General features: G+C 60.1%; 783 protein-coding genes, 14 tRNA genes, 1 other RNA gene, 4 pseudogenes and 1 riboswitch (2 of these 803 only partly in view). Of the genes and pseudogenes, 339 read left to right on the top strand and 463 right to left on the bottom strand.

What is annotated here, in order from left to right; translation table 11 throughout:
* Positions 1 to 1,478, bottom strand: the start of a protein-coding gene (locus tag JIN84_RS13905; protein WP_200351645.1) for a beta strand repeat-containing protein. It extends 3,634 nt beyond the left edge of the window; the window shows 1,478 of its 5,112 coding nt (coding positions 1-1,478); it begins with the start codon at positions 1,476 to 1,478; the stop codon falls past the left edge of the window.
* Positions 1,479 to 1,936: 458 nt separating this feature from the next.
* Between JIN84_RS13905 and JIN84_RS13900 the strand changes: the two genes are divergently transcribed.
* From JIN84_RS13900 to miaB, 8 genes are all read left to right on the top strand, one after another.
* Complete coding sequence (locus JIN84_RS13900; protein WP_200351644.1) at positions 1,937 to 2,791, top strand: carbon-nitrogen hydrolase; 855 nt, start codon at positions 1,937 to 1,939, stop codon at positions 2,789 to 2,791.
* 8 nt (positions 2,792 to 2,799) lie between these two features.
* Positions 2,800 to 3,477, top strand: a complete 678-nt coding sequence (locus JIN84_RS13895) for a response regulator transcription factor (protein WP_200351643.1) — start codon at positions 2,800 to 2,802, stop codon at positions 3,475 to 3,477.
* Positions 3,474 to 4,913: a histidine kinase dimerization/phospho-acceptor domain-containing protein gene (locus JIN84_RS13890; RefSeq protein ID WP_200351642.1), complete on the top strand. Its 1,440-nt coding sequence runs from the start codon at positions 3,474 to 3,476 to the stop codon at positions 4,911 to 4,913. Before JIN84_RS13895 ends, JIN84_RS13890 begins: the two co-directional genes overlap by 4 nt.
* A 53-nt stretch (positions 4,914 to 4,966) precedes the next feature.
* Positions 4,967 to 5,656, top strand: a complete 690-nt coding sequence (locus tag JIN84_RS13885; protein WP_200351641.1) for a methyltransferase family protein — start codon at positions 4,967 to 4,969, stop codon at positions 5,654 to 5,656.
* 4 nt (positions 5,657 to 5,660) lie between these two features.
* Positions 5,661 to 6,083, top strand: a complete 423-nt coding sequence (locus JIN84_RS13880; protein WP_200351640.1) for an EamA family transporter — start codon at positions 5,661 to 5,663, stop codon at positions 6,081 to 6,083.
* 249 nt (positions 6,084 to 6,332) lie between these two features.
* Positions 6,333 to 7,751 carry a glycoside hydrolase family 10-like protein gene (locus JIN84_RS13875; protein ID WP_200351639.1) on the top strand — a complete coding sequence of 473 codons (1,419 nt, stop codon included), beginning with the start codon at positions 6,333 to 6,335 and terminating at the stop codon, positions 7,749 to 7,751.
* A 118-nt stretch (positions 7,752 to 7,869) separates the two neighbouring features.
* Entirely contained in the window at positions 7,870 to 8,370 is a 501-nt protein-coding gene (locus JIN84_RS13870; RefSeq protein WP_200351638.1) for a hypothetical protein, read from the top strand.
* A gap of 104 nt (positions 8,371 to 8,474) precedes the next feature.
* Positions 8,475 to 9,854, top strand: coding sequence for a tRNA (N6-isopentenyl adenosine(37)-C2)-methylthiotransferase MiaB (gene miaB, locus JIN84_RS13865; protein ID WP_200351637.1), 1,380 nt, complete (start codon positions 8,475 to 8,477; stop codon positions 9,852 to 9,854).
* A 51-nt stretch (positions 9,855 to 9,905) separates the two neighbouring features.
* Here miaB and JIN84_RS13860 read toward each other — a convergent pair whose 3' ends face one another.
* The 6 genes from JIN84_RS13860 to JIN84_RS13835 all read right to left on the bottom strand — a co-directional run bounded on the left by JIN84_RS13860 (position 9,906) and on the right by JIN84_RS13835 (position 15,333).
* Positions 9,906 to 10,364, bottom strand: a complete 459-nt coding sequence (locus JIN84_RS13860; RefSeq protein WP_200351636.1) for a hypothetical protein — start codon at positions 10,362 to 10,364, stop codon at positions 9,906 to 9,908.
* Positions 10,365 to 10,861: 497 nt separating this feature from the next.
* Positions 10,862 to 11,596, bottom strand: coding sequence for a superoxide dismutase (locus tag JIN84_RS13855; RefSeq protein WP_200351635.1), 735 nt, complete (start codon positions 11,594 to 11,596; stop codon positions 10,862 to 10,864).
* A 33-nt stretch (positions 11,597 to 11,629) separates the two neighbouring features.
* Positions 11,630 to 12,583 (bottom strand): ROK family protein, encoded by a 954-nt coding sequence (locus tag JIN84_RS13850; RefSeq protein WP_200351634.1) that lies wholly within the window; start codon positions 12,581 to 12,583, stop codon positions 11,630 to 11,632.
* 51 nt (positions 12,584 to 12,634) lie between these two features.
* Positions 12,635 to 13,378 carry a type III pantothenate kinase gene (locus JIN84_RS13845; RefSeq protein WP_200351633.1) on the bottom strand — a complete coding sequence of 248 codons (744 nt, stop codon included), beginning with the start codon at positions 13,376 to 13,378 and terminating at the stop codon, positions 12,635 to 12,637.
* A 2-nt stretch (positions 13,379 to 13,380) separates the two neighbouring features.
* Complete coding sequence (locus tag JIN84_RS13840; RefSeq protein WP_200351632.1) at positions 13,381 to 13,830, bottom strand: hypothetical protein; 450 nt, start codon at positions 13,828 to 13,830, stop codon at positions 13,381 to 13,383.
* A gap of 96 nt (positions 13,831 to 13,926) precedes the next feature.
* Positions 13,927 to 15,333 carry an ammonium transporter gene (locus JIN84_RS13835; RefSeq protein ID WP_234043466.1) on the bottom strand — a complete coding sequence of 469 codons (1,407 nt, stop codon included), beginning with the start codon at positions 15,331 to 15,333 and terminating at the stop codon, positions 13,927 to 13,929.
* Between the two features lie 461 nt (positions 15,334 to 15,794).
* Here JIN84_RS13835 and JIN84_RS13830 point away from each other — a divergent pair, with 461 nt between their 5' ends.
* The 6 genes from JIN84_RS13830 to JIN84_RS13805 all read left to right on the top strand — a co-directional run bounded on the left by JIN84_RS13830 (position 15,795) and on the right by JIN84_RS13805 (position 24,931).
* Complete coding sequence (locus tag JIN84_RS13830; RefSeq protein ID WP_200351630.1) at positions 15,795 to 16,520, top strand: TorF family putative porin; 726 nt, start codon at positions 15,795 to 15,797, stop codon at positions 16,518 to 16,520.
* A 130-nt stretch (positions 16,521 to 16,650) separates the two neighbouring features.
* A complete protein-coding gene (locus JIN84_RS13825; protein WP_200351629.1) occupies positions 16,651 to 18,204 on the top strand; it encodes a xylulokinase in 1,554 nt (517 codons plus the stop codon).
* A 33-nt stretch (positions 18,205 to 18,237) separates the two neighbouring features.
* Positions 18,238 to 19,341 (top strand): histidinol-phosphate transaminase, encoded by a 1,104-nt coding sequence (hisC, locus tag JIN84_RS13820; RefSeq protein WP_200351628.1) that lies wholly within the window; start codon positions 18,238 to 18,240, stop codon positions 19,339 to 19,341.
* Between the two features lie 97 nt (positions 19,342 to 19,438).
* Positions 19,439 to 20,797 (top strand): tRNA uridine-5-carboxymethylaminomethyl(34) synthesis GTPase MnmE, encoded by a 1,359-nt coding sequence (mnmE, locus tag JIN84_RS13815; RefSeq protein ID WP_200351627.1) that lies wholly within the window; start codon positions 19,439 to 19,441, stop codon positions 20,795 to 20,797.
* 114 nt (positions 20,798 to 20,911) lie between these two features.
* The gene (locus JIN84_RS13810) at positions 20,912 to 23,608 is read left to right on the top strand and encodes an ATP-dependent DNA ligase (protein WP_200351626.1); all 2,697 of its coding nucleotides are present in this window, start codon (positions 20,912 to 20,914) and stop codon (positions 23,606 to 23,608) included.
* Between the two features lie 144 nt (positions 23,609 to 23,752).
* Positions 23,753 to 24,931 (top strand): metallophosphoesterase, encoded by a 1,179-nt coding sequence (locus JIN84_RS13805; protein ID WP_200351625.1) that lies wholly within the window; start codon positions 23,753 to 23,755, stop codon positions 24,929 to 24,931.
* 38 nt (positions 24,932 to 24,969) lie between these two features.
* Here the strand turns inward: JIN84_RS13805 and JIN84_RS13800 are convergent, their stop codons facing one another.
* On the bottom strand, positions 24,970 to 26,274 hold the full coding sequence (locus JIN84_RS13800) for a hypothetical protein (protein WP_200351624.1): 1,305 nt from the start codon (positions 26,272 to 26,274) through the stop codon (positions 24,970 to 24,972).
* Between the two features lie 7 nt (positions 26,275 to 26,281).
* On the bottom strand, positions 26,282 to 27,547 hold the full coding sequence (locus JIN84_RS13795) for a hypothetical protein (RefSeq protein WP_200351623.1): 1,266 nt from the start codon (positions 27,545 to 27,547) through the stop codon (positions 26,282 to 26,284).
* A gap of 115 nt (positions 27,548 to 27,662) precedes the next feature.
* Between JIN84_RS13795 and JIN84_RS13790 the strand changes: the two genes are divergently transcribed.
* Together JIN84_RS13790 and JIN84_RS13785 are read left to right on the top strand one after the other, a co-directional pair.
* Positions 27,663 to 28,406 carry an N-acetylmuramoyl-L-alanine amidase family protein gene (locus JIN84_RS13790; RefSeq protein ID WP_200351622.1) on the top strand — a complete coding sequence of 248 codons (744 nt, stop codon included), beginning with the start codon at positions 27,663 to 27,665 and terminating at the stop codon, positions 28,404 to 28,406.
* 18 nt (positions 28,407 to 28,424) lie between these two features.
* Positions 28,425 to 29,225 carry a hypothetical protein gene (locus JIN84_RS13785; RefSeq protein WP_200351621.1) on the top strand — a complete coding sequence of 267 codons (801 nt, stop codon included), beginning with the start codon at positions 28,425 to 28,427 and terminating at the stop codon, positions 29,223 to 29,225.
* Positions 29,226 to 29,246: 21 nt separating this feature from the next.
* Here the strand turns inward: JIN84_RS13785 and JIN84_RS13780 are convergent, their stop codons facing one another.
* The 18 genes from JIN84_RS13780 to JIN84_RS13695 all read right to left on the bottom strand — a co-directional run bounded on the left by JIN84_RS13780 (position 29,247) and on the right by JIN84_RS13695 (position 62,159).
* On the bottom strand, positions 29,247 to 29,717 hold the full coding sequence (locus JIN84_RS13780; RefSeq protein ID WP_200351620.1) for a rhodanese-like domain-containing protein: 471 nt from the start codon (positions 29,715 to 29,717) through the stop codon (positions 29,247 to 29,249).
* Entirely contained in the window at positions 29,714 to 30,418 is a 705-nt protein-coding gene (locus JIN84_RS13775; protein ID WP_200351619.1) for a DUF1573 domain-containing protein, read from the bottom strand. Before JIN84_RS13775 ends, JIN84_RS13780 begins: the two co-directional genes overlap by 4 nt.
* Complete coding sequence (locus JIN84_RS13770) at positions 30,415 to 31,107, bottom strand: DUF1573 domain-containing protein (protein ID WP_200351618.1); 693 nt, start codon at positions 31,105 to 31,107, stop codon at positions 30,415 to 30,417. The genes JIN84_RS13775 and JIN84_RS13770 overlap by 4 nt, the downstream gene beginning before the upstream one ends.
* 7 nt (positions 31,108 to 31,114) lie before the next feature.
* Entirely contained in the window at positions 31,115 to 31,630 is a 516-nt protein-coding gene (locus tag JIN84_RS13765; RefSeq protein WP_200351617.1) for a hypothetical protein, read from the bottom strand.
* Complete coding sequence (locus JIN84_RS13760; RefSeq protein WP_200351616.1) at positions 31,627 to 32,241, bottom strand: anti-sigma factor; 615 nt, start codon at positions 32,239 to 32,241, stop codon at positions 31,627 to 31,629. The genes JIN84_RS13765 and JIN84_RS13760 overlap by 4 nt, the downstream gene beginning before the upstream one ends.
* Positions 32,222 to 32,884: an RNA polymerase sigma factor gene (locus tag JIN84_RS13755; protein ID WP_234043465.1), complete on the bottom strand. Its 663-nt coding sequence runs from the start codon at positions 32,882 to 32,884 to the stop codon at positions 32,222 to 32,224. Before JIN84_RS13755 ends, JIN84_RS13760 begins: the two co-directional genes overlap by 20 nt.
* Positions 32,885 to 33,042: 158 nt before the next feature.
* Complete coding sequence (locus tag JIN84_RS13750; protein WP_200351615.1) at positions 33,043 to 36,561, bottom strand: family 78 glycoside hydrolase catalytic domain; 3,519 nt, start codon at positions 36,559 to 36,561, stop codon at positions 33,043 to 33,045.
* Between the two features lie 16 nt (positions 36,562 to 36,577).
* Positions 36,578 to 42,829: a lamin tail domain-containing protein gene (locus JIN84_RS13745; protein ID WP_200351614.1), complete on the bottom strand. Its 6,252-nt coding sequence runs from the start codon at positions 42,827 to 42,829 to the stop codon at positions 36,578 to 36,580.
* Positions 42,830 to 42,991: 162 nt separating this feature from the next.
* Positions 42,992 to 47,641, bottom strand: a complete 4,650-nt coding sequence (locus JIN84_RS13740) for a beta strand repeat-containing protein (protein WP_200351613.1) — start codon at positions 47,639 to 47,641, stop codon at positions 42,992 to 42,994.
* A 57-nt stretch (positions 47,642 to 47,698) separates the two neighbouring features.
* Positions 47,699 to 48,955 (bottom strand): substrate-binding domain-containing protein, encoded by a 1,257-nt coding sequence (locus JIN84_RS13735; RefSeq protein WP_200351612.1) that lies wholly within the window; start codon positions 48,953 to 48,955, stop codon positions 47,699 to 47,701.
* A 330-nt stretch (positions 48,956 to 49,285) separates the two neighbouring features.
* Positions 49,286 to 49,933, bottom strand: a complete 648-nt coding sequence (locus JIN84_RS13730) for a response regulator (RefSeq protein WP_200351611.1) — start codon at positions 49,931 to 49,933, stop codon at positions 49,286 to 49,288.
* Positions 49,930 to 52,479, bottom strand: coding sequence for a LamG-like jellyroll fold domain-containing protein (locus tag JIN84_RS13725; RefSeq protein WP_200351610.1), 2,550 nt, complete (start codon positions 52,477 to 52,479; stop codon positions 49,930 to 49,932). Before JIN84_RS13725 ends, JIN84_RS13730 begins: the two co-directional genes overlap by 4 nt.
* 47 nt (positions 52,480 to 52,526) lie before the next feature.
* A complete protein-coding gene (locus JIN84_RS13720) occupies positions 52,527 to 53,222 on the bottom strand; it encodes a hypothetical protein (RefSeq protein ID WP_200351609.1) in 696 nt (231 codons plus the stop codon).
* Positions 53,223 to 53,305: 83 nt separating this feature from the next.
* Positions 53,306 to 56,821 (bottom strand): pilus assembly PilX family protein, encoded by a 3,516-nt coding sequence (locus JIN84_RS13715; RefSeq protein WP_200351608.1) that lies wholly within the window; start codon positions 56,819 to 56,821, stop codon positions 53,306 to 53,308.
* Between the two features lie 233 nt (positions 56,822 to 57,054).
* A complete protein-coding gene (locus JIN84_RS13710) occupies positions 57,055 to 58,371 on the bottom strand; it encodes a hypothetical protein (protein WP_200351607.1) in 1,317 nt (438 codons plus the stop codon).
* Positions 58,372 to 58,440: 69 nt separating this feature from the next.
* Complete coding sequence (gene hemL, locus JIN84_RS13705) at positions 58,441 to 59,730, bottom strand: glutamate-1-semialdehyde 2,1-aminomutase (RefSeq protein ID WP_200351606.1); 1,290 nt, start codon at positions 59,728 to 59,730, stop codon at positions 58,441 to 58,443.
* A gap of 34 nt (positions 59,731 to 59,764) precedes the next feature.
* A complete protein-coding gene (locus tag JIN84_RS13700; RefSeq protein ID WP_200351605.1) occupies positions 59,765 to 61,057 on the bottom strand; it encodes an NAD(P)/FAD-dependent oxidoreductase in 1,293 nt (430 codons plus the stop codon).
* Positions 61,058 to 61,151: 94 nt separating this feature from the next.
* Positions 61,152 to 62,159 (bottom strand): polyprenyl synthetase family protein, encoded by a 1,008-nt coding sequence (locus JIN84_RS13695; RefSeq protein WP_200351604.1) that lies wholly within the window; start codon positions 62,157 to 62,159, stop codon positions 61,152 to 61,154.
* 105 nt (positions 62,160 to 62,264) lie between these two features.
* Between JIN84_RS13695 and JIN84_RS13690 the strand changes: the two genes are divergently transcribed.
* From JIN84_RS13690 to JIN84_RS13650, 9 genes are all read left to right on the top strand, one after another.
* Positions 62,265 to 63,026 carry a 3-keto-disaccharide hydrolase gene (locus JIN84_RS13690; RefSeq protein WP_200351603.1) on the top strand — a complete coding sequence of 254 codons (762 nt, stop codon included), beginning with the start codon at positions 62,265 to 62,267 and terminating at the stop codon, positions 63,024 to 63,026.
* Positions 63,027 to 63,179: 153 nt separating this feature from the next.
* Complete coding sequence (locus JIN84_RS13685) at positions 63,180 to 65,591, top strand: hypothetical protein (RefSeq protein ID WP_200351602.1); 2,412 nt, start codon at positions 63,180 to 63,182, stop codon at positions 65,589 to 65,591.
* A 38-nt stretch (positions 65,592 to 65,629) separates the two neighbouring features.
* On the top strand, positions 65,630 to 65,908 hold the full coding sequence (locus JIN84_RS13680; RefSeq protein WP_200351601.1) for a hypothetical protein: 279 nt from the start codon (positions 65,630 to 65,632) through the stop codon (positions 65,906 to 65,908).
* Positions 65,909 to 65,951: 43 nt separating this feature from the next.
* Positions 65,952 to 66,677: a tRNA (N6-threonylcarbamoyladenosine(37)-N6)-methyltransferase TrmO gene (gene tsaA, locus JIN84_RS13675; RefSeq protein WP_234043464.1), complete on the top strand. Its 726-nt coding sequence runs from the start codon at positions 65,952 to 65,954 to the stop codon at positions 66,675 to 66,677.
* Between the two features lie 24 nt (positions 66,678 to 66,701).
* The gene (locus tag JIN84_RS13670) at positions 66,702 to 68,198 is read left to right on the top strand and encodes an ankyrin repeat domain-containing protein (protein ID WP_200351600.1); all 1,497 of its coding nucleotides are present in this window, start codon (positions 66,702 to 66,704) and stop codon (positions 68,196 to 68,198) included.
* Positions 68,199 to 68,213: 15 nt separating this feature from the next.
* Positions 68,214 to 68,672 (top strand): hypothetical protein, encoded by a 459-nt coding sequence (locus tag JIN84_RS13665; RefSeq protein ID WP_200351599.1) that lies wholly within the window; start codon positions 68,214 to 68,216, stop codon positions 68,670 to 68,672.
* Between the two features lie 70 nt (positions 68,673 to 68,742).
* Positions 68,743 to 69,201 carry a hypothetical protein gene (locus JIN84_RS13660; RefSeq protein WP_200351598.1) on the top strand — a complete coding sequence of 153 codons (459 nt, stop codon included), beginning with the start codon at positions 68,743 to 68,745 and terminating at the stop codon, positions 69,199 to 69,201.
* Positions 69,198 to 70,373: a class I SAM-dependent methyltransferase gene (locus JIN84_RS13655; RefSeq protein WP_200351597.1), complete on the top strand. Its 1,176-nt coding sequence runs from the start codon at positions 69,198 to 69,200 to the stop codon at positions 70,371 to 70,373. Before JIN84_RS13660 ends, JIN84_RS13655 begins: the two co-directional genes overlap by 4 nt.
* Positions 70,374 to 70,406: 33 nt before the next feature.
* Positions 70,407 to 70,556 (top strand): hypothetical protein, encoded by a 150-nt coding sequence (locus JIN84_RS13650; protein ID WP_200351596.1) that lies wholly within the window; start codon positions 70,407 to 70,409, stop codon positions 70,554 to 70,556.
* Here the strand turns inward: JIN84_RS13650 and tsaE are convergent.
* The gene (gene tsaE / locus JIN84_RS13645; RefSeq protein ID WP_200351595.1) at positions 70,553 to 70,969 is read right to left on the bottom strand and encodes a tRNA (adenosine(37)-N6)-threonylcarbamoyltransferase complex ATPase subunit type 1 TsaE; all 417 of its coding nucleotides are present in this window, start codon (positions 70,967 to 70,969) and stop codon (positions 70,553 to 70,555) included. The genes JIN84_RS13650 and tsaE overlap by 4 nt on opposite strands.
* A gap of 138 nt (positions 70,970 to 71,107) precedes the next feature.
* Here tsaE and serS point away from each other — a divergent pair, with 138 nt between their 5' ends.
* The gene (gene serS, locus JIN84_RS13640) at positions 71,108 to 72,388 is read left to right on the top strand and encodes a serine--tRNA ligase (RefSeq protein WP_200352035.1); all 1,281 of its coding nucleotides are present in this window, start codon (positions 71,108 to 71,110) and stop codon (positions 72,386 to 72,388) included.
* Positions 72,389 to 72,776: 388 nt separating this feature from the next.
* Here the strand turns inward: serS and argH are convergent, their stop codons facing one another.
* A complete protein-coding gene (gene argH / locus JIN84_RS13635; RefSeq protein WP_200351594.1) occupies positions 72,777 to 74,132 on the bottom strand; it encodes an argininosuccinate lyase in 1,356 nt (451 codons plus the stop codon).
* 189 nt (positions 74,133 to 74,321) lie between these two features.
* Here argH and JIN84_RS13630 point away from each other — a divergent pair, with 189 nt between their 5' ends.
* From JIN84_RS13630 to JIN84_RS13615, 4 genes are all read left to right on the top strand, one after another.
* Positions 74,322 to 74,762, top strand: a complete 441-nt coding sequence (locus JIN84_RS13630; protein WP_200351593.1) for a DUF5069 domain-containing protein — start codon at positions 74,322 to 74,324, stop codon at positions 74,760 to 74,762.
* A gap of 163 nt (positions 74,763 to 74,925) precedes the next feature.
* Positions 74,926 to 77,142 (top strand): M60 family metallopeptidase, encoded by a 2,217-nt coding sequence (locus JIN84_RS13625; RefSeq protein ID WP_200351592.1) that lies wholly within the window; start codon positions 74,926 to 74,928, stop codon positions 77,140 to 77,142.
* 28 nt (positions 77,143 to 77,170) lie between these two features.
* Positions 77,171 to 79,903, top strand: a complete 2,733-nt coding sequence (locus tag JIN84_RS13620) for a PD-(D/E)XK nuclease family protein (protein ID WP_200351591.1) — start codon at positions 77,171 to 77,173, stop codon at positions 79,901 to 79,903.
* A 147-nt stretch (positions 79,904 to 80,050) separates the two neighbouring features.
* A complete protein-coding gene (locus JIN84_RS13615; RefSeq protein ID WP_200351590.1) occupies positions 80,051 to 85,765 on the top strand; it encodes a lamin tail domain-containing protein in 5,715 nt (1,904 codons plus the stop codon).
* A 2-nt stretch (positions 85,766 to 85,767) separates the two neighbouring features.
* On the opposite strand, the gene JIN84_RS13610 is transcribed toward JIN84_RS13615, so the two are convergent.
* The 3 genes from JIN84_RS13610 to secG all read right to left on the bottom strand — a co-directional run bounded on the left by JIN84_RS13610 (position 85,768) and on the right by secG (position 92,207).
* On the bottom strand, positions 85,768 to 90,240 hold the full coding sequence (locus tag JIN84_RS13610) for a DUF7133 domain-containing protein (protein ID WP_200351589.1): 4,473 nt from the start codon (positions 90,238 to 90,240) through the stop codon (positions 85,768 to 85,770).
* A 134-nt stretch (positions 90,241 to 90,374) separates the two neighbouring features.
* Positions 90,375 to 91,655, bottom strand: a complete 1,281-nt coding sequence (locus JIN84_RS23430; RefSeq protein ID WP_200351588.1) for a rhomboid family intramembrane serine protease — start codon at positions 91,653 to 91,655, stop codon at positions 90,375 to 90,377.
* Between the two features lie 15 nt (positions 91,656 to 91,670).
* Positions 91,671 to 92,207 (bottom strand): preprotein translocase subunit SecG, encoded by a 537-nt coding sequence (secG, locus tag JIN84_RS23285; protein ID WP_200351587.1) that lies wholly within the window; start codon positions 92,205 to 92,207, stop codon positions 91,671 to 91,673.
* A 151-nt stretch (positions 92,208 to 92,358) separates the two neighbouring features.
* Here secG and JIN84_RS13595 point away from each other — a divergent pair, with 151 nt between their 5' ends.
* Together JIN84_RS13595 and JIN84_RS13590 are read left to right on the top strand one after the other, a co-directional pair.
* Positions 92,359 to 93,501, top strand: a complete 1,143-nt coding sequence (locus JIN84_RS13595) for a HupE/UreJ family protein (RefSeq protein ID WP_200351586.1) — start codon at positions 92,359 to 92,361, stop codon at positions 93,499 to 93,501.
* A 19-nt stretch (positions 93,502 to 93,520) separates the two neighbouring features.
* Positions 93,521 to 93,964, top strand: a complete 444-nt coding sequence (locus tag JIN84_RS13590; RefSeq protein WP_200351585.1) for a hypothetical protein — start codon at positions 93,521 to 93,523, stop codon at positions 93,962 to 93,964.
* A 19-nt stretch (positions 93,965 to 93,983) separates the two neighbouring features.
* On the opposite strand, the gene JIN84_RS13585 is transcribed toward JIN84_RS13590, so the two are convergent.
* From JIN84_RS13585 to JIN84_RS13560, 6 genes are all read right to left on the bottom strand, one after another.
* Complete coding sequence (locus tag JIN84_RS13585) at positions 93,984 to 94,781, bottom strand: prepilin-type N-terminal cleavage/methylation domain-containing protein (protein WP_200351584.1); 798 nt, start codon at positions 94,779 to 94,781, stop codon at positions 93,984 to 93,986.
* Entirely contained in the window at positions 94,778 to 96,076 is a 1,299-nt protein-coding gene (locus tag JIN84_RS13580) for a hypothetical protein (RefSeq protein WP_200351583.1), read from the bottom strand. Before JIN84_RS13580 ends, JIN84_RS13585 begins: the two co-directional genes overlap by 4 nt.
* 20 nt (positions 96,077 to 96,096) lie before the next feature.
* Positions 96,097 to 97,074, bottom strand: a complete 978-nt coding sequence (locus tag JIN84_RS13575; protein WP_200351582.1) for a PEP-CTERM sorting domain-containing protein — start codon at positions 97,072 to 97,074, stop codon at positions 96,097 to 96,099.
* Between the two features lie 20 nt (positions 97,075 to 97,094).
* The gene (locus JIN84_RS13570; RefSeq protein ID WP_200351581.1) at positions 97,095 to 98,141 is read right to left on the bottom strand and encodes a PEP-CTERM sorting domain-containing protein; all 1,047 of its coding nucleotides are present in this window, start codon (positions 98,139 to 98,141) and stop codon (positions 97,095 to 97,097) included.
* Between the two features lie 150 nt (positions 98,142 to 98,291).
* Positions 98,292 to 98,482: riboswitch (cobalamin riboswitch) on the bottom strand.
* Between the two features lie 45 nt (positions 98,483 to 98,527).
* Positions 98,528 to 99,244 carry a M90 metallopeptidase family protein gene (locus JIN84_RS13565; protein ID WP_200351580.1) on the bottom strand — a complete coding sequence of 239 codons (717 nt, stop codon included), beginning with the start codon at positions 99,242 to 99,244 and terminating at the stop codon, positions 98,528 to 98,530.
* 17 nt (positions 99,245 to 99,261) lie between these two features.
* Positions 99,262 to 99,873 (bottom strand): HupE/UreJ family protein, encoded by a 612-nt coding sequence (locus tag JIN84_RS13560; protein WP_200351579.1) that lies wholly within the window; start codon positions 99,871 to 99,873, stop codon positions 99,262 to 99,264.
* A gap of 201 nt (positions 99,874 to 100,074) precedes the next feature.
* On the opposite strand from JIN84_RS13560, the gene JIN84_RS13555 reads away from it, so the two are divergent.
* Positions 100,075 to 100,695: a HupE/UreJ family protein gene (locus JIN84_RS13555; protein WP_200351578.1), complete on the top strand. Its 621-nt coding sequence runs from the start codon at positions 100,075 to 100,077 to the stop codon at positions 100,693 to 100,695.
* A gap of 164 nt (positions 100,696 to 100,859) precedes the next feature.
* Here the strand turns inward: JIN84_RS13555 and sucB are convergent, their stop codons facing one another.
* Both sucB and JIN84_RS13545 read right to left on the bottom strand, forming a co-directional pair.
* A complete protein-coding gene (gene sucB / locus JIN84_RS13550) occupies positions 100,860 to 102,272 on the bottom strand; it encodes a dihydrolipoyllysine-residue succinyltransferase (protein WP_200351577.1) in 1,413 nt (470 codons plus the stop codon).
* 38 nt (positions 102,273 to 102,310) lie between these two features.
* Positions 102,311 to 105,091: a 2-oxoglutarate dehydrogenase E1 component gene (locus tag JIN84_RS13545; protein ID WP_200351576.1), complete on the bottom strand. Its 2,781-nt coding sequence runs from the start codon at positions 105,089 to 105,091 to the stop codon at positions 102,311 to 102,313.
* A 137-nt stretch (positions 105,092 to 105,228) separates the two neighbouring features.
* On the opposite strand from JIN84_RS13545, the gene JIN84_RS13540 reads away from it, so the two are divergent.
* Positions 105,229 to 106,161 (top strand): ABC transporter ATP-binding protein, encoded by a 933-nt coding sequence (locus tag JIN84_RS13540; RefSeq protein ID WP_200351575.1) that lies wholly within the window; start codon positions 105,229 to 105,231, stop codon positions 106,159 to 106,161.
* 21 nt (positions 106,162 to 106,182) lie between these two features.
* On the opposite strand, the gene JIN84_RS13535 is transcribed toward JIN84_RS13540, so the two are convergent.
* Positions 106,183 to 110,280 carry a DUF11 domain-containing protein gene (locus JIN84_RS13535; RefSeq protein WP_200351574.1) on the bottom strand — a complete coding sequence of 1,366 codons (4,098 nt, stop codon included), beginning with the start codon at positions 110,278 to 110,280 and terminating at the stop codon, positions 106,183 to 106,185.
* Positions 110,281 to 110,373: 93 nt separating this feature from the next.
* On the bottom strand, positions 110,374 to 112,746 hold the full coding sequence (locus JIN84_RS13530; RefSeq protein WP_234043461.1) for a beta-L-arabinofuranosidase domain-containing protein: 2,373 nt from the start codon (positions 112,744 to 112,746) through the stop codon (positions 110,374 to 110,376).
* 205 nt (positions 112,747 to 112,951) lie between these two features.
* Here JIN84_RS13530 and JIN84_RS13525 point away from each other — a divergent pair, with 205 nt between their 5' ends.
* The 6 genes from JIN84_RS13525 (at position 112,952) to JIN84_RS13500 (ending at position 121,185) form a co-directional block, all read left to right on the top strand.
* On the top strand, positions 112,952 to 113,545 hold the full coding sequence (locus tag JIN84_RS13525; RefSeq protein ID WP_200351572.1) for an ECF-type sigma factor: 594 nt from the start codon (positions 112,952 to 112,954) through the stop codon (positions 113,543 to 113,545).
* Positions 113,529 to 115,718 carry a serine/threonine protein kinase gene (locus JIN84_RS13520; RefSeq protein WP_200351571.1) on the top strand — a complete coding sequence of 730 codons (2,190 nt, stop codon included), beginning with the start codon at positions 113,529 to 113,531 and terminating at the stop codon, positions 115,716 to 115,718. Before JIN84_RS13525 ends, JIN84_RS13520 begins: the two co-directional genes overlap by 17 nt.
* A gap of 343 nt (positions 115,719 to 116,061) precedes the next feature.
* Entirely contained in the window at positions 116,062 to 116,904 is an 843-nt protein-coding gene (locus JIN84_RS13515) for a LamG domain-containing protein (RefSeq protein WP_200351570.1), read from the top strand.
* Between the two features lie 117 nt (positions 116,905 to 117,021).
* Positions 117,022 to 120,111: a TIM-barrel domain-containing protein gene (locus JIN84_RS13510; RefSeq protein WP_200351569.1), complete on the top strand. Its 3,090-nt coding sequence runs from the start codon at positions 117,022 to 117,024 to the stop codon at positions 120,109 to 120,111.
* Positions 120,112 to 120,142: 31 nt separating this feature from the next.
* A complete protein-coding gene (locus tag JIN84_RS13505; RefSeq protein ID WP_234043459.1) occupies positions 120,143 to 120,508 on the top strand; it encodes a histidine triad nucleotide-binding protein in 366 nt (121 codons plus the stop codon).
* A gap of 11 nt (positions 120,509 to 120,519) precedes the next feature.
* Positions 120,520 to 121,185, top strand: coding sequence for a lipase family alpha/beta hydrolase (locus JIN84_RS13500; RefSeq protein ID WP_200351568.1), 666 nt, complete (start codon positions 120,520 to 120,522; stop codon positions 121,183 to 121,185).
* Between the two features lie 95 nt (positions 121,186 to 121,280).
* Here JIN84_RS13500 and JIN84_RS13495 read toward each other — a convergent pair whose 3' ends face one another.
* The gene (locus JIN84_RS13495) at positions 121,281 to 121,715 is read right to left on the bottom strand and encodes a septal ring lytic transglycosylase RlpA family protein (protein ID WP_234043458.1); all 435 of its coding nucleotides are present in this window, start codon (positions 121,713 to 121,715) and stop codon (positions 121,281 to 121,283) included.
* A gap of 276 nt (positions 121,716 to 121,991) precedes the next feature.
* Here JIN84_RS13495 and JIN84_RS13490 point away from each other — a divergent pair, with 276 nt between their 5' ends.
* Complete coding sequence (locus JIN84_RS13490) at positions 121,992 to 122,663, top strand: hypothetical protein (protein ID WP_200351566.1); 672 nt, start codon at positions 121,992 to 121,994, stop codon at positions 122,661 to 122,663.
* A gap of 81 nt (positions 122,664 to 122,744) precedes the next feature.
* Here JIN84_RS13490 and JIN84_RS13485 read toward each other — a convergent pair whose 3' ends face one another.
* From JIN84_RS13485 to JIN84_RS13470, 4 genes are all read right to left on the bottom strand, one after another.
* Positions 122,745 to 123,236, bottom strand: a complete 492-nt coding sequence (locus JIN84_RS13485) for a Cif family virulence factor (protein WP_200351565.1) — start codon at positions 123,234 to 123,236, stop codon at positions 122,745 to 122,747.
* The gene (locus tag JIN84_RS13480) at positions 123,233 to 125,116 is read right to left on the bottom strand and encodes a SulP family inorganic anion transporter (RefSeq protein ID WP_200351564.1); all 1,884 of its coding nucleotides are present in this window, start codon (positions 125,114 to 125,116) and stop codon (positions 123,233 to 123,235) included. Before JIN84_RS13480 ends, JIN84_RS13485 begins: the two co-directional genes overlap by 4 nt.
* Before the next feature lie 14 nt (positions 125,117 to 125,130).
* On the bottom strand, positions 125,131 to 126,237 hold the full coding sequence (locus JIN84_RS13475; RefSeq protein ID WP_200351563.1) for an LptF/LptG family permease: 1,107 nt from the start codon (positions 126,235 to 126,237) through the stop codon (positions 125,131 to 125,133).
* Between the two features lie 86 nt (positions 126,238 to 126,323).
* Positions 126,324 to 127,472 (bottom strand): redoxin family protein, encoded by a 1,149-nt coding sequence (locus JIN84_RS13470; protein WP_200351562.1) that lies wholly within the window; start codon positions 127,470 to 127,472, stop codon positions 126,324 to 126,326.
* 85 nt (positions 127,473 to 127,557) lie between these two features.
* Between JIN84_RS13470 and JIN84_RS13465 the strand changes: the two genes are divergently transcribed.
* The 4 genes from JIN84_RS13465 to JIN84_RS13450 all read left to right on the top strand — a co-directional run bounded on the left by JIN84_RS13465 (position 127,558) and on the right by JIN84_RS13450 (position 131,552).
* On the top strand, positions 127,558 to 128,700 hold the full coding sequence (locus tag JIN84_RS13465; RefSeq protein ID WP_200351561.1) for an FG-GAP repeat domain-containing protein: 1,143 nt from the start codon (positions 127,558 to 127,560) through the stop codon (positions 128,698 to 128,700).
* Positions 128,701 to 128,760: 60 nt separating this feature from the next.
* Entirely contained in the window at positions 128,761 to 129,582 is an 822-nt protein-coding gene (locus tag JIN84_RS13460; protein WP_200351560.1) for an SDR family oxidoreductase, read from the top strand.
* 49 nt (positions 129,583 to 129,631) lie between these two features.
* Positions 129,632 to 130,831, top strand: a complete 1,200-nt coding sequence (uxuA, locus tag JIN84_RS13455; protein ID WP_200351559.1) for a mannonate dehydratase — start codon at positions 129,632 to 129,634, stop codon at positions 130,829 to 130,831.
* A gap of 265 nt (positions 130,832 to 131,096) precedes the next feature.
* On the top strand, positions 131,097 to 131,552 hold the full coding sequence (locus JIN84_RS13450; protein WP_200351558.1) for a hypothetical protein: 456 nt from the start codon (positions 131,097 to 131,099) through the stop codon (positions 131,550 to 131,552).
* Positions 131,553 to 131,622: 70 nt separating this feature from the next.
* On the opposite strand, the gene JIN84_RS13445 is transcribed toward JIN84_RS13450, so the two are convergent.
* Entirely contained in the window at positions 131,623 to 135,468 is a 3,846-nt protein-coding gene (locus JIN84_RS13445; RefSeq protein WP_200351557.1) for an immunoglobulin domain-containing protein, read from the bottom strand.
* A 249-nt stretch (positions 135,469 to 135,717) separates the two neighbouring features.
* Positions 135,718 to 136,821 carry a substrate-binding domain-containing protein gene (locus JIN84_RS13440; RefSeq protein ID WP_200351556.1) on the bottom strand — a complete coding sequence of 368 codons (1,104 nt, stop codon included), beginning with the start codon at positions 136,819 to 136,821 and terminating at the stop codon, positions 135,718 to 135,720.
* A gap of 130 nt (positions 136,822 to 136,951) precedes the next feature.
* Between JIN84_RS13440 and JIN84_RS13435 the strand changes: the two genes are divergently transcribed.
* Genes JIN84_RS13435 through JIN84_RS13425 form a run of 3 tightly spaced genes read left to right on the top strand, consistent with a single transcriptional unit; the run spans position 136,952 to position 140,718 of the window.
* Positions 136,952 to 138,337: a sugar porter family MFS transporter gene (locus JIN84_RS13435; protein WP_200351555.1), complete on the top strand. Its 1,386-nt coding sequence runs from the start codon at positions 136,952 to 136,954 to the stop codon at positions 138,335 to 138,337.
* 13 nt (positions 138,338 to 138,350) lie between these two features.
* Positions 138,351 to 138,806 (top strand): hypothetical protein, encoded by a 456-nt coding sequence (locus JIN84_RS13430; protein ID WP_200351554.1) that lies wholly within the window; start codon positions 138,351 to 138,353, stop codon positions 138,804 to 138,806.
* Between the two features lie 49 nt (positions 138,807 to 138,855).
* Positions 138,856 to 140,718 carry a glycoside hydrolase family 32 protein gene (locus tag JIN84_RS13425; RefSeq protein ID WP_200351553.1) on the top strand — a complete coding sequence of 621 codons (1,863 nt, stop codon included), beginning with the start codon at positions 138,856 to 138,858 and terminating at the stop codon, positions 140,716 to 140,718.
* A 149-nt stretch (positions 140,719 to 140,867) separates the two neighbouring features.
* On the opposite strand, the gene JIN84_RS13420 is transcribed toward JIN84_RS13425, so the two are convergent.
* Both JIN84_RS13420 and JIN84_RS13415 read right to left on the bottom strand, forming a co-directional pair.
* On the bottom strand, positions 140,868 to 142,697 hold the full coding sequence (locus JIN84_RS13420) for a di-heme-cytochrome C peroxidase (RefSeq protein WP_234043457.1): 1,830 nt from the start codon (positions 142,695 to 142,697) through the stop codon (positions 140,868 to 140,870).
* Between the two features lie 98 nt (positions 142,698 to 142,795).
* Positions 142,796 to 144,040, bottom strand: a complete 1,245-nt coding sequence (locus JIN84_RS13415) for a hypothetical protein (RefSeq protein WP_200351551.1) — start codon at positions 144,038 to 144,040, stop codon at positions 142,796 to 142,798.
* Between the two features lie 729 nt (positions 144,041 to 144,769).
* On the opposite strand from JIN84_RS13415, the gene JIN84_RS13410 reads away from it, so the two are divergent.
* Entirely contained in the window at positions 144,770 to 146,062 is a 1,293-nt protein-coding gene (locus JIN84_RS13410; RefSeq protein WP_200351550.1) for an alpha/beta fold hydrolase, read from the top strand.
* Between the two features lie 183 nt (positions 146,063 to 146,245).
* Here JIN84_RS13410 and JIN84_RS13405 read toward each other — a convergent pair whose 3' ends face one another.
* On the bottom strand, positions 146,246 to 148,174 hold the full coding sequence (locus JIN84_RS13405; protein ID WP_200351549.1) for a peroxidase family protein: 1,929 nt from the start codon (positions 148,172 to 148,174) through the stop codon (positions 146,246 to 146,248).
* 47 nt (positions 148,175 to 148,221) lie between these two features.
* Complete coding sequence (locus tag JIN84_RS13400; RefSeq protein ID WP_200351548.1) at positions 148,222 to 149,667, bottom strand: hypothetical protein; 1,446 nt, start codon at positions 149,665 to 149,667, stop codon at positions 148,222 to 148,224.
* A gap of 461 nt (positions 149,668 to 150,128) precedes the next feature.
* Between JIN84_RS13400 and JIN84_RS13395 the strand changes: the two genes are divergently transcribed.
* Together JIN84_RS13395 and JIN84_RS13390 are read left to right on the top strand one after the other, a co-directional pair.
* Entirely contained in the window at positions 150,129 to 151,862 is a 1,734-nt protein-coding gene (locus JIN84_RS13395; protein WP_234043456.1) for a hypothetical protein, read from the top strand.
* Positions 151,863 to 151,889: 27 nt separating this feature from the next.
* Entirely contained in the window at positions 151,890 to 153,311 is a 1,422-nt protein-coding gene (locus JIN84_RS13390) for a DUF2235 domain-containing protein (RefSeq protein WP_200351546.1), read from the top strand.
* Positions 153,312 to 153,421: 110 nt separating this feature from the next.
* On the opposite strand, the gene JIN84_RS13385 is transcribed toward JIN84_RS13390, so the two are convergent.
* The 5 genes from JIN84_RS13385 to JIN84_RS13365 form a co-directional block, all read right to left on the bottom strand.
* Positions 153,422 to 153,496, bottom strand: a tRNA-Arg gene (locus tag JIN84_RS13385).
* A gap of 73 nt (positions 153,497 to 153,569) precedes the next feature.
* Positions 153,570 to 155,135, bottom strand: coding sequence for a thiamine pyrophosphate-binding protein (locus tag JIN84_RS13380; protein ID WP_200351545.1), 1,566 nt, complete (start codon positions 155,133 to 155,135; stop codon positions 153,570 to 153,572).
* A gap of 48 nt (positions 155,136 to 155,183) precedes the next feature.
* Positions 155,184 to 156,992, bottom strand: coding sequence for an ankyrin repeat domain-containing protein (locus JIN84_RS13375; protein WP_200351544.1), 1,809 nt, complete (start codon positions 156,990 to 156,992; stop codon positions 155,184 to 155,186).
* 45 nt (positions 156,993 to 157,037) lie between these two features.
* Positions 157,038 to 157,733 carry a response regulator transcription factor gene (locus JIN84_RS13370; RefSeq protein ID WP_200351543.1) on the bottom strand — a complete coding sequence of 232 codons (696 nt, stop codon included), beginning with the start codon at positions 157,731 to 157,733 and terminating at the stop codon, positions 157,038 to 157,040.
* 91 nt (positions 157,734 to 157,824) lie between these two features.
* Positions 157,825 to 159,534 carry a sensor histidine kinase gene (locus JIN84_RS13365; RefSeq protein ID WP_200351542.1) on the bottom strand — a complete coding sequence of 570 codons (1,710 nt, stop codon included), beginning with the start codon at positions 159,532 to 159,534 and terminating at the stop codon, positions 157,825 to 157,827.
* Positions 159,535 to 159,677: 143 nt separating this feature from the next.
* Between JIN84_RS13365 and JIN84_RS13360 the strand changes: the two genes are divergently transcribed.
* Positions 159,678 to 162,422 (top strand): phosphoenolpyruvate carboxylase, encoded by a 2,745-nt coding sequence (locus JIN84_RS13360; RefSeq protein ID WP_200351541.1) that lies wholly within the window; start codon positions 159,678 to 159,680, stop codon positions 162,420 to 162,422.
* 139 nt (positions 162,423 to 162,561) lie between these two features.
* Here JIN84_RS13360 and JIN84_RS13355 read toward each other — a convergent pair whose 3' ends face one another.
* Positions 162,562 to 168,513 (bottom strand): autotransporter-associated beta strand repeat-containing protein, encoded by a 5,952-nt coding sequence (locus tag JIN84_RS13355; protein ID WP_200351540.1) that lies wholly within the window; start codon positions 168,511 to 168,513, stop codon positions 162,562 to 162,564.
* Between the two features lie 395 nt (positions 168,514 to 168,908).
* Here JIN84_RS13355 and JIN84_RS13350 point away from each other — a divergent pair, with 395 nt between their 5' ends.
* Together JIN84_RS13350 and JIN84_RS13345 are read left to right on the top strand one after the other, a co-directional pair.
* Complete coding sequence (locus JIN84_RS13350; RefSeq protein WP_200351539.1) at positions 168,909 to 169,334, top strand: Fur family transcriptional regulator; 426 nt, start codon at positions 168,909 to 168,911, stop codon at positions 169,332 to 169,334.
* A 254-nt stretch (positions 169,335 to 169,588) separates the two neighbouring features.
* Complete coding sequence (locus tag JIN84_RS13345; RefSeq protein WP_200351538.1) at positions 169,589 to 170,461, top strand: DMT family transporter; 873 nt, start codon at positions 169,589 to 169,591, stop codon at positions 170,459 to 170,461.
* A gap of 11 nt (positions 170,462 to 170,472) precedes the next feature.
* On the opposite strand, the gene JIN84_RS13340 is transcribed toward JIN84_RS13345, so the two are convergent.
* The 6 genes from JIN84_RS13340 to JIN84_RS13315 form a co-directional block, all read right to left on the bottom strand.
* Positions 170,473 to 171,453, bottom strand: a complete 981-nt coding sequence (locus tag JIN84_RS13340) for a hypothetical protein (RefSeq protein ID WP_200351537.1) — start codon at positions 171,451 to 171,453, stop codon at positions 170,473 to 170,475.
* Between the two features lie 148 nt (positions 171,454 to 171,601).
* Positions 171,602 to 172,063 carry a GNAT family N-acetyltransferase gene (locus JIN84_RS13335; protein ID WP_200351536.1) on the bottom strand — a complete coding sequence of 154 codons (462 nt, stop codon included), beginning with the start codon at positions 172,061 to 172,063 and terminating at the stop codon, positions 171,602 to 171,604.
* On the bottom strand, positions 172,060 to 172,644 hold the full coding sequence (locus JIN84_RS13330; protein WP_200351535.1) for a dihydrofolate reductase family protein: 585 nt from the start codon (positions 172,642 to 172,644) through the stop codon (positions 172,060 to 172,062). The genes JIN84_RS13335 and JIN84_RS13330 overlap by 4 nt, the downstream gene beginning before the upstream one ends.
* Positions 172,645 to 172,791: 147 nt before the next feature.
* Complete coding sequence (locus JIN84_RS13325; RefSeq protein WP_200351534.1) at positions 172,792 to 174,354, bottom strand: hypothetical protein; 1,563 nt, start codon at positions 174,352 to 174,354, stop codon at positions 172,792 to 172,794.
* Positions 174,355 to 174,449: 95 nt separating this feature from the next.
* On the bottom strand, positions 174,450 to 176,498 hold the full coding sequence (locus JIN84_RS13320; RefSeq protein WP_200351533.1) for an amidase: 2,049 nt from the start codon (positions 176,496 to 176,498) through the stop codon (positions 174,450 to 174,452).
* A 415-nt stretch (positions 176,499 to 176,913) separates the two neighbouring features.
* Positions 176,914 to 177,999, bottom strand: a complete 1,086-nt coding sequence (locus tag JIN84_RS13315; protein WP_200351532.1) for a glycoside hydrolase family 43 protein — start codon at positions 177,997 to 177,999, stop codon at positions 176,914 to 176,916.
* Between the two features lie 134 nt (positions 178,000 to 178,133).
* On the opposite strand from JIN84_RS13315, the gene JIN84_RS13310 reads away from it, so the two are divergent.
* The 15 genes from JIN84_RS13310 (at position 178,134) to JIN84_RS13240 (ending at position 188,995) form a co-directional block, all read left to right on the top strand.
* Entirely contained in the window at positions 178,134 to 178,562 is a 429-nt protein-coding gene (locus JIN84_RS13310; RefSeq protein WP_200351531.1) for a putative toxin-antitoxin system toxin component, PIN family, read from the top strand.
* A complete protein-coding gene (locus tag JIN84_RS13305) occupies positions 178,559 to 178,801 on the top strand; it encodes a hypothetical protein (protein WP_200351530.1) in 243 nt (80 codons plus the stop codon). The genes JIN84_RS13310 and JIN84_RS13305 overlap by 4 nt, the downstream gene beginning before the upstream one ends.
* A gap of 93 nt (positions 178,802 to 178,894) precedes the next feature.
* A complete protein-coding gene (gene hisI, locus JIN84_RS13300) occupies positions 178,895 to 179,353 on the top strand; it encodes a phosphoribosyl-AMP cyclohydrolase (RefSeq protein WP_200351529.1) in 459 nt (152 codons plus the stop codon).
* Between the two features lie 122 nt (positions 179,354 to 179,475).
* Complete coding sequence (gene rplS / locus JIN84_RS13295) at positions 179,476 to 179,820, top strand: 50S ribosomal protein L19 (RefSeq protein ID WP_200351528.1); 345 nt, start codon at positions 179,476 to 179,478, stop codon at positions 179,818 to 179,820.
* A 121-nt stretch (positions 179,821 to 179,941) separates the two neighbouring features.
* On the top strand, positions 179,942 to 180,871 hold the full coding sequence (locus JIN84_RS13290; protein WP_200351527.1) for a hypothetical protein: 930 nt from the start codon (positions 179,942 to 179,944) through the stop codon (positions 180,869 to 180,871).
* A gap of 56 nt (positions 180,872 to 180,927) precedes the next feature.
* Positions 180,928 to 181,686 carry a YdjY domain-containing protein gene (locus tag JIN84_RS13285; protein WP_200351526.1) on the top strand — a complete coding sequence of 253 codons (759 nt, stop codon included), beginning with the start codon at positions 180,928 to 180,930 and terminating at the stop codon, positions 181,684 to 181,686.
* On the top strand, positions 181,683 to 182,834 hold the full coding sequence (locus JIN84_RS13280; protein WP_200351525.1) for a prenyltransferase/squalene oxidase repeat-containing protein: 1,152 nt from the start codon (positions 181,683 to 181,685) through the stop codon (positions 182,832 to 182,834). The genes JIN84_RS13285 and JIN84_RS13280 overlap by 4 nt, the downstream gene beginning before the upstream one ends.
* Before the next feature lie 41 nt (positions 182,835 to 182,875).
* Positions 182,876 to 183,613: a phosphodiester glycosidase family protein gene (locus JIN84_RS13275; RefSeq protein WP_200351524.1), complete on the top strand. Its 738-nt coding sequence runs from the start codon at positions 182,876 to 182,878 to the stop codon at positions 183,611 to 183,613.
* A gap of 77 nt (positions 183,614 to 183,690) precedes the next feature.
* Positions 183,691 to 184,605, top strand: a complete 915-nt coding sequence (rnhC, locus tag JIN84_RS13270; RefSeq protein WP_325099602.1) for a ribonuclease HIII — start codon at positions 183,691 to 183,693, stop codon at positions 184,603 to 184,605.
* A gap of 206 nt (positions 184,606 to 184,811) precedes the next feature.
* Positions 184,812 to 185,144, top strand: coding sequence for an HU family DNA-binding protein (locus JIN84_RS13265; protein WP_200351522.1), 333 nt, complete (start codon positions 184,812 to 184,814; stop codon positions 185,142 to 185,144).
* Positions 185,145 to 185,155: 11 nt separating this feature from the next.
* Positions 185,156 to 185,668, top strand: coding sequence for a septal ring lytic transglycosylase RlpA family protein (locus tag JIN84_RS13260; RefSeq protein WP_200351521.1), 513 nt, complete (start codon positions 185,156 to 185,158; stop codon positions 185,666 to 185,668).
* Positions 185,669 to 185,707: 39 nt separating this feature from the next.
* Entirely contained in the window at positions 185,708 to 186,088 is a 381-nt protein-coding gene (locus JIN84_RS13255; protein ID WP_200351520.1) for a Dabb family protein, read from the top strand.
* A 71-nt stretch (positions 186,089 to 186,159) separates the two neighbouring features.
* Complete coding sequence (locus JIN84_RS13250; RefSeq protein WP_200351519.1) at positions 186,160 to 187,104, top strand: homoserine kinase; 945 nt, start codon at positions 186,160 to 186,162, stop codon at positions 187,102 to 187,104.
* Positions 187,105 to 187,171: 67 nt separating this feature from the next.
* Positions 187,172 to 188,473 (top strand): threonine synthase, encoded by a 1,302-nt coding sequence (gene thrC / locus JIN84_RS13245; protein ID WP_200351518.1) that lies wholly within the window; start codon positions 187,172 to 187,174, stop codon positions 188,471 to 188,473.
* Positions 188,474 to 188,557: 84 nt separating this feature from the next.
* Complete coding sequence (locus tag JIN84_RS13240; protein WP_200351517.1) at positions 188,558 to 188,995, top strand: DUF5069 domain-containing protein; 438 nt, start codon at positions 188,558 to 188,560, stop codon at positions 188,993 to 188,995.
* A 6-nt stretch (positions 188,996 to 189,001) separates the two neighbouring features.
* On the opposite strand, the gene JIN84_RS13235 is transcribed toward JIN84_RS13240, so the two are convergent.
* Positions 189,002 to 190,903, bottom strand: coding sequence for a RecQ family ATP-dependent DNA helicase (locus JIN84_RS13235; RefSeq protein ID WP_325099600.1), 1,902 nt, complete (start codon positions 190,901 to 190,903; stop codon positions 189,002 to 189,004).
* Positions 190,904 to 191,009: 106 nt separating this feature from the next.
* Between JIN84_RS13235 and JIN84_RS13230 the strand changes: the two genes are divergently transcribed.
* Together JIN84_RS13230 and JIN84_RS13225 are read left to right on the top strand one after the other, a co-directional pair.
* The gene (locus JIN84_RS13230; RefSeq protein ID WP_200351515.1) at positions 191,010 to 191,453 is read left to right on the top strand and encodes a hypothetical protein; all 444 of its coding nucleotides are present in this window, start codon (positions 191,010 to 191,012) and stop codon (positions 191,451 to 191,453) included.
* Between the two features lie 61 nt (positions 191,454 to 191,514).
* On the top strand, positions 191,515 to 194,220 hold the full coding sequence (locus tag JIN84_RS13225; protein ID WP_200351514.1) for a tetratricopeptide repeat protein: 2,706 nt from the start codon (positions 191,515 to 191,517) through the stop codon (positions 194,218 to 194,220).
* Positions 194,221 to 194,224: 4 nt separating this feature from the next.
* Here JIN84_RS13225 and JIN84_RS13220 read toward each other — a convergent pair whose 3' ends face one another.
* The gene (locus JIN84_RS13220; protein ID WP_200351513.1) at positions 194,225 to 194,524 is read right to left on the bottom strand and encodes a Dabb family protein; all 300 of its coding nucleotides are present in this window, start codon (positions 194,522 to 194,524) and stop codon (positions 194,225 to 194,227) included.
* A 68-nt stretch (positions 194,525 to 194,592) separates the two neighbouring features.
* The gene (locus tag JIN84_RS23275) at positions 194,593 to 194,814 is read right to left on the bottom strand and encodes a cysteine-rich CWC family protein (protein WP_200351512.1); all 222 of its coding nucleotides are present in this window, start codon (positions 194,812 to 194,814) and stop codon (positions 194,593 to 194,595) included.
* Between the two features lie 73 nt (positions 194,815 to 194,887).
* Between JIN84_RS23275 and JIN84_RS13210 the strand changes: the two genes are divergently transcribed.
* Complete coding sequence (locus JIN84_RS13210; RefSeq protein WP_200351511.1) at positions 194,888 to 195,463, top strand: pyroglutamyl-peptidase I; 576 nt, start codon at positions 194,888 to 194,890, stop codon at positions 195,461 to 195,463.
* Positions 195,464 to 195,824: 361 nt separating this feature from the next.
* Here the strand turns inward: JIN84_RS13210 and JIN84_RS13205 are convergent, their stop codons facing one another.
* The 4 genes from JIN84_RS13205 to JIN84_RS13190 are packed head-to-tail and all read right to left on the bottom strand — an operon-like array spanning position 195,825 to position 204,290.
* Entirely contained in the window at positions 195,825 to 200,936 is a 5,112-nt protein-coding gene (locus tag JIN84_RS13205; protein ID WP_200351510.1) for a DNA repair ATPase, read from the bottom strand.
* Between the two features lie 51 nt (positions 200,937 to 200,987).
* On the bottom strand, positions 200,988 to 201,506 hold the full coding sequence (locus tag JIN84_RS13200) for a hypothetical protein (RefSeq protein WP_200351509.1): 519 nt from the start codon (positions 201,504 to 201,506) through the stop codon (positions 200,988 to 200,990).
* Between the two features lie 19 nt (positions 201,507 to 201,525).
* On the bottom strand, positions 201,526 to 203,637 hold the full coding sequence (locus JIN84_RS13195) for a flotillin family protein (protein ID WP_200351508.1): 2,112 nt from the start codon (positions 203,635 to 203,637) through the stop codon (positions 201,526 to 201,528).
* Complete coding sequence (locus JIN84_RS13190; protein ID WP_200351507.1) at positions 203,634 to 204,290, bottom strand: hypothetical protein; 657 nt, start codon at positions 204,288 to 204,290, stop codon at positions 203,634 to 203,636. The genes JIN84_RS13195 and JIN84_RS13190 overlap by 4 nt, the downstream gene beginning before the upstream one ends.
* Before the next feature lie 120 nt (positions 204,291 to 204,410).
* On the opposite strand from JIN84_RS13190, the gene JIN84_RS13185 reads away from it, so the two are divergent.
* The 3 genes from JIN84_RS13185 (at position 204,411) to JIN84_RS13175 (ending at position 207,939) form a co-directional block, all read left to right on the top strand.
* Complete coding sequence (locus tag JIN84_RS13185; protein ID WP_200351506.1) at positions 204,411 to 205,871, top strand: S1C family serine protease; 1,461 nt, start codon at positions 204,411 to 204,413, stop codon at positions 205,869 to 205,871.
* 3 nt (positions 205,872 to 205,874) lie between these two features.
* Positions 205,875 to 206,384 carry a 2-amino-4-hydroxy-6-hydroxymethyldihydropteridine diphosphokinase gene (gene folK, locus JIN84_RS13180; RefSeq protein WP_200351505.1) on the top strand — a complete coding sequence of 170 codons (510 nt, stop codon included), beginning with the start codon at positions 205,875 to 205,877 and terminating at the stop codon, positions 206,382 to 206,384.
* 184 nt (positions 206,385 to 206,568) lie between these two features.
* Positions 206,569 to 207,939 carry an L-serine ammonia-lyase gene (locus tag JIN84_RS13175; RefSeq protein WP_200351504.1) on the top strand — a complete coding sequence of 457 codons (1,371 nt, stop codon included), beginning with the start codon at positions 206,569 to 206,571 and terminating at the stop codon, positions 207,937 to 207,939.
* 27 nt (positions 207,940 to 207,966) lie between these two features.
* Here the strand turns inward: JIN84_RS13175 and JIN84_RS13170 are convergent, their stop codons facing one another.
* The 8 genes from JIN84_RS13170 to purD all read right to left on the bottom strand — a co-directional run bounded on the left by JIN84_RS13170 (position 207,967) and on the right by purD (position 214,815).
* Positions 207,967 to 208,701 carry a DUF4328 domain-containing protein gene (locus tag JIN84_RS13170; protein WP_200351503.1) on the bottom strand — a complete coding sequence of 245 codons (735 nt, stop codon included), beginning with the start codon at positions 208,699 to 208,701 and terminating at the stop codon, positions 207,967 to 207,969.
* 99 nt (positions 208,702 to 208,800) lie between these two features.
* Positions 208,801 to 210,078 carry a dihydroorotase gene (locus JIN84_RS13165; RefSeq protein ID WP_200351502.1) on the bottom strand — a complete coding sequence of 426 codons (1,278 nt, stop codon included), beginning with the start codon at positions 210,076 to 210,078 and terminating at the stop codon, positions 208,801 to 208,803.
* A 218-nt stretch (positions 210,079 to 210,296) separates the two neighbouring features.
* Positions 210,297 to 210,455, bottom strand: coding sequence for a hypothetical protein (locus JIN84_RS23535; RefSeq protein ID WP_425563428.1), 159 nt, complete (start codon positions 210,453 to 210,455; stop codon positions 210,297 to 210,299).
* A 420-nt stretch (positions 210,456 to 210,875) separates the two neighbouring features.
* Complete coding sequence (locus JIN84_RS13155) at positions 210,876 to 211,274, bottom strand: GxxExxY protein (RefSeq protein ID WP_200351500.1); 399 nt, start codon at positions 211,272 to 211,274, stop codon at positions 210,876 to 210,878.
* A gap of 19 nt (positions 211,275 to 211,293) precedes the next feature.
* Positions 211,294 to 212,217 (bottom strand): aspartate carbamoyltransferase catalytic subunit, encoded by a 924-nt coding sequence (locus JIN84_RS13150; RefSeq protein WP_200351499.1) that lies wholly within the window; start codon positions 212,215 to 212,217, stop codon positions 211,294 to 211,296.
* Positions 212,207 to 213,028, bottom strand: coding sequence for a hypothetical protein (locus tag JIN84_RS13145; RefSeq protein ID WP_200351498.1), 822 nt, complete (start codon positions 213,026 to 213,028; stop codon positions 212,207 to 212,209). The genes JIN84_RS13150 and JIN84_RS13145 overlap by 11 nt, the downstream gene beginning before the upstream one ends.
* Positions 213,025 to 213,558: a bifunctional pyr operon transcriptional regulator/uracil phosphoribosyltransferase PyrR gene (pyrR, locus tag JIN84_RS13140; protein ID WP_200351497.1), complete on the bottom strand. Its 534-nt coding sequence runs from the start codon at positions 213,556 to 213,558 to the stop codon at positions 213,025 to 213,027. The genes JIN84_RS13145 and pyrR overlap by 4 nt, the downstream gene beginning before the upstream one ends.
* 6 nt (positions 213,559 to 213,564) lie before the next feature.
* Complete coding sequence (gene purD / locus JIN84_RS13135) at positions 213,565 to 214,815, bottom strand: phosphoribosylamine--glycine ligase (RefSeq protein ID WP_200351496.1); 1,251 nt, start codon at positions 214,813 to 214,815, stop codon at positions 213,565 to 213,567.
* A gap of 101 nt (positions 214,816 to 214,916) precedes the next feature.
* Here purD and JIN84_RS13130 point away from each other — a divergent pair, with 101 nt between their 5' ends.
* Positions 214,917 to 215,834, top strand: coding sequence for a ThuA domain-containing protein (locus JIN84_RS13130; protein WP_200351495.1), 918 nt, complete (start codon positions 214,917 to 214,919; stop codon positions 215,832 to 215,834).
* Positions 215,835 to 215,969: 135 nt separating this feature from the next.
* Complete coding sequence (locus tag JIN84_RS23270) at positions 215,970 to 216,101, top strand: hypothetical protein (RefSeq protein WP_267908229.1); 132 nt, start codon at positions 215,970 to 215,972, stop codon at positions 216,099 to 216,101.
* 99 nt (positions 216,102 to 216,200) lie between these two features.
* On the opposite strand, the gene JIN84_RS13125 is transcribed toward JIN84_RS23270, so the two are convergent.
* Complete coding sequence (locus JIN84_RS13125) at positions 216,201 to 218,687, bottom strand: DUF6600 domain-containing protein (RefSeq protein WP_200351494.1); 2,487 nt, start codon at positions 218,685 to 218,687, stop codon at positions 216,201 to 216,203.
* A 63-nt stretch (positions 218,688 to 218,750) separates the two neighbouring features.
* Positions 218,751 to 219,410, bottom strand: a complete 660-nt coding sequence (locus tag JIN84_RS13120) for a helix-turn-helix transcriptional regulator (RefSeq protein WP_200351493.1) — start codon at positions 219,408 to 219,410, stop codon at positions 218,751 to 218,753.
* A 444-nt stretch (positions 219,411 to 219,854) separates the two neighbouring features.
* Here JIN84_RS13120 and gmk point away from each other — a divergent pair, with 444 nt between their 5' ends.
* Positions 219,855 to 220,451: a guanylate kinase gene (gene gmk / locus JIN84_RS13115; protein WP_200351492.1), complete on the top strand. Its 597-nt coding sequence runs from the start codon at positions 219,855 to 219,857 to the stop codon at positions 220,449 to 220,451.
* A 60-nt stretch (positions 220,452 to 220,511) separates the two neighbouring features.
* On the opposite strand, the gene JIN84_RS13110 is transcribed toward gmk, so the two are convergent.
* Positions 220,512 to 221,408 carry a hypothetical protein gene (locus JIN84_RS13110; RefSeq protein WP_200351491.1) on the bottom strand — a complete coding sequence of 299 codons (897 nt, stop codon included), beginning with the start codon at positions 221,406 to 221,408 and terminating at the stop codon, positions 220,512 to 220,514.
* A gap of 264 nt (positions 221,409 to 221,672) precedes the next feature.
* Here JIN84_RS13110 and JIN84_RS13105 point away from each other — a divergent pair, with 264 nt between their 5' ends.
* Positions 221,673 to 223,607 carry a prolyl oligopeptidase family serine peptidase gene (locus JIN84_RS13105; protein ID WP_200351490.1) on the top strand — a complete coding sequence of 645 codons (1,935 nt, stop codon included), beginning with the start codon at positions 221,673 to 221,675 and terminating at the stop codon, positions 223,605 to 223,607.
* A 30-nt stretch (positions 223,608 to 223,637) separates the two neighbouring features.
* Here JIN84_RS13105 and JIN84_RS13100 read toward each other — a convergent pair whose 3' ends face one another.
* Positions 223,638 to 224,147 (bottom strand): peroxiredoxin, encoded by a 510-nt coding sequence (locus JIN84_RS13100; RefSeq protein WP_200351489.1) that lies wholly within the window; start codon positions 224,145 to 224,147, stop codon positions 223,638 to 223,640.
* Between the two features lie 148 nt (positions 224,148 to 224,295).
* Here JIN84_RS13100 and ptsP point away from each other — a divergent pair, with 148 nt between their 5' ends.
* The 6 genes from ptsP (at position 224,296) to JIN84_RS23425 (ending at position 229,756) form a co-directional block, all read left to right on the top strand.
* The gene (gene ptsP, locus JIN84_RS13095; protein WP_200351488.1) at positions 224,296 to 226,062 is read left to right on the top strand and encodes a phosphoenolpyruvate--protein phosphotransferase; all 1,767 of its coding nucleotides are present in this window, start codon (positions 224,296 to 224,298) and stop codon (positions 226,060 to 226,062) included.
* A 178-nt stretch (positions 226,063 to 226,240) separates the two neighbouring features.
* Positions 226,241 to 226,957, top strand: a complete 717-nt coding sequence (locus JIN84_RS13090) for a pirin family protein (RefSeq protein WP_200351487.1) — start codon at positions 226,241 to 226,243, stop codon at positions 226,955 to 226,957.
* Between the two features lie 39 nt (positions 226,958 to 226,996).
* Positions 226,997 to 227,623 (top strand): YceI family protein, encoded by a 627-nt coding sequence (locus JIN84_RS13085; RefSeq protein ID WP_200351486.1) that lies wholly within the window; start codon positions 226,997 to 226,999, stop codon positions 227,621 to 227,623.
* A gap of 27 nt (positions 227,624 to 227,650) precedes the next feature.
* Positions 227,651 to 228,718 carry an alkene reductase gene (locus JIN84_RS13080; RefSeq protein WP_200351485.1) on the top strand — a complete coding sequence of 356 codons (1,068 nt, stop codon included), beginning with the start codon at positions 227,651 to 227,653 and terminating at the stop codon, positions 228,716 to 228,718.
* 3 nt (positions 228,719 to 228,721) lie between these two features.
* Positions 228,722 to 229,294, top strand: coding sequence for an NADPH-dependent FMN reductase (locus JIN84_RS13075; protein ID WP_345715247.1), 573 nt, complete (start codon positions 228,722 to 228,724; stop codon positions 229,292 to 229,294).
* A 72-nt stretch (positions 229,295 to 229,366) separates the two neighbouring features.
* The gene (locus JIN84_RS23425; RefSeq protein WP_200351483.1) at positions 229,367 to 229,756 is read left to right on the top strand and encodes an NINE protein; all 390 of its coding nucleotides are present in this window, start codon (positions 229,367 to 229,369) and stop codon (positions 229,754 to 229,756) included.
* Between the two features lie 13 nt (positions 229,757 to 229,769).
* Here JIN84_RS23425 and JIN84_RS13065 read toward each other — a convergent pair whose 3' ends face one another.
* From JIN84_RS13065 to JIN84_RS13055, 3 genes are all read right to left on the bottom strand, one after another.
* Positions 229,770 to 230,456 carry an HAD family hydrolase gene (locus JIN84_RS13065; protein WP_200351482.1) on the bottom strand — a complete coding sequence of 229 codons (687 nt, stop codon included), beginning with the start codon at positions 230,454 to 230,456 and terminating at the stop codon, positions 229,770 to 229,772.
* A gap of 39 nt (positions 230,457 to 230,495) precedes the next feature.
* The gene (locus JIN84_RS13060) at positions 230,496 to 230,885 is read right to left on the bottom strand and encodes a hypothetical protein (RefSeq protein ID WP_200351481.1); all 390 of its coding nucleotides are present in this window, start codon (positions 230,883 to 230,885) and stop codon (positions 230,496 to 230,498) included.
* 150 nt (positions 230,886 to 231,035) lie between these two features.
* Positions 231,036 to 231,788 carry a 7-carboxy-7-deazaguanine synthase QueE gene (locus tag JIN84_RS13055; protein ID WP_234043454.1) on the bottom strand — a complete coding sequence of 251 codons (753 nt, stop codon included), beginning with the start codon at positions 231,786 to 231,788 and terminating at the stop codon, positions 231,036 to 231,038.
* Between the two features lie 67 nt (positions 231,789 to 231,855).
* Between JIN84_RS13055 and JIN84_RS13050 the strand changes: the two genes are divergently transcribed.
* Both JIN84_RS13050 and JIN84_RS13045 read left to right on the top strand, forming a co-directional pair.
* Complete coding sequence (locus JIN84_RS13050; protein WP_200351479.1) at positions 231,856 to 232,386, top strand: cob(I)yrinic acid a,c-diamide adenosyltransferase; 531 nt, start codon at positions 231,856 to 231,858, stop codon at positions 232,384 to 232,386.
* A 76-nt stretch (positions 232,387 to 232,462) separates the two neighbouring features.
* Positions 232,463 to 232,552: transfer RNA gene (locus JIN84_RS13045), tRNA-Ser, on the top strand.
* A 60-nt stretch (positions 232,553 to 232,612) separates the two neighbouring features.
* Here JIN84_RS13045 and JIN84_RS13040 read toward each other — a convergent pair.
* The 50 genes from JIN84_RS13040 to JIN84_RS12795 form a co-directional block, all read right to left on the bottom strand.
* Complete coding sequence (locus JIN84_RS13040; RefSeq protein WP_200351478.1) at positions 232,613 to 232,822, bottom strand: hypothetical protein; 210 nt, start codon at positions 232,820 to 232,822, stop codon at positions 232,613 to 232,615.
* 115 nt (positions 232,823 to 232,937) lie between these two features.
* Positions 232,938 to 233,378: a YcbK family protein gene (locus JIN84_RS13035; RefSeq protein WP_200351477.1), complete on the bottom strand. Its 441-nt coding sequence runs from the start codon at positions 233,376 to 233,378 to the stop codon at positions 232,938 to 232,940.
* A 17-nt stretch (positions 233,379 to 233,395) separates the two neighbouring features.
* Positions 233,396 to 233,728 carry a hypothetical protein gene (locus JIN84_RS13030; RefSeq protein ID WP_200351476.1) on the bottom strand — a complete coding sequence of 111 codons (333 nt, stop codon included), beginning with the start codon at positions 233,726 to 233,728 and terminating at the stop codon, positions 233,396 to 233,398.
* Between the two features lie 16 nt (positions 233,729 to 233,744).
* On the bottom strand, positions 233,745 to 235,559 hold the full coding sequence (locus tag JIN84_RS13025; RefSeq protein WP_200351475.1) for a beta strand repeat-containing protein: 1,815 nt from the start codon (positions 235,557 to 235,559) through the stop codon (positions 233,745 to 233,747).
* The gene (locus JIN84_RS13020) at positions 235,556 to 235,855 is read right to left on the bottom strand and encodes a hypothetical protein (protein WP_200351474.1); all 300 of its coding nucleotides are present in this window, start codon (positions 235,853 to 235,855) and stop codon (positions 235,556 to 235,558) included. Before JIN84_RS13020 ends, JIN84_RS13025 begins: the two co-directional genes overlap by 4 nt.
* Positions 235,852 to 236,190 carry a hypothetical protein gene (locus JIN84_RS13015; protein WP_200351473.1) on the bottom strand — a complete coding sequence of 113 codons (339 nt, stop codon included), beginning with the start codon at positions 236,188 to 236,190 and terminating at the stop codon, positions 235,852 to 235,854. Before JIN84_RS13015 ends, JIN84_RS13020 begins: the two co-directional genes overlap by 4 nt.
* Positions 236,191 to 236,193: 3 nt before the next feature.
* The gene (locus JIN84_RS13010; protein ID WP_200351472.1) at positions 236,194 to 237,156 is read right to left on the bottom strand and encodes a hypothetical protein; all 963 of its coding nucleotides are present in this window, start codon (positions 237,154 to 237,156) and stop codon (positions 236,194 to 236,196) included.
* 46 nt (positions 237,157 to 237,202) lie between these two features.
* Entirely contained in the window at positions 237,203 to 237,775 is a 573-nt protein-coding gene (locus JIN84_RS13005; RefSeq protein WP_200351471.1) for a DUF3431 domain-containing protein, read from the bottom strand.
* Entirely contained in the window at positions 237,765 to 239,528 is a 1,764-nt protein-coding gene (locus tag JIN84_RS13000) for a hypothetical protein (protein ID WP_200351470.1), read from the bottom strand. The genes JIN84_RS13005 and JIN84_RS13000 overlap by 11 nt, the downstream gene beginning before the upstream one ends.
* Complete coding sequence (locus JIN84_RS12995; RefSeq protein WP_200351469.1) at positions 239,477 to 240,568, bottom strand: hypothetical protein; 1,092 nt, start codon at positions 240,566 to 240,568, stop codon at positions 239,477 to 239,479. Before JIN84_RS12995 ends, JIN84_RS13000 begins: the two co-directional genes overlap by 52 nt.
* Positions 240,565 to 241,332 carry a hypothetical protein gene (locus JIN84_RS12990; protein ID WP_200351468.1) on the bottom strand — a complete coding sequence of 256 codons (768 nt, stop codon included), beginning with the start codon at positions 241,330 to 241,332 and terminating at the stop codon, positions 240,565 to 240,567. Before JIN84_RS12990 ends, JIN84_RS12995 begins: the two co-directional genes overlap by 4 nt.
* A 3-nt stretch (positions 241,333 to 241,335) precedes the next feature.
* Complete coding sequence (locus tag JIN84_RS12985; protein WP_200351467.1) at positions 241,336 to 242,769, bottom strand: hypothetical protein; 1,434 nt, start codon at positions 242,767 to 242,769, stop codon at positions 241,336 to 241,338.
* Between the two features lie 275 nt (positions 242,770 to 243,044).
* Positions 243,045 to 243,404, bottom strand: coding sequence for a hypothetical protein (locus JIN84_RS12980; RefSeq protein ID WP_200351466.1), 360 nt, complete (start codon positions 243,402 to 243,404; stop codon positions 243,045 to 243,047).
* Positions 243,401 to 243,796, bottom strand: coding sequence for a phage tail protein (locus JIN84_RS12975; RefSeq protein WP_200351465.1), 396 nt, complete (start codon positions 243,794 to 243,796; stop codon positions 243,401 to 243,403). Before JIN84_RS12975 ends, JIN84_RS12980 begins: the two co-directional genes overlap by 4 nt.
* A gap of 9 nt (positions 243,797 to 243,805) precedes the next feature.
* Positions 243,806 to 244,192 (bottom strand): tail completion protein gp17, encoded by a 387-nt coding sequence (gp17, locus tag JIN84_RS12970; protein ID WP_200351464.1) that lies wholly within the window; start codon positions 244,190 to 244,192, stop codon positions 243,806 to 243,808.
* Positions 244,189 to 244,671 (bottom strand): HK97-gp10 family putative phage morphogenesis protein, encoded by a 483-nt coding sequence (locus JIN84_RS12965; protein WP_200351463.1) that lies wholly within the window; start codon positions 244,669 to 244,671, stop codon positions 244,189 to 244,191. Before JIN84_RS12965 ends, gp17 begins: the two co-directional genes overlap by 4 nt.
* Positions 244,668 to 244,991, bottom strand: coding sequence for a phage head closure protein (locus tag JIN84_RS12960; protein ID WP_200351462.1), 324 nt, complete (start codon positions 244,989 to 244,991; stop codon positions 244,668 to 244,670). The genes JIN84_RS12965 and JIN84_RS12960 overlap by 4 nt, the downstream gene beginning before the upstream one ends.
* Positions 244,988 to 245,584 (bottom strand): head-tail connector protein, encoded by a 597-nt coding sequence (locus JIN84_RS12955; protein ID WP_200351461.1) that lies wholly within the window; start codon positions 245,582 to 245,584, stop codon positions 244,988 to 244,990. Before JIN84_RS12955 ends, JIN84_RS12960 begins: the two co-directional genes overlap by 4 nt.
* A gap of 6 nt (positions 245,585 to 245,590) precedes the next feature.
* Positions 245,591 to 245,743 carry a hypothetical protein gene (locus JIN84_RS12950; protein WP_200351460.1) on the bottom strand — a complete coding sequence of 51 codons (153 nt, stop codon included), beginning with the start codon at positions 245,741 to 245,743 and terminating at the stop codon, positions 245,591 to 245,593.
* Positions 245,744 to 245,828: 85 nt separating this feature from the next.
* Positions 245,829 to 247,133 (bottom strand): phage major capsid protein, encoded by a 1,305-nt coding sequence (locus tag JIN84_RS12945; protein WP_200351459.1) that lies wholly within the window; start codon positions 247,131 to 247,133, stop codon positions 245,829 to 245,831.
* Positions 247,134 to 247,167: 34 nt separating this feature from the next.
* On the bottom strand, positions 247,168 to 248,136 hold the full coding sequence (locus tag JIN84_RS12940) for an HK97 family phage prohead protease (protein ID WP_200351458.1): 969 nt from the start codon (positions 248,134 to 248,136) through the stop codon (positions 247,168 to 247,170).
* Positions 248,133 to 249,416 (bottom strand): phage portal protein, encoded by a 1,284-nt coding sequence (locus JIN84_RS12935; RefSeq protein ID WP_200351457.1) that lies wholly within the window; start codon positions 249,414 to 249,416, stop codon positions 248,133 to 248,135. Before JIN84_RS12935 ends, JIN84_RS12940 begins: the two co-directional genes overlap by 4 nt.
* 137 nt (positions 249,417 to 249,553) lie before the next feature.
* Positions 249,554 to 251,158: a terminase large subunit gene (locus tag JIN84_RS12930; protein ID WP_325099599.1), complete on the bottom strand. Its 1,605-nt coding sequence runs from the start codon at positions 251,156 to 251,158 to the stop codon at positions 249,554 to 249,556.
* Between the two features lie 100 nt (positions 251,159 to 251,258).
* On the bottom strand, positions 251,259 to 251,696 hold the full coding sequence (locus tag JIN84_RS12925; RefSeq protein ID WP_200351455.1) for a phage terminase small subunit P27 family: 438 nt from the start codon (positions 251,694 to 251,696) through the stop codon (positions 251,259 to 251,261).
* A 124-nt stretch (positions 251,697 to 251,820) separates the two neighbouring features.
* A complete protein-coding gene (locus JIN84_RS12920) occupies positions 251,821 to 252,258 on the bottom strand; it encodes an HNH endonuclease (protein ID WP_200351454.1) in 438 nt (145 codons plus the stop codon).
* Positions 252,255 to 252,470, bottom strand: coding sequence for a hypothetical protein (locus tag JIN84_RS12915; RefSeq protein ID WP_200351453.1), 216 nt, complete (start codon positions 252,468 to 252,470; stop codon positions 252,255 to 252,257). Before JIN84_RS12915 ends, JIN84_RS12920 begins: the two co-directional genes overlap by 4 nt.
* A 30-nt stretch (positions 252,471 to 252,500) precedes the next feature.
* A complete protein-coding gene (locus JIN84_RS12910) occupies positions 252,501 to 252,707 on the bottom strand; it encodes a hypothetical protein (RefSeq protein ID WP_200351452.1) in 207 nt (68 codons plus the stop codon).
* Positions 252,700 to 252,948, bottom strand: coding sequence for a hypothetical protein (locus tag JIN84_RS12905; RefSeq protein WP_200351451.1), 249 nt, complete (start codon positions 252,946 to 252,948; stop codon positions 252,700 to 252,702). The genes JIN84_RS12910 and JIN84_RS12905 overlap by 8 nt, the downstream gene beginning before the upstream one ends.
* 4 nt (positions 252,949 to 252,952) lie before the next feature.
* Entirely contained in the window at positions 252,953 to 253,297 is a 345-nt protein-coding gene (locus tag JIN84_RS12900; RefSeq protein ID WP_200351450.1) for a hypothetical protein, read from the bottom strand.
* Positions 253,298 to 253,478: 181 nt separating this feature from the next.
* Entirely contained in the window at positions 253,479 to 253,754 is a 276-nt protein-coding gene (locus JIN84_RS12895) for a hypothetical protein (protein WP_200351449.1), read from the bottom strand.
* Positions 253,751 to 254,176 carry a hypothetical protein gene (locus tag JIN84_RS12890; protein WP_200351448.1) on the bottom strand — a complete coding sequence of 142 codons (426 nt, stop codon included), beginning with the start codon at positions 254,174 to 254,176 and terminating at the stop codon, positions 253,751 to 253,753. The genes JIN84_RS12895 and JIN84_RS12890 overlap by 4 nt, the downstream gene beginning before the upstream one ends.
* A complete protein-coding gene (locus tag JIN84_RS12885) occupies positions 254,173 to 254,991 on the bottom strand; it encodes a helix-turn-helix domain-containing protein (RefSeq protein ID WP_200351447.1) in 819 nt (272 codons plus the stop codon). Before JIN84_RS12885 ends, JIN84_RS12890 begins: the two co-directional genes overlap by 4 nt.
* A gap of 8 nt (positions 254,992 to 254,999) precedes the next feature.
* Positions 255,000 to 256,562 carry a DNA cytosine methyltransferase gene (locus JIN84_RS12880; RefSeq protein ID WP_200351446.1) on the bottom strand — a complete coding sequence of 521 codons (1,563 nt, stop codon included), beginning with the start codon at positions 256,560 to 256,562 and terminating at the stop codon, positions 255,000 to 255,002.
* A 15-nt stretch (positions 256,563 to 256,577) separates the two neighbouring features.
* On the bottom strand, positions 256,578 to 257,417 hold the full coding sequence (locus tag JIN84_RS12875) for a hypothetical protein (protein ID WP_200351445.1): 840 nt from the start codon (positions 257,415 to 257,417) through the stop codon (positions 256,578 to 256,580).
* Positions 257,417 to 258,085 (bottom strand): hypothetical protein, encoded by a 669-nt coding sequence (locus JIN84_RS12870; RefSeq protein WP_200351444.1) that lies wholly within the window; start codon positions 258,083 to 258,085, stop codon positions 257,417 to 257,419. The genes JIN84_RS12875 and JIN84_RS12870 overlap by 1 nt, the downstream gene beginning before the upstream one ends.
* Positions 258,086 to 258,087: 2 nt before the next feature.
* The gene (locus tag JIN84_RS12865) at positions 258,088 to 258,915 is read right to left on the bottom strand and encodes a hypothetical protein (protein WP_200351443.1); all 828 of its coding nucleotides are present in this window, start codon (positions 258,913 to 258,915) and stop codon (positions 258,088 to 258,090) included.
* Positions 258,912 to 259,856, bottom strand: a complete 945-nt coding sequence (locus JIN84_RS12860; protein ID WP_200351442.1) for a DNA adenine methylase — start codon at positions 259,854 to 259,856, stop codon at positions 258,912 to 258,914. Before JIN84_RS12860 ends, JIN84_RS12865 begins: the two co-directional genes overlap by 4 nt.
* Complete coding sequence (locus JIN84_RS12855) at positions 259,853 to 260,923, bottom strand: DUF5131 family protein (protein WP_200351441.1); 1,071 nt, start codon at positions 260,921 to 260,923, stop codon at positions 259,853 to 259,855. Before JIN84_RS12855 ends, JIN84_RS12860 begins: the two co-directional genes overlap by 4 nt.
* Positions 260,920 to 261,072: a J domain-containing protein gene (locus tag JIN84_RS12850; RefSeq protein ID WP_200351440.1), complete on the bottom strand. Its 153-nt coding sequence runs from the start codon at positions 261,070 to 261,072 to the stop codon at positions 260,920 to 260,922. The genes JIN84_RS12855 and JIN84_RS12850 overlap by 4 nt, the downstream gene beginning before the upstream one ends.
* A complete protein-coding gene (locus JIN84_RS12845; RefSeq protein WP_200351439.1) occupies positions 261,072 to 261,515 on the bottom strand; it encodes a hypothetical protein in 444 nt (147 codons plus the stop codon). Before JIN84_RS12845 ends, JIN84_RS12850 begins: the two co-directional genes overlap by 1 nt.
* Positions 261,512 to 261,778 (bottom strand): hypothetical protein, encoded by a 267-nt coding sequence (locus JIN84_RS12840; RefSeq protein WP_200351438.1) that lies wholly within the window; start codon positions 261,776 to 261,778, stop codon positions 261,512 to 261,514. Before JIN84_RS12840 ends, JIN84_RS12845 begins: the two co-directional genes overlap by 4 nt.
* Positions 261,775 to 262,275 carry a hypothetical protein gene (locus JIN84_RS12835; RefSeq protein ID WP_200351437.1) on the bottom strand — a complete coding sequence of 167 codons (501 nt, stop codon included), beginning with the start codon at positions 262,273 to 262,275 and terminating at the stop codon, positions 261,775 to 261,777. Before JIN84_RS12835 ends, JIN84_RS12840 begins: the two co-directional genes overlap by 4 nt.
* 147 nt (positions 262,276 to 262,422) lie before the next feature.
* Entirely contained in the window at positions 262,423 to 262,632 is a 210-nt protein-coding gene (locus JIN84_RS12830; protein ID WP_200351436.1) for a hypothetical protein, read from the bottom strand.
* 89 nt (positions 262,633 to 262,721) lie between these two features.
* Entirely contained in the window at positions 262,722 to 263,003 is a 282-nt protein-coding gene (locus tag JIN84_RS12825; protein WP_200351435.1) for a hypothetical protein, read from the bottom strand.
* Positions 263,000 to 263,137, bottom strand: coding sequence for a hypothetical protein (locus JIN84_RS12820; protein ID WP_200351434.1), 138 nt, complete (start codon positions 263,135 to 263,137; stop codon positions 263,000 to 263,002). Before JIN84_RS12820 ends, JIN84_RS12825 begins: the two co-directional genes overlap by 4 nt.
* A complete protein-coding gene (locus tag JIN84_RS12815) occupies positions 263,124 to 263,687 on the bottom strand; it encodes a hypothetical protein (RefSeq protein WP_200351433.1) in 564 nt (187 codons plus the stop codon). Before JIN84_RS12815 ends, JIN84_RS12820 begins: the two co-directional genes overlap by 14 nt.
* On the bottom strand, positions 263,684 to 263,836 hold the full coding sequence (locus JIN84_RS12810) for a hypothetical protein (protein ID WP_200351432.1): 153 nt from the start codon (positions 263,834 to 263,836) through the stop codon (positions 263,684 to 263,686). The genes JIN84_RS12815 and JIN84_RS12810 overlap by 4 nt, the downstream gene beginning before the upstream one ends.
* Before the next feature lie 272 nt (positions 263,837 to 264,108).
* Positions 264,109 to 264,366, bottom strand: coding sequence for a helix-turn-helix transcriptional regulator (locus JIN84_RS12805; RefSeq protein ID WP_200351431.1), 258 nt, complete (start codon positions 264,364 to 264,366; stop codon positions 264,109 to 264,111).
* Between the two features lie 105 nt (positions 264,367 to 264,471).
* Complete coding sequence (locus JIN84_RS12800; RefSeq protein ID WP_200351430.1) at positions 264,472 to 264,930, bottom strand: hypothetical protein; 459 nt, start codon at positions 264,928 to 264,930, stop codon at positions 264,472 to 264,474.
* A 1-nt stretch (position 264,931) separates the two neighbouring features.
* Positions 264,932 to 265,108: a hypothetical protein gene (locus tag JIN84_RS12795; RefSeq protein ID WP_200351429.1), complete on the bottom strand. Its 177-nt coding sequence runs from the start codon at positions 265,106 to 265,108 to the stop codon at positions 264,932 to 264,934.
* Between the two features lie 99 nt (positions 265,109 to 265,207).
* Between JIN84_RS12795 and JIN84_RS12790 the strand changes: the two genes are divergently transcribed.
* Both JIN84_RS12790 and JIN84_RS12785 read left to right on the top strand, forming a co-directional pair.
* Positions 265,208 to 265,711: a hypothetical protein gene (locus JIN84_RS12790; protein ID WP_200351428.1), complete on the top strand. Its 504-nt coding sequence runs from the start codon at positions 265,208 to 265,210 to the stop codon at positions 265,709 to 265,711.
* Between the two features lie 106 nt (positions 265,712 to 265,817).
* Complete coding sequence (locus JIN84_RS12785; RefSeq protein ID WP_200351427.1) at positions 265,818 to 266,255, top strand: hypothetical protein; 438 nt, start codon at positions 265,818 to 265,820, stop codon at positions 266,253 to 266,255.
* A 1-nt stretch (position 266,256) separates the two neighbouring features.
* Here the strand turns inward: JIN84_RS12785 and JIN84_RS12780 are convergent, their stop codons facing one another.
* Positions 266,257 to 266,889 (bottom strand): hypothetical protein, encoded by a 633-nt coding sequence (locus JIN84_RS12780; RefSeq protein WP_200351426.1) that lies wholly within the window; start codon positions 266,887 to 266,889, stop codon positions 266,257 to 266,259.
* Between the two features lie 38 nt (positions 266,890 to 266,927).
* Here JIN84_RS12780 and JIN84_RS12775 point away from each other — a divergent pair, with 38 nt between their 5' ends.
* Positions 266,928 to 267,386, top strand: coding sequence for a hypothetical protein (locus JIN84_RS12775; RefSeq protein ID WP_200351425.1), 459 nt, complete (start codon positions 266,928 to 266,930; stop codon positions 267,384 to 267,386).
* Positions 267,383 to 268,612 carry a tyrosine-type recombinase/integrase gene (locus JIN84_RS12770; protein WP_200351424.1) on the top strand — a complete coding sequence of 410 codons (1,230 nt, stop codon included), beginning with the start codon at positions 267,383 to 267,385 and terminating at the stop codon, positions 268,610 to 268,612. Before JIN84_RS12775 ends, JIN84_RS12770 begins: the two co-directional genes overlap by 4 nt.
* Positions 268,613 to 268,709: 97 nt before the next feature.
* Here JIN84_RS12770 and JIN84_RS12765 read toward each other — a convergent pair whose 3' ends face one another.
* A complete protein-coding gene (locus tag JIN84_RS12765; RefSeq protein WP_200351423.1) occupies positions 268,710 to 270,944 on the bottom strand; it encodes a serine/threonine protein kinase in 2,235 nt (744 codons plus the stop codon).
* Positions 270,945 to 271,343: 399 nt separating this feature from the next.
* Between JIN84_RS12765 and JIN84_RS12760 the strand changes: the two genes are divergently transcribed.
* On the top strand, positions 271,344 to 273,056 hold the full coding sequence (locus tag JIN84_RS12760) for a hypothetical protein (protein WP_200351422.1): 1,713 nt from the start codon (positions 271,344 to 271,346) through the stop codon (positions 273,054 to 273,056).
* 83 nt (positions 273,057 to 273,139) lie between these two features.
* Here JIN84_RS12760 and JIN84_RS12755 read toward each other — a convergent pair.
* Positions 273,140 to 273,212 (bottom strand) — tRNA-Ile (locus tag JIN84_RS12755).
* Positions 273,213 to 273,550: 338 nt separating this feature from the next.
* Here JIN84_RS12755 and JIN84_RS12750 point away from each other — a divergent pair.
* Entirely contained in the window at positions 273,551 to 274,336 is a 786-nt protein-coding gene (locus JIN84_RS12750; RefSeq protein WP_200351421.1) for a PEP-CTERM sorting domain-containing protein, read from the top strand.
* A gap of 100 nt (positions 274,337 to 274,436) precedes the next feature.
* On the opposite strand, the gene JIN84_RS12745 is transcribed toward JIN84_RS12750, so the two are convergent.
* The 4 genes from JIN84_RS12745 to ruvX all read right to left on the bottom strand — a co-directional run bounded on the left by JIN84_RS12745 (position 274,437) and on the right by ruvX (position 277,831).
* Positions 274,437 to 276,377 (bottom strand): glycosyltransferase, encoded by a 1,941-nt coding sequence (locus tag JIN84_RS12745; protein WP_200351420.1) that lies wholly within the window; start codon positions 276,375 to 276,377, stop codon positions 274,437 to 274,439.
* Positions 276,378 to 276,456: 79 nt separating this feature from the next.
* Positions 276,457 to 277,221: a tRNA pseudouridine(38-40) synthase TruA gene (gene truA, locus JIN84_RS12740; protein ID WP_200351419.1), complete on the bottom strand. Its 765-nt coding sequence runs from the start codon at positions 277,219 to 277,221 to the stop codon at positions 276,457 to 276,459.
* 8 nt (positions 277,222 to 277,229) lie between these two features.
* The gene (locus tag JIN84_RS12735; protein WP_200351418.1) at positions 277,230 to 277,403 is read right to left on the bottom strand and encodes a hypothetical protein; all 174 of its coding nucleotides are present in this window, start codon (positions 277,401 to 277,403) and stop codon (positions 277,230 to 277,232) included.
* A gap of 89 nt (positions 277,404 to 277,492) precedes the next feature.
* Positions 277,493 to 277,831 carry a Holliday junction resolvase RuvX gene (ruvX, locus tag JIN84_RS12730; RefSeq protein WP_325099610.1) on the bottom strand — a complete coding sequence of 113 codons (339 nt, stop codon included), beginning with the start codon at positions 277,829 to 277,831 and terminating at the stop codon, positions 277,493 to 277,495.
* Here ruvX and JIN84_RS23420 point away from each other — a divergent pair.
* Positions 277,766 to 277,909 carry a hypothetical protein gene (locus JIN84_RS23420; protein WP_325099598.1) on the top strand — a complete coding sequence of 48 codons (144 nt, stop codon included), beginning with the start codon at positions 277,766 to 277,768 and terminating at the stop codon, positions 277,907 to 277,909. The genes ruvX and JIN84_RS23420 overlap by 66 nt on opposite strands.
* Before the next feature lie 103 nt (positions 277,910 to 278,012).
* Here JIN84_RS23420 and JIN84_RS12725 read toward each other — a convergent pair whose 3' ends face one another.
* Entirely contained in the window at positions 278,013 to 279,095 is a 1,083-nt protein-coding gene (locus tag JIN84_RS12725) for a mannose-1-phosphate guanylyltransferase (protein WP_200351417.1), read from the bottom strand.
* Between the two features lie 105 nt (positions 279,096 to 279,200).
* Between JIN84_RS12725 and JIN84_RS12720 the strand changes: the two genes are divergently transcribed.
* Positions 279,201 to 279,527 (top strand): hypothetical protein, encoded by a 327-nt coding sequence (locus tag JIN84_RS12720; protein ID WP_200351416.1) that lies wholly within the window; start codon positions 279,201 to 279,203, stop codon positions 279,525 to 279,527.
* A gap of 8 nt (positions 279,528 to 279,535) precedes the next feature.
* Positions 279,536 to 280,408: an SDR family oxidoreductase gene (locus tag JIN84_RS12715; protein ID WP_200351415.1), complete on the top strand. Its 873-nt coding sequence runs from the start codon at positions 279,536 to 279,538 to the stop codon at positions 280,406 to 280,408.
* Here the strand turns inward: JIN84_RS12715 and JIN84_RS12710 are convergent.
* Positions 280,394 to 281,305, bottom strand: a complete 912-nt coding sequence (locus JIN84_RS12710) for an endonuclease/exonuclease/phosphatase family protein (protein ID WP_200351414.1) — start codon at positions 281,303 to 281,305, stop codon at positions 280,394 to 280,396. The two genes, JIN84_RS12715 and JIN84_RS12710, sit on opposite strands and share 15 nt — an antisense overlap.
* 222 nt (positions 281,306 to 281,527) lie before the next feature.
* Between JIN84_RS12710 and JIN84_RS12705 the strand changes: the two genes are divergently transcribed.
* Complete coding sequence (locus JIN84_RS12705) at positions 281,528 to 283,252, top strand: family 78 glycoside hydrolase catalytic domain (protein ID WP_200351413.1); 1,725 nt, start codon at positions 281,528 to 281,530, stop codon at positions 283,250 to 283,252.
* A gap of 40 nt (positions 283,253 to 283,292) precedes the next feature.
* Here JIN84_RS12705 and JIN84_RS12700 read toward each other — a convergent pair whose 3' ends face one another.
* Genes JIN84_RS12700 through JIN84_RS12690 form a run of 3 tightly spaced genes read right to left on the bottom strand, consistent with a single transcriptional unit; the run spans position 283,293 to position 285,486 of the window.
* The gene (locus JIN84_RS12700; RefSeq protein ID WP_200351412.1) at positions 283,293 to 283,568 is read right to left on the bottom strand and encodes an acylphosphatase; all 276 of its coding nucleotides are present in this window, start codon (positions 283,566 to 283,568) and stop codon (positions 283,293 to 283,295) included.
* A gap of 40 nt (positions 283,569 to 283,608) precedes the next feature.
* Positions 283,609 to 284,916: a hypothetical protein gene (locus tag JIN84_RS12695; RefSeq protein WP_200351411.1), complete on the bottom strand. Its 1,308-nt coding sequence runs from the start codon at positions 284,914 to 284,916 to the stop codon at positions 283,609 to 283,611.
* Between the two features lie 18 nt (positions 284,917 to 284,934).
* Positions 284,935 to 285,486: a hypothetical protein gene (locus tag JIN84_RS12690; protein ID WP_200351410.1), complete on the bottom strand. Its 552-nt coding sequence runs from the start codon at positions 285,484 to 285,486 to the stop codon at positions 284,935 to 284,937.
* Between the two features lie 53 nt (positions 285,487 to 285,539).
* Here JIN84_RS12690 and folP point away from each other — a divergent pair, with 53 nt between their 5' ends.
* The gene (gene folP, locus JIN84_RS12685; protein WP_200351409.1) at positions 285,540 to 286,412 is read left to right on the top strand and encodes a dihydropteroate synthase; all 873 of its coding nucleotides are present in this window, start codon (positions 285,540 to 285,542) and stop codon (positions 286,410 to 286,412) included.
* A gap of 9 nt (positions 286,413 to 286,421) precedes the next feature.
* Here folP and JIN84_RS12680 read toward each other — a convergent pair whose 3' ends face one another.
* The 8 genes from JIN84_RS12680 to JIN84_RS12645 all read right to left on the bottom strand — a co-directional run bounded on the left by JIN84_RS12680 (position 286,422) and on the right by JIN84_RS12645 (position 293,448).
* Positions 286,422 to 287,462 (bottom strand): N-acetylmuramoyl-L-alanine amidase family protein, encoded by a 1,041-nt coding sequence (locus JIN84_RS12680; RefSeq protein WP_200351408.1) that lies wholly within the window; start codon positions 287,460 to 287,462, stop codon positions 286,422 to 286,424.
* A gap of 542 nt (positions 287,463 to 288,004) precedes the next feature.
* Positions 288,005 to 288,736 carry a class I SAM-dependent methyltransferase gene (locus JIN84_RS12675; RefSeq protein WP_234043452.1) on the bottom strand — a complete coding sequence of 244 codons (732 nt, stop codon included), beginning with the start codon at positions 288,734 to 288,736 and terminating at the stop codon, positions 288,005 to 288,007.
* Positions 288,737 to 288,862: 126 nt separating this feature from the next.
* Positions 288,863 to 290,662 (bottom strand): translation elongation factor 4, encoded by a 1,800-nt coding sequence (gene lepA / locus JIN84_RS12670; RefSeq protein WP_200351406.1) that lies wholly within the window; start codon positions 290,660 to 290,662, stop codon positions 288,863 to 288,865.
* Positions 290,663 to 290,841: 179 nt separating this feature from the next.
* The gene (locus JIN84_RS12665; protein ID WP_200351405.1) at positions 290,842 to 291,072 is read right to left on the bottom strand and encodes a hypothetical protein; all 231 of its coding nucleotides are present in this window, start codon (positions 291,070 to 291,072) and stop codon (positions 290,842 to 290,844) included.
* Positions 291,073 to 291,275: 203 nt separating this feature from the next.
* A complete protein-coding gene (locus JIN84_RS12660) occupies positions 291,276 to 291,515 on the bottom strand; it encodes a hypothetical protein (RefSeq protein ID WP_200351404.1) in 240 nt (79 codons plus the stop codon).
* A complete protein-coding gene (locus JIN84_RS12655; protein ID WP_200351403.1) occupies positions 291,496 to 292,278 on the bottom strand; it encodes a hypothetical protein in 783 nt (260 codons plus the stop codon). Before JIN84_RS12655 ends, JIN84_RS12660 begins: the two co-directional genes overlap by 20 nt.
* Positions 292,279 to 292,285: 7 nt before the next feature.
* Complete coding sequence (locus tag JIN84_RS12650; RefSeq protein WP_234043451.1) at positions 292,286 to 292,738, bottom strand: ExbD/TolR family protein; 453 nt, start codon at positions 292,736 to 292,738, stop codon at positions 292,286 to 292,288.
* Positions 292,735 to 293,448, bottom strand: coding sequence for a MotA/TolQ/ExbB proton channel family protein (locus JIN84_RS12645; protein ID WP_200351401.1), 714 nt, complete (start codon positions 293,446 to 293,448; stop codon positions 292,735 to 292,737). Before JIN84_RS12645 ends, JIN84_RS12650 begins: the two co-directional genes overlap by 4 nt.
* Positions 293,449 to 293,593: 145 nt before the next feature.
* On the opposite strand from JIN84_RS12645, the gene pyrE reads away from it, so the two are divergent.
* Both pyrE and ffs read left to right on the top strand, forming a co-directional pair.
* Entirely contained in the window at positions 293,594 to 294,163 is a 570-nt protein-coding gene (gene pyrE, locus JIN84_RS12640; RefSeq protein WP_200351400.1) for an orotate phosphoribosyltransferase, read from the top strand.
* Between the two features lie 145 nt (positions 294,164 to 294,308).
* Positions 294,309 to 294,404, top strand: an RNA gene (gene ffs / locus JIN84_RS12635) — signal recognition particle sRNA small type.
* Positions 294,405 to 294,414: 10 nt separating this feature from the next.
* On the opposite strand, the gene JIN84_RS12630 is transcribed toward ffs, so the two are convergent.
* Positions 294,415 to 295,794 (bottom strand): phospholipase D-like domain-containing protein, encoded by a 1,380-nt coding sequence (locus tag JIN84_RS12630; RefSeq protein WP_200351399.1) that lies wholly within the window; start codon positions 295,792 to 295,794, stop codon positions 294,415 to 294,417.
* A 146-nt stretch (positions 295,795 to 295,940) separates the two neighbouring features.
* Between JIN84_RS12630 and JIN84_RS12625 the strand changes: the two genes are divergently transcribed.
* Complete coding sequence (locus JIN84_RS12625) at positions 295,941 to 297,689, top strand: ABC transporter ATP-binding protein/permease (protein WP_200351398.1); 1,749 nt, start codon at positions 295,941 to 295,943, stop codon at positions 297,687 to 297,689.
* A gap of 83 nt (positions 297,690 to 297,772) precedes the next feature.
* Positions 297,773 to 298,489, top strand: a complete 717-nt coding sequence (locus tag JIN84_RS12620; protein WP_200351397.1) for a type II secretion system protein — start codon at positions 297,773 to 297,775, stop codon at positions 298,487 to 298,489.
* A 90-nt stretch (positions 298,490 to 298,579) separates the two neighbouring features.
* On the opposite strand, the gene JIN84_RS12615 is transcribed toward JIN84_RS12620, so the two are convergent.
* Positions 298,580 to 300,064 carry a rhamnulokinase gene (locus JIN84_RS12615; protein ID WP_200351396.1) on the bottom strand — a complete coding sequence of 495 codons (1,485 nt, stop codon included), beginning with the start codon at positions 300,062 to 300,064 and terminating at the stop codon, positions 298,580 to 298,582.
* Between the two features lie 135 nt (positions 300,065 to 300,199).
* Here JIN84_RS12615 and JIN84_RS12610 point away from each other — a divergent pair, with 135 nt between their 5' ends.
* The 4 genes from JIN84_RS12610 (at position 300,200) to JIN84_RS12595 (ending at position 305,283) form a co-directional block, all read left to right on the top strand.
* Positions 300,200 to 301,528: an MFS transporter gene (locus tag JIN84_RS12610; RefSeq protein WP_200351395.1), complete on the top strand. Its 1,329-nt coding sequence runs from the start codon at positions 300,200 to 300,202 to the stop codon at positions 301,526 to 301,528.
* A gap of 30 nt (positions 301,529 to 301,558) precedes the next feature.
* Positions 301,559 to 302,827 carry a Gfo/Idh/MocA family oxidoreductase gene (locus JIN84_RS12605; RefSeq protein WP_200351394.1) on the top strand — a complete coding sequence of 423 codons (1,269 nt, stop codon included), beginning with the start codon at positions 301,559 to 301,561 and terminating at the stop codon, positions 302,825 to 302,827.
* 29 nt (positions 302,828 to 302,856) lie between these two features.
* Positions 302,857 to 303,933 carry a Gfo/Idh/MocA family protein gene (locus tag JIN84_RS12600; protein WP_200351393.1) on the top strand — a complete coding sequence of 359 codons (1,077 nt, stop codon included), beginning with the start codon at positions 302,857 to 302,859 and terminating at the stop codon, positions 303,931 to 303,933.
* A gap of 84 nt (positions 303,934 to 304,017) precedes the next feature.
* Positions 304,018 to 305,283 (top strand): MFS transporter, encoded by a 1,266-nt coding sequence (locus JIN84_RS12595; protein WP_200351392.1) that lies wholly within the window; start codon positions 304,018 to 304,020, stop codon positions 305,281 to 305,283.
* A gap of 155 nt (positions 305,284 to 305,438) precedes the next feature.
* On the opposite strand, the gene rpmA is transcribed toward JIN84_RS12595, so the two are convergent.
* Both rpmA and rplU read right to left on the bottom strand, forming a co-directional pair.
* Positions 305,439 to 305,696: a 50S ribosomal protein L27 gene (gene rpmA, locus JIN84_RS12590; protein ID WP_200351391.1), complete on the bottom strand. Its 258-nt coding sequence runs from the start codon at positions 305,694 to 305,696 to the stop codon at positions 305,439 to 305,441.
* Positions 305,697 to 305,724: 28 nt separating this feature from the next.
* Positions 305,725 to 306,036, bottom strand: coding sequence for a 50S ribosomal protein L21 (gene rplU, locus JIN84_RS12585; protein WP_200351390.1), 312 nt, complete (start codon positions 306,034 to 306,036; stop codon positions 305,725 to 305,727).
* 169 nt (positions 306,037 to 306,205) lie between these two features.
* Here rplU and JIN84_RS12580 point away from each other — a divergent pair, with 169 nt between their 5' ends.
* Both JIN84_RS12580 and JIN84_RS12575 read left to right on the top strand, forming a co-directional pair.
* The gene (locus JIN84_RS12580; RefSeq protein WP_200351389.1) at positions 306,206 to 307,168 is read left to right on the top strand and encodes a hypothetical protein; all 963 of its coding nucleotides are present in this window, start codon (positions 306,206 to 306,208) and stop codon (positions 307,166 to 307,168) included.
* Positions 307,147 to 307,992, top strand: a complete 846-nt coding sequence (locus JIN84_RS12575) for a formylglycine-generating enzyme family protein (RefSeq protein WP_200351388.1) — start codon at positions 307,147 to 307,149, stop codon at positions 307,990 to 307,992. The genes JIN84_RS12580 and JIN84_RS12575 overlap by 22 nt, the downstream gene beginning before the upstream one ends.
* On the opposite strand, the gene JIN84_RS12570 is transcribed toward JIN84_RS12575, so the two are convergent.
* The 5 genes from JIN84_RS12570 to lysS form a co-directional block, all read right to left on the bottom strand.
* Complete coding sequence (locus JIN84_RS12570) at positions 307,993 to 309,219, bottom strand: hypothetical protein (protein ID WP_200351387.1); 1,227 nt, start codon at positions 309,217 to 309,219, stop codon at positions 307,993 to 307,995.
* 607 nt (positions 309,220 to 309,826) lie between these two features.
* Entirely contained in the window at positions 309,827 to 311,218 is a 1,392-nt protein-coding gene (yjjJ, locus tag JIN84_RS12565) for a type II toxin-antitoxin system HipA family toxin YjjJ (protein WP_200351386.1), read from the bottom strand.
* Between the two features lie 179 nt (positions 311,219 to 311,397).
* Positions 311,398 to 312,924, bottom strand: coding sequence for a tetratricopeptide repeat-containing sulfotransferase family protein (locus tag JIN84_RS12560; protein ID WP_200351385.1), 1,527 nt, complete (start codon positions 312,922 to 312,924; stop codon positions 311,398 to 311,400).
* A 111-nt stretch (positions 312,925 to 313,035) separates the two neighbouring features.
* Positions 313,036 to 316,878: a beta strand repeat-containing protein gene (locus JIN84_RS12555; protein WP_200351384.1), complete on the bottom strand. Its 3,843-nt coding sequence runs from the start codon at positions 316,876 to 316,878 to the stop codon at positions 313,036 to 313,038.
* A gap of 490 nt (positions 316,879 to 317,368) precedes the next feature.
* Positions 317,369 to 318,847, bottom strand: a complete 1,479-nt coding sequence (lysS, locus tag JIN84_RS12550; protein WP_200351383.1) for a lysine--tRNA ligase — start codon at positions 318,845 to 318,847, stop codon at positions 317,369 to 317,371.
* Between the two features lie 68 nt (positions 318,848 to 318,915).
* Between lysS and JIN84_RS12545 the strand changes: the two genes are divergently transcribed.
* The 6 genes from JIN84_RS12545 (at position 318,916) to JIN84_RS12520 (ending at position 323,637) form a co-directional block, all read left to right on the top strand.
* Positions 318,916 to 319,179 (top strand): hypothetical protein, encoded by a 264-nt coding sequence (locus tag JIN84_RS12545; protein WP_200351382.1) that lies wholly within the window; start codon positions 318,916 to 318,918, stop codon positions 319,177 to 319,179.
* Between the two features lie 9 nt (positions 319,180 to 319,188).
* Entirely contained in the window at positions 319,189 to 319,596 is a 408-nt protein-coding gene (locus JIN84_RS12540; protein WP_200351381.1) for a hypothetical protein, read from the top strand.
* Positions 319,580 to 319,924: a hypothetical protein gene (locus JIN84_RS12535; RefSeq protein WP_200351380.1), complete on the top strand. Its 345-nt coding sequence runs from the start codon at positions 319,580 to 319,582 to the stop codon at positions 319,922 to 319,924. The genes JIN84_RS12540 and JIN84_RS12535 overlap by 17 nt, the downstream gene beginning before the upstream one ends.
* A gap of 58 nt (positions 319,925 to 319,982) precedes the next feature.
* The gene (gene hflX / locus JIN84_RS12530; RefSeq protein WP_200351379.1) at positions 319,983 to 321,284 is read left to right on the top strand and encodes a GTPase HflX; all 1,302 of its coding nucleotides are present in this window, start codon (positions 319,983 to 319,985) and stop codon (positions 321,282 to 321,284) included.
* Between the two features lie 22 nt (positions 321,285 to 321,306).
* Positions 321,307 to 322,554, top strand: coding sequence for a L,D-transpeptidase (locus tag JIN84_RS12525; protein WP_200351378.1), 1,248 nt, complete (start codon positions 321,307 to 321,309; stop codon positions 322,552 to 322,554).
* 78 nt (positions 322,555 to 322,632) lie between these two features.
* Complete coding sequence (locus JIN84_RS12520) at positions 322,633 to 323,637, top strand: peptidylprolyl isomerase (protein ID WP_200351377.1); 1,005 nt, start codon at positions 322,633 to 322,635, stop codon at positions 323,635 to 323,637.
* Here JIN84_RS12520 and JIN84_RS12515 read toward each other — a convergent pair.
* From JIN84_RS12515 to JIN84_RS12490, 6 genes are all read right to left on the bottom strand, one after another.
* Entirely contained in the window at positions 323,634 to 325,013 is a 1,380-nt protein-coding gene (locus JIN84_RS12515; protein ID WP_200351376.1) for a sensor histidine kinase, read from the bottom strand. The two genes, JIN84_RS12520 and JIN84_RS12515, sit on opposite strands and share 4 nt — an antisense overlap.
* Complete coding sequence (locus JIN84_RS12510) at positions 325,010 to 325,681, bottom strand: response regulator transcription factor (RefSeq protein WP_200351375.1); 672 nt, start codon at positions 325,679 to 325,681, stop codon at positions 325,010 to 325,012. The genes JIN84_RS12515 and JIN84_RS12510 overlap by 4 nt, the downstream gene beginning before the upstream one ends.
* 57 nt (positions 325,682 to 325,738) lie before the next feature.
* A complete protein-coding gene (locus JIN84_RS12505) occupies positions 325,739 to 326,203 on the bottom strand; it encodes a hypothetical protein (RefSeq protein WP_200351374.1) in 465 nt (154 codons plus the stop codon).
* 27 nt (positions 326,204 to 326,230) lie between these two features.
* Positions 326,231 to 326,698 carry a hypothetical protein gene (locus JIN84_RS12500; RefSeq protein WP_234043449.1) on the bottom strand — a complete coding sequence of 156 codons (468 nt, stop codon included), beginning with the start codon at positions 326,696 to 326,698 and terminating at the stop codon, positions 326,231 to 326,233.
* 118 nt (positions 326,699 to 326,816) lie between these two features.
* Positions 326,817 to 327,536: a glycosyltransferase gene (locus JIN84_RS12495; protein ID WP_200351372.1), complete on the bottom strand. Its 720-nt coding sequence runs from the start codon at positions 327,534 to 327,536 to the stop codon at positions 326,817 to 326,819.
* 77 nt (positions 327,537 to 327,613) lie between these two features.
* Positions 327,614 to 329,113, bottom strand: coding sequence for a translocation/assembly module TamB domain-containing protein (locus JIN84_RS12490; RefSeq protein WP_200351371.1), 1,500 nt, complete (start codon positions 329,111 to 329,113; stop codon positions 327,614 to 327,616).
* Between the two features lie 126 nt (positions 329,114 to 329,239).
* Here JIN84_RS12490 and JIN84_RS12485 point away from each other — a divergent pair, with 126 nt between their 5' ends.
* Together JIN84_RS12485 and JIN84_RS12480 are read left to right on the top strand one after the other, a co-directional pair.
* Positions 329,240 to 330,328 carry a polyamine ABC transporter substrate-binding protein gene (locus JIN84_RS12485; protein ID WP_200351370.1) on the top strand — a complete coding sequence of 363 codons (1,089 nt, stop codon included), beginning with the start codon at positions 329,240 to 329,242 and terminating at the stop codon, positions 330,326 to 330,328.
* 114 nt (positions 330,329 to 330,442) lie between these two features.
* Positions 330,443 to 335,236 (top strand): lamin tail domain-containing protein, encoded by a 4,794-nt coding sequence (locus JIN84_RS12480; protein WP_200351369.1) that lies wholly within the window; start codon positions 330,443 to 330,445, stop codon positions 335,234 to 335,236.
* A 404-nt stretch (positions 335,237 to 335,640) separates the two neighbouring features.
* Here the strand turns inward: JIN84_RS12480 and JIN84_RS23035 are convergent.
* Together JIN84_RS23035 and JIN84_RS12475 are read right to left on the bottom strand one after the other, a co-directional pair.
* Positions 335,641 to 335,964: pseudogene (locus tag JIN84_RS23035) on the bottom strand (class I SAM-dependent methyltransferase); the annotation flags it as partial.
* Positions 335,965 to 336,140: 176 nt separating this feature from the next.
* A complete protein-coding gene (locus JIN84_RS12475) occupies positions 336,141 to 337,268 on the bottom strand; it encodes an acyl-CoA desaturase (RefSeq protein WP_200351368.1) in 1,128 nt (375 codons plus the stop codon).
* Between the two features lie 230 nt (positions 337,269 to 337,498).
* Between JIN84_RS12475 and rpsU the strand changes: the two genes are divergently transcribed.
* On the top strand, positions 337,499 to 337,723 hold the full coding sequence (gene rpsU, locus JIN84_RS12470; protein WP_200351367.1) for a 30S ribosomal protein S21: 225 nt from the start codon (positions 337,499 to 337,501) through the stop codon (positions 337,721 to 337,723).
* Between the two features lie 248 nt (positions 337,724 to 337,971).
* On the top strand, positions 337,972 to 338,451 hold the full coding sequence (locus JIN84_RS12465; protein ID WP_200351366.1) for an RNA recognition motif domain-containing protein: 480 nt from the start codon (positions 337,972 to 337,974) through the stop codon (positions 338,449 to 338,451).
* A gap of 66 nt (positions 338,452 to 338,517) precedes the next feature.
* Here the strand turns inward: JIN84_RS12465 and alr are convergent, their stop codons facing one another.
* From alr to JIN84_RS23485, 6 genes and pseudogenes are all read right to left on the bottom strand, one after another.
* Complete coding sequence (alr, locus tag JIN84_RS12460; protein WP_325099597.1) at positions 338,518 to 339,627, bottom strand: alanine racemase; 1,110 nt, start codon at positions 339,625 to 339,627, stop codon at positions 338,518 to 338,520.
* A gap of 130 nt (positions 339,628 to 339,757) precedes the next feature.
* The gene (locus JIN84_RS12455) at positions 339,758 to 340,453 is read right to left on the bottom strand and encodes a type II secretion system protein (RefSeq protein ID WP_200351365.1); all 696 of its coding nucleotides are present in this window, start codon (positions 340,451 to 340,453) and stop codon (positions 339,758 to 339,760) included.
* Positions 340,454 to 340,715: 262 nt separating this feature from the next.
* Positions 340,716 to 341,165: a hypothetical protein gene (locus tag JIN84_RS12450; RefSeq protein ID WP_200351364.1), complete on the bottom strand. Its 450-nt coding sequence runs from the start codon at positions 341,163 to 341,165 to the stop codon at positions 340,716 to 340,718.
* 16 nt (positions 341,166 to 341,181) lie between these two features.
* Positions 341,182 to 341,943, bottom strand: a complete 762-nt coding sequence (locus JIN84_RS12445; RefSeq protein ID WP_200351363.1) for a S1 family peptidase — start codon at positions 341,941 to 341,943, stop codon at positions 341,182 to 341,184.
* Positions 341,944 to 341,988: 45 nt separating this feature from the next.
* Complete coding sequence (locus JIN84_RS12440) at positions 341,989 to 343,023, bottom strand: A/G-specific adenine glycosylase (protein ID WP_200351362.1); 1,035 nt, start codon at positions 343,021 to 343,023, stop codon at positions 341,989 to 341,991.
* A 54-nt stretch (positions 343,024 to 343,077) separates the two neighbouring features.
* Positions 343,078 to 343,338: pseudogene (locus tag JIN84_RS23485) on the bottom strand (putative DNA modification/repair radical SAM protein); the annotation flags it as partial.
* Between the two features lie 114 nt (positions 343,339 to 343,452).
* Between JIN84_RS23485 and JIN84_RS12435 the strand changes: the two are divergent.
* Together JIN84_RS12435 and JIN84_RS12430 are read left to right on the top strand one after the other, a co-directional pair.
* Positions 343,453 to 343,998 carry a glycine-rich domain-containing protein gene (locus JIN84_RS12435; protein WP_200351361.1) on the top strand — a complete coding sequence of 182 codons (546 nt, stop codon included), beginning with the start codon at positions 343,453 to 343,455 and terminating at the stop codon, positions 343,996 to 343,998.
* A complete protein-coding gene (locus JIN84_RS12430; RefSeq protein WP_200351360.1) occupies positions 343,995 to 344,939 on the top strand; it encodes a TIGR04222 domain-containing membrane protein in 945 nt (314 codons plus the stop codon). Before JIN84_RS12435 ends, JIN84_RS12430 begins: the two co-directional genes overlap by 4 nt.
* A gap of 131 nt (positions 344,940 to 345,070) precedes the next feature.
* On the opposite strand, the gene JIN84_RS12425 is transcribed toward JIN84_RS12430, so the two are convergent.
* From JIN84_RS12425 to rpsM, 4 genes are all read right to left on the bottom strand, one after another.
* The gene (locus tag JIN84_RS12425) at positions 345,071 to 345,946 is read right to left on the bottom strand and encodes a phosphate ABC transporter substrate-binding protein (RefSeq protein WP_200351359.1); all 876 of its coding nucleotides are present in this window, start codon (positions 345,944 to 345,946) and stop codon (positions 345,071 to 345,073) included.
* A 370-nt stretch (positions 345,947 to 346,316) separates the two neighbouring features.
* Positions 346,317 to 346,928, bottom strand: coding sequence for a 30S ribosomal protein S4 (gene rpsD, locus JIN84_RS12420; RefSeq protein WP_200351358.1), 612 nt, complete (start codon positions 346,926 to 346,928; stop codon positions 346,317 to 346,319).
* A 24-nt stretch (positions 346,929 to 346,952) separates the two neighbouring features.
* Entirely contained in the window at positions 346,953 to 347,501 is a 549-nt protein-coding gene (gene rpsK, locus JIN84_RS12415; RefSeq protein ID WP_345714867.1) for a 30S ribosomal protein S11, read from the bottom strand.
* Between the two features lie 12 nt (positions 347,502 to 347,513).
* A complete protein-coding gene (gene rpsM / locus JIN84_RS12410; protein WP_200351357.1) occupies positions 347,514 to 347,882 on the bottom strand; it encodes a 30S ribosomal protein S13 in 369 nt (122 codons plus the stop codon).
* A gap of 255 nt (positions 347,883 to 348,137) precedes the next feature.
* Here rpsM and JIN84_RS12405 point away from each other — a divergent pair, with 255 nt between their 5' ends.
* From JIN84_RS12405 to JIN84_RS12375, 7 genes are all read left to right on the top strand, one after another.
* A complete protein-coding gene (locus JIN84_RS12405) occupies positions 348,138 to 349,160 on the top strand; it encodes an AAA family ATPase (protein WP_200351356.1) in 1,023 nt (340 codons plus the stop codon).
* 25 nt (positions 349,161 to 349,185) lie between these two features.
* Positions 349,186 to 350,076 carry a DUF58 domain-containing protein gene (locus tag JIN84_RS12400; protein WP_325099596.1) on the top strand — a complete coding sequence of 297 codons (891 nt, stop codon included), beginning with the start codon at positions 349,186 to 349,188 and terminating at the stop codon, positions 350,074 to 350,076.
* A gap of 43 nt (positions 350,077 to 350,119) precedes the next feature.
* On the top strand, positions 350,120 to 350,485 hold the full coding sequence (locus JIN84_RS12395) for a four helix bundle protein (RefSeq protein WP_200351355.1): 366 nt from the start codon (positions 350,120 to 350,122) through the stop codon (positions 350,483 to 350,485).
* A 56-nt stretch (positions 350,486 to 350,541) separates the two neighbouring features.
* Positions 350,542 to 352,521 (top strand): vWA domain-containing protein, encoded by a 1,980-nt coding sequence (locus JIN84_RS12390; RefSeq protein WP_200351354.1) that lies wholly within the window; start codon positions 350,542 to 350,544, stop codon positions 352,519 to 352,521.
* 41 nt (positions 352,522 to 352,562) lie between these two features.
* Complete coding sequence (locus JIN84_RS12385; protein WP_200351353.1) at positions 352,563 to 354,761, top strand: hypothetical protein; 2,199 nt, start codon at positions 352,563 to 352,565, stop codon at positions 354,759 to 354,761.
* A gap of 120 nt (positions 354,762 to 354,881) precedes the next feature.
* Positions 354,882 to 356,045, top strand: coding sequence for a hypothetical protein (locus tag JIN84_RS12380; RefSeq protein WP_200351352.1), 1,164 nt, complete (start codon positions 354,882 to 354,884; stop codon positions 356,043 to 356,045).
* Between the two features lie 8 nt (positions 356,046 to 356,053).
* Positions 356,054 to 357,508: a cytochrome P450 gene (locus JIN84_RS12375; RefSeq protein ID WP_200351351.1), complete on the top strand. Its 1,455-nt coding sequence runs from the start codon at positions 356,054 to 356,056 to the stop codon at positions 357,506 to 357,508.
* A 51-nt stretch (positions 357,509 to 357,559) separates the two neighbouring features.
* On the opposite strand, the gene JIN84_RS12370 is transcribed toward JIN84_RS12375, so the two are convergent.
* Positions 357,560 to 358,759 carry a glycosyltransferase family 2 protein gene (locus JIN84_RS12370; protein WP_200351350.1) on the bottom strand — a complete coding sequence of 400 codons (1,200 nt, stop codon included), beginning with the start codon at positions 358,757 to 358,759 and terminating at the stop codon, positions 357,560 to 357,562.
* Positions 358,760 to 358,837: 78 nt separating this feature from the next.
* Between JIN84_RS12370 and JIN84_RS12365 the strand changes: the two genes are divergently transcribed.
* From JIN84_RS12365 to JIN84_RS12355, 3 genes are all read left to right on the top strand, one after another.
* On the top strand, positions 358,838 to 359,203 hold the full coding sequence (locus tag JIN84_RS12365; RefSeq protein ID WP_200351349.1) for a metallopeptidase family protein: 366 nt from the start codon (positions 358,838 to 358,840) through the stop codon (positions 359,201 to 359,203).
* A gap of 72 nt (positions 359,204 to 359,275) precedes the next feature.
* Positions 359,276 to 360,331, top strand: a complete 1,056-nt coding sequence (locus JIN84_RS12360; protein WP_200351348.1) for an SPFH and helix-turn-helix domain-containing protein — start codon at positions 359,276 to 359,278, stop codon at positions 360,329 to 360,331.
* Between the two features lie 9 nt (positions 360,332 to 360,340).
* Positions 360,341 to 361,444 carry a TFIIB-type zinc ribbon-containing protein gene (locus tag JIN84_RS12355; protein ID WP_200351347.1) on the top strand — a complete coding sequence of 368 codons (1,104 nt, stop codon included), beginning with the start codon at positions 360,341 to 360,343 and terminating at the stop codon, positions 361,442 to 361,444.
* 4 nt (positions 361,445 to 361,448) lie between these two features.
* On the opposite strand, the gene JIN84_RS12350 is transcribed toward JIN84_RS12355, so the two are convergent.
* The 3 genes from JIN84_RS12350 to purN all read right to left on the bottom strand — a co-directional run bounded on the left by JIN84_RS12350 (position 361,449) and on the right by purN (position 365,726).
* Positions 361,449 to 363,218, bottom strand: a complete 1,770-nt coding sequence (locus JIN84_RS12350) for a hypothetical protein (RefSeq protein ID WP_200351346.1) — start codon at positions 363,216 to 363,218, stop codon at positions 361,449 to 361,451.
* The gene (locus JIN84_RS12345) at positions 363,215 to 364,762 is read right to left on the bottom strand and encodes a choice-of-anchor D domain-containing protein (RefSeq protein ID WP_325099595.1); all 1,548 of its coding nucleotides are present in this window, start codon (positions 364,760 to 364,762) and stop codon (positions 363,215 to 363,217) included. Before JIN84_RS12345 ends, JIN84_RS12350 begins: the two co-directional genes overlap by 4 nt.
* A 388-nt stretch (positions 364,763 to 365,150) precedes the next feature.
* Entirely contained in the window at positions 365,151 to 365,726 is a 576-nt protein-coding gene (purN, locus tag JIN84_RS12340; RefSeq protein ID WP_200351344.1) for a phosphoribosylglycinamide formyltransferase, read from the bottom strand.
* A 100-nt stretch (positions 365,727 to 365,826) separates the two neighbouring features.
* On the opposite strand from purN, the gene JIN84_RS12335 reads away from it, so the two are divergent.
* Positions 365,827 to 366,927: an aminopeptidase gene (locus JIN84_RS12335; RefSeq protein WP_200351343.1), complete on the top strand. Its 1,101-nt coding sequence runs from the start codon at positions 365,827 to 365,829 to the stop codon at positions 366,925 to 366,927.
* Positions 366,928 to 367,052: 125 nt separating this feature from the next.
* Here JIN84_RS12335 and JIN84_RS12330 read toward each other — a convergent pair whose 3' ends face one another.
* Positions 367,053 to 367,553, bottom strand: a complete 501-nt coding sequence (locus JIN84_RS12330; protein WP_200351342.1) for a VOC family protein — start codon at positions 367,551 to 367,553, stop codon at positions 367,053 to 367,055.
* A 25-nt stretch (positions 367,554 to 367,578) separates the two neighbouring features.
* Positions 367,579 to 368,076 carry a VOC family protein gene (locus tag JIN84_RS12325; protein WP_234043448.1) on the bottom strand — a complete coding sequence of 166 codons (498 nt, stop codon included), beginning with the start codon at positions 368,074 to 368,076 and terminating at the stop codon, positions 367,579 to 367,581.
* Positions 368,077 to 368,338: 262 nt separating this feature from the next.
* On the opposite strand from JIN84_RS12325, the gene JIN84_RS12320 reads away from it, so the two are divergent.
* Entirely contained in the window at positions 368,339 to 370,597 is a 2,259-nt protein-coding gene (locus JIN84_RS12320; protein ID WP_200351341.1) for a glycosyl hydrolase, read from the top strand.
* 76 nt (positions 370,598 to 370,673) lie between these two features.
* On the opposite strand, the gene JIN84_RS12315 is transcribed toward JIN84_RS12320, so the two are convergent.
* Positions 370,674 to 371,426, bottom strand: a complete 753-nt coding sequence (locus JIN84_RS12315) for a PEP-CTERM sorting domain-containing protein (RefSeq protein ID WP_200351340.1) — start codon at positions 371,424 to 371,426, stop codon at positions 370,674 to 370,676.
* Positions 371,427 to 371,569: 143 nt separating this feature from the next.
* On the opposite strand from JIN84_RS12315, the gene JIN84_RS12310 reads away from it, so the two are divergent.
* The 5 genes from JIN84_RS12310 (at position 371,570) to JIN84_RS12290 (ending at position 375,350) form a co-directional block, all read left to right on the top strand.
* Positions 371,570 to 372,025 (top strand): GatB/YqeY domain-containing protein, encoded by a 456-nt coding sequence (locus tag JIN84_RS12310; RefSeq protein ID WP_200351339.1) that lies wholly within the window; start codon positions 371,570 to 371,572, stop codon positions 372,023 to 372,025.
* 91 nt (positions 372,026 to 372,116) lie between these two features.
* Entirely contained in the window at positions 372,117 to 373,343 is a 1,227-nt protein-coding gene (locus JIN84_RS12305) for an aminoacetone oxidase family FAD-binding enzyme (RefSeq protein WP_200351338.1), read from the top strand.
* A gap of 75 nt (positions 373,344 to 373,418) precedes the next feature.
* Positions 373,419 to 374,177 (top strand): DUF2071 domain-containing protein, encoded by a 759-nt coding sequence (locus tag JIN84_RS12300; protein WP_200351337.1) that lies wholly within the window; start codon positions 373,419 to 373,421, stop codon positions 374,175 to 374,177.
* Complete coding sequence (locus JIN84_RS12295) at positions 374,170 to 374,925, top strand: class I SAM-dependent methyltransferase (protein ID WP_200351336.1); 756 nt, start codon at positions 374,170 to 374,172, stop codon at positions 374,923 to 374,925. The genes JIN84_RS12300 and JIN84_RS12295 overlap by 8 nt, the downstream gene beginning before the upstream one ends.
* Positions 374,922 to 375,350, top strand: coding sequence for a hypothetical protein (locus tag JIN84_RS12290; protein WP_200351335.1), 429 nt, complete (start codon positions 374,922 to 374,924; stop codon positions 375,348 to 375,350). The genes JIN84_RS12295 and JIN84_RS12290 overlap by 4 nt, the downstream gene beginning before the upstream one ends.
* On the opposite strand, the gene JIN84_RS12285 is transcribed toward JIN84_RS12290, so the two are convergent.
* The 4 genes from JIN84_RS12285 to JIN84_RS12270 are packed head-to-tail and all read right to left on the bottom strand — an operon-like array spanning position 375,340 to position 380,629.
* Entirely contained in the window at positions 375,340 to 375,738 is a 399-nt protein-coding gene (locus JIN84_RS12285) for a DoxX-like family protein (RefSeq protein ID WP_200351334.1), read from the bottom strand. The two genes, JIN84_RS12290 and JIN84_RS12285, sit on opposite strands and share 11 nt — an antisense overlap.
* Positions 375,739 to 375,791: 53 nt before the next feature.
* Positions 375,792 to 377,630, bottom strand: a complete 1,839-nt coding sequence (locus tag JIN84_RS12280) for a POT family MFS transporter (protein ID WP_200351333.1) — start codon at positions 377,628 to 377,630, stop codon at positions 375,792 to 375,794.
* Positions 377,631 to 377,636: 6 nt separating this feature from the next.
* Entirely contained in the window at positions 377,637 to 378,776 is a 1,140-nt protein-coding gene (locus JIN84_RS12275; protein ID WP_200351332.1) for a glycosyltransferase family 4 protein, read from the bottom strand.
* The gene (locus JIN84_RS12270) at positions 378,773 to 380,629 is read right to left on the bottom strand and encodes a capsular polysaccharide biosynthesis protein (protein ID WP_234043447.1); all 1,857 of its coding nucleotides are present in this window, start codon (positions 380,627 to 380,629) and stop codon (positions 378,773 to 378,775) included. The genes JIN84_RS12275 and JIN84_RS12270 overlap by 4 nt, the downstream gene beginning before the upstream one ends.
* A gap of 460 nt (positions 380,630 to 381,089) precedes the next feature.
* Between JIN84_RS12270 and JIN84_RS12265 the strand changes: the two genes are divergently transcribed.
* From JIN84_RS12265 to JIN84_RS12210, 13 genes and pseudogenes are all read left to right on the top strand, one after another.
* Positions 381,090 to 382,085: an SLBB domain-containing protein gene (locus JIN84_RS12265; RefSeq protein WP_200351330.1), complete on the top strand. Its 996-nt coding sequence runs from the start codon at positions 381,090 to 381,092 to the stop codon at positions 382,083 to 382,085.
* Between the two features lie 14 nt (positions 382,086 to 382,099).
* Positions 382,100 to 382,582 (top strand): DUF1353 domain-containing protein, encoded by a 483-nt coding sequence (locus tag JIN84_RS12260; RefSeq protein ID WP_200351329.1) that lies wholly within the window; start codon positions 382,100 to 382,102, stop codon positions 382,580 to 382,582.
* A 21-nt stretch (positions 382,583 to 382,603) separates the two neighbouring features.
* On the top strand, positions 382,604 to 383,401 hold the full coding sequence (locus tag JIN84_RS12255) for an ABC transporter permease (RefSeq protein WP_200351328.1): 798 nt from the start codon (positions 382,604 to 382,606) through the stop codon (positions 383,399 to 383,401).
* 12 nt (positions 383,402 to 383,413) lie between these two features.
* Positions 383,414 to 384,244, top strand: a complete 831-nt coding sequence (locus JIN84_RS12250; protein WP_200351327.1) for an ABC transporter ATP-binding protein — start codon at positions 383,414 to 383,416, stop codon at positions 384,242 to 384,244.
* Positions 384,241 to 385,365 carry a KpsE/RkpR family capsule polysaccharide export protein gene (locus tag JIN84_RS12245; protein ID WP_200351326.1) on the top strand — a complete coding sequence of 375 codons (1,125 nt, stop codon included), beginning with the start codon at positions 384,241 to 384,243 and terminating at the stop codon, positions 385,363 to 385,365. The genes JIN84_RS12250 and JIN84_RS12245 overlap by 4 nt, the downstream gene beginning before the upstream one ends.
* On the top strand, positions 385,355 to 387,625 hold the full coding sequence (locus JIN84_RS12240; RefSeq protein ID WP_200351325.1) for a capsular polysaccharide export protein, LipB/KpsS family: 2,271 nt from the start codon (positions 385,355 to 385,357) through the stop codon (positions 387,623 to 387,625). The genes JIN84_RS12245 and JIN84_RS12240 overlap by 11 nt, the downstream gene beginning before the upstream one ends.
* A 19-nt stretch (positions 387,626 to 387,644) precedes the next feature.
* Positions 387,645 to 388,334, top strand: coding sequence for a sulfotransferase family 2 domain-containing protein (locus tag JIN84_RS12235; RefSeq protein WP_200351324.1), 690 nt, complete (start codon positions 387,645 to 387,647; stop codon positions 388,332 to 388,334).
* Between the two features lie 299 nt (positions 388,335 to 388,633).
* Complete coding sequence (locus tag JIN84_RS12230; protein WP_200351323.1) at positions 388,634 to 392,176, top strand: capsular polysaccharide export protein, LipB/KpsS family; 3,543 nt, start codon at positions 388,634 to 388,636, stop codon at positions 392,174 to 392,176.
* Between the two features lie 75 nt (positions 392,177 to 392,251).
* Positions 392,252 to 393,637 carry a hypothetical protein gene (locus JIN84_RS12225; RefSeq protein WP_200351322.1) on the top strand — a complete coding sequence of 462 codons (1,386 nt, stop codon included), beginning with the start codon at positions 392,252 to 392,254 and terminating at the stop codon, positions 393,635 to 393,637.
* 192 nt (positions 393,638 to 393,829) lie between these two features.
* Entirely contained in the window at positions 393,830 to 394,429 is a 600-nt protein-coding gene (locus JIN84_RS12220) for a hypothetical protein (protein ID WP_200351321.1), read from the top strand.
* A 14-nt stretch (positions 394,430 to 394,443) separates the two neighbouring features.
* Positions 394,444 to 395,718 carry an FkbM family methyltransferase gene (locus JIN84_RS23415; RefSeq protein WP_200351320.1) on the top strand — a complete coding sequence of 425 codons (1,275 nt, stop codon included), beginning with the start codon at positions 394,444 to 394,446 and terminating at the stop codon, positions 395,716 to 395,718.
* A gap of 25 nt (positions 395,719 to 395,743) precedes the next feature.
* Positions 395,744 to 396,442: pseudogene (locus JIN84_RS23530) on the top strand (glycosyltransferase); the annotation flags it as partial.
* A gap of 141 nt (positions 396,443 to 396,583) precedes the next feature.
* Positions 396,584 to 399,565, top strand: coding sequence for a glycosyltransferase family 4 protein (locus tag JIN84_RS12210; protein ID WP_325099592.1), 2,982 nt, complete (start codon positions 396,584 to 396,586; stop codon positions 399,563 to 399,565).
* Positions 399,566 to 400,211: 646 nt separating this feature from the next.
* Here JIN84_RS12210 and JIN84_RS12205 read toward each other — a convergent pair.
* Together JIN84_RS12205 and JIN84_RS12200 are read right to left on the bottom strand one after the other, a co-directional pair.
* A complete protein-coding gene (locus tag JIN84_RS12205) occupies positions 400,212 to 400,910 on the bottom strand; it encodes a hypothetical protein (protein ID WP_200351318.1) in 699 nt (232 codons plus the stop codon).
* 72 nt (positions 400,911 to 400,982) lie between these two features.
* Positions 400,983 to 401,687 carry a hypothetical protein gene (locus JIN84_RS12200; RefSeq protein WP_200351317.1) on the bottom strand — a complete coding sequence of 235 codons (705 nt, stop codon included), beginning with the start codon at positions 401,685 to 401,687 and terminating at the stop codon, positions 400,983 to 400,985.
* Between the two features lie 63 nt (positions 401,688 to 401,750).
* On the opposite strand from JIN84_RS12200, the gene JIN84_RS12195 reads away from it, so the two are divergent.
* Positions 401,751 to 402,314, top strand: a complete 564-nt coding sequence (locus JIN84_RS12195; protein ID WP_200351316.1) for a hypothetical protein — start codon at positions 401,751 to 401,753, stop codon at positions 402,312 to 402,314.
* Between the two features lie 393 nt (positions 402,315 to 402,707).
* On the opposite strand, the gene JIN84_RS23410 is transcribed toward JIN84_RS12195, so the two are convergent.
* The 4 genes from JIN84_RS23410 to JIN84_RS12175 form a co-directional block, all read right to left on the bottom strand.
* Positions 402,708 to 403,859 carry a cytidylyltransferase domain-containing protein gene (locus JIN84_RS23410; protein WP_200351315.1) on the bottom strand — a complete coding sequence of 384 codons (1,152 nt, stop codon included), beginning with the start codon at positions 403,857 to 403,859 and terminating at the stop codon, positions 402,708 to 402,710.
* 33 nt (positions 403,860 to 403,892) lie between these two features.
* Complete coding sequence (locus JIN84_RS12185; protein ID WP_200351314.1) at positions 403,893 to 404,084, bottom strand: hypothetical protein; 192 nt, start codon at positions 404,082 to 404,084, stop codon at positions 403,893 to 403,895.
* Complete coding sequence (locus tag JIN84_RS12180; RefSeq protein WP_200351313.1) at positions 404,077 to 405,477, bottom strand: capsular polysaccharide export protein, LipB/KpsS family; 1,401 nt, start codon at positions 405,475 to 405,477, stop codon at positions 404,077 to 404,079. The genes JIN84_RS12185 and JIN84_RS12180 overlap by 8 nt, the downstream gene beginning before the upstream one ends.
* Positions 405,478 to 405,738: 261 nt before the next feature.
* Positions 405,739 to 406,740, bottom strand: coding sequence for a beta-ketoacyl-ACP synthase III (locus tag JIN84_RS12175; protein WP_234043445.1), 1,002 nt, complete (start codon positions 406,738 to 406,740; stop codon positions 405,739 to 405,741).
* Between the two features lie 436 nt (positions 406,741 to 407,176).
* Between JIN84_RS12175 and JIN84_RS12170 the strand changes: the two genes are divergently transcribed.
* Entirely contained in the window at positions 407,177 to 407,821 is a 645-nt protein-coding gene (locus JIN84_RS12170) for a hypothetical protein (protein ID WP_200351312.1), read from the top strand.
* A 93-nt stretch (positions 407,822 to 407,914) separates the two neighbouring features.
* On the opposite strand, the gene plsX is transcribed toward JIN84_RS12170, so the two are convergent.
* The 3 genes from plsX to JIN84_RS12155 all read right to left on the bottom strand — a co-directional run bounded on the left by plsX (position 407,915) and on the right by JIN84_RS12155 (position 409,765).
* Positions 407,915 to 408,958: a phosphate acyltransferase PlsX gene (gene plsX, locus JIN84_RS12165; RefSeq protein ID WP_200351311.1), complete on the bottom strand. Its 1,044-nt coding sequence runs from the start codon at positions 408,956 to 408,958 to the stop codon at positions 407,915 to 407,917.
* Between the two features lie 106 nt (positions 408,959 to 409,064).
* Complete coding sequence (gene rpmF, locus JIN84_RS12160) at positions 409,065 to 409,247, bottom strand: 50S ribosomal protein L32 (RefSeq protein WP_200351310.1); 183 nt, start codon at positions 409,245 to 409,247, stop codon at positions 409,065 to 409,067.
* A 14-nt stretch (positions 409,248 to 409,261) separates the two neighbouring features.
* A complete protein-coding gene (locus tag JIN84_RS12155; RefSeq protein ID WP_200351309.1) occupies positions 409,262 to 409,765 on the bottom strand; it encodes a YceD family protein in 504 nt (167 codons plus the stop codon).
* Between the two features lie 88 nt (positions 409,766 to 409,853).
* Here JIN84_RS12155 and JIN84_RS12150 point away from each other — a divergent pair, with 88 nt between their 5' ends.
* From JIN84_RS12150 to JIN84_RS12115, 8 genes are all read left to right on the top strand, one after another.
* Positions 409,854 to 410,912, top strand: a complete 1,059-nt coding sequence (locus JIN84_RS12150; protein ID WP_345714832.1) for a M42 family metallopeptidase — start codon at positions 409,854 to 409,856, stop codon at positions 410,910 to 410,912.
* A 67-nt stretch (positions 410,913 to 410,979) separates the two neighbouring features.
* Positions 410,980 to 411,306 (top strand): nucleotidyltransferase family protein, encoded by a 327-nt coding sequence (locus tag JIN84_RS12145; RefSeq protein WP_200351308.1) that lies wholly within the window; start codon positions 410,980 to 410,982, stop codon positions 411,304 to 411,306.
* Between the two features lie 65 nt (positions 411,307 to 411,371).
* On the top strand, positions 411,372 to 411,623 hold the full coding sequence (locus tag JIN84_RS23480) for a HepT-like ribonuclease domain-containing protein (RefSeq protein ID WP_200351307.1): 252 nt from the start codon (positions 411,372 to 411,374) through the stop codon (positions 411,621 to 411,623).
* A gap of 607 nt (positions 411,624 to 412,230) precedes the next feature.
* On the top strand, positions 412,231 to 413,331 hold the full coding sequence (locus JIN84_RS12135; protein WP_200351306.1) for a ribonucleotide-diphosphate reductase subunit beta: 1,101 nt from the start codon (positions 412,231 to 412,233) through the stop codon (positions 413,329 to 413,331).
* An 85-nt stretch (positions 413,332 to 413,416) separates the two neighbouring features.
* Positions 413,417 to 416,686 carry a ribonucleoside-diphosphate reductase subunit alpha gene (locus JIN84_RS12130; RefSeq protein ID WP_200351305.1) on the top strand — a complete coding sequence of 1,090 codons (3,270 nt, stop codon included), beginning with the start codon at positions 413,417 to 413,419 and terminating at the stop codon, positions 416,684 to 416,686.
* 175 nt (positions 416,687 to 416,861) lie between these two features.
* Positions 416,862 to 417,473 (top strand): hypothetical protein, encoded by a 612-nt coding sequence (locus tag JIN84_RS12125; RefSeq protein ID WP_200351304.1) that lies wholly within the window; start codon positions 416,862 to 416,864, stop codon positions 417,471 to 417,473.
* Positions 417,474 to 417,599: 126 nt separating this feature from the next.
* Positions 417,600 to 418,433 carry a CHAT domain-containing protein gene (locus JIN84_RS12120; RefSeq protein WP_200351303.1) on the top strand — a complete coding sequence of 278 codons (834 nt, stop codon included), beginning with the start codon at positions 417,600 to 417,602 and terminating at the stop codon, positions 418,431 to 418,433.
* A 17-nt stretch (positions 418,434 to 418,450) separates the two neighbouring features.
* Positions 418,451 to 419,329: an OST-HTH/LOTUS domain-containing protein gene (locus JIN84_RS12115; RefSeq protein WP_200351302.1), complete on the top strand. Its 879-nt coding sequence runs from the start codon at positions 418,451 to 418,453 to the stop codon at positions 419,327 to 419,329.
* A gap of 74 nt (positions 419,330 to 419,403) precedes the next feature.
* On the opposite strand, the pseudogene JIN84_RS23525 reads toward JIN84_RS12115, so the two are convergent.
* Together JIN84_RS23525 and JIN84_RS12110 are read right to left on the bottom strand one after the other, a co-directional pair.
* A pseudogene (locus JIN84_RS23525) lies at positions 419,404 to 419,700 on the bottom strand (integrase core domain-containing protein); the annotation flags it as partial.
* A 315-nt stretch (positions 419,701 to 420,015) separates the two neighbouring features.
* Positions 420,016 to 420,318 (bottom strand): transposase, encoded by a 303-nt coding sequence (locus JIN84_RS12110; RefSeq protein WP_325099608.1) that lies wholly within the window; start codon positions 420,316 to 420,318, stop codon positions 420,016 to 420,018.
* Between the two features lie 426 nt (positions 420,319 to 420,744).
* Here JIN84_RS12110 and JIN84_RS12105 point away from each other — a divergent pair, with 426 nt between their 5' ends.
* From JIN84_RS12105 to JIN84_RS12095, 3 genes are all read left to right on the top strand, one after another.
* The gene (locus JIN84_RS12105; protein ID WP_200351301.1) at positions 420,745 to 421,245 is read left to right on the top strand and encodes a hypothetical protein; all 501 of its coding nucleotides are present in this window, start codon (positions 420,745 to 420,747) and stop codon (positions 421,243 to 421,245) included.
* Positions 421,217 to 422,614 (top strand): hypothetical protein, encoded by a 1,398-nt coding sequence (locus JIN84_RS12100; RefSeq protein ID WP_200351300.1) that lies wholly within the window; start codon positions 421,217 to 421,219, stop codon positions 422,612 to 422,614. The genes JIN84_RS12105 and JIN84_RS12100 overlap by 29 nt, the downstream gene beginning before the upstream one ends.
* Positions 422,615 to 423,553: 939 nt before the next feature.
* Complete coding sequence (locus JIN84_RS12095) at positions 423,554 to 424,264, top strand: PEP-CTERM sorting domain-containing protein (RefSeq protein ID WP_200351299.1); 711 nt, start codon at positions 423,554 to 423,556, stop codon at positions 424,262 to 424,264.
* A gap of 222 nt (positions 424,265 to 424,486) precedes the next feature.
* Here the strand turns inward: JIN84_RS12095 and JIN84_RS12090 are convergent, their stop codons facing one another.
* A complete protein-coding gene (locus JIN84_RS12090; protein WP_200351298.1) occupies positions 424,487 to 424,894 on the bottom strand; it encodes a hypothetical protein in 408 nt (135 codons plus the stop codon).
* A 315-nt stretch (positions 424,895 to 425,209) separates the two neighbouring features.
* The gene (locus JIN84_RS12085; RefSeq protein WP_200351297.1) at positions 425,210 to 426,577 is read right to left on the bottom strand and encodes a Gfo/Idh/MocA family protein; all 1,368 of its coding nucleotides are present in this window, start codon (positions 426,575 to 426,577) and stop codon (positions 425,210 to 425,212) included.
* Between the two features lie 326 nt (positions 426,578 to 426,903).
* On the opposite strand from JIN84_RS12085, the gene JIN84_RS12080 reads away from it, so the two are divergent.
* The 3 genes from JIN84_RS12080 (at position 426,904) to JIN84_RS12070 (ending at position 430,671) form a co-directional block, all read left to right on the top strand.
* The gene (locus JIN84_RS12080; RefSeq protein WP_200351296.1) at positions 426,904 to 428,046 is read left to right on the top strand and encodes a TlpA disulfide reductase family protein; all 1,143 of its coding nucleotides are present in this window, start codon (positions 426,904 to 426,906) and stop codon (positions 428,044 to 428,046) included.
* A gap of 221 nt (positions 428,047 to 428,267) precedes the next feature.
* Positions 428,268 to 430,103, top strand: a complete 1,836-nt coding sequence (locus tag JIN84_RS12075; protein WP_200351295.1) for a sulfatase family protein — start codon at positions 428,268 to 428,270, stop codon at positions 430,101 to 430,103.
* 121 nt (positions 430,104 to 430,224) lie between these two features.
* Positions 430,225 to 430,671: a hypothetical protein gene (locus JIN84_RS12070; protein ID WP_200351294.1), complete on the top strand. Its 447-nt coding sequence runs from the start codon at positions 430,225 to 430,227 to the stop codon at positions 430,669 to 430,671.
* Between the two features lie 358 nt (positions 430,672 to 431,029).
* Here the strand turns inward: JIN84_RS12070 and JIN84_RS12065 are convergent, their stop codons facing one another.
* The 5 genes from JIN84_RS12065 to JIN84_RS12045 all read right to left on the bottom strand — a co-directional run bounded on the left by JIN84_RS12065 (position 431,030) and on the right by JIN84_RS12045 (position 436,556).
* Positions 431,030 to 431,191: a DUF1328 domain-containing protein gene (locus JIN84_RS12065; RefSeq protein WP_200352025.1), complete on the bottom strand. Its 162-nt coding sequence runs from the start codon at positions 431,189 to 431,191 to the stop codon at positions 431,030 to 431,032.
* 363 nt (positions 431,192 to 431,554) lie between these two features.
* Entirely contained in the window at positions 431,555 to 432,490 is a 936-nt protein-coding gene (locus tag JIN84_RS12060) for a DUF72 domain-containing protein (protein ID WP_200351293.1), read from the bottom strand.
* Positions 432,491 to 432,575: 85 nt separating this feature from the next.
* A complete protein-coding gene (locus tag JIN84_RS12055) occupies positions 432,576 to 434,381 on the bottom strand; it encodes an FG-GAP repeat domain-containing protein (protein WP_200351292.1) in 1,806 nt (601 codons plus the stop codon).
* A gap of 118 nt (positions 434,382 to 434,499) precedes the next feature.
* Complete coding sequence (locus JIN84_RS12050) at positions 434,500 to 435,744, bottom strand: GAF domain-containing sensor histidine kinase (protein WP_200351291.1); 1,245 nt, start codon at positions 435,742 to 435,744, stop codon at positions 434,500 to 434,502.
* A gap of 278 nt (positions 435,745 to 436,022) precedes the next feature.
* Complete coding sequence (locus tag JIN84_RS12045; RefSeq protein WP_200351290.1) at positions 436,023 to 436,556, bottom strand: pyridoxamine 5'-phosphate oxidase family protein; 534 nt, start codon at positions 436,554 to 436,556, stop codon at positions 436,023 to 436,025.
* Between the two features lie 171 nt (positions 436,557 to 436,727).
* Between JIN84_RS12045 and JIN84_RS12040 the strand changes: the two genes are divergently transcribed.
* Positions 436,728 to 437,513, top strand: coding sequence for a M90 family metallopeptidase (locus JIN84_RS12040; protein WP_200351289.1), 786 nt, complete (start codon positions 436,728 to 436,730; stop codon positions 437,511 to 437,513).
* A gap of 1 nt (position 437,514) precedes the next feature.
* Here JIN84_RS12040 and JIN84_RS12035 read toward each other — a convergent pair whose 3' ends face one another.
* The 4 genes from JIN84_RS12035 to JIN84_RS12020 form a co-directional block, all read right to left on the bottom strand.
* Positions 437,515 to 438,282 (bottom strand): sulfite exporter TauE/SafE family protein, encoded by a 768-nt coding sequence (locus JIN84_RS12035; protein ID WP_200351288.1) that lies wholly within the window; start codon positions 438,280 to 438,282, stop codon positions 437,515 to 437,517.
* Positions 438,283 to 438,365: 83 nt separating this feature from the next.
* A complete protein-coding gene (locus tag JIN84_RS12030) occupies positions 438,366 to 438,794 on the bottom strand; it encodes a hypothetical protein (protein WP_200351287.1) in 429 nt (142 codons plus the stop codon).
* Positions 438,795 to 438,923: 129 nt separating this feature from the next.
* Positions 438,924 to 439,373, bottom strand: a complete 450-nt coding sequence (locus tag JIN84_RS12025) for an SRPBCC family protein (protein WP_200351286.1) — start codon at positions 439,371 to 439,373, stop codon at positions 438,924 to 438,926.
* Positions 439,370 to 439,693, bottom strand: a complete 324-nt coding sequence (locus tag JIN84_RS12020; RefSeq protein WP_200351285.1) for an ArsR/SmtB family transcription factor — start codon at positions 439,691 to 439,693, stop codon at positions 439,370 to 439,372. The genes JIN84_RS12025 and JIN84_RS12020 overlap by 4 nt, the downstream gene beginning before the upstream one ends.
* Before the next feature lie 87 nt (positions 439,694 to 439,780).
* Between JIN84_RS12020 and JIN84_RS12015 the strand changes: the two genes are divergently transcribed.
* From JIN84_RS12015 to recA, 3 genes are all read left to right on the top strand, one after another.
* Positions 439,781 to 440,734: a glycosyl hydrolase family 18 protein gene (locus JIN84_RS12015; protein WP_200351284.1), complete on the top strand. Its 954-nt coding sequence runs from the start codon at positions 439,781 to 439,783 to the stop codon at positions 440,732 to 440,734.
* Between the two features lie 97 nt (positions 440,735 to 440,831).
* Positions 440,832 to 441,911 (top strand): M42 family metallopeptidase, encoded by a 1,080-nt coding sequence (locus tag JIN84_RS12010; protein ID WP_200351283.1) that lies wholly within the window; start codon positions 440,832 to 440,834, stop codon positions 441,909 to 441,911.
* Positions 441,912 to 442,016: 105 nt separating this feature from the next.
* On the top strand, positions 442,017 to 443,060 hold the full coding sequence (gene recA / locus JIN84_RS12005) for a recombinase RecA (protein ID WP_200351282.1): 1,044 nt from the start codon (positions 442,017 to 442,019) through the stop codon (positions 443,058 to 443,060).
* A 392-nt stretch (positions 443,061 to 443,452) separates the two neighbouring features.
* On the opposite strand, the gene JIN84_RS12000 is transcribed toward recA, so the two are convergent.
* The 4 genes from JIN84_RS12000 to JIN84_RS11985 all read right to left on the bottom strand — a co-directional run bounded on the left by JIN84_RS12000 (position 443,453) and on the right by JIN84_RS11985 (position 446,206).
* Positions 443,453 to 444,097: an FISUMP domain-containing protein gene (locus JIN84_RS12000; RefSeq protein ID WP_200351281.1), complete on the bottom strand. Its 645-nt coding sequence runs from the start codon at positions 444,095 to 444,097 to the stop codon at positions 443,453 to 443,455.
* A gap of 212 nt (positions 444,098 to 444,309) precedes the next feature.
* On the bottom strand, positions 444,310 to 444,705 hold the full coding sequence (locus JIN84_RS11995; RefSeq protein WP_200351280.1) for a hypothetical protein: 396 nt from the start codon (positions 444,703 to 444,705) through the stop codon (positions 444,310 to 444,312).
* A 228-nt stretch (positions 444,706 to 444,933) separates the two neighbouring features.
* On the bottom strand, positions 444,934 to 445,410 hold the full coding sequence (locus JIN84_RS11990) for a hypothetical protein (RefSeq protein WP_200351279.1): 477 nt from the start codon (positions 445,408 to 445,410) through the stop codon (positions 444,934 to 444,936).
* A gap of 280 nt (positions 445,411 to 445,690) precedes the next feature.
* Positions 445,691 to 446,206, bottom strand: a complete 516-nt coding sequence (locus JIN84_RS11985; protein ID WP_200351278.1) for a hypothetical protein — start codon at positions 446,204 to 446,206, stop codon at positions 445,691 to 445,693.
* Positions 446,207 to 446,538: 332 nt separating this feature from the next.
* Here JIN84_RS11985 and JIN84_RS11980 point away from each other — a divergent pair, with 332 nt between their 5' ends.
* From JIN84_RS11980 to JIN84_RS11960, 5 genes are all read left to right on the top strand, one after another.
* The gene (locus JIN84_RS11980; RefSeq protein WP_200351277.1) at positions 446,539 to 448,047 is read left to right on the top strand and encodes a cellulose synthase family protein; all 1,509 of its coding nucleotides are present in this window, start codon (positions 446,539 to 446,541) and stop codon (positions 448,045 to 448,047) included.
* Positions 448,048 to 448,054: 7 nt separating this feature from the next.
* Positions 448,055 to 448,693, top strand: coding sequence for a L,D-transpeptidase (locus JIN84_RS11975; protein ID WP_200351276.1), 639 nt, complete (start codon positions 448,055 to 448,057; stop codon positions 448,691 to 448,693).
* 91 nt (positions 448,694 to 448,784) lie between these two features.
* The gene (gene rpsT / locus JIN84_RS11970) at positions 448,785 to 449,048 is read left to right on the top strand and encodes a 30S ribosomal protein S20 (protein WP_200351275.1); all 264 of its coding nucleotides are present in this window, start codon (positions 448,785 to 448,787) and stop codon (positions 449,046 to 449,048) included.
* 81 nt (positions 449,049 to 449,129) lie between these two features.
* On the top strand, positions 449,130 to 449,360 hold the full coding sequence (locus JIN84_RS11965; RefSeq protein WP_200351274.1) for a hypothetical protein: 231 nt from the start codon (positions 449,130 to 449,132) through the stop codon (positions 449,358 to 449,360).
* A gap of 6 nt (positions 449,361 to 449,366) precedes the next feature.
* Positions 449,367 to 449,927: a DUF1802 family protein gene (locus tag JIN84_RS11960; protein WP_200351273.1), complete on the top strand. Its 561-nt coding sequence runs from the start codon at positions 449,367 to 449,369 to the stop codon at positions 449,925 to 449,927.
* A gap of 147 nt (positions 449,928 to 450,074) precedes the next feature.
* On the opposite strand, the gene JIN84_RS11955 is transcribed toward JIN84_RS11960, so the two are convergent.
* The 12 genes from JIN84_RS11955 to atpB all read right to left on the bottom strand — a co-directional run bounded on the left by JIN84_RS11955 (position 450,075) and on the right by atpB (position 467,528).
* Positions 450,075 to 450,236 (bottom strand): entericidin A/B family lipoprotein, encoded by a 162-nt coding sequence (locus JIN84_RS11955; RefSeq protein WP_200351272.1) that lies wholly within the window; start codon positions 450,234 to 450,236, stop codon positions 450,075 to 450,077.
* 99 nt (positions 450,237 to 450,335) lie between these two features.
* Entirely contained in the window at positions 450,336 to 452,183 is a 1,848-nt protein-coding gene (locus tag JIN84_RS11950) for an aspartate ammonia-lyase (RefSeq protein WP_200351271.1), read from the bottom strand.
* Positions 452,184 to 452,342: 159 nt separating this feature from the next.
* Positions 452,343 to 459,947, bottom strand: a complete 7,605-nt coding sequence (locus tag JIN84_RS11945) for a beta strand repeat-containing protein (protein ID WP_200351270.1) — start codon at positions 459,945 to 459,947, stop codon at positions 452,343 to 452,345.
* A gap of 314 nt (positions 459,948 to 460,261) precedes the next feature.
* Positions 460,262 to 460,675, bottom strand: a complete 414-nt coding sequence (gene atpC / locus JIN84_RS11940; protein WP_200351269.1) for an ATP synthase F1 subunit epsilon — start codon at positions 460,673 to 460,675, stop codon at positions 460,262 to 460,264.
* Positions 460,676 to 460,761: 86 nt separating this feature from the next.
* A complete protein-coding gene (atpD, locus tag JIN84_RS11935; protein ID WP_200351268.1) occupies positions 460,762 to 462,225 on the bottom strand; it encodes a F0F1 ATP synthase subunit beta in 1,464 nt (487 codons plus the stop codon).
* A 27-nt stretch (positions 462,226 to 462,252) separates the two neighbouring features.
* Positions 462,253 to 462,756 carry a hypothetical protein gene (locus JIN84_RS11930; protein WP_200351267.1) on the bottom strand — a complete coding sequence of 168 codons (504 nt, stop codon included), beginning with the start codon at positions 462,754 to 462,756 and terminating at the stop codon, positions 462,253 to 462,255.
* 26 nt (positions 462,757 to 462,782) lie between these two features.
* Positions 462,783 to 463,628 (bottom strand): ATP synthase F1 subunit gamma, encoded by an 846-nt coding sequence (atpG, locus tag JIN84_RS11925; RefSeq protein ID WP_200351266.1) that lies wholly within the window; start codon positions 463,626 to 463,628, stop codon positions 462,783 to 462,785.
* 106 nt (positions 463,629 to 463,734) lie between these two features.
* Positions 463,735 to 465,276, bottom strand: a complete 1,542-nt coding sequence (atpA, locus tag JIN84_RS11920) for a F0F1 ATP synthase subunit alpha (protein WP_200351265.1) — start codon at positions 465,274 to 465,276, stop codon at positions 463,735 to 463,737.
* 48 nt (positions 465,277 to 465,324) lie between these two features.
* Positions 465,325 to 465,717: a F0F1 ATP synthase subunit delta gene (locus JIN84_RS11915; RefSeq protein WP_200351264.1), complete on the bottom strand. Its 393-nt coding sequence runs from the start codon at positions 465,715 to 465,717 to the stop codon at positions 465,325 to 465,327.
* 20 nt (positions 465,718 to 465,737) lie between these two features.
* On the bottom strand, positions 465,738 to 466,298 hold the full coding sequence (locus tag JIN84_RS11910) for a F0F1 ATP synthase subunit B (protein WP_200351263.1): 561 nt from the start codon (positions 466,296 to 466,298) through the stop codon (positions 465,738 to 465,740).
* Positions 466,299 to 466,385: 87 nt separating this feature from the next.
* The gene (locus tag JIN84_RS11905; RefSeq protein WP_200351262.1) at positions 466,386 to 466,598 is read right to left on the bottom strand and encodes an ATP synthase F0 subunit C; all 213 of its coding nucleotides are present in this window, start codon (positions 466,596 to 466,598) and stop codon (positions 466,386 to 466,388) included.
* Between the two features lie 78 nt (positions 466,599 to 466,676).
* The gene (gene atpB, locus JIN84_RS11900) at positions 466,677 to 467,528 is read right to left on the bottom strand and encodes a F0F1 ATP synthase subunit A (RefSeq protein ID WP_234043443.1); all 852 of its coding nucleotides are present in this window, start codon (positions 467,526 to 467,528) and stop codon (positions 466,677 to 466,679) included.
* Positions 467,529 to 467,972: 444 nt separating this feature from the next.
* Here atpB and JIN84_RS11895 point away from each other — a divergent pair, with 444 nt between their 5' ends.
* Positions 467,973 to 468,287 carry an HU family DNA-binding protein gene (locus tag JIN84_RS11895; RefSeq protein WP_425563425.1) on the top strand — a complete coding sequence of 105 codons (315 nt, stop codon included), beginning with the start codon at positions 467,973 to 467,975 and terminating at the stop codon, positions 468,285 to 468,287.
* 103 nt (positions 468,288 to 468,390) lie between these two features.
* Here the strand turns inward: JIN84_RS11895 and JIN84_RS11890 are convergent, their stop codons facing one another.
* Positions 468,391 to 468,681 (bottom strand): TM2 domain-containing protein, encoded by a 291-nt coding sequence (locus JIN84_RS11890; protein WP_200351260.1) that lies wholly within the window; start codon positions 468,679 to 468,681, stop codon positions 468,391 to 468,393.
* A gap of 50 nt (positions 468,682 to 468,731) precedes the next feature.
* Between JIN84_RS11890 and JIN84_RS11885 the strand changes: the two genes are divergently transcribed.
* The 5 genes from JIN84_RS11885 to JIN84_RS11865 are packed head-to-tail and all read left to right on the top strand — an operon-like array spanning position 468,732 to position 473,238.
* Positions 468,732 to 469,409 (top strand): hypothetical protein, encoded by a 678-nt coding sequence (locus JIN84_RS11885; protein WP_200351259.1) that lies wholly within the window; start codon positions 468,732 to 468,734, stop codon positions 469,407 to 469,409.
* A 36-nt stretch (positions 469,410 to 469,445) separates the two neighbouring features.
* A complete protein-coding gene (locus tag JIN84_RS11880; RefSeq protein WP_200351258.1) occupies positions 469,446 to 470,849 on the top strand; it encodes a permuted SH3 domain-containing protein in 1,404 nt (467 codons plus the stop codon).
* A gap of 35 nt (positions 470,850 to 470,884) precedes the next feature.
* Positions 470,885 to 472,042 (top strand): prenyltransferase/squalene oxidase repeat-containing protein, encoded by a 1,158-nt coding sequence (locus JIN84_RS11875; RefSeq protein WP_200351257.1) that lies wholly within the window; start codon positions 470,885 to 470,887, stop codon positions 472,040 to 472,042.
* Positions 472,043 to 472,044: 2 nt separating this feature from the next.
* The gene (locus JIN84_RS11870; protein ID WP_200351256.1) at positions 472,045 to 472,425 is read left to right on the top strand and encodes a hypothetical protein; all 381 of its coding nucleotides are present in this window, start codon (positions 472,045 to 472,047) and stop codon (positions 472,423 to 472,425) included.
* Between the two features lie 3 nt (positions 472,426 to 472,428).
* Positions 472,429 to 473,238, top strand: a complete 810-nt coding sequence (locus JIN84_RS11865) for an HAD family hydrolase (protein WP_200351255.1) — start codon at positions 472,429 to 472,431, stop codon at positions 473,236 to 473,238.
* Positions 473,239 to 473,454: 216 nt separating this feature from the next.
* Here JIN84_RS11865 and JIN84_RS11860 read toward each other — a convergent pair whose 3' ends face one another.
* From JIN84_RS11860 to JIN84_RS11775, 18 genes are all read right to left on the bottom strand, one after another.
* On the bottom strand, positions 473,455 to 474,381 hold the full coding sequence (locus tag JIN84_RS11860) for an urease accessory protein UreD (RefSeq protein ID WP_200351254.1): 927 nt from the start codon (positions 474,379 to 474,381) through the stop codon (positions 473,455 to 473,457).
* On the bottom strand, positions 474,362 to 474,997 hold the full coding sequence (ureG, locus tag JIN84_RS11855) for an urease accessory protein UreG (RefSeq protein WP_200351253.1): 636 nt from the start codon (positions 474,995 to 474,997) through the stop codon (positions 474,362 to 474,364). The genes JIN84_RS11860 and ureG overlap by 20 nt, the downstream gene beginning before the upstream one ends.
* Positions 474,963 to 475,628: an urease accessory protein UreF gene (locus JIN84_RS11850; protein ID WP_200351252.1), complete on the bottom strand. Its 666-nt coding sequence runs from the start codon at positions 475,626 to 475,628 to the stop codon at positions 474,963 to 474,965. Before JIN84_RS11850 ends, ureG begins: the two co-directional genes overlap by 35 nt.
* A 4-nt stretch (positions 475,629 to 475,632) precedes the next feature.
* Entirely contained in the window at positions 475,633 to 476,196 is a 564-nt protein-coding gene (locus JIN84_RS11845) for a hypothetical protein (protein ID WP_200351251.1), read from the bottom strand.
* The gene (locus tag JIN84_RS11840; RefSeq protein ID WP_200351250.1) at positions 476,193 to 476,462 is read right to left on the bottom strand and encodes a hypothetical protein; all 270 of its coding nucleotides are present in this window, start codon (positions 476,460 to 476,462) and stop codon (positions 476,193 to 476,195) included. Before JIN84_RS11840 ends, JIN84_RS11845 begins: the two co-directional genes overlap by 4 nt.
* 47 nt (positions 476,463 to 476,509) lie before the next feature.
* Positions 476,510 to 476,938, bottom strand: coding sequence for an urease accessory protein UreE (locus JIN84_RS11835; protein WP_200351249.1), 429 nt, complete (start codon positions 476,936 to 476,938; stop codon positions 476,510 to 476,512).
* 5 nt (positions 476,939 to 476,943) lie between these two features.
* Positions 476,944 to 478,665, bottom strand: coding sequence for an urease subunit alpha (ureC, locus tag JIN84_RS11830; protein WP_200351248.1), 1,722 nt, complete (start codon positions 478,663 to 478,665; stop codon positions 476,944 to 476,946).
* An 18-nt stretch (positions 478,666 to 478,683) separates the two neighbouring features.
* Positions 478,684 to 478,995 carry an urease subunit beta gene (locus tag JIN84_RS11825; RefSeq protein WP_200351247.1) on the bottom strand — a complete coding sequence of 104 codons (312 nt, stop codon included), beginning with the start codon at positions 478,993 to 478,995 and terminating at the stop codon, positions 478,684 to 478,686.
* Positions 478,992 to 479,294, bottom strand: a complete 303-nt coding sequence (gene ureA, locus JIN84_RS11820; RefSeq protein ID WP_200351246.1) for an urease subunit gamma — start codon at positions 479,292 to 479,294, stop codon at positions 478,992 to 478,994. Before ureA ends, JIN84_RS11825 begins: the two co-directional genes overlap by 4 nt.
* 11 nt (positions 479,295 to 479,305) lie before the next feature.
* Positions 479,306 to 479,602: a hypothetical protein gene (locus tag JIN84_RS11815; protein WP_200351245.1), complete on the bottom strand. Its 297-nt coding sequence runs from the start codon at positions 479,600 to 479,602 to the stop codon at positions 479,306 to 479,308.
* A 124-nt stretch (positions 479,603 to 479,726) separates the two neighbouring features.
* Positions 479,727 to 480,974, bottom strand: a complete 1,248-nt coding sequence (gene urtA, locus JIN84_RS11810; RefSeq protein WP_200351244.1) for an urea ABC transporter substrate-binding protein — start codon at positions 480,972 to 480,974, stop codon at positions 479,727 to 479,729.
* Positions 480,975 to 481,106: 132 nt separating this feature from the next.
* Complete coding sequence (locus tag JIN84_RS11805) at positions 481,107 to 481,937, bottom strand: hypothetical protein (protein WP_200351243.1); 831 nt, start codon at positions 481,935 to 481,937, stop codon at positions 481,107 to 481,109.
* Between the two features lie 287 nt (positions 481,938 to 482,224).
* Positions 482,225 to 482,947 (bottom strand): urea ABC transporter ATP-binding subunit UrtE, encoded by a 723-nt coding sequence (urtE, locus tag JIN84_RS11800; protein WP_200351242.1) that lies wholly within the window; start codon positions 482,945 to 482,947, stop codon positions 482,225 to 482,227.
* A gap of 42 nt (positions 482,948 to 482,989) precedes the next feature.
* Positions 482,990 to 483,778 (bottom strand): urea ABC transporter ATP-binding protein UrtD, encoded by a 789-nt coding sequence (urtD, locus tag JIN84_RS11795; RefSeq protein WP_234043442.1) that lies wholly within the window; start codon positions 483,776 to 483,778, stop codon positions 482,990 to 482,992.
* On the bottom strand, positions 483,775 to 484,917 hold the full coding sequence (gene urtC, locus JIN84_RS11790; RefSeq protein WP_200351241.1) for an urea ABC transporter permease subunit UrtC: 1,143 nt from the start codon (positions 484,915 to 484,917) through the stop codon (positions 483,775 to 483,777). Before urtC ends, urtD begins: the two co-directional genes overlap by 4 nt.
* 3 nt (positions 484,918 to 484,920) lie before the next feature.
* Positions 484,921 to 486,657 (bottom strand): urea ABC transporter permease subunit UrtB, encoded by a 1,737-nt coding sequence (gene urtB / locus JIN84_RS11785; protein ID WP_234043441.1) that lies wholly within the window; start codon positions 486,655 to 486,657, stop codon positions 484,921 to 484,923.
* A gap of 117 nt (positions 486,658 to 486,774) precedes the next feature.
* A complete protein-coding gene (locus JIN84_RS11780) occupies positions 486,775 to 487,245 on the bottom strand; it encodes a hypothetical protein (protein ID WP_200351240.1) in 471 nt (156 codons plus the stop codon).
* Positions 487,246 to 487,254: 9 nt separating this feature from the next.
* Positions 487,255 to 488,058, bottom strand: a complete 804-nt coding sequence (locus JIN84_RS11775; RefSeq protein WP_200351239.1) for a hypothetical protein — start codon at positions 488,056 to 488,058, stop codon at positions 487,255 to 487,257.
* 48 nt (positions 488,059 to 488,106) lie between these two features.
* Here JIN84_RS11775 and JIN84_RS11770 point away from each other — a divergent pair, with 48 nt between their 5' ends.
* From JIN84_RS11770 to smpB, 3 genes are all read left to right on the top strand, one after another.
* Positions 488,107 to 488,502 (top strand): DUF3147 family protein, encoded by a 396-nt coding sequence (locus JIN84_RS11770; protein WP_200351238.1) that lies wholly within the window; start codon positions 488,107 to 488,109, stop codon positions 488,500 to 488,502.
* A 189-nt stretch (positions 488,503 to 488,691) separates the two neighbouring features.
* On the top strand, positions 488,692 to 488,895 hold the full coding sequence (locus JIN84_RS11765) for a DNA-directed RNA polymerase subunit omega (RefSeq protein ID WP_200351237.1): 204 nt from the start codon (positions 488,692 to 488,694) through the stop codon (positions 488,893 to 488,895).
* A 31-nt stretch (positions 488,896 to 488,926) separates the two neighbouring features.
* The gene (gene smpB, locus JIN84_RS11760; protein WP_200351236.1) at positions 488,927 to 489,385 is read left to right on the top strand and encodes an SsrA-binding protein SmpB; all 459 of its coding nucleotides are present in this window, start codon (positions 488,927 to 488,929) and stop codon (positions 489,383 to 489,385) included.
* A gap of 126 nt (positions 489,386 to 489,511) precedes the next feature.
* Here the strand turns inward: smpB and JIN84_RS11755 are convergent, their stop codons facing one another.
* The 8 genes from JIN84_RS11755 to JIN84_RS11720 form a co-directional block, all read right to left on the bottom strand.
* Positions 489,512 to 489,844 (bottom strand): hypothetical protein, encoded by a 333-nt coding sequence (locus JIN84_RS11755; RefSeq protein ID WP_200351235.1) that lies wholly within the window; start codon positions 489,842 to 489,844, stop codon positions 489,512 to 489,514.
* Between the two features lie 136 nt (positions 489,845 to 489,980).
* Complete coding sequence (locus JIN84_RS11750; protein WP_200351234.1) at positions 489,981 to 490,733, bottom strand: tetratricopeptide repeat protein; 753 nt, start codon at positions 490,731 to 490,733, stop codon at positions 489,981 to 489,983.
* A gap of 1 nt (position 490,734) precedes the next feature.
* Positions 490,735 to 492,549: a BatD family protein gene (locus tag JIN84_RS11745; protein ID WP_200351233.1), complete on the bottom strand. Its 1,815-nt coding sequence runs from the start codon at positions 492,547 to 492,549 to the stop codon at positions 490,735 to 490,737.
* Complete coding sequence (locus JIN84_RS11740) at positions 492,543 to 494,516, bottom strand: vWA domain-containing protein (protein WP_200351232.1); 1,974 nt, start codon at positions 494,514 to 494,516, stop codon at positions 492,543 to 492,545. Before JIN84_RS11740 ends, JIN84_RS11745 begins: the two co-directional genes overlap by 7 nt.
* A gap of 6 nt (positions 494,517 to 494,522) precedes the next feature.
* On the bottom strand, positions 494,523 to 495,530 hold the full coding sequence (locus JIN84_RS11735; protein WP_200351231.1) for a vWA domain-containing protein: 1,008 nt from the start codon (positions 495,528 to 495,530) through the stop codon (positions 494,523 to 494,525).
* Complete coding sequence (locus tag JIN84_RS11730; protein ID WP_200351230.1) at positions 495,527 to 496,096, bottom strand: hypothetical protein; 570 nt, start codon at positions 496,094 to 496,096, stop codon at positions 495,527 to 495,529. Before JIN84_RS11730 ends, JIN84_RS11735 begins: the two co-directional genes overlap by 4 nt.
* A 12-nt stretch (positions 496,097 to 496,108) precedes the next feature.
* Positions 496,109 to 497,056 carry a DUF58 domain-containing protein gene (locus JIN84_RS11725; RefSeq protein ID WP_200351229.1) on the bottom strand — a complete coding sequence of 316 codons (948 nt, stop codon included), beginning with the start codon at positions 497,054 to 497,056 and terminating at the stop codon, positions 496,109 to 496,111.
* On the bottom strand, positions 497,053 to 498,051 hold the full coding sequence (locus JIN84_RS11720; RefSeq protein ID WP_200351228.1) for an AAA family ATPase: 999 nt from the start codon (positions 498,049 to 498,051) through the stop codon (positions 497,053 to 497,055). The genes JIN84_RS11725 and JIN84_RS11720 overlap by 4 nt, the downstream gene beginning before the upstream one ends.
* 268 nt (positions 498,052 to 498,319) lie before the next feature.
* Between JIN84_RS11720 and JIN84_RS11715 the strand changes: the two genes are divergently transcribed.
* From JIN84_RS11715 to JIN84_RS11705, 3 genes are all read left to right on the top strand, one after another.
* Entirely contained in the window at positions 498,320 to 499,615 is a 1,296-nt protein-coding gene (locus JIN84_RS11715; RefSeq protein WP_200351227.1) for a glycosyltransferase, read from the top strand.
* A gap of 34 nt (positions 499,616 to 499,649) precedes the next feature.
* Positions 499,650 to 500,846 carry a glycoside hydrolase family 57 protein gene (locus tag JIN84_RS11710; RefSeq protein WP_200351226.1) on the top strand — a complete coding sequence of 399 codons (1,197 nt, stop codon included), beginning with the start codon at positions 499,650 to 499,652 and terminating at the stop codon, positions 500,844 to 500,846.
* 110 nt (positions 500,847 to 500,956) lie between these two features.
* Positions 500,957 to 501,850, top strand: a complete 894-nt coding sequence (locus JIN84_RS11705) for a hypothetical protein (protein WP_200351225.1) — start codon at positions 500,957 to 500,959, stop codon at positions 501,848 to 501,850.
* 109 nt (positions 501,851 to 501,959) lie between these two features.
* Here JIN84_RS11705 and JIN84_RS11700 read toward each other — a convergent pair whose 3' ends face one another.
* Complete coding sequence (locus tag JIN84_RS11700; protein ID WP_200351224.1) at positions 501,960 to 503,951, bottom strand: alpha-amylase family glycosyl hydrolase; 1,992 nt, start codon at positions 503,949 to 503,951, stop codon at positions 501,960 to 501,962.
* A gap of 329 nt (positions 503,952 to 504,280) precedes the next feature.
* Between JIN84_RS11700 and JIN84_RS11695 the strand changes: the two genes are divergently transcribed.
* On the top strand, positions 504,281 to 504,886 hold the full coding sequence (locus JIN84_RS11695; RefSeq protein WP_200351223.1) for a 3'-5' exonuclease: 606 nt from the start codon (positions 504,281 to 504,283) through the stop codon (positions 504,884 to 504,886).
* 16 nt (positions 504,887 to 504,902) lie between these two features.
* Here JIN84_RS11695 and JIN84_RS11690 read toward each other — a convergent pair whose 3' ends face one another.
* Positions 504,903 to 505,727: a rhamnogalacturonan acetylesterase gene (locus JIN84_RS11690; protein ID WP_200351222.1), complete on the bottom strand. Its 825-nt coding sequence runs from the start codon at positions 505,725 to 505,727 to the stop codon at positions 504,903 to 504,905.
* 116 nt (positions 505,728 to 505,843) lie between these two features.
* Between JIN84_RS11690 and JIN84_RS11685 the strand changes: the two genes are divergently transcribed.
* From JIN84_RS11685 to JIN84_RS11635, 11 genes are all read left to right on the top strand, one after another.
* Positions 505,844 to 507,400 (top strand): hypothetical protein, encoded by a 1,557-nt coding sequence (locus JIN84_RS11685; RefSeq protein ID WP_200351221.1) that lies wholly within the window; start codon positions 505,844 to 505,846, stop codon positions 507,398 to 507,400.
* Positions 507,397 to 508,701 carry a hypothetical protein gene (locus tag JIN84_RS11680; RefSeq protein WP_200351220.1) on the top strand — a complete coding sequence of 435 codons (1,305 nt, stop codon included), beginning with the start codon at positions 507,397 to 507,399 and terminating at the stop codon, positions 508,699 to 508,701. Before JIN84_RS11685 ends, JIN84_RS11680 begins: the two co-directional genes overlap by 4 nt.
* Positions 508,702 to 508,765: 64 nt before the next feature.
* Complete coding sequence (locus JIN84_RS11675) at positions 508,766 to 510,427, top strand: sodium:solute symporter (RefSeq protein ID WP_200351219.1); 1,662 nt, start codon at positions 508,766 to 508,768, stop codon at positions 510,425 to 510,427.
* A 374-nt stretch (positions 510,428 to 510,801) separates the two neighbouring features.
* Complete coding sequence (gene dnaA / locus JIN84_RS11670; protein WP_325099590.1) at positions 510,802 to 512,235, top strand: chromosomal replication initiator protein DnaA; 1,434 nt, start codon at positions 510,802 to 510,804, stop codon at positions 512,233 to 512,235.
* Positions 512,236 to 512,327: 92 nt separating this feature from the next.
* Entirely contained in the window at positions 512,328 to 513,425 is a 1,098-nt protein-coding gene (dnaN, locus tag JIN84_RS11665; protein ID WP_200351218.1) for a DNA polymerase III subunit beta, read from the top strand.
* A 136-nt stretch (positions 513,426 to 513,561) separates the two neighbouring features.
* Entirely contained in the window at positions 513,562 to 513,993 is a 432-nt protein-coding gene (locus tag JIN84_RS11660; RefSeq protein WP_200351217.1) for a hypothetical protein, read from the top strand.
* A gap of 12 nt (positions 513,994 to 514,005) precedes the next feature.
* On the top strand, positions 514,006 to 515,238 hold the full coding sequence (locus tag JIN84_RS23405; protein ID WP_200351216.1) for a HupE/UreJ family protein: 1,233 nt from the start codon (positions 514,006 to 514,008) through the stop codon (positions 515,236 to 515,238).
* Positions 515,239 to 515,514: 276 nt separating this feature from the next.
* Positions 515,515 to 517,185 carry a GspE/PulE family protein gene (locus tag JIN84_RS11650; RefSeq protein ID WP_200351215.1) on the top strand — a complete coding sequence of 557 codons (1,671 nt, stop codon included), beginning with the start codon at positions 515,515 to 515,517 and terminating at the stop codon, positions 517,183 to 517,185.
* Positions 517,186 to 517,233: 48 nt separating this feature from the next.
* Positions 517,234 to 518,904 (top strand): GspE/PulE family protein, encoded by a 1,671-nt coding sequence (locus JIN84_RS11645; protein ID WP_200351214.1) that lies wholly within the window; start codon positions 517,234 to 517,236, stop codon positions 518,902 to 518,904.
* 102 nt (positions 518,905 to 519,006) lie between these two features.
* Positions 519,007 to 520,290 (top strand): type II secretion system F family protein, encoded by a 1,284-nt coding sequence (locus JIN84_RS11640; RefSeq protein ID WP_200351213.1) that lies wholly within the window; start codon positions 519,007 to 519,009, stop codon positions 520,288 to 520,290.
* 44 nt (positions 520,291 to 520,334) lie between these two features.
* Positions 520,335 to 520,910 carry a type II secretion system protein GspG gene (locus JIN84_RS11635; RefSeq protein ID WP_200352020.1) on the top strand — a complete coding sequence of 192 codons (576 nt, stop codon included), beginning with the start codon at positions 520,335 to 520,337 and terminating at the stop codon, positions 520,908 to 520,910.
* 353 nt (positions 520,911 to 521,263) lie between these two features.
* On the opposite strand, the gene JIN84_RS11630 is transcribed toward JIN84_RS11635, so the two are convergent.
* A complete protein-coding gene (locus JIN84_RS11630; RefSeq protein ID WP_200351212.1) occupies positions 521,264 to 522,169 on the bottom strand; it encodes a carbohydrate kinase family protein in 906 nt (301 codons plus the stop codon).
* A gap of 11 nt (positions 522,170 to 522,180) precedes the next feature.
* Entirely contained in the window at positions 522,181 to 524,349 is a 2,169-nt protein-coding gene (locus JIN84_RS11625; RefSeq protein ID WP_200351211.1) for a glycoside hydrolase family 32 protein, read from the bottom strand.
* A 91-nt stretch (positions 524,350 to 524,440) separates the two neighbouring features.
* On the opposite strand from JIN84_RS11625, the gene JIN84_RS11620 reads away from it, so the two are divergent.
* Positions 524,441 to 525,571 (top strand): LacI family DNA-binding transcriptional regulator, encoded by a 1,131-nt coding sequence (locus JIN84_RS11620; protein WP_200351210.1) that lies wholly within the window; start codon positions 524,441 to 524,443, stop codon positions 525,569 to 525,571.
* A gap of 128 nt (positions 525,572 to 525,699) precedes the next feature.
* On the opposite strand, the gene JIN84_RS11615 is transcribed toward JIN84_RS11620, so the two are convergent.
* From JIN84_RS11615 to JIN84_RS11590, 6 genes are all read right to left on the bottom strand, one after another.
* Positions 525,700 to 527,022: a sugar porter family MFS transporter gene (locus JIN84_RS11615; protein WP_200351209.1), complete on the bottom strand. Its 1,323-nt coding sequence runs from the start codon at positions 527,020 to 527,022 to the stop codon at positions 525,700 to 525,702.
* Between the two features lie 67 nt (positions 527,023 to 527,089).
* Positions 527,090 to 530,023, bottom strand: coding sequence for a GH32 C-terminal domain-containing protein (locus tag JIN84_RS23400; protein ID WP_200351208.1), 2,934 nt, complete (start codon positions 530,021 to 530,023; stop codon positions 527,090 to 527,092).
* A 196-nt stretch (positions 530,024 to 530,219) separates the two neighbouring features.
* Positions 530,220 to 532,271 (bottom strand): glycoside hydrolase family 172 protein, encoded by a 2,052-nt coding sequence (locus tag JIN84_RS11605; protein ID WP_200351207.1) that lies wholly within the window; start codon positions 532,269 to 532,271, stop codon positions 530,220 to 530,222.
* A 154-nt stretch (positions 532,272 to 532,425) separates the two neighbouring features.
* Positions 532,426 to 532,857 (bottom strand): hypothetical protein, encoded by a 432-nt coding sequence (locus JIN84_RS11600; RefSeq protein ID WP_200351206.1) that lies wholly within the window; start codon positions 532,855 to 532,857, stop codon positions 532,426 to 532,428.
* A gap of 7 nt (positions 532,858 to 532,864) precedes the next feature.
* Entirely contained in the window at positions 532,865 to 533,692 is an 828-nt protein-coding gene (gene hemQ / locus JIN84_RS11595) for a hydrogen peroxide-dependent heme synthase (RefSeq protein ID WP_200351205.1), read from the bottom strand.
* 11 nt (positions 533,693 to 533,703) lie between these two features.
* A complete protein-coding gene (locus JIN84_RS11590) occupies positions 533,704 to 534,768 on the bottom strand; it encodes a hypothetical protein (RefSeq protein WP_200351204.1) in 1,065 nt (354 codons plus the stop codon).
* A gap of 136 nt (positions 534,769 to 534,904) precedes the next feature.
* On the opposite strand from JIN84_RS11590, the gene JIN84_RS11585 reads away from it, so the two are divergent.
* The 4 genes from JIN84_RS11585 to JIN84_RS11570 are packed head-to-tail and all read left to right on the top strand — an operon-like array spanning position 534,905 to position 536,951.
* Positions 534,905 to 535,141, top strand: coding sequence for a ferredoxin (locus JIN84_RS11585; RefSeq protein WP_200351203.1), 237 nt, complete (start codon positions 534,905 to 534,907; stop codon positions 535,139 to 535,141).
* A gap of 7 nt (positions 535,142 to 535,148) precedes the next feature.
* Entirely contained in the window at positions 535,149 to 535,523 is a 375-nt protein-coding gene (locus tag JIN84_RS11580) for a DciA family protein (RefSeq protein WP_200351202.1), read from the top strand.
* A 22-nt stretch (positions 535,524 to 535,545) separates the two neighbouring features.
* Positions 535,546 to 536,580, top strand: coding sequence for an NUDIX domain-containing protein (locus JIN84_RS11575; protein WP_200351201.1), 1,035 nt, complete (start codon positions 535,546 to 535,548; stop codon positions 536,578 to 536,580).
* 23 nt (positions 536,581 to 536,603) lie between these two features.
* Positions 536,604 to 536,951, top strand: coding sequence for a dihydroneopterin aldolase (locus JIN84_RS11570; RefSeq protein WP_200351200.1), 348 nt, complete (start codon positions 536,604 to 536,606; stop codon positions 536,949 to 536,951).
* A 15-nt stretch (positions 536,952 to 536,966) separates the two neighbouring features.
* Here JIN84_RS11570 and JIN84_RS11565 read toward each other — a convergent pair whose 3' ends face one another.
* Genes JIN84_RS11565 through JIN84_RS11555 form a run of 3 tightly spaced genes read right to left on the bottom strand, consistent with a single transcriptional unit; the run spans position 536,967 to position 539,274 of the window.
* Entirely contained in the window at positions 536,967 to 537,698 is a 732-nt protein-coding gene (locus JIN84_RS11565) for an amino acid ABC transporter ATP-binding protein (RefSeq protein WP_200351199.1), read from the bottom strand.
* Positions 537,688 to 538,464, bottom strand: coding sequence for an amino acid ABC transporter permease (locus tag JIN84_RS11560; protein WP_200351198.1), 777 nt, complete (start codon positions 538,462 to 538,464; stop codon positions 537,688 to 537,690). The genes JIN84_RS11565 and JIN84_RS11560 overlap by 11 nt, the downstream gene beginning before the upstream one ends.
* A complete protein-coding gene (locus JIN84_RS11555) occupies positions 538,465 to 539,274 on the bottom strand; it encodes a transporter substrate-binding domain-containing protein (protein WP_200351197.1) in 810 nt (269 codons plus the stop codon).
* Positions 539,275 to 539,518: 244 nt separating this feature from the next.
* On the opposite strand from JIN84_RS11555, the gene JIN84_RS11550 reads away from it, so the two are divergent.
* The 10 genes from JIN84_RS11550 to JIN84_RS11505 all read left to right on the top strand — a co-directional run bounded on the left by JIN84_RS11550 (position 539,519) and on the right by JIN84_RS11505 (position 554,807).
* Positions 539,519 to 540,796, top strand: coding sequence for a substrate-binding domain-containing protein (locus tag JIN84_RS11550; RefSeq protein ID WP_200351196.1), 1,278 nt, complete (start codon positions 539,519 to 539,521; stop codon positions 540,794 to 540,796).
* Positions 540,797 to 541,346: 550 nt separating this feature from the next.
* Positions 541,347 to 543,890 carry an L-type lectin-domain containing protein gene (locus JIN84_RS11545; protein ID WP_200351195.1) on the top strand — a complete coding sequence of 848 codons (2,544 nt, stop codon included), beginning with the start codon at positions 541,347 to 541,349 and terminating at the stop codon, positions 543,888 to 543,890.
* Between the two features lie 42 nt (positions 543,891 to 543,932).
* Positions 543,933 to 547,409 (top strand): type II secretion system protein, encoded by a 3,477-nt coding sequence (locus JIN84_RS11540; RefSeq protein ID WP_200351194.1) that lies wholly within the window; start codon positions 543,933 to 543,935, stop codon positions 547,407 to 547,409.
* A 21-nt stretch (positions 547,410 to 547,430) separates the two neighbouring features.
* Positions 547,431 to 548,126 carry a hypothetical protein gene (locus tag JIN84_RS11535; protein WP_200351193.1) on the top strand — a complete coding sequence of 232 codons (696 nt, stop codon included), beginning with the start codon at positions 547,431 to 547,433 and terminating at the stop codon, positions 548,124 to 548,126.
* Positions 548,127 to 548,309: 183 nt separating this feature from the next.
* On the top strand, positions 548,310 to 548,936 hold the full coding sequence (locus tag JIN84_RS11530; RefSeq protein WP_200351192.1) for a L,D-transpeptidase family protein: 627 nt from the start codon (positions 548,310 to 548,312) through the stop codon (positions 548,934 to 548,936).
* Positions 548,933 to 549,298 (top strand): rhodanese-like domain-containing protein, encoded by a 366-nt coding sequence (locus JIN84_RS11525; RefSeq protein WP_200351191.1) that lies wholly within the window; start codon positions 548,933 to 548,935, stop codon positions 549,296 to 549,298. Before JIN84_RS11530 ends, JIN84_RS11525 begins: the two co-directional genes overlap by 4 nt.
* A gap of 286 nt (positions 549,299 to 549,584) precedes the next feature.
* The gene (locus tag JIN84_RS11520) at positions 549,585 to 551,150 is read left to right on the top strand and encodes a glycine--tRNA ligase (protein ID WP_200351190.1); all 1,566 of its coding nucleotides are present in this window, start codon (positions 549,585 to 549,587) and stop codon (positions 551,148 to 551,150) included.
* Between the two features lie 105 nt (positions 551,151 to 551,255).
* On the top strand, positions 551,256 to 553,745 hold the full coding sequence (gene mutS, locus JIN84_RS11515) for a DNA mismatch repair protein MutS (RefSeq protein ID WP_234043439.1): 2,490 nt from the start codon (positions 551,256 to 551,258) through the stop codon (positions 553,743 to 553,745).
* A 22-nt stretch (positions 553,746 to 553,767) separates the two neighbouring features.
* Entirely contained in the window at positions 553,768 to 554,268 is a 501-nt protein-coding gene (locus JIN84_RS11510) for a hypothetical protein (protein ID WP_200351189.1), read from the top strand.
* Positions 554,265 to 554,807, top strand: a complete 543-nt coding sequence (locus JIN84_RS11505) for a P-loop nucleotide/nucleoside kinase family protein (protein ID WP_200351188.1) — start codon at positions 554,265 to 554,267, stop codon at positions 554,805 to 554,807. Before JIN84_RS11510 ends, JIN84_RS11505 begins: the two co-directional genes overlap by 4 nt.
* Here the strand turns inward: JIN84_RS11505 and JIN84_RS11500 are convergent.
* The 4 genes from JIN84_RS11500 to JIN84_RS11485 form a co-directional block, all read right to left on the bottom strand.
* A complete protein-coding gene (locus tag JIN84_RS11500) occupies positions 554,777 to 555,688 on the bottom strand; it encodes an endonuclease/exonuclease/phosphatase family protein (RefSeq protein ID WP_234043438.1) in 912 nt (303 codons plus the stop codon). The genes JIN84_RS11505 and JIN84_RS11500 overlap by 31 nt on opposite strands.
* 62 nt (positions 555,689 to 555,750) lie before the next feature.
* On the bottom strand, positions 555,751 to 556,224 hold the full coding sequence (locus JIN84_RS11495; RefSeq protein ID WP_200351187.1) for a peroxiredoxin: 474 nt from the start codon (positions 556,222 to 556,224) through the stop codon (positions 555,751 to 555,753).
* 31 nt (positions 556,225 to 556,255) lie between these two features.
* Positions 556,256 to 556,606 (bottom strand): PQQ-binding-like beta-propeller repeat protein, encoded by a 351-nt coding sequence (locus tag JIN84_RS11490; protein WP_200351186.1) that lies wholly within the window; start codon positions 556,604 to 556,606, stop codon positions 556,256 to 556,258.
* Between the two features lie 45 nt (positions 556,607 to 556,651).
* Entirely contained in the window at positions 556,652 to 558,484 is a 1,833-nt protein-coding gene (locus JIN84_RS11485; protein ID WP_200351185.1) for an NPCBM/NEW2 domain-containing protein, read from the bottom strand.
* A gap of 73 nt (positions 558,485 to 558,557) precedes the next feature.
* Here JIN84_RS11485 and JIN84_RS11480 point away from each other — a divergent pair, with 73 nt between their 5' ends.
* Together JIN84_RS11480 and glgP are read left to right on the top strand one after the other, a co-directional pair.
* Entirely contained in the window at positions 558,558 to 559,685 is a 1,128-nt protein-coding gene (locus JIN84_RS11480; protein WP_200351184.1) for an acyltransferase family protein, read from the top strand.
* A gap of 182 nt (positions 559,686 to 559,867) precedes the next feature.
* Positions 559,868 to 561,529 carry an alpha-glucan family phosphorylase gene (gene glgP / locus JIN84_RS11475; protein WP_200351183.1) on the top strand — a complete coding sequence of 554 codons (1,662 nt, stop codon included), beginning with the start codon at positions 559,868 to 559,870 and terminating at the stop codon, positions 561,527 to 561,529.
* Between the two features lie 69 nt (positions 561,530 to 561,598).
* Here the strand turns inward: glgP and JIN84_RS11470 are convergent, their stop codons facing one another.
* Entirely contained in the window at positions 561,599 to 566,092 is a 4,494-nt protein-coding gene (locus JIN84_RS11470; protein WP_200351182.1) for a beta strand repeat-containing protein, read from the bottom strand.
* A gap of 346 nt (positions 566,093 to 566,438) precedes the next feature.
* On the opposite strand from JIN84_RS11470, the gene JIN84_RS11465 reads away from it, so the two are divergent.
* Positions 566,439 to 567,758 (top strand): FAD-binding oxidoreductase, encoded by a 1,320-nt coding sequence (locus JIN84_RS11465; protein WP_325099588.1) that lies wholly within the window; start codon positions 566,439 to 566,441, stop codon positions 567,756 to 567,758.
* Positions 567,759 to 567,791: 33 nt separating this feature from the next.
* Here JIN84_RS11465 and map read toward each other — a convergent pair whose 3' ends face one another.
* From map to rpsL, 26 genes are all read right to left on the bottom strand, one after another.
* A complete protein-coding gene (gene map, locus JIN84_RS11460; protein ID WP_325099587.1) occupies positions 567,792 to 568,595 on the bottom strand; it encodes a type I methionyl aminopeptidase in 804 nt (267 codons plus the stop codon).
* Between the two features lie 240 nt (positions 568,596 to 568,835).
* A complete protein-coding gene (locus JIN84_RS11455) occupies positions 568,836 to 569,513 on the bottom strand; it encodes an adenylate kinase family protein (RefSeq protein ID WP_200351180.1) in 678 nt (225 codons plus the stop codon).
* A gap of 5 nt (positions 569,514 to 569,518) precedes the next feature.
* The gene (gene secY / locus JIN84_RS11450) at positions 569,519 to 571,012 is read right to left on the bottom strand and encodes a preprotein translocase subunit SecY (protein ID WP_200351179.1); all 1,494 of its coding nucleotides are present in this window, start codon (positions 571,010 to 571,012) and stop codon (positions 569,519 to 569,521) included.
* A 95-nt stretch (positions 571,013 to 571,107) separates the two neighbouring features.
* Entirely contained in the window at positions 571,108 to 571,560 is a 453-nt protein-coding gene (gene rplO, locus JIN84_RS11445) for a 50S ribosomal protein L15 (RefSeq protein WP_200351178.1), read from the bottom strand.
* A 93-nt stretch (positions 571,561 to 571,653) separates the two neighbouring features.
* Entirely contained in the window at positions 571,654 to 572,346 is a 693-nt protein-coding gene (gene rpsE / locus JIN84_RS11440; RefSeq protein ID WP_200351177.1) for a 30S ribosomal protein S5, read from the bottom strand.
* A 21-nt stretch (positions 572,347 to 572,367) separates the two neighbouring features.
* The gene (rplR, locus tag JIN84_RS11435) at positions 572,368 to 572,724 is read right to left on the bottom strand and encodes a 50S ribosomal protein L18 (protein ID WP_200351176.1); all 357 of its coding nucleotides are present in this window, start codon (positions 572,722 to 572,724) and stop codon (positions 572,368 to 572,370) included.
* A gap of 41 nt (positions 572,725 to 572,765) precedes the next feature.
* Positions 572,766 to 573,305, bottom strand: a complete 540-nt coding sequence (gene rplF, locus JIN84_RS11430) for a 50S ribosomal protein L6 (RefSeq protein ID WP_200351175.1) — start codon at positions 573,303 to 573,305, stop codon at positions 572,766 to 572,768.
* Between the two features lie 29 nt (positions 573,306 to 573,334).
* Positions 573,335 to 573,730 (bottom strand): 30S ribosomal protein S8, encoded by a 396-nt coding sequence (gene rpsH, locus JIN84_RS11425; protein WP_200351174.1) that lies wholly within the window; start codon positions 573,728 to 573,730, stop codon positions 573,335 to 573,337.
* Between the two features lie 34 nt (positions 573,731 to 573,764).
* Positions 573,765 to 574,349, bottom strand: a complete 585-nt coding sequence (gene rplE / locus JIN84_RS11420) for a 50S ribosomal protein L5 (protein WP_200351173.1) — start codon at positions 574,347 to 574,349, stop codon at positions 573,765 to 573,767.
* Between the two features lie 60 nt (positions 574,350 to 574,409).
* On the bottom strand, positions 574,410 to 574,640 hold the full coding sequence (gene rplX, locus JIN84_RS11415; RefSeq protein WP_234043437.1) for a 50S ribosomal protein L24: 231 nt from the start codon (positions 574,638 to 574,640) through the stop codon (positions 574,410 to 574,412).
* Positions 574,641 to 575,985: 1,345 nt separating this feature from the next.
* Positions 575,986 to 576,351: a 50S ribosomal protein L14 gene (rplN, locus tag JIN84_RS11410; protein ID WP_200351172.1), complete on the bottom strand. Its 366-nt coding sequence runs from the start codon at positions 576,349 to 576,351 to the stop codon at positions 575,986 to 575,988.
* Between the two features lie 69 nt (positions 576,352 to 576,420).
* Positions 576,421 to 576,690, bottom strand: coding sequence for a 30S ribosomal protein S17 (gene rpsQ, locus JIN84_RS11405; RefSeq protein ID WP_200351171.1), 270 nt, complete (start codon positions 576,688 to 576,690; stop codon positions 576,421 to 576,423).
* A 27-nt stretch (positions 576,691 to 576,717) separates the two neighbouring features.
* A complete protein-coding gene (rpmC, locus tag JIN84_RS11400; RefSeq protein WP_200351170.1) occupies positions 576,718 to 576,918 on the bottom strand; it encodes a 50S ribosomal protein L29 in 201 nt (66 codons plus the stop codon).
* A gap of 37 nt (positions 576,919 to 576,955) precedes the next feature.
* Positions 576,956 to 577,375 (bottom strand): 50S ribosomal protein L16, encoded by a 420-nt coding sequence (gene rplP, locus JIN84_RS11395; protein ID WP_200351169.1) that lies wholly within the window; start codon positions 577,373 to 577,375, stop codon positions 576,956 to 576,958.
* A gap of 52 nt (positions 577,376 to 577,427) precedes the next feature.
* A complete protein-coding gene (gene rpsC / locus JIN84_RS11390) occupies positions 577,428 to 578,171 on the bottom strand; it encodes a 30S ribosomal protein S3 (protein ID WP_200351168.1) in 744 nt (247 codons plus the stop codon).
* A gap of 33 nt (positions 578,172 to 578,204) precedes the next feature.
* On the bottom strand, positions 578,205 to 578,624 hold the full coding sequence (gene rplV / locus JIN84_RS11385; RefSeq protein ID WP_200351167.1) for a 50S ribosomal protein L22: 420 nt from the start codon (positions 578,622 to 578,624) through the stop codon (positions 578,205 to 578,207).
* A 20-nt stretch (positions 578,625 to 578,644) separates the two neighbouring features.
* A complete protein-coding gene (locus JIN84_RS11380; RefSeq protein WP_200351166.1) occupies positions 578,645 to 579,373 on the bottom strand; it encodes a hypothetical protein in 729 nt (242 codons plus the stop codon).
* Positions 579,374 to 579,400: 27 nt separating this feature from the next.
* Positions 579,401 to 579,673, bottom strand: coding sequence for a 30S ribosomal protein S19 (gene rpsS, locus JIN84_RS11375; protein WP_200351165.1), 273 nt, complete (start codon positions 579,671 to 579,673; stop codon positions 579,401 to 579,403).
* 31 nt (positions 579,674 to 579,704) lie between these two features.
* A complete protein-coding gene (gene rplB, locus JIN84_RS11370) occupies positions 579,705 to 580,550 on the bottom strand; it encodes a 50S ribosomal protein L2 (RefSeq protein ID WP_200351164.1) in 846 nt (281 codons plus the stop codon).
* A 51-nt stretch (positions 580,551 to 580,601) separates the two neighbouring features.
* Complete coding sequence (gene rplW, locus JIN84_RS11365) at positions 580,602 to 580,886, bottom strand: 50S ribosomal protein L23 (protein WP_200351163.1); 285 nt, start codon at positions 580,884 to 580,886, stop codon at positions 580,602 to 580,604.
* A 23-nt stretch (positions 580,887 to 580,909) separates the two neighbouring features.
* Positions 580,910 to 581,518 (bottom strand): 50S ribosomal protein L4, encoded by a 609-nt coding sequence (rplD, locus tag JIN84_RS11360; protein ID WP_200351162.1) that lies wholly within the window; start codon positions 581,516 to 581,518, stop codon positions 580,910 to 580,912.
* Positions 581,519 to 581,555: 37 nt separating this feature from the next.
* Positions 581,556 to 582,191 (bottom strand): 50S ribosomal protein L3, encoded by a 636-nt coding sequence (gene rplC / locus JIN84_RS11355; RefSeq protein ID WP_200351161.1) that lies wholly within the window; start codon positions 582,189 to 582,191, stop codon positions 581,556 to 581,558.
* A gap of 60 nt (positions 582,192 to 582,251) precedes the next feature.
* Positions 582,252 to 582,560, bottom strand: a complete 309-nt coding sequence (gene rpsJ / locus JIN84_RS11350) for a 30S ribosomal protein S10 (RefSeq protein WP_200351160.1) — start codon at positions 582,558 to 582,560, stop codon at positions 582,252 to 582,254.
* 55 nt (positions 582,561 to 582,615) lie between these two features.
* Positions 582,616 to 584,760, bottom strand: a complete 2,145-nt coding sequence (fusA, locus tag JIN84_RS11345; protein WP_325099586.1) for an elongation factor G — start codon at positions 584,758 to 584,760, stop codon at positions 582,616 to 582,618.
* Between the two features lie 32 nt (positions 584,761 to 584,792).
* On the bottom strand, positions 584,793 to 585,266 hold the full coding sequence (rpsG, locus tag JIN84_RS11340) for a 30S ribosomal protein S7 (RefSeq protein ID WP_200351159.1): 474 nt from the start codon (positions 585,264 to 585,266) through the stop codon (positions 584,793 to 584,795).
* A 41-nt stretch (positions 585,267 to 585,307) separates the two neighbouring features.
* Positions 585,308 to 585,718 (bottom strand): 30S ribosomal protein S12, encoded by a 411-nt coding sequence (rpsL, locus tag JIN84_RS11335; RefSeq protein WP_200351158.1) that lies wholly within the window; start codon positions 585,716 to 585,718, stop codon positions 585,308 to 585,310.
* 505 nt (positions 585,719 to 586,223) lie between these two features.
* Here rpsL and JIN84_RS11330 point away from each other — a divergent pair.
* The 4 genes from JIN84_RS11330 to JIN84_RS11315 all read left to right on the top strand — a co-directional run bounded on the left by JIN84_RS11330 (position 586,224) and on the right by JIN84_RS11315 (position 592,883).
* Entirely contained in the window at positions 586,224 to 587,243 is a 1,020-nt protein-coding gene (locus JIN84_RS11330) for an SGNH/GDSL hydrolase family protein (RefSeq protein WP_200351157.1), read from the top strand.
* Between the two features lie 399 nt (positions 587,244 to 587,642).
* Positions 587,643 to 588,482, top strand: coding sequence for a LamG-like jellyroll fold domain-containing protein (locus JIN84_RS11325; RefSeq protein ID WP_200351156.1), 840 nt, complete (start codon positions 587,643 to 587,645; stop codon positions 588,480 to 588,482).
* Between the two features lie 29 nt (positions 588,483 to 588,511).
* Positions 588,512 to 591,091, top strand: a complete 2,580-nt coding sequence (locus tag JIN84_RS11320; RefSeq protein ID WP_200351155.1) for a purple acid phosphatase family protein — start codon at positions 588,512 to 588,514, stop codon at positions 591,089 to 591,091.
* 19 nt (positions 591,092 to 591,110) lie between these two features.
* A complete protein-coding gene (locus JIN84_RS11315) occupies positions 591,111 to 592,883 on the top strand; it encodes a hypothetical protein (RefSeq protein ID WP_200351154.1) in 1,773 nt (590 codons plus the stop codon).
* A 92-nt stretch (positions 592,884 to 592,975) separates the two neighbouring features.
* Here JIN84_RS11315 and JIN84_RS11310 read toward each other — a convergent pair whose 3' ends face one another.
* On the bottom strand, positions 592,976 to 594,121 hold the full coding sequence (locus JIN84_RS11310; protein WP_200351153.1) for a hypothetical protein: 1,146 nt from the start codon (positions 594,119 to 594,121) through the stop codon (positions 592,976 to 592,978).
* Between the two features lie 357 nt (positions 594,122 to 594,478).
* Between JIN84_RS11310 and JIN84_RS11305 the strand changes: the two genes are divergently transcribed.
* From JIN84_RS11305 to JIN84_RS11280, 6 genes are all read left to right on the top strand, one after another.
* On the top strand, positions 594,479 to 595,924 hold the full coding sequence (locus JIN84_RS11305) for a tetratricopeptide repeat protein (RefSeq protein ID WP_200351152.1): 1,446 nt from the start codon (positions 594,479 to 594,481) through the stop codon (positions 595,922 to 595,924).
* Positions 595,925 to 596,104: 180 nt separating this feature from the next.
* Complete coding sequence (locus tag JIN84_RS11300; RefSeq protein ID WP_200351151.1) at positions 596,105 to 596,494, top strand: hypothetical protein; 390 nt, start codon at positions 596,105 to 596,107, stop codon at positions 596,492 to 596,494.
* A gap of 305 nt (positions 596,495 to 596,799) precedes the next feature.
* Positions 596,800 to 597,360: a lamin tail domain-containing protein gene (locus JIN84_RS11295; RefSeq protein WP_200351150.1), complete on the top strand. Its 561-nt coding sequence runs from the start codon at positions 596,800 to 596,802 to the stop codon at positions 597,358 to 597,360.
* A 438-nt stretch (positions 597,361 to 597,798) separates the two neighbouring features.
* Complete coding sequence (locus tag JIN84_RS11290; RefSeq protein ID WP_200351149.1) at positions 597,799 to 598,362, top strand: lamin tail domain-containing protein; 564 nt, start codon at positions 597,799 to 597,801, stop codon at positions 598,360 to 598,362.
* A 709-nt stretch (positions 598,363 to 599,071) separates the two neighbouring features.
* Positions 599,072 to 599,842 carry a PEP-CTERM sorting domain-containing protein gene (locus tag JIN84_RS11285; RefSeq protein WP_200351148.1) on the top strand — a complete coding sequence of 257 codons (771 nt, stop codon included), beginning with the start codon at positions 599,072 to 599,074 and terminating at the stop codon, positions 599,840 to 599,842.
* 129 nt (positions 599,843 to 599,971) lie between these two features.
* Positions 599,972 to 603,916, top strand: coding sequence for an SdiA-regulated domain-containing protein (locus tag JIN84_RS11280; RefSeq protein WP_200351147.1), 3,945 nt, complete (start codon positions 599,972 to 599,974; stop codon positions 603,914 to 603,916).
* A gap of 100 nt (positions 603,917 to 604,016) precedes the next feature.
* On the opposite strand, the gene JIN84_RS11275 is transcribed toward JIN84_RS11280, so the two are convergent.
* The 18 genes from JIN84_RS11275 to JIN84_RS11190 all read right to left on the bottom strand — a co-directional run bounded on the left by JIN84_RS11275 (position 604,017) and on the right by JIN84_RS11190 (position 624,643).
* Complete coding sequence (locus JIN84_RS11275; protein WP_200351146.1) at positions 604,017 to 604,241, bottom strand: helix-turn-helix domain-containing protein; 225 nt, start codon at positions 604,239 to 604,241, stop codon at positions 604,017 to 604,019.
* 981 nt (positions 604,242 to 605,222) lie between these two features.
* A complete protein-coding gene (locus JIN84_RS11270) occupies positions 605,223 to 605,990 on the bottom strand; it encodes a hypothetical protein (RefSeq protein ID WP_200351145.1) in 768 nt (255 codons plus the stop codon).
* On the bottom strand, positions 605,987 to 607,294 hold the full coding sequence (locus JIN84_RS11265; RefSeq protein WP_200351144.1) for a cation:proton antiporter: 1,308 nt from the start codon (positions 607,292 to 607,294) through the stop codon (positions 605,987 to 605,989). Before JIN84_RS11265 ends, JIN84_RS11270 begins: the two co-directional genes overlap by 4 nt.
* A complete protein-coding gene (locus JIN84_RS11260) occupies positions 607,291 to 607,890 on the bottom strand; it encodes a DUF502 domain-containing protein (RefSeq protein WP_200351143.1) in 600 nt (199 codons plus the stop codon). The genes JIN84_RS11265 and JIN84_RS11260 overlap by 4 nt, the downstream gene beginning before the upstream one ends.
* Positions 607,891 to 607,902: 12 nt before the next feature.
* Positions 607,903 to 608,988, bottom strand: coding sequence for a formylglycine-generating enzyme family protein (locus JIN84_RS11255; RefSeq protein WP_200351142.1), 1,086 nt, complete (start codon positions 608,986 to 608,988; stop codon positions 607,903 to 607,905).
* Positions 608,989 to 609,070: 82 nt separating this feature from the next.
* Complete coding sequence (locus JIN84_RS11250; protein ID WP_200351141.1) at positions 609,071 to 610,015, bottom strand: SphA family protein; 945 nt, start codon at positions 610,013 to 610,015, stop codon at positions 609,071 to 609,073.
* A 38-nt stretch (positions 610,016 to 610,053) separates the two neighbouring features.
* Complete coding sequence (locus tag JIN84_RS11245; RefSeq protein WP_200351140.1) at positions 610,054 to 610,833, bottom strand: transporter; 780 nt, start codon at positions 610,831 to 610,833, stop codon at positions 610,054 to 610,056.
* Complete coding sequence (locus tag JIN84_RS11240; RefSeq protein ID WP_234043436.1) at positions 610,830 to 611,825, bottom strand: HAD family hydrolase; 996 nt, start codon at positions 611,823 to 611,825, stop codon at positions 610,830 to 610,832. Before JIN84_RS11240 ends, JIN84_RS11245 begins: the two co-directional genes overlap by 4 nt.
* A gap of 154 nt (positions 611,826 to 611,979) precedes the next feature.
* A complete protein-coding gene (locus JIN84_RS11235; RefSeq protein ID WP_200351139.1) occupies positions 611,980 to 613,581 on the bottom strand; it encodes an arylsulfatase in 1,602 nt (533 codons plus the stop codon).
* Positions 613,582 to 613,635: 54 nt separating this feature from the next.
* Positions 613,636 to 614,436, bottom strand: a complete 801-nt coding sequence (locus JIN84_RS11230) for a bestrophin-like domain (protein ID WP_200351138.1) — start codon at positions 614,434 to 614,436, stop codon at positions 613,636 to 613,638.
* 60 nt (positions 614,437 to 614,496) lie between these two features.
* Positions 614,497 to 616,059: an arylsulfatase gene (locus JIN84_RS11225; RefSeq protein WP_234043435.1), complete on the bottom strand. Its 1,563-nt coding sequence runs from the start codon at positions 616,057 to 616,059 to the stop codon at positions 614,497 to 614,499.
* 51 nt (positions 616,060 to 616,110) lie between these two features.
* Positions 616,111 to 616,482 (bottom strand): response regulator, encoded by a 372-nt coding sequence (locus JIN84_RS11220; protein WP_200351137.1) that lies wholly within the window; start codon positions 616,480 to 616,482, stop codon positions 616,111 to 616,113.
* 81 nt (positions 616,483 to 616,563) lie between these two features.
* On the bottom strand, positions 616,564 to 617,202 hold the full coding sequence (locus tag JIN84_RS23395) for a response regulator transcription factor (protein ID WP_325099585.1): 639 nt from the start codon (positions 617,200 to 617,202) through the stop codon (positions 616,564 to 616,566).
* A complete protein-coding gene (locus tag JIN84_RS11210) occupies positions 617,199 to 618,782 on the bottom strand; it encodes an ATP-binding protein (protein WP_200351136.1) in 1,584 nt (527 codons plus the stop codon). Before JIN84_RS11210 ends, JIN84_RS23395 begins: the two co-directional genes overlap by 4 nt.
* Positions 618,783 to 619,466: 684 nt before the next feature.
* Positions 619,467 to 619,541: transfer RNA gene (locus tag JIN84_RS11205), tRNA-Met, on the bottom strand.
* A gap of 274 nt (positions 619,542 to 619,815) precedes the next feature.
* Positions 619,816 to 621,510 (bottom strand): M56 family metallopeptidase, encoded by a 1,695-nt coding sequence (locus JIN84_RS11200; RefSeq protein ID WP_200351135.1) that lies wholly within the window; start codon positions 621,508 to 621,510, stop codon positions 619,816 to 619,818.
* A gap of 11 nt (positions 621,511 to 621,521) precedes the next feature.
* Positions 621,522 to 621,908: a BlaI/MecI/CopY family transcriptional regulator gene (locus JIN84_RS11195; RefSeq protein WP_234043434.1), complete on the bottom strand. Its 387-nt coding sequence runs from the start codon at positions 621,906 to 621,908 to the stop codon at positions 621,522 to 621,524.
* A gap of 95 nt (positions 621,909 to 622,003) precedes the next feature.
* A complete protein-coding gene (locus tag JIN84_RS11190; protein WP_200351133.1) occupies positions 622,004 to 624,643 on the bottom strand; it encodes an excinuclease ABC subunit UvrA in 2,640 nt (879 codons plus the stop codon).
* A gap of 223 nt (positions 624,644 to 624,866) precedes the next feature.
* Here JIN84_RS11190 and JIN84_RS11185 point away from each other — a divergent pair, with 223 nt between their 5' ends.
* Positions 624,867 to 625,307, top strand: coding sequence for an RNA recognition motif domain-containing protein (locus tag JIN84_RS11185; protein ID WP_234043433.1), 441 nt, complete (start codon positions 624,867 to 624,869; stop codon positions 625,305 to 625,307).
* An 87-nt stretch (positions 625,308 to 625,394) separates the two neighbouring features.
* On the opposite strand, the gene JIN84_RS11180 is transcribed toward JIN84_RS11185, so the two are convergent.
* Positions 625,395 to 626,342 carry a type II secretion system F family protein gene (locus JIN84_RS11180; protein WP_200351132.1) on the bottom strand — a complete coding sequence of 316 codons (948 nt, stop codon included), beginning with the start codon at positions 626,340 to 626,342 and terminating at the stop codon, positions 625,395 to 625,397.
* A gap of 158 nt (positions 626,343 to 626,500) precedes the next feature.
* Here JIN84_RS11180 and JIN84_RS11175 point away from each other — a divergent pair, with 158 nt between their 5' ends.
* Positions 626,501 to 628,888: a hypothetical protein gene (locus JIN84_RS11175; protein ID WP_200351131.1), complete on the top strand. Its 2,388-nt coding sequence runs from the start codon at positions 626,501 to 626,503 to the stop codon at positions 628,886 to 628,888.
* Positions 628,889 to 628,903: 15 nt separating this feature from the next.
* On the opposite strand, the gene JIN84_RS11170 is transcribed toward JIN84_RS11175, so the two are convergent.
* The 5 genes from JIN84_RS11170 to JIN84_RS11150 form a co-directional block, all read right to left on the bottom strand.
* Positions 628,904 to 629,233, bottom strand: a complete 330-nt coding sequence (locus JIN84_RS11170; RefSeq protein ID WP_200351130.1) for a hypothetical protein — start codon at positions 629,231 to 629,233, stop codon at positions 628,904 to 628,906.
* 80 nt (positions 629,234 to 629,313) lie between these two features.
* On the bottom strand, positions 629,314 to 630,309 hold the full coding sequence (locus JIN84_RS11165; protein WP_200351129.1) for a lysylphosphatidylglycerol synthase transmembrane domain-containing protein: 996 nt from the start codon (positions 630,307 to 630,309) through the stop codon (positions 629,314 to 629,316).
* 23 nt (positions 630,310 to 630,332) lie between these two features.
* Entirely contained in the window at positions 630,333 to 630,590 is a 258-nt protein-coding gene (locus JIN84_RS11160; RefSeq protein WP_200351128.1) for an acyl carrier protein, read from the bottom strand.
* Positions 630,591 to 630,600: 10 nt separating this feature from the next.
* A complete protein-coding gene (locus JIN84_RS11155; RefSeq protein ID WP_200351127.1) occupies positions 630,601 to 631,326 on the bottom strand; it encodes an SDR family oxidoreductase in 726 nt (241 codons plus the stop codon).
* A gap of 37 nt (positions 631,327 to 631,363) precedes the next feature.
* The gene (locus tag JIN84_RS11150; RefSeq protein ID WP_200351126.1) at positions 631,364 to 631,843 is read right to left on the bottom strand and encodes an Mpo1 family 2-hydroxy fatty acid dioxygenase; all 480 of its coding nucleotides are present in this window, start codon (positions 631,841 to 631,843) and stop codon (positions 631,364 to 631,366) included.
* A 92-nt stretch (positions 631,844 to 631,935) separates the two neighbouring features.
* Between JIN84_RS11150 and JIN84_RS11145 the strand changes: the two genes are divergently transcribed.
* The gene (locus JIN84_RS11145) at positions 631,936 to 633,012 is read left to right on the top strand and encodes a Ca2+-dependent phosphoinositide-specific phospholipase C (protein WP_200351125.1); all 1,077 of its coding nucleotides are present in this window, start codon (positions 631,936 to 631,938) and stop codon (positions 633,010 to 633,012) included.
* A gap of 6 nt (positions 633,013 to 633,018) precedes the next feature.
* On the opposite strand, the gene JIN84_RS11140 is transcribed toward JIN84_RS11145, so the two are convergent.
* Complete coding sequence (locus JIN84_RS11140; RefSeq protein ID WP_200351124.1) at positions 633,019 to 634,722, bottom strand: neutral/alkaline non-lysosomal ceramidase N-terminal domain-containing protein; 1,704 nt, start codon at positions 634,720 to 634,722, stop codon at positions 633,019 to 633,021.
* Between the two features lie 14 nt (positions 634,723 to 634,736).
* Positions 634,737 to 635,312 carry a thioredoxin family protein gene (locus JIN84_RS11135; protein ID WP_200351123.1) on the bottom strand — a complete coding sequence of 192 codons (576 nt, stop codon included), beginning with the start codon at positions 635,310 to 635,312 and terminating at the stop codon, positions 634,737 to 634,739.
* Positions 635,313 to 635,397: 85 nt separating this feature from the next.
* On the opposite strand from JIN84_RS11135, the gene moeB reads away from it, so the two are divergent.
* Positions 635,398 to 636,522, top strand: a complete 1,125-nt coding sequence (gene moeB, locus JIN84_RS11130) for a molybdopterin-synthase adenylyltransferase MoeB (RefSeq protein WP_200351122.1) — start codon at positions 635,398 to 635,400, stop codon at positions 636,520 to 636,522.
* A 64-nt stretch (positions 636,523 to 636,586) separates the two neighbouring features.
* Here moeB and JIN84_RS11125 read toward each other — a convergent pair whose 3' ends face one another.
* A complete protein-coding gene (locus JIN84_RS11125) occupies positions 636,587 to 637,816 on the bottom strand; it encodes a GDSL-type esterase/lipase family protein (protein WP_234043432.1) in 1,230 nt (409 codons plus the stop codon).
* Positions 637,817 to 637,902: 86 nt separating this feature from the next.
* Here JIN84_RS11125 and JIN84_RS11120 point away from each other — a divergent pair, with 86 nt between their 5' ends.
* The 4 genes from JIN84_RS11120 (at position 637,903) to JIN84_RS11105 (ending at position 644,704) form a co-directional block, all read left to right on the top strand.
* Positions 637,903 to 639,423, top strand: a complete 1,521-nt coding sequence (locus JIN84_RS11120) for a Wadjet anti-phage system protein JetA family protein (protein ID WP_200351120.1) — start codon at positions 637,903 to 637,905, stop codon at positions 639,421 to 639,423.
* A 41-nt stretch (positions 639,424 to 639,464) separates the two neighbouring features.
* Entirely contained in the window at positions 639,465 to 640,079 is a 615-nt protein-coding gene (locus JIN84_RS11115) for a DUF4194 domain-containing protein (RefSeq protein WP_200351119.1), read from the top strand.
* 1 nt (position 640,080) lies between these two features.
* Positions 640,081 to 643,407 carry an SbcC/MukB-like Walker B domain-containing protein gene (locus tag JIN84_RS11110; protein WP_200351118.1) on the top strand — a complete coding sequence of 1,109 codons (3,327 nt, stop codon included), beginning with the start codon at positions 640,081 to 640,083 and terminating at the stop codon, positions 643,405 to 643,407.
* Positions 643,408 to 643,489: 82 nt separating this feature from the next.
* Complete coding sequence (locus tag JIN84_RS11105) at positions 643,490 to 644,704, top strand: Wadjet anti-phage system protein JetD domain-containing protein (protein WP_200351117.1); 1,215 nt, start codon at positions 643,490 to 643,492, stop codon at positions 644,702 to 644,704.
* 10 nt (positions 644,705 to 644,714) lie between these two features.
* Here the strand turns inward: JIN84_RS11105 and JIN84_RS11100 are convergent, their stop codons facing one another.
* The 6 genes from JIN84_RS11100 to JIN84_RS11075 form a co-directional block, all read right to left on the bottom strand.
* Entirely contained in the window at positions 644,715 to 645,368 is a 654-nt protein-coding gene (locus JIN84_RS11100) for a hypothetical protein (protein ID WP_234043431.1), read from the bottom strand.
* Between the two features lie 11 nt (positions 645,369 to 645,379).
* Complete coding sequence (gyrA, locus tag JIN84_RS11095) at positions 645,380 to 648,010, bottom strand: DNA gyrase subunit A (protein ID WP_200351115.1); 2,631 nt, start codon at positions 648,008 to 648,010, stop codon at positions 645,380 to 645,382.
* 32 nt (positions 648,011 to 648,042) lie between these two features.
* Complete coding sequence (gyrB, locus tag JIN84_RS11090; protein WP_200351114.1) at positions 648,043 to 650,586, bottom strand: DNA topoisomerase (ATP-hydrolyzing) subunit B; 2,544 nt, start codon at positions 650,584 to 650,586, stop codon at positions 648,043 to 648,045.
* A 1,105-nt stretch (positions 650,587 to 651,691) separates the two neighbouring features.
* Positions 651,692 to 652,756: a ribonuclease D gene (locus JIN84_RS11085; RefSeq protein WP_200351113.1), complete on the bottom strand. Its 1,065-nt coding sequence runs from the start codon at positions 652,754 to 652,756 to the stop codon at positions 651,692 to 651,694.
* Positions 652,757 to 652,854: 98 nt separating this feature from the next.
* Entirely contained in the window at positions 652,855 to 654,522 is a 1,668-nt protein-coding gene (locus JIN84_RS11080) for a hypothetical protein (protein ID WP_200351112.1), read from the bottom strand.
* Between the two features lie 92 nt (positions 654,523 to 654,614).
* A complete protein-coding gene (locus tag JIN84_RS11075; protein ID WP_200351111.1) occupies positions 654,615 to 655,838 on the bottom strand; it encodes a saccharopine dehydrogenase family protein in 1,224 nt (407 codons plus the stop codon).
* Positions 655,839 to 655,997: 159 nt separating this feature from the next.
* On the opposite strand from JIN84_RS11075, the gene gspG reads away from it, so the two are divergent.
* The 14 genes from gspG to JIN84_RS11005 all read left to right on the top strand — a co-directional run bounded on the left by gspG (position 655,998) and on the right by JIN84_RS11005 (position 667,632).
* Positions 655,998 to 656,438, top strand: coding sequence for a type II secretion system major pseudopilin GspG (gene gspG / locus JIN84_RS11070; RefSeq protein ID WP_200351110.1), 441 nt, complete (start codon positions 655,998 to 656,000; stop codon positions 656,436 to 656,438).
* Positions 656,413 to 656,973 carry a prepilin-type N-terminal cleavage/methylation domain-containing protein gene (locus JIN84_RS11065; protein WP_200351109.1) on the top strand — a complete coding sequence of 187 codons (561 nt, stop codon included), beginning with the start codon at positions 656,413 to 656,415 and terminating at the stop codon, positions 656,971 to 656,973. The genes gspG and JIN84_RS11065 overlap by 26 nt, the downstream gene beginning before the upstream one ends.
* A complete protein-coding gene (locus JIN84_RS11060) occupies positions 656,970 to 657,383 on the top strand; it encodes a type II secretion system protein (protein WP_200351108.1) in 414 nt (137 codons plus the stop codon). Before JIN84_RS11065 ends, JIN84_RS11060 begins: the two co-directional genes overlap by 4 nt.
* Positions 657,380 to 658,084 carry a type II secretion system protein GspJ gene (locus tag JIN84_RS11055; protein WP_200352011.1) on the top strand — a complete coding sequence of 235 codons (705 nt, stop codon included), beginning with the start codon at positions 657,380 to 657,382 and terminating at the stop codon, positions 658,082 to 658,084. Before JIN84_RS11060 ends, JIN84_RS11055 begins: the two co-directional genes overlap by 4 nt.
* Positions 658,085 to 658,125: 41 nt before the next feature.
* On the top strand, positions 658,126 to 659,010 hold the full coding sequence (locus JIN84_RS11050; RefSeq protein ID WP_200351107.1) for a type II secretion system minor pseudopilin: 885 nt from the start codon (positions 658,126 to 658,128) through the stop codon (positions 659,008 to 659,010).
* A complete protein-coding gene (locus tag JIN84_RS11045) occupies positions 659,007 to 660,245 on the top strand; it encodes a hypothetical protein (protein WP_200351106.1) in 1,239 nt (412 codons plus the stop codon). Before JIN84_RS11050 ends, JIN84_RS11045 begins: the two co-directional genes overlap by 4 nt.
* 84 nt (positions 660,246 to 660,329) lie before the next feature.
* Positions 660,330 to 660,860: a hypothetical protein gene (locus JIN84_RS11040; RefSeq protein ID WP_200351105.1), complete on the top strand. Its 531-nt coding sequence runs from the start codon at positions 660,330 to 660,332 to the stop codon at positions 660,858 to 660,860.
* A 2-nt stretch (positions 660,861 to 660,862) separates the two neighbouring features.
* Entirely contained in the window at positions 660,863 to 661,474 is a 612-nt protein-coding gene (locus JIN84_RS11035; protein WP_200351104.1) for a hypothetical protein, read from the top strand.
* A 33-nt stretch (positions 661,475 to 661,507) separates the two neighbouring features.
* A complete protein-coding gene (locus JIN84_RS11030) occupies positions 661,508 to 664,054 on the top strand; it encodes a secretin N-terminal domain-containing protein (protein WP_200351103.1) in 2,547 nt (848 codons plus the stop codon).
* A 483-nt stretch (positions 664,055 to 664,537) separates the two neighbouring features.
* On the top strand, positions 664,538 to 665,134 hold the full coding sequence (locus JIN84_RS11025) for a 50S ribosomal protein L25 (RefSeq protein WP_200351102.1): 597 nt from the start codon (positions 664,538 to 664,540) through the stop codon (positions 665,132 to 665,134).
* 184 nt (positions 665,135 to 665,318) lie between these two features.
* Entirely contained in the window at positions 665,319 to 665,939 is a 621-nt protein-coding gene (pth, locus tag JIN84_RS11020; protein WP_200351101.1) for an aminoacyl-tRNA hydrolase, read from the top strand.
* Positions 665,905 to 666,192, top strand: a complete 288-nt coding sequence (gene rpsF, locus JIN84_RS11015) for a 30S ribosomal protein S6 (protein ID WP_200351100.1) — start codon at positions 665,905 to 665,907, stop codon at positions 666,190 to 666,192. The genes pth and rpsF overlap by 35 nt, the downstream gene beginning before the upstream one ends.
* A gap of 52 nt (positions 666,193 to 666,244) precedes the next feature.
* On the top strand, positions 666,245 to 666,727 hold the full coding sequence (locus JIN84_RS11010) for a single-stranded DNA-binding protein (protein WP_200351099.1): 483 nt from the start codon (positions 666,245 to 666,247) through the stop codon (positions 666,725 to 666,727).
* A 173-nt stretch (positions 666,728 to 666,900) separates the two neighbouring features.
* A complete protein-coding gene (locus JIN84_RS11005; protein ID WP_200351098.1) occupies positions 666,901 to 667,632 on the top strand; it encodes a hypothetical protein in 732 nt (243 codons plus the stop codon).
* 73 nt (positions 667,633 to 667,705) lie between these two features.
* Here the strand turns inward: JIN84_RS11005 and JIN84_RS11000 are convergent, their stop codons facing one another.
* From JIN84_RS11000 to JIN84_RS10985, 4 genes are all read right to left on the bottom strand, one after another.
* Positions 667,706 to 669,442, bottom strand: a complete 1,737-nt coding sequence (locus JIN84_RS11000; protein WP_200351097.1) for a diflavin oxidoreductase — start codon at positions 669,440 to 669,442, stop codon at positions 667,706 to 667,708.
* Positions 669,443 to 669,541: 99 nt separating this feature from the next.
* Positions 669,542 to 669,859 (bottom strand): Dabb family protein, encoded by a 318-nt coding sequence (locus tag JIN84_RS10995; protein ID WP_200351096.1) that lies wholly within the window; start codon positions 669,857 to 669,859, stop codon positions 669,542 to 669,544.
* A gap of 10 nt (positions 669,860 to 669,869) precedes the next feature.
* A complete protein-coding gene (locus JIN84_RS10990; protein WP_200351095.1) occupies positions 669,870 to 670,241 on the bottom strand; it encodes an NADH-quinone oxidoreductase subunit A in 372 nt (123 codons plus the stop codon).
* A gap of 118 nt (positions 670,242 to 670,359) precedes the next feature.
* The gene (locus JIN84_RS10985) at positions 670,360 to 670,680 is read right to left on the bottom strand and encodes a helix-turn-helix domain-containing protein (RefSeq protein WP_200351094.1); all 321 of its coding nucleotides are present in this window, start codon (positions 670,678 to 670,680) and stop codon (positions 670,360 to 670,362) included.
* Positions 670,681 to 670,886: 206 nt separating this feature from the next.
* On the opposite strand from JIN84_RS10985, the gene JIN84_RS10980 reads away from it, so the two are divergent.
* Positions 670,887 to 671,156 (top strand): type B 50S ribosomal protein L31, encoded by a 270-nt coding sequence (locus tag JIN84_RS10980; RefSeq protein WP_200351093.1) that lies wholly within the window; start codon positions 670,887 to 670,889, stop codon positions 671,154 to 671,156.
* A gap of 78 nt (positions 671,157 to 671,234) precedes the next feature.
* Here the strand turns inward: JIN84_RS10980 and JIN84_RS10975 are convergent, their stop codons facing one another.
* Both JIN84_RS10975 and JIN84_RS10970 read right to left on the bottom strand, forming a co-directional pair.
* Positions 671,235 to 671,900: an HAD family hydrolase gene (locus tag JIN84_RS10975; RefSeq protein WP_200351092.1), complete on the bottom strand. Its 666-nt coding sequence runs from the start codon at positions 671,898 to 671,900 to the stop codon at positions 671,235 to 671,237.
* Positions 671,897 to 673,117 (bottom strand): MFS transporter, encoded by a 1,221-nt coding sequence (locus JIN84_RS10970; protein ID WP_200351091.1) that lies wholly within the window; start codon positions 673,115 to 673,117, stop codon positions 671,897 to 671,899. The genes JIN84_RS10975 and JIN84_RS10970 overlap by 4 nt, the downstream gene beginning before the upstream one ends.
* Positions 673,118 to 673,169: 52 nt before the next feature.
* On the opposite strand from JIN84_RS10970, the gene JIN84_RS10965 reads away from it, so the two are divergent.
* Together JIN84_RS10965 and hisF are read left to right on the top strand one after the other, a co-directional pair.
* Positions 673,170 to 674,048 (top strand): LysR family transcriptional regulator, encoded by an 879-nt coding sequence (locus JIN84_RS10965; RefSeq protein ID WP_200351090.1) that lies wholly within the window; start codon positions 673,170 to 673,172, stop codon positions 674,046 to 674,048.
* Between the two features lie 52 nt (positions 674,049 to 674,100).
* Positions 674,101 to 674,865, top strand: a complete 765-nt coding sequence (gene hisF, locus JIN84_RS10960) for an imidazole glycerol phosphate synthase subunit HisF (protein WP_200351089.1) — start codon at positions 674,101 to 674,103, stop codon at positions 674,863 to 674,865.
* A gap of 8 nt (positions 674,866 to 674,873) precedes the next feature.
* Here the strand turns inward: hisF and JIN84_RS10955 are convergent, their stop codons facing one another.
* On the bottom strand, positions 674,874 to 676,961 hold the full coding sequence (locus JIN84_RS10955; protein WP_200351088.1) for an FUSC family protein: 2,088 nt from the start codon (positions 676,959 to 676,961) through the stop codon (positions 674,874 to 674,876).
* 251 nt (positions 676,962 to 677,212) lie between these two features.
* Here JIN84_RS10955 and JIN84_RS10950 point away from each other — a divergent pair, with 251 nt between their 5' ends.
* Both JIN84_RS10950 and JIN84_RS10945 read left to right on the top strand, forming a co-directional pair.
* Complete coding sequence (locus JIN84_RS10950; protein WP_200351087.1) at positions 677,213 to 679,147, top strand: RNA polymerase sigma factor; 1,935 nt, start codon at positions 677,213 to 677,215, stop codon at positions 679,145 to 679,147.
* A 14-nt stretch (positions 679,148 to 679,161) separates the two neighbouring features.
* A complete protein-coding gene (locus JIN84_RS10945) occupies positions 679,162 to 680,472 on the top strand; it encodes a hypothetical protein (protein ID WP_200351086.1) in 1,311 nt (436 codons plus the stop codon).
* Positions 680,473 to 680,596: 124 nt separating this feature from the next.
* Here JIN84_RS10945 and JIN84_RS10940 read toward each other — a convergent pair whose 3' ends face one another.
* From JIN84_RS10940 to JIN84_RS10925, 4 genes are all read right to left on the bottom strand, one after another.
* Entirely contained in the window at positions 680,597 to 681,421 is an 825-nt protein-coding gene (locus JIN84_RS10940) for a histidinol-phosphatase (protein ID WP_200351085.1), read from the bottom strand.
* A gap of 5 nt (positions 681,422 to 681,426) precedes the next feature.
* On the bottom strand, positions 681,427 to 682,485 hold the full coding sequence (locus JIN84_RS10935) for a glucose-6-phosphate dehydrogenase assembly protein OpcA (protein ID WP_200351084.1): 1,059 nt from the start codon (positions 682,483 to 682,485) through the stop codon (positions 681,427 to 681,429).
* A gap of 23 nt (positions 682,486 to 682,508) precedes the next feature.
* Positions 682,509 to 684,041, bottom strand: a complete 1,533-nt coding sequence (gene zwf, locus JIN84_RS10930) for a glucose-6-phosphate dehydrogenase (protein WP_200351083.1) — start codon at positions 684,039 to 684,041, stop codon at positions 682,509 to 682,511.
* 260 nt (positions 684,042 to 684,301) lie between these two features.
* Positions 684,302 to 685,975: a serine hydroxymethyltransferase gene (locus JIN84_RS10925; protein WP_200351082.1), complete on the bottom strand. Its 1,674-nt coding sequence runs from the start codon at positions 685,973 to 685,975 to the stop codon at positions 684,302 to 684,304.
* Positions 685,976 to 686,363: 388 nt separating this feature from the next.
* Between JIN84_RS10925 and JIN84_RS10920 the strand changes: the two genes are divergently transcribed.
* Entirely contained in the window at positions 686,364 to 688,262 is a 1,899-nt protein-coding gene (locus JIN84_RS10920; protein WP_200351081.1) for a PAS domain-containing hybrid sensor histidine kinase/response regulator, read from the top strand.
* 31 nt (positions 688,263 to 688,293) lie between these two features.
* Here JIN84_RS10920 and JIN84_RS10915 read toward each other — a convergent pair whose 3' ends face one another.
* The 3 genes from JIN84_RS10915 to JIN84_RS10905 all read right to left on the bottom strand — a co-directional run bounded on the left by JIN84_RS10915 (position 688,294) and on the right by JIN84_RS10905 (position 691,835).
* The gene (locus tag JIN84_RS10915; RefSeq protein WP_200351080.1) at positions 688,294 to 689,223 is read right to left on the bottom strand and encodes an ABC transporter permease; all 930 of its coding nucleotides are present in this window, start codon (positions 689,221 to 689,223) and stop codon (positions 688,294 to 688,296) included.
* Positions 689,224 to 689,334: 111 nt separating this feature from the next.
* Positions 689,335 to 690,255: an ABC transporter permease gene (locus JIN84_RS10910; RefSeq protein ID WP_200351079.1), complete on the bottom strand. Its 921-nt coding sequence runs from the start codon at positions 690,253 to 690,255 to the stop codon at positions 689,335 to 689,337.
* 11 nt (positions 690,256 to 690,266) lie between these two features.
* Complete coding sequence (locus JIN84_RS10905) at positions 690,267 to 691,835, bottom strand: peptide ABC transporter substrate-binding protein (protein ID WP_200351078.1); 1,569 nt, start codon at positions 691,833 to 691,835, stop codon at positions 690,267 to 690,269.
* 177 nt (positions 691,836 to 692,012) lie between these two features.
* Here JIN84_RS10905 and JIN84_RS10900 point away from each other — a divergent pair, with 177 nt between their 5' ends.
* The 10 genes from JIN84_RS10900 (at position 692,013) to JIN84_RS10855 (ending at position 702,637) form a co-directional block, all read left to right on the top strand.
* A complete protein-coding gene (locus tag JIN84_RS10900; RefSeq protein WP_200351077.1) occupies positions 692,013 to 693,350 on the top strand; it encodes an ABC transporter permease subunit in 1,338 nt (445 codons plus the stop codon).
* 4 nt (positions 693,351 to 693,354) lie between these two features.
* On the top strand, positions 693,355 to 694,926 hold the full coding sequence (locus JIN84_RS10895) for an ABC transporter permease subunit (protein WP_200351076.1): 1,572 nt from the start codon (positions 693,355 to 693,357) through the stop codon (positions 694,924 to 694,926).
* The gene (locus tag JIN84_RS10890; RefSeq protein ID WP_200351075.1) at positions 694,926 to 697,043 is read left to right on the top strand and encodes an ABC transporter substrate-binding protein; all 2,118 of its coding nucleotides are present in this window, start codon (positions 694,926 to 694,928) and stop codon (positions 697,041 to 697,043) included. The genes JIN84_RS10895 and JIN84_RS10890 overlap by 1 nt, the downstream gene beginning before the upstream one ends.
* On the top strand, positions 697,040 to 698,035 hold the full coding sequence (locus JIN84_RS10885) for an ABC transporter ATP-binding protein (protein WP_200351074.1): 996 nt from the start codon (positions 697,040 to 697,042) through the stop codon (positions 698,033 to 698,035). Before JIN84_RS10890 ends, JIN84_RS10885 begins: the two co-directional genes overlap by 4 nt.
* A 42-nt stretch (positions 698,036 to 698,077) precedes the next feature.
* A complete protein-coding gene (locus JIN84_RS10880; protein ID WP_200351073.1) occupies positions 698,078 to 698,461 on the top strand; it encodes a four helix bundle protein in 384 nt (127 codons plus the stop codon).
* Positions 698,462 to 698,532: 71 nt separating this feature from the next.
* Positions 698,533 to 699,540, top strand: coding sequence for an ABC transporter ATP-binding protein (locus JIN84_RS10875; protein ID WP_267908218.1), 1,008 nt, complete (start codon positions 698,533 to 698,535; stop codon positions 699,538 to 699,540).
* A 54-nt stretch (positions 699,541 to 699,594) separates the two neighbouring features.
* Positions 699,595 to 700,803: a signal peptidase I gene (gene lepB / locus JIN84_RS10870; protein WP_200351072.1), complete on the top strand. Its 1,209-nt coding sequence runs from the start codon at positions 699,595 to 699,597 to the stop codon at positions 700,801 to 700,803.
* Between the two features lie 4 nt (positions 700,804 to 700,807).
* Positions 700,808 to 701,638, top strand: a complete 831-nt coding sequence (locus JIN84_RS10865) for a phytoene/squalene synthase family protein (RefSeq protein ID WP_200351071.1) — start codon at positions 700,808 to 700,810, stop codon at positions 701,636 to 701,638.
* Between the two features lie 36 nt (positions 701,639 to 701,674).
* Positions 701,675 to 702,031: a hypothetical protein gene (locus tag JIN84_RS10860; RefSeq protein WP_200351070.1), complete on the top strand. Its 357-nt coding sequence runs from the start codon at positions 701,675 to 701,677 to the stop codon at positions 702,029 to 702,031.
* A 105-nt stretch (positions 702,032 to 702,136) separates the two neighbouring features.
* Entirely contained in the window at positions 702,137 to 702,637 is a 501-nt protein-coding gene (locus tag JIN84_RS10855) for a hypothetical protein (RefSeq protein WP_200351069.1), read from the top strand.
* 48 nt (positions 702,638 to 702,685) lie between these two features.
* Here the strand turns inward: JIN84_RS10855 and JIN84_RS10850 are convergent, their stop codons facing one another.
* Positions 702,686 to 703,408 (bottom strand): SGNH/GDSL hydrolase family protein, encoded by a 723-nt coding sequence (locus JIN84_RS10850; protein ID WP_200351068.1) that lies wholly within the window; start codon positions 703,406 to 703,408, stop codon positions 702,686 to 702,688.
* On the bottom strand, positions 703,405 to 704,295 hold the full coding sequence (locus tag JIN84_RS10845; RefSeq protein WP_200351067.1) for a tyrosine recombinase XerC: 891 nt from the start codon (positions 704,293 to 704,295) through the stop codon (positions 703,405 to 703,407). Before JIN84_RS10845 ends, JIN84_RS10850 begins: the two co-directional genes overlap by 4 nt.
* A gap of 113 nt (positions 704,296 to 704,408) precedes the next feature.
* On the opposite strand from JIN84_RS10845, the gene JIN84_RS10840 reads away from it, so the two are divergent.
* The 3 genes from JIN84_RS10840 to JIN84_RS10830 all read left to right on the top strand — a co-directional run bounded on the left by JIN84_RS10840 (position 704,409) and on the right by JIN84_RS10830 (position 710,104).
* Positions 704,409 to 707,417, top strand: a complete 3,009-nt coding sequence (locus tag JIN84_RS10840) for a UvrD-helicase domain-containing protein (protein ID WP_200351066.1) — start codon at positions 704,409 to 704,411, stop codon at positions 707,415 to 707,417.
* A 61-nt stretch (positions 707,418 to 707,478) separates the two neighbouring features.
* Positions 707,479 to 709,320, top strand: coding sequence for a phosphoenolpyruvate carboxykinase (GTP) (locus JIN84_RS10835; protein WP_200351065.1), 1,842 nt, complete (start codon positions 707,479 to 707,481; stop codon positions 709,318 to 709,320).
* A gap of 157 nt (positions 709,321 to 709,477) precedes the next feature.
* Positions 709,478 to 710,104: a peroxiredoxin gene (locus tag JIN84_RS10830; protein WP_200351064.1), complete on the top strand. Its 627-nt coding sequence runs from the start codon at positions 709,478 to 709,480 to the stop codon at positions 710,102 to 710,104.
* A 72-nt stretch (positions 710,105 to 710,176) separates the two neighbouring features.
* Here the strand turns inward: JIN84_RS10830 and JIN84_RS10825 are convergent, their stop codons facing one another.
* The 9 genes from JIN84_RS10825 to JIN84_RS10785 form a co-directional block, all read right to left on the bottom strand.
* Positions 710,177 to 710,857, bottom strand: coding sequence for a hypothetical protein (locus tag JIN84_RS10825; RefSeq protein ID WP_200351063.1), 681 nt, complete (start codon positions 710,855 to 710,857; stop codon positions 710,177 to 710,179).
* A gap of 440 nt (positions 710,858 to 711,297) precedes the next feature.
* Positions 711,298 to 713,013 carry a hypothetical protein gene (locus tag JIN84_RS10820; RefSeq protein WP_200351062.1) on the bottom strand — a complete coding sequence of 572 codons (1,716 nt, stop codon included), beginning with the start codon at positions 713,011 to 713,013 and terminating at the stop codon, positions 711,298 to 711,300.
* Entirely contained in the window at positions 713,010 to 714,572 is a 1,563-nt protein-coding gene (locus tag JIN84_RS10815) for a hypothetical protein (RefSeq protein WP_200351061.1), read from the bottom strand. The genes JIN84_RS10820 and JIN84_RS10815 overlap by 4 nt, the downstream gene beginning before the upstream one ends.
* A gap of 228 nt (positions 714,573 to 714,800) precedes the next feature.
* The gene (locus tag JIN84_RS10810) at positions 714,801 to 716,552 is read right to left on the bottom strand and encodes a hypothetical protein (protein ID WP_200351060.1); all 1,752 of its coding nucleotides are present in this window, start codon (positions 716,550 to 716,552) and stop codon (positions 714,801 to 714,803) included.
* A gap of 3 nt (positions 716,553 to 716,555) precedes the next feature.
* Positions 716,556 to 718,139, bottom strand: coding sequence for a hypothetical protein (locus tag JIN84_RS10805; protein WP_200351059.1), 1,584 nt, complete (start codon positions 718,137 to 718,139; stop codon positions 716,556 to 716,558).
* Between the two features lie 65 nt (positions 718,140 to 718,204).
* Positions 718,205 to 718,813 (bottom strand): recombination mediator RecR, encoded by a 609-nt coding sequence (gene recR / locus JIN84_RS10800; protein ID WP_200351058.1) that lies wholly within the window; start codon positions 718,811 to 718,813, stop codon positions 718,205 to 718,207.
* Positions 718,810 to 719,247 carry a hypothetical protein gene (locus tag JIN84_RS10795; protein ID WP_200351057.1) on the bottom strand — a complete coding sequence of 146 codons (438 nt, stop codon included), beginning with the start codon at positions 719,245 to 719,247 and terminating at the stop codon, positions 718,810 to 718,812. The genes recR and JIN84_RS10795 overlap by 4 nt, the downstream gene beginning before the upstream one ends.
* Positions 719,244 to 720,065, bottom strand: a complete 822-nt coding sequence (locus JIN84_RS10790) for a TIGR03943 family putative permease subunit (RefSeq protein ID WP_200351056.1) — start codon at positions 720,063 to 720,065, stop codon at positions 719,244 to 719,246. Before JIN84_RS10790 ends, JIN84_RS10795 begins: the two co-directional genes overlap by 4 nt.
* The gene (locus JIN84_RS10785; protein ID WP_200351055.1) at positions 720,062 to 721,069 is read right to left on the bottom strand and encodes a permease; all 1,008 of its coding nucleotides are present in this window, start codon (positions 721,067 to 721,069) and stop codon (positions 720,062 to 720,064) included. The genes JIN84_RS10790 and JIN84_RS10785 overlap by 4 nt, the downstream gene beginning before the upstream one ends.
* Before the next feature lie 268 nt (positions 721,070 to 721,337).
* Here JIN84_RS10785 and JIN84_RS10780 point away from each other — a divergent pair, with 268 nt between their 5' ends.
* Positions 721,338 to 723,413 (top strand): beta strand repeat-containing protein, encoded by a 2,076-nt coding sequence (locus tag JIN84_RS10780; RefSeq protein WP_200351054.1) that lies wholly within the window; start codon positions 721,338 to 721,340, stop codon positions 723,411 to 723,413.
* 320 nt (positions 723,414 to 723,733) lie between these two features.
* On the opposite strand, the gene groL is transcribed toward JIN84_RS10780, so the two are convergent.
* The 3 genes from groL to dnaK form a co-directional block, all read right to left on the bottom strand.
* Entirely contained in the window at positions 723,734 to 725,371 is a 1,638-nt protein-coding gene (gene groL, locus JIN84_RS10775; protein ID WP_200351053.1) for a chaperonin GroEL, read from the bottom strand.
* 42 nt (positions 725,372 to 725,413) lie between these two features.
* Positions 725,414 to 725,704, bottom strand: a complete 291-nt coding sequence (locus tag JIN84_RS10770) for a co-chaperone GroES (protein WP_200351052.1) — start codon at positions 725,702 to 725,704, stop codon at positions 725,414 to 725,416.
* A gap of 148 nt (positions 725,705 to 725,852) precedes the next feature.
* Complete coding sequence (gene dnaK, locus JIN84_RS10765) at positions 725,853 to 727,763, bottom strand: molecular chaperone DnaK (RefSeq protein ID WP_200351051.1); 1,911 nt, start codon at positions 727,761 to 727,763, stop codon at positions 725,853 to 725,855.
* Positions 727,764 to 728,117: 354 nt separating this feature from the next.
* On the opposite strand from dnaK, the gene recJ reads away from it, so the two are divergent.
* Together recJ and JIN84_RS10755 are read left to right on the top strand one after the other, a co-directional pair.
* On the top strand, positions 728,118 to 729,812 hold the full coding sequence (gene recJ / locus JIN84_RS10760; protein ID WP_200351050.1) for a single-stranded-DNA-specific exonuclease RecJ: 1,695 nt from the start codon (positions 728,118 to 728,120) through the stop codon (positions 729,810 to 729,812).
* Positions 729,813 to 730,065: 253 nt separating this feature from the next.
* Positions 730,066 to 731,145, top strand: coding sequence for a hypothetical protein (locus JIN84_RS10755; protein WP_200351049.1), 1,080 nt, complete (start codon positions 730,066 to 730,068; stop codon positions 731,143 to 731,145).
* An 8-nt stretch (positions 731,146 to 731,153) separates the two neighbouring features.
* Here JIN84_RS10755 and JIN84_RS10750 read toward each other — a convergent pair whose 3' ends face one another.
* Positions 731,154 to 732,527 (bottom strand): APC family permease, encoded by a 1,374-nt coding sequence (locus tag JIN84_RS10750; protein ID WP_200351048.1) that lies wholly within the window; start codon positions 732,525 to 732,527, stop codon positions 731,154 to 731,156.
* 135 nt (positions 732,528 to 732,662) lie between these two features.
* On the opposite strand from JIN84_RS10750, the gene JIN84_RS10745 reads away from it, so the two are divergent.
* The gene (locus JIN84_RS10745; RefSeq protein WP_200351047.1) at positions 732,663 to 733,442 is read left to right on the top strand and encodes a C1 family peptidase; all 780 of its coding nucleotides are present in this window, start codon (positions 732,663 to 732,665) and stop codon (positions 733,440 to 733,442) included.
* Positions 733,443 to 733,451: 9 nt separating this feature from the next.
* Here JIN84_RS10745 and JIN84_RS10740 read toward each other — a convergent pair whose 3' ends face one another.
* The 3 genes from JIN84_RS10740 to JIN84_RS10730 all read right to left on the bottom strand — a co-directional run bounded on the left by JIN84_RS10740 (position 733,452) and on the right by JIN84_RS10730 (position 737,901).
* Positions 733,452 to 736,037, bottom strand: coding sequence for a vWA domain-containing protein (locus JIN84_RS10740; protein ID WP_200351046.1), 2,586 nt, complete (start codon positions 736,035 to 736,037; stop codon positions 733,452 to 733,454).
* A gap of 12 nt (positions 736,038 to 736,049) precedes the next feature.
* Positions 736,050 to 736,586 (bottom strand): RNA polymerase sigma factor, encoded by a 537-nt coding sequence (locus JIN84_RS10735; protein WP_200351045.1) that lies wholly within the window; start codon positions 736,584 to 736,586, stop codon positions 736,050 to 736,052.
* A 175-nt stretch (positions 736,587 to 736,761) separates the two neighbouring features.
* A complete protein-coding gene (locus JIN84_RS10730; RefSeq protein WP_200351044.1) occupies positions 736,762 to 737,901 on the bottom strand; it encodes a DEAD/DEAH box helicase in 1,140 nt (379 codons plus the stop codon).
* 173 nt (positions 737,902 to 738,074) lie between these two features.
* Here JIN84_RS10730 and JIN84_RS10725 point away from each other — a divergent pair, with 173 nt between their 5' ends.
* Both JIN84_RS10725 and JIN84_RS10720 read left to right on the top strand, forming a co-directional pair.
* The gene (locus JIN84_RS10725) at positions 738,075 to 739,931 is read left to right on the top strand and encodes a sialate O-acetylesterase (RefSeq protein ID WP_200351043.1); all 1,857 of its coding nucleotides are present in this window, start codon (positions 738,075 to 738,077) and stop codon (positions 739,929 to 739,931) included.
* A 258-nt stretch (positions 739,932 to 740,189) separates the two neighbouring features.
* A complete protein-coding gene (locus tag JIN84_RS10720; protein WP_200351042.1) occupies positions 740,190 to 740,678 on the top strand; it encodes a hypothetical protein in 489 nt (162 codons plus the stop codon).
* Positions 740,679 to 740,730: 52 nt separating this feature from the next.
* Here JIN84_RS10720 and JIN84_RS10715 read toward each other — a convergent pair whose 3' ends face one another.
* A complete protein-coding gene (locus JIN84_RS10715; RefSeq protein WP_200351041.1) occupies positions 740,731 to 742,047 on the bottom strand; it encodes a DEAD/DEAH box helicase in 1,317 nt (438 codons plus the stop codon).
* 64 nt (positions 742,048 to 742,111) lie between these two features.
* Positions 742,112 to 742,405 carry a hypothetical protein gene (locus JIN84_RS10710; protein ID WP_200351040.1) on the bottom strand — a complete coding sequence of 98 codons (294 nt, stop codon included), beginning with the start codon at positions 742,403 to 742,405 and terminating at the stop codon, positions 742,112 to 742,114.
* 165 nt (positions 742,406 to 742,570) lie between these two features.
* On the opposite strand from JIN84_RS10710, the gene JIN84_RS10705 reads away from it, so the two are divergent.
* Positions 742,571 to 744,631 carry an InlB B-repeat-containing protein gene (locus tag JIN84_RS10705; RefSeq protein ID WP_200351039.1) on the top strand — a complete coding sequence of 687 codons (2,061 nt, stop codon included), beginning with the start codon at positions 742,571 to 742,573 and terminating at the stop codon, positions 744,629 to 744,631.
* A 215-nt stretch (positions 744,632 to 744,846) separates the two neighbouring features.
* Here the strand turns inward: JIN84_RS10705 and JIN84_RS10700 are convergent, their stop codons facing one another.
* From JIN84_RS10700 to JIN84_RS10690, 3 genes are all read right to left on the bottom strand, one after another.
* Positions 744,847 to 745,629 carry a hypothetical protein gene (locus JIN84_RS10700; protein ID WP_200351038.1) on the bottom strand — a complete coding sequence of 261 codons (783 nt, stop codon included), beginning with the start codon at positions 745,627 to 745,629 and terminating at the stop codon, positions 744,847 to 744,849.
* Between the two features lie 94 nt (positions 745,630 to 745,723).
* Positions 745,724 to 747,316 carry a hypothetical protein gene (locus JIN84_RS10695; protein ID WP_200351037.1) on the bottom strand — a complete coding sequence of 531 codons (1,593 nt, stop codon included), beginning with the start codon at positions 747,314 to 747,316 and terminating at the stop codon, positions 745,724 to 745,726.
* 93 nt (positions 747,317 to 747,409) lie between these two features.
* Positions 747,410 to 749,761 carry an amidase family protein gene (locus JIN84_RS10690; protein ID WP_200351036.1) on the bottom strand — a complete coding sequence of 784 codons (2,352 nt, stop codon included), beginning with the start codon at positions 749,759 to 749,761 and terminating at the stop codon, positions 747,410 to 747,412.
* A 395-nt stretch (positions 749,762 to 750,156) separates the two neighbouring features.
* On the opposite strand from JIN84_RS10690, the gene JIN84_RS10685 reads away from it, so the two are divergent.
* On the top strand, positions 750,157 to 751,122 hold the full coding sequence (locus tag JIN84_RS10685) for an SMP-30/gluconolactonase/LRE family protein (protein ID WP_200351035.1): 966 nt from the start codon (positions 750,157 to 750,159) through the stop codon (positions 751,120 to 751,122).
* Positions 751,123 to 751,131: 9 nt separating this feature from the next.
* Here JIN84_RS10685 and JIN84_RS10680 read toward each other — a convergent pair whose 3' ends face one another.
* Genes JIN84_RS10680 through trpC form a run of 3 tightly spaced genes read right to left on the bottom strand, consistent with a single transcriptional unit; the run spans position 751,132 to position 755,720 of the window.
* Positions 751,132 to 751,410 carry a hypothetical protein gene (locus JIN84_RS10680; protein WP_200351034.1) on the bottom strand — a complete coding sequence of 93 codons (279 nt, stop codon included), beginning with the start codon at positions 751,408 to 751,410 and terminating at the stop codon, positions 751,132 to 751,134.
* A gap of 10 nt (positions 751,411 to 751,420) precedes the next feature.
* Positions 751,421 to 754,876, bottom strand: coding sequence for an endo-beta-N-acetylglucosaminidase (locus tag JIN84_RS10675; RefSeq protein WP_200351033.1), 3,456 nt, complete (start codon positions 754,874 to 754,876; stop codon positions 751,421 to 751,423).
* A 55-nt stretch (positions 754,877 to 754,931) separates the two neighbouring features.
* Positions 754,932 to 755,720 carry an indole-3-glycerol phosphate synthase TrpC gene (gene trpC / locus JIN84_RS10670; RefSeq protein ID WP_200351032.1) on the bottom strand — a complete coding sequence of 263 codons (789 nt, stop codon included), beginning with the start codon at positions 755,718 to 755,720 and terminating at the stop codon, positions 754,932 to 754,934.
* 111 nt (positions 755,721 to 755,831) lie between these two features.
* Between trpC and JIN84_RS10665 the strand changes: the two genes are divergently transcribed.
* Together JIN84_RS10665 and JIN84_RS10660 are read left to right on the top strand one after the other, a co-directional pair.
* Positions 755,832 to 755,906 (top strand) — tRNA-Gly (locus tag JIN84_RS10665).
* A gap of 90 nt (positions 755,907 to 755,996) precedes the next feature.
* Entirely contained in the window at positions 755,997 to 756,860 is an 864-nt protein-coding gene (locus JIN84_RS10660) for a 50S ribosomal protein L11 methyltransferase (RefSeq protein WP_200351031.1), read from the top strand.
* Between the two features lie 3 nt (positions 756,861 to 756,863).
* On the opposite strand, the gene mutM is transcribed toward JIN84_RS10660, so the two are convergent.
* Together mutM and trhA are read right to left on the bottom strand one after the other, a co-directional pair.
* Positions 756,864 to 757,682 (bottom strand): bifunctional DNA-formamidopyrimidine glycosylase/DNA-(apurinic or apyrimidinic site) lyase, encoded by an 819-nt coding sequence (gene mutM / locus JIN84_RS10655; protein WP_200351030.1) that lies wholly within the window; start codon positions 757,680 to 757,682, stop codon positions 756,864 to 756,866.
* A 3-nt stretch (positions 757,683 to 757,685) separates the two neighbouring features.
* Complete coding sequence (gene trhA, locus JIN84_RS10650; protein WP_200351029.1) at positions 757,686 to 758,312, bottom strand: PAQR family membrane homeostasis protein TrhA; 627 nt, start codon at positions 758,310 to 758,312, stop codon at positions 757,686 to 757,688.
* Positions 758,313 to 758,455: 143 nt separating this feature from the next.
* Between trhA and JIN84_RS10645 the strand changes: the two genes are divergently transcribed.
* The gene (locus tag JIN84_RS10645; RefSeq protein WP_200351028.1) at positions 758,456 to 759,313 is read left to right on the top strand and encodes a hypothetical protein; all 858 of its coding nucleotides are present in this window, start codon (positions 758,456 to 758,458) and stop codon (positions 759,311 to 759,313) included.
* A gap of 46 nt (positions 759,314 to 759,359) precedes the next feature.
* Positions 759,360 to 760,283, top strand: coding sequence for a sugar phosphate nucleotidyltransferase (locus JIN84_RS10640; RefSeq protein WP_200351027.1), 924 nt, complete (start codon positions 759,360 to 759,362; stop codon positions 760,281 to 760,283).
* A gap of 9 nt (positions 760,284 to 760,292) precedes the next feature.
* Here JIN84_RS10640 and JIN84_RS10635 read toward each other — a convergent pair whose 3' ends face one another.
* Complete coding sequence (locus JIN84_RS10635; protein WP_200351026.1) at positions 760,293 to 761,612, bottom strand: CAP domain-containing protein; 1,320 nt, start codon at positions 761,610 to 761,612, stop codon at positions 760,293 to 760,295.
* A gap of 305 nt (positions 761,613 to 761,917) precedes the next feature.
* Here JIN84_RS10635 and JIN84_RS10630 point away from each other — a divergent pair, with 305 nt between their 5' ends.
* From JIN84_RS10630 to JIN84_RS10620, 3 genes are all read left to right on the top strand, one after another.
* Entirely contained in the window at positions 761,918 to 763,426 is a 1,509-nt protein-coding gene (locus JIN84_RS10630) for an MFS transporter (protein WP_234043430.1), read from the top strand.
* Positions 763,427 to 763,587: 161 nt separating this feature from the next.
* Entirely contained in the window at positions 763,588 to 764,244 is a 657-nt protein-coding gene (locus tag JIN84_RS10625; protein WP_200351024.1) for a M23 family metallopeptidase, read from the top strand.
* A gap of 2 nt (positions 764,245 to 764,246) precedes the next feature.
* Complete coding sequence (locus tag JIN84_RS10620; RefSeq protein WP_200351023.1) at positions 764,247 to 764,969, top strand: thermonuclease family protein; 723 nt, start codon at positions 764,247 to 764,249, stop codon at positions 764,967 to 764,969.
* An 88-nt stretch (positions 764,970 to 765,057) separates the two neighbouring features.
* Here JIN84_RS10620 and JIN84_RS10615 read toward each other — a convergent pair whose 3' ends face one another.
* Positions 765,058 to 770,784, bottom strand: coding sequence for an alpha-2-macroglobulin family protein (locus JIN84_RS10615; protein ID WP_200351022.1), 5,727 nt, complete (start codon positions 770,782 to 770,784; stop codon positions 765,058 to 765,060).
* A 136-nt stretch (positions 770,785 to 770,920) separates the two neighbouring features.
* Here JIN84_RS10615 and JIN84_RS10610 point away from each other — a divergent pair, with 136 nt between their 5' ends.
* Together JIN84_RS10610 and JIN84_RS10605 are read left to right on the top strand one after the other, a co-directional pair.
* Positions 770,921 to 771,892: an alpha/beta fold hydrolase gene (locus JIN84_RS10610; RefSeq protein ID WP_200351021.1), complete on the top strand. Its 972-nt coding sequence runs from the start codon at positions 770,921 to 770,923 to the stop codon at positions 771,890 to 771,892.
* Between the two features lie 88 nt (positions 771,893 to 771,980).
* Positions 771,981 to 772,244, top strand: a complete 264-nt coding sequence (locus JIN84_RS10605) for a large ribosomal subunit protein bL28 (protein WP_200351020.1) — start codon at positions 771,981 to 771,983, stop codon at positions 772,242 to 772,244.
* 122 nt (positions 772,245 to 772,366) lie between these two features.
* On the opposite strand, the gene JIN84_RS10600 is transcribed toward JIN84_RS10605, so the two are convergent.
* The 8 genes from JIN84_RS10600 to JIN84_RS10565 form a co-directional block, all read right to left on the bottom strand.
* Positions 772,367 to 773,647, bottom strand: coding sequence for a hypothetical protein (locus JIN84_RS10600; RefSeq protein ID WP_200351019.1), 1,281 nt, complete (start codon positions 773,645 to 773,647; stop codon positions 772,367 to 772,369).
* 74 nt (positions 773,648 to 773,721) lie between these two features.
* A complete protein-coding gene (locus tag JIN84_RS10595) occupies positions 773,722 to 774,114 on the bottom strand; it encodes a DUF3127 domain-containing protein (protein WP_200351018.1) in 393 nt (130 codons plus the stop codon).
* A 52-nt stretch (positions 774,115 to 774,166) separates the two neighbouring features.
* Positions 774,167 to 774,775 (bottom strand): LutC/YkgG family protein, encoded by a 609-nt coding sequence (locus tag JIN84_RS10590; protein ID WP_200351017.1) that lies wholly within the window; start codon positions 774,773 to 774,775, stop codon positions 774,167 to 774,169.
* 110 nt (positions 774,776 to 774,885) lie between these two features.
* Positions 774,886 to 775,230, bottom strand: coding sequence for a hypothetical protein (locus JIN84_RS10585; RefSeq protein ID WP_200351016.1), 345 nt, complete (start codon positions 775,228 to 775,230; stop codon positions 774,886 to 774,888).
* 28 nt (positions 775,231 to 775,258) lie between these two features.
* Positions 775,259 to 776,659, bottom strand: a complete 1,401-nt coding sequence (locus tag JIN84_RS10580) for a lactate utilization protein B (RefSeq protein ID WP_200351015.1) — start codon at positions 776,657 to 776,659, stop codon at positions 775,259 to 775,261.
* Positions 776,660 to 776,666: 7 nt separating this feature from the next.
* On the bottom strand, positions 776,667 to 777,107 hold the full coding sequence (locus tag JIN84_RS10575; RefSeq protein ID WP_200351014.1) for a DUF5615 family PIN-like protein: 441 nt from the start codon (positions 777,105 to 777,107) through the stop codon (positions 776,667 to 776,669).
* The gene (locus JIN84_RS23475; RefSeq protein WP_345715244.1) at positions 777,019 to 777,258 is read right to left on the bottom strand and encodes a DUF433 domain-containing protein; all 240 of its coding nucleotides are present in this window, start codon (positions 777,256 to 777,258) and stop codon (positions 777,019 to 777,021) included. Before JIN84_RS23475 ends, JIN84_RS10575 begins: the two co-directional genes overlap by 89 nt.
* A 45-nt stretch (positions 777,259 to 777,303) precedes the next feature.
* A complete protein-coding gene (locus JIN84_RS10565) occupies positions 777,304 to 778,056 on the bottom strand; it encodes a (Fe-S)-binding protein (protein WP_200351012.1) in 753 nt (250 codons plus the stop codon).
* A 402-nt stretch (positions 778,057 to 778,458) separates the two neighbouring features.
* Here JIN84_RS10565 and JIN84_RS10560 point away from each other — a divergent pair, with 402 nt between their 5' ends.
* Entirely contained in the window at positions 778,459 to 779,520 is a 1,062-nt protein-coding gene (locus JIN84_RS10560; RefSeq protein WP_200351011.1) for a BON domain-containing protein, read from the top strand.
* A 106-nt stretch (positions 779,521 to 779,626) separates the two neighbouring features.
* Here the strand turns inward: JIN84_RS10560 and JIN84_RS10555 are convergent, their stop codons facing one another.
* Genes JIN84_RS10555 through JIN84_RS10545 form a run of 3 tightly spaced genes read right to left on the bottom strand, consistent with a single transcriptional unit; the run spans position 779,627 to position 783,441 of the window.
* Entirely contained in the window at positions 779,627 to 780,238 is a 612-nt protein-coding gene (locus tag JIN84_RS10555) for a response regulator transcription factor (protein WP_200351010.1), read from the bottom strand.
* Positions 780,222 to 782,039 (bottom strand): sensor histidine kinase, encoded by a 1,818-nt coding sequence (locus JIN84_RS10550; protein ID WP_200351009.1) that lies wholly within the window; start codon positions 782,037 to 782,039, stop codon positions 780,222 to 780,224. Before JIN84_RS10550 ends, JIN84_RS10555 begins: the two co-directional genes overlap by 17 nt.
* A gap of 25 nt (positions 782,040 to 782,064) precedes the next feature.
* Positions 782,065 to 783,441, bottom strand: a complete 1,377-nt coding sequence (locus JIN84_RS10545) for a sigma-54-dependent transcriptional regulator (protein WP_200351008.1) — start codon at positions 783,439 to 783,441, stop codon at positions 782,065 to 782,067.
* 274 nt (positions 783,442 to 783,715) lie between these two features.
* Here JIN84_RS10545 and JIN84_RS10540 point away from each other — a divergent pair, with 274 nt between their 5' ends.
* A complete protein-coding gene (locus JIN84_RS10540) occupies positions 783,716 to 783,913 on the top strand; it encodes an entericidin A/B family lipoprotein (protein WP_200351007.1) in 198 nt (65 codons plus the stop codon).
* A gap of 86 nt (positions 783,914 to 783,999) precedes the next feature.
* On the opposite strand, the gene dxs is transcribed toward JIN84_RS10540, so the two are convergent.
* The 5 genes from dxs to JIN84_RS10515 are packed head-to-tail and all read right to left on the bottom strand — an operon-like array spanning position 784,000 to position 790,675.
* Positions 784,000 to 785,895: a 1-deoxy-D-xylulose-5-phosphate synthase gene (gene dxs / locus JIN84_RS10535; protein ID WP_200351006.1), complete on the bottom strand. Its 1,896-nt coding sequence runs from the start codon at positions 785,893 to 785,895 to the stop codon at positions 784,000 to 784,002.
* Entirely contained in the window at positions 785,876 to 786,208 is a 333-nt protein-coding gene (xseB, locus tag JIN84_RS10530) for an exodeoxyribonuclease VII small subunit (protein ID WP_200351005.1), read from the bottom strand. Before xseB ends, dxs begins: the two co-directional genes overlap by 20 nt.
* Before the next feature lie 5 nt (positions 786,209 to 786,213).
* The gene (locus JIN84_RS10525) at positions 786,214 to 788,040 is read right to left on the bottom strand and encodes a hypothetical protein (RefSeq protein ID WP_200351004.1); all 1,827 of its coding nucleotides are present in this window, start codon (positions 788,038 to 788,040) and stop codon (positions 786,214 to 786,216) included.
* 30 nt (positions 788,041 to 788,070) lie between these two features.
* A complete protein-coding gene (locus tag JIN84_RS10520) occupies positions 788,071 to 789,438 on the bottom strand; it encodes a sigma-54-dependent transcriptional regulator (RefSeq protein ID WP_200351003.1) in 1,368 nt (455 codons plus the stop codon).
* Between the two features lie 13 nt (positions 789,439 to 789,451).
* On the bottom strand, positions 789,452 to 790,675 hold the full coding sequence (locus JIN84_RS10515) for a two-component system sensor histidine kinase NtrB (RefSeq protein WP_234043428.1): 1,224 nt from the start codon (positions 790,673 to 790,675) through the stop codon (positions 789,452 to 789,454).
* On the opposite strand from JIN84_RS10515, the gene cutA reads away from it, so the two are divergent.
* From cutA to ypfJ, 3 genes are all read left to right on the top strand, one after another.
* Positions 790,674 to 791,000, top strand: coding sequence for a divalent-cation tolerance protein CutA (gene cutA, locus JIN84_RS10510; RefSeq protein ID WP_200351002.1), 327 nt, complete (start codon positions 790,674 to 790,676; stop codon positions 790,998 to 791,000). The genes JIN84_RS10515 and cutA overlap by 2 nt on opposite strands.
* A gap of 273 nt (positions 791,001 to 791,273) precedes the next feature.
* Entirely contained in the window at positions 791,274 to 793,349 is a 2,076-nt protein-coding gene (locus JIN84_RS10505; protein ID WP_200351001.1) for a carbon starvation CstA family protein, read from the top strand.
* 109 nt (positions 793,350 to 793,458) lie between these two features.
* Positions 793,459 to 794,352, top strand: coding sequence for a KPN_02809 family neutral zinc metallopeptidase (ypfJ, locus tag JIN84_RS10500; RefSeq protein WP_200351000.1), 894 nt, complete (start codon positions 793,459 to 793,461; stop codon positions 794,350 to 794,352).
* A 73-nt stretch (positions 794,353 to 794,425) separates the two neighbouring features.
* Here ypfJ and JIN84_RS10495 read toward each other — a convergent pair whose 3' ends face one another.
* On the bottom strand, positions 794,426 to 795,121 hold the full coding sequence (locus JIN84_RS10495) for a 3-keto-disaccharide hydrolase (RefSeq protein ID WP_200350999.1): 696 nt from the start codon (positions 795,119 to 795,121) through the stop codon (positions 794,426 to 794,428).
* Between the two features lie 385 nt (positions 795,122 to 795,506).
* On the opposite strand from JIN84_RS10495, the gene JIN84_RS10490 reads away from it, so the two are divergent.
* Positions 795,507 to 796,286, top strand: coding sequence for a PEP-CTERM sorting domain-containing protein (locus tag JIN84_RS10490; protein WP_200350998.1), 780 nt, complete (start codon positions 795,507 to 795,509; stop codon positions 796,284 to 796,286).
* 138 nt (positions 796,287 to 796,424) lie between these two features.
* Here the strand turns inward: JIN84_RS10490 and rpoC are convergent, their stop codons facing one another.
* The 12 genes from rpoC to JIN84_RS10430 all read right to left on the bottom strand — a co-directional run bounded on the left by rpoC (position 796,425) and on the right by JIN84_RS10430 (position 810,587).
* Positions 796,425 to 800,636 carry a DNA-directed RNA polymerase subunit beta' gene (gene rpoC, locus JIN84_RS10485; protein WP_200350997.1) on the bottom strand — a complete coding sequence of 1,404 codons (4,212 nt, stop codon included), beginning with the start codon at positions 800,634 to 800,636 and terminating at the stop codon, positions 796,425 to 796,427.
* Positions 800,637 to 800,675: 39 nt separating this feature from the next.
* The gene (rpoB, locus tag JIN84_RS10480; protein WP_200350996.1) at positions 800,676 to 804,623 is read right to left on the bottom strand and encodes a DNA-directed RNA polymerase subunit beta; all 3,948 of its coding nucleotides are present in this window, start codon (positions 804,621 to 804,623) and stop codon (positions 800,676 to 800,678) included.
* Between the two features lie 190 nt (positions 804,624 to 804,813).
* Positions 804,814 to 805,185, bottom strand: coding sequence for a 50S ribosomal protein L7/L12 (gene rplL / locus JIN84_RS10475; RefSeq protein ID WP_200350995.1), 372 nt, complete (start codon positions 805,183 to 805,185; stop codon positions 804,814 to 804,816).
* A 178-nt stretch (positions 805,186 to 805,363) separates the two neighbouring features.
* Positions 805,364 to 805,903 (bottom strand): 50S ribosomal protein L10, encoded by a 540-nt coding sequence (rplJ, locus tag JIN84_RS10470; protein WP_200350994.1) that lies wholly within the window; start codon positions 805,901 to 805,903, stop codon positions 805,364 to 805,366.
* 20 nt (positions 805,904 to 805,923) lie between these two features.
* Entirely contained in the window at positions 805,924 to 806,631 is a 708-nt protein-coding gene (gene rplA, locus JIN84_RS10465; protein ID WP_200350993.1) for a 50S ribosomal protein L1, read from the bottom strand.
* 93 nt (positions 806,632 to 806,724) lie between these two features.
* Positions 806,725 to 807,153 (bottom strand): 50S ribosomal protein L11, encoded by a 429-nt coding sequence (rplK, locus tag JIN84_RS10460; protein WP_200350992.1) that lies wholly within the window; start codon positions 807,151 to 807,153, stop codon positions 806,725 to 806,727.
* A 64-nt stretch (positions 807,154 to 807,217) separates the two neighbouring features.
* Positions 807,218 to 807,787 carry a transcription termination/antitermination protein NusG gene (gene nusG / locus JIN84_RS10455; protein WP_200350991.1) on the bottom strand — a complete coding sequence of 190 codons (570 nt, stop codon included), beginning with the start codon at positions 807,785 to 807,787 and terminating at the stop codon, positions 807,218 to 807,220.
* A 47-nt stretch (positions 807,788 to 807,834) separates the two neighbouring features.
* Positions 807,835 to 808,044 (bottom strand): preprotein translocase subunit SecE, encoded by a 210-nt coding sequence (locus JIN84_RS10450; protein WP_234043427.1) that lies wholly within the window; start codon positions 808,042 to 808,044, stop codon positions 807,835 to 807,837.
* Between the two features lie 56 nt (positions 808,045 to 808,100).
* A tRNA-Trp gene (locus JIN84_RS10445) sits at positions 808,101 to 808,176 on the bottom strand.
* 96 nt (positions 808,177 to 808,272) lie between these two features.
* Positions 808,273 to 809,457 carry an elongation factor Tu gene (gene tuf / locus JIN84_RS10440; RefSeq protein WP_200350989.1) on the bottom strand — a complete coding sequence of 395 codons (1,185 nt, stop codon included), beginning with the start codon at positions 809,455 to 809,457 and terminating at the stop codon, positions 808,273 to 808,275.
* Between the two features lie 48 nt (positions 809,458 to 809,505).
* A tRNA-Thr gene (locus tag JIN84_RS10435) sits at positions 809,506 to 809,580 on the bottom strand.
* A gap of 209 nt (positions 809,581 to 809,789) precedes the next feature.
* Complete coding sequence (locus JIN84_RS10430; protein ID WP_200350988.1) at positions 809,790 to 810,587, bottom strand: TIGR00282 family metallophosphoesterase; 798 nt, start codon at positions 810,585 to 810,587, stop codon at positions 809,790 to 809,792.
* Between the two features lie 82 nt (positions 810,588 to 810,669).
* Here JIN84_RS10430 and JIN84_RS10425 point away from each other — a divergent pair, with 82 nt between their 5' ends.
* From JIN84_RS10425 to JIN84_RS10415, 3 genes are all read left to right on the top strand, one after another.
* Positions 810,670 to 811,998 (top strand): N-acetylmuramoyl-L-alanine amidase, encoded by a 1,329-nt coding sequence (locus JIN84_RS10425; RefSeq protein ID WP_200350987.1) that lies wholly within the window; start codon positions 810,670 to 810,672, stop codon positions 811,996 to 811,998.
* Positions 811,999 to 812,150: 152 nt separating this feature from the next.
* Positions 812,151 to 813,557, top strand: coding sequence for a PA14 domain-containing protein (locus tag JIN84_RS10420; protein WP_200350986.1), 1,407 nt, complete (start codon positions 812,151 to 812,153; stop codon positions 813,555 to 813,557).
* A gap of 189 nt (positions 813,558 to 813,746) precedes the next feature.
* Positions 813,747 to 815,165: a DUF7133 domain-containing protein gene (locus tag JIN84_RS10415; protein WP_200350985.1), complete on the top strand. Its 1,419-nt coding sequence runs from the start codon at positions 813,747 to 813,749 to the stop codon at positions 815,163 to 815,165.
* 118 nt (positions 815,166 to 815,283) lie between these two features.
* On the opposite strand, the gene JIN84_RS10410 is transcribed toward JIN84_RS10415, so the two are convergent.
* A complete protein-coding gene (locus tag JIN84_RS10410; RefSeq protein ID WP_200350984.1) occupies positions 815,284 to 815,877 on the bottom strand; it encodes a type II secretion system protein in 594 nt (197 codons plus the stop codon).
* Positions 815,878 to 816,058: 181 nt separating this feature from the next.
* Here JIN84_RS10410 and rnr point away from each other — a divergent pair, with 181 nt between their 5' ends.
* Complete coding sequence (gene rnr / locus JIN84_RS10405) at positions 816,059 to 818,446, top strand: ribonuclease R (RefSeq protein ID WP_200350983.1); 2,388 nt, start codon at positions 816,059 to 816,061, stop codon at positions 818,444 to 818,446.
* Positions 818,447 to 818,459: 13 nt separating this feature from the next.
* Here the strand turns inward: rnr and JIN84_RS10400 are convergent, their stop codons facing one another.
* Complete coding sequence (locus JIN84_RS10400; protein ID WP_200350982.1) at positions 818,460 to 818,645, bottom strand: YezD family protein; 186 nt, start codon at positions 818,643 to 818,645, stop codon at positions 818,460 to 818,462.
* Positions 818,646 to 818,908: 263 nt separating this feature from the next.
* Between JIN84_RS10400 and JIN84_RS10395 the strand changes: the two genes are divergently transcribed.
* Both JIN84_RS10395 and JIN84_RS10390 read left to right on the top strand, forming a co-directional pair.
* Positions 818,909 to 820,321, top strand: coding sequence for an FAD/NAD(P)-binding protein (locus JIN84_RS10395; protein WP_200350981.1), 1,413 nt, complete (start codon positions 818,909 to 818,911; stop codon positions 820,319 to 820,321).
* A gap of 131 nt (positions 820,322 to 820,452) precedes the next feature.
* Positions 820,453 to 820,887, top strand: a complete 435-nt coding sequence (locus JIN84_RS10390) for a Minf_1886 family protein (protein ID WP_200350980.1) — start codon at positions 820,453 to 820,455, stop codon at positions 820,885 to 820,887.
* On the opposite strand, the gene JIN84_RS10385 is transcribed toward JIN84_RS10390, so the two are convergent.
* Positions 820,884 to 821,864: an ABC transporter permease gene (locus tag JIN84_RS10385; protein WP_200350979.1), complete on the bottom strand. Its 981-nt coding sequence runs from the start codon at positions 821,862 to 821,864 to the stop codon at positions 820,884 to 820,886. The two genes, JIN84_RS10390 and JIN84_RS10385, sit on opposite strands and share 4 nt — an antisense overlap.
* A gap of 39 nt (positions 821,865 to 821,903) precedes the next feature.
* Between JIN84_RS10385 and JIN84_RS10380 the strand changes: the two genes are divergently transcribed.
* From JIN84_RS10380 to JIN84_RS10370, 3 genes are all read left to right on the top strand, one after another.
* Entirely contained in the window at positions 821,904 to 822,278 is a 375-nt protein-coding gene (locus JIN84_RS10380; protein WP_200350978.1) for a DUF2237 family protein, read from the top strand.
* Positions 822,279 to 822,344: 66 nt separating this feature from the next.
* Entirely contained in the window at positions 822,345 to 822,563 is a 219-nt protein-coding gene (locus JIN84_RS10375) for a hypothetical protein (protein ID WP_200350977.1), read from the top strand.
* Between the two features lie 5 nt (positions 822,564 to 822,568).
* Positions 822,569 to 822,874 carry a type II toxin-antitoxin system RelE/ParE family toxin gene (locus JIN84_RS10370; RefSeq protein ID WP_234043492.1) on the top strand — a complete coding sequence of 102 codons (306 nt, stop codon included), beginning with the start codon at positions 822,569 to 822,571 and terminating at the stop codon, positions 822,872 to 822,874.
* 13 nt (positions 822,875 to 822,887) lie between these two features.
* On the opposite strand, the gene JIN84_RS10365 is transcribed toward JIN84_RS10370, so the two are convergent.
* Complete coding sequence (locus tag JIN84_RS10365; protein WP_200350975.1) at positions 822,888 to 823,943, bottom strand: acyltransferase family protein; 1,056 nt, start codon at positions 823,941 to 823,943, stop codon at positions 822,888 to 822,890.
* Between the two features lie 120 nt (positions 823,944 to 824,063).
* Here JIN84_RS10365 and JIN84_RS10360 point away from each other — a divergent pair, with 120 nt between their 5' ends.
* The 3 genes from JIN84_RS10360 (at position 824,064) to JIN84_RS10350 (ending at position 828,079) form a co-directional block, all read left to right on the top strand.
* Complete coding sequence (locus tag JIN84_RS10360) at positions 824,064 to 824,978, top strand: histone deacetylase family protein (RefSeq protein ID WP_200350974.1); 915 nt, start codon at positions 824,064 to 824,066, stop codon at positions 824,976 to 824,978.
* Positions 824,979 to 825,105: 127 nt separating this feature from the next.
* Complete coding sequence (gene mgtE / locus JIN84_RS10355; RefSeq protein WP_200350973.1) at positions 825,106 to 826,485, top strand: magnesium transporter; 1,380 nt, start codon at positions 825,106 to 825,108, stop codon at positions 826,483 to 826,485.
* Positions 826,486 to 826,558: 73 nt separating this feature from the next.
* Positions 826,559 to 828,079: a DUF4139 domain-containing protein gene (locus JIN84_RS10350; RefSeq protein WP_200350972.1), complete on the top strand. Its 1,521-nt coding sequence runs from the start codon at positions 826,559 to 826,561 to the stop codon at positions 828,077 to 828,079.
* A 7-nt stretch (positions 828,080 to 828,086) separates the two neighbouring features.
* Here JIN84_RS10350 and JIN84_RS10345 read toward each other — a convergent pair whose 3' ends face one another.
* On the bottom strand, positions 828,087 to 829,733 hold the full coding sequence (locus JIN84_RS10345; protein ID WP_200350971.1) for a peptide chain release factor 3: 1,647 nt from the start codon (positions 829,731 to 829,733) through the stop codon (positions 828,087 to 828,089).
* Positions 829,734 to 829,880: 147 nt separating this feature from the next.
* On the opposite strand from JIN84_RS10345, the gene JIN84_RS10340 reads away from it, so the two are divergent.
* On the top strand, positions 829,881 to 832,631 hold the full coding sequence (locus JIN84_RS10340; protein ID WP_200350970.1) for a toll/interleukin-1 receptor domain-containing protein: 2,751 nt from the start codon (positions 829,881 to 829,883) through the stop codon (positions 832,629 to 832,631).
* A 10-nt stretch (positions 832,632 to 832,641) separates the two neighbouring features.
* On the opposite strand, the gene JIN84_RS10335 is transcribed toward JIN84_RS10340, so the two are convergent.
* Positions 832,642 to 834,084: a hypothetical protein gene (locus tag JIN84_RS10335; protein WP_200350969.1), complete on the bottom strand. Its 1,443-nt coding sequence runs from the start codon at positions 834,082 to 834,084 to the stop codon at positions 832,642 to 832,644.
* Positions 834,085 to 834,190: 106 nt separating this feature from the next.
* Here JIN84_RS10335 and bioA point away from each other — a divergent pair, with 106 nt between their 5' ends.
* Positions 834,191 to 835,465, top strand: coding sequence for an adenosylmethionine--8-amino-7-oxononanoate transaminase (gene bioA / locus JIN84_RS10330; RefSeq protein WP_200350968.1), 1,275 nt, complete (start codon positions 834,191 to 834,193; stop codon positions 835,463 to 835,465).
* A 25-nt stretch (positions 835,466 to 835,490) separates the two neighbouring features.
* On the opposite strand, the gene JIN84_RS10325 is transcribed toward bioA, so the two are convergent.
* From JIN84_RS10325 to rsgA, 4 genes are all read right to left on the bottom strand, one after another.
* On the bottom strand, positions 835,491 to 838,811 hold the full coding sequence (locus tag JIN84_RS10325) for a HEAT repeat domain-containing protein (RefSeq protein WP_200350967.1): 3,321 nt from the start codon (positions 838,809 to 838,811) through the stop codon (positions 835,491 to 835,493).
* A gap of 121 nt (positions 838,812 to 838,932) precedes the next feature.
* Positions 838,933 to 839,949: a bifunctional diaminohydroxyphosphoribosylaminopyrimidine deaminase/5-amino-6-(5-phosphoribosylamino)uracil reductase RibD gene (ribD, locus tag JIN84_RS10320; protein WP_200350966.1), complete on the bottom strand. Its 1,017-nt coding sequence runs from the start codon at positions 839,947 to 839,949 to the stop codon at positions 838,933 to 838,935.
* Entirely contained in the window at positions 839,946 to 842,288 is a 2,343-nt protein-coding gene (locus JIN84_RS10315) for a mechanosensitive ion channel family protein (RefSeq protein ID WP_200350965.1), read from the bottom strand. The genes ribD and JIN84_RS10315 overlap by 4 nt, the downstream gene beginning before the upstream one ends.
* Positions 842,289 to 842,305: 17 nt before the next feature.
* Entirely contained in the window at positions 842,306 to 843,406 is a 1,101-nt protein-coding gene (rsgA, locus tag JIN84_RS10310) for a ribosome small subunit-dependent GTPase A (protein ID WP_200350964.1), read from the bottom strand.
* 290 nt (positions 843,407 to 843,696) lie between these two features.
* Here rsgA and accD point away from each other — a divergent pair, with 290 nt between their 5' ends.
* Complete coding sequence (gene accD, locus JIN84_RS10305; RefSeq protein WP_200350963.1) at positions 843,697 to 844,527, top strand: acetyl-CoA carboxylase, carboxyltransferase subunit beta; 831 nt, start codon at positions 843,697 to 843,699, stop codon at positions 844,525 to 844,527.
* A 79-nt stretch (positions 844,528 to 844,606) separates the two neighbouring features.
* Here accD and JIN84_RS10300 read toward each other — a convergent pair whose 3' ends face one another.
* On the bottom strand, positions 844,607 to 845,071 hold the full coding sequence (locus JIN84_RS10300) for a hypothetical protein (RefSeq protein ID WP_200350962.1): 465 nt from the start codon (positions 845,069 to 845,071) through the stop codon (positions 844,607 to 844,609).
* 147 nt (positions 845,072 to 845,218) lie between these two features.
* On the opposite strand from JIN84_RS10300, the gene JIN84_RS10295 reads away from it, so the two are divergent.
* A tRNA-Val gene (locus JIN84_RS10295) sits at positions 845,219 to 845,293 on the top strand.
* A gap of 22 nt (positions 845,294 to 845,315) precedes the next feature.
* On the opposite strand, the gene JIN84_RS10290 is transcribed toward JIN84_RS10295, so the two are convergent.
* Positions 845,316 to 846,116: a metallophosphoesterase family protein gene (locus JIN84_RS10290; protein ID WP_200350961.1), complete on the bottom strand. Its 801-nt coding sequence runs from the start codon at positions 846,114 to 846,116 to the stop codon at positions 845,316 to 845,318.
* Positions 846,109 to 846,711, bottom strand: a complete 603-nt coding sequence (gene rlmB, locus JIN84_RS10285; RefSeq protein ID WP_234043425.1) for a 23S rRNA (guanosine(2251)-2'-O)-methyltransferase RlmB — start codon at positions 846,709 to 846,711, stop codon at positions 846,109 to 846,111. The genes JIN84_RS10290 and rlmB overlap by 8 nt, the downstream gene beginning before the upstream one ends.
* Before the next feature lie 135 nt (positions 846,712 to 846,846).
* On the opposite strand from rlmB, the gene JIN84_RS10280 reads away from it, so the two are divergent.
* The 5 genes from JIN84_RS10280 to JIN84_RS10260 all read left to right on the top strand — a co-directional run bounded on the left by JIN84_RS10280 (position 846,847) and on the right by JIN84_RS10260 (position 850,109).
* Positions 846,847 to 847,368, top strand: coding sequence for a GbsR/MarR family transcriptional regulator (locus JIN84_RS10280; RefSeq protein WP_325099584.1), 522 nt, complete (start codon positions 846,847 to 846,849; stop codon positions 847,366 to 847,368).
* Between the two features lie 70 nt (positions 847,369 to 847,438).
* Positions 847,439 to 847,837, top strand: a complete 399-nt coding sequence (locus tag JIN84_RS10275) for a hypothetical protein (protein WP_200350959.1) — start codon at positions 847,439 to 847,441, stop codon at positions 847,835 to 847,837.
* A 1-nt stretch (position 847,838) separates the two neighbouring features.
* Positions 847,839 to 848,273 (top strand): thiol-disulfide oxidoreductase DCC family protein, encoded by a 435-nt coding sequence (locus JIN84_RS10270; protein ID WP_200350958.1) that lies wholly within the window; start codon positions 847,839 to 847,841, stop codon positions 848,271 to 848,273.
* Positions 848,274 to 848,285: 12 nt separating this feature from the next.
* A complete protein-coding gene (locus JIN84_RS10265; RefSeq protein ID WP_200350957.1) occupies positions 848,286 to 849,287 on the top strand; it encodes an epimerase in 1,002 nt (333 codons plus the stop codon).
* A 186-nt stretch (positions 849,288 to 849,473) separates the two neighbouring features.
* On the top strand, positions 849,474 to 850,109 hold the full coding sequence (locus JIN84_RS10260) for a 3D domain-containing protein (RefSeq protein WP_234043424.1): 636 nt from the start codon (positions 849,474 to 849,476) through the stop codon (positions 850,107 to 850,109).
* Positions 850,110 to 850,177: 68 nt separating this feature from the next.
* Here JIN84_RS10260 and cls read toward each other — a convergent pair whose 3' ends face one another.
* The 18 genes from cls to JIN84_RS10175 all read right to left on the bottom strand — a co-directional run bounded on the left by cls (position 850,178) and on the right by JIN84_RS10175 (position 863,840).
* Complete coding sequence (cls, locus tag JIN84_RS10255) at positions 850,178 to 851,620, bottom strand: cardiolipin synthase (protein ID WP_200350956.1); 1,443 nt, start codon at positions 851,618 to 851,620, stop codon at positions 850,178 to 850,180.
* Positions 851,621 to 851,709: 89 nt separating this feature from the next.
* Entirely contained in the window at positions 851,710 to 852,054 is a 345-nt protein-coding gene (locus tag JIN84_RS10250; protein ID WP_200350955.1) for a VOC family protein, read from the bottom strand.
* A 7-nt stretch (positions 852,055 to 852,061) separates the two neighbouring features.
* On the bottom strand, positions 852,062 to 852,499 hold the full coding sequence (locus JIN84_RS10245) for a nucleoside-diphosphate kinase (RefSeq protein ID WP_200350954.1): 438 nt from the start codon (positions 852,497 to 852,499) through the stop codon (positions 852,062 to 852,064).
* A 68-nt stretch (positions 852,500 to 852,567) separates the two neighbouring features.
* Positions 852,568 to 853,902, bottom strand: a complete 1,335-nt coding sequence (locus JIN84_RS23390) for a tetratricopeptide repeat protein (RefSeq protein ID WP_200350953.1) — start codon at positions 853,900 to 853,902, stop codon at positions 852,568 to 852,570.
* 49 nt (positions 853,903 to 853,951) lie between these two features.
* Positions 853,952 to 855,259, bottom strand: a complete 1,308-nt coding sequence (locus JIN84_RS10235; protein WP_200350952.1) for a SufB/SufD family protein — start codon at positions 855,257 to 855,259, stop codon at positions 853,952 to 853,954.
* Positions 855,260 to 855,302: 43 nt separating this feature from the next.
* Positions 855,303 to 856,739, bottom strand: coding sequence for a Fe-S cluster assembly protein SufB (sufB, locus tag JIN84_RS10230; RefSeq protein WP_200350951.1), 1,437 nt, complete (start codon positions 856,737 to 856,739; stop codon positions 855,303 to 855,305).
* A gap of 22 nt (positions 856,740 to 856,761) precedes the next feature.
* Positions 856,762 to 857,514 (bottom strand): Fe-S cluster assembly ATPase SufC, encoded by a 753-nt coding sequence (sufC, locus tag JIN84_RS10225; protein ID WP_200350950.1) that lies wholly within the window; start codon positions 857,512 to 857,514, stop codon positions 856,762 to 856,764.
* Positions 857,515 to 857,545: 31 nt separating this feature from the next.
* On the bottom strand, positions 857,546 to 857,908 hold the full coding sequence (locus JIN84_RS10220; RefSeq protein ID WP_234043423.1) for a Fur family transcriptional regulator: 363 nt from the start codon (positions 857,906 to 857,908) through the stop codon (positions 857,546 to 857,548).
* Positions 857,909 to 858,066: 158 nt separating this feature from the next.
* Positions 858,067 to 859,662: an OpgD/OpgG family glucan biosynthesis protein gene (locus tag JIN84_RS10215; protein ID WP_200350948.1), complete on the bottom strand. Its 1,596-nt coding sequence runs from the start codon at positions 859,660 to 859,662 to the stop codon at positions 858,067 to 858,069.
* Positions 859,663 to 859,817: 155 nt separating this feature from the next.
* Positions 859,818 to 860,042: an HNH endonuclease family protein gene (locus tag JIN84_RS22990; protein ID WP_325099607.1), complete on the bottom strand. Its 225-nt coding sequence runs from the start codon at positions 860,040 to 860,042 to the stop codon at positions 859,818 to 859,820.
* Entirely contained in the window at positions 859,979 to 860,419 is a 441-nt protein-coding gene (locus JIN84_RS23385; protein ID WP_325099611.1) for a hypothetical protein, read from the bottom strand. Before JIN84_RS23385 ends, JIN84_RS22990 begins: the two co-directional genes overlap by 64 nt.
* Before the next feature lie 117 nt (positions 860,420 to 860,536).
* On the bottom strand, positions 860,537 to 861,931 hold the full coding sequence (locus tag JIN84_RS10205) for an RtcB family protein (protein WP_200350947.1): 1,395 nt from the start codon (positions 861,929 to 861,931) through the stop codon (positions 860,537 to 860,539).
* Between the two features lie 115 nt (positions 861,932 to 862,046).
* On the bottom strand, positions 862,047 to 862,853 hold the full coding sequence (locus JIN84_RS10200; RefSeq protein ID WP_200350946.1) for a hypothetical protein: 807 nt from the start codon (positions 862,851 to 862,853) through the stop codon (positions 862,047 to 862,049).
* Positions 862,854 to 862,947: 94 nt separating this feature from the next.
* Positions 862,948 to 863,019, bottom strand: a tRNA-Lys gene (locus JIN84_RS10195).
* A gap of 6 nt (positions 863,020 to 863,025) precedes the next feature.
* Positions 863,026 to 863,102 (bottom strand) — tRNA-Leu (locus JIN84_RS10190).
* Between the two features lie 13 nt (positions 863,103 to 863,115).
* Positions 863,116 to 863,187 (bottom strand) — tRNA-Leu (locus JIN84_RS10185).
* Positions 863,188 to 863,678: 491 nt separating this feature from the next.
* A tRNA-Met gene (locus JIN84_RS10180) sits at positions 863,679 to 863,753 on the bottom strand.
* A gap of 13 nt (positions 863,754 to 863,766) precedes the next feature.
* A tRNA-Gly gene (locus tag JIN84_RS10175) sits at positions 863,767 to 863,840 on the bottom strand.
* 1,187 nt (positions 863,841 to 865,027) lie between these two features.
* On the opposite strand from JIN84_RS10175, the gene JIN84_RS10170 reads away from it, so the two are divergent.
* The 8 genes from JIN84_RS10170 (at position 865,028) to JIN84_RS10135 (ending at position 877,439) form a co-directional block, all read left to right on the top strand.
* On the top strand, positions 865,028 to 867,604 hold the full coding sequence (locus tag JIN84_RS10170) for a c-type cytochrome (RefSeq protein WP_200350945.1): 2,577 nt from the start codon (positions 865,028 to 865,030) through the stop codon (positions 867,602 to 867,604).
* A 100-nt stretch (positions 867,605 to 867,704) separates the two neighbouring features.
* Positions 867,705 to 870,416: an isoleucine--tRNA ligase gene (gene ileS, locus JIN84_RS10165; protein WP_200350944.1), complete on the top strand. Its 2,712-nt coding sequence runs from the start codon at positions 867,705 to 867,707 to the stop codon at positions 870,414 to 870,416.
* A 93-nt stretch (positions 870,417 to 870,509) separates the two neighbouring features.
* Entirely contained in the window at positions 870,510 to 871,739 is a 1,230-nt protein-coding gene (locus JIN84_RS23380) for a sterol desaturase family protein (protein ID WP_200350943.1), read from the top strand.
* A gap of 98 nt (positions 871,740 to 871,837) precedes the next feature.
* Positions 871,838 to 872,428, top strand: a complete 591-nt coding sequence (locus tag JIN84_RS10155) for a signal peptidase II (RefSeq protein WP_200350942.1) — start codon at positions 871,838 to 871,840, stop codon at positions 872,426 to 872,428.
* A gap of 190 nt (positions 872,429 to 872,618) precedes the next feature.
* The gene (nrdR, locus tag JIN84_RS10150) at positions 872,619 to 873,110 is read left to right on the top strand and encodes a transcriptional regulator NrdR (RefSeq protein WP_200350941.1); all 492 of its coding nucleotides are present in this window, start codon (positions 872,619 to 872,621) and stop codon (positions 873,108 to 873,110) included.
* A gap of 87 nt (positions 873,111 to 873,197) precedes the next feature.
* Positions 873,198 to 873,770: a hypothetical protein gene (locus JIN84_RS10145; RefSeq protein ID WP_200350940.1), complete on the top strand. Its 573-nt coding sequence runs from the start codon at positions 873,198 to 873,200 to the stop codon at positions 873,768 to 873,770.
* Between the two features lie 177 nt (positions 873,771 to 873,947).
* Positions 873,948 to 875,348: a leucine-rich repeat domain-containing protein gene (locus JIN84_RS10140; protein WP_200350939.1), complete on the top strand. Its 1,401-nt coding sequence runs from the start codon at positions 873,948 to 873,950 to the stop codon at positions 875,346 to 875,348.
* An 84-nt stretch (positions 875,349 to 875,432) separates the two neighbouring features.
* On the top strand, positions 875,433 to 877,439 hold the full coding sequence (locus JIN84_RS10135) for an ABC-F family ATP-binding cassette domain-containing protein (protein ID WP_200350938.1): 2,007 nt from the start codon (positions 875,433 to 875,435) through the stop codon (positions 877,437 to 877,439).
* A 53-nt stretch (positions 877,440 to 877,492) separates the two neighbouring features.
* On the opposite strand, the gene JIN84_RS10130 is transcribed toward JIN84_RS10135, so the two are convergent.
* Both JIN84_RS10130 and JIN84_RS10125 read right to left on the bottom strand, forming a co-directional pair.
* Entirely contained in the window at positions 877,493 to 879,256 is a 1,764-nt protein-coding gene (locus JIN84_RS10130) for an RNA polymerase sigma factor (protein ID WP_200350937.1), read from the bottom strand.
* A 177-nt stretch (positions 879,257 to 879,433) separates the two neighbouring features.
* A complete protein-coding gene (locus tag JIN84_RS10125) occupies positions 879,434 to 879,931 on the bottom strand; it encodes a Fur family transcriptional regulator (RefSeq protein ID WP_200350936.1) in 498 nt (165 codons plus the stop codon).
* A 121-nt stretch (positions 879,932 to 880,052) separates the two neighbouring features.
* Between JIN84_RS10125 and JIN84_RS10120 the strand changes: the two genes are divergently transcribed.
* The 3 genes from JIN84_RS10120 to JIN84_RS10110 are packed head-to-tail and all read left to right on the top strand — an operon-like array spanning position 880,053 to position 882,408.
* On the top strand, positions 880,053 to 880,538 hold the full coding sequence (locus JIN84_RS10120) for a GNAT family N-acetyltransferase (protein WP_200350935.1): 486 nt from the start codon (positions 880,053 to 880,055) through the stop codon (positions 880,536 to 880,538).
* A complete protein-coding gene (locus JIN84_RS10115) occupies positions 880,535 to 881,290 on the top strand; it encodes an HAD family hydrolase (RefSeq protein ID WP_200350934.1) in 756 nt (251 codons plus the stop codon). The genes JIN84_RS10120 and JIN84_RS10115 overlap by 4 nt, the downstream gene beginning before the upstream one ends.
* On the top strand, positions 881,290 to 882,408 hold the full coding sequence (locus tag JIN84_RS10110; protein WP_200350933.1) for a dienelactone hydrolase family protein: 1,119 nt from the start codon (positions 881,290 to 881,292) through the stop codon (positions 882,406 to 882,408). The genes JIN84_RS10115 and JIN84_RS10110 overlap by 1 nt, the downstream gene beginning before the upstream one ends.
* Positions 882,409 to 882,445: 37 nt before the next feature.
* Here JIN84_RS10110 and JIN84_RS10105 read toward each other — a convergent pair whose 3' ends face one another.
* Positions 882,446 to 882,910 carry an NUDIX domain-containing protein gene (locus tag JIN84_RS10105; protein WP_200350932.1) on the bottom strand — a complete coding sequence of 155 codons (465 nt, stop codon included), beginning with the start codon at positions 882,908 to 882,910 and terminating at the stop codon, positions 882,446 to 882,448.
* Between the two features lie 139 nt (positions 882,911 to 883,049).
* Between JIN84_RS10105 and JIN84_RS10100 the strand changes: the two genes are divergently transcribed.
* The 3 genes from JIN84_RS10100 to JIN84_RS10090 all read left to right on the top strand — a co-directional run bounded on the left by JIN84_RS10100 (position 883,050) and on the right by JIN84_RS10090 (position 886,421).
* Positions 883,050 to 884,252, top strand: coding sequence for a DUF2264 domain-containing protein (locus JIN84_RS10100; protein ID WP_200350931.1), 1,203 nt, complete (start codon positions 883,050 to 883,052; stop codon positions 884,250 to 884,252).
* Between the two features lie 70 nt (positions 884,253 to 884,322).
* The gene (locus tag JIN84_RS10095) at positions 884,323 to 884,862 is read left to right on the top strand and encodes a hypothetical protein (protein ID WP_200350930.1); all 540 of its coding nucleotides are present in this window, start codon (positions 884,323 to 884,325) and stop codon (positions 884,860 to 884,862) included.
* A gap of 107 nt (positions 884,863 to 884,969) precedes the next feature.
* Positions 884,970 to 886,421 carry a hypothetical protein gene (locus tag JIN84_RS10090; protein ID WP_200350929.1) on the top strand — a complete coding sequence of 484 codons (1,452 nt, stop codon included), beginning with the start codon at positions 884,970 to 884,972 and terminating at the stop codon, positions 886,419 to 886,421.
* Positions 886,422 to 886,444: 23 nt separating this feature from the next.
* Here the strand turns inward: JIN84_RS10090 and JIN84_RS10085 are convergent, their stop codons facing one another.
* The 5 genes from JIN84_RS10085 to JIN84_RS10065 all read right to left on the bottom strand — a co-directional run bounded on the left by JIN84_RS10085 (position 886,445) and on the right by JIN84_RS10065 (position 889,726).
* Positions 886,445 to 886,762 (bottom strand): hypothetical protein, encoded by a 318-nt coding sequence (locus JIN84_RS10085; protein WP_200350928.1) that lies wholly within the window; start codon positions 886,760 to 886,762, stop codon positions 886,445 to 886,447.
* Positions 886,755 to 887,159: a hypothetical protein gene (locus JIN84_RS10080; protein WP_200350927.1), complete on the bottom strand. Its 405-nt coding sequence runs from the start codon at positions 887,157 to 887,159 to the stop codon at positions 886,755 to 886,757. Before JIN84_RS10080 ends, JIN84_RS10085 begins: the two co-directional genes overlap by 8 nt.
* Before the next feature lie 72 nt (positions 887,160 to 887,231).
* Entirely contained in the window at positions 887,232 to 887,915 is a 684-nt protein-coding gene (rnc, locus tag JIN84_RS10075) for a ribonuclease III (protein WP_200350926.1), read from the bottom strand.
* Positions 887,916 to 887,979: 64 nt separating this feature from the next.
* A tRNA-His gene (locus JIN84_RS10070) sits at positions 887,980 to 888,055 on the bottom strand.
* A 96-nt stretch (positions 888,056 to 888,151) separates the two neighbouring features.
* Positions 888,152 to 889,726 (bottom strand): glycosyl hydrolase, encoded by a 1,575-nt coding sequence (locus JIN84_RS10065; RefSeq protein WP_200350925.1) that lies wholly within the window; start codon positions 889,724 to 889,726, stop codon positions 888,152 to 888,154.
* A gap of 234 nt (positions 889,727 to 889,960) precedes the next feature.
* Here JIN84_RS10065 and tyrS point away from each other — a divergent pair, with 234 nt between their 5' ends.
* Genes tyrS through JIN84_RS10050 form a run of 3 tightly spaced genes read left to right on the top strand, consistent with a single transcriptional unit; the run spans position 889,961 to position 892,994 of the window.
* Positions 889,961 to 891,142: a tyrosine--tRNA ligase gene (gene tyrS, locus JIN84_RS10060; RefSeq protein WP_200350924.1), complete on the top strand. Its 1,182-nt coding sequence runs from the start codon at positions 889,961 to 889,963 to the stop codon at positions 891,140 to 891,142.
* 44 nt (positions 891,143 to 891,186) lie between these two features.
* On the top strand, positions 891,187 to 892,413 hold the full coding sequence (locus tag JIN84_RS10055) for an AAA family ATPase (protein WP_200350923.1): 1,227 nt from the start codon (positions 891,187 to 891,189) through the stop codon (positions 892,411 to 892,413).
* Positions 892,410 to 892,994 (top strand): HNH endonuclease family protein, encoded by a 585-nt coding sequence (locus tag JIN84_RS10050; RefSeq protein WP_200350922.1) that lies wholly within the window; start codon positions 892,410 to 892,412, stop codon positions 892,992 to 892,994. The genes JIN84_RS10055 and JIN84_RS10050 overlap by 4 nt, the downstream gene beginning before the upstream one ends.
* Before the next feature lie 12 nt (positions 892,995 to 893,006).
* On the opposite strand, the gene JIN84_RS10045 is transcribed toward JIN84_RS10050, so the two are convergent.
* Positions 893,007 to 893,948 carry a hypothetical protein gene (locus JIN84_RS10045; protein WP_200350921.1) on the bottom strand — a complete coding sequence of 314 codons (942 nt, stop codon included), beginning with the start codon at positions 893,946 to 893,948 and terminating at the stop codon, positions 893,007 to 893,009.
* Positions 893,949 to 894,178: 230 nt separating this feature from the next.
* Here JIN84_RS10045 and JIN84_RS10040 point away from each other — a divergent pair, with 230 nt between their 5' ends.
* From JIN84_RS10040 to JIN84_RS10030, 3 genes are all read left to right on the top strand, one after another.
* A complete protein-coding gene (locus tag JIN84_RS10040; protein ID WP_200350920.1) occupies positions 894,179 to 894,379 on the top strand; it encodes a hypothetical protein in 201 nt (66 codons plus the stop codon).
* Between the two features lie 174 nt (positions 894,380 to 894,553).
* Positions 894,554 to 894,943 (top strand): hypothetical protein, encoded by a 390-nt coding sequence (locus tag JIN84_RS10035; protein ID WP_200350919.1) that lies wholly within the window; start codon positions 894,554 to 894,556, stop codon positions 894,941 to 894,943.
* Positions 894,944 to 895,095: 152 nt separating this feature from the next.
* A complete protein-coding gene (locus JIN84_RS10030; RefSeq protein WP_200350918.1) occupies positions 895,096 to 898,467 on the top strand; it encodes a GH36-type glycosyl hydrolase domain-containing protein in 3,372 nt (1,123 codons plus the stop codon).
* On the opposite strand, the gene JIN84_RS10025 is transcribed toward JIN84_RS10030, so the two are convergent.
* Positions 898,459 to 901,542 carry a discoidin domain-containing protein gene (locus tag JIN84_RS10025; RefSeq protein WP_200350917.1) on the bottom strand — a complete coding sequence of 1,028 codons (3,084 nt, stop codon included), beginning with the start codon at positions 901,540 to 901,542 and terminating at the stop codon, positions 898,459 to 898,461. The two genes, JIN84_RS10030 and JIN84_RS10025, sit on opposite strands and share 9 nt — an antisense overlap.
* Before the next feature lie 161 nt (positions 901,543 to 901,703).
* On the opposite strand from JIN84_RS10025, the gene JIN84_RS10020 reads away from it, so the two are divergent.
* Positions 901,704 to 901,949, top strand: coding sequence for a glutaredoxin family protein (locus JIN84_RS10020; protein ID WP_200350916.1), 246 nt, complete (start codon positions 901,704 to 901,706; stop codon positions 901,947 to 901,949).
* A 29-nt stretch (positions 901,950 to 901,978) separates the two neighbouring features.
* Here JIN84_RS10020 and def read toward each other — a convergent pair whose 3' ends face one another.
* Positions 901,979 to 902,536: a peptide deformylase gene (def, locus tag JIN84_RS10015; RefSeq protein WP_200350915.1), complete on the bottom strand. Its 558-nt coding sequence runs from the start codon at positions 902,534 to 902,536 to the stop codon at positions 901,979 to 901,981.
* A gap of 176 nt (positions 902,537 to 902,712) precedes the next feature.
* Between def and recQ the strand changes: the two genes are divergently transcribed.
* The 4 genes from recQ to JIN84_RS09995 all read left to right on the top strand — a co-directional run bounded on the left by recQ (position 902,713) and on the right by JIN84_RS09995 (position 907,779).
* Positions 902,713 to 904,896, top strand: coding sequence for a DNA helicase RecQ (recQ, locus tag JIN84_RS10010; protein ID WP_200350914.1), 2,184 nt, complete (start codon positions 902,713 to 902,715; stop codon positions 904,894 to 904,896).
* A gap of 131 nt (positions 904,897 to 905,027) precedes the next feature.
* Positions 905,028 to 905,666, top strand: coding sequence for a hypothetical protein (locus JIN84_RS10005; RefSeq protein ID WP_200350913.1), 639 nt, complete (start codon positions 905,028 to 905,030; stop codon positions 905,664 to 905,666).
* Between the two features lie 4 nt (positions 905,667 to 905,670).
* Positions 905,671 to 906,132 carry a tRNA (cytidine(34)-2'-O)-methyltransferase gene (locus tag JIN84_RS10000; protein WP_200350912.1) on the top strand — a complete coding sequence of 154 codons (462 nt, stop codon included), beginning with the start codon at positions 905,671 to 905,673 and terminating at the stop codon, positions 906,130 to 906,132.
* A gap of 258 nt (positions 906,133 to 906,390) precedes the next feature.
* Complete coding sequence (locus tag JIN84_RS09995) at positions 906,391 to 907,779, top strand: C39 family peptidase (RefSeq protein WP_200350911.1); 1,389 nt, start codon at positions 906,391 to 906,393, stop codon at positions 907,777 to 907,779.
* 338 nt (positions 907,780 to 908,117) lie between these two features.
* On the opposite strand, the gene JIN84_RS09990 is transcribed toward JIN84_RS09995, so the two are convergent.
* From JIN84_RS09990 to JIN84_RS09955, 8 genes are all read right to left on the bottom strand, one after another.
* Positions 908,118 to 908,585, bottom strand: coding sequence for a hypothetical protein (locus tag JIN84_RS09990; protein ID WP_200350910.1), 468 nt, complete (start codon positions 908,583 to 908,585; stop codon positions 908,118 to 908,120).
* Positions 908,582 to 909,010 (bottom strand): ExbD/TolR family protein, encoded by a 429-nt coding sequence (locus tag JIN84_RS09985; protein ID WP_200350909.1) that lies wholly within the window; start codon positions 909,008 to 909,010, stop codon positions 908,582 to 908,584. Before JIN84_RS09985 ends, JIN84_RS09990 begins: the two co-directional genes overlap by 4 nt.
* 11 nt (positions 909,011 to 909,021) lie before the next feature.
* Positions 909,022 to 909,702 carry a MotA/TolQ/ExbB proton channel family protein gene (locus JIN84_RS23375; RefSeq protein WP_200350908.1) on the bottom strand — a complete coding sequence of 227 codons (681 nt, stop codon included), beginning with the start codon at positions 909,700 to 909,702 and terminating at the stop codon, positions 909,022 to 909,024.
* Between the two features lie 4 nt (positions 909,703 to 909,706).
* On the bottom strand, positions 909,707 to 910,489 hold the full coding sequence (locus JIN84_RS09975; protein ID WP_200350907.1) for an energy transducer TonB: 783 nt from the start codon (positions 910,487 to 910,489) through the stop codon (positions 909,707 to 909,709).
* Between the two features lie 74 nt (positions 910,490 to 910,563).
* Positions 910,564 to 911,535, bottom strand: a complete 972-nt coding sequence (locus JIN84_RS09970; RefSeq protein ID WP_234043421.1) for a DUF3856 domain-containing protein — start codon at positions 911,533 to 911,535, stop codon at positions 910,564 to 910,566.
* Positions 911,532 to 912,632 carry a PepSY-associated TM helix domain-containing protein gene (locus tag JIN84_RS09965; protein ID WP_200350905.1) on the bottom strand — a complete coding sequence of 367 codons (1,101 nt, stop codon included), beginning with the start codon at positions 912,630 to 912,632 and terminating at the stop codon, positions 911,532 to 911,534. The genes JIN84_RS09970 and JIN84_RS09965 overlap by 4 nt, the downstream gene beginning before the upstream one ends.
* Positions 912,632 to 913,324 (bottom strand): Fe2+-dependent dioxygenase, encoded by a 693-nt coding sequence (locus tag JIN84_RS09960; RefSeq protein WP_200350904.1) that lies wholly within the window; start codon positions 913,322 to 913,324, stop codon positions 912,632 to 912,634. Before JIN84_RS09960 ends, JIN84_RS09965 begins: the two co-directional genes overlap by 1 nt.
* Before the next feature lie 24 nt (positions 913,325 to 913,348).
* Complete coding sequence (locus JIN84_RS09955; RefSeq protein WP_200350903.1) at positions 913,349 to 915,601, bottom strand: TonB-dependent receptor; 2,253 nt, start codon at positions 915,599 to 915,601, stop codon at positions 913,349 to 913,351.
* Positions 915,602 to 915,945: 344 nt separating this feature from the next.
* On the opposite strand from JIN84_RS09955, the gene JIN84_RS09950 reads away from it, so the two are divergent.
* The gene (locus tag JIN84_RS09950; RefSeq protein ID WP_200350902.1) at positions 915,946 to 918,069 is read left to right on the top strand and encodes a TonB-dependent siderophore receptor; all 2,124 of its coding nucleotides are present in this window, start codon (positions 915,946 to 915,948) and stop codon (positions 918,067 to 918,069) included.
* Between the two features lie 75 nt (positions 918,070 to 918,144).
* A complete protein-coding gene (locus JIN84_RS09945; RefSeq protein ID WP_200350901.1) occupies positions 918,145 to 919,209 on the top strand; it encodes a PepSY-associated TM helix domain-containing protein in 1,065 nt (354 codons plus the stop codon).
* 329 nt (positions 919,210 to 919,538) lie between these two features.
* Here the strand turns inward: JIN84_RS09945 and metF are convergent, their stop codons facing one another.
* Positions 919,539 to 920,426 (bottom strand): methylenetetrahydrofolate reductase [NAD(P)H], encoded by an 888-nt coding sequence (gene metF / locus JIN84_RS09940; RefSeq protein ID WP_200350900.1) that lies wholly within the window; start codon positions 920,424 to 920,426, stop codon positions 919,539 to 919,541.
* Between the two features lie 4 nt (positions 920,427 to 920,430).
* Positions 920,431 to 922,746, bottom strand: the 3' portion of a protein-coding gene (metE, locus tag JIN84_RS09935) for a 5-methyltetrahydropteroyltriglutamate--homocysteine S-methyltransferase (protein ID WP_200350899.1). Its footprint extends 15 nt past the window's final position; the window shows 2,316 of its 2,331 coding nt (coding positions 16-2,331); the start codon falls outside the window, past its right edge — the gene reads right to left on this strand; it ends in the stop codon at positions 920,431 to 920,433.

Below are 922,746 nucleotides of genomic sequence, written 5' to 3'. Positions count from 1 at the left end.
TTGTCCACCTGGTTGAAGAACGCCGAGTCGTTCGCGGTGGCGATGACCTGGGTGCCGCTGAAGTGGATGGTTCCCACGCCGGTCTGCTGGTTCGCATCCCGTTCGCGGGTGCCGGAGAAGCGCCGGGTCCTCACCGTGCCGCCCGTCAGGTTGAGGGTCGCGTTCGGCGACTCCGGTCCGACCGAAATGATTGGACTGCGGAACTCACCGCCCGAAATATTGAAAACCGCGGTGGTCGCGTTCCCGGCTTCACCCACCCAGGTGAAACCTCCCTGGACATCCACCAGACCGGCGCTCAGGTTGAAGGTCCCGGGTCCGCTCGCACCGACGATGAACTGGCTGCCCGCGCCGGTCTTGATCCACTCTCCCCCCGTCATGTCAACCACACCGGTGCCATTGTCGCGGCCGATCGCCACCCAGTTGTTGTTAGAGATTTTTCCGGCTTCGAACTTCAGCTTGCCGTTGCCGGTGCTTGCCTGGCCGACCCACACCTCGCCATTGACGGCAAGCTCTCCGGTCCCGCTGAGATTGTAGACCCCCTTGCCGCCGTCACCGATGATGAACTGGCCGCCACCGGTCTTGTCCCACTTGCCGGCGACGTGGTTCACCGTACCATCGCTGGCACCGTTCGCCCGCCCGACCGCGGCCCAGCTGTTGTTGGAAAAGGTTCCACCGTTGATGTTCAACGTGCCCTTGCCGCCTGCCTGCCCCACCCAGCACTCGCCGCTGATCGCGACCGTGCCGGCGTTCAGCGTGACGGAACCGGTGGAGCCGCCCCCGTCACCGAGGATGAAATGGTTGCCTCCGTTCTTGGTCAGCGATCCTCCGGAGATATTCACGGTTCCCGTACCCGAGTTACCCGCGCCGATACGCACCCAGTCGTTGTTGGTGACCACGCCGCTGTCCAGATTCACCACACCGGTGCTGGCGTTCGTGCCGATGTTGAACTCGCTGTCGATCGCAAGGTTCCCCGTGGTGTTGATGTTCGCGGTGCCGTTGCTGTTCGAGCCGCTTTCACCAGCGACATAAAGCCGCCCTCTGACATTCATTGTTCCGGTGCCCTGGCCGATTCCGGTAAAGGTTCCCCCCGTCGCGGCGGTGTTGCCGAGGTTGTAGACACCGGTTCCTCCGTTGCGCCCGACTTTCATCCAGTTGCCCGCACCGGTCTGTGCGGTTCCGGCGACGTGGTCGAGGCGACCGCTGATGCCGGATCCGTCACCGATCACGATGTCCACCGGGGTGGCGACGATGTTTGCTGAAATGGTCGCTACCGGACTCGGGATGTTGATGTTCGCTTGGGAACCGCCGGTGCCTGCGCCTCCGGACCAGTTGGCGTCAACGTTCCAGTCGGTGCTGGTGCCGCCCACCCAATCCGAAGCGAAGGCGGAGCCTCCGAAGCAGATGGTGATGGCGGTGATCAGGGAAGCTCCGACAGTCTGTTGGAAACGGAGCCTCGAGGTATTGAATTTGGGTTTCATACGGGTTTTGGAATGAGGGGTATTTCTTTTTGGGTTATATATGATCACGATCCTCCAAGAGCCTCGATTACCGGCCTCACGGGTTTGAAAAATCTACCAAATTTGGGGGGTAATATAGCCGACGCTATTCTCCGAACGTTCTCCCCGGATCAGGAAAACGCTGTTTTGATATGCACCGGTATGGGTTTGGTAGCATAAGACAAGGGTTTGAGGTCGATCCTCAGGGATCGTTGGGTTTTTGATTATCAGGCTCTTGCCCATTGAATGGGTTCGAAGCAAGATGACACGATGCATTTGTAACTACTTTCTTCATTTTTTGAACCCCCCCAAACGGGGGGTGAGCCCTATTTGTTGAAAGATTCGGATAGCTTGAGAAGTCACCGGCGCGGATATTCCCTGTTGTGGCGGGGCCTCCGCAGATTTCTTGCGCCCGTCGAAGGCCTCGCTAGTCTCAAGACATGCCACGCCTCGCCCTGCTTCAATCCGGCACCTTCCCCACCAAGGCCGAATCGTTCGATCACCACGAAACTCTCATCCGCCAGGCCGCCGCCGGTGGCGCGCAAATCGTCGTCACCCAGGAACTTTTCCTCACTCCTTATTTCTGTACTGTTCAGGATCCATCCCTGTTCGATCTCGCCGACACCCTTCCCGGCCCTGTCACCGACCGGCTTGGAAAACTCGCCGGGAAACTTGGCATCGTGCTTGTTTCCTCGCTCTTCGAGCATCGCGGCCCCGGCCTTTATCACAATACCGCGGCCATCCACGATGCAGACGGGTCCCTGATGGGTCTATACCGGAAGAGCCACATTCCGCAGGATCCCGCGTTCGAAGAAAAATTCTATTTCACCCCCGGCGACAGCGGTTGGCCTGTCTGGGATACGAAGTTCGGGAAAATCGGCGTGCTCATCTGTTGGGACCAATGGTATCCCGAAGCCGCCCGTCTGATGGCTCTCGGCGGTGCGCAGATCCTCGTTTATCCCACCGCCATCGGCTGGCTGCCGGAGGAAAAGCCGACTCTCGGAGATGCCCAGCATTGCGCATGGGAAACCGTGCAGCGCGGCCACGCCGTCGCCAACGGCTGCTACCTCGCCGCGGTGAACCGCACCGGCACCCAGGGCGACACCGAGTTCTGGGGCCGCTCCTTTGTCGCGAATCCCTACGGAGAACTCGTCGCCAAGGCCTCCACCGAGCGTGAGGAAATCCTTTATCACGACCTCGATTTCCAAGCGGTGGAAGATTTCCGCCGCATCTGGCCCTTTTTCCGGGACCGGAGGATCGATGGATATGGTGATCTGACCAAACGTTGGAGATAAAACCCGCCATGCGCCTGCTCCTCATCGAAGACAACGCCCCGCTGCGCAATGCCGTCGGCCAATACCTTCGTGAGGCCGGCTACCTCGTGGATGTCGCCGCAACCGGCGACGAAGGCCTTTGGGCTGCGGACGGCGGCGGGCATGACCTCGTCCTGCTCGACCTGATGCTGCCGAATGTGGATGGCATGGAGATCCTGCGGCGGCTTCGTACCAAGGGAAATTCCGTTCACATCATCGTCATCAGCGCGCGGGATGGATTGGAAGACCGGCTCGCGGCGCTGGACGCGGGCGCGGATGATTATCTGGTAAAACCTTTTCCGCTCTCCGAAGCCCTCGCCCGAGTCCGGGCTCTCCTGCGGCGGAGCTACGTGAAAAAAAGCCCGCGGATGTCCGTCGCGGATCTCGAGCTCGACCCCATGCGCCGCAGCGTCTGCCGCGGTGACAGGCCGGTCGAACTCACCGCTCTCGAATACCGGTTGCTGGAATATCTCTTCTACCGTTCCGGCGAGGTCGTTTCACGCACGGATATCTGGGAGCACGTCTTCGAAGACGGGACCGGCGGCAGCAGCAATGCGGTGGATGTCTACATCGGCTACCTGCGGAAAAAAATCAACTCCAGCGGCCAGACGGAACTGATCCACACCCGCCGCGGGCTGGGTTACATTCTGGAGGAACCCGCACCATGAACGCCCCCTCGCTGCGCCGCCTGCTTCTCATCCGCTGTGGCGCGGGTGTCGGCATTCTCCTCTGCATCCTGAGCGTCGCGATCTACCTGATCGTCCGGCGCAGCATGTTCCAAGAACTGGACAACTCGATCAAACAAACGGCGGCATTGCTCGCAAACCAGGTGGAACTGGAGAACGGCGGCATCACCTTCGAATGGCAGGAAGGACTCGGCACGAACCGCTCCCTCATCGCGGACGGGCTTTTCCAGTTCTGGGACGAGAAAACCGGCGCCACCACCCGCTCTCCCGCACTCGGCGAGCAAAACCTGCCCCGTTTCTCGGGAGACGGGGGCAAGCCTCTGTTGCGGGACATCACCCTCTCGGACGGCGGCCATGGCCGCGCCATCGGCCTGCGCATCCACCCGTTCGTGGTGCCCGAGGAAATGGCCCGGATGAAAGCCCGGGGTCATGTCATCAATCCCCAAACCATTCCTTACCTCCTCGTCGTCGCGGACGATGCCGATCCCGTCCTCCGGACCCTGGAGCGTCTCCAATGGATACTCGCCACCGGGACCATCCTCACGCTCGGCATGGGATTCCTGGTGATCGACCGGGTGATCCACACATCCCTCAAGCCGATCAATCAGCTGACATCCCAGGTCCAGGACCGTGCCGAACACCAGTTGGACTCGGCCTTGAACCTCCCGCACACACTCCCGTCCGAGCTGACCAGCCTGGCGAGGAATTTCGATATCCTGCTCGCACGCGTCGCCGCTATCCGCGAACGGGAGCGCGATTTCATCCGCCACGCCGCGCACGAACTCCGCACCCCCATCGCCGGACTCCGCGCCACGACCGATCTGGCACTCTCCAAAATCCGGACCGCGGATGAATATCGCGAACATCTCGCCACCTGCCAAAACACCGCGGGCGAGCTTGGCGAGCTCATCACGCGGCTCACCGCCCTCGCACGCATCGGCCGCCCCGGCGACACGCAAAAGTCCACGGTCTTCGACCTTGCGGGCCAGTTCTCCCGCTGTGTGGCTTCCTTCGTCCCCCTCTTCGAGGCGAAGGGAATAGGACTATCCTGTCATTTGCCAACCGATGAAATCCGGACACTTGGCGATCCATCCCTGTCCCGCATCATTTTCAACAATCTGCTGGATAACGCCCTTTCCTACACATCCGGAACCGTGCGGATCCATCTCACGAAAACCCAGGGTCACGCGGAGCTCCGCATTTCGAATCCCACCGACCTCCCCGTGGAAAATCCCGACCAATGGTTCGAGCCGCTTTTCCGGCGCGACCCCTCGCGCCACGATGCCGGCTCCCACCTCGGAATCGGCCTGACGCTCAGCCTGAATGCCGCCAACGCCATGGGCTGGAGTCTCACCGCCCACACCACGGATGCCGGATGGATCGAATTCCTGCTGCGCGCGCCGAACGCTTCGGTGTGAGAAAAAACCCGCCACTCACCATTCTCTCATGATCCGTCCGCTAAGCACGGGGCATGACTCCACCATCCACCACCGAGACGGATTTTTACAAAGCGCCCGCACTTCCGGCCGCCCCAACTGAAACCACCCGCCGTTCCAGCGGGAAGGATGCCGTCGAGCGGCTGCGAAAACCCCTCTCCCATGTGGTCGCCGCCACATTGATATTCCTGCTCGTTTTCGTCCACCCACGGGGCTTCGGCACCCTCGCCATGGAAGGAGTGAAGCTGGCCGGACTGTTCCTCGTCTTCGCCGGCGCTCTCGGTCGCATCCTCTGCACCCTCTACATCGGCGGACGCAAGAACCGCGAACTCTGCCAGTCAGGCATCTACTCGATGTGCCGGAACCCTCTCTACTTCTTTTCGTTTCTCGGCCTCACCGGTGTCTGTCTCGCCTCCCAGAACCTGACGCTCACTCTCGTCGCCACCTCTCTTTTCCTCGCTCTCTACCGGGCGGTGATTCTCAGCGAGGAGAAAAAGTTGCTGCGTCTTTTCCCCTCGGATTTCCCGGTCTACGCGAAATCCACCCCACGTTTCTGGCCGCGGTCGCTGCCGCTCGGCGATTCCCAACTCATCCAGATCGATACCAGCGTCTTCATCCGCTCCCTCAAGGAGGTCCTGTGGTTCATGGTGGCGGTCGTCGGCGTGGAAGCCTTGGACATTCTCAGAACCCATGGCATGATTCATCCGTTGTTGTCATGGTATTGATGAAATGAACTGGCTCACCTGGTCGCTGCTTTCCGCTCTCTTCGCCGGTGTCACCGCCGTCCTGGCGAAGGCTGGCGTGAACGGAGTGGACTCGAATCTCGCCACCGCCATCCGCACGTCTGTCGTCCTGATCTTCACTTGGGGCATCGCATTCGCCGTGGCGAAACCCTCCGACGCCCTCCAATTTTCGCAACGGACATGGTTGTTTCTCACGCTCTCCGGCATCGCCACCGGTCTCTCGTGGATCTGTTACTTCCGCGCGTTGCAACTCGGCGATGTCGCCAACGTCGCCCCCATTGACAAACTCAGCGTCGTCTTCGCCATCGTCCTCGCGGCCGTTTTCCTCAAGGAGAAGATGAACTGGCAGCACGCCATCGGTGGCTCGCTGATCGTCGCCGGAGCTCTGGTGCTGGCGTGGAAGAAATGACCCCCGCCTGTCCGGATGGGGAATGCGCCTTTTTCTACGGAGGAGACGGAAGGTTCGACCACATGAACCGTTACTTCTCCACTTCCGGCTGCCGCATCATGGATGTGACCAAGTTCCACATCCCCGCCATGATCTATAATCCTGGTCTCGTCCCGGCGGAGAGAATGCAGAACCGGTGGGCTGGATGCTCCTTCCCGCCGCACACCCCCGGACTTGCGGACGCCACGATCCCGCTGCATCATCGGGACCATGGTCCGTCTGATCACCCTTCTCACCGCACTCGCCCTAGGCGTCACCGCTTCAGCCCAGTCCTACTCCCCGGTCAACGAACGTCCTCCCGCCATCGCCCGGGAGTTCCGGGGCGCCTGGATCGCCTCCATCTACAACATCGACTGGCCCAGTTCCCCCGGCCTCAGCGCGGCTTCCCAGCAGGCGGAGTTGCGCGGCATCCTGGACAAGGTGTCCGCCCTGAAAATGAACGCTGTCATTTTCCAGGTCCGCCCCCAGTGCGACGCCGTTTACGCCTCGCCCATCGAGCCGTGGAGTTCCAGCCTCACCGGCACCATGGGACGTTCGCCCGGCTACGATCCGCTCGCCTACTGCATCCAGCAGGCCCACGCCCGGGGCATCGAAGTCCACGCGTGGTTTAATCCTTTCCGCGCCCTTTCCAACAATTCCCAGCAAGTCGCGGGCAACCACATCAGCCGCACCCTGCCACAGATCACCAAAAAATTCGGCACCATGACGTGGTGCGATCCCGCGAGCGAACAGACCCGCACCCGGGCGCTCAATGTCATCCTCGACGTCGTGAAACGCTACGACATCGACGGCGTCCACCTCGACGACTACTTTTACCCCTACCCGTCCGGAAACCTGCGTTTCCCTGATGGCAAAAGCCCCGCCGAGCGCCGAGGCTATGTGGATGGCTTCGTGAGCAACCTCTATTCCGCCGTGAAACGCCAGAAATCATGGGTGCGTGTCGGCATCAGCCCCTTCGGCATCTGGCGGCCCGGTGTGCCGGGTGGCATCGAGGCAGGTATCGACAGCTATGAGCAGCTCGCCGGTGACTCGCGCAAATGGCTCAAGAATGGCTGGGTGGACTACCTCGCCCCCCAGCTCTATTGGCCGAACTCCCCTCAGAAGCAAAGCTTCTCCACGCTTCTGAACTGGTGGCGGCAGCAAGGTTCGCGCCCTGTCTGGCCAGGCATCGCCACCGCCCGCATCGGCGGTCCGGAAGACCGCCGCCCGGCGTCGGAAATCACCAACCAGATCAACCTCAGCCGCCAGATCGGCCAGAACTGGAACGGGCACATCCACTGGAGCGCGAAAAGCCTCGTCCGGAACCAGGGAGGCATCGCCACCAAACTCGCCGGCACCTACACCCAGCCCGCCGCCATTCCGCCGATGCCATGGATCAGCAACAGCGCCCCCGGCTCGCCCGGCGTCAGCGCCACGGTCGAGGCCGGAAACACCCTCGTCCGCTGCACCCCCGACAACCGGACCGCGAAACTCGCCCTCCAGGCCAAGATCGGCGGGACCTGGCGCACGATGAAAATCTACCCCGGCAGCTCCCAGACCGTCACCATCCCCCGCGCCGACGCCGTTGCGGTGACCGCGCTTGACCGGTTCGGCAATGCCAGCGCGCCGAAAGTTTTGGGGATCCGCTAGCCTCGCAGGCGCTGCCGGCGGCGGGAAGCTCCGTTTCTTCCGGAAAATTCCCGTGTCTCCGCCCTTGCCATGATGCGGGTGAGTGCGTTGACTTCCCGCCACTTCATTTTTCCTACCTGTGAAAGCCCACGAACTTTACACCGCCGTCGACCCCGCCATCGTCACACAAATGCTTGATTGGTTCCGTGCCAATGACAAGAACGTGTACCGGTCCGCCGTCGCCACCCTTGCAGGAAACCGCAAGCTCCGCCCGATTTTCGTCGAAAAGAAATCCATGGCCGAGCAATACGCATGGATCCACAAGACGCTCAAGCTCAAGCCCTGTGACACCATCGGCGAGCATCTCCTGCAAGCCTACCTGATGGCCGGACAACAGTCGCTGCTCGCGATGTTCTGCGACGGCATGGGCATCCCGCACGACGGCAAAGGCTCCGTGGTGGGCGACCTGCCGAAGAAGATCGACCAAGCGCGCCTCGACACCACCATCGACCGCCTCGCGGACATCTTCGAAAACAAGCTGCTCGCCGTTTATCTCCACTGCTTCAACATGCAGGTCCCGGAAGGCTGGCCGGAACTCACCGCCAAGCTGGAATCCGACGAACGCCTGAAGCTGGCGTAATAAGTTGATGGTCTGGAGTTGATGGTTGATAGACAGAAAAGACCACGCTTTCGCCTCTTTCTCTTCACCATCAACTATCAACCACCCACTCTCAACTTTTTCCGATGCCCAAGGTTTACGTCAAGACGTACGGCTGCCAGATGAACGAACGCGATTCCGAACAGGTCGCGAAGATGTTCACTGAAGGCGGCTACACCGTCACGACCGACGAGCGTGAGGCGGATGCCGTGCTCATCAACACCTGCTCGGTCCGCGACCAGGCCGAGCAGAAGGCTTTGGGGAAAATGGGAACCATGATCCACGCCGGACGCGACCGGAAACACGTGGTCTACGGTTTCATGGGCTGCATGGCCCAGTCACGCGGCGAGGAGCTTTTCAAAACCGTGCCGAACCTCGACGTGGTGGTGGGCACGCAGAAATACCACAAGGTCTTTGAATACGTGGACAACATCCTCACCCGCCGCCTCGAAGCGCGGATGGATGACCCGCAATATTCGTTGCGCGGCACCTCCGTCTGCGACACGGCGGCGGAAGAGGGCTCGCAGAACACCATCCGCGACCACGTGCCGAAGGCCCGCGAGGCGTCCTCATTCGTTTCGATCATGCAGGGCTGCAACATGCGGTGCTCGTTCTGCATCGTGCCGGACACCCGCGGAAAAGAGCGCGGCAGGCCCATCGCGGACATCGTGGCGGAAGTCCGCCATCTGGCGGCACATGGAGTGAAGGAAGTCACCCTGCTCGGACAGATCGTCAATCTTTACGGCCGCACCGAGTTTCCGAAAGTCGATGGCAAGTCACCGTTCGTCCAGTTGCTGGAGGCCGTGCATGAAATCGAGGGCATCGAGCGCATCCGTTTCACCTCGCCGCACCCCATCGGCTACCGGGACGACCTGATCGCCGCGTTCACCTATCTTCCCAAGCTGTGTTCGCACATCCACTTCCCGATGCAGAGCGGCTCGGACAGCATCCTCAAGGTGATGCGCCGCCCCTACAAGAACGAGAAGTTCGTCGAAATCTGCGAGAAGATGAAGGCCGCGCGCCCGGGCATCGCCATCACCACGGACATCATCGTCGGTTTCCCCGGCGAGACCGAAGAGGATTTCCAGGCCACGATCGACACGGTGGAGCGGCTGAAATTCGACAACGCCTTTGTCTTCCGTTACTCGAAACGCCGGAACACCCCGGCGGCGGAAATGGAAGGCCAGCTTGAGGAATCCGTGAAGGAGGAGCGCAACCAACGGCTTCTCGCGGTGGTGGACCGCCTCGCCATCGCCAGCAACGCCGCCATCATCGGGACCCGCCAGCGGGTGCTTTGCGAAGGGCCGTCGAAAAACAACGCGGCAAGGCTCACGGGACGGACGACCCAGAACAAGATCGTGATTTTCGATGGCGATCCGGACCGGCTTACCGGACAGATGCTGGATGTCCTCATCGAACAGTCCACCGGATTCACCCTGTTCGGGACCGCCTGCCTGGAAGGTTGAAACGACCGCCTGTTTCCGGCGGATCATTCCCACATCGTCCGGAAAGCGCCATCACTTCAGGAGATAGGTCACACTGTGGCGGCTGCCCGGCTTCTTCCCATGGAAAAAATATAGGGCGACCTGCCTGGCCTTGCCGGAAGATGTTTTCGTGAGAAGCGCGGTGTCAGGCGTGGGATTCTTCGGTGTCGCCTGGGTGAGATATTGGTTATAACCATTGTTACCTTGCTCGAGCGGAAGGGAAAACCCCGGTCCTTGGAGCTGGCCGTTTTTACCAATGGTGAACTTCACCTTCTGACCTATTCCGAACTTCGGAACACCCGTTGGAATCTGGAACGTCTGAACCGTGGCCGAACCTTTGGATTCGAAAGCCTGCCTGTCCTGAACCCTGAAACTGAACGTCTGTTTGGCAGCGAATCCACCGAATCGCTTGCCTGCCGGACCAGCCGCGTGAACCGGTCCGATCAATAGTGAAGCATATATCGCCAAACGGACAAGCGTGATGGTTTTCATGATGAATCGGGATATGATTGGGGTTGAAAAATCCCACCGGCCCCACCTGAAACCTGAAAATATATATCAGATATAGGAACACCATGACGGGGATCAGGGAATTCCGATGGAGATGATGGAATGCGAAAAGTTATTTTTTCATCTACCACTCATATCTATCATCCATGATCATTCGCAAGAATGTTTTGATCTATAATTATTTTCATTTCATCCAAACCGCGAAGCCCCCGGCAGAGAGTCCGGGCACTGCCGGAATCCCGAAAGATAATAACGGTCATGACAGCCTCATGACGCGGGCGAAGCGGAAATACCGCCAACGTTCCATGCGTCCATGACCGCAGGACATCGCCCGGCTCCGCATTCCTCGACCGCCATCACCGGGCCCCGATACGAATGATGGCAGATGGAGCCGTTTCCCCATCTGCCATCGATTTATGAATCCACAGCCTCCGCAGGAAAATGTCCTGCCGGCATCAGGTTGGTTCAACCCACCGTCCTCAGGCCTTGAAACGCCCGGAAACAGCCTGCCAGTTGACGACGTTCCAGAAAGCGGCGATGTAGTCGGGGCGGCGGTTCTGATAGTGGAGATAGTAGGCGTGCTCCCAGGTATCCAGGCCGAGCAGAGGTGTGCCGTTTTCCTTTACGACACCCTTCATGAGCGGGTTGTCCTGGTTCGGTGTGCTGGTGATCTTGAGCTTGCCGTCCTGCGAAACCAGCCATGTCCATCCCGAGCCGAAGTTCTTGGTGGCCGAGGCGGCGAATGCCTTCTTGAATTCGTCGAAGGATCCGAACGCGGCATCGATCGCTTTCGCGAGTTCTGCGGATGGTTTTCCGGACTTGTCGGCAGGCGAGAGGGATTTCCAGAAAAAATCGTGGTTCCAGTGACCACCGCCATTGTTACGCACCGTGGTGCGCAGCGCTTCGTCCGACACGGAGGAAAGGTCGGCGAGAAGGGACTGGAGTGGCTGGCCACCCACCTTCTGCGGTGCCGCGGCAAGCGCGGTATTCAGATTGGTGATGTAAGCCTGGTGATGCTTGCCATGATGGATCTCCATCGTTTTCGCATCGATGTGCGGCTCGAGCGCCTCGGCGGCGAATGGCAGCGGCGGCAGGCTGTAGGGCGCGGCGGCGGTTTCAGCGGCCCGGCTGGCAGAAGGCAGGAGCGTGGCCGAGGCCGCGAGGGTGCCGAGTTTCACGAAATGACGGCGGTCGATGTTGGATGAATTTTTCATGAGCATGGATGACTACGACGGGTCGGAGGAAAATCAACCAACTTGACGGTGGCTCGCATGTTCCCGGGCGAGCGCGGCGGCCCCGATGGTGCCCGCCTCGTGACCGAAAGCGGCGGGAAGGATCATCAGCCCGTCCTTGAAGGGACCGGAAAGCTGGGCGAAAAGATGCTCCTTGAAAGGATGGAAAAGCAGCTCGCCGGCACGGGCGACGCCTCCCCCGATGACGATCGCTTCCGGATTCAGCAGCCAGCAGCAATTCATCATGGCGGTGGCGAGCATCCTGGCCGTTTCCTGCCACTGTGCGATGGCGATGGTGTCGCCGTGGTGGGCCGCGTTGGCGAGGGCCGCCGGCACGCATTCATCGAGGTTTTTCTGGATGCCTGCGGCCGTGTAGGCCTCGCGGGCGCGGGCGGTGATCTCGCTGTTTCCGACGTAGTCTTCCAACGAGCCACGGTTCCCATAATGGCCCACGCGGCCCTGGTAATCGATGGAGGACTGCCCGATCTCCCCCGCCCCGTGGCGCATCCCGCGGATCATCTGCCCGTTCGCGATGATGGCGCCGCCGACACCCGTGCCGAGAGAGGCGAAAACCACGTTCTGATAACCACGCCCCGCACCGCAGCGCCATTCGGCGAAGGCCATGCAGTTGGCGTCGTTATCGACGGAAACCGGGAGATCGATCTTGGATTCGAGGATTCTCTTGAGAGGAACCGCCTCCCAGTCAGGGACGTTGGTAAGGCCGTAAACCAGGCCTTTTTCAAAATTCACGAACCCCGGCATGCCGACGCCGACGGATGCGATGCCGTGGTGCCGCGCACGCAGGTCCTCGACCACACGCACCATCGCATCGATCAAGGCCTCATGGCCTTCGAAATCCTGGGTTGCGATGGGTGGAGCCTGATCGATGATGTGGCTTTGATAAACGACGGCAATTTTTACGGTGGTTCCACCGAAGTCGATGCCGATGGCTAGGGGACTGTCGCTCATGTCGGCGTGAGTGGTATAGGATTGGGAACAAATGACACGTTTTTTCCGCAATTACGGGGTTAAAAAAACACGGGCCGCGACCTGCCGCAGGCCGTCGAGAGTGATGTCGGGATCAACCGTGTCGATCTCCGCCACACCTCTGGCAATGAGCGCCGCGTCGCCACCGGTGGCGATGATTTCCGGCACGCCGGGAAGCTCCTCGCAGATGCGTGCGATGATCTCCTTCACCAGCCCGCGATAGCCGATGACCGCCCCGACCTGCATGGCATGGACGGTCGATTTGCCGATGGCGGAGGAAGGCTCCTCAAGCTCGATTTCCGGCAGCAGCGCGGTCTTGCGGGTGAGGTAGCCCGACATCGCACCGAGCCCGGGCGCGATGACACCGCCGCAATAGGCGGGCTCGGCGGAAATGACGTCGAATGTGACCGCGGTGCCGAAGTCGATGATGATGGCCGGCACCCGGTGGCGGGTGAGAAGCCCGGCCGCGTTGGCCAGACGGTCCGCGCCGATCTGTCCGGGCGTCGGATAATCGATACCCATGCCCAGGGGGCTTGATGCGGTGAGGAAATGGAGCGGACCTTTTGCGGAAAACCAGGAGTCCAGGATGGCAGCCTTCTCGGGGACTACCGAACAGATGATGGTGGCTTCGAAACCCACACCCTCAAGCAGGTCCCGCAGGCTCTCCGGAGAAATATCCGCGGTGGGCAGGACTCCCCGCCATGGCAGGAGCCGGTCCTTGTCAGCCAGGGCGAACTTGGTACGGGTGTTGGAGTTGTCGATGAGGAGCCAGGGCATGATTACCAGCGGTTCGTAGTGAAATTTCGGGATCCGGAGTCCCCCAGGGCGGGAAGGCCGGTGGTGGTTTTGACAGCGAGCCTTCCACCATTCAGATGAAGGGTGAGCGGACGGCTGAGATCCGCGGAATCCAGCCAGAATTTGAACCAAATCTCCGTGGCGTTCAACGGGTCCGGGCCTGCGAAGGTGCTGTCGGCAGGCTGGATGTTTTTCCCTTCATCCGTGACGAGGCTGACGGGGATCTCAAGATCGTGCCGCTCACCTTCCCTGATCATCAGATGGACGGTCACCCAGTAGAACGACTGGTCACGGGTGACGAGAGATTCGGAAATTTCGCCGCGCGCGGCGGGATCCGCCATCCATTCATAAGGGCGGAGCCAGCTCCACGCCGCGAACGCCGATGCTGCGAGCAGGCTGGCGACGATGAGGATTCTGGCGGAGTGGCGTGACACGCGGAGAGAGGAACCTGTCGGGCGATCCGGGGCAAATGAAAACGGGCGGACCGTTTCCGATCCGCCCGTAGTGAATGTTCAGACTGATTTCAAATCTCAGTGTTCGTAGCCTTGCTCACCGTGCTCGGCGAGGTCGAGACCGGCTTCCTCGACTTCAGCGCTTGGGCGGAGGCCGATCACCGCTTTCACGATGTAGGCGATGATGGCGGTGGCGACCACGCTCCAGACGATGGTGAGGCCGACAGCCTTGAGTTGCTCGACGATGAGGCCGTTCTTGAGTCCGGCGACCACCGAGTTGGCTTTCTCATCCGCGAAGACACCCGTAAGGATGGCTCCGAGAGTTCCACCGACACCGTGAACACCGAAGGTGTCGAGAGCGTCGTCATATCCAAGCATTTGCTTGAGGTAAGCCACCGCGAGGAAGGGAACCACACCGGCGATGACGCCCATGATGACCGAGGAGGTGGAGGTCACGAAGCCAGCGGCTGGAGTGATGACCACGAGACCGGCGACGATGCCCGAGCAGAAACCGAGAACACTTGGCTTGCCCTTGCAGATCCATTCGATGAGCGCCCATGCCAGACCCGCGGTTGCGGCGCAAAGGGTGGTGGTGACGAAGGCGTTCGAGGCGATGGCGTCGGCACCAAGAGCGGAGCCGGCGTTGAATCCATACCAGCCGACCCAGAGCATGCCGGTGCCGACCATGCAGAGAACCATGCTGTGGGGAGCCATCGACTCCTTGCCAAGGCCCTTGCGCTTGCCGAGGATGAGGCAGAGAACCAGAGCGGACCAGCCGGAGGTCATGTGAACGACCGTGCCACCTGCGAAGTCGATGGCCTTGATGCCGGCGGCAGGGTTGAGAGGTCCGCACATGAAGCCGACCGTGGACCACACCATGTGGGCGAATGGGAAGTAGACTGCGAACATCCAGATCACCACGAAGGCCATGATGGCCGCGAACTTCATGCGCTCGGCGATGGCGCCGATGATGAGGGCGGGCGTGATGATCGCGAAGGTGAGCTGGAACATGGCCCACATGCTGTCGGAGATCCAGTAGTAACCGGCACCAACATTTCCCGGCTCGACGCCTTTGAACATCATGTTGCTGAAGTCACCGATGAACGCGCTCTTCGCATCCACCCCGAAGGAGAGGCTGTATCCGCACAACCACCAGAGAGGAGTGACGACGCAGGCGATTCCAAGACATTGCGCGAGAACGGAAAGCACGTTCTTGCGTCGGACGAGACCACCGTAGAAAAGGGCGAGACCCGGAAGCGTCATGAACAGCACCAGGGCCGTGCTGACCATCTGCCAGGCGTTCGTGCCAGGACCAGGTCCGGCAACGAGCGATGTCGCACCGCTCGCTTTTTCCGGACGGGCGACGTTGTTCATATAGGCTTCCACATCCGCGATCCGTTCTTCAAGAGTCGGCGTCGCCGCGGCAGGTGCCGCGGCCTCCGCGGCCGGCGGAGGAGTGGCCGCCTCTTGCGCATGCGCGGTCATACACATGGGAATGGCGATGGAAGCGATCGCGGCCGCCGTGAGGGCTCGCACTTTACATAGGTATCGACTGGTCATGGTGGTCAGGGTTAATCGGATGATTGGTTGCTTGAGCCCGGGAATTCCAAATTCGCGGGAGATGAGCGGCAATAAGCAAGGCCCGTGCCAATATGACAATTCGAGCTAATCCACTGACAACAAGCCGCAACTGTTTTGGAAAAAACAGGGAAACTGGAGATTCTCTCTTGCCATCCCCCCGGCCGGAATCCTATCCCCTCGTCGTGCGGAACCTGAATCCGCATGCCAATTAATTTCTGGACACATCTTTCGGAAAGGTGAAATATTCGCGCCAACGGAAAGTTTCCAGCTGCTATGCGGCATGCAGGACGCTGAATCCGACTCGCTCCTGTCTGTCGACATCGGCAGCCACGGACGAAGCAGCAACCGAAAACCAACATAACAAGATGCACAACTACTGCAAAACCATTGGCGCCTTGGCCGCTGCCTCCGCCCTCGTGGCTGGCAACGCTAACGCGGAAGTCGAATACGAACTCCACACCGGATACACCAGCTCCTACCTCTTCCGTGGAGTTGAGCTTGGTGACGACCTCGTCGAAGTCGGCGTTGACGCCGCTGCCGAGTGGAACGGCTTGAGCATCAGCGGTGGCGTCTGGGCTGCCGCTTTCGACCAAGACGGCACCTCGAACGACATCGACAGCGAAGTCGATCTCTACACCGAAGTCGGCAAGGACTTCGGATTCGCGACCGCTTCCGTGGGCTACATCTACTACTGGAACCTCGACAACACCAACGGTGGCACGGACGATCAGGAAGTTTACTTCTCGCTCTCCCGCGACCTTGGCTTCGCAACGGCTTCCTTGACCTACTTCTGGGACATCATCGAAAACGACGGTGGCAACGAAGGTTACAGCGAACTCGCCCTCAGCCGCGCTTTCGAACTGAACCAGTGCCTCACCCTCAACGTCGGTGGCAACCTCGGCTACCTCATCGAAGGTGGTGACTTCACCGCCCTGACCACCAAGGTCTCCCTCGACTGGGGCTTTGCCGAACACGCGAAGCTTTCCCCATTCGCTGCCTACTCCATCGCTCTCGGTGAAAGCACCGGCAGCCTCTGGAACAGCACCGAAAACGAATTCGTCGCAGGTTCCCTCCTCAGCGTCGGCTTCTGAGCCGGCTCCGGGTCATAGCACCTGACATACCTCCGAAGGCGGTTGCGAAAGCAACCGCCTTTTTCATTCCTACCACGCATGGGGTGATTTTCCCGCTTGGAAAAATCACCCGGCAAGAAAGACTGGATTCATGTTTCTCGGACTCGACTCCTCCACCCAATCCCTCACCGCCGTCATCATCGACCCCGGTTCCGGCGAAATCACCTGCCAGCTTTCCGTGAACTTCGGGAGCAGCCTCCCCGAATACGGCTCACCCAGCGGCTTCATCCCCGGTGGCAGGGATGGGGAGGTCCATGCGAATCCCCTGATGTGGCTCGACGCGCTCGACCTCCTCTTCACACGTCTCGCGGCGGAGACGGATCTCTCGAAAATCCGGATGATCGCGGGGTCCGGCCAGCAACACGGTTCGGTTTATCTGGACAGCACCTTCGACAGCCGCCTCGCGGGCCTGGATATTTCCCAAAACCTGTCCACCCAGCTCTCCCCCTCCCTCACCCGCGCGACATCTCCCATCTGGATGGACACCTCCACCGGAACCGAGTGCGCCGAGATCACCTCCGCCACCGGCGGCCCTGCGGCTGTCTGCGCCCGCAGCGGATCGATCGCCATCGAACGCTTCACCGGCCCTCAGATCCGCCGGTTTTACAAGACCGACCCTGCCGCTTATGGGAAAACCGCCCGCATCCATCTCGTCAGCTCCTTCATCGCTTCGGTCATCGCCGGAAAGTCCGTGCCCATCGACTTCGGTGACGGCGCGGGCATGAACCTGCTCGGCCTGGCCAAACTCGGCTGGGACACCGAGCTCCTGGCCGCCACGGCTCCGGATCTGGGTTCCAAGCTTTTACCCCCCGCGCCACAAACCAGCGTCCAAGGCACGGTTTCCCCCTATTTCACAAAAAAATACGGGATCTCGGAAAATTGCCGCACCGCGCTTTTCACCGGAGACAATCCCGCCTCGCTCGTCGGCATGGGTGCCACCACACCGGGAAACATCGTGATCTCCCTCGGCACGAGCGACACGTTCTTCGCCGCCATGCCGGGGCCGAAGACCGATCCGAACGGCTTCGGTCATGTCTTCGGAAATCCCGCCGGCGGCTTCATGTCGCTCATCTGTTTCCGCAACGGCTCCCTCGCCCGTGAGGCGCTGCGTGACCAACTCGGTCTTGATTGGTCGGCCTTCGACCAACCCGCGCTCGCCGCCACCTCGGATGCGGCGGGAAAAAACCAGATGCTGCCGTTCTACGGCCCTGAAATCACCCCGCGCCACGACTTCACCGGACCAGTGCTGCAAGGGTCCGCCGAGTTTGAATCCGCTGAAAACCCCGGCCTCCAAGTTCGTGCGCTGCTGGAAGGGCAGTTCCTGAACATGCGCCTGCACTCCGGGTGGATGGGCGTCAAGACCGAGCGCATCCGCCTCACCGGCGGAGCATCCAAGAACGACGGCATCGCCCGGCTTGTCGCCGACATCTTCCAAGCCCCGGTCGAGCGGCTGGACGTCTCGAACTCCGCGGCCCTCGGTGCGGCGCTCGTCGCCGCGGCGGCGGATGGCCACGATCTCGAGGCCCTGCAGGACGTTTTCTGCAAGGCTTCCGCCGGTTCCACCCTCCAGCCCGACCGTTCCCTCGCGGCCGTTTACGATGAAGCGCTCGTAAAATTCGAAACACTTCTCAAAGCCAACCGTTGACCAAACGGGGCCCGCGCCCTACTGATTCCCGCGATGACGATTGACCAATACGCGAACCGGTTTGTGTGTGACCTCGTGGCCTATGAGCCAGGAAAGCCCATCGACGAAACCGCGCGCGAGCTCGGTCTGGATCCTTCACAAATCGTCAAGGTCGCCTCGAATGAGAACCCGTTGGGCCCCTCGCCGCTTGCGAAGGCGGCGATGCGTGAGGCTCTCGAAGAATCGCACATCTATCCGGACGGCGGCGGCTACCGCCTGCGCAGCGCCATCGCCGGATCGTTCGACATGGAGATCTCCAACATCATCTTGGGAAATGGTTCGAACGAAATCATCGAACTGCTCTGCCACACCTTCCTGAACCGCGACGCGGAGCTCATCGCCGCGAAACACGCCTTCGTCGTTTACAAGCTGATGGCCACGCTCTTCGGCGCGAAATATGTGGAGGTCGAGGATCCGGGATTCCTCCACGATCTCGACGCCATGGCGGATGCGATCAACGAGAACACACGCCTCGTTTTCATCGCGAATCCGAACAACCCGACAGGCACCATGGTGGACCAGGCCGCCATCGACCGCTTCATGGCACGCGTGCCGGAACATGTGATCGTCGTCTTCGACGAGGCGTATTACGAATTCCCGGACAATCCGCCGGACACGCTGAAGTATGTCCGCGAGGGCAGGAACGTCTGCGTGCTCCGCACCTTTTCCAAGATCCACGGTCTCGCGGCACTGCGCGTCGGCTACGGTCTGGCTTCGAAAAATGTCGCGACGCTTCTGCAGAAGGCCCGCCAACCTTTCAATGTGAACAGCATCGCCCAGGCAGGGGCTCTCGCAGCCTTGGCTGATGCGGAGCACATCGCGAAGACCCGCGCGGTGAACTCCGCCGGGATGGCCTTTTATGAAAAGGAACTCGCCGCGCGTGGCTTGGAATTCGTCCCCAGCCATGCGAACTTCCTGCTTGTCAAAACCGGCGAAGGCGATCGCGTCTTCCGTGACATGCTCAAGCAGGGCGTCATCGTCCGCGCCATGAGCAGCTACAAGCTCCCGGACTGGGTGCGCATCTCCATCGGGACCGAAGAGCAGAACAAGCGCTGCCTCGAGGTCCTGGATTCGGTGCTCGCCGCAGCGGCGGTTTGAGACGCCACCGATCTTCCGAAACCGGCATCCGCTGGGATTCCCCGGCCTTGATGGCTGGGAGACACGTATCGTAAAAACGAAGAAGCAACTTCCACGGATGCACGCCATTTCGGATCCTTCCCGCACCACCATCGTGGCCATCGCCACGCCTGTAGGCGTCGGCGCGGTCTCGCTTGTGAGAATTTCCGGTCCCCGCGCGCTGCAGGTCGCCGATCTCGCCACCGCCGGCAAGGCATCCACCTCCGTGCCGCGAGCCGCACGCTACTGCCACATCCGGGATGAAAACGGGGAGATCCTCGATGACGGGCTTCTCACCGTGTTCCGCGGTCCCAACAGCTACACCGGTGAAGACAGTGTCGAATTCACCGGCCACGGCGGCATGTTGGTCACGCGGGAAGTGCTGTCCCGCTTCCTCGCCTGTGGGGCCACCGCCGCAGGTCCGGGCGAATTCACCCAGCGGGCGTTCCTGAATGGAAAACTCGACCTCACGCAAGCCGAGGGCGTCATGGATCTCATTTCCGCACAGACACGGCTCTCCCTGCGTGCGGCGCGCAGCCAGCTTGAAGGCACGCTCGGACGCCGCACCACCGAGGCCCGGGACATGCTCCTGGAAACCCTCGCCCATCTGGAAGCGTGGATCGATTTCCCGGAGGAGGACATCGATCCCCAGACCGGCGTGCTGCTGCGTGGCCGCGTCGGCTCGGTCCTCGCGGTCGTGGATTCCCTGCTCTCCACCGCCGACCAGGGCCGTGTGTTGCGCGAGGGTGTCCGCACCGTGATCTTCGGCGAGCCGAACGTCGGAAAATCCAGCCTGCTGAACCGCCTGCTCGGATTCGAGCGGGCCATCGTCAGCGACATCGCCGGAACCACCCGCGACACCATCGAGGAAATCATCAACCTCCATGGCATCCCCCTGCGGCTGGTCGACACCGCCGGAATGCGCGAGTCGGACGACCGCATCGAGGCGGAAGGAATCCAACGGACGGTGAGGCAGATCGAAGCCGCGGATCTTCTTCTGGAAATCGCGGATGCCAGCGGCCCCCGCCCCGCTGACGCGGCATCGCCCGCAACCTCGGCCAAGCACATTCTCGTCCTCAACAAAACCGATCTCGGGGAACATCCGTCGTGGGCGGAGGTTTCCGCCGTGCGGATCTCCTGCGACAAGGGCGATGGCTTCGAACAACTCTCCCAAGCCATCAGCGACACGCTTCATTTCAGCGAGGCCGACTGGGGAGAGCACGCCGTCGCCATCAACGCCCGGCATCAGGCCAGCCTGCAAATGGCCCGGACCTCCCTGCTCGCGGCCCTGGCTCTCCTGGAGGATTTGTCGGGGGATCAGGAACTCGCCGCCATCGACCTGCGAGAGGCACTGGACGCCCTTGGAGAAATCCCGGGCAAGGTCGACACGGAAGACCTGCTTGGCGTTATTTTCAGCAGTTTCTGCATCGGTAAATAAACGCGGGGTGATACCCTGAGTTCTTCCATTTCCCGTGTATCCGGACCGCGCCTCCGGCAGTTTCTCCACTTTCCCTTGGCCATCAGCCCGCACTAGGTCTAGGCTTTCCGCACATTGATCGAAGTCAGATTCAAACGTGGATTATATCTACCCGAGCTCGACCTGTGGCTGGACCCATGGGATGCGAAGCCACGGGCGTTCGTCTCCCACGCCCACGCGGATCACTTCGCACGGCATGAATCCGCGCTCTGCTCGGAAGTCACCGCGGCGCTGGTTCACAAACGTTTTCATCTGGCGGAAAGCAGGATCGAAGCCGTGTCCTTCCATGTGCCTGTGGTGCGTGACGGGTTCCGCCTCCGGCTCCTTCCCGCAGGCCACATTTCCGGCTCGGCGATGCTCCACATCACCCGCATCAAGGACAACGCGAGCCTGCTCTACACCGGAGATTTCAAGACCCGTCGCGGCAGGACGGCGGAGTCGGTCAACTTCCTCAATGCCGACACCCTCATTCTGGAGACCACCTTTGGTCTGCCGAATTACGAATTTCCCGGCAGCATGGAGATCGAGGCCGGCATCCTGCGCTTCGTCCATGACGCCTTTGCCGATGGCGAGACACCCGTCCTCTTCGGCTATGCGCTGGGGAAAGCCCAGGAAGCCCTGGCCCTTCTCACCGAACACGGCATCCCGGCCCTGCTTCATCCGACGGTCGCCGCCATGACCAGGGCCTGCCGCGAGGTGGGCGTGGAAACGCTGCCCGAACCTGTGGAATTCGACGGTCACGCGCCACCGGGCCATGTCGTCATCGCACCGCCCAGCACCATCCGCTCGAAACTTCTCCGCGGATTGAAATCCAAACGCACCGCCATGCTCACCGGTTGGGCGATGCAAAAAGGCGCGAAATTCCGCTATTCGGTGGATGAAATCTTCCCTCTTTCCGATCATGCGGATCACACCGGACTTCTGGAATGCATCCAGCGCGTCCGCCCGAAGCGGATCCTGACCGTCCACGGCTTCGCCCGGGAATTCGCCCGGGAACTCCGCGCGAAAGGCATGGAAGCCTGGTGCGCCATGGGGGACGACCAACTGGAGCTTTCCATCAACCAAGCCGCGCAGCGTGGCGGCGGTTCGGGCACCACGCGCCACATCCGCGCCATCTGCACGCTCGCGGATTTCGGGGACCTTTGCCGTCTCATCGGTGAAACCAGCAGCCGGGTTTCGAAAACCGAATACATCGCCACCTACCTGCGCGGCCTGACCACCGAGCAGGAACTCAGCCTTTCCGCCATCTGGCTGACCGGCCAGGCTCTCCCCGGCAAGCCGGGACAAGCCACCCTGCGTTTCAGCGACGCCGGCATCCGTCACGCGCTGCTCTCCCTGCCCAGCGTCCGGGAGGAACGCTATCGCGAGATCTCACACGCCCAGAGCGACACAGCCCGCACCGCACGGCTTGTGCTGCAGGAAATCCAGATCCGTCCGGAACCGCTCGATCTCGCCGGACTTGAAACGTTTTTCCAAACACTTCTCGCCACGGCCAGCGATCTGGACCGCATCTCCCTGCTTGCCGCGCGCCTTTCGACACTGCATCCGGTCGAGAGCGAGACCATCGTCAGGCTGCTCACCGGAGATCTCCGCGTGGGACTCAAGGCGGAGCACATCGAGGATGCCATCGCCGCGGTCTTCAAGCTGGACTCCGCCAGTGTGCGGGACGCGCACATGCTCTCCGGAGACATCGGGGAAACCATCCTGCTGGCCAAACATGGCAGGCTCGCCGAAGCCGGCCTGCGGGTGGGCATCCCGGTCAAATGCATGCTGGCCTCGTCGCCCGGGCATGATGAAACGGACACCCGCCCCCTGTTTGAAAAACTCCCGTTCCCTCCCCCCTATTGGCTGGAGGCGAAGTATGATGGCATCCGCGCGCAGCTCCACAAACGGGGCGACGAGGTCACCCTCTTCTCCCGCGATCTCAGGCCGATCAACGCCAGGTTTCCCGAACTCGTCGCCGCCGCGGGAAAAATCAGCGGCGATTTCATCCTCGACGGTGAAATCATCGCCTACACCGATGGCCGCAAGCTCAAGCCGCGTGATTTGCAAAAGCGCCAGCCACCCAAACAAACAAGCGGTGATCTTTTTCTGACAGACAAGGATCTTCCGCCGGCCTCCCCTTCCCGTTTCATCGCCTTCGACCTCCTCTGGCATCAAGGCGCGGACCTTCTGGGCCAGCCGTTGGTCGAACGGCACCTCAAGCTGGAGTCACTCGCTCTCGCCGCCCCTTTTGAAACCATCACCATCTACGCGGCGGAAAATGCGGCGGAAATCGAGGCCACCTTCAAGCACTCGCTCCAGAACAATCATGAAGGGCTGGTCGCGAAGGACCCCTCCGGCATCTACCTGCCCGGCCGCCGTGAAAACTCGTGGATCAAGCTCAAGGGGGTGATGCCCACGCTCGACTGCGTCGTCGTCATCGCCCGGCAGAGGCAAGGCCTGCGGCCGGACATCCTCACCGACTATACCTTCGCCATCCGTGACGAAATCTCGGGGAAACTTTGCATCCTGGGCAAGACCCACTCCGGCCTCAGCGACGAGGAAACCGCGGAACTCACCGCCCATTTCAAGCGGAACACGCTGCGCAAGGAGAAGCTCAAGCATCACGTGAAGCCGGACATCGTGCTCGAAATCGCCTTCGACGCCATCATCCCCTCTTCCCGCCACGACTCCGGACTGGCGCTGAGATTCCCCCGCATCAAGTCCATCCGCCGCGACAAAACCCTGGAGGACATCGACACGCTGAAATCTACAAAAGCGCTGGTGTAGATTTATTCCGTCTGTCCGGGACGGGCGGAATATTGAAAGCGGCTGGTCGGGAGGCAGAAGGCCGGAGTTCCACCCCGTCGGATATTTCCCCTTGGCGGAAGTGGACAGGACAGCAAACCCGGTTAGGTTGCGGCGCTGTCGCTTATGCCTGTCGTTTACTTCATCATTCTCGGAATCCCGTTGCTTTCCCTCGCCTGGTGGTTCTGGGCACACCGGCGGCTTAAACGGTTGGCCGCTCCAGCCGGGATCAAGTGGACACTGGGCCTGATGGTGGCGGTGCTGCTGGCCGGCTACGTCTGGGTGCTGCTGGGCAGGGCGAACACGGTGACCATGCCGATCCCCGCCGTGCTGTACGCGCTGGTTTTGTTGTGGGGATTGATTTTCCTGCCGTTCCTGGGCCTGCCGACAATGCTGGTGTGGGCGGTTGGTTCGATTTACAAAAGGCTCTTCAACAGGAAATCCACACCCTTACCTTCTCCCATCGCGGAAGAACCATGGACCCGGCGGCAGTTGTTGGGGACCCTGGCAATAACATTGCCGGTGGTGGCGACCTACGGCACCGGTGCCTTCAGCCTGCCGAGGATGACGCGTTTCCGCATTCGCGAGCTGACGGTGGCATTGCCGGACCTCCCCGCCGCCTTGGACGGGTTGAGGATCGCCCATGTGACGGATACCCATGTGGGCAAGTTCACAAAGGGACGGGTTCTGGACGAGATCGTGAAAGCAACCAACGGACTGGACGCGGATCTGGTGCTTTTCACCGGCGATCTCATCGACAACACCATCCGGGATCTTCCTCTGGCGGTGCACATGCTGCGACAGCTCCGCGCGAAGTCCGGAGTGTATGTCATCGAGGGAAACCACGATCTCTTCGACGACGCGCCCGCGTTTGAAAAAGGGGTCCGGGACGCGGGCATCACCTTGCTGCTGAACCAGATGGCCGCGATCGAGATCGCAGGCGTGCCTGTCGATCTGCTAGGAATCGTATGGAATCACGGCGAGGAGGAAATGGCGGCGGATGTGGATACGGTGTCAGCCCTGCGCAGGCCGGGCGCGTTTCCGATCTTGCTCGCACACCACCCACACGCGTTCGACCGGGCGGCGGAGAACGGCATCCCGCTGACGCTGGCGGGTCACACCCACGGCGGGCAGATGATGCTGACGCACGAACTTGGCGCGGGTCCCCTGATGTTCCGCTACTGGTCCGGATTGTATAGGAAAGCAGATCGCGCGCTGGTCGTCGGAAACGGCACCGGCAACTGGTTTCCGCTGCGGGTGAACGCGCCTGCCGAGATCATCCATCTGACGTTGAGAAAAGCGTAGTCAGGATGGTCTGCGGCACCAAGGCCCGGCGATCCCCCTCATTCGGGAGTGACCTCGATGCCGTGGGCCTTTGCGAAAGCCTCGGCAGCGGCGGAGTCCCGCTTGGGCCAGTTCTCGTAGATCGCTTCGAAGGTTTCCTGTCTCTCGTCCGCAGGCAGCGTGAGCGCCCATTGCACGGCGGTCTGCGGTTCATATTCGGCGACGGTCGCGGCGTAGGTTTTCACTGCGGCGGCCTTCGCGGGTCCTTCCGCGGCGTTGGAGAGCCATCTCCCCGCTGCCAGATAATCCTGCTGGGTCCACTGTCCCACAAGATTGTCCACGTTTTCCGCGATGTCTTCCGCAGGGAGATTTCCCGCCATCCAGTCGATCCACTGGCCGGTCTCCTCCTTGGTATTGAAATAGGACAATCCCGCGGCAAATTGGGAAGTCTCGGCAGGATTGAGGTTCGCGGCGTCCAACCAGGTTTTCACGGATGCCAGCTTTTCGTTGGACAAGCTTCGCGCCATGTCTTCGAGGGAGGTGGCGATCAGGTCCTCCCGCTCTGTCTCGTCAGGAAGGGTCGTGGCATATTCACGCAGGGCCGCGAGCACCGCGCTGCGTTTCTCGGGAGTCGTGCCGGTCTCGACCAACGTGCTGATGGCTGACGACACATCGTCGGGCTTCATCTCGACCATCAGTTTTATAGCGAGCTTCGGATCGGTTTCCGCGGCTCCGCTGATGATGCTTTGTTTGGTCTCGTCTTCGGCGAGTTCCGGATACGATTCGGTGTGCCCGCGCATCCATGACAGGGCGGCCTGCGGATCTTGTTTCGACCAGCGGGTGAGCGCTGAAAGCATCATTTGCTTCCGCGTGCTTTCGTCCGCAAGCAGGTCCTTGGAATCGGAAACCAGGGCAAGAGCGGCCGCCGGATTCTGCTCGGCCAGAAGCATCACCATCACTCCCGTGAGGTTCCCGCGCATCTCGTCCGAAAGGCCCGGGTCGTCATGAACTCCGGCGATGACCTGCTTGAGTTGCCCCGCGTCCAGGCCGACGAGCTGCTTCAACAGTTGTGCGGTATCCGTATCGGATATCTCTTCACCGGATTTTTCACGTTGTTCCATTTCCTTCGCTTCCGGAACGAGCCGGGAGAGGATCTCACCGGCCCGCCCGCCGCCGGCCTCCTCGCGCTGGCGCTTGGTGAGCGGTGTTTCGTCGGACGGCTGGACGGTGATGCCGAGCGTTCCAGCCCTGGTGACGAGTTCGGCCTGATCCTGGCGCAGGCCTGTCAGGCGACTCCGCTGCATGAGCCCCATGGCTCCGCCGAGGACGAGGATAAGGAGGGAGGTGGCGAGGGAAAATTTCATCTTCGTATCATTCCAGGTCACGGAGCACCGCCTCGCGGCGCTTCTCGTCGGAGATCATTTCCGCCAGGTGGCGTGCCTCCTCGAGATTCGAGTGGGCGGAGTAGCTTTTGAGAAAAGCGATGAGCACCTCGTCGCTGCCGCTGGTTTTCTGATAGCCAAGAGCGAGCTGGGATGCTTCGGAAAAGCCGAAGTCGCCGCCGTCCTGCGCGGCTTCCGCGAGGGACTTGCCGATGATGCCATCCGTCTGGCCGGGAGCCTGTTTGTCCAACCAGGTGCGGAGGCTGTCGATCTCGCCCTGTGTGACCCCGCCATCGGAGGCCAGGTTGCCAAGACGGGACTCGGCGACCTGCATCGCGGCGGCGGCGCGTTCCTCCGGATTCGCACTGACAGAATCGAGGAATCCACTGACCTTGTCGTAGCCGTTTTCGTCCACAAGCTGGTCGGCGATGTGGGCGAACGAACCCTCGCGCTCGTCCGCCGGAACGAGCTGCCGCACCAGGGCGGCGTAGGATTTCTGCTCGCCGGCAGAGAGCTCCGGGAAGGACAGGTTTTCGAGCACCTCGCGGCGCTGGTCTTCCGGCAAGGCGGCGAGCCGGTTTCCGGCGGCGGTCAGATCGGAGCCGAGGATCGACTCCAGCAATCCGGACTCGAACTGGACGCGCATCTCGCTGTTGCCATCCAGGGTCCTGCTCTCGAATTTACCGCCCGCGATCTGGCTGTCCAACCATGCGCCGGCCGAGGCCCGGTCCTTTTTCGCCCACTCCTTCATGGCGTTGGAAAGCTGCCAGCCAATGGTGTCCGGCTCGCTCTCGATACGGTCCACGAAACGGTCCAGGGCATATTGAGGATCCTTTTTGACAAGGAATTCCAGAATCTTCTGTTCCAGCGCGCCGCGTTCCGCATCGGAAAGATCGAGCGTGGAAATCTCATCCAGCGCGGCGATCAGCTCCTCACGCGCCATTCCGGCCAAACGGAGTTGGAAATCGATCATCGCACGGACCTCGACGTTCCGGTCATCGTCTTCCGCGGCGAGCAGGTTGCCGGACATGTGCTTCCAATCGATGCCTTGTTTGCCATTGGTGGAATTTCCCCGGGATGCGACGGATGCCCGTGTGGATTCGGAAACATTTCCAGCCGCACCCGTGGCGGAGATTTTTTTCCGGATGACGCCGTTGTCATTCTCGACGCCGGAAATGGACCGCGACAGCGAGAGATTCCACACGCCGATCAGGACGAGCGACGCCGCGGGAGCAATGAGGTGGATGATTTTCAAGCGAGGGGAATTTTGACTCACAGGAATGATCCGTCAAGGCGGGGGAAAGAGTGGCGGGAAAGGACGGAAAGAATCAGGCTTTTCCCGGGCTGGTTCCCATGCGATGGATTCACACATGAGTCTGTTTGTGAAAATCCCGCTGTGTGTCTCCGCGTGTGCCTTGTTCATCTCCTGCGCCGGCCCTTCCGGTCCATCCGCCACGCCGTCATCCGTCGGGCGGGATGTTTACGGTCATCGCCCGGGTCCCAAGGGATTCAAGACCGTGATCATCGATGCGGGCCATGGCGGCAAGGATCCGGGGGCGGTAAGCCGCCACACCCATCAACGGGAAAAGGATCTCGCGCTGGACACGGCCAAACGGATCGCCGGCGAACTGCGCGGGGATTTCAAAGTCATCCTGATGCGGGGTGACGACACATTCATCGATCTGGACGAACGCGTGGACCGCGCCAACAAGCATGGCGGTGCGATTCTCGTGAGCATGCACTACAACAGCGGCCCTTCGCCGATCCGTGGACCGGAAACCTACTACTGGCGGGTGGACAGTCACGGGCTGGCGGTGCGCTGCCAACAGGCCATGGCGCAGGTATCCCCTGTGGAGGTCGGCAACCGTGGTCTCGTCCGGCGCCGCATCCGCCTGACGCGGAATCCGGAAATCCCGTGTGTCCTGTTGGAGGGCGGCTACCTGAGCAACCCCGCCGAGGCGCGGTTGGCTGGCGACGCGGGCTACCGCCAGAAGCTCGCGAACGCCATCGCCGGAGCCATCCGGACACAAGCCCGGATAGGAGACGCGGGAACAGGTCCCCTGCCCCGCCCGATCAACGCTCCGCCAAGCCGTCCGACGGATGCGCCTGAATAGGTCCCATTCCACAAAACCATGAAATCCCGTCAATTCAGGATCACCGCAGCCACGGCGGTGGTGAGCTTCGCGCTGGGCGTGGCATTCGCACCCACCTTCCGCGACCACCAGCCCCCTGCGACGGGCAGTCCCGATACCAATTCCTCCCTCAGGTCCCACCCCGGAAACACCCGCGGGGAGAATGAGGATCCGGCGGGGCGTACCCGGGTCGCTTTACGGGAGGAAAAGAAAAAAGCCACCGAGCCGACGGTGTCCATCCCGCTGGCCACCGTGACCAAGATGATCTCCCAGCACCAGGTGGCCGCCGGGATGGAGTATCTCATTTATGGGGTGGAACGATCCCTGCCGCTCCTCGGCGTGTCGGAAGTGGAGAAAAAAAATGTCATCGATGCCCTGAAACGGATCGATGCCGAGATACAGGATGAGGAGAAAAAGCAACTGAAGGCGATCCAAACCGACCCATCCGAGATCCGTCTGGACAGCAGCGGGATGGAGGCTTTTTCGAAAACCCTGCCGGCACGGATTCAGGAAAGCCTCCGCTCCCATCTAGCCACCGAACAAGCGGAAGTCCTGATAAGCTCGCTGAAATGGAACCTCTTGTATAGCACCGAAGAGAAGTGGTTCCCCACCCTTACGATCACCCGGACCAGTTCGGGCAGATTGATCGCATGGGCCAGGACAATTTCCGGAAAGACAGGACCAGAGGTGGATGCGAAATACGCGGACGACGGAACTCCGATTCCTGCCGATGAGGTTTTTCCCGACCGCTGGAAACCCTTCCTGAAGGGGTTCACCCTGCTCCCCACGAACGAGGACTAGAGGCGGAATCCGGCGGAGCCATCACTTGGATGCGGCGGAATCCACCGGCTTTTTCACCCTTCCCGCCTCACTCAACGCCCTCCAGCCCCCTCGCAGCACGGAAACCTCCGCACCGAGTTGCAAGGATCGGATCCGCTCGGCGACCTGGCTGCTGATGCCGCAGTTCTCGTCGCCGCAATAGACGATGACACGCGGGGTTTCCATGATCTTCATGGCCGTCTCCGCCTCGAACACCTGCATGTCTTCCGCCGGGTCCAGATTCCAGAGCACGGACCCCGGAACTCCGGATTTTTCCCAGTCCTTGCGAAGACGAGCGTCCACCCAGAGGATCTTGTCATCCGGCGGGATCTGCTCCAGGCAGACCTCCCCCGCCTTCAAGGTCGCGGGATCGCATGCCAGCCGGCGCACCGGCTCGCCCTTGATCAGGTAGGTTCCGCCCGCTGCCGCGCACGAAATGGAGACGATGGCTGCGAATTGACCGAAAGCATTCATGGCTGGTTGGCGACGTTCTCCGCCACAGGTTTGCGCACCTGGGCGAAGGCCTGCTGGTTCTTGTATTTCGAAATCGAACAGTCGGTTTCAACCTGGATCCTGCCCAGCAGGGGAGACTTGGTATCCAAGGGGGTCACGACGAGGTCGTATCGTTTGCCGGCTTCCAAGGTCTTCAGCTCATACCGGAACGACTCCTCGGGAACCGTCACATTGGTGACATGGATCGGCTTGCCGCCATCCATGACGATGTGGATCGTCCGGGGTTCCGGTTTGCCACCAATGTCCCAATGCACTGTTTTCGGCTCCAGGCTGATGACGTTGGGAATCTGGACCACCAGATCCAGGCGCATCGACGGCTTGTCGGGCGGTGCCTGGTCAAGCCAGAGATCGATCGTTTTTTCCTGGGGGCCCAAGAGGTTTCCAAGGGCCATCGTCGTTCTGATGACGCCGGACTCCCCGGGAGCGTAGGTGAACTTTCCGCCTGATATCTGGACGGTGAGGCAGGAGCATTTCGCATCGCTTTTGGTGATGGTGACAGGCCTGCCGTTTTTGTTGATGAAAGGAAAATCCACGATCACTGACTTCGCGTCGATCGCGGCCCGGGTCTCTTTCCGGAGTTCGGCGAATTCCAGTCCCGCCGCCCGGACCAGGCTTGCGGACACCAAAACAAACATCGCAGCGGCATTCCACGCGCGCATCATGGATTGGTGGCGGCTTGTGCGGAGGCCTTGCGGACCACACCGAAGGCCTGCTGGGTCTTGTGCTTGTCGACCTTGCAGTCGGTTTCGACGCGGATCACGGTCATACCGGGAGTCGCCGTATCCTGCGGAGAGACCACCAGATCGTATTTTTTCCCTTCTTCCACGGTTTTGATTTCGCAAACAAAATTCGGACTGGAGGATTTCACTCCTGTCACACGGATCGATTCCCCTTCCGCCATGCGGATGTGGATGGTCTGTGGCGCGGGCTTTTCACCCACGGTCCATGACAAGGTTTTGGCGGGTTCCATCACGACAAGCACGGGGATGTGGATGCGCACCGTCAGCCGCATCGTGGGAGTGGCGCTGGAGTCGTCGTCCAGCCACAGGCCAATAACCTTGTCCACGGTGCCGGAAAAATTCCCCAGATCGAACGTCGCGCGAAGGGTACCGGACTCTCCGGGGCCATACTTGAGCTTTCCGCCGGAAATCTCCACCTTGAGGCACGAGCAGCCGGGATCGCTCTTTGAAATCGTCACCGGTTTGCCGGTGTCATTAGTGAAACTGAAATCCGCCGTCACCGTCCTGGCGTCCGCCGGGGCGTTCACATCCTGGGTCAGTTCCTTGAACTTGAGTTCCGCCGCCTGCGAAAAGGCCAGGAAAGACAGCCAGAGGGCGATGATGGTTTTCATGCCTCCATTATGAAGCCGGTTTCTCCTTCGACGCAAGGGCAACGGCGATAATAAGCCGCCCGCCCCTCCATTCGGGCCCCAGGACAAACAACGGCTTGCCACCCTCCAGGCGTGCGTCCGTTTTCAGGATCTTCTTCCGGCTCAGCCAGAATTCCAGATCGAGGGCGACCTCATCCGGCGTCGGCTTGCTGCGCGCCTCGAAGCGTACGAGCACCTCATCCGAAGGTTTCAGCGGCTGGGCCCAGCTTTCATAGCTCCGGAGAAGCGGTTGCACGTCCTGCCCCAGCACCCGGTAATTCTTGAAACTCAGCCGTTCTTCCCCGCGCAGACGTTTCTCCGTCTCCTTGCTCACCTCTTTTTTCCCCTCGCCGGCCGCCTTGGGATCGCCATTCGTCGCGTAATAAACGGTGACACTCACCCGTCCCATGTTGGTCTTACCCGGGTCGTCCTGAGCCGTGGAAAGGCCGGAGAAGGCCAGAGCCGCCAGCATGACGCCGGTCCGTATCCATTCACGCCGCATCATGGCCCCGTTTCGATTTCGGGTTGAGATTCCACCTCAGCCGTCGAATCGACCTCGCTCTCGGTCGGAACGAAAACCGTTTCGTTGAAATCCATGGCATCGGGGATCGCCGCGACACCGTTCAGGACGATGACATTGGCGGAAGCCTTCGTGCTCGCGAACCATTCGGCATTCACACCGCTCTCGGGGGTGTAGATGACCGGGTCCACCAAAACCGCCCGGGGAGCATTGGACACATCATATTCCGGAGCGGTCTGCGATGTTTTCCCCACCCAGAACGCCAGCACCATCCCGGCACAAGCGGTCAACGGCATCAGCCATGAGGTGAATGAGAACGATTTTTTCCGCACCGGAGCCGTTTCAGCAGCCTGAATCGCAGGCGACTGCTCCCGGATCGCCTGCATCACGCGGCTGTTGAAAAAATCCGGATACGGGGGTTCCTCGCTCGCAGGCAGAACCGCGGCGATGGTTTTCCGCCAGTTGCGGATCTCCTCACGGGCGGCGAGTTGCTCCGGTTGGCCAACCGCCCACGCCTCGACAGCGGCAAGTTCCGCGCCGGTCAATTCGTCGTCCAGCCAAAGGGCCAGCGTCGCTTCATCGGGATTCGTATTCATCTTTTAGCAGGGCTTGGAGTTTCTGACGTGCGTAGAACAACCGGCTCATGACCGTGCCCATGGTGCTGGACATGGCCTCGGCGATTTCCTTATACGACAATCCTTGCACGTCTTTCAAGATAACGACCTCACGGTGTTCCGCGGAAAGCTTGTTGAGAGCGATCTGGATCTTCTCACGCAGCTCGCCGTGTACCAGGGTATCGTCGGGAGATTCTCCTCCGGACGGTGTGGTAAGTGACCCGGAGTCAATGCGTTCGCGCTCGAAAATCTCATCATTCAACTCACCCGCGCTCTCGATTTTCCGTTTGCGAACCCAGTCGTAAACCGCGTTGTGGGCGATGCGGTAGAGCCACGTGGAGAATTTCGCCTTCGCCTCGAACCGGGGCAGGGCATGCCACGCCTTGATGAAGACCTCCTGAGAGAGGTCCCATGCGTCGGCTTCCTGATGGATCATGTTCCGGATCATGGCGAATATCTTTCCACGGTGCCGTGTCACCAGCGCGTCGTAGGACTTCATGTCCCCCTTCTGCGCCAGTGCCACCAGTCGGAAATCCTCGTCCGGATCATTCATGGAGGAATCCGGATCGAGGGAGCCGACAGGCTCCCGCATGATCTTGGACGGCTCACCATGGTTGTTATTCATTGTTTCAGGAAAAAATCTCCACCGGCAGGAATCCGGCGAACATGGATCACAGCCTGCGCGCCGAATCCGGGCCACGCAACCCGGAAATCAGGCGACCCGCGTGAACCCATCCACGCGGGCCGCCCTACCCATGAAACACGGCTCCGGATTCCGTATTCCTATTCCATGGCTTGCGCCGTGGCTCTTTCCTGCGCGACGGCCATCTGGACCGTGTGCGTGGCGACTCCCCCTTGAGGAGTCTGGATGGTGTAGGTGAACACATCCGGCCCGGTGTTCCCGGGCGGGGGCTGGTAGTGAAGGGAGCCGTCGCGGACGGTGATCGCCGCGCCATTGATGCTCAGGGGGGCGGCGGAACGGAAAACACTGCCCTTTCCATCATTCGCCAGAAGGGTGCTCACCAGGATTTTCACATCCCCGGTCGCGGGCCGTGAGATCTTGTCCGTGCCGGAGACCACTCCTTTTCCGCTGGTGAACTGGTAACGGCCGGATTCCACCGAGAATACGGCGGCACCGTTTTCCATCCTGAGGAATTTCACGCCCTCCACCGAGTCCACCGGCTTGCCGGATTCCAACACGCTGTCGAGCCCCTTCGCCGGGACATGGACCGTCGCGGTGGTGTTCGTCGGAATCGCCGTGGTGAGGGTGAAGGTCCCGTTCGCCGAACTCCATGCGCTGGTGACGAGTCCATGGATGGTCTTCAGCTCACCGCTCGCCTCCGTCAGCTTGCCACCCGGCACCGGCTTGATGATGATCCGCTTGAATCCCGGCGCGGCAGGGTCCAGGTCGATGCCCGCGACCGAGCCGTAGAGCCATTCCCCGCAGGAACCGAGCGAATAGTGGTTGAAGGAATTCATGATGACGTTCTGGAATCCCTTGTCAGGCGTCCAGCCGTCCCAGCGCTCCCAGATGGTCGTGGCTCCCATTTTCACGGAGAACAGCCAGGAAGGGAACGTGTCCTGATGGAGAAGCCGGTAGGCGGTGGCGGTTTTCCCGGCCTTGGTGAGCTCCGGCAGCAGGTAGCTCACTCCGACAAATCCGGTCGAGAGGTGGTAGTCCTTCGAGATGATGTCGGCCTCCAGATGATCCGCGGCCTTCGCGCGGAGTTCGTCGGGCAGCAGGTCGAATTTCAACGCCATCACATAGGCACACTGGGTCTCTCCGGCGACCTTGCCATCGGAGGAGACATACTTCGCGATGAACGCCTTTTTGATCGATTGGAAAAGCTCCTCGTATTTGGCGGCATCCTCGGTCTTCCCAAGAGCCGCCGCGGCCTTCGCCACAAGCTTCGTGGAATAGGCGAAATATCCCGTACCAATGAGTTCCTTGTCGGTGTCCGCACCGATGGACAGCCAGTCTCCATAGTCGCTGCCACGGTTTCCGCTCCGGATGAATCCGGTGCTTCCCGACCTCGAATAATCCACCCAACGGACCATCGAGGGATATTGGCGGGCCAGCAGTTGGAGATCGCCATAGGCCTGGTAGATCGTCCACGGGCAGATGACGCCGGCGTCGCCCCAAGCGGGTGTCCCCTTCGATGGTCCGGCGAACGGGGCGACATCCGCGAACTGGCCGTTGGGTGCTTGGCTGTCCGTCACGTCCACCAGCCACTTCGTGAAAAATGCCGCGACATCCGCATTGTAGGTCGCGGTGCGGACGAAGACCTGCGCGTCGCCCATCCAGCCCAGACGTTCGTCCCGCTGCGGGCAGTCCGTCGGCACGCTCAGGTAGTTCCCCCTTTGCCCCCACTCGATGTTGGACTGGAGCTGGTTCACCTGTCCGTCAGAGCAGACGAATTTACCGGTTTGCGGCGTATCGGATGCGATCACCACGCCGGTCACCGCGTCCAACGGGGGCTTTTCGGACACGCCCGTCAGTTCGACATAACGGAACCCATGGAAGGTGAATGACGGTTGCCAGATTTCCTCACCCTTCCCTTTGCAGACATAAGTGTCGATCGATGGTGCTCCGCGCAGGTTGTCCGTGTAAACGGTGCCATCGGGATTGAGCATCTCCGCGTGGCGCAAGGTGATCTTCGTGCCTGCCGCGGCGGTGATCTTCAATCTGACAATGCCCACCATGTTCTGCCCGAGATCGTAGGTCCACTTGTCCGCCTTCGGTTCCGTCAGGGTCTTCGCCTTGATCGTGGACAACTGCCTCACCGGCTCCATCACCTGGCCGTTCATCTCACGCGCGGGTTCATCCCGCTCCGCCACCGGGAGCCATCCGGAATCATCGAATCCGGGTTCGTTCCAGCCTTTGATTTCCTTGGTCGCGTCATAGTCCTCCCCAAGCATGAAATCCGTCGCGGTCAACGGGCTGACATGGGATTTCCAAGTGTGGTCCGTGACGACGCGCTCCTTGCCGCCATCCGCATAGGTCAGTTCCAGTTGGGCGAGAAGCGCCGGGCTTTTCCCCCAATATTGGAATCCTCCGTTGCCGATATGGCCGGAATACCAACCATTCGCCACCTGCGCCCCGAGCACGTTCCGTCCTTGGGCGAGCAAGGCCGTGACATCATATTCCTGATAGCGCAGGCGTTTCGAGAAGTCCGTCCACTCGGGGGCCAGGAAATGATCACCCACCCGTTTGCCGTTGAGGTTGAGCTCATAGATGCCCAGGGCCGTGGCATACACGGTGGCCCTCACCACCGGTTTATCCACCGTGAAGGTCTTCCGCAGATAGGGGACGGTTGCGGGAGCCACCAGATCCGTCGGATAGTGGAGCCGGGTGTTTTCATCGAAGGACTTCGTCACCGGCTGTCCGTTCACGGAAAACTCGACGCGCAGTTTCTTGACGCGGTTGAAGGCCGGATCGGCCCCGAGGGACCCATTGTCCACCGCAAGCGTGAAACTCCCCGCCTCGGCCAGTTGCGCCAGCTTCGCGGTCACATCCATGGAACCGACTCCATCCGCCGCCTCATACGAGGCGCGGAGGATCCTGGGTGGCGGCGAGAGGTCCTGGGGGAAATTCATGGACGCCTTCTCGGGGAAAAACCTGACGGATTTTTTCCCCGCGATGTCATACTCCACGCGCAGGTGCTTCACCTTGCCATAGGCAGGGTCATTGCCAAAACCCTCGTTGCCCACTTCTACGGAAAACCCGCCTGACGTGGCTTTCGCGGTGAGTTGTTCGGTCACATCAAGGCCTCCTCCACCCTGCACCGGTTCGTAGGAGGCCTTCAAGATCACGGGAGTCGGCAGGCCCGGGTCACGCTTCACCCGCGCGCTTGCGTCGATCCACTTCGCGCTCCAGTCGGATTGCTCCAGCAACCCGATCGACCATGTGGCGGGCTTGCTCCATTCGGAAGGTTCTCCCCCCTTGTCCCATGACCGCACCTTCCAGAAACAACGTGAACGCGATGCGAGGGCCGCACCTTGGTAAACGATCTGGCTCGTCGCGTCCCCGCCGACCTTGCCACTGTCCCACAGGTCACCCTTGTCCTTGGCCAGAAGCTCTTCGGATGAGGCCACGAGTATTTGATAAGCCGTCTGTTTTTCACCACGCTCGAGCGATCCGACCAGCCAGGAAAGGCGCGGCTGCCTCACCTCGATGCCGTGGGGATCCGTGAGATACTCGCAGCGCAGGTTGGTGGAGGTCACCTCGGCGAGCAGTGGGTTCGCAAGCAGCGCTAACGCGGCACACACCTTCCGGCTTGTTGGATTGGAATGAAGTTTCATGAGAGTTATGGAAAGTCTAGTGGATGGCGAACCGGAAAAACCGGCGGCTGGCCCCTGCGGGACCGGACACGCGGAAGGTGAGCCGCTCGCGGGCGGGCGAACCGGAGATACGGGTGTTGCCAACAAACGCCGTCTTTTCCGCAGTTTCCCAGACGCGGAGGTTTTCCGAGCGCTGAGGCACGAGATTGAGTCCGGCCACATCGGCACGCCGCGTGATGGAAAGCAGCGCCGTGCCACCCGCCTCCAGGGCATAGGTCGGAGCAAGGCCTGGCTCGGCGACGGATGGATCGCCACCGACGAAATACTCCATCAGCGTGGTCAGCCCGTCACCATCGGCATCGAGATGATCGGCATGATTGCCATGCTCCGCTTTCCACGTCGCGAAATCGACCGAATCATCCGTGCCGGGCGTACCGCCGGGTGCCACACTCGCGCGCCAGCTCAGGGGATCCGACAGATCCGGATTTGAAAAAGGTGCGATGAGAACGATCGAATAACCCGCGGTGTCCGCGAGGGTCGGCCACGGGGGATCATCACTGTAATCCATTGTCAGGACCAGATCTCCGTTCGCGCGGCGGAGGGTCAGGGTCTCCCCCTCGTTGGCGAGCGAGCCGGAGATGAAAACACCCGTTACCGGCCGGCCGGTGCCGAACACAGACTGGAAGGCTGTCTGGTTTTTCACCAGCAACGCCCTCGCGCCGGGGGCCAGGGTGGCTCCACTCGGGAAGACATAGGAGATTCCGGTGATGGCGAGGCCGCTCATGTCCACCGTCGCGGTTGAGACATTCCTCAGTTCGAGATACTCAGCATCCGCATTCGCCAGCGGGTGATAGTAAATCTCCGAGATCACCAGATTCCCGCTGGAAGGAAGCTGGGTATTCCCGCTGTTCGTCACCGTGACGCTGTCCGTCCCCACCACCTGCCCGGAATAGTTCAAGGCTTCCAGTTGGATGAGATTCACCCCTCCGTTGAGCGGGACCACCACGCTCCATTCCGTGGACGATGTCCACGTGACGCCGAGAGTGGTGCCGGATCCCGCGAGGCGGATGTCCTTCACGTTCACCCACCCCTTGCCCGAGATGACGACGGGCGTGTCCGTGGAGGAGAAATCCGCACCGCCATTGGTCGTGATGGAAAACGCCAGCGGGGCGATTTCCGCGTTGATGGCGGAAAGGATATAGTTCGACCGGGTGTTGATATAACCCAGGTGTCCTGAAAAGTTCTCGTTTGGCAGCAGCGAGCCGTAGTGGCCCGTCCATGCGGACATGTAGGACTGGTTGAAAACCGTCGTGCAGATGTCATGCAGGTTGCCGAGATAGATACGACGCCGGGCCGGATTGGCCGTGAGTTTCTGCAACTCGGTATTGGCGAAAATCGACATCGTCGCGTTATACGCGTAGTCCATGTCATGGGGGAAATACAAAACCCTCCCGTCGGACGGGCGGGCGTAGAACTGGCCGTTGTGACCAGAGTTCGAGAAAAACGAATCCCCCGCCCCGCTGGCGCAGGAATAGGCCAGCGCACGGAGCCACTGGTTCACATCCAGCACATCGTTCACGGTGGCGTCGAATGTGGCGCCGGACTGGTCGAACTGTTTGGTCATTGCGATGATCCGCGAGTAGTCATCCTTGTCCTCGCTGTTTTTCGTCAGATAACTCCAGCGGTAGTTCTCCTTGTCGTCCCCCATGGCGGTCACCCCCACGCCGACGACATTGTCCGGCTGCGGCAGCTTGTAGCCATTCGCATCCGCCGTGGTCGGATAGTAGATGAGTTCATATTCGTAAACCGTCCCGTCCGCGCCATCCTCGAACTGCGAATCCAGGAAGACCGACCCGAAGCGGGCCATCTGCAGGATGCCCGTGCTGGTGTGCGCAGGATCCGGCGCGATGACCTTCACCAGATCATTGCACTCCGCGGGAATGCCGCCGCTGGCATACATCATGTGATCATAGAGAATCTCCTGTGCTCCGGTGATCTGGCCCTCCGAACGGTCGATCGCGATCGTGCCGTGCACACCCCGGAAAAGCTGGTCGTCGTTGAACGAGAGATTGAATCCCACACGGGCGGAATTCTGCCGCCCGCGCTGGCTGCTTTTCAACCGGACGCCGGTGTTGTAGTAAATCTCCCTTTCACCATAGATGACGGTGCAGCCGATGCGGCCGTTGCTCATCAGGTTGTTCACTCGGTAAAGCAGGGCCTTGTCGGCGGGATCCATGATGATGCGGATGTTATGCAGGCCGTTGGTCGCGGCCAGACCGTCGTTCACCTGATAGAGCGCGTGGGACGACGGGCCCTCCGCCGGGAAATACGAGATCGCGGGAACTTGCGCGCCGTCGGTGGCGGCCACATAGAAACGCACCACGGATGCTGCGGAAAATCCCGGAATGCTTGCGGCATAAGTCCCATCCTCCCCCGTGGGGGTCATCGGCACGCTGACAAACGCGCCGCCGGCCGGAGAATAATGAAGCGTGAGGCCGCCCAGCCCGTCCACATCGCCCGCGCGGGCGGTGACGGTGACCGGCTCCCCCGGCTGCGGAACGGCGGGCGAGTGGGTGAACCGGGTGAAGCCGGGGCCGACATTCGTCACGGCGGTGGAATTCACCGCACCCGGAGTGCCGAGGACCTCGGTCCGGGCCAGGGTGGTGGTCCGAGCCAGGCGGTTGAAATACAAGCGGGTGTTGAGCTTGTTGCAGCCGCTGATCCAGCGGGCCTTGAAGGAAATCCGGTAGGTGCGGCCGTTGACGATCGAGCGTCCGTTCTGAAGCGTCTTTTCCACATGGTTGTGCATGTGCTCGGTGGCCCCGGTGGCCCGCAGGTAGAGCGCGTGGTTCGAGGCGTTGGCCGGATCGACGACGACACGGGCGTCGCTGTGGTTGCCAAGAAAACGCCAGCCCGTAGCTCCGCTTTCGAAGTCTCCGCCACTGATCATCTGAACCGGGCTTCCAGCCGGATTTTCCGTGACCGTGATGTCGTCGATCAGCATCTCTCCCTCATCCAGCAGACCGAAAACAAAGTCCCGCCACTGCCCATCCGGGCCCACCGTGCTGGCGGTCGCGACTCCCTGGTAGGTGAAGGTCTGCCAGGTGCGCCGGGCTGTCTCATCACTGGCGGCCCATGACTCGGGAAGGGAATTGTCCGACCGCGCATCGCGGAGTTCCAAGGTATTCCCCCCGCCGTCGGCTGTCTCCGGCCAGCGTCCTCCATCGACATAGGAAACGGAATCAGCTGGATTCCCCACCGCGTCCGAGAGCACCACACGCTCGCCGCTTCCGGACAAGCTGCCCGACCACGGACCGAGCACCGGCCCTGCCGCGGAAACCAGCGCCGGATCCTTCGCCACCACCAGATACCCTCCCGCAGCCAGGGTTGTTCCGGAGGGAATGGTGTAGCCGACGCCTTCGCTCAGTTTCCACCCGGACAGGTCGACGGAGACCGGGCCCTTGTTGTATAATTCGATCCATTGCTGCTGTGAGGCAAGTTCCGGGACCGCCGGGCTGCCCGGATCGGAAGTGATGGTTGCGGAAGCCTGGAGCCCGAATACCACATCGCTGCTGCTCGTGCTGTTCTGGTGCACCTCGACCGAAAGCCTGTTCGAACCGGCGACAGCGACACCAGGAGGAACCGCGACGGTGATGGGTCCCGTCTCGACGGCATTGGCGACGCCGGTGCCGGCCACCGTGCCGGAGGTCACCGCGCCGCCAGGCATGTTGACCCGCGCCAGCTCCACGCCATTCAGATAGAAAACCGCGCCGTCATCCAGCAGATGCGTGAGATTCAATGCGGACAGGGTCGCCGCGTTCGGCGCGCTGAGGGTGAAATCCGTCTCAAAGTAATAGGTGATGACGAACGGATTGTTCAGGGCGGGAGAGGTCAGCACCGTGGCCAAGCCGGATTGGAGCGTTCCGTTCGTCGAGTAACCGAGCGTGCCGGGTCCGGACTGCCAGCCACCACCTACGGCATGTGCCGTAGCCGCCCAATTCGCAGGCAGGGCGGGTCCGCTTTGGTTGTAGCGCCAGGTGGTGCCATAGGAGATCAACGGAAGCGTGCCGGTGACGGGCGGCACACCGGGAATGGCTGCCAGATCGGGAGCATTGTAACATATTTCATTGATGACGACGTCCGTATTCAATGCGAACTGGTTCGCGCTTCCCGGAGTCGCCGCAGCAGGCCTGAGCCAGTCCCCCGGGGAAGTCCGGTCACGTCCGCCGGGAGTGGTGGCGGCCAGCCGCACATCCGCGATTCTGGAACCCGGAGCGGACAGGACGATCTTGTCGCCCGCCGCCGGACGGAACCCCAGTTGTGCTTCGGTGAAGCCCGCCACCGCGCCCGCCGGGATGGAAGTGGCGGCCAGCGCATGGGTGGCTCCACCCGAAATGCCGATAGCATAACCAGCAGTCGAAATGGCAGCGGGACTGTCGTTGATGATTTCAACGAAAAATGCAGTGTCGCCCGTCCCGGCGATTTCGTTCAACTTCAGGGAGGGAGCGGCTTCGGGATCAACGGGCGTTTCCGTCGCCTCCAGTAGCGCGGAGAAAAACGCGCTGTTGTCACCCGGCGCCTTGTGAAGCGATACCGAGAGCACGTTTGTTCCAGTCACCAGAGCGCCCGATGGTACCGTTTGGAAACCCGACGCCGCAGGCTGGACGATGTTCGAAAGCGCGGCGGTGCCATGAGCCACCTCTCCCGGCGGGAGATTCGTCCGTGAAATCTCCTGACCATTCAGATAGAAAACCGCTCCATCCGCCGTCGTCTGATCGAGGCGGAGTTGTGTGCGGCCGGGATCCCCCGAGAAATTGAAGGACTTCCTGAAATAACTGGTTTGGGCTGTCGAAGAGATTCCCGTTTTCACCGCCGTATCGGGGAATGCGGTGGCCAGGCCGTAACGGGCTTCGAGATAGGCCCCGACGGATAGGAAATCGCCGTCCGACAGTTCGTTTTTATAAACGAGCAGTTCCGCGATGTCCGCTGGAACCCCCGCGCTGCTGCCCGCGGTGGAGTGGCCTCCGATGACGATGGGCTGGGGAGTCAGGTTCTCACCGTCATCCGGGGTGCTGGCCTCCATCACGCCATCCACCCAGATTTCAAAACGGGAGGCGGCGGGATTCCTGCGGATCGCGACGATCTGGAACCTGTCCGTCGCGATGGACGAGGTGGAGACAGGGCCGCCGAGGCCGTTGTTCGAATCATCCCGTTTCTGGAACTCATAGCGGTTGTCGTTCACCTTGAGGGATGCGAGCGGGTAATCGAAGTCAGTGCTGTCTCGATCGAAAAAGAAGTCGCCATTCGCCATCCCCGGATTGGCCTTGCAGACGATGAAATAGACAAAACCGGACGAAGCGGAGATGCCGGGTGCCTGTGACGCGCGGTATTCATCATTTCCGTCAAAGCGCACGACAGGTTCTCCCGACGGTGTGACATCGGTCCGGTAGGTCGGATTTCCTCCGGCGGAGGTGTTCTGTGAAACCCCGTCGGCCGTGGCGGTGTCCGTCCATTGGGAGAATGTCGAACCGTTGGACACTCCCGTGATGGCACCGGCGCGATATCTCGAGGTCAGATCGGCGGTGACGGTGAGCACCGGCGACGAGGTCGTGGTGCCGAAAAGCGGCTGGCCGGCCGCCCAAGTGGAGTCGTCGAACGCGGCGCCGGTCCAGCCGGTGGCGGGGGCGGCATCCGTGTCATTGAACCGCCATGCCGAAGCGGTGTTCGCGAAAACGTGTTGGATCGGCACTCCGGGCGTGGGGAAGTTCCTCGCTGCCGGGGTTCCGCCGGTCGTGAGGCTTGCGGTCCAGCTGGATGCTTTTTCCGAATCGGTCCCGGGCGCGCGTTTGGCGAGGGTCGCACCGACCCCATCGGCGGCGATCGGCCAGGCACCCACGTCGCCGAATTCCAGATGATCCATCACCCGGCCGGAGCGGCTGACGAGTTCGATGGTTTCTCCGGAGTTCGACAAGCTTCCGGAGAACGGCCCCCGCACTCCGGGGATGCCGGTGAGTGCCGGGTTCGCGGGATTCTTCGCCACGATCATGTAGCCGCCCCCGGCGATGACCGTACCATTGGGAAATGTGTAATCGATCCCTTCGGTGATCCTCCACCCGGAGATATCGACATTCACCGCCATCTGGTTGTGCAGCTCAAGCCACTCGGCATCCTGGTTCGAAGCGGGATTGTAGTTCACCTCGTTGAAAGTGACGACGGCATCGGCAAACAGAAGTGCCGGAAAAAACGCCGCCATGCGGGCGGCGGAACGGAGGATGGCATGAGGGATCATCGTGGACCGGGAGAAGCGGGATTGGGTTTTTCAGAACTTCTCTGAAGTGGAAAATGGCGGATCTCCGGCGGATGACCAGCCTTCCGCCGATATGGGATTCCCGGTGCCGCTCTCACGAGCGACTCCGGGAATCCTTGGAATCAGGTCATCGTGCCGAAAGGATCATTCGGTGGCCTTGACGCGGATGAATTTCTTCGAGCCGCTGATCGGGATGACCACCTCCTTGCGGACGTAATCGGACGAATAGAGGCCGCCTTGATCCGACGCATTGGAAGGCGTCACCAGGCTGGTGGACCATGAATCCGCCGCCAGGGTCTCGCTTTCCTGCACCACATAGTTTCCGGGAGCGCGCTGGCACCAGCGGAGGATCAGGTTCGTGCCGGATTTTTCCATGGTGGACAGCGAACCGGTGCTGGCGACCGGTGAAGTGCCGAAGAGGTATTCCTGAAGGTTGGTGAATCCGTCGCCATCCGGATCATCCCCACGGTCGCGGTCGGCGGCGTTGGGAATCACGTCATCCCAGATCAGGTACGGATCCGTCACGGGATTGTTGCTCACGGTCAGAACTCCGGTTCCGGAGAAACGGGTGTCATCCTTGAACGCCGCGGTGGAAGCGGTGCTGCCGTAGGTTCCGGCGATCTGCTGCACCCCTGCGTAATACAAGGTGCCCACGGTTTCATCCCCGGCGAGGCCGAGCTTGCCACCATCGATGACGAGCTTGTTGGAGTCCGGGATGGAGCCGCCGTTCACCGTCAGCACACCACCGAGAACGCGGGTGTCACCCGTGTAGGAATTGTCTCCGGTGATCGCCATCGTTCCCGGACCGCTCTTGGTCAGCGGTGACGCCGTAGCAACACCAAGCGGACGGATGTCTTTCAACGACGAGCTGACGGTGAGGTCGGCATCGCCATTGCCCGTGACATCCGCCACATCGAAGACCGTTCCGGGAGACGCGGCGGAACCGAGGGAGACATTGGCATTGTCACTCGGAGTCGCGCCACCGATCAGGAAGGCCGGATCGGTGAAGATACGGGACGCCCTGGTGCTTGATCCGGCGGGAACCACCACCGTTCCGACGAAGGCAAGGTTCGTATTGAAATCACCCGCGGTGCCGCCGCCGGTGATCCTCACCTCGGCGCCATCCAGCGTGAGGTTCGGCACGAAGGCGACCGTGCCGCTTCCGCCGCTGAGGAGCGATCCCTGGTTGATGCGGATCGAAGGTCCGAACTCCGCCAGCATGGTTGAATTGCCAAGCGGGGCGATGCCATCCAGAGCCAGGGTCGCACCACCGTTGACGGTGAGCACGTTGCTCGGGATCATTGCGCCGGCCGCGCAATACTGTCCTTCGCCATCACCGGCTCCCGCACCGCCGTTGCCGACAAGCGCGAGGAATCCGTAGTAGGACTCGAGGACTTCGGAGCCAACCGTGATGCCGCCGGTGAGGGTGTTGGCATTGTTGGTGAGCCGCACCGCGTTGATGCCATCCACCAGCAGCTTGCCGGGTCCGTCGATGACGGGCGCGAAGTTGAATCCGCCTCCGTTCACCTCCAGTCCGCGCAGGTTGAACGTCGCGCCTTCCTCGATCGTGACAGGCGACGAGAATCCGCTGTTCGCATTCCTGAAGTTCAACCGGAGCGTGCCTTCCTCGATGATCGTCAGACCATTGTAGCTGAAGTTCGTCGGGATCAACGCGTTGGAGAATTCCTGAGTTCCCGCTCCCGTCTTGGTGACGGAGATGGAGCCTCCCGCCTGGTTGCGGATGAAACCGTTGAAGACATGATCCTCGTCCGTGTCGATCGTCAGCCAGGCGGAACCCGGATCCTCCGTGTAGCCGGGAGATCCCACTTCGTCGTTCTGGATCATTCCGAGGCGGTTGGTCGTCGCGCTCTCAAGACCCGCCACCGTCTGGTTGGTGCCACGGAGCTGGACCTTGCCGTTGATCGCACCGCTGCCGACATTGAACCTGAGCACCGCGTCCGGACCGAACTGGTTGTCGAAGGCCATGTTCACGAACGTGTCATAGGTGCCATTCCCCACGGTCACGTCGCTCGGGAACGAAGGGGCGTCAGGATTCGCTCCGACAAGTGTTCCCTGTGTGACGGTGATTCCCTTGGTGAACGTGTTGGTGCCCGACAAGGACAAGCTGTTCACCCCGAGTTTGGAAAGCGGGGCGGAGCTGGCGATCACATTCGAAATCACCGCGTTTCCGCTCGTCGAATCCAGACCCAGCGTGGCTTCCTCCGCGAATCCGCTGGTTCCGATCGCCGCGACGTCCGCGCTGGTGAACTCACCGGTCCCTCCCACACGGAGGGTCAGCAGTGTTGAAACGATGATGTTGGAGCCGGTCCATTTCGTGGTGTCGCCGTTATAGAGCGAGTTGCGCTTCCCAAAGGTGAGCGCTCCTTCGCTCACCGTCGTTATTCCGGTGTAGGTATTGGCACCGCCCAGGGTCAGCGTTCCCATACCCACCTTGAACAGGCCGCCGTTCGCCGTGGCCGAGGCATCCGTGATGGCTCCCTCATAGCTGGTGGACGTCGAGCTGCCGATGTAGAGCTCCGTATCCGTTCCGGAGGTGGAATTTCCGAGGATCACCGAGCCACCCGTTCCCGAAAGGCTGGCAACCACCGGTTGCCCGGACCTGAAGTTCGCGATGCCTCCGGACACAGCCACCGAAGCGGTGCCGACACCCGAGTCACTCGCAACGTTCAGCGAGCCGTTGCTCACGAGGATGCTGGTGGTGAGGTCGTTGTTGGTCCCCAGGGTCAGGCTGCCGGTTCCGGAAATCGAGATGCCGCCGGCGACCACCGGATTGTTGAACGTGGCGTTCCCGGCTCCTTCCAAGGAGATGTTGTTCGCAACGGTGAGTGTTTGTCCCGCGAATGTGTAGGGAGCGGCGACGCCGTTGGTGAAGGTCATTCCGGCCGCATTGATCGCAGACGGAATGTTGATGTTCCTGTTGGAGGCGTTGCTGCTGCTATCGAAGCTGAGCGGCGCCAGGACATTGTAAGGCGCGCTTGCGGTTCCTTCCTTCCAGTTGTCCGCCGTCAGATCCCAGGTGGAATTGGTGGCACCCGACCAGGTGAGCGGGGTGAAGAGCGGCACCGGGCTGCCCAGGGCGATGAATTCGCGGAAGCCGACCCAGCTGTTCTCCTGGCCGGCGAAGTCGAATCTCAGCGCGCCCACATGGGTTCCCAACACATTGCCAGCTGTCGATGCGATCCGGGTGTGGGTCGCGTTGACGGGAGGAAGCGTCTGGTTGCTGATCGTCTGGATGGGAATCCAGACCGTCGGATCTTCCGCGGTGGAATAGGAAACCTTGTAGTTCTGGTCATCCCTGCCGCTGTTCGCCCACGCGGCATAGGTGTCGATGGAGGTCAGGTTGTAGCCTTTCGAGTTGGTGGAGATATCCAGCGGGAAAACGACATAGGTGTCATTGTTCGGCCCGACGCTTTCCAACTGGTTCCCTGCGGATCCGACCGAACCGTCGGTCAGCACCGCCCAATCCGGATTCGTATTGTCCGTCGCCCCGTGGTTGCTGCCGGCGGCGAAGGCGGGATCTTTCGGCAGGGTGTTTGCGAGAAGATTGGTGCCGGTGGGGAAGGTCCAGATGTTGGTGTTGTTCGACTCCTTGACGACGGTGATCACCGGAGGAGTGTCACGAAGAATGAACTCGCGATAGCCGCAATAGCCGTTTTCCTGATCGTGGAACGTCAGGCGGATGGCCGCCACCCCAAGCGCCAGAGGAGTTCCGCCGCTGCGGGTGACCCTGGTCCGTGTCGCCTTTTTGGGAGAATCGGTGGGTGGATATTCCGTGTGGTTGAAAACCTCCGTCAGAGGAAGGAAAACCGTGGGAGCGCCGACGACCGAGTATTCGAGCGTGAACCTCTGGTCATCACGACCGTTGCTTCCCCATGCGGCGTATGATTCGAAGGAGGTGATGTCGTAGCCGGCGGGTTTCGCCGCCAGATCCAATGGGAACGTGACCGTATTGCCATTATTCGGTGTCACGCTCTGGATGTTGCCCGCCGCATCCGTCGTCCCGAGCACGCCGTCGGTCACGGTGGCCCAGCTGGAGGAGGCGGTGTCGCCGCCGTGCACCGGTTGGGCGGGAGCGGGTGTGGCGGTGGCCCCGTTGAGCAGATTCGGTCCGACAAGCGGGGACCAGTTGGCATTGTCATTGCGGTTTCTGTTGTCCACGCAGACGACGCTGGAGTCGTCCTTGAGAACAAACTCCCGATAGCCCACATAGCCGTTTTCCTGCCGGTCGAAGATGATCTTGATCGAGTGGACGCCCGTGGCGAGGAAGCCTGAGGTGTCCGTCAGGCGGGTGTGGGTGGAACGGTCGTTGCTGGTTCTCAGGTCAACCGTGGAAATGGTGATGAAATTGCTGGGATTCGCCACAGTGGAGTACTGGAGCATGTAATTCTGGTTGTCCCGTCCCGAGTTCCCCCACGTGCAGTAGGAATCGAACGAGGTGATGTTATGCCCCTCCGGTTTCGAGGTGAGATCCAATGCGAATGTGACGCTCTCGCCATTGTTGGGAGTTACGCTGGTGGTGGCATTTCCGCCGGCATCTCCCAAGGTGCCGTCGACCACGGTATCCCAACTGCTGGATGACGCTTCGTGGGTGGCGGCGGTGACAACCGGCGCGCGGCCGGTGAGCAGGTTCGTTCCGGCGGGGAGCGTCCACACTCCGTTGGTATTGGACTCGTTCGTGAAGACAACCTCCGCCTGGGCCGTGGCACAGGCCAGCAATGGCGCGAGGCAGACCATCAGGGTCCGGGGGAGGAATTGAGGATTACGGGGTTTCATGGGGTTTTGGGTATTTTCGGGTATTTGCTATATGAGAAAAAAATTGGAAAAAAAATCTCAGCCGACGACGGATGGATTGCATGCGGCCCGCCACTGACCGGGAGTTTTGCCGAAGTGCTCCTTGAACAACCGGCAGAGGTTTTTCGCATTGCCCAGGCCTGTCTCGATGGCGATGGGTTCAAGCTTGAGGGCGTCGTCCATCAGCAGTTCGGCGGCCGCCGCCATCCTCCTGGCCATGATGTCCTTGCCGATGGTGTTGCCGGTGGTGGAACGATAGAGCCGATAGAGATTCCTCACCGACATGCCGCATTCGCGGGCCATTGTCGGGATCGAGATGGAATTCGGATACTGGCTCCGGATCTTCAGGATCGCCTTGGAAATGCCGGGAACCTCACAAGCGAACGTGGCCGTGGATTCACGCTCCACCACCCGCCTCGGCGGAATGAGACGGAGGGTCGGTTCGATGGCCTCTCCACGCATCGCACGGTCCAGCAGCCGGGCCGCGGTGTAGCCCAGCAGCTCGAGGTTCATGTCCACGGATGTGACTGGGACATGGGACCGCTGCCGCACGGCCGCCACGTTCTCCATGCCCATGACCGCGATGTCTTCGGGCACGCGCAGCCCCAGCTCCCTCGCGGCGGCGATGATCTCGACGGCGAAGCGGTCATGATCCGCCATGATCACGCTTGGAAGCGGGAGCTGGGAAACCTGTTGAAGAAGCCAGTTCGCACGATCCACCGGATGATGGATGGTAGAGTCGATGACGGTCGGCTCCTTCCCCGCGAGGCGGCAGGCTTCGAGAAATGACGCGCACAACAGTCCCGGTCCGCCGGAACCATAGTTGCGGAAAAAAACGATATTGGCATTTCCCAACGAAAGCAGATGTTTCGCGGCCAATTCTCCGGCCTTGGCCAGATCCGGCGCCACCGTGCACATCCCGTCGGCGGGCATCACGCTGGCGGCGGAAACCGTGTTGCCGACGATGCGGACCAGCGGACAATCCAGTCCACGGGTCCAGCGCCAGAGTTCGTCCGGCCCCGTCGTGGAAAGCACTCCGTCGAAAGGACGCGCGCCAGCCACCGTTCTCTCCACCACATCCCAGCGAAGTTCGTGCGCGGCACGCAGGATGCCCGCATGAACTTCCGGCGCACGGGGGTCCAGCATCATGCTGACGAGGGGTTTCCTTCCACGCTTCCGGAGCGGACGTGACAAATCCGCCGCTCCGGCGGAATGACCGCGGGTGGAGACAAGGGTAGCCGTGGAAATGGAACCACTGCTGCCGCAACCGTATGGGTTTGTTGACGGAGCTTTCATGCTGCGATGCCACCACGAGAGGCCGTGGTGGAGGCTGGATGACTAGCGGCCAAACAGGGTTTCGTGAACCTCCCGGTTTATGGAGTATTACACAAATAACACATCATAAATACATTACGCCGCAACAAAAGTATCAAATTCACCGCTCGCAATGACCGGATCTCCGCATCGGAATGACCGTGGAGGCATTCCGGAAGATGATCCCGCGAACGCAATTCCGGAAAAAAACATGAATCGCCACGAGGCATTCGTGACAATGGCCCTGCCAGGCAAATCCGGAAGTCCGTCAAATGGCGCCGACAAACCTATCGGTCCGCGATGTCGCGCGGGTCATGAATCCGCGGCGCGGCCCATGTATTTGAGGATCGCCTCGCTACGCGTCCGCACATGGAGCTTGCGATAGATGTTTCCCAAATGGAACGCGACCGTATCGATGCGGATTCCAAGTTCGCTGGCGATTTCCTTGTAGAAATATCCTTTCACCAACAGGTCCAGGGTCTCCGTTTCGCGCTGGGTGAGATGGAAATCCTCCCCCGGCTCCTGCACCGGCATCCGGAAATGCTGGACCACCTTCCGCGCGATGGCACTGGACATGGGAGCGCCACCGGCGAGCACGTCATCGAGAGATTCCAACAAACGCGAATGCACGTCCCGCTTGAGCACATAGCCGGAAGCACCCGCCGCCAGCGCTTCGAACACACGCTCCGCATCCTCAAACACCGTGACCATGAGAAACTGGGTGTCCGGGCACAGCGGCTTGAGTTTCCTCACCAGTTCGATGCCCGACATCCCCGGAAGCTGGATGTCCGCGATGACCGCGTCCGGCGGATCCTTCGGAATCGCCTCCAAGGCGGACTCCGCCCGCACGTGGCAGCCGCTCACCTGCCAGGACGCGGTGGTGGCGACGGTTTCCAGAAAAGATTCCCTGAAGAGGGAATCATCTTCGACAATGACAACTCGGTACGGTGCGGCGTTCATGAATTCAAGAGCACTGGAACTTTCGGCAGAGGACAACGCAAAACGACCCGTGTCCCTTTTCCCGGAGCGGAATCCATTTCACAGGTCCCCCCCATTTCCCTCGCGCGGGAGAGGAGGTTGAGCAGGCCGTTGCCGGCATCGGGATTGTCCAGATCAAAACCCGCGCCGGTGTCGTTGATGAAGGCGGCGAGCGTCCCACCTTCCACCAGCAGTTGCAGGGATGCCTCGCATGGACCGGCGTGCTTCAGAATGTTGTGCAAGGCCTCTTTCACCGCCAGGGAGAAATGATGCCGGAAGTCCGAACGCAGGGCGACGGCGGGCAGGTCCGTGGGAATGGAAATCCGCAAGGTGACCGGAGCCTCGCGGAAAATTTCCTGCGCCAGTCCCGACAGGTGACCGGCGAGATGTTCCAAGGTGTCGTTGGAAGGATTCACCGCCCACACCAGGCCATCCATGGCCCACACCAGATCGGTGGCGGCCGACTCCAGGCGGACGGCCTGCCCGCGCGCCTTGGATGGATCCCGGTCGATCGCCTGGCGCACGACGGATGCGGCGTGTTTCAGGAGGGAGACACGCGTGCCGAGGTCATCATGCATGTCCCGTGCGATGCGCGCGCGGTCCCGCTCCACCGCGTTCGACATGCGGATGATGGAAAGACGGTGCCTCGACCGGCGCTGGTAGTTCAGGAAAAGTCCCCACCCGATCACCACCACGATGCCCGCCACGACCAGCGGCATGAACCATGCCTGTTTCCAGTAGGGCTGGCGGATGACGATGGGGAACGCCAGTTGTGTCGTACGGTTCAGCGGATGATCCGTCACCGCGATGGCACGGAAGGTATATTTCCCGGAAGGGACGTTCATGTAGGTCGCATGAAGTGCGGCGCCCGAGATGACGTTGAACGCCTCCGACCAGGAAATCAGGAAAGTCTCCCCGCCTTTCGATGGCCGGACGGGCAGGGCCTGGCTGCATGTCCACAACCCGGAATGGCTCTGCTCGGCATCCAACAAACCGAGAGCGGGTGCGTCGGCCAACATCAGCCGGGCGATGGCGGGTTCGCTGCCGCCCCGCGTCCAGCCCGCCGGAATGCCGCCGATCTGGTCGGTACGCTCGCCCCTGCCGAAGTCGCCGTTCACCCAGAGATTCGTCTCCGGCTTCCCGGACCTTGTCAGCGCGAGATCATCGATGACCCAGCAACCCGTGGTGTCCGGAGCACCCGAGGACATGATCACGCGCAGGCGCCGCGTGCCTTCCGGGACATACAGGGGCTCCGTCCTGCGCCGCATCGGCGAGTCCACCACATCGCTCTCCCAACCCGGACTGGAGCGAGTCGTTGAAAAAACCGTACGTCCCAAAAGCACGTTCCCCTCTCCCAACATTTCCCAGGTCAGCGTCATTCCGCGGGCGGTGGGATTCCATTCCTCATCCAGCCCCTCGAGCCGGCACTTCACCGCCACCGGGTCCGCGAGCTCGCCCACGGGAAAACCAAAGTCGAAATCCAGCCGGTGAGTGCCCGGCCCGAGAACCAGCGGAACTCCGCTCTGCGGTCTCAGAACCATGGATTCGTTCACGTAAACCTGATGCAGGGTCAGGCCCACCTGCATTTGCAACGGTCTTGTCGCCGCGAGCAGGTCAATCGCACGGGCCTTCTCTTCCGGACTGACGAAGAAAAAGTCGTAGGGCCGCCGGGCGATGCTGCTGATGCGGACCTCGTCGATGCATCCGGGAAAGTATTCAAAAGGCCCGAGCTGGTTGAACTTTCCCGAGTTGCCGATGGCGAAGTCCCCCAGTTCCCGGCGCAGGTCCGCGGTGAGGGTGCCACGGCCTATCAGATTCGCCGACTGCTCGGCCGAGTCGAGACGGGTCCAGTAAAGCTTGAGATTGTCCGAAGCGTTTTCATTTCCGTCATAGGTCACGGCGACGTGGAACCATTCTCCGGTCCGGATGGCATGCCTTCCCGTGGTGGGGATCGTGGCAAGCCCGCCTCCCCTCACGGCATCGCCCGCGATGGGGACGAACGAAAGGAAGCCCGGTTTCTCAATACGGAACAGGAACACCCGGTTCGCCTGGTTGTCGTCATCCATCGTGACGATGTCCGCCGCATAGCTGGGCGAATTCGCGGGGAGCACGTCCAGCCTGACGATGGCTTCGATCGTGAACGCCCCATCCGGCCCCATCACGGGAAAGGGCGCGTTCACATTGTCCTTGCCCGTGTTATCGAGTTCGGGCTTCGCCAGCAAGATCGGACCATAGGGACGGTCGATCCCCGGCTCGTCCTCAGGGGTATGCGCGAACGAAACCGCAGAGCCGAATCCCTCGAGCGATTTTTCACCCGCATGCGCGCCATTGAGCATTCCCCTCAATGCGGTCGGGATGGCTCCAGCATCCTCAAACGGCGGAGCCGGCTCGTCGAAATGCCAGAGATGGAGCGTGTTCGGATCCGCCTTGTAGGGCAGGAAGGCGGGTGCGGCGGACGAGAGACCCGTGGCCGACAAACCCGCGGCGACAATGAGAACCTTCAGCATGTCACGGGCTGTGGATTTCATGCGCCGGTCGGGAAACAACCGAAAGGTTTTCGGCGGGCGTTCTTCAGTCACTGGCTCTTTTCGACAGGAGCCCGGAAGTCCTTGAACCCGATGAGTTCCGGAGTCGCGCCGTTGGCACCGCCGTAGAGAAACACCACGGTCCGGGTGTCCGGGTCGTGCTCCCACTTGGTTTGGCAGATCGGGTAGAGACGCTTGTCGTTGGGAAGCGAATAGGAGATGGAAACGTCATAGGGTTCCCTGCCGGAAGCGGGCGCATCCGTGACGGCTCTCGACTGGGCTTTCAACGCGAGCTTCTGGCTGCCCAGTTGCCCCCCTACCGCACTCGTCGTGAGATTATACCACATCATCTGGCCCTTGCGGAATTTCTGCACGCTGGCGTCGATGACCTGCAACTGCACCGGGACCACCTGGTTTTTCGGATCGCTGGAGGCGATGAGATAGAAATCCTCGATTCCCGCGGCGACTTTTCCCGCCGGAGCTCCCGCGGGCACCTGCTCCACCTTGGTGACAGGTGCGGTGAGCAGGCGGAGGGTGACATCTCCGTTCGCCACCACATAGACATCGGAAAAATTCATCTTCGGCAGTTCCACCTCCTGCGAGGTCGTGCCGTCGAACAGGTATAGCTTCTTGGGAGCGTTCGCCGGAGGATTCAGGAACACCACCCGGCACGTGCGTTTGGCCGACTTGTCCTGGGCGGTGGCGACCAACGGGAACAGTAAAAGGAGCAATAGTAGATAACGCATGAATATGACGGTTTTTCTGGAAACTATGGAGCGGCGGATGATGTGTCAAAAATTAACCCTGTGAAAATCCGGCAGAAACATCTTCAGATCTCGTTGTCCGCGAGCCAGCGGAATGATACCATCTCATAACGGCGTCCGAAGAGTTCGTTCGCAGGCAGCTTGACGGGAACGGCTCCGGAGGCATTGGAATAAGCGGCCGCGTCGTTGGCCGGATCCACATATTCCCTGCTGCGGCGGACGGTCGCCTCGCAGGTGGCGCGTGCCTTGATGATGGTTCCACCCGCATCCCGGCAGTCGCCATAGGCACGGATGGTGAAGGTATCGTCGCGCGCCGACAAGATGGGAGCGATGGGCCGCAGGATGTCGGCCTGGCGGGTCCAACCTGGCAGGCCATAGAGACGGTACCCCACGGCAGCCTTGGGATACAGATAACCGCTCTGCCCGGGGGGCGGATTTTCGGTCGCCAGATTCACCGTCCCTTGCGTGGCCAGGCTCTGGACCACCTGAAACGGATTCTGGCTGCTCTCCGTAAGTTTGTTGAGCGCGGTCTGGATCGCACCTGCCATCGCGAGGCCGTCGTCATCCGACAACTGGCGGTTCACGAACTCCGACAGCGAGAGGAACGGGCCGCGCAGCCGCACTTGTTTCACGATCTCTCCGGCGAGGAAGTCCAGCTGACCGGCTGTGAACTTGCGGTAACCGGCGAACTGCGCGCTGTTCCCGAACGCCCCCGAAGTTCCTCCTTGCCGGGCTTCCACATCACCCGCCACGCTGAAGCGGCTGAACGCATAGTCCTCCAGGCTGTCGGAAAGCTTCGGCGAGCCGGATGCCCCGATATGGGGAATCCTCTGGTTCCGCGCATGACCCAGCAGGGCGCGCCACGCCGTCACCGAGGTGGAATTGACATTGAACATGCCCTCCACTTCCAACCGCGAGGCAATGGTCTTCCAACTGGTGGCACTGTTGGTTCCGATGTTCTGGGTGGAGAGTGTGGTCGCCATCTGGGGATCAAGGGCCACCGCGGCCTTGTCTTTTTGAGACGGCTTGTAGGCGCGGTTCGCCAGCGGGTTCTCATTATCCTTGAGGAGATTCTCATACAAGGTCTTCGCATTGGAAGTGTTGGGGGGAGTGCCGAAATCCGAAGGCTCCCTCGCCAGAGACGAACAGAACCAGTCGTCGAACAGAACGTGGTTCAGACAATAGGAGTCGTCATGCTGGAGATTGACCGCTCCCCTTGAAGACGAGCCGTTGACCACGGCTTTCCGGGGAATGAGCGGGGTGGCATCACTATTTCCCACCAGATTGTAAGAATAGGGAGGGATCGGATTTTCAAACCGGGCATCCCAGTTCTGCAACTCGGCCAAGGAAGCAAGGGGACGTCCCGGCAGTTCGGAAACGATGCAACGCGACAGGCCGTCGGCCTTCTTGTAACCCGTCACGATATAACCCGAGTTCTTCGCGGGTTCGACGTCCGGGACGACGGTGCCCACGCCGTCGGCGATCCCTTGGAAGCTGAATTCGAAGGGGGAGTTCACATTGTGATTCACTCCGGGATAGGAATAGCCGATGTCCACTTCCTGTGTGGCCTTCTCGCCCATGGCGGTGTAGCCCACGAACGGGCTGGACTGCACGAACCCCTTCGATGGCATGTGGGTGTTGCTGGCCATGCGGGCGCCGAAGGAGACCGAGAGGAACTTCACCGGAGCGCTTGCCGCGGCGGCCATGGTGGGCTGAGGGAACTCGGCAGCATCCTTGGCCGGATAGGACGCCCTCGCGATCTCCGGCTTGTAGAGCATGCGGTAGGCCAGCAGGATGTCGTTGCTGTTCAGATCACCCCGCAGGACATCGAGATACATGCCGACTCCCAAAACCGGATCCTTGTATTGGGCATCGAACGACATGCTGGTGGTGATCTTGCTGTTGGCCGCGGCCGCCGCGGTGGTCACACCCTCGGCCACCACATAACTTTTCCCGCCCGACGGCTGGTAGCCCGCCATGAGGATGTTGCTGTTGGCGGGCGGACTGAAGACCTTCGCTTCCCCCGGTGCGAACGTCACACCTCCGTTGAGCTGGAATTTTTCCGGGGTGGTCATGGCTCCCTTGACAGTGCCGCCCTGGCTCGACTCCCGACTGTCCTGGACAGTGACCCTTTTCGGCAGGGTCGCACCTCCGACCGTGTAGGTCATCAGCGGTGGCAGCGTTCCCTCCATTCTGAAAGTCAGGGTTTCCGATTGCAGCGACACGTTGTAAGGATTCCACATGGTGATCACCGGAAGCACCTGGAGGCACAGATCCAGCTTGCCCGGCTGGGTGGCGCTGCCTTTTGCAAAGTGGGAGTAGATCCACTGCACCCGGGCGATCACCGGCATGACCCGCACGGTGTGGATGAAGGTCCCCTGGGAACCGTTGATCCCCGTGGCATTGATCTTCCCGGTCATGTTTCCGGTGGCCTTGGACATGTTCCGGTACAAGCTGGCGTAATTCACGAGATTCGCCCAACTGCCGATCGCGGGAAAGCTGTAGATCGCCACGTTCGTGCCGCCTTGCGGAGTGCGGTAGCTGCTCCATGGATAGAGCAGGGAGGTCGACGGGGTGGGACTGTTCGCGCTCGCCATGCGATACATCAGATCCTTCTTGGTATTGACCCGGAAAAACGACAATCCGGAGGAGGTCTGCGTCACGTTCTCGGACATGAGATTCAAATCCTTCCTCCAGCCACCGGTCGCGGTATTGGTGAGCAAACCGACCGAGTCCGTGGAAAGATCGTAGAAATGCTCGCGGGAGGTCCGGTTGTGGGCGGGTTTCGGGCTGGTCAGCAAATCGCTTTGCTGGATGCTCGTCACCTTGTCGGCGGGAGCCTGCTCGCCGGGCTCGGTCAGTGATGGATGGTTCAGCAATGCGGCATCGAGACCGAACGGAGCCGGATCGCTCACGGAGTGTGTCTTTGCGAGGACGGACCACAGCGCGGTGCTAGTGTCCTTTTCCGGAGCGTATGGCCGGGGCAGACGGGCCTTCTGGTTCTCGCCACCCACCCACCATGCGAACGATCCCCGGGATTTGTTGACGACAAGGGATTGCGGCGTGAGGTGGATCTGGCGCTTGTCCGCGTCCCTCGTGCCCACCGTATTCTCACCGATCAAGGCGACACGGTCGCCGGAAGCGGCGGTGGTTTCGGGCAGTTCGTTCATTTCCTGCTTCAGCTTTTCCTTATGGTCCGAGGTGAGCCACCCCAGAAACTTGCCCTGCTTGTGATTGGAATAGTTCGGAGCGATCGGACGTCCGCTTGAATCGTGGTCATCCCCCATCCAACTCTCCCAAACCCCCAGCACCTGGGGATTATTTTCGTCGAGAATATCGGCACGGGCCGTCACCCGCGTATCCGGTCCGGTGGTTTTCTGAAGCTCTCCGATCGCCAGCATGAGGGCCATGCGCGCGTTCGCCCGGGCCACCGACATGTCGGAGGTCTGGCCCGATGTCCGCAGGCTCACAGAACCGAGTGACAGAAGTCCTACCGCGATGACCGTAAGAAGGATCATCATGGACAGGGTGACGACGAGCGCGAAGCCGCTGGGTCTGGCGGTCCGGGTCTTGGCTTTCATGGGATTTGGCAGGGTTTTGGGGTTTTGAAAATCAGCGGGCTAAGATCGAACGACATCACAATGAGATTACAATGTGTATCGATTGACCACGTCACCAGGAGGGTGCGCGATCCAATCCGAGCAAATGTAAATACCGATTTATCCTCCCCCCGTATACTCCACGTTTATTTAGGGTGGGAGGGAATTGAGCGTTTCAGCCCATCACCTTTTCGTGTGATATACTGATTATCAATTTACTCGGATTGAACCACCCTCACCCGCACAAAGCGCGCCTCCGTGTCATCATTCGAAACCGAATCCACCACTTTCACCCGCTCCCACCGGCTGTTGATCGAGGTTATCGTCGCCACTCCAACCGCCTGCCAAGTGACCATGTCTGACGTAAATTCCACAATATAAGACAATTCCGAACCACTATCCGACTTTCGCCGGACGAATTCGATTGTGAGATGATCCGAGCCGGAAAGGGTTTCCATCCCCTTCACCGGCAACCCCTGCAATCCTGTCGCCGGAACGGTGACAGTGCGCCCGTTGAACGTCGGGTCGAGATTCAGGGCGAATTCCAACAGATTGTTGATCCCGTCATGATCGAAATCGCCAGAAGGCCCTGAAGTGGCGGAGGTCGCGATCTCCGCAGGTGAAAAATACAGTTTCTGCCAGGCAGCGTAATTTTCACTCGAAGGTGCCCCGCTTGCTCCCGTCACACTGGCGATCCACGACTGTGACGCCGAAATACGCGTGCAGAAGAAACGAGAAGGAACATTGGCCGGGCCCGACACGAATGTCCATTGTCCATTGTACACATAAAGTTCACGTTGGTCGAAGATTGCCGCAGGAAAATCCGCGCCAGCCTCCGTCGTCTTATAAGGACCTTGCACGGCGTAGTTGATACCCGCCAGACGCCACAAGCCGTTTTCCAGCACGAAGAGTCCGCCGCCGGAATCTCCCGTAGATAAATGACATTCCTCGGGCAGCCCCGGGTTATCCATCAGCCCCGGGTTATCCATATTGCAATAGAGCAACTGCCCCTCGATCGGACTTCCATTGATGACGCCCTCGACTTCATTGCGCCCCCACCGCTGGACCTGGTCCGAGCTCCCCCATTTCCATCCCTTGAGCACGTCGTTCACGATCACCTCATCCCCACGCCGCGTCCCCCTGCCGATGATCGTGGCCGTGGTCCCCGTATCGCCTGAGGCCGTGGCAAGCGGCGCGTAGGTGGGAAATGGCTTGGAGTGATCCACTTCCCAAATCTGCAGGTCCGTGTTCGGACTGGGATGCGCGGCGATGGTGGTGTAGCTGTCACCGTGGAAGTCCAGCACGTCTCCCACGTTTCCACCGACGTGTTTGGCGGTGATGAAAAAATACGGTGCGATGGGAACACCGAGAGACCAGGTGAATTTCCCCTCATACTGCCAGCCCGAGTTATCCCCCGGAGTCGTGGTATTCCGGGTGTGATCCTGCGGCCCCAGGAAAATCACCGCCTGGCCCGTCCCGCAAGCCGCGAAATAGAGTACCGCCGCGAACCGAGACCACGCGCGAGATTTCATCCCGGCAGCATAACACGCATTGCCGGCGCAGGAAGCGGAAATCTCCCGCTCCCCGACGACCTCCCTGCTTCAGATCTCACCCAACACTTCCTCGAACACCGTCAGGGTGTCGTCCAGATCCGGCTCCGTATGGGCCAGGGAAATGAACCCCGTTTCGTAAGGAGAGGGAGCGAGATAGATCCCCTTGTCGAGGCAGCCCCAGAAGAACTTCCTGAAAAATTCGAGATCCTGTTTCATCACGTCATCCACGTTCACGATGTCCCGGTCGGCGAAAAAGAGACAGAACATCGATCCCACACGGTTGAAGCGGTGCGGGACCCCCTTCGCCTCCAACAGCTGCCTCAGGCCGTTTTCGAAATGCGCGCCGAGCGATTCAAGCCGTGCGAATCCCGAACGTCTCTCCAGCTCACGGAGCTGTGCGAGGCCCGCCGCCATCGCCAATGGATTCCCGCTCAGCGTTCCGGCCTGATAGACCGGGCCGATGGGGGCCAGCAGGTCCATCACCTCCGCCCGCCCGCCGAAGGCGCCCACCGGCAGTCCGCCACCGATGACTTTTCCGAAGCAGCTCAGGTCGGGCGTCAGGTTTTCCAACCCCTGCACGCCGGCCTTGCCAAGGCGGAAGCCGGTCATGACTTCGTCGAAGATCAGCAGCGCCCCATGTTTTTTGGTGATCGAGGAAAGGAGTTCAAGGTAACCGGGCTTCGGAAAAACCAATCCGGCGTTGGCCGGGTAGGACTCCACGATGATCGCGGCGATCTGCTCCCCCCGTGCGGCGAAAAGAGTCTCCAACGCTTCCGGATCATTGTAGGAGAGCACGATGGTTTTCTCCGCGAAGCTCTTCGGCACGCCCGCCGAATCCGGCTCGCCATGGGTGAGCGCGCCCGAGCCGGCGGCGACCAGCAGCGAGTCGCTGTGCCCGTGATAGCAGCCGTTGAATTTCACGATGTAGTCGCGCTTGGTAAAACCACGGGCCAGACGGATCGCGGACATCGTCGCCTCCGTGCCGGAACTGCACATGCGGACCTTTTCCACCGACGGCACCCATTCGCAGATCGTCCGGGCCATCTCCACTTCGAACATGTTCGGGATGCCGAAGGAGACACCGCTCTTCGCCACCTCGTGGATCGTGTTGGTGATGACAACCGGCGCGTGTCCGAGGATGTTCGGTCCCCACGAACCGATGTAGTCGATGTAGTGCTTGCCGTCGATATCCTCGATCCGGCTGCCCGCCGCACGCCGGACGAAAAACGGCTCGCCACCCACATTGCGGAAAGCGCGCACCGGAGAGTTCACCCCACCCGGGATGTATTGCTTGGCAACGGTGAAAATTTTCTGGGAGAGCGGACCTTGGGGAATCATGCCCGGACGATGAATGACGGAACGCGGACGTCCATCACATTTCCCCGGTCTTCCCGGGCGAGGCCACCGCCGGAGGATAGACGATGATGCGGGCTTCCGGTGTGTTGACCACATAGGAGTAGGCCCAGCCCAGCAGGACGGAGAGCTTGTTCCGGAAGCCGATGAGGAACATGATGTGGACGAACAACCAGGCCAGCCACGCGATGAAGCCCTGCAGTTCGAACTTGTCGGTCTTCACCACCGCGTAGTTTTTCCCGATGATGGCCATGATGCCCTTGTCGAAATAACGGAACGCCGGGCGCTTGTCCTCTCCGGAGGCCTGAGCTTTCAAAATCCCGGCGATGTGCCCACCCATCTGCACGGCGGCCGGCGCGACGCCGGGAACCATTTTCCCCTCGCTGTCCTTCATGCTGACGAGATCCCCCGCCACGAAAATATCGGGATGGCCGGGAACGGAGAGATCAGGATCCGGGGTGATGCGTCCGCCCCGGTCCACCGGCACGCCGAGGGATTGGGTGAGAGGACTGGCCGCGACTCCCGCTGCCCAGATGATGGCGGCGGCTTCCAAGGTGGTGCCGTCCTTGAAATCCAGCGCTCCGGCGCGGACTTCCGTCACGCGGGTGTTGTTGCGGACTTCCACACCCAGTTTTTCCAGACGCTTGCGCGCGTAGAGGCTCTGGTGCGGGTCGAAAGCCTCAAGGATGTGTTCCGAACCCTCGATGAGGATGATGCGGAGCCTGCTGGTGTCGATGCGGCGGAAATTCGAACGCAGCGAGCGGTGCACGAGATCGGCGAAAGCACCGGCGAGTTCGACGCCGGTCGGCCCGCCGCCGACGATGGCGACGGTCATGAGGCGGTTGCGTTCCGCCTCGTCGGTGGAGAGCTCCGCCCGCTCGAGATTGGAAAGCACGGTGCGGCGGATGTTCTGGGCGTCCGCCAGCGACTTGAGGCCCAGGCTGTGCCTCGCCCATCCGTCATTGCCGAAGTAGCCGGTCCGCGCGCCTGCGGCGAGAAGAAGCGTGTCGTAGGGATACACGGCCCCGGAACTGCCGACGGCCTGCTTCGCCACCGGATCAATGGAGGAAATCTCGTCCATCAGGACGGTCACGTTCTTTTCGTCCGCCAGGATCTGCCGGATGGAACGGGCGATGTCCGGCGCGGAGAGGGACGCGGACGCCACCTGATAGAGCAGCGGCTGGAAAAGGTGGTGGTTCGTGCGGTCCACCAGAGTGATCTCGAACCGCTCGTCGTTCGCGAGCTTGCGGGCACATTCCAGTCCGGCGAAGCCGCCGCCGATGATGAGGAGTTTGCGGGGCGGTGTGGTCATGCGGTGAAGTCGGGTGATTGGGAAACGGGCGATTATGGACTGCGCCAGAAGGTGCCGCCGTTTTCCCAACTTTCAACCGTCCGCTTCCAACTTCTCAGCGCCTGCACTTTTCCAACAGTCCCGCGAGGAACCAGGTGATCTGCCTGAGCGCGTCGGTGTGGACGGAGTCTGCGAGCGGTGAGAGGTCCTCGCGGCATTCCTCGAGCAGGTTGAGCGCCGTATCCACCGCGCTCTCGATGGCGCCTTCATATTCGGCGATGCCCAGCAGCACCGGCAGATCAAGAGGCTCCTGATCGAGGATGCGCTTGTTCAGCTTCATGCGCTGCGCCTCGGAAGCGGTTTCCAGCAGGTTGAGGATGGGCAGGGTGAGCTTGCCCTTGATGAGATCGGTGCGGAGTGTTTTTCCAACAACTTCCTCAGACCCGACAAGATCAAGGCAGTCGTCGTAGATCTGGTAGGCGGTGCCCAGTTTCATGCCATAGCTGTAGAGCTTGGCCTCGGCCTCGGCATCGAGACCGGAAAGATTGGCCGAAAGTCCGGTGGCGGCGGCAAAAAGCGCTCCGGTCTTCATTTCGATGATGCGGAAGTATTCCGCCTTGGTGAAGGTGAGGTCGAAACGGCGCTGGGTCTGGATGATCTCGCCTTGGCAGACCTCACGGGCCGCGTTGCCCACCTTGCGGCAGATGTCGAGATCGTTGAAATCGGTGGCCAGCGTGAGGGCGTGGGAGAAAAGCGCGTCACCCAGCAGAACGGAAAGCGCGTTGCCCCACTTCGCATTCGCGGTGGGAACCATGCGGCGGGTGTTCGCGCCGTCCATAATGTCATCATGCACAAGCGTCGCCATGTGAATGAGTTCGAGGATGACACCGATTTTCACATGAGCTTCGGTCACCCCGCCGGCGGCACCACCGACAAGGATCGCCAGCGCGGGCCGGATGCGCTTACCCGAGGTATTGCAAACATAAGCCACATAGGGCTCCACGGCGGGATCGAAGGCGCGGACCTGCTCGCGGATGGATACTTCCACCCGCTCGAGTTCGGGGCGTACGAGTTCGAACGGGAAAAGTGTGTTGGGTGGAGTCTGAGCGGAGGTATCTGCCATGGTCGTCGGGCTGCGCCCCCAAAAAGCCACAGACGGGCGCGTCCCGCAACCCGGATCGCATAAGAACTTGAAAGAAGGGGCGGGAAATGACGTTTTTGACCCACCATGAAACCTAACCCGCTGCTTTTCCTCGCCCTTACCATGACTGCCAGCAACGCCCAGAACAAGATCCACGGCTACCCGGACGGCCCCAAACTCCCCGGGGTTCCCTACGTTGTCCACGACCCGGCGCGCCCCCAGCCACGGATCATCGAGACAGCCGGAGCCGTCGTCGTGAAGCCGCCCTCGGACGCGATCGTGCTTTTCGACGGCAAATCGCTCGACGCATGGACTCCCGGCTGGAAGATCCAGGATGGCTCGATGGTCGCGGCGGACCGCGACATCCAGTCCAAGCAATCCTTCGGCGCGGTGCAGATGCACTTCGAGTGGCGGTTGCCGAAAGACCGCAAGGTGGACGGCCAGGGCGGTGGAAACAGCGGTGTGTTCATGATGGGCCTGTACGAGGTGCAGGTATTGCAGAGCAACAACAACAAGACCTATCCGGACGGCCAGGCCGGCTCCCTTTACGGCCAGCTTCCTCCGCTGGTGAACGCCACCTCCCCACAAGGCGACTGGAACAGCTACGACATCACCTTCGTCCCGCCGGTTTATGAGGACGGGAAAGTCACCACTCCTGCCAAGATCACCATTTTCCACAATGGTGTGTGCGTCCAGAACGGCGAATCCTACCTCGGACCCACCGAGCACCGGAAGCTCGCCTCCTATCCGGCGAAACACCCGGAAACCGCACCACTCAAGCTGCAGTTCCACGGCGATCCCATGGAGTACCGCAACATGTGGATCCGCCCGCTCGGCAAGCGCGACTGATACCTTCGGATCATTCCAACCGGAGTGCGGAGCGAAGATCCGAAAACGCCGCCGCTCTCCGGAAATCCCCGCCATATCGCTGCTTTTTCCAATCGGGGAAGCTAACTACTTGCTAGAAGCCACAACAGGGTCTAGCTACACGTATCTATGAAAATGCGTGCGAACTGGCTGATCATTCCTGCGGTGGCCCTCGGCCTCGGAGCCTGCAAAAAAACCGAGGTGGCGAAAGCGCCGGATGCCAAAACGCCGGTGGCCGAGGCGGTTTCCGAAGTCGTTGAGACCGTCACCGGCAAGCAAGTCAGCCCGGAAAAACGCGCGGCCAAGCTCGGCTTCGCGAAACATCTTCCCCAGGACACGGAGGCGCTGCTCACTTTCTACAACGGTTCCAAAATCGCCGAATCCGTCAAAGGCTCGAAAGTCTGGTCGCTTGTCCAAGGCCAGATGAACGGTGGTGGCGATGTCATGGCCACACCGGAAGAGGATGAAATGGATGCTCCGGGAGTCGAAGCTCCCGAAGCTGAACAAGCCGAGGCAGCCGAAGTGGAAGTGGCGGAGGCTCCTGGTGCGGAACAGGAGGAAGCTTCCGCGGCCGGTGACCAGATGGAGGAGCCGGGCGTCGCCGCTGACGAACCTCCCGCCTCTGACGATGCCGAGAACGACCCGCTGCTCGCCGACAAGGTCATCCCTCTTCCGGACGAGGAGGAAACCGCCGGACCCGCCGCGCTTTTCGCGAAGGAAGTGACCGTTGCCTTGGGAAAATCCACCGGTGAACAACTGGGAAATCTCCTTACCTTCAACCGCCGCCAGACCTATTTCCAAATGCGGAGCATCGCGAAATCCTTCGCGGCCGCTGCCAAATCCGGTGATTTCTCCTCCGTGCTCGAAGGGCTTGAGAATTTCTCCGCGGAAACCACCGCCGAGCTTCTCAAGGACCCTCAATCCGGCGTCGCCCTTCTTGAAAAAACCAAATTCCCTCCCCTCTACATCGCCTTCCGCAGCAAGGAAGGAGAGCTCGACACCTCGGCCCAGCTCGTCGCCGCCACTCTCGCGAACGTGAATTTCTTCGGAGACATGTTCGAGCCCGTCACCATCGAGAATTCCGGCTTCAAGCTGGAAGGCTACAAGCTGTCCGGCGCGAAAATCTCCGAAGCACTCGCCGCGGATCGTGCGGGCCTCGAGGAAAACCTGGATGCCGCCACGGTGGACCAGCTTCTTTCCATCGTCGCCAAAAAAGAGATCATCATCGCCAGCGGCACCGTGGGAGATTATGTGGTCCTCTTCTTCGGCGGTTCTGCGGACGACTTCAAGCTCAGCCCGGACCTCGCGGGCTCCATCGTCTCGACCGACTCGCTCGCCTTCACGGACGCCTACGCGTCCAAGGATCTTGCCGCGATCTCCTACGGAGCGAAAGCATCGATGGACACACTGATCGCGACGGCCGGTGGCTTCTCGGACTTCACCAACGGACTGCGTGACGGACTCGCCGGTTCAGAAGGTCTTGGCGACACCCGTGATCTCGAGTCCCTCTTCACCATCGTCGCCGAACGTGAGGCAGCCCTCCGCAAGCTTGCCGGAAACGACGCATCCGGTATCGCCGCCTTTTTCGAAGAAGGTCTTAAAATCGAATCCTACGGCGGCTATGACTCGGGAATGATCGACTGGAAAGCTACCAACAAGCTCGCGCACCTCGGCGCCGGGGATGATGTTTTCCTCTTCGCCAACATGTCGGTGGATGCCGCCTACGACACCAAGTCACGGGAATTCCTCGAGGCCCTCATGGAAACCACTTACGAACTGACATTGAAGGTCAGCGAGATGCCGCTGGAAGGCGAGGAAGCCGCCAAATATCAGGAAATGGTGAAACTGTTCGACTCCAAATTCCGCCCCGACCTGCTCGCCCTCTGGGACGCATTTACCGATGACTTCGGCAACAGCCTTGGCAAGGAAAGCGCGCTCGTCGTCGACCTGAAGGGTGGCCTGCCGACCGTTCCGAACATCCCGAAGGTCGTCGTGGACAAGGCGAAGGCCCCGCGCATCACCGTCATCGCCCCCGTCTCCGACCGCGCGAAGCTCTCCGGCTCGTGGGATAAGATGAACACGACATTGACCGGCACCCTAGCCAAAATCGGTGAAATGACCGGCAACGAAATCCCGATGCAGAAGCCTCTCAGCTCCGAGAAAAACGGCAGCACCACCTGGTTCTTCCCCATGCCGTTCTTCACCGACGACTTCCTTCCCTCCGTCACGGTCAGCGACAAATGGTACGCGGCTTCCAGTTCGAAGGCCCAGGCCCTCGACCTCATTTCCAAGGCGGATGCGGGCGGAGAAACCAGCCAGGGCTTCCACTTCAACGTGAACTTCAAGGCCCTCGAAAAATACGCGCGGGAAAGCTATCAGCTCTTTGAGGAAAACTCGAACGACCTCATCGGCGGCTCCATCTCCGCCGACCAGAAAAAGCTCGTCCAGGACTCCCTCGACATCCTCAGCGACCTCGACAAGCTCACCGTCCACAGCCGCCGCGAGAGCGGTGTCCTCCGCACCAGCGTCCATTTCAAGACGAAATGAACCACGTCACTCCCGATGCATCGGATTCCGATCTTCCCATGCATCGGGAAGTTCTCGCCGAGGAACGCCGTCTGCAGGAAGCGCTCGACCGCGTCCGGCTCGAGGAAGCGGCCAAGCGACCACACCTGTCGAAGTGGCAGTGGTTGTGGAAGATCCTGATATTCGCCCTGCTGTATGCGGCAAACGCAAACAGCGAATACCAGTATCTCCTCAACATCATCGTGGTCGTCTGTCTGATGGATGGCGGGAACTCCAGGGTTCATTCCCGCATCGACGCCCTCATCGAACTCGCGAAGCTGGATAAGGGTAGGAAGTAGTTGGAACGTCTGAAAGAACTGGTCGTGGCGTCGCTTTCACAGCATGATTCCTGCCGCCATGACCATCAGCCCCGTCGCCACCGTCCGCTCGTGCTTCGGTGAGAAATTCGCGATCCCGCGCCAGCCGGGGCTCTGTCCCAGCGCCTGGGGGAGGCTGGTGTTCCACCCGGAGTACCGCAGCCCGGAAGCCGTGCGCGGGATCGAAGGGTTTTCACATCTCTGGCTCATCTTCGGATTTCATGAAACCGCCGGACAAGGTTGGAAACCAACCGTCCGGCCTCCCCGCCTGGGCGGGAATCAGCGCGTCGGCGTGTTTGCGAGCCGCTCGACCTTCCGCCCGAACGGGCTGGGACTTTCCCTGGTGAAATTCGAAGGGGTGGATCTCACCGACAGCGAAGGCCCGGTGCTGCTGTTGGGCGGACTGGATCTGGTGGACGGGACGCCGGTTTATGATGTGAAACCCTACCTGCCCTATGCCGAGGCCCTTCCCGAAGCGGCGGGCGGATATGCGGAAGAGACCTTGCTCCGAATGCCAGTGGAAATCTCACCCGACGCCGGGGCGGATTTCTTGAAACTCCCTCCACGGGCGCGTGCCGTCCTGATGGAGGCCCTGTCGCTTGATCCCCGCCCGGCAACACGTTCGGAAGATTCCGATCGGGAGTTTGGCGCGTTGCTTTGCGGCTGCAACGTGCGCTTTGTGATACGTTCGGGAATCTGCCGGATCACGGGAATTGAGAAAACCGCGCGAGGTTCTGGGTTGAATGCTTAGGATTCCGTAGTAATCCTCTTTTTCATGAGCGGATTCCCGGGGAAATTTGCACGCCTGGCATTCACCGCTGCCATCGCGGTGCTTCCCGTTTCCTGCAACAAGCCGGGGGACGTCGAGAAGGCGGATTTGAAAGAGGCCGGCTACCAACTCACCGCCGAGGGCTGGTTCCGGGCGAGCGCCCAGAACGATTGGGCCGCCTTGCAGAAATTCATCGCCGCGGGATTCCACGCCGACGCCCGGAACGCGGATGGCGACTCGGCCCTTCACATCGCCGCGCGGGAGGGAGCGGAGAAATCGGCGGAGTTCCTCCTGAATCGCAAGCTTCCCGTGGATCAGCGCGGTAACGCGGACCGCACGCCCCTGATGGTGGCGGTGGTGGCGAATCAAACGAAGATGGTGAACTGGCTGCTGCGCCAGGGCGCGGACCCCACCTTGAAGGACAAGGATGGATTCGCACCGCTCATGCTCGCGGTGCGCGAAGGCAGGCCCGGATCGGTGGCGGAACTCGCCGCGTATGATCGCGAAAGCCTCGATTCCGCGATCCTGCTCGCCGCGCTTGTCGGACGTACGGATGTCATCGACTCGCTGACAAACTTCGGCGCCTCCGTTTACACCCGCATGGACGACGGGCGCACTCCCCTCATGGTCGCGGCGGAAAACGGTCATGCGGATGCGGTGCAACTGCTGCTGGAACTGGGGTCGAGCCGCTACACCAGGGACGCGGACAACCGCACCGCGGTGGACATCGCCACCGCTGCGGGCTACCCGGAGATCGCCACCCGGATTTCCCGCGAACCCCATGCCGATGAGCTGGTATTGGAAACACCCGAGAAGATCGCGGAATCCATGGACAGTTACGTGGACGCCGCCAACGCCGGACCTCCTGCAGCGGAAAATGAGACAGGTCGGCCCACATCCGCAAAGCCCGCCCACGATCACGCCATCCCGATCAACGGAGAAACACTCAGCACTCCGGTTTCCAGCTCCGGAACCTCTGCAAAAACATCCGCAAGCGGCCCGCCCCCCGGCACGACATTCGACATGCCCCCGCTCGTAATGCGCCACTACCGGGAAACGGAAACGCCGGTGAGTGTGAAAAAAGTGGAAGGCGACACCGCCACCGTCAGCCTTGCGAGGAACGGCGACCGCGAGGTGAAGGTCAGGACGGGAGCGCTCATTCCGGGAACGAACCTCCTCGTCGTCAAGGTCCGGAAGCGTATGGAATCCGGCAAGGTGAGCCAGGGCCTTCCAGAGGAAATCGCGACGGTGCAGGTAAGGGATGAGACCACCGGCAGCACCCGCGAATGGATTTCGGGCGTGCCCGCGAACTCGCATGATCCCGTGGCACTGGTGGAAGACGCCGCGACGGGCAGACGCTACCTTGCCACTCCCGGACAACGCTTCAGGGCGACGGATGGCTCGGAATATTTCATTTCCGACGTCCGCCCGAACCAGATGGTGATCCAGGACGTAGCCAGCGGCTCTGTCCGGACGATCCCCTTGCGCGGCCCCCGCGGGTAAGATAGCCTGCCCGCCATGGAGTCCGATACCATCATTGACCACGGCGAGCCCGTCCGCCAGTTTTCCGTCCTGCTGCCGAACCGTGCCGGCGCGCTCGCCGCCATGGTGAAGCTCCTGCGCTCGCAGGCCATCGAAGTCATCGGACTCAGCGTGCAGGACTCGCGCGATGCCACGGTGGCGCGCATCGTCGTCTCCGATCCGGAGGCGACGGAACATTTGTTCATTGAGAAAGGCATCCCGCATACCACCTGTGAATTGGTCGTCGTCGCGATGCGCGAAGCCGGCCCTGGCCTCCTCCAGTGCCTGGATTCCCTCATGATCGCGGAGACAAACATCGATTTCGCCTATGCCCTGCTCCCCTGCCCCGAAGGACAGTCGATGCTTGCGATGCACGTCGAGGACTACGAATTCGCGGTGGCCATCCTCCACCAGAGCGGATTCCGCCTGATGTATCAGGAAGACCTGAGCCGCTGACCGGACGGAATCGTCTGGTTTTTGATTTTTACGCGGGCGGTCCGCCGCAGGATGTGATAGTCCGGGCACCATGCGATTTTTACAAACCTATGATTCTTGCCTGGATGCGGTGGGCAGCTATTGGATCGACAACGACCGTCGGTTGCGCATTGAAAAATACCACGGCAAAACCGGATTGGCGGATCTGAAAGCGGTCCAGTGCAGCATCGCGGCGGATCCGGCCTGGCGTGCGGATTTCCATGGTTTGATCGATTTTAGCGAGGCGGATCTGGACATTTCCGCAAACGAGATCCTGCGGCTCGCCCTCGTGATGCGCCATGGCCCCAGCCGTTCACACGGTTGGCTCGCCTATGTGGTGACCCATTCGGCCACGCACGGGGCCGTGCGGATGTTGTGCCACTGGATGCGCGCCACCGACCGTATGAGGATTTTCAAAACCCGCGCGGAGGCGGAGATCTGGCTTGCGAGAAACATTTACCAGATTCCTCCCGCGTTCATCAGCGAGGTGGAGCTGAGAAACGTGGGATGAATCCCCATCGCGGACAATCCGACAACGGGCATTGCCTGACCTGCGACAGTCCGCTACTTCTCCCGCAGAAAGTGACCTCTATTTTGGATTCCTCCGCTCCCACCTCATCACCCGCCGGTTGGCTGGTCCGTATTTCCGAAGTCTTCGCCGACCACGCGGATGACATTGTGGAAGGACTCGATGGGAAGCTTTCCAAAAAGCTGGGAACGGAGTATTACCTGATCCAGCTTCCGGATCCGGAGGCGGTCACACGGTCACAGTCCGCCGCGTTGGTAAGGTGGAACCTGCCTGTCGAGCACGCTTGGCCGTGCAACCCGGAGAAGATGGAAGGCTTTGTGGAAAAAGCCGCACAGGCGATGTTTCGCAAATTCGCCCATAGGAACCCGCAGGCGGTGTTCATCGGCCAGCTCGATCCGAGCGCGACGAACCGTTATTACAAGACCCTCGCCTCGAATCTCCGCGGCCGCGCCCTCCAGTTGTTCCCGCCAGCCGTCGCCGCCTTCAAGGAGGTGGAGGCGCAGGACAGCCGCCGGCAGACGCTTTTCTGCCTGATTGGCAAAGAAGGCCTCTTCTGCGGCATGCGGAGTCCGAAAGATGCCAACGGGTTTTATCCGGGCGGTACGAAATACATCAGCCAGAACAGCCCCGACACCATCAGCCGGGCGGGCGCGAAAATCGCCGAGGCTCTCCACTACCTGCTCATGCACCGCGCCGCGCCGGCAAAGGGCAGCCACTGGCTCGAACTCGGAGCCTGCCCCGGCGGCATGACCTCCGAACTTCTGGGCCGCGGCTACGAGGTCACGGCCATCGACCGCGCGCCCCTCGACAAGCGTTTGGACAAGGTCAAGGGACTGCGTTTCGCCCTCATGGACGTGGCCGCGTTCAGGCCGGACGCCCGCATGCGCTATGACGCCATCCTTTCCGACATGAACGGAGACGCGCTCGAGGCAATCCGCCAGGTCGCCCGGCTTTCAGCGAATCTGAATCCGGGAGGGATTGTCATTTTCACCCTCAAGACGCCGGGCGTCACCGGCCTTGCGGAAATGAACGAGCTTTACTCCGGGGCCGTCGCCATCGCGCGATCCTCCGGACTCGAATTGTTCGCGAGAACCCATCTCACCTACAACCGCCACGAACTGACGCTGTTTTTCGAGCCCGGCGAGCCGGCTTGACTCCGGGTCGGCACTGGTCATGATCCCGGACTCATGAAACGAACCCTCCAGACCCTCTCCCTTGCGGCGCTCCTGCTGTCCCTGAATTCCTGCGGCCTGCCCGGTGCCCTGGCCCGTTCCGCCGGACGCGTGGTGGAGGGCGTGGGCAATGTCGCGAATCAGGCGATGACCACCGGTCTCTAATTCCTTATCTCCCGCACCGTCCGGCCGCCATCCGGATCGACGGAGAATTGCAGCCAGACCGTTTCCGGCGGCAGCAACTCCGGAAATTTGTCCCCCCACTCGGCGATGATCACTCCATTTTGGTCCAGATACTCGTCCCACCCGAGCGCAACCAGCTCATCGGCGGATTCCAGCCGATAGAAATCCAGGTGAAACACCGGCCACCGGCCACCGGGATATTCATGCACCAGACCGAAGGTCGGACTGGTCACGACCGAGGAAGACCCCGCCGCCGCGACAAAACCCTTCGTCCAATGCGTTTTTCCCGCCCCCAGCCCGCCGACGAGGGCGAAGACGCTGCCCGGCCCCGCCAACCCCGCGGCGGCACGGCCCAGGTCTTCCATCGCTTCAGGAGATGTCGCACGTCCTTGCATCCGCCTTTTGGAAGCGGAAACCCCTGCGGAAGTCGATTTGAAAAACGCGGTTGTCCGCCCGCATGCCTCCGGGGCTGACGCATTTCCTGAAAATTCGCGTTGATTCACCACCCCATCGCCCGCGACAGTCGCGCCGCCATGCTCGACATCCGCGTCATCCGCGAAAATCCCGCCGCCATTCAAGATCGCCTCAAAAACCGGGGTGGCGATCACTGGAAGCTTGTTGACGACGTGCTCGCCTGCGACGAGGCACGCCGCACCGCCGAGACTTCCAAGCAGCAGCTCCAGAACTCGCGCAAGACCATTTCCAAACAAATCGGCATCCTCAAGGGCAAGGGTGAGGATACCTCCGCCATCGAGGCCGAGGTCCGCGGCATCAACGAGCAGATCACCGCGCTCGATGTCCAGACGGAGGCGGCATCGCTCCGCCAGGCGGAGCTGCTGTTGAACATTCCGAACCTCACGCACGACGCGTGCCCCGTCGGCAGTGACGAAACCGCGAACCCCGTCGTGCGTGAATGGGGAGCCAAACCGGAACTCAACGAACCGAAGGACCACGTCGAGCTCGCGCTCAAGCACGGTCTGGTGAATTGGGACGACGGCATCCGCACCGCCGGCTCGGGCTTCGTCGTCTATCGCGGAAAAGGGGCGAGGCTGGAGCGCGCGCTCATCAATTTCCTGTTGGATACCCAGACCGCCAATGGTTACGAGGAAGTCAACGTGCCGCACCTCGTGAAACGCGAGTGCATGGAGGGTACCGGCCAACTGCCGAAATTCGAAGACGACATGTATGGCACAGATGCCGATGAAAATGGTGTGAACAGCCTTTTCCTCGCACCGACCGCCGAGGTCCCCGTGACGAACCTCTACCGCGACACCATTCTGGCCGAGAACGAACTGCCGGTGAAAATGGTCGCCTACACCCCGTGCTTCCGCCGCGAGGCGGGTTCCGCCGGGCGTGACAACAAGGGTATCATCCGCATGCACCAGTTCGACAAGGTGGAGCTCGTCCAGATCGTCCACCCCGACCATGGATTCGAAGTGCTGGAGCAGCTCACCGGCCACGCCGAGTCCATCCTTCAGAAACTCGGACTGCACTACCGCACCATCGAGCTCTGCACCGGTGACATCGGCTTCTCGTCGGCGAAGACTTATGACATCGAGGTCTGGGCTCCCGGCCACGGCAAATACCTCGAAGTCTCGAGCTGCTCGTGCTTCACCGACTATCAGGCGCGCCGCATGAAGCTCCGTTTCAAGGACTCGGAAGGGAAAAACCGTTTCCCCCACACGCTCAACGGATCCGGCACCGCCCTGCCACGACTCTACGTCGCACTGCTGGAACAATACCAGCAGCCCGACGGCTCCATCCGCATTCCGGAAGCCCTCGTGCCGTATTTCGGTGCGGAGGAGATCCGCTGAAGTGCTCCGCCAACCATCGTCGGAAGCCTTCCGACGATGGTCCTCCGTGACGCGGCCCGGAGTTCAAGCTTCAGCTTGCCTCTTCCATAGGCCCGGGCCGTTATCCACCGCCAGCCGCCCCGGAAGAGCACGATGAATCGTGTGGCGCCGGAAACCTTCCGACGATGGTCCTCCGTGACGAAGCCCGGAGTTCAAGCTTCAGCTTGCCTCTTTCATAAGCCCGGGCCGTTATCCACCGCCAGCCGCCCGGAAGAGCACTATGAATCGTGAACTCCGGACGGCCAAGGCTGGCCATACACTATTCCCGCATGTCTGTCTGCCATCAGGTGTGACCAGGCTTCACCAGATCCGTTTTTGAAAACCGTTTCACAGGAAAACTCCGCCTCGTTCAAGCCAGCGCGCTTTTCCACCGCGCGATCTCACCCAGCACGTTCGCAATCGAAGGAGCTCCCGGATTGGTCCGCGCGGCGAGGGCGGTTTCCAATGAGAAGACATCCTTCGCGTCCGGTCCGTAGGCGGGATCGATGGCCGCGAGGTCGAGCTGGTCCAATGGCGTCTTCGTCGCGATGGCTTGCGCCACGGCCTTGCCGACGAGTTCGTGGGCGTGGCGGAAGGGCACGCCTTTTTTCACCAGGTAGTCCGCCAGATCCGTCGCGAGCAACATGGGGTCCGCGGCGGCGGCGCGGCAGTTTTCCTCGCGCAGTTCCATCGCCGAGATCATCTCGGTGTTCACGGCGAGGATGAGACGCAGGGTGTCCACGGAATCGAAAAGCGGCGGCTTGTCTTCCTGAAGATCCCGGTTGTAGGTGAGCGGCAGGCCTTTCACCGCGACCAGCAGGTTCATGAGATTTCCAACAAGGCGGCCGGTCTTGCCACGCGTGAGTTCGCAGACGTCCGGATTCTTCTTCTGCGGCATGAGCGAGGAGCCGGTGGTGTGTGCGTCGGAAAGCGCGGCGAAGGCGAACTCCGCCGAGCACCACAGGATGAGATCCTCGCTGAGGCGGGACAGGTGCACGCCGCAGAGCGAGATGACGAACAGCACCTCCGCGATGTAGTCACGGTCCGCGATGGCATCCATCGAGTTCCGGGTGACACCGTCGAAACCGAGTTCCTCCGCGATTCCCCGGCGGTCGAGATTGATGGTCGAGCCGGCAAGCGCGCCTGATCCGAGCGGGGAAATATTCAACCGCTTGCGGGCGTCCGCGAGGCGGGACTTGTCGCGTTCCAGCATTTCCACATAAGCGAGGAAATGGTGTCCCGCCGTGACGGGCTGGCCGCGCTGGAGGTGGGTGTAGCCGGGGATGACGGTGGCGGCGTATTTTTCCGCACGATCAAGAAGGGCTCCTTGCAGGCCGGTGATGGCGGCGAGCAGTCCGTCGATCTCCGCACGGGTGTAGAGCCGGGTATCGGTCGCGACCTGGTCATTCCGCGAACGGGCGGTATGCAGTTTCGCTCCCGCCGCGCCGATGCGCCTGGTCAGCTCGGCCTCGATGTTCATGTGGATGTCCTCGAGGGATGTCTTGAACTCGAATTTCCCGGCTTCGATATCGCCGAGAATTTCCATCAGGCCGCTCTCGATCTGTGAAAATTCCTCCGCCGTGAGCAACCCCGCCTTGAGCTGGGCGCGGGCATGGGCCACCGATCCGGCGATGTCGTGCGGGAACAAACGCCAGTCATACGAAATGGATTCGCCGAATTGCTGGACGAGTGATGACGTGTCTTGGGAGAAGCGGCCTTTCCACATAGCGGTGTGAGTGATTTGGAGTGAGAAATTTTTCCGCACAGGAGATGCGGCGGGCAGGAAGCTGAACCATAGGCACGGGAGATCAAATGCTAAAGTTCCGGTAATCCACGGGCTTTCCGGCAACAAAGGTTTGCAATCCTCCCCGGTTTCCCGATTGATATGCTCACCTTTCAAACCATCCCGAATACCATGTCACAATTCATCCCATTGATCAGTTCCGGCACCGCCGGCCCGCTCGGAGTCCTTCACCTGCCCCGCCTCTGGCTCAAGGCATCCCTCGGTGCCGCTGGAAAACTCCACCCGGACTACCCCTCCTGCGGAAATGGCTATGATGGCATGGTTCTCGCCGGTCTGGGTCTCGATAAGGCGGCCTTCGAGGAATTCATCTCCAACAGCAAACCCACCTATCCCGAGCTGGAGGCCTGGGTGCTCGAACAATCCGGCGGCTCGCTGGATCCTGACGCCGTCGCGAAGCTCAATGCCGACATCGCCGGTTACATCCATGCCGATGACGTGCGCACCTCCATCCTCGGTGCCAACGGCATCCCCGACGAAGGCAAGATCCGCGACGCCATCAATCTGAACAATCTCGATGACTGGCACAGCTTCCACCAGCAGGTCCTCGCCTGATTTTCCAAGCCGGGCGGGAATTCCCCCGGCGAACAGGCCCCGCGATTGGAAGATCGCGGGGCTTTTGTGTCAGCGGATTGGAGGCGCGGTCACATCGGTCCGTTGTTTTACGAAAAAATTTAAAAAACCACTTCGTAACACGAGATAATTCCATAACAAACCCATGAAACAAACCCTCTCGATCGCCCTTGTCATCGCCTGCCTCGTGGCTCCCGTTCCTGCGGCACCCACTGATGATGCGGACCGCGCGGCCATGCTGAAGGGCGTGAGCGCGGTGAACACCGGCGGGCTGCCGGGTGGCGTGACAGCCTTCGGGCCGAACGCCTTCCCTCTGGTTGCAGGGAAGGATGGAAAAAACGCCTTGCTCCCCATCGCCGCCGCAGCGCGCTGGCAGAAGGGACGCATCGTTGTTTTTGGTCATGACGGGTTCCTCAAACCGGAGAAAACCGCGGACAACGGCGCGCTGCTCCCCAATATCGCCCGCTGGGCCGCGGGTGACAAGGCGAAGCCAAAGATCGGCATCCTGAAAAACGAGCCGTTGATGGAGCATTTGAAAGCCGCGGGATTCGACACCGTGGCGCTTGATGACAAGGAGTGGGCGACGAAGATCTCCCGTCTCGACGTCGTTTTCGTCGCACCGTTCTGGATCTCCAATGACGACATCGCCCCGTTGGAAAAATTCATCCAATCCGGCGGAGGCCTGGTGGCCGGAGCCACCGGTTGGGGCTGGGTGCAGATCTTTCGCAAGGAAAACGCCCAGCTCGCCGGCGAGTATCCTGGAAATCTCCTGCTCCAGAAAGCAGGGCTCGCTTTCACCGCCGGCACTCCTGACAAGACACTTCCGCAGGGCTTCTCCACCGGCGGCAATCTCACGCTCCTCAACGCCACAACCGCGCTGGACGCGTTGGCATCCGGACGCATGGGGAAGGAAAAACTCGATCCTCCCGCCCTCGCCCAATGTGCGGCCACCTTGTCCGATGCCATCCGCTCGATCTCACCCGAAGACAAGATCCTCCTGCCGAAAATCGCTACCCTTGGCGGCAAGGGATCACCCGTTCCCACCGAGGCCAAACCCGTCCGCTCCTCCGACGCGCTCGGCAGGCTCATGCTCACCCGTGATCTCGAACTGCTCCGCAACACCAAACCGGAACAGATCAGCCCCCACCCCGCCGCCGAGGTGTTTCCCGGGCCTGTTCCGAAATCCGCTCCACGCGTCAGCCGTACCCTGGACATCGACGCCGCGGTTCCGCAGTGGCACAGCACCGGACTTTATGCCGCGCCCGGAGAAGTCATCCGCATCACCATTCCACGGGAAACGGCGGGCAAGGGTCTGTCGGTGCGCATCGGCTGCCACTCGGACACCCTGTGGCACCTGGACGATTGGAAACGAGTCCCGGAAATCTCCCGTCGCGAACCGCTGAAGGAACCGCAGTCCTCCGTCGCCAGTCCGTTCGGCGGACTGATCTACATCGATATCCCGGAAAAGGCCCCGCACGTCACCATCCAGGTCACCATTTCCGGAGCGGTCGAAGCCCCGCACTTCGTCCTCGGAAAAACCAAGGTCACCGATTGGAAAAAGACCCTCCGTGACCACCCCGCGCCATGGGCGGAGCTGGAGACCGGCAAGGTCATCCTGAGTGTCCCATCCGCAAAGATACGCCGTCTTGAGAATCCTGACGAACTCCTCACCCTCTGGGACAAGATCCTGGACGCGGAGGCCGACCTCAGCGCCATCCCCCGCGAACGGAAACGCCCGGAAAGAATCGTCCCGGACGTGCAGATCTCCGCAGGCTACATGCACAGCGGCTATCCCATCATGACCTGGCTGGACCACAGTGTGGAGCAGTCGCTTTCCACCAGGGAACTCGGAGCCGGCAGTTGGGGACACTTCCACGAACTCGGCCACAACCACCAGAAAGGAGACTGGACCTTCGACGGCACCGTGGAGGTCACCTGCAACCTCTACTCGCTCTACGTCTCGGAGACCGTCTGCAAGCTGCCTCCCGGCACCGGTCACGACGCCATGAATCCGCCCGAGGTCGCGAAACGCCTCAAGGCCTATCTCGCCCTCCCCGATTCGGAAAAATTCTCCGTTTGGAAAAGCGACCCGTTCCTCGCCCTGACCATGTATGACCAGTTGCGCGCCGGTTTCGGATGGGACACCTACAAGAAGGTCTTCGCCGAATACCTTGCCCTCCCCGACAGCGAACGTCCGAAAAACGACGACGGGAAACGCGACCAATGGCTCACCCGCTTCTCCCGTGCGGCGGGAAAAAATCTCGGCCCGTTCTTCCAGGCATGGGGCGTCCCCACCAGCGAAGCCGCCCGCAACTCCATCGCCGGACTGCCAACGTGGATGCCTGAGGATTGGGGGAAATAATTGATTCCCATCACAAGCCTCCACACCGATGCTCGACTCCATGGTGGAGCGCGTATTTCTCGGATGGGACCGGCCGTTTTTAGCGAAGACGGTTGCCTGGCTGCTGGAGCGGCGCGGGGAACTGCCGGGGATGATGGTGGTGGTGCCCACCGCGCAGAGCGGACGGCGGCTGCGTGAGGCATTGGCCGAGGCGGCAGGCGCCGTGATGTCGCCGCAAGTGGTGACACCTGGTTCGTTTTTGCAGTTCGGTGATGCCGTTGCGGCGACAGATTGGAGCGAGCGGGTGGCCTGGGTGGAGGTTTTGGAAAGTATCGGAGATTGGTCGGAATTCGGCGCGTTGTTTCCCGAACCACCGGGCGAGGAACGGAACTGGGCGGGCGGACTCGCCCAGGAGATGCTCCGGTTACGGCATTCGTTGCAGGAAAACGGGCTGATGATGGCGAATGCGGCGTGGAAACTCCGCGACACGGTGGAGGCGGAACGCTGGCAGGCGCTCGCAAGGTTGGAAGAGTTGGTGGAAAAAAAATTGCAGAGCTGGGGCGAAAAGAGCCGCAGCCGGATCCTCGCGGAAGGCCTGTCCATGCCCGGTGGGATTTCCCGCATCGTCCTGGCAGGCGTCGCGGAAATGCCACCGCTGGTCGAGCGCGCCTGGCTGGCTTGGGAGAAGCGGGTGACAGCGCTCATCGGTGCGCCGGAGAATGAGGCTGCCGGTTTTTCCCCCATCGGCAGGGCGCTTGAATCATGGACCGAACGCCGCCAACCATGGCCGGACGGTTCGGTACAGGTGGTGGCGGACCCACGCCAGCAAGCCGTCGAGGCCCTGAGGGTCGTCGGCGAAATGGGGACACCATCGAACGAAGTCGCCCTGGGCTCCGCGGACACGGAAGTGGGTGAGGAACTGGCGCACGCGTTCACCCGGGAAGGCTGGCCGACATTTCACCCGGCGGCGATCGGGGTGACGGGAGGCCTGACGCACTGGTTCAGGATATGGAGTGCGTGGCTTGGCGATCCGACGCTGGCGGCGATGTCCAATCTGCTGGCCCTGCCGGAAACGGGGGTATTGGTATCGGGGAAACGCGCGCAGAAAGCCAAAACCCTGGCGGAACTCCGGGATCGCTGGATGGTGGCGAGAACCGATGATCTGCGCCGCCGGATCGCAGCCGAAACTTTCCGCACGGACGCGGACAAGGTCGCGGCGGAGGAACTGCTTGCCGCGGCGGAGGGGTTGGAAAACTGGCGGGCAAGTTTCCTGAGAGAAAATTTCGCTGGCTCCATGGAGCGGATGCTTGGCGTGCTCGCCCGCTGCGGGCCGAAGACCCAGGAAACATCCGCGGCAATGGCGCAATGGCTGGCGGATGCCGTGCCCTTGATGGAGAAGGTGAGGCGGGGTGCCACCTTCTGGATCGAGCTGATGCTCTCCGGCATCCCCTCCCCTGTTCCGCTACCACCTGCCGGCAGGGTCCTGGATGTTCAGGGATGGTTGGAGCTTTTCCACGAGCCGGGACGGCATCTGGTTCTCTGCGGCATGAACGATGGCAAGGTGCCCGCACGAGGCGGCGGCGAACCATGGCTGAGCGAGGCCGGCCGGGACAGGCTCGGACTCATCAAGGACTCGGATCGGGCGGCCCGGGACGCGTTCCTCTATCATTCCATGCTGGAAGCCCGCAAGGATGGCGGACGGGTGGATGTGATCTGTGGGAAGAACGGTGCGGGAGGCGAGTCACTGCTGCCGTCCCGCCTTTTGTTGGCCGCCGGCCGGGACGAGCTCCCGGGGCGTGTGAAACTTCTTTTCAAGGAGGTCGAACCACCCGAAGCCGGATTGCGCAGGGAAACCGACTGGAAGTGGCAACCACGCACCGTGGAGCCGCCGAAACGCCTGAACGTCACCTCCCTCGGCGACTACCTCGCCTGCCCTTTCCGCTATTATCTGAAACACGCGGTGAAAATGCAGTGCTCGGAAACGGGGCGGGCGGAATGGAACGCGCGGGATTTCGGCAATGTGACCCACGAGGTGCTGGAACGCTGGGGGCGCGACACGGAGGCACGGGATTTTGAAAAACCCGAGGCCATCCACGACTGGTTGTCCGCCGAACTCAATCGGGTGGTGGCCGAGTGGTTTGGCAAGAGATCCCCTCTCGCCGTGCGCATCCAGACCGAGGCGCTGCGCCAGCGCTTCCTCTGGCTGTCCCGCGTGCAGGCGGCCAACAGAATCGACGGTTGGGAGGTCGTGGATGTCGAGCGCAAGGTGGAACTGCCGGTGGGCGGTGCGTCCATCGTCGCGAAAATCGACCGCATCGACCGCCATCGGGAATCCGGCAGACTGCGGGTGCTGGATTACAAAACAGGCAAGGTCGACAGCGTGGACAAGGCGCACCGGAAAAAACTGACATCCGGCACCACTCTCGCCTCCCATCTCAGCCGGGAATGTCCGGCCGTTTACCTCGGCGAGGACAAGGGGAAGACCGCGGAGTTCCTTTGGCATAACCTGCAACTCCCGCTCTATGCGGCGGCCTTGGTGAAACGGGGCGACCCCATGCCGGCTCCGTGTTATTTCACCCTTCGATCGACAGAGGCGGATGTGGCGATCCATGAATGGAGCGGCTTCGAGCCAGCCGATCTGGAGGCTGCGGAAGCCTGTGCGGAATGGGTGGCGGGCCGGATCGCAGCGGGAATCTTCTGGCCGCCCGCGGAAAAGGTGACCTACGACGACTACTCCATCCTCGCGGCGGGACGCACGCTTGAGGAAATGGTCCGCCACTAACCCGAATGGAAGATTCCAGAACCGGTATCCGGTGGAGATACCATCGCCGGATACCAGACGGACCACCCCACTCGGGGAGTTTTTCCAATCACGTCCCGTTTGTTGGAGAAACCATCGGAAACCGGCGTATCATTTCCCTTCAAACCCATGATGTTCCACACCCGCCTCGCGCGACTGGTGAGCCTTGCCGCGCTCATTTTCCAGCCCCTGACCGCAGCCCCCGTGTCGATCGGAGACTTTTCCTTCGAAGGAAACACCCTGACATCCGGAGGGTATAGCAGCGCCATCGGCCCGGAATGGACCGGCACGGGTGGGCCGAACAACGGAAGCTCCTTTGAAGAGTACATCAATGGTTTCTCATCCGATGGCACGGATCACCTTGGCATGGTCCAGGATTACGACGTGTGGCAGGATCTCGGTGTCACGTATCAGGTGAACACACGCTACACTCTCACCGTCGGAGTAGGGAACCGATCCGGCCTGACGTCTCCAGGCAACCAGACCCAATACCTGCTGGCGGATTCCACCGGGGTGGTGAGGGCCACCGGCTCCCACAGTGTTTACGGCACCGTCCCCGCGGGCACCTTCGCGGATGCGCCGCCATTGGTTTTTGATACGCAGGCCAATCCTTCCGCGGTCGGCAAAACCATCCGGATCCTCCTCCGCGCCCGCGGCGAGGGCAGGTCCCATTTTGACAACATCCGGCTGGATGCCAGTCCTCTGTTCCCTCCGGGATCGGCGGTTCTGTCAACGCTGCCCGCCACCGGAATCACCGCGGCGACGGCGACATTGAACGGAGAAGTGACATCTGTCGGAAACTCCGCACCGACGGTCACCATCTTCTGGGGAAGCTCCTCCGGAGCCAACGTTCCGGCGGATTGGCAGCACAGCACCACCCTCACCGGCACCCAATCCGCCGCTTTTTCCACCCAGATCGGCGGACTCGCCGCGAACACGACCTACCATTTCATCGCCCGGGCGACGAACGGCGCGGGTGATTCCTGGTCAAACGAGGAGTCGTTCGAAACCTCGCCGCTCCCCCCGACCGTCGTTACGGGAAACGCCACCAACATCGGTTCGCGCGGCGCGAGCCTGGGTGCGGTGATCACCGCGAACGGTGGGGAATCTCCGGCAATCACAATTTACTACGGGACCACCGACGGAGGCGATACTCCTGGCGATTGGCAGGCTTCCATTCCTCCGGGTTCCATCGACAGTTCCGGCAAAGGCACCGCCACCGGACTGCAGGTCGCCACACCGTATTTTTTCAGGGCTTTCGCCGCGAATTCGGGCGGCGGTTCGTGGGCGTCCAACACCTCCACGTTCACCACTCTGTCCATCACGTCCGCCCAAGTGGAAAACGCGGCTCCCACCGGCATCACCGGCACGACCGCCACCCTGCGCGGCGAGGTGACGGATGATGGCAACGATCCTCCGGACATCACCATTTTCTACGGCCTCACCGACGGAGGGACCGATCCCGCATCGTGGACCCATTCCGCGGCGGTGGGGGTGGATGGGGGAAATTTCACCCGTTTTGTCGCCGGACTCACCACCAACACCACCTATTATTTCCGCTGCCGCGCCATCAATGGGGCGGGCACCGCATGGGCGGACTCGTCCGACACCTTCGCCACCACCTCTCTGGTGAACTCCACGCCGGTCATCAATGAAATCCACTACCATCCTGACGACGATGCCACCCTCGGCCCCATTCCATTGGAATTCGTCGAACTGCATAATCCAGGCGACTCGGCGGTGGACCTGGCGAACTGGAAGCTTGCCGACGGCATCACCTTCACCTTCCCCTCGGGGACCACGCTCAATCCCGGCGGCTACATTGTCATCGCCCAAGATCCCGCCACCCTACTGGCGAAGTACGGAGTCTCCGCCCTCGGCCCCTATGGCGGCAAACTTTCCAACAGCGGGGAAACCATCGAACTGCGTGACGCTTCCAACAACCTCAAGGACACGGTATCCTATCAACAAGGATTCCCGTGGCCGACCTCGGCCGATGGCGCCGGCTCGTCGATGGAACTCGTCAACGCCGCTTTGGACAACGATGTCGGCGGATCATGGCGTTCATCCAATTCCCCTGGCACGGCGGAGGTTTCCTATATTTCTCCCTCGTCCGGCGGTTGGAAATACAAACGCGGCACCGCCGAGGCGTCCGCTCCGGTGGCGGCTTGGCGCGACTTCGGCTACAATGACGCGGCATGGAGCTCCTCCACCGCGCCCTTCGGCTATGGCGGTTCCTACACCATCGCCACCAATCTGAATGCCGGCAATGCCATGCGGAACGTGCACCGCACAGTTTACTATCGGAAGAATTTCACGATGGCGTCGAACCTTCCGACCCGGATCAGCCTCAGTATCCGTCACGACGACGCGTTCGTCGCATGGATCAATGGAGTGGAAGTGGCGCGAAGCGTAACCGCCCCGTCCGGACAGATTCCCTACAATTACAGTGGCTCGATAGATGGGCACCCCGCCACGGAGTGGGAGACATTCACCTTCAATACCGTGGTCAATGGAGAGAACATCCTGCGCGGAGGCACCAACGTGCTGTGCGTCCACTCGCTCAACGAAAGCACCGGCAGCAGCGACTATTTCTTCGATGCCGGTCTGTTCAAACCAGCCGTCCCCAATGACACGGCCCCCACTCCGGGCGCGGCGAACTCCTCGCGGATCACCACTCCCCTTGTTCCACCCCAGATCCGCCAGGTGGCCCACACGCCGCAGCAACCCGTTGCCAACGTGCCAGTCACCGTCACCGCCCGCATCACCGATCCGGACGGAATGGGCGCTGTTTCGCTTTCCTATCAGCTGGTGGATCCCGGAGGCTACATCCGGCTGACGGACTCCAACTATCTGACGAATTGGACGAGCGTGCCGATGGTGGACAATGGAACCAACGGCGACGCCGTTGCGGGCGATTCGAATTTCACCGCCGTCCTTCCCGCCTCCCTGCAAACGCACCGCCGCCTCGTCCGCTACAGGATCAGCTTCGCCGACAGCCTTGGAAATCCGCAGACCGTCCCCTATACCGATGACGAGCAGCCGAACTTCGCCTACTTTGTTTACAATGGAGTGCCTGCCTGGACAGGCACCATCCGTCCCGGCGCACCCACGGTGACCTATCCGGTCTCCGGTTTGCCGAACGTGCGGACCTACCAGCTCATCGCGGATGCGACCGACGTCAATAACTCGCAATACTCCGGCGGATACAACGGCATGCGTTTCCGCGGCACCATCGTTTACGACGGCATCGTCTATGACCACATCGAATTCAAGAACCGGGGCATCGGTTCGACCTATCAGGCGGGGAAGAACAAGTGGAACATCTTCTTCAACCGCACGCGTGATCTCGTGGCACGCGACAACTGGGGAAGGAAATACGCGGAAACGTGGAACAACCTCATTCTGAACGCGAACGCCGCCCCCTGGGCACCGGTGAACCGGGGAGCCGCCGGTGTCGAGGAAGCGTCATCGGCCCGGATCTTCGAACTTGCCGGAAACACCAATTTCCGCACCCACTACGTGCATTGGCGGGTGATCGACGATGCGGTTGAAACCTCGCCCGCCGATCAATACACCGGCGACCTGTGGGGCCTCTACCTCGCCATCGAACCCACCGAAGGAAACTTCCTGGACGAACGGAATCTGCCGGACGGGAATGTCTACTCCATCGAAGGCGGTGGTGGTGACAAGAAGCATCAGGGCGAGGGACAGCCTGTCGATTCCTCGGACTGGATCACCTTCCGCAACAGCCTGGCGGCCGGCGGACAGACCGAGGCATGGTACCGGGCGAACATGGATCTCGACAAACTCTACACCTTCATGGCCATCAACCGCCTGATCGGGAACGTGGATGTCCGTCCCGGAGACAACTACCGCTACTACCATCGCAGTAGCGACAACAAGTGGGAGATCCTCGGCTATGACTTCGACATGCAGTTCATCCCCGCCCACCATTGGGGTGGTACGATGGATGGCGTGACCGTCGCCGGCCAGCCCACCAGCATCCTCGCCATCATGCGGCATCCGGCGCTGGCGCGGGAATACCGGAACCGCTGCCGGGAACTGATGGACCTGCTCGCGTCGGACGGAGCAGCCGACGGCGGACAGATCGGCCAGCTTCTCCACGAGTATGCCTCGCTGGTGAACCCGACGGGGCAGACCGTGACATGGGCGAATCTCGATGCGGCGGTGTGGAATCTCAATCCCCGCACGACCGGCGGGCATTCCGGAAATTTCTACCGCGCGAACATGACCGACAGCCGCGGCGGACTCGACGGCACCGTCAGCACCGGCTCATGGATACGGACTCTGGCGGATCCCGATGGCGACGGTTTTTCGGACTTCCCGAACCGTATCAAATGGTTCGTCGATTTTTCCACGAACACCTACCCTGCGGGCGCCGCGCCGTGGGTCCGCAAGGCAACCTACACCGCGGGCGGAGGAAACGACCCGGACGTGAACCGCCAGAAAGGCTACGGCTACAAGTATCTCGAATGGGAATCCCTTTATGGCGGCTATGCGAATGCGAACGTCGAGCCGGGCACCGCGCCGAACAACGATTACCCAAACACTCCCACCCTCACCGCCACCGGCGATCCCGGTTTCCCGACCAGCGGTCTGGATTTCACCTCGGGCGCGTTCTCCGATCCGCAGGGATCCGGCACCTTCGCCGCATGGCAGTGGCGCATCGCCGAAATCTCGGCACCGGGCATTCCGGGTTACGATTCAAGCAAGCCATGCAAATACGAAATCGAGGCACTGGCCACATCCGCCCCCCTGACAACCGCTCCCGGCGCTTTCAGCATTCCGTTGGGTATGGCGGAAGCTGGAAAAACCTACCGCGTGCGCGTCCGGCACAAGGACGCCACCGGGAACTGGGGACATTGGTCCTTGCCCGTGCAGTTCGCCGCGACCGCCCCGGCCGTCCAGCTCGTCCATTACTGGAATTTCAACACCCCCGCTCCCCTGCTCACGCCCACCCGCACCAGCGGCGGCGGCGCCATCACCGTCAGCGGTACCTGGGAGTCCGGAACGGGCCAGGACTTCGCGGCGGCAAACTCCCGCCTCGGCAACGCCGCAGGCTCCCACCTGAGAGTGAACCTTCCGATCGGTCAAACAGTTGACATCAAGGCGCCCACGACCGGATTCGAAGACATCATCCTGCGTTATGAGACCCGCCGGTCCGGCCAAGGCGCGGGCACACAGACCGTTTCCTACACCTTGGACGGAACGAACTATGTTCCCTTCGAAACATTCGCGATCGCGGACGGCGTTCCGGAAGTGAAGGTTCTCGATTTCCGCAACCTGCCTGACACAGACAACAATCCCGCCTTCGCCGTGCGCGTCACCTTCCAGCAAGCCGGCGGCGGCACGGCGGGCAACAACCGCTTCGACAACCTGACGGTCGAAGGCAGGGAGCTTCCGGAACGCTATGCGAACTGGCGGATCGCCTCGTTCCCCAATCCGGCGGACCTCGCGGATGACAACATTTCCGGACCCCAGGCGAATCCCTCGGGTGATGGCGTGGAAAACCTGATCCGTTACGCTCTGGGGGTCGGACCGTATGATCCGGTGGCCGGGCTGCTGCCGGAGTTGCTGAAAAACGGCGGAAACCATGATTTCCGCTTCCGCTATGATGCGACGAAGCCCGACCTCATCTGGCGTGTCAAAGGAACGAACGATCTGACCACATGGCCAACCGTGTTGTTCGATTCACAAACGAGCACCATTCCACCGTTGGAGAATGGCTGGCTCGGCATCCCGCTACCCGCACCCGGCGGCGGGCAGGATGAAGGTTCCAAACTGTTCATCCGGCTGGAGGTGGAACTGGCGACACCCTGATATCATTTCTTCTTCAGGAACAACCCGAGTCCCGCCAACCCGATCACCGCGGCGGCCGCGAAGATCCATTTGCCTGGAAAACCTTCCTTGGAAAGATTGTCATATTTTCCGGACACCTCCTTGGAGGTGGTAGGGGATGCGTCCTGTGGAACAGAAGGAGCCACCAGGTCCGCCGCCACCAGCGGTGGCTTGCCGACCTCACCCCTGAGTGCGGTCACCGCGGAAGCATTCACCACCGGAGCGGAGTTGCCAAAAGAGTTTCTCACATAGGTGAGCACGGCTGCGATCTGCTCGTCGGTCTGGTAAGCGAGAGCGGCCATGCCTGCGGGGAAATTGTATTCCTGACCCTTCACCTTGATCGGTCCGTGCAAGCCGCGTAGCTGGATGCGGATGAGGTTTTCCTCCGGTCCAGTCACCCACTCGGAACCTGCCAGCGGCGGACCGGCGGCGGTGCCTTCGCCACTCTGGCCATGGCAGGCACCGCAGACCATGAACTGCTGCTGGCCGAGTTTCATCAGGACGGGATCGACAGCGGAGGTGCTTTTGTCGGCAGAAGCAGGAACGAGCAATGAGGCCGGATCCAGCGGGACCGGAGCCGCCGGTTTCGGCAGCTCACCACCCTTGTCGAGGCTGGCGAGCCAGGCGATGACGTCGCGCAGTTCCTCCGGCTTCAGCAAGCCGCCCATCGGAGGCATCGGCGAGGCGGGAGTGGTGACGGTGGCGATGTCGGCGCGGTTGATCCGAACGGCTTTTCCCGCCGCATCGATGTCGAGATGCTCCGGTGTGTCCGCGATGAGATTGCCTGTCAGGCTCGCGCCGTTCTTGAAATCCACCAGCACCGCGCCAAAGCCCGGAGCGATGACCGCCGCAGGGTTGATCATGGACTCGAGGAAATAACGGCGGTCCTTGTGGCGGTTCGCGATACCGACCAGGTTCGGGGCGGTTTCGCCACCGGTGGTGTGACCTTCCTCCGCACGGTGGCAACGCTTGCACTCGCTGGCCGGGTGCGAGGCGAAGAGGGCCGCGCCGTTCTCCGGATCTCCGCCTTCAAGCGAACTGTTCCACTTGGCAAGGGGGTCGCTGTTTTCCGCCAGGGATTTCTCAAGGGCGGCGAGCGCTTCCCTCACCGGCCCGGCCTTGCGTTTTTTCGCCGCGGCGGTGAGTTCGATGGCCGCCGGCGAGATGCCGTTCGCGGCACGCAGGGCTTCGAGCTGCTTGATGAAAATGGCATCCACGGCCTCACCCGGGACACCTGCGAGTATGTTCCATGTTTTCTGGGCACGTGGGGCGCTGCTGGAATTCGCGGCGGCTTCCAAAGCAGGCAGCGATTTCTCCGGCGAGAGTTTCGCCATGGCGTCCAGGGCGGTGAGAACCACCTCATCGGACGGGTCCGCCGTGATTTCCGTCAGAAAACCATCAAGGTTCCCGGGCTTGTGCCGGATGAGCAGATCCAGCGCGACGGCCCGGGCTTCGGCAGGCAGTTTTCCGTTTTTGATCAACCCGCGCAGGGCGTTGTCATCAAGTCCGGGGACCTCGAGTTTATAATGCTTCACCAGTCCGAGAGCGGCGGTGAGCACCGGACCGTCTTGTTTCAGAAGGCCCGGCAAGGCTTCCAGCAGGGCGGGCTGGATGGTGGAAAGTTCGCGTTTTTCCAATGGATTCCAATGGCCCGTCAGCTGGTCAACGGGAAATGGATCGGTCCAGATTTCCAACAGCCGCAAGGCTTCCAGCCGGACGATTTGTGGCATCGACGCATCCGCCGCGACCTTGAGCACCCGGACGGCATCTTCCGGAGTTCCCAGCCGGTAGGAGTTGTGGACAAGACGGCGCAACATGAACGGCGTCCATTGACGGGAGGCGGGATTGTCCAGCAACCCGGCCACTTCGGGACGGATGGAAACCATGTCCAGATCACAGATCGCGCGGATGGCCTCATCCGCGACTTTCGGATCCGCGTCACTGATGAAGTTGGAGATCAAGGGACTCTTGATGCGGCGCAGCGCGACCACCGCCGCAAGCCGGACGGCTGCGGACTCGTGTTCGGCCAGTCCGACGAGAAGGGTGGGCTTCGTGGCCAGTTGCTGGAGCGCGAAAATACAGGCATGGCGAAGGTAGACATCTCGGTTGTCATTTTCCGCCAGCAGATCGCAGATCGGTCCGTAGTAGCCGATCATCTTGCGCTTTCCGGCCAGCATCGCGGCGAAGAAGCGGACCCGCGGCGATTCATCCCCGAGCAGGGGTCCCAGAGGAATGCCGTTCGGATCGGATTTTGAATCCGCAAGCGCGCGCAACGCCTGGGCGCGGATCTCCGCATTCTTGTCAGCGAGGAGCGCGGTCAGCTTATCGTCCGCGGTTTTACCATTTTTCGCGTCCGGAATGGTGGCGAATTCGCTCTTCGGCAGCAAGGCCGCCCCGCGGCGTGAAATGACACCCAGCCCTTGGATGGCGTGGATGCGGACCATGAAATTCGAGGAGTCCGCCGCTTCGACGAGGCGCGTGACACCGTCCGGCTTGCGGGTCAGCGCGAGATGAGCCCGCAGGCGGATGCGGGCGTCCGGATGCTTCAGGAGATTCGCCAGCACCGCGGAACTGCGTTGCTCGAAGCCTTCCTTCATGATCTTCGCCGCACCGGCGGCATCCGCTGCCAGCCATGTGTTTTCGCCGGCATCCAGGGAAAGCAGGCGTCCGTCCTCATGAGACGCCCATCCGGTGATGAAGTCACTGATGTAAACCTTGCCGTCCCAGGAATACTCCACATCGGTGGCGGCCACTCCCCACAGGAACTGGCGCGAGTCGGTCATTTCCATGCCCGCGCCCTTCGGTTTCATCTCGAAGGACCAGATGCCGGAGTTCGCGCTTCCTCCCCGGTAGTCGGCAATGAGGAAACGTCCCGCCTCCCCCTCCAGGAATCCGGCACCCGGATTCGCGGTGAGGCCCGAGGGCCCGGAGGTCAGATGGGCGCTTGGCGGAAGAATATAGGCCGGTTGCGACGGATTCTGGAGCTCCCACATTTTCTCATCCATCCAACGGCTCGGAGGGTGGTCCTTCAGACCGATCTGGCGGTGGAACGTGTGCATCGCCTGATGCTCCATCTGCCAGCCGGAATCCCCGCCCTCCACCAGATAGACCACACGCGCGGCATCCCCCTGGTCGGAGTTGTTATCCACGCTGAAGGCATTCCCCAGAGCGTCGAAGGCGATCTCCTTGGGATTCCGCAGTCCGGTGTGGAACAATTCGAAACCCGTGCCATCCGGCTCGAAGCGGAACGCGGCGCCCTCGTTCGGATAGTCATAGGCCTTGCCCTCCTTGGTGAGCAGGCTCATCCCGCGGTCGCCCACGGTGCCGTAAATGCGGCCGTCCCCACCGAGGGTGAACCCGTTCAGGTCATGACCCGACAGGGAAACCCGTACGCCGAAGCCATCCGCCACGACATCACGCGCGTCCGCCTTTCCATCGCCATCCGTGTCGCGGAGTTGATAGATTTTCGGGATGCAGGCGAAATAAAGGCTGCCTTCGTAATAGAAAACCCCTGCGGCGGTGCCATCCAACACGTCATTGAAACCATCGGCGAAGACCTTGGACTCGTCGATCTTCCCATCCCCGTCCGTATCCGCAAGGCGGCGGACGATCTCGGTTTTTTTCGTTAGTTTTTCGATGGGAAGTTTTTCCTTCCACTTCTCGTGAAGCGCGCGGCGGTCGCTGGTCTTTTTCGCGGCGAGGTCGTCGAGATACCAATAGAGATTGTCCCGGTCGTCCTCGATCCCTTCGCGGAACCGGTGCGTTTCCGAAAGGTAGATACGGCCCTGGTCATCGAACGTGAGCGCCGTGGGCGATGTGACCTGCTGGTCCTTGTAAGTGGCTTCCACCTTCAGCGTGCTGCCGATCGGGATGTTCGCCCCGGCGACGACATCGGTGGCCTCAAGGCCTTCTACGAACGCCTTGCCCTCGCGGGTCGTGGGAGGAAACTTGTAGTTGGGATAGTCGGTCAGGACGATCTGGTCGATGGCGATGAATCCCCAGCCCGCGTCGTCGTCATCGTCCACCAGACGGATGACAGCCTTGCTTCCCTTGAGCTCGGTGACATCCCACAGGGCGGACGTGAAACGCAGGTTCTGTTTTCCGACGGATTCCCGCACCACCTTGCCGTCGATGACGAGCTGCGCTGCGGTTTTTCCGGCGGAGTTTCCACCGGCGATGAGGAAGGTGATGTAGGGTTCCGCGATGGTGAACTCCGGAGAAACCAATGCGCCCTTCTCGGAGGTGCCGCCATGGGTGGAGGAGGCGAAACTGTCGTTCGAGTAGGCGGTGAACGGCTTTTCCATGTCGTCCGTTTTTCCAGCGACAGGAGCCAGGCCGAACGCCGCTCCCTCGGTTTTCCAAGTGTCGAAACCATCCCCTTCGAAGGTCTGGAAAATCCGGGTGGCGGCCGGAAGGGATGCGGTCAGGGCCAACAGGGCGCAGGTCGTGCGGAACATGGATTTTGGGAAAAGGTTCTGATGCGGGCGGGAACGATGCGGGCCACTATCGGTGCGTGATCCCGGAATGCCAACCGTAAAGCGGACGACGGGGTTGCGGAAACCCACCGGGTTTTCAGCCGATGCCACAGGGTTCAGCCGGCGAGGACTCTCGCGGCGGCGAGTAGGGCGGATGCGACAAGCACGACCATCGCGGCACCACCCGCGATGCGGTCCGTCACGGTGGAACGCGGGCGGCGCGCCGAGGCGGTGGAAGGAAACACGATGACACCATAGATCATGCCCGCGAGAAGGCCTCCCGCATGCGCGGCATTGTCGATGTAGCGGTAACCGATGACTCCGATGAGCGCCGTCAGCAAGACACCGGCCGCCAACCTCCGTCTCGCACGCAGCGGAACGAGTTGCTTGTGAAGTGTTTCGAAAACCATCAGGAAACCAAGCCAGCCCATCAGTCCGCCCGAAGCACCTACGGAGGGAGCATCCACAAACCGGGCGGATGCCTCGCCACCGATGCAGGCGCTGAACAGGAAAACCAGAGGCAGGTGGGGCCAGCGGGCGAAGACTTCCAGACGTTTTCCCAGGTACAACAGGCCCGCGGCATTCATCAGGAAATGGACGATGTTTCCGTGGAGGAATGGTGCGGTGAACAGCCGCCACCAATCCCCTTCCAGATAGGTCTGTTTCTGAAGCCCTGCGGCGGCCGTGCCACCGAAGTGCATGAAAGTGCCGATGCCATCGCTTTTGAACTGCACGAGGATCTGTGCCAAAGCGACCAGCGAGATGAGAATCAGGAACACCTTGGTAAGCGGCGCCTTCTGCCACGCCAGCCATGTTTCGAAACGGATCGTGGGAGCGGCATCGGCGATGCCTTTTTCGGTCCAGCGGCCAAGTTGTTTGGAACGCTTGCGGGCCTGATACCACGGAATGAACGCGAAGATCACGAACATCAGCAAGGCGAGTCCGGACGACGTGGAACCAAGCATGGCGCGTGTGGCGAATGCCAGCTTGGAACCCATGTCCGGAACCACGCCCGACTGGGCCGCAAGCCGTCCGGCGTATTGGAAGCCTCCGTAAAAGGAATAAAGGCTGAACCCGACCAAGGCAGTGCCAAACCAGCGCAGCTTGTAACCCGCGTCATCCATATCCTCCCTCACCCAGCGGGACCGGGCGGTGCGCAATGCGTCGCCCATGCCCTTGAGTTCTTCCGCCAACATCATCCGCGGATGGTCCGGTGTCCAGACCAGCGCCAGACTGCCATCGTGATCATCACGGATCGCCTCGGTCAGCGCTTCCAGCGAATCGCACGAAACCCGTGATTTGACATCAACCCAGCCCCAACCGGCGGGAGCCTCTGGAAACGCATCCTCGCGAGCCCACACCGGAGCATCGGCATTTTCCAAATGGGCTTCGTTCACGCTGGTGAAAGAGCGTTACTGCTCCTTCGGTTTGTCTTCCGGAGCGACCGTCGCGTCCGCAGGTGCCGGTTCGGCAGGTGGGACGACTTGTTCAGGAGCGGCAGGTGCGGATTCCGGAGCGGGAACCGAGGCATCGGCAGGCACCTCCGCAGGAGCCGGGGTTTCAACCGGAGCAGGGTCGGCAGGAGGAAGCTCCGCCTCCAGCGACTTCGGAGCGGCAGGCTCCGCAGGCTTCACTTCCACGGTCTTCGGTGCGGTGTCCGCGGCCGTGACGGTGCTGATGGTCTTGTTTTTCTGACCGATCAAGACCGCAAGCACCAGACTGAGAATGAAGAAGAGCGATCCCAGATACACCGTGCCGCGCTGCAGGACGTTCGTCGTGCGGGCACCGAACACCTGGTCCGTCACGCCACCGCCGAACGCGGCACCGAGACCTTCCTGTTTCGGACGCTGCATGAGGATGACCAAGGTCATCAGCAAGCAGACGATCACGAAGATCACCAGCAGGAGATCGATGCTAATATTGAGCCAGTTGATCGCAAGAAAAGTCATGGGCGCGGGACTATGGGGGGCACTCCCGGCCTTGTAAAGCGGCGAGTTTCCGGAAATTTCACCTGAAAAAAACCGCGTAACAAGACATCCTTGGTTCGTGGTGGTCAAATCCGGACCTCCGCCCTACATCTCGCCACAAGTTTTCCCACGCATGAGATTCGCCCGACTTTTCGCCTGCCTGCTCTTCCTTGCCAGCCTCCTGCCTTCGGTCCGGGCCCATCAGGTGGCGTCGGTGGAACTGGAGTTTTTGAAACTCGATCACGAATGGCGGCTGTTGGGGGAAATGGACATCGCCTACATGCTGCCGGAAACGCGGGTGATCCCCGATGGCCTGCCCCTGAGCCGGGAGGCTGTCATGAAATCACCGCCGGAGGAACTGGCCCGCATCCGCAAGGAGACGGAAAACACGCTGCGCAAACTGCTGCGCTTCACCTTCGCCGGGAAAGACGTCGCCTGGAGGATCGAGTTCCCGGATTTTGAAAAGCAGCCGTTCGAACTGCCCGAGGAGGCGGGCGACATCGCGCTCCTCACCACACGGCTGCTGATCGATCCCCTCCCCGGCGCGGGAGAACTGCGCATCCACTGGGCCGGGGAGCAGGAGACGGAGCTGATCATCCTGATCGAGGAAACGGAGGAATCCGAAAATCCCCAGATCATCAGCACGCTTCCCGGTAGCAGCCTGATGCTGCTCAAACAGGAGTCATCGGGTGCCGCCGCGCCCATTGAGAAACCGGTAGCGGGCGGATTCCTGGAATCCGGATTCCGGCACGTGATATGGTGGGACCACGTGCTGTTCATCCTGGGCCTGTTCCTACTGGCCCCGCAGTGGAAACCGCTGGTACGGCAATCGCTGTTGTTCACCCTCGCCCACTCGATCACACTCGCGCTGTCGATCTTCGGATTCGTTCGTTTCCCGGAAGTGTGGATCGAGCATCTCGTCGCGCTGAGCATCGCTTGGATAGGTGTCGAAAACCTGCTGCTGAAGCGCCAGCTCGGAAAGCAACGGCTCATTTTCGTCTTCTGCTTCGGCCTGCTCCACGGGCTCAGCTATGCGGGCATCCTCGCGGAAAAGCTCAAGGGAATCTCCGGAAGCGGGTTGGTCGGACCGTTGCTGGGCTTCAACCTAGGAGTGGAGCTGGCCCAGATCGCCATTCTGGCGGTCGCTTTCATTCTCATCCGGCCTCTGAAAAAATACCTGCTGCAGGTGCGGATCATCGGCTCGGCCGTGATCGCCCTCATGGGAAGCGCGTGGTTCATTCAACGGGTGTTTTTTCCGGGCTCGCCGCTGTTTTGAAAACGATTGAAAAAAAACCATGGAAGCGATCGACAGGGATTTCCGACCACCCTTTTGGCGCATTGCCGGGCCACTGATGTTTTTTTTCGCCCTGTTGGTTGTCGCATCGGCCCTCGCCGGCACAACGTGGCCCGATCATCCTTGGCTGGCTGCTGTCACCGATTTGGCGGTCGTTGCCCACGCTGCCGTATCGGCGGTCCTGCTATCGGCATGCTTCTTCACAAGGCTGGCCCTGCACTCCAGCGGCCCCGCTTTGGATGTCACCATCCTTTTCGCGGGACTGGTGGTATTGAAACGCTCGGTCGCAGGGCGTTCATGGCATCCGGTTGCGACGCCGGGCGGCTCTCCGCCTGATGTCGAAGGCTCGGGCACGTATCGGATCGAAGTTGCGACAAACACGGGAAAGCGTGTCCTCGTTTTGGGACCATTCTTGTGCTGGCTCTTCAAAATCGAATGCCTGTGAGACAACGGGCTGCGGAAAGCTACGGACGTCTGGGATTCCAATACCCGTTGTTTTCCTCCGGGCCGAACCAACCGAGGTCGAATTCATGACTGTCGCCCTGGTGGGGGTTGAGCCCATGAGTCGGGTCCTTGTTGTTGGATTCCGCGGTCACGTGGCCGTCGCACCATGCGACGAGCGCTTTCCCATTCGCCCGGAAATTCACGGTGGGGCTGGGTTTGTCTCCCGAGGGGCCACCGCCGTAATCCCAGAACGGAGGTTCGCAATAGGGATATTCCTGAAGCCCGGACTCGCGGGCGTAGGCCGTGGTCGTGAACATCACCGTCCTGTCCGGACTGGAAACATTCGCGATCCGTTCCGATATCCTAAGCTTCGTGGAGCGGTCGAAATTCGAACCGGGGCGCCCGCCGATATAGACCGCGTTGTATCCATACCCTCCCGTCCCGGACTCGAAGCTCTGCTCGTCCCCCACGATATTCTTGAACAACGGGCAGATCCCGACCGCGCGGCTCTTGCCCAGATAGGGAGCGAGAAACCCCTCAGCCGGATCGAACTTGCCGCTGCCGGACTTCCTCGCCCCATGCCAGCGCCTCATGTTGTATTGGTCGTCCGCAGGACAAAAGACGCCGTTGTCGGCCTGATACCCGGCATTGGCAACGGCAAGGGATCTCAGATTCGCCATGCTCTGTGTGATCCGCGCGGTATCGACCAACGAACGGCCTCCCTTGTAAACGATGAGGCCGAGAACCACGACAACCGAGAGCGTCACCAGGATTTCCACCAGGGTGAAGCCTCCGGACTTTCTGCGGATGCTTTTCATGGCGTGGGTCGTGTGATGGAAAGCCGGTAAAACCTTTTTGCCGATTCAGACACCGGCCTTGTATCGCGGATGCGATCCTCCCGCATGACTCCCACACTCGCCAGATCCCCCACCCGCTGGTCCGAGATCAAGGGAGTGAATCCATTCTGAGGTAGAAACACCCCACCTGCCGTGCTCCGGGCGAGCGTCGTCCAGATCTTCAGATCGCTTGATACCTGGAGATCCCGCACGAGATCCATGCAACGTTCGTCACGAAGAGTGGTGAATTCGTAAAACGACTCCGCTCCAACCGTGATTGTTTGACAACGCCAGCCCGTGCCTTTCGGATTTTTTTCCCACGGCAGCAGCCCGAAGGCATATTCCATGAGATTAGGGATGCCATCGTTGTCGGGATCGGCGGTTGTCGTCCTCATGTTCGCCGGAAGCTCCGCAAGCAACGGCCACTGGCCGAAAGTCATGGGAGTGGAGATGGATCCCACCGCTTCCAGATCGAAGCCTCCGGAGCCGAAGGTCCGCCAGGAATCGAAGATCGACCGGTTCCCGCCATCCTTGTAAGCGCCGGAGCCCGGCACATCCACCAGCCGGATATGGGAGATCTCACTCAAACCCGTCTGCCCGATGTCAAAGGGCGTGCCCCAGCAATCGCCGTAGGCATTCACATGCTTGCCGGCCAGATTGTAAACATTGGTGGGATTGATGGTGCCGTACGCACCAACCGCCGAGGGAGTGAGCGATACGGGATTGAAGCGCACGAAATTCACCCCATCCGCGGAGACCTCGACATAGGCGAGCTCGGCATAAACTCCCCCCGATCCCGAGCCACCGGTATTGAAACCGGAAATGAATCCATTTTCAAAAATCACAAAATCAGCGCCGGAAAGATTCCGGATCGGCTTGGTGAATTTCAGCGTGATGCGGCCCGCCGGATTTCCCGTCGTGATCTGCGCGGCAGTCAGATCACCGAGGGAAACCACATCGAAGTTGTCGCCCGTCACGGGTCCGAGCGCATACTCCGGTTCATTGAATCCCGCATCGGTGTCCGATCTTTCGTAGGAAGAGCAGTTGGACGCCCATGCGAAAAACAACGGATTCACCCGATTGTTCGGATTCTGGAATTGTCCCGTCCCATCATCGATCCGCGCCTTCCCCACCCCGTGCGGTCCCACGAAACCCGGGACCGGAGCGTCGTAGGAATTCGCACGATCATCCAGCCCGGCGGAATAAGGCCCGGCTTGAACGGTGGGAATGGTCAGCATGGCGGCGAAACACACCACGGGATGGGTCCGGAGATTCATCAGGAATGGCGGGTAGAGGCTTATCTCCGGCGGCGGATGAAGAAACCGCCCCATGCGAACATGCCGAGCAGCAACGTCGATGGTTCGGGAATGATGGCCATGACGCTGTTCCCGCTCGACAGGTAAAGCTGTCCGTCGTGCGCGCGCAGTTCGCCCAACCTGTCGAGGGAGGTGAGGATCGTTTCATAATTCCCGCTGCCATCGGCCGAAAATTTCACCAATGCCGAGGGATCGGTGAAATTCGTGAGGGTGACGAGCAGATTTCCCTCCGCATCCGTGAGCATGGAGGTCGCGCCGCCGGCCGTCGCGAACGCCGTGCTGTAGTCGATCCACAGGTGTCCGCTGGCGGACAGGGAGGGCGAGCCGTTTCCTGAAATCGCCGCCGTCACTTCCGCCGCATCCCAGCGGTAGATGGCCAGGTCGCCGTAGCCCGGAGCGTAGTACAGATTCCCGGCCGCATCGAAGGTGAGCGGTCCGGACGCGCCCGCAACCCCGCCCAGATCGATGGTTCCTCCTGTGAGACCGTCGACATAATAAGTCAGCCGCGTCCCGGAGAAATCCCCGCCCGTGGAATAAAGGTGACCGTCGTATGATCCCAGGGAGTAATTCGTCAACGCAGCGGTGGTCGTCGTTCCCGCGCCGATGGAGTAGCGATAAATGTTCTGCGTGTTCGAGAACGTGCTGTCGTTGAAATAGACGGACGAACCGATCGCAACCACGCTTCCACCCGCGAAGTTGCCGCTGGCGTTCTGGATGGTGGTGGTGGATGTGCCGTCGTGGCGATAGACCCCGCTGGATAAGAACGAGGAATCCGCGGTCGCATAATAGAGCGCCCCATCCGATCCCCAGTCATAACTGATGATCCCGTCGCCGTTGCCATGGACATGGTAGGATGTCGCCGAATATCCCGGACTGAAACTCAGCGCGGCGGCGGCGGATGACGCGATCACCAGGGAGATCGCAAGCGAGATGATGCCCGTGTTTGATGGATGTTTCATGGTTGTGGTTGATTCGGGCATCATGCCTTGCGATCGCGGCGCGCACGGAGCATCAGCGGAAGGATCGCGGAGCACAGCAGCAGAGCCGTGGAAGGTTCCGGCACCGCGTGAAGAACACCCACCGCCTGCGGAAGCCCGCCGACGATCGAAATGTCGAACCCGCCCGAATCGTAGGTTGTCCAGTTGTCGAGTATCCGGTTCCCCAGGGAATCCAGCGCTCCGGCGGTTCCGGAGGATTCCGGATTCCCCACCACATCGACAAGCCTCACGTATTTGATGTTCGCCAGGTTCACCGTTCCTCCGAGCACAAGGCTGTGGGTGGCGAGTTCCTCAAGATCGAAGGGTGTCGCGAGGTTTGACGCATGCTTGCCCGCGAGATTGTAAACGTTCGTCATGTCATACATCTGGAAAGTCCCGGCGGTGGACACCCGCGTGGTGTTCAGCGAGATCGACGGGAACCGCGCGAAGTCGGTGCCGTTGCTCGACACCTCGACAAAGGCGAGCTCCGCGAAAAATCCCGGTGCGGGCCCTGAGGCGAATCCATTCTCCCGGACCGCGAGGTCCGCCCCCGCTCCGTTATAGATTCCCGTTTCATAGTAAAATGTCACCGATCCGGGCGCATCGATGCCGATGAATCCATAGGTGTCGGTGGTATCATTCACATCACCACCGTAAGGATGGAAATTTGCGGCGCCGCTGCCCGCATGGAAGGCGTTCGGTTCCGTGCCCGCCGTCGGCGGTGTGGTCGTGCTGTAGAGATCACCCAGTGAAAACGCACCGCCGGACGCGGGATTCCTGAAGTTCGGTCCCAGTCCGGGAGCGGGCGAGTAGTCGGCGATGGTGGTGGCCCATTTCGTGATTCCGGACACCGCGATCGGCGTGTCGATGCCGCTGCCGCCATTGTAGCTGGTATAGGAACCGGCCATCGCCGGGCCGGTCGAAAGGAGCATCACGATTCCGAACGAGGATTTCCTTATCTTATGGAAAATCCCGGAAAAGGGATTGTTATAGGATTCTGTCAGATCAGGCCGGATGCCGGACACGGTGGTGCCAGACACCGCGGGCATATAAAATGCGCGGTGGAACATTGTTGGTTTCTCTTATGTGTGTTGTCGATGTGCACAAAGAGAGGGCAGCGTGGGATCACGCGTCCTTCTCCCGTCGATCCTCTTTCGCGGAGGACCACTGATTTGCTTCCCCGGCAGGCCGGTTGGCGGGTGACGAGCTACGAAAGCGCAAGTATTCGGACTCCCAGCCTGGCCTTGTCCCCGCCTTCACCGTCCATCGGAACGATTGGCTTTGTGGGGACTCGTATCTGGATACCGCTGCGCGACAGTTCCGGGTTCTCACCGGATTCCATGACGCTTTCGTGATTGGTCGGCGGGAACGTCTCTTCTTGCCGGACCAACCGCAAGCAGAATTCTGGATAGATATGGAAAGCTTCCCGTGGATTTCACCGTGGATCGTTGGCAGGCAACGCTCCCCATATCTCCGCCATCAGTGAAAAAATTCCGGGCTCGGCTTCTTTCAGGTCACCGGCGACGAAGGGATGGAAGTCATTCGAGCCGAAATAGCTCTCCGTCATCTCGGCGAAAAACTCTTTTTGGTTGGTGAGGCCGTAGTGCTCACGCCTTTGCCCGGTGGTGGTCATGACGGACTTGTATCTGCCACTGTCACGGAATTTCTCCCAGGCGGCGGTGATCCGTGGATCATCAAAGCCCAGCACCTGATCGTGATACGCATGCGCCAGTTCGTGCAACACGGCCCATGGCATCCGGTGGTTTTCAAAGGGAGAGAGAAACCTGTCCGCCCGGGGGATATGCACGCATTTCACAAGCGCAGCAGGGTAGCCGTTCTCCTTCAGCCATCCCGCGCCAGGGTGATACTGCATCGCTGCGAGCGAACCACAATCGAGATCGAGCTCGATGGTCACCGCCCGCAGCTTCGCCAGGGCGGGCTCCGGCACAACCGTGGCGATGGCGACGAGCCTGGCATCAAGCAGCTTCAAAGCGCGTTCGCCTACCGTCATTGATTCTCCTTTCAACAGGCGCTCATCCACCCGCACGCTCCATCCTTCGATGATCCGTGTCTCGTGGGCCGTCAGGAGATCCGGTTTTTCACCGGCAAACCACAGCAGGCCCGTCGCCAGAAAAATCAGGGTAAACCGCATGCGGACCTTTTTCACGTTCACAGCCACCCGACCAGAAACCCGAAACCGACCAGAGCAACCGCCACTCCGCCCGACCGCACCGCGATCCGCCCCCATGGCCACTTCACCAGCAGGCCGAAGGCGATCCCGGCCAAATGGAGGAGACCGGTGGAAATCACGAAACCAACGGCGAAGGTCATCGCATCCGCCGCCTCGGGCAGTTCCGTGCCGTGGGCATACCCGTGAAAAATCGCAAAGATCCCGACGAGCACCGCCGACACCCACAGCGGAGGCCTGGCCGCGAGCGCGACCATGGCTCCGAGAACGACACCGGAGAGCGCGATGCCCGTTTCCACACCCGGCAGTGGCAGGGCCAGCACCCCCATCGCCCCGCCCATTGCCATCACCACAGGAAAAATCACCGGCAGCATCCACATCGCCCGGCCGCCGAGGAAGGCTCCCCACAGTCCCACCGCGACCATGGCGACGATGTGATCCAGTCCTGTCAGGGGGTGTTGGAAACCACTGAAAAATCCGCCCGCCGCTCCCGTCGCCGTATGGGCGCCGGCGGTCGAAGGCAGGACAAGCAGTATCAATGCGAACGCCAGCAAGGTTGCGGCCCGAGGCTTGGTCTTATGGAGAATGGTCATCTTTGAGAAGATACGTGGCGGCTCATCGCATCCATGTCAACGAAACGGTGCTCCCCGGAACTTCGTTCCCCTGGCGGTCCATCCGGTCCGCTGGAGAAAGCGCGGCTCCGCATTTCCACCAGAAGCGACATTGAAGATGAATCCACGACGGCCCACATCGCGCTTGACCCCGGCCGGACATGGCGGGCAAATCCCTGCGGAATGACAACCTACCCGCGGCGTTCTCATCGTTCGGTTTCCTGTGGAATCGCGGCCGCGCTGGCAGCCCTCTCCACCCCCATGGCGAGCGCCCACATGGCGGTGGAGGGAGCGGGGGAAATCGGCAACGGCGCGCTGCACCCCGTGATGACACCGGCGCATGTACTCCTCTTGCTGGGACTGGGGCTGCTGCTTGGCCAGCAGACGCCGCTCGATCTCGGCAAACGCCTGCGGGTGTTCGCTCCGGCTTCCGCCGCCGCGCTGTTGTTCACGTTCACCGGGACGATCAGGGAAATCAACCAACCCGTCCTCATCGCCCTCTCCCTGTGCGTCGCGATACTTGTCGCCCTGGAAAAAAGGCTGCCGCGCTTCGTCCCGGAATTTCTCTGTACCTTGACCGCCATCGGGATAGGAATCGATTCGGCAGTGGAGACCGGCGACACAGGAACCATCCTCAAAACCCTGATCGGCACCTGGCTGGCAATGAACGCGATCGTTTTTTACATCGCGATCTGTGCGTCGAACGGCGCGGACAAGCAATGGGCCAAGGTCGGCGTCCGCATCCTCGGCTCATGGATCATCGCCATTTCCCTGATGGTGCTCGCGTTCTCACTGCGGAAGTGATGGCAACGTCACCCATTGCGACGACAGGCTCACCAAAGGCACGAAAGCACACTTAGAGGGTTTTCTCCAACGGGGATGACCTACCCAAGCCGTCATTTTGGCATTTGCCCCTGCCAGGCCGGAAGAAAGGACAGGCATTCCCGCCTGTCCCTACATTCTCCGGCTCACATCTCCAGCAACAACCGTGTCGGGCTTTCCAGACACTCCTTGATGCGGATGAGGAAGGTGACGGCCTCCTTGCCATCCACGAGGCGGTGGTCGTAGCTGAGGGCGAGATACATCATCGGGCGGATGACGACCTGGCCGTTCAGAGCGACGGGGCGCTGCTGGATGGTGTGCATGCCGAGGATGCCGCTTTGCGGAGGGTTGAGGATCGGCGTGCTGAGAAGCGAGCCGTAGGTCCCGCCATTGGAAATGGTGAAGACGCCGCCGGTGAGATCCTCGATGGTGATCTTGCCGTCCTTGGCTTTTTTCGCGTAGTCGAGGATGTCCTTTTCGATCTGGGCGAAGGATTTCTTGTCCGCATCCCGCAGGACCGGGACAATGAGCCCCTTGTCGGTGCCGATGGCGACGCCGATGTCGTAAAAGTGGTTTTCAACGATGTCCGTGCCATCAATGCGGCCGTTGACGGACGGGATGTCCTTGAGGGCCTGGGCCACGGCTTTCACGAAGAAGGACATGAAGCCGAGCTTCACTCCGTGCTTCTTCATGAAATCGTCCTGCACCGCCTTGCGGAGGTCCATGACGGCGGTCATGTCCACCTCGTTGAAGGTGGTGAGGATCGCGGCGGTCTGCTGGGCGTTGACGAGATGCGTGGCGATCTTGCGGCGCAGCATCGACATCTTCTTGCGCGTGGTCCGGCCGTCGCTGACAGCTTCGGTCGAGACCCGCTCTGCCGGAGCGGCAGGAGCGGAGAAATCCGGTTTGGCAGGGGCGGATACCGGTGCCGGTGTGGCGACGGGCGTGGGTGCCGGGGCGGCGACAGGAGCCGGAGCGGCGGGTGCGGAGGCCGGCGCGGCGGCGGGTGTGCCGGCGGCGGCGCTGGAATCGATGGTCGCGATGACGGCACCGATGGAGACCTCCTCCCCTTCCGGGGTGATGATCTTCAGGCGTCCGGAAGCCGGTGCCTCAAGCTCGTTGGAAACCTTGTCCGTTTCCAGGGTGACGAGGATTTCGCCTTGGGCGACCTGATCTCCGTCCTTTTTCCGCCATTGGGCGACGTTTGCGGAGGTGATGGATTCACCTGCGGCAGGCACTTTCAGCTCGACGATGCCACCCGCGCTCACAACGGGTGCGGCGGCAGGTGCCGGAGCCGGGGTTGCGGCGGCGGCTGCTGCGGCCACCTCACCCGAGATGCGGGCGATGACGGTGCCGATGGACACCTCTTCGCCTTCACCAACGAGGATTTCCAACACGCCGTCGCTGGCGGCTTCGAGTTCGTTCGACACCTTGTCGGTTTCCAAGGTGACGAGGATCTCGCCCTTTTTCACGGGATCGCCGTTTTTTTTGTGCCAGCGGGCGACATTGGCGGAGGTGATCGATTCTCCAGCGGCGGGAACTTTGACGTCGAGTGACATGGATGAGGCGTGGTGAGAGTTGGGAAAAATGGATGGTTTCAGACTTCGAATGCCTGGACGAGCAGCGCTTTTTGTTCGCGGTAGTGCATCGCCTTGGAACCGGCGGCGGGACTGGAAGCTGTGCCCCGGCCCGCATAACGGATCTTCCGACCGACGACCTCTTCGAGGCGGGGTGCGATGTAGGACCACGCGCCCATGTTGTGAGGTTCTTCCTGGCACCAGACAAATGCCGAAGCGTTCGAATACTGGCTGATGAGAACTCCAACCATTTCATCGTGAAGCGGATAGAGCTGTTCGACACGGACAATGGCGACATCTTCGATGCCGTTTTCCTGACGCTTGGCGACGAGATCGTAGTAAACCTTTCCGCTGCAGAAGATCACCCGGTTCACGTTGCCCGGGTTTTCGAACACCTTCGTATCCGGAAGGATTTCCTGGAAACAAGTGCCTTCGAGGAAATCCGACTCCTGCGAAATGGCCTCCGGACGGCTGAGAAGACTCTTCGGAGTCATCAGGATGAGGGGCTTGCGGAATTCCCGGTGCTTCTGACGGCGCAATGCGTGGAAATACTGCGCGGGCGTGGTGAAGTTTCCGACGATCATGTTCTTCTCCGCACAGAGCTGCAGGAACCTCTCGAGCCGGGCGCTGGAATGCTCCGGACCCATGCCTTCGTAGCCGTGGGGAAGCAGCATCACGAGATCGCTCGGTGTCTGCCACTTGGACTCGGCGGAGGAGATGAATTGGTCGATGATGACCTGCGCGCCGTTCGCGAAATCACCGAACTGCGCTTCCCAAAGGGTCAGCATGGCCGGGTAGGAAAGCGAATAGCCGTAGTCGAACCCGAGCACCGCGAATTCGGAAAGGAACGAGTTGTGCACGCAGAACTTCGCCTGCGACGGGTCGAGGTTTTCCAAGGGGATGTAACGCTCGCGCGTCTCATAGTCATAAAAGACCGCGTGACGGTGTGAGAAAGTGCCCCGGCGGCAATCCTGGCCGGAAAGCCGGACGGGAGTGCCCTCGAGCAGAAGGGAACCGAATGCCAGCGACTCCGCGAAGGCCCAGTCATAAGGGCCGCCGTTGGTGAGAGCTTCCGCACGGCGCGGGATGAAACGCTTTTCCAAGGTCGGGTTCAGGTCGAAACCGTCCGGAATGGTTGTCAGCACGGCGCCGATCTTCTGGAGCGCCTCGCGGTTGATGCCGGTGGCGATGGGAGCATGGGAATACGGCACCTGGTCGACACCGGTCGAACCGCTGAACGCGGTGCGGTCGCCCGCTTCCTGAAGCTGGAGCATCTTCTGATAGCCTGCCTCGAAGCGTCCCCAGATGGCGGTCTCCAGTTCCTCGACATCCGCTTGGGAGATGACGCCTTCGGCGACGAGCTGCTGCTTGTAGATTTTACCGAACGTCGGACGCTCGGCGATTTTCTTGGCGATGATCGGCTGCGTGAACGCCGCCTGGTCGGCCTCGTTGTGGCCCTGCCGGCGGTAGCAATACATGTCCAACACGATGTCCCGGCCGAATTTCTGGCGGAAATCCAGGGCGAAAAGCGCGGCCCAGTAGAGCTCCATCGGCTCCTCGCCATTCACGTGGAGGATCGGAGCCTCGATCATCTTGGCCACGTCCGTCGCATATTCGGACGAACGCGCGTCGGCGGGAGCGGTGGTGAAACCGATCTGGTTGTTGATGATGAGATGGATGGTCCCGCCGGTGCGGTAGCCCTTGAGCTGGGAAAGGTTCAACACTTCCGCGACCGAGCCCTGGCCCGCGAAAGCGGCATCACCGTGGAGAAGGATCGGCAGCACCTGGCCTCGGTCGATTTCGCCGCCGTGGAGATCGTTCAGCACCCGCTGGCGGGCGCGGGCCTTGCCCTCCACGATGGAATTCACCGCTTCCAAATGGCTTGGGTTCGCCGCCAGGCTGACACGGACCTTGCCATCCGGCACTTCGCGGATGCTCTCGTAGCCGAGGTGGTATTTCACATCGCCATCCCCTGCGACCGTGTCCGGTTCGTAGGTCGGGGTGAATTCGTAAAGCAGGGTGGTGAGGGATTTCCTGACGAAATTCGCCAGCACATTCAGGCGGCCGCGGTGGGACATCCCCATTTCGATCTCCTTCACTCCGCGCGAGGGACATCCTTCGAGCAGGGCGTTGAGCAGGATCATCGCGCCTTCGCCACCTTCGTTCGAGAAACGCTTCTCACCGAGGAACCGCTTACCAAGGAAATTTTCAAACGCCTCAGCCTCAAGCACCCAACACAATGAGTTGAGCTTTTTCGCCGGGCTGGACTCGTCACGCATCGCATGAAGTTCGATCCGCTCGCGCACCCAGTGGCGGACGGTCGTGTTGTGGATGTGCATGAACTCGAAACCGATTTTTCCCGAATAGGTCGCCTCCAGGGCAGCCACCATGTCGCGGAGCTTCATCCGGTCACCGTGGCGGAAGAACGAACTCGCCACCTCGCGGTCCATGTCCGCTTCCGTGAGGGAAAACTGGTCGGGGCGCAGGCGCGGATTCCGCTCCGGAGCATCCAGCGGGTTGATCGCCGCCTGGGTGTGGCCGAGCGTCCGGTAATTGTAAACCAGGCTCGTCACCCGTCCGTGGAACGCCACGTCATTGTCGGCCACCGATGGGGCGACCGCCACCGCAGGAGTGCCGGAAGCCGCGGCCTCCTCCTTCTTCTTCACCTGGGCCGAACCCAGCTCGAATCCTTCGAAAAATGCAGCCCATGTCGCATCGACCGACCGCGGGTCCTCGCACCATTGAGAATATTTTTCTTCCAACAATTCTGCGTTCTGTCGCGGCGAAACCGAAGAGTTCATGTGAAATGGGTGAAATGATGTGGCGAACCTGCGAATTTCCCGCTTGGCCCGCCACGCACGGACATTCATTAAGGGGCGCGCAACGCCCCGTCAACCGTGCAAGCGCGAATTTCACCGCAATTACCGGAGTACAAATCATGATCGAAGTGAATGAACTTACCAAGCGCTACGCCCGCCACGAAGCGGTGCGCGGCATCAGCTTTTCCGTGGCCCGTGGCGAGGTCGTGGGATTCCTCGGTCCGAACGGCGCGGGAAAGACGACCACCCTGCGCATGCTCACCGGCTACCTGCCACCCACCTCCGGAACCGCGACCATCGCCGGGTATGACATTTACCGCCAATCCATCGAAGCGCGCCGGAAGATCGGCTACATGCCGGAAAACGTCCCGCTCTACGAAGACATGCGCGTCCGGGAATACCTGAAGTTCCGCGCCCAGCTCAAGGGTCTGAACGGCGGCGACACCCGCCGACGGGTCGGAGAGGTTATCGACACCTGCGGCCTGGAAGGGGTGAAGCGGAAAATGATCAAGACCCTCTCGAAAGGCTACCGCCAGCGCGTCGGCCTCGCGGACTCGCTCGTCCACGATCCCGAACTTCTCATCCTCGACGAGCCCACCAACGGCCTCGACCCCAACCAGATCCGCCAGATCCGGGAACTCATCCGCCGTCTGGCCCAGACCCACACGGTCCTCGTCTCCACCCACATCCTTTCCGAGGTGGAGATGATCTGCAACCGGGTCATCATCATCGATGGCGGGAAAATCAAGGCTGCGGACACCCCGACCAATCTCGTCGGAGAAATGCGCGCCGCCGGCCGCATCCAGGTGGAGATCCAGGCCGACCCCGAAGTCGTGGCCGGAGCCATCAACCGCCTCCCTCACGTAAAGAAAGTCACCCCTGACACACTCGACAACGGCTGGACGCGCTACACAGTCTGGTGCGATTCGGGCACCGACTCGCGCGAACGCATCGCCAACCTCGCCTCCCAATACGGCTGGCCGCTGCGCTCGCTTTTCCGCCACGTCGCGACGCTGGAGGATGTCTTCGTGGAGCTGACGCGGAGGGATTGAAACACCGCTCCGCCCCCGTCATCACCGCCAACGCAGACGAACGAATCCACTTCCCGAATCCGGAGCCTCAAACGTGGTTTCGATGTTCTCCACATTCACCCCGTTGATCCATTCGAGTGAGAGCGGCACCTCGGAGACCGCGTCCACCGGTTTCCAATTTTTCAGATCCGGGCTGATTTCATAGCCATAATCAGACATGGTCATGCCAACCCGGCGCGGGAAGCGCAGACGGATCACGGACTTCCCGCCCTCGGTGGCGGTGGTCAGCTTGACCGGATTGGGATCGAACCCGGATGACGAGGACCCGAACAGTTGTTCGAAGGCATGGGGAATGCCATCGCCATCGGCGTCGGTGGCATTGCCGGTTGCTTCCGGCATCATCGGAGCGTCCGAACGCGATACGACAACGGCGGGAGCCGCCAATGCCCAGCGTGCGAGAAAAACCCCGTCATCGTTCAGAATGGAAAAACCATCACTCCCCCAACGCATGAAGGACCGCTCGTTCAGCTCCCACTCATGTTTCACAAGGCTCAGCTCTCCCAACCGGGAACGGGTGACGGTATCAAAAGCCGTTATCTTGGTCGCATCCAGGAAGTAGGCCCTGTTGCGGGGATTTTCCAAAATGGACAGTCCGTAACTCCAAGGCAGAAGATTCACCACCTGGGCGAGCGAGCCGACCTCGAACAAGTTCATGTTCCACATCCACAATTCGCCGCTGCCGGATGAACTGAAATCTCCTCCATGGGGCTTCTCACGGGTTTTGTTCACCCAGACGCCCTCGGGCGTGACCGACAGCCGATACAGCATGCCCCCGACACCGGTGAAAACAGCGGGATTCGCCGTCCTGTTGATGAAAGTGATCAAATTGGTATCGGTGAAAGAAAATCTTTCGACCTTCACTTTTCGCGCGGTCGACCCATCGATCGCCGCGACATAACCTCCACCCTTTATGGTGACGATGATGCTGGTTCCGTCGCCCTCGAGAGCTTCGATATCGGACGCCTGCGGAACCGCACTGTACGGGTCTTTGGGAAGAACGATCCTGACTGTTTCCGGCGGACTTGCTTGAAGATCAATGCGACTGATTTCTCCAACATCGCGCAGTCCCACGAAGAGGTAGCGGCCGTTATCCGACAATGCCATCGCGCCGGGGGCGGGGTCCGCGTTGAGGGGGATCGGTTTTGAGATCCTCCCCGTGTAAGGATCCATCGAGACGACAGACCTGGAAACAGGCGGTTTGATTTTCCTCACGGGATCGTAATAATATTCATACGCCCCGTCGGAGGGGGAATATACGGGATAGAGCTCGGTGGATGCGGCATTTGAGATCCATATCAACTTGCGGGCCGGATCATAAACCTGGCCGCAACCGACGAGCCCCACCTTGTTACGGGCGTTCGGCCCGTCCCAGTGCCCGTAGTTGATCAGCGCGTGGCTGCCGCTGTTCGAAAAATCCGGGTCGACCGCACTGGAACGGGCCAGAGCCGTGCAGGCGATGCTCGCCACACTGGCGGAGGTTACCGTCAGATTGAGAGTCGCGGACATCCCCGCTGCCAATTCATCCACCGTCAGGTTCGCCCCATCTCCCACGATCTCATGCAGGCCGTGGTCGGCAGACGCCCGCTTGATTTCCACCTTGTCGGAAAAACCCACGGAAAGATACGCGTTCCTTGCCGGGTTCGGTCCGCGGTTGGTCACAGTGACCTTGCAGTCCACCCATTGACCCACAGCCGGAGGAGTTGAAGGAACTTCGATACTGGTCACCAAATCCGTCGCGGCCTGGCTCGGCAAAAGCCTGGGACTGTTCACCAGCATCAGGGTATCGGAATTACAGAACGCCAGTCCGCTTTCTCCCCAACGGATGAAATCCACCGGATCATCAGGAATGGCGGGCAGATCGAGCGCATCGATGGGATTTTGTGTCACCGGATCATAGGCGGCGAGCTTCGTCACGGCACCCGATAAAGTCCCGGCCTGATAACGTTCGAGGTAGAATACCCGATGGCTCGCGGCATCCGGGCATACGGATCCACCGTAGGAGTATTTCCCCAGAGGTTTCAATTTCTCCCAATCATAGACATCCCCTTCGGGGAACAATACCATATCTCCGTAGATCCGCGTGCGTGGTGTCCACCACATCCGTATGATCCGGGCCTCGGGCTCTTCAGAAATTCCGCCGGCAGTGACCTTCAGCATGCGCCGCGTGATGCTGGGCGAGCTGTTGTGCCATCGATTGGCAAAGTCTAAAAACACGGTGGGATCCGATGTGGGGTAAAGGAAATTGCCACCATCCCGCACGGGCGTCACCGCCTGCCTCGGAACACCATTTTCGTAAACCGCCACCGAGTTATTGACCGTGTTCCTGTCGAGAGGCGAACGGGTCGCGACGACAAGATCCGGCTGCCCCGGCACGGTGGCGATGTCCGCCGCATAGAGGGCTCCCCCGGCACCACTGCCTGCGGAAAAGACAGCGGCCACGGTCATGGTGGCTGGATCGATCTTCGCGATGGTCCCGTTCCCCTTCAAGGAGACATACAAATATTCTCCGCCGCTGGTCAGCGCCAACTTGCCGGGGTCCTGCCCCGTCGCGACACCGCCGGTGATTTGCATGGTGTTCGGATCAATCGCCACCACCTGATGAACCGCCCCTGTGGGCACGCTTGCGTAAATCCGCTCCCGGAGCGGATCCCATATCAAATCCACAGCTTTGAGGCCGAGGGTCCTGACGCTGTCGAAATGGCCGCTCCCGCCATTCCGCCCCGCCGAATCTCTTGCGGTCAGGGCTGTGGCAAGGGACGAGGAGGCCGGAATCGTCACCTTTCCGGACCAATATCCTGAACTCAAATGGACAAGCGAGGGGCTTGTAGGCTGGCTGCCACCGCCGGAAATGATCAAAGCCAGATTCACGGGTCCGGAAAAACCGGTGACGATGTTGCCTTCCACGTCCACGGCGGAGACCTTGATCTTCCGCGGCTGTCCCGGAGCCACAACGCCATCCAACACCGAAACGCGGTAGCCAGCCACATCATCATCCGTCACCACCAAGCCACGATCCTTCGCGGACACATTGCCGGCCCGGGCCGAAATGACGGCCTCGCGGGTTCCATCGAGCCGCGTGTTCTGCAGCGCCGAAACCTGGAATGTCGCCTCCCTCAATCCCGCCCAGATCGTAACACTGGCGGGAAACGACAGCCCCGATCCATTGACAGCCGAGAGAAGGACTTTCAGATCGTTCTTCAGTGTTCCGGGAATGGTGACTTTCCCGGCTACTTTCCCACCTTCGGAAACCTTCTCCGGCATCTCGAACGACAGCAGAAGGCGGTCATTGTCAGACAAGGTGGTCCTCGCCTTCGCCAGGGTACTCTTCCCCGCCTTCGCTGAAATCGTGATCAGGGAATCTCCCTCGATGAGGTCGTTCTGGAGTGCCGAAATGGGAAAGTCCACCGATGTTTTCCCCGCTGGGATGACAATCTGCTCCGGGATGGCCAGCTGATTCTCCGGCGACTGGACGAGAGTGACAAATCCATCCTTGTCGAGCGCGCGGCTCAAGGTGAGGGTCGCCGTTTTCGATAGCATATCCCCTTCTTGAAAGGAAGAAGGAACCGCCAGCTTCACGACGGGAGGTTTTTCATTATCAAATGACGGACAGACATTGAGAATCTCGAATTTATATTCGGGAATAGCGAGCTTGATCCCCACCAATTGGTTCAATGTCGTGGCCTTGTCATCCTTAACGCTGAACTTGAAGCTCACCGACTTCTTTCCCGCCTTCATCCGGACCTTCGAGGGAAAGACCAGCCTCCCCTTCGGGTAGCCGGCGACGGTGAACGTGAGCGAAGTTTTCTCGGGATAGGAGAATTGCAGGGTCGCCACTTTCGAATCACCACCTTCCGTCACCGAGGATGGCATGATGAGGTATACCTTCTGCACCTTTTCGGCCGGTTCCACCATCTCGTCCTGTATCTTCCCCATGGGTGGGGCGGGAAACGGTTGGAGAGCGCCGGAGGAATCATCCAATGAAGCCTGCCACCGGTCGGCAATTCCCGACAGAGACTCCGCCTTCATCCGCATGCAGAGACAACCACCTGTTAGTATAACAAAGAACAAAAATCGTCTCATGGCAAAATCTATCCGGAGATTGTCCATGACAGATCACCGCATGGTCAAGCCATTCGAGCCACCCGCCATGGAAGGGCCTTGCCCACGTCTCCCTCACTCCTTACCCAACCGCAGCAGCCCACCCGAAAACCCATCCTGCAATTTCACCTCAATGCGCAGGCCGGTCGTCGTGACAGGCTCGAAGCGGACCGTGTTTTCGCGATCCTTTTCCACGCCGTACCCGGACACATCCAGCGGCACCCACTTTCCATTCTCGCGCCGCAGCACCCGCCATGAGGCCGGCACGCGGCATTTTCCCGAGTCCGTATCGTCAAACCAGTAGGCGGAAACAGACGAGACTTTTTCCGGCTTGGCGAAACTCCACTCGATCCACTCGCTGGTGCCGGTGTGGTCCCAGAACGTGAAGCGCGGCCTCCTCTCACCTCTTGAGGATTCCGGCAAGGCCGCGCCGACAATCTCCTCAATGGGTCCGCCATGCCCCTGATGGGAAACGGTGATACCCGGCTCAAGCACCGCGTCCCCGCGCAGGAGAGGAAACGCGGTGATCCGCAGCGTCTGTGCTCCGAAGGGAACGAGGGTCACCTGCTCCAACGGCCCGGTGCTTGAAGCGGGGCTTTCCGGCACCTCGTCCGCCATGCGGTCGTTCCTGACCAAGCCCCACGCTGGCAACCGTTTCGCGGGAACGGTGAGCTGGACCGGGGTGGTCTCGGGCAGCCATGGATTCTGCGGCATCTTGCCACGGGTGAGTTTCACCACCTCGCCGGGGTTCTTGCGATCCATGTCCAGCGCGTAGTTCCATGGCGTCTTCGGGGTCATTTCCACCTCGTCGAATCCCTTGCCGATCTTCGTGAAGGTCTTCACCTCCTCACCGATGCGCAGGCTGAAAAGCAGGGGACCGCGCCAGAGGGTGGCGGAGCCTTTGAAGGCGGTCTTCGCTTCCAATGCCGCCGGGAACTCCGCCACCACCTGATCGCCGGGGTTCCATGTGCGGAGAATGGTGAGGAATTCTCCCGATTTCACTCCGCTGACAAACTCTCCATTCACCGCCACGCGGGGATTTTCGCTCCAGCCCGGGATGCGGAGCTTGAGAGGAAATTCCACGGGCTGCGCGGGCAGGATTTTCAGGCGGACGGCATCGCTGAAGGGATAATCGGTTTCCTCGATGATTTTCACCGCCGTCCCGCCAAGCTTTGTCGTCACCTCCGTAGGACCGTAGGCGACGGCGGCGATGCCGCCATCCTTCGTGGCCATCCAGGCGTGCTGCACATACTTCGGCCAGCCCATGTGGAGATTGTAACAACAGCAGTGGAATCCCGAATGCGGGCTGACCAACAGGTCGTCTCCGTGATCATCGGCGAAGGGCAGTTGCTTGGGGTCGTTTTTCCGGGCGACCGGCACATTCGGCAGGGTGTAATACTGGAACTGCCTGAACTCCTTGGTCGTGCCGCCGGGAAGAAGGTTGAACGCGATGCGCTCCAATTGGTCGCCGATGACAGGGTCCCCCAACGATTCCATGGCCACCTCGCTGCTCAGCATCTGTTCCACGATGGAACACATCTCCACGCCCTGGGTGGTCGAACGGCCCGCCAACGGCTCCGTGCCGCTCCACATGCCGATGCCGAGGCCATGCTTTTCCGTCAGGACATTCCATCCTTCCGTGAACACCGCGCGATCGGCGGGCGCGCCGGTGCGCAGGTAGTTCACGACGGGGAATTTCATCGCCTGGGAAACATTCACGCCATGGGTGATGCGGAAGTCACCGGCCGCCCCATTCAAGGACTTGAAAAACGGGTTCCATTGGTTCGCTTGGGACCGGAGTTCGTCCACCACCTCCAGCAGGAATGCCTCACCGGTCCGGTTGTAGAGCCAGTAAAGCGTGTCGATCTGGTCCGCCGCCCGCGCCTTCGCCCATTCCTGGAGAGGTTGCTTCGGCAGGCGGGCATGCATGAACCGGGCATATTTCATCAACGCCGGGATGACCCGTTCGTCCCGGGTCGCCTCGTAATAATCGCGCAGCGTCCAGGTGATCACCATGCGCGGCCACCAGTCGTCGCTCGATTTCGGACCGATCTGGCCGTCCTCCCTCTGCGTCTCAAGCAGTGAATCGATCCACACCTGCGCCTGCTTTTTCAATTTGGCATCACCCCCGACGTAGGCGAGGCTGACGAGTCCTCGCAGGTAGTAGGGTCCTTTTTCCCAACCCTCGCCATCGCCGCCGCGCCAGCCGTTCTCCGGTCCCAGTTCGGGGATGACTTCCTCGGCGTGTCCCGTAAGACCGTCCGCCTGCATGCGCAGTTGGTTTTCCAGCCACCCGCGTGGCTTGATGGAACCCAGGTCCAGCGCGATGAATGGGGCGGATTGCAAGGGAGCGCGGTTCTGAACCACCGCGCCGTCCTGTGCCCGGGCGGAGTGGCTGATCAAAAGACAAAAAGAAAGGCAGTGGGCGATGCGGCGGGTTTTCATCATGCGTCCACCCCAGCATGGGCGAAATCCCACCGTTGGGAATAGCCGGGAAGCACATGTGGCTATTCCCGACGGGCGGACCTTTCCTCCTTGACGTTTTCATTCGCCGCGATGACAGGATTATCATAATCCTCGCGTATGCAACCGCCCCGGACTTCCCCATCGACAAGCCCCGTTTTACCGTCATAGGTAGTTACTTGCCAGCCCCTTGAGCGCACTTACGAAAATTTTGCAGTCAGCAAGCGGAAACGGCGGCCTCGTTTCCTCCGAACTCCTGCCGTTGGTCTATGACGAACTCCGCAGCCTCGCGAGGATGCGGATGTCCAAAGCCGCCCCCGGCCAGACCCTGCAGGCGACCGCGCTGGTGCATGAGGCATGGCTCAAGATCTCCGGCGACGAGGAGCGCTCATGGAGCGACCGCGCGCACTTTTTCCGGGCGGCCGCCCAGGCGATGCGCCACATCCTGGTGGACCGGGCGCGGGCGAAGGCCAGCGTGAAACGCGGGGAAAACGCGGAGCTTCTCGACATCCACGTGCACGGGCTGGAGGTGGAGGACACCACGATGGACGAGCGCGTGCTGCTGGTGGACGAAATGATGAACCGGTTGGAAACGGAGGACCCCGAGAGCGTGCGGGTGATTTCCCTGAAATTTTTCGGCGGCCTCACCAACAAGGAGATCGCCGCCATGGACGGAGTCGCCGAACGCACGGTGGAACGTCACTGGGCCTACGCGAAGGCGCGGCTCTACCAGCTGATCCGGGAGGAAACGGGAAATGATGCGGGAGATGACTCCGTCCATTGACAAGCTGCTCTTCACCGCGGCATCACATTTCGTGGAGGCTGCCGAGCGGCGGACGTTTCTGGAGTTCGCCTGCAAGGGGGATGTGAAGCGGTTGCGGCAGATCGAGGAACTGCTGGCCATTTCCCAGGATGCGGAAGAGTTTTTCGACCTTCAGGGCGAAGAGACGGCTCCGGTGGTGACTGAGACGGAAGAAGTCAACGAGGGCAGTCTGGGAGCGCGCATCGGTCCTTACCGGCTGATCGACCGTCTCGGCTCGGGCGGCTGCGGTGTGGTGTATCTCGCGGAACAACAGGTGCCGGTGAAGCGGCGGGTGGCGCTGAAAATCATCCGCCTCGGCATGAACACGGAAAACGTCATTTCACGCTTCAATCTGGAGCGGGAGGCGCTGGCCCTGATGGATCATCCGAACATCGCGCGGGTGCTGGACGCCGGGGCGACCGCTTCCGGGCTGCCGTATTTCGTGATGGAACTGGTGGATGGGGAGCGGATCACCGAATTCTGCGACCAGAAACGTCTCGGACTGAGGGCCCGGCTCGAATTGTTCATCCTCGTCTGCGAGGCCATCCAGCACGCTCACCAGAAAGGCGTGATCCACCGTGACATCAAGCCCTCCAATGTGCTCGTGAGGACGGATGATGGCCGGGCGGTGCCGAAAGTCATCGACTTCGGGATCGCCAAGGCCACGGCGGGACATCTCGATGTCGAGGCGACGGTGACGAACTTCGGCCAATTCATCGGTACTCCCGCCTACATGAGCCCCGAGCAGGCGGCGGGCGGCACCGACATTGATACCCGCAGTGACATCTACAGTCTCGGAGCCTTGCTCTGCGAACTTCTGTCGGGAAGTCCGCCGATCCGGTTCGAGCATTTCAACGAGCGCAGCGAGGAGGAGATCCGCAGCATGTTGCGTGACGGGGACACGGGCATGCCATCGGCGAAACTGCGGGAAATTTCCAAGGACGAGGTTGAAAAAATCGCCGGAGACCGTGGCGTTGATCCGCAGCGGCTGCCGGCGTTGCTGGCGGGCGACCTTGACTGGATCGTGATGAAGGCGCTGGAGAAGGAACGCCCCCGGCGCTATGAGACGGCGAACGGGCTGGCCCTGGATGTGCAGCGTTATCTGAACGAGGAGCCCGTGCTCGCCCGCCCGCCGAGCCGCCGCTATCTGCTGACGAAGATGATCCGGAGGAACCGGATCAAGTTCGTGGCGGCAAGCATCGCGTTGTTCGGCCTGCTCGGTGGTTTCGGCGTTTCGACGTGGCTGTTTTTCCGCGAACGCGACGCCCGCGAGGAGCAGGCGCGGCTGCGGGTCGTCGCGGAACACGCGAGGGCGAACGAGGTGCACCTGCGCGAGATGGCCGAGGCGGCCGACCTGATGAACCAGGCGGCGGTGTTTCTCAAATACCGTGACATCGAGCAGGCGGACAACCTCGTGAGAGGGATCACGCCGGAGCGGGTGCCGCGCTCTCTGGAATCCGCCGCCACACTCAAGGCCGTCGCAAACTGGAATCTGGAGCAGAAACGATGGAAAGAGGCCGCGCAACGCTTCAACCTCCTCGGCCACGTGCTCACCAGCGTGGACATGTCCGATTCGGACCAGATTTCCTTCTCGCTCCTGCCGGCGCTCACCGCCGTCAGCGAATGGGGCGAACCGGGACAGTATGACCAGCTCCGCCTGCTGACCATCAAACGGTTCGAAAAATCCGCAAATCCCGTCGTCACGGAACAGATCATCAAAGGAGCATTGCTGGAACCGGCGGATCCCAAAATCCTCGAACAGGTCCAACCGCTGGCCAAGGTGGTGTCAACTTCTCTCGCCGGACCGAAAAGGGAAAGCGACGCCCACAACATCGCGTGGCGGCAATTCTCGCTCGCCCTGCTGGCCTACCGCGAAGGCCGCCTGACCGAGGCCGGTGATTGGGCGAGGCGCAGTCTTGCCACCAACAACCAGAGCGACACCCGCGCGGTGTCCAACCGGATCATCCTCGCGATGGTGGATGCGGAGAGCGGCCGCATCACGGAGGCCCGTTCCGCATTGGAGGACGCCAGAAAGCAGGTGGACCAATGGGCGGAGAGTCCTTTCCAAGTGACGAATGCCGACCGGACCCTCTGGTACAACTGGGGAGCGACGCGCATTCTCTTGAAGCAGGCGGAGAAAATGTCGGGCAACTGACACACCCGGACTCCTTGTGAAAAAAATTTCACCGGCCTGTCGGACTTCGGCTGGAGATTCCGTTACTTTAATTGAGAGGCAGGTGCAATCGTCCCTCACCATTTCGACACTTTCCCCGCGCGAGTGGCTGTCATCCTTCTGATATTGGGTTTTCGGAAGGACCGCAGCCGCAAGACGGGGACGCGGCTGGAGCGCGGATCCCGCTCCAGCCGCTCCTGTCGGATGATCATCCGGTTGTTTGGAATATTTCCGGAAATCCCGTGTCGGCTTATAGCCGGGAATTCCGTCATTCATCTTTGAGGGCGGACTCCGCCCTTACCCCCGGAAAAATCCAAAAACACCCATGAAATCACCCATCCCACCCCTCATCGCGGGCTTTTTCTGCCTTGCGATGACCAGCCACGCGGCACTCATCGCGCACTACAAGTTCGACGAGACCTCCGGAACCTCCGCAGTGGACGAACTCGGAGTCACCAACGGAGTCATCGGCTCCGGTGTCACCATCAACCAGACCGGCAAGTCCGGCGGAGCTTATCTTTTCCCGGACAACATCGCCGATAGCGGCATCGTGGACATGGGCAACGCCGCCTTTTTCTCGAGCATCAGCAATCAGGTCACCTATTCGGTCTGGATGAATTCCACCGATTCCGATGCGAACCGCAACACGATCATCTTCTCCGGAAGTGATACGGTCGCGAACAGCTACATGGACCTCGGGATGTCCGGAGAAACCGCCAACGATGGTCCCGCCACCGCGCGGAACCGTCCCTCCGGTGCGAACTCCGCGGTAACACCGGCCAAATCCGCCCAGCAGACGGGCATCCTGGGGGGAACCACAAGGATTGACGACGGCCTCTGGCACCACCTCGCCATGACGGTCAACCTGACAACGGGCATCCTCACCCTCTATGTGGACGGAGTCTCCGCCGCCACCCAGGACTTCAACGCCGGTGTCGTCGCATTCCCCATCTTCAACAACTTCGAAATCGGACGTCTCGGACGCCAGGGAAGCAAGGCGGACGCCTACGGCGGCCTTGTCGATGACGTGCAGGTTTACAACACCGCGCTCTCGGCACCGGAAATCAGCTATCTGTTCAACAATCCCGGTCAGGCCGTTCCCGAACCCGCCGCCTTCGCCCTTGCGGGCCTGGGCCTGCTGGTCCTGGTCCAGCGCAAGCGCGGATGAAAGACCTCCGCTCTTTCCCACGATTTCTCACAGACCTTTGATAACGCTGACCGCCGGGTGATGTCTATCGCCCGGCGGTTGTTTTCCGTCTCCACTTTCCGTCGTTCCTTTTCCTCCATGAAATTCCTTCCATTCGTCCTCGCCCTCGCCAGTTCGGCATTCGCCGCCCCACCGGTCACCAACGGGCTGAAACTCCGGTTCGACGGCGCGGACATCGACACCAAGGGAAACAGCAGCCTGCTCGACGGACAGACGGTCGCGGCGTGGAAGGATCTATCAGGCGGCGGATCCCACGCGGACAAGCTCAAGGGCACGCCCACTTACATCCAGCCCGGTCCCGGTTTCGGCGGTCTGCCGGTCGTCGCTTTCCAACCGGCGGATTTCAATGGCCCCGACCATTTGAGCAAAACCGCCACCCCCGTCACGAGGTATCCCTTGACCGTGTTCGCCGTCGTAAGGTCGAACACCGCGAAAAACTCGGTCATCTTCTCGCTCGTCGATTCGACAAGCGAAGAGAAAATGTTCGGCATCCGGTTCGTCTCCGAGGGAAAGGGAGGGCCCGGACGCCTCGGCCTTTTCCGGCGGAACACCAAGTGGGTCGAGTCCACCTCCACCGCCGCATTCAACAACAACCAGCTCCACGTCCTCACCGCCCGCTTCTTCAGCGCGGATCTGGCGCGGCTTTATGTGGATGGCACGGAAGTCGCCTCCTCCACCACCTCCGTCCCTTTGCCGAAATTCGACCGCTTCGACATCGGGAACAACGGCCGGGGGGATGATACCACCGATCCCTACGAGGGCCAGATCGCGGAAATCCTCGTCTACAACCAGGACATCACCAACGCGGACCGCACCAGGACCGAGGAATACCTCTCGAAAAAATGGATCACCGGTCCATCCGGAAAGCTGGCCGCCGTGGAGGCCGGACCGCAGCCCGAACGCGTCATCTCCCTCTCCACCGGGGCACAGGGTCGCACCGGAATACCGGACTACTCTTCCCACAAGGCGGAAGGAAACCTCATCGGCTTCGATCTGGCGGGTGGTGCGAAGCTCCGCCTCACTCTCAACACCGACCGGATGGCCCGCGTCCAGTATGCGCCGGACGGTGTCTTCCGCGCGGACAACCTGCCGGATTACTCTATGGTTCAGAAATTCGACTGGTCGCCCGTTTCCCATACCATCAAGGACCATGGAGAATACATCGGCATCCACACCGACGCCATGACGATCCGGGTGCGGAAAAGCCCCTTCCGCCTCCAGATGTATGATGCGGCGGACGAAAAACTCATCGTCAAGGATGCCGACCAACAGGGAATGTATTCCCAGCAAACCAGGCGTGGCGTGATCCGCACCGAGGGCGGCACGAACAACGCGCGCTTCGGATTCGGCAGTGGCGACCACGGCCACTCGCGTCCGCTGAACAAAAGCGCGGGCTACGACCAATACACCGTCACCCACGGCCGCACCTGTGTGCCGTTCTTCATGAGCACGGCGGGTTACGGCGTGTTTCTCAACACCGTCGAAAAGGCGACCACCTTCGACAACACCGGCAGCTTCCAGACCGACAACTTCCTCGACTACTGGTTCATGGCGGGAGATTTCAAAAAGGTGCTCGGCCTTTACTCCGAGCTCACGGGGCGCATGAATCTGTTCCCGAAGTGGGGCTACGGTTTCATGCTGTCCAAGTATGGAAACGACAATGCCACGCAGGCGGAATTCTCCGAGTGGATCAACCGTCTCCGCAAGGAGGACTACCCCACCGATTCCTATGTCTTCGACTTCGGCTGGCGCGGTGGAAAATTCGGCGCGCACCGGTGGGACAACACCCGCTTCCCGAATCTTGGCAAAATGTTCGAGGAATCCAAGCGGCTGGGTTTCCACATCGGGCTACACAACAACAAGGGCACTCCTGAAGCGGGCGACGGGAAGTTCACCGATCCCGCCGTCGCCGAGAAATGGTGGCAGGCGCATTGGCCGGATGTCATCAAGCCCGGCCGCGGCGACTGGTTCTGGCCGGATGAGTTCGACGTCTCCGGAGACAATCTCATGGCGAACCGTGCCGCGAAGGTCGTGCACGAACGCTGGTTGAAGGAAACCACCGCGCAGCGCCCGATGTTCTTCACCCGTGGCGGCTTCGCGGGCCATCATTTCTCCGCCACCTGGTCCGGGGACATCCCGAACAACATCGGCGAAATGAGCGAGCAGATCACCGGCAGCCTGGCCCTGGGTCTTTCCGGCTACCCCTGGTGCTCGAACGACCTGGGAGGCTTCTTCCAGAAACCCACCGACGAACTCTACATCCGCTGGGTCACCCAGTTCGGCGCGTTCAGCGGGATCATGCGCGCCCACGGCCACGACGGCCGCGAACCATGGCTGTATGGAAAACAGGTGCAGGAAAACCTCCGCCGCTCCCTGAAGACCCGCTACCGCCTGTTCCCCTACATCTACACCACCGCGTGGCAGGGCACCTCGCAAGGTATCCCGATGATGCGGGCGATGGCCCTGGAGCACTCGGAAAACCCGGAGTCATGGACCAAGGACAGGCAATACTACTTCGGCGACTGGTTGCTCGTCGCTCCCGCCCTCGCCACCACCGCCACGGAGGTATCCGTCTGGCTGCCGGAAGGAACATGGTATGACTTCTTCAACCCCACCGTCACCCACGCGGGAGGACAAACGATCACCGTGAAGGCCACTCTGGACCAGATCCCCGTCTTCGTGAAGGAAGGCGCCATCATCCCCACGGGTCCGGAAATCTCCCATTCGGATGAAAAACCGCTGGATCCCCTCACCCTTGAACTCTACCCCGGCTCCAAGCCCACCCAATACAGTCTCTATGAGGACGATGGAATCACCCGGGACTACATGCTCAAGGATGCCTACAGCCTTACCGGCTTCACCAGCGACTGGCCTCGGGAGAACTCGCTCGTCTTCACCAAGGCTGCCGTGAAGACCGGAAATCCCGCCGCCTACAAGCCCAGGCTGCCCCGTGCCACCGTCCTTCACGCGAACCACTGGACCCGGAAGCCGGAAACGGTCCTGCTCGGCGACGCAGCCGTTCCTGAAGCCCCTTCCGAAGCGGCCCTGGCGACCCTGGACAGCGGCTGGTTCTGGTCCTCGGGAAAACAGCAGCTCGTGATCCGCTTCATCGACGACGGTCGCGAGCGGAAGATCTCCGCCAGCGCCCCGTCCGGCGGCGGCAAATGAGGATTCGGAAAACTTGCAACCTCCGGCGCTCATGCCAGTCTCCACGCGCATGGCTGAGAAAACCCTTTTCGAAAAAATCTGTGACAAGGAGATTCCTGCGACCATCCTGTTCGAGGATGACCGCTGTGTGGCTTTCCGGGACATTTCGCCACAGGCGCCACACCACATCCTGATCATCCCCCGCAAGCCGGTCCCCCGCATCGGACTGGCCGGGAAAGGAGACGAGGCGCTGCTGGGGCACCTTTTGCTCACCGCGGCGGAGGTCGCACGGGCCGAAGGCATCGCGGAAAGCGGCTACCGTCTGGTCATCAACAACGGTCCGCATGGCGGCGAGGCGGTGCCGCATCTGCACATCCATTTGTTAGGCGGCCGCCAGCTCCAGTGGCCACCCGGTTAGAATTCCTCCCCATGATCTCCAAATTCCGCCGCCTCCTCCCGTTCCTGCCGCTCGTTGTGCCAGCGTGCTGCCCGACGGCTCCCGCCCCTGTCGCGAAGACCGGCCAACGGGTGGTGCTCGTGAATGGCTTCGCGGAACGCGGATCCATCTTCAACACGCTCCAGCAGCGTTTGGAAAAACGCGGGATCGAGGTTTATGCTCCTCCGCTGCGGCATCCGGACGGACGGGGCGGACTTGAAAAGCTCGCCAGTCATCTCAAGAAGGACATCGACAGGAGATTCGGACCCGACGCCCCCATCAGCATCATAAGCTTCAGCATGGGCGGGCTGGTGAGCCGCGAGTATCTGCAGAACCAAGGTGGCGCGGCCCGATGCGAGAACCTGATCACCATCTCCTCCCCCCACCACGGCACGCTGGCCGCGTGGACCTACCCGAGCCAGGGTGTCCGCGACATGCGTCCCGGCAGTCCCTTTCTCAAGCATCTGGGCGAGACCGAGAACCAGCTCGGAAAAATGACCGTGGTATCCTACCGCACCCGGCTGGACCTGATCATCCTGCCGTCACGAAGCTCCGTGTGGGACCGGGCGGTGAACATCGAATATCCCGTGGCACTGCATCCCATGATGGTCACCTCCCGGCGGGTGGTGGACGACATCGAGAAGCGGCTGGTGAAGTGACAGGAAACCACTGACGGGAAACCACCTTTCCAGACCGGTAATGAAAAAACCCGCCCTCCGGAGCGGAAGGCGGGTTCTTTGTGACGAGCGTGGGATTACTCGCCTTCTGGTTTGATTTTTCCGAGCACTTCCACGCGCACGGGGGCCACGCCACGGCCGGCGAAGCCGAGCCGTTCCGCGATGCCGATGGTGACGTCGATGATGCGACCCTTCTTGTAGGGTCCGCGGTCGGTGATCGTGACCACTTCGGATTTGCCGTTTGCTTCGTTGATCACACGCACTTTCGTCCCCATGGGCAGGGTCTTGTGGGCTGCGGTGGCGGCTTCGTTCGAGAGGCGTTGCCCGCTGGCGGTCCGCGTGCCGGAATTCGTCCGGACGGAATACCAGGAGGCCTTGCCGTGTTGAACCGACTGCACAGGGAATGAGTCGGCGGTTTGATGGTTGGTGTTCGCATTCCCCGTTGACGCGCAACTTGGAATAAGGATGACGCCGGCGATTGCCAGGGCCACGGATTTTAGTTTCCGGGTCATGTTCATCGTGTTTAGTCCCCTTAGGGGCGGGCGCTTCATAAGGACCTCGTAATGAGGATGCAAGACAAAACCGCCCCACTCCGGACCACCCGTTTCCCCTTACACCGTGGTGGTTGGAGGGGAAGTCTTACAGATTTCTTAACTATTTTTTGGTGACATTTCCGTAATCCGCGCCTGTGCCCCGGCAGTTCGCCCGGGATGGCGGTCGAACCGCTCCGGTCCCCCGCCTTCGGAAATTCCGGACAGCTTGGCACGGATTTTGTTATATGAAAAATCATGCTCAAGCAACGCATGCCATCGAGTCGCAACCGATTCACGGGAGCGGATTTGGACTTCCTCACATCAGTCCTCGCCCCCGATGAGCAGCGCATGCATCTCGAGAAGCTGTGGAATGATGCGGATGCCCTGCGGGAGATTCTGGACCTGAAAGAGGTCTTCCGCGGCCTGCTGGATTCCCCGGCGGCGATACAGGTCTCACCGCGTTTCTATTTCTACGTGCTGGTGCGGCATGCGTTTCTGGATGCGGATCTGTGTGACGCGGAGCTGGCCGACTATGTGGCGGGCGTAATGGCAAAACGCATCAGCCCGTCTCCGGATGATCCGCTGCAAAACATCGCCCGGGGTTACACTCACGCATCGGACTTCATCGCGATCCTCTCCCATGCCAAGGGCCGCATGCGGTTCCATCTGCAAATGGCAGCGGGAAACCAATTCCTGATCCTTACCGGCCTATACCCGTCATTTCTCAAGCACCGCTGCCAGCAATACGGAGCGCCGGAACTCGAGTTCTACGAGGAATTCGCTCAAAGTTCGTTTCGGGAAGCGGCGCACAACCGCATGGCACCCGGTCAATCCTCGCGCCGTGTGCTGGGAACTCTTTCCGAAGCCATGCCCACCGTGCGCAGGTCCTTGAACCGCCTCGCCGAAGAATTCGTGTTCCTCGGATGAGAATGATGCCCGGCCCCGGCAGGCGGACAGGTTGTAAAAAACAACGTGGTGTCGTGCAGATTGCCACGACTCATGGGACTTTCACTGCTTGAGGATCTCTGTCCACGTGGCACTCGTCAGGCGCCAGCCATCTTTTTGATTCGCCCATTGGAAAGTGACATCATAGGTGCCATCCACCGGTCGGTAGGTGGGCAGCACGACCAGACCGGTGAGGGTGAGTTCAACTGTCGCACGGTCTCCGTTCACCGTGACGGACCGGAAGTCCTGAAGCTCGAAGCGGGTTTCTTTCGCAGCGCCGCTCAGCCACGAGTGGGCGGACTCTAGTTCGGCCCGCTCGAAGGTGCCGTTCGCCTCGCTGATGGTCGGGGTTTCGAGCTTCACCTCTTCCGACAGCAGGGCGTTGAGCGAGAAGGCGCCCGCCTGGCGGGAGACGTTGCCACTCCCGGCATCCATGGTCAGCGCGGAGAGCAGCGAATTGCAGCGCCGTTTCACCACCTGTGCCGGTGAGAACCACCAGACCCCGAAGGCGATGAAGACCACGGCGATGACGGAGGGGATGATGTAGCGTTTCATGTGGCGGCGGCGTGTTTGTTAGGGTCGTAAAAGATGCGGATGTCCGCCTTGTCGGTTCCGAGCAACTGCTGCGCCCGCTTGAGAGCGGCGCGGGTGGAGAGGTTCGGGTTGCGGGGGTTCGTGAGGAAAATATTGCTTTCCCCCGCCCTGCGGTCGCAACCCGCCTGGAGCGTCACCAGGATTCCGGACTTTTTCAGAACCCGGTAAACCTCGCGCGTCGCGCCGGAAACAATGAGATGCAGGCCTTCCTTCCGCATGTAGAGTATCAGATCCTCCAGCGCCATGACGCTGGTGGCGTCGAGATGCCGGGCATTTTTCAAACGCAGGATGATCACCTGGATCGCCGGGTCCGACACGGTGCGCTGGATCTGGGTGCGGAAAAGTTCGGCAGCTCCGAAAAACAGGTCCCCCTCCACGTGAACGATGGAAATCGCCGGGATGGGCCGCTGCCGTTTTTCCCCCATTTCACGAAGTTCCCCAGCCTCGCTGAACTCATACTCGATCAGGAACGGCCGGCTCGCCTTGCGCAGGAACAACGTGATGGAAATGGCCACGCCGATGAAAATCGCCACGTGCAGCGGAGCGAGCAGCGTGGCGACGAACGTGGTGACCAGCACCACCGCGTCGTCCGTAGTCGAGCGCAGGCAGATGCGGATGTGCCTGAGGTTGAAAAGGGAAAACGAAAGCGCGATGACGAGGGCAGCCAGCGCCGCCTTCGGCACGTAGTCGATCAACGGCACTCCCCAGCCCACGGACGCCGCGATCAATGCCGCGAAAGCCATGGTGTAGATCCCGGAAATGAGCGATGCGAAACGGGTCCTTGCCCCGGATTCGTGATTGAGCATCGAGCGGGTGAGCGAGCCGGATGCGGGCATTCCCCCGGCAACCGCGGTCGCCAGGTTCGCCATGCCCACGGCAAGCATGTCCTGGTTCACATCCGGACGGTCTCCGGTTTTCGAAGCGAGGGTCTTCGCCATCAGGGTGTTCTCCAACGATGCGAGGAAGGCCAGCGCGAACGCGATGCTGAGCAGGGCCGAGATGTCCGTGAAGATGTCCGCCCTGACGAGGTGCGGCATTTTCAACATGAGATCCGGGAATCCAAACGTCGCAAAAGTCGCCTCCCCCTTGAAGGCCGGGTGTCCCGAGCGGATCAGGCTGCCGAAGATGACGGATGAGACCAGGAGCGAGAGCGCGAACGCGGGCCAGGCCGGACGCCATTTCCGCATCGCGACGAACACCAGCAGCGTCCCCCCGCCGATGAGCAGCGAAACCCAGTGTGTCTGCGGCAGGGCGCGCAGCAAACCGAACAACAGCCCGATGAAGGTCGAGGAAGTCTCTTCATCCACCACTCCGGAAAGTCCGAGAAACGGCTTCAGCTGGTTTGCGACAATCAATACCGCCGCACCGGATATGTAACCCACCAGCACGCTGCGCGAGATATACTGCAGCAGGTCCGCCACGCGGAAAACCGCACCCACCGCCGCCATGATGCCCACCATCATGACCAGCAACGGGATCAGCTCCCCCAGCCTGCCGGTCAAACCCGGGTTCACCGAAAAAAAGCTGAACAGCATGAACGCCGTGGCATTCGTCGGTCCGAGAATGGTATGCCGCGAACCCGCGAAAAGCGGCGCGACGAACGCGGCCACGGCGGTGCTGATGATTCCATAGACCACCGGCAACCCGGCGATGGCCGCGAATGCGATGCCCTGTGCGATGGCCAGAACCGTGACATTCGCCCCTGCCCAGGCGTCGGCACGGAATTTCACCACATCATAATGCCGCAGATCCCGGAGAAACGGAGCGAACACCACCCGTTCCGCCGCGAAAAAATCCCGCACATCGCGGATCAGGTGGGCAAGGGTGCGGGAAATTTTCATCGAGCACTGCTACACTACTTGAAGCGCGCGCGACGGAAAAGAAATAAACCTATCAGGACACACGCCGCATTCGGCGCCCAAAGCATCATCGTGGCACCGGAATCCGACTTGAACTGGTCCGCGAGCATGGTCAGCAGGAAATAACCCGCACCGATCAACAGGCTGTACACCAGTCCCATCGAGGAATCCCGCCGCCGTGACTGCAGGCCGAGGGGTACGGCCACGAAGGCAAAGGCGAAACACGCCATCGAAAACGAATAACGGGTCACGATTTCGGTATGCAATTTCAGCCGTTGATTCTCCGGCAGCAATGGATTGGTCTCGATTTCGCGGCGGATCTGTTCGTTCGACATCGAGTTCGCCTTCGGCTTTTTCGGATCCCTCAGATCGAACACCACAGGCTCCGCCACCGAAGCGAGGAACATGGTCACCTCTCCTTTCTCATTCCGGGATTCCGCATAAGCGTCCTCCAGCTTCAGCACGAGCTGCCGCTTGGTCTTGTCCACCGAAATCGCGGCACGCGTGGCATGCACGTAGGTCGTATCACGATTTTCGGAGTCGGCTTTCGGCGAAAGGTAGAGGTGGAACCCCTCCACCCAGTCCCCCGTGCGACCCTCGATGAGCAGTTTCGGCACCGAACCACTGTCTTGATTGAAATTCTCGCCATTCACCACTCCTGGCTTCAGCAGGGATTTTGGATCACGAGATGCCTGATCATAAATCAGTTGGAACATCGTCGCCCGGGAATGCGGCACCACCGACACATTCAGCCACAAGCTCAAGGCCGAAAGCGCCGCGCCGATGACAAACACCGGCATCGCCAGACGCACCAGACTGAGACCAGCCACCCGGAAACTCGTGATTTCCTGATTCGACGAAAGCCGTCCGAACACCATCAGCACCGCTGACAGGAATCCCCACGGGATGGTGTACATCAGCGAAAGCGGCAACACGTTGATGACAATGCGGATCACCAGTTCCAGCGGTGCCTTCATGTCCACCAGCAGCGGCTGGATCTGCTTGAAGAGGTTTCCCAGTACCAGGACCATGCCGAGCACCAACACCGCGTACAGAGTGCCCAGCAGCACCTGTTTCCCAATGTAGCGGTCCGAAATACGCATGAAGTCCCGCCACTCTGGAGCCGGTCATCCCGCCTGTCCAGACAAGAGACGGGAGGCAGACCGTCATTCTGGCGGGCGGCCGGATCTTACTCGATTCCTTTCAGGATCTGCTTGCGCAACTCGGTGATATCCAGCTCTCCGGTGTGACGCCATACGATCTTGCCACCGGGGGCGACGAGCACCGTGTGGGGAAGAGCGCCGGACCACTCGGAGTCGATGGCGGTGGCCATGGAGTCCGGATTTCCACCGGTCCAGTGGTAGTTGTTGGACGGAAGACCGCTTTCCGCCATCGACTTCGCGGTGGGGTCCGGGCTGGCGGCATGGCGCGAGGTAAGGAATTTGGAAACCGCGGGGCGGGCCGCGACCGGATCGACACTAATGGAGATGAATTCCACCGGACGGCCTTGGAAGCGGCGGCCGGTCTCCACGAGATCAGGAAACTCCTTCACGCACGGACCGCAGGTGGTGGACCAGAAATTGATGATGCGCAGGTTCTTGGAACCGTTCTCACGGAGTTTCTTGGAAGTGGCCTCATCCAGATCGGCGACAGTGACCTCGCGCTTTTCCCATGACTCCTGATCGGCGGCGACGTTGGATTTCTTGAAAAGCCACTTGGTGGAGCAGCCGAAGGAGCGCGTGGTTTTTTCCTTCACCTCGGTGTCGGCCAGCACGGCGTCGAGCGCGTCGCGGAGGTAGCTCTTGTCCACCTTACCCGAATTACGACCGGCATCGTCCATGCGGCCGGTATAGCGCAGCTTGCGCGCGGAATCGAACAGGAACACGTGCGGCGTGGATTGGCCTCCGCAGGCGGTGACGAATTCCTGTTTCTCACCATCATAGAGATAAGGGAACGTCCAACCGTAGTCCTTCGCGAACGGCGTCATTTCAGCGAAGGAGTCATTGTAGGGAGAATAACCGAGTTCGTCCGGCGTGAGGCTGCCGGGATTGTTTCCGTTCACCGCGACCAAGGCCACGCCCTTGCCCTTGTAGTCCTGGTAAATCTGCTCGGTGCGGCCTGCCGCCGCGACCGAATCCGGGCAATGGTTGCAGGTGAAAATGACGCAAAGCGCCTTGGCGTCCTTGAAATTTTCCTGGCTGTAGGTTTTTCCGTCGATGCCCGGCAGCGAGAAGGCAGGCAGGTCCGAACCGATCGCGAGCACCTTGGGGATTTCCTGCCCGAGGACCGGAAGCACGAGGGCGGCCGCCACACCGCAGAGTGTTTTCAAAATCGTCATGCCCACGGATACCGGACCAATCGTCATTTTCCTGCAAAAAAATTTCATTGGATGGTTCCATCACGCCCCGACGTATGATTTCCCCATGAAAACCCCGACCCTGTTCCTGCTCCTCGGCCTGCCCGCCACCGCACTTCCGGAGGCGAAGTTCCGCGCCGTGACCATCGATGCGGAGCTCCAGATCGGCTACGGCATCGCCATATCCGACGTGGATGGAGACGGAAAGCCGGACATCGTCCTGGCGGATAGTGCTGAGACCGTGTGGTATAGAAATCCGGATTGGAAGAAATCCCGCATCACCGGAAAACTCACGGCGAAGGACAACGTCTGCATTGCCGCGCGCGACACGGATGGGGACGGAAAGGCGGAAATCGCCATCGGAGCCGAATGGAACCCCGGCGACACCTTGGACAGCGGAGCCGTGTTTTCCCTCCAAGCCCCTGAGGATCGTTCGCAGCTTTGGAAAGCGGCTCCGCAACACCGCGAACCCACGGTGCACCGCATGAACTGGATCCGGGAACCGGGCAGCCACTTCCTCGCCGTCCTTCCGCTCCACGGTTGTGGCAACAAGAATGGCGAGGGCGACGGCATCCGCTTCCTCGGCTACCGCCCGGAAAAGGATTGGAAAACCTTCCTCATCCATGAGGGCTTCCACATGGCCCACAATTTCCAACCCGTGTTCTGGAACACCGCCGATACCGCCGAGAGCCTGCTCGTCGCCGAAAAAGAGGGGGTGCACCTTCTTTCGCACGGTCGGGAAAAATGGTCCGCCACCAGGCTTACCGACCGCGGCAGCGGCGAGGTCCAGTTGGGAAAAAATCCCGACGGCAGCCGATTCATCGCCACCATCGAGCCGATGCACGGCACCGATGTCGCGATCTACCCCGAGAGGGAAAAAGCCTTCGGCACACGGATCGCCGTGGACTCCACGCTGAACCAAGGCCACGCGCTCGTGGCGGCGGATTTCCTCGGCATCGGCTCGGATCAGGTCGCCGCCGGCTGGCGCGAGCCCGGCAAGGATGACAAGAAGGTGGGCATCCGCCTGTACGCCCCTTCCGCTCCGGACGGAGGGAAGTGGCAGCTCCACGCCACCATCAGCGACAACACGATGGCCTGCGAGGACATGAAATCCGCCGATCTCAATGGCGACGGCAGACCCGATCTGGTCGCGTCCGGACGCGCCACCAGAAATCTCGTGATTTACTGGAACGAAACGGAAAAACCGTGATGACTAATGCAGCCGGGTTACTTGTCACCACCGCCCGGATCCGCAAAAAATCATCCAAACATGAATCCACTCTTCGACCTCACCGGCCGCGTCTATCTCATCACCGGATCCACCGGCTCGCTCGCGGGCTCCGCCGCGGACTACCTCGCCGCCCAGGGAGCACGCATCGTCTACCTGGGACGCAGCCAGGAAAAGCTGGACGCCTCGCTCGCCCGGTGCCGTTCCATCACTCCGGCAGCCGATTGCCTCGGTCTGGTCGCGGACGTGCTGGACCGCCCCGCCCTCGAACAAGCCCGTGACACGGTGCTGGAAAAATGGGGCCGCATCGACGGCTTGCTGAACGGTGCCGGCGGCAACATGCCCGGCGCGACCATCACTCCGGACAAGAGTTTTTCCGATCTGGACTTCGAGTCCTTCCAGCAGGTGGTCGATCTCAATCTCCATGGCACGGTTCTTCCCTCGTTGGTCTTCAGCCCGGCGATGATCGAAGGTGGCCGTGGTTCCATTATCAATTACACCTCCGTTTCCGCTCCGCAGGCGCTGACCCGCGTGGTCGGCTACTCCGCCGCCAAGGCCGGCGTGGAGAACTTCACCCGCTGGCTCGCAGTGGACATGGCACGCCGCACGGGCGGAAAAGTCCGCGTGAACGCCATCATGCCCGGATTTTTCCTCGGAGAACAGAACCGCCGGATGCTCACCAATGAAGATGGATCGCTGACGGATCGTGGAAACACCATCATCAGTAACACACCGTTCGGCCGCTTCGGCCAGGCGGATGAGTTGCACGGCGCGCTTCACTATCTGTTGGGGGACGCCTCGCAGTTCGTCACCGGCACCGTGCTCGCGGTGGACGGCGGATTCGTCGCGTTCTCCGGAGTCTGAGCCCACGCTTTCCGGCGGCGGCCCACGGCCGCCGCCACATCGCCATTCCATGAACCATTTCCTCCTCGAAGAAGGCTTCCGCTGGTTCGGCCCCTCGGACCCGGTGCCACTTTCCTTCATCCGTCAGGCGGGCGCGACAGCCGTTTTCACCTCGCTCCACCAGATCCCCTACGGAGAAGCCTGGCCACGGGAGGCGATCCGGGAGCGGAGGGAAATGATCGAAGCGGCGGGACTGCGCTGGGCGGTGGTGGAATCCGTACCGGTCCACGAGGACATCAAGACCGGGCGCGGTGATCTGGCTGCCTTGTTTGAGAATTACAACACCACCCTGCGGAACCTCGCGCTGGAGGGCATCCATACGGTCATCTACAATTTCATGCCGGTTCTGGACTGGGTCCGCACCGACATGCGTTGGAAACTGCCGGACGGCTCGGAAAGCCTGCGCTATGATCCGGTGCGTTTCGCCGCGTTCGAGATCCATGCGCTGCGGCGCGCGGGAGCGGAGGCGGATTACACGCCGGAGCAGGTGCGAAGCGCCGCCGTCTGGTGGGAAGATCTGGACGATGTCTCGCGCGAAGGATTTGTCAGAAGCATCATCGACGTTTTTCCAGGCGTGAAATGGGCGCTCACCTTGGAAGACATCCGCGCCATGCTGGGCCGCTACGAGGGCATCGGAGCTGTGGAACTGCGGGCGAACCTCGCCCGTTTTCTCCGTGCCGTCGTCCCCACGGCGGAAGAATGCGGCGTGAGGATGGCGATCCATCCGGACGATCCACCCTTTTCCGTGCTCGGTCTGCCACGCATCGTCTCCACCGCGGAAGATGTGGCCGGGATTTTCCTGATGGCGGACAGCCCGGCGAACGGTCTCTGCTACTGCACCGGTTCGTTCAGCGCGCGGGCCGACAACGATCTGGCGGAAATGGTCCGGGCATTCGGGCCACGCATCCATGCCACCCATCTCCGCAGCACCCAGCGGCTCGCGGATGGTTCTTTTTACGAAGCCGGCCACCTCGCCGGATCGGTGGACATGCCGGTGGTGGTGGAATATCTGCTGGAAGAACAGGACCGCCGTCGCAGCGAGGGACGCGCGGATTGGCAAATCACCCTGCGGCCCGACCACGGGCATACCATGATGGACGACCTGCCGAAACCCGCCGGCATCACCCCCGGCTACTCATGCATCGGCCGGATGAAGGGTCTGGCCGAATTGCGGGGACTGATGCTCGGACTCCGTCACAAGGCCAGGTAGTCCGGAACGTCCGCTGCCACCTTCCGAATCGGAAACGCGGATGAAACATGGAGCAAAATGCCTCATTCTCCGCCCATCCCGTTGCGATATGCTTGGTGGCCACTTAACTGAATAGATCGCAATATACTGATGATGAAATGGATATAGCCCTCCACAAAGGCGGAACGAGTCCTGCGAGTGGTTGCACCTGATCCGCACAACCCTCAAGTCTCAGTCACTGCGTGAGGGCCGTGCGCATATCTGAACCAACAACCTACCATCACCAATGAAAACCTCATTATCCATCGTCACCGCCCTCGGCCTGTTGCTTCCGGCCGCCACTCTGGACGCCGCTCCAGCCAGTAAAAAATTCGGCGGCTTCTCATCCGGGCAAAAATTCACACTTACGGTGACGGAGAAGAAATCCGTCAGAACCAAGGGTGACGACGTCAAGAAAAACGCCGCGGTGCCGAAAGACATCCCCAACTTCTCCAAGGGTGAGAATGTGACGTTCACCATCGGAAAGAAAGGCCAGTTGAAAGGCCCCGGTTTCTCAATCGTCTATCGCGAGACCGAAGATAACGAAAACTTCTACGCCAACACCGGTTCGAACGGCGAGGTGGCCAGTGTGGAAAAGGGAAAAAAGGGCAACGCGAAGGAGGCCACCCTTATCTTCTACAAGCTGAGCTTCTCGGGAGTCAGACCGGTCACCCACACGGTGAAATATGAACTGGAGCGCTGAACACGCTGACACTCCAAATGAAAAAAAGGGAGAGACCGGAGTCTCTCCCTTTTTGTTTCAATTCAGCCGGTCAGTTCGACCTCGCCTTGAGGCGGGCGAAGACCTTGCCCGCAGGTCCGTTGGACGCGGGGATCAAGACCGTCACCGTATCCGGAGTGGTCGCTTCATTCACCGTGACCACCACGCCATCGGCATAAGTGCCGCCGGTCTGGGTGATGGAAACCTCCGTCCACGCACCATCGAGATCGGCGTCCCATTCGAGGATCAGATCCGCATTGCCGATGGACGACTCCTCGCGGGTGAAGGTGAGCGTCAACCCGGTGGCGGCGCTGCCGGTGCTGCTGACCAGCGGAGCGCCTCCGGAAGCGAGCGGGTTCCCGCCCAGAATCCATTCCAAACCGTTGGCGATCCCATCTTGTTCGGGATCCGCATCAAAGCCATCCTCCTTGCCGGGACTGCCATCCAGACCCTGGCTGGCGGCCCATGTGGTGTATGCGCTCCCCGCTCCTGTGGTGAGGGTGACCTGGGAGGCGGTGTAGTGGATGGTGAGCGTGTTCCCGCCGACAGTCAGGGAGGCTCCCTCCGGAAGACCGGCGAAGGTCCCGGTGATGCCGGATGACAGGGACTCGGCGATCACAAATGTCGTCGAGGGTGGAAGCATGCCGCTCCCCACCTCGCTGATCGACAGAGTCGCGCCCGTGAGGGTGAGAGCGTTCGAAACCAGGAGCTGGTCCACGCCGTCGAGCGTGCTGTCGATTTCCAGTTTCAGGGTGGAACCGCTCGCCAGGGTGGCGGAATCACAGGAGAAGAAACCGATGTTGATGCCGCCGGGAACGCCAGGCTCGACAGATGCTCCGGAAGCAACGTTGAGCGGACCGCCGCCGGTCCCCAGGCCCGCGATCGTTCCCGCGCTGACCGTGGTGGCACCGGCATAGTCGTTCGTCCCGGTCAGGACGAGGGTGCCTCCGCCTGTTTTTGTAAGACCGCCAGGTCCGGTGATCGCTCCGTCCAAGACAATCTTGTTGACCCCGCTGTCGAAGGTCACCGGTCCCGCGAGGGTGATTCCCAATGCGGAAGTCCAGTTGGCCGCGGCTCCGATGGTGCCGCCGGCAAGGCTGATCGCATACAGGTTGCTCGAGCTGGTGATACCTGCGGAGCCAACGTTCAAGGTGCCGCCCGTCATGGTGTAGTTCCCGGTGCCGGTCGTCACCACGGATCCAAGATCCAGTTGCTTCACGTTGATGGTTCCGCCCGTCTGGGTGAGGGTGGAGACGATGGGGCCGATGGAAAGACCTAGCCGCATGTTGCCCATCTCAAGCGTGCCGCCGTTGATGGTGTAGGAAGCGGCCGTGGCGCCGTTGCGCTCGCTCGCTCCGATGTAGGCGGAGTCACGGTTCGATGGATTGTAGGTCACCGTGCCGCCGTTCTGGACAACAGTGGCGCTGCCACCGTCACGACCGAACACCAGCGCGTCGTTGAAAACACCCGTCATGGTGAGGGAGCCCGTCGGCTCGATGGTGAGCGAAGCGTTCGCTCCTCCCAGATTACCCACCCAGAGGGTGGTGCCGCCCGTGCCGGTGATGGTGGTGGCTCCGCTGATGGTGGTGGCTCCGTTGGCACTTACAAATCCGCTGAAGGAGGTCGTGCCGCTCAAGACCTGCGTTCCTGCGTTCGCATTCAGGCTGCCGGAGAAGGAGTTGTTGCCCGCAAGCTTCACCGCTCCGGCTCCATATCCCAAATCAAGCGCTCCGCCCACGGTGGTGGTGCCGTTCAACGTGAGGCCCCCTCCGTTCACGATCATCGCCGCGCCGAAATTCGCAGGCCCGTTCAACGTGACGGAACCCTCGCCATCCTTGGTGAGACTGCCGGATGCGTTGATCGCTCCCGCGCCACCAAGAGTGTAGTTTTTCTCTTCCGAATTGTTGAAATATACCGTCGAGGTCGCGACATTCGCGGGAATGCTGATCGGCGGAGCAACCGAACCGCTGTCGAAGAACGATACCGGATCACCGTCGGAGAACGCCGTCACTCCTGTTCCGTCGGTGGTGTTGTCCCAGTTCTGCGCCGTCTTGTTCCAGATGTTGCTGTTGTTGCCCCCCACCCAGCTCAGCTCGCGCCGGCTGGTGCCGAAAACGACATCCTCCCAGGCCTGCCCGACGCGGATTTCATCGTGCTTCACCGTGCGGCCGTTCACAAACGCCGCCAGCGAGATCCCGTTGAAGGACATGTCCGCGACGCTGAACCTCGAAAGGGTCGGAAGTCCCGGCTCGGTGCTGGAGATCGGGTTCTGATAGACGAAGACGTCGTCATTGCCGTCCCTGAAGTCGATGCGGACGACGTAAAAATTCACCGCCGTGTTGCCAGGGCCGATCAGGGCCTTGGTTCCGTTCGGCGCACGCAGGCTGACGATCGGGTCCGGGGTGTCGTTGCCGATTCCCCCGATACGTCCCGGATCGCCGAGATTGCCGCGGTGGAACTCGAATTCATAAAACATGGTAGTCCCATCCGGCTGCTGGAGGAAACTGATGTAGATCGTCTTGTCGTTCGCTCCGACGTTGCCGTTCCCATCGATGTATCCCGCGGCAGCGAGCCGTCCCGTCGGCGATGTGTCCAGCAGGCGTCCGCTGCGCTTCGCGTTGGGGATGTGGGAACCATTTCCCATGGACCGGGCGTCATAGCCGTTCGGTGCGTTCGTCCCGGCGGTCAGACCTCCGGTGGTGGCATTTCCTCCGCCATTGTCGACACTGGCCCAAGGGGCGCCCCATCCGAGACCTCCGTTTTTGCCGTCCAGGCTGGTGTTCGCATCATAGCCGAATCCTTCATAGACCAGGAGCCCGGCAGGAGTCGGATTCACCGTGATCGTGACATCGCTCGAAGAAAGGCTGCCTTGGGAATTGGTGGCCACCAGATGGTAGGTCCCCGCGTCAGAAGGCTGCACGTTTGACAAACTGAGCGTGGAAGTGTTCTGCCCCGGGACCGGGTTCACCCCCTTGAACCACTGGTAGGTCGGAGCGGGGAAGCCATTGGCCGCCCCGGTAAGCCCCACCGTGCCACCCGCCTGCGCGGTGGTGGCGGACTGCGGCTGTTTCACAAAGGCCGGTGCTTCGAGAGCGGGATTGATCACATCCGCCCAAGTCTGGCCGAACCGGAGCTCGTCGTGCGTCACCGTGGTGCTTCCGACCCACGCGCCGAATGACACCCCGTTGAACGACATGTCCGAGACCGCCAGCTTGGTCAATGTCGGCACACCCGGCTCTGTCGCGGAAGTCGGGTTCCGATAGACATACACGTCGTCATTCCCCGCCTTGAAGTCGATGCGGACCACGTAGAAGTTCACCGCCGTGGTTCCAGCCCCGAGGGAATAGTTGTTGGTTCCGCCCGCACGGAGGTTCACGTTTCCTGCCGGAGAAGTGGAATCGTTGCCGATGCCACCGATGCGCCCCGGATCCCCGAGGTTGTCACGATGGAATTCGAACTCATAGTAAATGTCAGCGCTGTTCGGCTGCTGCATGAAACTGAGGTAGAGCGTCGTGCCGTCGGCACCGATGCGTCCGTTCGCGTCACGGTAGCCGCGGACGCCGAAGGGACCGTTCAACGAGACATCCAGCAGGCGTCCCACCCGGCGCGCGTTCGGCAGGGTGGCGCTGTTGCCGGTGGAACGGGCGTCCACGCCGGTGGGAGCGGAACCACCTGCGGCAAGGCTGGCCGTCACCACATCGGCGCTGCCGTTGTTGACGGTCTGCCAGCCACCGTTCCAGCCGGTGCCGCCGGACAAACCGGTGAGATTTCCCGCTCCTGTGGGGTAGTCGAATCCTTCATAGGCCATCTGGGCGGCCTGTGAACCGGAGGGGATCAGTAACAAACCCGCCAGCAAGGCGACGTGGTTTGTACTGAGTAACGGGTACATCAGTTTCATGGATTTATGGATTTGTGGAATCTTGGGTTTGTGAAAAGTGGAGGTGCGTTGGCACGAATCCCACTCGTTCATCAGGTTCCTTCCACAAGGGTTTCCCTCTCCGATGCAAACAATGAAAAAGAATGCAGCCCGTCAGGTTCCTGTCATGTCAGGTTGGTCAGTCACCATTACAGATTATTTCCCGGGAAGTCCCCTTATGGAAAGGCGTTGAACCAGGACATCGACATATGACAGGGCGTGCCAAAATCCTCAAATCGGGTGGGAATAGGCACCACAGCTCTCCCTTACCACCAAACGGGGTGTCACCATCAACGTTCTCGGAGGAATGCTCGAATTCGCGATACGCTCCTGCAAAGCGTTGAAAGCTGTCAATGCGATATCCCTGCACGGCTGCTCCATGCTGGTAAGCGGAATGGTCAGCAGGCTGGCGAACCGCACGTTGTCAAATCCCACCAGCCGCAGGTCATCCGGCACCCTCACGCCGATCCGGTTGAGCGACTGCAGGAGTTGCGCGGCGATGTGGTCGCTGGTGCACAGGACGGCGTCCAACTGGTGCGACTGCGCGAAGGATCGGACGAATTTCAGATCGGTGGGATCTCCCGCGTGGACGAATTTGCGGGGAGCTTCCAGCCCATGGTCCAGCATCGCGATACGCGCGCCCGCGATGCGGGCGTCCACGGTGGATGCGGTGAGCGGCCTCATCACATAGGCCAACCGTTTCATTCCCAGCTTGATGAGGTGCTGTGCCAGCAGGTAGCCGCCCGCGAAGTTGTCCACCCCCACCAGATCCAGTTCGCTGCGGTTCGGAAACGCTCCGATGTCACGGTCGATGAGCACCACCGGGATCCCGGCCTGGCGCAGGCGTTCGGTGATCCGGCGGTTCGCCGCCTCGCGATCCGGCTGGTGTTCGAACGGCACGAAAAAAACCCCGGCCACCCCGCGCTCGATGAAACGGGAGCAGAGTTCCTCGGCCTCCTCCACCGTCATCCTGATCTCGCTGGACGGTGGCGTGGCCGCGCCCCACCAGAGGCCGTAGTCGTTCACCCGGGCGAGGCTCGCGAGCTCCCCGCAGATGGATTCGAAAATTTCAGTCTGCCGCAGGTTCGGCACGATCATTCCCAACTGCGGACTTCCTGACCGGCTTTCGCCAGACCGGTCTTTACCGGATCTCACATAAGTGCCTGAGCCGGCCCGGCGCTCGACCAAGCCGTCGTCCTGCAAGCTTCTCAAGGCCTGGCCGATGGTCGGGCGGGACACTCCGAAGCGCTTCACCAACTGTACCTCGCTGGGAAGGCGTCCCGTCTGGCGATATTTCCCGGCGAGGATCTCCGCCGCGAGTTCGCGCGTGATCATCCGATGTTTCGAGGAGGATTCCATAGCTGAATCAGTCAGGACCAATTCACTAGTGGACATGTCTGGTTTTTTTCAAGCGGTAAAATCCATCATTGCCGCACGGATGTGTGCCCCGGAGCCTGCGGGAAGCATGAATGTCTCAAACCCATCCCACATCCCTCATGCTTCGGAGGAACTTCCTCCGTCGCGCACCACCGGCGCACTTCTTGGTGCGACACTCGTCGGCGCGCTGGGTGGCCTGCTGTTCGGCTTCGACACCGCGGTGATCTCCGGCTGCCAGGATCAACTGAGGGAATTGTTCCGGCTCACCCCGGGCGAACAAGGATTCATGACGGCCTCGGCGCTCATCGGCGCGGCGGTCGGCTCCCTCGCGGCGGCGAAGCCCGGGGACCGATATGGCAGGCGCGACTGCCTGAAAATCGCGGCGGCGTTCTATCTGTTGTGCGCGGTCGGCTGTGCCGCCGCAAACGGACTGTGGATGATGGTGACCGCTCGGATTCTCGGCGGGATCGCGGTGGGCGCGACATCGGTGCTCTGTCCGATGTACTTGGCGGAGATTTCCCCGGCCGCATGGCGCGGCAGACTGGTCGCCTGCTTCCAGGTGAACATCGTTCTCGGCGTGCTGGTGGCCTATTTGTCGAACTACATCATCGGCTCCATGGACTTGGGCGCGGCGGAATGGCGGTGGAAACTCGGCATCCAGACACTCCCGGCCCTGGCGTTTTTCGTGCTGCTCTTTTACATCCCCCGCAGCCCTCGCTGGCTGGTGATGAAAGGCAGGCACGCCGAAGCCGGTGAAGTGCTGACCAAAATAGGAGTGGAGGATGGACCGGCACAACTGGCGTCCATCCGTGCATCCGTGGGTCGGGACCAATCCGGCGGATCGTCCCCCCTCTTTGTCCGATCCCTCTCCCGGCCCATCTTTCTCGCGGTGGCGGTGGCGATGTTCAACCAGTTGGGCGGAATCAACGCGCTGTGGTATTACGCTGACACCATCTTCGCCATGGCGGGATTCAGCAAGGATTCCAGCGCGCTGCAGTCGGTCATCCTCGGAGTGGCCAATCTGGTTTCCACACTCATTGGCATGGCGATCATCGACAAGGCTGGCCGCAAGCCCCTGCTGTTGTGGGGAACGGTCGGCTGCGGCATCGCGCTGGCGCTGGTGGCATGGATTTTCAGCGGCACCGCCCACCGCGAGTGGCTGGTCTGGCTTTTCGGCGGCTTCGTCGTCTGCCACGCGTTCGGCCAAGGCGCGGTGATCTGGGTGTTCATCAGTGAGATCTTCCCCACCGCCAGCCGGAGCAAGGGCCAGACGCTCGGCAGCTTCGTCCATTGGTTCATGGCCATGCTGGTCTCATGGACATTTCCATTGGTCGCGAAGGATGTCGGTGTGTCCGGAGCGGGGCTTCCCTTCGCGTTTTTCGCGGCGATGATGCTGCTCCAGCTTTTCGTCGTCGGCTTCCTGTTCCCGGAGACCAAGCAGGTCCCGTTGGAAGACATGGATAAGAACCTGTGACCCGCCATCCATCATGTCCAACTGGCAAACCATCACCGCCCGCGTCGTCAGAGGCCATCAGGTCGCATCGGGAAAAAACGGCAACCCCCGCTTCCCTGGCGGCACGCTGCGGATGCAGGAACCTTTCTTCAACGCCCTGGGGCTGGATCTCGGAATCTATCACCCCGGAACCCTGAATGTCAGCATCGCGCCGCTTCGCTACCGTGTCATCCGGCCACGACATACATTCCATCAGGTAAAATGGCATCCCACCGAGCCTGCCGAAGACTTCTCCTTTTTCGACGTCCGTCTGGTCCGCCCCGATGGCGGACGCCTGGACGGCTTGATTTATTTCCCCCATCCCGAGACCAAACCCGAACATTTCCAGCGGCCGGACGTATTGGAACTGCTGTTTCCATACTCCGATGACGTCGGATACGGAACGGAACTGATCCTGGAGATTTCCGCCGCGCAGATGGTGATCGCGTGACCAAGACCGCTAACTGCTAATTTCAGAATCCACCCCAAAACCCTTGTCCATGAACAAATCACCTATCTTCATTTCCTTACTCGCGCTCCCGTTATGCCTGCCCGTGTGTCGCGCGGAGGACGAACCCATCGGTAAATTCCGCAAAACGGATTATGGAAACTGGCAGGCTGATGGAGATGCTTTCAAAAAGGGCCCCGCCCCGGGAGGACTGCTCAAGAAGCTGGAAATCGAAAACGCGGGTGAAGGCCCCCTCATCAGCAGCGAGATCGAGGATGACGGCCCGACGGGCACCCTCACATCGCCGGATTTCAAAATCACCAAGCCCTATATCGCGTTCCGGATCGGCGGCGGAGATTACGAGATGCACGCCTGTGTCGATCTCGTCGTGGATGGGAAAACCGTGAAACGCGCCACCGGCCGGAACAGCGACCGCCTGTCCCCCGTGTCATGGGACGTGAAGCCATGGCTCGGCAGGCAGGCGCGGCTCGTCGTCATCGACAAGGCCAGGGGCCATTGGGGCCACATCAACCTCAGCCAACCGGTCCTGACGGACGCGCCCGAAGCCATGCCCTTGGAAAAAGGCCGCCTCTATCAGGAGCCCCTGCGCCCTCAGTTCCACTTCACGGCACGACAATGGACGATGGATCGCCTCAATCCCGGCATGAGGCAGGAAGGCTGGATCAACGACCTCAACGGCATGGTCTATTACGATGGCGAATACCACCTCTTCGCCCAGCGCTGGCACAAGTGCTGGCTCCATGCCGTCAGCAAGGATCTCATCCACTGGGAGGAGCTGGAACCCGCGTTCTCGGAGGAAAATCTGGATGACGGCGTGCAATCCGGCACCTGTGTCATCGACTACCAGAACAGTTCCGGTCTCTCGCCCGACAGGAAAAACCCGCCGATGGTCGCGTTCTGGACCCATGCGGACAACCACAGCCACGGCATTTCCTACAGCCTCGACCATGGCCGAACATGGAAATTCCATGACAAGAACCCTATACTGGATTTCCCCGAACGGGACCCCAAGGTCTTCTGGTATGCCCCGGGAAAGCACTGGGTCATGATGATGTATGGCGGCGGCAAATACCATATCTTCACCTCCTCCAACCTTCTGGATTGGAAAAACGAAAACAACCCCATCAACGACGCCTTCGAGTGTCCGGACTTCTTCGAGCTGCCCGTGGCCGGGAATCCTTCTGTCAGAAAATGGGCGCTCGTCCACGCGGACGGAAAGTATTCCCTCGGCACCTTCGATGGAAAAAAGTTCACCGAGGAAACCCCGCGCCACCTCAGCGACGTCGGCGGCCATAACTTCTACGCCACCCAATCTTTCGACAACACCGACAAGGCCGACGGCCGCAGGATCCAGCTCGCATGGATGCGTGGCTCCGATTTCAAGGACATGCCGTTTTCCCAGCAGATCTCATTCCCCTGCGAACTGACGCTCCACGAAACCAAAGACGGGCTCCGCCTCTTCCGCCAGCCGGTCCGGGAACTCGACAAGCTCCGGAAGGACGGAAAGGAGCTCACCGGCCTCGCGGTGAAAGCGGGCGAGACAACATCCCTCGCCACCACCGGAGAACTGTTCCGCATCCGGGCGGAAGCCTCCATCCCGGAAGGAGCGAAACTGCACTTCAACCTCAGGGGATTCGCCGTCACGCTGGACTCCGGATCACTCGATGCCGGCACCGGCAGGCATGCAAGCTTCACTCCCGTGAAATCCATCGAGATCCTCATCGACCGGGCCTCCGTGGAAACCTTCATCAACCATGGAGAAATCTCCTGTACCCGCTATTTCCAACCCAAGGAGGAAGGGCTCTCCATGAAAGCCGAAGGAGGGGATGTCACCATCCACTCGATCAGTGTCGAAGGACTCAAATCGATCTGGCCGGACGCCGGACGCGAATGACTTGGAAAGTGGTCCACAGGAATCGAACCTGAACCCGAGGATCCGGAGGCCGCGTCCTATTGGCAATCATTGGAAAGCCTTGGTTTCCCCAGGCGATTCGACCCAAGCCTCTTGAGGAGGAGGGCGCGGCGGCAACGCGCAGCGGAAGCTTATCTCAACGTCTTCAAATACTCCACGAGATCCCAGCGTTCGGCATCGGTAAAGTCCCTGAAATTGCCATCCTCGCCTTTCGTCTGGGTGAAAGACGGGCCGCTGTGCCCTTTGTTGGAGTTGCCCGCAACCGGAGCTCCATCAGCGGCCTCGGTTTCAAATTTGAAGGACCGCTCCGTGGATGAACTGGTGAGAAATCCGACATTCCTGGGATCGAATTCCCGGCTGCCGACGAAGAACGACTTCATCCGCTGCTCTTGCGGCAGGAGCATTTGATAGAGATTCGGCACTGATCCGTTATGCAGGAAAGGAGCCGTCGCCCAGATTCCATGAAGCGGCCGGCATATATATCCCGTAGGAATATTGGGCGGCGCGGACGGATCGGGAACATGCCCCCCGGCCATTGCAAGCATCTGTTGATTGTCCAGTCCGGTCTCGTCCTTGAAACGCTTGATCACCCCCGCCACGGCGGCCTTCAGAAGCAGTCCTGCGGAAACCTTGTCCTTGGCCTGCTCGTCTGGAGGTAGATACGGCTTCAAGACTCCGGGAATGGATTTCCGAAACAGAAAATTCTCCACCATTTTCGGGTCGGTCCCTATCTCTTGGGGGCGTAGCGAACGAGTCTTGATGAACTGCTTTCCGGCGAGATTGGGCGGCGTCATCGGGTAATTGCCCTGTTCGTCGCGAAGCGGATGGCATCCCTTGCAGTTCTGCGAATAGAGCTTCGCCCCGCGCTCCGCTTTGCCGGCATCTATCGCACCAAAAACAGATTCGGGCCACTGGGGAGCCTTCAAGGAGTCGATCAATTGCTCCAGTCGATCCAGGTTCTGGATCCTCGCCGTGGACCTGAACTGTCCTGTCGCCGGCGCGCCATCCAGCTTGAGCTTGCCATACACTCCCAACACTTCGCCGACGTTCCGGGCTATCGCGTTGTCCGCAGACCGGTTCCATTGCACATAATCCAGAGCCCGGGCATACCAGAGATACGGAAAACTCACCGGCGCATCAGACACCTGGTGGTTCTCCGGTATCCGGAGCGCGGCCACGGTAATCTCGTTCACAATGGCTCCAAAGGCGTCAAGCCGGGCAAACCCGTAGGGATGCTCCGCCCGATTCCTTTTTACCAACTTTTCCAAGTGGATCGTGTAGGATTGCAGTTCGGCCTTCAATCTCGTGGTGTCGAACAGCCCCTCCGGTCCGCTGATTCCAGTCCTAAACCGCTCGAATTTAGCTGTGTCATCGCACGTTTCCCGCATGGCATCGGACAGCCTCACCAGAAATGATTCATGATCAACCATGGCGGGACCACCATCAATGCGGAGGGTGGTTTTGTTAAAAGTGATATTCGCGGTGTGGCAGGAGGCGCAGGTAAGTCCCAGCCACCTTTCAGCCTTCGGAAAATCCGATTTTACGTATCCTGGCTCGAACGACGAAAGCGATGGATCGATGTCGGCCGCGTCCGGACTGTCATCAAGAACGAAGCCGATTGGCAACTCATGCGGGTTTTCCCGGCTTGTTGGTTGCCGGATGAAACCCAGCGAGTCCATGTTTTCCGGAGAGCGGAACAGCTTTTCACTTCCCGCCTGTTCAAGATGGATGAACCACTCGAAGGGAATCAGTTGGGAACCCTGGTTTTTGAGATAAAATTCCGAACTTTCCGCCCTTGTCCAACCCTGCTCAAGCCAGACCGGTCCCTGTCCGGAATGGCCTTCACCGCCATCAGGAGGCGCGGCTTCCAGATGCCCCTTGTTGCAGCCGGCGACACATGCCAGCAGAATCGCCAGACGGCCTGCTTTCACGAAAGGTAAAATGCTTTTTTTGATATTCATGGCGGTTGTTTCGCGCTTCAAGGTTTTCGTTGGAGGGAGATGAGGGGATGGACTTCCGCATAGGGTTGACGAGGTGAACATCCAAATGCCGGGGAACCTCAAGGTGCCAGTCTCGGGAGATAGATCTTGTTTATGAACTCGGCCGATTCGGCGGTTTCATTGAACGCCCGCCGGCTGACGGTCTCGATTCGTTCACTTTTCGGCCCCCAACCGAAGTTACGGACATTCCATTGGGTTTTCGGGGTAACCGGCTCTCCCAATTTGGAGAGGCCGGGGGGCTTGGCGAACGCAAAGGGTCCCGATTTGATTTTCAACAACTCCGCCCGGGTTGTCTCGGTATGGCAGCTCACGCAGTCCGTATTGAAGAAATGCGAACGGACGGGATTGCCTATAATATCCACAATGTCCCGGTTTGTCGCCTCCCCGTCTAGAACAGGCCTTCCATCATCCCCCTTTTTGGCGATCTGCGCCTTGGCTCCAAGGTCCAGACCGTCTTTGAAAAGAACAGCCGTCGAAACACCCCGCCTCATATCAAGGGGTACGATGCTCTGATTGGTGATCGGCGAACGGTTGTTCGTGACAGGTACGGGCAGGACCTCCGGGCCGGAGAGAAAACTGAGGGCCTGGGCCTTCTGCTCCTTGTCAGGCATGTTGAATCCCGGGGCAACCACGCACTTTCCATCGGGAGTCACAATCACCGCAACGAAGATCCACGGTTCCTGACCATTGGGAAGCCCCATGATCGCCATCGCCCGCAGCCTCCCCTTCGGCAAATGTTCGCGCAGGGTATCCTCCATGGCCTTCCTGACCTTGGCGGAAGCCGAAGGGCTGGCCAGTCCGGGATGCACGCCCATCTCCCGACCCGAAGTAGGCGCGTTCAAGCTGGCGGAGACGGACTTGACGGCGGCGAGGTCTCTGACGACCTCCAGGAAGGCGGCTTCGTCGGGTATCGCCTTTGGAAGCAGATTCGCCCCGTTGGCCGCACCTGTGCCGCTTCTGAAGCTGTAAATCAGATGGATCGTGATGTCGTGAGGCGCTGGAGGGTTGCCCGTAACCGGTTGCAGAATCAGCCGGATCTGGGGATCACTTCCGAATTTTTCGATGATCTCCGCCCCAGCCCCCGGGGCGCTCGGATCGAAACGGACCCCGGCGATTTTCCAAACCGACATTTGACGGACCTCGGAAGGCAGATTGATCCGGAATCGAGGCAAAGCCGCATCTTTCCCGTCGGCAATGGCCAATATCCCGTCAAAGGCCGACTTGGGCCACAGCGGTTCACCCGCCGCCGTCTTCAACGAGTCCATCGAGATCACGGCGCCGAGATGCTCGGGTTTGGACGGCATAGGAAACAGCCAGGAAACATCGTTCACATCGAAATGCGGTGCTTGAGCCCGCAGCGGAGAGGCAAGACCGCCAACGGCCAATAGAAGAGAAGCGAAAATTGGTGCGACTGGATTCGTTTTCATGTTACTAAAGCTGGCTGCGTGAGACAATGATCGGAGCGGTTCAATGAACCGCTCTCCGGATGAAAAGATTCTGGCGGCTGTCCTTCCCGCTCCGGAAAAGCCGGACGGCACGGCTTTGTGACCCGCCTTGGCAGACAATGTCTTCGTCCAGGGGATGGACGAGGTGGCTCGATACCGATTCGTCCTCGCCGGGGTTCATCTGGACGGTTTCTTGTTCACCATGGAGGAGCGGGAGATAACGATTGGCGGCATCCTAACGGAAACCACAGTGACGGAAAGAAGAAAAGACGTGAGGCGGCAATTTATATATAGCAGATCCGCTTCCAGGAACCCGGTCATGAACGTGGCGGGAAGCGCCGGACGTTGAAGGCGCCGGTTCCCGTAATAGCCGGCAGAACAACACCCGTCACAAATGAAATTTCAACATTCCCTAAACAAGAAAGGCCCTCGGATTAGGATTGCGCGGTCAGGTCATATATTCTAACACACGGCATGTCCGGATTAAGATTTTTACTTGTCGCGCTGGTGGCTCTTGTCTGCCCTATGGTCACATCATGCTTTGTATCCCGGACAATCACGGGCAAACTCGCTCACAAGCCGTATCGGATGGATAATAAAACCAGCGACGAATCCGCGGCCTTCGCCAAAACGTTGGATCCGATTCCGGGCGGCCGCGGAGGCCGCCCCGTGAGCCTGGGCTATGTGGAATTCGACGACCAGGGAGAAATGTGGCGCATGAACAATCAGGATGGCGGGACCACACAACTGATCATGCTCCTCAAGGATCTGAAGGAGAAATCGGCAAGCGGCCCGCTCAAGGTGGTGGTGTTCATCCACGGATGGAACAACAACGCCAGTCCGGGAAACGAGACCGAGGGCAACCTGGCCAGCTTCAAGAAGATGCTGACCGAGCTCGACCGCTCCTCAGGCACACCGATCTACGGCGTGTATGTCGCATGGCGCGGCACCTCATGGCCCTATCCTACCGGCATTGATCTTTGGGACCGTGACGCCGCCGCGAAGCGCATCGGCGGACCCACCATGCTGACGGCCTTGCGGTCGATTTCCGCAACCGCCCGCCGCAATGCGAACGGCAGCGTCGTCATGGTGGGCCATTCGTTCGGAGGCAAGATCCTGACCCAGGTGACCAGCCAGCATCTCGCAGGCGAAATCGGCCGGGCGCTTGGCGAGGACGGCACCGAGATCACGCCCTTGGCCGACACGGTCGTGGTGATCAACAGCGCGACCAACTCGCAGGAGATGAGACAGGTCAACGAGCTCATGCAGACCCACAAAATCACCTATCGCCGGGGTGGACTCAATGTTCCTCTCTTCGTGACCATCGCGAGCGAGTCCGACTTTCCTGTGCGGTCCCTGCTACCAATATACCTCCGGTTCAACCGCGACGTGCTTGCATTCCCCGATCGCTCCGGACACGTGGCAAACCGCAAGGAGAACGATGCCCTCTACCGGGCCATGGGGCATAACGCCGATCTCCTTAACTTTGAGTTCACCGGCTCACCGCGCTCTTATCCCCGCATTCCCTGGACGGGAGACGAACCTCTCAAAGAGATCGTCTCGAAGAACTTCAGGAACGGTGCCAGGGCGACCAATGATGGACTTGATCTTTGGCTGCAGACATCCACGGACCAAGCGAGTGGCAAGGCGTTCCGGCTGGTTCCAAAACACATATCTCCAGATGGCTACCAGTCGCCTCACTGGGGGTTCACCGTTCCCGACTTCGCTGTTTCAGACCATTCGGGCCTCTGGCAGCCTAACTTTGTCGCGCTTGTTTCCGCCCTCGACGGCATGGCCCGGCCGTCGGTCCGGGCGCAGGTCACCACGCCCAAGCCCAAACTTCAGATCCAGCGCCAGATCTATGACATTCCGACTGAATAAGAACTCCCGCATTCCAACGTTCCGAAATCGGGCCAAGCGGAAGAGGGACGGCTGCTTCCGACGGTTTCCCGATCTGCTGATATCCTCCCCTCTCCGGGTCCTTTTGCCGAAGCAGGACAAAGCGGTCGACAGATAGCCTGCCAATCGCCGCACTGTAAGACCGCCTGACGGACCGCAGGTCCTTCAGGACTCCGATCCCGATGACTTCCATGGAGCAAAGGGATTCCCGACTCCCTCGAAGGCGGGCGCGAGCTCAGGATGATGGCGGAGGATCACCTCCTTCATACCGGTTTTCCGTATCCATTCCAACCCCGTCCCGGTGTAGATTTCCTCACGATAATCGGTGGTGAAAAACCGGTCGCTTTTCAGCCGCCTCGAAGCCATCAAGATGAAGATGCGGAATGCCGTATCGCTGAACCCGAAGCCCTTTGGCAGTGGTTCGCAAAACATTCCCACCATCGTATCAACCTTGTCCAGCTCGCCGTAGATCGTTTGGAGCTTGGCAGCAAGGGCCGGCCTACCTCCTGAGAGCTCATCCCAGCTTTCAATCGGTTTCATCCGCAGCTGGCGCCGGAACTCATTGTAACGCGGAACACCTCTCTCGCGATCCCGCAGGATGTCGACAGCCGCCAGGTCCAGCTTCTCGATCGCGCCCTCGGCGTCCGGAGGAAGTTCCAAGGCGCGCAAGAAGCCCGGATAGTTGTTGATGGTGATCGCTCCAGGATGCGAAGTGCCGAAACTATAAATCGCGTCGCTCATGGAAGCGCCGTCACGGAAGGGCCTCCGCGCCTCGCCAAAGGCGATCTCCGTCATCCCATAGTTTCCGAGCACCCGCCCGTTCCTGTGGTTCCGAATTTCGACTTCGTCCGGAATCAAAGGGTGGAGCCGATAGACCGAAGAAAATTCTTCAGTCAGGGCATAGGGCGCGCCGTGATGGTCGGTCTCGGACAGGGGGACGCCTGTGAAAACATCCTTGATCACCCCGTCGGGAAGAAATCCCGCTATCTTGCGGGCCAAGCCCTCACCGAACCAATGCCCGACCAGGCCCATCCAGTTGGCGTCCAATGCGGTCTTGATTGCTGGATGGGCGAGGATCCCCGGAGTCCATTCGACCGTGTGGATCTTGGCCATGACCGCACAATTGATGAGCCGCGCCCTTTCAAAGATCTCCTGTTGCCCCAGATGAGGTTCAGCCGTTGCCAACAAATCGCAGATCTCATTGTGTTCCTTTGCGAAAAGGGTGTGCAGAATCTCAAGTCCCAGCCACCAATTGTCCGTGAACCCGCTCATGGTAGTACCGCTCAATGGTGCAGGGGGAGCCCCCGGCTCGGCCGTCACGACCGGCAGAAAGCCCGCGGCATTGATGTAAAGCCTTCCATTGCGACATAACTCGCCCGTGTCAGGATCAAACCTCAAGGCCCGGATCTCCTCGTCCGTTTCTCCATAAATCTGGGAGGCATCCCACCATTGGGGATCATCGTTGCGGAATGCCGGAAACCTGGCATTCAGGGGATCTGAATTGGTGGGATCCGGACGGGTCCGGCGGAGGAGCATTGTCGGACTTTCCCAATCTCCTTCCCTCGGGACCAGTATGGGGTCGCCTCCCCCCGGGGCTTCCCTCTCATGATTGAACCAATCATGAACCTGGAACTGTATCCAGGCGGCCGCAAGAAGATTGAGGGAAGTCGCCGGAACGAACTCCTTGCGGGCAAGGAGCTCCTTGCTCACCAACAACGGGTTGGGCTCAAGCAGATCCGATCCAACCTGCACCGGCGACAGAGGCAACATGTTGCGCCCCAGTCGTGAATGGCGGCATCCCATCGCCGGGAAGCGCATGTCATTCTGCGTCCCGCCGGTTGTCCGCATCTTGGTTGTGTTGGGACCGGGATGGAAGGGACATTCCTTCTTGGGCTGGGTGAGGTCACCGTCCGTATCATGGAGGTTATGTGCCCTGAGTTCGATGCGGAACGAAATCAGGTTCGCCACGCCGAGCAGTCCGGGAAGCCTGTGCCATTCCACCCAACGGTTGATGCGGCGAAAGATCGCCACGGTTGCTCCGTCGATGATCCGCTCCCCGAATCCCTTCCTTTTCGTATATCGGCTATCGCTCATGGTCATCTCCGGTTGCTCGGCTCCGAGACTCTGGCCAGCTCTGGACGTCAATCATTCCCTTCTGCCGGAACCGCCGGCCGGCTGGCGATCCACTTGTTGATGAATTCGGCCGACTCCGCCGCTTCGTTGGCGGCCCGCCGCGAAATCGTTGGCAAGGTTTTTCCGCCGTCGAAGAAGTCCGGGAACCATCCGAAATTCCTCACATTCCAAGAGGGCAACCCCGGTGGACTTTTCCCGGATCGTCCCGGCAGGAGTTTATCATTGACGCCCGAGATGCCGTCCGGCCGTTTGAAAGCGAATCGGCCGGACGGATCGTCAATCCCAAGCTCAACCTTCCTGCTGAAGTCCGTATGGCAACTGACACAGTCCGTTGTGATCGTATTCTGGAACCGGGGATTGGCGATGATATCCGGCACGTCCCGGATTCTTGCTTCAGAAAAGGGTCCGGCGGAACCTTGTGCGAAGAGAGGATGACCCAACTTTGCTTCAATCCCCTTCTCGAACAACAGCGCGGTGCTTATGCCGAAGCCGGTGGCGGGATCCGCCGAGGGCGCGGGCACAACCTTATGGTCGGCCCCCGGAAGCGCGATGAACATCTGCGCCAGGACAGGCGCGGCTCCGCCCTCCTGCAATGGAGGAGCGAAGCCACCCACCGCACGTGGCCCGAACGCCGTGTCAGGAGCTCTCGCGACGGAAAAGAATATCCACGGTTCCGGAGGTTTGATTCCCATGAACGAGACCACCTGGAACCGCCTGCGGTTCAGATGCTTCATCAGGAACGCCTGCAACCTGCTCTGGAAGCCCGGAATTTTTTTCACAAAACCAGGATGGACATCCAGCGGAACCCCTCGTGTGGCCGCACCCGCTGAAACGAGATCACGGATCTCCTTCAGATCTGCGACAATCGCATCCAATGCGGCATCATCCGCTTGGAAGGGAGGCTGTATTTTTCCCCGGGCATCCGGCTTGAGGAAATTGAACACCACATGGGCGGCATAATCGTGCACCACCACCCTGCCATCTTTCACAGTGACTGGTTGCGCGATCAGGCGGATACCGGGAATCTGGCCAATCTTTTCCAAGACTTGGGGAGAGGTCCCGGCCGATGCGGGGTTGATCCGTATTCCCGCGATTTTCCAAGTATGAACCTTCGTCAACTCCTCTTCGAATGTGATCGCGAACTTTCTGGATGTTCCGTTCACCATGGCTTCCACTTCACGGGCGCCGGCGGTCTCGATGACTTGTTTGAACAGGTCATCGGGCCAGATGTTCCCATCCGAACAGGGATGATCCATCGATATGAGCTGGTCGACGTCCTCCGGCGAGGTCGGTACTGGCCACAGGAAAGACACGTCGTTCACGTCCAGTTGCACGGGCTGGCCGTTCGCGGGAACGAACAGAAAGGTCGACAGTAACGCGGCAAGACAGGCACCGCAGGACGAAACGCGCCGCCGGAACCTCCCTGCCCCATCCGACCGGAATATCAATGTCATGAGTGTCATACGAGGAGATATTAAATCATTCGAGCCCGACCGGTCCAGATAACACCATCACCCCGGATGTAATCAGCTCAAAACTGATTTTCTCTCTATCAGGACTTGTTAGTAATGCCAGCCATTTTTACGTATTATTACTATTTATCCGGAACTTCCAACAATGACGGATCGATAGATGATCAAGAGTTATGAACCATCTCCGCTTTGAACCGATGACCACGAGGGCCCAACCCTCATATGAAGCTACCGGCGGCGGATTGACATATTCGCCACGATGCCGTCCAGAGCTGCGAATCATCCCGTTACCTGTCACGTCATCCGCTTGTTCTATCAGACCAATCTTGACTTCCCGGATGATTTCATCAGTCTGGCCGCTATCCAAGTAAATCTACTTGGAGAACTTTCCGTCCCCTCAGATCATGCTCCCTCGCCCACGGACCATTTTCCTCTTATTCGGGATGCTGATCGTCGCTCTCGGCCTCTACGGTCTGTTCCATACGACACTGACCAAACTGGATGCCGAGTCCGCCTACATCAGCGGGCACGCCGGTCACACAGCAGTGTCAGATCCGCCACTGGACAAAAGCTTCGGCATTGTCTTCTGGATACAGTCATGGGCGTCGCTTCTGCATCCCGGCCTCCTCCGCTCGATAGGAAGATACACACATGCGGCTTTATCCAATCCATTGCCAATCTTCATCTCAGGCACAATCATAGGACTGGGCATGCGCCTGAAGGGTCGCCGCGAAGCCGTTCCCGCCTGGATCCGCAGGATTGGCACGGGAGCAGCCATTTTCTTTTGCGCCGCCGCCGTCATATTTGCCGGGGAAGCCTTCATCTACCTCGCCCGATTGTCGCTCAACCAGTGGTGGCTGTTCCTGGTAGCCGGAGGTTGCTTTTGTCTGCTGGTCATTCTGTTCAACTCCGAGGAGCTGACGGAAAAATGGATGATGGTGGTCTCCAGATCAGCGGTATTCGCCGGCCTCGCCGTCCTCTTTCTGTTGGGATTCTACTGTTATGCCGTAAACCGCTACAGCAGCCGCACGGCGGAATTGGTCCGCGAACAGAAACATCAGGACCGCATGGATTATCGGGAACTGGTCGCTGGTCACACCCGATCGCCCGATTTCAAAGCCTTGTTGTCACAAGCGGAGGACCTCATCAACAGCGACCGGGAGATCTCCCTCGCCATGGCTCGTTATGTATTCAAGGAGTCCTCCGCGCTACCACCATCCGATTCCGATGACGCCGATTCGCCCGAATGGAAGACCAAATCATTTACCGCTGTCTTCCCGCCACCGCGTTATTTGCGGAATCAGGACCGCTGGAACGACATCCTCGCAAAATTCGTCGACGGAAACACCACACTCCAATCATTTGACAGCTACCTGCAAAAATGCCTGTTCGGAAACGAGGATCTGAGGGGCCTTGTCCCCTACAAGACCTATCTCGACATTCTCCGCGAAGAACGATACCCGCGAAAAGCCGACCTGCCCAGAACAGCCCTCGACGCCGGTTTCGATGGTGATATCGAAGCGATGAAGCAACAGTTCCGCCTCCGCGACTTTGACGAGCTGAACGAATTGCCACCCCACTGCGAAATCCTCTACACCGGCGACGAAGAAGCCACGGCGGAGAAAGCCTGGAAAACGGCGGAGCTCCTGCGGACCACCAGGCGCTTCATCATCCCCGATCCCAAATTCATACCGTTTGGCATCGACGGGAAAGATCCGGGCATGAGCCTCTGCATATTCGCACGGGGCGACGCCGACTACCGCTCGAACATCCTCAAGATTCTCGAAGTGACGGAGCTATATATTCCGCCAAAAGACACGTCCAAAAAGGCCCTGGACGAAGATCTCAAACAATTCTGCGACATGACATTCACCAACTTCGATCTTTATAGCGACGGCCGGATGAATCAACCCGAACGCCAGGAAGCATTGGAACGGTTGCGGACCCGGGTCCGTGATCTTTCCACTTCGGATCCGGTCTCCTCCAATAGGGTCGAGCGTCTCAATAACGAGATCTCAAAACTTGAAAAGCAGGAAAAGGTTGATGTGGACCAAGCTCCCAAATTGAACTCGATTTCACAGCGCATGCGCTTGAAGCGCGAACTCACCACTTTAAGTGAATACCTTGAATTCGGCAAACCGGAGAACCATTTCGAAATCTGGATCGTTCCAAACTGAGGGACTACGACACCTCCCACCATCAGTATGAAGAAAAGGATCGTCATCTGCGCGGACGGCACTTGGAACAAAGCCGAGTTGGCCGAGGAAGAAACCGGCAAACTGACTTCAACAAACGTTTCCAAAGTAGCCGCCATTGTCGCTCGGAAGGACGATGCCGGCCTGGAACAAATTGTCCTCTATGTCGAGGGCGTCGGTTCGGTCCAAGGAGAGGAGGTGACCGGAGGAGCCTTCGGGTGGGGGCTGAGCCGGAACATCAGCCTGGCCTACAAATTCCTCTGTGACGTCTACAACCCGGACGACGAAATCTTCCTTTTCGGTTTCAGCCGCGGAGCATACACCGTTCGAAGCCTCGCCGGACTCATCTGCAACAGCGGCATCGTTCGCGATCCATCCAAGATCGCGGATGCCGTCGCCTTATATCGGGAGAAGAACACGCCCGATAAATCCAAATCCATCAAATCCAAAGTTTTCCGCAATCAATTCAGTCATCCCGCCTCGGTTCACTTCATCGGCGTCTGGGATACCGTCGGAACGCTGGGCCTGCCTCTCATGAGGCATTCTCTCGCGAAAACCTTGGGATGGGAGTGGGATTTCCACGACACCAGATTCGACAAAAAGGTCGCGAATGCCTATCATGCGGTCGCGCTTGACGAGCGTAGAAGCAAATTTCAACCCGTCCTCCACGGAACACCCGAAGAGGGGCACAATGTGGTTGAAAAGTGGTTTTGCGGGGTGCATTCCGACATCGGAGGCGGCTATCGGGAGACGGGACTCTCCAACATCACATTGGAGTGGATGGTTTCCGCGGCCTTCTCGCACGGCCTGGCGGTCATTCCCAACTGGCAGGAATTTCTGGGCATCGATCTGGAAACACTGCCGGACAATCTGATGTCCGCCAATTATACACAACTCGCCTTGCCGCAGTATGAGAGGCATGAGGAATGGAAGGGCTTTTTCAAGTGGGCGGACCGGGTGATGGGCAACCCGGATGGATTTGTCCGAGACCCCGGAAACAATCTTCACGAATCCGTCAGGCATGTCCGCAAATTGTTCGATGACAACGTGCTCGTGAGAGCCGATCTTTATTGGAATGACTCCGGCATCGATGTGGTCGCGGGCAAAAGATATCGCCTGTTGGTAAACCGTTTCGAGGGAGTGTGGGACGCTGGCATCCCTGTCCCGGACCCGAGTGGAATCACCAGAGTCTCGCGCATCCAAAGCCTCCTGGGCTGGCTCAAGCGTTCGAAGATCCACCGCTACATGCAACTCTTGTGCACCGTCCAACGGGATTCCTCGACCATACTGGCATTCGAAGGGAATCAAGTGGAATTCATCGCGACCAAGAGCGGGAAACTCTCCTTTTTTATGAACGATGTTCCTTGGTTTTATTGGAACAACCGCGGATATGCGACCATCCATATCGAAGAGCTCGGAGACGTCAATTGAGCCTTTCCAGAGCTACGGGCCGACTACCTTGTCCCGAAGTGATCCAGGACCTCTTGTTATCGCGCGATCACAACATTTATATAAACCACTTATTACAAACAAATTGTTAGTGGTGGTCCCGTCAGGAATCGAACCTGAACCTACGGCTTCGGAGACCATCGTCCTATCCATTGGACCACGGGACCAGTGCGCTTGCGCTTAGGCGGAAAGGGGTAACGGGCGGGACGATGCTTGGCAAGAACAGGATTTTCTTTTCTCTCAATGCCTGATCCGGTCCCACGCGGCCCAGAAATCCGCCGTCTGGGCGGCGTCGGGGACGATTTCCAGCAACAAGGTTTTTTCCCCAGCCTCGAACCGGTCGAAATCGTCCACGGTGCGGACGCGGACGTGGTCCATGTTCCAGAGGGTCGCGAGGCCGGAGAGATCGGCGGTTTGCGGATTGGTCATCCACTCGGCGGCCCGCGGGCTCATGGTTTGCAAACGTGGAAGGCGTTCGAAGATTTTTCCGCCGCCATTGTTGATCACGACCAGCACGCGCCCCTGGCAGTTGATCTGCTCCAGCACGAATGGCGCGGCGAGATCATAAAGGGCGGTGAGGTCGCCGACGACGGCCCAGGTTTCACTGACGTCCGCAGACCAGCCGAGCCAGGTGCTGACTTGTCCGTCGATGCCGTTCGCCCCCCGGTTCGCCCGTACGGAGGGAACGGGCCGCGCCCATTGGGCGAAAAGGTTCCACTCGCGGATGGGCATGCTGTTGCCAAGGAACAATCCTCCGCCGATGGATGCGTAGTGGGAAAGCGTGCGGAGCAGCGCGGGCTCGCTGTCCGGATAGATTTCCAGGAGCTCATCGATGCGGTTCGCCCGGCTGGAGGCGGCGGAAAGGAGGTCCAGCGCGTCGTCCGCGAATTCAATGTCGCCCAATGCGGACAGGACGCGGTTGAGCGTCCCCCGGATGACATTCGACTCCCGTGCGAGGCCGGGCAGGCCGTTGCGGCAGACCGACCATACGGAAACCTGTGGCAGATTCTCCAAATCTCTCCAGAAACGGCCGCTCGGAACCTCGCCGAGGCGCAGGATTTTCCCTGGCGGATGCGCCTTCAGCACGCGGTCCGCATCGTGGATCGACAAGCGTTCCAGCCCCTCTCGGAGGCCGCTGGTGGCCTCCGCCACCACCGGCACGCCAAGGTCGTTGCAAAAATGGAACACGTCCTCCCGTTCGTCCGGTTCCAGTCCGCCGACCATGACGACGATGCCCTTGTAGTGCTCCTCCCGCAGCCAGCGCGCCAGCGCCGCCACGTCGAGGCGGTCCTTCGCCGGACGGAATTCACCGAGGGTAAGCCGTGAGAAATTCTCCTCACCCGGCTCGAACTCTTCATCGAACTCCGCGTTCAGATGCAGCGGCTGCTTCCCATCCCAATCGGCGAAGGTCCCCTGCCACGCGTGGTTTCCAAAAATCCCCGGCTGCACGATGCTCTGCGGAGCGCCGGTTCCCCGGAACGACTCCGGACGATCCGCCGTGATGGCCACCAGGGGGCGCGCCTGATAATGGGCCTCGATGACCGCGGGCAGAAGCTCCGCCGCCGCCGTGCCGCTGGTGGTGATGACCGCGCAGGGTTGGGCGGTTTCCATCGTCCGCCCGAGGGCGAAAAATCCGGCGCTGCGTTCTTCAAAATGCCGCCACACCCGCACGAGTCCGGCGGATTCCGCCCTCGCGAGCGCCTCCAACAGTGCCGCGTTCCTCGCACCGGCGCAGACGACGTACTCGCCCACGCCCGCCTTGAGACAGTTTTTCACCACATCTACCGCCGGTTGCCATGAATTCACGGGGCTGTGCTACCTCACCCGGCTGACAATGTCCAAGCGTGTGTTCGCTTAGTTTTTCCGGCGGGTGTCCCCATACCTTTCACTACGGATCTCGATGATGTCTCCCCACTTCAGTTGGTCGCCTTTGGCATCCTTTGTCAAATTCCGCCACTCCTTGCTGTCGGGATTCCATTTGCCGATCCGGATCTCGTTGAAACCTCCCTGCGCGTCACGACGGATGATGCTGAGCACCCAGCTGTTTCCCACCATCATTTTCTTTATTTCGTCGGTCGCCGCATATGTCATGAGCGGCTGGAGATCACCCGCGGCCCCGGACTTCGTTTCCAGAACCCTCATCTGACGTTTGTAAGATTGCTCCATGCTCCCGTCGCTTCCGACGGTGCCATACAAAGGGGAATCCAGCGAGAGAAGAAGCCTGTCAGCCCGCCAGGATTTCGGGTAGATGACCTTGTCCAGCACCGTGGTGAGCATTTCCCCAGAAGCTCTCGACATCATTGCCTCCGGCTCCTCCATCAGTGCTCCATGCTTCAGATAGGTCTCGAAAACGAGCGGATTGTCTTGCGAGCGTCCGGAAATCACGGAGCCGACCGCGGTGAGACCATCCTTGTCCTTCGCATTCAATTCCACCCCCAACGAAAGGAGGTAATCAACCATCTCCGGACTCCTGGCAGCAAACAAAACGGTGCGCTTGTTCTCATCCACAGCCTTCGGATCCGCTCCCGACCCGACAAGCAATCTGGTCGTCGGCAGGCTGTCCCTCGATACGGCGGCAATGAGTGGTTGAATCCCTCCCGACGGATTGGAATATCCGAACCTTCTTCCCATATTGATGAGTGGTTCCACCAGGTCGCCATTGTATCTGACAGCGAACAGCAGATCCCTGGAGAATAGCGCTTCTCCAGGATCACCATAACCCGAGATGGCGCTTATGATGTCATGGGCGGTCGTGTTCCTGCGGAAACAGATGGCGAGGAGAAGGGAATTCAATGGTTCGTCCTTGATCCATGCCAACTGAGGACCGACGCGTCTGACATCCGCCCCGGCCTTGATCAAGGCGCGCGCGACCTCGCGGCGGTCATAGAGGATGGCGAGATCGAGCGCCGCCCACTCTCCGCGCAAGTTGCCCAGTTTTTCATCTTTTGGAGGAAGCAATTCATTGATGTTCGGTCCGAATTTCACGGTTTCGTCGATCTTCGCATTCGCGGCGAGGAGAGCGTTCACCACCTCCAGACGGCCATGGATGGCGGCGAGTTGCAGGGAGGTGAATTGCTCGCGGATCGTCCGGCTGTCAACGTCCACCTTTTGTTCGATCAGGTAGGACAAAACCCTCATCCGTCCGGTGACCGCCGCGAGGTGCAGGTGGCGCCAGCCATTCTCCGTCGCCCCGTCGATCAGGTCCGGGCTGCTACGGCCGAGGCCCTTGAGTTGCTCGATTTCGACATCCTCCGGATCTTTCGGCGGGGGCCCGGCCGAGGTGCCGGCGTCCGGAGCGTTTGGCAGGGCCATGCCGAGCGCGGCCAGATTTTCCCGGCTCATGCGGACGAGATCGGTTTGCTCGGGGAATCTCTGGGCCACGGTGCGGAACGCGGCGGCGGCGGCATCCCTGTCGTTCTTCTTGCGCGCGATTTCCCCGAGGCGGAAGGTCGCCGTCGCCGCGAGCGCTCGCTGCCGGTCATGCGCGGCGACCACGGCGCGGTAGCTCTCGGCAGCCTTGTCGAAGTTCCGGTTCGCCTCCTCCTCAAACAGCCCCAGACGGAGCAGATCTTCCGGTGTGGCTTCCGCGGCACGAAGGCCGGACAGCAGGAAAATCATGGCGATGGCGACCATGGAGCGACGGGATAGGATGGATGAAGTCATGGCCGGAGTGTGCATGAAATGGAAAAGCGGGTTGTCAGGATTTTGTCATGATTCGCGGGCGGTCCCGTTTTCCAACCGGTAGCCGATGCCATGCACGGTGATGAGATGGCGGGGTTTCGCCGGATCACATTCGAGTTTCTGGCGCAGCGCGAGGATCTGGTTGTCCACCGTGCGGGTGGTGGGATAGGCGCTGTATTCCCATACCTTGTCGAGAAACTCCTCGCGGCCCACCGGGCGGCCATCCGCCGCCGCCATGACTTCCAACATGCGGAACTCGCGCGCCGTCAGGCTCAACTCCGCACCGCCACGATGGCAGGTGAGCTGGTGGAAATCCACCACCACATCCCCGAGCCGGATCGATGCGGGAGGGCGGGAATCCGAGGCCACACGCCGCAGCAAGGCGCGGACGCGGGCCAGCAACTCCGCCCCGCTGAAGGGTTTCACCAGATAGTCGTCCGCCCCGTCATCCAAGCCACGCACCCGGTCTTCAATGGTACCGCGCGCGGTGAGCATGAGCACCGGCACTCCACGCCCCCGCCTGCGGATTTCGCGGCAGATCGAGAAGCCGTCGAGGCCCGGCAGCATCACGTCCAGCAGGATGAGGTCGAACGTTTCCGACAACGCGCGCTCCAGTCCCGCCACACCATCCACCTCCGCACGCACGCGGTAGCCGGCGTCCTCCAACAGCGGCACCAATGCGGCGCGTAGCGAGGTTTCATCTTCGATGAGGAGCAGTCTCATGGCTATGTGTGATGAATCGAAATAAAGACAAACAAACCACGGAATAGACGGAAAGCAGGACAAACGGAAAATTGAACACTACCCGGCTTCTTCATTTCCGTGTATTCTGTGCATTTCGTGGTTCTCGTTTTCCTTCGTCAGGATGAATGGGGAGCAAAATAGAAAACACCGCGCCCCCGCCCTCGGAATCGCCCACCGCGACGGAGCCACCATGGGCCTCGGCGGTGCGCCTGACCAATGCGAGCCCTAGTCCGGTACCAGGGGTGCTCCTCCGCAGTTCGTCACCGATGCGGTAGAACGGTTCGAAAATCCGTATCCGCTCGCCGGCGGGTATTCCCGGACCACTGTCCGCCACCTCCAGCGACCATCGTTTCTGATCCAAGGGAAACGCCCGGCATGTTACCGCTCCACCGGCGGGCGTGTGCTTCAGCGCGTTGTCCAGCAGGTTCAGGAGAACCCGGCGCAACGCGGCGACGTCCCCTACGGGAGGTTCGGGAAAAGCCGCGATCTCTTGCTCAAGGCGGACGCTCCTCTTCCCAGCCATGGGCCGCACCAGCGAGACCGCATCCGCCACCATCGCCGCCACGTCGAAGACTTCGTATGGCCCGGATTTTCCACCCCGGGTGAAGACGAGGACATTTCCCACCAATTCTCCAAGACGGGCGCACTCCTCGCGGATCATGCGGGTGTGATCCGCTCGTTGACCCGAGCGGTCCGCAACGCCTGATTCGAGATTTTCGGCCAGCAGCTGCATCGCAGTCAGGGGAGTGCGTATCTCGTGGGAAACCGCGGCCATGAATTCCGACTGCCTGCGCGCCAGTTCCACCGCCCTTGAATACGCCCTGCCGGCGAGAACCAGACCAAGTCCCACGGCCAGTCCGGCCAATCCGATGACCCCGGTGATAATGTTCCGGGTCCGACGCTCTCCGCGCAGATAGGCATCCTCGTCCGCAAGCACGACTTCCGACTGCCAATTCTCATGAGCAACCGTAGCCAAGACAGGCTTCCCCACCGGCCCGGCCACCGGTTTCCCACCGATGCTGACGGAAATCGCCAGGCCGTCCGGCAACCGTCGTTCGTTCGTTTTTCCCAAGTCCGCCGCCGCGGTTCTTACCTCGCCCTCCTCACTTACCCGCCACTCGCCACCCCCGTCACGCAATTCCACCAGATACGAGGCACCGCCCGATTCCAACCACAGGGCGGACCGCCGGGTTTCGTCCCGCCTGATCTGTTTGAGCAGCTCCGCCCCGGCCGCCATCTTCCGCCAGCGCTGCCGCCAATCCGCCAACGGTCCGGGAACGGGGATCTTCAATCCGGCAAAACGGCTTTCCGCCTCTTCCGACACCAGTGGAGAGAGGAAATCCGGAGAGTCCGTCAGAATCCGCGACAGCTCCATCAACCTCTTGGGTTCAGTTTCCTTGCGGATCAACTGAAGCGCGGCAAGGCTTCGCAACGGCAGTCCCGCAGCGGATTTCACCGAGTCGGGACTGCCCAGGACCCCTTCGAAATCGCCCGATTCATAACGCCGCCTCGCTTCCCCTCCCACCGTTCCGTCATCCGGCTGCGGCGGATCTCCCGTCACGTCTCCCGTGGGAACAGCAGACCAGTCCCCCAGCATGCCGGAAACGGCCTGCAATCCCTGCCGGGCCGACTCCCTCGCCTCTTCCAACAGGCGTGTCCGGCGGGTTTCCGCGTCCGCCCGCCACGCGTTCCACGACAATCCCGCGAGGGCGCAAAACGGCAGCACCACCCACAGTGAGAGCAGCAGGAAACGTTTCAAGGGTGCCCGGGCAGTGGCCATCGCGGGAGAGAGTGACAGGATTTCCCCCGCACTTGTCATGTTTTTGTCACAGTCATCGGACAAATGACGGAAAAAAGAAATCCGTCTTCGAATTTCTATGCGCTTTCCGATTCGGCTTGGTTCGTGCTAAATCCCGCGCGCCCATGACTGATACCGCCAGCAACTCCACCCGCGAACAACTCCGGCTCGAAGGATTCGACCTCATCGACGAGCGCCTGCAATACCTGCTGGGTTGCCTGGAGGATGCCTTGGTGAGCACGGGAGAGACGGAATTGCTGCCCTATCTGCCGTGGTCGGGCCGCGTTCCGGACATCTCTGCCGCACCGGAAGGACTGCCGCAGCTTTATTCGATCGGTTTCCAGTTGCTCAACATGGTTGAGGAACGCGTGGCCGCCGAGATCCGCCGGGAGCGGGAAAAAGCGCTGGGCGCGGAGTCCATCCGGGGCCTGTGGCCGCAGGCGCTGCGCGATCTGAAGGGGATGGGTCTCACTCCGGAGCAGATTCTCGCCGTTCTGAAGGACGTGCAGGTGGAACCGGTCCTCACCGCCCACCCGACCGAGGCGAAGCGCTCCAGCATCCGCGAGCGCCACCGCGCCTTGTATGGCGAAATGGTGCGGAATGAGTTTCCCAAATATACGGAGCGCGAGCGACGCCGCATCCGCGAGCGGGTGGTGACGACGCTGGAAACCTTGTGGCGCACCGCGGAGATCCACCTGGTCCGCCCGGACATCACCAGCGAATTGCGGAATGCGACGCACTACCTGCGCGACCTTTTCCCCGCGGCGATCAACCGGCTCGACCTGCATTTCACCGAAGCCTGGCGGGATGCCGGGCTGCCGCTGGAAATGTTGCGCTCGGCGGGCAACATCCCGCGCCTGATCTTCGGCACCTGGATCGGCGGCGACCGCGACGGGCATCCGCTGGTGACTCCCGAGGTGACGGAAAAAACCCTGAAGGAACTGCGGCACTCGGCTTTCAAATTGTTGGAACGCGAGTTGGCGGAACTTTCCACGCAGCTCACGCTGTCCCGTTACCTCACCCCGGTTCCTGGCGAACTCCAGGCCCGCATCGACCATCTTGCGAAAACGGTGGAATCCCCCGAGGCAGTGAAGGAAATCCTCCACCGCCACGAAGAGGAGCCGTGGAGGCAGCTCGCCCTGCTGATGGCCCTGCGCCTGCGCGAGCAGATCAAGGGCAAGCCGGGCTATCGCAACACCGCGTGCCTGACGGACGATCTGAACCTGCTGTCCCGCACCCTCGCCGGAGCGGGGTGCCACATGCTGGAGGAGGATGCCATCCGTCCCATCCGTCACAAGCTGGAGATGTTCGGCTTCCATCTGGCGACGCTGGACATCCGCCAGAACTCGGAATTCCACGACAAGGCGATCAGCCAGTTGCTGACCGCCGCCGGAGTGGAGGACGGGGAGAACTACGCGAGCTGGCCCGAGGAGCGTCGGCTGGATTTCCTCAATACCGAACTGCTCTCCACCCGGCCGTTCATCCATAACGACCTGCGCGTGGGCACCGAAGCGGACGATGTGCTGGACACCTACCGGGTGCTGGTAAGGCACCGCAAACACTGGGGAACAAACGGGGTGGGAGCACTCATCGTCTCCATGACCCGCAAGCTCTCCGATCTGCTCGGAGTTTATCTGCTGGCGCGGGAGGCGGGCCTTGTCGATCTGACGCCCGAGGGGCTGGTGTGTCCGCTGCAGGTCGTGCCGCTCTTCGAGACGATGGATGATCTGGACCGCTCGCCGGGAATCCTCAAGGCATTCCTGGAACATCCCCTCACCCGCCGTTCACCGGCGGACGGGAACCAGCAGGTGATGCTCGGCTACTCGGATTCCAACAAGGACTGTGGAATCCTGGCGGCCCAGTTCGCGCTTCAACGCGCGCAGACAGCCCTCACCCAGGTAGGTCGGGACAGCGGGGTGAACCTGTGCTTTTTCCACGGCCGGGGCGGCACGATCTCCCGTGGAGCGGGGCCCACGCACTGGTTCATGGCCGCGCTGCCGAACGGAGCGATGAGCGGCGGCTTCCGCATGACCGAACAGGGTGAGACCATCGCCCAGAAGTATGCGAACCTCGCAAACGCGACTTACAATTTGGAACTTCTTCTCGCCGGTGCGGCGGTGACGACGGCGCATCATCGTCACCTGCCCCCGGTGGAAGACCCGTGCCAGGCGTTCATGGCACGGCTCGGCGATACCAGCCAGGCGGCGTACCAGAATTTCCTCAAGGCGGAGGGATTCATCGAATTCTACCGTCAGGCGACGGTGATCGACGCTCTGGAAAACTCGCGCATCGGTTCCCGCCCCGCCCGACGGACTGGCAAGAAGGGATTTTCCATCAGCGATCTCCGCGCCATTCCATGGGTGTTCTCATGGACGCAGGCGCGGTTTTATCTGCCCGGTTGGTTCGGGGTCGGGAGCGGTCTGGAGAAACTGAAGCAGGAATCGCCCGGGGACTTCGCGAAATTCAAGGAGGCCCTGCCACATTCCACCTTCATGAGTTATGTGCTGACCAACGTGGAAACGAACCTCGCGTCGGCGAATCTGGAACTCATGAGCGACTATGCCGGCCTCGTGGAAGATGTGGAGCTCCGGGACAGGTTCCTGGGAATGATCCTCACCGAGTTTGAAAAAACAAAGACCCTGCTGGCGGAGCTTTTCGATGGGGACATGAAAACACGCCGTCCCCGGATGGCGAAGACCCTGGACATCCGCGAAGCCCCGCTGCGCGTGCTCCACCAGCAGCAGATCGCGCTTCTGCGCGAGTGGCGCGGTCATGTGGCGGCGGAAAATTCCACCGAGGCGGACGCTCTGCTGCCGAAGCTGCTGCTGTCCATCAATGCGATCGCTTCCGGCCTGAGAACCACGGGTTGAGAATTCCACCCCGAATGCGGCAATTCACATCCTCCGCAAGGAAGGATGTGAATTGAAATAAGCCGGCGGACTCCACCTGAAGTGTCATCCCCCCCCGGAGGATACTCCGGAGGGGATGATTCCGGGGAGGGGAGTGTTCTCAGGGTTGCGTCACCCGGAGGCGGGCGAAGAACTTGGTGTTGCCGGATGTCGGGATGGTGACGGTGACGGTATCCAATTCGGCGGTCGGGGCGTTTTCGGTGATCACCACCATGCCCGCTCCCGGTGATGCGCCGATCGGAACATTCGTCCAGCCCGCGAGATCGCTTCCGTATTGTACGGTCTGGGTGGTGTCCGCCTCGGAAGCGTCGCTACGTTTGAAGGTGACGACAAAACTCGAGCCACTGCGGGTTCCCGTCGGAGCGATGGATGCGGCATCCACGAGCACCGGACTGCCACCGAGGGTGTATTCAAGCAGATTGCTCAGTCCGTCCGCATCGTAATCGGCGTTGGGTCCGCGTTGGTTGACGGGCAGCGTCGGGTAGTTGGCAACCCATGAATTGTAGCCACCCGAGGATGTCGCCACCGAAAGCACACCCGTGGCCTCCGTGAAGGTCCAGACATTGCCTCCGATGACACCCGTATGGACGTCGCCGCTTTCTGTGAGTCCCTGAATGGTGAATGTGGAACCGAAGGTCTTGGTGGCGGTGTCCACCAGGGTCCAGCTGTTTCCGTTCGCGGTGGCGGCCCCGGTGAGATCAAGCGTGAAGTCCCCGTCGATGATGGCGGTCCCCGCTCCGGTGATCTTGTTGTTCACGCCATTCGCTCCGATGACGAATTTGAGTCCGGCATTGTCGGCGAGGTTGATGCCTCCGGCATTGACGGTGGTGTTTCCGGTGTAGGTGTTGATGGCGGTCAGGGTGGCCGTGCTGGTTTCGGTCTTGGTAAGGCCGAACGAGCCGCCGGTCTGCGAGATGACACCGGAGATGGTGAAGTTCATGCCGGAGCCCGCGGCTCCAAGACCGCTGTCCGCGGTGAGGGTGACCGGCCCCGTCCACGTCACACCGCTGAAATCCGCACCGACGGCACCGCCATTCAGCGTGATCGCGTTGTTCTGGGAGGACGGAGTGAGACCGTCCGCCTTGGCCCATGCGGCGAAGATGCCACCCGCGTTCACCGTGACAGGCACCCCGTTGAGTCCGTTGTCATTCGCCTCGATGCCGAAGGTCCCGCCGTTGATGACCAGCGCTCCAAGCGTGTTTCCGGCACCGTTTTCCGGAGCCCGGTACCAGACCTTGTCGGCACCCGCCTTGGTCAGGGTGTGCGCACCGGTGATGTTCACGGGCGCGCCACCCGTTCCGAAATTGAGCGTGCCGGTTCCGAGATCGCCGACCGTGGCGTCACCCGACAGGTTCACAGTTCCTTGGATGAGGCCGCCTCCCTTGAGGGAGAATCCGTTTCCACCGGCAGTCCCGATGCCGGCGAAGGAGACCGTTTCCCCCACGGGCAGGGTCTTGCCGTTGATGTTGAGCTCGGCGCCATTTGCCACGGTGACACCGCTCGCGACACCGCCGAGCGGTGTGCCGTTTCCGACAATGAGCGTTCCCTCTTCCACCAGAACCGGGCCGGAGAAAGTGCTTGCACCATCCAGGGTGACGCTGCCGGTCCCGCGCTTCACGAGCTGGCCGGTGCCGGAGATGACCTGGTCGAAAACCGGGGCATCCGTGCGGTTGTAAACCAGGATCGAATTGTTGGTGATGGCGGTGGCTCCCAGGTCGCCCTGGTCACCCAGCTCCAGCGTGCCCGCGTTGATGGTCGTGGGTCCGGTATAGGTGTTGGGATTGTTCAACGTCGTCTTGCCGGTGTTGTTTTTCACCAACGTGGCGACGCCATGGATGCCCTCCCCTTCCAGCAGGTAGTCGAATGTCGAGTCGAACTCGACGGTGTTCGGGATGATCTCTCCGGCCAGGGTCACCGTGGTGTTGGCGGCACCCGCGGCATCGGTGAACCTCACCCTGTCGAAGTCGTAGAACTTGCTGGACGATCCGTTCGAGGAGGTCTTCCAGTTCGGGGTGGCTTCCTCATCCCAAAAACCGTCCACATTCCCGGCCCAGACGAGCGTGTCCGCGGCGGTGACCTTCGCTTCCACGCGGGTATCCACAAGGTTGTTCTGAAGGGTGAAGGCAAGGTGGGGATTTCCACTGGCCACGATGGAAAGCCCGGCGAAACCGCTCGCTCCGCCGATCGCGCCTTCGTAGTCGATCAGTGGAATGACGTCGTTCAACTGGAGATTGCCCGAGGGAATGAGCGAGATCGATGACGGGGAGGCGACGCTGAAGCCGTTCGTCGCGGTGACCGCCAGCTTGTCGGAAGTTGTGGAATTCACCCGCAGGGATGCGGTTCCGCCGTTGAAGCTGAGCCCGGCGATGGTGCCTGTGCTGTTCGCGGGAGCGACGTTCGTGCCCAGGGTGCCCCCCGCGTTCACCCGGAAGGTGGACGCGGTGAACGGTGTGGCACCGATGTTGAGGCGACCCGCATTCACGACGGTGTCACCCGAGCGGGTGCCTCCGCCGGTGAGGGTGAGCACCCCGGTGCCCTGCTGGACCAGCGCGCCTGTGCCGGTGATGACGTTGGCCGGAGCGAGATCATCGGAGCGGTTGAATGCGAGCGTGCCGTTGTCGACGATCGGTCCCGTGCCGATGATGCCGTTGGTTCCGCCGTCGCCAACCATAAGGGTGCCGGCGTTGATGGTCGTGGTGCCGGTGTAAACCGTGGAGTTTCCGATTCCGGAGACCGCGTAGTTGTTCAGGCAAAGCGTCCCCGGACCTTCCTTCGTGAGATTCGGATTGGCGAAGCTGATGGGGGAATTGTTGATGCTGCCGTTGATCTGGAGATCGATGCCGGTGGAGGTCGTCCCCGCGGCCGTGGTGATGACCGTGTTGGGCTGGCGGAGACCAATGTTCACCCCCGACTCGATGATGGACGTGTCCGGCGATGCGAGGGTGGTGATCGAGGCGCTGCCGTTGAACATGTCGAAGCTGCCGTTGTAGGCGGCGGCCCCCTCTCCCTTGGTGATGTTGCCACCCTTCATGGTGATGGCCATGTTCCCGAAGGTCTGGTTGTTGGCCCCGTTGTTGATTTCCAGGGCGCCACCGTTGCTGATGTTCATCACGGTGATGCTGTCCGAGCCTCCGCTGTAGCCGGTGGCGTCACCGGTGGTCAGGCGAAGGATACCGCCATTGGTGATGTTCACCGTTCCACGGATGACTCCGCCCGCTCCCCCGCCCGCGGTGAGATCGAGTACCGTGCCATTTCCACTGATGGTGGTGCCGCCGGAGTACACCTGCCGGGCGGCGAAGGTGCTGAGCCCGCCGCTGTCGGTCCCGCTGCCGAGGGAAACCGCTCCCAGGAAGCTGTTGCTGCTGGTCAGCGTCAGATTCGCATCTCCGGTCTTGGTGATGCCGGTGGTTCCGCTGATGAGGTTGTTCGCATCGCCGCTGAAGGTATAGTGGTTGCTGCCGGTGTTGTTGATCGTGATCGAGCGCGGGGCGATGTTGCCGATGATGTTGATCGTGCCGGATCCAGCATCGTTGAAGGTGACGATGTCGGATTGGAAATATTTGTCCGGGCTGCCGCTCTTGTCCCAGTTGGAGACCGTGGTGTTCCAATCGCGGTTGATGGAGCCGGTCCAGGTGATCGGGACACCCACGACATCGAGGGTGATGATTCCCGGAACGCTGGTGTTGAACTGCGTTCCCGGACGGAAACTGGCGGCGTTTTCAAGGAAGAGGTTCGCGGAGGTTCCGGTGAGGGCTCCGGTATAATGGATGACAGGGATGTTTCCTCCCAAGCCGCTGGCCCGGACGGTGGTGGTGCCGGACAGGGTGAGTCCGCCTGTGACATGGAGCGCACCGGGGACGATGTTGAGCACGTCCGCAGGCGTCGCGCCATTCAGGGTCAGGCCGGTGGAGAATGTGCCGGTTCCCTGGAGGATGCCGGTGGTGTGGGTGTGGGCTCCCGCATGGGTTCCGTTCACCGTCAGGGTGGTGCCGCTGTTTTTCACGACGGAACCGCCGAAGGCTCCCCCGATGGTGAGTCCGCCCCTGCTCACGGTGACGGTGCCGGTGTAGCCGGAGGCATTGCCCGCCAACGTCACCGTTCCGTTCGCATTCGCCGCGGCGGCATCCGTGCTGTTGATTTCCAAGGGCTCCGATCCGGTCAATGTTCCGGTGATGGTGCCTCCCGCGCTCACCCCGGTGATGCGGGCGCCTCCCGTGCCGACGGTGACGTTTCCGCTGATGGTGTTGTTGTTGAAACGGATGGCTCCATAGTTGGTATCGCCGGCCACCGGGGTGGTGAGGGTTTCCGTAGGACCCGCGCCGGTGATCGTGAAATTGTTGGTGTAGGTTCCGCCGATGGCGTTGAGCCACGCCTGCCCGCCCGACGCGACGGTGACGGTGCCCGTGCCGAAGCTTGCCGCGTTGTTCGCCTGGACCCGTCCCGCGTTGACGGTCGTGCCACCGGTGTGGGTGTTGGCCGTGGTGAGCGCGACATTGTTCACACCGCTTTTCGTCAGCAACAGAGGGGTGCTGCCGTTGAAATCAACAATGGGAGTCTGGATCTGGTGGTCCGCACCGGTGAGGATGCCGGTGGTGGTGACCCAGTTGGCGTCCACCGAGGAAAGGTTCAAGGTGCCGGAGCTCGAGGTGAGCCGGCCGACCGCGCCGGTTCCGGACGCCTTGATCCAGAAACCGTTGGTCATGCGCTGCAACAAGGTCCCCGAGGTGATGTTGAAAAGAACGTTGTTTCCCAACAATACATCGCTCCGGGTGCGGAGGGAGGCGATTGACGAAGTCGCGCCAACCGTGTCGGGAGTGACGCTCAGCTGCCCGCCGTCCTGGGTGGTCCATCCGGTGTAGGAATTGACCCCATGAAGCTTGGTGATGCCGCCGAGTAAAGTCAGGCTGCCGGGGGCGGTTCCATCCACAAGCGCTCCGGTGAAGGTAACGGGCTTGTCATTCCAACGCGCCTGTACGTTGTTCACACCTTCGAGCGTGATCGTGCCGGCGAAGGTTTGTTGCGCATCGTCACTGATCAACGTGCCTCCGACGAGCTTGATGTTGTTGTTGTGGATGATGACGTTGTTGGTTCCAGCCGCCCGCGGCTGAAGCGTCACACCTGTTACGGTGATGGTTCCCGTGCCCATCACGTTGTTCCTCACCCCTGCGGTGTTGGAGAGATTGTTGAGGACGAAAACCTGGCCGCCGGTTTGTGTTTTGCCAAAGTTCAGATTGCCGGTGCCTGTGATGGCGCCTGTCAGGATCAATTCACGCGCGGTGGCGCCAACCGCGGTATTCTGGCCACTGATTCTTGAAGTGGTGGCATCCGCGAGCGAGATCGGTTGCGGCCAGGTGTAACTCGCGTCGGTTCCCGAAAGACCGCCCACCGCCAGCGTCCCTCCCTTGAGGGTGATGGTGTCCGCCGCGGTGCTCGTCCCCCATGCCAAGGCTCCGGTTCCCGTGCCGCGAAGGGTGGTGTTGTTCTCGATGATCCATTTGCCACTGAATCCGGCCAGCCCCGTTCCTGCGGCCGTTCCCTGGTTGGCGTCCACAGTTCCACCCCCCTGCACCGTGACGACTCCCGTGCCATCCACATTGGAATTGGCGAGTCCGGGCGAGATGCCGGCCAGACGGATCTCACGGCCGGCCGCCACGTTCCAAGTCTGGTTCGTCGTAAGGTTCAGAGTCCCGGGAGCAAGAACCAGATTTTCGGTGGCGGCGGCCATGTTGATGCCCGAGGCACCCAGGGTGAGCGCGCTCGTACCGGTGCCGATGCTGACAAGTCCCGTCGGGTTGAGAACCTTGATGCCGAGCCAGGAAGCATCCGCGCCCAACCCGGGATTCATCGCTCCCGTCACCGTGTTGTCCCACACGGCGACGTCCGCCGCGGTTGGAAGGGATCCGCTCACCCAGCTCGAAGTCTGGTTGAGGTTGAGGGGATTGTTGGCCTTGAAAACATCCGCGGCTGGGGCGCTTCCGCTCAGCACGATGAGCGAGGTGAAGCCTGCGGCGAGGATACGGAGATGCAATGGATTTGAACGATTGGGTTTCATGAATATGGGTTTTTTTGGGGCTTTCCTTGTGGAGGGTCATTCAAGGAATGGACTTTACAACCTACCCAATGGATGGGCATTGTAGCTACTCTCTAAATGGGTAGTTTTTGGGCAGACTGTCCTCCGCCGCCCTGACAAGCAGGAAATCCCCGGTCGACGGAAAAATTTAGCAGGTGACAACCACGGGAATTTTCGAAAATTCCCGCTGATTTCCCTGTGCGGCCTTCCAATTGTCTCAGTCCGTTCCCCCCAAGCTCTTCCCGGCGCGCGGAGTTGCGGGGTTTCCACGGTAGCGGTGCCGTTCACCATTTCCTCCCATCCGTTGCGGCCCCTCTATTTCATGTATCGGACAAGTGCTTGTTTTGGGATCATCCGCTGTTACGTTCCCGCCAGTCATGAATCCCGTCGTCAAGGAAACCATCGAGCGCTGCCGCCAGGCGGGACTCCGCCGCACCAAGGCGCTGGAGGAACTCATCAGCACGTTGCTGGAAAGCGCGCGGCCGATGACGCTCACCGAACTTGCAACCTCCAAGCGCCTCACCGAGCAATGCGACAAGGCCACCGTTTTCCGCCTGCTGCAGCGGCTCGCCGAGCACAGCGTGGTCCGCCGCCTGGGCCTCCACGAGCGGGCGGCCTACTTCACCCTGCTTGTTCCGGGAAAACACAGCGACTACCTGATTTGCACGAGTTGCGGCAGCATCGAGCCGATCAAGGCCCCCTGCCCCGTGCACCAGTTGGAGGATGAGATCCGCGAGAAAACCGGTTTCCGGAATCTCTACCACGAGTTGGAATTCTTCGGCGTGTGTCCGAAGTGCGCCTGAGGAAACCGTCTGATTTCCGGTTGCGGGATTGACGTCGGTTTGAATCCCTGCCACATCCTCCGCCCGATGATTTCCCTCGCCAGTCTCCGAGTTAAAGCCCCCGCCGCCATGATTTGGCGGCAGGTGCAGGCGCATGGAGACTGAGCGGAAAAACACCGCACCCTCTCCGGAACGCCCGCCACGCGGCAGGTTCCGGGGAATCGATCCGAGTCCCGCCTGTCGCCCGGATGTTCCGGTTTCCACCGGACACCGACATGCACTTGAAAAACGATGACTCCTTCGACCGCCGCAGCATCTCATGGATGCTCGCGTCCGTCGTCCTTTTCGCGACGAACACCCTGACGATCCGCGCCGTCGCCCTCCACTTCCCCGGGGCGGACGGCTGGGTGGCCATGCTGTTCCGTGGCACGGTGGGCATCGCGGTGGTGTTCGCTCTTTTCGGATTCGGCCGCGGGTTGAATCCGATGCGGCTGTTCAAGGGCAGGCTCATCGTCACGCGGGGCATCGTCGGCGCGCTCAGCACGGTCGCGTTCTATATCACCGTCATCAAGCTGGGAGCGGGAAGGGCCGTCATCATCAATCTCACCTACCCGATCTTCGCCAGCATCATCGCCGCGGTCTGGCTGAAGGAACATCTCAACCGCGCCGCGATGGCATGGATGCTCGTCGGCTTCTGCGGACTGGTCGTTTTCCTGAGTGACAACGGCCGCCTGGGCGCTCCCGCGCCATACGATTGGCTGGCGCTGGCGGGAGCGGTCGGCTCCGGGTGGGTCATCGTGATCATCCGGCGGCTGCGCCATGAGGAGCACCCGGCGACGATCTATGCCTCGCAGGCCGTTTACAGCATCGCCATCGCCGCACCCGCCGTGGTGAAGCTCCCCGTCCTGCCCGCGGCGGCCTGGGTGGGACTGGCGGCAGGGGCGGTCATCGTCACCTTCGCCCAGCTCATCATGACACGGGCCTATCAGTTCATGTCGGTATCCCGGGGATCATCGTTGCAGATGCTGCTGCCACTGACGACGGCGGTGGGAAGCTTCCTCATCTTCGGCGAGCGGTTCCATGCCATCCAGATGGCGGGCGGCGCGCTCACGCTGCTGGCCACGTGGCGGGTGGTGATGGCGCGGTGAGACCGGGGAGGCTAGCCGAAGGCCTTCAGGAACCCCACCTCGATCGCCAGCGGCTCGAAGGCGTTTGTCTCAAGGGTCCGCCGCAGGGAATCCAGCGCCTCCATCCGCTGGAGCAGGCGTGCCTCCGTCTCCGATCCGGCGATGCCGCGCAAGGCGGGTGCCGACTCGGGGAAATCCAGTCCCCCGGCATCCACCTTCATCCGCAGGAGATCCGCCATCCAGGCCATCAGCACGTCGAAGAGGCGGTTCCGCCCGTCCAGATATTCCGCCTCCGCGGCGGCCTTGTGAAAATCCTCCCGCTCCTTCAACCACCTGCCGTCCGTGCCATCGCGATACGCGGAGACCTCTTCTTTCTCCGCCGCCTTCGCCGCGGCGTCCGCCTGCTCGCGGAAGTCCGACAAGAACGAAGCGAAAACCGCCTTCAGGTGCAGCGCCGCCACCGGCGTGCCGAAGCCCCGCGACGCCGCGGCGTTCAGGGCGGCGACAAGCTCCGCACCGCCGTCCGCCAGCAACGCCCGTCCGCCGAGCAACGGCAGCCGCACGCAACGGGAAAGGATCGTCGGCAGCAGCCGCTGTGGATTCGCCGTCAGCAGGAGCAGCAGCGTATTCTGCGGCGGTTCTTCCAGTGTTTTCAAAAATGCGTTCGCCGCCTGGTCGTTCATGCGGTCCGCCTCGGTGATGACCCCCACCTTGAAAGCCCCCCCCGGCGCGGCGAGATGCAGCGTTTGTTCCAGATCCCGGATCTCATCCACACCGATGCGCCTGGATTTCATGCGGGGCCGCACGATGCGCACCCAGCCGCTCTCCAGCTCGTCCAGCGGAGGAGTCTCCACAACCACCGGCTCGCCGAAAAGGTCGATGCCTCCCGACTCGCCCCCCCCGTTCACCAGTTGGATCAGGCGGGCTGCCAAATTTTCCTTTCCGCTGCCATGCGCCCCGCTGATGAGGAACGCGTGCGCCAGCCTGCCCCGCCCGTGTGCGGAGGAGATCATCTCATAAGCTCTGTCAGCCAAATACGCCATGCGCCGCCATCGTCTCCCGAACCCCTTCCGTGGCAATGCTGAAATGTGCGCCGGAGGGACGGAAAAACCGCAAATCGTTCACCACCCGGCCGTCACGGGGAGAAAAACTCCAAGGAGTTCAAAGCTCCTTTGTCATCGCGAAATTCGGAGCAGGGTGCCCGATGATCAGGTTCATTCTCGCTTCCGTAACCACGAAACCCCTCGACTCGAAAAAGTCCTTCGCCGTCAGGCTCACCTCCGCGGTGAGTCGCGGCAATCCCATTCCCCGAGCCTCTTCTTCCAGCCTGACAAGCAATCCGGAACCGATCCCCTGTCCTTGGAAATCAGGGCTCACATAAAAATAATCCACGAACCCATCTTTCTCCAGTTCCGCCAATCCCACGATACGGTCGTCCACCATCGCGAGGAACGGACTTTTCAGGATGCAGCGCTCGCGCCACTCCCCCATGTCCTGATCGGCAGGAGCCCACCGGTGAAGCAGGTCCTGATGGCAGTCGCGGGAATTCGATTCGTGAGTCGCCCGGAAATAGACATCCCACACGTCATGCTCGTCCCCAAGCAGGTAGCGTCGGATCGTCATGGCGTTGTGAGCGTATCATCCTCTCCCGTTTTTCCCGCCACCTCATAGCGTAGTTCCGCCATCCCGCTTCCCATCTGGCGCACCGATACCAGTCGCAGCACGGGACTCAGCACCCGGCGGGGAAACAAGGGCTTTCCCTTGCCCAAAGTCGCCGAACCCACTTGGACAATGATTTCATCCAGCAGGCCCGCATCGTGAAATTGCCCGGCCAGATCCCCACCTCCCACGACCCAGATGTTTTTCCCAGCCGCGGCCTCCCGCATTTGTGAATAAACCAGCCTCACATCTCCTTTCACAAAACGGATGTCCGCTCCTTCGACCGGAGAAAGCGGGCGGCTTGTGAACACCCACACCGGTTGGCTGTAGGGCCAGGGAGATCCTGTTTCCGCCGTGACCTGCTCGGCATGGCGCAGCATCCACTCATAAGTGGAGGAACCCATCGCCAACGCCCCCACTTCTCCAATGAATTCGGGATAGCTGGAATCATTGATGTTCCCCAGCGGAAACAACCATTCCAACGAATCATCCTCGGTGGCGAGAAATCCATCAAGACTGGTGGCCGTGTAATACTGTGTTTTCATGAACGGGCGGATGCTCCGGCCACCCATACACTCCCCGCTTCCATCCGGAAACAGGAATGACACCCGGTTGTGATTCTGTTCCACCGCGACCGCGAACGGCGGGACTTTCCCGGAAACACGGTGCCATGTTTCCGGATCACAAGGCTCCTACCGTTCCAACATCGTTTCGAAATATTCAGTCTCCACCTGGGACAAACGGATGCTGGAAAGGGCGCTGCGGGCGACCTTCGGATTGTTTTCCACAAGGCTGGGAAAGACATCGCCAAACAGCTCCGCGCGTTTCGCGTTGTTTCCCATCTGCCGGATCTGTTCCCATGCGAACACCGGATTGTCGAACGAAGCCTCTGAAGCGACCACGGCCCTCACACGGTCTTTCTCGCTCGCGGAAGCCAGCTCGTCAGACCATCCGGCGATCTGTTCAAGAGAATCTCCCGCTTCGACCCGCCCGCGCGCGACTCCTTCGACCGCGAAGTCCCTTTCAAGTCCCGGAACGAGGGAAAGCGCGGCGGTGGATGCCGCCGCGGCATCCATGGCGGCCCAGGTCCCGAAGATGCTCTCCATGAGTTCGGGGCGGCGTGCGGGTTCCAGAAGATAGTTGCGGAACGCCGCTTCCGGTTCGCTGCCGGCCCACTCCTCGAAAACGGCTTCCATCGCCACCACCCGCCCTTGGGAAATGTCGAGCGATCTCGCCCAGTCGAGCGCCGCTTGTGGGCTATCCTGGGCAAGCGAGGAGCCGATGGCATAGGCGGCCTTCTCCATGTAGATGAGATTCGGATTGGGCTTGGCGAGCTCCGCCTTGAGGATTTCCTCTGCGGTCAGGCCTTCATATTCCTCTTCGGTACTGGTGCCGGATGCCTCACGCTCCGCGAGCACACGTTCCCGGAAAGCCTCCTTCATCTCCTCTACCGAATTCTGATATTCCTCCGCCGCCCGGGTGACGTCCCGATTGGTCATGCCGGTAAGAACGGCCGACAGCGCGAAGGCCTGCTCCGATTCAAGGGCCAGACTCCTGACCCAGGACAGCGCGAACTCCGGATCGGTTTCTCCGATGACCAAGCCCACACCGGTCGCCGCATCCATGCGATTCGCCATGGACCTGACTTCGGAGACCAGGGCGATGGCGGCCGCGGGGTCGACCTTGACCAGTTCGGTGGCGATGGCTGCCAGCGCGGAGTCGAGATTGTTTTCCGTGAGATGCTGTCTGGCCGCGGCGAGCGCCTTCAAAGGATCCGAGACGGCATATCTGGAGATAATCCGTGTGACGAGGTCGCGAAGTTGGTATGAGCCGGCGGTTTCCGGCGAAAGCTGGTCCAGGGAGGCCAGAAAACCCGGAGTGAGACGACTCCAGATTTGCTCGCCTTCGACCTCCGCATCGTCGAGAAATGCGGTGAAGGACTCCATGTCCGTCTCCAGCCAACGCCGCATGAGACTGGCGATCAGCGATTGTTGTGTCCGGGGATCCTTGACGAGCAGGATGCTCCGCATCAGCGAGGGATAGTCGCTTGCTGGAGAAGCCTCGATGCGCCGGAGCATTTCCGTTTCGATGGCAGAGGCACGTGTTTGGGCGGATCCATCCTTGAGACCGGAGATCGGACGGGAGTCCTGCCGGTCACCGGTTCCATGGTTGAGCCATAGCGCGGTGGCAAGAATCAGACAGACCGCGATCGCGGTGTGGCGGATGGATTTGCGGAATTTTCTGGAACGGGACATGGGTTGGTTTGCGGAAGCGGGTCGATCCCCGGGGGAAGTAAAGGCGGCGGGAACCCGGCGGATTTCCGCCGCCTTGGAGTCGGGTCACGGACCGGTTAAAGACGGACCAGTTTTTTCAGATTGGGGAGCTTGACGTTGCGGATCACGGCGCTGGTGTTGCCCACGCTGTCCTTCACCAGAACGGTGACGCTGACGGTGTTCGAACGGGAGTTGATCCGTTTCTGCAGGTCACCCAGACCGATCACCGCATTCCATTTGGCCATGCCGCTGACAGGAACACGTTTGCCGCCGATGGTGACCTTGATGGATTTCAGCGACGCATCCTTGGTGATCGTGCCGGAAACCACCAGCCGCAGGTTCTTGCCCTTGCCTTTGACAACCGCCTTGCTCTGGAGGTTGATGATCGGAGGATGGATCGGCGGGACGATCTCCTTCACCACATAGTTGAAGTTCTCACCTTCAAGGGGAGGGACAAGTGGCGAATTCACCCGATGGCGGGTGGCGGCCTCATATGCGGCCGCGATTCCCAGCACCTTGTCATCACCCCAGAAGCGTCCCATGAAACCCAGCGTGCTGGGCTCCGCCGTGGTGGTGGCGTTCAAGGGAATGTTGACGGTGCCCATGGGGACGGTGACGAAGGGGTTGGAGAAGGAGTTCACCAGTGCCCGCGAGATGGGTGGAAGGGTGATACCCGTGCTGGTCTTGACCGGAGCCGTCGGCATGATGAGCGCGTCGAGATTGTTCGCGGCGAGGAACGCCTCGTAGTCCAGGATCTGATAGCGGACCGCGAGGAAATGCTCGACCGCGTCCGGCGCGGTCGGTCCGAAGGTGGTCTTGTTCGCGATGGCGTCACGCGAGGACTGGGTGAGCTGGGTCACCGGCGAAATCCTCGCGACCACCTTGCTGTGGAGGGTCTCCGGAGTGTCGGCCGGAGTTGCCAGCACAGCCTCGAGGAAAGTCTTGAACGGATAGCCCCGCGAGCTGCCGACCATGTTTCCCGTGAGATCGGTGTTCACCGGAGAGTAGAGTTTCCGGGTCGGAGGGACCAGCACGGACTGGGGAACGGAGGCCCTGCGTCCGGTGAAGGAGATGTCCAGTTCGGGCGGCACCGTCACTTCCACGATGGTCGCGCCCGCGGCCTGGAGGTCCGCTCGGGCTTGGGCGAAGAGGGCGCGGATCTCATCCGCGACGCTGCCTGTGGAGTTCCCCAGCATGTTCACCGGGACGCCGAGGCGTTTGCCCGCGAGAGTCGTGGAAGCGGCGGTGGCGGAGTAGCCGGTCGGCTTGGCGCGGCCGGGGATCACGTCCACCGAAGCCCAGATGTCATCGGGGTCCGTGACCGTGGCGGCATCCATGATGTGCGCGGTGTCCTGCGCATGGCGGGCCATCGGTCCCACCACGTCCCGATCCCACGCGAGGGGAGCGAGCCCTCTCACCGAGATGAGCGCGTTGCTGGTCTTGATGCCCACGATACCGCCCCGGTCGGAGGGGCTGCGGACGGAACCTCCGGTCTCGCCACCGAGAGAGAAGAAGGAAAGGTTGCCGCCGGTGGCCGCGCCGGAACCACCACTGCTCCCGCCGGTGCGGAACTCCGGATTATAAGGATTCCTTGCGAGTCCCCATACCTGGGACAGCGCTTGGGAAGTGGACGACTGGAACGCGTCGAGATTGGCGTGGCCGAGGAACACCGCTCCCGCATCCTGGAGTTTGTCGATGACGAAACAAGACTCCTGTGGATACAGGTCCGCCCATGCGGTGATCCCGTCGGTATTCGGAAGCCCTTCGAAATTGAAGCTGCCTTTCGCGGTGAACGGGATGCCTTGCAACGGGCCCAGTTTTTGACCGTTGGCACGCAGGCGGTCGGCCCGCGCGGCTTCCGCGATGAGACGGGGATTGATGGCGGGAACCGTGTTCAACGTGAGTCCGTTGCGGTCGTATGCCTCGATCCGGTTCATATAGAGCAAGGACAGCTCCACGCTGGTGAGCGCCCCTGCGTCCATGGCTTTCTGGACATCTTCCATGGTGGAGTCTTCCAAAACGAAGGGCACCGTCTTGTCCGCATGGGCCGCGGAGATTCCCAATCCGATCGCAGCGGCCGCGGAAAGACGGTTCCGCCACAGGTGATGGCATTTTAAAAAGATCATGATAACTCTGGTTTTATTATTCTTGGTGGTTGGAGGCGGAACCCAAGAATGCAGCTATCATGCCATTAGCGGCGGATCCAACGACGGAAAGTGCGGTCACCGCAGCGCCGGATCATCTTCAACGTCATCTATTATGCGGTGAATTTATCACCCAATTTGCTGATCACTAATCATATGATCGGATCTTTCCCAATCCTATTTTCGTTAGAAATAAAATCAGAAGGACACCCCGGTTTCCCGGGTCCGGCAACAACGTCATAGGGCTTTAAAAGTGCCAGGATCTTTGTTCCCCAGATATGGGATGAGCCGCTTGACTTGAGACGAGCCTCCATGATGAATCACAATCATGGAGGCCGTCTCGAGGAATTCCGCATGCAGGCCATTTATCATGCGCCAACACCTCGTCCCCGTGCCCTTACCTGATGCTCCAGGAGTCATGCCAGCGGATTTCCGGCTGGCCCTTTTCGGTGAACGTGATGGGCAGCCAGATATAACGGGAGTCGGCGAGGTCGTCCTTGATCCAGCGGTCCCCCATGAAGATGAACTGGTCCGGCTTGCCGTGGACGGGAAGGACGTAGGTGGATTGGGAGAAAAAGGAAATGTCGGCCTTTTCACCCTTGCAGGGATTTTCGAGTTCCTTCCACGGACCCCAGATGCTGTCGGCCACGACCGAGCGGGCGGCGTTCGGCGCCCATGCGGTGCAGCCGGAGGCGATCATGTGATATTTGCCCTCGCGCTTGAAAACCGCGGGAGCTTCCATCGAACGGCCTTCACAGATGCGGATGTATTTTCCGGTGGTTTTCAAATAGTCTTCGGTGAGTTCGGAGATCTGCATGGTGGGATTCCCCTCGGACGCGGCGAAAAGGTAGGCTTTTCCATCGTCATCCACGAAGACGGTAAGGTCGCGGACCATCTGACCGACGGAGAAATCCTTCACCAGCTGGCTCTTTTCGTCCGCTTTCTGCTCTTCGGTGACGCCGACCGGCCATTGGTTCGCATGCGGCCGGAAACTGCCATGGTAGGTGAAGGGACCGGTGGGCGAGTCACTGGTGGCGACGCCCGCCTTCGCAGCGGCGTAGTTCAGGGAATCACTGTGGAACCAGAGGACGAATTTCTTCGTTTTGGCATTATAGACGACCTTGGGGCGTTCGAGCACGAGCTTCGGGTCGAGATCCGTACCGGGGACGGCAGGCAGGACGTTTCCCTCGTTTTTCCAGGCAAGCAGATCCTTCGAGGAATAGCAGGAGACCCCGACGACATCGACCCGGGTGCCGCCCCAGGACTTGTTCACCTCGGGAAGGTAGGTCTTTCCCTCCTTGATCTCCCCATACCAGTAATAGGTGCCCGCATGGAAAAGGATGCCGCCGCCGTGGGCGTTGACCATTTTACCATCGGTATCCAGCCACACCTCGCCGGGGCGGATTGCGGTGGCGGGCTTGGTTTCTTTCCCGAAAACACAGACAGAAAGAGCTAAAAACCCGAAGGCGATGAATTTTTTCATCCCTGAGGAATAGCGGATGCGCCAAGGACCGGGCAAGAATTTCGAACTCCCACTTATGGGGGGAAGAACGGATCCGGCAGTCTCTCTCGAATTTTGATATTGGCATAATGCCATCATATGTGCTATCAAAACACATGCCTCCCCGCATAGTTGTGGATACCAATGTTTTCATCGGCGCCATCTTGAGCCCGGCTGGCCAAAATCGGGAAATCCTGAGAGCCTGCCTCTCAGGCAGGGTTCGTGCGATCATGGGGGCCGCCCTTTTCCATGAATACGAGGACTTGCTTTCACGACCTGAACTGATGGCGAAAAGCCCCATTCCGAAAGATGAGCAGTTGGCGCTTTTCGACGCGTTGCTTTCTGTGGCGGATTGGATCAAAGTGTATTACCTCTGGCGGCCGAACCTCCCTGACGAGGCAGACAACCACCTTATCGAACTCGCGCTCGCAGGCTCAGCCGAAGCAATCGTCACCCACAATCTCAAAGGTCTCCTTCACGGACAGTTACGTTTCCCCGAGCTTAAAATACAGACTCCGGCCCAATTCATATCCACACTCCCATGAGCACGCTCACCATCCGCCTGCCAGACGACAAACACGCCCGTCTCCGCCAGCTTGCGAAGCACCGCGACATCAGCGTCAACAAGCTGATGGAGGAGCTCGCCACCATCAGCATTGTGGAGTTCGATGCGGAAACCCGTTTCCGAGCCATTGCCGCACGAGGCTCGGCGGCAAAAGGCCTCGCCGTGCTGAATACGCTGGATGCGGCATTCTCCACGGCTTCGGACAAATCTCCATCTTGAAACTTTTCACAATCCGGCAGAAACAAACTCAGGACAGGTTTCCCTCCAGACTCTGGACTGGACACGCCGCATGCCCCGTTTCACGGTCCCCGCATGGATACGCAGAACGTGTTTGCCCTGCGGGGTGGTAAGGCGGAGATCGAGGAAGGCGCTGATTTCGCCCCGAAATTCGACGCGGACGGCCTCATCCCTGCGATGGCGGTGGATGCGACGACGAAGGAGCCGCTGATGCTGGCTTACATGAACGCGGAGTCGCTGCGCCGCACTCTGGAGATCGGCGAAGCGGTGTACTGGTCCCGCTCGCGCAAGGAATTCTGGCACAAGGGAGCGACCTCCGGTCACATCCAACGGGTCGTGGAGATCCGGACGGACTGCGATCAGGACGCCCTGGTCGTCGTCGTCGAGCAGATCGGCGCGGGAGCCTGCCACACGGGCCGGAACTCGTGTTTTTACCGGAAAGTGGTGCCTGCGACGGCGGGCGGCACGGCGAAATTGGAGCAGATCGGGGGCGAAAAATCGTTCGATCCGGCGGCCGTTTATGGGAAACACTGAAATTCGATCAATTTCGCGGTTGCAAATCCGAAACAGATCCACTAGCTCTCCCGCCCCGCGCGTCAGGGCACACCGCACAGACACCGCTGGCAGCACATTCATTTTCCGCGAAGGAGGACCCCATGCACATCATTAAGAAGATCGAGTCAGAGCAATTGAAGCAAGACGTCGCCGAGTTCAACGTCGGTGACACCGTGAAGGTTCATTGCCGCGTTGTTGAAGGTGGTAAAGAGCGTGTCCAGATCTTCGCTGGCCTCGTGATCGCCCGTGGCGGTTCCGGCGTGAACGCCTCGTTCACCGTTCGCAAGATTTCCTACGGCGAGGGCGTCGAGCGCGTCTTCCCTCTCCACACCCCCCGTATCGCCAAGATCGAGGTCACGAACCGTGGCAAGGTCCGCCGCGCGAAACTGCACTACCTCCGCGAGCGCGTGGGCAAGCGCGCCCTCCTCGTGAAGAGCGCCGACTGATCCGCATCGGAAAAATTTCATCAGGACGCCCCGCTTGGTTTTCCAGGCGGGGTGTTTTGTTTTTCAGGTGTCACGGAGATTTCCGCTTTTCGGAAGGCGGACTCCGGGGCAGGTTTCCCGTGTGCGAATTCCAATCCCCGTCGTCATTCTGCTCGTCATCACCGTCTGTGGCGGGGTGTGGTGGAAGAACACCCGGCATATGGACTTCATGACGCCACCATCCGCCGCGAAGCTGGAGGAGGTGCGTCTCCGGGTGGAGGCGGAGCTGCCTCCGGAGGAAATCGCGGCAGTCGTCCCGCCCGTGGTGGTGAAGGAACCCGAACCTCCTCCCCCGCCCCCCGAGCCGCCGAAGCCGGAGATCGATCTGGGGGATCTGGCCACCCCGCCAATCCTTCAACAATATGGAGAGAGAGTGCCCCAGGGAACAGAGCACCTGATCGAGCTTGCGAACGCGCTCGAGGAAAAAGGCGATTTTCCACGAGCCTTGCTCGCATGGGAACGGGTGATCGACCTCGCGAGGCCCGACGCGGCACAGGCGGCGGGTGCCATTTCCTCAATCCGGCGGCTTCGGCCGACGCTGCCGGAGTGGAATACCACCCCCGAGGCGATGATTCCGATCATCCTCTACGCCAGCACCGGGAAAACGAACGTCAAGACACTGACGCCCGTCCTCACCGGGATCGCGCACGATCTGGAGGCGGCGTCGTCCGGCATCGTGAAGGTGAAGGCCGTGGTGAATGCGGGAAAAACCAGCAAGTCCGGAAAGGGCCCCGCTCCCGTCGCCCTCTGGCTGGCGGGATCGGTGAAAAAGCCGTCGTCCACGGAGGTTCTCTCCTTCACGGCGAAGTCTCCGGAAACACTGAGGGCGGAAATTCTGAAAACCGCTTTTCTATTGATCCAGAGTCAGTTGGTCCGCACCACCGCCTACACTCCCATCGCCGCGTTGGCGGAAGGGGAAGACCCGCAAAGCGCGTTGAACTTCCGGGTGACGCGGCTCTGCTGGAGTGAATTTGCCGCCGGACTCAATCTTCCTCCGAAAAAACAACCCTAAGTTGCCATTTTTTCTAATTTCCCGGCCGGACCGAACGTTACCTCCCATTCACTTCGATGACCGCACGTCTTTTCATCCTCGTCCCGGCGATCGCCACCCTGGCGCTGGCACAGGAAGCGCCCCCCCCCGCCCCTTCTCCCGAGGCAGAAAAGACCGCGGAACCGGTGAAGCCATCCGTGAAGAAACTTGATGGCACGCGCTACCAGATCGGCGAGGTCATCTTCGACGAAAAGACACGGGAGATCCGGTTCCCCACCGTGGTGAACATGACCGAGGGTCTGCTGGAATTCCTCGTCGTTCACAAGAACGGCAAAATCCACGAAGCGCTGCTCGCCACGGAAATCTCCCCCACGCATCTGAATCTCGCGTTCACACTGCTGCGCTACCCACCATCCCGCGAACTCTATCCCCTGCCGAATGGAACCGGAGGCCTTTCCGGCGAACTCCCCGTCGTGCCGCCGGAGATCAAGGCAGCGGCCCGTGTCGCCATCGATGTGGAATGGAAGGAGGGCGAAAAAGTCCGCCGCGTGCCGGTGAACGAGTGGATCCAACATGAGGTGAAAACCACCTCCATGCCCGCAGGCCCGTGGGTCTACGGCGGTTCGGATTTCAACAACGGCAAGTATGCTCCGGAGACATCCGGCGACATCGTCTCCATTTTCATGTCCATGGCCTCGATCCTGAACTATCCGGGCACGGACTATGACAACGACGACGTCTGGGCGCCTTTCCCGAAACGCGTCCCCGCCGCAGGCACCGCGGTCACGGTCATCATCACCCCTTACCAAAACGCAAAACCCATCCCGAAACCATGAAACTCATCACCTCCCTCGTCATCCTCGGCACCGCCCTCGGCTCTGCCGCCGAAACAGCTCCCAACCGCTATCTTTCGCTGAAACAGGAAATGCGCCAGGCCATCGCCCGGGGCAATGCCTGGTTGAAATCCCAGCAAAAGCCCGCGGGCCACTGGGACGACGAAGGCATCCCGGCCTTCACCGCCCTCGCCCTGACCGCCGCCACGCGCGATCCGAATTTCGACCGCAAGGCCCCGTTTCCCGAATCGGTCGAAAAGGGCTACACCTGGTTGCTCGGCCAACAAAAGGATGACGGCGGGATCTACAACCGCGGCTTGTCCGTCTATAACACCGCCACCTCCGTGACCGCGCTCGTCTCGGCGGGGCGGGAGGGCTACGAGCCGGCCATCGTCAAGGCCCGCAAACACCTCATCGACAACCAGTGGGACATCGGCAAGAAAAAGGAAACGGACAATCCCAACGACGGCGGTGTCGGCTACGGCTCGAAGAACGACCATACCGACATGTCGAACACCTACCTCGCCATCGAGGCGATCGCGCTTTCGAAAAAGGTCATCGAGGACGGGAAACACGGCGACCAGCCGGATCTCGATTGGGATGCCGCGGTGACCTTCCTTTCCCGCAGCCAGAATCTCACCAAAACCAACGACCAGCCATGGGCATCCGATGACGAGAAAAACAAGGGTGGCTTCATCTACACTCCCGGCGACAGCAAGGCCGGTGAAGACAAGCTGCCGGACGGGCGCACCGCCCTGCGTTCGTATGGCTCCATTTCCTACGCCGGCCTGCTCTCCTTCGTTTACGCGAAAGTCAGCGCGGACGATCCCCGCGTGGTCGCCGTCAAGGAATGGCTCGGCAAGAACTACACGGTCACGGAAAACCCCGGCATGGGCGCTCAAGGTTTGTATTACTATTACCAAACCATGTCCAAGGCCCTCGCCGCCGCGAATGTCACCACCCTGAAACTGGAAGGAGGCAAAGAGGCGGACTGGCGCAAGGAACTCGGCGAAAAACTGCTCGCCACCCAGCGTGAGAACGGCTCGTGGGTGAACGAGAACGCCCGCTGGATGGAGTCCAACCCTGTGCTCGTCACCGCCTACACAGTGCTCTCGCTCGAGCAAATCTACGACGCGATCCCGGAGAAATGAAATGGCAGGCCCGGCCTGATCGAACCGCTCTTTGGCACCCCATGATCCGCGCCGCTCTTCTGATCTTCCTCACCCTCGGCACCGCCTTCGGTGCCGGGGTCACGGAAGAGAGCATCCTGTTTTCCGGAGTGAGATTCCGGGTTGTCCGCGTGCCGGCCGCCCGCGTGCAAGTGGTTTGGAAGGATGAAAAGGGCGAGCCCTACCGCAGCTTCGACAAGGTGCAATCCGCCTTCTCGCGGAAAGGGCAAACCGTGAAGTTCATCATGAACGCCGGGATCTTCGAGCCTGGCGGGATTCCCAGCGGGCTGCATGTGGAAAACCAGAAGACACTCCATCCGCTCAATCTCGCGGACGCTCCGGGGAACTTTTTTCTCAAGCCGAACGGGGTCCTCCATACCGCTTCCGGGGTGGGCCAAACGGAACCCGCCATCATCGATGCCGCTTCATTTCCCAGAATTGAGCCCGCACCCAAGCCCGGCTGGGCCATTCAATCCGGTCCGCTGCTCCTCATCGATGGCAGGCGGCACCCGGCATTCAACCAAGGATCCGCCAGCAGGCTGCCTCGCAATGGTGTGGGAGTGGATGACGAAAAACGTCTTGTCTTCGCCATCACCGCCAAAGGCGAGGTGGTGAATTTCTGGAATTTCGCCGGACTGTTCCTCCAGCTCGGATGCCGGAACGCGCTTTTTCTCGACGGTGACATTTCCCAAATGGCGGTGAATCCCACGAGCCCCGTCGACAGCAATCTCTTCGGTGCGATGTTCGTGGTGGCGGAGTGAGGCATGGAACGCCGGATTCAGCCGGCCCGAAACGCACGCCTTGATTTGAACCCGCAAAAACGCGACGGTTGCCGCCCGTGACCACCCACACCGCGCCGCTCACCTCCGCCCAGGCCGAACTCCTCCGCCAGGCATTGATACGGCAGGGTTTCGATTTCACGGAGAAACCACATGCGCTGTTTTCCGCCAAAAAGGGCAAGTTGAACGTCACCGTCTACGAAAAGGGACCGAAGGTGTTGATCCAAGGCAAGGAAACTGAGGACTTCATCCGCTTCACACTGGAACCGGAAATCATCGGCGAGGCGAAGCTAGGTTATGAGGAGATCCTCGAGCCGGACAAATTCGAACCACATTTCGGCATCGATGAGAGCGGAAAAGGAGATTATTTCGGTCCGCTGGTCATTGCCGGGGCTTACACGGACGCCATCATCGCCCGCCGCCTGATCGATGCCGGGATCATGGATTCCAAGCGTGTGACCAGTGCCGCCCGCATCCGCAAGCTCGCGGAGATCATCCGTTCCACCCCAGGCTGCGCCACCACCGTCGTCGCCATCGGTCCCGAGCGCTATAACTCGATGCATGCGTCGTTCCGAAATCTCAACCGTCTGCTCGCATGGGGCCACGCCCGGGCCATCGAGAACCTCGCTGCCGCTCGCCCGGACTGCCCGCGCACCCTGAGCGACCAATTCGCCCGCCCGGAAATCCTCCAACGCGCTCTCAAGGAGAAGAACCTGACCATTCAACTGGAGCAACGCACCAAAGGAGAGTCCGACACCGCCGTCGCCGCGGCCTCCATTCTCGCTCGGGAACGCTTCATCGACTGGATGGATAAAACCTCGGCCGCCAGCGGGGTGAGGCTTCCTCTTGGGGCCTCCGATTCCGTGGTATCGGCGGCGCGGGAATTGATCGCGAAACACGGTCCCGACGCTCTCGGAAAAGTGGCGAAACTGCATTTCAAAACGACCCAGGTGATTCTGGGCACTCCGGAGTGACGGCCTTTTTGGTGACGGCTCGTCCGCGAAATGACACATTTGTTCCGATTTGTGTCATTTTCCTGCAATCTATGCAGGGTTTGACGTTTGTTCGGGCGCTGGCATGAAAATCGCATCAATTGAGGTGATTTTAGGCGCGACAACCCGGCCCGAAGCATGCTTAAATCTGCGCACACCCTTAATTCTCAACACTGTCCCTATTTAAAATGGCAACCATCACCAAACGAGAACTCGTTATCAAAATCACCGACCAACTCGGCGCAAAAGGTCTCGAAATCACCCAACAAGACGTACTGGAAGTGGTTCAAACCCTCATCGACGAGATCACCGAATCCCTCGCACATGGCGACACCGTCGTGATGCGGAATTTCGGTGCGTTCCAAGTCCGTGAAATGAAAGCCAAGATCGGCCGCAACCCGAAGGATCCCGGCAAGGACGTTCCAATCCCCGCCCGCGCCGCGGTGAAATTCAAACCCGGCAAGGAGATGAAGGAAAAAGTCGCCACCACCCTCCAAGTCATCCGCGAGCGCAAAGCGTGATTTCAACCCACTTGAAAAACCCTAACCTCCGCCTCGCTGCCGTTTGCAGCGCGGCGGTTTTCATTTGTACCTCATGTTTCTCCCGTCCCGGAGGCTATGATGGTTACCAGACGCGCAGTTATACCGTGCGCGGCCAGACCTATCACCCCATGAGCGTGGAGGAGGCCCTCGACTTCGAGGAAACCGGGACGTGCTCGTGGTATAATGAGTCGAAATTCTTCGGTCTGAAGCGCGGCACCACCTCCCTGGGTGAGAAGGTCATGCCGTGGCATCTGATCGGAGCCCACAAGACCCTTCCCCTCCCCTGCCTGGTGAAAGTGACCAACGTCGAAAACGGGAAATCCGTGAAGCTTCGCATCAACGACCGCGGCCCCTTCATCGGAAACCGCGTGCTCGATGTCTCTCCCCGCGCGGCAAAGAAACTCGGCTTCAAGGGCCAGGGCCTGACCACCACCCACATGGAGGTCATTTCGGTAGGCGACGGCTCTTACAAGCGGAAGAAGAAGCGGTTTTTCTTTTTCTAAGAAAAATCCGCACCTGTCCGTATCAGCAACGCGAAATCCATGAAATTCCCGCTCTGTCTCGCCGCCTCCCTTTCCCTCGTTTCCTGCGCCACCATCTCTCCGCCCGCCTCACACGGGACCGTGGATCACGTCGTCCTCATGTGGCAGAAACGGCCTGGAAATACGGCGGACCGTCAGGCGCTGCTTGATGCATGTTCCGAATTGCGGGTCATCCCCGGCATCAAGTTCCTTGATGCCGGCACAGCCCTTGCCAGCGAACGTCCGGTGGTGGACGATTCGTTCGATGTCGGCCTGACCGTTCGTTTCGATTCGGAAAAGTCCCTGCACACGTATGAAACCCACCCGTTCCACGTGAAGAAGGTGAACGAGGTGCTCAAGCCGCTGACGAAGAAGATCGTGGTCTACGACATTGTCAGGTGACAGGTTTCCGGACTTGAACAAACCGGACATCCGCCCGCAGACTGCGTCCGCTCCTCGGGAGCGCTTCCACTATGTCCAATTCTTCAGAAATTCGCGTGTTCGCCCCCGCCACGGTGGCCAACGTCGCCTGCGGTTATGATGTCCTCGGCTTCGCCATCGACTCTCCCGGCGATGAAATCGTGGTCCGCCATTGTGACAAACCCGGCCTGCACATCACGCAAATTACCGGAGACGGTGGCAAGCTCCCGAAAAACCCCACGCAAAACTGCGCCGGAGTCGCAGCCCTGGACCTGCTCAAGCATCTCGGCATGACGGACCGCGGCATCGAAATGGAGATCCACAAGAAGATGCCTTTCGGTTCCGGCCTCGGATCGTCGTCCGCCTCGTCGGTCGCCGGAGCATTCGCCGTGAACAAACTCATCGGCGAGCCGCTTACGAAAAAACAGCTCCTGCCATTCGCCATGGCGGGTGAAGCCTCCGCGGACGGTGCTTGGCACGCGGACAACGTCGCCCCCTGCCTCTTCGGCGGCATCGTTTTCATCCGCTCGAACGACGAACTCGACTTCGCCCAGATCCCCGCACCGAAAAACCTCTGGGCCGCCGTCGTCCACCCCGATATCGAGGTTCTGACCAAGGTGGCCCGGGGAATCCTGCCAAAAGAGATCCCCCTCGAAAACGCCACCCAGCAGATCGGCAACCTCGGCGGACTGCTGTGCGGACTGATCCAGGAAGACTACGGCCTCATTTCCCGCTCGATCCACGACGTCATCGCCGAACCCCGCCGCCAGAAGCTCATCCCGGATTTCTACAAGGCCAAACGCGCCGCCATCTCCGCCGGAGCCCTCGGCTTTTCGATTTCCGGTGCCGGCCCCTCCGTCTTCGCGCTCTGCGAGGGAGAGGAAATCGCCCACAAGGTCGCCGATGCAATCAGCAAGGTCTTCCACGCGATTCCGATTGAAAACCAGGCCTATGTCTCGCGGATCAACCCGACGGGCGTGCATGTGATCGAAAGTTGAATGACTCCGACGGTGTTCGATTTCCCCTGAAAACCGGACACTGTAAACCAGCAAACTTCATTTCACCGTGCTTTACCACTCCACCAACAACCCCTCCCACCAGGTCGACCTCAAGGAAGCCATCCTCCGCTCGCTGCCGCCGGACAATGGCCTCTACATGCCGGACACGCTGCCGGTGCTGGATTCCTCGTTCTGGCAAATCTGGCGCGAACTGAGTTTTCAGGAAATCGGCATCGCCGTGGCGGATGCGTTCTTCGGTGAGGACGTGCCGCCACAGGCGCTCGTGGACATCGTCGAAGGCACGCTTTCATTCGATGCGCCATTGGTCACGCTCGGACCGGGCGATCACATTCTCGAACTTTTCCATGGCCCGACCCTCGCGTTCAAGGATTTCGGCGCACGATTCATGGCTCGCCTCATGGCCTGGCTCACCCGTGATGACGATCGGGAACTGACCGTTCTCGTGGCGACTTCCGGAGACACCGGCGGAGCCGTCGCATCGGCCTTCCACAACGTCCCCGGCACGCGTGTCATCATCCTCTATCCACAAGGAAAGGTTTCCGGACTTCAGGAAAAACAACTCACCGCGCTCGGAGGAAACATCACGGCCTTGGAAATCCAAGGCACTTTCGACGATTGCCAGGCGCTGGTGAAATCCGCCTTCCTGGACCGTGAGCTGGCGGAAACCCTCAATCTCACCTCCGCGAACTCGATCAATCTCGCCCGCCTCGTTCCACAGAGCTTCTACTACATCCACGCGGCGCGCCAACTGCCGGAGGGCGTGAAGCCAACATTTGTCATCCCGTCCGGGAATTTCGGAAACCTGACCGCCGGCCTGCTCGCCATGCAGCTGGGCCTGCCGGTCGAACACTTCGTCGCCGCGACAAACAAGAACGACGTGGTGCCGGAATTCCTCCGCTCAGGACAATACAATCCACGCCCCAGCGTTCCGACGATCTCCAACGCCATGGATGTCGGAGCCCCATCCAATTTCGTCCGCATGCAGGCCCTCTTCGGCGGATCCTGGGATGCCATGAAATCCCGCATCTCCGGCATGACCTTCACCGACGACCAGACCCGCGCGGCCATCCGTACGGTGAAGGCGCTGCACCAATATGAGATCGACCCGCATGGTGCCGTCGGTTGGCTCGCCGCACAGAAATGGCGCGCCTCCCACCCCACCAGCCCGACGATCACGCTGGAAACCGCACACCCGGCCAAGTTCCCTGATGTCATGGAAAACGAGCTTGGGCCGAACAGCATCGAGATCCCCGCGCGGCTCGCCATCCTCGCCCAGCGCGAAAAGGTCGCCACTCTCCTGCCTGCCGACAAGGCCGCGTTCCGGGATTGGCTCGTCTCCTTCAAATGAGGTTCCGACGCTTCGATTTCGTCATTTGACAACCCGGATACCCGGCGTTTGGTGACGGCTCAACCTACGAACCAACTCACCAACATGAGCACTGCAAAAGATCTGACAAAAGAAGCGCCGACAAGCCCACGCGTCCGCACCGCCGGATATGCCATCCTCGCCCGCATGGCGGACAAGGGGCGCGCCACCCTCGCCGGAACCGTCGGGGAATTCCACTTTGATTGCCCGCTCGACAATTTCCTCTTCGGGTTCAAAGGCGTCCAAGGCTCCGATGTGAAAAAATTGCTGGAAGACGGAGCCTCGAACGAAGAGATCGCCGCATGGCTGGATGCCAACGGAACTCCGAAAACAGAAGAGGAGAAAACCGCGTGGTCGGACAGCGCCGAAGCGGCCCGCCCTTACGACAATCCGGAGAAAAAGGAATGGTTCATCGGCGTCTGTAAGGAAGCCGGTGTTGATCCTGCCACCAGCACTCTTTTCGACTATCTCGAAGCCGACGACAAGGCGAGCTACGCGAAGTAACTCCCGTCACGCGGCCTCCGCGATCATCAACACGTCCGAAAAGGGCAGATCCGCGAGCAAACCAAACGCATTGTTCCGCGTCAGCCGCGCCCGCGTGGCGGCGGGACTTGCCATGCCGCATAGGAACTTCGCGAGCTGCCGCGGCGTATTGAGCGCCGCGTGTTTTTCATCCATCAGGGTTTTCACCGCGATCAGTTCCTCATCCGTGGGTCTTCTGACTTTCGGACGTTTGACGGTCTTGGCGGGAACACCCCGGCAACGGTCGCAATGCCCGCAGGGCTCCGCCAGAGTCTCACCGAAGTGCTTGGTCAAATAGCCCGTCAGGCACCCTCGATAGGCCGAGATCCCCAGAACCTGGCGAAGCCGCGCGAGGTCCGATTGTTCGCGGGCTTGGAACTTCTCCACCAAACCAGCGGTGAGCTCCCTGATGTCGCCCGGATCTTTCCTGAGCTTGTATCCCTGCCGCAGGCCCGAGACCTTGAGCATGATGTCTCCGGCGGAGTGGAGGTCGTTGAGCACGCCCACCACCTTTTCCCGCGAACAGTCGAACTTTCCGGCGAGCAAGGTCGGTTGGAAACAAAGCCACCAGCGCTTCATTTCTCCGGCATCAAGAAGCTGCCGGATGAATTTCCGCTCCGCAGGTGAACGACCTGCCAGAATCTTGTCCCGGGTGTTGAGCAGTTTCGCCCGATAGCTCCCGTAGAAACTTCCAGTGGCTTCGATCATGCCATCGATTTCCAGATAGGTCATGACAGTGGAAACCACGCTTGGCCGGATGTCGCAAATGGTGGAGAGTTCGTAGGGTGAAACATCGAACGCCGGACCGAGCCGCAGCACCCTGTCTACAAGATTGGAAAGCGCTCGAGGCGATGGCGTGTCCGAATGGATGAAATTCTCCAGAACCGTCAGGTCATCACCGCAGGCGAGCATTTCGCAGAGGGCATACCCGCCATCCCGTCCGGCGCGACCGATTTCCTGGGTGTGGTTTTCCAGGCTTTTCGGCAGGTTGTAGTGGAACACCGCGCGGATGTCCGACTTGTCGATTCCCATGCCGAACGCGATGGTCGCGACGATGACGCGTGTTTTCCCGGCCATGAACGCGTTCTGCGCGTCCGCCCGGAATTCGGCGGGCAACCCCGCGTGATAGGCGCGGGCGGGAAGTCCGTTTTTCGCCAGAAAGGTTGCCACTTCTTCGGCGGTCTCCTGGCGCGTGACGTAGACCACCGCCGCACCATCCACAACGTTCAATTTCTCCAATAACAAGGATTTCCTTTCCTCCACGGTGCATGGCGTCACCCGCAGATCGAGGTTCTGCCTGTGAAAACTCAACTGTACATGGTCGGCGGCGGCGATGCGGAATGCCTTGCGGATGTCACGCGCGACCTTCGGCGTCGCGGTAGCCGTCAGACAAAGAACCCGTGGAATTTTCAGGCGGCGGCAGATCTTGGCCAGCTTGAGGTAGTCCGGCCGGAAATTATGCCCCCACTCGGAAATACAATGCGCTTCGTCGATGGCGATGAGCCGGATGGGCAGTTTCCCGAGTTTCTTGCGGAATGATTCGTTCGCGAATCGCTCGGGCGCGATGTAGAGCAATTTGAGCGAGCTCGCTTCCAGTCTCGAATAAACCTCGCGCACTTGTTCCGCATCCAAGGTGGAATCCAGCCGCGCGGCGGGGATCCCTTTCGCAGCGAGCGCGTCCACCTGGTCCCGCATCAATGCGATCAAAGGGGAAACAACGAGGGTGAGGCCATCCAGCAGCAGCGCCGGGAGCTGGTAACACAGGGATTTCCCCCCTCCCGTCGGAAAAACCGCGAGGGCGGAGCGTCCCTCCATCAGCGCGCGGACAACCGGTTCCTGTCCACCACGGAAATCATCGTGGCCGAAGTGTTCGCGGAGGGTGGAAAGCACCCCGCGAGTTTCCGTTTCCCCGACGCGGTGGCAAGCGGGAATGGAACTCGCGCCTTTTCCGATGGTTGAGGCTTGGCAACACGTCGCACAAATCCGAAAACACGGCATGTTCAGCGCCAGCAAACTCACTCAGGAACAAAAAGAAGCCCTCAAACAATGGGCCGCCGAGGGAGCCACGATGTCCGACCTCCAACGCCGTCTCAAGGACGACTTCGACCATACCCTCACCTACATGGACACCCGGTTTCTGATTCTCGACCTCGGCATCGAGCTGATCGAGGAGCCGAAGGTTGTGAAGAAAGAGGAGGAGGAAAAACCCGCGCCTGTCCCGACCGGCACCGTCACCACCACCATGGACACCCTGACACTGCCCGGCGCGCTGGTCAGCGGAAAAGTGACTTTCAGCGACGGAGAGACCGGCGTCTGGATGCTCGACCAGACCGGTCGCCCGGGTCTCGATCCCGACACGCCGGGCTACCGTCCCACTCCGGAAGACATCAAGGAATTCCAGATCCAGCTTCGCGACCTGATCCAGAAAAGCGGACTTTGAGGAGAGGCATCGCAGCTCCTACAGACACAAAGCTCCGCCAGCGGCGTTGAATCCGTAGAACATGCCCGGGCCATCCAGACCATCCACCACGGCGCGGAATCGCAGCCGCTGGCAGATGCTTGTCCCGTTTCTGGCTCCCGCTGTTTTTCTCACCGCTTGCAAGCCTGCGGAAAAGACGGCGGAAAAATCCAAACCTTCCGCGCCGGTGGAGTCGCCGGTGAACCACCTTGCCACCGAACTCGCCGGCGCCCGCATCGATGTGGCGAAGACCAAACTCGATCAAAAGCGGCCGGATGAGGCACTCTCCCTGTTGGTCACAGCGATCAAGGCCGATCCGGCGTCCGGGGAAGCCCGCTCCCTGATCGAACGCATCCTCCTGGATACGGTGTGGAACCTGCCGGAGCTGACCATCGATCACAAGCTGCCCATCGGCCAGATTCATACTGCGGGCTCTTCCGCATGGGTCAGCCTGGAGGGCGGCGCGAACACCACCCTGCGCTGGAATCTCGACACGCTGAAAATCGAGAGCGTGCTTTTCCCAGCGAAGGGCCATATCACCCGCAGCCTGGTCTTTGATGGAGGGCACCGCCGGGCCGTCGTCCAGCGTGGTCCGGTCACCTTGCTCTGCGATGCGGTTTCGCTCGAACCGATCTGCGATCTGGGGCCGCTGCCGGACGACATGACGCCGGCCTCTGTCATCTCGTTTTCGCCTGATGGACTGCTGATGGCGCATCCCGCGTTTGTTTCGGAAGCGGACCATTCCATCGTTTGGAAATTACGCGATTCGGCAACGGGCCAGATCATCCGCACGTCGGATCCTGTTGCAGCCACCGCTGCCCAACCGCTCGCCGCGTGGCTGGACCGGCAACAACTGCGGGTGATCCACTCGGATGGCAGTCTCACGGAGATGCCGGTTTCTCCTGTTGAGGAAATCCGTCACAAGCCCATGGCGGAGCCGGTGAAGCTGCTTCAAGCGCAATTTTCCACTGATGGGAATTCCGTGCTGACGCTCCAGAATCAAGGATCACACCAGCCACCGGTGCAGGCGGTGATTTCCTATCAAGGTGCGGACGACGGCTCGCTGGAGGAAAGAGCTCTCATCAACCGGTTTCCGTGGAGCCTTCAACCGAATATCTGGACAGGCCTGATGGCGGATCCGCAGCACGCGCCCTTTTTCGTCGAGGGAAAAACGCTGGAGGATCTGACAGGTTCCCACGCGTTGTTGGAAACAGGCTCCGATATCACTGCGGCGGCGTTCGACGAACAGCGTATCATCACGGGCGAGGCAAACGGCATGCTGACCGTCCATCGCCTGCTGCCGTTGCCAACAAAAACGGAGAACCCCACGCCCCCTCCCGCCGTGGATACGGCAGCTTTGACAGCGTTGGAGAATCTCAGCGAAGCCTTCGCCGGCATCCGTTATGACGAAAAGGACAGGACCTTCACCCGCCTCTCCCTTGAAGAACGCATGAAGGCGTTCGCAGCCTGCCGGGAGGATGTGCTGAACTCGGTTTTCCCCGGCTTGGATTTCACCCAACTCATGGCGGCGTTCGAAGCGGCGAAACAACGCACCGCGCCCGCCGCCGAACTTCTGCCACTCTGGGACCGGCTCACCCATGCGGATGCGAGCGGGAAGTCATGGCAGGAGATCATCGGGCTTTCCCAGAATCTGGCAGCCGCCCCATGGCACGAGCAGGAGAAGATGGAGGAAATTTTCCGCAGCAACGACTCCCCTGCCATTCTCGCCGCCATCAAGTCAGCAGGCGGAAAAGGCCCTGCCGCGGCGACCGCGCTCGCGCTCGCGCTGAAGTCTGACATCCACGAGTGGATCGATGCCTGCCTCACCCAGGCAAAGGACCTGCCGCCTCTGCTCCGGAGGATATCGCTATCCCGCATCGCATGGCTCCAAGGACGCAAGGCGGACGCGCTTTCGGTCTGGCCGGAGGTTTTCCCGGTTCTTGCGGACGTGCGGCTGCGGGAGGACTGGGACGGGTGGGAGCAGGCGGATTTCCAGCCCGCCCTCGACAACATCCGCGGGTGCGTGAACGAAGTGCTCGCCACCATCCGCATCCCGGAAAACGCCGCGCCGGAGGAACGCAAAGCCGTTGCCGAACGTCTGGCAGATCCCGCCACCGTGGAAGCCGTGGGCAAGCGCCGTTTCGGCGAAGCCTGCCTGCAGGCGGCGCTGGCCTTCTCAATCCACAAGGAGGAGGCGCAAACCACCTTCCAACTCGCCTCCACCGCCCGCGAGCTGGGAGTCGCGCCGGAACCGTGCATCCGGGCGGAAGCCATGGCCCAGACCGTTCTCGGCGACTACGCGAAAGCCCACGAGCTGTGGATCGAACTCATCACCGAGCACCCCGTTGAAACCACCATTCCCGGCGACTATGCCGAGGCAGCCTACACGGCTTTTGAAAACATGGACCCCAAGCAGGCCATGGAAATCCTCACAGCGGGCATGCACCGTTTTCCCGAGGATGGAAACTTCGCCATCCGGGCCGGCTGGGTCGCCCTGCTGACGGGAAATTCCGAGCGGGCCTATCAGTTTTTGCTCACAGGAAAGCGCATCGGCTTCCCTGCGGAGAAGTTGGAAAACGCCACCGCCCTGCTCACCATCGCAGCGGCTCAATCCGACGCCCAAGATGATGCTGCGGTGTATTTCCAAGACCTCCTCAGAATCGACAAGGCATGGGCGGACACCGCGACACTCGACACGCTGGACTGGCCGGAGGAACTGAAATTCACCCTCGGCCAGTTCATGCGGTAACAGCTCAAGCCAGGTCCTTCACCTGCACCTGGGCCCACCAGTCCTTGAAGCCGTCGATGAAGACCTGGTGGTTCGGGTCCACCTGATAGGCGTCGTGCTTCTCAATGGTGTCGAACTGCATCGCGAGGGCGTAGTCCCATGATTGGTCGATGACCGGGCGCACCATCACGGCGGCGGGTACGGCCCAGCGACCGCCTGCGACGAGGTCGTTTTCCAACAGGTCAGCGAGTCCTTTTTCAAAAACAGCGCGGTCGGCGGCGTTCTTCCGTTCATCCTTCAGCCAGAAATATACGTGGTGGTCCATGGACCAAGGAAATAGAGATCCGGGCGTTCCGCCGCAAGCCCCGATATGGGGGACAAAAGGGGGACAAATCAGCCGCCGTCGGCGCAAAACGACACCTGCCCGCCACGGGCGGCCAAGCTCGCCTTCACGCACCCCAGGCAGATGCACGCCTTTCCCTGTTCCGGAAGCTGTTCGATCAATTCCATGGGAATTTCAATTTTCCCGCACCAGCAGCCGCCGATGTCATTGACGCCGCAGTGGTTTGAGTTTCCGCAAAGCGGACACTTGTTTTCCGTGGAGATCTGGCACATTTCGCAATCCATTCGAGGGTTCAGCATCTACATAACCCTTCACTCTTAGCAATACCCGGGCCATTCTCCGCCCGTGAAAATCCTCGTCACCGCGTTCGTCCCCTTTGACGGCCGGTTGGAAAACGCCTCGTCGCTCGCACTGCGTGGGTTGAAAGGGCTCCACCCGGAAATCCGCACCCGCATCCTGCCGGTGGATTCCGTCATCGCCCCGGCACGGCTCAGGCAGGCGCTCCGGCTGATCCGCCCGGACGCGCTGATCATGCTCGGTGAGGCGGCGGGCAGTAAGGAAATCCGCTTGGAAACCACCGCATGGAACGAGCTGGATTTCCGGATTGCGGACAACGGCGGACGAATGCCGAGGGGGAAGGCCATCATCAAGGGAGCGCCATCCCAGCTTTCATCGACGCTGCCATTGGAAACATTCCGGGAACCGCTGGAGAAAAATGGACATCCGGTACGTTTCTCGGACGACCCGGGCCGGTATCTCTGTAATCAGGTTTTTTACACGGCAAGGCACGATCTTGATGCGAACCGGATGACTTGCCCGGCGGGTTTCATCCACCTGCCCCTGGCCCGGGATTATCCAACAGAGCGGTCGGTGGCCGCGTTGGATCTGATGGTTTCCGAAATGACGGGACGCAGTCTTTAGCCCTGACGCGCATCCCGAACATCGTGGCTCCGAATGCGGCATGGTGGCTTGTCGTGGACGCGTCTTCAGCACCAACGGTGCGGGATGAGAAAGCCCATGGCAGCGCCATGGGAAGAGATTTGAGAGATGCCGAAATCCTGAAAGGACGGCATCCCTGGCGCGCCGCAGCCCCCTTGATCTCGTCCCTTCAGGACTTGGGAAATGGGGTGGTCGATGACCCGGGGTTGCGCTTCGCTCACCCCGGGCTCTCGCATTTCGCACCGTTGGTGCTGAAGAAGGCCGAGTTTCCTACGGCTCATGCGGCAGGGCACGAGATGTGTATCAAAGCCAAGGCTCTAGCCAGCGGCCAGCGCTCCGCTGCTCAACTCTCGTCACCTCCCTGCCGGACTTCCGGGCTGAATGCCAGCGGGGCCTGTGCGGATTGATCCACGCTCTGGATCGATCCACGGTCGTCCTGAACCGGCACCACCTTGATGTCCACCTCCACGGGCACGGCGCGCAGGCCCGCGATGATCTCACGGAGCTGCGCCACGGTGGTTTCCGAAAGGCTCTGGGGTTTCGCGTGCTCGCGGCCGCTGTCAGCGATGACTGCCTTGATCGCCTCCAGACCATCCTGGAATCCCGACAACTGGGCGACCACGCGTCCCACGGGATCCTCCTCACCCGCACCGCCGAGCAGACGGCGTTTCATGAACTCCTTCTTGATGTCCACCCAGCGGGATTTCTCCGTGTCGTTGGAGATGTTTTCAAATTCCTTGAACTTGAGCAGATTCGCCTCCGCTCCCTGGGTAAGGGTCTGGGATTCGTTCTGGTAGTGATCGAGGATCAGGCTGCGGATCTCCGCCTTGCTCATCAGGGGCAGCACTTTTCCGGCGATGCGGGCCATGTTCCGGTAGGAGCCTTGAAGACGGAACGGAGGTTCCGTGCGATACGCGTCCTCCTGCGCCGCGCTGCGGATGTATTCCTGGTTCACCCGCAGGATCGTGTCCCGCACCTCGAACAGATGCCGGGTGACGGTGACCATTTCCTCGATCTCGGCGGGTGCGTGGTTGCCCTTGAAATCCACGCCCTCCTGGCTGCCGGTCTCCGCGACTTTCATCACGGCATACACGTCTTCCTGGTGACGGCTGGCGAGGCGGGCCAGAATCGGATTCGCGGTCAGGCTGTTCTCGATGTAGCTCGCCTTGAAGGCGTCGAGATGGCCGCCGAGGATGTCGCCGAGGTTGTAGGTGTCCGCGCGGTTCGCCAGCATGTCGGGGATCTTGAACTTGGTCCCGCCTTCCGTGTAGGGATTCCCCGCCATGACCACGGCGACCTTCTTGCCCCGCAGGTCATAGGTCCGCGCCTTGCCCCGCCAGACGCCCTCCATCTTCCGTTGCGCGTCACAAAGGCTGATGAAGCGCTGGAGGAACTCGGGATTGGTGTGCTGGATGTCGTCCACGTAGATCATCACGTTGTCACCCATCTCCAGCGCGAGGTTGAGTTTGTCCACTTCCTCACGCGCGGACATGTTCGGCGCTTCCGTCGGATCCAGCGAGACAACGGCATGGCCCAGCGCGGGGCCGTTGATCTTCATGAAGGTGAGGCCGAGCCTGTTCGACACATACTCCATGATGGTCGTCTTGCCATAGCCGGGCGGTGAGACGAGCAGCAGCAGCCCCGAGCGGTCCGTGCGGGTGTCGCTGCCCGCCGTGCCGATCTGCTTCGCCAGGTTCTCCCCGATGAGCGGCAGATAGACGTCGTTGATGAGGCGGTTTCTAACAAACGAACTCATCACCCGCGGCTTGAACTCATCCAGACGGATCTGTTCCTTGCGGACTTCGATGAGCTTCTGCTTCAGGCGGGTGCATGCCTCGAAGGCGGGCACCTCGCGATTTTCAAATCCTGACAACCGCTCGCGGAACGCCTGGTAATCGGTCTCGTAAATGCCGCCATCCTGGATGACCGCATGCTGGCCGCGCAGTCCTTCCACACGGATGGAGGATGAAACTTCACTGACTCCACGCTGCTCGATGCCACCGCGCAACCAATGCGCGGCCGACTCGGCCACCCACGCGAGCGGTGGCGTGCGGCGCGGATGCGTCACCGGGCCGTCCGTAAAACGGAGGTGGCCGCTCATCCAGTCAAGCAGGACGAGGAAACGGCGCTCCGGATCGTCGCCGAGAGGGTCGAGCGAACGCGTCAGTTCCGACGCGGCGGTGCCGGTGTTCAGCGCAAGCTTGAAGGCCGCCGTGCCTGCCGCCGATTCCGCGGATGCGGGGACCGGACCGCCGGAAGCGAGTTGCTCGAACAAATAGGCCGCGGAATCCCTGGCAGCTTGTGGACCGTTGTCAGAAACCAACAGCCCGGCCGCTTGCGAGCGGGAAATGAAGTCCGACAGGTTTTTCTCCAGCTCGGACCGCAACGGGTGCGCCTCTTCCACCGGCGCACCAAACGCCCGCCGCATGGCACCATGCGCGGAGATCAATCTTTCCATGGATCCGCCTTGCTCCGTCGTACGGTAAACTTCCCAAAAAAGCATCGCGAGAGCCCGTACCCTGGGTCCGAAGCGCAACAGGCCGAGCGAGCGGTGGATGGGCAGGAGAGCGGACAGGATCTTCAGCGCATCCTCGTCATGCACGCCCTTGGTGTAGCCTTCCGAATAACGCGGAGCCATGAAGGCATGGACGGCTTCCAACGTGGGATCGCCCTCGATCCCGCTTTCCAACAATTTCCAAGCAAGCCACTCCGAGCGGTAGATCCGGTTGTTCTCGCTGACGACCTCCTGATCCCACACCGCCCGGGTGGCGAGGAACTCCTCGCTTTCCACCGGTTCGAAGAAAGCCGTGCCGGACAGATGGAAACACGGCGTGCCGTCGTGGGTGATGATGGACAGCTCCAGTTCCTGGGTGTTCACCGAGAAGTTGTGCCGCCCGAACTTCAGGACATTCCCGCCGTCCGCGAAGAGTTCCTTGCGGTCCTTGAGCTGGCGCACCGCGTCGTCCTGCACGGTCTTCAGCCGCGTCTGGAGGTCGTCCGCCTTCACACTGTCGCCAATGTCCCTCAGCTCGGTGATGATGTCGCGGAGCTTGGCAACCATGAGATCGCCCGCGAAGTAGCCGTTGATCGCATTGATGTCCTCCAGCGATCCGGCGCGGTTTTTCAACCCGCCAAGGATTCTCTCGGCGGATTTGAGAAGATTCCCCGCACGGCGGTTGCGCTGCTCGATGAGCGCTTGTTTCCTTCCTTCGAAGGCTTCGTGGATCTCCTCACGCTTGATCGTGAGTTCCTCGATGTATTCGTCGAACTCGGCGAACCGGCCTTCGAGGTCCTCCACCTGAACCATCACCTTCGTCAGGTATTCACCACATTTTTCTGGGGTGTCGCAGAGATCGAGGAAATTGACGACCGACTGGCCGAGCAGCTTCAGCTGTGCGCCGAACTGCGCCACGCCTTCGACCCGGGCGAGTTCACGGCGTTTCGATTTCAACTCCGCCCGGATGCCGTTCAACGTGGCGTAGAGTGCGGAAACACTCTCGATGATCGCCGTGGTCTGCGTGGCGTCCTGGATGCGGAGGTTGCCGACGATGTCGATGAGCAGTTCCAGTTCCGAACCCGCCTGGTCGAGCCCTTTCGCCGTATCATCCGCCTCGGTGGTCTTGGTGATCTTCGCGAGCGACTCGCGCTGGGTCTCGATGGCCAGCCGGTAGGGTTCGAGAGCACGCTCCTGAAGCAGGAACTCCACGGTGCGGCCGGAGACCGTGTCGGTGGCGTCCGCCACGCGTTTGTCGAGGTCGTCGATGACCGTGCTGTCGGCGTAACGCAATTCCCGCAAGCCGATGATCTCGCCACGGCGCAGCCGGAGGTCCGCCAGATTCCGGACAAAACCACGGATATCGTCCGGCGCGCTGCCCCGTACGGAATTGAGGAGTTTTTCCGTCGCATCCCGCACCTCTTCGGTACGGGCGGCGGTCGCCTGGCGCAGGCGGACCACCTTGTCGAACTCGTCGATCGCCGCATTCGCCGCGGAGTTGATCGCCTCCAGCGGTTCGGAAAGTTTGTGCGCCTCGGCATCCTTGAGCCAGAAGTAGCCGTCCAACACCTCGCGCGTGCGACGGACGAGCTCCAGATAGACATCGGCGTAGGTGTCCCCTTTTCCCAACAGGATGAGGATCTCCCGCGCCTCGGCCATTCCGCTGACAAGCGTGGAGTTCCCGATCTTGAACAACAGCGAACCCCGTTTTTCATCCGGCACCGCGGTTGCGGAATCAGCGACGTAGGGCGTCCGCCAGACCTGCAGCGCGTGGTGTTTCTGCGCCTGCTCCGGGGCTTGGAAAAGCACCATCCGGCCGTCCGGATCAAGCGCGAAGCCGTTGCAGACGACCGGTGTTTCCACACTCTGCGCGATGACATTGTAGGAAAACAGGACGTAGTGGCCGCTGGTCCGCTGGTAGAAAACAAACAACGTGTCCTCGCCATTGCCCGCCGCGATCCGGCGTTCGAAGCGCAGGCCGGACTGCCCCGTCTCGAACGTTTTCACTTCTCCCGTCGCCAGCGCGTAACCATTGGCGAACAGGATGCCCTGGTCTCCCGGCAGCAGCACGCAGGACTGGCCGATTCCATCCACCCGGTGCACGGTGCGGGTCTTGCCATTGAAGACAAGATGCCGGTGCTTGCTTTCCCGATAGGGAAGAATCCGCAGAATCACCAGCGGTCCGACAATGGCATAGAGGATCTCCGCGTCGTCGAGCGTCTGGTCGGCATCATCCACCGGCTCGGAATAGATTCCCTGCCCCGTCTTGGTGTTATCCTCCACCTTGATGGTGAGATCCCCACCGATGGTTTCCACAAACACGATATCCCCGACCGAGATGTGGGGATGATCCCCGGAGCGGTGCATGTCCCGGTGGGCGCGCTTCCACTGGAACTCGACCGGTTCGGGGTAACGGCACTCGTGCTCGGAGCGGTTCCCCTGATAGGCGAGAGTCCCGTCACCATTGACCAGCCACTTGAAGGTCTTGAAATCATCCTCGGACTTGCCGATCCGCATCTTCATGTGGAGGTGCGGCCCGATCAGCATGAACTTGGTGAAAACCGTGCTGCGGTAGTAACGGAAGAGCGATTGGAAATCCTCGTTGAACATCGCGTCCCCGAGCACGGAAGCCAGATCCTCGATATGGAAATTCCGCTCCTCGTCCAGACGGCACAATGCGAAAACATCCGCGGGTTCCGTGGTCTGCTTGAGGCCGAACTGGATGTTGTAACCCAGCAGGTAGAGATTGTTTCCAAGGCAGGCGATATCACGCGGCACGCAGCTGTGCGCGGTGCCGACATGTCCCGTGGAAAGCAGCTCCGTGGGGATCGCACCGAACACCTCGTGACGGTCCGCATTCAGCGCGTCCACCCGTTCGCGCAGCACCGCGGCGTGTTGATCCAGGCGCGCCCGGATCACCTCATAGGCTCCGCCTTCCAATTGTTGGGGTGTGTCGCTCATCCTTATCGTCCTGGAAGATGGTTGTGAGATGCTCTCAAGGGGATTTGTTGATTAAATATTCCGGTCCACCACTCCGCTGCTTTTTACAGCGTTGCGGATCTTCTGCTTCGCTCCGTCCGGCAGGCGGTCCATCACGGCAGGTGGGAGCGCCCCGTATATTTTTGGGTTCAATTTCGAGTCATCATTGGAGTCGAACAGGCCATAAATCCCGGACGATTCCTCATGTTCATACCATAACGCAATATGATCTTCCTGAAACACCCACGCTTCGTTATATTTTTCCGCATATATGAACCAGTCGGAACCGGGTTCGATCACGCCGGCCGCCCAAGTGAGTTCATTTTTCCCAATGCGTTGCCCGACATTCAACAGGCCGTTCTCATCTCGAAATACCCGGATATATGAATCTCCTGTGATCTGAAAAAGCCCTTCCGTAGTGATGAATACAGGCTGAGCCACATTCCGCTCCTTTCCGGCAGCGCCGGAGGTTTTCGATTGATTCACCCTGCCGCATGCGGCCAGGCCAAATGCGGACAGACAGATTGCATACGTACCGATCCGGGTTTTCATGAAGATCGTCTGCAATCCATTATTTCAAAAACGAAGCCGCCTTCGCGTCCGCCAGGCCGAACCGCTCCGCCGCACCGAGCATGCCGATGAGGCGCTGGCGTTTCTCACCGTCCGCGCAACCCACCAGCTTCGCCAACAGGGCGGAGACGCTGAGGTTCTTCACATCCTCGGTGTTGACACCGAAGTCTTCGATCCAGGTGCCCATCTGAGCCTTGAAGTAATCCGGATCTCCGTTGAAGAAGGTTTCCTTCACATCGCCCAGGACCCGGCTGTTGGACACGGTGCGGTCCACCACCTTGCCGGTGGTGATGGCACGGGTGATGCGGTCGAAGAACTCGGTCTCGCCACCCACGATGTCGATCTTCGCATGCTTGAGGGCCTCGCCGATGACGATCGCCTGCTGCTCGGCGATCTGGCGCTGCACGTCGATCTGGGCGAGTTCGATGACCTTTTCCTTGTCGAGTTCGAGCTTGAACTCCTCGTGATCCTGACCGGCTTCCTCGAAGAGCTTCATGGCGTCCGCCTTCTGGCGGATGGCCTCCGCGTCCGCAGTTCCCTTCGCACGGATTGCCTCCGCATCCGCAGTCCCCTTGGCACGGGTGATCTCCGCATCGGCAGTTCCCTTGGCGCGGATGATGTCCGCCTCGCCGATCCCCACGGCCGCCGAATCCTTGGTCGTGGCTTCCGCGAGAAGGATTTTCCCAGCAGCTTCTTTCTCGGAAGCGGCTTGGAAGGCTTCGGCAATGATGAGTTTTTCCTCAGCATGGAGCTTGGCGGCCTGGCGCGAGGCTTCCGCGTTGGTGGTCAGGGTGTAGGCATCCTCGTCCGCCTTGAACTGGGCGGCCTGCTTGTGAGCTTCCGCCTCCTTGATCTTCTGGATCTGACTTTCCTGTGCGGCGGCTTCCGCATTCGTAACGGTGACCTTTTTCTCACGCTCGACGGTGGCGAAGGCTTCGGTGTCCTTGATCCGCTGTTGCTCCTCGACCACGGATTTCTCCACGATCACCCGCTCGCGGATGACTTCCTGGATTTCCTTGCGCTGCACTTCGATGGCTTTTTCCGCCTCGATCTGTTTGATCTGCGTGACCCGCTCGCGTTCGATCTGCTCGATCATGCGCTCGCGTTCGACGCGCTCCAGCTCCACACCGTCGGTGCGCTCCTTGTTACGCTGGGCGACGAGCACCTGACGTTGCTTGTTCTCGTCCGCAATGGCGAGTTCCTCGTCCGCCGCGATGCGCGCGATCTCGGATTTCTTGCGTTCCTCTTCCTTCACCTTCGCGGCCTCCGCCTCTTCGCGGAACTGCACGGTTTCCACCTCGCGCTTCTGGCGGGCTTCGGTTTCCTTGAGCTGGCGCTCAAGTTCGAGAATCGCCTCCCGGGCCTCGACGTCCTGCTGCTTGATGATCTTCTCCTTGTCGCGCTGGATCTTGTTGGAAAGCTTCGCCTGCTCGGCGGTGAGCTGCGTGATTTTCTTGATGCCTTCCGAGTCGAGGATGTTGTCCGGGTCGAGCATTTCGATGGGGGTCTGCTCCAGATAGTCGATGGCGGCGTCCTCCAGCACGTAGCCGTTCAAGTCCGTGCCGATGACCTTGAGGATCGCCTCGCGGAACTTGTCACGATCCTCATAGAGCTGGATGAACATGAAACGCTTGCCGACGGTCTTGAGCGCTTCGGAGAATTTCGCATCAAACAGGTTGCGGATTTCCGGTTCGCTGGAGGCGCGCACGCAGCCGATGGAATCCGCGACCTTGAGGATGTCCTCCTCCACGTTGTTGATGCGCACGAAGAACACCACCTTGATGTCCGCCCGCATGTTGTCCTGGCAGATGAGGCCGTTCTTCCCGGTCCGGTCGATCTCGATGCGCTTCACCGAGATGTCGATGTGGTCCACACGGTGGACGACCGGAAAGACAAAACCCCCGTTGAGAATCACCTTTGCCCGGCTGCCTCCGGTCCGCACCAGCGCCCGGCCTTTTTCCACCTTCCGGTAGAACGTCAGGAAGTAGCCGAGGATGCCCAAAACCAGCAGCGCGCCGACAAGGAGACCTACAATGCCGAGACCCAGGAATATATCAGCGAGCGGAAATGCGCTCCTCAAGGACAACAGTGATGCGAGCTGGTTCGGTATCATGATTTCAGTGTGTTGGATTCGGTTGAAATGGGTTTGACGAGATAAACTCCGGCCGCCTGATCATATGAAACCACGGCCACGGTGGTGCCACGCGGCACGGGTTCGATATCCGGAAGAAGACGTGAATTCAGAATGGCTGGAGCTCCTTGGGGCCGCCGCACCTCTACCTGGCCGTATCGCGAGTCGATCTCGATCGAACGCACCACCCCCGTTTCTCCGATGACCGGAGCGGCATCCTCCGCCGACTTGAGACGGCGCATCACGGGCACCAGCGGCTGGGTGATGATCTTCGTCGCCACCACGGCGATCACGAGTGATGCGAGCAACAATCCCGCGTTCAGGAACCACTTCTTTTCCGGATTCAGATAGTAATTGAGGAGTATGGAGGCCATCCACAGGGCGAGTATGAGAACACTGAGCACGATGGTGAGAGGCACGGCTCCCGCGTTCACCGCACGCATGAGATCCGAGGAGAAACCGCCGGCGTGTTCGAGGCCGCCATCCACGTCGATGTCCGCATCTCCGGAAGCGAAATCCGCACCCGTGAGGATCTTGAGGGACCAGAACACGATCACCAGTCCTAACAGGACGGTGAGCGGCAAGTTCCAAGGCAGGATCGCCTGTTCCCAAAGTTCTTTCACTACGGGAACCATGGGAGTTCGCATATCTTCATGGCAAGAGAATCCGGGTTGGAAATTCCCAAGATGATTCCAGCCCGGCGCCCGATTTCGTTTGCGGCCCGCCGCTCCCGCCCTACCATCGCCAGCAACACCATGATTCGTCTGCTGTCCTCCCTCGCCCTGCTTGCCCTGACCGCCACGCCGGTGCTGGCGCAAACCAAGTCGCTGCCGTCCGACGTTTACAAATCCGTGCTCCGCATCGAGGTGGCCACCCAGGTGCCGGACTACCTGACGCCGTGGAATTCCGGGCGGTTCAGCGGCGGCATCGGCACCGGCTTTCTCATCGGGAAAAACAAGATCCTCACCAACGCCCACGTGGTCTCGAATGCCCGGCGCGTGCTGATCACCGTTTACGGCAGCCCGAAAAAGTATCCCGCCAAGGTGGAGTTCATCGCGCATGACTGCGACCTCGCCCTGCTTTCCGTGGAGGATTTCAAGGATTTCGAGGCCTTCCCGACCTTCGAATTCGGAAATGTCCCTACCTTGGAATCTCAGGTGCGGGTCATCGGCTACCCCGTGGGTGGCGAGCGCCTGTCGGTGACACGCGGCGTCGTTTCCCGCATCGATTTCCAACCCTATTCCCACTCCCGTGCGGACTCGCACCTCGTCGTCCAGATCGACGCGGCGATCAATCCCGGCAACTCGGGGGGACCTGTGGTGCAGGAGGACAAGGTCGTGGGTGTCGCGTTCCAAGGCCTGCGCCAGGCCGACAATACCGGCTACATCATCCCCACTCCGGTCGTCCGCCGTTTCCTCAAGGATGTGGAGGACGGCCACTACGACCATTATGCCGACCTCGGCGTCAGTGAATTCCCCCTTCACAACCCGGCGATGCGGAAGGCCCTGAACCTCGAAAACGACGGCAACGGCGTGCTCATCACCAATGTGGTCCCCGGCAGTTCCAGTGATGGCATCATCAAGCCGGGTGATGTGCTCATGTCCTTGGATGGCAAGCCGGTGGACAGCGCCGGGATGATCACCATCGACGGTGAGAACGTGAATCTCAATGAAATCATCGAGCGCAAGTACGCCGGGGACAAGGTCGCCGTGCGCTTCCTCCGCCAGGGTGGCTGGAACGACGTGGACATCGTCCTGAAACCGCTCCACTGGTCGCGGATGTATGCCGTGCAATACGAGCAGAAGCCCCGCTACGTCGTCTTCGCGGGGCTCGTTTTCCAGCCTTTGGACACCAATCTCTTCGCCGCTTCGAAATTCAACGATGTCACCCTGCGCCGCCTCTACACGGATTATGTGCCGAAAGGCCTGTTTGAAAAACACAAGGACATCGTCGTGCTGACACGGGTGGAGAGCGATCCGGTGACCAGCCAGCTCGGGGGATTCGCGGGCTTCGCGGTGGACAAGATCAATGGAGTCGAGGTGAAGGACCTCAACCACGCTCACGAACTCCTGCATCCCAAGGAAATGCCGGAGTTTTTCGTCATCGAACTGTTCGACGCCGAGCGCCCCATCATCATTCCGTCGGCCAAGGTCGCCGAGGCGAACAAGCGCATGCAGGACAACGGCATCGACAACCTGGAGAATCTCGAAGACTGAGTCATGTTCCGCGTCGGCATCGCCCTCGGGTCGAATCTCGGAGACCGCCTGGCGAACCTCCTTGCGGCACGCGTGAGGCTGCGGGAAATTTCCGCGGACGGCGCGTCATTCCTGACGGCTTCGACCTACCGGACGGAACCTCTTCTCTGCCCTCCCGGCTCACCATTTTTCTACAACTCTGTCGTGGAAATCGGCTTCGAAGGAGATCCGTTCGAGCTGCTGGAGATCACCCAGGGGATTGAAAAAGAATTGGGCCGCACAGCAAAACCGGAGCGAAACGCTCCGCGCGTCATCGATGTGGACCTGCTGTATTTCGGCGACCGCATCATCGATACCGAGGCACTCGCGCTGCCCCACCCCCGTCTCGGCGAGAGACGTTTCGTGCTCCAACCGCTGGCGGAGATCCGTCCGGATCTGGTCTTGCCCGGACAAACGCAGGACATCGCCGGCTTGCTTGAAAACCTTGTTTCCGACGAACCTCCATTGATCCGCGTGGACGACCTCGCCCGATAAAATGTCGGCAGCTTGCGGGACGATGAGCGGCAATCCCACGTCCTGAAAAAAATCCATGCGTTGACGTATGACATTCCCGCATCACATCTTCGATCCCGGGAAACACACAATCACTGGCACAAGAACGGCTTCCGCCGATTCGTGACCCACACCGCCTCATGGGATCCCACATTCAACCTCTTCCATGACACTCTCCGCGCTCGACCTTTTCACCATCGGCATCGGCCCCTCCTCGTCCCACACGGTAGGTCCCATGCGCGCCGCGAGCCGGTTCATGCGCGAGCTTTCCGGAAGAAATCTCACGCCGCAGGTCGCGCGTGTCCGTTGTGACCTTTACGGTTCCCTCGCCGCCACCGGCAAGGGACACGGCACCGGCACCGCGATCATGCTCGGGTTCCTCGGCGAAGAGCCGGAAAGCATCGGCATCGACAGCATCCCCGCAAAACTCGCAGCCATTCGCCGCGGAATCATCGCCGCGCCCTGGGGAACCGATCTCGCGTTCGATGAAAAAACGGATCTGGATTTCAAGCGGCTCAAGCCGCTGCCCCTCCACCCGAACGGCATGCACTTCACCGCCCTCGATGCCACCGGTGCGATTCTCGCCGATGCCGTCATCTACTCGCTCGGCGGCGGCTTCATTTCCAGCGAGGAGGAGTTGAAAAATCCAAGCCAGAAAGAAATCGCTCTTCCTTACGCTTTTACCAACGCCGCCGAGCTGATGCAGCACACCGAGCGCACCGGTCGCTCCATTTCCTCGCTGATGCTGGAAAACGAATCTTCTTTCCGTCCGGAGGCAGAAACACGCGCGGCCCTCGACGCCATCTGGCAGGCGATGCAGGACTGCGTGAAACGCGGCTGCTCGCGGGACGGCATCCTCCCCGGCGGACTCAAGGTGAAACGCCGTGCCATGGCCATTTATGAAAATCTCTGCGGCTCGCGGGAAATGTCACTGACCGATCCCCTCACCGTCCTCGATTGGGTCAATCTTTACGCCCTCGCGGTGAACGAGGAAAACGCCGCCGGTGGCCGGGTGGTCACCGCCCCCACGAACGGCGCGGCGGGTATCATCCCCGCCGTGCTGCACTACGCCGTCAGATTCCGGAATTCTCCGCACCCGGATGGCGTGCACCGTTTCCTCCTCACCGCCGCGGCCATCGGCATGCTCTACAAGCGCAACGCCTCCATCTCGGGAGCCGAAGCCGGTTGCCAGGGGGAGGTCGGCGTCGCCTGCTCGATGGCCGCCGCCGGCCTTGTCGAATATCTCGGCGGCACGCCGAAGCAGGTGGAGAACGCGGCGGAAATCGGCATGGAGCACAATCTCGGCCTGACCTGCGATCCGGTCGGAGGACTTGTCCAGGTCCCCTGCATCGAGCGCAATGCGATGGGTTCCGTCAAAGCCATCAACGCCTCCCGCCTCGCGCTCTCCGGCGATGGCAGCCACTTCGTCTCGCTGGACAAGGTCATCAAGACCATGCGCGACACCGGCCGCGACATGAAATCAAAATACAAGGAGACCTCAAGGGGAGGACTGGCGGTGAATGTGGTGGAGTGTTAGTTATCAGAGTTGGATATCCCGCAAGCATCACACTCCTCCCCCGCCCCACCCGGCTTCGATATCGGACGCCGCAGGTTGTCCTGGTGGCTTCGACTGGCGGCTTTGTATCGCGGGGAAATCCGGAATCGGAGAGGTTGACAACGGAATCATCCGCGAACGCTCGGATGGGTCAGGCTGAAACTCCGATTGGCATCGGCTGATCCTGGTTACCAAAATGATCACACCTCCCCATGAAACAATGAGGGAAAGACACCATAAACCAAACCCGGCCGGGTTTGTTCCCAACCTGATAAGAACATTGCTGCACCAAAAGGAAATCCACCAGACAACGACGAGAACAGGAAGCGAGCCAGGGTTCTTCCGTTGAAAACTGATTCGGATGACCCTCCGCAAGGTGACGATGGGAACAACCCAGTTAACAAGTGGAATGAAATGGGAACCCACGGCCCAGCCCGGTGAGGTGTCCCCCTGAGGATTGATACGAAGGGCGTTTGAACAAACACGATAGACCCAGATCAGGTAACAGACCGCCGACCCGAGAAATGCCAGGACATGGATGATGGTAAGCATCACAAGCATGTCGCCCTGACCGGCGGCCAGCATCAGGAATTTGACCAGCACTTGGATTGAAATTGCGACAAGCGCGGCATTCCCAATTACGCGGGCATCCTGGAGATACGCCTTGGCCTGGATTTCCGGAGAAGGTGGGTTAACGACCGTCGGCGGCTGGTAGGGATCAAATTCTGAGGCGTCTTTTGTCATCGGGCATCACAAAACTACAAATCCGGCATTGGAATGCACGGGTAAAACGGGAAGCTTGGTCCATGATGGGTACCCATCCCGCCACCATTGGAGCTCTCCTCACCGCTCCAGCAGAATCTCATCCCCCAGCACCACCAGCTCCACACTCCCCTTCAACGTCTGATCGATGAAGGGCGTGTTCTGGGATTTGGATTTCATGAACTCCTTGGTGAAGGTGGTTTCCTTTTCCGTGTCGAAGAGGATGAGGTCGGCGGGTTGGCCGGCTTCGATGGAAACGGCGGGCAGCCCCATCAGGCGGCGGGGCTCGGCGCTGTAGCGCTTCACGATGAGATCCCAGCCGAATTTCCCGGTGGCGACGAAGTGGTGGTAGAGCGAGACCAGCGCGGTATCCATACCGGTGATGCCGTTCGGCGCGCTGATGAAATCCTGGGATTTCTCGAACGGCGTGTGGGGTGCGTGGTCGGTGGCGATGAGGTCGAAGACGCCGTCGATGAGGCCTTGCAGCAAACCGTCGTTGTCCGCCTGGGTGCGGAGCGGCGGGTTCATCTTGTAGTTCGTGTCGTAGTCGCCGATGTGCTCGTCGGTGAAAAGCAGGTGGTGCGGGGAAACCTCGGCGGTGACCTTCACATCACCGCGCTGTTTCCACCAGCGGATGGTTTCCATGCCGAGCTTGCTGGAGACGTGCTGGATGTGGATGTGTGCTCCGGCCGCATGGGCGAGGCGGATGTCGCGGTCGATGATGATCTCCTCGGCACAGGCGGGCGAACCCTTGATGCCGAGCCGGTAGCTCATCGCACCTTCATTGAGCGCGCGGGGTCCGGCGAGTTCGGGAACCTCGCAGTGACTGGCGAAGAACATGCCGAACTCGGTGGCGTATTGCATCGCGCGGAGCAGAACGGCGGGATCGCCCGTGGTGTCGCCGTCGTCCGTGAGCATCTTCACGCCGAGCGCGCGCATGCCGTCGATGCCCGCCAGCTCCTTGCCATGGCGGCCGATCGTGACACAGCCGGAGGTGTAAACCGGAATACGCGCCGTCCGCTTGGCGATGTCCAGCACGGTGCCCACCACCGTCGCCGAGTCGATCGCCGGACTGGTGTTCGGCATCATGACGACACCGGTGATGCCGCCATTGATCGCCGCCTCGCTGCCGGTGGCGATGGTTTCCTTCGCCTCGAAACCCGGCTCGCGGAAATGCACGTGCGCGTCGAACATCCCGGGCATCAGGAGTTTTCCGGCGGCATCGATGACGCGCGCGCCATCCGGAGCGACGAGGCCTTTGCCGACCTGCTGGATTTTTCCGTCGGAAATCAGGACATCGCCCTCGGTGAGATCAGGCGAGTCTTCGGAAGCGATGCGGGCGTTGATGATGAGGAGCATGGTTTGAAAAGGTTTTAAAGGTCTGACTTACGGTTCAACCAACTACCGGACTGGCGTTTCTGATGGAAAACCGCATGGATGAAAACAGTGGAAGAGGGTTCATCAAACTCGAAGATAATCGAGCAGGGAAAACGCCGGGCGCGGGCGACTTGATAATTTTTCCGGGCAAAAGCAAAGCGCTTTGGATCCGAAAGATGTTTTCTCGTGAAAATGGAATCTCATTCCACGCGGCCTTTTTTATCCGCCGCCCTGACCATCCGCGATGCGGCTTCGCCGGGGATCGTAATCGCCGCCCCCGAAGCAAGATCGGCGGCACGGCTCTCCACCTCGTCCAACTGGGCGGTGAGAATTCCGGCATCAAGGGAAATGCTTTCCACCAGCTTCTCCGCCAGAGCGATGCGCTCGTCTTCACCGAGAGCCCGGGCCTCGTTGAAAGCCTCTCTGCGACGGCGGTCATGGGGGCAGGATACCCGCTGATCCGCTCCGATCAAGCAGTTTGAGGGATACGCAAAATCGCCAACTACATAATATGCAAAGATTTAACGGAAATTCAAAATTTTTCGCAGCCATGCCCGATGCCTGAAAGTCACAACGGTGGGACGGAAGATTTTCTTTCCAATCTTGATCCGTGTTCATCCGCGTTCATCCGTGGTTCCTCTTCGATCTTAACTATCGCCCTCCGGCTCGATGCTGTCGCCCAGATAATGTTCCAATACGGTCATCAAGAGTTCCGACGACGCCGCTCGCGCTGGCACAGATGAAGAGGAACCACGGATGAACGCGGATGAACACGGATTTCAGGCAGATGGGAAATGGTTGATCACCCGTTTCCACTCCAGACGACCTCGTTTGAAATTCAGAATCAGACCCACGGGATGACCCGTGATCTTCAGATAATTGAGCATTTGACCGATCTCGTGATAAGTGATGCGATCGATGACTTTGGTGTCCACCACCACGAAACCGAACACAATGAGATCGGGAACGTATTCACCGACTTTGACGGTTTTATAAACAACATCGTACCGGGGCTGCTGGCTCCATGGGATGCCGCGCAATCCGAACTCGACGCATAGCGAATTCTCATAGGGTTTCTCCAGAAGTCCGTGCCCCAAGGCATTGAGCACCTCAAATGCGCAATTGATGATCTCGCCGGTCTCGACTTCAAATCTCAATCCGTGTGCATCCGCGTCCATCCGTGGTTCCCTCTTCTGCTTATCCCTCCCGCCCCGGCTTCAGCCAGTAAAGCACCGCCATCCTCACGGCGATTCCGTTTTCCACCTGGTCGTTGATGAGGCTGCGTTCGTAGTCCATGACGGCGTCGCAGAGTTCGACACCGCGGTTCACGGGGCCGGGGTGCATGAGGTAGAGTCCGCGGTCGCGGATGTCGGCGAGGCGGGCGTCGGTGATGCCGTAGAGGCGGTGGTATTCGCGGACGCTTGGGAAGTATTGCACGTCCTGCCGCTCCATCTGGACACGGAGGAGATAGACGAAGTCCGGCGACCAGGCCATGGCTTCCTTGTAGTCGGTGAAGCGGCGGATGTTTTCCGGGCCGTTCTTCGGGACGAGAGAGCCGGGTCCGAGGTAGGCGACGTCCACGCCGAGCTTTTTCAGGATCGTGCTGGTGGAGCGGGCGACGCGGGAGTGCAGGATGTCCCCGATGATGAGAACCTTTTTCCCCGTGGGATCCGGAAACTTTTCCTTGATGGTGAAGGCGTCCAGCAGGGCCTGGGTGGGATGCGCGTGCGCGCCGTCGCCGGCATTGATGACGGAGGCCTTCGTCTGCTTCGCGATCATGCCGGGCAGGCCGGAGCGGCCGTGGCGGACGATGATGTAGTCGGTCCGCATCGCCTGCAGCGTCTCGACGGTTTCCCGGACGGACTCGCCCTTGGTGATGGAGGAGTGCGCGACATCGAAGTTCGTGACATCGGCGGACAGGCGTTTGGCGGCGACCTCGAAGGAGGAGTGGGTGCGGGTGCTGGCTTCGTAGAAGAGCATGAGCACCGACTTGCCTTTCAGCGCGGGGACTTTTTTCACCGAGCGGGTGAAGAGATCCTTGAACGGAGCGGACTGCTCCAAGAGGTGTTCGATTTCCTCGCGGTCGAGAGAGGCGATGTCGAGTAGGTCTTTACGTGCCATGCTGGAGTTGGGGAAAATAATAGAGTGCGCCGAAGATGATGAGAAAGAGCGCCATCACCGCGATGAAGGCGGCGTGGTGGCGCGACAGCGGTTTTTTCACAAAGATGAACGTCGCGATGAGAAAAGCGGTCACCACGCAACCGGCGGGAACCATTTTGTCCACATCGTAAAAGTAGATTCCCGCGGCACTGCCGAGAACCAGCAGATATCCCGGAGCGTAGAGAACCGGATGCGCGGCCAGTACCGGCGGAGGAGCCGCCCCCACTGAATTGGCCAGCATCTCCCGGCGGCGGATCTCGCCCAGCTCCTCGTCGCTGTGACGATGGATCGGCAGGGTGGAATCCTTCGGCGGCGCGTGCGCGGCGGGCAGCGGGATTTGTTCGGACTTTCTCAACGAGCGCACCCTTTTCGGAGCTTTTGGCCCGGGCGGCGGATCCACTGCAAGGATCGGGTTTGGCACCGGCAGGAACGAACCCTGTGAGGGCGAAGCCTTCGTCGGATCCGCCGAGAGGACGGGAACCCGTTCCGAGCGTTTCAACGAATGGACCGCCTTGGGTTCCCTCGCCTCGACCGGTGGCGGAGCAGTGGCTGCCGGAGTTTGCGGAGCTTCGACCACCTCCGGAGGATCCGGCATTTTCCTGACAGGTGGCTCAACTGGCGCAGCCGCCGGAGCGGGGACAGCCACAGCGGTGGCGGGCTTCGGAGGGCTCTCCACCCCCGGGGCTTCTGCGACAGGAAATCCGCCAATACCGAGTGACTCGCGGAGTTTCGCGATCTCTTCGGCGGATTTCTTGCGCTGCGGTAAGCTCATGGATTTTCGTTTGAGACGATCCGGACCTCGTCCTTCCCGTCCGCCCCTTCCAGCGAGACCAATACATGATCCAATCGCCTCGTGTCGAGAGAGATGCCAACGTAATCGGGCTGGAGCGGCATTTCGCGGTGGCCGCGGTCGATGAGCACGGCCAGCTCGACCTTGGCCGGGCGGCCGTAGTCAGAAAGCGCGTCCAGCGCGGCGCGGATGGTGCGCCCGGTGAAAAGGACGTCGTCGACGAGAATGATGTGCGCTCCCTCGACGGTGAAAGCGATGTCGCTTTCCTGAAGACTCGGATTCGCGTGCAGGTGCTCGAAGTCGTCACGGTAGAGGGAGATGTCCAGCACGCCAAACGAAAGTTCCCAATCGTCGTCTTCAGACAAGATCGTCAGGACCCTCTCCGCCACTTCGTCACCACGGCTGCGGATGCCGACAAGGGCGATGGGCTTGCCGAGATGTTTCTCACGGATGGCCGCGGCGAGGCGGCCTACTCCGGCGGCGATTTCTTCTGCGTCGAGCGTGTGTTCCATGGGGAGTCAGAAATTGAAGATGCCAATGTCCCGACGGCGCTGCCGGCCGGGGAAATCCACGAGATCCGCCGCCGCATGGGCATCCGCCACGGCGGCTTCGCGGGTGTCACCGCCGGAGACGATGGCGAGCACGCGGCCGCCGTTCGTTTCCCAGGCGCCATCCGCCGTGCGTTTCGTACCGGAGTGATAGACCCGGGCATCCGTGACCTTCTCCAAACCGGAGATCCCATCACCGCTGCGCGAACTTTCCGGATAGCCGGCGGACGCGAGGATGACGCAGACGCTCCAGCCATCGCTGAAGCTCACGAGGTTTTCCTGCAGTTCGCCTTTCGCCCCGGCGAGGCAGAACGCGGCGAGATCGCCCTGAACCAGCGGCATCACCGCCTGGCACTCGGGATCGCCGAAACGGCAGTTGTATTCGATCACCTGCGGCCCGGCGGGCGTGAGCATGAGGCCGAAGTAAAGGAACCCGCGATAAGGCAATCCTTCCTTGCGCAATCCATCCACCGTAGGCCGGACGATTTCCTTTTCGATCCGCGCGAGCAGCTCAGGGGACACGAGCTGGCGGCTGGCCACAGCCCCCATGCCGCCGGTGTTCGGCCCGAGATCCCCATCCTGCGCCCGCTTGTAGTCACGCGCGGGGGTGAAGATGAGATACCGGTCGTCGATGATCGCGGCGAATATGGAAACCTCCGGGCCGGTGAGGCATTGCTCGACCAGCACCCGTCCGGCACCGAAACGCCGCTGGGTGAAGACCTCATCCAGGAAATCCAGCGCGGACGCCTCGTCGGGACAAACCGCCACGCCTTTTCCTGCGGCGAGGCCGTCGAATTTCAACACGGTCGGATATTCGCCAGCGATGGCGGCCACCGCTTCCTCCAGCGTGTCTGTCGCCGTCGCACGGGCCGTGGGGATGCCGTTTCGGACTAGAAACTCTTTTGCAAATTCCTTGCTGGCTTCAAGTTGCGCGGACTCCTTCGGCGGTCCCCAGCACGGAATGCCGTTGCGCTCGCACAGATTCGCAAGTCCCTCACCCTTCACCAGATAACTCTCCTCGCCCGCCACGCAGAGGTCGATGGCGTTCGCCGCCATCCACTCGACGAGAGTCTCCAGTCCATCCACAGGCACCGGTTTCGCCAGCTCGAAAATGGCATCGCTGCCGGGAAAGCAGAACAACTCCGGACTGCCCGGAGACTCCGCCAACGCCCTTACCAGCGCGTGCTCGCGCCCACCTTTGCCTACGACCAAAATTCTCATCCGCGCCCCTTCTGACGGAATCCGACCCCGGACTCAACCCCGAATCCATGCAAGAACTTGAATCCTCGCCCGGTAAGCGCTTTCATCCTCACCGATCCTACATGAAAACCCTCATTCCATCCGCCATCGTCGCCGCCCTGGCGGTCTTCGTCGTCGCCCAGAACCCCGGTGGCGAGCAGGCCCCGCCGGAAGCGCTTGAAAAAATCACCGCCGTCCTGCCGGACAAGCCCTTCGCCAAGCCGGCGAAAGCCCGGAAAGTCCTCATCTTTTCCAAGACCGCGGGCTTCCGCCACGCCTCCATCGCCACCGGCAAGGTCGCCTTCACCGAAATGGGGAAAAAGACCGGAGCCTTCGAGACCGTGATCAGCGATGATCTCTCGAACTTCGAAGCCGCGAAAATCAAGTCCTTCGACGGCATCCTCTTCCTCAGCACCACCATGAACCCCTTCGCCGCCAGCAAGGATGAATTGGAAAAAATGACGGACAAGGAGAAGCAGGCGAGCGCCAAGCATGAACAGACGCTCAAGGACAACCTCATGAAATTCGTCAAAACCGGCGGAGCCTTCATCGGCATCCACGCCGCCACGGACACCTTCTATGAATGGGAGGAATATGGCAAGATGGTGAACGGCTTCTTCGACGGCCATCCATGGGGGGCCGGCACGCAGGTCAGCATCAAGGTGGAGCCCGGTCAGGAGAAACACCCGCTCGTCGCCATGTTCGACGGCCAGAATGTCGATTTCAAGGAAGAGATCTACCAGCTCAAGGATCCGTATGACTCCAAGGCGGTGCACATGCTGCTGCGCCTCGATCCGGAGAAGTCCGACATGAGCGTCGGCGGCATCAAGCGTGAGGACAAGGACTTCGGCGTCTCATGGGTGCGGAACTGGGGGAAAGGCCGTGTCTTCTATTGCTCGCTCGGTCACAACCACGAGATGTATTGGCACCCGAAAGTGGTCCGCCACTATCTCGCCGGCATCCAGTGGGCGCTGGGGGATTATGACGTGAAGATCAAATAGGCTGGCTAATTCTCTGCCGGTTGTCGCCGCAACCTTCGGCTTCTTTGGTGGGAGAGGCCGATATTGCGGCTTCTCCGGGAGGAAGCCGCCTCTCTCACACCTTGTAATGATGGCTGGGTATGTAAAATCTCAGGGATGAACGAATACTTCACACTCGATTCCCTCCGCGAATTCATCGACAAAACCAACCGCAGCATGAGGCTGGCACCCTTGGTGTTGGATTTCGCGACCAAACTCGCAGCCGGAGACGAAGGACCCCAAGGATGAGGCCGATCCACAAAACCGGGAGGAAAATGATGCTCTCATATCCCCCCGGTCCTTGGATCGATCCATCGCAACACGTATCGTGAAGAGGAACTGTTCGACCTAACGATTCCTGCCCCGGCGCTCTTCGTCATCCCTCTGCTGCCGTTGGCGTTGGTTTTCCTGCTGCTGCCGCTGACGTTGTTGGTTTTCCTCCTGCTGGCGCTGACGCTGTTGGTTTTCCTCCTGTTGCCGCTGACGCTGGTTCTCCTCTTGCTGGCGCTGACGCTGGTTTTCCTCCTGACGCTGCCGTTGGTTTTCCTCTTGTTGCCGCTGGCGGACCTCTTCCTGCTGGCGACGGTTCTCCTCTTGCTGGCGCTGGCGTTGCATTTCCTCCTGACGTTGACGCTGGTTCTCCTCCTGCTGGCGCTGGCGGGCCTCATCCTGCTGGCGACGGTTCTCCTCTTGCTGGCGCTGACGTTGCGTTTCCTCCTGACGCTGACGCTGGCTTTCCTCTTGTTGGCGCTGACGTTGGTTCTCCTCCTGGCGGCGCTGGCGGACCTCCTCCTGTTGGCGGAGTTCTTCCTGCTGGCGGCGCTTCTCTTCCTGCTGACGCTGGCGTTGCGTTTCCTGCTGACGCTCACGCTGGCTTTCCTCCTGCCCCTGGCGTTGGTTTTCGTCCTTCTGGCGACGTTGGTTCTCCTCCTGCTGCTGAAGTTGGTTCCGATCCTTTTCCTGCGTTTGCTTGCGGGCCTGCTCGGAGTCACGTTGCTGCTTCTCGGTTTTCTGCCACTGCTGCTCCTGATCACGCTTCACGCCTTCTTCGCGCTGACGATCGGTCTGACGTTGTTGCTCCCGACGGTTGTCTTCTTCCTGCCGTCGTTGGCGCTCCTGTTCCTGGCGTCCCGGATCCTTGTCCGGCATGATATTTGGTCCGCGGTCCCCGCCTTGATCCTCACGCTGTTCTTCACGAGGGTTGCCTTGTTGATCCTCCCGCTGGTCTCCAGGCTGATCCCCACGTTGGTTTCCTTGTTGATCTCCTCGTTGACCTTCACGACTCCCGATCTCCGGGCGGGACGGACGCGTGGTTCCTCCCACGCGTTCCGGCCCCTTTGGCGGGTTGCGCTCCGGATTCGGCTGGCGATCGGCGTTGCCGGTGCCGCGGTCATCGCGCTGTTCTTCCCGATTTCCCGCAGCTTCTCTCCGTGGCCGGTCACGCTCTACCGCGACCTCGCGGATTTCCTCACGGGCCCCCTTGGGATTCTCCTTCTGGCGGCTTTGCTGGAGTTGCTCCCGGCGGCGCTGCTGGAATTTTTCCACACCACCCAGCTTGTCGATAGTCTCATCCGCACGCTCCCGTCCTTCCTGACGGCTCTGACGATAACGACCGGCGATTTCGCCGCTCAACTGGCGATCTCGTTCCACATTGACCGAATCCATGCGACCCCGGATCTGCTTCGGGCGCAGTCCTTCGTTCCACCGGGCATCCAGATTCGGAGCCGATACCTTCAGGCGGTCACCGATGACGCGTGACCGCATCTCGGAGTGACCGCGCCTCTCCATATCGATCCGGTAGAACGGAACGGGCCTGCCGGCACGCTCGTTCACGCGCTTGTATCTCGGGCCGCCACAGATGACCTGGCGGTTCTGGACGTGGATGTAGGTGATGTTCGTGGTCTGCTGATAGTAATTCACGTTCACGTTCAGCGGCAGGCAATGATCGTAAACCGGATTTCCGAAATTCCGGACCTCCACGAAACTGAACCACGCCGCGCCGATGCCGAATTGCACATCCACCGTGGCATCCCACGCATGGTCGCGATAGGCCAGGGTTTCGGGCGGCAGCGGCGCCCAGCCGATGCAGTTGTCGTTTTCCCGCCAGGAAACCCAGCTTGGCGCCCATTCGGTGCCCGGCACCCAGATCCAGCCGCGCCCGCGCAACAGGGCCCACCTGCCGTAGTGATAGGTCGCCCAGCCGAAAGGTTCGTCGGAAATCCATGTCCAGCCACGATCGCTGCATGCCCAGCGTCCCCGGGAATAAGGCCGCCAGTTCGAGTCCCGGACAGCGACCGGCTGCCACACGTAGCCGTAGTCGTCCGTTTCGAACCAGGAACCATAGGAGGCGAGGGAATCGTAAAAAGTTCCATAGTCCGCGACGGGTTCGAGTTGTTCGGTCGCCTCGAATGGCAGCGCCTCGCGTCCGGCCATTTCCCGCTCCTTCTCGCTGAGTTTCGCGGACTTCGCCGCAAGATCATCCTGTTTCTCATCCAGGCTGATCTGGAATTTCTCCAGCTTTCCCTCCCGGGCAGCCAGCTCCTCCTCGCGCTTGCGGATCGCCTCTGCCTGTGCGGCCGCGGCTTCCCCCTGTTCGCGCTCCAAGGCCACGCGGTCGGCTTCGATCCTCGCCCGTTCCCGTTCGATGGCATCACGCTCGACCGCCAGCTTCTGCTCTTCCAGCTCCCGCTCCAGTTCGCGCTGCCGGGTGGTGGCGTCGTTATTCTTCCGTTCGAGCTCCGCGAGCTTGTCGGACAGTCCGCTGTCTTTCTTGTCGCAACCGGTTGCGGCAAACAGGACCAGCGCGGCGAAGGGGATGAAATGTGGGCTCTTCATGAGTTTTCTGGAGTGCTGTTTATTCCGACGAAACCCGCAAGAGGAACATTCAGAAAATTTTTCTCAGTCGGCCGCCGGCACTGATATTTCAAAAACCACCCTGGGCTGCCCGGTGCGTCCGCCGGAGAGCTCGGTCCTGGTCAGACGCACGCCCAGCAGTTGCTCCATCATCCGCTGCTCCATGGCCACCGCCCGGGGATATTTTTCAAAAAGCCGCTGCAAGGGGTTGTGCAGTTCCTCCATGCGGAAGACGCCATCCACCACCCCACCCTGCCCGCAACAGCCCTCTTTCTGCCTCAGCGCGGCGAGTTTGAGCGCTTTTTCCACCAAGGTGTCTTCCTTGGACAGCAGGGGCAGCCATTTGTCGTGGAGCTTTTGGAAATGCTGGAAAAACAGCTTGTCCGGAGTGCTCTCTCCCAACAATTGCTTCGCATCCTCCAGCAAATCGAGGGTGAACCCCAACCCCGCCTGTGGAAACAGTGCGTCTGATTTCAGGCTCAGGCTGTAGAAAATCTCCGGCCTACCGACTGCCGTCCGCGGAACCCTGGACCGATCTAGGTATCCCAGGGCGGTGAGTTCCTCGCAGTGTTGTTTCACCGCCATGTAGCTCGAGTCCACCGCCCGCGCCAGATCGCTGACGGGAAGTCCCCCAGAGAACTTGAGTTTTTCAAGAACCGCACGCCATTGCGGTTTGATCAGGTCTTGGAATACCGGAAGAAGCATGGTTCACCTCTGGATTTGCCCGGAACCATCCTCACCCGAGGAAGCTGTTCCTCCTCGCCTGAGTCCGGCCTGTCCGGGCATTTCAATCAACGTTTCACCCGCACGAGAACCGGCTCAGGGGCGGGCTGAGGAACAGCCTTCGCCACTTCCTCCGCCACCCGTTTCAGCAGGGACATAAGTGAGGAAGTCAGAAAAAAGGGTTTCGGAAGAGCGGCTGGTTTCACTCCCAGGCTTTTTATGCGGGTGACTTTCATGGTGGGATTTTCTAGTTGTCGCCGGAATCAAACGATTTTGCCCGGTTATCTGAGGTTTAAAGCCGCAAACCCGATCGTGCAAATTTTAATATGCCCCGGCCCCGAACTATTGATCGATCACCTTCAAGCGTCCTAAAAACCGAATAAACTTCTCGATTCCCGAACTTCATTCGTCCTACCTCCTAGCCCCATGTCCGCACGCACCGGCATCCTCCTCGTTGTCTCAGGCCCTTCCGGGTCGGGAAAAACCACGCTCTGCCGGAGACTCGCCGGGTCTGGCGAAGTCCACTACTCCATCTCCTGCACCACCCGTCCCCCGCGTCCCGGTGAGGAAAACGGCAGGGACTACCATTTCCTCAGCAAGGAGGATTTCTTCCAGCGCCTCGAAGCAGGCGATTTCCTGGAACACGCGGTGGTTCATGGAAATCTCTACGGGTCCTTGAAATCGGAGGTTCTCTCCTACCTCCAGGCCGGTACGGACGTGGTCATGGACATCGATATCCAGGGAGCCGAGCAGGTGAGGAACTGTCAGGATCCGGACATCCGGAACGCCTTCACCGACCTTTTCGTCATGCCGCCCAGCGAGGAGGAACTCCACGCCCGGCTCTCCGGACGGGGTACGGACAGCGCGGAAACCATCGCCTTGCGCATGACAAACGCGCTTGAGGAAATGAGCCACTGGCGGAGCTACGCCTACCGTCTGCTGTCCTCGGACCGCGAGGAGGACTACTCCAGATTCCAAGCGCTCGTCACCGCCGAGCGGCTGCGCGTGTCGAGAATCTCCTGATTCCCTTTCCGCGGTGGAATTTCCGGCCGCGCGAGACACGGGCCGGACATCATGCGGAAATCAGCGGCGTCTGCGCAAGAGACCGAGCATCCCTATCGCACCGAAGACAGCCGCGGACGGCTCGGGGATGGTCGCGGCCTGAAGGAGGCTGGTGTCAGAAATGCGGAGTTCGTCCCACGTGAAACTGAAGGTGTTGTTTCCGGTGCCGTTGCTCTGAAGTCCGAACAGGTGCAGGTAGGACATCGGAGCAATGGCGGCGGCCGCCGTCGCGCTTCCTTTCCAGACGACCTCCGTGTCCGCGGTTCCCAGCGCCGCCCCGTCCAGGCCGGTGGCGTCGAGTGTGTCGGAATCCAGATAGTTCGTCAGCTGCCCCTGATTCAAAACCCATGCCGATGTGGTTCCCATGGTGGCGTTGAACGTGAAAAGCATGAGGTAGGTTTCATTGGCCGTCAGCGACACGGTGGGGGTGCCCCATGTGTTCGTTTGCTGGGCGCGGATTCCCGGGCTCTCCAAGGCAGGGGACGCGGCACTGTTGTAGCCGTTGCCCGCCCACACGAAAGCCGCGGTGTTGTCCGTGTTGTTGTTCGCGGCCCCGACGGCGAAGGATCCAAGTGTCTTGGCGTTCGAGGTGTGGGTGGTGGTCGAAAAAAGATAGCTTCCATAGAGCTGGTCGGCCGGCAGGGCCTGGCCCAGGGCTGCGGTGGCCCTATAGGTGGTGTTGCCGCCGGAACCCAACCTGAGGCTTCCTCCGGCGGAATAGACGCCCGCGAGGGACAAGCCCGGACTTTGATAATTGTGATGGGCCGAGCCTCCCGTCCAGCTTCCGCTCAACCCCAGTCCCGAGACGGCCTGGCCATTGATCGCCCCCACATTGTAGCCGCTGAAGCTTTCGTTCACGAGAATCGCCGCTTGGGAAACCGCTGTCGCGGCAACCAGCGCCAGGGGTATCAAATGCATGCGGAATGAAGAGGAGGGATGGGTTCGCGATGGGCTTGTCATGATTTACGTTGAACTAGCAGGTAATGAGGCTGTTCCCGTGGGGGCGGGATTACGGAAGGGATCTGCCGCTTCGTTGTTATGCGGCCGCCCGTCGGTTTCTTAGCAGACTTTTTTGGCAGGTCGCACCGGGACACATGGAGCCTTCATCCGGGTGGCCGGGTAGGACGGGACCAGAACGTGGAGTGATAGTTACCCACGCATTCCTCAGTAAGTCATCTCCCCATGCGCTTGCCATCCACCTTCATCGCGCTCGTTCTCACCACCGGAGCCTTCGCCCAGAGCACTCCGCCGAAAATCCCTCCGGCCGGCATCACCCTGCCGGATGCCGATCGCGCCGAACTGACAGCCGGAACCGAGGCGCTGCAAAAGGAGATCACACAGCTCACCCGCAAGCTTTCCCCGGATCCCGAACTGCTCGCCCTTCTCCCGGATGTGGAGATTTTCCACAAGGCGGTCGCGTGGTCGCTTGCGGACAATACGATCTATTCTCCACAGGAGATCGCCTTTGCCAAACACCTGCTCTCCGAGGGACAGGAACGCGCCAAACAACTGAGTTTGAAAAAATCACCGTGGCTGGCTGCGAAGGGCCTCATCGTCCGTGGCTATCGCTCGAAGATCGACAACTCCGTGCAACCCTACGGTCTGGTGGTTCCGGAAGATCTGGATCTCAGGAAACCGGTGCCACTCATGGTCTGGCTGCTCGGGCGGGGCGAAAAGCGCACCGAACTCGCCTTCCTCGCCGAGCGGGAAGGTGGCCCGCCGCAGCTCACACCGAAAGGAACCATCACCGTCATCCCTTACGGTCGTTTTTGTAATGCGACCAAATTCGCCGGGGAAACCGACGTGATGGAAGCGCTCGCAGCCGTCCGCGCCCGGTATGAGATCGATCCACAGCGCATCGCGGTCGCAGGATTCTCCATGGGTGGTGGCAGCACCTGGCACCTCGCCACCCATTTCCCCGGCCTCTGGTGCGCCGCCTCCCCGGGAGCCGGTTTTGCGGAAACCCCCATTTTCACCAAAGCCAGCGATCCCGGGAAAGAAGCCCGTCCGGCTTGGGAGCAGACTCTCTGGCGGCAATATGAGGCGACCGGCATTTCACAAAATCTCTCCAACGTCCCGACACTCGCCTACTCCGGGGAAACCGACGGACAGAAAGAGGCCTCCGATCTGATGGAAGCCGCGATGGCCAAGGAAAATCTCAAGCTGGAGCGTTTCATCGGACCGAAAACCGGCCACCAGTATCACCCGGAAACTAAGGCGGAACTCACCGCACGGCTCGAAGAATCCATCGCCAAAGGTCGTGAACCCTCACCATCATCCATCCGCTTTTCGACCTACACCCTCCGTTATCCGGAATGCGCCTGGTTCCGGATCGACCGCCTCGGCGAACACTGGCAACGCGCGGATGCTTCCGCGCGACGTTCGGCCAATGGCGACATCTCCCTCGATCTGAAAAACATCACCGCCTTCACCATCCGCGGAGTGAAATTCGGAAGTGTCTCCATCGGTGGCCGGAGCATCCCGAACATTCCCGTTTCCACCGAGCCCCACCATTTCGTGTGCGAAGAAGGAGTGTGGAAAACGGTTGGTTCACCCCCTGCCACGGACAAGCGCCCCGGCCTCACCGGGCCGGTGGATGATGCGTTCATGGACTCCTTCGTTTTCGTCCGACCGACCGGACAACCCTTCACCCCGGCCCTCGGCAGATGGGTATCGGACGAACTGGCAGCGTCACGCCAGCTCTGGCACGATGTCTTCCGGGGAGAGGTGCCGGTCGTTGATGACTCCGCGGTCAGCGACAATGACATCGCCAACAAGAACCTCATCCTCTGGGGCGATCCTTCATCCAACAGGGTGATCGCGAAAATCCTTCCCAAACTCCCCCTTCATTGGACCAGGGAAAACATCATCTTCCGTGACCGGAAATACGATGGCGCGGATCACGCCCCCATCCTTGTTTTCCCCAATCCCCTCAACCCGGACCGCTACGTCGTCTTGAACAGCGGGATCGATTTCCGCGCCGACGGCTATGGCAACAACGCCCTGCAAACACCAAAACTCCCCGACTGGGCCATTGTCGACCTCTCGACCCCGCCCGGCCCGCGCTGGCCGGGAAAAATCGAAACGGCGGGCTTCTTCAACGAGCAGTGGAAATAGCGACGGGCGGCTCAATCGGATGACCGGCGGTCAGCTGCCTGCAAGAAATTTCAGGACATCCTCCGCCTGCTTTTCAGTGGAGGCGTTCTGGTCCGCCCAGACCAGCTTTCCGTCCTTGAAAAGGAACGCCTGCCGCTTGGAAAAGCCCATGTTTTTCGGCACGCCGAAGGCGTCGACCACCTTGCTGTCCGAATCGGCAAGGAGGTCGAAGGGGAGCTTGTATTTTTCCTTGAACGCCTTCTGTGCCTCAACCTTGTCCGTGCTGACGCCATAGATTTTCACGCCCTTTTCCGTCAGGGCGGTGTAGGAATCCCGCAGACTGCACGCCTGCTTGGTGCAGCCGGGAGTGTCGGCCTTCGGGTAGAAATAAACCAGCGTGTATCCCTTGGCTCCGGCCTCGGCCAGCTTCACCAGTTGGTCGTCCTGGTTCTTCTGCTCCACGACAGGGAGGGACGCTCCGACGGCAAGCGGCTCGGCGTGCGCGCCGCCTGTGAGGATGGTCGCGGTGACCGCGCTGAAAATCTGGGTGATGCTTTTCATTTGTCCGGAGTTTACACGGAATTTCCGAATGGCAACCGGGATTTCTACGATCGGGGGAGTCGCGGATCTGACCAAATTCTCACCATTTTGGAGTGGAAAATTGCGTCTTGTATCCATTCCCCCGATCCAATCATGATCTGCTCAGTCCATGCCGAAGAACGGAACCGAGCAAGAAATCATCTATCAGGGGATACCAGCTTCTCCAGGGATTGCCATCGCTCCGGTTCACGTCATCGCCCGTGGATTTTCCGCTCCCGAGGTTTATGAAATTCCGGAAGGAGAGGTGGAGCGTGAGAAGGAAAGATTCCGTGACGCCCTGGATCTGACCAAGCGGCAGTTGATCGAATTGCAAAGCCGGTTGGAGGATCTGTCGGGTGACAAGGAGAGCGGAATTTTCGAAGCTCACGTGATGATCCTGGAGGACCGTTCGGTGGTGGACCGCGTGCAGAACGCGATCGCCCGGCGTCTGCAGAATGCCGAGTACGCGTTCTACGCGGTGATGCAGAATTTCCTGGAAGCCATGCGCCGCATTCCGGATCCCTACCTGCGCGAGAGGACGGCGGACATCGAGGACGTCGCCCAGCGTGTCCTGAGGAATTTCAGCACCGAGGGAGACAGCCGTCCCCAGGGGCCGGAAGACCAGCACGTGCTGGTCGCCTACGACCTGGCACCATCCGACACCGCGTCCATGAACCGGCGGCATGTCCTGGGTTTCGCGACCGAACAAGGAAGCGTGAACTCGCACACGGCGATCCTCGCCCGCGCGTTCGGCATTCCCGCGGTGGTCGGACTGGACGGCGCGGTCATCGACATCATCGCGCTGACTCCGTCCATTCTCGACGGCTACACCGGCAAGCTGATCCTGTATCCCTCGGAGGACACGCTCGAGCGCTACAGGAATCTGACGCTGGCGAAGGAAAAGGTGCGGAATTCGCTGGATGCGATGCGCGGAGCCGCCACGGAAACCGTGGATGGCCGCCCCCTCACCGTTTCCGCGAACATCGAACTTGCGGATGAGCTCGCCCCCGTCAAACACAGCGGGGCGAAGGGCATCGGCCTCTACCGCACCGAGTTCCTGTTGCTGAACGGCGAGGAAATGCCGGATGAAAAACATCAGGCGGAGGTTTATTCCAAAGTCGCGCGCGAGATGGCGCCGCACACGGTCATCATCCGCACGCTGGATGCGGGCGGCGACAAGCTGCCCGTGGAACCCCTGACCGATCTGGAGCCGAACCCGTTCCTCGGCTGGCGTGGCATCCGCGTTTCGCTGGCAAGGCCCGCGATGTTCCGCGAACAGATCCGCGCGATCCTGCGGGCGAGCGCGCTTGGAAAAGTCGCGGTGATGTTCCCGATGATTTCCGGCCTTTCGGAAGTGCTGCGAAGCAAGGAAATGGTGCACCGCTGCATGGATGAATTGGAAAAAGAAGGCATCGCCTTCGACCGCGACCTGCCGATCGGCATCATGATCGAGGTTCCCGCCGCGGCGATCTGTGCGGATCTGCTCGCACCCGAGGTGGATTTCTTCTCCATCGGCACCAACGACCTCATTCAATACACCGTCGCGGCGGACCGTGTGAATCCTCACGTCGCGGAGCTTTACCGCCCCACCCACCCGGCGGTCATCCGTCTCATCAAGCGCACCATCGACGCCGCCACCGACAACGGCATCTGGACGGGAATCTGCGGTGAGATGGCCGGAGACATCCGCCTGACCCCTCTTCTGTTGGGGCTCGGTGTGGAAGAGCTTTCCGTGGGACCACAGCAGGTGCCGCGCGTGGGTCAGGCAATCCGCTCCCTCAGCCATGCCGAGTGCGCGGCCATGGCGGACGAAGCGCTGCGGAATCCCCGCAGCCAGGGCATCCTGGATCTGTCGATGTCGCTTGCCCGCAAGCACTATGCGAATCTGCTGGATTAGCAACGCAGGGGGCCTGGCCGGTTGGGAGCGATTTCCGGAATAAAAAACCCCGTTTCCGTTCCCACAACGGTGGGCTTCGACGGTGGTTTCACTCCGGCTTTCGAGCCCATACGATTCCGCATGCTCAGACTGACGAGATGGCATTATGCGGCACGGAGGAATCCGCTATGATGACGGCATGACAGCAAACCTCAATCTGATCGTCCGCCGCGCCGGCGACCGCGGACATGCCAACCACGGCTGGCTTGACAGCTGGCACACGTTCTCCTTCGCCGACTACTACGACCCCTCCCACATGGGCTTCCGTTCGCTGCGCGTCATCAATGACGACCGCATCGCCGCCGGCGGAGGTTTCCCCACCCACCCGCACCGGGACATGGAAATCTTTTCGTATCTGTTGGCCGGCAATCTCGCCCACCAGGACTCCATGGGAAACAGCCGGGTCCTCAAGCCCGGGGAGATCCAGCTGATGCGCGCCGGATCGGGCGTGAGGCATTCGGAGTTCAACCCCTCGTCCACAGAACCCGCCCACCTTCTGCAGATCTGGATCACTCCCGACACCCGCGGACTGGAACCGGCCTACACCGAGTGGACTCCCGCTCCTGGTCGTGAGGATGAAGCAAAGACACTCGTGATTTCATCGGATGGCCGCGACAATTCCGCGACCATCGCACAAGATGCCTCGATCTACCTCCTCAAGCTGAAACCCGGTGTTCCGGCACGCCACGAGCTGGCAGCCGGACGCGGTTTGTGGCTGCACGTCGCCAAGGGAGCAATCACCGTGAACGGCGTCGACCTGGTTGCCGGCGACGCCGTATCCCTCGAAGAACCCGGTGGACTCGAAATCACCTCCGACAACGGATTTTCCGAGGCGATTCTCTTTGACCTTGGCTGAATCCGCCTAACTTCCCATTCTCTAACCGAAATCAAAAATATGAAATACAAAGCCATCGCCCTCGTCCTCGCAGCTCCGGTCATCTTCGTCTCCTGCGAAAACCCCGCGGACAAGACCGCGGACGCCAAGGTCTCATCGGCCGTTGAGAAATCCACCTCTGCGGAAGCAGGCGGCACGAAGTATGTCTTCACGCCGGAATCCCAGGTGAACTTCATCGGTTCCAAGGTCACCGGAAGCCATTCCGGAGGCTTCAAGGCCTTCACCGGTCACTTCACGATCAAGGACGGAGCACCTGTCGGAAACGATCACAAGGTCGTCATCGACATGAACTCCACCTTCTCGGATGCGGAGAAACTCACCGGCCACCTCAAGAGCCCTGACTTTTTCGACGTGGAAAAATTCCCGCAATCGACCTTCGACGTCACCGAGATCAAGAAAAACTCGGACACCGCCTACACCGTTTCCGGCAACTTCACGCTCCACGGCCAGACCAAGAACATCAGCTTCCCCGCAACGGTCAGCCAAGGCTCCGGCTCGGTGAAGATCGACGCGAAGTTCGACATCAAGCGCAAGGATTTCGGCATCGTCTATGCCGGCAAGGCGGACGACCTGATCCGTGACGAGGTCGTCATCGAGCTCAAGCTCGAAGCCAAGCCGGAAGCCTGAAGCAAACAACCGATCCGCATTCCGCATATGTCCGATCCACTTTTCCAACCGCTCCGTGCCGGGGCGTTCACCTTCCCCAACCGGATCATGATGGCTCCGCTCACGCGCTGCCGTGCGTCCGACGGAAGGGTGCCGAACGCGATGATGGCCGACTACTACGTGCAGCGTAGCTCCTTCGGCATGATCCTGACGGAGGCCACCTCCATCAGCCCGCAAGGCGTCGGCTATCCCAACACCCCCGGCATCTGGTCCGACGAACAAGTGGAGGGCTGGAAGCTCGTCACCCGCGCCGTTCACGAGGCGGGTGGCCAGATCCTGCTCCAGCTCTGGCATGTCGGACGCGTTTCGGATCCAAGCTACCTGGATGGAGAGCTGCCTGTCGCGCCGAGTGCCATCGCACCGGCGGGACATGTCAGCCTCATCCGTCCGCTCAAGGACTTCGTCACGCCGCGGGCCCTGGACATTTCGGAGATCCCCGGCATCGTCGGGGACTACCGCCGCGCGGCGGAGAATGCCAAGGCAGCGGGTTTCGACGGGGTTGAGATCCACGGGGCGAACGGCTATCTCATCGATCAGTTCCTCCAGGACTCCACCAACAAGCGCACCGACGGATACGGTGGTTCCATCGAAAACCGCGCGCGCTTTTTGCTCGAAGTGACGGATGCGGTCATCTCCGTCTGGGGAGCCGATCGTGTGGGCGTGCATCTCGCTCCGCGTGCCGACGCGCACGACATGGGGGACTCCCATATTTCCGACGTCTTCCATCATGCCGCGGCCGAATTGGGAAAACGGAACATCGCGTTCATCTGCGCCCGTGAGTCCTATGCCCAGCCCGCGCTGGGACCATCGCTCAAGCAGGCCTTCGGCGGGGTTTACATCGCGAACGAAGGCTTCACCGCGGACACCGCGCGCGAGGCGATCCGCTCCGGCACCGCGGATGCCGTGGCGTTTGGAAAAACCGCCATTGCGAATCCCGACCTCGTCGAGCGTTTCCGCAGCAACGCGCCCCTGAACGATCCCGATCCCTCCACCTTCTATGGTGACGGTCCCGCGGGTTACACCGACTACGCATCCCTTGAAACCACAACAGCCTGAAAAATCATGAGCACACCACGCATCCTTGTCTTCGGCGGCAGCCTCCGCGCCGGATCCTACAACCAGAAACTCGCCACCATCGCCGCTGCGGGAGCACGCGAGGCCGGAGCGGAAGTCACCCTCATCGCGCTGCGCGATTTCCGGATTCCACTCTTCGATGAAGACCTGGAAACAGAGGAGGGCATGCCTGAAAATGCGCGAAAACTGAAAGCCATCTTCGCGGAGCACGACGGGCTCATCATCGCGTCACCCGAATACAACAGCACGATCACCGCCGCGTTGAAGAACTCGATCGACTGGGTGTCCCGTGCGAACACCCCGGACGAGGAACCGCTGTCGGTGCTCAAGGGTAAGTCGGCGGCGATCCTGTCCGCTTCGCCCAGCGGTTATGGCGGCGCGCGCAGCCTGACCCAGCTCAGGCCGTTCCTTGAGAACATCCATATCTCCGTCCTGCCGGACCAGGTATCGGTGCCAAAGGCGTACGAAGCATTCGATGCGGACGGAAACCTGGCAGATGCCGCCCAACAGGCAGCGGTCAAAGCCTTGGCAGCGGCATTGGTCGCCAAGTTGTCCTGAAGTCCTGCCGATTCCAAATCCCGCCACGAATTCTTGTGGCGGGATTTCCGCGTTTGAATCATCACTGCAGATGTGAAGACGCACAGCATCGTAATCGGTTATCTCTTATGGATCATTGGTTTCACCGGAGCGCACCGGTTCTATTATGGAAAACCCATATCGGGAGCGATCTGGTTTTTCACACTCGGACTCCTCGGCGTGGGATGGTTGATCGATGCCTTCCTGATTCCCGGCATGGATCGCCAGGCGGACGCGCGGTTCCAGCCCGGAAGATATGACTATTCATTGGCGTGGATCCTCCAGACATATCTCGGAGTGTTCGGCATCCATCGTTTTTACATGGGAAAGATCGGCACCGGCATCCTGTGGCTCCTGACCGGCGGCCTTCTTGGCATCGGCTATATCTATGACTTCTGCACGCTGAACGAGCAGGTGGATGAATTGAACCGGCTTCCCGGATGACGGAATGAAAAACTCATTCCGCATTGTCCTGTCGCACCGCGGATGAGAAGCCGCCGCCACAGAACCGCAACAGGTCGTCCATGTTGTCAGCCAGCACGTCCGCCCCTGCGGCGATGAGCTTCGCCCGGTCCTGGAACCCCCAGGTCACTCCGATGGATTTCATGCCGGCATTCTTCGCGGTCTCGATGTCCATGGTGGAGTCGCCAATGACGATGCAATCCGCCGGAGCGAGGCCGAATGACTCCGCGATCTCCAACGCTCCGGCCGGGTCCGGCTTGTGGTGGATTCCAGCGCGCTGTCCGAGGACCTCCGCAAAGCGGATCCCGGGAAAGATCTGCGAGACGATGGTTTGGGTGAACGGGTGCGGCTTGTTCGACAAAACAGCGAGCGGATGTCCGAGCCTCTGCAGGGTTTCCAACAAGGCGGTGACTCCGTCGTAGGGCAGGGTGCCGTTCGGCCACGACACGTCGTAGTGGGATTTGAATGTCTCCTCCAGCGAAAGCAGCAGCGCTTCATCCGCCCCACCCGGCGCGGCACGCTCCAGAAGGATGCGGGCACCGTTTCCGATGAATCCTTGAACGGCCGCAAGCGAATGCGTCGCGTGACCGGCCTCTACGAGTGCATGGTTTACCGAAGCCGCGATTCCCTGCAACGAATCCACCAGCGTCCCGTCCAAATCAAAAATCAAACCATGTTTCACGCCGCGAGTCTGACGTGCGGGAGCGGGATGGGAAAGCGCTTAAAACCCGATGAGGCTGACAAGCTCGTTGTCGCTGAAATCTTCAAGCTGGTCCGCTGCGGCGATGAGCGTTTCGGTCTCCGCGATGTCCTGGATCGCAACGGCTTGCGGCGAGTCGAGAAAAACGGTCTGCGATGCGGATTCATGAAACAGTCCGACAAGCGGCACCACCGCGAAGGCGAGCGCTGCTGAAGCGGCGGCCAGCCCGGCGAGTGGAGCGGGAGAAAACAGTTTCTTCCACCAAGGCACCTCATCCGCCGTGAGCCGCGCCATGCGGACCACATCATCCGCGAAACGGGGACTTGCGACCTGCGGTGGAGACTCATCAAGCAGCTTCCAAACGGCATCAGATTCCCAGGAATCGTCGGTTGGCAGGGGGTCGCGGTGCATGGTGGGGATGTTCTACGCTCGGAAAAACCCGGCATTCGAGAGAAAGTTGCGGCTTCTTCATCAAAAATTAAGGTTCGGCCGCCTGCCGGGGCCAGCCGAAAATCATTTCAAAACCCTGCGGAGGGTAGGGATCCGGCTCGAAGTACGAATTCAGACTCCCCGCTTGTCACCCCAGATGCGGATGTGCAACCGGTCGCAGAACCGATATCCGCCATCGCGGCAGACGTCCGCCAGCCAGGCCGAACTCCGGTCCAGCTCCGCCGAAACCCGTCCCTCGGGCATCAGCAGCACACGGTGCCGGGAAATCCCGTGGGAACCGCACAGCGCCTCGATTTCCCGCATGTCGTCAGGCTCCGCCACGACAAATTTGAACCACGCCTTCGGCGAAGCGGCGAAAAACCGCAGTGCGGCCGGATTCCTTATCAGCGACTCCGCCATCCCTGCGTTCGCCAGCTTGGGCGATACATTGAACTGGTTCACCGCCTCATGAAAAGCCGGCGAGGGAAGACGGGTGCCATTCGTCTCCACCTCGAACTGATGGTCCGGGTCTTCCATGCGGATCCGGCCGATCATTTCCAGAAACGCGTTCTCCTGCAACAGCGGCTCCCCTCCGGTGATCACCGTGCGTCCGCAATTGTAAGCCATCACCCGTCCGGCAGCCTCCAGCGGGGTGAGTTCGAACGTCACGTCCGCCTTGCGGTGCTTCGCGTATCCCGGAACCTCATCCTTCTCATGCGGCCATGGGGTTCCCTCGAAATTCCACGTGTGGTCCGTGTCGCACCAGACACAATGGAGATTGCAGCGCGACGCCCGGATGAAAACCGCGGGCATGCCGACGCTCACCCCCTCCCCTTGGATGGTGTGGAAAATTTCGGGGCCGTCGCCGAGCTTCGCAAGTTTCATTGCCGCCCCTAGGAAGCACGGATGAACGCGGATGGACATTGATTTTTCTCGGGCCTAGCCTTTTCCCATGAGCATCATCACCGGCCGGGGGGATTCCGGCAGCACGGATCTTCTCTTTGGAAAGCGCATCGCAAAAACCTCCCTGCGCATCGAGGCACTTGGAAATGTGGATGAGCTGAACGCAGCCCTCGGCCTCGCCCGCGCTGCTTCCCACGACGAAAGTTGGATCGAATTGATCGACCGCCTCCAATCGCTGCTCATCGGACTGATGGGGCAGCTCGCCCACCTACCCGAAGACGAGGCGCGCTACCTTGAGAAAAAATACGCGGCCATCGCGGATGCCGATCTCACCTGGATCACCGCGGAAGCCCACCGTTACGAGGCACAAGGCATCCGTTTCACCGGCTGGGCCATCCCCGGGGCGGAAGGCTCCATGGCCCGTGCCGGCCTTGATTTCGCCCGCGCCGTCGCCCGCCGTGCCGAGCGCGGAGTGCTCGCCCTCCACGAATCCGGCGAGCCGGTGCCGGAAGTGGTCCGCCTGTTTTTCAACCGTCTTTCCGACCTTCTCTGGATTCTCGCACGCGCCGGAAACGACTGATTTCAAATTCATTTTGAGAAAAACACAAAAATGGATTGCCAACGGGCGGCCGTCTTTCTAGCGTCCCGCCCTCCAAGGGCAGGTGTCAGAGTGGTCGAATGAGCACGCTTGGAAAGCGTGTGTGCGTGAAAGCGTACCGAGGGTTCGAATCCCTCCCTGTCCGCCATTATTTTAAGTGAGTTACGAGGGTGTTACCTCGCTGATACCACAGCCCCGATTTGCAGGATCAATAGGGATATTCGCCGTTGTCGATTCCGAGAGCCCACAGCCGGCTGTCCAGGATGGCCAGTTCCTCCTTGGCATCGTACACCCGCTGCTCCCATTCGTCGTAGCGGTTGCCGTGCTTCTTCGCCGGGTTTTCGCTGTTGATGGTGCGGAGCAGCATCTCGCGGACCCGCGCGACGCGCCCCGGGTCCTTGGCGTCTAGGATGTCCATGCGTTCACATGAACATCAAAAGGCCACCCCCGTCAAGGGGTGGCTCAGGCCCTTCGAACCCCCAAAATGTTAACTTTTGTTAACCGGGGGCGAGTAGGAAAATTAGCGTCGGCGGTCAGACGTCGCCCCAGGTGGCATTGTTACCGCGGGTATCGATGTGGACAAAGGTGCTGTAGAGGCCGAGCCCGCCCTTGAACTTGCCTTCCTTGCGCCACTGGTCGAGCACCGCGAACACTTGGCGGGGAGTCTTGCCACTCACCGCGATGTCCAGAGCCTTGAACTGCATATGGAACGACTTGGGCGCGGCATCGCCGATGGCGGCATTGTAGGCCGGAGAGCGATAACTGGAGAGCAGGACGATGGGACGGCCGAAGTGAGCGCGGAGAGCGTCCACGATCCTGATAGTTGGCGTGATGTTCCCCCAGATCTCCCTAGGAGGGGTGGAGTTTGTGACGCCCCGGCGACGGGTGGCAAAGTATTCGGTGAACTCCTCGGCACGGAAATGTTTCACGTCGAGGGTTTCGAAGAATTCGGGAAATGTGCGGAAGTCGGTCATTGGAGTGGTGGTTGGAATTATTGATTTCGGGTGGTGGTGCGTTGGAGATCGGTGATGGCCCGGGTGTTGTTCTCGACCTGACGGGCAAGCTCCGCGAGGGTTGATTCCAGACGGGTGTTGGATGTGGTCTGGGCGCGGACCATCTCGAGCACGATCATGTTTGACCTGCCGAGATCGGCGTAGATGCCTTTGAGGGCATAGCCGCCGACGCCCAAGCAAATCATCATGATCATGGCGTTGGTGCCGAATCGCATGAATCCCCAGGCGATCAGGCCGGGCATGGTGTTCGGGACTTGGACGCCCTCTGGGGTGTCGGCTTGGGCAATGGCGTGGAGTTCGTCGCGTGACATGGTTTCAGGTGGCTGATCAGTTGGGGATGCGGAGCAATTTGAATCCTGAGCCACCGGAGTCCGCGGCACCGACGGAGACGCGTTTCAGGGTTCCGGAATCGACGTCGTAGAGGAGGAATCGCGTGTCGCCGGCCGTGGTGCTCGCGTCGAATTGCGCGGCGTTCACCAGGCCGTTCAAAGTCGAACTGCTCGATCCGGCCGGGGCGGTGAAAATGGTGAGCTTGCCGCCCGCGCCGGTTCCGGTTCCCGCGCCCGGGCGTAGGTTCATGTCGCCGCCGGCGATGTTCGTGCCGAGGCCTCGGGTGGTGTTGATGTTCACGGATGCCGGCGTTGCCGATTGCAGACCCTTCCCGAACGCCACCGTTTGAATGGGAGATGAATCCGACCCAACGATGAAGGAGTTGAACGTGGCGGCCGGAAGGTTTTCACCGACCTTGTGGCCAAGCAGGACATTGCTGCTACCCGTCAGGGTGCTGCCGGCGTCGTTGCCAATCGTGACGTTGTATTCCGCGCCGGTGGTGGGGCCGGCACCCGAACCGATTGCGACGTTTTGCTGTCCCGTGATGTTCAGTCCGGCTTGGGCACCGACGGCCGTGTTCCCGGTGTTCACCGTGAGCTTGTCCAAGGCCTGATACCCCACGGCCGTATTACTTCCCCCCGTTGTCAGCATCCGCATGGACTGGGAACCGACAGCGGTGACGTTGTTCGCGCTCCGGAGAGCCACCAGGGCCTCCCGTCCGAGCCCTAAGTTGTTGGATCCGGTGACCGGATTTAACGATGTTCCCTCGGCGGTGCCGTTGCCCATGAAGGTATTGTAAGCCGCTGTCCCGCTCATGTATCTTGCGGCGGAACGACCTATCACGGTGTTTCCGAGTCCTGTGTGATCGGCGAACTCTGCGGCACCGGCTCCGATGTAAACGCCGTTGTTCGAGGTGAAGTTGTTGGCGAAGGCCGATTTGCCCACGGCCACGTTGTATCCGTTCGTGGTCGAGGAAATGCCCGCCTTTTGGCCAACAAAGGTATTGGCTACCGTGGTTGTCGAGTTCGCCCCGGCGTAAGATCCAATGTAGGTATTGAGCGCTCCGGACAGCAGTGGATCGCCTCCGCCGCCGTTCACCTGGCTCCCGGCCTGATAGCCGTAAAAGGTATTTTCGAATCCAGTGTCAGCAAGAGCGCCAGCGCCAACTCCCGCAACCGTATTGCTCCCGCCCGTCGTCATTGCCGGAGTCGGAGACAGGAGGAAGTTGTTTTGTGAGGTGCTGGTAATCTTGAGGGTGTTCAAGGTCGCATCGCTCCCGGTCCAGACGAAGTTGCCGTCGGTCGCGGCCGTATCGAATTGCGCCTTGGTGCCGGTGACGGTGACGCTCGCCATGCTGATTGCTCCGCTCGTCGGGGTTCCAAGCCCGCTGTTCTGGTAGACGAAATCGCCATCGGTCGCCGCGGCATCAAACCCGCTCTTCGTCGTCAGTGAGAGCGCGCTCCGGAAATTCGCCGCGCTGATCAGCTCCCCGTTGATTCCAGCCTTGAGTAGGTCTGCGGCGGTCCTCGCGCTGGTCTCGGCAGTCAGCGCCGTCGTGGTGGCTTTCAGCCCGAGGGCGGTGGAAAGGTCCGTCTGATTCGACAGCGTTCCGGTGATGCTACCCCAAATTGCGGAGTTCGGCGGATCGATGCTGATCGGATTACCGCCGGACCACGAGATGATTTTCCCGTTCTGAGGCGTGACGGCGACCGGTGTGTAGCCCGTGGATGTCTTTTTCTGCCAAAGAAAATCACCGGTGGATTGAGCCACCAGCGCGGAAGCGGATAGGATAAATGTGAGGATGGTTTTCATGCGCGTCTGTAGAGTGGTGTCCAAAGGGTGACTCCGTCTTTCACCAGTTCGAGTTCGTCGCCCGCGGTGATGGTTACCGAGGTGATGCCGTTCATTGCGGCGAGGTCGAGGAGTTCCCGCCAGTTCTCCGGATCAGTGAGGCCGGTGCCATCCGTGGCGAAGGGTGACTCCGCCTTGAGACTCGCCAACCACTCATCCCTGGTGCCGACGAATGGCGGAGTTTCGGACGTGCCTCGGCAAGCGAGTTGGTAGGCGTCGAGGGCCTGGGAAATTTCAACTGTGACGGGATCGCTCATCGGGTGATGTCTTGGATGACGGTGATGGTTCCTTTGATGTAGGTTCTGACGACGTCCTCGGCGTCGGTGGTCTCAAGGTCGTAGTTCCACGCGCCGGCCTGGAGAGCGAGGGCCTGCGCGGGGATGGAAAGGTGCCAGCCGGCGGCGTCCTCGATGACGATCCCGGTGGGGGTCTCGATTTGGCATCCGAGCAGGTTTCCCGTCCGGAATTGCAGCCGCGCGGAGACGATCGGACTCAGCGGCGGTTCCCCGTTGACCGTGATCCGGATCGACGGGACGCCGTCCCACCAGTCGCCCCGGAGGAAGGAATCCATGTTGTAGGTTCCGGGAATCATCGATCAGGAATTGAGAGGTCCCACCCACTTGACCGGGGAAAGGCGCACGCACATGTAGGCGTCCGCCTCATTCGAAATTGCCGGTTGCCCCAACCGGGTGGCGAGGGTTCCGCCCACTCCTCCGGACATCGCATCAATGTCGAGGGCGGCCGGCATGTCGGTAGACAGCGGGATCGAGTTCCCTGCCTCGGCGGGAATCTTCGAAGTGAGGGCGACACTCGGACCGACGCCGACGAAGGCAGTCAGCGAGGTGTTTGGATCATTCCGGAAATCGGTGCCATTGATCGCGGCAACGATGTTGTCGCAGAAAATGTCCTCGTCAGGGTGGTACTGGATTTCGAACTCGTTGAGAGCTTCGGTCACCACGACATAGGTGATGTCGCCGCCGATGAGTTCCGCGCCGGTGGCGTCCCCGGTGGGGACGATCGATCCGGCAGCAAGAACGCCATCCGCCGGCGGGCCGTCAAGAATGATGGCGGCCGGCATCCACTCCTCCGGATCCGGAAGAACAGCCGGCGTCGTCTCATCCCCGCGCAACACGTCGTTGCTCACCTTGAATTCAAAAGTCCGCGTGCTGGTCGGCTCCCCATCATCGACCTTCCACGAAAATTCCGCCATTAAGATGACGTCGGTGACGTCGTTCGCATCGTTACCGTCGATCGCGAAAAGGTCGTTCAATCCCTCGGTGTTGAAGCTCGGACTCGCACTGTATTTCGTCGTCGCTCCGCTGCCGGATTTCACGAAACCATCCTCGAGCACCACGGCCGGACCGTCGTATTTGCCCTTCGCCTTGCAACCGAAGGTGAGCACGGTATCCGCCTCGAGCTCGCCAATGATCCCGTTGCGGACGAAAACCACTTCGAAGGGGGTTCCATCCCCCCGCTTGGCTTCCGGCATGAGGGCGGGCTTGCTGTCCTGCGGACCACGGACAAGCGTGAGGGTGTCGAGGTTGATCGTAAAGGTCATGGGCGTCGTCTGCTATCACAGCAGTCGCGTGTGAGATTGTGAAAATTCACAAGGAAGTCAAGGAGGGAACACGCCGGCGCGGATCGATGATGGAAAGCCAAAGCCGTTCCAGCACCCAGGGCGACCACGCGCATTCGATCACAGCCTTTTCCAGAAGCATTTCCCACCACTCCCGTGGCCGATCCATCAGCGCCTCCCGGCTGGCGGCGAACATCGCCCCGATGGTCCACGGCTGAAGTTCGTCCATCCGCAGTCCGATTTCCCGGGCAAACGGGATGGTGTGCTCATAGTGAGGCAACGCCATGTTGGGATCAAACGACATGGTCACCCGCCCCAGCGAGTGGACCCGCTTGCCAGTCCATGGCCGCAAGCTCATGGCGTGGAGGATGGAGGAGTTGTGCGGCTTCGGGCTTCCCTGCAGGAAAACCTCATGATCGCGGAAATCCCCATAATGTTCCACGATGTGCCTGATGTATTGCGAGGCCTCGCGCGCTTCGTTCTTCACCGGGATGAGGCCGGCACGGCTGCGGGTGGCGTCGTAAACGCAGGCCTCGAACCCGGTTTCCGCGACCCAAGATATATCTTCCCCGAAGGTGGCCACACAGAGTCTAACGCTCATACACGAGATAGGTTTTTCCATCCAATGCCACCCTCCGGAGCGGACTGCCGGTGAGGATGCCGGCATGTTCGACGTCATACGGAAACGGCTGACCGGTGCGGCGCGGTCTCCGCCGGCCGGGCTGCGCCCCTGGCGTGCTCCGGATGATGAGGCGTTGCCATTTCCCGAACTCCAGGCACCGCAGAAGATGGCCGATGGCGCCGTTGCAAAGGTTGTCGATTTCCGGAATTACGGTGAGGGCCGCATTCAACCGCGGATGTGACTCCGCCTCCTCCTCGGGAATGCTCATCATGTCGCCACCCTCGATCGCGCACGCCTCCACCAGGGCTTCCAGCGATTCCGCGCCGTCGATCGTCGCACACAGCGGTTCCAGGATGCCGAGCGATTCGCGGACCTTCCGGAACATCTCGGCCTTGTTCTTCCCCGCGAGGTGCCAGAAATGAGCCTGCCCCTGCTCCAGTCCGAAGCGGTTCCATTCATCCGGCAGGGTGGTCACCGCCATGCCGGCGGCGGCCGCACGGACAAGCCACCAGTTCCACTGGTGCTGTTCCTGCCACGCGTTGATGTAGGGTTCCTCGGCCACACGCAACATCTCGGCGGCCGCCTGGCGGTCGCAGACCCAGACGCCGGCGTTGCGGTATTTCCAACCGTTCGCCATGCCCGCCTGCTCCGGGAAATGTTTCTCGCAGAATTTCGGGAATCCGGGTGTGGCCCCGCTCGGCTGGTCGGGGCGGATGACCATTCCACGGATACCCGGCATGTCGGGAAACGTCGGCGCGTCGTCGGTCACATAGACGTCGGCATCCACGTAGAAACACCATTGATTGGTGCCGGCAAGGAACGACTCCAGCATGTCCAGCACGCAGAATTTCGCGGTGGGATACCGTGGATGGATCGCGGCCTTGTCCCACACCCGCAGGCCGTGGCCGTGTCGGCGGCACCAATCGTCCAGCGAGTCCCCGCAAGCCGAGATCCACCACGCATCACCGAAGCGGATGGTGTGGACCTCCACGCCGCTGGTGGATACCTTCGGCACCTCGCGCTCGAAGCGGGAGGCCAGCGGAAACCGCGCGTGCAGCCATTCCCGGAGTTCCACGGTGGTCCCGGCCTCGTTGTAGTTGAGATAGACGTGATGCTCCGCCGGTGGCGAAAAATCGCCGTACAGTTGTTTGGTGACTCCGCTGATCCACGGCCATTTCCATTTGCTCAGGATCCACGATTCCCACGGAAATTTCCCCTTCATTCCCGGCCAATCCTCGAAACCCTGGTCAACCATCGCCTTGTCAAACCAGTACGGACCATGCGGCCGGGAGTAATCGATGGGCTCGATTCCCTCGCCCTCCAGCCGGGTCCGGATGCTCTCAAGATCGCGGCTCCATCCGGTTTCCGGATCTCCCCATTTCCGCTTCCCGGGGGTGATCTTCATTTCCTCGGCGGTCCTGTCCGCGAGGAGGACATTGTCATCGTAGACCCAGAAAAATCCCTCGGGGTAATGCTCCGCGGCGAGCTTCAAGGCGCTTTTCAAACCATGTCGGCACTCGATTAGTTCCGCGCCTTTCAGCCACGCCGGCAGGTAGCGGCCCACGATGACGAGCTTGAACGGCTCGGTGAAGTGACGCTCGAGCGAGCGCAGGGCGTAGCGGAGTTCTTCATTTTTTCCGAAACGTCCGCCGGACGGATGAAGGGGGATGATGATGGGGATCATGCGGAGCAGCCAGGTGGGGACGTTATAACTTCTGTCACAGGAGTGCATTCGCCGAGATCACATCCTCCGAAGCCGATCGCTTGAAAGATGCTCACGGTTACGGTGTAATTTGTTGAAGGAAATCCCAAGAAAGTGACGCGCACAGTCGCCTCTCCACCACTCCAAAATCGACCAAGATAAGTTGAGCTGGTTCCCGAGCCAATGCTTGCACGCATGTTGAGACGGCATCCTTCGGGGGCCTCAGTAATCAGCGCCGCCACATTATATGTAAGATATGCCAAGTCATCAGCTGCGGCGTTCTCGTTCTTGTCCGGAATGCAGTCCGCGCCCTCCACTCCATCAACCGCTACCAACGTCACTTCGACTCCGGAAATCGTCGGACACGGCACCCCTCCGCTGCTGCTGCTGACCTCGCTGCTCGACATCTCCGAACTCGCGTCATTGGACGATTCGTCAATATCACTGCTCCCTTCGCTCCCGCTTCCGTGGCTCCCATCACTTCCGCTGGCGTCGTTGCTCCCGCTCCCGCTGCTGGTCGCCAGCCCGCCGCGATACCATGAGATGTCACAGGCCCAGAGTTGTTCAATGACCGCGCTGCGCGTGTCGCCGTCGGAACTGAATGTCACCTCGGCGATGTGCACCGCGCTTTCATTATCTTCCAGGTCGGGGGAGTCGGTGACCAGCTCGAGGCGGGAATCGTAATTGTATTTGTTGATCACACACCACACCTTGTGCATGACGTCATCCGGCTTTTCAGAGATGTCCCATGACGGACCGTCCACCAGTGCGACGTCATCGATGGTCGGCTCGATCGGCTCCACCATGCTGCCATCCGTCTGCGCCGTGCTGTAAACGCTCCCGCGCGAAACGTAGAGATCCTGCCCGGAGAGCGAGACGATGAACCGCCCCCCGGACGAGCTTGCTGCACGGACCGTCTGCTGTGGAATTTCAATGATCGTCCCGTTCGGCGTCTCCTTTAGGCGGCCGCCGGCCACGCCGATGATGCGGGTTGCCTTGCACCACGAGAGAACCTGATTGAAGCTCTCTATCAGGTCCATCCCGATGCGGGCTCTTTCCGGAAATTTCATGGTGAGGTCCAATAGATATCTTTCACGTCTACGAGAACCTTGTCGGCTCCCATCCATTCGAGGCGGCGGGTCCATTTCCGATCCTCCCCTGATCTCACGGAACTGTCCGTTTCCCGAACCCACTCGTAGCCGGATGGGATATTAGAAACGCTTGGAGTGTCCTTTTCTCCGCATTTGGAAGTGGGCCCCGGACCATTTACATAAGTCTGCGTGAGGCGGGCCACCGGGGCCTTGTCAACGTAATACTCCACACCAAGTTCAATCCCGCGGGCGAACATCTTGGCGTGACTCGAAAGCGTCTCCTCACCATCGCCGGGCTTGTCTCCCTTGTAATATTTATAATCCTTCTTTTTCGCCACATCAGGCATCTCCTGCCATTTTTTGATGGCGGCGATGTCTTCGGAGGTGAGCTTGTAGCTGCCGGATCCGTTGATAGAAAATTCCGGGTGCTCATACATGGACCTTGAGACGCTTGCCCATTCAATTTCTTCGTTTGATTCCTGTAGCTCGCCCTGCCCTTCATTCGAAAATTTAAGCTCCACCACCACGGTAAGAATCGCGGATTCCGTTCCTTCCAATGGCGACAAGTCAAGGTCCGACACGATACCCGGATAGTCTCCCCATGTCGATCCGACGGGCGGACTCGCCGACCGAAGATCCGAATGCAATCCTACATACTCGATGGTAGTGAGATATGACGTGGCATTCCTCGATTCCTTGGGAAAACCCTGCCGCCGCTGGTTGTAGATAGGTTCGCCTGCCATATACTAAAATGTTTTTCCTCCCGGGCGGGACATCCTTTTCAAGGATCCATCGATCGATGACAGCAAAGTGATTTGCTCATCCTGCTTCATATCCACCGGCCCGCCCCCCAGCGACAGCCCGCGCCGCTGGTAGTCGTTCACCTCCATCCGCATATCTATCGGCTTGGCGGCGGCCGCCTTCATTGCTTCCGCTAGTCCTGTGATGGGCGGTTCCTTCGATTTTTCGGGAATGCTTTCATCCGCGGCCGTCTGCAGGTTGTCGGCAACAATGGCCGAGGATCGTTTCCACGCTTCGAACATTTTCTGTTCTCCGGCCTGTCGGAAAAATTTGGATGATTCACCGGCCTCGGGAAGCTGGCCGAGGCGCTTGAATAAATTGTCCCCGAAGCTGGGACGCTCGACCATGTTCGCCTCTTCCCACTCCTTGCGGTTCTGCGCTTTCACGGCCTCGCGGGTTTTCGAATCCGCCCCCATCGTGATCACATCCAGCGCGACGGCCTTCATCGCGAGCAGGGTTTTGTTTCCCTTCGGGGAAAAGGCGTTGTCGAATTCATCCGCGGCCGCGTTGATCACCGAGGCGAAGACGTGGCCGATCATCTCACCGAGGCGGATGAACGAGGCGAAGGCGATATCCGCCACGCCGCTCCATGTCTGGCCGTCCTGGATGAAACGGAGGCCGGTGGCGAGGGACTTGCCCAGGTTCTGGCCAACTTTCGTAAAATCGTAGTCATCGATTTTCCGAAGATTCGGCAGCAGTTCCCCGATAATCCCGGCGGTGAACCCCGTGAAAAACTGATCGCTCTTCACCGGAAGGTGACCGATGAGATCGTTTGCCTGTCCCATCGCACCGGCGAATTCCTGAGCGACCGCGGGCATTGCGCCGAGGGTTTTCTCCGCGTCCTTGAGCCCGGGGAAAATGGTGGTCAGTCCCATGCCGCCTTTGCCGAAAATCTCCATCGCCTTCGCAGTGCGCTCGGCGGGGTTTTCGATCCGCATGATGGCATCCCCGATGGTCTCGAACTGCGAGGCCGGATCAAGTTTGAGCAGTTTCTCGGCGTTCAGGCCGATCGCTTCGAACGGATCCGCTCCACCGCTCGCCGCCTCTACGATCGATTTTTGCATCTTGCCGATGTCCTTGCCATACATCTCCGCCGCGCGGCCGCCATCCTGATAGGCGCGTTGGTGTTTCATGACCGCTGCGATCGCGACCCCGGTCTGCGCCGACAGGTCGCCCAGGGCGTCCACCTGATCGAGCGTTTTGAGGGTGCCTGCGGTGAGTGCCGTGGTTGATGCTGCCACGCCTGCAGCAAGCCCCACGGCTGACGCCTTACCGAAAGCCATCAACTGATTGTTGGCCGCGGCCAGTCCTTTGCGGAAGCCCCCATCCCGGAGGGTGAGGCTTGCATAGATACCGCCGATGGATCGGGATTTTGCCATTTACGTTGTTGGTTTGTTCGCGCGGGCGAGGGCGTTGAGGGAGTTTTTCAGCCGGGCTTCCCGGGCTTTCGGGGATTCGTCGCTGGCTTTTTTGAAGTACCTCGGAAGGAAGTCGGAGAATCGGAGACGGCGGCCTTTCGGCACATTTCCAGACCATTGGGCCACCGTGAATTGAATCGCCGCCGTGCGCCGGTCCTCGCGTTTCTGTTTTTCAGTCCAGGCATCGACGTAGGCGGTGGCGAGGGCGGGATGAACGAGGTTCCACTCGTCGGCTGTCAGTCCGAGTTCAATTCGGGCGAAGGCGATTTCTTCGAATCGCTTTTTTTTTCCGTGTCGGTTTTCATGTCCGCCACGATGGCGACCAGCGCGGCGTGGATGGTGGCGGCATCGGCATCGTGGTCGATCGCAATAAACAGCTCCTCGGGATTCCGGTATTTTGCCGCGGCCTCCGGTGGTAGCACCAACCATAGGAGATCCGTGACGGCCGCCGTAGCCCGTTTTGCGTTCGAGAGATCGCGGATGGTGGGAGCCCCTCCGATCTTGGATGCCCGGTAGTTGTAGGCCCGCGCGGTTTGCTGGTCCCACCCGATCCGGACCTCTTCGCCGCCGATGGTGACGATGTGAGAACTGCTCATGCGGTGGTGGCGGTGCCGGTGATGGGGCCGGAAATTTTGAAGGAAGCTGAAAACTCGATCTTGTCGTCAAGCGGGTTGCTCGTGGTTGGCGGCCCGACGATGACCTTGAAGAGGTGGGTGGAGGCGTCGGAATACGTCACCACCGCGTCCACCACCTCGCCGAGATGCGCTTCGAGATAGGTGATTCCCGCGTGGGTGCCTTCAAAGTTTCCGGTGAGTTCGAGCGTCCCGTTGTCCACAAGCCCGCCGAGGAACTCGCGGGCATTGCCGGTGCTCCCGTGGTTGGTGACGTCGATCGCCGTGACGTCGCGCCCGGTGATATTTACATCGGTGAGGCCGCCGATGGCCGTGCCTCCGATGGTGACAGTGATTCCAAATGATTTTTTTGCCATGGTGGTGGGTCAGTTCGTGTTGGTGGATGCGCGGTAGTCGATGATTTCGCCGTAAAGTTTGGTGACGGGGTCGCGGGTGGACTGCTCGCCGGCGAAGGAAAGCGAGACGTCCGAAGCTCCCGGGAGGTTCCTGCCCTCCAGGCCGGTCCGGAATTTTGACATGATCTCAATCGCGTCCTGCTTGGTCTTCGCCCATGCGGAGAATTGGATGAGCGGAAAGCTTACATCCCGGAAGCCGTCGAAGTCGGTTTCGCCATCGTTGCTGACGGTTTGCGCGACAATGTAAGGAGTGGTCGTCGAGGAGTCAGCCACGTCCCAAAAGAAACGGTCTCCGATCAGCGCGGTGAGCGGCGCGCTTGCCTTGATCGCTTCGTAAATGTCGGATTGGTAGCTCATTTTTTTCTCGCTGCGCGCGCGGCGACCCGGGTGAGATGTGTATCCAGGCCGGTGGCCATGGCGTTGAGGACTTCGCCCTTGCTGGTGTCGATCGCCGGGCGGATGAACGGTTTCGCGGCGCTATGACTGGTCCCGTATTCCACGAGATGGGAATAATTGCTCGGATCTGCCTTCTCTTGGAATTGCTTCCCGGTCCGCTTATCGGTCCGGGTGACCATCTGCCGCATCCCCTTGCGAGGTCCCACCCGCGCGGACTTCTCGCCCCGCACCGTCTTCACGGAGAGACTGATGGACTTCTGTAGCAGGCCGGTATCCTTCGAGTTCCCCGCGAAACGCTTCGCCGCCTTACGAATCGGCACCGCGCCGGCGCGCAACACCGCGGTCTCCGCCGATTTGCGGAGCGCGTCGGGGAGGTCATCCAGATTGCGGATGAGCTGCTTGACACCCTTGATGTCGAGTTGGACGGCGGAGGTTTTCATGGAATTCCCTGGGTTGCGACCGTGTCGAGGAGGAGGGTGTTTTTCCGGCCTTCCTCCTGGATGTTCCGGATCTCGTAGATTTTCCCGTCGTAGGAAACGCGGTAGTCCTGCGCATTCATGTCACGGTGACGGATCCGGAATTGTCGGGTGTCCTGGCCTCGGTCCGCATCGGCGATGACGGATTCCCCACCGCCCTGCTTCACGTCCTCCGCCCAAACGCCGGCGTTGTCCGCCCACGTCTCGACGTTGCTACCGGTCGTGTCCCGCGAAAACGTGCGCTTCTGCAGGCGGATCCGCCGGTCCATTTTGCCCGGATTCATGCGAACCACCCCCCTACCTTCTGATTTTCGATGATCGCTTGCAGCGACCACGGCAGGTTCTGGCAACTCGCGAACGCCACCGGCAGGCGGTTTTCATAGAGATGACCCACGAGCAGTTTGATGGCGTGCTTGAGGAGGTTCGGCGCGGCTGCCTCGTCGGCATAGCCGGCCGTGAACTCGATTTGCACCGCGTCCGGACGGTCCGCCACCGAAGGCAGCGAACCGGTGAATTTCACCATGCCAGGCTCCGCGCCGGTGATGACCAGATACTCCTCCGCCGGCAGCGTGCTGAGCGTGGTCGCGCCGGCCGCGTAATATTTCACCGCCGAGACGGACACCAGCGGCGTCCGGAAAAGGCTGAGGGTGTCCGAGTATTGGCCGAACAGGCACGCCCACGACGGAGCGATGACCCTCCAGCCCGAAACCGCGGAAACCCTCCCTGTGACGCTGTCCACATACTCCCGCGCGACACCGATCAGTGCTTGCACATAGGTCTGATCGTCCACCGAATCCACCCGCAGATGCTCCGCAGCCTGATCATAGGTGATCGGCTCGAACGTCGGCGGGGTGACTAGTGTGTACTGCGGGCGCACGGTGGATTACTTGGGCTTTTTCTCTTCCTTTTCGTCGGACTCGACGGCATCGCCGGCGACGAGGAAGAATTTCGCTTCGCCGTCGGGGAGATCGACAACGGTTCCTTGTTCCTGGTGCTCGCCCTTGTGGAGCACGCTGCGGATGAATTTGATTTTCATGTGAGTAATTATTTTCGGGTTGGTTCTTTTGATCTGGGAAAGGGAGGAGGGTGGGGAGAGATGCGCTCCCCACCCTCGCAACCCATCAGGCACCGAGAGCGTCGAGCATCGCGGAGAAGGATTTCGGACGGATCACGCCGCCATCGTAATAGGTGTTCGCCACCAGGCAGTGCATGCCGGTCTTCGCATTGGTCGAATCCCGGATGAGCTCGAGGTTGAGACCACCCCAATAGGCGATGATGTAGTCCGACCAGTTGCCGAAGAAGATGGCGGACGCCACGGCGTTGGCCGTGCCCTTGGTGAGGGTGCGGCTGATGGCGTTGGAGAACTCCGCACGGTAACCGTTGATGCGGTTTTCCTTGTTGAGCACCCATCCGTTATCCGTCGCGGAGGGATTCTCCAGCGTCTGCTTGAGCTTCTTCCGGATCTGGCCGTTCGATGCGTAACCGAGGTTACCGCTCAGCGCGTTGACCGCGTCGATGGCTTCTTCGAGTGCCAGCATGTGGGCGTAGGTGGGAGCCGCGCCGTTGGTGCCGCCTGCCACCGAACCGATGCCCGAGGTTCCAGCGAGGCCGTTCGCTTCGTTGGTGCCGGTACCGTGGAAGAATGCCACTTCCTGGGTGGCGAGCATCTGCAGGATGAGCTGCGCGCGCACGAAGGCCTCGATGTTCGAGGAGGATTGCATGAGCAGCTGGTCGGAGAGATCGATGAACGCCGGCAGGCGCTTGGGTTGCAGCGAGAGCGTGGCCAGGGTGGGGCTCACCTCGTCGGCGGAGGCGTTCTCCGCTTTCTTCGCGGCCGCCGTTCCTTGGATGAAGCGGGGAAGGTTGAGGTTTCCGGTCAGACCGGAGAGCACCGTCGCTCCCATGGAAGCCATGATGGACCGGTTGTAGAAATCACCGATCAGGCCGCGAACTTCCGTCTGGATGGACTGGCCGCCCTGGTCGCCGGTGGTGGAGGTGGTCCCGGTCGCGGTCATGTCGCGGTTTTCACGGCCGCGGCAAACGAGCATGCTCGGAAGCATCACCCCGCGATTGGACGGAATGCCCGCATCACGCGCTTCCTTCGTTCCCTCCTGGACCATCTCCAACTCCACGCCCTCGAGCGCGGTGCCGTTCGCGAGAGAGCGAAGCGTCACGCCGAGGTCGAAGCGGTCAACGGAGCGTTGCTCCTGGCGGTTCAGTTGGACCGGGTTCGCGGACTCGCGGGCGAGTTGGCGGACTTCGGCTTCAAGGGTGGAGTTCACCCCGTCCATTTCAGTCTCCAGCTCGGCGAGCTTGCTCTGCTCGTCGGGGGTGAGGCTGCGGGTTTCGGCCTGGGCCTTGTCGAGGATTTCACGGCATTGCTTCATCAGCGATCCGCGCTTTTCTTGCAGTTGTTTCAGTTTCATGTGTGTGTCCGCTTCTCAGCGGTCTGATGTGTTTTCAGGCGGTGGGATGCTTGCTGGTGAGTGCGAGGCGCCGTTCCCAGTGGGCCACGCTGCGGGTTTCCGTGTCGTTGCCCGTCTTCCGGGCTTCCTTGCGAAATTCTTCAAGCGCGCGGGTCGCCACGTCGCCTTGCTCGGTGTCGGAGTTGGCACCGTTGGTCTTGAGCCACTCGGTCAGTTCCGTGATTTGGGCGGCGATCTGATCAACATGCCGGCGGGCGAAGTCGGCGAGGTCGCTCGCCGGCTGGTCGCGCAGGTATTCGAGCGAGTTGGTCAGCCACGCCGTGAGACTGCCGAGCATGCCCTGGGCATAGGAGATTGGCCCGGTCATCGTGGAATCCCAACGATATCCATAGTAGGAATCATAGTAGCAATCGGCGTTGCCATCCGCATATCTGCCCCGCATTTCCACGGTCAGCGAGGTGCCGAGATAGGCGGGCCACTTCACCGGGTTCACTTCGAAAAGCCGCGCGTCGGTGATCGTGCGGACCTCCATGTCACCACCGCGGGATTCCCACGTTTCCCCATTGTCGCGGGGGATGAACTCGAAGGAGGTGCCCCGGATGATCTTCATGTCCACCAGCCTCATGAGATCCCGACCGGCGACGGTGTCGGGAACCTTGGCTTCCCAATCCAGCGAACGCTCGGAAATGGTGAAGGTGAGATTCTCGTTCACGATGGCGAAAGCCGACAGAGGATCATCCGCATGACCGACGGTCGCGACGATATCCGTATCCTCGGCAAGCGAACGTTTGAAGGTTTCAGGGGTGATGCGCTCCACGAACCGGGTCATTTTCCCGCCGCGGTCGCGGCGGGTCATCACCTGGCTGTCCTCGTTGAATGGGATCGAACCCCGCAGCACGCCGATGTAGCCGGCTTCGGTTTCCTCCGCCGTGAGGTCGCGGCGTTCGAGGGAGTGGTAACCGCGGACTTCCGGTCTGGCGGGGCGGGTGTTCTTCGTTTTCATGCGCGAGATGGTTCGGGTTCGGGCTTCGGATCTTCCTCGGGTTTTTCCTGCGGAGTGCCGCCGCTTGCGTTGAACGGACGGCCGTAGTCGTCGCCGCCGTCCGCCGCCGAGATGACGGGTTCATCCATCTTCCTGCGGATGTCGTTCGCGCTGTAAACCCCGATGTTCCGCATGGTCTGGTAGAACGCGGCCTTCGCCTGCAGGGCGACATTGGCGAGCTGGTCGCGGTCAAAGCGGAAATAAAACCCGGCCTTCTGCTCCTCGGTGGTAAGCAGGGTGATACCGAGCGACTGCTCCCATGCGACAAGGTGCGGATCCAAGGAAAAATTCAGGAAACCAAGCGTCTGTTGCTCGATGCCGCTGCCCCACGTGGTGGAGCTTGTGCTGTCACCGATCAGGAAGGACGGAATGCGGTAGAGGCGGGCGATTTCCTGGAGCTCGAAGCGTCGGGAGTCGAGGAACTGGGCATCGGCCATGCTCATCCCGTTGGTCGCCTTGAAGTCCCAGCCACCATGAATCATTGGAATCCGGCCGGTGTTGCCACCACGGTAATTCTTATCCCACTCGTCACGGGCATCCTTCAGCTTGTCGGGAGATATACTCTGCGGCGTAACGAGGAATCCCGGGAACTGCGTACCGTTGCGCATCAGGTCCCCCGCCTTTTTCGTCTGGGAAAGCGCATTGCCGATGGATTCCCGCAGCATCCGGATGGGTGAAATACCGTTCACCCCGTCCCGGGAGAATCCACGCACGTGGATGATGTCATACCGGGTCAACGTTTTCCCATCGACCTGATAGACGACGAGTCTCTCGCCGTTGCTCCGCTCCACCAGCTGCGGGCTCACCTTGCAGGGTTCGAGCCACTGAATAGAATAGGGGTCTCCGAAGGCGTCACGGAACACCCGCGCATATCCATTCCCGCCGAGTCCCTTGCCGATTTCCATAAGCTGGCGGAGCTCAAAGGAGGTCTGGAGATCGCTCGGATACGATCCAATCAGCCGGATGGCCGGGTGGTTGGTCACTTCCTCCGGGCCCTGTGGAGTGTCGCGATAGAGGAAAATCGGAAGCTTCGCGATCATGCCAGAGAGCAAATCGACGCAGGCCGTCACGGCTGACACGCCGAGAGCGGTGGATTCATTCACCGGCACTCCGGCGGCGGAAGCAGTGCCGAAAATCTCCGCATACCTCCCGCTTTTCAGGTCCACCACCTCCGTGACACTCGATCGCTTCTCCGGAATGTTCCTCCGGTTCGGGAATTCCCGCTGCTGGAGCGGCGCCATTTCGACGCGATGAGACTCACCGGAAGGGTTCGCCTCCCGGTGAGTCTTTCTACCATTGCCGAAAAGTCTGATTCCCATCAGTCCAGGCATTGAGATTGTGAATTTTCACAAACTTTGCAAGGATCATTTTCCGGGTTTCAGAATGAGAAGAAACTTCCCGCCGCTTCCGTCCGAGTCATCGCCCTGCCCAGCGCCATGATGAGCGACACGACCGGGTCGATCTTGTTCGCCGGCGCGTCCTTGTTCGGGAAAACGTTGTCCTTGTGGTCGAGCTTTCCGGTGGTGTTGCTGATCGCCCAGGTGAGCACCGGGTCCCCATCGTGCTGGATGTGCCCGGCCCGGATCAGGGCGTCCAACAGCTTCATGGGCTCGCTCATCATGAGCACCGTGTTCCGGTATTCCACCATGGGAACGCCCCTCGCCTCCATCATCGGATAGACGCCCCAGGCCCGGTTCGGGTCGGACGGCATTTCCAGCACCTCATATTCCCGGCACGCCTCCTCCGCCGCATCCATGAACGGCTCGAGGTCGATGATGTCTTGCCCTGCGACCTCGAGCTTCCCGGCCAAATGCCATTTCCGGTAGTGCTGGTTTTCCGGTAGATCGAGCGCGGCCTCGGTGATCCAGTAGCGGCCGAACACCGCGTATCGGCTGTTATCCAGACAGAAAAGCTGCATTTGCACGGTCAAATCGTGCTTGCTTGAGAGGTCACCCGACAGGTAGCAGGGGAATTCCTTGAACTGTTCCCGGGTGATTTTCTTCTCCAGGGACTGCCATGTCGCGACATTGAAGAAACCATCCTTCGATGACACCCATTGATTGAGGTGTTTCGTCTTGAAGCGCGCCTGTTTTGAGGGGTTTTGCCGCGCGGATTGGAGCTCGGCCAGGAGGAAATCCTCCTCAATCGAAACCCCGTAGTTCGGGTTCGCCTTTTTCAGCGACTCGATATCATCCCACGCGTCCCCCTCATCGATCGTGAAGATGATCGCGAAGGTCGTTTCATCCTCGAACCCTTCCAGCCCTTCGAGGATCCGCTCGCACAATTTCCAATCCTCACGACAGGGCCCGGCCAGATTTGCGCCGGCGGTGGAGATGACCAGGGACAGCGGCTGCGACCGGGCGCCCATGCCAGTCTCGAACGTGTCGATCAGCTCGCTGGTCTTGTGCTCGTGGAACTCATCCACGATCCCACAATGCGGGCTTGTGCCGTCGCCAGGCTTCCCAATGACCGGCTGGAACTTCGCCGCGTCATCCTCCCGGATGAGCTGCTGGGCAGTGACCGTGACGCCCATCCAGTCCGCAAGCTCCGGATCAATCTGGCACATCCGGTGCGCTGGCTTGAACACCTCCAGAGCTTGCTTTTCCGACGTGGCACCGGAGTAAACCTCCGCGCCTGGCTCGTCATCCATAGAGAGCATGTAGAGCCCGATCGCCGCCCCGAAGATTGACTTGCCGTTTTTTCGCGGAACATAGATCCGACCCTTCCGGAAACGACGCGTTCCCGTCGTCTTCTTAACCCACCCGAACACCGAGCAGAGAATGAATTTTTGCCAACCCTCGAGACGGATTGTCTGTGGCTGGCGGGTGACAGGATCTTTCCGCGCCCACTTGCCCTTAGTGTGCGGAAGCAACTCGTCAAATTTACACTTCCGGTTAGCCTTCTGCGGGTCGAAGCGGTAGGGAAAATCCTTCGATTTCGACCGCGCCAGGTCGCGCCGGTGCCGCTCGCACGCGAGACGCACCCACTTGCAAGCCGGGATCCGCCCCGAAATGACCCCGTCAACGTAGACCTCGGCATCCGCAACGTGCGGAAACTCCGGCGGTGCCGGCCGTTTCGTCGCCTTAGAACCCTTCGAAACGGCTCTTTTTCTTTTCGGTGGGGCCTTGGACTTTTCCACGGGAGGCAGGGGTGAGGCCGAACTCGGCAAGCAGACGGGCGATGATATTGTTCTCCGCGGTGATCACAGTGCAAGCTGGGTTTTTCGTCCACCCCTTCACCGGGTCTTCGTAGATCACACCCATGTCATTGATAAAATCCTGCGCCTCCTGCTGCCGATGAACCGCCAGGCAAAGAGTCTCCAGCGCGACCCGATCCGCATCGTAGATCGTCCCAGCCTCCGTCAATCTCTCGACAGCCCACACCCATGTCTCCATCGCGACGCCACGGAAATGTTCCGGCGCATCCCCGATTGGTGCCTTCATCACAGGCTCCAGCAACCGCAGGTGTTTCGATCCTCCCGCCGCCAGCAAGCTGTTAGGTTTTTGCTTCGCCCCCCTCATTTCGTTCCCTGATTTTTACTAAAATTTTTCTGTTGACGCAAGCGCGGGCACCCCACCCCCAAAAAATCCAATTCCGTCCACGCGAAAAAAAGTGACAGGGAACGGTGTGGTAATGAGAGGCTCTCTACTTTTCGCCCCGCCCCCGGGTGGGTGGGGTCGCGGCGGGGGAGGAGGGGGACGCGACGACCTCCCTGCCACGCTCGAGGCCGCTGTGACAGGCCGTGCACACACTCATGAGGTTCGACATGGTGAACGCAAGATCCGGCCTCTCACGAAGCCCTGCGATGTGGTGGACCTGCTGCGCCGTGGCCGTCGAACGCTTCCGCTCGTGGTCGCCGAATGGATCCTCACATAGCGGACTGGCCGCAACCTTCAGTGACCGAACCTTCTGCCAGCGTGAGGAGTTCCGGATTCCATCCACCATCCGTTGCAATGGATCAGTGCGGCGATGCTGCTGGTATGCCTCGCCTCGCTTCGGTGCTGCCGCCTCATGGGCTTCGCAGTGCCGCGCAGGGGCATCAATCAGCGCATTGCAACCTGGCTTGGAACACGGACGTTTCATTTCCTGCACCAGGGGCATGGAAGCTCCACCGTGGTCCATTCTCCTGTGAAGTAGTCGATTTCCGACCACGCCGTCGAACGGGTGTCGTGGCACATGGGGCATTGCGAAACCGGCTCTTCGGGAGCGGTGGCGCGGGATGTATCCGGCCCTTCATCCGAACAACCGGACAAGAGAGATAAGAGAAGCGCGGAGATGGTTTGGAGGATTTTCATGATTTTGATGGTGAAAATTAGGGTGCTTGCTCATGACAAGCTTTCGAGTTCGCGGCCGATGATGACGGCCAGCATGATGGCCCTGCGGAAGTCCCGCCGGTCTGTAGGGATTGGACCTTCGAGGAGCTGGGTGTAGGCCTTGGATATGTCCTCACGAGTCAGCACGCGGGCCGTGCCGGGCGGCACGCCTTCCAGCGGGTAGACCTTGATTCCGAGGATTTCGACGGGGTCATTCATGGAGGTTCCGTGATGCGATTTCGATTTGCTGGTCCGCTTCCCTCCACCCCACGCGGAACGAGTCGCGGAACTGCCCGAGTTCCGCGGGCATGGACGCGCCAATCTGCCTGCACATCCAGCCGGCGAGGAATGCCGGTAGGTGCGGGGCATGCCCGGCGGCCAATTCGCCCCACGTCTTGCACATGACGCTCCAGCGGATCAGCGCGAGTTCCAGAGTCAGTTGCGGGATTGGGGTGCTCATGGCTCTATCGGTTCAAGGCCCGCGCCGGCACCCAACATCCGGACTCGTCGCCGGTGTCGAGCCATTGGAGGCCCATGGCGTCCGCCGCTGCCAACATGCTGCCGTCACCGGGCTTCGCATGAGAATCAAGGCCAATAAGGGCATGCTCTTCGCTGACGTCGATTCGCCAGGTGCCCGGACAATAGAGCATCCCCAGCACCGCGTGGAGGATGGGAATGCGATATGTGTAGACAAGCTGATGGATGAGGCCGCTGGATGCCATAGGACCGTTTTCGGTGAGCATCGCGGTGATTCGGTCAATGTGGTCCTGTGGGACGGTGTAAGTGGATTCTGGTGCTGTTTCGCTCATGGTGGTGATGGTTCGGGTTCCTCCTCTTGCTCCCCGGGCTCCTTGGCGGCGAACCGCCGGGATGAATGCTCGGACCGGCGAAGGAATTCGGGGTCGGTTCTCCGGAGGCGGGCGTCGAGTGCCACCGTGACGTCACCGAACGAATCGGCGCGATCGGGAATGCCTGATTTTCTCTGGGCTTTCATGGGTTGGGAAATTGGATGTCGAACGCGTGGTTGATGGCGGCCACGAACGCGGCCCGGGGGTCTTTTTCTTGCTCGGACATCATCCGGCGGCCGGCGGGGCCATAGCCTTCGTAGTAGTGGCCGCGAGGGCCTTCCTGGGGGTGGAACTTCCAGCCGTTGGCGGAGAGTGAGGCGGCGCGCCTTTGAGCCATCTGGAACTGGTATTCCGGCCAGCTTGGATCACCGGGGAGCACGAGCTCGTAGGGCTCCGCGAGGTGGAGTGCCTCGATCATGCGGACGCTTCGGGTAAGATTTCATAGCCTCCGTCGTCGTCCGTGATCCTCACCTTAAGGGCGGTGACATTCTCCACCCTGTAAAAATGGGGATGCATGTTGTTCTCAGTGGCCCATTGATCGACCGTTTTGGCGACCGCCGCGTTGAGGCTGGCCTGTTGCTCCTTGGAAAAATCCCAGTCCGTCGCGTATTCGCCGCAGTCGTCACACGCGGCGTCCTGCATGGCATCTGTGATGTCGCCGACGTAGTAGGACGCCGGCATTTTCCGGCCTTCGCCCTCCCACAGTTCGATGATTTTCCCTGGGGTGATGTCGTTTTCCTCCTTCAGCGATTCAATTGCCTCCGAGATGTCGTTGTGAGAAAAGTCCTCTTCGTTGGTGCTGTAGCATTTCATGGTTTCGGTGATAGGATTCGAGTTCATGGGATTTGGGAAAATATCTTGTTCATTTCGGCCTGCTCTTCGGCGGACATGGGTTTCACGCCCTGGAGCGGCGGCTTGTTGGCGGCGGGAGCAGGGCCGTGCTTGGCGGACCACTCCCGGGCCTGGGCGAGGGTGCTGTCCGGGCTTTCGAGGTAGAGGACCAGCATCTCCGGCTGGAACCACGCGCTTCCGGTGGGCATGGACTTGGCGAGGAAACGCCGCTGCACCTCCCAATCCTCCGCCGTGAAGGCTTCGAAGATCCTGCGGTTCCGGGAAAAGATCCGCTGCTGCTTCGCGGTGAGATGCTCGGTGGCCTGCCAGGCTTTGCGGAGATTCTTGATCCGGGCGACAAGAACGCCATCGCTCACACTCTCGCCCCCCGCAAGCGGGGGCTGTGGGGGAATGTTTTTCCCGTTACTCCCCGTTTTACCCGTCTTGGGTGCATCTGGCGGACCGTCATTTGCACCCCCTTCGTGCTGTTTGACGGTACGCCGTTTGCACGGGGGTGCAGCATTTGCACCCCCCGAATCGAACGGATTTGCCACCTCCGATTTTTTAAAAAGAATCCTGAACCGATGCGTTCCTTCCGGACCGCCGTTCCGGTAAATCATGATTTCGCCGGCCGCTTCCAACTCTTCGAGATGGGTTTGCACGCTGCGGCGGCTGCACTCCGCCCGGTGTGCGAGAGTGTCGATGGAAGCCCACGCGGTGCCGGTGTCGTCGCCGGAAAAGTCCGCGATGACCAGCATGATGAGCTTCTTGATTTGTCCGCCGAACGGCCGGCGGATGACGTAGGAAGTGGCTGTGAGTGACATGGGGGAAATTAGTTTCGAAGGAACCACGCGTGGATGCGCCGGCAGATCCACCGCGGACAGCAGACCGCCCAGGAATTGCCGAGGGCCTTGTAGCGCGGGCCGTCGGGGCAACCCTCGATCGGCTTGCCGCGGTAGGGGATGAGGGTGAAGTCGTCGGGGAAGGCCTGCAGGCGTTCGCACTCGCGAGGGGTGAGGCGGCGGACGCCCAGCGACGGGCTGGCGACCATGGGAGTGCTGCGACCCGATGCGTTGGAATTCGTGTTGAGTGTGCCCATCACCTCACTCGTGCGGACCTCGCCGAGCTGGTTCTGGGCGAATGCGATCATGGGCACTCCTTGGCCGGGCATCCCACCCCCTGTGGAGAGGCATCCGGTTCTCTCTCCGTCGCCGCCTTCGAGGCGCAGCTCGTGCCGGGAGTTTTCCGCGAATGAAACGGCTATGATGTCCGGACCTCGATCCGCGCAGGGGATTCCGTCGTGACGAGCGGAAAGGGTTCTTGCAATTTCACCAAAGCTGGTAGCGATCAAGTTCTGACACTCGTCGCCGCTAGGCCCGCCGCTACCCTTCGCCCATTTGCTCGTGACGGCCGGGACCACTTGAGGGATCAGCATGCCCATTTGGGCGTCCTGCATGGTGGCGCTGCCGGCGGCTTTGCCGTTGGCGAGCAGGGGCCCTGTAATGGCGGGGATCAAACCCAGGGCTGCGACGGCCTGCACTTCTGGCCGCGCTTCGAGGGTATAGGCCAGCCCATCTGTCCGGATGCCGACACCATCCGGGCCGATGTTGGGGTTTTCCTTCATGGCACCGGCCTGGATCGCCATGGGTGCGATTTCTAGAAATGCCTCCCGGCCGTCACCTCCGCACGCGCTGCCACTGCCGAGAGAGCCTTGCGCAAGAGTGCCGGCAACTCTTTCCCCCGTTTCTCGGCTCGGCGGAGAATCCCGGCGCACGCCTTCGGACTCAAAAAGTATTTCCTCGGGACGGAAGGCTCCAGCACCTGCGAGAGCGAACACACGCTCGCGTCGTTGGGCCACGCCGAAATATTGGGCATCGATGAGTCGCCACGCGATTGCTCGTTCGGGACCGCGCACATAACCAGCGTCCGTCCACCGTCCCCCTGGCGGTGCGAGCGGAACGATTTCTCCGGCCAGTGCAGCCAGAAAGCAGCCGAAGGCGTTGTCGTCGGTGTTGAGGACCCCGGGGACGTTCTCCCACAGGCAAACAACGGGAGGTCGTCCGTGGCGAGCACGGATCTGGTCAATGTGGGAGATGAGGTGTGCATAAATGAGGGTGAGGTTGCCGCGTTCGTCGGACAGTGAGGCACGCTGGCCGGCGAGGCTGAACGCCTGGCAGGGAGTGCCGCCGGCGACCATGTCCACCAGGGCGAGCAGCTCCTCGGGCCATTCGCGGAATTTCGTGATGTCGCCGAGGTTCGGCTTGTCCGGCCAGCGCTGGGCGAGCACCGCGGACGGGAATTTTTCGATTTCCGCGAACGCGATGGTTTCCCAGCCGAGCTCCTCGGTGGCGACGGACACGGCGGAAATGCCGGAGCAAAGGCAAAGGACGTTCATGGATAAAAGGGGAGTTCAGTTGCCGCAAAAACCCTCACACTCGGATTGAAAGTCGAAGTAGCCTTGTCCGCGCTCTTCATCGGTCGAGAGGTCCACCTCGGAAAGGGGCACCCCGGAGCGGTGAAGGAATGGAATTGCGCTCATGTTCCCAGTGCCGCCCTTGACGAGTTGAAGGTCTCTTTCAAACAAAATGGCCCTCTGCCATTCCTCGGGCTCCTCATCCCGCAACCGGCGCCATTCTCCATTGTTGTGAAACGGGCAGTAGATGCAGGAGGATCGAGGGGGATGTGGGTAACCCTTCGCTTCCATCCATTCCAGGCACTGGTGCCTGCGCATCCGAAGTTCGAGCAGTGGCCACCGATTCTGAGACCATGGTTCGTGAGACTCTTTCGCGCGTTGGAGTTCGTCCCATGAGATCCCGATCCATTGAGTCACTGTGACCGTTTTCTGGCCGCGCTTGATGTCGGCAAATTTGCGGAGTGCCCTTGTGATCGGGGTGACCTTGAAATCGACGGTGCAAGATCTTGCCGGGAGTTTTCCGATGATGCCTTCCTCGCACTTCGTGAATGCCGGGATTCCGCAACGTTTGGATTTCAGCACTTCGTAGGTCAGGCTCCCTTGTGTGACGACGTGGACAGGAAACGGGTGGGGACACCTTTGAATCTGGGCAGTGAGCCATCCGAGCCACTTGTAAACGCTGGCTGGTTCCGCCTGGGTATCGGCGAAAATGGCAGCATCCGGCACCGGTCCGATTTCGCCGTGAGCCGCCATCAGCGCGAGACACGACGATTGCACGCCGGCGCCCAGGGATAGGAAATTGAAAGGCGTGGTAGGTGGTGCGGTGAATATGTTCATCAATCTGGGTAGGTGAATTCCTGAGCCTCGATCGCGGCCTGCTGGGCGTGGAACTCCTGGGCCTTCCGCTCCTGATCGGCGGTGGGTTTGCGGGATTGTTTGCCGATGCGGGATCCGTCCTCGTGGCGGTGGGGTTCGAAGATGGTAAAGGAGGCGGTGGTGAGCTTGGGATCGCGGGCCAGCATCCCCATGCCGCCGTTGAATCGGAAAATGAGCGGGGCATCCGGCCCCATCACACCGAGGTGGACCTCACAGCGCGGGAGCCGGGCGATCAACTGCAGGTGGCTGAGACGGGCGAGGAATCCGCCGTTGACCCACCACACGGGCGACGGCGCGCACAGGTGCTTCGTGGTCCACGGGTTGATGAGGGCGCGGCGGAAGAGGTGGCCACGCACGTCATCCATCGGCCGCCACTCATCGGGGATTCCGTGGAAGCGGGCCCAGGGAAGAGCGTCGTAGCGTTCGAAGAAGCCTGCGGGAGCGGGGAGGAAATCGGACTCGCCCCAAAGCCTGCGGAGGCTGGGGACAAACCGGCATGCGATGTATCCGGAGGCGGTGAGGACGTCGCCCTCGTGCCACACCGGCCGGCAGAACACGGAGGCGGGATGCGGGTGCACGAACTGGTCGAGCACGCCGAGCTGGAGCGGTGATGGAAAGGAGCGGGTCATTTTCAGAGAGGAAGGGCGCAGGCACAGCCGCCGATGTCGGTTTCGTCGATTTCTTCCGAGGCTTCCACGCGCCGGCGGAATTCGGAGAGGGTGAGGACTTCCGTCTCAGCGGACTTTCTCCGGTCGCGGAGGATCGAATGGTCACCGACGACCCCGCGCATCTCCGTTTCCCAGTCCTCCCATTTCTCGAAGTGAGCGGGGTTGAACTCCAGGAGGCGTTTCCATTCGCGTTGCCCGGCTTTTATGCATCCACCACCGCAATTGGCGTGGGAGAAGCCGGCCTCATACATCCGGGGAGGTTTCACCCCTTCATATTCCGCCCATGCCAAACACTCCGCCTTGCTGATCCATGGCTTTTCACACAGCGGAGCGACATACATCCACGGGTGGTTCCGGGCCTGCACCTCATCGATGCGGTGGGATTCGTCCCACGCGATGCCGAGCACAAGCCGGGTTGTTGCCTGGCAGCAATAGGCATCCCTCCACCGGTCCAGCAGTTCGCGCTTGAGGATCTTGGAGCATGGGTCAATCAGGCTGTTACCGATGATCCGCTCATCCCGCATCACGTCCCAGGGCGTGCGACCATCGCTGACCCTGATGAGTTGCGCACCGATATTCACGGCGGATTCCTCTAGAAAGCGGTAGTTGTCGGCGTCCTCGATGAGTGTGTCAGCGAAAACGAGCACCATGCCTTCGGTTCCGTGCTCCTCGGCAATTTTCTTCGCCGCCGCCCATGAGGAGATGCCGGAAGAATAGCTCACCATGAACCGGATGGATGCCGGAATTTCGCCAGTGATCTGGAGAGGAAGGCTGTATTGGCGGGAAATCATGTCTCTCCCGGGAAATTCATCCAAAGGACCTCCGTGCGCGGCACGGCGCCGCGCTGGCCGTTGGCGGTGGTTTTCTTCTCCACCCGCCGCCATGAGGAATAGAGGTCGTCGTAGAGGGAGCAGGGATAACCGGAGATCATCACCTTGGCGGAGGTGCCTCTCAGCATCCAGGCCATCTGGCGATGGTCCGCGTCGGACATCTCGTGCACGTAGCCCTTCCCACCAGCCTGGCGGGTGCTCAGCGGGTACGGCGGATCCAGATAGAAAAGGGTTTCCGGGCTGTTGAATTTGTGGAGCAGCTTGCGGAAATCGAGGTTCTCGATGGTCACACCGGTGAGGCGGTCCGCGGCGGCCGCGATCGCATCCGGCACGCCGGCCCATTCGCGGGCGTAGGACTTGCCGGCGCGGATATCGCATGAGCGGAATCCGTTGCTGTCGTCCGGGTCCACGCTGCAGGTGCCGTGGCCGAGAAAACAACGGGTGACGAACCGGCGGGCGGCCTCGACCGGATCCGGGGAGAATTCATAGCTCGCCTCGAACTCGCCGCGGCTGAACGGGGTGAGTTCCAGCAGGGAGACGAGGCGCACCCGCAACTCCGGATCCCGGAGGACGCGGAAATAATTCACCACCTGGGTGTCGAGGTCGTTGTAAACCTCGATGGTGCTGCGCTTCTTCCTGAGCAGGACGCCGGCCGCGCCACCGAAACACTCCACATAGCACTTGTGCGCCGGCATGTGGGAGATCACCCACGGGGCGAGCCTCCACTTGCCCCCGTGATATCGGAGCACGGGACGGCGGAGGTCCTCGGTGGAAAACCAGTCCCCGCCCGCTGCCCCCGCGTCGGCAATACTCTGGAGACTATGTGACGCGGAGGCTGGCCACTCGGCCACGGGCGGGTTTCCTGTCGCCGCACTCGCGGCGGGGAAAAGGGACTGGGTCATGGCTGGGAGGGGGTGGGGAATTCGTTCCACTCGCGTCCGTCGAGGAGGCGGCCGGCTTTCTTTTTGCCGATCTTCACCATGATCTCGGTAGAGGCGGTGTGGCGGTCAATCGTCCAATCGGAACTGTCTGTTCCGTCCAATTCCACCTGGCGTGAATCCCCATCGTAGCAGTTTCCAATGGTTGCGGTCACGTGCTCGCCCCACTGCTTGAACAGGAAGGGCACGCCGGCGGCCTGGCATTGGTCGCGGAGGCTCCGCGCCCAGTCCGGGTGCATGGGCCTCGCCTTGGGTCCGGACTCGCCGCCGGCGATGACCCAGTCCAAGAGATCAATCCGCTTGGTCCGATGTTCCGGAGCAACTCCCTTGAATGGATATCTACCACCGCAGACGTCGGAAAAATAGAGCCCCGATAAATCCACCGGTCCGAGCAGAGGCTCGCACGAGAGGAACCGGACCGTGGCCGGGATGTTGAGGAGCACGGGGACGCGCTTGTCCGCCATCTCCTGATTTTCGACAGTGGTTCCCATCCAAACGTTAGCAGGAAATCTCTCCCGCCAGTGGTCGGGGACCATGCGCATGACGTTCTCCGGTCGCTTCGTCAGAAGCTGCCAGTCGAGGAAAGGCGTTGCTTCGATCAGCCGGAAGAGCTCCGTGCGCATGTTGTCCATGGTGGCCGGTGGCAATCCCTGGGCGTCGGCGCTTGCTTCGAATTCGCGGACCATTTGCGTGCCGTCCCACCGGGCCGTCACCCATCCATCCGGAGCGATGTCCGCAGGGAATCGGAGGTCGCCTTTCCAGTCCTCGAAGATGTCCGCCAACGAGGCACAGAACACCCGTGCGCGGGTTCCGGCGGCTTCGGCCTTCCGGTTCCACTTAACTGGGGCCTTCCATGCGTCTGGGACGGCAAGGATGCGGGTGCCGCTGTCGCCCCACACTCCCCGGATCCCGGGAAACCTCACGGCCTCGCGCGCGGCGTAGCAGTGGGCACACCCGGGGGAAACCATGGTGCATCCACGGACGGGGTTAAACGTGTGATCGGTCCATTCAATGGATGTGTTTTCGCTCATGGCTGTCTTGAAGTGAGGGCCGCGTCACGGGCGGCGGTGAGTTCGGAGAAGGCATCCGCGCTGCCGCCGCGGTCGGGGTGCATGGATTTGGAGAGGTCCTTGTAGCGCGTCTTGATCTCGTCGGCGGTGGCGTCCTCTGGCAGTCCCATCAGAATCCACCAAGGCTTGGGTGCCGGTGCCACCAAGGCTTGGGTGCCGGTGCCGGCAGGGCGAGGAAGCCGGTGAAGGTGGCGCGGATGATTTCCAAACCGCCGTGGCGGAGTTCCGTGCGGCGGGCCTCGATGATGTGGTGGATGGCCTGCAGGTTCGCCTCGAGCTTCGCGTAGCGGTCCACGGCGATGCACACCTGTTTACCCTCCCACGTGAACCACACGGCGACGCCTGGGTCGCTGGGATTGTCCACGCCCAGCGAGCAATTCGAGGAGATGACGACGTCACCCACCGCCTTGCCGCTGTCGGAACCGAAGAGTTTCAGCGAGCATTGGACGTTCTTGATCGCGCCGGCGAGCTGGGTTTTGAAGGAACTGGAAACCCGGGCCTTCGCCCGCGGGAAGCGGTCCGGCCAGCAAAGTGGGAAAGCGGGGATGTTCATGCCTTCCCCTTTCTCTTTGCCTCAAACTCCCGTTCAGTTGGGGTGATGATGCTGATTTGAATCCCGCTGGGGAGCTCCATCTCGGGCATCTCCGTTCTGACGTGGCCAATCGCGGCTACCGCTGCATCGTAGATGGTCTCGCCGGCGTCCTGCTCGGTGATTTCTCCGGTCAATTCGACGCCATAGGGTTTTCCATTGATCGACTTGCGACCGTTTATCAGGACCCGGAATGTGGATCCGGCGATGATGACTTCTTTGCTCATGGGGTGGGTGCGGTGAGGTGCATGATGATTTCCACGCGTGGGCAGGAGCGGTCCGCGTGGTGGTGGAGGGCGTGGAACCGGAGGTGTTTGTCATCCATCCCGAGGGCCGCGCAGATGCCGTCCAGAATGGCTTTGCAACTGCCGATGGCGTTGTCGTCGTCCCGGTGGGTGGACGGCCAGTAGTAGGCGAGGGAGTAGCCCACGGGCTGCGGGCGGGCGGTGCCGATGGCTCCCAGGGTGACGAGGTTGGCGGTCTTCTTGGCTGCTTTCTTGTGCTTCGCGATGGTCCGCCAGTGGCCCCGGCCGTTCGGGGATATCTCGTAGGGCGGAATCCGTAGGACGATGGTGAGGGTGTCGTCGGTGAGGGTGGACGCCGGCAGCGGGGGTAGAGGTTTCGGCGCCGCTTTTTTCTTCGCGGCCTTCTTCACCGGCTTTTCAGCGCCCGGCCGGATCAGGGGGAAGCGCTGGCGCAACCGGTCGGGGCGGCAGGCTCTCATTTCAGTATCGGCGGGAGCATTTGGGGCACACGCCTTGGCCGTGCCGGGTGTAATTGAGGCCGGTGCCGCAGGCGCGGCAGATGCCGAGGAAGTTTTTGCAAAACTTGCCCAGCCAGTATTTCAGGCTGCATTGGATCCGGCGGGCGTTCATGGCTCCTCGGTGGTGCGGGTGAGGAAGGCGCAGAGGAATAGGCCGAACGGTCCGAAGGCTCCCAGGATGGCACCCACCGCGAAGGAACAGAGAACATCGTCACCGATTTCGAACGGCTCGGTTTCGTCCATTTGGAAATCGTAGAAAACCCAGATGGCGATGATGAACGCGCAGACAGCCCAGCAGATGAGATAGTAGTAGAGCATGGATTTTGTGGGTTGGAGATTGGTCGCCCGCCCGGGTTGCCGAGGCAGCTACCCCCCGGCGACTGCGGCAACGGGGGCGGGCGTTTGTGTCAGGTGGGGGAGATTTCGCGGATGCGGCGCCTCACGGCCGCCAGACGGATGGTGCTCCAGTCGTTGAGCCAGGCGCGTTTGCCGAGGTCCGCGGCGATGGCGCGGAGAATCGGTAACGAATAGGTGGCGACGACCGAATCGTGAGCGGCCCGTTCCGTGGGCGATTCCGGGCACGCTGCCGCCCCTGGTCCCGCTTTGCGGTCCAGTGGTGGGGTGTTGCCCGCACCGGGCGGGCGGTAGTCCGTCTTGCGGACGCGGAGGATGGCGGGGAGGCGGCTCATGGCTGGTGGAGGACGGTGTAAATTTCGGAGAGGATGCGGGCGAAGCCGTAGACGACCCATGGAGCGAGCACGCAGGCCGCCACGGTGAGGAGGGCGACGAGCGCGGCGCCCTTCGGTGTGTCAGCCCTCTTCATGGCTGAGGGGGTGACGGCGGTTGTTCCACACGTCCTGGGCGGACCACAGGGCCCCACACTGGGCGATGATTTCAGCCTCCTCGTTTTTGAGATCGGCGATTCCCACCACGTGGGTCGGGAACTTCCACGAGAGAGGGCATTGCACCAGATACATCCAACGTCCGTCCAGATGCGGAGCGATGGCGATGACGTCATGCACATTCGGCTCGTTCATAAGGAGCGCGCGCAGGGCATGGTGTTCGGCGGCTTGTTCCTCGCTGAGAGGTCCGCCGGTGAAGCGAAACGCGGCCGCGCGGTCGGCAGGTTCCAGCGTTTCCCACGCCTCGGCGGAATCCAGACTGCCTCCGCTGGCAACCTGCAGGCTGGCGTCGGGATTGACGATGTAGGTGCCTGGCGCGAAATTGGAGGCGATGGGGGTGAGCGTGCTGCCGATGGCGGCATGCATGCCGGCGTGAGAGATCTGCACCACGATCGAGCAATGAGCCTGGTCGGGATGACGCACGCGCCACAGCGAGGCGGCGGCACGGATGTTGGGGAGGTCGTGGGTCATGGGATTTTCAGGTTTCGGTGGTGGGCCTCGGCTTCGAGGCCGGCGAGATGGCGGGCGGACCAAAGTCCGAGCGGGTTGGGTTTTCTCAGGGTGTCGATCCACCGGATCACCCGGTGGTCCGGCCACTCGTCGCGGTCGGTGAAGTCCATCAGGCGAATGCCTTGCGGTGTCCCGCAGCGTGCTGACGCCGCCTGTTCTTGCGGATTTTCCGCTGATTTCTAACTCCGTAGGATCCGGGCAAATCGCCGGATCTCATCGTCTCAAAATTAAGTGGTGTCAGTTGTTTCCCTGGGTAGGGAGGTGTTCCGACCGGCAGGTCGGTCTGGTTTCTGGAAGCGGCGGCAGCGAGCGCCATGGCTACGGAGACAACTGATGGTTGACGCTTGGGGTGCATGTGTTGGTTTCAGGTTGGGGGTGATGTTCAGGCGGCTGGAGCTTCCGCGGTGCGGGATTCGATGATCTTTCGGAGTTGGGCGAGGCTCACCCGCTTGGAGGCCTCGCCGAGGTCCACGTGTTCGCGGATCAGCCGGCGGGCGGTGGGTTCGGAGACGCGCAACCGTTCGGCCACTTCGGCGATGGTGAAGAGCTGCAGGTCCTTCGCCTGCGGTTCCAACCGGTCCGCGAGCTCCTTGCCCGCGGCCACGATCACCGCCTTCATCACATCGGACGGAAGGTTCATGGCTCAGGCGTGGTTTGGGTTCGGGGTGGAAATATGCTCATGATGGGAATGATTTGATTGGTTCAGTGGGGGAGCCCTGCTAGGCCTGCGGGCATGGACTGGAAATCATTGGAGGTCGTTGTCGGATCCGTGCTCGCGCTGGTCGGGTCCGTTCTCACTATTGTGGGTGGCGTCCGTGTTTCGAGGGCGTCTGAATGGAAGGCGCGGGTTGAGGGCGAGTCCCACCTTCGGAAGCTTGCGGAGGACCGCATAAAGGCTCTTGAGCAGGAGAAGGCGGACATTGATCGGGCACACCGTGCGGAAATGGCGAAGCTTCAGAAGGAGCACCTTGATTACTGGGAGTCGGTGAAACAGCACCTTCCCGACAAACGGAATCCCTTCGACCCGACCAGCGGCCCATTTTTCTCTTTCTGAGATTTCGTCCGCCTGTCCCATCTCATCCCTCACCACCTCCACCCAGTAGGTGAAAGGCCCCATAAGGCTGCCGGTGACGCACAATGCAGTTGTCACAAGAAGCCAGCAGGAGAAAGCCTCCAAAGGGATGGTGACCGTCCAGGACTTCATTTCAGACTGTGGCTTTTGGTTTGCGGCCCAGAAGACGCTTGGATGTTTTCGCGACCAGTTGACCCAGGAACTCCGGGAGCGACAGGTTGGCGGTGATTGCCGCTTGGCGGAGTGCGGCGTGTTCGGCCTCCGAAAGGTCCCGGAGATCCACAGCAGTGAGGCGGTCTTGCGCTTTCATGCGCTTACAAAAAGCAGAATTTCTGACGCCGTAAAGAAGAATTTCTGCTTCACGTAAAATAATTGTATGATTTTCTGCTAACAGTGGTATTTGTGGCCCGTGATCAATTTCGAAGACATTGACAAACGACTCGCGGGCATCGGGAAGGATCGTTCCTGGCTTGCAGAACAATCTGGCAGAAAACCTAACTCCATAAGAGTCGCGCTGGCTGCTAATTCGGACCCGAAAAATCGAACTCGATTCCTGCAGGAAAAATTATCAGCCACCATTGAGGCGGAGGAGCAGAGACTAGCTTTACCGGTGAGGAAGGATGAACCAATTATTCCCGGCTACTCCCAAATCTTCCTGAATGATGAGGAACTGGATATTGCGGACCAGGCCAGCCGGATCGTTGACAGCCCCTCCCTAGCGTCTTTTTGCCGTGATGTGATCCAAGCGGAAGCGCGCCGGATCATTCGGGAGGCGCAAGCTGGAAAAGGAGTGCCGGCGCTCCACGCAGTTGCAGATGAACCCGATCCCGATTTCACGCAGATGCAAGGGAAGGTCATCTATCAGACCAAAAAACAGAGCGGATCAAAGTCTACGCCTACTGGCCGTGCCTGACTTGCCAGCAACATGCATAGCCACAACACCCCATTTAGCACGTGAATTTTCGATGAAAATCTCATGATTGACGTCCGTCAAAATTCTATCTAGAAGCCCCGACACTATGAAAAAAATCCTCCTCATACTTGCCGTATTATGCAGTTTCGCCGCCGCGCAGGTCGATATCAAGGTTCGCGTTGATCCACCGGTGGAAAAATCGCTCCGAACCGTGAAAGGCAAAGAGCTCGCCGACGCCTATAAGTTGATTGCTTTGAAGGTCACGAATGACCGGATTGCCGCTGTGGGCGTGGACGTCGCAGACAAAGAGATTCAAGCACACATCACCAATTCAAATCCCGACGGTTTTTTGATCACTCGAGAAGAATTGTTAGAGCGTTTAAAGAAGGGAGACAAGTTTACCGTCCCCAGATACAATAAGAATGCGCCATGCGTAGCCTGTAAGCCCGAAAAGCCGAAAAGGGCCACAGATCCCGACATCTGTCAGGCATGTAAAGGAAAGGGAATTGTCTATGCCACCCAAGACATCATTTATAAATGGTAGTTCAGCACTCTGCGTGGGTGATCTCCCTCGACGCCGGCACCGCTTCCGGACACTGGTCGGTCACCCACCTGTCCGGCGCGTAGAAATGAGGCTCTATCGCCTGCAGCCCGGCAAAGGCCTGATCCACGATCAGATTCCCATTTTCGTAAAGATGGTTCCATGCCCGGATCATTCCGGCCCTGCTCCAAAGGATGGCGTGCGTTGCGAGACATCCCCCGTTTACCCTGCGGAGCACGCCCGGAACGACAACCGGCATCTTCTTCGTTTGCCGACTGCCGCCCATCATCAGGGCCATCCACCCGTCTGGGAGATTGCGGAACGCAGGCAGGAACAGTTCCTCGAACTCCGGAAAGAATCTGCAATCATCTTCGAAGATGAAGAGATGCTCTACTTCGTCCAGGATCGCTTTTTCCAGCGCGTCCCTATAGTCCGCCGTAGCGTAATAGAAATGGGGACTACGACGAACCAAGGGATTAAAATTCCGAGGGATAACCCGATGTTTCCCGGTGGTTCCGGGGAGCCATTTGACCGGTCCGACAATGCCGGCGTGAGCAGCCAGCGATGCGAAGAACCTCTCATGCCGAGACGAAAGGTGATCCGGTCCGAGCATTATGGCTCTACTGTCGCGAAACATGAAATCTTGTTATTTCAGATGCAATCCATCAGCAAGCCATGAATGAACCAATGGACTACCAATCCCACCTGAAAGCACACTCCGCCAGACAGGAGGCGGAAGCCTCGCGCCGGCGGCAGAGCGATGCCGACCGCCTCATCGCTCTTCGCGTCTCCTGTGAGGACGCAGAGAAGATCATCCGGGAAATCATCGAACCGGAACTTGAAAAGATGCGGGCCGCGATCGAGACGGCGGGCCGGGAGTGCACGCTCAAGGTCAGCCGCCGGAAGGTTCACGACATATCTTCGGAATTCGAAATCGAGATCAACATCCGGTCAGTCAAACGAACGCTTCATTTTCAGGCAAAACCACAGGACCGCGCCTTCATGGTTTCCCACTACGACAGCGGGAACGCCTTTGATGGTTCTCTGGAACTGACGTTTCTCTACTCGGACATCACCACCGCCTTCGTGCTGAAGAAGTGCGAGGAATTCATGCGTGCCGCCTTCCCCGTATGAATGAGACCCGCTCCGTGTTGGTGAAATACCGCACCGTTTCCATCACGGTGTTCCCGTGGTCGCCTCGCGCCGGCGTGGAATATTGGAAATTCCGCAACGGGAAACGGTTCGTGGTCCGCTCCACCTTGGAAAAGGCCAAGGCGGAGGCGAAACGGATCGCGGAAGAGACCTACCTCGGCGGCGTGAAACTCGGCGCCCTCTCGACAGCGCAGACGGTGGCCATCCGCCGCATGCTGGAGGTGGACCCCTCGCTTGCCCTGGTTGATGAGTTCATCCTCTGGCACGCCAAGCGCCTGCCGAAAAAGAACTGCAGGGAGGCCGTGGAGGAGTTCCTCGCGGTGAAGCGCGCCAACGCCGGCAGCTCGCCGCACAATGTGAACATCCTGACGCGGCACCTCTCCGTCCTGCCGGACAGGGACCTCCACGAGATCGGTCCCGCCGAGCTCCCTCCCCTCCCCGGCTCGGCCCGCACCCGCAAGAACCGCCGCGGTGCGTGGATTACCTTTTTCAAGTGGTGCGTGGAAATGAAGTATCTCCCCTCCGGAGAAAAGACCGCCCCCCAGTGCCTTGAAAAACCGAGGGTCATCCGCAAGGTCCCCACCACGTGGGAGCGGAGCCACCTGGAGACCATGATCCAGAACGTCACCCCCGGCTATTTCGCCTGGCTTTGCTGTGGCGGCTGGGCCGGCATCCGTACTGAGGAAATCTGCCCGGATCCGGAGAGCGGGAAAAGTCCGCTCGACTGGGCGGACTTCAAGTGGGACCGGGATCTCATCATCATCCGGCCGGAGACCGACAAGAACGGCCACCGGCGGGTGGTGCCCATCCTCCCCGCCCTCAAACAAGCCCTGTGGCCGATCAAGAAAACCTTTGGCCGGGTGGGGCCGAATCTCCCGCCACACACCCCCAGGCGCGGCGGTGCCGACGCGGAGACGACCAGGCTGGGCAAGCTCGTCGGAGGCTGGCGGAAAAACGCCCTGCGGCACACCTTCATCTCGTGCCGCGGTGCTGACGTGGGACTGGCTCAAACCTCCATGGAAGCCGGCAACAGCGAGAGCGAGGCCAAGAAATCCTACAACGATGCCAAGGGCAAGGATGAGGCGGAAGCGTGGTTCGCCCCCTTCCCTCTGATACCACAAAAGTACCTCAGACCTGTGGATAATGACTTTCCCCCTGTTTCGGAAAAGGTTGAAAAACCAACGAAACGGAAAACTGGAGGAAGCTGAAAACCATTAATTGAGGGTTCGAATCCCTCCCTGTCCGCCATTCTCAATTGAGAATAATGATCGAGCTTCGGCTTGGTGAAATTCGTCAGTCCGTGCATCACGGCCCGGATATCCCGCTTTTTCTCCGGCATTCGCGGACCAGTGACTTCGCGATGGAGCGGTCCCACCAGAATCCATCCGCAGGCTGGCCGGGGATCGGGTCCCTGCCGGTGTTTTTCTTGAGAATTTCGGCGGCGGCGGACATCTGCTTGTCGGCTTCCGCAGCATCGCCCCGTTCACGACAGGCCATCGCCATCGTGGCGTGGATGGCCGCCTGGCAGGTGGATTTGATCAACGGGTCCCGGATCCCCGCATGCCCTGCTTCCATGGCTGCGCCGGGGTCCCCGGAGCGTAGGTGGTACAGGCTCATGGCGAGCGCGTCCCACGCATGGTAGCCGGATTCACGGGACTTTCCGAGAATCTCCGCCACAGGACGCAACATCTCCAGCACGTCCTTCCCGGCGTGACCAAGCAGGCAGAATTTCATCAGGTGCTCCGCCTGTACCGCACCCCGGGGTGGCATGTGTGTGTGGAGTATTTCCAAACGATAGCTCCGGTATTCCTCCGGTGAGGACTCGATGAACGCGGCTCCGATCACCAGCAGGTCAACGCCGCGCAACACCTTGTCCGGCTGGTCGAAACGGTTCGCCTGCAGCAGGAGCCTGTAGCATGGAAGTGCCTGGTCCATGCGCCCGGCCCTCGCGTTCCAGTCACCCAGCGACCGGAAAACGGTTGCGGCTTCCAGTGATGGCTCGATCGAGGAAATCGGGTATTCCTGCCGCAACACGTCCGCCTCGTCGATGCGGCCTTGGTCGAGAAGCATGGCGACACGCGAGACGTTCGCACGGGCCACCGCCTGCATCCGCAGCCGGTTCTCCTCCTTGCGAGCCGCCTCGGCCGTTTTCCGGAGGCGGGACTGGAGATCCCGCGAATGTTCCGCACGGCGGTAGAGCACGGTCGTGAACATCAGCGCGGTCACGAGGAAAAGGACGAGGGTGGCGGCCAAACCCACTCCGAGGCGGTTGCGGCGGATGAATTTTCCGGCCAGGTAAACGCGGCTGGGCGGCCGCGCCAGAACGGGCTGGTTGTTCAGGAAACAGCCGAGGTCCATCGCCAGGCCGTTGATGGTCTGGTAGCGTCGGTTCCTGTCCTTTTCGATCGCCTTGAGGACGATCCAGTCCAGGTCGCCACGTATCGCGTGGATGAGTTGCGCCGGTTCAGCCCCACGGTTTTTGGAGATTTCCGCAAGCGCCGGTTTTTCCTCCGTGGCCAGGCGGACGGACGGTCTGACCACCTCCATGTCGAGCATCTTCCGATGAAGCTTCGACTTGCCGAGACCCTGGATCTGCTCCGGGGCCAGAGGGGTGCATGATGTCAGCAGTTCATGGAGCAGGACACCCATGCTGTAGATGTCCGCCCGGGTGTCGGTATCCAGGCGGGTCACGTCGAACTGCTCCGGGCTCGCGTACACGGGCGTTCCCAAAAACTGGTCATGCGAGGTGAACACTGTTTCGCTGCCGATCCGGCGCCCTCCGGTCGCCTTCGCGATGCCGAAGTCGATCACCTTCGGCGAATGGGTCCCGTCTTCCAGACAGTCGACGAGGACGTTCGAGGGCTTGATGTCGCGATGGATGATCCCCTTCTGGTGGGCGTGCTGGATGGCGTTGCAGATCTGGATGAAAAGATCGACCCGCTCGCGGATGGTGAGTTTTTTACTGTCGCAATAAGTGGAGATGCGCTCTCCCTTCAACAGCTCCATCACGAAGAACGGCTGCCCGCCGTCCGTGGTTCCGGCATCCAGGACCTTGGCGATGCCCGGGTGGTCCATCATCGCGAGCGCCTGACGCTCGGACTCGAAGCGGGCGAGGATCGACTTCGAGTCCAATCCATGCCGCAGGACCTTGACCGCCACGCGGCGGCGGATCGGAGCCTCCTGCTCCGCCTCATAAATCACTCCGGACCCGCCTTCTCCGATCAATCCGATGATGCGGTAGCGACCCAGGATGGAACCGGGCTTTTCCTCCTCCATGCCTACCAGCTCTCCCGCACCTCCGACGGGTACCTGATTGTCGGACAAAAGCTGTCTGGCAATGCGCACGCGATGATCGTCCGCGTCACAGAAGTATTCCGAACTCGCTTCCGACAGATCCAAAAGGCTGATCATTTCCTCCTTGGCGGGGTCTCCCGGCAGATAGATCCGGTCCAGAAAGCGAAGCCGGGCCTCCCTGCCTTCCAAGGACAAGGCCACCTGGTAGATGGCGGACTCCATCTCGCTCGATTCATTGCCGCTCATGCTTCCGGTTCCGGGTTCATGTCCCGGGGTGAAGGACAGGGGTCATGGAGAGCCGGCCGCCTTCGCCCTCCTGATCAAGACGGGCCGTCGGGCGACGGTTTGGACAGCGGCCTGCGGAAGACCGTTTTCCGGAATCATATCCCTCGCCCGGTGCCTGGTCGTGCGGTCGCATCCGCACATCCTAGAAAACCCTGTTTTCCCGGTCAAGCGGCCCGTCGGGGAAGCGGAACCGGAGAGTTTGAGGAAGATTGGAATTTTTTTGGCGGTTCGGCCCGGGAGAAGGCGCACTCTCGTGGGAGTCCCTGCTTGTCGGATTCCACAACCCGCTCCTGCCAGCCAGAAAAACCGTCCGGGCCAAACCCATCCACCACCCGGGCACTCCGCGTTCTCCATCCCGCCATGTATCTCCGTCGTTCCATCAAAAGCAATTCCCCTCCACCCGGGTGCTCCCCGGCCTTCCTGCGGAAAAATACGCCGCGGGCGGCCCGGTTCCTCCTCTCCGCCACAGTGGTGGCGGCAGTCCTGCCGGGATGGATCCATGCGGCGGTCAGGGGAGTGTATGTCGGGAATGACTTTTATCCTCCGATCACCAAGATCGAGGCTGCCAGGACATCCGGATTCAACAGGCTTTTCCTGTTCACCCTCCATATCAGCGCCAATGGCGACGTCTATTACAACGACACGCCGGTCGTGCGGAATGGTGTCTATGTAGGAGATCCCGCGTGGGCCTCGTCGCTGGCCGCCCTGCGCCCGGAGATCCACCGCATCGAGCTCGTCATCGGCAGTTGGGGCGACCAATCGTTCAGCAATATCAAAAGCCTCGTCGCCAGCGACGGAACCGGATCCGGCAGCCTGCTTTACAAATCCTTCGAAGCACTGAAAAACGCCACCGGAGCGGACGCGATCCAATTCGACGATGAAAGCACCTACGACGTTTCCTCCGCGGTGAAGTTCGGAAAAATGATCGCAGGGCTGGGCATGAAAGTGACCTTGTGCCCTTACACCGCTCAAAACTTCTGGGTGAATGTGAAGGCGCAACTGGGAGCGGATGCGGACGCAGTCTACCTCCAGTGCTACGACGGAGGCGCGGGAAACAATCCCGCCACATGGAACAACGCCTTCGGCGGCTTCAAGGTATATCCGGGATTGTGGGGAAACACCGACACGCCTCCCTCCGTCACCTCGAAGATGCGCAACTGGCAGCAGACGCAGGGAATGGACGGAGGCTTCATGTGGCTCAACGAGGCATTGCCATCGGATGCCCGGAAGTGGGCCCAGTCGCTTGCTTACGGACTGGAACCCCTCAACGGCCTCGTTGCGGCGGACTTCGGCGTGAACTATGCCGGTACCGGATTCACAGGGAACCAGGGATTCGGTTTCGGTCCCTGGACATTGAGCACCACCGGGGGCGGCAGCTACATCAGCGGCGGCACATCCCTCTTCAGCATCTGGAACAGCGCGGCCAATGGCAGATCCACCGCGGTCCGCTCCCTTTCCTCCCCATTGAAGTCCGGGCAGTCCCTTCTGGTGGAACTCCAGATGAACAATCTGGACAATGCGAACAACAGCAACCGATTCGAACTCCGTGACAGTGCCGGAAACGTGCTTTTCAGCTACTTCCACCGTGGGGGCGACAATGCCGACGGACATTACACCGATGCGATCGGAACCCATCCGGCTCCCGGTTTCGCCTACCATTTCGGACAATTGGACAGCTTCCGGTTCTCGCTGGACAGCGCCACGACCTTCACCTTCACGGACATCACCACCGCCAGGAGCGTGAGTGGCACCTTGTCCGGAGCGGCGGTCTCACAAGTCGCTTTTGTGAGGACCAACGGAGCAACCGTTCCCGGCAACGGCCAGGATTTCAGGTTCACCGGCCTGGTGGTCCATACCCCGACAACCCTCCCTGTCGCGCTGGCAAAATCGCCCACCGGATGGACGATCCGATTCGACGCCACTCCCTGCCTGACCTATCGCGTCCAGCGTTCCACACGGCTCGATGGTGGATGGAATGGCATTGGCGAGGTCTTCGCGCCATTCAACCAATCTTCCTTCACCGACACGGATCCACCTGCCGGCAAGGCATTCTACCGCCTCATCACCCCCTAGAGGCTCTCACGAATTCTTTTCCTCCGCAGGCGACATAGGGTTTCTCTCCAAGCCATCTCCCAGCCGGAGGATGATCGGCAAGGTGGGCCCGCAGGGATTTGAACCCTGGACCAAGGGATTATGAGTCCCCTGCTCTAACCGCTGAGCTACAGGCCCTTACCATTAAAACAAGCTTTCACCTGTTGCGGAACGACGATCATTTACCATGTCGCCATTCCTCGGGCACGTTCTATCCGGGTGGCGAGGTAGGTGGCAAGCAAACTTGGCAAGGTGGGAACGGGAACTTCAAGCGGTGATGAAAAACGGGGCGCAACAATTCTCCGAAATTCAGAAATCCGCTGTCGGGTCCGGGGAGGAAATGTCGCGTTAACGGATGCCAGGCGGATCCGGCTTTCTCCCCGATGCTCCATGATCGCGCGGAAATGGTTTTGCGGAATCCCCCATGGCAATCACACCCGCTTCATCCACACCGAACCATCACCATGACCCACCTGATGAATCAACCAATCCGCCTCGCCATCCTGGCAGCCGCGATCATCCTCCCGACGGCAGGAGCAGCTTCCGCCGCTGTTCTGGCTTCAGATGTTTTCAATTATCCCGCAGGCACCTTTTCCACCGACGCTTGGAATGGAGGAACCGGGTGGAGCGGCGCCTGGCGCGACAGCTCCAACAACGCGACTTATGATCCCTCCATCGGCACCGATGGCCGGCTGCACACGGAAAGCGCCAATGCGGCGGACCGGCACAAGGGAGTGGTCCGCACGCTTTCCGATTCCTACAACGTCGCCGAGGACGGAACGTTGTGGGCGAGTGTGAGCATGTCGGTGAATTCGGTCGGCGAAACCGGACAATATGCCTGGCTTTCGTTCATGAACGGCACCGCCGAACCCTTCCGCTTCGGCAGGCACGATGCCACGAACACCCATTGGGGGCTCCAGGCCAGCACCAATGTGCCGGGCACCAGCCCCGGCAGCACCATCGTTTTCGGACGGATCGACACCCTCCTCTTCAAGATGGAATATGTCGGTGGAAACACGATCTACAGCCTCTGGGTCAACCCGACGGGTTCCGAGACGGATCTCGGCACGCCGGACAGCACTCTGACCCGTGCCGGAAGCCTGGTTTTCGACGGGATCCGCATGCAGTCACGTGCAAGCGCGACATTCGACGACTTCACCCTCGGCACGACTTTCTCCGATGTGGTTCCGGAACCGTCCTCGTTGCTGATGGCCGTTTCGGGGAGCTTGCTGCTTCTGTCCAGAAAGCGCCGCCGCGCGTGATCTGCGGGCGATCAGGGCAAATCAAAACAAACACGCAACGGGCTGGCGGCATTCCGGCCCGTTGCGGAACCCCGTCCGCCAGAACCGATACCACCCCGCTTCACAGGAGCTGACCAGCCGTCTGCCTTTCGCGGGCAGCGGCGGCTCCGCCGAGGGATTTGATGAATTCCTCATATTTCACCAGTTCCATCCGCCCGTCGTGATGCTCGATGATGCCGGTGAGGCTCTCCACCCAGTCACCGGAGTTCAGGTAATGGGTGTCGCCGACCTGCTTGTCTTCCGGCGTATGGATGTGGCCGCAAATGATGCCGTCGCACTCCTTGTGGCGGGCGAGTTCCTGAAGGAGTTCTTCGTAGCGATCCACGAAACTCACCGCCGACTTCACCCTCGCCTTCACCGTCTTGCTGAGTGAGAAATACTCTTTCCCCCGCCACGAGCGCCACAGGTTGTAGATGCGGTTGACCCGCAGCAGGAAATTATAACCCACCGCACCGAGCGAAGCCAGCCAGCGGTGGTTGGTGGAGACACTGTCGAATCCGTCCCCATGCACCACCAGATAGCGTTTTCCCGTTTTCGTGATATGGATGTGCTCCTTGGTGAAACGGATCTGGCCGAATGCCAGTGGCAGGAACCGCTCCAGGATGTCATCATGGTTTCCCCTGAGATAGATCACCTCGGTGCCGTCCTTTTCCGTCATCTTGAGCACCTTGCGGATGAACCGGCTGTGACGGTTGCTCCACTTGCCACCGCGTTTCAACGCCCAGCCGTCGATGATGTCACCATTCAGCACCAGTTTTTCGCAGCAAAGGTGCTTGAGGAAATCCACCACCTCGTCCGCCTTGCTGTCCGGCGTGCCCAGATGGATGTCTGATAGAAACACCGTGCGGCAGGAAAGCTTCGGACGCTTGGAGATTTCATAGGGTTGCGGGGAGGCGGACGTGATGCCGGCCATGTTTTCCAAACGGCTCTCGAAGCTCCTGACGACCTCCTCCCATCCCAGTTGCTCCGCGGTTTCGCGCGCGGCAAGGCGCAGGTGGTTTTCCGGACGGATGCCCAAGGCGGCGACCGACTGTTGGAGGAACCCGTCCGCATCGCCCTTCGCCACCTTCAAACCGTTTTCACCCGAGCGCACATGCAGCCCGGCGGCGGCATAATCATAGCTCACGGTGACCAGACCGCTGGCCATTCCTTCCAGCAGCACGTTCCCGAAGGTTTCCGTCTCACTCGGAAAAATCAACACGTCCGCCGAAGCGTAATGCCTGGCAAGATCCTCACCCAGCCTCATTCCGGAGAAATGAAGATGATCATGCCGGGCCGCCAGTTTTTCACGCAGCGGCCCGTCTCCCACGACGACGCACCTCACATCCGGCACGGCTTTCCTCATTTGTTCAAAGACGGCGATCGCGAGGTCGAAATTCTTCTCCGCCGCCACACGACCGACGATGATCGCCACCGGGGCTCCGGGCCTGGCACCCCACTCGGCACGCAATGTCTCGCAACGTTTCGCCGGATGATACAACCCGGTATCCACCCCCCTGCCCAGCAGATGGACATTGGTGAATCCGTCCGCCAGAAGCTTGTCCACCGTATCCTGGGATGGGGTGAGCGTGCAGTTGGCCCGTTGATGGAAGCGCCGGAGATAGGCCATTGCCACGGGCTGCAGGCCGCCCATGCGGTATTGCTCCATGTATTGGTGGAAATTCGTGTGAAAGCCTGTCGCCACAGGGATGCCCAGCGCGTTCGCCGCCTTGAGCGCGGATTTCCCCAAGGGGCTTTCCGTCGCCACATAGATGGCATCCGGACGTTTTTTCAGCCAGCGGGCACGCAGTTTGAATGGCTCCGGCAGTCCGACCCGGACCTCCCTGTAGCCAGGCAATGGCACCGAGGGCGACGACGTCTCGCCCGGACCGGCCGATTCACCGGTATGAATGACATGGACCCGGTGTCCCCGCTTTCTCAGACCATCCGTGAGACGGCCCAGTGTCATGGCGACGCCATTCACATCCGGGGAAAATGTATCGGTGACGATGTCGATTTTCATATCTCTGCGGTTCTTTAAACCGCAGGAAAACACAGCATATCGAACCGTGTCCTACGGTTCGATATAGGTGACGATTCCGTCACATGTCCGGATAGAGCACCTTTTCGAGGAACAATCCGTCCGCCGGCGCACAAAGCGGGGACTTTCCGCGAGGCAGTCCCGCGGGCTGATCCAGCAGGTCGGCGAAGTCGTCGAGCCGGATGCGCCCCTGCGCCGCATGGACGGCCCCGCCGGTCAGGAGGCGGACCATCTTGTACAAAAATCCATCACCCTTGTAGGAAATCTGGTAGCCGTCCTGCAGTGTCGTCAGTTCGACGGACTCGATGGTCCGGCACCAGTCGATGTCGGGAGTCTCATTTCCCCGATAGGCGGCGAAGGCATGGAAGTCGTGCCGCCCGATGAAAAGCGCGAGCGCGTCCCACAGCACATCCACATCGAGCTGGCGCGGAACGTGCCAGGCGAGACCGGCCTTGAGCGGCGGCAGAACCGGATCGGTGCAGAGGTCGTAATGATAAATTTTCCCGATAGCGGAGAACCGGCTGTGGAAATCCGCCGGCACCTCCTCGCAGGCCATGATACGGATGGTGGCGGGCAGCTTGCAGTTCAAGGCGGGAACCCAGTTGAACGGGTTCATTGAAACTCCTTCCGGAGCATCGAAATGGGCGATCTGTGCGAGCGCGTGCACGCCGGTGTCGGTGCGCCCGGAACCGTGAAGCCGCAGCGGCTGCTTGGCCACTTCCGCCAGCGCCACCTGGACGATGTCCTGCACGGTGTTTCCGCAGGCCTGGGACTGCCAGCCGTTGTAAGGACGACCGTCGTAGGCGATGGTGAGTTTGAGCCGCATCAGGCAAATCAGTAATCGTTCTGCGGATGCTCGGTGTTCTCGATCGCCTCCTTGATCGGACGCTTGAATTTCAAGTCCTGCTCTTTCACCTCACCATTCACGGTGACGGTCTCGCGGACCAGACATCCCGTGACGAGCATCAGGGCTGCGAAGGAAAACAAGCAGGTGAGTTTGAATTTCATATTCATCGTTGGCGGGTGTGCATGAGACAGAAGTTGAAGAGACGCCACAAGACGAAATCTCACGACCCGTCCATGGGTTTGAGGGAACCTCATTCGCCCATCCACGTGTTCAAGATCTCCACTGCGGCCGCCTGGTCGATGACGGACTTCTGCTGCTTCGCCTTGCGGCCCGCCTCGCGGAGTTTCGTCGCGGCGGTGGAGGTGGTCAGTGTTTCATCGACGAAAACCAGTGGGACGTCGGGAACACGGGCGCGCAACAAATCACCGAAGGCGCGGACTTTTGCCGCGGAACTCCCCTCGCTGCCGTCCATGCGGACCGGCAGGCCGAGAACCAGGGTTTGGATCTTACGTGCCGCCACCAGTTGGGCGATCCGTTCGATGGGATCGCCTTTGGCCTGGTCGATGGTTTCGACCGGATGGGCGAGGATGCCGAAGTCGTCGGTGGCGGCGACGCCGATGCGGGCGTCGCCATGATCGATGCCCAGCGCGGGATGGGAAGAAGATGAGTGTTGAGTGTCGATGGTTGAGAGAAAGAGTATGATTTTCCAATGGAAAGCAGCAGGCGGGCTTGAGTCTATTTCTTACTCTCAACCAACAACTCTCAACTTCTCACAGCAGCTCCTTGGGCAGCAGATCGGAAAGTTTCTTGATCGAATCCGCCTGGTGGCGGTTCGCGATCAACAATGCGTCCCCGGTTTGCACCACGATGAGGTCGTCCACGCCCAACAACGCGACCCGGGTTCCCGGACGGGCGTTGAAAATGATGTTGTTCTGGGAATCACTCTGCGTGATGGCTTCGTTCGCCCGATTTTCCTCACCGTAGTTTTCAAGATACTTCGCGATGGAGATCCATGAGCCCACGTCGTCCCAATCGAAGGTCGCTTCGATGTTGAGGACGCGGTCGGCATTTTCCATGAGCGCGTAGTCGATGGAGATGGGCGTGAGCTTGGGGAACTCGGTGGCGACGGTCGCGACGAGATCCGGCGCGTCGCGGAGCACGGAAATGAAGTCGGCAAGCTGCGGGGAATACTTCGCGAGTTGTTCGATGACGGTCGGCAGGGACCAGACGAACATCCCGGCATTCCAGGAGAAATTTCCTTCGGCGAGGAATTGCTCGGCCAGTTCCGGCGCGGGCTTTTCACGGAAGCGGCTCACCTCGACGGGAGGATTCGCGCATTCAAGCCCTTCGATGACCGCCGGCACGCCGCGCTCGATATAGCCGTAGGACGGACAGGCCCATGTCGGACGGATGCCGATGGTGACGAGACCATCGGATTTCTCCGCGGTGGCCAGCGCGTCGCGCATGACCGAGTGGTAGGCGGCGGTGTCCTGGATGAGCTGGTCGGACGGCAGCACCATCATGACAGCGTCCGGATTCCGTGCGGCGACAAGGCCGATGCCGAGGGCCACGGCAGGAGCCGTGTCACGTTTCGCGGGCTCGGCGAAAATGTTTTCCGCCGGAAGCATGGAAGCGATTTCCCGGACGGCATCCACCTGCAGTTCGTTGGTGAGGATGAGGATGTTCTCAAGAGGCACCAGTCCCTCGAGCCTGCGGATGGTTTGTTCCAGCAACGTGCCGGTTCCGAAAAGGTCCAGCAGTTGCTTCGGCTTGGAGTTGCGGCTCAGAGGCCAGAAGCGGGTGCCGGATCCACCGGCGAGGATGAGGGCGTAGGTGTCGGAAAGGGCTGGCATGCGCGCCAATACTGGTCGGTCTGATAGAAATAAGGAAGCCGGAATGCTCGATTTTTTTCTTTTTCAGGAGTTGTCGGTAACCCGGAAAAGCGATAGTTCTCTCTCATGGCAGACGAGTATTACGAGACGACGAATCCGGCGTGGATCGAAAACAGCGCGCTCACCGCACCGGCCCTTCTTGGCGCTGCCGCGGGATTGCTGTTGGGCGACCTGATGCACCCGAGCGCCCGCCGCGGGGTGGGGATCGGTCTCGGTGTGCTCGGCGTCGCGGCGCTGCTGCCGTTTGTCGTCGGCGGCGTCACCGGGCTGGTGGCGGGTCCGCGCAGCAAGTTCGGCGTGCGCCGGAACATCCAGCGCATCCGGGACGCGGGCATCGTGGCTCCGGCTTATGATGACGTGGAGGAAGAGCTCCGTGAACAAGGGCTGATCTGAGTTCTCCCATGAAAATCGCGGTCACAGGAACCACCGGCCGCGTGGGTGCCGCGCTTGTGCGGCACTTTTCCCCAAACCACGAGATCGTTCCTCTGCCCAGGAGCATATGCGATCTCGCGGATCCCCGTTCCTTGGCTTCCGCACTGGAGCAGCTTGAGTGTGACGTGTTTCTGAACCCGGCGGGCATCACCTCGTTGGAAATGTGCGAGGACCATCCGGAGCTCGCGCGGCGGGTGAACTCAGATGCTCCGGCCGAAATCGCGTCGTGGGCCGCCGCACGGAACGTCCGTGTCTACCACTTCAGCACCGACTATGTCTTCGCCGGTGAAGATCCCGGCCTGCGCGACGAGGAGGAAATCCCCCACCCTCTCAGCGCTTATGGCCGCAGCAAATTGGCTGGCGAGGATGCGGTTCTCGCCTGGCCTGGAAATGGCGTGATCCGCGTGTCATGGGTGTTCGGCCCGGAAAAAACATCATTCGTGGATCAGATTTTCGAAGCCGCGCTCGCGGGACAGCCGCTGGCCGCGATTTCCGATAAATTTTCATTACCCACCTTCACCAGCGACTTGTCGCAATGGACGGAGCACATCCTCTCACAGCACGCCACCGGCGTGCTGCATGCCTGCAACTCCGGCGAACCGGTGAGCTGGCATGACATGGCCGCCGCAGTGGTGGAGGAAATGCTGGCCTGCGGTGTCATTTCCTCGTTGCCTGGCATCGGACGGCAGTCTCTCGCGGAAATGCGGTCGTTCCGCGCCCCACGGCCCAGGTTCACGGCCATGGGAACATCCCGCCTCGCCGGCCTGCTTGGTCATCCGCCGAGGCTCTGGCGGGAGGCGCTTGTCGAATATGTCAGGTCCCGTTGTTCAGGGGCGTGTTGACGGAAATATCACCCGTGCGGTCACCGGGAAATGGTCCGAAACCTCCGGCTTGTCCTGGGAAACGATCTCCGCGGAGGCGATCCTCGCTCCCTTGCTAACAAGAATGTGATCCACTTTCAACCCGTCCCTGCGGCCGCTCCAGAAATGCAGCGTCCGCCGGTTTTTTTCCGCAGCGTGCAGCGATTGATAGGTGTCCGCCAATCCGTGGGACCAGGCCTGTGTCGAGCCCGCCAGCGGCCCGCTCCGGCCCGTCAGATAGATCAGCCCGGGATTGTTTTCCATCGAGTTGAAATCCCCCACCAATGCCACCGGCTCCTCCGCGTGCTTCCGGGCGTCGATCCGCCGCGCGATCAACAAGGCGGCGCGCTCCCGCGATGGCTGGTTCCGGTGGTCCCAATGCGTGTTCATGACGTAAAATCCTCGCCCTGTCGCACGGTCTACCAGACGGAGCCACGCCGCCACGCGGGGAATTTCATTTCCCCAGGACTTCGAACCCTCCTTTTCCGGAGTGTCGGAAAGCCAGAAGGTTCCGCAGTCCGTCGAATCCGGCTCGAACCGGTCCCGCTGGTAGAAGATTCCGGCATATTCGCCCGCCATTTTTCCGTCATCACGGCCCACTCCGAAAAACTCGTAATCCGGCAGGGATGCCCATAGGTCCGCAGCCTGACCATGCAGCGCTTCCTGGATGCCGATGACATCCGGCCGTTCCCTGCGGATCATCGAAACCGCTCCCACCACTCGCTTGCGCCATGACCTGGATTCGCGGTCTCCGGGATTTTCATAACGCACGTTGAAACTCATCAACCGCAGTTCCAGGGCACCGTCCTCTCTCACGGGAACCGCTTTCGGGGTTTCGAACACGCGGCGTCGCTGGCAACCGGACAGACAGATCATCATCAGGAAAAAGACGGAGCATTGGAAACACGGACTCATCGGAGATTCCCGTCACGCTAGATCAGCCGACGCCAAGGGAAAGGGCGATTTGGAAAAACACACCCGGGTGGCACGCATCCCCCATTTATGGGATTCCGCGTGTTCTTGCCTCGCCTCGTGATTCCACCAAGACTGCCGGTCATGAACTTCCGCCGGCGCCGTAGCGCCCATTTTATCGCCATTCTGATGTTTGCTGTCCTGCCCCAAGCCTACAGCGCGCCTGTGAGTCTCGTGGACGAGGCCCCCGTGCGAATCAGTCCGGTGGATCAGAACACCATCTTGGTCGACTTCGGAAAAGTGGCTTTTGGAAACTTGCAGATCACTCCTCCGCCGGGTGGCAGTGGAAAAAAAATCATCGTTCACTTCGGCGAGGCATCCGCCGGCGGACGCATCAACCGGACCCCGCCGGGCAGCGTGAGGTATGCGGCTACGGAGGTGGAGCTCAAGGGAAACAAGCCCCTCATCGTCGCCCCCGCCGCCGATGCCCGGAACACCAAACAGCCCGAGGCGGTTCTCACACCGACGGAATTCGGCGTATTGATCCCCTTCCGCTGGATCGAAATCGAAGGATGGACCGGGGAAATGAAACCACAGGACATCACTCGACGCTCCGGTTTTTCCAGCAGTTGGGACGAGGATGCCTCGTCATTCGTTTCATCCGACGAATCACTCAACCGTATCTGGGAACTTTGCAAGTATTCCATCAAGGCGACCACCTTCGCCGGCGTTTATGTGGATGGCGAGCGCGAGCGTATCGCCTACGAGGGTGACGCCTATCTCAACCAGCTCAGCCACTATTACACCGAGGGGGACATCGAAATGGCCCGCGATACCTTCGACCGCCTGATGAAATATCCCACCTGGCCGACGGAATGGGCCACGCACATGATCTTCATGGCGCACGCCGACTGGATGTGGACAGGAGATGTCGAATGGCTCGCCGCCCGCTACCCCGGGCTGAAAGGGAAACTCCATCTCAGGCATGCACGGGCCGACGGGCTGATCGTCACTCCCAAAGATGAGATCAAGAACGATCTCGTGGACTGGCCCGCGGGTGAGCGCGACGGCCATGTATTCAAACCCGTGAACACGGTGATGAACGCCTTCCACCTGCGTGGCCTCACCTGCATGGCGGAACTCGCCCGCGCCTTGGAAAGAGAGGGGGACGCCGCCTACTATGAACAAAATCTGATGACGGCCCGCGCCTCGTTCCACAGGGTGCTCTTTGATCCGGCGCGTGGTCTTTATCGGGACGGGGAAGGCACGGATCATGCGTCCTTGCATGCCAATCTCTTTCCAATCGCTTTCGGAGTCGTCCCGCCGGACTGTCGGGAAAAGATTGTCCGCTGGCTTGGAGGGCGCGGCATGGCATGCTCGGTTTACGCAGCACAATATCTGCTGGAAGGACTTTTTGAAAATGACGCGGCCGCCCAGGCCATCGAGCTCATCACCGCGCCCAACGACCGCAGTTGGAAACACATGCTGGACAGCGGCACCACCATTACCTGGGAAGCTTGGGATCAAAAATATAAACCGAACCAGGATTGGAATCACGCTTGGGGAGCCGCGCCCGCGAACCTGTTTCCGCGCTACATTCTCGGCGCATACCCCCTGGCACCCGGTTGGACTCGTGTGAGCATCGCTCCAAATCCCGGCAACCTGAAAAATGCGGGAGGAAAAATTCCAACTCCGCGCGGCCCGCTTCACGTCCGCTGGGAGAATGGCGGGACATTCAAGCTCACACTCTCTCTTCCTCCCGGATCAAGCGCCCGGGTCAGACTTCCCGCAGGTGAAAAATCCGATGGCGTTTTATCTGATGGTAAACCTGTCATGGCCTACCGCGAGGGCCCATGGTGGGTGGTGGCGCAAGATGTCTCAGGCAAGGTTTCATTGGAGACACGGAATCCGTGACCAGCGCGGACAACCGTGGAGATGGCTTCGCCCGATCTGTTCATCTCTCGATGCTGAATCCCCGGCAGTTTTCCAGAAGCGGGATCTTCACCGCCGTCAGATTCCTGATGTGGTGCGCGACGTTCGACTCTTCCGCGATTTCCCTGATGAACGACTCCAGTTCGTCCTTCTCGCCCATCGCCTGCAGTTCGACAGTACCGTCCGGGAGGTTCTTCACCCAGCCACACACATCGAAACCGCGCGCCAGTTCTTTCACGGTGTAGCGGAATCCGACACCCTGCACCCGGCCTTCGAAAATGACTTGTTTGGCGATCATGGAAAACTTTGAAAATGGGCGGTTGGGTTCAAGGAAGGGTTCACCTGCCCCCAAGCGCGTCTGCCGTCGTGGGCTCGAATGTATTGAGAAAACGAATGCGCGTGGGAGATGGCCGGGTGAGCAGGAGGTGGCGCTTGTCTGATGAGGTGACTTTTTGGCCGGGTTTCGCGGGAGACTTCCGGCCTGCCAGGCCGGCGACGATCCGCAGCGCGACCTCTTGCAAGCGATCCGCCGCGCCGGCATCGCTCATTTCGATCTCCCACAAAACCGCCGTGGACGCCTCGCCATCTGGAAACAATACATAACGGTCGGCCTGCCATGCGGACGCGATTTCGGCGGCAGCGCCCGGCTCGGTGCCGAGTTCGAGCCAGGAACGCAGCCCGAGGAGACCGCCCGACTCGGTGAGAAAGGCGTCCTCGGGTGTGGCGGGAAGCTCGAATACCGGAGCCTCGCGCGCGGACTCAAGAGGATGCAGGATCGACCGCGTCGTCCGCGGCGGATTGCGGAAAAGCGCCTGGAATTTTTCATTGCCTTGGACGTGCGCGGAATCCGCCAGTCCCTTGCCGATCGTGAGGGGAAACCGCGTGAGCGTTTGCATGAAAGGCGGGAGGCTGGCGACAAGCAGTCCGAGCTCCGCGTTTTCCTTCATGGGCATGAAGCCGATGGTTTGGGCGCTCGCCGCATAAAAACGTGCTTCAGCACCCGCAGCGGCACCTTCATGAACCGCCTCCCTCGCCCGCGCCGCGTCGTCGCCCGGGTAGGCGGGCGGCGGCGGGAAATGTTGATTCAGCACGATACGGGTGAGCAGCCGCAAAAGCACGGCCTGGTCCGGGATGTTCTTCAGATCGACCCGATCCGTCACCCACCCCTCGCCGGTGACCTCGTCAAACCACCCCAACGCCCCGACCGCCCGCACGGCGGAGAGCTGCGCGAGGAGATCATCGTCCGGCCTGAGCCAGCCGATGTGCTTGTAGGCTTCCTGACGATCATCGATGCCTGCCGGACCGAATTCGCTCTCGATGGCGGCGGTGATCCTGTCACGGAGTTCCTCCGACGCCAGGCGGTGGAGCACCGGAGAGGAAATGAAACGAAGACCGGATTCCTTCTCCGCACGATCGATGAATTCCTGCGGCACGGAAAGTTCGCCACCGCCTTGCGCGAGCGAACGGAGCGACTCGTTCTCCCGCCTGAGCATCTCATTCTCCTCGCCTGCGATGCGGAGCTGGTTTTCAAGCCCGGAAAGATCCGCCGGTGCGGCACTGGAGCGCCAATGCAGTCCTTGGAGAATACCTGCCGCTCCGATGACTCCGCCGAGCAGCCAGGGCAATAGGGTCTGGGGTGAGGGCACGAAAGAAATCGTTGGACTTCAGCGGCCCTTCTTCGAAGGAGCGGTTTGCTTGAACGGATCCCCTTCAAGAGCGGTGGATTTTTTTCCGAAAACCTCCTCGTAATATTTGCCCGGAAGATAGTTGAAGGCCATGGGAGCGCTGCGTTTGCCTTCCGCATCGTAGAGATACTTGATCTCCTGCACCGGGATCTCCTTTCCGTCACGGGTGCGCTTGACCCGCGCGTCGAACATCAGTTCGGAAACAAGCAGCCCGGTCACCTTGTGGTAGCCGTAGGATACCTTGAAAAGCTCGTTGCCCTGCCCATCCTTGATTTTGCAACCGAGCGGGTTGCCGCTCGAATCCATCTTGTAGGTGGTGACCATGGTCACGACTCCGTTGACACGGGTTTTTTTCGTGAGCGTCTTGCTGTCCGGACTGCGGACGAAGATGGACTCCGAACCGTCCTCGTGTTTCATCTTCCGGACATTCGGCCCGTCGATGGTTTCCTCCACTTCCGCCGCGTGGCACGGCAGGGACAACAACAGCCCCAAGGCGAGAAGTCCGGTTTTGCAAGTTGCCAGCAAGTTCATAGGCGGCAAACTAAGCACCTCGCCCCGCAACTGCAAGCCGCCAATTTCACCCCATGATCTGGAAAACCCGCCGCCTCACGCTCGACCTCTCGCACCAGGCGCGGGTGATGGGAATCCTCAATGTGACTCCGGACTCGTTCTCCGACGGAGGCGAACATCTTGCGGTGGAAACGGCCCACTCCCACGCCCTCCGGATGATCGCCGAGGGTGCGGACCTGATCGATATCGGGGGCGAATCCACGCGCCCGGGAGCCGCCGCGGTGCCGGAGGACGAGGAAATCGCACGCACGGTGCCGGTCATCCGCCGGTTGCGTGCCGCATGGGATGGGTTGATTTCCATCGATACCTCCAAGGCCGGAGTCGCAAAGGCGGCGCTGGAAGCCGGCGCGGACATCGTGAACGACGTGAGCGGCCTGCTGGCGGATGCCGGAATGGCGCAGGTATGCGCCGGCAGCGGTTGCGGCGTGGTGGTGATGCACATGCAGGGCCGCCCGCAAACGATGCAGGCGGCACCCCGCTACGAAGATGTGGTGGCCGAGGTGCGGGCATTTTTCCAAGAACGGTTCCGCACGCTGACAGCCGCGGGTATCGCGAAGGAAGCCCTGTGTTTCGACCCTGGCATTGGTTTCGGAAAAACGCTCGGACACAATCTGGCGCTGCTGCGTTCCCTTGGGGATATTTCCGTGGAGGAAAGACCGCTGTTGCTGGGAGTCTCCCGCAAGTCTTTCATCGCAGGAATATTGGGAAGTGACAGCCTCACGGACCGCGAGTGGCCCACGGTGGCGATCACCGCGAACGCACGGGAAAAAGGGATCATGCTGCACCGCGTGCATGCGGTGCGGCCCAATGTGGAGGCCCTGAGAATGACGGAGGCGATCCTGAATGGAACCGTGGCGGATGCGCGGCCACCTGTGACCCGACCATAGGAGACGCGTTTAGTTCCTCGGCACCGCCTTCACGTTGCCGACGGCAAAACGATATTTCGCGATGGCCTCGACAATGCCCGTGGCGATGGCGTTCTGATAGGCGCCGTTGTCGATCAGCTTGGCTTCGTAAGGATGGCTCATGAAACCACCCTCCAGAAGGATCGCCGGGTGACGCACCCCCGAGAGCACGCTGAACCGGGCACGCTTGATGCCGCGGTCGAGGGTGTTTTTTCCAAGCCGGCGCAGGATCGAACCATGGACCGAGGTGGCGAGAGCGATGTTCGCCGAATCATGCTCGTTTCCAGCCCGCGCCTGGTTGTCGGAAGCCTTCCAACCGGATCCGTAATGGGAGATGCCCGGCGGAGAAAGGGTGAATGTCTCGATGCCACGGGCGGAACGTCCACCGGAATTGAAGTGGATGCTCACGTAGATCGCATCCTCCTTCACCGCGTTCGCGAAATCCACGCGTTCCTGCAGCGACTGGTAGACATCCGTAGTGCGGGTCATCACCACCCGGAAGCCTCTCGCTTCCAATTGCTTTTTCGCGATTTCCGCCACCTTGATGTTGTATCTGGCCTCCGTGCCCAGAGCGTTCGTGGCACCGGGATCCTTCCCTCCATGGCCGGGATCGAGCACCACCGTACGGAAATCCCCGGCATTCTGGATGAAATTCGGCCGCAGCACGGGATCGATGAGCTTCGCGAGGTCGATCTGCGAGACGTAGATCTTGTCTCCCTGGGCCGCGATGGTCTGGCTGAAGACAAACTTGACGTTGTTCATCAGGCAATCCGTCCCGCCCACCTTCAACTGCATCTCGACCTTGGCGTTCTCAAGAATGACGGTGGCGCCGGAACGGGACATCTTGGTGAAATTGTAGAAGCTCTTGATGTCATCCACCGAAACATACGAGCGGCCGTCGATCTTCGTGATGTTCCACTTCGATGCCGCCGGGGCCGGAGCGGCTGGAACCGGGCCAAGCATCGTCACCGCGAGCAGCAGGCTCGCGAACAAGGACCGCAATCGGAAGCCGGATCGCGAGGGATGTTCCATGGGAGAGTAAGGCGGCACGGGTTTTGAAGGAGTCTATCCATTCAAAAAACGGATGACAACCGGATTTGTCTGCCAATACGGCGGTCTCCGGGCCGCTTCCGGGGATTTCTAGCGGAAAATGGACCAAACCGGAAAAATATCCCCCCGACAGCGGCATGGAGAGCCTGATGGTCGGGCTCCCCGTCGGGATGGATGCCGGAGAAAACTACCGGCCCGATCAGGCGATACTCTCCTGCCGCCGGGACAAGCAACGGCCCGGCACCCGATTTGAGCTGCGGTCAGGCGGAATGGGAGATCTCTTCCCCTCGCGACCGGGACTGCCGCCGTACCGCACGGAAATTCCAACCCTTCCGACACCGTGCGAGATCATCCGAAGTTCCCCCTCCAGGATCCTTCCGGGAATTTTGGATCAAATGCGACAAAGCACGGCGACCCAGCGTCAATTTCATCTGGGATCGAAAGCGGGTCCGATCGATTTCATTCTCATGATAAAACCGGGACATCGGCGGCAAGATCCCGGACTCCAATTTCAGTCACACCTGTCATGATTTCGGGCCTTTCTTACATATGTATAATTCGCCAGCCGCCGCCGTAATGCCCATTTCGCCAATTTCCCTTGGAGTTAAAAAATCGTTCCTCTTTATTTTTTTCACCACAAATCCTTCTTCCTCCAAACGGGACAAGTAATCCGGCCCATATCTGCGGACATGGTCTTCCTGACCGAAAAGACGGAGCCTCTCCTTCGGATCTTCAACCGATGGGTCCTCAACCGTTTCCTTCGCAGTAATCGGCACCAATAAAATCGCAATTCCGTGCCGGGTTAGAACGCGATGGAATTCTCGCATTGCCTTACGGTCATCCGGAACGTGCTCCAAGACGTGACTGCAATAGATGAAGCCGAAAGACTCGTCAGGATACTGGATATCGGTTATGTCCATCTTCACATCCACATTCGAAACAAGCAAATCGGCCGTTATGTACCCCTTTCCGATCAGCGGACGGAATTTTCGTTCCAAAATGCCCTCAGGAGCAATATGCAGCGCCCTGCGCGGCGGCTTGGTGAGTAGTTTTGATTTTCTGGAAAGATAAAGCCAGACGAGACGGTGCCGTTCAAGAGAGCCGCAGTGAGGGCATCGGGCATCCTTGCGGGGGACTACTCCATATTCACTGAAAGTTTTCGAGCTTTTATCACAAAGCGGGCAATGGCGTTCGCCGGCTTCATATTTAGAACTCTTTTGAAATGCTCCGAGCATCCTTTTTATTTTTTCAATCATCGGATTTTTTCTTTTTGAGCGAAACACGCCAACTTTCTGAATTCCAGCTGATTTGAATACTTCAGATCAGAGCCTGCAAGTGGAATCAGCCAACCTCTGTTCCTCCGAGGTGGCCACCCCCCTCCATCAATCCCCCGACTTCAGCACCTTGATGAACGCGTCCTGAGGGATGTTCACCTTGCCGAACATCTTCATCTTCTTCTTACCTTCCTTCTGCTTTTCGAGCAGCTTGCGCTTCCGGGAAATGTCGCCCCCGTAGCACTTGGCGGTGACGTTTTTCCGCATCGCGGAGATGGATTCACGGGCGACGATCTTCCCGCCGACGGCGGCCTGGATGGCGACAACGAAAAGATGGGACGGAATGACGTCCTTGAGCTTGCCGGCGAGCACGCGGCCATAGGACTCGGCCTTGTCGCGGTGGACGATGGTGGAGAACGCTTCAACGGGATCACCGGCGATGAGCATGTCCATCTTGACCATTTTCGCAGGACGATAGCCCGCGTGTTCGTAATCCATGGAGCCATATCCGCGGGTCATGGATTTGAGCCTGTCATTGAAATCCACCAGGATTTCGGAAAGGGGAAGGACGCAGGAAAGCATGACGCGCATGTCGTCGATGGTCTCGGTATTCGTGACGTCACCACGCTTTTCGAGCACGAGCTGCATCATGTCCCCGATGTATTCCCCGGGAACCATGATGTAGACGTTCACGATGGGCTCGCGGATTTCCTGGATGGTCTGCGGCTCGGGAAAGAGTGTCGGGTTGTCCACGATGAGCTCGGTGCCATCGGTGAGCGTGACTTGATAGATCACGGACGGATAGGTGGAGATCACGTCCATGTTGAATTCGCGGCGCAGGCGCTCCTGGATGATCTCCATGTGAAGCAGGCCGAGGAATCCGCAGCGGAAGCCGAAGCCGAGGGCGGTGGAGCTTTCCGAGCCGTAGGTGAACGCGGCGTCGTTGATCTGCAGCTTGCCCATCGCAGCCTTCAGCGCCTCATAGTCCGAGGACTCGACCGGATAAATGCCGGAGAAGACCATCGGCTGGATCTCCTTGTAACCGGGAAGCGGTTCGGGACACGGGTGGGTGTTGTCGGTGATGGTATCGCCGATCTTCGCCTCATCGGCGGATTTCATGTTGGCGATGACGTAGCCGACGTCCCCCGCCACAAGCTTCTCCCGAGCGTTCATCTTGGGAGTGAAAACACCCACCTCCTTCACCTCGTAGGTCTTGTTGGTGTGCATCAGCTTCACGCGCTGGCCTTTCTTCACCGTGCCGGAAAAGACCCGGACGTAGGAGACCACACCCCGATAGGTGTCATAAATGGAGTCGAAAACCGAGCAACGCAACAGCTTGTCAGGATTTTCCACCGGGGCCGGAACACGGGCGACGATGGCTTCGAGAATGTCCTCGATGCCGATTCCCGCCTTGGCGGAAGCGGGGATCGCGTCCTCGCCTGGAATCGCGAGGATGTCCTCCAATTGCTTGCGGCACTTTTCCACATCCGCGGCAGGAAGGTCGATCTTGTTGAGAACCGGAATGATGACGAGATTCTGCTCATGCGCCAGATGCAGGTTCGCAACCGTCTGGGCTTCCACCCCTTGAGCCGCATCCACCATCAGGATCGCTCCCTCACAGGCTGCCAGCGACCGCGCCACTTCATAGGAGAAGTCCACGTGCCCGGGTGTGTCGAGAAGGTTGAGTTTATAAACAATCCCGTCCTTCGCCTTGTATTCCATCGCGACCGGGTGGGACTTGATGGTGATCCCCTTTTCCCGTTCCAGATCCATCGCATCAAGGAGCTGGGCCTTTTCGTCGCGCTGGGCCACGGTATTCGTCGCTCCCATCAGCCGGTCGGAGAGCGTGGTTTTCCCGTGGTCGATGTGGGCGATGATGGAGAAATTTCGGGTCAGCTCGGTGGACATGGGCGGTGGAAAAAATCGTGGACGCCGGGAGGGAAAGCAGGAAACCGGCGACAAGGCACGAAAATTTGACAAGTAACCCTCGGGAAGTGTCCACAGATCAACGCGCGGGAGCCAAAAACCGGGAAAAGTCCAGTTTCCAACCCATTTCGCACCGCCTCATGGGCAAGACCGGAATATCTCTAATAATGCCGGTGGACGACAGGGCGGATCCGCCCGTGCAACGCAGTCCGCCGCCAGCTGATTTTATGAAACTGTCCCGGGCCGAAGCCGAATTTTCCGGAGATTGCCAAGCCAACAATAATTGAGGTGAGGACAATCAACCAAGCGAGAGTGCCACCATGGACCGCGGCCGCATGGATTCCGTAGATGAGGACGACGAGATTACAAAGGAGATAGATGATGGGTTTCATGGAGATGGGTTTTTCAGCCTGCCGGTAGGAACGGTAAGCGCCAACGAATGATCAGCAATTCCAATGCAAACTGCCAAAATTCAAAACAAGTTATTAATTATGAACAACTTACCTCAAATCAACATCATTCCATTCGTGACTTCGCGTTGCATTTTCCAGCATGGTGTCGTGCATTATACCACAGCAATCCGCCGCCGATGTCATCATCCGAGTTTGCGACTGCGGCCTTTTTCATTCGTCGCGCCGCAGACCGGGCAGTTCACGGTTTTCACGTGGCTGGTGTCCTCGAAGGCATGAAGGCAGAGCCGGCAGATCACGCGGTGGGACAACGAACGTTTTTCCAATCGGTTGTGAAGGTATCTCGACGCCATGGCGATGAACACCACGACGATGAACGCCCCGAACGTGACGTATATAACAAGATCAGCGAGCGTCAGTTCCATCGGCGGGTTGGTTGGTGAAGCCAATGCCCACCGAAATCCAGCGGCTCGGCCTGGTGAAATCCTCCTTGAAGATGATGCGTTGGAGCCATGCCTCCAATTCAGCGGCACCGGGTTCCCCACCCTTCTCCAATGAGACACATTCGGCCACCGAACCGGCGGCGTTGAGGCGAACAAGGAACCGCCAGGAGGTGGAAGACTTCCCGGCGTCAACCTCCGCGGTGAATGCGGGCAGTTCCGCAGGCAACACTTCGCCAGCCACCCCGGAAAGCGGATAAATGAACGGGGCGACCTTCATCTCCCCTACCGGCGTTGTCCCGGGGGAGGTTACCCGATTCTCGGGAAAAAACGATTCCCCACGCGCCGCGAGCCGGAGTGTTCCTACCAGATTCAGGGGCTTGATGTCCTTCAAGTCAGGTACGTATGGAGGCGCCTGATAGCGGACCGAGGTCATCGCGGCGGCTTCCAGAGCCGGCAACCCCTGCCATTGGGAAAGCTCGAACCGGGACGGAAACGGTCCGCCCTCGCTCGCCCGCAGCGCCATCGTCCGGCCTTGCACGTCGTTCTGAAAGTAGATGAGCGATCCCCTCCGCAGTGCGGTTTTTTCGGGCGAATCCACTTTCACCCGCACGACCGTGATGAGGAAGGTGAAAGCCGAGGCTGCTACAGCCACGGCGACAAGTTTCGGGAAGAGCGGCTGCCGGTCGCCCCGCCACCGGAAGATCCATTCTGGCGCACCCGCCGGTCTTTGGGGTTTGACGGTCATGCTCCCGTTATTTCGCCTGTGTGTTCGGGACGACATCCGCCTTGCCGGAAACCGTCTTTCCGACCAATGCCATGCGGAACCCCTTGCCGACCACCATCTCCGCCACCTCGCGCTCCTCTCCCACCGGCGTGCCCGCGTCGGTCTGGAGCAGGACGATCGCCTTGGTTTGGACGCCGTCCTCACGGAGCTTGTCCAACCGTCCGGCCAGTTCCTCGCGGGTCACCGCATCCCGACCGAGGTGAATCCGCGGCCCGCCGTCGCCAGGCCCCAGCGTTACAACGAGCGATTGGTCGTAGCGGTCCATCTGGAAACGCGACGGAGGCAGGTCCACCGACACGCCGGACTGCATCACCATCGACGGTCCCAACAGGAAAAACAGCAGCATGAGCGCGAAAATGTTCAGTATCGGCACCGCGTGCAAGAATCCCGGACGCTCGGGCAACGTCATTTCCAACTTCATCCCACCGGGTCTTTCTGTGGCTTCGCCGTTTTTTTCGCACCGGCCACCTCTCCCCGGAAAGGCGCGAATTCCTCCTCCTCACGCGCATCCGCGATGAGGTGCACCATTTCGATGCCCGCCCGCTCGATGCGGTGTACCAGACGCTTCGCCCGGCCGAGGAAATAAAGGTAGAACAGGTATAGCGGCACCGCGACCGTCAGTCCGATGATGGAGGTGACCAGCGCGGTGAACACCCCTGCGGAAAGTTCGGCAGGACCGGTGAAACCACCCTTTTCGCTGACCTTTTGAAAGGTTTCCAACATTCCCACCAGCGTCCCCAACATGCCGACAAGGGGAGCGAGCAACGCGGCCCCAAGGATGGACCTGATGTTTTTTTCGATGGCGGGCACTTCCATTTGCCCCGCCTCCTGCGCCACATCGCGGAGGTCCGTCCTCGGCAGGTAATAGCGCAGCAAGGTCGCATGAGCCACCCTCGCCACCGGCCCGGGAGTTCTCGCCGCCTCATGCAGGGCTTCCGCGAACGCGCGCCGCCGGACGTGGTGGGACAGCCCCGTAAGCAGGTTTCCCACATTCACCCGGGCCCGGTGGAAGAAGAAAAGCCGTTCCACCACGCACACCACACCCACAAATGCCAGTCCCAGCAGCACCCACACCAGCGGGCCACCCTGCTCGATCAGGCCGGAAGGTTCCATCAGTCCTGCTGCAATCATCTGCGGAGACCGTATGCGGTCCCCCGCCCCGCTGACCAGCAAAAGCTACGTGTGGTGGAAGGACCCCGTGGGAAGCACTCCGACACCCTCCGCCTCTCCGATGTTCGATGTTGCAAGTTCGATGCCGGAAGTTCCAACTAGGGCCATGCTCCACACCGCCTCAGCCCTCAAGAATCTCCTGCTCCAGAAGTCCGTGCGCACCGGCACCTTCACCCTCGCTTCCGGGAAAGAGAGCGATCTTTACATCGACTGCCGCATGACCGCGCTCGACCCCTTCGGCGCGAACCTCATCGGCGATCTCGGCTGGCACGCCGTGCGCTCGAAAATCCACTCCGAGCAGCTCCAGATCGACGCCATCGGCGGCATGACACTCGGCGCGGACCCGATTTCCCTGGCGGTCGGAATGACCTCGGCCCTCAGGCACCCGGACGAGGCGCTGCAGGTCTTCACCGTGCGCAAGGAGCCGAAAGGCCACGGCGCGGGCAAGCAGATCGAAGGAAATTTCAAATCGGGCGCGAATGTCATCGTCGTGGATGACGTCATCACCACCGGAGGTTCCACCCTGAAAGCCATCGACGCCATCGAGCGCGAGGGAGGAAAGGTCGCCTTCGCCCTCGTTCTAGTGGACCGCGAGGAAGGCGGCCGCCAGGCCATCGAAGCGCGCGGCATCCACGTCATCTCGCTCTTCAGCCGCAGCACCCTGCTGGACGAGTGATCCGCACGCTCCGTGCGGAATTCATCCGGGAGACGCCGGGCCACCTTGAGAAAACACGCGAGGAAAGGTCCATCCACGGACTCGACCGGAACATCTGCTAAAAATGCATTGCGCTCCCCGCCCCGCTGGTTTTGTCTCTCCGCGCTGTCAGGGGCCGTGGAGGTTCGGCAAGCGAACCCCGCCAGGCCTTGATCGGAGCAACGGTAGTTTGTCCGGGCTTGCCGCGGATTCCCTGGCGGCACTTTTTTTGCTCAGAGCTGGTCCGCGATGGCCTCGGCCAATCTGGAAAAGGAAGCGTCGGTCTCAGCCAGAGTCATTTCCCGCGAACGGCGGAAATCGGGCGTGAACACGGCTTTCTCCAACTCCCGCACGGTCGCGGGATGGGAAAACGCGAGATTCAGCTCGCGATTGATGCGCATGCTCAGCGTGTCCAGGTTCGCAGAGCCGACGCAGGCCCAGTCATCGCAGATCATCACCTTCATGTGCGTCATCCTCGGGTACCGCATCACCTTGGCTCCGGCACGGATCAGATCGCGGGCGGTGGACAAATTCCCGACATCCATGATCGTCGAGTCTCCACGCGCCGGCAGCACCACCCGCACGTCCACCCCGCGCCGCGCGGCGGCGGCCACCGCCAGCGCGATGTCATCGTAGGCGAAATACGGATTCTCAATCCATATCCGTTTCCGCGCGCCACGGATGGCGAGCAACGTGGCGTCGAGGATCTGGCGTTTGCCTTCCGCCGGATCCGTCCGCAATATCCGCAACGGGATTCCGCCCGTCACCGGCTTCGGCTTGCCGTAGATGACCGACTTGCGGAACAGCGCGAAATCCCCCCACGGCCCGGCTTTCCGCCATGCACGGGTGAACTCGCGGGACAGGGACTCCACCACCGGCCCCTCCACCTTCACCATGAGATCGTGCCATTCGGAATAATACTCCCGCCCGATGTTCATCCCGCCGAGGATCGCGGTCCGGTGGTCGAAAACGAGCAGCTTCGTATGATCCGCCACCAGCCATGGGTTCAACACGAGACGGGCGCTGAGCCTGGAGTCCTTCTGCAGATAGTCATGCATGTCCGCAGGTGGCGAGAATCCTTCCGGAGCCGGTGTTTCCGGAGCCGCCGTCTGGGCGAAATGACTTCCCATGTCGTCGAAAAGAACATGCACCTTCACCTCCCCCGCACGCTTTTTGAGCGCATCCGCATAGCGCACGGCGATGTCGTCATTGTCGAAAATGTAGACCTGCACATCGATGCTTTTGCGGGCCGCCGCCATCTGGCGGTCGAATTCAGGGAAAAATCCGGGTCCGTCCACCAGCCACTTGAGTTTGCCAGCCTTCGCCCTTGGGAAATGCTCGCGGTCCAGCCGCTTTTCAAATTCCTCGCTACCCGGCGCCTCCGCGGTCAACGGCTCCGGAAGCACCTCGAAGGGCACGTTCCCGCTGATAACCTCCCGAGGCCGGTGCCAGAGTACCGACAATCCCAGCCGTGTCGTGGTCACAGGCTGGCGCAGGGCCGCCACCGCCGTGGCCCGGAACGCGGAACCCGCCAGATTCCCGCTGCCCCTCAACATGTCCGTCGCCTGGAGATTCGATGAGCCGCTGCCACAGGAATCCAGCAGCAAGGGCATGGCGACCAAGCATCCATATCGATAAATCCGCCTCCGGCTTCCTCCCATGCCCGGCAGCTAACCACCATAGGGACCAGTCCGCAAGGGATGCTTCCCGTATAAATCTTGATGCATTTCCACGCCACACGCTTTAGCATCATCGTCCAGTGGACCGTTCGGACTCAAAAAAAGAACTCTTGGATGATGCGGATGACAAGCGGCAGACGCTGGCCACCACCCGTCGCCAGTTCTGGCAGATCTCCAAAGCCTTCTTCGCCTCCGAGCGCCGGCGCAAGGCGCGGGGATTCCTGATCAGCCTGCTGGTCCTGGCCCTCGCCACGGGGGCGGTCCAGGTGCTCATGAGCTACGCGGGAGCGGATTTCATGACCGCGATCACCCGCAAGAATCCGACGGAATTCTGGCACACCTTGTGGAAATACATCGGCACCATCCTGCTGGCGATCCCGATCGGGGTTTACTACCGCTGGGTGGAGGAACGGCTCGCGCTCCTATGGCGCGAGTGGATGGCCCAGCACCTGGTGAAACGTTACTTCAACAACCGCGCCTATTTCCGCCTGCTCGGTTCCGAGAGTGTGGACAATCCTGACCAACGGATCAGCGAGGACGTGAGGAATTTCACCACCAGTTCGCTTTCCTTCATGCTCATCGCCCTGAACTCACTGGTCACATTGGGAAGTTTCATCGGCGTGTTGTGGCTCATTTCCGGCAAGCTGGTTGCGATTCTCCTGGTTTACGCCGTGGCGGGGACGGCCATCAGCATCGTCATCGGACGCAAGCTGGTGCGCCTGCACTACCAGCAATATGAGAAGGAAGCGGACTTCCGCTACGGTCTCGTGCGGGTCCGGGACAATGCGGAGTCCATCGCGTTCTACCGGGGTGAGAAACGCGAGCATCTGGACCTGTTCAACCGGCTCACCGCGGCGGTCACCAACATGCGCCTGATCATCATCCGCAACCGCAACCTGGCGTTTTTCACCAACAGCTACAACTATCTCGCGCTGGTCCTTCCGATCGCCGTGGTCGCCCCCATGTACATGCGGGGCGAGGTGGAGTTCGGTGTGGTCACCCAGGCGGGAGGGGCCTTCGCCACCGTCCTGACCGCCGTCTCCCTCATCATCACCCAGTTCGGCGGGCTCAGCGCCTATCTCGCAGGAGTCCAGCGTCTCGGCAGCCTGTGGGACGAACTCGACGAACACGATGCGGAGGAACAGCGCATCAACTACGAAAAAACCAAACAACCGGAGGAAAACAGCCGCATCGTCAAGCTCGAGGGCCTGACCATCTGCACCCCGGTGGTCATGAGGACGCTGGTGGAAAAACTGAGCTTCGAGCTGCGCGAGGGCCAGAGCCTCATCATCATGGGACCCAGCGGCACCGGGAAAAGCTCGGTGCTCCGCACCATCGCAGGACTCTGGCCCGGTGCCTGCGGATTGCTGGAGCGCCCCGCCGCGGACCAGCTCATGTTCCTGCCCCAGCGCCCCTACATGGTGGAGGGCTGCCTGCGCGACCAGCTCCACTACCCCTACCCCGACCGGGGAGCCTCGGACGAGGAGATCCGCGATGTCATCGAGAGCGTGAATCTCGCCAGCGTGCTGGATCGTGTGGAGGGGGATCTGGACCGCGTCGCGGACTGGAACCACATGCTTTCCCTCGGGGAGCAGCAGCGCATCGCCTTTGCCCGCCTTTTCCTGAGAAAACCGAAGTTCGCGTTCCTTGACGAGGCCACCAGCGCGCTCGACGAGGAGAATCAACAGGACCTCTACACGCTCATCAAGGAATCCGGAATCGGTTACATCAGCGTGGGCCACCGCACGACGCTCATTCCGTTTCATGACCGCATGCTGCTTCTCGACCGGGACGGTTCGTGGAAAATCGAGAATGTGACGGAAACGTAAGGAATCGCTTGTTTTACGGAAAAATCCGGGCAGGCGAAATTTTTGAACTCGACGGACCCGCCCGGATTCTTTCACCTCGTTTAATGAAAACCCCGCGTGGAATGAAACGGAATGGATTTACTTTGGTGGAACTGCTGGTGGTCATCGTGATCATCGCCGCGCTTGCGGGACTTTCCTTCGCGGTCCTGCCGCGTATCCAGCGCAAGGCGAAGGCCACCGCATCCCTTTCGAACCTGCGCCAGTTCGCACCGACACTCACGGCTTATGCCGGCGAGCACTCGCTGACCCTGCCTCCGATCAAGGGCCTCGGCAAGGATTCGGACGGAGTCGAAGTGGAACTCCTCTGGACGGAAGTCTGCCTCCAACAGATCAATCCGGACACCGCGGTCGCCAAGTTCCGTGACAAGCGCTGGTGGGAAACCACGAAGCCTTTCGCTCAAAACCCGCTATACAAAGCATGGAAGCCTGATGCTCCGGGCTACGCGATGAACGCCATGCTCGCCGAGAATGTGGAGGCAGCCAAGGAAAACGGCGGAGCCACAGGAGACCTCCTGGCCGTGCCCGTTTCATTGTCAGTGCTCTCCGATCCAGCCCGCACTCCGCTTGTCGCTCCCGGCACCCTGATCAGCTACCGCTACGACACGCAGGCGGAAATCAACCAGTTCCAACAAGGTTCGGCCAAGGAGCTGCTCGTTGAAGACAAGCTGCCGATCCTGTTTGTGGATGGTCACGTCGAGTCGCTGACTCCGAAGGAATACATCAGCCGCGAGCTCTATCTGATGCCGAGATCACAGCAATAACCGTGGTTCGCACCGCCAGACGTTTCTGACAAAGGCCCGGTCCGATTTTTTCGGCCGGGCCTTCTTTTTGAGCGTATCACACCGCCGGGGTCAGACCACCGCCAACAACTCCCTGAACCGCACGTAGGCCGCCTGCCACGCGGCTTGATTGCCGGGAACGAACGTCCGGAATTCGAACGATCTGCGGATCAGGTCCCGGCCGGCCTTGAAATCCGGAAGTTCACCGGTGCCGACCATCTGGGTGATCACATTTCCGCACGAGGTGGCTTCCACGGGACCTGCGACCACCTCGATGCCGAGGGCGTCCGCGGTGGCCTGGCTGAGCAGTTCGTTCTGGATGCCTCCGCCGCCCGCATTCAGACGGGAATACGAGGAGCCTGTCAGTTCGCGGATCCGCTCGTAAACCACCCGGTATTTGAGGGCCAGCGATTCGGTCGCCACCCGGAGAACCTGCCCTTTGTCCTGCGGAACCGCTTGGCCGGATTTTTCACACCAGGCGCGGATCTTGGCAGGCATCTCGCCGGGGCTGGCAAAGACGGCGTCGTCGGGATCAATGAACGCGGTGAAGGATTCCGCCTCATTCGCCAGCGAGGCCATTTCCGCGTAGGTCAGCTTCTCCCCGTCCAGCTCCCACTGCCGCTTGCACTCCTGGATGAGCCACAAACCGCCGATGTTTTTCAGGAAGCGGACGGTGTTGTCCACGCCGAGTTCGTTGCAGAATCCATAGCCCAGCGCCTCCGCCGAGGTGATGGGCCGGTCCGTTTCCACGCCCATGATCGACCAGGTGCCGGAGGAGAGCCAAAGTTTTTCAGAGCCTTCCATCGGAATGCCGGCCACCGCGGCGGCGGTGTCGTGCGAGGCCGAGGCCACCACCGGGATTCCCGCCCTGCCGATGAATGCGGCGACCTCCTCACGGACCGGTCCCAGCACCGTGCCGGGAGCCACGACTTTCCCGAAGATTTTCTCCGGCAGCCCGAGCGCCTGGATCACCTCCCTCGCCCACTCGCCGGTGGCGGCATCCAGCAACTGCGAGGTTGACGCGTTGGTCCGCTCCACCGCTTGTCTGCCCGTAAGCCAGTAGGCCAGCAGGTCCGGAATGAACAACAGGTTGTCCGCATTCGCCAGCGCCGGACTGTTTTTCCGCAGTTCCGCCAGCAGGTGGAGCGAGCTGTTGTAAAAATTCGTCTTGATGCCCGTCCGCGCGTAGATCTCCGACTCCGGCAGGATCGCGTGCATCGCCTCGGCCATGCCCTCGAACCGGGCATCACGGTACTGGTGCGGCATGCCCAGCAGTTCGCCTCCTTTTTCGATCAATCCGAAGTCGCAGGCCCATGTGTCGATGCCGATCGAGACAATGGCATCGCCATGCCTTGCCACCGCCCTGCGCAACCCTTCGAGGATTTCCCGGTAAAGTCCGATGACATTCCAAAACGAGCCGCCCGGCAGATCCGTTCCCGGGTTGTCGAACCGGTGCACCTCCTCCAGTGTCAGGGTGGAAAGGTCGGTGGTGGCGGCGATCACGCGGCCGCTGCCCGCGCCAAGATCAACGGCGATGAATGTTTTTCCGGCTGTCATGAGTTTCACGCGCATCGTTTTTCATGCCTTGTCATGATGCAATCCTGAATCGGCGGCCCACTGAAACACGCAGTCCGGATTGATCCTTGCCACGGGGCGGTGCTTGCGCTGGTCTGCATTTGAAAATTCCTACCCATGTCGAAATCCACCTCATTTATCACCTGTCGGCTTTCCGTGATGATGTTCCTGCAGTTTTTCCTATGGGGTGCCTGGTTCGTCACCCTGGGTGCCTGTCTGGATGCGAACGGCCTGGCTTCCATCATCGGAGCGTCCTATGGCGCGGCTCCCATCGCGGCGATCCTCGCGCCACTTTTCCTCGGCTTGATCGCCGACCGCCTGTTTCCATCGGAAAAAGTCATGGGCGTGCTGCTTCTCATCGGTGGCGCCGCAATGCTGGCCGTTCCCGGATTCGCCGCGAAAGGTGACGCGGGCATGGTGAAAAACCTCTTCCTCGTCCACCTGCTCTGCTACATGCCCACGCTCGGACTGGGGAATTCCATCGCGTTCGCGAACATCAGCGACCAAAGCAAGTTCCCCGCGCTGCGCGTGTGGGGCACCATCGGCTGGATCGCCGCCGGACTCATCGTCGGCTTCCTCGGATGGTCCACGAGTCTGAAAATCTTCACACTCGGCGGCATCGCCTCCCTCGCGCTCGGAGTGTTTTCCTTTTTCCTCCCCCACACGCCTCCTCCCGCCAAGGGGCAGCCGATCAATCTGGCATCCATCTTCATGCTGGACGCCTTCAAGCTGCTGACGAAACCGGCCTTCGCCGTTTTCATCCTGTGCTCCACCCTGGTCTGCATCCCGCTGGCCTACTACTACAGCACCACCTCCATCTTCCTCTCGGACATGGGCTTCCGGCAGCCGGCATCCTCCATGAGCATCGGCCAGATGTCCGAAATCATCTTCATGCTGCTCATCCCGTTTTTCTTCCGCAAGCTCGGGGTGAAACTCATGATCCTCATCGGCATGCTGGCATGGGTGCTGCGTTACGTCCTCTTCGCCTACGGCGCGCCCGACCAAACCGTCTGGATGCTTTTCATCGCCATCGCCCTGCACGGCATCTGCTACGACTTCTTCTTCGTCACCGGATTCATCTACGCGGACAAGAAAGCACCCGCTTCCGTCCGCAACCAGGTCCAGTCGATGCTGGTTTTCTTCACCCAGGGAGTGGGGATGTACATCGGCTATCAGGTCGCCGCCTCGAAAAGCGTGGCGGATCACGCTCCTCTTGCCGCCGCCATCAAGGCCGCGAGCCCGGCGCAGGAATTGTCCTTCGGCCAACAGCTCGGACAGATGTTTTCGGTCGGTCTGCCGGAGGTGGATGCCAGGTTGCTGGAATCCGCTTCCGCCCAGTGGAAAACCTTCTGGCTGCTGCCCGCCGGGATGGCCGCGGTGATCGCCGTCATTTTCTTCGCCGCCTTCTGGGACAAGTCCGCGGATGGAAATGACGCGAAGCACTAAGATCCGCGTTTCATCCCACGTCTTATCATCATGAACACCGGGCGCCGCCAAACCATCAAGTCCATCGCGGCACTCGCCACGATCCAGATCCTCCCGAGCCGGTTGCTGGGACTGAACGGCCAGACGCCCCCGTCCGGAGAAATCACCAAGGCCATCATCGGCTGCGGCGGGATTTCCGCATCGCATCTTCACATGCCCGGCCGCCTGCTCGCGCTCTGCGATGTGGACAAATCCCATCTGGACCAGCGGATGAACGACGCCGGGGCGGAACAGAACGGCATCAAGGGCTATCACGATTTCCGGGAAGTCCTCAAACGCGAGGACATCGACGTCGTCCACGTGGCCACGCCGCCCCATTGGCACGCGCTCATCGCCATCGCGGCGGCGAAATCCGGCAAGGACGTCTGGTGCGAGAAACCCATGAGCCGCACCATCGGCGAAGGGCTGGCCATGGTGAAGGCCGTGGAGGCGAACAAGCGTGTCTTCCGGCTCAACACGTGGTTCCGCTTCAAGGACAATTTCTACGGCATGGAGACGCCCGTGAAGCCGCTGAAGAAGGCCGCCATGCACGGGTTGCTCGGCTGGCCGCTGAAAATCACCGTCTCCGGTGTCACCGGCTTCGACTGGAAGCTCGGCATCTGGACCGGAAAAACCAATCTCCCGGTGCAACCGGTGCCCGAGGGATTCGACTACAACTTCTGGCTCGGTCCCGCTCCTGAAAAACCCTACAGCGCGCACCGCACCCACGCCTCCTTCCGCGGTTACTGGGATTACGACGGCGGCGGCCTGGGTGACATGGGCCAGCATTATCTGGATCCCGCACAATACATTCTCGGCAAGGACGACACCGCCCCCATCTCCGTGGAAATCGACGCGGACCCGCAGGACTCCGATGCGGTCGGAACCTGGCGGCGCATCGAGTTCACCTACGCGGACGGCTGCAAGATCGTGCTGGATGGCGCGAACAAGGAAACCAACGCCGCCTACATCGAGGGACCGAAGGGGAAGATCTTCAAGGGCTTCCAGTCGGACATCCCGGATCTGCTGAAAAAGATCGACGCGCTGCCGAACCCGGAACCCCAGATCACCGATTTCCACGAATCCGTCCGCACCCGCAAGAAATTCGCGCTGAACGAGCAGAACGGATTCTGGTCCTGCACCATGGTGAACATGGGCATCACCGCCCACCGCCTGAACAAAAGCCTCAAATTCGACCCGAAAACCCTCAGGTTCGACGATCCCGCCGCGAACGCGCTCATCCACCAACCGATGCGCGGGCCGTGGAAAATCGACGCCTGAGATCCCCTCCTTTCCTCCACCCTTCCGCCATGCCGTCACCTGTTAAAATTCTCTGCGTCGGAGCCGGCCACATGGGCCGCTCCCATGCCCTCGCCTACCACACGCTCGCTGGCTTCGAAATCTGCGGCATCGTCACCCGCTCGCCGGAAAGCCGCGCCGCGCTGAACGCCGGGCTGGGTGGAAACTATCCCGAATTCGCGGATTTCCACGAGGCCCTGCGCGTTTCGAAACCAGACGCCGTTTCCATTTCCACCTATCCGGACACCCATGCGGACTATGCCTCCGCGGCTTTCGACGCCGGGTGCCACGTCTTCATCGAGAAACCCTTGGCGGAAACCGTGGAGGCTGCCGAGCGCATCGTCGCCAAGGCCACCGCGTCCGGAAAAAAACTCGTCATCGGATACATCCTCCGCCACCACCCGAGCTGGATCAAATTCATCGAGGTCGCCCAAACCCTCGGCAAACCCCTGGTCATGCGGATGAACCTGAACCAGCAATCGTCCGGAGCGAACTGGCAGACCCACAAGAACCTGATGTCATCCATCTCTCCCATCATCGACTGCGGCGTGCACTATGTGGACGTCATGTGCCAGATGACCCGCTCGAAGCCGGTCCGCGTCTCCGGCATCGGCGCGCGGCTCAGCGACGAACTTCCGGAAGGGAAGATCAACTACGGCCACCTGCAGGTCACCTTCGAGGACGGCTCCGTCGGCTGGTACGAAGCGGGCTGGGGCCCGATGATGAGCGAGGTAGCCTTCTTCGTGAAGGATGTGGTGGGACCGAAAGGCTGCGTCTCGATCGTCGCGGACAAGGCCGCCGCCGAAGGCCAGAGCGCGAACGTGGACGCCCACACCCAGACACAGGCGCTGCGGCTCCACCACTCCACCCTGACTGCCGAAGGCACCTTCGCGAAAAGCGATGACATCCTGCGCCTGACGGACGAGCCGAACCATGACGAACTCTGCCACCGCGAGCAGGAGTTTTTCCTCAACGCCATCCACGGGGACACCGACCTCACCGACCACATGCAGGACGCCCTTTCCTCCATGCGCATCGTGGAAGCCGCCGACGAAAGTTTCCGCACGGGAAAAACCGTGGAGCTGTAATCCCGGAAAAACATCACAGCTTCCAAGCTTGGGTTTTCCCTCTTCGTCTTGAGTCTTCCGTCTTCCCGTCTTATGTCTTCGCGCGTGCCGCGACTCCCAGCCTGGTTGGAAAGATACCGCATCCTGCCGAGGTGCGTGCTGGTCTTCGCCGCCGCGCAGTTTCTCATCAATCTCATCAACACCGCGCAGTTCCTCCTGCTGAACCTTTTTCTCAAGGAACGGGGTCTGGATGATCCCGCCATCGCGGCACTCACTTCGCACCGTTTCCTCGCCACCTTCTTCCTCGCCCTGCCCGCCGGGCTTTGGCTGCGGGGCAAGCCGCTGCGCAAGCCCCTGCTCGTCGCCTCCATCCTGTTTCCCGTCACCGCGTTGTGCGCGCTTGAGACGGTGCAGTTCGGTTACATGAAAGCCGCGTCGACAAGCTTCGTCGCCATGGGATTCGCGGGAATGATCCTCAATGTCGCCAGTCTTCCCATGATGCTGCGCCTGGCTCCGAAGGACCAGTCCAGCGAGGCTCTGAGCCTGCTCTTTTCGACGTGGGGCGCGGCCAGCATTTGTGGCGGAGTCCTGTCCAGCGCGCTCCAGAGCATCGGGCGGGTGGATTTCGGGACGTTTCATTTCGTGCTCAACGAACATTCCACATTGTTTGTCCTCACGGTTTGCGGACTGGGCGCTCCCTTTCTTTACGCCCGCATTCCGGACACCGTTCCCGCGGAAAAGTCCGCACGCCACTGGCTGCATGTCCACCGGGAGGACTTCCCATTGCTGCTCCGCGCCCTGCTGCCCACTCTCTGCATCGCCACCGGCGCGGGATTGAGCATCCAGTTCCTCAATCTGTTCTTCAGCCATGTTTATCAACTGGACTCCGCGAAATACTCGCTCTTCGGCTCGATCAGCTACGTGTTGGTGTTCATCACCGGTCTCATCGTCCCGGAAGTCCGCCGGCGCCTCGGCTGGCGCGGCGCGATCCTCGGAGTGCAATCCGCCGCCGTCTTCATGCTCGTGGTGATGGGCCTTACCGAGCTGTGGAAAGACGCGGCATGGGCGCTGCCCGTCGCGCTGGTCTGCTTCATCTTCCGGCAACCACTGATGAACATGGCGGGTCCGTCCACCAGCGAGCTATCCATGTCCTACGTCGGCGAGCGCAACCGCGAACTGATGAGCGCGTGCAGCGGAGCCATCTGGAGCGGCGCATGGTGGCTGGCCGCACGGATGTTCGAGACACTCCGCACCCACCACCTTCCCTACTGGCAGGTTTTTCTCACGACCGCCGTACTCTACCTTTTCGGCACCCTCGCCTACAACGGTCTCATCCGTGCGGTGGAGCGCAAGGACGTGGAAACGGTGTGATGCCATTTCACACAATTTCAGGTGAAGCTCCGGATTTGAAACGTGAGGTTCGCTGTGATCCGCAAGATCAGGAACCGTCCTCCCAGCATCGTGCAAACACACAAAAAAGGCCGTTTCCAAGATGGAAACGGCCTTCTCAGTGAATCTGGAAAATCTCAGTTCGCAGCGGCTTGGGCCACCACGTTCACGCGGCGACCTTCCTTGTCGAACTGCACGCGGCCGTCGATAAGGGCGAAGAGGGTGTGGTCGCGGCCGATGCCGACACCAAGACCCGGATGCACCTTCGTTCCGCGCTGGCGGATGAGGATGTTGCCGGCGATGACAGCCTGGCTGCCGAACTTTTTCACGCCGAGGCGCTTGCTGCGGGAATCGCGACCGTTCTTGACGGAGCCTTGTCCTTTTTTATGGGCCATGGAAGTAGATGGTGAAAGGGGTGATGAATTAGCCTGCGATCGAGGTGATCTCGAGCGTGGTCAGTGCGCGGCGGAAGCCGATCTTCTTGTGGAAACCTTTACGGCGCTTGAACTTGAAGGCGACGCCCTTTGGTCCGCGGTATTGGTTGATGACCTTGGCGGTCACGGATGCGCCAGCCACGGTAGGAGCACCGATTTTCACGGAATCACCTTCGCCGACGAGCAAGACGTCAAACTGGATTTCTGAATCGACGGCGGCGTCGAGCTTCTCGACGTCGAACTTGTCGCCTTCTTGGATGCGGTATTGTTTACCGCCGGTTTTGATCACTGCGTAGGCCATGGCCGGATGGGAATAAAAGTTGGTCCACCCCTGTGGGCGGGCGGGGAGAACACCACGCCCCCCCCACATGCGCAAGATTTTTTTGCCATTAATCCAAGTTTTCAGGGATTTCCGCCCCCCTTCCCGTTCGTTTCTTGACAGAATAAAGGTTCGAGCCGCTCATGAAAGCATGAAATGGCCGATGTTTTTTGGAAATCTGCTGCTGGTCGCGAACCTGAACGCCCAAGCAGCGGAGGGAACGGAGCTGCTGGACAAGGTCATTTCCTACCCAGGGTCCTATTCACAGGTTTGCGACGTGTTCACCTCGCCAACCGACATTCCCTACAGGGCGTTTGAAATCTCCGGCCACAGGGAGGCCACCTTCTCCCGGGTGAAATCCGCCGCAATCAAGGAGAACCGCGAATCGCTGGTGCGGGCGGTCCGGGCCCGCCTCCTTGCCATCGACCTTGCAAAACCAGCCAGAAGCCTCCCGGTGGATCCCTCGCCGGACGAAAATGAAAATCACGAAATAAGCAGCGGGGCGGACCCCATGACTCTCAATCCTTTTTTATTGGACCTGATCCGGGAAACCCACGCCATCGAAGCCCTGCAGGAGCTGCTGATCATCGAAGGCAAGCTGGTGAAAGGCATCGCCTCAGCCAAAGACGATGCGAAGGCCGCGCCACCCGTCGTCGATGGTTGGCTCGTTGCCGAAGAAAACGAACCATCCACTTCCCCGGTCGGTTCGGATGACATCGGGGAAAATCCCCCTGAAAGCGAAAAAGACCCCACTCCGGAGGAGATCGCCAGACTCGACCGCAAGAACCATCTCTTCCAAGCCCGCGTCGCCCAGCGCGATGTGGTGATGACCATCGCCTTGCTGCTGCGCGAAAAGTCTTACGCCCCCTATTTGAAAACCACCTTCGAAGCCGCTTACGCGAAGGGCCTGAAAGCGCAGTTGAAAGACGAGGGAGTGGATGACTTCAAACCGGGTGACCCTCTGACGCCCGATATGGAAAAGATGCAGATGCAAATCGACAAGATCACCGGACTCCCTTTCCTGAAATTCCGCTCAGTCACCATCCCCTACAGCCGGGAATCCCGGGATGAAATCCGCGCCGCAGCCGCACAATGGATCTCCGAACATCCATAATCCTGCTTCTCGCGGGTGTACTGTTTCCGGGAGCCGCCCACGCCATCGAAAAAAAACCGGGGCCGAACCACCATCAGCTCGTCCACATTTCCGCCGGCACCCATGTTCTCGGTGATGCCGGGCACAAGCTCAACCGCCCCCATTCGTTCAAGACTCCCGGCTATTTCATCTCCGACTGCGAAACGACGAACGCCCAGTTCGCCGCGTTTGTCGCCGCCACCGGCTACCAAACGCACGCCGAGCGCAACGGCTGGAGTCTCGTCGGCGGAGAAGGCAGCGCCGAGTGGGAATGGAAACGCATGGATGGCGCGGATTGGAAGCAACCATTCGGCCCCGGAGGTCCCGACGCCACGAAACTTCCCGACCACCCTGTCACCCAGATTTCCGGTGAGGACGCGCGCGCCTATTGCAAATGGATCGGCGGCCGGCTTCCGGACATCGACGAATGGGAGGTCGCCGCCCGGGCCGGAGCGAAAACGCCGTTTCCATGGGGACGGGATTTCCAGCCGAAACTCGCGAACACCTGGAACGGCGCCGACCATCTCAAAAACACCCGCGAAGACGGATTCGTGCTTACCTCACCCGTCCGCACCTACCCGCCGAACGCATGGGGACTCTACGACGTGGTCGGAAATGTTTTCGAATACTGCGAGGGACATCCGTCCTGGATATCCTCGACGGACGCCGACCGCCGCATCTGCGGCCGCGGCGGTTCATGGTGGTGTTCCAGCCATTGCTGCGGCTTCCACAACCTGCTGGACATCGGCAGCATGTTGAAAACCGCATCGCTGCCGAACCAGGGGTTTCGCGTGGTGTTTGATTGATCACCACACTCCCGTCTCATCAAGGATGCGGGCGATCCTCTGGCGTTCCGGGATCTTGATCTCCGGGTGAGTATTTGCGGTGGTGGATAGGAAAACCTTCTGAAGCCGTGAAATCACCCGCGTTTTCACCGCATCGGGCAGGCTGCGGAAGGCCTCGGAATAGACCATGTAAGAGCAGTGGTATTTGAAAAGGCGGGTGTTCAATTGGAAATCCGCCAGCGAGTCTCCCGCCGCGGTGCGAGGGATTGCGGCGGCGAACTGCTGTTGAAACTCCTCGTCCCCCTCCACTCCGTCCTCGCCCTGGCCTGTCTCGCCGGTGAAAAGGAAGCAATCGACGATTTTCTTCGCCGCCTGATCCGCCACCCGTCCGGCGACGCCTTGGTCCGGATCCGCCTCGGGATTCACGGACTTCGACAAATGCTCGGCCCGCCGGTAGTTCATGGATGCGGCGGTGAGAAGATTGTGTGCCTCACACTGATGCTCCAGCACCATCAACGCCACGATGTCGCTGGTCAGGCGCGGGTATTTCGCCGGATCGATCTTCCCGTTCAAATCCACCAGCGGAATCACCGAAGGTTCGCCGGAATCCGTTTTTTCGTAAGTCCGGTTTCCGAGATGCGGCAGCGAGACCGAACCCGTCACCCAATATCCTCCCCATCGCCCGGGGATGGGAGTCTGCTGGGTGACCAGTTCCGAGCCCAACGCCAGCAGGGGGTGGCCGTCCGCGTCCGGATAAACCGAGCGCACCAGGAGACCGGGCACGTTTTCCGTCCGCCCGGTGGCATGACAGGACAGACACTCGCTCGTATCCCGCTCCACCTTGACCGGTCCCGTGCCGTTTCCGATGTCGATATGATAGAAAACCGGCCCCAGCCGGGCATCCTGTATCGCCACCTCCACCGCTCCGCCGGGGACGTAGCCGACGTAACAATCACTGGAAAAATACAACGCCCGTGGATTTCCCGGATGGATCAGGCCGTTCTGTTTGCTGGTTTTCGAAAACACCAGGACCTGCGACGCCTCCGGAACCCGCAGATCCTTCAATATCCCGCGCACCCGCTCCAGCGGTGAGGCGTCCGGCAGGGATGCCCACCTGCCCACCAGCTCTATGACCCGATCCGCCGCCGGAGTATCCGAATACGCCACCGGAGGCAGATCCCACGCGTCCACCTGCTGCGCCCGCAACGGCAGCGCGAAACAGAGAAGGATGAGGAAACGCAAAAGCATCGGCAGGACTACCGGGGAAGAATGATGGATTTCTCAAACATCGCGAGACGGAGAGAGGATGAGCCCATCGGTTTCAGCGCTTCCTGAGAGAAATCCCATATCGTCCTGAGCTGCGGCTGGTTCCGTGCAGGGGCACCGGGCGAGGCGCGAGCAGACGGGCTGACGCCCACGCATGCAATCGTTGTGAGATGACATCGAGCAGGAAACCGATGAGCAATCCGACACACGCACCGCCAACTGCTCCATAAACCAAAATCCACCAGTCTCCCGCTTGTCCCTGGAAAATGGATTGAACCAACCAGGCACAGAAGGCACCGGCAAGAATGCCGGAGAAAAGTCCGCACTGGAGTAAAAACGCCCGGATACCCGCCGCCGTGCGCCCACTCCGTATCGCGACAAATACGGAGGAGGAGATCACACCGACACCCAGAAGAACCGCCCCCACCATGCATGCCACCAGACCTACCGCAATTCCAACGCCGATCAGAATCAAAGCGACGACGCCAAGGACGAGTGCGAAGAGTGCAATGGAGGAATGATATCAGATCCGCCTTGGAGTTCCCAACCCAATCAGAGTGAGGAAATCAGCCGATGAATCCGCTCCCCCTCACACACGCCGCAACAATGTCCCGACCACCTCTCCGGCCTCTTGCGCCATCCGCCCGAACTCTCCGGAAATCCGTTCATCCCGCACCACCCGTTGCCAAAAAATTTCAGCCCAGCCTGCAGCTTCCCGCCACGATTCAGCCAGCGCGGGCAGGGGTGGAGCGGGGGAAAACCGGCGGGGAGTGAGTTCGCCCTGGTTTCCCGGGGACCATAACATCGGCAGCATGTCATAGGCTGGGGTGACCTGGAGCGGCAGCGTATCGCTGAGGAAAAACGCCAGATTTCCGAAATGCATGTCGGTGTTTCCGATCAATTCGCCAAACGCCTGCAGCCGCCGGATCTTCTCCAGCGAACCGCTGTCGATCAGTCCATGGCGGTGAAGCTCAGTCGTAGCATCCAACCAGTCTCTCGACAAATTCCCGATCAAGGCGGCAGCCAAGGCCTCGAGAGACACGACACCCACCCGTCCGCCAGGCCCGCACCGATCGAAACGGGGGACTTCCAGGAACCGACGACCGTCGGCATCCAGCAGACGCACCCCCGGATTCGCCAGCCCCCACTCCGCCAGAACCTGATGGGCGTGGAACTCACACACCAGCAGGTCCGCCCAGCGCCTACCCACCGGCTCATCCATGCGGGCGGAAAATTTTACCAACACCGGCTGAAATCCGCCCGCGTCATCCCGCAGTGTCGCAAGGAACTTCGGCTGTTCGCCACCAGCCGACGAACCCGGCATGACCTCAGCGAATCCCGACGCCCGCGCCGCATAGAACGCCTTTCTATTTTGCCAGGCCACCGCTTTTCCATCCGGCAGATCAGCAGATCTCGCTAGGGCGCGACGCACCATTTCGTCTCCCACCACCAGATTTCCCGGCAGATCTTCCCCAATCGCCTGTTGGTAAACGATCACATCATCATCACTCCACTGGCGCGGGTCGTCCGGTAGTTGCAACGTCCTCGAAATACCATGGGAGATGAGCCGTCCGAGGAACCCTTGCGGCCGGGCGTCGCCGAGAAAAAAAGGAAAACCGCTCCACAATCCATTTTTTTCTGTAAAAAATCCCGCCCACTCCGGCGGCGCGGATGCCCAATTCATCCGCCACTGCCGCTCATGCATGGCTTCGAGTTCCGCCCACTGCTCTGCCCGGCCGGACGCATCAATCCGGTAGATCCGCCAACGGTTCCCAATATTGCGAATCCTCCGGCGCAACAAATAGCGCGTGCTGCGTGTGGCCCCGAGAGTCACCAATTCATCTCCGAAGTCTGGCAGAATCCTGACAATCGTCGTCCGGTTCACCCGCGCCAGCCCCCCCAACTCCGTAGCCGAAATCGGCCCCCGCGCCCTGATGAGCGGGATGAGGGTTTCAAACGTAATGTGTGCGGGGCGTGCCATTGACCCAACGGATTATGCATCATAAAATAATGCATTGCAACATTTATAAAAAACTCATTTATAAATATTTATAATTTTAATCTAATATATTACGCATCAAAATAAGATCGTAAATTTTACCATTTTTCCTCCGCGTGGAGAAGTAGCGGCAAAATTCACCGATGGATGCCTCGGCCATGTCACCCATAACCGAAAGCCTGAAGATAGGATTTCAATTTCCCCATATGAGGCTCCAAGGCTGCCGAATAGCGTTCCCAGCGGCCCACCGCTCCTTGGTGGATCGGCTGGGTGACATCGTGATAGGTCGGGGCGTACAGGACTTTCCTACGGGCGTTGTCCTGGAACCGGATCTGGTCCGGGTGCCACTCCAGACCGAGAAACCCGGTCACGCGGCGGCCTTCTTTTTCCAGATCCCCGACGACATCCTCGTAGCGTGTCTCGATCCAGTCGAAGCCTCCGAACTCTTTAAGCCGGAGCCAGACATCCATCAGGTCGGAGTAGTGTTTGACGGTGCGTTCCAGGCTGAGGAAATTCACATTGGTGGCGTTGAGCGTGATGTTCAGGAAAAAACAGCTGATCACGACATCCCGGGGATCGCGCAGGGCGATGATGGTTTTGAGCTCCGGAAACGCGCGCAGCCATGATGGAAGGGACATGGTGGCCGAAGGATTCTTGTCCAACAACACCTTCGCATCGCCGGTGCCGGAAACCTCCCGCAGCATGCTGCTGAAATACCTGCTCCGCATTTCCGCCAGGCGCGCCGAGGTGGCGGTCCGGTCTCCTTCGGGCAGGGTGTCGAGCTTGCTGGCGATTTCCTGCTGGAAGGCGGTCGATTCGTCGAACGCCATCAGCCCGGGATGGGCGTCGAGAATCTGCTCCATCAGCGTGGTGCCGCTGCGGGGGTGTCCGCCGAGAAAGGCGATCCTGTGCCTCGGGGGTGGACCAGCGCATCCGTCGCGCCAGCGGAGGATGGATTCGCGGCCGAGTCCTGCGAGGGACTGCCTGCGGATGTGGTCCGTTTCATCATAGCTTCTTTCCAAGGCGGCGATGTCGGTGATGGTCCGGATCTCGGCCTTCGCTTCGAGCAGCCACCGGATCGCCTCGTCATACCGGCCGAGCTGGTCGAGCACGACGCCCAACAGGTGGCGGGCGGCGTATTTCACATACGGGTATTTCGGGACGTCCTTGATGAGCTGGCGGAGTTCACTCTCGGCCTCCTCATGATTTTTCCGGCGGTGCTGGAGAAACGCGCGGAAATACCTCGCCTGATCATCACGCGGATGGAGGGCGAGACAGGATTCGACGCATTCCCATGCCTCGTCCATACGACGCTCCTTTTCAAACCAGACGGCGAGCTTGATGCGGGCGTCGACAGAACCCGGGTCCGCCGCGAGCGCGGCTTCGTAGCAGGTGCGGGCCTCATCCAACTGGCGGAGGCTTTGGTATTGCTGGCCGATCATTCCCAGCAGCGACGCGTTCCGGGAAGCAAGCTCGCGGGCGCGGCGGTAAGCCTTGTTCGCAAGAGGGAAATCGAGCTTTCCCGCGGCGGAATTCCCAAGCTCGAACCACAGCTCGGCGATCGTCGGGTAGCGGCGGAGGAGCTCCTGATAGATGGGAATGGCGGCTCCGTGATTTCCTTCCAGCAAATGCTGCTGCGCCTTCCGCCATCTCGCGGTATCGCGGGGGTTGCGTTGCAAATGGGCCATCGCGCCTTGCATGTGGATGAGTTAACCCGGCTATCCCGACACACTCCATTACAAACCACCCGCCGCCGGACGAACCGACGGCAGGTGATCCGCCCATGTTTTCCCATAAAATCAGGGACCCGTCACCTTGAGACGGGTGAAGGTCTTTTCAGAACCGGCCGGCAAGGTATATTGCAAAGGAGCCGCGTTGCTCAGATTCGGATCCGAAACGGGGACATCGGTCCAGACGGACAGGTTGGTGGAGGTTTGCACGGTGAAATCCGTGCCGTAGACGCCGGTATAACCCGCGCCCTTCGGCCAGGAGATTTTTCCAGCCTGGATACCCGGACTCGCCGTGGATGCGGAACCGGAGAGGCCCATGAAGTATTCTATGCCGTTCGGCACACCGTCGCCGTCATGGTCCTGGGCGAGCGTCTGGGAGGGAGCGTTGGCGGTCGCCCACGCGGAGAAACCACCCGAGGAGGAGCCGGTGACCACGGTGAGAACACCGGTGCCGGAGAAACGGCTGTTATCCTTGAACGTGGCGGTCGAAGCGGTGGAGCCGTAAGTACCAGCCACCTGTTGCGCCGCTCCATAGAACAGGGTGTCCACGGTTTCCGCTCCGGTGACATCCACCTTGCCTCCGTCGATCACGAGCTTGTTCGTGTCCGGGATGGATGTGCCGGTCACCGCGAGCGTGCCTCCCGTGACGGTGGTGGTTCCGGTGTAGGTGTTGGGACCGGAGAACAACACCCGGCCGGGGCCGCTTTTCGTGATGGATTTGGTGTTGCTGATCACCCCCGAGATCACCAGATCATCCGCCGCGGCCCCGTCGCTGACGACCAGGCTCAGGTCGTTGTACAGGTTGAGAGGAGAGGCGATGGTCGAGCTCGTGGCCGCCGCATTGATGGTGTAGACGGAACCGGACAGGGTCCGGATTCCATCCTTGGCGGGAGTTCCGGTAGTGGAGCCCGCGGTCATGGTCAGCGAGCGGATGTATTGCTCCGCGCCCAGCAACCAGTTTCCTCCGTTGATGGCGATCACGGGAACATCGCCGCCACCGCCCACCGAACTACCCAGCGAGTGGACGTTCGGAGTGCTGAGGGTCGCACCGGAATTGATGGTGATCAGCTTGCCCGGGGCGAAGGCTGTGGCGAACGCGCCGCCGGTGGCGACCAGCGTCCCGTTGTTCACGATGATGTCACTGTTGTTGGTTCCGGCGCTCATGGTCAGCGAGCCCGATCCGTTTTTCACGAGGGTTCCTCCGGAACCGATCAACTGGCGACCGAGCGTCTGGGCGTCCGAACGGTCCAGAACCAGCGTGGCGGCCTCCAGGGTGATCGCACCGGCTCCGCCCAACAGGCCTGTGGTTCCGCCGGTTCCCACGGTAACCGTGCCGCCGGAGAGGATCACCGGACCAGTGTAGGTGTTGTTGGTGTTGATCGACAGATTTCCCGCTCCCGTTTTTGTCAATCCGGTGCCACCGGTGATCGCACCGGTTCCGGACAGGGAGTAATTCTTGGTCGGATTGTCAAACGTCACGACCCCCGGCACAACGGTGGCATCCAGCGTCACGCTGGTGTTTCCAAGGATGTCGCCGAACGTGACGATGGAGCCGTCCGTGTATTTCGCGGGCGACCAGTTGTTCGTCGTGTTGATGTCCCAAACGCCGTTCACGGCACCGGTCCACTGGATTTCGGGAACCGCCACGGCGGTCACGTCCAGATAGATCTTCCCCGTATTCACAAGATCGTCCACCAGCGTCGCGGTGATGCCGGAGGGCAGCGTGCCGAGGGTGAGCGAGGCGATCGAAAAACTGCCGGTGGTGGTGGCCATGAGGGGATACCGGCCGACCACCGGAGTCACACTCCGGACATTGATGGTGACGGGGTATTCCAGCATGAGATCCCCCGTGGTGATCGGCGCGACGGTGGTGCTGGAAAGCGAAAGGAAGTCCACCTTGTTGGTTCCGACAGGTTCCGGCAGATCGCTCAATATATAGAAACCGGAAACCGAGATCGCGGGTGTGGAACCCGAACTGGCGACGCTCAGGGAAGTATCGTCATACATGAACAAACCGGTGCCGGTCAAACGTCCCGTCACACTGAAGGTCCCTCCGTTGACAAACACGTTGTAGATGTTGGTGCCCGCTCCTGCGAAAGTGGTGGTTCCGCCACCCGTCAGCCTCACTTTCCTGCTGTTCCCGGAAATGGGGCTGTTGATGATGAGACTCCCGGTATTCGCGATGGAGAGGGTATCCTCAGGCATTCCCTCGCGGAGAACAAACGTGCCGCCGGAGATGGTGGAGTTGCCGCTGTTGGTGATCTTGGAACCCGCCCCTCCGTAAGACCAGTTCGCGCCTGTGACCGCGGTCATGCTGGCGTTGTTCAGGGTCGTATCCATCGACCACAGGCCGTTTCCGGTGACACCCAGGTTGTAGGTTCCGCCGTTCACATTCAGAACGCTGCAATTCGTGGCATAGCCGATCGCGTCGGGGACCGTCGTCGTGGCGGTGGCGCCCGGACTGATGGTCAGGCTGGAACCACCGCCACCTCTCGAAATGGCAAGTGTCCCGGCACCGACGACCACAGGTCCCGTGATCGGATTGTTGCCCCCGCCGAGCGTGAGCTTCGCGGGACCGGCTTTGGTGAATCCGGCGGTGCCGTTCAGGTTCGCGGTGATCGCCGCGTCCACGTTGGTGGTGATGGATTGGGGCGCGGTCAGGGTGAGGGTTTGAGAAGCGGCTGGCGCGATGGTATAACTCCCGCTGTTGAAAATGATGCCGCTCTGGACGGAGATATTCTCCGCGAGCGAAACCGTGTAGGAACCGTTTCCTCCACTGCCGAAGGAGGCGACATTGATCGGGTTCCACACGATGTCGGCGGTGCCGTTCCACCAGTTCGCGGTCGTCGTGTCCCATGATCCGGATCCGTTCTGGGCGCCGGAAGTCGCGGTGTCGCCATCCCAGGTGACCGCCACCGGAGCCGCCACCGAGACGGTGACCGGCTCGCTGGTCGCGGGATTCGCGGGATACAGACTGCTCGAAACCACCAGGGTGTAGGTCCCTATGTCCGCCGCCGTCGCGGATGAGACCGTGTAGGAAATGTTTTTGGCGGCGGCTCCCGGGATATCGGTTCCGTTGCGTTTCCACTGGTAGGAGAGGTTTCCGATCCCCAGGGCGGTGCCGGTCAAGGTGAACGAAGCGCCGGTGGCCGCGAGCGAAGTCTTCGGAAAACAGGAAGTCACGACCGGTTTGTCGGTCACGATGAGACCGGCCACCGCGCAGTTCGCCGGATCCGGCCGGTTCGGATTGGTGAAGACGATCGAATCGTTCGTCAGCACAGGGCTGGCCCCAACCCCCATCTTGTCCGGCAAGAGGGTGAAAGCCACCGTGCCCAGACTGTTGAAGTCCGGATCGCTGATTTCCACACTGGATGTCGCGGTGGTTTTTCCACCCCCGATCAGACCCACCATATACCCGTTTGGAAATTTCGCGTTCAAGCCGCTCACCTTGAATTCCCACCCGGTGTTGTCGATATAGCTCCAGGTCGCCTCATAGTTCCCCGGGGTCATGTGCGACTGGACGACGGATCCGGCCGGCCAGGCTTCTCCGAAATCCGCATAGGTGGTTCCCGGTCCGGTGTAAGGGCCGGCCCACAGGTTCGTGGCATTGAGATCGACACTCATCCCGGCGAACGGGATGCCGTTCACGACCGCAGGATCTTTGATAGCGATCGGATCCGTGTTGGTCCAGTCCGCGACCTCCACGCCGAATGCCTTGGCCGTCACCGGAAATCCGGTTGTCTGGTAACCGCTGCCGAAGCCCACCGTCTGTGGAATGGCCCCGGATTCATAATACCAGGATTGGAAGTTCAGCGCCACTGTGGAACCCGCTTCAGCGGCTCCAAGCATCAAGGCCGCGGCAGGAACCGCCAGGGCGCCCCGCAGGGCGGTTTGCATGTTATCATTTTTCATCTTGTTGGGTATTGATAAAATTATGGCTCGGGGTTCCGCATGAGGCTGGTTGAGGAACAGGTGTTGTCCCCTGCTCATGGGAGATGCGGAAACAGGTGGGGCAGGGAATTCCGTTGTTCCCGTCACACGAAAAGGAATGGCGACCGATAGGTTTCATGTTGGATGTCCAATCCCGGCGAAATGATGACCAAGACTCTTGTAGCCCGTGATAATCATCTATTAGCTCGTGCTAATATCAGGGTGAAAAAAAGGCGCAAGCTAAAAGAGACGGATCGAAATCCTGACAGCTTGTTCCGTGCCATAAACCGGATGGAATGACGGACCTGGGTATGATCCCTGATCATCAATTCGGGCTGAACCGCTTGCGAAAATCCGCAGTGGCGAAGCACCCGCTTCCATGGAGATTTCCAAGGCTGGCGTACGAATCCATCTCCGCACGGATGCGGCATTCTGTTTCCGGGACTTATCGGGAATCAACCTTCCCGGAGCCTCAATCCTTGCGCTTCAGCAATGGGAAAAGCACGACGTCGCGGATGGTGGGCGCACCGGTGAGCATCATGCAGAGACGGTCCAGTCCGATGCCGATGCCACCCGCCGGAGGCATGCCGCATTCGAGGGTTTCGATGAAATCGTAGTCCACCTTCTGTGTCTCTTCGCCGGACTGGGCTTCGAGGCGGGCGCGTTGCACGTCGGGATCGTTCAGTTCCGAATAGCCTGGTGAAATTTCCTGACCGTTGATGATGAGTTCGTAAACCTCCACGGTTTTGCCGCCGGGGCTGACCTTCGCGAGGGGCACGAGTTCGCTGGAAACGCGGGTGACGAAGCAGGGATCGAAGGTCTTTTCCTCCACCAGTTTTTCGAAGACCTGCTGGATGACCTCGTGGTCCTCCATGTTTTCGGAAATCTGCACGCCCTTCTCCTCGCAACGGGCGCGGCGGCCCGCGGCGTCGATGGTGAAGAAATCATCTCCGGCGGCTGCCGCGATGAGATCGTGGTAGCCGGCGCGCTTCCATGGGCGGGCGAGGTTGATGGTGCGGGTGACGTTGCCCTCCTCATCCTTGTGCTCGATCTGGAGGCCGCCGCAGAATTTCTCCGCGAGGTGGCAGGTGAGTTCCTCGACCATGTCCGCCATCTCCTCGAAATCGGAGAAAGCCCAGTAGGCTTCCAGCATGGTGAATTCCGGATTGTGGCGGCGGGAGATGCCTTCGTTGCGGAAGCTGCGGTTGAGTTCGAAAATCTTCGTGAAGCCACCGACCAGCAGGCGCTTGAGGAAAAGCTCCGGCGCGATGCGCAGCGTGAGCGGCATGCCGAGCGCGTTGTGATACGTCTCGAACGGGCGGGCGGCCGCACCACCGGCGATGTCATGGAGCATCGGTGTCTCCACCTCAAGGAATCCGCGGTCCTGGAGGAAGCGGCGGATCTCGGCGATCATCAGCGAGCGCTTGACGAAAACCGCCGCGCTGTCGGCATTCCCCATGAGGTCGAGATGGCGCTTGCGGTATTTGATCTCCCGGTCGGCGACGCCGTGCCACTTGTCCGGCATGGGGCGCAGGGACTTGGAGAGCACGGTGAATTTTTCCAGCTTGATGGTCGGCTCGCCGGTCTTGGTGAGAAAGGTCTCGCCCTCGATGCCGATCCAGTCGCCACGGTCGAGGCATTTCCAGGCCGCGGCCTCGGTTTCGCCAAGGTTCTTGACGGAAACGTAGCCTTGGATGGAACCGAGGACATCGGCGAGTTGAAAGAAACACGACTTGCCCATGTCACGCAGCGCGGTGATACGCCCGGCAACCTTCACCTGCCGGCCTTCCTCGAAATCCGCCCGGAGTTCGCCCGGTGTGACAGAGACCTCGAAGCGCGCGCCATACGGATCAATGCCGAGCTCACGGAGTTTTCCGAGCTTCTCGCGACGGACGGCGATCAGTTCTGCTTCGGTATTTTGCGGCTGCTGCGGGGTGACTGCTTCACTCATGACGGGGACGGGAGTAGGCGGCGGGCGCGTAACCCGCAAGAGTTGAAACAGGTAAGGGGCCAGAAATTGTGATTTTCTCCCAAATAATTTTAATTATCCCCATGCGCGGGAGCAGGGAGGAAAGCGGTCAGGAGCCCCCTGATGAATTCTTTTCGCCCATTCCCGACCGCAGCAGGAACAAGCCATGCCTAGGAACAACAGGCGGGCTTTTAGGAAAAGCGGAGTTTCAACATCATTCACTTTATCAGCGCTTCCTTGCTTTCAGCAAGCCTGCATATCCAGACAATCCGTTGCTCATTATTATTGATCAGCCAGTTGGAGCGGGTTTTTGATTTTTGCAAATGACCCCCCTTCATTTTCTCCCCATCGCCTCCATCCCCGCCGTCCGACCCGTATTCATGATCGTGACGGGTGTTTTTCTCATGATCATCGCTTGGCGGCTCGCTAAAAACGCGCCTTCCCGGACCGCAGGCTGCATCAGGACCGGCGCTTTGTTGCTCGGACTCGGCTACGTGGTGCTGCTGCCGCTTTACGAGGCTGGAAAAATCGAGACGTATTCCGCCGCGAAAAAAACCTACGTGGGTAGCGAGGAGACCGCCCTCTCATGGCACTGCTTGAAACTGGCGGTGATGAACAGCGGCTGGTTGGTTTTCGGACTCGGCGTGGCCATGCACGCGAAGGTGTTCTCCCCAGCCATTCTCCGGAAACCCGCCACCGCCCCCCTCGCGCCTCATGAGTCCGTTGCTTGAAGCCATTTTGGAAAAGAGCCTGTTGTTCGACTCCATGGGACTGCTCGGCCTGGTTCTCCTCCTGGCCGCGGCGCTCAAGCTCGCCCGTGTCCACCGCTCATGGGGGAGCACGGTGCTGGCGCTGGGCGCGGCCTCGCTGCTCTGCGTGAGGCTCTACTTCCTGCTCGCGCCCCACTTTATGAATGACGATCTCCTGCTCGCCATCGGACCTCTGGGCATCAGCCTGACCATCGCCCTGCCACCGTTGATGCTCACCTTCGGCCTCGGAGGCATCGTCTGGGGCCTGTGGGGACACGAACGCCTGCTCGACGCACGGACCCGGCGCTGATCCGTCATGGAAAATTTACCATAGTCGAAAGGTGGCATCGGTGCTACCTCTCCCGCGGATGTTTGAAGTCAGACAAAAGCCCGACATGGTCGAGCGCGCCTTGCTGGTGCGCTTTTACTTTGATGCCCGCGAGGCAACGGAATCCGAATCACTGCTCGAAGAACTCGGAGAACTGGTGAAAACCCTCGGCGTCGAGGTGATCGATTCCGTGCTCTGCCGCAGCCGGGAAATGCACAAGAAATTCCTCTGTGGCGCCGGGAAGGCGGAAGAAATGGCAGCCCTCGCCCGGGCCCATGAATGCGACGTCATCATCATCGACAACGGGCTGGCCCCTTCCCAGCAGCGCGAGTGGGAAAAACTCGCAGACCTCTGTGTGATCGACCGCGAGGAGGTGATTCTCGACATTTTCGCCAAGCGCGCCCAGTCCAAGGAAGCCCGCCTGCAGGTGGAGCTCGCCCGCATGCAATACGCCCTGCCCCGCCTGGCGAGAATGTGGGGCCACCTTGACCGGGAATCCGCGGGATCCGGCGGCGGCGCGGGGGGAGGTGCCTCGCGCGGCATGGGTGAGAAGCAGATCGAGGTGGACCGCCGCCTCGCCTATCAGGTGATCGACCGTGCGAAGCGCGAGATCGAAGCCGTCCGCAAGCAGCGGAAGACCCAGCGCAAGGAGCGCGAGAAATTCGGCACGCCGCATGCCGCCATCGTCGGATATACGAACGCGGGGAAATCCTCCCTCCTGAACAAACTCAGCGGTGCGGACGTCATGGCGAAGGACATGCTCTTCGCCACGCTCGACACCACCACCCGCCGCATCGAGCTTCCGGACGGCCAGCCTCTGCTCATCACCGACACGGTGGGATTCGTAAGAAACCTGCCTCACCGTCTGGTCGAGGCGTTCAAGGCGACGCTCGAAGAAGCCGCCCTGGCGGATTTCCTCATCCACGTGCTTGATGCGACATCGCCGGAGATCGAGCGGTTCCACGACACCACTCTGGAAGTCCTCGCGGAACTGGGCGCGGCGGACAAACAGACCATCACCATTCTCAACAAAATCGACTGCGTCACCGACCCGTTCGAGCTGATTTCCCTGGAAAAGAAATTCCCGGGCGCGCTCCATGTGTCCGCACACACGGGACAGGGCCTCGAGGAATTGCTCGGATACTGCTCGCAAGTCCTGGCCGATCGGGTCCACGAACAGGAATACCGCATCCCGCAGCAACGGGCGGATCTCGTCAGCCTGCTCCATCGCGAGGCCAAGGTGCTCTCGACCGAATATGAGAATGACGACATCATCGTCATCGCCGTTGTTCCCGCCGCCATCGCCGGCAGACTTGAATCATTCGCCACCAGCCCCGCGTAACTCCCCCTTCCGCTCCACCTCCATGCTCCGTTTCGTCACTCCTCTTTTCCTTTCCCTCGTCACGCTTGTCTCCGCCCAGCAGCCCGTGCTGGTGACTCCTCCCGTCCCGGCGGCACCGGTGCCGGCACCCGCCAGACCCGTGCTCCGCGCCCTGCCGCTCGGTGGCGACGACGACATCAATTCCAAGCCACTGCCCGCCGACATCGGCGAGGGCGGCCAGGCGGTTGTTCCGGCCCAGCCCGCTCCCGCTCCGGTCAAGCCGGCGCTTCCACCGGCCCCGCAGGCGACTCCCATCGAAACGGTTTCGCCCCCCTCTCCGATCAACATCAAGCCCGTCGGCGATGATGCCGTGCGGCTGCAGATTTTCCTTGATGAGGCGAAGTTCGGTCCCGGCATCATCGACGGACGTCCCGGCCAATTCACCGACCTTGCCGTCCAATCCTGGAACGAGGTCCAAGGACACCCGCTCACCGACTGGACCGGGGTGAACACCGCCGCCCGCAAGGCCGTGCCCCACCCCTTCGCGGTGGCGCTGGTGCCGGAGTTTTCGAAAGACTGGGTGGATCCCTCCCTGCCTGCGACGGACCGCGCGAAACAAGCGCTCAAGAAGCGCATGTCATATCGCAGCACCGCGGAGTTTATGGCGGAGCGCTACCACTGTGACATCCCCTATCTCATCACCCTGAACAGCGCGAAAAAAATCAACAATCTCAAGCCGCGCGACAGCATCGTGGTCCCCAATGTGACGCCGTTCCAGGTCGAGGCCCTCACCGAAACGGGCTTCAAGGAAGACCCGGCGCTCAGCCTGCGGCACGCCGTGGTAGACACCAAGATCAACCAGGTCCGCATCTTCGAGTCGGCTCCTCCCGCGCTCGCCGTTCCCGAACCGGGCACCGTCGCCGTCAACACCGTCCGTGCGAACCGTGGTCTCGTCGCCTCCTTCCCGATCACTCCCGGCAAGCCGAAGTTCATCAAGTTCGGCACCTGGGAACTCCGCAACATGGTGCAGCTCCCCTGGTGGCGCTATGACAAATCCCTGCTCGAGACCGGCAAACGCAGCAGCGAGGCCCTCAACATTCCCGCCGGTCCGAACAGTCCCGTCGGAGTCATCTGGTGCGGCACCAGCAAGTCCGGCATCGGCATGCACGGCACCTCGGACCCGGAAACCATCGGCCGCGCCCGCAGCGCCGGTTGCATCCGGCTGGCGAACTGGGATGCCATCCGCCTGCCCACCCTCCTCCGCCCCGGTGCGACGGTGGAAATCCGGTAAGAGACGCCTCTTCTCCGACGTTCAATGTCCGGGCGTCCGTCGTCCGCTGTTTTCCGTCCCTGATCCACGATTCCGACGATGAAAGTCCTCCCGCGTCTCATCCTGCTGGCCGCCGCCGGCTACCTCATCGCGGACGGGTTTGTTTTCAAGGGGCCGGTGAGCCGTTGGGCGGGTTCCATCATCTCGCCTGCGTCCGCTCCCCTGGCCGCCCGCGTCGACGGCCATCCCATTACCATCAGCCAACTGGACCGGGCCTTGGCGGAGTCGCTCTGGCTTGACGGAAAAACCCCGGCGTCCCTCAAACCGGAAGAGCTCAAGGCAGCCAGAGAGACGGCGCTCCAGGAACTCATCGACCACGAACTGCTCCGTCTCCAGGTCAAGGCGCTGGCCGCGCAACTTCCCGTCACCCCTGAGGAGATCAACGAACGCCTCCGCCGCTTGGTCGGCCGCTTCGAGACCAAGGGAGCTCTCGAAACGGCGATGAAAACCCAGGGCATCCCGAGCGAGCAGGACCTCCGCGACCGGCTCGCCGCACGCATCCGGCAGGAAAAATTCCTCGCACTCAGGCTGGCACCTTCCAGCCGCGTCACCGATGAGGAAGCCCGGGAATGGTTCGAGCGGAACCAGGCCGCGGTCGCCCTGCCGGAACGCATCGATGCCCGCCACATCTTCATCCCCACTCTCGATCACCCGCCGGAGGAGGCGAAGCAGAAACTCGACGCGGCACTCGTCGAACTCACCGAAAAGAAAAAGGATTTCGCCACCCTCGCGAGGGAACTCAGCGAAGATCCCGCCACCAAAGAAAACGGTGGCGCGCTCGGTTGGATGACGGCGTCCCGCCTGCCCGAAGATTTCTCGGTCCCGGCCTTCTCACTGGAAGTGAACAAGCCAACCCTGTTCCGCACCAAACTGGGCTGGCATCTCGTCGAAGTGACGGCCCGCCAACCCGCCGGGCCGCGCACCTTCGAGCAGGCAAAACCCGAGATCCTCAACGCTCTGGCTGCGTTGAAAAGCCGTCAGGCCACGGAGGAAATCCGGAGCTCGTTGCGCAAAAGCGGCTCGGGAAAAATCGAGGTCTTTTAGTTGCCGGACCATTCGACCTCCACGAGGAAAATCCCGCCTTCGTCCAACCTGGCTTTCACCTTGCCACCCAGCAAGCCGACACAGGCACGGACAATCGACAACCCCAACCCCGAGTGCGCCTCTTCCTGGTGGCTTGGATTCTTGCGCCAGAACCGCTCGAACAACTTGTCCAGGTCGCGGCCATTCAAGTCCGGAGCCGGATTTGAGATCCTCAGCATGTCCGGAGACGCATCCAGCGAGATCACACTTCCGGCGGGAGCGTGAGATACCGCGTTTCCCAACAAATTCTGCAGCACGGTGGTCCACAGCACCACGTCCGTCCGGAATACTCCTGGCCGGGTCCGCGGCCGGATGGTCAGGTTTTTCGCAGTTGCCGCACCGGACAAGCGCTCCAGGACAGCCTCGACGCCCACTTGGATATCCACCTCCACAAGCTCGACCGCCTGGCTCCCCGCATCCGTCCGCGCGAGCAGGGAAAGTTTTTCCAGCAACGCCTCGAGCTCATCCGCGACTTTCACGATTTCCCCGCACCTTTCCGGGGTCGCCTGATCCGGCCATGTGGCTCCCAGTTCCGCCATCATCCGCAGTTCGGCCAGCGGCGTCCTCAATTCATGGGCCGCATGGCTGCTGAAGCGCCGCTCCCGCTCGAAAGAAGATTCCATCCGCCCCAACCATTCGTTCAGGCTTTCCCCCAAGGGCACCAGTTCTTCCGGCTGGCCGGCAAGATCCAGCCTCCGTTCCAGCCGGGTCACCGGAATCTCCCTCACCTGCCGGCCCAGACTCTCCAAAGGACGCAGTCCGCGTGCGAGCACCATCCAGAGCAGCGGCACCGTCAGCACCAGCACCAGCGCGCTCACCCCCGCGATGACGCTGCCGAGCACCCACAGGTCATCCAGCAGGCCCTGCGTGGGCCCGGCGACGATCAGCCATAAATCCTGGTATTCCCTCTTGTCGTCATCCTTCGGCACGAACCGCTGCACATAAAACCGAGCGGGCCGCCCGTCGGTCAGATGATCGGATACCATGCGCGCCCCGCCATCCTGCGGCACCGGGAACTCCGGCATGAGAGTCCTTCCCGGCAGGGCCAGCGATGGGGAAAGGACCATCACCGATCCATCTCCCCGCCGGATCTCGAAATAGTCCTCGCCTCCGGAACCGAAGCCCGCGAAGTCCTGCACGGTGAGATCGATCTCAAACTCCTCGTCGTCGATTTCCGTCGCCGTGATCAGGGCGGTCGCTTTCGCCACAAGCGTGTCGTCGAACTGATCCTCCAGAACTTCCTTGGTCACGAAGAATGTTCCCAATCCCCCTGCGAGGAGCAGCAGGCACATGGAGATGCCCAAGGCCACCGTAAGCTGGACGCGCAAGGATTTCATGGTGTTTCCAAAACATAGCCCAGCCCGCGGCGGGTGGCGATGAGCGGCGGCGTCCCGGGCGGGCAAAGCTTCCGCCGCAAGGCATAGACGGCGGCGTCCACCGCGTTGCTCAGCGGGCCATCCGCCTCGGAATACAACCGCGCCTCGATCTGTTCCCGCGAAAGGACCTGCCCGGGCCTCCGCGCGAGGAGTTCCAGAAGCGAGAATTCCCGCGCGGTGAGAACGATCTCGCTTCCGTCCCGGAAAACCGTCTTGCGGCTCGTGTCGATCTCCAAGGGGCCGATCCTGCGGCGCGAATCGGCCTGTCCGTGCTGGCGGCGGGCGAGCACCTCGAGACGGGCGGCCAGTTCGGCCAGTGCGAAGGGTTTCGTCAGGTAATCATCCGCCCCCTCCGTCAAGCCTCGCACCTTTTCCTCCGTGGCATCCAGCGCGGTGAGCACGAGGACGGGCGTGAGGATGCCGTCGCGGCGCAGGTCCCTCAATACCGACAACCCGTCCTTTCCGGGCAGCATGCGATCCAGGACGATGGCGTCATATTCAGTGCGCCTCGCCATCCATTCGCCGTCCTCTCCATTTTCCGCGGAGTCCACCGCATGTCCCATGCGCGCCAGCGCCTGGCAAAGCGTGGCGTTCAGGCGCCGGGCGTCTTCTATGAGCAGCAATCTCATCGCGTCGGAACAGTGGAGCCGGAGACGGCGGCTGTCCACCTCCGGCGGGGGGAAGTGTCAGTCATCCGCCTCTTCCTTTTCGCTGAGAACGGCACCTGACGGATCCAGCAGAAGATCCACGTCCGGCATCCGCTTGCGTTCGATTTCGATGCGATAGCGCACGACCTTTCCCACGGTCTCCCTTTCCACGTCGTCCAGGGTGCCGCCGGCGGCTTTCCCGTCCACCACCGCACGAACCGCTTCCGGCAGTTCGTCCGCGGTGATTTCCTCGCTCATCTTCACCAGCGTGCCATCCGGAGAAACATGGAGCCGGAGCTCGCGCTTGTCCGGCAGGTCGATCTCCACCACATAAAGCATCCTGCCCTGGATGTCGTAGGATTTGGCTTCATCCACCTTTCCCTGGCGGCCGTACTGCCGGACGGTCTCCTGAACCGGCGCGGGACATTCATCCAGCCTGATCTCACCCGCCGGCACATGACCCGCGAGAGCGAGGAAAACACATGATCCAATGATCGGTTTCATTTTCGTGAGGGGTGGTTGGTTGTCGTTTCAGTTTCCTTTTTCCAACTTGCGTTCCAGAACCTTTCCGTTCTTCGACAGCAGGAATTCATAATCCCTCTCTTGGGGGCGATCGATCTCCACCCGGAAGCGGACCGACTTGCCGGAAATCTCGCGATCGATGTCATCAATCCTCCAGCCGTTCTTGAGCAGCTTCCTGATGGAATTCCGCACGGCGGCGGGACACCCGGCAAGACTCACATCCTCCGTGCTGAAAACCACATGCCCGGCCGGAGTGAGGTGGTAGGTGATGTCCCTGCCGCCAGGTCCGTCCACATCCACCACATAGCGGGTGACGCCTTTCTTGTTCACGCGGTCGATTTCGTCCAGCCTTCCTCCGCCGAGTTTCGCGGCGATGGTGATCTGCACGCCCGGCGGGCAGTCCTTCAGCCGGACTTCCTTCGCCTGTGCCGCGAAAGTGGTGGATACGATCGTGAGTAATAGGAATGCTTTCATCATTGATAGGGGTTGGTGATGACGCAAGCTAACCACCCAAGATGATGCCAGGATGAGGAACCCCGGCCTATTTCCGGAATTCCCGCATCCGGCGGAAAGCAACACGCGGCCCCGACGCCCGTCACTCGGATCGCACGTCGTACCAGAACTTGTCCGCCACCTGGCGGTCGTTGCCACGGAAAACCTTCCTGACAAAGGCGGGGTTCCGGAAAAGATACCAGTCTCCGAACTGGTCGAACTTCCGGCACGAGGTGACAAGCGGCGCACGCCAGAGCGTTCCCCATCCGAGTCCGGATTTCCTACCGTGGGCCTTGAGACGGCGGGCGAAGTCCACATCCTCCACGGACACGAACCGGGTGTCGAAACCACCGATTTTGTCGAAGTCCCGCTTGTGGCACCAGAACATGCCGAAACTCACACCGGTGAAGGCGAGGTAGGGCAGGATGGAAACCGCACTCGCGATGATGCCGGGCGACCACCTCTCCGGCAACACCATGGCACCGCCGCCAACGGTTTTCCCGGCACACAGGATACGGAGGATCTCACGGAAACTTTCGGGGTGCATGCGGCTGTCCGCATCGCAGGTGACGATGATCTCCCCGGTGGCCGCTGCCGCTCCGGCATTGCGGATGACAGAGAGATTCTTCGCATCCTCCCGGACAATGACGCAGCCATGGGCGCGTGCGATTTCCTCGGTCGCGTCCGTGCAGCGGTTCAGGACGACGATGGTTTCCACTCCGGCGTCCAGCCCGAGGGCGGCATCCCGGGCCGCTTCAAGGCAGCCGGTGATGAACGCGGCTTCATTATGCGCCGGAATGATGAGGGAAATGCGGGGTTTCATGAAGGGAACGGTGGAGACGGGGAATATGATCTACGAATGGAATTTTTCCACCCCACGATCATTCATCCGATCCGGTTTCATTGATCGTCTTCCTTTTCCTTCCCGGTCTCTTCTCCGCCAAGCAGTCCGCCGAGAATGCCCGTGACATCGCGCACGGCTTTCGTTCCCTCCTTGAGGATCTTCGTTCCGGCCTCGACAGATTTGACAGGAGCCTCTCCAAGCATGGATTGGGTGAACTTGATCACCTTCTCCCCCGTCTCGGGAATCTGCTCGAACATTCTCATACCGGCGGCGGTCATGAGACGGTCGGAAAGATCCTCCTTCGGATCGTCCAGCGTTCCCGTGATGTGGAGCGGTGCCCAAAGCAGTCCCCTCTCGCCAGCGATAAAAACCAGAGTTTCCGCGCCCGGAATGGTGGCAAGCGTGCCGGGGGCGAGACCAAGTCGGAAAAGGCCGTCGATCTCCCGGCCACGGATGGTCATGCCTCCCTCCAGCCGGACCAGTCCTTCGCTGGAGAGCACCAGCTTGGAAAGGGTGAGTTCTCCCTTTTTCCACCGCCAGTCGGTGCGGGCTTCCTGCAGGGTGAGCACGCGGAAACGGCGGGTGTCCGCGTAGGCGGCGAGCGTGTCGAGCAAGGGCAGTGCCGTGACGACGGCATTGTTGATCGTGAGCGTGCCATGGGCCTGCGGAGCTCCGGATGGATTGTCGAGGGTGAAGTCCGAGACCACATTCCCGGTCAGGCGTTTCGCCCAGTCGGGTCCGAAAACCTCGTCGGTTTGAATGCCTGTGACGCTCCCTTGCATGGCGAAGCGGCGGGTGTGGATGTCGTATTCCCCGGTTCCCTCCACCCGGCCGTTTTCCCACGCCCCGACCAATGCGTCCGTAAGAAAAACCTGCCCGCCCTGATAGCGCGCCTTCACATGCTCCAGCCGCAGTTCGGGAACAATGGCGAAGGGCAGCTTCACCCTGCCTCCATCGATCCTCGCGCGGTAGGCACCATTTCCGCCCGTCCGCTCCGCGCTGAACCGCATTCCGGTGGCGGTCACCAGACCTTCCTCCAACAAGGCCTTCACCGACAAACCGCCCACATCCACGCCCTGCAGCTCCGCATCCCGCGGGAACCAACCCGGGCGTGCCGACGGCTTTTCCGATTTTCGCTCCTCCTTCGCGACCGTTTCCTCATCCAGCTTCCTCCGAGCGTCGATCGACACGTCCAGCCGCTTCACCCTCGATCCATTGATCTCCCAGACCCCGCGCCCCACCCCGCCAAGCCCGATCTCGGTGTGCAGATCATCCGCCCGCACCTCGCTGACCAGGCCATCTCCGGTCGCCTCAAACAAATCCGTGTCCACCGCCAGCCCCTGCCAACGGAATGGGGCGAACCCGCCGGTAACGCCCGCGACCTTGCCCGCCTCGGCCGAAAGGAATTTCCGGAACGCGTCACTGTGCAGATAACTCCGTATCACCGCATAGCCGGCCCCCAGCCCCACCACACCGGCCACGAGCAGCCCGACCGCAGCCTTGCCCAACCAACGCTTCTCCCCGCCACCATTCCGTCGTCTCGATCTCCGGCTCATTTTTGTGGATGCTAGCTACGCCCCGCTCCACCGCAAGCTCACGAAAAAATCGGATTTCCCGGAAAAAACCTGATGCGATCCGGCTGCCGAATCGCGCAACAAGGGTGACCCGTTTGGGAAAATTTCATGGGCAATCCACCAAATTCGTGGTTGTTCTTCTCATCCTCCGCCATGAAACGCCGCCATTTCCTCTCCACCACGTCCGCCGCCATCGCTGCGGCAGCGCTTTCCGGTTGCAACAAGAGCGATCTGCCGGTGCTCCGTATCTACACATGGGCGGACTATCTCGCACCGGAGCTCGCGGCGAAGTTCGAGAAGGAAAACGGCTGCAAGATCCAGATCGACACCTTCGATTCGAACGAGGCGATGCATGCCAAACTCTCCGCCGGCGCCACCGGCTACGACATTCTCACGCCCTCGTCCTACATGGTGAAAACCCTGGTCAGGGAAAAAATCCTGAGTCCTCTCGACCATTCGAAGCTTCCCAACATCCAGCACGTGGACGCGGACTACCTCAAGCGCGCGCTTGATCCCGGCATGGCGCATTCCGTGCCCTACATGATGGCCTGCACCTGCCTTGCCTGGCTCGGCAGCAAGGTCAGCGACCCCGTGGCCTCCTACGCCATGCTCGACCGGGCGGACCTCAAGGGACGCATCACGCTGCTGGACGACATGCGCGAAGTACTCGGCGCGGCACTCCGCTCGCTCGGATTCCCCCTGAACTCCAAAGATCCCGCACAGCTCGCGCAGGCGCGCGACATCGTGATCCGCTGGAAGAAGAACATCGCGAAGTTCGACAACGAGCAATACAAGTCCGGCATCGCCTCGGGTGAGTTCCACCTTGTGCAAGGCTACGCGGGCGACCTGCTGCAGGTGGCCGAGGAGAATGGCGACATCGTCGTGAAGATCCCTAAGGAAGGATCCGCGTTTTCCTGCGACGACCTCTGCATCCCGGTGAAATCGGAGAAACAGGAGCTCGCCCACAAGTTCATCAACTTCGTGACCGATCCGGCCAACGCCGTGGTGAACATGAATTTCATCGCCTTCCGAGCTCCGAACAGCTCCGCCTACAAGCTCCTCAGCGAGGATTTCCGTGGCAATGAGGCGCTTTTCCCTGCCCCGGAGGTGTTCGCGAAATGCGAACCCATCGATGATCTCGGCGACGCGCTTTCCCTGTGGTCCAAGACCTGGGACGAGGTGAAAGCGGCCGGCTAGAATATGATAACCCATTGACCGCTCAAGCATCGGCCAGCCAAATAAAGGTAGCCAATTGTGAAGATTTCGTCACAATTGGTCGAGGAATTTTCTCCCTACCTCAAAAAGCCGGTCATGCGATTTCTTTCATCACTCACCCCCCTCCTCTGCGCCTTCACCTCATTGTCAGCGGCTCCCGTCATCACGGAGTTCTGCGCCAGCAACCAGACCGGTCTTGAGGATGAGGATGGCAAACATTCCGACTGGATCGAGATCCACAATCCGGACGCCACCCCTGCGGACCTTACCGGCTGGTATCTCACCGACAACGCCGGAGCAAAAACGAAATGGCAGTTTCCCTCAACGACCCTGGCCCCGAATGCCTATCTGGTCGTCTTCGCCTCAAGCAACAACCGCCGCATACCCGGTTCCCCGCTGCATACGAATTTCGCGCTCGGCGCGGGAGGCGAGTACCTCGGCCTCATCAAGCCGGACGGCGTCACCGTGATTTCGGAATACGCCCCCAGCTTCCCGGCGCAATTCGGAGACATAAGCTACGGCATTCCCTCGAACCTTTCGACCACCTCGCTCATCACGTCCACGGCGACCTGCCAATGGAAGGTCCCGAGCTCGGCATCCGACCCCGGGTCCACGTGGAAAGACATCTCCTTCAACACCACCGGCTGGACGACCGCCACCATGGGCATCGGTTATGACCGGAACACTTCCGGAGTGAACTATCTGCCCCTCATCGGCACGAACGGCAACACCGATTCGGCGATGACCTCGGCTGGCAATCCCTCTTGTTATGTCCGGATCCCCTTCACCGTGCCTTCGGGCACCACGGTCACCGGTCTGAAGCTCCGCATGAAATACGATGACGGATATGCGGTCTGGCTGAACGGCCAGCCCCTGCTCGCGAATTCCGTCGAATTGAAACGCAACGCTCCCGCCACCTTGAATTGGAACAGCGGTGCCACGGCCAAACACGATGATCCGGTCGCCGTGGTCTTCGAGGAAGTGAATGTCAGTGAAAACATCCCGAACCTTCAGGAGGGCGCGAACGTGCTTTCCATCCAATCCCTCAACGAAAGCACCAGTTCCGGAGACCATCTGTTGAATTTGGAGCTCCAGGCGGACACAACGGTCTCCGGCCCCGCCATGGCTCCCGGTTATTTCGCAACGGCCACTCCGGGTTCCCGCAACTCCGGTCCCTCAGGTCTGGTCATCCCCCAGCCGGTGACCTTCAGCCGCCCTTCCGGCACTTCCGCCGCCACCTTCAATCTCACCCTCGGCGGTGCGCTCGCCGGGCAGGTCATCCGATACACGCTGGATGGCACCGTGCCGACAGCTTCATCCACCCAGTATTCCGCTCCTTTCGCCATCTCCAGCAGCAGGCTCGTCCGTGCCCGCATCTTTGACACGGCGACAGGCGCTGTTGGATTCACCTATTCCGCCCAATATGAGCTGCTGGCCACGGATCTTTCCAGCTACGGTTCCACCGCGGCGGTGTTCCAATCCTCCCTGCCCATCGTGGTTCTGAACAACAACGGGAAGGGCGAGCTCGGAAATGACAACGTCGAAAAACCCACCCGTATCCAGATTTTCGACCGGGCAGCATCCGGCTATTCCTCGCTCGCAGGCGCTCCCACCCAGACACTCACCGCCGGGGTGAAACTCCGTGGCCGCAGTTCGGCGAGTTTCCCGAAAAAATCCTATGGCATCGAGGTGCAGAACGAGAGTGGCGATGGCATGGATGCTTCCATTCTCGGAATGCCCGCAGGCGAGGATTGGGCCCTCATCGGTGGTTGGAGCTTCGACCGCGCCTTCATGCGGAACGCATTTATTTACGAACTCAGCCGCCAGGCGGGACGCTGGGCACCGCGGACCCGCCTCGTCGAAGTTTACTTCAACCAGGATGGCGACAGTCTTGAATACACGGACTACCGCGGCGTTTATGTTCTCTGCGAAACCATCCGCAACGCCCCGGACCGTGTTGACATCGCCAAACTCGAAACCGCGGACACCACAGAACCGAATATCAGCGGTGGCTATATTTTCAAAGTGGACCCTGCCGAGGCGGATGAGTTTTCATGGTACACCACCCGGGGCCTGCCGAACAACGATGGTTGCAAACTGGTCATCCACCGTCCGAAACTCGCATCGCTCGACACATCGCAGTCCGCTTACCTGCAGAACTATTTCCAACAGTTTGAAAACGCGGTCGCCAGCGAGGCGGCCGCCAACTTCACCACCCGGAACTACCGCAACTACATCGACTCGGCAGCCTGGGCGGACCACAACCTCTTCTCCACCTTCACCAAAAATGTGGATGGCCTCCGTCTCAGCGCCTATTTTCATAAGGACCGTAACGAGAAAATAGCCGCCGGCCCCGTCTGGGACTTCGATCGCTCCGTCAACAATACCGATACCGGGGACAACCGCGACGCCGATCCAACCGGCTGGCGGGGCACGGGTGACGCCACCTACTATTTCAACTACTCATGGTGGCAGTGGCTTTTCCAGGACGTCGAATTCCGCCAAGTCTACGTCGACCGCTGGCACGCGATGCGGAAAGGTCCTCTCGCCACCGAGAATGTGAACGCCGTGCTGGACGGATATCTCGCGGAGTTCAAACCAGCCGACGCCGAGAATCCGGCCATGCGTGACTACAGGAAGTGGTATGGCTCGCTCACGTCGAATGACATCATCTTCGAGACCAACGCCATGAAAACATGGCTCTCAGCCCGCGCGGCATGGATCGACGGCCAGTTGGCGGGACTGCCCACGATATCACGAGCCTCGGGACCTGTCGCGGCGGGGCTCGCCACGACGATCACCGTCCCGGCGGGCACCACGGTTTATTACACCACCGACGGCACCGACCCTCGTGCGGTCGGCGGCGGAATCCGCCCCGGCGTGCCATCCCTGACGTCCAGCGGCCAAATCACCATTCCAGCCTCCATGCGCCTCATCGCCCGGGCCTACCGCACCGGCTCCTACGCCACTCCCGCAACCAACTGGAGCGGCGTGGCGGAGGCGACCTACCTGGTGGATGAAACCTACGCCACCGCCGCCACCCTGGAGGTCAGCGCGGTGAACTACCACCCGCTGGAACCGACGGCTGCCGAAACCACCGCCATTCCCGGCGTGACGGATTCGGATTTCGAGTGGATCGAGCTGAAAAACATCTCCGCCGCACCCGTCAATCTGGAGGGGATCTCCTTCGTCAAGGACGCGCCGGTCTCTTCTTTCAGCCTTCCGGCCTACTCGCTCGCGCCGGGACAACGCGCGGTCATTGCGAAAAACCTCGCAGCCTTCCAACTCCGCTATGGCGCCACAGCTGCCTCAAAGGTGGCGGCCACCTGGTCCGGCTACCGCTCTCTCGACAACGGAGGCGCGGAAATCACCATCCTCGACCGCAGCGGTGCGACTCTCGCCGACCTTGAATTCGACGACGAAGGTGATTGGCCGACGCGTGCGGACGGCACCGGCAGCTCGCTCGTTTATATCGGCGGCGGCTACAACAACCCGCTTTCATGGAAATCCAGCACCGCCGTGCATGGTACGCCCGGTGCGGGGGATTCCACCCGCGGTTCCGCCGTCATCAATGAAATCGTGGCCAGCCGGACGTCCGCGCCGGACGCCATCGAGCTATACAATTCGGGCGGCTCCAATGTGGACATCAGCGGCTGGTATCTCAGCAACAGCGTGGATGCGGCGACGGAAACCAGCTACCGCCAGTTCCGCATTCCGAACGGCACCCAGCTCGCCCCGGGCGGCTATGCGGTTTTCAATGCCAGCGATTTCGATCCCACACCGGCGGAACTCGATACCGACATCGTGCTGGATGGAGCGCGGGGGGGAACCACCTGGTTGATCTCCGCAGACCCCACGAGCGGCAAATTGCTGAATTTCGAACAGAAGGAAGACTACTCCCCCACCCTGGTGAACGTCTCCCAAGGCCGCTCTCCCAACGGCACCGGTGGAATCGTCCCACTGGGTTCCGTCACCTTGGCGGCCGCGAATTCCGCACCGCGCATCGGCAGCGTCCAGGTCAGCGAGATCCACTACCACCCCTCGGGTGCGACGCCTGAGTTCGTGGAAATTTCCAATACGGGAACAGGTCCGGAACCCCTCGGCGGCTGGACACTGCGTGGAGATGTCGATTTCGACTTCCCCGTCGGTTTCACGCTGGCTCCGGCGGAGGCCATCGTCGTCGTCTCCTTCGATCCCGCTCTCTCTCCATCGCTCGCCAGCTCCTTCCGCTCGCAATATGGAGTGGCGGCGGGAGTGCGCCTCGTCGGACCGTGGTCATCGGGCGACACCCTTTCAAATACCGCAGGCACCGCCCGCCTCAGACGGCGTGTTCCTCCTCCGGCACAGGATTCCGGCCATGTCGGCCTGATGATCGAGGATGAGGTGAATTATCTCTCCACCGCCCCCTGGCCTACCGGAGCGTCCGGCACCGGCTCCTCCATCCGCCGCCTTGGAATCTTCCGCCAAGCGAACGACCCGACCGCGTGGGTAAGCCAGATTCCGAATCCGGGCGGTGGCGTCGGCGGCTATCTGGCGTGGAAAATCGAAAACTTCACCACACCTGCCGATGGGGAAGCTTCGCTTGATGCCGACTCGGACGGACTCACCAACCTCGTGGAGTATCTCTTGGGAACGAATCCCAACACACCGAACAATCTCGCAGGGACCGTTCAAGACAATGCCGGATCCCCGCGCTTCGTGCTCGACTACACGCTCCGCCTTGATCGGGACGACGCAACACTCACCGCGCAACAGACCGGCGACCTCACCACCTGGTCACCCGCCACAAACGACGCACCGGTTTCCAGCAATGGCATCACCGAGCAACGCCGCGCGTGGCTGCCTGTGGAGGACAAGGGATTTCTCCGCCTGAGAGCCATGGGCAAATAACCCCGCTCCAGATGACCGGGACCGGAACGTGGAACGTTCCGGTCTCGGGCTTTTCTGAATACCCTCAGAACCAGCGGCCACCCCACTGCTGATCCGCCGTCTCCCCATGCCTCACGGAAGGCCCGCTCATGTCTTTCCACCACGTCGGTCCCTTCCTGCTCATTGAAATAGCGGGTCGCGGACCAGGAACGCAGGTGGGACAGGAAATCATCCACCGTCCACATGACCGACATCTCAAAAGCAGGGGCGTCTATCTTTTGGAATGGTGGTTCGACGTCGCGATAGCCGTTGTGCAGGATCGAGCTCCGTTCCGGCCAATGGGGGGCGATTTCCTGCTTCAGCTTTTCCAGCACCAGATCCACGCCAGGACAAACCCGCGGCCAGTTGTAACCCCAGAAGGCAAGGACGCCATCCGGTTTCAACACACGGGCCGCCTCCCGCCAAAAACGCGGCAGGTCGAACCAATGGATCGCCTGCGCCACGACGAGCAGATCCAGGGAATCTGGCTCGATCCCTGATTCCTCCGCCGCCGCCTGCCGGTAGGAAACCTGCGGATGACCCGCAGCCAGGGTCAACAACTCCGCGCTGATGTCGGTGGCGATCACCTCTTCGAAAAACCGGGCGAGATCCAACGACGCCTGGCCGGAACCACACGCACAGTCCCAGGCAAGCTTTCGCTCCCCACACCGGTTGGCGAGAAATTGGTACAACTCGTCCGGGTAGCCCATCCTTCCCCTTACATACTGCTTCGCGATTTTTGAGAAATGATCGTCCACGTTTTCACACAGGATGGTCCGGCAGGACCCGGACCGCCATGAAAATGGAAGGACCGTGAACCTTTCCGGCAAAAAAACACCCCGTCACCTTGCGGTGACGGGGCGTCTTGAAGAGGGTGGATGGAAAATCAGGCGGAGGCGGAGGCCTTGGTGCGGCGGAGTTCGCGCATCAGGCTGCGGGTTTCATCCTGCCAGGCGTTGAGCACCTCGCGCGAGAGCTGGACGCGGTCGGCGACGGATTTTTCAAGTTCGTGATAGTTCGCCGAGAGCTTTTCAACAAGCTCGTGCATGGCGTCCGCCGCGCGATGGGCGGGCGAGTGATGTGGATGCTCCCGCATTTCGGCGAGGTGCTTCTGGGCCTTCCGGCGGGCCTCGCCCATTTCGGCTAGCAGGATGCGGCCGTCCGGCACACGGCGGAGACCGTCGACCAAACCGAGCTTGGAGAGCGTCCAGATGGTCCACTTGCTCGGATCCCACTGCCATGGCTTCACGCCGTTGCGGTAGTCATGCTGGAATTCGTGGTGATAGTTGTGATAGCCCTCGCCGAAGGTGAGGAACGCCATGATCGCGCTGTCACGCGCGCTGTGGGTGGTGGAGTAAGGCTGGCGGCCGACGGTGTGGCAGAGCGAGTTGATGAAGAAGGTGCAATGCTGGGCGACAACGATACGGGCGATGCCGGGGATGAGGAAACCGCCAAGCGCGCCCATCCAGGGATCAAGGCCTTGCGAGGCGTTCCATGCATACCCAAGCGCGGTCGGAATGACGATCCCTACGACGAGACCGATCCAGTGCACATAATCGTGCTGGAGCATCACCCACTTGTCCTTGCGGAGGTCCGCGACGTTGTCCATCGGAGGCTCGGGATTGAGCTTGAAGAGCAGCCAGCCGATATGGGCCCAGAAGAAGCCTTTGGAAATATCATAAGGATCCTCGTCATGATCGACGTGCTTGTGATGGCGGCGGTGGTCCGAGGCCCAGTTCAAACAGGAGTTTTCGAACGCACAGGCCCCGAAAATGAGGGTGAAGAGCCTGACGGGCAGTTTCGCCTTGAAGGACAGGTGAGAGAACAGGCGGTGGTAGCCGACGGTGATGCTCATCATTGTCGCGGTGACATAGAAGAAGAACATCGCGAACTGGAACCAATCCAGGCCAACCTTGAAGAGGTAGATGGGAACGCCGACGAGGGCGATGAGGGCGGTGCCGATGAGAAATGAACTTGTCGTCCAATTCACCCGGTCGAATGGGATTCGATACATGTGATTTTCGTTTTGAGAGCCTCACGCAGCCGGATGTTTAACCGGGCGGTCGTTGCAATCGCACAACAATAGCGGAAGGACGAGGCTCAATACGCGACATCCCCCACCATAGCAAGCCCCCGTTTTTTCAAAAAACCGCCGGGTTCTGTGTTGACAAAACGCGGCGCATCCCGCATCTACCGCGCCCCGAAGAAACTGCGGAACCAAACCAACCAACCAAATATCATCGCATGCGTGGAGTGATCATGAAAAAAGGCGAGCCCGTTGACCGTGCTCTGAAACGCCTCAAGACCAAGCTTGATACCGAGGGCATCCTCGAAGAAATGCGCCGCCGCCGCGCATTTGAGACGCCGACCGAGCGCAAGCAACGCAAGCTTCGTTCCGCATCCAAGCGCAACAAGATCCGTTGGCGCTACTCGAACGCACCGGCAGCCACCGCTGAAACAGCTGAATAATTTTCCAGGTTCCGCAAAAATCGGGAAAAAACGGATGCCCTGCGGCATCCGTTTTTTTATGCCCGGATGCGAACGGGCCGGGCATCCGCGGAAAATCCGCAAAAAATCATTTCTTGCCAACCCTCGTTCCGGCAGGTAAAGGCATGACGTCCATTCTGCAAATTCGCAGAGGGGCGCGCTTCGTCTGGTCTCTTACGCCATGGTCTCAGGAAGTGTTGAATGTGATGGCGTATTAAGAACAGACAAAAATGGACATCTACGTGGGCAACCTGCCCTACTCCGCTACTGAAGAAGACGTTTCAGGCCTCTTCGCCGCTTATGGACCTGTCGAACGGGTTAAAATCATCACCGACCGTGAGACTGGCAGATCCAAGGGGTTTGCTTTCGTCACCCTCGGCGACCAGAGCCAACTGAACGCTTCTATCGAAGCACTCAACGGTTACGACTATCAAGGCCGCGCACTCCGCGTGAATGCCTCCGAGCCGAAAGAATCCAAGCCCGGCGGCTTCCGCTCCGGTGGCGGCGGTGGTGGTGGCTACGGCGGCGAGCGCCGCGGTGGTGGTGGCGGCGGCTACGGTGGTGGCGGCGGTGGCTACGGCGGTGAGCGCCGTGGTGGTGGCGGCGGCGGTTACGGCGGAGATCGTCGTGGCGGCGGTGGCTACAAAGGCGACGGCGGCTACAAGGGCGGCGGCGGCTACAAAGGTGGCGGCGGCGGCGGTTGGGATTGATCCTCCGTTTTCATCATAACTTTTAAAAGCACCCGGTTTTCTTCAGAGGAAACCGGGTGTTTCGTTTCAATCCAGGTAGCACCGCATCACCCGGGGAGTGATCCCGGTGAAAATCTCCCATACGATGGTTTCCCCCTTCGCCGCGATCTCCGTCACCGGAATATTCGGCCCGAAAATTTCCACCTCATCCCCTTCACAAACATCGCCGGCATCCGTGACGTCCACCATCATCTGGTCCATGGTGACCCGGCCGAGGATGGGCAGGCGGCGGCCACGGATCCACACATCCGCCCCTTTTCCCGAAACATGACGGGGGTAGCCGTCGCCATAGCCGATGCCGATGGTGGCCACCCGGGTTTCGCGCCTGGTGACGAACTGGCGCCCGTATGAAACCCCGTGACCTGCGGGCAATGTCCGCACCAGCGTGACCCGGGACTTGAGGGTCATCACGGTGGACAGCCTGGCCTGAAAACCATCCAGCGGGGAGATTCCATAAAGCATCAGGCCCGGCCTGGAAAGATTGCAATCGCCGGCCGAATAGCCGAGCAAACCGGCGCTGTTCGCAAGATGGACCCACTTGAACCGCGACGCACCACCCAGGCTGGCGAGAATGGCGTGAAACTCCTCAAACTGCCGCAGGGTGAAATCACGGTCCTCATCGGCGGATGGCAGATGCGAGCCGAGTCCTTCGATTTCCAAATGTTCCAGTCGCTCCAGCAATGCCAGCGTTTCGGGGAGATTCTCCGCCACAAAGCCTCCGCGTCCCATACCGGTGTCCACCGCAAGATGGACTTTCAGCCTTATGCCCCGTGCGGCGGCAAGGCGGTTGAACTGCCCGGCCTCCTCGATTGAGGATATGCACGGAGTCCACTCCCGGGCGACGATTTCCTCGCGCTCTTCCGCCCATGTCGCTCCAAGCAGGTAAATCCGGGTATCCACCCCCGCATTCCGGATGCGGCGGGCCTCCCCCACATTCGCAACTCCGAAAAACGCGATGTCCTCGGTCGCCAGAGCTCTCGCGATTTCCTCCAAACCGTGCCCATAGGCACCCGCCTTCACCACCGCCATCTGTGCTCCGCCGATGGCTTCACGGGCGACGGACAGGTTTCTCCTCAGGGCACCAAGGTCGATCTCCGCCCATGCGCGCGGCGGAGACACTGGAAAGATTTCGTTCACGCCCACGAAGCTAGCCGTTCCCCTTCCGGAGGCAAGAGCCGCGGGCGATTATGTCCGGCCGTGGAGGCACAAAAAAACCGGGAGGCCACGGTGGGCCTCCCGGCAGGACTGATTGGTCAGCAATCAGGAATTACTTGGACTTCGGATAAGCCCATTGCACGGAGTTCTGAGCACCCCAAACGGTGTCCTCACCGTCTTGGGTGAGATTCTTGCCGTTCATTTTGACCGCACCGCTGGACTTGATGATGTTCAGGGAGGTAACGCTGTTGTCGAGCTTCAGCACAACCGCCTTGCCGTCGTACATGTCGTAGTCGAATTCACCGGCAAGAGCTTGGGTGAACGGAGTCGCGCAGATCGGACGGGATGGGTTGCCGGCGGCGCTCAGGCCTTTGCCGTCGGATTTCATCATGATGGAGAAGCCGACTTCACCGTTTTCGAGTGCTTTCGAATCATCGTTGAAGTTGTTGTCAGGCTTCTTGGTGTAAACCGTCTTCGCGTAGAACATCGTTTCCGATTGGGCGATGCCCGCGCGGATCAACTGACGGAACTTGGAGTTCGCGTCCGGGCCGCTGGAAGCGGTGCTCTCGGTGTTCTCGGCGACGACCTTGGCGGTATCGTCGTCAGGGAAGTTGCCGTATTCCGTCTCGAACTCGAAAAGTGCGAGTCCGATCTGGCGGGCGTTGTTGACGGCTTCCGTTTGGTCGGCCTTCTTACGTTGGCGGATGACCATGGGAGCGGTGAGACCGGCAAGCGCCGCGATGATGACGATGACGACGAGAAGTTCCACCAGGGTGAAACCACGACGCATTCTGTGATTGGTTTTCATAGGTTTATATTGTTTATTTGGTCTTATGCGATTGGGGCAAATCGCCCCGGATTTATATATTCCCGACGATGTGGATCGAAGAGAATGGACAAAAGTATCGCCGCCCAATTCCTTAGCAAGCAGGAAGTTGGTGGATTTTCAAAGCAGCGAAAATCGCGCCCCGTTTCGCACCTCTTGGGTAAGATGACCTCTTGGGTAAGATGACGATCTCACTCCGGCACCCTAACACGAATCGCCGTAGAGGTAATTTGACACAAGTCACTCACAATCTGGCCAATTGCCGGCTCGGATCCTTCCGAAAATCACTGAGCAGCCGGTATTCCCCTTTCGTGATCGGATACGGTCCGGCGAATTCCATCGCTCCCCGCTGGCCCACCCGGCTGCGGCAGGCGAATGCCTCGCGGTCCGCCAGGTAATACAGGATGAAGTAGTGCCGCTCGCGGTTGTGGGTCTCGGCCATGAAGTCCGGCAATCCTTTCTTGGTCACAAAGAATCCAAGGTCGGGAAACACCCGGGACTGCATGTCCAACCGTTGATACCCGAACGATTCCGGCTGCTTCCTCACAAGCATGATCTGGTCATTCGCGGCGGCTGACATTCCATTTTCCACCAGCGCGTCATTCACCAGCCCGCAGGAAATCGTCATGGCTCCGGTGGTCGCCAAGCCCAGGATTTGCAACGACCGCGTGATGTGGGAGAGACTCGTCACCATTTCACTCTACTTAAGATCAGCCTTCGCCATTTCGCAAACGATCTTGCCGGATCAGGGATTCGATGGAGCGCGTGTTGGGCCGGTTTCCTTCCGAATCAATGAAAAAGGCGGTTTCCATCGGCACCAGGAATTCCACAGCAGAGTTGATGCCGACCAGCCGCCCATAGGCATCCACGACCGGACCTCCGCTGTCTCCGGGTTGCAGCGGGATATCGATCTTGAACCGGCGGTTCCGCGTCAGTCCGCCTTGTGGAGCCAGCGTCGTGCCCAGCTTGCCGTCGCCCGAGCTGAATCCCGTCGCAATGCCGCCGTGCATGACACGGGTGCCTTCCGGAAGCCATTTGTCCGGCTGCGTCCATTCGTAAAAGTAAGGCGTCTTCACCGGGATGTGCAGCAGGGCGAGATCATCATGCTCCGACCGCCACACAACCCGTGCCCTGGCCGGGGCCAGACGGCCGCCCTGGCCGTAGATGATGAAGACATTCCGGTCCGCCATGTGGGCCAGAACATGGTCGGCGGTGAGAAAATAACCGTCCGGGGTGATGGGCGCGGCAGATCCGCCATCCGCATCACCCGGAGCCTGCGAGGTCGAGAAATTCCGGTTCACCCACCGGTCCAGGCTGCCCTGGTCCGTCACCACCACCGCGCTGACCCGCTCCATGACCATCTGCCGGGTGGTTCTGTTGGGAGCCACCGTATCGGGAGGCGGAGAAACCGAGCAGGCCTGCGCCAGCAATCCTGCCAGCAGCACCCCCGCCATCCTGAAAAATTTATCCATCCGCGAAGACCTAATCATACCCGCCTCCATACGTCACATCTGTTTTCAACTTTCCTCCAACAATCGCCCGATCACCCGCCGGAAGGGCGACGGCATCGCCAGCGACATCACGTTCTCCGCCTCCACCCACACTTCATCCGGCCCGGGTGGGAAATCTTTCGCAAGCTTCGCACCGTCATGAGCCCGCAGCGTCACCCGATAGCGCGTGATGGTGTAGGTGCTCACATCCAGCACCGGCAGGGATGAAATTTCACCGGCCTCCCGTGTGGGCAGCTTCCACAACCCTTCGCGCCGCTTCCCGCCTTCCCGGTGCAACAGCACCCTTCCCTTCCGGTCCCGCAGCCACAGCGCGTGTTCATCCACCGCCGTCACCGTGGTTTTCTGTTTTTTCACGGGCAACGTTTCCGGCTCGCGCGTTTTGCAGAATTCCGCCACCGGGCAGCTCAGGCAATCCGGCACGCCCGGCCGGCAAATCCGCTGGCCCAGCTCCATCAATGCGGAGTTGTAAATCCGGGGATGCTCCGGGTCGGCCAGGATTTCCGCCCACTCCCACATCTGTTTCATTCCCGCCGGACTGTCCACCTCATCAGAAAAATCCATCACCCGTGACAGGACCCGCGAGACATTCCCATCCACCACCGCCGACGGCAGATCGAACGCGAACCCACGCAACGCCCCCGCGGTGTAACGCCCCACCCCCGGCAGCTTCATGAGCTTTTCCAACTCCTGTGGAAACTCCCCGCCATGCTCGGTGATGACCGCGCGCGCCGTTTCCCGCAGCATCCTCACCCGCCGGTAATACCCGAGTCCTTCCCACGCCTTCAGCAACCGCTCATCCTCCGCCACCGCGAGCGAATGCACATCGGGGAAAACCTCCAGAAACCGCGTGTAGAATCCCCTGCCCAGCACCGTCGCGATCTGCGTCTGCTGGAGCATTACCTCCGAGATCAAAATCTCATAAGGCTCCCGCGTCCGCCGCCACGGATAATCCCGTCCGTTTTCCGAAAACCACCCCTCCAACGCCTCCCGGAACGCCACGCGCACCTTTAGAGCATCCTTCTTCCATGGTGGTTTCAGCATCCGGGCGAAGACTCAACCATGATGCGCGGCATTCAAAACAAAATTTGAGGCGACGGTGTGAGCCGCGCGGCGGACATTGCTGGAGCGACGGTTGATACAGTTGTAGCGGTCACAAATAAACAGATTTGTAGAAGGACCTTGAACAAGGAAATGCAGCGACCGTTTGGCGCGTAGCCATGGCAAATACCCACGCCGCTGGTGGAGCCGACGCCCTTGCGAACGAGGGAATTCCGCCTTCACCGCCCCCGAGCAGACGCAGGACGCGTCGGATTTGGCGGCGTCCGCGTGGATGGCAAGTTTGGAGTGCTTCTCCATCAGCTCACATGAACAGTGACCACATCTCCCGCAAAAGCCACCGGAATTTCCGCCATCGGATTGCGGTTGAATTACGGGCTTAAATTCCACTGGAGGACCCAAGGCCAAGTTGCTATGAAGCACGCGGATTTGAATAACAGCAATGAGTTTTCCGCTTGGTTGCTGCGGGTTGCGGCATTCCAGGTCGACGATCCGCAGGCCCAGTTTCCTTTCACCGCCCGGCTGGCGAAGGAAAACGGATGGACCCTCGCTTACGCCGGCCGGGTGGTGATGGAATACAAGCGCTTCATAGCGCTGGCCGTGGCGGCGGGCCATCCGGTGACACCGTCCGAGGCCGTGGACCAGGCCTGGCACCTCCATCTGGTTTACACGAAGAGCTACTGGAACGACTTCTGCCGCGGGGTGCTCGGTCGGGATATCCATCACTCGCCAACGATCGGCGGTACGGAGGAAAGCGCGAAATTCGACGACTGGTACCGCCGGACGCTTGAAAGCTACCGCCGGATTTTCGGCGACGAGCCGGATCCTGGGGTCTGGCCGTCTCCAGAGGACCGGGCGCGGCATGCTGGCGGCGGCCGATGGATCGATCCACAGGAATATTGGCTCCTCCGCCGGCCGACCTGGCTGCGGAAAATCACACGAACTCTCTTTTCCAAATGATGACAAACATTACCCACACGCTTGCGGAGATCCCGGTGCTCAATTGGCGGGGACCCGAGTTTCTCGGATTCTACGCGGTCTCGTTCGTGATCGCACTGGTGTGGTCGCTGGTCCGGAAAAACCGGTCGATGCGTTCCTTCGACGCCAGGGGCGGGCACCCCGTCGCGCTCACCGATCCTTATGAAATCGCATTCCTAGCAGGCGGTGCCAGCCGTTGCGGCCAGCTCGCGGTGTCCCGGTTGATGCAAAACGGAACGCTCGACTGGCGCAAAGGTGGGGCGTTCCGTACCGCCGGATTGGTGACCGGCGGAAACAAGCAGCCAATGAACGGGATCGAAGGCGCGCTCTATCAAGGCGCTGTTTCCCATCGTGACACAGGCCTGCCTCTGACCTCGGTGACCTCATTGGTGACGCCGCAGTTGCGCGGGATCGAGTCGAGGCTGGCCGCCATGGGCCTGAGGCCGACCATTTCCGAACAGAGGGGGCTCGGCTTCTCCGTCGTTCTACCGCTGGTGGGGCTGATGCTGATTGGCGTGGTGAAGATTTTCATCGGCCTGTCCCGGGAGAAACCGGTCACGTTCCTGCTGGTGGCGGAGTTCCTCACGCTGCTTGTCACCTTGATCGTGGCGTCCAACCAAAAACGCCTCACCCCGACCGGCGAGCGGACTTTGGAGTCGCTGCGGCAAAATTATTCCCCAGCACAGGGAACGGCGGCCGATGCCGTGGCCATGAGCATGGGGGTGGCGTTGCTCGGTCCGGCCGCGCTGGCGGGTTATGCCGCTTTGTTCCCCGAAAGCGATTTTTCCTTCCAGAAAGATCTCGCCCAACTTGGCCATCCCGGAGCCGGAACATCGTCCGGAGGATGCTCGAGCGGTTGTTCCAGCGGAGGAGGAGGCGGTTGCGGGGGAGGTGGCTGCGGCGGTTGCGGCGGCGGCGATTGACCGCCACCTTTGCCCGCTCATCCAAGTGTAGGGAATCCCCACAACGAAAGCGCGAGGTCGAACAACGGAATCTGCAACTGCGACGGAAGCGAATCGAGAATGACCACCATGACAGTTTGTCTGGGATATTGTCATGATTTCGCCGCAAGAAATCCAATCTTACGGACAATTGCTTTCGCTTCCGCCGACTGCGTCGCCCATTCCATGAATGCCTTGGTGGCTGGCGAAGCATCGGAGCGGATGAAATAATAGCAGGGGCGGATATACGGATAGTCATTTGCCCTATCCAATGGTGGCGCGATGCCATTGATGGAAATCGTTTTGATGCCTTGGGCTTTGGCATAGGAGAGGCCGGCGTAGGTGATCGCGTTCACATCCCGTACCAATCCCTGCACCGGAGTCTCGCTGCCTTGGAGCTTGATGGATCCTTTCGCATAGGGACGACCATTCATGGCGATTCTGCTGAATTCCTTATAACTTCCGGACGCCGTATTGCGCGTGCGTAGCAAAACCGGGGCATCCATACCGCCCACGTCCCTCCAGTTCGTAATATCGCCAGTGAAGAGGCCTTCGATTTGTTTCGCCGTGAGGTTGTTCACCGGATTGTTCGCGTGCACCAAAATCACCAGACAATCATATGCCGCGAGGTGTTTGTGCAGTTGGATCTTCCGCTCCTCGAACAGTTCCGCTTCTTCCTGCTTGATCTCCCGCGAGGACATCCCGATATCGGCAGTGCCGTCCAACAGGGCCTTGAATGCCGTATCGGATCCTTCCCCTGCAACTTCGAATTTCGCTCCGCCGTGCTTCGTCTTGTATACCCCGCCAAGTTCCGGCACCAGTTTTGCACCCAAGGTGTCGGCCCCTTTGAAGCGGATCAGATCCTGAGCAGGCTCGGCTGCGGACAGTGCGAACGTCATCAGCGGAAAGATGAGCATCAATTTGGCGAGCATAAGGACCGTCTTTCGTGATTGATCTAACAGTAAAATTCGTGGGATCTGTCGAAACATCGGTGTGATAATTACATCCGGATAGCAATACACCTGCCAGCATCACAAGGAATGAAATGGGATTGATTCCATTCAGGCGCATGGTGTGAAATTAATTTTTAGAGACCAGCACGATTCGTCCCATGAACCGTCGCCAATCTGAGGAAATTTGACAATAAAATCCGTTTCACCCTAGCCCAATGATTTCTGATTGAGGGAAAAGACAAACAGCCATCGGAGATGTGAGGCCTTGACAGAGCGATATCACCCGGCGATGGCCCGGCAGTTGGATCAAGTGAAGACGTCAATGACATTTCCCCATCCAAAAACAAAAACGCCCGGACTTGCGTCCGGACGTCTTGTGAAAACCAATTTTCGGCTGACGCCGTTATTAGCGGGAGTAAAGTTCGACGATGAGCTGCTCGTTGACGAGCGGGTCGATGTCGGCGCGGTCCGGGACGCGGGAAACGGTGGCTTCCAGCTTGTCCTTGTTCGTGTCCAACCAATCGACGCCGGGCGATGCCTGGGTGAGGTCGGTCATGCGGATCACGAGTTGTTGCGAGGAAGGCTTGCCTCCGACCTTGATCACGTCGCCGGGCTTCACCTGGAAGCTGGCGATGTCAACGGTGCGGCCGTTCACGAGGATGTGGCCGTGGTTGACGATCTGGCGTGCCGCCTGGCGGGTGTTGCCGAAACCAGCGCGGTAGACCACGTTGTCGAGGCGCAGCTCGAGAAGCTGGAGAAGGATGACACCGGTGACGCCGCGGCGGCGGGCTGCTTCTTCGTAGTAGCCACGGAATTGCTTTTCGAGCACACCGTATTGGAAACGAAGCTTCTGCTTTTCGCCGAGAGCGACGGAGTATTCGCTTTTCTTCTTACGACCGGCACGGACACCGTGCTGGCCGGGTGGGAAGTTGCGGCGTTCAAATGCTTTGGAAGGGCCAAAGAGGGAGACACCGAAACGGCGGCTGATCTTTGCGCGTGGTCCTGTATAACGAGCCATGGTAAATTTTCTGGAAAGGTTGGATTAAACGCGGCGGGCTTTCTTAGGGCGGCAACCGTTGTGAGGAATCGGTGTCACGTCGCGGATCGAGAGGATTTCAAGACCGAGACCTTGCACGGCACGCACGGCGGACTCACGGCCGGAACCGGGACCCTTGACGCGGACATCGACTTCCTTGAGACCGTGTCCCATGGCTTGGCGGCAGGCATCTTGCGAAACCACCTGGGCGGCGTAAGCGGTGCTCTTCCGTGAACCCTTGAAACCCATCTTGCCGGCGCTGGACCAACCGATGGCGTTGCCACTCGCATCCGTGACGCTGACGAGGGTGTTGTTGAAAGTCGCGGTCACGTGGACGATTCCGCGGGTGACATTCTTGGAGCCTTTGGCCTTGTGAATCTTGATTTCCTCTTCACCGCCGCCGATTTCGGCGAAGATGTCGCGCTTCACTTCTTTCTTCGGCGCTTCAAAAGCGGCCGCTTCAGGAGCTGGAGCGGGAGTGGTGGCGGGTGCTGGAGCTGCTACGGGCTCAACCGCCGCTTCCGCGACGGAATTTGGTGTGGTTTCTTCAGACATGATTACGAAAGATTACTTCTTGACGCCCACGGTCTTCTTCTTGCCCTTGCGGGTGCGGGCGTTGGTGCGGGTGCGTTGGCCACGGACCGGCAAACCGCGCTTGTGACGGATGCCACGGTAGCAGTTGATGGAGGTGAGACGCTTGAGTTGTGCTTGACGCTCACGGCGGAGGTCACCCTCGACAATGATGTTTTCTGCCTGGATCACCTGGGCGATACGAACGAGTTGGTCCTCGCTGAGTTGGCCGGTGCGGATGTTTGGGTCGATCCCTGCGTGTTCGAGGATCTTCGCCGCCGTCGGGCGACCGATGCCAAACATGTAGGGCAGAGAAGCTTCGATGCGCTTCTCATTGGGGATTTCAATGCCTAGGATACGTGCCATAATGTGCGTGATTTCGCGTGACCACGAAGGTGCGGCCGGATCGCTCCGACAGCTCGCGGGGCGGGTGGTTTAGCAGACGGCGGGGTGCTGGCAAGCCGGAAATGGAAATTTTCTCGAATCGGGTGCGGATTTGACCAACCCGCCGCCGGAGCCGCCGAAATCCGCGCCAGATAAGGATTCCACCGCTCCGGAGGGACTTCCCTACTGGACAAAGCAGGGACGGGTCTTAGTTTCGATGGCACCTACCGAGCACTCATGGAATTCACTCAAGACCCCGGCTACCAGCTTCCACCCGATGATGTCGCAGCCATCGATGAACTCGGAAAAGTCTACCAATCCTTCCGCGCGGAACTGGCCAAGGCGATCATCGGCCAGGACGACGTCATCGAAAAACTGGCGATCAGCCTTTTCGCCCGCGGCCACGCCTTGCTGATGGGAGTTCCCGGTCTGGCGAAGACCTTGCTGGTCTCCTCCGTCGCGCAGACTTTCGACCTGTCCTTCAACCGGATCCAGTTCACGCCGGACCTGATGCCGGCGGACATCACCGGCACCGACATCATCCAGGAATCCGGTGTCGGCGGGAAACGGGAGTTCGAGTTCATCAAGGGACCGGTTTTCGCGAACATCGTGCTCGCGGACGAGATCAACCGCGCCCCGGCGAAAACCCAGTCCGCCATGCTGGAGGCCATGCAGGAGAACAAGGTCACCGTCCTCGGCAAAACCTACCCGCTGCCGCCGCCGTTTTTCGTCCTCGCGACGCAGAACCCCATCGAGCAGGAAGGCACCTACCCGCTGCCGGAAGCCCAGCTCGACCGGTTCATGTTCCTCATCGAGGTCGGCTACCCGACCGCCGCGGAGGAGAAGGAAATCGCCCGTGCGACGACCGGCACCGCCCGCCAGGCTCTCAGCCACCTGCTCGACGGAGACAAGGTCATCGCCTTCCAGCAGCTCGTCCGCCGCGTGCCCGTGCCGGAGCACCTTTTCGATTATGCCGTCCGCATCGTCCGCAAGACCCGCCCCGGCGAGCCGGAATCCCCGCAATGGATCAAGGACACCGTCGGCTGGGGAGCCGGTCCGCGCGCCGTGCAGTATTTGATCTTGGGGGCGAAGTCCCGCGCGGCCCTGCGGGGCAGCTACATGGCCTCCCTCGAAGACCTGGAAGCCATCGCCCCCGCCGTGCTCAACCACCGCGTGATCACGAATTTCTCGGCGGAATCACAGGGGATGACTTCCAAGAAGATCATCGAGCGTCTCATCAAGGAGATGCGGGAGGACTGAGAATCAATAACCGAGCCTTTCTCCCGTGCACTCCTTCATCGACAACACCCTGCTCTCGCGCCTCGGCTCGCTGCCCATCGAGTCGCGTGTGCCGATGATGGGAAATGTCGCGGGCAAGCACCGCTCGCCCCATCGGGGCTCATCCGTCGAATTCGCGGAGTACAGGAAATACGTCCCCGGTGACGACACCCGGAGGCTCGATTGGAAGGCGTTCGCCCGTTCGGACCGGTTTTACATCAAGGAATTCGAAGCGGATACGAATCTCCGCGCCTACTTCGTTGTGGATGCCTCCGGCTCCATGAATTTCACCGGCGGTGGAGAGCCGAAAATCCAATACGCCCGCCGCATCGCCGCATCGCTCGCCTATCTGCTGGTCAACCAAGGGGATGCCGCCGGCCTCTCCATCTGCACGGACAAGCTCCACCTCGAAGTCCCGCCCAGCCGCCGGGCGGCCCACCTGGAGCGGTTTTTCACCACTCTGGGAAAAGTCCAGCCGTCCGGCGAAACCGGCTTGATCGAGGCGCTGCACACCATCGCCGAAAAAATCGGCCAGCGGGCGTTCGTGGTCATCCTGTCAGACCTCTTCGCCGACACCGCCGCCCTCAGCGACGCACTCCAGCACCTCCGTTACCGGAAACACGACATTTCGGTCTTCCACCTGATGGATCCGCTCGAGATCGGCTTCGAATTCGACCGCCCCCACCGCTTCGTCGATCTGGAGGACGGCACCGCCCTGGTCGCCGAGCCGAACCTCATCGCCGACGAATATAAGGCAGCCCTGCGCGATTTCCTCACCGCGGTCCGCGCGAAATGCCACGACGCCGCAGCGGACTACCAGCTCGTCACCACCGATACACCGCTGGAACCGCTGTTGCGGGATTTCCTGACAGCGAGATTACCGAAATCGAAGCACTAGGGGTGAAGCATTAAATCTTAAGTATTAAATTCTAAACGAAGAAATGGAAGACGGCGCGGCAGTCTATGACCTGGAGGAGCGGACTTTCAAATTCGCTCTCGACATCCGGCGTTGCGTTGGAGGAACGAAATGGTCTCGGGAACAATGGACTGATGTTGATCAATTGCTCCGTTCGTCCGGTTCGGTCGCGGCAAATTACATTGAAGCAAACAACGCGGTCTCCAAATCCGACTTCTTGTTTCGGATCCGCCTTTCAAAAAAGGAAGCCAGTGAATGCCGCCTCTGGCTGCGCCTGCTTGGCGAAACCTCGGATCAAGAGTCTCTCAAACAATCCCTCCGCACGCTCTACAAAGAATCGGACGAACTCGCACGCATCCTCGCGACCATACTCCGCAAATCGCAAAACTAGCGATGCACATTCATCCGTTTAGAATTTAATACTTAAGATTTAATGCTTCACCCCTAGTGCTTTTCCTCAATCCATTCCTCCTCTGGTTCCTGCTGGCTGCGGCGGTTCCCATTGCGATCCACCTGCTGAACCGCCGCCGGCACAAGACCATCCAATGGGCGGCGATGCAGTTCCTGCTCAAGGCCACCCGCGAGTCCCGGGGAAAGAAAAAGCTGCGTCACATCCTGATTCTCACCTGCCGCGCGCTGGCCGTCGCCGCGCTCGCCTTCGCCGCGGCGCGCCCCGTCATTTCCGGCCTCATCGGTTGGGGCGGCGGCTCCATCGATACCGTCGTCCTGCTGCTGGACCGCTCCGCCTCCATGGAAATCAGGCCCGGCGACGGTCTCGACTCACGCCGACAGATCATCATCGAAAAAGTCCGCGACGCCATGAAGAGCCTCGGGGCAGCCCGCCTTGTCCTCATCGACAGCGCGGGTGGGAAACCTCAGGAAATCCCCTCTCCCGAAAGCCTGGCGGAACTATCCTCCACCGCCCCCACCGACAGCGCGGCGGATTTTCCCAACCTGCTCACCCGCGCGGCGGAATTTCTGGCAGACACGCCGGGAAGCACGGAAATCTGGCTTGCGTCCGACCTGCAAGCATCGAACTGGCGGCCGGATGACGACCGCTGGGGTGCCGCCCGCGCGGCGTTGGCGGCATTGCCACAAAAGCCCGCCGTCCGGGTGCTGTCGCTTACAGGTCCGACATCGTCAAACACCTCGATAAGACTTCTGGCTTCACGCCGCACCGGTAACGAACTCCTTCTCGATCTCGAAATCCTGCGGGCCGCCGAATCCCGTGGCAATGCGACTCTTCCCCTCACCACCCAGCTCAACGGCACCCGCACCACCGAGAACCTGACACTGGCAGGCCAGTCCCTGCGCTTTCAGAAACTCATCACACTGCCAGCCAACAGCACCTCAGGTTCCGGTTGGTTGTCCATTCCCGCAGATGGAAACCCACGCGACAATTCCGCGTTCTACGCCTACGGCCCGGACAGGCCCATCCGGTCCGTGATCGTCGCTCCCGCCGGCGAGGCGGCCGACTATCTCAGCCTCGCGGCGGCACCTCCCGGATTTGGCAATCACACGGTGGAACGCGTCGACCCTGCCAACGCGGGCGCGCTCAACACCAGCAGCCTCGCCACCATTCTCTGGGCCGCGCCATTGCCCACCGGCAGCAGCTTCGAAACCATCAGCCGTTTTCTGACAAACGGCGGCCACGTCATTTTTTTCCCGCCCGCGGCCTCCTCGGACACGGCTCTCTTTGAAATGAAATGGTCTCCGCCCGCCGAAGCAGCCGCTGGGAAATATTTCATCCTGAAAGACTGGAACCACAGCGACGGACCGCTTCGCGACAGCATCGATGGTACGCCCATACCCAGCGAACGGCTCAAGGCCATCCGCCGCCAGATTCCGCTGGGCGACGCCACCTCCCTCGCCCGCTGGGAAGATGGAGAGCCCTTCATCGCCCGCCGGATCGTCGACCGCGGCACAGCATGGTTCGTCGGCTCGCTGCCGGATTATACCTGGTCGAATCTCGGGGATGCGGATGTTCTTCTACCAGCAGTCCAGCGAGTCATCGCCGCCAGCGCCGACCGCTTCGACGCCTCCTACCTGGCCACCGTCGGCTCGGAGGCCGCGCAGCCACTTCCCGGTGAAACCCGTACCCGCATTGATGACTACGGCACCCGGGATCCGGCGAACGCCGCCTACGAAACCGGCATTTTCCGACTCGGAGAAAGACTTCTGGCCATCAACCGCCCCGGCCAGGAAGACCAACCCGAAATCCTGACCACCGAACAGCTGGACCACGCTCTCGAAGGTACCAACCACACGCTCCTGGATCAAGCAGGACAATCCAGCGATCCATCCCTCTCGCGCGACGTCTGGCGTGGATTCCTCATCGCGGTGCTGCTTTTTCTCATTGCCGAAGCCATCCTCTGCCTTCCGAAAAAATCACATCCGCAGGTGGTTCCGAAAAAAGCCATCCCCTGAATAACCCGTTAGGTCCAGACCTATAAGTTCCATCCCTTCATTTGCTTCACCTATCCCCAACACCCCACACCCTCTGGACCGGCATCATCGCGCTGGTCGCGGTGGCGGTTCTCTGCGTGCTTTCATGGAAGCGCAGCCCGCATCCCGGACGCACCGCCGCGTTGGAAGGACTTCGCCTCCTCATCGCCGCGGTCGTGGTCGTCCTCCTCTGGCAACCGGAATGGCGTACGGTCCTGAATCCGGACACGAAGCCGCAGATCGCGATCCTGTGGGATGATTCCAAGTCCATGACCACGGTGGATGCAGCGCTGCCTCCGGTCTTGTCCGAAGCGGCCGGAGTCGTTTCCCGGGCGGAGTGGGTGAAAAAAGCCCTCGACTCCGAACTCTGGAAACCGCTCCAGGCGAACGGCGCGAATGAAATCACCACCTCTTCGTTTTCCTCACCACCCGCCGAAGCTTCCGCATCCTCAGGCACCGATCTGGAAGCCCCCCTCTCCGACCTTCTCGCGAAACAAACCAATCTCCGCGCCGTGGTCATGCTGAGCGACGGAGACTACAACCTGGGCCAGCCACCGGTCGCCGCCGCGCAAAAGCTCCGCCTCCGGGGCGTGCCCATCTTCCCCATTCCCGTCGGCAGCAAGGTCCGTCTGCCGGACATCGATCTCCTCTCGGTCACAGCCCCGACCTACGGCATCGTCGGGGAAAACGTGCAGATCCCCTTCACCATCCGTTCGTCGCTGGACCGGCAGGTGCGCACCATCGTGCGCCTGCGGGATGAAACGGGCAAGGAGCGGACCAAGGACATCGTCATTCCGCCGAATTCCGAAACCTATGACTCCATCCTCTGGCGCTTGGAGAAGGATGGCTCCTCCACCCTCGAACTCTCCATCCCCGTGACCGATGGAGAACTCATCGCGGCGAACAACACGCGGAAGTTCACCATCTCCGGCAAGCCGGAAAAGATCCGTGTCCTGCTGATCGAGACACTCCCCCGCTGGGAATACCGCTTCCTCCGCAACGCTCTCGAGCGTGACCCTGGAGTAGAGCTTTCCTGCCTGCTGTTCCACCCCTCGCTCGGCATGGGCGAGGGCAAGGACTACCTCAAGGAATTCCCCGCCAAGATCGAAGAACTGGCGAAATACGACGTCATCTTCCTGGGTGATGTCGGCACCGGGCAGATCACCCCGGAGCAATGCTCCCTTATCCGTGGTCTCGTGGAAAACCAGGCGTCCGGCCTCATTTTCATGCCCGGATCTCAAGGCAACCAATTCTCTCTGTTGGACACGGATCTGTCCGATCTCCTGCCCGTCATCCTTGATGAAGCCGACAGGCAGGGCATCTCCGAAGGCATCGCCTCGCCCCTCACCCTGACCACGGAAGGCCGCGCATCACTGCTCACCATGCTGGGCAACAGCGAGGAGGAAAACCCCGAGATCTGGCGACGGCTTCCCGGATTTTTCTGGAATGCCGCCGTGGTCAAAGCCAAGGGCGGAGCGGAGGTCCTCGCGGTGCATGGAAACCGCAGGGGGAAATTCGGTCCTGTTCCGCTGCTCGTCACCAAGCCCGCGGGCAGCGGCAAGGTGCTCTTCATGGGAATCGACTCCGCCTGGCGCTGGCGGCGTGGAGTGGAGGACCTCTACCACTACCGCTTCTGGGGCCAGGTCGCGCGCTGGATGTCCTATCAACGGAACATGGCGGCGGGACAACGCGTCCGCCTGTTTTTCAATCCCGAGCGTCCGGAGCCCGGCTCCACCGTCACCCTCAATGCGAACGCCTTCGACCCCAACGGCGCCCCACTCAAGGAAGGCACGGTCGCCGTCGATCTCACCTCCCCGGACGGCCGCAGCCAGCGCATCGAGCTTCAGAAGAACGAGACCGCGTGGGGAGCCTACAGCGGGCGATTCAAGGTCGATGTCCCCGGGGCATGGAAACTCCGCGCCACCACCAGCGGAGCCGAGGACAAGCCGCTCGAAACCACCATCCTCGCCCAGGGCACCGAAGTTGAAAAAATCGGCCAACCCTCCCGGCCGGAAGTCTTGGAGGAAATGGCGAAGGTCTCGAAGGGCCGCATCATCCAGCCGGACCAGCTCGCGGAACTCATCAAGGAAATCACCGCGCTGCCGGAACCCCGCCCGCTGGAAAACCGGATTCCCCTGTGGTCACACTGGGGAACCGTTCTGGCGCTCGTCGCTCTGCTGGGTGTCTTCTGGGTGGGCAGGAAATTGAATGGGGCGTTCTGACCGGCTGGCAGGGAAATTCCCCGCCCCCCGTTTTAAGAGACTTGCCCTGACGGGCCGCCCGGAACAGCCTGCGCGAGCCTGAAACCAAGCGATACGCCATCCACCAAGCTCCCGCCCCGCATGCCTGCTGCCGGGGGAGTGAGGAAGCGGCTTGTTTTCTATTTCAGCGGTTTCGACCCCCGCGGCCCCGCACACTACCACGCGCTCTACGACGAACAGGCGAAACTCCACACACCGCTCAACGGGCTGGAACTGGATGTCGGAAAGCGCCGCCGCTCGGGAAAACTCGCGAACGCCTGGACCATCACTTCGAACGGTGGAGAGACGGTCACGGATTACGAATTCCTCCGCTGGGACGACATCATCCGCAACCGTTGGCCGAAGAACGAATGGCAGCTCCTCAAGTCCGCCATTCCGACCTACTGGGTGTTCTTGAAATCGAACCTCGTCGGCAGGCTGCTGAAGATCGCCTGGGCGTCCGCGCTGACGGTCTCCTATCCCATCATCGCCTTCCTCGGATTGCTGATCGTCGGGCTGCTGTCCGCGGTGGCGGCGGGAGTTCTGCCAAACCTGCTGGGATGGCCCTGGTGGATCGGAATCCCTCCGGCAGCGGGCATTCTCCTGGGAACCATTTTCTTGGGACGCTGGCTGGACGACCGGTTCCGCAGCTTCTGGCTGCTACGGGTTTACGGGGCCATGCAGCCGTGGGCCTATGGCAAAATCCCGGAACTCGACGAACGCATCCGCGAATTCGCCAAAGACATGGTCGGGAAAATCCGTGCGAGCGACGCGGACGAGGTGTTGCTTGTCGGACACAGCGTGGGGACGATCCTCACCATTCCCCTGGTGGCGGAGCTGCTGAAGCTCGAACCCGAACTCGGTACGAAAGAGCAGGCCTTCGGGCTCGTCTCCCTCGGAAACTGTCTGCCTCTCGTCAGCCTGTTGCATGGCTCCAAGCAACTCCGCACCGACCTCAGGACCGTCGCCACCGCCCCGGGTGTGCGGTGGGTGGATTTCTCCGCCAAGCGGGATGGTGCGAGCGTGACCCAGGTGGACCCGCTGAAAGTCTCCGGTATTTCCCGGCCTACTGGTGTGCCGGTGCGCCCCCAACAGTTCCCCGCACGCATTGTGAAAATGTTTCCTCCCGAGGTTTACGATGTGATCAAAAAGGATATTTTCCGCATTCATTTCCAATATATCATGGCCGGACAGATCCTGACGGACTACGACTTCTTCGCGATCACCGCCGGGCCGCGGAGCCTGGCCGAACGATTTCCTGAGTAAAAATTTCCATGGCCTACACCCCTCCCTATCCGGAACCACTGGACCAATCCTCGCGGCGATCCCTCTGGAATCTCTTCAAGCGCGGCCGCCGCTCGTGGCTCGCGACACTCTATGAAGGCAGCTACTCCGGCAGGATGTCACGCGTGCGGCTCCCGGGCGTGCAGCTTTTTCTCGTGAAATTCCCCGACCTCATCAAGGAGGTGCTGGTCGACAAATTCGACCATTTTCCGAAACACGAACTTTCCGAAACCGCCCTCAAGCCGCTTCTCGGCGAAAGCATCTTCACCACGAACGGCCCGGTCTGGGAACGCCAGCGCCGCATGCTCGACCCTGCCTTCGGCCAGGCGAAGCTCAAGGAAGTCTTCACCCTCATGACCGGTGGCGCGGATGCCATGGTCGCCCGGCTCGACGCCGTGAAGGACGGCGACATCGCCGATATCGAGATCGAGATGACCCACGTCACCGCGGACATCATCCTCCGCACCATCCTGTCGGAATCTCTCGAAGGCGAGGGAGCGAGGAAGATTTTCAACGCCTTCAACCTGTTCCAGGAAAAGGCGGTGGTGATGATCCAGCTCAGCTTCTTCCGCCTGCCGCTGTGGCTCGCACCAAGGCACTACATGGTCTGGAAAAGCACGGGAAAGGAAATCCGCGAGCTTCTCGCCGTGCCGATCCGCAAGCGTTACGAAGCGCACCAGCGCGGCGAGAATGCGGGGCACAAGGACATCCTGCAGTCGCTGCTCGAAACAAGCGATCCGGTGGATGGCTCGGTTTACACGCTGGAGGAACTGGTGGACCAGGTGGCGATGCTTTTCCTGGCCGGTCACGAAACATCGGCCAGCGCGCTCTCCTGGTCGTTGTTCCTCCTCTCCAAGTGCCCGGAGATCCAGGAAAAGCTGCATGTGGAAACCTGCCAGCTTCTCGGCGACCGCCAACCGGAGTTCAAGGACATCCCCCGCCACCGCCAGATCCGGAATGTCTTCCGGGAGACCATGCGGATCTATCCGCCGGTCGGGTTCCTCACGTTCCGCAAGGCGACGGGAGGACAGAAGCTGCAGAAGAAGGATCTGCCGGATGGCTCGCCCATCGTGATCTCTCCATGGCTGGTCCACCGTCATCGCGATCTGTGGGAGAGGCCGAACGAGTTCGATCCCGACCGCTTCGAAGGCGGGCTCGACCAACCGCCCTGCGCCTACATTCCCTTCGGCCAGGGACCGCGCATCTGCATCGGCGCGGCATTCGCCATGCAGGAGGCCATGCTCATTCTGGCGACCCTGACGAGACGTTATCGCTTCGAACCCGCCCCCGGTCCGGAGCCGGAGCCGACATCCCGCCTGACGATCCGCTCGCTGGATGGGATCTCACTCCGCGTCTGGAAACGACCGCAGGTGAAGCACGAACAGACGATCCCCGACGAGCCGGCTGAAGCGGCCGCGGCCCCCGCCAAGTGCCCGTTTCATTGAGGCAAACAGCTTGTCTCCGCGCCGCACCAAAGGCCGCCCGCAGGCCTCGGACTACCTGCGGAGAATTTCCGTCTTCTGTGGGGCGGTCACCCGGTAGCGGATACCGGCCCAGACGATCTGCCGCCCGCAGGCGGAGCTGAGGATGATGAGCAGGTGGACGACATTGATCAGCGGATCCAACCACCAGCTTCCTTTGACAGCTTCATCCAATGGCGCCGCCTCTCCCTGGTCGAAGCGGTATTTCAAGTAACCACGCCGGACTTCCGTCCTTTTCAGATTCAACAAAACCGCCACGCCGATGAAGACCAGCATGTGGAGTTCGCCCATGCCCAGCCGCACCAGGCAGGTGGAGAAACTCGCCAGGAAAAGCAGCGGGATCATCAGCGCCATCCACCACAGCAGCGGCTGATAGATACGCAGTTGGAAATACTGGCGGCGTCCGAATTCAAACAACGCGGCCCAGTCGAAGTCCACCGGAGATGGCGCGGCCACCGAGCGCACGTAGCGCATGCGCTTTCCCGCACGCCTCGCCAACTGGCTGATGCGCGCATCGTCATTGATGCTGCCTTCGAGATTCTTCGGGATCTCCAATTCTTCGAAAATCTCGCGTGTCACCGCCATGGAGCCCCCCCACAGACACATCCGCCAGTTCGGGCCGATGAGCGGCTCGATGGCGGTGCCGATGAGCGTCACCACCCTGTTCGGCATGGATTGATCCGCCGGGACAAACCAACGGTAGCCGGTGGAGCAATCCGCCTGGGCCATGTTCAGCGGCAGCACAAGACATGAAAGCCAGTCCTTGCGACCGAAAAGATCACCATCCGCGAACGCGACGATGCGGTCGGCATTTTCCAATGCCCTGAAAGCGGCGAGCTGGTTATGGACTTTCTGTCCCGTGTTTGCGGCGGCACCCGCCACGATGAGCGTCGCACGGCCGGAGCCTTCCATCCGCGCGCGGATCGCAGGGTGCGCGGGATCGTTCTCCGATTCGGTGACGAAGATCACCCGGTAGTCGGGGTAGTCCTGTCCGAGTGCGAAATCCATGAAACGTTCGAAATTTTCCGAAACACCCTTCACCGCGATCACCAGCGCGACACGGCGTTTCTCATAAGGCTTCACCTTGCCATCCAGCCAGCGCCGGTGCTCGCCAAACAAGCGCGCCGCCTTCCGGGTCTTCACCAGCGCGGCGGCGGATTGCAGCACCCAACACGAGGTCAGCAACTCCAGGGCGACATTTCCAGCAACGCTCATCCGTCGCGCTTTCTGGCGGCGGCGCGGGACATTTGCAAGATCCTTGTATCACGGGCACGAAGCGGGTAAGCCATCCCCATGAACTTTGAAACACTGAGCCTGTGGGCGGACGAGGAACTGAAATCCCTGGTGAAAATCCTGCCTGCGGACATTCAGGAAGCCGCGAACAAGGTCACCATCTCCATGGAGGAAAAACCCGGACGCGGCACCTATGACGAGGAGCTGGAGGGCGACGAACTCGGACTCTTCGAAGGCCCGTCCGCGATGGACGAAAACGATTCGGCGGAAATCCCGAGCATCCGTCTTTTCCTCACCAACCTGTGGGAATGGGTGGGCGAGGACGAGCAGGACTATCGGGACGAGGTAGGCACCACCTTCCTCCACGAGCTCGGCCACTACCTCGGCTGGGACGAGGATGAGGTCGCGGCGCGCGGTTTGGAATAAGCCGTGCGGTTTCCACTTTCTATCCTCCGGGATGAGGTGTAATCCATAGGTCAATATTTCAATTCAACGACCATGGACATTCTCGGATTCATCAAGGGCGAACTGCTGGAAATCATCGAATTCAACGACGACTCGCGCGACACCCTGTCGTGGCGTTTTCCGGACGAGGACAAGGCGATCAAGAACGGCGCGCAGCTCATCGTCCGCGAAAGCCAGGCGGCCCAGTTCGTCTATCTCGGCCAGTATGGGGATTGTTTCGGGCCGGGAAAACATTCGCTGGTCACGGACAACATCCCGGTGCTCACCCGGTTGAAAGGCTGGAAATACGGCTTCCAGTCCCCCTTCAAGGCGGACGTCTACTACATCACGACCCGGCTTTTCACCGGCAACAAATGGGGTACCGCGAACCCCATCATGATGCGGGACGCGGACTTCGGCGTGGTGCGCCTGCGCTCGTTCGGGACCTTTGATTTCAAGATCGTCGATGCGCCCGTTTTCCTCAGGGAGGTCGCGGGGACGGATCATCATTTCCGGTTGGATGAATTCGCGGATACCATGCGCTCGCGGATCGTCAGCGTGTTCAGCGACGCCCTCGCCTCGGCCGGAGTGCCCGCTCTCGACGTGGCCTCCCGTTATTCCGAACTCGGCGAAGCGCTGCTGCCGATCATCAATCCGCAGGTGATCTCGAAGTACGGCATCGAAATCACCAGTTTCATCGTGGAGAATGTCTCCGTGCCTCCCGAGGTGGAGGCCGCCATCGACAAGCGGTCGAGCATGGGAGTCATCGGAAATCTCAATGACTACGTGAAATTCCAGATGGCCGAGTCCATGACCAAGGGTGGTGCCGACGGCGGAGGATCGCCCGCAGCCGCCGCAGGGCAGATGGCGATGGGCTTCGGCATGGCGCAGGAAATGATGAAATCCATGCAATCCACCCCGCCACCGCTGCCCGGCGCGGGCAGCACGGGAATCCCCGAACTCCTCAGCCCGGCACAGGCGGCGGAAATTCTCGGCGTGTCCGAAGCGGACGTCATCGCGTCGATCGACGCCGGGGATCTGAAAGGAAAGAAAATCGGTTCCGCCTACCGCATCACCCGCACCGCGCTCGACGCATTCCTCGCGGAGTAAATCCTCGCCATGGCAGAAGTCAGCGCACTGCGGAAACATCCCTGCCCGGAATGCGGCGGGGATGCGGAATGGAATCCAGCCAAGCAGGCTCTCGCCTGTCCTTACTGCGGCACCGTCCTGCCGTGGTCGGACGGCGTGGAGCCGACCGGAGCGGGAATCGTCGAGCACGACCTGGAGCAGGCCCTCGCATCCGTCGGCATCCAGGATCGCGGGCTCCGGGCGGAGAAGAAATCCGTCAAATGCGAAAGCTGCCGGGCGATCAGCATTTTCGATCCGGACCGCGCCGCACAGCGTTGCGACTTCTGCGGCTCCCCCGCCATCGTGCCGGTGGACAGCATGACCGATGTCATCACGCCCGAAAGCCTGCTGCCGGTCGTGATCCCCGCGACCCAGGTGCGCGACCTCCTCCGCACGTGGTACCGCAGCCGCTGGTGGGCGCCGAACAAACTGAAGAGCGCCGCCCTGACCGACACCCTCCACGGCATCTATCTCCCCTACTGGACCTTCGACGCGCACGTGGATGCGGAGTGGACCGCCGAGTCCGGCTATCATTATTACGTCACGGAGACCTACCGCGACTCCGACGGCAAAACCCAAACCCGACAGGTTCAAAAAACACGTTGGGAATATAGCGAAGGCCGGCTCGCTCATTTTTTCGATGACGACATGGTCCCCGGAACCGTCGGCATCCATACCCAGCTTCTGCGCAAGGTGGAACCCTTCCCCACCACCAGCGATCTGAAACCCTACGAACCCGCCTTTGTCCGAGGCTGGACCGTGGAGCGATACCAGGTCGATCTGCGCCAGGCATCCCAAACCAGCAAGCAACAGATGGACGACACCATCCACCAGCTCTGCTCACGCGACGTGCCGGGAGACACCCACCGGAATCTGCAGGTCACCTCCCGTTACCAAGGCCGCACCTTCAAGCACATCCTTGTTCCCGTCTGGCTCGCCACCTACACCTACGGCAGCAAATCCTTCCAGGTCGTGGCGAACGGCTACACCGGAAAAATGGCGGGAGAGCATCCGCTGAGCTGGGTGAAGATCACCTTGGCGATTCTGGCGGCGCTGATCGTGATTTTGATCATCGTGGGGCTGAATCAAGGGTGAGGCGTCAGGGCTTTTTCAACCAAATGAAGCGCTTGCCGGGCTGCAATGGAACTGAAATTTCCAAGCCTCCACCCGCAGATTCGAGCAGATTCTCCGGAGTGATCAACGGCGCTGAAATATCGGCGGAACTTTTCAATTCCAATGGAATCCGGATCGTCTGGGCGGGCAGATTGATGAACGGAGCCCCGGCCTTCCATTCCACCGCTTGAATTTCGCTCGCTTGAAAAAGACCTGCCAGACCGGCATTTTCGAAAAACTGCGCGACTTTGGTGGTCTCAGTGGAATTCCAGACAAACCCCAAGGGCGCGAGAGCCACTTCGGCCGCATCATTCATGCCGTCGTTATCCGTGTCGTCCGCGGCGGAAACCACCCGGCCGTCGAGGTTGACGGTGAACATCGGTCGGGCGGAATCGTTGGAGTTGAGCACCAATTGTCCGACAAAATTTCCAGCCGTCCCGGCATCCATCCGCACCTTGATGGTGGCATCCGACAATCCCGCGACCGTCGGCGGAAATGTGGCGGTGAAGCCTTGCGCTCTGCTGGCTGACAAATCCAGTGGAATGAAGCCGTCGTTCCTGATCCTGATCTCCAGATCCGTCGGCTCATGTTCAATCGCGGTTTTGACCGACCAATATTGTTGGGGATAGTTCACGACAGGTCCGTAATCATCATAAATCACAAAACGGGGCACGGCCACGAAAGCCGTGCTGACATCGAGTGGAACATTGCTTGAGGAAACTCCGGTGATCCCGAATTGCCCGATCGCGTTGTTTCCCCATGCCCAGATGGAGCCGTCGGTCCGCGCGGCGATGACATGCCCGTCGCCTGCGGACACGTCCGCCCAGTTTTTATCTGTGCCGATACGGGCGGGAGAATATTGGGCGGTGGTGGCTCCGAGTCCGAGCATGCCGCCGGAATTGACGCCCCAGCTCCACAATGACCCGTCGGTCCTGAGTGCCAGCACCGCGGAATTTTTCCCGGAAATCTTCCGCCAGTTGTTGTCCGTGCCCACCCGGACGGGAACCATCGAGCTTCCCCCGGTGCCGCCATTTCCATAGGTTCCCCCGTTCCCGCCCCAAACCCACAAGCTGCCATCTTCCTTGATTCCAAAGCTGGTCCAATCGACGCAGGCGGCCGATTTCCAATTGGTGGCATTGCCCACCCGGACCGGTTCGGTCCTGCTTACGTTTGTGCCGTCGCCGAGGTTGCCGTGACCATTGTGGCCCAATGCCCATAACGAACCGTCCTTGCGGATGCCGAGATTGTAGCCGGAGCCGGTCACGAACGACCAATTGCTGGCGCTGCCCACCTGAACGGGCACCCAAGAGTCAAAAATCGGGACATATCCCACGTAAAAATTACCCCACCCCCAAAGCGTTCCGTCCTCCTTGACTGCAAGCGTATACCTGTCATCGGCTGAAACGGACCGCCAGTGGGAATCCGTTCCTACTTGAACAGGATAAACCGATGAATACGGGCGTTCGAGTCCGATTGCGGATCCCCAGGTCCACAATGCTCCGTTTGAGTCGATGCCCACCGTTCTGTCATCCACACAGTCGATGACGGACCACGCGGTGCCGAGTTTCAGGGCGGAAGGGGGCGCGTGGCTTCCGTAAGGTCCGGCGCTCCAGAGAAAATTATCGTCCCGGACGACTATTGAGGAATGGCTCCCGGCACCCACCAGTGGGGCGGCGGCTCCATGGGTGATGAAGGATAGCGCCGCCATCGCGATTCCAAGTCCGCCGGTAAACGCTGGTTTTAAGAAATGTCTCATGGGGTGGAAAGCGGGGACTGCGTGGCAAAACGAAAAAATGACTTCTGGCCATCAAGCGGCTGAGGAACCAGCAAACGCCCGCCACCATCAACGCTCGCACCTGTGATGCCGGCTCCGATAAAATCCGAGAGGTCGGTGGATTTTTCCAACCTCAATTCAAACGTCGCCTTCCGGGTCACCTCGTTTTGCTTGAAAAGGGCTCCACCCTGATGCGCCGCGCGCAATACCGCCTCGGTCACCAATCCGGCGCGATGTCCTTCGGCACGCAATACGGCCAGCAACCCAGGATCGGGCGTGTCCCAACGGAAACCCATTTCCGCCAATTTCACCTCGGCCGCATCGCTCAGTCCGTCGCCATCATTGTCGTCGGTGAATGAATAGACTCTTCCCGTCAGATTTATCACGAATTCGGCTTCATCAGGATCATTCGAAGAAAGTACCAGGCTCTCGGAAAGCAGCCCGGCACGCGTCGCGTCCAGAGTCACGGGGAAAACCACCGAGCCTCCGGGTGCGAGGGTGGCGGGCACGGCCAGACCTGCCGAAAAACCGGGGGCGGTTCGCACGTTGCTGATTTGCAGCGTGGAAGAACCATGGTTGAAAATCGTGAAATTCGCCGATGTCGGTGAACCCTCGGTGGTGGACGAGAACGTGTACTTTTGTTCTCCGGACACAGCCAAATGGGAGTCATGTAACGGGATGGCGACGGTCGAGACGGAAATATCCGGAGTCGGCGTGTAAAATACCGCTGACGGCTCAAGACGATCTCCACCGGAAACTCCGAGTTCGCCGCCCTCGTTCGCGCCCCAGAGCCAGACAGTCCCTCCGGAGCGCACCGCAGAGGAATGAAGGTTGCCCGCGTTGACGGACTGCCAGCCGTTGGCCGTACCGACCCTGACCGGGGAAAGCCGGCTGACAGTATCGCCTGTTCCAAGCTGCCCGCGGCTGTTGTTTCCCCATGCCCATAGCGAGCCGTCGGTCTTGAGCGCGAGAGAGTGGGCGTAACCGGCGCTTACCGCCAGCCAATCGGTGTCGGTGCCGACCGGTACAGGAACATTCGTTCCAGTCGTCGTGCCAATGCCGAGCTTGCCCGTGCCATTCGAGCCCCATGCCCAGAGAGTTCCATCGGACCGGATCGCCAGGCTGTGCGTATCTCCTGCCGATACCTTCGCCCAGCCAGCCAGCGCGCCGATACGGCCGGGAGTATAACGGTTGCCCGAGACACCGGTTCCAAGTTGCCCGTAACTGTTCTGGCCCCACGACCAAAGGCTGCCGTCCGCCTTGATGGCGACGTTGAAGCTGTTTCCCGCGTCAAATCCAAGCCAGCCGGTATCGGTCCCGAGTTGGATCGGGGAAATCTGATAGGAGAAGTCAGGTCCCAACCCCAATTGTCCGGAAGGACCATAGCCCCAGACCCAAAGCGACCCATTCGTTTTGCGGCCGATTCCATGGCGTTCCCCGATTGAAACATCCAACCAATCGTTGTCCGTGCCCACTCGAAGGAACGATCTCCCATCGCCGGGCGGCGGCTCCCCGACACCCAACATCCCTAAATCCGGAATACCGCAGCCCCATAGTGATCCATCCGCCATTTTTGCGAAAGTCGCCCTTGATCCGGCCCACACATCCACCCACACACCGTTTCCCAGCGGCGGGCAGAATGTCCGACGGGTGAAAATATCACCTACGCCGAGTTGACCACCCATGTTCGGCCCCGACGCGATAAGACGTCCGTCGGCTCCTACCACCATCGTGTGGCTCGACAAGGCGACAATGCCAGCGGTGATATCATTAACGGGAAAAAACAGCCCGAGGGAAAACAGCAGGACTCCCTTTCTCCCGCAATGATACTTCAAGCCAAACATGCGTCAGCCTAGCGGCCTCTCCATCGGATTCGCAAGATATATAAACTTTCTTCGAAACCGGTGGCCGCCGTCACAAGACCGCCCGGCCCACCTTCTTGATCGCCGCCGGGTAGAGGCGGTGCTCCAGCACCTGGATGCGGGCGTGCAATACCTCCGCGCTGTCATCTGACAAAATGGGCACGCTTTCCTGCAGGATCACCGGACCGGTATCCATGCCTTCGTCCACGAAATGCACCGTGCAGCCCGCTTCCTTTTCCCCCGCGTCCAGAGCCTGTTTCCACGACTCCAGTCCGGGGTATGCCGGGAGCAGGGACGGGTGGATGTTCAGGATGCGGTTGGGGAAGGCGTCCAGCAGCGGCCGCTTCACCAGGCGCAGGAATCCCGCGAGACACACTAGCTCCACCCCGGCCTGCTTCAGCCGCAGCGCGGTTTCCGCCTGAACCTCATCCGGGAATTTCGTCTTGAATCCCCCGCAGTCGATGATGCCGGTTTCGATGCCGTGCTTCTTCGCCCGCTCGAGGATGAACGCGTCCGGATTGTCCGACAGGACCAGGGCGATGCGGGCGTCCAGCGACCCGTCTCCGATCGCGTCGAGGATCGCCTGCATGTTTGAGCCGGAGCCAGAACCGAGAATACCGAGTCGCATGCCAGTGGTTTAGGCACAAAAAAGTTCCTGCCAAGTGCCAATTGCCGGCGGATCTACTTGGCGCTTGGAAATTGGCATTCCACCCGCTAACCAGTCGCCCATGCACGACGCCCGCATTGACGCCCTCGCCCGACAGTTGGTCCGCTATTCCACCACTTTGAAAAAGGGCGAAAAAGTCCTGATCGACTTGTATGACGTGCCGGACTCCATCGGACTCGCCCTCATCCGCGAAGTCCGGGCGAAGGGGGCGCTGCCGTTCGTGAAAATCCACCAGAGCCGCATCACCCGCGAGATGATGAAAGGCGCGGAGGACGCCCAATACGAAATAATGGCCAAGCACCTGCTCGCCGAGATGCAGGACATGGACGCCTACATCGCCATCCGGGGTGGAAACAACATCGCGGAAAACTCCGACGTCCCCGCCGACCGCATGCGTCTCTCGATGAAACACCTGCGCCCGGTGATCGACCACCGTGTCAAGAAGACCAAGTGGTGCGTCCTGCGCTGGCCGTCGTCCTCCATGGCCCAGCAGGCCGGCATGAGCACGGAGGCATTTGAAAAATTCTACTTCGACGTCTGCCTGCTGGACTACAAGGCGCTCATCCCGGCCATGAACGCCCTCAAGAAGCTCATGGACAAGACCGACAGCGTCCACATCACCGGCCCCGGCACGGATCTGCGGTTTTCCATCAAGGGCATCAACTCCATCGTCTGTGGAGGGAACTACAACATCCCGGACGGCGAGGTCTTCACCGCTCCCGTGCGTGACTCGGTGGAAGGCGTCATTTCCTACAACGCCCCCACCATCTACCAAGGCATCCCCTTCGACTCCATCCGGCTGGAATTCTCCAAAGGAAAAATCATCAAGGCCGAGGCCGGATCCAAGACCGCCCAGCTCAACAAGATCCTCGATAGCGACGAAGGCGCGCGCTACATCGGCGAGTTCGCCCTCGGTTTCCACCCGGCCATCCGCGAACCGATGCGCGACATCCTGTTCGACGAGAAAATCGCCGGGTCCTTCCACTTCACTCCAGGCCAGGCCTACGAAGATGCCGACAACGGCAACCGCTCGCAGGTCCACTGGGACATGGTCAACATCCAGCGCAAGGACTGGGGCGGCGGTGAGATCTACTTCGATGGCAAACTCATCCGCAAGGACGGCGTCTTCCTGGTGAAGGCTCTTGAAAAGCTGAACGGCTGAAGTGTCCCGAAGGGTTCACCCATCAGCGCGGAATGCGCCAACGGGTGAACCGGATCGGAGGAAAAGAGCCGGCAGATCCAAGGAATTTGCCCAGCCCTGGTAGCGGGCTGACCTTGATCCCTGTTTTACCGACCGTCGTGCGCCGCTTTCAGCGCGGCGATGTCCAGCTTCTTCATCTCCAGCATCGCCGCCATCGTGCGGTTCGATTTTCCGGCGTCCGGGTCACCCAGCAATTCCGGCAGGATCGAGGGAACGACCTGCCAGGACACGCCGAACCTGTCTTTCACCCAGCCGCATTGCTGGGCCTCGACCGGACCGCCTTCTGCGAGATGATTCCAGAAATGATCCACCTCTTCCTGCGTTTCGCAATCGATCTGGAAGGAGATGGCTTCGGTGAATTTGAAGAGAGGTCCGCCGTTCAATCCGGTGAACGCCTGTCCATCCAGCTCGAACGCCACCACCATCACCTCGCCCGCTTCATGGCCGTGATGCTCTTTTCCCACCTCGCCGTAGCGGCTGACATGGGTGATCTTCGAGTTCTTGAAGATGGAGATGTAAAACTCCGCCGCTTGTTCCGCCTGGCCGTCGAACCACAGGCAGGGCGTGATCTTTTGTTTAGGTTGCATGGCCGTTTTTCGGTTGGATCCGGAATCAGCCCGGACACTCGCCGCAGGTCATTTCCCGCGCGGCCTTCTGCATTTCCTCCTCGCTCACGTCCCGGACGTGCGTGGCGATGGACCATGCATGCCCGAACGGGTCCACCACCAGCCCGTAGCGGTCTCCCCAGAACATGTCCGCCGGTGGCATCTTCGCCGTGGCTCCCGCCTCCACCGCCCGGGCGAAAAGCGCGTCCACATCCGGCACCTGGAGGTGGAGCGTCACGGACGAACCGCCACGGGCATTCGGCCCGAGGCACTGCCAGTCCGGCATTTCATCCACCAGCATCACCATCGAGTCGCCGATGCGGACCGCCGCGTGCATGATTTTCCCATCCTCCGTCGGGATGCGGCGCACCTCCTCGGCATTGAAAGCTTTTTTGTAGAACTCGATGGCGTCCGCCGCTCCGGCACAAACCAGATGCGGGGTGACAGTGTGCATGCACAGCTCGGATTCGGCTCTGCCGGTCGTGGTTTCTTCAGTGGTGCTCATGGCTTTTTGGCAATTGTTGTGGTTGGAACGATGGATCAGATCGATCCATTCAGTAGCACAACGAACGGCGGATCGCAAACAGGACAGGGAATCCGAAGTTTTTCATTTTATCCGTTTTCCCGCGCCGCGACAGACCAACCATCCGGGAGCCGCCGATCAGGGGGCGGTGGAATCCGGAGCTCCGGGGAAATAACCGGAAACACCGGGTCGTATCGCTTGCCCCTCCGCGGAATGGCACCATCATTTCTCCAACCCATAACCCATGAGATTCCCGATCCTTACCTTGTCTGTTTTGTTGATACCCGTGCTCCCCGCCGCCGAGGTGGTGAAGGCCGGGGCCGGCTCCTACCTGAACGGCCTGCCCGCAGGGGTGAAGGGGCCGCCGGAAATGATCTATAAAACGGATGAAGCGAAGGGTCCGATGCCGACGAACGACTGGTGGAGTTCGCTGGCGTGGATGCCCTTGTCAGATGCGATGTTTCCCCATCCGCTGGCGGTGAAGGCGGTGGAATCCGGCCTGCGCGTCTGGTATCCCGGCTCCGCCATCGCCGCGAGCGAGGCGGCCATCATGGGCGGCGGTGGTGAGGACCTGGTGATCGGTCACTCGGCGGTGGCTGAATTCTCCGAAGCCCGGGTGGCGGACTGGAGCGACTGGTTTGTCACAGCGCAGATGGGGGAAAAGACGAAGGGCATGCGGCTCACCTTCGGCCACGGCTCTCCCTTCGTCTTTGCCGAATATGCGGGCGGCGATCCGGTGGTGACGCTGAACCAGGAGGCGACGTTGTTTCACGGTGGGGAAAAGGACGCGGTGCTGGGAGTGAAGATGGGCGCGAGATACTATGGCCTGTTCGCTCCCGCCGGATCGACGTGGAAAGGCATCGGCACGAAAAGCCTGGTGGCGGTCACCCATGGAAAGTCCTATTTTTCCATCGCCCTGCTGCCGGATGATTCCGCCGCCACCTTGGAGCTTTTCCGCAAACACGCCTACGCTCCTGTGACGGATTCCAAGGTGGCATGGTCGTATGACGAAAAATCCGCCACGGTGACGACAACGTTTTCCGTGACGACAAAGCCCCACGAAGCCAGCGCTCCGGGCACCCTGCTCGCGCTTTATCCGCACCAATGGCGGAAAACGAATGCCTCGCTGAGCGGCAAAACCTATCAGAGCGTGCGCGGTCCGATGAAGCTGGCGGCGGGTGCCGGGTTCTCCACCACTGCGGCACTGCCCGCCGTATTGCCCTCCCTGCCGTTGACCCCGAGCGTGGATAAGACCGAACTCCGGAAAAATCTGGCGCTCGATCTGAAAGACCCGCCGCAACTCACCGGCGACACCTATTGGCTCGGCAAACAGTTGGGCAAGTGGGCGACGATGATTCCCCTGGCGGAGCAGGCGGGCGACACCGCCGCGGTGGAGGAATGCACCCGCCGCATCCGCACGGCGATGGAAAGCTTCCTGACCGCGAAAGACCCTGCCGATACGGATGTCTTCGCCTATGAGCCGAAGTGGGGCACCCTCATCGGCTACCCCGCCAGCTATGGCAGCGACCAGGAGCTGAACGACCACCATTTCCATTACGGCTATTTCCTGCGTGCGGCCGGAGAGCTGGCCCGCCGTGATCCGGCATGGGCGGCGAAGTGGAAGGAAATGCTGGACCTGCTGACCCGGGACGTGGTCGGCACGAACCGCCAGGACAAGATGTTTCCCTTCCTCCGCTGTTTCGATCCCTACGCCGGGCATTCATGGGCGAGCGGACATGCCAAATTCGGCGATGGAAACAACAACGAGTCCTCCAGCGAAGCGGCGAACGCGTGGTTCGGACTGCTTCTGTTGGGAGAAGCCACGGGGGACAAGGCTCTGAGGGATCTCGGCGCGTGGCTCTACGCCACCGAGATTTCCGCGATCGAGGATTATTGGTTCGACGTCCGGGACGACCTCCATCCCGCCAGCTACACTCCCTCCGTCGTCACCATGGTGTGGGGAGGAAAAGGCGCGAACGGCACTTGGTTCAGCGGAAACCCCGAGGCCGTGCATGGCATCAATTTCCTGCCCGTCACGGGGGCCTCGCTCTACCTCGGCCGCTGGCCCGGATACGCGGAGAAAAATTATACCGCCCTCGTGAAGGAGAACCTGGCCGGCGACACCGCCGCCGCATTGAAAGACAAGAAGCCCGCTCCCTCCCACGACGGCACCGGCTTCGACCAATGGGCGGATGTCATGTGGATGTACCGCGCGCTCACCTCTCCTGCCGATGCCCTGCGGATGTGGGAAAAACGTCCCGCCGATTTCAAACCGGAAGCCGGCAACTCCCTCTCCGCCACCTACGCCTGGCTGAATGCCTTCAAGGATCTTGGAACCTTGGACAAGGACGTCACTGCGGACACGCCGTTCGCGGCGGTGTTTCAGAAGGAAGGCAAGCGGCACCACGTCGCTTGGAATCTCGGCTCCGCGCCAATCATCGTGAAGTTCAGCGATGGGACTTCGGTGGAATGCCCGCCGAAAAGTGTGAAAATGAAACCCTGAGTCTTCAACCCGCGAAACAAAAAGGGATCACGCACCCGGCGTGATCCCTTTTCAGATTGAAGACGAGGCCTGCTGTTCAGCGACGACGGCGCGCAAGACCAAGCAGAGCGACGCAGCCGAGCAGAGCGGATGAAGGCTCGGGAACAATGTAGGCCGAGAAGTCCTGGGTGTTCGCACCGGAACTCCATTGGTTGGGAGCGCCGAAGGTGCTGGTGGACCCGTCGTTATAAGGAGAGGTCAAGGTGATCGATGGCGAAGGATTCGCCTCAAGCTTGAATATCTCGCCGGAACCCACTCCGCTACCCACATAACCCACGTGGTTTTCTCCGGCCGGTCCGAATACGAGAGCGGAGGAGGCATCGAAGATAGCGACCTGCGTGTTGGTCTGGTCGATGGGGAAGCTGCCGTCGTATCCCGGTCCGCTGGTGTTCACGTAGGTGGCGTCGCCGATGTAGATATTGGTGTGCGCCCAGCCGAGGGTCGTGAAATTATTGACGGTGTTGATTGCGGAGTCGAAGCCGCCGCCGGCGGTATTATCCTCATGGAAGGTGAGAATCGTTCCGGCCAGCACGTTCGACCAATAGGACGCGTTGGAAAGGGTGAAAAAGCCCACATTGGTCGTGCCAGCGTTATCGATCCTGACCGACCATCCACGCATGTCCACGGTCGAGCCGGCGGTGCCGTTTCCGACAACAACCAGCTCGAACCAGTCACCCGGCGTGGTGGTGCCGGCGGCATTGATCTCGTTGACGATTACAGAGGCTCCGGAAGCCAGCGAGGGAGCGGCCAACGAAATGGCGGCGACAATGAGTGAAGGCAGGTTTTTCATATGGGCAATGATCGTAGGATGGGGTAAGAACCAGACACATACTCCGACGACGTGACGACTATTTCAACGAAATCGAAAAAAATCTTCGTTGCCGTCAAATTATTTTGCCTTGGCGGGTCGGGTCTCCGTGCTACCACAAGGCCATGAGCGACACGGCAACACGCATCCCGGAAGACATCAAAACGGCCATGAAGGCGAAGGACACCACGGCGCTCAACGCCTTGCGCGCCCTGAAGAGCGCCCTGACCAATGCCTCGATCGAAAAAGGCGGTCTCGGCACTCCGCTTGATGAATCCGAGGTGCTCGCCGTCGTCAGAAAGCAACTGAAACAGCGGGTGGACTCGTGCGAGCAATTTGAAAAAGCCGGACGCCCGGAGCTCGCCGCCACCGAGAAGGTCGAGATCGGGATCCTCTCGCGTTACCTTCCCGCAGCCCTGACGGAGGAAGAACTTCTCGCCATCATCGAGCAGGCGGTGGGCGACACCGGAGCAACCGGCAAGGCGGACATGGGCAAGGTGATGAAACGCGCCCAGGAACTTGCCGAAGGCCGCGCCGACGGAAAACTGCTTTCCGCAGCGGTGATGAAACGTCTCGCCTGACCACCGGAAACCCGGTTGGCCTCGCGGCCGGGACACGCCGTGGAATACCAATTTCCTGCCAAGAAGACCGAACCACCCGACCATCCCGATCATGTTAGATCTCGCCATCATCGGCGGCGGAGCTTCCGGCTTCTTCACCGCGTTGCAATACGCGGAAATGACACGGGGGAAACGCGTCGCGCTTTTTGAGAAAGGCAGCCACTTCCTGCAGAAGGTCCGCATTTCGGGCGGAGGCCGCTGCAATGTCACCCACGCGTGTTTCGATCCTGCGGAGATGTCGAAAAACTACCCGCGCGGCGCGCAGGAACTCCGCGCCGCCTTCCACCGCTGGCAACCTGCGGACACCATCGGGTGGTTCAGGTCTTGCGGAGTCGAACTCAAGACCGAAGCCGACGGGCGCATGTTCCCCGTGACCGACAGTTCGGAAACCATCATCGGCTGCTTTCTCGAAAAAGCCCGCCAGGCAGGGATCCCCCTCCATCAGAACCACGCGCTCACCGCCATCACCCGCGAGGACGACGGCGGCTTCACGCTTGGTTTCGAAAATACCGCCGGGCCGGTCCGGGCCCGGGCGGTGTGCATCGCCACGGGTTCCTTGAAAGGCAGCTCGCTGCTCCAGCATCTCCTGAAACTGGAACAGACGCTCCAACCACTCGTACCGTCGCTTTTCGCATTCAACGTCTCGGACCGGCGGATCAGCGGACTGGCGGGTGTCTCCCACCCGAACGTCTCCGTACGTTGCGAAACGGGGGGAAAACCCCGCTCCGGACCAATCCTCATCACCCACCGTGGTTTCAGCGGCCCGGCCATCCTGCGCCTGTCCGCGTGGGAGGCGCGGGATCTCGCCGCGGTGAACCACCACTTTCCCTTCCTCATCGACTGGTTGCCGGAAATGGGATCCTCAACGGTCCTCGAAAAATTCGAGGAAAGCCGCCGGACCCATGGCGCCAAGCTGGTGCGGAACAGTCCCATCCCGCCCATCTCGCGCAGGCTGTGGGAACGAATCGTCAGCTGCTGCGGCATCACGGATGAGACAACCTGGGGCCAGTTGCCGAAAGCCTCTGTCAGAAACCTGCTGGACGCGCTAAAGGCAGCCCGCTTCGAGGCCCAGGGGAAAACGACCAACAAGGACGAGTTCGTCACCTGCGGGGGGATCGATCGCAAGACCATCGACTTCCGCACCATGCAAAGCCGCAATGTTCCGGGGTTGTTCTTCGTCGGCGAGTGCGTCGACATCGACGGCATCACCGGCGGGTTCAATTTCCAGGCGGCGTGGACGACGGCACACATCGCGGCGACGGAGCTTTCGAAACTCTGAGCAACGGAAACGCCGCATGCGTTCCGCTTATTTGCTTTGCGCGGAAGGCCTGAGACCTGAAATTACCGCCCAGAGATGGATTTCCTCAAACGACATCCCTTCCCCGTTCTCGCGCGTTTCGAGCGGGTGGTGGCATTGTCCTTCGCTTTTCCAGAAACGACACTCGCCCCTCTGGTCCCGGCGGGTTTGGAAATCGACACCCATGACGGCTACGGTTTCGTGACCGTCGCCCTGGTCTGGACCAAGGGGTTGCGGCCCGCCGGTTTTCCCGGAATCCTGGGGCGGGATTTTTTTCTCGCAGGTTACCGTATCTTCACCCGGATGCGCGACGGATCCGGAAGAAAATTACGAGGACTCAGAATTCTGCATAGTGAGACGGACAAGCGTGGCATGGTTGTCCTCGGAAATCTGATGACCGGATACAATTACCGGAGAGTCACCTTGGAAACCACTACGTCAGGGTCAGGCACACGGATCATCACAACACTTCCCGACGGCCGGACAACGCTCGACATCACTTATGATACCGGGACAAGGGATGCGGCGCTGCCACACGGCTCACCCTTCGCGGATTGGCGGACGGCGCGTCGTTTCGCAGGCCCCATGCCTTTCACTTTCAGCCCGGAAAATGATGGCCGGTTCGTCGTGATCGAAGGCAGGCGGGCGGACTGGACACCGCGTCCCGTCGCTATCCGCGACTGGCATGTCGGACTGTTCGAGGAACCCCCTTTGGCCGGCACTGCACCGATCCTCGCCAATGCGTTCACCGTGGAAAACATCCCCTACCGGTGGAAACGGGGGCGGATTGTCAGACCGGGAGGGGCGTATGAATGAGCGCGGCAGGTGGCAGGGCATGTGGACGATTGTCAGGTTCAACTGGCCGATCTACGTCACGGCTCTCGCGGTCATGTTGGTCGCGGCCTACGGGTGTCTTGCCAGCGGACACCTGCAGCTGGAAATCGCTTGCGGAGTGGTCATGGCGGGTTCGCTGTATTTCCTGGCAGGCTCGCTGGGAGTCTCCCATTGGGTCTACGACCGCTCGGACCTGTACCGGTGGTCGTGGCTGGTCCGTGCCATGCGCGGGGCGGGAATGGAGCGGATCATTTTCTGCCATTCGGGCTTCGACGAGGCATCCGGCCAACTGCGGCAGCGTTTCACCGGGACACGATGGACGGTGCTCGATCACTACGACAAATCCCGGATGACGGAAGCATCCATCCGGCGAGCTCGTGAGGCGCACCCGCCCACACCCGACAATCTGACGGCACCTTATGACCGGTGGCCGGTGGATGGCGGATCCGCCGATGTGGTGATGGGCCTGCTCGCGATCCACGAGCTGAGGAGTAAGGATGAACGCATCGCCTGGTTTGCGGAAGCAGGGCGCTGTCTCAGATCCGGCGGGCGTGTGATCCTCGCGGAGCACACGCGCGACTTGGCGAACTTCGTTGCGTTCGGTCCCGGATTCCTGCATTTCCACAGTGCCGCGAGCTGGCGGACATGCTGGCAACGGGCGGGCCTGCATGTCACCGATGAGTTCCGGGTGACACCCTGGGTGAAGGTTTTTGTGATCACTAAACCATGATGGAAATACTGACCTTTTTGCTGAGGCTGGCCGGAGCCGGACTGGTCCTGCTGGCGGTGTCGCACATCCCCATCGGCCGTCATTTGAAATGGACCGAGGATGCGAGAGGAATGTCCCCGGTAAACCGGTCCATATTCCACGTGCATACGATTTTCATCTGCGTGGTGCTGGTGATGATGGGGCTCCCCTGCCTGTTGGAGCCCCGGATTTTCCTCGAACCATCCCGGGCGGGCTCGTGGCTCGCCTGGTCAATCTCCGCATTCTGGGGACTGCGGCTCTATTTCCAATGGTTCGTCTATCGGGCGGATCTCTGGCGGGGCAAACGGTTGGAGACAGCCATGCACTGGTGGTTCACCTTCGTCTGGATCGGACTCGCGGCCCTTTTCGCCCTCTGTGGAATGTGGCAGGCGTGGATCAGCGGCTGACACCTGTCTTTGGCGATCCGAGCGCCCAGATCCATACCAGCGTGAGGAACGCGAGGTTCAGCACCACCATTCCCGGAGCTGAAATCAGCAGGTCCCGCGCGAGGAGTAGCTCCAGGAAGTTCATCGAGATGATGGCCGACGTCTGCACGAAGGCACACGACTTCCGCCGGTAGCGGCTGTATGCCCAGAGCCCCAACAAAATCTCCATCACTCCGATGGCGGTCGTCGCGGTGCCCGCCACGGACTCTCCGAGTATCCTTTCCACGATCTGACGGTGCCTCGGGATGCCGTCCGCCAGCTTGCTGAAAAGTCCGTGAAACACCCAGACGGATCCGATGAGAATCGTGAGAGCGAGATGAAAATTCCTTGAAGCCGGGCGTGGAGACATTCTGACGATTCGGTAACCGTGACGGGTTCGGATACGCGGCCAAAGCCGGAAGATCAGTCGTGGAGATAGGTCTTCGGACGATAGAAGCAGGCGAAGGGAATGAAGACCGCGGCGGTTCCAAGGACCAGCCAGGTGAAAAAGCGGAAGTAAGCGGCGCCTTCCAACTTGCTCTGGCCGCCGGAAAATTCCGTGCGCTGGAAGCCCGCTTCGGTGATCTTTTCCGGAACACCCAGTTCGGCCTTGCGGCGGCTCAGCCAGCTGGATTCGGACGAAGGCCCGCTGCCGCTGACTTTTTCAATAATGATGCCGATGTCCCACTTTGTCTTCTCCGTCCGGTCCGGACCGGCACTGGAGATGCGGGCGTGGGAGGAGTCGATGACATCATAGACCAGCGGATTTCCCCATGGGTCCTTGAAGTCCCGGAGAATCTCCCTGCCTTTTTCTTTCGAAGGAAACTGTTCAGCCGAGGCCGCTTCGATCCGCTCCGCCGCGGTGAGGAAATTCTGGCGATCCGGGATTTCCAATGAATCGAGACGCCCCTGGCTGCAGCGGGCGACGAAATCGTCCGCGGTGCCGGTGACCGCGTCATACCCCGGCAGGACCACGTTGCGCGGCGAGTTCTGCCAGTCGGCGGGGAGTTTGGCGATGGCTTCTTCCAGCTGGATGTTGGCGGCGGAAGGGATGGCGATGAAGTGGTTCACCTGGGCGGTGAATTGGTTGCCTCCCCACACGGAGAGCCAGAAGAGGGACATGACCCAGGACTTCATGGCTTTGGGAGCCTGGGTGTAGGCGAACTCCAGACCGACGATGGCGACCATGATTTCCGCAGCGGTGATGATGAAAAAAGCGGCCATCTGCCATCCGATGGAAGGACGCTGGCCGGCGTCGATCCATGTCTGGACGAGGGTCACCAGCGCGAACGACGCGGTCATCAGGATCATGCCAAGGCCAATCTTCCGCAACGGTGTCAGGGGGAACACCCTGTTCAGCCACGGATAGATGACGAAGGTGAAGAGCGGTATAAATGTGAGGATGAGGATCGGGTTGATCGCCTGGATCTGCGATTCCAGCCAGGTGACGCCGAGGAATGTCAGGTTCATCTGCTCGGCCTGGAGCACCCAGGAAGAGCCGGTCTGGTCATAGAGCGACCAGAAGACCGCGATGAAGGTGAAGAGCGGAATCAGTTTTCCGAGGGCCACGATGCCGTCACGCGAAAAGGCTTCTTTGAAAAATCCCGCACCGGAAGGCGGGATGTGGACGAAACTGTTTCGCCCGAGCCAGAACATGAAGGTGGCGATGGCCATGAGCACACCGGGGACACCAAAGGCCCAGTGGGGGCCATGCCATTTCAACAACCACGGAGTGAGGAGGGTGGAGAAAAACGACCCGAAGTTGATGGAAAAGTAGAACCAGTTGTAGATCCGCGTGATGAGATGATGGTTTTTCTTCCCGAACTGGTCTCCCACGTGTGCCGAAACGCAGGGCTTGATGCCACCCGACCCGACGCAGATGAGGAACAGGCCCGAGTAGAGCCACCAGGGTGAGTTCCCGAACGACCCCATGCAGGCAAGTGCGGCGTGGCCAAGGCAGTAAACGACGGAAAGCCAGAGGATGGTCCGGTATTTGCCGAATAAAACATCCGCGACGAGCGCGCCCAGCAAGGGGGTGAAGTAAACCCAGCTGGCGAACTGGTGGTAATTCTCCACCGCTTCGTTCGCACTCATTTCACGACCACCGGTGCCATCCATGAAGTGCAGGTACTGGAGCATGAACACCACGAGGATCGTGCGCATGCCATAGAACGAGAACCTCTCGGCGGCCTCGTTTCCGATGATGTAGGGGATGCCGGGCGGCATCTTTTCAGTTTCGAGAGGGGCGGTGCGGTGGGACATGGGGTTTTATGGTTTCAAGGTCACTTCACGAAAAACGGTTTCCAACTGGGAGACGATGCCGGGCCAGCCGAGCGTGCCGGCGGTCTCCAGGGCTCCGGCGGAGAGCTTCGCGCGGAGGTCCGGATCCAGCAGCCTTTCAGCGGCGGCGAGGAAGGCCGTTTCATCTCCTTTTTCCACCTTCAGCAGATTTCCGCCGTCGGTGCCGTGCCAGCCTGCGGCGGCGTAGTCGTAACCGAGCGTCGCAAGACCGCTGGCCATGCCTTCGATGAGGACGTTTCCGAAGGTCTCGGTCTCGCTGGGAAAGAGCATGATGTCGGCGGAAGCGTAGCAGGTCGCGAGTTCCTCACCCAGAAGATAGCCGGAGAACCGCACTTCGGGGTGGTCCCTCTCCAGCCTGGCGCGCGCCGGTCCATCTCCCACGACGATGCAGACCATGTCGGGACACGTCTCCCGCATGCGGGTGAACGCGCGCAGGGCGAGACCGATGTTTTTTTCCGTAGAGACGCGTCCTACCACCAGGGCGATGGGCAAAGCACCTTGCGCGCCGAATTTCCGACGGAATTCCTCACTCCGTTTCCCCGGGTTGAACAGCCTGGTATCCACCCCGCGCCCCAGCACCGCGACCTTGGTGAAACCCGATGCCACGAGCTTGTCCCGGGCGTCCGGCGAGGGCACGAGCGTGCGGTGCAGGCGCTCGTGGAACCATTTCTGATAAAGCCAGACCTGCCGTCCCACCCAATCGACTCCATATTTCTGAAGGTACTCACGGAAGTTCGTGTGAAAACCACCGACCAGCGGGATGCCCAACCGGATCGCAGCACCGGCGGCGGAAAACCCGAGCGGCGTCTCGATCGCGACATAGACGACATCCGGCCGTTTTTTCCGCCACCGGCGGAAAAGCTCTCCAGGCAATGGCGCGCCGACCTTGATCTCCCAATAGCCGGGAAGAGGCCAGGAAAACACGGTGGTCTCGCCGGGTCCGCACGCCCTCCCCGAGCGGATGACCTCCACCTCGTGTCCAAGTTCCCGCAATCCGGAGCAGAGGCGGTGCAATGAAAACGCGACTCCGTTGACATCCGGCGCGTAGGTGTCCGTGACAACTTCGATATGGAGGCATTCTTCACGCATCATCAGATCTCGGGTCATGGGTGTCCCCGGCGGGCCATTTTCACCCAGCCATGTTTTAAAATCGACAATCCCTGCAGGTACCAGGGGGGCTCGCTGTTCGCCACACCGCCGGCAATGAGCTTCGCCACCTGGAGGGCTGTCGTGAACTCACCGCTGAGCGGATTCAAATAACGGGGGTAGCGGATCAGGGCACCGCAAACCAGTTCCTCGACGGTCAGCCGCCTGGACCGGCGGCCACAGGCGAGATGGTCCAGCGTGAGGCCCCATCCCGCATAAAAGGGCATCCCATGCGTCACCACCGGCACCTGCCTCAGGATCGCTTCGAATCCCACGGTGGATGTCATCGTGTGGACGACATCGCAGATATCCAGCCAATCGAGGACGTTCCCCTCGGTGACGATCAGATCCGCCACTCCCGCAGCCGCATCCGGAATGATTTTCCCGTGACGGGCACCGGCCACCAGGTCCGGATGGGCCTTGAAGATCAGATACGCTTCCGGTTCGAGCTGCCGAACCCGCCGGAGCAGTTCGCCATTGGACTTGATGTCGGGGCTTCCGGCCTTGATCGACGCATCCGCCTCCACCTGACCCGGCACCAGGATCACCTTTCGTCCCTGTGCCATGGCTCCATCCCACGTGATCCCGTGCGCGCCGACATTGTATTTCGTCAGACGTTTTTCCCGGAGGAACTGTAGCAACTCCCGGGCATCCGCCATTTCGGAAAAAGTGAATGATCCCTTTTCCAAGATTGATTCGAGACGGCTCGGCGTTCTCGGATCGAAGTAAATCCCCTCGTCATCCACGACCCAGGAAAGCGGTTTATGGAAGGTGGCCCCGAGTCCGGACGAGCGCAGGAATCCATCCTCCACCCGGACCACAGGTGTCTGGATGGATTCGGAAGCCGGAGCCCCACCCCAGAGCAGACACTTGCCGCCCGGGAGGGATTTCATCATTTCCACCGCACCCGCGGTCGAGTCGGCATGCATGAGTTCGGTCCCGGGGGCTGAAAAAAATCCGGCCGCCAGCGCGCGTTGCCATGGCGTCCAGCCAACCGTCACCCGCGATCCGGCATCCTCGGCGGAGATGGAATGCTGGAGCGCGACATGGTCGAGAACGCGCTCCAATCCACATGGCTCACCGCTGTCGGGATCGAAATAATGACAATACTGAAGATAGGCGGCCTCAAAAAGCCGGGAAAGGCTCACAACGCCGCGCCTCCTGGCCACCTCGCCCCGGCAACGGTCCTCGGTGAGTCCCCAACCCGCGTAAAAATTCCAGCCGTAGGTTTTCACGCGGCGTCCATGAATGAGGCCCTCCATCCCCATCAGGGAAGTGGCCGCGTAAATCTCATCACAGAATTCAAAGCACCGGGCGGGCGAGATGTCCGGAGGGAGCAGCCGCACCCGGGGTTCTTCAAAGACCCAGGGTGAAAAACACGAATGCTTGCCCCGGTAGCGATGGTCCGGATGCGCCCGCAGATAGACCACTCCCGTGGGATGTTCATCCAACGCGTCGCGGACCATTCGATCGAAGTCCGAGGGAGCCACCGCGCCACATTCAAGCGACTTGTCCCCTTTTGTCTGATCGACCACCATGACTCCGGACTCCCCAGGGAGCCAGTCGCTGCGGAAATCTCCGGGGTACCAATTGTATTTCGAAGCCCGGGTTTCCCGGAATTTCGCCAGCAGGGACTCGACTTCGTCCGGCCGGCTCCGGGCACGATCCATCCATCCGACGGATTCTCCTGTCTCCAGAGCGGTGACCAGATCGCTGTTCCCGGAGGCATCGTAGTAGATCCCCTTCGAGTCGGCGACCAATCCATACACCGTGCTTTTTCCCGGTTTTCCGGACCTTACGAACGCATCTTCCATTACCAGAAGCGGTGTCCCATCCTTCCTGGCGGCACGGACCGCGGACCGGCCGCTCGGCCGGTATCCCCATCCCGCCGACACGGTGGACCCGCCGACACCAAGTTTCGAGACCATCGCGTCAAATCGCGGGTGACTCCGCAATTTACGGAACAACCATTTGATTTGAAGCTCCTCACGGGCGGACATGAGCCACAAGGTCCCTCCCGGCGCCACCGCTTGTCAATCCTCTCCTGCCCGCCGGAATTGTGAAAAGGGCTATCGCGCTAGGCTTGACAGCAAGTCCGAAAACATCTTCAAGGGCCTGCCGTTGAGCGGCCATCCTGGTAGAGCAAGCACATTGCAAACCGCGAGCTTCGTGCTTGCTGAAGAATCCACTGAATCCCATTCCATGACCCACTACCGGTTCACGCTAAGCATTGTCAATTTGGTAATTCTGGTTCCTCTCGCGTCATGTGCGTTCATGTCCCAGCCAGGCCCGCAGAAAACAGCGATCAAGGAAGGCCAGGTTGCTTACAACCTCGTCGACATCCATTCCCGCGCGGATCTTCCCAGCCCTGCTTCCGACTACGGGATCGGACATGCCCCACCCCCCATCAAGGGAAGCGCTTACTCGGATAAGGTTAGGGCAAGAGACTCCCTGCGGTTCGTCATCACCGATCTTTCCGAACAAAGTCCGTTCTCCACCCACGGCTCTCCGTTCACCTTCGGACCGATCGAAGTCCCGGAAGACGGAAGAGTGAACATCCCCTACGTGGGCGAACTGAAGGTCATCGGCAGGGACACCGCCGATATTTCATCCGAACTTGACGAAAAATTGAGACCGGTTTCCAAGACCGCCCAAGGCTCCGTCGGCCGCACCGCCCGCATCCCGCACACCGCCAACGTCATCGGCGAGGTGAGGAACCCCGGACCCGTCCCCTTGGAAAAGAGCTCGATCACCTCGCTGGACCTGCTCGCGGTTTCCGGAGGCCCCATAGAGGCGGATCATCTTTACAAATACACGCTCCGCCGGAATGGCCAGGATTACGTATTTGATTATCAAGGATTCCGAACGAACCCGTTTCCTGTTGAAGAAGGGGATCTGCTGACCGTGAACTCGGACACCTCGCACCGGTTCCATGTGATGGGAGCGATCAACAAGCCGATGACAGTTCCATTTCCCGTTCCATTCCCAACCTTGGCGGATGCGATCGGCGCCGCCTCCGGATTTGACGAGAGACGCTCCGACCCCTCCGGCGTTTTCGTGTTCCGCAAGGGCAACCCAGACACCGTCTACACCCTCAACTTGAAAGACCCGGCCTCGGTACTGCTGACACAGCGGTTCGCGATCAAGGGAGAAGACATCGTTTATGTCACCGAGGCTCCGCTCACCCGTTGGAGCAGGCTGATTTCGCAACTGTTGCCGGTTTCCCAATTCTCTCAAGCCGCCTATAACTTGGATCGCATCCGTCAGTGACCAAACCATCGGAAATGTTGAAACTGTCGCCATTGCTTGTACCTCTGCCCTGGCTCATCCTGTCAGGCTGCATCCCGGAGGGGCGGCCCATCCCAATCCATCGCACGCCGGCCCAGAGCCGTCCCGCCACGGGACCAACGATCGCAGGAACACCTGATGCGCCTGAACTCAAACGTCTGAAAAACGGCCACTACCGGGTTCGCAAGCCATGGACCGTCCGCGTCGGTGGGCGTGACTGGCACGTCCCCGCGGGTTACACTTCAAATGGAATCACGGCTCCGGTGAAAATGAAAAGCATGCTCGGAGACGGAGTGGAGCACTCCACCACCTGGGCCGCGGTCTTCCATGACTGGCTTTTCACCCAGCCGGGCATCAGCCGGACACAGGCGGATCAATTGTTCCATGAGTTGTTGTTGGCATACGGGGTCCCTCCCCACAAAGCCCGATTGATGCATGCCACTGTTTCCGCTTACTCGCTTTCCAAGAGCCTGCGTTGACATTTTTCCCAGCCAATCCCTATGCGTGCACAGGTTTCCATCCCCAAACGATCTCCTTGGGCAAGCCAGATACTGGTCATCCGCGCCTTGATCAACCGTGAGACGGCCACCAAGTTCGGCCAATACAAGCTCGGTTTTTTCTGGATGCTGTTTGAACCGCTGGTGGGCGTGGTCATCGTAGGCATGCTGATCGGCTCCATCGCCGGGCGCACGGTCCCCGAGATTCCATACTCCTACTTCGTGCTCAATGGAATGCTCCTGCTGAGGCTCTTCACCAGCCCGCTTGGAGGAGGGGTGAAGGCCCTTGAGTCAAGCCAAAGCCTGCTCGTCTACCCCACCGTCCGGCCATTGGACCCGATCATCGCGCGTTTTCTCTTTCATCTGATAAACACAGTGCTGGCCTTCGCGGTTTTCTGCCTGATCGGGCTTTGGGTCGGCATAGACATATCTTTCATGGATTTGGACACCCTTGCCATCTGCTATCTGCTGACCTGGCTCAGCGGCTGCGGTCTCGGGCTGATATTCGGCGTCGGAGCGGCCCATTATAACGAGGTGGAGAAGATCTTGCTGGTGATCCAGCGCCCGCTCCTGTTTGTCTCCGCGGTGATGTTTCCCATCTCCGCCATGCCGGGGCAGGCCCAGGAATGGCTGCTTTGGAATCCGTTGGTCCATACGATCGAACTGAGCAGAAAGGCGCTATTTCCACTCTATCATGCCGAGGGTGCCAACCTGCTTTACCCGGCCATATTTGCGATCGTAACCACCGCGGTGGGGCTCACGCTTTTCCAGCTCAACCGCAACTTCCTCACCCAAAACTGACAACGGATCGCCATGATCGAACTGCGAAACGTCACCAAGTATTACGAGGTCCGGCACGGAGTCCGTTACATTCTCAACGATGTTTCGCTCACGATCCCAAGCCGCACCAACGTCGCCGTCATTGGCTCCAACGGAGCCGGCAAATCGACATTCCTCCGTCTCATCGGCGGTTCGGAACCTGCCAACAGCGGTACGATCCTGACAGATTCCGAAATTTCGTGGCCTCTTGGCCTGGCATCTGGTTTTCAAGGAGTTCTCACGGGACGACAAAATGTGATGTTCGTCTGCAAGATCAATGGCCTCAGCCGTGGGGATACCCGCCAGGTGATCCGGCAGGTGAGTGAGTTCGCGGAAATCGCCGAGTATTTCGACATGCCCGTGCAGACGTATTCGTCAGGAATGCGCGCACGCTTGGGATTCGGTCTCTCCATGGCCTTTCGCTTCGATGTCTATCTGATCGACGAGCTCACGTCCGTAGGCGACACGAATTTCAAGAATAAGGCGAAACAGGCTTTCAACCGGATCTCCCGTCATGCGTCGCTGATCTTCGTATCCCACAACATCAACACCCTCCGCGAATCCTGCCAATCCGGCCTGTTCCTGCGGGATGGCAAGGCTGATTTCTACCCGGACATCGAGGAAGCGATCGCGCATTATGCGGAATACGCCCGCGCCCACAACCACAAGGTCGGCAAGGACGGGGCGATGCGGGGCCTCGATTCGAAGAAAACCCGCATGGCCGAGAGCAAATTCGCTCAGAAGACAGCACAGGAAGCCCAGATCAATTCACAATCCACGCAACCGGCCGTGGACCCCGATAGCAACTCTCAACCACCGCAATGACCGCCACCTATATCCACACCCGCAAAAAGGCCGGAAAATTTCATGCCGTGCTGCGCACTTTGGCAGTCCTCTATGTGATCCTGATACTGGCCGCCATCGGCTATCTATGGACAATGACGCAGGACCGCTATGAGTCGTCCGCCTCCTTCAAAATCGCGAGGCAGGATTCTTCGGCTACCGAGGCCGGATTGGCCCAGCTTGTCATCCCCGGCATTGCGGACTCGAGTTCTTCTGATTCCCAACTGGCGATAGGCTTTGTCGACTCCGCCGATCTTCTTCTGGATCTGGAAAAGGAGTTTTCGTTGATCAAACACTACAGCTCGCCTGAGAAGGACTTCGTTTTCCGGCTTCCTGCGGATTCCCCGCTGGAAGAACGCCTCAAATATTACCGCTCCCGCATCAGGGCGCACTATGACAAAGATACGGGGCTGACCAAGATATCTGTGGACACCTTTGATCCGGTGCTGTCGGAACGCATCGCCGACTACGTGCTGAAAAGGGCGGAAAATTTCATCAACCAACTGAATCAGAATATCGCCCACCAGCGTCTTGATTTCATCCAAAACGAGCTCTCACGGGCCGCCAAACACGTTGAAGATGTCAACACGGAGCTGATCGCCCTTCAAAACAAGCACAACATCATCAGACCCGATGAGGTCATCATGGACAAACTGAAGACCGTGCATGAACTCCGCATGGAGCAGTTGAAGATGACAGCCGAAGTGGACTCTCTCAGCCGGGACTCGCCAAGCTCCCCACGCGTCGAAACATTGAACAGCCGGCTGCGTTCCCTGAACGAGCTGATCGACGTGGAAATGGCGAAACTCTCGGGCCCTGAACAAAACCGCCTGAACCAGATCCTTTCACAATACAAACAACTCGAGCTGAGGCTGGAATTCGCCATCAGGCTCCGGACAGGAACCGAGACCCTTCTTGAAAAAAACCGTGTGGAAGCCATAGCGCAGTCCCGGTTCTTTTCGGTGATCCAGACCCCGTTCCTGCCCGAAGACGTCAACCTGCCGAAACGGCCTTATACCACCGCTACCATTCTGGTCGTGGGATTCCTGTTTTTTCTTGTGCTGAAGGCTCTCGTCCATTCCGTTCTCGAACGTGCGCCCTGATCCAACCGCCAAGGAATCATTCAACCGCCACGGCCCAACGCAGCAGATGTTTTCTTATCAGGAACAATCAGGGAATTTCGCGGCTTGGACCCTCACCCCGCCACGTGATTACAGCAGCGCTGACATCACCGCTGTCATCTGCATCCGCTCTCACGCCAAAAATCCCTGGGTCCTTGATCGCCTGGCCAAGCTGCCGGGATTCTATGATCCCGCTCCGCGATTCCAAATTGTGGATTTTGGTTCTCAGGAGCCCTATTCGGATTCACTCAGGAATCTATGTGAAATCAATGGATTCGATTACCACCGGGTCGACGACGACGGGGTTTTCTCGCTCAGCATCGCACGAAACGAAGGAGCCGAGAAAGCCACCACCGATCTACTCTATTTCACGGACATCGACTTCGTCAGCACGCCCGGTCACTTCGGAGATCTCGCGCGATATGCCATCCAGCATGATTATTCCATCATCCGGGACATCGTCCTCAATATCCCGGCCTATCACCTGACGGAAAACCGGAGCGCCGAATTTTTTGAGGTTCCTGCGGAAAGCCGCGCGCGGTACCTCGCACAGCTCGGCGCCCTGGCGATGGAGGGCCCCAAGGGGGAGTTCGCGGAATTCATCGCCCCATACTCTAACAATTTTCTTTGCACCCGGGATTTTTTCATGATTTCGGGTGGTTACGACACGACGTTCAGAGGCCACGGCTCGGAAGACTTCGAGCTGATGATCCGCTTCGCACGGCATACGCGGAGCGTCGAGCTTCCTGAAGACCTGACCACGGACTGCCAGTCCCCCGTCCGTGACAGCTTTTTCAAACCCCGCCCGTACCAGGGTTTCCGGCGGCTCGGTGAGGCGGTGTCCTACCGCGCCGAAGCCACGGGCTTCAAGACCTTTCACTTGTGGCATCCGACGCCCGTTGGAGATCCTTGGCGGGATCTCAACGACTGGAACAGGAACACCTTCCGGGAATCCGTCGCCAAATACGACGGGCCTCCCTCGAATCTCGCCAAAGTGGATCACCTGTCGCGGGAGCGAAAGGCTCTGTGCGTTTGTAAAGACCCCGAGCACTACGGATATTTCCTGCCTTTCCGCGTGCTTGGCTACGAGCTAAGTGTGCTACAAGACGATTCGGAACAGGAGATCCAGCGGGCCCGCGAGCTGATCGACTCCCGCCAGGTAGATGCGTTCATGATTTTCAACCCGTATATGAAATCCCATGCGGGATTTCATGAACTTTACCAGCTCGCCAAAGAGCGCGGGGTTCAAGTGGTGGTGGTTGAACGCGGCGCGCTTCCCTCGACGATTTATTACGCTCCGGACGTCTCATACAACGATCCTGATTTCCTGGATTATGATGCGGCCCCGTTCACCATTGATGACGAGGCGACCGGCAAGGCCGAAGAAATCTGCAAGAAAATCCGCACCGGCGCATGGACATTGGAAACCCTCGATGGCTACTGGGAAACCCGCCGCAAATACGCTCCGCTGGAGGCCGGCAACAAAATAAAGATCTTCATCCCCTTGCAACTGGCGGATGACCTGGCTGTCACGAAATTTGTCCGCGCGGCACAGAATTATCCGGAATTCGAGGCAGCCATCCGCGAAACCGCCCGAATTCACGGTGATATTGTTTTCGTGGTGAAAGCCCACCCCCTGAATCGGGACGTCTTTTCTGGAAGTGAACCAAACATCATCGTTTGCAACAATCAGGAGAACGTGCATGCCGTCATCGATACCTGCGACTTCACCGTTTGTTACAACTCCGGGGTCGGACTGCTCTCCCTCATCCACGGCAAACCGACCGTCACGATTGGCAACGCGTTCTACAATGTCCATGGCACCGGCCACCGGGCCGACAGCTTCAATGAAGCGGTCAATCTCATCGCCAGAGGGAACTGCCCCCCCCCCGATCCCGCCGTTTTGAAAAGATTCCTCGCCTGGCTTCTCACCCGGAAATATTCGTTTTTCAAGGCGGACGATCACATCAGGTCATTCCAGCACCGCAACTCCCATGGCTATAAGGATATCATGGTGACCCACTTCAACTGGAACGGGACAAGCATGCCGCTGGGCAGGACTTCCGCCATGAGCCGGATTCAAAAAGACTCCTACATCAACGGACGCCTGGGACTCGCCATCGGAACCAGTCCGGATTGGTTCGGAAACCTCGGAATCCACAAACGCGGCCCGTTCAAGTCGTTCTTCCTGAATTATTTCAAACGTCCCTACAGACGGTTCATCGCCCGCCTGAAGCCCTGAATTCCAGCATTTCTGTTCCATGCAAGGCATCCTCTGCTCCAAGCATTCCATTGGCTACCTGCCTTTGCCGAAAGTTGCGAACACCTCCCTCAAGCATGCGATGTTCATGTTGGAGAACGGCGTGAGATTCTCCAGCGCGGCCACCGGCGTGCCCCATATTCATCATTACTACAGACACAACTCCGTGGAAATCGACAAGGCCGCATTCCGCTTTGTTGTGATCAGGGATCCTATCAAGCGCTTCCTCTCCGCCTACTCGAACAGGGTCATCCACCATCGGGAGCTTTCAGAAGAAAAGGTCCGCTTGTTGGCGGACAAGAAAAAACGTCTGAAAATCAAGCCTGGGGACTTCGAGCTGGATCCGGACCTGAGCACCTTCATCAGGCACTTGGAGAAATATCAAAAAATCCCTTCCATCCTCATTCACACGCGCCCTCAGTCCTCACTTGTCACCGACCTTGGCTTTTTTTCAAAAGTCTATCGCATCGAATCCATGGATGAGCTCGGCGATGATCTCTCTGAAATAACAAATCACGCGGTTCCGATCCGCCACTCGCAATCCGGAGGTCCCAAAATCGATGTTTCCAGCCTCGCCGCTTCGGAACTTGAAAAGCTACGCCGGTACTATCAGGAAGACTATCGGCTGTTGAGCAGATTCTATTCTTTTGACGACATCCGGGAGAAATGGGCCGGCAAACACAGTCCTTGACTTGCCAAGCCGCCGGGAGATGCCATCATGCGATCACACCACAATCCAAGGATCCATTACGCCTCTCTCTCACCGACCTTATGAGCCATGGTAAAAAGGATATTTCCAAGCTAGGCCAGATTCACGGAAAATCCACACCCGCCCGCCTCGCGGCATTCATTCGCAGGATGCTCGGACGGAAAGCAAAGACTTCCTCCCCCGAAGACCTTGTCACCCTGGATTGGAGGACCATTCTGACAAACAAGGGTGATCAGAATTGTCCACCGGAAATTTTCCGCCAACTCGCCGAAGAAGCCCGGATGGCCGGGGATTTCAAAACGGCGGAACACTTCTGCTCGAAGGGACTTGCCCGCCAGCCGGACAATTTATGGCTCGCTCAAATTCATGCGAGGATAGCCGATTCAACCTCGGATTCATCGACGCGTCAGAAGCGTTGGAGACGCGTTGTCGAGATGGGAGGGGACAAAGCTCCGGTCAAGGCATTCACGACCTTGGCGGATATCTCGTCCTCCCAAGCGGAATTCTCACAGGCCGGAGAAATCCTTCGACTAGGCCTGGCCATTCACCCGGACGATGCCGCTCTGAAGCAAAAACTTGCGCGCATCTCCTTCCGCAAGCGGCCGATGACACCCCCGCCATCTGGAATCCCGGATGGAGCTTACACAAAACACCTGTTTGAAGACTTCTTCGAGCCGTTCTCCCAAGGCACGTGCTCGCTTCCCTTCCCGCTGAAAAATCCATATCATCCGCTGCCGGAGTTGTTGGATTTCGCTGACTATGTCGCCCCATATGACAGCAATATGCAAGCTGGCAGGATCAACGTCTTCACCAGCTGGGCGGGCGGAAATCACGACATGAATCTCCTGGCCTCCCAACAAGCGGAGAGGGATGGGAAGACACACCTCATTTTGCAGGACGGTTTCGTCCGCCCACCGGAAGAAGGTGCGGGACCCGCGCAAAAAAGATCCATCCTGATCACCACGGGAGCGGCATATTATGATGCATCCAATCCATCTTCAATACAGTCGGCACTCAACTCGGACGAGTATCGTCTGACCGATGAACAGAAGCTCCGGGCCACGGGGATTTCACAGAAAATTGTTTCGTGGCGTATTTCAAAATTGGAGTCCCATCCCCGCATCGATCTCCACAGCCGTATCGCGAGCAAGGGGCGGAAACGGATTCTATTGGTCGACCAACCGGTTTCAGCCCCCACCGTCAATCACGGATTCGGCTGCGGCATGAGTTTTCTGAGGATGTGGAAATCCGCACTGGCACATTCGGATTTTGATATCCTGGTGAAGCTCCATCCCGAGACAATCAACAAAAATTCGGAATCATATCTAACGAAACTGCTACCCGCCAGCCTTCCTCCCCAGGTTGCTGTCATTGACTTCGACGTGAATCCCTACTGCCTGCTTGAGGCGGTCGATCTGGTATTTGTCTGCACATCTCATTTGGGATTCGAAGCCTTGATGGCAGGAAAGGAAGTTCATTGTTTCGGAATTCCATTCTACGCGGGATGGGGGCTGACCCGCGATCACATACCCGCACCGGCACGTAGGAGAAACCGTTCCCTGGAGGAGATATTTCATCTCCTTTACATCAGGCATTCAAGATACTCCCTTCCCGGGAAGGGCTGCGTTGAAATTGAAGACTACCTCCAACATCTCGCCGACACGCGGGACCGTACCGATGCCTCCCCGCCAACAAGCGACCACCATACGGAGGACGGAGATACAACACATCCTTCTCCTACCGTCCAGCCGACTTCTCCGATACGGATTCTGATTGTTATTCCCAGCGCCAGAAACGGAGCCACGGGACGCTATATCCAAACCTTGGGAGAATCTCTGTTGCGTCTGGGCTGCGAAGTCAATGTCCTGGCGGAGGGATACTGCAAACCTTTCGACAACGGACTGAAATGGCGCTCCTATCCCTTCGAAGGCGCATCGCTCTCACCGGAGGTCCGTGCGGATGTCATCGGCTTTTCGCCTCATATCGTATATGCCAATGGCGTGCGCTCCCGAGTCCAACGAGCGGCCCTCGAAATCATCCACCTCACCGGCGCGCGCCTCGTCATGCAGTCCGAGGACGATGACCTTCAGATTTACGAGATCAGGCAGGGAACCGCCGCCGGCAAAGTCCTGCCCTTGTTGGATAAACCGGTCATCACCCAGGATGAAATCATCCACTATCTGGGGGCCATCGACCTCAAACACAGCCTGTCTGTCTTTCTCGACCCCAGCTACGACAGATGGATTGAACCGGTCACGCGCGCTTTATGCTATCGGCTTGCGTCGCTTCACACGGCGATTTGGCATCCCTTCGCACAAAGACTCGCCAGGGAATACGGGGTCCCCACCCTGGTGGTCCCTCCCGTGGCATCGAAAGAAGACTTCAACCGCACCCCGTTGAGCGGCGAGGAACGGGACCTCGTATTGGCACGTCATGGCATCAGTTCCGACAGGGTGGTCATCTTTATCGGAGGAGCCTTATATAATTACTCCAATGAATATGCGGTTTTTCTCACCGCGCTTAACATTGCGGCAACCGGTACGAGCACTCCATTGGCGCTCGTGGTCACCCCGGGCCGGTCCGCGCTGCCTGTGGCAGGCATGGCGCGCGAACGCCTCCATTCCACAATTGAATTCGCATCACCCGATCTGGCCGACGACGGCGACTACATGGCCATGCTCAAGGCCTGCGACATTGTTTGTTCGCCCGGCCTCCCCGACACTTTCAACCGGTTCCGCCTGCCGTCGCGGCTGGTCAAGGCGATGGCCATGGGCAAGCCGATACTCACCTGTCGCTGCGGGTTCGGCGAGTCATTGGAACATGGCGTGAATGCCTTCCTCATGGACGGCGACAGCCCTACAGCATGGGCGGCAGGGATCGCCGCGAGCACGGAACCTGAGACTCGTGCCAGAGTCGGACGGAATGGAAAAAATTACGCGCTGGCGAACTTTGACAGTGATCTGGTGGCCGCCGATTTGAAGGACGCAATCGTCACGCTGCTGGCGACACCCGGCCGGCGGATCGGAGACAGCATCGTTCCTTCCGAGGAGCAATCGGATTTCACAGCGAACGTCAAACTCCTGCTGCTGCCCTATGGCCGGAACAGCCGGCCAGCAAGCATGCGGAGCGCGCTTCTCAAGGTATCCGAGACAACATACTGTCTCGATACGGTCGTCCATCTTGGCGCGGGGCCTTGCGGAGAACTGGAGGATTATCTCCGGTTGGGCGCCCGCCGGATGGTTTTGGTGGAGGCACTCGGGGAGGAGGTTGCCAAGCTCCGGAAATTTGAAGACGCCGCAGGCCGCATCCGGGTTCGGCAAGCCGTGGTGGCCGAAAAAGCATGCGAAAAAACGGCCGTAATTTACAGGAATGTCAGGGAAGACAGCAGGGATCAGATCTTCTTGTCGTTGGATCCACCCCGCCCATGCCTGGAGCATCTTCCCAATTTCGAAGCTGCCGAAAAAATCACTGTAACAACGACAACCATAAGTGAAATCTGTGACGGGATCGACATGGCCGGACCTGGCAATCTGCTCGTGCTCGAACTCAACGAATTTGAAGCATCCGCGCTCGCAGCAACTCCACATGAAGTGCTGCGGAGATTCCAGTGGATCGCCGTCAGGGTCTCAAACTGCCACACTCGACATGGAATAGGGAATGCCGGATCCATGCAAACCGACATGCTCTCCGCTGGTTTCCACCATGTCCCCACTCCTCCGGACTTTGGGCAAACCGGCGAGCTGCTGCTCTTTCAACGAGGACATTCTGACACAGCTTCCAGCGACACACGATCGTCCATTAATTGCCTTGCCAATGGTATTTAAAACCATTCCTTTCTGCCACACAAGTGTCTCGGTGGGGAGCCTCGCACCGCAGTCTCAAATTCCAAACATTTCTCTATGAACAAGGTCATTATCATCGGACACTCGCAAACCACGGCTACGGATGTAGAGGAATGTCTGGAGAAAAGCGGGATGAACCCACCGCGGCCATCACGACGCGAGCGCCTGCTCCCAAAAGAAATCACACGCTCCCTGTGTTCCGCCTATCAAATACCTCCGGCTGGGAATTTGACGGACGAAGCAGATTTCCAGCAAATTCCCGCTGATCCGCTATGGAATGACCTTCCTCTTGATCTGACGCTGGGGAACGTGGGCCAGGGCCTTTGGGGATGGGCGGATACCCAGGCGATTTTTTGTCTGGAATACTGGAGTTCGTTTGATTCCAAGACGGTGTTCGCGCTCATTTATGACGAGCCCCATCATTCCCTTTCGGAATCGATGCTTTACGAAGCCGCCGAGCCTGACGAAACCCGCCTCCGGTTTTTATTGGACAATTGGACCGCCTACAATGGCGCGCTTCTCCGTTTTTTCCTGCGTAATCCAGATCGCTGCCTCTTGGCAAATGCCCGCCAAATTCTGGCAGCACCCGATTTTTTCCTTTCGGAATTGGAAAAACTCGGAAGTTCCATCTCCCCCTCTCCCTCCTCCCCCAACATTCCGGCATCGTCGCGTTCCATGCCGCCCATGCCAAAAACCCCGGCCCTGCAGGATGCCTTGGCCGTTCATACGGTCGACCCGGACGCCGCCATGACATCCCTCCGCGCGGAAGCCGCCGAGTCGTTTATCCTCGATCATGTCCTTTCAGACAAGACCGCCTGTCTACAGATGTACGATGAGCTTCAAGCGAACGCTCACTTTCCTTTGCCAGCCTTCAAACCCACGGCGGATCGGGGTGCGGCGGCATGGCTGGCTTTGATCGCACAGCGTCGCGCGACTTGTGCCACCATCACACAACTCCACAACGAACGCTTTTTGCTCATCACCCAGCTCCATCAGCTGCAGGAGGAATTCGAAAAATTTTACCTCAAAGACAAGAGGTGGCAGAAGCCAGTATCCATCTCTCGGGATGGGCGATGCTCGGAGGCGGCCGATCGCGTCAAACAACAGTTATCCTACAAAGTAGGCAAAACAGTTGTTGAAAAATCCCGCACACCCGGCGGGTGCCTGAGCATGCCTTTTGCCTTAGCCAAGGTGATCAGCGCGCACCGCCGGCAACTTCGCAAATCTCCAGGTAAAAAGCTCCAGCCAATTCAAACATCCGCGGACGCGGCCGAAGCCGACCGCATCAAAAACCAGTTGTCATACCGCGTCGGCAACGTCTTGGTAAAACATGGAGCGAAACCGCTTTCCTGGTTGAAATTGCCGTTCCTGATCCATCGGGAATACCGGGACTTCCACGCATCCCGGAACAAGGTTTCAAAACCCACCTCGCGCCCCTCCTGACACATGTCCACCGTATCACATTCCTCCTTGCTGGACATCCTGGGTCTGGTAGCCCCCCCGAAGACCGTCCTCGTGGTTGGATCCGGCTCGGGAACAAGTCCGTTCATCCGCTGGCTCCGGCAACAGTCTCCCGACCAGGTCTGCCTGGTTGAAGCCGATCCCAACCGATTCTCCGCCCTGCGGAAAAACCCGATGATCAAAGCGGATTGGGAGACACTGAACAGAGTCGTCACCACGGAATCCGTTTCCTCCCGCTTTTACCAGTTGAGCAACTCCGCCGAGAGCTGCCTCTTGCCGGCGGCCGCACTCCAGAAAATCTGGCCTGACGTGTGTGAAGTTCCGGCTGATCGGACCGGGAGTGAAACAATGGAGGTGACAATGGCCGCACTCATCCGGAACCGCCAGACGCCACCCAACTGGCTCTTCATCGACTGCCTGCCGGCGGCACTGCTTCTCCAGGAAATACATCCGGCCCTTCACCGGCTGGATGTGGTGATGGCCCGGGTGGTGGCGGACACGTCCTACTCCGTTCCTAACTCCAACAAGAAAGCGGTTGATCGCTGCTTGTCGGCACAGGGATTTCACTGCGTTCTGCTGGAGCCAGAACGCCATCCGGCGTTTCACACCGCCATTTATGTCAGGAGCTTCAAGGCCCACGAGTCCCGCATCGACCAGCTGGAAAGCGAATTACAAGAGGTGAAGTCCCGGATGGAATCGCAGCGTGAGCAGATTTGCTTGGCGGAACGCCAGCTTGCGTCCATCAAAGAGCTGTTATTACCGGAACCTCAATGAACCAACCTCATTCAGTGGCTGCAAGACCGCGGGTTTCCCCGGCCGCATCCCCGGATCGTCTGCCGGAGCAAGCCTTGGAACAATGGCGCCAGGGGGAATGGAAACTTCTGAGCGGAATCTCCCAACCAACCGTCGAGCAGCATCCAAGGCGCGCCCAGTTGGCGCTGCTCGTCGCGTCATCCCACCACCAACTGGGAGACCGCGAGGCCACGTTGCTTTGGGCACGCCTCGCGATCAGCTGGGGGGCGGAAGAAACCGATCTCGCCCGAATACTGATTTCCGGTGTTCATAACACGCTGGGCCGTTGCTCGGCCCTCGCGGCGGATCACGAGCGGATGGCATCACATTTCCAACAGGCCGTGATGCGCAATAACGAGCCGCCAAGTCTCTTCACAAGCCAGGACCGCACCATCAGGGAGCTTGCGAACTTGAACCTGCTGCAAGAGGCGACAGCAATCGTGGAAAGGCAGATCACCGCCCTTCAAAACCTATCTCCAGACTCCAGCCGGGAGGGAGCGCTCATCGCGATCCTGAAATCCGAAGTCGGACTCCTGAACCACGAACTCGCAATGGCCTTGAAACGAGGCCAGTTGCGCGGCCATACATCCGACGAACCGGCGCCTGACGGAGATATCGCGGAATCCGAAGCAATCTGGCTGAAAAATCTGAGCAACCGCGCAAGTTCGCAGATTGGTCAGGAACTTTGGGTGCTTGAAAAAACCAGCTACAAGCGGGGCGGCTTTTTCGTCGAGTTCGGAGCCACCGACGGCATCCTGCTCAGCAATACCCACATGCTCGAAAAGGAATTCGGGTGGAACGGCATTTGCGCCGAGCCCAATCCCACGTCATTCCGCGAGCTGGAGAAGAACCGCGGTTGTATTGTATCGCCAGCCTGCATCGGTCCCATCACAGGCGAGCGTGTGGAATTCATCTTCGCAGAGGCCTACGGCGGCATGGCCCGTGATGCGGATAGCGACAATCACAAGGACAAGCGCCAAGCTTATGCGGACAATGGAAATACCGCCATTCTCACAACCATATCTCTTCATGACTTCCTGGTCGAGCACCGCGCCCCCAGGATCATTGACTATCTCAGTATCGATACCGAGGGCAGCGAGTTTTCCATTCTCGAAACATTTCCATTCGAACGATGGGATATTCGATATCTGACCATCGAGCATAATTTCACCGCCCAACGCGAAAAAATCCGCAAGCTGCTCGAAAGCCGGGGCTACCGTTGCCAGGAGGCGCAATGGGACGACTGGTATTTCAAACCGGAGCACTCTTGATGCGGCACAACATCCCAATCTAACAATGATTCAGGAAATCAACCGACTGATCGCCTGCGGAGACCACACCGCGGCTCTCGAGCTGACTGAGAACGCGATCGCGAAACACGACAAATTCTTCATCTATTACGAAAAGAAATCCGAAATCATGCGCCTGCTGGGAAGGCAGCGGGAATCAGATCGGTTCCACGACAAGGCAACCAAGCTTCGCATGGCGGACCCGGCCTCGGGAAACGGCGGCCCCCGACCACATGCCGCCCAGCCGGCAACAACACCGCCGGTCCATCCCGCCGGTCCCAAGTCCACCTTCTGCGGAATCCACGACCGCTGTCCGGACACAACCCGCCGGCGCAAGGCGGAAGGCGGTCTCCGGCTGCAGGGAAAAGCAAGATCATGCGCCACCGGAAGCCCCCTCGTAAGCATAATAACGGTAGTGTATAACAACGCCGTTTCACTGGAGCGCTGCCTCGCTTCGGTATTCTCACAGGACTACCCCAACGTGGAGTCCATCGTTATCGATGGCGGAAGTGACGAACCCACTTTGAAAATCATCCGGGAAAACGCGCACCGGATCGACTATTTCGTCTCCGAACCGGACCTCGGCATATATCCCGCGATGAACAAAGGCATCCGGCTCGCACGCGGCCGCTATATCTGCCTGCTGAATTCCGACGACCAGTACGACCCCGCGTTTGTCAGCAAGACCGTGGCCCTCGCCATGGAAAGAGGAAGCCTGCTGGTTTCCACCGATTACATCCATGGAGAAAAACCGGTAAAGAGCCGCGGCGCGAATCCCGGAATCCTCCTCGGCCACCTGAATCTCAACCACGGCACGTTTCTGGCCCACCGCAACTGTTATGACCTTGTGGGCCCCTATCCGGAAAATTACACCATCATGGGAGATGCCATGTGGATGCGTGGAGCTTTTTTAAAAAACATCCCGTTCGACCACTTGTCCGAACCACTGCTGGTCTTCTCGGAAGGCGGACTGTCGTCAGGCTCTTCCGGCGCGACCCGTGATCTCTTCATCACCGAGGCGATCAGAGGCTACCTTTCGCAATACGACTTCCTCGATGAGGAGAAAGCGAAGGAGATCTATCTTCTGCGTTTCAATCCGAATCGGATCAACGCCGTCCTTACCATCGCAAACAGGCATCGGGATCAGACATCTTTTACCGAGGCCTTGTCCTGCTACATGGAATACTGCTTCCGCGATCGTGAAAACTTCATCATCCCGGACAAGGACCCGCGGGGATTTTTCCCGATATACCTGACAGCCTGCAAACAGCTCGGCATTCCATTGGACGCAATCCGCCACCGTGCCGGACACGGTTGCTTTTCCGAACATGTTTCCAGAATCAACCGGGCATTGGAGAAACGGAAAAAAACCGCGCTGCGGACAATCCTGCATTTTGTGACGGTTTTTTCCGCACCATCCGAAACCTTCATCTATGATCTGGTTCTTCGTCTGGAAAACCAGACCCGGTTCGACAACTTTGTATTGTTTGAACATGAGAAGCTCGCAACGGAGCGCCCGTATGCCAAGGCCATCCACATTCCTTGGAAAGATCTGCGGGCACCGGTCAGGAACGCCCTCTATGAGCACCTTTTTGCCTCCCTGGCCCCCGATCTCGTGATCGGCCATTTCGCCCTGAACACCTGGAAACTGGCACAGCGCATCGGCCCGCTTGGCATCAACATACCGCTGCTCAGCATGACGCATGGGATAGATGTCTTTTCACTGGGACAGGACAAGGATTACCACGACTACATTTCAAGGGATTACATTTCCCGCCATGACACCCGTTTCACCACGGTTTCCGGTTATCTCCGCGACAAATTGATCTCTTTTGGAGTTCCTCGCGAGAAAATCGACCTAGTCCACAACAGCATTCACCCACGTTTCCGATCGCATCGGCGTGAGGCGGTGGCTCCATCTCCCCAAAAGCCGTTACAAATACTGGCGGTCGGCCGGCTTATCGAATGGAAGGGCCATAAACATCTGATCGAGGCGCTATCTCTCTTGAAGGGACGGTCGCCGGCGAAATTCGAACTGACCATCGTCTATGCCAACGGCGCGGACTTGCTCCAGGAAATCAGCGATCAGATCGCGGCGTTGGATTTGCTCGAAGAGGTAAACCTGATTCCCTTTGTCAATTTTGAAGATGACCCGGACTTTTACAGCCGGTTCCATCTGTTCGTCCACCCCTCCACACACAGCAGTGATGGTCAGAAGCGCACGGAAACCTTCGGAATGTCTGTCCTTGAAGCCATCGCGGCCGGCCTGCCCGTCATCGCAACCGATGCCGGCGGAGTGCCCGAAGTGATCGGCGGGTGCAATCAATTCGCCCGTATCGTTCCCCACGGCGATTCGAACGCTCTCGCGGAGGCCATTCTCGCGGCAGTGGCGGATCCCTCAACGTTTGATGACAATGGAGGCTATGCCGACTCGCGGCTCGCCTGTTTCGATGAAAAGGAACAGCTTGTCTCCCTGAGTGAATCGATCTTGCGGATCACGCGGCGCAAGATAGAAGCCGCGCTGTTCAGCACAAGCACTTCGCAGGGAGCGGGCTATGCGGCCTACAGGTTGCACCGGGGTCTGGTTCTCGGCCCGGTTGTCAACCCCACACTCCACACCACGAGTCTCCGCCACCGTGGTCAGACCGGTGTCCGCTACATTCCCCATCCGACGATGAAGGCGGCGGGATGGAAAAGCCTGCAGGCCCCTTCGAACAGCTGGCCGAATCTGACCATCTTTACAGTCGATCAGCCTGTCATTCTGAACAGCCGCCTGAAAAGCTGGATCGAAGATTCAGACGTCATCAACCTGCACTGGACCGCGAGGTTTCTGTCGATCGAGAACATCGCGTCTCTGACCCACAGCGGCAAGCCCGTGGTTCTGACCGTCCGGGACATGCACCCCATCGCAGGCGGATGCCATTACTTCCACGGCTGCGACGGATGGACCAAGGAATGTGATGATTGTCCGCAGTTGGTTGACGACATGGATAATCTTCCCGCGAGGACGCTCAAGGCAAAGCGAAGATCTTACAATTTCAAGAACCTGACCCTCGTAGCCCTCAGCAATCATACCGCTGAAATCTTGCGAAGAGCTCCTGAGTTTCGCGATTGCCGGATTGAAGTAATCAGCAATTCGATCGAAACCGAGGTTTTTGTTCCAAGAGGAAAAGCCCTGTCCCGTGAACGTCTCAAGCTGCCCTTGAATCGAAAAATCATCGCTTATGCGCCGTCCTTTTCAAGTGAAGTGAAAGGTTTTCGCGAAGCCTCCGAAGCGTTGGCGCGGCTCCAGGCGATGCTGCCGGGAGAGGCTCCCCTCGTCTTGCTCATCGGACGAGAGACGCCGGCCACGAAAAAAATCTCTCTCGATACCCACATTCTCGGCTACATACACGACACTGAAGAACTGTCCTACGCCTACTCCGCCGCAGACGTTGTGATCGTGCCTTCATTGGAAGAAACATTCTCCAATACCACCGCGGAATCCATATCATGTGGCACGCCCGTCGTCGGATTCCGGACCGGTGCGATTCCCGACATGGCGATCAACGGAGTGACCGGCTACACCTGTGAATTGGGCGATGTCGAAGGTTTTGCGTCGGCGATAGCAAAAGTGCTCACAGCTCCCGACATGAGCAAAAATTGCAGAGACTACGCGGAGAAACACCTGCCGCTACATCGACAGGCACGTAATTACGAGAGGCTGTTCACCGAGCTTGTCGCTTTCGCCTCGAACCCCGCCCAAACAGAAGCATCTGAAATCACCGAATCCTTCCCAGAGATATCCGCGACGATCTATCAAAAGACGAGAAACCTGTCCGGCAAGTGATGCTTTTTGCCGGGATCCCCCTTCGCATTTACAGAAAACGCCACGTGTCAGCGGCATATCCGCCGATCCCTCCCTATGAAATCACAGGAGAAATGCCTTCGCACCGGATCCGGGTACGTTTTCCAATGGAGGTCACTGACCGCTTGCCAACAAGCGAGTGATGGGAAATGCCGATAGATGAACTTAAAAAGTTGCCCCGAGGCAACATATTCGAATTTCTTGAGGCAATAGACGAAGCCAAACGAGAAGAAGGCCCGCTCGGAACCTCGCATGAAACCCACATGTTCGTTTGACAGTCTTTCGCAGGCGTCCTGAATTCGTCCGCCTTGGTTATCGTTCAATCGGAATTCCGGCCAGGCGGCTGGCGTTCCCGGTCGGAGTCAGGAGTTCAGCAGTGATTCGGGCGGGTGTGGCCGAGACAGTCTGTTCAGATACCGCGTCGCGCGGCAACCGCTTGGTCACTTCGATAAGGTAGTTCCCGGGTTAGGATCGTGAGCCCGGCCGACGGCATTGCGGACTTCAAAAAACATCCAGTTTTTCACACCCAGCTTGGTCGGCGGGATCAGTGTCGATTTCCGAAACTGTAGACGCCAGCACCTTGGCAGGAACATCCGAAGCCAATGCTATCCGGGGAACTGTCTCAGACCTATGCCAGATAGCGGTCGAGAATGGCTCGTCCGGCAACGGAAACCTTTTCGTGGATATGGCCAGCCACGAAATTCCGGTCCACCGAGGACAGGGTCGCCTGATGGAAGCCGAGACGGTTTTCCGCATTCAAGCTCATGCTGCCACCCGCATTCTTTTGATTGATGTCATACAAATCTTTGCCGATCTGCCGCATCTTGTCCCATTCCGCCCTCACGCCAACCTCGTCTGCTTTCTGCCCGTTGCCGGCGGGCACTCCGAGGAACCCGATCACCTCCGCCATTTTTTCCGGGGCCATGGTGAAATCCTCGTAATGGAAATGTCTTTTTTCACATCCCGAAAGCGAACAGAAGTGGTTCAGGTTCGATATATAAATTTCCAACTTGAACCGGGCGGCGGCCGGATTGGCAATTTTCAGTTCGCGGGCATAGATTTCAAAAGGATCACGGATCAGCAGAACCACCTTTCTGCCTTGGACCAGCTCATCGTCGATTTCCTTCCACGAACCTTCCCCCTTCTTGCTGATATTCGCCGAATCATGCGTTCGCACAAACACCGGCGAGCCTGTCTCGACAAGCAAGGGCTTCCCCGGTGTCCGCCGGCCGGTCAATGATTCTATGCAGACGCGCAGGAAATTCAATCCGCTTCGCTGCGATGAAATGACCACCGGCTTCAAATTCTTGGTTTCAGCAATTTCCATAGTTTTCCTGTTTTTAGTCCGTCAGATGGCCGCGATCAACCAGCAAGATTCATTTTGCCCGGGTGCGTGAGTTCATTCATCCTCCCTGTCGATGGCTCTGGCTTTGCCGGGATGCCAACGGGGGATTCTTTTCAAATGCTTGCGGTATCGTTCGTCCAACCGGGCGCGTTCTTCCGGGGTCCACGGATCAAAGGCCGGGTTGTCCGCATTCTTGGGAAATTTCCGGTTAGCCTCCACGACCATTTTCCTGACCGACATGGCGCTCCCATCCTGACTGAGCATGCCTATGTGCTCAACGGCCTTCGCCGAGGGCGATACCCGTATCCCTTTTCCGGGAAATTCAAAATCGATCCGCGCACCCGCGAGATAGCACATGTGTTCCGACGGCTGGGAAAACAGCAGATCATATTCAAATATGACGACATTATGCCTGCCAAACACCTTGGCAAGGGCTCGGTACAACCTCAGCCACGACAATTCGGTCACAAATTTCCCATGCCGGATCTCCTCGAATGAAAAGTAGGGCTTGGTGGTGACAAGTTCGCAATACATGGATGAAATGAAGTCCGCGTAGCTTCTGATGGTGAGGAAAACCCTGACCTCCCCTCCAAGCACGTCCCTCATCGCGACGAGTTTTTTCACCAAAGCGTGATAGCCCTTCCTTCGAACGATGTCCACGATGAAGCCCAGCAGATTTTCGTCGGAGATTATCGCCCGCTTCCCCTTCAGCACATCCGGAGCAAAGACCTGCGAGCGGATGCGTTGGACGCATTCCATCACCGGAGGTTCGCCATTTTTGCGGGATAATCTGAGCAAGTATGGCGTAAGATGTCTCCTTGTATGAGCCAGATCCCAATAGGTGATTTGTTTGGCTTCCAGCTTGTGTTTGTTGAGAAGCAAAACCGTTTGACAATAGGTGGTCCCAGTCTTGTGGACACCCAGATGAAGATGAAAGGGCTTCCTGATCCTCCGGCTCCTGGGCAACAAGCCGGTCCGATGGATGTATGCTGTCAAGCGCTTCATCCAGATCGTGACCTTCTCCTCCATGGATCGTTCCTGGAGGGTGCCGACGAGATGATTTTCGGCTGCCACCCGGTCCGGGTTGTCCTGCGGTTCCGGGATAATGACCTTTTCCAGCATAAGGAATGTTTCGTGCGATCAGTTAATCATGAGGGAGTCACCACTCCCCGCGTTATGTCCATGACAGGTTGGAAACACCTCAAACCACGATTCCTCCCGCTGAATTTCACCACAAAACGCCACGTGGGATCGACATTGCGCGGTGTCTCCGATGCATCTGCCCGTATTTGGGCGCAGTTTGACAAAACCACCCTCCTTCCATCCATCGGATTGTCCCACAAGAGTGCGGAATTGTTCGAGTCCCCCAGCACAAGCCGGATATGAAAACGTCCGGCCGCACGACCCAACGTGATCATCGGCCCACAATGGCCGGATTCAAAAATGCAGACCGACCTGTTAATATTCACCACTCCTCTGTATTTGCATCTGTTCTGAAGGGATTGAGGCTAAATAGAGAATAGGTACCGTCAACTGTCAAAAAATCTTGTTCAAAGAGGCGATTTGCACGATCCCCCCACTCGTTGACCCATCATGGCTGCGGAGATCCGGGTTACCGCAGCTTTGCCACGAGTCTCGATTGCGCGCTGGAAAATCGGGCAGACCGTGCCCTGCGTCGGAAGGTTTTCATGTGGGTTTTCCTTCGGGCCGCGATCAAACGCTCCACCGCCCAACAATCCAACATCCGGCCCGCCTGCTCCGGAGCGGCCACCAAATCACTCACACAATTCCAATATAGTCAATTACCTCCCTGACACACCCCTCGCCTCCCGCGGTGTTCAGATGGAGATCGCAGCAGCTTTTCACCCTGCCCACCCCATCAGCCGGGCAAATAGAAAGCCCCGCCAACTGGAGACAATCCAAGTCATTGATGTCATCGCCCACATAAGCGATGTCATCCCAATGGAGCTCTTTTTCCCGAAGCCATGCGGACAGGGCGGACAGCTTGTCGTCGCATCCGTGAATGCATTCGACCCGTAGCTTCCTGGCACGCATTTCGACGACGGGATTTTTCTCCTTCGACAAGATCAAGACCGGCAGCCCTTGTTTTCTAGCGATTTCGATCCCCATCCCATCCCGGCGGCTGCACCTCACCGTCTCGGTTCCATCTTCGGACACCGCGACTTTTCCGTCGGTGTGGACACCATCGAAGTCCGTCACCAGAGCTTTGATCGGGCGGTTCGGAGTCGTCCGTTTGGCTCTTTGGACCGTATCGTTGGCTTGGAGCAGGTCGCGCATATCATCGATGTCGAAGGGCACGCTTCGCGACTCCACAGCCATCACCCGCCCGATGAAGCGGTTCTGCTGTTTCAGGAAGTCAGCCGCGCCGAATCCATAGGCGGCTCCGGTTTCCCGGTACTCGGGTTCACGATCCTGACGCCGCTGGCGGATTCCCAGATGGTCGTGATTGATTCCCGTAGCTCCGCCGTCGCTCCCATTGGATCTCCAAAGAAACCCATGGGAAGGAACCGCAAGAAATGTGGACTCCGCCCTACCCTCCAGCAACGGCTGAAGAACATTCGTGATATCTCCAGGCGTGGTGAACGGTGATGTGCACTGCAAAAATGCCACGAAATCCGGCATTTCACCATTTTTCCCCAGTTCGGAAAGCACGTGCTGGATCGCGGATTCAGAGGAGCATTCGTCCTCGGACAGATTCGTCGGACGGGCGATCACCCTTGCTCCGGCATTCCGGGAAACGTGTGCGATTTCGGGACAATCCGTGGAAACGTAAACGTGGGAGATCAACGCGCTCTCCAAAGCGGCTTTCACCGCGCGAACGACGAGTCTCTCACCACCGATTTTCCTGAGATTCTTCAGCACAAGACCCTTCGAACCACCCCGGGCCGGTATGATGGCGACGCACTTCACGGGACAATTTGTGAACGTTTTTGCCCGGTTCCGTCAATCATCGGAGCGGCCTTGGCGGTTTTTCCAGCGATTCGGCAATCCCTTGGTTGGTGGTTGGCAATTCCGGTAATCACCGGCGGCCGGACAGGCGATTGATTGTGGATCATTTAAGAATGCGTTGAATGATTTCGAAGGTGTTCTGCCTTTGGTTACCAGCGACATCAGCCGAAGGCGTGATTCAATCATCAGCTTCGGATTTCTTGTGATGGGCATCTCCTGGAAAAATTTCCTGGTTTGGCAAAAACTCCCGCTGGAATGGCTCCGGCCAACGGATCTTGCATCGCCCCGGAACCGAAAAGCAACGTTGGGACAGTGTCCCCCGCCCCTGGCTGGTCATCAGCAACAGGTTGATGAACTGCGACACTCTCTGTGCCTTCGGCTTGCGGGCCTCGCACCAGAAATCATTGAGAGTCGACTCGAAAGTCAGCTCGGGCAGGTTGTATACCGCCCTCCCCAAGGTGATCACCGGGACATGGTGGACCAGCCCCGAAATACCGACGGAACTGTTGATGTTCACCACTCCTTTCGAGTGCGAAAGCAGCGTGGGCAGGTGGACCCGATCCACATAGAGAATGCGGTCGCCTCCCACACGATGGTTCAGTCCGGCGATCAGATCCGTGTAGTCCTTGTATCCCCGGTCCATCGGATGGACCTTGAAAACGAGCTTCGTCTCGACCGGAGCATGATGGGCGAAAGACTTCACGACCATCTTGATGAACTGTTCGATCGACCGGAAGTCCGAACACATGGTGATCTGGGTATCACTGTGGACCTGCAGCGGCACCGCATAGTAGGTGCCGGACATTTCACCGGCGAACAGCTTGTCGTATTCGAAGTCCCGGCTACGCTCCATGAAACGCCAGAGGTGGACGACCCCGTGCTTGAAATGCCCCCAGAGTTTCATGCTGCGCTGGTCGACGAAGTTGGGGAAAAGCGGGGACGTCACCCGGCTGATCAAAAAATTCGTACAAAAAGACATCAGCTTGGCAGGCGTGCTTACCTGACAGATTTCCGGCGGGGTTTCCACCACCTTCGGCGGCGCACCCCCGGCGAGCAGCTCCGCCCAGGCCTTCGCCATGGTTGGCAGTGGCTGGCTTTTCTGGCTGAACACGGTGACACAGTTCGGCCGGATCAGTCCGAGCTCGAAGACATGGCAGCCCAGATCCAGCTCTTCCGCCATTTTCCAAGCCACCTGATTGTAGGGTCGGTAATGGTTGTAGAGGAAAAATGTGTCATAGCCTTCCCTGTGGACCAGTTCCCGCAACCACGCTTCGAAAGCCTCCAATGGCTTGCGGAAAAGATGCGTCCGCACTCCACGCAGCCGGTAGACAAGATCAGGAGCGCAAAAGAACACCTTCCCCACCTCGTGACCGGCATCCTTCAGGTCAAGGGCCAGGAGAGACATGCCGCTTTCCCAATCACCTTGGACAATAAGAATCTTTTTCTTCTTTACGGATGGGACGGTTTCCAAGCCCCCGTTCACACGATCCCCATGCTCCGCAGGGGAGGGAGTAATCGCCAGTAGCTCCTCCGCATCCGCGTTTGTACGATAGGCTCCGAGGGAGAGTGTGGGCAACATAGAGATTATCCGTCAAATCATTGGGTTCAGCTCAACCTTTCATTACCTTTTTCAGCCGACCGGCTCAGGCGTTCGCATCCGTTTAGAAGCAGAAGACTAGGTAAAGAACATGCTTCGTCAACTGTCAAAAACCCGCCCCGGTGCGGCATTTTGCACGAACGGATCCTGTTTCCACAGATACACGAAGCAGATTGAAAACCCTATCCGAAGAAATTTCCATACCGGACCGGATGGACTTCCGCCGGCTGACCTGTGATGGCCCTACCACCGGACGGCAGCGGCGGCCCAGGTCAGCCCCGCACCGAAGACCACCAGCACGATATTGTCCCCCCGCTTGAAAGCACCGCTGCGGTTCGCTTCGTCCAAGGCAATGGCGACGGCTGCTGCGGAAGTGTTGCCGTATTTGTCAAGGTTGACGAAAACCCGCTCGTTTGGCACGGCGAGACGGTCCGCGATGGCGTCGATGATGCGGAGATTCGCCTGGTGGGGAATGACACATGCGATGTCCTGAGGCTGAAGTCCGGCCCGCTCGATGACTTTCTCCGCCGCTTCCTTCATGCGGGTGACGGCGTGCTTGAAGACCTCCTTGCCCATCATGGTGAGCGCGAAAAGATTTTCTCCCACGTTTTCGGAGGTGATGGGGCACGCGGTGCCGCCGCCGGGGATGTTGAGCAGATGGGTGAGATTGCCGTCCGTGCCCATTTCCGTGGCGAGGATGGAACCCTCTTCCGGCTCGGCGGCACGGAGAACGGCGGCTCCCGCGCCATCGCCGAACAACACACACGTGGTCCGGTCTTCCCAATTTGTGACGGCGGAGAGCTTTTCCGCACCGATGATCAGCGCGTTTTTGAAGGCACCACTGGAAATCATCCGCTTGGAGATTTTCATGGCGTAGAGAAATCCCGAGCAGGCGGCGGAGATGTCGAATGCCACCGCACCGAGCGCGCCCAGATTTTTCTGCACGTAGCATGCCGTGGCCGGAGTCAGAGTGTCCGGCGTGATGGTCGCGACGATGATGAGTTCCACGTCCTCGGCGGCGAGGCCGGCCTGTTCAAGGGCTTTTTTGGCCGCTTCGGTTGCCATGTCGGAAGTGCATTGCCCCTCTGCGGCGATGCGGCGTTCCCTGATGCCCGTCCGCGTGACGATCCACTCGTCGCTCGTTTCCACCCGCTCGGCCAATTCGGCGTTGGTCAGGATTCTTTCTGGTAGATAACTGCCGGTTCCAGCGATGCAAACTTGGATGGCGGAGGAAATTTCACTCATGCGGCGGGAGAGTGGAACTGACGGGACGGCCTCACAAGCGCGAAGTTGGTTCCTGCCTGCGGATTTGTAGCAAGGTTTTGGCCCGCGTGGAGCGCCCGGGCAGCGCTTCTCCTCCTTGCCGTCCGAAATCTTCCCGACACCAGTCCACGATCATCGTGCGGACTCCCCCTTTCCGCTGTTCCGTGACGGGTCGATCCCCATGGTATTGGTTGTCGACGTGCGCATCCTGAAACCGTGTGAGTCCCACCGATCCAGCCGCATCAATATCGACATAACCTATTGTTATTCAATAATAAATCATCACCTCTTCTGATCCTCGAAGCGAAATGAAAGCCATTCATTCATTTCTGGACAAATCCGAAGAAGTGATCAGTTTCGGGCTCGCGGGAACCCGCAAACAACAATAATAACCAGTCGATTACGTCTATATAAACGCATGAAAAAGCTCATTTTTTCTTCTTTCATCCTTCCCGCATTGCTTTCGGCAAATGCAACGGCCTCGCAGTTCAGCTACACACATCTGGATCTCGGCTATTTGAATGGATCCGCTGAAACGCCGGTTGATGAAATCGATCTGGATCTGGAAGGTTTTGTCGCGAAAGGCCGCATCCAGATCGCCGAGGGCTTCTTCGGTTATCTGGGATATGAGGACGGCGAAATCGAAACGGATGCCAACGGCATTCCGGACGAGTCGCTCGATACCTTGCGTCTCACCGCAGGTCTCGGCGGCTATGGCTCGATCTGCGACAGCGCGGATGTGTATTACGGCATCGGCTATAAATACACGGAACTTGAAACCTCCGGAATCGAACAGGAGCTGGGCAACATCGATCTCCATGTGGGTATCCGCTGGGCACCAACGTCATGGTTGGAAGTCAACCCACATCTGGAGCAGAGCTTCGGCGTCTCCGATGACGATCTGGATGCGGTCGACACCACGACCATCGGCCTCAACCTGTATGTGACGGCCATCGATTACGTCAAACCGTTCGCCGGCATCTCATACGAGCTGGACACTTCGGATGACAGCTTGGTGGAAGACACATTGCTTTACTCGGTTGGTCTGCGCCTGAGCTTCTGAGCCTGATCGTCCGGAGCACGCCTCCTTTTTATGAAACCGCACGGGAAACCGTGCGGTTTTTATTTGGGCCGGGGTTTCGAATCGCGATGCGGCTCAAACCGTCACCGTGGCGGCTTCAACCGGTGCGGATGGATGGATCGCGGCGAGAGCGGCCTCGATGCGGGGATTCACGCCTGTTTCGACAGTTTCAAGGCCGACGCGGATGGCGTTTCTCACCGCGAGCGCGGTGGAGGATCCATGGGCGATGATGACGACACCATTCACTCCAAGCAAGGGACTTCCGCCATAGGTCTCATAGCTGCTCTTTTCCTTGAGCGCACGGAAGGCTCCTTGGGCGAGCATGGCTCCGGCGATGCGGAGAGGGTTGCCCTTGATTTCGGTTTTCAACCATTTCGAAACCGCCTTCGCGGTTGCCTCGATGGATTTGAGCATGACGTTCCCGACAAAGCCGTCGCAAAGGACCACGTCGAGTTCAGATTCGAAAAGATCGCGGCCCTCGACGTTGCCCACGAAATTGATACCGGGTGTCTGTTTGAGGAGTTTGAACGCCTCCTTGGTGAAGGTGGTGCCTTTTTCGTCTTCCTCGCCGTTCGACATGAGGCCGACCTTCGGCTCCTTAACCCCCAGCACACCACGGGCAAAGGCGGTGCCCATCACGGCGTAGGCGACGAGATGCTCGGGCTTGGCCTCCGGATTCGCTCCGGCATCGAGAATGTGGCAGATGCCGTACTCGTTCGGCAGCGCCGAGGCGATGCCGGCACGATCCACACCGGGAAGGGTGCGTAGTTTGAGAGTGGCGGCCGCGACGGCTCCACCGGTATTTCCTGCGGAAACGAAGGCATCGGCACGTCCATCTTTCACCATGTCCATGGCGATGTTGATGGAGGAATTTTTCTTTTTCCTCACCGTCTTGGCTCCCGGCTCCGCCATGCCGATGACTTCCGGAGCATCCACGATGCTGACACGCGGGTCATTGAGATCCAATCCCTGCCTCCTGCATTCCTCCTCCAACACAGACTTGATACCCACAAGGTAAAGATGCTGCATTTTCGGATAGTACCGGAGCGCGTCGATGGCTCCTCCGATGTTGACCGCGGGGGCGTGATCCCCGCCCATGGCGTCTAGGGCGACTTTCATTTGAGCTTAAAGCAAGTATGGGGGGAGCTGGAAAACATGACGACGACAAATCACCGCCACGGGTCACCCCGGGCGGTAATTTTCTAAAGTGGAGTCTTTCCCGGCTTCAGAGTGCTTCGACTTCGAGCACCTGACGGCCGCGATAGCTGCCGCAGGAAGGGCAGGCGATGTGCGAGGGAACCTTGCTGCCGCACTCGGAGCAGGTCTTGAAGATCGGTGCGCGCCAGCGGGTGGCGCCACGGCGCATTTTTTGGCGGCTTTTGGATTGGCGGCGTTTTGGTACGGCCATGGTCGTTAGTTCGGTTAGAGTTGGTCCTTTTGGTCCTTTAGTTTGTCGAGAGCGGACCAACGGTCGTCACTCCCGGCGCGGGGCGGAGTGGGTAGCCCATCTTCCGGGACCTTGTCCACTGATAAATATCGAGAATCGATTTCACATTTCTGCGGCACGTCCCCTTCCTCGCAACGGGGATCCACCGGGAAGTTGATGAGGACCTCTTCCCGGAGGCCTTCGGTGACGTCGAGTTCACCCTCCCGACCGATCTCAACAGACACCGCGGCACCTTCCAGATGGATGGTCTGGACGAACGGATGCAGGGTCCGCACGCAGGTGAATTCGAACGGCGCGGAGAGGGTTCCTGTGAGCAAAAGCTCGGAACTGAAGCGCTGGACCCAGAGATCATACACCAGAGGACCAACAGGTTGCGCATCCCCCTCGGGTAGATCGAAGATTTCCTGCGACAGCTCGCCGGCGAATGACTTGCCCTCTTCCGGCAGGCTGGCGAGGTCGATGACCAGATGTTTTTTCATGGGCGGAATGTAACGCCCGGCAGGGCTTCGCCAAGTCGCAATATTTCGTCTCGTCATGGGCATGCCATTCGCTAGTTTGCCGGGCACCATGCCCATTGACGTTCCCCTTCTCGCACGGATTTGTGAAGCCCCAGGCGCCCCTGGATTTGAAAAAGAGATCCGAAATCTGGTGCTCACCGAGCTAAAAGGCCTCGCCGACGACGTGAGCGTGGACAACATGGGCAACGTCACCGCCTTGAAAAAAGGCAGATCATCCGAGAAAAAAACGATGGCTGCCGCCCACATGGACGAGATCGGCTTCATCGTGACACACGTGGATGACAAGGGCTTCGTCCGCTTCAACCCGGTGGGTGGATTTGACCCGAAGACCCTCACCTCCCAGCGCGTGATCATCCACGGACGCAAGGACATCATGGGCGTGATGGGCTCCAAGCCCCTGCACATCATGACTCCGGATGAAAAGAACAAGGTGGTGAAAATCACGGACTTTTTCATCGATCTCGGACTCCCCAAGAAGGAAGTGGACAAATTCGTCGCCGTGGGGGATTTCGTCACCCGCCACTCGCCGCTGGTCGAACTCGGTGACTGTGTGAACGTGAAGTCCCTGGACAACCGCGCGTCGGTTTTCGTCCTTCTCGAAACGCTGAAGGAGCTGAAAAAATCCAAACGCAAGCCCGCCTATGACTTTTACGCCGTCTTCACCGTCCAGGAGGAGGTCGGCCTGCGGGGAGCACAGGCGGCCGCGCTGCGGATCCAGCCGGACTTCGGCATCGGACTGGACACGACGATCGCCTACGACGTTCCCGGTTCCACCCCGCAGGAACGCTGCACCACCCTGGGTGAGGGCGCGGGCATCAAGCTCATGGATTCTTCCGTGATCTGTGACTACCGGATGATCGAATTCATGAAATCCGCCGCGAAACGCCACAAGATCAAGTGGCAGCCGGAAATCCTCATCGCCGGCGGCACCGATACCGGAAGCCTCCAGCGCATGGTCGCCGGCGGATCCATCGCAGGCGCGGTCTCCATCCCCACCCGGCATATCCACCAGACCATCGAGACCTGCCACAAGGACGACCTCTCCGCGTGCATCCAGCTTCTCGCCGCCTGCGTTTGCGAATTGGACCAACACGACTGGAAATTCTGATTTCCAAGAAACGGTTTTCGGCCACCGCCTTGACTTGATGCCGACACTCCCGCATCTTGGGGCTGCCTTGAATGCTCTGTTTTCCATCCATGCGGACGAGATCGCCCGGCTTTGCGAAAAGCATGGCGTGCTCAAGCTGTCGGCATTCGGTTCTTCAGTGAGAGAGGATTTCGATCCGGAGACCAGCGATGTCGATGTGATCGCCGTCTTCAATTCCACCCGCGAGCCCGGCTATGCGGATCGCTATCTGGATCTCGCCCTATCCTTGGAACAATTATTCGGGAGAGCGGTGGATCTCCTCACTCCCGGATCCATCCGTAATCCACATTTTGCCTCCACACTCGCACAGGAAGCGGTTTCGATCTATGAATCTCAGGACCATCAAGCGGCTTGAGGATTCCAAGACTGCCTGCATCCGGATTCAGGAATTCCTGAAAAACGTATCGCTGGAGACCTTCCTTGACTCGGAGCTTCTTCAATCTGCGGTGGACGCCAGCTCGAGATCATCGGCGAAGCGCTTGGAGCGGGAGCAAAGAAGACGGCTCCCTTGCTAAAATCATTCCTGATTTACCTCGCATCGTCGGTCTGCGAAACCGGTTGATCCACGGTTACGATTCTGTTGATCCCGAGCTGGTGTGGGATGTGACAAAGAACAAAATTCCCCCTCTGCGAAAACAATTGGATCTCGCACTCAGCCAGCCAGGCACTTGAAAATTCTGATTGGCCGACAGATCCACTGGCGAGACGGGCGTTCCTGCCAGCTCTTTCACAGGCCCGAGACCGCAGGATACAGGGAAGGCCAGTCTCGCCGACGCGCCTCACAAGGGAGGCGACGCCGCCAGACGGCGGCCCTCCTCCTTCGATGTCCGATATTCCACAAAACGCCTGTCTCGCATGCGGCTTTTTCATACCCGGATCTTCCAAAACCGGCCACCCGCGCGTCGGTAAAATCTTTTACATTTCCAGACCAATCGCTTGCGAAAGTTAATCTCTCTAGATGGTTGGAATTTCGCAAAACTTAAACAATTTTTTCAAATTTCCCAATCCTTGTGGCAGAGCTGTCACACGGCAGAAAAATCTTCGCACCTAGACACACCCCGCATTTCTTTCAAAGATCTTCGCTAACCCTAGACAATGCGTTATGTTTACTTTGTAAATACTCACACCAAAACACTACATCTTGTATTGTGAATAATTTGTTGATACCACATGGGCAAAATCGAATTGACCCGGCGTGACAATTGCTGTCAGCCTTCGCCCCGCTCAGTCAGCTGTTGGGCGCTCTTTTCATCCCTCTTTTCCCGTCATTTTTCCGTCCATGTCCTCCAATTCTTCCGCCACCACCACTGTCTCGCTTGGCAACAAAACCTTCATCCTGGATCGCGAAAAAGCCGAACTCGCCTACGCGGGCAAGCGCGTGATCAACGGCAAGGAAACCATGTTCTTCAACATCCTCCCGCTGAAATACCAGTGGGCGTATGACCTCTACAAGACGATGAAGAACAACCACTGGGAGCCGGAGGACATCACCATGCAGAAGGACGTGGAACAATGGCGGTCCAACGAGATCTCCGACGTCGAGCGCTGGATCATCAAGATGGGCATCGGCTACTTCTCCGCCGCCGAGGGCATCGTGGGGGACAACGTGCTCCACGTCGTCCGCGAGGTCGTCACCGCACCGGAGCTCAAGCTCGTGCTCGGCCGCCACGCCCACGAGGAGAACATCCACGCGGATAGCCTCGTTTACATGATCTCCTCCCTCGGCATCAACCCGCACGAGTGCGAGGCCATGTTCGAGGACGTGCCGTCCATCACCGCGAAAAACAACTTCGTCGTCTCGAACAGCCGCGCCCTCCGCCGCGACATCGACCTCACCATCACGGAAAACAAGCAGGCCCTCGCCAAGAACATCTTCATGTTCGGCCAGGTCATGGAAGGCACGCAGTTCTACGGCCTCTTCGGCATGATCCTCAGCCTCTACCGCCAGAACAAGTTCCCCGGCATCGGCCAGATGTTCCGCTACACCCTGCGCGACGAGTCGAACCACATCGAGGTCTTCCGCAACCTCCTCATGGACCTCATCGACGAGAACCCCGACGTCTGGACCGAGGAATTCCGCGACGACCTCCGCAACACGATGAAGGAAGGCATCACCCTGGAAAAACAATTCATCCGCGACTGCCTCCCCGTCTCGGCCCTCGGACTGAATTCCAGCGACTTCGAGGCCTACATCGACTACATCGCCGACCGCCGCCTCATCTCCTGCGGCCTCGTCCCTCTCAACGAAAGCGTTTCCAACCCCTTCCCGTGGCTCGCCGAGATGATGGATATCAAGAAGGAGACCAACTTCTTCGAAGGCCGTGTCACGGAATACCAGAAAGCCTCCGCCCTGGCCTCAGTCGACGACGACGAGCTGTGATACACGTCCGCCGGGTCTCATGAGACCTGTTTTTCCTTAGCACCCCAGAAAAACCCACCCTTACACCCTCACCCGCTCTCCCAAAATGTACCGCTCTCTCAACCTCAACGAAGACCTGGCTCTCAAACAAGTCGTCACCGATCGCTTCGCCCTCACCGACCGCGGCTTCGCATGGCGCGACGTGCTTTCCACCGAAAAACGCCAGCCCGTCACCGACATCACCATCACCCGTGGCAATACCGACAGCCACTTCTCCCTTGAGGACGTCGCCGACGCCATCGGCGATTCCCTCGCCGACCTGCTCATTTCCCGCCGCGAGGACGAGCAATCCATTTTCTCCGACGTCAACCGCAAGTTCGTCTCGGACGTCGCCCACTCCGTCGCCTCCTTCCTCACGGATTCCCTGAAAGCCGATGGCCGCCTCCGCCTTTCCGAGGCCGATCTCTACCTGCTCATCGAAAAAGCCCTGCTCGAAAACGAGGCCTACGACGTCGCCAAGTCCCTCGCCTTCCGCCGTTCCATGGAAAAAACCGGCGCCGTGGACGTCCACACCGGCCCGCACGCCTTGCCCGTCCGCCTGATCCGGCGTAATGGTAACGTCGTCCCATGGTCGGAGACGAAAATCGAGATCGCCGTGCGCAAAGCCTTCCTCACCATCAAGGAAAACCCCGAACCCGCCGTGGAGGTCGCCAAGGGCGTGACCGACCGCATCCGCAGGGGGGATTCGTCGTTCGTCCACATCGAGGACGTGCAGGACATGGTCCAGGAGGAACTCATGCGCCAGGGCCACTTCAAGGCAGCCACCCACTACGTGCGCTACCGCGACGAGCGCGCCCGGCTGCGCAAGGAGGAGGAGGACCTCGCCGAGGATCCGAACCAGGAGCTGATGGTCACCGTCATTTCCGACGAGGGCGTTTCCTCGTTCTGGGACGGCGGCGATCTCCGCAAGCGCATTTCCTACGCCTCCATCGGCCTCGACCTGAACCTCACCGAGGTCGAGATCGAGCGCGAGCTCCGCCGCTCCGTCGGCAATGAGATTTCCGAGAAGGACCTCAAGAACACCATCATCCTCAACGCGAAGGCGCTCATCGAGAAAGACGCGGATTTCGCGAAATTCGCCGGCCGCATCCTCCTCTCCTACATCTACGAGGAAGTGCTGGACTGGAGCATCTCCCGCGACGGCATCGACAAGCTGAAGGCCGCGCACAAGGCCGCCTTCAAGGGCTACCTGAAACACGGCATCGCCATCAAGCGCCTGAACCCCGAACTGCTCGACGTTTACAACCTCGACAAGCTCTCGGACGCCTTCGACCCCACCGCCGACCTGGACTTCGACTACCTCGGCATCCAGACGCTCTACGACCGCTACCTCATCGTAGACAAGACCGGCAGCAAGCACCGCCGCATCGAGACGCCGCAGTTCTTCTGGATGCGCGTCGCCATGGGCCTCTTCAAGCGTGAGGAGAACGACGCCGAGGGCTGGGTCATCCGACTTTACAATCTCTACAAGGGCCGCCGCTTCTGCTCCTCCACCCCCACCCTCTTCAACTCCGGCACGCTCCACAGCCAGCTCTCCAGCTGCTACCTCTACAAGGTGGACGACTCCATCGAGTCCATCATGTATCGCGGCATCGCCGAAAACGCCTTCCTCAGCAAGTGGGCCGGCGGCCTCGGCGGTTCATGGACCGCCGTGCGCGGCACCGGCGGCTACATCCAGGGCACCAATGGCGAGTCCCAGGGCATCATCCCCTTCCTCAAGCTCCACAACGACCAGCTCGTCGCCGTCAACCAGGGCGGCAAGCGCCGCGGCTCCGGCTGCGCGTATCTGGAAACGTGGCACAACGACATCGAGGACTTCCTCGACCTCCGCAAAAACACCGGTGACGAGCGCCGCCGCTGCCATGACATGAACACCGCGAACTGGGTTCCGGACCTTTTCATGAAGCGCATGGAAGAGCGCGGCACCTGGACCCTCTTCCGCTCGAACGAGGTCCCGGACCTCCACGACCTCTACGGCTCCGCCTTCGAGCAACGCTACACCGAATACGAGCGCATGGCCGCCGAGGGCAAGCTCTGGTCCCGCCAGATGCCCGCGCTCGAGCTTTGGAAATCCATGCTCAAGATGGTCTTCGAGACCGGCCACCCGTGGATCACCTTCAAGGACCCGTGTAACGTCCGCAGCCCGCAGGACCACTGCGGCGTCATCCACTCGTCGAACCTCTGCACCGAGATCACACTGAACACCTCGGCAGAAGAGACCGCCGTCTGCAACCTCGGCTCCGTCGTGCTGGACACCCACATCACCCGTGACGGCGCGCTCGACCACGAGATGCTCAAGGAAACCATCACCGTCGCCATCCGCGCGCTGGACAACGTCATCGACATCAACTTCTACCCCACCGAAGCCGCCAAGACCGCGAACACCCGCCACCGCCCCATCGGCCTCGGCGTCATGGGCGTCCAGAACGCCCTCTACAAGCGGAACCTCGCCTTCGCCTCGGAAGCCGCCGTCGAGTTCAACGACGAGTTCATGGAAGCCATCGCCTACTACGCCTACAACGCGTCCAGCGACCTCGCCTCCGAAGTCGGCACCTACAGCACCTACAAGGGCAGCAAGTGGGACCGCGGCCTCCTCCCGCAGGACACCGTCGACCTCCTCGAGGCCGAGCGCGGCCGCAAGATCGACGTCCCGCGTGGCGGCAAGATGGACTGGTCCGTCGTCCGCGAGAAAATCGCCAAACACGGCATGCGGAACTCCAACGTGCTCGCCATCGCGCCGACCGCCACCATCTCGAACATCATGGGCACCACCCCCTGCATCGAGCCGAACTACAAGAACCTCTACGTCAAGTCGAACCTCAGCGGCGACTTCATCGTCCTCAACAGCGAGCTCGTGAAGGACCTGAAAAAGGCCAACCTCTGGAACCAGGAAATGCTCGACCAGCTCAAGTACTTCGACGGCGAGCTCGACGCCATCGACGACATCCCGGAGCCCATCAAGCACAAGCACAAGACCGTCTTCGGCATCGCCCACGAATACATCATCGACGCCGCCGCCCGCCGCCAGAAGTGGATCGACCAATCCCAGTCCGTGAACCTCTTCCTCGCCACCCCCGAGATGAAGACCCTCAGCCACATGTACCGCCGCGCCTGGGACAAGGGCCTGAAAACCACCTACTACCTCCGCACCCTCCAGGCCTCCAACATCGAGAAATCCACCATCGACGTCAAAAAAGAAGTCCGCGGCCTCGCCGGCACCGCCACCCCAGCGGCGAAGACCTACACCGCCGAGGAGAAGAACGCGTGCAGCATCGATGCGATGCTGAATGGGGGGACGTGCGAGGCGTGCCAGTGATCGATAATGAAATAGGTATGATTTTCTGCTAGACTTGAAAAAAATCCATATTAGGACTGGACATTGAATTCGGTGTGCTTTCATCAGGTCAGATGACATATCCCTCCGCGCCTAAGGTCTGCCGCTGACAGTACAAACGCCCCCCCCTTCAATCAAAATCAAGTAACATCACATTATGGCAAAATTCAAAATGCGTTTAAAACTTACCGGACTTGAAATTGAGATCGAAGGAGACCGTCAAGATGCAAACCAAATATCCAAAACCCTGAATGATCAATTAGGAGGACTTTTGGCACCTTCTGCCAACTTGGTATCTCCCAAACCTCAGGATGACAAAGTTATAGATATCGACGCAATCCCCAGCAATCCCACCCGAGACGGAAAGAAAAAACGCAAGCCTTCATCCAATGGATCCTCTAAAACTGCCACCCCGGAAGATTCGGAAGCCATCGAATTTAGAAACGATATTGAAAAATGGGGAAGCCCTAAACAAGAGTGGTCGACAGCCGACAAGGCATTATGGTTTTTGTATATAACTACTGAACAAACCGAGCACAAAGAACTTTCAGCAGTAGCCATTGCAACGTCTTTCAACAAACACTTCAGACAAGCGAATACGATTCGAGCCTCAAACGTGTCCAGAGATTTTGGCAATTTCAAAACCAAGAAAAAGCCCGCATGGGTAAATGAAGATACTAGCAAGGGTCGTTCTAAATGGTTTCTCACCGAAGAAGGAATCAAAAATGCCATTACGTTAGTGACTCAAGCAAGAGGGGATAGCCAATAAAGCTCGATCCTCTAAGTGCTCCTACCAATTGAAGCACCTATGACGCTTATCGAATTCCTTAAAAGCTCGCGAAGCAATGTTGAGAGGTGTCAGTATGTCTTGTATTACAAGGTCCATGCAAAAGGCATGCATCCGCTCTCAAGTGGTGAAATTAGAGAGCACCTTTCGCAAGCTAGGACACCAAAGGCAAATTCGATCAATGTTAGCGATTGCCTAGGAAAAAGTGGACATTTTGTCGATTTCTCCACAACTAAAAACTCTCGCACTTGGAGCTTGACAGCAAGCGGCATCAAAGAAATGGAAAGTCGGCTTATTTCAAGGATTGGATCCATTCCCCACCTTGGCGGCGCCCCCAAAAAATCTAGCACCAAGTCGATAGATATGCTATTCCTAGGTTTAGGCCCTTTAAATGAGGATCGGCTTAGACTTGATGAAGAAACTCGAGAGATCGAGAACAAAATCCGAACTTCAGAATTCCGCGCCAATCTCAATTTCAAAAGCAAGTGGGCCGTAAGACCCGCTGATTTATTTCAATACTTAAATGAAATAAATCCTCAAATTGTTCATCTATCGGGTCACGGCGCACCTAATGGCGGAATCGCATTTGAAGATGCTGCTGGCAATTCAAAACTCGTTTCTCCTAAAGCGCTGGCAGATGCATTTGAAACTATGAAGGACAACATACGGATTATTTTTCTGAATTCGTGTTATTCCGATATGGCAGCCAAGGAAATATCCAAAGCTATTGACTGCGTAGTCGGAATATCTGGAGAAATTGATGATTCGTCCGCAATAGCTTTCTCCGCATCTTTCTACAGTGCGATTGGCTTTGGACATTCGGTGCAGCGGGCATTCCGAGAAGCCAGGTCAACCCTAGTTATGGAAGGATTACCCGGGGATCATCTGCTCCAATTATTCTCTCGTCCCAGCGTGGATTCCGACAATGTCGTACTACTATAACCTCCAAACAATTACATATGCCATTTGACGCCAAAGTTTTCAAGGTTCTGATTGCGTCACCTGGTGATGTTGGTGACGAACGAAATGTCATTCCTGAAATCATAAATGAATGGAATGCCGTGTCAGCACTGCAAACCAAAGCAATTCTCATGCCGATCAAATGGGAAAGCCATTCTGCGCCGCTTCTCGGAAACAGGCCACAGGCAATCATCAATAACCAGTTGGTTGATGATTGCGACATTTTGGTAGGAGTTTTTTGGACACGGATTGGAACTCACACAGGCGTATCAATTAGTGGAACTGCCGAAGAAATCGAACAATTCACCACGAAAGATAAACCGGTAATGCTATACTTTTCGCAAAGCCCAGTTGATCCCGAAAAAATAGAAATCGACCAATTCACCGTACTCCGGACATTTAAAGACAAAATGCGTCTCAAAGGTCTTACCGAAAGTTATTCTGGCATTCCTGACTTTCGCCAAAAATTCTCAAGGCAGTTGGCTATTAATATGAATAGTATCTTGGCCCAAACGGCCGAGTTGATAGCGAAAGATAAAAAAAATACCTCAAAGAGAACTGTCGGACCCGCAAATCCTCCAGAAACAATTAAGATCCCCATCGCCACGGCCGAAGACAGGAATATATCGAAATCTCAAATAAACGATTATTTAACGCGCGCCGTAGCTACTTTAGCCGACTCTGATGGATGGGCATCAGTGGCAGCCCTCGGCAAATACTTAAAAACTTATACGCCGGTTGATTATAAAATATTAGGTTTTGAAAAACTAAATAAGTTTCTAGATTCCACTAATCTTTTTGAGACAAAAGCAGAGCAAAAATCCTCGCGAGCGAAGGCAGCTGATTCGGCATATGTCCGATTAAAGAGAATCAGCTGAGCAAAAATTGTTGACCGGCGCCAGTCTCCGCACAGTAACATTCTTTCAAGACACTTGGGAAAGTAGTGATGACGCCAGCCCTCCAGCATCACCGATACCTCCCTCATGCTGAAAAACAGTTCCCTGTTCAGGAACTCCGCCCGCAGGCTCGCGTGGAAGCTTTTCACGTAACCGTTTTCCCATGGCGAACCCGGCGTGATGTAGGCACTGCCCACTCCCGAGCTCTTCAACCATTCCCGGACCTGACTGGCAACGAACTCCGGACCGTTGTCGCTGCGGAGCCACTCCGGTTTGCGACCGGTTGTCACCAACACCTCCTCCAGGCAGTCGATGACCCGGCTCGACGGGAAGCTCCGGGCGGATCTCAGCATCACACTCCCTGCTGTATTCATCGATCACCGAAAGGATCCTCGCCGTGGTTCCGTCCGCCAGCGAGTCCTGGATGAAGTCATAGCTCCAGACCTCGTCGCGACGCTTCGCCACACGCCGTGACGTCACCCGGGGCTCGATCCGCCGGCGTTTCGTCTGCTTGCGAGAGGCCTGCAGGCCGTCCCGGCGGCGCAGGCGCGCCACCCGTTTCTCATTGATGGTCTCGCCGTACCCGTCCCCAGGATGGCGGTGACCTTGCGGTAGCCCAGGCTGGGATGAGAGCGCGACGTCTCCACAATCAATCCCTCCTGAGCCATCTACGACGCGTCGGGCATCGCCCGCCGATAGACCGCCGAGCGTGCTAGGCAGGACAACCGGCAAGCCCGTGCGACGCCGCAACTGCCCGCGCTCACCAATGTCTCGATGACGGTTTTCTTTTGCACGGGGCTCACCACTTTTTTTGAGTTCACTTCCTTGAGGATCTGGATGTCCAACGCCTGATCGGCCACCAGACGCTTGAGCCGGGAGTTTTCCTCCTCAAGAGCCTTGAGGCGTGTCGCCTTGCTGACATCCATGCCTCCGTATTTCTTCTTCCTGTGGAAGTAGGCCCGCTCGCTGATCCCGTGCGGAGGCAGGCGTCGGAAGCCTTCAGGCCACCGTTTTCGATTTCTCCAAAGATACGGATGATCTGCTCCGCGCTGTGCCTTCTTTTCATGTGTTTGTTTTGCTGGTTTTACCCTGCAAAACTCTCATCGGAAAGTGTCCTCTTTATAGGGGCTGGATCAAACCCAGATCGCCTTAGACTAATTGGTTAATACAACCTAATTGTTCCAAATCATTTATTTTCAGGCAACCTCTTAATCGAAGTAGACACAGTGCCTTCGGGACCTTACGACAAACAGAAAAGCCCGCAGCCTGAGTCTTTTCTTGCAATTCTTTTTAGTTATCGGTACTGACTTCCCCTGAACAAGAGCAGCTCTAGCTAGAGGAGCTGCTCAAAGCCCCCTCGCATTGACTGCTTTAAGCACATTTTGACTCAAACGCAAATGAACGCCACAACCAAAAACCATCTACCATCCTTACTTGTAGGTATTTTAGCGTCTTACTTTGCATTATTACTAATTGTGTCAAGCGCGATTCTTGTATCATTACTTTCTGGCGCATCATGGGGCGGGTGGTGGTTCAAGAACGCTCCAGGAAACGGATTTTTGTCAGCGATATGCGGCAGCATTATAGGTTCTTCCATATATTACATAAGAAAGCTTTACAAAACACTTCACCTCCCTCTTCCAGAAAAAAGATTGAACAATCATTCGATGATCCGTTTCGGATATGCAATTTATTATTTCGCAAGACCAGTTTTCGCGGGCGCGTTCGGACTAATCGCAGTTGTTGCATTGCAAGCCGGACATAAATTTATCTCTCAATCGCCCGATTTAAAAGAAACGAATTTCCTATACGCTTGTACTACATTGGGATTTTTCATAGGATTTTCCTGTGGGAAATTAATCAAACAACTTGAAACAAAAATTAGATTCAATGAGTGATTCCGATTTAAAAAAGATTGAAGAACTTGAGGCCTTGGCAAAGGACATTCTCGAGCAGCGAAAGGCATCTAAAAAACGAAGACCTATTGTCATTGAATTCTGCGGAACTCCCAAAGCAGGCAAAACATCTTGCCTATCAGCTCTCAATCTTTTCCTAAAGCGTAATGGTTTCAAAACTCGGCTCGTAACCGAGCGGGCAAGCATTTGTCCAGTTGGTGACAAATTTAGTCCACTTTTCAATATTTGGACATCCAATTCAGCTATAGCACAGCTAGCCGATTATGTTGCTGGATCATGGAGAAATTTAGACGTTATTATTTGTGATCGAGGAATTTTCGATGCCCTATGTTGGTTTTATTGGCAAAAAGACTCCCAATACATGTCCGATGAAGAGCACAAAGTACTTTCCAAATATTTAACCATGGATCGCTTTCGAAGCCTAATCGATATTGTATATGTTTTTAAAGTAAGCGAAAAATCCGCACTCGAAAGAGAATACAAAAATTTACTTACCCGAAAATCGGGAACCATCATGAATCATAGAGTTATTGAAGCTTTCAACAAATCTTTGGATTTTGCGGTGAAAAAATATGATCGAGATTTCCGAAAAATAGAACAAATCGACACATCTTGCATCGATCAAAATCAAGTTGGTTACAAGGTAACGAGGCAAATACTTCAAACGCTGAGCGATCTGACAGAAGAAAATATCGCATACCTCGATCGCAAAGACGTCATCCAATTCGAGAACAGGGATATATGGAAATCTGAAGATTGGCCTGAACGCAATTTCCTAAAATTAAAATATGAAAAGAGAACAACAGTAGAGGACGATGAAACCAAAATTCAACCATTACCTATAGTTATTCTATTTGATCCAAATAATCGTAGCGTCCTAGTTGCAAAAAAACATCAAAAGGGAGTAAGCAAGGGATCTCCTGAATCAGGAAAAGTCGTAACATATTTCGGGGGCCATGTTCGTGATGATGACGAATTTGCAGCAGGAAGCGACGCTAATTTTGATCGCACATGCCACTACGCCTTGACTAGAGAGCTATATGAGGAACTAGGTGTCACATTGAATCCACTTATTTCTAATCCACTATTTATTTGGCTAAAGAACAACCCCCGATCTATGAAACACCTTGCGGTTGCATGTGTTTTTTACACTGACCTGGACAATCTCCGCATCAGATTAAGTCCGGATGAATTTGTCCAGCGTTCTGGAAATAGTGAGAGCGGAAAAATAATTAATATCGAGAAGCTTGAGGATTCCAAATTTGAAGATTGGAGCAGGATATGCCTTCGAGAACTCCTTGGTATTGACAGATCGGAAGAATTTACATTCTACAGACTGGATACGGATTAATTCAGCCGATACAATACTTTTTCACATAATAAATGACCGAAGAATAACCATAATCCTCTCCATTCCATTTTCCACTTATCGGGATAAAGGATCAGACTTTTCGTCTTGGATCATTTCCCGTGCACATCGATGTATTCCTGAATCAGCACGTCGCTTCGGATGACGTCCACGCCGAGGCCGAGGAATAATTGCTCAGACCGCGGTCTCGGGCCAGCCAGTGATGATGCCTCCGGTTCTGCGCCGCCTTCACTCCCAATCGCGTAGCCCCTTCCATATTGCAGACAATCCCCCCACATCGCCTTCAGCGGTCGCAGAATCTAATGAAGTGAGGAATCGCGTCGCTCCCTTCCGGAGGGCAAGGGAATAGGCGTTTTTATCTATTTCGGTCAAGTGACGCTCCTCAGGAACTTCTCGCGGTCGATAAAATTGACGGGTTACAAAGAGCATTCCACGAATTGGAGGAGACTGAGGCGAGACGGTCAATGATGTGGTGCCGATGTCGGTCCATAGGCCAAGATGCCGCGGCATTGTAAGCAGTAGCCGGCTGAAGGATAGGCCCAGACGACGAGGTAGGAGAGGGCCTAGCGGGTCGCGCCTGAGGCAGAGGGCGACGGCATCGACCCAAGCTGATTCAGTAGAAGGTGCTGATGCTCGCCATGTAGAGCTGAGCCCAAGCCCTCGCCTTGCGCGGATGTGTTGCTGGTGGTGAACCGCAAATCCAGAAGGATGTCGAAGCCGCTGACGGCCATTCTCACCAATGCCGCGGCGCGAATCTCGTAGAAACAATTGAGGAACAATTGCCTACATGCAATTGAGATTCATTTGCAATATAGCTTGCGGATTTTTCTTTTACGATACAAAAATCCAGTGCCGCGCGCGAAAGGGCGCAGCGGCATGAGCCATTTTCCCCAAGGAACCATTCTCCACATCAACGCATCCATGAAAAACATCAAAGCCCACCTCGTCGTCGCCGGATGCCTTCTGGCTACCTGCGGTTCACTGTCCGCCGCCGCCGTTCTCCCTTTCACGGAGACGTTTTCGAGCAACAACTCGAACTGGACCCAGAATGTCAGCGCCACCGCGGCGAACTGGATTTCATCCGGAGGAGCCGGCGGCTCGGGTGGCTACATCACCACCACCTACAGCGTCACGAACACCACCTCCGGCACTCCGGTCGTGGCCCGTGCCACCGGGAGCAACTCCGCCTCGGGCGGCCAATTCATCGGCGACTATTCGGAGATCGACACCATCACGGTGAGCGTCAAATCAAACGCGACATTCGACCTGCCGATCGCGCTCCGCCTCGGCGGCGCGGTGCCCGGCACGGCGATCACCATCAATGGAGGCATCCTCCCGGCCGGTGCGGATTGGACGACGTTCACCTTCAATCTGACGGCGAACAATTTCATTTCCTACGAGGGAACACCGGGTGCCGACAACGCCGCGAAATTCGCCAATGCGACTTCGAACGTTGCGAATCTCCAGCTGTTCTTCTACCTGGGTGCGGCGGGCTACACCCCTCCGTCGACCACCACGCCGGTGACGCTTTCGGTCGACTCCGTCTCCCTCGTGCCCGAGCCTTCCGCATGTGTCTTGTCCGCCCTGGGCGTGGTGGGCTTGTTCTGCTTCAGGTCCCGCAAGCAGGCGTGAGCCGGGGCCGGCCGTCACCGGCTGGAACCGCCGCCGCGCCGACTAGCTGTTGTTAATCACCCTTCTTGTTTTGGGAACCGCCTCCGGAAATCCGGTGGCGGTTTCTTTTTTCCCAAAACGCCCGGATTCTTCATCCTCCGTGGCGATTTCCCCAGCCTTGCGGCTTTTCATGATTCGGGACAAGACCCCGGCGTGCGGGATGGCGCACAGGTGACGGGGAGATCACCTGGCGATTTCATCTTCGACAAAGTCGGCCACCAGGTCGGGCAGTTCGCCGAGGGCTTCGTAGAGGTCTTCCTCGATGCTGGCGAGGTATTCGGCCTCGGTCTCGGAATAGTCGTCGCGGTCATCGCTGCGCGTCTGGCACCACTGGCTGGCGTTGAGCACATCGACCATCGCGCTCGAGCCGATCATGTCGAAGGAACTGATGATCCGGGTGTGGTTGAGCGCGGTCTGCCAGAACTCATGCAGTCCGTCGCCCTCGGGATCGAGCAACTGGACGGTCTCGACGACATCCATCAACGCCCGTTCCTGGCGCGTCAATCCCTCGTCCGCGGATTTCTCCTCCAACCGGTCGACCAGCAGCGTGATCTCGTCATCCCATTCGATGGGTTCGTGTTCAAAAATCATTGCGCGGGAGAACTGGAGTCGACCGGCAGCGGGGTCAAGGCTCAATCACCGTGACCTTCCCTTTCGAAGCCCGATGACAAGGCGGAGGCTTTATTCCGGGAAGAGAATTGACCACGGAATACCCGGAACACACGGAAAACGGAGAGGAGGATCACTCAGGCACCCCAATCTCCTGCTCACGTATGGATGTCTTACAACCCCTCTGCTTTCCGTGTATTTCGTGTGTTCCGTGGTTGGCCTCTTCGACTTCAGGCCGGTTTCCCGGAGGGGGCCCGGATCCAGGCCAGCCCCCTGCCCTCCCAAGCGGCCCGCACCTCAGACCTTCGGCTCCCAGCCGGGTTCGTAGTCGCGTTTCCAGAGCTTCATGGCCTCGGGATCGTTGAGGATGTGGCCGTTCTTCGGATCGCAATGCAGGGTGCGTCCGGCGCGCCAGGCGATGTTTCCGAGGTGCAGGAGGGTGACGCTCTTGTGGCCTTCCTCGATGGGGCAGTGCGGTGCTCCGTCGCCGCGGATGGCGGCGATGAAGTTGGAGACGTGCGCCGTATCCATCCCCGCGCCGCTGCCGCTGACGGTGTTGGTGGCATCCACGGCTTCATTGCCCTTCGCCTGCTTGATGATTTTCCCGGCCTTGTCGTAGATGATGTAGTCGTCCCCATCCAGCAATGCGGTGCCCTTGGTGCCGTAGACCAGCACGCCGCGCTGCCGGCCTTCCACGGGGAAGGGATTGCAGCTCCGTCCCTCCCACGCCATCGATTTTCCTCCGGGAAAGTCCCACGAGATGTTCTGCGTGTCCGGGCATTCCCAATCGTCCTCGAACGCATAGCGCCCGCCGTTCGACGAGACCCGCGTCGGCCAGGTGACATCCAGCGCCCAGCGCGCGATGTCCATCTCGTGCGTGCCGTTGTTCAGCGCCTCGCCGGTGCCGTAGAGCCAGTGCCAATGCCAGTTGTAGTGGATGAGATTGTCCACGAATGCCGCGCGCGGTGCGGGCCCCTGCCACAGCTCGTAGTCCAGCCAATCCGGAACCGGGACGGGCTTGCCCTTGCCGATGGAGGCGCGTCCGTTCGCATACCAGCCTTTGGCGAAATAGGTCTTGCCGATCAGCCCGTCGTGGATCTCCGGAATGATCTGGCGCATGGCGGCGGAGGACCTGCGCTGCGCACCCATCTGCGCGACGCGCTTGTATTTTTCCACCGCCTCCAGCAGGAGCTCGCCCTCGTAGGGATTGTGGCTGCATGGTTTTTCCACATAGACATGCTTGCCCGCCGCCAGCGCGAGGATCGCCATCGGCGCGTGCCAGTGGTCCGGCGTGGCGATGGCCACCACATCCAGCGCCGGGTCCTCCAGGATCTTGCGGAAATCAGCGGAACCCGCCGCCGGTGCGGACTGTTTTTTCGCCACCTCCTTGAGTCCTTTTTCCAAGGCGCGCTTGTCGACATCACAGATATGGGTGATCTCCACATTCGGCAGGCGGGTGAGGCAGGAGATGAGCGAGAGGCCCCGGCCATTGGTGCCGATCACCGCGGCGTTGATCTTGTCATCGGGGCCGATTTTCCGTGCCGGTGCCGGGGCGTTCTGTGCCAGCGAAGGCAGCAGTGATCCGAGATACCCCGCCATGCCCAACCCGATCCCTGCCGCGCTGGATTGTTTGAGGAAGTCCCGTCGTTGGATGGAGGTGTGCATGGGTAAGTGGGTGTTTTTCAAAAGTGGTGGAAAAATGGGATTTCGCCCACTCGGGGCTGGTTGGAATACGAAGGCATATCATCCGTTCATGCAATCAAAGTCGGCGGACCCGCCGTTTCCTCGTGATGTCGAAAGCGTGAGATGGCAATCCGAGCGGCCTCCGACGCCCCCCCCGTGAGAACCCGACACCACCCAAGTGACCCGTTCCCGTCTGGGATCCTTGTCATATGCTTGGGAGATCTGCCGGAATTTTTGCCCCATGTTTCCCCATACAGCCCCTCTGATTGGCTTTACACGGGCCTGCCTTCCGCATGATTTTAGCTTCCATGAAAAAACTCCTTGCGACCCTGTGCCTCTCCGCCGCGACCCTGGCCACCTCCGCCCATGCCCAGAAGACCGGCGATGCGGTCACCCCAGAAGCGCTCCAGAAGCTGGAGTGGATCCAGGGCGAGGCTCCCACCGCGTGGGAACCCGGCAAGCTCTACATCCTCGAGTGCTGGGCCACCTGGTGCGGCCCGTGCATCGCTGCGATCCCTCATGTCGACGCCCTTTATGACAAGTATCAGGAAAAGGGCCTCCGCGTCATCGGCGTCGATGTCTGGGAGGACGGCAAGGACAAGGTCGTGGAGTTTGTGAAAAAGAAGGGAGAGGGCATGTCCTACCCCGTGGCCTACACCGGCAAAGGCGGTCCGTTCGAGGAACTCTGGCTCAAGCCCGCCGGGGTGAAGGGCATCCCCCACGCCTTCCTCGTCAAGGACGGCAAGGTCATCGCAACCAGCCACCCCGCACGCCTCACGGAGGAACTCATCGAATCCTTGCTCGCGGGTGGTGATGCCGGAAAAAACACCCTTGAAAAGCTCAACGCCGCCGCGGCAGCCCAACAGGCCGCGGCCTCCGCCCGCGCCGCCTTCACCGAGGGCAAGGAAAAGAACGACGCCGCCGCCATGGCCGCCGCCGCCGACCAGCTCGCCGCCGCGGAACCGGACAGCATCTATGTCCCGCTCTTCCGCAACGAGGCCCTCATCGCGGCCAAGGACTGGAGCGCGATCGACAAACTCATCGAAGGCCTGGACAACACCAACAAGCTCCGCCTGATGCTGGTCAACTCGCTCGGCAACACCCTCTCCGCCACCGAAGGCGTCCCTGCGGGCACGCTCGCCAAGGCCGTCACCGCCTACGAAGCCACCATCAAGGATCGCGGTATGAAGACCACCGTTGACGCCACCACCCTCTCCCGCCTCCAGTGGGCGATGGGAGACAAGGGCAAGGCGCTCGCCGAAGCCAACCAGGGCGTGGAACTCGCGAAAGCAGCCGACAAGGCCAGCCCCCGCTCCATTTATCCTTACGAACAATTCGCCGCCGCCGTAGCCGCCGGCACCATGCCCACCAACAAAGAGTTTTCACAATTTTTCCGCGCCGCTCCGGTAGCTCCGACAACTCCGGTCGCGCCAACCGTCATTGGCAACTGACCAGCTTCACGGCCGCTTCCGGTTGTCCCGAAAAGGCAGTCCGATCCGCATGACGGAGGGACCATCCGTCAGGCTCACCTCCGCTTCGTAGCAGGACTTTCCGACGGATGGCATTGGTGATCCGTCTCCAGAGTATCCACCCGTGCTACGGATCGCGTGGAGGCGATCGATTGTGCCACAACCGATCGGTTCCAGCGGTGTTCCATCCGCCGCTTTTCCCCATGAGATTTCCTTTTTGCCTCGTTGTGCTCATCGGCTTGTTTTCCGGCCTTCTTCAGGCTGCCGATCATCCGAACATCCTCTGGATCGTCAGCGAGGACAACTCCTCGCATTGGATGGGATGTTACGGCAACAAACAGGCACGGACACCGCGCATCGACGCCCTGGCAAAAGAAGGGGTATTGTTCGAACACGCCTACTCGAACGCCCCCGTCTGCGCGGTCGCCCGTGCGACGATCCTCAACGGAGCCTGGTCACCGACGATGGGCACGCAGCACATGCGCAGCCGCCACCCCATCCCGGCGAAATACCGGCCAAACGTCGAATACCTCCGCAAGGCCGGCTACTTCTGCACCAACAACGCCAAGACCGATTACAATTTCAAAGGCAGCGACACCGCCATCTGGGACGAGTCTTCAAAGAAAGCGTATTACCTCCACCGTCCCGAAGGCGCGCCGTTCTTCGCGATCTTCAATCTCGGAATGACGCACGAAAGCTCGCTGTTCGCCAATAAGGAAGCCGAGCCCCTGCGTCTCAATCCGGAGGAGATCGAACTGCCGCCCTACGTTCCGGATCTTCCGGAAATGCGCAAGGACTTCGCCCGTTATCATGACCGGATCACGGAGATGGATGCGGATGTCGGCAGGCTGCTCGACGAACTGGAGGCCCGGGGCCTCGCGGACGATACCATCGTCATCTACACGTCGGATCACGGTGGCGTGACTCCGCGGGGGAAGCGCTATCTTTATGAAACCGGCGTGAAGATTCCCTGCATCATCCGGGTTCCGGAAAAGTGGAGGAACCTCTGCAAGTTCAGCCCCGGCCAGCGTGTGACGGAACCTGTGTCATTTGTCGATTTCGCACCCACCCTTCTTTCGCTCGCCGGGATCGACACTCCACCGCAGATGCAGGGCAGGCCGTTCCTCGGCGGCAAACGCGTCGAGCCTGCCGCGGATGAGATGGAATTTCTCTACGCGGACCGCTTCGATGACACATACGGAATGCGCCGCGGGCTGACGGATGGGAAATGGAAATACGTGCGCCAGTTCACGCCACGCCTTGCGGCCGCTCCCTACAGTTTCTATCCCTTCGGCCTTCCTTCATGGAAGGCGTGGGAGAGGGCGTCGAAAGACGGCAAACTCACCGGAATCCATCAAAAAATCTGGGATAAGGATCAAGCACCGGAAGAGCTTTACGATCTCGGTGCGGACCCTTGGGAAATCCGCAATCTCGCAGCGGATCCCGCCCACGCGGAAAAACTCAAAGCCCTCCGCCAGAGGTTGAAGGACACGATGAAAAAAGCCACCGACACCGGTCTCATTCCCGAGCCTCTTTTTGAAACTCTCGCGGGTGACGCCACCATCGCCGAATTCGCGGGAAGCGATCGCTTTGATTTCGACAAGGCTCTCGATCTCGCTTTCATCGCCACACAGCGCGATGCGGCGGATCTCCCGCTGCTGGAACAATCCCTCGCCTCGAAAAGCCCTGTCGAACGCTATTGGGCGGTGTCGGGTTTGTGGATTCTCGGGGACAAGGCGTCGGAGAAAACCGGGACGCTTCCACCGCTGCTGGCAGACGAGCATTCCGTCGTCCGAACGATCACGGCGGAAACGCTTTGGAATCTGGGGAAAAGAGACCAGGCGAAGAACGCGTTGCTGGATGAGGTTGGCAAGGACTTGGATGCCTCCTCGCTTCTCTATCTTCTCAACACCCTCCGCCGCTTGGATCTTCTCGATGAATTGCCGGAAGGCTGGCAGAAAACCAAGGCGCGGAAACAAGGCACCGCTGATTACGTCAACCGCTTTACAAAAAGCACCGGTTCCCCGCAGGAGGAGTAGCTCAAGACTGCCGCCCTCTTTCACCTTCGCCCGGGATCGATTCTGTTAGAGCCGACTCCCTTCCCCCTTCGCATGATCGTCATTTGACAATCATTCGAACGACATCCCTAGTGCGATTACCATGAAAACACCATTGATCACCCTGTTGGCGGTTGCTCTCGGACTTTCGGTTTCCTGCAAGGAGAAGTCACCCGAGGTAAAGAAAGTCGAGAACGCGACCGAGGACGCCGTCGCCTCCGGAAAGATGACGAAAGACGAGGCCAAGGCCGTGAATGACATCGCGCAAAAGGCGGACGAGATGAAGACAGAGGCCGGGAACCTCGCGCGCGAACATCTCGCCGCACTGGACAAGGCCGTCACGGCCGAGGAGATGAAGGCGGCGGTCAAGGATGCCACCAAGGCGAACATCGATCTTGCCACGAAGTCCGGATTGATGGTGAAGGAGCAGGCGGAACTCGCACTCAAGTCGATCGACCAGATCGATGTCCTTCCGGAGCCGGCCCTCAAGCAAGCGATCGAACAATTGAAAATCGCGTTCAAGCAGATGCAGGAACAAGCGGGCAAGTAAGGGATCGGAAAATTTCCCCGGCAGCTTCCTTCGCGGGAGCTGCCGATGCCGGCCAATACATCGGCGGCTCCAGACGGACTGAAATTACTACTATCATAGTATCTCTGGAAAGCCTCCGGATCGCGCCAACATCAGGATTCACTTTTTTCTCCGGGTCCGCCTCCGGGTCCGAATGCTTTTGATCCTGACAGGAGATGTCAGTTTCTTGATTAGCCGACCACTTGTTGCCCTGAGGGGGGGTCCCACTCCACCGGGTCTCCCGGCTTTAAAAATCAAAGCCGGCGGCTGTGAGGACAACCGCCGGATTTTCTTTTCGGTTGATCACCGGGAATCTTCCAACGCCGGTGAGCCGACGACGTCAGGCCGTTTTCCGACCCATGAAGAACATCAGGACCCAGATGGCAAGGAACAGGAAGAAACAGATCTTCGCGATGCTCGCCGCGGCACCGGCGATGACACCGAAACCGAGGATTCCGGCGATGAGGGCGATAACAAGGAATACGAGCGAATAGTGTAACATGGCTTTGGTTGGTTGGGTGTTGATCGTGTTGAAGGCTTCCCATGTGACCGGCCCTCCAGGGATGAAACCGGAGTCGAATTGCCAGATAATCATAGGGTCACCTTCGTTACAGATTCCCTTTGCAGGGAACGGACCAATCCGAAAAACCCTTGTTTTCAAGGGTTTTTCAATAAACCAGCGTATCCACAGACCGCACCCCGGCGCAAAATGCGCTATCTTGATCGCGTGAAATGCACGCACTGCGAATGATACCTCCCGCATCTCCCGGCTTGCCACGCCAAGCCTACGGGAATTCGGACCACACCGCCGAGAACCCATTCATATTACCGAACATCACGATGCCCCGTCCCGGATTTCATCCCATCAGTCAACATTCGCGGAAGGGGGGCTGCCGAGAGCCTTCCATTCACGCATGAGTTCACGCGCGTTCGGCATCGCGAAGCCTTCGGCGGTGTTATCGAAGATGCACCAGACGGAGCTTCGGGACCGTGCATCGGCCAGGCGGGCGGCAAGCATCACCACGAATTTGTGGGAATAATCCGAATAATACATCCGTGGCGAACCGTGCAGGCGGTGGTAGATCAGGCCGTGCCAACCGCCCGGTTCGGCGGCGGACGGGACCGGTGGAGGATCGGCCGCGACCCGGGAGATCCGGAATTCCTCAAGAAGCGATCCTGCGGACCGTTCGAACCAAGTGCCGTGGCGCGGCTCGAAGGCGACGGGAATGTTTCCGGCAGCGGTACGGAGTTCTTCAAAAAAGCACCGTGCGATTCCGGGATTGAAATCGAGGCTGGGAGGAAGCTGGACGAGCAGGCAACCCAGTTTTTCTCCAAGGCCTCCGGCTTCGGCGAGAAATGTTCCGATCAGATCTCCCGTGTTTTTCAATCGTGCGATATGGGTGATCGCCTTGGGAACCTTCACAGAGAAGCGGAAATCCGGCGGAACCGAGGCCGCCCAGCGTGCATAGGTGGAGGTGCGGTGCGGACGATAGAACGATGAGTTGATCTCCACTGCGGAGAACCTCGCGGCATAACGTTCCAAGTGACTGCCCGAACCGGGAAAGTGCGGCTTTTCTTCCTTCGGAATGCTCCACCCCGCACAACCGATCAACACCCCGTCCCTTGCGGCGCAACTTTGACCAAGCACGGGTTCACGCGTAACAGGCATCAGATAGGGTTGGTAATCAGGTGCGGGCTCCACGGTGGATTGTAATGCCGTGAGGAGCCGTTTCCACTGATATTCCGCCGTGGCCCCATCAAGAATGAGGACGATAGAGAACTCCGATGAGGAGATTTCCATCAATCCTCCGATCACCCCCCTCCTCAGAAACAAGGGAAACTGTTTTGAGCCGCCGGCCCCCTTTGGAGATTACCGAAGAACAAGATCATGGCACAGGCTCGCGGTCGTGCATTTGGAAATGATCGAAATTCAGATGCCCCCAGCCGTCCGTAGCTTCGTCCACGAGCCGGATCCTGATCCTGGCTCCTTGGTAGGGTGCGAGGTCCGCGGTGCGGCGGGCCATGCGCTCGTCATCCGGACCGGTGGCGGTGAAAAGCACCAGGCCATTGGAAGCATTGACGATTTCCACACGGGTCTTGTCGCCCGAGCCACCACCCACGAGGAAGCTCACCCATGGTTGGGAAAGGGTGAACGGGTCGGATGTCAGGGTGCCCGTGGGCTTGTCACTGCCCTGCGCCTCGTAGGAACCGGCCCAGAACTCTCCGTGATGGCCACTGGTCATGTCCTTGCGGCGGGCGTTCACGACATCGCCTTTCACCGGAGATCCGGAGAAAGCGGTGCCCTCCGCGGTCCAGTTCGCAAGAGCGCCGGTTTCAAAATCAAAATTCAGCGGCTGCCCATTGTCAGCGAGAGCCGGAAAATCCCTGGCGGCCGGTATCACCTCCAGAGGCTTGGGCCTCGCGGCGGTGTATTCCGCATCGCCGACCTTTTCGACCTCGTGCCGGAGGATGAAGATGCCCTTCTTGTTGCCCACAAGAACGTCCGGCAGCTTGTCGCCATCGATGTCCCTGGCGACCACCTGGGTGCCGACTCCCGAGTTGTCATCAATGAGATGAGGCACCCAATCCACTCCCTGCTCCGACCGGACGAGCTGGAACCAGTAAGACACCGCCCGGTCATTGCGGTCCGGATCACCCATTCGTCCGTGCGACCAGAAACGCTTGCCCGTGACGATGTCTCTCAATCCGTCGCCATCGATGTCCACAAGGTCGATGGCGTGGAGTTCTGAGAATTTCACGCCATAGCGGTTCTCCTCCTTCCGCTGTCCCATGATCAGATGTTTTTTGAAAGTGACGCCATCCGGCCCTCTCACCTGTTGATACCACGCCAGGCCGAATCCGTGGGCCGCAAGTCCGGTGATGACATCGTTCAGGCCGTCGCCATCCACGTCATAGGCATACATCTGGGCACCTCCGGTCCCAGCGAAGGGAAATGAATGAAAGGTCCAGGAGGCATTGGAATCTTCGGGCTGTTCCCACCAGCCGTTCTGCTCCAGCAGATCCCTGCGACCGTCGCCATCCACATCGCCGACGCCCATGCCATGGGTGAATTTCCCGTAGCCGTTCTTCGGCGAGATGGCGTGCCACCGCCATGGTTTCGCGGGATCCGCCCAATCCGGTCCGGCATAGCCGTAGGCACCGTCCGTGATGCAGACCAACTCCGGTTTTCCATCGCCCGTGATATCCGTGAAGTCCGGAGATTCATTGTCCGTCTGGTAGAAAATCACATGCGGCACCCATCGTCCGCCGGCATCTTTGGGGTTTTCATACCACGTCGTGTTCTTGCCCGGGAAACCGATGACAAGGACGTCCGTCCAGCCGTCCGCATTGAAGTCGTAGGGGAACGCGAAAAAATTGTCCGAGTAGGCGTTCTTGTGCCCGAGACCTCCCTCATATCCCGGGACGTCCACGGTGGTGAAGTCGCCAAGGGGAAGCTTGAAGGTCGCGGAGGCTTCGTAAATTTCGTGTTTTTCCGCAAATGCCGGCCCCTCCCACCACCAGGGCCCGGCAACCAGATCCGCATGCCCGTCCCGGTTGAAGTCCGCCGTATTCGCCCCCTCGCACCAGAACTGGTCCGACAACTGGATGCGTTTGAAGCGGTGAACTTCGTTGTCCGCCCGAACGGCGGCCGGAAATAAGGCGAGTGCGAGAATGAAAAACGCGCGGGTCATGGGTCTTTCACGAGCGGGTTTTATCTCGTGTCCGCATTCAAAGACGTGCCCGGGCAGCCCGGTCTGTCCGAAATTTACCAAAATGGCGGTCCCTGCGGAATCCTGTCACCGGTCCCCTTCACCCGTTGGCCAAAGCGGGCAGGACACAATAGAAGGAGCTGCCACCATCGGGTGCGTCCTCCACTCCGATCTGCCCGCCATGCGTGTCGACCACCGTCTTGCAAAAGCCCAGGCCGATGCCGAATGACGCCTGGGCGTGATTGCTGGTGTTCGAGCCGGTCGCGAATTCCTCGAAGATCCGCAACTTTTCCGAGTCCGGAACGCCCGGTCCGTGATCGATCACGCTGATCCTGCACAAGGGTGACTCCGGTGTGCCTTCACGCCGCATGCGGATCCTCACACTTCCACCCGCAGGCGAGAATTTGATCGCATTGGTGATCAGGTTCAGGAAAACACGCTCGATGAGACGTTCATCCACCATCAGATAGATCAGCTCGTCAGGCCACGTGAGGTCCAGCTTCACCTTGGCCTCGTTCGCCATGGTGCGGGTCACGCGTGCGGCGCGGCGAAGGAGTTGGGAGGCTGAAACCGACTGGATGTCCAGCATCTGGCCCTGGCTTGCCTTGAGGTGGCCGTTGACAAGAAGCTGTTGCAGCATGTCCAGCAAGCTCGCGGTGGACTCCTGGCAGATGTCCAGAAGCTCCATGGTCTCCTGGCTTCTGGCGTCGTCGTTGAGAGAGATGAGCTCAAGGCAACTCGAGATGGCACCGGCCGGGGTTCTGAGATCGTGGACGGTGGTCCGCAGGTCCCGTTCCAGAACCTGACTCCGGTCTTCCAGATTCTTCAACGTGTTCCGGATGACCAGCGATTGCTCGGAAAGCTCGATCTCCCGGCAGACGGCGGCTGCTAGGTCCGAAAGATTTCTCAGATCGTTGGCGGACCAGCTTCTCGGCGAGGTGCCTGCCGCGCAGAGGGAGCCGAGAATGCAGCCATCCGGAGTGGAAATAGGGATGCCCAGGTAGGCGGCGATTCCCAACTCGGTGACGGCCGGGTTCTTCGACACGCGGGGATCGGACACGGCGTCCTCCACGATGAAGGGGGCCCCTCCCTCCACCACATAGCGGCAGAAGGAATAGGAAATGTCGTTCTGCCTCGTCGTCCGCAACGGTTCGCCAAGGCCATATTGGCTTTTGAAGAACTGGCGGGTCTCGGCGACCAGGGAGATGAGGGAAACCTCCGCTTTCAAGATGTGACACGCGAGGCGGGTGAAACGGTCATAAGACTCTTCTGGCAGCGAATCAAGAAGCTGGGTGTCTTCGAGCGCCTCGAGGCGGAGGGGATGGTTGATGGGAAGGACTTGCATCGTGCGGCAGCGATCGGTGCGGTGAGATTTGAAAGCCACACTCTGTTGAGACAAACCCCTTTGCGCAACGCTTGAGTAAGTGAATTCCCTGAAATCATCACGCAATCCGGGAGTCCCGCAAAATCAGTGTCTTGCGAAACGCTCCTAATAACAAAGACTTTCCCGTCGTTCGGGCCGTGGGGTGGCTACCGTGAGGACAATCAACTGGTTTACAGAATTTTACAGTTATCAAGGCATACATCCGTTCGGATGCCGGCATTATCAGTAAAACTTGAATTTCAGGGTTCCAATGTGCCTTCGATGGAGTCATCCATCGTCTTTCCGAGCGCGGCCCCGATGAGCATCTTGATACCGGCAACGGCGTTGCCATGTTTGGTATCCCAATAGTAGCCCTCGGTGGGAACCACCTTAATGACGGAAATCCGTGGATCATCGATGCCTTCCGTAAACCAGGTTTTCAGGACAGGCTCCCACAGCTCCTCGATCTTGGCCTTGTCGGTGGAAACAGTGGCATCCCCCGTCAGGACGAGGAAATCCGAATGCGCGGAGCCTTGGAAGTAAAGCGTCACCTCCGGTGCCAGCACCAGCTCATGGTTCTTGTGGCTGTCTGCCGAGCTGAGGAACCACAGGGTCCCCTCTTCATCGATCTTCTGCACGCTCATGGGTCTGGCTCCGGAGCCGCCCATGGCCACTTTCGTACAGAAGAAACAGGTGCCGGCCTTCTCCACCAACGAGCGGATTTTGTCGATTGCCTCGCGTCCTCCGAGATCCGCCCGATTCTGTTCTTCCTGGTTTTGATTGATGGAATCCATAGTGATCCGTCTTCCAGCTAGCGGCGTGCCTCACGCAATGACGGGCTTCGCGCCTCATCGCAGGATCATTCCCACCGCATTCTGCATTTGAAAGATGCAGAATGCGGTCGATCGCTCAATTCGGACTGGCGGAAGGAATTTGATATGGAACCGGACGCCCGCCCGGCCATCATGGCTCCGATGATTTGGGAGAAATTGAAATCGCTGTTCACGGAGACACCCCCGGAGGTGGGATTGTTCAAAGAGGAATGGGAAGGCCTGCTGGTGGCGAACATGCCCTTGTATTCGCGACTGCCCGGGGAGGTCAGATCCAGGCTGCACGAGCGGATCGGCAGGTTCATTTCCTCGACACGGTTCGAGGGCTGCAACGATCTGGAACTGACGGAGGAAATGATCCTGACCGTGGCCGCGCAAGCCTGCATGTTGGTCTTGAACCGCGAGGGCGAACCTTATCCGGATTTGAAAAACATCTATCTTTACCCGACGACCTTCAGCTCGGTGCAGAAGCAACGGGACGAAACGGGGGTCGTCACGGAGGGGACGGTGCATCGCCTCGGGGAATCCTGGGGCACCGGGACGGTGGTGCTGGCCTGGGACTCGGTGGAGCAAGGCGCGAGAAACATCTCGGATGCCCGGAATGTGACCTTCCATGAATTCGCCCATCAGCTGGACCACGAGGACGGCGATACGGATGGCGCACCCGCCTTGCCGAGCCGCGAGGCATACCGTTCGTGGGCGCGGGTTTTCAGCACGAACTACTCCGAGGTCCGCGAGTTGGTGGAATCAGGAAAACCCAGTCTCATCGATCCCTACGGAGCGACGAAACCAGCGGAATTTTTCGCTGTCGCCACCGAGACGTTTTTTGAAAAACCGAGGCAGTTGCATCGCCGGTATCCGGAACTCTATGCCGAGTTGCGGGGATTCTACGGACTCGATCCACAGGAGTGGCTCTCCTGATTCAGGCGAACCGCCGGTAGAACGTGATCGCCGAAATTCCGAATCCGATCGCGAGCACGATGCGCCGGACCCACACCTGCGGGATTTTTTGCGAATAGTGGGAGCCGAGGTAATACCCGGCGACCGCGCCGAGGGTCATGATCCCGACCTTGGGCCAGTCCACCATGCCGCGGCAGATGAACATCACCGCGGCCACGACATTGATCAGCGATCCGAGGATGTTTTTCAGCGCGTTCATCTGATGGATGTCGCTGAGGCCGATGAAGCCCAGTGTGGCAAGCATGAGGATTCCGATGCCGGCACCGAAAAAGCCACCGTAGATGGCGACCAGGAACTGGAATAAAACCGCCGGCCACACCAGCGGCTCGCGCTGTGGCCCGGCGGACGAACGCCGGATCAGGCGCGAGACGATTCCCTGGGCCAGAAACAGCAGTGTCGCGAAAAGGATGAGGAACGGCACCAGCCTGCTGAAGATTTCATTCCCCGTGATGGTGAGCAGCCAGCTCCCGATCAACCCGCCCAGCAGGCTCACCGGAATAAAACGCCACAGCCATTCACGGATCGACGGGATGTGCCGCCTGAAGCCGTAAACCGATCCGCTTGTCCCGAAAACCAGGGCCACCGTGCTCGTCGCGTTCGCCACCACCGCCGGTGTGCCGATGGCGAGCAATGTGGGAAAGGTCAGGATCGTGCCGCCTCCCGCAACGGCATTGATCGCCCCGGCGGCGGCGGCCGCAAAAAGCAGGGAAAGGATTTCAGTCACCGTCATCGTCGGGGACGAAGACTAGGTGGCCGACAGTGCCTGACAACGGCGGATTTGAAACAGGTGCTTCCAAGATCTCCGCAGCCGGGTCATTTTGCCGGCTCTTCGGCGGGTTCCGGAAGCGCGGGGCTCGCGGGAATGGCGGAAAAATCACCTTCGATGGTGACAGGCGCCTTCCTCGCTTCATCCCAATAGACGGTTGTCAGCTTTCCGTCCGGCCCTTGGACCGTATAACGTTTGCTCACATCATCCTCCGCAACCATTTTGATTTTTCCTCCGCTCACATCCACCATTAGGGACGCGGTGGCGCGGGTGGGGTTTTTCTGCGCTTCCTCACCAAACTTCTTGAGCTTGCCGCCGAACATCACCGCCACCACCACCACCGCGATGATGCCGAGGAGGATGACACTCCCACAGCCGATGCCGATCATCGCCCCCGTCCCCAAGCCCTTTTTAGGAGCCGGGGTGTTGCGGTTTTCGTAAGGAGGAGGAGTGACGGGTGGAGGTACGGCTTCCATGATGTCTGATGGCTAGCATCTCCGTGGGGAAGCCACAAGCACGGTTTGGCTGGAGGCCAAACGAAAAAACAAGCGCCCCCCTGCTTGGGGAGCGCTTTGAAAATTCCGGGCGATGCGGATGTCCTCCAATCACGCCGGCTCCTTGCAGGACGATGGAGCGACCTCGACAAAACCTTTTTCAAGCAGCGATTTGATTCCCTCGATGATGCCCGGCCAACCGTTCTTCACGCGGTCACGGATCGCGCTCACCTCTTGGAAATCCTCATGGGTGATGGTGAGCTTGACCACCTCGCCCTGTGGCTCGATTTCATAGCGCACGGTCGAGGGCGGCTCATCCGTGAGGTGGTCGAAGGTGAAAACCACTTCCTGCCCAGGGATGCTTTTGAGGATTTTCCCATGCCATGAGAGTTCTCCATCGGGATCGCGGCTCTCGATGACATCGCCCACCTGCCAGGTGGAGGTGTTGCGGCAGCCGAAAAAATATTGCTGGATGAAATCGGGATCGGTCAGCGCCTCCCACAACTTGGCGGGAGTCGTCCGGATATGAGTGACGTAAACGAGTTTGGGTGCGTTGTTCATTGGGGTGTTTCTGGGTTGGATTCGAGCTTGCGTTTGAGTTCCGCGAGGGTGTCGAGGCGTTGCGTTTCAAATTTTCCGATCCAGCGGACCCCGATCTCATGGATCGGCACCGGATTCAGGTAGTGGAATTTTTCCCGCCCGCGCTTCACGGTGGCGATGAGGTTCGCGGCTTCCAGGATGCCGAGGTGTTTCATCACCGCCTGCCGGGTCATGGCCAGTCCGTCGCACAATTCTCCGAGGGTCTGGCCGTTGCGGGCGTGGAGTTGGTCCAGCAGCAACCGCCGGCTTTTGTCGGCAAGGGCTTTGAAGACGTCGTCCATGTGCGGGAACATATGCAACCATTTGGTTACATGTAAAGCGATATTTTCCATTGTAACAATACCTCCCCGCGGACCGTTGGAGTCGGGATGAAAAAATTCCCATGCGTGGCGCTCGCCCTCTGCCTGATTTCCACGGCGCTGCAAGCCCGCCCTCTCGTCGTCGCCTATGTGCCGAACTGGATCGATGTGGAGAAATTCTCCGAGACCATCCCTTATGAAAAAGTGACCCACCTCAACGTCGCGTTTGAAAATCCGGAGGACGATGACGGGACGATGTCGTTCAATGAATCCAGCCGGACGCTCATCAAGAAGGCGCGGGCCAAGGGGGTGAAGGTGCTGGTCTCCATCGGCGGCGGATCAGCTTCGGGAGACAAGGTCCTGAAGGCGCGGTATGCTTCATTGCTATCGGAAGAGAAGCGCGGAAATTTCGCAGGAACGTTGGCGGCGTATGTGAAGAAACACGACTTCGACGGACTGGATGTGGATTTGGAAGGTCCGTCCATCGATGGGAATTACGGCGCGTTCATCGCCGCGCTCGCGCCAAAACTGAAGGCGGAGGGCAAGCTGCTGACCTCCGCCCTCTCGAAGGGCTACGGTGGCGACAAGGTCCCGGACAGCGTTTTCGCTTTGTTTGATTTCGTGAACATCATGGCCTACGACGGCTCCGGCTATTGGCAACCCAACGCTCCGGGTCCGCATTCTTCCTATGAATTCGCCGTCGAAAACACGAGGTATTGGCTCAAGCGTGGGCTGGCGAAAAACAAGGCCGTCCTGGGCGTGCCATTCTATGGTTATGGGTTCGGCGAGGCGTTCAAAAAACGCGACTACCCCTATTCCCTCATCACTAAGGAACATCCCGGTGCCGAAGAGAAAGATGAAACCGGAAGCACCATTTACTACAACGGCCTGCCGACGATCCGGAAAAAATGTGGATACGTCCTGGAGGAAAAACTGGCCGGAGTGATGATTTGGTCGCTCGACGGCGATGCCGCTGGAGAGAAGTCCCTGCTGGGTGCGATCCATCAGACCCTGAATCCGTGAGTTCCCTCCCCCCCGGACCTCTTCCAAGCATGGAATGGTGGCGATTTTTTAACAATGATCCTTGGAAGCGGCGGACGGGTCTTGCAGGATTCCCCTCATGCGAACGAAGGCGGTTTCATTGTTGCAGGAGTTGACGGAGGCACACTCGGTTTCAGGCCATGAGGACGAGGTGAGGGCGATTTTCGTGGATGAACTGGAAGAATGCGGAGAACTGGCCGCGGACCGGAACGGCTCGGTTTTCTGTGAGATCGGCGACGAAGGACCACGGATCCTCGTGACCGGACACATGGACGAGGTCGGCTTCCTGGTGCAAAACATCACCTCGGACGGATTCATCCAGTTTCTGGCGATCGGAGGTTGGTGGGAGCACAATCTCCTTTCCCAACGGGTGGAGATCCTGACCCGCACCGGAGAAAAAGTGATGGGCGTGGTGTCCTCACGGCCTCCCCATTTCCTTCCGGAAGCGCAAAGGAAACAGGTGATGTCCATCGACCAGATGTTCATCGACATCGGCGCGGAGTCGCGGCGGGATGCGGTGGAACATTTCGGTATTTCCTTGGGAGATCCCATCGCTCCGGTGTCCGCCTTCACTCCGCTCGGGAAGGAGGATCTGTTCATGGCCAAGGCTTTCGACAACCGCGTCGGCATGGCGGGCACCATCCAGGCGGGTCAAATCCTGGCGGGCTCGTCACATCCCAACCGCCTGATCCTCTGCGGCACGGTGCAGGAGGAAGTAGGCTTGCGCGGTGCCAAAACCGCCGCGAATTTCGCAAAACCGGACATCGCGATCGTTCTCGAAGGCCCGCCGGCGGACGACACCCCGGGATTCTCCCGTTCCGACTGCCAGGGCCGCCTCGGAGGGGGTGTCCAGATCCGCTTGTACGACCCGTCGGCCATCACCAATCCCCGGCTGGCGCGGCTCGCCATCGAGACCGCACGGGCCGAAGGAATCCCCCACCAAGTGACAGTCCGTCGCAGTGGAGGCACGGATGCCGGGTCGTTCCACCTTTCCAATGAAGGAGTTCCAAGCGTCGTCCTGGGAGTTCCCGCACGTTACATCCATTCGCACAATGCGATCATCGATGTGAACGACTACCTTCACATGATCACGCTCACGATCGCGCTCGTGAGAAAACTCGACACTGAAACCGTCGAGGGACTCGTGAAATATCTCTGAAGGCGCACGAATTCATCAAAACTCACTTTTTTGTTCGGGCGAACATCTTTTTAGTTGCCATTTGGTTGTTCGAGTAGCATCTCTCTAGCAACACAACACGATCCCATGGCCGCAAAACAAACTTCCGAAGAATCCGCCCAAGAAAAGCTGAACGAGGTCCGCAAACGCAACCTGGATCTCGCCATCTCCAACATCCAGAAGGAGTTCGGTGAATCCGCCATCATGCGCCTCGGCGACGACCGCTGCGTGGATGTGGATGTCATCCCGACAGGAAACCTTCTCATCGACCGTGCCTTGGGCGTTGGTGGATTTCCCTGCGGCCGGATCGTGGAGGTGTTCGGCCCGGAGTCTTCTGGTAAAACCACGCTGACACTCACGGTCATCGCCCAAGCTCAAAAACGTGGCGGCCTGGCTGCATTCATCGACGTGGAACACGCGCTCGATCCCCAATATGCCCGCAAGCTGGGCGTGAACATGGACGACCTCCTCGTTTCCCAACCCTCCTCCGGCGAGGAAGCCCTGCAGATCTGCGAGGCTCTCGTCCGCTCGAACGCCATTGCAGTGATCGTGCTGGACTCCGTCGCCGCGCTGGTGACCAAGCAGGAACTGGACGGCGAAATCGGCGACTCCACCGTCGGCGCGCAGGCACGCCTGATGAGCGCTGCCATGCGGAAGCTCACCGCCCTCATTTCCAAGGCCCAGACCTGCTGCATCTTCACCAACCAGATCCGTGAAAAGATCGGCGTCATGTTCGGCAATCCGGAAACCACCCCCGGTGGCCGCGCGCTCAAGTTCTTCTCGTCCGTCCGCGTGGACATCCGCCGCATAGGCGCGATCAAGGCTACTGACGGCACGGTGAGCGGCAACCGCACGAAAATCAAGGTGGTGAAGAACAAGGTCGCGGCCCCCTTCACCGAGGCCGAGTTCGACATCATGTATAACGAGGGCATTTCCTCGACCGGCTCATTGCTGGATCTCGCGCTGGAAATGGAAATCGTCCAGAAACGCGGCTCATGGTTCAGCTACAACGGCACCCAGCTCGCCCAAGGCAGGGACGCCGCCAAGGAACTCCTCAAAAGCGATCCCGTCATCTACGCGGACATCGAGACCAAGGTCAAAGAAGGTCTCGAAACGAAAAAGAAGAAGTAGCCGACAGGCTGCGGAACTTCTTCATCGCACCCATTTTCCCCGGGTACTAATGACAACCGGCTGTGCCACCGATGAGTGTCGGTGGTACGGCTTTTCCATGGTTCGGCGAACACCGGACACAGCAAGCGCATCAGGAATCCGATCTCTATCGGTCACCACAGGCCGCGGCGGAAATCGCTGCAGCCACAGCACCCGACCGCTCCTTCGGGGGGATCGGAGACTTGCCTTTTCGGCGCAGCGGAAAGCTGGAGGAGGAGCATGTCATGGCAAATGCGGTGGCGATTTTACACATAACGTGTGAAGCAGCCTAACGGCCCAAGCTCAGCGAGCCGGCCCGCGGGACGCAACGATTGTAGCAGCGATGCGATGGCCGGGTTGGATAAATCAAATAATCAATCCCGGACGCAACGAACAGATTTTGCGTGCGAAACAGAGCTATCGAAACGGAACGCTTTTGTTTTAAGTGGTTTCTCCCCCGGTCCACCATAACTGAAGTTCCATCCCCAGGCTTTACCCTCCTCACCCGAGGGTGTGGATGTCCACCAGAAACCCATGACACCCAGGACGTCATAAACATCATTTCTACGAATACCTCCTGGAAGCCCGCCAAACCCGCTGCTGTTGGTACCGTTGCCGCCTTCGGTCCAGCCACTGACGCTTTTCAAGGCTTCGCCGGCTTTGTCGGTTCCACCGAACTGAGTCACCAGCATGGACCATTCGTCATCCGTAGCCAAATGCCAACCTTTGGGGCAGGCTTTGTTCGCCGCTTCCCAGGTGTAAAGCAAGCCAAGCTCCTTTCGATTGCTCTCCTTGTCACCATAAGCGTAGCTCCCCTCCGTTTTGTAGTTCAGGTTCTGGGCCATCCAGGTAACCGTGGCGCCGGTCGAAGGATTTTTAAAGCCGACCGTTTTATACGCCTGCCCATCGCGTGGGTCGGTAAAGGTGCCGGTGGATTGGGCGATTCCAGCCTGTGTGAAAACCAAGGTGGCAAGTATGCTAAAGATGGACTGTTTCATCATATTTGGTTCGGTTTGCACGCCTGATGATCTGCCTGACAGTGAGAATTATTTCTCAAGCAGTCTCCTTGAATATCGCTAATTTGGCGAGGCCGTTTTCGAAACTTTTCCACAAGGCCGCACCCATTCCCCCACTAGCGGGAGCCAGCGTCGGCAGCGAGGCTGAGGTTGCAGCTTCGGACAATCATGGAAACAGAGTGGCTGGTGTGTGTGGGAGGGTCGCACACGATTTTTTATCCTGGGTCGCCACCTTGGGATTCAACCGGGCGCCCGGCGTAATCTACCGCAATTCGGGAAACCGGATCAAGGCACCATTCGATGATGCGCCGGACAACAGCCGGATTGACGATCAACCCAGGGCACCAGTCAGGACAGAGAAAGCGCCTCCACGAACCAGGTTCCATACCACCGCCGAATTCGTGTCCTATGATGGTGACGTGCCGGAGCTCAGGAACAGATTGTCCAATGTGGTAGCGGACGATAAACGTCTTGTCTTCAGATAGAATATTAACCACTCGAAGATCACCTGTAGCGGCCTCAGGAAAATCATCAACGTCCTCACAAACGTACCAGTAGAATTCACGCTGTTCGACGATAATCTTCCTTCTATTCTTTTTGGAGACTCCCATTTCGCAGTGTTAAGTTTTCCTGGAGATAATTTCTAGGCTATCCTCGGCGGGGGGGGGAAAGCTTGAGTCCCAAGAAAGACGTTACCCTCATATCGCCATGCAGACTCCATTCCCCGTCGCCAACCTCGAATTCACAAATGGGGCATGCGTTTTTTGTCATCACAAGTTTTGTGCTTCGCTTTCAATTGAGACACGGTGGGCCGGGATATGTGCCGCAGCCCTGCCAACCTACTCCCCGCGCTGCTTTTCCGAGATCCCGTCGGCAACCATGCCTCGCATCCCAAGGTGCCCCGGTGTGCCGATGGGCGTGAAGACCACCGCCGTCACGTGGCTGTATTTCTTTCCCGCTTCCAAAGCCCTCAGCTTGAACTCGATTCCGGAATCCGCGTAGTCGGCGAAGGTTTTGTTGGCCGTCTTGTTATGAACCACCTGAATCAGATCTTGCGTGATGTTGTCGTTTATGAAGACCGCGAGGATCTCGCCCTCCCGGAGTTGGAAATCGGGGACAGAAAAGCCAAAATCCTTAAGCAGTTTGATCGCCTTGCCCGGATGGGCGGTCCAGATGCTGTAACGCCGATCCGTGTCGTCCCGGATATAGGTCCGCTTGTCGTCGAGGACCTTATGCTCAAGCGCATGCAGTTCCACGCCATAGGCAAAGGCTGTCATCATGGCTGCAGCGATCAGGTAACGTGTCAGTTTTTTCATAGCCGCGCGAATCACCGGGAAATCAGGTTCCGGGACAAGCTACTCGGATTGGGAAGATCTGCGAGGACGGATTTCCAAGGAGAAGCCTTGCAGATACCTCCGGTTACGCGCGCGAGAACCGGACACCGGGAAGCCGTGGTTTCACCACGCATCCTGATCCGGCGATCACCCCACCGTTTTTCTGGGAAAGAATTCCATTTTTCGGAGAATGGCCGGGTGTGTTATTTCGGATTCCGGATGGTCCGTTGTTGCCTGGCGGGGGGAGGATGTCGGGCGACCATCAGGAACGCCCAGTCGAGAGAGTTTTCACAAAAATCCAACCCTCTTCCGTCCGACGAAACAACAAGCTCCCGACACTTCCACTCAATTGGCCGCTACCATTCGACCAAACCACAACCGCTTCATCGTTTGAGCGCCGCTTCGCGGACCGCACGGTATAAACACTCACCCGTTTGTCCGTCCCCCTCTTCATCACCCCCGGGTAGGAGCCATTGGGAGACGGCACATCCTGCTCCACCGGAATCGATAAAAACTCACGACGCACGAACCAACCTCCGTCCATATCCTTGATTCTCAACATTTTCTTAATGAAGTCCTCTGATGGGGCGACAAAAGTCTTCTGCCTGGGTTCATATTCCATCGCGACAGTGAAATAATCTTTTGGATTATGACTCTCAATCAGTTGCATCAAGGCCGCCTCCTTTAGGCTTGGTAACAGCTCGGCTGACACCGACTCCTCCCCACGGGCCACGGTCCAGCCGAAGACCAGCAAAACAATAGCGATGAAACGTCTCATAAGAATGGCATCCTGAAAAACCCGGAAGGCTGTCGTCACACCAGCAGGAATCCCTTCCGGATGCGAGGATGGAATGATGAAATATCACCCTTCTCGCACTCGTCCGGATGGTTTCAGAAATTCACCCGACGCAAACTTTTGCCCGGAATGCCCTCAGATCCAGAATCCGCGCGCCCGGACTTGAGGCTTGACGACGGATGGGCTTCCTGCTTGCCTGCGGCGTCTGGCGCTTGACTGTGAGTCATTTGTCAGCTCACCAGCTTTTCTCCGGTCGCTTCACTGCCTGATTATCAGGGGCCGGAATCCCTTTCTGCAACTCAGATTTTTATCCCATGGACTGGACCTCGCCTCTTTGGTACGCCTCATATATTCTTGTTCTCATCGGCCTCGCGGGTTATGGCTCGCACCGGCTGACGATTGTTTTCCTCTACCTCAAGCACTCGCGCAACCACCCGAAACCCAAGGAGTTGTTCAAGGATCTGCCGCTCGTGACGATCCAGCTTCCGGTCTTCAATGAAATGCACGTGGTGGACCGCCTGCTGGCTTCCGTCTCCGCGATGGATTATCCGCAGGACAAGATGCAGATCCAGCTTCTGGACGACTCCACCGACGAGACGGTCGATATCTGCCGCGCGGGAATCGAAGCGCTGAAGGCGCGTGGATTCGATGCCGAGCACATCCACCGCACGGACCGCACGGGCTACAAGGCGGGTGCTCTTGAAAACGGCACCCGCTTCGCAAAGGGCGAATACCTTCTCATTCTGGATGCCGACTTCGTTCCGAATCCCGATCTCCTTCAAAAGACGATCCACTATTTCACCGACGACAAGATCGGCATGATCCAGACCCGCTGGGGTCACCTGAACCGCACCTACAACGTGCTGACCCGCATCCAGGCGATGTTCCTGGACGGCCACCTCGAGCTGGAGCAGACCGCCCGGAACCGCTCCGGCCGCTTCTTCACCTTCAACGGCACCGGCGGCATCTGGCGCAAGTCCTGCATCGCCGACGCCGGCGGCTGGGAACATGACACGCTCACCGAGGACATGGACCTCAGCTACCGCGCTCAGTTGAAGGGATGGCGCTTCATCTTCCTCAATGAGGTGGAAACCCCCGCCGAACTTCCCGTGGACATGGATGGCTTCAAGAGCCAGCAACACCGCTGGACCAAGGGCTCCATCCAGGTCTGCAAGAAGGTCCTGCCCGCCATCTGGCGCGCGGACGTCCCGCTTTTCATCAAGATGGAGGCCACCGCGCACCTGACTTCGAACTTCGCCTACCTTCTGCTCATCATCCTGTGCTTCCTCATTTATCCAAACCAGCAGGCACAGCCGGACTTCGGGAAATTCACCTATTACATCATCAACGTTCCGATCTTCTTCTTCTCCTCGGTTTCGGTCATCGTCTTCTACATGGTTTCCCAGAAGGCGCTCCGCCCCGGATCATGGTGGAAGGAAATCCCTTACCTGCCGCTGCTTCTCGCCCTCGGCATCGGAATGTCCATCAGCAACGCCAAGGCGGTGCTGGAAGCCCTCTTCAACCACGAAACCGCCTTCGTCCGCACTCCCAAGTATGGCATCGGCCAGGTGAAGCGGCATGATTGGAAGAAGAGCAGCTACAAGGCGATGAAGACACTCACCCCGTTTGTCGAACTGCTCTTCGGATTCTTCTTCCTCTTCGTGGTGGTCGAGGCGGCGATGAAGTCAAATTGGTCATCCGCCATTCTTCTGCTTCCATTCCCCATCGGATTTTTCTACACTTCGCTTGCTTCGTTGGCCCGCATGCTGCCTTCCGGCTCGGCTGCTCCCGCTGCGGAAGCTGCGAATCGCAAAGCCCCTTGACCGAACAATGACCCGACTCCCCTCGTTACGCATCCTTGCCCTCTCCGCCCTCGGACTGGTGGCTGCCATCGGCCTCACCAGTTGCGGAACCTCGGATTCCCTCTCTTTTGGCAGCGACACCCGGAACAAGATGATCGTGAGCGTGCGCGACCAGAAAATGATGTTGGTCCGTGACGGCGCGCCGCTCAAAACCTACAAGATTTCCACCTCCAAGTTCGGAATCGGAGACCGCCCCGGCAGCAACTGCACGCCGCTCGGACGGCTGCAGGTGGCGAAGAAGATCGGCGCGAACGCTCCCATCGGTTCGGTTTTCAAAAGCCGCCGCCAGACAGGCGAGGTCCTGAAGCCGAACGCTCCCGGACGAGACCCGATCGTCACGCGCATCCTCTGGCTCAGCGGCACGGAGTCACGCAACCAGAACGCCTTCCGCCGCACCATCTACATCCATGGCACCCCTGAGGAACGCCGTCTCGGATCACCCGCATCCTACGGCTGCATCCGCATGGGCAGCAACGATGTGGCGGACCTTTACAACCGCATCGGCACCGGAGCGGACGTCTTCATCATCCGTGGTTCCATCCAGTCCGAAAACAGCGAAACCGAATCCGCCTTCGCAGGAAAAAGCACTTTCCGCCCCCGCAGCTGAGAAACTGCGAAACACAAGCTTGACACCACCGCATAAATTCCTATTTTCCCCCGCCCGCCTCCAAGCGACCGACTTTTTCTAAAATACAACCATGGCCAATCATAAATCTTCAATCAAGCGCGCACGCCAAACCGTCGTCCGCACCGAGCGGAACCGCGCTGAAAAGAGCCGTATGAAGACGCTCCGCAAGAAGGCTCTTGCCGCGATCGCTTCCGGTGACAAGACCGCAGCCGCCGCTGCCAGCTCCGCTTTCTCCTCCGTGGTTGACAAGGCCGCAAAGCGTAACTTGATTCACCCGAACAAAGCTGCTAACCTTAAGAGCAAGACGGCCAAGGCATTCGCTGCCATTGCCTGATTGTCCAGCCAGCCCGTTTCATCATCCTTCAACGAAACAAGCGGACCGGTTCACCGGTGCCGCTTTTTTCATTACCCCGCCATGTCTGATTCTCCTCCTCCGAACCGTGCGGCCGCTGCCGCGAAAATCGCCGCCAATCCCTCAGGCTACAAAGTTTGTGAAGGATGTGACTCCATCGTCGGCAGTGGCGCGGCGCTGTGCCCGAACTGCCACAGCTACCGCTTCGATGCCACCCCCGAGCGCGTGACGCTCCAAGCGCGCATTCTCGGTTCGCGCGAACAAACCTCCGTGACGGCGGATGATCTCGGCTGAAGTGAGATGAACGCTTCCATCGGTTTCAAGGAATGGCAGGTGGTCTGTGACGCGCTGGCGACAGGCCGGCAGACGATTCTCCTGCGCAAAGGCGGCATCCACGAAGGGCGTCAGGGCTTCTCATTCGCCCACGAGTCCTTTTTCCTGTTTCCCACCCGCTTCCACACCACACCGGATCAGGTCCGGGAAGGTGAGGGAAAGGCGCTGCCGGAATGGCAGGCGGGCGACATCATCCGCATCACCCACCACGCGGAGGCGGAATGGGCGGTCACCCTGACGGACTGGGAAAAAGTCGCCGCCTTGCATCCTTACCACATTTATTCGGATCAGACCGTGAAGGACCGGTTCGATTGGGAAGGAAAAGGCATGGCGTCCGGAAGCATCCATCTGGCCCTCGTCCGCATCCGCGAGCTCGCCACTCCGTGGGAATTCCCCTACGAGGCGAAATACGGTGGTTGCCGGAGCTGGGTGAATCTCCCCGAACCTCCCGAGGATTGGCGGAAGAGTTCGCAAACCGTTTTATCGGATGCAATTTTCAGTGAGGCAGCCACACGATCAAGCTGCTGAACTTCACCCACCTGCCGGGCGATAAATCATAAAACCCAAGGCGGGGCCTTGGGTTTTCGAATTCAGGCGGTCCGCCTGAAAAATGGCATGAGATCTCCCGAAACAGCGGAGGCTTCATGACCTCCACTGCGGGGAATCATCCCCCGATCAATAGGTAGGAGCGGTGCCGCCGGTGGCTTCGGCCTTGGTCTCAAGCTTGGAGCCCACCTTCTGCAGATCCTCGCCAAAACCTTTCGTGGTGCTGCACGAGGTGGCGGCGAGGGCGGCAAAAGCGGCGATGACGAGGGCGGTGACTTTAAGAGGTTTCATAGTGCCTATTTATTAGGTGAAACCTCCGGCGGATGCAACGGGTAATTCAAACCCACACCCGGCCGGTGCCGTCAAAAAAGCCTCCACAGATGCAAATGCTCACCGGGGTCCCGTCATTTTCTCAGGAGTGAGCAAGTCGTCGAGCTGATCCTTGCTGAGCCAGCCTTTTTCCAGCACGAGATCATAGACACTCGCTCCGGTGGCGAGCGCTTCCTTCGCAATCGCGGCGCTGCGTTCATAGCCGAGCACGGGATTGAGCGCGGTGACCGTTCCAATGGAGTTCCGGACATAGCCGAGGCATCGTTCCCGGTTTGCCTCGATTCCGGAAATGCAGCGGGTGTGCAGGGCGATCGCCGCATTTCTCAAGAGCGTGAGGCCGAAGAACAGGTTGAAGGCGATGATGGGCTCGGCCATGTTCAGTTCCAGCTCGCTGGCTTCCGATGCCATGGAGATCGTGACATCCGCGCCGATGATCTGGTAACAAACCTGGCTGACCATTTCCGGAATGACCGGGTTCACCTTTCCCGGCATGATCGACGACCCGGGTTGCATGGCCGGCAGGCGGATCTCATACAAGCCGGCACGGGGACCGGAGGACAACCAGCGGAGGTCGTTGCAAATCTTGGAAAGTTGGACGGCGGCGGTTTTCATCGCGCCGCTCATCAGGGAAAAAGCACCGCTGTCCTGGGTGGACTGCACGAGATTCTCCGCAAGCCTGACGGGCAAGCCGCTGACTTCCGCGAGGTGGCGGATGCAGAGCGGTGCGTAGCCGGGCGGGCTGTTGATGCCGGTGCCGACGGCGGTGGCCCCCATGTTCACATCGAGGAATTCCCCGGCAGCCCGTTCGATGTAGCGGATCCCATCCTTGATGCTGGAGGCATAGGCGGAAAATTCCTGACCGAGTGTCATGGGCACCGCGTCCTGGTTCTCGGTGCGGCCCATTTTCAGGACATCGGAGAATTCGGCGGCCTTGGCCAGCAGCGCGGCTTCCAATTCCCGCAGCGCGGAGGTGGCGTCACGCATCGTGAGGATGACCCCGAGCTTGATGGCGGTGGGATAGGCGTCGTTGGTGGACTGCGACCGGTTGACGTCGTCATTCGGATGAAGGAACTCGTATTCCCCCTTGCGATGGCCGAGGATTTCAAGCGCGCGGTTGGCGATGACCTCGTTGGCATTCATGTTGGTGGAGGTGCCCGCTCCTCCCTGGATCATATCGATGGTGAAATGCCCGTGCCATTTTCCGGCGATGATCTCGTCGCAGGCGGCGATGATGGCATCGGCACGTTCCGGAAGCACCACTCCAAGGTCCTTGTTGGCCCGGGCGGCGGCTTTCTTCACATAGGCAAGACTGCGGACGAAGTGGCCGAAGTGATGCAGCGGGATGCCGGAAATGGGGAAATTCTCCATCCCCCGCAAGGTCTGCACGCCGTAGTAGGCGGTGTCCGGCAGTTCGCGCTCGCCAAGCAGGTCATGCTCCTTGCGCCATGTTTCCACGACGGGCGATTTTCCCGAAACCAGATGCTCGTTCGCCGCAGCCAGGCGTCCGCTGAGACGGCGGGCGATGTGACCCACCATGCGGTAGAAAATTTCGGGTTTCTCCAGGCGGAGCTTTTCAAAAACCGCGCGGGGGATGAGCCATACGCGCACCTCCACAAGCGCGACGGCGGATGCGGAGTGCGGCAGATCATCCAACAGCACCCCTTCGCTGAAGGCACTGCCCCGCCGGAGCGTGGCGAGGCGGGTGGAGCTTCCGTGATTGCCACGGACGATTTCCAATTCCCCGTCCTCGACAATGCCCATCCACAATCGCGGGGTGGATTCATGGAACAGATAGGCACCTGCCGGAAAAACGTGGGAAGCCCCCAGCCGGATGATGGCCGCGAGTTCGTCGGTGGCGATGGCCATGGTTTCGGCCAAACGGGCGAGGCGCTCTTGGGAAAAAGGCATGATGGTGATGGAGAGTGGAACGACGCTGTCATGATTGCCGGAATCCGGAAAAAAGCCATGGCAAAGGAATGACGGGCACCGCCACGGTCGCAATTCCGCGCGTGCGCAAAAAAGGGCCGGGAGTTCGACTCCCGGCCCCTTGGATTTCAGCAATGGGGATTACTTGGATGCTTTGACGCGGCCGAAGAGTTTGCCGTTCGCTTCCCTGCCGGCGCGTGGGATGGTCACGATGACTTCATCGAGCGAGGCGCTCGGCGTGTCTTCGGTCACCTGCACGGCAGGGAGGGAGCTGGTGGCTCCGATGGTGGCGAAGTCGGTCCAGTTCACCATGTCGTTCGACCACTGGGCCTTGACCGTGACATCGCCTTCCGAGAGATCGGAACGATGGAAGGTGAGGACCAGATTGGTGGCGTTCAACGACTGGGTCGGAAGGACGGAGGTGTTTGCCGCCCCCGCGCCGGATGGGATGCCGCCGAGCACGTATTCCATCAGGTTTCTGATGCCGTCGTTGTCAGGGTCGCCTTGTTCGCTGTTCGCGCCGAGTCCGTAGCCGGAAGCCCACGAACCGTAACCGGCGGCTCCCACGGAAACGGACAGGACACCCGTCGCTTCGGAGAAGGTCCAGGTATTCGGACCGGCCACCTTGGTCCAGACGTTCGAACTCTCGGTGAAGCCGTTGACGGTGAAGCTGGCGGTGAAGGACTCGTTCAAGCTCGCGGCGTTGACCAACGTCCAACTGTTTCCATTGGCGACGACCGCCGCGGAGGTATCGATTTCGAAATCCCCGCTGAAGGTGGCGGTGCCGGTCCCGGTGACGGTGTTCGACACACCGTTGGCCCCGATCTTGAACAGCAGCTGCGCGTTGTCGGCCAGGGCGATCCCGCCGGCGTTGACGGTGGTGTTGCCCGTATAGGTGTTGAGTCCGTTGAGGGTGAGCGTCCCGGTGCCATTCTTGACAAGTCCGCCCGAGGTTGAAACCACATCCATCACAACCGTGCCGACAACCGCCGCAGTCGTGCCACCACCACCGATGAGGGTGACGGTGGGCGCGGTGTTGTATCCGGAGCCGGGGTTGGTGACGGTGATGCCGGAAACAGCTCCCGTCGCAGGATCGAAGTCCGCGACGGCGGTGGCACCCACTCCATCACCAATGATGCGGACCATCGGACGACCGATGTAGCCGGCACCGGGCGTGCTGAGAGCGATGGTCTTCACCCCGACACTGAGCGGTGCGGCAAGCGGAGGTGTGATTCCGGCATCAAAGGTATTGGTGTCGATGATGGCACCGCCCCCGTTGAGATAGACACCGGTGAGCCCGGTTCCCAAAAGGCTCGGAGAGGCTCCGGCGGCCTTGAGCGTGCCTCCGTTGAAGTTGACGATAGCCGTTCCTCCGACTCCGGAGGCCGAGATGCCGGAGAGCTGGACCGTGCCACCCGTGCCGATGGTCAACAGGCCCTGGCTATCGGCCAGGGACGAGTTGTTGAGGTTCATCGTCGAGTTCGCTCCGGCGCCGACGATGGAACCCGTGCCGCTCACATTGAGGAGCGCATACTGGTTGGCGACGGGCATGTTCACCCGGAACTGACCGGAGTTCGGAGTGGTCAGCGTGCCACCCTCGATATTCAGGAGGCAGGTCTGGCCGGCTCCGCCACGGTTCGGGGTGATCCACGCCGCGGCGGTGACGGAACCGGCATTCATGTCCAGCACTCCGCCGCCGTTTGTCGCCGTATTACCACCCTCACCGCCGATCCCGATCTCTTGAGCAGTGACCGATGCCCCCGGATTGCTGCGATAGTAACCGTAGGCGTTTCCAGCGTTTCCGATGGCGAAGTTCGCCGTGCTCGCTCCGGCGGTGACAGTCATGGCCTTGTTATTGTAAATCGCACCAATTCCATCCGCAGCACCTCCCGAACCGTCTCCGGCCGAGCCGATTTGCACGCTGCCGACGGTGATCGGCATGTTCACGTTGGCGACCCCCCTGCCGTTGTGACCGATCTGGAAAGGGCCGGTGTTGGTAAGAGAGCCGGTGTTGAGATTCAACACGCCGTTGGAACCGCCTGATTCGCCGATGCGGACGCCACCGGTGAGGTTGACCGTCGTGCCGTTGAGGTTGATGACGGAGTTCGCGTTGTAGCCCAGCAGATTGTTGGAATAGCCGCAGTACAAATACTGGGCGTTCAGGTTGCCGCCGTTCAGGTTGATCGTGGAGGTGAGGCCGGTCGTCCCGTTCGCACGGCTGGCACTGAGGTAGGAGCCCACATTCAGGGTGCCGCTGGTGAGCGTCAGGTTCGCGGCGGTTGCGGTCACGTCACCGACGGCCACCTCCCCGGAGGAATAGGTGGCGGTGGCTCCGCCGTTGAGCACCATGCTTCCGTCCTGGACGGCCAGGCCGATGCCCGTTGTGTTCCCGATCACGTTCGCTCCTGGATTGGTGATAAGCAGGGTTCCCGCTCCGCGTTTCGCGAAGCTGCCACCGCTGTTGGTGATGAGTCCCGAAACGGTGGTGGTTCCCGACACCAGATCGAGATTGTAGGTCGCATTGCCTGTCCCGGGCGCCTGGCTCACTCCGGCGGCGACACCACCGTTGAGATCAAGAGTGTAAGGATAGGAGATCGTCATGTCCCCGGCGTTGTTGATAAACGTGGAGCCGGGATTCTGGATGAGGGCAGACGGGCTTTGGAGAGCAGCAAGGCTGGGGATCTCCAGGGTTCCATTGACGATTTTCAAGGCTCCGGTGAACGTGTTGTTCGTTCCCGTGAGTGTCATTTTTCCACTTCCCGCCTTGGCAAAGGTCAGGTTCCCCGCGGTGTTTTTGATGACACCGGAGAAGATGACATCGTTCGTATCTCCAACCGTGATCGTGCTGTCGCCCGTGTTGGTTTTGTCAAACGTGCCGGAGACCGGTTCGTTGTCCGTGAGCGGATCGGTATCCGCGAGCCCGCCCTTGGTGACATTCGCATTGACGTTCAGCTTGCCGTTCAGCAGCAGTTGGGCGTTCGCATCCCCCAGGCTCCCGCCCGAGACGGTCAATGTCCCTCCCGTATGGATGGAAGTCGGGCCGGCATAAACGGAATTGATGTTCATTCCCGCCGAAACTCCGGAAGCAACCTCGAGCGAGTTCAGGTTCGCATTTGTTCCCAGAATCGTGAGGACGTTCGTCGCTCCCGTGAGTGAAGCGGCCCCCGTCTCAAAGGAGAGACTGTTGATCGACAGGTTCGAGTTCAGGGTTGTCCCGGTATTCGAAGGGGACGTGGCGGAAAAGTGAACGTTTGAAGATGCTCCCGGGATCTGGGGGATATTGGCCCCTGTGGAGGTGACCCAGTTGCTGGTGGGACTGGCACTGGCATCGGTCCAGTTCGAACTCACACCACCTTTCCAGTAAGGATCGTCAGGCGTCGCAGCACCACTGGCCATGACGTTGTAGTTGTTGCCGCTGACCACACCGGTGTAAGTGGTGAATCCGGTGACCATGCCGGTAGTGTCCAGGATGTAGGTCCCGGTGAGCGGTGCGCTGCCCTCGATCACCGTGTGGGGGCCGTTTTGGGCGGAACCATTGATCTTGATCACGTTCGTGCCGGAAATGCTGGCGGTGCCGGTCGAGCGCAGGATGTCGTTGCTGTTCCCCGTCATGTCCAGCACGATGGTGGCGTTGTTGAGCGTGAGGTTCGAGATGTTCACCGCCCCGCTCGACAATCCGTTCCGCAGGTCGAGGGTTGCGTTGCCGACCTCGAGGGAGCTGCCGGGATCCAGCGAACCGGTGGCGCCGAAGGAAGTGGTTCCCCCGGAAAGCTTGGTGAGCCCGGTGTACAGCCCGGATCCTGAGAAAGTCAGTTTACCCGGACCGGTCTTGGTCAGATTCACACCGGATCCCAGAAGTTGGGCGCTGATGGTGGCGTTCCCGGTGTTGTTGATGGTGTAGGACGCTCCTGTCAGCTGGCCGTTCCCCAGGATGCTGCCTCCGTTCACCACCACCGCTCCCGCCGTGGAACTGCCGATCATGTTCAGGTCCGCACCCGTGAGGGTGAGCGCGCTGGCTGCCGGCAGCGCGTTGAGTCCGCCCAGCGCGAGGGTTCCGGCGGTGACGTTTGTCGGGCCGGAATAGGTGCTTGCTCCGCTCAGTGTGAGCGTGCCCGCTCCGGTCTTCTCCAGGCCGCCGTCCGCCGACACCGCTCCGGTGGTCACGGCACCCGCCGTCGCAGCGGTGGTGGATCCGCCGTTGAGCAAAGTGACCGTTGGAGCGGAGGTATAACCCGAACCGGGATTCGTGATGGTGAATCCCGTCACGGCCCCTCCGGACATGTTCGCGACCGCGGTCGCTCCGGTGCCTCCGCCTCCCGTGATCTGAACGATGGGCTGGGCCATGTAGCCGGTGCCACCGGTGGCGACGGCGATGCCGGTCACTCCGTTTCCGGAAGCCTTGCCCATGGCTTGCGCAGCGGTGACATTGAAGCCGGCCGTGTTGATTTTCACACCTCCGGGACCGACGATCGCGGAGCCGAAGCCTTGGAGGAAATCCGTCCGGTTGGCCATCGCGTTGAACTGCGCGCCGTTGAGATAGATGCTGCTTGTGCCCGCCCCGCCTGTCATCGCACGGGCATTGACAATGCCCCCGTTGAAGTTGGCCGCACCGGAGGAACCCGTGCTCAGGGCGACGCGCAGACCCGCCGTGCCGCCGTCCACCCCACCGAAGGTCATCGTGCCGCCCGACACGTTCAACACTGCGGAACCCAGTTCGCCGATGGTGGTGAAACCCGCTCCCGTCGTCGTATGGGTGTATGTCCCGCCGCTCATGTTGAACAGGCCGACACTGCCGGCCTGCCGGGCCACCGAGGGGTAGAGGTTTGTCGAGGTGAAGCTGCCCGTGCCGGAAATATCAAACACGCCCTTTCCATAAAGTCCGACCTGGAAATTTTTCGGCCCGGCATTCAGCGAGCCGCCGCTGAGATTCACGGCACCGTAGACTTCCGAGTCATTCACCAGGTTGCCACCAATCCTGGCATCAACCGTGCCACCGATGGTGAGCGTGCCACCGCTTTGATTGATGACGCCGTTCGTATTCAGGACGGTCGTGGCGTTGCTGCCTTTTCCGATGAAGAAATTCGTCGCGTTGACGGTGCCTCCGGAGATGTTCAGCGTGCCTTTGGAACCATCCACGTCGCCCACGTTGAAATCCGTCGCGACGGTGAAGGTCGCGTTGTCCTGCACGTTCGCCACGCCGATGCCGGTCGCACCGATCCCGATGTAGCTCCCCACGGTGGTGGTGGAATTTCCGCCGAGATTGAAGATGCCGGTTCCGCCGGCGGTGTTGCCGAGGGCGACATTCGCACCGGTGCTCAGAACGCTCGATCCGGTGAGATTGAACGTGGTTTTCATGTTCGCCCCGTAGCCCATGCGGATCGTGTTTTTGACCCGGAACTGGGAGGTGTCGGCGAGATTGACCGTGGCATCGCTGCCGGCGCTTTCCGCGGCGCGGACCTCATCCCTGACGATGAATGTCGCATTCCCCGAAAGATCGATCAGCGGTCTGGTGATCTGGCCTCCGTAGCCGTTGTTGAATCCCAGGCTGACATTTCCCGTATCCCAGGTGCCGCCGCTCATGACGAGCTTGGATTGATGATTGGCATTGCCATTCCCCCGGCTGACTCCGGTCCAGGAACCCACGGAAATCAATCCGCTCTGGACATACACCGAGGCCTCCTTGGCGGAAGCGGCCGTCGCGGTGTCGCCCGTGCCGATGTGGAACTCGCCCTGGCCCACACGCCATTCAGAAGCAGGACCGCCGTTGAAAGTGATGGCGCCATCCTGCACGTGGACCGCCTGCGCGCCATTGACGCGTGCGAGTTGGTTGATACCCGGGTTCGTCAGGGTGAGCATTCCCGGGCCTTTTTTCACAAATGTTCCGGAACTGAGATTGAGCCCGCCTGAAATGGTGACTCCCGCCGGATTGGTGATGTTCAGGTTGGCATTGCCCGAGTCGGTCGCGGTGCCCACCAGGCCGGTGCCACCCCAACTGTCGCTGCCCATGTCGAAGACGAAATTCTTCGCCGTCGCTATGGCGCTCGTTCCCGCGAAGTTGATCGTGGTGTTCGGACGCGAGGTCACCGTGGTGCCGGCTCCAAGCGCCGCGTCGCTGTCGACACCGAGGGAGCCGGCGTTGAGGAACACATTGCCCGAAAAGGTGTTCGCACCGGTCAGATTGAGCAGTCCCGCACCGGATTTGACGAGCGGCGACGCTCCTCCGTTATCGGCGATGACGGACGAAATGGTGAGTGGATCGGAACCACCATGGATGACGGTCAAGCCCCCTCCGGCCTCGCCTTTCAACGTGCCGCCGGAGATGGAACTCGCGCCGGCACCCGTCGTGAGAAGACCGCCCGAAGCCAGGGTCAGCGAGTTTCCGCCAGGCACCGCGATGTTCGTTGCCGCCGTGAAACGCAGCGAGTTGATGGTGGAGTCCGCCGCCAGGACGGTGGTCGGTGTCGCCGCGGCCGTGACGTTGTCCGTCGCTCCCCAGGCTGTCGCGTCCGTTCCCGTCTGGTAGCCGGTGTAAGGAACGAGATTGCCACCGCTCACTGTCACCCAGTCGGTGCCTGCGACGGAGGCATAACCACCGAGAATGCCATTGGTATTCGCGTTGCCCGCCGTATAGCTCGAGCCTGCGACGATGGATGAGATGGACAGGGTGGCACCGGGATTGCGGGTGATGGTCCCGAGATTCGTCACCACGGTTCCGCTTGCGCCAAGGGTCGTGTTGATCCCCGAGGCGCCCGGATCAAGGATCGTCCCTGCGAATGTCTGGCTGGCGTTGACCGCCGCCTTTCCCGCCGAAACCAAGGTCCCTCCATGCAAACGCAGCGTCGATGAGGGATTGACGATGTTTGAGGCGGGGGAAGCCGCATTGACGAAGTCCAGGGTCAGCGTCCCCTGGCGGATGGAGGTTTGTCCGGTGTAGCCGTTGGCTCCTCCCAAGGTGAGCCCGCCGAGGCCTTCTTTTCTCAACGAGCTCCCCGCTCCTGTGATGCCGCCTGTCGGCGCGACGGTCAGTGTCACCCCTTGGATCGAATCAAAACGAGCCGCGTTACCCGGAGAAATGGTGATTGCCCGGCCTGCGGCGATCGTCGAGGTGGTCCGGGTGATCAGGGTGGCGCTGGCGTCCGAAAAGGTCAGGCCGCTGCCCGCGCCGCCCAACGCGCTGTCACTCGCAATGCTGAACGAAGAACCGTTTCTCAAACGGATCCCGCCCGTGATCGTATTGGCCTGGGTCCCGATCGCGAGGATGCCCCCGGTGCTTGAAAGCACATCGAATCCCGCCGTCCCGGTCATGACGGCATCGATCGAGGCGAAAGGTCTCGTCCAGGCCGTGTTCACCGTGATGGTCGGGGTGCCGTTCAGTTGCAGCAGGCTCGTCGCCGTATTGCCGCGGATGTTATATCGCGCGGCATTGCCGTAATACGGATTGAAGAGCAGCCCCCCGACTCCGATCGTGGTGCCGGCCGCCCAATCGATGGTTCCCGCGTTGCCGACCAACGGGGTGGAACCGATGTTGCCGAATGCCGCGATGTCGGTTGTGGCGGTCGAGGTAGGCCAGGTGACGTTGGCGGTGCCGTTATGAAAGTTGTTCGCGGTGGTCCATGTGCCGGCACCATCCAGACCGATGGTGTTGCCGGTGCCGTTCTGGTCCCACAAAAGGGTCGCGGCTTGGGAAACGGGCGTGGAAAATTGGCATATGACAAAAATACCAAGGAGGGCTTTTTTAGGTTTCATGGGTTTTGAAAATAGGAGGATTTGTAGAACCCACGAAAAATTTCCGGTCAGTGTCAATCACCCTCGCCGAAACAACCCGATTAGGGGGGGTATGAACAAAAGCAGGGCCGGAAGTCGTCCGCAGCCCGGAAAATCGCGGGAGATCGCGGATTTCCTCCTCCGACGAAACCATGCCATTCAGGAGAGGAGATCCCGTCCGGCAGTCTGCGGAGGCAGTCTGCGGAAGTACGCAAAAATGCCCCAACCGGAACGGCTGGGGCATTTTTAAAGCTTTCAAGTCGCGCGCACCCTTAGGGGTGCACACTCCGTCATTTTCAGTGGCGGTACTTGCGCTTGAGATTCAGAGCCGCGGTGGACTTGGCGATAAGGCCTTGCAGGTAGGCGGCTTCCTCCGGATCGAGGTTCTGATCGACTGTGGCGAGCTTTTCCTGAGCGCGTTTGATGGCGGTTTCGACGGATGCTTCGTCGATCTCCGCCTCACCGAGGGCGCTGTCCGTGAGGACGATGACCTTGGTCTGGGTGACTTCGGCGAAACCGGAGCCGATGGCGAGGGTTTCGACCTTGCCATTGCGTTGATAACGGAGTTCGCCCGGCTGCAAGGCGGTGACGAGACCGGCGTGCTGAGGAAGAATGCCCATTTCGCCGTCCGCTCCCGGGAGATAGACGTTGTCCACGAGGTCCGAGAAGATCTTCTTCTCAGGGGTGACGATATCGAGTTGGAGAGGCATAGGGTGGTGTTGATTGGTCAGGAGTTCGAGTCGTCCGCCGCGGGCCGTCCTCACGGACGGACTCCCGGCAAACAACTTTCAACCAATTAGTTCCGAGGCACGGAGTCGATGTTGCCCTTCATGTAGAAGTTGCCTTCCGGCACGTCGTCGAGCTTGCCGTCGAGGATTTCAGCGAAGCCCTTGACGGTGTCCTCGATGGAGCAAAGGACGCCGGGAACGTTGGTGAACACTTCGGCAACGTGGAACGGCTGGGTGAGGAAACGCTGGATTTTCCGGGCGCGGAAGACGGTCATCTTGTCTTCGTCGGACAGTTCGTCCATACCAAGGATGGCGATGATGTCCTGAAGGTCCTTGTAACGCTGGAGAACCATCTGGACACCACGGGCGACACGATAGTGTTCCGTTCCGATGATCTCGGGAGCGAGAGCCTTCGAAGTGGACGCAAGTGGATCGACCGCAGGGAAGAGCGCTTGCTCGGCGAGCGAACGCTCGAGAACGACGGTGGAGTCAAGGTGGGCGAAGGTGTTCGCGGGAGCCGGGTCGGTCAAGTCGTCCGCAGGAACGTAAACCGCCTGGATGGAGGTGATGGAACCCTTGTTGGTGGAGGTGATCCGCTCCTGGAGGCCGGCCATTTCCTCGGAAAGGGTTGGCTGGTAACCCACGGCGGAAGGCGTCCGGCCGAGAAGCGCGGACACTTCGGAACCGGCTTGGGAGAAACGGAAGATGTTGTCGACGAAGAGGAGAACGTCCTGGTTCGCTTCGTCACGGAAGTGCTCGGCCATGGTGAGGGCGGAGAGCGCGACACGGAGACGGGCACCCGGAGGCTCGTTCATCTGGCCATAGCAGAGGGCGACCTTCGATCCTTCGGCAAGAACGGGGGTGCCGTTCTCGTTGAGTTTCACGTGGCCGTGCTCGTCCTTTTCGGTGGCGATGACGTTGCCCTCGATCATTTCCCAATAGAGGTCGTTTCCTTCACGGGTCCGCTCACCCACACCGGCGAAGACGGAGAATCCACCGTGTGCTTTCGCGATGTTGTTGATGAGCTCCATGATGACGACGGTCTTGCCGACGCCCGCACCACCGAACATGCCGCCCTTACCACCCTTGAGCAACGGGCAGATGAGGTCGATGACCTTGATACCGGTGGGAAGCACTTCCGCCGTGGCGGATTGCTCGGTGAGGGTGGGAGCCGGACGATGGATCGGCGAGCGGTGGCTCGCATCCGGAAGAGGAACGTTTTCATCCACGAGGTCACCGGTGACGTTGAAGATACGGCCGAGAACCTGCTTTCCAACCGGCACGGCGATCGGCTTGCCGGTATCGGCAAGGGTCATGCCGCGCTTGAGACCGTCCGTGGTGGACATGGCAACCGCACGCACCCAGCCGTCGCCCAAGTGTTGCTGCACTTCGAGCACGAGCTTGGTATCCACGCCGTTCAGGACGTATTGGATCTCCAAAGCGTTGAAGATTTCAGGCAGCTTGCTTGCCTTGGAGAAGTCAGCGTCGATGACGGCGCCGATGATCTGGACGATGGTTCCTTGGTTGCTCATGAGAAGAATTGGACTTGGATGATGAAGTTAGATGCGGACGAGCTTGCTGCGCTGTGCGGATGTGAGGGTGGAAATGTCAACGATTTGGAGAGCCTTTGGCTGATCTCCAAGAGCAACCGAAGTTTGATTGGTGGCGACGGTGATGCTCTCCGGCATCCGATACATCGCTCCGGAAAGCGGATCCACGATGACCATTCCGATCAGGCCGCCGAGAAGGATGTTTCCAAAATACCAGCCGTTGATTCCGGCGGATACCGTCTGGGTGCCGACGACCTTGCCCCGCTGGCTGATCTGGATCGTGTAGGTGCCTGGCTTGAAATAAGCCGAGGACCGTTGCAGTGTGACCGTGGTCGGCGTGCGGCCTTCGGAAACGACCGCACCATTGCCATCCACGATCTTGTAAGCAAGTTTGGACGGGCTGCTGTCGATCGCCGTGGGCTTCTGCCGCGACGAAACGATGGTCGCGCAACCCGACAGGAACAGGGATCCTGCGAGAAGAGCGGAAACAGCAATGGAATTGAATGATCGCATGGAATGGGTTGGTGCGGACAGGAACATCACTCCATGGCCTTCATGGCGGTCGTGATTTCGAGGAGTTCCGCGGTGATCGCTCCCTGGCGGAGCTTGTTGTATTCGAGCGTGAGTTCCTTGATGAATTTCTTCGCGTTGTCCGTCGCGGACTTCATGGCCACCATACGCGCGGAGTGCTCGGAGGCACGGGCTTCGACAAGCGATTGGAAAACCCGGAAGTTCACGTAAAGCGGGAGGATCGCGCTCAGGACGTCCTCGGGCGTCGGCTCGAAGAGGAAGTCGTTGGTGTCGGTGTGTTCGCCCGCATCGGTCGGAGGTTCGACCGGAAGCAGTTGGACGACTTCCGGCACCTGGTTCATCGTGTTGACGAAGCGGGTGTAGGCGACCGAAACCTTGTCATAGCTGCCATCGAGGAACAGCTTGGAAACAAGGCTTGCGATGGAGCGGGCGTCGGAGAACGGCACCGGGTCCTTCACCGTGAAATCGGCAACCACCTTGCGGTTCTGTTTCTCCAGCATGACCCGGAGCTTGCGACCGATAGTGACGAATTCCGCGGTGGCGGAAGTATCCCGGCGGACGACCTTCGCGAGGTTGGTGTTGATGGCACCGCAAAGCCCCTTGTCGGTGGAGATGACGATCACGAGCTCGCGGTTCCCCGCACGCTTTTCAAGCAGCGCGTGGGTCGCCTCGCTGAAACTCTCGCTGATGTCCTGAAGGACTCCGCTGAGTTGTTTGGCATACTCGCGACCGGCCAGCGCCTGGTCCTGGGCCTTCTTCATCTTGGCCGCAGCGACAAGCTGCATCGCGCGGGTGATTTGCGCGGTGTTCTTGACCGACTTGATGCGCCGGCGGATGTCTCGGAGGTTTGCCACTGGTGATGGAGAAAGTTAGAAGTTGTTTGTCAAAGGTTAGAAGAGGGCGGGCTGCCGGAGGAAGCGTCATGTGACCGACACTTTCCGGCGGACAGCCCATGAGGATTTACTTCCAGCTCTTCTTGAAGTCCTCGATCGCCAGCTTCACCGCGGCGACCGCGTCGGCATCCTTCTTGAGGTCCGGCTTTTCGTTGCGGATCTTGTCCAGCAGGTCGCTCTTGCGGGTGCTGAAGAATTCGCCGAGAGCGCCTTGGAAGCGTTTCACATCCGAGACAGCCACATCGTCGAAGTAACCGTTCTGCATGGCGAACAGGTAGATTGACTCAAGCTCCATGGAAAGCGGGCTGTACTGGTTCTGCTTGAAGAGTTCGACGATGCGGGCACCGCGATCGAGCTTCTTCTTGGTGGAGGCGTCCAGGTCGGAACCGAACTGGGCGAAGGCCTGAAGCTCGCGGAACTGAGCGAGGTCGAGCTTCGTCGTACCGGCCACGGACTTGATGGTCTTGGTCTGGCAGGCGGAACCCACACGGGAAACGGAGAGACCGACCGAGATCGCGGGACGGATGCCTTGGTAGAAAAGGTCGGTTTCCAGGAAGATCTGGCCGTCCGTGATGGAAATCACGTTCGTCGGAATGTAAGCGGAAACGTCGCCGGCCTGGGTTTCGATGATCGGCAGCGCGGTGAGCGAACCACCACCCGCGTTTTCGGAAAGACGGGCGGAACGCTCGAGCAGGCGGCTGTGAAGGTAGAAAACGTCACCTGGATAAGCCTCACGACCGGATGGGCGGCGAAGGATCAGCGAAACCTGACGGTAGGCGACGGCGTGCTTGGAAAGGTCGTCGAACACGATCAGGACGTCCTGACCCTTGTCCATGAGGTATTCGGCGATGGCGCAACCCGCATAAGGAGCGAGGTATTGCATGGCCGCGGCATCCGATGCGGATGCGGAAACGATGGTGGTGTATTCCATGGCACCCGCGTCTTCCAGGATCTTCTGGGTCCGGGCGACGTTGGAGAGTTTCTGGCCGATGGCGACGTAGATACAATAGAGGGGCTTGTGGTTCTGCAGCTTGCCCTGCTCGGCAGCCTTGTTCTGCTGCGCTTGGGAGATGATGGTGTCCACCGCGATGGTGGTTTTGCCAGTGGCGCGGTCACCGATGATGAGCTCGCGCTGGCCGCGGCCGACGGGGATCATGGCGTCGATGGACATGATGCCGGTCTGCACGGGCACGGAAACGGATTTCCGCTTGATGATGCCCGGCGCGATCTTCTCCATCGGGTAATAGGCGGAGGCGGCGATGTCGCCCTTGCCGTCGATCGGCGCTCCGAGCGCGTTGACAACGCGGCCGAGAACGGCCTCGCCGACAGGCACGGAAAGAAGCTTGCCGGTCGTGCGGCATTCCGCACCTTCCTTGACCGCCGCATAGTCTCCGAGGAGCACGACACCGACTTCGCTCTCCTCAAGGTTGAGCGCCATACCGGTGACGCCGCCACCGAACTCGATCATCTCGTTGAGCATGACGTCGGAGAGGCCTTCGACTTTGGCCACGCCGTCACCGACGGTGCGAACGGTGCCGACGTTTGTTTTTTGGACGGACGACGCGATGCCGGCGATCTGTTGTTCGAGTTCTTGGAGGATGCTGCTCATGGCAAGGTTTCAGTGATCGGATTAAAAAAAGTTTCGGCGGGAAAGAAATTAGAATGCTGCTGCGAAGCGGTCGATACGGCCTTGGACGGAACCGTCGAAGACATCGTCACCCACGCGGATGCGCAGGCCGCCGAGCAAGGCCGGCGTGACTTGATACTGGACTTCGAGATCGTTGCCGTATTTCTCAACGAGACCGGCAACCACACGCTGGCGGGAGGCTTCGTCCAGGGCGACCGCGCTCTCGATGGTCACCTTGCGGCGCTCGAGGTCGATGCGGGTCAGGCGATGGAGCGCGGCGAGGATGGAGCGGTAGTCGCGGACCTTGGATTCCACCAAACGCTCGATGACCTGGCGCAGTTTCGCCTCGTCAAGGCGGCCATCTGTTTGACAAAGGCCGAACAAACGGCGGGCGGCTGCGGCGGCGGTTTTGGAAATCTTCATAAGTCGCGGGAAATTGGAAATCAGCCTTCCACCTTGGCGAGCGCGTCTTCATTGATGCGCTTCTGGTCTTCGTCCGTGAGGACCTTTCCAGTGACCTGCGAGGTGGTGAGGGCGACCATGCGGCCGAATTCGCTTTTCAGTTCGGCGATCAGGCGGTCGCGGTCCGCTTTGGCGGCAGCCTCGGCTTTCGCGAGAATGTTCTGTGCGGAAGAAATGGCCTCCTGGGCCTTTTGCTCGGAGAATGTGGCGGCACCGGCCTTGGCTTCCTCAACCATGCGGACGGCTTCGTCGTTTGCCTTGGCGATGGCGGCGGCGGTCGTTTGCACGGACTCGGCCAGCTGGCGTTCGATGACCTTGAGCTTCTCCTCGCCGGAGGCGATGCGGGCGCGGCGCTCTTCAAGCATCGCCTGGACAGGACCGAAGGCGAATTTCTTGAGAAGGAATGCGACGATCAGGAAACTCACACACTGCGAGATGAGCAGCGGCCAGGTGATGTGGAAAGTGCGTGTGATCTCCCCCAACGGCCCTTCGGAATCAGCGTGGGCGGTGGCAACGGCTAGAATGTCGAAAGTCGTAAGCATCGGGAGTGAGTCGTTTGAGAGAAAAAGTCAGATGAAGTCGGAAAGGAGGTGCCCGGACCGGCGAAACCGGCCCGGGCGGAAGCGGGATTACCTGGCAAGGAAGATCGCGAAGAACACGATACCTTCGATGAGCGCTGCAAGAATGATGGAGAGGGTAAGGATGTTACCTGCCGCACCTGGGTTGCGGCCGGTGGCTTCAGCAGCCTTGGAACCGAGGAGGCCGATGCCGACGGCGGCGCCAACGGCGGCGAGAGCGACGTGCAGGTTACCGGTCAGTTCGGCGAGGATAGGAGTGATCATGGTATCAGTATTTTTGGTGTTGGTTTAACCGCTTCCCACGGTTTGTTCCATGGTCGAAGACGGGAAATCGTTTTGAAATCAGTGGGAGTGGCCTTCTTCTTCGTCGTGGTGGTCGCCGTGATCGCAGATCAGCTTGAGGAACACCGCGGTGAGGAGCATGAAGACCAGCGCCTGGATCAGGCCGACGAGGAGCTCGAGGAAATAGAATGGAAGCGGAGGCAGCCAGGCGAGCCACTTGCCACCCATCAGCATCATGTTTTCCAGGATATTCTCACCGGCGAAGATGTTGCCGTAGAGACGGAAGGAAAGAGCGACCGGGCGGAAAAGGATGGAGATGATTTCCAGAAGTCCGACAAATCCGAAGACCACCAGCATCATCACCGCCATGATTCCGCCGAACTTGCCTTTCGGCGCGAAAATGTGGGCGAGGAATCCCTTGAGGCCGTTTTCAGTGATGGCCCAGTAGAACCACAGGGCGGCGAAAGTGAATGCCATGGCGGCGGTCATGTTCATGTCGGCGTTGCCACCGCGCAGGAACGGGCGGAACACATCGTGATGATCCACGCCCTCGCCTTCCAAAAGCCAGCCCACGGTGCCGACACCGGGGATGAGACCGAACCAGTTCGTGAACAGGATGAGGATGAAGATGGTCCCGAAGAACCAGAAGGTGCGCTTGGTCAGATCTTTTCCAAGGATCGTGCCGAGGAAGTCATAGAGGCTTTCCACCAACCACTCGACGACGTTTTGCAGGCCGCTTGGGATGGAATTCATCTTCTTCGTCGCCAGCTGCGCGATGACGATGATGAACGCGGCGACGATCCAGACCATCAGCATCGAGTTGGTCACGACGAATGGCCCGATTTTGAGAATCTCTTCGGCGTATGCCGGAAGATGATCGTGAACCTCCGCTGCCGCGGATGCGGAGATCATCGCGGAGATCCAAACGAGGGATGTAGAAAGGAGTAAACGCATGCAGGAAACCCGCTGACAGCAGGCGCGGGGTCTTTACTGGATCGCCACCAACTTTCGCAAGTTCTATTTGTGAAAAATTTCACAAGCTCGGAGAAATAACTGATAAATCAGCAAGTTAGGCCTCTAAATTCCTTTCCCAAAGCCTTGCGGCACGCCGTTCCAGACCGTTTGAAAATACATAGGAATCAAACACCTTTTCCACACCCCCCACCCGGACTTTTCCAACTCCCCGCCGATCCCGGTCGGCCCCACCGCCGAACCTTTCCCATACGTGCGAAATCCGACCATTCTAACAACATTCCCCGGAAAAAACATTCGGGATCGCTTGCTCCCCCCTTTCACGCCTGGCGAGGAGTCAAGCCTCCAATCGTCAAAGACCCTTTATTTTCAGCCGATTTTCTCTTGCCAACCCACGGGAGCATTCTCAGAAACGTCGCTGCCATGAATAAAGCTGAATTGATTGATGCCATCCAAATCGCCCTCGGAAAAGACGCCACGAAGCGCGCCGCCGACGAAGCACTCGAAGCCGTTCTCTCCTCGATCGCCAAAGGCGTGAAGAAGGATCAGAAAGTCCAAATCATTGGATTCGGCACTTTTGAAGTGAAAAAACGTGCCGCACGCCAAGGCCGCAACCCGAAAACCGGTGAAGCCATGAAGATCGCCGCATCGCAGTCGGTCGGCTTCAAGCCATCTTCCGTTTTCAAGAGCAGCCTGTGATTTCCAGGAGGCCCCCCACCTCCTACAGATCATAAAAAAATCCAAAAAAACCCCGGCCTGCCAGGCCGGGGTTTTCTGTTTGAAACGGGACGGATCCAATCGGTCAGAACCATCCTCTTTTATTGTTCACATAGGTGGTTAGAAATTCTTCGTCACTTTTGGCGAGATAAAGGATGCCTTCGATCAGGCCGATCGGCCCGATGACGATTCCGGCGATACCACACGTGCAGAGGGTGCCGAGAAGCATGATCAGGCCTTCCTTCGTATAGCCCAGATAGAATTTGTGAACTCCCAATCCACCGAGCAGGATTCCCAACAGTCCGGCGACAAGCTTTTTATCCGCACCCGGGATCCCGCTGCCAGGAGGCGCTATTTGAACAGGTTCTGTGGACATAATGGATTTCATCTACTAAGCCGTCCCCGTCAAAGCAAGCCGCAAGCGCCATGAAACCAAGAATCACTCTAGCAGAAACAGAACTTCCGGACGGTAACATCCTCGCTCTTCAGGAGCATGACGGCCGGAAATCCCTGCTCGTCCACGGCCAACAGATCTGCGGCCCCGCCACCCGCGCGGCGGAGGAGGAGCTCGCCCGCCTCGCCTGCGCGCCCTTCCGTCCGGCACGCCAGCCACAGATCTGGTTTTCCGGTCTCTGCCTGGGCCACACCATCGCCGCCGTGGCGAAGGAACTCCCGCAAAAGCGTGCGAACTTCATCGTGGCCGAGCCATCCGCCTCCATCACGGACTGGCACCGGAACCTCATCCCGGAAAGCCCGTTGCTCACCGAATCCCGCATCACATTGGAAAACGATTGCAGCCCCCAGGCGCTGGTCCGTCACGCGGGGCTGCTCCACGCCATGCTCGTGCATCTCGACGCCTCGCCCACCGGTCCGCGCAACCGGACGTGGGTGGACGAGCGTCGTTGGGTTTCCGCCGCATTCGAGGCCCTCCAGCCCGGCGGACTGCTCGCCATCGCCGGTTCCCGCCACGTCGCGAACCTCACACGCCGCCTGCAAGGCTCGGGCTTCGAAGTCGCCGAATTCACGGTACCATCCTCGCCGAATGCCAAGAGGCCGCGGTTCCTGCCCATCTGGCTCGCGCGAAAAGGCAAAGCGGCAGATTGATCTTCCTTCCGCCACGTGCTTCATTGCGTCGCACCCATGGCACGTCTCACCCCTCTGCACCTCATCCCAGCCTTGATCGCCGCCGCCCACGCCGGGGAAGTCACCATCGAGCCACGCCCGTTTTCCATTGAGAAAACCTTCCCCGCCACCGCCCTGCCCGGTGGTGATGCGGTGCTGCTCAAGCTTGATTCCAAGTCATGGCCGGCCTTTGAGATCATCCGCATCGCCGAGCACGGCGCCAAGGTGGCCAAGGGCGACACGCTGGCAAGCTTCGACCCGGCGGAAATCGACAAGAAGCTCGTGGATGCGAAGCGCGCGCTGGAATCCGGCACGCTCGCCCTGGCCCAGGCGGAACTCGAATCCAAGCTGCTCAAGGAAACCGCCCCGAACAAACTCGAAACCGCCCGCCGCAATGCGGCGACAGCGAAGGAGGAGAACACCTATTTCACCCAGATCCGCCGCAAGGCGGACGAAGAACGCGCCGCGCAGTCCTTGAAGCGCTACGAGCAGATGCTCTCGAACCAGCGTGAGGAACTCAAGCAGCTCACCGAGATGTACAAGGCGGACGACATCACGGAGGACACCGAGGAAATCATCCTCGTCCGCCAGCAGGACGCGGTTGCCGCGGCCGAGTTCGCGTTGCGGATGGAGGTTCTCGACCACAAGCGCACGCTGGAGGTCCTCCTTCCCCGCGAGGCGAAGACCCTCGCCGACAACGAACGGGACACCGCCATTTCCCTCAAAAAAGCCGAGGAGGAAATCCCCCGTTCCATCGAACTGAACAGGCTCGCTCTCGAATCCCTGAAAACCGCCAACGAGCGCGCCAAGCTCGACCTCGCGGATCTGGAAGCGGACCGCGCCTTGTTCGAGTTCAAGGCTCCGGCCGATGGCTGGCTCTATCACGGCCCGATCGAAAATGGCCGCTGGACCCCCGGGGAACTGATAAAGTCGCTCATCCCTCACGGTTTGGCTCCGGTGCACAAAGCCTTCGCCACCTTCGTTCCGGCCACCGCGAAGCTGACGCTCGTTTCGTTTCTTGATGACGCGACAGCCCGGACCCTTCCACCGAATGCGGCCGGCATCGCCACCCTTTCCGGTCGCGAGGATCTTGAAATCCCTGTCACGCTCTCCCGTCTCGCCACAGCTCCGGGTCTGGACGGCACCTATCGGGCGGATCTCGCGGTGACCTGGCCCGCCGATCTCACACCACCCGCCGGGGCGGTGGCACAGATCCGTCTCATTTCCTATCAGCAGGCGTCCGCCATCGCGGTCCCGTCGAAGGCGATCCGCTACGACAGCACCGGTTGGACGGTGGATGTGAAACTCGCCGACGGAAAAACGGAACGCCGGGCCGTCAAACGCGGGAGAATTTCAAAGGATGATACCGAGATCCTCTCCGGTCTGGAACCCGGCCAGGTCATCATCGTGCCGGACAAGTGAGCGATTGGGATTGCTGAAACAAGGAAAGGGAAGCCATGCCACGCCAACTCGCAGTCTCTTTTCTGTGCTCCATCCTGTGGCTTGTCTCACCCGGCTCCGCATCCGCCGCCGAGGCCACTCCCGAGGCCGTCAACACCGCCATCAAACGTGGTGTGGATTTCCTGCTGGCCGACCAAAACGAGAACGGCTCATGGGGCAGCGCCACCCGCACCAAGGCGCTCAATATCTACGCCCCGCTTCCCGGCGCGCACCACGCCTACCGGGCGGGCGCTTCCGGACTCGCCCTGGCGGGAATCATCGATGCGGATGACAACCGCCCGGAGGTCAAGGCCTGCATCGAAAAGGCCGCTGCCTGGACCGCCGCGGAGCTTCCCAATCTCCGCCGGGCCGACCAGACAACCACCTACAATGTCTGGGGGCATGCCTATGGACTGCGCGCCATTTCCAGGCTCTACCTGCGGGAAAACGATCCCGCGAAAAAGGCCGCATGGATCCGGCTCGCCCAAGAGCAGGTGGATCTCGCCAACCGCTACGAAGACGTCAACGGTGGCTGGGGATACCTCGACATTTACGACAATCTCACCACCCGGAAGCCTTCCGGCATCCCCACCTCCTTCACCACCGCCAGCGTGTTGCTCGCGATGGATCAGGCACGATCCGTCATGAATGTGAAGCTCGACGACAAGCTCGTGACCCATGCCATCGCCGGGCTCAACGCACAGCGCACACCGGATTTCTCCTACGTCTATTCCTTCACCCACCGCATGAAGCCGCGTGTCGACATCAACCGCCCCGCCGGTTCTCTCGCCCGCTCCCAAGCCTGCAACGCGGCCTTACGGGTCTTCGGGGAGAAAGCCGTGACCGATGAGGTCCTGATCACCTGGGCGGACCGCTTCATCGCCCGCGAGGGATTCCTCGGCAACGTCCGCAAACGGCCGGTCCCGCATGAGGGACAGTTCCGCATCGCCGGCTATTTCTACTACTACGGCATCTATTACTTCACAGAATCCGTGAAACTGCTGCCCAAGGAAAAACATGCCGCCTATGCCAGGCAGTTGGCCGGCATCTTGCTGGACCGCCAGGAGAAAGATGGCTCGTGGTGGGATTATCCGCTCTACGACTACCACCAACCCTATGGCACCGGCTACTCCCTCATGGCCCTCGCCTGGTGCCGGGAGGCGATGAAAAACTAGCCATGGCCCTCCCCCGGTCAGTCATCGAGAAACGCGCCGTCAAGGCAGGCGTGAAGGCATCGAAGAAACGCCACCACCTCATCACCGAGCAGGAGCTGCTCTCGTTGCGGGTGCAGGTCATGCCCGCGCTTCCACGCGTCATCCTGCTGCTCGTGGGGATTTCCCTATTTGCAGCCTGCTGGTTTTCCTGGCCCTCCGGATCGGTGGAGATCCGGATCCTTGAAACCTTTTTCGGAATCCTCACCTTCCTATGCGGAGTATTCGGAATCCGCCGCACTTTGTCCAAACTACTGGACACCACGGATGTGGTGGGCGGCCCGGCGGAACTCGTCGGCTCTGTTCTGGAACTCATCGGAGACGCGGTTTCCAATATCGATCTTTGATTCATGACCGCGCTTCCGCACCCGCCCACACCGACAGCCATCCTGTCCTTCGACTTCGACGGCACCTTGCACCACCCCTCGGAACAGCCGCCGGTGCCGATCGCGTTTTTCCAAACCATCCGAAAACTCCGCGAGGAACAAGGCATCGTCTGGGGCATCAACACCGGCCGCTCCATGGCACAGATGGCCGAGGGATTCGTCGAAAGCGGTTTCCCCTTCCTGCCGGACTGGGTGGTCGCCCGTGAACGTGAGATTTATTTCCCGACTCCATCCGGCAGATGGCTGCCGGACGCGGAATGGAACAATCGCTGCGAGAAGGAAATCCACGGCCTCTTCAAGCACGCGGAAAAACTCCTCGCCCATCTGCGCCACGAGATCGAGCAACACACGGGAGCCCAGTGGATCGAATTCGAAGGGGATCCCGCCGGTGTCATTTCCAAGACGGAGGAGGAAATGGAGTGGATTGTCGATCACATCGGACCGATCGTCGCGGCCGAGCCGCATCTCTCATGGCAGCGGAACTCCATCTACCTGCGCTTCGGTCACCGGGACTTCCAGAAAGGCAGCTCGCTCACCCATGTCGCCGGGCGTTACCAACTCCCGGCGGACCGTCGGTTCGCCATCGGTGACAGCCATAACGATCTGGAAATGCTGGACATGACAAATGCCGGAATGACAGCCTGCCCGGCGAATTCGGTCGCGGATATATTGCGGAAAGTGGTCGGCAATGGTGGCTACATCGCCCGATCCACGCATGCGCGGGGTGCCATCGAGGCTCTCAACCACTACTTTTTGCCCAAAAAAAATGACTAAATCGGAACTAAATCCGAATTTAGGAGATTTTATCATTTGCCGCCCGGAAATCTTCCTTTAGCTTCCAGCCAACCTCGCGCGAGCATGCGGGCGAACGGGTTTCCGGGGGGGGACCAATTCGCAACAAATCGCAACGCACCCCACGCGTGAGGTGATATGTATGAGGCGCGGATTCCGGCAACGGGTCCGCGCCTTTTCGTTCCGACGCGCCTCCACCTAACAAAAAATCCGGCCGAGAGAGGGTGGTTTCACTCCCGCCGCTCCATACAGAAGGGGACGGATCGTTTCCAACAGCCTTCTGGCAGAGAGACTATCGCAGCACAGCGCCCGGATCACATTCACTCCACCGGCCAGAGGGCCATGTCCCAGATAGACGCCTACTCCGGTCAAGGCATCCAGTTCCCGGGCGGGCCAGTTTTCCGCCATTCCGCCCGCCGCATACACCGAGAGATAATGGGCCGCCGGAAACTTCACCCGCAGCGCCTCCAGACTCTCGTTTCCTGGTGCCAGGTCATAGCGTTCCCGGGCGATGAGCCTGCCGCCCAAGGTGAGGTCCAGCTCCCATCGCAACCGCTGATAGGCGAACACCTCCCCCATCGCCACCCTCCCCGGTGAAATCCAGTCGAAATACAGCAAGCTCGCGGAGGGCTCCAGGTCGATCCGTGTCCGCTGGACATAGCTCGCACCCGCATGAGGGATGAAAGGCTCCGGAATCCACTCCAACATCGCGTTCCCCTCCACACGGAAATGCTGTACGCACACCGCGGACCCACCCGAACGCGTCCGGTAGACCCGCGACGCCGACGGAGTGCTCAGCACCAGTTTCGCACCGCCGCCGACCTCCACGTTCATTTCCAACCGGTCGCCATCGAAAAACCCCGCCGTCGGGTTCACGATGCTCTGCACCAGACGACCCTCATCCACATGGGATTTGCTCAAATGGATCGGCGCGCGGAAACTCTGGCGGGCAATGACCGGCACGCCATCCGCACGGAGTTCGCAACGGAGGTCAAGATGCCCGCTGAGCGCGGAACCCGAAACCGGGAGCGCGGGATGAATCCCTGGATAGCTGGATTCATCGTGCCGGTCGGCCGGTTCGCGCGGGATGAATCCCGCGCTCCAATTAGACGAACAGATACTCATGCTTCAACCACGCTAACAGATCTTCTTTCCCCTTCTCCGATTTCAAATCCGCGAACAGGAACGGCCTGTTCCCGCGCTGGGCCTTCGAGTCACGCGCCATCACTTCCAGATCCGCACCCACATACGGAGCGAGTTCGGTCTTGTTGATGAGCAGGAGGTCGCTTGTCCGGATCGCCGGGCCACCCTTGCGAGGGATCTTGTCCCCCTCCGCCACATCGATGACATAGATGTAGGCATCCACGAGTTCGGGCGAGAACGTGGCGGACAGGTTGTCACCACCGCTCTCGATGAGAATCAGCTTCAGATCCGGATGCGCGGCTTCCAGATCCCTGACCGCCGCCATGTTCATGCTGATGTCGTCCCGGATCGCGGTGTGCGGGCAGCCGCCCGTTTCCACACCACGCACCCGGTCCGCGGGCAGCACGCCCGCACGAAGCAGGAACTCGGCGTCCTCCCGCGTGTAGATGTCGTTGGTGATGACGGCGAGGGAGATTTCATCCTTCAGCCACTGCGACAGCCGCAGCACACACATGGTTTTTCCTGAGCCCACGGGACCGCCGACACCGAGGCGGAAGGGACGTTTATGAAATGAAGAGTCGGTGGTTGGCACGGGCATGGCGGAGTGAGGCGATTTCTAAAAGCGGGTTGAACCATCCATCCGGTGGCTCTGATAATGCGGAATCGATTTTTTCGCCCAGCCTGACAAGTGTCCGGCGGGTGATGAGCTGGCAGGACGTCTGGCCGATGCGCATGAGCTTCATCGACGCCGCCGCCAGTCCGGCGATGCTCTGGAACGCGAACGCCCGGGCGGCTTTCGCCAATGGCACCGCCGCCAGTTCCAGCGAGGTGACGATCAAATGGTGGCTTCGCGGACAGGCCTCGCGATGCGCGAGAATGAAGGGCGAGGGATCAAGCTGGCAAAGCAGCTCAAGCCGCTGTGAACCGATGCGCCGGGAGGCGTCCCGCAATTCATGGGGAATCCTCCAGGCGTCCAGTTCCTCGTCCATCTCCAACAACGCGGCGGCATCGCACTTGTTGGACGCCGCATGGGCACGTGCGAAGAACGGAATCTCGAACGTCAGCAGCGCGGGCAGGATTTGTTTCTCCAGAAACGCCTCCAAATCCGCGGGCGTCGCGATCACCCCGCACTCCACAAGCTCCTCCATGCCGAACGAGTGCGCGTAGGACCCGGACGGATACGCAGTATCATTCGCCTGAAGCAGCCAAAGCATGGGATCGGAGGTCATGCTGCTACAGTGGGGGAATTCCCGCGAGAGCGTCTTCCAAGCGGGCTGAGGTTTTGTGAAGTTCGCACCACTTCCGGATGTAAGGCATGTCGAGCGTCTCCGGACCTTGGACCGCGAGAACATCCCGCGCATCATCAAGGTCCTTGTTCCTTCCCCAACGCAACTTTTGCACGATGACATCTTCAGCCGTGGGGAGCCACACTCTGTGACGAAGCTGTTTGGAGTCCATCGGCCTTCTTCGTTCGAATTGTTGGCGCACGAAGGCATCATCAAACAGTTCGAACAACTCCACCTTGAGAGCACTAGATGATCTGCTCAGTCCGACATGGCGACGGCCCCAGGTAAGTGTGTCGAACTGGACTTGGGACTCAAATGTCACGTGGCTTGAAAGTCGTCTGATCACCCGATCTATCCCGTCTTCCGGCGAGAGACTCAGGACAAAATCCACGTCATTCGTGGACCGCGGTATCGCATAATAAGTCACCGCGAACGCCCCTGTCATCATATAGTCGATCTGCTCCACCTCGCAGGCAGCAATCACAAGGGCGGCCAACTCTTCAATTTTCATGCGACGGAAACGTAAAGATTTTTATCCCTCGCACGGGAAAGCCGCTCCATTCGCCGATGCACTTCGGCGATCGCCGTTTCACGATCTGAATTTCCGGTTTGCCAGATAACCCCTTCGATCATGCGTTCGGCAACACTATTGGTAAGATCCATCGCTTCATTGAAGCGCTCTTCTGGCGACATCCCGCGCGCCCGCAGGATCTTCTCACGGTAGATCGCGTCTTGAAGCGCCTTGAGAGCGGCGGGGTTGTCATGCGGATTCTCCATCGCGAAGGAATGATACTTGGCAGGTGCGGATGTCGCAAGGTCGCGCTTCAGGCATGCGCCATGGCTTTCATCGGGGTGAATATGACTTCCGGTTCGCCGTGATCCCAACCTTCCCTCTCCAGAAGCTGTGTCATCGCCTCATCGTGCAACACACGGATGGAGCCCGGAAAAATTTGTGCTGGCAGGTGCAGGTTCCCCACTTTCCATGCGACATGGGCGGCATGGTCGGGCGAGACATAGGGCACCTCATACACCTTTTCCGGCAACTGCCTGACAAGGTAGTCCCTGCCATCTTCATGATGGATCACACCGCCATCGACGAGCCGGCTCTCGAGGTCGAAGCCGAACTCGGTGCCATCTTCCGCGACGCCACGCCAGCGGCGTTTCAGGAATTGACGGCGCTCGGCGGCCAAGGTGATTTGATTTTCCGCCGGCAGCGTGGAGTGGTCCGCCAGAAGACGCGTGATGAGATGCATGAAACCTAGAATAGATAATATCGCTGGGCCATGGGAAGCACGGACATCGGCTCGCAACGGAGCTCCCGACCATCGGCGGTGACGGTGTAGGTATCCGGATCCACCGTGATTTCCGGCATGGCGTTGTTGAAAGGAAGATCCGCCTTGGTGATGCTGCGGCAGCCCTTCACCGGGACGAGGCGCTTTTGCAATCCTAGCTTTTCCAAATCACCGGATGAGTGGGCGGCCTGGCTCACGAAGGTGACGGAGGTGGAGGCGATCGTTTTCCCGAACGCGCCGAACTGCGGACGGTACATCATCGGCTGCGGAGTGGGGATGGACGCGTTCGGATCGCCCATGTTCGCCCACGCGATGAAACCGCTTTTCAGAATGGTCTCCGGCTTCACACCGAAGAAGGCGGGCTTCCATATCACGAGGTCCGCGAGTTTCCCGACCTCGATGCTGCCCACCTCGTGCGCGATGCCGTGGGTGAGCGCCGGACAGATGGTGTATTTCGAAACATATCTCAGGGCGCGGAAATTGTCGGCCGCAGGGTGCGAGTCACCTTCCAATTTCCCGAACTGGACCTTCATCTTGTGCGCGGTCTGCCAGGTGCGGGTGATGACCTCGCCGATGCGCCCCATGGCCTGCGAATCCGAGGACATCATGGAAATCGCGCCGAGGTCGTGCAGCAGATCCTCCGCCGCGATGGTCTCGGGACGGATCCGGCTTTCAGCGAACGCCACATCCTCGGGGATCTTGGAGTCGAGGTGGTGGCACACCATGAGCATGTCGAGATGTTCGTCGATGGTGTTGACCGTGAACGGACGGGTCGGATTCGTGGAGGAAGGGAGTACGTTGGCCTCGCCGCAGACCCGGATGATGTCCGGCGCGTGACCACCGCCCGCGCCTTCGGAGTGATAGGTGTGGATGGTGCGCCCCTTGAACGCCGCGAGGGTGCTTTCCACAAAGCCCGCCTCGTTCAAGGTATCCGTGTGGATGGCGACCTGCACGTCCAGCTCGTCGGCCACCGACAGGCAGGTATCGATCGCGGCCGGGGTCGTGCCCCAGTCCTCATGAAGCTTCAGTCCGATGGCCCCCGCCAGCACCTGCTCGCGAAGAGGTTCGGGTGACGAACAGTTTCCTTTCCCCAGAAACCCGAGATTCACAGGGAAGGAATCCGCCGTCTCCAGCATGCGGTGCATGTTCCAGATGCCCGGTGTGCAGGTGGTGGCATAGGTCCCGTGCGCGGGACCCGTCCCCCCGCCGATGAGCGTGGTCACTCCGCTGGCGATGGCGTGCTCGATCTGTTGCGGACAGATGAAATGGATGTGTGTGTCGATGCCCCCGGCGGTGATGATGCACCCCTCCCCCGCGATGACCTCCGTACCCGCTCCGATGATCATGGTGATGCCATCCTGCAGCATGGGATTCCCGGCATGGCCGATGCCCGCGATGCGCCCGTGCTTGATGCCGATGTCCGCCTTGATGACCCCATGCGCGGAGTCGAGGATGAGCGCGTTCGTGATGACGAGGTCCAGCGACTCCGCATCCGTAGCGAGACAGGACTGCGCCATGCCGTCCCGGATGACTTTTCCACCGCCGAATTTCACCTCGTTTCCATAACCGGAAACCTCGGTGATGAGATCGCGCTCGACCTCGATGAAAAGCTCCGTGTCCGCCAGACGGACACGGTCGCCGACGGTCGGCCCGAAGGTGGCGGCGTAGTTTTTACGTGATTGTTTCATGGGTTGCGGCCGGAGGATTTACAACTTTCCGTTCACGAGATTGTTCAGTCCGTAAACCTCACGGGTGCCTGCGAACGCGACCAGCGGAACCTCGCGGGTATCACCCGGCTCGAAGCGGATGGCGGTGCCGGCGGGAATGTCCAACCGGAAGCCACGGGCGGCACCGCGATCGAAGTGGAGTGCGGAATTGATCTCCGCGAAATGGAAGTGGCTGCCGACCTGCACCGGACGGTCACCCGTGTTCGCCACCACCACGGATGTCGTGGCGAGCCCCGGATTCAGTTCCAGGTCCGGCGCGTCGGGCGGGGTAATGATTTCTCCAGGGATCATCGGACGGGATTGTGAACGGTTACCAGTTTCGTCCCATCCGGGAAGGTGGCTTCGACCTGGATGTCGTGGATCATTTCCGCGACACCTTCCATCACCTCGTCACGTTTCACGAGGGTGGTGCCGTAGCTCATCAGTTCCGAGACGGACCTCCCGTCACGCGCGCCTTCGAAAATCTCCGCCGTGATGAGGGCGATGGTTTCCGGATAATTCAGCTTCAGCCCCCGCGCGCGGCGGCGTTGGGCGAGATCGCCGGCGACGACGATGAGCAGCTTTTCGGTTTCACGCGGAGTGAGGTGCATCTGTGGAACCGTTAGAGAATCGGAAGCAGCGCAAGCGAACCCAGGGCGGCGATGATCGCCGTGATCCGGATCGCCGGCCTGCCATGCAGAAAGGAAATGCCAATACAGGAAATGGCGATGGCGGCGAGCAGGTAGTCCATCGCGCCGTGTGAATGGAAAAAGGTGGCCCGGAGGAAGTCGAATTCATCCGTTTCGTCCGGGTGATAGTGGCCCGGATGCGCGAGCAGGAACGACGGAGCCAGACAGAACGCGGCAACCATCAGACGGGTTGCGGAAACTGGCCACTGGGTGGGTTTGGAAAATTTCATGAGATGACGGACGAAGCGGAGCCTGCCAGCGAGCAAGTCATATGCCAAGCGGCTTGCGAAAAAAAACCATGCCCTCCGGGGGAGGACATGGCTTGAGGTCAGACAACAACCAGACAGGGAGAGCTTATTTGAAGGTGCCTTTGAGGAATGGTTCGCCAACGACGTTCTTGAATTCCTTGAGGATCTTGAACTGGCCATCCGCCTTGGACTCGCCGATGAAGACGTTCTTGGTGAGGTGGTGGTTCTTCTGGCTGGTGACGGTGCCGCCGGGACCATCGAAGGTGATGCCGGACTCGAGGGCGGCCATGACCTTCTCAGGATCGAAGCTCTTGGCCTTTTCCACAGCGGCCTTCCAGAGGTAGACACCGTTGTAGGACAGAACCATCGGCGAACAGGTCACGCGGCCTTCCTTGACGATGCCGGGAACGTCGGACTTGGCGAGCCACGCTTGGAAGTCCTTGGTGAACTTCGCGTTCGCAGGGCTCTTGATGGATTGGAAGTAGGTCCAGCAACCGAGCTGGCCGACGAGTTGTTTCGCGGGCAGTCCGCGGAACTCGTCTTCCGAGATCGAGAAGGAAACGACGGGGGCGGTTTCGGCGGTGAGGCCGGCGGCGGCGTATTCCTTGAAGAACGGGACGTTGGTGTCGCCGTTCAGGGTGCTGATGATGGCGGCATCCCCGGAAGCACAGAACTGTTTGATCTCGGAAACGATTTGTTGGTAATCGGTGTGGCCGAACGGAGTGTATTTTCCGGCGGAAATGATCTTGCCGGAGCCATCCTTGGTGAAACCACCGCCGATGTTTTCAATCGGCACGCCCTTGCTGAGGAGATACTCGAGCAGGACGAGGTTCGTGGTCTGTGGATAGACATAGTCGGAGCCGAGGAGGTAGAACTTCTTCTTTCCTTCCGCGAGGAGGTAGTCGACGGCGGGCGTTGCCTGCTGGTTGACGGCTTCCGCGGTGTAGAAGATGTTCGGCGACATTTCCTCGCCCTCATACTGGACCGGATAGAAGAGAAGACCTTTCTTCTCCTCGAACACCGGGAGGACGGATTTGCGAGAAACCGAAGTCCAGCAACCGAAGGTCACGGACACCTTGTCCTTGTCCAGCAGCTGCTTCGCCTTTTCGGCGAAGAGAGGCCAGTTCGACGCGCCATCCGCGACAACCGGTTCGATCTTCTTGCCCAACACGCCGCCCTTGGCGTTGATTTCGTCGAAGGTGAAGAGGAGGACATCGCGGAGGGATGTCTCGCTGATGGCCATGGTGCCGGAAAGCGAGTGGAGGACACCGACCTTGACGGTTTCCTCCGCGATGGCGGAAGCACCGGAAAGTGTGATCGCAGCAAGTGCGGCGGGGATGAGTTTCGAGATCATTTGAATGAAAGGAGTTTTTAAAATATATCTTATGACTGATGATTTTTAACAGCAAGCGGGAGAGCATTGATACCAACCGATCAATAGGACCCTCCCGCCGCAACCGTTGATGCAGAGAAAACCGACCGGAGATCAGAACGCGAGGCTCAGGCCCACCGTGGTGGTGAGGAAATCATCCCCATTCGGATTGCCCACCACACCGTCATCCGTGAAGTAGTAGTTGAGGCCGGCGTTCAGCGTCCAGTCGCCGAGAGTGTCGGCGACCGCCGTGAGAGGAAGCGCCGCACCGACACCGAGGGAGGCATAACCGAATCCATCGTCCGTACTGTTGGCATGGAAGTCATCCTCGAGGAAGTATGCCACGCTCACCGGGAAAGAAACCGTGACCGGACCAGCCTCGATGCTGTGGGAAAGACCAAGAACAAGCACCGTTCCTTCATTTCCACCGGAACCGCCTTCACCAAGGCGGTTGTGAATCGTGAGCGACGGAGCGAGCAGGCAGTCATAGGCGAACTTGACGTCGAGGATCTCCTCCGTGGCATCCGCATAGATCCAATCCTGGAAGGTGACGCCCACAGTGAACTTCTCATAGGTATAGGCGAGGCCGGCCCAGACATCGATTTCCTGCATCTGGCCACCGAGCGGACTGTCTCCCTTGGAATTCACATCCCACCAGGTTCCGAGCGTCGAGGTGAAACCGGCGGGAAGCGCGAACGACAGTTCGAGCATCGGGTTGAATCCCATGTCGGACATCGATTCCGCATCACCCCAGACGTCCGCACCATACGAGACGAAGTGGGAGTTGAAATCCAACTTAAGCACGCCCGACACGACGTCCTCGGCCGGCGGCGCCGCAGGAGCGGTCGTCGTGGTTTCAGTGGTACCGGCGGTCGCGATGCCCGTAGCCAAGGCAAATGCGAGAAGCGGCGCATTGAGTAGATTTCGGCAATACTTGTTTTTCATGGTTCAGCTATTTTTTGGTGGAGTGGGTTGTTGGGCAGATGGATCTGCGTTGACATCCGGATAGCTTGATCCATGCCATGGGAATGATAATTGTTTCACCAAACTCCTGTTTTTCAATTTTCAGCAGATGATTTTATGACAATCATGAATGCTATTACATGAATTCAGTATCCATGATGAATCACATGCATGCCTATCAGTTCAGACCCCGCAAAAGAAGGTTCATGAACACAAAAAGCGGAGCTCCGGGGAACTCCGCTTTTATGAACCATTACCGATGAAAAATGTCAGACGGTCAGGAACTCCCGGACGATGTCATCGCTCAGTGCCGCCATTTCTCCGGAGGCCGCGACCGCTCCGCGTTCGAGGATCGCGAAGTCATCGCCGAGCTCCTTGCAGAAATCCAGATATTGCTCCACCAGCAGGATGCTCATCTTGCCTTCGGCGCGGAGCATCTTGATGGCGTCGCCGATCTGGTCGATGATGTTCGGCTGGATGCCTTCCGTCGGCTCGTCGAGAATGAGGAGCTTGGGTTTCGTCAGCAGCGCTCGGCCGATGGCGAGCTGTTGTTGCTGGCCGCCGGACAGCATGCCACCCTTGCGGTGCAGGAATTCCTTGATGATGGGAAACAACGTGAAAATCCGGTCGATTTCAGCAGGGTCTTTTTTCCAGCCGCGGGCATTGAGACCAATGAAAAGGTTTTCCTCAACCGTCAGGAGGGGGAAGATATCCCTTCCCTGGGGCACATATCCGAGCCCCGCGCGGGCGCGGTCCGCGGAGCCGAGCCGGGTGATGTCGACGCCCTGCAATTCGAATTTTCCGGAGTCGATGGGATAAAGTCCGGTAAGCGCCTTGAGAGTCGTACTCTTGCCCACGCCATTGCGCCCCATGAGGCAGAAAACCGATTGAGGACGGATGCTCAGGTCGATGCCACGCAGGATGGCGCTGCCGCCGATGGAGACACGGAGACCGGAAATGCTGAGGTTTTCCTCGGTGAGGGTGGCGGGCATGGAGAAGATGGCTGGATTGCGGTTTCTATTCGGAACGGGCCTTCAGGCGGCCTTGGATTTGCGGCCGAGATAGACCTCGATGACGCGCTCGTCGGACTGGACCTCATCCACCGGCCCTTCGCAAAGGACATGGCCCTGATGGAGGACCGTCACCTTGCGTCCTTGGGATATCTGGCGGACGAATGTCATGTCGTGCTCGATGACGACGATGGTATGCTTGCCCGCCAAGGACAGCAGCAGTTCGCCGGTGCGGTAGGTCTCCTCATCCGTCATGCCTGCGGCGGGTTCGTCGACAAGGAGAAGGCGGGCTTCCTGTGCGAGGAGCATTCCGATTTCCAACCATTGCTTCTGCCCGTGGGCGAGGATGCCGGCCTTGCGATGGGCGCTGTCGGCCAGCTTGATGGTGGTGAGGATTTCCGCGATGCGGTCCTTTTGTTCGGAGGTGATTTTCCCGAACAGGCTGTGCCAGATGCCGCGGGATCCGGCGAGCGAGAGAATGAGGTTCTCGGTGACTGTGTGGTCGTTGTAAACCGTCGGCGTCTGGAATTTCCGGCCGATGCCCAGACGGTAGATCTCATACTCGTTCATCTTGAGAAGATCGTATTTGGCATCGTCCCACTTGAGGCTGCCCACATCCGGTTTGGTCCGACCGGTGATGAGATCAAGGAACGTGGTCTTGCCGGCGCCGTTCGGCCCGATGACGGTGCGGAGCTCTCCTTCGTCGAGATAGAAATTCAGGTCGTTGATGGCCTTGAAGCCGTCGAAGGATCTTGTCAGGCCTTCCGCCGCGAGGAGGAAGGGCTTCTGGTGCATCGGGCTTTCAATGATCATGGGTCGATGGCGGCGGGGGTTGGAGAGTTGTCCGGTTTCCTGGAAGGCGGTGACGGCTCCTCGCGTTGCTTGCGGCGCTCGAGCCAGGCCATCAGCCCGCGGATCTGGCCAGGGATTCCGAAGATTCCCTTCGGCATGAAGAGCACGACGAGGACGAACGAGGCGCCGAGGATCAGTGGCCAGAAATCCGCGGTGGCACCTGTGGATGCCCAGCTTTTCAGGGCGTTCACACTCACCGCCCCGAGCACGGGACCAACGATCGTGCCGCGGCCTCCGAGCGCGACCCAGACGACGGCCTCGAGCGACTTGCTTGTCTCCATCTCGCTCGGATTGATGATACCCACCTGCGGGACGAAGAGCGCGCCCGCGAAACTGGCGATGATCGCACTGATCACGAAAACGAAGAGCTTGAAGTTCGCGGTGGCGTAGCCGGAGAAGAGGACACGGTTCTCGGAATCGCGGATGGCCCGCTGGATGAGACCGAAACGGGAGCCGGTGAGCCACTTGCAAAGCGTGACAACCGCGACGAGCAGGATGGCGGTGGCGATGTACAGGCCACGCTTGGTGGAGACATCCCGCAACGAGAACCCCAGCATCGTGTCGAAATTGGTGAAACCGTTGTTGCCTCCCATCAGCAGCTCGTTCCGGAAAAACAACAGAGCAGCGCCATAGGTGAGCGCCTGGGTGAGGATGGAGAAGTACACCCCCTTGATACGCGAGCGGAAGGCGAGGAAGCCGAACACATAGGCAAGCAGCCCGGGAACGAGGACCATCATCAGCACCGCGAAGGGAAAGCTCGAGAACGGCAGGAAAAAGGACGGCCACTCCGTGCGGCCCACCATGGTCAGGAAGGTCGGGAGCTCCGTACCGCCCGCCATCCGCACCAGATACATCCCCATCATGTAGCCGCCGAGGGTGAAGAAGAGCGCCTGCCCCAGACAGAGCAGCCCGGTGTATCCCCACAGGAGATCAATGGAGATCGCGAGGATGCCGTAGCACAGGTATTTCCCCCAGTTGCCGAGGGTGTAGTCGGAAATGACGCCCGTGCCGTGAAGCACGGGGACCACGACGAGCAGGACTATCGCCGAGACGATCAGGATTGGGAGGTGGACCCGGCTGGAAAAGGGTTGGTTGTTCATCGATCAATCAAGGCTGCGGGAACGGGTGACGAAGAGACCTGCCGGACGCCATTGCAGGAAGAGGATGATGGCTCCGAGAACGAGAATTTTTCCGAGGACCGGATTTCCCAGGTATTGCTGGAACGTCTGGTCGGACATGCCGATGCCAAGCGCGCTGATGACCGTCCCGAGGATGTTTCCGACGCCACCCACGACCACGGTCATGAAGGAGTCCACGATGTAAAGCTGGCCCATTGATGGACCCACGTTCGCCATCTGCGAGAGGAACGCGCCGGCCAGACCTGCGAGTCCGCAGCCGAAGGCGAAGGTCATGGTGTTCACGCGCTCGGTGCGGACGCCCATGCAGGCGGCCATGTTCCGGTTCTGCATGACCGCACGGATGAGCAGGCCGAGCGAGGTCTTGTTGAGGACCAGCCACGTGATGACGATGATCAGGACGGCGAAGCCGATGACGAAGACCCGGTTCCAACCGAAGAGGACATCATTCACCGTCCAGCTCCCCGAGAGCCAGGCAGGGCTGGATACCTGCACGTTGTTCGAGCCGAAAATGAATTTCAGAACCTGCTGCATCACGAGCGAGACACCCCAGGTGGCAAGCAGGGATTCAAGCGGACGCTTGTAGAGAAACTGGATGACGGAACGCTCCAGGGCGATGCCGACGAGCGCGGCGATGAGAAAACTGGCGGGCAGCGCGAAGACAAAATAAGTGTTCGCGCCCCCCGCCAGATGCAGTCCGGGGATGCTCATGGAGACTCCGAAGGGGGAAAGTTTCAGCCCATCCGCGAAGAAGTTCTGGATGACATAGGTGGTGTAGGCACCCACCGCGATGAATTCGCCGTGGGCCATGTTGATGACCCCCATGAGGCCGAAGGTGATCGCGAGGCCGATGGCGACCACCAGAAGAACGGAGCCGAGCGAAAGCCCCCGGAACGCCGTGCCCACCGCATTGATGCGGGAAATATGTCCTTCGATGGATCGCAGGGCCTCGCCCGCGGCGGCGATCATCGGCTTGTCCTGGGCCTTTTCCGCTTCCGCGAGAATGGTTTTGACGGTGTCGTAGGCGGTGAGCGAGTGGATTTCCGCGATTTTCTTACAAGCCGCGATGCGCTCGGCGGGAACCGTGGAGCGGAGCTGGATGATCGCGATGGACTCATCCAGCGCATGGATGGCGTCGGGATCTTTCTCGGTGGCGCGCAGTTGCTGGAGCGCGGGCAGCTTCTCGAGCTTCTGTCCGATCGCGGAGTCCTTGATGGCCCGGAGGCGCTTTGCCAGATCCGGATCCGCCAGAGCGACCAGATCCGAAACCTCTTTCATCGCACGCCGCAGTCCGGAGTCGGTTTCCGCAGCTTCCACTTCTTTCGGATTGATGACGATCGGCTTGCCGTCCGCGGCGAGATAAGGAGTACCGTCGATGAGCTTGAGCGTGGCGAACGAACCGTCCTGTCCCTCGGCCCCTGTCAGCGTCACGGGCGTGATCACACCGTTGCCATCATCATGGAGAAAGATCTCCCCCGCCTTCCACTTTTCAAGCCAGGTGACCGCTTCCGGAGTGGGCTTGAGCTTCAGCGTGAGGACGAGCTCTCGTTGCTCGTCGGAAGTGGTGGCGACGGTGGCCGCGGCGATGGTCTCCTTGACGGATTTCTCCTGAGCTTGCGCGAAGCCCGCGGACAAACCCACCAATCCGATCATCAGGCAGGTGGACAAGCGTCGGGAAAGGGAGGTGATGATCGACTTCAGCATGGGCCGGAGGCGACAAAGCACCACGTGTGCCATGAGGCTGCGGAAAATGAAAAACCGCTTCTTGGCATACGCCTGAAGGCTCTCTCAGTCTCCGCGGACAAGCCGTATCGCAGGATTTTATCCGCGTTTTGTCCGTTGTTTCGCCTCTTCAGCCGCCTTCTGTTCGGCTGTTTTCACGACGATGCTCGGACCACGCATCCAGCCACCCGGAACACGCCTCATTGTCTCCATGGTGTCAGGAAATCCAGGTTCCCATTCATAACTTCGGATGGTCAACAACCGCTTCCTGCGATCAAGACCGAATCCCCTTGCGGGACTCACTCCGTCCCCACCTACAAACAAATAGTCCGGCCCCTTCCCTAAATTTTCCGCTTTTTCCACTCGCGCAAGCCGCACTTGCTCCTCGAATTGTTCAACACCTCCCTCGTGATGAAGAGGAAGCGCGATGATGTAATCCTCGATTGATGCGCTATCCAGTCGCGAGTCTATAGAACTTGGCGCGGCCTCGAATTTCTCCTGATTCACGACAAGAGCGGGAGCGCATCCGCCCAGAATTGAACATAAAACAGCAACAACCAAAATCTTCATCTCATTGATTCACAAAGATCTCCCATAAGTCGCACAGCGGTTGTGCCACCCTTCCTCCCAGCGTTTCTCACCCCGCGCCGGTGGAGAATTCGCGATGCGCCGGGACAAGATCCGTTTCGCGGATGCGGCGAATTCGGAGGCCGCGGGCGCTCCCGCCGGAACCTCTTTCATCCCTCCCAACACCTGCATCAGCCCCCATCCCTGACCGTTGTATTTCTCCGCCGCCTGGGTGCCGTCCCCTTTGAAGTTCACATAGTCGATCAATGCATAGGTGCCCTGCGGCGTCGTGGAGACCTTCCGATAGTTCGCTTCGATCCGCGCCTTCTCGCTGGCCGGAGCGGCGGCGAGGATCTTCGGCAGCGCCGCATGGGACCTGGCGATGATGAAATCCGTCTGCAGTCCCACATTCGCCGCAAGCCAGATCCGCAACGATGAAAGCCGGGGCCCCTTGAAATCCGCCTGGAACTCCGCCTTCGTCCGCCAGGGACTGTATCGCTCGAGCGCGACGGCCGGCGGCTTCGCCCCGCGCTCGCGGGCATAGGCCACGAACTTGGGCCAACTTTCCTCGAAACGTCCCTTGAACCCTGCCGGATACCAGATGAAATGGCCGATGCCCAGCGAGGGGAATTCCTCGCCGCCATTCCAGGTGGTCAGCCCGGCAACACTTCCGGCGCATTCGTTCTGCCAGATTTTCTTCCCGATCGCCGCCTTTTGTCCCGCGGTGAGATTTCCCGCCACCGGCGCGACAGGGCCGGCGGGCGCACACGCCGCCAGCAACAGAGCCAGCGAACAAACGAGAGAGGTGACTTGCATGCTCGCAGACTATCGCCATCATCTCCCCGACCGCAAGCCCGCTTCCCCATGAACCGCATCCCTTGGGACAAGATCCTCACGTTCACTCCGCTCGATATCGGCAAGATCATCCTCACCGCGCTGATCATCGTCGTCGTCAACAAGGTGCAACTGGTGAATGACCGGCTTTCCGCCCTGCTCATCGCGCTGCCGTTCACCTCCCTGCTCGCGATGATCTGGATGCACCAGGCGAAGCAATCGTCCGAACGTCTCGCCAACCATGCCGAGGGCACCTTCTGGTTCGTCCTCCCCACCCTGCCGATGTTTCTCATTTTCCCGTGGATGCTGCGGAACCACTGGGGGTTCTGGCCCGCCCTGCTCGCGAACTGCCTCATCACCATCGCCCTCTTCTGGCTGACCGTGGTCGTGCTCCGGAAATTCGGCATCGATCTGATGCCGAAATAATCCCAAAAAACCACCAGATAAGGCTTGTCAGTGGCCTGATTCTCTGGTTTGACCATTGGCCCGGCGTCATTTCCGGAAAAGTCTTCCCAAATTTACTCTATTTTGAGCGAAAACCAACCGACCGCGCTTCCCGAGAACGTCATCCCGTTCGAGACAGCAAAGCCGATTTCGCGATTTCCCGGTTCCCCTATGAAAAGCGATCTTCTTGATAAGGCATCTGAAATTGTCACCGACCCACTTGTACTCGTCAATCTGGTCTCCCAACGCGTCAGACAATTGAACAGCGGCCGTTCCCCGTTGATCGCCACCCGCCCCAGCATGGGTGTGGCGGACATCGCTCTCCAGGAAATCATCGAGGGCAAAATCAAACTGGTCCTCAAGGAAGCTCCCTGAAAACAGGGTTTCCTGATCTGCGAGTCGTCTCATGAGTGCGGAAATCGCCACCAACCGGAAAGCCGGACGGGATTTCCACATCTTGGAAAAATACGAGGCCGGCATCGAACTGAAAGGCACCGAGGTCAAGTCGATCCGTGCCGGAAAAATCAATATCTCCGACGCCTACGCCCGGGTGGAGAACAACCAGGTTTTCCTCTACGGCTGCCACATCCAACCCTGGCAGACCGCGGGTGAGTGGTATAACCACCCGGAAAGACGCCCGCGCCGCCTCCTGCTGCACAAGCGCGAGATCCTCAAACTCTCCGTCGCCTGCGCCGTCAAAGGCTGCACCCTTCCCCTCCTGCGGGTCTATTGGAAAGACCGCCGCGTGAAAGTCGAGCTCGGCGTCGGCAAGGGAAAAACCCACTCCGACCAGCGCCACGATCTGAAGGAAAAGGTCGAACTCCGCGAGGCCGCCCGCGAGATGTCCCGCTTCAACCAGCGGTAATCCTCATCCTCCCCACCGGGGGCATTCTGCAAACACCAAGGTGTCGGACCGCCACGTCATGGCGCCCCTTTCGGCCCCGCGGCATTCATCGTATTCCAAGACAAAAGACGTCACAGGAAATACGGATCAATTCCCCCCACTTCCGCCATCTTCCTTCGGCTTCACCCGCGATGGAGGATCTGTCGGAGGGCGGACGATCACCCCGTCGGGTCCGGTCTTTGGCAAGACCGGGTTCGTCGCGCGGAAATCCCGGTCGGTCGGCATGGTCAGCATGTCCGGCATCGGAATATCGTCCGAGGGCAGGACCGGAGACAGGGGTTCCAGAGGTTGCTCGGGCTTCGGTTCCTCCTTTTTCACCACCGGAGCGGGAGCCGTCTCTTCAGGCTTCGGAGGCGTACAGGCTCCCAAGGCGAAAGTCACGCCAAGCAGTGCGAAAGTTGATCGAGTCCTTTGTAACATGGTGAATTTTTCCAGTCGTTCGGGCACCGCGGCGCTCCGCCGAAGGAATGCGATTCCCTCTCCGGACGCAAGGCCGAACCGTGGCACCTCTCTTTTGCGGGAACGGAATAACGGTGGAAATAGTTTCATTTTCCGATCACGGGTCTTTCTCGATCCGCTCCACCTCGGCCTCCGCCATCCAGCCCCGCAGGCTGGCACCGGGTATTTCGACATACTGGTAGCCACCGTTTTTCACGCCGAGGTGGACGGTTTTTCCAAGTCCGGGCGTGCCGAGTGATTCGGCTCCGTCGAATGGGGAAAGCCGGATCGCCGCATTTTCCTTGAGAACCACGCCCCGCTCCGATTCCCCCCGCCGCAGGTAGAGCGCCGTGCTTCCGGCGATGATGGAGAGAACAGCCAGACCGCCGGCGGCACTCGCCCATTTGACCACCTGCCGGGGAAGACGCACCGCGCCATAGAGGAGGGTGATCGCCCCAAGAAACAACACGCCTGCGACAACAAGATACGACCACTCGTTCCGGCTCAGATAGCTCAGGACAGCCAGCCATTTCGGACCTGTTTCCGATCCTTCGAAAGCGGTGGCAGCCTTACGGGCAAGAGAGAGATTGGCAGCCAGATCCGGATCGCGCGGGGTCAACAGCCGGGCGCGTTCGTAAGCGAGGATCGCAGGTCCGTACTGTTTCAAGTTTTGATAACTGTTCCCGAGGTTGTAATAAACCGCCGCATCGGGACTACCATTCTCCAGGATTTTCTCATACACGGCCACGGCCCCGGCGTGGTCACCGGATTTGAATTTCGCATTCGCGTCGTCAAAAATATACGCACCTGCGGAAACGTGGGTGATTCCCACCACAAGGCAAAGCCAGCCAAGCAACAGATTACGGATCATATCAACGGGCGTTGGGGGTGAGGGATGCGAGAGCCTCCGCCAGCAGATCGCGCCACTGCGGCAGGACCTCACCCGACGGATGGCGGCTGTATTCATGGCGGTCCGCCTCGCGGAAAAACCGCACCACGGGCGAGTCTTCAGGAATGCGTCCGCTGACCTCCGCGGTGGTGATGGCCTGCGGTGGCTGGTTCCACAACAGGCCCAGACGCTGTTGGATCGCCAGACGTGCGGCGGAGAAGAATCCCGGGACGTCACGGGCGGCCCCCGCCACCGCGAGGGCTTCGCGGGTCGCCTTTTCCATCGCGGCCTTCGCACGGCGTTGCGGATTCTCCCTGAAGTGGCGCAGCAAGGCCAGCACGACTCCGATAACGACCGACACCAGGCCCAGCGCCATGAGCGTGCCGAAAACCGGTCGCGATGCCAATGGCACCAACGACGCGGCGGGCTTCTGTTTCAAATGTTGCCCCACAAGGCCCGGAGTCTTTTTTTCAGGAGCCTTCACCTCAGGGGCCGGAGCCACCGGCTTGTCTTCGACGATGTCCTTGCCGGTCACCTGGATCTTCGTCACCGGACTGGTGATGGTCTGATATGATCCCTTCGCCGGATCGAAATAGCTGAATGCCAGGGCGGCATCTTTCTCTCCGGCTTTCCGGGCGACGGCGTTGAACTGGAAAACCTTGTCACCCGAAAACGACGCCACGTCTCCGGGAGTGAATTCGTCCTGCCCCTCATAGACCTTCCAACCGTCCGCCGGAGTGAGGGTGGGAGGCTTCATCAATGCGAAATTTCCCGAACCGGTGAGCTTGGCCGCGATCTGCTGGGGCTCACCGGTCTTCCATTCCTTCGGCATTCTCACCCCGTTGAAGGAAAACTCGCCCACCGCTCCGTTGAATCCTTCCGGCCTTCCTTCCACAGGCAGCGGGCGGACCTCGATTTCCTGATCCTCGGACTTCAGCGTTACGTCCTTCTGGATCATCGGCGTGTTGAACCTGTCGAACGCGTCGTCGAAAAACGGATCATCGAAAGGCCCTCCCCGCCGCCGCCTCGGCTTCGGTGCGGATTCGTCACGCACGGCCACCGTCGCATCCACGGACAAGGAAGCGGGCAGTTTTCCCGACTTCGTCGCGGAGATGCCTCCGAACCAGGTGACCACAGTATAGGTTTTCCCATCACGGGTTTCCTGCGCCTGCTGCGGTCTCTCGCTCACGTTGTGGAGCGTGAATCCTTTCGCTTCCGGTTGGATTCCGCTGCGGAGCTGGACCTGCGCTCCGGCCGGCAGCCAGGCACGGATCCGGACCGGTGCGATTTCCCCCAGATAGGCATAACTGCGTTCGGGATTCGCCAGCTCGACGGTCAGGAAGCCGAATCGATTTTCTTCGTCCTCCGCTTCCGCTGCCGTATTCTGCCCCGGCTGTGCGGCGTCTGCCTCCAGCACCTTGAGCTTGAGCGGCTGCGTCGCATGGTTTTCTCCCGCGATGTTCACGGTGATCGGGGGAATCACATAATCACCCGGTGTGCCGGAGCCCACGACATAGGTGTAGACCAAGGTCGACTGCATGTCTCCATTGATGATCTGTATCTGCTGGTTCTGCCCGTGTGCGTTCACAATGAGATTGTCCACGGCGGGAATAGCGGGCCTTCCCGCCCTCCCTCCCGTAACCTTGAGCGACAAAACCGCGCCCTCTCCCACGACAACCGAATCCCGGTCCAGCGACGCCTCCACTCCCGCCGCATGGGACAAGGCGATGGTCATCAGCATGACCGCGACACCGAAAAGCCGCTGATACAGTTTCGTAAGATCGAATGAAATTACCATGTCTTTCCTTTGGTGGAATTGTCAGGCGTCCTCATGCGGGAACGCGGAGGTTGGGGGATCGGATTCACCATGCGCTCGTCCTGGCGCAGTGCTTCCAGCAGCTGTTTCGCCTCTTCAGGTGACATCTCTTCTCTACGCACGCGCTCGTTGCTCATCGTCCCCTCCTGTTTTTCGCCCGGCTTGTCCTCTCCTTCCTTACCTTCTTTTCCATCACCAGGTTTCTCTCCGGCTTCAGGCTCCTTGCCATCCTTCTTTTCGTCCGGTTTGTCCCCTTTCGAGTCTTTTTCCTCTCCCTGCTTTTTGTCGTCAGGTTTCTCGCCATCCTTCGGATCTTTCTCCTCGCCGGGTTTCTTTTCCTCACCGTCCTTGGACTCCTTGTCCTCTTTTGAATCTTTCTGCTCCTTGGAGTCTTCGCCTTCCTTCGATTCCTTGTTCTCCTTCGAGTCGCCGTCCTTCTGATCCTTCTGATCCTTCTGATCCTTCTGATCCTTATTGTCCTGCTTGTCGTCCTTGTTCTGCTGCTTCTTCAGCTCCTCGAGTTTTTTCTCGACGAGTTCCTTGTTATAGCGCGCGTCCTCGTCTCCCGCGTTCAAGGAAATCGCATCCTGATAGGCCTTGATGGACTCTTCCCAGCTCTTGATGGTGGCTTCCGGGTCTTTCTCCCTCGTCCCCTGTCCCGTCCGATAGAGCGTGTTTCCCAAGTTATAATAAGAACGCTGTTGGAGCGCGAGATCGGGAGTCCGCAACGAGGCCCGCAGGTCCGCGGCGGCTTTTTCGAAATCGCCCTTCGCGTATGCGTCCGTGCCAGAGTTGTAAATCTTCCGTGCGTCCGGCACCACGCCGGCATCCGCCGCACGGCTGTCCTGAATCCCCACCCCAACCAGTCCGAATGCCGCGATGGCCGGAATCTTCACCCGCCGCGCCACCGATACCAGAGGACGAGGCTTTTTCGCCCGACGGCGGTCGCTGATGAAAAACTCCGACAACAGCAGGAAGATCGCGAAACCCAGCGGCCATTCGAATCTCTCCAGCGGGATGCGCTCCATCCGCTGGTCCTGCTCGCTCTTCGGCACCAGGCGCAGCTTTTCCTGATAAATCGTCTCCAATCCCTGCGCGCCATTGCCAAGAGGCACGTAAAGCGCGTTGGTCGCCTCCGCGATTTTCTTCAAGGTCGATTCATCCAGCTTGGTCTGCACGATCGAGCCGTCCGGATTGCGGACGAAATCCGTCTGGCCGTTCCGATAGCGGATCGGAATGCGAGCTCCATCCGGACTGCCGACACCGATGGTGTAGATGGCCATGCCCTTTTTCGCGGCCTCCTTCGCGGCCACGATCACGTCTCCCTGAAGATCCTCGCCATCGGTGATCAGCACCAACACCCGGTGGTTGTTTCCGTTTTCGTCAAACAGCCGCTCCGCCTCCTTGATCGCGCTCGCGAGATCCGTTCCCTGGTGCGGAATCAGATCGGTATCCAACGCCTTCAGGGAATCCCGGAACGCATCGTAGTCCAGCGTCAGCGGACAGAGCGCGAACGCACTGCCGGCGAAGGGAACCAGCCCCACACGATCGCCCTGCAGCTTGTCAACGAAATCGATGATGCCGAGCCGGGCACGCTCGAGACGGTTGGGCGTCAGATCCTCCGCCAGCATGCTGCGGGAGGTATCCACCGCGAAGAGGATGTCGATCCCCTTGCGTTTCACCTCCCTCCACTCATAGCCCTTCTGCGGACGGGCGACGGCGGTGAACAACATCAGCACGGACAGCAACCACAGCCCGCGCTTCACATTCCTCAACTGTGGTGAGAATCCCTCCGTCAGCCGCAGCCGGAACCGCGGATGCACGAGTTTCGCCAGATCCGCCTCACGACGCCGGTCGAAGCGGACATACAGCCAGACGATGCCCGCGCAGGCGACAAGACCGGCGATGATCCAGAGCGGCTGGGCGAAATGGAGTGAGTTGTCGTCCATGGTCGTTTAGGGAAGCCTGCGGTAACGGGTTTGGCTCAAGACGAGTTCAAGCAGGAGAAGGAGAAGTCCGGGAACGAGGAACCACAGGAAAAGTTCGTCATACTGTTGGTATTTTTTCAGCTTGCGCGTGGTCTTCTCCAGCTGGTTGATGGAGTCGTAGATCTGTTCCAAGGAGTCCGTGTCCGTCGCGCGGAACGATTGTCCGCCGGTGGACGAGGCGACCTCTTTCAGCATTTCCTCATCGATCTCCACCTTGGACATCTGCAGATGCGTGCGGCCGAAGGCATCCTGAACCGGCATCGGCGCCTCGCCCCTCGTGCCCGCCCCGATGGTATAAATCTTGACCCCCAGGGTTTTCGCGGCTTCCGCGGCGGTGAGCGGATTCACCGATCCCGAATTGTTCACGCCATCCGTCAGAAGAATCACGATCCGGGATTTCGCGGACGAGTCACGGAGGTGATCCACCGATGAGGCGATGGCGGAACCGATGGCGGTCCCATCCTCCACCTGGCCCATCTTCACACCTTCCACGCGCTTCTTGACGAAATCCTTGTCCATCGTCAGCGGAGTCACGAGATAGGGACGGCCGGCGAACGCGACCAGACCGAGCTTGTCGTTGGGCCGTTGTTCCACGAATTTCTTAACGACGTTCTTCACCGCCTCCAGCCGGTCCACCTGCTTGTCGTCCACCTTGAAATCCAGCGCCGCCATGGAGCCGGAGACATCGAGCGTCAGGATGATGTCGATGCCGCTCGCCTCGACCTCGGTGGAGCCCTTGCCATGGCGCGGCCTTGCGAAGGCGATCACGAGAAGGGTGAAGGACAGCAGTCCGAGGAAGATGAGAAACCCGCCGATCTTCGAACGCGTCTTCGCCCCGACGTGGATGGCATCGTCCGTGGATGGCATGCGGATGGCCACCGGACGTCCCCAGCGGCTTTTCCAGATCGCGAGGACCGGCAGAAGCAGCAGCAGGAACAGGAATTCCGGATGGGCGAATTGGAAACTCTCGGTCATGGCTTGGTGGTGTCGGACGTCGAGCGGATGAAACCGCGGGCGGACTCGACGAGTCCGTGGCGCTGGTCTTCGTTCAGTTGGGAGCCCGCGAATTTCGCCAGATCGCAGGATTTCAGGAATGTTTTCAACAAGTCTCTCTGGCCCGCCAAGACGGAGTCATCCCGCATGATGTCGTGCAGGAACTCCTCCGTCGTACGCAGTGGTGCCGCCATGCCGAAGCGGCGGGAGATATAACTCCTGAGAGTCTCCGCGGCACGGTCTGCGAATGCCTCCGCCGTGAGGGCCCCGCGATCCGACTCCAACCCGGCCAGTGATTTGAGAGCAACCTCGTGCGGACTCCCGAGGCGCTGCCTGCGAGCATGTTTTTTCCAGAAAAACGCACCCAGCGCGACCATGAGCAAGCCGCCGCCCACCACGGACCAAAGCACGTAGTCCGGCTTCTCAGGCACGGGGATTTCCACCACTTCCTTCGGGCCGCGGATATCCTCCGTCTCGGCGGGCACCTGGGCATGCAGGTCTCCGGCGAGCAGAACGAGGGGGACAATGAATGTGAGTGATCGGAACATCGTATCAATAAATCAGCCGGTCCGCTGGCGGCGGCTTTGGAAGAACCCCATCAGCGCGGGCATCCAGTTTTCTCCGTTGTAGAACTGCAACAGATCGATGCCCAGCGAACGGATGCGCGCGGCGGTCCGCTCGCGGCGCTGCCGGGACTGGGTTTCATAAGCCTCCCGCACCTTCGGGTTTCCCGTATCGATCTCGACAACCTGGCCGGTCTCCGCGTCCTCGATGCAGATGCGGCCCACATCCGGCAGCGATTCCTCGCGCGGGTCCGTCACCGAAACGGCGATGACATCATGCCGGCGGCTCGTCACCTGGAGCTTGTTCCGCAGTTGGTTCATTCGCTCTTCGAACGGAGCGCCGAGGCAGAAATCGGAAACAAGGAAGAATACCGATTTCCGGTGGATGACCTGGTTGGCGAAATCCAATGCCTTCGATATGTCGGTCCCGCGGTTTTCCGGTTGGAAATAGAGAGTCTCGCGGATCAGGCGCATGATGTGCATGCGGCCCTTGCCCGGTGGGATGTATAACTCCACCTCATCGCTGAAAAGGATGAGCCCCACCTTGTCACGGTTCCGTATGGCGGAAGCCGCCAGAACACCGGCCGCCTCGGCGGCAAGCTCGCGTTTCGAATCCACCACGGAGCCGAAGTCCGAGGACGCGCTCACATCGATCACCAGCATGATGGTGAGCTCTCGCTCCTCGGTGAAAAGTTTCACGTGCGGATCTCCCGTGCGGGCGGTGACATTCCAGTCGATGGTCCGCACGTCGTCGCCCGGCACGTAGTTCCTCACACGGTCGAAGTCCATGCCCCGCCCCTTGAACACGCTCGCGTAGCGGCCCGCCAGGGAATCATCCACCAGCCGGTTCGTGCGGACTTCCATGCGCCGGACGCGGCCCAGGATCTCCGCGGCGCGCTGCTCTTCCTGAACGCTGATGGGCGTGCTGGCTTTTTTCCCGATCATGGCACCGGCAGCTCGTCGAGGATGCGCGTGACGATTTTCTCGCTGTTGAGCCCTTCCGCCTCCGCCTCATAGGTGACGGTCACACGGTGGCGGAGAACGTCGAGGGCGACGGATTTCACATCATGCGGGGTGACATAGGCACGCCCGTTCAGGAAAGCATGGGCACGCCCTGCGAGGGCGAGGTTGATGGTGGCGCGTGGTGAGGCACCCACACGGATGAGCGGAGCGACATGGACTCCATAATCGTCCGGGCGACGCGTGGCGTGGACCATGCGGACGATATAGCGCTTCACCTTCTCATCCAGGTAGAGGCTGTTCACCACCGTCCGCGCCTGCTGGATGGCTTCCAGGCTGACGATTGGCTGCGGCACAGGCATTTCCTCGGTGGTTCCCGCGAGATCCAGCACGCGCATCTCCTCATCCTCCGTCGGATAATCCATGACGACCTTCATCATGAAACGGTCCAGCTGGGCTTCCGGCAGCGGGTAGGTTCCTTCCTGCTCCAGCGGATTCTGGGTGGCGAGGACGAAAAACGGGGAGGGCAGCGCGAAGGTCTGCTCGCCGATGGTGACCTGCTTCTCCTGCATCGCTTCCAGCAAGGCGCTCTGCACTTTCGCCGGAGCGCGGTTGATTTCGTCCGCCAGGATGAAGTTGGCGAAAACGGGTCCGTGCTTCACCCGGAAGCGGGCTTCGCGGGGATCGTAGATCTCCGTGCCGACGATGTCCGCGGGGAGCATGTCCGGCGTGAACTGGATACGGTTGAACTTCGCGTTCACCAAGGAGGCGAGGGTCTTGAGCGCGAGCGTTTTCGCCAACCCCGGCACCCCTTCCAACAGGATGTGGCCTTTCACCATCAGCGAGATCAGCAGGCGGTCCACGAGGTCGCTCTGGCCGATGAGGTAGCGGCCGATCTCGCTGCGGAGAGGCTGGATCCAGTGTGATGCCTGTCGCACGACGGCTTCGGCGTCCACAGGATTTTGCGTGTCAGATGTCATGGTTCGATATCGTTGGAATGAAAAGGTCGATGGCGGAAAAATCACCACAACTCCCTAGCGGTGCGAGGCGCGGGCCTCGTCTAAAATCGTCGTTTTTCGCCTCCACGCCGGAGACCTTGTCCGTTGCGGCCACAGCATCCAAGCCCGAAGCGGCGGAGATCAGCCAAATCCCGCGTGACACATCTTGGCCCGACACTTGCTTAGGACAGGAAACAAGGCACAGTCATCCCGACGATCAACAAAGGCGGATAAAGTTAAGATTTTAGAAATGAAACGATTGCGTGTTCTCAAACTGGGTTGGGAATTCCCTCCTCTCATCAATGGAGGCTTGGGAATCGCATGCCTCGGTCTCACACGCGCTCTTGCCAAACACGTCGATCTCACGGTGGTCGTCCCGAAGTCCTCGCCGGAGTCGGATTTCCGGGATTTCGAGCTGCGCGGGCTCAATCAACTGACGATTGAAAAGCTGTCGTCGGTCGAGAACCGCTACCGCTACGAAAGCTTCGCTCAGGTGCGCAATGTTCCACTGTTCCTCGATCCGTACAACAACAGCGAACCGGATTCGCCCACGAAAATCACTCCCACCGCCATCAGCGAAGCCATCTTTTCCGAAACCACGGTCCAGCAGCTCGCCTCCTTCAAGACGGGCGAGCTCTACGGTCCGGACCTCGGCGGCAAGGTCATCGAATTCTCAAAAGTCGCGGCGAAACTCGCGCTGCTGGAACCATTCGACATCATCCACGCCCATGACTGGATGACCTTCCTGGCGGGTGTGGAGGTGAAAAAAGCCACCGGCAAGCCCCTCGTCGTCCACGTGCACGCCCTGCAATACGACCGCGCCGGGGCCGACGCCCGCGGCTGGATCTACGACCTGGAAAAATACGGCATGGACGAGGCGGACCGCATCATCCCCGTCAGCCGCTACACCGGAGAGATCATCGCCACCCACTACGGCATCAATCCGGAGAAAATCCACGCCGTCCACAACGGCGCGGACCCGGTCGAAGCGTTCGAGACAAAGAAGAAATTTCCGGAAAAGCTCGTGCTTTTCCTCGGTCGCCTGACCTCCCAGAAAGGTCCGGAGTTTTTCCTCGAAACCGCCTCACGCGTCATCGCCCGGAACCCCAATGTCAGATTCGTCGTCGCCGGCACGGGGGAGAAACTGCGGCCTCTCATCGAGTCCGGCGCGTTCCGCGGACTCGGCGCCCACTTTCATTTCACGGGATTCCTCGACAAGGAGAAAGTCAATGACCTCCTCTCCATGACGGACGTCTACTGCATGCCCTCCGTTTCCGAACCCTTCGGCCTGTCCGCGCTCGAGGCCGCGCAATTCGGCATTCCGGCGGTCATATCCAGACAGTCCGGCGTCGCCGAAGTTCTCAAGGGCTCGCTGAAAGCCGACTACTGGGACGTGGAGCTGATGGCCAGACACATCAATGATCTCCTGACCGACGATGATCTCAGGGCGCGGGTGATCGAGCAAGCCAAGCTCGACATCGCCGCCTCCACATGGGATGCAGCCGCGGCCAAAGTGATGAAAATTTACGAGGAACTGATCTGTTAGACAACGTGATCCGTCCCTTCCCAAAAAAAATCCAATGCCTGACGTCTGCCTTTACTTCCAGGTTCATCAACCGAACCGACTGCTGTCATACGACTTCTTCAAGATCGGCGAAAACGCCGTCTACGAGGATGAGGCGATGAACCGCGAGATCCTCGGAAAGGTGGCGGACAAATGCTACCTGCCCGCGAACCGGATGTTCCGGAAACTGGTGGAAAAAAACGACGGACGCTTCCGCATGGCCCTCTCCATCAGCGGCACCGTCATCGAGCAGATGGAACGCTACCGCCCGGACGTGCTGGAGTCGTTCAAGGAACTCGTCGCCTCCGGCAGTGTCGAACTGCTGGCGGAGACCTACTACCACTCGCTGTCTTTCGTCCACTCGAACAAGGAGTTCGACCGCCAGGTGGAACTGCATCTGCAGAAGCTGGAGGAAGTCTTCCACGTCCGTCCCCGGGTTTTCCGGAACACGGAGCTGATCTACAACGACGCCATCGCGGCCAAGGCGGAAACCATGGGCTTCGACGGCATCATCGCCGAGGGCGTGGAGCGCAATCTCAACGGCCAATCCGCCAATTTCCTCTACCGCGCCCCGACCACCGCCCGAATCAAGACGCTGCTCAGGAACATTCCGCTTTCGGACGATCTCGGTTTCCGTTTCTCCGACCCGAACTGGCCCGAACATCCGCTCACGCCCGGGAAATTCGCCGGCTGGCTCGCCGGATGCGAGGGTGACGTGGTGAACCTCTTCATGGATTACGAATCCATCGGCGAGCATCAGTGGGATGAAACGGGTATCTTCGAATTCTGGGAAAACCTGCCCGACGCCGTGGAGGAGGCCGGTCTGCAATGGGTCACCCCTTCCGAAGCCGTCGAGCTCTACCGCGCCTCCCGCGAGTATGGCAGCGAGCGCATCACCTCCTGGGCGGATGCCGAACGGGACCTCTCCGCATGGATGGGAAATGTCATGCAGCAGGAGGCCATCGCCAAGGTCCACCGCCTCGAACAGCAGATCCTCGCCGTGAACGATCCCGATCTGACGGATACCTGGGCGAAGATGCAGACCTCGGACCACTTTTACTGGATGTCCACCAAAGGCGGAACCGACGGCAGCGTGCACTCCTATTTCACGCCCTACCCCAGCCCTTACGACGCCTACATTTATTTCATGAACGTGCTGGCGGATCTCCAGATCCGCCTCCGCCGCGCCCAGGAACAAAAGGCTCTGTCCTGATGGAGCCCGGAATTCACGTTCGGTCTGTCCGGCGGGCGGGCGGTGACGCCCCGCGCTTTACAAGGCACATTCAGCTTGCCCCCGCCCCGCCAGCCACCAAGCTTTCCACCATGAAAATCCGGCACTGGATCGCAGCTCTCGCATTCGTCGTCACGGCCCATGCTGCGGAAAAGGCACCGGAGTTCCGTTTGCTGGAAAGAAATCACAAGCTCCAGCCCTCCCCCATCAAGGAAGCCAGCGGACTCGCCATCTCATCCGCAGATCCCGGTTTCATGTGGATCATCAATGACAGCGGCGGCACACCGGACATCCACCTCACCACCACCGACGGGACCTACCGGGGCAAGGTCACCCTGAAGGATGCGAAAAACGTGGATTGGGAGGATCTCGATTCATTCACCCTGGACGGGAAAAACTACCTTCTGGTCGCGGACACCGGCGACAACGACTCCAAGCGCAAGGACCGCACGCTCCACATCCTGCGGGAGCCCGCCCTCCCCGCCGATGGCAAATCCCTCGACGCCACCGCAGCGGCCGTTTGGAAAATCAAATTCCAATACGAAGGGGGCCCCCGGGATTGCGAATCCGTGGGAGTGGACACACAGGCCGGTAAAATCCTGCTCATCAGCAAGCGTACCAAGCCTCCCGAAGTTTATGAACTGCCGCTGCGTCCGTCGGAGAAAGCGGGAACCTTGGTGGCGAAAAAGATCGGAACCACATCGGTGAAACCCACCGTCACCACGATCCTGCCTTATCAGGACCAACCCTGCGGTCTCGACATCTCGGCGGACAATTCCCTCGCCGCCGTCGTCACCTACCACACCGTTTTCCTGTTTCCCCGCCAGCCGAAGGAAAGCTGGGCGGACGCCTTCGCCCGCCAGCCGGCCGCGCTTGCTCCACATCACCTCGGACAGGCGGAGTCCGTGGCATTTTCCAAGGACGGGAAAAGCATCTACACCGTGGCGGAGGGCAAGAGCTCGCCGATCAGGATCTATCAGCGCTGAACGCGGTGGAACTCCCCAACTCAAGGGGACATGGGACACGCACATTTCTCACGGATCATCCTGCTCCGCAGTCGTGGCAGCGGACCAGGGTGACGTTCATTCCCGCCGGTCAGATTTTCCGGGCATAGACCAGTCCGCTGCGTGAGGGGGTGTAAACCAACATCTGTCCATCCCCGTTCACCGGGTAGTCGAACGAATGATCCACCCGTCCATGGCCACCGGCGTCCGCTTGATCGGTATCCAACACCAGCTCGCGGGTTTCCAGACCCGGAACATGCACCGGGTAACCGAAGACGGAGTTTTCCACTGAGAAGTTGAAAACGAAGATGAGATTCGCCCGTTCCGCGACGATGATTTTTCGTTCGTTGTCGATATAGAGATCCTGTGCCGGAGGAGCGGCCAGGAGATTGGTGTTCCTCGCAAACTCCATGAGCTGGCGGTCGAAAGCGGCAAGCCAGTCATATTTCAGCTCGGGATTGTCAACAAGCGACCACTGGCGGCGGCAGTAGTGGTAGGACCAGTCATTTCCTGCGCGTGGGAAATCCAGCCACTCGGGATGGCCGAATTCGTTGCCCATAAAAGTGAGCCAGCCCTCTCCGCCGAGAACAAGGGTGACAAGGCGGATGAGCTTGTGGAGCGCGATGCCGCGCTCGATGACCGGGTGGGCGTCCTCCTTCCTCATGTGCCAGTACATCTCCTTGTCCATCAGCCAGAATGCGAGGGTCTTGTCACCGACGAGGGCCTGGTCGTGGCTTTCCGCGTAGGCGATGGTGGCCTCGCCGTGACGTCGGTTCGCCAGGACACCCCAGAGCTCGCCCATGTCCCATTCCTCGTCGCGGCTGTGTTTGAGAAGCTTGATCCAGTAATCCGGGATGCCCATGGCGAGGCGGTAGCCGAAGCCGAGGCCGCCATCCGCGATCGGCCGGCACAGGCCCGGCATGCCGGACATGTCCTCACCGATGGAGATGGCTCCGGGCTTGAGGTCCTGGATGAGCTTGTTGGCGAGCTTCAGATAAAGGATGGCGGATTCGTCCGCGTCGCCGCCGAAATAGTCGTCATAGCTGCCGAAGGATTTCATCCCGCGAGAGTAGTAGAGCATGGAGGTGACCCCATCGAAGCGGAAGCCGTCGAAACGGAACTCTTCCAGCCAGTACCGGATGTTGGACAAGAGGAACTGGCGGACTTCCGGGCGGCCATAATCGAAACATTTCGAATCCCAGCCCGGATGGTCACCCAGAGGGCCGTCGTGGAAATACTGGTGTCCGGACCCATCGAAGTTGTTCAACCCCTCCGCCATGTTTTTCACCGCGTGGGAATGGACCACATCAAGCAGCACAGCGATGCCGAGGCCGTGCGCGGTGTCGATGAGATATTTCAAATCCTCCGGCGTGCCGAAACGCGAGCACGGCGCGAAGAACGACGAGACGTGGTAGCCGAAGGAACCATAATAAGGATGCTCCTGGACCGCCATAAGCTGCACCGTATTGTAGCCGAGCCGGGAGACGCGGGGCAGAACGGAATCCGCGAATTCACGATAGGTGTGCAACCTCGGTTCCTCACCCGCCATGCCGACGTGGGATTCATAAATCAAGGGAGTGGTGATGACCGCGGGATCGAATTCGTTTTTCCAGACATAAGGCACGGGCGCGTTCCAGATCTGCCCGGAGTAATCATGCGTGGTGGGATCCTGGACAGCCCGGCGGATGCACGCAGGGATGCGGTCGCGCCGCGAGCCATCCGCGCCGTGGATGTGGAGTTTTACTTTTTGCCCGTGGGCGAGCGCGTCTCCCGGCAGTTCGAGGGTCCAGACGCCGGTGCCCGAGGAGGCGAGCGGGTGGGCCTCGCGGTTCCAGTTGTTGAAATCCCCGATGAGCGAGACGCTCCGCGCCGCCGGCGCCCACTCGCGGACCGTCCAGGTTTTCGTGGCCGGGTGGAAATGGATGCCGACGTATTTGTGACCTGTGGCGTGGATGGCGAGCGACCGGGAGCTTTTCCCGATCTCCTCCAGCGCTTCGGAAAACTGCCGCATCCGGCGCTCGATGGTGGCTTGGTGCGGTTCGAGCCAGGGATCGTCGAGGACAAGCTGTGGTTTGTCGGTCATTACGCCTGAGGTTGCCGGTTCCACCGCGGCGCGGGAAGCCAAATCGGACCATTTCCCGGCAGAGGTTTCCGGGAATCGATTCCGTCTCCCGGGGGTTCGGGCCTGACTTCCTACCCATCCCCAACAGCGGAAACGCGATCCGCACTGACTCCCCGATTTGTTCAAAGGCCGCCCCATCGACGCGGAATCCGGGAAAACTTGCGCCGTTTGTTCAAGCGGTTTGCCTTTGGCGAAATAAACGTGTAGGAATCCTGACAAGGAAGCCGAAGGCCCCCGGATCGACCACCCGGCACGACAGACCTCGCCAAAACATCCGGTAGCCAATCCCAATGATCGATCCAAAAACGCCACCCTCCAAAATCGACATCGCCGGATTGGAACCCTTCGAGGGGCTCGGCCCCGGCCAAATCCACGTGGTGAAGGACGCCGAATCAGCGGCGCACGCGATCGAGAAACTGATGCAGACAGGTGAGGTAGGTTTCGATACCGAATCAAAACCCACTTTTCTCAAGGGCCAAAAATCGGAAGGCCCCCATGTCCTGCAGTTTTCCACCCTTTCGGAAGCGTTCATTTTCCAATCCCATGTGGACGCGAGCCGGCCGGCCATCATCGAACTCTTGAAATCCGACAAACTCATCAAGATCGGCTTCGGCCTCGGAGGGGACCTCCACCAGATTTCCCAACGCTTCGGCATCCGCCCGGCGTCGATCATCGACCTGGATCGTTCGTTCAAGCAAATGGGTTACCGCAACCCCATCGGTGCCAAATCCGCCATCGCGATTTACTTCAACCGCAGGCTGAGGAAATCCAAATCCGTGACCACCTCCAACTGGGCGGCAAAAGAGCTGTCCGAGAGCCAGCTGGTCTACGCGGCGAACGACGCCTACGCGGCGATCAAGGTCTTCCACGCCCTGCGGGAAGCGGGAGGAAACTGATTTCCGTTGAGGTTCCTTATTTCAGATATCGGTCCAGCGGGGAAGTCGGAATGCCCCGCAGTCCCGACACCACGGCCTTCGCATTGACCAGAGAACCTTCCGCGTTGGTGTGCGTGCCCTTGTCGGCGAAGTAGCTTTCGACGGTGGCTTGGGGCAGCTTGTCATACTCGGTGGCGATGATCTCCGCCAGATCGACATACGCCGCGTGTTCGGCTTTCGCGCAAGCCTCCACCCATCCCCGGAATTCCGCCCAGTCGCGGACGAACTTCCCCCCGCCGTCGAACTTCTTGTGGGGAACAGGCGAGCAGAGGATGACCCGGGCTTTTTTCTCCCGGGCGGAGCGGGCCATCTCCCGCAGGTACCACCCGTAGCTGCGGACTTCTTCCTCACTGCCATCCGGCTTGACGACCTTTTCCGTTTCCCCGCCGATTCCTTTCACCGAGCCACGGAATTTCCCCCGGGCGTCGAGAGGACCCACATCGTTGTGGCCGAACTGGATGATGACGAAATCCCCCGGCTTGAGAGCGTCGAGTATCTCGTTCCAGCGGCCTTCCGTGAAAAACGTCCGCGAGGAACGCCCGCCAATGGCCTTGTTGACGACATTGATTTTCGTGGAGTCGAAAAACGTCCCGAGATCCTGCCCCCAGCCGCGCATGGGAGCGTTGGATTTCACCGTGGAGTCACCCGCGATCCAGAGGGTGGGCAGATTGTTGGAAACCGTCTTTTCTTTCGGCCCGTCTTTTTCGATGGGCCGCTCGTCCTCGGCCGAAAGAGGCAGGACCAGTAGCGCGGCGACCATTCCCAACAAGGTACGGCGGGTGAAAACGGCGGAATTTCGCATGGCATGAATAAATGGGTGGAAGAAAATAAAGTCCATCCCATGAACGGGTGACAGCAGCACTCCCGGCGGCCGATTTCTTACTGGCGGTTTCCAAGCCGCCTGATAGGGCTTCGAAGATGAATGATGCCCTCCCGGCGAAATGGCTTTCCTATATCACGGTGGCCGCCATCGGCGGGACCGCCGGATGGATCGCGAGGCCGAAACACGGTGGGCCGCAACAGATCGTCTCCAAGGAAATCGCACCCGTCAAACCGGCCAGGCCCGGTGGGGAGGATTTGCTCGATGCCTTTGTTCAAAAACACAAATCCCCGTCGTCGCCCGCCAAGGGCTCCATAACAGACCGCTTCAATGAAATCAGCAAAACCCTGCCGGTCTCCGCGGATCCGGCGGCGGATTTCCAGAAGTTGCTGGCGGAATATTCCCCTGCGATGGGTGCGGCTCAGGGAGTCGACCAGTTGGCCACACTGGGAGCTCTCTTCAGCCAATGGATCGATCATGATCCCCAAGCCGCCTTTACCTTTGTGGGGAGGGGCTACGCCTACGGAGGAAACTCGCGCATGGTGGCCAATGTCTTCTTCAACGATTTCGCCGGAAAATACCTCGAAAAGCACGGCCTGCCGGCATTGATGGACGCCATCTCCGGAGCAGGGAAACTCGTCGACCTGCTGACTCCCGTCATTTCGAAGGATCTCGCGAAACGCGGCTCGATGCAGGAACTGAAACAGTTGAGGGAGACATCTCCGGTGTTTTTCGAGAGCGGGCAAGCCGGCGGGGAGCTCGGCAAGGAATGGCCGGTCGAACGCCGGGATGAATTGCTCGCCGCGCTGGATCCAAAATCCTCCGCCGCTGCGATGGCGGCAATCGCGGCGCGTATGGAAGGCTCCAGCGGTGGAGAATGGATCATGACAAAATGGGAAAACGGAGAACTTTCTCAGGAAATCCGGGAAGCCATGGCGTCAGGAGTGTTCGGCTCGTCTGACAGCATCATCCCGGGAATCACACTCCACCAGCGGCTCGGCCTCATGCGGGAATTGGGGACCTTGGAAAAAGAGGCAAAAAAACAACAAGTTTGGGAAAACTATTATTCCTGGACGGCACCCGGCACTGTGAAAAAAAAGGACGAGGAATGGATCGCGGACGGAATGATCCGGAATTCTCTCCGCAACTGCTTCAATGCCGACGGCGGTGACGACGACTCCCTGTTTGGCTTCCGTCACGGAGTCCTCGACGTCGGCGAAGTCTTGAAACTCGCAAAGGCCAATACCGTCGATCCGGGAGACTACCGCTCCGCATACGACAGCCAGTTGTTCCGGACTCTGGCGGAGGAAAATCCGCACGCCGCATTGGGCATGTTAACCGGCATGCCGCCCAAGGAACAGGAGAAACAGAAGGCGGATGCCGCCCGCGCTTGGAGCAACAATATAAACCCTGATGCTTTTTTCAGACTGACGGAAAGCGTGGACACCACGGGAGACGATGGGTTGCAGGCTTCGTTGCAGGACGCTTGGGACAGGAAATCCCACGCCCGGATCCACGCTTACGGCACCTCCTATCTCGAGTGGATCAAGACCTTGCCAACGGGCGCGAACAAAACCCGGGCATTGAAAAGCATCGCGCAAGGTGGCTTTTCACAACTGTCCGTCGAAGCGGGGAAACTCCTGAATCAGCCATGAAACCGCCATACAAAATCGCCGCACATCTCTGCGTCGGGCTGGCGGCATTCTTAAGCGCCTTCTCTGCCGGGAAATGGTCCGGCACGGAAAAACCTGAAATACTTGCGCCGTCACCGCCCGGAAAGTCCATGGAACGGGAGGCTCCAGACCAGATCGAGCGGGCAAAAAGGAGCATGACGGTAGCGGAATATCAGGCCGCCTGGGATGCCGTCGCCGCGAAAAAGTGGGGTCGGAGAGAGCGGACGGACTGGCAGCTCAAACTGCTGAAGGAATGGGCGGACAAGGATCTTGAAGGAGCCCTGAAGGCGGCGTTTTCCGAGTCATGGAGCCGCAATCCCAACAGCAGGATGGATGCTGCGGCTTTTTATTTCCACAGTGCGTTTGCCGAGAGTTTCAAAAACCGCACGGAAGAGGTCTGGAAGCTCATCCAGCAAAAGAAACCCGGAATTTTGGAAAGTGCGGTACTCCTGAAAGCTTGGTCGGCCACCTTGTTCGAACACGACCAGCAGCTCTATTTTTCCTACCTTCGTGAGATGAAAGGAGGGGATTTCGCCTTGGCCTTGAATGCTTCGTTCCAGGGCGCGAAAGACATCAACGCCCTGACGAAAGTTCTGGATCTGGCCGAGGAAAAGGCAGGTCAGGGAGTGCCGCTGGAAGGACTGGGAACAGTCATGATAACAAAAGCGGCGCAGGATTTCACCAAGGAGGAGCTGATGGACCGGCTGAAGACGCCCAACACCGTCCTCGGGGAATATTACCTTTCGGTCGCGTCGGCACGTCTCTTCAGACCCGGACATTCACCCGGCGCCGGGGAAATTTTCTCAGAGATTCAGGAAATACCTTCGGACAAACGCGACCGTTTTGCCGGAAGGCTTGTGAAGTTCTCCGACAACCCCGAAATTGTCCGGGGCTCGCTGGATCATTTCGTCGCCGCGGGGGACTGGAAGTTTCTGGATGAAAACGCCGCGGAATCCGTCCGGAGAATGGAGGAGAAAGCGGATCCCGTCGAACTCGCCGGCTGGGCGGCAACCCTGCCGCCACGCGAGGAAACGAGCGGGATGTTCCACAGCGGTGTGGAGCCGTACATCCGCAAGGCACCGGAAGAGGCATGGCGCTGGATTCAGGAAATGGAGGACGGCTACTGGCGCGACCATGCCCTGGGGGAATATTCCAAGGTCAATCTCGAGGTTTTCAACGATCCCGAAAAATCCGCAACCGCCATCGCACAGATCCAGGATCCCGCCTACCTCGAAACGGTCAAGTCCTGGCGGGCTTCGTGGGAAGAGAAGAAGCGGAAATAGCGCCAACCGGATGGGATCTCAACAATCCGCTTGGAACGTCGGCCGCGGCCCGTAGCATCCGGGCATGTCGGCACTAGGGTTTGATCTGGTCATCATCGGGATTTATTTCGCCATCATCATTGGAATCGGCGTGTATTTCAGCCGGCGGAACAAGGATGTGTCTGAATTCGCGCTGGGCGGCAGATCCATCCCATGGTGGGCGGTGCTGGCATCGATCCTGGCTTCGGAAATCAGCGCGGGGACTTTTTTCGGTTCGCCTGGCGAGGGATTCGAGTCACGAAACTACCTGTACGCCCAGCTGATGATCGGCTACCTGCTGGCCCGGCTGGTGGTGAGCGGGTTGTTCATCCCTGCATTCTACAAACACAACGTGGTGAGCATCTATGAGTTTCTGGAAATCCGTTTCGGCCCGAAGACACGCAGCATGGCGAGCGTGATTTTCCTGATCACCCGCTCGCTGGCCAGCGGATCGCGGCTGTGGGTGCCGACGCTTCTGCTCATCGTGATGTGGAACCGCCTCCACCCGGGGCAGCCCCTGGACAGTTGGGAGCAGTTCTGGCTGACGGGTGGCGCGCTGCTGGTCATCACGCTGATGACCGCGGCCTACACGGCTGTCGGCGGAATCAAGGCGGTGATCTGGACCGACGTCCTCCAGATCGCGGTGCTCTTCGGCGCGCTCGGCTTTTCCGTCTGGTACCTGCTGGGCCACATCCCCGGCGGATGGGAAGGCGCGAAGAGCTACCTCGGCAAGCCGACGGATCTGATTTTCTGGAAGGTCCGCGGCGATGTGCCCCCCACTCCGGAGTTTGTGGCAAAATACGGAGTGGTCTGGGGCGAGGTCAAAAGCGTCCTGCAAAGTTCCTACAACATCTGGGCGGCTTTCCTCGGCTCATTGTTCGTAACGCTCGCCACACACGGCACCGACCAGGACATGGTCCAGCGCATGCTCACCGCGAAAAACAAACGCCAGAGCGCCGTGGCGACGATCCTTTCCGGCATCGCGGACATTCCCGTGACCTACGCCGTTCTCACCATCGGCATCCTGCTCTCGGTCTATTATGGCCACATCGCGAACGATCCGAATCTTCCGATGGCAGGGGGGAAACCCGACAGTTCGATGATTTTCCCGTATTTCGTCGTGGATGTGATGCCCGGCGGATTGCGGGGACTCGTGATCGCGGGCGTGCTTGCGACCACCATGGGTTCGCTCGGCACGGCCATGAATTCGCTGGCCACCAGCTACTCGCGGGACTTCCACTTCCGTTGGTTCAAGACGCCGGAGGATGACAATGCCCGTGTCAGGATCATCAAGCTCAGCACCGTGGGATTCGCCCTGATCCTGATCTTGGTCGGTCTCGCCACCGCTTTCGTCAAGGCTCACAATCCGAGCCTCAGCATCATCCCGATCATCCTGGGCAGCTTCGGTTACACTTACGGCGCGCTGCTCGGCGTGTTCATCGTCGCGCTCTTCACGAAGAACCGCGGCAGCGAGATCGGCAACCTCATCGCGATGACCGCGGGCATCGTGGTCGTGGCCGTCCTCAGCGACCTGCCCAACGACGTATGGAGCATGTTCACGGGCGATCCGAACATCGATCTCTATCAGAATCCCGAGTGGATGCCCGTGCTGAAATTCACCTGGCGCATCCTGGCCGGAACCCTCGTCACGGTGGCCGTCGCGCTCTGCTTCAAAAGTGATCGGACACGCTCCGCCACCGCACGCTGAGGACGGGCGGATGCATGTCCTTGATACTCGTGGGCTAAGGGCGGCGGGACGACGTGCCATGCCACTCATCATGATTTGCGACAAATTTGTCACACTCCAACCTATTTATTTACAGCAATATAGACGTCATTCAGCTGGCCCGCTTTCGGAATAGTTTAAGAACCCGTAATAAAATCACGGTCAAGTTTTTAAAAATATTCTCCGTGGAACCCTTGTGGAATACGGACCTCCGCGACCAATTGTTAGAAGCTGATAAAAAGATCTCCCCCGGGTAAAACAATCCGCCCATTCTCCCCACCCAGCCGCAACACACCACCCGGGGGATGGTGTTCGTAATGTGGCTTGCTTGAAATTTTAAAAAGATTGATCAAATAATGGAATCGGAGGACGTGCTAACACAGGAGATGGAGGGTGGGTTTGGAGAAATCCTGACGACGAGCGGGGGTTGGGAATCTGTCTGTGAATCGCTGCGTGTGATGGTGAGCAACGATGCATTCCAACGTTGGTTCCGCGCCGCGCGCTGGCTCGGCGTGGAAGACGACATCGGCACCATCGCGGTTCCTGGCGAAATCCATCAGGTATGGATCGAGACGAACTACCTGCCGGAACTCACCATGGCGGTGACCGGCGTGTTCGAGGATGTCCGAGAAGTACGTGTGGTGGTGGGCGAGGAATCCGGTGTGACCGACCACTCCGAAGACGGCTCGCCGACCCCCAACATTTCCCAAGCCCGCCCGACGAAAGCCGCGGCGCTCGAAGGCGAGGCGCTCGACCGCCGCATCAAGGCGGCGGGTCTGAACCCGGCGCACACCTTCGCCAGCTTCGTCGTCGGAGCGAACAGCCAGTTCGCCCACGCGGCATGTGAGGCGGTCGCCAAAAAATCCGGCGTCGGTTACAATCCGCTCTTCATCTACGGCGGCCCCGGCCTCGGCAAGACCCACCTCATGCAGGCCATCGGCCATGAGCTGCTGCGCCGCCAGCCCGGCTCGCGCGTCATTTATCTGACCTGCGAGAAATTCACCAACGAGTTCATCGACGCCGTCCGCAGGGGGGACATCGAGAAATTCCGCCGCCGCTACCGGAGTTCGGACGTCCTGCTCATCGACGACGTGCAGTTCCTCGCCGGCAAGGAGCGCTCGCAGGAGGAGTTCTTCCACACTTTCAACACTCTGCTGGATGGCCGGAACCAGGTCGTGCTCACCTGCGACCGCCCGGCCTGCGAGATCAAGAGCCTCGAGCCACGTCTCATCTCCCGCTTCGAATGCGGTCTCACGGTCGAGATGCAGCCACCGCAGATGGAAACACGGATGGCGATTCTCAAGAAGAAATCCCACGACTGGAAGGTCCGCGTGGACGAGTCCGTCCTCACGTTCCTCGCGGAAAAAATCCGCACCAACGTCCGCCGCCTGGAAGGCGCGCTCATGCGGGTGGCCACCTACGCCTCGCTCGCCGGGGAAAGCGTCACCGTGGAAAAGGTCGAGCACCTCCTCAAGGACCTCATCCGCGAGGAAGCCAGCCGCCAGGTCAGCATCGACGCGATCCAGAAGGCCGTGGCCGAGCATTTCGACGTCCGCCTCGCGGACATGACGAGCCGCCGCCGTCCCGCGAGCATCGCCTTCCCTCGCCAGGTAGCCATGTATCTCAGCCGCTCGCTGACCAAGGGATCACTCATGGAGATCGGGGAGGCTTTCGGCGGCCGGGACCACGGCACCGTCATCCACGCCTGCAAGAAGGTGGGCGAGAAAATCGACGACGAGCCCGGGCTGAAAGAGAGCATCGCCCGCATCGAGTCACAGCTCCGGCGCTGATTGCGGATCACTTTTGGGAATCTCAACAGAAGTCTTGCCAAGGCGCAGTGAAAACGGACACTACGCCTTAGCAATTACTCTGGTCCCATTTTATGAAGTTCCGCATCTCCAAGGAAGCATTCCTCGACGGCTTGCAAAAAGTCCAACACGTCGTCAGTTCGCGCACCACCCTGCCGATCCTATCCAACGTCCTGCTTGTGGCCAAGGATGGCCGCATCCAGTTCACCACCACGGACCTGGACGTCGGCATCACCGGCTCGGTCGAGGCCCAGATTGAGAAAGAGGGAGCGACCACGCTGCCGGCCAAGCGGCTCGTCAGCATCATCCGCGAACTTCCATCCAGCGAGGTGGAGATCTCGGTGGACGGAAAAAACCACGCATCCATCCGCAGCGGTCCGTCGTTTTTCAAAATCATCGGTCTTGGAGAGGCCGAATTCCCACCACTCCCCGACTTCGAAGGGGCCAAGGTTTTCAAGATCCCGCAGCAAACCCTGCGCGACGGACTCAAGAAAACCTCCTACGCCATTTCCACCGACGAGACCCGCTACGTGCTCAACGGCATCTTCACCTCCTTCCGCGATGGGAAAATGACGCTCGTCGCCACCGATGGCCGCCGCCTCGCGATGGTCGATGCGGATCTCGAATTCCCCGCCTCCCACGAAACCGACGTCATCATCCCGACGAAAGCCGTCCAGGAGCTCCAGCGCTTGTTGGGCGATGCCGGCGAGGTCATCGTGAAACTCAGCGACAGCCAGATCTCCTTCACCGTGGGCGACAGCCTGCTCGCCAGCAAGCTCATCGAGGGCAACTATCCGAACTACCGCCAGGTGATCCCGGGCGACAGCAACGAGCGCGTCGTCATCTCCCGCGAGGCCCTGCTCGAGACCGTCCGCCGGGTGTCCCTCCTTTCGTCGGACAAGTCGAACTCCGTGAAGCTCGTCTTCAGCGAAAACCACATCGAGGTCACCGCGAACTCGCCGGACGTCGGTGAGGCGCAGGAATCCATGGATGTGATCTACCAAGGTCCGCCGATGCAGATCGCCTTCAACCCCGAGTTCCTTCAGGCCCCGCTCCGCGCGCTGGACAGCAACGACGTTTATCTCGACCTCATCGACGAGATGAGCCCCGGCGTCCTCCGCATCGAAGGCACCTTCCTCTACGTCCTCATGCCGATGCGTGTGACGAACTGAGGTCGGCCAAAACCAATCTGATTTTTCAAGAAGCGCCTGTCTCCTGACAGGCGCTTTTTTGTGCCTTCCCGCATTTTCCCACAGGGGTGGGAGGGCAGACAAATCCAACGGTCCGGGGTGTTTGTAGGGAGCAATCATGCCCTCTTTCAAAACCGCCTACACATCGTCCGCCATTTTGACGTGCCTGCTTTCCACCTCAGGTCTGATCGGCAGCGTCGGCTCCGGCGCATTCGACATCAGGATGCTGACGTTTTTTCTATCAACCGCGGTGGCGGCGGCCTTCCCATTGTTGAAGAAAGGCGGCCTCGGCGGAAATCCACGTTTGGCAGTCCTCATCGCCGCCCTGCTCACCATCACCTTCGGTATGCTGATCTCGATGGCGTTCATCGATTTCATACGAACCGGCGGAGGCGAGGGCCCGAGGGGTGAAGGCTCCCCGCTCATCAACATGATCGCCATCGCGCTTGGTGCCACATTGGCCTTCAGCCCGTGGTTGATCACCACGCTTCGGGGGCTCCCACACTGGCACGCGCATTCGCGGAGGGACAGACCGGTCGACCCGCCATAACCGTCCATCATCGTGTCCGGGCTCCATGGCGGAACAAACCCCGCCCTGTTTCCGCAGGAGTCCTGTCGCCCGACCAGGCAGGGTCCGATTCCCGCCACTTTTCATTTCCCTGCCCCCGCCAATCTGGCAGACAGGAACGTGACTTGGATCTGGCGCTACTTTTTGATCTGCTTGCTCTTCGCCACCACCGCGCGCGGTCATGTGGTCACCCAGATTTTCGGGGAATGGAAAAATGATGATCCATGGGAAATCGAAGTCCTTTTCGATGCGGGCTACGCGGTTCCCGAATGGCGGGGGGATGGAGCGACCGCGGCCCCGACCCGTGACTGGCTCCTCAAACTCGGCGAACCGGGATGGGCACCGCTGAGGCTGGAGTCGGAGCGTTATCTGCGGGAGTGCCTGACCCTGACCTCCGGCGGAAAACCCGTCACGTGGCGCGTCGAATTCATCGACTTCGCAAAGAGTCCGCCGGATTTTCCGGAATTGCTGAACGATGGCGCGTATTTCCGGATGAGGCTCACCTCCAGCTTTTTGGAAATGCCCGACAAGATGTCATGGAGCGTAGGCGGCAGGCCGTCCCTGGTTCTCAAGCTTCCGGGCCAGGAATCAGGCTACCTCACGCTGGCTCCCGGCCAGAGCCTGCCATTCCCCCGGCCTCCCGAATCCGTGGCGAGCCCCGCGCCCGTGACAGGCAGGGCATCATGGATCGAAGCCTTCCAGCAGGGTTTCGCGCACGTCCTGCCCAAGGGACTGGATCACCTGCTCTTCGTGCTGGGACTGTTCTTCTACCGGCGGCGGTGGCGCCCGCTGATTTCACAGTCGCTGGCTTTCACCCTGGCCCACACCGTCACACTTGGCCTGGCGGCGGCAGGATGGGTGCGGGTGTCGGCAAGCTGGGTGGAGCCGCTGATCGCACTGAGCCTCGTGGCGGTCGCGCTCGAAAACCTGCGACCCGCTGGAAACAGGAACACCATCCTCAGACACGCGATCGTATTCTCCTTCGGCCTGATCCATGGCCTCGGCTTCGCAGGCAGCCTCTCCGTCTGGCTGAAACCCGGTGACGGTTTTTTCATCGCCTTGTTCAGCGCCAATCTGGGAGTGGAAGCGGCACAGGCCGTGATCATCGTCCTGGCATGGATCGCGACCCTTCCGCTTTACCGCACTCCCTACTATCCGCGGCTGCGTGTGGGAGCCTGCCTCTCGATCGCCGCTCTGGGATTGTTCTGGGCCATTCAGCGGTTGTGAAAATGTCGTCATTGCGCACGTTTTCGGAACCACTGGGATGGAATTTCCCGATTCATTTAAGATCTCCTTACAATGTTTCCCGGGTATTGAATGGTCATGGTGCTTACAATGCAGGCGGTTGGTGGGCCGAATTCCAGCCACCGCTTAAAATAGCGGATTCTTGCAATGTGGCTGGTTGACAAGCGAGGGGTGGGTTGACCAATCTGCGGAAGACGCAGCACGGAAGATCACCCTGACTGCACCATCGAAAATCCACCTCCAAGGACTCAAAGCCCAGTGTTTTCCAACGAAGATTATCTCGCAGAACTGCTCGCCGAAGCCGGAATGGTGAGCCACGATCAACTCGATCAAGCCCGTAGTTCTCTCTCCGGAGGCGAAACCATTGTCGAGCACCTCCTTGCACATACCTCTCTAAGTCAAGAGGATGTAGCGAAAACGCTGGCAGCGAACGCAGGCATCCCCTTCATCCGGCTGGCCGATGTCACATTCGACCCCGCCATCACGGCGTCGATTGGTGACGACCTCGCCAAGCGGTACCGCGTGATCCCTGTGCAGGATGACGGCTGGTCCCTCACCCTCGCCATCGCGGATCCGCTGGATTTCGAGGCTTTGGACAGCCTTCCACACGCGCTGGGCCGCGAGATGAATCTCGTCTGCGTCACCCAACAGGAGATCAAGGAACATCTCCGCCAGTTCTACCACTCGAACGAAGCCACCGCCGCGGAAGGATACTCCGTCACAGGTGGTGACGACGAAGCCGGCCCATCCAGCGCGGACGCGCCGATCATCAAGCTGGTGATGCAACTCCTCACCGAGGCATTCCGCCTGCGTGCGTCGGACATCCACATCGAGCCGCTCGAGACCTCCGTCCGCGTACGCTATCGCCTGGACGGAAAATTGGTCCACGTGGACACCCACCCGAAAAAACTCCTGCCGGCCATCATCGCCCGTCTCAAGGTCATGAGCGGTACGATGTCCATCGCGGAAAAACGCCTCCCTCAGGACGGTCGGATCCAGCTGAAAATGGGCGAAAAGGAAGTCGATCTCCGGGTTTCCTCCGTCCCGTCGAACCATGGCGAATCCATCGTCATGCGTATTCTGGACAAGACCGCGCTGATGCTCGGTCTTCCGGAACTCGGATTCTTCTCCGACGACCAAGAGCTCTTCAACCAGATGCTTGGCCTGCCAGACGGCATTCTCCTCGTCACCGGCCCCACGGGTTCCGGAAAAACGACCACGCTCTACGCCTGTCTCAACGTCATCAACAAGCCGGACAAAAAGATCATCACCGTGGAAGACCCGGTCGAGTATGAACTCCCCGGCATCAACCAGGTCATGGTGAAGACCGACATCGGAATGACCTTCGCGGCGGCGTTGCGCGCCATGCTGCGCCAGGCGCCGAACATCATCATGATCGGGGAAATCCGGGACGCGGAGACGGCGAACATCGCCATCAACGCCTCACTCACCGGCCACTTGGTTTTCTCCACCCTGCACACGAACGACGCGCCTTCCGCGGTCGCCCGTCTCGCGGACATCGGTGTGAAACCGTTCCTCATCGCCTCCGCTGTCCGCGCGGTGCTCGCCCAGCGACTGGTTCGGAAGCTCTGCCCGATTTGCAAAGGCCCGGCCGAACTTACGGACAAGGAAATGCGCGCCCTCTCCCTCGATCCTTCCCGGATGACGGAAGCGACCATTTTCGGCCCCGTCGGCTGCGAAAAATGCCGTGGAAATGGTTACAAAGGACGGATGGGGATTTTCGAAATCTTCGTCATCGACGACGAGGTCCGCAGCATGATCAACGGTGGACTCACCACCACCCAGCTCCGCCGCCGCGCCCGCGAACTGGGCATGCGCACGCTTCGTGAGGACGGCATCCGCAAGGTGCTCTCCGGCCTCACTTCCGGCAGCGAGGTTGTCCACGCCACCATGTCAGATCTGGATTGATCGCCGCCACCCCGACCTTTTTTCGAAAAACCTTTCGCCTTACGTCCCATGGACCATCAACAGATCATCGAACTTTTCCAATCACGCGGTCTCATCGACGCATCACTTGCTCAAGACATCCTCGCGGAAGTCGATCACAGCGGTAAGGAAATCGCCGAAATCCTCTCCGATTACCAAGTCATCCAAAGCCGTGACGACATCTGGCCTGTCGTTGCCTCCGAGTTGGGAGCCAGCATGGTGGATCTCAAGAACTGGACTCCGCCGGAAGCTCTTCTCGCCTTGGTCCCGGCCGGAACCGCCCGTCTCCATGGCGCGCTGCCGGTGAGCTTCGACGAGACCGGACTTCACGTCGCTCTTGTGGATCCGCTCAACCCACAGACTCCCGAAGACCTGAGATTCGCCCTTGGTCGCGAGATTCATGTCGTCGTCGCGCCGGATTACCTCGTCGAGGCGAAAATCAACGAATGCTACGGTGGCGAAGGCAAGGCGATGGAGGACATCCTGAGCCAGCTCGAAATCGGCAGTCAGAACATGTCCGCCGCGGAGCTGGAATCGGAGGCGAATTCCGCGCCCATCATCCGCTACGTCGACCTCGTTCTCTATCAGGCCATCAAGGAAAAGGCTTCCGACATCCACTTCGAGCCGTTCGAAAAAGATTTCCGCATCCGCTACCGCGTGGACGGCGCGCTTTACGAAATGGCGCCGCCACCGATCCACCTTGCCCTGCCCATCCTCTCGCGCGTCAAGGTCATGTCGAACATGAACATCGCCGAGCGCCGCGTCCCCCAGGACGGCCGGATCGTGAAACAAATCGGTGAAAAGCAGGTGGACATGCGTGTTTCCTCGCTGCCGACCCACCACGGTGAATCCATCGTGCTCCGGGTTCTCGACCGCTCTTCGGTCAACCTCTCGCTCGAGAACCTCGGCCTCACCGATCACATCTACGAATACATCACCGACACGATCGAAAAGCCGAACGGCATCTTCATCGTCACCGGTCCGACCGGTGCGGGAAAAACCACCACCCTTTACGCCGCGCTCCGCCGCATCAACACGATCGACGCGAAGCTGCTCACCGCGGAGGATCCCGTCGAGTATGACATCGACGGCATCATCCAGATCCCGATCAACGAAGCGATCGGCCTCGATTTCCCACGCGTCCTCCGCGCGTTCCTCCGTCAGGATCCCGACCGTATCATGATCGGGGAGATGCGGGACAAGGAAACCGCCACGATCGGCATTCAGGCTGCTCTCACGGGCCACTTGGTGCTCTCCACACTTCACACGAACGACGCTCCGGGCGCGGTCACCCGTCTGGTGGACATGGGTTGCGAACCCTTCCTCGTCTCCGCCTCGCTTGAAGGAATCCTCGCCCAACGTCTCGTCCGGACCATCTGCAAGGAGTGCAAGACTCCTTATGAACCGAACGAAGCCATCCTCAACCAACTCGGCGTCTCCGCGCACGAGCTGGGAGACAAACAATTCTTCACCGGCAACGGCTGCGACGTCTGCGGCCAGTCCGGTTACCGTGGCCGCCGCGGCCTTTATGAGCTGCTCAATGTGACGGATCCCATCCGTGAGCTCATCACCTCGCGCGCGCCGTCCGTCGTCCTGAAGCAAAAAGCTGTGGAACTCGGCATGAACACTCTCCGGGAAGACGGCCTCCGCGCCATCTACCAGGGAGCCACCACCATCGAGGAAGTGCTCAAATACACTTAAACACCAGCGGCAGCGCTTTCCCACCGAAGCCGCCGATTTTAAGTCCCTTGCTCTAACGTTCTTTACACAACTTTCCAAAACCTCCAAAAAAAATCCATTCTTATGGCTAATTTCCAATACGCAGCACTTGACGCGAAAGGCGAACAGACGACCGGCGTCGTGTCCGCGCCCACCGAGGCCGAAGCCATCGCACAACTTCGCGCCCAAGGGCTCTATCCGACCCAGATTCAGGAAGAGGGCAAGGGCAAGAAGGGTCACAAGACCGTCGCCCCGCTCAAGCGCAATGCCAAGGCCAAGGAGAAAGCCTCGAAAAAGCACCTCGGCGGCCGCATCAAGCCGAAGAATCTCATGATCTTCACCCGGCAGCTCGCGACGCTGATCGACTCCGGTCTTCCGCTTCTCCGCAGCCTGACCGTTCTCGAAAAGCAGGAGCCCAACGTCGTCCTGCGCGCCACCGTCAGCGCGCTTGCGGAAAACGTCCAAGGTGGTTCCACCTTCTCCGAATCCCTCGCGCAGCACCCCAAGATCTTCAACAAGCTGTATGTGAACATGGTCAAGGCCGGCGAGCTCGGCGGTGTTCTTGAAATCGTCCTCAACCGTCTCGCCGAGTATCAGGAAAAGGCGCAGAAGCTGAAGAACAAGATCGTTTCCGCCATGGTCTACCCGGTGATCGTCATGTTCATCGCCGTCGCCATCCTTGTCTTCCTGATGATCTTCATCGTTCCGAAGTTCAAGGAAATGTTCGCCGGCACGGGTTCGGATCTGCCGCTCATCTCGCAGATCGTCTTCGGCATGTCCGAGTTCATGCTCGCCAGACCCTATGTCGTGCCGAACGTGGTGTTCCTCTTCATCGTCATCGGCGTCATCGTCGTGTTGTTCAACGTCTGGGGCCGCACCACCGCCGGACGCAACATCATCGACAACATGAAGTTGAAAATGCCGATCCTCGGAGACATCCAGCGCAAGAGCGCCGTGTCCCGCTTCTCCCGCACGCTCGGCACGCTGGTCACCTCCGGTGTTCCCATCCTCCAGGCGCTGAATATCACCCGCGACACCGCCGGCAACGTCGTCATTTCCCGCGCCATCGAAAAGGTCCACGAGGCGGTCAAGGAAGGTGAAACCATCGTCACCCCCCTCCAGGCCTCCGGCGTTTTCCCAAGCATGGTCATCTCCATGGTGGACGTGGGTGAGGAAACCGGCCAGCTCCCGGAAATGCTTCTCAAGGTTGCGGACGTCTACGACGACGAAGTCGACAACGCCGTCACCGCGCTGACCTCCATCCTCGAACCGATCATGATCGTCTTCCTGGCCCTGATCGTCGGTTCCGTCGTGTTTGCATTGTTCCTGCCATTGATTAAGATGATCTCCACGATGGGCAACCAGTAATCCGCTGGTTTCCCTCCCAAGCATCTGAAAAAATCCTAGGAATCATGAAAAACCGCCATCGTCACGGAAAGGCCGCCTTCACTCTCATCGAGTTGCTGGCCGTCATCACCATCATCGTCATCCTCGCCGCCATCGTCGTCGGTGGCATGGGGTATGTCACCGATCGCCAGGCGTCGGAAAAAGCCCGGATCCAGATCGCCCTCATTTCCAAGGCCCTCGAGGACTACAAGCTGGACAACGGGGTTTACCCGCCAAGCGACAACACGGCGGACGGTCTCAACCAGTCCTCGAAGTTGTTCGAGGCCCTGTATTACGATGCTGCCAAGGAAGGCTCCACCCCGTCCGGCGAGTTCAAGATCTACCTGGCCGAACTGGACCCGGTGAACAACAAGCAGGGTTGGACCTCCGGCACCGGATCTCCGACCACCAGGATTCTCGATCCCTGGGGTAATGAATACCGTTACCGCTCCGCCTACGGTACCGCCACAGGTGGCACCGCCTCGAAGAATGACAACACCCAGAATCCGGAATTCGACCTGTGGTCCGCAGGGAAAGATGGCAGATCCAGACCGGCGATGCCCAACAGCAAGGAGAACAAGGACGACATCAAGAACTTCTGATTTCGTTTCCGGATTCACTCCGTAACATTCCCATCGAAGGCCCGCCGACCGGCGGGCCTTTTTTGTTTCCCATGACCGCCCACGCTTTGGCGGACCGTCCAGCGTGCTCTTCTGAATTGCAATCCGGACTTCGTGGAAAAAGCTGAGGTTTGTGAAAGAGCAAGCTGAAGCTTGAACTCCGGACGATGTTCCCCCGAATCATCGTTGCATTGTTTTCGGCAACGACTGCTTGCAGTTAGTATAGATGCGACAGGACTTGCGATACTTCCGGCTTCTTTTTTGCAGTTTTTGCAGCAGCGGTATGCGGCACATGCCACAACCGCCGCATTGGCAAAATGCGTCCCCGTTTTCGATCAGCCTGCCGCAAAAACCTGCTCGTGGAACATGGCCCGCAACCGCTCGGGCATCGGCGGCACCGCCCCATCGCAGGAGCACACATAAGCGGCCACTTCGTTTGCCGCGGCGGAGACGGCGTCCAAGGACCAGCCGTTCAGGATACCCATCACGACAGTCGCCGTGAAGGAATCCCCCGCGCCCACGGTATCGCAGACATCCGTAGCGAGTCCCGGGTGCTCGCACCACTCGTTCCCGTCAAACAAGACGCTGCCCTCGGAGCCACGGGTATAAGCGATGAGACGGAGATCGAATTTCGCCGCCAGGGCGGCGAACTGCTCCCTCACACCACCTGTCAGATCCAGAATCTCCGCCAGTTTCGGCAGTTCCGCATCATTCAATTTGAGAACATTCGCCAGTTCCAGTGACTGGAGAATCGTCCGGGGGGTGTAATAGTTCTGCCGCAGATTCACATCGAAGATCCGCAGCGCGGAAGGGGCGGTCAAACCGACCAGGGAATGGATCACCTCGCCGGATGCCGGGTTGCGCTGGGCGAGCGAGCCGAAGCAAACCGCGTCCGCCTGTTTGAAAAGATCTTCCGTCGCGTTATCCGCCACGAGATGGTCCCAGGCGGCGTCCTCGTGGATCGTAAACACCGGCTGCCCTCCCGCGACGATCTCGACGCCCACCGAGCCGGTGGCATGCGCGGGATCAATGGAAATGCCGGAAACCGACATTCCCGCTTCCTCCAGTTTTCGCAGAAGCAGGGCACCCGAATCATCGTCCCCCACCCGGCTGACGATCCGTGCGTCCGCTCCCAGCGCCTGTGCGTGGCAGGCGAAGTTGGTCGGCGCGCCGCCCATGCGGGGGCCTGATGGAAGATTATCCCAAAGGACTTCCCCGATGCCGATAATGAATGGTCTCATCCCTCTGTTGATTATTTTTTCCAGACCGAGCGGAGGGAGTGCACCTTGAGTGAGTCGAACTTCACCGGACCTCCCGCATTCACGATCCTGACAGGCTTGCCCCCGGCCATCTGGCGGAAGTAGCGGCTGGTGTAGGTTCCGTTCACGAAGACCTCGATCGACACCGTATCCACGAACAGGCGGATATGGATCTTGCCATCGACGGGCGCCTGTTTCCCTTCCGCGCCGGTGAACGTCTGATCGTCCTTTTTCCAAACCAGCGGGTGATTGTTGAATACATTGAAACCGAACTCGGAAGCCTGGGAATTCGCGTCGATAACCGCCTCGACCTCGAATTGCCCGCCTGTCACCTCTGACAATGGATCGGTATCCCCCGGCGAGACGGTCAGATTCTTCCACTCCTTGGTATTCTCACGGAGCTTGGCGACTTCTTCACTGGGTTCCGCCCAGAGCCTCAGTCCCTCGGCGCCGGTTTTAAGCGTGAAATCCATCGGCAGGGTCATCTGCAGGTTGAAGGGCGCACCTTGCAAACCGGCTCCCGTGTCGCGCATCCAGCCGATGTGAACCCGGCGGCCGCCCGGCGCGTTGTCATAGCTCTGCCCGGCATACGCGCTGCCGAAGTAGTGGCGGTGCGGTCCGCTTTCCGCCTTGAATTCCTTACCGTCGAAGCTTCCCAACATGTACTTTCCATTCGCGCCCCACACCACCCAGCGGGTGTTCTTGGCGTCTCCATCCACGGGCAGTTCGAACATGTCCGGGCACTCTCCCTCGTTGGGGATCTTGTAGTCGCATGTCTTGGTCCACTTCACCATGTCCGGCGAGGTGTAGATGCCATAGTCATTGCCATCATAATAGAGGTTCAGCACCCACTTCTTCGTTTTCGCATGCCACATCACCTTCGGATCGCGGTTCTCGTTGACCGCATGCGGAATGACGGGGTTGTTCTTGAACTTGGTGAATGTCTTACCGCCGTCATCGGTGGTGGCGATGCACTGCACGGATTCCTGGCCCGGAACATAGCTCAGCCGGCCATGTGCCGTGTAGGCGAGGACCAGCGTGTCTTCGCCGTTGATCGGAAAGGCGGTGCTGCCTTTCGGGGCGACAACGGCGGAGCCGGAGAACATCACGCCTTCCGCATCTGGAAAAAGACCGGGAGGACGCTCTTTCCAATGAAACAGGTCCGGACTCGTCGCATGTCCCCATGTCATGTTGTCCCAGCCGTGGTTGTAGGGATTGTGCTGGTAGAACAGGTGCCACTCGCCGTCTTTCCATACCAGGCCGTTGGGATCATTGAGCCAGCCGCGGCGGCTGGTGAAATGGTACTGGGGACGCAGGGCCTCGGAATAGGTCTGCTCCTCACCCGGATAGGTCGCGCTGATCACGACCTTTTTCCAGGCATCCGCCAGATTGCCCGGGATCTTGCCCGTGACCGTGAGCTTGCGTCCTTGGAAGTTCGCGAGATCGGTGAACACCCAGAAGTCGGGGTTGTTCGTCAGGCAGATATCGTAAAAGGCGAACGGTTCCTTTTCACCATCCAAGGTCATGAAAAAGCGCTTCTTCAGCTTCGTGTCCAGGCTGACCGGCCAGATCAGATACCGTTGGTTCACCGTGAATTCCTGTTTCAGCTCGATCGCTGCCGGAGTGTCGCTCTGGACGATCTGGTCCACGTTGATGTGCCCCCAGGTGCCTTTCCGGGAATCCACGATTTCCAGCGACACCGTTTTCCCCGCCAGGTCCGAGACATCCCAGCTTTCCCAATCCAGCCGCTCGCTGCCGCCATCCCTGACGTTCTTTCCCGTCGCGGTGCGGACAACGTTCGTCCCCACCTTCAGATTGACGCAGGTTTCCCCGGCGAATCCACCGCCGCCGATGAGGAAGTTGAGATGTTTCCGCTCGATCTTGAAGTCAGGAGAGGTGAGGCGGCCATGCGAACCGTCGGCCCCATGGAAACCATTGACGAAACCATTTCCTGAAAACCCGTCCACCTTCATCTGGCCATCCAAGGCGCCCTTGGCCGGCCCCGATCCGAAAGCCTCGCCCGTCGCCTTCCATTTTCCGAAATCCGCGCCTTCGAAATCGGCGACGATCAGATCATCAGCGGCACAGACGGTGGCGAGGGCGAATCCCCACACCAGCGGCGCGGAAAGATGTTTCACGATGGGTTGTTTCAAAAGTGACATGCTGGAAGGTTTGAAGATCCTTACGTTGCGGCAACTTTTTATTGTCATATACGCCAGTTTCCTGACATTACAGATCGAGAAAGCTGTCACCATGAACGACTCCCCTGATTCCACCATCCGATTCCGTGAAGTGGCCCGCCAGCTCAAGGAAGAGTTGCTTTCCGGGATGTATGGCAAGGAAGGCCGCATGCCGAGCGAGGCCCAACTTGTAAAGCGTTTCGGGGTTTCCCGTCCCACGGTTGCAAAGGCTCTGTCATTGCTGGGGAATGAGGGCCTGGTCGAGCGACGGGCCGGTTCCGGGACCTACGCCAAGGCCGGGCGGCGCACCGAGACCTCCGCCAACCTGCTGGCCCTGCTGGTGCCCAGCCTCGGCAACACGGAAATCTTCCAACTCATCTGCGGCGAGATCGCCAGCCTGGCACGGGTCCATAACTACGGCCTGGTCTGGGGTGGATCCGACCTGCCGAAGCTGGACCCCGAGCTGAGCCTGCGGCACTCGGAGGAACTCTGCCGCCAGTTCATCGAGCGCAGGGTCTCCGGTGTTTTCTTCGCACCGCACGAACTGGTGCAGGACAAGGAGGAATCCAACCGCTCCATGGCGGTGATGCTGCGGGAGGCGGGCATTCCCGTGGTGCTGCTGGACCGCGATCTCACGCCTTTTCCCGGCAGGAGCGACTTCGATCTCGTCGGCATCGACAACCTGGCCGGCGGCTACATGCTGGCGGAACACCTCATCAAGCTGGGTTGCACGCGCATCCACTTCGTCTCACGCCCGTTGTCGGCTCCCACGGTGGAGGCACGCATCGCCGGGGTGCGCGAGGCGCTCGGACGGCACGGCATCGAACCGGAACGCGGGTGGATCCATGTCGGCGATCTCGATGACAAGAAATTCGTCAGGGGGCTCACGGGGCCGCTGCGTCCGGATGCCTACGTTTGCGCGAACGACCACACCGCCGCCCTGCTGATGCGGGAGTTGCAGAAGTGCAACATCCGGGTGCCGCAGGACGTGAGGGTGCTGGGATTCGATGATGTGAAATTCGCCACGCTCGTCTCCCCTCCCCTCACCACCGTGCAACAACCCTGCCGGGAAATCGCCCTGACAGCCTTCCGTGCGATGATGGACCGCCATGCGGATCCCACGCTTCCCGCCTGCCACCTCACGCTCGCCCCCCGTCTGGTGATCCGTGATTCGTGCGGTGCTTATCTGCGGCGCCCCGGGTGAACGCGAAACCTGCTAAAAAGAGGGTTGTTTTTCGATCCTCTTTCAAAAAATTGCCCCGGAGCATCTGACTGGAATACCCATAAACCAGCCGGACGTCCGGGGCGCTCTCCGCCATACTCGGGGAAGTTTCAGTGCATGAGTTTGGTCTCCAGGCCTTCCAGCGAGGTCCCCTTGGTCTCGGGAACCATCAGCTTCACCCAGATGAGCTGAAGCACCATCATGCCGGTGAAAATGAGGAAGACGACTCCGGCAGGCAGGGCGTCCACCATTTTCGGGAAGAACAATGTCAGCAACGCCGCGAACACCCAGTGCGTCGCACTCCCCAAGGACTGCCCGGTGGCGCGGAAACGGTTCGGGAAAATTTCCGAAATGAACACCCAGATCACCGCGCCCTGGCCGATGGCGTGCGATGCGATGAAAGCGAAGATACAGACCGGAACAATACTGAAATGCTCCGTGAAGAACGCCCACGAGCAGAGGCCGAGCGAAGCGATATAGCCGAACGAACCGATGTAAAGCAACGTGCGCCGTCCGAGGCGGTCGATCAACCACAGTCCGACGAAGGTGAAGATGAGATTGGTCACGCCGATGCCCACCGATTGCAGCAAGGCGGCGTTCTCTTCGAGGCCGGTCATCTTGAAAATACGCGGGGCGAAATAGAGGATCGCGTTGATTCCCGAGAGCTGGTTGAAAAACGCGATGAGGAAGGCCAGAGCGATGGGCTTGCTGAGGTGGCCGCTCCAGAAACCGCCAGTCTTGCTTTCGCGGGTCGCGGAGGATTCGATGTTGTCTGCGATCTCGTTCAGCTCCGAATCGGACATCTCCGGATTGATCTTTTTCAAGACCGCCACACCAGCCGAACGGTCACGGCGGTTCGCGATGAGCCAGCGCGGACTTTCCGGCAGCAGGAAGCAGCATGCGGTGTAGATGATCGAGGGAAACGCCATGACTCCCAGCATCCAGCGCCAGGCGTGTTCGCCCATGTATTTTCCGATGAGGTAGTTTGACAGGAATGCGACGAGAATACCGAAGACGATGTTGAACTGGAACATCCCCGCGAGACGCCCGCGGCTTGCCGGAGGAGCGATTTCCGAGATGAACAAAGGCGAGGCAACGGTGGAAATGCCAATGCCGAGACCACCGAGGAAGCGCGCGATGATGAACGAGTAGACATCGCCTGCCAGGGCAGACCAAACGGCGGAGATCAGATAGAGCACACCGATCCAGATCAGGGTCTTCCGGCGGCCGAACCGGTCCGTGGGGAAAGCGCCGACCATCGAACCCAGCACGGTGCCCCAGAGCGCACCGGAAATCGCAAGTCCGTGCAGGAACGGACTGAGATTCCAAAGATGTTGGATCGTTTGTTCAGCCCCCGAAATGACGACGGTATCGAAGCCGAATAGGAAGCCGGCGAGCGCCGAGATGATGGACCAGAATAGCAGTTTGTTCATGGGTTATGGTGTTTTTGGGAATGACGATACGGACGGATCCGCCCAAGTATCTCGGAGAAAATCTGGCTCATGGCGGACCGAGGCGGAAGAACATTTTGTTTCCCTCGGAGGTAACGGTGGCGTGGCTGGTCAGGTTCTCGCTGTTGGGGATTTTCACCCAGTCGCCGGGATCCAGCGCGGTGCTTTGCCAGAGGGCGAGACCGGTGCCGGCGGGCCATGAGACGATCATGCTGCTGCCGTATCTTTCAATGCGGAGGGATGGAGGAACCACGGGGTCCGGTTCGGGTTCCGGCAGGGACACGCCCGGATTCAACCGGAGATGGGCGACTTCCGAATCGGTGAGCCTGCGGCCGTAGATACGAAGATCGTCGTAGATCGTCAGGCCGCTGCCGGAACGGATTCCACCGCCGATGCCGGTGGACCCGTAGCGCGGGCCGCCCAACAGACCCGTGACGGCTTTTTCGGATTTCACCCCGTCCAGATAGAGAGTGAGTTTCCCACCGAGCGAGTCATAGGAAGCGGCGACGTGATGCCATGTCGGGTCATTGTCGATATTGTCCGCCGTGCCGCCGGAAGCGTTGAAAGCCTCGAAGGGAAGCGCGGAAGCGGATTGCACATCGTTGGCGGTTCTCGCATCAAAGACGTAGAAATTCATCTTCCGGTCCTGCAGGAGTTCGAATCCCCATGCCAGACCGGCGGATGTTTCCCAGCGGATCTGGGAGAGCTTGGCATTGTCGTTCGCCTTCGGGTTGAAGTGATAGGAAACGGTGAAACTGTCCGGCATGAGGGTGCCCGCGGCGGGCACCAGCAGCGAGGTCGTCTGCGGCCCGGCTTCCACCCGGCGAATCTCCGCCGCATTTCCCCGCACTCCCGGAACCACGGCAGGTGCGGGAAGCCCTCCCGTGGCGCTCATGATGTGGCCGTTCCCCGAGGAGTCGGCATAGGTCCCGGGAACCGCTTCATCAAACGCCCAATGACCCAACAAGCCGTCGGGCTTCGCAGGATGGATGGAGCCGAGTTCCCACAGGTCGAACGCGGTGACGCGGGTGCCCGGCGCACCGAAAAGTTGCAGCCCCTTGGTGGCGGCGGCGGGAAAAATCAGGTTGGACAGCGTGGTCGTGCCATCGGCGGAAAAAACTTCGAGTGACGCGGCATCCACCAGCAGATGGAGCTTCAACCGGTCTCCGGCATCATGGACCGGTGCGGAATAAACGCCGGGGAAGCTGCCATTGAAACCCACGTTTCCCGATTGCGTGCGGTCCACCGCGAGCGATGACGTGGCGCGGTTCCAGGTGACCTTGGTGTTTTCCGTTGTGGTACCGATCCGCAGGCCCGCGCTTTCGCCAACCGGGACCTCCAGTTCGATGATGCATTCAAAAAGCTTCGGCACGTCTTGATTCGCAAGCCACGCGTCCACCTCAGCCAGACTTCCGGAAGGATGCGTGAAACGGGTGGAGCGCAGGCTTCGCAGCTCTTCGACCGGACGCTGCGCCACCCTGAGTCCGGCGCTGGTTCGTTTCAGGACGAGTTCCCGGGGCAGGGTCATGCCTCCCAGCCACGGTGTGGTGGGAATGGAACCGACGTAGCGGAGATCGACCATCCAACCGATCCACAAACGGCGGCCATCACCTTCGGGAATGTCCGACCAGGACACGGCGGCGTAATTGTCCGGACCATAATCCATCCAGAGCGTGGAATCCGCCTCGGACGGCACGATGTCATCCGAAAGAAGGAAATGATCCACATTCACGTGGCCCCATCCGCCGGTGTGGGAATCCACCACACGGAGGGTGGCGTTCATGCCCGCATATTGCGAAACATCCCAGTGGGTCCAGTTAAGACGTTCGTTGTCGGCACCGGTGGCGGTGCGGACAACGTTGCCGTTCACGATGAGATTGACGCAGGTCTGGCCGGGATGGTTGCCACCTCCGATGAGGAAATTCAGATAGCGCTTCGTCAGGGCGAATGCGGGCGATGTCAGGGTGCCGGTGGAGCCGTCCCCGCCCAGATAGCTGTTGACACATTTCGCCCCGCGATAGCCGGTGACCGGGTTTTGATTTCCGAAGGCACCCGCAACCGCCCCCCCGCCAAAAGCCGTGCCGGTGGTGGTCCATCCCCCGTAGTTCGATCCCTCGAAATCCGCGATGAGCGTGCCCGCCGGAAGCGGTGGCACGTCTCCCGCGGCGTCGTCCACGAAGGTGGTGCCATTGAATTCGCCGATGAAATACTGCGCGCCCGTGCCACCGGAAGGAGCGCCGTTGACTCCGACCGTCAGCACCCATTTCCTCGCGCCCCCCTCGTCTTGGACAGGCAGTTGGAAAAGATCCGGACACTCCCACGCGCCGGTCCCCGCACCGGCCGGACCGAATTCACTGAGCTGTGTCCAGTTTTTCAAGTTCGGCGACGAGTACAGGCGGACCTTGTGAAGGCCTGACAGCGCCACGATCATCACCCATTTGCCGGTCGGCTGGTGCCAGAAGACCTTGGGATCACGGAAATCATTGCTGCCGATGTCGATGACGGGATTGCCCGAATAGTTCGTGAAGGTCCGGCCCCGGTCATTGCTGTAGGCGATGCGTTGGTCCTGAACGCCGTGCGCCCCCGTGTAGATGGCCACCATCGGCGGCTCGCCGTCGACGCCGAAGCCGCTGGTATTGTTCCAGTCGATGACGGCGCTGCCGGAAAAGATCTCGATGCCATCCGCATAAGGAATCGCGACGGGCAGCTCTTCCCAACGCACGAGATCCCGGCTCACCGCATGCCCCCAGCTCTTGTAGGCCCCACCGATGCCATACGGGTTGTATTGGAAAAACAGGTGATACTCCCCCTTGTAATAAACGAGGCCGTTCGGGTCGTTCAACCAGTTCCGCTCCGGCGTGAAATGAAACTGCGGTCGATAAGGCTCCCCCGCCGCCCGGACGAATCCTGGGCCGACCACAGCCAGCAACAGCGCTCCAAGGATGAACGCGCCACGGGTCTTTTTTTTCAGAAGTGATGTCATCGGGTTTTCTGTGACCGTCGGAGCAGAGTCAGGGTTGGCGCACGGACGAAGCACCAAGCTCCACCCCGCTGGGGAAGTTGAGAAGATGGAATTCACCACCCACACGCTTTCCTGCACTTACCAAGCAGCCAAGTTGTCCTTTACTGTTTTGAAGACAACTCAATACCAACCGCTTCCATGAGGGAGCGGAACCGGCTCAGGGTTTGGTGAGAAAAACACAGTCCAGCCCGAGATAAAACCTGCTGCCCGTGGCGGCGGGATTGGCGCCATCCACTCCGATACGGAGTTCGTAATGCCCGTCGCGAGGGGTGAAAGTGCCGAGTTCCAGTTCTTTTCCAGGCCTGACGTCCGGAGCATAGCCATCGAATTTCGCTTCAACGGATCTGCCGTTCACCTTGAAAGCGAGAATCCCGAAATCCGGCGCTTGGGTGGCGCGGAGAGTGATTTTCCTGGGAAGCCCGTCGGGAGCGGGAATCCTGATTTCCAGGAAATTTCCCACTGCGTTGGCTTTGACGAGCAGGTGATGGCCTCCGCTCCATCGTTCTCCGCCGAAGGGGTCCATGTCCTGCGGCTGGACCGGGATGTTCGGCGAGGTGGCGACCACCTCGAGTCCCTCACATTCGATGGCACCGGGCAGTCTCCCCGCGGCCTGGGCGTCGGCGAGGGTGGGCAGCGGACGGGTCGCCTCGGCGGGCTGCGGTTCCCGATTCGAAACGGTGCCGGCAAACGCATACCAGTGGGTGGCGGCGGAATAGTTGAGGCGGGTTGGTTTCCAGGAGATGAGCTCGATGTCGAAACCGAGCGATTTCTTGAATGGGATTCCGTCGAGATTGCGGGTCCGCGTCAGGATGTTGTAACCCTGTGTCATTTGCTGGTCCACGCGGATCTGATTGCAGAACGGCGTCTGCATGATGCCACGGGGCGCGAAGGAATAGCCGTAGTAATCCTCGGTGCCGGTGCCGAGGTGGGATGGCGGGGATTCGCCATCGACACGGATTTTTTCGTCACCCTCGCCATACCAGGTGGCGACGGGGTTGTAGAGGGAAAGCGTGTCACCCACGTAAACGCCACGCCCGGTGAGATTCACGTAGTTCCAGTCACGCGGCGGATTGGTGGAGAGGCCGGACTCCGAATGCCAGGCGGTGTGAAAGTGCATGGACCGGTCATCCCATTCCCACGGCGAAACATTGAGGCGGGTGGAAACCTTCACATCATCGCTACCGATGTTTTCCAAGACCAGACTGCCGGACTTCTCATAAGGCATGGTCCAGCGGCAGGTCATGGTGCCGTCCGCCGATACGTTGCGGTACCAACTCGCCAGGGGATTCACACCCACCCCGCTGCCGAAAAAGTCACTGGCGGGACACCAGACGGTTTCATGCCCGTCGAACTGGAAGCGCACGATGGTGGAGCGCAGCGCGGCGTCCATCTTCGTCGGATCCTTGGGAGTGAGGCGGAACTCAAACTCCCGAACCGCCCCCTGTCCCACAGGGAATTCGAGCCCCGCTGATTTTCCTGCCGGAATGACCTGCTCGAGCGAGAGCCGCCTGCTTCCGGCCGCAGGCGGAGGATTGAGCAGGGATTTGGAAATTTCGGAAACCTCTTTCCTGACCGAGTCGAGAGCATTGGTGGTGAACGTTTCCACGACCGTGCCGGGAGAGTAGGAACGGTAGTTGATCTGATAGTAACGCGGTCCCTCCCCCGCCTCCTCCCAGGTGACCTTGCAATGCTTCGCATAGGGAATCGGCAGCATCAGGGTGTTCCCGCCGTTTTCCGTGGGGCTGTAGCCGGGATGCGGCTGGGCAAGTGGTTCGGCCAGCTTGAGGTCGCCCGCCAGAAGATCGTAAGCGGGAAAGGTAAGCGTGGGATTTGCCCCACCATCCAGATAGATGCGGAGCGTGCCCTTTTTGTTTTTGATGGTGGTGAGCCAGAAGCGGACGATGCAGCCCGGCCCCTCCGCCTCCATCATGACCTTTTCCTCACGTCCCTGGATTTCCTCGGTACGGATGAACCGGGTGTGGTCGTCATTCGCGAACCAGCCGGGTCGATCCGGCGCGACGGTGGCACGGTCGTGACTGCTGGCCTGGAGGCATTTGAATTCCGGTGACGGCCACCGTGCGATGGAATCATACCGGCCCATTTCCGCCAGCAACGAGCCGAGGGACACTTCCTGGGGCGCGGCGGTGGCGGAAAGCGAAACGATCAACGAAAACAGGATCAGTCGGACAACACTGGACGAGGGAGTCATGATGAAAATCGCCGGATGGGTTGGCAAATTCCGGGGACTTCCTGTCACCCGGTTTGATTGTTCCGACTCCGGAATGTCCTTGAAAGTCCGCAAGGAGGGAAAGGGAGAATCACCGGATGGCTCACTTTGTTGTGATGACCGGACCGCCAAGCTGTCAGTTACCGCGGGACTCGTGCACAATGACCTCGGGGTAGATCGTGATCGCCAGATGAACTCCCAGGTCAACCAGACGGGCAAGCGTTCCGGCGTCCAAAAAATCATTCAGCGGAGCACAATGATTTTCCGATTGGTAGCCGATGTCCACGACACGTTTGCGGCAGCGATCCCACACTGCCCGGGCATCGGCCGGGAACGCCGTGATGATGTCACAAAACGCGTTGATCTTCTGCCCGGCGGTGACGTGGGATTCGTCTTCCCCTTCACCATCAAGGTGCGCTTCAAATGAAGCGGAATGCTCGCCCGGTTGGATTTCATCGAAATGCATCACGGAGATACTCCGTCCGCAAATGGCGAAGGCATCACGGATCGCATCGAGCGGTTCACCCGATATGATTTCCAAATCGACATTGAGGAAAGTGATCGCCATGCCCGCACTACAGGCAGATCCGCCGGAACAGCACGTCCAACGGAAGCTGCATGCCGATGTAGAAATCCCCGAATTCGCCGTAGCGGGCGGTGACCTCATCGAAGCGCATTTCATAGACGATGTGCCGGACATCGATGGTATCCTTCGCAAGCAGGGTGACCCCCCACTCGTACTCATCCAGGCCGGTCGATCCGGTGATGAGCTGGAGAATGCGCCCGGAATAGGTGCGGCCCACACGGGCGTGGCCCGCCATGAGGTTTTTCCGCGCCTCGAAGTCGAGCGAATACCAGTTGTCTCCGCCGTTGCGGCGTTTCGCCATCGGGTAGAAACAGATGACCGGCCAGTCCGGCAGCACCGGATAGAGACGATGCTTGAGATAGTGGGCCATGCGTTCGTCAAATTCCTTCATGGCGGCGACGAACTCGGGCGAGCCTTCGGCGAGACCTTTTTCGGCGACCAGCGTCTCTTCGGCATACTGTGCGCTGGTGGTGGTGTATTCGGAACTCTCGGTCATCGAGAGATACGAATAAGCCGGGCTGAGGACTCCCGCCCCGAGCGAGAGGGTCAGCTGTTTCTCATACGAATTCGCCATCTGGAGATCCGGCGTGAGAAGCATGAAGCCGAGGTCCGCCTTCGGAGTGGCGATGGAGAAGACAAGCAGATGGGTGTCCGGTGTGGAGCGGATCTCCTGCACGAGCTCGGTCAGCCGGGTCTTGGCCTGGCGCTTCTCCTCGTCGCTGTAGAGGGACCACTGCGCATGATCGACATGATAGAAAAGATGCATGACGTGCCAGCCTTCGCGAGGCACGAGCGGGGTGACTTCAGGATTGGACATAGGGGTAAATTTCAACGACGGGCCGCGGAGATGTTCATCCGGAGGAGTTTCTGGAAATCCTTGCCCGACGAATTTTCGCCGGGAGCTTCCAGAATATCGATGGTCCACGGCTTGCTCTGGCCGGTGCGGTAGGCGGAGTGCATGCCGACATCGTCAAAGCCCGCCGTGGCGGCGATTTCGACTTCCTTGCCCTCGGTGATGAGGCGGGTGACTGTATCCCCGATTTCCTTGCCTTCGGCGTCGCGGAAAAACACCCGGACCGCGGCGGGACCACCGCTGGACCTGAGTTTCACCACGGGAATGAGCTGGGTGCCGCGGCGAACGGTTTCGCTTGGAGCGGGAGCCCGCCAGTAATTTTCGGCGGAGACAACCGTGAGAAGCTTTCCGACGACTGGAAACCGGTTTTCCTCCAGGAACCTGGAAGCTGTCGGCAGGCGATGGATGGTATTCCAGAAGAAAGCGCCGCCACCGATGAGAAGCACGGCGGACAATGCGACGATGCCGATGAATTCGGTTTTGGTGAGATCCAGCTTGAACAACGGAGGAGCTGGCGGGGGAGGCGCCGGGGCAGGAATTGGCGAAACCTCCTCATTCACAGCGGATTCCGGAACTTTCACAACCGGATCACGCTTGGTTTCGACCGTTTCCACAGACGCAGGGAGGACGGGAACCGGTCCGGTTGGAATACCGGCTGGAATTTTCAGATCCTCGGGATCCTCCCAGTGATCAAGATCATCGAACTCATTTCCCGGTTTGCCCGACGGAGACGGAGAAGACTGGAGGGGCCGGTTCCGTGTTTTGTTGACGTTCACCCGGATGCGTTCCTCACCCGACGGAGGAGGCGGCAAGGGAGATTCACGCTGGGGCACCGCCTTCGATTTATCCAGATCCCTTGGAGAGGGGATCACCGGAGTCATCGGTTTTTTCGCCGGAACGGTCGCTTCCGCATCGGAATCGATGTCATCAAACGCCCAGAGATCCGTCTCCGTGGTGTCTTTGGCCAGATTGCCCAGATTCGGGCGATGCCGTGGCGGAAGGGCGGAGCCATCGGTGGATGATGAAGGTTCGGGAGTCATAGCGGGCGACGCACACAGCTTTAAATCGACGGCAACGGCTTGGCCAGTGCGAAAGCCGATTCCGAACTTCTGGAAAAAAACCAGTTGCATCACAAGCCCGGGAAAGGCATCGAAGGGCAGTAATTTCCTATCTACCATGGCTGACCGCGAAGACAAGAATGTGGAAAACGTGCCCGGCAAGTTCTATGTGGACAGCCAGTGCATCGATTGTGACCTCTGCCGTGAGACAGCACCGGACAACTTCACCCGTGCGGATGACGAGGGTTATTCCTATGTGTTCAAGCAGCCGACCACTCCCGAGGAACTCAGCCTCTCGCGCGAAGCGATGGAAGGCTGCCCGGTGGAAGCGATCGGTGAGGACGGAGAAGGCTGATTTCCCAATGAAAAAAACGCCGCCGCGCCCCGGCAGTATCCGTGAGGAGATCCTCAGGGAGTGGCGCGGTGCCGAAGAACCCGCGGACCTGAACGCCGGAATCCATCTTGCCGGAAAATTCGTGGCGGCCATCCTGCGCTCCGCCGGGGCGGAGGACGGATTGCACGAGGACGAGGTCCGTGCGACCTGGAAGGACCTCGCCGGGGATTTCATCGCCGCTCATACCGAGCCGCTTTCCGTGAAAGGCGGCAATCTCGTGCTCCGTGTCACCCAGCCCGCCCTGCGGTTCCAACTGGAACAGATGAAACCGATGCTTTTCAAGCGCATCCGCGAACAACTCGGGGAGAACAAGATCAGATCCATCAAATTCCAGCTCGGATAGGTTCAATTCCAGAAATTCATCCATGTTCCGCAATCTCATCTTCGACTGGTCCGGCACGCTGGTGGACGACCTCGGCCCTGTCATCGAGGCGACCAACGCGGTGCTCGGCAGATATGAAATCGCCGCGCTTGACCGCGAGGGATTCCGCCGTGCGTTCCGCCTGCCCTACCGGGAGTTCTATGCGGACCTGCTTCCGGGCATTCCTCTGGAGGAATTGGAAGCCCATTTCCGCCCGGCATTCGATGCCGCCGTCACCCCCGTCACCGTGCTGCCGCATGCCCGGGAAAAGCTGGAATGGTGCGCCGCGCTTGGCATCCGCTGCTTCGTGCTCACCTCCATGGACAGTCTGGCATTCGAACGCCAGATGGATGATTTCGGTTTCCGCAAGCACTTCGAAGCCACCTACTCGGGCGTGCTCGACAAGCGGGAGATCATCCACCGCATCCTCGAAACCCATGGCTTGGACCCCGCCGAGACCGCCTTCGTCGGCGACATGACCCATGACGTGGAAACCGCGCGACATGGCGGTATCTCCTCCATTGCGGTGCTGACCGGCTACAATCACGCGGAGATCCTCGCCGCCGTAAGGCCGGACATCACCGTGCCGGATCTGGGCGTCCTGCGTGACCTGTTTGACCGCCGGCGCGGCATTTCCCGCCCGATCGCCACCGTTGGCGCGCTGGTTTTTGACGAATCGAACCGCATCCTCCTCGTCCGCACGCACAAGTGGGGGAACCGCTGGGGCATCCCGGGAGGCAAGATCGAACGCGGGGAAACTTCCATCGCCGCGCTGGAACGTGAAATTTCGGAGGAAACGGGCCTCTCGCTGACGGACATCCGATTCGCCCTCGCGCAGGATTGCATCGACTCGCCGGAATTCATGCGCCCGGAGCATTTCCTGCTTCTCAACTACACCGCCCGGGCCACCGGCACGGACGTGGTTCTCAATGACGAGGCCGAGGAATTCCGCTGGCTCTCCCCCGCCGAAGCCCTCGCCATGGATCTCAACCAACCCACGCGCACCCTCATCAAGGAGGTGGCGCTCAAAGGAGGCTGATCGTCCCTCCTCCACAACCACTCATGGACACCATCGAAATACGCCGTCTCCGGGTCATCACCCATATCGGAGTGCCGGATGAGGAGCGCTCGAGCCCCCAGGTTCTGCTCGTGACGTTGCGCATGATTCCGACCTCAGGCTTCGACGCGCTGGGAGACGACATTTCCCGCACCATCAATTACTACGATGTCTCGCTGGAAATCGAGGCCCTCGCAGCCGCCAGACCCCGCCAACTGATCGAAACGCTCGCCACCGACATCGCCCGGCACCTTCTGGACAATCATCCGCTGAAGCGCGTCGCGGTCACCATTGAAAAACACATCCTGCCCAATACCGAATGCGTCGCGGTGCACATCGAGCGTGAGCGTTGAGGTTTTTCCGCTGATTCAGTAGCGCATCACCCGCGACAGAAATTTCTGACAAATCGCGGACCGGGGATTGCCGAAAAGCTCCGCAGGGGGGGCGAGTTCTTCGATTTTTCCGGCGGACACAAAGGCGACATGGTCGGCCACGGCACGGGCGAAGCCCATTTCATGGGTGCTCAGGATGATGTCCTGCCCGGCTTCGGCAAGCTCCTGGATCAATTCAAGCACTTCCGCCGTCATTTCCGGATCAAGCGCCGAGGTAGGCTCGTCCAGGAACAGAACCTCCGGTTGATGGGCGACGGCGCGGGCGATGCCCACGCGTTGCTGCTGCCCTCCCGAGAGCTGGGTCGGCAGCTTGTCCGCATGGGCGAGCAGGCCGAAGCGGTCGAGCGCGCGGGTGGCGGTCTCCGCGGACTTCGCCGGAGAATGACCGTGGACCTTCTCCAGCGGCAGGGATATGTTCTGCCGGGCGGTGAGGTGGGGGAAGAGATTGAACTGTTGGAAGAGAAAACCATTTTTCCGGCGATAGGCCTGGAGCGAGGGGGCATCGGTCCCAAGCTGCCTGCCGTTGATCTCCACTTTCCCGGAGTCCGGCGTCTCCAGCCCGCCGAGCAAGCGCAGCAGGGTGCTCTTCCCTCCGCCGGACGGGCCGATGAGCACCAGCACCCGAGCGCTGCCGACGAAGAGCGTGAGCCCGTCCGCCGCGTGGGTCGCGCCGTAGCATTTTGTCAGCCCCTTGACTTCAAGTTTCATGGCGGAAGCGTTTTTCCAGCCAGTGCGAGAGCCAGGCGACCGGAAGGGTGAGGATCAGATAGCCCACCGCCAGCGGCACGTAGCCTTCGAGACCGGCGTAGGAACGGGAGATGAAGTTCTTGGTGTTATAAAAATACTCCGCCACACCGATGACATTGAGCAGGGAAGAGTCCTTGATGAGGGAAACGAACAGGCCGGCCACCGCCGGCAGGACGCGCCGCAGGGCCTGGGGAAAAATCACGTAACGGTAAATCTGGACCCGGCTGAATCCCACCGCACGTGCGGACTCCCACTGGGCCTTGGGAATGCTCTCCACGCCGCCGCGCAGGATTTCCCCGAGATAGGCCCCCTCGAAGATGGAGAGCAACAGGATGCCGATGAGCAGCTTGTCATCAAACCCGCGCTCGCCCAACGGCCGCGAAAGCAGCGGGGCGAAGATCACGAAGTAGCCGAACAACAGATGGACCAACAGCGGAGTGTCCCTCACGAATTCCAGAAACGCCCGGCACGCCCAACGGACCACCACCAGGGGCGAACGCTGGCCAAGCATGAAGAGCAGTCCGAAAAAGGTGCTTCCGACGAGCGCCGAAAACGAAATCCCCAGCGTCACCAACCAGCCGCGCCACAACGTTCCGCGGTATTCCCAGGCCTTCGACCAGTCCGTTTGATTTCCCAGCACCGCGAACACCGCCGTGCAGAGCCAGCCGAACGAAACCGCCAGAGCGAAACCGACGAGGACATTGGCGATCATCTGGCGGCGTGACATCTATCTGAGGATGAATGGGATTCCGGAATCCTCGAGAAATTTCTTCTCATCCTTCAGATAACGCTCCCCCAGTTTGGAAAAGCCATCCTCTTTGCGGAAACGATCGATGAACCCGTTCACTTGTGCCCGCAATCCGTCATTTCCTTTCGCAATGCCGAGCGCCCATGACTCTTCCACGAACGGTTTCAAAAGTCCTCGCGTGGTCTCCGGATTCTCTCCGGCGTATTTGTAGATACTAAGCTGATCGTAGATGAACGCGTCCGCGCGCCCCTGCGTGACCTCCAGCACGCACGCCGACTGGTCTTCGAACACCACGCATTTCGCATCCGGCAGGTTCGTGATCGCCCACGTCTGGCCGGTGGTGCTCGCCTTGGCCGTCACCGTGCGCGCGCTTTTTTTCAGGTCGTCGATCGATTGGATGGCGGAGTCCTTGCGGACCAGCAGCGCGAGTCCGGTGAAGGCATACGGCTGGGAGAAATCGATCGACTTCGCCCGTTCCTCCGTGGCCGTCATCGAGGAAAGGATCAGATCGATGTTGCCGGTCTTGAGAGCGGGAATCAGGCCGGAAAATTCCATCGGCATGATTTTCAACGGACGCCCGAGGTGGGCGGCGAGCGCCTCGGCGAGCCTCACACCCACCCCATCCGGGTTGCCGGCCTTGTCCTGCATCTCGAAGGGAGGGTAGGACAAGTCCATGCCCACCCGCAGTTCGGCGCCATTTCCCCCGCTCCGGCTCTTCCCTCCACATCCGGCGGCGAGCAGTCCCAGCAGGCTGGCGGAGTTTTTCAGAAAGCGGCGGCGCGAATTCATGGAGTGATCATATCCTGCCTCGCTTGGAACGGAAGCGGATAGTGTGCCAAACCTTCCCTCCCGAACCGGCGGAGGTTGATCGGGCCGATTTTCCAGCAAACACCTGTCCCGCAATCATTTCTCAGTCAGACGGTTGATGCTCCACAGCATCTGACGGCACCAGCTTTCATGAACTGTTAGAGTTGGATATGCCCGTGTGGCAAGCTATGTGCTTGACCTGTCGTGTGACAATAACGGGATAAGCATGCCGGGAATCCATAACAGTCCGTCCATCAAGCCTGATGGAAGCCATCCGCCACCGGTTTCCGGCAAACCGGAACCGGCTGCGTCGCACGATCCGATCTCCCTCTCCCCGCATCCGTCCAAGGCGGAAACTCCGCCCCCTCCAAGCCGCAGGGTGTTGTTTGTGACAGACTTCTACCAGGAGGAGATCCTGTTGGGGATCGTGGATCATGCCCGCCACCAGAATTGGGAACTGATCACCAACATGAGGTTCCACGGCATGCTCCCTTCGGAAACGGAGGCGGATGGCATCCTTGTCACCGGCTACAGCGAGCGGGTCCGGCATTGGATGAGACGCTGGGGCGGCACCCACAGCGTGCATCTCGGCATGGCCCCCCAGGACCTCCCCATCCCGTGGGTGGATGTCGATTACGAACAAGCCGGTCGTGCGGGCGCGCGCCACCTGCTGGAACTCGGCCATCACCATTTTGTCTCATATACCCTGGTCAAGCCGCCCGACACGGTCCGGCTGAGGGATGCGTTCATCGAGGAACTCCAGACCGCCGGAAGATCCGTCACCCTGCTGGACTTCGAGAGCATCCATGGAGACAACACCTTGCGCGTGCCGCGTGAGGAACGGCTGCGCTGGCTCGCGGAAAGCCTCGATTCACTCAAAAAACCGCTTGCCGTGATGGTCGATGACGACCGCCGCTCATTGGAGGTGGTCGCCGCCTGCGACATGGTCGGGTTGAAGATTCCCGAAGATGTTTCGATCCTCGGATGTGAGAACCGCGCGGTGGAGGTCAGCATGTCGCGGTTGCCGCTTTCATCGGTGGACATGAACTGGCGGCTGGCCGGGCGTCGTGCGGCGGAACTTCTGGATGGCCTGATGGAGGGGAGGGACAAGCCACGCAACATCCGCGTCAAGCCGGTGGGGGTCGTGGGGCGAGCATCCACCGCCACCTTCATCACCGAGTCTCCGGAAATCACGAGGGTGCTGCTGCACATCCGTGAGAACTTCGCCCAGTCCCTGCGCATGACGGATCTCGCGCGAATGGCCGGGATGGCCGAGAGGCATTTCCGCTCCGAATTCAAACGCCTCGTAGGCCATAGTCCGCGCACGGAAATCCACCGCGCGCGCCTGGTGACCGCCACCAAGCTATTGAGGGACACGGAGTTGAAGCTGGACGCGATCGCATTTGAAAGCGGTCTGGGAAACGCCAAGAAGTTATGCGAAGTCTTCGCTGAAGATTTCGGCATGACCCCCACCGCGTGGAGGGTGCAGAGCCGCTACGATTGAATGATCCCGATCAGGAGCATCTCTCTTTCGAGAGACAGCGATGACATATATCTGCCATCTGACAAATTCGAACGGCCGATAAAAAATACCTAATTGGGCGGCATTGTAATGCTTTAATTTGACTCGAAGCATTCTTGCACCAACATCGTCCCTCCGGTGTTTCCACGCTTCCTTGTTCGGTGCGGCCGTTGTCCGTCATCCCTTGAGATGTGACGTTGGATTTCACATCAAAATCATGGATTCTCGAAATCCATGACCCCATATATACGGGATATTCCAATATATTTTCATTGTTGAGAATATCTTAATGGCTGGCTTTCCAGCCAGTTAACCGGAACCCGGGCCAAACTGGGAATTCTTTGATCCAAAGGGAGGAATCAATGGGTCCATGGGGTGCTATACAGGGTATGTGCATTCTCATGCTCGGAACGAATCCCCCTGCCGGATCCTCATGCCGGTCAATTCTCATCGAACAGAATAACACACCAAAATAACCCGCTCCATGAACCCGATACGACTTGCTAACCCAGGACTCCTCCCGAGGCGGTCCATGTTCCGCCCGCAGGCATTGCTTGCGGCTGTCGCGTTGCTGAGCGCCCTCCCGGCGTCAGCGGCTGAAAAGGCATATAGATACTATCAATTCAAGACAACGAAACTTGTCGGGAATGGATCGAACGTGATGCTCTCGGAGTTCGACTTTTATCACGCCGGCACCAAGCTGAACATCAGGAACAAAACAGGAGTTGGCGCGAGCATCCCCTGTGAGGCCACCGCCGGAACCGACACCCCCGCGGCGGAAGACGGAGTGCCCAACAACCTTCTGGACGGCCTCGTCGAGACGATGTTCGTAAGAAGGAGCGGATTGGTTGCAGGCAACGAACTGATCTTCGATTTCGGCGCGACCACCCCGCATCCGGTCATCGATTCCTATAGCTTCACCACAGCCACAAATGGTTCGGGCTTCGTCCGCACTCCCCAATCATGGCAGGTATACGGTTCCGATGACAAAGTCAGCTGGACTCCCCTCACTTGGGAAGTCGACAGGGTCACCGTTCTCGAAAACAGCACCACCTACGGGCCTTTCGATGTTCCCGAGATCATCCCGCCGCTGATCAACAGTTTCTCGACGCCCGCGATGATCGTGTTGAACGACACGCCGATCACCTTCAGCTACAACACCCAATTCAGCACCGAACGGAATGTCTATGTCGGGGTTGATACGATTCCGCTCGCGGCGGAGAGCGGCACCTTCGTGACGACACCGCCTCCGAACGGCCAGGCCACCGCGTACACGCTTGTGGCGACGAAAGATGATACAGCCCCGGCGATCAGTACCACTCTTGTGCGCTCGGTGGCCGGTGGCGCGTCCACCTATCGATATGTCCGGTTCAAGATTACCGGGCGCCGGGGAGGCGCTGGCGACAGCACCGTACAGCTCGCGGAATTCGAATTCTATAATTCGGCGGTTTCCGCGGCCAAGATTCCAATCAGTGGTGTGGAAAATCCCGGCAGCAACTCACCGGATGCCGAAAAGGCGCCCAAGATCATCGACGGCATCACCACCGAAGGGGGGAACAAGTGGCTGGATTTCAACAACGCGCCGCTCATCTTCGATTTCGGCAGCCCGAAAACGTTCGACAAATACGCGTTTTTCACCGGAGGGGACGCCGCTGAACGGGACCCAGTGCAGTGGACGCTCGAGGGCAGCAACGACCAGTCCCGCTGGAACCTGATCGAAAACGTCAACATCCCGTTTGCCACCCCCACGGCAAGAAACACCTCCACGCTTCCCATTCCGCTGCCTGGCACGTCGCTTCCCACACAGATCGATTTCTTCACCGGCAACACGCTGAACCTCATCGAAGGCGAGACACTCACTCTGAGCTACTCCACCCAGGCCGCCGCGACCGTTACCATCACTCCCGACGGTGGCGATCCGCTTCCCGGACCTCTTCCTCTCTACGGTTCAGTGAATGTGACTCCCACCGTTGACACGACCTACACGCTGACCGCCGCCACCGCGGATGAAAACGCCCCGGTCGCCACCGCCACGTTCAGCGTGGTGATCGTTCCGGATCCCGGAGTCGATGACATCCAATACGACAACTTCGCCAGCGCGGGCACCGAACTCGAAACCAACGGCAGCACCACGATCACCCCCGAGTTCGGGACGAATCCCGGACGCCTGCGCCTCACGCCGGAGCAACAAAGCCAGAGCGGAACCGCATGGTTCGTCAAGAAGCTGGCCGTGTCGGGAGGATTCGAAGCCACATTCGGATTGAGCATGAATCAGGAAGATCCGAACGGCTATGTTCCCGCGGACGGACTGGCCTTCGTGGTGCAGAACGCTCCGTCCGGCACCAATGATCCGGGAACCGGGGAAAATGGTGTTTCCCAAAAGGCTCTCAACATTTGCTTCCACACCTTCGGTTTCGAACCTGATCCGGCCTCGCTCATCGAAGTCCGCAGCGGGACCACGGTTCTCGCGAAGTGCGTCGCCTTCAACCAACCTGGAGTGGAGCTTTACGGAATCCCAAGTGTTCCAGCGGTGGACGAAAACGGCGTTCCTTACATGACCGCTCCGTTCCCCTACACCCTCGGTTCGGTTTCGACCGATCCCGCCTACCGCATCCGAGTGGTTTATGTGCCTGGAGATCTCGATGTCTATCTCGACGGCATCGCGGTGATCCAGAATGTGAATGTGAACCTCTCCACCATCGGTGCCGCGGATGCCGCGGGAAAATCCTACTTCGGATTCACCGCCAGGACCGGAGGAAACGTGCAGAACAGCGACATCACCGACTGGCATGTCAAACTCGGGGATTTCTCCGCGGTTCCTCCCTTCGGCATGGTGAAATCGTTGTTCAGGTATACCGCCGGGAGTTCTCAGCCCACGTCGGTGGACCTCGTTTGGAACGCCGATACCGCGACCGACTTCAAGGTGGTCAGCTCATTGGATCTCCTCCCTCCCTGGTCGCTGGTGCAATCCGCACCGGGCGTGAAGGGCCAGATCGGCGTCTCAGTGGACATCCCGTTCAACGTGGGCACCGCTGACAAGGCCTTCTTCCGCGTGGAGCGCGTGGTTCCGGAGTAATTCCACCGATTTCAATCACTTCAAAATTCAACTTCACTTATCATGATCCGACCGAAACATAAACTGACAAAACGGGGGTTCGCCCTCATCGCCTGCCTTCTGATGATGGTCCTGTTGGCGGTTGTGGCGGTCGGATTGCTTTCCCTCAGCACCATCTCGCTACGCTCGTCCTCGAACGGACAGGCGCAGCGGGCCGCCGAGGCGAACGCCAGGCTCGCGGTCATGATCGCTCTGGGCGATCTGCAGAAAAACCTCGGTGACGACCGCCGCGTGACCGCGAACGCCTCCATCCTGGGCACGGACACCCAGCCCGTCGCCCGTCCGCAGATGGTGGGCGTGTGGGAGTCCGCCACCACGACCCTTTTCAAAACCCCGTTCACAACCTCCCCGTCGATTTTTCCCAAGTATTCCGAATGGAAAACCAACCGTTTCAAAAAATGGCTGGTCTCCTCGGCATCCGACGAGGAGACCGGGGAAGTCGATTACGCCAGATCCGCGCCAGGCGGAGACCTCGTTGCGCTCTTCGGGAACAAGAAGGACGGCTTCGACCTGGAGGCCCAGAAGATCCCCATCGCCAGAACCGGAAAAACCGGTGAATCCTCCATCGCGTGGGCCGTCATCCAAGAGGGGGACAAGGCCCACATCAGCCAACCGGGCGATCGCTATTTGGAAAAAAACGACGTGGTCCAAGCTCCGAAGCACCCGAACCTCGCCACCCTGAAAATCGCCAACCAGCCGACCACAGGCTGGGATGCCCGCTCCGCCAAGATGATTTCGCTCAATCAGGCGAATCTCGATCCCGACTACCAGATCGCGGCGGAAAAAGTTCCGACCCTTTCGACGGACTTCACCGTCTTTTCCCGCGGGGTGCTGGCGGACGTGGCAAACGGAGGTCTGAAAACCGACCTCAACCTGGCCTTCGAACTGTCGGACTCGAAATTCGCCCAGTCCTCCTGGGACGGCCTCCCGAATCCTTTCCGCAGCGGTTCGGCTGAAGTGCCCATCCATGGCCAGGTGCCGCAAACGGGCGGGCAGCCGGTTTCCATCAAACTGGATTACCTGCCTTCGGCCGCTGCGGTCCGCTATCCCCTGGGTTCGGCGGCAACCTTCGACATGCTCCGTTCCGCGTATTCCTCCTACCGGCATCTGTACACCTCCGGCGGGACGGCGACGGCCTTCTTCCGGCCACAGGTGAACAAGGCATGGAAAGTTCAGGATCTGGCTCCGATTTATCCAGCCCCCCGCGGCAGCGAGACCTCCGTTTCTCCGGTGCTGGACCGCATGCTCTATCTGCTCAGTCTCTGGGCCGATTCCGCCGGAACCCCCACGCTGGTCATCACCCCGGTCATCACCCTGTGGAATCCCTACAATGTGGCCATCGAAAGTTCCGGCTACGTCGCATACCCTTGGATGGACATTCCGATCTATCTGGATTTGAGAACGAACGGCGAGTCAAAGGGCATCTACCTTTCGCAGCTCATCGGGAATGGAAAAGTTCCGGGCGATCCATACGCGGGCAGACAAAAAGATCCATACTTTTACTGTGCCATCACCGGTGACGGCACCGCCAGCCCGACCAGGCCCGTCCGCCTGGAACCGGGAGAGATCCGGACTTTCGTTCCTTCGACGGTCACCCCCACCCCTTTCAATCGTGAAGGCAGCGACCTGCTCAAGACGCTGAGAATGAAACCGGCGATGAGCGCCAGCGACCTGAAGCTCACCGGGGGTTTCGCGATCGACACAAGCAAGACCCTGCGTCCGAACACCGGCACCACGAAAAAGATGGTCGCCGGCGACACCCTGTCCTGCCAGTTTTACTTCCAACCCGATTCCTATCACTACTTCACCACGCTTGAAGACTCGACCCGGATCACAAGCGGAAATCCCACGGCGAAAGGCACGGTTATCAACGAGGTGCAGCTTTACAAGGGAAGCAGCGGAACGAGCTTTCTCAGCACTCCCTACACCCACACGACGGGCAGTGTGACGCCGCAGTTGGTGGGAATGCTGGAAACGTACCACCGCACCGCCAGGGCGAGCGGCAGCATCGCGGAATCCGACATCGTCCACACGGTGAACACGCGGCAACGCTACATCAACTCGGCGTTCTCCGGCGCGAAGGGTCCCTCCTTCTTCAACGCGGGTCCGCACTACAACTCCAGCATGAGGCCCGGCACCGACATCGCCGGGCTCGGTCTGGAGTTCAACGAAGGGAAGGCCTACTACGGTGAAACCAACAGTTACCAAGGCGGAAAAAACAATGTCATCCTGTATGACATGCCGCGCCAGGCCCCGCTCTCGCTCGCATCGTTCCAGAACGCGGATCTGGCGGACAACGCGTTTTCCACGTCCAGCCAATTCGCCAATTCCTGGGCTTCTCCCTATGTGAACCGCAACACGGTCGGCAGGGTGACATCGAAGGCGGCCACTCCCGCGGGCGAAGCCATCGGACCGAGCGGATTGGGATTCTACGACTATTCGTGGCTGCTGAACGAGGCGCTCTGGGACGGATATTTCCTCTCGTCCATCGCCCCGCGCGTCAAACAGCGCAACATCTCGGCCTCGGCGGCTTCCGGGGTTTATAACAATGATGACACCGTGGAGGAAACCCAGAGCATCGCGAAAACGGTGGCGGACTGGGCGGAACAACCCTCGGCCAATCCCCTGCGCAATTCCCACATGGCATTCCATTCCGGCGGACTTTCAAGCCAGGAGGTCACCGACAAGTTGACGGCCGACAGCGGCGCGCTGCGTGCGGCGGAGCATCTCATGGTGGAGGGCTCCTTCAACGTGAACTCCACCAACGAAGGTGCGTGGCGCGCCATCCTCGCCAGCCTGCGGGGCGAGAGTTTCGACGCCCTGGCCGTCAACGGGGACCTGAAAGCCCATCAAACCGGCAATGGTTCCGCCCTGCCCCGTCACAGCACGCCCACCGGGGTCGCCAACGACAACTGGAATGGTTTCCGCGAACTCACCGACGACCAGATCGCGTCCCTTGCCAAGGAAATCGTGGTGGAGGTGAGGGCCCGCGGCCCGTTCCAATCCCTGTCGGAATTCGTCAACCGTCGCGTCGAAAACGGTGAACTGGGACTGAAAGGCGCCCTGCAGGCCGCCATCGACCGCAGCGGCCTGAACCGGTCGGTCAAGATGGGAACCTTTGACAAAAGCAAGTTCTTCGCCAGTGACAACCTGCCCGATCTGAACACCGGCATCGGCATTCCCGGCTGGCTCACCCAGGCGGATCTGCTCGGCCCCATCGCCTCCATCATCACCGTGCGCTCGGACACCTTCCGGATCCGTGGCTACGGCGAGGTGAGGAATGGTGCCGGTGCGGTGATCGCCAAGGCCACCTGTGAAGCGGTGGTCCAACGGTTGCCGGAGTATGTCGACACCGCCGACAAGCCGAACGTCAAACCGGCCAACCTCACTTCCGAAGTAAACCGGACATTCGGGCGCCGGTTCGAGGTGGTGGCATTCCGCATGCTATCCTCCAACGAGGGGACCGAAACCTCGTCCTGAACCATCCCACCCATTCCATCCGTGTTTTTCCGACCATTCCTCATCCTGCTGATCCTGCCCCTGGCTTCGCTTTCCGCCGCCACCCTCGACCTCCGCTTCCTTGCCTGGGACGAGGCCGTGGCCACGCGCAAGCTGGCGGCGGGGAGTGTCGATATCGCAGGCCTCCACCCGCTCTCCCGCACCACCGACTACAAGGTCACGGTCGAGGACGGCACCTGCCAGATCCTGGCGCTGGACAAGAAGGACGCGGAGGGCAAGCCTGTCATTCTTCCGGTAAAGATCACACCGGGCATTGTGAAGCCGCTGGTCATTCTGCTTCCCAAACCGGACTCACCTTCGGGTCTCGCTCCCTTGGTCATCGAAGACGACGAGTCCTCTCTGAAATGGGGGAATGTCCGATTTGTGAATTCCACCAACAAGGAGCTGGGGATCGCCATCGGAAAAGAGGCCAAGGTCGTCCCGCCGGCGTGGAAACCCGTCGATTTCCAACCCACCATTGATGAAACGGTGAGCCTTCTCATCGCCGCTCCGGAAGAGCTCCGCAAGCCGGCGGATGTCCGCTCGTTGTTTTTCAGCAGCGTCTGGTCCGCCCGGAGCGAGGTCCGCTCACTCGCCATCATCGTTCCGGGAACGGACGCCCGCCTTTCTTCCATCGCCCTCAAGGTGATCAGCGAAGACCGCCGCGCCCTCGCCGCACAGAAGGCGGCGAAACGTTGATGCGGCGGAAAAGCGCCGGGGAGGTGGGAAATTCCATCCCTTCCGTCCGACGGAAATCCTCTCTCCGCCGGGTTTTCAACGAGCCACATCGGTCCCGGACAAAGCCCCCGCGATTCCAGAGAGCCGGCATATTCACCCGTTGGATTGACCGATTGCCATTTTTGGTGCACTCTACGCCGCAAAATGAATTTCAACTTTCTTAAATACCTTCCGCTTCTTGCCGTTGCGCCCCTCTTTCTGAACTCCTGTAGCATCGGCGGCGGAGAGGAGTCGACCTACCTCACCGGCCTCGGAGGATCGATCCATCACGAGGTTTCGGGCGGCCCGCATCACTCACCGCCGGCAATTCCGGACGATGTCTCGTATTGGGACGGGGATTCGGCGCAAGGGAGCCCGCTGATCAAGATCAACCGCGCCCAGCAGAAGGCGTTTTTCTACAAAGGCGGCGTGCTGGTGGGTGTTTCCCGGATCTCCAGTGGAAACGAGGATCATGGCACTCCTCCCGGCCGCTACAAGATCACCGAAAAAGATGAGGACCACGTTTCCTCCGCTTATGGTGTTTTCAAGGATCGTGCGACCGGCATGACCACCAACGACAACGTGGACATCCGCAAGGACAAGCCGAAACCCAGCGAGATCTTCTACAACGCCCCCATGCCGAACTTCATGCGCTTCAATGGCGGCATCGGCATGCACACGGGCTTCCTCCCGGGCTACGCGGCTTCACACGGCTGCATCCGCATGCCCCATCACATGTCCACGAAGTTTTTCCAGAACGTGCAACTCGGTACCCCCGTCGTCGTGGAATGAGCGGAGGCACCCAACTTCCCGACCACCGCGCCACGATCGAGATTTCTCCAGAGGCCGTGGCGGAATGGATCGGACTGGCACCTGGAGAACGCCCGCGGCTCATCGACTGCCGTGAGGAGGACGAACTGGCGATTTGCCAAATTACTGGAAATGAATGGCTCCCCCTGGGGCTGTTTTCCATTTCGCGCGAAAAATTGTCAGCCGGAAACGCACGCGGAGTGGTCGTGTATTGCCACCACGGCGTGCGCTCGTTGCGCGCGGCGCAGTTCCTGCGGGCCATCGGTGTGGAAAATGCTTTTTCGATGCATGGCGGCATCGAGGCGTGGTCGGAGCGGGTGGATCCCACGGTGGCGCGATACTAAAAAAGAAAGAAGCCGCCGAAAACGAGAGCGGGGGGCTCGATTTCCGGCGGCCTTTTGAATCGAATAGGGGGCTTCGAAGTCAGGGGGACTTTTTTGTCTCAGCGAGCCGTGCGAGGGGGTGGGGCGCTCGCTGCGACAGGAAAAGGGATATCCCATTTCCGGCCATAAAGATATTACGCGATCGCGTGAACCTCCGGAAAACCAGCGATCCGCGGGGGAAATGCAATCCCGTCTTGCCGCCCGCCGTCCCGCCTGCTTCGCTTCGCGCCCCAACCTGAACCAACCTATGGCCAACAAAGATGTCACCGATCCCGCCCGCATGGAAAAAATCGTGTCGCTGTGCAAACGCCGCGGCTTTGTTTTCCAAGCCGGGGAACTCTACGGCGGCCTCAACGGGGTTTGGGACTACGGTCCGCTCGGTGCCGAACTGAAACGGAACCTCAAGGACTACTGGTGGCGCAAGACCGTGCAGGAACGCGACGACGTGCTCGGCATGGACGGCTCGATCCTGACGATGGAGCAGGTGCTCGTCGCATCCGGCCACGTCGGTGGATTTTCCGACCCGATGAGCGACTGCCTTCTTTCCAAGGCGCGCCTGCGCGCGGACCAGATCCCGGAACAGGACGGAACCGTCGTCTGGTTCACCGGAGCCGGCCACCCTGCCAGCGAGTGGAGCATCCAGCGTGAATTCGCCGTCCTCATCGCTCCCGGCAAGGAAGTCGGCGAGGCACATAAAACCGCGCGGAAATACTACTCGGAATTTCTCGCGAACAAGCAGGTCTCGCCGAAGGAAATCGAACTCGTCGAAGACCGCCGCGAGGAGGTCACCGGCACGACCCGCTTCAATCCGGACAACGGATCGCTGCTCACCGAGCCGCGCCAGTTCAACCTGATGCTGCAAACAAACTTTGGTGCGACCGGCGAACAGATCGCCTATCTCCGCCCGGAAACCGCGCAGTCGATCTTCGTGCAGTACAAGAACGTGCTCGATTCCAACCGCGTGAAGCTCCCGTTCGGTATCGCACAGGTCGGCAAGTCGTTCCGCAACGAGATCAATCCGCGCAACTTCACCTTCCGGTCCCGTGAGTTCGAGCAAATGGAGATCGAATATTTCTGCCACCCCGACGACGGCATGCGCCTGACCGACGAGTGGCTCGAGACACGCCTTTCCTTCTACGAGGAAATCGGCATCCCGCGCGCCAAACTGCACATCAACGACATTCCTGACGGCGAACGCGCCTTCTACTCGAAGAAGACCTACGACATCGAATACGAATTCCCGTTCGGCGTGCAGGAACTCGAAGGAGTGGCCTATCGCACCGACTACGACCTCGGCGTCCATCAGAAGGCGGCGGGCAAGCCGCTGCTTTATTTCGACGAGGAGACGAAGGAGAAATTCCTGCCACACGTGGTGGAGCCCTCCGCCGGTTGCGACCGCACCGTGCTCGCGCTCATTTGCGAGGCCTTCGACGAAGAGACGCTCACCGATGACAAGGACAAGGAAGACGTCCGCACCGTCCTGCGCTTCAAACCGGCGCTGGCTCCGGTGAAGGTGGGAATTTTCCCGCTGCTCAAGAAGAACGAGGAACAGGTCCGCATCGCCAAGGAAATCCAGAAGTCCCTTCAGAAGTGGATGACCGTTTCCTACGACGACGGTGGCGCCGTCGGCCGCCGTTACCGCCGCCAGGACGAAGTTGGCACTCCGTTCTGCATCACTGTGGATTTCGAAACCCTCGGCGAGGAGAACGCCGATCTGAAGGACACCGTCACCATCCGCCACCGCGACTCGATGGAACAGGAGCGCCTCCCGATCAGCGGGCTGCTTGCCTGGCTGCTTGAGCGCGTGCGCTGAGAACCACATCCAACTGTTTTAAAAATTCCCACGGGAGCCGGACGAAAGTTCGCGCTCCCGTTTTTCTATCTAGAATCCCGAATCAAAACCCTCCAGTCTCCGCCCATGTCCGAACCCGCGCTGACTCCCATGATGGCCCAATACCAGTCCATGCGGAAATCCCTGCCTGCGGACATGATCCTGTTCTACCGCCTCGGCGACTTCTACGAAATGTTCTTCGAGGACGCGAAGGCCGCCTCGCCGATCATGAACGTCGCGCTGACGAAACGCGGCGGCACCCCGATGTGCGGGGTGCCTTACCATGCGGCCCAGGGCTACATCGCCCGGCTCTTGAAAGCGGGAAAACGCGTCGCCATCGCGGAGCAGACGTCGGAGGCCGTCGCCGGAAAACTGGTCTCCCGCGAGATCGCCCGCATTCTCACGCCCGGCTCCATCGACGACATCGCCCTGCTGGACGACCAGCGCCCGAACTACCTCGCCGCCGTCTGCCGCCATGGGAAATCCGCCGGCCTGGCCTGTGTCGACCACACCACCGGTGAGTTCACCATCGCCGAATTCGCGGACATCGGCCAGCTTGAGGACGAGCTCGCGCGCATTTCCCCGTCCGAGCTCCTCATCCCCGACCACCAGACCGCGGAGTTCGGAAAACTCGTCAACTGTCTCGTTTACGAGGGCTACACGTTCCTTCCGGAGCACGCCAGCCAGCTCCTCAAGGAGCAATTCAACGTCCATTCGCTCGATGGCTTCGGCTGTGCAGCGCTCCATGCCGCCAGTGGCGCGGGCGGGGCGATCCTCCACTACCTCATCCACCAGCTCCGGCGCCCCTGCGGCCACCTCCATCCACCGCGTGTCAGGGAGAGCGCGGACCATGTCCTCATCGACGCCTCCTCTCAGCGGAACCTCGATCTGGTCGATTCCCGCTCGGGCAAGGCCCACACCCTGCTCGGCGTGCTGGACCGCACCGCCACGCCGATGGGCGCCCGCCTGCTGCGGGATTGGATTCTTCACCCGCTGCGCGATCTCACCGCACTCACAGCCCGCCAGGACCTCATCGCCTCTTTTCTGGCGGAGCCCTACCTGTTGTCGAAATGCCGCGAAGCGCTCAAAGGCATCCGCGACATCGAGCGCACCACCTCGCGGCTTTCGCAAGGTTCGGGGAACGCCCGCGACCTCCAATCCCTCGGAGTTTCCATTTCCCACATCCCCGCGCTGAAGGAAGACCTTTCCTCCCTGCCGGCGGCGTCATCGCTCCAACCGCATCTCTGCTCGCGCCTGCACACCTTCCACGAACTGACGGAAATGCTCGCGCAGGCCCTCACCGACGAGCCACCCGCCCACCTCCGAGACGGCGGCGTCATCCGGGACGGCTGGTCCCCCGAACTTGACGAACTCCGCAACGCCTCGCGCGGCGGCAAGGACTGGATCGCCCGCCTGCAGGAGGACGAGCGCAAGCGCACGGGCATCGACTCGCTGAAGATCAAGTTCAACAACGTCTTCGGTTATTTCATCGAGATCACCACCACCCACCTTGCGAAGGTCCCGGACGACTACACGCGCAAGCAGACCATGTCGAACGCCGAGCGCTACATCACCCCCGCGCTCAAGGAAATGGAAAACAAGGTGCTCGGTGCCGAAGAACGCTCGAAGCAGTTGGAGGCGGAACTGTTCGCCCAGCTCCGCACCCAGGTGATCACCCATCTTCCCACCCTCCAGGAAACCGCCGCCGCCGTCGCGGAGATCGACGTGCTCTGCGCTCTCGCGGAAGTCGCCCAATACCACCGCCACTGCCGCCCCGTCCTCAACCAGGAAAAAGGGTTCTTCGTCACCAACGGCCGCCACCCGGTGCTCGAACAAACCCTCACGGACGTGAAGTTCGTCCCGAACGATACCGAACTGGATCCGGAGACCGCGCGGCTGCAGATCCTTACAGGCCCCAACATGGCCGGTAAATCCACCTACATCCGCCAGATCGCGCTCATCGCCGTGATGGCGCAGATCGGCGCGTTCGTTCCGGCGGAGGCCGCTACGATAGGTCTCGTAGACCGCATTTTCTGCCGCGTCGGCGCGTCGGACGATCTCTCGCGCGGCCAGTCCACCTTCATGGTCGAGATGAGCGAGACCGCGCTGATCCTCAACCACGCCACGGACAAGTCCCTCGTCATCCTCGACGAGATCGGCCGCGGCACCGCGACCTTCGACGGACTCTCCATCGCCTGGGCCGTGGCCGAACACCTGCACGACCAGATCGGCTGCCGCACGCTCTTCGCCACCCATTACCATGAGCTGACGGACCTTTCCAACACCAAGGCGGCCGTCGCCAACTACAACGTGGCCGTCAGGGAGTGGAACGAGGAGATCATCTTCCTCCACAAGATCCTCCCCGGTGCCGCGGACAAGTCCTACGGCATCCAGGTCGCCCGGCTCGCCGGCCTGCCGAAACCCGTGGTCGAGCGCGCCAAGTCCATCCTCTCCCACCTCGAACTCCACTCGGTCAAACCCGAGGCTAAAAAACAGGGACCCAAGGCGAAGAACACGGACCAGCCTTCACTTCCGAAGCCGAATCCTCCGCAGATGGATCTGTTCGCGGATTTCTAGGACAGCTGTTTCCTCCCAATCCATGTTGTTCATGCAAGTTGCCATTTGCGATCGTGACGTGGAAACTTCCGCTTTTCCACGCTGGGAACTGCTTCTGCTGGATACCCCCCATCCTCTTTATTCATCCCGAAGCATTCTCCGACTTGAATGGAGCACCCGGAGCGATGGCAAATGGGGACGGCGCAATTACCATCGAACAGTCCATTTGGATTTATCGGATGATGAAATCAATATCTTGATCCTGGGGACTGGAAGTCTGCCCGAATCCTGGCCGGATGAATGCCTTTACGACACAGATGTCCATACCCATGGAGGTCGCTCTCCCACCCGGGAGAACAAATCCGCCGCCATCTGCCGGGCGATTACTTGGGTGATCGACGGCCATCACAAGCGCTTCCATATCAGAAAAGACAGTCTCGTCTGGAGTGACTCCGCATGGGGTTTGAAAATAATGAATCAGGTAAGCCCTCATATCGTGGAAACTCCGTGGAACAACCAAAACCAGAAGCGCCGGCTACCATGACTTCCGAATCCCCTCAAATCCACCTCGTCCTCGGCCCGCCCGCCGCCGGAAAAACCACCTATGCCCGGGAGCTCGCCGCGCACGTCGGCGCGATCCTGCTGGATAGCGACGAGGTCACGGAACGCCTCATCCGCGCCGGTCTGAACCTGGCTGGCCTGGATCCGGATGACCGGGACTCGCCCGCCTACAAGACCGCCTTCCGCGAGGTGGTTTATGAAACACTTTTCGATCTGGCGAAATCCCACGCCAGCCGGCTTCCCGTCGTCATCGCCGGGCCGTTCACCCGCGAGGGCGGCGAGGCGGATTGGCCGGGCCGGTTGGAATCACGGCTAGGGGCGTTGCCTGAATTCCACTATGTCTGGTGTCATCCGGATGTGCGCAAGGAACGGATCAAGGCACGCGGCGCGACACGGGATCTCCCGAAACTCGCCGATTGGGAAAACTACGTGGCCACCTGCCGTGAGTCGGCACCGGTCTTCCCCCACCGCTGGATCGACACATCCCCCAATCACTCGAACTCCACCAGCACCGGGAAATGATCCGAGGGCAGGCGGGTTTGGAAGTTGCGGAATTTCACCTCGCCGGGGAAATTTCCGTTCTGGGTTTCCGCGGAATCAGGAACCGGGGTGCGGTAGGTATCCGTTAGGATGCCGTAGCGCACCGGCTTGAGCGGGCGGGTGTAGAAGACGTGGTCGATGCGGCTCTCGGTTTTCGAACTGGGGTTGAAGCCATTCGCCGTGCCGTTGAGGGCATAACGGTCGGTGGCGGTTTCGAACGAATCGGAAACGATGCCGGAGTCGTGCAGCAGCTTGTAGCTCTCGCTGGTCTGGTCCACGTTGAAATCACCGGTCAGGATGACGGGTTGGTCACGGGCGATCGTCTTGATTTTCGAGAGGATGAGTTTCGCGCTTTCCAGGCGGGCCTGGGTGCCCCGGTGGTCGAAGTGGGTGTTGAAAAGGAAGATCTCACCGCCGCCCTCCGTCTTCCGCAGTCTCGCCCAGGTGCAGATGCGGGTCTGTTCCGCGTCCCAGCCCTTGCTGGGTTTTTCCGGGGTTTCGGACAGCCAGAAGGAACCGGAGTTGATCAGCTTGAACTTGTCCTTGCGGAAAAAGATCGCGGCGTATTCTCCCGCTTCCTTGCCGTCGTTCCTGCCGCAGCCGACATGGTCGTAGTCGGGCAGCAGGGCCTGCAGGTCGTTGAGCTGGTGGTGGAGGACTTCCTGGGTGCCGAGCAGGTCGAACTCGTGGAAACGGATCAGCCCGGCGACGATGGGCGCGCGCTGCGTCCAGGAATTCCCTTTTTCGACATCACCCTTGTTGTCGTAGCGGATGTTGTAGCTGCCCGCGACGAGGGCGTGGGCGGCGTGGAAAGGCAGCATCGCGAGTGCGGCGACGACCGTGGTCCTGAGGAAAATGCGCATGCCCGGAAGCGTCCGCATGCCGTGCGCCATGTAAAGCGGGCAATTTTAAAAGTCGCATTCTGCTACAGCAGTGAAAGAAGTTTCCCAAGGTGTTCGTCCGGCTTCACCTTGGGCAGGACCGCCTTGATCCGGCTGTCCGGGCCGATGACGAACGTCGTGCGTTCCGTCCCCATGTAGGTCCTTCCATACAGGGTTTTCTCCACCCAGACGCCGTAGGAATCCGCGATGCGGTGCTCCTCATCGCTGAGAAGGGGGAACGGCAGCTCGTATTTGCTGATGAATTTCGCATGCTTCCTGATGGGATCGATGCTGACTCCCAAGACCCTGGCCTTGCCGGAAATTTCGCCCCACCCGTCGCGCAAGGAGCAGGCTTGCGTGGTGCAGCCGGGAGTGTCGTCCTTCGGGTAAAAATAAAGGATGATCGTTTTTCCCTTGAAATCCGCGAGACTGACGGTGGCGGGCGTGGCATATCCGCCGCCGATGACCTGCGCGGTGAAATTCGGAGCGGGGTCGCCGGTTCGGGGTTGTGAAGTCATCCGGGGATTCAGACTCTTTTCCAGAAAGAGTTCAATGACCACTTCCCGCGTCACTTCCGGAAGATGACGCAGCCTGCCGCGCGGTGATTTCAGACACGGCCAGATTGAGCTGACCCGAGCTGATTCCATTGACCGAGACCAGCGAGGTGACACCCGTGCCGTAGCCGGTCATCGGATTGCTCCAGAGCTGCCCGCCGGTGAGCGGATCGATTCCATAGATGTAGCCATCCACCGAGACGACGAGCAGGTCTCTTTCCAGTAGCAGGCTGACGTAGCATGAGCCTTTGGGCGCCTTCCACTCCCAGATGATCTGGCCCGTCAGACGGTGCAGTGCCGCGACGCGGCGGTTGAAGCCTATGAAGATGACATCCGGAAGTTTCATCACCACGGATGATGCCCGGCCGGCGCCGGGCCGACAAGTTCCGATTCAACGGGTGACTTTCGGGTCGACCCATATCGACCACGCGTTGCTGGTGTTTCCATTCCCACCTTCGGTGAGGAGTTCGAGATTTTTCACACCGGAGACATCCACCGACACATCCGCGTTCTCTCCGGCACGCAGGAGCTCCGAACGGTATAATTCCTTCCCGTCTCCACGAACGACAAACACCGCGGAACCAACCGCCTGGGCGCCGTCCCGGAGACCGACGGTGGCGGTGAAGGTTTTCCATTTCTGGTCCACTGCGAATCCGTAATGCGAGGGCGCATGGGCATAGAGTCCCTTTTCATAGGGTTTCTGTTTCAGCGTGAGAAACGTGCCCATCCGGAATCTGCCGTCGGACCAGAAAGCATTCCGAGTCGGCATGCCCCAGCCGACTTCCGCCTTGGTCCATGCAGCATCGGACAACCAAGCGTGATCTTCCTTGGCTGACGAAAGATCCGCCGGAACCGCAGGATCCAGCAATCCGCGCAACACCCGCAATTTCCCCGCGGATTCAGCGGTGGGCGCGGCGGAAATGACTTCGTCGCTGACAAACTCGCGGGCACGCGGATCCTGCCGGTGGATGGCGAGATCGGCGCGATCCACCAGCCACTCGCCATTCATTTCCGCGAGGTTGATCTGGTTTGATTTGTCGACCTTCAATACGAAATACTCATTGGAAACCGCGCCATTCACATGCAGGGAGTTCAGCTTCAGCCAATATGAATCCGGGCGGAGTCCCGCGATATCCATCTCGAATCCGCCTTCTTCCAGCACTACGGGACAGGTGACGGCCCGATGGTCGGTCTTGGCACTCATCGGCCAGATATAGGCGATCGCACCATAAGCTGGCACGGCACCGGCAGTCTTGCCCTTGATGTGAAGCTCTCCGGCGTTCCCGGAGAATTCGAGTTTTTCGAAATATCCGTGCGCCTCGGTATCACGGCCCTTGTCGGACCGGGTCATCAGGGGATGCGAAGCGAGCTGCAGCGCGGTGGCGCGCGAAAGGAAAGCGGGAGCGCGATCCCCCCACAATTCGCCACGGTAGTGCAGATTCCCACCTCCCATCAGCGAACTGCCGAACCCGCGCTCCTCCTTGCTGCCATTGTCATGGGGAAGTCCGAGGCCGTGTCCGAGTTCATGGGCGATGCCGCCGATGTACCAGCCATTGAACTTGCCGATCGTCTGCTCGACGCGCGGGTAATAGTGCTCGGTGTAAACCATCTGCTTTTCCGTCTCCCCGAGCAGCCGGGGATCAAGCAACTCGCAGTCCGCCGCGTGACAGAGGCCGCTGCTGTTCGAGGACGCTCCGTCACCGTAATACGGTGAATTGAAAACATACCGGCCGTCGGACTCCTGGTGGCAAAGCGCGTAGAGGATGAGCACATGCTCGCGGTCCATATCCACGATACCTTTCAGCGCCGCCCGGACCTCGGCCTTGGTGATGCTTCCGGACTCGTAGGTGTATGAGCTGGCCGGAAGCTTGCCCTTCACCTGGTGGATCACGAGCTTGCCGTCCTTTCTCTCCAATGGCAGCCCCCCGGTGTCCTGGCCGAAACGCTTGAAGCCCTCGCGATAGAAACCGGCGACGTCATCCAGGATGCGGTCGAGACGGCCGGCATGGTCGGCGAGCGGATCCCGGTCGCCGGGGGTGAAATAGACGACCCGCAGGACCTTGTCGGATTTCGGCTGCCCCACATGATAGGCGGAGATATGTTTCATCGCATCCCGCAGCATGGCACTCCCGGCCACGTCGTCACCTTGTGACGCACCGATGGCAGCGGACAGAAGTCCCACCCAGCACATCCACGCCGCCCATATCGATTTCGCCCGGATCATTGAAGAGAATTAGCCCGACGGCCTGATGGAGCGCAAGGTTGCAAATCAAAGCGCGCGAGGCGGCAAATAACGCGTGCACGAACCGCCGGATCATGATTTCAACCCCTCGGTGAACGGACGCGCGGTGCAACTGGACGGGCTGAGGGCGATCGCGATGATGGCGATCTGCTGGGACCACTGGTGCCCGGCCGGCTGGCCGCGGTTGTTTCCGTTCGAGGTGTTCCTGTTTTTCTTCCTGGTTCTCACCGGCTACCTCATCACCGGTTCGCTGCTGCGCGAACGCGACCGCAGCGAGGCACGGGGCGGAGCGTGGAAATGGGAAGCGCTGAAAACCTATCAGGTCCGCCGGGGGTTGCGGATCCTCGCGCCATATTATGCGGCACTCGCCCTGGCGTGGCTGGTGTGGGCTCCGGATGTGCACGCGGCGCTGCCATGGTACGTATTCCATCTCTCAAACATCCACATGGCGTTCCTCGGGGCGTGGCCGGCCGGGACGAATCATTTCTGGTCGTTGGCGATGCAGCAGCAGTTTTATCTGATCTGGCCGTTTGTCATCTGGTTCCTGCCGAGGAAATGGCTCGTGCCCGGCATCGTGGCGTTCGCGGCAATAGGACCGGGGACCCGGCTGGCATACGACTTCTTCCATCAGTGGTTCGCATGGCCGGGGGTGGTGACATGGTCGTCGTTCGATTATTTCGGAATCGGGGGGCTGCTGGCCTTCGCCGTTCATCGCGGGATGCCATTGGAGAGCCGGGGACTGCGCTTGCTTGCGGCAGCGGGACTTGCCGGATATCTGGCGGTTTATGGTTCGCACGGGATGGGTGGACCCACCTTCGGACTGAGGCCGCTGCAGCAGACGTTCCTGTCCATCGCGCTGTGTGGACTGATCGCGGCGGGGTCGGTGGGCTTGCCGGGCTATTTGGGAAAACTCCTCGAAACTCCGAGGTTGCTGCGGATCGGACAGGTTTCCTACGGTATTTATTTGTTTCATAATCTCGCGCCGTTGGTCTCCGGAAAAATCTTCTGGTTCCTGTGGGACGCCCCTTTCCAGAACACGCCCGGCGACATCCTGCGGATCTGCGCCTACGCATCAGTGACTTGGGCGCTGACCCTCGCCTCGTGGCGGTGGATCGAGCAGCCGCTGCAGGGCGTGAGGGAAAAAATCAACGGTAACCGCCCGACGGGCCGCCGGAACCCATGAACGCCCGGGGCTCGACAATTTCCCACGGCTCTTCCAATTTGCCTTCTCACCCAAATGGATACTATCCTGAACCTATGAGTCCGCGGCACCCCCGCCCGCCATGCCATGGCGGATGATCTCCCCGGGAGCACCCTGCGGCATCGATATTTTCAAGATACGTCCCACCCGACCCAACCACCCTCATGGCCACCTCATTTCTTCCCAAGCCATTCGCGCACCACTACGAAATCGCCCCCGAATACGCGAAGAGCGCCGTCTATTTCTCCTGCGAATTCGCCATCGACCAGAGCTTCAAGATCTACTCCGGCGGACTGGGATTCCTCGCGGGCTCGCACATGCGCGCCGCGGCCGATCTCCGCCAGAACCTCTGCGGCATCGGCATCCTCTGGACCTATGGTTACTACAACCAGGCCCGGGGGGAGGACCGTGAGCTCGCCGTGCAGTTCAGGAAAAAGGAATACGCCTTCCTCCAGGACACCGGCATCCGCTTCACCGTGCCCGTCCACGGCCACCCGGTCTGGGTGAAGGCCATGTTCCTGCCCGGCGACATTTTCAACACGGTGCCGATGTTTTTCCTCAGCACGGACGTGGAGGAGAACGACGGCCTGTCCCGCGCCATCACCCACCGCCTCTACGACCACGACCATCTCCGGCGCATCGCCCAATACATCATCCTCGGTGCCGGTGGCGCGCGCCTGCTCGACGAACTGGGCATCGATCCGGAAGTCTGGCATCTCAATGAAGCGCACGGCCTCTCCGCAGCCTTCCACGTTTACTCGAAGCACCGCAGCGCCGCCGAGGTGAAAAAACGATTCGTCTTCACGACCCACACGCCGGAGGAGGCTGGAAATGAAAAACACGGCTTCAACCTGCTGCGCGATTTCTCGTTCTTCGGCAACACTCCGGAAGAGGAAGTCCGGAGAATCACGGGCATCCACGGAGACGAGTTCAACCACTCGCTCGCCGCCCTCCGCCTCGCCCGCATCGCGAACGGCGTCTCGAAGCTCCACGGCGAGGTTTCCCGCCACATGTGGGAAAACCATCCGGACATCTGTCCGATCACCCATGTCACGAACGCCCAGAACAAGAAGTATTGGGCGGACCACGGACTCGAGCACGCCCGCACCCGTGGCGACACGGAGGAACTCAGGCACCGCAAACGCGAGCTGAAGGAACGTCTCTTCCGCGTCGTGGCCGACCAGACGGGCAAGCTCTTCAAACCGGATGTGCTCACCCTGGTGTGGGCGCGCCGGTTCGCGGGCTACAAGCGTCCCGATCTCATCACCCGCGACATGAAGCTCTTCCGCGAGCTGCTTCACAACAACGAATACCCCATCCAGGTCATCTGGGCGGGCAAGCCGTATCCCTTCGACTACTCCGCCATCGATACCTTCAACCACCTCATCCGGCTCACGAAGGACCACCCGAACGCCACCGTGCTCGTCGGCTACGAACTGGAGCTCTCACGTTACCTGAAAAACGGTTCGGATATCTGGCTGAACAATCCCGTCGTCACCCGCGAAGCCTCCGGCACCTCGGGCATGACCGCGGCGATGAACGGCTCGCTGAATCTCTCCACCTATGATGGCTGGGTGTGTGAATTCGCCAAACACGGCGAAAACTCGTTCATCATCCCACCTGCGGACCGCTCTCTCAGCCCCGAAGACCGGGACCGCCAGGACATGCTCGGATTCTACAAGATCATGAACGAGAAAGTCCTCCCGCTCTACTATGGCAACCCCGACGAGTGGAACAAGGTCGTGCTGAATTCGATGAACGATGTCGTTCCCTTCTTCGACGCCGACCGCATGGCGGACGAGTATTACAAGAACATCTACGCTTGAGGTGATCAGACTTCCGCCGCTCCGGCCATGGTGACCGGAACGGCGGAGCCGACTACCTTGGTTGAGGTTTTATTTCGCTACCTTCAAGCGGGCGAACATGGCTCCACCCGGTGCCAGCGACCGGGGGATCTGCACGACGATGTCGTCCGGTGAGGAACCGTTTTCCGTGACGGTGACGATCACGCCATTGGCATCCGCACCCGACGAGGTGGCACCGATCGCGCGGGTCATCCAGCTTGTCAGGCTCGTTCCGAACTCGACGACCTGCGAGGTGACGTCCGACTCGGCGTCATCGCGGCGACGGAAGCTCAGGGTCAGGTAGGTGGCATCAAGCGCCCTGGTGGGAAGGATCGCGCTATCCGAAGCGAGCGGATTGCCGTTCAGATAGAATTCCAGCAGGTTGGTGACGCCGTCGTTGTCCGGATCCGCGGCCAGCCCGTTGTTGCCAGCGGTGAGTCCCGCGTTCGTGGCCCACGATCCATATCCGGCAGGTGAAGGCCCGTTGGCCACCACGAGGCTGCCGGTGCCGGAGAAATAAGCGCCATAGGTGGGATGGGCCGGTCCGTAAGTCCCGGCTTGAACCTGCACGCCGCCGAGGAACAGTGTTCCGACGATATCCAGGGTTCCGGTGGTGTTGAGGTTGAGCACCGCGCCGCTGTCGATGCTGACCGCCGCGGTGTCGCTCAAAAACGCAGTGCTCACCGAAAGCGTTCCCGCGTGAATCGTGGTGCTTCCGGAGTAGGTGTTCGCACCGGTGAGGGTGAGGGTGCCTGTTCCGTTTTTCACCAGGGCGAGAGCCGCCGTGCCGCCATCGACGATCTTGCCGGCATAAGAGGTGGCTGCCGCCCCGCCGACGGTGAGGACGGAAGGAGTGGTGGTGCTGTAGTTTCCGATCGATCCGCTGGTGCCGGTGAGGCTGGCGAAGGAGAAGTTGTAACCATTCAGACGCAGGGACGCGTTGTTCACTTCAAGCGGCCCGGTGCTGAACGCATATTGGTTCCCGGCGATCACGATGCCCGCAAGGCCGTTGTTCCCTTCAACGACGGCTGGCGGCGTGTCGCCGTTGATGCGGGTGGTGCCGTAGGAGTTTTGAACCGCTGCGGAAGGAGCGACCGTCAGGGTGCCCGGATTGTTTCCGTTCGTCATGCAGTAGAACTGGCAGACATACGGCCCGCTGATCGAGCCGGTGATGGTGAGGTTCGCCGCATATTGGGCCATGATGCCCGAATCGGCGGTGAGCTCGATGTTCCCCGCCCAAGGGGCGACGGATGCCGAGCGTATGGCTCCTTGGTTGAAGCCGCCTTCACCCCAGCCGAGTCCGGCGATCTGGACCGGAGTGGTGTAGGGTTCCGTGCTCGCGAACAGCAGGATCTGCGAACCGTTCGCGAGCTTCAGGGCGGACATCCCACCGAGACCGGCGGGGGAGCGGGTCTCGATGCGTCCTTTCAGAACCTGCAGCGTTCCGGTGAACGACGGTCCGAATGACATCTCTCCCCAGTTGGCCGAGCCACTGATGGCCTGCGCGGAGTTCAGACTGACGAGTCCCGCGCCGGTGACCGCGGCCCATGGTGAGCTGGTTGTGGCGGAGAAATTAACGGCGCTCGCGAAGTCCAGGGCGAGTGCGCCACCACTGGCGATGTTGTAGGTGGTGCTCGTTCCCACCGCTCCATTGACAGTGCCATTGCCGAATTTCACGGTGCCTTCGTTGATGTTGAACGGACCATAGTAGGTGTTGCCGGTCCATGTCAGGGTCTGGGTGCCGCTCCCGGTCTTGGTGAGGCTGGTCTCAACGCCGTATCCTTCGATCGATCCGGAAATGTCGGAGCTTCCCGTGGTGTTGAAAATGACGTTGCTGTCAGTGACTGTCAGCGGTCCGGTGATGGATCCGTTGGAGGTGCCGTCACCGAATTTCAGCGTGCCGCCATTGACCACGGTGGTGCCGGTATAGGTATTGGCCGTGGCGAGGGTGAGCATGCCGGTCCCGCTCTTGGTGAGTCCGGTGGTGCCGGTGATGACTCCCGTGCCGCCGAGCGTGTAGGCTTTCGAGCTGTTGAACGTGACGTTGTAAGGATTCACGGTCGTGTTGAGCAGGACCGCGGTGTTGGTGGCGTCATCGTTGAACAGCAGGTTGTCGCTTTGCAGATACTTGGAAACCGCTCCGCTCAGCGTCCAGTTCGAGGTGGTGTTGATATCCCATGCCGAGCTGACATTGCCTTTCCACACCAATGGATCCACGGTGGAGACGTGGAGTGACAGCAAACCATTGCTGTTCGAGATATTGGCAACCACCCCGCGACCTAGCGAGCCGATCTTGAACGCGCCGGCACCGGACCCTCCGACGACTCCGGGATGGGAGATCAGCGGATAATCAACACCCGCTTCGAGCGCGCCGGAGACATTCACCGTCACGTTGCCGCTTGTGGTGAGGCTGGTGCCGACATTGATCGCCGATCCCGAACCCAGATTGGAGATCGAGAGCGACGAACCATCGGAAAATGCGAGATCCGGCACGACCGCCGAATTGGTGGAGCTGCCACTGATGGAGAGGACACCACCTGCGGAAACGACACACGGTCCGATGAGCGAGCTCGAGGTATCTAGATCCAGCGTGCCTTGGCTCACTGTCGTGGTGCCGGTGAAGGTTTGGGGACCGGAGAGGCTCAGCTTTCCCGCACCTGTTTTGGTCAGGCCGCCGGTCCCGCCGAGTTCGTTTTTGACGCCGACGGTAAAGCCGTTGGTATTGAAGCTCAATCCACCGGAGGCGAGACTCACATTCGGGCGAGAATTGTTGTGTTGAGTGGCTTGGAAGAAATCCAATTGGTCGGCGAGCGCCTTGATGGTGCCCCCGTTGGCGATGATATTATTGTTGGTCGCGGTGGTCGTGCCTCCTCCGGCCAGGATCCTTTTGGTGGCGAGGGTGCCTCCATTGAGGTTGAGGTGAACGGTCATGGTGCCGTTGGTGCCCGCGTCATCCCGACCGATGGTGATGAAGTCGTTCACCGTCAGAGTGGCGGTGTCATTGACGGTCACATTCGTGCTCGACGTGTCACCACCGAGATGTCCGAGGGTGAACTGATTGAGTGTCAGCGCGGAACTGCCGTTGAGAGTGACGGCGGTGGTGCCGATTCTGGTGGCGTCGGTTCCTCCCAAATCGCCGCTTTTCCATTTGATCCCGCCGGCATTGATCACACTGCTGCCGGAAAGCGTTACCGTGGCCACGGAGCCGATGCCGCCACCGATGACGTAGGATGGAGGTGTGGGGCCGGTGGCGGTGGCATTCAGGATGCCTCCGGTCATCAGCAGCGAACCCTTGGCACCGTCGGTACCGACGGTCAACGCGCCACCCACCGTGACAGTCCCGCTGCTCATTTGCAACGTTCCTGTCCCTGTCGTGGCACCGAAGCCGATATTCACCCCGCCGCCCACAGTGATCTGGGCGCTGTCGGAAACCACGGTTTTCCCGGTGCCTTGGTAGCCGATCTGCAAGCCGTTAGTCACCTGGACAACGGAATTTCCCTTGGCATTCAAGGTGGCATTGGCCGTAGCACCTTCCGCAAGGCGGATGGCGTTCTGGCTGATCAATTTCCCGTTGCCCTCCACCGTGATGGTGCCGGTGCCATTGTTCCGTGCGGCGGTCACAAAACCGCTGGTGCCGGTTTTGGTAACGGTGGCATTGTCGGAAATGGTGAGGGTGCCGGTGCCTCCGGACGAATTGCCGACGTAGATCTCCCCCGTGAAGGTAACCGCCGAGGTTCCTTGGAGAGTAATGCTGCCGGTGGCCGCGCTTGCGTTTCCTAAGACGATATTGCCGCCGGTCGAAGCGAGCGTCGAGGAATTCTGGAGAGTGACCGAACCGATGGATCCGCTTCCATTGCCTATCAAGAATTGGTTGGCGGACTTGAGGGCGGAGGAATCCTTGAGAGTGACCGTCCCGGTGCCCAGGGCTCCATCGCCGATGAGGAAGGTATTTGCAGTGCCTTTCTTCTCAATGACCGCGTTCTGGGTGAGCGTCACGTTCGCTGTACCATGATTGCGACCAAGGATGACATAATCGTTGGTGGCGGTGATCGATGCGGTGTCCGAAAGGGTTGCCGTGACGGTGGTAACGACAGGAGTCGCGCCATCTCCGTCCGCAAGGAAGATCCGGTCGGCGGCGGTGATGGAGGAGGCACCCGACATCGCCAGCGTTACGGTGCCAACGGTTTGATTCAAGACATAGTCCCCGATCCTCACGCCATCGGCGTCGTTGGTGGTCGTCGTGTTGAGCGACCCGCCTGTCATGCTGAGGGTACCGTTGACGAAGCGGAGGGTATTGATGCTGATCGTATCTCCGGCCGCGACCGTGGCCTCGCCGCCGTTGAGGATGAGAGCCCGGTCGGTGGTGGCGGGTGCGGCACCTCCGCTCCAGTTGGAGCCTGTGGTCCAGGGTGCGGGGCCTGTCACGCTCCAGGTGGCATCGGCGGCTTGGGAGGTATGGATCGCGGCGCACGAGAGCACCATCACGGAAGGCAGGAACAAAGAGGAACGGAACCTGAAGAAGGCCGCTGAGGCAGATAATTTCATGGAGTAGTTGATTTGCTGATTTGTGAGTGATCAGGGGGGATTCCAAAGATGGCGGACCTGGAAGCGCGAACCGCCCGGTGCGGCACCGTCGCCTGACCCGATAGCAAGTTTTCTTCCAAGTTTGATAAATTCCTCGGCCCGTCCGCGTTGTCATATGTTTGTCCCGATCACTTCCGACTGATTTTCAACGAAACCCGATTTGAGCCAGCCAGCCTTCCCCACCCCGCCCAATCTTGGGTTGACGCTGGCTTGCCGACCACCAACCCTGCCGGGGTTCTCCATGATCCCAACCCCACCAGATTGGCTCGCCGGCTTGATTTCCGTTATCAACGGGGACAAAGTATCCGTGTCCCCCTCGACCCTTGGCGACCACTCGGGTGACAAGTGGTACGCCAGCCATGTTCCGGATGTGGTCGTTTTCGCGGAATCCACCGCCGACGTTTCGGCTGTCATGAAATATGCGAACGAGAACAGGATTCCCGTCACCACACGTGGCGCGGGATTCGGCTATGTGGGAGGAGCGGTCCCCGTGCGCGGCGGAATCGTGCTGTCCACGATGCGCATGAACCGCATCCTCGGCATGCATCCGGAAGACGGCGTCGCGATCGTGCAACCGGGCGTCATCACGGGTGATCTCCAGGCCGCCGCGCATGCCGTGGGCTGGGAGTATCCCCCCGACCCCGCTTCGCTCAAGGATTGCTCCATCGGAGGAAACATCGCCACGAACGCCGGTGGTCCGCGCTGCTTGAAATACGGCGTGACCCGCAGCTACGTGCTCGGACTGGAGGTCGTGCTGGCTTCCGGCGAAATCCTCCGGACCGGCGGACGCCTGCATAAAAACAAAACCGGCTTCGACCTCATCGGCAGTTTCACCGGGTCGGAAGGCATGCTCGGAATCATCACGGAAGCGACGCTCCGCATCATCCCCAAACCCGCCAGCCGTGCGATGCTTGCGGCGATTTTTCCGGAATTCGAAATGGCCGCCGCGGCGGTGCAAGCCATCCTCAACGCCGGACACCTCCCCTCCGCACTCGAAATCACCGATACCTTCACCCTCGCGGCCGCCCGCAAGAAGCTCGGTGCGGAAACATTTCCGCCGGGCGACGCCCACCTCATCGTCGAAATCGATGGCCGTCCCGCCGCCACCTTGTCGGAAATCGAAGAGCTCCATCAGCTTCTCACCACACTCGGCGCGACCTTCATCGAACGCGCGCCGGATGAAGCCTCATGCGAACGTATCTGGAAACTCCGCCGCGAATTTTCGTTCTCTCTCCGCGACACCGGCCTCACCAAGCTGAACGAAGACATCGTCGTGCCGCGTTCCAAGCTGGTCGAGCTCGTCACCTTCGCCCGCCGGTTGGAACAGGAGACCGGCATCCCGATCGCCTGCTTCGGCCACGCGGGTGATGGAAACATCCACACCAATCTGATGGTGCGCGACTACGGGGATCCTGAAATCCGTGTCCATGCGGATGCCGCGCTGGACCAGCTTTTCAGGTGGATACTCGCCAACGATGGAGCCATCACCGGCGAACACGGCGTCGGCCTCGCGAAGAAACCATGGATCCGCCAAGCCCTCGGCGAGACAGCCTTCGCCACCCACAAGGTGCTCAAAAACGCGTTCGATCCGAATGGCATTCTCAATCCGGGGAAATTCCTGGATTGAAAGTCTCCGCGATCCCCAGCCCCCGACCGGCGCTCACCAAGGCGGCAGGCCCAACATTTCCGGCAACGCCTCCCTCGGCCGCCATGTGAGGATTTCCGGATCTCCGGAGGTGACCAGCACGGTGTGCTCGAAGTGCGCGGAAGGCTTCCTGTCCTCCGTAATGACAGTCCAGCCGTCATCAAGAATTCTCACCGAAGGAACGCCGGCGTTCACCATCGGCTCGATGGCGAGTGTCATTCCGGCTTCCAGTGTCGGGGATTTTCCCGGCGGGCGGTAGTTCGGCACCTGCGGTTCCTCATGCAGGCGGCGGCCGACTCCGTGTCCGACGAACTCGCGGACGATGGTAAATCCGTGTGGCTTGGTGAACGCCTCGACAGAACCGCAGAGGTCCGCGAGCTTCCTGCCCGCGCGCGCGTGTTTGATCGCCTCATAGAGCGATTGCTCCGTCACGGCAAGGAGACGCTTGGTTTCAAGAGGGATGTCGCCCGCGGCCACGGTCGTGGCATTGTCACCGATGAATCCGCTTTTGGTGATGCCCACATCGATCTTCACGATGTCGCCCGGCATGATTTTCCGCGGGCCTCCGATACCATGCACGACCTCCTCGTTCACGGAGATACAGGTGTAGCCGGGAAATCCGCGGTAGCCGAGGAAGGCGCTCTTGCAGTCGTGCTCGCGCATCAGTTCGGCCGCGAGCTGGTCGATCTCACCCGTGGTCCTGCCCGGAGCCACTTCCTTGGCAAGCGCCTGAAGAATGGTGGATGCGATGGAGCCGGCCTTGCGCATGAAATCGATTTCACGCGGCGTTTTGATGGGGATGCGGGTTCTGCGGGACACGAGATTATGACAAAAATTGAGAAACGGAATTTTCAAGCAAGCTTGCAGCCACTTCTTTCTGATGAACCGCCCTATCGCAAGGACAATTCGAAGTTATGCGGATTGTGGGTCGGGAGTTCCACCGCGGACCAGCCTTCCATACCCCTTTCAGAATGCCGGTCATTTGGGAAGCGTTTCAGGTTTTTGCCCGGGGTCGCCTGGTGCCTGGTGGCAACGCGGCGGACCCGGACCGGGATCGGCTCAATCAGGCGTATCCAAACGGCTGGGAAGAATGGCATCGAGCAACCGGGCGGCCACGTCATCCTGCGGAGCAGTGGCATCGCAGGGAATGAGATGACCCAGCTTCCGATAATGATCGATGACCGGTTGGGTCAGTGAAATGAATTCCGAATGACGGCTGCGGAAATTCTCCTCGCTGTCATCCGCACGGGGACCTGCGGCACCCTCGCATACGGGACATTTGCCGGTGTCTGCGAGCTGCTCCCCCTGACCTGTCCAACGGCAGTCCGCGCATTCGACCCGGTCGCGGATACGGGACAGCAGTACCGAAAAGGGAGCTTCAAGAGAAACCACCGCGTCCAGCTCCGATCCCCGCCCGGCAAGGGTGGCGTCGAGGAACTTTGCCTGCGGGAGGCTGCGTGGAAATCCGTCGAGAACCCAACCGTCATTCTGGCGGTCCAGCCATTCCGCCAGGATCGGCAGCATCAGCTCGTCGGGAAGATACCCGCCACGGGCAAGGATGGGTTCGGCCTTTTTTCCCAGTTCGGTGCCCTGCTCCATCTGTTCCCGAAGGAGGGCACCGGTGCTGAGGTAGGCGAGGCCGAGACCTTGCGCGAGCCGTCTGCCCTGCGTCCCCTTGCCGGAAGCCGGAGGTCCGAGCAGAACGACTCGGAGCGGTCTGACGGCTGGCGCGGTCAATGAGGCTAATGTTTATAGACCCATGCCGTCACACCGATCACGACGAGGATCGCGATGACCACCCAGAGATAGATGATGGCGTTTTTCGGAGCGGCACCGCTGTTCTGGTTCAAGCGGTCATAGCGTCCCTTGACTTTTCCTTTGCGCAGGAAGCCGTCATAATGCTTCTGGAGAAGCTGGGTTTCCACCTGGCGCATCACGTCCAACACCACACCCACCATGATGAGCAACGAGGTGCCGCCGAAGAAGTGGAGAATGAGCGAGGAGGGAGGAAGGCCGACCACATGTCCGGTCAGGACGGGAAGGATGAACAGGATTACCATGAAAATCGCACCGGCGAAGGTGAGGCGTGTCATCGTGAAGTCGAGGAAATCCGCCGTCGGCTTGCCGGGACGCACCCCAGGGATGTAGCCGCCGTTGCGCTTGAGATCTTCGGCGATCTGCGAGGGCTGGAACATCATCGCCACCCAGAAATAGGAGAAGAGGAAGATACCGATGCCGCCGAGGATGTAATACCACGTGCCGCCGCCCACGAGTTCACCGTAGATCTTGGTCGCCCAACCCTGGTTGGGGAAGAACCACTGGAGCATCATCGGAGGAAGGGACAGCACCGCGGTGGCGAAAATGATGGGCATCACACCCGCATAGTTGACTTTCAGCGGGAGATACTGGGTCTGGCCGCCGAACTGCTTGCGGCCGACGACACGCTTGGCGTATTGCACGGCGATGCGGCGCTGGGCCTGGGTGATCGCGATGGTGGAGGCGATGACGACGAGCAGGAGCACGATCATGACAACCATCATGAGCGAGTTGAAAACGTTCGCCTCTTTTCCGGAAACGAAGAAGTGCCACGCCTGGATCAAGGCACCCGGCAGCGAGGAGATGATGTTGACCGTGATGATGATGGAGGTGCCGTTGCCGATGCCTTTTTCCGTGATCTGGTCCGCGATCCAAAGCAGCAGGACGGTGCCGGCGACGATGGTGATGACGGTCATCGCCATCCACAGGATGCTCGGATCAGGGACAAGATGTCCGAACTGGCTGATCCCCTTCATGTAGGGGATGTTTTCCGGATTCGTCAGCGATTTTGCGACGAAGAATCCCTGCACCACCGCGATGACGATCGTGATGTAACGGGTGTATTGGGTGATTTTCTGGCGGCCGCCGTCCTCACGGGCGAGACGCGACAGTTTCGGCACCACCGCGGTCATGAGCTGGACCATGATGGAGGCGGAGATATAGGGCATGATCCCCAGTGCGAAAATACCGGCCTGTTGCAAACCTCCACCGGAGAACACCGTCAGAAGCGCGGCGATTCCTCCGCCTGCCGCGGGATCCTCGTTTTGCTTGAAGTCGAGGTACTTCGCGATGACCGAGGAATCGACACCCGGCAGCGTCAGGTGGACCCCGAGGCGGATGATGACGATCAGGGCGAGGGTGAAGAGAATGCGGTCCCGCAGTTCGGGAATTTTCCAAGTATTTTTAAACGCAGAAATCATGGCGGAGAGATGAGGAGAATGACGCGTGAAAACAAACACGACGAGGAAGCGCGCGTGCGCTTCCTCGTCGGAAATCAGAAATCAGTCAAAAGCGATCAAGCAGTAGGAACGGTGACGGTCCCACCTGCTTTTTCGATCTTTTCGCGAGCGGAAGCACTGGCATTGAACACCACGAGGTGGAGTGCCTTGGTGACTTCGCCAACGCCAAGAACCTTGACCTTGTCGAAGGTGCCGTTCACGAGGCCTTGTCCCTTGAGGGCGGCTTCGTCGACCGTGGCACCGGCGTCGAAAAGATCGTCGAGTTCGCCAACATTGAAGACAGCGACCTTGTCACGGAAGTCATAGTTGTTGAAGCCGCGCTTCGGAAGACGGCGGTGGAGTGGCATCTGGCCACCTTCGAAACCGACACGGGTGCCGGAGCCGGAGCGGGCCTTCTGACCCTTGTTGCCTTTGCAGGAGGTTTTGCCGTGACCGGAGCTTTCGCCGCAACCAAGACGCTTGTTGCGGTGCTTGGAGCCGGGATTCGGGCTGAATGAGTGGAGTTCCATTTTGTATGAAGAGTTGTTGGTTGGAAGTTATCGCTTGGAAGAAAGAGCGGGAGTCAGACGGGCAGCCCCCGCTCCTGTCTTCCTGCGTTTAACTCAGATGGCCTTCTCGCGCTTTTTCTTGCCACGTCCGCCGAGGACCTGGTCGCGGGTGCGGAGTTGTTCGAGGGCCTTGAGGGTGGCCTTCACCACGTTGGCGTGGTTGGAGGAACCCATCGACTTGGCGAGGACGTCACGGATGCCGACGGCTTCGCAGACGGCGCGGACACCACCACCGGCGATGATCCCGGTTCCGGGAGACGCTGGCTTGAGGAGCACCTTGCCACCACCGTATTCGGCGTAGATCTCGTGAGGGATCGTGCCGTCGACGATGCTCATCGGCACGAGCACCTTGCGGGCTCCTTCGCTGGCTTTCTTGATGGCGTCCGCCACCTCGTTCGCCTTACCGTAGCCGAGTCCGACCTTGCCGAGCTTGTTGCCGGTGACAACGAGAGCGGAGAAGCTGAAACGACGGCCGCCCTTGACGACCTTGGCGCAACGGTTGATGAAGACGACCTTTTCGGAAAGCTCGTTGCCTTCGGTATCGGTCGGAGCGGCGCGCTCCTCACGACGTGGACCGCCACGTCCGCGACCGCCACCCTGGCCACCGCCTTGGTAGCCGCCGCCACCTTGGCCGCGGTTGCCTTGATAGCCGCCACCACCGCCTTGATAGCCGGAGCCTGCGACAGGACCGAGTGGTGCTGCTGCCGGGGTTGCTGCTGGAGTTTCGTTTTCTGGAATTGTTACCATGATGTTTGTCAGGTCAGAGCGTTAGAATTGGAGTCCGGCTTCGCGAGCTGCGTCGGCGAGGGCTTTGACTTTACCATGATAGAGGTGACCGCCGCGGTCGAAGACGACGGCGCTGATGTTCGAGCCCTTGGCGCGCTCCGCGAGGAGTGCTCCGACCTTCTGGGCGCTCTCGATGTTCGAGGAGGCCTTTTCGAAGGACTTGTCGAGGGTCGACGCGGAGACAAGGGTCTTGCCAGCCGTATCGTCGATGACCTGGGCGTAGATGTGTTGATTGGAATAGTGAACTGCGAGGCGCGGGCGTTCGGAGGTTCCGCTGACCTTGCGGCGGATGCGGTTGTGAACGCGGCGGCGGATCGACTTGCGATTGATAGTGCTCATGTTGCCGTAAATGTGTGTAGGTGTTTGGCGACGGGTTATGATTATTTGCCGACGCTTTTGCCTTCTTTGCGGCGAACTTTTTCACCGGCGTAGCGGACGCCCTTGCCCTTGTAAGGCTCGGGTGGATAGAAGCCGCGGACTTCGGCAGCGAACTGGCCGACGAGCTGCTTGTCGATGCCTTCGACCTTGATCTTGGTGTTTTCCGTGACCGTGACGTTCAGCCCCGATGGAATGGGGTGGAGCAGCGGGTGGGAACGACCGAGGGAAAGGTCCAGATCGGAACCCTTGACAGCGGCACGGAGGCCGACGCCGACGATTTCGAGATCCTTCACGAAGCCAGCGGAAACGCCGACGATCATGTTCTGAACGAGGCTGCGGGCGGTGCCGTGGAGGGCGCGGTGTTGGCGGAGTTCGCTGTTACGGGAAACGGTGACAGTACCGTCTTCGGCTTTGAGCGAGATGCCTTCCGGAAGCGGGAAGTCGAGTTTGCCCTTCGGGCCTTCGACGACCACGGTGCGTCCATCGAGTTTGACGGCGACTTTTTCGGGAAGAGAGATTGGTTTGAGACCGACTCGTGACATGGTAGTATTTTCCTTTTACGAGTTAGGGTTTACCAGACGTTGGCGAGGAGTTCGCCACCGAGGTTTTGTTTCTTGGCGGAGCCGCCGGACATGACACCCTTCGAAGTGGAAAGGATGGAGATGCCGAGGCCGGACATGACGCGGGGAACCTCACCGGCGCCGATGTAATGGCGGCGGCCGGGTGTGGAGACGCGCTTGAGGTCGGTGAGGACCGAGCGACCGTCGATGAATTTCGGCTTGGCCTTGAGCGTGGTGTGCTTGCCAGTGACGACTTCATAGTTCCAGAGGTAGCCTTCTTCCTGGAGAATACGGGCGATGTCCGCCTTGATCTTGGAGTAAGGAGCGGAGAATTCCTCGTTGCCGGCGCGGGCGGCGTTTTTGAAACGCGTGAGGAAGTCGGAGATGGGGTCTGAGAGAACTGCCATAACAGGTGTTTCTTTTTAAATGGTTTCCGTGTTGTTAGTTGGCAGCTGCGGCCTCGGTTTCGTTCGCCTTTTTCATGTCGCGGAACGGCAAGCCCAGCTCGGTGAGGAGCTCGCGGCCTTCGGCGTCTGTCGGCGCGGAGGTGACGAAGATCAGGTCGAAACCGATGGTCCGCTTGATCTGGTCGATTTCGATTTCCGGGAAGATGGATTGATCGCTGATACCGCACGCGTAATTTCCGCGTCCGTCGAAGGACTTGGAGGAAATACCACGGAAGTCGCGGATGTTCGGCGAGGTGATGTTGATGAAGCGGTGGAGGAATTCCCACATGCGGGCGCCACGGAGGGTGACGCGGGCTCCGAGGGCTTCACCTTCACGGAGCTTGAAGTTGGCGACGGCCTTCTTCGAGTAGGTGATGGACGGGCGCTGGCCGGTGATCTTCTGGATCTCGTTGACGGCGTCGTCAACGGCGACCTTGCGGTCGGCGGCTTTTCCCATACAGGAGGTGACCACGATCTTTTCAAGACGTGGGATCTGATGGACGTTCTTGTGGCCCAGCTTCTTCTGAAGCGCGGGGACAACCTTGTCCTTGTAGTGTTGTTGTAGTGCTGGTGTGCTCATTTTCTTTGCGGGTCAGCGCTGGTTTCCCAGACGCTTAAGCGCGGGCGGAAGCTTTTGGCTTCAGCCCACTTTCTTGACATTGGAGATGTGGACGGCGCCGTCGATGGTCTTGAGACCACCTGCGTCGGCTTCAGTGGCTTTTGTCGCCTTGATGATCGGGCGGCCACCTTCGACGGTGACCTTGCCTTTTTCAGCGTTCACAAGGAGCACGGTGCCGCGCTTGCCTTTGTGACTGCCTGCGATGATTTCGACTTGATCGCCTTTTTTGACGTGTGTCTTGATGCGGCTCATGAAATGGATTCGGTTATCCCAAGCACGATGACGCATTTCGCCTGAAACACGTGGGTACCCTGCTTGGGGGCGGCGAACATAGGAATAGCGGGCAACCCTGCAAGCCCTTTTTGAACAAACCTGCGGATTTTTATAAAAATCCCTCAAAACATCCCACCAAACCGGGAAAGAACCACCTCCGGAGGGATTTGTCCCGGCGATCCAGGCACTGTGGGCACCGATCGGTCGCAATCCGACGCCCTTCCCGTCAATCACCCTTTTCTATTCCCGTCACCGGAAAACCGCCTGCCTCACACTTGTCCAGGATGCTAGGAATTCATGCGGATGTTAAGGGTGGGCAAACGCCAAGATGCATCCTTACTCATTGATTCAAAGCGAGGTGAATCCAATAAATGGAAAAAGACAGGAATACTCCGGTTTCAAGATTGGCCCTCATACGTCTCTGCGAAAGGGTGGGCTCTTCATCAAAGTGATAGGCTTCCCGCCGGATTTGGCAGAGTTATCGACCAAGCCGGGAATTGATCCAGTGCGGCGGATCAGAGCAATGGTAAGGCTTCAGAAAAATCAACGCTCATTTCAGCTGGCGGAAGCTGCCCCCAATGGAGCAACGACTGCCGCAGGGTCGGAGCATTCCTTCTGACACAGCGGGGAGCGTTACTTTCAGAAATCAGGCGACGCTTGATCCCGGCTGCCGACTTCGGCGTTTGCCATCCGCCAGTCGTTCCGTTGGATCAATCGTCCTCTTCCCGGTCAGGGAGAGCATCACACATGATGCCGGTGGGACAACGCGTCGAAAAACCCTCGTGGGAGAGACGGCGCTTGCGGTCCGCCATTTGGGATCTCTCCACACCAGAACCCGCGGAGACCGGTCGCTTCATGCGGAATCATACCGACCATCGCAAGTGACTATCGACGCCGATCGCAAAGCCGGATCAAGCACAGCCCTACCGCAGCTTCGTAACCAATCCGCCGGCACGGAATGGCAACGGCGGCCCCCCCTGAACGCGGCATGGAATCCCGCCACCGGGAATACCGCAATTGAGATAATGCTCCTTGAGGAGGAGAAGGGCCCCGATCAACAGGCTTCCAAACAAACGCAACGACAGGACGACGCATCGTCAGGAATCTGTGGCGTTTCGCACATCAATTCACGAGACGATCCATCCGTCTTTTTCACCTGAAGCAGCCCCCTGTCGTTTATCGGCGGATCCCGGCAACGCCCTTAAAGGGTCCCCGGATGAGATCAGCTGGGGAATATGGATCGGGTCGCACAAAAAAAACGTCCCAAGTGGCTGGCCACTCGGGACGTTTTCAAAGTTACGGGTCATACAACCCGCTCCCGGGCTCAGAGAACCTCAGGTGCGAGGGAGACGATCTTCATGAACGAACGCTCGCGAAGCTCACGGGCGACGGGTCCGAAGATACGGGTACCACGCGGGTTGTTGTCCTTGTCGATGATGACCACCGCGTTCGTGTCGAAACGGAGGACCGAACCATCGGGACGGCGGATCGGATAAGCGGTGCGGACGACGACAGCCTTGACGACGCTGCCTTTTTTGACGGCGGCGGTCGGGATGGAATCGCGGATGTGGCAGGTGATGACGTCACCGATCGCGGCGGTACGGCTGCGTTTGCCGAGCACGCCAATCATTTTTGCGCTGCGTGCGCCGGTATTATCGGCGACAACGAGCATGGACTCCATCTGGATCATGTTGGAAGTAGAGTTGGTGAAATTGAAGTGGGGATGAAGATGCCGGCGGAACGCCGGCCCTTCTCGGGATTAGTGGGAGATGACCTCAGCGAGGGTCCAACGCTTGAGCTTGGAAAGCGGGCGGGTCTCGACGATGCGGACACGGTCACCGATCTGGGCCTGGTTGCTCTCGTCGTGCACGTAGTATTTCTTCGAGCGCTTGACGATCTTGTTGAACTTGGGGTGGGGAACGCGTGCGACGTGTTCGACGACGAGGGTCTTGTCCATTTTGTTGGAAATGACCACGCCAACGCGGGTTTTACGAAGGTGGACTTGTGTGTCCGAAGGAGTCTCGCTCATGGTAGGAATGTTTGAAGCGTTGGTGGATTAGGCGTTCTTCTTGGCGTTGGCAGCCGTGAGGACGCGAGCGGTTTCGCGGCGCACTTGCTTGATGCGGGCGGGGTTCTCCAAGGTGCCTGCGGCGCGTTGGAGGCGGAGGTTCATCGATTCCTGCCTGAGGTCCTTGAGACGGACGGTGAGCTCGTCGGTGGAGAGTTGGCTGGTCTCTTTGGCTTTGGTTTTGGCCATAATTCAGTCTGATATGAGATGGAGTTGATCTGACGGATCAAGCGTGCGGATTGCGGGTGACGAGGCGGGTGCGGATGCCGAGCTTGTAGGATGCGAGGCGCATCGCTTCCTTCGCCGCGGACTCCGGCACGCCACCGATTTCGAAGAGGACGTTACCCGGACGGATGACGGCCACCCAACCTTCGACAGCGCCCTTACCTTTACCCATCCGGGTTTCCGGCGGACGCGAGGTGATGGACTTGTGTGGGAAAATCCGGATCCAGACTTTTCCTTTCCGCTTGAGTGAGCGGTTGATCGCGATCCGGCAAGCCTCGATCTGGCGGTTGGTCATCCATCCGCGGTCGAGGGTTTGCAGACCGTAGTCACCGAAGGCGACGGTGGTTCCGCGCTGGGCGTTCCCGGAGCGGCTTCCGCGGTGGCTCTTGCGGAACTTGGTTCGTTTGGGCATCAAAGGCATGACTCGGTCCTCCTAAAAGTTAGATTTGAAATTGTGAAAAGTTGAAATGGAATCAGTTGCGGTTCTGTGGGCGGCGGTCGCCACCACGGTCACCGCCACGGCGGTCACCACCGCGATCACCGCGGTTGTTACGATCGCCGCGCTCGTTTTGCGGGCGGCCGCCGGTGCCGTCGTCTTCCTTCTTGTTGACCCAGCACTTCACGCCGATGATGCCGTAAAGGGTGCGGGCTTCAGCGAAGCCGTAGTCGAGAGGAACACGCAGGGTCTGAAGCGGCACCTTGCCTTCGCGATAGCCTTCGGCGCGGGCGATGTCCGCACCGCCGAGGCGGCCGGCGCAACGGAGACGGATGCCTTCGGCACCGAATTCCATGGCGGTCTGAAGCGCACGCTTCATGGCGCGGCGGAAAGAGATACGGCGCTCGAGTTGCACGGCGATCTGCTCGGCGACAAGTTGTGCGTCAAGCTCGGGCTTGCGGATCTCGATGATGTCGATCTTGACCTGGGCCCCCTTGCAAAGACCTGTGATGTCCTTGGTCATCACTTCGATTTCCTTGCCCTGACGGCCGATGATCAGGCCCGGACGGGAGGTGTGAAGGGTGACACGCACGCTGTTCCAAGCACGCTCGATGACGACGCGGGCGAGGCCGGCGTTGACGAGCTTGTTCTTGAGGTAGCCACGGATCGCGAGATCTTCGTGGAGCTTATCGGTGTAGTCTTTGCCGCTGGCATACCACTTCGAGCGCCAGTCCTTGTTGACGGCGAGACGGAATGCGATCGGATTTACTTTTTGGCCCATGGTCGGTGAGGGATGAGATTAGTGGAGAGGGTTTCAGGCTTCTTCAGTTGCTGCGGCAGCGGCTGGAGCTTCTTCTTTTTTGGCAGCGGCCTTGCGGGCGACCTTCTTTTTCTTCTCGGGGGCGGAACCGACGAGAGTGATGGAGATGTGGCTGGTGCGCTTGAGGATCGGACCTGCGGAACCCTTGGCGCGTGGCTTGAAGCGGCGGAGGGTCGGGCCGGCGCCGATGACGGCTTCCTTGACGACGAGCGTGCCGGTATCCAGCGAGAAATTGTTTTCCGCATCAGCGATGGCGGTCTTGAGCGTCTTGCCGATGAGCTGTGCGGCTTTCTTCGGGGTGAAGGTCAGGATGTCAAGGGCGCTGGAGACAGCGAGGCCTTGGATTTCGCGGGCGACGTCACGTGCCTTTTTAGGCGAGAGTCGAACAAATTTAGTGGTGCTTTTGACTTCCATGGGTCGTCGAACGTGAGTGGTTAATGCGCTGATGCTTGTGTTTCGAGAACGGCGAGATCGCCGGGGCGTGGAGATTCGGTGACGTTGTCGAGTTGTTCGACAAAGGCACCGCTGACGGCCTTGCGGACGTCTGCTAGAATGGCTTTTCCGTAGGGCTGTTGCCCGCGGGTGAGTCGAAAGGTCATGCCAATTTTTGCCCCCTGGCCTTCGCCAAGGTTGAAAACCATCATGCCGCTTTCAGGGTCGATGCTGACGATCTGGGCTTGCTGGAGCGTGCCTTTACGAACATCGGGGCGGGGCTTCTGGCGTAGTCCGAGGACTGCGTCAAGCTCTCTTAGTGAAGTTTCGACACGAAGTCTCGCATCCGGGTCGGAAACCACCGCATGGCGGAGGTAATCCTGGACCGCTGCGGCGAGGCGCGTGACGGAGTTTTCGAGATCTTTGATTCTTTCCTGGTCGATCTCGTGATTGGCGGCCGCCTCGATGAGGCGGTCGTCGCCCCCGTCGAGCAGGTTCTTGCCGAGGGCGTTGAGTTGCAGGCGGACCTGAGCAAGCTGCTCGGAGGCCTGTTTCTCGGCGCCGTTTGCCTCGGCAAGGCTGCGTCGGAGGGTTTGGTTCTGTTCCTGGAGCTCGTTGATCACCTCCTGGAACTGCTCCGCCGTCGGCACGCCCTGCGCCGGACACACCCCTGCGGCGGCCACACATCCGAGGATGAGGGCAAGTGCCTTGAGGTGGAATGACGAGCGCATGAACGAGGCGGAGCTGGAACCGGTTGATTATTTCTTACCAATACCGCCGTGTGTGCGGAACAGGCGGGTCGGCGCGAATTCGCCGAGCTTGTGGCCAACCATGTTTTCGGTCACGTAAACGGGAACGAAGGTCTTGCCGTTGTGGACGGCGAAGTTATGGCTGACGAAATCCGGAGTGATCATCGACTTGCGGCTCCATGTCTTGATGGGCTTGCGGTCGGATCCGGCGTCGGCGACGGCGTCGATCTTCGCAAGAAGCTTTTGATCAACGTACGGGCCTTTTTTGAGGGAACGTGGCATGGTTAAAGTGCGTTAGGTTGCTGGCTGGAAATTACTTCTTCTTCGCTTTGTGGCGGGACTCGACAATGAAGACGCTGGTGGACTTCTTCTTGTTGCGGGTCTTCTGGCCCTTCGCGTGGCCCCATGGGCTGAGAAGGTGCTGGCGACCACCACCGGACTTCGATTTACCCTCACCACCACCGTTCGGGTGGTCAACAGGGTTCATCGTCATACCACGGACGGTCGGGCGAACGCCTTGCCAACGGGTGCGGCCGGCCTTGCCAGAGGTCTCGTTCATGTGATCGCGGTTGCCGACCTGGCCGATCGTGCAGAAGCAACGGTCGTTGAAGCGGCGGATTTCACCGGATGGCATTTTCACGAGCGCCCAGCCACCGTCGCGGTTGGAAAGAACCGCGAGCTGACCGGCAGCGCGGGCGACCTTTCCACCGTTGCCGGGGATGAGTTCGATGTTGTGGATGGAAGTGCCGAGCGGCACCGCGCTGAGCGGCATGGCGTTGCCCGTCTTGGGGGCGACGTTGGCACCGGCGACGACGGTGGCTCCGACTTCCAGGCCGAGCGGGGCGAGGATGTAGGACTTCTGGCCGTCCTCATACTGGATGAGGGCGATGCGGCAGGTACGGTTCGGATCGTATTCGATTCCGACGACGGTTGCCGGCGCGTCGAGCTTGCCGCGCTTGAAGTCGATGAGACGATAGTGGCGCTTGTGGCCACCGCCGATGTGGCGGGTGGTGATGCGGCCGGTGTTGTTACGGCCACCGCTGCGCTTGAGCGGGGTGAGAAGGCTCTTCTCAGGCTTGCTCTTCGTGATCTCGTCGAAGGACGGGAGGTTCTTGTAGCGAGCGGAAGGCGTGATTGGCTTGAAAGTTTTCAGTGGCATGACAATCGGAACGTGAGTTGGTTACGTTTGAAGCAGCGGGGTAAAAATCGCTCAGACGAGGTCAAGCGATTCGCCTTCCTTGAGGCGGACGATTGCTTTTTTCCAATGGTTGGTGCGGCCAGCGTCGGCGCGGCGTTGGCGCTTGAGCTTGCCATCATAGTTGGCGGTGCGGACGGCGAGGACCGTTTTTCCGAAGAGCTGCTCAACGGCCTGCTTGATTTCAAGCTTGTTGGCCTTGCGGTCCACTTCGAGGGTCACCTCGTTGTTGGTCTCTTGAAGCAAGGTGGCTTTTTCGGAAAGGCGGACGTTTTTAATGACCTGGTAAATGTCTTTCATGATCTCGGTGGTGGGTCCAGGGTTCAGGCGGTGCGGGCCGCGAGGGTTTCCACGGCGTCACCCACGAGGATGACCGTGTTTGCGAGGAGCAACTGCTCGACGTTCACATCCGACCCGGTGACGAGTTGGGCGTAGGCGACGTTGCGTGCTGCGAGGTAGGTTTGCTCGTCGAAGCTGTTTCCAACCACGAGGATCTTGCCGAGAGGGGCGAGGGAGTCGAGCTGGGCGACGAAAGACTTGGTCTTGCCGTCCGCAATCGCGAAGGAAGGAACGGAGACGATTTTTTCGGCGCGGACGAGGTCGCCAAGGGTGCGGCGCAGGGCGAGCTTGCGCACGGTCTTGGTCACCTTCTTGGAGTAATCACGCGGACGGGGTCCGAAGACCACGCCACCACCGACGAAGATCGGGGCGCGCTTGTCGCCGTGACGGGCGTTACCCGTGCCTTTTTGTTTGTAGATCTTCTTGTTGTTTCCGGAAACTTCGCCACGGGTCTTGGTGTTGGCGGAGCCGGTGCGGCGGTTGGCGCGGTAGGCGATCACGAGATCGTGAACGGCTTGGCGACCTTTCTCGGCGCCGACCAACACGATGTTGGCGGCTTGAGCGTCTTCTGCGGTGAAAGTCTTGGCTGACATGACTTGGAATCTTGAGAGGTTTCAGAATGCCACCGGATCAGGCGGACTTTTTCTTGGCGGGGCGGACGGTGACGTAGTTACCGTTGGAGCCGGGGACGGCGCCGGAGACAAGGATCACGCCGTCCTCCGGACGGACTGCGACGATCTTGAGATTCTGGACGGTGGAACGGGTGGTTCCCATGTGTCCGGGCATTTTTTGGTTCTTCCAGACGCGGCCTGGAGTGGAGCGGCAGCCGATGGCTCCCGTCCGGCGGTGCATCATGGAGCCGTGGGTCATCTTGAGACCACCGAAGCCGTGGCGCTTTACCGCACCTTGGAAACCGCGTCCCTTGGACTTGCCGACGACGTCGACCCATTGGCCTTCCGTGAAGGTCTCGAGGCCGGTGTGGGCGGTTGGGGCGGTTTCACCGTTGGCGAAACGGAACTCCTGGATGAAGCGCTTTGGCGCGCAGCCCGCCTTCTTGGCGATGCCGAGGGCCGGCTTGGTGGCGCGTTGTTCCTTTTGATCGCCATAGCCAACCTGGACTGCGGTGTAACCGTCAGTTTCCGGGGTCTTGACTTGAAGCACGGTGTTGCCGGCTACGTCGATGACGGTGACAGGGATCATGATTCCTGCTTGTTGGTCGAACAAGCGGGTCATTCCGATTTTTTTGCCGAGAAGGCCGAGTGACATGGCGATAGAGAAATTAGAGATTTAAAAATTTGAGATTCGAGAGTCCGGAAGCGTGGAGGCTCAGATACGGATGGTGATGTCAACACCGGCTGGCAAGTTGAGCTTCTTGAGCTCGTCCACGGTGCGGGCGGTCGGGTCGACGATGTCGAGCAGGCGCTTGTGGGTGCGGATTTCGAATTGTTCGGCGGACTTCTTGTTCACGTGGACCGAGCGGTTGACGCTGAACTTCTCGATACGGGTCGGAAGCGGGATGGGGCCGGCGACACGGGCTCCCGTGCGCTTGGCGGTCTCGACGATTTCTTGGGCGGAACGGTCGATGGCGCGATGGTCGAAGGCGCGCAGGCGGATGCGAATTTTCTGATTTTCCATTTTGAAGAAGTTGTTTGACGGTTTACGTGGTTGGCTGCAGGGCGAGTAATCAGGATCAGTAACCGAGGCGGTCGCTGACGATTTCTTCGACGATATTGGTTGGGACCTGCTCGAAGTGCGACGGGGTCATCGCATACGAGGCACGTCCCGAAGAGAGGGTGCGGACGGCGGTGGAGTAGCCGAACATGGTCTTGAGCGGCACAGCGGCGTGGATGATCGAGAGCTTGCCCTTCGATTCCGTGTTCTGGATCTGTCCGCGGCGGCGGATCAGGTCTCCCATCACGTCGCCCTGGTAGTCATCCGGTGTGGAGACCTCCACTGACATGATGGGCTCGAGAAGGATGGAGCTTGCTTTCTTGAAGCCGTCCTTCATCGCGAAAATGGCCGCCATGGTGAAGGCGTTTTCGTTGGAGTCCACATCGTGGTAGGATCCATCGAGGATTTCGACATGCACGTCGATGACCGGGTAACCGGCGACGATGCCGTTGGTCATGGACTCGTTGATGCCCTTGTAGACGGCGTTGATGTATTCCTTGGGAATCGTGCCGCCGATGACCTTGTTCTCGATCGTGAGGCCCTTGCCTTTTTCGTTCGGTTTGACCGAGAGAATGACATGGCCGTATTGACCGCGGCCACCGGATTGCTTGACCAGTTTGCCCTCGCCGCCCGCGGCCTGGGTGATGGTTTCGCGGTAGGCGATCTGCGGGGCACCGGTGTTCGCCTCGACCTTGAACTCGCGGCGGAGGCGGTCGATGATGATTTCCAGGTGAAGCTCGCCCATTCCGGAGATGATCGTTTGTCCGGTTTCCTCGTCGGTTTTGACCATGAAGGTCGGGTCTTCCTCGGAGAGACGTCCGAGTGCGAGGGCGAGTTTTTCCTGATCTGCGATGGTTTTCGGCTCGACGGCCATCGAGATGACCGGTTCCGGGAAAGTAGGGGGTTCGAGGACCACGTCGTGGCGCTCGGCGGCGAGGGTGTCGCCGGTGGTGACGTTCTTGATGCCGACCATGGCGGCGATGTCACCGGAATAACAGACGTCGATGTCCTTGTGTTCGTTGGCCTGGATCTGGATCAGACGACCGACACGCTCGGATCGGCGGGTGCGCGGGTTATAAACCGTGTCGCCCTTCTTGATCATTCCGGAATAAACGCGGAAGAAAACGAGCTTGCCGACGAATTTGTCCGCCCAGAGCTTGAATGCGAGGGAGACGAATTTTTCGTTGTCGGAGGTGATGACCTCGATCTTTTCCTCCTCATTGTCGGGATTCATGCCGATGGCGGCGGGAATATCGAGCGGGCTCGGGAGGTAATCGACAACGGCATCGAGCAGATACTGGACGCCTTTGTTCTTAAAAGCGGAACCGCCGGCAACCGGAACCAACAAGTTGGCGATGGTGGCGCGGCGGAGGCCTTGCTTCAGTTCTTCGAGAGTGATGACTTCCTCATTGAGGAATTTTTCGCCAACCTGGTCGTCCACGTCGGCGACGGCGTTGATGAGTTCATCGTGGGCCTGTTTACAGAGATCGACAAGATCGCCTTCAAGGTCCCTGACGGTATAGGTGGAGCCGAACTTGTCGTCGTCCGAGAAGTAGACGGCTTTCTGGTTCACCACGTCGATCTGGCCGATGAGCTGGTCCTCGGCACCGATCGGGATCAGGATTCTGACGGCATTGGCACCAAGTTTTTCTTTAACCTCGCTGACAACGTTGTCGAAATCGGCACCGGTGCGGTCCATCTTGTTGACGAAGACCAGACGCGGGACGTTGTACTTCGTCGCCTGGCGCCAGACGGTTTCGGTTTGCGGCTGCACACCGGCGACCGCGTCAAAAACGACAATGGCACCATCGAGAACCCGGAGGGACCGTTCGACTTCAGCGGTGAAGTCGACGTGTCCCGGAGTGTCGATGATGTTGATGCGTTGTTTCTGACCAGGGAAAAGCTTGGTCACACCCTCTTCCGCGTGTTGCCACCACTCGGTGGTGACAGCGGCGGAAGTGATGGTGATCCCGCGTTCGCGCTCCTGCTCCATCCAGTCCGTCGTGGCACCACCATCGTGGACCTCGCCGATCTTGTGGATCATCCCGGTATAAAACAGGATGCGTTCCGTGAGCGTCGTCTTGCCGGCATCAATGTGCGCGGCGATCCCGATATTCCGGGTGCGCTCGAGCACATATTGACGGTTTGGACTATTCGGATTCACGGAACGGAAGTTTCTGGAGCGCTGTCGGTGAATTAGAAGCGGAAGTGGGCGAAAGCGCGGTTTGCCTGCGCCATCTTGTGCACGTCGTCGCGTTTGCGGACGGCGCTTCCTTGGTTGTTCGCGGCGTCCTTGATCTCGTTTGCGAGAGCGACGTGCATCGGGGTGCCCTTGCGGTTGCGGGCGTAGTTGACGAGCCAGCGCATGGAGAGGGACTCGGAACGATCCGGAGCCACTTCAAGCGGGACCTGGTAGGTGGCACCACCGACGCGGCGGGATTTCACTTCCACGCGTGGTTTGGTGTTCTCGACGGCGCGGGTGATCACTTCGAGCGGGTCGATGGTGTCGACACCTTCGTTCGCACGGTCGATTGCGGCGTAAACGATGCGCTGGGCGAGCGAACGTTTTCCGGATTCCATCACCTTACTGATGAGGTGACCAACGAGGGCGCTGTCGTAGCGGGGATCGCGACGATCTGGTTTGGTAAAGATGCGCTTGCGGCGTGGCATGGCGTTGGGATGGTAGTTTGTTGGTTAAAATGCGAAGCGGATTACTTCTTCTTGCCTTTGGCAGGAGCCGCGGCCTGGCCGGGCTTCGGACGCTTGGCACCGTACTTCGAACGGGATTGACGGCGCTTGTCGACACCAAGGGTATCGAGCGAACCACGAACAATGTGGTAGCGCACACCCGGAAGGTCTTTCACCCGGCCGCCGCGAACGAGGACGATCGAGTGCTCCTGGAGGTTGTGACCTTCACCGCCGATGTAGGCGATGACTTCGAATCCGTTGGTAAGGCGGACCTTGGCCACTTTACGGAGAGCCGAGTTCGGCTTCTTGGGCGTCCGAGTCATGACTTGAAGGCATACTCCGCGGCGCTGAGGGCAGTTGACAAGAGCGGGTGACTTCGACTTTTCGGCCGGAGTGAGGCGTCCCTTGCGAACGAGCTGGTTGATTGTCGGCATGATTTCCTGCGTGGTTCTGATTTTCCCGAGATTTTGGGACAGACCGGCACACCGACGAGATTTCCTCGCAAGAGCTTTTTTCCGGAGCTGCACCCGATAAATTTTCCCTGTAATTTGAGCTACCTCGATAAATCGTCAGCAGCCCTCGCTGTGGGGGGGGCGACTCTATGAGCCAAACCCGACCTGACAAGTCCTATTTTGAAAATTTCTTTTAATTTTCGTCAGAAAGCGTCGATTTATTGAAAAATCAAACCACAACGGGCGATTTGCACCTCAAATCGGGACGTTGAAACCGGGCACCAATCCAATATTAGTGCCAATTCCGGCATCAGAACCATCGAAACTGGCGGCCGATCCAAGGATCGCCCTATAATCCGGACCGAGGGCCGGCATCTGAACCGTATGCGCCCCGGAACCCACTCCCATGCCAATGAGCACCCGCTTCTTTCGCGCGCTGTTTATAATATCCATACTCACGGGCGAATTGTCCGCCGCCCCGTCGCCCATGAAGACCATCCGTGCCGACGATCCGCAGGTTCTCGCCGGATTGTCGCCGCTCAATTGGATCAAGAGCGCGGGCGCCGTACATTCGCCGGTATGTGGAGCGTCCTTCAAAATCGCTTTTCTCGATACGAAGCAGGTTATTCTCCACATTGATGCCGGTTCCCACTCCTATCCGTCCCCCACCCGCTTCCCCATTCTTGCTTGGACGGTGAACAACGGGACCGCCCGGACCCACCAGATCGCCGCCGGCGAAACCAGCATCACGCTTTCCGAGTCGGTTCCGAACCCGGTCATCGACTTTCACATCAGAGGCATGTCCCCTTTTGAGGACCGCTTCCATGGCGACGTCCCCGCAAACGCAGTCAGTTTGACGGGTTTCACAGTGGACCCGAAATGCCGCCTCACGGTCCCGTCCGCCGCACCGGTCTGGCTGAACCTCGGCGACTCCATTCTTTCCGGCGACGCCGCAGCCTATGATTCCAAACAGGGCCGCCCTCCGGACGACCAATGGGCCGCCTCGGATGACGCCCGCGCCAGCTACGGTTATCTCCTGGCCAAACACTACGGCTTCCGGGAATCCCGTCTTGCCTTTGGAGGTTACGCATGGTCCGGCGGAGGAGGAAACAATCCGCAGGCAGCCGACCTCATCGATCAAATCACCAGCACCACCTCCCGCCTTACGGACGGAAAGCTCGCCCCGTGCCCGAAAGTCGTCCTCATCAATCTGGGAGAAAACGGTGCTCCGAAATCCGAGCACGTCACCGCCGCTTTGACCCGATTGCGCGAGCGCTGCCTCCCGGATACCCGCATCATCGTCATGGTTCCCGTTTCGGGCCGGGCCCGCTCCGAAGTCACAGCGGCCGTCGAGGCCTATTTAAATACCAGCAAGGACCCGCACGCCCACCTGATCGATCTGGGCACCGTGCGGTTCAAGACCGCGGACGGGCAACACCCAACCGCCGATGGACACCAGGCGATTTACGAAGCCGCGCTGCCGTCTCTGGACAAGATTTTGAAATGACCCGCAAGTGAAGCGATGGCGGATCCCGATGCCCCCCAAATTCATCGACGGGCGGGCATTCTCTGCCGGTAGCCCGTTGGCACTCCCCTCTTCCTCACGGGAGGACAGGAGCATGGGCCATTCGTGGAGGGGCATTGACAGCCGCATTCCCCTGTCGGAGCCGATGGTGGGTTCTGATCGGGACATCAAAACCGTGGCTTCGGGAGATCCGCCGCGATTGCCGATCAGAAGACCAGCGCCGTCAAAATTGAATATGACGAAAATGTTTCCCAGCAGGGTTGGCCGGGTTTTCCATCCGGATGGAGTCTGACGTCGTGCCCGCCCGACCTGACTTCCCAGGCAGCCGGATCAGCCTGTCCGGGCGGATGGCGACCGAGGCGGGAAACTTTCCATCCCATTATGAAATTGAACCGCTTTTTGATGTTTTTCGGCTTTTTGGCAACACCGCTGTCCCTGATGGGAGCAACCACTTATGAGTGGACATTCGATCAAGGAGATCTGGGTTCATCGCTGGGTGGAGGAATCATGGCCGCCGCCGATGCCACGACAGCAGGGCAGATCACCTATGGAACCACCGATGGAGCAGCTGTTCCACACATCAATTTCCAAACCTCCCGATATCTCGCGGTTCCCGCTCTCACGGGCGCCGGCAACGGCCTGCTCCTGACGCTGCCATCCAGCGGCCCGAACGGCGGCGGGAGCTATATCAACGATTACTCGATCATCATGGATATCTACAGTCCGGGTGCGGCTGGCTGGCAGGCCCTCTTCAACACGGATACGTCGAACGGAAACGATGCTGATTTCTACATCGACGCCTCCGGACGCCTCGGAATCGCCGCCCTCGGCTACTCGACGTCCCCGCTGATCCTCCAGAACCAGTGGAACCGCATCGCGTTTGTTGCCGATCTGGATGGCGGCACCGTGAAATATTTCGTAAACGGCACACTGGCCTTCACCCGCACGGGATCAAGCATGAGGGACGGGAGATTCGCCCTCTACAGCAATGCGAACAGCGGAGCCGATCTCCTCTTGTTCAACGAAGGAGACACCAGCGGCGTCTACACCCATTCCCTCTATGTGAACAGCGTCGGGTTCATGGATTCCACCCTCAGCGATTCGGCGGTAGCCGCCCTCGGCGGTGCCAATGCCGGAGGCATTTTCGTCCCCGAGCCCGGCAGCATGATCCTTGCCGCCGTTTCATGTGCCGGTCTCGTCGCCCGCCGCCGCCGCGCCTGATCCCATCCAACCCATTTCCCGACAGCTTCATGAAACGTTCTGATTTCCTCCGTCTGACATCCGCCACGACCGCCGGCATGGCCACCCGGAGCATCCTCGGAGGATTGCTGGTGGAGCGGGCGATTTCCACCGCATCCGCGGCAGAGACCGGCTCCACCCTCAAGCCCTACCTGCAGACACCCCGGCCCGACTCCATCTGGGTCAGCTGGTGGACGGACGCCGGGGCCCAGTCCATCATCGATTGGGGGACGTCCGTGGACCAACTGGTGAATCAGGTGACCGGAGGCATGCAGAACCTGGGGACCAACTATCGTTACCACTCCGCGCAGATCACGGGGCTGCAACCGTCCACATTCTATTACTACCGTGTCCGGACCGAACTGGAGACCTCGGATGTCCACCGGTTCAAGACCCCGCCCGCCCTCGGCACCAAAACAGGCCGCTTCAGGGTGCTCGTGATCGGCGACAACCAGATCATCTCCACGGAGCGCCGTTGGGAGAAATTGATCGGCCGCGCGAGAATCAAGATCGAGGAAAAATACGGCGTCCCCTTGGAAGAGGCCGTCGATTTCATCCTCAATGTCGGCGACCAGGTGGATGTGGGAACGCTCAACCACTACCGGAACCTCCACTTCGAATACGGCAAGAGCGTCACTCCCAATCTCGCCTCGATGACCACCGTGGGAAACCACGAAACCTATGGTGGCGACAGCAACCTGGCGCTTTACAAGAGCCTTTTCTATTATGAGCAGCTCTCCTACCAAGGCATCACAAGCCCCGGGGGGGACGCCTATTATGCCTACCAGCTGGCCAACGTGCTGTTCATGCACTTCAACAGCGAGTCGATGCCGAACCCTGCGGAAGGGATCGGCAACGTGCAGAAGCAATGGGCCCAGGACATCATCAACGCCGCGAAGACCGACGATTCCGTGGAGTTCATCATCAGCCTGTGCCACCGTCCCTACCAGGCGGAACAATATGTCGGAGACATTTCCAACTGGTTCCGCACGGAGGTGATGCCGATCCTCGCGCAAACCGAAAAACACGTCCTGAACATCGGTGCCCACCACCACCTTTACGCCCGGGGACAGACACGCGATTGGCCGATCTACCACGTCATTTCCGGCGCGACGGCGTGGGACCAATATTGGGGCCAGTCGAGCGAGATCGACTATGACGATGTGCAGAAAACCGTGGCGAACTGGGCGTGGCAGCTGATCGATTTCGATCTGGACAACCGCGACATGCGAGTGGAGTGCTACGCCGAGGCGAACGTCCGGCTTCCCGAAAGCACCCGTTGGACGACCCAGGCCTACAACAGCCGCCTCATCGATTCATTCCACCGCCGTTTCGGCATCGCCGCGCCCCATGCCCCGTTGATGACGAACACCGGATCAAGCGCGCCGGGCCAGCAGAATCTGGTGGCGCTGCCGTTCATTCTCCATAGCTCCGCGTTCGCTTCGGATGCGCCGTCGGAGGTTCTCAACAGCACACAGTTCCAGGTCTCGGCGGACGCGGGCTTCTCCAGCCTCATCATCGACCGCATCCGTGACGTGGAGAACCTCTACGGTGACACGGGCGCTCCCAACTACGAGCCGGTCAACATCCATGCGGAAGTCAACGTGCTCGATTTCACCATCGCCGCGAACGCCCTGCCGGACAGCCACTACTACGCGCGCGTGCGCCACCGTGACTCGAACGCGGTCTGGTCCGGATGGTCCGCCGCTTATGTTTTCGACGTGACCGGCAGTTCGGCGGCAGGGACTTCCCTGAGCCTGGCAAAATCGATCTACGCACCGGGTGAGGATATCCTGGTCAGCTATGAACGTCCGTCCACCTTCGCGGCGGACTGGATCGGCATGTTCCGCCACGGAGAATCCCCCGCATCCGCCGTCCCCGCATCCCGCCAGTATGCGACCGGCGGTGCCGGGAGCCGGAATTTCCGATACGATTTCACTCCCGGAATGTGGTTCGCCGGATTCTTCGGTAACAACGGGACGGCCGAGATCGCTCCTCGTGTTCCTTTTTATGTCGGGACACCTGTCCAGATCACCACGACGAAGGCGACCTACGACGAAGCCGAGGACGTGACGGTTTCATGGAACGCCGCTCCCGGCGGTGAGGATGATCTGATCGCTGTCTATCTGGTCGGCGAGGTTCCCGGCACCGCCACCCCCGCCATCACCGTCCCCGCGAGATCCCGCCATGGAAAACGTACGGTCGCGGGACTGGCGAAGGGCTTCTATTACGCGACCTTCCTGGTGAACGGACAGGCCTACGAGCTGTCTCCCCGCGCCGGTTTCTCCATCGGCACCCTCATCGCCGAGGTATCCATGGATACGGCGGTGGTGACCGCCGGGCAGAATTTCACGGTCCGCTTCTCAGGTGGTCCCGGCATTCCCAAGGATTGGATCGGGCTGCACGCCGCGGGCGGCACACCCGGCCTCGCGCCGCTCCTGTCCTACCTCTACTTCGCAGGGGCCACCTCCGGCTCGGTGACCTTTGCCCTGCCGGACCTCCCGCCGGGCGACTACTTCGTCTCGATGTTCACCAACGACTCCTACACCGAGGTTTCGAACCGTTTCAACTTCAGCGTCGTCGCTGCCTAACCTGACTTTTCCACCTCTCATGAATGCCAGAATCATCGCCGCGCTGTTTTCCTTCGTGCTGATCGCCGCGGCACACGCGCAAACCGTCTTCACGCTCAACAAGACAAATTTCACTCCGGGTGAGTCCATCACCGCGACCTGGTCGGGACGGTCGTCACCGAAGGCGAAGGACTGGATCGGCATCTATCCGAGAAATGTCGCGCCGGGTGCGGTGAATTCCACGATATGGTGCTACACCAGCGGAACCGGCACCGCCGGCGCCGCGAAGGCCGAGGGATCCGTGACATTCACGAATCCCACTCTCGCCATGGGCCAGTGGACCGCGTTCTTTTTGGACAACGACGGGTATGGCAATCTCGGCAGCGTGGACTTTGTCGTGGCTCCGGCCCCCACCGCGGTGGCGTTCTCCCTCAACAAGACCTCCTACCCGACCGGTGAGGCCATCACCGCCACGTGGTCGAACCGGACACCGGCCTCGGCGAACGACAGGGTCGGAATTTTCCCGCGGAATGCCAACCCGGCATCGACCGCGGCCACCCTCTGGGTCCACACGTCCGGCACCCAGACTCCCGGCTCCGCACTGGCCGCTGGGTCCGTCACGTTCGGCACGCCGGGCCTTGCGATCGGCAACTGGACGGCCCACTTCCTCGACGCGGACGGCACGACGTCTCTTGCGAATTTCAATTTCTCCATCACCGCGCCGCTGCCCGCGTTCACCCTGGACAAACCGGTCTATCAGCTTGGTGAATCCATCAAGGTGACATGGTCCGGCCGGACCGGACCTTCCGCCACGGACTGGGTCGGGATTTATCCGAGCAGCATGTCGGGTGTTCCGGACGGCAGCCCGGCTTCCACCATCTGGGCCTACATGGGTGGAACACAGACGGCGGGCACTCCGCTCGCGGAAGGGACGTTCACCTTTACCAATCCAGGACTGCCCAAAGGAAACTGGACCGCCTATTTCCTGGCGAACGACGGCTACCAGATTCTCGGCACCGTCCAGTTCACCGTGGCCAACAGCCCGCGCATCACAGGCTTCACCGCCGATCACTCCTTCATCAACGAAGGCAACCCCATCACGCTCTCCTGGGTGATCGATCCGGGTGACGGCGTGGTTGAAAGCCTTGTCCTCGGAGACGGAAGCACACAAACCAACGTTTCCGGTCTGGATGTGCTGGAGGTTTCGCCGGAGCACAATTCCACCTACACCCTGACCTTGAATGGCAACGTCACCCTGCGGACACAGGTCTTCAAGGAAACCGGCAACAGCGAGGCGTTCTCGATCAACGGCAGCCATCTGTCATCCGGTTCCCCCCTCACGGCGGTTTGGAATGGGGCGACGGGGAATCCCGACAGTTGGATCGCCATCTACCGCGCCGGTGAAAAGCCGGGCACGAACTACGCCGCCTACTGGCAATACCTGAACGGCAGCCAGACAACCGGAGGAAATTTCCCCGCAGGATCGATGTCGTTCAATCCCGCGACGGGAGAATATTACGCGGTTCTTTTCACCAACGGGGGCTACGCCATCGAGCAGGGCCCCATCCGGTTCACGGTTCTGCCCGGGCAGGCCAAGCCTCTGGAGGTCACGCGCTTTTCGCAGGACGGCGAGGACATGCGGTTGGATTGGAACTCGCTTCCCGGCCTCTCTTACGATGTGGAGACCTCCACGGATCTCCTTCAGTGGCATAACGAAGCGGAAAACGTCCGCGCGTCCGGCACCTCGTCCAGTCTGTTCATGCCTGCCACACCTGGCGACTCCAGCCGTTTTTACCGGGTTAAAAGGAGGTAAGCTAGGATAGGGGATGAAGAACAGCCCAACGGCGGATCTTCATTGGGCGGCGACCGGAGGAGTTCCTCCGGCACCGTCATGCTTCGCCCTTGTCAGTCATCCCTGTCATATTTGTTTTCCCCACCTTGCCGGTCCTGAAGCTTCTCTTTCCTCCGCTCGATGGCGCGAAGCAGCGCGTCGGCATCCGGTTGAGCCGCCGCCCAGCTTTCCGCCGTTTCCAGCCCTTCCAATGACAAGGCCTCGATGACGGTGGAGACCACCTGGCCGTGGTTCACCCTGTCCGCCTTCCGGGTTTCCATCTCCACCGCCCAATGCAACGCCCCTTGCGGGTCGAATTTCGCCTTGGCGGCGGAAACCAGCGACAGGGCGGAATCGCTTACAAAGGGTTGGTCCAAATGTTCCTCGATCAGCGAAACCGCCGCGGGGTCGTTTCCTTCAGCCACCTTTCCCGCCAACGCGGTGAACATCGTTTCCAGATAAGGCCCGCCTGTGCCGGCGTTGGCCTCCAGCGTCCACAACAAGGCGGCGGCATCCTCCGTCGTGGCGGAAGCCGCTACCTGCCCACCCGCAACCGCCTGCTGGCTGGGGTGGAGAGTGGCAACGAGATCGAACGCTCCCAACGGATCGTCCTTCGTGCTGGCGGTGATGTAGGCCACCGCCATTTGATCACGGAATCTTCCGGTGGGAAGCCCGTCGAGCCAGCGGCCCGCCGCCTGCGGGTCCGACTGGATCCATCCCTCATACTGTCGTCTGACATTTGCCAGCTCCGCGAAATCCTCCGCCTTTCCCGTGCGGTCCGCGAGCAATCCGGCCCCGTTCAGTTGCCCGGCGCGGAAGTGCATCAGCTCCTCCTCTCCGGCCAGCGGAATGCCCGCCGCCTTCAATTCTTCCATCGCCTCCTCCACCTGTCCGAGGCCCGTGGCATCGCAGGAAGACAACACCTGGAGGAAGGCGGACATCCTGGCCACCGGATCAGCCGAACGCAGGGCGTTCAGGCTGCGGCTGCGGATGCTGCCGGTCCGCGCGGAGATCTCACCCTCAGGCGCACCCCGCCGGGCTCGTTCGCTTGTTTTTCCCACAAGCGGCTGCCCGGCCCGATGGCGTCCGGATGATCCGGCGGCGGCGGCTCCGGAGCGGTCCGGTTTTCCACCGCCATCGGCCCCGTCCCTGCCCGACACATTCCAGACAACCAGGGCGGACACGACAACCACCCACGCGATGCGTTCCGTCTTCTTCATAGGATGGCATCCATCGTGGAAACAAAGCCATGACGCAAGATATTCCTCGTGTCGTTTTTGCATATCTTCCGCTTCCATGGTCCGGATCAATATTCTTCCGGACTTTACCTAAACAATCAAAGCCATCACCGGAGACCGGCAACACCTATAATCAATTCATTTCCAACAACCGGAGACACATGACATGAATCATCAAGCGCGGCATCTCTTCAAATATGCAGCACAAGGTCACATCTCCGACACGCTGCAAATAGACAGCGGCAGGTAACATCTCCGCCATGCGGCAAGTTGGCACTTGTCCGAGCGCCCGAATCTCTTGTTAGAAATGCGATGCTATAGAAATTGGAATTCATCCATATGAAACACCTGACCCTTACATTCGTCCTGCTCGCCCACACCATCCTCGCCAAAGAGCTGCCGATCGCCGCTCCGCGACCCGGACCGGATCATGGACTGCGGCAGGCGGCCGATCTCTATCGCCACGGCTGGAAGGACTCCGCCAGAGCACTGGCGAAGCCGCTCGCGGACAAGGGCGACAAGGACGCGTGGTTCCTTCTCGGCCTCCTGCTTGAGGAGGCCACACCAGCCCGTCTTTCCCGCGCCCAGGCGATGGACCTGGCCTACCGCACCGCAGCAGCGGCCGGAAACGCGGAGGCGCGGCTCCGCCTCATCGTCGTCCGCATCGCATCCAGCGCGGATGAGAACGTCAGAAAAGCCGGCATCCGGGAACTCGAAGACATCGCCGGAAAAGGCGATCCCTCCGCTCTCCGCATCCTTGGCGAGATCAGCCTGCGCGGCCTTGTGGACGAAAAACCGGACAACATGAAAGCCCGCGAGTTCTGGCGGCGTGCGGCGGAACATGGCGACTCGTCGTCATTGCTCCTCCTCGCGAAACTCGCGGAAGGCGCGATCGCATCCGATCTCAAACCAGACCCCTCGTCCGCCCTGCAGTGGTATCGCAAGGCCGCCGATGCGGGCGACACCACCGCCGCGCTGAGACTCGGAGAACTCCTCGCGGCCGGTGATGCCGACGAAGGAAAGCGGTGGATCGAGAAAGCCCTCGCGGCAGGGGCCGTGGAAGGCCATTCCATCCTTGGTGATCTTCAAGCCGCCAAGGATCCTCAGGCGGCGCGGCTGCGCTACCAGAAAGGCGTCGAGGCAGGCGACACCCACAGCATGGTGAAGCTCGCCGCCATCCTCCTGCGGAATGACACGGAGCGCGCCGAAGGCATCCGCCTGCTGGAGCGCTCCGCCGCATTGGAGAATGCCGACGCCGCCGCCTGCCTCGCCGGAATCTATCTCAAGGATCAGCCGGTCAAAGCCTACCCATATCTCATCGAAGCCGCCGCCAACGGCATCCTTCAGGCACAGGCCGATCTCGCCTCCCTCTATTTGGAAGGCAGACTGGGAAAACCCGATCCACAAGCCGCCGTCGCATGGCTCACCGAAGCGATGAAATCCGGAAATGCCGATCTGCAGTATCAGCTTGGAACCCTCCACGAACAAGGCATCGGCACCCCCGTCAACTATGCGAATGCCGGCACGCTCTACACCATGGCAGGCAACAAGGGAAACACCGCGGCCCTCGCCCGCATCGCCTACATGGCGGACAAGGGACTGGGAACCAAGATGGACCAGATCCAGGCATGGGCCTACGCCAGCCTCGCCATCGAGCGTGGCGACAAGAACGCGAACGATCTGCTGGCCGGGCTGGATAAGAAGCTCGACGATACCGCGAAAGCACAAGCCCGCACGGTACTTGCGAAACTGCGGACGGAAACCTCGCCGGGTGTTCGGAACTGATCCTACCGGAGACCGGCATGACATGATCATCTCATACCCGCCTTTCCACATGAACCTTGGGAAATCAGCGGGACATGCATCCGCGCGCTGACAATGAAATCGTCCAACACGGAATTTGGGAAAATCCGCTGACCGACGCTCCGGTTCATCTCCCGGCAAAACACAATATCTATTGAGACCATGAAGTTGTTATTTCTTGTCCTGGCGGTCTCCGCCATTACGGATGTCCCAATTCGTGCCACCGAATATTCCCGCGCGGATCCATTCGAAGGACGCTTCGAAATCTCTCCCGCGGGCACCCCGTATGTCAGCGGCTGTGGTTGGAGCTACAAGGACGACACCGGAACGGTCGCCGCCGGAATCCTTCTGCCGGGCACTGTTTCCAACGCATGCGATAGGGGAATCATCATCAGGACCGGTGCCGCCGTGTTCCACCTTGTCTGGTTCGGCCAGCCCGGTCGGGCATTTCCCTCGGCTCCGGAGGACCATGCCGTGGCCAGCACGAGGACACTGGAAAAGCACACGCAATCGGAATTATCACTTCTTCCTGTTTTTCCGCGGATGCGGTGAACATCACCACAACCTTGGGAACGGAAGACCCTACCCGATGACATGCCCGCTTCGGAGGCCCGGAAATCCACCACCCGCCATATGTTAATCCACGGGCTCCATTCTCATCCGCCCGGGCGTCACGGATTGCCGCCATGCCTCCGACACAGGGACGAATGATGAGTATTTGCATTATCCGGTGTCCGACATGGAACCCCGAAATCTTTGCGATCCTCCTGCGAAACGGTCCATTGTCAGATAGTCCGGAAAATCAACAACCATCCGATCACGTCCGACCCGAAGTAAAACAAAAAACATATAACAGCATGAAATCGCCATCCCTCACCCTTATGGTTTTCGCCGCCACCGCTGCCGCCTCAAGCGCCCAGGTGCGGATCACCGAATATTCCTACAAAGGACTTTTCGGACAATATTTCGAAATCTCCAACCTCGCCCTGACACCGGTCAATCTCAATAACTGGAGATTCAACAACAATACCGGACTTTACAATTTCGGGGCACCCCTGCCGAACGTCACCTTGGGAACGAATGGCACGGTGATCGTCACCGAGGTCAGTGCCACGGTTTTTGATATCGCCTGGTATGCGGAACCCGGCTTGTCCGTACCGGTAAACCTGATGGCTTATGTGGAGAACAATACGAAAAATTTCGAAGATGTCGACGAGATCCGCCTGTTCAACCCCGGCGGCATCGCGGTGGATGTGGTATCGGTCATCACCAGCATCCGGGATACCGAAGACCGCGCCGCCGTCCTCAATGCCGCCCGCACGAACTGGGTGTTCGCCGACACGATTCCCGGCTCATGGAAGGCCGGCGCTCCGGGAGCCAACGGGCCCGTCGGCAATCCAGGCGTCGTGGTTCCCTGATTCCGTCCGGCACCCGCACTCCGCCCCACGGCCCGTCCCATGATCCCTATGGATCGGGGGACGGGCCGAAACGCATGATGACGGTGACAACCCGCCGGCCACGCGTGAGAAGCGGACCACCGTCCCGAGGATCTTCCGCCGCACTCCCCCGGCGTCCCGGTGATATTCCAACTATATATCCATTTCCCGGCCAATCCATCATCATCTTTGGATTCACCCGCCGCCAATCATGAGCATCCGCCCGCCCGTAATGACCGGATTAAACTATATATTTTAACTTGATGATTATTTGCAGCGAAAGGTGGCTAATTCGAAACCCCAAACCCTTTGTCACTTCCTGAGAAAAATGATTCATTATCCACGGATCAGGCAAATCCAGGGACCAAAGGCCCGACTTGATCCTTAGTAAAACAACAACAACAAAAAGACAACAAAACCATGAAAATGCTATCCCTTGCGCTCGCTGCTTTCGCAGCCGCCACCGTCGCTTCCAACGCCCAGGTCCGCGTCACCGAATATTCCCACAAGGGCCTTTTCGGAGAATATTTCGAAGTCGCCTACCTCGGCGCCACCGGAACGACACAAGACCTCACCGGCTGGAAATTCAATGACAACAGCGGAACCGCTTCCACCGGAATCGCTCTTCCAGCCGTCATCCTGAATCCTAACCAAACCGTGATCGTCACCGAGATCAGCGCCGGTCTCTTCGAGCAAGCCTGGTACGGCGAGCGCGGAGTCTCGGCTCCTGCCTCCCTGGTGGACTATGTCGAAAACAACCAAAGGAACCTCGGCAAAACCGACGAAATCCGCATCTTCAACGCCGGTGGCACCCAGGTCGACACCGTGAGCATCACTTCCGCTCTGGACACCGAAGACGCTCCTGCCGTGCTCAACGCGGCCCGCACGTCCTTCGTGTTCGCCAGCACTGTCGCCGGCCAATTCAAAGCCGGTGCTCCTGCCGGCAACGGCCCAACCGGCAGCCCGGGCATCGTGGCTCCTTGATCCATACCGGGAATTCCATCATTCCCATTGACGGCCCGCCCCATGATCCCCCGAGGATCACGGGGCGGGCTAACTTGCGTTCATCCGGGACATGGAATGCCGTATCGCACCCCACCTCTCCGCCGGATCGGATGCGCGCGCCATCGCCGGATGAAACCATATGAAAAAACTTCGAGACTTCCTCTGAAACGCCGCCCAGCACGACACCGCGGCCCCTCTTCGTTCGGAGATCCGTATCCAGGCATTTCCCAAGTCCATTGTGAAAGAAAGCGAACTCTCATCCGGCGCTCCTTTGTCCGATATCAGGTTGTCATCCATTCGCCGGTGACAGGCACCGGCACCAACATCGACCGGCCCGCGTGCTCCGGGTGCCCGGATAGAGGCCGGCCGCCAGCCATTGTGACCGGCTCGTCGGAATATGCAGCATATCTGCATCATCCGCTCACACTTTCGTAACACCCGCTCTTCCGTGTTGCCTCCTCCCGACTCTTCGGAATGATGGAGGATTAGGCATATCTCCAACGCGGTTGATGAAGAGTATTTGCAGCACTTCCGCACAAACATGACACCTGAAATCTTTTGAGGTTTCGGCAGCGGAATGATTCATCTCCCGTCCGGGAATCACCACCCCCTTCGCACGGCCCCCATACCCGTGATCCCCCACACCGGTCACGGACAAGGCTGGAAACTCACATCAATAAAATCACACATGAAAAAAAATCTGCTACTTATCGGAACGGCGGCTTTCGCGCTGTCTTCTTTCTCGCAAGCCGCCACTGTCGCGCTCGGTGCCGGCACCTACACCGAAAACTTCAACACCTTGTCCACCGGCACGGAAATCGCTCCCGGATGGGACTTCCGCAGGAACGCGACCGCTTCTTCGCTTGGGACCACCAAACGCGTTCTTCTGAATTTCGGAAACGCCTTCCCCTGGGCCGATGCGGGCGGCGGTGCCTACAACCTTTCGTCGACCAACATCCCTCAGGCCAGCGACGCCACCGCGCAGGCGGCCAATGCCAACCGCGCCCTCGGTTTCGGCCAGGTCACCACCGCCGGAGATCCGGGCGCGGCGCTCAATTTCAACTTCTCGACGACAGGAGTGCTTTTCGACTCGTTGACCATCGATCTCCTCCTCCTGCACGACGCCGGGAAATCGACCACCTACTCGCTTCAGTACGCCACCGGAGCCGCCCCCACCTCTTTTGTGACTCTGGCGACGTGGTCCGATGCGAGCATTCCGTCCGGCTGGGGAAGCGAAACCCTCACGTTCGACCGCGCCGACTTCGGTTCGGCCCTCGATGGCCAATCCCAAGGCTGGCTCCGGTTGGCGGTCATCGATCCCGCGACCGGCAGCGGCAGTTTATATGACGTGGTGGCGATCGACAACCTGTCGATCTCCACCAGCGCGGTCCCCGAGCCTTCCGCGATGCTCCTCGGCTGCCTCGGCGTCCTTGGATTCCTGAGCGCGAGACGCCGCTGAGAACCCGCGGAACACATCCCTGTCAGTCCCCGCCATATCAGCCGGAAGCCGCCCCGCTCGTTGCACAACACGAAGGGCTTCCGGCGGACGTGTCGGGGATTTCCCATAAAATACGACCAGCAGTTCAACATGAAATTCACCATACTCGCAGCAAGCGCCTGCGCCGCCACATTCTCCCTCCTGCCAGCCCGTGGAGATGTCCTTGTCAGGTTCGACAACGGAAGCGTCGACCAGGGAGGCTTCAACGAAGTCAACTCCCCCGGGACCTACAACCTCCCTTTCGAAGCCGTGGACTGGTCCGACCACGTCCAATCCCCTTCCGGCCTCCAAGTGAAGGGCCAGGTCAAACGGGTGGACACCGGCTCTTCCGCCATCAGCAACTGGGGAACCGCCCTCAGGCCATCCGACCACATCAGCTTCAAGGTGTCCGCACTTCCCGGCCACAAGCTCAACCTCACGAGCTTTTCCTTCAACACCGCCCTCGGTGAATACTCCTACAACCTGGCCACATCCTTCGTATGGGCCTACCGTGTCGACGGGAACAACGATGGGACTTTCGAACAAGACTGGACCTACGGCACCCTCTACTCCCAAGCCACCCACGGCGCCGCGGTTTTCGACAGGGCCCGCACCCTGGATTGGGCGCTGCCCGGTCTCTCCACCACCGGAACCATCGAGTTCGGCCTGTTCGCGACCGCTCCCAACGCCTATGGGACGGTGTTCCTCTTCAGCACCGACGGCGCGGGGAACGGCGGCCTGTCCCTGAATGGAACGGTGACAAAATCCGATGGCAGCGCTCCGGCACCCCTGCCTCCCCTGCCTCCGGGAATCCTCGACAGATACACGCACACGACGAACTATTATCTGAGCGACGGAGAGGCAGCCGGATATCCCTACGACCAGATCAAGGGCAAGGTCGGCGCACCGGAAGCTTCCGGCGTCACCTACAACCGGGATACCGACACCCTTTTCATGGTCGGTGACGAAGGCTACGCCATGGCCCAGTTCACCAAACAGGGGCAGTTCGTGAATTCCATGCTCTTCGACTACAAGGTGTCCCCGCGCGACAACCGTGCCTTGGACGATCCCGAAGGAATCACTTATCTCGGGAACAATACCTTCGGCGTGGCCGACGAACGCGACAACATGCTGCGGATCACCACCTTCGATCCTGCCGCGATGAGGACACTGACGAACCTCACCCCGACCAGCTACCCCTTCGGCCCGCTCGCCAACAACAACGATCTGGAGGGAGTGGCATACGACCCGATCAACAAATCCATCTGGGGTCTCAAGGAACAGGCTCTCTGCAGGGTCTATGAAATGAGCGGAGTGCCGGGCGTCAGCGAAGCTGGAACCAAATTCTCTGTCGCACAGCCGATCGCACGGAAGTGGCTCACCCGCGCCGGATTGGCGGAAACCCACGGCTCCTCCCTGGCCACGGTGTCGGACATCTTCGTGCTCGCGGCCAGCAAATACCTGCCACCCGGCCACCCATCCTACCGCAATCTCCTGCTGCTGGGACGCGATGCGGAGAAGATCGTCGAGATCACCCGCGAAGGCAGGCTGGTTTCCACCCTGGACATCAGCATGATCGGAAGGCAGACGATCGAAGGCATCACCATGGATGACGACGGGGTCATCTACCTCGTGTCCGAAGGGAACCTGAAAACCGGTGCTCCCCCCGAGCTGAAAAACTCCGGCCTCCACGTCTTCACTCCGGCAGCATCCCCCAACTACACCCTGCAGCTTCTCCACCTCTCCGATGGCGAGGCCGGGCTGCTCGCCTCCCAGACCGCGCCGAATCTCGCCGCGCTGGTGGATGCCTTCGACGATGATTATGAAAACACCCTGATCCTCTCCGGCGGCGACAATTTCATCCCCAGCCCGTTCCTCAACGCGGGGACGGATCCTTCGCTGAACGCCGTTCCCGGCATCGGAGCGACGGCCTTCGCCCGGCCGGACATCGCCATCCACAACGCTCTCGGTGTCGAGGCGTCCGCCATCGGCAATCATGAGTGGGACCTCGGCTCGAACGTCTTCGCGGACGCCTTCCGCGCGACGGGTGCCTGGGTGGGCGCACAGTTCCCGCACATCAGCCTGAACCTTGATTTCTCGGGGGATGCGGCGATCAACCCCCACTTCAACAACGTTGCGCTCGATGGTGCCACCACCGGTATCCCGGAAGCCTCCGGCCACAAGGGCAAGATCGTCCCCACCGCAGTCATCACCAAGGGTGGTGAAAAAATCGGCCTCGTCGGCGTGACCACCCAGTTGATCGAATCCATCTCATCCCCCAGCGGGACGAAGGTGAAGGGCGCTCCCGGCGGCGACAACATGGACCTGCTCGCCAGCCAGATCCAGCCCTACATCAACGAGCTTGCCGCGGAGGGAGTGAACAAGATCATCCTGCTCGCCCACCTCCAGCAGATCACCAACGAACAGGCGCTCATCACCAAGCTGAGTGGCGTGGACATCGTCCTCTCCGCCGGTTCCAACACCCGCCTCGGAGATTCCGACGACGTGGCGGCGCCCTTCCCCGGCCACGCCGCGACCTTCGCCGGAGACTACCCGATCCGCACCGCCGGCCTCGACGGCAAGCCCGCCCTCATCGTCAACACGGACAACGAGTTCACCTACCTCGGACGCCTTGTCGTGGACTTCGACGAAAACGGGGAACTCGTCCTCGGTTCGCTCGACGACCGCAAGGCCGTGAACGGAGCGAAAGCCGCCACGGCGGAAAACGCCGCCGCCGCATGGGGAACCACGGTGGGCAATCTCGCCGCCACCGCTTTCGCCCCCGGGACCAAGGGAGCGAAAGTGAAGGCCATCACCGATGCCGTGCAGGCCGTCATCAGCGCCAAGGACGGCGAGGTCTTCGGCTACACCAGCGTCTATCTGGAGGGCGAGCGCGCCTTCGTCCGCAGCGAGGAGACTAACCTCGGCGACATCACGGCGGATGCGAACGCCGGCAAGCTCCGGGCCATCACCGGCAGCACGGCCCCCATCGTTTCCTTGAAAAACGGCGGCGGTATCCGCGCCCAGATCGGAGCGGTCTCCAGCGCGGGCGGCAGTGCGGTGAAACTCCCGCCACCGGCCAACCCCGCCGTCGGCAAGCTGGAAGGCGGCGTTTCCCGCCTGGATATCGAAAATGCGCTGCGCTTCGACAACAAGCTCATCGCCTTCGACACCACCGCCGCCGGCCTCAAGGCCATCCTGGAGCACGGCGTGGCCCAGTGGCCGAACCAGGGCCGCTTCCCGCAGCTCGGCGGAGTCTCCTTCGCATGGGATCCCGCCCGTACGGCAGGCGACCGCATCCGCACCATCTCGCTCATCGGTGACGAAGGCGAACTCGCCGCCGCCCTTTACAAGGATGGGGCGCTGGTCGCAGGCACTCCGGAAAACATCACCGTCGTCACCCTGAACTTCATCGCCAACAATGGCGACGGCTATCCGGTGAAAGCGAACGGCTCGAACTTCCGCTACCTCCTTGCGAACAACACCCTGGGTCCCGCTCTCGACGAAGCGAACGATTTCACCGTGCCCCCCTCGCTTCCGGGAAATCCCATCGGCGAGCAGCAGGTCTTCGGTGATTACCTCGCCTCCCGCCACGCCACGCCCGCCACGGCCTACAGCACCGCCGACACGCCCGCCACTTCGGACCTCCGCATCCAGAAACTGGACGTGCGCAGCGACGTGGTGCTGCCATACAGCCTCGCGGAACTCGTGAACTTCAACCGATACTCGGACGCGCTCCGCCTGCTCGGCCTCGATCCGCTTCTGGCGATCACCTCGCCGCAGGCACTCGCCGCCCTGCAAGGTGTCCGCAACGACGGCCGCGACGAAGTGCTCGCCAATCCCGGCGGCCACGGACTCTACACCGAAGACAGCATCCAGGATCTCCGCGGAACAGGCGTGCTGGTCCGCGTGCGAGGTGGAGAGGTCCACCTGTCCCTGCCGCTTGAGCGATCCACCACGTTGGGAGCCGGTTCATGGGCACCTGTGGGAGCCTTGGAAACCACCTTGCCGCAGCAAGGCAACAAGGAATTCTACCGCCTCACGCTGCCGAAATAAGCAGATCGCTCATCCTCTCCCCCACCCCGCCCGGCACCGCGCCCGGCGGGGTTTTTCGTATGAAAACCACCCTCCATCCGGGATCCGCCGCCTCCGTCAATCAACCGATGGTGGCATCCCCGTTTTCCGAAGCCAGGGACGCATGGTAAAGCTGCCCGAAGTCAACATTGAGCGCATCGCTCCACCGGAAAGCCAGGACCACGTTCGGATGGGTCTCGCATTTCTCCATGCGCGACAAATGGGTGGAATGCACGCCGACCTTTTTTGAAAGCTCACGCAGGGACACCCTTCTGGCGATGCGGATGTCACGCAAGGAAGTGAGCATGATCCTCCAGCGGGTTTCGCTGATTTCACCGAAATCCCCTCCTCGAACGCTGTCTGCAAATTCTTCGGACACGCAATTCAATCGGAAAGCAGCTTCACGAAATCGAACCGACCCTCCGGAAGCCCGTCCGGGCTTCATCAGGATTGTCCGCGGAAACGGGCGGATTCCCCATCGCCACCACTGAAACACGGTCACTCGAAAACTTGAGACAAACGGGCATACGGCATCGTTATATCATGAACACCCTTCATGCGATACGGATTTTTTGAAACGTTTTCGGGAACCTTCTCACAAGCATAAGTGACAAAAAAGATATAGTTCATCTGCTATTGATGCAATAATGCATCCTTATGACCGCTATTGAGACATGATGGCCGATTTTGACACCCGCCACAGGCATGGACTGATAGGGAAACGACTTATGTATGTGTCGCCGCTTCCAGCAGCGTGCAAGCGCCGGCGTCAAGGATCCGTCTCCGGTCATGGTGGACCACCATCCAGCGTCTGCCATTCGGGCCGTTCGAAAATCCCTCTGTCAACAAATCCATAATCTGTTAGAGTTATACATGTTAGATCGATCGCCGTGAACGAAACCGGCGGACGAGCGCAGCCTGTCTCGGATGGGATCTTAAACCGGGATGCTCCAGAGACGCGGCTTCCCTAGCAAAGCGGACGCCCCGACCGAACTCATCGACCACATCGGAGACCACCGCAAAATTCGACATTGGACAACGTCGCGGCCCGCGATTCGCGGCCGACATCCGATCTTCTGAAAGACTCTCCATGGATCATTGGATATTTGGGACGTTCGGTCTTTCACTGGCAGAACTTCAGCCCCCTGTCGCGCGGGTCGGGGCAGTCCGTCCCGCCCGCAACGAACAACCGATGGCGACAAACAGGGAGAAGAATGTCAAACGCATGGTTGAATGGGCAGGAACGGAGGCACCTCGCGGCCGAGGTCCGCGAGGTGCCGGGCGATGGCTATGCACGCCTTCTCAAGGTCAGCAGGAATATGGCGGGAACAAGGACGAACGCGGGCGATGGCTCGGGAACGCTCTGAATGTTGATATTGTCCACCATCGCCGAGGTTCCGCCGGCGGACGCCTGGATGTAAAACAGCAGGTTTCCGTTCTGGCCGTTGTTGATGACGTTCTGGTCGAAGGCCAGTCCGCTCAACGCGCCTGATCCCAGCACGTTCCCGGCGGTGTCCACGGACTCCACCAGCGCGGAATAGCTGAACGTGTCCGGGTCGATATTCAGCGTTACCCGATAGGGCGAGGAAAGATCCATGTCTATCCCGAGATCCTGCCATCCGGACGAATTGTCCCGGGCCTGCCAATGGAATTCAAACACGCCGGGACTGCTCTCTTCGGTGAAGATTCTGAGGTTCGCAGCGTTTCCGGACCCATACGATCCTTCGACGATCTCGAACAACCCTCCGGCGGGTCCGTCAAATAAATCCACCTGCACATACATGCTGACGGAGTAGGCGGTGGTGACGGAAAGCCCTGCGGTGTTGTTCTTGAACGGGCGGGAGAAGCTCTGGGAAAGACTGTTTCCGCCGCCCGCGTTTTCCCCTCCCAAGGATTCATCGAGGAAAGTGGGGACGGTCGAACCGCCGGTCCAGGTCGAGTTCCAGGTGGACGTATCCTCACCGGCCTCGAAGGTCTCGATGAGTGTCGCGGCCATGCAAACCGGCTGGGCGGAGATGCAGGCCGTCAGTATCGCTAACAAACGGTGTGTTTTCATGATGGTGTTCGTGTTTGATCAACGCTCGGCGGGGGTAGATGAGAGTGGTAACCGGCGGAAGGAGCATCATAGGGTGCTTCAGTGCTTGTGATGGGTTCGGGAGCAGCGGGAGAAACCTGCGGCGCACCGGAGATCCGTGGGGCGGAGCGTGCGGTGAGGATGGGGCCCACCACACAGCTCACGATCACCAGCATGACCACCGCGTTGACAAAACCGGCGTCCAGCAGCCTTTCTCCATGCGCGTTGAACGCCTCGTAACCCACCACTGCGGACGCCAGGGTGGCCGCCATTTGCGGGAACGAAAGGCTTGCCATGGTGACGGTCTCCGCCCTGGTGAAGCGGAAACGCAGTCCGGTCAACCAGGCGGCGAGCGCCTTCCCTCCGAAAGTGGCGGCGAGCAGGCCGGCGACCATCAGCGGCTGGGTGAGGATGGTTTGCTTCATCACGGCGAAATCCACCAGGAAACCGGTGGCTAGAAAAAACGACGGGATGAACAAGGAGTGGGCCAGGACCTCCAACTGCTCCACGGCGAATTTTCCGCGCAGCGCCCGCTTCAACGAAATTCCCGCGAGGAATGCTCCCACGATGCCTTCCAACTGGATCACACGGGCCGCCTCCGCCGCCACGACGATCACCACCAGCATCACCATGACACGCACTTCCGGAGTCTGGCCGTAGCGGATGATCGCCTTGCGCGCGACCTTGCTCAGTCCGAACATCACCAGCGGCACGAACACCGCCAGCTCCACCAGCTCGATCAGGAGGAACCGAACGGAAAAGCCGGTCTGATGAATGGAGATGGCGACCGCGAGCACAAGCATCGCCGCGATGTCCGTGAAAATCGTGCCGCTCACGGTGACCGCCACCGCCGCGTTTCCCACGACACCCAGCCGTTGCAGGATCGGGTAGGCGAGCAACGTGTGGGAGGAAATGATGGATCCGATCAGGATCGCGGCGGTCCATCCGTATCCGAACGCGCGGCCCAGGGCCACGCCCAGCACCATGGGAATGATGAAAGTGAGGAAACCGAAGACCATCGACCGGTTCCTTGTTTTTTTAAAGAGTTCCAGATCGATTTCAAAACCGACGAAGAACATGAACAGCAGTTTGCCGATCTCCGCCAGAAGGGTGATGACAGGACCATCTTTCTCCACAACCCCGAAAAACGCAGGACCCACGAGGATTCCCGTCAGGATGAACCCGAGCACGGCGGGCAGCCTCAGGCGCTCCATGAGACGCGGCAGCAGGATGATCAACGCCATCACGATGGCGAATCCGGTGAGTGGCGAGTATTCGAAGTTCATCGGGCGGCCTCCGGTTCGGGTTCCATCATCGCCAACAGTTCCGCGCTGCCGGTTCCCCACTTTGTCACGCACTTGAACAGAGAGGTCACCGGCACCGCCACCGGATGCACACGCGAACCCGCGACGATCAGAATGGTTCCGGCGGCGGGGGTCGGCGCGGAGGGAATGAACACGGTCAGGAGATCTCCCGCATGTTCTTCCACGATGAAACAGGGGGCCAACGCATCCTCGATCTCCACCAGCGCGGGTTTGAATCCCTGGTTCTTTTCCAAATCACCCATCTGCAATGCGACCCCGCGAAACAGGGTGTACCCTGGGATTTTCTCAAACACCCGGTTCTCGATGATGGTCCTCAAGTCCTTTCCGAACCTGGTGCGCACCAGCAATCCGACGGCAAAACAAACCAGCAGCATGAGCAGCGTCGCCACCACATCCGGATGGATCACGCTCTCCGGCAGATGCGCGCTCACCGGCTTCACCACGATGGCCAGTTGGGAAACCGCCTTGATGAACAACAGCGTGGCCAGCCAGGCGGGAAGCACCACGAGAGCGCCACCCAGCAAGGTCGTCTTCAGCAATGAAAGGATACCGCGCATGAGGATTTCAGTTCATTTTTTCAACAAGCCGGATGCGGGTGCCACACACCGGAAACCAACATGGTTGCTGGCGGTGCTCACTTCTCCCTTGCCTCGGGTGCCGACCATGTAGCGGGTGCAGTATTTGCTGGTGCAGAGGAACGAACCGCCGCGGTGGACCCGTTTTTTCTCGTTCGGCTCCGCAGGATCATACGGAGTGGATGGCCCCTGTGGGTTCTCAGCCACACCACCCGCCAGCTTGAGCCGTGCGTAGGTGTCCACCCGATACCAATCGCCGCACCACTCCCAGACATTTCCGGACATGTCATACAGGCCGTAGCCATTTGGCGCGAAGCGGGCGGTGGGGGCGATGCCCTTGAATCCGTCCTCCCCGGTGTCGCCATTTTCCACCGGGAAATCCCCCTGATAGATGTTCGCTTGGAATTTCCCGTCCACCTTCAGATCGTTGCCCCAGGAGTAGAGCTTGCCCGCTTCGCCACCGCGTGCCGCGAACTCCCATTCCGCCTCCGTCGGCAGCCGCTTGCCCGCCCACTTGGCGTAAGCAACCGCATCGTCATAAGCGATCTGGACCACGGGGTAGCTCTCACGTCCGGCGATGTTGCTGCCCTCTCCCTCGGGATGCCGCCAGTCGGCGCCGGGAACATAGTTCCACCACTGGAAATAGTTGTCCAACCTCACCTTCCCCGGTGTCGGCGTGAACACGGTGGATCCCGCGATGAGATTCTCGGGAGGAGCTGTTGGAAATTCCTCCTTCGTTGGCTTCCTTTCCGCGACGGTGACATATCGTGTGGCCTCCACGAATTTCGCGAACTGGGCGTTCGTCACCTCCGTCTTGTCCATCCAGTAGCCGTCCACCCGCACCTGATGGATCGGCAAGGCATCCTTGCTCACTCCGGACAAGTCGCACATCGACTCGCAAACGGAGTCACAGCCCATGGAAAATTCGCCGCCGGGAATCCACACCATTCCCTCCGGAGCCGGCGTGGGGGCGGGAGCGGCATTCGGGATGGTGGGGCCGAAAGCGGATTCAGCGGCGGATGCCATGGAGGCATACAGAATGACAATGCCTGCGAACGGTAATGTAACGGATTTGAACATGGATGACGGATGATTTCGAACTTTCGTTCCCGGGTGGTATTGAGACCGCGTGCCTGTTTCGGTTGCAGGCCCGGGCCTTGGATCAGAATTGCCAGGCTACCTTGGCCCAGAAAAAGTCGCCTTCGAGACGGCGGCGGGTATCGAGTTCCGGCAGCCAGCGTATTTCAGAAACGAAGGTGTTCCCACCCACCGGCAGGATATATCCCAGGGCGGGACCCACTCCCACATCCCGCCCCTCGAAGTCCCCGAGGGTGGCGCCGGAACCGCTGTCGCCATCGATCTGGTCGTAATAAAACGCGTTGAATCCCACGCTCAGAAATCCCGGCCCCAATGGAAGGAGTTGTTGGACGCTCAAGTCCGCATGGAAGGCCGTGCCGCTCTTGTAGTCCGTATCCTCGTTTTCCGTGTTCAGTGTGACGCCGGTGAAGAGCGCCGTATTGAAGCCGGATTTCGCATTGTTGTAGGAAACCTGGAACGTGGGATCGAAGGTCCAGTAATTGCGGCCCACGTTCGCCAGACTGCCGGTATCGTAGTCTCCGGTCGGAGCGTAGATGGGGAGCAGCGCGCTGTATTGCCAGTCATCGCACTTCCATGCCATGATCACCGGGATCAGCGCGACATCGCCGATCCCGTCCGCCGAATCCGAACGCGATCCAGTCGTCCCGCCCGCCACCACGTCGGCATCCACATCCATCCAGAGATAGGGCACATACGCGCCCACACTGTAACGCGCCTCCAATACCGGAGTCTCGAAGGTATAGAACCCGCCAACCGTGAAGGCATCGGATTTCGCGTCCAAGCCCGCCGTCACCAATCCTGCATTTGGAAAATTGCCCGAGGCGGACGCATCTCCGGAGTAATGGAGATACATGGTCTCCGCGATCCAGCCCGGCTTTGTCGGAGGCAGATCGATCAAGGTGGCGGAGTTCCCGGGGATGTAACGGCCGGCTCCGCCTTCTTCGGCATGGAGGGGAACGCATAGCCCGAGGGTGATGGCGGAATGAAGAATGAAATTGTGGGGTTTCATGGAGCAGCGTTTTTGTTAAATAGTCCTGGATATCAAAATTAGTGTTTTGGGAACAGGAAGGTGAGTCCGAAACGCAGTCCCCACTCGGGACCGCCGTCGGGGGTATCGAAATAATAGCGGGCACCCGCGAAAAACTGCACGGGCTGATCTCCGATTTTCACCAGCTGGCTGACCACGAAATTGACGGGAACGGTCCAGTCGTTGCCCTGCCAATCATAGGTGCTTTCGAGATTCAAAGTGTAAGTCGTGGCCGCCGGGGTGGTGTAGCCGACGAAGGGCTGCAGGAACGTCGCGTTGACGGAATTTCGATCATCCTCACCCGCGAAGTCCCAGAGGTGGTTGACCAGTGCTCCATACGTCCATGGTCCTTCTTGTTTCAGAACGACAGCCGTAGGGCCGATGCCCCATTTCTCTCCACCGAGAACCTCGTCGGTGGCGGTGGGAATCAGGAATACCGGGCCCGCCCCCCAGATGGGATCGCTGGTTTTCGGCGAAAAGAAAAAACTCTGCACCACATCACCGAGTCCGGACTCGTCGGAACCGCCACCCGGGAGTATCCCCTCCTGGTCAATGACAGGAAGGATCGTGCGCGAGATGACGTTCCATCCATCGTTGAGGCCGATCGGAATGACGGGCTGGATGTTGGTCGTCCATTTGGCTCCATCCCCGGGCCCGATCCCGAAGTCGTAGTTGCTCTGGGTGGGGACGCTGATCAGGTCCGCAATCGGGTTGGAGAGCTTCTTCGCGAGTTCCGCATTCTCCGCCCGGAGACCGGAGATAGTGAGCGCAAGTGTGAGAACTGTTATGCGGTGTTTCATGGTGATGGGTAAATCGTGTTCCAGTCCTCTTTCATGCTGACTACCGTCCAGCCTTTGGTCTTCGCCGCGTCCAAACCCTTGGAAAGTTTGCCGATGTGCGAATCGCGGTCGTAGGCATACTCCCTTTCGGCATCCGTGTGATGGACGATGAGACCGAAGCGCGGTCCGTTGCCCGCGGTGGTCCATTCCAACATCTGATAGTCGCCATCCGAATTTCCGAATGCCGCGATGGGCCGGCGGCCGATGTGGCGCTGGATGCCCACGGGCTTGCCCACGTTGTCGTCGTTGAGGACGAGTTCCGGAGTCTTCACCAGGACGGGTGTGCCGTCGCGGACTTCATATTTCAAGCCACCGGAAGACCCGACGACCTGCTCCGGCGGAATGCCGTAGGTCTTCTCCGCCCACGGCCGCATGAATTCGATGCCGCCTCCGGAAACAATGAAGGTCTTGAACTGGTTCGCCCGCAGGTAGGCGAGCAGCTCGAGCATCGGCTGATAGACCATGCTGTTGAAGGGCTTGCCACTCTGCGGATGTTTCGCGGTGGCCATCCATTCCGTGACGACTTTTTCAAACTCCTCGGTGGTGAGCCCCGCATGGGTGGCCATGACGATGTCGAACAATGCCTTGTCTCCTCCCGCGAGCGCGGCCTTGACATCGCCCTTGAGCAGCGAGGCGAAGGGCTCTTCAGTCTGCCATTCCGGGTGCTTGGGAGCCAGGGCCTTGATCCGGTCGATTGCGAAGAAAAGTTGAAAATACGCCGGTTGTTCCGACCAAAGCGTGCCGTCGTTATCGAAGACGGCGATGCGGTCCGACGGCTGGACGTATTCCGCGGAACCACTGGTGGTCACCTTTTCCACAAACTCCATGATCGCCTTCTTCGGAGCGGTGGAGTTCCAGGAAGGAAGCGGATCGGCGTGGAGACAGGAAACGGCGAAAGCGAATAGCATCGCCGCCATCTTTCCGGGTTGTCGCGTGAATGTGGCTTGTTTCATAGGCCGCGTGGTGTGGTTCATTGATTCAACCGGTTCGAACTCCATATCTTGAAAGGTTTACTGGGTCGCCTGGGTCGCCCGGGTCGGGCGGTGGAGCAGATGGTGGGGATCCGGCATTTTCCTGTTGTGGGAATACAAGCGGGTGCTTGCATGATCATTCCCCGGGTTTTCTCAGTCCGATGTCCTTACGCGGATATTTCTCGAATGTGGCACCGTGCCGGCCGGCACGCATCATGGCTTGCGGAAGGCCCCACTCGAAGCGGGAATGACCTTGGCTGCTTTGTTCTTTCGGGTCCATGTAGAGGTTATAAACCCACGGTGCCATACCGAGGTTGTTCAACGTGCTTTCGTCCAGATTGCGGTGTGCGGACTGGTTGAGGAACACCTTGAAATGCACCTTGTATTCCAACCACCGCACGGCGGTCAGGGTATTTTCGGCATACATGAAAACAGCGTCCCTCTTGGATTTGCCGTCATCGGCAAGCAAGTATGACGTCTGGTCGATGCCATCGATAAAACGTTCCGAAGGGATCTTGTCCGTGATGCCCGCGATCGCGAGAGGAGTGTTGAACAGATCGCAGAGATCGAAAAGACCATCATCCACCCGGCCCGGCGCGATCATGCCCGGCCAGTAAGCAATACCGGGAACACGCACGCCACCTTCCCAAGTGGTGCCCTTGCCACCACGGAAAGGTTGATAGCTGGAATCCGGCATCAGATCCTCGTTGCCACCGTTGTCGGAAGTGAAAAAAACGAGGGTATTTTCCAACTGCCCGGTTTCCTTGAGCACGTTGATCAGACGGGCGACGATGTCATCGGTTTCAACCAGAGCGTCACGTTGGGGAAAGCCCGCGGGGCTCTTTCCTTCGTATCCCTTGGCCGGGTAGGAGTCGTTGTGAAGACGACCGAAGGAATGGCAGAGATAGAACGGCTTGTTTTCTTTCGTCGTTCGGCGGATGAAATCTTCCGAAAAGTCGGCGAACTTCTGATCGATCTGCGCCAGATCTTCCGTGGATTTGATTTCTTCGGAAACCTCCAGCGGGCCGCCTTTGCTGCCCTTGGTGATCGCAGCTTCGCTCAGCTTCTGAAGCGCGGCCAGGCGGTCGGGCCGCAGGATCAGATCCGGATAGAGCCGTTTGTCAAGCTGCTGGCTGAAGTCGCTCATCACAGAGAGGATTCCGTAATATTCATCATAGCCGCACTGGTGTGGATAGCTGCCCTCACCTTCGCCCAAATGCCATTTCCCGGAGAGAGCGGTACGATAACCCGAGCCGCTCAAAAGCTTGGCAGCGGTCACTTCGTCCGCCCATGGATTCACCTTCGGCACCTCCCCGCTGAGCGTGGGCCGCGTGAGGCCGCTCCTCGTGGGAATGCGGCCGGTCATCAGCGCGGCCCGACTGGGCGTGCAGGTTGGCTGGGAGTAAACACTGAGAAGTTTCAGCCCACCCGTCGCGAGCTTGTCGATATTCGGTGTCGGTGCGCCGATGAGCAGACCGCCTCCGAAGCAGCCGGGATCTCCCCAGCCCATGTCATCCACGAGCACGATGAGAATATTCGGCTTGCGTCCGAATCTTTTCTCCAGCGCCGCCAGTTTCCCTGCGGCGACCTTTTCCTGTTCAGGGCGTGCGATGCTTGGCTCCAAATAAGGTTTGGACGGGACGGGTTGCGCGAAGGCGTTCTTGGTTTGCTCCTGCGCGGTGGCGGACAGGGCGAGTCCGCCGAGAATCGCGCAGATGGCGAGTGGTTTGGTTTTCATATCATGGTAGGTTGGACCATCAGGCGAATGGATGTGGAAGACGTGCCGGAAAATTCAGTTCGAGGTCGAATCCATGGATTTCAGGACATCGATCAATGGTTGTTGGGAGACGGTGACGTAGCTTCCCTGCGGGCGGTCGAGCGAGGCGATGAGGGCGATGACCAGGCTGAAGGCGATGGCGAGAACGCCTTTCGCGATTGAGCGCTTGGAGCCTGCGATGCCTGTTTGATAACCGATGCTGGCCATTCCGAGAGCGGTGAGGCAGGACAACGCGAACCATATTCCCCTCGGAATGCGCGCCTGGAGTCCGACCGCGATGCGGAGGGCGTGGATGTCGATGAGGGAATTGAGCGAGTCGATGTAAAGAGCGGCGACGTCCGAGTTCATATCCTTGCGGGCGTTGGTGACCGCCATGTCCCAGAGCACTTTATGAATGGCGGAGACTTTTGCGAGACGCGCCTCCATCTCCCCGGGAGTCATGCGCCCGGAATGGAGGCTCTCAACGGAGCCGATGCGGTTTGAAACATATTCCTTGAGAAGCGACTTCGCCACGGCGCGGTCGTCTTCCGGCAGGAAATCCGCGCGGAGGTAGGTGGTCCCGATGATGTTCGCTTCTTCGCGAACCAGGGCCTTGCGTGAATCGTAACGGTCCGAAACGATGCCGAAGGTGAAAGCGAGAAGAAAGGCGGACAGTCCAAGAACGGACCCGGCGATGGCGGAAACCGGCGACTCCTTCTCTTCCCCCGACTTGCGGTGCGAGCGGTGGCCCAGACGATAGCCCGCTTCAATGGAAAGCATGACGATCAGGACCGTCCCGAGAAAAAGAAGCCAGATGGGTATGAAGTCGGTGTTCATGCGAATGATGGGAAACACAGGGTGCCGGCCATGCGGCAGGCACCCTGTGCGGAATGGCGATCAGTTGGTATCCGGAACCATGCCTTTGATCTGCTTCTCCAAGGAATCGAGACTCCAATCGCCGGGCTTCTGGCTGGGCGGAAAATCCTTCAGAGTCAGGAGGAACTTGCTGGCGACCGTCTGCAGGGGAATAAGGACGAACGCACGGTCAAGATACCAGTCGTTGTAGGTGTTGGAATTCTCAGCGGCTCTCTCGAAGGGATCGCGGCGCAGGTTGGTGAGATGGGGGGCACGAAGATGGACAAAAGGTTCGCGCCACACTTGCAACTGGTGCGCCCGGTTCTCCATATAGGTGGCCTTCCAGTCGCCTACGCGGATCGCAACCACTTCAGCGGCGTCGTTGAGATAGATGAACTCCTTGCGCGGCGAATCCTTGACCTTGCCGCTGAGGTAGTCGGTGAGATCATAACCGTCGATGTGGTTTTTGTAGGTACGTCCGTTGAGTTCCACGCCGCCTTTGAGCAGCTTCTCCTTGATGTCCGGCGCACCGGCGATGGCGGCGAAGGTCGGCAGCCAGTCCTCGTGGGACACAATGCCATTGAGGGTCACACCGGCCGGGAAATGGCCAGGCCATTTGATAAAGCAAGGCACACGGAAGGCACCTTCCCAATTGGAGTTTTTCTCTCCATGAAAGGGGGTTGTGCCGGCATCGGGCCAGGTGTTGTAATGCGGACCATTGTCGGTGGAATACTGGACGATGGTGTTGTCCGCGACGCCGAGTTCATCAAGCAACTTGAGCAACTCGCCCACGTTGAGATCGTGGCTGACCATGCCGTCGCTATACTCGTCCTGGCCGGAGATGCCGAGTTGGCCGGGCTGCACGTGGGTGCGGAAGTGCATGTGGGTGGCGTTCCACCAGCAGAACCACGGCTTGCCCGCCTTGTTCTGGCGGGTGATGAAGTCTTTCGCGGCGGCCAGGGTTTCATCGTCGATGGTTTCCATCCGCTTCTTGGTCAGCGGACCGGAGTTTTCGATTTTGCCGTCGGCAAAGGAATGGATGACGCCGCGGGGGCCATACTGCTCCAGGAAGGTTTTGCCGCTGGGCAGCTTCATATCCTTCGGATAGTCGCGGTTCTCCGGCTCCTCCTCGGCATTGAGATGGTAGAGACTGCCGAGGAATTCATCGAAGCCGTGCACGGTGGGCAGGTGTTCGTCACGGTCTCCCTGATGGTTCTTGCCGAACTGCCCCGTCGCGTAGCCTTGGGATTTCAGGATCGTGGCCATGGTCACATCGGTTTTCTGCCAGCCTTCTTTCGCGCCCGGCATGCCAACCTTGGTCATGCCCGAACGGACCGGCGCGGAACCGCTGATGAATGCCGCACGTCCTGCGGTGCAACTCTGTTGCGCGTAGTAGTCGGTGAAGGCCACACCTTCCTTGGCGATGCGGTCGATATTGGGTGTCTGATATCCCATCATGCCGCGGCTGTTGTAACTGATGTTCCAGGTGCCGATGTCATCCCCCCAGATGACGAGGATGTTGGGCTTCTTGTCTTGGGCGTTGACCGCCGTGATGGCCAGTGCGGCGGCGAGCAGGTATCGCCAGGGTTTTGGTATCGGTTTCATATTGTTGTCGGTGGAGTTTCTTTTTTTCAGGATGGAGAAGATGGATGTCGTTCATCGGCCGCCTTCCACGGGTCCTGCCCCGATGGCACGGGTGATGGCGTCCATGATGGTTTGCCCGGAGTCGGTTTTTTTCAGAAAAGCGGAGCAGCCCGTCCGCATCGCGCTGGTGCGGATCCCGGGTTCATCGTGTGCGGTGTTGAAAATCACCGGGGCGGTGGAGCCGGATGCGACGAGCCTCTCGTTGAGCTCGATGCCGGACATGCCACCCAGCTCGATGTCCAGCAACAGGCAATCGAAGCGTGGTTGCTTCTCATCCGCGAGAAACGCCTCAGCGGAGGAATAGGTGACCGGCTGGATCCCCACCGCGCGCAGCAGCCGTCCCAAGGAACGGCAGAGACTGTCATCGTCATCGATGACCGCCACGTAGATGTTAGAAAACCCGTTTGTCCCGGAACCCACGCATGACAGGTTGGAGGAGATCGTCAGGCTTCCGCAACCGTCCCTTTAGGGACGGGGGGATGGCAGAACGGAGATCCCGACCTCCTGTGCCAGCCGCGCCAGTTCCACCACGGACCGGATCTCCAGCTTCGCCATGATGCTGGTGCGGTGCCGCTTCACGGATCTCTCGTCGATGCCTAGATCGGCGGCGATCTCCTTGTTCAGCCGACCCTGGAGAACATGAAGAAGCACCTCATGGTCACGCGGCGTGAGCTTCCGGAAACGAGCACCCAGTTCGTTCTTGTGCGACCGCTGTTTCCTCTCCCGTTCGTCGCGGGCGAGCGCGCGGTCCAGCGCCGCCAACAGATCCGCGCTTGGTGCCAGCTTCGCCAGGAAATCCTCCGCGCCCTGACGCATCGCGGTCACGCTGCTCGGCAGGTCTCCTTCGCCCGTGAGGAAAACCACCGGCAGCGGATTGCACGTTTTCACCAGTTGCTCCTGAAGCTCGATCCCGCTCATTTCCGGCATATGCAGATCCGCGATCACACAGCCCCGGGCATCTTCCGGATGGCCGGTCAGAAACTCCGTGGCCGAAGCATACGCCTTCACCGAGAAACCGGACGCCCTCAGCATCCGGGTGAGGCTCAACAAGAATGACGTGTCGTCATCCACCACATAGACCGTCCTGCCCTGCCGGTCGCTCACGCCGTCCCCCCTTCCCCGACGGTCTTCAAGGTGAAACGGAAGACGGCGCCGCCCTCCGGATGATTCCCGGCACGGATCCCGCCCCCGTGCGCCTCCACAATGGTTTTGGAGATTGCCAGGCCCATCCCCATTCCATTCGACTTCGTGGTGAAAAACGGTTCGAAGACCCGTGGAATTTTCTCTTCCGCGATTCCATGACCGAAATCCCGCACGCTGATCTCCACCGTACGCCCGTCGGTCTGCTCCACATCCACCCGCAGCCTGCGTTGCTGGAGCGGCCATCCGGACATGGCGTCCGCGCCGTTCACCAGAAGATTGAGAAGAACCTGCTGGAGATGCACCTTGTCCCCCCGCACCATCGGCAGGCCCGGAGCGATTTCCATGTCGACGGTCACCCGTCGGGAACGCATTTCCGCACGGATGAAATCCATCACCTGGTCCAGCACAGCCTTGATCGAAACCGGCTCGAATTCGAGATCACGCCTTTTGAGCAGCGATCGCATGCGCTCGATCACCGATCCCGCCCGCTGGTCGTCCTGCCGGATGTCCAGCAGGATCGCGCGGACTTCCTCCAGATCCGGCGATTTTTGCGCGAGGATCAGTTCTCCCGCTTCCGCGTTCCGCAGGATGGCCCCCAATGGTTGGTTGATCTCGTGGGCAAGCGCGGAGGCGAGTTGTCCCATGGTGGAGACCCGGGCCGCATGGGCAAGCGCGCACCGTTGCTCCTGGGCCTCCATTTCCGCCACTTTCTTTTGCTCGATCAAGATGGCGACCACATAAAGCGGAGCCGCCCTGAGCAGCAGGAAATGCTGCAGCGCCAGGGAAGTCCCGGACGGCGACAAACCGGAAAACGGACCATGTCCTTTCAGCGCGGCCTCCACCGCGAGAACCGCGATGATGGCCACCGATCCCGATGCCCCCGCCATTCCGAACCGGATCGCCGCCCAGAACAGGAACGGTACCGGCGCATAAAACCTCGTCTCGGCCAGTCCGATCCGGACCGATTCCGTTCGGAACGCGAGATACCCGGTGAGAATCAATGCGATCCCGAGAAACACCGCTTCCGCGAAATGTCGCCCGGATGGCATCCGCAGTCTCTTCGGAGCCACCAACACCCAGCACAACAGGGCCGGGGTCACCACCAGATGGGTGAGCACGTTCCCCATGAACCATTGTTCCCAAGACGTCCAGAAGTCCCGCCCGAGCATGACGCGCGCGCCCGCCCCCGCGAATGCGGCCAAGGCGGGAATAAGCAGAACCACCAGAAGCGCGTATGTGGCGTAGTCCCTCACGCACGTGAAACGCAGCGGGTTTTTCACAAAATGACGCAACGCGAGAGCCCCGACGATCCCTTTCGCCGAATCGATAACGAAGACCGTCAGCTGAAACCAAACGGGAAGTCCCAAAGGAGCGGCGACATACAACCGGATCGGAAGCGCGGCGAAAATGAATATCCACCAATTGCGCGGCGAACTCATCAGGAGGGCGCACAACAACACCGAATCAGGAAACCAAAACGGCGAACCGCATGTCTGGCTGAACGACATGCCGTAGTGGTAGGCGAAATGGAATCCCGCCATAAACAGGCAGAACGAAACGACATTCTTCCACGATAGTCCAAGCACAACCGCCCCCATTCCCATCGCATGAAAATTCGCGAGTCTTCCCTGAGATTTTACGGTCCAGTCCATTTCTCCGGTTCGATTCGGGATCGTCAAAGGGGTGGGAAAGAATCTGGCATTCCGTGCGAATCCATTGCCTGGACGGCATCCCGCGACGAAGCGTTGGTAATGTCGTAAATCATTTCCAATAGTTGTTACTCCAAATGGATGGCGGAAGGATCGGCAGACAAGCCCGATCTAACAGATTTCAAGGACGAACTTGTTCACGAACAAATCATTCATAGCCACCCCCAACAAAAGAGCAAGAACCTTCGAAAGGCCGGAAAAGGGTGCACCTGTCCCTTATTGGGACTTCGCCTCCCGACACCCTTCTGTTTCTGTAATTCCACCACCTTCGCCGTGGCACCTGTCGGCTTGGAAGTCCGGCCAACGGACGGAAACTGAATTGAAGGGTTTCGCGACCGGCCTTTGGGTTGATCGGAGCCTGGATCCGATCAAAGCGCGTCGGTGAACGCGACACGGTTTCATGTTCCCGATGCCAGTGCGTCGAAAAGTGACCGGCAAGCGGTTAAAGTCCCGGAATCCGGGAGACTCATTCCGCAAGAAATCCTACATGACTTGCTGGTCCTAAAAAGAAAAACCTGGTGGCAGGGGGCGGATTTGAACCGCCGACCAAAGGCTTATGAGTCCTCTGCTCTACCGCTGAGCTACACTGCCATAGGTTCTTCGGAGGCGGATGCCTCGTCGGGAGGCGGCGTGATTAATGGCCACAGCCCGATCTGTCCACAGAAAATTAAAAAAAGCCGCGAATTTCCCCCCAAGATACCCGACCCGCACCGGCCTTGGAGGGATCCCCGGCGAAAATGAAAGAGCGAGCCGGTGCGAGCCTCTGAGACGGAAGGAGAAACCACCGACATCGGGGATAAAAGAGGGGAGAACCGCCGCACGAACCATTTGGCCAATGCGACAGCCCTCCCCCGATGCACTCGCTTTACGGACGGGAAATCCGGAGCTCCTTATCATCCGTGGTGACCGTGTATTTCAGCTGATCAGCCAGATATCGCAGATTGATGTAAAGCGGCGCGTTCCGGGTCCGGATTTCCACGGTGCGGGCATCCGGATCAACCGAGGGATCGAGAACGATGGGAAAAACAGACCCTTCTTTGGTCAGCTCGCGGGCTTGTTGGTTCAGCAGATCCACGGCGGCGCGCAATGTCACCTGCTCGACCTCGAATCGTGGGATGATGAGCTTCATCGCGAAGTCCCCCGCTTTTCCCTGAGGCGCAGGTGGCGGAGGGGCGACTTTCACGAAGTCATCCATCTCCTGCCCCGCCTTGAGAAACGTCACGCCGGAGTCGTCCACTCTGAACCGCATGCCCGACTGATCCGCCGTCTCCTTCAACACATCGATCAGCAGGACATTCTTTTTCTTCATGGTGATGTGTCCTGCCTGGACGACATCCTCCCCCTTGTTTTTCCGAATGGTGAAATTGATGCCTTTTTTCTCAGGATCCTTTTCGACGGTATCCAGTTGTTTGACTCTCGATGCCAGGAAACCGACGATTTCCTCCAACGACATATCTTCCGCATTCACCTGGGGGATCACGATGGTGGTCAGCTTCTTCATAATGACCTCATGCCCGGTGGGCACCGGCTCCGGTGCTTTTCCCACAGCTTCCTGCGGCGCGGGTTCTTCGGCTTTCGTCGCGCCGAACATCACCAGCAGCGTGATCAGGCTCAAACCCGTCATCCTCCCCGCCAATCCCGCAGGGCGGTGGCTGGAAATTTCCCGGATCCTCGATTTCATCCCGGTGGTGCGCTCGAAAATCCCGACGAATCCCAGACTGAGCCCGCAAGACGGGAATCCGCCCTCCAGCTTCAGCAAAGCCCCGCCGTAGGCGGCACGGCGATCCGTTGTGCCGAGGGAAAGCACGCTCGCATCGCAAGCGGCCTCCCGGTCAACCCTCAGCCGGGCAAAAGCGAACCACAGGATGGGATTGAACCAATGCAACGCCTGCAAAAGACAGGCCAAACCATTGACGACCAGATCCCGCCGCTTCAGGTGGGTGAATTCGTGAAGCAGGATGAGCCGGGTTTCCTCATCGTTGAATCCCTTTGGAAATCCTGCGGGCAGCAGCAGCGAAGGGCGGAACATTCCTGTAACCGCCGGGCTTTCCACTTTCGGAGAAACCAGCACCCGCGGCAATCGGCCGATCCCCGCCTCCAAGGCCGCGATGTGGATTTCATCCAGCAACGACCCGTTCGGGGCTACGGACGTTTTCACGATGCGCCGCATGCTCCGGTGATAGCCGGCGAACCCGGCACCGAACACGACACACGCCCCGACGAGCCATGCGACGGGAAGAAGATCCGCAACGGAATTGGGGTGCCCTGCAACCGATTGCGATTTCTCCATCGCTACGGGCGTGGCCATTTCCGGAATGTCAGGACTTTGGATGATCACCGCACCGGGTTCCTCCATTTTCCTTGGAAACAATCCGAATGGCGCGGACGGCAGAACCGGAAACACGAGGACCAACAACATCGGCAGCCACAAGGCATATCTCCACTGCGCGGGCAGCCAGCGGCGTGAGACGGCTTGGACGCCGAGTATGACGACAGCGAGCACGGATGCCCGCAAAGACGCGGCGAACAACCATTCTGACAACGATTCTAATGAGTTCATAACGGTGGGTTTCAGGGTTTGTTTTTTTCGATCGATTGATCCAGGAGCGACTTCAGCTCCCGGACCTCATCCGGCGTGAGCCGGGCATTACTGGCAAAATGAACGAGCAACGGCTTGGCAGCCCCTTGGAAAATGCGCTCCAGAAATGTCTCACTCTCCGCTTTGACGAGTGCCTCGCGTTTGACCGCAGGAGCGAAAAGCCGGGGAGAGCCGGCCTTTTCCACAATCTCCAGGACACCCTTTTCCACCAACCGGGTCAGCAAGGTCCGAACGGTATTTTCCGCCCAACCCTTGCTCTGATTCAGCGTCTTCGCGACTTCGGACGCGGTTTGTGGCGACGTGTCCCACAGGACTTCCATGACGGTCCACTCGGATTCAGGAATACTTGGCATGCTCATGATCGATATCCATATTACAAATGTAGTGGATCCGTCCACTACATTTGTAATAAATTTTATCGGCCTCTGAAAAATGGAAAATCCGCGACGGGAAATCAGCGCACCTTGTTCGCCGCCAGGGCGCGACCCGTCGGAGATTTCTTGTTCTTGCGGATCTTCTCCGGAGGCCCCTGATCCACCAGGGTTCCGCCATTGACTCCCCCACCCGGCCCGAGTTCGACAAGCCAGTCCGCGGCGGCGATCACGTCCAGATGGTGCTCCACCACCAGCACGCTGTGTCCGGCATCGCGCAGTTTGAAAAAAGCGGCGAGCAGTTTTTCCACATCACCGAAATGCAGTCCGGTGGTTGGCTCGTCGAAAAGGTAAAGCGTGTGCGGGGCCTGTGGTCTGGCGAGCTCCACCGCGAGTTTCAGCCGTTGCGCCTCACCACCTGAAAGCGTGTTCGCCGGCTGGCCGAGTTTCAAATAGCCCAGACCGAGGTCTTCAAGGATTTCCAAAATGTGATGGATTTTCGGAATCGGCCGGAAAAACGTCCGGGCTTCCGCTACCGACAGCTCCAGCACTTCGGCGATGGATTTGCCCTTGTAGGTTACTTCCAGTGTTTCGCGGTTGAAGCGCCTTCCGGAGCACGCAGGGCAGGGCACCCACGCGTCGGGGAGAAAGTGCATCTCGATTTTCAACCGACCGTTTCCCTGGCATCGTTCGCAGCGCCCGCCCGCGGCGTTGAAACTGAAACGGCTCGGGCCATAGCCCCGTTGCTTGGACAGATTAAGCTTCGTGAAAAGATCCCGGACCAGATCGAACACCCCCGTGAATGTCGCCGGATTCGACCTCGGGCTGCGCCCGATGGGAGACTGGTCCGCCACCACGCATTTCTCGATCAACTCCAGACCCTCGATCCCGTCATGCAGGCCCGGAGCCTCGCCCGAACCATTGAAGTGACGGGCCAGAGCCCGGCGCAGGATGTCGTCCGCGAGCGTGGATTTTCCGCTGCCGCTCGGCCCCGTCAGACAGACCAGCCGCCCGAGCGGGATCCGCACATCGAGATTTTTAAGGTTATGTTCCCGCGCGCCCCGGATCACCAGTTCTCCTCTCTTCTCCTCGCCAGGAGCCGAGCCCTTGAAACCAATCCCGCCTCCCCTCAGCCATTCCCCCGTCGGTGAGGCGATTTCCACCGGCACTCCCGCTGCCAGCAAGGTTCCGCCCGCCGCACCGGCTCCCGGTCCGATGTCGATCAACCAATCCGCCGCACGGATGATTTCCTCGTCGTGCTCCACCACCACCACGGTATTCCCCAGGTCCCGCAATCGCGTAAGCGCGCCGATCAACCGGGCGGTATCCGCCGCATGCAGGCCGATGCTCGGCTCGTCCAACACATAAATCACGCCGGAAAGTCCGGCACCCAGTTGCGTCGCCAGCCGGATCCGCTGCGCCTCACCGCCCGACAAGGTCCCGCTCGTCCGCTCCAGCGTCAGATAACCCAGACCCACTTCTTCAAGGAACGCCAGCCGGATCCGGACGTCGCTCGCGAGCCGCCCGCATACTTCCGCCATCGCCGGGTCCACCACGAATCCCTCCAGCCATCGCATCGCATCCGCCACGCTGAGCCCGCAGAAATCCTGAATGCCGAGCCACTCCGATGGCGTGGGAGTTTCCAGTTTCGGGTTTGCCCCCACCAAGGAGGACCCTCCCCCCACCTTTACCGCCAGCCATTCCGGCTTGAGCCTCTTCCCCTCACACACGCCACAGGCCCGGTGAGCCATGAATTTCGCCAGCTTCCGCCGTGTGATTTCGGACTTCGCCTCGCGGTACCGCTTGAAGGTCAGATCCGCATCCCCGCCCTCGGGCAACAGCTTCGGATCACAATACAACTCGGTCCCCAATCCTTCGCAGGCTTCGCACGCGCCGAGATGGGAGTTGAAGGAAAAATGTTTCGGAGAAATCTCATCCACCATGAATCCGGTCCTCGGATTCCGGTAGCTCGTTTGGAAAACCACATCCCGCCAGACATCCCCTCCCGGTTCCTGCACCGACGCCCTCGCCTCCGCACCGCACAGCCGCAACGCCGTTTCCACCGAATCCGCGAGGCGGGATTCCACCCCGGACCGGATCACGAAGCGATCCACCACGATTTCCACCGCCACCGGACTTTCCGGCCATCCCGCCGCAGCGTCCTCGATTTCCATCACCTCTCCATCCACCCTCACACGGATGTATCCCTGCCGCTGGAGATCGCCCAGCAGACGGGCAGGCTCTCCCAGCTCCTCCTTCGGCAGGGCAGCCAGCAAAACGACCTTCGTTCCCTCCTCCATCTCCGCCAGCACCTTCACTATGTCCGCCGGACTCATCCGTTCCAGCCGTTCACCCGTCACCGGATCATGGGGCACTCCCGCCGCCGCCCACAGCACCCGGAGGTAGTCATAGATCTCCGTCGCCGTTGCCACCGTGGATCGCGGATTCAGTCCGCCGCCCCGCTGCTCGATCGCGATCGCCGGGCTCAGTCCCTCGATCACATCCACATCCGGTTTTTCCAACTGGTCCAGGAACTGCCTGGCATACACCGACAGGGATTCCACATACCGCCGCTGCCCCTCCGCATACAGCGTATGGAACGCCAGCGATGATTTCCCCGATCCGCTCGGCCCCGTGATCACCACGAGTTTCCCCCGTGGAATATCCACGTCGATGTTTTTCAGATTATGCTGCCGCGCGCCACGGATCCGGATCGTTTCCACCCGCCCAGCACACCCGCCTTCCCATCATTTTCCAAGTCCCATCATGCAAGTCTTGGCGGAACAGCGCTTCTTCACCTGCAAGCTCTTGAAATATAAATAAAAAAGAAAAGTTGCTTTTCTACCTTCAAGCAGCCTATTGACACTTCGATTGAACGGCGGAAGTTTGTCCAGTCTCTCTTTATTTGATCTGTGACGCCATGATCCGACGAAGTGCTGCATCATCATGGCGTCAATAGAATCGAATCAAATGGATATTTACGTGGGCAACCTGCCCTACACTGCTACTGAAGGAGACGTCTCCGGCCTCTTCGCCGCTTTTGGACCTGTCGAAAGGGTCAAAATCATCACCGACCGTGAGACCGGTCAGTCCAAGGGCTTCGCCTTCGTGACGCTGGGTGATCAATCGCAGTTGAACGCGGCCATCGAGGCCCTCAACGACTACGACTATAACGGTCGCGCGCTTCGCGTGAACGCATCCGAGCCCAAGGAATCCCGCCCAGGCGGTGGTGGTGGCTACGGCGGCGGTGGTGGCGGCGGCTACAAAGGCGGCGGCGGTGGTGGCTATAAAGGCGGCGGCGGTGGCGGCGGCTATAAAGGCGGCGGCGGCGGCGGCGGCGGTGGTGGTGGCGGCTACAAAGGCGGCGGCGGTGGCAACCGTTGGTAAGCCGTAGTTCTTCCCAAGTTTTCAAAAACGCCCGGTCCTTTTACAAGGATCGGGCGTTTCTTTTTTGAGCCGAATGTCGGCAATGCCTCAATTCCCGATATTATCGAGGGAGGTGTAGTAACCGCTGAAAAATGAGACGATCTTCCATGCGACGAACAGCAGGATGAAGAAATAAAGCACCTTCGGCACCATCACGGATGCGGTTTTCGCGGCGGCTTCAGCCTCGTCCTGAAACAACCGCGCCCAATTTCCCAGATCCTTGTCCAGCGTACCCGCCTCCTCGCCGGTGGAATACGAGCGGGAGAATGCCACCGGGAAGGCGGCGTCCGCCATGAACCGGGGGCCCAGCGCCTCACCTGACTTCGCGGCTGCTTCCAGCTTTTCGCCCGCTTGGCGGATCACCGCGCTTTGTGACGCGTCCGAAGCCAGCGAGACGGTTTCGTTCATGGAAATCCCGGCGAGGATGCATGAATGGTAGACTTTGCAAAACCTCGCCATCGCCATGTTCCGCCGCGCCTTGCCGATCCACGGCAGGCGGTTCAGCAGGGCATCGACTCCGGAATGGGTCGGCGCCATTTTCAAAAGCGCGCGCGCTGCCAGAAAGATCACGAACCCCACCGCATACATGCCGGCCAGCATGACCACCAGGCTGGCGAGAATGTCGCCAGCGCCCTGCCGCCCCATCAACGCCCCGGGAATGACGGAGATGACGACGCCCATGTGCAGCACGACCAGCGGGTAGATCATGCCCTTCACCGCCGCATTGCGGGTGGATGCGACCATCCCGAAGTAGTTCGCGAGATGCTGGAATGCGGGAGCCAGTTTTCCACCGCGCTCGCCCGCGCCGATGATGTCGCGCTCCAGGCTGGTGATGTTCCGGGTGTTTTTGCCAAAGGCGGCGGTGATGGACTGCCCCGCTTCCAAACCCGAGTGCAGGTCCTCAAGCAGCGCCACCTGGGCCGGAGGCAGCTTCGTATCCATCAGGACCGCCGCAGCCTTCCGGATATCGAATCCGGCCTCGAGCAGCTTTGCCATTTCACCATAAAAGAGATGCTTGTGTGTGGCTTGCGAGGTCATGGGTTGTGCACCATGCATAATCCCGCTCCTCCCGGCCACCAAGTTTCATTTCCACAAATCCTGCGGTCCCGGAAAATCCAACTGGCCAAGGCAATCAGGTGGGATAACAAAACAGCATGACACATCGTGTTTTCATTTTTGCCGGGCTGCTCGGACTTCCCCTGCTGCCGGGTTGTGAGAAGAAGGTCGAGGAATCCGGGGCCGGCGCGGAGATCTCGGAGACCGATGGGGGAAAAGCGCAACGCCAATGGACATGTGAGGAACATTGGATGGTGGAGGGCACGGTCCGGGACCTTCAGGGAATGGCGAAATTGTGTGGTGCGGGCGACACGGAAAAAACCGTCCCCACGGCGAAAAGCGGACATGAATACCAGGTGGGGAAGGCCGGCCTGAAGATGTCTCCGTCCTGCTGGGATATCGCCAGCTACCGGCCATTGCTGGAAGAATGGAAGATCACCCAGCAGGCAGCTTCCGACAACGCTCCCGACCTGCTGCACGACCTGCTCACCCCCACCGCCAAGGTTTTGCAGAAGGCCAACAAGGAGATTTCCGAACGCATCAAAACCACCCCCGCCGCCGCGCGGGTGCACGAGGAGGCGGCGTTTCTACTGGGGGTGTTCGGACTCCGTCATAACGCCCAGCAATTCAACGATCTGCGTCCCCTCCTGTGCCGCATGACCGCGCATCTGGCATTCGCGGAGAAGCTGCGTGAGGGGAAGCCGCCCTCGGATGCCGGCAGGTGGGCGGAGGTATTGTACGACTGTCACGCGGGTCGTCCCGTCAAGGCTCGGGAGAAGATGAAAAGCATTCCCACCGAGGGAGACTCCGGCAGATGGAAGCGAGTCGTGGACCTGCACGTCACGGGAGACTGGCGCCGGATGCAGGACCTCGCGGAACCCAGTCTGGCCGAAGCCATCGTCCATGCGAGGGCGTTGAAAACGCATCGTGGCAATCCGGAGCTGATGGCCTTCGTCACGGAGCGCGAGGATCTGCAGGCCACCCCGGAATGGTCGCGGCTGCTTTCGCAGCAGGATCGAAGCGTGGACGACGGCCACCTGGCGATGCGCTCGGGCGTGACCATGGAGTTTTTTGAAGCGGGAGAGGTTTTCAACCTGGGGAAGGAACCGACGCCGGACAAGATCGCCGCATTTCTCGCAAAGGACGGTGCATGGGGACTCGTGGGCAAGGACGGCGGGCCACGTGTCATCTCGGATGCGGACTGGGCGGGTTATTTCCGCCGCCACTTCCATATGGTGTGTGCCAACGTGAGCCGCTTCGCCCTGCGCCAGTGGGGATCTCATGAAGCTGCGGTCGCGTGGGAAAAGGAAGTGCTTCCCTACTGCCGGAAGCTGCCGGATGTGGAACTCATCGAACCCCTCGTCGCGACCCGGGAGAAGGATTTCCAGGACGACATGCGCAAGGTTTCCGATTATGCGCGGAAGCATCCGGAGCGGATTCCCATGGGTCTGTGGTTCGACTACCGGTTTCCCAACCTGAATGTCCGGCCAGGCACCGCGATGCCGAATCAGGAGCCGTGGTTTCGCGAGGTTTCCCCACCGGGTACCGCGCATGACCCGATCCACCGCATCCGTTTCACAGGCATCCAGGGTGGTGACTGGGTGAAACAGATCAAGGCGCTCCACAAGATCGACCCGTGGAACAGGGAGCTGTGTTACGAACTTGCGGAAAACACGGGAAACAATATCGAAAGCGTTAAGGCGGCATGGGGCGAGGTCCGCGAATACAGCAAGCGTCCGCTCAACCAGATTCTCGAGGGACCGAGGCTCACCGCCGACGAGAGGATCGAGACCCTGCGGACCTTCATGTCGTTCGATCCGGACGCGGGACTGGATCTCGGAGACGCGCTGGTCATCGCCGGGCAGCCTGAGGAGGCACATGACGCTTATGAAACCGCCTATGAAAAATCCCCGGACCGGGTGGGGGTTTCCAACAAAACCCGTTGGTTGATCCATTACTACAAATCTAGTGGAAACGACGCCAGGGCCCGCGAGATCGCGGACCATAACGAGCAGGTGTTTTCCCATGAGGGGCTGGAATCCGCGTTCGTGCTCGCCATCAGGGACAAGGATGCGAAGCGGGCGAAAAAAATCGCTGAAGACATCGCGGAGCGCTATGATGACCACCGCTACGGTCTTTTCGCCGCTTGGCATGGGGACGGGGATGAGTCCGCCCTGCGGGAGGTATTTCCCAATGGCCTGCAAGACGTGACGACAGCCGATTTCGAGGACGTGAAATCCCCCAAAGGATGCCGCCTGGACAAAGACAGCGTGGTCACCCGGAGCGTGGGAGTCCGCTCCGGCGACATCGTGGTGGCGGTGGACGGCAAACGGGTGGAAACCATGCTCCAATATGACATGCTCATGCGTCCCATCCTCGATCCCCACACCCGGCTCATCATCCGCCGTGGAAGGCAGGTTCTGGAAATCGACTGCCAGCTGCCCAACCGCAGGCTGCAGGTGGACATGCGCGCGGTCGGTGGCTGACCGGCGCCGGAGCCGTCACGCTTTTCGTGAAAACATCTTCAGTCCCGCACCACGGTATTCCCAAACGTGGAGCCAGGGGTGGTTTCCATGTTCGTCCGTGGCGAAATAGGCCGAACAGGCGATCATGGCGAACCACACCGCCGGAACGACGATCAACGCCAGGCCGAGGGTCGCGATACCCAGCCATAACGCGACGAAGACCATGATCGCATTACCGGCGGTCAGGATGCCGGCGCCCGCCATGTAGTGGTGTTTATAGAGATGTCCAAGTCCGGGGATCACGCTGAGCAAGGCCGCGACCTTGTTGCGATCCACCTGTTTCCATGCGTCCAGCAGTTCTTTCATAACGTGGGATCAGGGTTGAATTCACCTTGCAGGATGCCGGATGAAACACGAGGAGGCAAGTTCGGAGTTTCCGCGGCAAATCAATCCACCTTGCCATCCTCCAGATCCGCCGCGCTGATGCGGTCCCGTTTTTTCAGGAAAAACAACGCGCCCAGCAGAGCCCATAACACGTTGCATGCGAAACCGGCGAGCGAGGCCGCGATGGCCGTCTCCGCTGGCACACCGGCGAGATCATTCATCAGCACCTCGAACAATTTCTCCCTCACCCCCACTCCTGCGACGGAGATGGGCATGCCGCTGACCGAATCGATGACCGGCATCGCGGACATCACCGCGCCGTATTCCGCCTTCCCGCCCACGGCGCGCATGCCGCAGTAGTAGGACGAGAAATAGGCACCGAGCATGAGGAATGAAACCGCGAGGCCGCAGACGGCGTAGCGCCAGTTTTTCCGATACACGTCGTAAAGCTCCGGGAATTGCTTGAGCACCGGCCAGCGTCCGAACCGGTCATTCTCATGAATGCGCCGGTGCACCGGTGGCGAGGCGCAGATGAAGGTCAGCAGCACCAGCGCCAGTCCGCCTCCCATGTAGAACCACGAAAAATGAATCACGCCCCGGCCCAGCACGCTCTGGTCCGCCAGTGCCTCGAACCGGGTCACCGAGATGATGAAGAACAGCAGCGCGATGGAAACGAGGCCCGCGAGATGATCCGCCATCACGGCGGTGGCGATGATGAGCTTTTTTCCCGGGTGATCCCGCATCAGCAGGATGATGCGCGCGGCATCCCCGCCGATACCGCTGACGGATGCGAGGCTGAACAGACTGTCGATCATCGTCAGTTCCACAGCCCTCCCCAGACTGACAGGCAGGGACTGCCCCCGAAGGAAAAACCACCATCTCGTGGCATGCAGGGTGAGCGAGAGGCCCGCGAGAGCGGCGCCTCCGGCGAGCCAGCGGTAGTCGACCGCACCCGGCTTCGTGAAAATGGAGCCGTCGATGTTGATTTGGGAAAAGGCCCACCACAGGCACAAACCGGTCAACGCCAGCTTGAAGAGGAAAATCAAAAACGCCTTCATTTCCACATGAAAAATCCGGTCCGTTACGCGGATTTCTCGATCTCCAGAGCAATGGTTTCGACGTTTTCCAAGATGCCTTTCGCGGCGTCCGAATTGCCGATTTTCAGACCGAAGTGCTTCTCCAGGCCCACGACGAGCTGCAGCGCGTCCACCGAATCCAGCCCCAATCCGCCACCGCCGAAGATGGGGACCGTATCGCCGATGTCCGCGGGGTCCTGTTCGAGCATGAGTTCCTCGACCATCACTTCCTTGATCTTCTGTCGTAATTCTGCGCCTTGCATGTTGTTTTGATTAAAAGATTCCTCCGTCGATTTTCAACGCGGCTCCGGTAATGTAACCGGCGTCTTTTCCCGCCAGGAAACACACCGCCGCGGCGACTTCCTCCGGCCTGCCGAAGCGCCGCATGGGAATGCCGCGCTGGGCGTTTTTCCGCGCTTCCGCGTCCATGCCACCGAGGGCTTCCGTATCGATGTAGCCGGGCAGGACGGAGTTCACGGTGATGCCGGAGCGCGCGGTTTCCTTGGCCAGTGTCTGGCTGAGCGCGACCACACCCGCCTTCGCGGCGGCGTAGTTCGTCTGCCCGAGGGGAGGAAGCACGGCGCTGAGCGAGGAGATGTTGACAATGCGCCCGAAGCGCTGCCGCATCATGGTCGGGATCACCGCGCGACAGCCGAGGAAAACGGCATCCAGATTCGCGGAGATCACGGAGTGCCAGGCTTCGTCCGGCATCGTTGCCAGCAGGTGGTCGCGGTGCATCCCCGCATTGTTCACCAGCACGTCCACGCGGCCGTCGGTTTCCAAAATCTTCCCAACCGCGGATTGCCAGGCTTCGGCGCTGGTCACCTCCAGATCGACCGGCAGGCAGCGCCCGGAAAACTCCGCGGCCAGTTCTTCCGCCCGGGCACGGTTGGACCGGACTCCCAACCACACACGGGTTTCGGAATCCTGGGCGAGAAAACAGCGGGCAATCGCGAGGCCGAGCCCGCCATTTCCCCCGGTAATCAAAATCGAACGCACGGCGGGAACATCGCCGCCATGTCAACGGGGGTCAATTTCAATACCGGAGTCCGATCTTTTTATAAAGATGATGGAGCAACCAGGCGGGACCGATCAGGAGAAACTGCACGTCCTTGAGGAAGGATGGCTTTTTCCCCTCCACCCGGTGGCCGAGGAATTGGAACACCCATGCCACCGCGAAAATCCCGAGGCAGACTCCCCACAACGGCACCGGCAGGCGGCTGGCGAGGAGGCCCGCGCCCACGAGGCAGGCGGCGGAGAACAAAACCATCCCGACCGCCAGACGGGGTGAGAGGATCACGTAATAGATCCCGAGCACCAGCAGGACAGGAAAGGCCCAGTTCGCCTGATTTCCGAGCCATGGCTCGAGCCCCGCCATCGGCCCTGCCGGAACGCAGGCGATGACGCCGATGATGCTGAAAAAAATCGCAGGCACGCACACCCAATGGATGGTTTCATTGAGGGGATTCCGATGGCTCTCACCATACTCATCCAACAGTCTGTCCACTTTTCTCATATCCCTGGAATGACAACACCTTCCCGCGGATTACGCAATGCGGACACGCGGTCTTGCATTGGAACCCTGATCCGCGATCCTCCGTCCAGATCATGAAAAAAACCTGGTTCGCCACTGCCGCTCTTTTCGCCATCACCGCCGTGGCGCACGCGGAGGAAGATCCGCCGATGAACCGGATCCAGTTCATCGGCACACACAATTCCTATCATATCGCGCCCTCTCCGAAAGTTCACAAGCTGATCGAAAGTTTCGCCAAGGGTGAGGGTGACGCCATCAACGTCACGCAGCGCCCCCTTCAGGAGCAGTTCGGAAAGCTCGGGGTCCGCCAGATCGAACTCGACCTTTTCGCGGACCCCAAGGGCGGGCTTTACTCGGATCCCCTCGGCGCGAGACTGGTTTCCGAGGGGGAGAAGAATCCCGATCCCGCATGGAAGGAACCGGGATTGAAAATCCTGCACAGCCCGGACTTCGATTTCCGCACGACCGTTCCCACCTTGCGCAAGGCGCTCCGGGAGATGGTCACATGGTCCTCGGCCAATCCGAAACACGAGCCGCTGATGGTGCTGCTGGAACTCAAGGAGCAATCCTTTTCTCCCAGAATCCGTCCGCATCCCTTCGATGATGCGCAGCTCAAGGCCCTTGAAGAAGAGATCCTCGCGGAGGTGCCGGAGAAGATGATCCTCACGCCGGACCGGCTCAGGGGAGACACTCCCACCCTGCGTGAAGCCATCACCACCCGGGGCTGGCCGAAGTTGTCCGAGGCCGCGGGGAAATTGATTTTCTGCCTGGATAACGAAGGAGCCATCCGCGACCGCTATCTGGCGCTCAGTCCGAACAAGGACCTTCAAGGCCGCCTTCTGCTGGTCAGTGTTCCTCCGGAACATCCCGCCGCCGCGTGGATGAAGCGGAATGATCCTGTCGGTGGTTTCGAAGAGATCCGAAAACTCGTGGCGGCGGGATTCATGGTGCGCACGCGGGCCGATGCGGAACTGAAGGAACCCAGAACGAAGGATGCCAGCCGTTTCAAGAAAGCCGTGGACAGCGGGGCGCAGTGGATCAGCACCGACGCAGCGGAAGAGCTGCCTGACTTTCCCGGCTACAAGGTCCGGTGGGAAAACGGACGCGTCTGGCAGCACACGCGCATGGAGAACGTTCCGTCCAACCAATAGATCCCCTCACCCTCCACGGACCTTCGCGTCAAATGATCTTGATGCCAGCTCTTCGTCGCTGAATTCCGGCGCGACGCCATCACTCGATTCCGAGCGCATGCCCGCAGGCTTCAGCATTTCCAGAGCCATTTGGCTGAACCGCGTCAACACCGCGCCCAACGTGTGTTTTCCGAAGACCGTGTGCCCGCCTTCATAGGCCTGCTCTCCGTATTCCTCAAAGGTGGAGATATACCCGCAGTAACCATTGCAATAGCTCGCCACCACCACCTCCGTCACACCTCTGGCGGACAAGATATCCAACAAGGTTTTCTCGATACGCTGTCCGGCGATGGTTGTCACCTCTCCCGGAACTCCTGCGAATGCGTGGTCGCCAAAGATGACCAACTGCAATGGCAGCACCTGGGGGATCCATGGCTTGTCCGCGAGACTGCCGTTTTTGTAAAACTTCTTGAACGCGGCCAGAGCACCATCCGCCGCGCCGGGCAATGGCAGCAGCGATATGTTTCTGATACCCAGGATGCGTCTCTCTCCCGCCTCGAACAAGATGGACTTCGCTCCCTGCGCCTCATATTTCAGCCGGATCTTTTCCCCCGCCTCCGCGGATCTCCATCGACTGGAAAACAGTTCCCATGCCTTCAGGCCCCGGCTGAGCGCCGTGGCGATGCCAGCGAGGAACATCGGCATTCCCGGCCCCTCCCGGGTGCCCCGGGCGAACGCCACCCCGTGACAGGCCAGCCCCGTTCCCGCATTTTTCTCACCATGCGAAAAGGCGGGATGAACGGCCGCCCGGCTGAAATCCATCCAGGACAACATCGGGTCGATTTCCACGCGCATCGCTTCCTTTCCAGCCGCGTTGGCGAACAATTCAACCGCCTGTTCGTATTGCATCCTGCCGTTGTCCCGCGCGCTTTCGAAGTCATCCTCGTATTTCCCACGCGTCCATTTCTTCTTATGATCGAAAACATGGTTCGGTGTGACGTCCCCCGCCTTGCGTTGGGCGAAAACAGCAATACCGCCGCCCCTCTCCATCAGCTCCGCCGCATAACCCTTGTTGTCCGGGCTGATGCGGTGGTTGTCATTGCTGAGACTCGTGGTGTGCACCCCGAAAAAATTCCATGTCGCGAGCGGCGCGCCATCCAGCGCATCGAACCGGAAAAGCAACATGCTGCGGTCGATCGCCATGTTCTCATTCCCGCCTCCCGATTCCACCACCTCGACATTCCTGTTGTAGGCCTCCAATGACCGGTTGAAGGCGACCTCCACGTCAGGCGGAAATTCTCCCCGCGCATGCCGTATCGTTCCCGGGTGCGCCTGCCCGTCCGCTTGCGCGATCGCATCCACGATCCCCTTCACAATGCCCTCAAACACCTCCGGGACAAAGCCGGGAACCGACATGTTATACAATGCGTAGTGAGAATACCCGCCCGGTCCGCTGTGGGTGTGCTGTGCGGTAAGCATGACCGACTCCTCATCGAAGCCGAGATGGGCGATCCTCTCCATCACGGCGGATCTGACCGCCAGCGTGATCGACCAGATCTCGGCATTTACCAACGCCAGTTTGCGGTCACCCGCCTTTATCACCACCGCACGGGCGGAGAGCGGCGTTTCCACACCCTCCACATATTGATGGAACATTCCATAGCCCATCATTCCCACGCCCTTCCGGAACGCGGTGATGTCAGCCTTGGCGGCACCGATCTGATAAACCAAAATCTGTAACCTTTCTAGCTCTTCGGCTCGTTCCCCGGCTTCCACTTGATGTTACAGCCGCTGCTGGGATACGGACGGGCCAACGGCTCCTCCCCCCCGAGCATTCGTCTCACCGCTTCCCGGAGATCTCCGCCGTGAGGTACCTGTCCGCTGCGGGGGCGTGAGTCGTCATATTGGCCTGCGTAGAACAGCTTGCCGTCATTCCCGAACAGGAAAAAGTCCGGGGTGCAAACCGCTCCGTGGGCATGGGCGACCTCCTGTGACTCGTCCAACAGATAGGGAAAATTCCAACCTCGCTCGGCGGCGAACACTTTCATCTGCTCGGGCCCGTCCTGCGGGTAGCGCTCCAGGTCGTTTGAATTGATGGCCACCGTGTTCACTCCGAGCGCGGCGATTTCCCCGGCGAATCCCCCCAGGGAATCTGCCAGATGAACCACGAAGGGACAATGGTTGCAGGCGAAAACCACCAGCAATCCCCGCTCGCCCGCCACCTCGGCCCGCGAGACGGACCTGCCACCAGCATCGGGCAACGAGAAATCCGGCGCGGCGGCGCCAGGGGTCAGTTGAAAGGATGATAGGGTTTCAGACATACCGGGATTGTATCACAATTTCATGTCCCGCAAAATGGTTTTCCGCCTTTGACCGGGAGCCATTCCCTTGCCACATTCCGCCGCCATGTCAGACGGACTTTCATCGGCGGAACGGCTCCGCTACTCACGCCACATCCTCATCCCCGCCGTCGGCGAGGCCGGACAGATGAAACTGAAAAACGCTTCGGTCCTGCTGATCGGCACCGGCGCGCTCGGCTCGCCCTCCGCACTCTATCTGGCAGCCGCGGGAGTCGGACGCCTCGGCCTCGTCGATGCGGATGTGGTGGATGCTTCCAACCTCCAGCGGCAGATCCTCCACGGAGAGTCCTGGGTGGGGAAGCCGAAGCACGAAAGCGCCGTGGCCCGCCTGCGCGAGGTGAATCCGTTGGTGGAAATCGAAGTCCACCCCATCCGTTTCACGCCGGAAAACGCGATGGAGATCGCCGCCGGCTATGACATCATCGTGGATGGATCTGACAATTTCCCCACCCGTTTCCTCACCAACGACACCGCCTTTTTTCAGAAAAAACCGCTGGTCTACGGAGCGATCCACCGCTTCGAAGGACAGGCCGGAGTCTTCGCCCCACACCTCGGCGGCCCCTGCTACCGCTGCCTGCTGCCAAACATGCCGCCCGCGGGAAGCGTGCCGTCTTGTCAGGAAGCAGGAGTGCTGGGCGTGCTGCCGGGCATCATCGGCTCCATCCAGGCGATGGAAGCGCTCAAGATCATCCTCGGCATCGGCACGGTCCCATTGGGAAAACTCACCTGCTACGACTCGCTTGCCAGCACTTTCCGCAGCATCAAGCTGAACCGGGATCCGCAATGCCGCCTGTGCGGTGATTCACCGGAAATCACCGGTGTCAGCAATGCCGAAACCACCGCATCCGCCTCCTGCGACTTTACCTCAGAACACATGGAATCCATCACCACCCTCGAACTCCGCACCCTTCTCAACAACAATTTCCAAGGCATCCTCCTCGATGTCCGCGAACCGGACGAATACGCGACCGCCCACATCGAAGGCTCGCGTCTCATCCCATTGCAGACATTGCCAGGCCAGTTGGACAGCCTGCCGAAGGATCAGGAAATCCTCATCCACTGCAAATCCGGCCGCCGTTCCGCCAGGGCCGTGGAACTGCTGTTGGAGAACGGTTTCACCAACGTGAAAAACGTCGATGGCGGCATCGACGCATGGCTGGCCGAGAATTGATCGAATGGCGGGATTTCAGCCGCAAATCTCACGTCAGGCGGAGCCGGGGTTCTGGAATTGGAAATCAATTCCCATCCGGCTTCGTCATGTTCTTTACCGGACTGGCGGGGTATTTGAAATCGGCGGCGGAGTCCGGCTTGGATGGATCGAAGGGTTTCACGTCGTCCGCCAGCATCGCCGCGAGCGGCAGCTTGGATTTCCTGACTCCTTCGACCACACACCTCGCGATTTCATAACTGCCGAAATTATTGTGGTGGGTGCCGTCTTGAAAAGCGGCGTCCAGATTCTCCCCCAAACCCACATATAACTCGCGGCTCATCGCGTGGAGGTCGATCAACGTCGCTTTTTCATTTTCCGCCACCCGCTTCACCGCGTCCGGATAGCCCGCCAACGTATCCTTGTTTACTCCGGCCTTGCGCTCCATCGAGGTCACCAGCACAGGAATCGCGCCCTTCGTCTGGAGCTCCTTCACCAGTTTGGACAAGCCGACCTCGAAGACCTGCAATGCGTCGGCCTCCTTCCGTTTCATATCATTGTGTCCGAACTGGATGAACACGTAATCCCCTTTCCTCATTTCCGCCACGACCTTCGCCACGCGCCTGGCGGAGAGCGAGCTGCCGAGTGATTCGCCGGATTCCGCGTTGTTGGAAATGGCGACGCCCGCCTTGAAAAAACGCGGGAACATCTGTCCCCACGAATTCCACGGCTCGAACGGCTGGTCCGTTACCGTGGAATCGCCCAGCAGATAAACAGTGGTCGCCGACGGAGCGGGCGTGATGTCCAAAGCCGCCACACACGGACGAGGGCCGTTGAATTCGAGGGTGAGCTTTTCATCCCAGTGCAGGTAACCCTTTTCGCGATCCTTCAATCCGACACGGCCTCCCGGATAATCCGGCTGGCGGATGTTCACCGTGAATTTCCGGCTCACCTGTTGGCCGTCCCCGGTCACGACATTTTCCAGCATGAGCCGCCGGGATTCGGCCTTCACCGTCGTGCCGGATTTTCCGGCAAGGTCTCCCAACAACACGGTCACGTCATAATTCCCCGGCGGCAAAGCGACGGAAAAATAGAATCCGCCGTCGCCCGTCACGAAATCTCCTTTGACAGGATCTCCACCACGGTCTTCCGACCTGGGAGCGAAGCCGGGATCGAAACCATAACCCTTTTCAGGAGTATAAACATCCGCCTCCGTGACCGCTGTGAACCCGGCGGTTGTCCCTCTCCCGCCGAAATCAAATTTCATCGGCTCCACGGCATATGCCGGAAGGGCTGCGAGCAATGGAATCAGCGGCATCGGCGTCCTGAACATATCGGAAACCATGGCAGATTCCCCTGATTTCCAACATCCTCCGTTTGGAGCAAAAGCGGTCGAATTCTGGCTTGGTCTGCCCGCCCGCCGACGGCTACTCTCTGGTCCGCCGCATGCCTCCGCCGAATCTCAGTGAAAAACTCCTCGCATCCGTCTCGCGGGATTTTTTCCGCCCGCTCACCCGCCCGTCCGCGGCGATCTATATCGATTGCGCGGAGCGGCTGGCCGATGTCGCGGGCGAGGCCGGGCGCATTCCACATGCCGAGGCCATCGCTCTCATCCGCGAGATCCTTGCGGCGCATCCGGACATCGTTCTGGACGACGACGAAGGAGCCTCGCTCCGCGACGCCCGCCAACGCGCAGGACAAATTTTCAACCGACTCTGCGATTCGAGCTGGATTGAAGACCAGCAGCTCGGCCTCCACGAACGCTGGGCGCTTGTCTCGCCCGGACTCCGTCCGCTGCTCAGGCTCCTGCGAGAACTCGCGGAAGACGAGATCGCCGAGTTGAAAACCTTCGCGGACACCGTACGGGGAGTTTGTGAAACACTCGAACGTCCGAATATCCTCGATCCCCGGCTTCAGGAACCCGACGAACTCCGCAGCACTGTCACCGATTGCAACACCCGCCTCGAAAGCGCCATCATCCAGCTTCATGGCGTGGAGAAGCTCATCTCGCTTTTCGACCGCCGCCAGCGGCTCAGCGACTCTCCCGCCGAAACGCTGCGCCTCCTTTACTCGGAATTCAGCGCGGGCCAGCACATGGTTTGCTACGACGCACTCCGTAGGAACGGGCTGCTGCCCCGTCTCCAGGTCCTGCGCTCGCGGATCGCCGACCGCCGCGATGATCCGCTGGTGAAGGAGCGCCTCGCCCAAGGGCTCGCGGCCCACTACCACTGGGATGAGAACGAAGCCTACCATCGTGCGGAAAAAGCCCTGCGTGACCTCGAACACCGCCTCGCCGCGATCCGCCACGTCGCCGATGCCATCGACGCGCGCATGGCGTCGTTCAACCAACTCTCCCAACAACGCTACCGCTACCAGACCGAGCTTCGCGGCAGGCGTCCGGAGATCGTCAAGGCGTACTGCGATGCCATCAATGCGGCGCACGAAGGCATGCGCCTCGCCTCCCTGCGCGAAACGGAGCCGGACTTCGTCCCGCTTGTGCCTGAAGTGAAATTTTTCTTCGGCAACGAATCGCTCGCCCGCACCCGCCGCGTGAAGTCCCCGGCGGACCTCACCTTCGGGAACGAATCGGACCGTGCGGAAGAAACCGCGGAGGAGACCCTCGCCGCTCTTCGCGAACGCCAGCGTCTCGCCCTCACGCCCCAGCGCGCGGCCCGGCTCGTCGCCCGGCTTCTGCCGGAGAAATCCAGTGTGTTGATGACGTCGGATTTCACCGCCGCCGACATGGATGAGATGCTGGACCTGCTCGCCATCGCCGCCTACGAACACGCCGTCACCGCCGATGGGCGGCGCGTGAGGTGGAGCATCGAGGGTCCCGGAAAAATCTCCGGCCTCACTCCCGAGAGAATCCCCACCGATTCCCATGCCGGCTGGAACGTCGAACGATTCCAGGTCCGCAGGGGGTGATGCCCTTCCCCTACTCAATCATGCACTCTTGAATTCTTCCCATGTCCGATCCCCACTGGCCCAGCTTCTGGTCTGAAGTTCCAGACGACGACCGCCCGGCAATCCGTGAAATCCTGGCGGAACTCATCGGGCGCGGCACCTTGCTCGGCAGCAGCGGTTCGGGCCGCGATCATTTCCTTCTCGCACGCGATCACTACCAGACCCATCTCAAGGACTACCTCGCACCGCTCGGTCTGGAACTCATCGTGGATGACGATTTTTCATTGCTCCAGGCCCGCCCGCGTCCCGAAGCGTGCCATCTCCTCGCACAGTTCACCAAGGACGAGACGCTTCTGCTGCTCGTTCTCTGGCGAACCTGGGACGACCACCGCACGAACGAAGCCAGCAGCGCGGTCATCCTGACCGTCGACGAATTGTGGACCCGTTTCCGCAATACGTTTGATAAAATCGATCCGCCGGAAAAAACCCACCTCGACTCCCTGCTGGCCCGTCTCAAGCGGCATCGGCTCATCCGCACCCACAAGCCGGAAGGCGCGCTCCAGCTCGGCGAGACCCTCATCGAGATTCTTCCCAGCCTGCCGCGGGTCATCCCCTTCGACAGCCTGGAATCCTGCCTGGCCCGTGCCGCCCTCTACCAACCCACCGAAGAAGCCTGACATGCCAGCCCGCGTCCACCTCAGCCGCATCCTCGCCATCAATTGGTATGGCTACCGCCGTTTCATCGATGTCTCCGGCCTCTCGCTCATCACCGGAGCGAACGGCTCGGGCAAGAGCGTGCTGCTGGATCTCATCCAGTTCGTCATGCTCGGCGAATCCCTCAGCCGCTTCAACAAGGCCGCCGCCGGTGCCGGAAGCGGACGTTCTCTACGCGGCTATTGTCTCTGCGACACGAACACCCAGGGCAATGACGGACAGGAACGCTACCTCCGCCCGTCGGGAGTGACCCTCGCAGGCCTGGAATTCGTCTGGCCTCTTGCCAAGGATGAGGACACACCCCGCCGCGAGACGTGGGGCGCGCGCATTGAATTCGAAGGCCCTACCGCCAAGGCCCGCACGCTCTGGTTCACGGTGCCGAACAGGCTCGAGCGTGAGGATTTCCTGAGTGCGGAGCTGGATCCGGATGCGGTCGCTTTCATGTCGGAAGAGGAATTCCGGGTCCACGTGAAACGTGATCTCGGCGGCGAGGTCTTCGACCGCCAGGCGTCCTATCTTGATGAGATGGGTTCGCGCAGCCACCTGGGATTCGACCGGGTGCAGATGAACAAGACCCTGCCGAACTCGATGGCTTTCCAGCCGGTCGAGTCATTCGAGAAATTCATCCGTGATTATCTCCTTGAACCCGGCCTGCCGGACGTGAAGGCCGTGCGTGCCAGTGTGGACGCCCACCGCCGCGCGCAGGAGCGGCTGGAAAAAATGCATGACCAGCACGCACGCCTCTGCCGCATCAGCGAACGGCATCACGAATACGTGACCGCACGCCGCGAGGCCCGTCTGCACGCACACCTGCGCATCGCGCTCGGCCATGAGCAGAAGCTGGAAAACCTGACAAGCCGCCAATCCGATTTGGAAACGCTGCGTTATCAGAACGCCGAGTCCCGCACGGCTCATGAGGAAGCCCTCGCCGAACGCAACGAACTCGACTCACAGCTTGCGAAGATCCGCCTTGTCGCGGGCAACGACCTGCAGATCACCCGGCTCGCGGAAGACCGCAGCCGGCGTGACGACGTCGCCCGCGAGTTGGACTCCTTGCGCGAAACGGAGAAATCCGCACGCCAGTTTCTCCATGACCGCACCCAGTATTGGAAGCAATGGCTGCGCCTCGCGAAAGACTTCGGGCTGGAGGAACCGGAACCCGCCGGCGATTGGCTCCGGCAGATGCAGGGGGCGGATGAAAGCCTCGCGCTCGACACCGCTGCGAAAATGCCCCGCATCTATCAGGCGATGGTCAATGACGCCCGGGACCGGCTCCGTCCCATCGAGGAAGAAATCAAGGTTCTCGAAGGCCGCGAGTCCCGCCTGCGTCGCGAACTGGACGACCTCGATCACAAGGGCAGCGCCGCCCCATCTCCCTTGTTGGATGCCCTGAAATCACGCGGCCAGCGGGCCGATGCCTTCGGCCGGGTCATCGAGGTGAAGGCTGAGGCGGAACCATGGTGGCCGTTGTTGGAATCCCTCTTGGGAAACAAGCGCTCCGCTGTGCTCGCGGAAGATTTCAAAGCCGCATGGGAGCAGGCGAAACGCCTCGGCCATATGGACGAGCCATTGGTGCACCCGGAGGAAATCTCGAAATCCGATAACAACAAGCCAGGCACTGTCGCAGCGTTTTTCGAAACGGAACACACGCTCGCCAAGGCTTACCTCCAACATCATTTCGGCGACATGATGGCGGTGGAGAAAGCCGGCCAGCTTGATTCGCACGCACGTGGATTTTCCAAAGACGGATGGCTGAAGGACCCGCCGCATCGCCAACATTTCCAACCGGCCAAGGAATTCACCATCGGAGAGGAAGGCCTGCGCCGCCTCCGCACGATGCGGCAGGACGAGCTTGTCGAGATCACCGAGACACTCTCCCACCAGAAACGCCTGCGCGAGGATTGGCGCACTTTCCTGCATCGCGGCGAAACATGGGCGCTCGACAAGGCGGATGCACCCGCAGGCAGCTCCAGGCTCCGCGACCTGCCGCGCCTGCGCAAGGAACTCGCGCAACTGGAGGAAACCATCCGCCTCCTCGCCACGCCCGAACGTGAGGCAACGGTGGAGAAACTCAGGGTGCTGGAAAAAACCTTCCAAGGAGTCATCGAGCGCATCGGCCGCCTTGCCGGCAACATGGAAAAGTTCAACCAACAGGAACGTGTCTTGCAGGATGGGATGGCCGCTCTGCTGGAAGATGAGGCCGCCTCCCTCACGCAACGCCAGACCAGCCGGGAGGCGCTCGAGGGAGTGCGGGACAGCGAGATCTCAGAACTCATCGCCGCCGCCAGAACACAGTTCCCCAAGTGGCAGCAAAGGCTCGACGCGTCCTCGGAAATGGCGCGCATCCGCGAATATGACTCCGACAAGGCCAGAAGGGAGCGCGACATCGAACGGAACGCTCTCGCGGAAAAACATCCGGAAACCGGGGAAGCATTCGATCCCGGCGATGACGAAAACTCCCGCTACGACGCACGTCGTACCGAATTGGAAACCCATGAACTGGAGCGGTACATGGCCGAGGCCGAAGACGCCCGCAAGGAGTGGGAGGACCGCCTGCAACACCAGGTCCTCGACGTTCTGAAAGAGAAACTCGATGAAGCGGAGCGCACCAAACGCGAACTGAACCGCGCGATGGACCACGACATCGGCGGGTGGCGCTACCAGCTCTCCATGAAGCAGGACCGCAGCCACAGCGCCATCTGGGCGCTGGTGGAGAAAGGACTGAATCCCGGTCTCGAACTCTTCGCCGCCAGCGCGCGTGAGGAAATCGACAAGGCGAAGGCGGCACTCATGGCGGCGATCGAAAACGCGGAGGATCCCCGCCAGCAGCGCGCTCTCGACTACCGCTACTACCATCACTGGGACATCCAGGCCACGCCCACCGGCAAGGGCGAGGGTGCGGCGATCTCCCTGAACAGGAATGCGAAGAAGCAAAGCGGCGGTGAGAACCAGGCACCTTTTTTCGTGGCCATGCTCGCAGCCTTCCAACGTGTTTACGATCTCGGCCCCCGCGAGTCTCGCAAGAACCTCGGCATCGTCATCATGGACGAGGCATTCTCAAAACTCTCCGGCGACCGCATCGACGCATGTCTGGATCTCGCCAGGAACTTCGGCCTCCAGCTCATCATGGCATTCCCGGAGGATCGCCTGCCCACGATGATCCAGCATGCGGAGACCGTCGTGCAATGCCGTGTTGAAAGAACCTACGACGACAAGAACGGCCAGATCTCCAACATCACGAACTGGGTGGTGAAGGTGGATCGGGACAAACTGGTGGAGGCGCTGTCATGAGCATCTTCGTCCGTGATCATCCCACCTTCAGGCGGTTTTCATCTCCCCCCAGGAACGCCGGAAGGTGGAACAACGGACAAAGATGAAAACCCCTTGGCTCGCCGAACTCCACCGTTGCTGGCAGGCCGCCCGTGGCAAGCGGGTGACGGCAGCGAGCCGCGCCTTCTCACTCGACTGGGAAGACTTGTTAGACTCCATTGGCGCGCACAGCGCGGAGAGCCGGGCCACCTCGTTGCGCGAGGCGGAGTCGCTGGAAAAATCCGGCCGGATCGTGCTCAAGCGCCATCGCTACCGCAGGTATATCATCGAGCGCGTCCTCCTTCCTGCTGAGAGCGAGGCGTGGTTGCTGGAACTGTTTTGCGGAACGCGTGGCGAGGATCTGCAGGCGGAATCGCTGCGCGTCGTTGCTGGATTTTCCCAACACAGACATTGCCGTTTCCCGGTCGAATGGGCCGGGCTGTGTGAAACGCTGCACATGGCATTCTCAGAAGGACGCTCCATTCCGCCTTTCCGCTGGAGTCGGCCGGAGACGTTGCGACGCCTGTTGGAAATAACGAGGCAACTGAGTTCCCGGAACTGGGAGACGGGAACCTGGATCCGCGCTGCAAGTGTCGAAATAGGGCTGGATTCAAAAGCGCTCGAGCTTCACCAGCGGATCTACGAGTCAGCCTTGTCCCGCATGTTTGGCACACGAATCTCGTTGAAAGCCATCGGCTTGATCTCGGGCACATCCCACGTGGAATTGCACGGTCCTGTCTGCCTGCATTTTGAAGATGGCAGCTCACACGATTTCGACGGCCTCCATCGCGTGCTCATTTCCGCGACGGATCTGGAGCGATGCGTCACCATTTCCACCACGGCGGAACACTTGCTCAGCATCGAAAACCGCAAGACCACCTTTCCGCAATACGCTGCGGCAAACGTGGATCGACGCATGTTGATCGCCGCATCTTCGTTCCCGACACCGGCATTCCGTGAGTTTCTGGAAAAATTGCCCGCGGCACTGCCGCACAATCATTTCGGCGATACGGACCCGGCAGGCTGGCACATTTTACTCAAGCTCCGGGAAGCAACCACGCGCCACGTGGGAGTCCATCAAATGAAATGGAGACCCGCATCCAAGCCCCGGCCGCTCACTCCCTATGATCGGAATCTGTTGGAAAAGTTGCTTGCCGCACCGCTGCTCGCAGATGTCAGAAGTGAGATCCAAAGGATCGCGGATCATCAGGATCGCGGGGATTTCGAACAGGAAACACTCGGCGCTCCGGTCATGGGCGGTTTGAAATTTGAAAAATGACGGACGAATCTCACTGATTGCCCCGCTTCGCTTCTTCTCCGAACACCAACAAAACTCCTCCGGCATCCGCCCCCGGAGCACGAACCAAAAAGAAGGAATAGCCTTGGACTTTGATAACCCCTTCATGAAACAGTCCTTTGGTTGCGGGACCATCTATCGCCACTTCAAGCGTGCGGGAAGCATCTCCCTCTTCGGTCACCTCGCCATTCACCACGATTCCGTCGGCGTTCCAGATGATCTTTCCGTCAGCGGTGTCGACTCGCGAGCCAAGGGAATTCCCCTTACGTAAGATTTCTTCCAATCCGTGGATGGCTTGCTCGCGGGAAAGAGGGATCAGTGGACTCGTCTCCCATTTTTTCTCCCCCTCCTCCGACAGAAGCAGTCCAATGCCCGATGACGGAATACGGATATTCCCCACTTCACCGGGAGCGATCTGGAGAAGCGACCGTACTCTGGACTCCGCGTTCACGTCTCTGGTTGCGCGAGGTGTGAAGTCAACATCCTCCTTTTGACGAGGCGAGTCGTGTTGAGAACGTGGCATCGTTCCATTCCGGGCAACCGCCGATTTCCCCCCAACGGCCTCGCCGTCGCTCCATATGATAAAACCGATCCCTATGAGAAAAACGACGATGCCGAAGCCCTTCAAGTATCGAGACTTCGGCATCGTTTGAGATCTCATTCCGCGGTTTCTTCGCCCGAGTCGCCGGTGTTCGATTCCGTATCGTCTTCGGTGCCATCTCCGGCAGAATCGTCACTCGTCGAATCATCGCCATCCGGTATCACGATGGAGATATCCTGAAGGTTTTCCTTATCCTTGAGGGTGAGAAGCTTCACCCCTTGGGCATTCCGTCCGGTTTCGCGGATTTCGCTGACGCGGATGCGGATGCTCTGGCCGGTGGAGGTCATGAGCATGAGCTCGTCTTCCTCCGTCACGGTGACGGCACCGACGACAGGGCCGGTCTTGTCCGTGACCTTCATGGTGATGATGCCTTTGCCACCGCGTGACTGCTTGCGGTATTCTTCGAACGAGGTGCGCTTGCCGAGGCCGTTTTCCGAAGCGACCAACAGGGTGGAACCTTCGGTGACCAGAGCGAGACCGATGACGAAGTCGCTCTCGCTCGGGCGGATGCCCATCACACCGGCGGTGCCACGGCCCAGAGGACGGGCGTCTTCTTCGTGGAAGCGCAGGCTGAGTCCTTCATGGGTGACGAGGATGATCTCATCCGAACCGGAGGTGAGACGCACGCCGATGAGCTCGTTTCCTTCCTCCAGATTGATGGCGTTGATGCCGGCCTGGCGGTAGTTCCGGAAATCGTTGAGCGCGGTTTTCTTCACCTTGCCGGAGCGGGTGGCGAAGAACACGAAACCGGCCTCCTCGCGGAAGGTGATGTCGTTTCCGTTTTCATCCGTGACACGTTCGAGACGGAGAAGCGCGGCAATTTTCTCTTCCGGCTTGAGATTGAGCACGTTCTGGATGCTGCGTCCCATCGCCGTGCGGGAACCCTCCGGAAGCTGATAGACGCGCTCCACATACATTCTTCCGGTGTTGGTGAAGAACAGAAGATAGTCGTGCGCCTGGACACTGAAAAGATGCTCGATGAAATCGTCCGCCTCATCCTTTTTCGTCTGGCGGGTTTCCATGCCCTTGAGGCCCTTTCCTCCGCGTCCCTGGAGACGGTATTCGCTGGAAGGGGTGCGCTTGATGTAACCACGATGGGAAAGGGTGACGATCATCGCGTCGTTCGCGATGAGGTCTTCCATGGCGACCTCGCCGGCTTCGGCGACGATGGTGCATCTACGGGGAGTGGCGTACTTGTCCTTGATGACGCGGAGCTCGTCCTTGATGATGGTCAATACCCGGATCTCACGGGCGAGGATGTCCATGAGGTCCTTGATGTTCTCGATGACCTCGTCGTATTCGCCCTTCACCTTGTCCCGCTCCATGCCGGTGAGCTGATAGAGCCGGAGCTCGAGGATGGCGTTCACCTGCCGCTCGCTGAAGGTGTAGGTATCGCCGGAGATGGATGCCTGCGAACGGATGAGGATGCCGAGTCCCTCCGCCGTGGCGACGGGGAAGGTATAGGCGGCGAGCCGTTCGCGGGCCTCATCGCGGTTTTTCGACGAACGGATGATCTTGATGAAATCGTCCAGATGGCCCAGCGCCAGAAGGAAGGCCTCCAGAAGTTCCGCGCGTTCCTCCGCTTTTCCCAACAGATAGCGCGTGCGGCGGACGACCACCTCGCGGCGGTGCTCGATGTAGGCGTCGATCCCCTCCTTGAGGGAAAGTTGTTTCGGGCGGTTCTTGTGGATCGCCAGCATGTTCACGCTGAAGGAGGTCTCCATCTGCGTGAGCTTGAAAAGCTGGGCCATGACGACCTGCGGGCGGGCGTCGCGTTTCAGCTCGATCTCGATGCGGGTCTCCTCGTCGGATAGGTCGCGCATTCCCGAGATGCCGGTGAGTGTTTTTTCGTTCACCAGTTCGGCGATACGCTCCTGGAGAGTCGCGCGGTTCACACCATACGGCACTTCCCGGATAATGATGAAGGAACGGCCCGCTTCATTTTCCTGGATCTCCATTTTCCCGCGCATGCGCATGGAACCGCGACCGGTGCGGAAGTATTCCTCGATGCCGCGGATGCCGCGGATTTCGGTGGGCACGGCGAAATCCGGCCCCTTCACGTGCTCCATCAGTTCGGGAAGCGTGATGTCGGGATTGTCGATCTGCGCGCAGATGGCGTCGACGACCTCGCCCAGGTTGTGGGAAGCGAGGTTCGTCGCCATGCCGACCGCGATGCCGGTGCCGCCGTTGACGAGGAAGTTTGGAAACGCGGCGGGAAGGACGGTCGGCTCGGTGAGGCGTTCGTCATAGTTCGGCACGAAATCAACGGTGTCCTTGTCCAGGTCGTCCATCATGGCCATGCCGAGATGGGTCAGACGGGCTTCCGTATAACGCATCGCGGCCGGTGGGTCGCCTTCAACGGAGCCGAAGTTTCCCTGTCCGTCGATGAGCGTGTCCCGCATGGACCATTTCTGGCCCATGTTGACGAGCGTCGGGTAAATGACGGATTCACCGTGAGGGTGGTAGTTACCGGAGGTGTCACCGCAGATTTTCGCACACTTGATGTGCTGCTTGCCGGGTGCCAGGTTCAGCTCGCGCATCGCATAGAGGATGCGCCGCTGGGATGGCTTCAGGCCGTCCCGCACGTCGGGCAGGGCGCGGGAGATGATGACCGACATCGAGTAATCCAAGAAGGACTTCGAAAGCTCCTCGGCGACGTTGATCGGTTTAATGTGTTCTTCAGACATCAGGTGAAAGGATCAGAAATTGGATTGAAGGATCAGACGTCGAGGTTCCGGACGTTCAGCGCGTTGTCTTCGATGAATCGCTTGCGCGGCTCGACGATGTCACCCATGAGGACATCGAACATCTTGTCCGCTTCCACCGCGTTGTCCTCGTCGAGGCGGACACGCATGAACTGGCGTTTGGCGGGATCCATGGTCGTTTCGAAAAGCTCCTTGGCGTTCATTTCCCCCAGTCCCTTGAAGCGTTTGATCTGCACGCCGCGGCGACCGATTTCGAGGATGCGGGCGAGGATTTCCGGCACACCGAAGATCGGCGTGATGAACTGCTTTTCTCCCTCACCCTCAACAAGTTCGTAAAGCGGATTATCTTCGGAGAACAGCACATCCGTATTGAATCCCCGCTCGGTGAGCCGGGAGAATATCCGCTGGATCGCCTTGGACTCGTGCAGTTCGTGAAGCACCACGCGGCGCGACGGACCCGTGTTCGCCGCGATCTCCTCATCTGTCAGGATCTCATCAAAGATGCGGAGCACGCGGTTCCCGGCGGCGAAGGACCGGAGGGATGCCTCGTCGGGGAAATAGGTGATCTGCTCGTCGTTGCCTGTCCGGATGCGGAGCATGAATTCCGGCAGGTGGCCGTCGACCCGGGCGGCCAGGTAGTTTTTGAAATTGCCGCCGTTGCCTTCGATGGAATCGGAGTAACGGAAGAGCGACGAGAGGGTGTCCAGCACGTCGCGCAGCTCCTCGGCCGAGAAACTACGGGAACCATCGTAGCTGCGGAGGGTGACCTCGCCCGCACCGAGGTCGAAGAGGATGCGGTTGAGCGATTCGTTGTCCTGGACGTATTCGTGACGCTTTTTCCGGCTGACAAGGTAGAGCGGCGGCTGGGCGATGTAGAGGTATCCACGCTTCACGAGCTCTGTCATATGACGACAGAAGAAGGTCAGAAGAAGCGTGCGGATGTGCGAACCGTCCACGTCGGCATCGGTCATGATGACGATCTTGTGGTAGCGGACCTTGTCGATATTGAACGAGCCTTCCTGCTCGCCATCACCGATTCCCGCACCGATGGCGGTGATCATCGACTGGATTTCCTTGTTCTGGAGAGCGCGGTGGAGCCGGGCCTTTTCGACGTTGATGAGCTTGCCTCGCAACGGAAGGATGGCCTGGGTCCGCCGGTCGCGCCCTTGTTTGGCGGAACCACCGGCGGAGTCACCTTCGACAATATAAAGCTCTGACTTCGACGGATCGCGCTCCGAACAGTCGGCCAGCTTTCCGGGAAGCCCACCGCCGGAGAGGGCGGATTTACGGACGGTTTCACGGGCTTTCCGGGCGGCCTCGCGGGCGCGGGCGGCATTCACCGACTTCTCGATCACCTTGCGGGCGAGCGCGGGATTTTCCTCGAAATACTGCATGATGCCCTCGTAAACGATGGAGGAAACCACCCCCTCGATCTCCGAGTTGACGAGCTTGTCCTTCGTCTGCGAGCTGAAGCGCGGGTTCGGCATCTTGATGGAGATGACGCAGACCAGGCCTTCCCGGACATCATCGCCGGAAAGCGCGGGATCCTTGTCTTTCAGGATCTTGTTCGCCTTCGCGTATTGGTTGATGCCACGGGTGAGCGCGGTGCGGAAGCCGGTCAGGTGGGTGCCGCCATCGCCGTTCGGTATGGAATTCGCGAAGCAGAGGATCTGGTCGTTGTAGGAATCGTTGTATTGGAAAACCACGTCCGCGAACACGTCGTCGGTGGTCTTCTTGCCATCATAGTCGAGTTCGATGGCACGTCTTCCGTGAAGAATGACCGGCTCTTCGTGGATGACGGTTTTATTTTCGCCGAGCTGGACCACGAATTCCTCAATGCCCTTTGCGTAGAAGAACGAAGTCTTTTTCGCGGATTCCGGACGCTCGTCCTCAAGATCGATGGTGAGACCGGGGTTGAGGAAAGCAAGCTCGCGCAGGCGGGTGGCCAGACGGTCGAACTTGAATTCGATGGTGTCCACAAAGATGGTCGCATCAGGGAAAAAGCTGATCATCGTACCGGTCCTGGACGGATCCACCTCGCCGATCACGCTGAGCGGCTGGGTGGTTTTCCCGCGCTCGAAGCCGATCATGTGGACTTTCCCGTTCCGCATGATCTCCGCCTTGAACCAGTCGGAAAGCGCGTTGACGCACTTCGCGCCGACACCGTGGAGACCGCCGGAATACTTGTAGGCACCTTGTCCGAATTTACCACCGGCGTGAAGGTTGGTGAGCACCAGCTCCACAGCGGGAATTCCGAACTTGGGGTGCATGTCCACCGGAATACCACGACCATTGTCAGCAATGGAAACCGAGCCGTCCACATGGATCGCTATCTTGATCCGGTCACAATAGCCCGCCAGATGCTCGTCGATGGAATTGTCCAAAACCTCGAAGACACAGTGATGGAGGCCACGTTCATCGGGGTCGCCGATGTACATGCCAGGTCGTTTCCGAACGGCTTCCAAACCTTCGAGTTTATCGATCTGGCCAGCATTGTATTCCTGCTGCGCACCGACCTGGGTTTCCGCTTTTCTCGACTCGTTTTCAGACTCTGACATAGGGCTGGGGGAGGGTCTGAAATTAACTCTTTGGAGACAAGTAAGTTTGTAAAAAAACTCATCTTTTTTCCACCGCACCACCTCACAAGCAAGTAACTCATTTTAAGATAGTTAATAATTGTTATACGGTCATTTTACGAGCCCTGCCCTACCATGCTGAGATGGTGAAACTGTCAATGTCCTCGCATGCTCTTCGTTTGGGAATCCGCCGGGTTCCCTCACCGCCGATTTAATGGAAAATTTCCGAGACACCATATCTCGTAAAGAAACATGGAATCATGGCCATACCACGGAAACCTCAGGGAATATCACAACCGCCGCAACCCAGGGATTCCAACCAATGGAGCTTTGTCGGATCCCTTTCTCCCCTCTATGACATCACGGGCTATCGCAAACCCTGTCTTATCCATGTGGCCCGGCCCATTCGGTTCCCGGGACAAAAGAAACCCGCAGGGAAACAAGCGTCTCTTGGAACGTCCGTATCCGCCGGCCGCATGGCTCATGGTCTGCGCATGGCTCATGGTCTGATTTCCATCCCCATTTCAAGCACCGACATCCCGGAGAACTTTCTGACAACAAGGCGCCGTTGCTTTTGGATGTGCCAGATCGGCTGCATGCGGATCACGTTCCCATCACACCGATAGGCGGAATATCCACGCACGCAGCGCTCCGGATCAACGCGCTCCTTCCGCCGTCAGCCAGGTCGGAACGACACCGGCCGGCGGACACGAAAATGTGACATACAACGAGGAAGCCCTCGAACGGCACGTAATCGAGGCCGGTTTCGTCCATCTTCCGTCCCGGAGGGCCAGGCTGATATGAACCGTTGGCGCCAACCACCGGAACTGTTTCACAGGGATATTCGCGCCGGTAGGGCGATGGAAGGGTGTTCTTCTTCCATGGGGGAGCTTCCATCTCCCTTGCCGGAACTTGAAATGGCGGAGGATCGAACTCCGGCGGCGCGCACCACCTGATATCCATGACCCCTCCAAAGAGGTCAGAACTTGGCGAAATCGGCTTTAACCACGCGTCTTTCGAAAGAGCTTCGCATGATCGGACCAGAATCACCGCGGATCATAATGTCAAACCAGCCCGAGGCGTCCTTTCACCCTTCCAGGTTCAGACATGCCCGCTGCCACTTGAGAAGCACGTCGGCCGGATCAACCTCACCCGCAGCGATGGCTTCCAAGATGGCACGCGGCGCGATTAGAGATCCTTCAATATCAAGCTTGGCCGCCGTCTGCTCACGGGCCTGGATGAAAGAATCCACCTTGCGCTCGAAGTCACGATCCCGTTTGCGGCGCTTGGTTGAAGGACGTTCCGGCCATTCCGATTCCGGCAATGCCTGCACCGCGGAAATCGCCGAGTGGAAGCGCTTGACGCGATCAGGACGGAAGTGGGACGGCAGGGAAATTTTACGTTTGGCATCCATTTCGATGCTCCATTCCAGCAACACCCGGTTCGGAGCCACCATGAACGACGGCCTGTCCCATGCCTTCGCCTCACCATCCCGCCAGTGCCAGAGCGCCCTGAGACAAGCCAGCCCGTAAGGCTCCAGTTTGCCAGAGCCTTGGACACGCCAATTTTCTTCTTTTGAATCATCCCGATCCAGAACGCGCTGACGGGCGGCGAGGCAACTTTCTTCAAACCATTCGTAACGCCCCTTCTCTTTCAACCCGGCAACGATGATGTCACCCATCTCGAGCAGATAATGCACATCATTGAGCGCATACTCGATCATCTTGGGCGACAAGGGACGTTTTCCCCAGTCCGCCTTCTGCGAGGATTTGGAAAGCTCGACGCCGAAATAATGGTTTACCAGATCCCCCAGACCAAACCGCCGCACTCCCAGCAAGCGTGCTCCGATCTGGGTGTCATATACGACAGCCGGCAAAGCGCCGAACTGCCGCTTGAACATGGTCATGTCGTAATCGGCACCATGCATCCAGACGATGGCGTCCGAAAGGTAGGTGCCCAGCGATGAAAGATCATCGATCGCCAGAGGATCGATCAATACACAGTGATCGCGGTCCGCAAACTGGATCAGACACAGCGATTCACGATAACGATGAAGGCTGTCCGCCTCCGTATCGATAGCGCAAACAGGGTGCGTCGCACCGTTCCGGCTCGCAGCCAGATGACTGGCGAGCCTGTCCGCGCTATCGATCATTTCAGAACTCATCAACTCTTAGCTACCGCGTCCGCTAATATTGCCGTGGTTTTAGCGATATTCTCCGGATGCCTTGAGACAAATCGGGGAGTCGTGTCTTATTTCTTATTCGGCAGGGTCACCTTGACACGATAGATGTGTCCGGTGGCACCGGGTGGCTGATAATACCAGTTATCTTCGTCGAGATAATTATCGATGTTCACATCGATATGGGTCATACTTCTAACTTGGACCTGCACGCGTGAGATTCCGCGAATGTTTGTCCGAACCGTCTGGACCTGCCAATCAACACCTGGGACGGGCAGGTACGGGAAGGTCAGGGTTTCTTCCGGCGGATCGTTCAGGTCGGTATAACTTCCGTTGGCATAGTAATAGCCATCAACAAAGTTTTCCCAAGTCTTGCCCTGGTCCTTGCTGCGTTGGAGAGTGGTGGTGACTTTTGGAACAGTTCCTTCCTTGATATCCACGTTGAATCCATAATAAGAACCAAACGGAGTAGGTCCGCCGATGATGTCCACGGCTTGATAAGGCGCGGGCTGCGGGGCTGCGGGAATGCTGGCGGCGGAGCTGGGCTCGCTTTCAAGGATCCACTCGGTCAGGTTGTTGTAACCGTCCTTATCGGGATCCTCAAGGATGCCCTTGTTCTTCTTGGAAGCCTTGGACAGATACAGCGACACGAATTCAGTGTACCGGTCAAACACCGCCACAGGAATTTGGAACTTCCGGTTCGACAAGTCGTAGGTGACTCCGCCGGTCTGGAATCCGCGCTGCAATTCCAACTCGGCAATCGCCCTGGTTCCGGACGGAATGATTGGCGGAGTGATGAAGGACTTCACATAAGGATTGGAGAGCAACACCCGTGGATTGTCACCGGCGGAATTCGTAAACGCCGGGAAAATGGAAGTATCACGGAAAACGTCCGAACTGTCCGGCTTCGCGGGATTGCGCAGGGCGCGGAGGGAGAAATACAACCTGTCGACGTTGGCGAAGACGACATTCGGTGTCAGACCCGCCCAATTGTAAGAGTTCGGCTTCAGGTAGCTCAGTTCGACATATCCATCCGTCCACTTGTTTTTGTTCACCTTGGTGAATTCAAATCCGGAAACACGGTTGTTCTTTTTCGCCTTGCCTTCAAGCATCGGATAGATCACGGCCGTGATGGGCGCCGGCATGTCCGGGTTGTTCAAACGAGGGAACGAATAGCGATAGGCTCCCGGCACGATTTCTCTCTCGAACTTGTCGCGCTGGTTTTTGGTGTACTTGCGATTCAGGAAATAGCCGGTGATTCCGTACTCCCGCACATTGGTTGTGTGGAGGTTGTAATAAACCGCCGAGCTGTCATCACCGAATCCGCCGGAAGGACGCGGCAGGCCTGAAGCCGGAGCGGCGAGCAATTTGATCTTGTCCTCATAAAGCGGAGCGATCGCGATCGCGTCCTGCAACTCGGTGATGACGAGATAAGGGCGCTGCACATCCGCATTGTCCAGGTTTCCCATGCTCAGGAAACCCGAAGTCCCAGGCGAGCATGCGTTAATGTAACGGCCTGGGGGATAGTAGTTCGGATCATCGCAGAATCCGATGGTCGAAACGTGGCCATCGTCCAATCGAACTTTGAACGTTCCGCCTTTGAAATAAATACCTTTCTTGCTCTGCCGATAGGTCTTTTCACTGTTAAGCTGCAACTCAACCTGCGCGGTGGCAGTCGTGATGGTCGATGCGACCAACGCGGAAATGAGCGGCAAAGAGAGGGTTTTGATCCGAATCATGTGGTGAAGATGGTGTGGGAGGTTGGGACTGACAAGCGGAAATTAAACCGCCCTTCGTAATTTTTTTGAAATACTGTGTAAATACTTAAAATTTAAATCACTTTTAACACGGCGGCTTGCTCTGCGGTGAGTTCAACCACCTGCCACGGCAGGCCGTGGACGTTCAAATCAGCCATGAACAGATCGGGATCGAGCTGCTCGATATTCCAAACCCCGGGAGTTTTCCAAAGTTGCTCCAGAATTTGCTTCGCACCGATCATGGCGGGAACACCGGTGGTGTATGAGATGGCTTGCGACCCGACTTCCGCGAAACATTCCTCGTGGTCGCAAATATTGTAAATGTAAATGGCCTTGGCCTTTCCATCCTTCACTCCGGTGATGATGTTGCCGATGCAGGTTTTGCCCTTGGTCGTCTGACCAAGATCGCCCGGGTTCGGCAGGACCGCCTTCAGGAACTGGAGCGGCACGATTTCAACGCCGTTGTAGACCACGGGATCGATCCGGGTCATGCCGACGTTCTGGAGCACCTCAAGATGTTTCAAGTAATTAGGCGAGAATGACATCCAGAACTGGGCGCGTTTGATCGTGGGAATGTGCTTCACCAGGGATTCGAGTTCCTCGTGATACATCCGGTAGATTTCGTAGGTGCCGACACCATCGGGGCAGACGAATTCCTGATGGCGGGACATGGGGGCGGTTTCGACAAATTCCCCGTTTTCCCAATGACGGCACTCGGCCGTGACCTCGCGGATGTTGATCTCCGGATTGAAGTTCGTCGCAAACGCCTTGCCGTGGTTGCCACCGTTCACATCGATGATGTCGAGCGTGTGGATCTCGTCAAAATGATGCTTCAGCGCCCAGGCGGTGTAGACGTTGGTGACCCCGGGATCGAATCCCGAGCCCAGCAACGCGGTGAGACCGGCATTTTTGAATTTTTCCTGATAAGCCCACTGCCACGAATATTCGAACTTCGCCACATCCAGAGGCTCGTAGTTCGCCGTATCCATGTAGTCACAACCTGCCAGAAGGCAGGCGTCCATCAGATTGAGATCCTGATAAGGAAGAGCGACGTTGATGAGCAGTTTCGCACCGGTCTGGCGGATGAGGGCCGCCGTTTCCTCCGCGTTGTCCGCGTCCACCTTGGCCGTTGCGATGGTGCGGCCCGTCCGGGCGAGCACCTCAGCGGCGATCGCGTCACACTTTGAAAGAGTGCGCGAGGCGAGGGTGATTTCCCCGAAAACCTCGGGAACCATGGCACATTTGTGGGCGACGACACTGCCGACCCCGCCGGCTCCGATGATTAAAACTTTGTTCATGATCTGGTGACGCACAAGGCTTGGGAAAATCCCGGGCCGCTGGCAAGGAATTCCCCGTGACGACTTGAGATCTTTCCAAGAAATTTCCGACAACTTTTCTATAGCGCGGCGTTTTCATCCCTGAAAGGCTCCCGCCAGACGTAAAAATCAACCCTCTCAATGAAAACCAACCACCCATCTTACCGCCCGCGCCGCAATTCCGGCTTCACCCTCTTGGAAATGGTCATCGTGCTCGGCATCATCGCCATGATTCTCGGCGGCGCGATTTTCTCGATGAACAAGATCGGCGATGCCGCGAAACTCAAGCAGGTGGACTCGGACTTCAAGAGCTTCGAGAGCGCTCTGGCGATGTACAAGCTCAACGCCGGCTCCTACCCCACCACCCAGCAGGGTCTCAAGGCCTTGGTGGAAAAGCCATCCTCCACTCCCGTCCCCCGCCGCTGGTCGCAGGTCATGACCAAGCTCAACCCGGACCCATGGGGCCAGGAATACGGTTACCGCTTCCCGGGCAAGAAGCGCGCGAACGACTTTGAAATGTTCAGCAAAGGCGAAGACGGCCAGGAAGGTACCGCAGATGATCTCAGCAGCCAGGACGACTGACCGGAGTTCCGGCTTCACGCTCATCGAGCTGGTATTGGTGTTGTCGATCGCAGCCGTCATGCTGGCGGGCGCTGTCGGCCTCATGCTCTACTCGTCCGATGAGCGCACGTTGCGGAAGACTTCCGGCGAAATCGAAATGATGGCCAAGCAAGCCCGCACCATGGCCATCCTCCACCAGACGCCCTACGCCCTTGAATTCCGTGAAGGCATCGTCCGGCTCATGCCATTCGCCCAAGCGGGGCTCGATGAGACGAAAATTTCAAGAAACCGCCTGGCCGAGGTGAATCCGGAATCCGCAGGCACCACTGAAAACCGTGAATTCCCCTTGGAAGAGGGCATGGCCGTGCTCGTCCGCCGCTGGAATTCCGAAGATTGGCACACCACCCTCAAAAACACCTTCCATGTCTGGCGGTTCGATCCGGACGGACTCTGCGAACCCATTTCCGTCCGATTGAACTACGGCAAGAGCTGGCAGGAAATCACCTTCCACCCGCTCACCGGCGCCATCAACGACACCCAGCTCGAAGCACGATGACGAATGTCCTCCAGCCAGCCAGACGCGGGTTCCTTCTCCTTGAGATGGTTCTCGCGCTGGCGGTATTCGGCATCGCCGCCACGGGATTCGCCGTCGCTCTCCGTCAAATGGCGGCTGCCGCCAGCCTCGCCCAGAGCGAACTCCGCATCACCCGTATTCTGGACAGCGCGCTGGACGAAACCCTCTCGCTTCCCACCCTCGAAGAAGGGGTGACGAACTCCACCGTCGGCGAGACCGGCATCGAGTTGGACACCACCATCAAGCTGCTTGAAGACCTCATGAACGAGGAGGGCCAGCCATTGAACGAGATCTTCGTCATCACCATCCAGGCCCGTTGGTACGACAACGGCGAGTGGCACGACCGCACCGTCGAGACCTGGCGGAACGGGCGCATGTATCAATCCCCATGAAGCTTCCACCCGTCAGATCCCGGAAAAACGGCTTCACCCTGCTTGAGCTGGTGCTCGCAATGGGGCTCATGGTCATCCTCGTCGGCATGGTGTTCGGCACCGCCCGGACCTCGCTTGCCTTGGGAAACACCATCGTCGAGACGCAGAATGAGGAAATGCTTCATCAGGCGTTTTTCGAACTCCTCAGCCAGCGCTTCTCCTCCCTGCCGGGGAACACCCGCTTCAACCTGGAGGTTTCGGATTCCGGCTCCCATTACCTTTCCGATCTCACCTTCCAGAACGTGCCGCTGAGTTTCACCTGGGGCGGACAGGCCCGGATCGCCAAAGCGGTCCAGCTCAGCACCGTGAAGCGGCGGAACGGCTACATCGACATCGTTCTGAGGTATTACGAAAACGAAATCCTCGAAGGTGCCGAGTCATCCTTCGGCAGCACGGCGAAAAGCAAGGAGCCCTTCGCGGAACTCGTCCTGCTCACCGACGTCCGTTACTTCGAGTGGCGCGTGCTCGACGGCCGCTCGATGGAGTGGCAGTACGATTGGGACCAGCAAGGACGCCTCCCCCTCCAGGCGGAGCTCACCATGGCCATCGGGGCCAAGGGCGAGGAAATCCGCCAGATCTTCTGGATTCCACCCAAGGCCAACCTGGAACCCCGCCTGCGCTCCCTGGGCGGTGGCGGAAACGCCCCCCCTCCCGCACGATGAACCGCTCCCTACCACTCCGGCACCGTCGCGGTGCGGCTCTCATGGCAGTGATCTGGCTTATCGCGATCCTGTCCATGGCATGCATGGCCACGCTGCGTGTCATCTCGTTCGACATGGATGTATCCTCGGCGAAAATCCATGGTTCCCGGGCGCGCCAGGTCGCGGAAATGGGCATTGCCATCGGCTCGCACAATCTCGTCAAACGCTCCGACCCCCTTCTCCATCGCATGGATGAGTCGACAGGCGAAGGCTTCGACGTGACCATCACTTCCGAAGCCGGCCGCTTCAACATCAACTGGATCCTCGCCAGTGATGACAAAGACCTGCTTCGAGACATTTTCATCAAATGGGGCCTCGAGCTAGATACCGCACAGGAGATCGCCGATGCCTTCAAGGACTGGTACGATCCCGACGACAACGAGGAACTCAAGGGTGCCGAGAAAGACTACTATGAGAAACAGGGCCGCATCAACCAGCCCTTCAACCGCGCGTTCTACGACGTCAACGAGATGGCCTTGGTCCGTGGCATGGAGCTGGTGGAGGCCGTGAGGCCGGACTGGCGCGAATGGTTCACCGTATTGAGCGGTGGCGGTCTGAGTGTGAATGAAGCGTCCGCCGAACTGCTCGCCGCGGCGGCGGATATCTCCGTCGAACAAGCGGACGCGGTGCCTGAGAAAGTCCGTGGTCCGGATGGAATCCGCGACACCACGGATGATGTCATGCTTGAGTTGTCGGACGCCCTCGGACTTCTTGGCGTGAACTCGGACGACCCCGTCATTTCCCGGCGCTTTTCCGCCGACGATCAAACCCAACGCATCGAAAGCATCGGCATGGCGGAGGGGACCAAGCGAAAAATCACCGTCGTCGTTACCGGCCGCACCGGCCGGCCCATCCTCCTTGAACGCAAAGAAGAAATCATCCCGTGAGTAAAACAACCGAAAACGTACTCCTTGTCCCCGGCGAATCCGGTTGGGAAATCTGGTCCGGCCCCTCCACCGCCGCGCTCACCCTTCATTCGGCCACGACCATCGACAAAGCCGGTGACCTCACCGACATTCCCGCTGGCGACCTGCTCCTGCTTTTTCCCGTAAAAGCGATCACCGCCGTTCCCATGCGGGTCTCCAGCGACGATGACGCGCTTTTCGCCGACCTCGCGGCCCTCCACGCCGAGCGCATCGGCCTGCGGCCCGACCCCATGGCCGGCCAGCTCACCGATCACTTCATCATCGCCCGGGAGCCGGAAAACACCGCTCTTGTCTCCGTCTACCTCCGGGTTCCCGGAGAAGGCGACATGCCTCCGCGCGGACCGAAGAGCTTCGACATCTCCGCCCGCGCCTTCCCGGTCACGGGTGACACCTTGGCCGTCTGGAAAGAACTCGGCCGCTGGGTGTTCGCCCTCTTTCATCAGGGGAATCTCGTCTATTGCCAGGCCACCTCCGTGACCGCCGCCAGCCCTGATGAGGATCTGGCGCGCGAAATCCGCCTGGCCCTGATGCAGCTCGGCCTGCAGGGGATGGAGATCGAGCCCACTCGTGTCGTCGTCTGGACCTCGTTGGAAATCACCGACACCTCGGCACTCGCGAAGGCGTTCCAACCGACGCCGGAAGTCACGCCCCGTCCCGCCCCCGTTCTGCCGGATCCGCTCAGCAAGCTCCTTCCCGCCGATGTCCGTGCCGCCCGCCGCGAGGCCCGCCGCAAGCAGAACATCATGCTGGGAGTCGCCGCCGTCGCGCTCATCTACGTCGGCATCATCGGCTGGTTCGGCTACGGCCTCTGGAAAAACAATTCCGAAACCCAGGCCTTGATCAAACAAGCCCAAGAAGCCGCTCCCGAAGGCGAGGCCTACGCGCTCCACATGGCGAAATGGGACGAGTTGGCCGATGCCATCGAGCTGGGCAACTCACCCGTCGAAATTCTCAAGAACATCGCTTCCTGCATTCCGCCGAACAGCGGCCTGCGCCTGAGAACGGCGGACATCAGCGCTTCCGAGATCAAACTCATCGGCGAAGCACAGCAGTTGCAGTCGGTGACCACCTTCAACCTGAACCTGACAAAAAACCAGGATCTCAGCCGTTTCGAGTGGCAGAACCCGGAGCCGAACCAGTCCACCCGCGGCTGGGAGTTCGTTTACACGGGCCAGCTTCCGGGCGCCCAGAACTGATTGTTCCTTTTCACCGACAATATTCCTCCGCCACGGCATTATTCCGCCTGCAGGCCTTTTTCTTCCATCACTTTCCTCTCTTCCATGTCAGATCGCGAAAAAAAAACCCTCATTATCTTCGGTCTTGCGGCGTTCGTCATGCTCAACTTCCTCGGCTTCAACTTCGCCGTCAGCAAACGTGGCGAAGTGGATCGCGCCCGGGCCCAGGCCGAGCAACAGCTCGACCAGGCCATCATGTTCCAGGAAAACAGCGAGAAAGTGTCCGCTGAAATGGACTGGCTTTCCACCAACGAACCCGAGACCATCGCAAACCAGGACATCCAGGCCAAGCTCCAGCAGTTCGCCGACAGCGGGGCAAAGTCTTTCGGACTCAACGTCAAGGCACAGAAGCTCCTGCCTTCGGACGTCACCGAGGGACGGAACTACCACCGCGCCAAGTGCCAGTTCGTCGTCACCGGCACCGAACAGTCGCTTTACCAGTGGTTTGACAAGTTGAACGACCCATTTCTCCTCCGCATCGCCACCCAGATCCGGCTCTCACCGAACCAGCAGGACGACACCAAGATCGACTGCACCGCCACCATCGAACAATGGTTCACCCCTCCCGCACCCTGACCATGAAAACCTCACGCAGCACGGGCCTTCCCGCCTGTTTTTCACTCCTGCTGGCCCTCATCGGCATGACCCATGCGGATGTGCCGAAAAAAGCACCGCTGAGCCGCTACCAGGGGCTTTGGTTGAACTCACCGTTCACGTCGAAACCCCCGCCACCTGAAGCCGGTCCGGTCAACAACCCGCTCGACGACTACGCCCTTCTCGGAGTGTCCTCCATCGGGGAAAAAGGCGAGACCCGCGTCACCCTGATCAATAAGAAAACCCCGGATGAACGCATCACCGTGGATTCCGGAGCCACCGTCAAGGGATTCAAGATCGTCAAGGTCAACCACAAACAGGGCAACCCTCTGGGCACCGTGGTGGAAATGATGTCCGGGTCGCAGAAAGGCACCGTTTCCTTCGACGAGAAATTGCTCACCATCGCCGCGCCCAAGGCGCCGCCACAGGCCCAGGTGCCACCCCAGCCCGGCGCTCAGCCACAGCCCCCGCCCCAGCCCGGCCAACCGATTCCACGCCAGCCCCGTCCGCGCGTCGTTCCACCGCCCGTGCCCCAACCCGCCGCCCAAGCCCAGCCCGTCCAACAGAACCAGCGCCCCCAACGCCGCGGCAACTGATTCATTTCCATTTTAAAATACCTGCCTGCTTCCATGTCCTTCCAACGCTCTCTCGCATTCCTCCTTCTCGGTCTCACCGCCGCCACAGGCCAAGAAACCCCTACCCCACCCGGCGTTCCCGTTCCCGGAGTCGTGCCTCCACCCGCCGCAGGACTTCCCGCGGCGAATCCCGCCGCAAACCTTCCACCGGCCCAGGCAGGGGTTCCTCTCGCCAACCAAAAAATCAACGAGAGCATCAACGAGCCGAAACTCAGCGGTAACGCGCTCGCCGGATTCTATCGGAAATTCACCGGCCGCCGGGTCATTGTTTCCGCCGCGGCATCCACCGCCGAGTTCGCCTTTGTTCAGGAAGCCACGCCCCAGGACCCCCTGACATACGCGCAGGCCGCGGAATTGCTGAAAATGGCCGCCACCATTGAGAACTTCATCTTTGTCCCCCATCCGAACAATCCGGATGTGGACATCCTCACCCTCGCCACCGGCGGCACCCGGCCTCCCCAGATCGGTCTGGCGGTTTATAATGAGAATGACACGCTGCCTGAGGGCGATGAGGTCATTTCCTATGTCATGACCCTCTCGAACATCAAGCCGGGCGAAGCGGTCAACACCTTCACCCAGATCATCGGACAGTTCGGTGCCTACGGCTCCATCGCCGCCGTCCCGAATGCATCGGCGATTGTCATCACGGAAAACACCTCGCTGATCCGCAAGCTCATCGACCTCAAAAAGGAGATCGACAAACCCTCGTCACAAGTCGCCAGCCGTTTCATCAAGGTCCAGTATGCGGACGTCACCGAAATCGCGACCACGCTCACCGAGCTTCTCACGGCACAACAATCCACGCAGACCACCGCCGGCATCCAACGCGTGAACAACGCTGCACCCGCCGCGCCCGGCGGAGCACCCGCTCCTGCCGGTGGAGGTGGTGGGGCAGATGGCGGCGGCAGCTCCGAGTCCACTCCCGTCCAGATCATCCCGGATCCTCGCACGAACCGTATCTTCGCCATGGGGCGTCCGGTGGACCTGGTCTTCGTGGAAGGACTTGTCCGGGAGTTCGACATCGAAACCAGCGAGAAGAACTTCCTCCGTCGGAAGCTCCGCTTCCTCACGGTATCCGAGTTTCTCCCCATCGCCGGCGACGCGCTCACCCGTGCGTTCAGCGGCACGGGTGAAAGTGGTGGCGGCGCGGCCCAAGGCGGCGGCGGAGGCCAGCAAGGCGGAAACCGCAGCAACACCCAGGCCAGCAGCCGCCAATCCGGCGGTTCGCAAGGCAGTGGCCGTAGTTCCGGCAGCACGGGTGCCAACTTCGGTGGCGGCGGCGGAGGTGGCTTCGGTGGTGGAGGCGGCGGAAGCAGCAGCAGCGGTGGCGGAAGCTCGCTCAGCGATCCGAACGTCAGCTCGGCTCCGGAGTCCGTCCTTGTCGGGCGCACCCTGCTCGTCGCCGACAACATCACCAACTCCATCGTCGTCCAAGGCCCTCCATCCGGCTTGGAAATCATCGAACGCCTGCTCGACCAGATCGACGTGAAACCGGATCAGGTCATGATCTCCACCGTCATCGGCCAGCTCACGCTCAACGATAATTTCACCTTCGGCCTGGACTACCTCAGACTTGGAAACGGAGACTTCGCCGGCCGTGGCGGTGGCGGTGGCGGTCCGGTCCTGCCGATTCTCAACCAGATCATCAAGGGCAGCCCCGCCGTGGGCACTCCCAACACGCCAGGATACATCCCCGCCGTGCCGGACCAGAACCCGTTCAATCCCGGCAGCCTGGGTAATTCGTCCGGTCTGCAGGTTTACGGAAAAATCGGCAACAACCTGAGTGTCTACTTGAACGCCCTGCAGCAGAAGACGGATTTCACCGTGCTGTCCCGCCCGAGCATCTTCACTTCCAACAACCAGAAAGGCACCATCTCCAGTGGTGAGCGCATCGCCATTCCCACGAGCAGCAACAGCTACGGATCCAGCGGCAACTCGTCCACCAACATCGAATATCAGGACGTGGTCCTGAAACTGGAGGTCATCCCGCAAGTGAACGTGGACAACGAGATCACCATGCAGATCGCTCTGCTCAGCGACGAACAAAACGGCACCCAGACCATCGCCGGTGGTGGTGGTGACGGCGGAGACCTCACCGTTCCCCGGATTTCCACCCGGGAGATCCTCACCAAGGTCACCGTGCCCAATGCGGAAACCATCGTTCTCGGCGGCCTGATCATCGCCCGGGACACCAAGGACAAGAGCGGCATCCCTATCCTGTCCACCATCCCCTACATCGGCCCCTTGTTCGGCAGCACCACCAAGAACAAGGACCGCACCGAGCTGATGGTCTTCATGCAACCGTCCGTGGTGAACAACGAGCGCTCGCTCAGCAACGTGCAGACCGAAATGGACGAACGCTACAAGGTCTCCCAACGCACCCGCGAATTCGCCGACGGGCCCGGCGTCCTGCCACCGCCGGATGCCATCACCCCCGTGAATGACAAGGTCGGCACCACCCGTCCCACCCCGCCGGTAACGGAGGAACCCGCGGTCACCATCAGGAAAAAGACTCCGCCCCGCCCCGCGCACCGCCGCTGAAGAGCCGGAATCGTTCTAGGCCGCCGGAGCATCCGCTCCGGCGGCCTTTTTCGTATCATGCAGCGGCCAACCCGCCCTGATACCCAAGAAACGAAGCCTCTGGACTTTCCACGAAGCTTTCGGATTTTCCAACATCGGCGCGGTTTCCTCCTTACAGGATGCCCTGCAGGAGCAGTCATCATCGTCAGAATAACAACGCACCGCCGCTGCCTCTGAAAGGAGCGCGTTCATCCTGAACGCTACGTGCCGTGGACATCCTGTCCGGCGGCAGAATCAAGCGTGTTCCAAAAGCACATTCAGAAATTGAACAGCACCCACCGCCCCCTTTTCTCCTACTCATCAGGCGATTCCTTTTCCCGCCTCAAATCTTCAAGTCCGGGTCTCCACCTCTTTCCTTTTGACACCCCGCCGCGCCCCCGCTAGACCCTGCGCCCCGACCTGGGTGCAGTTATCCCCGGCGGACCATTACAACACATCATCGTTATGGCTAAAAAAGCATCACTCAAAGCCGCCCCGCGCGCACGCAGCGGATCCGGACGCCTCAAGCAAATGCGCCGCGAAGGTTGGCTCCCATCCGTCATCTACGGACGCGGCGTCGAAGCGCACAACCTCAAGGTTGACGCCAAGACCTTCTCCGAACTCCTCGCGCACAGCAGCTCGGAAAATATCCTCATCAATCTCGACATCGAAGGCGAAGGCACCCGCCTCGCGTTCCTCCAGTCCGTCCAGCACGACCCGCTTTCCGGCTCCGTCCTCCACGTGGACTTCCGCGCCATCGACGAGAAGACCGAAATCACCGCCCACATCCCGACCCACCTCAACGGTGAGTCCGTCGGTGTCAAGGCCGGCGGCCTCGTCGAGCAATACGTGCACGCCATCGAAATCCTCTGCCTTCCGAACGATCTCCCCGAGACCATCGAGGTGGACATCAGCGCTCTCGAAATCGGCGCGTCCCTCCACATCGGTGACATCAAGTTCCCCGCCGGCGTCCGCGCCACGCACGCGGCGGATGTCGTCGTCGCCCACATTGGCAAGCCAGCCGCAGCCGTTTCCGAAGCAGCCGCAGCTCCAACCAAGTAAGCTTCAAGCTTCTTAAATCAAAGCGCCCGGCCCGCTCACGCGGTCCGGGCGTTTTTGTACTCACCAGTCCGGCGTCCCCGTCGTCCCCGGATGGAATTTGCAGAGATCGGGGATTGTAGACCACGGCTCCGGAAGCGAAGCTTCCAATCTCTTAACTCCGATCCACCATCCCCTATCCTTTCCCATGTCCTTCACCCTCATCGTCGGCCTCGGCAATCCCGGGCGTCAATATGAAGAAACCCGCCACAACGTCGGCTTCATGGTGCTGGACCGCCTCGCCGCGGCCTCCGGAGCAGCTTTCCAGTCCGTGCCGAAATGGCAGAGCCACATGGCCAAGCTCCCCGGTTCGGGCACCATCCTGTTGAAACCCCAGACCTTCATGAACCTGAGCGGTCGCGCCATCCAGCAGGTCCTCTCGTTTCACAAATGGCCCCCCGCACAGATGCTCGTCATTTACGACGATGTCGCCCTGCCCCTTGGCTCGCTGCGCTTCCGCGAAAAGGGCAGCGCCGGAGGGCATAACGGCATCAAGTCCATCCTCCAGCACCTCGGGAATGACGAATTCCCCCGCCTCAAACTCGGCATCGGCGGCAGCCAGCCCGGCGAAATGGTCGGCCATGTGCTGGGGAAATTCGCCCCGGACGAACGCCCGGTGCTGGAAAACATGCTTGCCACCGCGCTGGAAGCCGTGCAGCTTTCGCGCTCCCAAGGCATCGCCGCCGCGGCGAACCGCTATCACACCCGCAACAATCCACCTCCATCACCATCCGATGAGCCGCAAATACCAAGGACTGATCGTTCTTAACACCAAGTCCCTCGAAGGCACCGTTGACGAACTCGTCAGCTCCGTTTCCAAAGAACTCCAAGCCGAAGGCGCCAAGATCGAGAAGGTCGCCCAGCTCGGCCGTCGTGAATTCGCCTACGAGTCCCGCCACCTTGCCTCCGGCCACTACGTGAACTACACCTTCGGTGGCGAGCCCGACACCATCAAGAAGATCCAGAGCCGCCTGAAACTCAACGATCACGTGCACCTCCAGCACTACTCCCGCCTCGCGTAAGCCGCGCGGGCATTCCCGCCCGTCCTAGAAACTCAGAGCACTCCAACCCGTTATGGCAAATCTCAACAAAGTCATGCTCATCGGAAATCTCACCCGGGATCCCGAGCTGCGTCACACACCGAAAGGCACCGCCGTCGCGGAACTGGGCCTCGCCATCAACCGCGTCTGGAACAACGACCAAGGCCAGAAGCAGGAAGAGACCACCTTCGTCGATGTCACCCTCTGGGGACGCCAGGCCGAGCTCGCCCAGCAATATCTCGGCAAAGGCCGCTCCGTTTATATCGAAGGCCGTCTCCAGCTCGATACCTGGGACGACAAGGAGACCGGCAAGAAACGCAGCAAGCTCCGCATCGTCGGAGAAGTGATGCAGTTCCTCGGCAGCAACACTCCCGGCGGAAACAACTCCGGCGGTGGTGGCGGCTATTCCGACCGTCCGCAATCCTCCGCCCCCCAGCAACAGTCCTCCGGACCACGGCAAGGTGCCACCGCAGCCCCTGCGGACGAGTATCAGGAAGACGACGACATCCCGTTCTGACTTCTTCAGGAAAATCCAGTTTCCCACAAAACGGAGCCGTTCGCACGGCTCCGTTTTTTTTGCGCTGGTGAATGTGCCATCCCGCTCATGAAAAGGAAACCACTGCTCGCGGCATGCTCCGTGGGATTCTTCTCGACGCCCGGCACCCCAACGGAGTTTCCTCTTCCAGCAACATGAGTGACGAAAAAGAACCTCTAACAGAGAATGATTCCGCACCTGCCGCACAGGCAGCCCCGCGTGCGAAAAAAGCTTCCACCCCACGCCCTAAAAAAACCGCGAAGAAAGCCGCCGCACCTGCGGCCGCCGAGGTCGCCGCTCCGGTGGAGACACCCGCTCCCGCAGAGGCCGCCACCCCGGCACCCGCACCTGAGGCGCCAGCCGCTCCTGCCGCCGAAATCGCCAGCATTCCATTCCCCAAGACTCCCGCACGCGCACCCGAGGAAGATGCCGAGCCATCCCCAACCCAGGAGGGTGGCGAGTGGCCGGAACCTGAAGCCGCCTCATCGGGAGGAAGCAATTCGCAGTCCGAGTCCAGCAAGCGCAAGCGCCGCCGTCGTAAAAAGGGCAAGGGCCAGTCCGAAGGATCACAAAACGCTCCAACCTCGTCCCAGTCCGAGGAGATCCATGCCCAGGTCGTGGCGCAGGAACAGAAACCTGCCGAGTCCACCGCTTCATTCCAGCAACAGCAGCAACAACCCCGCCCCAATCCGCAGCCACAGCAGCAACAGGCTCCCCGTCCGAAGATCGATCCTGACCTCCTGACAAAGATGGCGTGGAAAATCTACCTTGCCGAAGTGAGCGAGGAAGGTGTGGCGCTCATCGGTGACAACGACGCCAAGGACCTCTCCCGCCGCTGCTTCCGCCTCGCCGAGATCTTCGTGGAAGAGCAGATGCGCCGCCGCTGAAGCACGCTGAAAAAAATCAAGGCCACCGTTTCCGAGATGGAAACCGGTGGCCTTTTGATTTTCCAAGAACCGCTCAGTAGACGTCGCGCAGGTAGCGCTTCTCCTTCTTCAGCTGGGAGATGAAAGCCGTGGCTTCTTCCGCGGTCAGGTTGCCATGTTCCTCGGCGACCTTGTGCAGCGCGGCATCCACATCCTTCGCCATGCGCGAGGCATCTCCACAGACATAGAAGGCCGCACCCTTGCTGAGCCAGGCCCAGAGTTCGGCACCGTTCCGCACCATGAGATGCTGGACGTAGAGCTTCTCCTTCTGGTCGCGCGACCATGCCGCGTCGAACTTCGTCAGCGTGCCGTCCGCAATGTAGCTTTCGATCTCGTCCTGATAGAGGTAGTCGGTCGCCTGGTGCGGATTGCCGAAGAACAGCCAGTTCCTCCCCGTCGCGGCGGTTGCCTTGCGATCCTCGAGAAACGCGCGGAACGGGGCGATGCCGGTGCCGGGGCCGCACATGATGACATCCGTGGCGGTATCCGCCGGCAGGCGGAAAGCATTGTTCCCATGGACATAAACCCGTGGTTTTTCCCCACCGGTGAGGCGGTCGGCCAGGAAGGTGGAGCAAATGCCGCCACGCTTGCGGCCGAAGGATTCGTAACGCACGATGCCCACGCACAGGTGGACCTCGCCCGGATGCGCCCGCGGGCTGGAGGCGATGGAGTAAAGCCGTGGCTGGAGTTTCTTCAGGATGGAAACGAACTCCTCGCCATCGGTGAAATCCGCAGGGTGGTCGATGACGAGATCGATCAGGTCACGGCCCCAGCAGAAATCGTCGTAGGCTTTCTTGTCGTCCGCCTCAACCAGCGAGCGGAGGAATGGCGAACCGCTTTTCGCCTGCCATTTCTGGATGATGGACTTGTTGAGCGAACCGATGTCGTAATAACGGATCAAGGCCTCACGCAGGGAAACCTCGCCACCGTTCGGCGCGGGGACGTCACCTGCCTTGAAGGGAAGATTGGCGATGATCTCATCCACCACCTGCGGCGGATTCAACGGATAAACCCCGAGCGCGTCGCCGACCTCGTATTCGAGTCCGGAGCCTTCGAGCGTGAGGGCGATCTGGTTTGTCTGCTTTTCCCCTGCTCCATTGAGATTGTAGTTTTCCACCACACCGGCCGGGAACGGGTTGGTTTTGGAGAAACCGGTTTCAGCGGAATCCGCGGATGCCTCCCCGCCGGAAGACCCCGCTCCGCCCGGCGCGAGGGTCGCGATCACCGCCGCGGACCACTCGGCGTAAGGACCGTCGGGATCCACGTCCACGTCCACCCTGGCGGAGATGCGCTTGGCTCCGAGAGCGGCGAGGCGGGTGTCGAACTCGATGCCGCACTTGCAGAAATCCGGATAGCTGCTGTCCCCCAGTGCCAGCACCGAGTAAGACAGGGCCGGGAGCTGGGGCGCGGAATCGCCCAACAGCCAGCCGTGCAGTTCGGCGGCGCTGTCGGGTGGTTCGCCATCCCCATAGGTGGAGGTGATGATCAGCAGGTTTTTCTCCCCGGCCAACCGCGCGCGGTCGTAGGCGGCCATGTCGTGAAGCTCCACCTCGAAATTGCCTTTTTTCAGCGATTTCACGAGTTTCTTGGCCAGGCCTTCCGCAGTCCCGGTTTGTGACCCGTAAAGCACGGTGACCGGCACAGACGGACCGCTCGCGGCCGCCGCCTGTTGCGCTCCAAGGGCCAGGGCCTTGGAGAGGAAATCGTTCAGCCATGCGCGTTGCTCCGCGGTGAACGGAGCGTCATTTGGAATTTGAATCGGGAAGGCCATTGTTCTGGTGAAATAGCGACCGAGGCCGCAGGGGGGCGGAACTTGTGATGTGGCAGAGCAGGTTTCAAGCCTGATTCATACCAATTCCCCTCATTCGCACTATGAATGCTTCAGATTTTTGGAGGGATCCAACTCGTAAGTCATGGAAAATTCCGCCATCGTTTTCGGTTTGATCCACTTTTCCAGCAATTTCAGATGATGGGCATCGTCCAGCGTGATTCTCAATTTTTCCAGTGAATCAACCTCGATGGAAAAATAGAACTGCCACTGGCAGGAGGGATCGATGTTCCGCCCGGATCTGACGGAAAGAACTTCCGGGATCTTCAGCAGCAGGCTGCGGCTCGTCCGGACAAGCTCTTCCAACCCGGCCGCATCCACCTCTGGCTTGAGCTGGAAGTAGGCCGCATGGTGGATCATCGCCGGAGGCTCAGGATTTCCAACTCAGGGCGCCCTTCTTCAGGGCGTAGACGTAGGCGAATACCAGAATCCCGGCGAAACCCGCCATGCTGATGAGGGCGGCGGGACCCTGGGCCGCGAGATCGCGGAACTGCACGGCCCATGGATACATGAAGACCACCTCGATATCGAAAATCACGAACAGCATCGCGACCAGATAGAACTTCACCGAGAAACGCGGAGCGCCATCACCGACCGGCAACATGCCGCACTCGTAGGCAGAGTCCTTTGTCGCGTTCCGCTTGCCCGAACGACCGAAGATCACACTCGCCGTGAGGGTGGAGCAGGCGAATCCGAGCGCGATCAGGATCTGGAAAAGAACTGGAAGGTAATCTTGTGGCATTGGCGGGACGGGCTGACGCAGTGGTCTTAGAATTCCCCGGGGCAAATGGGTAGGAAAAAATAGGCACAAAAAAACCCGCGCCTTCCGGAAAGGCGCGGGCTTTTTTCAAAAGTCGACATCAGGCGTCGTCCTGGGCGGCTGCCTCGGCAGCGGCGAAGGCGCTCGATGCTTCGTGCACGCGGGATGTGCCCTTGTATTCCTTGCCGATTTTCTCGACGAGGCCGCGGGTCACGAGATTCTGCAGCTTTTCGTAAGCGCGCAGGCGGAGCATTTCTTCACCGCCACTTACGGCGTTACGGACTTTGAGATTGGCGAATACGCGCTCGAAGAGATCGTTGAAACCGAAGATTTTCTTTTCGGCAAGGACGTTACAGAGCTCGTCGGTAACGTGGTCTGGAAGACGGCGTGAGAAGCGGGTACGTTTCGTGGTAATTGCCATAACGACGCGATGATACACCCTCCTGTGACAAAAGCGACTCAAAAAAACGGGAGCCTATCCCAAACCACGTAATTTATTACGCAAGGATTAAATTTCATTTATTTCAATTTTGTGATTTTCCCTGAAGCTAGTGGCTTGACAGGTGGGCGAATTCAGCCACTCTCCGCCTTCCGCCGCGTCGGTAACGTGCCGGACCACCACTTCCCATGAAAAAGGACCTTCATCCGAAATACAATCCGGTCGTCTTCGTTGACATGACCACCGGCAAGCGTTTCATCAGCCGCTCGACCAAGTCTTCCGAAAAGAAGGAAGTCATCGATGGCGTGGAACACAGCATCATCTCCATCGGCATCACGTCCGACTCGCATCCGTTCTTCACCGGCCTCGCCCAGTTCGTGGACACCGAAGGACGCATCGACAAATTCCAAAAGCGTTTCGGTGCCGTCCGCCGCGTTGGGAAGCCGAAGCTCGACTGATTTCCAGTCTGATTTCCCAAATTTCACCAGAACGCCTGGCCGCTCCGCGCGGCCGGGCGTTTTGTTTTCCACCCGGGCTCAACTCAGTTCGTCGAAGCCGTGGATGATGAAATCCGCACCAGCGCGGAGCAGCTGTTCCACCGGGAAGGTTCCGGTGATGGCGACGACCCGGCAGCCCGCCGCTTTCCCCGACAGCACGCCATTGATGGAGTCTTCGATGACGATGCAATCCCTGGTCTCCAGGCCGAGCCTTTCCGCCGTGAGCAAATACGGCTCGGGGTCCGGCTTGCCGCGCGTGATGTCCTCACCGGTGACGATGGTATCGAAGTATTTCCCGAAGCCGAAGGTATCAAACGCCTGTCCCTGGGTCGCGCGGGATGCCGAGGTGGTGAGCCCGTGCCTGCGCCCGGCGGCGTGGCTTTTCGCGAGGAATTCCATCGCCCCGTCGACCAAGGTCACGTGATGGAAGATCTCCGCGAACAGCTCGATCTTGCGGCGGATGATCTCCTCCGCCGTCCGCTTCTGGCCGGGATACATTTCCAGCAACCTTGCCGCCATGCTTTTCTCGGGCGCGCCCTTGAAGGAATACAGGATGGCTTCGTCGTCCAGCGCGTCCCCCAGCTCGGCCGTGAGCGCGATGATGGCTTTCTCATGGATCGGTTCGGAATCGATGAGCACTCCGTCCATGTCGAAGAGAATGCCGCGGGCATCGGCCAGTGTGTCGGAAAGCGAGGGTGTGTTCATGATTCGGTGGTGGTTGGTGGCGCGCCGAGCAGGAGGTTTCCCCGGAGCGCGATGAAGGCTGAGAAAAGAATGACGACCACGAACGCCCCTGGCAATCCGATGAAGTGGCTGATGCCACCGATGAGCGGCGGCCCCGCGAGGAAGCCGAAATAGCCCATCATGGAAATGGCGGCGACACCTTGCCCCACCCCGCCCTCATGGGCGCGGCCACCCGCACCAAGAAGGATGGGAACCAGATTCGCCAGACCGAAGCCCGCCAGCGCGAGACCGAAGAAGGTCGCCGGCCATTCATGGATGCCGATGATCACCACCAGGCCCGCGGTCGTGAGCCAGCCTCCGGTCTTGAGGATCTTCAACGGCCCGTGGCGCCCGATGAGATGATCACCCGACAACCTCCCCGCCGCCATGCAGCACGAGAAAATCCCGTATGCGATCGGCGCGAGCCATGGTGCCGCCCCGGACACCGTGCTGCTGTAAACAGCGCTCCAGTCCATCATGACCCCCTCGGTGAAGAGGGCCATGCAAGCGAGTATCCCGATTTTCAGCAATTTGCCGTTGGGAAATTTGAATCCCCCTCCTGTTTTGGAAGGCGCCTTGTCCCCGGCCAACAGGCTGCCCGCGCTGGAAACGACCACCAGGATCATCGCGGCGGATACGGTCAGGGCGATCGGAACCGCTCCCGCGCCCAGTCTCAGGGCAAAACCCACCGCCAGCGCGGCAAGCAGTCCGCCGATGCTCCAAAGCGCCTGGAAGGTGGCGATGATGGGCTTGCCGACCGAGTTCTCGATCGCGATGCCCTGCGCGTTCACCGAAACATCGAACGCGCCCTTGAACGCGCCGAAAAGGGTCGCGGCGGCGACAAATGTCGGGAAACCCGGTGCGATGGCCAGCAGGACGAGCGCGATGCAGAATCCGGGAGCGAGGAAGTTCAGGTTCGCCCGGCTGCCACGGCGCGCGATGGATTGTCCGGCAACGGGCATCGAGACGATGGCTCCGATGACCATGCCGAGCAGCGCGATGCTGAGATCCGCCTCCGTCAGCCCGAATTTCGATTTGAACGACGGAATCAACGTGGCCCAGGTGCCGAAGATCATCCCGTCCACGAGGAAGAACAATGACGCGGCGATGCGTGGCCTGGAGGAAACAGCCGGTCCGCATCCTGCGGACAAACCGGCCTCATCTGCGGTGGTTTCGTTCACGCGCTCATCCTCCCTCATCCGTTGAAATTCTTCCAATGGCATTATTTCATCGATGTGATAACCTCTGGTTATGGACATCCGAGAACTCCGATCCTTCGTCCTCCTGGCCGGACAGCTGAATTTCGGCAAGGCGTCGCGGCTGTTGAACCTCAGCCAGCCGGCCCTCACCAAGCAGATCCGCCGCATGGAGGAGGATCTCGGCGGACGGCTTTTCGTGCGGGGAAAACAGGGAACCGCGCTGAGCCCGTTGGGAACGCAGTTCTTGCGGGAAGCGAAAACCACCCTGCAGTCGTTCGACGAACTGGTTGACCGGGGACAGCGCCTGGCCACCGGCGAGGCGGGGCAGCTCAACCTCGGTTTCGGATTCCACACCTTTGAGCTCGTCCCCCGGTTGATCGTGAAGTTGCGTGAAATGGCCCCGGAGATCGATGTGAGCCTGAAGGACATGTCCACGGCGGAGCAACTGGCGGCGCTGGCCTCCGGAAAACTGGATCTTGGTTTCGTCCGGCTGCCGGTGTCCAAGGATCTCAAAACCCTGCCCGCCGTCACGGACCGGCTGGCCTTGGTCTCATCCTCGCTCTCCTCTCTTCCCGCGAACCTGAAACTCGCGGATTGCCGGAACGAACCATTCGTCGCCATTTCCGAAGAGCGTTCGCCGGGATTCCGCACCCACATGCTCCAGCTTTGCGCGAAGCACGGCTTCCAGCCCAGGGTCATCCAGCAGGTGCCGGAATTCATGACCGCGATCGCGCTGGTCCGGGCCGGATTGGGCGTCGCGATCATTCCCGAATCCTTCTGGAGCGCCCGCTTCGAAGGCATGAGGCTGCACCGGCTGAAGGACAAGGAAGCCGCATGGTCGGTGAGCGCGGCATGGAACGCGGGCGACACCAACCCGGCGCTGCTGCGGTTCCTCACCCTGTTGCGTGAGGATCTGAAACGGCAGAAATGACAAAGCCCGGCGTTTTACTTGCCTCACCGTGCTGGCTTGCCATGGTTCCCGCGTGCTTGCGAAACGAATCATCCCCTGCCTGGACGTGACCGATGGCCGCGTGGTCAAAGGCGTGAACTTTGTGGACCTCATCGACGCCGGTGATCCGGTGGAATGCGCCATCGCCTACAATCTCCAGCAGGCTGACGAACTCGTCTTTCTCGACATCACCGCGTCCTCCGACAACCGCAACACGATGGTGGACGTCGTCCGCCGCACGGCGGAAAAATGTTTCATCCCGCTCACCGTGGGGGGCGGCATCCGCAGTGTGGAGAACATGCGGGAAATGTTGCTCGCGGGCGCGGACAAGGTCGGCGTGAACACTTCCGCCGTGACGAATCCATCGCTTGTCGATGCCGGGGCGAAAGCCTTCGGCAGCCAGTGCATCGTCGTCGCCATCGACGCGAAACGCGAAGGCCCCGGCAAATGGGGTGTCTACACCCACGGCGGCCGCAAGCCGGTCGGCCTCGACGCCGTCGAGTGGGCCAAGGAGGTCTGGCGGCGTGGTGCGGGTGAGATCCTCCTCACCAGCATGGACTCGGACGGCACCCAGGCCGGCTACGACATCGAGCTGACCGCCGCGGTTTCCTCGGCCATCGGCATCCCGGTCATCGCCAGCGGCGGCGCGGGAAATCTCGACCACATGGTGGACGTGCTGGACGCCGGCAAGGCGGACGCGGTGCTGGCAGCCAGCATTTTCCACTTCAAGAAGCACACGATCGCCGAGGCGAAACAACACTTCGCCGAGCGCGGCGTGCCGGTGAGGCCCTACGTCTGACATGACCCTCACGCCGGGCCCGTGGACCGGGCGATGAGCAGCATCGCGTCCAGTTCGGTGACGATCCGGACGAGCTGGGGATAAGTCCAAGGTTCGCGGAAACGCTCGCCATCGAGGTGGTCGGGTTCGATTTCCGGCAGATGGAAATTTTTCAACTCCTCTGCGGCGGAGTCGATCCGGACGGAGGGTTTGCCCGTTGTTTCCGTCTCGATGAGCGCCTGGAACGCGGCGTCCGCCATGAGGGTGAAATGGGCGAGCATCTCGGGATGGCGCGTTTTCTGATCGTTCAGATGGAGGGCGATCACGGTAAGGGCATTGGTGATGCGCTGGTTTCCATTCGCAAGGGCGGCGGCCTGGCGGAGTCCGTCGCGGCGGTTTTTCGGATCGCCGTTCATGCGTTTCAGTGAGGAAAAAGCCTCGCTGTTGGCGTTCTCCACGGCCTGGCGCGCCTGGTGGAGCTCATCATCATCCGGACCACCATCCTTGAGACGGAAGGCGATGAGGCTGAGGTAGGCGAAATTCGATTCCATCGACTTCGCCAGAATGCCCGGAAACCGGTCACGCTCCCATTCGGGCCAGAAGATCAGCGCGGCGACCAACGATAGGAATCCGCCTGCAAAAGTGCTGCCCATCCGCTCGAGGGTGAATGCCAGGGTGACCGGGTGATGGGACTCCGTGAGCAGCACCACCATCAGGGTGATGAATACCACGGCCACGGCGTAGTTCCGTTTCACGAAATACCCGAAAGCGAAGATCGTGATGCCGATGGCCACGAACAACACCGGAAGCGGTGGATGAAGCCACAGCAGGCTGCTGGCGATGAGACCTCCTGCAAGCGTGCCGAGAACCCGTTGCGCGGCTTTTTCCCGCGTGGAACCGAAGTCCGGCTGCAACACGACCAGCATCGTGAACGGCAGCCAGTAACCATGCGGGAATCCGCTCCACTTGAAAAAAACCACACCGATGATGCTCAGCAGGATCGCCCGGACCGTGTGCCGGACCAACGCGGGTTCGAGGCGTTTTGAAAAATTCAGAATCGCTCCGAGCGGTCGCAAGGTCAGCGTGCCGAGGTCGAAAAGCTCCAGTGAAAACGCCGCCCGCTCCAGCGTCGTACGCTCCAAGGTCGCCTGCAGAGCCTCCCGCACGATCGGCAGTTGCTCCTCGATCTGGCTCAGGATTTCAACCAGTTGGGAGCTGGCCGTCGAATCGCCGAATTGAGAAGCCACCCGCGTCCGCGCGACGGCAAGCAAGGTTTCCAGACGTTTCATCCGCACTTCGAACGACTCCCAGTAGGACGGTTGTCCGGAAACCACCGCAAGCGCGACGGTCCGGGCGGTGTTCGCCAGCGATGACAGGACAGGGGTCAGTCCCGCCTCGAACGAGGCATGTCCCGGACATTTCTCGAAGTTTTCCAGGGCCGTCCGGAACGCGATGATCCGCAAGGAAAGCCGCGCCGCAGCCAGGTTCAGCAGTTCCAGATGCCGCAGCACCTTGCCGGAATGGCGCTTGGACGCGTGCAAGGTCGCTTGGGCATCGTTCAGCGAGGCACGCAGGGTGATTTCCCTGTCCCGGATCGTTTGTGCGTCGCCCCGCGTCTCGGGAGACATCACCTCCAGCAATTCCGCCAGCGCGATCCAACTGTCCCCCACCGTCCGTCGCAGCGGATGCTGGGGATGGATCGGCCACAGCGAAACCTGCAGCATCACCCCCAGCAACCCGCCGCAGAACGTTGCCAACGCGGGGTGGTGGGCCTGTGCCGTCGGAGCGTCCGGTGCGAGTGAGACGAAAAACAACAACCCGCTCGAGACCGCCAGACCCGGGCCATAGTCCGAGCTCAGATGCCGCCACACTCCACCGCCCATCACGACCAGCGCCGTGGCCGGCAGCGCGATGGCCAGGCTGTCCGCTCCCAGGCGCCCGAGCAATACGGAGAGCGTCAGCACCGCCGTCATGCTCAGAAGCAAACCCAGCCGCAACGAATAGGCTCCGCGCACGTCCACCATCGCGATCGTCTGCGCGGTGATGCACGCGTGCACCGGATCGATGCGCAGCCACCCCGCCTGAGCCGCGATGAGCGGGATGAGAAAAGCGATCATCGAACGGATCGCCCGATCGAAGTCCGGCCTCAGCGACTCACGTTCGAAAAAATTGGCAAATCGCGGCCTCGGATCAGAAAACACCATGATGGATCTCCTCCGGAAAGATCGGCCGCCCATCACCCGTCCGCCAGCATCATTTTCGCAACCTCCCCGTCCGTAAGGACAAGCGGACGTCCCATACCGGCGCTTTGAATTTCTCCATTTTTTTTGTCCGCCTTCCGAAGGAGCATGACACTCTATTTCAAAATATGGGACAGACCACGCCATCCGATCCGGAACTGCTCAAAGAATGGCTGGGCCAGCGGCGGGAAGCCGCGTTCAACGCGCTCGTCGCCCGCTACGCCGGCTTGGTCCACGCGACCGCGAGGAGGACGTGCGGCGACGACTCGATGGCAGGCGAGGTTTCCCAACTGACCTTCATCACGCTGGCACGGAAGGCGAAATCCCTCACCACCTGCGCCTCCCTCGGTGGCTGGCTGCACACCACCGCCCTGATGCAGGCAAAGAACCTGATCCGCAAATCCCAGCGGGAAAACCGAAAACGCCAACTTTTCCAAACCTCCATGGAAACCGGACCCTCCCACTCGCAGGACGAGATCTGGAAAGAAATGCAACCCGTGCTTGATGACGCCCTCGCCTCCCTGTCTAAAAAAGACCGCGAAGCCCTGTTGCTGAGATTCTACCGATCCCTCACCGTCCGTGAAATCGCCACCACCCTGGGCATCGCCACCGACGCCGCCCAAAAACGCATCGACCGGGCAACCGGACGCCTGCGTGGAAAACTTGCCAGACGCGGGTGTGTGACGGGCGGCTCATTGGCTGCGGCGATGCTCGCTGGATTCGCCACGGACTCACAAGCGGCGGCTCCCTTGATTTCCAAACTGGCCAGCAAAGCCATCGTCGCCACCACCACGAGCACGGTCCCGGCAATCGGATTCATCACCCTCATTACAACCACCGCGATGAAAACCACATCAATCATTGCTCCGCTCGCATCACTGATCGGGGCCGCCCTCCTGATTGAATATCAACGGCATTCCATTGCCGATGTGGAGCACCAGGGCAGCCTCATGCGGGACAGGCTCGCAATGAATATGGAAAAAGTCGCCAGATCGAGCACCCGCCTTTCATCAGCCGATGAAAGGTCGCCGATCGATTGGAAGGAACTGGTCAGCCGTCTCAACGATGAGGTCATACTCAAACAATTTGAGAAACGGGTGGCCTCCATGTCAGTCGAAGAATTGACCCGGTCCATCCGAGAGGTCAACTCCCTCAATTTCACCAATGCTGATCGATCGACTCTGGAGAACAAGCTTCACCCGAGACTCGTCGAGATCGATCCGGAAGCGGTGTTGGTGAATTTCGGAGATCAAATCGGGAAGGACGACAACTCGGGAAGAATGTTACGCATGGCGTTCGGAAATTGGATTAAAAAGGATCAGGCGCGTGCCATCCTATGGTTGGACGAACAAATCGCCGCCGGACGCCTTACCTCCAAAAAGCTCGATGGAAGCGGCGGGTCCAGAGCTTTCTTTGAAACCTATGTGATCTCTGCTTTGTTGCGCTCAGACCCGGCCGCGGCCAAAACCCGCGCCGCAACCCTCGGTGAAGAAGATAGGAAAAGGGCCATCCAGTCGATCGATACCACGACGAAAGAGATCGACCCTCTCGCATTCGCCCGGCTGGCTCGGGAAGGACTGTCCGAGTCTGAATGCAACTACGCGTTGTCCCTGCAGGCAAGCGCCCGGGCGGAGGGAGACGACTGCTCCAAAGTTTCCGAATATTTCGACCAGATCGAAGCCACCTCCACCGAGAGGGCTGCCGCAGTCAGGCAGGTCATCGGCGGCGTGTCGCTCCACATCATGATGCAACGCATGCTCAAGCCGGATGATGTGGATGCGATCAGGGCCTGGGTATCCAGCGAAGCTCCCCAACAGCTGGGGGAAGTCACGGGCTACACCCTCGGACTGGCTTCATTCCAAGAAAACTTTCAAATGAAGTTTCCCGAAGCTCTCGAGCTGATCAACCAATATTACGAATCCGGGGACGGCGAATCGATCCTGTTTCACTTTTTGGACACCGCTTATCCCAAGGACGAACCAAATCGGATGATTTGTAGAAAACTTGCTGAGAAGATCACCGACAAAACCCAGCGCGAGTCGATCTTGGAGAGATTCAAATAGTCACCCATCGGACCATGAGAGCACCTGTCTATCTCACCGCCGCCATCCTTTCCATCGCCTTCTCCCTGGGATGGCTGAACCACCACCGCCTCAAGGCGGCCCGCGAAAACCTCGGCAAGCTCACCACAGAGGTCCACAAGCGGGAGATGGCTGCAGCCAGCCAGCCGGGGAGCCGGAACCAGGACACCAAACGCCCGCGACAGGACGGTAAGGAAACCGTCAGATTGTTGGTCATCAGCTGCTTCGATTTCCAAAGCAGGATGAAAGCACTGGGGAAGCAGGACAGTCCATCTTTCGAGCAGCTTGACGAGTTCATGCTCCCTCTTTGGGAACCACTGGAATCACTTGATTCCGAAAGCTTGAAATCATTGATTTCGAAGATCCTGGAGGAGCCGGAAATATCGAAAGCGATCCGACAGAAAATCATATTGGCGGCACATCAGTTCCTGGCGTTGAAAGCCCCCCTCTCCTCGCTCGACATGCTGAATTTCACAGCTCCCTTGTTCAAGGATGACAGGCGATCGGAGGAGATCCTGTATGGAGCGTTTTTTCAGTTGTCTGATATCGACCCCATGGGAGCGGCCCGCTGGATCCGGAAAAACAGCGGCGGACCGATCGACTTCAACGGCGAGCAGTCAAAAAACGCGTTGATCAGAATGACCGCGCGGAAAAATCCCAGGCAAGCCTTTCAACTTTTTGATGAACTGGACGTCCGGCCCTCCGAAAAAATTTTCGGAGAGATGGTCCAGGATCTCCAGACGACCCAACAAAAGCTGGAGATGGTTGTGGCGCTTCGCGATTATTGCGCGAGCCTCGCTGACGAAACGCTGCGGAAAAACCTTTCGAATTCGATGCTCAAGAGCATCGCACACACATATCGCAATGGTAATCTCAATGAGTTGAAGAATTGGTTCGAGTCCGCCAGACTGACACCCGGAGAAATCTCCGATTGTATCGGTTCTTATTATTATGCGTGTGTCATCCCTGACGAGGTGGGCATGTGGCTTGAATACTCTTGGACCAAACTTCCCCTCGAAGCCTCCAAAGAGCGGACGCGTTTCTGGGTGAACAATTGGACAACCGATGACTATCGGAACGTAGGGGAATGGCTGGCATCAACACCCGCGGGACCGATGAAAAACATCGCCGTCCGGGCCTATGCCGAGATGATCGTCAGGTATCAGCCTCAAGCGGCGGAACAATGGGCGATGACGATTCCAGACGGAGAGTATCGTGACTCGACACTAAAGCAACTTTACTACAGCTGGCCGAAAACGGACGCTGCCGGTAGAGAGGCATTCGTGAAGAGACATGGAATGGAATGATGGTTTGGTGGGAACACGGTGCTCATCCTGGCGGAGTTCCCTCCGGCCTCGTTTCCGCTCATGGAGTCCTTTCGTAACTCTGGTGGATTCTGTCACGAATCCTTTTACAAGACATGCTTGAGCGTCATACCACTCGCAAGGACTCCATGGCCGCCTGGATCGGCACGCTCTGCCGCTGGCGGTCGATGAAGTAACTCACCTCGGTGTAGCCGACGGCCTCCAGCAATTTCAGCGCGGTGAAATAGCCATCCCCCACCCGCTCGGGCACGTGGGCGTCCGCGCCGATGACGACGGGGATGCCGCGCTCGCACATGAGGCGGAGCTGCGAAGGCGATGGATTCATCTCCGGAAGGGCCTTGTTCACCCCGCTGGTGTTCAGTTCCATCGCGACTCCGGTCGCGGCGATGCGGTCCAGCGACCGCTCGATGAATGGCTGGATCCGCGGAAAATCCCAGTCACGCGGGGATTCGTTTTTGATCAGATCCGGATGGGCCAGCGTGTCGTACAGCCCGGTTTCCGCGGATTCGGCGAGGTGCTCGTAATAGAGCTCCTGATACGCGCGGACATCATCCTTGTAATAGATTTTCCGGTAGTCCTTGACCTGATAGTGGACCGAACCGAGCACATGGCTCAAAGGCACCCGGGCATGCAGTTTCTCCAACCACGGCTCCACGCCGGGATAGTAGTCGCTTTCCAAGCCCAGCCGGACATCCAGTTTCCCCGCGAAGTTCTCCCGTGTTCTGGCGATGAGCGCCACGTAGTCGTCATACTGCTCCGGGTCCATCCGCACGCTGGAGGAGAAACCATCCGGCAAAGGACAGTGACAGGTGAAGGTGATGCCTTTGAACCCACGCGCCAGCGCCACGGCGGCGTATTCATCCGGCTCACCGTAGGCGTGCTTGCACAGCGGCGTATGACAATGGGATTCGTAGAGAAGGGGGGAGCGCATTTTTTTCAAACTTCCAACAACGCTCTGAAACGCGGAAGAATCTTCTGATAGAGTGAATTTTTCCCACCACGCGAGAGTTGGACTCCGACAAGGTCCGCCGGGCTGGCGGGGTCGACCGGCGAGAGGGAAACGGCGTGATAGGTGGAGGTTTCCACCCGCCGCTCGACATGGGAGGCTTCCGCCGCCTGGCTGACGCTTACGGTGGTCTGCGGGGCGCGGATGGTCACCGCCGTGAGCGGCGGCCCCGAGTCATCGGTTGCCAGGCTCACGGAGATGAGCGAGCCGGAAGCGGATTGGAGAGCGAAGGGTTCGCCGTTTTCCGCGTCCCTCCAGCCTGCCTGCACGGTAAGCCATGCGAGCAACTGGAGCGCCGTGTTGCGGTGGTCCGGATGATAGGAAATCTCGATGCTTTGGATCTCCGGCAACGCTTCCTGCGCGGCGGGATCGTCGAACAGGCTGGCGATGCCCACGCGGAACTGCCATGAGCGCGTCCATGCATGGTCCTGGATGACCAGCTCGGGATTCGCCTGCGAGCGTTCCTCGATCATTGCGAAGGAGGTGCCGGGATTTTCCCAAACCGAGCTGTCGATGATGAAGCGGTCCATCACACTGACCAGCCGCTCCGTTAGGATCTCAGAAAGCTCGCCCTGCCACCAGAAGATGAGCGGCAGGTCCGAGTTCAGATGGGAGAACACCGTGTTACGGAAACGGCCGGTGACACGGCCCGTCAGATGAAACGCGATCTGCTCGCAGCACACGGATTTCCGCCCGTCCGCCAGATGGCAATGCGCGGTGATCCACGCGCGCAGGCTCGGTTCCGGCTCGTCGCGATCGATGCCGACCAAGATCGCGCGGCAGGCATGCTCGCGGGTGAGATTGCGGATGATCTCGGAATTCTCGATGAGCGCGCCCTTCTTTTCCGAATACACCACAAGGTTCATCAGGGAGGCGTTCGTCCGCGCGTCGTCCTGCTCCCAAAGCTTCCGCAACTCGCGGTCGATGGCGGCGACGGGAACTTCGATGCCCAATTCAGGGCAAACAGCGGGGATGGTTGCAACGGCCATGGAATTGTCAGGTTCGGGCTGTTTCAAAGACGGCGCCACTGGTTTCCGTCCTGCTGGAGAAGCTGGTCCGCCTCACGTGGTCCCCACGATCCGGCGACGAACTCGGCCATCGGCGGCGGCGTGGCCGACTGGTGCCAGGCGTGCTCGATGTGGTCGATGAATTTCCATGCCTCCTCCACCTCGTCGCGGCGGGCGAAGAGCGTGGCATCGCCGGCGATGGCATCCAGCAGGAGCCGTTCGTAGGCTTCCGGGCTGCCCTTGCCGAAGCTGGTCGAGTAGTGGAAATCCATTTTCACCGGCTCCAGACGCAGGCTGGTGCCCGGGATCTTCGAAACCATGCGCAACGAGATGCCCTCGTCCGGCTGGATGCGGATGACGAGCACGTTCCCGCCCGGTACGCCGCCACAGGTGGCGTTGAAAAGCACGCAGGGCGCGTCCTTGAAATGCACGGAAATCTCCGTGGACTTCTTCGGCAGGCGCTTGCCCATGCGGATGTAGAACGGCACCCCGCTCCAGCGCCAGGTGTCGATGAGCAGGCGAACCGCCACATAGGCTTCCGTGTCGGACTCGGGAGAAACGCGGTCCTCTTCCCGGTAACCGGGCACCGAGTTGCCATCGATGTGACCTGCGGTATATTGCGCGCGGACGACGTTTTTCGCGACCTTTTCCGGCGTATCCCACTGACGGAGCGAGCGGATGACCTTCACCTTCTCGTCACGCACGCCGTCTGCCGAGAGATCCGTCGGCGGTTCCATGGCAACGAGGCTGAGGAGCTGGAGCAGGTGGTTCTGCACCATGTCACGCAGCGCGCCGGATTTCTCATAGTATCCGCCGCGTCCGCCTTCCATGCCGAGATTCTCCGCACAGGTGATCTGGATGTGGCTGATGTACTTGCTGTTCCAGAGAGGTTCGAAAATGGAGTTCGCGAAACGCAAGACCATCAGGTTCTGCGCGGTCTCCTTGCCGAGATAATGGTCGATCCGGTAGGTGTCGCTCTCGTGGAACGTGTCGTTCACCACCTGGTTCAGATGCTTTGCCGTGGCCAGATCCGTACCGAAAGGCTTCTCCACGATGACGCGCGACCAGCAGCCGGGCTTGGCCTCGTTCAGTCCGGCGTTTTTCAGGTTGATGAGGATTTCATCGAAAAACTCCGGTGCGGAAGCGACGTAGAACAGGCGGTTCCCTTTCCCTCCCCGTTCGGCATCAATGGCGTCGAGCTTGTCGGCGAGACTCTTGTATCCCGCCGCGTCCGTGAACTCCGAGGTGTGGTAGGAAACGGTTTGGATGAACGGACGCCAGATCGCCTCGTCCTGTCCGGAGCGGGAAACCTTCTTGTTCAGCTCCTCGAGTCCGGTGCGGAACTCTTCATCAGCCTTCTCACGACGTGCGAATCCGATGATCTTCACCCCCGTAGGCAGCTCACCATCAACGGCCAGATTGTACAACGCCGGAATGAGCTTGCGGTGCGTCAGGTCTCCGGTGGCACCAAAGATGACGATACTGCAAGGTTCTGCGCGGGAACGGGAAACGAGATCTTCGCGGAAAGGATTGCTCATGAAGTTGGGCGGAGTTTCTGCAAACCCGCCCCCCGTGGCAAAGCCAAATTCGGGGTAGAAGGTGAAATACGGTTCATTCCGATCATGCGCCGGATGGTGGACTTGGCGGGCTTTCCGACACGAGATGTGCAAAAAAAACCTCCGATACCGCGGCAGACAAGCCGGAGGCACCTGGCGTGCAACGGCTTGAAAAATCCGAAGAATGGGAAATGCCCCGCCTGGATGTCAGTCCGCAGGCCGATTGCGAGGCCTCCCCAGTCTTACCAAGGCAGCGGGAACGCGCGATTGAAGGCGAAGACCCGTTCGCGGATGGCGTGGAGCTTCGCCACATTCGTGTGGTCGGCCAGGGCCTCGGCGATGAAATCCGCGACCTGCTCGACGTCGGCTTCCTTCATGCCGCGGGTGGTGACGGCGGGCGTGCCGATGCGGATGCCGCTTGGCTTCATCGGGCTGCCGGTGTCGAACGGGATGCCGTTCTTGTTCACCGTGATGCCGGCCTCGTCGAGGGCGTGGGAGGCTTCCGTGCCGTTGAGGTTCTTGTTCCGCAGGTCCACGAGCATCACGTGGTTGTCCGTGCCGCCGGAGACGACGCGGAAGCCGTGTTGCGTGAGACGGGCGGAAATCGCCTGGGCATTCTTGACGATCTGTTCAGAGTATTCCTTGAACTCCGGCTTGAGCGCCTCGCCGAAACACACGGCCTTGGCGGCGATGACGTGCATGAGCGGACCGCCCTGGATGCCGGGGAAAACCTGGGAATCGATCTTCTTCGCGAACTCCTCCTTGCAGAGGATGATGCCGCCGCGTGGTCCGCGCAGGGACTTGTGGGTGGTGGAGGTGACGAAGTCCGCGTGCGGGACGGGGTTCGGATGGACTCCGGCGGCGACAAGGCCCGCGATGTGCGCCATATCGACAAAAAGGTAGGCGCCGATTTCACGGGCCAGCTTGCCCATGCGCTCGAAATCGATCACGCGCGAGTAGGCGGAGGCACCCACGGTGATGAGGGCGGGCTTGAGTTCGCGGGCCGTTTTTTCCAGTTCCGCGTAGTCGATGCGCTCGTCGTCCTTGCTCACGCCGTAGTGGGTGACGTCATAGAAGCGACCCGAGAAATTCGCCTTGTGCCCGTGGGTCAGGTGACCGCCATGGGCGAGGTCCATGGTGAAGATCTTGTCGCCCGGCTTGAGGACGGAGAAATAGACGGCGGTGTTCGCCTGCGAACCGGAGTGCGGCTGGACGTTCGCGTGTTCCGCACCGAAAAGCTGCTTGGCACGGTCGATGGCGAGTTGCTCGATGACGTCCACGTTTTCGCAGCCGCCATACCAGCGCTTGCCGGGATAGCCTTCCGCGTATTTGTTGGTAAGCAGCGAGCCCTGCGCCTCCATGACGGCGGGTGAGGCGAAGTTTTCCGATGCGATCAGCTCGATGTTGTTCCGCTGGCGCTGTTCCTCGGCCACGATGGCGGCGTAGACCGCCGGGTCGGTCTCGGCGATGCGGCTGCCGGAAGACTTGCAGACACGGGACTCGTGACGGCCACCTTCGAAGGCGGTGGAAAGAAATGCTTCCGCCATGGCGATTCCGGTAGAGGCGTCGGTGTATTTTCCGGCCAGACAAAGGACGTTGGAGTCATTGTGCTGGCGGGTAATGGTGGCTTCCTCGACGCTGCGGACGTTCGCCGCACGGACGTGGCGGTGGCGGTTCGCCGCGATGCTCATGCCCACGCCGGATGTGCAGGCAAGGATGCCGAAGTCCGAAGTTCCATCCGCCACCGTGCGGGCGACGAGATTCGCATAATCCGCATAGTCAACGGATTGCGAACCTTCCGTGCCGTAATCCGTGACTTCGTGACCGAGAGTCTTGAGGTGTGCGACAACGGCGTTTTTGAGATCGACGGCGCCGTGATCGGCTCCAATGGCAATGCGGAAGGTTGGGTGGCTCATGGGACGGGGCGGGGATTGAAGTCCCTGGAAGCCGTCTTGCAAATCGTAAATTTCAAGGAGTGTCCGGTTTTCCGGCCTCCCGACCCCAAGATGACCTCCGTCCCGCACTCGAAAATCGAAAGTCTCAAACAGCTCCACCCCACTTTGCAGCCAACAAACCTCGATTGTGTTTTGACTCCACACGGGTGACTCCGGACAACATCCCCGAGCGAGCGATATACGGTTGCCAGGCCGCTTCCAGTCGCAGGATGTAAGGGGTATTTTGGACCACCCGACCTTGCTCGCCGATTGACGGATTTTGGATTTAAGACTAGATGGATGAATGCCTGCAGCGCCCCCCAGCGATGATTCCATTCCCTCTGACAGCCGGTCCGGGCATTCAGTGGGAATGAAGGCAAAGCGGGACAATTTCGACTATCTTGTGGCATCGGTGGAGGATTATGCGATTTTCACCCTGAACGTCGGAGGGTACATTCAGGATTGGAATCTGGGCGCGGAACGCACCAAGCTTTATCAAGCTCCTGAAATCATCGGAAAACATTTCCGGTGCTTCTACTCGGCGGAGGATCAGGCGGCGGGATTGCCGGAAAAGGAGCTGGAGGTCGCGGCGCGGAACGGCAGGGTGTCCGATGAGGGGTGGCGTTACCGCAAGGACGGCGAACGCTTCTGGGCGAATGTCACCATCACGGCGATTCGTGGAATCAACGGTGAGCTGGAAGGATTCCTCAAGATCACTCGCGATCTCACCGAGCGCATGCTGGCGATGGAATCCCTCCGCCAGAGCGACGAGCGCTTCCGGTTGTTCCTCGAATGCGTGCAGGACTACGCGATCCTGATGCTGGATGTGGACGGACGCGTGGTGACCTGGAACCAGGGCGCTCGGAGGATCAAGGGCTATGAACAGCATGAGATCATCGGCAGACACTTTTCCACCTTCTATCCGCAGGACGCGCGCGAGGCGCAACTCCCCGAACGGCTGCTGCGGCGCGCCATCGAGGACGGACGCACCGAGGACGAGGGGTGGCGGATCCGGAAGGACGGTTCACGGTTCTGGGGAAACGTGATCATCACCGCGCTCCACGACAGCGGCGGCAACTTGCGGGGATTCGCCAAGATCACGCGCGATTTGTCGGAAAAACGGCAGGTTATGGAACTGCAGGAAACCGACCGACGTAAGGACCTGTTCCTCGCGACGCTGGCCCACGAGCTGCGGAATCCCCTGGCTCCCATCCTGATGGGAGTGGATGTCATCGCGCATTCTCCCGCGGACCAAACGATGGTGCGGGGCATCGCCGGGACCCTGAAACGCCAGGTCGACCAGATGGTGCACCTGATCGACGACCTGCTGGACATGTCCCGCATTTCGACGGGCAAGGTGATGCTCAAACGTTCCAAGGTCGTTCTGCAGGACGTGATCAACAGCGCCTGCGAGACCGTCGCCCCCTCCATGGACGCCCGCGAACAGGAGTTGGTCACCGACATGCCACGCGGGAGGATCATCATCGAGGCGGACTCCCACCGTCTGGCACAGGTGGTTTCCAACCTGCTGTCGAACGCGGTGAAGTTCACGCCCAAGCGGGGCAGGATCCGGTTGGAAATCCGGGTCGAGCAGGAAGAGATGCTGCGGATCACGGTGAAGGACAATGGCCGGGGCATTCCCAAGGAAGAGCTTTCCCGGGTGTTCGATCTCTTCGAACAAGGCTCCAGCCTTGCGGAAGGAGGTTTGGGTATCGGCCTCACGCTGGTGCGATCCATCATCGAAATGCATGGCGGGGTGATCCACGCCACCAGCGAGGGCGAAGGCCGGGGAAGCGATTTCACGGCGCTGCTCCCCATCGTCATCTCCTCCGGATCGGACGCCGGCGAATCCGCCACCCACACGGTGGACTCTCCCGCCCCGCCTGCCACGGAAAAACCCAGGGTGCTGGTGGTGGATGACGGAAAAAGCGCCGCGGACATCCTCACGATGTTCTTCGAGATGGAGGGATTGCTGTGCGCCACCGCCTACGACGGCATCGAAGCCGTGGAGCTTGCGAAAACCTTCCAGCCGGATCTGATCTGCATGGATCTGGGCATGCCCCGCATGAACGGACTGGATGCCGCGCGCATCATCCGCATGACGGACAAGGCCGTGGCCATCGTCGCGCTCAGCGGATGGGGAACGGATGACGACCGGCGCAGCACCGCGGCGGCCGGATTCGACCAGCATCTGGTGAAGCCGGTGAGTCCGGATGACATCCGGGGGCTCATCCGCCGCTACCTGCGCGACAACGCGCGGGCATGCTGAAGAGTTTGCGGGTGATCGCGCGTGGAACGGACTAATCTTTCGCGGACTTCGGATCGAGCGCGTCGCGCAGGCCGTCGCCCAGAAAGTTCAGGGCGAAGAGCGTGCTGGCGAAGAAGAGGGAGGGGAAAAACAACATGAGCCAGCTGATTTCCATGCGGTCGGCACCTTCCTTGATGAGGATGCCCCATGAGCTGTTCGGCGGCTTCACGCCGAGGCCGAGGAACGAGAGCACGCTTTCCAACAGCATGATGCCCGGCACCGCGAGCGTGGTGTAGATGATGATGGGGCCGATGACGTTCGGCAGGATGTGGCGGAACAGGATGCGGGTGCGGCTGAGACCCAGCGAAACCGCCGCTTCCACAAATTCCTGTTTCTTGAATGCCATGACCTGCGCCCTCACGATGCGGGCGATGGTGAGCCAGCCGATGGAACCGATGGCGATGAAAAGCGGAATGAGCGTGGTGATGGGGGCCACCCGGTCCCGCTCGAAGCCGGTGGTTTTGATGACCCACTCGGTGAACTCGGAGGCGGGCTTGTCGACCACAAGTGCGAAAAGAATGACCAGCACGAGGAAAGGCAGGGCGAACAGAATATCGACGAAACGCATGAGAAGATCGTCGATCTTTCCTCCCGCATACCCGGCGACGGCTCCGTAGATGACCCCGATGAACACGGCGACGGCGGTGGCGACAATGCCGACCAACAGCGAAACCTGCCCCCCGTAAAGCACTCGCGAGAAGAGATCGCGGCCGAGTTGGTCAGTGCCGAACCAATGTGCTGCGGATGGACCGGCGGTGGAATTCGCCAGGTTGATCGCCGTCGGGCTTTTCACGAACGGCATGAGCGGGCCGATGAAACAAAGCAGCAGGATGACAATGAGGACGCCGAGGCTGACGATGGCCGCGCGATTGTGCGCCAGGCGATGCCAGGCGTCTTTCCAGAGAGAGGTGCCTTTTTCCATGGGAAGAAAGTTGGGAGTGGATGGTTGGGAAAATTGAGTGAAGCGGGAGATGCGGACGAAGGGCTGGAACGCGGGATGAGGGGATGGTCCCTTCAATTCCCACCAGACCGTTCATGCCTTCCTGAGCCGCGGGTTCAGCGCGATCTGTGCGAGGTCCGCCAAAAGATTCGCTCCAACGATGAGGAACCCGTAGAACAGGACGAGACCCTGGATCAGGAAAAACTCGCGGTCGGTCGCGGCGTTGACGAAGTGCTGACCCATTCCCGGGACCTGGAAAATCGTCTCGATGACGAAGGAACCGGAGATCATGCCGGCGAAGGCGGGACCGATGAAAGCGACCGCAGGGATGAGACCGCCGCGCAGGGCGTGGCGGATGACGATGCGGAAACCCGGCGCTCCTTTCGCCCTCGCGGTGCGGATGTAGTCTTGGGAAAGCACGTCCAGCATCCCGCCACGCGCGAGCCGGGCGAGATAGGCGGCATTGATGAGGCCCAGGGTGACGGCGGGCAGGACCCAGTCCGTGGGGGATGACCAACCCGCGACATTGAACCATCTCAGTTCAAGTCCCGCCGTCACGGCCAGCAACGGGCCGATGACGAAACTGGGCAAACAGATGCCGACCATGGCGGCGGCGAGCGAGGAGAAGTCGATGATGGTGTTCTTTCTCACCGCCGCGATCACTCCCGCCGGGATGCCGACCATCAGGGCGATGCCGATGGACATGACTCCGAGGCCCAGGGAAACGGGAAACGACTCCGAGATGATTTCCGAAACCTTGACTCCATCTTTTTTGATCAAATCGCCAAGATCCTGGTGGATGACTACGTTTTTCAAATAGCGGAAATACTGTACGGGAAGCGGCTGATCCAGGCCGGTATAGGCTTTCATCCGTTCCAGGATGTGTTCGGGGATGGCCTTCTCCTCGGTGTAGGGGCTGCCGGGCATGGCACGGACAAGGAAAAACGTGATGGTCACAAGCACGAAGAGCGTGACGACTCCTTGGCCGAGGCGGTTGAGAATGAGACGGATCATGGCGGAGGAAATCAGCGGCCTGGAACGAGGCGGAGATATTGATAGGGGTTGTTGGAAAGCAGCAACGGATTCCACCCCTCGACGGACGGGTGGAGCAGGTAGTTCCGAGCCTGCCAGGCGATGACGAGGATCGGAGCCTCCTCGATGAGCAGGGACTCGGCCTTGTGAAGGAGAGCGAAGCGGTGGCCGCTGTCCGAATCCTGATAGGACTCCTGGAGGAGTTTCACGAAATCATCATTCGCCCAACCCGTGTTGTTGTTACCATTTCCCGGGGTCCACATTTCCACGAAAGTGAGAGGATCCAGATAATCCCCGATCCATCCACCGTAGGAAATATCGTAGTCACCTTCCTGGGTGGCGACGAGGTAGGCGTTCCATTCCTTGTTCTCGATCTCGACCTCGATGCCGAGTATGTCCCGCCACATGGCCTGGGTCGCCTGGGCGAGGGTGGCGGCGGTTTCACGACTGGCGATGAGGATTTTCAGGCGGGGAAATCCCTTGCCTCCGGGATAACCGGCATCGGCGAGAAGCTTCCGGGCCTTGGCCTTGTCATATGCCGCGATGTGGGGCGGGTCGTACGCACCCATCGGCGGGGTCAGCGCATAGGCGGGCTTGTAGCCCCGGAAGACATTATCACAAATGGCCTGGCGATCCGTGGCGTAGCTGAGCGCCTGGCGGACGCGGATGTCGTCGAGGGGTTTCCGCTGGGTGTTGAACCGGAAGAAGGCGGTGCCGACATAGGGTTCCTGACGGAGTTCCTCGGGATGCTCCTTTTTCATCAGGTCCACGACTTCCGGAGTGGCGGTATAGGTGGTGTGGAGCTGGCCGTTGCGGAACATGCGGCCCTCGGTGTAGGTGTTCGAGATCGGCAGGAAACGGACGCCGTTGAGTGTGACGTTTTTCGCATCCCAATAGTGGGGATTCCGCTCGACCTCCACATGGTCGGTGCGCCGCCAGGACTTCAACTTGTAAGGCCCGTTCCCGACGATGTTTTCCGGACGTGTCCACGCGTTTCCGCGCTGGCCGATCTTGCCATACTTCAGCACGACGTGGCGCGGGACGGCGGTCCAGGTGTAGTGCTTCAGGATTTCCCGGAAATAGGGAGTGGGGCCGCGAAGCGAGATCTGCAGGGTATGGTCGTCGAGCGCCTTCACGCCGACGGTGGAGAAGTCGGTGGTCTTTCCTTTGTTGAAATCCTCCGCGCCCTTCATGAAATACAGCATCTCGGCATACTTCGCGCCCAGCTCCGGGGTGAGCATGCGCTCGTAGGCGAAGGTGAAATCCTGTGCGGTCACCTGCACGCCGTCCGACCATTTTCCATCGGGCCGCAGCTTGGCGGTCCACACGGTGGCGGTGGCGTCCGGCGTGACTTCGAGCGCGGCCCCGCCGGGAGTGGCGGTGTCGCTCGCAGGGTCGCTGGCGATCAACCCCTCGAACAAGGCCCGCAGGATGTTCGCCTCGATGACGCCGGAAACGATGTGCGGATCGAGCCCTTTCGGCTCATTGGCATTGCCCACCAGCAGGATTCCTTCGCGGGTCGCCTTGTCCACCTGCGACTCTTTTTGGCAGGAGCAGAGCAAAAAAAGGAACGGGGATGTAATTATCAGCAGACTACGAAACATCACGCGGTGAAGCATGACGCCGCCGATGCGTAATGCAGGCCAATTTTTCAAAAATCGCTTTCCCATGAGCGGAAATGGCCGATCCTCTGCTTGCATGATCCCGGCGGACGGCTAAAACCCACGCGTGCTTCCATTGTGAAAAGTTACTTTCTCAGACGTCTGTTGCTGATTCCGCCGACATTGCTCGGCATCACGCTGCTGGTCTTCACCATCACGCGTTTCGTCCCCGGCGGTTCGATGGACCGGATGCTCCAGCAGGCGGCGGAATCCCAGAAAGGATCAAAAGGCGGTTCCGCCAGCTCGCAGGGCGGGATGAGCGAGGAACAGATGGAGGAACTGGAAGAACAGTTCGGCCTCGATAAGCCGACGCTCGCCGCCTATGGCCAGTGGCTCGGGGTGGTGCCCCGCGAGACGAATATTTCCAAGGCCGAATACGGCACGCGGACGGACGAGATGATCGGTGGCGCTCCGGATGCGGAAACGGTGGCGCCCGTCGTGCTCCGGGGCGATGGCCGGATGGCCCACGTCACCCGGTCCGGCGAGAAGATCGTCTCCGCTGTTTTTGCCGATACCGGCAGGCCGATTTCCGAGGAAAATTGGAACGTCCGCTACGAATCCGAGGCGGATCGCCAGGAGCGATTCGCCCGGCGGAATCCGGGCATCGATAAAAAACCTTCCTACCGTCCGCGGGTTGTCGTCTACCGCACGAGGTTCGCCGGCCTTTTCCAAGGAGACCTGGGGCGGTCGACGATTTATCAGGACCCGGTCGTCGAGATGATCGGCTCGCGTATGCCCGTCGCCGTCTATTTCGGCCTGCTCACGGCATTCATCAGCTATGCGGTGAGCCTGCCGCTCGGCGTATTGAAGGCCCTGAAGCACCGCACATTCGTCGATTCTGCCAGTTCGGTGCTGATTTTCCTCGGCTATTCCATCCCGGGATTCGCGCTGGGGGCCATCCTGCTGGTGCATCTGGGAGCCCGCGCGAACTGGTTCCCGCTTTTCGGGCTGACGAGCGCCGGCTTCGACCAGATGGCCCGGTGGGACCAGTTCAAGGACATCGCCCATCACACGGTACTGCCGCTCGTCTGCTATGTCATCGGCAGTTTCGCCATGCTGACGATGCTCACCAAGAACAGCCTGATGGACAACCTCGCCGCCGACTACGTGCGGACGGCCGTCGCGAAGGGCGCGAGTTTCCGCAAGGCGGTCTTCGGCCATGCGTTCCGGAATTCCATGATTCCGGTGGCCACCAATCTCGGGGACCTGATCACCATCTTCGTGAGCGGCTCGATGCTCATCGAGACCGTCTTCGACATCCAGGGCTTCGGGCTGCTCCAATACCGGTCGGTGGTCGAGTTCGACGTGCCCGTCATCATGGGAACCCTCACGATCGCGGCGCTGCTGATGCTGGTGGGCAATATCATTTCAGACTTCGCGGTCGCGCTTGTCGATCCGCGGGTCAAATTCGACTGACACGATGCGAACCACCGGATTCCTACTCTCACTCATCGGAGTGCTCGCCATCATCGGGGAAACCTGCGGCATCGCCTTCCCGACGGCCCGCTGGTTCTTTGAAACAAGCCGCCAGATTCCCTGGCTGAACAGCAGCGAAGGAGCGGTGGTGTTCCCGTGGTTCGGCTGGCTGGCCTCGGGCATCCTCTGTCTGGCCGGCCTGACCATGGTTGTCCGCTCGTGGACATCCGGCCCGCCGAATCCCGTGACATTGCGGAAAATCCAGCGGTTCAAGGCGATCAAGCGCGGGTATTACTCGCTGCTGATCCTGCTGTGCCTCGCGGGCATCGCCGGGCTGGACCAGGTGGTCGTCGGCAAGCGCGCTCTCGCGGTGGAACAGGATGGCAGGTGGCGGTTCCCGGCGTTCCTTCCCACCGACCTGAAGAACAAGGATTTCGGCATGATGGGCGAGCGCGAGGAGGCCGCCGCCGACTACCGTGAATTAAAACGGGTTTTCAAAACCACGGGCAAGGGACGGGTCATCATGCCCCTCGTGGCGTATGACCCGACCGGCGACACCCTGCCACCGCGCTCGAGAAGCATGGTTCTCAAGGATGGCAAATACCACCAGGCCGGGAGCGACCAGCCATACTTCGGACTGGTGGCGAATTTTTACAATGTGGAACAGGCCCGCGTCCACATCCGCTACACGATGCGCCGCGGCCTCTACAACGGTCCGGCGGACGGTTGGGATGAAAAGGGCGCGCCCATCTACAGCGCCGACTATCGTGACGGCGTCCTGATCAGCGAGAAATACAACGGTCCCGGCAGCAAGGAGGACTTCCTCTACCGCGAGGCCAGCGACCTGCGCGCGATGAAGTATCACCCCGCCCCTCCCATGCTCGAAACGGGCAACCTGCTGGGCACCACCTCCCAAGGTTATGACGTGCTTGCCTACCTCTACGGAGGCCTGCAGGTGAACCTCAAGGCGGCGCTCATCTACCTGCCCATCATCTATCTGATAGGGATCACGATCGGGATGCTCATGGGGTATCTCGGCGGCTGGTTCGACATCCTCTCGAACCGGGTGGTCGAGATTTTCGTGAACGTGCCGTTTCTTTTCGTCGTGATCATCCTCTCCAGCATGGTTCCGGAGCGTTTCAAGGGCCTGCCCGTGATCCTCGGCATCCTGATGATCTTCGGCTGGATCAGCATCGCCATGCTCATGCGGACCGCGGCCTACCGGGACAAGGGTCGCGACTACATTTCCGCAGCCCGGGTGCTGGGCGCGCGCGCTCCGCGCATCATCTTCACCCACCTGCTGCCGAACACGCTGGCGATCATCGTGACGCTTCTGCCGTTTTCCATGTCCGCGCTGATCTTCTCCCTGACCGCGCTCGACTACCTCGGCTTCGGACTGCCTCCGGAGTATGCGACATGGGGACGGCTTTTGAACGACGGCCTGTCGAACCTCTCCGCGCCATGGCTCGTCACCGCCACCTTCTCCGCACTCGTCGGGCTTCTCGTGCTCATCACCTTCGTCGGGGAGGGCATCCGCGAAGCCTTCGATCCGAAAAAATTCACCTACTACCGCTGATGCGCCGCGTCCTATCCATCACCGTTTTTCTGACAGCCATCTCGTGCCTCTTCCTGGCGACGGGCTGCCGCAAGGGGACGACAGAGGTCAGGCGCGGCATGGGCTTCAAGGAATTCGTGCCCGTTTACAACAAGCACATCGCCGGCTTCCTTCTCACCCAGCAGGAAACCACCCGCAAGGAGTTGGAAAGCGTCGAGGCAAACATCGCGAACGCCGCCGAAGGCGATGCGAAAGCCACTCTGGAAATCCGCGCCGCCGCTCTCAAACGGGAGATGGAAAAATGGGCGTTCCGGATCTCCCTGGGTGATTATTTCAAGTTCGGCGATCCTTCGCAGATCCCCACGGACCTGGTATGGGTGAACGGACTGGACCAGCCCGAGATCGGTGATCCGGACGCGAAGAAAGGCGGAGTGATCCGCAGGCACTTCGCCAAGCTCAGCTTCCCACCGACCATCCGGCCCTTCGGACCGAACGCGAACAACGGGTTCCGCGCGGACATGTATGACAACATCGAACTACCGCTCGTGACATTGCACCCCGGCACCATGAAGGAGATCCCCGGGGTGGCCAGCTCCTGGGCGGTGACTCCGGACGGACGCACCGTTTTCATGAAGATCGATCCCGAAGCCACCTACTCCGACGGACTCCGGGTGAAGGCGCTGGATGTCATGCTCGCGGTTTATGTCCGGGTTTCGGACAATGTGGTCAACCCGTTCACCAAGGAGTTTTTCCGCGACACCTACGCGCAGATCACGACCTACGGAGAAGATGTGGTCGCCGTCACGCTGCCCGAGCCCACGGTCTACACCGCGTTCAACGCCGGCGCCATTGTTCCGGCCAATCCGAAATTCTATGAAAATTACGGCCCCGACTACGCCGAGCGCTACCAGTGGCTGTTCCCGCCCACGACGGGAGCCTACGAGGTGAAGCCGGAGGGACTGGTCAAGGGCGTCTCCATCACCCAGAGCCGCGTGAAGAACTGGTGGGCGAAGGACCGCAAGTACTACAAATATCGTTTCAATCCCGACGAGATGGTCACGGTGCTCGTTCGTGACGAATCGAAGGCGTTCGAACTCTTCCGCGCGGGCGAGTTCGATTCCTATCTCATCCTGGTTCCGGACATCTGGTATGAGAAATCCGAAATCCCCGAAGTCTATGACGGCTACATGGAGAAAACCACCTACTACAACCAGTATCCCCGGGTGCCGCGCGGCCTTTACCTGAACGTCACGAAGCCGCCGCTCAACGACAGGAACGTCCGCCTCGGCATCCAGCAGGCGATGAACTGGCAGAAGGTCATCGACGTCCTGTTCCGCGGCGACTACACCCGGCTGAAATCCTTCAACGACGGCTTGGGAATCTTCAGCGATCCCTCCCTCAGCGCCCGCCCCTTCTCCATCGAGGGTGCGCGGAACGCATTCCGCGAGGCGGGTTTCACCAAGGAGGGTAACGACGGCATCCTCATGAAACCGGACGGCACCCGCCTGTCGGTATCGGTGAGCTATCAGGCGATGCCCCTGCTTGACCGGATGTTCGCCATTCTCCGGGAAGACGCGAAGGCCTGTGGATTCGATCTCCGTCTCGATGGACTGGAGGGCACGGTGTTTTACAAGAAGATCATGCAGAAACAGCACGAAATGAATTTTTCCGCATGGAACACCACCCCTCCCATCCCGGAGTTCTTCCAGTTCCTGCACTCGTCCGGAGCCTTCGACGACAAGGGCAATCCGAAACCGCAGACGAACAATTTCTTCGTCTGGTCGCGTCCGGACACCGACATCCTGGTCGACAAGGTGAGATATGCGCGTGATGAGGAGGAGCTCCGCGACAGCGCGTGGAAGGTTCAGAAACTCATCCATGACGAGGCCTTCTTCGTCCCTGCCTACGCCGTCGAGTTCAACCGCATCGACTCGTGGCGATGGGTCCGGTGGCCGGATTCGGAAGAGACGAAAATGAGTCCTCCCGTGGTCTATGAACCCCACGAAGGCTATTGCTTCTGGATCGATGAAGACATCCGCAGGGAAACGCTGGATGCCAAACGCCACGGGGAAAAGTTCCCGGAAGTCAACCGCGTGATCGACGCCTACCGCCAGCAAGCCGCGCCCAGCACCCCATGACCGAGAAGCCGGAAAACATCCTCGAGGTGGACAACCTCATCACCTCCTTCGAGACCGACCGGGGCATGCTCCGCGCGGTTGACCACGTGTCATTCAACGTGCCCGCGGGAAAGACGGTCGGCATCGTCGGCGAATCCGGCTGTGGCAAAAGCGTGACCGCCATGTCGATCATCCGTCTGCTTCCCCAGCCCGCGGGAAGAATCCTCGGCGGGCAGATCCGTTTCCATGGCCGCGACCTGGTCCGCGCGAGCGACGCGGAGATCCACAAGGTCCGGGGCGGGGAGATCGGGGTGATTTTCCAGGAACCGATGGCGGCGCTCAATCCCGTGCACCGCATCGGACGACAGGTTTCCGAGGTGTTCCGCATTCACAAGAACCTGTCCAAAAAGGACGCCTGGGACGCCGCCACGGAAATGTTGAAGCTGGTGAAAATCCCCGCACCGGAACAGCGGATGATGGACTACCCGCACCACCTGTCCGGCGGCATGCGCCAGCGCATCGTCATCGCGATGGCGCTCGCCTGCCGTCCGTCGCTGCTCATCGCCGACGAGCCGACGACCGCGCTGGACGTCACCGTGCAGGCGCAGATCCTGGATCTCATGGCGAGGCTCCAGGCGGAGATGGGCATGTCCGCCATCCTCATCACGCACGATCTCGGGGTCATCGCCGAGAGTTGCGACCAGGTGGTCGTCATGTACGCGGGCCGTGTCGTCGAACAGGCAAGCGCCGGAGAACTTTTCGCCAATCCGCTCCACGCCTATACCAAGGGGCTCCTCAGCTCCATCCCCACGCTCGACATGCCATCCAAGTCCCGGTTGAACACCATTCCCGGCATGGTGGCCTCCCTTGCGGATCTTTCCCACGGCTGCCGCTTCTGCCAGCGCATGGGCCGCACCGCTCCGGTCTCCCGCGAGCGGCCGAGGTTTGCCGAAGTATCGCCCGGCCATTGGGTGGAGACGTGTCCCGAATGCACCTCGAACATCGAACATTGAACGCCAAACATCGGACATCGAAAGGAAGAGAAATTTGAAAAAATGAAGGATCGTGACGAGCCAGTTTATGATTTGGAGGAACGGTTGCTCGACTACGGCGCCGCCATCATCAACATGACCCGTAAATTGACTTCAGATTACGCCGAACGCCATGTGGGAAATCAGCTTCTCCGTTCCGGCACCGCACCCGCCTCGCATCATGGCGAAGCGCAAGCCGCCGAATCTCCTGCAGACTTCATTCACAAGATGCGCCTCGCTCTGAAAGAGCTCCGTGAATCGGAACGCTGGCTCAAACTGATACAAAGAACCGCAATGCATCCTCAAACCGAGACCATTCCGAAACTTCTCAACGAAACCGATCAACTTATCCGCATCTTCTATACCAGCATCGCCACCGCCGAAAGAAACCGCCGTTCAGATCCATGATTTTCCCGCTTCTCTTCTTTTTCTTCCTTTCGATGTCCGATGTTTAAAGTTCGATGTCCGATGTTCATCTTATGACTTCTCTTCTCTCTGTCCAAGATCTCCGCGTCCACTTCCCCGTCCGTGGCGGTGTCATGATGCGCCAGACCGGCGCTGTCCGTGCGGTGGATGGCGTTTCCTTCTCAATCGCACCGGGCGAGACGCTCGGACTTGTCGGCGAATCGGGCTGCGGAAAGTCCACGCTCGGGAAGGCCATCGTCCGGCTGATCAAACCGAGCACCGGCAACATCGTTTTTGAAAAAACCGACATCACCCATTCAAGCCAGGGAGCCCTGAGGCCGCTGCGCAGGGACTTCCAGATGATTTTCCAGGATCCTGCGGAATCACTCGACCCCCGGATGAGCGTGCGCTCGATCATCGAGGAACCATTCGCCATCCACGGCCTCGGCACCCGCGGCCAACGCACCACCTGGGTGAACGAACTGCTGGACCGCGTCGGCCTGCCCGCTTCCGCGGCGGAGAGGTATTCGTTCGAATTTTCCGGCGGACAGCGACAGCGCATCGGCATCGCCCGCGCGCTGGCCCTGAAGCCGAAGCTCATCGTCTGCGACGAACCGGTCTCCGCCCTCGATGTCTCGGTGCAGTCGCAGATCCTGAACCTGCTGGTCGAGCTCCAGCGGGATTTCGGACTGTCCTACCTTTTCATCGCGCACGATCTCTCGGTGGTGAAACACGTGAGCGATCGCGTGGCGGTGATGTACCTCGGCAAGATCGTCGAACTCGCGTCCTCCACCGGGATCTATCAGAATCCCCGCCACGCCTACACCAAGGCGCTCCTCTCCGCCATTCCCTCGCATGATCCGAGTGTTGTGAGGAAAAAAATCCTGCTGGAGGGTGACGTGCCGTCGCCGATCGATCCGCCGCCGGGCAGTGCGTTCGGCCACCGCATCAGCCACCCCCGCTACCCGGAAACCATCGGGCAGGACCTTTCGCTGCGGGAAATCTCACCCGGCCACTGGGTTGCGGCTGACCCCTGCTGCGTCTCGGAGGAGGACTGGAAGATTCTCAGGACACTCCCCTGATCCCCGGCTTTCTCCGCGCTTGCAGTCGGAGCGATTCGCCATGAGACTGCGGCCATGTTCACGCCGAAGTGGAAAAAGGAAGCGCAGCATCTCGTCAAAGGGGCCAAGAAGTTTGTCGATTACAAACGCGACCTTCTGAAACCCGAGCGCATCGCGGAAATCGACTCACGCCGCGCGGATCTCGCCGCGGCGATCAAGTCGAAGGACCTTGCGGATGTGAACGAGGCTTCCAAACAACTCCGCGCGATTTGTGAAAACTCGCTGCCTCACGAAAAACCGCTCGGCTGGTTCGAGGAAAACGTGGAGGTCATGTTCGTGGCCATCGTCATCGCGCTCGGCCTGCGTGCCTATTATCTGCAACCCTTCCGCATTCCGACCGGATCGATGCAGCCCACCTTGAATGGCATCATCGGCACCCCGCTGGCGAAAAATGAATGGCCCGGCCTGCCGGTAAGACTCTGGGAGAAGGTCATGCGGGGGAGATCGTATGTATCCGTTGTCAATGACAAGGACCGTCATGTCGCGATCCTCCCTCCCGGCAGACCGGACATCAGGGACACGCAGATGCTGCATTTCTTCAGCCGTTCCGTGTTGATCTCCAGGGATGCGGAGCCGCTCAAGCTGCCCGCCCCCGCCTCGGCGTGTTTGTCCGCGGGTTTGAAATCCGCCATCATGCAAAACGGCGGTTTCCTGGAGAAAGGCATCAAGCTTTGCGAAGGCTTCGTCGATACCGGGGATCTTGTCCTGGTGGACAAGTTTTCCTATCACTTCCGCAAGCCCAAGCGTGGCGAGGTTTTCGTTTTCGACACCATCGATATCGACGGCATCCAGAAACGCAGCGGCCCCCAGGGAGCCGGTTCGCATTACATCAAGCGCCTGTGCGGAGTGCCCGGGGACACCCTTGCCGTCCAGTCGCCCAATTTGATCGTTAACGGAAAAATCGCCCAGGAACCCGGCATCCAACGGGTGATCCGTGGCGAGGGAGCCTACAGCATCAATTCCGGAGGATACGGTTTCGCCAGCCCCGAGGATCCCGATGCGAATGGCAAACGGCTCCGCCAGTTCATCTCGAAATCCGGGGACAATCTGACTTTGGCTGCGACCGCCCGCCCGGGCATGAGGGAATACGCGGCCCTCGGCGACAATACAGGAAACTCGCTTGATTCCCGCTACTGGGGTTCCGTGAAGGAGTTCAACCTGGTCGGCCCCGCTCTTTTCTCACTCTGGCCTTTCACCACCGGACACTGGGGCTTCATCCGCTGACGCCGTGTCCGCCGCGTCGGAAATCACCCGCAAGGCGAAGTCGAATCTGGCATTCGCCCTGAAGATCCTCCCCCGCGACCGCCGTGAGGACATGGTCGTGTTCTACGCGTTCTGCCGGACCATGGATGATCTCGCGGACGACCCCGGGATGCCTGCGGAACAGCGGCTGAAATCCCTGGATGCATGGGAAAACGGCATCACCCGTGGCTTCGACGCACCGGACGAATTCCAGCAACAGGTCGTCTCCCTGCGTGATCGCCGCCAGATACCCGATCACCTGCTGGTCGCCATCATCGACGGATGCCGGATGGACCTGCAACCCCGGCGCTTCGCAACGTGGGAGGACCTGTCAGGCTACATTTGGAAGGTATCGTGTGCCGTTGGCCTGGTTTCCATCAGGATTTTCGGCTGCGTGGACACCGGATCGGAGCGCTACGCCATCGCCCTGGGACACGCCCTGCAACTCACCAACATTCTCAGGGACGTGGGTGAGGACTATGAAAACGGCAGGCGCATCTACCTGCCAATGGAAGACTTGGAACGTTTCCATTACACGGAACAGGACCTTGCCGCACGGGTGCGTGACACCCGTTTCCTCGCGCTCATGGACCACCAGGCAGCCCGTGCGGAAGAGCATTACCGGGAAGCCGCAGCTTCATTGCCCGCGAGGGATCGCAAAGCGCTCTTGCCAGCAAGCATCATGGGTGAGATCTATTACCTGCTGTTGAACAAGATGCGTGCCGGTCGATTCCATGTTTTCGGAAACCGCTATCGGATTTCGAAGGCCCGCAAGCTGGTCATTCTGTCCAAGCATCTGATTGCACGATCCCGCTGACTCGAATAGATTACAACAAAACACCGTCCCACGCCCATGTCGAAATTGTCGCCCGTCCTCGCCACCGCAGCCCTTGCCAGCCTGGTTTCCTGCTTTCCGCCGGAGCCCATGCCACCACCGCACCGCCCCGCCTACGGCCCGGACTATGACATCTCGCCGCCACCCCCACCCTCCCGTCCACCGGAGTCCACCTTCTCGGATGCCGGTGCTCCCCCACCCTCCACGCCGCCACCTCCGACCGCGAATGGAAATTTCCCCACGGCGACCCGTACGGAACAGCCGGACCGTGTCCTCAGCCCCTACGAACCTTACAACGTCATCGACACCACCGGTTTCAAATCAGGTCAGCTCGCACGTGATCCATCGAACCAGAAGATCTTTCGTGTCCCTTGAACTTGCTGGCTCTCAGTTGATAGTGCATTTTGCAAAAGGATTTTCTTCTTGTAACGAAGAATACTTCCGCCTAGACCTCGTTTGACACAGTCACCCCAGACTCCGATGAAAACACTAATTACCTCCCTCATCATCGCAGGCGGCGCATTGCTGCCAGCCACCCAGATCCACGCGGCTCCGGCCAGCCAATCCGTCTCAGCCGCCTCCAAGGCGAAGACCTACGGCGACTTCGCTGTCGGACAGAAATTCACCCTCACCGTCACCGAGGCGCTGGCCGTCAAAGGCGGCCTCACCGGCACCCCGAAGAAAACCTCCATTCCATCCGGTGTGCCTAAATTCAAAAAAGGCCAGAAGGTGAAATTCACCATCGGCAGCAAAGGCGAACTCAAGGGACCGGGATTCACCATCAAGTTCGAAAGTCCGTCCGCCCTGGCGAACGCTTACATCAACAAGCCGAAGAAAGGATCCACCGCCCTCAATGCCGACGCGGCCGTGGTCCGGAAAAACTCGCTTAAAAAGCCGGTTTTCGCGGAGCTTTCCTTCTTCAAGACAACCGGCTCGGGCCTCAAGACGACCGTTTACTCGGTGACCTACCTTCTTGAATAATCCACTCCACTCATGATCAGGCAAAGGAGAGCCCCGCGCTCTCCTTTGTCATTTTCCGAAGAAGGCTTCATAGAACGCACGGGCCGTGACTTCGTTTCCGAATACCGACGGGTGACTGCCATCCGGCATGAAAAGCTCCGCTCCATTTCCGGCGGAAAACTCCCTTTCCCAGGCATCCCCCACCGGCACCACCACCAGGCAGCCCGCGTTTTTAGCAGCAGCCTCGTAGCCATCCCGCAGCCTGCCGGTCATTTTATGGAAATCATCATGACGGACGTCCTTGTTCCCGTCCCTCCGGCCCCATGTCTGATAGAGCACGGGAACCGCTCCCTGTTTCCGTACCTCGGTGACCAGCGAACGCAGTGGCGGAAGCATCTCCGCATCCCGTTTCCCCGCAGGCAGCGAGGGAATCACGCTGTGCTCCTGGATCACGACGATGTCCCAGCGTCCGTTGCGGATCTTGGCAAGCGTCGCCTCGTTCGCCGCGTGGCGGGCGAGCGTCCATCCGCTGTAGGTCGCATGGGCGGTCCGGACTTTCCTGCCATTCGCGGCAGCCAGTCTTGTGAACGCCCTGGGCACGCCGAAGCTGTAGCTGTTTCCGATGAAGAGCACCGCGAGGTCGGTTTTTTCCGCCACCCGCCTGACAATTTCCTCATGGGGATGGGAACCATAAGGACCCGGAGGGAGCTGCGGTTGGTTCGAGCAGGCATTTAATCCCAAAAAACCGAGGATGCCGCTGATTTTCACGAGATGGAGAAATAGGGATTTCACGCGCGGGGGTGGGCGGTGTCGTAGGCTTGTTTCAGACGCTCCTTCGTCACATGAGTGTAGATCTGCGTCGTGGAAAGCGACGCGTGCCCGAGCAGTGTCTGCACGCTCCGCAGGTCCGCCCCCGCATCCAGCAAATGGGTGGCGAAGCTGTGGCGCAGCTTGTGGGGACTGATCGCGAAGGGAATGTTGCTGCGCTTCAGGTATTTCTTCAGCAACTGATCCACCGCCTGCTGGGTGATGCGCTTGCGGCGGCTGCTGAGAAACAACGGCCCCGAAGTGACGGAGGCTTCCTGACGGTAGCGCTGGATGGCGTTCAGGGCAGGTCCTCCGACAGGAACGATGCGCTCTTTCGAACCTTTTCCCATGACCCTCACGCTCTCTCCGATGAAGTCCACGTGCCTCACATCCAGAGCCAGCAGCTCTGAAATCCGCAGGCCGCAGGAATAGAAAAGCTCGAGGATCGCCGCGTCGCGCAACGGAAGCCAGACGGGGGATCTCTTGTCCGGTTCGGATCGCAGGGGCACCGCCAGCAGCTCGTCGATCTGCGAAAGTGTGAGCACCACCGGCAGTCCGCGTTCGGGTTTCGGCAGTTGCACCTCCGCGACCGGGCTGCCCGCCATTCCCCGGCGGAGCACGAGGAATTTATAAAAAGATCTCAGCGCCGCGAATCTCAACCGGATCGTCGAGCGCTTGAAGTCCTGCTTCATCAGGTAAAACAAATAGTCGCGGAAATCGTCCGCTTCCTCGTCCCGCCAACCGGAGAACTTGTCACCCCGCCATTTCTGATAAGCGGCGAGAGCGTCCCGATAGTTTTCAAGCGTACGGCGCGAGCCACTTTTCTCCGTGGCTTGGAACTCGAAAAAGGCGATCTCGTCGCGGTCCGTCATCGGCTGCGAAATTAACTTCACCAACCTTAAATACCAGCAGCATTTCGGAGATCCCTCCGGAGAGGATTTCAGAGTTCCAGAAACCCGGAAATCCCCTCACGCTCGCGGCAGCCATGAACATCCTCGCGAAGAACCTGCTCATCCTGGCCTCCGCCGGCTCGGGGAAAACGTTCCAGCTGGGAAACCGCGTCATCGGACTGGTGGCGAAAGGCGTGCCGCCTGAAAAAATCGTCGCGCTCACCTTCACCCGCAAAGCGGCGGGAGAATTCGCTGACTCGGTTCTGACGAAGCTGGCGGACGCGGCGAGCGATGAAAAAACGGCGGCGCGGTTGCGTGAGGAGCTGGAAATCCCTGACGCGGATTTCCAGGAAGCCTTGGAAAAGGTGGTCCGGGCCCTGCCACGCTTCACGCTCGGCACCATGGACAGCTTCTTCGCAAAGGTCGTCCGCGGGTTCCAATACGAACTGGGCCTGACCGGCGGAAAATTCGATCTGCTGGAAGGACCGCGCGCGGTCGCCATGACGGACGAGATCCTCGCCGCGATCCTCGGAGAGACATTGGAAGAATCCGGAGGTGATGATTTCCTTCACTCCTTCCGACGCGCGACAATCGGCAAGGAGGAGCTTGGAGTCATGGACGGTCTGCGCGGGTTCGTGCGAAGCTGGCAGAGCCTCTACCGCACGTCACGTGCGGCCGAATGGGGGCCGGCAGACCTCGCCGGAGTGCGGTTCGACGATTGGGAAAAACAGAAGCACACCCTCGCAGCGAAGGTGGAACGCGGGCTGGATGGGATCGATTACACCCGGAAAGGCCAGCGCGAGGCGCTGGAGAAGGCCGTTTCGGCCCTCACCGGGCACACCATCGGCAGCGGGAGCCTGAATGGTGCGACCGGCATGCTGGGAAACCTGATGGTTGCGGCCGAATCCCGGGACGGGCCGCTCGTGGTGAAGTATTACAAAGAGTTCCTCATCGGCGGGCCTGCGGGAGAGGCCTTGCGCGATTTGGTGGCTCTCGCCGCCCGATGCGAGCTTGCGGCCGCCCTGCACCGCACGCGCGCGGTGCGCGAGGTGGTCTCGGTCTATGACGCGCTTTGCGAAAAACAACTGCGCCAACGCGGTCTGCTGGGTTTCGAGGACGTGAAAATCCTCATGGGGGAATGGGTTCTCAATGAGGACTCCCGCCTGCGCCGTGAAGCGGTGGACTTCCGTCTGGACTCTCGCCATGAGCACTGGCTGCTGGATGAATTCCAAGACACCAGCCGGGCCGACTGGCTGGGATTGCTTCCGCTCGTCGACGAGGCGGCGGGTGCGGGAGACGGGTCGATGTTCGTGGTCGGAGACCGCAAGCAGGCGATCTATGCGTGGCGGGGTGGTGAGGTAGGCCTCTTCGACGAGGTGATGGCCCGGTATGGGGGAGACCTGGAGATCGAACCGATGGCGGAGTCATGGCGGTCCTGCCCGGAAGTGCTCGCACTGGTGAACCAGGTCTGTGGGGACACCGCGACGATGCGCGAGCTTTTCGGTGACGCGGCCGCGATGTGGCAATGGCAGCAGCACGTTTCCGCGGCCCCTCTGGCAGTTCCTCACAAACACGGAGAGGCGCGTGTGGAAGTGGTCGAGGGAAAATGGGAGGAACGCCTGGAACGCCTGGGTGGATTGCTGGACGAACTCGGCGTCGGCACACGCGGAATGACCTGCGGCGTCCTGGTCCGCAGCAATGCGAAGGTGCGGGAGGTCGCGGACGTGCTGCGTGCGAAGGGATTCGACGTGATCGAGGAAGGGCGGAGGGAACCTTCGAAGGACAATCCCGTCGGCATCACCCTCAATCATCTGCTCAAGTGGCTGGCGAATCCGGCGGACGCTTTTTCCCGCGAGGTCGTCGCCATGTCACCGCTGGGTCCGGCTCTCGCGGCCGGGTATGGCGACTACTGGCAGCAGGTGTGGGAGGGGCTGTTGGGAATCGCCTCGGAGTCCGGTTTTTCAAGAATGGTCGGACAGGTGGTGGAAAGCTGCTGGGCGGACTGGTCCGACTTCGACCGCCGCCGCGCGGGAGATGTGATGACCGCGCTCGCCAGCCTGGACGCGCAGGGTGGAGCGACCCCGCAGGAGGCTGCCGAATGGATCGAGCGGTTGGAAGTCTCCCAGAGCCCGGGTGTGGCGGCGGTCCAGGTGATGACGATCCACAAGTCGAAGGGACTGGGCTTCGATGTGGTGGTCCTGCCCGAGATTCCGAACGACAGCATTCCCTCGGCCCAATACTTCGATGTGGCGGAGGGAAGGGGTTGGATCACCCAAACCCCGCCGAAGTGGGCGCGCGATCTGATTCCCGAGCTACGGGACGCTGAGGCGGAATGGTCCGCGAACCAACGCTACGAAGCATTCTGCATGCTCTATGTGGCGCTCACCCGCTCGAAACGCGGGCTGTATGTGTTGCTGGAACCGCCGTCCTCCTCGCAGGACGCGGACAAGCCATCGCTGGCGAACTGGCTCGCGCGGTCGGTGGGCTCCAACGGCCAACCAGGGACCATCTGGCAGAACGGCGCGGCTGGATGGGTGGAAGGTTTCGCCCTTTCCGGCAAGACGAAAGCCGTCGCCGGGAGGCCTGTGCTGGCTGCGGCCATTCCACGCCGTGAGCGGATGACGGCGGGCGGGGAGAAGCAAATCACATCCATTTCCATGGCGGGCCTCGGTTATGGGACCGAAGTTCACGAGGCATTCGAGAAGATCGGTTGGGTGGACGAAGCTCCCCCGGTCCTGCCTGTCGGCGATGTGGAAAAACGGGTGACGGAACTGCTTGGAGTTTCCGATCTGAGGAGGTTTTTCGAACGCGGAGGAAGGCCGGTGGAACTGCTGCGCGAACAACCGGTGGATGCGGTGATCGATGGAAAATGGTTGAGCGGCGTGATGGATCGGGTGCACCTGCACCGCGATGCGGATGGCGTCGTTTCGCGGGTTGAGATCATCGACTTCAAGACGGATCCTGTGGAAGAAATCTCGGAACTGGTCGAACGCTACTCCGCCCAGATGGGCGCGTATCGGGAGATGATGCGCCAGACCTGCCCCGCGGCATCGGTCGAGTGTGTCCTGCTTTCGACGCACCTCGCGCGGGCGGAGGTTTTCTAAGCGATGAATTTCCGCAACGCATTGCCAATCGGCATGCGAATCGCTTTATTAAGGACCTCACATGAGCCGATCTCCGTCCACCTCCCACCCCGCGTTGCAAAAATGGATCGCTGAAATGACCGCGCACTGCACGCCCGACACCGTCGAATGGTGCGACGGCTCTCAAGCGGAGTGGGACCGGCTGACCTCCCTGATGGTCGAGAAGGGAACCTTCACCCGGCTGAATCCCGCGAAACGCCCAAACTCGTTTCTCGCCCGCTCCACCCGGTCCGACGTGGCACGGGTGGAGGAGCGCACGTTCATCTGCTCGAAACGGCAGGACGAGGCAGGCCCCACGAACCGCTGGGCGGAACCTTCCGAAATGCGCGCGCTCCTCAACGACAAATTCAAGGGATGCATGAAGGGCCGCACGATGTATGTCATCCCCTTCTGCATGGGACCGATGGACTCGCCGCTGGCGAAGATCGGGGTGGAGCTGTCCGACAGCCCCTACGTCGTGGTGAACATGCGTATCATGTGCCACATGGGCGCGCATGTGTTGGAGCGCTTGGAGAATGAAGCGGACGGCACCACTCCGAGGAAACGTGACGGCCACGGCCAGTTCATCCCGAGCCTTCATTCCGTGGGCGCGCCGCTGGAGGCCGGACAGGCCGACAGCTTCTGGCCGTGCAACGAGGACAAATACATCGTCCATTTTCCCGAGACGCGGGAGATCATGTCATTCGGTTCGGGATACGGCGGCAACGCCCTGTTGGGGAAAAAGTGCCTCGCGCTGCGCATCGCCTCGAACATCGCCCGCGAACACCAATGGATGGCGGAGCACATGCTCATCGTCGGAATCCACGCGCCGGACGGGACGAAAAACTATCTCACCGCCGCGTTTCCCTCCGCTTGTGGAAAGACGAACCTCGCGATGCTCGTCCCGCCGAAATCCTATCAGGAGGCGGGTTGGAAAACATCGATCGTCGGTGACGACATCGCCTGGCTGTGGCCGCATGAGGATGGAAAGCTGCATGCGATCAACCCGGAAACAGGCTTTTTCGGAGTCGCCCCCGGCACCGCTTACGAGACCAATCCCATCGCGATGGAGTCGATGAAGGAGAACACGATCTTCACCAATGTGGCTCTCACCGACGACGGAGATGTCTGGTGGGAAGGCATGACTCCTGAAAAGCCCGCACATCTCATCGACTGGACGGGCCAGGATTGGACGCCGGAATGCGGCCATACCGCCGCCCATCCGAACGCCCGCTTCACCGCGCCCGCCATCCAATGCCCGACCATTGATCCCGAGTGGCAGAATCCGGACGGAGTTCCCATCGACGGTATTGTCTTCGGAGGCCGCAGGCCCACCACCATGCCGTTGGTCTATCAGGCGTTCAACTGGAGCCACGGTGTCTATGTGGGCGCCACGATGGGATCGGAAATGACCGCCGCGGCGGCCGGAACCATTGGAAAAGTCCGCAGGGATCCGATGGCGATGCTGCCGTTCTGCGGTTACAACATGGGTGCATATTTCGGCCACTGGCTGGAAATGCGCCGCTACATCACCAACCTCCCCCGCTTTTTCCACGTAAACTGGTTCCGCAAGGGAGAGGACGGAAAATTCCTGTGGCCCGGCTATGGCGAGAACATGCGCGTGCTGGAGTGGATCGTGAAACGCTGCAACGGCGCGGCGGCGGGGTATGAAACACAGATCGGGTGGACCCCGGCGTTCGAGGACTTCAATATCGAAGGTCTGGAAAATTTCACGAAGGAAAACTATGACGCCGCCATGGCCTTCCACCGCTCGGAATGGAAAGCGGAGCTGGTGAGCCAGGGGGAACTGTTCATCGACCTGTACGACCATTTGCCGAAGGAGCTGGTTTTCCAGCGCGAGCTGCTCGCGGCACGTCTCTCGTGAATCCCTGGAGCGCGGTGGGAAACGGCTTTCCACCGCTCCCTCCCCCCGCGCTTTACCCCCGGAACGACAAGGAAATCACTTGCCGACGGGTGGCGGCAGTATTACCGCAGCGGCGGGTCGCCGGCACTTCCGCCCGGCCTTTCAATCATTCATCATCATGTCCGTACTCGTTGGCAAACCTGCCCCATCTTTCCGCGCGAAGGCCGTCAAAGGCGAAACCATCATCGAAAACTTCTCCCTCGACCAGTTCGTCGGGAAAAAATACGTCGTTTTCTTCTTCTACCCCAAGGACTTCACCTTCGTCTGCCCGACGGAGCTGATCCGTTTCCAAGAGGAACTCGGTGAGTTCGAAAAGCGCAACGTCGCCGTCATCGGCTGCTCGACAGACTCGGAAATGTCCCACTGGGCGTGGCTGCAGACTCCGCGCAAGAACGGTGGCATCCAGGGCGTGACCTACCCCCTCGTCGCGGACATCAACAAAACCATCTCGGAAGACTATGACGTGCTCGCCGGCGACTATGTGGCCGATGAGGATGGCAACGTGGTCGTCGAGGGCGAGCTGGTCGCGTATCGCGGACTGTTCCTCATCGACATGCAAGGCATCGTGCGCCACCAGGTGGTGAACGACATGCCGTTGGGCCGCTCGATCCGCGAGTGCCTGCGCGTGGTGGACGCCCTGCAGCATTTCGAAGCCCACGGCGAAGTATGCCCGATGGACTGGGAAAAAGGCGACGACGCCATGATCCCCGACCACGCGGGTGTGACCGGATATTTTTCGAAGTGATTGGAATCGCGACATTCGTGTCGCGGCACATCGCTTACCAGAAGGGGTTGTGGCAGGGATGCCGCAGCCCCTTTATAATTCGTCATCGTCGACGTCTTCTCCGAAGCTTTTCCGGACGATTTTCGGCAGATTCAACCGCAGCGCGCGGCTGTCTTCCAGCGCGTCCCGGGCCCACGGCACTTTGCCTGATACGGAAGCGGGCAGACGGCCGATGAGCGCATCGATGATCGTCGGCTTGTTTTCCCTGCTCCGCATGATGTTGCCATTGTGGAGATCACAGATCATCCATGCCTGATCTCGGAGCCAGAAAACGCCGATCTCCCGGTTCAACCGGGTGAAAGACGGGATCACCGCCTTGATCGCCTCGACCGCGATCCTGCGGTCGTTTTTGAAATCCACGTAAGGCAGGGCGAAAGGCTGTTTCGCGATCATGAAGTTTCCGTCATCGGAAAGACCGACGATTTCCGTGGGGTGGCCGCCCGCATCATTGAGGATGATGAGTTTCTCCAAGGTGTCCGTCAGCGTGGCCTCGGACAGGACGACTTCGAGTTCATCATCGCCCCGCTCCACCATGATCACCCGCTTGCCGAGCCAGCCTTGGGGAGTTTCGAGATTTTCCGTCCCCCTGAGATTGAAAAGCTTGTAAACGACCTTTGCCTCATCGTCCGCAAAGGGATAGGCCTCCGCCCCGCTCTTCAACTGCCTCAGTTCGGAGGAGCTCAACATCTGGTCCGCGTCCAGATGCACCCCCATGTCCGGCAGGGAAATCAGCGGGATTTCGCGTTTGGCGGATTCTGCGGCAAAAGCGGCATTCCAAACATCAGCCGGAAACGATTCCCGGGATGAAGCGTTTCGAGCTGCCGCCAGGATTCCCGCTGCTCGCTGGCGGTTAAGGGCAGAGCAAGCTGCTCGCTGATCGACGCAGGGCTTCCGGTATTCGATGGCGGTGGGACGGCGGGTCCTGAAGTCGAATCCGAATTGGGCTGGGGAATCATCGTTCAAGGAGTTTTCTGAAATTGGCGGGCTGGGGTGTCGGAGCGTTTCGAGCACAATAGTGCCCCGGCCTGGCGCGGATTTCAAACAGATTTGGCGGGAGGTACGGCCGTCATCTCCTGATTTTCCGTTGGCCGGTGATGCACTGTGGCGGTTGCAAGCGGTAGGTTCGCGCCCCCGCCAAGCTCATAAAAAACCACTCAGTGCGGTTTGTTCAATTTTTCCAACGCCTCCAACTCTGCGGCGGGAAGGGATTTCTTCCACTGCTCGGCGGCCTTGGGATCATATTGTTTCCAGTTCGAGTAGAGGTTTTTCTGCATCCATGACTTGTCCTCTCCCGCAGGGATTTTTTTCACCCAGGCGATGGCGGTCTCCGGATCCTGATTGGAAAGGTTCACCACGTAGGTCGCACCGACTGCGGCGACCGAACTGAATGGATCGGCATCCGCTTTCTTCGGCGGGGGATTCTCCAGAAGGTAGCGCAGCGCGTCACCCTTGAGTTCGCCGGTGTCGGAGCTGCTTGCGTTGCCGCCGATGATGGCTTGGGCGATCTGCTGCTTTTTTTCAGCCGGCAGCTCCCTGAAGCGCGTGGAGACTTCGGAAACCTTTTGTGGATCCCAGTTTTGCAGTTCCGCAAAATAAGGGAGAGCGCTGTTTCTGCTGCCATCCAGTTTGCCGAGCTGATCCAGAAAATCCTGAGGGGTTTCGGGCATTCCCTGCGGGGACGCGGAGAGGGTTTCCAGTTTTTTCTCCAGCACCTCGCGGTCCTCCCCGTTCGTCATCAAAGGAATGAGTTTGCGTACTTTCTCAGGGTCACGGAGGCGGGCGACGGCCTGGTCTTGAAGCCTTTTCCGCTCCCTGGGATCCATCTCAATCTCCGCCATGCGGGCGAGGGCGGCTTCAGGATTTTGATAAGCCATGGATGACACCGCGCGCTGCCGGATACTCCTGGCGGCATCCGGAGAGAATCCGGCACCTTCCAGATCCGCGTTGTACCATTTCTCCGTATTGCCTCCGATCATCACATTCCACGCGTTCGTGGCGAGGGCGCCTCGCCATTCAGGCGGAAGATTCGCCAGTTCACCCAACAGTTTTTCCGAGGTCTTTTCATCAATGCCGGATCTGGAAAAAACCTCCCATCCGTCGGGACGCTCCCAAAGGTTGCGGATTTCTTCTGAAAACGAGGCGTCCAGCCGCTTCCTGCTCATCATGCCTTCGACGGCGAGCTTCATCTCCGGCGGGAGTGTCACCAGCACATCGAGCAACGTGGCGGGGGATTTTTCCAGAATCGCGGACAGGACGCCGTCCGCAGCTCCCGAATAGCGTCCGGAGAGACCGGCGGCGAGCATTTCCTGGAATCGGGCGAGGGCGATCTGCGGAGAGCTTTTCGCGATCTTCGAGAGGGCGGACATTTCCCGTCCCTGATCGGGGTGGCTTTTGTAAAATTCGAGAAGCCGTTGGGGGTCGTTGGCGGCCCAATCAGCCACGATGCCATCCGCCGCACCGTTGTTGTTTTTCGCGGACCAGACGAGCAGTCCCTCGGGGTCCTCGTTTCTCCAACGCTCCATGAGAATCCTGTCGAACACCAGATGCTCGGGACCTCCGCGCAGCGTGAACCACTTGCCATCCATCCAGGCGGCGAAGTCGTCCGGGGAAAGGGAATTCGCCAGGGCGACAGTGGCGAGGAAACGGGCTTCGGGATCGGCGATGGCCCTCAGCGAGCTGATCCGTGTCCGCGCGGCATCCGCCACTCCGGCGCGGTCCGTACGCCGGGCGTGTTTCGGACTTTTCGTTTCCTCCTCCTTACGGGAGATTCGCACAGCAGGGGAAGAGGCCAGGTTCCAGCCGATGGCGGCGGTGGCGAGGAAAACGAGGAGGCCGACGGGTTTGAGATGAACGGTTTGTCGGGTTTTCATCGCGGGAAGTTTTTGAGGAACGAACGATAATCGTTCTTTTGTTTGTCAGTGAGACTTGAGCCGTCCAACCACGCGGCCGCCGCCGCGGAATCCGTTTTGCTCCATTGGTAGAGAATGTTGGTATAGGCCTGCTCAGGGGGCAATGTGCCGGTGGCCGCCCACTCGATGGCTTCCTCATAGCTTCCCTGTCCGGCGAGTTTGTTCCCGATCTGCTGGGCGGCGATTCCCCGGAGCCTGCCCGTTTGCTGGTTCGTCCATTCCGTGAATCCGGCAAGATCGCTCTCCGCCCACTTGCCGGAATATTCGTAGAGGACCTCGGGCCGTTTTTGATCACCGCAGCTCTCATCCATTAGCTTCAGAACCTTTTCGCGATCCTTGCTGAAGAGCACATTCAGCAGTTCCGTGGCGGCTCCCGCCTCGACCGACCAGCTTGAGCCGTTGGCGGTTTCGATTCTCCGCTGGATGTCGAGCTGGACCGGATTCGCCTTCAGGATTTCTCCCGCGATCTGGAATGCTTTTTCCGGATTCGTGGCGGCGACGCCGAGCGCGACCTTGGCCATCCGTTGGGCGGCGATGAGCGGGGCCTCGGTTTCCCTCGCCTGGTCGAGGGCGGCGGCGGGGTCAGTTTCCAGCAAGCGGTCGAACAACGCCTGCTCCATCTTCCGCTTCGCCTCACCGGGCGGGGTTTGCACGGCAAGACGCTCGAGATCTTCCGGCCGCTCCTGACTGAGGATGGACACAAGGGCGGTCATGGCTTCATTGTCCGACGAATACATCTGCCGGCCTGCCGCCGGGTTCTCCTTGAGATAGTCCAGAGCGGTCCAAGGGTCCTTGCGGACGAGACTCTTGAAGGTTTCATGGTCGAAGCCCATGCCGTTTTCCTTCATGAATTTCAGGCTCTCCAGAGGATTCTGGCCGTCCGGCCAATTCCTCATGCGATTGAACGCATCGTCGCGGAATTCTTCCGGAATCTGGCCGAGATGGGTCCGCAGCCAATCGGGATTGAAATCTCCGATGCCACAGGCGACCTGCTCCTGCTGGCCTTTCCCGGCGGAGAGTGAAGCGGTGAGCGCCGCCTGAGGGTCATTCGCCGCCCAGGACCACCAGGCGTAACGGTCATCCCCAGTGCCCGCGACGGCGGCGACGGCGGCCTGGGGATTCCTCCGCGTCCAATTGAGGAAAATGAGATCCGTGACATCCACGCTGCGTTTCCCTCCCTTGTAGCCTGCCCAGTATTCGGCGAGATCCCCTTCGCTGGCGCTTCCCGTCCAAAGGGCGATGCGGGCGTAGTTCTTCGCCGGATCCAATGCGAGAATGGATGCGACCGTGTCGGTGGAACGGGTGACGGAGATCTCGGGAAGTGTCGGTTTCCCGGCAGAGATGGTTTTCTCCGGACGACCGGGGACATCCGCAGTGGAGGCATTGACGGGCGCGGCTTCAGCGGACAACGAAGTTTGGCGACCGGTGGCCGGGGAATTTTCTGAAGCCAGCCGCCGCACGCCGTAGCCGCTGAGCAAACCCACGGCGGAGAGGCTGGCGAGGATGATGGGTGTTTTCACGGATAGGTCTTTGTGTGGGTGCCGGATGGGTGATGGGTCAGGTTGAATATTACCGCGAGCCTCCAGGCCGGCGTGACCTCGTTGGGAAATCCGCAGTCCGCCGGAGCGCCTCCTGCGTTTCCAAACGTGCCTGGACAATCAATGGACAAAGCCGGTTGAGCTTCGTCACGTTGCCCGGCTTTCTTTTCGCAGCGGCCTGGGAAACCAGCGGTCCGATGGAGCATCTCATCAGTTCTTGTTCATGTGTTTCCTCACTTCCTCTCGGCTTGCGGCGGGGAGGGTTTTGAGCCACTGCTCGACGGCTTTCGGGTCATACTGCGCCCAACTGGTGGCGAGGTTTTTCTCAGCCCAGGATTTCGCATCGCCCGCGGGCAGGCTGCGGACCCATTCGGCCGCTTCGTCCGGGGAACGGGTGGCGAGGCGCACGGCATAACCGGAGGTCATGGCGGAAGGGCTTTTACCCACATCTACAGTGTTCGGGCTTTCTTCCGAAACCTCAACCGGGTGGGAAACGAGATAACGGATGGCATCTCCAGTGAGGCCGGAATCGGTCAATCCATAGGACATCTGCTTGGCGACGATTTGAGCGACGACCTGCTTTTTTTCGTCAGGCATTTTCGAGAACTGGGATTTGAGTTCCGCCATTTTCCCGGAATCCCAATTTTGCATCTGCTCGATGAGTGAATGGCCGCTGTTGTTTTTCACATCCAGATCGCCGACCTTTGCCAGCCATTCGTCAGGGGTTTTCGGAGTATTGCCATTCTCCTGATCGCTGCGGGATTGCAGGAGGGAACGGGCGTATTTCTGATCTTCTTCCGTGCCGAGCAGGCCGATGATCGTTTCGACTTTTTCCGGGTCGTGATTTGAGGAATAAATGATGTTCGAGATAACGTTTTTCCGTTCATCCTCGTTCAAACCCATCGCGGTCATGCGCTTGAGGGCTTCTTCCGGCTTGTTGCGATCCATCCGGCCGAGCGCGCTTTTTTTGAGTGATTTCTCCTGTTCCGGAGTGAATCCGAGGCCCGTCAAATCCGCATCCAGCCACTTGCCGGCGGTGGATTCGTCCATGAAATTCCAGGAATCGGAGGCGAGAGCGCTGCGCCATGCCGGGGGAATATTCGCCAGTTCATCGAAAATCGCGGCGGCCGATTTCCGGTCATACCGGGTGTTTTGGGCGAAAATTTTCCAGCCGTCCGGCTCTTCCCATAGGGCACGGATTTCCGTCGCGAACGACGCTTTCAGTCTCTGCCCGCTCAATGCGCACGAGGCTTCGAAGTATAAGGCCGACGGCAGCGAGGCGAGGGTGGCTTCCAGCGCGGCGGGGGATTTTTCGGCGAGGACCAGCATGAGCGAAAAAATCTCGCTCGTGCGGTTGCTGGAAATTCCCGCGGCGGCGAGTTCCTGGAACCGGCGGAGTGCGAGGTCCGGATGGTCCTTCGCGATCGCGTGGAGCGCGCCGATCTCTTGTGCGTTATCCGGGTGCGTCTTGAAGAAATCGATGACCCGCTGGGGCTCCTTGTCCGCCCATTTCGCGAGGATTTCCCGGCTTTGGTAGGAATTGTTTTTCATCGACCACCCGACGAGCCCCTCGGGATCCTCCTTCATCCAGCGCTCCATCTGGATCTTGCTGAAAAGCGTGAGTTCCGCGCCACCACGGAGATTGAAAAAACCACCGTCGATCCATGCGGCGAAGTCGGAGACGGGCAGCGAGTTCGCGAGATCGATGGTGGCCCGCATGCGGGCTTCCGGATTCCCGGCGGCCCGCACCGGGGCGAGCCGTTTTTCGGCGAGCGCCGCACCTGCGGACTGGCGGGACGGACGCGAAACACGTTCGTTTTTCCCCGACGTGACGGGCACCTCGTTGCCGGGAACCGCAGGCGCGGACGAATCGCCAGCCATGCTCCAACCGATGGCTGCGGCAGCGATGAATCCGCAGAAACCGCCCACGAGTGAGGGAAGTGAAATGGATGAAGTCCTCATGGTTCAATGGGAACTGGCGTTTTCGATCACCGCCCGCATACGGGATTTTTTTTCCTGATCAGGTATATCCGCCGCCTCAAGCCACTCGGCAGCGGCAACGGCGTTTGATTCCCTCCAATGCGTTAAAACCAGGTTGAGACTTCCTTCCGAGATCCTTCCCCATTCCGCGGCATCGGAGTATTGCTTGTCGTTGAGCAGTTTGTTAATCACGATGCTGGTGGCGGAAGCGCGGATTTTCGAATCCGTCTGGGCGTTCACCCAGTTCGTGTAGCCGACGAGGTCCTGATTGACCCACTTTTGGGAGAGGTCGCTGAATGTCTCCGAGTAGCCGTTGCTGGACGCCGTGAGCAGATCCAGCACTTTGGCGGGTTCTTTGGCGAGAAGCGAGGTTAAGAACTCGGTTGCGGGACCATTCGAACCGCCCCACCAGGTCATGCCGTTCGGGTATTCAATCCGGGTTTCCGCATCGATCTTCTTCGGGCTCGCCGTAAAAATCGCTTGAGCCATTTCGAGAGCCCGGTCCGGATCGCTGTTCACCAGCGACATCCCGATTCTGGCGTAACGCTCCGCCGCCATGAGCGGCACGTCCTCGGTCTTGGCCTGTTCAAGGGCTGCGGCGGGATCAGTGACGACGAGATTGTCGAAAAGAGTGGCGTCCATTTTCCGCTTGAGCGCACCGGACGGGGTTTGTGCCGCGAGACGGGCGAGGTCGTCCGGGTATTCGCGCCCCATTGTCGAAAGCAGGATAGCCATCGGCCCATCAACATAGCCGCTGGAGAAGGGATCGGTCGACGGCGACGGATTTTCCTTCATCCAGTCCCAGGCCGCCCACGGGTCCTGATTCACCAGCGCCTTGAAGGTGCCTTGGTCGAAGCCCATGTCATGCTCCTTCATGAACTTGAGCGACTCCAGAGGGTTCGCCCCGTCATCCCATTTGGCGAATCCCTGCATCGCGTTTCCACGGGCGGATTCCGGGATCCGGTCGAAATGGTCGCGCATCCACTGCGGATCGAACTCGCCGATGCCCCATGCCACGTTGTTCACGCGGTCCGGACTCGTCGCGATGGCGGCGGCCAGCGCTCCCTTGGGATCGTGCGCCGCCCAAGCCCACCACGCGTAGTGCTCGTCCTTCCCACCCGCCACGGCGGCGATGGCTCCCCGTGGATTCAGGCGTGTCCAGTTGATGAAAACGAGATCGGTGATGTCATTGCTGCGCTCTCCCTTTTGATAGATGCCCCAATAGGCGGCGATGTCCTGCTCGTCGGCATCGATCATCCAAGCGGCGAGCCGCGAATAGAGCGTGCCGTCCTTGATGGTGGAGAGCGTTTCAAGGGTATCCGCAGAGCGGACGTGGGGGATTGCGGCGGTTTGGAGAGTCTTCGCATCCGGAGCGTCGGCCGCCTTTCCGGAAATCCCGCCGCTGCCGCGTTCCGCAACCACCGGGACAGCCGGCGCGGAGGAAACCCGCGGTCCCGGAGTGGCCAGCCGACGGGCGGCATAGCCTGAAAGCATGCCGATGACACACAGGCCGGAGATGAGATAATAGGCGGATTTTTTCACGACAGTCGGCGGGCTTGGATCACTCAACTATCTGAATATCTGCCGCAGCGCAATGGATTCCTAACAACCCGTCACACTTCGGTGATTGTTCCTCACACGCTCCGCCTGCCCTGCATGGCCCGCATCAGCGTGAGCTCGTCCGCATGCTCCAGCCCCCCGCCTGCGGGCAGGCCCTGTGCGATGCGGGTGAGGCGGCAGTTCCTGCCACGCAGCAGTTCCGCGAGGTAGTTCGCCGTCGCCTCCCCTTCCACGTCCGCCCCGAGCGCGAGGATGACTTCGATTTCCTCGGTCGCGGCCTCGATGCGCCGGACAAGCTGAGGGATCCGCAGGTCTTCCGGGGAAACCCTGTCCAACGGGGAAAGCTTCCCTCCGAGGCAGTGGTAGCGGCCCCGGAAGGCCCCGGAGCGTTCGAGCGGAAGCACGTCGGTCGCCTGCTCGACGACGCAGAGGATGAGGTCGTCACGCGCCGGATCATCACAGACATCGCAACCCGCTTCGGTTGCGAAGAATCCACATGAGGGGCAAGGGAGGACGCTTTCCTTCGCGACGGTGAGGGCCTCGGCGAGGGCCGCGCTGTTGGACTTCGGACTTTGCAGAAGCCATACCGCGATGCGTTCGGCACTGCGCGGGCCGATGCCCGGCAACCGCTTGAGTTCGCCGACGAGCGCCTTGACCGGCTCTGGAAAATCCGCGCGTTTCATGGCAAAATCCCGTCCACCGGCATGCGGTGCCTGCCCGCGTAAACGACCGCGCACACGCCCGACCAAATCACCGCGATGAATGGCGCGGCGACGGCGGGGGCATGCGCCGCGAGAACCAGCGCCGGAGCCCATCCCGCGATGAGGACCAGCGCCGTGATCCATATCACCAGGCGCCGCCAGGTGGCGGGCACGCTCAGGATGGAAAAGGAAATCGCAAAGGCCAGCAGCACCGTCACCAACCAGACCCACCACTCGGGCAGGGACTTGGGAAATGAAGGAAACCTGTCCTGCACGACGATACGGCTGATGATGGAATCCAGTCTGCCGAGGATTCCCAGCAGGCCCAATCCCACGACCAGCAGGATCGAAAGCGAACCGATGGCGCACGCGGGGACGAGCACATGTCCGACGGGTGGTGATTGGGGGTTTTTCATTTGTTTCTCATGAAGCTCTCTTCGTAAGGGGGCTCGGCAGCGATGACGTTCTCCACATGTAACACCGGCTGGATGACACCGTCCTCCATCGGGAAACGCATGGTTCCGGCGACCTTCACCCAGTCGTTTTCCCCGAACTGCGGCGGGGCTTTTCCAAATTCCAGGACGATGGGGATCGCACGGCTGTCCGCGGCGCAGCACGTGATGAAGAGCCGGTAGAGCCGCTTGCGGGTACCGTCCGGGTTGTTGTTCTTTTCCTCGATCCAGCGGCCTTCGGTTTCCACCTTGAGCCCGTCGATGAGGGTTTGCAGCTCGCGGTCGCCGCTGGAGAAGAAAAGCTCCATCAGGGAGAATTGGAGGAATCCCTCGGCGGTCTTGCGATGGCTCTTTTCCAAGTCCTCCCGGGTGAGGGCGGGCATGGATGAGGAGAGGAATGGCGATGTCACGGCGGACGGCGCGTCATAGAGCCCCTTCCGGGCGAGTGCGGCGGCGGAGTATTCGTCCTTGGTCCAGGCAACGGAGAGCCCCAGCGGGATGAGCATGAGCGCGACGGCGGTCAGCGGATGCATGTCGCCGCCTTCGTGATCATGCGGATCCTCCTCGTCCCCGTGGTCGTGGCCGCAGTCCGCCGTTTGCCCGGCGGTGAGAAGATTGAAAAGCCCCAGCACCGCGAGGCCGAGCCCGCCGCCGAAACAGATGAGCCGGAAGTCCGGTGCGAGGTACTTGTTGATCCGCCCGCTGCTGTAGAAATAGAGCAGCGTCGCGCTCCAGGCGAGCACGGCGAGCGAGAAGAGGATGCGCCGCGTGCGGGGTTTCATTTGGCTGCGAAGATGAGGGTTTGCCAGAAGATGGAGATGCCGCCGATGGCGAGGAAGAGACCGAGCGCCAGAAGGACGATGAAGCGCTTTTTCAACACCGTCTGATAAAGGAACAGCAGTTTCACATCCATCATCGGACCGAAGGTGAGGAACGCGAGCTTCGCCCCCCATGAGAATTTATCCAGTGTCGCGGCGATGAAGGCGTCCGACGTGCTGCACAAGCTGAGGATGAAGGCCAGCGCCATCAGCGCGGCAGGCGCTCCGACAGGATTTTTCGCCAGTCCGTCCAGCCACTGCGCGCCGGGTGCGATGCCGGTGTTGAACAACGCGGTGATGGCGACGCCGATGGAGAAATAAACCGCGACATCCACGAAGTCCTTCAACGAGGAACGGAACGCGGAAACAAGGCGGGTGTCCCCGCCGGGTTCATGGTGATGATGGTGGGAGTCTCCGCTGTGGTCATGGCCGCAGCAGGAATGGTCGTGCCCGTGATCATGATGATCATGTCCGTGATGCCCCTGTCCGGATTCGTCCTTTTTCAGGCTGTCCACCAGCTTCGCCTTGAGCACCGATGCCAGTGGCATTTTGGAGACGATGAGTCCGACTCCGACGGCGATGAGAAACCCGAGCAGAAGCCGTGAGCTCACCATCATCGCCGCTCCCTGGCCCTGGAACGCCTTCCAGGTGCTCAGCGCGGTGATGGGATTCACGATGGGCGCGGCGAGCATGTAGGTCAGCGCGCAGGAAACCGGCAGGCCTTTTTTCACGAGACGCCGGATGACCGGCACCACCGCGCATTCACACACCGGGAAAACCGCCCCCAGAAGCCCGGCGGTTAGAACGGCCAGGAATTTGTTTCTCGGCAGGAACCGGTCCATCGCACCGGCGGGCAGGTAGATGTCGATGAATCCGCTGATGAGCGTGCCGAGCAGAATGAATGGCGCCCCTTCGAAAAGGATGCTCAGGAAAGCGAGGGCGAAGTCCTGCTGGGAATCGGGCGACATCGCGCACAGCAAACGCTGCCTGGCCGGTTGTGTCAACCGGGAGGGGAAAAAGTGAGACGATGCGTGTGATCCCGGTCAGCCGTATCACATTCCCATCTCCATGCGGCCATCGGCATCGGTCGGAGGATGAGTCCCTGGCCAGGGAGCTTCTCACTTTGGCAGGATTCGAGAATGGAATCTCTTTGCCCCGGTCCGCCGGGTGCTTCCAAGGTCGATCATGGCACGCAGGATTCATTGCAATGCCGCATCCCCTCTCCCAAACCTCGTCATGAAACCCAAATCCAGCTGGATCGTATCCGCACCGCTCTCGCTCTTCCTCATCGCCAGCGCGCACGCCGCGGACAACACGTGGAACAATGCCGTGGCGAACCTGGCATGGGACAACGCGAACGCCAACTGGGCGGGCCCGGCCACATGGACGAACGGCGACTCCGCCATTTTCGGAGCCACGGGCATCGGCGCGATCTCCGTCGCCAGTGGCGTCACGGCGGAAAAAATCACTTTCAACAACACCGGCTACAGTCTGACGGGCGGGCCGCTGACCCTCACCGGACCGGAAATTTCCACCGCAGCCTCCACAGACACCACCATCTCCTCCGTGATCCAGGGAGCCGCCGGCCTCACCAAGAAGGGAGCCGGCATCCTGCGTCTCGCGGGAACCAACACCTACACCGGTACGACACTGCTGTCCGAAGGATCGCTGTTGGCGTCCAACGCTTCCGGAAACTCGCTGTCCGGGAACATCACCCTTGGAAACAACACCGCCGCCGTTGTCCTTACCACCACGGCGTCGAACCAATTCGCCAGCGGGACCAACCTCACATTCTCCAATGCCGCACGCGACGCGAAACTCCAACTGCGTGGCACGACACAGACCGTGTCCTCCATCAACAGCACCGCATCCAACACGCTTTCCATCATTCAAAATGATGAATCCGGCACCGCCGGCTACGGTGCGGGCGGCGGCACGGGAACCCTGATCGTCAACAACAACGCGGCCTCGACCTTCGATGGCATTATCCGCAACGGGGGCGGTGCCGCGCCCGGGGTGCTGAATCTCACCAAGACAGGCACCGGCACGCTGACGATTCTGAACACAACGACGATTGCCGCGAATGGTTATACCGGCACCACCACCGTCAGCGATGGTTTGCTTCAATTCGGAAACAGCACCGCAAGCCGCAAGGCCATCGGATCCGGTCCGTTGCAGATCAACACCACTGGTTCCGTCCTGATTTGGAACAGCATCGCCCAAACCCACACCAACACCATCTCAGGCAGCGGCGCCCTCGCATTCCGTTCGAACAATTCGGATGCGTCCAGAGGAGGAAACGAACACATCATCACCGGCACGTCGAACAGTGGTTACTCGGGAGCCATCACCGTGACCGACAGCCGCCTGCGTTTACAGAACGCCTCCTCCCCCTTGGGAAACGCCAGCGCCACGAACACCGTGACGATGGCAGGCAACGGTCAGCTCATGTATAACGCGGCCGGCACCTATAACTACAACGTCAGCATCGGCGGCTTGGGTTATTACGAAACCGCCGGACAACAGCTCGGAGCCCTGAGGCTCGAACTCGGAGCTGTTCAGGCGGGCACGGTCACTCTCACTGGAAATGCCGGGATCGGCACTCAGGACGCCGGAGCCGGAGGTGCCATTTCCGGCGTGATCGGCCAGAGCGGCGGCTCCTATGGATTCACCAAACTGGGTACCAACACCCTCACCCTCACCGCCGCCAATACCTACACCGGTGCCACCGTCGTCAGAACCGGCACACTCGCCCTTTCCGGCTCGGGAGGCATCGCCGCGAGCACCACCATCGAGGTGGCCTCCGGTGCCTTCCTGAATGTTTCCGCCGCTTCCGGAGGTTGGACCCTCGGCTCCTCCCAGACACTCAAGGGAACCGGCACCGTGACCGGAGATTTCACGGTGGCCGGCTCCATTGCCCCTGGCACCACCGATGCCGGAACCCTCACCGCCGCAGGAACCATCACGCTCGGTGGCACATCGAGCTGGCAGGTCCAGCTCGGCGGGACCACCGCCGGACAATTCGACAAACTCATCGCATCAGGAAACATCAACGCCGCCGGTGCCATCGCCTTGTCCTACTTCGGGGGATACACGCCCGGCTTGAACGACCAGTTCGACATCGCCGACTTCGCCGGCTTCACCGACAGCGGCTACACGTTCGACACCTCCGCCGCGCCGCTGGCTGGTGGCTACAGCTGGGATTTCTCCAACTTCGAAACCACCGGCGTCATCACGGTGGTGCCTGAGGTTTCAACGTCATTGCTGGCAGGTCTGGGTGTCATCGGTCTGCTGCGTCGGAGGAGGATGTGATCGGAGGCGAAATTTCATCTGGATAGCGATGCGCCACCAAAAGCGGTTGCCGTCATGGCGGCACTGCTTCCGCGCCAACTTCGGTTGCAGATTCACATCTCTTCCTTTCGTTCCGCCGGATGATCTGTTGAATGTGCCGGTTCAAGACCCAGAGTTGGACAGAATTCAGATGCCTGACTGGCAGATCGGCTTCACCTCGGACCAGCAGATCCGAAACTCCAGTCTCCTGCCCGCATATCTTGAAGCAAGAAAGCCAGCCAGGTTTCCCTGGCTGGCTCTTTTGATTGATAGGCACGGCGGTTGGAAACCGCCGCCACGATTTACATCATGCCGCCCATTCCGCCCATGCCGTGGTCGTGACCACCGCCGCCGCCTGGCGCTTCCTTCGCAGGAAGGTCGGTGATGAGGGCCTCGGTGGTGAGGAGGAGTCCGGAGATGGACGCCGCGTTCTGGAGCGCGGTGCGGGTGACCTTGGTAGGATCGACAACACCGGAAGCGATGAGGTCTTCGAACTTGTCGGTGGCGACATTGTAGCCTTCGCCGCCTTTGCCCTTCTTGACCTGGTCGACGATCATCGCGGCCTCGCGGCCCGCGTTGGCGACGAGCTGGCGGAGAGGAGCTTCCACGGCGCGGGCGATGATGCCGGCACCGGTCTTCTCGTCACCTTCCAGGCCCAGGTCGCCGACAGCGGCGTGGGCGCGGATGAGGGCGGTACCGCCTCCGGCGACGATGCCTTCTTCGACGGCCGCACGGGTCGCGTGGAGGGCGTCCTCGACGCGGGCCTTCTTCTCCTTCATCTCGGTTTCGGTTGCAGCACCGACGTTGATGACGGCGACGCCGCCTGCGAGCTTGGCAAGGCGCTCCTGGAGCTTCTCACGGTCGTAGTCGCTGGTGGTGTCCTCGATCTGGCGGCGGATCTGGTTCACGCGGCCGGTGATGCCTTCGGAAGTGCCGCCGCCTTCAACGATGACGGTGTTTTCCTTGCTGATGGTGATGCGCTTGGCTTCGCCGAGGTCGCTGAGCTCGACGGACTCCAGCTTGATGCCGAGGTCTTCCGTGATCACGCGGCCACCGGTGAGGATGGCGAGGTCTTCGAGCATGGCCTTGCGGCGGTCGCCGAAGCCGGGAGCCTTGACGGCGGCGATGTTGAGGATGCCGCGGAGCTTGTTCACCACGAGGGTCGCAAGAGCTTCGCCTTCGACATCTTCAGCGATGATGAGGAGAGGACGGCCGGTCTTGGCAACCTTCTCAAGGAGGGGAAGCATGTCCTTGAGGGAGGAGATCTTCTTCTCGTTGATGAGGATGTAGGCGCTCTCGAGGTGCGCTTCCATGGACTCGGGGTTGGTGACGAAGTATGGGCTGAGATAGCCCTTGTCGAACTGCATGCCTTCGACGACGTCGAGGGTGGTTTCGATGCCCTTGGCTTCTTCAACGGTGATGGTTCCGTCCTTGCCGACCTTGTCCATGGCTTCGGCGATGATGTTGCCGATTTCCTTGTCCGAGTTGGCGGAGATGGAGGCGACCTGGGCGATTTCCTTCGCGTCGGAGACGGTCTTGGAAAGTTCCTTGAGCTGGGCGACGATCGCCTCGGTGGCCTTCATGATGCCGCGTTGCAGCGAGATCGGGTTGGCACCGGCGGTGACGTTGCGGAGGCCTTCCTTGTAGATGGCTTCGGCAAGCACGGTCGCGGTGGTGGTGCCGTCACCGGCGATGTCGGAGGTCTTGGAGGAAACCTCGCGGATCAGCTGGGCGCCCATGTTTTCATATGGACACTCGAGCTCGATTTCCTTGGCAACCGAGACACCGTCCTTGGTGATGGTTGGGGAACCGAATTTCTTGTCGAGGATGACATTGCGTCCGGCAGGTCCGAGGGTCGCCTTGACGGCGCGGGCGAGTTTTTCAACACCGCGCAGGAGGGACTGGCGTGCTGCTTCGTCGAATTGGAGTTGTTTGGCCATTGTAGAGTGATGGTTTAAAGTTGGGAGTTATATGAAAAAAGATCAGCCGACGATTCCGAGGATATCCGCTTCGTTGAGGATGAGGACTTCTTGTCCGTCCACCTTCACTTCGGTGCCGCCGTATTTGGAGATGAGAACCTTGTCGCCGACTTTCACGGTGAACTCGATGGCGTTGCCCTTGTCGTCCTTGCCGCCGGTACCGAGGCTGAGAACCTCAGCTTCCTGCGGCTTTTCCTTGGCGGAGTCCGGGAGCACGATGCCGCCCGCGCTGATGGCGTCTGCTTCGATGCGCTTTACGAGGACACGTTGTCCGAGTGGTTTGATGTTGGCCATAATAGTTGTTATGTGTTTGGTTTTAGTTTCTGTGAGAAAGCCATACCGCCTAAGCGGATATGGAAAGGGGTGATAATGATCCGGATAGGAATGCCGATGGGTGGACGCGAATGTGGCGGCGGTTATCCGGCCGCCGCCACTTTTCAAATCAGTCTACGACTTCCGCGTCGACAACCTTACCCTTCGCTTGCTTCGGCTCGCCCGAGCCGGATTCGGCGGCGGGTTCCACGTCGGGTTGCTGTGCTCCGGCACCGGCTTGTTGGGCGGCTTCGGAAAGCGCCTGGAGGGAACCTTCCAGATCGCTGACGGCGCTGTTGATCTTTTCAAGATCGTCGCTGGAGATCGCGTCCTTCACTGCCTGGACCTTGCCTTCGAGAAGGGACTTGAGTTCGGCGGGCGCGTTGTCACCGAGTTCGCCGAGCTGCTTCTCGACCTGGAAGACGAGGTTGTCCGCCTTGTTCTTGGCATCGACCTTCTCAACGCGCTTCTTGTCCTCTTCGGCGTGGGCTTCGGCCTCCTGCTTGGCTTTTTCGATCTCGTCCTTGGAGAGGCCGGAGCTGCCTTGGATGGAGATCTTCTGTTCCTTGCCGGACTGCTTGTCCTTGGCGGAGACGTGGAGGATGCCGTTCGCGTCGATGTCGAAGGTGACCTCGATCTGAGGCTCACCACGGCGGGCCGGGGCGATGCCGTCGAGCTTGAAGTTTCCAAGGCGCTTGTTGTCGGCGAACATCTTGCGCTCGCCTTGGCAGATCTGGATGTCCACGGCCGGCTGGTTGTCGGCGGCGGTCGAGAAGATCTGGGACTTCTTGGCGGGGATCGTGGTGTTCCGCTCGATCATGGCGGTGGCGATGCCACCCATGGTCTCGATGGAGAGGGTGAGCGGGCTGACGTCGAGAAGGAGCACGTCCTTCACATCGCCACGGAGCACGCCGCCCTGGATGGCCGCGCCGATGGCGACGACCTCATCCGGGTTCACGCCTTGGTGCGGGGTCTGGCCTGCGAGCTCGCGGGCGATTTCCACGACCTTCGGCATACGGGTCATACCTCCGACGAGGACGAGTTCGTTGATCTGCGAGGCGGAGAGACCGGCTTCCTTGAGGCAGTCACGGACAGGCTTCTTGGTGCGCTCGAAAAGGGAATCCGTGAGCTGCTCCAGCTTGGAACGGGTGAGCGTGAGCTGGATGTGCTTCGGTCCGGTGGCGTCGGCGGTGATGAACGGCAGGCTGATGTCGTAGGACTGGGTGGAGGAAAGGGCGATCTTCGCCTTCTCCGCCTCTTCCTTGATCCGCTGGAGCGCGTCAGGCTGGCCGGACAGGTCGATGCCCTGGTCCTTCTTGAACTCGGTGACGATCCACTGGATCAGCGTGTTGTCCCAGTCGTCACCGCCGAGGGTGGTGTCGCCATCGGTGGAAAGCACTTCGAAAACACCGTCGCCGATTTCCAGCACGGAAATGTCGAACGTACCACCGCCAAGGTCATAGACGGCGATCTTCTCGTCCGACTTCTTGTCGAGACCGTAGGCGAGCGCCGCGGCGGTCGGCTCATTGATGATCCGGAGCACTTCAAGACCGGCGATTTCGCCCGCGGCTTTCGTTGCATTCCGTTGGGAGTCATTGAAATAGGCAGGAACCGTGATGACGGCTTGGGTGATTTTTTCCCCAAGCTTGGCTTCCGCATCGGCCTTCAGCTTGCCAAGCACCATTGCGGCGATTTCCTGCGGGGAGTAGGTCTTCTTCTCACCGGCCACTTCCACCTGGATGTGGGCGTCGCCATTCGCTGCGGCGACGATGGTGTAAGGGACGCGCTTGTCCGCGTCCTTCAGCTCCGAATACTTGCGCCCGATGAAGCGCTTGGCGGAGAAAATCGTGTTTTGCGGATTGGTAACCGCCTGACGCTTCGCGGCCTGGCCGACGAGGCGTTCGCCATTTTTCGCGAAAGCCACCACCGACGGGGTGGTACGCGCGCCCTCGGAGTTTTCGAGGACGGTGGATTCGCCGCCTTCCATGACGGCCATACATGAGTTCGTGGTTCCGAGGTCGATTCCGAGGATTTTGGACATAATGATGGTTTCTTTTAAGTTAAGCCCGGACGGGCAGCTATGATGCCCACGCTTTCGCAAGGAATGTGCCGCCACGTCGCACAAAACATTTACTACCTGAAAGCAAAAGAGTTGGGTAAAATAGCATTATGCCAGAAAGCTGAATTTGGATGCAAATTCGCGCCATTTTGTCACAGTGACGCAGCGTCAGATTGGCGCGGTGCGCGAATTGTCGCACTGTGGAATAATTATACCTGATCCACGGATCGAGGAATCGCGGATTGATGGAATCCAGTCATATTCGATATTTACCAAGTAAATTCCGTTTGAGTCTTGTATGAAGTGAGAAAGTGCTTTTAAGGTGCGCGTCACTTCATGCGAGCGCAGCCGTTCAAGTGGATCGCACGCGGAGAACCGTTTCAAAAACAAGCGAACGGTTCGACCGCCGCTTTTCCACCGATCCTCGAGCACCTGATCCGCCAGCGGGGACTCCCTGCCGGCGTGGATCTGGAAGGTTATCTGCGCCCCCGGTTGCGGGATTTGGCGGATCCGTTCCTCATCCCTGACATGAAAATCGCCGTGGACCGGGTGTTCGAAGCGATCGACAAGGGCCAGAAGGTCTGCATTTACGGCGACTACGACGTGGACGGCGTGACCTCGATCACCCTCATGCGGAGAATCCTCATCGCCTACGGACTCACTCCCCGCCATTTCATTCCCCGTCGGGGCCCGGAAGGCTATGGCCTCAGCACCGCCGCACTGGAACGCTGCATGGAGGAAGGCCCGAAGCCGGATCTGCTGATCACGGTGGATTGCGGGACGGTCTCGATCAAGGAGGTGGCCGCATTGCGCGCGGATGGGATCGATGTCGTCATCGTCGACCACCACGAACCCGACCCGGCGGGACGACCCGACTGCTGTGCTCTGGTGAATCCGAAGTGCGGCAGCGACTTCACCTACCTCTGCGCGGCGGGCGTCGTCTTCAAGCTCGGCCACGCGATGATGAAAACCCGCTTCATCGATCTGGACCTGAAGGAACTGATCGACCTCGTCGCCGTCGCCACCATTTCCGACATCGTGCCGATGATCGGGGAGAACCGGCTGATGGTGCGCCACGGCCTGAAACATCTGCCCAGCACGCTGAATCCCGGCCTGCGCGCGCTCCAGGAAGTGACCGGCATGAACGGCCACGCCACCTCGATGGACGTCGGCTTCCGCATCGGCCCGCGCCTGAACGCCGCCGGACGCATGGATGTGCCGGAGGACGCGCTCGCCACCCTGACGACGGATTGCCGCCGCCTCGCCAACGATCTCGCGCAGAAACTCGACGCCTATAACAAGGAGCGCCAGTCCCACGAAGGCCTGATCCGGCGGGAAGCGGTGGAAATGCTGTTGCAGAATTTCGACCCCGCGAAAGATCCGGTGATCGTGCTCGGCTCGCGCACGTGGCACCACGGCGTCGTCGGCATCGTCGCCTCGCGGCTGATGCGGCAGTATCACAAACCGACGTTCGTCATCGCCATCGACGAGGACGGCATCGGAAAAGGCTCGGGCCGCAGCATCGACGGGATCTCGCTGGTGGAGGCGATCCGCGCATGTGAGGACGATCTCCTCGCCGGAGGCGGCCATGCGATGGCCGCCGGGCTCTCGATCTCCGAGGAGAAGATGGACCGCTTCCGCACCCGCTTCGCCGAATACGTGCTCAACCACACCAGCGCCGAGCAACGCCAGCCGAAGCTGATGTATGACGCGGAGATCTCCTTCGACCAGCTGTCGCTCGAATTCCTCGCCAGCTACGACCTGCTCCAGCCCTTCGGAAACGGCAACCCGCAACCGGTTTTCATCTCACGCGATGTCGGACTGAGCCGTCCGCCGCTGCACATGAAGAACAACCACCTGCGCTTCATGCTCCGCCAGGGCTACCACGAGCAGGACGCGGTCTTTTTCGGCGGCGGAGAATATCCGTTGCCGGATCCGCCGTGGGACATCGCGTTCACGATCGACCGGAACACGTTCCGCGGGCGGACGACGCTGCAGCTCATCATCCAGGATGTGCGGGCGGCGGAATAACCGTCATGCGAAGCACGACGTGCTGGAATCCCGCGCTTCATTCAGGCGTCCGCCCCCCGCCCCGGGAGCTCAAGTTCAACAACCATTTGGACAAGCCGTGCCACCGGCCGCGCCTTCCGAGACTCTCCCGCGGCTGGGGATTTCCGGTGTTTTTGATGCGTGTTCCTTTCCTGTGGTCCCGGTAATCCTTGTATGATCTGAGCATTGAAGCCGTCTTGCCATATCTTCCCAGGAACGCCGCCAGATTGACTTTTTGAGCATCAGTCAGATTCTTACGTTCTCCCGCGAGAAATCCGGCGGTGGTCACCGAACCGGGGGAAAGGTAGGAGCGGGCGTCGCAAATCAGATTTTTAGAACCGAGGAGAGCGGTGATTCCGGTGGCGGAAGAAACGGAATATACGTGGTCCACGACAGGAAGCAGCTTGCTTGTGGAGGCCATGAGAAGATGGGCAGGGAGATCCACAACGTTTGGGTGGATCATTTTGATATGTTTCAACAGGTCGTCCCTTATTCCTCCCATATCGCCATGGAACGTGGGAATGATATTGAATTCGGGAAACTTCGCACAACACCGCAACAGGATATCCATGGGCTTGAGGGGCGAGGAAAGCGCTCCCTCCCACGAGATCCATTCATCAGGCTGCAAGGCGACCATGATGGTCTCCCGATCCGGATCCGGGAGGCTTGTCCTGAACAATTCCCGCAGGCCGGCGCTTTCTTGCGACCTGCCGGACTCGGTCAGGTCGGCAATCAGTTTTCCCGCCGCATCCAGCTCCTCAACCGTATATTCATCCCTGATCTCCCCCTTGATGATTCCGCTCCATCTGGAAGCGATCAAGCCGTTCACCTGGTGCCCCACGGGATCCAGGTAGAAACGGCCGCGCCTGACTTCGTACGGCAGGGGAAGTTTTTCGATGAAAAATGTCCCCACCCTCCTTGGCATATCTTTGACAGCGGACGATATGTATCGGTTTTCCGCGGTGGAAATCACCAGATCCGGATCGAATTCTTCAAATGCGGAACGTATCAATGCGGACAAATAAAGATTCCGGGCGGGCACACCGGGCAAGGAATACAGATCCCTGGCATAGCCGTATCTTTCTCCTCCGAAGGCATCCAAGGCTTTGGACGGACAAACATGCAGCGCCCGGATTCCAAAAACGGACTCACCCAGCCGCAATTTCGCCGCCTCCGCCATTGCTGCCGAGCTCACGATCACGAGTTCATCCGTTTCACGCAGAGAAAGATTTTTACACATCTGGCCGGCCCAATCCAGGTGGGGGGCCAAAAGAAGCGGATCATTCCTGAAAACAACCGGCTCGATATAAAATAATATTTTCTTCATTTTTCAATCCACTCCGTATCCTCGGCCACTCCCGGCTTCATCAGGAAATAAAGCCCGCAGCTCACGACGAAAATTCCCAATGCAATGAGCGGCGCGACCGCGGATCCCGGCTTGGGGTCGGAAAACGCGGCCTGCACCCGCACCACCACCAGCAACGCGCACACGAGCGCTCCAAGCACCGGCACGAGGATTGGCACGTCGAAGCCATCCCTTGCCTCATCGGAGCGGCGCTTCAGGACGATGAGCGAAATGTTCACCAGCGTGAAAACCGACAGCAACAAAAGCACCGTCGCTTCCGCCAGCGGCTTCACCCCTCCGCTTAAAATCAGCAGCGATACGATGCCGAACAGCACGAGGATCGCGAGATGCGGAGTTCCCCGCCGCGCGTGGAGCCTGCCCAAAGCCGTTGGCAAAAGTCCCTGTCGGCTCATCCCGTAAAGCAGCCGGGATCCCATCAGGTAATTGAGCAACGCCGTGTTCCCGATCGCGAAAATCGTGATCCCCAGATAGACGCGGTCGATGCCGCCGAACCACGGTGCGGCCCGGTGCGCCACCTCCATCAGCGGCGTCTTGCTCGCCGCCAGCTCGCGCCAGGGCAGCACGGAGACCGCGGTGATCGCCACCCCCATGTAGATGAGCGTCGCCAGGATCATCGCGCCGACGAGTCCGAAGGGGATGTCCCGCTTCGGGTCTTCCACCTCTTCGCTCACATTCAGCACGTCCTCGAAACCGATGAAAGAGAAGAACATCAGCACCGCGCCCTGGAGCACCAGAGCCAGGGTGATTCCCGATCCGATCCCTCCGGCAGCGTCTCCCGGCGTCTCCAGATAATTCACGCCGCCCCAGAACCTCACGCCCACCGCGATGATGAAAAGCAGTCCTCCCGCCTCCACCACCGTGCAGACGATGTTCGCCCACATGCTTTCCCTCATGCCCCGGAAGATCACACACCCGATGAGAAAAACCAAAAAAACCGCCACCAGCTTCGTCGGCAGCACCATGCCCACCACCTTCTCCAGGTTTTCCGCGATCGCCTGCGAACCCGTCGCCATGCTCGTCAACCCGCTCATCATCACGGCGATTCCGACCATGTAGCTGATCGCCGGTTTTTTCAGGGCACGCTGCGTCACATAGGCCGCGCCTCCCGCTTTCGGATAGCGCCCGCCGACGCACGCATAGGAAAGCCCCGTCAGCAACGCCGCGATCATCGCCGCGAGGAATGCCAGCCAGATCGCGTTCCCCAAGGATTCGGCCGCACGCCCGACCAGCGCGTAGATTCCCGCGCCCAGCATCGAGCCGAGGCCGTAGAACAAGACCTGCCACCGTCCCAAGGCGGGTTGCAAGCGGGTGGGAGGGGTTTCGGAAGGCATGATGGGCTGCCTGCATCATGCGTGCCACGTCCGGCTTGGGAAGGAAAAGTGTTTCATTCCGGATTCGTTGAGAAATCCGCCATCCCCCGGAGGTAATTCCATTTTGTCCCCGCGTCCGCCCAAAACCCAACGTCCGTGAAACATCACCTCATCCTCCTTCTGGCCCTGCCAATGGCGGGGCTCGGAAATCCCAGCCAGCCTCCTGCAGGAACGGCCGTCTCCATTCCCGCCGCAGTGGACCTGCGGCCGCGGCTCGAAGCCGCCGGCATCACCCCGCGCCAGCAGGGAGGGCGCGGGACCTGCTCGGTTTTCACCGTGACGGCGGCGCTGGAACACGCGCTTGCCCGGCCGGGGAAACCTGCCGGCAGACTCAGCGTGGAATATCTCAACTGGGCATCCAACCAAGCCGTCGGGCAGGCTGCGGACGGAGGATTTTTCTCCGACCTGTGGAAAGGGTTCGAGGCATGGGGGATCTGCAATGAAACCGAGATGACCTACGGCGCCATCTTCGAGCCCGACCGGAAACCGGAACCCAAGGTCATCGGGCATGCGAAAGAACAAGCCTCCCGCCTGCGGATGAACTGGATCAAACCCTGGGATATCAAAACCGGCCTCACGGAAGCCCAGCTCGCCGCCATCCGGCAGACTCTGGCAAAAGGCATTCCCGTCTGCAGCGGCCTCCGCTGGCCGGAAAAGCCCCGCTGGGAAAACGACGTCCTCCGGATGTGCCCGCCTGACCAGGTCTTCGACGGCCACAGCATCCTCATCACCGGCTATCAGCCGGATGTTTCACAACCCGGCGGTGGCACCTTCAGTTTCTATAACTCGAACCGGCCCGACAAACCCTGCCGCCTGCCATGGGGTTACGCGCTCGCCTACATGAACGACGCCATGTGGATCGGGCCGGCCGAGTAGGGCCCGCATTCAATTCCCTTGGATGATTTCAGCCTCCGCCGGTTTCCTGAACAGATCGGGTTCCACGTAAGTCGTTTGGCCGCCGAGTGTCTGTTCGATGGTTTGGCCGGGGAAATAGTTCAACACCACGGGCTGGCCGCGCTTGCCCGCCTCGTCATAAGGATAGGTCACCCTCTGCACCGGCATTTCCTGTCCCGTGCCGGGATCAATCCGCTTCACCCGGGAATCGAACATCAGCTCATCCACCAGTTTTCCCGTCTCCTTGTGATAGCCGTAGCTGACACGGAAGAGTTCGGTATTCTGACCATCCACGATCTTGCAGCCCAAGGGATTCCCTTTCTCGTCGAGCTTGTAGGTGGCCTTCATCGTGAGAACCCCGGCGGCGGAGAGCGTCTTCCTGACGATGGTCGTCCCATCGGGATTCCGCGTCAGGATCGAACGGGTGCCATTCTGATGGCGGATGACGCGGACATTCGGGCCATCCACGGAATCGGATTCATTCGCAACGGCTTGAACGGGCGCGGCATTCTCTCCGCCACCCAGCTTCTCCACCAGCTTCACGAACTCCGCGCGATCTTCGGTGGAATCGTCCTCCAGTCCGGGTTTCGCCAGTTCGCGCACCTTTCCCCAGGTGATGTCCTTCGTTTCATCCATGCCACGGAGTTTCATACCGAACAGAGCGGCGGCGGTGGAGAATTGGAAATCCTTATCCGTGTTCGCGAGCGGACGGACGTCGCCAACCAATGGGAATTCGATTTTCCTGCTCTCGTCGCCGTCCGGAGCTTTGTAGCGGAGCTTCATGGTGAGCCATTCGCCGGTGGGGGCGGCGGCGGATTTTTCCGGTGGAGCCTGGTATTTCAACGCATCGGTCCCCGCTTCTCCGGGCGGAGCGATTTCATAGAACGCTGTAACGGTATGGCCCGCTCCGATGTCTCCCGCGTCCACCTTGTCGTTGTTGAAATCCTCGTTCTTCAAAACACGGTTCGCATAACCGATGAGCCGGTAGCGTCCGACTTTCGCCGGATTGAACTCCACCTGGATTTTCACATCCTTGGCGATGGTGACGAGGGTGCCGCTGAGGTTCTGAAGGAAGACCTTCCTCCCCTCCCTCCCGGAATCGATGTAGAAATAGTTGCCGTTTCCGTCGCGGGTGATGGCATCCATCATCGCGTCGTTGAGATTCCCGGTGCCGAATCCGGCGACGGTGAGATAGACACCGCTTTTCGCCCGATCCTTCACCAGGCTGACAAGAGCGTCCTGGCCCGTGAGGCCGACATTGAAATCCCCGTCAGTGGCCAGGATCACCCGATTCACGCCACCTTCGATTTTCTGCGCCTTCGCGATTTCATACGCGAGCTTGATTCCGGCACCACCATTGGTCGAACCGCCCGCCCCAAGGTTGGACAGTGCGGCGAGCACCTTGGCCCGGCCTTCCTCATCAAGGCGGGTGGATGGCAATGCCACACCTTCATTTCCGGCATAGACGACGATGGCCACGCGGTCCCGTTCGTCAAGCTGGCCGACCATGGTTTCCATGGACTGCTTGAGCAGCGGCAGTTTGTCCGGGCTGTTCATGGAGCCGGAAACGTCGATGAGGAAAACAAGATTCGACGCGGGCCGCTTGCCTGTTTCGATCTCCCGTCCCTTGATCGCCATCCGGACGAGGTGATGTCCCGGCGCCCAAGGACAATCCGCCAGCGTCGCCCCAACGGCAAACGGGGCATCACCTTTCGGCGCGGGATAATGATATTTGAATGCGTTGATGCATTCCTCGATCCGCACGGCATCCTTGGGAACCTCCCGGCCTTCGCTGATCATCCGCCGGACATTGCTGTAGGAAGCGGTATCGACATCGATGGAAAACGTGGAAAGCGGATCGCTTGCGGGAGATTTCCACGGCTGGTCGATGAAGGTGCCGTAGCGGTCGGAAGAGACGGCCTCAACGGAAACCGAATCCTCGCCCTTGGTTGTAAAGGCGCTCCGCTCCTGTAGCATTTTCGCAGTTTCCCCCCTTGCCGGCGGAACAACCCTGGCCCGGGGCTGGCGCGCTATGGGCGGTTGGGGTTGGCCCATTCCCGGAGCTGGCTGTGCTCTTTCCAATGCGGGCGAGCCGGCGTCCGCCGAATCCGCCGCAAGAGCCAGATCAGAAGAAGAGTCGGCGACCGGGGACGCTTCAACAAAACGGTCGGCGGCGGACATCCCGTCATCCGCGGGTGCGGCAGAAGCAACAGCCGGGCCGGACGAGAGCGGATCCGCGGCCGCCCCATCATTTCTCATGGTATCGGAGGTGGTTCCGTCCTCGGGCAACGTGATGCTCACGATTTTCGGAGCATTGCTTTTACTCACCACCTGCGGTGCCGGGGTCGGGTCCGGCGACCACCACCAGAATCCGGAACCCGCCGCGAGCACGACTCCCGCCGCGATTGCCCAGCGGGAGAAATTTCCTTTCGGCGGAAGTGTGGCGGCGGAGCGTGGTCCGGCGTCGATGGCGCTTTCGACTTGTTTGAGAAACGCCTCGTCCGGCCCGTGGGACTGCTCGCGCAGCAGTTCGTCAAGCAGGCGGTCTTCGGGGTTGTTGGGAGATTCGGAGTTCATGACAGGAAAATGTTAGAAATTGGATTCGAGGCAGAGGCGGAGCGACGAGCGGGCGCGTTCCAGGCGTTTTCGAAAAGTGGCCGGAGGAATGCCGAGCGTGGCCGCGCCCCCCTCGCCATCCTGGCCGTCGTCGTAGTAGGCGGACACCGCCCGCGACAGCGCCTCGGGCAATTTCGACCGGCAGTCCGCCAGCCGTTCGAGCAGTCCCGTTTCACCCGCGCTGGCGCTCCACGTGCGGATGGCTTCCTCCAGGCGCGCGAGTTCCGGGTCGTCGAAAGCCACCTCGCGGCGGTGTTTGCGACAATCCTCACGCCATTTGTTGCGGACGATCCCCCGCAACCAGGAACCGAAATCACGCGTCACATCGAAGCGTCCGATCGCCTGCCAGGCGGCGACAAAGGCATCCTGCACCAACTCCTTGGCACGCTCGGGATGCCTTGCGAGCACCCTGGCATAGGCAAGCAGGGGCTGGTGATGTTCACGGATGAGTTCGGAAAATCTGGCACGGTCCATGACGGTGGGCGGATAGGCTGCGGCGAGTGATTTCATGGGATTCACCACTTGTTGACCCGAGCATGCCGGAATGTGACATCCGGATGAAATTATTTTTCCGGATGTGATCCAGGCGTTCCCGCCTGTTCCTTTCCGATCACTCCGGATCCCGCACTTTGATGAAGACGACTCCTATGCCAGAGGCGGATGGATTTCTCCCTGCCAGGCCGGATCAACAACCCCGCACGTCGATGGCGTCTCCATGAAGCAAGGTGACCCGCTTGCCCGTTTTCTTCTGGATCAGCTTGAAATGATCCATCTCCTCCGGGCTGACGAGGGAGATCGCATCGCCGGGATGATCCGCACGACCGGTGCGGCCGATGCGGTGGACGTAGTCCTTCGGCGAGCGTGGAAGCTCATAGTTGATGACGCAGGGGAGAAAATCGATGTCGATGCCGCGGGCCAGCAGATCCGTGGAGACGAGCACCCGCATCTCCCCGGCCTTGAACTGCTCCAGGTGGTGCAGCCGCGTTTGCGGGCTGAGCTTGGAATGCATGGCCCCGGCTTCGATCTTGTTCTTGATGAGCTTGTTCACCACGCGGTCCACCTGTGCGGTGGAGGAGGCGAATACCAGCACCTGGGACAAATTTCCATGCTTGATAAGGTAGCGCAGCAAGGGACCCTTTTTGATTTCCGGGACCAGGTAGGCGATCTGGTGAATGGTATCGGCGGTCTCGTCCTCCGGGATCTCGATCACGTGAGGGTCCCGCAGCAGCAGTTGCCGGATGTGTTTCACCGGTTCGCTCAGCGTGGCGGAAAACAACAGATTTTGCCGGTTGGCCGGCAGAAGCGCGAGGATGCGATCGACCTCATCCTTGAAACCAAGGTGCAGCATTTTATCAGCCTCATCCAGCACGAGCGTGGTGATGGACGAAAGCTTCACCGCGTTCTTCCCGATCAGTTCCAGCAACCTGCCCGGAGTCGCGACCACGATGGCCGCCCGCCCGATCGTCCGCATCTGCGTGTTGACCGACGACCCACCGGTGATCGCGAGACAACTCAGGCGAGGGGTGATGGCGGGCAGGAAACTCTCAAACACCTTCGAAACCTGATGCGCCAGCTCCCGCGTGGGCACCAATACAAGAACGACCGGCTCGCGGTGCCGGGGTGCCTCGATGGACCGCAGATGATGGACGATGGGCAGGACATAGCCCGCGGTTTTCCCGGAGCCTGTCCTGGCGATGCCGAGCACGTCATTTCCCGCAAGGATGGCAGGGATGGCCTCGCCCTGGATCGGAGTGGGATTTGAGAATCCCGCCGCTGCGGCGGCTTTCTGTAAAGCAGGGGCAAGGCCGAGCGAGGTGAAGGGCATGGGAGGAAAAAGTGGCGGACCGGGCCAATTCTGGCGAGCCTGTATTTGATGGCGGGCCGCCGTTCGGAGGGATATTGTGGGTTGCGGATCGGGCGCAAGAATCCCGATCGGCTCCGCGTTTATTCCCGGCTCCCCCTTGGACTGTGTATTAAAAATCAGGTATGACATTTCCCATGAAGAAGTTGGTTCGGATCGCCGCGTGTTTGCTGGCGTCCTCTCCCGTCGTTTTTTCCGCCGAACTGGGTTTCAGCACGGCTTTCTCCTCCGGCATGGTGATCCAGCGGGAGGCTCCGGTCACGGTTTCCGGACAAGGGCCCGCCGGAGAACGGGTGAAGGTGACGTTCGCCGCACAAGAGCGTTCCGTGAAGGTGGGCGATGACGGAATCTGGAAAGCGGATTTCCCCGCTCTCACCGCCGGAGGGCCGTATGTGCTGGAGGCCTCCGACGGAAAAGCCACCGCCTCCGTCGGTGACGTGCTGGTCGGCGATGTCTGGGTTTTCTCAGGCCAGTCGAACATGCAGATGGGACTGGACGAGGCGATCGGCGGAGCGGAGGCGATCGCAAGCGCGGCGAAGGACCCGAAGATCCGGGTGCTGGTCATGCCCAAGGCCGGTGCCGACACACCGCAGTCGGTGGTCGGCGCGAAGTGGCGGACCAGCACGCCGGACTCCCTCAACAAATTTTCCGCCGTCGCCGGATTTTTCGCGGTCCACCTCCACCGCGATCCCGCCCTGAAGGACATTCCACTGGGCGTCATCGACACGTCCTTCGGTGGGACATGTGTGGAGGCATGGACTCCGAAGGGGGCGCTGCCGCCGATCCCGAAGGAGAAAATGAGCGCCTCCATGTTCAACATTCCGCAGGGAAATCTGTTCAACAACATGATCGCCCCTTTGCTGGACCTGCGGATCAAGGGGGCGGTTTGGTACCAAGGCGAAGGCAACGCCGGGCAGCCCGGAGTGTATGCGGAGCTGTTGGAAAACATGATCGCCCAATGGCGGAAGCAGTGGAATGCCCCGGAACTGCCGTTCTTCATCGTCCAGTTGCCCGCGTTCGAGGGCAGGGCGAACGGGCTTGATTGGGCCTGGCTGCGGGAGGCCCAGGCGTTCGCCGCAAAAAAATCTCCGAATACATGGCTCGCCGTCACCTATGACACCACGAACGGCCTGGACCTCCACCCTCTCGAGAAACAGGAAATCGGCCAACGCCTCTCGCTGCTGGCGGCGAAAGAAGTCTACCGCCGGGATGTGGTCGCACACGGCCCGTCCGTGAAAGGTGTCTCGGTCGGGAAGGATCAGTTGAAGGTATCGTTCGACAGTCCCTTGAAAATTTCCAACGGCGGGAAATTGCTCGGTTTCTCAATCGCCGGGGCGGATGGGGAATATCGGTTCGCCGAAGCTCGGATCGATGGAAATGATGTCCTGCTGAAGGCACAGGGAATTTCCGAACCGAAAACGGTGCGCTACGCATGGAGCGGCCTGACAGATGCGAATCTGGTCAACAACGCCGGACTGCCGGCAGCCCCTTTCCGGACGGACACCCAGCCACCGAAGACGCTGGCGTTCCAGCCGATCCCGACGGTTTACCAGATCCTCGCACCTTCTTACCAATTGCAAACCGGCAACTTGGGAAGCATCTCAAGCCTGATCGTCAGCGGGAAGCAGTTCCTTTCCGCAGAGCCGGGTGGCGGAACGAGCTTCCCCGGCTTTTTCGGCCCGAGGAATCTGCCCACCCTGCGGGAATTGGGCCCCAGCCGGATAGAACTCAGTGACAGCTCCACCCGGTTGGAAATCGCATGCACCGATGATTCGCTGGTATGGACCATCCGCAACGACGGCAAGGATGCGCTGGACTTCCACATCGCACTGGCGGAGCAGGTGAAAGTGGAACTGAAAAACTCTTCCGCGGGACTCACCCGTGGAAACGTCGGACTGGATGTGGAAGGCTTCGACCAACAGTCCGAAAACAAGCTGGTCACCAAGATCCAGCCGAACTCCACCCGGACGCTTCGTTTGACCGTCCGTCGGTGACGTCCCCGGGGAATTTTCCGCTGGAAACCGACGAATTGTTGCGATTCTGCGGAACCATTGTGTCCCCAAACCACGGAAAAATACCCGCTCCCTGCTCAAACAGAAACATGCCAAAATCACCGCCAAACAATTTTCCCGCGATGTGATTAGAAACTGGCGTATGGCATGTGCCATGCTAATTTCTCTGATTGTGCGCCAGCCTGGCGTGCGACCCGATGGCCGCGGGATGTAGCGGTCTTTTCCAAATCCTTGAATATCATGCGCTGCCTCACGAACTCTGAGATTCACAAGTGGCTGGCCGGACAAGGAATGCACCCCCAGCCGTTGGAGGGTGGTTTCCCTGTCGCCGGAGATTTTCCGATCCCGTCCGAGCGCCGAAGTCGACAGATGCTGGCGGATTACCTGGCCGATCTGCTTGGGAAAGATAGTAACAAACTCCTGGAAATCCTGCCGTGTCCTCAGGATGTGGCGGAGGATTGGGAGATTCTCAGGGATTTCCGTGCGGGACTGAATGAAACCCGCCCGCTCGTGGCAACACCTGGTCATTTGTTCAAAAGCGGGGACCGGGAAGATTTCCACAGCCTTCTGACCCAGTTGTTGGGAGCCGAACAGGGATGGTCGTTCTACATCTATTCCGCCCCTTCGCGCACGACGATACTGATCAATGACCGGGTCGAAGTGTGGTCGCCGAAAAAGGGCATCCGCAACGAGCTCGGGCGCTATCTGGTCCCGTCGCAGGCGGCCTGAAACGCGTTTGTCAAATGTCCCGGAAGCGCATGCTCCCGGGGCATTTTCGTGTCTACCTGTTCCCCCTCTTCGTTGCGGTCTTCTTGGCGGATGGTTTGCCTTGAGGTTTCACCGGTGGCTTTGCGCCGGTTTTGCCCGCCGGTTTCACGGTTTTCTTCGCCTCCATCTCCCGCGTGCGTTTGCGCCAATCCCGCTTCACCGGCTTGTCCTCCGGCTTCGGTGGCGGACTGGTGGCGTAATAGTCGAACCCGCGGAGCTTCTTGCGATCAATCCGCTGGCCGATGGCCAGCTCGGTCATTCCCAAAAGGTTCAGGTCCCCCTTCGGCACCAGACTGATCGCCTCCCCTTGCGCCTCGGCCCGCCCGGTACGGCCGATGCGGTGGACGTAGTCTTCGGAATTCACCGGGAAATCATAGTTCACCACCTGCGAGACCCCGTCGATGTCGATACCGCGCGCGACGATATCCGTGGCGACCAGCACCCGGGCCTTGCCGTCCTTGAAATCCTGCAGCGCCTTCAACCGCTGTTCCTGCGTGCGGCTGGAGTGCAGTTTCACCACCGGAATCTTCTCCGCCTGAAGCGCCTGGGTCAGGCGGTTCGCTCCGTCCTTCAATCTGACAAAGACCAGAACGCGCGTGAATCTCGGCTGTTTGAGAAGTTCAAGCAACATCTCCGTTTTCAAATGCGCGGGCACCTCGTAAACGGTTTGCACCACCGTGTCCGCCGGATTCGAGCGTGCGCCGATCTGCACCATCTTCGGCTGATAGAGGAACTTCCTCGCCAGCGACTCGATGGCTTTTGAAAGTGTCGCGGAAAACATCAGCGTCTGCCGCCGCTTCGGAAGATCCGCGACGATCGTCTCGATGTCCGGCAGAAATCCCATGTGGAGCATGCGGTCCGCCTCATCCAGCACCAGGGTTTCCAGCATGCTGAAATCCACCTTCTGCCGCTCCAGGAGATCGATCAGGCGTCCGGGCGTGGCGACAATCATGTCCACCCCCCTGTTCACCGCCTTGATCTGGGCCGCCTCCTCCACCCCGCCGAAAATGGCAGCCACCCGGATGGGCAGACCGTTTCCATAAGTGCGGATGTTTTCCATGATCTGCAGGGCGAGCTCTCGGGTGGGCGCGAGGATCAGCGCCTTCGTCCCGCGCGGCTGCTGGTTGAGATTGGCTTGGGAAATGCGCTCCAGCATCGGCAGCACGAAGGCCGCGGTCTTTCCCGTGCCCGTCTGCGCGATGGCGATGAGGTCATGCCCCTGCATCACCTTGGGAATCGCCGCCGCCTGCACGGGCGTGGGACGCAGGTATCCTGCTTTCTGAATCGCGCGGAGAATGTCTTTCCCCAATCCGAAGTGACTGAACGGCATGCGCGAACCTAGCCGCCCGGGCACACGCTGGCACGGATATAAATTCGAAATCCGCCAAACACGCTCACAACAAGGCCGCAGTGATCCGCATCCACTCGTCCGCCAAACTCACGGAGGAAGCGGGCACCGGCTTGCCCGCGCGGGAATACCAATAGGAGGCATTCGGAAGATCCCCTTCCTCACGGTGCAGATAGGCGTGGATCCATGATCCGGCGCTACCCGGAATGTCCTGGCAAAGATCGTGCGCGGCATCCCATTTCCCGGCCTTCGCCAACCACAGGGCACGGGCGGAAGTGGAAATTCCAGCAGGAGGTGAGGCGTCCGCGGCGGCGGATCGCGCGAGGTCCATGGCGGTCATGCGAGGATCTTCCACGCACGGACCAGCACAGGCAATTGCGATTTTCCCCGGCATTCGAACCTCCATCCCAACAGGTCCGGCTCCGCAGCATCCCCGGTCGACGGCGTGTGACAGGTTCGCCGCCAGCGGTCGATTCGGCGCAGAACCTGCTATCCCCTGAAAATCATGTTGTTTAGGTCCTGTCTTCCTTTCCTCTCCGTCATTCTGGCCCTTTCCGCCTGCCTGGCACCCGTAACCGCCGATGCCTCGATCAGCGGCGGCGACGACTTCAACGACAATATCCGCGATCAGGCGAAATGGGGAGCTTCGGACCTTTCGGAGGGCGGCGGCACTCTTACTGAAATTTCACAACGGTTGGAATACACCACCAGTTCGCCCACCGCGGTGCAGAACAGCTACCGGCCCTGGGTTCTCAACAAGGCGACCTATGATACGAACTGGGAGATCATCCTTGATGTGACCAACGCGGCGGCCCCGTCTTCCGAAGACGCGTATGCGTCCATGGGATTTGAAATTTTTCCGCCAAACACCCGCAGCCGCTCCCTCTACACCGAACTCATCGCCTACACCAACGACGGCGTGAACGTCCGGCGCGCGTTCGACAGCGATCTCCTCGAAGGATCGAATTCCTTGGGCTACAGGTCGGAATCCATCACCGGTGCCACCGGATCCCTGCGGGTCACGTTCGATGCGGCGGCGAAGGTCCTGGCCTTCTACAAAGATGTGAACGGAGGCGGCGACGGCTACCAGTGGGTGCGGCAATCTTCCTACGGCATCGCCGGATCCGGAGGAACGACGGCGAACACATCATGGGCGATGAGTGGTGCGGACCTGTTCCAAGTGAACATTTACGGTTATTCCCAAATCATGAGCATCGGTGCCGGGAAAATCCACGCGGATAACTTTTCGGCGTCTTCCGGAACATCCACCACCATGACATCGGTGGTTGTCCAGCCGGATGGTTCCGTGCTTCTCACCGGCTCCGTGTATCCGAACGGATTGGAAACAAGCGTTGTCTTCGAACTGGCGGCCAACTCCCAGTTTCTGGAACCCAGGACTTCCGCACCCGAGATCATTCCCGCCACCGCGTCGAACAGACAGACAACCGCCACGATGGGAAATCTCGTTCCGGGAGCGGCGTATTGGGTCCGCACCCGCGCGACGAACTCGGGTGGTTCCATCACCGGAAACGTGCTCACCTTCGCAACGCCACCGTACACCCTTTCCGTGAATCAAACCACGGGTTCGGTGACCAGCTCCTCCCCACAGGCTTCCCATCCGCTGGGAGCGACGGTCACACTGACCGCCACACCTCCGGTCGGGGCCGCCTTCATCAATTGGAGTGGTTCGGTGAACAGCACGCAGAATCCGCTCACGGTGGTGATGGACGGCAACAAGACGATCACTGCGAATTTCACCGTCTCGATCGCGGAGGCAGCCGATTCTCCGGGCCTCACCTTCACCACCGGCGGAACCAAAGGTTGGTTCGGCCAATCCACGACCACGCACGATGGCATTGATTCGATTCAAAGCGGCGACGTCGGGAACAGCCAGCAATCGTGGTTCCAAACCACCGTGACAGGACCGGGAACACTCAGCTATTGGACCCGGGTATCCTCCGAAAGCGGTGACGCGCTCGAGATCCGCATCGACAATCTCCCCATCCGTGACCGTATCGGAGGTCTTGCGAACTGGCAGAAGAAAACCTACGAAATCGAAAGCGGAAGCCACACCATCCGCTGGAGCTACATCAAGGACTTCATCGACGACGGGGGGGCCGACACGGCATGGGTGGATGAAATTTCCTGGGTGCCCGCCACCACGGATTTCGCCACATGGCGGACAACCCACTTCACTTCCGGCGAACTTGCCGACGCCTCTGTCAGCGGACCGGACGCGGATCCGGATCACGATGGAGTCGCGAACCTGCTTGAGTTCGCGCTCGGCGGACTTCCCAAGAATGGCGGCAGCAGGCCCGCGCCGGTGACCAGCTATGAAACGATTGGCGGAGAGCGTTATCTGGCCCTCGCCATCGCCAAGCCGGCGGGAGTGGGCCGTTTCAACTACGCCATCAAGGTCTCTCCCGATCTGAAGAACTGGTCAACCGGCAGCCCCCACACGACGGTTCTCACCGATGACACCACCACGTTGAAAGTCCGCGACAATACTCCGGCCGGTTCCGGCGCGACGCGGTTCATTCGTCTCGAAGTCACCACAACTCCGTAAGCCCTGGTTTCCCGCGCGGCGCGATCGGACCTTCGATTACGAGCCCGGCCGGCCAGTCGGGTGGAGGCATGGAATGCCACATGCCGTGCGATTGCGATTGCGATTGCGGTGGCGGATGGCAAAGCGGTCCGCCGGGTCAACGCCTTCGCAAAACGAAACCCGCACCTGGTTTCCCAAGTGCGGGTTCCGCATCCGGCGGGTGTCACCCACTCCGATCAATCCGAGCGGCGGCGTTTGAAAACCAGAAGCGAGGCAAGGCCGGACAGGAGGGCGACCGATGGCTCCGGGACAACCAGGGAGACGTTGTCGAAGAACATCACATTGTCACCATAAGAGGCACCGGGACCGCTTTTGCTCCATCCGAATTCCATGTTGCCAAATCCATTCGTCGCACCGTTGAAACCGGGAATCGTCTCGTTGAAGGTGCTGGAGGAAACGCTGTTGCTGACGGTGAGGCTCACATTGCCGCCGTTGAAACCGATATCGAAGGAGTAGAGAGCCAGCTCGCTAAGCTTCACCGACGCGTAGGTCAGCGAACCCCCGGCGAAGATATAGGCCATCTCCCACTCGGCGGCGACTCCGCCTTCGGGATCGAGCGACTGGGCGACCGGAATGAAACGGAGCTGGAAGAGATCCGCACCGGAACCGTCGTTCAGCGTGAAGCTGAATGCATCGCGGTTCGGATGCAGGTTGGTGCTGTCCTTGATGAGAAGGTCAAGGGTCACGCTGGCGGTCGTGCTGACAAGCGACGAACCCAGTGTCAGCGTCGCCGAATCGGCGGTCGCATCCGCGAACTCGCCGCCAAGCGCGCCGGCGGTGCCGCCGTTGAGGATGCCGACGTAGGCCAGCGGAGCGATCGCCGGATTGGCTTCCGAGAGCGTGATGCCGGGCACCGTGGTCAACGGGGCGTCCGGGGTGAGACCGTCGAATGAATAGACAGCCGCGGAGAGTTGGCCCAACGGGGCGAGTAGGAACAGGGAGTACTTTAGCAATTTCATTTTTTTCGTATTATATGGATTAACCCAAATCAATTTCCGGATGTCCGGTGGTCCGAGGACAGCCGGAGTGCCCGATCGGCGGCAGGCGCGCACCTCAATTTCCAACCACGGCGTCCAGCATGTCTTTCAACTTCTGGGAGGTGTCGCTGGAAAGGTTTGCGGAAGTCAGCAGGTTTTCCGCCTGGTCCGGATTCGCGATCACCAGGTAGGCGAACGCTCCTTTGAGAGCGCGATACTGGGCGCTCCCCGCGGAGATTCCCCTGGCGATCTCCCATGCCATCTGCGGCGAATGCTCGCAGATGGCCGTGGCTGCCGCGTATTTGACTCCGTCGGTGCTGACGGACGGCGGCAGTTTGTTGACATAGTTGAAAATATCCGCGGCGTTGTTTCCCACGGCGGCGGATGTGATGACCGCCTCAAGGGCGCTCGACCGCTTGACCCGGTCGGCGATCAGGGAAACTCCGTCCGCGGCGGAGGTCCAATCTTTCGCAGCCCATGAGCCGTAGAGGGATTTGATGAGATCGGTGTTGTCGGGATAGTTCTTGTTGGCATACCCGAACGCGGCTTCCGGATCGGATTTCGCCCAGCCTTCAAGAACACCGGTGATGGTCTTGAGCTTGAGATAATCTCCCGGCAGCGATTCCGCGAGGGCGATGGCACCGGCGGGATCTCCTCCGGCGATCTTCTCGGCGATGAGCTTGGCCGCATTCTCGAGCAGTTCGAGGTCGGGGCTGGTGGGAGGGGTGATCACACCGCTTTCGACGGCCTCATTGTAACTGTCGGGATCGTTGGCATAGTCGGCTTCCGTTTTTCCGGAAGCGGCAAGACGTTCGGCGCGTTCCTTGGCATATGCCTCGGCAATGATCTTGGTTTCTTCCTGGAGGGCGGAAGCCGCTCCCTTCGGATTCTTTTGCGCGATGGCCATCAGGACCGAGTTCAGGGTGAGCGCGCGTTCCGAGAGATAGGGCAGATCACCCGCCCATTCCAAAGCGGCTTCCGGATCGCGGGCCGCCCAGATGGCCCCCACGGTGGCGAGCGCCTGGCTGCGGCGGAAAGGTGATTTGATCTCGGCGATGACAGCCAGGCTTCTGTCGACATCCGTGCGGGCCATGCCACGGGCCACGGCGAGCAGGGAGCTTTCGAGAGTGTCATCGAGCAGGTACTTTTTCGACCATACCAGCGCCTTCTCGGGGTCGTGGTTGGCGAGATAGCTGATGAGGCGCTGCAGGGTGACGAAAATTTCGTCCGAAGCCCCTCTATCAGGATCAAGCTTCGTGAGCGACTCCTGCAGAGCTCCCATGACAGCGGCGAGATGGAGGGGTGGGCCTTTCACTTCGAGGGAAGCGATGTATTTGTTGAACGCGTCCACATCCTCCAGCATCCAGCGGTCGACAATGCCGACGATGACCTTGTTTCTCAATTCCTCGTCCCCGATTTTCATCGCCTCGTCCATGAGGCTTCCGAAATCCCGCAGGTCGGTGCCGGCGATTTTTTGACTCCACTCTTCCAAGCCGGGAGCAGGCAGGGAAGCGGCACGTGTATCGGGCTTCGTGACCGGACCGGACGGGGCACCGTTGCCGGAACTACGGGGATCATGGCCACGCGGCGCGCGGATGGCGATCATGACTCCCCCGGCGATGAGCGTGGCGGAGAGGATGGCGATTACTTTGGAGCGGGAGCTGGACATGTGGAATGAAGGCGGAGAGAGGAAAAGGGGCGCGGAGTCGCTGGCGTCGTCGATGGAGACTCCGCGCCCGGATGGTTCGCCGCAGCGGGCTTTTTACAGAACCGTGCTCAAGGTCACGGCACCCTTGGCGGAGGTCGCGTTACCGGCGTTGTCAACGGCGAGGACGATGACGTCCATGCTGGTGGCGGCGTCGAGATAGGCGGCGGTGGTGCTGCCTGCCGGGAGGAGCGCGGTCCAGCTGCTGCCTTGGATCGTGGCGGGGATGAGAGCACCGGCGATGCTCACTTCGAGACGGGAGACACCTCCCGCATCGGCGACTCCGCCGGTGAGGGTGATGGAACCGTCCGCAGCGCGGGCCGCGGAACCCGAATAGGTCAGAACCGGGGCCTTGATGTCCGGGCTGTATGGCTTCTTGCTCTGGCGCTTGAAGTCGAAGACCTCGCCGCTGACCGGTGGAGCGAGCGGTGGCGAGTAACGGTGCTTCGTGGCCTGCTCGTAGGCATAGGCGATGCCCAGCACCTTCGCGTCGTCAAACAGACGGCCGGTGAAGTCCATCGTCAGCGGCTCGTCGCCGGCCGGCAGCGGATTGGCACCGGTGACGGCGGCTTGGGTGAGCTTGCCCATCGGCACCGTCACCCCCGGAAGATACATGGCGTTGACGAGGTCGCGGCCGATGATCGTGCCACTGGAGCGGGTCTTGTTTGGCCACATCGGCCAGACCACGGCGTCGAGATTGTTCGCATCCATCCAGTCTTCGAAGGCGTTCTTCTGCACCTTCTTCCGGGTGTAGTGATCCACCACCGGCTGCGCGCCATAGGTGATCGTGTCGCCAGGGCTGTAGATGCCTGTCGAGGAGTTCAGCGAGTAGAACAGATTCCGGCGGGCGGCGGTGATGTTGGACTGAAGGGCGGCCGTCTGCAACACGGCCGCAGCGTTCTGGCTGTAGGTGAAGTCAGGACGGGACACGGCGGATTCGATCAAGCTGCGGTAAACCCATGCCGCGAGCCGGTTCCCGTCGGTCGAGCTGAGTGAAGAGGGCGTTCCGGGAGGAGCCACCGTGGTATCCACATTCTCCGGAAGGAACACGTATTCCACCGTTGCTCCCGCGGCTTCCATGTCGAGCTTCGCCTGCTGGACCAGCGCCAGGGTGTTCGGCAGGATGGTCTGGGTCGCCTTCGTGTTGCCGGCACCCGCGAACGTGAGGGTGATGCCGGTGCGGTTCTGCGAGGCGTTGCTGGACATCGTGACGACCTTGGTCTCCGTGTCGATCGCCGTGACGGTGCCGGTGGGAGAACCCGTCTGGCTCCCGCTGACCCCCATCCCGAGCACAATCCCATCGGTGCTGGTCACGGTGATGGTATTGGTTCCGTTGACGAGGTTGCCCGTCGTGACGGCGGGGGTGAATCCCGGATAGTACATCCCGACATAGGTGGCGATGATGCCGATCTTCTTGCCCCGCAGCGTCGCGTTTTGGACGGCGGAAACGAATCCCGTTTCAGGCACGGGACGCTTGTCCTCAAGGATCGGCAGGATCGGAGCCCATCCATCGTTGGGATCTTTCGCACCCACCACATCGCGGATGATCGCGTTGTCCACGGCAGCCCGGGTCATCGGTCCGATGACGTCGCGCTCCGGTGTGAGAGGGATGATCTTGTTCACGGAGATGGAGCCACCGCTGACCTTGTAAGCCACAAGACCGTTGCGGTCGCCGGGGTTCCGGATGGAACCACCCGTTTCACCACCGAAGGTGAAGTTCGTCAGATAGGCGCCTGCGGAAACACCGGATCCACCGGAACTGCCTCCCGGCAGCGCGCCTTGGAGATAGGCGCTGCGGACGGTACCTGCGATTTGCGAGCTCGATGACACCGCCGAACTCGCCCAGGTATCCATGTTCGCCTGCCCCATCACCACCGCTCCCGCCTTGCGGAGCTTCTCGACACTCCAGCAATCCTCGTCCGTCAGCAGGTCTTTCCATGCGTTGGTTCCGCCGGAAATCGGGAGTCCCTGCACCGAGAACGAGCCTTTCACCAGGAAAGGAATGCCATGCAAAGGTCCGAGGACGATGCCCTGCTTGCGGAGGCGGTCGGCCTGGGCGGCATCCTCAAGAACATCGGGATTGAGAAAAAGGACCGCGTTGAGAGGCTGGATGGGGGAAATCGTGCTGGACTGGTTGTAAGCCTGGATCCGGCGGAGATAGAGATTCACCAGTTCCACCGAGGTCAGCGAGCCGTCGCTCATCGCACCCTGGATATCCTTGATCGTGGCGTTTTCCAGTTGGAACATCTTTGGCGCGGCGATCGGAGCGTCGGGCTTGGACACAACGTCGGGAGCCGGATCTACGCCAGCCGTTCTACGTGCGCTGAGATTGGCGGTCATGCCGATTGTGGCCAGGCCGGCGGCGAGCAACGGGGAGGCGCCCGTGAATAATTTCTTATGGATGTGCATGGTTGTTTGGTAATTCGGGAAGGATCGGCGATTGCCACATGTCAACGGATGGACTGCGGCTTTTCGCTCTGGAGTCGCACTTCCCCTTCAGCACCGCTCATACCTTTGTACAGAAATCGGAACTTTGAATGATACTTCCGGGCATACAGGCGGCCCCCTCTGATGAATGTCGCGCATTGTCTCATGACAGGTTCCTCCACGCGATGGGACACCCCGCCGGAGCCAGCGAAAAGTCGGTCGGCGGAGGGAGAAATCTTGCGTCGCCGCCGGACCATCCACCCGCATCTCCGGCCCGCTCCGGTGAACCGAGTCACTCAAACCGAGGGTGGACGGACCGTTGTGGTTCTCCCGTTTTTGAACTTCCACCCGAAGGAAATTCCGCGGAATCTGACGGCATGTTCAGAAACCCAGCCGCCGCCGTTTTCCTCGCCCTCGCCAGTTCAGCCCTCGCGGATGAACCATCCATCGAACGGCTCGATCCCGCGCTGGATGGGTTGCTCGATGCGAAGACTCCCATCGAAACCCTGGGCGAAGGTTACGAATGGAGCGAAGGTCCGGTATGGGACAAGTCTTCGGGCGAACTGCTTTTCAGCGATGTTCCGAACAACGTGGTCCACGCGTGGAAACAAGGCAGCGGCGTGCGGGTTTACATGAAGCCTTCCGGCTACACCGGCGTCGCGGACTACGGTCGGGAACCGGGCTCGAACGGCCTCGCCTTCGATGCGGAAGGCCGCCTGCTCAGTTGCGAACATGGCGACCGCCGCGTCTCGGTGCTCACCAGGGGTGGAGGGAAGATGACGGTGGCGGACCGCTTCGAAGGAAAACGCCTGAACAGCCCGAACGACGTCACCGTGCATCCCGACGGCACCTTGTTTTTCACCGACCCCATCTACGGCCTGCCGCAGCATGAAAAGGATCCCTCGCGTGAACTGGATTTCTGCGGTGTCTTCCGCATCGCCAAGGACGGCAAGGTGACCCTCGTTACCAGGGAGATCGAACGTCCCAACGGTGTCGCCCTTTCTCCTGACGGAAAAACGCTCTACGTCGCGAATTCACACGGCCCGCGCCCGCACATTTTCTCCATCGCCCTGAAGCCGGATGGAACGGCGGAAGCACCGGAGACATTCTTCGACACGAAAGGCCTCAAGGGCTCCGGCGCGCCGGACGGACTGAAAGTGGATGCGAAAGGAAACCTCTGGGCCACCGGACCGGGAGGACTGCTCGTCATCACCCCCGAGGGGAAACTGCTGGGACGTGTCCTCACCGGGCGAGCCACCGCGAATGTCGCGTTCGGCGGGGAAGACGGAAAATCCGTTTTCCTGACGGCGGACGACCGCATCCTGCGCTTCACGCGGAAATAGGTCCGGTGGCTAGAGCAACAGCACCGCTTCCGAAACGGAGTCCTCCATTCCGGGCTCGGTGCGGATGAAGATCTCCTGTAGTCCTTTGGCGGATTGGGTCACCGCCTTGAGCCCGCCGGGCACCTTGCGCTGGATCCGGACGGATCCCGTGGCCTTCCCCTGCCCCAGCGATTTCCCGCCATACGACCGGCCGATGATCACGCCGACGACTCCTTCCATCGCCTCGATCCGCCGCATGACCAGCAGGCATTCCTTGGAAGAGCTTTGATGACGTCCGCGCGAAGGCATGTTGTGGAAGTTACGGAGCGACCGCGTGCACCCGCATGAAGCGCCGCCCGGTGCCGCCGGAGGGCGCGGTCGCACGGATTCTCCGGATGCCACCGGCCTCCGAGAGGGTTTGATAAACCACACCGCTGTCGCTCCACCCGGACAAGCCGTCGGACCACTGCGCCGTCACGGTGATCTCGGTGGCGGAGACCCTTGTCGGATAGGTGATGCTGAGCAGCCCCGGTTGCAGATCCGGGCTGAAGGGGAGGTTGTCGAACTTGAGCGGACTCAAGCCGAGGGCGTATTCCAGCAGATTCGGGATGAAATCATTGTCAGGATCGGCGTTCGTGCCTGTGACTGCGGGCGAGGTCTGCCCTTCGAAGGAATTCGCCCGCCAGTTCTGGTAGTCGGACACCGCCCGCACCACCGCGGAGGGCGAACCAGTGCCCGCAGGATTGATGGCCGTGACCCGGTAAAAGGGAAGCTGCCCCGCCGGGGTGGTCGCATCGGTGAAAGTGGTGGTCGTGACTTCACCAATGCTGGTGAAAGGACCTGCCATGGCCCCGGCACGCTCCACCCGATAACTTTTCGCCCGCGTCACGGGATTCCAGGAAACACTGATTCCATTCGTCGTGTTGTTCGCGGCAAGACCTCCGGGAACTGTAGGGATTTCATAGCCGTAAACGGTGATGTCTCCGACATTTCCATGACCGTCGGACCGGAAGCGGAAGTATCGGTAAAGCTCCGGCCGCACCACCTGGACGATGGTATACACTCCGTCCGCAGGCTCTACGGCGATGGTATGGAGATTCACCGCGTCGCTGAAATCGGCCTGATTCGCAGCTTCGAAGACACCGCCTGTCATGCGCCACGCCCAACCCGAACGGGGAATGAACCTGAAAGCGGTGATGCGCCGGGGACGGCCGCTGCCATAGTCCTGCCCGGTCCAGGCGGATTCTTCCTGGGCGTCGAAGAAGGTCGCCGGGTTGTTGTCATAAGCGCGGCTGCCGACATCCGGTCCGTTCGCCCATGCGCCGGGTGTGCCGATCCATGTTCCGGTCATGGGGCTGCTGATGTCCGGCCCGGCTGGCAGGGCCACGGTCAAACTGGTGATGGTGGAGACACCGAAGTCCGCCCCGATGGCCTGGACCTCGAATGTCAGGCCAGCCTCCGAAGTCCTGCGCCGGACGGCGGGAACGAAAAACGCCGTGTTCGGCGTGGCACCCAGCCATTTACGCGTTCCATCCGGGAACCTCTGGGTGACCTGGTAATAATAAATGCCGGCGGTGGTTGACGCGTCCCATTTCAGCCGGACGGCCAGGGTATCCGCGTTATAGGCATCCTGCTGGACGACCCGCACGTTCGTCGCGGCGGCGGGAATGACGGGCGTGGTGCCGTTGAAGACGGCGATGCGGCCGATGCGCATCTGGTAGTTGTTGATCGCCGCGGCACTCTCAAACCGCAGGCCTATTGTAGCGATCTTCCTGCCCGCATGGGACTGCAAATTGATGTCAAAGGTCCTCCACCCAGCGGCCCCGGCGCTCCCGACGTCGAAATACACGGGCGTTTGCGGCGCGTCTTCGAACGAAAGGGCGACCTTCATCGAAGTCGCTCCGGTTCCCTGGCTGGATTTATAAACGAGCCGGAACCGCGTGTTCGAACTCACCGGCAGACTGGCGGCGTACAGCTTGAGGTCATTCGGGGCAGCGAGGTTTCCCGCGATTTTCAACGAAGTTCCGCCGGTGTAGGCGTCGTCGAGTTCGAGGCTGGGCGTGAGCTTGGTGCCGGTGCTGCTGACGATCCAGCGCCAGGTGGGCAGCACGTCCTGCACGCTGAGATTGTTCCAGCCCGTTGTGATCAGGGCGTTTCCATCAAAAAAATATCGATTGCCCTGGCCACGGTTGAAATTCGTCACGAAGGGCAGTTTCTGCAAGGGCGAGGCGGGCGGGATGTAATGGGCGATGCCCTTCCATGCCTGGGTGGTGGTGGTATTGGAGGGATCGTTGTTCGCCCCCACCCAGAACCGCTGCTCGGCATTCTGGAAATCGGCGGGAGTCCGGTCGTTGAAAAGCGACTGGGCTCCGTAGAACGCGAGCGACAGCCGGTGGGGCTGGCCGGGAGGGAAAATCGCATCCCAATTGACGGAGGTGCCCGTTCCCGCTCCTTGCACGTCCACACCCGCGTAAATGGAATAAGGATTCACACCGATATTGTCGGCGTGGCTTCTCGAGCTGACCATTTTCGCATCTCCCCAACCGAAATCGAGAAACATGCTATGGGCGACAGGCTGGCCCTCATGCCTCATGAACATATCATTGTTGTCATTGAATGCGTCCTGCCACTGGATGTAGCCGCCTTCGGTCATCGAGTCATACCACATGATCTCCAGTTCCGGAGCCCGCGCGCGGAAGTAGGAGATGAAATCACGCATCGCCACCGCATCCGCGGAATTGCCTCCGGCCGTCTCCTGATTCAGGAACCACCCGTCGAAGCCATAGGTGCGTGCCACTTCGATCAGCTTGTCCGCCACGGGGAAGGTGTCGTCCGTTTTCTGGATGAACGTCTTCACCCAGTGGTATTGGCCACCGTACGCCGTGGGCGGCAGGAACACGTTGCCGAGCACGGGCACTCCGTTTCGATGGGCCGCGTCAATGACCGGAGCCGACGGAGCCAGAATGAGCCCTTCGCCGGCGGAACCGCCCCAGAACACGAGTTTGTCGGTATATTGCCAGCCGGTATAGGCATTGAATTTTTCCACGGCGCTGCCTTGCGATGGCTGGAAACTGGTGGGTCCGAAAGTGGTGAGCACGGTGACCTTCCCTTCGTTCGACCTGGAATTCGCATTCACCTTGAGAGCGGGGTTCGCCGCCCTGGCAGCCAGCGGAACGCCGGATTTGTTGTAATCCACGCTGGTGTCCGAGGCGGGGGTCCATTTCAGCAGGTAATCCGGATGCCAGAAGGACGTGTAGGGTGGAACCGTCGCGGGAAGCGTGAAATCCGCCGTCGCCGCGCCACGGGCGGTGGGCACGGAGCCGTTGATGATCTCATCCAGCAGGATCCATGTGCTGCCGTTGTTGCTGCCCTCCAGCCGCCAATTCGCGGGGTCACGCTCCTGGGCGTCATTCGCCGTGGTGAACGAATAGGCATCCACGTTGACCGCCTGCGGAAATTGGAAGGTGACGGCGCGTTTGTTGAGATCCAGCCATTTGGTACCGGCCGATCCGTCGGTGAGCTTAGCGGGCCCCTCTCCATTCGGAGAACTGCCGTTGGGATTGGTGACCGCGGCCTGGGCCATGTTCACATTCGCTCCCCGGAAGCGCAGCCGGAACTCGGCAACCTGCACCGAGTTCGAGGCGCCGTTGTCCCTCAAGCGCGTCGGCGTGAAGCGAAAATGGGAGAAGGACTTTTCCGCCGCCTCCGCCCCGCCGCCAAGAATCAGGACCGGGAGGATTGTGGCGAGAAGGGGAGAAAAACGAAAAAGCGGCATTGAAGAGGATGGGTTTTTCAAAACGCGGGATCGGCGGATACCAATCGACCGGGAATCACGAGATTTCCAGTGCGAGATACGCCTCGATTTCCCGCGAAGGATCGTGGGCCCGCATCAGGGTCTCACCGATCAGCACCGCGTTCGCCCCCGCATCCAGCACCCGCTGGGCGTCCGCCAGCGACTTGATGCCGCTTTCGGAAACCAGCAGCACATCATCCGGCACCTCCTCCGCAAGGCGCTCGGTGGTGGCGAGATCCACCTCGAAGGTTTTGAGATTCCTGTTGTTCACGCCGATGAGGTCCGCGCCGAGTTCGAGGGCGCGTTCCATTTCCGGGAGATCATGAACCTCCACCAGCACGTCGAGCTGGAAGGACTTCGCCTCGTCGTAGAGATGGCGCAGCGTGGCATCGTCCAAAGCGGCGACGATGAGCAGGATGGCATCCGCGCCGGTGACCACGGCCTCGTGGATCTGCACCTCGTGCACGGTGAAATCCTTCCGCAGCAGCGGGGCGGAGGAGAATTTCGAAATCTGCGAGAGGTAGCTGAGCGATCCTTGGAAATATTTCTCGTCGGTGAGGATGGAAAGACAGGACGCTCCACCTTCCAGATAGCGTTTCGCCTGGCGGACGGGGTCGAAGTTCGGATCGATGAGACCCACCGAGGGAGACGCCTTCTTTACCTCGGCGATGACTCCCAGCCTGCCGGGGCCGCGGTCGATGGCGGCGCGGAACCCGCCGAAATCGTTGCGTTGGATGGCTCCGGCCCGCAGCAACGCGGCGCGGGGCATGAGTGCGGCGACCTCCTGGTGTTTGGTGGCGATGATTTCTGCGAGCTTGTCGGACATGGCGTGCGGCAAAGGAAACTCAGCCCCGGAGAAATGAACATGGAAAATTTGTTAATTTTGTCTTGCCCCTCATCCGCGCCCATGTAGAAAGCCCCCGGCGCGTTAAGCAACGCGGGCGTAGCTCAGTGGTAGAGCGCCACCTTGCCAAGGTGGATGTCGTGAGTTCGAATCTCATCGCCCGCTCCATTCAAAGGAGCACCGGTTATCACACACAACCCGCTGAACAACAGCGGGTTTTTTGTTGCCTATATTTCACCTCCCAACACAATTTCTCACATGTTTGTCTGGTCGAAACTCTCCGCCGCCCAATGGATGGATGCTTGGGAAGAACGGTTCGCCGGGAATCCCAATCTGGTCATCGAGGTGGTCAAAGGTGGAAAATCCATCCGGGTGCGGCTTTTCTGCGCCACCCGGATGGAGGCGGATGCCGTGGTCGCCCAGTTCGGCGGCAGCGTGCGCAAGATGGCCAATTCCGAATGGAACAAGCCGGTGGAAGCACCGCGACCGGTGAAGGTGCGCGATGTCTTCGTGCTGACGGCGGAAAACCGCCCGAAGGAACTCGCCGCACTGAAAAAGGCGAACCCGAAGCGTGAGATCATCGTCATCCCGCCGGAAATGGCGTTTGGCACGGGCGACCACGCCACGACATCGACGTGCCTGCGGCTGCTGGTGGACGTCGCGAGAGCCCGCAAGGGCACGGACTGGACCGTCGCAGATCTCGGAACCGGCACCGGGGTGCTGGCGATCGCCGCCCGGAAGCTCGGATCGGGCGAAACCTATGCCTGTGATTTCGATCCCCTCGCGGTGGAGGTGGCCATCCGCAACACCGGACGCAACGGCACCCCTGAAATCCTGATGGCCGAGCAGGACGTGCTGAAATGGAAACCGCGCAAGAAAGGCTACGACGTGGTGATGGCGAACCTGTTTTCCACCGTGCTGATCGAGGCATGGCCCGTCATCGCGAAATCCCTGGCACCCAAGGGCGACCTGATCGTCTCCGGAATCCTGGCGACCCAGGCATGGGAGGTTTTCAAAGCCGCGGCCGGCAGCGGGCTCGGATTCACGAAAGTCGTGAAAAAAGGCAAGTGGGTCACCGCCCATGGAGGCCATCTGGTGGATTTGATCGCCTCGGAAAAATAAGGACTACTTCTGGCAACGCGGGCACCAGTAGGTCGAACGCTGGCCGAGGATCGCGTGCCGGACGGGCGTTTCACAAACACGGCACGGCTCGCCTTTCCGATCGTAAACAAAGAGCCGCTGTTGGAAATAGCCCGCCTTGCCGTCCGAGTTGACGAAATCCCGCAAGGTGGTGCCGCCTTCCCGGATCGCATCCGCCAGGACCTCGCGGATGGCGGTGACGAGTTTTGCCAATCCGGGTTTTGAGATCTTGTTCGCCGGTGTTTCCGGAAGGATGCGCGCACGGAACAGGGCTTCCGACGCGTAGATGTTCCCCACCCCGACGACCACCTTCGCATCCATGATGACGAGCTTGATGGCCGAGGAGCGTTTCGCGCAGGCGGCCTGGAGATGCGTCACGGTGAAGCCGTTTTCCAAGGGCTCCGGGCCGAGGTTTTTCAGCAGGTCATGGGACATCGGATCGGCTTCCGTCAGCCACAGGATCAGCCCGAACCTGCGGGGATCATGGAAACGCAGTTGTTTGCCGTTATCCAGGGTGATGCCCACGTGGTCGTGCTTTTTCCAATCCTCCGCCGGGTCCATCAGCCGCAGACTGCCGGACATGCCGAGGTGGACAAGCAGGCGGGTGCCGTCGTCGACTTCCAACAACAGATACTTCGAGCGGCGGCTGACGGCGGTGATGGTCCGCCCCTCCAAAGCGCTCAGATTTTCGGGAACCGGCTGGCGCAGGTCGTGACGGCGCACGATGAATTCGGTCATTTTCGCGCCGATGACATGCGGCTCGATGCCCCGGCGGGTGGTTTCGACTTCTGGGAGCTCGGGCATTTTTCAGGGAAGGACGTATCGTGCCACGGCCAGCACATGGCAGGAACTCCCCCCCATCACGAAGAGATGCCAGATGGCGTGATTGAACGGAAGGCGGTTCCAGGCATAGAAAATGATGCCGAAGGAATAGGTGAGTCCCCCGGCGACAAGCCACCAGACACCCGCCATGGGCAGGTTCCGGACGAGCGGGGCGAAGGCGAAGAGAATGAGCCACCCCATCGCCAGATAAAGGGTTGTGGAGATCCAATGACCTTTTCTCCCCTTGCGCAGCGTCTTGATGAGCACCCCCAGGATGGCGAGCGACCATACGGTCCCGAACAACCACCAACCCGTCGCTCCGCGCAGGGTGACGAGGGTGATGGGCGTGTAGGACCCGGCGATCAGAAGATAGATGCAGGCGTGGTCGAGCGATTGGAAACGTGCCTTCCACCGTGCGGAAGTGAAGAAGTGATAGAGGGTGGACGAGGCATACAACAGGATCAGGGATGTGCCGAACACCGCCGCCGAGACGATTTTCAACGGCTCGCCTTCGGAAAGGACCAGCATGACCACCAGCGCCACGACACTCAGCAGCGTCCCCAGCGCGTGGGTCAGCAGACTCGCCACCTCTTCCCGGTGGGAATCGCACAAATCCGAGCGAGAGGAAATTTCCGGTTGCATCCTGCGGGGCTTTCTTCTCGCCCAGGGAAGCCGGTTTGTCCAGCACGCGGAGGCGGAAATGGCTACCCCTCCCGGGTTCTTGCGATTTCCAACGGAACCGCCAACATGCGCGGATGCGGGTTTTGTTCTGGATGCTGGCGATGATTCCTCTTTCCACATGGGCGGAGGACCGGGTTTCACCGATTCCGACGGAGGTGCGGCAGGAGTTCAAGCTTCCGCCGTTCTATCAGAAGATCATCTCCATCGAGGGTTTCCCTGTCGTCTCCTCGGAAAAGGTCATGGACGCCGCGCTGCTGGAATCCGCCGTCATCGTCAGGGGGATGCTGGCCGGGCGCGCGGACATTTTCCGGTCCATGGCGAAGGCGCGCATCCGCCTCGCCGTGATGGCCGCCAGCGAGAGAACCTGCGACATCCCGGAACATTCGGATCTCACGCCGAAGTCCTATTGGAACCGCCGTGCACGGGGACTCGGAGCCACCCATGAGCGGCCCGCCGTGAGCTGTGCGGAGGAGAATGTCCTCTGCTGCAAGGGTGACCCTTACTCCACGGAAAACATCCTGGTCCACGAATTCGCCCATGCGATCCACCTCATGGGTATGGAAAAACTCGACCCCACTTTCGACAGGCGGCTGAAGGCGGCCTATGACGAGGCGATGGCCTCGGGAAAATGGAAGGGCAAATATGCCGCTGAAAATCACTCGGAGTATTGGGCGGAGGCCGTGCAATCGTGGTTTGGCACGAACCGTGAGAACGACGCGCTTCACAACCATGTGAACACGCGCCAGGAACTCATCGACTACGATCCCGGGGTGGCCGGCCTCTGCGAGGAGATCTTCGGGAAGAACGACTGGCAATATCGCCGGGCCGACGAACCCGCCCGTAAGAACGATCCTCACCTGAGGGATCTGGACCGGACGAAACTCCCGGTTTTCGAGTGGAGCAAAGAGGAGCAGGAAGCCAAGGAGGGGTAGGCGATGGGCCGATGCGGGACTTTTCACCGGTCGATCCAACCCGGGCTTGAATTCCCGCCTTCCTCCCGTCAAAGCAGGCCGCGTGAAACAAGCCTTCATCCTCGGCGCCGGTCTCGGAAATCGCCTGCGCCCGCTCACCGGCCGCCTGCCAAAACCCTTGGTGCCGCTGTTTCACCAGCCCCTCGCGGGATGGGCGGTGGAAGCCTGTGCCGGTATCGGCATCGACCGCTTTGCCGTCAACACCCATCACCTGCCCGAAGCTTGGGAAGGGTTTGGAGCTGGAAGGGATGTCACCTTTTTCCATGAACCCGACCTGCTGGAGACCGGCGGCGGACTGAAAAATCTGGCGTATTGGATGGGCGGCGATCCGTTGCTGGTTCACAATGGCGACATCTTCTCCACGATGCCGCTGGAGAAACTGGTCTCCGCACACAAGGCTTCCGGGCTGCCCGTGACCTTGGCACTGCGCTCCGAAGGCGTGGCCAGCCACATCGCGCTCGATGAGTCGGGCACACGGGTACGGGACATCCGGAATATGTTGGGAATCGCCGGTGGAACGCATGTTTTCAGCGGCATCTACTGCGTCAACCCGGACTTTCTCGAACTCATCCCGGCAGGCGAGAAAATCTCCGTCATCCCCGCCTTCCTCGAACTTGCGAAAGAAGGCACGCTGGGTGCGATCATTCTCGACGAGGGGGTGTGGCTGGATCTGGGCGATCGGGAATCCTACCTGCAAGCCCATCGCGAGCTTGCTCTTGCGGAAGGCATCCATCCTGAGGCCCGGATCGGGGCGGGAGCCGTCATCGAACGATCCGCAATCGGCCCCGGATCAGTCGTGGAGGAGGGAGCGGTAATCCGAGACAGCGTTATCTGGCCCGGAGCCCGCGTTTCAGGCGATGCGGTGCTGGACCGTTGCATCGTCTTCTCCGACGCCCCGGTGGGAGGATCCCATCAGGACGCCGACCTCTGAGCATCGGCCCTACTTCTTGATCGAAATCGTGACGCTGGTTGGCGTTCCGACCTGATACCCGGTTCCGCTCCGCAACGTGAAGGAAACAACCTCCTTCGGTTCGGTCGTCTTGTCGCCCACCGCGGTGATCTTGACGTCGGCATGATCCGCCCCCGCGGGAATGATCACCGGGAATTTCTTGCTTTTGTTGCCCGGGACTTCAACGCGGGCGGGCTTGACCGCCGAGATCTTATAGTCCTTGGGCGATGCTTTTCCGCTGCCGCTATCGATCGAGCGACCGATATCGACACGGAGGTCGCCTATTGTGGAACCCGCCCGGACAACCCTGAATACGGCGGTCCGACCGGAGGCTGGTCCACCTTCACGCGCGACAGAGTCCACTTTCTGGAGACGGATCACCGGCTGCTCGGAAGCGACCCGCAGATCCAGCTTCACATTCCTGTCGGTAAGCGAGAAATCGCGCGTCAGCGGCCTTGGCAGGCTGCCTCCGCTGAACACAACACTGCTTGCTCCGGGAGCCTCCGGAAACGGAATCGCATAACCTCCTGATGTAGAAGTCTCCGCAAACCAACCACCCACCTGCGGCGTGACCTTGACGCCTGACAACCCTTCATTCGGATCATAGCTGCCGTTTCCGTTGGTGTCCGAATAAACCACTCCCACCAGGAAATTCGGGGAATTTTGCCGACTTGCGAAATTTTGGGTGATCGCAAATTTGCCATTCTTCGTGGCATTCGACCCCGTGCGGGCGACGATACCGATGCCGATCTCCCGGAAATCATACCCGGCGAGACCCATGATGGTCTGCCGGTGGATCGGAGTCGATTGCACGCCGTTCGGGTATGGTCCCCAATCGACATTCAAACCGACATGGGCGTAAAGGGGGGTCTGGACCGATTTTGAAAAAATGTTCTCATTGACCGAAATCGGATCGTATCCCGCCGCCTTCACACGGCCCGTCGGACTGGAGTCATCGCTACCCGTGTGGGACTGGAAATTTTTCTTCGCCATGTCGGTGCTGTGCCGGCGGGCCGCTGCCAACAGATCCGGATGAAAAGTAAGGGGCGGACGCACCGCATAACCCGAAAAATCCTGCTTAACGCGATTGAGGTTCACTTTGAAGTAATCAAAAGCCACCTTGATATCAGGGTTTTTCTGACTGACGAGAAACTGTCCTTCCGCGGCGGGAGCGGCCCGGGCCCGGTTGATCAGCTCGAGCATATACTGCTCCTCAGCCGTGGGATTTCCATGGCTATACTGGCTCATCTGGGCCTGGGCAATCAGGGCCGAGGCGAACAATGCCGAAGTGTGTATCAGGATTTTTTTCATGGGGACCACCTTTCATGGAATATCAATTTACCACATTTTTCAGGTAATGCCAAATACTCGCAAAAGCCCGCCCTGGGGTTGAATTGTCACCGCTTTTGAAAGACGGACTCCCGAAATCCGGTAATCCGCACCGATTTCCCCTCCCTTCCAGGGATTGACCGGGTGAAAATCGCCATTTCTCCCCCAGATAGATCCTTGCCATACGCCGCCATACCGGATAATTCCCGCAGACAATAAACCCCAATATGACAAACTCAGACGTATCCACAGTACCAAACGCCAAACGGCTCCTATGGGCCGGCTTCATGGCCATCCTCGCAGCCGGTGTCGGCTTCGCCATCCGTGGCGGTATCTTCGACAACTGGTCGAAGGAATACGGTTTCACGGGAGCTCAATTAGGAGCGATCGGCGGTGCCGGTTTCATCGGCTTCTGTTTCGGTATTTTCGGCGGCGGTGTGATCGTGGACAAGATCGGCTACGGAAAACTTGTCGTCGTCGCGCTCCTTTGCCACATCCTTTCCGCGTTTGTCACTTTCGGGGCCAGCACTCCGGAAAATGCCTACAATTTCCTCTACTGGGGCATGTTCCTTTTCGCCTTTGCGAACGGCACCTTGGAAGCCGTTGCGAATCCTCTCGTCGCCACCCTTTTCCCCAACCAACGGACTCATTATCTGAACATCCTGCACGCCGCATGGCCCGCCGGCATGATCATCGGTGCCGCAGCCGGATGGGTGCTTGACGACAAGATGGCTCTCAGCTGGAAACTCCAGCTCGCCCTCTACCTCATTCCAACCGCCGCTTACGGACTGATGTTCCTCGGTCAGAAATATCCGAAGTCGGAAGCCGCGGAAAAAGGCTCCAGCTTCGTGGAGATGTTCAAATCCGTCGGCATCCTGGGTGCCGTGGTCGCGTGTTACCTCCTCGCCCTCTTCTTCGGCGATCTTTTCAAAGGCGTCTCGCCGGAATACTCGAACATCATCGGCTATGGCATCGGCGGGATCCTGCTGGTTGGCGTGGCGGTGATGACAAGCTTCTCTCTTGGTTCCATCCTGCTCTTTGTTCTCTTCGTCACCCACGCCCTGGTCGGAGCGGTCGAGCTCGGCACCGACGGCTGGATCCAGAACATCACCGGCAACCTCTTCACCTCGGAGCAAGGCAAGTATCTCTTCCTCTGGACCTCCGCCATCATGTTCGGCCTCCGGTTCTGCGCGCATTGGCTCGAAACCAAGCTCAAGCTCTCCCCCATCGGCCTGCTGCTCGCCTGCTCGGTGATCGGTTTCATCGGTCTCACCCTGGCGGTCAACATGCACACCTTCGGCATGGCGCTTGTCGCACTCGGCATCTACGCCGTCGGCAAAACCTTCTTCTGGCCAACCATGCTCGCCGTGGTGGGCGACCGCTTCCCACATACCGGAGCCATCGCGATGTCAATCATGGGCGGCATCGGCATGATGTCGGCGGGCCTGATCGGCACTCCCGGACTCGGCTATGCCAAGGACCGTTTCACCGGAGAATCCCTCCAGTCTTCAAATGCCGCGCTCTATGCCGAATACAAGGCTGAGAAACCTTCCACCTTCCTCAACATCCCCTCGACCGCCGCTTACGGTCTGGATGGCAAGAAACTCGCCGCCGCCAAAGAAGCAACGGAGAAAACCGACGCCCAGAAGGCCGTCGTCCTCGCCGACCAGCAAGGTGACCGCGCGACACTCAAGGCGGACTCTTACATTCCGCTGATCATGTCGGTCGTCTATCTCCTGCTGTTCTTCTACTTCAAGTCCATCGGCGGCTATCGTCCGCTGAAGATCGGCGAATAATCCGCCTGATCCGGAAATCTCACCAGGCGGCCTCCTTCACGGGAGGCCGCTTTTTTTGTACCGCATTCCCCTCGCCCTTCAAAATCAATGACATTCCGTGTCGAAACGGCGCATTTTTTTACACTTGCGGCTGGCGGCGTCCGAGAGTGGAGTGATGGCCGATGACCTTTGGTGCCAAAAAATGGCGGAAAATCGGAACAATCCTTCTCGGACTCCTGCTTCTCGCACTTCCCGCTGGGGCGGAAATCAAGATCAACCTCGCGGATGGTTTTGACTTCCCCGTCGGCAAACCGAATGCGGACGGCTACTACAAGGCCCGCGGCCTTCGCCTCCGCGAACCCAAGCACTACGGCGAGGACTGGAACGGCCGCACGGGTGGTGACACCGACCTCGGAGACCCGGTTTACGCGGTCGCGGACGGCATCGTCACCTTCGCCCACAACGTGCGGGCCGGGTGGGGCAACGTCGTCCTGACACGCCACGCCTACCGCGACCCCGGCACCGGACAGGTGAAATTCTGCGACACCCTCAACGGCCACCTCAACCAGATCATGGTCAAGGACGGCCAGCCGGTGAAACGCGGCCAGCAGATCGGGACGATCGGCAGCAACTTCGGCATGTATCCGGCCCATCTCCATTTCGAGATCCGGCACAACATCACCATCGGCATGGCGAGGAACGGCGTGCCCTCCGATATGGTGAACTGGGCGGACCCCACCCAGTTCATCAACAAATACCGCAAGCTGAACCGCGAGTGGCGGCCGGTGGTCATGCCCACCGGCACCTACCAGGATTACGCGGGCTACAAGGGAATCTGACCATGTCCCGGCGGCCTGCCCCACGGAAATCCTGGTTCAGCCTGCTTCTGGTCGCCGCAGCCGTCGCCATCTGGCTTTACAACGGGAGCCAATTGGTTACCAAACCGGGTGGAAAATCCGTCCCCGGATGGAAACCCGCGTCACCCGGGGAGCTCCCTGTTCCCGAGGTATCCCGGAAAAGCCAAACTTCGAAAAAATCCACCCGCTACGAGATGTTTGAAAACTGCACCCTCGCGGAAGCCCGCAACAATGATGGCGACAGTTTCTTCGTCCGCCTCCCGGACGGGAGAACCGAAGAGTTCCGCCTCTACTTCGTGGATACACCGGAAACCGATTTCAAAACCTACCCGGATGGCAAGACGAACCACGAGCGCATCCGGCAACAAGCTGCCGAGATGGGCGACGGCATCACACCCGAACAGGCGGTGGAAATCGGAAAAAAAGGCAGGAAGTTCACCCTCGACCTGCTGGCCAGCCGACCCTTCACCCTCTACACCGAGTGGGACAGCCCGTTCCGCGACAACCGCTACCACGCCCACATCCGGATCCAGCAAAACGGCAAGCCCCGCTGGCTGCACCAGTTGTTGATCGAAAAGGGACTAGCCCGCATCAAAACCAAACCTGCGGATCTTCCCAACGGCATTCCGGCCCATCAGGAAGAAGATCATCTCCGCCAGTTGGAACGAGCCGCCAAAAGAGCGGACGCCGGAGCCTGGGGGTTGTGAACCCGACCGTCCGTGAGGGGGACGGTTCCAATCCACCGGGTGGAGCGCGTCTCCACCCGTCCCCTCACGGGCAGGTTGTTTCGAATCCTCAATCCGTCGTGAAAACCCGTGATGCGGAGAGCGCGAAGTTCTCAGGATCATACATCTCCTCGACCTTCGCCGGCGGTGCGGTGGCTTGGCCGGAGACCGTGCAGCGCGCCAGATAGGTGAGGGTATAGGTCCCTTTCCTCCAGATGTGATCCAGATAGAAGACCGCCCGATCGGTGCGGAGTTCGGAATGGCTGACCCTCCAGTCGTTTTCGCTCGTGGGTGTGCCGATCGCGGGACCCTGTGACTTGAAATCCGTATTCACGGCTTCAAACAATCCTGGCAGGGCATCTTCAATGACGAGGTATCGCGTTTCATCCTGTGGCAATGTCACCCGCAGCGTGACGCGGACGAGATCGCCCACCCGGGGTTCGGTGAGCACCTCCGCCGATCCGTCTCCCTTGATGCGCTCATAGGTGCGGTCGATGGAAAGACCGTTGCGGGAAACGGGCTGGAGGGGAACGATCTTCGGCTTCGCCGCGACGTTCATGCGGACATATCCCCCGCTCCCGGAGGTAAGATCCAGCTTGAGTTCCGGCGCAAGGGCGAAGCCGCGTGTGGCAACCGGGCTTTCACTTGCCAGCGAGATTGTTTCGGTTCCCTTGTCCGTATCCAAAGTCAGGGTCACGGGAGTGTCGGCCAGATTCTCATGAGCCGCGAATGCGGCCATGGCCATGAGGCTCCAGCCATTTGCCCAGGTGGTCTTCCATTGGCCGTAGGGATTGCGCTGGCCGAGCATGCGTTCCAGCGCCTTGCCGGGCTCGGGGCCGTCCGGTTCGACCGCGAGCCAGGCGATGAGCCGGTAGGCCTCTGTCGCCGGGTAGGGCATCCAGCCATCCTCCTCCAACTTGAATGGAACGCCGGAGGTAATGACCGATTTCGCCACGGCGAGGTTCTCTTCATTTCCTTCATCCTCCACCGCGATGGCGGTGGCCAGCAGATACCGGGCGCTCGGGGTGAGATCCGCCAGGCGATCCACGAGCACGTTCCGGTAGGCGGTCTGGGGTTCGCCGGCCAAGGCAAGAACAAGCAATGCCCTCGTGTGGCCTTCCAGGAGATCAGGGGATTTCACCTCCGCGATGCCGCGGAGGCTTTCCGTCAGGTTCCTCACCAGCGAGGCGGTGGCGGATTCGGGGACGTTCGCTCCTTTTTCCGCCGCCATGATCAGCCCCAATCCGGCATAAGCGGTCGCCCAAGGCGCCGATTCCGTCGCGCCCGGCCAGTAGGCGAAAGAACCGTCAGCCAGTTGCATCGACAGCAACCTGTCCGCTCCAGCCTGGATGGCGGCGTGGATCTTCTGCTCAGGGATCGCCGCGAAGCGCGGCACGACGGACTTCAGGTCCTCCACCGCGAACCATGGCATGAGCGACGAAGTGGTCTGTTCGACGCATCCGTGCGGGTAGCTGAGGAGGAAATCGATGGAACCCGCCGCCTCCACGAGCGGAGAGCGGGAAAAGCCGAGCTCGATGGTGCCGGTGCCATCCAGCAGATTCGAATCCAATTGATCGCGGAGATTCTGTTTCGCTCCGAGTTTGACCAGTTTCGTCTGGCGGAGAAGGGGCATCGGGTAGTGGACCGGGAAACGTGTTTCGACAGCGTCCGAGAGCCGGAGCCTGACAGGTTCCGTCAGTTGTCCACCCTCGATGGAAACCGGCGTGGCCGTCCAGTTCAGGACCGCCTCCCCCGTGCCGTCCGCCCGTGCGGGAAAAACCACGGTGGTCGAGGTTCCTGGAGCAAGGGTGACAAGCTGGCTGGTATTCCCGGTGGCGGTGACACAGGGAGTTTCCGACCCTCCACCCGTGCCGAACTTGATTTCCCACGTGCCGGTGTGGTCCGAGGCATTCTGGACGAGGACCTGCGGGTTGAAGGTATCGGACTGGTTGGCGAAACGCGGGGCCTTGGGCTCCAGCATGAGGTCCTTCTTCACGACGATGCCGGATTCCGCGTGGCCGAACCGGGCCACCTGATGGTGCGCGATGGCGATGACCCGGTAGCGGGTGAGAGTGTCCGGCACCTTGAAGCGGTGGGAAAAATTCCCCGCTTCATCAGTAAGGATCGCGGGTGCCCAGGTGGCACAGGGATCGAAGTTTTTCCGCATCCGGTCGGCCAGCTTGCTCATGTCCCCACCGCCTCCGATGAAGAAACCCTTGTTATGGAAAACCTGCTGCTCGGGATCTTCGGAGATGAAAGTCTGGAACGAGGTGCCGGTCTCCACATCCAGCTCGCGCGGGGTGTAAAAATAGTCGAGCGGACGCGGCGTTTCGTAACCCATGACAGCAAGCGTGCCTTCATCCTCCGCGTAGAGCGTGACTTCCGCGCCTGCGGCGGGTGCTCCGGTCGAAAGCCTGACCGATCCGCTCAAGGCGACCTCGCCTCCCGGGCGATAGGATTTTTCCGGCTCGGATAGGGAGACGGCGAGCCGGTCACGGAGATTTTCCACGGTCAGTTCGCAATAACCCAGCCGGAGCTGGGGTTCCTTGTGCTCGCGGGCGGATTCCTTCGCCCCCTTGACGATCAGCACGGAAACGTAGGCATTGGGCGCGTCGTCATCGGTGAGCGGAATCTCGATCACCGGTTTGTCCGCCTTGAGCCGGACCTGGAACGAGCGCAGGACTTTTTCACGCTCCACCGTGACAAGCGCGGTGCCCTCGATGGGGGAGAGCACCAGCACCCGGGCGGTTTCGCCGGGCTTGTACGATTTCTTCTCGGCCACGAGCTTCACCCTCAGGCCGTCCTCGTAGAGCCACGGGTACTCCTCAGTGCCATAGACGTTGAAATAAGTGACGGTGGAGAATTTCCGCCCCCCGGGATCGGTGCCGCTGACCGTCAGAAAATGACGGCCGTTGGCCTTGGGTGTGACGTTGAAAGCAGTGCCTTGCCCGGCGGAGGCGGCGGGATCCAGCGTGAGCTCCGCAGTGGTGATGATCTCCTCGCTGACGTCGTTCCGCGTGGCGGTCGCCCCGGAATCGGTGCGGGATTTCACAGCGGAGTTCACCTCGCGGCTGAGTGTCGCGGTAACTTTCACCGCTCCGGGGTATGGCTCGCCCTCCGTATCGGTCGCGACGAGTTTCAGTGCCACGGTATCGCCGGCGCGAACGAGTTTGTCAGTCCGGGAAACTCCGACGTAGACCGACGCCGGATGGATGATCGCCTCGCTGGTGGAGGTGAGCGTCTGGTTGTTCGCATCCGTCACTTCGGAAGAAATGGTCAGTTCGCGCGCGGTGGGAAACTCCGCCTGAGGGATCTGCGTGATGATGCGGGCCCTGCCGTCGGCCCCAAGCCGGGTCTCTCCCTGGATCTGGGTGGCCTGATTTCCGGAATCTCCTTCGTCATCCGAGCGATAGCCGAAGTAATGATACCAATACGACCAGTCGTCGACCCGGTGGTTTCCGAACAGATAGTCGGAAAACCTCTCGGGATAAAGATTGCGCGCGACCACCCGGCTGAAGTGTTTCACACCGCCTCCCGCGACCGGTTGACCTTGGTAATACTTCGCGGAAAGATCGACCGGGACGCTGCCGGCCCCAAGGCCGGGTGTGGCGATGGTTTGGGTGATTTCAAACGCGTTCCTACGGAATTCCTCAACACGCAGCGGGAGGACAAAACTCGCGTTTCCGGCGATGGCTTGCCGTGCCTCCCAGTCATCTTCAATCTCCTCAGCCTTGGCGAGCTCCTCGGGATACTCGAGGCGGATGGTGTAGGACCCGACCTTTCCTTCCGGGATCTGCCAGGTGAAATCGAACGAACCGTTGGCGGAGAGGATCACCGGGCTGGTGTGGAGTTCCTTTTCAGTGGGATCGATGACGACGATGCGGGCCGGCGCGGAGTCCGCAGGTTCCATCGTGTTTCCGCTCTGGCTGCGGACGATGCCTTTCACGCGCGCGGTCTCACCGGGACGGTAGAGCGAGCGGTCCGAGAAGAGAAACACCTTTCGGGCGGACTCGGGTGACTTGTTCCACGAATAGCGGATGGGGAAATGCCACAAGCCCACGGTTTCCAGTGAGGAATCGAAGGCGGTGAGGTAGGTGTCATTTCCAATGGAGGCACGCAGATGACGCGCCGCCTTGTCTCGTGGCAAAGTGGCGATGCCAGCGGCATCCGTGGTGGCGGACAGCATGGCCACGGCGTCCTCGCCGAAAACCTCCACTTTGACACCGGGGAGCGGGGCGCCGGTATCACAGGAAAACGCGTAGATGAAGGCCTCTCCGGAAGTGAGCTTCCACGACAGTCCGATGTCTGTGAGCTGGATGATCGACTGCGCTGTCGGCGCGGTGCCGTTTCCTTCATAATCGGGAAGCACCGTGCCCGCCGCTTCGACAAAGAAAGTTCCGGTGCGCTGGCCCTGGGGCAAAAGATCATCCCATTTCAAGGTCACGATTTTGGTGGTGTCGATCGGTGTCTCCAACGGGATTTCCTTATCGACCACGGTCTCACCGTTGATGAGCGGATAAGGAATGGTGATGGTGGGTTCGATGGCGGTGTGGTCGGGACCATTCCCCGAAACATGCCTGTAGCCTTGGAACGCGCGGATCTGATCCACGCCGGTGAGTCTCTTGACCCGCAGGCGGGCGCTTTCCAAATTGAGGGTGAGCATCCGATACCCTCGCGTGCCGTTGGCCAGCTGTGCCTGATCCTGAGAGGGGAAGGAAACCACCGGAATGAAGTTTCCGAATTCGATCTCCTTGTTCAACGGGCCGGCAAGGTCAAGACCTGCCGCCGAGGTGTAGGGAGGGCGGAAGGTGACCTTGCATTTTTTCAGTTGATCAAAGTCCCCGGTCAGCGTGATGACCTTGCCGTCAGGGGTGGCGCTGAGATTTTCCGGACGGGGATACATCTCGATGCATTTTGCCAGGAAGTCTACCGGCAACGAGGCCGGGACGGGTTGGTTGAAAACAATCCGGATCTGCCTGGGCTCGCCGGGGGTCTGGTATGGCTCGATGCGCGCGACCTCGAAGGGTTTCACATCGCCGATGCCATGGGTCGAATCATCCGGAAGGCGGGCGGTGGCTCCGCTGTTCGGCACACCGTTGAAAACCGAGAGGACCCACCCCTCGCCCACCGGCAGCGGTGTGGCGGGCGAGGCGACGACGACGTTGTCCAAGGGAGTTTCCGGCGTGATTTCCGGGATGGGCGAGCCGGGGAAACGTGCTGCCCAAGACCTGTTGTTCCTCCCATAGTACCCTGCCTGCGCGGCGGTGCCCCGGGCCAGTTTGGCAGAGACACGCTGGCCGTTTTTCGAGGTGAACGAGATATGGTTGATCGCGGCGGAAGGATCCACGGCATCATTGAAAACAATCACCCACTCGCCTGTGGATGGCGAGTAATCCTCATGCCAGCGGTTCACGGCAAATGCCACGACGATGCGGAATGCCTCGCTCCCGGCGGTTGCGAAAGTGCCCGCCGGAACGGGTGTGCCGTCCAGATAGTGATGGTTCTCCGAAATCGAGAATGTGTATTTCGTGCCGATCGCCGGTGGTTGCCCGGGAATGAAGCTGGCGATGTTCGGAGCCTTCCAAAGCAGCCTGCCGGGAAGCGCGGGCTGGATGTCGATCCAGGTGTTATCGACGTTTTTCCCTATATCGGAAACCGCCATCACGGGAGAATCGAGCACAAGATCGATCTGGGACTCGGGAGCGAGCGATGGGGTGGAAACAACCAGCCGTGGGGCTGCGGAAGCGGCCATCGGAATGGCCAGGATCGCCAAAATGGCGGAGGTGATTGGTTTCATGAACGTTCGGCCATAGGCCATCGGTGATGATATACGAATTCCCCCGGACGGACATTCAAAATCTTGCGGCCGCCGCGCGATTTTTTCGTGCGGGTTCCGTGGTTGCCTTATTCCCGGATTCTGCGAAATTCACAGGGTGACACGTCCGCCCCCTCTCCCCCTCAGCAGGATCGTCGCGTGTCTGTCCGCGCTCGTTCTCGGCGGCTGTGCCCCGCCTGAGACGACAATGGTGAAGTTCCAGCTCGGAGCGAGCGCCAAGTCCGACTCATTCGGCTATCGCAAGTGGATTTCTGAAAAGGTGGAGCAGGATGTGGTCATCATCGGCATCCACGGTTTCTGCGGGGCGTCGATCGACTATGACAATCTTGGAAAGCACCTTCTCAAGCGCCAGCCCAAGACCGGACTGTATGCCTACGAGGTCCGCGGCCAGGGCAGCGACCCCATCACCGCGCGCCGCGGCGACATCGGCGATCCGCAGGACTGGTATCGCGACCTCTTCGCCTTCACCCAGCTCGTCCAGGAGCAGCACCCGGATGCGAAGATCATCTGGTTCGGCGAGAGCATGGGCGCGCTCATCGCCAGCCATGCCTTGCGCCAGGCCCCGGCGGACAAACCGCCGTGCGACGGACTCATCCTCTCCTCGCCCATCGTGCGCTTCCGGGACGACATCCCGGCATGGACGCCGGGGCTGGTCCAGATCGCCGCCACCACCCTGCCGCTCGCCCGGATTTCCCTCGACATGCTCGCGGGCGGGCAGGACGTGCAGATGACCCAGACCTCGCACCACAAGGAACAGGTGCAGACGAACTCCTACAACATCGAGAAGCACACGCTGCGGCTCATCGGTACGCTCGGCCGGCACATCGACAGCATGAACGACTGCGCCGCGCACCTGAACACTCCCGTCCTCGTCCTCCACGGCGGGCAGGATTATTTCAACAACGACTCCGATCTCCGCGGCTTCGTCGCCCGCATCCCCGCCGGCGTCTCGAAAACCTACCACAATTACCCCTCGGCCTACCATCTGCTGATGTATGATGCGAAGAAAGAGGCCATTTTCCGCGACATCGAGAGGTGGGTGGATGAACTCCGGGACGGGGACTTGTAAAATTTTACGCCGAAATTATCAGGATTCGTCTTGACGGGTTGATTCCCATGGCCATTCTCCGCGTCCCGCAACTCCACCACTTTCTATTATGGCACGCATCTGCAGCATCCGAGGAACCCGCGTCCGCTCCGGCGGCAAAATTCACCGTTCAGGTTTGGCCAAGAAAAAGGGCGGTATCGGTCGTCACGTCACCAAAGTGGTGAAGCGCACGATCTCTCCAAACCTTCAATCCAAGCGCATCTGGGTTCCAGAACTCGGTAAGTTCGTGAAGACCAAGCTTTCCTGCCGCGCGCTGAAGACCGTCAACAAGAACGGTGCCTTCGTGACGCTCAAGAAGGCTGGAATCATCTGATTCCCTCCTGAATCAAATTTTTAAAACGGCCCGGTGGAAACACCGGGTCTTTTTGCGTTTTCCTGCGGAGGCGGGAAGCACCATGCCCGGATCTCCGATGCTTCTCTCGACGGTCGCGCGGATCACCCGACCACACACGGCACCAGCACCCCGTCGCTCATCCCGTGGATCTTCTTCTTATCCGCCGGCACGATGGTCGCGAGGCAGCCGCCGAAATTGGTCTCCCCCGCGTCATTCGTGAAGAAGTAGGGACACAGCCGCACACGCCCCTGCATCATCTCCACCGATCCATCCTCGCGGAAGACCGGATGCTCCACCCGCCGCCCCTCGCGGAATTCCTGTAGAATCCATGGTTGTTCGGACGATTGCGCCAAGGCCGTGCTCAACCGCTCGGACCATTCCGCGGAGGGCATGTCGTGGCCGATGAACACCCCGCGCGAGCCCCAGGCCGTCTCGTGGAAACCGCTCACCTTCAGCACCAGCTTCCGTTCCTTCTGGCTGAATTGCGCGACCTCATCCCATGAATGGGCGTTGAGCTGGGGCAGAGCCGCGTGTGGTGGCAGCGGTTCCGGGTCCAGCACCCAGCCGAACGGCACCAACTCCCGCAACCGCTTCAGGTGGCTCCCGCGCAAAGCACTCTCCCAGACTTTTTTCAACGCCGGCGACCAAAGCAACGCCAGCCAGAGCTTGTCCTCCAGATGCGGCTTGAACGGCGGTGTGATGGACAATCTCCCGGCGGCGGACTCCTCGGCGAGGTGCTTCACCGAAGAAATGGACTCCCAGTCGAACAATTCGAAAAATCGATAAAGCGCCCTTCCGTCCGGTACGTATTCCTCCGCCGCTCCCACGCTCCACGCCGCGCCGAGTTGCCGGGTCAGCCATTCCATCTCGGGCCGGTAGTCACCCGCCTCATCCGAAACCAGGACATTCCCGCCGTCAGGCATCAGCGAGCGAAAACCGTCGATCATGCCATCCGGCCCGCCCAAAACGTCGAATCCCGCTTTCGCGTAAACTTGGGAAAGCCAGGCCGTCACGCCCATTCCACCCGGCACGCTGTCCAGCTCGGTCATGGAAAATCCCGACTCCGTCAGCATCAGGTCCGGCCGGATGACCCGTGGAAACTGCTCCGCCATGCCCGGCTCGCGCTGCACCCTCACCAGCCAGTCCGGCTTTCCCTCGTCCAGCAACTCCGCCAGCCAACCCGGCAATTTTCCGGTGGCGCTGCGGCGGTAAAGCCCGTCACACGCTTGTTGGAACCGCGCCAGGGGATGGCCCAGCGACATCATCTGCCGCGCCTCCCCCTGCGTCAGCTTCAATGGCTCCGGCGACCAGCGCCACGTTCCTCCGCCAAACAGGCCACCTTCCGGCAGTCCACCACGCAATTCAGAAAGGCTCAGTCCCATCGCGCCCCGAACTTCCACCCCATCGGGCAAAATGCCAAGAGTTTCTTCGTGCGGGGACCGACGGATGCGGAGCCTCAGAACGGCACATCATCGAAATCGTCGTCCCGGCGCAGATCCGACATGGTCGGTTCGGCATTGGAGGAGGCCTGCTGGTTGCCACGCGGCGCGGAGGATGAGGAACGCGGAGCCTCGTCACCGCCCGCACCCGCGGCCTGGAGTTTCCAACAGGAAAGATTCACGAAATACTTTCCATTGTACTCGTTCCCTCGGATGTCGAAATTCACCTGCACCTCGTCACCGGTCTTGAAGGAATCCAGCATCGAGCACTTGTCCTTCACCACCTCGAATTTCAGGTCTTGTGGAAACTTGTCGTGCGCGGTGGTGACGACGAACTCCCGCTTCGTGAAGCCGCTGGCGAACGATTGCACCTCACTGATCAACTTGATTTTCCCGCTTGCTTCGTACATGTGCCGAATCTTTCAGCCCGCGCCGGGATGTCAAACGTCCGCGCGGAAAATTTCACCGCAGCAGCGCGATCTGCTCGCCCGGCCCGTGCACCCCTTCGATCAGGATTCCCTCCACGTCCGCCGTTTTCGACGGCCCCGTGCACCAGATGATGTTCGGGCTGTCTCCAAACGCGGCGATGGCGTCCGGGATGGTCCGGTGGATTTCCGACCGCTCGACCACCGCGACATGAACCCACGGCGAGAGCGCTGCCAGCCGGTGCGAGGTCTTGTAATCATCCAGAATGACGGAGCCGGATTCGGCGATGGCACCCGTCGCGCGGGTGATCCCGAACTGGTAGTCCTCGAATCGTTCGCGGTCGTATTCCGTCTCGACAGTCAGCCCGGCAGCGGCGAGTGCGCCGCCGATACTGTCATAAAGCGCGGGATCACAGTAGCCACGGAGCTGGTTGTTCGTTTTGAGGAAATCGATCAACTGCTCGACAGAATTCATGGGCTTGCCATTCACCGCCGAGAAATTGCGGGAGAAAATTTCCCACAGATCCGTGCCTTCCAGCTTCGGCGCGGAGTGGACGAGGGACATGTCGTAATCCGGATACGGCACCTTCGTTTTCAGCACGGAGGTTGCGGATTCGATCTTTGCGAAGATGGCGGCGCGGGACATGGTGAAAGGGTCGGAGAGTGTTGTGGAAAGTTATTTGGAGGAAATGATCACGTCAGATAGGATCAGGCGGGAGATATAGGCAGCTCAGCAGCATCTTCGATCAAACCCGCTCATCTTTCGAAAAACACGGCTCGAATTCCTTGGAAGGTGAAAAACAGAATACCGAGAACAAAGAGGATGATCCCAGCTAAAACAAGCTTGTCCCATCGTCCGTCAGATCGCCTGACGTGCTGATAATGCTCAATGTTTTTTACAGGCTTGAGACTGAGGCGCTCGAACGGCATACCATCGACCGAAACATCGTCCACTGGGATTTCCCTATCGATGTCGCCGCTTCGACACACGATTTCGGCTTGGTTCTGAATTTGAGCTCCAAGCCGAACCAAATCTTCGGGCTCACCAACGATCATGATGGCCGGAGAGTGTCCTCCAACTGATTCAATGACGATTTTCATGCCAGCCGTATTGTTTCTGACGTTAGGCCTAACCGCTGGCATTTTTCCTGTTCTTCATCCATTTTCTGAAATCCCCACCATGGGATTCCGGCAGCGTCCTCTGGCCGAGCCAGTCCTGCAGCGGTTTGATGGGCGCGACCTGGATCGGCAGGTGGTTCATCGCCTTGCTCATCGTCATCGCAGTGCGCCAGAGTGATGGCGAGGTGGCGAGATGGGCGAAGGGCGACATCGGGATGGCTCCGGCGGAAGGGATTTCCTCACGTTTGGCCTTGTCGCGCAGCCTCAGCAGGAGATCGGGGATCGGGATGTCAACCGGGCAGACTTCGTTGCAAGCGCCGCAGAGGGATGAGGCCTTGGGCAGATCGGCGAGTTCCGGAAACCGCTTGCCAAAGAGGATGGGCGAAAGCACCGCGCCGATGGGTCCGCCGTAGGTCGAGCGGTAGGCGTGCCCGGATGCCTGCCGATACACCGGACAGACGTTCTGGCAGGCACCGCAGCGGATGCAGCGGAGGATTTCCTTGCAGTTCGACGCCAGCACGTCCGTGCGGCCGTTGTCCATGAAGACCACGTGCATGTGGTCCGGGCCGTCCGGCTGGTTCGCCGAGCGCGGGCCATTGATGAATTCGGTGTAAACGGTGAGCTGCTGGCCTGTCGCGGAGCGGCCCAGAAGATTGAGGAAAACCGCGAGATCCTTTTGTTCGGGGATGATTTTTTCGATGCCGACGAGGGCGATATGGACCGGCACCGGAGCCATGCCGAAACGGGAATTCCCCTCGTTCGTAGCGAGGACCATGCGGCCGGTATCCGCGCAGACGAAGTTTGCGCCCGTGATGACGGCCTGCGCTTCCATGTATTTTTTCCGGAAGTGCACGCGCGCGCGGCGGGTGATGGTTTCCGGATCATCATTGTAATCCGTGGCAACCCCCTCCCGCTGGAAAGTACGGGCGATCTCCCGGCGATTCTTGTGAATGATGGGTTTGACGATGTGTGACGGCTCGTCGCCATCAAGCTGGATGATGAACTCACCCAGGTCGGACTCCAGACACTCGACACCGTTTTCAATCAGGAACGGATTGAGGTGGATCTCCTCCGCCGCCATCGACTTCGACTTCGTGAGCTGCGACACACCATGCCCGCGCAGTATGGAAAGGATGGTCTGCCGCGCGTCCTCATCCGTGGAGGCGAAGTGCACCTTGACGCCGCGCTCCGTCAGGGATTTTTCGGCTTTCGCCAGATAATCACCGAGATGGTTGAGGGTGTGATCCTTGATGGATGCCGCGAGCTTCCGCAGCTTGTCCGGGTCCGGATAATCCTTGTGAAGGACGTAGTAGCGCTTCTCCGTGCCGGCTGAAGAGCCGTCGATCACCGAGTGCTGCTTCTCGTCCGAAATGTCGCGGGCGTATTGATCGATGGGTTGGATGCCGATCATTGAAGTTTTAGGAATTGATGGGTAGAAGCCGCAGGCGCACTTGATTCGTTGTTACGGTGAGAACGCAGCCTTTTGAAAGTTGATCGTCAAATTTATCCCGCAGACGGAGGATGAGTTCACACACCTTCTGTCCGCGGAGCCCTTCTTCCCGGAGACGGATTACCGAAGGCTGGCTTGCATTGGAAACCGCCAACAGCGCATGGAAATCCGAATCAAGAGTAACCACGATCTGGTTTTCCCTGGCCGCGTGCAGGAGGATGTCGATATCTTTGGAATGAAACATCGAAATCTCTCCCACATGTGTGGCGTCTTCGCCTTTTTCACGAAGCAGGCCCGCAGCCGTCCTGGGAAGTCCTTGATCAAGCAACCAACGCATCGCCTGAGAGAGAAATGATTTGATCGGGCAGATGAAGGGCTGCGTAATGAAGTGCCTGCCTGACGTCTTCATCTTCAAGCTCGGGAAATTCCTGTTTCCGTTCCGTGGAATCCGGGTAGAGAGCGGCGATCTCCAAAACACGCCTCACCGTCAACCGCATGCCCCGCAAACAGGGCTGCCCATTCATTTGGCCGGGATCTGTTGTAATGCGGTCGAGTGTGATCATGATGACAGTTTACGCCAAGCGGCTGGATTATGAAAGGGGGATTCAACGAAGTGAGTTTCTAAGGATCTGGATGGCGTGCAGGTGCTTGATCGGGCGGCCCTGGGTGGTGGCGAGGCCGGTGAGGTGCATGAGGCAGGACATGTCGCCGCTCACCAGAATGTCCGGATTTGTCTCGAAAATGTGGTCGAGTTTGAGCGATCCCATCCTGCCGGATATGTGCGGGAAAGTGACGGAAAAGGTGCCGCCGAAACCACAGCATTGCTCGGCCTGGCCGAAGGGGGAAACAACCGCGTTCCCGATGGATTCCAACAACCTCAGGGTCGCCTCGCCACTGCCCGTGCCGCGGCTGTGGCAGGAACGGTGGAAAGCGATGCGTGTGGTTTCATCAAATTTGCCAGGCCATTTTTTGACACCCAGTCCGTTGTAGATGAAATCCATGACCTCCCACGTCCGGCGTGCGAGCGAGTCGATGGCGGCTTCGGGTTTTTCCTCAAACTGGAGGGTATTGCCATGGAAATTCATCGCCGCGCAGGAACCGGAAGGGACGATGACCGGCAGGTCGCCAGCGAAGACCGAGGCGGTGTGACGGGCGACTTTCCGCGATGCCACCCAATCTCCGGAGTTGAAGGCTGGCTGGCCGCAGCAGGTCTGGTTGTCGGGGAATTCCACGGAGACGCCCAGATGTTCGAGAACCTCGACGGTGGCACGCGCCACATCGTCATAGAAGGCATCACAAAGGCAGGTCCCCATGAGGAGGACACGTTTGTCAGTGGGACGGAGGAGCTGGCTGGCCATGGAAAATCGGGCGTCTTCAGTGCTTCGGTCGGCACTTTTCGGCAGGTTATGGGATCGCGGGGAAAGGACAATGGAGAATGTGGAAGGACACCCGGCCACCGGCGAAATGGCAGGTATTTGGTAAAAAACCGGAGCTGGGCATCTCCACGACCTCGTCTTTAACAGGTGTGATCGCCATCTGTCTTTCACACGTTCGGGTGATTTCGGGTGCAAACTGCATCCTCCGCCGTTGCGCCAATGGAACACCGGGCAGGATGCCCCGACCGCAGGCTAGCCCACCCTCAGCCACAAGTCGCTGATTGCGATCATCATCACTAGATCGCCCCGAGCATGGCATCTTACGTGCGGAACCAATTCCACCGTCCGTCACCGGATTGCCGGAATTTCAACCAAACTTGAACCATGAAGCCAAAGACATCCCATCACCCAGCAGGCCAGTGGACCGCCCTATCCATTCTCGTGCTCGCTTCCGCGCAGCTTTCCCTCGCCACTCCTGAAGCCGCTCCCAGCGGAGAATCCGAGGTGGCCGATTTCATCCAGACGGACATCCGGGCGGACAGCAGGCTCCGTGGTGCGGAAATCGATGTCAGGATCGAGAACAATATCGCAATTCTCACCGGCACCGCGAATTCCCTCGCACAAGCCGAGCGAGCCACCACAAGGGCGAATGCCAGCGAGGGAGTGCTGGCGGTGTCGAACCAAGTCCGCATCAAACCCGGAAAAACGGGTGATTTGGCCGCTCGCGCCAAGGCCGTCCTCGCAAAGCAAAAAACCTTCACGGCCAACGGTGTCGCCGTCACGGCGGATGGTTCCCGCGTCTTGCTCAACGGTGAGGTGGGCACCCCGGATGAAAAAGATCTCGCCCGCGAAATCGTCTCCGAAGTACCGGGTGTGCTGGCGATCGAAAACAATCTGACTGTCACTTACGAAGGCATCCGTGAGGATTCGCAAATCACCGAACAGCTCCATTTCATCATCCAGGACGATCCGCTTTACGAGGGACTCGATCTTGTTGCCTCGGTGAAATCGGGCACCGCCACCCTCAGTGGTGAGGTTGGCAGCCGGGGCGAACTGGACCGCCTGATCCGCCGCAGCTACGTCACCGGAGTCACGGATGTCCAGGTTTCCAATCTCAGCATCAACCGCAACCTGCAAATGGAAGGCCTGGTAGATAAAAACTACTCGCGGGAAGAATCTCTCGCCGCGCTGAAAGGGGCTCTTGCTGCGGATCCGAGGATCGACGCACGCACCATCCGCAGCGAAATGGCGGACGGAGTCATCACTCTCAGCGGCAGTGTGAGACAAATCACCGAAAGCGATGCGGTCGAGTCCACCGCACGTGGCATTCCCGGGGTGCTTTCCGTCTCAAACCAACTGCGGATTTCCAACAGCGGAACGGAGATGGCCACGGCGAAGCGCGAGGTTGAATCCGCCTCGGTACCGGTGATGCAAGCGAGCCGTTGAAAGCACGACGATCTTACCGTCATCTCGAACCGGCCCGTGGATGAAACTCCACGGGCCTTCTTGTTTGATCGAACAAGGCCCTTTGCAAAATCGGGAAGGTTGTCTGTCACGCCGCCGAATTGAAGGCGAGAAGGACCAGATTGGAACGGACCCTCTCCTCCAACCCCGCGAGGTCGTCGTCGGGCCGCATCTCCTGGATCGCCTTGAGAACGCGGTGCCAACATGCCGCATACCTGCACTTGGAGGCTTCGAGTTCCAACAGCCGGATCGCGTTCTCCCGGTCGCCTTTGCGCGCCGCCTCCAGGGCCTTGGGCAACGGGTCGATCGCCGGATCAAGCACGGAGGCCATCACCTGGCGCAGGTCGGCCGGCCGCACCGGTTTGAGAAGAAAGTGAACCACCCTGTGGCGGATGGCACGCACCGCGGCATTCGGACTGAGGGCGGCGCTGCAGAGAACGATCGGAATTTCGTCTCCCCGGGCACGGAGTCTTTCAATGACACCCAGTCCGTCCATCTCCGGCATCCGCAGGTCGAGGAACATGATATCGTATGACGAGTCCGCGAGGCGTTCCAGCGCGAGGGGACCCGACGCCGCGGTCTCCACCACCGTGGTCCTTCCAGTCAGCGCGTAAGCGAAGCCAAGCCGCAGGGTTGGCTCGTCGTCCACGACAAGCACCCTGTGGCCCGGAGAACTTCCTTTGTCAGGCGATGGGGACATCGATGTAAAATTCCGTTAAATCATTGGTCCGCTCGCGCAGGCCGATGCGTCCTTCATGCGCGCGCATGATTTCCCGTGAAATGAAAAGTCCGAGTCCCACCCCATCCGACTTCTGGCCCGGCGCGCGGTAGAAGCGCTCGAAGATCCGGCTCTGGCTGTCATCCGGCACTCCCGCCCCTTGGTCGAATACGGACACGCGGAGATAATCCGCATCCGGCTGGCTCTGGCGGATGGTGACACGCCCGCCCCGCGGGCTGTGCTTGATCGCGTTCGACACCAGATTGTTCAGCACCTCGTCCAGACGCACGGGGTCCGCGCGAACCTGGGGATAATCGTTCTCATCCCCTTCGGTGACGATCTCCAGATCCCCTGCCGCCGCGGCACGCTGGTAGAGGTGGGCGGTGCGGGCCACGCTATCCTTCATCGACACCGGTGCCAGGGCAAGGTGGGTGGTGCCGCTCTCCGCCCGGGACAGATCGAGCAGCGTGTTCAGCGTGACGAGCAACCGCTCGCAATCCTCGTTCGCGGAGGTCACCATCAGTTTCTGCATCTCATCGAGCTGGCTGGAACGTTCCTCCAGAAGCAGGTGAAGCACCATCCGGATGCCGGTGAGCGGCGTCTTGATCTCGTGGCTGACCGTGGAGATGAGATTGGTCTTCATGTCATCCAGCCAGCGGATGCGGCTCACGTTGTGAAGCAGCACGGCCCAGCCCGACTCGGTGGCGTTTTCCGATTCGAAACGGAAGATACGGGGGAGATAGTAGAACTCCTCCTCATGGATGCGGAAAAGCAACGCCTCGCGGGGATCTTCCGGAAGGAAGTGCGCGGACTTCTCGCGGCATTCGTCGAGGATGCGCTGGATCTTCAGGGGCAGCCGGCCCGTGACACCGAGCTCTTCCGTCAGTTGCTCCGCGGCAGGATTGATCTGCACGATCCCCGTGTCATCCCCAAGCACGAACACCGGGGATGGGATGGCCTCCAGGATGGCCCGGTTCACGAAGTTCGCACGCAGCAGGCTCTCGTCATTCTCTCCCCGGCGGACCTTGAGTTCCGAGGCCATGTCGTTGAAGGCGGAAACGACGTTTGAAAACTCGCTGCCCTGGCCCGGCTCAGGCATGGTAAGCTCGAAATTTCCGTTGCGGATTTCCTCGATGGAGCGACGCAGGTTGGCGACGGGATCCACCAGTTGCCGGACCAGTTGGAAGTAGATCAGCGCCGCGACGGAAGTGCCCAGAAGGACCAATGTACCGACGAACAAGGTGTTTTTCCCCGACTCCGACCGAAGCTGGCTCGCCCCGGAAAACAATTTCTCTTCCGCCAGCGTCATCACGTTCTCAGAAAGATCTGTCAGCCGCTGAGTCTGCGTGCTCTGGAACTGGAGAAGCTTTTCCCGATCCCCCCGCGTCTGGGCCAGTCCGGCGAAGAAGGTCTCGTATCCCTCGAAATAACTGGCCACCGCCGAATCCAGCCGCGTGACGACACCCTGCCAGCGCTCGTCGTTGCTTCCGTCCGAGTGGATGATGTTTTGTTTCACCTGGATCTCCTTCTTCAGTTCGTCATAGAGCGTCCGATCGAGGACATGTTCCGTAGGAGCGCCTGCCAGACTGGGAAGATAGCGGGTATTGATGGTCGCGGTGAGCGTCCGCATGGTCTGCGCCGCATCGATGGACCGGTAGTCCATCCGCAACCGGTTGTCGAAGCGGGTGACGGTATCACCCATCAGGAGCAAAGCCGCCGCGCCCACGCTCCACAGGAGAAGAATGATCGTGAGGAGTCCGTAAAATAACTTGAGGCGCAACATTTACCCTGGGAGCGATGGATCAGAATCAATGAATACCGAAACGTTTGCGCTTCCGATAGAGGGTGGCCTTGTCGATACCGAGAACCGCGGCCGCGTCATGAAGAGAAGGCGCCCAGCCGAGGACCTTCATGAGGTGCGCTTGCTCGATCTCGTCCAAACTGTGCTCGCCGCCGATGCCGAGACCTCCCGGTTCGGCATCCGCCGAGTTGCTCGCCGCCAGTGGCGTCGGCTGGGGCAGGTCCTCCGCCTCCACGTGGTTTCCGCGGGCGAGAATGGTCGAGCGCTCGATGGCGTTCCGCAACTCGCGCAGGTTTCCCGGCCAGGGATGCCGCATCAGCGCGCTGCGACCGCTGTCGCTGAATCCATCGATTTTCCGTCCCAACTGGCCGGAGAAGAAATCCAGATAGTCTTTCGCAAATTTCGCGAGGTCCGCCGGACGCTCGCGGAGCGGCGGGACGGTCACGCTGATGACGTTGAGGCGGTAGTAAAGATCCTCGCGGAATTCTCCCGACCGGATGCTTGCCTTGAGATCCCGGTTCGTCGCGGCGATGACGCGCACATCCGCCTGGCGCACCTTGTTTTCACCGAGCCTTTCGTATTCGCGCTCCTGTAACAACCGCAGCAGCTTGGGCTGGATCTCCATGGGCAGTTCGCCGATTTCATCCAGGAAAAGGGTTCCGCCATCCGCGGCATGAACCTTGCCCCAAGTGTCCTTGATCGCACCGGTGAAGGAACCCTTCATGTGGCCGAAAAGCACGCTTTCCAACAATTCCTTCGAAAGGCTCGGGCAGCTGACGGTGACGAACGGTTTGTCGCGCAGGTGGCTGCGGTCGTGGATTTCCCGGGCGATGACGCTCTTGCCGGTGCCGCTCTCGCCCAGAATGAGGATGGAGGCGGATGTCGCCGCCGCACGGAACAACACATCGAACTCCACCCGGGTTTTCGGGTCTTCCGAAACAAACCGAAGAGGAGGAGATGCGTGGCGGACCTCGCTTTTCAGCTCCTGCACGGTCTCCTTCAATTGGACGACTTCCGCCTGGGTCTTGCGGGCTTTCTGCGCCTTGATCAGGATCGCCCGCAGTTGATCCGGAGTGAAAGGCTTTTCCAAATAGTCGAAGGCTCCGAGCTGGGTCGCCTTCACCGCGGTGGAAATGGAAGCGTGCGCGGTGAAGATGGTGACAAGCTGCTGGGGCTTCATCGCCACGATTTTTTGGAGGATCTCCAATCCATCTTCATCCCCCAGACGCAGGTCGAGAAAAACGAGATCGAAATTCTCCTCTTTGATGCGCTTCAGGGCCAAGGTGCCGTCTTCCGCGGTTTCCACATAGTGCCCCTCGGCTTCCAAGGCAATCGAGGTGGTCAGGCGGATCGACTTTTCGTCGTCAACAATGAGAATATCCATACGAGTGATGTGTTTTAGCAACCTTGCTCTTAACATTCCATGTGCCGCTTGCCTACGATTCAACAAGTAGCTTGCACTCAATCTTTTAGATCGAAAGTCATCCTTTCTTAAAATCGTCACGTCGTGCATTTTGCTTCACGATACCATAAGATCGGGCAATGTGCAATGTGCAAAATGCAATGACCATCCCTCATTTGGTTTTGAAAACTTCTCAAAATGAGGTGCTTGCAACTTTTTTAAAAGCTGGCTCGGAGCTTGCGATATCAATTTCACCATGAATCCGATCATCATCTCCAAGACGAATTGCCAAACCGTCAAACCAAATTCCGCCCGCCTCCTCACCCTCGCCGCCGGTGCCCTGTTGCTGCTCGCCGGTGCCACCACCTCGTGCTCCACCACCAAGGGGTTCGGCCAGGACGTTGAAAAAACGGGCGACAAGATTCAGAACGCGGCCGCCGCAGCACAACGCTGAAGCTGCGTTCGTGAAAAAAGCCACCATCGGGCCATGCGGCCCGGCGGTGGCTTTTTTGCGCCGCGGACCGACGCCGCTCCCGCGTTTCAGATCGAGAAATGCCGCAATACCTTGGCGGTGGCGTTTTCCGCGGTCAGTCCGTGCAGCTCGCGCAAAGTTTCGGGTTTGCCGTGTTCCACAAATTGATCAGGCCAGCCGATGCGCTCGACGGGTGTGTGGATGCCCGCGTCGTGGAGATTTTCGATCACGGAGGCTCCGAAGCCATTGAAAAGGACGTGATCCTCAAAGGTGCACACCACCTTGCATTTCGCCGCGTAGGTTTGGATGATATTGGAATCCAGCGGCTTGATGAAACGAGGGTTGATGAGTGCGACGGAGAGTCCCCTGGCCTCAAGCTGGACCTTGGTTCGTTCCGCCATCTCAAAAAGGGTTCCCAGCCCGAAAAGAGCCACATCGGTACCGTCCGCAATGACTTCCGCCTTTCCGATTTCCAGAATCTGCGGCGAGGACTTGATCGGCGTGCCCTTGATGATACCACGCGGATAGCGGATGGCGGACGGGCCCGCGTCGTAGACGGCCATGGTGTGGAGCATGTCCACGAACTCGTCCTCATCCTTCGGCTGCATGTGGATGATGCCGGGAATGTGGCGCAGATAACCGATATCGAAAAGTCCGTGGTGGGTAGGGCCGTCATCGCCGGACAAGCCGCCGCGGTCCATGCACAGGCGGACCGGAAGTCCTTGAAGCGCCATGTCATGCACGATCATGTCGTAGGCGCGCTGCATGAAGGTCGAGTAGATCGCGAGAAACGGACGGAATCCCTCCGTCGCCAGGCCGCAGGCGAACAACGCCGCGTGCTCTTCGGCGATGCCGACATCGAAATAACGGTCCGGCAGCTCTTTTTTGAAAATCTCCAGCTTGGTCCCACCCGGCATGGCGGCGGTGATGGCCACGATTTTCGGATCCTTCTTCGCCATGTCGGTGACCGTCCGGCCGAAAAGGTCCGAGCAAGTCGGGGTCGTGGTGGCGTCGGTGGAGCCGTCCTCGATCTTGTAGGTTCCGAGGCCGTGGAATTTCCCCGGGTTGTCGAGCGCCGGCTGGTAGCCGCGTCCCTTTTCCGTGATGATGTGGAGCACCACCGGCTCGTTCAACGTCTTGAGATGTTCGAAGGTCCGGATGAGAAGAGGCAGGTCATGGCCGTCGATGGGGCCGAAGTAGCGCATGCCGAATTTCTCGAAGAGCACGTTCTGGAAGAGCAGGTTCTTCGCGCCTTCCTCCACACGGTGGGCGAGCGTGCGGGCGGCCTTTCCCGCGACCTTTTCCACGAAATCCGCCGCCTGGCGGCGCACCGAAGCATAGGTGGAGTGGGTCTGGAGAGCGTTGAAATAGCTGGCGATGGCACCGACGTTCTTGTCGATGGACCACTCGTTGTCGTTGAGGACGACGATGAATTTCTTCGTGGTTTCCGCAATGTTGTTGAGCGCCTCAAGCGTGGGTCCGCAGGTGAAGGCGGCATCTCCGGCAACGGCGACAATGTGATTGTCCCCGCCGGCGAGATCACGGGCGGCGGCCATGCCGAGAGCGGCGGAAAGCGCGGTTCCCGCGTGGCCCGCGCCGTAGGAATCGTGTTCCGACTCGCTGCGGAGAAGAAATCCGTTCAATCCCTTGTAGGTGCGGATCGTATCGATGCGGTCGGCCCTGCCCGTCAGCAACTTGTGAACGTAGCCCTGGTGGGAAACATCAAACACAAACTTGTCCCGAGGGGTGGAAAACACCCGGTGCAGGGCGACGCTCAGCTCCACAACTCCCAGATTCGGTCCAAGGTGCCCGCCAGTCTTCGAAAGGCAGTCGATCAGTGTATGGCGGATCTCCGCCGCGAGATCCGGCAACTCGTCGTCCGCAAGCTGTTTGACATCAGCAGGCGAATGGATGGTGGAAAGCAACGGGCCGAGAGCTGGGGGCTTAGAAGAGGCGGATGTCATTATCGTCGTCGGGATCCTCCGGCGGATCGGTCGGGGTGAGGAGTCCCTGATGTTCGGCAGATTTCAGGCCGGCATCCAGAGAAATTTCGCTTTGATTGCGGAGCGTGATGAGCTCGATGCGTCCACGGGCGGATTGGAGGATCGCCTCGCAGCGGGTGAGCAAGGCGGAACCTTTTTCATAATGCTCCACCAACTCCTCGAGGGGGAGATGCTCATGCTCCATCGCGTCGACAATGGCTTCGAGACTTCCCAAAGCCTGCTCAAAGGTGGGTTCGCCGGAGTTTTCCTCCTCTGTGGATTTGCGGCGGGGCATGGTCGTTACTTCTGCACGGGCTGGGACATCTGCTTGTCCGCATAGAAAAGCAGATCGGGCCAAGACAGGAAGTTTGGTTTCGAATAGCGTTTGGAGATCCCCTCGAGACGACGGGATTTGTCGTAAATCGTGATGCCGTCCAGGGTGGTCATGGAGGAACTCGTGGTCGATGCGACCCGCCCGTTCAACACGAGCGCGGAGAAGTCCTTATAATTTTCCATCACATCGGTGATGCTTCCCGAGCCGTGCGATGACGGGGAAATCAGAATGCCTGCGACGGGTGTCTGTAGTTCGGCGGCGATGTTTTCCAGCTTTTCAAATCCCTCGCGGGTTGGAGGCAGCCAGATGCTTATCCGATCCGCATACCATGCGGTGGCCCATGGCTGGTCGGAAAAGATCACCTGCTTCTCGGTGGTCCACCCTTTCAGCATTTCATTGCTGTTCAGAGGTCCGGCCAGATACGGCGGCCAGTTCGGGTGACCTCCGCGGTCGCGGAAATGAAGGCCGATCTGAACCTTGTTCGGCAAGGAGGCGACCAGCGGCAGGACACAGATGCAGACCACCACGATATGGTGCAGGTTTTTCAACATCGGAGTGGTGGCCACCACATCGAGCCGGCTCCACAGGATGGAGATGAACGCCAGGCCGTAAGCGGTCATGATGGGCGCGAAAAGGAGGTGCATCTGGTTGGGATCCAAAGCGTCCTTGGAGATCCCGAAAAATCCCATGCCCAACGTGGCGAACACCCACATCAGCAGGATCACCCAGCGGAAATTCGCGATGGACGCCCGCTTGAACGGGTGCAGCAGCGAAAGAAAAAACAGGGGAGCCACGAAAATACCACCCAGGAATGGAATGATGTCCGTCGTCTGCAGCAAGGTGGTCCGGACGATTTTCATGATCAATCCATCAAGAATCAACGGCTGGGCCTGGAGGTCGGAATTCCGCATCACCGCCCCTTCAGTCCCGTTGCCAAGACCGTTATAGAGCGTCAGGAATGCGGTGCCGAACGGGGAGCCGGAGATGTCCTGGTTCCTCACCATCACCAAGGCGGCCGGGATCAGGATCATCGCCAGGACCGTGAGTCCCACAAAGCCGCGCGGACGGAAGTAAACCGCCGCGAAGATGATGTATCCGAGCGAGATCCACACCGTCATCCAGTGGGTCAGCGCCAGCAGCATGAAAAACAATCCGGCGATGACAGCGGGCGCGAATGGGATGCGTCCCTCCGTAGAGGCTTCCACCGCCCGGTATACGAAATAAATCCCACATGAGAACAGCAGCAACATCAGCATCTGCGGCAGCCCGCTCATCGAAACATTCCAGAACGTCTCGCAAAAGAGCATCAGGATGGCGCACACACCCGCCACCTTCGGATCGAATATCCTCGAAACCAACAAGTAGTTCACCCCGATGGACATCAGGAAAAACAGCACTGAAACCGCCGCGATCACCCGGTCCAGCGGATAAATCCACTCGCTGGGGGACATCTGCCACTTGTTCGCATCGTCCGCACCAATGATTTTCAGCACGGCGGCGTTCAGCAGCGGATTGAGCGGAGAGTGGTAGGTGTCGGGAAAATGCACCATCGGCACGCTGCCCTCGTCCGCCTTCTGGGCCTGGTAGTAGGCGACCGGACGGATCATTTTCGTGGTGATGCCATTGCCCCGGGCGATTTCCCGGGCGATCTGGGCCTGATCCATGCCTTGTGGCGTGCTCAAGCCCCGGAAGAGGACAAAGAGGTTTCCCAGCGTGAGGATCAACAACAACAGAAGAAACAGACTGCGGCGGATGATGATGCCGGTGTCGAGTTGGGAGGAAGTGGTACTCATGAAGAAATGGGGATAGGCAGTCGCTGGTTTTCAGAGACCGAGTTCTTTCAGCTTGCGCTGCAGGGTTCTGCGGCTGACACCGAGCAGATCCGCGGCGCGCGTGCGGTTTCCACCAGCAAGCGAGAGGGCGGAGCGGATCGTATTGGTTTCGAGCGCATGCAAGTTGAAATCCGCCCCTCCATCAAGGGCCATTTTGTCCAACGGCGGGGATTCCACCAGTCCCTGGCCTTGGAAATGCAGGAACTGCGGCAAATGCCGCACGTCGATGACGGAATCGTTACTCATCACCACGCCGTGTTCGATGGCGGTGCGCAGTTCCCGGACGTTGCCCGGCCAGTTGTATTTGACCAGCAAGGCCAGCGCCTCGTCCGTCAGGGGCTTCACCGGGCGGTCGTTTTCCTTGGCGAATTCCTGGAGGAAGCTGTTTGCCAGCAGGACGATGTCCTCACGCCGGTCCCGCAGGGGAGGCATTTCCACCTTCACCACGTTCAGGCGGAAATAGAGATCCTCGCGGAATGCGCCCTTCGCCACCAGTTCCTTGAGATTCTTGTTGGTCGCCGCCACCACCCGCACGTCCACCTTGATAGGTGAATTCGAGCCGACCCGCTCCAGCGTCCGCTCCGAGAGAACCCGCAGCAGCTTCACCTGCGTCGCCGCATCGATCTCACCGATCTCATCCAGGAAAAGCGTGCCTCCGTCCGCTTGCTCGAACCGCCCGATCCTGCGCTGGGCCGCGCCGGTGAACGCCCCCTTTTCGTGCCCGAACAACTCACTTTCCAGCAACTGGGCCGAGAGGGCGGCACAGTGGACGATCACCAGCTTCGCCGCCGGCCGCCCGGAAAGATGGTGCAGCGTGTGCGCCACCACTTCCTTGCCCGTTCCGGACTCCCCCTCGATGAGCACGGTGGCCCGGGTGGCGGCCACCTGCTGGATGAGTTCGGAAACGCGTTTGATCGCCGGGGATTTCCCGATAAGCCGGTCCAGCTTGTGATTTTTTTTCACCTGCTGGACAAGCTGCTGGTTCTCCGTCTCCAGCGTCCGGTTCCTCAGCGCGCGCTTCAACAGCATTTCCACCTCGTCCAGATTCAACGGCTTGGTGACGAAATGCCACGCTCCCCGCCGCATCGCCTCCACCGCCGTATCCACCGAGCCATAGGCCGTCATCATGATGGCCACCGGTGGTTCCGGCAGGGCGAGAGCGGAGTCCAGCAGATCCATGCCCGAATCGCCGCCCAGCCGGAGGTCGGTCAGCAGGAGCTGGATGCGCTCCGTTTTCAGGATCGCCAGCGCCTCGCTCGCCCCCGCCGCCGTGTAAACTTCAAACTCGTCCTCCAGCGCGCTTCGCAGCCCTTCACGGGTCGCGCGTTCGTCCTCTACGATCAGCAAGGTGGGTAGCATGGTGTGTTGGAATTTAAAGATCGATCACCGGGTCCGACTCCGGCGGGCCAAGCAATCGGACGGCCCTCTCCAATCTCGGCAGGTGGATGAGCACGCGGGTGCCTTCATTCTCCCTGCTCTCGATCTCGATCTCTCCGCCATGTTCGCGGATGATGCGGCGCACGATGAGCAGTCCAAGACCCGACCCGGAGGACTTCGTGGTCCGATAGGGTTCGAAAATCGCCCCCATGTGCTCCGGAGAGATTCCCGTGCCATTGTCCTCGATGGAAATGACATACTCGAAATCCGTCACCCGTGTCCGCAGCGTGATGCTTCCGCCTTCACCGGAAACCGCCTGCGACGCATTCCGTATGACATTGTAGAACGCCTGCTGGAACTGCCCCGGATCCACCGTCACCGGTGGCATCGACTCCGCAAGATCCAGCCGCACTGAAATTTTCCGCGCGGCCAGCTCCGGTTCCAGAAGCTTGAGGGTCTCATGCAGGACCGCATGCAGGTCCGTGCGCTCGCGGTGGGGGGTCGTGGGACGCACCGCATGCAGGAATTGTTTCAAGATCATGTCCAACCTCCGGATCTCCTCCCGCGCGGTGGAAAGGTTCTCCTCCAAAGGTTTACGGTCACCCGGCGGAAGCTTTCTCAATTTCCGCCCCAAGAGCTGGAGGTGGATATCCAGCGAGTTCAGCGGATTCCCGATCTCGTGAGCCACTCCGGCGGCGAGCAAGGTGAGCGCGTTCAGCCGCTCCGACTCCAGTGTCTCCTCGGCTTCGGCGCGCGTGACCGTCAGGTCCCGGACGAGCATCACAAATCCCAGAGGCTCGCCCGCATCCTCCGCATCGTCGATGGGGGCGAGGTAGAAATTCAAAAACCGGTTCTCCGGATAAAACACCTCGAGATCCCGGCTGATCGTCCGGCCGGGTTTGCCCAGTGAATCCCAGTCCAGTCCGCGGATCTGCGACGAAATCTCCGCCCCCAGCGCACGCTCCACATCCAAACCAAAGAACTGGCAGGCCGCGCGGTTCACGAATCCGATCACGCCATTGGGATCCAGAATGATGACCCCCTCGTGAAGCGCCTCGAAAACTTTCTCCAAAAATCCCTTCTCGCGGATCAGGCGGGTGACCACCTGCTGCACGTCCCCCGGCACCACCCGGTCCAACCGAGCCACCAGCTTTTCCAGAAAGCCGGATTTCAGCTTATGTTTGCCAGATTTCGATTTCCGGTGTTCAGGAAGAGGCATGAGCGACGTTCTGGTAATCCTTTGCACCTTCCCCGATTCCGGGCAGGCGCGACAAATTGGCACACGGCTTGTGGAAATGCAACTCGCCGCATGCGTGAATCTCGTCCCTGCCATCGAGTCCATCTATCGCTGGCAGGGCAGGATCGAAACCGCCTCGGAAGTGCTCGCCATTTTTAAAACCACTTCAGCGGTCTTTCCCGCCTTCGAACAAACCCTCATGGAACTCCACCCTTACGAAGTTCCGGAAATCATCGCCATCGCCCCGGATGGAATCGCGGAGCCTTATCGGAACTGGGTCCGCATGGAAACCACCCCTCAAGGATAGTCCGGCGGTCATCGGGTGGGATCCGACCCGCATCTCGGATTGCCCTGCGACTTAGCAAAATTTCTTCTTCAATTACGCGCTCGCCACTGCGCCGCCGGTTCCTCTAATTTCCTCAACGCCGTCGGCGAACAAACCCTGGATCCCTACACGGGGAATGGACGCGGAAGGATTTGTCTTATGCCAGATCTCCGCACCGCCCGCGACCAGGCGACAGGATCTTGTTAAGAAAAACGACCACGTCCGCGCCGAGCAATTTCAATACAGAACAAGCCCATGACCAAACTTCTCCGCGTCCTCCTCTGGCTCGCCATTTCCCTGCTGGGCGCAACCGCCGTCGGAGTCGCCGCCATCCAGCGGGACGAACCCATCAACGCGCTCTGGCTTGTGGTCGCAGGTGTCTGCACCTTCGCCGTCGCCTACCGTTTCTACTCCGCATGGCTTGTCGCGAAAGTCCTGACGGTGGATGACAACCGCGCGCCCGCCGCCGTCACTTGCAGCGATGGCAAGGATTTCGTTCCGACTCCGAAATGGGTCGTCTTCGGCCACCACTTCGCCGCCATCGCCGGGCCCGGACCTCTGGTAGGTCCGGTTCTCGCGGCGCAGTTCGGCTACCTGCCCGGCACGCTTTGGATCCTGGTGGGAGCAACCCTCGGCGGAGGCGTCCACGATGCGGTCATTCTCTTCGCCTCCATGAGGCGCAATGGCAAATCGCTCGGCCAGATGCTCAAGGAGGAAATGAACCCGGTCATCGGCCTCATCGCGATGATCAGCCTGCTCGCGATCATGACGATCCTGCTCGCCGTGCTCGGACTGGTGGTCGTGAAAGCCCTGGCGGAGAGCCCGTGGGGGCTCTTCACCATCGCCGCCACCATTCCGCTGGCGTTCATCATGGGTGTCCTGATCAAGACCGGAAAGGCGAGCGTCACCGCGGCCTCGGTCTTCGGGGTCTTCGGCCTCATCGCCGCGGTGGTGGGAGGAAAGTATCTGCCGCCGTCATGGACCGCCGCGCTCACCCTCCAGTCCACCCAACTCGCGTGGGCGATCATGATCTACGGCTTCGCCGCCAGCGTGCTACCGGTCTGGATGCTTCTCGCCCCGCGCGATTACCTGAGCACCTTCATGAAACTCGGCACGGTCGCGGTGCTCGGCGTTTTCATCGTCATCCTCGCGCCCCCGCTGCACATGCCCGCCATCACCCCCTTCGTGAACGGCGGTGGCTTCGTCGTTCCGGGCCCTGTGTTTCCCTTCGTCTGCATCACCATCGCCTGCGGCGCGGTCAGCGGATTCCACGCCCTCATCTCCTCCGGCACCACACCCAAGCTGCTGGCCCGCGAGAAAGACATCCGCCTCATCGGCTACGGCTCCATGGTGGTGGAAATGCTGGTTTCGCTGATGGCCATCATCGCCGCATGCGCGCTCATGCCCGGTGAATACCTCGCCATCAACTCCCCCATCAACCCGAACGATCCCGCCGCCGTCACCGCGCAGATCGCGAAGATCAATTCCTACGGTCCCGCCTATGCCGTGACGGAAGCACACATGCAACAACTCGCCGCCGATCTCGGAGAACCCCACATGATCGGCAAGGTCGGTGGAGCCCCCACCTTCGCCGTCGGCATGGCGCACATGTTCGCGCAAGTGATCCCCGGGAAATCCGCGCTGTCCCTCTGGTATCACTTCGCCATCATGTTCGAGGCGCTCTTCATCCTGACCACTCTTGATGCCGGAACCCGCGTCGGACGCTTCATTCTCCAGGATCTGCTGGGACAGATCTCACCCAGGCTCGGCAACACCGGCTCGTGGCTCGGCAACGTGACCGCCACCGGCCTGCTCGTCGCCGCCTGGGGATTCTTCCTCTACCAAGGCGCGCTCGATCCCGCCGGCATCGCCAAAAGCCTGTGGCCCATCTTCGGCATTTCCAACCAATTGCTGGCCGTCATCGCCTTCTGCCTCGGCACCGTGGTCCTCATCAAGATGGGCAAGGCCCGTTACTGCTGGGTCACGGTCGTCCCGATGCTCTTCCTCACCCTCGTCACCTTCACCGCGGGATATATGAAACTCTTCTCTCCCGGTGCCGGCGGATTCTACCCGGAAATCGAAAAGCAAAAGGCTCTCCTCGCCTCCGGCCTCACCGGCCCCGCCCTCAAGGCCGCGGAGACCTCCCTCTTCAACGCCCGCATCGACGTGGCGGTCACCATCACCTTCCTGCTCTTCGTCACCATCATCGTCCTCGGCACCGCGCGGGAATGCTATCTGCTCCTCACCAAGCGCAAGACTCCCGTCCTCCGCGAGAGTCCCTACGTGGCTCATCCGGGCGAAGACCATGTGCTGCCGACCAGCCTGCTGTGACGGCAGTCGGACGATTCCCACCGTCAGTCGATTTGTGTTTTTCCCCGCGCAAACTTGCGGGAGACGGCCAGTGCGGTTATAGGATTGCTGGATTCAACCCAACACACCTATGGAATGGAAAGGCAGACGCGGAAGTGACAATGTGGAGGATGGCCGCGGCGAACGGTCCGGAGGCTTCGGCGGTGGGGGCGGTGGAGGATTCGGATTACTGATGATGATCGGCCGGGTGTTCGGGCTCAAGGGAATCCTGGCCGCCGTGGTGGTTGGAGGAGTGCTTTGGAAGATGGGAATCGTGGATCCCGGAATGCTTCTGGGCGGCGGACCATCCGGGGGAGGCTCCCAACAGGTCCAGGTGAGCCCGGAGGAGCAGGAAAGATTTGATTTCGTGGAGGTGGTGTTGAAGGAAACCGAGGATGTGTGGACCGAAGAGTTCGCACGACATGGGCGGCGGTATGAACTGCCGAGATTGAAGGTGTTCCGGGGACAGGTCCAAACGGCCTGCGGAACGGGCAGCGCGGCGATGGGGCCGTTCTATTGTCCGGGAGACCGGAAGGTTTACATCGACCTGGGTTTTTATGACGAACTGGCGCGGACGTTCAGATCACCCGGGGATTTCGCACAGGCTTACGTGATCGCACATGAAGTGGGACACCATGTGCAGAAGCTGCTGGGCACGTCCGACAAGGTGGCCGCCAGACAGGGACAACCGGACTACAACGAATACTCGGTGCGTTTGGAACTGCAGGCGGATTTTTATGCCGGGGTGTGGGCCCATCATTCGAAGGATGAGCTCAAGCTGGACAGCAGCGACATCGAGGAAGCAATGCGCGCGGCGAACGCCATTGGTGACGATGCGATCCAGAAGCAGACCCGGGGCAGGGTGGTTCCTCATTCGTTCACACATGGCACCTCGGCACAGCGGATGCGCTGGTTCAAGAAAGGCCTGGATAGCGGGCGGATCGAAGACGGCGATACCTTTTCGATTCCATACCGGAATTTGTAACAAAAGAGCCCCGGAGTTTTCGCTCCGGGGCTTGAATCAATACGGGAGACCAGATCGAGCTGCCGGAATCACGTCACTTCGTGACGAGCACGATGTCCTTGAACTGGACCTGCATCGGAGGTCCGGCATGGAGCTGGAGGGCGAGAACGCCTTTTTTCGCGGCTTCGTCGGTGTCATCCTCCACCTCGATGGTGAGCTTGCCGTTGATGTAATGGCGGACGGTCTTGCCCTTGGCGACAATGGAGTATTCGTTCCAATCGTCCTTGTTGATGGCCGCCTGGATCTCATCGCTTTTGCCCGTCTCGCCGGTGACTTCGAGGTTGGGCTTCGAAGGATCGCCGCCTTGGGTCATCTTGACCTTCTGTCCGCGCTGGGCGAGGATGCCACGGCCCTTTTCCTCGTAGAGGATGCCACTGTAGGTGCTGCCGTATTCGAAATCCCCCTGATAGCCGGCGACCACCCAATTCGCCGCATCCACCACCTTGCTGCGGTATTGGATACCGCTGTTGACGAACTTCTTATCGTCGCCGGGAGTCATCTTGTATTTCAGGGTCAGCTTGAAATCAGAGACATCGCCACCCTTCCAGATGAGGAAGGTGTTGGATGCCGCGGGCTTCTCCAAGGTGGTGGTGCCGGTGATGGCGCCGTCCTTGACGGACCAGAGATCGGGATTTCCTTCCCAACCGCTGAGATCTTTGCCGTTGAAGAGGTTCTGGCTTCCCGCATGGGCGAGAGCGGACAGCAGGCTGAGGAAAAGGATGGATTTCATGTTCGTGGCAAGTTTACGCGCCTGATGGGCGGATTGTTACTACGGATACTCGTTGAGGGCTTTTTGGCAAGGAATGGGAATCATCCCCCACGTTTTCCCTGGTTCAAAAACAGCCACGCCACCAATGAATCCAAGCCCCCTCGATCCTTCTCATACCGATGTCACCAAGCCAGAAACGCAGGACAAGCGTGCGATGACCGGGCCACGTCCTCCGCGTAAAAACACCCTCCTGCCGGGCCGTGATGGATCATCCCGGACACCATTTCAGGGCACGGAGCCTGGGCTTCCCACGTCATCCCGCAGGGACTCCCCACGCCTTGGCGTAACGTCGCGTTACGCTCCGGCGTAATTCCGGAGCAGGAGGAACCATGAGACTCTTTCCCATATGAAATTCCAACACACCGTGTTCCACCTTATCGCCGCCAGCGCCCTCATGGTGACCTCCGCCCGCTCCGCACAGACCATCGTGGCGTATGCGGAGGAAGCCGGACGGACCACCTCCACCCTCTCCGGAACCTCGGTTTTTGATTTCAACACGCTTGCCCCCGGACGGATGAAAAACGTCACCTGGACCGGCGTCGGGACCTTCGACCAACTCCACGTGAAGGCGGCTGACAAATGGGGAGGCGCGGGTGGTTCGAACTATTCCGTGCAGTCCTACGCCAGCCTTCCCATCACCACGCTGACCCTCATGGGCAACCATTCCTGTTTCGGCTTCTGGTGGTCGGGTGCGGACACCGACAATGTCATCACCTTCTACTCCGGCACCACGATGGTCGCGCAGTTCACCAGCGGCAATCTTTTGGAAAAGGTCGCGGCCGCGCCGGACTACCATGGCAACCCGGTGGATGGCCCATTCCGCGGAATGAACAACACGCAGGCCTACGCCTTCGTCAACATTCTCGGAACCGGTGGAACAACATGGAACAGGATCACCTTCACCAACATGAGCAAGTCAGGTTTCGAAACAGACAACTATACGGACCGGGTCGCCCCATACGGAACCTACCCGGGTGAACGCTTGGATCTGCTGCCCTCCAATTCCATGAAATTCGTCAACGGTGTGCCGGTCACCAGCATGATGCCCGCCATTCCCGAGCCTTCGGCCCTCCTTCTGGGCGGCATCGGAGCGTTCGTCCTCTGCTCCAAGCGCCGCAGGGCCTGACGCCCGGGTCCTGTCCCTGAGGTGGATCCACCCGTTCCGTTCGCATGACGGTGATGAAACCAAAAGCCCCGGCCCGCATCATGCGGACCGGGGCTTGGTTTTGAGGTTTAACGGACAGGCCGGAGGGGCCGGTTCACGTCACGCGGTCGCGGCGTCCTCATCGTCGTCGAAGGTTTCCTTCGGCACGATGATCGGCTCCGGCTCCTCGACGGTGAACTCGAACTCCGCCTCACGGTGGTGATGGAATCCGGTGCCGGCAGGGATGAGGTGGCCCATGATGACGTTCTCCTTGAAGCCGCTGAGGTAGTCGACACGTCCGAGGGTCGCTGCTTCGGTGAGAACACGGGTGGTGTCCTGGAACGAGGCGGCGGAGATGAACGAATCGGTTTCCAGCGAGGCCTTGGTGATGCCAAGCAGGACAGGCTCGCCCTCGGCGGGCTTGCCACCATTGGCAACGATTTCGGCGTTGATGCGCTTGAAGTTCGAGCGGTCGACCTGGTCACCCCAGAGGTATTGGTCGGCATCGCCCGGGTCGGTGATCTTCACCTTGCGGAGCATCTGACGAACGATGACCTCGATGTGCTTGTCGTTGATTTCCACGCCTTGGACACGGTAGACGGATTGGACCTCGTTGACGAGGTGCTCCTGGAGTTCCTGGGCACCGCAAGCTTCGAGCAGATCTTCCGGCGACACCGGCCCTTCGGTGATCTGGTCGCCGCGCTTGACGAGGTCGCCTTCGGTGACGACCACGTGCTTGCCCATCGGGACGAGGTGGTCGACCTGTTCGCCGGTCTCGGCGTGGGTGATGATGACCTTCTTCTTGCCGCGGACGTTGCCGCCGTAGGAGACGGCACCTTCGATCTTGGCGATGACGCAGGAGTCCTTGGGCTTGCGGGCTTCGAAAAGCTCGGCCACCCGTGGAAGACCACCGGTGATGTCCTTGGTGCGGGCAACCTTCCGCGGAGTCTTGGCGATCTGCGTTCCGGCGGTGACGACCTGGCCTTCCTTGACGGAAAGGTGGGCGCCGACGGGGATGGAGTAGCTCGCTTTGACCTCACGGGTCTTCTCGTCGATGATGACGACCTGCGGGTGGAGGTCTTCCTTGTGCTCGGTGACGACCATTCCCTTCTTGCCGGTTTCCTTGTCCACCTCGTTGGTGACGGTGATGCCGGAGATCATGTCTCGCAGCTCGACCTTGCCGTTTTTCTCGGTGAGGATCGGCACGTTGTAAGGATCCCATTTGACGAACTCGTCGCCCTTCTTGACGTCCTCGCCGTCCTTGATGGAGATTTCCGAACCGATGACGATGTTGTGGGCCTCGAGCTCGAGACCGTCCTTGTCGCGGATGGAGATGACACCGTTCTTGTTGAGGACGACCCAGTGTCCGTCGACCGCCTGCACGGTGCGGAGGTCCTTGTAAACCACGCGACCGTTGTTCTTGGCCTTGATGATCGGCTGTTTGAACGTCGCGGCGGCAACACCACCGACGTGGAAGGTCCGCATGGTGAGCTGGGTGCCGGGCTCGCCGATCGACTGGGCGGCGATGATGCCGACGGCTTCACCGATCTTGACCGGAAGACCGGTCGCGAGGTTGAGGCCGTAACAGTTCGCGCAACAGCCGCGCTCGGCTTCACAAGTGAGGACGGAGCGGATCTTGAGCTTGAGCACGCCGATGTTCTCGATCGAACGGGCCTGCACTTCGTTGATGACGTCGTCCACCTCCACCAGCACACCGCCGGTGACGGGATCCTTGATCTGCTCGCAGGAGACACGGCCGTAGATACGGGTGGAAAGCGAGGCAACCTCTTCGTCACCGTCATAGATGGCGGCGACGGTGATGCCGTTCGCGGTTCCGCAATCCTGCTTGAAGACGATGACATCCTGGGCGACATCGACCAGTTTACGGGTCATGTAACCGGAGTCGGCTGTCTTGAGCGCGGTGTCGGAAAGACCTTTGCGGGCACCGTGGGTCGAGATGAAGTACTCGAGCACGGAGAGACCCTCGCGGAAGTTCGAAATGATCGGGCGTTCGATGATCTCGCCGGAAGGCTTGGCCATCAGACCGCGCATGCCGCCGAGCTGCTTGATCTGGGACTTGTTACCACGGGCACCGGAATCGACCATCATGAAGAGGGGCGATGCCTTCTTCTTGCCTTCGTTGAACTCGATCTTGCGATAGAGCGCGTTGGCGATGGTGTCGGTGGCCTGGGTCCAGACGTCGACGACCTTCTGGTAGCGCTCGCCGTCGGTGATGACACCGTTGCGGTACTGCTTGGTGACCTTTTCGACTTCTTCGTAAGCCTTGGAGATGACTTCGGTCTTCTCCTCTGGAATGACCATGTCCACGATACCGATGGAGGTTCCGGAACGGGTCGCCTCGCGGAAACCAAGGTTCTTCAGGAGGTCGAGGACCTGCACGGTCTTCGGCTTGCCCGCGACCTGGTAGCAGCGCCAGATGATGTCACCGATCTGCTTCTTGCCGACGTTGTGGTTGATGAAACCAACGCCTTCGGGCCAGATTTCGTTGAAGCGGACACGGCCCGGGGTGGTCTCGATGATCTTGCCCTGGCGGAGCGCCTGCTCCAGCGGGGTGAGTTCCTTGCGGTCCTTGTCGGTGAGTTCCTCGCCCTTGTAGCCGAAGACGGTGTTCTTGCCGTGGTCGGGGTTGCGGACGCGGATCCACTGGTGATAGTCGATCTTGTCGGATGCGAGCGCGAACTCGACTTCCGAAGCGCTTTCGAACAGCGGAAGGTGCTCTTCCTTCTCGCGGTCCTTCTGGGTGCGGATGCCGGCCCAGGTAAGGTAATACGTGCCGAGAATGATGTCCTGCGTCGGCACGGTCACGGGGCGTCCGGATGCCGGCGAGAAGATGTTGTTCGGCGCGAGCATGAGCTGGCGGCACTCCATCTGCGCTTCGATGGAAAGCGGCACGTGGACGGCCATCTGGTCACCGTCGAAGTCCGCGTTGTAGGCGGTACAGACGAGCGGGTGGACGCGGATGGCCTCGCCCTCGATGAGCTTCGGTTCGAAGGCCTGGATCGAGAGACGGTGGAGCGTCGGAGCGCGGTTGAGAAGGATCGGGTGACCCTTGGTGACTTCCGCGAGGATGTCCCAGACCTCGGTGGTCTTGCGGTCGATCATCTTCTTGGCCGAGCGCACGGTGTGGCAGTAGCCAAGCTCCTTGAGGCGGCGGATGATGAAGGGCTCGAACAAGGTGAGCGCCATCTTCTTCGGAAGACCGCACTGGCCGAGCTTGAGATCGGGACCGACGACGATGACGGAACGACCGGAGTAGTCCACGCGTTTGCCAAGAAGGTTCTGACGGAAGCGTCCGCCCTTGCCCTTGAGCATGTCGGAAAGCGACTTGAGCGGGCGGTTGCCGGCACCGGTGACGGCGCGGCCGTGGCGGCCGTTGTCGAACAAGGCGTCCACCGCCTCCTGAAGCATCCGCTTTTCGTTGCGGATGATGACTTCCGGCGTCTTGAGAAGCAGGAGGTTCTTGAGGCGGTTGTTACGGTTGATGACGCGGCGGTACAGGTCGTTCAGGTCGGAGGTGGCGAAACGGCCGCCTTCGAGTGGCACCAGCGGACGGAGGTCCGGCGGGATCACGGGGAGAACGGTCTGGATCATCCACTCGGGACGCGAGTTGGACTGGTGGAAGCCCTGGGTGATCTTGAGACGCTTCGAGAGCTTCTTCTTGTTCTGCTTGGAACGGGTGGTTCCGAGCTCTTCCTCAAGCTTGACGATCAGGGAAGGAAGATCGCACTGGCGGAGCAGTTCCTGGATGGCGGCAGCCCCCATGGATGCTTGGAACGAGCCGTCGCCGTAAGTGTCCTCCGCCTCGCGGAGTTCGTTTTCCGTGAGAAGCTGGCCGACCTCGAGGGCGGTGTTGCCCTGTTCGGTGACGACGTAGTCTTCATAATAGATGACGCGCTCGAGCTGGCGGGCGCTCATGTCCAGCATCAGGCCGATGCGGGACGGCATACACTTGTAGAACCAGATGTGGGAAACCGGCACGGCCAGTTCGATGTGGCCCATGCGCTCGCGGCGCACGCGGCTCAGGGTGACTTCGACGCCGCAGCGGTCGCAGATCACGCCCTTGTGCTTGATGCGCTTGTATTTGCCGCAGGCGCACTCCCAGTCGCGGGTGGGTCCGAAGATCCGCTCGCAGAAGAGACCGCCCTTCTCAGGCTTGAAGGTCCGGTAGTTGATGGTTTCCGGATTCTTCACCTCGCCCTTGGACCAGGAACGGATGATTTCCGGAGAGGCGACCGTGATGGAGACTTGGTCAAATGCCTCTGGGCGCTCGTCGACGCCGAATAGTTCGCGAAGGTTGTTATCGACACTCATGTTAGGTATTGGGTCAGGGTTGGGGTTCGCGGTTCTAAATTACAGGGTGAGGTCATCGAGGGAGTAGTCGTCCAGGCCACCGGTCATGCCGGAGCCATGGGTCGAGCCCTTGCGACCCGGACGGACGTCGAGTCCGAGGGATTGCATTTCCTTGATGAGCACGTTGAACGATTCAGGAGTGCCGGCCTCGAGGTTGTTGTCGCCCTTGACAATGGCCTCGTAAATCCGGGTCCGGCCCATGACATCGTCCGATTTGACGGTGAGGAGTTCCTGAAGGGTGTAGGCGGCACCGTATGCCTCGAGCGCCCACACTTCCATTTCCCCGAAGCGCTGGCCACCGTATTGCGCCTTACCACCGAGCGGCTGCTGGGTGACGAGCGAGTATGGTCCGACGGCACGGGCGTGGATCTTGTCGGCAACCAAGTGGCCGAGTTTCAGGATGTAGATCATGCCGACCACGACAGGGTTGTGGAACGCCTCGCCGGTGCGGCCGTCATAGAGGGTCGACTTGCCGCCGGTGGTGCCGTCCTTGCCGTCACCGATCCAGGTGTAGCCGGGACCTTCCTTCTCGCCGGGCTTGCGCTCGCGGAGTTCGCCGTTGTCACCGATCCATTTCACGCCATCGACCTTCTTGGCCTTGGACATGAAGTCCCAGATGACATCTTCCTTGATGCCGTCGAAAATCGGGGTGGCGACCTTGAAGCCGAGAGCCTTGGCCGCGACACCGAGGTGGGTTTCAAGAACCTGTCCGACGTTCATCCGGGATGGCACGCCGAGCGGGTTGAGACAGATGTCGACAGGTGTTCCGTCGTGAAGGAACGGCATGTCTTCCTCGGGAACGATGGTGGCGACAACCCCCTTGTTTCCGTGACGACCGGCCATCTTGTCACCGACGGACAGCTTGCGCTTGGCGGCGATGAAGACCTTCACTTCCTTGATGACGCCGGGATCGACCTCGTCTCCGGACTCGAGCGAGTCGAGCTTGCGCTCGCGCTCGGTATCGAGCTCCTGGAAGCGGCCTTCGAAGGAGCCGATGATTTCCAGGATCTTGTTACGGATCGGGGAAGGATCGATTTCGATGTGGTCGTGGACGGAGGCGAGCTTGCGGAGAAGCGTCTTGGTGATCTTGCGGTTCGCTGGGATGATGATCTCACCGGTCTGCGCGTTGACCACGTCGAGAGGAATCTTCTCACCCAGAAGGATGTCGGAGAGACGCTCGGTGAGGTCGTCCGTCAGCTTGTCGGCCTTCTTCTTGTGCTCGTCGTTGATCTTCTTGAGCGTCTTCTTGAGTTCGACCGGATCCACCTTCTCCTGGCGCTTTTTGGCGAAGCCGGATTGGGAGACACGGACGTCCTGGACGATGCCGATGCAGCCGGATGGCACGCGGAGCGAGGTGTCCTTCACGTCGGCGGCCTTCTCACCGAAGATGGCGCGCAGGAGGCGCTCTTCCGGTGCGAGTTCCGTCTCGGACTTCGGAGTGATCTTGCCGACGAGGATGTCGCCGGGTTTCACTTCCGCTCCGATGCGGATGATGCCGTCGTGGTCGAGGTTGCGCAGGGCGTCCTCACCGACGTTCGGGATGTCACGGGTGATTTCTTCCGGTCCGAGCTTGGTGTCACGGGCGGCGACATCGAATTCGGAAATGTGGATGGAGGTGTAGACATCGTCTTTCACCACGCGCTCCGAAATGACGATGGCGTCTTCGAAGTTGTAGCCGTTCCAAGGCATGAACGCGACGAGGACGTTGCGACCGATGGCGAGTTCGCCGTCTTCGGTGTTCGGTCCGTCGGCGAGCACCTGGCCTTTCTTGATCTTCTGGCCGAGCTTGACGATCGGCTTCTGGTTGATGCAGGTGCCGGCGTTCGAGCGCATGAACTTCCGCAGCGGGTAGGCCATGATGCCCTTGTCGATGTTCGTTTTCACGGACTCGGCGTCGGAGAGGAATTTCTCGTCGGAAACCGGAAGTTTTCCATCCGGAGTGGTGACGATGATTTCCGCGGTGGCGGCGGCAACGATGCCGTCAGCCTCGGAAACAACCACGGCGCGGGAATCGCGGGCGGCTTTTCCTTCAAGGCCGGTGCCCACGAGCGGCGACTCGGAAACGAGAAGCGGCACGCCCTGGCGCTGCATGTTCGAACCCATCAGAGCGCGGTTCGCGTCGTCGTGTTCGAGGAACGGGATCAGACCGGCGGCCACGGAAACGAGCTGCTTCGGCGAGACGTCCATGTAGTTCACCTCCGTCGGAAGCGCTTCGATGAACTCGCCACCCTTTTCACGGGCGGTGATGCGCTCGGTTTGGAAAGCGCCCTTCTTGTCGATCGGGTTGTTCGCCTGGGCGATGAGGAAGTTTTCCTCCTGGTCGGCCGTGAGATACTCGATCTCGTTGGTGACCTTCGAGTCCACCACGCGGCGGTAAGGGGTTTCGATGAAGCCGAATTCGTTGATCCGGGCGTAGGTACACATCGAGTTGATCAGACCGATGTTCGGACCTTCAGGGGTCTCGATCGGACAGATCCGGCCGTAATGGGACGGATGCACGTCGCGGACCTCGAAGCCGGCGCGGTCACGGTTCAGACCGCCGGGTCCGAGCGCGGAGAGACGGCGCTTGTGCGTCAGCTCGGCGAGCGGGTTCGTCTGGTCCATGAACTGGGAAAGCTGCGAACGGCCGAAGAAATCACGCACGACGGCGGAGAGCGCCTTCGGGTTGATGAGCTTCTGCGGTGTCATGCCTTCGATGTTCACATCGAAAAGGGTCATGCGCTCCTTGACCAGACGCTCCGTGCGGGCAAGGCCCACGCGGCACTGGTTGGCAAGGAGTTCGCCGACCGCACGCACGCGGCGGGAACCAAGGTGGTCGATGTCGTCGATGACACCGTCGCCTTTTTTCAGTTTCAGGATGTAACGCACGGCGGCGAGGAAATCCTCGGGCACCATGATGCGCTGGTCGGAATCCACCTGGATGCCGAGCTTCTGGTTGATCTTGTAGCGGCCGACGCGGGTGAGGTCGTATTTCTTCGCATCGAAGAAGAGACGCTTCAGGAGCGCGCGGGCGTTCGCAGCCGTCGGCGGGTCACCCGGACGGAGCTTGCGGTAAATGTCCTTGAGCGCGGACTCCTCGTCCTTCGCTGGATCCTTGCGGAGCGACTTGAGAAGGATTTCATCCTCACGGCCGTCGATGACCTCCACGTTCTTGTGACCGAGCGCGAGAAGCTGGCGGACGATGCCGATGGTGAGCGGCTCGTAGGCCTTGGCGACGGTGAGCTCGCCATCGAGGATGTCCTCGAAAGGAACCTTGTGGCCGAGTTCGCCTTCATCCATGGACTCGCTGAGCGGCAGGGACTCGGGCGAGTAGAAGTGGCTGACGATGTCGCGGTCGGTCGGGTAGCCGAGCACACGCAGGAAGGTGGTGGCAAGGAACTTGCGGCGGCGGCGGCGGCGGTCGAGATAGACGTAAAGCAGGTCGTTGGTGTCGAACTGCACTTCCAACCAGGATCCACGATCCGGAATGATGCGGAAGGAATGGAGAAGTTTTCCATTCAAGTGCTGGGAAGTCTCAAAACAGATACCAGGCGAGCGATGGAGCTGGGAAACGATGACCCGCTCGGCGCCGTTGATGATGAACGTGCCACGGCGTGTCATCATCGGCAGTTCACCCATGTAAACGCGCTCTTTTTTCGTGCCGGTCTCGTCCTTCAGCTTGAAGGTGACGTACAGGGCGGCGCTGAAGCTCTCGCTGTTGCGCAACGAGTCCAGCGAGGTGATCTTCGGGTCCTCGATGTCATAAGCAACGAAGTCAAGCTCGATGGCTTCATCGTAGCTTTTGATGGGGAAAACCTCGCGGAAAACCGCTTGGAGGCCCGCATCCGCGCGCTCGCTGGGGAGCACTTCCTTCTGAAGGAATTCATCGTAGGAGCGACTCTGAACCTCAATGAGGTTAGGTGGCTCGATGACTTCTTCGAATTTCCCGAAATAGAGACGTTCAGCCATGGCGTTTAGTGGTATTCTATCTTACAAATTGAGCCCGAGCCGCGAACGGTCTCAGGCAGGGTGGATCAAGCGTTGGAAAGTGATGTCGGAATCAGCCGGAAAATCTAGTTATTTTTATCAGGTTCTCTCGCTGGTCACGACAGAAATTCCCGGAGCGGATTTCTCCGCCCCGGGAATCGTCTGAAAGGTGTTACTTGAGTTCGATTTTGGCACCAGCCTCTTCGAGCTTTTTCTTGGCGGTTTCGCCAGCCTCTTTGGCAACGCCTTCGAGGATTTTTGCGGGAGCGCTCTCGACGAGCTTCTTCGCATCGGCGAGACCAAGGCCAGGAGCGACTTCGCGGACTGCCTTGATGACGGCAATCTTGTTTGCGCCGGCGTCGGTGAGGACGACGTCGAATTCAGTCTTCTCCTCGACGACTTCAGCAACAGCAGCAGGACCGGCGACGCCGACTGGTGCAGCGGCGGAGACGCCCCAGGTTTCTTCGAGTTGTTTGACAAGAGCGACAGCTTCCAGAACGGTGAGCTTGCCGAGTTCTTCTACGAGTGTATCAATGTTAGCCATTTTTGTATTCTCCTTGTGCGGTATCGTCGCCTCCGGAGCCTCCGGAGATTTCAGGGCGGCAGCCGCCGCTCCGACGAGGAACCATTATGGGTTCGGGTGGGTTTGGGAGCCGCCCCCACCGTCAGTTCAGATTTTTTGAAAGTAGCGGCGGTTTGCGGCCGCCGCTACCGTGAATTTGTTATTCGGCAGGCGCGGCCTCGGCTTCGGCAGCCGGTGCTTCCGTGGACTCCGCCGAATCGTCGCCATCGGGATCGAACTTGTTCTTGACCACGCGGGCGATGCGGGTCGCAGGCTCGAGGATGGTTGCGAGAAGTTGGGAAAGAACCGCTTCGCGGGATGGGATGTCGGCGATGCTTTGAAGCGCCGCGGTGTCGAGGACCGCGTTGCCAAGGATGCCAACCTTCATCTCGGGCTTCTTGAATTCCTTTTCGAAATTCTTGATCGCCTTCGCCGCGGCGAAAACTTCCGAGTCGCCCATGACGTAGGCCATCTGGCCGACGAGGTCCGCACCGATGTCCGGGAGACCGGCTTCGGCGAGAGCCTTGCGCATGTAGCTGTTCTTCGCGACGGTGCAGCTCGCACCACCCGCACCGAGACGGTTGCGGAGTTCCGTGAATTGTTGCACGGTGAGGCCGGTGTAATCGATGACGATCAGGTAAGGAGACGCGTTGACGCGATCCAAGAGGCCGTTGATGATGATTTTCTTATCTGGATTCATTTTCGTTGGCGGGCCTGGGATTAAGCGGATGCCTTGGTGTAGGTGGCGGCTTCCAGCGGGATGCCGGGGAGCATCGAAGCGGCGAGTGTCACAGCTTGGATGTAGTTGCCCTTGGCGGATGCGGGCTTGGCGCGGACGACGCTGTCCACAAGGGCGCGTGCGTTTTCCTCAAGCTGGGCAGGTTCGAAGGAGGACTTGCCGATGGAGGCGGAAACGTTGCCGTTCTTGTCGAGCTTGTAGTCGATGCGTCCGGCCTTCACCTCGCGCACGGCCTTGGCGGTGTCGTCGGTGACGGTTCCGGTCTTCGGGTTCGGCATCAGGCCGCGGGGTCCGAGGACACGGGCGATTTTCCGGACTTCGGTCATGGCGTCCGGAGTGGCGATCGCGGAGTCGAAATCCGTGAAACCGCCCTGGACCTTGGCGATGAGGTCTTCGTAACCGACGTGCTCGGCACCGGCGGCGCGGGCGGCCTCGGCGGCGGCACCTTGGGCGAAGACGACGACGCGGACGTTTTTACCAGTGCCGTGCGGCAGGGAGACGGAACCACGGACCATCTGGTCGCTCTTCCGGGGATCCACGCCGAGGTGGAAGGAAAGCGTCACGGTCGGGGTGAATTTTGGTGCCGGGAAACCTTTGACGGTCGAGATGGCATCGGTGAGCGAGTAGTTCTTGCCGGCTTGGACAAGAGCGGCTGCCTGTTTGTAGCGTTTGCTGCGGAATTTGGACATTTCAGTATCAGTTTGCAGTTCGGTCGGGGAGCGCGGGATGCGTTTCCCTCCTGCGGGTGCCGGTCACCTCATCAGAAGTTTCCGGCGAAATTTTCAGTAGCCTTCGATTTCGAGGCCCATCTGGCGGGCGGTACCCGCGAGAATGCGGGCGGCTGCCTCGGGATCCTTTGTATTGAGGTCGGGCATCTTGATTTTCACGACTTCCATGAGCTGGGCCTTCGTGATCTTGCCAACCTTGATCTTGTTCGCCTCTTTCGAGCCGGAAGCGAGACCTGCCGCCTTCTTGAGAAGGTTGCCGGCGGGGGGCTTCTTGGTGATGAAGGAGAACGATTTGTCCTTGTAAACCGAAATCACCACAGGAAGCACGTCGCCGGCTTGGGCTTGAGTGTTCGCGTTGAATTCCTTACAGAACGCCATGATGTTGACACCAGCCTGACCGAGGGCTGGGCCCACTGGAGGTGATGGATTGGCGGCACCAGCCTTGATCTGGAGCTTGATGAGTTTGACGACTTCCTTGGCCATAAATAGATGCGGTTAACTTGCGGGAGAGGGGTGGTTGTATATTCGGGAGCGCAGGTAAAGAGAATTATGCTCTTTCGACCTGCCAATATTCGAGTTCGACCGGCGTGCTGCGTCCGAAGATGGTGACCGAGACGCGGAGTTTGCCGCGTTCCGGGTCGATTTCCTCGACGATGCCGTTCTGGCTCTGGAATGGTCCGTCGGCGACTTTCACGGTATCGCCGACTTCGAAACTGATGGATGGGCGCACGCTCTCCTCGCGCTCCTTGATCTGCGAAAGCATCGCTTCCACCTCACGCGGACGCATCGGCGCGGGGCGGTCCTTGGTTCCAGCGAAACCGATGACACCTTCCATCTCCTTGATGAAAAACCAGGTCTTCTCGACGAGCTGGTTGTCCTCGGTGGCGAGGTTCATGTTCACAATGATGTAGCCCGGGAAGAATTTCTTCTTCGTTTCGGTCTTCTTGCCGCGACGGATCTCGGAGACCATTTCGGTCGGGACGAGCACTTCGCGGATGTATTCGGTCATTCCCTCGGCTTCGGCGTTGCGGGCAATCCGGTCACGGACTTTGCCTTCCTGGCCGGAAAGGACCTGGACAACGTACCACTGGTCGCGGAATGGTTTGGTTTCTGACATGACGGGTCGGTCGGAGATGAAAATGAAAAAACGATCGGCCTGCCGGATCAGCGGCCGAAGTCGAAGTTGGTGAAAAAGCCCACAATCAGAACGTGGAAGAAGTCCCAGAACTGGACGAAGCCAGCGAGAAGAACCATCGCGATGAGCACGACGATCGTCGAGTCAACAAGCTCCTTGTATTTCTTGATCCCCTTGATTTTCGGGTCCGATTCCCAAGGCCAGCTCGCTTTGCGGAGCTCTCCTTTTACTTCGCCCAAGAAATTTGAGATTTTGGAAAACATGTGGTCGTTTGACGGTGGGACTGAGAGGAAAATGGCACGGAAGGTGGGACTCGAACCCACAACCAACGGTTTTGGAGACCGCTACTCTACCAATTGAGCTACTTCCGTTTTTTTGAGGCGACTTAAGGGCATCCCGTTTTAAGGCGGGATGCCCCGGAGTCCAGCATTCCCGCGGAAACCCGCGGGAAGCCTCGTTGCTTGAACTTACTTGATGATCTCACCGACGCGGCCCGCACCCACGGTACGGCCACCTTCGCGGATCGCGAAACGCATGGTTGGCTCCATGGCGATCGGGGTGATGAGCTCAACCTCAAGGTTGATGTTGTCACCAGGCATCACCATTTCGACACCTTCCGGAAGCTTGATGCTGCCGGTCACGTCCGTGGTACGGAAGTAGAACTGCGGGCGGTAGTTCGAGAAGAACGGGGTGTGGCGGCCGCCTTCTTCCTTGGAAAGGACGTAGATCTCGGACTTGAAGATCGTGTGGCCCTTGACGGAGCCGACCTTGGCGATGACCTGGCCACGCTCGACCTGGTCCTTCTTGAGACCGCGGATGAGGAGACCGACGTTGTCACCGGCGCGACCTTCGTCGAGGAGCTTGCGGAACATTTCGATGTCGGTGACGGTGGTCTTCTGCGTGTCGCGGATACCAACGATTTCGACTTCTTCCATCTTCTTGATGATACCGCGCTCGACACGGCCGGTGCAGACCGTTCCACGACCTTCGATCGAGAACACGTCTTCGATCGGCATGAGGAAGGTCTTGTCGATCGGACGCTCTGGCTCAGGGATGTAGGAATCAACCGCATCCATGAGTTTCATGATGTTCTCCATCTGAGCGGCGTCGCCTTCAAGAGCCGCCTTGGCGGAACCCTTGACGATCGGGATGTCGTCGCCTGGGAATTCGTAGGAGGAAAGGAGGTCGCGGACTTCCATTTCAACCAGCTCGAGAAGCTCTTCGTCGTCAACAAGGTCAACCTTGTTCATGAAAACAACGAGGGCAGGAACGCCGACCTGGCGGGCAAGAAGGATGTGCTCGCGGGTTTGTGGCATCGGGCCGTCAGCAGCGGAAACAACGAGGATACCACCGTCCATCTGGGCGGCACCGGTGATCATGTTCTTCACATAGTCGGCGTGTCCCGGGCAGTCCACGTGTGCGTAGTGGCGCTTGGTGGTTTCGTACTCAACGTGTGCGGTGTTGATGGTGATGCCGCGCTCACGCTCTTCGGGAGCGGCGTCGATGTCCGCATAGCTCTTCTTCTGTGCGAGGCCCTTGTCTGCAAGCGTGTTTGTAATCGCCGCCGTGAGGGTGGTTTTGCCGTGGTCAACGTGACCGATCGTGCCGATGTTTACGTGCGGCTTGTTGCGTTGGAATGATTCTTTAGCCATGGTGGTTGTTGTTCTGCTTGAGACGATTGAGATTTTTTCAAAATGCCCTGGAGCTCGCGGGGGGAATTGAACCCCCGACCTCATCCTTACCAAGGATGCGCTCTACCCCTGAGCTACGCGAGCAATCTGGACATGTTGTGCTCTCCTTCACCCGACAAAAACACCGCGACCAATCTCATAATAGAGCGAGACCAGGCGCGGCACCCCTGACTTGTTGTGGGGAAGAGCGGCGGGACAGTAACAAAGCCGATCACTCTGTCAAAAAAAATCTCCGTGAAAAGGAAATTTATCTGAATCTATTGAATTTGCAGGGCTTGCCACGGCCAATCCACTCATTCCGGCAACAACAATGAGAGCCTTTTTATTGCCAGACACGCGCCGTTTTCCATGTCGACGTCCACAATGACGCCACAAAGCCTCACCGGCCCCTTCGCAACCGGAAAACGGGTGGGCAGGCCGGACTTGAACCGCCAGACCACGGACTCGATGCTGCGGCCCAGGACGGATTCCTCCGGTCCACACATCCCCGCATCCGTCAGATAGCCGGTCCCGCCGGGAAAAATGCTCTCGTCCGCCGTTTGGACATGTGTATGGGTTCCAACAACGAGCGACACCTTGCCATCGAGCATCCGGCCCATGGCGATCTTCTCGCTCGTCGTTTCCGCGTGGTAATCCATCACGATCGCCATCACACCCTCCGCCCGCAACCGCTCCGCCTCTTTTTCCGCGGCCAGATAGGGATTCTCCAGCGGCGGTTGGATGAAAGAACGCCCCTGCGCCTGCATCACCGCCACCTTCCCCTTGGAAGTTTCCAAAACCACACTGCCCTTGCCTGGCGTTCCCTCGGGATAGTTGATGGGACGCAACAACCGGGGTTCCGTCGGGAAATAATCGACGATCTCCTGCTGGTCCCACACATGGTCTCCGGTGGTGATCACGGCGGCACCGGCGCGCAGGAGATCAATCGCGATTTTCGGAGTGATCCCCTTGCCGCCAGCCGAGTTTTCCCCGTTCACAATGATAAAATCGAGCCCCTCCGACTGTTTCAAAAGCGGCAGTTGTTCGATCACCGCCTTGCGTCCGGGCTCCCCCACCACGTCACCGAGAAATAAAATACGAATCGCTGGCATAAAATCAGATGAGCGTATGGTTGTATCCCGCTCCGTCACAAAGCTCCACATTCCTCCCCTCCCCGACAATCCTATTTCCTGAATGATCCTGTTCTCCAAGCGCTTCTTCCCGATCGCCCTCATCCTGATCGCCTCGGCGGCGCTCATCCCGCTGTTGCTTGTGCGACAATCGCCGGCACGGCGGCAACCGGATCCCCGACCCACCGCGCGGATCCCGGCTCCCCAGCCACCGGAACCGTCCCCCGCCCTCTCCATGCTCGCCGCTCAGCCTGATTGGCAGGCACTTGAGGTTTACCAAAAAACCATCACCCGTAGCGATTTCGAGACACTCCTCACCACCATTTTCACCACCGGAGAGGCGTGGAAAACCTGTATCACGCTTACCGATCACGAGGCTCTCATCAAGATGGACGGTTCTCCGGAGGGCGAGGTTTTCCGCCTCAGTTTCGCCTCTCCCGGTGAGGAGATCCAGGCCTCGCGCCACTGGCGCACCACTGCCGAACTGCCGCCCGCCACGGCGGAAAAGCCTTTGGCAGGCCTGAAAATCGCCATCGATGCCGGCCATATCGGCGGGGAATGGGCCAAGATGGAGGAACGCTGGTTCACCCTCGGCACCGGCACCCCTGTGATGGAGGGCGACATGACTCTCTTTGTCGCAAAACTCCTCAAGCCCCGTCTGGAAGCGATGGGAGCGACCATCTCCCTCGTGCGCGAAAAGCTCGAACCCGTCACCCCACTTCGTCCGGACGCGCTCCAATCCCTCGCCCGGGATTCCGGCTCCCCACCGGATTCTCCCGCAGCTCTGCAAAAACTTGCCGAACGGCTCTTCTACCGCACCGCGGAAATCCGCTCGCGCGCGGAACTCGTCAACAAGACCCTCAAGCCCGACCTCGTCCTCTGCCTTCATTTCAATGCCGAGGCATGGGGAAACCCTCTGCAGCCCACCCTCATCGACCGCACCCATCTCCACCTCATCCTCAACGGGGCCTACAACGATGAGGAAGTGCTTCTCGCCGACCAACGCTTCGCCCTCCTGCAAAAACTCCTCCAGCGCACCCACCAGGAGGAAGTTCTTGTAGGATCCACCGTCGCCAACACCTTCGCCCAGATCAGCGGGCTTCCGGCATATACCTATCTGCCTGAGAACAGAAATGTCCGTGGAGTCCCCGGCCAACCCTACCTCTGGATCCGCAATCTTCTTGCCAACCGCCTTTACGACTGCCCGGTCATTTTCATGGAACCTTACGTGATGAACTCCACCATCGACTATGCCCGCATCCAGGCGGGCGATTATGATGGATACAAGGAAATCCAAGGCAGATTCCGGCCATCCATCTTCCGGGAGTACGCCGACGCCCTTTGCGCCGGTCTGGTGAAGCACTACTCGTCCCGTCCGAAGGTCGCGGAATAGGGCCAAAAGGATCCGGGAAGCTCGCGCTTTGCCATTCGCCGCATTTCATCAAATCATCGCCGCAAATCTCGGGATCAAACCCGGAAGATCGCTTCGTAGTGTGTGAACTCCACGCGGATGACGCCGCCGGATAAACCCACACACCACTTGCCATGATTTCCCGGCTACTGCTCTTTTTCTGCGCCGCCGGTCCGCTCCTCGCCCAGGACGGCCAGCAACTTTTCACGCTCTATTGCTCCGCCTGCCACGGAGCCGACGGAAAAGGCGCCACCGGCGGGACGTTCCCACCCCTTGCCGAAAGCCCGTGGCTCGCGGGCGATCCGGACCGCGCGGTGAAAGTCGTGCTGAAAGGCCTGACCGGCCCCGTGGACGTCCTTGGAAAAACCTACAATCTGGAAATGCCTCCCCAAGGCGCGGTCCTTCCCGACGACCAGATCGCCGCCATCCTCACCTACGTCCGCAGCTCATGGGGCAACCAGGCCGCCGCGGTGACCCCGGATTTCGTCAAAACCATCCGCGCCTCCGTCTCCGACCGCAACGCGCCATGGACCTCCGAGGAAATCCTCAAGCTCCACCCGCTGCCGCTCGAAAAAACCGTCCTCACCAATCTCCTGTCCCAAGCCTACTCCGGAAAATGGAGCAGCCTGCCGGATTTCTCCACTCTCAAGGCCGCGAACGTCGAGGAAGAGCATGACGGCATCATTTCCCTCAAGGATTCCCCCTTCGAGGACGATTTCGCCATCGTCTGGACCGCCGATTTCCAAGCACCCGCCGATGCCGAATACGAATTCCTCCTGGATGCGGACGATGCCGCCGCCGTGATCCTCAATGGGAAAACCGTCACCGAGATCAAGGGCGCCGGCCCGATGAACGGCTCCCGCGTCCGCAAGGGAAAAATCAAACTCACCAAAGGCTCCCACAAGTTCCGCCTTGAATTCCTCGAACTTTCCGACAAGCAGGGAATCGCCCTCGGCTGGAAACTCCCCGGCGACGCGCCATGGAACTGGCTCACCGACGAGAAGGCCCAACAGCCGAAAGTGCGCGAGCCCATCCCCATCGAAGCCGTCGGCAACCGCCCCGTCATTTACCGGAATTTCATCACCGGCACCACTCCCCGAGCCATCGGCGTGGGTTTCCCCGGGGGACTGAATCTCGCCTACTCGGCCGATGATCTCGCCCCCGAGCTGCTCTGGACCGGGAAGTTCATCGACGGAGGACCGAAATGGGTCGAACGCGGCACCGACAACAACCCGCCTGCCGGAGAAAATGTCGTCGCTCTCAACAAGTCCCGCACCCTTCCGACAAGCGCCCGATTCAAAGGCTATAAGCTCGATCCCGCCGGAAATCCCACGTTCATCGTCCAGATCGGCCAACAGATCCTCCGCGATTCATGGGCTGCGGAATCAGGCGCGCTCGTCCGCAAACTCAGCATCACCGGGCCATCCCTGGAAATCCAGATTCCCCAGCCACCCGAACTGACCATCGACGGGGCCAATGGAAAAACCTCCCTCCAGCTCAACTCCGGCCAACCGGTCACCCTGACCTACCGCTGGAAATAACGGACACCGGAATTCACCGCCCCGATCTCCATTTTTCCCACCAATCCATTCGTCGTTACCAGACCCGCCAGCACGAATCCGCCCTAGCGCGGAGTAAATTCCGCGCTCCAAAAACCCAATCACTCTTCCCAGCAAATGTTCCAGAACTTCTCTTCCTTCCAGCGTTCGATGTTCCACGTTGGATGTTCGATGTTCCTTTTCACGTCTCTCCAAGCCGCTCCCCAAAGCGACTACTACACCCGCGAGGAAATCCCTCTCCCTCCCGGCGAAGTCATGGAGATCGGCTCCATCGCGCTCATGCCGGACAAGCAGGTCGCCGTCACCACCCGCCGGGGCGACCTTTGGATCTGCAGCGGTGCCTACGGGGACGATCTCAGCAAGGTCACCTGGAAAAAATTCGCCCAGAACCTCCACGAACCCCTCGGCATGTTTTGGAAAGACGGCGCCCTCTGGCTCACCCAGCGTCCCGAAGTCACCAGGATCAAGGACTCCGACAACGACGGTCTCGCCGACACCTTCGAGACCATCTGCTCCGACTGGGGCATCAAGGGCGACTACCACGAATACACCTTCGGCAGCACGCCGGACAAGAATGGCGACATCTGGCTCGTGCTATGCCTCACCGGCTCCTTCACCGCGGATTCGGATTGGCGCGGTTGGTGCCTGCGTGTCACTCCGGATGGGAAAATGATCCCCACCTGCTCCGGAATCCGCTCACCCGGCGGCATCGGATTCAATGCCGACGGCGACACTTTCTACACCGACAACCAAGGCGTCTGGAACGGTTCGTCCTCGCTGAAATGGCTCAAACCCGGCTCGTTCCAAGGCAATCCTTCTGGAAACAAATTCGCAAAGCTCGCCAATCTCCCCGCGCCACCCGAGGTGGACGACAAATCCCGCATCCTCAAGGAGCGCACCAAGCATCCGGAATTCATCCCGCCGGCGGTCATCTTTCCCCATGGCAAGGTGGGCCAGTCCCCCACCGGCATCGCCTGTGACCAGACCGGGGGAAAATTCGGCCCATGGGAAAAGCAGCTTCTCGTCGGCGAGCAAACGCACTCACAGGTCCAGAGGGTCTGCCTGGAGAAAGTCAACGGGCTCTACCAAGGAGCGGTTTTCCATTTCCTCGAAAACTTCGAAGCCGGCCTCATCCCCGTCCGCCTTGATCAGGAAACCGGCACCTTGTTCGTCGGCGGTTCCAACCGCGGCTGGGCCTCGCGCGGCAGCAAGCCCTTCACCTTCGAACGCGTCAGATGGACCGGCAAAACCCCGTTTGAAATCCAGACCATGACCGCCAACCGCGATGGCTTCACCCTGAATTTCACCGGTCCCGTCGATCCCGCCACCGCAGCCGATCCCAAAAGCTACGCGATGGATGCCTTCACCTACATTTACCAAGCCGAGTACGGCAGCCCGGAAGTGGATCAGGCCAACCCGCAGATCACCGCCGCGACCGTCTCACCTGACAAGAAATCCGTGCGGTTGAAAATCGACGGACTCGTGCGCGGCCACGTCCACCATCTTAGTTCCAAAGGCGTCAGATCCCTGGACGGCGACGCGCTATGGCACCCCGATGCTTGGTACACGCTCAACGAGATTCCCAAATAAACCCCGCCTGATCCGATCGGGAAACCACCGTTCCGCCAGGCTTTCCACCAGATACGAGAAACCCCGCCACGGCAGACGCCGGGCGGGGTTTGGTTTTGGGTTTTTAGCAGGAGATTGTTCAGTTGCCCCAGGTCTTCACGTCGTCGGAAGACGTGCCGGCTCCATCCACACCATCCGCACCGTCACTCCAGACGGCGACGCGTTTGCCGTTGAGGGTGGTTGCCTTTGCTCCGCCCTTGGGCTGTGGCGTGATGATTTCATTGTAATCGCCGTCAAGCATGACCTTGTAACCGCCGCCCCATGGATCGTAGAGGCCTTGCGCGCTTTGTGTGCCACCGCCGGTGGTCATCAGCCCGCCTTTTTTCCCCTTGCCTTCTTTCACCGTAAGGAAGCGGATGCCCTTCGAGTTGAGCACGGTCCCGGAGGTGGGCTCCCAACCCAGAAGGACATTGAGGAATTCGGTGTCGATGCTCGTATCCACCTCTGTGTCGGAATTGAGGTTTTTAGGAAGACTGCCGTAGTCGGCGTAGAAGTTGTTCACCGCGGACTCGATGCTCGTGGCGGCGGCCAGGGCGGTGAGTTTGCGCGCTTTTTGGATGGCCATGTTCCCCGCGGCGAATCCGACCGCTGCGAGGACGGCGATGATGCTGATGACGACGAGAAGCTCGACGAGCGTGAAGCCGTTCTGGCGGCGGGAGAGGCGGGTTTTCATTGCGGGATTTGTGGTAGATTTCACGAATGCGGAGCAAATACGAGTTTTTTGCGGATGACAATGACTCAATCGCGTTCCGCATTCACATGGTAAACACGGTATTGCACATTTGTTTGACCGCAATCTTTTTTCTTCCGCCTTTGCCGTTGCGGCGCGCGCGCGGAAGCGACAGACTCGCAGCATGCCCGGCAAAAATCTGCGAGATTCCATCCTCGACGCCTTCCGTTCCGCAAATGGCAATCCCCTTTCCAAATCGCAGCTCTCCCGCGGCCTGAAGCTGCCCGGCACCCGCATCGCCGAGCTCCGCAGCACACTCGATACCCTTGTGAAGGAGGGCCAGCTCAAGGAGGGAAAGAAAAACACCTACCTGCTTCCCTCCGCGCCGAAGGACCAGCTCACCGGCACGCTGAAATTCCACCCGAAAGGCCACGCCTACTTCTTCCCGGATCTCACGGACGAACAGAATCTCGCCAGCGGCATCGATTTCACGCTGCATTCCCGCATTTTCATCGACCGCCGCCACACCGCCACCTCGCTGGACGGAGACCGCGTGGGCGTCTCGATCATCAAGGCCGTGCCGCGTCCGTTCCGCACGCGCAGCGAATTCTCGTCCGACGAGGCGGATGAGATGAAAGGCAGGGTGGTGGAGATCATCGAGCGCCGTTCCGGCAAACTCGTCGGCACCTATCGGAAAAAAGGCGGCTTCGGCTGGATCGACTGTGACGACAAGGCCATCGAAGGCCGTGTGGATGTCATCGGCGACACCACCGCCATGCCGGGGCAGTTGGTCGTCGTGGTGCTGGAGGAATGGATCGACCGGAACAACGACCCGCGCGGACGCATCGTCGAAGTGCTGGGCTGGCCGGGCGACCCGGGTGTGGACATCATTTCCGTGATCCACCGGCATGGCCTGCGTACGTCGTTTCCGGATGCGGTGCTCGCGGAGGCCCGCGCCGTACCGGAAGCACCGGAACCGGAAGAGATCGCCCGCCGCAAGGACTGGAGGGACAAGCTGGTCATCACCATCGACCCTGCGGATGCGAAGGACCATGACGATGCGATCTGGTTGAAAAAACACGCCAAGGGCTGGACCCTGGCCGTCCACATCGCGGACGTTTCCCATTACATCAAGCCCGGCAGCCCGATGGACCAGGAAGCCATCGAACGCGGCAACTCGACCTATCTGGTGGACCGTGTCCTGCCCATGCTGCCGACCGAACTCTCCAACGGAATCTGCTCGCTCAAGCCGGACGTGGACCGCCTGACGAAATGCGCTCTTCTGGAAATCTCCCACGGCGGGGAAATCACGCGGGCGAAATTCATCGATGCCGTCATCCACAGCCGGGCGAAGCTTTCCTACGAACAGGCACAGGCGATCCTCGACGGCAAGCCGGCGCCGGAGGGCTCGGACCCGCAGCTCGCCGGACTGGTCAAGGAAGGCTGGAATCTCGCCTCCGCCATGCGCAAGCGCCGTTTCGAAAACGGAGCGCTGGACCTGGAGATGCCCGAAATCAAGGTCCGTCTTGACGACCAGGGCCGCGCCAGCACGGCCGAACCGGTCGTGCATACGGAAAGCCACCAACTCGTGGAGGAATGCATGCTGGCCGCCAATGAGGCGGTGGCGAAAATTCTCAAGGTCCGCATGAAACCCGCGATCTACCGCATCCACGACGACCCCGATCCGTCGCGGCTCAAGGACTTTACCGAGACTGCGAAACAGCACGGCTACCGCCCGGGCGATCTCACGAACCGTGACCACATCCAGAAACTCCTGGATGAATCCAAGGGCAGTCCCGAGGAACACGTCATCAAGCTGGGCTTGCTGAAAAGTCTCAAGCGGGCCGCCTATTCCGCGGAACCCGTCGGCCACTACGGTCTGGCGAAGCAGGACTACTGCCACTTCACCAGCCCCATCCGCCGCTACGCGGACCTCATCGTCCACCGCGCGCTGCAACCCCTTTTGGAAAACGCGCCGAAACCGCACGACAGGACGCCGTCATTCGCCGAATTACAGGAGATCTCCCGCCACATTTCCGACACCGAGCGCAAGTCCTCCGATGCGGAAAGCGAGACGAAACAGATCAAGCTGATGGAATACCTGGACCGCGTCTCCAAGTCGGACGATCCGCCGCTCTTCGACGGACTCATCACCGACGTCCGCCCGATGGGTCTGATGGTCGAAATTCCGGACATGGGAGTGCGCGGGGTGGTGAAGCGTGAAGATCTGCCGCCAGGTCGCTGGTTTTTTGAGGCGCATCGCAAGGCCTGGGTCTCGACCGACGGGAAAGTCGTGCAACTCGGCATGCGCATCCCGCTGCGTGTCACGAACATCGATTTCGACAAACGCTTCGTGGACTTCGCCGTGGCAGGCAGACCCACCAGCGAGGGCACCCACGTCTCCATCAAGACGCCGGCGAAAAAAATCGCGAAGAAACAAGGCAAGCCGCATACCAAGCCGGCAGGCAAGGCCGGACCCGCGGTGAAGCGCGCGGAAGGCCGCTACGCGAACCCGGGCAAGCCAGGGAAAACCGACAAGTCGAAGAAGACCAAACGGCCGAGGCGGAAGTAAAATCCGCTCCCGTTCATTTCTGCCCGTTCGCGCCCTCTTCCCGAGGGGTGACGAAACGCGTCTTTTCCACGCTTTCCACCTGGGTCACGCGCCCGTCATGGACCGTGATCTGCACGGAACCAAATCGCAGGCTCGCCACTTTCTGGCGCACAACTTCGAGCCATGCCTCGCTGGCGGTTTCGGGAAGAGTGGTTTTCATCGGATGGATCTGGGAAATTCGTACAAATCAAACAAGGCGCATTCAGTTATCTGGAGTTATTGGTATGAAATAAGGCCGATATGCCAAGTAGAATATTGCCCAAAAATAAAGGATTGGTCAAAAAATCCGGGCGAAGTTGGAGTTTTAATCCGAGGTTCAGCAGAATAAATTCGGCTGGACAGACGAATCTCTAGTGATAGGTATGAATTAAATCCGATGCGGCGCACGCCCATCGTTTTTCCCCAACCACACCTCACACAGCCATGGAATTCAACGGACTCGAATCAAGCCGCCCCAGCCTGCCCATCGCCATCATCGGTGGAGGCTTCAGCGGCACTCTTACGGCCATCCACCTTTCCCGGCGCCTGCCGGGTGTTTCCATCATCCTGTTCGAGGAAGGTGGCGAAGCAGGTCCGGGTCTGGCTTACCAAACCGCGGAAACCGGAATGTGTCTCAACATCCCCGCCGGCAGGATGAGCGCCTTCGCAGACCAGCCCGAACATTTCCTCGCCTACGCCCGCCGGGCCTACAACGAGGACACACGGGCCGGCGATTTCCTCCCCCGCTGGGTCTATGGGGAATACCTGACGACCACCCTCGCCGAAGCCCGCTTGGCCAATCCCCTGCTGAAGGTCGAGAAAAAGCGTGTTGTGGATGTCACGGGCATCGACGAAACCGGCACCGCGAGATTGGTTTTCAAGGATCAGAGCACCTTGGCCGTGGAGATCGCGATCCTGGCCACCGGCAATCAAGGATCGGCATTCGCCTCCTCCATCTGGGCCGCCCACACCATCCCCGCGAAGGATCCGGCATCGCTCGCTCTCGTGGAGAACGGGCAGGATGTGTTGATCGTGGGTTCCGGCCTGACGATGGTGGACACGGTCCTGGAACTGACGCGCCGTGGGAAAGCCGGGACGATCCACGCCGTCTCCCGCAACGCGCTGCTTCCGCAACCCTACGCCCAGGCGTCGCCGGTGGATGAGCCGGATCTGGACCACCTGCCTGACTCGAATCTCCGCCAGAGCGTACGGCTTTTCCGCGAGGTCATCCGGGAGCACGAGGCCAAGGGCGGCAACTGGCGGGACATTTTCGCTGCCATCCGGTCAAGCACACCTTCCCTGTGGCAGGAACTGTCGCAAAAAGACCGCAAGCGTTTCCTGCGTTTTCTCAGCCCGTTTTGGGAAATCCACCGTCACCAGTGTTCCCCCGGGGCGCACGAAACGATCACGGAACTCATCGCCTCAGGAAAACTCGTGCTGCACCGGGGCACGATCGTCAATGTCGAGCGTGGCGAACACAAGAAACGCCTCGGCCTCGCGGCCCGCAACCGCGATCTGCCGACAAGGGTGCTTGAAGCCGATCACATTTTCGACGCGACGGGGCCTGCCCGGGACATCGACATGGTCCGCCATCCCCTGATCCAGAACCTGCTGCGGCGGGGATTCATCAAGGCGGACGCATGCCGCCTCGGCGTGGAAACGGCTGCGGATTACCACGCCGTGGGACGCGGAGGAAAAGCTTCGAAATGGCTGTATGTGGTGGGCCCGATGTTGCGTGCGAGGTTCTATGAAGCGACCGCGGTTCACGAACTGCGCCTCCATACCGCCGCCCTCGCAGCCCGCGTGGAATCGGCATACCGCGAGCGCTTCCCCGAGGAAGTCGCGGAAGCGGTGTGACGGGAAGATTCCGGCGCGGACGGTCGCACCGCCCGCGCGCCCTCGCCAAAAGGGCATGCGCTGCCTATAAATCCATGTCACGGCGCTTACCGCTTTGACACGCCCGGCGATTTCCGGCATATTCCGGCACCATGCAGGCCATGCAATTCGAACAATCCGTCGTTTCCATTTTGAAACGCGACCGACGGTTTGACCCTCATGCCTACTTTTTTCTCAAGGACGCGCTCGATTTCACGTTGAAGCGGATCTCCGAGTCGAACGGCGGCAATGCGCGCCATGTAACCGGCCCGGAATTGCTCGCCGGTTATCGGGACTTCGCGCTGGAACAATTCGGACCGATGGCGTCGACACTCATGAACGAGTGGAGCGTGCGGAAATGCCAGGACGTGGGTGACATGGTTTTCCACCTCATCGAGGAACAGGTGTTCGGCAAACAGGACTCGGACAAAAAGGAGGACTTTTCCGAGGTCTTCGACTTCGAGCAATCGCTGGTCACGCCCTTCCTGCCTCGATCCAGGCGGACCAACCCGCGGGAGACCCCGCGTGTCCGGCGCATGGTTCCCTAGGCCTCGGCCTGCGGCACGTTCGGCGGTGGCGGCGGCATCCACTTCGGAGCCCTCGGGGTGATGTCCATGCGGAGGGAGACGACGGCCAGACCGATCAGTCCGGCGGCGCCGCCCCACCCGAGGGTCACCGCGCTGACGAGACCGATGACGAATGGAGCGAAAACCAGCAGGCCGATGATCATGCCGCTAGGGTTCACCTCGTAGGCGAGAATCGAGAGACGCAGGCGCGAGCGGGCGAGCGCCAGACCCGCGAGGGTGAACGCGACGACCGCGCACAACGCGGTGAAGTGATAGAGGAAGCCACATCTCCCGCTCTGCATGCCCGCCCCCAGCAAAGGTGCGGCACACCCCGCCACCATGGAGACCAGATACAGCGCCAGCACCGCGATCCTCACGCCGATGCGTTTGAAAGCCGAGGCTCCTATGGCCCCCGCGCCGATCATCGCGGAGCCACCGAGGATGGTTCCCGCGCAGGCGGCTTCATGCCACCACTCGATGCCGCCCACCATGTAACGCACCAGCACGTAGGGCATCAGCGAGATGAAGGTGAGCGCGCAAAGCCCCCAGAGTGTCAGGAATTTCCCGATGACGATTTTCCAGCGGTCCAGTTTCGTCAGGAGAAGAAGCTCGTGGTTTCCCTCCTCCAGCTCCTGTCCCATCAGGATCACGCCGCTCAACGGCATGATGACCAGACAGATGGCGGAAACGATCATCCAGAAAAGCCCGGAGGTCGCCAGAAGCTCCGGATTGAGCATCCCGGTGTATTCCGAGCTTTCCGAAGCGTGGCCCGTCTGGAATTCCCCCACCATCGCGAGAATCGCGAGTATCTGGATGCCCAGGAACGGGTAGATGAAGCTTCCCCGCCGCAGGCTCTGCCGCAGCTCCTTGGTCGTCATCGGGTCGAACCGGTCCGGCAGATCATTTCTCCATGCGTTTTCCAATGGGATGAACCTGACGGATTTGTTTCCGCAGTGCAAGCCGCTGGACGGGAAACCGTGGAGGGTTATCCTGACGACATGGCCATTGAAACCAGAAACGTCATCGGCGGTGTCCTCCGCCCCTGTTCCACCGACCCGCTCACCGGCTGGCATCGCGACGGCTGCTGCCGCACGGGCGCGGGCGATGTGGGGGTGCATGTGGTATGCGTGAGGGTGACCGCGGATTTCCTGCGGTTTTCAAAACAGTCCGGAAATGACCTGAGCACACCTCGCCCGGAATACGATTTCCCCGGTCTGGTCCCCGGAGACCAGTGGTGCCTTTGCGCGTCCCGCTGGCAGGAGGCTTTCGAGAACGGCCACGCCCCGGACGTCGTGCTGGAGGCCACCCACGAGTCCGCGCTCGAGTTCATCGATCTGGTGGACCTGAAGAGCCATGCGTGCGAACCACGGTGAATGGGGAGGACCGTGCGGGCGATATTCCAGCTCGCCAAATCGCCATGGCGAGGTAATGTTTCGCCTATGGAAATATCTGAAAACGTGCTTCGTCTCGCCAGAGAATATTCCAGTCTGAGCGAAGAGGAGCGGAACGAATTCGCGAGTTTGGTGATTCCGCCGGATGATCGTGAAGTCGGTTTCGAATGGCGTGACGAGATCGACCAACGGGTCCGTGAAATCGATGAAGGCCGTGTCCGGCTGACCGAGGGAGATGATTTCATGCGCCGTTTCAAAGCGGTTTGATCGGCATGTTGGGATTTCGGATACATCCGGAGGCGGATGCCGAGGCCATCGCGGCAGCCAACCACATCAAATCCGACGACAGCTATCAGGGTGAATTGTTCAAATTCGCTCTGGAGGAAGCCATCCAATGGGCGAGAGATGAGCCGCTGATTTACCGACGGTTTCACGGTGAGGCACGCCGGGTGTTTTTGGGAAGATTCCGCTACGCCCTGGTGTTTCGCATCGAAGGTGACGAAATCCAGATACTGGCCGTCATGCATACCAGTCGTAAACCAGGTTATTGGAGAAACCGCCTCCGCAACCAGGAGTGAGGGAACGCCCCATTCATTTTCCCGTCTTCGTTGTGAAAGACGACTCCAGATACCGCCAGCACAACCAAGCAAGGCCCCAGGCGGTGAGCCCGAACACGCCAAGCCGCACCAACTGCCACCACCCGGTGAAAAACGGTCCCCACAACTGCGGCAACACAAAGCCCAGCAGCAGCGGCACCGGCGTGTGGAACAGATAAAAGCCGAAACTCAGTTTCCCGACATGCTGCACGGCGGGATGTTCCAGAAGCTTCCCCAACCCTCCTCCGATGCCTGCCAAGGTTGCTGAAATCAGTCCTGCAAAGGCCACCGAAACCAAGGTTTGTTGGACATAACACAGGCCCGCCACCGACCTGCCCGCTTCACCGAGCGAATAAAGTGTCACATATCCGGCGAAAGCGGCCCATGCCGCGCGCCGCAGCCGCTTGTCTCCCACCTCCATCCCGCGATCCATGGCAAGGGCGAGAAGCGCGCCGATACCGAAATAATCCAGAGCTGACGAGGAGATGGCTTCGCCGTGGTGTATCGCGGGAAACCATTCCGCCAGCACCAGCCGCGTCAGAGGAGCCAGCGCCGCCGCTGTCAGGAAAGCCGCCGTCAGCCCTCGACGGGGAACCAAAAAAACCAACAGGGGCCAGACCAGATAGAACTGCATCTGGATCGCCAATGTCCAATAATGCGCCGTTCCGGATGGCCAGCCGTCCAACCAGGCCATGTGAAAATTCGACCAGTGTCCGAAGTAGGCGGGCCAATGCGCGCGGATGTCCGGCGCTCCCACCGCGATGGCGAAAAGCATCGCCGAGTAGCACGGCACCAGAATGCGGATCATCCGCCGTTTTTGAAAATGGAGATACGTCCTCGCCCGCCATTTCCCGCCCTGCGCTTCCGCCGCCGTGCGCTCGCGCAGAAGGATCCGGGTGATGAGGAAGCCGGTGAGCGTGAGGAAGAAGAACAGGCCGATTTCAAACGGAAACGGCCCGTGCCATTTCGCGGGCAACCAGTGCTGGCACATCACGCCCAGCACGGCGAGGGCGCGCCATCCGTCCAGTTGGGTATTTCGAGTCGCCGCCAAATTTCGCGGAGATTGTCATGAGCCGTTGGAGAGTGCAATGCTGGCGAAACCGTTGGCCGCTTTCCCTGCCAAATACCGCTTGGAATTCCGGTCCATCCGCTGTTTGGTAGCGGCGGGACCATGCGTTGCTTTTATTCACAGGAGCTTGAACTCGATCTGCCGGCCGGACATCCGTTCCCGATGGACAAGTTCCGCGTCTCGAAGGACATGCTTCTCGAGGGCGGCATCCTCAGGCCCGAGGAGATCATCGAGGTCCGCACCGCCGACATTCATCTGCTCCAGCGGGTGCACGAACAGGACTATATCCGCAAGATCGAATCCGGCCAGCTCGGGCGCAAGGAACAACTCCTGCTCGGCCTGCCCGTCACCCCGCAGCTTTACCGCCGCAGCATCACCGAGGTGGAGGCGACGCGTCTCGCCTGCCACGCCGCGCTCGCGGAAGGGGTCGGCGTCTGCCTCGCCGGCGGCACCCACCACGCCTTCCGCGAACACGGCGAGGGATACTGCGTCTTCAACGACGTCGCCATCGCCATCCGCGATCTGCAGGACAAGCAACCGAACATCCGGATCATGGTTGTGGATACGGACGCCCATCAGGGAAACGGCACCGCCGCCCTGCTCGGAAACGATCCGCGCGTTTTCACCTATTCGATCCACGTCGGAAAAAATTATCCGACGAAAAAAATCGAAGGCACCCTCGACATCGAGACCGTCCGCTACGTCGAGGGCGAGATGTATCTGAAACAACTCTTTGTCAGCCTCGCGGGCGCCCTTGACGCGTTTTCCCCGGATCTTGTCATATGGATCTCCGGAGCGGACAACCACCGCAACGATCGCTTCGGCCAGATGCATCTCTCCCTGAAGGACATCCAGCGCCGTGACGAGGTCCTGCTGAGCGCGTTCATCAGGAACAGGATCCCGGTCGCGGTGCTCTACGGCGGAGGCTACAACCGCCAGCCCGAGTTCACGGCGAAACTCCATCGGAACACCGTGGCCACGGCGAAGAAGCTGGCCAGCGAGTTCAGGGGACTGTGACCGGCTTTTTGTGCCTGGCCCGCTGGTTCATTGAGTGGGATTACCTGTCTTGTCGCAACTGATTCCGCTTGCCTTCACCGGTTCCGCCCTCCATTCCGGGCCTCCTTGTTTCCCACCCTTCACGCGCATGAGGAAGAATCGAACGTCCGAGATTTTGGCGGAAATGCTTGTCTCGCGGAACTTCATGGGAATCCGGGCCGCCTTGTCCGGTCTCGCCCCGGCGGACTCCGCGGAGGAGATCGTGAAATTCAAGCCTTCCGAGCGGGCGGCGCTTTTCCGGCTGCTGCCGATGGAGCTTGCGGCCGAGGTTTTCGAATATCTACCCGTAGAGGCCCAGGAGTCGCTGATCCGTTCCCTGGGGGATAGAGAGGCCGCCCGCATCCTCGAAGCGATGTCTCCGGACGACCGGACGGCGCTGCTGGAAGAACTTCCCACCTCGGTCTGCGCAAGACTGGTGGAATCCCTTTCTCCCGAAGAGCGGATGGTCGCACTGCGATTGTTGGATTTCCCCGAAGACAGCATCGGAAGGATGATGACCTCCGAATATCTCACGCTCCGGGCGGAGTGGAGCATGCGGGAGGTGCTGGACCACATCCGCAACCATGGCCGTGATCGGGAGACATTGAACGTGCTTTATGTGGTCGATCCCACGGGAAAGCTGATCAACGAAGTCCGTATCCGCAGTATCCTCCTCTCTCCGCTGGAAACACTCGTGAAGGACCTGCCCGGCGACGTTCTCATCTCTCTCAATGCCATGGATGACCGGGAAATGGCGGTGGCCTCCTTTAGAAAATACGACCGCACCGTGCTTCCTGTTGTCAACGGCCATGGCGGCCTCGTCGGAATCGTGACGGTGGACGACATCCTCGATGTCGCAGAAGAGGAAGCCACCGAAGACATCCAGAAACTCGGTGGTATGGAGCAGCTCGACGAGCCCTACATGGACATCTCGCTCGCCCGGCTGGTGAAGAAGCGCGCCACCTGGCTCATCGTGCTGTTCGTCGGAGAAATGCTGACCGCCACGGCGATGGGCCATTTCGAGGACGAAATCTCCAAAGCCGTCATCCTCGCCGTGTTCGTCCCGCTCATCATTTCGAGCGGAGGAAACAGCGGCTCCCAAGCCGCGACGCTGATCATCCGGGCGATGGCGATCGGGGAAGTGGGACTGGCCGACTGGTGGAGGGTGATGCGGCGGGAAATCCTGTCCGGACTCATCCTCGGGCTCATTCTCGCGGCGATCGGCGTCATCCGCATCGCCGCATGGTCGGCTTTTTCAGACATGTACGGCCCCCACTGGCCGCTGGTGGCCGCGACCGTGGGCATCTCGCTGATAGGGGTGGTGTTGTGGGGCACCCTTTCGGGATCGATGCTGCCGTTTCTCCTCAAACGCGCCGGTCTCGATCCGGCGACGTCTTCAGCCCCGTTTGTCGCCACACTGGTGGACGTGACAGGCCTGATCATTTACTTCGCCGTGGCAGGGGTGGTGCTGCATGGCACTCTGTTGTGAGCCCCGTTCCGGCCAAATTCTAAGGAATCTGGATTTGTCGCGTCTTGGTGATAGGTTCATCGCGAACCAGCTTATGAAAATCAACCGACTCACCGCACTCACAAGCCTCGCCTGCACTTCCATTCTGTCGTCGCAACCCGCGCTGACAATCTACAACCAGAACTTCGCGGTCGTCCGCGACAAGGTGGCTCTGGACCTCAAGCAAGGAACCAACTCCGCCGTCTACACCGGGGCGACCCTCCATCTCGAACCTGATTCGGTCGTGCTCCGGGATCCTGCCGGCAAGGTGGATCTGCGCATCCTCGAACAGAGCTACCGTGCGGACGTGCTTTCCCAGGGACTTCTCCTCTCGCTCAACGAAGGCAAGGAAATCGATTTCCTCACGCGGAACCCCGACGGCCGCGAGACCACCATCCGGGGAAAGATCATCCGCTCCGGCTACACTCCCAACGCGTCCGCTGCACAACGCTATGGCCACGAATTCTATAATTCCCAGACGGTCTACGGAAATCCCCAGACCGGAGGTTCTCCGATCATCGAAGTGAACGGGCAGCTGCGTTTCTCGTTACCCGGCGAACCGCTGTTTCCCTCCGTGGGAGACGACACCATCCTCAAGCCCACGGTCAGCTGGCAGCTCGCCAGCGACAGCACCACCAAACTCGATGCGGAACTCAGCTACGTCACCGGCGGCATGAGCTGGGAGGCGGCCTACAATCTCATCTCCCCGGAAAACGGCGACACTCTGGATCTGGTCGGCTGGGTTTCCGTCGACAACCAGTCCGGCCAGACATTCGAAAAGGCCGTGCTCAAGCTCATGGCGGGGGATGTGAACAAGATCCAACCGGGAGAAGGCGGAGCCGTGGGGTATGCGGGCAGGAGCGACATGCGACTCGAAGCAAAACAGGCGACCGAGGTCACGGAAAAATCCTTCGACGAATACCACCTGTATTCGCTCCCCAATCCCACCACCTTGCGGAACCGCGAGACGAAGCAGGTTGAATTCCTCCGCGCGACCGGCGTGAAGGCGAAGACCCTGTATGTCTACAACGGGGCGAGCATCCCGTGGCAGAACTACCGGGGGTGGTCGGAAGACAATTTCCGGGAGGACAGGAATTTCGGCACCAAGTCGAATCCCAAGGTCTGGGTGATGAAGGAGTTCAAGAACACCAGGGAAAACGGCCTTGGCATTCCCCTGCCCAAGGGACGCACCCGCTTCTACAAGCAGGACGACGCCGACGGCCGCCCGGAATTCACCGGGGAAAACACCATCGACCACACACCCCAAGGCGAAGATGTCCGCATCTACACCGGAGATGCCTTCGACATTGTCGGCAGCCGCACCCGCACCGATTATCTCCTCAACAACAATCAGGATCAGGCGGAAGAGTCGTTTGAGATCAAACTCCGCAACCGCAAGAAAACTCCCGTCGAGGTACAGGTGGAGGAACAGCTCTATCGCGGACTGAACTGGGAGATCATCCAGAAATCCGACGATTTTGAAAAGGCCGACGCCCGCAACATCCGGTTCCGCGTCACGCTGAAGCCGGACGAGGAACGGACGGTGAGCTACCGCGTGAGGTACAACTGGAAATAAATCCCGCTCACCTGATCACCGCCGGCGGCGGGAACGGCTGTTCGGAAATGATCCAGTCCTCATTCTTGTCGGAAAACGTCTTCAAGGCCCACTCGCTCGGCAGCAGCGCGACCAACCAGCCGTTGGAGTCCCTCGCAAGCGCGGCGCCGAGCGACAGCGCCGGCCGCGCGTCCGGCGCGAGCGGATCACCTTCTTTCGGCTTCAACCAGCGGGCGAGCGACCAGTTCGCCTGCTCGATGCGGGTTTCCGCCGCGTATTCGCCTTCCAAGCGGTATTGCAGCACCTCAAACTGGAGCGGTCCGACCGCCCCGAGCAACGGGATCTGGGGTCCTTCGTTGTCGATCAGCGTGAACTCGCTCGCCACGCCTTCCTTGAGAAGCTGTGCAAGGCCGTCCCGGAAGCGTTTGTATTTCGCGGTGCTCTTGTTGTGCAGGAAGGAAAAACACTCCGGCGCGAAGCGCGGGATCTCATCGAATGTCACGCCGGGCTTTGAGGAAAGCGTGTCGCCGATGAGCAGGTCGTAGTTCCCGACAAGTCCCACCACATCGCCGGCGAACGCGTCATCCACCGTCTCACGGTCGCGGGCGAAGAGGCGCTGCGAATTGGCGAGGCGGACCCGGTCTCCGGTACGGCCGTTCAGCACGTCCATGTCGCGCTCGAACTTGCCGGACACGATCCGCACGAAGGCGATCCGGTCGCGGTGCTTCGGGTTCATGTTCGCCTGGATTTTGAAAACGAAGGCGGAAAACTCCTCCGACGCCGGATCGATGATCATTTCCCCGCTTTCGCGCGGCATCGGTGGCGGCGAGAGTTCGAGGAAACGGTCCAGCAGGAGCTGCACACCGAAGTTGTTCGCCGCACTGCCGAAGAAGACCGGAGTGAGTTCTCCGGCGAGGACTTTTCCCAAGTCGAACCCGGCACCGGCACCTTCCAGCAATTCAAGTTCGTCGCAGACCTGTGAATAGGTCGCCTCCTCCATCGCGGCCTTCACATTCTCGTCCTCGATGCCCCGCACGCTCACCGGCGCGCGATACGCCCCGTGCGCGGTCCGCTCGAAAAGGTGCACCTGCTTCTGTTCGCGGTCATACACGCCCCGGAAGCGCGGACCGTCACCGAGCGGCCAGTTTACGGGGAATGCGTGGATTCCCAACACGGATTCCAGCTCGTCCAGAAGGTCCATCGAGGGCCGGGCCGGGCGGTCCAGCTTGTTCATGAAGGTGAAGATCGGCACGCCGCGGCGGCGGCAGACTTCGAAAAGTTTCCTCGTCTGGCTCTCGATACCCTTGCCGGCATCCACCACCATGACGGCGGCGTCCACGGCGGTGAGCACCCGGTAGGTGTCTTCCGAGAAGTCCTTGTGCCCCGGAGTGTCGAGGATGTTCACGACGCAATCCTTGTATTCGAACTGCAGGACGGTGGAGGAAACGGAGATGCCCCGTTGTTTTTCCAGATCCATCCAGTCCGAGGTCGTGGCGCGCTGGTTTTTCCGCGCGGTGACGCTTCCGGCGAGATTGAGCGCGCCGCCGTAAAGCAGGAATTTTTCCGTGAGCGTCGTCTTTCCGGCGTCCGGGTGGGAGATGATCGCGAACGAACGGCGGCGCTTCACCTCACGCTGCAGGGCGGGCGACGGAATGGAGTAAGGTGAGGCGGACATGGAAATCGGGCCGCAGGGACTACCCGCCGCCGCGCTTGGGATCAAGTCTGGATAAATTTGCCGCGGATTTCGGCCACCGGCCACCGCTCTCCGACCTTGCGTGGGGACGATTGCTTGACCAGATTCGGGCGAAATCCTCCGCCCCCGATGTCGATCACTCCCCCTCCGCAACCGCGCCGTTATGCGATGTTCATTTCCTACCGCCATGCGGACAACCTGGAGATGGGCCGGAAATGGGCGACGTGGCTGCACGAGAGCGTGGAGAACTACGACATCCCGGTGGATCTGGTCGGCAAAACCAACCTGCGCGACGAACCTGTCCCGGCCACACTCTACCCGGTTTTTCGCGACGAGGAGGAGCTGCCCGCCGACGCGGATCTCTCGAACAACATCCGCCGCGCCTTGGAAAACAGCTCGCTGCTGGTGGTCCTGTGTTCTCCCCGCGCGGTGCAATCGCGTTTCGTCGCCGACGAGATCCGCTATTTCAAGGAGATCGGAAAAAGCAGCCGCATCCTCGCGCTGATCATCGATGGCGAGCCGAACGCTTCCGACGATCCGGAAAAAATCGCACGTCTCGGCGCTGCGGCGGAGTGTTTTCCCGAGCCTCTGCGCTTCGGCGTGCCTGATGACAAGGGTGTGCTGGATTGGTCCGCCCGCACCGAACCCATCGCCGCGGACTGCCGGCCCGGCGGGCATTCCGGACAGGGTTGGACCACCGCGGCGGCCTACGAGATCGCACTGGAGAAACAGGGCATGTCCCGGGTGGAACGCTCCGCCGCCGTGCGGGAATACGCCGAACGCCTGGAACTCGCGAAATTGAAAGTCATCGCCGGTGCCATCGGCATGCCGCTGGGTGAACTCACCCGTCGGGACAAGGTGCGGCAGCTCCAACGCGCCCGCCAGCGAGCCCGCGTGCTGACGATGCTGAGCTCGGTTTTCGCCGTTCTCGCGATCGCCGCCGGAGTGCTCGGCTGGATGGCCAACGAAAAGCGCAAGGAAGCCACCACCCAACGCCAGGCGGCTGTAAAGGCCAGCGCGCTCGCCGATGCCCGCCGCGTCGAGGCGGACGAGCAGCGGTCCGTCGCCGTGACGGCACAGGGGGAAGCCGAAACCGCCCGAAATCTGGCGGATACCGAAAAACGACAGGCCGTGGCCACGCTCGCCACCTCGGATTTCCAAGAAGGCATCAACCGCCTCTCGGACTCCTCCACCGCCCGTGCGGGGCTTGCCTACCTCGCCCGCTCCGCCCGTTCCGGACACGAATCCGCCGCCATCCGGACCTGGATCTTGTTCCAACACCAGCCGTTCTGGCTGCCGACGGAAAATCAGGAAACACCGCCAGCCTCCTATCAGAAACACCTGTCGTCCATCGAACCTCCGCCTGCCTTTCAAAATGTGAAACTGGGCGCGGAGACACTCGCTCCCACCTGGTATGCGGAAAGCGCTGATGGAAAACGCTGCATCACCGTGATCAGCAACTTCATCCCGGGAGAAGGCGGACACGTCTCATTCCGGTTCTGGGAAACCACGGGAAAACCGATCGGCGCGTGGCATGACGTGGTTTACGAAGGTGATTATTATCTCAGCGGCATCGTCGGTGCCACGCTTTCACCGGATGGGAGGTTTGCCGCGATCATCGCTTCTCCCTGGAGGATGCCCCAATACGTCGAGGTATGGGACGTCGATCACGGAAAAAAAGTCGGCGAATCCATCCCGGCGGATGGAGCCCAGCCAAATTACCAGGGCGGCGCGTTCAACGATGTGTGGTTCGTTTCAGGTGGCAAGCGTCCGGGGCCCCTGCTCGTCACGCTGTCGAATCGAGGAAACGCCTCCGTCCACTCGTTGTATACGGAGGAAGAAGGAGCTTCGATGACCCCGCCCCTCGTCCATCCGCACGCGCAGTCGGTCAACGTGGCCGCCATCGACGTGGATTCCGGTGTTTTCGCGAGTGCCGCGGCGGACAGATCCATCCGCATTTCCCGCCTGTTCGAGGAGCAAATACCCGCATGGCCGATCACGGCGCCCAGCGGGATCGGTGGATTGAAGATCGATTCACCCGAAAAAATCAGCGCGTTGTTGGACGATGGGAAGACCACCGGCTGGACTTACTCCAAGCCGCCGACCGCTCCCGCACCGGAGCAAAAATCGCTCGTCATGAACGAAGCGTCCGGCTTCGAAGAAATCCGGCCCTCCGGCGAGAATGAAGCTCCTCCACCGCCCGGCGACCACCGGGACAAGCTTGAGCTGCGGGTGGTGAACGGCTCCGAACTCCAGCTCATCGAAGCGCCGCCCTCCGGTAAAGTGCTGTGGAACCACCGGTTTTCCGCCCCCATCGCCTTCGTCCGTTTCCTTGATGGTCCTAAAATCCTGGTCCAAACGGAGTTCTTCACGACGGAAATCTGGGATACGACCCAGAACGCGCTGGTCCATCCGGTCATCGACGAGTCACCTCTTTTTGACGGCGACACCGCCGCTGATACCACGTTGCTCAGCTCGCTTTCGCCCGATGGCAGGCTCGCCCTGACCCGCAGCTTCCAGTGGGTTCCGCCCAACGTCGGAGTCTATGGCTTCACGTTGTGGGATCTCGCCAGCGGCAAGCCGCTCACCGGGCGTCGGGTTTCCTACAACAACATCGCCACGGATGAAGTCCCGGAATCCCACGCGGAGTTCAGCAGCGATGGTAGATTCCTGCTCTTCGGCCAATACGGCAAAGAAGTACCGAAATCGGTGAACGCCTACCTGCAATTGATCCCGCCCGCCGCAGTCCTGCCACTCATTCCGGATCTCGCCGAGGCGCTTGCCGGACAGAAGTTGCAGGCGGATGGCAACCTCGCCCCCATCCACACGGACCCGGCAACCGTTCGGGATGCCGTGCTGAAGGCGATCGCAGCGCCGTGAAGGCGTGGCGCTACTTCTTCCGCCGCTGTCCCTGCCACTCCCACAGTTCGTTCAGCAACAACCGCTCGCACTGGCGGATAATGACCTGCACCGCACTCGCGCATCGGGCTTCCGCGAGCTTGGGGCGGATTTGTTGCAGGGTTCCCACAAGCTGCCGGTAAAGCCCGGCGCGGCGCTTGAATTCGAAGATTGAAATGATCGCCATGCTCCATGCGGCGATCCCCGGCAGCACGGAGGGAATGAACTCCATCCCCCAGGTGTCCCATTGCGGCGGGACTTTCCACATTTTACCAAGCACCATCAGGTTCGTCAGAACGGTGGCTCCGGTGAAAACCACGGCACCCCACGAGGCGAACCAGAACACCTTGCCGAAGACCCGCATCTTGCGGGATGCCTGGCCGCCCTTGGATTTGAAAAAGCCGATCTGATCGTCGATGCGTTCCTTCAGGTAGGCATCGCGTGCGGCCTGCCAGCCCTTGCGCTCGGATACCAGACGCAGCGCCGCGCTGCGGATGAAAGGAGCGTCCTTCTCGAACAATTCCAGCCCCGGCGGCCTCAACGGGCTGCCCGGCTCATGCGATGCCATGAGGGACCTCAACAACTCCGCCCTCACCCGGTCCTCCACCCAGCCTTCCTGAATCCTCAACCGCGTGCCCACCCATGGCAAGGCCGCCGCCACCATCGCCATCAGGAACTTGACCGCCGCTCCGATGTCCTTTCCCGCGGAAAGGAAAAACACCACCAGCACCGCCTGCAAAAATGTCGCCAGATGGTTCACCGACATCGAGCCCGCCGCGAACCACCTGGACCTCGGAGCCCGTGAGACCGCGCGGTGGTCCAGTTTTTCAAAAACCTCCGCCACCGTACGTCCCGCCGGGAGATCGTGGAAATGCACATCCTCCACCGCTTCCGGCGCGGAGCCGGCCTGCCAGCGGACCTCAAGAGTGGCCGTGTTGATGATGCGGGAGGGCACGCCCCATTTCTCCGCTTCCGCCACTGTTTCCGCAGTGCCGCCGCGGCCTCTCGCGGGCAATCCGTTCCATGCGAAAAGCATGCGGTCCGCCACTTCAAGCACCTCCCTCGCCACCACATGATACGCTTCCGGGGCGTCTTCATTTCCCGGTGCGACCTCACACCACGTCGCCGCCGCCATCCTGGCCTGCGCCTTCCGCCACTCCGATGGGTCGTCAAAATCCGCGGAAAAACGTTCTTCCGCGAAAGGCAGGATGACCACCGTCCGCAGCCCGGCCTCCTCACAAGCTTCCAGAAACAACAGGTCCGCCCCCGCCGCGGCACTGGCCAGGCCCACCACATCTCCATTCAGACTGGCGGAAAAATCGTCGAGTTCCTTGCGGATCACCGCTTTCAAGGTGGCTGCATCATCCACCTGACGATGGCCCGCGAAGCCGATGAACCAGGCCCTCCTGAACAATGTCGGGTCACTGGCTTTCATCCGATCCGGGGGCTTTCTTCAGAACGCATGGTTCATTTCCCTACAAGCTCCGGCGGCCTGTCAATTCCCGCTTTGCGCCGGGCCTGGCGTTTCACATCCTCGCGGCATGCGAGAGGACACCCGACGATGGATCGAGCAAGACCAGGCCCGCTGCTGGCACCCCTTCACCCGTCAGGCGGAGTGGTGCGCGCGCGGCCATGAGCCGCTCGTCATCACGCGTGGAGAGGGATCATGGCTGTGGGATTCGGAGGGCAGGAAATACCTGGATGGGAATTCCTCCATTTGGACGAACATCCACGGTCACGCCCACCCCGCGATCAATGCGGCCATCCTGGAGCAGCTCGGAAAAATCTCCCACTCGTCATTCCTCGGCTTCACCCACCCGCTCGCCGCGGAACTGGCCACCCGGCTTTGCGCGTTTTTCCCGGAGAACACCCTGGAGCGTGTCTTTTTTTCCGACGACGGCTCCACCGCCGTGGAATGCGCGCTGAAGATGGCGGTGCAGTACCGGATGCAAACCGGCGCGCCGGACAGGAACCAATTCGTCGCCTTTTCCAACGGCTACCACGGCGACACGCTGGGAGCGGCATCGCTCGGCGGAGTGGGACGCTTCTTCGAACGGTTCCGCAATACCGGCTATCGCGTGCGGCACGTCGCCACCCTTGATGAACTCCGCGCGTTGTCACCGGAGGAAATCGCCGGCGTCGTCATCGAGCCGCTCATCCAGGGCGTCAACGAGATGCGCCCGTGGCGCGGCGGCATGCTGGCGGAACTGCGCGAATGGTGTGATGAAACGGGCGTCCACCTCATCCTCGACGAAGTGATGACAGGCTTCGGCCGCACCGGAAGGATGTTCGCCTGCCAGCATGAGGAGGTGATCCCGGATTTCCTCTGTCTCGCGAAAGGCCTCACCGGCGGCTACCTGCCGATGGCCGCCACGCTCACCACCGGAAAAATCTACGACGCCTTCCTCGGAGACGCGGAAAAGGCTTTCTACTACGGACATAGTTACACCGCGAATCCGCTGGGATGCGCCGCAGCGCTCGCCAGCCTCGACGTTTTCGAAACGGAAAAAACCCTGGCCCGTCTGCCGGAGAAAATCTCCCGTCTTTCAAGCAGGCTCGCCACCCTCAAATCCCGCCACCCCGTCATCCACGAGATCCGTCAATGTGGTTTCATCGCCGGCATCGAACTCCGCCGCCCGGATGGTGAGAAATTCCCGCTCGGCGAACGTTTCGGCGAAGCCATCTGCCAGGCGGCCCGGGCCCATGGCCTGCTCACCCGCCCGATTCTCGACACCATCGTGCTGATGCCGCCGCTTCGCACGTCGCTGGAGGAAATTGATTCCGCCATCGCAGCCCTGGACTCCTCGCTGCCATGAGAATGGAGACGTCCGTCCGCCGGTCTCATTTCCCATCCAACGGGATCTTCACAAGATCTCCATCTGCCACGGCATGGATGACCCGCTTTTCCTCGTCCACCCACATGTCGGTGGATTCGAAGGCGATGCCCTTGACCTCACGCGCGGTCTTGAATTTGAAGTCTCCCGAATCATAAAGACCCACACGGGTAACCGCGCCTTCCATCAACTTCTCCGCTTTCGTGGCCCAACCCGCCAGCGGGTTCGCACCGGCCTGCAGCGGTCGGGACAGCTTTCTCTTGAGTGGAATGAAGTCGCCTTTCACGAGCTGTGACGATCCATCGGCCGGATTCAGCAAATGATATTCGGCCGCCTCCGGTCCGATGCGTTCCCCACCGGAAAGAGGAAGAATCTGACGGGCCCTGCGGATGAGGAATTTCCCGCTTCCGTTGATGAATGCGATAGGGCTGAACGACCCGGCTTCCTCCAGATCCAGGGGAAAGGTTTCTTTCGTTTCCAGATTGATGCGGACGACCTTCTGCGCCTCTGTCATCGCGCTGCCGGACCTCTTCACGACCACGCACCATTTGCCATCCGAGGACACTCTTTCCCCGTGAAAAAATCCTTCCAACAGAAGCTCCGGATCTTTCCCCGCACGACACAGCCAGAGGCCGTCCGCATCCTTGAAGCGCCCGCTGTGGACGAACGCGTCTCCGCTTCTTACCTGCCAAGGATGGATTTCGGGATCATCCTCCTTTCCGGAACCGGGAAACAATACCTGCCATGTTTCCAGTCTGGGAACTTCCGGCGGCTCGTCCGCCGCACCGAGAAACGCACCCGTTTTCTCATCCACCCGCTGCCAGAACCCGGGAGCGCCTTTGACCACGCTGTTCACAAACACGCGCAGATCTCCTCCCTTTTTCCACACGGTGCCGACATGCCCTCTTTCCCGGGGCGTCAGAACCTCAACTCCGTCCCCACGATGGATTTTCAGATCGAGTTCGTTGAAAAGCTTTTCAAACAGCCCGATGAGTCCCGCGTAAACCACGCTGCCTTCGCTATACTTCCTGTCGTCGTACATCCGGAGTTCTTCAAGCGAACCGGCGGGGCTGCCCATCACGAAAAATCTTCTCCGTGTCGATGTCACGTGCGCATATCCGAGACGAACGCCATCGGACACAGGCATGCGCATGGACGGCAGGTCATCGATCCTGTAGCGGATACTGTAGTCCTTGAGCCGGGCAATCTGGGCGTCATTCAATTCGCAGATGCCACGGCGTCCCTCGCCAAAATCCTGGATTGCGAATGCGCGCTCCGGGTAAAAAAGCACGCTCCGCTCCCCCTGTCCTCCTGACATGTGAAACAGGGACATCACTTCGCCCGGCGGTACGGAGATTCCCGAAATAGAGCGGACCAGATCCTGATCAGCCCGGGACGTGTTCATCAATTTGTAGGCCATACTGATATCCGGCTCTTTCGCTGTTTTCACCTCATCCACCACCGCGAGCGCCGCCAGATCCGCCCGGTTGAGCAGATAACTCCATGCGGCATCCGCGAGTTCCTCATTTTCCTCGTCGAGAAGCTTCCGCACCTGCCCGAGATCCAACAGGTCTCCGGTGAAGGTCGCCGCGGCCAGGACCGCCAGCCGCGAGCCACCGTCGTCGCGCGCCAAGGCGGCATGCATCAGTCCGCCATCTCCGGAAAGGACCGAGGCCAGTCCGCCAACGGTTCCTGGTTTCCCTGCCGGTTCGCGGAAATCTCCGCCATTCCACAGCGGATTCTTCTCCCGCCGATAGGTGAGACCCAGCACAAGTCCGGGCTCGTCCAGCCTCCCCTCCTCAAGTTCCTTTGCCAGGATGCGGCCTGCGCCGGCGGCGAAATATCGCACGGCGAGCTGGCGGAGGTGTTTCGCCAGCACCGGGTTGTCCTTTTCCACAACGTCCGCACGCCGCTCGATCGCGGAGAGCAGTTCCGGTGAAGTCTGGAGAAGAGCGTTCGCGAAGCCCGCTCCGTCATGGATGAGAGGGTTGTCACTCCGCATCGCACCCTCAACCGTCCCCAACTCGTGCGGCGTCTCAGGAAAGGCGTTGAAATAGGCTTCCAGAGCAGCGACGGTTTCCTCCGGTTCGAAGCCACCGAGCTTCTGGATGGATTGAAAGACCACGCCCCGATGATACCTGTCGGTGTTGCCGAATTCCAACAGCAGCCGCTTGAGGACGGGAACCGCATCGGCCCGCTTGTAACGGACCAGCGCGTCCGCAGCCCATGTCTTGGTTTCAGCGGGGTTGTCTTCCGTCACCCATTGGACGAGGCCGTCCGCGCACTCCTGGATATCCAGCTTGGCCAAGCTCCCGATCATGCTCTTCAACCCGTCCTCGGAAGCGAAACTCCAGTCGCGGTCTTTCAGCCACGGCAGAAGCGGACGGATGGAATCCGGACGGTCGAACCACACGAGCAGCTCGACAGCCCTGTTTCTGGCCATACCAGGTTTTTCGAGTTTCCCCGCCAACAAGGGAATCCAGCGATCCGGTTCGTTACGAATCCCATTCCAAAACCAAATGGCTTCCAAGACACCCTCTTGTCCGAGACTGTCCAGAATCCAGGACTCCCTGCCCTCCCACTTTTGGGACACCAGTGTCTCGACCGCGATCTCCTTGACTTCATCCGGCGAAACGGGGGAGGACGCCGCCTCGATCAATTTCCGGCGGAAGGACTCTTCACCGGGTGCCATCTCCAGCAACAGCCGGGCGGCGACCACCGCGAGCCCTTGATCGGAGCCTTCCATGAGAGTCTTGAAAAGTCGGTTGGCTTCGGCAGGTTCACGCGCCATCAGCGCATTCAAGGAAGGATCGCTGCCGTTTCGATCCTGATAGAGCCGCCACCTCGCCTTCTGGCAATCCGCCAGCACTTCGTCCCTCAGCAGCCCGGAGTATTGATAAACCCATGCCCTCGTCTCACGGGCTTTTTCCCCATCCTCGTCCAGATAGGCCGGCAGTTTGGGAAGAAGCTCCGCGACAATCCGTGCCGAAGGTTTATCCTGCGGCAGGAACCGCAGCACTTGTGGCGTGGCGGCCACATCCATGCGGATGGCTTCCAATATCCTCCGCCGTGCCTCAGCCGTGGGCATCGAACCGCCGCCATACCGCAGCCAGAAAGCGAGGTGCTCCAGTGGTTCCGCCCGATCCGCGGGAACACCCGGCCTGTCCAACCCGGGATCGGACCATCCCGGCATGGGTTCCCCCGCCTTGATGCGGTCTTCCAGGATCTGGTTCCAGTCCGCCTCATATCGCTCATGACCCGACAACAAGGCTTCTGGAAGCCTGTCGATCCCCTGCGCCGTCAAATGCCCGCACGGGAAAAACATCATCACACAAGCAACCGCGAGTCCCTGTCTCGAAATCAGATTGGAAATACCGCTCACAGTCCGACAACCTAGCCGATCGAACCGATGTGTCGAGAATGCGGGTCAGGCAACCCCGCTCCGACGATCATTTCACCAGCCCGCTCACCCTCACATCATTCCCGAGCTGCCGGAACTCCACTTCCTCCATCTTCAGAGACTCCCGCAGCCCATTCCCAGCCAATCCGGGCGAGGGACCACCGCAGAGAATCGGAGCGTAATAGATGACGGCCTCGTCCACGAGTCCGGCTTCGAAGAGCGCGGCGGAAAAGACGCCCCCGGCTTCCACCATCACGGTGAGAACGCCTTGCTCCTTCACCAGGCCGCGCAGGGTTTTTTCCAGATCATGACGCGGACGGATCAGGGTCCGTTCCTTCCATTCGTCGGAAAACAACGGCGCGTCCGAAGGCATCGTTTCCGGCTTGTCCGTGGCGACGACGCGCCACGGCTGGGTGCGGCCTTCAAGCAACTCCGGCACGCGGATGGTCAGCGCGGGATTGTCACGGCGCACCGTCTCGCCGCTGGTCAGGATGGCGTCCACGGTGGAGCGGAGTTTCTGAACGTCCGCGCGGGCGAGATCGCCGGTGAGCCATTGGCCCTCGCCGGGCGGCCGGGTGATGCGGCCATCGAGGCTCATCGCGGTCTTCCAGATGACCCATGGCAGTCCGGTCTCGCGAACCTTGAAAAACGGGCGGAGGATTTTTTCCGCCTCATCCGCGCAGACACCGGAGACCACCTCGATCCCTGCGGCGGTCAGAAGTTCGTCCGCACGTCCGGCGTGATCCGGGTTGCGGTCCACACAGGCGTAAACCACCCGTTTCACTCCAGCCTCGATGAGGCCCTGGGTGCAGGGAGGAGTGCGGCCATGGGTGGAACAAGGCTCAAGCGTGACGTAGATGGTGGAACCACGGACGTCCTTGCCACGGGCATCCGCAAGGGCCTCGCGCTCGGAGTGGGGCTCCCCTGCCTTGCGGTGCCAGCCTTTGCCCAACACCACGCCATCCTTCACGATCACCGCGCCCACCGGGGGATTCGGCGCGGTCCGGCCGATCCCTTTCCGGGCTTCGTCCAGCGCCGCCCGCATCCGGAGCACGTCATCACTCATGCCAGCGGACTGTTGGAGTTGCCGATCCATTCGAGCTGGAGAGGTTGGTCGGTGCGCACCGGAAAGTCCTGTTTGGCACCGGCGAATTCGATGCCGGCTTCGGAAAAGCGCTTCTCCAGCATGAAACGGATGTCACTGGCCACGACGTCGCCATTCGTCTTGTCGTTGAACTCCGTCCAGTAGAAGGCGGTGAAGACATAGGCGTTGTCCGTAATGTCCTCGAAGGTGATGACCGGCGCGGGCTCTTTCAGGATCAATCCATGACGCTCCACGCATTCCTTGATAATGGTGCTGACCGTCTGCGGGGAGGATCCGTGCGCGACCCGCACCGAAAGCGTGCGCCGCACCCGCCGGTTGGACAGCGTCAGGTTCGTGATCCGGTTTTCGAGGAAAAACGAATTCGGCACCAGCGTCTCCTTGCCGTCGCCACCGCGCAGGACGGAGGAACGGGTGTTGATTTCCGAGACGGTTCCGGACAGCCCGCCCACGTCCACGATGTCGCCCACGCGGATCTTGCGCTCGAAAAGCACGATGATGCCGCAGATGAAATTCTTGATGAGGGTCTGCGAACCGAAACCAAGACCGATGGCGAGCGCGCCCCCGAAGAAGGCGAAGATGGTGATCGGGATTTTCAGCAGCGAAAGCGTGCCGATCGCCAGGAAGACGGCGGCCACGATCATCGCCCAGTTCCTCAACGTCTTCGCCTGCGCTTCCGCGATGTGGCCACGGCGGGTGATGGTGCCCTGGATCCGGTTCGCGATCCTTGCGAGGATGGCGTAACCGATGGTGAAAAAGAACAGCGCCCGCAGCAACCCGCCCAGCGTGACCGGCACCTTGGTGGTGATGACCTGCCCCTGGACCTCCACCTTTTCCTCCGAACTCGTGACCTCGAAGGACCAGATCCGCAGCAACAGATCCCAGGCCTCGGTGGCGGATTCGGTGAGCTGCTGGTTGATCGTCTTCTTATCCCTCGGTGTGAAATCCACGATCCACCGTTCCAGAAGTTTCAAGTGGCTTCCGACGGAACGGGAAATCCGCTGGAAGACCGCGAGCTTCTCCGCCTTGCCCTTCCTTTGCTCGGCCATCAAGGGAGCTTTCGGGTCGGACGGATCGGTCGAGGCGTAGCGCGAATCCAGCCTGCTCAGATCCGCATTGATGCCGGAAATCTCGTTCTCGATGAAAACCTGCCAAGCATTGAGGCGGTCCCGCAGATCACGCAATGCGAGCAGTGATTTCGTGCGGGAGTCCGGCTTGGCGGCGTCATACCAGGACTTCCGCTCCTGATAGGAGCTGAGGATCATGGCTTCCAACTGGCGGAGGTTTTCAAACGCCTCGGCCACGGCTTCAAGGGTGTCCACCCGCTCGTTCGCGAGATCCATCCGGAATTTCGCGAGGTCGAGGCCCTCCGGCGCTTTCCCCTCCGGAGCGGAGGCAAGCAGGGCATCAAGCGCCGATTGTTCCTGCTTGCGCGCCGTGGTGGCGGATTTCTGGCGCTTCTGGACCGCGTCGAGTTCCTTGGTGAGCGCCGCTTTTCTCTCGGAGCTGGCGGATTCGATCTTCGCCAGATCTTCCTTGCCGAACCGGGTGCTTGAGCGGGCGATCTTGATTTTCCGGTCCAGCAGCGCGAGCTCGGCCCTGGTGCTTTCTATCTGGTAGCCGAGAATTTCGCAGCTGGTCTGGATCAAACCGACACGCACCGCGAACTGCCGGGCCTTGGCCTGCGAGGCGTCCCGCCTCCACTTCACGGCATCATCCCCATCGACCGGCAGCTTGTTCGCGGCCTCCTCGTTCGCCCGCGTTTCCACCAGCAACGGGGCGAGAGCACGCTGGAAGACGACCATCGACGACTCATGGGACGAAAGCTTGCCGCGCATGGCATCCTGCTCGTTCCGCAGTTCGTCGAGCATGAGGATCGAGTAGGGAGGAAGCTCCTTGAAGCCTACCCAGGCATCCGTCTCCTTGCGGGTGGCCTCCAGAGCCTTGCTTTCGGAAACCGCCACATCCAGCGACTTGAGATACCTGTCGATGTTCTGGACCGTCTGCTCCGCCTCATTCCGGCGCTCTTCCAGATCCTGGGGCGTGATGCCGGCGGGCAGCGAAGCCGCCGCCGCGGGATCATCGAACCGGGCGATGGACTCGGCCCCTTCCTTTCTCCACTGCTGGAGGCGGGCCAGACGGTCATCCGGTTTTTCCCCGGAGGGTGTGGACTTCTGGTCCCCCATGCTTTCCAACACCTTTTTCAGCCCCGGCGCATCGGCGGGAGATTCGTTGGAAAAAGCGAGCACGGCCGCGAGCAGGCAGGCCAGCTTCAGCTTGAAGGAAGTTTTTTGAAACAACATGGCTCCGGGTTCCTTGCTCACACGTCGCCGCGGTCGTCCTTTTCCAGTTGGATCCGGTCCGCCAGATTGCGGGCCTTCACGCTGTTGCGTTTCGCCCAGCGTTCGACGGCCATCTGGCGCTTCTCGGAGCGTTTCTTGAGCGCGGCGATCTCGTTTTCGAGATTGAGGAAATTTTCATAACGCCCGGCGTCGAGCGTACCCGCCTCCACGGCGGCGCGGATGGCACATTTCGCGTCCTTGCGGTGGCTGCAGTCCGAGAACTTGCAATCCGCGGCGAGCGCGGTGACATCCGCGAAACTGTCGCGCAGCGTGCTCTCATCCGTCCACATCTGGATTTCGCGCATGCCCGGGTTGTCAATGAGCATGCCGCCGTTCCGCAGCGGGACGAGCTCGCGGGAGGTGGTGGTGTGGCGGCCTTTGCCGGTGATCTCGTTCACCTCGCCGGTCCACTGCCAGTCGTCACCATAGAGCTGGTTCACCAGGGTGGACTTTCCAACCCCGCTGGAGCCCACGATGCACATGGTGGTCCCCTTCTTGATGTATTTCTTGAGCACCTTGAGCCCCTGCCCGCTCACCGCGCTGGTGACGTGCACGCTGGCACCGTCCCACAGGGCCGCGATCTCCGCCGCCGCGGCCTGGCTTTGCTCGATGGGAAGGAGGTCGGACTTGTTCACCAGAACCAGTGCCTTCGCACCGCTGCGGCCGATGAGCATGAAATAGCGCTCCATGCGGCGGATGTTGAAGTCCGCCCCCGCGTCCGTGACAACGGTGACGATGTCGATGTTCGCCCCGATAACCTGCGCCTGGCTGCTGTTGCCCGGCATCTTCCGCGAGAAACACGTCCGTCTCGGCAGCATCGCCCGGATGACCGACGGATGGTTTTCATCGCCGAGCTCGATCATCACCCAGTCGCCCACGGCAGGCAGATCCGCGTCGCAGGCGGCCTCATGCCAGACCCGGCCGCAGAGCACGACGTCGATTTCGTCGCCCCCCTTGATGAACGCGCCGTAGTTGATGACCGTCTCGCGGATCAGCCGCGCGGGGATCCAGCCCTTTCCCGCGAAGGCCGCGTGGGCTTTTTCCAAATCGTCGTTCCATCCAAGTTCTTTCAAGGTCATCCGCGCCCAATCTAGCGCAAGACGGGCGGCTGTCGATTCCTGCGTTCATAAGTGATTCCAGAACGGTGTCATCGGACCGGTTCCGCCTCCGGCGCCCGGAAGCCACCCCGGCTCGAAAAGAAAAATTCCGGTTTGTCCGCCTTCCAGGCCCCCGACCCACCGGGGAAATCCGCCATTTTCCGGCAGAGAACTTTCAAAAGGGGGTTGTCGTGGGGGAACGCCGTCGCTAGCGTGTCGGTCGCGAGCGGTCCGACACGACGCCTCCCGATCTCCAGCAACTTTCAAATTTTATGGGTATTTTCAGCAAACCCCGCCTGCGCAGCCTCGACCGACGTGAAGACATGCCCGAAGGACTTTGGGTGAAATGTCCGGACTGCGGCGCGCTGATCCATACGCTCGAACTCAAGCAGAACCTCCACGTCTGTGTGCATTGCAGCCACCATTTCCTCATCGATTCACGCGAGCGCATCGCGATGCTGGCGGACGAGGGATCGTTCGAGGAAACGGAAGCGGGCCTCGTTTCCGCCAATCCGCTGGGCTTCGCCGGTTACGAAGCGAAGACCGCGGCACTGCGGGAAAAGACCGGTCTGGACGATGCGGTGATCTCCGGCCGTCTCACGATCGACGGCCAGAAGGCGATGATCGCGGTGATGGATTTCAAATTCTTCGCCGGATCGATGGGCTCCGTCGTCGGCGAGAAAATCACCCGCGCCATCGAGACCGCCATCGCGGAAAAACGCGGTGTCATCATCGTCTCGGCCTCCTCCGGCGCACGCATGCAGGAGGGCATGCTTTCCCTGATGCAGATGGCGAAGACCTGCGGCGCGCTGGCCCGCCTGTCCGAAGCGAAGCTGCCTTACATCTCGCTGCTGACCCATCCGACCACCGGCGGTGTGACCGCCTCCTTCGCCACCATCGGCGACATCAACCTGGCCGAGCCGAAGTGCATGATCGGTTTCGCCGGCCCGCGCGTGGTCAAGGAAACGACCCACCAGAACCTGCCGCCCGGTTTCCAAACGGCGGAGTTCATGTTGGAGCACGGCCTCATCGACGCCATCGTGCCGCGGACGAAACTGCGGGAGCGGCTTGGCAGCCTGCTGGCGTACATGATGCCGCAGTGAGAAATTCGGGGAGCCGTGGCGTCACCTCGCTTTGGATCGCAGCAAGACGGCTGGGAACAAATTACCATCATCCGGGAGATCACCCCTCCCCCGGCGGAGTCACCACCACGACCCGCTCGACCCCGCGCTTTGAAAACTCCTCCCAGTAACGCTTCTCCCAAGCGACGGTGCGGGCGCGGCGTTCTTCCTCGCTGAGTTTTTCCCAGACATCGAAGCCGATGGCGCGGGCGAGATCCCGGTCCGAAAGGCGCACGGCGAGTTCGTCCCAAAAACTTTCGTTACGGAACTCCTCGTAGCACTCGTGATAGAACAGGCCTTCCTCCTTGTCCGCCTTGACGCGGAAGCGCTGGGTTTCCTCGTCGAATTCGATCCAATCGCCCAAGCCGGAATGGCCCGCTTTCTCGAGGATCTTGCTTTCAAGATTCTCGAATGCTGTGACCTGGTCGTTCGCGGATTCCTTCTGGTTCCATGACGCGACGTTCGCCGCGAGGCTGACCATTTCCACAAGTGTGGCGAGTTCCTGATCTGAGAGGCGCAAATGCATTCGTGCGGGGAGACAACCACCGGGCGGGGTTGGCCGCAAGCCCGCATGAGCGGAATGGAAAATATGAAAGGAACGGGAATGATCGGAAGCCCGCGGATCTTTCGCTTGATCTTGGCAAAATCCTCCGGCAGCTTGCGCACCTGCCGTGCACGAGTAGCTCAGCGGTAGAGCGGTCCGCTTACACCGGATTGGTCGGCGGTTCGATCCCGTCCTCGTGTACCATTTTCCTCCATGTGGAGGGCTTTCAGAAGCGCCAGACCTCGTGCGTTTCTCCTTTTTGCCAAATCCCCGAGGATTCCTCGATCACGCCATGGCTGAGCCAGCCATCATTCCACTCGACCCAGTGGGATCGACCCGGCGGCATGAACGACCCGGTGTTGATGATGCGGCGGCCGTTCCTCAACCAGCTTCCCCGGTGATGGAAGTGGCCGATGACGAGCATCTCCGCATTCGGAAAATAATTGGCGCAGAATTTGTCCCCCTCCGTCCCCTGGGTGAGCCAGGACTCGATCATTTTCACCGCCCGCATGGGAGGGAACACCGCATCCATGGCACGGAGGATGAACTTGCGTCCGCTCGGGTATTCCACCGAACGCAGTTCGCTGGCCACGGCACGGGCGACCTCCAGGCGTTGACCGATGTCTTCATGCGCATGGGGAAACCGGTCCCATAGCTCCTTCACGCGCCCGTTGTTGACGAGGATCTCGCGTTTCCACGGTGAGCCGTCGAAGAGCAGCGCGTCACCATGGGTGACGATGATCCTGCCGCCCGCCAGTTCCACCCAGCCGGGACCGGTCCAACCGGGATCGTGATTGCCGGGGAGGAAAACCGCTTCGGCACCTTCCTCGCGGCATAGTTCCTTCAGCTCCGCGAGCATGGCGGACGAATGTTGGAAATAAACACGGGCGAGTTCCTGCCAGGTGTCGCCATTGAAAATGACGGTCCCTGCTCCGGCGATGAGCGGTCGCAGGGTGGAAACCTCACGGATGCGCGAGACCTTGTGGCCGAGATGGAGATCTGAGAGAACCCGGACGGGTTCATTCATGGGCCACCCGGCGCTGGCGCACCGCCTCGAAGACGCAGACACCGGTAGCGACGGAGACGTTCAGGCACTCGACCTTTCCCGCCATCGGAATGGAGGCGAGAAAATCACAATTTTCCTCGGTCAGGCGGCGCATGCCTTTTTCCTCCGCTCCCAGCACGATGGCGAGCGGACCCTTCAGATCGAGATCGTAGATGGACTTCGCGGTCGCATGGTCCGACGTGCCGACGAGCCAGAGACCGGCGGCCTTCAGCTTTTCCATGGTGCGGGCGAGATTGGTGACTTGCGCGAAGGGCACGTGATCCGCCGCCCCGACGGACACACGCCGCACGGTCTCGGTGATGCCGACCGCCTTGTCCTTTGGCGCGACCACGGCGTGCACGCCGGCGGCGTCCGCGGTGCGGAGGATGGCTCCGAGGTTGTGCGGGTCCTGCACACAGTCGAGGATGAGAATGAAAGGCTCCTTCTGCTCCGCGACGATCGCCATCAGGTCATCCTCATCCAGCGATGGCGTGATGGTTTCCACCGTCTGGACGTGGCGGTTTTCGCGGGCTTGTTTGTTATTTCCGCCGTGAGGCGCGGAGAAACGCGGTTTCATGGAGGAAATCCTGAAACAGTCCGGACCACGGAGTCGAGCGCGATGACATCTGAAGAGAGATGCCGGCATCAAATGAGGAATCTCTTTTTCAAAAATCGCTTGTCATTTTCGAGTTTTCAGTATTTATTGAAAACCGTGAACGCGGAAGCCGCCAAACTGAAACAGGCCAAGGACGAATTCGTCTCCCAATGGGGCGCGCTTGGCACGCAGTGGGGCATCAACCGCACGATGGCCCAGATTCACGCGCTCCTCATGACCTCGCCTGTCGCGATGACCACCGACGAGGTGATGGACGAACTGCAGATCAGCCGCGGAAACGCCCACACGAATCTCAAGGAACTCGTCGCCTGGGGCCTGCTCCGGGTGGTGGTGAAAAAGGGCGAACGCCGGGAATACTTCGAAGCGGAGAAGGACGTGTGGACCATGTTCACCATCATCGCCCGGGAGCGGAAACGCCGGGAGATCGACCCCGCGCTGGCCATTGTTCACAAATGCGCGGAGGAGACCCGCGATATTTCCACGACGGAAGGTAAGGCTTTCTTCGCGCAAATGCGCGCGCTGGAGGAATTCGTCAGTTTCGCTTCGAAAATGTCCGACCGCGTCGCATCCATGAAACACGGAATCGCCGTGCAACTCGCGACCAAGATTCTCGGCTAAAAAAATTTCCCGTTTGTTTTCATATTTTACTGAAAACTCGGAATTAACAAAAACAAAGAAAGATAAAAACATGAACGCCACAGTCATCACCTATGGAATTTATCTCACCATCGCCTTTCCGCTGACCATCTGGGTCGCACGCAACCTTTTCCGGAACGGCCGGATCTTCCTGGTCGATTGTTTTCATGGGAACGAATCCCTGGCCGACAGCGTGAACCAGCTTCTGGTGATGGGATTCTACCTCGTCAACTTCGGCTTCGTCGCGCTCTACCTCAAGATCGCCAATGAAGTGTTGGAGGTGCGCGGCATCTTCGAAGCGCTGAGCGGCAAGCTGGGGGTCGTGCTGCTGGTCCTCGGCGTCATGCACTTCTTCAACCTCTACGTCTTCACGAAAATGCGGAAACGCGCCACGTGGGACCAAGCACCGCCTCCGCTGCCACCCACCGGCCACATCGCCAACAAAGCCTGACATGAAGACACTCACCATCTTCTACGATCCCCGCTGCGGGTTATGCGCGAAATTCCGCATCTGGCTCGAAGCCCAGCCGAAACAGGTGGCCGTCGAGTTTCTCGGCTACGACACACCGGAGGCGGCCCGGCGGTTTCCCGGGCTGCGGGAAATCGGCGCGGATCGTGAGGTGGTGGTCCTCGCCGACGATGGCAGTTGGTGGCAGGGCAGCGCCGCCTGGCTGACCTGCCTGTGGACCACGGTGCGCTACCGCCACTGGGCGTTTCACCTGGCGGACCCGGTATTCCAGCCATTCGTCAAAAAAGCGGTGCATCTGCTCTCGGAAAACCGCCTGACCCTTTCCCGCCTGCTGAAACTCCGCACCGACGCGGATGTCGCCGCCGCGTTTCCCACCAGTCCCGATCCCGCCTGCGCGGACGGCACCTGCAAACTCTGACTCTTTTTTCCCATGAACCCAGTCATCGTCATTTTCGGAGCCAATGGATTCCTCGGCCGGTATCTCAGCCGCCACTTCGCAAGGAGTGGCAAGGAGGTGGTCGCCGTCGCCTGCGATCGTGAAGGATGGAGCGGTGATGGAATGTTCCTCGAATGGGACGGTAAAACCATCGGTCCATGGGCGCTCGCGCTCGAAGGAGCGGAGGCCGTCATCAACCTGGCGGGCCATAGTGTGAACTGCCGCTACACGCAGAAAAACCGCGGGCTCATCAAACAATCGCGGGTGGATGCCACACTCGTCATCGGCCAGGCGATCGCCGGTTGCAAAACACCGCCGAAGACCTGGTTGAATGCCAGCACCGCGACGTGGTACCGCCACGCCGAGGACAAACCGCAGGACGACTGGCTCGGCGAACCGGGCGACGGATTCTCCTGCGAGGTGGCGCAAGCATGGGAGGACGCGTTTTTCCAAGCCCAGGTCCCTGCGAAAACGCGCAAGCTGGCGCTCCGGATCGGCATGGTTCTGGCGAATGAGGAAGGCACCGTTTACGACGTCCTTCGCAAACTCACCGCCCGCGGCCTCGGTGGCGCGATGGGTGGCGGAAACCAGCGCGTCAGCTGGATCCACATGGAGGATTTCCTCCGTGCGGTGGATTTTGTCATCGCGGATCCGTTTCTCGACGGTGCCATCAACGTCACCGCCCCGGACTTTCCCACGAATCGTGAATGGATGCGCGTGTTTCGTGAAGTGGTCGGCATGCCGCTGGGACTGCCTGCGGCGGAATGGATGTTGAAAATAGGCGCTCGTCTGATGGGTTCCGAGATCGAGCTCGTTTTGAAAAGCCGCTGGGTGGATTCCGTGCGCCTGCGGGACGCGGGATTCCGCTGGCGGTGGAGTCGGGCGGCGGGTGCGGTGGCCAATCTGGAAGGCCGCCGCGGGCTTGAAGGGTTCTTCCGCGCACCGTCCGGAAGGAGCGCCGGCGCACGTGTTTGGCTCCCCATTGGAACCCGATAACCCGGAGCCTTTCAAAAATTTCATGATTTTTTTGTTCCAAATCCACAATTCAGATCATTGATTATCAATGGTTTTACAATGTAGTTTTCCTAAAAACGGCTTTTTCAGTTTGCCCCAGGAGTCGATGACGGCTATGGGAGGCACGCGTTTGTTGACGCCAGCTGAAGATTATCCCCATCCCAAAGCATGATTTATCGATCCCTCTCCCTTACCGCACTCGCCCTCGTGGCGGCGCTTTTCACCAGTTGCGGCAATACGGGACCCAACCTCATCTCCAAGTCATCCATCGGTAGCGGCCGCGAAAGCTTCTCAATCGCCCCGGCCTCTTCCGTCACTGTTGCAGCCGCGGCAGGCAAGCCCCGCGACAAGCACTCCATGCCGGTTTACGCGTTTGCAGACCGCACCCGCATCGTCCGCACCACCGCCTACACCTGCAGCGAGGACGACCACCTCATCTACGGCAACAAGAACGCCACCGGCACGACGCTCCGCTACACCGACCGTGTCCGCAGCGCCGCCGCCGACTGGTCCTTCTACCCCGTCGGCACCACCTTCCGCATCAAGGGTCTGCCTTATCTCTACGTCGTGGACGATTACGGCTCCGCGCTTCTCGGCACCGGCACCATCGATATCTACAAACCTTCCAAAGATATCATGAACCAGTGGGGCACCCGCACGGTCGAGATGACCGTCGTCCAGTGGGGTTCCATGACCCGCAGTGCCGAACTTCTCAGCAAGCGCACCAACTACGACCACTGCAAGAAGATGCTCGCGAACATCGTGCGCCAGCGTCCCGACCTGGTCACCATGGCCAAGCTGTGATTCATTGAGACTTTTTCAAGAGCCCGCTCGTGTGAACGAGCGGGCTTTTTCATGGAGCGGAAACACCGTCACTGCACCGGAGCGAGCAGCCTCGCCGCCCTGCACGCCGCACGGAACAGGAACGGCTTGCCCGTGATGTCCTCCACCTCCGCCTTACGCGAGTGGGTGAAATCCGTCACCAGCATCGACTCCACCTCGCTGACAAATTTCCGGTCGGTGGAGAATCCCGTGATCTCGAAATTCAGGCGGAAGGACCGGTTGTCCAGATTCGCGGTGCCCACGGCCGCCAGACGTCTGTCGATGAGCATCACCTTCTGATGGAGGAATCCCTTCTGATAGCAGTATAACTTCACCCCGAAAGGGATCGACTGTTCGTAGTAGGAGAACGCGGAAAGCCAGACCAGCAGGTGATCCGCCCGCTCGGGCATCAGGATCCGGACATCCACCCCCCGGATCGCCGCCGCCTGCAAGGCGGTGAGCACCCCCTCGTCCGGCACGAAATACGGCGTGGCGATCCACAATTTCTTCCGCGAGGTGTTCGCGGCTTCCGCGACGATGAGCTGCCAGGAATCCAACGGATCCGCGGGCCCGGTGGGAATGATCGCCGCGATCTGGTCCGCCGCCTCCGCCCTCGTTTCCCAATGCAGGTCCGGAACCTGGTTCGTCGCCCAGAACCAGTCTTCGAGGAAAACCATCTGCACGGCCTGCACCACCGGCCCTTCCATTTTCATATGGGTGTCGCGCCATCCGCCGAAGCGCTGGTCACGGCCGAGATACTCATCCCCGACATTCAATCCACCGATGAATGCCGAAGTGCCGTCGCACACCACGATCTTCCGGTGGTTTCTGAAATTCAACTGCAACCGCGACCACCAGAAACGGTTGATCCCGAAAGAGCAGCATTCGATGCCCGCATCCTTCATCGCCTTCAGATACTTCCTCGGCAGCTTGTGGGAACCGATCTCGTCGAACAGGAAATAGACCTTCACCCCCGCCTTCGCACGCTCGATGAGGGCCTCCTGGAACTGCGTCCCGAGCTTGTCGTTTTTCACGATGAAAAAATTCACGCACAGGTAGCGTCTCGCACTCCGGATCGTTTCGAAAATCCGCTCGAACGTCACGTCGCCGTCGATCAACAGCTCAAGATCGTTCCCCCGCGTGAACGGCAGTCCGCCGAGTTCCTGCGCGGCGCGCTCGAACGCGTCGTCCTCAGGAATGTCCACCTCGCAGTGGCGCAACCGCTGGTGCATTTTCTCCGCCAGCTTGGCAAGCCGCCCGTCCTTCTCCCGCCGTCCGCCGATATTGCGGGAGAAGCGTGTCCTTCCCAACAGCCAATACATGGGCAGTGCGACGAACGGGATGGTCAGCAGGGAGATGACCCAGGCGATGGTTCCCTGGGAGGTCCGTACGTTCATCAGGGCGTGGAGAACGTGGAGAAGTCCCACCACGTAAAATGCGATCACCGCCGCAAAGCCAAGCCACGTGTTATGTTCAAGATCGGGAGCAAGCATGTCTTCGTCTGTGATTCGAACCTACGGGGAATTCCCCATATTCAAGACGAAACCCTAGAGCCTGGCCCCACATACGCAAGAGGACTTCTCTAGCGCTTGCGGATGAGCATGAACTCATTGCCATCCGTGTCGAAGCACATCGCCAGATGCGGCGCCTCACCATCCTCTTCCTGTGGCTCGCGGACAAGGCCGCCGCCGTTCGCCACGACTTCCGCGGCCCCTGCCACCACATTCGCCACTTGCAGGCTGATGCCGGTCCACGTTCTTTTTCCTTCTCCCCCGCCGTGGATGCCGATGACGGCACCGGCGATTTCCAGCTCGGAGATATGGCTGTTGGAGCGGATGATCTCCGCTCCGAAGGTTTTCTGATAGAATGCCGCCGCCCGCGCCAAGTCCGCCGCCCAGATGACATACTTGACGCGTTCGACGAGCATCGGATTCTCAGTAGTTGAAGAGTTCGCCTTCCTTGAAGAAACGCTTCAGTTCGGCTTCGGCGGCTTCGACCGAATCGGAGGCGTGACAGACGTTGCGCATTTTCGAGTCGCCGTCCTTGAAGCCGAAGTCGCCGCGGATCGTGCCGGCGGGAGCGACGGTGGAGTCGGTGGGGCCCAGCAGGTCACGCACGCGGGCGATGACGTTCTCACCTTCGAGCGCGAGAGCGATGACCGGAGCTTCCTGCATGAAACCACGCACGGATGGGAAGAACGGGAAATGGGCGATGTGCGAGTAGTGCTCGGCGAGGATTTCATCGCTGAGCTGCATCATCTTGATACCGCGGATGACGAAGCCCTGTTCTTGGAAACGGGCGAGCACGGTGCCGACGAGGTTTTTTTGGACGGCGTCTGGCTTGAAGAGGATCAGGGAGGTTTCGGAACTCATAAGACGGTGGAGTTAGTGTCGGAGCCCGCTTTGTGCAAGACTTTTGGCAAGCGGGACGCCTCGGAATGCTAAGGGTCAAGACCGTCGGCGCGTTGGCGCAGGGACTTCGCGGCGTCCAGATTCCGGTTTTCCTTTTCCCATAACTCCGCCAGCCGTCTCAGGGCCGAAGCGGTCTCCTTCCTCGCATCCGGCGGGTAGGCCTTGATCGCGGTGCGCAGCCGCTCTTCCGCCGCCTTGCCCTGCCCTTGCGCGATGAGCGTCTCCGCCGACTCGACAAGAAAAGCCGGGGCATTCTTCACCGTTTCAGGCTGCGCGGCCTCCGCTTCACGGAAAAGTCTCGCGGCATTTTCCCGGGTCTCGGGATCGCGGCGGGTTGCGATGGCGAGCTTTTGCAACAGTTCGAAATGATCCGGGTATTGGAAGACCGCGCGCTCTAACAGAAGGCGGGCGGCTCTCGGATCGTCCGCCGCAAGCCATTCTTCGCCGAGTTTCAGGAATTCATCGGCCGATCCGCCGCGAAGTTTGAGAAGTTCGCTGGAATGGTAACGGGCGAGCTCCGGATTGCCGTGCGAGCGGTGGAACTTCGCCAACGCCTGGTGGGCGAGCGACTGTTGCGGATTGATCTCCAGCACCTCCTTCAAGGTGGCGATCCCCTTTTCATCCTGTTGCGCGGCGAAATAGAGCACCCCCAGGCGGGTCCGCAGGCCGAGAGAGGCGGGTGCGGCAGCGACATGTTTCTCAAGCAATGACACGGCCAGGTCCATCCTGCCGCTCTCACGGAAATATTCCGACGCCGCGCGGGCCAATGTGGCGTCCTCCGGATGAGCAGCGGTGGCGGAGAGATAGTGCCGGTCAAGCTTCCCGCGTCTGGCATCCTCCTCCCCCTCGACCACGCTCCGGCTGAGGGAGGCGTAAAGCAAGGCGGATTCAGGATCGTCGGGAGTGAGCAGGTCAAGCAGGGCGGCGGCATCCGCGGTCCGGTTCGCGGCCTGATAGATCGGGTGGAGCCGCTGGATTACCTGCGGATTCCCGGCGTTCTTTTTCAGAGCGTTTTCAAGAGCGTCGGTCGCAAGTTTCGTAGCGAGCGAGTCCCCTTTCCCCTGCTGCGTCAGGAAATCGGCAAAGAGCAGTTGCACCTCCAGGTCGTCCGGGCGGGCGGTTGCGAGATCCCGGAAAAGTTTCACCGCCGCCGCCCGGTCCCCCGCTTCGAGCCGCCGGCTTACCCCACGCTCCACCAAGGGCACGGCTAGGGGATCCGCCAGGCGGGCTTTTTCAAAATGCTCCGGCGCGGAATCCATTCCGCGCTGTTCCTCCAGCACGCCGAACGCGAATTCAACCCGTGGATCGACCGCCCCGGGCAACGCGGTGCCCAGGATGCAGGCGATGCCCGTCACGAGTTTCACGGCGGCAATCATAGGAAGACACCGCCCGGATGTCCACGCGCCAGTTCGCTCAAGCGACGAACGAAGCGATGTGGGCGAATTTCTCGTCGATGAACCTGAGGACGAGTTCCTCGATCTCGTCGTTTTTCAAACGCTCCAGCACATCCACCGAAAATCCGCGGGCGATGAGCTGGCGGGCGTTCACCGGAGGGATGCCCCGGGCGCGGAGGTAGAAGATCTCCTCATCGCTGATCTGCGAGGAGGTGCTGCCGTGCGAACACTTCACCTGGTCGGCATTGATCTCAAGGCCCGGCATGGAGTTCGCCTCGCAGGTGTCGCTCATCAGCAGGTTCCGGCAGGTCTGGTAGGCGTCGGTGTGGTGCGCTCCCTCGTCCACGAAGATGAGCCCGGAGAAAATGGTACGGGATTCATCGTAGAGCGAATTCTTGTAGAGCAGGTCCGAATAGGCGCCTTCCGAGACGTGGTGCTGGAAGGTGCGCTGGTCGTATTCCTGTTCGTGGGCCGGAATGCTCACGGAAAGCATGTCCGAACGCGAACCCGGCCCTTCGAGGCGGGAAAGGGATTCGTTGCGCGCCCACGAAGCTCCGGTGTTGAGGAGGAGGCTGGTGGCCGACGCGTCACGGAAGGTCGCGGTCTCGTTGATCTGGATGACGCGGGTGACCTCGTTGAACGCCTGGATGGCGACGTAGTCGAGCTTCGAGTTCTGGCCGGCGCAGAGATCGTTGAAAGCGATGGCGAGCCCCGGCTGGATGTCCTCGGCGGAGCGGAAGATATCGACGACACGGACCTTCGAGCTCTTCCCGGTGACGACAAGCGTGTGCGGGAAGATGACGGTGTTCTCACCCGCGATCCAGTGGTGGATCTCGATGGTTCCTTCCACCTCGGTCTTGTCCGACACATGAACGAAGAGACCGTTCGTGAGGGAGGCTTCATGCAGCGCGGCGAACTTGGCGGAACCGAGACGCGTCTCCTGTTTCATGAAATGAGCCTGAACGAGGTCGCTGTGGGAAACGAGCGCTTCAGCAAGGGGGAGGCAGATGACGCCCTCCGGAAGATGCGACTCCACGTGCACCAGTTCGTCATTCACAAAAATGAGTTTCGCAGCAGGAGCCTCGAGTCCGGTCGAGCGGGCGATGAGGTCGTTCACTCCGGCGGCGGGCGCCTTCCGGAAGCTGGAGAAGTCCAGCTGCTTGATGCTGGAGAAGCGCCAGGTTTCGTCCCCGCGCTTCGGAGCGGGAGTGGCGAGGAAACGCTGCCAGGCGGCCTGCTGGCGGGTTGCGAACCAGGCGGGCAGGTAAGCCGGTGTTGCGGGAGCGGTTTCGAGAAGTGAGGAAATGTTTTCGAGCACGGCGGGCATGGGAAAAGTGGAGCTGGAATATTTGGTCGATTCTGGGATGGCATCAGCCGACGGAGCCTTCCATTTCCAAATCGATGAGCCGCTTGAGTTCGACGGAGTATTCCATCGGGAACTCACGGACGAGGTCGTTGATGAATCCGTTCACCGCGAGGGACATGGCCTGTCCTTCGCTGAGGCCGCGCTGCTGCATGTAGAAAAGCATGTCATCCGAAACCTGGCTGACGGACGCCTCGTGCTGCGTGGCGTGGCGGTTGCCTTTTACCGTGATGGCCGGGTAGGTGTCGGTGCGGCTGTTGCTGTTGATGAGCAGGGCGTCGCACTCGGTGTTGTTTTTGCAGCCCTTGAGGTGCTTCGGAATGTGGACCTGGCCACGGTAGGTGGAGCGTCCTTCCCCGACGGAGATGGATTTGGAAACGACGTTGGAGGTCGTGTCATCGGCGGCGTGGATCATCTTCGCGCCGGTGTCCTGATGCTGGCCGGTGTTCGCGAGGGCGATGGAAATGACCTCACCACGGGCACGTTTGCCCTTCATGATCACGCCCGGGTATTTCATCGTGAGGCGTGAACCGATGTTACAGTCGATCCAGCGGACTTCGGCATCCTCCATCGCCAGGCCGCGCTTGGTGACGAGGTTGAAGACATTTGAAGACCAGTTCTGAACCGTGACGTACTGGATCTTCGCCCCCTTGAGCGCGACGAGTTCCACAACGGCGGAGTGCAGCGTGGCGGTCTCGAACTTCGGCGCGGTGCAGCCTTCCATGTACATCAGTTCCGCACCTTCGTCGGCGATGATGAGCGTGCGCTCGAACTGGCCGAAGTTTTCCGAATTGATGCGGAAATAGGCCTGCAGCGGTTGCTTGAGCTTGAGTCCTTTCGGGATGTAGATGAACGAACCACCGGAGAAAACGGCGGAGTTCAAAGCGGAGAACTTGTTGTCGCCGGTAGGGATGACCTTGCCGAAATAGGGGCGGAAGATTTCCTCATGCTCCTTCAGGCCTTCTGTCGAATTCACGAAGATCACCCCTTGTTTGGTGAGCTCTTCCTTGACGTTCGAATAAGCGGCTTCCGAGTCGAACTGCGCCTCCACGCCGGCGAGGAACGCGCGCTCCTGCTGGGGGATGCCGAGACGCTCGAAGGTTTCCAAGACATCCGCGGGGACGTCATCCCACGAACGCTTCGGCTTTTCTCCGTCCGAAAGATAGTAACGGATCTCATCGAAGTTGATGTTTTCCAGATCCTTCGTCGCCCAGTTGGTGGGCATCGGCTTTTCCTCGAAGGTCTTCAGCGCCTTGTGGCGGAATTCACGCACCCAGTCCGGATCGTTTTTGACATCGGAAATGTAGTCGATGGTCGCGGCGGTCAGTCCGCGCCCGGCGTCGAATTTGTTGCGCTCCGGGAAGGTGAAGTCACCCTTCGTGCGGTCGATGTCGATCGCCTCGCGGGTTTCGTGGTCAAGAACGTCTGTGGTGTCGTAGGACATGATGTTCGTAAATTTAGGAATCTCAGGCCAATGCGGGCTCCTTGAGGAATTCGTAGCCGTCTTTTTCCAGTTCCAGAGCGAGCTCGGGGCCACCGGAACGGACGATCCTTCCTTCCGCCATGACGTGGACGTAATCCGGCTTGATGTAGTCGAGAAGGCGCTGGTAGTGGGTGATGAGAAGCATGCCGCGCTCCGGCGAGCGCATGGCATTCACGCCTTTGGCGACGATCTTGAGCGCGTCGATATCGAGACCGGAGTCCGTCTCATCGAGAATACAGTATTCGGGCTCGAGCATCATCATCTGGAGGATCTCGTTGCGCTTTTTCTCGCCTCCGGAAAAGCCTTCGTTCACGGCACGGGCGGTGAACTTCCGGTCCATCTCAAGGTGGTCCATTTTCGAATAGAGATTCTTGTAATAAGCGACGGCGTCGATCTCCTGGCCTTTCGGGAGGCGGGCCTGCAACGCGGCGCGGATGAAGTTCGCATTCGAGACACCGGGAACCTCGGACGGATATTGGAAGGCGAGGAAAATGCCGCCGCGCGAACGCTCGTCGATGGATTTGCCCAAAATCTCCTCACCGTCCTGGGTCACGGAACCTCCGGTGACGACGTAGCTCTCGTGACCGGAAATGACCTTGGAAAGGGTGGATTTTCCGGATCCGTTGGGTCCCATGATGGCGTGGACTTCGCCTTTCGGGATGGTCAGGTTGACCCCCTTGAGGATTTCAGTGCCATCTTCGAGGGTGGCGTGGAGATTGGTGATTTGCAGGCTCATTTTTTGGAAAAGATTGGTAAGGAATAGAGGTTCAGGCGGTGGCGATCTTGCCACGCAACGTGATTTCGACGTCCTCGACGAGGGCTCCGGGCGGGAGGTCGAGCACATCGGTGAGATTGATGCCGGGCTTGAAAACGACGTCATGGATGACTCCCGTGCTCTTGTCATGGAAGTGTCCGTGCTCCTGAAGATTCGAGCAGTAGCGGGATGACGAGCGCTCGAAGTTCACCTGACGGATGATGCCGTGCTGGACCAACGCCTCGAGACAGTTGTAAACCGTTGCAAGCGAGATGTTTGGCAAGCGGTCCTTGACCCGCATGAAAACGTCGTTCGCTGTCGGGTGGTTCCGCTCCTGCATGAGGATGCGGTAAACCTCCTGGCGCTGGCGCGTCATGCGGAGACCGGAGATCTCCTCAGGGATCTCGGTTTCGGCAGAAAATTCGGGGTTTGGGTTGACCATCGCGGCGGCAAAGTAGGACCGTCGCGATCAATATCAAGAATTATTCTAATTATGATTATTTAACCAAAACAAACTGTTCCTCAAACACCGGCTCACTTCTTCCACAGATACACCCACCGCTCGGACACGCACTTGCCGGTCTCGTCCTGGAGCTCGCATGTCATGTCCATGTCCGCCAGGTCCTTGGGTGGTTCGCAGACGAAAAACGCGCGCAGCACCTGCGGCATGTGGAGCTTGTCGCTCCGGCCGAGACCGGCGGGAAGATCGTCCACGTTCGGCATGCTGAGGTCGGAGAGGCCGACGTGCAGGAGTTTCACGGATTTTTGATTGATGGTCACGACGGGCTTCAGCTTGGAAATGTCATCCCATTTCGGATCACCCACCTTGAGTTCGGGGTTGAGCGGTTTTGCGAAATCGATGGCCATCAGCACCTGATCCGGCTTTTGAACCGGCGTGCCGTGGCGGGTCGCGCGGACGGTGAAGATTCCCGATGGCTTGGGATCACGCATCCAGCGCAGGCGGTAATGGAATTTGTAGGGCTTGCCGACTTCAAGTCCGGGGGTGGGCTCCCACAGAAGGATCACGTTGTCGTCCGTCTCGTCCTTGGTCGGCATTTCAATGAGGTGGAGTTTGCCGAAATCGAATCCCTCGACCGGCTCGACCCTCACGCTCGGGCGGTTGTGGTAAAGCGCCTCCGGGTCCTGATAGGAGGCGAACGACCGATCCCGCTGCAGCAGTGACCAGGAGCGCGGCTTCTCCATGGTGAAGACGCAGTGGCGGAACTGGTCCTTGGTTGTTTCCAGCGGGCGGTAGTGGAGGTTGCCGCTGCCGAGTTCCATCAGCAATCCGTCATTGTCGTGGACCTCCGGGCGGAAATCCAGCGGCTTCGGGTGGGTCCCCTCGCCAAACCAATACATCGACGAAAAGGGAGCCAGACCGAGTTGCGCGACCGGCCTGCGAAGCGTGAGTTCCGCCGTCACCTCCACCACGGTTTCCACGCCGGGAGTGATGGTGAACTGGTAGGCTCCCGCCACACTCTCGCCGGTGAGCAACGCGCTCACGCGCATGGACTTCGAATCCATCGCCGGCTTTTCCAGATAGAATTCCGAGAAGTCTGGAAACTCTTCCGGCACGCCCGGCAGGCCGCTGTTGATCGAGAGTCCGCGGGCGGAAAGTCCGTATGGGGCGTCCTTCGGGATCGCACGGAAATAACTCGCTCCCATGAAAACGAGGAACTCGTCCATGTAGTCCGCCGTGTTCAGATGGGTGCGCGCCCGCCACCCGGCGTAACCCTGTGGCGAGGGTGTCCCGGCAGGGATCTTCTGTTTCCCGTAGTCGAACAGTTTTTGATCGAAAACCAACGGCCCGGCCTTGCCGTCCACCACCTCGTGGATCGTCACCATCTTCTTCGCCGTCCAACCGGGGTGGAAGAAATCGATGGAAAACGGCTCCTTTTCCTCCGCCCACAGCCCGGACTCCATTTTGAAACGGATGTCACGGTGCTGGTCGTAGGTCAGTTTTTTCCAGAAATCCGCCAGTTCGAGCTTCGGAGCGGCATAGGGTTCCGCCGCCATTTTCCGGGCTTTCGCGCGCAGGGTGTCGAATGAGAAATCCTCCGCAGCGGCCAAGCCGACGGTGGAAACGAGCACAGCGCACCCGAGCAGGGAAAAACGGCGAGGTAAATGCATGGACCAGAGTTGGCAGACATTCGGCGGCTTGGCAATAGCGCCGGAGCTTGTTCACCCATGCGGTCGGATCCCGCCGGAGCGAATGTCCGGCGGGATCTGACGAGGGGAGGGGAGGAATGTCCCGGTCACACAAGGAGCGGAATAGAAACCGCTCCTCACGCGGCATGCCCGCTGAACGGAGCGAGGAACCTCTGCCAATCGCGGATGCCGTGGTGATTCTTGATCAACACGGTGGCGGGAAGGGCTCGCGGCGCGTTCGGTTTCCGCAGCAGGTGCAGTCCCGCCTCGTGGGGCAGGCGGTCCGCCTTTTTCTCATTCACCGAGCGATGGGACAACACGCAGTTCTCCCAAGACGACGCCCCGCCGCGGGAACGGGGAATGACGTGGTCGATATTGCCCTCACCGGGCGCGAGCTTGCGGCCCGTGTATTGGCAGATGCCGCCATCCGCTCCCAAATGCCGCGCGCGCCGAAGCGGGGTTGGCACAACGGGATCTTCGAGTAGTTCGCCGCGACAATGACGGTGGGCACGCGCACGGCACCTCGCGGAGTGTTCACCGCCTGGTCCTCCTCACGGACCGGAGACCGGAGCCAGTCCTCCCATTTCAATGGCGAGATGAAATCCTCACCCCGGATGTCGAGGCCGTTCGCCGCTCCGGTCGCCATCATGCAGAACGCCTCGGCCGGCGTTTTCACGTGGATCGCCTGCCAATTGCGGTTCAGCACCAGCACCGTGGATTTGTGGAGGATGGATTTCATTTTTCGGTTAGGGGATGATGGATATGGGAATCGGAAATGTTCGGACCGCTCTCATCCGCGATCCCCTGTCTCCGGTCCCTTCTTGTGTCTTATGTCTTCAAGTCTTCTGTTTTTTTACTAATCTTCCGCCCGTTCTCCGGGCGGACACATTTTCACGATCTTCGGATCGAATCTCCCGAGCACTTCGACCAAGTCAGTTTGCGCGGACATGACCGAGTGGATGTCCTTGTAAACACCGGGAACCTCGTCCAGTCCGGAGGACAGGAGTTCGACTCCGCGCTCGGCGAGCAGTTTTTTCGTTCCGCTCCAGGTAAATGTTTGCAGCGCCTTGCTGCGGCTCATCACGCGTCCCGCGCCATGGGACGCGCTGTTCAGCGACTCGGGTTTCCCCTTGCCCCGGACGACGAACCCGGGAGTGGCCATGGAGCCGGGAATGATTCCCAACACCCCCTTCCCCGCCGGAGTCGCTCCCTTGCGATGCACGATGAGTTCGCGCTTCCGGCCGTTGACGACATGCTCCTCCTTCCACGCGAAGTTGTGGTGGTTCTCGATGTCGAGCATGACGCGCGCGCCCACTTTTTTCGCGATATGCTTGTGGATGAGCTCATGGTTCGCAGCGGCGTAGCGTCCCATCAGGTTCATGGCGTTCCAGTATTCCTGCCCATCCTCCTCATCGAGCGTGAGCCATGCCAGGTGCTTGAGTTCCTTCGGCAGGTTCGAGCGGCGGGCCATCGCTCGCTTGCTGTAGGTATCGCAAACCATCGCTCCGGTTCCGCGCGATCCCGAGTGGCTGAGCAACGCCAGGTATTCGCCCGGCGGAAAACCCAGTTCGTCGTCCGTCACGGTGAACGCGCCGAACTCGACGAAATGGTTTCCGCTGCCGCTGGTGCCGAGCTGCGTCCACGCCTTGTCACGCAGACGCCTCGTGACCGGGGAAACCGACCAATCGTCGTCCATGACATCGTGGTTCCGGCGGTCCTTGAAGGTGCAGCCGATGCCGAACCTCGTCTCGCTCTCGATGATGTTCGCCAGACGATCGCGCTGCCCGGCAATGACGCCAGCCTTGCGGTCGTAAACGGTTAGTTTCATCCGGCAGGCGATATCGACACCGACGGCGTAGGGAATCACGGCATTTTCTGTGGCAAGAACGCCACCGATGGGCAGGCCGTAACCGGGGTGCGCGTCCGACATGAGCGCGCCCGCCACCGCGACGGGAAGGGCGCACGAATTCGCCATCTGCCTCACGGCATCCGCCTCCAGGTCATCGCCCCACTGTCGCCAGGGAGCGAGTTCCGCGCGCGGCGTGTAGGCGGGACGATAAACCGAACGGGCCAGCGGGGCACGCAACGGGTCTTGGAAATAGCCGGATGGGTCGGCGACGATTTGGAAAATTTCCTCACCGAGGCGCCTGCCTTCGTGGCCCTCCGCCATATAGCGCCGGATGAAGTCCTGCGCGTGTTGCATCGGCTCGCCATCCGGCACGCCGAGCAGTCTGAGATCTTTGGTTTTCAAAATAAATTTTTGGTTATGTAAATGAATGTGGGGAAACCCGGGGCGGTGTTTGTTTTCTTCATCACAGATGAAGCCGGGGAGACCTGGATACTGCCTCCCCGGCCTGTGTGTCCGCTCAATCGATGAAAGCGACATTCGCCATCTGGCGGGTGCTGCTTTCGGTGTTCATGAGCACCTGGTGCCAGTCATGCAGGGTGAGCGTGGCATGGTCGCGGTGCTTTACGGCCCCGCGTGCGAAGACGCCCGCATTGCGGACGCGGCGTTCCCAGCCCCAACGGCCGGCACCAGGTGTGTTCGCGAGTATTTTCTTATATTCGGTCTCGCTCACACCATTCGGATGCTTGTGGCAGATGAGGATGCTCTCGCCTCCCGAGCGGAAGACTTCGGCAACCATGTGTGGTTTGCCCGCCCCCCGGCGGATCGGCTCGTTTTTCAAGATGAGGCGGGAATCCACATGCAGACCGGGGGCCGGCACGAAGAACCATTCACCTTGTCGGAGGAACGCGCGGTTGTGACGGCGGATCCGCTCGCGCGGACCGAGTCCCGCCTGGATGGCGGCATGCCTCACACCGGGTGGCTGCAACGCCAGCTTCGCTTGGACGATGTTGCTGGCATTGCCGGGAATGGCCGCCACGAACCACTCGCGCTCGTCGTGGCCACAAAGGAAACGGTCTTTCGTTTCCCCGGTTTTCACGAGCAGCAGGAGGTGGCGTTCGGCCTTTCCGCATTGGAGGACCTGCACATCGAGTCCGGCCAGACGGTCCGTCTCTCCGCGCAGTTCGAAGATCTGGCCACGCTTGTCGTGGGCGAGATCCAGAGTGTAATCAAGCGTCCGTTGTCTGAAGCGGGTCGGTTCAGGTTGGACGGTGCGAAACCTCGCGCCCATGCGGGCGAAGTGATTCGCAATGGAATTGGAATTCATGAATGAAATGGGATGAAGTGATGTTTTTGTTCAAAGTGGGAATGATGGATAATGTTCTGGGACTCATGGTGGTATGGGGTTGGTTTTGAAAAAGTGAACCCGCAGGGACTCGCGCCCTGCTCGTCCGATTAAAAGCCGGATGCTTCGCTGCCTAAGCTTCGGGTTCGGAAAGTGGTGATCGCGGCTGGATTCGAACCAGCACCTGCGGCGCTCTCGACGCCGTGCCTCTGCCGGTTGGGCTACGCGATCTGATGAAAAAAAGTCCCGGCGGCGGGACTCGAACCCGCACTGGACGAGTTCTAAGCTCGTTGCCTCTGCTTTGGGCTACGCCGGGAGATATGAAATCCGCCGACGGCTGGTCGGGATGCGCCACACGGACGCAGCCGGATCAACCGACGGAAAAATCGTTGGAAAATGGCGGCCCCGGACGGGTTCGCACCGTCAACCTTCCGATTCAAAGTCGGATGCTCTATCTGGTTGAGCTACGGGGCTGGGAAATTGGGTTGATCAACGGGACTCGCACCCGTACGGCCGCCTTCACAGGGCGGGATGCTGCTCTTACATCATGATCAACATTGGAAAATGGCGGCTGCATCCGATATCGCACCGGACTCTCCCCGTCTTCAGCGGGACGCTGATCTGTCTCAGCTACACAGCCGTGGTCCCTCCGCACGGCTTCGCGCCGCGATCTTGCAAGGCCGCTGCCACGCCACCGGGCTGAGGAGGAGTTCGAGAATGGTCGCGCGCCCCGGTGCCGCCCCGGGTGTATCCTCGTCCCAAACGAGGCGGATTACTGTCTTCCTCGCGCGCGATTGTATGAAAATGTGGATGCGGAGGCCGGATTCGAACCGGCGGTACACGGCGTATGAGACCGTTGCCTTACCACTTGGCTACTCCGCTGTTTTTGGAAAATTGGCGCGGCCAGCCGGATTCGCACCGGCATTCCCTGATTGGAAGCCAGATGTCCTGCTTTTGGACGATGGCCGCATGTTATGAAATGAAAACAAACACCGCTGCCAGTCCGGTGACGGACTCGCACCCGCAGGATGATTTCTCGGCGGATCTTTCAGTGTTTCAGGCACACCTCCCCTGCCATGAAGTTATATAAATTCATGTCGAAGCCTCTGTTTCATATATCTATCCGGAGCATGGATCCACAAGCAGCACCCGTCCGGCGGCCGATCATCATCCGATGATCCGCTTTTCGAAGGACTTGGTTTTTACCTGATGATCCGGGCCATCCATTGAATGGAACCGGATGGGTTCACGCCGGAATGCTTGTCATTTGAAAATCATTTTAAGTGATAGGTTTGGTTTTAAATCTGGATTGAATTGCCGCTCCCGTGGGAATCACCGGGTGAAAACCGGCAAAACAAAAACCCCGCCGGCTACTGGAACGGGCGGGGTTCTCGAAAAAATCGAATGATCCGTGTGGATCGTGAACTACCTGCCTGCCTCCTTGGTAAGGAATTGATCCGCAAAGCCTGAGTTGAGTATTCCTGTCCCTGATTCGAGACCGTGACGGACCTGCTCAATGCCCTTGGACATTCCCATACCCAGCGACCACCGGGTCGGCTGCGGATGCTTGGAGTGGAATGATGGGGAGGACATGGCTTGCTGAAGGTGGAAAACGAATAATTAGATAACATCCGACCGTCAATATATATTTGAAAATAATTATAGTTTTCTTCAGTGATGCGATTCTTGAATGACATGGCCCCTCGATTCCATGCCAAGGGACGAATCCGATCATCGCAAGATTCCGATCATGCCGATGGACTCTCTTACAGGTGGATGAACGAAAGCGGCGGCCGTCATGCGGCAGTGCCTCATCCAGGAGGGAAAGGACGGGTTCGGCAGAGGGTGCCGAATGATCCGTCGACACTTCATCAAGGAGTGCGAAACCGCCTTTCGATCTGGTATTTCCGTCATTTCCCGGACGTTTTCTTGCTAAGTCCGTCACTCGTCCGAAACATTCATGCTCGTCCCAGCGTCCTAGAGAGCGGCCGTCCTACGGGGCATCGAACTCCAATCGTCTTCCGAATCATCCATGAAACACACCCCGCTCCCCGCAATGCCGCGCCTCACAGCGGACGGAGCCCGCTCGCAGTCAATGGCGCGCATCCATCCGGAGCAGCGCCCGTCAAATTCCGGGGAACTGAAGAACGTGTCACATGCTTGAGAAAACGAACGGAGTTTGGTCACGGGTTTGCGCGGTTCTGTTGGCGGTTGTTTCAACCGCGGTCGGAGCGGGGCCGTTTTTCGATCCCTCGCTGCCATTATACTGCAGCCCCATACGGACAGAGGAAAATGGAGTGGTCGCCCGAGGATTGCTGATCCGGCTCGGAGCGCGGGAATGGGTGGCCTTCGACCAGGACCTTCTGCGCCCCGTGCTATGGTTCGCCCCGCCGGCGGCCACCCCTCCCCTTTCATTGGAAACGATGTCCCAGGCATCGTGGGACGAACCGACGCGGAGAGGCACCGTCAATCCGCCGGAACCCACCGGAAAAGGAACCAGCCTCGCTCCCGCGCTGCCAGGGGTGGGAAGGACTGTGGAGGAGGTCATGACGGATCCGAGACCGGTCTACGGAGACGACGCCGGACGGGGAGGACTTGAGGAGAGCGGAAGAAGGTTCCTCGGCTACCGGCTCGCTGGGGAACAGGCGGTGATTTCCTATGAATCCAACGGGGTCGTGATTGAAGAGTGGTTTGAAAAAAGCGGCGACGGTCTGATCCGCCATCTCGCCGCAGGACCGGGACCGGAGCTGGTGTTTCTCGTCGCGGGCGGGAACTTCACCGTGAAGCCCACGGCTCAGGAGGCCTCATCCGGGAAGCTGCATGTGGCGTCCAACCACGCGGGCCTGACGTTCAAGGCGGAGGAGGGCAAGCTGATCGCCAGACTGGCGGCGGGAAAATCCGGGCGGCGCGTCAGCTACGTTTACGGCAGCAAACGGATCGCCGCGCCGGCCGGCACGCCGCCTGTTCCGACAGCCTCCACGGGAAGGTGGCTGAAACCTGTGGAGACCCGTTTCCGCAAGGAGGCCGGCAGCGGCCCGGGCTGGGCGTTGGACCGCCTGCCGCTGCCCACCGAAAACCCGTGGAAACGCCGGGTCCGTCCGGCGGACATCGCATTCCTCTCTCCGGATGCCGCGGTGATGGTGACATTCGAGGGCGATGTGTGGCGTCTCGGGCTCGGCGGGGACCGCGCGCGCTGGACGCGGATCGCGGGAGGGTTGAGCGAACCCTTGTCCATCGGCCAGGTCGGGGGCGTGGTGCAGGTCTTCACCCGGAACGGCATCGTCCGCCTGAAGGACCTGAACGGCGACGGCGAAACGGATTTCTACGAGAATCATAGTAGTTTGATCCACCAGACCGTGGGATCGCGCGGATACCCGCTGGACATGGAGGTGGACCAGACAGGGCGGACGTGGGCTTCGATCGGCGGCATCATGACCGACGACCGCTCGATCACCGGCAAGATTCCCGACAACCCCCACTCCGGAGCGATTCTGGAAATCTCACCGGACGGCAGGAAACTGGACGTCGTCTCCACCCGGGCGCGGGAACCTTTTTTCGCCCGCGACCCGGTCACCGGGCACATCGTGATGTCGGAACAGCAGGGTCACTGGGTTCCCTCGTCCGGATCATTTCCCGTGATGCCCGGATCCCACTTCGGCTATGGCGGCGGCAAACGGAAGGTATCTCCTCCGGCGGTGTGGATCCCGCACGACCAGGACAACTCATCGTCATCCCCGCTCTGGCTGCGCGGCACCGGGTTCCGCGCGTGGGAGGGTGGCGTCATGCAGCTTTCCTACGGGACAGGCCGCCTGTTCCTGGTGCGGCACGCAGGGACCTGGCCTTCGGTCGAGGGCGCGGTGATCCCCTTGGACATCGACACGGAAATCCCGCTGCTCCATGGCAATGTCCATCCGACCGATGGTTCGATCTGGTTCGCGGGATTCCGTATTTACGATTCGCAGGTCAGGGAACTCGAAGGCCTGGCGAGGCTGCGGGCGACGGAAGGGCCGTTTTCCGAGCCGATCAATGCCTTTGCCGTGAAGGAAGGAGTGATCCTGAAATTCAACGGCGAGCTGGACGAGGTTTCACCGGAACTCGCCCGGGCGAAGGAGTGGCAATACCGCCGCAGCGGCGGTTATGGCTCCCCGCGCCTGAAACGCGATGGCTCGGAAGGAGTGGATCCCGTCGCCACCGGTGGGACGTTCCTTTCCAAGGACAGGAAAAGTGTCTTCGTGCATATCCCCGGCTTGAAGCCGACGATGCAGTTGGAACTTTCGCACGGCTTCCAGGTGAAGGGCCTGAAGTCGGCGATGCGTCCTGTTTATTTCACGGTCACGGCACCGCCTGCCGCGGATTGGACGAAATTGGGATTCGAGCCGCCCGCATTGGATGACTCTCTGGCAACGGTCCGGGACGCGCCCAAGGATGAAACCCCGCCAAGCGCCGGACGTGGCCGGGAACTCGCCACCCGTTACGGATGCCTTGCCTGCCACTCTGTGGAGGAGACCAACGGGGGACACAGCGGCCCGACATGGAAAAAACTCTACGGATCGGAGCGACGCTTCACCGACGGCACCCGCCGGACCGCCGATGACGCTTACCTGCGGGACGCCATCCTCGAACCCGCCAAAAACATCGTCGAGGGCTACGCTCTCGGAATGGGAAGTTACTCCGGGGTGCTCAGCGAGCCGGAACTGGAAAGCATCCTGCTCTGGATCAAGGAACTGAAATAGGGCGGCGCATCGCCCTGGCAAGGGACCCGGATTTCGATTTCTCCGGCGATTTCCAGTGGTTGACCCCGCGGGGGCGGGTTGCTAGCGTCCGCGCCCCGTCATGAGCGCAGCCCCGAATTACAAAGACACCCTGACTCTCCCGCAGACCACATTCCCGATGCGGGGAGACCTCGTGCAGAACGAACCCGGACGCCTCGAGCGCTGGGAAAACGAGGGGCTTTATCAAAAGATTCTGGGCCGCCGCCGCGCCCAGAACGCTCCGGAATTCCTCCTCCATGACGGCCCGCCGTTCGCGAACGGCGACGTCCACATGGGCACCGCCCTGAACAAGCTGCTCAAGGACCTGGTGGTGAAATCCAAGACCATGGCCGGTTTCGCCGCGCCATTCGTACCGGGCTGGGACTGTCACGGACTGCCGATCGAGTTCAAGGTGGTCAAGGAAACCGCCGGACTTGAGCCTGCGGAAATCCGCCGCCGCTGCACGGAATTCGCCCTGAAATACATCGACATCCAGCGCGGATCGTTCCGTCGTCTCGGGGTTTTCGGCGATTGGAAAAGCCCTTATCTCACGATGGACCCCGGCTACGAGGCCAACATCGTGCGCGTCTTCGCCAAGCTGGTGGAGAACGGCTCCATCTATCAGGCGAAGAAACCCGTCCAGTGGTCTTACGGCGCGCAGACCGCGCTCGCCGAGGCCGAGGTCGAGTATCAGGACAAGGAGAGCCCGGCCATCTTCGTGAAATTCCCGCTCGTCTCCGGCGAATTCGCCGGACAGGCGAGCATGGTCATCTGGACCACCACCCCTTGGACCCTTCCGGCGAACCTCGGCATCGCGCTGCACCCGGAGTTCACCTACGTCGTTGGAAAATTCATCAAGGACGACGTGGTCGAAACGTTCGTCATCGTTCGTGAGCTGATCGGAGCCTTCACGGAGAAAACCGGATTCGCCCTCGCGGAAACCATCAAGGAGAGCAAGGGCCGCGAGTTCGAAGGACTCGAAGCCGGGCACCCGTTCCTCGACCGCACGTCGAAGCTCATCCTCGCGAATTTCGTCACCACGGACACCGGCACCGGCGCGGTCCACATCGCCCCTGGTCACGGTGCGGACGACTACGTCGCCGGCCAGCAGAACGGCCTCGCAGTGCTCTCGCCCGTGGACAACGAAGGCAAGTTCACCGAAGAGGTCGGCGTTGAAGAACTCGTGGGAGCCCACGTTTTCAAATCGAACGGCCGCATCATCGAGATCCTGACCGAATCCGGCCACCTGCTCGGCCAGGAAGTCTACAAGCACTCCTATCCGCATTGCTGGCGCTCGAAAACACCGATCATCTTCCGCGCGGTGGAGCAGTTCTTCATCTCGCTCGAAACCCTGCGCGGACAGGCGCTCACGGAGATCGACAAGGTCGAGTGGCTGCCGTCCTGGGGGCGGAACCGCATCTACGGCACGGTCGAAAGCCGCCCGGACTGGTGCATCTCGCGCCAGCGCACCTGGGGTGTGCCGCTGCCCGTTTTCTTCGATGAGGATGGCGGAACCATCCTCTCCGCCGAACTGGCGAACAAGGTGGCGGACCTCTTCGACAAGGAAGGCACGAACATCTGGTTTGAGAAATCCGATGCCGAACTGGCCGGATTGCTGGGCCTGCCCGCCGGTGTGAAAAAATGCCGCGACACGCTCGACGTGTGGATCGACTCCGGCTGCTCGCATGCCGCCGTGCTCGACGCCCATCCGGAACTCCACGCGCCCGCCGATCTCTATCTGGAAGCCACCGACCAACACCGCGGCTGGTTCCAGAGCTCCCTGATGCTCAGCACGGGCTATCGCGGTGCGGCACCTTACAAGACGGTGATGACCCACGGCTTCGTGGTAGACAAGGACAAGAAGAAGATCTCCAAGTCCGACGCCGCGAAGGCCGGCAAGCCCACGGATGCCGCGCATTTCTACAACCAGTACGGAGCCGACATCGTGCGCCTCTGGGTGTCGTCGGTGGACTGGCAGAACGAGGTCCCGTTCGGCGAGGATCTCTTCAAGCAGGTCGCCGAGCCGTATCGCCGCCTGCGTAACACCCTGCGGATCCTGTTGGGAAATCTCGACGGCTTCAAACCGGTTGAAAATCCGGAATACACGCTGTTGGACCGTTGGATCCTGGAGCGCCTCCATGAGGTCGTGGCCGAATGCCGCAAGGCTTATGACGCTTACGAATTCCGCAAGGTCTTCAACTCGCTCAACCAGTTCTGCACCGCCGATCTTTCCGCCGTCTACATTGATGCGACAAAGGACCGCATGTATTGCGATGCGGCGGACTCGCCACGTCGTCTGGCGGCACAGGCCGCGATGCATGAGATCTTCACCAGCATCGCGAAACTGCTCGCCCCCATCCTCGCCTTCACCGCGGACGAGGCGTGGGAGCACGCCGGCTTCACCACCGGCACCGTGCACGAACAGGATTTCCCGGAACCCGACGCCGCGTTCGCCCCCGGCGATGCGACCGCGAGGGCCAACCGCCTTTTCGAAATCAAGTATGCCATCCAGACCGCGATCGAAGGACGCATCCAGGCCAAGGAGTTCACCCGCAACAACGAGGCGGATGTCACGCTGACGATCCCTGCGGACGACGCCGCTTTGCTGGATCTGCTCAATGACCGCGCGTTCGCCACCGAGTTCTTCATCATCGCCGGTCTGACCGCCACGGTGGGCGACGAACTCTCCGCAAGCGCCCGCAAGACGGATCTTTCGCTCTGCCCCCGCTGCCGCAAGCACGAGCCGCTGCTGGAAAGCGGACTTTGCGAGCGATGCGATGAGGTGGCAGGCTGAAACGCTTCCCACAGGCGGTCATCCCCATGTCGACAACATCCCGGAAGCCCATCGGTCCTCCGGCTTCGTTGGTCGACATGTGGCCGTTGCTTCGTGAATCCGACATGCCCGGCGCAGGTCATCGGAAGTCCGCTTGCCAAGCGGCAGCCACTGGAGGAACATGGCGCGATGAAAAGCCTGAGAGACGTCCGGCAGCAGATCCGCCACGAACTGGAGGTTCCCGCCGCCCTGCGATCCTTCGGCAGCGGCTGGTGGAGCGGAGCCCTGGGCATCATCCTGGCCCTGGCGGCTTTGGGGGGCATTCTCTGCGTATGGTTTCCCGGGGTCTTCAGCATTCGGGAACTGGCGAAGCTGCATGAGACCGGGTGGTACCGCCCCGCACTTTTCGGAACCATCATCCTCGCGTTTGTCTTTTCTCTTCTGAGCCTGCTGCTGCGCCCGACCAAAACGCTCGGAATGACCGCCATGGTCCTCAGCCTGCTCGGTCTGACGATCTGTGGCAACGGCCTGGCACCCCTCGCCGCCGACGCGACGCCCTACTACCTCGGCCTCGATTTCTTCCTGTTGCGGCTGCTGCTGACCGGCCTGGTGTTCGTTCCCGTGGAGAACCTTTTCCCGAACCGGTCGGAACAGGGGATCTTCCGCTACGAGTGGCGCGAGGACCTGTTTTATTTCTTCATCAGCAGCATGTTGGTGCAGGTGCTGACATGGCTTTCGATGCTGCCGGCCAATACCTTGCTGGCGGTCACATCGTGGAGTGCCTTCCGGGCATGGGTGGCGGCACTGCCGTTCGTGGTCCAGGTCATCTGCATCATGCTGCTGACGGACTTCGTGCAGTACTGGGTGCACCGCACCTTTCATCGCGTGCCCATGCTGTGGCGCTTCCACTCCGTGCATCACTCGGCCCAGTGCATGGATTGGATGGCGGGAGCCCGGATGCATTTTCTGGAAATCCTGGTCCTCCGCGGCACCACGGTCATCCCGATGATCGTGCTCGGTTTCAGTCCGGGTGCGGTGAACGCCTATCTGCTCATCGTCTACATGTACGCGACGTTCGTACATGCCAATTTCGGCTTCCGTTTCGGATTCCTGGAAAAGTTCCTCGTCACCCCGAGATTCCACCATTGGCATCACGGAATCGAAAAGGAGGCCATCGACGTCAATTTCGCGGTCCATTTTCCTTGGTATGACAAGCTCTTCGGCACCCACCACCTGCCGGAGGACAACCGCTGGCCCGAGGGTTATGGCATCGGCGGCCATCCCGTCCCGCAGGGTTACTGGAAGCAATTCCTCCATCCATTCCGCAGAAAAGCGAAAAAGTGACAGACCGGAGCAGGGAATTGGAAATGTGGTCGTTGACTAGGGTGCGATTGTTCCAAAGATAAAGCCCGCGTCCTGCCATTCTTCCCCATTTCTCCTTCATGTCACTTGCCAAGCTTCTCCTCTTCCTCAGCCTGCCGCTTTACGTGCTCGATCAGATCACGAAGTTCTGGACGGTGATGAATTTTCCGGATCCTCCGATGGGTTCGACGTCGTCATTCAAGATCCAGCCGGTGGTCGAGGATTTCTTTCATCTGGTGCGCGTCCACAACCAGGGAGTGGCTTTCGGTTTTGGCAACGGATCGTCGTGGGCTCCCATCGTGTTTTTGGTCGTTCCCATCATCGCCCTGACGATGATCCGGATCTTTTGGAAAAAAGGCGTGTTCAACCACCCTCTCTCCCAAGTGGCCGTCGCGCTGCTGCTTTGTGGAATTTTTGGAAATCTCACCGACCGCCTGGTGCAGGGTTTTCTGTTGGATGCCTACAAGGGAGCCTCTTTCTGGCAACGCCTGTCCGAGGGATATGTGGTGGATTTCCTCGCATTCAAGCTTCCCCTCTACGACAAGCTCGTGCCCTCGAGCCAGGGCTGGTGGCCCGCGTTCAACGTTGCGGATTCCTGCATCTGCGTCGCGGCACTCCTGCTTTTCATCGGCGGGATGCGGGACGAGCAGCTCGCGAAGAAAAAGGCGTGATGGCCCGGATACCGTGCGGCATCCCTGTCGGACCGGAGTTCCTCCTTAAAAAACAGGTTGTCAAAATTTCAAAATCTTCCTTTTGGAATTCCCGACAATTCGCCGCCAACTACTAAATATGGCGTAGGTTTTAATTTGACCCTACCGGATGTGTCCCTAGGATGGGCCACGTTGTTCCCTATCTGTCTTCATGCGCTGCGTCCAATGTGGTTCCCTCAAAGACAAGGTCCTCGATTCGAGGTCCTCAAAGGATGGTACGACGATCCGGCGGCGGCGGGAATGCCTCAAATGCACCTACCGCTACACCACCTACGAGCAGATCGAACGCACGGAACTCCGGGTGGTGAAACGGGACGGCGCGCGCGAGGCGTTGAACCGGGAAAAACTGATGAGCGGCCTGATCAAGGCCTGCGAAAAACGCCCCGTGCCGATGGACCGCCTGGACCGCGCGGTGGAGGAAATCCTCACGGACCTTCACAAGGACCACCTCAGCGAGGTTCCCTCCGCGATCATCGGTGCCAAGGTGATGGACAAGCTCCATCAGATCGATCCGGTCGCCTACGTCCGCTACGTCTCGGTTTACCGACAGTTCGAGGATGTGAACGAATTCATCGCGGAAATCCAATCCCTCTCCCGCCGGGCCGCCCGCGATCCATTCCAGAGGCGGCTGTTTAAAGACTGAAAAATCATTTTACTCACCGCCTGATCCGGCGATCTATTTTCCAATCGTCCACTTTCCCCGCATCGGTCCCACCGTCAAATCTTCCCAGTGATCTCCTTCATCGGCAATCGCCCCGTGCTTCAAATCGGCCGCCATCAGGTGGCTGATTACGATACGGCGTGGCTGGATGACGCACTCCGACGTGCCGCACTGGCGGCGGATCACGAGGATTTTCCGTTCATCGCGGACATCCGTGGCGGCATCGAGCAGTATCTGGAGACGAAATGCCCGTTGAAGTTGCTCCAGTTGGAGGACCTCTTCGAGCGGGTCCGCATGATGTTGATCAAGATCGGCTGGGAGCGGATCGCGGAGAAGCTGGAACCCCTCGCGCCCCCGATGACCGTTTCGCTCGTGCGGGCCGCGATGGAAGCCGGAAACGGCTTCGAGCTGGCGTTTTTCGAAACCCTGCGGGCGGAACTTACCGAACTCCGGTCCGCAGGCGCGGAGGAAATCCACTTCACAGGATTGCGAGAAAGCTCGCTGATCCTGCGCGGCGCGGAAAAGTGGAACAAGCAGTGCGAGCAGTTGCTCACTGAAATTGAAGGCTTTCTGAAAGCCTGGCACCGTGACCAGCCACAAAACGACCGCCGTTTGCGGTTGTGCGTGGAAAACGAGATGTAAGGCGCAAAGCCTTCGAAACATCCTCGGAAAATTGGGTTTTCATCAAAAATGTTAGAATTACATTGTCATTACCATGAAAATTCTTAATGGATGGTCATTGTAATGACAATAAACCCACTTTTGAATTACTGGGCATTCTCGTCTTATCGTACGCCGACCGGTCGTCTGGGTCTTCGCATGCGATTCTGGCAGCTTTGGGTCCTTCTGGCGTTCTTCTTGATCCCGGCGTGGTGCTCGGGAGCAACAAACGGGCAGTATGGGAGTTTCCTCTATTCCGACAATGGAACCTCGGTCACCATCACGGGCTATTCCTCGACTTCGACCGCCACCGCCGTCATTCCATCGACGATCAATCAACGACCCGTCACTCGGATCGGGGACTATGCTTTTTACAACAGCAAGATCTCGGGGGTGAGCATCCCCAAAGATGTCCGGGAAATCGGCACCGGCGCGTTTCACGGCTGCGCGGGTTTCAAGAGATTCGACATCCCTGCCGGAGTCACCAGCATCGAGGGGAACGTCTTTGTCGGATGCGTCAACCTGAGCTTCATTTCGATGGGACAGGAGAATCCGAATTACAGCAGTTCGCAGGGCGGGGTGCTATTTAACAAGACAGGCACCATCCTGATCGCCTACCCGCCGGCGAAAGTCGGATCTTACGAGATTCCCTCCACCGTCACCGTAGTCGGGGACAACGCGTTTTACGGCTGCGAGAGGCTGACCTCGGTTTACATCCCGTCCTCTGTCACGATGATCGGCGGCGATGCCTTCAAGTATTGCAGCGGACTTACCAACCTCACCCTTGCTTGGAAGATCGGCAGGATGGGTGACGGCGCGTTTTCAAACTGCTGGAGCCTGAGAAAGGCCAGCATCTCCGGTCTCACCCGTATTCCGAACAGCGCGTTCAACTCGTGCATCCGCCTGGAGAGCATCTTCATTCCGAACACAGTGACCGCAATCGGCAATGATGCTTTCGCCAACTGCACGGCTCTGAAAAATGTGACTATCCCACCTAGCGTCGCCAGTATCGGCTCCCTGGCATTTTTCAACTGCAACAACCTGTCCCGCGTCACCTTCGACGGACGCGCGCCCTCCATGGGGAGTCAGCCGCTCGTCGGGCTGATGTTCGGCGGTGCGGCGGGCGACTTCGTGATCCACTATTATGACGCCAACGGCTTCAGCTCTCCCACATGGTTGGGCTATCCGGCGGTCAACATGGGGGAAAGAACCCAGCCGAAAATCTGGCTGAACAAATGGGGGCTGCCATACGATTCAGCAATGTCGGACGATCCCAACGGCGATGGGGTCAGCCTCCTCATGGCCTACGCCCTCAATCTCGATCCCAACCAGAATCTGGGGAGCCTCCTGCCCCAGGCGGAGCTTGACTCACAAGGTCTGGTCATGAGCTTTTACTCGGGGACTCCCGGCATCACCTATACGGTGGAAACCAGTACCGATATGATCAAATGGGGAACGGAAGACGTGGTCCTCTTCAAACCGGAGTGGAGCGCGACGACCATCGCAACAGTGCCGGATCCCGGGCCGAACCGGTTCATGCGGCTGGTGGTGAGCCAGTGATTTTCACCAGGAAATCGACCGGAACCCGCCAATTCCGTTCTCCGGCGTTGACCCGGACGCTCTGACGTGCAACCTGCGCGCCCGATGATTTCCATCCAGTCCCTTCGAGTTGAATTCGGCGCGCGTGTGCTTTTCAACGATCTCTCGTTCTCCGTGCAGCCGCGCGAGCGCATCGCCTTCGCCGGGCACAACGGTGCTGGCAAGTCCACGCTCATGAAATGCGTGGCCGGAATCATCCGCCCCACCTCCGGACTGATCAGCTCGCCGCGGGGCACCCGCGTGGGCTACCTCCCGCAGGAGGGGATCCACGTGAAGGGACGCACGCTGTGGCAGGAAACGGAATCCGCCTTCGGTGAGACGATGGCGCTTTCGGAAAAAATCGACCGCCTTTCGAACGAACTCGTGAAGCTCGATCCCCGCTCGTCGCCGTATGGCGACCTGTTGGAGGAGATCGGCGAGCTGGAGCTCCAGTTGGATTCCATGGATCCCGGGCGCATGAAGCCGCGCATCGAGTCAGTGCTGAAGGGGCTTGGCTTCCAAACGAAGGACTTCACCCGCGACTGCTCGGAGTTTTCCGGTGGTTGGCAGATGCGGATCGCGATGGCGAAGCTGTTCCTCCAGGAACCGGAGGTCCTGCTGCTGGACGAACCGACGAACCACCTCGACATCGGCACCCAGATCTGGGTCGAGCAATACCTGATCAACTACCCCGGCGCGATCCTCCTCATTTCCCACGACCGCGCCCTGCTGGACACCCTCTGCACGCGCACCATCGCCTTCGCCCACGGCCGGGCCGAGGAATACGCGGGGAACTTCTCCTACTTCGAACGCGAGTCGGTGCTGCGGAAGGAAATCCAGCTCAAGCAATATGAAGCCCAGCAGCGGGAAATCGGGGAAATCCAGCGGTTCATCGACCGCTTCCGCGCCTCTGCCAACAAGGCGACGCTCGTGCAATCCCGCATCAAGATGCTCGCGAAGATCGAACGCATCCCGCAGCCGGAGCGCGAGGACGCGGTGATGAACTTCAAGTTCCCACCCCCGCCGAACTCCGGACACACCGTGGCGAAACTGGACGCGGTGCACAAATCCTACGGCGCGCTGAACATTTTCAGCGGTTTCGACTTCGAAATCAACAAGGGCGAGAAATTCGCCATCGTGGGTCCGAACGGCGCTGGCAAATCCACCTTCTGCCGCCTGATCACGGGCCAGGAAGAGCCGGACGCCGGTACCCACACCTTCGGCCACAAGGTCGCCACCTCGTTCTTCTCCCAGAACCACGCCGACGAGCTCGACCCGAACCTCACCGTGCTTGAGACCGTCGAGGCCGCCGCCTCCCGCGAGTCCATGCCGCACGCGCGGAACCTGCTGGGCTGTTTCCTTTTCCGGGGTGACGATGTTTTCAAGAAAATCGGCGTGTTGTCCGGTGGCGAGCGTTCGCGCGTCGCCCTTGTCTGCATGCTGCTGCGCCCGGCGAACTTCCTCATTCTCGACGAGCCGACGAACCACCTCGACATGCAGTCGCAGGACGTGCTCCAGCGCGCGCTCATCGACTATCCCGGCAGCGTGATGATCGTTTCCCACAACCGGAATTTCCTCGACGCGCTCGTCACCAAGACGCTCGAATTCCGTCCCGGCGAACAGCCGGTGCTCTACGCGGGCAACATCACCTACTACCTGGAAAAATCCGCCGAGGACGAGGCGAACAAAAAAGGCGCGCCCAAGCTCGCGAACCTCTCCGCCCAGTCCGCCCCTGCCGCGAACACCTCATCCCGCCAATCCACTCCGGGCGTGAACCGCAAGGAGCAGCGCCGCATCGAGGCCGAGCAACGCGAGATCAAGTCCAAGGTCCTCAAGCCCCTCGAAACCGAATTCGCCGCGCTGGAAATCAAGATCGCCGAGCTGGAAGGAGCACAGGCCACCCTCACCCAGCAGCTCTCCACCGCAGCCGTCACCGAGAATCCCGGCAAACTCCGCGAAGTGACCAACGCCGTGGACAAGCTCGCGAAATCCCTCGAAACCAGCTACACCCGCTGGGGCGCGCTTTCCGAGGAAATCGAACGGATCAAGACGAAGCTCGGCATTCAAGACTGAGAGAAGGAGCTGGCTCACTTGTGTCCCGCAGCTCCGATTTCGCCATGACCGGACTACTGGTCCGGTGGAATCAGAAGGCCCGTCGCCTGATCCATCCACCCCATTTCCACCAGCGGATCGTTGAAGACAACGTTGTCTTCCGGAGAACCACCGGACTTCGCCTTCTCGATCCACACGGCCGCCTCTTCCCAGCCACCCTGCTGGATCGAATGGGCGGCCATGGCATAGCAGGCGGATGAAACCGAGCCCAGCAGCAGCGGCTGGATTTCGTTGGTATTGTCCTTCCCCTGAAGCATCCGGGTGAGCATCACCTTCCATTGGGAAAACGTGGCCACCCGGGGATCGGAACTGTCGGCGAGCGCGGCGAACGTGTTTTCGGCGGCGGCGTAGTCACCGCTGAGGAACAAGGCTTCGCCGGTGTTGAACGACACGGCTTCGTTCGGTTCGGGACGCTTGTCCTCCGACGCGGGGTTTTCAATTTTTTCCAAAATCCGCTCGGTGGAGGCGGCCAGGTTGCGATTGAGCATCTCGTTCATTCCGGCCTTGAAGTCCGCCTGCTCCTGTTCGCCTTGCGTGATCCCGGCGGATAGCGTCCGCATCCGGGCCTCCACCTCCGCCCGCCCGGCCTCGTTCAGGCCGGGATCGTTGCTGGAAGCCAGCAACGTCTGATAGAGGGCTAACTTCTCTTTGTGAACCGCGGTCATCTGATTCAGCATCCTTTGGGTCACCGACCTCATGGCGTTCAGCCTGTCCTGGGCGACCTTGGTCAACGGATGACTCCTGAAGGCGTCACGTGTCGCCTGATCATATTCGGCAAACGGCTTCACTGAGGCGGGAGGCGTGGGAAAGTGCGGCCCTTTCGTGGTGGTGATTTCCAACCGACCCGCCCCTTTCGAGGAGGGAGTGCTTCGGGGGGATGGAGGCTCGACCACCCCGGATGGGTCCGGACCTTGCCGGGCCGCAGGCAAAGGCTTGGCCGGATTTGATTTTGCCGGAACGGGACCGGTCGAGGCGGAAGCCGGACCCGGCCGGCGCCATTGGGTCGTGGTGACCAAGGCCGTTCCGGTCAGGGCGGCGAGGACGGATGCTAGGACAATCGTCGATTTTTTCATGGTGAAGCAGGCGATGGCACCCGCCACGGCGGGAAAGGCGGGAGCGGTGACGGACACGGCCTGGAGCGATGCGGCCGCAAGGGAACCGAGGCCGGACGGAACGGCTCCGGCCTGTCCGGACAGGAAGGTCCCTGCCAGTGGGATGAAACTCTTCCCCACACCCCGGCGGCCAAGTGCGGAACGGAGACGGTCAAGTCCGCGGCTGACGCGCTTCTGAGCGGCGTCCTCACTGATTCCGAGTTCGCGCCCGACCGAGCGGAGGTCCTTGTTTTCCAAAAACCGCAGGACCAAAGCCACCCGATCCGGATGGGAAAGGGAGTTCAACGCTTCGTCAATCAGCTCGGCCATGACGGCGGAAGAGCCTCCCAAATCCTGGCGGAGCAAGGCGGACGCCTCTTCACGAATCTGGCGGCGGCGCGTGGACCGCATCATCTGCCGGGTCGTCAGGCAGGCGTGGCGGTGCAACCACGCGGGAAGGATGATGCGGGATGAAAACGTGGAGGCTTTCCGTGCCAAACTGGTGAACACCGTCTGCACGACATCCTCCGCCAGTTGCCGGTCACCGCGACCGGTCCTCAGCGCCGCATGGTAGACCAGCCCCGCGTGGCTGTCGAAAAGCGCCCGGAACGAAACATCGCAGCCGCTTGCCGCAAACCGGTGCAGGTGCTCCCGTGTGGCGTCAATGGATGGAGGCTCAACTTTCATGCATCTGACATACACTGTCCTCCGCCATTCGATTTCCGACAAAAAAGTTCAGCCTAAATCAGGAAGCCCGCGCGCAGCAGTGCGGCATCGGTTTGCATCCGGCATCAATGGACGCTTGTGGGAGAATCGCTCCACAAGGGACACCGGGGTCAGCGTCCCGATGGACGGAGGTCCCGCTTAACGCTTCTTGCGCAGCCGTTTCCCCGAGAGCCTCGTGGCGATCAGGTTCGGGCACCGGCCGTTCAACCGGAGTTGTTCGCAGTTCGCCTCGATCTTGATGCTCTGGCGGATCGGCTTGAATCCAAGCCGCCGGGTCACGCAATCGTTGAGCAGCTCCAGATGGGAGTCTTCGAATTCCACCACGCGTCCGCAGTCGATGCAGACGAGGTGGTTGTGCGACGGCTTGTCGTTGAAGTTCGGATCGTAGGTCGTCTGGTTGTCTCCGAGGTCGATTTCACGGAGCAGGTCCGCCTCCACCAGAAGACTGAGTGTGCGGTAGACCGTGGCGCGTGATGTCTCGGAATCCAGTTTCCTCGCGCGCTCGAACAATTCCTCGGCCGTGAAGTGCTCGTCCTTGCAGAAGGCCGCCTTCACGATGGTGTCGCGCTGGCCCGTCCGACGCAGTCCCTTGCGTCGGATGAATTCATTGAGTCGTTCCTGGATTCCGGCGTCCACGGGATTTTTCTATCCGCTCCTGTCCCATACGGGAAGCGGAAATCATGGTAACCTACTATCCTTTGAGATAAACTCCGGCTCCCGCGGCTTCCGCGGCGCCTATCACACGGAATTCCCCACCATGGTCCGCACCTATCAAAACGGAGATCATCATTCCATCGGCCGCATCTACCATGAGGCGATCCATCGCCTGGCCTGCCGGGATTACACGGAGGAGCAGCTGGCCGCATGGGCGGGAAGAGAGGCGGATCGGGGAAAATGGAGCCGCGACTGGCAGGCGCGATGCGAGAGGAAACGGCCGTTCGTCAAAGTCCTGGACGATCGCGTCGTGGGTTTCATGGAGCTGGACCCGGACGGCCATATCGACTGCACGTTCGTAGACCCCGATCACGCCGGACAGGGAGTGATGGATGAGATCATGGCTGAGGTGAAGCGGGAAGCGCTGCGGCTCGGACTGGAGAAGCTTTACGCCGAAGTATCCATCACCGCGCGAAGGTTTTTCGAGAGGCAGGGATTCGTCCGGGTGCGGGACAACACGGCGGTCATTGGAGAAATCGAACTCGCCAACTTCATCATGGAATGGAAAGTCGTGCCGACGACTCCATGAATGACGCCACTCCGCCCCCGGGTATTGCCTTGTTTGATCTCGACGGGACTTTGATCGCGTGGGACTGCCAGCTCTTGTTCCGGCACTTCATCCTGCGCCGCGAGCCGTGGCGGGGAGTTTTCCTGCCGGTGTTTCTCGCGTTCCTGCCGCTCACCGGATTACTGGGGGCGGGCGGGATGAAGAGGATTTTCCTGAGCTATCTCTACGGAATATCCCCGGAAAAACTGGATGAATATTCGCGGGAATTCGCATCCGCGGTGATGCCGGCGATCTATCCGGAGCTGCTCGAGCGACTGGAGGAACAGAGGCGGAGGGGAGATTTCCTCATCCTCGCATCGGCCAGCCCGGAATTTTATGTGAAACACATCGGGCGGGAACTGGGATTCCACCTGACGCTGGGCACGCCCGTGGAGACCGGGACGTTTTTCCCGGATCTGGAAAATCACAAGGGCGTCGCCAAGGTGGAACGCCTGCGGCAAATCCTGCCCGCATCGTATTTCCAGGACGACCGGCTCCGGAACTGCCATGGCTACACCGACAGCACGGCGGACCTGCCGATGCTCGCGCTTTGCGAAACCGCCACGGTGGTGAACCCGTCGGCCGGACTCGCGGAACTCGCGCGCGGCAACGGTTGGAAGATCGTCCATCCCGCGCGGCCGTGGATATCGAAGCTCGGATTTTTCGCGAGAACACTCGCGTTGCTGGTCGGAGCCGGAGATGATCCGGGCGGAATTTCCAAATCGGTAAAATGATGAAACGTCTGCTCCTGTTGGTTTTTGTCGGCCTGACCCTTCCCGCCTTCGCGCAGGATCTCACCCGTGCCCAGGCGGAAAAGCTGCGGGACAAGCTCGCTGCGGAAACGCTGGCCACTCTCAAAACGAAACGCGCGGCGGAGATCTCCGCCAGATCGATCACTCTCGGCGGAAAAACCCTGAAGTGGCTGGAGAAGGAATTCGGCAAAGCACCGGAAGGGAAACGCAGCCTGTGGATCTCCATGCACGGCGGCGGCAGCGGACCCGCCGCGATGAACGACGGACAGTGGGAGAACCAGATCAAACTCTATCAGCCGAAGGAAGGCATCTACCTCGCCCCGCGCGCGCCGACGGACGCGTGGAACATGTGGCACGAGGGTCACATCGATCCGCTTTTCACCCGCCTCATCGAGGGCATGGTCGCCACCCGCGGCGTCGATCCGGACCGAGTCTACCTGATGGGCTACTCGGCGGGCGGCGACGGCGTCTGGCAGCTCGCCCCGCGCATGGCGGACCGTTTCGCCGCCGTGGCGATGATGGCGGGCCATCCGAACGAGGCGTCCCTCCTGGGTGTTAGAAATCTTCCCTTCGCCCTCTTCATGGGCGGCGAGGACGCCGCGTATGACCGGAACAAGATCGCCGCCGCGAAGGAAAAGGAGCTGGACGCCCTGCAAAAAGCCGATCCCAAGGGCTACGAGCATTTCGTGAAAATCTACAAGGGCCTGCCGCACTGGATGAATGGCAAGGACGCCGAGGCTGTTCCGTGGATGGCGAAGCACACGCGGAATCCATGGCCGGACAAGATCGTCTGGTTCCAGGATGACGTCACCCACGATCGGTTCTACTGGCTGGAGATCCCAGCCTCCGGCGCGAAGGCCGGGCAGAAGATCGTCGCCACCGTCAAGGGGAACGAGATCACGCTGGAAGGAGATGTCCCGGAGAAGATGACGCTGAATCTGTCCGATGAACTCGTGAATCTGGATGCCGCCGTGACGGTGAAGGTGAACGGGAAACAGGTGTTCCAAGGAGTCGTCAAACGCACGCAGGCCGCCATTGTGGAAGCGCTGAAGGCCAACCCGGATCCGCGGCTGTGCCCGTCAGCCAGCCTGCGGCTGTGACGGCGGAGTGGTCTCGCGGAGCCGCGCCAGATCGCGGCTAGAGTTCCACTTGGAAAAAATCCCGCATCACCTCGCGGTAAACGTCGCGCTTGAAGGCGGGCAGCCAATCCAGATCGAACTCTTCCGGCAGGATCCAGCGGTAGGCGCGGAACTCGCGTTGCTTCTGGTTCACGTTCACCGGGGGGGCGTCATGCTTCAGGTGGCAGAGGAAATAAGTCTGCTCCTGCCCGTGGCTGCCATGCTTGCGGATTTTTTTCCCCCGGACGTGCTCCGGATAAAGATAGCGGTAACCCTCACGATGGCTGACGACCTCATAGTGATTCGGACCCAGTCCCACTTCCTCGCTCACCTCCCGGTGAAGCGCCTCGATGAGCGACTCGCCCGCATCCACTCCGCCTTGGGGAAACTGCCACGCGCCGGGAATGGTCCAGCGTTCGCAAATCAGCAGATTTCCCACGGAATTGACGATCAAGGCGGCGACGTTAGGGCGATAACGGACCATGTGGGGGAACCTGCATTTTCCGCGCCATGGTGGCAATTCTTAACTTTGCCGAACTATTTTAATCTCCCCATTTTTGGCGGGGCCGGAAGGCGGCATTCCGTTTGTCAGACCATGCGGCTTCTGCGCTTAGTGCCGGATCATGCGATTGATATCCGCGATCCTCTGTTTGGTGATCACCCCGCTTTTTACCTATGCCCAGCCGGGAGGGGCGGAAGACCGTGCGTATGCGGTGAAGTCGTTGGACCGCATCGCGCGGCCTGTGATGGAATCACTCGCGGAGGGGAAGTTGAAACAACGTCTCCCGCTGGCTCCGGGCGAGGAATCCCGTCGCGATTACACCCACCTCGAAGCGTTCGGCCGCACGCTGGCCGGTATCGCTCCCTGGCTGGCCTTGGGAGCGGACGATACTCCCGAAGGCCGCCTGCGGGCGGAATACATCCGGCTTTCCAACCAGGCGATGATCCACGCGACGGCCCCTGAATCGCCGGACCGCATGAATTTCACGAAAGGCGGCCAGCCTCTGGTGGATGCGGCGTTTCTCGCACAGGCACTCATCCGCGCGCCGGAACAATTGTGGCGGCCGCTTGATGAAACCCAGCGACGGAATCTGGCGGACGCGTTGAAGGCCACCCGCAGGATCAAACCCTACGAAAGCAATTGGCTGCTTTTCTCCGCATTGGTCGAGGCCGCGCTGTGGAAATGCACGGGCGAGTGCGAGCAGCCCCCCATCGAACGCGCGCTCGCCAAACACGAGGAATGGTACCTCGGCGACGGCACGTATGGCGACGGCCCGGAATACCACTGGGACTATTACAACAGCTTCGTCATCCAGCCCGCCCTCATCGATGTGCTGCAGGTCTGTGCGGAAAAAAAGTCACCATTGGCGGCGAAATTTCCGGAAGTTCTCAAGCGGGCGGGCCGCTATGCCGAGGTGCAGGAGCGCCTGATCTCACCCGAAGGAACCTTCCCTGTCATCGGCCGGTCAAGCGCCTACCGCTTCGGCGCGTTCCAGACCCTGTCCATCGTCGCGCTGCGTCACGAGCTGCCCAAGTCCGTGGAACCCGCGGCGGTGCGCTGCGGGCTCACGGCGGTGATCCGGCGCATGCTGGAAGCCCCGGGAACGTTCGATAAAAACGGGTGGCTGCGGGCGGGTGTCGCCGGTCACCAACCCGCCGTGCGCGAGGGTTACATTTCCACCGGCAGCCTCTATCTGTGCCTGGCGGGTCTGGCCCACCTCGGGCTTCCTCCCGACGATCCGCTCTGGACCGGGCCCGCGCGTGATTGGACGCAGAAACGCATCTGGGCGGGAGAAAATGTCCCGGCGGACCACTCGATGAAATGAGGCTTCTCCGGTCCAACCCGGCCAAGACTCGCGACTAGCCAAACCGGAAACGACCTGTCAGGTTCTCCGCATGCTCAGGAAAACCCTCATGCTCTGCTTCGTCGGCTCGCTCGTCTGCTCACTGCCCGTCCGGGCGCAGGAACCCGCTCCCGAGGGCAGCGCGGAGGAGCAGAAAAACGGCGATTCTCCCGCCCAGAACCGGTTCTGGCAGACGACCCTGACGGATGGTTCCTTCATGGTTCCTCTCGACCGCATCGTCTCGGTCAGCCGTGCGAAATACGTGTTGGACGGCACTCTCATCGTGGATGAAGTCACCGTGGACACCGTGGGCCAGGCACTCGCCCGCTTCTATTTCATTTCCCCCATCTCGGATTCCCTGCCGGGAAATACGGCGGCTGACGTGACGGCCCGGAGCAAGGAACTTGTCGACAAATCCGCCGAAAGAGCCGGCGTCGGCGTGCAGGACATGGTGGTGAAAAAGTATCCGGACACCACCCATGCGAAATCCATCGAATTCCGCATCCTTTCGGAAAAGGACCTCACCGGCCTCTACAACAGCGTGCGCAACGCTTGGGAAAGCGGCAGGGGCCGGCATTTCAAGGCGAAGTAAGAATTGCATGCGCCGGACAATCGGCGGCGGATCCCGCTCCACCGCCAATGCCGTGCGGTCGGATTTTAGGGATTGACCTCGTGGGGTGATTCGCGAGCTTGGATTTTATGAAAATCCTGTCTCCCCGCGTGTTGAGTGTCGCCGCTTGTACGAGCCTCGCGCTGGCCGCGTGGTCGCACGGCGGCGAGATGCGTGTGTTCCGCAGCGCGGAGGGCAAACCGCTCACCGCCAGCTTCGAGGGCATGACCGGTGACATCGTCACCCTCAAGCGCGAGGATGGAAAAACCTTCGAACTCCCGAAATCCAAGCTCAGCGGAGAGGACCAGCTCTACATCGCCGGGCTTGCCGCCGCCTCGGGAGATCTCGCGAGGAAGCTCAACACCGCCGCCGGTCAGGAAATCGCCAGCGGCGTGCCATTCCCCAGCCGCAAGGCGGACGAGCTTGCCAAGCTTCTCAAGCTCCGGCCCGAGTCCCAGTCGAAATACGGTCGCAGCTGGCGGCTCTACGCGGCCTTCGCCAAGGAGGAATACAAGCTCTTCGGAGCCATGCCCTACTCGGTGGCCCTCTACTCGAACGAAGGCGGCCTGGCGACCAGCATGTCCATCGTTTACGCGAACAAGGGCGACTTCGGCAGCACCGCTGGCATGGGCCAGGATCATTTCAAAGGAGGAACCACCGCCACCGCCAAAACCCTCACCGCCGCGATGGAGCAGGACGAGCAGACTGTCGCAGCCGCCCTTACCTCCGTCCTGGGAGCAGGGAAAACCGAACGCTACGGCGAGGGCAAGACCCGGCGCAAGGTCACCCGGTGGGATTGGAATGGCCAGGCGTTCCTCCTTTCCAACGAAGAGGGTGAATACGTCAGCCTCGCCATCGTTCCACCGGAACTCGCCGACGCCGGGGGCAAATCGTCCCTCACCAAGGATGCCGACGTCAAAAAACGCCTGCTCGCCAGCATCGTGAAAGCCGATAATGGCGACGTCTCCATCTCCGAAATCCCGATGGTCGACCAAGGCCCCAAAGGATACTGCGTGCCGGCAACGTTCGAGCGGGCCATGCGGACCATGGGGCTTGAGGCGGACATGTATCTGCTCGCCATGGTCGGCCAGAGCCAGGCGGGCGGGGGAACCTCCGTCGAACTGCTGCTCGACAACGTGCGCCACCAGGTCCTCAGCAAGGGCCGCCGCATCAAGGACGAACCCATCAGCGAGCTCCGCGTCCGCGACGTGAAACGCTACATCGATCAAGGCATCCCGATCATGTGGCGGCTTTGCTCGATGCCCGCCTACAACAAGATCGCCGACCAGAACACCGCCACCCGCGCGAAGGTCACCGATTGGAAGACCTACGCCACCGAGATCGCCACCGCCGCCGCGGAACTCGCCAAGTCCACCAAACCCGAGGAGCAGTATCACGTCTGCATGATCATCGGCTACAACGAAGCCACCCAGGAAATCGCCGTCAGCGATTCATGGGGTGCGAGCTTCGAACGCCGCTGGGTGCCCGTTTCGGTCGCGAACTGGGCCAGCAACGGCGGTATCTTCATGATCCTGCCTTGAATTTCCCAGGCATGTGGCGGCGGTCAGATCGCCCACCAGAAAATCCCCCAAACCGCGGGCACTCCGAGGAGAATGAACCATCCCATCCATTTCATGACCGCCGGCATCACACCACCCTCCAGGCGGAAGCCTTCATGACGCTCGGAGGCCTGTAATTTCGCCATCACCTCGGGAAGCCAGATGAAGGCGAGCGGGAATGAAAAAACCAAAACGGCCCGCATCGCCAATACCGGTCCGCCGATGAAAAAGGCGATGACCGCCCAAAGGACCACCAGCCCCAGCGCGATGCCACGCTCGAGATTCAACCCCATGCTTGAGGCGTATTCCGTATCTTCATCCATTGCCCGCCGCCTGATGGGTTTCCCTTTCCAGAAGAAGCGTCCGGGATTTCCATCGGATGCCGAACATCGACAGCAATGACGAGAGGAAGAGGCACGCGCAACCCATCCCAAGCGTATTCCGCAGCAACCAGGGATCATGGATTACCGGACGCATCAGCGGGTCGAGCCGATCCTTGATGGCATAGAACTCGTCGCCGGAAATGGCTTTATTGTCCCTGAGTTGTTTGAGATTCCCGATCACGGACGTCAGGCTCTCGTAGGTCGTCTGGTTCCGATCCGTCAACGCATGACTGAACGCAAGACACACCAGCGCGACCGTGACCAAGACGATCTGGGAAAATCTGATGCCCATCGCAACTGTCAGCCGGAATCGCAGGGACGGGTGAGGATGAGACATGCCCGATGCTCCTATTTCATCCTCCGCCAGTCAAGACGGCCGGAAGCACGTATTATGGGCAATACCCGCGGGTTACCTCTCCCACACTCTCGCACGCAGGGCCTCTGCGGCGGCGCGGGCTTCGGCTTCTTTCTTACTTTTGCCTTTTCCGGTCGCGAGCACCCGGTCCTGCCAGGAAACCTCGGACTGGAAAACACGCCGGTGGTCGGGACCGCTTTCTCCGATGACCCGGTAAACCGGTGCCTGCGGATGGATCGCCTGCAGGCATTCCTGCAGTTCGCCCTTGGGATTCCGCTCCTCGGGGCTTGTGATCATGTTGCCGATCTCCGACTCGAAAAGCCGCAGGACCAGCTCGCGCGCCGGGTTCGGTCCGGAATCCAGATAAACCGCGCCGATGAGCGATTCGAAGGCATCCGCCAAAGTGGACAGGCGGCGGCGTCCGCCGGTGGCTTCCTCTCCTTTTCCCAACAGCACATAATCGCCGAGGTGGATCGCCATTGCGAAGCGGGCGAGAGCTCTTCTGGAAACCACGCGGGAGCGGAGTTTGGTGAGGCGTCCCTCGGTGAAATCCGGGAACATTTTGAAAAGTTCTTCCGTAACAATAAGTTGCAGCACGGCATCGCCGAGAAACTCCATGCGCTGGTTGTCGAAATGCGGCTTCTGCGATTCGTACGCGAGACTGGGATGGGTCAACGCTTCCGCCAACAACAGCGAATTGCGAAATTTGTAATGAATCCTGCTCTCAAGCGGCTGCATCAGACGTTCTATTAAGGTTCCCCCTCACCCGTCCAAACATCTGACGAAGTTCCGACGGGAAAGATGGGGTGATCGACGGGACTCGAACCCGCGACAACCGGAATCACAATCCGGGGCTCTACCAACTGAGCTACGACCACCATTTCAGGCGGGCGCGAGGAGTAAGCAGTGAACGCGCGTTTGGGAAGGGAAAAATCGCCCTAGTTCCGATTCTGTTACAATTTTTTCCCTCCACCCTATTTCCCGACCTTTTCCTGAATGTAAGAAACGGGTGATTTCTGGTCGCGATAGACCTCTCCGGCAGGCGTGAGCGACCCGTCCTTGCGGCTGAGTTCCCGACAGGCCTCCACCCAGTTGTAGGCGGCGTAGCGTTCCACAAACGGGGTTTCATCCATCATCTTGATCATCGCGGCGATGGCGGCCTTCTGCTGCCGGTCGTTCGGATCCGGGGCGGTGGTCCAGTTCGCGCCGTTGTTCCATTCCGTCACCCAGATCGGCAGCTTCGTGCGGTCATGGATGTCTTTCAAGAAGCGGAACATCTGGTCCGCCGCACCCTTCGCATCTCCCGGATCGCCGACGGCGCGGTAATAGTGCACGGCCACGAAGTCCACCCTCAGGTTGGCGGCCTTCGCCTTGCCCATGAAATCATAGAGCCAGCCAAGACCACCGTCCGACACCGCGGGAGAACCCACACGCAACCCGGAGACAAGGAGCGCGGGCCAGGCCTTGATCGCCTGGTCCACGGTAAGGTTCGACTGGTCCTTGTGGTCCGGCTCATTGAAGCCGAGAAGGTGGACTGAACCGCGCTTTTCCCAGTTCTGATCGAGGTTCGGCCAGCCGAGTTTCTGGGCGATGGGAACGTATTCCACGTCCGGTGACGAATCCGTGCCGATGTTCCAATCGTAGAACCAAGCGGCCTCCAGCTTCTGTCCGATCCCTCCGGCGATACCTTTTTTCCCGGTCCACCGCCACGGATAGATGCGGATGAACCGGATGTTCTTGTCCAGCTCCGCCGGCAGGCTGTCGATGACCAGATCGTGATCCTGCGCGACGTAGTTCCTGCTGACGCCGCTTCCATCCTCCTCCCGGGCGATCGTCGCCGTGTAGCCACGCTTGAGCACGAACGAGCTGATGGATTTCTTCAGCGCTCCGAGCCGGGCGTCATCGTATCGGGTGAAACACTTCAACGGCTTGGACTGGCCTGTGAGATTCGTGCCGTCATAAACCGTCAGGGCTGGGAAATCGGGGGGCTGCGGAATCACCACCGCTCCGGATCCATACCGGACCACGCGGACGTTCGTCTCGGTGGAAGCCTTCGAACCATCGACCCGCATGCGACTCAGGAACCTGGATTTCACCACGGAGGGAACGACGTTTTCAAAGAACAACCATGCGTCCGGCGAGGTGAAATTGAAGGTGCTCCCCACCGCGGGATCTCCCGCTCCGGTGAGGTGGAGCTCCATCGGACCATCGAGAGCGACGGTTTGATTCTCCAGCGTGGTGACGGACCTGGACTTGTAGCCCGTGCGTGCGGTGACCGGCTTGCCGGGTTCCGGAGGTGGCGGTTGCCCGCCGTTCGCCTCCACCGCGCGGAGATACTTCTGGTCCACCGCACCGAAGTTCGCGAAAGGAATTTCAAAGCTCTTTCCGTTCGGGCCGCGCAGCACCACACCTCCGTTTTTCATCGCGACGAACTCCGCCTCCACCGGCGTCGGAATACCTGTGAACGTCCACTCCCGCGCGGGCATCCGCTGGATGCCGGCCGCTGACAGGAATGCGATCACGGCGGGAAGGATGGCGTGGGTTTTCATGAAGCGTGATGGGTCGAAGGGTGAATTGTTCGATCCTGCCGAAACCTTTCATGATCCGACAGCCGGAAAATTGGGGAGGACGCGATTTCCCACATTGGATATCCATGCGGGGCAACGGGACGCCCCCCGGGCAGGGAACCATGGTCTCTGTTCCAATCCCCCTGTTTCCAGACTTGGCAGAAAGCCCGGAACCGCCATGCTCGCGCGCCTCAAACAAAGGCAAACGCCGCTTCCATGTCTCCAGAACAACAACTCGCCCAGCTCACCGCCGGAACCGCCAAGGTCCTTTCCGAAAAAGAACTCTTGGAAAAACTCCGTCTCGGCCGTCCGCTCCGCATCAAGCTCGGGGTGGATCCCACCGCGCCGGACATCCACCTCGGCCACACCGTCGCCCTGGAAAAGCTGCGGCAGTTCCAGCTCCTCGGCCATCAGGCGGTGCTTCTCATCGGCGATTTCACCGCCACCATCGGCGACCCTTCCGGCCGCTCCGCCACCCGTCCGCCGCTCACGCGCGACGACGTGCTGGTGAACGCCGCCACCTACACCGACCAGGCGTTCAAGATCCTCGACCGCGAAAAAACCGAGATCGTTTACAACGGCGACTGGTTCCGGAAAATGAACTACGAGGAAATCCTCAAACTCAATTCCCGCGTCACGCTCCAGCAGATGCTCCAGCGCGAGGACTTCCGCACCCGCATCGAGGCCGGCCAGGAGGTCCGCCTCCACGAACTGCAATACCCCATCATGCAGGGCTGGGACTCGGTGGAAATCCGCGCGGATGTCGAGATCGGCGGCACGGATCAGCTTTTCAACATCCTCGTCGGCCGCGATCTCCAGAAGGAGGAAGGCCAGCCGCAGCAGGTCGTCATGGTCATGCCGCTGCTGGAGGGACTGGATGGCGTCCGCAAGATGTCCAAGTCCTACGGCAACTACGTCGGTGTCAGCGACGCCCCGCAGGAAATGTTCGGCAAGCTCATGAGCGTTTCGGACGAACTCATGGACCGCTACTACCTGCTCCTGCTCGGCGAGGCCCGCGACCCAGCCGGCCACCCGATGGATGCGAAGAAGTCTCTCGCCGAGAAAATCACCAGCCGCTACCACGGCCTCGAAGCTGGCACCTCCGCCCGCGCGGACTGGGACACCCGCTTCTCGAAAAAAGACCTCGCCGCCGCGGAACTTCCCGAGATTTCCCTGGCCGATCTCCCGGCGGACCTCACCGTGCTCAGCCTCAGCGCGCATACCTTCAAGGCCGCCTTCGATCTGGAGAAATCCAACGGCGAGTTGAAAAAGCAATTCATCACCAGCGGCTCCGTCCAGCTCAACGGCGACAAGCTCACCGACCCGAACGCCCCGGTCTCACCCGCGGCGGGCGATGTGCTCAAGCTGTCGAAGAAGCACGCGGTGAGGTTTGTTTGAGCTAATGACTTGCCCTGAAATCAAAATTAAGGCATCCATAGGACATGAGAATTGAAGGAATAAATAGCTTAACCTTATTTCCTTTTGCAAATAGTGAGGTTAACTTTCCCCAATCCCCTGATAGGGGTAATCAAGGGGAAATGCATCTGTTCACTGGGCCGAATGGAACAGGCAAGAGCCGACTCTTGTCGATTCTAGCCGCATCTACAACCAGGGATGATCTTATACGATCTGAAAGATTTCCAGAAGGTTTGACACTCACCAACTGGAATCAGATTACGGAAGATAGTTGGGATACGAGCGTTCGAGATGCATTTAGTGGCGAATATGTTTGTCAGGTGCGAAGGACCCATCCCGATAAGGCGATGTTAGCATTCTCATTTTCAAGTATTCCCTTAATCGAGAGTTCACAACTTGAGGTATTGAAAAATGTTCCGCTGCCGAGTGCACATGAACGTCTTTCCTTTAATTCGTGGATATCGAGGGATATCAATCAGCGGATTGCCAATCTAAAAGTGCAAGCCGCAATGGAGCTAATGAATGGTGATCCTGAAAAACCGGGGCGAACCCTTACTGTAGCCCAGCGTATCGAATCTGCTATTAGTGAAATTACCGAACGCCGCTTCTCAGTAATAGCCCAGGCACACCCAGAACCCAGGCTCATGTTCCAATGGGGAGATCGGTTGCTGCCCATCAAAGGAATGCCGGCGGGGCTAAATAGCATACTTTCTTGGATGTTCACGGCAGCCACGGTCATGGATATTAAATTTCAAGAGAGTAAGGATCCCTTGGCTGAAGAAGCTTTTTTCTTCCTAGATGAGCCGGAATCTTATCTCCATCCCGAGTGGCAGCGAAGAGTGTTGCCTATTGCTCAAAAGCTATTTCCGAATAGCCAGTTTTTTGTAGCAACTCACTCGCCTTTTGTTGTTAGTTCTGTAAATGAAGGGTTTATTTACAGGCTAACTACTAACGAAGATGATGAAGTCTCGATTTCAAAAGCCATTCCCGCATCGAAAGGAGATAGTTATGTGACCGCAGTTTCCGAAATTCTTGGCCTTTCAGAATGGTTCGACCCAGAAAGCGAAAAACTGCTGATCGAATTCCGAGCATGTAGGGATGCCGCTCTGAAAGGAAATACCGAAGCGGAGTCAAAGGTACGCGCTCTCGCCGCGACCATTTCCAGCCGCAGTGAAGAGTTATCGAACATCATTGGCATGGAGCTGCGGCAGCTTGACCGCCAACTTGAAAAGTTGACCGCCGCAAAACCATGAGGAAGCAAGTGCGGCAGGAGGAACCCCCTGTCTTGAAAAATGGTGCCGTCACATGGGCGGCAAGCTGGAGCGCAAGTCGTTCGGAAGGAAAGCCGTGGCGTTGGCCGGTTAAGGACGGCATCCCTGTCAACCAATGGATTCTGGAGCCTCTACGTATCCAAACGGCCAGCCACTGCAGTTTCTGTGATGGATTTCCAGTTGCCGCTGTGTCCATTGAAACAATCGAGCACTTTCATCCCAAAAGTACCTTCCCGGAAAAAGCCTTCGAATGGGGAAATCTTTTCTACTGCTGCACGCGTTGCCAAGGGGCGAAGAAGGAGCGTTTTGATCCGGGTATTCTCAAACCTGACGAGGGCGAATATGATTTCGCCCGATATTTTATTTTCGACTACACGACTGGAGAAATCAGCCCGAATCCAATTTCAACAACCGAGGAGCAGCAGAGAGCCTTTATCACTATCGAACATTATAAGCTAAATGATGGGATTCTCCCGCAAGAGCGCAGGAGGTGGCTTCAAATACGCCGGAAAATCCCGGAAGGAGAGCTTGATGACTTCGCTTACCGGGATTTCCTCAGTTGATTTCAGGTTGACTCACTCCCCCGCCTTCTTCTCCGACATCATCTTCTCCGCCATCTTCAGGCCCATCAATTGCATCTCCTTCATCTGCTTCTGGTAATCCTGGAAGGCGGCGTTCTGTTCTTCGCTGAGGATCTTGCCGGTCTCCTTGCGGAGCGCGTCCTGCTGGGCTTCCCAGCTCTTCTCGTAGGTTTCCACGATGTTGCCCTTCGCCAGTTCCTCCATGCCCTGCGGACCTGAGAGGTCCGGCCCTTTCGCTCCGGTCCTGGCGCGATACATGGCCTCAACCAGCTTGGTTTCCGTTTCGGAGTCCAGCGGCACGCCCTTGGTGTTCATCACGCTGCGGAGACCGTCGAGCTGCTGGCGTTCGGGCAGGTGGTTCTTGTAGTCGGTGAAGGCTTTGTAATCTTCCTCGCTGTTGAGGAATTTTTTGATTTCCGCCTGATTTTCGTCTCCGCGTTTTTTCAATTCCTCGACGAGCGCTTTTTTCTCTTCCGCGGTGCCGCTCATCATCTTCATGCCGAGTTCCTGCTGGTCGGCAACTTCCTTCCCCAACAGGTTCTTCAGATAGGCTTCCTCATCCTTGTTGAGGTTCAGGCCGTTGATGAAATCCTCATACAGCATCGCCACCGCCATCTTCGCGCTCTGGCTCATCATGGATTTCCCCGCCGGATTGTCCCACATCTTGCGCGCGGTTTTGGCGAAGGACTCGTCCTCGCCTTCGGTTGCCTTCTTCTCGGGGGAAGATTCCGGACGAACTTTTTTCGTCGGGGAGGCACTCTCCGCGGTTGTTTCAGCGGAGTTAGGCGAAGTGACGGCGGAGGCGGTCGATTGAGCCACCGGCTTTTCAGCAGGTCCGGCCGACGGACTACGGAGCCCGGCGATGCGCAGCTCTTCGACGCCGACAGTGATCAAAACCGAGACAGCCACCAAGCCGATCGCATGGGAGTTTTTCATATGGAACGCATAAGAAGAAATCGGTGCGGCCAGTGCCACTATTTTATTCCAGCCATTTTCCACTCGGGTGGGGGGAAATGAAACCAGTCGTCTCTCTGGCATTTTGTTATTGAGATTCGATCTCATCTAACATGTTCATAAATTAATGAATTTTAGTCACTTGCGACAAATGTTTCTTGCGCTTGTTGAGAATAGGAGGTATCCATGGGTCGAATTTAACCCCAATCACCATGAACAACACTCAAACCATCACCCGCGCTTGCGAAGCTTGCGCTTACTGGAACTCTCTCGGTGACGATACAGGCGAATGCCGTCGTCACGCTCCTCAAACCATCGCTTTCGAGGTGGACGAAGAAGTGAAATTCGAATCCATGTTCCCGATGACCGCCAACGACGATTGGTGCGGTGACTTCTTCCAAAAAACCGAGTGATCCTCACTTTGAAAAAACTCCGGTGCCGTCAGGTGCCGGAGTTTTTTTTGTTTCGGCCCATCATACCAATTTGTCAGGGAGGAGCAAACGGACGCATATTGATAATCATTCGGTTGGGTTCGGATTCTTAGATTTTTATTGCGAATGAGTCTCACTTGGGCTTCTTTCCCGCCCGTGCAGCATTCTTACGAAGAGATCGACCACATCCTCCGCCCCCTTGCTCCCGTGCTGGCCCGCGAGGCGGATGCGATCCTCGATCTCCGCGAACTGCTGATGAACCAAGGGCACCCCGGCAAATGTGTCCGTTGTTTTTTCCGCCTCTTTGAAGCCGCCGGGGGGAAAATGCAGTCCCAGCTCGCCCCGCTCCAGGCGTGGCTTGAAAAACACGTCGAAATCTCTGTCCGCAGCGAGGGAGACGAACTGGAGACGCTGCCATTCGCTCTGGGGAAAGACGACGATCTCGAGAGCTTCTGCCTGCGCTCCATCCAACAGATCCGGATGGACCGCGGTTACCAATCCAACCGCCTCCAGCTCGCGTTCCGCTATAAGGCGATCGCCGCTTGAGGTGAGGGAAAGCACCCGCTGGATCTCCTCATCCGGGCGGGTAAGAATCCACTTGATGCGGTGGTGGCAGCCGACAGAATCGGACCATCCTGATACCTTCCGGCATTCCGGCAAGGCGTCGTTCCGATTCCTTTCTGGCAACCCATCAAATCATGTCAACCGCCACGCACCCTCCCGTCAATTTCCCGCACCGCGTGTCCAGCCCCTCCGGCATGAGCGCCGAGTTGAACGCGAATGGTACCGTCCGACGCATGGACTGCGGGGACATCATGTTGAATGTCTTCCTCGGCAACGAGTCCGAGGGCGCGGCATCCAACATCTTCCTGCGTCGTTCGGGGGATTCTTCCGGCTTCATTCCCTTGACCGGTCCCGGCAGTCCCGCGGCTTATGAGATGGATGAACGGGGATTCGTCGCCGGTGGCGTATGGGGAGATCTGGCATTCCGGGTGAGGCTGCTGCTGGCGGAATCCGCCAAGGCATGGTTCTGGCACGTGGAGGTGGAGAACACGGGGGAAAACGAGATTTCGTATGACCTCATCCACACGCAGGACATCGCCATCGCGAACTATGGCGCGGTCCGGCTGAACGAGTTCTACGTCAGCCAGTATGTGGATCACGCCCCGCTGGAACACCCGCGGGCCGGTATTGCCGTCGCCTCCCGCCAAAACCAGGCGATGGGAGGCCGCTGCCCGTGGACCGTCATCGGTTCGCTGGGAAAAGCCGTTTCCTATTCCACCGACGCACTCCAGTTCCATGGCCTTGCCGCCCGCCAGGGCGCGGTCGCGGATGCGCTCGCGAATGGATTACCCGGCGAACGCCTGCAGCACGAGCATTCGCTGGTAGCCATCCAGGACGAGGAGGTCACCCTGAAACCGGGCGAAAAATCACAGCGCGGTTTCTTCGGCTGGTTCGAAGTGGACAAGACCACCGCCACCTCCGGTGACGACACACGCCGGATCGATGCCGCTCTGGCCCTGCCCGAATCCACCTGCCCTGCCTGGCCCGCGGAAATCCCGGCGGCACCTCCCGCGCCGGGCCTTTTCGCATCGGCTCCATTGTTGGAGACCACACCGCTCGGCGATGACGAACTGGACCACTTTTTCGGCACCGGGCGGCGCCATGCGGAGCTCCGGAACGGCTCGCTCGCATCGTTCTTCAGCGATCGTGCCAGCCACGTGGTCCTGAAGGAAAAGGAACTCGCCGTGCTCCGGCCGCATGGCCATATCCTGCGTTCGGGCGGCTCCCTGACACCTGACGAATCCGCGCTCACCTCCACCGCTTGGATGAACGGGGTGTTCCACTCCATGGTCACGCAAGGCCACGTCAGCATCAACCGGTTCCTCTCCACCTGCCACAGCTACCTCGGGCTGTTCCGCAGCCATGGGCAGCGTGTTTTCGTCGAACTCGGAGGCGATTGGAAACTGCTGGGCGTGCCGTCCGCATTTGAAATGACAACGGATGCCTGCCGCTGGATTTACAAACACGCGGAAGGAGTGATCGAAGTGGTTTCCACCGCGCCGGATGACCGCCATGAGCTCCGCCTGTCCCTGACGATCTCAAAAGGAGGTCCTGCCAGGTTCCTGATTTCCCATCACGTCGCCCTGAATGGTGATGACGGCAGCGCGTCCGTTCCCGCCGGATTCGAAGTCCAAGGAAACACCGCGATCCTCCGCGCCATTCCGGATAGCGATGTGGGACGCCGTTTCCCCGACGGACGGTTCTTGATCGAAGCCAGCGGCGGCACCGTGGTGGAAAAAACCGGTGGCGACGAACTGCTCTTCCCGGATGCCGTCAGCCATGACCAACCGTTCCTCTGCCTCATCACTGCGGAGAGCACCACCGCAAGCCTTGTCATGCGTGGCCGTCTCGTGGATGACACGGTGGAGCAAGCGGAAGATTTTTGGAAAACCATCGGCTCCGGCCTGCGGATCCATGCCCCTTCCGCAAGCCCGCTCGCTCCGGCGGCGGAACGCGCCGCGGATATCTTTCCATGGTTCATCCACAACGCGCTCGTCCACTACCTTTCCCCACGCGGACTCGAACAATACTCCGGCGGAGGCTGGGGCACCCGTGACGTCTGCCAGGGTCCGGTGGAACTGCTTCTCGCGCTGGGCCGCTTCGCACCGATCCGCGACCTGTTGCTGCGGGTCTTCCGCCAGCAGAACACCGATGGGGACTGGCCGCAGTGGTTCATGTTCTTCGACCGCGAGCGCAACATCCGGCCCGGGGACTCCCATGGCGACATCGTTTACTGGCCGCTTGTCGCACTCGCGCAATATCTGACCGCCACGGAAGATGCGGGCCTGCTGGACGAAACCGTGCCATTTTTCAATCCGGAGGCGAACGCCGGGGAAACTTCCAGCATCCAGCGGCATGTGGACCGGGCTCTGGAGCTCATCCGCTCCCGGGTGATCGAAGGTACGCGCCTCGCCGCCTACGGCCACGGGGACTGGAACGACTCGCTCCAGCCCGCCAAACCGGACATGCGCGAACGGCTGTGCAGTTCGTGGACGGTTACGCTGAACTACCAGACATTCATCGCCCTCGCCAGCGCCTACCGGCAGATCGGCAAAACGGATTTTGCGGATCACTTGGAAAATCAGGCCGCAACCATTCTGGCGGAATTCCAGAAGACTCTCGTGGTGGACGAGGTGCTCACCGGCCTCGCCTATTTCCATCAGGATGGAAAAACCGATTACCTGCTCCACCCCCGAGACGCCACCACAGGCTTGTCATACAGCCTGCTGCCGATGATCCACGCCATCATCAACGACATGTTCAGCCCGGCTCAGGCGGAGTTCCATCTCGCACTCATCCGCGAACATTTGTCGGGTCCGGACGGTGCCCGGCTTTTCGACCGCCCCATGGCCTACCACGGCGGGCTGCAAACCAATTTCCAACGTGCGGAAAGCGCCAGTTTCTTCGGACGGGAGATCGGCATCATGTATACCCACGCCCATCTCCGCTACTGCGAGGCGCTCGCCCGCTACGGAGATGCGGAGGCATTTTTCCAAGCGCTGGGCCGGATCAACCCCATCGCCATCGACGAATTGGTCACCACCGCCACACCGAGGCAGTCGAACTGTTACTATTCCAGCTCCGACGCCGCCTTCAAGGACCGCTACCAGGCCTACGATGAATATGACCGCGTGAAAAACGGCGGGGTCGCGCTGGAGGGCGGCTGGCGTGTGTACTCGAGTGGAGCAGGGATCGGCGTGCGTCTCATCATGCAGTGTCTGCTCGGCATCCGCGTGGAAAAACATTCGCTGGTGATCGACCCGGTGATCCCCGCCGGGCTGGACGGACTGCGGGTGGAACTGGTTCTCGCGGAGCAACCCATTTCGTTGGTCTACCGGATCAACTCCAGCGGTCATGGGCCGACCGCGGTCGCGATCAACGGACGTGAGCTCGATTTCACGCGGGAATCCAACCCCTACCGGACAGGTGGAGCACGGATCTCGATGGACTCGTTGAAACAATCCCTCGGAGGAAACAACGACGTCCTGACGATTTCCCTAGACTGATCCCTCGCGAGGCTCCAGCCGCACCTCCGCTGCGAACGGCAGGGAATCCACCACGATGGATTCACCTGTGAGTTCATCCGGGGAATGGTTTCCACGGCGGCAGGAAACGGAGGTGATGCGCATTCCTGCCGGCAACGGCGGCACCACCGTGAGGCCTCCGGGCGGCAGGTCGATGGAACGGCCGATCTCCACGAGAATGGAGTTCCGGTCCTTGGCCCGGATCCGGAAATCCAGCAGTCCGTAACGGGTGGGCAGATCTTCGACCGAGAACCCGTCCCCATCGGCGATCCACGCCCACCGCATCCCGGCGGCCAGGACGAGGGAATCGGTGGCCTCGCGTTCTTCCGCGATCATGGATGCCACCGCCAACAGGTATTCCGCGGCGATCCAGGTATGCGGCACGTCTCCCAAATGACCCGGAGAACGCGGGTCCCGCCAGGTGATCTCCGGCCATTGGTTCCACTCGCACGGACGGCGGTCCGAGAGGAAAAAGTCCAGCAGCTCGTTCGCCGTGTCACGTTTCCCGAGCCGGACGAAGGCTCCGATGATGCGGATCTCGTATGCCGTATAATTCGTCCACTGCATTTCCCCCCGGTGCTTGCGGTGGAAGCCGTCCAGGTAAGTGTCCAGCATCCCCTGCAGCGGTCCTTCCGGCAGCAGGCCGGCGAAGTCCAACATGGAAATTGCGTTGGAGGTGGCTGTCGGATCGAAGTCCGCCCACTCGACCGAACCCGGAATGTAGTTGAGACCCTTGTCCGTGATGACCTTGTTGATCGAGGTCAGGAGATCGTCCTGGAAGCGGGCGGCCTCGGATTTCCACCGCCGGGAGTCGTCCGAAAAACCCAGCATTTCCGCGAGTTCCGCCGCGGCTTCGAGCCCCCGGATGCCCCAGAAATCATCCCAGTAGGAATGTACGTGATGGGCGAGATAGCCTTCGTGGCTCGCGGATTCCGGCAGCAGGCCGAAGCAGGCGGCATGTTCCCCGGAACGGTATTCTCCGGTGAGCCGCCCGGCCCGCAGCACGATGAGAAAGTCCGCCGCCTTGCGGACATGGGGCATCATTTCCAACAGAAATTTCCTATCGCATCCTTCCCGGAAAACCTCGCGCACGCCCCACAGGAACTGCCCATGGCTGTCGTGCTCCACCAGCCAGTCAACCCCATCCCGGTCCACGACACAGGGAATGAATCCGTCCTCGCGTTGAAAGGGGGCGTACCAGGTCAGGAATTCGCGCAGGGCGAACGGCAGTCCGATCTTGGCGAGGGCCGCTCCCATGATGACGCAATCCCTGACCCATGAACGGGTGTAGCGCCGGGGTCCCGGCTGGATGGCGGCTCCATCGCGATTGATGAGGATATGGCCCGCCGCGGTACGCATGGCATGGATGGCCGGTTCGGCGGAAGCGGGGACCTGCCATTTCACCCTGCCAAGGGTTTTCTCCCAACGAGCTTGTGCCCGGGAACGAGCGGCGGCGGTGGCGGTCTTCGCGTTGTGGAAATAGGGAGATGAAACGGTGACTTCCAGTATGGACCCACCGCCAGGCAGGTTCCAAACCATCGCCGCCGAAGCGAGGCCGGACGTGTCATCGACTTTCTGGGCCGCAGGCACGCCCTGGTGGTTGAGGATAGGGAAAATCCCGTTCTCATCGAAAGTCGCGGCACCAGCGGCATCCATCCGCGGGGTGGTGAGGATTTCCCTTCCTTCCACTTTCAGGCCGCGTCTGCCGCAGGTGATGTGATGGATGGGGCTGCGGCCGCCGAGATTGCGGAAGGCCTGCCAAGGCGGGTTCACCTGGAAAGGCCGCACGGCGACGACCAACCGCGTGTCACCGGTCGGCTGGTGGCACGTCAGCCGATAGGTGACGTGGAGGGTGAGCTTGTCATCGCCGCCATCGACCCATGGCAGGATCTCCAGCGAAAACGCGGCGGATTTCCAAGTGACGGCGGGCATCGGCGCGCCGCCTTTCGGCAGGGAGACCGAAGTTTCCACATCCGCCCAGGTGAAATGCTTTCCACCGGTCAGGATGAACGGCTCGAGTGAGAATCCGGCTTCGTCCACCTCCACCATGCCCTCTTCGTTGATGAGCGCGCGGCGTTTTCCCTCCGGGCTGCCGACAGGAGTCCAGTAGGATTGCTCGCGCAGCCAGTAGCGCGGGAACCAGCCGCGCGGGTAATCGGCGGCGACGGCGTGGATGAACTCATTCGGAGTGCTGGAAAAAGCGTCCGGCCGCAGGACGACGGAACACAGCGCGGCGCATCCACAGTCGGCGAAGGTGATCCGAAGGTGCCGTGCCTCCAAACCGGGTGTGGAAATGTGGCTCATTTTTCCGAGCACGGACGAAGACCGGTGGATCCCGGTCCACACGTTTCCATCGCCCGATACCTCCACGGTGAATTTCCTGCGTGGCAGGGCATCCGGCCAGGTGATGACCATCCCGCCGAAGCGCAGCGGCCTGCCGAAATCGACCTCCCACCGGGGCGACGCGTCACCCGGAGCCGCCTGCCAGCCTGTGAGAGATGCATCCGCGAACACGGCCTCGGGCGGAAATCCCTGCTTGTGGCTGGTCGCCGTAATCGAACGTGGCGACCGCAGTGTCTGGTCTTCGAACACCGGAGAGGCCAGCTCCAGCACTCCTTTTCCACCCGATCCCGCCACGATGGCAAACTCGACCGCCCCGACTTCCGACGGCCCGCCACCGCCGGCCGGTCCCCAGGCGAACGGCAGGTCCCGTTCGTGCATGCGCACGTTCGTCCAGTTTGCCGGCAATTCCACGTTCTCGCGCTGACGCCGCCAGACGTTCGTGTTTCCCGGGTCCGAAACCTTGAATTCAAAATGGTTCTCAGGTCCCTCACCCCGTACGAGGAAACCGATTTCAAACGTGCCCGGCAGGCAAAACCGGACCTCCCGTCTCAATACGACGAAACCACCGCCGCCATGGAAATCATACTCCAAACGCAGGCCGCAACCGCCATCCGCCCCTTCACATCGTGAGAGCCTGCCTTCCGACTGGCCGGACGCGAACACCTGCCAGTGGGCCGGATCTTCAAACAGTGAGAAAAACGGATGGTGCGACATCGGTTGGGTTTTTAAGATAAAAAGAGGGTATTGCTAAACAATTCTGTCTAACAGTTGCCAAACCGGCGACCAAGGACCAAGTTCAACATGCGCCCAAGGTGCCATATCCGGCGGAATTCACGCCCTCTCCGATCCTTTCCCGTTTCCCAAACCCACTGATCATGAACCTTCCCATCCTCTACATCAAACGCGGTTGCCCGTGGTGTGACGAAGTCGTCGAGTATCTCGACAGCAAGAAAATCGAGGTCCAGACCTTCAACGTCTCCGGCGATCGCGAGGCCATGCAGGAAATGGTGGCGCTCTCCGGCCAGAGCAAGGCCCCGACCATGGATTGGCATGGCGAGGTCCTCGCGGATTTCGGGGTGGATGAACTCGTGCCCTTTTTGAAAAAACGGGGCATCGTCTGACCGGCACCCGGAAAACCAGGGTGTCCCGATCAGCCCTGGGGATTCGAATCCAGCAGCTTCTTGAGCCGGTTCCGCATCGAGACCTTCGCCACCGCCGGCAGACGGTCCACGAACAACACGCCGTTCAAGTGGTCGATCTCATGTTGCAGGGCCCTGGCCAGCAGGCCGTCCGTCTCCACGACAAGCACCGATCCATCCAGCTGAGGCAGCGTCGCCTTCACCGCTTCCGGCCTGCGCACTTCCGCGCGGATGCCCCGGATGCTGAGGCAGCCTTCCATTCCAAATTCCTTTTCCTGACCGAACGCCAGCTCGGGATTGATGAAGATGAGCGGCATGATCTCTTCAAGGTTCGCATCCTCGCCATTCACCTTGAGGAAGGAAATGCAGTCCGGATCATGCGAGACGTCGATGACCGCCAGGCGCAGGTCCTCACCCACCTGTGGAGCGGCGAGGCCGACGCCGTTCGCGTCCACCATCGTTTCCAACATGTCGGCGACCAGTTCGATGATCGTATCATCCACCTCGGTGACAGGGCGGCAGCGTTGGCGGAGAACAGGGTGGCCGTATTGGACAATTTCGCGAATCATGAGGAAGTCCACAGGTCTCTAGCGGAACAAATCACAAAGGTCAAACCCCAGAAAACAACCATCCTTCCGTCTGTTTTTCAAATGGAGAAACAACGGACAGGTTCCTCCGGCGTGACTCCTCTTTCATTCCGCTTTCAAACTTGACCTGTTCAAAAGACCATGCATCTATTCGTCCCATGAGCTTGCAACTCCTCTCTTCCCGGCTCAAGCAGACCTTCGGCTACAATGAATTCCGGCCTCTTCAGCGGGAAATCATGGAGGCGTCGTTGGGGGGACGGGACACCGTTGCCATCCTGCCGACCGGAGCGGGAAAAAGTCTTTGTTACCAGCTCCCCGCCCTCGTCCGCGAAGGACTGACAGTCGTCGTCTCACCCCTCATCGCCCTGATGAAGGATCAGGTGGACCAGCTCGAAGCCAGCGGCGTGGCGGCGACGTTTCTCAACTCGACGCTTGATTCCAATGAAGCGCGCCGTCGCACCGACGGACTGGCGGCGGGAGAATACCAGCTGCTCTATGTGGCGCCGGAGCGCCTGATGCTGCCGGATTTCCTCATGCGGCTCAGGAATTGGAAAATCGCGGCACTGGCGGTGGACGAGGCGCACTGCATCAGCGAATGGGGCCACGACTTCCGTCCGGAATACCGAAGGCTGAGGGAGGTACGCGGAGTCCTTCCGGAAATCCCCGTGCTCGCACTCACCGCGACCGCCACCGGACGCGTGAGGGAGGACATCATCCGCCAGCTCGAACTCCGCGATCCCGCGGTCTTTCTCGCCAGTTTCAACCGGCCCAACCTGAAATACCAGGTCGTCGGAAAATCCGGAGCAGCGGCGCAGGTCTGTAATTTCGTGAACGCCCGGCCCGACGAGTCCGGCATCGTTTATTGCCAATCCCGCAAGAACACGGAATCGATGGCGGCGACGCTGCGGGCGCAAGGATTCTCGGCCGTCGCCTACCATGCCGGGCTGGATGCGGAGGAGCGCGCGAACAACCAGGAGGCATTCCTCCGCGACGAGGCGAAGATCGTCTGCGCCACCGTCGCATTCGGCATGGGCATCAACAAGCCGAACGTCCGCTACGTCATCCACGCGGACATGCCGAAGAACATCGAGGGCTACTATCAGGAGACCGGCCGCGCGGGGCGCGACGGCCTGCCATCCGACTGCCTCCTGCTGTTCTCCCGTGGCGACGTCACGAAATACCTCGGCTTCATCGATGCCATCCCCGACGAACACGCCCGCGCCGTGGCCCATGAGCAGCTCGACCAGATGGCCCACTTTGCCGAGAGCGACACCTGCCGACGCGTGACCCTGATGGGCTATTTCGGTGAAAGCTGGCCGCTGGAAAATTGCGGCGGCTGCGACCACTGCCTCAGTCCGCGCGAAAAATGGGACGCCACCACCGACGTCCAGAAACTTCTCAGCTGTGTGCTCCGCATCCGCCAGGCCGGAGGGTTCAGCGTCGGGATGAACCATCTGTCCGAAGTCCTGACCGGCGGCATGTCGGAGAAGATCGTGGGCTGGAAACATCACCTGCTCACCACCCACGGCATCGGCAAGGACCAGCCGCGCGATCATTGGGTGGATCTCGGAAGACAACTCCTGCGCCTCGGGCTGCTTGTGGGCAGCAGGGACAAATTCTCCACCATCAGTGTCACCCAACAGGGCATCGACACGCTCAAGCGGCGCGATACGGTCATGCTCACCCGTTCCCTCAACGTCGCGAAGTCCAAGGCCGCCCGCACAGGTGACATCCCTTGCGACACCGGTCTGTTCGAACGGCTCCGCTCGCTGCGGAAGGAACTCGCCGACGCCCGGAACATCCCGCCCTATGTCGTGTTTTCCGATGTGACGCTGCGCCATTGCAGCCGTGACTATCCGCAGAACGACGCGGCCCTGCTGCGTGTGCCCGGTGTGGGGGAGAAAAAACTGGACGACTTCGGACGCGCCTTCATCGATGTCATCCGCGACTGGCTCTCCGAAAACGAGCGGCTGGAATTCGCGCCGTTGGAAATCGCCGCCAGCGCCCCTCCGGTCTCAACCGGAAAGGGGATTCTCAGCGGCACCGCAGCGCAAACATTCGACCTGTTCAGTTCCGGCAGATCCATTGAAGAGATCGCCGCGATGCGGGATTTGGCCGTTTCCACCGTCGAGGGACATCTGGGCCAGGCGGTGGAATCCGGGAAAAACATCGACCCGCACCGCCTCTACACGGTGGGGGAAGAAGAGGAAATGCGTGCGGCCTTCGAGGGCTATGACGAACCCACCCTCAAACCGGTTTTCGAGCAATTGGAAGGACGCATCAGCTATGGCAAGCTCCGCTTCTACCGGGCGGCAAACCCTCCCGCCGCCGTCATGGGCTAGTTTTTCGGGGGCGGGGTTTCCATCGGGATCGGTCCGGGAAGGGCTGAGCGGAAAACGGGGAGCTGCCACCCGCCGTCCCTTTTCCTAAACCTTGCATGCCACGGCCGGAAGCATTACCCCTTGGGCACACGGTGCCCGACTCCTCTCTCAAACCCCAACGCAAATCCTCCTGGCCACGCACTTTGCTGCGGGCGGCTTTGATCTGTGGTGGCTCCGTCGCCATCCTGCTGCCCGCGTGGCTGCCTAACCGGCCCTCCGCCCCCATCGAGCGGGCGACGGTCGAGCTTTTGCAGGCATTCCTGCTCGCGGCCGCCGCAGCCATCATCCTGGGTGCGGCCTCGCACGCGGGACACAATCGTCCGGTCTGCCGGGTGATGGCGTTCGGGTTGATCGCGGCGTTCGTCGGTGAGATCGAGGACTTCGTCTCGGGCATCCTCGGCTGGAAATTTCCGGAGGCATGGTTCGTCGGAGTCATCCTGCTCATCGCGCTCATCACCGCCCTCCGCCACCGGCGGGTGATGATTCATTTCCTTTCGACCTTGGGAAATCACGCCGGGTCCGGCCTGATCGGTTCGGCGCTGCTCATCCTCTACGTCTTCAACCGGGTCATCGGCAGCGCCAAGTTCTGGAGGGCCACCCTTGGCGACGACTTCACCCAGGAGATTCCGAAAATGTGCAAGAGCTATCTCGAACTGCTCGCCTGTTACCTCATTTTCATCGGGGTGCTGGGACTTTCCATCACGTTGGCAAGGCGCAAGGAGCCATCTTAAAACCATGTTCCACATCGTCCTCATCGAGCCGGAAATCCCGCACAACGCCGGGGCCGCGGGCCGGCTCGCACTCGCCACCGATTCCACGCTCCACCTTGTCGAACCGCTCGGGTTTTCCCTGGAAGACAAGTATGTCCGCCGCACCGGACTGGACTATTGGCAGGACGTGAGGCTGGAGGTTTGGAAGAATTTCGACGATCTGCACGCGGCGGCGGATGAGACCGCGCGTTTCTGGTTCCTCAGCACAAAGGCGCGCGATTCACCGTGGCAGGCGGATTTCAAACCCGGAGACTATCTCGTCTTCGGTCGGGAAACGAGAGGACTGCCGGAGGAACTCGTCAGCGCGGCGGGCCCGCAGGCGCTCCGGATCCCGATGGCCCCCGGGGGCACGCGCAGCCTGAACCTGTCCACCGCCGTGGCGATCGTGCTCTACGAAGCGGTCAGGCAGCAGCAGCCGGCATGGTGATCCCGCCGGCCAAGAGATGTCCCATAATTTAGTGACATGACAGGATTCCAAATTTCCGCCAACTTTGCGCTGTCGAGGCGATGGGGATCACCTCTTCAGTATAGTATTCATGACTAAAAAACGGGGTCGCACGAGTGTGCGACCCCTTTTTTCTGCCTGGAAACCGCAGCGAACGATCTTCTTGACGGATCCCTCGCACTGACCAGAGGACGGGAAATGGATTGCCCGCCCTCCTTCCTATTGTTAGACCCCCCTCACATGAGACTGAAGTTCCTTCTTCCCCTGTTCTGCCTTTTGCTGCCGTCGGGCGGACGGCTGCACGCGCAGACCGGCCCGGATGGAAACAACGTCATCTCCAGCGAGGCGGAGATGAATGTCGAGCTCGACTGCTTTGTCGGCGGAGCCTCCGTGTGGAAGATCACGCCGGGAGAGGTGGAGTCCTCTTTTGCCAAAAAGGGATTCGCGTGGCTGGACGAAGGAACGAAGACACGCGGGGTCATCCGGCCCCGGGATCTGCTGCTCAAAAGCAGCACACCGTCCGGCGTCACGTTCAAGCCGGGCAAGGGCCTTCGTCACAAACTCACGCTCTTCGGCGCGACGGCTTACGAAGCGACTCTGGAATTCTCGGGAGACAAGCTCGCCACCGTGACGATCTCCATCTGGAACAAGGGAGATGCCGGGCAATCCACTTCCAAGCCGGCTTTCGAATACATGGTTGGCCAGACCGTGGCGTCGATGGACACCGTCCTGAAATCCCGTGGCCGGGATCTCGGCAGGGACAACTCCGGCGCGGCGAAACTTTCCCGCTGGAGATGGGAGACACCCGACACCCTCGCCCAGTTGGAACACAGCTCCGGCAAGGACGAGGACCGGTCGTTCGTGGGGGACTTCATCCGGCTCCGCTTCGCGCCGAAAGGTGGCATGAGAATGGATTCCACGGTGGCCGCTCCCGGCAAGCTGGGAGTGGCGGCCCTCGCCACCCGGGTGAAAAAAACAGCCGAAGGAGACGTCTATGTGGAAGGAGTCCCGATGGTGGACCAGGGCGAAAAAGGCTACTGCGCGGTGGCCAGCACCGAGCGTGTCATGCGTTACTATGGCATCCAGGTGGATCAGCACGACCTCGCCAAAGCGGCCGAAACCTCCCAATACGGAACCCGTCCGCAGGATTTCGAAGATGCCATCCACCGCCTGCAGGGCCGCTTCAAGATCCGGGTGCGCGACCTGATCACCTTCGACCAGCGGGACTACGAACGCATCGTGGACAATTACAACCGCGAGGCGAAAAAGGCCGGCATGCCCCAGTGGGAACCCGGTGACTATTACTTCAAGTTCAACGCGGACATCATGCGCGAGGCCCGCTGCCGGGCCGGAGCTTTCGAAAAGTTCCGGACGATGATCACCACCGCCACCTCGCGGGGAGTCCCCCTGCTGTGGGCGCTCTCGCTCGGCCGCTATCCGGAGACGGGTCGTGAGAATCCACAGGGTGGAGGCGGCCACATGCGCACCATCATCGGCTACAATGCCAAAACCGACGAGGTGATTTTCTCCGACTCCTGGGGAGCCGGCCACGAGATCAAGAAAATGAAAGGGCGCGACGCCTGCGCGGCAACCAACGGGCTTTATCTGGTTGAACCCGCGGCGAACTGACACCATTTTTCATCAATAAGGTGACTCTGCTCCCAAGTCGCGGCTCCGTGGACTGCGTGCGGCTCGCCGCTTTCATCTGCCAGCTCGCTGGCCGGAACGGAGGTTCGAATTCATAGGGCGCGCCTCCCCTTGTGCGACAGCCTGCGGAGCAATCAATGATCCGCTGTGGTCCGCCATGTCAGCAAGCTGACTACGGAAAGCGGCAGCGGGCTGCGCGCATTCCGAAAGCTTCGCCGGTTCCAATCGTCACTTTATTTTCGGAAACTGGTATGAGCATGCGGCGGGTCCTCCGGCTCCGACACGTCTTCCATCCGGACGCGCGGGAGGGACGGATCAGGTTACCTCGCACCCGCCGCCTTCAGTTCCGCGATGGCGGAGTCCAGGCGGTTGCGGGCCGCGGTGAGATTGGTGTTCAGCTCGCGGATCCTGGCATCGCGCTCGGCGATCGCTTTTTCCCAGATCTCCGTTTGCTTGAGGATCGCCTCGTTGTTGATGGCGACGGCACTGGCGGTGGTGGCGGCCTGGGCCTCGCGCTCGGCCATCATTTTCGCCATGGCCTCTTCCATTTCATTGCGCGTCCGCATGGTGGACTCGATGGAATCCTTGAGCTGCCTGACGTCGTTCTCCAATGCTCCCGCCCGGTTCTTTTCCGAGTCCAGTTGCTCACGGGTGGTTCCCAACTCCGCGTTGAGAACCCCTATCCTATTGTAGTTGATCCGTTCGTTGATCCACTGGACGACGATGATGCCGGTGATGACCAGGCAACCGACCAGGTTGGCGATGGGCAGGATGCGGTTGGTGGTCACGGCTTGGTGGCTTTGGATTCGAAGCTGACTTTCTCGATGCCGGCGGCGCGCACCGCGTTGAGCACATCGAGCACGACCTTGTGTCGGGACTCGGCGTCCGCGGAAATGAGGACGCGCGTCTCGGAAGGTGCGGCTTCTTTCTGGAGACGGGTGGTGATTTCCGAAAGCGTGATGATCTTGCTGTCCCAGGTGATCACCCCATTCGGATCCACGGCGATCTGGAACGGAGGCGCTTTGGTATCCGCAACACCGGTGGATGCCTCGGGCAGGTTGATCGGCACGCGGTTGAGCTGGGTCATGCTCAGACTGACCATCATGAAGCTGGCCAACAGGAAGAACATGATGTCGATGAGCGGCACCACTTCGATGCGGGCTTCATCACCATGGTCGTCGCCGGAGGAGTTTCCTGAAAGTTGGATGGGCATGGGAGAAAATCTTACGCCTTGTTTTTCGGGGCGGGGCGGCCTTGTGTCTGGAGCGCGAAAACCTCCAGGTCGTAACCGTGTTCCTTGGCGGATCGGACAAGCAGTTCCGAGTGGTTGATCCAGCGTTCCAGAGAAGAGCGGAGGACGGAGACGCGCTTGCGGAAGAAGTTATAGGGCAGCAGGCAGAGGACCGCGATCGCGATGCCGCACGCCGTGGCGATGAGCGCCTCACCGATGCCGCCGGTGACCTTGGTGACGGCGAGCTGGTCCGAGCCGATGGCGGCGAAGGATCCCATGAGGCCGGCCACGGTGCCGAAAAGTCCCAGCAGCGGGGCCAGGGTGATCATGGTGCTGAGCACCCACATGCGCGCCTCGGCCTTTTCGATCAGGTGGGTCGCGTGAAGCTGCATTGCGGCGAGCATGGAGGTGTTCGCGTGGCTCATGCCCTCGCGCAGGTTCGCAAGGTATGGCTCGGGGGTGTTCTCACCCAGTTTCCAAGCAGTGGCGAAGTCTCCGGTACCGAGCGCTTCACGGGCTTTTTCCTGAAGACCGCCACGGACCTTGGACTGGAGAGCGGACCACCAGATGGAGCGGTCCAGAATCACACAGAGGGAGAGCAGGAAGGTGATGAGGATGGGCCACATGACCCATCCGCCTTCGATGAATTTTTCTACGACGATGTTGGCGAGCACGGAGTTACTGGTTCAATTTGAAGACAATGGGCCGGATGTATTTACTGACCTTTCCGGGTGGAAATTTCCAGCGGCGCACCGCATTGATGGCGCTTTCGTTGAGAAGCGGCCACGGCGAGGCGCTTTTCGCGTAGGCGGAGACGACGCGCCCGCTTTCATCCACCACGAACTCGACGATGATCGTCCCGGTCTGGCCGCTCGCCCGGGCGGCGGACGGATACGGTGGCGCGGGCATGCGCCCACCCGAAAGACGCTTGGCATCGGACATTCCCGAGCCGCCGTTCTGTCCGCCGTTGCCCGCTTTCCCCTGGGCATCGGCCCGGGTGTTGGGCGACCCGCCGGTCGCGCTGGTCGGCATGTTCGAGCGGGTGGGAGTCTTGCTGTTCGTCCGGGGAACAGGGCGTGGCTTCGTGGGCGCGGGAGCCGGATTTTCCGCGGTCTTCGTGACCGGGGGAGGCATGTCCGGAATCTCCGGCAACGGGGTGACCTCCGCGACGTCCGGCATTTCCGGAGGAGTGGGAAGGGTTTCCTGTTCTGCAAATGGAACTTCCGTTTCTTCCGCCACGCCCGTGGTGCCTGTGTCGGTCTCTTGAGAGGGAGGTGCGCTGTCTGTCGTGAAAGCGTCTGTCAGGACGGTGGATTCGAGATCCTTGTAGGGATCGACCGATTTTTCACTTCGCAGGATCTCTTGGGTGACAGGGATCACGATGCCCACCGTACCAAATCCCGCCACACTCAGCCATGTGGCGAGCGTCCCGATATTGATGGCATAAAGGATGGAGGTCATGCGGGCCGTAGCGCGGTTCTAATGAGATTCGCTCTCAACAATAACAAGAAAAATGTGTTTCGCCATCGGGGAATTCAGGCCAGGGCCGCTTCCGCACGCTGGAGGCTGGAGAGGGTGGAGATTGCCCGACGGACATGCTCGGATTCATGCGGACGCGCGCGGACCCGGAGTTCGAGTTCCGCCTTCGCCAACAGGAGTTCGCGGGACATTTCTTTTTTCAAAACCGCGTCATCGGCCAACGGTCCCTCACCGGTGGTCCATTCGCGGATGAATTCACCCAGAAAGTGCGGTTGGCAGGTGCGGTAGATCTTCGCGCCGTAGCGGACGAAGTCGGCAAGCCACGGTGCCCGGTAGCCCGAACTGCGGATGAGTGCGAGCGCTTCCTCCGCGGAGTTGGTGGCGGTGGCGATCCAATCCTGTGCGAGTTCGATCCCCCCCGGCTCGTCCAGCAACATGGCAAGGGAATGGCACAGGATGCCCCGGGCCTTGATCGAGGCTTCGGCCACAGGGCCGGTCGGGTCGAGCCCCTTCAGGAAGTCCACCGCGATGCCCGCACTGCTCCAGCCACCGACACTGCGGCCCAGATCGAGCAGAACGCGGGCGCGGTTCGCGTGTGACATGGAAGCCAGCAACCGCCGTTCGGGCGTGGCGGACGTCCCCCATCTCTCCAACAGTTCTTCCGCTTTTGAAAACCCTGTGAGCGCTTCGGCCGGTCTCCCGGATTCGCCACAAGTTGTGGCTCGGTTGATCCATGCCAGAATAAGGCGTTCAGGACAGTCCGGATTTTGATCCAACGGGACATGTCGCATCGCATGGATGGCCCGATCCAGCGAATGAATCGCCTCATCGCGGCGATCAAGCGCACGCAGGACATCGCTGCGGTTGATGTAGGCGGCGGCGAGCAGCCAGGCGGCCTGGGGATCTTCCTGCCATGGTTGGGACTCGCGGAGGTTGGCGGCGTCCTCGAAATGCCGGAGAGCGGACTGGAAATCACCATCCCGCATACGGGCGATGCCTTCGAGCATGTGCTGCCTGGATTCCATCATGCGGCGGCGCGGCGTTTTTTGAAAAACCGGCGGAAGGAGAGAGCGAAACCGGTCCAGACCAGCACCGCGCTGGCGGTGGCCGCCAACCCGGCGATGGTCTGACCGGGAAGGCCGCCGGCCTCCCCGGTGTGGAGCCAGCGGATCCAGGTGCGTGTCTGCCGGCCGGGCCCGAGATCGTCAAATCCTTCGGATTTCACGATGCCGGAGGTCGCCAGATCCACGGTGATGGTGCGGCGCAGGTCCGGGCGTCCACGGTGGGAGTCCGCGACGATGAAGGTGGCGGTCTTGGCGAAAGGAAGCTGGAGCTGGATGCTTTGCCAATCGGGGTTGGAGGATTTCACTGTTGCGAAAGCGGCATCGAGGCCTGCCAGGCTTTCCGGCAGGGTGAAAGGGGCCGGCTTTTTCCGTTCGCCTTGGACGGGTGGAGTCTCGCCAGCGAGGTGGAAGACGAGCGTGGTCGCCCATGGCTGGGAAATGACGGTGCCGCTGATGACAATGACAAGCAGTGGAATGGCGGCCCAGAAACCGAAGACGTTGTGCCAGTTCCAATCCCTCGCGCGGCCCTTTAGGCGTTTTTGCAGCAGTGTGATGGCTTTCACACCGGAACGGGTCCAGCGTTTGGGGAACCACAGGAAGACCCCTGTGACGAGGAGGAAGAGGAACATCAGGTTGCCAATCCCGATGATTGCTTTCCCGGTGGCTTGGGAGGCGCCCTCACGTCCGAGCCAGCGATGCCAGCTGAGAATGAATTTAAAGAAACCACGGACGGCGGTGTTGCCATTGCCCAGGGATTTTCCGGTATAGGGGTCCGAGAAAACGGCTTTTTCTTTTCCGAACTGATAGACCACCGGTCTGGTGGCGTCCCGTTCGAATCCAAGGGAGGAAGGGGGCTGTTTGGCGGTCCTGAGACCATCCAGATGCGCCTCGGGTCCGAGAGGGTTGCCGGTGGCCGTGATGTGGAATCCGTCCGCCTTCTCGACAATCTGGCGCTCGAAGGCCATGAGCACGCCCGTGACGGACATCATCAGCACGAGCACGCCCGCAAGGAGGCCGATGCCGAGGTGGAGCCAGAAGATGGTTTTCCTTACAAGCTTCATCACATTTCGGCCCACTGGCGAAGCAGGTTGTGATAGACGCCGGTGAGTTGGACGGTGCTGTCCTCGGCGGCCTTCTGCCCGGCGAATTCCCCGGCGATGCGCTGGGTGGCGAGATCGAGATCAAACAGCAGCGTGCGCTGCTCGTCGCTGCGGATCATGCTTTGGAGCCAGAAAAAGGAGCAAACGCGGGCGCCCCGCGTGACAGGCGTGACGTGGTGCAGGCTGGTGGCCGGATAGAGCACCATGTGACCGGCGGGAAGCTTGACACGTTGGACGCCGTAGGTGTCCTCGATGCATAGCTCGCCACCGTCATATTCCTCCGGCTCCGCGAAAAACAGGGTGGCGGAGAGATCGGTGCGGATGCGGTGGCCGGTGCCCGGCACCTGGCGGATCGCATTGTCCACATGGGTGCCGAACGACTGGCCGCCGGTGTAGCGGTTGAACAGCGGCGGAAAGACATGGAGCGGCAGCGCGGCCGAGAGGAACAGCGGGTTTTTCCCCAATGCCTCCAGCACCATCGCTCCGAGTTCTTTCGCCGCCGGAGAACCTTCCGGAAGCTGCATGTTGTCCTTCGCCTTGGCGGACTGGTGGCCTGCGGTGACCTTGCCGTCGATCCAGTCGGCGGCGTCAAGGATGGCACGGGCCTCCGCCACTTGGGCGGGGGTGAGAACGTCAGGGATACGGATCAACATGCGGCTGCCGGTAGGTGTTGGATTTCAGAATTGGAAGTCCGCGGTGAGCGAAATGGTGCGACCGACTCCGGGAACGAAGTGTCCGCCACCGACACGGTCGATGTATTCTTCGTCAAAGAGGTTGTCCGCATTGAGGCGGAAGGTCACGTTTTCGTTCAGATCGTAGGAAGCCATCGCATTGAACAGGATGAAATCGGGGGCCTTTTGACGGGTCTCACCGTTCGAGTTGTTGTAGCGGCTGCCCACATACTGGCTGCCGACACCGACGCTGAAACCGGCCGGCAGGTCATGCACCGCCCAGAGGCTGAAGGAATTTTCCGGGGTGTTGCTGACTTCGTTGCCGACTTCGTGCGGGTTGGCGGATTCCTCCACCTCGCTGTCGAGGAAGGTGTAGCCACCGATCAAACGCAGCTTGTCGGTGATGCTGCCGGTGAAGCCGACCTCGACGCCTTGCACGACCTGTTCCCCGGTGACGGAAACCTCATCCGTGACTGGATCAGTGGTGCGGGCGTTTGATTTGTCGGTCCGGAACAGGGCTCCGGTCACAAGCAGCTTCTGTTCGAAGAATTCCCATTTCGCTCCGAGTTCCATGGTTTCGCTTTCCTCGGGATCCACGCCGATGTTGGCGGCCGTCGTGCCGTAGGTCAGCAGTTCGGTGGAGGGGTTGTAGGAGGATCCGTAGCCGAAGTAGATGCTTCCTTCCCTGACCGGCTTGTAGGTGACCGAGGCGCGGTAGCTCAGGACATCGTCGCCAACGGTTTTGTTGTAGAGCAATGGTGTGGGTGTGACCGCGTAGCTCGTGTAGTCCGTGCGTGTCGAATCGAAACGGAGGCCGCCGGACACTTCCCAGTGTTCGTCGATCTTCGCCGTGTCGAAGAGATAAACCGCCGCGCTCTCCACCTCCGCGCTGGTGTAGGAGCCGTTGCGCTCGATCCTACCCACGTAAGGGACGAGTTGTTCACCGGTGAGAAGGTCGATCTGCGGAGTTTGGGATGGCAGGATCGGAAGCCCGGTGGCGGGATCAATGACGGAGCGGCCGTAATTCTTGGACTCCTCGCGGCTGATCTCGAAGCCGGTCACCACGGTGTGCTCCACGCTGCCGGTGGCGAAGTCGTAGACAAAGTTGGTTTGGTTGTAGAAACCGGTGTCCAGTTGGTCACGCGACTGGAACTGTTGGTTCAGAACCGTGCTGTTGTAGCTGGTCGTGCCGGGGACGGAGGTGTCGCTCACGAACCGGGGGGCCGTGGTCACCGAGTCTCGATCGTTCCGGCTGTAACGGAAGCCGCTGGTGAGCTTGAGGCTCTCGTTGATGTCGTGTTCGAACGCCGCCGTGAAGATGTCGGTCTGGATTTCTTCATAATCGCGCTCGGAATTGCCATACCAGTTTTCGTAGCTGACAGACGGAATACCGGAATCAAGACCCGTGTTGTTGACGACGGTGACGGGGGTGCCGCCGGCACCGACGACGGTGGAGTTGCGGGGTACCCACGGGAGACCATAGTCAGGGGTGTTCTCCTGATCCAAGTGCATGTAGGACAGGGTGAAACGGGTATCCGTTCCAAGTCCGAAAGTGATGGTCGGAGCGACGCCCCAACGCTCCTGCTCGACTCCGTCACGGTCGGCGATGTCCTGTGAGTGGAGCAATCCGTTCAACCGGAACGCCGTTCCCTTGAGGTAGGGCAGTTCCTGGTTCACGTCGAAGGTGCCGCGATAGAGTTCGTCGGTGCCGACGGTGGCGGCCCCGCCGTAGGAATTTCCGAGATGTGCGGTTTTCGAAGCGATGTTCACGGAACCACCTGTGGAACCACGACCGCTGTTCGCGGAAGCAGGTCCCTTGGCGACTTCAACCTGCTCGATGTTGAACGGGTCACGGGTGTAACCGCCGCCGGCGGAATCCCGGAAGCCATCGACAAAGATATCCGAACGGGCCGCGAAGCCACGGATCGCAAGGTTGTCACCGGATGGACCGCCGCCGCCCTCACCAGCCTGCATGCTGATGCCCGGCACATTGCGAAGCACGTCGCGCAGGCTGGTCGCGCCTTGCTCTCGGATCACTTCCTGAGGCAGGACGGTCACCGTCTGTGGCACATCGCGGATGGGCACCGTGTATTTCTTGGAGGTGAGATTCTCCGGCTTGTAGAGTTTCTTCGTCCCATCCGCCTGCACGACAAGCTCGGGCAATGAGGTGGCGCCGCCTTCCGGCTTTGCAGACTCCTCCGCTGCCGGTGTGGCCGCAGGTGCCGCCAACTGGCTCAGCGCCAGAAGGGTGCTGGTCATGGCCAATTTTTCCGACCGTCCGGTGGAACGGAGACTTGTTGAACTGAAATCGCTGTCTGTTTTCATGGATGGATTTACGAATGGGGGCATCGGACGATGCAAAATGCACGCCCAAAGCTGTTGCAAATGGTTCTCATTATGCTTTAGGAGTCGATGAAATTTATTAAAAACCCCTAAGAAAATTATAAATATCTTATAACGAATAGGAAATGTCTTAAAAATCCGTCATTTTCAGACATCCTAGCAATTATGACCAAACCTTTCAAAAAAATGTTTTGCTATTGAGATTCTTTCTCATTTGTGTGGTGACAGTTCAGGACGGTCTCCTGAAATTTTCCCTCACCATGAAAAGAAAAAATCAGCTTCGCCCCGCCTTGTGGGTGCTCCCGTTCACCATCACCGCGGCATTTTCACAAACCGCGACCTCCCCGGATGCTACCGAACTGGACACCCTGACCGTGACCGCGCAAGCGCTGACCTCTGAAAGCTACGCTCCACCGGAAACCACCCTCGGAGCCTTGAAGACACCGGCTCCCCTGCTTGAAACCCCTCAAGCCGTGACCGTGTTGACCGAGCAACTCATCGAGGATCAGGACGCGGTGAAACTGGAAGAAGTGTTGCGCAACGTGGCCGGTATTTCCACCGGCGGTTTCTATGGTGCCTACGATCAGTACCGGATCCGGGGCTTCGATGCCTCCTACAAGACCTACTGGGACGGACTCCGTGGCGACAACGGCACCTCTCCGGAAATATTCGGTTTCGAAAAGGTAGAGGTCATCAAAGGACCCGCATCCTCCCTCTATGGCAACGCGCCGCTCGGCGGCCTCGTCAATCTCGTCAGCAAGCGCCCGAAATATGACACCGGCGGGGAAATCGGCCTCGGAGTGGGTTCCTTCAATACCTATGAGGCTTCGGTGGACGCCTACTCGCCACTCTATACCCCCGGTTCCGGCAGCGTGGGCGCGAAAGGCGGCAGCGTGGACGGGAAATCCGGCATCTACGGCCGCATCCTGGGCCTCTATCGTGAGACGGACACGTTCATTTCCCACTCGGAAAAAGAGCGGCTTTTCATCGCACCTTCGGTTCTTTTCCAAATTTCGGAAGACACCCAGTTCACATTCCTGGGCAGCTACACCCATGACGACAAAACCGAAGGCATGCCCCTGCCCGCCTCGGGAACCGTGCTTTCAAACCCGAACGGCCATATCCCGCTCGACCGCTACATCGGCATCCCCGGCCAGGGAAACAATGTGGACTTCAAGCGTCTGAGGCTCGGCTATGATTTCAGCCATCGCTTCAACGATGTGGTTTCGGTGCGTCAGAACTTCAACTACACCCGCATCGACCAGGCGTGGGACCGTCTTTTCTATCCGCAGTTCGGCGGCACCCTGACCAACGGCGAGAGGGAACTCACCCTTTACCCGTATTCCTATGACGACACGAGCAACCGCTACGGCGTCGATACGGGGCTTGATTTCAACTTCAACACCGGCGCGGTCAAACACACCGCCACCGTGGGCGTGGACTATTACCACGAAAAGGGCTCCACCCGCAATTCCACGTTCGGCGTCGGTTCGATCGTCATCGATGTTTTCGACCCCGACTACGACCAGCTCGTCCCGAAACCCGATCTTGGGGACAAATATGAGACAGGCTCTGAAATCGTCGGCTTCTACGCCCAGGACCACATGAAACTCTCCGAATCCGTCAGCCTGACTCTCGGCGGACGCTTCGACAGCTACCGTGACCTTGCCACCGACAACTCCGAAACCGCTTTCTCACCGAAGGCCGGTCTGACCTATGAGTTCATCAAGGACGTCGCCGCCTACGCCAATTACAGCAAGTCGTTCGAAACGCAGAACGATCCGCTCGGTGCCGCAATCGAACCGATCGAGGGCGAGAATATCGAAGGAGGTGTGAAATACAGCGCCTTTGACGGAAAATGGACCGGTATGGCATCGGTTTTCGAACTCACCCGCTCGAACGCGCTGATCTCGACCGGCGGACTGACCTACGTCACTTCCGGCGAACAACGCAGCCGCGGATTCGAATTCGAAAACACCCTGGCACTCCTGCCGGGGCTCGGCATCATCTCCGCCTACACTTACCTCGACGCGGAAGTTTCCAAAGATCCCGTTCTGGAAGGCAACGACCTTGTCGGGGTGCCGGAAAACAACTTCAGCATCTGGGCGAAATACACCATCCAGGACGGCGCGTTCAAGGGCGTGGGCTTCGGCCTCGGCGGTCGCGCGGTGAGCAACCAGGCGGCCGACGCCGCGAACAGCTTCGACCTTCCTTCGTTTGCCGTTCTCGATGCCGCGTTGTATTATGAGAAGGATAATTTCAGCGCGCAGGTGAACTTCAAGAACATCACGGATGAGGAATACTTCTCCGGGTCCTCGGGCGCTTTCTACGTCCTTCCCGCGGAGCCGTTCAACGTGACCGCAAGCGCTTCCTGGAAGTTCTGATTTTCTCGGTAGTTGTGTAATAACAGGCCATCCGTACGGGCGCATCTCCCGTGCGGATGGTTTCTCATTTTCCCCATGAAACGTCGTATCTATCAGCTTCACTCCTGGCTCGGACTCATCGCCGGCCTCGGTCTTCTCGTGGTCGGGCTCACCGGCAGCGTTCTCGTCTTCAAGGAAGAGATCGACAGGATGATCGCCCCCGAACTGGTCGTCATCCAGGACACCTCCAAACCACGGCTGGACCACGACCGGTTCCTCGCCAAACTTCAAGGAGAACTGCCGGACTACAAGGTCGCCGGGTGGGGCAAGGGGCCCGGACCCGGCTCCGCGGATGCGGTCTACGCCATCAAGGTCGGAGAAAACGAGGGAAAGATGATGTATGTGGACCCCACCACGGGTCTTCCGAAAAACCGCGACATCGACAGCAACGTCACCGTCTCGGACTGGCTGCTGAAGCTCCACTACAGCTTCTTCGCCGATCATGCGGGGGAGCTCGTGGTCGGCATCTTCGGCGTCATGTTCTGCCTGCTGGGCATCACCGGCGTCATCATCTATCGGAATTTCTGGAAGACGCTTTTCCAACTGCGCTGGAAGAAGAGCGCCCGCATGTTTTTCTCCGACCTGCACAAGATGGTCGGCATCAGCTCCACCGTTTTCAATCTCATCCTGGGCATCACCGGCGCGTGGTGGAATCTTTCCCACCTCATCGGCCACCTCATCGTGCAGGCACCGGAGCCGGTCGTGAAGACCGTCGAACGCCAATGGGCCGACAACGTGTCGATCGAAAAACTCGTCGCGGATGCGAAGACGAGGATCCCCGGCTACAAGGCGAACTGGATCAGCCTGCCACAGGAGAAAAACGGTGACATCATGATGTTCGGCTCCATCGAGAACCAAAGCACCCTGCGCAGCCTCTACGGCTCCATCATCGTCTTCGACGGAGGAACCGGAGCACTCAAGAGCGCCACTCCCGCCAGCGAGGCAGGCGTCGGTGCCCAGATCCTCGACTCCTTCCGTCCGCTCCATTACGGGAATTTCGGTGGCCTGCCGGTGAAAATCCTCTGGAGCCTCGGTGGTCTCGCTCCCGCCATCTTGGCGCTCTCCGGCACCTTCCTCTGGTGGAAACGTAAATTCCGTTGAACGGTGATTATAAAAACGAAAGCCGGGATGGACGGCATCCCGGCTTTTTTGCGCCTGGCGACATCACAAGTAATCACATTGTAGATCTGATATAGGTTGGATGAAATCATATCTGCGAAATATCGCTTTTTTGAAACAATTCATCCGTCGGCGGCGTTATCTTATTAGTCACTGGTGATACAATTTATGGGTGGCCACCGCTCCGCGTCATGCGCGGCTCGGAGCGACGGCGGCCCAGCGTATTCAGATAAAAAGGCGGCGGGAGAGATCCCGCCGCCTTTGTTCGTGATGTGTCCGTCGTGCTCCTTTTTTACGTATTTTGCGAGTCGCTACGCCGCGACCCCATCCCTGGCCAACCCGATTTTCGCACCGATCTCCAACACCGCATCCGCCTGATTCAACGTATAGAAATGCAGGCCGGCCACCTGGTGATGCAGCAGATCCGAGCACTGCGCCGCCGCATGGTGGATGCCCGCACGGCGGACCGCTTCAGGATCGGAACCGGCACGTTGGAACGCGCGGATCAGTTTCGCCGGAAACCGCGCACCACCCGCGAGGGTCGCGATCCGTTTCATCATCGCCACGCTGGTCACCGGCATGATGCCCGCGATGATGGGAACGCGGATGCCCGCCAGTTCGCAACGATCCCGGAAATCGTGGAAATCATGATTGTCCAGAAACAGCTGCGTGCAGATGTAATCGGCCCCGGCGTCGACTTTCGCTTTCAGATGATCCATCTCCGCCATCCTGTCGGGTGTGGACGGGTGGCCCTCCGGAAACCCCGCAACTCCGATACCAAAGCCGCGCGGATCCCGGTGGCGTTTGAACTCGCGGATGAACGACACCAGATCCGCCGCATGCGGGAAATCCCCCGGGCCGGCGGACGCCGCTTTCGGAGGGTCCCCACGCAGTGCCAGGATGTTGCCGACGCCCGCCGTCGCCAGACGGGTGAGCATTCCACGGATCTCACCCCGCGTGTGTCCCACGCAGGTGAGATGCGGTGTCGGGTTCCTGTCACGCAAGGTTTCCACCAGGTCGAGTGTCAGATCCCGCGAGCCTCCGCCCGCCCCGTAGGTGATGCTGATGGAACCGGGTCGCAGGCCGTCGAGTCTTGCGATGGTCTGTAACAGTCTTGCCCGGTCCGCGGGATTTTTCGGCGGGAAAAACTCGAACGACACCGATGGGCCGCCGGAAGAAAGTTGGTCGAGGATGTGCATCGGATCAGCGGAGGCTGGCGTTTGATTTTTCCCGCAAGGCCCTGGCGCATGCCACCATGTGGACGAGGGAGGCCCGCACTTCCGGCCAGCCGCGGGTCTTGAGGCCGCAATCGGGATTCACCCACAGATTGCCCGTAGGAATGACCGCCCCGGCCTTCTCCATGAGGTGCCGCATCTCCGCGACGCCCGGCACGCGGGGCGAGTGGATGTCATAGACGCCCGGTCCGATTTCATTCGGATAATTGAAATCCACGAAGGCATCCAGCAGTTCCATGTTGGAGCGTGATGTCTCGATGGTGATGACGTCGGCGTCCAGCGCGGCGATGGCGCCGATGATATCGTTGAATTCGGAATAGCACATATGCGTGTGGATCTGGGTTTCGTCCCGCACTCCGCTCGCGCAGAGGCGGAAGGCGTCCACCGCCCACGCGAGGTAGGGGTCCCAATCGGCACGACGCAGGGGCAACCCCTCGCGGATGGCCGGTTCGTCGATCTGGATCGCGGCGAGGCCGATGGCTTCGAGGTCGAGCACCTCATCCCGGATGGCAAGCGCGATCTGCCGCGTGGTGGTTTCCCGCGGCTGGTCATTCCTGACAAACGACCACTGGAGGATGGTCACCGGTCCGGTGAGCATGCCCTTCATCGGTCTTTCGGTCAGGGACTTCGCGAACCCGGACCAGTAGGTCGTCATCGGCCGCGGGCGCGACACATCCCCAAAAATGACCGGCGGCTTCACGCAACGCGTTCCGTAGCTCTGGACCCAGCCATTGGCGGTGAATGTGAATCCTTCCAGCTGTTCGCCGAAATACTCCACCATGTCGTTCCGCTCGAATTCGCCATGCACCGGCATGTCGATGCCGATCTCATCCTGGAACGCGACGCAGCGGCGTGTTTCCTCCTTGATGAAGGCATCGTAGGCGACGGCGGGCAGCAAACCGCTTTTCCATCTGGCTCTGGCGGAACGGACTTCCGCGGTCTGGGGAAACGAGCCGATGGTGGTGGTCGGGAACAGCGGCAGCTTCAGCTTTTCGCGCTGGAGGGCCTGCCGTTCCGGAAACCGCGACCGCCGTTCCAAATCTTGGGGAGCGACCGCGGCGAGGCGTGCCCGCACGGCGGGATTGTGAATCCGCGGACTGCCGCGGCGGCCGAGGTGGGCCGCGCGGTTTTCCTCAAGGACACCCGGTCCGGCACGGCCGCCAAGGAGATCGCCGAGGGCGCTGACCTCGGCGAGCTTCTCATCTGCGAAGGCAAGCCAGTTCTTGATTTCAGGATCCAGCTTCGGCTCGTTCTCCAAGGTCACGGGAGAATGGATGAGCGAACAGGAAGGAGCGATCCACAGCCGTTCCTTGCCGAGGCGGGCCTCCGCTTCGGCCAGAAGGCCGAGTGACGCGTCGAAATCATTCCGCCAGATGTTCCGCCCGTCGACGACGCCGAGGGAGAGGACCTTGTCTTCGGGGAATTTCTCCAGCAGTTCCGGAACTTCGTCAGAGCCGCGGACGGCGTCGAAATGAAGCCCGGCGACAGGAAGGCTGAGGAAGAGAGGAAGATTGTCCCGCAACCCGCCGAAATAAGAGGCCACCATCAGCCGGGTGTTTCCCGCGACGGTCGCGAGCCGGGCGTAGGCTTCCAGGAAGGCGTCGCGCCGGCGGTCGTCCAGGTCGGTGGCGAGTATGGGTTCGTCGATCTGGATCCACGTCGCTCCCAGCGCCGCCAGCCTGCCGATGATTTCCTCGTAGGCTGCCACGAGCCCATCAAGCAGGGAGAAGCGGTCGAAGTCCGCATCGTGGGATTTTCCCAGGCTGAGATAGGTGACGGGTCCGATGAGGACAGGCTTGGCATGGATGCCCAGGGCGAGCGCTTCCTGGAATTCATCGAATACCTTGGTGCCGGAGACCTTGAACTCCGTGCCCGCATGAAACTCGGGGACGATGTAGTGGTAGTTCGTATCAAACCACTTGGTCATCTCGCTGGCGAATGTCCCGGTCTGGCAACCGCACCCGTCTCCGCAGTTGTCGGCCGTATCCCGCGAACCGCGGGCGATGAGGAAAAGGGAGTCCGGGTCCGAAGCGTCCTGCCTGCCAAAGCGGGGCGGGATGTTTCCGAGCAGGCAGGTGGCGTCGAGGACCTGGTCATAAAATGAAAAGTCGTTGCACGGGATGAGGTCGATCCCCGCGGCCTGCTGCTTGAGCCAGTTCCCGCGGCGCAGCCTTCGCCCGGTGTCCTCCAGTTCCTCGCGGGAGATTTTTCCCTGCCAGTAGGCTTCGGTGGCTTTTTTCAATTCGCGGTGCTCCCCGATGCGCGGGTAGCCGAGGTTGTGGGT

Origin of the sequence: Luteolibacter yonseiensis, assembly GCF_016595465.1 — a bacterium.
Taxonomy (GTDB): Bacteria; Verrucomicrobiota; Verrucomicrobiia; order Verrucomicrobiales; family Akkermansiaceae; genus Luteolibacter; species Luteolibacter yonseiensis.
The sequence above is the reverse complement of the archived record's forward strand: the minus strand, read 5'-3'. Positions and strand labels throughout refer to the sequence as shown.

Excerpts from the sequence above, each read along its gene's own strand:
- JIN84_RS11865 (WP_200351255.1), top strand. The coding sequence starts at position 472,429 with ATGACCGCGCTTCCGCACCCGCCCACACCGACAGCCATCCTGTCCTTC.
- JIN84_RS13200 (WP_200351509.1), bottom strand. The coding sequence starts at position 201,506 with ATGAAAACCCGGATCGGTACGTATGCAATCTGTCTGTCCGCATTTGGC.
- JIN84_RS13400 (WP_200351548.1), bottom strand. The coding sequence starts at position 149,667 with ATGACATTGATATTCCGGTCGGATGGGGCAGGGAGGTTCCGGCGGCGC.
- JIN84_RS11580 (WP_200351202.1), top strand. The coding sequence starts at position 535,149 with ATGAAAAAAACGCCGCCGCGCCCCGGCAGTATCCGTGAGGAGATCCTC.
- JIN84_RS12345 (WP_325099595.1), bottom strand. The coding sequence starts at position 364,762 with ATGTTGGGTGTCGGGGAGCCGCCGCCCGGCGATGGGAGATCGTTCCTT.
- JIN84_RS11105 (WP_200351117.1), top strand. The coding sequence starts at position 643,490 with ATGAAAACCCCTTGGCTCGCCGAACTCCACCGTTGCTGGCAGGCCGCC.
- JIN84_RS11265 (WP_200351144.1), bottom strand. The coding sequence starts at position 607,294 with ATGAACTTCGAATACTCGCCACTCACCGGATTCGCCATCGTGATGGCG.
- JIN84_RS12890 (WP_200351448.1), bottom strand. The coding sequence starts at position 254,176 with ATGAACTCGAATCCTATCACCGAAACCATGAAATGCTACAGCACCAAC.
- JIN84_RS13620 (WP_200351591.1), top strand. The coding sequence starts at position 77,171 with ATGCTCGACTCCATGGTGGAGCGCGTATTTCTCGGATGGGACCGGCCG.
- mutM (WP_200351030.1), bottom strand. The coding sequence starts at position 757,682 with ATGCCCGAGCTCCCAGAAGTCGAAACCACCCGCCGGGGCATCGAGCCG.
- JIN84_RS12480 (WP_200351369.1), top strand. The coding sequence starts at position 330,443 with ATGCGATTTCTTTCATCACTCACCCCCCTCCTCTGCGCCTTCACCTCA.
- JIN84_RS11110 (WP_200351118.1), top strand. The coding sequence starts at position 640,081 with ATGCCAGCCCGCGTCCACCTCAGCCGCATCCTCGCCATCAATTGGTAT.
- rplV (WP_200351167.1), bottom strand. The coding sequence starts at position 578,624 with ATGGAAGTCAAAAGCACCACTAAATTTGTTCGACTCTCGCCTAAAAAG.
- JIN84_RS12805 (WP_200351431.1), bottom strand. The coding sequence starts at position 264,366 with ATGAACCTTCCGTCCGATGTGATGAAGGCGGTGATCGTGGCCGCGGGC.
- JIN84_RS10590 (WP_200351017.1), bottom strand. The coding sequence starts at position 774,775 with ATGTCCCGCGCCGCCATCTTCGCAAAGATCGAATCCGCAACCTCCGTG.
- JIN84_RS13315 (WP_200351532.1), bottom strand. The coding sequence starts at position 177,999 with ATGAAAAAATTCATCGCCTTCGGGTTTTTAGCTCTTTCTGTCTGTGTT.
- JIN84_RS12965 (WP_200351463.1), bottom strand. The coding sequence starts at position 244,671 with ATGAAAACCTCCGCCGTCCAACTCGACATCAAGGGTGTCAAGCAGCTC.
- JIN84_RS13595 (WP_200351586.1), top strand. The coding sequence starts at position 92,359 with ATGAGATTCGCCCGACTTTTCGCCTGCCTGCTCTTCCTTGCCAGCCTC.
- JIN84_RS13410 (WP_200351550.1), top strand. The coding sequence starts at position 144,770 with ATGGATAATAAAACCAGCGACGAATCCGCGGCCTTCGCCAAAACGTTG.
- JIN84_RS10420 (WP_200350986.1), top strand. The coding sequence starts at position 812,151 with ATGATTTCCCGGCTACTGCTCTTTTTCTGCGCCGCCGGTCCGCTCCTC.
- JIN84_RS13015 (WP_200351473.1), bottom strand. The coding sequence starts at position 236,190 with ATGATTCCCGGAACCTACAACATGGATTCCTTCCTCCGGGGCGACTGG.
- JIN84_RS10915 (WP_200351080.1), bottom strand. The coding sequence starts at position 689,223 with ATGGAAAAAGGCACCTCTCTCTGGAAAGACGCCTGGCATCGCCTGGCG.
- JIN84_RS12800 (WP_200351430.1), bottom strand. The coding sequence starts at position 264,930 with ATGAAGTCCTGGACGGTCACCATCCCTTTGGAGGCTTTCTCCTGCTGG.
- JIN84_RS10595 (WP_200351018.1), bottom strand. The coding sequence starts at position 774,114 with ATGTACGAAGCAAGCGGGAAAATCAAGTTGATCAGTGAGGTGCAATCG.
- dxs (WP_200351006.1), bottom strand. The coding sequence starts at position 785,895 with ATGACATCCGCCTCTTCTAAGCCCCCAGCTCTCGGCCCGTTGCTTTCC.
- JIN84_RS13405 (WP_200351549.1), bottom strand. The coding sequence starts at position 148,174 with ATGAGCGATAGCCGATATACGAAAAGGAAGGGATTCGGGGAGCGGATC.
- JIN84_RS13420 (WP_234043457.1), bottom strand. The coding sequence starts at position 142,697 with ATGAATATCAAAAAAAGCATTTTACCTTTCGTGAAAGCAGGCCGTCTG.
- JIN84_RS11575 (WP_200351201.1), top strand. The coding sequence starts at position 535,546 with ATGTTCCGCAATCTCATCTTCGACTGGTCCGGCACGCTGGTGGACGAC.
- JIN84_RS13025 (WP_200351475.1), bottom strand. The coding sequence starts at position 235,559 with ATGAAAACCATCCTCACATTTATCCTATCCGCTTCCGCGCTGGTGGCT.
- JIN84_RS11995 (WP_200351280.1), bottom strand. The coding sequence starts at position 444,705 with ATGGGAGTCTCCAAAAAGAATAGAAGGAAGATTATCGTCGAACAGCGT.
- JIN84_RS10875 (WP_267908218.1), top strand. The coding sequence starts at position 698,533 with ATGACTTCTCTTCTCTCTGTCCAAGATCTCCGCGTCCACTTCCCCGTC.
- JIN84_RS12735 (WP_200351418.1), bottom strand. The coding sequence starts at position 277,403 with ATGAAATTCAAACTCACCTGCTTGTTTTCCTTCGCAGCCCTGATGCTC.
- JIN84_RS10300 (WP_200350962.1), bottom strand. The coding sequence starts at position 845,071 with ATGCATTTGCGCCTCTCAGATCAGGAACTCGCCACACTTGTGGAAATG.
- rpoB (WP_200350996.1), bottom strand. The coding sequence starts at position 804,623 with ATGGCTGAACGTCTCTATTTCGGGAAATTCGAAGAAGTCATCGAGCCA.
- rpsG (WP_200351159.1), bottom strand. The coding sequence starts at position 585,266 with ATGCCACGCCGCAAGCGCATCTTTACCAAACCAGATCGTCGCGATCCC.
- JIN84_RS13370 (WP_200351543.1), bottom strand. The coding sequence starts at position 157,733 with ATGAGACTGCTCCTCATCGAAGATGAAACCTCGCTACGCGCCGCATTG.
- JIN84_RS12770 (WP_200351424.1), top strand. The coding sequence starts at position 267,383 with ATGAATGAGACCCGCTCCGTGTTGGTGAAATACCGCACCGTTTCCATC.
- metF (WP_200350900.1), bottom strand. The coding sequence starts at position 920,426 with ATGCACATCCTCGACCAACTTTCTTCCGGCGGCCCATCGGTGTCGTTC.
- JIN84_RS11540 (WP_200351194.1), top strand. The coding sequence starts at position 543,933 with ATGATCCGACCGAAACATAAACTGACAAAACGGGGGTTCGCCCTCATC.
- JIN84_RS13850 (WP_200351634.1), bottom strand. The coding sequence starts at position 12,583 with ATGAGCGACAGTCCCCTAGCCATCGGCATCGACTTCGGTGGAACCACC.
- JIN84_RS12085 (WP_200351297.1), bottom strand. The coding sequence starts at position 426,577 with ATGCACACCTCCATCCAACGACGGGACTTCCTCAAACAATCCAGCGCG.
- tsaA (WP_234043464.1), top strand. The coding sequence starts at position 65,952 with ATGATTCCTGCCGCCATGACCATCAGCCCCGTCGCCACCGTCCGCTCG.
- JIN84_RS10985 (WP_200351094.1), bottom strand. The coding sequence starts at position 670,680 with ATGGCAATTACCACGAAACGTACCCGCTTCTCACGCCGTCTTCCAGAC.
- JIN84_RS13880 (WP_200351640.1), top strand. The coding sequence starts at position 5,661 with ATGAACTGGCTCACCTGGTCGCTGCTTTCCGCTCTCTTCGCCGGTGTC.
- JIN84_RS10410 (WP_200350984.1), bottom strand. The coding sequence starts at position 815,877 with ATGAAAACCCGCCTCTCCCGCCGCCAGAACGGCTTCACGCTCGTCGAG.
- JIN84_RS13530 (WP_234043461.1), bottom strand. The coding sequence starts at position 112,746 with ATGATGAAAACCCGCCGCATCGCCCACTGCCTTTCTTTTTGTCTTTTG.
- JIN84_RS12440 (WP_200351362.1), bottom strand. The coding sequence starts at position 343,023 with ATGCTGAAACCACCATGGAAGAAGGATGCTCTAAAGGTGCGCGTGGCG.
- JIN84_RS13785 (WP_200351621.1), top strand. The coding sequence starts at position 28,425 with ATGAAATCCCGTCAATTCAGGATCACCGCAGCCACGGCGGTGGTGAGC.
- JIN84_RS11695 (WP_200351223.1), top strand. The coding sequence starts at position 504,281 with ATGATCGATCCAAAAACGCCACCCTCCAAAATCGACATCGCCGGATTG.
- JIN84_RS11170 (WP_200351130.1), bottom strand. The coding sequence starts at position 629,233 with ATGAAAGAACTGCTGGACGCATGGAAACAGGTGGATCGCAACAAGGTC.
- JIN84_RS11825 (WP_200351247.1), bottom strand. The coding sequence starts at position 478,995 with ATGATCCCTGGAGAAATCATTACCCCGCCCGACGCGCCGGACCTGGAA.
- JIN84_RS13360 (WP_200351541.1), top strand. The coding sequence starts at position 159,678 with ATGACTGATACCGCCAGCAACTCCACCCGCGAACAACTCCGGCTCGAA.
- JIN84_RS13825 (WP_200351629.1), top strand. The coding sequence starts at position 16,651 with ATGTTTCTCGGACTCGACTCCTCCACCCAATCCCTCACCGCCGTCATC.
- JIN84_RS10840 (WP_200351066.1), top strand. The coding sequence starts at position 704,409 with ATGAACATCCTCGCGAAGAACCTGCTCATCCTGGCCTCCGCCGGCTCG.
- JIN84_RS10170 (WP_200350945.1), top strand. The coding sequence starts at position 865,028 with ATGCTTGAGAAAACGAACGGAGTTTGGTCACGGGTTTGCGCGGTTCTG.
- JIN84_RS13800 (WP_200351624.1), bottom strand. The coding sequence starts at position 26,274 with ATGAAATTTTCCCTCGCCACCTCCCTCCTTATCCTCGTCCTCGGCGGA.
- JIN84_RS12115 (WP_200351302.1), top strand. The coding sequence starts at position 418,451 with ATGCCATTTGACGCCAAAGTTTTCAAGGTTCTGATTGCGTCACCTGGT.
- JIN84_RS10990 (WP_200351095.1), bottom strand. The coding sequence starts at position 670,241 with ATGCCACAAGATTACCTTCCAGTTCTTTTCCAGATCCTGATCGCGCTC.
- JIN84_RS12935 (WP_200351457.1), bottom strand. The coding sequence starts at position 249,416 with ATGGCGCCGCTCCAGCAGCGGGAATTCCCGAACCGGAGGAACATTCCG.
- gyrB (WP_200351114.1), bottom strand. The coding sequence starts at position 650,586 with ATGTCAGAGTCTGAAAACGAGTCGAGAAAAGCGGAAACCCAGGTCGGT.
- rplA (WP_200350993.1), bottom strand. The coding sequence starts at position 806,631 with ATGTCCAAATTCCGCAGCAAACGCTACAAACAGGCAGCCGCTCTTGTC.
- JIN84_RS11230 (WP_200351138.1), bottom strand. The coding sequence starts at position 614,436 with ATGAACACCGACTTCATACCCATCTGGCTTCTTTTTCTCGGGACGGTC.
- JIN84_RS12475 (WP_200351368.1), bottom strand. The coding sequence starts at position 337,268 with ATGTATCGAATCCCATTCGACCGGGTGAATTGGACGACAAGTTCATTT.
- JIN84_RS10700 (WP_200351038.1), bottom strand. The coding sequence starts at position 745,629 with ATGAAATTGCTAAAGTACTCCCTGTTCCTACTCGCCCCGTTGGGCCAA.
- JIN84_RS10585 (WP_200351016.1), bottom strand. The coding sequence starts at position 775,230 with ATGAAAATCGTCATTGAATCAGTTGGAGGACACTCTCCGGCCATCATG.
- urtD (WP_234043442.1), bottom strand. The coding sequence starts at position 483,778 with ATGATCATTGAAAGCCCGATGCACCAGAAGCCCTTCCTCCTCGCGGCG.
- JIN84_RS12605 (WP_200351394.1), top strand. The coding sequence starts at position 301,559 with ATGAACACCGGGCGCCGCCAAACCATCAAGTCCATCGCGGCACTCGCC.
- smpB (WP_200351236.1), top strand. The coding sequence starts at position 488,927 with ATGAGTGCGGAAATCGCCACCAACCGGAAAGCCGGACGGGATTTCCAC.
- JIN84_RS11620 (WP_200351210.1), top strand. The coding sequence starts at position 524,441 with ATGAACGACTCCCCTGATTCCACCATCCGATTCCGTGAAGTGGCCCGC.
- JIN84_RS10920 (WP_200351081.1), top strand. The coding sequence starts at position 686,364 with ATGAAGGCAAAGCGGGACAATTTCGACTATCTTGTGGCATCGGTGGAG.
- JIN84_RS11330 (WP_200351157.1), top strand. The coding sequence starts at position 586,224 with ATGAAGACCATCCGTGCCGACGATCCGCAGGTTCTCGCCGGATTGTCG.
- JIN84_RS11505 (WP_200351188.1), top strand. The coding sequence starts at position 554,265 with ATGACTTCCGAATCCCCTCAAATCCACCTCGTCCTCGGCCCGCCCGCC.
- JIN84_RS10635 (WP_200351026.1), bottom strand. The coding sequence starts at position 761,612 with ATGAAAAAAATCCTGATACACACTTCGGCATTGTTCGCCTCGGCCCTG.
- JIN84_RS10415 (WP_200350985.1), top strand. The coding sequence starts at position 813,747 with ATGTTCCTTTTCACGTCTCTCCAAGCCGCTCCCCAAAGCGACTACTAC.
- JIN84_RS12065 (WP_200352025.1), bottom strand. The coding sequence starts at position 431,191 with ATGTTACACTATTCGCTCGTATTCCTTGTTATCGCCCTCATCGCCGGA.
- JIN84_RS12310 (WP_200351339.1), top strand. The coding sequence starts at position 371,570 with ATGAGCGACACGGCAACACGCATCCCGGAAGACATCAAAACGGCCATG.
- JIN84_RS11715 (WP_200351227.1), top strand. The coding sequence starts at position 498,320 with ATGAAACGATTGCGTGTTCTCAAACTGGGTTGGGAATTCCCTCCTCTC.
- nrdR (WP_200350941.1), top strand. The coding sequence starts at position 872,619 with ATGCGCTGCGTCCAATGTGGTTCCCTCAAAGACAAGGTCCTCGATTCG.
- recA (WP_200351282.1), top strand. The coding sequence starts at position 442,017 with ATGGCCGCAAAACAAACTTCCGAAGAATCCGCCCAAGAAAAGCTGAAC.
- JIN84_RS10925 (WP_200351082.1), bottom strand. The coding sequence starts at position 685,975 with ATGAGCCACCCAACCTTCCGCATTGCCATTGGAGCCGATCACGGCGCC.
- JIN84_RS13750 (WP_200351615.1), bottom strand. The coding sequence starts at position 36,561 with ATGAAACTTCATTCCAATCCAACAAGCCGGAAGGTGTGTGCCGCGTTA.
- JIN84_RS12810 (WP_200351432.1), bottom strand. The coding sequence starts at position 263,836 with ATGGACTTCACCGACCGCGACGAGTGGCCGGACCACCGGGTGATCCGG.
- JIN84_RS11055 (WP_200352011.1), top strand. The coding sequence starts at position 657,380 with ATGAAGCTTCCACCCGTCAGATCCCGGAAAAACGGCTTCACCCTGCTT.
- JIN84_RS11725 (WP_200351229.1), bottom strand. The coding sequence starts at position 497,056 with ATGATCGGGAAAAAAGCCAGCACGCCCATCAGCGTTCAGGAAGAGCAG.
- JIN84_RS11840 (WP_200351250.1), bottom strand. The coding sequence starts at position 476,462 with ATGGAGAATCCGCATGACAACCCCGCCGCTCTCAAGGCGCTTCAAGAC.
- JIN84_RS13570 (WP_200351581.1), bottom strand. The coding sequence starts at position 98,141 with ATGCCCGCGGTGTCTGGCACCACCGTGTCCGGCATCCGGCCTGATCTG.
- JIN84_RS12250 (WP_200351327.1), top strand. The coding sequence starts at position 383,414 with ATGATCGAACTGCGAAACGTCACCAAGTATTACGAGGTCCGGCACGGA.
- JIN84_RS10095 (WP_200350930.1), top strand. The coding sequence starts at position 884,323 with ATGCTCAGGAAAACCCTCATGCTCTGCTTCGTCGGCTCGCTCGTCTGC.
- JIN84_RS10560 (WP_200351011.1), top strand. The coding sequence starts at position 778,459 with ATGAAGCCAAAGACATCCCATCACCCAGCAGGCCAGTGGACCGCCCTA.
- JIN84_RS13395 (WP_234043456.1), top strand. The coding sequence starts at position 150,129 with ATGCTGATCGTCGCTCTCGGCCTCTACGGTCTGTTCCATACGACACTG.
- groL (WP_200351053.1), bottom strand. The coding sequence starts at position 725,371 with ATGGCCAAACAACTCCAATTCGACGAAGCAGCACGCCAGTCCCTCCTG.
- JIN84_RS10705 (WP_200351039.1), top strand. The coding sequence starts at position 742,571 with ATGTTGTTTAGGTCCTGTCTTCCTTTCCTCTCCGTCATTCTGGCCCTT.
- JIN84_RS12075 (WP_200351295.1), top strand. The coding sequence starts at position 428,268 with ATGAGATTTCCTTTTTGCCTCGTTGTGCTCATCGGCTTGTTTTCCGGC.
- JIN84_RS10790 (WP_200351056.1), bottom strand. The coding sequence starts at position 720,065 with ATGAAACCCCGCACGCGGCGCATCCTCTTCTCGCTCGCCGTGCTCGCC.
- rplL (WP_200350995.1), bottom strand. The coding sequence starts at position 805,185 with ATGGCTAACATTGATACACTCGTAGAAGAACTCGGCAAGCTCACCGTT.
- JIN84_RS12130 (WP_200351305.1), top strand. The coding sequence starts at position 413,417 with ATGTACCGCTCTCTCAACCTCAACGAAGACCTGGCTCTCAAACAAGTC.
- JIN84_RS13350 (WP_200351539.1), top strand. The coding sequence starts at position 168,909 with ATGAATCCCGTCGTCAAGGAAACCATCGAGCGCTGCCGCCAGGCGGGA.
- JIN84_RS12815 (WP_200351433.1), bottom strand. The coding sequence starts at position 263,687 with ATGACCCACGACCTCCCCAACATCCGTGCCGCCGCCTCGCTGTGGCGC.
- JIN84_RS11890 (WP_200351260.1), bottom strand. The coding sequence starts at position 468,681 with ATGTCCACAGAACCTGTTCAAATAGCGCCTCCTGGCAGCGGGATCCCG.
- recR (WP_200351058.1), bottom strand. The coding sequence starts at position 718,813 with ATGAAACGCGCGGATTTTCCAGAGCCGGTCAAGGCGCTCGTCGGCGAA.
- JIN84_RS13615 (WP_200351590.1), top strand. The coding sequence starts at position 80,051 with ATGATGTTCCACACCCGCCTCGCGCGACTGGTGAGCCTTGCCGCGCTC.
- JIN84_RS11285 (WP_200351148.1), top strand. The coding sequence starts at position 599,072 with ATGAAAAAAAATCTGCTACTTATCGGAACGGCGGCTTTCGCGCTGTCT.
- cls (WP_200350956.1), bottom strand. The coding sequence starts at position 851,620 with ATGCTTGCTCCCGATCTTGAACATAACACGTGGCTTGGCTTTGCGGCG.
- JIN84_RS12370 (WP_200351350.1), bottom strand. The coding sequence starts at position 358,759 with ATGAGCGTTGCTGGAAATGTCGCCCTGGAGTTGCTGACCTCGTGTTGG.
- rplE (WP_200351173.1), bottom strand. The coding sequence starts at position 574,349 with ATGAGCACACCAGCACTACAACAACACTACAAGGACAAGGTTGTCCCC.
- JIN84_RS13165 (WP_200351502.1), bottom strand. The coding sequence starts at position 210,078 with ATGCTCCTCATCATCAACGCCCGCATCGCTTCCGAAGACTCGCCTGAT.
- mutS (WP_234043439.1), top strand. The coding sequence starts at position 551,256 with ATGTCCGAACCCGCGCTGACTCCCATGATGGCCCAATACCAGTCCATG.
- JIN84_RS11500 (WP_234043438.1), bottom strand. The coding sequence starts at position 555,688 with ATGCGCATTTTCCTCAGGACCACGGTCGTCGCCGCACTCGCGATGCTG.
- JIN84_RS11565 (WP_200351199.1), bottom strand. The coding sequence starts at position 537,698 with ATGAAACTTGAAGTCAAGGGGCTGACAAAATGCTACGGCGCGACCCAC.
- purN (WP_200351344.1), bottom strand. The coding sequence starts at position 365,726 with ATGCGACTCGGTATTCTCGGTTCTGGCTCCGGCTCAAACATGCAGGCG.
- secG (WP_200351587.1), bottom strand. The coding sequence starts at position 92,207 with ATGACTTTTCTTGCGATCAACTGGCTCAATATTAGCATCGATCTCCTG.
- JIN84_RS12430 (WP_200351360.1), top strand. The coding sequence starts at position 343,995 with ATGATGACAAACATTACCCACACGCTTGCGGAGATCCCGGTGCTCAAT.
- gmk (WP_200351492.1), top strand. The coding sequence starts at position 219,855 with ATGTCCGCACGCACCGGCATCCTCCTCGTTGTCTCAGGCCCTTCCGGG.
- JIN84_RS12105 (WP_200351301.1), top strand. The coding sequence starts at position 420,745 with ATGAACGCCACAACCAAAAACCATCTACCATCCTTACTTGTAGGTATT.
- JIN84_RS12405 (WP_200351356.1), top strand. The coding sequence starts at position 348,138 with ATGGAATTCACTCAAGACCCCGGCTACCAGCTTCCACCCGATGATGTC.
- JIN84_RS12170 (WP_200351312.1), top strand. The coding sequence starts at position 407,177 with ATGAAAAAGCTCATTTTTTCTTCTTTCATCCTTCCCGCATTGCTTTCG.
- JIN84_RS09965 (WP_200350905.1), bottom strand. The coding sequence starts at position 912,632 with ATGAAGCTTGTAAGGAAAACCATCTTCTGGCTCCACCTCGGCATCGGC.
- JIN84_RS13665 (WP_200351599.1), top strand. The coding sequence starts at position 68,214 with ATGGAGTCCGATACCATCATTGACCACGGCGAGCCCGTCCGCCAGTTT.
- ileS (WP_200350944.1), top strand. The coding sequence starts at position 867,705 with ATGAGCGCAGCCCCGAATTACAAAGACACCCTGACTCTCCCGCAGACC.
- JIN84_RS12500 (WP_234043449.1), bottom strand. The coding sequence starts at position 326,698 with ATGATGAAAGCATTCCTATTACTCACGATCGTATCCACCACTTTCGCG.
- rpsL (WP_200351158.1), bottom strand. The coding sequence starts at position 585,718 with ATGCCGACAATCAACCAGCTCGTTCGCAAGGGACGCCTCACTCCGGCC.
- JIN84_RS12350 (WP_200351346.1), bottom strand. The coding sequence starts at position 363,218 with ATGAGACATTTCTTAAAACCAGCGTTTACCGGCGGACTTGGAATCGCG.
- JIN84_RS12030 (WP_200351287.1), bottom strand. The coding sequence starts at position 438,794 with ATGGAAGCCGTACCTCCACCCGTCACTCCTCCTCCTTACGAAAACCGC.
- JIN84_RS10940 (WP_200351085.1), bottom strand. The coding sequence starts at position 681,421 with ATGCGCTCCCCCCTTCTCTACGAATCCCATTGTCATACGCCGCTGTGC.
- JIN84_RS13310 (WP_200351531.1), top strand. The coding sequence starts at position 178,134 with ATGCCTCCCCGCATAGTTGTGGATACCAATGTTTTCATCGGCGCCATC.
- JIN84_RS11075 (WP_200351111.1), bottom strand. The coding sequence starts at position 655,838 with ATGAACAAAGTTTTAATCATCGGAGCCGGCGGGGTCGGCAGTGTCGTC.
- rplR (WP_200351176.1), bottom strand. The coding sequence starts at position 572,724 with ATGAGCACTATCAATCGCAAGTCGATCCGCCGCCGCGTTCACAACCGC.
- JIN84_RS12830 (WP_200351436.1), bottom strand. The coding sequence starts at position 262,632 with ATGCTCTACTACTATCTCATCTGCTGGGCTGTCTGCGCGTTCATCATC.
- JIN84_RS13225 (WP_200351514.1), top strand. The coding sequence starts at position 191,515 with ATGCCCGGGCCATCCAGACCATCCACCACGGCGCGGAATCGCAGCCGC.
- tuf (WP_200350989.1), bottom strand. The coding sequence starts at position 809,457 with ATGGCTAAAGAATCATTCCAACGCAACAAGCCGCACGTAAACATCGGC.
- JIN84_RS13345 (WP_200351538.1), top strand. The coding sequence starts at position 169,589 with ATGCACTTGAAAAACGATGACTCCTTCGACCGCCGCAGCATCTCATGG.
- JIN84_RS10975 (WP_200351092.1), bottom strand. The coding sequence starts at position 671,900 with ATGAACACACCCTCGCTTTCCGACACACTGGCCGATGCCCGCGGCATT.
- JIN84_RS12660 (WP_200351404.1), bottom strand. The coding sequence starts at position 291,515 with ATGGAACTGACGCTCGCTGATCTTGTTATATACGTCACGTTCGGGGCG.
- JIN84_RS12050 (WP_200351291.1), bottom strand. The coding sequence starts at position 435,744 with ATGCAAGTCCTTCCCATCAACCATCCCCTCCGCCTCGAGGCGCTCGAA.
- hemL (WP_200351606.1), bottom strand. The coding sequence starts at position 59,730 with ATGATTCCCCAAGGTCCGCTCTCCCAGAAAATTTTCACCGTTGCCAAG.
- JIN84_RS10675 (WP_200351033.1), bottom strand. The coding sequence starts at position 754,876 with ATGCCGCTTTTTCGTTTTTCTCCCCTTCTCGCCACAATCCTCCCGGTC.
- JIN84_RS13575 (WP_200351582.1), bottom strand. The coding sequence starts at position 97,074 with ATGAAACATCCATCAAACACGGGCATCATCTCGCTTGCGATCTCCCTG.
- JIN84_RS11470 (WP_200351182.1), bottom strand. The coding sequence starts at position 566,092 with ATGAAATTATCTGCCTCAGCGGCCTTCTTCAGGTTCCGTTCCTCTTTG.
- JIN84_RS12630 (WP_200351399.1), bottom strand. The coding sequence starts at position 295,794 with ATGCCCTTGCTGCTGGATTCCTGTGGCAGCGGCTCATCGAATCTCCAG.
- JIN84_RS11640 (WP_200351213.1), top strand. The coding sequence starts at position 519,007 with ATGGCTAATTTCCAATACGCAGCACTTGACGCGAAAGGCGAACAGACG.
- JIN84_RS13510 (WP_200351569.1), top strand. The coding sequence starts at position 117,022 with ATGAAATTCCTTCCATTCGTCCTCGCCCTCGCCAGTTCGGCATTCGCC.
- rplW (WP_200351163.1), bottom strand. The coding sequence starts at position 580,886 with ATGAAAGACATTTACCAGGTCATTAAAAACGTCCGCCTTTCCGAAAAA.
- bioA (WP_200350968.1), top strand. The coding sequence starts at position 834,191 with ATGCGAGAGGACACCCGACGATGGATCGAGCAAGACCAGGCCCGCTGC.
- sufC (WP_200350950.1), bottom strand. The coding sequence starts at position 857,514 with ATGAGCCTGCAAATCACCAATCTCCACGCCACCCTCGAAGATGGCACT.
- JIN84_RS12785 (WP_200351427.1), top strand. The coding sequence starts at position 265,818 with ATGAAAAAAATCCTCCTCATACTTGCCGTATTATGCAGTTTCGCCGCC.
- JIN84_RS12275 (WP_200351332.1), bottom strand. The coding sequence starts at position 378,776 with ATGACCCGAGATCTGATGATGCGTGAAGAATGCCTCCATATCGAAGTT.
- JIN84_RS10290 (WP_200350961.1), bottom strand. The coding sequence starts at position 846,116 with ATGAATGAACCCGTCCGGGTTCTCTCAGATCTCCATCTCGGCCACAAG.
- JIN84_RS12885 (WP_200351447.1), bottom strand. The coding sequence starts at position 254,991 with ATGTCACTCACAGCCACTTCCTACGTCATCCGCCGGCCGTTCGGCGGA.
- JIN84_RS10645 (WP_200351028.1), top strand. The coding sequence starts at position 758,456 with ATGCGGGTTTTGTTCTGGATGCTGGCGATGATTCCTCTTTCCACATGG.
- JIN84_RS10135 (WP_200350938.1), top strand. The coding sequence starts at position 875,433 with ATGATTTCCATCCAGTCCCTTCGAGTTGAATTCGGCGCGCGTGTGCTT.
- JIN84_RS12570 (WP_200351387.1), bottom strand. The coding sequence starts at position 309,219 with ATGCTTTTGCGTTTCCTCATCCTTCTCTGTTTCGCGCTGCCGTTGCGG.
- JIN84_RS11255 (WP_200351142.1), bottom strand. The coding sequence starts at position 608,988 with ATGTTCAAATCCGTTACATTACCGTTCGCAGGCATTGTCATTCTGTAT.
- JIN84_RS12555 (WP_200351384.1), bottom strand. The coding sequence starts at position 316,878 with ATGAAAAATGATAACATGCAAACCGCCCTGCGGGGCGCCCTGGCGGTT.
- JIN84_RS11025 (WP_200351102.1), top strand. The coding sequence starts at position 664,538 with ATGGCTAAAAAAGCATCACTCAAAGCCGCCCCGCGCGCACGCAGCGGA.
- JIN84_RS11615 (WP_200351209.1), bottom strand. The coding sequence starts at position 527,022 with ATGAACAAACTGCTATTCTGGTCCATCATCTCGGCGCTCGCCGGCTTC.
- JIN84_RS11720 (WP_200351228.1), bottom strand. The coding sequence starts at position 498,051 with ATGACATCTGACACGCAAAATCCTGTGGACGCCGAAGCCGTCGTGCGA.
- JIN84_RS12255 (WP_200351328.1), top strand. The coding sequence starts at position 382,604 with ATGCGTGCACAGGTTTCCATCCCCAAACGATCTCCTTGGGCAAGCCAG.
- rpmA (WP_200351391.1), bottom strand. The coding sequence starts at position 305,696 with ATGGCCCATAAAAAAGGACAAGGCTCCGTCAAGAACGGTCGCGATTCC.
- JIN84_RS11520 (WP_200351190.1), top strand. The coding sequence starts at position 549,585 with ATGGCCAACAAAGATGTCACCGATCCCGCCCGCATGGAAAAAATCGTG.
- JIN84_RS13650 (WP_200351596.1), top strand. The coding sequence starts at position 70,407 with ATGAAACGAACCCTCCAGACCCTCTCCCTTGCGGCGCTCCTGCTGTCC.
- rplB (WP_200351164.1), bottom strand. The coding sequence starts at position 580,550 with ATGCCACTGAAAACTTTCAAGCCAATCACGCCTTCCGCTCGCTACAAG.
- JIN84_RS13900 (WP_200351644.1), top strand. The coding sequence starts at position 1,937 with ATGCCACGCCTCGCCCTGCTTCAATCCGGCACCTTCCCCACCAAGGCC.
- JIN84_RS12465 (WP_200351366.1), top strand. The coding sequence starts at position 337,972 with ATGGACATCTACGTGGGCAACCTGCCCTACTCCGCTACTGAAGAAGAC.
- JIN84_RS11270 (WP_200351145.1), bottom strand. The coding sequence starts at position 605,990 with ATGAAAACACACCGTTTGTTAGCGATACTGACGGCCTGCATCTCCGCC.
- JIN84_RS12315 (WP_200351340.1), bottom strand. The coding sequence starts at position 371,426 with ATGAAAAACCTGCCTTCACTCATTGTCGCCGCCATTTCGTTGGCCGCT.
- JIN84_RS12910 (WP_200351452.1), bottom strand. The coding sequence starts at position 252,707 with ATGAATGACCCCGTCGAAATCCTCGGAATCAAGGTCTACCCGCTGGAA.
- JIN84_RS11860 (WP_200351254.1), bottom strand. The coding sequence starts at position 474,381 with ATGAGTATCTGTTCGTCTAATTGGAGCGCGGGATTCATCCCGCGCGAA.
- JIN84_RS11050 (WP_200351107.1), top strand. The coding sequence starts at position 658,126 with ATGGCAGTGATCTGGCTTATCGCGATCCTGTCCATGGCATGCATGGCC.
- JIN84_RS11185 (WP_234043433.1), top strand. The coding sequence starts at position 624,867 with ATGGCGTCAATAGAATCGAATCAAATGGATATTTACGTGGGCAACCTG.
- JIN84_RS11915 (WP_200351264.1), bottom strand. The coding sequence starts at position 465,717 with ATGAAGATTTCCAAAACCGCCGCCGCAGCCGCCCGCCGTTTGTTCGGC.
- JIN84_RS12295 (WP_200351336.1), top strand. The coding sequence starts at position 374,170 with ATGAATGAGCGCGGCAGGTGGCAGGGCATGTGGACGATTGTCAGGTTC.
- JIN84_RS10830 (WP_200351064.1), top strand. The coding sequence starts at position 709,478 with ATGTCCGTACTCGTTGGCAAACCTGCCCCATCTTTCCGCGCGAAGGCC.
- JIN84_RS10335 (WP_200350969.1), bottom strand. The coding sequence starts at position 834,084 with ATGAAAGCCAGTGACCCGACATTGTTCAGGAGGGCCTGGTTCATCGGC.
- JIN84_RS11585 (WP_200351203.1), top strand. The coding sequence starts at position 534,905 with ATGGCTGACCGCGAAGACAAGAATGTGGAAAACGTGCCCGGCAAGTTC.
- JIN84_RS11525 (WP_200351191.1), top strand. The coding sequence starts at position 548,933 with ATGAGCGGAGGCACCCAACTTCCCGACCACCGCGCCACGATCGAGATT.
- JIN84_RS12795 (WP_200351429.1), bottom strand. The coding sequence starts at position 265,108 with ATGAAAGCGCAAGACCGCCTCACTGCTGTGGATCTCCGGGACCTTTCG.
- JIN84_RS12230 (WP_200351323.1), top strand. The coding sequence starts at position 388,634 with ATGGCCGGGGATTTCAAAACGGCGGAACACTTCTGCTCGAAGGGACTT.
- JIN84_RS11625 (WP_200351211.1), bottom strand. The coding sequence starts at position 524,349 with ATGTCACTTTTGAAACAACCCATCGTGAAACATCTTTCCGCGCCGCTG.
- JIN84_RS12450 (WP_200351364.1), bottom strand. The coding sequence starts at position 341,165 with ATGGTGACGAGTCTCTCCCACATCACGCGGTCGTTGCAAATCCTGGGC.
- JIN84_RS13250 (WP_200351519.1), top strand. The coding sequence starts at position 186,160 with ATGTCCAATTCTTCAGAAATTCGCGTGTTCGCCCCCGCCACGGTGGCC.
- JIN84_RS11135 (WP_200351123.1), bottom strand. The coding sequence starts at position 635,312 with ATGTCTGAAACCCTATCATCCTTTCAACTGACCCCTGGCGCCGCCGCG.
- JIN84_RS10130 (WP_200350937.1), bottom strand. The coding sequence starts at position 879,256 with ATGAAAGTTGAGCCTCCATCCATTGACGCCACACGGGAGCACCTGCAC.
- JIN84_RS10685 (WP_200351035.1), top strand. The coding sequence starts at position 750,157 with ATGTTCAGAAACCCAGCCGCCGCCGTTTTCCTCGCCCTCGCCAGTTCA.
- JIN84_RS12490 (WP_200351371.1), bottom strand. The coding sequence starts at position 329,113 with ATGAGCCGGAGATCGAGACGACGGAATGGTGGCGGGGAGAAGCGTTGG.
- JIN84_RS13005 (WP_200351471.1), bottom strand. The coding sequence starts at position 237,775 with ATGAGCGTTAGACTCTGTGTGGCCACCTTCGGGGAAGATATATCTTGG.
- JIN84_RS11700 (WP_200351224.1), bottom strand. The coding sequence starts at position 503,951 with ATGACCGACAAACCACAGCTTGTCCTCGACGATCCCTGGCTCGAACCG.
- def (WP_200350915.1), bottom strand. The coding sequence starts at position 902,536 with ATGATTCGCGAAATTGTCCAATACGGCCACCCTGTTCTCCGCCAACGC.
- JIN84_RS12425 (WP_200351359.1), bottom strand. The coding sequence starts at position 345,946 with ATGTTTCGACAGATCCCACGAATTTTACTGTTAGATCAATCACGAAAG.
- rsgA (WP_200350964.1), bottom strand. The coding sequence starts at position 843,406 with ATGACCTTGAAAGAACTTGGATGGAACGACGATTTGGAAAAAGCCCAC.
- JIN84_RS13890 (WP_200351642.1), top strand. The coding sequence starts at position 3,474 with ATGAACGCCCCCTCGCTGCGCCGCCTGCTTCTCATCCGCTGTGGCGCG.
- JIN84_RS11980 (WP_200351277.1), top strand. The coding sequence starts at position 446,539 with ATGGACTGGACCTCGCCTCTTTGGTACGCCTCATATATTCTTGTTCTC.
- JIN84_RS10825 (WP_200351063.1), bottom strand. The coding sequence starts at position 710,857 with ATGGGGGTGCATCTGGACGCGGACCAGATGTTGAGCTCCTCCGAACTG.
- JIN84_RS11560 (WP_200351198.1), bottom strand. The coding sequence starts at position 538,464 with ATGTCACGCCGCCAGATGATCGCCAATGTCCTCGTCGGTTTCGCTCTG.
- JIN84_RS11765 (WP_200351237.1), top strand. The coding sequence starts at position 488,692 with ATGAAAAGCGATCTTCTTGATAAGGCATCTGAAATTGTCACCGACCCA.
- JIN84_RS12765 (WP_200351423.1), bottom strand. The coding sequence starts at position 270,944 with ATGAGCGGCAATGAATCGAGCGAGATGGAGTCCGCCATCTACCAGGTG.
- JIN84_RS10100 (WP_200350931.1), top strand. The coding sequence starts at position 883,050 with ATGCGATTGATATCCGCGATCCTCTGTTTGGTGATCACCCCGCTTTTT.
- JIN84_RS13770 (WP_200351618.1), bottom strand. The coding sequence starts at position 31,107 with ATGAAAACCATCATCGCCCTCTGGCTGTCTTTCCTGGCCTTTTCGCAG.
- zwf (WP_200351083.1), bottom strand. The coding sequence starts at position 684,041 with ATGAGCAATCCTTTCCGCGAAGATCTCGTTTCCCGTTCCCGCGCAGAA.
- moeB (WP_200351122.1), top strand. The coding sequence starts at position 635,398 with ATGTCAGACGGACTTTCATCGGCGGAACGGCTCCGCTACTCACGCCAC.
- ptsP (WP_200351488.1), top strand. The coding sequence starts at position 224,296 with ATGCCGAAGAACGGAACCGAGCAAGAAATCATCTATCAGGGGATACCA.
- JIN84_RS11570 (WP_200351200.1), top strand. The coding sequence starts at position 536,604 with ATGGACACCATCGAAATACGCCGTCTCCGGGTCATCACCCATATCGGA.
- JIN84_RS13230 (WP_200351515.1), top strand. The coding sequence starts at position 191,010 with ATGTTCAGCGCCAGCAAACTCACTCAGGAACAAAAAGAAGCCCTCAAA.
- JIN84_RS11660 (WP_200351217.1), top strand. The coding sequence starts at position 513,562 with ATGCCCTCTTTCAAAACCGCCTACACATCGTCCGCCATTTTGACGTGC.
- JIN84_RS12880 (WP_200351446.1), bottom strand. The coding sequence starts at position 256,562 with ATGAACGTCCTTTGCCTTTGCTCCGGCATTTCCGCCGTGTCCGTCGCC.
- JIN84_RS10235 (WP_200350952.1), bottom strand. The coding sequence starts at position 855,259 with ATGCCCGCCGTGCTCGAAAACATTTCCTCACTTCTCGAAACCGCTCCC.
- JIN84_RS12925 (WP_200351455.1), bottom strand. The coding sequence starts at position 251,696 with ATGAGGGGGGCGAAGCAAAAACCTAACAGCTTGCTGGCGGCGGGAGGA.
- sufB (WP_200350951.1), bottom strand. The coding sequence starts at position 856,739 with ATGTCCTACGACACCACAGACGTTCTTGACCACGAAACCCGCGAGGCG.
- JIN84_RS11320 (WP_200351155.1), top strand. The coding sequence starts at position 588,512 with ATGAAACGTTCTGATTTCCTCCGTCTGACATCCGCCACGACCGCCGGC.
- JIN84_RS10055 (WP_200350923.1), top strand. The coding sequence starts at position 891,187 with ATGAGAATTGAAGGAATAAATAGCTTAACCTTATTTCCTTTTGCAAAT.
- mnmE (WP_200351627.1), top strand. The coding sequence starts at position 19,439 with ATGCACGCCATTTCGGATCCTTCCCGCACCACCATCGTGGCCATCGCC.
- JIN84_RS13220 (WP_200351513.1), bottom strand. The coding sequence starts at position 194,524 with ATGGACCACCACGTATATTTCTGGCTGAAGGATGAACGGAAGAACGCC.
- JIN84_RS12985 (WP_200351467.1), bottom strand. The coding sequence starts at position 242,769 with ATGGCAAAATCCCGATCCATCGGCGGTATCTATGCAAGCCTCACCCTC.
- ypfJ (WP_200351000.1), top strand. The coding sequence starts at position 793,459 with ATGGAATGGAAAGGCAGACGCGGAAGTGACAATGTGGAGGATGGCCGC.
- rpsT (WP_200351275.1), top strand. The coding sequence starts at position 448,785 with ATGGCCAATCATAAATCTTCAATCAAGCGCGCACGCCAAACCGTCGTC.
- hisC (WP_200351628.1), top strand. The coding sequence starts at position 18,238 with ATGACGATTGACCAATACGCGAACCGGTTTGTGTGTGACCTCGTGGCC.
- JIN84_RS13355 (WP_200351540.1), bottom strand. The coding sequence starts at position 168,513 with ATGAAACCCAATCGTTCAAATCCATTGCATCTCCGTATCCTCGCCGCA.
- JIN84_RS12780 (WP_200351426.1), bottom strand. The coding sequence starts at position 266,889 with ATGTTTCGCGACAGTAGAGCCATAATGCTCGGACCGGATCACCTTTCG.
- JIN84_RS12665 (WP_200351405.1), bottom strand. The coding sequence starts at position 291,072 with ATGAAACCCATCATCTATCTCCTTTGTAATCTCGTCGTCCTCATCTAC.
- gspG (WP_200351110.1), top strand. The coding sequence starts at position 655,998 with ATGAAAACCAACCACCCATCTTACCGCCCGCGCCGCAATTCCGGCTTC.
- JIN84_RS13090 (WP_200351487.1), top strand. The coding sequence starts at position 226,241 with ATGACAGCAAACCTCAATCTGATCGTCCGCCGCGCCGGCGACCGCGGA.
- JIN84_RS10600 (WP_200351019.1), bottom strand. The coding sequence starts at position 773,647 with ATGGGACTGAGCCTTTCTGAATTGCGTGGTGGACTGCCGGAAGGTGGC.
- rpsH (WP_200351174.1), bottom strand. The coding sequence starts at position 573,730 with ATGGCAGTTCTCTCAGACCCCATCTCCGACTTCCTCACGCGTTTCAAA.
- JIN84_RS10430 (WP_200350988.1), bottom strand. The coding sequence starts at position 810,587 with ATGCCAGCGATTCGTATTTTATTTCTCGGTGACGTGGTGGGGGAGCCC.
- JIN84_RS12205 (WP_200351318.1), bottom strand. The coding sequence starts at position 400,910 with ATGGAAATTGCTGAAACCAAGAATTTGAAGCCGGTGGTCATTTCATCG.
- JIN84_RS12435 (WP_200351361.1), top strand. The coding sequence starts at position 343,453 with ATGAAGCACGCGGATTTGAATAACAGCAATGAGTTTTCCGCTTGGTTG.
- JIN84_RS10400 (WP_200350982.1), bottom strand. The coding sequence starts at position 818,645 with ATGAAAACCACTCTTCCCGAAACCGCCAGCGAGGCATGGCTCGAAGTT.
- accD (WP_200350963.1), top strand. The coding sequence starts at position 843,697 with ATGGGTATTTTCAGCAAACCCCGCCTGCGCAGCCTCGACCGACGTGAA.
- JIN84_RS13305 (WP_200351530.1), top strand. The coding sequence starts at position 178,559 with ATGAGCACGCTCACCATCCGCCTGCCAGACGACAAACACGCCCGTCTC.
- JIN84_RS10025 (WP_200350917.1), bottom strand. The coding sequence starts at position 901,542 with ATGTCGCACCATCCGTTTTTCTCACTGTTTGAAGATCCGGCCCACTGG.
- JIN84_RS11635 (WP_200352020.1), top strand. The coding sequence starts at position 520,335 with ATGAAAAACCGCCATCGTCACGGAAAGGCCGCCTTCACTCTCATCGAG.
- JIN84_RS11780 (WP_200351240.1), bottom strand. The coding sequence starts at position 487,245 with ATGAAGATTTTGGTTGTTGCTGTTTTATGTTCAATTCTGGGCGGATGC.
- JIN84_RS11600 (WP_200351206.1), bottom strand. The coding sequence starts at position 532,857 with ATGGCGATCACTTTCCTCAATGTCGATTTGGAAATCATATCGGGTGAA.
- rpsK (WP_345714867.1), bottom strand. The coding sequence starts at position 347,501 with ATGTCTGAAGAAACCACACCAAATTCCGTCGCGGAAGCGGCGGTTGAG.
- JIN84_RS10000 (WP_200350912.1), top strand. The coding sequence starts at position 905,671 with ATGTTCCACATCGTCCTCATCGAGCCGGAAATCCCGCACAACGCCGGG.
- JIN84_RS12865 (WP_200351443.1), bottom strand. The coding sequence starts at position 258,915 with ATGATTTCCCGCCAATACAGCCTTCCTCTCCAGATCACTGGCGAAATT.
- JIN84_RS11885 (WP_200351259.1), top strand. The coding sequence starts at position 468,732 with ATGAAACCAAGAATCACTCTAGCAGAAACAGAACTTCCGGACGGTAAC.
- JIN84_RS10820 (WP_200351062.1), bottom strand. The coding sequence starts at position 713,013 with ATGAAAACCCGACAAACCGTTCATCTCAAACCCGTCGGCCTCCTCGTT.
- atpA (WP_200351265.1), bottom strand. The coding sequence starts at position 465,276 with ATGAGCAGCATCCTCCAAGAACTCGAACAACAGATCGCCGGCATCGCG.
- JIN84_RS11240 (WP_234043436.1), bottom strand. The coding sequence starts at position 611,825 with ATGAAACAAGCCACATTCACGCGACAACCCGGAAAGATGGCGGCGATG.
- JIN84_RS10065 (WP_200350925.1), bottom strand. The coding sequence starts at position 889,726 with ATGAAAACCCACGCCATCCTTCCCGCCGTGATCGCATTCCTGTCAGCG.
- rplC (WP_200351161.1), bottom strand. The coding sequence starts at position 582,191 with ATGTCACTCGGCCTTCTCGGCAAAAAAATCGGAATGACCCGCTTGTTC.
- JIN84_RS12040 (WP_200351289.1), top strand. The coding sequence starts at position 436,728 with ATGGCTCCGATGATTTGGGAGAAATTGAAATCGCTGTTCACGGAGACA.
- JIN84_RS12825 (WP_200351435.1), bottom strand. The coding sequence starts at position 263,003 with ATGAGCCGCCTCCCCGCCATCCTCCGCGTCCGCAAGACGGACTACCGC.
- JIN84_RS11030 (WP_200351103.1), top strand. The coding sequence starts at position 661,508 with ATGTCCTTCCAACGCTCTCTCGCATTCCTCCTTCTCGGTCTCACCGCC.
- JIN84_RS13845 (WP_200351633.1), bottom strand. The coding sequence starts at position 13,378 with ATGCCCTGGCTCCTCATCGACAACTCCAACACCCGTACCAAGTTCGCC.
- hflX (WP_200351379.1), top strand. The coding sequence starts at position 319,983 with ATGTTTGAAGTCAGACAAAAGCCCGACATGGTCGAGCGCGCCTTGCTG.
- JIN84_RS12690 (WP_200351410.1), bottom strand. The coding sequence starts at position 285,486 with ATGAACTTGCTGGCAACTTGCAAAACCGGACTTCTCGCCTTGGGGCTG.
- JIN84_RS12870 (WP_200351444.1), bottom strand. The coding sequence starts at position 258,085 with ATGACCCGCTCCTTTCCATCACCGCTCCAGCTCGGCGTGCTCGACCAG.
- JIN84_RS10200 (WP_200350946.1), bottom strand. The coding sequence starts at position 862,853 with ATGAATTCCAATTCCATTGCGAATCACTTCGCCCGCATGGGCGCGAGG.
- JIN84_RS13390 (WP_200351546.1), top strand. The coding sequence starts at position 151,890 with ATGAAGAAAAGGATCGTCATCTGCGCGGACGGCACTTGGAACAAAGCC.
- JIN84_RS11775 (WP_200351239.1), bottom strand. The coding sequence starts at position 488,058 with ATGCAAGTCACCTCTCTCGTTTGTTCGCTGGCTCTGTTGCTGGCGGCG.
- JIN84_RS13765 (WP_200351617.1), bottom strand. The coding sequence starts at position 31,630 with ATGATGCGGCGTGAATGGATACGGACCGGCGTCATGCTGGCGGCTCTG.
- JIN84_RS11245 (WP_200351140.1), bottom strand. The coding sequence starts at position 610,833 with ATGAAACACCGCATAACAGTTCTCACACTTGCGCTCACTATCTCCGGT.
- JIN84_RS13755 (WP_234043465.1), bottom strand. The coding sequence starts at position 32,884 with ATGAATAACAACCATGGTGAGCCGTCCAAGATCATGCGGGAGCCTGTC.
- rplP (WP_200351169.1), bottom strand. The coding sequence starts at position 577,375 with ATGCCTTTGATGCCCAAACGAACCAAGTTCCGCAAGAGCCACCGCGGA.
- JIN84_RS12375 (WP_200351351.1), top strand. The coding sequence starts at position 356,054 with ATGGCCTACACCCCTCCCTATCCGGAACCACTGGACCAATCCTCGCGG.
- JIN84_RS11010 (WP_200351099.1), top strand. The coding sequence starts at position 666,245 with ATGGCAAATCTCAACAAAGTCATGCTCATCGGAAATCTCACCCGGGAT.
- JIN84_RS13535 (WP_200351574.1), bottom strand. The coding sequence starts at position 110,280 with ATGAGACGATTTTTGTTCTTTGTTATACTAACAGGTGGTTGTCTCTGC.
- JIN84_RS11000 (WP_200351097.1), bottom strand. The coding sequence starts at position 669,442 with ATGGCCTTCCCGATTCAAATTCCAAATGACGCTCCGTTCACCGCGGAG.
- JIN84_RS12455 (WP_200351365.1), bottom strand. The coding sequence starts at position 340,453 with ATGAAAACCAATCACAGAATGCGTCGTGGTTTCACCCTGGTGGAACTT.
- ureG (WP_200351253.1), bottom strand. The coding sequence starts at position 474,997 with ATGCCCGTGCCAACCACCGACTCTTCATTTCATAAACGTCCCTTCCGC.
- rlmB (WP_234043425.1), bottom strand. The coding sequence starts at position 846,711 with ATGAAACCGCGTTTCTCCGCGCCTCACGGCGGAAATAACAAACAAGCC.
- JIN84_RS12175 (WP_234043445.1), bottom strand. The coding sequence starts at position 406,740 with ATGAGTGAAATTTCCTCCGCCATCCAAGTTTGCATCGCTGGAACCGGC.
- JIN84_RS11555 (WP_200351197.1), bottom strand. The coding sequence starts at position 539,274 with ATGAATTCGCGCCGCCGCTTTCTGAAAAACTCCGCCAGCCTGCTGGGA.
- truA (WP_200351419.1), bottom strand. The coding sequence starts at position 277,221 with ATGCGGCTCAAACTCACCATCGCCTACGACGGTCGTCCTTACAACGGC.
- JIN84_RS11645 (WP_200351214.1), top strand. The coding sequence starts at position 517,234 with ATGGACCATCAACAGATCATCGAACTTTTCCAATCACGCGGTCTCATC.
- rpsC (WP_200351168.1), bottom strand. The coding sequence starts at position 578,171 with ATGGGCCAAAAAGTAAATCCGATCGCATTCCGTCTCGCCGTCAACAAG.
- JIN84_RS11235 (WP_200351139.1), bottom strand. The coding sequence starts at position 613,581 with ATGAAAACCAAACCACTCGCCATCTGCGCGATTCTCGGCGGACTCGCC.
- JIN84_RS10855 (WP_200351069.1), top strand. The coding sequence starts at position 702,137 with ATGAAAACACTAATTACCTCCCTCATCATCGCAGGCGGCGCATTGCTG.
- JIN84_RS13775 (WP_200351619.1), bottom strand. The coding sequence starts at position 30,418 with ATGATGCGCGCGTGGAATGCCGCTGCGATGTTTGTTTTGGTGTCCGCA.
- JIN84_RS11835 (WP_200351249.1), bottom strand. The coding sequence starts at position 476,938 with ATGCATCTCATCACGCGTCTTCTGGCGGACCACTCCACGCTGCCGGCG.
- JIN84_RS12875 (WP_200351445.1), bottom strand. The coding sequence starts at position 257,417 with ATGAACATATTCACCGCACCACCTACCACGCCTTTCAATTTCCTATCC.
- JIN84_RS12510 (WP_200351375.1), bottom strand. The coding sequence starts at position 325,681 with ATGAGATTGCTGCTCATAGAAGACGCCCGGCGCCTGAACGCCACGCTT.
- JIN84_RS10995 (WP_200351096.1), bottom strand. The coding sequence starts at position 669,859 with ATGATCCACCATGCGGCCTACTTCCAGCTCAAGCCAGAGGTGGATGCG.
- JIN84_RS12950 (WP_200351460.1), bottom strand. The coding sequence starts at position 245,743 with ATGAAAATCAAATTCATCCGCAGCGTGCTCCACAAGGGCGAGCACCAG.
- rplU (WP_200351390.1), bottom strand. The coding sequence starts at position 306,036 with ATGGCCTACGCAGTGATCAAAACCGGCGGTAAACAATACCGCATCCAA.
- JIN84_RS10215 (WP_200350948.1), bottom strand. The coding sequence starts at position 859,662 with ATGCATTTACCTCGCCGTTTTTCCCTGCTCGGGTGCGCTGTGCTCGTT.
- atpD (WP_200351268.1), bottom strand. The coding sequence starts at position 462,225 with ATGAGCAACCAAGGAACCATCGTCCAGATCATCGGCGCCGTCATCGAC.
- JIN84_RS11680 (WP_200351220.1), top strand. The coding sequence starts at position 507,397 with ATGAAACCGCCATACAAAATCGCCGCACATCTCTGCGTCGGGCTGGCG.
- JIN84_RS10155 (WP_200350942.1), top strand. The coding sequence starts at position 871,838 with ATGTCACTTGCCAAGCTTCTCCTCTTCCTCAGCCTGCCGCTTTACGTG.
- JIN84_RS10540 (WP_200351007.1), top strand. The coding sequence starts at position 783,716 with ATGAATCCGATCATCATCTCCAAGACGAATTGCCAAACCGTCAAACCA.
- JIN84_RS10740 (WP_200351046.1), bottom strand. The coding sequence starts at position 736,037 with ATGAACTCCGAATCTCCCAACAACCCCGAAGACCGCCTGCTTGACGAA.
- JIN84_RS10835 (WP_200351065.1), top strand. The coding sequence starts at position 707,479 with ATGAGCCGATCTCCGTCCACCTCCCACCCCGCGTTGCAAAAATGGATC.
- JIN84_RS11125 (WP_234043432.1), bottom strand. The coding sequence starts at position 637,816 with ATGCCGCTGATTCCATTGCTCGCAGCCCTTCCGGCATATGCCGTGGAG.
- JIN84_RS13190 (WP_200351507.1), bottom strand. The coding sequence starts at position 204,290 with ATGGTTCCCGTAGTGAAAGAACTTTGGGAACAGGCGATCCTGCCTTGG.
- JIN84_RS11710 (WP_200351226.1), top strand. The coding sequence starts at position 499,650 with ATGCCTGACGTCTGCCTTTACTTCCAGGTTCATCAACCGAACCGACTG.
- JIN84_RS12920 (WP_200351454.1), bottom strand. The coding sequence starts at position 252,258 with ATGAAACGTCCGTGTTCCAAGCCAGGTTGCAATGCGCTGATTGATGCC.
- JIN84_RS13375 (WP_200351544.1), bottom strand. The coding sequence starts at position 156,992 with ATGACTTCATCCATCCTATCCCGTCGCTCCATGGTCGCCATCGCCATG.
- JIN84_RS11275 (WP_200351146.1), bottom strand. The coding sequence starts at position 604,241 with ATGCTCACTTCCTTGCGTGACATCCGCATCGCCAGAAGGGTGTCCCTG.
- rpsJ (WP_200351160.1), bottom strand. The coding sequence starts at position 582,560 with ATGGAAAATCAGAAAATTCGCATCCGCCTGCGCGCCTTCGACCATCGC.
- JIN84_RS13740 (WP_200351613.1), bottom strand. The coding sequence starts at position 47,641 with ATGAAACCCCGTAATCCTCAATTCCTCCCCCGGACCCTGATGGTCTGC.
- yjjJ (WP_200351386.1), bottom strand. The coding sequence starts at position 311,218 with ATGGCACGCCCCGCACACATTACGTTTGAAACCCTCATCCCGCTCATC.
- JIN84_RS10085 (WP_200350928.1), bottom strand. The coding sequence starts at position 886,762 with ATGGATGAAGATACGGAATACGCCTCAAGCATGGGGTTGAATCTCGAG.
- JIN84_RS13120 (WP_200351493.1), bottom strand. The coding sequence starts at position 219,410 with ATGCTTCTTCCGGTATTCCAAGACCTGATCAAACCGCAATGGCGTGCG.
- JIN84_RS10810 (WP_200351060.1), bottom strand. The coding sequence starts at position 716,552 with ATGAGGACTTCATCCATTTCACTTCCCTCACTCGTGGGCGGTTTCTGC.
- JIN84_RS13680 (WP_200351601.1), top strand. The coding sequence starts at position 65,630 with ATGCATCGGGAAGTTCTCGCCGAGGAACGCCGTCTGCAGGAAGCGCTC.
- JIN84_RS12745 (WP_200351420.1), bottom strand. The coding sequence starts at position 276,377 with ATGAAAATCGACATCGTCACCGATACATTTTCCCCGGATGTGAATGGC.
- JIN84_RS11735 (WP_200351231.1), bottom strand. The coding sequence starts at position 495,530 with ATGACCGAGAGTTTCCAATTCGCCCATCCGGAATTCCTGTTCCTGCTG.
- lysS (WP_200351383.1), bottom strand. The coding sequence starts at position 318,847 with ATGAGTGAAGCAGTCACCCCGCAGCAGCCGCAAAATACCGAAGCAGAA.
- JIN84_RS10945 (WP_200351086.1), top strand. The coding sequence starts at position 679,162 with ATGAGAGCACCTGTCTATCTCACCGCCGCCATCCTTTCCATCGCCTTC.
- rplK (WP_200350992.1), bottom strand. The coding sequence starts at position 807,153 with ATGGCCAAGGAAGTCGTCAAACTCATCAAGCTCCAGATCAAGGCTGGT.
- JIN84_RS12945 (WP_200351459.1), bottom strand. The coding sequence starts at position 247,133 with ATGAAACTGAAACAACTGCAAGAAAAGCGCGGATCGCTGATGAAGCAA.
- JIN84_RS10550 (WP_200351009.1), bottom strand. The coding sequence starts at position 782,039 with ATGTTGCGCCTCAAGTTATTTTACGGACTCCTCACGATCATTCTTCTC.
- JIN84_RS11040 (WP_200351105.1), top strand. The coding sequence starts at position 660,330 with ATGTCAGATCGCGAAAAAAAAACCCTCATTATCTTCGGTCTTGCGGCG.
- JIN84_RS12775 (WP_200351425.1), top strand. The coding sequence starts at position 266,928 with ATGAATGAACCAATGGACTACCAATCCCACCTGAAAGCACACTCCGCC.
- JIN84_RS12600 (WP_200351393.1), top strand. The coding sequence starts at position 302,857 with ATGCCGTCACCTGTTAAAATTCTCTGCGTCGGAGCCGGCCACATGGGC.
- JIN84_RS13480 (WP_200351564.1), bottom strand. The coding sequence starts at position 125,116 with ATGAAAATTTCCCGCACCCTTGCCCACCTGATCCGCGATGTGCGGGAT.
- JIN84_RS10505 (WP_200351001.1), top strand. The coding sequence starts at position 791,274 with ATGACCAAACTTCTCCGCGTCCTCCTCTGGCTCGCCATTTCCCTGCTG.
- JIN84_RS13150 (WP_200351499.1), bottom strand. The coding sequence starts at position 212,217 with ATGGCACGTAAAGACCTACTCGACATCGCCTCTCTCGACCGCGAGGAA.
- JIN84_RS13205 (WP_200351510.1), bottom strand. The coding sequence starts at position 200,936 with ATGAGCGACACACCCCAACAATTGGAAGGCGGAGCCTATGAGGTGATC.
- JIN84_RS12365 (WP_200351349.1), top strand. The coding sequence starts at position 358,838 with ATGAACTTTGAAACACTGAGCCTGTGGGCGGACGAGGAACTGAAATCC.
- JIN84_RS10265 (WP_200350957.1), top strand. The coding sequence starts at position 848,286 with ATGAACCCAGTCATCGTCATTTTCGGAGCCAATGGATTCCTCGGCCGG.
- JIN84_RS12725 (WP_200351417.1), bottom strand. The coding sequence starts at position 279,095 with ATGCCAGCCCTTTCCGACACCTACGCCCTCATCCTCGCCGGTGGATCC.
- JIN84_RS11080 (WP_200351112.1), bottom strand. The coding sequence starts at position 654,522 with ATGATTCGGATCAAAACCCTCTCTTTGCCGCTCATTTCCGCGTTGGTC.
- JIN84_RS10395 (WP_200350981.1), top strand. The coding sequence starts at position 818,909 with ATGGAATTCAACGGACTCGAATCAAGCCGCCCCAGCCTGCCCATCGCC.
- JIN84_RS13495 (WP_234043458.1), bottom strand. The coding sequence starts at position 121,715 with ATGACCCGGAAACTAAAATCCGTGGCCCTGGCAATCGCCGGCGTCATC.
- JIN84_RS12720 (WP_200351416.1), top strand. The coding sequence starts at position 279,201 with ATGGCAGACGAGTATTACGAGACGACGAATCCGGCGTGGATCGAAAAC.
- JIN84_RS10325 (WP_200350967.1), bottom strand. The coding sequence starts at position 838,811 with ATGATGTTTTTCCCGTGCGGGCATTTGACGGCGCAGGGGATCGACAGG.
- JIN84_RS13490 (WP_200351566.1), top strand. The coding sequence starts at position 121,992 with ATGCTCAAGCAACGCATGCCATCGAGTCGCAACCGATTCACGGGAGCG.
- JIN84_RS12120 (WP_200351303.1), top strand. The coding sequence starts at position 417,600 with ATGCATCCGCTCTCAAGTGGTGAAATTAGAGAGCACCTTTCGCAAGCT.
- JIN84_RS12940 (WP_200351458.1), bottom strand. The coding sequence starts at position 248,136 with ATGAAAACGAAGAACACCCGCCCCGCCAGACCGGAAGTCCGCGGTTAC.
- JIN84_RS13685 (WP_200351602.1), top strand. The coding sequence starts at position 63,180 with ATGCGTGCGAACTGGCTGATCATTCCTGCGGTGGCCCTCGGCCTCGGA.
- lepA (WP_200351406.1), bottom strand. The coding sequence starts at position 290,662 with ATGTCCACCGAGCTGACCCGAAATTTCTCCATCATCGCCCACATCGAC.
- hemQ (WP_200351205.1), bottom strand. The coding sequence starts at position 533,692 with ATGTCCAATCCTGAAGTCACCCCGCTCGTGCCTCGCGAAGGCTGGCAC.
- JIN84_RS13540 (WP_200351575.1), top strand. The coding sequence starts at position 105,229 with ATGATCGAAGTGAATGAACTTACCAAGCGCTACGCCCGCCACGAAGCG.
- JIN84_RS10715 (WP_200351041.1), bottom strand. The coding sequence starts at position 742,047 with ATGCCGTTCAGTCACTTCGGATTGGGGAAAGACATTCTCCGCGCGATT.
- urtA (WP_200351244.1), bottom strand. The coding sequence starts at position 480,974 with ATGATCTCGAAACTCATCCCCGCCGCACTTGCTGCGATCACACTTTCC.
- JIN84_RS10720 (WP_200351042.1), top strand. The coding sequence starts at position 740,190 with ATGCGCTGCCTCACGAACTCTGAGATTCACAAGTGGCTGGCCGGACAA.
- rplJ (WP_200350994.1), bottom strand. The coding sequence starts at position 805,903 with ATGAATCCAGATAAGAAAATCATCATCAACGGCCTCTTGGATCGCGTC.
- JIN84_RS13175 (WP_200351504.1), top strand. The coding sequence starts at position 206,569 with ATGACACTCTCCGCGCTCGACCTTTTCACCATCGGCATCGGCCCCTCC.
- JIN84_RS13425 (WP_200351553.1), top strand. The coding sequence starts at position 138,856 with ATGAACAAATCACCTATCTTCATTTCCTTACTCGCGCTCCCGTTATGC.
- JIN84_RS10880 (WP_200351073.1), top strand. The coding sequence starts at position 698,078 with ATGAAGGATCGTGACGAGCCAGTTTATGATTTGGAGGAACGGTTGCTC.
- ribD (WP_200350966.1), bottom strand. The coding sequence starts at position 839,949 with ATGAGTGATGACGTGCTCCGGATGCGGGCGGCGCTGGACGAAGCCCGG.
- JIN84_RS10260 (WP_234043424.1), top strand. The coding sequence starts at position 849,474 with ATGATTTATCGATCCCTCTCCCTTACCGCACTCGCCCTCGTGGCGGCG.
- JIN84_RS10115 (WP_200350934.1), top strand. The coding sequence starts at position 880,535 with ATGAATGACGCCACTCCGCCCCCGGGTATTGCCTTGTTTGATCTCGAC.
- xseB (WP_200351005.1), bottom strand. The coding sequence starts at position 786,208 with ATGCCCCGCCGCAAATCCACAGAGGAGGAAAACTCCGGCGAACCCACC.
- JIN84_RS13565 (WP_200351580.1), bottom strand. The coding sequence starts at position 99,244 with ATGCGGTTTACCCTGATTTTTCTGGCGACGGGCCTGCTGTGGTTTGCC.
- mgtE (WP_200350973.1), top strand. The coding sequence starts at position 825,106 with ATGAGGAAGAATCGAACGTCCGAGATTTTGGCGGAAATGCTTGTCTCG.
- JIN84_RS13440 (WP_200351556.1), bottom strand. The coding sequence starts at position 136,821 with ATGATCACGCGCGAACTCGCGGCGGAGATCCTCGCCGGGAAATATCGC.
- JIN84_RS10520 (WP_200351003.1), bottom strand. The coding sequence starts at position 789,438 with ATGCTACCCACCTTGCTGATCGTAGAGGACGAACGCGCGACCCGTGAA.
- JIN84_RS13280 (WP_200351525.1), top strand. The coding sequence starts at position 181,683 with ATGAAACTCATCACCTCCCTCGTCATCCTCGGCACCGCCCTCGGCTCT.
- JIN84_RS11990 (WP_200351279.1), bottom strand. The coding sequence starts at position 445,410 with ATGAAAAAACTGACACGTTACCTGATCGCTGCAGCCATGATGACAGCC.
- JIN84_RS13560 (WP_200351579.1), bottom strand. The coding sequence starts at position 99,873 with ATGACCATTCTCCATAAGACCAAGCCTCGGGCCGCAACCTTGCTGGCG.
- JIN84_RS13700 (WP_200351605.1), bottom strand. The coding sequence starts at position 61,057 with ATGACCACACCGCCCCGCAAACTCCTCATCATCGGCGGCGGCTTCGCC.
- rnr (WP_200350983.1), top strand. The coding sequence starts at position 816,059 with ATGCCCGGCAAAAATCTGCGAGATTCCATCCTCGACGCCTTCCGTTCC.
- rplO (WP_200351178.1), bottom strand. The coding sequence starts at position 571,560 with ATGGAACTCCACTCATTCAGCCCGAATCCCGGCTCCAAGCACCGCAAC.
- dnaN (WP_200351218.1), top strand. The coding sequence starts at position 512,328 with ATGAAGTTCCGCATCTCCAAGGAAGCATTCCTCGACGGCTTGCAAAAA.
- JIN84_RS11815 (WP_200351245.1), bottom strand. The coding sequence starts at position 479,602 with ATGAAATTTTCCAAACCCACCCAGTGGCCAGTTTCCGCAACCCGTCTG.
- JIN84_RS13040 (WP_200351478.1), bottom strand. The coding sequence starts at position 232,822 with ATGGACATCCTAGACGCCAAGGACCCGGGGCGCGTCGCGCGGGTCCGC.
- JIN84_RS10315 (WP_200350965.1), bottom strand. The coding sequence starts at position 842,288 with ATGTTGTTTCAAAAAACTTCCTTCAAGCTGAAGCTGGCCTGCCTGCTC.
- JIN84_RS11745 (WP_200351233.1), bottom strand. The coding sequence starts at position 492,549 with ATGGTAATTTCATTCGATCTTACGAAACTGTATCAGCGGCTTTTCGGT.
- urtB (WP_234043441.1), bottom strand. The coding sequence starts at position 486,657 with ATGCTGAAGTCGATCATCACCTCCCTTTCCCGACGCTTGTCCACCTGC.
- JIN84_RS13710 (WP_200351607.1), bottom strand. The coding sequence starts at position 58,371 with ATGAAATCTCGCGCGTGGTCTCGGTTCGCGGCGGTACTCTATTTCGCG.
- JIN84_RS11380 (WP_200351166.1), bottom strand. The coding sequence starts at position 579,373 with ATGCGCTCGTCATTCCACCTCAAGGCACTTGCCCTCATCCTCGGATGT.
- JIN84_RS13790 (WP_200351622.1), top strand. The coding sequence starts at position 27,663 with ATGAGTCTGTTTGTGAAAATCCCGCTGTGTGTCTCCGCGTGTGCCTTG.
- JIN84_RS10380 (WP_200350978.1), top strand. The coding sequence starts at position 821,904 with ATGGCCATTGAAACCAGAAACGTCATCGGCGGTGTCCTCCGCCCCTGT.
- JIN84_RS13450 (WP_200351558.1), top strand. The coding sequence starts at position 131,097 with ATGAAAACCTCATTATCCATCGTCACCGCCCTCGGCCTGTTGCTTCCG.
- JIN84_RS11485 (WP_200351185.1), bottom strand. The coding sequence starts at position 558,484 with ATGATCCGGGCGAAATCGATATGGGCGGCGTGGATGTGCTGGGTGGGA.
- JIN84_RS11850 (WP_200351252.1), bottom strand. The coding sequence starts at position 475,628 with ATGACCTCCGATCCCATGCTTTGGCTGCTTCAGGCGAATGATACTGCG.
- JIN84_RS12980 (WP_200351466.1), bottom strand. The coding sequence starts at position 243,404 with ATGAGCAGTTCTCACATCGTCACCATCGGCGGCGAAGAGGTCCGGATC.
- urtC (WP_200351241.1), bottom strand. The coding sequence starts at position 484,917 with ATGAACAACCAACCCTTTTCCAGCCGGGTCCACCTCCCAATCCTGATC.
- JIN84_RS11100 (WP_234043431.1), bottom strand. The coding sequence starts at position 645,368 with ATGCCGAAGTCTCGATACTTGAAGGGCTTCGGCATCGTCGTTTTTCTC.
- JIN84_RS12290 (WP_200351335.1), top strand. The coding sequence starts at position 374,922 with ATGATGGAAATACTGACCTTTTTGCTGAGGCTGGCCGGAGCCGGACTG.
- JIN84_RS09985 (WP_200350909.1), bottom strand. The coding sequence starts at position 909,010 with ATGCCCATCCAACTTTCAGGAAACTCCTCCGGCGACGACCATGGTGAT.
- gp17 (WP_200351464.1), bottom strand. The coding sequence starts at position 244,192 with ATGAGCTACCAATCCGACATTTACGAAGCGATCAAGGCAAGCGCGCCG.
- JIN84_RS12360 (WP_200351348.1), top strand. The coding sequence starts at position 359,276 with ATGGACATTCTCGGATTCATCAAGGGCGAACTGCTGGAAATCATCGAA.
- JIN84_RS10050 (WP_200350922.1), top strand. The coding sequence starts at position 892,410 with ATGAGGAAGCAAGTGCGGCAGGAGGAACCCCCTGTCTTGAAAAATGGT.
- JIN84_RS13655 (WP_200351597.1), top strand. The coding sequence starts at position 69,198 with ATGAATCCCCATCGCGGACAATCCGACAACGGGCATTGCCTGACCTGC.
- JIN84_RS11225 (WP_234043435.1), bottom strand. The coding sequence starts at position 616,059 with ATGAAACCGATACCAAAACCCTGGCGATACCTGCTCGCCGCCGCACTG.
- JIN84_RS10695 (WP_200351037.1), bottom strand. The coding sequence starts at position 747,316 with ATGTCCAGCTCCCGCTCCAAAGTAATCGCCATCCTCTCCGCCACGCTC.
- JIN84_RS12495 (WP_200351372.1), bottom strand. The coding sequence starts at position 327,536 with ATGAAACCCCGCATTTCCCTCATCATTCCGGCGCATAATGAAGCCGCG.
- JIN84_RS13000 (WP_200351470.1), bottom strand. The coding sequence starts at position 239,528 with ATGCACTCCTGTGACAGAAGTTATAACGTCCCCACCTGGCTGCTCCGC.
- JIN84_RS11740 (WP_200351232.1), bottom strand. The coding sequence starts at position 494,516 with ATGGACGACAACTCACTCCATTTCGCCCAGCCGCTCTGGATCATCGCC.
- JIN84_RS09955 (WP_200350903.1), bottom strand. The coding sequence starts at position 915,601 with ATGACCAGCACCCTTCTGGCGCTGAGCCAGTTGGCGGCACCTGCGGCC.
- JIN84_RS10730 (WP_200351044.1), bottom strand. The coding sequence starts at position 737,901 with ATGCCCTTCACCTCGCTCGGCCTTGCCCCTGCTTTACAGAAAGCCGCC.
- JIN84_RS09995 (WP_200350911.1), top strand. The coding sequence starts at position 906,391 with ATGAGACTGAAGTTCCTTCTTCCCCTGTTCTGCCTTTTGCTGCCGTCG.
- JIN84_RS10735 (WP_200351045.1), bottom strand. The coding sequence starts at position 736,586 with ATGAAATCACTCGCCGCAGCCTATCCGCCCACCGTCATGGACCGTGCC.
- JIN84_RS10375 (WP_200350977.1), top strand. The coding sequence starts at position 822,345 with ATGGAAATATCTGAAAACGTGCTTCGTCTCGCCAGAGAATATTCCAGT.
- JIN84_RS11705 (WP_200351225.1), top strand. The coding sequence starts at position 500,957 with ATGAAAATCCGGCACTGGATCGCAGCTCTCGCATTCGTCGTCACGGCC.
- JIN84_RS10105 (WP_200350932.1), bottom strand. The coding sequence starts at position 882,910 with ATGGTCCGTTATCGCCCTAACGTCGCCGCCTTGATCGTCAATTCCGTG.
- JIN84_RS12905 (WP_200351451.1), bottom strand. The coding sequence starts at position 252,948 with ATGAGCACCCCAATCCCGCAACTGACTCTGGAACTCGCGCTGATCCGC.
- JIN84_RS11960 (WP_200351273.1), top strand. The coding sequence starts at position 449,367 with ATGAACGCTTCCATCGGTTTCAAGGAATGGCAGGTGGTCTGTGACGCG.
- JIN84_RS10625 (WP_200351024.1), top strand. The coding sequence starts at position 763,588 with ATGACCTTTGGTGCCAAAAAATGGCGGAAAATCGGAACAATCCTTCTC.
- JIN84_RS13500 (WP_200351568.1), top strand. The coding sequence starts at position 120,520 with ATGATCTCCAAATTCCGCCGCCTCCTCCCGTTCCTGCCGCTCGTTGTG.
- JIN84_RS12575 (WP_200351388.1), top strand. The coding sequence starts at position 307,147 with ATGGATCTCCGAACATCCATAATCCTGCTTCTCGCGGGTGTACTGTTT.
- JIN84_RS13465 (WP_200351561.1), top strand. The coding sequence starts at position 127,558 with ATGAAAACCCCGACCCTGTTCCTGCTCCTCGGCCTGCCCGCCACCGCA.
- JIN84_RS12680 (WP_200351408.1), bottom strand. The coding sequence starts at position 287,462 with ATGGAACATCCCTCGCGATCCGGCTTCCGATTGCGGTCCTTGTTCGCG.
- JIN84_RS13695 (WP_200351604.1), bottom strand. The coding sequence starts at position 62,159 with ATGGCAGATACCTCCGCTCAGACTCCACCCAACACACTTTTCCCGTTC.
- JIN84_RS12505 (WP_200351374.1), bottom strand. The coding sequence starts at position 326,203 with ATGAAACCGATCATTGGATCATGTGTTTTCCTCGCTCTCGCGGGTCAT.
- JIN84_RS23270 (WP_267908229.1), top strand. The coding sequence starts at position 215,970 with ATGAACGAATACTTCACACTCGATTCCCTCCGCGAATTCATCGACAAA.
- ureA (WP_200351246.1), bottom strand. The coding sequence starts at position 479,294 with ATGCACCTCACTCCGCGTGAAACCGAAAAGCTGCTCATCGTCGTCGCC.
- JIN84_RS10680 (WP_200351034.1), bottom strand. The coding sequence starts at position 751,410 with ATGCCTTCGCGCGGACGTCATCAAAGCTCTTCCAAGGAATGCCTGCTG.
- JIN84_RS11065 (WP_200351109.1), top strand. The coding sequence starts at position 656,413 with ATGATCTCAGCAGCCAGGACGACTGACCGGAGTTCCGGCTTCACGCTC.
- JIN84_RS11880 (WP_200351258.1), top strand. The coding sequence starts at position 469,446 with ATGGCACGTCTCACCCCTCTGCACCTCATCCCAGCCTTGATCGCCGCC.
- JIN84_RS12445 (WP_200351363.1), bottom strand. The coding sequence starts at position 341,943 with ATGGATAAATTTTTCAGGATGGCGGGGGTGCTGCTGGCAGGATTGCTG.
- JIN84_RS11250 (WP_200351141.1), bottom strand. The coding sequence starts at position 610,015 with ATGAAACCCCACAATTTCATTCTTCATTCCGCCATCACCCTCGGGCTA.
- JIN84_RS13010 (WP_200351472.1), bottom strand. The coding sequence starts at position 237,156 with ATGACCTTTACGATCAACCTCGACACCCTCACGCTTGTCCGTGGTCCG.
- JIN84_RS10490 (WP_200350998.1), top strand. The coding sequence starts at position 795,507 with ATGAAATTCCAACACACCGTGTTCCACCTTATCGCCGCCAGCGCCCTC.
- dnaA (WP_325099590.1), top strand. The coding sequence starts at position 510,802 with ATGGAATCGGAGGACGTGCTAACACAGGAGATGGAGGGTGGGTTTGGA.
- JIN84_RS13030 (WP_200351476.1), bottom strand. The coding sequence starts at position 233,728 with ATGTCACGCGACGAACTCCACGCCATTGCCCAAGCCGACACCCCAGAG.
- lepB (WP_200351072.1), top strand. The coding sequence starts at position 699,595 with ATGTTCACGCCGAAGTGGAAAAAGGAAGCGCAGCATCTCGTCAAAGGG.
- JIN84_RS12300 (WP_200351337.1), top strand. The coding sequence starts at position 373,419 with ATGGATTTCCTCAAACGACATCCCTTCCCCGTTCTCGCGCGTTTCGAG.
- JIN84_RS13435 (WP_200351555.1), top strand. The coding sequence starts at position 136,952 with ATGAATGTCTCAAACCCATCCCACATCCCTCATGCTTCGGAGGAACTT.
- JIN84_RS23275 (WP_200351512.1), bottom strand. The coding sequence starts at position 194,814 with ATGTGCCAGATCTCCACGGAAAACAAGTGTCCGCTTTGCGGAAACTCA.
- JIN84_RS13670 (WP_200351600.1), top strand. The coding sequence starts at position 66,702 with ATGAGCGGATTCCCGGGGAAATTTGCACGCCTGGCATTCACCGCTGCC.
- JIN84_RS12760 (WP_200351422.1), top strand. The coding sequence starts at position 271,344 with ATGTATCTCCGTCGTTCCATCAAAAGCAATTCCCCTCCACCCGGGTGC.
- JIN84_RS11060 (WP_200351108.1), top strand. The coding sequence starts at position 656,970 with ATGACGAATGTCCTCCAGCCAGCCAGACGCGGGTTCCTTCTCCTTGAG.
- JIN84_RS12675 (WP_234043452.1), bottom strand. The coding sequence starts at position 288,736 with ATGATTGAAAAAATAAAAAGGATGCTCGGAGCATTTCAAAAGAGTTCT.
- JIN84_RS10935 (WP_200351084.1), bottom strand. The coding sequence starts at position 682,485 with ATGGCCGTTGCAACCATCCCCGCTGTTTGCCCTGAATTGGGCATCGAA.
- JIN84_RS12285 (WP_200351334.1), bottom strand. The coding sequence starts at position 375,738 with ATGTCTCCACGCCCGGCTTCAAGGAATTTTCATCTCGCTCTCACGATT.
- JIN84_RS10120 (WP_200350935.1), top strand. The coding sequence starts at position 880,053 with ATGGTCCGCACCTATCAAAACGGAGATCATCATTCCATCGGCCGCATC.
- JIN84_RS12525 (WP_200351378.1), top strand. The coding sequence starts at position 321,307 with ATGCTCCGTTTCGTCACTCCTCTTTTCCTTTCCCTCGTCACGCTTGTC.
- JIN84_RS12010 (WP_200351283.1), top strand. The coding sequence starts at position 440,832 with ATGCGAACGAAGGCGGTTTCATTGTTGCAGGAGTTGACGGAGGCACAC.
- JIN84_RS12560 (WP_200351385.1), bottom strand. The coding sequence starts at position 312,924 with ATGGCCCATTTGCAACGCAACCCCCGCGATACCGCGAGATGGCGGAAG.
- cutA (WP_200351002.1), top strand. The coding sequence starts at position 790,674 with ATGAGCGACGTTCTGGTAATCCTTTGCACCTTCCCCGATTCCGGGCAG.
- JIN84_RS11950 (WP_200351271.1), bottom strand. The coding sequence starts at position 452,183 with ATGCCTTTTTCCCAAGAGCGCCTCGCCCGTTTGGCCGAAACCATGGCC.
- JIN84_RS13185 (WP_200351506.1), top strand. The coding sequence starts at position 204,411 with ATGATTCGTCTGCTGTCCTCCCTCGCCCTGCTTGCCCTGACCGCCACG.
- JIN84_RS13105 (WP_200351490.1), top strand. The coding sequence starts at position 221,673 with ATGCGCTTGCCATCCACCTTCATCGCGCTCGTTCTCACCACCGGAGCC.
- JIN84_RS12820 (WP_200351434.1), bottom strand. The coding sequence starts at position 263,137 with ATGAAGAGGGCTGACACACCGAAGGGCGCCGCGCTCGTCGCCCTCCTC.
- recJ (WP_200351050.1), top strand. The coding sequence starts at position 728,118 with ATGCGAGCGCAGCCGTTCAAGTGGATCGCACGCGGAGAACCGTTTCAA.
- JIN84_RS12070 (WP_200351294.1), top strand. The coding sequence starts at position 430,225 with ATGAAAACACCATTGATCACCCTGTTGGCGGTTGCTCTCGGACTTTCG.
- JIN84_RS13265 (WP_200351522.1), top strand. The coding sequence starts at position 184,812 with ATGGCAACCATCACCAAACGAGAACTCGTTATCAAAATCACCGACCAA.
- JIN84_RS11165 (WP_200351129.1), bottom strand. The coding sequence starts at position 630,309 with ATGAAGGCGTTTTTGATTTTCCTCTTCAAGCTGGCGTTGACCGGTTTG.
- folK (WP_200351505.1), top strand. The coding sequence starts at position 205,875 with ATGTTCCGCGTCGGCATCGCCCTCGGGTCGAATCTCGGAGACCGCCTG.
- JIN84_RS13130 (WP_200351495.1), top strand. The coding sequence starts at position 214,917 with ATGAAAACCCTCATTCCATCCGCCATCGTCGCCGCCCTGGCGGTCTTC.
- urtE (WP_200351242.1), bottom strand. The coding sequence starts at position 482,947 with ATGCCCGCCACCCTCACCGAGGAAAACCTCAGCATTTCCGGTCTCCGT.
- rplF (WP_200351175.1), bottom strand. The coding sequence starts at position 573,305 with ATGTCACGAGTCGGTCTCAAACCAATCTCTCTTCCCGAAAAAGTCGCC.
- JIN84_RS12895 (WP_200351449.1), bottom strand. The coding sequence starts at position 253,754 with ATGATCGAGGCACTCCACCTCGCGGAGCCCTACGAGCTCGTGCTCCCC.
- JIN84_RS13745 (WP_200351614.1), bottom strand. The coding sequence starts at position 42,829 with ATGATCCCTCATGCCATCCTCCGTTCCGCCGCCCGCATGGCGGCGTTT.
- JIN84_RS10040 (WP_200350920.1), top strand. The coding sequence starts at position 894,179 with ATGAACAACACTCAAACCATCACCCGCGCTTGCGAAGCTTGCGCTTAC.
- JIN84_RS13340 (WP_200351537.1), bottom strand. The coding sequence starts at position 171,453 with ATGATCTCCTCCGCACACGGGCGGGGCAGGCTGGCGCACGCGTTCCTC.
- JIN84_RS09960 (WP_200350904.1), bottom strand. The coding sequence starts at position 913,324 with ATGTTGATCCGTATCCCTGACGTTCTCACCCCCGCCCAAGTGGCGGAG.
- JIN84_RS10885 (WP_200351074.1), top strand. The coding sequence starts at position 697,040 with ATGACCGAGAAGCCGGAAAACATCCTCGAGGTGGACAACCTCATCACC.
- JIN84_RS10660 (WP_200351031.1), top strand. The coding sequence starts at position 755,997 with ATGTTTGTCTGGTCGAAACTCTCCGCCGCCCAATGGATGGATGCTTGG.
- JIN84_RS09950 (WP_200350902.1), top strand. The coding sequence starts at position 915,946 with ATGAAAAGAAAAAATCAGCTTCGCCCCGCCTTGTGGGTGCTCCCGTTC.
- JIN84_RS12095 (WP_200351299.1), top strand. The coding sequence starts at position 423,554 with ATGAAAAACATCAAAGCCCACCTCGTCGTCGCCGGATGCCTTCTGGCT.
- JIN84_RS11260 (WP_200351143.1), bottom strand. The coding sequence starts at position 607,890 with ATGCGCGGTATCCTTTCATTGCTGAAGACGACCTTGCTGGGTGGCGCT.
- JIN84_RS13080 (WP_200351485.1), top strand. The coding sequence starts at position 227,651 with ATGTCCGATCCACTTTTCCAACCGCTCCGTGCCGGGGCGTTCACCTTC.
- gyrA (WP_200351115.1), bottom strand. The coding sequence starts at position 648,010 with ATGTCTGAAGAACACATTAAACCGATCAACGTCGCCGAGGAGCTTTCG.
- JIN84_RS13050 (WP_200351479.1), top strand. The coding sequence starts at position 231,856 with ATGAGCATCATCACCGGCCGGGGGGATTCCGGCAGCACGGATCTTCTC.
- JIN84_RS10690 (WP_200351036.1), bottom strand. The coding sequence starts at position 749,761 with ATGCACATCCATAAGAAATTATTCACGGGCGCCTCCCCGTTGCTCGCC.
- JIN84_RS13055 (WP_234043454.1), bottom strand. The coding sequence starts at position 231,788 with ATGAAACTTGCGAAGCTCGGCGACGGCCCCGAAATTTTCCACACCATC.
- JIN84_RS12960 (WP_200351462.1), bottom strand. The coding sequence starts at position 244,991 with ATGAATCCGGGCAAAATGGACCGGCGGATCCGCCTGCAGAAGCGCACG.
- JIN84_RS13860 (WP_200351636.1), bottom strand. The coding sequence starts at position 10,364 with ATGAAAACCATCACGCTTGTCCGTTTGGCGATATATGCTTCACTATTG.
- JIN84_RS10245 (WP_200350954.1), bottom strand. The coding sequence starts at position 852,499 with ATGAGTTCCGAAACCTCCCTGATCCTCTTCAAGCCAGACGCCGTCCAA.
- JIN84_RS13855 (WP_200351635.1), bottom strand. The coding sequence starts at position 11,596 with ATGAAAAATTCATCCAACATCGACCGCCGTCATTTCGTGAAACTCGGC.
- JIN84_RS12125 (WP_200351304.1), top strand. The coding sequence starts at position 416,862 with ATGGCAAAATTCAAAATGCGTTTAAAACTTACCGGACTTGAAATTGAG.
- JIN84_RS11305 (WP_200351152.1), top strand. The coding sequence starts at position 594,479 with ATGAAACACCTGACCCTTACATTCGTCCTGCTCGCCCACACCATCCTC.
- JIN84_RS13805 (WP_200351625.1), top strand. The coding sequence starts at position 23,753 with ATGCCTGTCGTTTACTTCATCATTCTCGGAATCCCGTTGCTTTCCCTC.
- JIN84_RS11545 (WP_200351195.1), top strand. The coding sequence starts at position 541,347 with ATGTTCCGCCCGCAGGCATTGCTTGCGGCTGTCGCGTTGCTGAGCGCC.
- JIN84_RS12535 (WP_200351380.1), top strand. The coding sequence starts at position 319,580 with ATGAGTCCGTTGCTTGAAGCCATTTTGGAAAAGAGCCTGTTGTTCGAC.
- JIN84_RS12080 (WP_200351296.1), top strand. The coding sequence starts at position 426,904 with ATGAAAAAACTCCTTGCGACCCTGTGCCTCTCCGCCGCGACCCTGGCC.
- JIN84_RS11690 (WP_200351222.1), bottom strand. The coding sequence starts at position 505,727 with ATGCGAAATTCCGCCGTTTTCACCCGCCGTACCTTGTTGGGAATGGTC.
- JIN84_RS12235 (WP_200351324.1), top strand. The coding sequence starts at position 387,645 with ATGCAAGGCATCCTCTGCTCCAAGCATTCCATTGGCTACCTGCCTTTG.
- JIN84_RS11590 (WP_200351204.1), bottom strand. The coding sequence starts at position 534,768 with ATGACTCCCGAACCTTCATCATCCACCGATGGCTCCGCCCTTCCGCCA.
- JIN84_RS12060 (WP_200351293.1), bottom strand. The coding sequence starts at position 432,490 with ATGGAAATCTCCTCATCGGAGTTCTCTATCGTCCTCATTCTTGATGGG.
- rpmF (WP_200351310.1), bottom strand. The coding sequence starts at position 409,247 with ATGGCCGTACCAAAACGCCGCCAATCCAAAAGCCGCCAAAAAATGCGC.
- JIN84_RS12860 (WP_200351442.1), bottom strand. The coding sequence starts at position 259,856 with ATGACCCAGTCCCTTTTCCCCGCCGCGAGTGCGGCGACAGGAAACCCG.
- JIN84_RS11290 (WP_200351149.1), top strand. The coding sequence starts at position 597,799 with ATGAAAATGCTATCCCTTGCGCTCGCTGCTTTCGCAGCCGCCACCGTC.
- atpB (WP_234043443.1), bottom strand. The coding sequence starts at position 467,528 with ATGATCTCCGCATCCGCGGCAGCGGAGGTTCACGATCATCTTCCGGCA.
- JIN84_RS13035 (WP_200351477.1), bottom strand. The coding sequence starts at position 233,378 with ATGACCGACTTCCGCACATTTCCCGAATTCTTCGAAACCCTCGACGTG.
- JIN84_RS13660 (WP_200351598.1), top strand. The coding sequence starts at position 68,743 with ATGCGATTTTTACAAACCTATGATTCTTGCCTGGATGCGGTGGGCAGC.
- JIN84_RS12245 (WP_200351326.1), top strand. The coding sequence starts at position 384,241 with ATGACCGCCACCTATATCCACACCCGCAAAAAGGCCGGAAAATTTCAT.
- JIN84_RS11005 (WP_200351098.1), top strand. The coding sequence starts at position 666,901 with ATGAGTGACGAAAAAGAACCTCTAACAGAGAATGATTCCGCACCTGCC.
- JIN84_RS11145 (WP_200351125.1), top strand. The coding sequence starts at position 631,936 with ATGAAAAAAACCTGGTTCGCCACTGCCGCTCTTTTCGCCATCACCGCC.
- JIN84_RS13895 (WP_200351643.1), top strand. The coding sequence starts at position 2,800 with ATGCGCCTGCTCCTCATCGAAGACAACGCCCCGCTGCGCAATGCCGTC.
- JIN84_RS11300 (WP_200351151.1), top strand. The coding sequence starts at position 596,105 with ATGAAGTTGTTATTTCTTGTCCTGGCGGTCTCCGCCATTACGGATGTC.
- JIN84_RS12305 (WP_200351338.1), top strand. The coding sequence starts at position 372,117 with ATGTTAGATCTCGCCATCATCGGCGGCGGAGCTTCCGGCTTCTTCACC.
- JIN84_RS12485 (WP_200351370.1), top strand. The coding sequence starts at position 329,240 with ATGGGCAATCCACCAAATTCGTGGTTGTTCTTCTCATCCTCCGCCATG.
- JIN84_RS11910 (WP_200351263.1), bottom strand. The coding sequence starts at position 466,298 with ATGCTTACGACTTTCGACATTCTAGCCGTTGCCACCGCCCACGCTGAT.
- JIN84_RS12855 (WP_200351441.1), bottom strand. The coding sequence starts at position 260,923 with ATGAGCGAAAACACATCCATTGAATGGACCGATCACACGTTTAACCCC.
- JIN84_RS12650 (WP_234043451.1), bottom strand. The coding sequence starts at position 292,738 with ATGAAGTTGGAAATGACGTTGCCCGAGCGTCCGGGATTCTTGCACGCG.
- JIN84_RS12220 (WP_200351321.1), top strand. The coding sequence starts at position 393,830 with ATGATCAAAGCGGATTGGGAGACACTGAACAGAGTCGTCACCACGGAA.
- JIN84_RS11945 (WP_200351270.1), bottom strand. The coding sequence starts at position 459,947 with ATGAAACCTAAAAAAGCCCTCCTTGGTATTTTTGTCATATGCCAATTT.
- JIN84_RS10110 (WP_200350933.1), top strand. The coding sequence starts at position 881,290 with ATGAAACGTCTGCTCCTGTTGGTTTTTGTCGGCCTGACCCTTCCCGCC.
- JIN84_RS12520 (WP_200351377.1), top strand. The coding sequence starts at position 322,633 with ATGAAAGTCCTCCCGCGTCTCATCCTGCTGGCCGCCGCCGGCTACCTC.
- JIN84_RS11530 (WP_200351192.1), top strand. The coding sequence starts at position 548,310 with ATGAATTTCAACTTTCTTAAATACCTTCCGCTTCTTGCCGTTGCGCCC.
- JIN84_RS13545 (WP_200351576.1), bottom strand. The coding sequence starts at position 105,091 with ATGAACTCTTCGGTTTCGCCGCGACAGAACGCAGAATTGTTGGAAGAA.
- rpsM (WP_200351357.1), bottom strand. The coding sequence starts at position 347,882 with ATGGCACGTATCCTAGGCATTGAAATCCCCAATGAGAAGCGCATCGAA.
- JIN84_RS13430 (WP_200351554.1), top strand. The coding sequence starts at position 138,351 with ATGTCCAACTGGCAAACCATCACCGCCCGCGTCGTCAGAGGCCATCAG.
- JIN84_RS13590 (WP_200351585.1), top strand. The coding sequence starts at position 93,521 with ATGGAAGCGATCGACAGGGATTTCCGACCACCCTTTTGGCGCATTGCC.
- JIN84_RS13320 (WP_200351533.1), bottom strand. The coding sequence starts at position 176,498 with ATGATCTTTTTAAAATGCCATCACCTGTGGCGGAACCGTCTTTCCGCG.
- JIN84_RS12320 (WP_200351341.1), top strand. The coding sequence starts at position 368,339 with ATGAGATTCCCGATCCTTACCTTGTCTGTTTTGTTGATACCCGTGCTC.
- JIN84_RS10030 (WP_200350918.1), top strand. The coding sequence starts at position 895,096 with ATGTCAACCGCCACGCACCCTCCCGTCAATTTCCCGCACCGCGTGTCC.
- JIN84_RS10615 (WP_200351022.1), bottom strand. The coding sequence starts at position 770,784 with ATGAAACCAATCACCTCCGCCATTTTGGCGATCCTGGCCATTCCGATG.
- JIN84_RS13125 (WP_200351494.1), bottom strand. The coding sequence starts at position 218,687 with ATGAAGAGCCCACATTTCATCCCCTTCGCCGCGCTGGTCCTGTTTGCC.
- JIN84_RS13170 (WP_200351503.1), bottom strand. The coding sequence starts at position 208,701 with ATGACAAAAGACGCCTCAGAATTTGATCCCTACCAGCCGCCGACGGTC.
- JIN84_RS09970 (WP_234043421.1), bottom strand. The coding sequence starts at position 911,535 with ATGATGGAATCCAGGCAGCACATGCTCGAAGGCATCGCCCGTATGCGG.
- JIN84_RS10525 (WP_200351004.1), bottom strand. The coding sequence starts at position 788,040 with ATGAGTACCACTTCCTCCCAACTCGACACCGGCATCATCATCCGCCGC.
- JIN84_RS12750 (WP_200351421.1), top strand. The coding sequence starts at position 273,551 with ATGAATCAACCAATCCGCCTCGCCATCCTGGCAGCCGCGATCATCCTC.
- JIN84_RS11965 (WP_200351274.1), top strand. The coding sequence starts at position 449,130 with ATGTCTGATTCTCCTCCTCCGAACCGTGCGGCCGCTGCCGCGAAAATC.
- JIN84_RS12990 (WP_200351468.1), bottom strand. The coding sequence starts at position 241,332 with ATGGCAGGCGAACCTATCTACAACCAGCGGCGGCAGGGTTTTCCCAAG.
- JIN84_RS12835 (WP_200351437.1), bottom strand. The coding sequence starts at position 262,275 with ATGAGAGCCTGCCGCCCCGACCGGTTGCGCCAGCGCTTCCCCCTGATC.
- JIN84_RS11325 (WP_200351156.1), top strand. The coding sequence starts at position 587,643 with ATGAAATTGAACCGCTTTTTGATGTTTTTCGGCTTTTTGGCAACACCG.
- JIN84_RS13835 (WP_234043466.1), bottom strand. The coding sequence starts at position 15,333 with ATGACCGCGCATGCGCAAGAGGCGGCCACTCCTCCGCCGGCCGCGGAG.
- miaB (WP_200351637.1), top strand. The coding sequence starts at position 8,475 with ATGCCCAAGGTTTACGTCAAGACGTACGGCTGCCAGATGAACGAACGC.
- JIN84_RS13275 (WP_200351524.1), top strand. The coding sequence starts at position 182,876 with ATGATCCGCGCCGCTCTTCTGATCTTCCTCACCCTCGGCACCGCCTTC.
- JIN84_RS10605 (WP_200351020.1), top strand. The coding sequence starts at position 771,981 with ATGGCACGCATCTGCAGCATCCGAGGAACCCGCGTCCGCTCCGGCGGC.
- JIN84_RS10725 (WP_200351043.1), top strand. The coding sequence starts at position 738,075 with ATGAAGAAGTTGGTTCGGATCGCCGCGTGTTTGCTGGCGTCCTCTCCC.
- JIN84_RS12020 (WP_200351285.1), bottom strand. The coding sequence starts at position 439,693 with ATGGACGACGTCTTCAAAGCCCTTGCCGACAAAAGCCGGCGGTTGCTG.
- JIN84_RS11630 (WP_200351212.1), bottom strand. The coding sequence starts at position 522,169 with ATGAGACCATTCATTATCGGCATCGGGGAAGTCCTTTGGGATAATCTT.
- JIN84_RS12655 (WP_200351403.1), bottom strand. The coding sequence starts at position 292,278 with ATGACCGTCAAACCCCAAAGACCGGCGGGTGCGCCAGAATGGATCTTC.
- nusG (WP_200350991.1), bottom strand. The coding sequence starts at position 807,787 with ATGTCAGAAACCAAACCATTCCGCGACCAGTGGTACGTTGTCCAGGTC.
- JIN84_RS10580 (WP_200351015.1), bottom strand. The coding sequence starts at position 776,659 with ATGATCGGCATCCAACCCATCGATCAATACGCCCGCGACATTTCGGAC.
- JIN84_RS10965 (WP_200351090.1), top strand. The coding sequence starts at position 673,170 with ATGGACATCCGAGAACTCCGATCCTTCGTCCTCCTGGCCGGACAGCTG.
- JIN84_RS13885 (WP_200351641.1), top strand. The coding sequence starts at position 4,967 with ATGACTCCACCATCCACCACCGAGACGGATTTTTACAAAGCGCCCGCA.
- JIN84_RS11085 (WP_200351113.1), bottom strand. The coding sequence starts at position 652,756 with ATGATCGATAGCGCGGACAGGCTCGCCAGTCATCTGGCTGCGAGCCGG.
- JIN84_RS12330 (WP_200351342.1), bottom strand. The coding sequence starts at position 367,553 with ATGCAACCTAAACAAAAGATCACGCCCTGCCTGTGGTTCGACGGCCAG.
- JIN84_RS12380 (WP_200351352.1), top strand. The coding sequence starts at position 354,882 with ATGCCTGCTGCCGGGGGAGTGAGGAAGCGGCTTGTTTTCTATTTCAGC.
- JIN84_RS12335 (WP_200351343.1), top strand. The coding sequence starts at position 365,827 with ATGCACGACGCCCGCATTGACGCCCTCGCCCGACAGTTGGTCCGCTAT.
- JIN84_RS11295 (WP_200351150.1), top strand. The coding sequence starts at position 596,800 with ATGAAATCGCCATCCCTCACCCTTATGGTTTTCGCCGCCACCGCTGCC.
- JIN84_RS09975 (WP_200350907.1), bottom strand. The coding sequence starts at position 910,489 with ATGACCTCCATCCTTTATGCCATCAATATCGGGACGCTCGCCACATGG.
- JIN84_RS11280 (WP_200351147.1), top strand. The coding sequence starts at position 599,972 with ATGAAATTCACCATACTCGCAGCAAGCGCCTGCGCCGCCACATTCTCC.
- JIN84_RS12705 (WP_200351413.1), top strand. The coding sequence starts at position 281,528 with ATGTTTGCTGTCCTGCCCCAAGCCTACAGCGCGCCTGTGAGTCTCGTG.
- JIN84_RS11905 (WP_200351262.1), bottom strand. The coding sequence starts at position 466,598 with ATGATCACTCCTATCCTCGCCGAACTGACCGGTAACCTGCACGTCGCT.
- JIN84_RS13195 (WP_200351508.1), bottom strand. The coding sequence starts at position 203,637 with ATGATACCGAACCAGCTCGCATCACTGTTGTCCTTGAGGAGCGCATTT.
- JIN84_RS11750 (WP_200351234.1), bottom strand. The coding sequence starts at position 490,733 with ATGATCCGTAATCTGTTGCTTGGCTGGCTTTGCCTTGTGGTGGGAATC.
- JIN84_RS13625 (WP_200351592.1), top strand. The coding sequence starts at position 74,926 with ATGAAACAAACCCTCTCGATCGCCCTTGTCATCGCCTGCCTCGTGGCT.
- JIN84_RS12200 (WP_200351317.1), bottom strand. The coding sequence starts at position 401,687 with ATGGAATGCGTCCAACGCATCCGCTCGCAGGTCTTTGCTCCGGATGTG.
- folP (WP_200351409.1), top strand. The coding sequence starts at position 285,540 with ATGATCTGGAAAACCCGCCGCCTCACGCTCGACCTCTCGCACCAGGCG.
- rpoC (WP_200350997.1), bottom strand. The coding sequence starts at position 800,636 with ATGAGTGTCGATAACAACCTTCGCGAACTATTCGGCGTCGACGAGCGC.
- dnaK (WP_200351051.1), bottom strand. The coding sequence starts at position 727,763 with ATGTCCAAAATCCTCGGAATCGACCTCGGAACCACGAACTCATGTATG.
- JIN84_RS10970 (WP_200351091.1), bottom strand. The coding sequence starts at position 673,117 with ATGAGGGAGGATGAGCGCGTGAACGAAACCACCGCAGATGAGGCCGGT.
- JIN84_RS10845 (WP_200351067.1), bottom strand. The coding sequence starts at position 704,295 with ATGACGGACCGCGACGAGATCGCCTTTTTCGAGTTCCAAGCCACGGAG.
- JIN84_RS11730 (WP_200351230.1), bottom strand. The coding sequence starts at position 496,096 with ATGTTCCGATCACTCACATTCATTGTCCCCCTCGTTCTGCTCGCCGGA.
- JIN84_RS13085 (WP_200351486.1), top strand. The coding sequence starts at position 226,997 with ATGAAATACAAAGCCATCGCCCTCGTCCTCGCAGCTCCGGTCATCTTC.
- JIN84_RS12195 (WP_200351316.1), top strand. The coding sequence starts at position 401,751 with ATGAGCCAGATCCCAATAGGTGATTTGTTTGGCTTCCAGCTTGTGTTT.
- purD (WP_200351496.1), bottom strand. The coding sequence starts at position 214,815 with ATGAGAATTTTGGTCGTAGGCAAAGGTGGGCGCGAGCACGCGCTGGTA.
- JIN84_RS12035 (WP_200351288.1), bottom strand. The coding sequence starts at position 438,282 with ATGACGGTGACTGAAATCCTTTCCCTGCTTTTTGCGGCCGCCGCCGCC.
- JIN84_RS13470 (WP_200351562.1), bottom strand. The coding sequence starts at position 127,472 with ATGACGATTTTGAAAACACTCTGCGGTGTGGCGGCCGCCCTCGTGCTT.
- rplS (WP_200351528.1), top strand. The coding sequence starts at position 179,476 with ATGCACATCATTAAGAAGATCGAGTCAGAGCAATTGAAGCAAGACGTC.
- JIN84_RS13725 (WP_200351610.1), bottom strand. The coding sequence starts at position 52,479 with ATGAAATCCACAGCCCGTGACATGCTGAAGGTTCTCATTGTCGCCGCG.
- JIN84_RS10795 (WP_200351057.1), bottom strand. The coding sequence starts at position 719,247 with ATGAAAAACCCCCAATCACCACCCGTCGGACATGTGCTCGTCCCCGCG.
- JIN84_RS10270 (WP_200350958.1), top strand. The coding sequence starts at position 847,839 with ATGAAGACACTCACCATCTTCTACGATCCCCGCTGCGGGTTATGCGCG.
- JIN84_RS11770 (WP_200351238.1), top strand. The coding sequence starts at position 488,107 with ATGAACCGCATCCCTTGGGACAAGATCCTCACGTTCACTCCGCTCGAT.
- JIN84_RS13325 (WP_200351534.1), bottom strand. The coding sequence starts at position 174,354 with ATGTCCCGTTCCAGAAAATTCCGCAAATCCATCCGCCACACCGCGATC.
- JIN84_RS12975 (WP_200351465.1), bottom strand. The coding sequence starts at position 243,796 with ATGGCAAAAAAATCATTTGGAATCACTGTCACCATCGGAGGCACGGCC.
- JIN84_RS10340 (WP_200350970.1), top strand. The coding sequence starts at position 829,881 with ATGTCGATCACTCCCCCTCCGCAACCGCGCCGTTATGCGATGTTCATT.
- rpsD (WP_200351358.1), bottom strand. The coding sequence starts at position 346,928 with ATGGCTCGTTATACAGGACCACGCGCAAAGATCAGCCGCCGTTTCGGT.
- rpsE (WP_200351177.1), bottom strand. The coding sequence starts at position 572,346 with ATGGTAACAATTCCAGAAAACGAAACTCCAGCAGCAACCCCGGCAGCA.
- JIN84_RS10345 (WP_200350971.1), bottom strand. The coding sequence starts at position 829,733 with ATGTCCGCCTCACCTTACTCCATTCCGTCGCCCGCCCTGCAGCGTGAG.
- JIN84_RS13485 (WP_200351565.1), bottom strand. The coding sequence starts at position 123,236 with ATGAAACGCTACATCATCCCCTCCGTCATCGCCGTGGTCTTCATCGCC.
- pyrE (WP_200351400.1), top strand. The coding sequence starts at position 293,594 with ATGCTCCACACCGCCTCAGCCCTCAAGAATCTCCTGCTCCAGAAGTCC.
- JIN84_RS13020 (WP_200351474.1), bottom strand. The coding sequence starts at position 235,855 with ATGAGCGATCCCGTCACAGTTGAAATTTCCCAGGCCCTCGACGCCTAC.
- pyrR (WP_200351497.1), bottom strand. The coding sequence starts at position 213,558 with ATGGAACACACGCTCGACGCAGAAGAAATCGCCGCCGGAGTAGGCCGC.
- JIN84_RS10370 (WP_234043492.1), top strand. The coding sequence starts at position 822,569 with ATGTTGGGATTTCGGATACATCCGGAGGCGGATGCCGAGGCCATCGCG.
- JIN84_RS10770 (WP_200351052.1), bottom strand. The coding sequence starts at position 725,704 with ATGGCCAACATCAAACCACTCGGACAACGTGTCCTCGTAAAGCGCATC.
- JIN84_RS13760 (WP_200351616.1), bottom strand. The coding sequence starts at position 32,241 with ATGAATACGAATCCCGATGAAGCGACGCTGGCCCTTTGGCTGGACGAC.
- JIN84_RS11870 (WP_200351256.1), top strand. The coding sequence starts at position 472,045 with ATGGCCCTCCCCCGGTCAGTCATCGAGAAACGCGCCGTCAAGGCAGGC.
- JIN84_RS13610 (WP_200351589.1), bottom strand. The coding sequence starts at position 90,240 with ATGTTCCGCACGACCTGCGCCCTGTTGGCCCTGACCGCATCCCTTCCG.
- JIN84_RS23400 (WP_200351208.1), bottom strand. The coding sequence starts at position 530,023 with ATGACATCACTTCTGAAAAAAAAGACCCGTGGCGCGTTCATCCTTGGA.
- tyrS (WP_200350924.1), top strand. The coding sequence starts at position 889,961 with ATGTCTCCAGAACAACAACTCGCCCAGCTCACCGCCGGAACCGCCAAG.
- JIN84_RS10955 (WP_200351088.1), bottom strand. The coding sequence starts at position 676,961 with ATGATCGCTTTTCTCATCCCGCTCATCGCGGCTCAGGCGGGGTGGCTG.
- JIN84_RS10275 (WP_200350959.1), top strand. The coding sequence starts at position 847,439 with ATGAACGCCACAGTCATCACCTATGGAATTTATCTCACCATCGCCTTT.
- JIN84_RS13110 (WP_200351491.1), bottom strand. The coding sequence starts at position 221,408 with ATGCATTTGATACCCCTGGCGCTGGTTGCCGCGACAGCGGTTTCCCAA.
- JIN84_RS13715 (WP_200351608.1), bottom strand. The coding sequence starts at position 56,821 with ATGAAAGCCAAGACCCGGACCGCCAGACCCAGCGGCTTCGCGCTCGTC.
- JIN84_RS11930 (WP_200351267.1), bottom strand. The coding sequence starts at position 462,756 with ATGCGATCATTCAATTCCATTGCTGTTTCCGCTCTTCTCGCAGGATCC.
- JIN84_RS12045 (WP_200351290.1), bottom strand. The coding sequence starts at position 436,556 with ATGGATTCCATCAATCAAAACCAGGAAGAACAGAATCGGGCGGATCTC.
- JIN84_RS10515 (WP_234043428.1), bottom strand. The coding sequence starts at position 790,675 with ATGCCTCTTCCTGAACACCGGAAATCGAAATCTGGCAAACATAAGCTG.
- JIN84_RS12135 (WP_200351306.1), top strand. The coding sequence starts at position 412,231 with ATGTCCTCCAATTCTTCCGCCACCACCACTGTCTCGCTTGGCAACAAA.
- JIN84_RS11195 (WP_234043434.1), bottom strand. The coding sequence starts at position 621,908 with ATGAGCATGCCAAGTATTCCTGAATCCGAGTGGACCGTCATGGAAGTC.
- JIN84_RS12710 (WP_200351414.1), bottom strand. The coding sequence starts at position 281,305 with ATGATGATCTGTCTGTCCGGTTGCCAGCGACGCCGCGTGTTCGAAACC.
- JIN84_RS10555 (WP_200351010.1), bottom strand. The coding sequence starts at position 780,238 with ATGTCCCCATCGCCTGACAAAGGAAGTTCTCCGGGCCACAGGGTGCTT.
- JIN84_RS12180 (WP_200351313.1), bottom strand. The coding sequence starts at position 405,477 with ATGTTGCCCACACTCTCCCTCGGAGCCTATCGTACAAACGCGGATGCG.
- JIN84_RS10910 (WP_200351079.1), bottom strand. The coding sequence starts at position 690,255 with ATGATCCGTCTCATTCTCAACCGCCTCGGCCAAGGAGTCGTCACGCTC.
- ureC (WP_200351248.1), bottom strand. The coding sequence starts at position 478,665 with ATGAAACAATCACGTAAAAACTACGCCGCCACCTTCGGGCCGACCGTC.
- JIN84_RS13330 (WP_200351535.1), bottom strand. The coding sequence starts at position 172,644 with ATGAAAACACAGTATTACACGGCCACCAGTCTTGATGGATTTCTCGCC.
- JIN84_RS13335 (WP_200351536.1), bottom strand. The coding sequence starts at position 172,063 with ATGACGATCCGACGCTACCTGCTTGGGGACGAGCATGACGTGTGGGAT.
- JIN84_RS12150 (WP_345714832.1), top strand. The coding sequence starts at position 409,854 with ATGCCCATTGACGTTCCCCTTCTCGCACGGATTTGTGAAGCCCCAGGC.
- JIN84_RS13255 (WP_200351520.1), top strand. The coding sequence starts at position 185,708 with ATGAAATTCCCGCTCTGTCTCGCCGCCTCCCTTTCCCTCGTTTCCTGC.
- JIN84_RS13475 (WP_200351563.1), bottom strand. The coding sequence starts at position 126,237 with ATGCGTATTTCGGACCGCTACATTGGGAAACAGGTGCTGCTGGGCACT.
- JIN84_RS11875 (WP_200351257.1), top strand. The coding sequence starts at position 470,885 with ATGCCACGCCAACTCGCAGTCTCTTTTCTGTGCTCCATCCTGTGGCTT.
- JIN84_RS10860 (WP_200351070.1), top strand. The coding sequence starts at position 701,675 with ATGTCGAAATTGTCGCCCGTCCTCGCCACCGCAGCCCTTGCCAGCCTG.
- recQ (WP_200350914.1), top strand. The coding sequence starts at position 902,713 with ATGAGCTTGCAACTCCTCTCTTCCCGGCTCAAGCAGACCTTCGGCTAC.
- argH (WP_200351594.1), bottom strand. The coding sequence starts at position 74,132 with ATGTGGAAAGGCCGCTTCTCCCAAGACACGTCATCACTCGTCCAGCAA.
- JIN84_RS11685 (WP_200351221.1), top strand. The coding sequence starts at position 505,844 with ATGAATGATGCCCTCCCGGCGAAATGGCTTTCCTATATCACGGTGGCC.
- secY (WP_200351179.1), bottom strand. The coding sequence starts at position 571,012 with ATGATTTCTGCGTTTAAAAATACTTGGAAAATTCCCGAACTGCGGGAC.
- JIN84_RS11210 (WP_200351136.1), bottom strand. The coding sequence starts at position 618,782 with ATGGCGGGATTCCATTTCGCCTACCACTACGGCATGTCGTTCAGCCAG.
- JIN84_RS11115 (WP_200351119.1), top strand. The coding sequence starts at position 639,465 with ATGTCCGATCCCCACTGGCCCAGCTTCTGGTCTGAAGTTCCAGACGAC.
- rplD (WP_200351162.1), bottom strand. The coding sequence starts at position 581,518 with ATGTCAGCCAAGACTTTCACCGCAGAAGACGCTCAAGCCGCCAACATC.
- JIN84_RS12325 (WP_234043448.1), bottom strand. The coding sequence starts at position 368,076 with ATGAGCACCACTGAAGAAACCACGACCGGCAGAGCCGAATCCGAGCTG.
- JIN84_RS12845 (WP_200351439.1), bottom strand. The coding sequence starts at position 261,515 with ATGAACATCCCCGCTTTCCCACTTTGCTGGCCGGACCGCTTCCCGCGG.
- JIN84_RS12900 (WP_200351450.1), bottom strand. The coding sequence starts at position 253,297 with ATGAGCGAAACAGCACCAGAATCCACTTACACCGTCCCACAGGACCAC.
- JIN84_RS11315 (WP_200351154.1), top strand. The coding sequence starts at position 591,111 with ATGAATGCCAGAATCATCGCCGCGCTGTTTTCCTTCGTGCTGATCGCC.
- JIN84_RS13555 (WP_200351578.1), top strand. The coding sequence starts at position 100,075 with ATGACAACCTACCCGCGGCGTTCTCATCGTTCGGTTTCCTGTGGAATC.
- JIN84_RS12155 (WP_200351309.1), bottom strand. The coding sequence starts at position 409,765 with ATGAAAAAACATCTGGTCATCGACCTCGCCAGCCTGCCGGAAGAGGGC.
- JIN84_RS13100 (WP_200351489.1), bottom strand. The coding sequence starts at position 224,147 with ATGAAAAGCATCACCCAGATTTTCAGCGCGGTCACCGCGACCATCCTC.
- JIN84_RS10545 (WP_200351008.1), bottom strand. The coding sequence starts at position 783,441 with ATGGATATTCTCATTGTTGACGACGAAAAGTCGATCCGCCTGACCACC.
- JIN84_RS13515 (WP_200351570.1), top strand. The coding sequence starts at position 116,062 with ATGAAATCACCCATCCCACCCCTCATCGCGGGCTTTTTCTGCCTTGCG.
- tsaE (WP_200351595.1), bottom strand. The coding sequence starts at position 70,969 with ATGCAAGGACGTGCGACATCTCCTGAAGCGATGGAAGACCTGGGCCGT.
- trpC (WP_200351032.1), bottom strand. The coding sequence starts at position 755,720 with ATGTCCGACAAGCTCGCAGAAATCATCGCCACCAAACACCAGGAGGTC.
- JIN84_RS12515 (WP_200351376.1), bottom strand. The coding sequence starts at position 325,013 with ATGAAATCCTTGCGCGTCCAGCTTACGGTGGCCTTGGGCATCTCCATG.
- JIN84_RS12915 (WP_200351453.1), bottom strand. The coding sequence starts at position 252,470 with ATGAAAATCCTCCAAACCATCTCCGCGCTTCTCTTATCTCTCTTGTCC.
- JIN84_RS10425 (WP_200350987.1), top strand. The coding sequence starts at position 810,670 with ATGATCCTGTTCTCCAAGCGCTTCTTCCCGATCGCCCTCATCCTGATC.
- JIN84_RS13730 (WP_200351611.1), bottom strand. The coding sequence starts at position 49,933 with ATGAACGCCGCACCGTACCGAGTTGTCATTGTCGAAGATGATTCCCTC.
- JIN84_RS10575 (WP_200351014.1), bottom strand. The coding sequence starts at position 777,107 with ATGAAGACGTCAGGCAGGCACTTCATTACGCAGCCCTTCATCTGCCCG.
- JIN84_RS10980 (WP_200351093.1), top strand. The coding sequence starts at position 670,887 with ATGAAAAAGGACCTTCATCCGAAATACAATCCGGTCGTCTTCGTTGAC.
- JIN84_RS11805 (WP_200351243.1), bottom strand. The coding sequence starts at position 481,937 with ATGAAAAACAAGTATTGCCGAAATCTACTCAATGCGCCGCTTCTCGCA.
- JIN84_RS12185 (WP_200351314.1), bottom strand. The coding sequence starts at position 404,084 with ATGATTGAATCACGCCTTCGGCTGATGTCGCTGGTAACCAAAGGCAGA.
- JIN84_RS13145 (WP_200351498.1), bottom strand. The coding sequence starts at position 213,028 with ATGAGCTTACCGCAGCGCAAGAAATCCGCCGAAGAGATCGCGAAACTC.
- hisI (WP_200351529.1), top strand. The coding sequence starts at position 178,895 with ATGGATACGCAGAACGTGTTTGCCCTGCGGGGTGGTAAGGCGGAGATC.
- JIN84_RS12645 (WP_200351401.1), bottom strand. The coding sequence starts at position 293,448 with ATGATTGCAGCAGGACTGATGGAACCTTCCGGCCTGATCGAGCAGGGT.
- JIN84_RS12355 (WP_200351347.1), top strand. The coding sequence starts at position 360,341 with ATGGCAGAAGTCAGCGCACTGCGGAAACATCCCTGCCCGGAATGCGGC.
- JIN84_RS12265 (WP_200351330.1), top strand. The coding sequence starts at position 381,090 with ATGTCCCAGCCAGGCCCGCAGAAAACAGCGATCAAGGAAGGCCAGGTT.
- JIN84_RS11035 (WP_200351104.1), top strand. The coding sequence starts at position 660,863 with ATGAAAACCTCACGCAGCACGGGCCTTCCCGCCTGTTTTTCACTCCTG.
- JIN84_RS11175 (WP_200351131.1), top strand. The coding sequence starts at position 626,501 with ATGACACATCGTGTTTTCATTTTTGCCGGGCTGCTCGGACTTCCCCTG.
- JIN84_RS13460 (WP_200351560.1), top strand. The coding sequence starts at position 128,761 with ATGAATCCACTCTTCGACCTCACCGGCCGCGTCTATCTCATCACCGGA.
- JIN84_RS13520 (WP_200351571.1), top strand. The coding sequence starts at position 113,529 with ATGACTCCGTCCATTGACAAGCTGCTCTTCACCGCGGCATCACATTTC.
- JIN84_RS11510 (WP_200351189.1), top strand. The coding sequence starts at position 553,768 with ATGTTGTTCATGCAAGTTGCCATTTGCGATCGTGACGTGGAAACTTCC.
- JIN84_RS13720 (WP_200351609.1), bottom strand. The coding sequence starts at position 53,222 with ATGCGTTATCTACTATTGCTCCTTTTACTGTTCCCGTTGGTCGCCACC.
- rpsF (WP_200351100.1), top strand. The coding sequence starts at position 665,905 with ATGAGCCGCAAATACCAAGGACTGATCGTTCTTAACACCAAGTCCCTC.
- JIN84_RS13585 (WP_200351584.1), bottom strand. The coding sequence starts at position 94,781 with ATGAAAAGCATCCGCAGAAAGTCCGGAGGCTTCACCCTGGTGGAAATC.
- JIN84_RS12090 (WP_200351298.1), bottom strand. The coding sequence starts at position 424,894 with ATGATTTTTGAACACGAACCCATCGAATGGGATGACGAGATCACGCTG.
- JIN84_RS10020 (WP_200350916.1), top strand. The coding sequence starts at position 901,704 with ATGAACCTTCCCATCCTCTACATCAAACGCGGTTGCCCGTGGTGTGAC.
- JIN84_RS10220 (WP_234043423.1), bottom strand. The coding sequence starts at position 857,908 with ATGACGCGCCAGCGCCAGGAGGTTTACCGCATCCTCATGCAGGAGCGG.
- JIN84_RS10750 (WP_200351048.1), bottom strand. The coding sequence starts at position 732,527 with ATGCCTTCCGAAACCCCTCCCACCCGCTTGCAACCCGCCTTGGGACGG.
- glgP (WP_200351183.1), top strand. The coding sequence starts at position 559,868 with ATGGCCACCTCATTTCTTCCCAAGCCATTCGCGCACCACTACGAAATC.
- JIN84_RS13365 (WP_200351542.1), bottom strand. The coding sequence starts at position 159,534 with ATGGCCACTGCCCGGGCACCCTTGAAACGTTTCCTGCTGCTCTCACTG.
- sucB (WP_200351577.1), bottom strand. The coding sequence starts at position 102,272 with ATGTCACTCGACGTCAAAGTTCCCGCCGCTGGAGAATCGATCACCTCC.
- JIN84_RS13445 (WP_200351557.1), bottom strand. The coding sequence starts at position 135,468 with ATGAAACTGATGTACCCGTTACTCAGTACAAACCACGTCGCCTTGCTG.
- rplX (WP_234043437.1), bottom strand. The coding sequence starts at position 574,640 with ATGAGCCGCATCAAGACACACGTCAAAAAAGGCGATCAAGTCGAAATC.
- JIN84_RS12700 (WP_200351412.1), bottom strand. The coding sequence starts at position 283,568 with ATGATCGCCAAACAAGTCATTTTCGAAGGCCGGGTGCAGGGTGTCGGA.
- JIN84_RS12840 (WP_200351438.1), bottom strand. The coding sequence starts at position 261,778 with ATGAGCAAAGAAGTCATCATCGCCGGATCCACATTCCGGGTCCTGATA.
- JIN84_RS13780 (WP_200351620.1), bottom strand. The coding sequence starts at position 29,717 with ATGAATGCTTTCGGTCAATTCGCAGCCATCGTCTCCATTTCGTGCGCG.
- JIN84_RS13155 (WP_200351500.1), bottom strand. The coding sequence starts at position 211,274 with ATGGACGCGGATGCACACGGATTGAGATTTGAAGTCGAGACCGGCGAG.
- JIN84_RS12280 (WP_200351333.1), bottom strand. The coding sequence starts at position 377,630 with ATGTCCCACCGCACCGCCCCTCTCGAAACTGAAAAGATGCCGCCCGGC.
- JIN84_RS10950 (WP_200351087.1), top strand. The coding sequence starts at position 677,213 with ATGGGACAGACCACGCCATCCGATCCGGAACTGCTCAAAGAATGGCTG.
- JIN84_RS11495 (WP_200351187.1), bottom strand. The coding sequence starts at position 556,224 with ATGACTTCACAACCCCGAACCGGCGACCCCGCTCCGAATTTCACCGCG.
- JIN84_RS13690 (WP_200351603.1), top strand. The coding sequence starts at position 62,265 with ATGAAACCTAACCCGCTGCTTTTCCTCGCCCTTACCATGACTGCCAGC.
- JIN84_RS10780 (WP_200351054.1), top strand. The coding sequence starts at position 721,338 with ATGAAACCCAAATCCAGCTGGATCGTATCCGCACCGCTCTCGCTCTTC.
- JIN84_RS12540 (WP_200351381.1), top strand. The coding sequence starts at position 319,189 with ATGACCCCCCTTCATTTTCTCCCCATCGCCTCCATCCCCGCCGTCCGA.
- JIN84_RS10785 (WP_200351055.1), bottom strand. The coding sequence starts at position 721,069 with ATGTCGCCCGATTCCCAGCAGGACTTCGCCCTCGCTTTCCTGAGCATC.
- JIN84_RS12025 (WP_200351286.1), bottom strand. The coding sequence starts at position 439,373 with ATGAACAACGCACCCAAACTCGTTTACGTCACTCATATCCGGACGACT.
- JIN84_RS12615 (WP_200351396.1), bottom strand. The coding sequence starts at position 300,064 with ATGACAGCCGGAAAAACATTCATCGCCGTTGATCTTGGCGCGGGCAGC.
- JIN84_RS11180 (WP_200351132.1), bottom strand. The coding sequence starts at position 626,342 with ATGGCAAAGCTGCTCGAGGCCGGATTCGATATCCGGAAGGCTGCGGCG.
- JIN84_RS12225 (WP_200351322.1), top strand. The coding sequence starts at position 392,252 with ATGAACAAGGTCATTATCATCGGACACTCGCAAACCACGGCTACGGAT.
- JIN84_RS10390 (WP_200350980.1), top strand. The coding sequence starts at position 820,453 with ATGCAGGCCATGCAATTCGAACAATCCGTCGTTTCCATTTTGAAACGC.
- JIN84_RS10350 (WP_200350972.1), top strand. The coding sequence starts at position 826,559 with ATGAAAATCAACCGACTCACCGCACTCACAAGCCTCGCCTGCACTTCC.
- rpsQ (WP_200351171.1), bottom strand. The coding sequence starts at position 576,690 with ATGAGCGAGACTCCTTCGGACACACAAGTCCACCTTCGTAAAACCCGC.
- JIN84_RS11675 (WP_200351219.1), top strand. The coding sequence starts at position 508,766 with ATGTCGGCACTAGGGTTTGATCTGGTCATCATCGGGATTTATTTCGCC.
- JIN84_RS11150 (WP_200351126.1), bottom strand. The coding sequence starts at position 631,843 with ATGAGAAAAGTGGACAGACTGTTGGATGAGTATGGTGAGAGCCATCGG.
- JIN84_RS11845 (WP_200351251.1), bottom strand. The coding sequence starts at position 476,196 with ATGAAAATTGAAGAGTTGGCCGCCCTTGTGATTGCTGCCTGCGAGGTG.
- JIN84_RS10360 (WP_200350974.1), top strand. The coding sequence starts at position 824,064 with ATGCGTTGCTTTTATTCACAGGAGCTTGAACTCGATCTGCCGGCCGGA.
- JIN84_RS13505 (WP_234043459.1), top strand. The coding sequence starts at position 120,143 with ATGCCAGTCTCCACGCGCATGGCTGAGAAAACCCTTTTCGAAAAAATC.
- JIN84_RS11955 (WP_200351272.1), bottom strand. The coding sequence starts at position 450,236 with ATGAAACCTCTTAAAGTCACCGCCCTCGTCATCGCCGCTTTTGCCGCC.
- JIN84_RS12995 (WP_200351469.1), bottom strand. The coding sequence starts at position 240,568 with ATGAAATTTCCGGAAAGAGCCCGCATCGGGATGGACCTGATAGAGAGC.
- pth (WP_200351101.1), top strand. The coding sequence starts at position 665,319 with ATGTCCTTCACCCTCATCGTCGGCCTCGGCAATCCCGGGCGTCAATAT.
- JIN84_RS12580 (WP_200351389.1), top strand. The coding sequence starts at position 306,206 with ATGAAATGGCCGATGTTTTTTGGAAATCTGCTGCTGGTCGCGAACCTG.
- JIN84_RS10895 (WP_200351076.1), top strand. The coding sequence starts at position 693,355 with ATGCGAACCACCGGATTCCTACTCTCACTCATCGGAGTGCTCGCCATC.
- rnc (WP_200350926.1), bottom strand. The coding sequence starts at position 887,915 with ATGCAGCCGCTTGAGAGCAGGATTCATTACAAATTTCGCAATTCGCTG.
- JIN84_RS10495 (WP_200350999.1), bottom strand. The coding sequence starts at position 795,121 with ATGAAATCCATCCTTTTCCTCAGCCTGCTGTCCGCTCTCGCCCATGCG.
- JIN84_RS10620 (WP_200351023.1), top strand. The coding sequence starts at position 764,247 with ATGTCCCGGCGGCCTGCCCCACGGAAATCCTGGTTCAGCCTGCTTCTG.
- JIN84_RS12610 (WP_200351395.1), top strand. The coding sequence starts at position 300,200 with ATGTCGAAATCCACCTCATTTATCACCTGTCGGCTTTCCGTGATGATG.
- atpC (WP_200351269.1), bottom strand. The coding sequence starts at position 460,675 with ATGCCTCTCCAACTCGATATCGTCACCCCTGAGAAGAAGATCTTCTCG.
- JIN84_RS10250 (WP_200350955.1), bottom strand. The coding sequence starts at position 852,054 with ATGCTCGTCGAACGCGTCAAGTATGTCATCTGGGCGGCGGACTTGGCG.
- JIN84_RS10565 (WP_200351012.1), bottom strand. The coding sequence starts at position 778,056 with ATGGCCAGCCAGCTCCTCCGTCCCACTGACAAACGTGTCCTCCTCATG.
- JIN84_RS09945 (WP_200350901.1), top strand. The coding sequence starts at position 918,145 with ATGAAACGTCGTATCTATCAGCTTCACTCCTGGCTCGGACTCATCGCC.
- JIN84_RS10140 (WP_200350939.1), top strand. The coding sequence starts at position 873,948 with ATGCGATTCTGGCAGCTTTGGGTCCTTCTGGCGTTCTTCTTGATCCCG.
- JIN84_RS10710 (WP_200351040.1), bottom strand. The coding sequence starts at position 742,405 with ATGACCGCCATGGACCTCGCGCGATCCGCCGCCGCGGACGCCTCACCT.
- JIN84_RS11605 (WP_200351207.1), bottom strand. The coding sequence starts at position 532,271 with ATGACTCCCTCGTCCAGTGTTGTCCGACTGATCCTGTTTTCGTTGATC.
- JIN84_RS10090 (WP_200350929.1), top strand. The coding sequence starts at position 884,970 with ATGAAAATCCTGTCTCCCCGCGTGTTGAGTGTCGCCGCTTGTACGAGC.
- JIN84_RS13415 (WP_200351551.1), bottom strand. The coding sequence starts at position 144,040 with ATGCCGTCCAAACCCGAGCATCTCGGCGCCGTGATCTCGATGGACTCG.
- JIN84_RS13875 (WP_200351639.1), top strand. The coding sequence starts at position 6,333 with ATGGTCCGTCTGATCACCCTTCTCACCGCACTCGCCCTAGGCGTCACC.
- JIN84_RS11490 (WP_200351186.1), bottom strand. The coding sequence starts at position 556,606 with ATGAAACTTCCGGATGTCATCTTCATAGGCTTCAACCGCCGCGTCGCG.
- rplN (WP_200351172.1), bottom strand. The coding sequence starts at position 576,351 with ATGATCCAGATGGAGTCCATGCTCGTTGTCGCCGATAATACCGGCGCA.
- JIN84_RS12715 (WP_200351415.1), top strand. The coding sequence starts at position 279,536 with ATGAAAATCGCGGTCACAGGAACCACCGGCCGCGTGGGTGCCGCGCTT.
- JIN84_RS11200 (WP_200351135.1), bottom strand. The coding sequence starts at position 621,510 with ATGAACTCATTAGAATCGTTGTCAGAATGGTTGTTCGCCGCGTCTTTG.
- JIN84_RS11975 (WP_200351276.1), top strand. The coding sequence starts at position 448,055 with ATGACCCGACTCCCCTCGTTACGCATCCTTGCCCTCTCCGCCCTCGGA.
- JIN84_RS13580 (WP_200351583.1), bottom strand. The coding sequence starts at position 96,076 with ATGAATCTCCGGACCCATCCCGTGGTGTGTTTCGCCGCCATGCTGACC.
- JIN84_RS11310 (WP_200351153.1), bottom strand. The coding sequence starts at position 594,121 with ATGAAGAAGACGGAACGCATCGCGTGGGTGGTTGTCGTGTCCGCCCTG.
- JIN84_RS12055 (WP_200351292.1), bottom strand. The coding sequence starts at position 434,381 with ATGACCCGCGCGTTTTTCATTCTCGCACTCGCCTTATTTCCGGCCGCC.
- JIN84_RS12260 (WP_200351329.1), top strand. The coding sequence starts at position 382,100 with ATGTTGAAACTGTCGCCATTGCTTGTACCTCTGCCCTGGCTCATCCTG.
- plsX (WP_200351311.1), bottom strand. The coding sequence starts at position 408,958 with ATGAAAGTCGCCCTAGACGCCATGGGCGGGGATCACGCCCCCGCGGTC.
- uxuA (WP_200351559.1), top strand. The coding sequence starts at position 129,632 with ATGAACCATTTCCTCCTCGAAGAAGGCTTCCGCTGGTTCGGCCCCTCG.
- rpsU (WP_200351367.1), top strand. The coding sequence starts at position 337,499 with ATGCGTGGAGTGATCATGAAAAAAGGCGAGCCCGTTGACCGTGCTCTG.
- JIN84_RS10630 (WP_234043430.1), top strand. The coding sequence starts at position 761,918 with ATGGCCATCCTCGCAGCCGGTGTCGGCTTCGCCATCCGTGGCGGTATC.
- JIN84_RS13630 (WP_200351593.1), top strand. The coding sequence starts at position 74,322 with ATGTCACAATTCATCCCATTGATCAGTTCCGGCACCGCCGGCCCGCTC.
- JIN84_RS10080 (WP_200350927.1), bottom strand. The coding sequence starts at position 887,159 with ATGTCTCATCCTCACCCGTCCCTGCGATTCCGGCTGACAGTTGCGATG.
- JIN84_RS13735 (WP_200351612.1), bottom strand. The coding sequence starts at position 48,955 with ATGAAAGCTCCGTCAACAAACCCATACGGTTGCGGCAGCAGTGGTTCC.
- JIN84_RS10890 (WP_200351075.1), top strand. The coding sequence starts at position 694,926 with ATGCGCCGCGTCCTATCCATCACCGTTTTTCTGACAGCCATCTCGTGC.
- JIN84_RS13060 (WP_200351481.1), bottom strand. The coding sequence starts at position 230,885 with ATGCACCGCGACCCCCTGCCAACCGACGATTCCTGGGAATCTGATGCC.
- JIN84_RS12850 (WP_200351440.1), bottom strand. The coding sequence starts at position 261,072 with ATGGGACTGCCAGAGGACGCCACCGCCGACGAGATCAAGACGCGCTAC.
- rpsS (WP_200351165.1), bottom strand. The coding sequence starts at position 579,673 with ATGCCACGTTCCCTCAAAAAAGGCCCGTACGTTGATCAAAAGCTTCTT.
- JIN84_RS13830 (WP_200351630.1), top strand. The coding sequence starts at position 15,795 with ATGCACAACTACTGCAAAACCATTGGCGCCTTGGCCGCTGCCTCCGCC.
- JIN84_RS11550 (WP_200351196.1), top strand. The coding sequence starts at position 539,519 with ATGCCGGGAATCCATAACAGTCCGTCCATCAAGCCTGATGGAAGCCAT.
- serS (WP_200352035.1), top strand. The coding sequence starts at position 71,108 with ATGCTCGACATCCGCGTCATCCGCGAAAATCCCGCCGCCATTCAAGAT.
- JIN84_RS10045 (WP_200350921.1), bottom strand. The coding sequence starts at position 893,948 with ATGAAAAACTCCCATGCGATCGGCTTGGTGGCTGTCTCGGTTTTGATC.
- JIN84_RS12620 (WP_200351397.1), top strand. The coding sequence starts at position 297,773 with ATGAAAACCCCGCGTGGAATGAAACGGAATGGATTTACTTTGGTGGAA.
- JIN84_RS11160 (WP_200351128.1), bottom strand. The coding sequence starts at position 630,590 with ATGCAAGGCGCAGAATTACGACAGAAGATCAAGGAAGTGATGGTCGAG.
- rpmC (WP_200351170.1), bottom strand. The coding sequence starts at position 576,918 with ATGGCCAAAACCAAAGCCAAAGAGACCAGCCAACTCTCCACCGACGAG.
- JIN84_RS12270 (WP_234043447.1), bottom strand. The coding sequence starts at position 380,629 with ATGGAAGATGCGTTCGTAAGGTCCGGAAAACCGGGAAAAAGCACGGTG.
- JIN84_RS13240 (WP_200351517.1), top strand. The coding sequence starts at position 188,558 with ATGAGCACTGCAAAAGATCTGACAAAAGAAGCGCCGACAAGCCCACGC.
- JIN84_RS13285 (WP_200351526.1), top strand. The coding sequence starts at position 180,928 with ATGACCGCACGTCTTTTCATCCTCGTCCCGGCGATCGCCACCCTGGCG.
- JIN84_RS23385 (WP_325099611.1), bottom strand. The coding sequence starts at position 860,419 with ATGAAATCCATCCTCCACAAATCCACGGTGCTGGTGCTGAACCGCAAT.
- JIN84_RS12015 (WP_200351284.1), top strand. The coding sequence starts at position 439,781 with ATGAAAAAATTCCCATGCGTGGCGCTCGCCCTCTGCCTGATTTCCACG.
- JIN84_RS11755 (WP_200351235.1), bottom strand. The coding sequence starts at position 489,844 with ATGTTACAAAGGACTCGATCAACTTTCGCACTGCTTGGCGTGACTTTC.
- JIN84_RS12395 (WP_200351355.1), top strand. The coding sequence starts at position 350,120 with ATGGAAGACGGCGCGGCAGTCTATGACCTGGAGGAGCGGACTTTCAAA.
- JIN84_RS11985 (WP_200351278.1), bottom strand. The coding sequence starts at position 446,206 with ATGAGACGTTTCATCGCTATTGTTTTGCTGGTCTTCGGCTGGACCGTG.